This window comes from Pseudomonas sp. TE3899, from assembly GCF_056279105.1.
In genome coordinates this window covers 2273167-3181987 of sequence record NZ_JBWBQR010000001.1, presented here as the reverse complement: position 1 = coordinate 3181987, position 908821 = coordinate 2273167, and the positions used below count along the sequence as shown (strand labels likewise).

Here is a 908821-nt window from a genome sequence, read left to right as displayed (position 1 = left end):
AGCCAGGCCAGGTACTGGCGATCATCAACCTGGTCGCCACCAGCGTTCCCGAACTGAGCAAGTCGCAGATCACCGTCGTCGACCAGAAGGGCAACCTGCTGTCGGATCAGGCGGAGAACTCCGAGCTGACCATGGCCGGCAAGCAATTCGATTACAGCCGCCGTATGGAAAGCATGCTCACCCAGCGTGTGCACAACATCCTGCAACCGGTGCTGGGCAATGACCGCTATAAAGCCGAAGTCTCGGCTGATGTGGATTTCAGTGCCGTCGAATCGACGTCCGAGCAGTTCAACCCGGATCAACCGGCGCTGCGCAGCGAGCAATCGACCTCTGAACAACGCACCGCCAGCAATGGCCCGCAAGGCGTGCCGGGAGCCCTGAGCAACCAGCCGCCGTCGCCAGCCTCCGCGCCGCAAACCACCGGCGGCGCCACTGCGTCGGCCGGCATGGTGCAGCCAGGCCAGCCGTTGCTCGATGCCAATGGTCAGCAAATCATGGACCCGGCCACCGGCCAGCCTATGCTTGCTCCTTACCCGGCGGACAAGCGTCAACAATCCACCAAGAATTTCGAGCTTGATCGCTCCATCAGCCACACCAAGCAGCAACAGGGTCGTTTGAATCGCCTGTCGGTGTCGGTGGTGGTGGATGACCAGGTCAAGATCAACGCGGCCAACGGGGAAACCACCCGCGCGCCGTGGAGCGCCGACGAATTGGCGCGCTTCACTCGCCTGGTGCAGGACGCCGTCGGTTTCGACGCCAGCCGTGGTGACAGCGTCAGCGTGATCAACATGCCGTTCTCCGCCGAGCGCGCCGAAGCGATTGCCGATATTCCGTTCTACTCCCAGCCTTGGTTCTGGGACATCGTCAAGCAAGTGCTGGGTGTGTTGTTCATCCTGGTGCTGGTGTTCGGTGTGCTGCGTCCGGTGCTCAACAACATCACCGGTGGCGGCAAAGGCAAACAGCTTGCAGGCTTGGGCAGCGACGTCGAGTTGGGTGGCATGGGCGGCCTGGACGGCGAACTGGCCAACGACCGCGTCAGCCTGGGCGGTCCGCAAAGCATCCTGTTGCCGAGCCCGAGCGAAGGCTATGACGCACAGTTGAATGCAATCAAGAGTTTGGTGGCAGAAGATCCGGGTCGTGTGGCCCAGGTCGTGAAAGAGTGGATTAACGCAGATGAGTGATAACCGAGCCGCTGTCGCCAAACTGTCCCGGGTCGATAAAGCCGCGATTCTGCTGCTGTCCCTGGGTTCGACTGACGCCGCCCAAGTGCTGCGCCACATGGGGCCTAAAGAGGTCCAGCGTGTGGGCGTGGCCATGGCGCAAATGGGTAACGTGCACCGCGAGCAGGTCGAGCAGGTGATGAGCGAGTTCGTCGACATCGTCGGCGACCAGACCAGCCTGGGCGTCGGCTCCGACGACTACGTGCGCAAAATGCTCACCCAGGCCTTGGGCGAAGACAAGGCCAACGGCCTGATCGACCGCATTCTGCTGGGGGGCAACACCAGCGGCCTCGACAGCCTGAAATGGATGGAACCGCGCGCCGTCGCTGACGTGATCCGATACGAGCACCCGCAGATCCAGGCGATCGTTGTGGCGTACCTCGACCCGGACCAGGCCGGTGAAGTGCTCGGCAACTTCGACCATAAGGTGCGCCTGGACATCATCCTGCGCGTCTCGTCGTTGAACACCGTGCAACCTGCGGCCCTGAAAGAACTGAACCAGATTCTCGAGAAGCAGTTCTCCGGCAACTCGAACGCCTCGCGCACCACCCTGGGTGGCATCAAGCGTGCGGCCGACATCATGAACTTCCTCGACAGCTCGATCGAAGGTCAGTTGATGGACTCGATCCGCGAAGTCGACGAAGACCTGTCCGGTCAGATCGAAGACCTCATGTTCGTGTTCAACAACCTGTCCGATGTCGACGACCGCGGCATCCAGGCGTTGCTGCGCGAAGTGTCTTCCGATGTGCTGGTGCTGGCCCTCAAGGGTTCGGACGAAGGCGTCAAGGAAAAGATCTTCAAGAACATGTCCAAACGAGCGGCCGAACTGTTGCGCGACGACCTCGAGGCCAAAGGCCCGGTGCGTGTCAGCGACGTGGAAACCGCGCAGAAAGAAATCCTCACCATTGCCCGCCGTATGGCCGAAGCCGGAGAAATCGTTCTCGGTGGGAAGGGTGGCGAAGAGATGATCTAAGGTCACTATGTCGTCCAAACATGATGAGTCCAACACCGACCTGATCCGTGGCAAGGAGGTCGGTGGTTTCGACGTCTGGTCGCTGCCCAGCTTCGACCCGCATGTGCCCGAGCCCGAGCCGGAACCCGAGCCCGAGCCGCCGGAAATGGAAGAAGTGCCGCTGGACGAAGTCCAGCCACTGACCCTGGAAGAACTCGAAAGCATCCGTCAGGAGGCCTACAACGAAGGCTTCGCCACGGGTGAGAAAGAAGGTTTCCACAGCGCCACGCTCAAGGTTCGCCAGGAAGCCGAAGTGGCCCTGACCGCCAAGATTGGCGGCCTGGAACAGCTGATGGCCAACCTGTTCGAGCCCATCGCCGAGCAGGACACCCAGATCGAAAAGTCCCTGGTCGACCTCGTGCAGCACATCACCAAACAGGTGATTCAGCGCGAGCTCGCCATCGATTCCACGCACATCGAAAGCGTCATGCGCGAAGCCCTCAAACTGTTGCCGCTGGGCGTGGGCAATGTGCGGCTGTACATCAATCCCCAGGATTTCGAACAGGTCAAAGCCCTGCGCGAGCGCCATGAAGAAACCTGGCGCATCGTCGAAGACGAAGCCTTGTTGCCGGGCGGTTGCCGGGTCGAAACCGAGCACAGCCGCATCGACGCCACCGTCGAAACCCGCGTCACCCGGGTCATGGACAAGTTGTTCGATCAGTTGCATGAACAAGCGCTGCACCCGGCCGAGCCGGACATGAGCCTTGAACTGCCAATCGACGCCAAGCCTGAGCCCGCGCCGGAAGCGGAGCTGGAACTGCCGCCAGAACTGGACACCCCCCGATGCGCCTTGATCGCACCAGTTTCGCCAAGCGCCTGGGCAGCTACGTCGAGGCCACGGAACTGGAAGGCGCGCCGATCCTTGAAGGTCGCTTGCTGCGCATGGTCGGCCTGACCCTCGAAGCCGAAGGCTTGCGAGCCGCCATGGGCAGCCGCTGCATGGTCATCAACGACAACAGCTATCACCCGGTGCAGGTCGAAGCCGAAGTCATGGGCTTCTCCGGCAGCAAAGTGTTTCTGATGCCGGTGGGCAGCGTCGCTGGCATTGCCCCTGGCGCGCGGGTGGTGCCGATGGCCGATACCGGGCGTTTGCCGATGGGCATGAGCATGCTCGGTCGGGTGCTTGACGGCGCCGGTCGCGCACTCGACGGCAAGGGCGGGATGAAAGCCGAAGACTGGGTGCCGATGGATGGCCCGACCATCAACCCGCTCAAGCGCCACCCAATCAGCGAGCCGCTGGACGTGGGGATTCGCAGCATCAACGGTTTGTTGACGGTCGGTCGCGGTCAGCGTCTGGGCCTGTTCGCCGGTACCGGCGTCGGTAAGTCGGTGCTGCTGGGCATGATGACCCGGTTCACCGAGGCCGACATTATCGTGGTCGGGCTGATCGGTGAGCGGGGTCGTGAGGTTAAAGAGTTCATCGAGCACATCCTCGGTGAAGAAGGCCTCAAGCGCTCGGTGGTGGTGGCGTCCCCGGCGGACGACGCGCCGCTGATGCGTCTACGCGCGGCGATGTATTGCACGCGCATTGCCGAGTATTTCCGCGACAAGGGCAAGAATGTCCTGTTGCTCATGGATTCGTTGACCCGTTTCGCCCAGGCCCAGCGGGAAATCGCCCTGGCCATTGGCGAGCCGCCGGCGACCAAGGGGTATCCGCCGTCGGTGTTCGCCAAGTTGCCGAAACTGGTGGAACGGGCCGGTAACGCCGAGAAGGGCGGCGGTTCGATCACTGCGTTCTACACCGTATTGTCCGAAGGCGATGACCAGCAGGACCCGATCGCCGACGCCGCCCGAGGCGTGCTCGACGGCCACATCGTGCTGTCCCGGCGCCTGGCCGAGGAAGGGCATTACCCGGCCATCGACATCGAAGCGTCCATCAGCCGGGTCATGCCGTCGGTGGTCACGCCGGAACACATGATGCGCGCCCAGTATTTCAAGCAACTGTGGTCGCGGTATCAGCAGAGTCGCGACTTGATCAGCGTCGGCGCCTATGTGGCCGGTGGCGATCGGGAAACCGACCTGGCGATTTCCCTGCAACCGCAGTTGGTCCGCTACCTGCGCCAGGGCCTGAACGACAAAATCGGCCTGGGCGAAAGCGAATCCTACCTCGGTACGCTCTTCGCCCCTGCGGCCGGCGGTTAACCGACCATGGCCCAGAGTCGCGCAGGGCGCCTGGCACCGGTGGTCGAAATGGCCGAAAAGGCCGAGAAGACCGCGGTGCAGCGCCTGGGCCACTTTCAGGGCCAGGTGCGCCTGGCCCAAAGCAAGCTCGACGACCTGGAAGCCTTCCGCCTCGATTACCAGGAACAATGGATCGTGCGCGGCAGCAGTGGCGTGTCCGGCCAATGGTTACTGGGTTATCAGGGCTTTCTGGCGCAACTGGGCACGGCCATCGATCAGCAACGACAGAGCCTGGTCTGGCACCAGAACAACCTGAACAAGGCGCGTGATGCCTGGCAGCAGGCGTTTGCCCGGGTCGAAGGCTTGCGCAAACTGGTCCAGCGCTACATGGACGAGGCGCGCAAGCTCGAAGACCGGCGCGAGCAGAAGCTGCTGGATGAGTTGTCCCAGCGGTTGCCGCGTCAGGATCCGTATTAAGGCAGGTCTACCGCGTTATCGTTCATCGCGGGCAAGCCTTGCTCCTACAAGCGATAGCGATCTATCTGTCGCAACACAACTTCCCGCCTTGCCCCCACCCCCGCCAAGTGCTAAACCTTGTACACGCACGTTCACCAATGACAAGGAAGCCGTTAAATGTCAGTCGTTACAGAAGTCTCCCAAGATGGGCAAAAGCTGACGATTTCGATCAAGGGACGATTCGATTTTGCCAAGCATCAGGAATTTCGCGAGTCCTACGAAAATCTTCAGCCAAAACCCGAGTCCTTTGAGGTTGACCTGAAGGACGCCACCTACCTCGACAGTTCGGCGCTCGGCATGTTGTTGCTGTTGCGTGATCACGCCGGTGGCGAGAACGCCGAGATCAAGCTGACCCACGCCAATGCCGATGTGCGCAAGATCCTGGCTATCTCCAATTTCGAACAGATCTTCGACGTGGCATGAACGCCGTGCAGTCGGTGTTCGAGCCGCTGACGATCCTGATCGCTGAAGACAGCGCGGCCGATCGCATGCTGCTGTCGAGTATCGTCCGGCGCCAGGGCCATCAGGTGCTGACGGCGGCCAATGGTGCCGAAGCGGTTGCCGCGTTCCGTGAGCAACGGCCGCAACTGGTGCTGATGGACGCCATGATGCCGGTGATGGACGGTTTCGAGGCGGCGCAGCAGATCAAGGCCCTGGCCGGGGAAACCCTGGTGCCGATCATCTTCCTGACGTCACTGACTGAAAGCGAAGCCTTGGCCCGTTGTCTGGAGGCCGGGGGCGACGACTTTCTGGCGAAGCCTTATAACCAGGTGATCCTCAGCGCCAAAATCAAGGCGATGGACCGCTTGCGGCGCTTGCAGGCCACGGTGCTTGAGCAGCGCGACCAGATTGCCCGGCACCACGAATACCTGCTTAACGAGCAGCGGGTGGCCAAGGCGGTGTTCGACAAGGTGGCCCACTCCGGCTGCCTGAATGCGCCGAATATCCGTTACCTGCAATCGCCTTACGCATTGTTCAACGGTGATCTGCTGCTGGCCGCGTTCACCCCGGCCGGCGACATGCATGTGTTGCTCGGCGACTTCACCGGTCATGGCTTGCCGGCCGCCGTCGGCGCCATGCCCCTGGCGGAAGTGTTCTACGGCATGACTGCAAAGGGCTACGGCTTGTCCGAAACCCTGCGCGAGATGAACGCCAAGCTCAAGCGCATCCTGCCGGTGGACATGTTCTGTTGCGCAACCCTGTTGTGCCTGAGCTTTCAGCGCCGTTCGGTGGAAGTCTGGAACGGCGGGATGCCGGACGGTTATCTGCACAGCAATGCCACGGGCGAGCGCACGCCGCTGCGGGCGCGGCACCTGCCATTGGGGGTGTTGAGCCCGACCACGTTTAACGATCGCACGGAAGTGTTTCCGATGGCGGTCGACGATCGGGTGTTCCTGTTGTCCGACGGGGTGATCGACACCTGCGATGTGAACGAGCAATTGTTTGGCGTGGAGCGGCTGGAGCAGGTGTTTGCCGCCAACCGTCGGCCGGATGCATTGTTCGCGGAGATCGAGCAGGCCCTGCGCGATTTCCGTGGCGAGGCCCGGGACGATGTGAGCATGGTCGAGGTCCGCCTGCTGGAATCGGCGCAACTGAGCCCGCCGGCGCTGGTGTATTCCGATAGTGGACAGTCGTGCCCGCTGGACTGGTCCGTGAGTTTCGAGTTTCGCGCCGCCACCCTCAAGCGCTTCAATCCGCTGCCCTATCTGTTGCAATTGTTGCTTGAAGTTCATGGCCTGCGGGCGCAAAGCGGCGCGTTGTACAGCGTGCTGGCCGAGCTGTATTCCAATGCCCTGGAGCACGGCGTGCTGGGGCTGGACTCCAGCCTCAAGCGTGATGCCTCGGGTTTTGCGCGCTATTATCAGGAGCGCAATTCCCGCCTCGACCAATTGCAGGACGGCTATGTGCGCTTGCATTTGCAGGTCACGCCAAAGGGCGAGGGCGGTTGCCTGTCGATTCGGGTCGACGACAGTGGCAAGGGTTTTGATGTGGCGCGGGTGATGGAGCGGCCGGTGGATGGCGTCGGTCTGTCGGGGCGCGGTGTCGGATTGATCCGCCAGTTGAGCCGCAAGGCGAGCTGGTCCGACGAAGGTCGTAGTGCGCACGTGGAGTTTTATTGGGAGGCTCTGGCATAATCCCGCGAATTCTTGATCAAGGAGTGAACAAGTGGCTGATACACATCTGGATCGCAACGTGTTGAACGCGTTGCAGGAGGTCATGGAGGACGAATATCCGACATTACTGGATACCTTCATCGCCGACTCCGAGGAGCGTCTACTCGTCCTGCGCAAGGCCGAGGATGCGGCGCAGCTCATGAATGCGGCCCATAGTTTCAAAGGCAGCAGCAGCAACATGGGCGCCGTTCGCCTGGCGGAACTGTGCAATGAGCTGGAACAGCGAGCCAAGCACCAGCGCCTCGCCGGCATTGAGAAACTGGTCGGCGAAATTGACGGCGAATTCGCCATCGTCCGTCCGCTCTATGAAGCCGAGCGTCAGCGTTCTTTAGCGCAGTAGCATGACCGTCCGGCGCATCAGGCGCCGGTTTTCCAAACCTGGCTCGACCTTTGCAATCATCTCACTCAACTGTACCTACGATCCCAGTGCAGCGGAGACCGCGTCATGCCCGTTACCCCCAATTTGCTTCTTCAGGCCGCTGCCAAGGCCAAGCCTCAAGCCGCCTCCGCCAATACCCCGGCGGTGACCGCTGAGCCTGGGGATAAGGCCTCCAGCTTCGCCAATGTCTTCGCCAAACAGGGCCAGAACAAGCCTGCCGCATTGGCTGATGCGCCGCTCAAACCGTCCCGGGATAAAACCCCGGACAACCCGGCGAAGAAAGACGTCAGCAACGACAAGTCTGCCGCCCCGCAGCCAGCGGTTGCCGATAGCGGCAAATCCTTGCCCGCCGACAAACCGGCGTCCGCCTCGACAGATGACAAGAGCGCCAGCGACAGCGACCCGGAGACGACCTCTACGCCGGTGGCGGTCGATGCTCCGCCGGTCGACCCGACGCTGGACCCGGCCTTGATGCAAGCGGTGCAGCCAGTGGCGCCCGCACCCGCACCCGAAACCCCGCCAGCGGTAGCCGCTGTGCAACCGCAAGTCGAGGCAGCGGTTGCTGCCGCCGTCACCGCCGCGCCGGTACAGGCCGCCGCGACCACCGACACCGATTTCGATCCAGAGGCCGACCCGCTCGACGCGCTGCCGGCCCTGCGCATGGCCATGGAACAGAGCGGTCACGTCTCCGCCTCCAGCCAATCCCAGGCCAAAGCGACACCGGCCCAGGCATCCGCCGAGGGTGAGCTGACTTCGGCGCAGAACTTTGCCGCCGGCATGGCGAGCATGCTCACTGTGCAATCCGACAAGGACAGCACCAGCCAAGGCGGCGAGAAGGCGTTCAGTGGCTTGCTCAATGAAGGGCTCAAGGACCTGACGTCCGCCAGCAGCGATACCCGCGTCGATGATTTCGCCAGTCGTCTGGCGGCATTGACCCAGGCTGCCACACCGAAAACCGCCAATGCGCTGCCGGTCAATCAACCGATCGCCATGCATCAGAGTGGCTGGACCGAAGAAGTGGTCAACCGGGTCATGTACCTGTCCAGCGCCAATCTCAAGGCGGCCGACATTCAGTTGCAGCCCGCCGAACTGGGGCGCCTGGATATTCGGGTGAACATGGTGCCGGACCAGCAGACCCAAGTGACCTTCATGAGCGCTCACCCGAGTGTTCGCGAAGCGCTGGACGGGCAAATGCATCGCTTGCGCGACATGTTCGCGCAGCAGGGCATGGGCCAGGTCGATGTCAACGTGTCCGACCAGTCCCGTGGCTGGCAGGGCCAGGGCCAGGAGCAACAGGCTCAGCAAGGGCAGGGCGGGCGCACCAGCGCCAGCGGTGGCCGGGTTGATGCCATGGATGACGAGATCGTGCCGACCGTCGCGGAAGTCGCGGCCAGCACCACCAGCGTCATTGGCTCCAGTGCCGTCGACTATTACGCCTAGTCTCCTGCAGGAGCGAGGCTTGCCCGCGAACAAGACGCTGCGGTTTATCAGTTAAACCCCGTCATCGTTCTTCGCGGGCAAGCCTCGCTCCTACATGCCTGATCGTTCCCGCGCTCCGCGGGGGAATGCAGCCTGGGACGCTCCGCGTCCCTGTCGAAGCGGACGCGGAGCGTCCATTGAGGCATTCCCACGCGAAGCGTGGGAACGATCATTCACCCCTGCCTCAAATCCCCTCCCCGACACTTCTGGCATAACACTTGCTCTTGCCTTGCCGTGCGACTGTGAAAACTTGAATAGTGACGGATTATTGGCATGGCGAAGAGCGAAGCAGCAGCAGTGGTTAAAGACCCTGCAACCAAAGGCAAACTCAAGCTGATCATTGCGATCGTGCTGGCAGTGCTGCTGGCCATCGGCTTGTCCGTGGGGGCCACGTGGTACTTCATGCACAGCGCCCAAAGCAAACCTGTCGCGGCGGCTGAAACGGCCCCGCTGGGCAAGCAACCGGCAGTCTTCGAACCCATGGCGCCGGCCTTCGTCGCCAACTACAACCAGAACGGTCGCCAGCGCTACATGCAGGTGAGCATCACCATGCTCGGCCGCAACCAGGCGGATATGGAAGCGCTCAAAGTGCACATGCCGGTCATTCGCAATAATCTCGTCATGCTGTTCTCCGGTCAGGACTTCGCCACCCTCGCGACCCCGGTCGGCCAGGAAATGCTGCGCCAGAAGGCCACCGCCAGCGTCCAGGAAGTGGCGCAGAAAGAGCTGGGCAAAGTGGTGATCGAACAGTTGCTTTTCACTAATTTCGTACTGCAGTAGGAACACGACATGGCCGTGCAAGACCTGCTGTCCCAGGATGAGATCGATGCGCTGTTGCATGGCGTCGACGATGGTCTGGTACAGACCGATACCGCCGCCGAACCCGGCAGCGTCAAAAGTTACGACCTGACCAGCCAGGATCGGATCGTCCGCGGACGCATGCCGACCCTGGAAATGATCAACGAACGTTTCGCCCGCTACACCCGCATCAGCATGTTCAACATGCTGCGCCGTTCGGCGGACGTGGCCGTCGGTGGCGTGCAGGTGATGAAGTTCGGCGAATACGTGCACTCGCTGTACGTGCCGACCAGCCTCAACCTGGTCAAGATCAAGCCGTTGCGCGGCACCGCGCTGTTCATCCTCGACGCCAAACTGGTGTTCAAGCTGGTGGACAACTTCTTCGGCGGCGATGGCCGTCACGCGAAGATCGAAGGGCGTGAGTTCACCCCGACCGAGCTGCGAGTGGTGCGCATGGTGCTGGAGCAGGCCTTCATCGATTTGAAGGAAGCCTGGCAGGCGATCATGGAAGTGAACTTCGAGTACATCAACTCGGAAGTGAACCCGGCCATGGCCAACATCGTCGGCCCGAGCGAAGCCATCGTGGTGTCGACTTTCCACATCGAACTCGACGGCGGTGGCGGCGACCTGCACGTGACCATGCCGTACTCGATGATCGAGCCGGTGCGCGAAATGCTCGATGCCGGCTTCCAGTCGGACCTCGATGACCAGGACGAGCGCTGGGTCAACGCCCTGCGCCAGGACGTGCTGGACGTGGATGTGCCGATCGGTGCTACGGTGGCCCGTCGTCAACTGCGCCTGCGGGACATCCTGCACATGCAGCCGGGGGACATCATCCCGGTCGAGATGCCGGAAGAAATGATCATGCGCGCCAACGGCGTGCCTGCCTTCAAGGTCAAGATGGGTTCGCACAAAGGCAACCTCGCGTTGCAAGTGATCGAGCCGATCGAGCGCCGCTGACCGGCGCTCAACTCCCCCATTTAACACTGGCCGCTTCTAAGAGCTGCCCGCCGAGGACACATGATGAACGACGATATGAACGCCCAGGACGACCAGGCACTGGCTGATGAATGGGCCGCTGCCCTGGAAGAAACCGGTGATGCCGGCCAGGACGATATCGATGCGCTGCTGGCTGCCGATACCGGTAGCTCGGCGTCCAACCGTCTGCCGATGGAAGAATTCGGCAGCGTGCCGAAGAACAACGACCCGGTGACCCTGGACGGCCCGAACCTGGATGTGATCCTCGACATCCCGGTGTCGATTTCCATGGAAGTCGGCAGCACCGACATCAACATCCGCAACCTGCTGCAACTCAACCAGGGTTCGGTGATCGAGCTCGATCGCCTGGCCGGTGAGCCGCTGGACGTGCTGGTCAACGGCACCCTCATCGCCCACGGCGAAGTGGTCGTGGTCAACGAGAAGTTCGGCATTCGCCTGACCGACGTGATCAGCCCAAGCGAACGCATCAAGAAGCTGCGCTAAGTGAACAAGGTCCTGGGGTTGTTGCTGGCGCTGCCGGTCAGCGCTTTGGCTGCCGAACCGGTGGCCACGGCGGCTGCGGCGGCTGCACCGGTGGTCAACAGCGGCGTGGCCGGGCAATTGACGCAATTGGTGTTCGGCCTGTTGTTCGTGCTGGCGTTGATCTTTTTCCTCGCCTGGCTGTTGCGCCGGGTCCAGCAGGCCGGGCCGGCGGGCAAGGCGCAGGTGATCGATATCATCGGTTCCCGCGCGCTGGGTCCCCGTGATCGCCTGATGCTGGTACAGGTCGGCAACGAACAGATTCTGCTCGGCCTCAGCCCCGGCACCATCACGGCATTGCATGTGCTCAAGGAGCCGGTGCACGTGCCGAGCGCGAGTGAAAAAACGACCCCGGAGTTTGCCCAGCGCCTGATGGAACTGTTGGGCAAGGATCAGAAGGATAAGAAGTAATGGGTGCGCTACGCATCGTCTTGACGCTGGCCCTGATGCTGGCGGCGCCGCTGGCGCTCGCCGCCGATCCGCTGTCGATCCCGGCCATTACGCTGGGCACCAATGCCCAGGGTGCGCAGGAATACTCGGTCAGCCTGCAGATCTTGCTGATCATGACCGCGCTGAGCTTCATTCCAGCGTTCGTCATGCTGATGACCAGCTTCACCCGGATCATCATTGTCTTTTCGATCCTGCGCCAGGCCCTGGGCCTGCAGCAGACGCCGTCGAACCAGATCCTCACTGGCATGGCGCTGTTCCTGACCATGTTCATCATGGCGCCGGTGTTCGACCGGGTGAATAACGATGCCCTGCAACCGTACCTGGCGGAGAAACTCACCGCCCAGGACGCCGTGCTCAAGGCGCAAGTGCCGATCAAGGACTTCATGCTCGCCCAGACCCGCACCAGCGATCTGGAGCTGTTCATGCGCCTGTCCAAACGCACTGACATCGCCACGCCGGATCAGGCGCCGTTGACCATTCTGGTGCCGGCGTTCGTGACGTCTGAGCTGAAAACCGCCTTCCAGATCGGCTTCATGATCTTCATTCCGTTCCTGATCATCGACCTGGTCGTGGCCAGTGTGCTGATGGCGATGGGGATGATGATGCTGTCGCCGCTGATCATTTCCCTGCCGTTCAAGATCATGCTGTTTGTGCTGGTGGATGGCTGGGCGTTGATCATCGGCACGTTGGCCAGCAGCTTTGGAGGTGTTTCGCCATGACCCCGGAAGTCGCCGTAGACATCTTTCGGGACGCGCTCTGGCTGACCACCATGATGGTCGCGGTGCTGGTGATTCCGAGTCTGCTGGTGGGCCTTTTGGTGGCGATGTTCCAGGCGGCCACGCAGATCAACGAACAGACCTTGAGCTTCCTGCCGCGTCTGTTGGTGATGCTGGTAACGCTGATTGTGGCCGGCCCGTGGCTGGTACAGACCTTCATGGAATACATCCTGCGGCTGTACGGCAATATTCCTATGGTCATTGGCTAAACCATGTCGCTGCTGCAACTGACCGATACCCAGATCAGCACGTGGGTTGCGACGTTCATGTTGCCGCTGTTTCGCGTCGGCACCTTGCTGATGGTCATGCCGATTTTCGGGACGACCCTGGTGCCACGGCGGGTGCGGGCGTATTTCGCCCTGGCCATCACCGTCGTCATCACTCCGGCGTTGCCACCCATGCCGCCGGTCAATCCGCTTGACCTGAGTGGGCTGCTGCTGATCGGCGAGCAGATCGTCATCGGCGCCGTGATGGGGTTCTCCTTGCAGCTGTTCTTCCAGGCATTCGTCGTTGCCGGGCAGATTGTCGCGATCCAGATGGGCATGGGCTTTGCGTCCATGGTCGACCCTACCAACGGCGTGTCGGTGGCGGTGATCGGGCAGTTCTTCACCATGCTGGTGACGCTGCTGTTCCTGTCGATGAACGGCCACCTGGTGGTGTTCGAAGTCCTCACCGAAAGCTTCACCACGCTGCCGGTCGGCAGCGGGTTTATGGTCAATCATTTCTGGGAGCTGGCCGGCAAGCTCGGCTGGGTGCTGGGGGCCGCGCTGGTACTGGTCTTGCCGGCGGTCACCGCGTTGCTGGTGGTCAACATCGCGTTTGGTGTGATGACCCGGGCGGCGCCGCAACTGAACATCTTCTCCATTGGTTTCCCGCTGACCCTGGTCCTGGGGATGTTCATCCTCTGGGTCAGCCTGGGCGACATTCTCAATCAGTATCAACCGTTGGCCACCGAGGCCCTGCAGTTGTTACGTTCACTGGTACAGGCGCGATGAGTCATGGCTGAGAGCGAAAGCGGTCAGGACAAGACAGAAGACCCCACGGAGAAAAAGAAAAAGGACTCCCGGGACAAGGGCGAGACGGCGCGCTCCAAAGAACTCAATACCTTGGCGATCATGTTGGTCGGCGCCAGTGCGTTGCTGATTTTCGGCGGTGCATTGGCCGAGGACATGATGGAATTGATGCGCATGAATTTCTCGTTGCCGCGCGAAGTCATCCTCGATCAGAAAGCCATGACCAACTACCTGCTGCACTCGGGGCAGATTGCCTTGTGGGCGATTCAGCCGATCATGATTTCCCTGGTGTTGGCGGCGCTTCTGGGCCCGATTTCCCTGGGTGGCTGGCTGTTCTCGGCCAGCAGCATGGCGCCGAAGTTCAGCCGGATGAACCCGCTGAGCGGCCTCAAGCGGATGTTTTCCACCAAGGCCCTGGTGGAACTGCTCAAGGCGTTTGCCAAATTCACCATCGTCCTGTTCGTGGCGCTGGCGGTGTTGTCATCGGACATCGATGACTTGCAGCGCATCGCTCATGAACCGTTGGAATCGGCGATCATCCACAGCATTCAAGTGGTGGGGTGGAGTACGTTGTGGATGGCCTGCGGGCTGATCATCATCGCCGCGGTCGACGTGCCGGTGCAGTTGTGGGAAAGCCACAAGAAACTGCTGATGACCAAGCAGGAAGTGCGCGATGAACACAAGGATTCGGACGGGCGACCGGAGGTCAAGCAGCGTATTCGTCAACTGCAACGCGAGATGTCCCAGCGCCGGATGATGGCGGCGATCCCCGATGCCGACGTGATCATCACCAACCCGACCCACTACGCCGTGGCCCTCAAATACGACCCGGACAAGGGTGGGGCGCCGATGTTGATTGCCAAGGGCAGCGACTTCCTGGCCTTGAAAATCCGCGAAATCGCCGTGGCCAACGAAGTGCTGCTACTCGAATCACCAGCCCTGGCGCGTTCGATCTACTACTCCACCGAACTCGACCAGGAAATCCCCGGCGGCCTGTACCTCGCCGTCGCCCAGGTCTTGGCCTACGTCTACCAGATCCGCCAGCACCGCGCTGGCAAGGGCAAACGCCCGGATCCGCTCAAGGACGACCTGCCGATTCCGCCGGATTTGCGCCGGGATTCCTGATAACGCCTCAATCCCTGCAAGCGGACTCACCCCCACACGGATCGTTCCCACGCTCTGCGTGGGAATGCAGCCCGGGACGCTCCGCGTTCCCTCCAAAGCCGAACGCGGAGCGTCCGCTGAGGCATTCCCACGCAGAGCGTGGGAACGATCAAACATCGCGGGCAGTGCACGATCTCTGTAGGCGCTGCCGAAGGCTGCGATGTTTTGATCTTGTGGTCAGGGAGCTCGCCACAAGGTGGGTGTCAGGCCTGCAAGTCGATCATTTGTTCACTATTTCCGGTCCGTAAGATCGTTCCCACGCTCCGCGTGGGAATGCAGCCCGGGACGCTCTGCGTCCCATCCAAAGCCCGGCGCGAGGATTTTCGTTAGTCTTGCGGGTCGAGGTTATCCAGCGCGCGATTCACCGCCAGTTCGCCGAGCATGATGTTCTGGGTGATTCCCAGCACCGTGCTGCGCTGTGAGCCTTTCAGTCCTGTTGCGAAATCGTTGGCCATGACGCTGGCTGAGGCCAGTGACTCACTGGCGTGGGCGAGCAAACTTTCGGTTTTGGTGTCCGGGGCGACCATGAACATCGTGCTGGGTTTTCGCTCCCTGGCGTTCAGTCGGGCGGTCAGATTGATGTACTCCTCAAGGGCGCGGTCGGCGGCTTCCTGGAGTTTTTGCGGGTCGATTGAGTTGTCGTCGGTATGGGGTGGGTTCGGTGTTGGTTTGAACATGGATGAAACTCCAAATCAGAAAGTGGAGCCATCACCCTCGCTACCAAACGAAGGGGTGGTGGCCATACGAAGGTTGGTAGACCGGTGACTTGGAAACCGGCGCGCCCGAAGACGCCCTGCGCATGGCCACCATAAACGCAGGCCGAAAAGGTCTGCATCGGGTGTGCAATGCACGCAAGTCAAAAAGCCGGGCTACCAAACCCAGATCGCTGTTTTTCAGCGACCCGGAAACGATAAAACCTGGCCCTCATGCGCACAAGCCGGCGGATTCTGGCGTAGTCGTAGTCCGTGACGCAAGAATGCGTAGGGCGAGTGAGTGTCTGGAGATGTCGTTTAAACACCGTTGTTTAAGATCGTTCCCACGCTCCGCGTGGGAATGCCTCCACGGACGCTCCGCGTTCGGCTCTGGAGGGGACGCGGAGCGTCCCGGGCTGCATTCCAACGCGCAGCGTAGGAACGATCATCCCCACCCCGGCAAAAGTTGGAAGGCTTCTTGCAGTAGCCGCTCTGCGTCTGCTTCAGGCGTCAAAAGTTTGCTTTAAAGGAACGGGGAAAACCGGTGGATCGCTCTCAGTTATTCAACAGTGCTCGCACAAACGTCGCCGACTTGAGTCGGGGCAATCTGGGTGTGCCGCTGTTGCTGCTGGTCATGCTGGCCATGATGATGTTGCCGGTGCCGCCGTTCCTGCTGGACGTGTTCTTCACGTTCAACATTGCCTTGTCGATTGTGGTGTTGCTGGTCTGCGTCTACGCCTTGCGGCCGCTGGATTTCGCGGTGTTCCCGACGATTTTGCTGGTGGCGACGCTGATGCGCCTGGCGCTGAACGTGGCCTCCACGCGGGTGGTGATGCTCCACGGTCAGGAAGGGCATGCCGCCGCCGGTAAGGTGATCCAGGCCTTCGGTGAGGTGGTGATCGGCGGTAACTACGTGGTCGGTATCGTGGTCTTCGCGATTTTGATGATCATCAACTTCGTCGTGGTGACCAAGGGTGCCGGGCGGATTTCCGAGGTGAGCGCACGTTTCACCCTCGACGCCATGCCCGGCAAACAAATGGCCATCGACGCCGACTTGAACGCCGGCCTGATCGATCAGAACCAGGCCAAACTGCGCCGCATGGAAGTTGCCCAGGAAGCCGAGTTCTACGGTTCCATGGACGGTGCCAGCAAGTTCGTGCGTGGTGACGCCATCGCCGGCCTGCTGATTCTGTTCATCAACCTGATCGGCGGCATGGCGGTCGGTATCTTCCAGCACGGCATGTCCTTCGGTGACGCCGGTCGGGTTTACGCGCTGTTGACCATCGGTGACGGTTTGGTGGCGCAATTGCCATCACTGTTGTTATCGACAGCGGCCGCGATCATGGTGACCCGTGCTTCCGGCTCGGAAGACATGGGCAAGCAGATCGGTCGCCAGATGTTCGCCTCGCCCAAAGCGTTGGCCGTCGCGGCCGGTTTGATGGCGGTGATGGGCCTGGTGCCCGGCATGCCGCACTTCTCCTTTCTCAGCATGGCGGCCCTGGCGGCCGGCGGCGCGTACCTGTTCTGGAAGAAGCAGAACGTGGTCAAGGTCCAGGCCTTGCAAGAGGTCCAGCGTCAGCAAGAACTGCTGCCATCCCCGGCCCGCGCCCAGGAAACCAAGGAATTGGGCTGGGACGACGTGACCCCGATCGACATGATCGGCCTGGAAGTGGGCTACCGCCTGATTCCGCTGGTGGACCGCAACCAGGGTGGCCAGTTGCTCGCGCGGATCAAGGGTGTGCGCAAGAAGCTGTCCCAGGACCTGGGCTTCCTGATGCCGACTGTGCACATTCGTGACAACCTCGACCTGGCCCCAAGTGCCTACCGCCTGACCCTCATGGGCGTGATCCTCGCCGAAGCCGAGATTTACCCGGATCGCGAGCTGGCGATCAACCCAGGGCAGGTCTACGGCGCGCTCAACGGCATAACCGCCAAAGATCCGGCTTTTGGTCTGGAGGCGGTCTGGATCGAAATCAGCCAGCGCGCCCAGGCGCAGTCCCTCGGTTACACCGTGGTCGATGCCAGTACGGTAGTGGCAACCCACTTGAACCAGATTCTGTACAAGCACTCCAGTGAGCTGATCGGCCACGAAGAAGTGCAGCAACTCATGCAATTGCTGGCCAAAAGCTCGCCGAAACTGGCTGAAGAGCTGGTGCCGGGGGTGGTGTCGCTGTCGCAACTGCTCAAGGTCTTGCAGGCGTTGCTCGCCGAACAAGTGCCGGTTCGCGACATCCGCAGCATCGCCGAGGCCATCGCCAACAATGCCAGCAAGAGTCAAGATACTGCCGCGCTGGTGGCGGCGGTGCGCGTCGGCGTAAGCCGCGCAATCGTCCAAAGCATTGTAGGGACTGAGTCGGAGCTGCCAGTTATCACCTTGGAGCCAAGGTTGGAACAGATATTGCTCAATAGTCTTCAGAAGGCAGGACAAGGCTCGGAAGAGGGCGTTCTGCTGGAGCCAAGCATGGCAGAGAAGCTGCAACGTTCGTTGATCGATGCGGCACAGCGTCAAGAGATGCAAGGTCAGCCGGTGATTCTGCTGGTAGCCGGTCCGGTTCGCGCCATGTTGTCGCGTTTCGGCAGGCTGGCAGTCCCGGGTTTGCACGTGTTGGCGTATCAGGAAATCCCTGACAACAAGCAAGTGACCATCGTTGCGACAGTAGGGCCCAACGGCTGAGGTAGTGGTTTATGCAAGTTAAGCGTTTTTTCGCCGCCGATATGCGTCAGGCCATGAAACTGGTACGTGATGAGCTGGGCGCTGATGCGGCCATTATCGGTAACCGCCGGATTGCCGGTGGTGTCGAGCTGACGGCTGCCCTGGATTACAAATTGTCGGCGCTGGCCCCACGCGTTCCAAACATGGAACTCGAGGATGAGCTGCGCAAGACCCAGTCGCGCATCGTCACCGCCCAGGCCGAACTGAGCCTGCGCGGCGAAGGCGAGACCGACGGTGACAAGACCACCAATCGCCAGTTGTTCGCCGGCCTGCCGTTGACCGCTGCCGAGCCGCTGATCGAACCGACTTACGAACAGCCCCGTCGTGCCGCGCCAGCCCCGGCGCCCGTGTCCGGCGGTGTTGACCCACGGGCTTTCGATTCGATGCGCTTCGAGCTCAACAGCCTGCGCGAATTGATGGAAGTGCAACTCGGCTCCCTGGCCTGGAATCAGCTGCAAGGCAGCCGTCCGGCCCAGGCCAACCTGTGGCGTCGCCTGCAACGCATCGGCTTGTCCGGCCCGTTGTCCCGCGACCTGCTGGCGCTGATTACCGATATTGAAGAGCCTCGTCAGGCCTGGCGCATGTTGCTGGCGCACCTGGCGCGGATGATCGCCACACCGGAAGTCGAGCCACTGGAAGAGGGCGGCGTGATTGCCATGGTCGGCCCTGCCGGCATGGGCAAGACCACCACCCTGGCCAAGCTCGCGGCCCGTTACGTGCTCAAGTACGGCGCGCAGAACATCGCGCTGGTGAGCATGGACAGCTACCGCATCGGCGCCCAGGAACAATTGAAGACGCTGGGCCGCATTCTGAATGTGTCGGTGACACACGTCGATCCGGGCCAGTCCCTGGTGCAGGCGCTGGATCCGTTGCTGCGCAAACGCGTGATTCTGATCGATACCGCCGGCCTTCAGGCCAGCGATCCGGCCTTGCGCATGCAACTCGAAAGCCTGGCCGGTCGCGGGATCAAATCGAAAAATTATCTGGTCCTGGCAACCACCAGCCAGAAACAGGTTCTAACCGCCGCTTATCACAGTTACAAGCGGTGTGGGCTGGCTGGCTGCATCCTGACTAAACTGGATGAAACGGCGAGTCTGGGCGAGGTGTTGAGCCTGGCCATCAGTCATGAATTGCCGGTGGCGTACCTCACCGATGGCCCGCGCATTCCAGATGATCTGCATCTGCCGCGGCGTCACCAGTTGGTCAGTCGCGCGGTGAGCGTGCAAATGCAGGAAGAACCCAGCGAGGAAGCCATGGCTGACATGTTCGCTGATATTTACCACAGCCCGACCAAGCAGGTTGGCTGAGGTACTAATGAACAGTTTTTGTACCTACATCGATGGTCTGCCATGCATTGTTCAGTTGATGAACGCGCAGCCAGTAATGTGGCCTCCGTCTATGCAAGACAAGGTAAAGAAATAACATGGGCAGCATGCATCCCGTACAGGTGATCGCGGTGACCGGCGGCAAAGGTGGCGTCGGGAAGACTAACGTGTCAGTGAACTTGTCCCTGGCTCTAGCAGAGCTTGGCCGACGCGTCATGCTGCTGGACGCCGATCTGGGTCTGGCGAACGTCGACGTTCTGCTGGGACTGACGCCCAAACGTACCCTGGCCGACGTGATCGAAGGCCGCTGCGAGCTGCGCGACGTTCTGTTGCAGGGCCCGGGCGGTATCCGTATCGTCCCGGCCGCGTCCGGCACCCAGAGCATGGTTCATCTGAGCCCGGCCCAGCATGCCGGCCTGATCCAGGCCTTCAGCGATATCGGCGATAACCTTGATGTATTGGTGATCGACACGGCTGCGGGTATTGGTGACTCGGTCGTCAGTTTTGTCCGCGCCGCGCAAGAAGTGTTGCTGGTGGTCTGCGACGAGCCGACCTCCATCACCGACGCCTACGCCCTGATCAAATTGCTCAACCGCGATTACGGCATGAACCGCTTCCGCGTCCTGGCCAACATGGCCCAGAGCCCGCAGGAAGGGCGCAACCTGTTCGCCAAGTTGACCAAGGTCACGGACCGCTTCCTCGACGTGGCCCTACAATACGTCGGCGCCGTGCCTTACGACGAAAGCGTGCGCAAGGCCGTGCAGAAGCAACGTGCCGTCTACGAAGCCTTCCCGCGCTCCAAGTGCGCCCTGGCGTTCAAGGCGATTGCACAGAAAGTCGACACCTGGCCGCTGCCGGCCAACCCGCGCGGGCACCTGGAATTTTTCGTCGAGCGCCTCGTGCAACAGACCGCAGGACCCGTCCTATGACAGCCAGTGGCTACAACCTCTACAAGAAGTCGGCACGTGATTCGCAATACGAGCTGATCGAGCGTTACGCGCCACTGGTCAAACGCATTGCTTACCACTTGCTGGCGCGTCTGCCGGCCAGTGTCCAGGTGGAAGACCTGATCCAGGCCGGGATGATTGGCCTGCTTGAAGTGTCAACCAAATACGACGCCAGCAAAGGCGCGAGTTTCGAAACGTACGCGGGCATTCGAATCCGTGGCGCGATGCTCGATGAAGTACGCAAGGGGGACTGGGCGCCACGTTCGGTCCACCGCAATACCCGCATGGTCAGCGACGCAATTCGCTCGATTGAAGCTAAAACCGGCCGTGATGCTAAAGATCACGAAGTTGCGGCCGAACTCCAATTGAGTCTCGACGATTATTACGGGATTTTGAACGATACCTTGGGCAGCCGTCTGTTCAGTTTCGACGACCTGTTGCAGGACGGCGAACACGAAGGGCTGCACGAGGATGGCGCCAGTGCTCATCTGGAGCCGTCGCGCGATCTGGAAGATGAACGTTTCCAGGCCGCCTTGGCGGACGCGATTGCCAATTTGCCGGAGCGTGAGCGACTGGTGTTGGCGCTGTACTACGACGAAGAGCTGAACCTCAAGGAAATCGGTGAGGTCCTGGGTGTCAGCGAATCCCGTGTCAGCCAGTTACACAGCCAGTGCGCGGCCCGTTTGCGGGGGCGTTTGGGGGAGTGGCGAGCGCGCTGAAGGCAGTGTGGGGACACTGCGAACGAGGCTGGTGTGGTGTGAACTGCAGCGGTCTCGATCTGTTGTGCTCCAGACAGTCATTTGAGTGCTTTGCCGGATTGAATGAAATGGCGCGTCCAGGTGCTGGGCGCGTTTAAGACTGCTTGGAGGTCGAATTGGACAAGAACATGAAAATCCTCATCGTTGATGACTTCTCAACGATGCGGCGGATCATTAAAAACCTGTTGCGTGACCTTGGGTTCACCAACACGGTCGAGGCTGACGATGGCACCACTGCCATTCCGGTGCTCAACAGCGGCAGCATCGACTTTCTGGTAACAGACTGGAACATGCCGGGCATGACCGGTATCGACCTGCTGCGCCACGTGCGCGCCGATGAAAAACTCAAGCACCTGCCAGTGCTGATGGTGACCGCTGAAGCCAAGCGCGAACAGATCATCGAAGCGGCCCAGGCCGGTGTTAACGGCTATGTGGTCAAACCCTTCACGGCCCAGGCGTTGAAAGAAAAAATCGAAAAGATTTTCGAACGCATCGGTTGAGTCACTGCGCCACGGGGTAGCTATGGACCACAACGAATCTTCACAGGGCGATTTTGAATCGACCCTGAAAAAACATGCCCGCGAACTGGTCGACAGCCTTGAAAAAGGCAAGTTTGGCGACGCTGTGCAACTGATTCATGAGCTCAACCAGACCCGTGACCGCGGCCTGTACCAGGAAGTTGGCAAGCTCACTCGCGAGCTGCATAGCGCGATCGTCAATTTCCAGATTGACCCGAACATGCCGCAAGCCGAGGAAGTCTCGCAGATCACGGACGCCACCGAGCGTCTGGGGTATGTGGTCAAGCTGACCGAGGCCGCTGCCAACCGCACCATGGACCTGGTGGAAAACGCCACGCCGCTGGTCAATGGCCTGAGCACTGAAGCCCAGGCATTGAGCGCCGACTGGGGACGCTTCATGCGTCGCGAAGTCGGGGCTGAAGAGTTCCGCGAGCTGGCCCCGGCGGGTCGACGGTTTCCTGACGCGCAGCAGCGCGGACAATCGCACGGTGTCGAGCAACCTCAACGACATTCTGCTCGCCCAGGATTACCAGGACCTCACCGGTCAAGTGATCAAGCGCGTGACCCAATTGGTCACCGAAGTTGAAAGCAACCTGCTCAAGCTCGTGCTCATGGCCAGCCAGGTAGACCGCTTTGCGGGTATCGAACATGACCGTGAAGCGATGCTGGCTGAAAAAGATCCACAAAAACATCTCTCGCAGGGTGAAGGTCCGCAGATTCATGCCGATAAAAGAGAAGATGTTGTGTCCGGTCAGGACGATGTGGACGATTTGTTATCCAGTCTTGGATTTTAGGTTTTTTAGGTTTTTAGACCTTTAGGAGCACCCCCTTAATGAGCTTCGGCGCCGATGAAGAGATCCTTCAGGATTTCCTGGTTGAGGCCGGCGAGATTCTAGAGCAACTGTCCGAGCAACTGGTCGAGCTGGAAAGCCGACCGGATGATGCGGACTTGCTCAATGCAATTTTTCGCGGTTTTCACACTGTAAAAGGGGGCGCCGGCTTCCTCCAGCTCAATGAGCTGGTGGAGTGCTGTCACATCGCCGAGAACGTGTTCGACATCCTGCGCAAGGGTGAACGACGCGTCGACTCGGAACTGATGGACGTGGTTCTTGAAGCGCTGGATGCGGTGAACGGCATGTTCACCGAAGTCCGCGAACGCAGCCCGATCACGGCTGCCACTCCGCAATTGCTGGAAGCCTTGGCCCGTCTGGCCGAGCCACAATCGGCCGACGTCGCAGCCCCGGTTGCCGACGCGGTGGAAGAACCGGCCGCTGAAAGCGAGTCGGGCGACATCACCGATAACGAATTCGAACAACTGCTGGACTCGCTGAATGCCGTCAAGGCCCAGGCCGAAGCTCCGGCGGCTGTGCCTGCGCCGGCCGCATCGGCCAGCGACGAAATCACCGATGCCGAGTTCGAGTCGTTGCTCGATCAGTTGCACGGTAAAGGTCAGTTCGCGGTGGATGCCGTAGCCGCTCCGGCTGCACCGGCACCCAAGGCCCCGAAAGCGGCTGGCGACAGCTCGGACATCACCGACGACGAATTCGAAGCACTGCTCGATCAGCTGCACGGCAAGGGCAACTTTGCCGTCGATGCGCTGGAAACCGCCATTGCCTCGGCGCCAGCCCCGGCTGCGCCCACCGCTAAAGCGGCCGGCGGCGATCTGATCTCCGATCACGAGTTCGAATCGCTGCTCGACGAATTGCACGGCAAAGGCAAGTTCACTGAAGTCGGTACCGGCACTGTGGTGACGGCTCCCGTCGCCAAAGCCCCGGCACCGGCGCCGAAACCTGTCGCCAAAGCGCCCGAGCCTAAAGCCGAAGCGCCGAAACCGACCGCCGCGGCTGCACCGGCTCCGGCCCGTGCCCCGTCCGCGCCGCCACCGGAAAAACCGGCCAGCGAAGCCGAGACCACCGTGCGGGTTGATACCGCGCGTCTCGACGAAATCATGAACATGGTGGGTGAACTGGTACTGGTGCGTAACCGCTTGGTCCGTCTGGGCCTCAACAGCGGCGACGAAGCCATGTCCAAGGCTGTGTCGAACCTCGACGTGGTCACGGCCGACCTGCAAACCGCGGTCATGAAGACCCGGATGCAACCGATCAAGAAGGTCTTCGGGCGCTTCCCGCGCCTGGTTCGCGACCTGGCTCGCCAGCTCAAGAAAGAGATCAACCTGGAGCTGGTCGGCGAAGAAACCGACCTCGACAAGAACCTCGTCGAGGCCCTGGCCGACCCGCTGGTCCACTTGGTGCGCAACTCGGTCGACCACGGTATCGAAGAGCCGGCCGAACGCGAAGCGATGGGCAAGCCGCGCAGCGGCAAAGTGATTCTGTCCGCCGAACAGGAAGGCGACCACATCCTGCTGTCCATCTCCGATGACGGCAAGGGCATGGACGCTGATGTCCTGCGCGGTATCGCAGTCAAGAAAGGCTTGATGGACAAGGATGCGGCGGACCGCCTCAGCGAGTCGGACTGCTTCAACCTGATTTTCGCACCGGGGTTCTCGACCAAAACCGAGATCTCCGATGTGTCAGGTCGTGGCGTGGGCATGGACGTGGTGAAAACCAAGATCGCGCAGCTCAACGGCACCATCAATATCTACTCGACCAAGGGCAAGGGCTCGAAGATCGTCATCAAGGTGCCACTGACCTTGGCGATCATGCCGACGCTGATGGTCATGCTCGGCAACCAGGCGTTTGCGTTCCCGCTGGTGAACGTCAACGAGATCTTCCACCTCGACCTGTCGCGCACCAACGTCGTCGACGGTCAGGAAGTGGTGATCGTGCGGGACAAGGCACTGCCCTTGTTCTACCTCAAGCGCTGGCTGGTCAGCTCCGCCGCTCATGAAGAGCAGCGCGAGGGCCATGTGGTGATCCTTTCGGTGGGCACCCAGCGGATCGGCTTTGTCGTCGATCAACTGGTGGGCCAGGAAGAAGTGGTCATCAAGCCATTGGGCAAAATGCTCCAGGGAACCCCGGGCATGTCCGGCGCCACCATCACTGGTGACGGCCGCATTGCGCTGATTCTCGATGTCCCGAGCATGCTCAAGCGTTACGCCGCACGGCGTATTTGATTCTGCCGCAGCGGGGCGACAACGCCCCGCTGCGTCTAACGGAGTGTTTATGGTAGTCAAAGTCCTGGTGGTGGACGATTCGGGGTTTTTCCGCCGCCGCGTCTCGGAAATTCTTTCAGCGGATCCGAACATCCAGGTTGTCGGTACGGCAACCAACGGAAAAGAGGCGATCGATCAGGCGCTGGCCCTCAAGCCAGACGTGATCACCATGGACTACGAGATGCCGATGATGGATGGCATCACGGCGGTGCGGCACATCATGCAGCGCTGCCCGACCCCGGTCTTGATGTTCTCCTCACTGACGCACGAAGGCGCCCGGGTCACTCTGGATGCGCTGGATGCCGGTGCGGTGGATTTCCTGCCGAAGAATTTCGAAGACATCTCCCGTAACCCGGAGAAGGTCAAGCAACTGCTGTGCGAAAAGATCCTGAGCATCTCGCGCAGTAACCGTCGCGCCAATACCTACACGGCGCCGGCTCCGGTGGCAGCACCTGCACCGACGCCTGCGCCTTCGAGCGTCAGCAGCTATGGCAGCAGCGCGCCTGCGCGTCCGGCACCGGCACCGTTGCCGACCCGTGCGCCAGCGTCTGCCGGCCCATCGTCGCCCGCGCCAAAACGCAAAGCCTACAAACTGGTGGCCATCGGTACGTCCACCGGCGGGCCGGTTGCGCTGCAGCGGGTGTTGACCCAATTGCCGGCCAACTTCCCGGCGCCGATTGTGTTGATCCAGCACATGCCGGCGGCCTTCACCAAGGCCTTCGCCGAGCGTTTGGACAAGCTGTGCCGCATCAACGTCAAGGAAGCCGAGGATGGCGACATCCTGCGTCCGGGCCTGGCGCTGCTGGCACCGGGTGGCAAGCAAATGATGATCGATGGCCGTGGCGCGGTGAAAATCCTGCCGGGCGACGAGCGTCTGAACTACAAACCGTGCGTGGACATCACCTTCGGGTCGGCGGCCAAATCCTACGGTGACAAAGTTCTGGCGGTCGTGCTGACCGGCATGGGCGCGGACGGTCGCGAAGGCGCGCGTCTGCTCAAGCAGGGCGGCAGTGCGATCTGGGCCCAGGATGAAGCCAGCTGCGTGATCTACGGCATGCCGATGGCCATCGTCAAAGCCGATCTCGCCGATGCGATTTACAGCCTCGACGACATTGGCAAACATTTGGTTGAGGCCTGTATCTGATGGATGTACTGAGCCTTATCGGGATCATCATGGCGTTCGTCGCCATCATCGGCGGCAACTACCTTGAAGGCGGTCACCTCGGCGCTCTGGCCAACGGCCCGGCGGCGTTGATCGTCATTGGTGGGACCGTCGGTGCGGCGCTGTTGCAATCGCCGATGAGCGCGTTCAAGCGCTCCATGCAGATCCTTGCCTGGATTCTGTTCCCGCCTCGGGTGGATCTGGCCGGTGGTATCGATCGTGTTGTGAATTGGAGCCTCACCGCGCGCAAGGAAGGTTTGCTCGGTCTGGAAGGGGTGGCTGACGCCGAGCCGGACAACTACTCGCGCAAAGGCCTGCAACTGCTGGTCGATGGCGCCGAGCCGGAAGCGATTCGCAGCATCCTGGAAGTGGATTTCTACACCCAGGAAAGCCGCGACATCGAGGCCGCCAAAGTCTTCGAAAGCATGGGCGGCTACGCGCCGACCATCGGCATCATCGGTGCGGTGATGGGCCTGATCCACGTCATGGGCAACCTCGCCGATCCGTCGCAACTGGGCAGCGGGATTGCCGTTGCGTTCGTCGCGACCATCTACGGCGTGGCCAGTGCCAACCTGGTGTTGCTGCCGGTAGCGGCCAAGCTCAAGTCCATCGCGTTGCGTCAGTCGCGTTATCGCGAAATGTTGTTGGAAGGGATTCTGTCGATCGCCGAAGGTGAAAACCCTCGCTCTATTGAGCTGAAGCTTCAGGGCTTCATGGATTGATGGGGGTAATGGATTATGGCTCGTCGCCGGCAACCTGAAGAACACGTCAATCACGAACGCTGGTTGGTGTCCTATGCGGACTTCATTACCCTGCTGTTTGCGTTCTTCGTGGTCATGTACTCGATCTCTTCGATCAACGAAGGCAAGTACAAGGTCATCTCGGAAGCGTTGATCGGCGTGTTCACCGACTCGGACCGTGCCCTCAAGCCGATCCCGATCGGCGAAGAACGCCCGGTGACCGTGACCCCGGCCAAGCCGCTGGTCAAGGATGCCGAGCAGGTTGACGCCGGCATCTCCGGTGCCAGCGATCCGCTGAAAAGCATTGCCGACGACATCAGCGCCGCGTTCGGCGACCTGATCAGCTCCAACCAGATGACCATTCGCGGCAACGAGTTGTGGGTCGAGATTGAACTCAATTCCAGCCTGTTGTTCGGCAGCGGCGACGCCATGCCCAGCGACATGGCCTTCAACATCATCGACAAGGTCGCGGCGATCCTCAAACCGTTCGACAACCCGATCCACGTCGAAGGCTTTACCGACGATCAGCCGATCCGCACCGCGCAGTACCCGACCAACTGGGAACTGTCCTCGGCCCGTTCGGCGAGCATCGTTCGCATGCTGGCGATGCAGGGTGTAAACCCCGGTCGCCTGGCGTCGGTGGGCTACGGTGAATTCCAGCCCGTGGCCAACAACGCCACCGCCGAAGGCCGTGCACGCAACCGTCGGGTGGTGCTGGTGGTTTCGCGCAATCTCGATGTCCGTCGCAGCCTCACGGGCACCGGAACCGCTAATGCGAAACCGGACGCCGCATTGAAGCGGGCTGGCACACAAACTGCACCGACCCCGGTCAAGTCGCCGGTACGAGAGAGCGCCGTCAATTCTCCGTCACCCGCATTAATACGTTGAGCTATTTCTCGGTCGACCTGATCGACCGGGAGGAACAATCCGAATGAGAGTCTGGGCAGTTGCCAATCAAAAGGGTGGTGTTGGTAAAACCACTTCCTCTATCGCTTTAGCCGGGTTGCTGGCCGAGGCGGGCAAGCGCGTGGTCATCGTCGATCTTGACCCGCATGGCTCGATGACCAGCTATTTCGGCTATGACCCCGACACCCTGGAGCACAGCTGCTACGACCTGTTCCTGCACAAGGGCAGCGTGCCCCAAGGCTTGCCCGGTCAGCTGTTGATGCCCACCAGTCACGAGAATATTTCCCTGTTGCCGTCGAGCACCGCGCTGGCGACCCTTGAGCGTCAGTCGCCGGGCCAGAGTGGCCTGGGCCTGGTGATCGCCAAGAGTCTGGCGCAATTGTGGCAAGACTTCGATTACGCGGTGATCGACAGCCCGCCGTTGCTCGGTGTGTTGATGGTCAACGCCCTGGCCGCGAGCCAGCAGTTGGTGATCCCGGTGCAGACCGAACACCTGGCCGTCAAAGGCCTGGAACGCATGGTCAACACCCTGGCGATGATCAACCGCTCGCGCAAACAGGCGTTGCCGTTCAGCATCGTCCCGACCTTGTTCGACCGCCGCACCCAGGCCTCCCTCGGGACCCTGCGGGTGTTGCGCGACAAGTACCCGGAAGAAATCTGGCAAGGCTACATCCCGGTGGACACCCGCATGCGCGACGCGAGTCGGGCCGGTGTCACGCCTTCGCAGTTCGACGGCAAGAGCCGTGGCGTGCTCGCCTATCGGGCGCTGCTCAAGCACCTGCTGGCCGCACAACTCGTCCCGGCGGTGGCCTGATGAACCCAATTTCTGTAGGAGCGAGGCTTGCCCGCGAAGGCAGCACCACGGTCTCCACAGTTAAACCGCGTTATCGTTCTTCGCGGGCAAGCCTCGCTCCTACAGGGCGGTGTCGCGCATGAATAGGCCGGTGAAGGTCACTTCGCGTCCGCAGCTGGCGCTCCAGTCTTATCTGGACAGCTTGCTGATGGAGGCGACGGAAGAGTTGCCGCCGGAAGTCGAGGCGGTGGCTGAAGTCATTGAAGTTGTCGAAGCGGTCGAGGTTGAGTCGGCGCTGGATGAGTTCCAGTTGGCGGTGCTCGAAGAACAGGCCCGTGATGCGCGCCCAACGGCTGCCGTCGCCGCGCCAGTGGTTGCGCCAGTTGTTGAGCAAGCACCCGTCAAGGTGATCGAAGCCCCGGCCCCGATCCTGGCGCCCGTCTCGACCATCGCGCCGCTGCTGCAAGCCTTGGTACCACCTGTCGTTGAAGTGCACCTGCCGCCAAGCAACACGCCGCCACCGGTGGAAACCGATGGCCGTCCGTCCTGGGCCGCCGAGCCGTTCGAATGCCTGTTGTTCGACGTCGCGGGGCTGACCCTGGCGGTGCCGTTGGTGTGCCTGGGTTCGATTTATTCCTTGACCGGCCACGAACTGACGCCGCTGTTCGGTCAGCCGGAATGGTTCCTCGGGATCCTGCCGAGCCAGGCCGGCAACCTCAAAGTGCTGGATACCGCGCGCTGGGTCATGCCGGACCGCTATCGCGATGACTTCCGCCAGGGCCTGCAATACGTTATTTCGGTGCAGGGCTACGAGTGGGGGCTGGCGGTGCATCAGGTCAGCCGTTCGTTGCGCCTGGACCCGAACGAAATCAAATGGAGAAGTCACCGAGGTCAGCGGCCATGGCTCGCTGGCACGGTGATTGAGCACATGTGTGCGTTGCTGGACGTTTCCGCCCTGGCCGAATTGATCGCCAGCGGTGGGGCAAAACACATGAGCGGCAGCAAGCCGCTACACAAATCGACATAGCAGCCGACATAACAAGTAAGCGACGGCATTGTTGAATGCCGCCACACAGAACACACACCGCCAAGCGCGGTTTTTCGAGGGGTCAGGGTATGAGTAGTCACGCGACGAATGCAAAAGGTTCTGAAGATCCGATCCTGCAATGGGTCACCTTCAAACTGGACAATGAAACCTACGGCATCAACGTGATGCGCGTTCAGGAAGTCCTGCGTTACACCGAAATCGCCCCGGTCCCGGGTGCCCCGAGCTACGTGCTGGGCATCATCAACCTGCGCGGTAACGTGGTTACCGTGATCGACACCCGTCAGCGCTTCGGCCTGATGAATGCCGAAATCAGCGACAACACCCGCATCGTCATCATCGAAGCCGACAAGCAAGTGGTCGGGATCATGGTCGACAGCGTGGCCGAAGTGGTTTACCTGCGTCAGTCGGAAATCGAGACCGCGCCGAACGTCGGTAACGAAGAGTCCGCCAAGTTCATCCAGGGCGTGTGCAACAAGAACAACGAACTGCTGATCCTGGTCGAACTCGACAAGATGATGAGCGAAGAAGAATGGTCGGATCTGGAGAACATCTGATTGATTCTTGAGGTTGCTGTCATTGTCCTGTTCCTGTTTTGGGCAGGCACGCTGGCGATGTTCCTGTCGTACATCCGCAGCCAGCGCGTGATCGCGGCGCAACAGGCCGAGGGCGATGCGCTGCTGCGCGATCAGCGCATCAAGGACCTGGCCAAGCGCGTCGACAACTACCAGAGCGGCAACGTGCGCATGGGTGAAGACCTGCACGAGCTGCGCGCGGTGGTCAGCCCGTTGCCGGACAAACTGGCCCAGCTGGAACAGCGCGACCCTTCAAGCCTGTCGTTCGCCCAGGCGGCGCGATTGGTCGGGATGGGCGCCACCGTCGATGAACTGACTCAGTCCTGCGGCTTGACCCAGGCTGAGGCGGAGTTGATGCGTAAGCTTCACAAGAACTGACTGTTGAAATCGTTCCCACGCTCCGCGTGGGAATGCCTCTTGGGACGCTCCGCGTTCCGCTCTTGAACGGTGACGCAGAGCGTCACGGGCTGCATGCCCACGCAGAGCGTGGGAACGATCAGTAGTCGTCGCCACGCTCGGTAACATCCTTCTCCACCTGCGGCGCATTCGGATCCTGCCCCTGCGGGAATTTCCCCTCCCATTTGAGATCGTTCCCACGCTCCGCGTGGGAATGCCTCTCGGGACGCTCCGCGTTCCGCTCTTGAACGGTGACGCAGAGCGTCACGGGCTGCATGCCCACGCAGAGCGTGGGAATGATCAGTAGTCGTCGCCACGCTCGGTAACATCCTTCTCCACCTGCGGCGCATTCGGATCCTGCCCCTGCGGGAATTTCCCCTTCAGGTTCCACGCGAACGCAATGATCTCGGCAATCGTGCGATACAACTCTTCCGGAATGCTGTCCCCCAACTCCATCTTCGCCAGCAGCCTTACCAGCTCCGGGTTTTCATAGATCGGCACTTCGCATTCGCGGGCGATTTTCAGAATCGCTTCGGCCAGTTCTTCGTCGCCCTTGGCGGTGAGGGTCGGGGCGTGGGTGCCGTCGTATTTGAGGGCGATGGCCTGGCGCGGGGTGTTGGGGTTTCTCATGCGGTTTCGTCGACCCAGCGTTGTTCGAGGCGGGTTTGTGCGCCTTGGGGGGGAGTGCCGAGGTGGCAATCGAGTTCGCCGACGTTGAGCCCGGAGGCCAGCAAGCGCTCGCGCAGTGCCGCCAGGTTGCTTTCGATCAGGCTCGCGGTGTACGGCCGTTCGGCCCAGAGTTGGCTGGACAGGCTGCCCTGGATCAACTGCGCCTGAACCTGCAACGGGCCCAGGGGCTCCATGTCGAACGCCAGCTCGACCCGCCACAGTTGTTGTTTCGGCTCCCGTTCTTCGCGCCGTTCGTTTTGCGCTTGTTTTTCCGGTGCTTCTTCGCGCTGGAACTTGACCTGCAACGGCACGATGTCCTGGAGGTTGCGCATCGGAATTTCCAGCTGCCAAGTGCTCATCAGCCGCCCATCGTCGGTGACGCCGGTTTGTTCCAGGCTCGACAGTTGATGGCTTTGCAGGCGCGAAATGGCAGCGGCCGCCAGACGCAACAGATGCTCCAGATCGCCTTCGCCATCCTGGCTTTGCAACAGCCGATCGGGCAGGGGGAAATGGGTGGGCAGCGGTTTGGCGCTGACCTGGCCGAGCATGCCCAGCGCACTGCGCACGAAATTGGGCATCGCCTGGGCCAGGGTATTGGCGGCGATGATCGCGGTGAGGTTGGTGTTGGCCGGGGCCAATTGCGCGATCAATTTCAGCAGATCGGCTTTCATGTCCGGGGCCAGCGCCGGAGTCTGGCCGGTCAGCAGTTTCGCTTCGAGGAACATACCGCTGTTGGCCAGCGCCAGGGCCAGGCCTTTTGGCGTGCTCAACTGCTGCACGTCCGGCAGCCCGGCGAGCAGTTTGTTCACGGCGGCTTGCAGGTCGGCGGAGGTATCGTCGGTCTGCGGCAGATTCTGCAAGGCGCTGAGCAAGCCGTCCAGCGAACCCTGGCGGCTCTGCTGGGTGGTCAACTGCTGTGACACCGCCAACTGGTCCTGGCGATTGCTCAGCGGCAGGAACTTCAGGGTCTGCGTGTCTTGGACCAACGCGCTCAACAGCGTGCCGATGCGCAGCGGCTGAGGACTGTCGATGGTCAGGGTGCTGCCGCTCAGGGCGGTGTTGAGCAAACTCACCAGCGAACGAAACACCGTGGGCTGGCCCGGCGTCTGCGGCAACACCTGGGACGTCAGCACTTTGCCTTGCAGCAAGGTGCCGACCGGCAGTTGCGCGGTGTCGATGCGGGTGAGGGTGGCGACGCTGGAAGCAATTGCCTGCTGCACCGTGATCGCCAGGTTGCTGGCGGACGGCTGGGTGATCGCGAGATTGGTGCCGGTGGGCAGCGGTTGCAGGCTGGTGGCCTGGACTGTGGTCTGGCGGCCGCTGTCGAGGGTGACTTTGAGCAACAGTTGAAAGGTCTGATCCGCCTGCTTCAGCGACAGCACCTCGGCGTTGGCGGTCTGGCCGGCACTGATCAGGCCCTCCATCGGCGTCAACAGCTTGAGCAAGTCGCCGCTGACCACCGGCGCACGTGCGACCGTCGGCGTGGTCGGAGGGGCTGGGAGGATGTTCATTTCGCCTGTCATACGCGGTCACAACCTTCGGAAAATGCGCTCTTTAGAGTAAGGCATGGCATGTATAATGCCGCCCGTCTTTCAGGGAACGGTGAAAACATTGCAATTGTTTTGACGCAGCTCTCTAAAACCGGCCGCCAATGCATCTATGCTGCATCTCTTTAGCGGCCGCGCCACTGCTGACTTGAACCGCCGACTGTAACGCCGACTTGTAATGTAAAGGCCCGTGATCTCTTGACCAGTCCAGTCCTTCAAACCGTCGACCTCGCCTGTGAGCGAGACCTTCGGCTGCTCTTCGAAAATCTCGAATTGAGACTGTCCAGTGGCGAAATGGTGCAGATCAGCGGCCCCAACGGCAGCGGCAAGACCAGTTTGCTGCGCCTGCTGTCCGGATTGATGCAACCGACGGCCGGTCAAGTGCTGCTCAACGGCCAGCCATTGAACGAGCAACGCAGCGAACTGGCGCGCAACCTGCTGTGGATCGGCCACGCCGCCGGGATCAAGGATTTGCTGACCCCGGAAGAAAACCTTAGCTGGCTCTGCGCCCTGCACCAACCGGCAAGCCACGAGGCGATCTGGCAAGCGCTGGCCGCTGTCGGGCTGCGCGGCTTCGAGGATGTTCCCTGTCACACCTTGTCCGCCGGCCAGCAACGCCGTGTGGCCTTGGCGCGCCTTTACCTCGACAGCCCGCCGCTGTGGATCCTCGACGAACCCTTCACTGCGCTCGATAAACAGGGCGTGGCGCAACTCGAAGAACACCTGGCCGGCCACTGTGAGCGGGGCGGCATGGTGATTCTGACCACCCACCACACCCTGAGTCGCACACCGGCCGGCTATCGCGACATTGATCTGGGGAACTGGGCCGTATGAGTGTTTTCGGCCTGTTGGTCGCCCGTGAGGCTCGCTTGCTGTTCCGCCGTCCGGCAGAGCTGGCCAATCCGCTGGTATTCTTCGCCATCGTGGTGTCGCTGTTCCCGTTGGCGGTCGGACCCGAGTCTCAATTGTTGCAAACCTTGTCTCCGGGACTGGTCTGGGTAGCAGCCCTTTTATCGGTCCTGCTCTCGCTGGACGGGCTCTTCCGCAGTGATTTCGAAGATGGATCCCTCGAACAGTGGGTCCTTTCGCCGCACCCCCTGGCTCTTCTGGTTTTGGCCAAGGTACTGGCACACTGGGCCTTCTCCGGCCTGGCACTGGTTTTGCTCGCACCACTACTGGCGTTGATGCTCGGTTTGCCTGCCGCTTGTCTGCCGGTGTTGCTGCTTTCTTTATTGCTGGGTACACCGGTACTGAGCCTGCTCGGTGCGGTGGGCGCGGCCCTGACGGTCGGATTGAAGCGCGGTGGCCTGTTGCTGGCGTTGCTGATTCTGCCGCTGTACATCCCGGTGTTGATTCTTGGCAGTGGCGCCTTGCAGGCTGCGCTCCAAGGCATGCCGGCGACCGGTTATCTGCTGTGGCTTGGTAGCCTGACCGCCCTGGCGATAACGCTTACACCTTTTGCAATAGCTGCTGGCCTGAAGATCAGCGTCGGCGAATAATAATGAGGTCTGGTTGTTTTTTAACCGCTTTTTGTTAAAAAAAGCAGACCCTTGGCTCTTCAATAGAGAAGAGCACCCGTGATGGAAACAGTAATGAACTGGACCTGGTTTCATAAGCTCGGCTCACCCAAATGGTTTTACGGCATCAGTGGCAAACTGCTGCCGTGGCTGAGCGTCGCGGCGTTGCTGCTGATCAGCGTCGGTGTGGTCTGGGGCCTGGCGTTCGCGCCACCGGACTACCAGCAAGGCAACAGCTTTCGCATCATCTATATCCATGTTCCCGCCGCCATGCTGGCGCAGTCCTGCTACGTGATGCTGGCGGTGTGCGGCGTGGTCGGGCTGGTGTGGAAGATGAAACTGGCCGATGTCGCCCTGCAATGCGCGGCGCCCATCGGGGCCTGGATGACCGCCGTGGCGCTGGTCACCGGGGCGATCTGGGGCAAACCGACCTGGGGCTCGTGGTGGGTCTGGGATGCGCGACTAACGTCCATGCTGATCCTGCTGTTTCTGTACTTCGGTCTCATTGCGCTGGGCAACGCCATCAGCAATCGTGACAGCGCGGCCAAGGCCTGCGCGGTGCTGGCGATTGTCGGCGTGATCAATATCCCGATCATCAAATACTCGGTGGAGTGGTGGAACACCCTGCACCAGGGCGCGACCTTCACCCTCACCGAAAAACCGGCGATGCCCGCCGAGATGTGGCTGCCGCTGCTGCTGACGGTGCTGGGTTTCTACTGTTTCTTCGGCGCGGTGCTGTTGCTGCGCATGCGTCTTGAGGTGCTCAAGCGCGAAGCCCGGGCGAGCTGGGTGAAAGCCGAAGTACAGAACAGTCTGGAGGCCGCTCGATGAGTTTTGCTTCATTCGGCGATTTCCTCGCCATGGGCCATCATGCCCTGTATGTCTGGTCGGCCTATGGCATCTGCCTGGCGGTGCTGGCCTTCAACGTGGCGGCGCCGATCCTGGCCCGCAAGCGGTATCTGCAACAAGAGGCGCGTCGTTTGCGCCGGGAGAACGGCAAGTGAATCCGCTGCGCAAAAAGCGTCTTATCATCATTCTCGCGATCCTGGTCGGAGTCGGCGCCGCCGTCGGCCTGGCCCTGAGCGCCCTGCAGCAGAACATCAATCTGTTTTACACCCCGACCCAGATCGCCAACGGCGAAGCCCCGCAAGACACGCGCATCCGCGCCGGCGGCATGGTCGAGAAAGGTTCGTTGCAACGTTCCGGCGATTCTCTGGACGTGAAATTCATCGTCACCGACTTCAACAAATCCGTAACCATCAGCTATCGCGGCATCCTTCCGGACCTGTTCCGCGAAGGGCAGGGCATCGTGGCCCTGGGCAAACTCAACGCCGAGGGTGTGGTGGTGGTCGACGAAGTGCTGGCCAAGCACGATGAAAAGTACATGCCGCCCGAAGTGACCAAGGCCCTGAAAGACAGCGGTCAGTCGGCGCCTACCCAAGCCAAGGAGGGTTGATCGATGACCTCTGCAATCTTTATCCCCGAACTGGGCCAACTGGCCATGATCCTGGCGCTGTGTTTCGCGCTGGTTCAGGCCATCGTGCCGTTGATGGGCGCCTGGCGCGGCGACCGCTTGTGGATGAGCTTGGCTCAACCGGCGGCCTGGGGGCAGTTCGCGTTCCTGGTGTTCGCCTTCGGTTGCCTGACCTACGCCTTCATGACTGACGATTTCTCCGTCGCCTATGTGGCCAGCAACTCCAACAGCGCGTTGCCCTGGTACTACAAGTTCAGCGCGGTGTGGGGCGCTCACGAAGGCTCGCTGCTGTTGTGGGCCTTGATCCTCGGTGGCTGGACCTTCGCGGTGTCGGTGTTCTCCCGGCAGTTACCGCAAGTCATGCTCGCCCGGGTGCTGGCGGTGATGGGCATGATCAGCACCGGTTTCCTGCTGTTCCTGATCCTGACCTCGAACCCGTTCGCGCGGATCCTGCCGCAGATTCCGGCGGACGGTCGCGACCTTAACCCGTTGCTGCAAGACATCGGCCTGATCGTGCATCCGCCGATGCTGTACATGGGTTATGTCGGGTTCTCCGTGGCGTTTGCCTTCGCTATCGCCGCTCTGCTGGGCGGTCGTCTTGATGCGGCGTGGGCACGCTGGTCCCGTCCGTGGACCATCGTTGCCTGGGCCTTCCTCGGTATCGGCATCACGTTGGGTTCGTGGTGGGCCTATTACGAACTCGGCTGGGGCGGCTGGTGGTTCTGGGACCCGGTGGAAAACGCCTCCTTCATGCCTTGGCTGGTGGGTACGGCGCTGATTCACTCCCTGGCGGTCACGGAAAAACGTGGCGTGTTCAAGAGCTGGACCGTGCTGCTGGCCATCGCCGCGTTCTCGCTGAGCCTGCTCGGGACCTTCCTCGTGCGTTCCGGCGTGCTGACCTCGGTGCACGCGTTTGCCTCCGATCCTGAGCGCGGCGTGTTTATCCTGATCTTCCTGTTGTTTGTGGTCGGCGGTTCGCTGACGCTGTTCGCCCTGCGCGCGCCAGTGGTCAAGAGCCATGTCGGCTTCAACCTCTGGTCCCGGGAAACCCTGCTGCTGGGCAACAACCTGGTGCTGGTGGTGGCGGCGTCGATGATCCTGCTCGGCACCTTGTACCCGCTGATTCTTGATGCGATGACCGGCGCCAAGCTGTCGGTCGGCCCGCCGTACTTCAACGCGTTGTTCATTCCGTTGATGGCGTTGCTGATGGTGGTGATGGCGGTCGGCATGCTGGTGCGCTGGAAAGACACCCCGGTCAAATGGCTGGTGGGCATGTTGACCCCGGTCCTGCTCGGCAGCGCCGCGCTGGCCGTGGTGGCTGGCGTTGCCTACGGTGATTTCAACTGGGCGGTGATCGCCACATTCATGCTCGCGGCCTGGGTATTGCTGGCCGGCATACGCGACATTCTCGACAAAACGCGTCACAAAGGCCTGATCAAAGGCTTGCCGACCCTGACCCGCAGCTACTGGGGCATGCAAGTTGCTCACCTCGGCATCGCCGTGTGTGCGCTGGGTGTCGTGTTGTCGAGCCAGAACAGTGCCGAGCGCGACTTGCGCCTGGCGCCGGGCGAGTCCATGGACCTGGCCGGTTACCACTTCATCTTCGAAGGCGCCAAGCACTTCGAAGGGCCGAACTTCACCTCCGATAAGGGCACCGTCCGCGTGATCCGCGATGGCAAGGAAGTCAGCGTGCTGCACCCGGAAAAACGCCTGTACACCGTGCAAAACTCGGTGATGACCGAAGCCGGGATCGACGCCGGTTTCACCCGTGACCTCTACGTCGCCCTCGGTGAACCCCTGGGCGATGGCGCCTGGGCCGTGCGCGTGCACGTCAAACCGTTCGTGCGCTGGATCTGGTTCGGCGGCCTGCTCACAGGTTTCGGCGGGTTGCTGGCGGCGCTGGATCGCCGTTATCGGGTCAAGGTGAAAAGCCGCGTGCGTGAAGCACTCGGTATGACGGGGGCCACTGCATGAGACGTTGGTTGATGCTGCTGCCCCTGGCGATTTTCCTGGTGGTGGCTGTTTTCCTGTATCGCGGTCTGTACCTGGACCCCGCCGAGTTGCCCTCGGCGATGATCAACAAGCCGTTCCCGGAGTTTTCCCTGCCGGCAGTGCAGGGCGACAAGACCTTGACCAAGGCCGATATCCTCGGCAAACCGGCGCTGGTCAACGTGTGGGGCACCTGGTGCATTTCCTGCCGGGTCGAGCACCCGGTGTTGAACAAGCTGGCGGAGAAGGGCGTGGTGATCTACGGCATCAACTACAAGGACGTCAACGCCGACGCCTTGAAGTGGCTGACGGAATTCCACAACCCGTACCAACTGGACATCCGCGACGACGAAGGCACCCTGGGCCTGAACCTCGGCGTGTACGGTGCTCCGGAAACTTTCTTTATCGACGCCAAGGGCATCATCCGCGACAAGTACGTCGGCGTGATCGACGAACAGGTCTGGCGCGAAAAACTGGCGGCCAAGTATCAGGCGCTGGTCGACGAGGCCAAGCCATGAAGCGCTGGATCGCCGCCGCTGTACTGGGCTTGAGCATGGCTGGCGTGGCGCACGCGGCCATCGACACCTACGAGTTCGCCAAAGAAGGCGACCGTGAGCGTTTCCGTGAGCTGACCAAAGAGCTGCGTTGCCCCAAGTGCCAGAATCAGGACATCGCCGATTCCAACGCTCCGATTGCCGCTGACTTGCGCAAAGAGATTTTCCGCATGCTCGGCGAGGGCAAGGACAACCAGCAGATCATCGACTTCATGGTCGATCGCTACGGTGATTTCGTGCGCTACAAACCCGCTCTGAACGCCAAGACCGCTCTGCTCTGGTTCGGCCCCGCCGGCCTGCTGCTGGGCGGTTTCGTGGTCATCGCCGTGATCGTCCGCCGTCGTCGCGTGCAACGCGCTGACACCCCGGACACGCTTTCCGCCGAGGAGCGTCAGCGCCTCGACCACCTGTTGGATAAAAACCAAGAATGATTGATTTCTGGCTCGCTGCAGGTCTGCTACTTCTGGTTGCCCTGAGTTTTCTGTTGATCCCGGTTCTACGGGGCCGTCGTGCCCAGCTTGAAGAGGATCGTACGGCCCTTAACGTCGCGCTTTACCAAGAGCGCGTGGCTGAGTTGCAGACTCAGCAGGAAGAGGGCGTGCTCAACGTCGCGCAAATGGACACTGGCCGTGCCGAAGCGGCCCGTGAGTTGCTGGCGGACACCGAAGGTGTTGCCGCGCCGCGCGTGTCTCGTCTGGGTAAAGCGTTTCCGTTGTTGGCGGCGATCCTCGTTCCTGTGTTGGGCCTTGGCCTGTACCTGCACTTCGGGGCCAGTGACAAGGTCGAGCTGACCCGGGAATTCGCCCAGGCGCCGCAGTCGATGGAAGAAATGACCCGTCGCCTGGAACGTGCGGTGGCCGCTCAGCCGGATTCGGCGGAAGGCTTGTACTTCCTCGGTCGCACCTACATGGCTCAGGATCGCCCGGCGGACGCAGCGAAAATCTTCGAACGCACGGTGAACCTCGCCGGTCGTCAGCCGGAACTGCTCGGCCAATGGGCCCAGGCCCAGTACTTCGCCGATGGCAAGAAATGGTCAGACAAGATCCAGGCCCTGACCGATGAAGCGCTGAAAGCTGATCCGAAAGAAGTCACCAGCCTTGGCCTGCTCGGCATCGCCGCGTTTGAGGCCCAGCGCTATCAGGACGCCATCGACTACTGGAATCGCCTGCTGGCGCAACTGCCGCCGGACGACAACTCCCGTGGCGCGTTGCAAGGCGGGATCGCCCGGGCCACCGAGAAACTTGAGGCCAGCGGCGGCAAAGTGGCCCAAGTGCCGGTCACCAAAGGCGCGTTGCTCAAGGTGCGTGTCGATCTCGCGGCGGACCTGAAAGCCAAGGTGCAACCGGGTGACAGCGTATTCATCTTCGCCCGCGCCACCTCCGGCCCACCGGCACCGCTGGCGGCCAAGCGCCTGACTGTGGCCGACCTGCCGGCCACCGTTGAGCTGGGTGATGCCGACGCGATGATGCCGCAGTTGAAACTGTCGAACTTCCCTGAAGTCCAACTGGTTGCACGCATCTCCCGCGCCGGCCAACCGACCGCCGGCGAGTGGATCGGTCGCAGCCAGCCGCTGGCCAGCAGCACCACTGCGCAGCAGCACGTGACCATCGACAGCCCGGATAAATAACAGGAACCACCGCCATGACCGCCATCGCTCGTATCACCCTGCTCAGTCTCGTCCTGGGGTTGAGCGCTTGTGCGGTCCATCGGCCACCTGAGCAGACGTTGCCGCCGATCCCGCCGTCGCAACCCCGCCCGACGCCGTCACCGACACCCACGCCGAGCAAACCGAGCATCCCTGCCAAACCCGCCAAGCCGCTGCCCCGCACCTCCGCCAGCTTCGCCCCGCCACCGGGGGGCAACAGCCATTGGGATGCGAAGATGGGCGTCTACGTCCTCGACGACCAACCCAACACCTTCTACCGCCAGCGCACCTACTACCGCTGGAACAACGGCTGGAGCCGCTCGATCAGCCCGAACGGGCCGTGGGAAGACACCGACATCCATGGCGTGCCGGGTGGGTTGGGACGGCAATTCGGGCAGTAATCAGAAAACGGCGATCTTCGGATCGCCGTTTTGCTGTCTGGCGTTTGAAAAGATCGCAGGCTTCGCCAGCTCCTACGGGACCGCGCACGACGATGATCTGCCGGTGTACTCGGCTTTTGCAGGAGCTGGCGAAGGCTGCGATCTTTTGATCATGCTTAAAGAATGGCGCGGTAACCAGTCAGCGCTTCAACCGAGCGGACCAAACCTTGGCGTAACAGAAGGTCAAGGTACGTTCCGACATCCATCGGCGGCATCTTGAGCTGCTTGCGTTGTCGTTGTGCCGCGCAGACAACCGCTGCCGGGTCTAGATCAAACAGGTCATCGACGAACTCGTCAGGATGCTGTGCCTCCAGACCAAAAGGCTCCAGCAATGTGCATGGGAAGTCTTTCTTGTTAAAAGTCACGATAACGCTGGCATTGCAGCGAATGGCCGCCGCCAGCACATGGCGGTCATTCATGTCTGGCAGCATTAACCCTTCAACGAGGTTTTCGTAACCCGTGACACAGGCGTCGGGGATGGCGTGATCCATCAGTTCGGAGGTTCGATCCAGTTGTTCGGCTGTCAGGTCTGGACGGTTCTTCAGCAGATTTCGTTTCCATTCGTTGTGTATCTCCAATGACCACCGCGCCCGGAAACGTCCTGATAGCGCGAGCCACATCAGGAAATCTCTCAAAGGGGCAGGGTACAAAACACATGCGTCATATACAGCGGTAAACGGGGAGTGCCTCACTCGTATCCTGTCCTTAACGCTTGTGCTTGCTCGGCGAGAAGCGTCATTGCCTGCTCGCTGGCGGTGTCGCGCCGATTTTTATATTCCATCAAATCGGCAAAGCGCACACGTCGGTGCTTGCCTGTTTTGTGGTAGGACAACTCGCCGGATTCCAGCAGTTTAATGAGGTGCGGGCGTGAGACATTGAGCAGGTCCGCCGCTTCCTGGGTGGTCAGTTCGGCGTGCACCGGGACGACTTTGACGGCATTGCCTTCTGCCAATGCCGCCAGGATATCGACCAGCAAGCGCAGTGCCGACGTGGGAAGTTCGACGCTGTGGGCCTCGTTCTGCTCGTCGAAAATCTGGATGCGCTGGGTTTCGAATTGAGTGGCGAGGTAGGCGGTGAGGGCGCGCTGGCCTTCGATAGCAGCCTGGACTTCGCGCGCCATGGGCAGGTTGATCGGGGGATGGATGACTAAAGACATGATGGTTTCCAACATTCAAAGTAGCGATGTTGGAGAGGCTATTCGAATCAAACGAAAATCGCAACAAACGAAACTGGAGTCTTGTTTAAGACTCTTTTGCCATCAACGCCTGAACGTAATCAGCAAACGCCCGAGCCTTGGCACTGGCCATTCTCCCCGTCGGAAACACCGCCCACAGGTCCTGATTCGGCAAGGTCCAATCGCTCATCACTTCCACCACCGCGCCGCTGGCCAGTTCCGGGGCGAACATCCACTCGGACGCCATGGTCAGCCCCAAATGAGCCAGCACCGACTCACGCAGGCCTTCGGCGGCGTTGACGCGGATGCGGCCGCTGATGATCACCGGGTGTTCTTCGTCGCCTTGCTTGAACGGCCAATTCGCGCCGCCGCCCAAACTGTAAACAACGGCTTGATGTTTAGTCAGATCGGCAGGGCAGGCCGGTTTGCCGTGTTTTTGGAAATACTGCGGCGTGCCTAGCACCACGCGCCGGCACTCGGCGATCTTGCGGGCGGTGAGGCCGGAGTCGCTCTGAGCGCCCATGCGCAGGGCGACATCGACGCCTTCTTCCACCAGATTGATATTGCGGTCATCGAGCATCAGGTCGATGTTCAATTCAGGGTTCTGTTCGAGAAACTGCCCCAGATGCGGGACGATGTGCAACCGGCCGAAGGTCACGGCGGCGCAGATCCGCAGGTTGCCGGTGAGGCCGCCGGCGGCACCGCGGGCCGCGTTGTCAGCCTCGTTGGCTTCTTCGATGGCGCGTTTGGCCCGGTCGAAGAAAGCCAGCCCGGCTTCGGTGGGCGTCAGGCCACGGGTCGAGCGCAATAACAGGCGCACGGCGAGCCGGGTTTCCAGTTGCGCGATGGTTTTCGACACGGCGGGCTGGCCGATATTCAGACGCCGGGCCGCTGCGGAAAACGAACCGGTTTCCACCACATAGACGAAGGTTTCCATTGCGCCGAGGCGATCCATCTTGAGTCCTTGTGCAAATGTGGTGACTTGCCGAGATCCCCCTGTGGGAGCGGGCTTGCTCGCGAAAGCGATGTATCAGCAACATTGATATCGACTGACACGCCGCCTTCGCGAGCAAGCCCGCTCCCATAGGGGATTTATGTGGTCTGAAAAAACCCATCAAAACGCCGCTTTACCCACCGAAGCACCACCATCGACAAACAGTGTCTGCCCGGTAATGAACCCGCTCTGCTCGGACAACAGAAAGGCAATCGCCGAAGCGATTTCTTCCGGTTGTCCCAACCGGCCCATCGGTACGCTAGCCAGATAACGCGCTTCACCTTCGCTGCCAATCGGATTGTTCTCTCGGAACAGTTCCGTTTCCGTCGGGCCGGGGGCCACGGCGTTGACCGTGATCCCGGTTTGCGCCAGTTCCAGCGCCCAGGATCGGGTGAAGCTGACCAGCGCCGCTTTCGCCGCCGCATACGCCGTGCGCTGGGTGATCCCGAGCACCGTCAGGCTGGAAATATTCACCACTCGGCCCCAGCCTTTGGCGCGCATGTTCGGCAGCAACGTCTGGGTTGTTTGCAGGGCTGAGTGCAGATTGACCCGCATCACGTCGTCAAAGGTGTCGAGGTCGATTTCGCCCAACACCTGCGGTCGGACCAGGCCGACGTTGTTCACCAGCCCATCGAACTCGTACTGGCTGGCCAGATCAGCCAATACTTCCCGGGTCAGCGTCCTGTCGCTCAGGTCGAGTGGAAACAGCGTGCCGGGAAACGACAGGTCGGGTGTCCGGGCAATCCCGACCACGCGATGACCCGCTCGGTCCAAGTGCTCGGCCACGGCACGACCAATGCCTTTGCTGGCGCCGGTGATGAGAAATGTACGTCGGGTCATGACAACTCCTATCAGGATGTGCCGCGGGTAACGCGGCACTTGATCGGTTCAGCCGCGAAGCGCATCCAGCATCGCTTCAGGCTCTGGCCGCTGAGTGTAATCCGGGTTGACCTCGGCGTAACGGATCACGCCATCCTGACCGATCACATAACGCGCCGGCATCGGCAGGGTCCAGGACGGGTCATCGTTGAAGGTGGGCAGGTCGTTGCGCAGGTTTTTGTACAACTCGACCAGGTAATCCGGCAACGCGAAACGCAGACCGAAAGCCTGCGCTACCTCGTTGTGAGTGTCGCTCAGGATCGGGAACTCCAACCCGTTGATGCGCACCGATTTGCGGCTGTTGGCGGCGATCTGCGGCGAGATCGCCACCAGGTTCGCCCCCAATTCCTGCAACGTCGGCAGGAACGCCTGCACGGCTTGCAGCTCCATGTTGCAGTACGGGCACCAGACACCGCGATAGAACGTCAGCACCAACGGACCCTTGGCCAGCAGATCGGCGGAGGACACAGGGTTGCCGTCGGGGTCCTTGAGCGTAAACAACGGCGCCTTATCCCCGACCTTCAGGGCTTTGCCGGCCGCGCCGGACGCAATCAATTGCGCAGTGGCGCGCTCCATGATCGGGTGGATTTCAGCCGGGGCGTTGTAAGGCGGTTTACCGGCCTTGAAGTCAGCTTTGAACGCATCGAGTTTTGCTTGCAGGGTCATGATCGTAATCCTTGAAGAGGAAGCCGGTTGGCTGGGATCAATGGTGACCTTGGACGGGGCCGCGGGGAACGTGGGTGGGGGGCATAGGATTCATTCTTGGGGGGAATGTCGTGTCTCGAATCACACGCTGTAAAACAACCGAACGTCGTGCTTCCAGTTTTCATGCTTGAATAAAGATAACTCTAGAGTTACTTTTGTTTGGCCGGAGCAAGGAGGCTGGTGGTGCAAAGCAGGCTATTGATCAAGGAGCTGGAGGAGGCGGGCTGGACACTGGACCGGGTCACCGGCAGTCATCACATCTTCATTCACCGTTACAACCCATACACGATCCCCGTCCCGCACCCGAAAAAGGATTTACCGATCGGGACGGTTAAAAGCATCAGGAGGCGAGCCGGGCTGTATTGCCCGCCTGCCAGTTACACAGGAGATCCATAATGCAATATCCCATCTGTATCGAGTGGGGCGACGAGAACACCGCCATCGGTATTCAGATCCCCGATATTCCGGGCGCTGTCACTGCCGGGGATACGTTTGAAGACGCCTATAACGCTGCAATCGAGGTTGCTCACATAATGCTGCAGGAAATTGCGGCTGACGGAGAGCCGATTCCTATGCCGACTTCAGCGGCCGCACACCGTGGCAATCCCGAGTTTGCCGATATGGGCTGGGGAATGCTGGAACTGGACATTGCGCCTTACATGGGCAAAACCGAGAAGGTCAACGTGACATTGCCCGGCTATGTCATCCAGCGTATCGACCGCTATGTGCGGGAACATAACGTCAAAAGCCGCTCCTCCTTTTTGGCGGATGCGGCGATGGAAAAATTGGTTCGGCATTGAATGAAACAACATGTTCACGGGCAAGCCGGCGAAGGGCATGCCCGTAAGCGATCAACGTGTCATCGCGCTTGATCGGGAGGTCTGCAAAGGTCAGTCATGCCATGGTGGCTGATGAGCTCCCTGATTGACGTTCCCAGTGCACTTTGACTCAGGGCTATTTCAACTTCGCCGGTGTAGGACTCGTCAACATGTCCCCGTGTGTCTGCACTGGTGAGCGGGCTGATGCTGCTGTTCTGAGGGCTGAGGCGAAAGGTTGTGTAGGGGATACCCGGGGTTGGCTTGTTCCTTTGCCGGGTGCTCATAAAGTCGAAGGAATAGGTTCTCCTGATGGAGTCTATGCACGCTGTAACGGTCTGCGGTGGCGACGCTTCGTTGTACATCACCACCGCCTTCTCGCCGAACTGCAGAAACAGGCAGCCGAACCACCATATGCAACTGGCGAGAACGGACAGGCCCCAGGCGCGCACCACCCCAACTCCGGAAAACAACAAGTTCAGCAGATAAGGCCAGGTCATCATCGGCAGAAAGTATTTGCCAATCTTCCAGGCCCAGCTCTGGTTACCAAGCCAGATTCCCGGGTTGTAGATCATCACCAGCATGACGATGGCGTAGAACACCACTGCCAGCGTCCACACCACAAAGTTGGTGGCAAAACGACTCTCGTGCCGGGTTCGCTGTTCTTCCTTCAGTTCGGCGATAACTTGCGTGAAGTCGGTTTCAGCCACGGGAGGAGGGTTGGCTTTGCGTTCTTTATCGCGCAACGCCTTGCGCTGGCGTCGCAGACGCTCAGGGTTTTTTGAAGACATGAGGGGGAAATCTTCCTTGATTGCGCTGTTCGGCGGCAGCTCCATGTGTGCCTCGATGATTGCAAGCACCTGAGTGGGCGTGAGGATAAACACCCACGCCCGCTGCGTCGATAGCGGTCTCGATCAGGCCGTCACGGGCTCTGCGACGCGCGAAACACTCAAAAACCGCACCAACGCCAACAGCGGAAACGCACTGCCCACAATCACGATCCACAACCAGCCGCCGTGTTCATACACCGCACTGGCCACCGACGAACCAAACGCGCCGCCGATGAAGATGCTGGTCATGTACAGCGCATTCAAGCGGCTGCGGCTTTTGGCGTCGAGGGCGTAGACCGCGCGTTGGCCGAGGACCATGTTCATTTGTACGCAGAAATCGAGCACCACGCCGGTGACGGCCAGGCCGATCACGCTGTAGATCGGGTGGATGAACGCCGGCAGGAAGCTCAGGCTGGCGAACACCAGGGCCAGCAGCGAGGCGATGCGTGTGTGGCCGGCATCGGCCAGGCGACCGGCGATGGGCGCGGCGATGGCACCGATGGCACCGACCAGGGCGAAGATCGCGATCTGGGTCTGGCTCAGGCCATGATTGCGCGCCAGTTCCAGCGGTACGGCGGTCCAGAACAGGCTGAAGGTGGCGAACATGCAACCCTGGTAGAACGCACGCTGGCGCAGCACCGGTTGTTGACGCAGCAACGTCCACAACGAGCCAAGCAACTGGCCATAAGAGGCACTGTGATCAGGCTGACGCTTGGGGATTGTCAACGCCAGCACGATGCTGATCGCCGCCATCAACGCCGCCGCAATCATGAACATCGCCCGCCAGCCGAAGTGGTCCGCCACCACGCTGGACACTGGCCGCGCCAGCAGGATACCCAGCAGCAAACCGCCCATGATCCCGCCGACCACCCGGCCGCGGGATTCTTCCGGCGCCAGATGGGCGGCCAATGGAATAAGGATCTGCACCGACACCGAACTGAAACCCACCAGCAACGAGATCAGCAGGAACACATTCGGCTGATCGGTAAACGCCGCGCCGAGCAGGCTGGCAATCGCCACCAGAGTGGTGATGATCATCAGCTTGCGGTTCTCCAGCAGATCACCCAGCGGCACCAGGAAAAACAGGCCCAGCGCATAGCCGATCTGGGTCAGCGAAACGATGAAACTGGCCATGGTGCTGGTCAGGCCGATGTCCGGTGCGATCAGGCCGATGATCGGTTGGGCATAGTAGATGTTGGCGACAATGGCGCCGCAGCAGAAGGCGAACAACATCACCATGCCTTTGGTCATTGTCACGGCGCCGTGGGGCGTCTGAGTTGCTGGGTTCATAACGTGTCTCGCTAAACAGGAGGAATGCGCGAAGGCTAAAGGGCTGACCCATACGGCGGAAGAGAGGTTGGAGTGATAGTAATCATTCCATTGCGGAATGAGTGATGGACGCATGTGCTGTCCAGCGGTGGACCTGTCGTCAAAACATTGAGGTCTGATGATACATTCACTTACATCTTGTTCGATAGCGTGCTTATGTTCTCTCTTCACGTTTCATAACAGGAAGGCACTTCCATGAATGCGATGTTTCGTCACCTGATTCGCGGTGCATCGGTGGTTACCTTGATCAGCTTGTTCACGGCAACCACCGCCATGGCGGCCGAAGCGCCGGGCACGCGCATCGGCGTGCGCGGCGAGATCACCGGGGTCAGCGCCGACAGCTTGAAGGTCCATGCCAACAGCGGCGAAAACGTGGTGATCAAACTGACCCAGGACACCAAAGTCCGCGCGGTCACCCTGGCCAATATCGAAGACATCAAACCCGGCAGCTACATCGGCTCGGCGGCGATTCCCCAGGATGACGGCACGCTCAAGGCTCTGGAAGTCCACGTCTTTCCGCCGGAACTGGCCGGCAGCGGCGACGGCCATCGGCCCTTCGACTTGGCCAAGGGCAGCAGCATGACCAATGGCAGCGTGGGTGATCTGGTGGTCAGCAACGGCAGGACCCTGACCGTTAATTACAAAGGCGGCCAGCAGAAGATTCTGGTGCCGGAGGACGTGCCGATCGTGAACCTGATGCCGGGGGATCGCAGCCTGCTCAAGGTCGGAGTGAAGATCGTGACGTTCGTGACCCAGAGCGCGGACGGGACGCTGACGGCGCAATCCATCTCCGCCGGCAAGGATGGCGTGGCCCCGCCGATGTAATGACCCCAACCGTTCGTTCCCATGTTCCGCGTGGGAATGCCTCAATGGACGCTCCGCGTCCGCTTGGGACGCGGAGCGTCCCGGGCTGCATTCCCACACAGAGCGTGGGAACGATCAACGGGGGATCGCCGTCGTGCCGTGGGTTTGGGTGATACAGCGAGCACAAAAAAGGCGACCTCTGCAGGTCGCCTTTTTCATGGTTGCCTAGGCCTTACTGCGTATAAATCTGATCAAAGATCCCGCCATCATTGAAGTGGGTCTTTTGCACGGTGCGCCAGTCGCCAAAGGTCTTCTCTACCGAGAGGAAATCAACCTTCGGGAAGCGATCGGTGTACTTGGCCAACACCGCCGGGTCCCGCGGACGCAGGTAGTTAGCCGCCGCAATCTCCTGGCCTTCCGGCGACCACAGGTACTTCAGGTATTCCTCAGCCGCGGCGCGAGAGCCTTTCTTGTCGACGACTTTATCGACGACAGACACCGGCGGCTCCGCCTCAGCCGAAACGCTCGGGTAGATCACTTCAAACTGGTCGCGACCAAACTCGCGGGCAATCATTTCCGCTTCGTTCTCGAAGGTCACCAGCACGTCGCCGATCTGGTTGGTCATGAAGGTGGTGGTGGCGGCGCGGCCACCGGTATCGAGTACCGGCGCTTGTTTGAACAGTTTGCCGACGAAGGCTTTGGCCTTGTTTTCGTCGCCGCCGTTTTTCAGCACATAGCCCCAGGCCGAGAGGTAGGTGTAGCGGCCGTTGCCCGAGGTTTTCGGGTTGGGCACGATCACCTGGACGCCGTCCTTGAGCAGGTCGGGCCAGTCTTTCAGGGCTTTCGGGTTGCCTTTGCGCACGATGAAGACGGTGGCCGAGGTGAACGGCGCGCTGTTGTTCGGCAGGCGCGTGACCCAGTTGTCCGGGATCAGTTTGCCGTTGTCCGCCAGGGCGTTGATGTCGGTGGCCATGTTCATGGTGATGACGTCAGCCGGCAGGCCGTCGATCACCGAACGCGCCTGTTTGCTGGAGCCGCCGAAGGACATCTGCAGGGTGATGTTTTCGTTGTGCTCGGCTTGCCAGTGTTTCTGGAACGCAGTGTTGTAGTCCTTATAGAAATCGCGCATCACGTCGTAGGAAACGTTGAGCAGGGTCGGTGCGGCCTGAGCCACGCTGGTCAGGGCCAGGCCTGCGGCCAGAAGTGAGGCGCCAAAGAGTTTTTTCACTGCGCATTCCTTGTTCTAAATAGATGTTCTTATTAAAAGTGAGGCCATTTGCCAGCGACTATAGCCGGGCTTGCATAGGCCTTTAAAGATTAAAAAGCACTTTGCTTATTCCATTTTCTTAAACAGCTGATTGCCACACCGCGAGCAAAACGCCGCGCCATGTTCGTGGCTGTTTTTCTTGCACACCGGGCAGTCGTGTTGCAGTTGTTCACCGCGCATGGCGTTGGCCAGTTCGGCGGTGAAAATCCCCGTCGGTACGGCGATGATCGAGTAACCGGTGATCATCACCAGCGACGAAATCACCTGGCCCAGCGGGGTCTTGGGCACGATGTCGCCGAAGCCCACGGTGGTCAGCGTCACGATAGCCCAATAGATGCCTTTGGGAATGCTGGTGAAGCCGTGTTCCGGGCCTTCGATCACATACATCAACGTGCCGAACACCGTCACCAGGGTGCAGACGCTGACCAGGAACACCACGATCTTCTGCTTGCTGCCGCGCAGCGCCGACATCAGATAGTTGGCTTGCTTGAGGTAGGGGCTGAGCTTGAGTACGCGGAAAATCCGCAACATCCGAATGATCCGGATGATCAGCAGGTACTGCGCATCGGCGTAATACAGCGCGAGAATGCCGGGCACAATCGCCAGCAAATCCACCAAGCCATAGAAGCTGAACGCATAGCGCAACGGCTTGGGCGAGCAGTACAGGCGCAGGCCGTATTCGATGGCGAAAATAACCGTGAAGCCCCACTCGATGTACGCCAGCACGTCGGCGTAGTTCTGGTGGATCGCGTCGATACTGTCGAGCATCACGATCACGATGCTGGCGAGGATGATCAACAGCAAGATGCCGTCGAAGCGCCGCCCAGCCTTGGTGTCGCTCTGGAAAACCATGACGTAAAGCTCTTCACGCCAGTTTTTGCTGATGTCCATGGATAACGCCTGAACCGAGAATCAGCGAAGCCTAGGTTGATTCTCCCCAGGAGCGCAAGGCTCAAGGGCGACTGTGGCTTTGCCGAGCTTTTGAGTGGCGGCGCGGACCAGCCAGCAGGCGAGGATGAACGGCGCGGTCAGCGTGGGCAGACCGATGGCGGCAAACACCGGCGTCAGCCACAGCGCTGACGCAATACCGAGCACAGGCAGCCACGACCGCTGGCGCTGCGAACTGAAGGCGAGGGCGGCGAGTACGGCGTTATAGCTCCCGAGCCCGAGCAATGCGCTATAGAAGTCGTGGTGCAGCAGGCTCCAGCCCATGCCGGCGACGGACGCCAGCAACGCCCAGCAGAAGGCGCGGCGATCAGCGATCAGCAAACCCATGGCAATCATCGCGCCGGCCAGTGGATGACCAAGGAACATCACCTGGCCGAGGCCTTTGAGGGGCGCCACGAGCATGTTCAGCGTGTTGATTTCGATCAAATGCGCCGTGGTCGACGGTGTGGCGAAGCACAGCAACAACCAGCTCATTCCCACAAAGGGGGTGGTGTAGGCCGGCAGATATTGGCTGACCCGCGCGCGTTTGAGCCACTGCTGCGTAATCATCGCGCTCAGACCGCCGCAGGCAATGATTAGCAGGGGCAACATCGCGGACCAGGGGAAATACAGGCTCAGCAGCACGCCAAGCAGAACGCCGTTATAGCTGAACAGCCCGGCCTGACGATCAGCCTTGGCATAGCCGCGACGTTGCGCGGTAAGCAACCCGGCGACCCCGCCCAGCAGCGCACCGCCGAGCAGCGCGGGTGCGGTAAAAAGAATCGCCAACAGACACAGCAGACCGCACAGCGGATGGCGCTGGAGGAAGATCTGACTGAAGCCGTTGAGCAGGGCCGTGGCCCAGTCGGGGCAGTGGGTGTTGAAGTGGTTGGCAGGCATGATAAGGGTCTTAGTACCGATCGTTCCCACGCTCTGCGTGGGAATGCCTCAATGGACGCTCTGCGTCTGCTCTTGGGACGCAGAGCGTCCCGGGCTGCATTCCCACGCAGAGCATGGGAACGATCATCGTGTGGGTTAAATCAACGTCTCGATACGCAACGAATTAGTCGACCCCGGCTGCCCAAACGGCACACCCGCGGTGATCAACAACGTATCCCCGCGCTGCGCCATGCCTTGGGCCTGGGCAATCTCCAGCGCCGTCGAACACACCTCATCCACCTGGCGCAGCCGATCATTGACCACCGAGTGCACGCCCCAGGCCACGGTCAAGCGGCGCGCGGTTTGCAGGTTGGGCGTCAGGTTGAGGATCGGCACCGTCGGCCGCTCCCGCGCCGCCCGCAGGCTCGAAGTCCCGGACTCGCTGTAGTTCACCAGCACCGCCACCGGCAGCACGTTGCTGATGCGACGAATCGCACAGCTGATGGCATCGGAAACCGTGGCTTCAGCCTTCGGCCGGCTGACGTCCAGTTGCGTCTGATAGTCCGGGCCGTTTTCCACCTGGCGGATGATCTTGCTCATCATCTGCACCGCCTCCAGCGGGTACTCGCCGGACGCGGTTTCCGCCGACAGCATCACCGCATCCGCGCCTTCAGCCACGGCGTTGGCGACGTCGGTGACTTCGGCGCGGGTCGGGGCCGGGGAGAAGCGCATCGACTCCAGCATCTGCGTCGCCACCACCACCGGCTTACCGAGCTGACGGCAAATGCTGATGATGTTTTTCTGAATCTGCGGCACGCTTTCGGCCGGCACTTCCACGCCCAGATCCCCGCGAGCGACCATGATCGCGTCGCTCAATTCGGCGATTTCCCGCAGTTGAGTGACCGCCGACGGTTTCTCGATCTTCGCCATCAAGAACGCCTTGTCGCCGATCAGCGCACGGGCTTCGCGGATGTCCTCCGGGCGCTGCACAAACGACAGCGCCACCCAGTCCACGCCCAGCTCCAGACCGAAACTCAAATCGCGACGATCCTTGGCAGTCAGCGGGCTCAAGTCGAGCACCGCTTGCGGCACGTTCACGCCTTTGCGATCCGACAATTCACCGCCATTCAGCACCGTGGTATCGATCGCGTCGGAGTACTGGGTGACGACCCGCAGGCGCAGTTTGCCGTCGTCCAGCAGCAGGTCCATCCCCGGCTCAAGGGCGGCGATGATTTCCGGGTGCGGCAGGTTGACCCGGCGTTGATCGCCCGGGGTCGGATCGAGGTCCAGGCGCAGGGCCTGGCCGCGATGCAGTTGCACCTTGCCCTCGGCAAACTTGCCGACCCGCAGTTTCGGGCCTTGCAGGTCCATCAGAATCCCCAACGGGTAATTCAACTGACGCTCGACTTCACGAATCCACTGATAGCGCTGGGCATGGTCGGCGTGATCGCCGTGGCTGAAATTCAGGCGGAAGATATTCACCCCGGCCTGCACCAGTTCACGAATGTCATCGATGCCGTCGGTGGCCGGGCCGAGGGTGGCGAGGATTTTGACCTTTTTATCAGGCGTCATTTTTTGTGCTCTCGAGAATCAGGATCGCGCGGAAGTCGTTGACGTTGGTGCGGGTCGGCTCGGTGACGATCAGGGCGTCCAGCGCCTCGAAATAGCCGTAGCCATTGTTGTTGTCCAGCTCGTCGCTGGCACTCAAACCGAGGGCAACCGCGCGGGCATAGCTGTCCGGGGTCATGATCGCGCCGGCGTTGTCTTCGGAGCCGTCGATGCCATCGGTGTCACCGGCCAGGGCGTACACGCCAGGGAGGCCTTTGAGGCTGTCGGTCAGGCTCAACAGGAACTCGGCGTTGCGCCCGCCGCGACCATTGCCGCGCACGGTGACCGTGGTTTCGCCGCCGGACAGAATCACGCACGGCGCCGCCAATGGCTGGCCATGCAAAACGATCTGCCGCGCGATGCCGGCGTGGACCTTGGCCACTTCCCGGGATTCGCCTTCCAGGTCACCGAGGATCAGCGGGCTGAAACCGGCCTGGCGGCACTTCACCGCCGCCGCTTCCAGGGATTGCTGGGGGCGGGCGATCAATTGGAAATGACTGCGGGCCAGGCTCGGGTCGCCGGGTTTGACGGTTTCCGATTCGGGGCTTTGCAGCCAGGTGCGCACGGACACCGGGACGTCGATGTCGTAGCGCTTGAGAATCGCCAGGGCTTCGGCGGAGGTGCTCGGGTCGGCCACGGTCGGGCCGGAGGCGATGACGGTGGCGAGGTCGCCCGGCACATCGGAAATCGCGTAGGTATAAACAGTCGCCGGCCAGCAAGCCTTGCCCAGGCGCCCGCCCTTGATCGCCGAGAGGTGCTTGCGCACGCAGTTCATCTCGCCGATGGTCGCGCCGGATTTGAGCAGGGCTTTGTTGATCGATTGCTTGTCCGCGAGGGTAATGCCTGCCGCCGGAAGGGCGAGCAGTGCCGAGCCACCGCCGGAGAGCAGGAAGATCACACGGTCGTCTTCGGTCAGGTTGCTGACCAGGTCCAACACCCGTTTGGCGACGGCAAGACCGGCCGCATCCGGCACCGGGTGCGCGGCTTCGACCACTTCGATTTTTTCGCACGGGGCGCCGTGGCCGTAGCGGGTCACCACCAGGCCCGAGACTTCGCCCTGCCAGCAGCGCTCGACCACTTGGGCCATGGCGGCTGCGGCTTTACCGGCACCGATCACGATCACGCGACCGCTGCGATCTTTCGGCAGATAGGCTTCGAGGACTTGCTGCGGATGGGCTGCGTCGATGGCTGTGGCAAACAGCTCGCGCAGCAGGTGTTGCGGATCGACCGACATGGCGGGCTCCCAATCTTATTGTTCTTGGTTTGGTGCTAATGATCGTTCCCACGCTGATCGTTCCCACGCTCCGCGTGGGAATGCAGCCCGGGACGCTCCGCGTCCCTTGCGAAGCGGACGCGGAGCGTCCATTGAGGCATTCCCACGCGGAGCGTGGGAACGATCAGTGCCGCAAAGGGCTTACTTCTTATCGCGAATCGAGAAATTCGCCATGTGTTCCAGGCCCTTGATCAGCGCCGAGTGGTCCCAGTTGCTGCCGCCGATGGCCGCGCAGGTGCTGAACACTTGCTGGGCGTTGGCGGTGTTCGGCAGGTTGATGTTCAGTTCCTTGGCGCCTTGCAGGGCCAGGTTCAGGTCCTTCTGGTGCAGGCTGATGCGGAAGCCCGGATCGAAGGTGCCCTTGATCATGCGCTCGCCGTGTACTTCGAGGATCTTCGACGACGCGAAACCGCCCATCAGCGCTTCACGGACCTTGGCTGGATCGGCACCGTTTTTCGAGGCGAACAACAGGGCTTCGGCCACAGCCTGGATGTTCAACGCCACGATGATCTGGTTCGCCACTTTCGCGGTTTGACCGTCGCCGTTGCCGCCAACCAGGGTGATGTTCTTGCCCATCGCCTGGAACAGCGGCAGGGCGCGTTCGAAGGCGTCGGCATCGCCGCCGATCATGATGCTCAGGCTCGCCGCCTTGGCGCCGACTTCACCACCGGACACTGGCGCGTCGAGGTACTGGGCGCCTTTTTCGTTGATCTTGGCGGCGAAGGCTTTGGTGGCGGTCGGCGAGATCGAGCTCATGTCGATCACGACTTTGCCTTTGCCGACACCGGCAGCAATGCCGTCGGCGCGGAACAACACGTCATCGACCTGCGGGGTATCCGGTACCATGATGATGATGAATTCGGCTTCCTGGGCGACTTCCTTCGGGTTGGCCAGGGCGACGGCGCCGCCGGCAATCAGATCCGCCGGGGCGGCGTCGTGGTGCGCCGACAGGAACAGGCTGTGACCGGCTTTCTGCAGGTTCAATGCCATTGGGTGGCCCATGATGCCGGTGCCGATAAATCCGATTTTAGCCATGAGAAAATCCTCTTGTTTTTGTGTAGCTCCCGATGCTTGACCGGTGAGCCTTTTGTGGCGAGGGGGCTTGCCCCCGTTGGGTCGCGAAGCGGCCCCAAAACTGTATTCACGGTGAATCAGACAGAACGCGTATGCAGGTTTTACGACTGCTTCGCAGCCGAACGGGGGCAAGCCCCCTCGCCACATAAGCCCGCTCCCACAAGGGGAACTGCTCAGATTGCGTTATGGGTTTTCAACCAGCCCAGGCCCGCTTCTGTGGTGGTCAGCGGCTTGTATTCGCAACCGACCCAACCCTGATAACCAATGCGATCCAAGTGTTCGAACAGGAAGCGGTAGTTGATCTCTCCGGTGCCCGGTTCGTTGCGCCCTGGGTTGTCTGCCAACTGCACGTGGTTGATTTCGCCCAGGTGCGATTGCAGGGTGCGGGCCAGGTCGCCTTCCATGATTTGCATGTGGTAGATGTCGTATTGCAGGAACAGATTGGCGCTGCCGACCTGTTCGCGAATCGACAGGGCTTGCGCCGTGTTGTTCAGGTAGAAACCCGGGATGTCGCGGGTGTTGATCGCTTCCATCACCAGTTTGATGCCCACCGCTTGCAGCTTGTCGGCGGCGTACTTGAGGTTGCTGACAAACGTCTTTTCCACGGTGGCGTCATCGACGTTTTGTGGACGAATACCGGCCAGGCAGTTGACCTGGGTGTTGCCCAGGACCTGGGCGTAGGCAATCGCCAGATCGACCCCGGCGCGGAATTCCTCGACCCGATCCGGCAGGCACGCGATACCGCGTTCGCCCTTGGCCCAGTCACCGGCCGGCAGGTTGAACAGCACCTGGGTCAGACCGTTGGCGTCGAGCTTGGCCTTGATCTCGGCGGAGCTGAAGTCGTAAGGGAACAGGTACTCGACACCACTGAAACCGGCCTTGGCGGCCGCTTCAAAACGGGCAAGAAAATCCTGTTCGGTGAACAGCATGGACAGGTTGGCTGCGAAACGCGGCATGGTGGTCTCCCGTAAATGTGTGAGGGCCGATCGTTCCCATGCTCTGCGTGGGAATGCCGTCCCGGACGCTCTGCGTCCAGCCGTTATGTGACGCGGAGCGTCACCGGATGCATTCCCACGCAGAGCGTGGGAACGATCATAGTGGTCAATCGAGCAACGAAATCGCGGTTGGCGCATCGTTGCCGACCAGCGCCAGGTCTTCGAATTCGTTGACGGCGTTGATCTCGGTGCCCATGGAAATGTTGGTTACGCGCTCCAGGATAATCTCGACGATCACCGGCACCTTGAACTCTTCGATCAGCTCCTGGGCCTTGCGCAGGGCAGGCTGGATCTGACCCGGTTCGAACACGCGCAGTGCCTTGCAGCCGAGGCCTTCGGCGACTGCGACGTGGTCGACACCGTAACCGTTGAGCTCCGGAGCGTTGAGGTTATCGAAGGACAGCTGCACGCAGTAGTCCATGTCGAAACCGCGCTGGGCCTGACGGATCAGCCCCAGGTACGAGTTGTTCACCACCACGTGGATGTACGGCAGTTTGAACTGCGCGCCCACCGCCAATTCTTCAATCATGAACTGGAAATCATAGTCGCCGGACAGTGCCACGACCTTGCGCGTCGGATCGGCCTTGACCACGCCCAGCGCCGCCGGAATGGTCCAGCCCAACGGGCCGGCCTGACCGCAGTTGATCCAGTGACGCGGCTTGTAGACGTGCAGGAACTGCGCGCCGGCAATTTGCGACAGACCGATGGTACTTACATAGCAAGTGTCTTTGCCGAACACTTGGTTCATCTCTTCATACACGCGCTGCGGCTTGACCGGCACGTTGTCGAAGTGGGTCTTGCGTTGCAGGCTGGCCTTGCGCTGCTGGCAGTCTTGCAGCCAGGCGCTACGGTTTTTCAGCTTGCCGGCGGCCTGCCATTCGCGAGCGACTTCGATGAACACGGTCAGCGCGGCCGCGGCGTCGGAGACGATGCCCAGGTCCGGGTTGAACACGCGGCCGATTTGCGTCGGCTCGATGTCAACGTGAATGAATTTGCGGCCTTCGGTGTAGACGTCGATCGAACCGGTGTGGCGGTTGGCCCAACGGTTACCGACGCCCAGCACCACGTCCGATTTCAACAGCGTCGCGTTGCCGTAGCGGTGCGAGGTTTGCAGGCCGACCATGCCGACCATCAACGGGTGATCGTCCGGGATCGTGCCCCAGCCCATCAGGGTCGGGATCACTGGAATGCCGGTCAGCTCGGCGAACTCCACCAGCAAGTCGCTGGCATCGGCATTGATGATGCCGCCACCGGCCACCAGCAACGGACGCTCAGCCTGGTCGAGCATGGCCAGGGCCTTCTCGATTTGCACGCGGTTGGCGGTGGGCTTGGCCAGCGGCAGTGGCTGGTAGGCGTCGATGTCGAATTCGATTTCAGCCATCTGCACGTCGAACGGCAGGTCGATCAGCACGGGGCCCGGACGACCGGAGCGCATTTCGTAGAACGCTTTCTGAAACGCGTACGGCACCTGGCCCGGTTCCATGACGGTGGTGGCCCACTTGGTCACTGGCTTGACGATGGCGGTGATGTCGACTGCCTGGAAGTCTTCTTTATGCATGCGCGCCCGCGGTGCCTGGCCGGTGATGCACAGGATCGGGATCGAGTCGGCCGAGGCGCTGTACAAGCCGGTGACCATGTCGGTGCCCGCCGGGCCGGAAGTGCCGATGCACACGCCGATGTTGCCGGCCTTGGTGCGGGTGTAGCCCTCAGCCATGTGCGAAGCGCCTTCAACGTGGCGAGCGAGGACGTGATCGATGCCACCGACCTTCTGCAAGGCGGAGTACAGCGGGTTGATCGCGGCGCCCGGGATGCCAAAAGCGGTATCAACCCCTTCACGGCGCATCACCAGAACGGCGGCTTCGATTGCTCTCATTTTGCTCATGGTTTTGGTGCCTCTTACGTTTTGTAATTGTATACAAGTGGCTTTGCGCAGAGTGTATTCACGGCGGACGGCGCAGGTCAATCCATTTTCTCAAGCGGCTGTTTCATTCGTCGGAAGCCCGTTCTACTGTGGCTTTTCGTCGCATGTGGCGCTTTTCGAGAATTATTGTATACAAATAAATAATCTATTGTGTTCTATTTGTTGAATCGGACTGCGGCACAAAACCGCAGCCCAACCGCTTTCCAATAACAAAATGAGGACGGCACCATGAGCGCTTTAACCTTGAAAGACGCAGTGAACCTGACGAACCAGGCCATCGCCGCAGGGCGTGCAGTTTCCGCAGCTCCACTGACCATCGCGGTATTGGATGCCGGCGGACATTTGATTTCTTTGCAACGGGAAGACGGCGCCAGCCTGCTGCGCCCGCAAATCGCCATCGGCAAAGCGTGGGGTGCGATAGCGCTGGGCAAGGGCTCACGCCTGCTGGCGCTGGACGCCCAACAACGCCCGGCATTTATTGCCGCGCTCAATAGCATGGGGCAGGGCAGCGTGGTGCCGGCACCGGGCGGTGTGTTGATTCGGGATCAGGACGGCAACGTGCTGGGTGCGGTAGGCATCAGCGGCGATCTGTCGGATGTGGACGAACAATGTGCGATCAGCGCGATCGAGGCCCAGGGCTTGCGCGCGGATGCTGGGGTGACGGCTTGATCTGAAGTAAATCGACACCGCCGGCAGCGCGGTGATGACGAAGCGGGGCGGGGTCGATAGACTGCCGCCCCTCTCGTTTTTGTATCAAGGAAGATCTGCGTGAAGACGCTACTTGGCATCACTCTGGCCACGGCCATGACCCTCTGCACACCCTTTCTGCACGCCGCCGAACCGCTGGACGCCGAAGACATTGCGTTCCAGGCCCTCAGCCCGGTGGTCACCGCGCTGCTCAATGCCGACGACGTCGATGAGCTGATGGCCCGGGCCGAAAAGCTCGAAGACACCGACACCCTGCAGGCCATCGCGGTGTATCTGGCGGCCAGCCGTGAAGACCCCAAGCAACTGCTCGCGCCTTATCAGGTGGCGGCGCTGTTCGCCCGGCGCGGCGATGACAAACTGGCGCAACGCTTCCTGAGGGAAGCCGATGATCGCGGCATGTGGTTCGGCCCGATGCTGGCCAGCGACGAAGACTTTTCCGAACTGCGCCAGACCGCCACTTACAAAACCGTGTTGGCCAACGCCCAGCAGCGCTATCAGAAAATCGCCCCCGGCAAGGTTGGCGCGATTTCGGTGCTCAATCCTCCCGCCGGTGTTCCCGTGCCCGCCGCGTGCCGGCCGGTGCTGGTGTGGATGCATGGCTACGGGGTCAACGGCGAGGTCGATGATTATCAGTCGCTCGCGGACACCGGCGCGATCGTTCTCGGCATCAACGGCACCGAGATGATCAATGCGGTCGACAGCTTCCGCTGGATCGGTCCGGGCTTTGAAGGCACCCATAAAGCGGTGCAGAACGGCTTGAAAGAACTGGAGGCGCAGCAATGCATCGACCGCAAGCATGTTTACTTGATGGGCTTCTCCCAAGGCTCGCAACATGCCGGCGCGCTGTTGGCGCAGCATCCGGATGACTACGCCGGCGCACTGCTGGTGTCACCCGGCGGTATGCAGCCAACGCCGACCGTGAGCAAGGCCCATGGCAAGCGGGTGTTCGTGATCAACGGCAAGATGGAAGGGCCGGGCAACCAGCAGATGGCCACCGATTTCCGCAAGCTGTTCAGTGATGGCAACGAGGTTAAATCCCGTACCCATGAAGAAGGGCACACGTTCCCGGATGACTGGCGTACTTCGTTCCCGCAGGCGCTGCGCTGGTTGATGGGCAGCGAAGCTTGAAAGCAAAAGATCGCAGGTTTGAAGGCTGCGATCTTTGCTTGATTGAAGACCGGATCTAACGATCCGGTTCACACCCCTTGAGCACCAGGCGAATAATCGTCTGCGCTGCCGCTTCATAATCCGCCTCATCCAGCTTCGACTTGCCGGTGACCGCAGAAATCTGCCAGTCGAAGTCGGCGTACGTCTGGGTCGCGGCCCAGATGCTGAACATCAGGTGGTTGGGGTCGATGGGGGCGATCTGGCCGCGGTCGATCCAGGTCTGGATGCAGTCGATGTTGTGCTTGGCCTGCCCATTGAGGCGTTCGACCAGGTCGGCGCTCAGGTGCGGCGCGCCGTGCATGATTTCGCTGGCAAACACCTTGGAGGCGAAGGGCAGGTCGCGGGAGATGCGGATCTTGGAGCGGATGTAGCCGCTCAGCACTTCACTGGGCACGCCGTCGGCGTTGAACGGCGTCGAGGCCTGCAGGATCGGCTCGATGATGCTTTCCAGGACCTCGCGGTAGAGGTTTTCCTTGGATTTGAAGTAGTAGTAGACGTTGGGCTTGGGCAATCCCGCCTTGGCCGCGATATCGCTGGTTTTGGTCGCAGCGAAGCCCTTGTCGGCAAATTCTTCACTGGCGGCACGCAGGATCAGTTCTTTGTTGCGCTCGCGGATAGTGCTCATAAACCAGGGGGTTCCTTGCCTGTTCTGGCGGTTGCGCATGGTAGCACCGGGCTCGCGCGGCGCTCAAGAATGCACCGTGCGGCGCTCGGCCGCGCTATGCTGCGCGGCATTCATTACTCGAAGGAAACCTGATTCATGGCAGGAAGCAGTTTGCTGGTGCTGATCGACGACATCGCCGCGGTACTCGACGACGTGGCATTGATGACCAAAATGGCCGCGAAGAAGACGGCTGGCGTACTCGGCGACGACCTGGCGCTCAATGCCCAGCAAGTCAGCGGTGTGCGCGCCGAACGGGAAATCCCGGTGGTCTGGGCGGTCGCCAAGGGCTCGTTTCTCAACAAACTGATCCTGGTGCCGTCGGCATTGGCCATCAGCGTGTTCATTCCGTGGCTGGTCACGCCGTTGTTGATGGTCGGCGGTGCTTACCTGTGCTTTGAGGGTTTCGAGAAACTGGCCCACAAGTTCCTGCACAGCAAGGCTGAAGACGACGCCGAGCACGCGCAACTGGTCGAGGCCGTGGCCGATCCGGCCACGGATCTGGTGGCGTTCGAACAGGACAAGATCAAAGGCGCGATCCGCACCGACTTCATCCTCTCGGCAGAAATCATCGCCATCACCCTCGGCACCGTCGCCGGCGCTTCGCTGACCCAGCAAGTGATCGTGCTGTCGGGCATCGCCATCGTCATGACCATCGGCGTCTATGGCCTGGTGGCGGGCATCGTCAAACTCGACGACCTGGGCCTGTGGCTGACCCAGAAACCGGGGCAAATGGCCAAAAGCATCGGCGGCGCGATCCTGCGGGCGGCACCGTACATGATGAAAAGCCTGTCGGTAATCGGCACGGCGGCGATGTTCCTGGTCGGCGGCGGGATCCTGACCCATGGCGTGCCGGTGGTGCATCACTGGATTGAAAGCGTCAGCGCGAGTGCTGGCGGTGCGGCGTTTATCGTGCCGACGTTGTTGAATGCGGTGGCGGGGATTGTGGCGGGGGCGGTGGTGTTGGCCGGCGTCATGATCGCAAGCAAGATCTGGCGCTCAGTCAAAGGCTGAACCTGTAGGAGCAAAGCTTGCTCGCGATGAGGCCATAACATTCAACATCTGGGTTGACTGCCGAGCCGCCATCGCGAGCAAGCGTTGTTCCTACGGTGGGTCGGTGGTGGTGTTGATTGATCGTTCCCACGCTCGGGGTGGGAATGCAGCCCGGGACGCTCCGCGTCCCATTCAAAGCTGAACGCGGAGCGTCCGTTGAGGCATTCCCACACAGGGCGTGGGAACGATCATCAGGAAGCAAAAAGGCCATTCGACTCGCATCGAATGGCCTTTTTTATTGCCGCCAGATTGTGTATCGCCAGCGTTACTCGGCGATCTGCAACTTACGCGACTCGGTGTACACGTAACGCACCTTCTCGTACTCGAACGGCGAGTTCAGCTGACCGTAGCGGAAGCTGGTCTGGTAGCGCTTGTCGACGCCGCGCAGGACCCAGATTTCCGGGTGGTTGGAGCTGACTTCGGAGACGTTCAGGAAGTTGACCGCCGACTCGCCGGTGTAGTCGACCACCAGCCCGGCGGTGTCGCGCAGGTTGGAGGGGCCGAGGATCGGCAGCACGAAGTAGGCACCGCCCGGTACGCCGTAGAAGCCCAGGGTCTGGCCGAAGTCTTCGCTCTGGCGCGGCAGGCCCATGGCGGTGGCCGGGTCCCACAGGCCGGCAACGCCGATGGTGGTGTTGAGCAGCAGTCGCGCGGTGGTTTCCAGCGAGCGGTGGCCCTTGAGCTGGAGCATGCTGTTCAACAGGTTCGGCACGTCACCGAGGTTGTTGAAGAAGTTGCTCACACCGGTGCGCAAAAAGCTCGGGGTCACGTAGCGATAGCCGTCGACCACGGGCAGGAACACCCATTGGTCGAAGCGGTAGTTGAAGTGGTAGACCCGACGGTTCCACTCCTCCAGCGGGTCGTAGACGTTCAGCGCGTTGAGCGTCGAACGCTCGAACTCGCGCTGGTCCAGGCCCGGGTTGAACTTGAGTTTGCTCAGCGGTTCCTTGAAGCCATCGTTGTCGATCACGACCGGCGCGTTGGCTTTGCTGTTGTCGGCATTGGCGACGCCTGCACAGAGTAACGCTGCGATAAGCAGGAGATATTTAGCCACGGAAGAACTCCAGCATGGCGTCGCTGTTGACGCGATAGTTAAGGTTGCCGCAATGGCCGCCCAATGGGTAAACGGTCAAGCGATCGCCGAAGGTGCGGCGCAGGAAACCCAGGTCGCCAGGGCCGAGGATCACGTCGTCGGCGTTATGCATGACGGAGATTTTCGGGCTGTCGTGCAGGTAATCCTTCAAGGCATACAAACTCACCTGGTCGATCAGTTGCAGCAGGCTGCCGCCGTCGGTGCGGGCGCGCCACATCGGGATGACTTGCTCAGTGATGTAGCAGTCGAAGTCGCATTGCAGCGCACGCTTGAGGAACGGCGTGAGGCTGGTGCCTTCGGTGATCGGGTACTTCGGCGGCGTGATCAGGCCACGGCGGTTGATCAGGTCGGAGGTGAAGGCAATGTCGGCCGCCGAGAACCGGAACGAGGTGCCGATCAGCATCGCCATCTGTTCGTTGGTCAGGTGCTGCTTGGACTGCTGGAAGTCATAGAGCAGGGCATCGTTGAGGTCGATGTAGCCTTTTTGCTGGAAGTAGCGGGTCAGTTTGTTCAGCACCAGTTCATAGAAGGTGGTGCTGTTGTTGATGCCCTTGACCTCGGTCTGCACCAGCTTGTCGAGGTTGGTGATCGAGGTGTAGAGGTTGACCGGCGGGTTGAGCAGCAAGACTTTCTTGAAGTTGAAGCTGCGACGGGTTTCGTCCAGGTGCGCGACGAAGGCTGCGTCCAGTGCGCCGAGGCTGTAACCGGTCAGGTAGTACTCGGTGACGGGCGTCTTCGGGTTTTGCGCCCGCACGGCTTGCATCACCCGGTACATGTCTTCGGCGTCTTCCTTGGTGATACCGGGCGTGGCGAAGCGTGACGCGGCGCTCATGAAGTCGAAGCTGGTCGGCGACGACAGCTGCACCACGTGGTAGCCGGCCTTGTAGTAAAGCTTCTTCAGGTATTCGTTGAGGCTGCTGTCATAACGCGCGCCGGTGCCGGCGATCAGGAAAATCAGCGGCGCGGCGTGATCCTGGGTGGCGATGCGATAGGTGAGTTTCTTCACCGGCCAGAAGTTGTCCGGCAGGCTGAATTCACGCTCCGGGCGCAAACGGACGCTACGGTCCTGCTGATTGATGTCTTCGTTGGCCGGCAACTCCGGGCGCAACTCCGGTGGAGTGGTGGCAATGGTCGCCTCGAACGGGTTCGTCAAGGGGTAGCCATAGCTGGCGGCGTCGATGTCGACCGCCAGTGCGGACGCACTCAAAATAAGGCCGCCAAACAGGGCGGCGAAGCGCAAGGAACGGAGCATGACTAAATCCCTTAGAGGAAAGGTGCCGATTGAGGTTCGCAGGCTATGACCACGGGGTTTGCGCCAAAGTGCCATGGATCGGCACCAATCAGGCCTAAATTCGGGGTAATAGTAGCTGGACGATACACTTTGCAGTGATTGCCTGCCCAGTTAAGTGTTGTTAAGGCTTGCACAAAGCCGCCGGGCGCTTAAGCTGGCCGCCGTTTTCGTCTATTGGAGTGCTTCATGTCCCGCCGTCTGCCCGTGATTCTGCTGCTTGTTTTGCTGCCTTTATGGCTGGCCGCCAGTTATGGCGCGCGTTATGGCTTCATGGAGGACGCGCAATGGGTCGGCCTGTGCGTGGACGAGGCGAGCCGCTGGGAGTGCCAGGTCCGCTCGAACCTGGGGCTGATGATTCACTTCAAGGTCTTGGGCTGGGGCGCAGTCGCCGCGGCGGTCATCGGTTTTGTCGTACCGGGGCGGGCAGGGTGGTGGCTGGCGGTGTTGGCGCTGGTGCTGGGGTTCCCGGCGTTGGCGTTGTACAACACGACGCTGGCAGTGTTTGCGGTGGTGATTGCGGCGTTGCGGTTGGTTCGGGCTTCTCGTAGCGCCTGATAGATCGCCTTCGCGGGCAAGCCTTGCTCCTACGGATTGTTGTCGTTCACATCATTTGTGAACGACACACCCCTGTAGGAGCGAGGCTTGCCCGCGAAGAGGCCCGCAAAGGCTCCGAAGATCAGCCCTTGCGAACCCGCAAACACCGCCACAACGCCGCCGCCATCAATACGCTCACCAGCGCCCAACCCCAGGCCTGCTGGTTCTGCAACCCTTCACGAAACAGCTGCGGCGCAATGCCGGCACCGATGATGAAGGTCAGCAGCGCAATCTCCCGACGCGGTACGCTCACCGGACGGCACAGGTACACCAGCGCCGGCAGGATAAACGCGACACTCGGGAAACTGCGATAGCGTGGGTCGAACACCAGCTCCAGCATCATCACTGCCGCCGCAAACCCGGCGGCTGCTACCAGCCAGCCTGCTCGGCGCTCCAGCAGATTAAAGGCGCATTCACGCCAACCGTTGCGCGCACTCAAGGTCAGCGCGGCATGGGCCAGCACCAACAGATTCAATGCCGTCAGCAAGCCGACCCACAGCCATTCACTGGCAAACCGGGTGGTGACCCGCGCCAGGTCGCCCCAGGCCCCGATCGAGCAAGCCGCCAGCGCCGCCAACAGTGGCAGCACCAACGCCGCGCGGGTGCTGCGGACCCGACCGCCCAGCAGCAAGGTGCCAAGGAAGATCACACCGCCCACCGCCAGCCATTGTGACCAGTACGGCACGTTGGATACCGGACCGGCCAGCACGCCCTTGTCCTGGCGATCAGCATCAAACAGGCCCCAGTAACCGCCGACCGCGCCTTCGCTGGCGCGCTTCCACGGCTGGTCAAAGGCTTCGATCAGGTTGTAATGCCAGCCCTGTTGCTCGGCCATGGCGACAAAACCACGGATGAACTTGGCTTCGTTGACTCGGCTCGGCAGCGCGGTTTCACGCTGGCGACCTTCGCTCGGCCAGCCGGTTTCGCCGATCAGCACGTCCTTGGGCGCGAACTTGTTGCCGAACACCTGGCGCACTTCGGCCACGTGTTGCAGGGCGGCGTCGATGTTCGACGGATCATCTTCCCAGTACGGCAACAAATGGATGGTCAGGAAATCCACCGCCGGGGCGATTTCCGGGTGCTTGAGCCAGAACTCCCAGACGTCGGCATAAGTGACCGGCTGCTTGATCTGGCTTTTCACCTGATTAATCAGCTTCGCCAATTGCGCGCCAGTGACTTCCTTGCGCAGCAGCGCTTCGTTGCCGACGATCACCGAGGTCACGACGTCCGGGTTGGCGTTGGCCGAAGCGATCAGCAGATCGACTTCCTTGGCCGTGTCCACGGGGTTGCTGTTGACCCAGGCACCGATCATCAGCTTCAACCCGTGCTTGCGCGCCAGGTCGGGCAGGGCCTCGAGGCCGGTCATGGAATAGGTGCGGATGCATTCGAAGCTTTTGGACAGCAGCGCGAGGTCGGCGTCCATGCGCTCGGGGCGCAATTTGAACGGCTGGTCGAACGGCGACTGGTCCTTGTCGAACGGGGTGTAGGAGGCGCATTGCAACTTGTGCGTGGCGCTGGCCACGTCCGGCAGAATCACCGGTTTGCCGAGGCCGTACCAGAAACCGCCAAGGGCAAACAGCCCGAGCAGGCAGGCGAAAACATAAGCGAAAAAAGGAAAGCGTGATGTCGCGGGCATGGTCAGGCCGTCTGGGAGCAAAGCCGCGCATGTTACCTGCATTTGCCCCGGGCTTGGTGCCCTGCATGATTTTGACATGCAAAGTTCGGGCGGATCGGGCGGGGTGGTTGCGGCGATCACGATTAATGGCGTTCTGATGTCGTTTCTCGATGCCTTGAGGTCGTTGGCAGCACAGGTCGCTGTTGTCGTGAGGTTGATTATCGAAGCGTCAGTACTCCGCTGACGTTTTCACGATTTTGCGGTGAGGCGTGATGGGGGCGCTGTGCACCATAACAATACGTTGACGCCGCTCGGCATCCGTCGGGCGCAGCACTTTCGGGGAAGTAACGATGAAGATGCGACGACTTTTAGGCGCGAGTGCCGCTCTGGTGCTTGCGATTGGCTCCACATTCGCCAATGCCGAGAGCAAGACCCTGAGCATCGGTTACGTTGACGGCTGGTCCGACAGCGTTGCGACCACTCACGTGGCCGCCGAAGTGATCAAGCAGAAACTCGGCTATGACGTGAAGCTGCAAGCCGTCGCGACCGGGATCATGTGGCAAGGCGTGGCCACCGGCAAACTCGACGCCATGCTGTCCGCCTGGCTGCCGGTGACCCACGGCGACTACTGGACCAAGAACAAGGATCAGGTCGTCGACTACGGCCCGAACTTCAAGGATGCAAAAATCGGCCTGATCGTGCCGGAGTACGTGAAAGCCAAGAGCATCGACGATCTGAAAACCGATGACAGCTTCAAAGGCCGTATCGTCGGCATTGACGCCGGTTCGGGCGTGATGCTCAAGACCGATCAGGCGATCAAGGACTACGGTCTGACCAACTACACCCTCAAGGCCAGTTCCGGCGCCGGCATGATTGCCGAGCTGACCCGTGCCGAGAAAAAGAACGAATCCATCGCTGTCACCGGTTGGGTGCCGCACTGGATGTTCGCCAAGTGGAAACTGCGCTTCCTCGACGACCCGAAAGGCGTGTATGGCGCGGCTGAAACCGTGAACAGCATCGGCAGCAAGGAATTGGCAACCAAAGCGCCGGAAGTGGCCAAGTTCCTGAAAAACTTCCAGTGGGCCTCGAAAGACGAAATTGGCGAAGTCATGTTGGCGATTCAGGATGGTGCCAAACCTGAAGCCGCGGCCAAGGATTGGGTGGCCAAACACCCGGAACGCGTTGCCGAATGGACCAAGTGATTTGAGCGCAAGCGTCTAATCAGCATCTCTCAAGGCCCCTTGGCATAACTGCCAAGGGGCCTTTTGCATTCCTGTAGGAGCAAGGCTTGCCCGCGATGGCGATCCCGAGCACGCCGTCGCGGGCAAGCCTTGCTCCTACAGATGCAAAGCAGGCTAATTATTTTGTTCTAGAAATTGGCGAAACCGTCATGTCGTTCTAATACTAAGGTCGTCTGGAAGCCGTCCCGCAGCCGCATAAAGTGGCTACGTTCTAACAATAATTTGTGCTGCGAGGATAAAAACAATGAACGACAGCATTTACCTCTCGATTCAAAACAGCCCGCGCTTCAAGGAGCTGGTTAGTAAACGAGAAAAGTTCGCCTGGATTCTATCGGCGATCATGCTTGGGCTTTACTCCGGATTCATCCTTTTGATTGCTTACGGGCCGCATATTCTGGGGGCGAAAATCAGCCCTGAATCTTCGATTACCTGGGGGATACCGATTGGTGTCGGGCTGATTCTCTCGGCCTTTATCCTGACTGCAATCTACGTACGACGCGCCAATGGCGAATTCGACGACCTGAACAATGCGATTCTCAAGGAGGCTCAGCAATGATCCGGCGTCTAATGGCTCTATTGAGCATCGCAGCCTTCGCACCAGGCGCCTGGGCGTCTGAAGCCCTGACCGGCGAAGTGCACAAACAACCGCTCAACGTGTCCGCGATCCTGATGTTCGTGGCGTTTGTCGGTTTGACCCTGTGCATCACCTACTGGGCCTCCAAGCGCAACAACTCGGCGGCCGACTACTATGCTGCCGGCGGCAAGATCACCGGTTTCCAGAACGGCCTGGCGATTGCCGGTGACTACATGTCGGCGGCGTCCTTCCTGGGGATTTCCGCGCTGGTGTTCACCTCTGGCTACGACGGTCTGATCTACTCGATCGGCTTCCTGGTGGGCTGGCCGATCATCCTGTTCCTGATCGCCGAGCGCCTGCGTAACCTGGGTAAATACACTTTTGCCGACGTGGCGTCTTACCGCCTCGGGCAAACCCAGATCCGCACACTGTCCGCCTGCGGTTCGCTAGTGGTGGTGGCGTTCTACCTGATCGCGCAAATGGTCGGTGCCGGCAAGCTGATCCAGCTGCTGTTCGGTCTCGACTACTACGTCGCGGTGATCCTGGTCGGTATCCTGATGTGCATGTACGTGCTGTTCGGCGGCATGCTGGCGACGACTTGGGTGCAGATCATCAAGGCTGTGTTGTTGCTGTCCGGTGCCACGTTCATGGCGCTGATGGTGATGAAGCACGTCAACTTCGACTTCAGCCAGCTGTTTTCCGAGGCGATCAAGGTTCACCCTAAAGGTGAAGCGATCATGAGCCCGGGCGGCTTGGTGAAAGACCCGGTCTCGGCGTTCTCCCTTGGCCTGGCACTGATGTTCGGTACCGCGGGCCTGCCGCACATCCTGATGCGCTTCTTCACCGTGAGTGATGCAAAAGAAGCGCGCAAGAGCGTGTTGTATGCAACCGGCTTCATCGGCTACTTCTACATCCTGACGTTCATCATCGGCTTCGGCGCGATCTTGCTGGTCAGCACTAACCCTGCGTTTAAAGATGCGGCTGGCGCGCTGTTGGGCGGCAACAACATGGCGGCGGTGCACCTGGCTAACGCGGTGGGTGGCAGTATCTTCCTGGGCTTCATTTCGGCAGTCGCGTTCGCGACCATTCTGGCTGTAGTGGCTGGTCTGACGCTGGCCGGCGCTACGGCGGTGTCTCATGACCTGTACGCCAGTGTGATCAAGAAGGGTAAAGCCAACGACAAGGATGAGATCCGCGTTTCGAAAATCACCACCGTCTGCCTGGGTGTGTTGGCGATCGGCTTGGGCATTCTGTTCGAAAGCCAGAACATTGCGTTCATGGTAGGCCTGGCGTTCTCCATCGCGGCGAGCTGTAACTTCCCGGTGCTGTTGCTTTCCATGTACTGGAAGAAACTGACCACGCGCGGTGCGATGATTGGTGGCTGGTTGGGCCTGATCAGTGCCGTGGGCTTGATGGTGCTTGGGCCGACCATTTGGGTGCAGATTCTGCATCATGAGAAGGCGATCTTCCCTTACGAGTATCCGGCGTTGTTCTCGATGGCGATTGCGTTTATCGGGATCTGGTTCTTCTCGATCACTGACAAGTCGACTGCGGCTGACAATGAGCGGGCGTTGTTCTTCCCTCAGTTTGTTCGTTCGCAGACTGGGTTGGGGGCGAGTGGGGCGGTTTCGCACTAAGGCTTTTATATAAGCTGCGTTGAATGGAAATGCCCTGGTCGAGAGATTGGGGCATTTTTTTGGTTTTGGTTTTGTGCTTTTGTAGGAGCGAGGCTTGCCCGCGAAGGCGGCCTCATTGCCGACCGGGATTTTTGATGGAGTACATATCCATTCCTGCGGTAACGGCTACTTATGGTTTCGCCCTTACGGCGAGTCACTTTGGAAGAGCCTGCGCGGCCCGGCGCAAAGTAACCAAAACGCTTTCGCTCCTGACGTACGGTGCCTCGCCTGGGCTCGGCATGCCCTTACTCCGGTCCTGCTCCGTGGGCCCGCCGCCATCGGCCATCCATGGCCGGGGCGGCTACCGCGGCATCCCTGCCGCGGTGCCCGCTGCGCAGAACCTGCGTTCGGCCTTCCGACGGGGCAGATCAAGATCAAAAGCCAAAACAAGATCAAAAGCTTCGCGGGCAAGCCTCGCTCCTACAGGGATTTGTTTCTGTGATCGTTCCCATGCTCCGCGTGGGAATGCCGCCGGGGACGCTCTGCGTTCCGCTGTCGACGCGAGTCTTGAGTCCTGCGCAATGGTGACGCGGAGCGTCACGGGATGCATTCCCACGCGGAGCGTGGGAACGATCAGTAGCTGGCGTACGCGCACAACCCCCGAGCCAGGCCGGCCGGCAGGCCGCCTCGCGGTGCGATGCAGGCCCCCTCGGGAGGCCGAGTGGAGGTTCTGCGTAGTGGGCAACCCGGCATGGATGCCGGGTTAGCCGCCCCCGGACATGGATGGCCGATGGCGGCGGGCCCACGGAGCAGGGCCGGAGCGAGGGCATGCCGAGCCTGGGCGAGGCACCGAACGAAAGGGGCAAAAGCGCTTTGGTTACTTTCGCGCTTCTCGAAAGTGACTCGCTGTAAGAGCGAAACCAATAGTCGCCGTTACCGAAGGAATGGATATGCACACAACCCAAACAAACAAAAACGGCCTCAAAAATAGAGGCCGTTCCCGGTGCAACTTAAAGACGTTATCGCAAGACAACTCTTATTTGCGGTCTTCCAGCTTGGTGATATCACGCGACTCGTAGCCGGTATACAACTGGCGCGGACGGCCAATCTTGTACGGGCTGGAGAGCATTTCTTTCCAGTGGGAGATCCAGCCCACGGTCCGCGCCAAAGCGAAGATCACGGTAAACATGCTGGTCGGAATGCCAATCGCCTTGAGGATAATCCCCGAGTAGAAGTCGACGTTCGGGTACAGCGAGCGCTCGATGAAGTACGGATCGGTCAGGGCGATCTCTTCCAGGCGCATGGCCAGTTCGAGTTGCGGATCGTTGTTGATCCCCAGTTCCTTCAGTACTTCGTCGCAGGTCTGCTTCATGACGGTAGCGCGTGGGTCGCGGTTTTTGTAAACCCGGTGACCGAAGCCCATCAATTTGAACGGATCGTTCTTGTCCTTGGCCTTGGCGATGAACTTGTCGATGTTCGACACATCGCCAATTTCGTCCAGCATGGTCAGGACAGCTTCGTTCGCGCCGCCGTGGGCAGGGCCCCACAGTGCAGCGATACCGGCTGCAATACAGGCGAACGGGTTGGCACCCGAAGAACCGGCCAGGCGTACGGTCGAAGTCGATGCGTTCTGCTCGTGGTCGGCATGGAGGATGAAGATCCGGTCCATGGCCTTGGCGAGTACCGGGCTGATCGGTTTGATCTCGCACGGGGTGTTGAACATCATGTGCAGGAAGTTTTCCGCGTACGTCAGGTCGTTGCGCGGGTACATCATGGGTTGGCCCATGGAGTACTTGTAAACCATCGCTGCCAGGGTCGGCATCTTGGCAACCAGGCGGATCGCGGAAATTTCGCGATGCTGCGGGTTATTGATGTCCAGGGAGTCGTGGTAGAAGGCCGAGAGGGCGCCGACTACACCGCACATGACGGCCATTGGGTGGGCGTCGCGACGGAAGCCGTTGAAGAAGGTCTTCAACTGCTCGTGGACCATGGTGTGGTTCTTCACGGTGCTGACGAACTGGGCCTTCTGTTCTGCGGTCGGCAGTTCGCCGTTGAGCAGCAGGTAGCAGGTTTCCAGGTAGTCCGACTTTTCAGCCAGCTGTTCGATCGGGTAGCCGCGGTGCAGCAGGATGCCGTTGTCGCCGTCGATATAGGTGATCTTCGACTCGCAGGAGGCGGTCGACATGAAGCCAGGGTCAAAGGTGAAACGGCCCGTGGCCGTCAGGCCCCGAACATCAATTACATCGGGACCAACGGTGCCGGTTAAAATGGGCAGCTCGACGGGGGCTGCGCCCTCGATGATCAACTGCGCTTTTTTGTCAGCCATGTGGCCTCCTATTTATGCTTGAAATCATCAGACAGACCCCCCACGCAGGGCCCGCACCACTATAGTGAGATAAATTCGAATGTCAATTTGCCTAAAGTCTTGCTCCAGAAGGCTTTAACCGGACTTTTTCCTCGAAATTACCTGCCGTTTACGCCTTTTATCCGACTTGTGCAATGAGCTATTAGGGGAAGGTGATTGCGTTGTCATTAGTAGCCTAACTGTCTATACTCGGCCACCGACCGCCAGGGGCTTTTGGGCCCGCTTCGCTGGGGGTCGCATCCCTGGGTGGTGGTTACCTGACCAGTGCACTCCCCAACAACTTTGCCCTGATTGTTAGGGGCTCTTCAGTGTGAAAAAAGCCGTGAAAAGCCAACGACCTGTAAACCTAGACCTAAGGACCATCAAACTCCCCATCACCGGCGTTACGTCGTTTCTTCACCGTGTTTCCGGCATCATCCTCTTCCTGGGCATTGGCTTCATGCTGTACGCATTGAGCAAATCCTTGGGTTCCGAGGAAGGTTTTGCCGACGTGAAGGCAACCTTGACCAGCCCGCTGGCCAAGTTCGTAGCATGGGGCCTCCTGTCCGCTCTGCTGTATCACCTGGTAGCCGGTGTGCGCCACTTGATCATGGACATGGGCATCGGTGAGACGCTGGAAGGCGGCAAGCTGGGCTCGAAAATCATTATCGCCGTGTCTGCGGTGTTGATCGTTCTGGCGGGAGTTTGGATATGGTAACCAGCGTTACGAACCTGTCGCGTTCAGGCCTCTATGACTGGATGGCACAGCGTGTGTCTGCGGTTGTTCTCGCGGCTTATTTCATCTTCCTGATCGGATACCTCGCAACCCACCCTGGCATTGGCTACGTCCAATGGCATGAGCTGTTTGCAAGCAACGGAATGCGTATCTTCAGTCTGCTGGCCCTGGTGGCCCTGGGCGCACACGCCTGGGTTGGCATGTGGACCATCGCGACCGACTACCTGACGCCGATGGCGCTGGGCAAGTCCGCGACTGCAGTACGTTTCCTCTTCCAGGCAGTATGCGGCGTTGCGATGTTCGCCTACTTCGTCTGGGGTGTGCAGATTCTTTGGGGTATCTGATTCATGTCTACTACAGTTAATACGCTTTCGTTCGACGCCATTATTATTGGCGGCGGCGGTGCCGGCATGCGCGCTGCGCTGCAACTGGCACAAGGTGGTCACAAGACTGCCGTGGTAACCAAGGTTTTCCCGACTCGCTCGCACACCGTATCCGCCCAGGGTGGCATCACCTGCGCCATCGCCTCGGCCGATCCGAACGATGACTGGCGCTGGCACATGTACGATACCGTCAAGGGTTCCGACTATATCGGTGACCAGGACGCTATCGAATACATGTGTTCCGTAGGCCCGGAAGCGGTTTTCGAGCTCGAGCACATGGGCTTGCCGTTCTCCCGTACCGAACAAGGCCGCATCTACCAGCGTCCGTTCGGCGGTCAGTCGAAAGACTTCGGTAAAGGTGGCCAGGCTGCCCGTACCTGCGCTGCTGCCGACCGTACCGGTCACGCACTGCTGCACACCCTGTACCAGGCCAACCTAAAGGCCGGCACCGTATTCCTCAACGAATACTATGGCGTCGACCTGGTGAAGAACGAAGATGGTGCCTTTGTCGGCATGATCGTCATCTGCATCGAAACTGGCGAAACCTCCTACGTCCGCGCGAACGCCACCGTATTGGCGACCGGCGGTGCAGGCCGTATCTACTCGTCCACCACCAATGCCCTGATCAACACCGGTGACGGCGTTGGCATGGCTCTGCGTGCTGGCGTGCCGGTACAAGACATCGAAATGTGGCAGTTCCACCCGACCGGCATCGCCGGCGCCGGTGTACTGGTTACAGAAGGCTGCCGTGGTGAAGGCGGTTACCTGATCAACAAGCACGGCGAGCGTTTCATGGAGCGTTATGCTCCGAACGCCAAAGACTTGGCTGGTCGTGACGTAGTGGCTCGCTCGATGGTTAAAGAAATCATCGCCGGCAACGGTTGCGGTCCGGATGGCGACCACGTAATGCTGAAACTCGATCACCTCGGTGAAGAAGTTCTGCACAGCCGTCTGCCAGGCATCATGGAACTGTCCAAGACCTTCGCCCACGTCGATCCAGCCGTGTCGCCGATCCCGGTCGTTCCGACCTGCCACTATATGATGGGCGGCGTGCCGACCAACATTCATGGCCAGGCGATCACTCAGGACGCTGAAGGCGTAGACCAGATCATCCCGGGCCTGTTCGCTGTAGGCGAAGTGGCTTGCGTATCGGTTCACGGTGCCAACCGTCTGGGCGGCAACTCGCTGCTCGACCTGGTGGTATTCGGTCGCGCTGCCGGCCTGTTCCTGGAACAGACCCTGAAAGAAGGCGTCGACTACGCTCGCCCACGCCAGTCCGACATCGACGCTGCCCTGGCGCGTCTCGATGGCCTGAACTCGCGTACCGAAGGCGAAGACGTCGCTACCCTGCGTAAAGAGCTGCAAAGCTGCATGCAGAACTACTTCGGTGTATTCCGTACCGGCGAATACATGCAGAAGGGTATTGCCCAGCTCGCTGACCTGCGTGGCCGTATCGCCAACGTCAAGATCAACGACAAGAGCCAGGCGTTCAACACCGCCCGTATCGAAGCGCTGGAACTGCAAAACCTGCTGGAAGTGGCCGAAGCCACCGCCATCGCTGCAGAAATCCGCAAAGAGTCCCGCGGCGCTCACGCCCGTGAAGACTACGAAGACCGCGACGACGAAAACTGGCTGTGCCACACCCTGTACTTCCCGGGTGACAAGCGCGTAACCAAGCGTGCCGTGAACTTCTCGCCGAAGACTGTTCCGACTTTTGAACCTAAGATTCGGACTTATTAAGGGTGGCTGCCATGTTGAAAGTCAGTGTTTATCGCTACAACCCTGATCAGGACGCCGCGCCGTTCATGCAGGAATTCCAGGTCGATACCGGTGGTAAAGACCTGATGGTGCTGGACGTGCTGGCCCTGATCAAAGAGCAGGACGAGGGTTTCTCCTATCGTCGCTCTTGCCGTGAAGGTGTTTGCGGTTCCGACGGCATGAACATCAACGGCAAAAACGGCCTGGCATGCGTCACGCCGCTGTCCGCTGTCGTAAAAGGTAACAAGCTGATCGTTCGTCCGCTGCCAGGTTTGCCGGTTATCCGTGACTTGGTCGTCGATATGAGCATCTTCTACAAGCAATACGAGAAGGTGAAGCCATTCCTGCAGAACGACACGCCGGCTCCGGCCATCGAACGTCTGCAGACCCCGGAAGAGCGTGAAAAGCTCGATGGTCTGTACGAGTGCATCCTGTGCGCTTGCTGCTCGACCTCTTGCCCGTCCTTCTGGTGGAACCCGGACAAGTTCCTGGGTCCAGCTGCCCTGCTGCAAGCGTACCGCTTCCTGGCAGACAGCCGCGACACCCAGACTGCCGAGCGTCTGTCTTCGCTGGATGACCCGTTCAGCGTATTCCGCTGCCGCGGGATCATGAACTGCGTCAACGTCTGTCCGAAAGGCCTGAACCCGACTAAGGCCATCGGTCACATACGTAACATGCTGCTGCAAAGCGGCGTGTGATACAGGCTGTAACTGCAGGACCGTTGTACCCGTAGATGCTACGGCGCAGGCTTCAACCGGCGCCGTAGTTTTAACCTGGGCAGCAGCCCATAAAGCTGCGGCTCTTATTTTGAAGAAATGAGACAAGCAGGGGCATCCGGGCTGGTACCCGGACTATCAGCGTGATCCTAAGTGGCTTGTTTTGGTCGCTGCATTCGGACTTCTGCAAGTTTGCTCGGTGTCGACGCCGGTGGTGTTCCCCTAACCGAGGGTGACCAAGCATGCAAGAAAGCGTGATGCAGCGCATGTGGAACAGCGCCTACCTATCCGGTAGTAACGCTGCCTATGTGGAAGAGCTCTATGAGCTCTACCTGCACGACCCTAACGCTGTGCCAGAAGAGTGGCGCACCTACTTTCAGAAGTTGCCTGCTGACGGCAACACTGCCACCGATGTTTCGCACTCCACAATTCGCGATCATTTCGTCTTGCTGGCAAAGAACCAGCGCCGCGCCCAACCGGTTTCCGCCGGGAGCGTGAGCAGTGAGCACGAGAAGAAGCAAGTTGAAGTGCTGCGATTGATCCAGGCCTACCGTATGCGTGGCCACCAGGCAGCCCAGCTTGACCCGCTGGGGCTGTGGCAGCGTCCTGCACCTGCAGACCTGTCAATCAATCATTACGGCTTGACCAATGCCGATCTTGATACGACCTTCCGTGCCGGCGACCTGTTCATCGGCAAAGAGGAGGCGAGCCTACGCGAAATTCACGAAGCGTTGCAGCAGACATATTGCCGCACCATCGGCGCTGAATTCACGCACATCACCGATTCCGAGCAGCGTCACTGGTTCCAGCAGCGTCTGGAAAGCGTGCGCGGTCGTCCGACGTACTCCGCCGACATCAAGAGCCACCTGCTCGAACGCGTCACTGCCGGCGAAGGTCTGGAAAAATACCTGGGCACCAAATACCCGGGTACCAAGCGTTTCGGCCTGGAAGGCGGCGAGAGCCTGATTCCGATGCTCGACGAGCTGATCCAGCGTTCCGGTTCCTACGGCACCAAGGAAATCGTGATCGGCATGGCCCACCGTGGCCGTCTCAACGTACTGGTCAACACCTTCGGCAAGAACCCGCGCGAGCTGTTCGACGAGTTCGAAGGCAAGAAGAAGGTCGAGCTGGGTTCCGGTGACGTTAAATATCACCAGGGCTTCTCGTCCAACGTCATGACCACCGGCGGTGAAGTTCACCTGGCCATGGCCTTCAACCCATCCCACCTGGAAATCGTTTCTCCAGTGGTCGAGGGTTCGGTCCGTGCCCGTCAGGATCGTCGTAACGACCCTACCGGTGAAAAAGTCCTGCCGATCTCCATCCACGGTGACGCTGCATTCGCAGGTCAGGGCGTGGTGATGGAAACCTTCCAGATGTCGCAGACCCGCGGTTTCAAAACCGGCGGCACCGTGCACATCGTGATCAACAACCAGGTTGGTTTCACCATCAGCAACCCGCTGGACTCGCGTTCCACCGAGTACGCCACCGACGTTGCGAAAATGATCCAGGCGCCGATCCTCCATGTGAATGGTGATGATCCGGAAGCCGTATTGTTCGTGACCCAGCTGGCCATCGACTACCGCATGCAGTTCAAGCGTGACGTGGTAATCGACCTGGTCTGCTACCGTCGTCGCGGCCACAACGAAGCTGACGAGCCGAGCGGCACCCAGCCTCTGATGTACCAGCAGATCACCAAGCAGCGCACCACCCGTGAGCTGTACGCCGAACGCCTGACCCAGGCCGGTGTGGTTGATGATGCGCGCGTACAGGCCAAGATCGACGAATACCGCAACGCGCTGGACAACGGCCTGCATGTTGTGAAAAGCCTGGTCAAAGAGCCGAACAAAGAGTTGTTCGTGGACTGGCGTCCGTACCTGGGCCACGCCTGGACTGCACGTCACGACACGCGTTTCGACCTGAAAACCTTGCAGGAACTGTCCGCCAAGCTGCTGGAAATCCCGGAAGGCTTCGTGGTTCAGCGCCAGGTCTCGAAAATCTACGAAGACCGTCAGAAGATGCAAGTCGGCGGCCTGCCGATCAACTGGGGTTACGCCGAAACCATGGCGTACGCGACCCTGGCGTTCGAAGGTCACCCGATCCGCATGACCGGCCAGGACATCGGCCGCGGTACGTTCTCGCACCGCCACGCTGTGTTGCACAACCAGAAAGACGCCGGCAGCTACATCCCGCTGCAGAACCTGTACAAAGGCCAGCCACGTTTCGACCTGTACGATTCGTTCCTGTCCGAAGAAGCCGTACTGGCGTTCGAATACGGTTACTCGACCACCACGCCTGAGGCGCTGGTGATCTGGGAAGCCCAGTTCGGCGATTTCGCCAACGGTGCCCAGGTGGTTATCGACCAGTTCATCACCAGTGGCGAACACAAGTGGGGCCGTCTCTGCGGTCTGACCATGCTGTTGCCGCACGGTTATGAAGGTCAGGGTCCGGAGCACTCTTCGGCACGTCTGGAGCGTTACCTGCAACTGTGCGCCGAGCACAACATCCAGGTAGCAGTACCGACCACGCCGGCCCAGATCTACCACTTGCTGCGTCGTCAGGTGATCCGCCCGCTGCGCAAGCCATTGATCGTGCTGACTCCGAAGTCGCTGTTGCGTCACAAGCTCGCCATATCGACCCTGGAAGATCTGGCCGAAGGTTCGTTCCAGACCGTTATCCCGGAAATCGATGCCCTGGACCCGAAAAAGGTCGAGCGCATTGTTCTGTGTAGCGGCAAGGTCTACTACGACCTGCTGGAAAAACGCCGTGCCGAAGGTCGTGATGACATCGCCATCGTGCGTATCGAGCAGCTGTACCCATTCCCTGAGGACGACTTGAACGAAGTCCTGGCTCCGTACACCAACCTCAAACATATCGTTTGGTGTCAGGAAGAGCCGATGAACCAGGGTGCCTGGTACTGCAGCCAACACCACATGCGCCGCATCGTGGGCAATCACAACAAGGCACTCGTTCTCGAGTACGCCGGTCGTGATGCTTCTGCTGCACCGGCTTGTGGTTATGCATCGATGCACGCTGAGCAGCAGGAAAAACTGTTGCAAGACGCCTTTACTGTTTAACGCCTTCGCGCACCTGAAACCGAATTTAAGGACCCACAGATAATGGCTATCGAAATCAAAGCCCCCACTTTCCCGGAATCGGTTGCCGATGGCACCGTTGCCACCTGGCACAAAAAACCAGGCGACGCCGTCAAGCGTGATGACCTGATCGTCGATATCGAAACCGACAAAGTGGTACTGGAAGTGTTGGCCACCGCTGACGGCGTGCTGGGCGCTATCGTCAAGAACGAAGGCGACACCGTTCTGTCCGACGAAGTCCTGGGCTCGATCGAAGAGGGCGGCGCTGCTGCCGCCGCTCCGGCTGCTGCCGCTGCTCCTGCCGCCGCACAAGCTGCTGCCCCGGCCGCTGAAGGCGAAGACGATCCTGTTGCTGCACCGGCTGCTCGCAAGCTGGCTGAAGAAAACGGCATCAACATCGCTTCCGTTGCCGGTACTGGCAAAGGCGGTCGTGTGACCAAGGAAGACGTCGTCGCTGCTGTTGCTGCCAAGAAAGCCGCTCCGGCCGCCGCACCTGCCAAGGCTGCAGCCCCGGCTGGCGCCGCGCCTGTGTTCGCCGCTGGCGACCGCATCGAGAAGCGCGTACCGATGACCCGCGTGCGGGCCACCGTTGCCAAGCGTCTGGTAGAAGCTCAGTCGAACATGGCGATGCTGACCACTTTCAACGAAGTCGACATGACCGAAGTCATGGCCCTGCGTTCGAAGTACAAGGATCTGTTCGAGAAGTCCCACAACGGCGTACGCCTGGGCTTCATGTCGTTCTTCGTTAAAGCAGCCACCGAAGCGCTGAAACGCTTCCCGGCTGTCAACGCGTCGATCGACGGTGCTGACATCGTTTACCACGGTTACGCCGACGTTGGTGTTGCCGTTTCCAGCGACCGTGGCCTGGTTGTACCGGTCCTGCGTAACGCCGAACTGATGAGCCTGGCTGAAATCGAAGGCGGCATCGCCGCTTTCGGCAAGAAGGCTCGCGACGGCAAGCTGTCGATGGACGAAATGACCGGTGGTACGTTCACCATCACCAACGGTGGTACCTTCGGTTCGATGATGTCGACCCCGATCGTCAACCCGCCGCAAGCGGCCATCCTGGGCATGCACAACATTCTGCAGCGCCCTATGGCGATCAACGGTCAGGTCGTTATCCGTCCGATGATGTACCTGGCTCTGTCCTACGATCACCGTCTGATCGATGGCAAAGAAGCTGTGACCTTCCTGGTTACCATCAAGAACCTGCTGGAAGACCCGGCTCGTCTCCTTCTGGATATCTGATAGAGAAGCAGCGGCAAGCTTCAAGCTACAAGCTGAAAGAAAAAACAGCTTGGCTTGAGGTTTGTCGTATCGCATACGGCTATGAGCTGCAAGCTAAAGGCTGCAAGGTACATGCAGCTTGGCTTGCCGCTTGAAGCTTGAAGCTTGAAGCTAAAAGAGGATTCTTTTACATGTCGCAGAAATTTGACGTAGTAGTGATCGGTGCGGGCCCTGGCGGCTACGTGGCTGCCATCAAAGCAGCGCAACTGGGTCTCAGCACTGCCTGCATCGAGAAATACACCGACAAGGAAGGCAAACTGGCTCTGGGCGGTACTTGCCTGAACGTCGGCTGCATTCCTTCCAAGGCGCTGCTGGACAGCTCCTGGAAATACAAGGAAGCCAAAGAAGGCTTCGCGATCCACGGTATCAATCACGCTGGCGTGACCATGGACGTGGCGGCAATGGTTGGCCGTAAAGCCAACATCGTCAAAGGCCTGACCTCTGGCGTTGCCACCCTGTTCAAGGCCAACGGCGTTACTTCTCTGCAAGGCCACGGCAAACTGCTGGCCGGCAAGAAAGTCGAGCTGACCAAGCCAGACGGCACCGTTGAAATCATCGAAGCCGAGAACGTGATCCTGGCTTCCGGTTCGCGTCCGATCGACATTCCACCGGCTCCGGTTGACCAGAACGTGATCGTCGATTCGACCGGCGCTCTGGAATTCGCCGCCGTACCTAAGCGTCTGGGCGTGATCGGCGCTGGCGTGATCGGTCTGGAACTGGGTTCGGTATGGTCCCGTCTGGGCGCTGAAGTGACTGTTCTGGAAGCCCTGGAGAAGTTCCTGCCAGCGGCTGACGAAGCGGTTTCCAAGGAAGCCTACAAAACCCTGACCAAACAAGGTCTGGACATCAAACTGGGCGCTCGCGTTACCGGTTCCAAAGTGAATGGCGACGAAGTCGTTGTGAACTACACCGATGCCAACGGCGAACAGAACATCACGTTCGACAAGCTGATCGTTGCCGTTGGTCGCCGTCCGGTGACCACTGAGCTGCTGGCAGCTGACAGCGGTGTGAACATCGACGAACGTGGCTTCGTTTTCGTTGACGACCAGTGCGCTACCAGCGTTCCGGGCGTTTTCGCAATCGGTGACGTGGTTCGCGGCATGATGCTGGCGCACAAGGCGTCCGAAGAAGGCATCATGGTTGTAGAGCGCATCAAGGGCCACAAAGCCCAGATCAACTATGACCTGATCCCGTCTGTTATTTATACCCACCCGGAAATCGCGTGGGTCGGTAAAACCGAGCAAACCTTGAAAGCTGAAGGCGTTGAAGTTAACGTCGGCACTTTCCCGTTCGCAGCCAGTGGCCGTGCCATGGCAGCCAACGACACCGGCGGTTTCGTGAAAGTCATTGCTGATGCCAAGACTGACCGCGTACTGGGCGTCCACGTGATTGGCCCGAGCGCTGCGGAACTGGTTCAGCAGGGCGCGATCGGTATGGAATTCGGCACCAGTGCCGAAGACCTGGGCATGATGGTTTTCTCCCATCCGACCCTGTCCGAAGCCTTGCACGAAGCTGCTCTGGCAGTGAATGGCGGCGCCATTCACATCGCCAACCGCAAGAAGCGTTAAGACAAGACAATAAGAAACCACGGCGGAAGGCCCGTCGTGAGCCTTGCGTGCAAGACTCACCGCGGAATGTCCGCCGGACGCAGCCTTGCGTAGTCTCACCGGTTATCCGGAACACCTACGCAAGCAGCAGTCACAGGTGGTGCGGCACTTCAACAGTGCAGCACCGAATGCGCAGTACCTAACGAAGACGGTAATAAGCATGAATCTTCACGAGTATCAGGGTAAGCAGCTGTTCGCTGAGTACGGCCTGCCAGTATCCCAGGGTTTCGCCGTAGACACCCCGGAAGCAGCAGCAGAAGCGTGCGACAAAATCGGCGGGACCGAATGGGTTGTCAAAGCCCAGGTTCACGCAGGTGGTCGCGGTAAAGCGGGCGGCGTTAAGCTGGTTCGCAGCAGAGAAGACGCCAAAGCATTCGCTCAACAGTGGTTGGGCAAGCGTCTGGTGACTTACCAGACTGATGCCAATGGTCAGCCAGTCACCAAGATCCTGGTTGAATCGTGCACTGATATCGCTAAAGAGCTGTACCTGGGCGCTGTCGTTGACCGTTCGAGCCGTCGTATCGTGTTCATGGCTTCCACCGAAGGTGGCGTGGACATCGAGAAAATCGCTCACGACACGCCAGAAAAAATCCTGAAAGCCACGATCGATCCACTGGTTGGCGCTCAGCCATTCCAGGGTCGCGAGCTGGCATTCCAGCTGGGTCTGGAAGGTAAGCAAGTTACTCAGTTCGCCAAGATCTTCGTAGGTCTGGCCAAGCTGTTCAAGGATCACGACCTGGCTCTGCTGGAAGTGAACCCGCTGGTGATCAAGGCTGACGGCGATCTGCATTGCCTCGATGCCAAGATCAACATCGACGCCAACGCCATGTACCGTCAGCCTAAGCTGAAGACTTTCCACGATCCGTCGCAAGACGATCCGCGCGAAGCGCACGCTGCCAAGTTCGAACTGAACTACGTAGCACTGGAAGGCAACATCGGTTGCATGGTCAACGGTGCTGGCCTGGCCATGGGTACCATGGACATCGTCAATCTGCATGGCGGCAAACCAGCCAACTTCCTCGACGTGGGCGGCGGTGCTACCAAAGAACGCGTTACCGAAGCGTTCAAGATCATCCTGTCCGACACTAACGTCGCTGCAGTATTGGTCAACATCTTCGGCGGCATCGTTCGTTGCGACATGATTGCCGAAGGCATCATCGGTGCAGTGAAAGAAGTCGGCGTGAAAATCCCGGTTGTTGTTCGCCTTGAAGGCAACAACGCTGAGCTGGGCGCTAAAGTACTGGCAGAAAGCGGTTTGAACATCATCGCGGCTACCAGCCTGACCGACGCTGCTCAACAAGTTGTCAAAGCTGCGGAGGGCAAATAATGAGCGTCCTGATCAATAAAGACACCAAAGTTATCTGCCAGGGTATTACCGGTTCGCAAGGTAGTTTCCACACCGAGCAAGCCATCGAATACGGCACCAAGATGGTTGGCGGCGTAACGCCTGGCAAAGGCGGCACCGAGCACCTGGGTCTGCCAGTGTTCAACACCGTGAAAGAAGCTGTAGCTGCTACTGGCGCCACCGCCAGCGTGATCTACGTTCCAGCTGCTTTCTGCAAGGACTCCATCCTGGAAGCAGCCTTTGGCGGCATCAAGCTGATCGTTTGCATCACTGAAGGCATTCCTACCCTGGATATGCTGGATGCCAAGGTCAAGTGCGACGAACTGGGCGTAGTCCTGATCGGTCCTAACTGCCCAGGCGTGATCACTCCAGGCGAATGCAAGATCGGCATCATGCCAGGTCACATTCACTTGCCAGGCAAGGTCGGTATCGTTTCCCGTTCCGGCACCCTGACCTACGAAGCTGTGAAGCAGACAACTGACGCCGGTTTCGGTCAGTCGACTTGCGTCGGCATCGGTGGTGACCCGATCCCGGGTTCGAACTTCATCGACATCCTGAAGCTGTTCCAGGAAGACCCGAAGACCGAAGCGATCGTAATGATCGGTGAGATCGGCGGTTCGGCTGAAGAAGAAGCAGCTGCCTACATCAAGGCACACGTGACCAAGCCGGTTGTTTCCTACATCGCTGGTGTGACTGCCCCTGCAGGCAAGCGCATGGGCCATGCTGGCGCAATCATCTCTGGCGGCAAGGGCACTGCAGACGAGAAGTTTGCTGCCCTGGAAGACGCAGGCGTTAAAACCGTGCGTTCGCTGGCAGACATCGGCAAGGCTTTGTCCGAGCTGACCGGTTGGGCGATCAAATAAGCCTCGCGCTTAGCTGACGCTTCACCAGACAAAGGCCACCTTCGGGTGGCCTTTGTTGTTTTCGGGTGATCGTTCCCACGCACCGCATAGGAAAGCCGCCGGGGACGCTCCGCGTTCCGCCTTCGAATGCGACGCAGAGCGTCGCGGGATGCATTCCCACGCAGAGCGTGGGAACGATCTGACCTGAGGTGGAAAATTAGATATGTAAACGCGACACGGAAATGTCGCGTATCGGATAGTTCGCCCTCTAACAGTGCGTTTGTCAGGCAAATTCGTTAGGCTGGCAGCCATTTTTGCGCCCGCCGCCCACAAGGCCGCTATGCGCTAAACGGGTTGGCCCTATACGGATCGACAGCATTTCCCTCACCCACAGGGAAATCCCTCTCTAAATTCCGATTCAGTAGTGTGGTATTTCCTTAATGAAAGTGTTGAAAGGCCAGGACATCCTGGCACTTGGTTTTATGACGTTTGCCCTGTTCGTCGGGGCTGGCAACATTATCTTCCCGCCTATTGTCGGCTTGCAGTCCGGGCCTAATGTCTGGATGGCGGCGCTGGGCTTTCTGATCACGGCGGTCGGCCTGCCGGTGATCACCGTGGTCGCCCTGGCCAAAGTCGGCGGTGCCATGGATGCCTTGAGCAGCCCGATCGGTAAAGTCGCCGGTGGCATTCTGGCTGCTGCGTGCTACCTGGCGGTCGGTCCGTTGTTCGCCACGCCACGCACCGCCACTGTGTCCTTCGAAGTGGGCCTGGCGCCGCTGACCGGCGAGAGCCCGCTGGCACTGTTCCTCTACAGTTCGGTGTACTTCCTGCTGGTGTTCTTCATCTCGCTCTATCCGGGTCGTCTGCTGGACACCGTAGGACGCTTCCTCGCACCGCTGAAGATCATCGCCCTGGCGGTGCTCGGCATCGCCGCGTTCGCCTTGCCGGCCGGTGACATTGGCGTGGCTACGCCTGAATACGTCGCGGCACCGTTCTCCCAAGGCTTCATCAATGGTTACCTGACCATGGATACCCTGGGTGCGCTGGTGTTCGGCATCGTCATCGTTAACGCCATTCGTTCCCGAGGCGTCGAGTCGCCAGCCTTGATCACTCGTTACGCGATCATTGCCGGGCTGATTGCTGGCGTGGGTCTGGCGCTGGTGTATGTCAGCCTGTTCCGCCTCGGTTCGGGCAGCCATGAAGTGGCCGCCGGTGCCGCGAATGGTGCGGCGGTGCTGCATGCCTACGTGCAGCAAACCTTCGGTTCCCTGGGCAGCGGTTTCCTTGCAGTGCTGATCTCGCTGGCCTGCCTGGTGACCGCGGTTGGCCTGACCTGCGCCTGCGCCGAATACTTCAGCCGGGTGCTGCCACTGTCCTACAAGACGTTGGTCATTATCCTGGCGGTGTTCTCGCTGTTTGTGTCCAACCTGGGCCTGACCAAGCTGATCGCGTTCTCGATCCCGGTGCTGACCGCAATCTACCCGCCATGCATCGCCCTGGTCGCCCTGAGCTTCTGCAAGGACTTCTGGCGTGACCAGCGCCGCATCGTCGGCCCGGTGATGCTGGTGTCGTTCATCTTCGGCCTGATCGACGCGCTCAAGGGCGCGGGCCTGGCGGACTGGATGCCGACGCAACTGTCGCACCTGCCGTTGAGCGAGCAAGGTCTGGCGTGGCTGGTGCCGTCGGTCATGACCCTGGTCGTGGCCGCCGTGTGCGACCGCATGCTTGGCAAGCGCGCCGAAGCGTTGGCGTAAACTGATCGTCCGTCACAAGCGGGCAATGGGTTGAAACACAAATGCCCCGTATCCATCGATACGGGGCATTTTTATTGGGCGCGATGCAGTGTCTTTTCCCGGGAAGCAACGTCGAACCACTACTAAAAACCGATGTGGGTCCACGCTTGTGTGGCGAGGGGGCTTGCCCCCGTTGGGTCGCGAAGCGGCCCCAAAGAATGGGCCTGCTGCGCAGTCCAACGGGGGCAAGCCCCCTCGCCACACAAGCCTCGCTCCTACACGCTCTGCCAACGTCTCACAGGGAATTGCATGTCGTTTATCCACGCCAACCTGATCCACCTGCTCGCCGCGCTCTGGTTTGTCATCTGCTGGGGCGGTTACACCCGTTATGCGACGTGGAAGGGCCGCGATACCGCGTGCCTGGCCAGCGTGTTGCATCTGTATCGCGAAGACTGGATGCGTCGCATGCTGCTGCGCGACAACCGCATCGCCGATGCCAGCGTGATCGGCAACCTGGAACGTAACGCCTCGTTCTTCGCCTCCAGCACGCTGATTATCCTGGCGGGCATTCTCACCGTGCTCGGCGCCTCCGAACGGGCGGTGTCGTTGCTGGCGGATATCCCGATGGTGCAGCAGGCGTCCCAGGGCATGTCGGAGATCAAGTTGCTGTGCCTGGCGCTGGTGTTCGTCTACGCGTTCTTCACCTTCAGTTGGTGCATGCGCCAGTACAACTTCGCGGCGATCCTGGTGGGCTCGGCACCGATGATCGGCGAGCGGCATGTCTCCGAACAGGAGCGCAAAGCCTTCGCGGCACGGGCGGCGCGGGTGATTTCGATGGCGGCCAACCAGTTCAACTTCGGCCTGCGTTCGTACTATTTCGGCATGACCATGCTGGCGTGGTTCGTCAGTCCGTGGCTGTTCATGTTGATGAGCGCCGGCGTGGTGCTGGTGTTGTATCGCCGGGAGTTTCATTCCGACGTTCTCGATGTGATGGTCTATACCCCTACAGAGGCGCCATTGCCCGAAGCCAACAAAGAGGCCGCTTGATGAGTATTCCGTTCTGGTGTGTGTTTATCAGCGCATTGCTGATCTACGTGGCCCGCATGCCGGTGGCCAAGGCGATGAAAGAGCAGGGCGGTTACAACAATCATCTGCCGCGTCAGCAACAGGCGCAATTGACCGGTTTCGGTGCGCGCGCGGTGGCGGCTCATCAGAACTGTTTTGAGGCGTTCATCTTGTTTGCGGTGGGCGTGTTGATGGCGCACACCACGCAAACGCAGGGGTGGCTGATAGATTCGCTGGCGATCATTTTTGTGATCACGCGCATCATTTATTTGCTGTGTTATTGGGGCGATCTTGCCTGGCAGCGCAGCCTGGTGTGGTTGATCGGCCTGGTGTGTTCGTTGTTGCTGATGATCAGCCCGACGTTCAGGACCGTATTGCTCTAGCACGACAGGCCGGGGCATTGCGCAGCCGCATGATGGCGTTGTAACGTCCGGCTTCGGTTTCCCATGGAAGGCAGTTCTTGAACGGATTTCAAACGTGTCAGCCACCACGCCGCCGACGCGGCTGGTGGGTATGGGCCCTGATGGCCGGCAGTGCGCTGGCGCATGCCTCCCCGTCCGCCGAGCCTCCCAAGCCCGAGGCCAGACGATTCGGCGATTTCCTGGTTGTCCCGCCAGCACCCACAAAAACGCTTGCTGGCTACGGACCGCAGTTGTCTATCAGTTTTCGTTCCCGCAAGTACCGGCCCTTCGGTTCCTGGGAAGTCGGTGGTGTGCGGCCGATCAAGGCGCTGAGCGAGGGGCAGCCCATGCTGTTGGCGGTCACCTCGGGCTATAGCGGCGTCGGTACGCTGCTCATCAGCGTACAAAATGGCGTGCCCTTGTCGCGGGTGTTAAGCCCAATCAACGATCTGAAACATCCCGACTGGGGCGTGCCGCAACCAGGGCGTGAGGAGGTTTTGCTGTTCAGGCAATCCGGCCGTGCGCTGGATACCCACACCGGCGAAGTGCTGTGGTTTGACACCCGGTTCAAGGCCAAGGTCTACAGCTCCGGGGGGACACTGATGTCGGTGTCCCCGGACAATCGGCTGGCGGCGTTCCTGAACTTCAAACAAATATTGGTCGGCGGACGTGAGGACGGCCTGAGTGCGGCCTATCAGTTGCCAGCCGATGCCAACGTCGGTGAACTGGCCGATATTTCAAAGGCCGCTTATGCCCAGGCCGTCCAGGCACACAAGGATGGCAAGCCAAGCATTGATGACAAGCGTCTGGCCGAGGACATGACGATTGCCTGGTTCGCAACGCGCTTCCACTGGCAGGCCAAAAACGGCTCGTGGGAACTGGTCGGCCGTGGCCTGGGCCCCGCATTACCCCTTTCCGAGCGCTAAGCCTGATGAACAATTCACTAACGGGTCGTGGCGTCTTGCTGCTGATCGGTATCGCCGTGTCGCTGGGTGGTTGCGTCACTCAGGATGGCTCCACCGACAGGGAGTTCCTGTCCGAAAACCTGGACGCCGATAAAGCGTTGCTGACATTTGATGTCGCCTTCGCATTGGCGCCGGATTACAAGCCGTCCCAAAGTCAGTTTCATCGCGACGACCGTATCACTTACAGCGGCTTCCCCTATATCGAGGTGCCTTATTTCCAGAAAGGCCTGGACGTTGATACCGGCCTGACCGGGCTGCCCTACGTCCTGCCGATTCCCTATCCGGTGCCCAAGATCGAGACTGGGCGTAGCACCTACAAGGTGTTTGGTCAGCGGCTGGACGAACTGCACTATCGTTTCGTGGTACCGAGCAAATCGATGTGGAACAGCGGCCACACCTTCTCATTGTTATTTCAGCGTCGGAAACGGTGGGACAGCATTACCTTTCGTTTCAATACGCAGGCCTCCTGCGCATCGACTTTGAAGGTGATAACGCCGGACTACGGTTATCCGTTATCCGTCAGTGCCAAGTTTAAAAACCAGGCGAGCTGTTTGACCGTGTGTGATGGTCGACCGGGCTATTCGGGTGAATGTGCCTTTCAACCACCACCAACTAGCGGCGGTTGAAATTGCTGTAAGGGTAAATGCCAGGCAAAAGAAAACCCGCACTTGGCGGGTTTTCTTTAATCACGCTAAAAACTGTTTTAGTTTTTAGGTGCTTCGGTTGGAGCGGCCGGAGCGGACTCCTGTGCTGCAGCTTTGTTCGATTCAGCCTGAGCTTTGGCGGCTTCGGCGTTTTCTTTCGCAGCGTCGTTCACTTTATCCTGTGCTTTGTTCATGTCTTGCTGAGCTTGCTCAGCATGTTGGTTAGCATCTTGAGCTTTGTCCTCGGATTTTTTATCGCACGCAGCGAGACCGAGGGAAGCGGTCAACATCAAGGCAATAGCTAAAGTCTTACGCATGGGGTGTTTCTCCTTATGGAAAATATCTACTGGCCTTTCGAGCACAGCCGTCAGCGATAAGTTCCTCATTTCATACAGATATATAAGTTTTAAACCTGATTGAACTTTTACCTGATAACCCAATGCGTTGATCCGATACTAAGAAGAGTTCCTATCCCATGGCCGAAAACCCCGTTTTTGAGCGCGCAACACGATTTCTCTCGGCACTGCGACATTGTCAGGTGCTCGGTTTACGAGTTCACAGCGCGAGTACGGACGGACTAACGGTCGTCCTGCCCTACAGCCCGCAAATCGTTGGCAATCCACAAACCGGGGTCATTCACGGGGGCGCTTTGACGTCGCTGATGGACACCGCTTTAGGCATGTCGACTCTGTGCGTACTGCCGGAATTCGAAGTCTGCCCGACCCTCGACCTGCGCATCGACTACATGCACGCCGCCGAACCCCATAGGGATGTCTACGGTTTCGCCCAATGTTACCGGGTGACCACCGATGTGATCTTCGCCCGGGGCTTTGCCTACCAGGACGATCCCGAGCAGCCCATCGCCCACGTGGTCGGCACCTTCATGCGCATGGGCAAAGGCATCAAGGGCACTAAAGGCTTTGGTGGCGCCATCGCCGGAGGTGCGAAATGACGGACTCGTTCAAGGAACAACTGCAACAGGCCCATGCGCAAGGGGACTACGCCTCGCTGCTGCACCTGATTCCCTACGCCAAGTTGATCGGCATCGAATGTTCACGGGTGGGGGATGAGCTGCTGTTTCGCCTGCCGGCGAACAAGGACAACATTGGTAACCCTTTATTGCCGGCGATCCATGGCGGCGTCATTGCCGGGTTCATGGAGCTGTCGGCCGCGTTGCACCTGTTGATTTTCACTGGCTCGCCCGGTGTGCCGAAGATCATCGACTTCTCCCTCGACTACCTGCGCGCGGGGCAATTTCGCGATACCTGGGCGCGCTGCCAGGTGTGTCGCCAGGGGCGGCGGGTGGCCAACGTGGCGGTGACGGCCTGGCAAAGCACCGAAGCCGAGCCGATTGCCACGGCCCGTGGACATTTCAAAATCGAAGAGCCCTTGAAATCCTGAACTCAGCCCCAAACTCTGATGACAACCCGCCGCCGACCCTTCAGGTCGCGGCCACTGCCATCTGATTGGAGTTTGATGACCATGAGTGTGGAAACTCAAAAGGAAACCCTGGGCTTCCAGACCGAGGTGAAGCAACTGCTGCACCTCATGATCCATTCGCTGTATTCCAACAAGGAAATTTTCCTTCGCGAGTTGATCTCGAACGCCTCTGACGCTGTCGACAAATTACGTTTCGAAGCCCTGTCCAAGCCTGAGTTGCTGGAAGGTGGCGCCGAACTGAAAATCCGTGTGAGCTTCGACAAGGACGCGAAAACCGTCACCCTCGAAGACAACGGTATCGGCATGAGCCGCGAAGACGCGATCACCCACCTGGGGACGATCGCCAAGTCCGGCACCGCTGATTTCATGAAACACCTGTCCGGCGATCAGAAGAAAGATTCGCACCTGATCGGTCAGTTCGGTGTGGGTTTCTACTCCGCTTTCATCGTTGCCGATAAGGTTGACGTGTTCAGCCGTCGCGCCGGTGCTGCCGCTTCCGAAGGCGTGCATTGGTCGTCCAAGGGCGAGGGCGACTTTGAAGTTGCCACCGTCGAGAAAGCCGAACGCGGCACCCGTATCGTCCTGCACCTGAAATCCGGTGAAGACGAATTCGCTGATGGCTGGCGCCTGCGCAACATCATCAAGAAGTACTCCGATCACATCGCTTTGCCGATCGAGTTGCCGAAAGAAGTGGCAGCCGTTGAAGGCGAAGAGGCACCGGCCGTTGAGTGGGAAACCGTCAACCGCGCCAGCGCCCTGTGGACCCGTCCTCGCACCGAGATCAAGGACGAGGAATACCAGGAGTTCTACAAGCACATCGCCCATGACTTCGAGAACCCGCTGAGCTGGAGCCACAACAAGGTCGAAGGCAAGCTGGAATACAGCTCGCTGCTCTACGTGCCGACCCGTGCTCCGTTCGACCTGTACCAGCGTGAAGCGCCGAAAGGCCTGAAGCTGTACGTGCAACGCGTGTTTGTGATGGATCAGGCCGAGTCGTTCCTGCCGTTGTACCTGCGCTTCATCAAAGGCGTGGTCGACTCCAACGACCTGTCGCTGAACGTGTCGCGGGAAATCCTGCAGAAAGACCCGATCATCGATTCCATGAAGTCGGCGCTGACCAAGCGCGTTCTGGACATGCTGGAAAAACTGGCGAAGAACGAGCCTGAGCAATACAAAGGCTTCTGGAAAAACTTCGGCCAGGTCATGAAAGAAGGCCCGGCTGAAGATTTCGCCAACAAAGAGAAAATCGCTGGCCTGCTGCGTTTCGCCTCTACTCAGGGCGAAGAAGGCGAGCAAGTGGTCGGTCTGGCTGACTACCTGGCCCGCGCCAAGGAAGGTCAGGACAAGATTTACTACCTGACCGGCGAAACCTACGCGCAAGTCAAAAACAGCCCGCACCTGGAAGTCTTCCGCAAGAAAGGCATCGAAGTGCTGCTGCTGACCGACCGTATCGACGAGTGGCTGATGAGCTACCTCAGCGACTTCGACGGCAAGAGCTTTGTCGACGTGGCACGCGGTGACCTGGACCTGGGCAACCTGGACTCGGAAGAGGACAAGAAAGCCGCGGAAGAAGTCGCCAAGTCCAAAGAAGGCCTGGTTGAGCGTCTGAAAACCGCACTGGGCGATTCCGTCGCTGAAGTCCGGGTTTCCCATCGCCTGACCGACTCCCCGGCGATCCTCGCTATCGGCGAGCAGGACCTTGGCATGCAAATGCGTCAGATCCTCGAAGCCAGCGGGCAGAAGGTTCCGGATTCGAAGCCGATCTTCGAATTCAACCCGGCTCACCCGCTGATCGAGAAACTCGACGCCGAGCAGAGCGACGAGCGCTTCGGCGACCTGTCGCACATCCTGTTCGATCAGGCGGCCCTGGCGGCCGGCGACAGCTTGAAAGATCCGGCAGCCTACGTGCGCCGTCTCAACAAGCTGTTGGTTGAACTGTCGGTTTAACTGCGTTGTACAAAAACCCGCTTCGGCGGGTTTTTTTATTCTTGAGACTCAGGAGTCTGAAATGAGCCAAGTCACTGTGCGTTCCGTGGTCTATCAGCTTGATGGCCAGTCTTACGAAAGCCGCCTGGCCTTTGATGCCGACCACAAAGGGCCACGCCCGGGTCTGTTGATGGCGCCGAACTGGATGGGCATCAGCGCCGGTGCCGAAGAGATTGCCAAGTCAGTGGCGGCCAAAGGTTATGTGGTGCTGATCGCCGACCTGTACGGCCAGTCGGTGCGTCCGCAGAACGGCGACGAGGCGGGCGCGGCGATGATGCCGCTGAAGAGTGACCGTGGCCTGTTGCGCCAGCGTATGCAGGCGGCGTTCGAGCAGTTGCAGGCTCAGGGCGATGCGGCGGTCGATACCTCGAAACTGGCCACCTTCGGTTTCTGCTTTGGTGGTTGCTGCGCGCTGGAACTGGCCCGCAGCGGTGCGCCGGTGAAAGCGGCGGTGTCGTTCCATGGCTCGCTGGATACGCCGAACGTCAACGATGCGAAAAACATCAACGGCTCGGTACTGGTGTTGCACGGGGCGTCCGATCCGCTGGTGCCGAAAGAGCAACTGCCGGCGTTCGAAGCTGAAATGAACGCGGCGGGCGTGGATTGGCAACTGCTGAGCTATGGCGGCGCGGTGCACTCGTTTACCGATCCACATGCGAATGTGCCGGGCAAAATGATGTATGACGCGAAGACCGCAGGGCGGGCGTTTGTGTCGATGCATAACTTGCTGGATGAAGTGTTCAGCGGCTGATGATCGTTCCCGCACGGAGCGTTTGATCGTTCCCACGCGCAGCAAAGGAATGCCTCCAGGGACGCTCCGCGTTCCAATGGGACGCAGAGCGTCCCGGGCTGCATTCCTTTGCTGCGCGTGGGAACGATCATGTCAGCGCGGCAGTTCGATCCTTTCACTTTCCCCCGGCACCGTCGGCCAATCCCCGGCCGCCCAGCGTCGGCGCGCTTCATCAATCGCCGCCGGATCGCTCGCCACAAAATTCCAGTTGATCCGCCGCGGCCCATCCAGCGGTGCACCGCCGAACAGCACGGCGTGACAGTCGCTCTCGGCAAACAACGTCATCTCTTCCCCGACCGGCAACACCACCAGCGAATGCGGCTCTATCAACTCGCCATCCAGTTGTACCTCGCCGTCCAGCACATACAGTGCCCGTTCTTCGTGTTCGGTGGGAATCAGCAATGTCGTCGCCGTTTGCAGGTTCAGTTCGGCATACAAGGTAGGAGAAAGCACCGGCACCGGCGATTCCAGGCAAAAGCCTGACCCGGCAATCATCCGGATCTTCACCCCGAGGTTGTCGCTGACCGGCAGCGTGGCCGCCGGGTGATGGCTGTAATGCCCCGGACCCTGCTCATGCTCTTTGGGCGATGCCAGCCAGATCTGCAAACCGTGCATCGTGAAGCCGCTGTCTTTCAGCGCTTCAGGCGTGCGTTCAATGTGTGCTATCGCGCTGCCGGCAGTCATCCAGCTGACATCTCCACTGCCTACAACCTGATCGGAACCGAGGCTGTCCTTGTGCTGGATCTGCCCCTGGAACAAATAGGTGAGGGTCGACAGACCGATGTGCGGATGTTGTCGGATGTTCATGCCTTTACCCGGCGGATAACGGGTTTCGAGCATGTGGTCGAAAAACACGAAAGGCCCGACGCTGCGGCATTTGGCTGACGGCAATGGGCGAAGAATCGGCTGACCTTCGACATCTTCGGCGCGGGGGCGGATCACGAGGGGCGTGTTCATGCGGCTTTCCAGGCTGGGCGGGTGATGCACAGAGCATAACCCGCCGCTGACATCGCCGTGGTTACTGGCTGTCGAAGCCCTGTGGGGCGTGGGTTTCGATAGTGACCTCGGTGGTGGTCATCAGTTTATGAATCGGGCAGCGATCCGCGACACGCAGCAATTCCTCGCGCTGGGCATCGCTGAGCACACCTTTGAGCGTGAGGGTCACGTGCAGCGCGTATTTGCCTTTCTGTTCTTGGCTGTTGTCGCGTTTGACTTCGACACCCACGCCGGTCAGCGGGATGTCTTTTTTCTTGGCGTACATTTTCAAGGTCAGGGCCTTGCAGGCCCCGAGGGCGGCGTCGAAGTAATCGTGGGGCTCCGGCGCCGAGCCTTCGCCACCGGCTGAGGTGGGTACATCGGCGAACAGTTCGTGATCATCGATCTGGACAGTGTGACGAAAGCCTTCGCTGGAAATGGTATTGACGGTAACAGTCATGGGAAACCTCTTCGGCAGTAGGAAAAGTCATTCGAGCAAAAACGGACCCTGAAGGTATAGAGCATCTGTGCTGTGCTGCGTTCCACTTTGTTGCCGGCTGAACCCTGGTTGGCGCCGTGGGGTCTATGTCGCTAATGCCCCCGGAGATTGCCCGTGCCCCAGACCCGCTTGCGCCTCGCCTGGTTGTTACTGCTGTGCAGCGCATCCGCCAACGCCCGCGAATACGCCTACAGCGATGCGCACCTGCATTACGTGGATTTCTTCCAGGAAACGGCGGGAATGCCGACATTGCTCAGGGCGATGGCTGACAACTCCATCGATCACGTGATGATTTCCGGCATCCCGGTGGCCAAGAAATGGCATGAAGACGAACCCAAGCGCCCGCGCTATTACGCCGGTGATGATGCCGACGCCTATTGGTACAGCGCGACCGACGTGATCGTTGCCGCTGCGGTGAACAAGCTTACGCCCGAGCAACGTCAGCGTTTTCACCCGTTCCTGTCGGGCTTCAACCCCAACGATAAAAACTCCGAGGCGCATATCCAGCGCATGCTCGATCTCAATCCGGGGCTGTGGCAGGGCATCGGCGAAGTCTTCACCCGGCACGATGACCTGACGGCCCTGACCTCGGGAGATACGCCCCGCGCCAACAATGAGGCGATGACGCGGATTTATCATCTGGCCGCCGAAAACGACCTGCCGGTAATGCTGCATTCCAACATCACCTCCAAGCGTGAGAAAAATCCGCTGTACCTCGCGGAAGTCGAAGAACCGCTGCGTAATCACCCGCACACCCGGTTTATCTGGGCTCACGCCGGCACCAGCGTGGAGATCCATCGGCATCAGACCCAGCTGGATTTTCTGTTGCCGACCCTGACCCGGATGCTTGAGGCCTACCCGAATCTGTTCATCGACCTGTCGTGGAGCATGCTCACCCCGTATCTATTGGATGAGCAGGGCAAGCCTCGGGATGAGTGGCTGAAACTGGTGGGGCGCTTCCCGGAGCGGTTCATGCTGGGTTCGGATGTGGTGGGACGTTTCAACAAACTCGGTCAGGAAATGCGCAGCTTTGACCCATTTCTTGATGCCTTGCCTGAGGACGTTGCGCGAAAAGTCGCACGGGACAATTTCCTTTCGATTCTGCCCAAAGAGAGAAAGGGATTATTGCCCTGAAAAGATTGCAGCCTTCGGCGGCTTCTACAGGAGATCGTATTTCTTCCGAAGGAGCTGCCGTAGGCTGCGATCTTTTGCTGTTATCTACCGCGCTGAATCGTTCCCGCCCGAGGATCGAAGTAGCAAAGCGTTTTGATATCACGTTTCGGTCTTACGCAAAATTTCCCGGGGCCGATACCTTCTAAGGCAACCCGCTGTAGGGAAATGCAGTGTTCATTGGAAGGAACCAAAGCAATGAGTATCCGAAATCTCAATATTGCGCCGCGCGCGAGCCTGGGTTTTGGCCTGTTGGCATTGATGGTGTTCGGTTTGGGGGCGTTCGCCCTGCAACAAATGTCGAACATGCGGGCTCAATCCGACCAGGTCGATAACAACTGGCTACCCAGCGTGATGGCTGTCGGGGAAATGAGTCAGGACATGCTGCGGCTGCGTGCCTTGACCATGCGCCTGCTGATCAACCGCGATCCCCAGGCGTTGGCCCAGAATGTCGGCAAGCTCAATGAACTCAAAGGCGTGCTCGGCGATGCACAGCAACGCTATAACGCGTTGATCGTGCTGCCCGAGGAGCGCTCGCTGTTTGATCGCTTTAAAGCAGCGGAGCAAAAATATCTGCAATTCCAGGGGCAGGTGATGAACCTGTCCAGCCAAGGGCGGGTTGAGGAGGCAGCGGTCATCGTCAATGGCGAGATGAGCCCGTTGGCCGATGACATCGCCGTCACCCTCAAATCCCTGGTGGAACTGAACAAACAGAACGCCAACCTGGCGACCGAAGCGGCGCGTCTGGTGTTCAGCAATTCCCGGGTGTGGGTCGGGGTGATGGTCGCCATTGCGGCACTGATGACCATTGGCTTGGCGTTATTGTTGACCCGCAGCATCGTCCTGCCGCTGTCCCAGTCGTTGCGGGTGGCCGAGATTGTGGCGGGCGGCGACCTGACGGGCGATATCAGCATCACCGGCAAGGACGAGCCGGCGCGATTGCTCCATGCGCTCAAGAGCATGCAGCAGAGCCTGCGCGAGACTATTCGGCGCATTTCCGACTCGTCCAGCCAATTGGCCTCGGCCTCGGAAGAACTCAGTTGCGTTACGGAAGACGCCACCCGTGGCTTGCACCAGCAGAGCCTGGAAATCGAACAGGCCGCCACGGCGGTCAATCAGATGACCGCGGCGGTGGAAGAAGTGGCGAGCAACGCGGTGGCCACGTCCGAAGCGTCCCGAGAGTCTGACCGGATTGCCCAGCACGGCCGTGAGCAAGTGCATCAGACCGTGCTGTCCATCGAATCCCTGGCAGACGATGTCACCGCCAACGCGACCCAGGTCGAGGACCTGGCGCAGAAGGTCTATGGCATCAGCAAGGTGCTGGATGTGATTCGCTCGATCGCCGAGCAGACCAATTTGCTGGCCCTGAACGCGGCGATCGAAGCGGCCCGCGCGGGGGATGCCGGGCGCGGTTTTGCCGTGGTGGCGGACGAGGTGCGGGCGCTGGCCCATCGCACGCAACAGTCGACCCAGGAAATCGAGCAGATGATCAGCGGCATCCAGCAAGGCACCGATTCGGCCGTCAGCTCGATGCAACAGAGTAATAGCCGGGCGCGCTCGACCCTGGAAGTGGCGAAGGCGGCGGGGGTGGCGCTGGAGGAGATTGCCTCGGCGTTTACGTTGATCAACGAGCGCAACATCGTGATCGCCAGCGCTTCGGAGGAGCAGGCAGCGGTGGCGCGGGAGGTGGATCGCAATTTGATGAACATTCGTGATCTGGCGTTGCAGACCTCGGCGGGGGCGAACCAGACCAGTGCCGCGAGCCAGGAGTTGTCGCGGTTGGCGGTGGATTTGAACAGCATGGTGGCGCGGTTTTCGGTCTGATCCATCGTTCCCATGCTCCGCGTGGGAACAATCGGCAAAAAAAAGCCCCGCAATCGCGGGGCTTTTTGTGTTGATCCGGATCAGCTGCCTTTGACAGCCTTGCCGTTGACCGTACCGTCCAGGAGCATGATGTTGTACTCCTTGCCGTCGGTTTCAACCTGTTGCAGGCGGACCAGCAGGTAATCCCAGTCCTTGGCGAACCACATCACGGTGATGCGTTTGCTTTGCGTCGGGTCGCGTACGCGCTCGACCTTGATCGCATCGATCTGGCCAGCCTTGGTGTCGACTTTTTCCGGGCCCAGCACGCGGAAGTCATAGGTATCGACTTCGCCGTCATCGACGACCTGGTAGCTCATGCTTTTCTTGCCAGCGGCCACGTCGTGTTGCAGGGCCAGCTGATAAGTGGATTTGTCGACCATGCCACGGTTGAGCGGGATCTTGACCGGGTCACCGCGATCGGTGCCGGTGACCATTTTGGCGGTCCAGTCGAAGTCCAGGTCTGCCTTCTTGGCTTTGCCCAGGCCGCCACGTTCAAAGTGGTAGGACTGAGGCAGCAAGGTGTCCTTGTCCAGGGTCAGGGTGCTTTGTTCGGACAGGCTGGCGATCATCATCGACGCCTTGAAGCTGAGCGTCCAGACACCGTTGGCGCCCTTGACCAGGCTGCGTTCGGCGGTGCCGCTCATGGGCAGCTGTTTCCAGTCGGCGGTGTAGCTGGCGGAGAAGGGTTGAAGGTCTGCGGCCTGCGCGAAGGGCAGGGCGAGCAGAGCGCAAGCGAAGAGCAAGGCGCGACGCATAATATCTCCTAGGTTCGAATCAAGTGGCCGCTGGCCGCGAGTAACTTTTCATCCAGTAAAGCACCGTGTTCGCCGAGGGCTAAACGACCTTCGGCAAACCAGCGTACGGCCATCGGGTAGATCAGGTGTTCCTGAACGTGGACCCGCTGCGCCAGACTCTGCGGCGAATCGTGCAACTCTACCGGTATTACTGCCTGTACGACCAGAGGTCCGCCATCGAGTTCCTCGGTGACGAAGTGCACGGAGCAGCCGTGCTCGGTGTCTCCGGCCTCCAGCGCGCGCTGGTGAGTGTGTAACCCTTTGTATTTGGGCAGCAACGAGGGATGGATATTGAGCAGGCGACCCTGGTAATGACGCACGAAACCGGCGCTGAGAATGCGCATGAAACCGGCGAGTACCACGAGTTTGGGATTGAAGGCGTCGATCAGTTCGATCAGCGCGGCGTCGAAGGCCTCGCGGCCCTCGAAAGCCTTGTGATCCAGGGCGCGGGTGTCGATACCCGCGTCCCTGGCGCGTTGCAGGCCGTAGGCGTCGGCACGGTTGGAAATCACCGCAGCGATGCGGACCGGGCTGTCGCCGGTCCGCGTGCTGTCGATCAAGGCCTGCAAGTTACTGCCGGTGCCGGACAACAGCACCACCACATCACAGGTGACAGACATTAATGAGCCTTGAGGTTCTTCAGTTCGACCTGGGCCGCGCCTTCGGCAGCGGTGGAGATCTGACCGATGACCCAAGGCTGCTCGCCGGCTTCACGCAGCACGTTCAGCGCGGTTTCAACGTGCTCTTGAGCCACGCAGATGACCATGCCGACGCCGCAGTTCAGCACGCGGTGCATTTCGTTTTCGTCGACGTTGCCTTTCTCTTGCAGCCAGTCGAACACCGCAGGGCGGGTCCAGCTCGCGACATCAACGACAGCTTGCGCGCCTTTTGGCAGTACGCGCGGGATGTTGTCCAGCAGGCCACCACCGGTGATGTGGGCCATGGCTTTGACCGCGCCGGTGTCCTTGATCAGCTTGAGCAGCGGCTTCACGTAGATACGGGTCGGGGCCATCAGCAGGTCGGTCAGCGGTTTGCCGTCGAGCTGGATGTTTTCGATGTCGGCACCGGAGACTTCGATGATCTTGCGGATCAGCGAGTAGCCGTTGGAGTGCGGGCCGGAAGACGGCAGGGCGAGCAGGGCATCGCCGGCCGCGACTTTGGAACCGTCGATGATCTCGGATTTTTCCACGACGCCGACACAGAAGCCGGCCAGGTCGTAGTCTTCGCCTTCGTACATGCCAGGCATTTCAGCGGTTTCGCCGCCGACCAGGGAGCAGCCGGACAGTTCGCAGCCGGCGCCGATGCCGGTCACGACCTGGGTCGCGGTTTCGACGTTGAGTTTGCCGGTGGCGTAGTAGTCGAGGAAGAACAGCGGCTCGGCGCCGCACACCACCAGGTCGTTCACGCACATGGCGACCAGGTCGATGCCGATGCTGTCGTGCTTGTTCAGGTTCAGCGCCAGGCGCAGCTTGGTGCCGACGCCGTCGGTGCCGGAAACCAGCACAGGCTGCTTGTAGCCGGCCGGGATTTCGCAGAGGGCGCCGAAACCGCCCAGGCCGCCCATGACTTCCGGGCGCGCAGTGCGCTTGGCGACGCTCTTGATGCGTTCGACCAATGCTTCACCGGCGTCGATGTCTACACCGGCGTCCTTGTAGCTCAGGGAGGGTTGCTTGCTCATGATCCAGGCCTTTAGGGGGGATTCAGGGGTAACGACCGAGTCCATTAGGGCCGCCGAAACAACGTAGGCGAAAGCCTTGCGCGCTATTCCGACACTGCCCGGCTGTTGCCGGTCTGCGAAGGCGCGCGATTTTATCAGGCTTGAGAGGCAGCGGCCATCCTCGCGCCGACGGCAGGGGCATATCCCGTTAAAAAAACCGCAATTGCCCGTGTGGGTGGCGTCGCTCATGCCTGTATAAGGTATCGCCATTAACCGTCTATCGTTATGACAGTGTGAAAAACTTATCGAGGCCGGGTGAATGTTTTGCGCGGGGTGATGGTCACAGCCTTGCTCCATACGTTCACGCGGCCAGTTCCAGCCGCTCTTGTCGTCAGGAATCTTCCATGCGTTTTTTTTCTAAATTTATGTTTGCCGGTTGTTTGTCGCTTGTCACCCTGGCGAGTCATGCCGAACCCGTGAAAAATCTTTATCAGGTCCGCCAGCCGGTCAGCGGTCAGAGCCCGGAGATCCGCGATCAAGCGACCCAGGCGGCGCTGGATACATTGGTGCTGCGCCTCACCGGCGATCCCAAGTCTGTGCAAAACCCGGGGTTGGCGGCGATCCGCAAAGACCCGCAGCAAATCATCAGCCAGTACGGCTTTGACGCCGGGCCGCCGGAAGTGCTCAAGGTCGATTTCGACCCGGCCACCACCGATCAGGCGCTGCGCCGTGCCGGGCTGTCGTTGTGGGGCGCGAATCGGCCGTCGATCCTGGGCTGGTGGTTGAATGACTCCACCGAGGGTTCGAGCCTGGTGGGCGACGGCCAGGCCAGCGCGGCGCCATTGCGGCGTGCAGCGCAACACCGCGGTTTGCCATTGCGCCTGCCGCTGGCGGATTTGAGTGAGCAACTGGTGGCCACGGCCCCCAATCTTGAAGGCAGCGATGCGGCCCCCTTGCGCGGTGCATCGGAACGCTACAACGCGGACGCCTTGCTGGCGGTGCATGCCCATGAAGAGGGCGGCCAGTGGCAGGCCAAGTGGCATTTGTGGCTGGGCGACCAGAAGGAAGCGGGCAGTGTGCAGGGCGCGGACCAGGCGGCGGTGACCGATGCGGTCATGCTGGCGGTGGCTGAGCGCCTGGCGCCACGTTTTGTGGTCAAGGCCGGCGCGTCGAGCGAACAATTGCTTGAAGTGCAGGGTATGAACCTGGAACGCTATGCGGCGTTGGGCCGTTTACTCGATCCTTTCGGCGGGCGCCTGTTCAGTATCGACGGCGATCGTGTTGTTTATCGCATCAACGGCAGTGCCGAGCAGTTGCGCTCGCAGTTGTCACTGGCGAAGTTGCAAGAGGTGCCGGCCGGTGAGGCGCCTGCACCGGTCACGCCGGTGGCGCCAGTGGCCGACGGTCCGGCGCCCGTCGCAGCGCCGGCTCCGGCACCTGTGCCGCAGTTGCGATTCCGTTGGTAAGGTTTTCTTTCTTTATATAGATGCATAGGGAGTTGTACATGGCCGATACGCGGCGGTGGTTCTGGTTGGGTGGGGTGGTCCTGCTCTGCGCGTTTGTCTGGCTGTTGCATCCGATCCTGACGCCATTTCTGGTGGCGCTGCTGTTGGCCTATCTGTTCGATCCCCTGGTGGATCGCCTGGAGAGGGCCGGTCTGTCACGGACCTGGGGCGTGGTGGCGGTGTTTGCGCTGTTTACCTTGATCTTCACCACGTTGCTGTTGGTGCTGGTGCCATTGCTCGCCAAGCAGTTGTTCCGCTTGTACGAACTCGCGCCGCAGATGCTTGATTGGTTGCAGCACACTGCGTTGCCGTGGGCGCAATCGAAGTTTGGCTTGTCGGATAACTTCTGGAAGTTCGACAAGCTCAAGGCTGCGATCAGCGAACACATGGGCCAGACCACCGACATTGTCGGCGTGGTGCTGAGCCAGGCGACGGCTTCCGGGCTGGCGCTGATAGGCTGGCTGGCGAATCTGGTGCTGATCCCGGTGGTGAGTTTCTACCTGCTGCGCGATTGGGACCTGATGATGGCGAAGATCCGCAGCCTGCTACCCCGTGATCGCGAAGAACGCGTGGTGACCCTGGCCGGCGAATGCCATGAAGTGCTCGGGGCGTTTGTGCGCGGGCAGTTGCTGGTGATGCTGGCGCTGGGCGTGATCTATGCCGCCGGTTTGATGCTGCTCGGGCTGGAGCTGGGGCTGTTGATCGGCCTGATTGCCGGTTTGGCGGCAATCGTGCCGTACATGGGCTTTGTCATCGGCATTGGCGCGGCGCTGATCGCTGGACTGTTCCAGTTCCATGGCGACCTCTACCCGATGCTCGGCATTGTCGCGGTGTTCATGGTCGGGCAGGCGCTGGAAGGCATGGTGCTCACGCCATTGCTGGTCGGCGACCGGATCGGCCTGCACCCGGTGGCGGTGATTTTCGCGATTCTGGCCGGTGGCGAGCTGTTCGGCTTTACCGGCGTGCTGCTGGCGTTGCCGGTGGCGGCGGTGATCATGGTGCTGGTGCGCCATCTGCATGATTTGTATAAAGATTCGGATGTGTACAGCGGGGTCGACGAACCCGACCTGTAAAGTCGTCTGATCTTGCATGACGGGCGGCCTGGTTTCCTGCCAGGCTGGCCCGATTCCCTCCGGTGGCTGTCACATGCACCGCCAAAGAAACTGCCATAAAACCAGTGCATTAACGCAAACCTTTGATTTTGCTTGTGGTCTGCCGCATTGTGCGGGCTGCCCCACGGGTATAAACTTCGCAAACTTTACACAGAGGCCACTAACGGTTCCTTTGGAACTGTTCAGTCAGCATGAAACCGATTCAGCTGCCCCTAGGTGTGCGTCTGCGTGATGACGCTACCTTTATCAATTACTACCCAGGCGCCAATGCCGCTGCACTCGGCTATGTCGAGCGGCTATGCGAAGCCGACGCCGGCTGGACCGAAAGCCTGATTTACCTCTGGGGCAAGGACGGGGTAGGGCGCACGCACTTGTTGCAGGCGGCATGCCTGCGCTTCGAGCAGATGGGCGAACCGGCGGTGTATCTGCCGCTGGCTGAGTTGCTGGATCGCGGCATTGAAATCCTCGACAACCTCGAGCAATACGAATTGGTCTGCCTTGATGATCTGCAAGCCGTCGCCGGCCGGGCGGATTGGGAAGAGGCGTTGTTTCACCTGTTCAACCGTCTGCGTGACAGCGGTCGGCGTCTGTTGATTGCCGCTTCGACCTCGCCCCGTGAACTGCCGGTGAAGCTGGCGGATCTCAAATCGCGCCTGACCCTGGCGCTGATCTTCCAGATGCGCCCACTCTCCGACGAAGACAAATTGCGTGCCCTGCAGTTGCGCGCATCCCGTCGCGGTTTGCACCTGACTGACGAAGTCGGGCATTTCATCCTGACTCGCGGCACCCGCAGCATGAGTGCGCTTTTCGAGCTGCTTGAACGTCTCGATCAGGCTTCGCTTCAAGCCCAGCGCAAGCTGACCATCCCCTTCTTGAAAGAAACCCTAGGCTGGTAAATCCGGGGCCTGCAGCGGGTTTTGGCATATTCCAGGCGCCAGAAAATCCGCTTTCCTGCAGGGGGGCAGGCTGCGCAAACATTCAAAATGGGCTTAAGCGCTTAGATGTAAACGAGAAACCGAGAAGTCACAAAAAGATCGATTGAATTTGCAAATGAGGTTGATAGCGGGCATAGTCTCGGCTTCTTTACAACTATCAGCCACGGTCGTGCCCATGCTAAATCGCTTCGCACCCCTCGTGCCTCTCGCACTCGTCACCCTGTTGTTCGGTTGCGCTGCTCACTCTCCAGTGTCCCAGCAGGCGCCTCAACAGCAGGTTAAAAACTCTGTTACCGCCCAATCTTCCGTTCTTTATCAGGAAGAGGTGGCCACCGAAAAGGAACTGGCAGACTTCGCCGATGGCAAGTCCTACCAGCTTCCGGTTCTGGCCGACAGCATCCTCGAACGTGGCATGTCCCTGATCGGTACTCGTTACCGTTTCGGCGGTACCTCTGAAGCCGGTTTCGACTGCAGCGGTTTCATCGGCTATCTGTTTCGTGAAGAGGCCGGCATGAACCTGCCGCGCTCCACTCGCGAAATGATCAACGTGGACGCCCCTCTGGTGTCGCGCAACAACCTGAAGCCTGGCGACTTGCTGTTCTTCGCCACCAACGGTCGTCGCGGTCGCGTCAGTCACGCCGGTATCTACCTCGGTGATGACCAGTTCATCCACTCCAGCAGCCGCAAAAGCGGTGGCGTGCGGGTCGATAACCTGGGCGACAGCTACTGGAGCAAGACCTTCATCGAAGCCAAGCGCGCACTCGCGATGGCTCCGACCGTGGTCACTGCTCGCAAGTAAGCACACTTTATGTAAGGCGAACTTAAAGTCTTACTTGAAGTTTGGCGCATAGGCGCTAGAATCCTGATCTATTATTGATGGCAAACCGCCTGCGCCCAGCGCAGGCGGTTTTCTTTTCTGTCCTTCCGACAGAAAAAGCCGCAGCCCGATCAGGTGTTTTGCTTATGACAATGTCAGCCCGCCTCACCCTGATGTTCTTCGCAGCGCTGCTCAGCGGCTGCGCCAGCCGCACACCACCGCCATCTGCGCCCGTGGTTCGCGCGCCGATTGTTTTCAGTGCCGCCCAACCATTCTCGCCTGAAGCCGAAGACGTGTTGTTCCGCGCCTTGGGCCTGGTGGGCACGCCGTATCGCTGGGGCGGCAACACGCCGGATTCCGGGTTCGATTGCAGCGGCCTGATCGGTTACGTCTACCGTGACGTCACCGGCATTTCCCTGCCGCGCACCACCCGCGAGATGATCAGCATGCAAGCGGCCAATGTCGGCAAGGAAGGCCTGCAAACCGGCGACCTGATCTTCTTCGCCACCAACGGCGGCTCCCAAGTCAGCCACGCCGGAATTTATGTCGGTGAAGGCCGCTTCGTCCACGCCCCGGCCACCGGCGGCACGGTGAAGCTCGACAGCCTGTCCAAAGCCTATTGGCAGAAAGCCTACCTGAGCGCCAAACGCGTCTTGCAACCTGAGCACCTGGCGCGTAATCAGTAATTTTCCCGGCAAGAGGTTGTCATGACCGCTCGCACGCTCAATCTCGACGATTCCCTTTATAGCTACCTGCTCGACGTTTCCCTCAGGGAAACGCCGCTGCTCAAGCGTTTGCGCGATGAAACCCAGGCGCTGCCCACGGCGCGCTGGCAGGTAGCGCCGGAGCAGGGGCAGTTCCTCGCCTTGCTGGTCAAGCTCACCGGCGCCCGGCGTTTGCTGGAAGTGGGCACCTTCACCGGTTACAGCGCCTTGTGCATGGCGGCGGCGCTGCCGGATGACGGCTCGCTGATCTGTTGCGATATCCCCGGCGACTACAACGCCACGGCCGTGCGTTACTGGCAGGAGGCAGGCCTGGCCGAGCGCATCGACCTGCGCCTGGCGCCAGCGCTGGAAACCCTTGCGCAACTGTCAGGGCCGTTTGACCTGATCTTCATCGATGCCGACAAGGCCAACTACCCGAGTTATCTGGAACACGCCCTGCGTTTATTGCGGGTGGGTGGTTTGGCGGTGTTCGATAACACGTTGTGGAGTGGGCGGGTGCTGGAGAGCAATCCCGACAGTGCGGACACGCGGGCGATTCAAGCGCTGAATCGAGCCTTGAAGGGTGACGCACGAGTGGATTTGTCGTTATTGCCGATTGGCGATGGATTGACGCTGTGCCGCAAACGGTAAGTGCCTGTTGAAAAATCGCAGCCTTCGGCAGCTTCCACAATGGATTGCCGAAGACTGCGATTTTTTTTGCTGTTTATTTAACTGCCGAAACCCGCCACACCTTGTTCCCCACATCGTCCGCCACCAGCAAGTTCCCCTGCTGATCGATCACCACACCCACCGGCCGGCCCAAGGCGTTTTCGTCCTTGTCGAGGAACCCGGTCAGCACATCCACCGGTGCCCCGGTCGGTTTGCCCGCCGTGAACGGTACGAAAATCACTTTATAGCCGCTGTGTGGTTTGCGGTTCCACGAGCCGTGCTGGCCGACGAAAGCGCCGTTGGTAAACGGTGCCGGCAACTTGCTGCCTTCGGCAAAGGTAAAGCCCAGCGAGGCGGTGTGCGGGCCGACGGCGTAGTCCGGGGCGATGGCTTTTGCCACCAGGTCCGGGTTCTGCGGCTCGACGCGCACATCGACGTGCTGCCCGTAATAGCTGAACGGCCAGCCATAGAAGGCGCCGTCCTTGACCGAGGTGATGTAGTCCGGCACCAGGTCGCTGCCGATTTCATCGCGCTCGTTGACCGAGGTCCACAGCGCACCGCTATTCGGTTCCCAGCCCATGCCGTTGGGGTTGCGCAGGCCGGAGGCGAAGATTCGGTGGTTGCCGGTGGCGCGGTCGACTTCCCAGATCGCCGCGCGACCTTCTTCCTTGTCCAGGCCGTTTTCGCCGACGTTACTGTTGGAGCCCACGGTCACGTACAGCTTGCTCCCGTCCTTGCTGGCGATGACGTTCTTGGTCCAGTGGTGATTCAGCGTGCCGCCCGGCAGGTCGATGACCTTCATGGGCTCTGACTTGATCGCCGTATCGCCGGTTTCATAGTGAAAACGCAGCAAACGATCGGTGTCGGCGACGTACAGGTCATTGCCGACCAGGGTCATGCCGAACGGCGAGTTGAGGTTTTCCAGGAACACCGTACGGGTTTCGGCCACGCCATCGTGGTCCTTGTCCCGCAGCAGCGTGATGCGGTTGGGGCTCGGCACGGCGGCACCGGCGCGACCCATGACTTTCTTCATCACCCAGCCGCGAATGCCTGTGCCGTCATCGGGCTTGGGCGGCGCGTTGGTTTCGGCCACCAGTACATCACCGTTGGGCAGCACGTAGAGCCAGCGCGGGTGATCGAGATTTTCGGCAAACGCTGCCACCTGCGTGCCGGCTGCAGCGGTGGGTTTGGCACCGGCCGGCCAGCCGATCGCCGGGGCGATGTTCACCGTCGGGATCAGGGTTTTGTTCGGTTCTGGCAACTTGGGCGAAGGGCCGGTGCCGTCCGTGACTTGCAGGCTGGAATGCTCGCCGCAGGCAACAAGCCCTCCGGCGAGCACAATGACGAAAACGAGCTGGGGCTTGCGCATGCTGATCTTCCCTATGAATGCACTGTTTAATCATAGAGAAGTAAAAAAGCGCGATGGTTCAACCCGTCAACCACGGGCCTCTTTGAACAGCACGGCGATACCGGGGTGATAGTGGCCGGCTTCGTTGCGCAATTTGCGGTAGGCGTAGGGGAAATACCAGGCCACGGCGCAGGTGTGTTCCTTTTGCAGGTCGTCGACCATGTCCTGGAGTTCTTCCGGGGTCGCGCTTTGCTGGGCCTTTTGCGGGGCGACGAACAGGCAGCCGAGTTTCAGGTCGCTGGCGTAGCTGATGCGCTTGGCGTCGCTGGTGATATCGACCAGGGCTTGTGTCAGGTTCAGGCTATTGACCTTGGGCCAACGCTGGGTCGCCTGAAGGTAAGTGCGTTCGTCGCTGGTGGCGATAAACAGGTCGGCGCGGGCATTGCGTTCGCCTTCTTCGACCTGCTTGCGGGTCGGCGTTTGTTGCAGCGTGACCATTTCCGCCATCCAGGCCGCCGCCGACAGCAGGCTGAGGTTGGCCTTTTCGTCAAACCAGTACGGCGTATCGTTGTCGCCGCGCACGGCGTTGTAGCGGTCGATACAGTCAAACCAGCGTTCCAGCAGCGGGCGCAGGAATTCCAGCTTCGGATTGCTGATGATCATGCCTTGCATGTGGCTCACCCTTGTTATTGTGTTGTGAGATGTGGCTCTTTGATATCATCGCTGAGCCTGTGGCACAAGAATAGCGGCAGATAATTGATCGACGGCAGTTATTCGCCCAGTGGCGTCCCGGCTTTAATTGACGCTCCACCCCCAACCCTCTAACCTTCGCGGCTTGTTTCAGGTGCTCTGTGGCTGCGGTCGACAGAGTGAAACAGGGAAGCCGGTGAGTGATTTGCCCCACGTGTGCACAATCACGATCCCGGCGCTGCCCCCGCAACGGTAAATGAGTGAAAAACTGCGCCTAGAGCCACTGTGTTGAAAAACATGGGAAGGCGCGCAGTCCGGTGCAAACCGCTCATGAGCCCGGAGACCGGCCTGATCCATCCAGCGGCATCACGGTGGGCGATGCCAGGCTTCTCGCCGTCTATTCTTGTGCCTGCCCGCCGTTATCCAGCCTCAACGGAGAGCTCCCCCATGACTGATACCCCCGATCGTGACGAACGCCACTTGGCGCGCATGCAGCGCAAAAAAGCCGTGATTGACGAACGCATCGCCAACTCGCCGAACGAATGCGGCCTGCTGCTGGTGCTGACCGGCAACGGCAAAGGCAAAAGCAGCTCGGCCTTCGGCATGCTCGCCCGGTCCATGGGCCACGGCATGCAGTGCGGCGTGGTGCAGTTCATCAAGGGGCGTAACAGCACCGGCGAAGAGCTGTTCTTCCGCCGCTTCCCGGAGCAAGTGCGCTTTCATGTGATGGGCGAGGGCTTCACCTGGGAAACCCAGGACCGTCAGCGTGACATCGCCGCCGCCGAAGCCGCGTGGGAAGTGTCCCGCGAGCTGCTGCGCGATCCGTCGATCGGCCTGGTGGTGCTGGATGAACTGAACATCGCCCTCAAGCACGGCTACCTCGATCTCGATCAAGTGCTCAGCGACTTGCAGGCCCGCCCGCCGATGCAGCACGTGGTGGTCACCGGTCGCGGCGCCAAGCCGGAGATGATCGAGCTGGCCGACACCGTCACCGACATGGGCGTGATCAAGCACGCGTTCCAGGCCGGGATCAAAGCGCAAAAAGGCGTCGAGCTGTGAGTCAACCCCGTCACTGCCCGGCAGTACTGATTGCCGCGCCGGCCTCCGGCCAGGGCAAGACCACCGTCACCGCCGCGCTGGCCCGGTTGCATCGCAATCAGGGGCGTAAAGTGCGCGTGTTCAAATGCGGCCCGGACTTCCTCGACCCGATGATCCTTGAGCGTGCCAGCGGTGCGCCGGTGTATCAACTGGACATGTGGATGGTCGGCGAGCAGGACAGTCGTCGGCTGTTGTGGGAAGCGGCGGGTGAAGCCGACCTGATCCTGATCGAAGGCGTGATGGGGTTGTTCGACGGCACGCCGTCCAGCGCTGACCTGGCGCGGCATTTCGGCGTGCCGGTGCTCGGCGTGATCGACGGCACCGCCATGGCCCAGACCTTTGGCGCCTTGGCGTTGGGGCTGGCGAAGTATCAACCGGACTTGCCGTTTGCCGGCGTCCTGGCCAACCGCGTGGGCACCTTGCGTCACGCACAATTGCTCGAAGGCAGCCTCACCGAAGGCCTGCGTTGGTACGGCGCGCTGTCCCGGGAAACCGGGATCGAATTGCCCAGCCGTCACCTCGGTCTGGTCCAGGCCAGCGAGTTGAACGACCTCGATCTGCGCCTCGATGCCGCTGCCGATGCGTTGGCCAGCAGTTGCGAGGTAGCGCTGCCACCCGCTGTCGAATTCGCCGCCCCGGACGTGATCACCGCTGAACCGTTACTCAAAGGCGTGCGCATTGCCGTGGCCCGTGACGAAGCGTTTGCCTTCACCTACGGCGCCAGCCTGGATCTGCTGCGGGCGATGGGTGCCGAGCTGGTGTTCTTCTCGCCGATCCGCGATACCCAATTGCCCGAAGCCGACAGCCTGTACCTGCCGGGTGGTTATCCGGAACTGCACCATGTGGCGCTGGCGCAGAACACTTCGATGCTGAGCGCAATCCGTGCGCACCATCAAGCAGGTAAACCCTTGCTCGCCGAATGCGGCGGCATGTTGTACCTGCTCGATTCCTTGACCGATGTCGAAGGCACCCGCGCAGAACTGGTCGGCTTGCTGGCCGGGGACGCCGTGATGCAAAAGCGTCTGGCCGCGTTGGCGTTGCAAGCCGTGGAACTGCCGGAAGGCTTGTTGCGCGGACACACCTACCACCACTCATTGACCAGCACCGAGCTGGAACCGATTGCCCGGGGCCTGAGCCCCAACGGCGGGCGCGGGGCCGAAGCGGTTTATCGGGACGGGCGGATGACCGCTTCCTACGTGCACTTTTATTTCCCGTCCAACCCGCAAGCGATGGCGGCGTTGTTCAAGCCATGAAGCCAGAGGATCTTGCGTTCAGCGCGGCTGAGCGCGCGGCGGTCTACCGCGCCATCGGCGAACGTCGCGACATGCGTCACTTCAGCGGCGGCACCGTCGAACCCGAACTCCTGCGGCGCCTGCTCGAAGCCGCGCACCAGGCGCCCAGCGTCGGCCTTATGCAGCCGTGGCGCTTTATCCGCATCAGCGATAAAGCCCTGCGCGGGCAGATCCAGCAACTGGTGGAAGAAGAACGCATCCGCACCGCCGAAGCCCTCGGCGAGCGCACCGATGAATTCATGAAGCTCAAGGTCGAAGGCATCAACGACTGCGCCGAAGTGCTGGTCGCCGCGCTGATGGACGACCGCGAGCGCCACATCTTCGGCCGTCGCACCTTGCCGGAAATGGACATGGCCTCGCTGTCCTGCGCGATCCAGAACCTGTGGCTGGCGTCCCGCGCCGAAGGATTAGGCATGGGCTGGGTGTCGTTGTTCGAGCCGCAAGCGCTGGCCGACCTGCTGGGTTTGCCCGCCGGTGCCAAGCCGTTGGCTGTGTTGTGCCTGGGCCCGGTCAAGGCCTTCTATCCGGCGCCGATGCTGGTGCTCGAAGGCTGGGCGCAGGCGCGTCCGCTCAGTGAGCTGCTGTACGAAAATTATTGGGGAGTGAGTCAATGAGTGTGGCGTTTTTGAGTGTCGCCGCCGTGGCGCTGGATGCGCTGCTGGGTGAACCCAAACGCTGGCATCCGCTGGTGGCGTTCGGTGGTTTTGCCGATCGCATCGAGCAACGATTCAACTCCGGTGGCCGCGGCTGGCGCAGTCATGGCGTCACCGCGTGGGTGATCGCGGTATTGCCACTGACCCTGTTGGCCACGGCGCTTTCGTGGGCGCCTTATGTCGGTTGGCTGGTGGAAATCCTGGCGCTGTATTGCGCCCTCGGCATGCGCAGCCTCGGCGAACACGTCGAGCCGGTGGCCAAGGCCCTGCGCAGCGATGATCTGGAAGAAGCGCGCAAACGCGTAGGGTATCTGGTCAGCCGCCAGACCAGCGAACTGGATAAAACCGAAGTCGCCCGCGCCGCCACCGAATCCGTTTTGGAGAACGGCAGCGACGCGGTATTCGCCGCGCTGTTCTGGTTTGCCGTGGCCGGTGCGCCGGGCGTGGTGCTCTATCGTCTGAGCAACACCCTCGACGCGATGTGGGGCTATCGCAACGAACGTTTCGAACGCTTCGGCTGGGCGGCGGCGAAGATCGACGACGTCCTCAACTACATTCCTGCACGTCTGGTGGCGTTGACCTACGCGCTGCTGGGTAAAACCCGACTCGCACTGAAATGCTGGCGCACTCAAGGCCCGACCTGGGACAGCCCGAACGCCGGCCCCGTGATGGCGGCCGGTGCCGGGGCGCTGGGGGTCGAGCTGGGCGGGGCGGCGATTTATCACGGCGAACTGCATCAGCGTCCACAACTGGGCGAAGGCCCGGCGGCGGATGCCGACTCCATCGACCGTGGCTGGCAATTGGTCCAGCGCGGCGTATGGTTATGGCTGCTGATTCTCTGCGTGGGAGCTGAATTCTATGCTTGAGCACGGTGGCCGTTTACGCAAGGCAGCGCTCGAATACGGCATCGCCGAAGCCGATTGGCTCGACCTCTCCAGCGGTCTGGCGCCGTGGCCGTTTCCGATCCCGGAGATTCCGTTGCGGGCCTGGGCGCGCCTGCCGGAAACCGATGACGGTCTGGAGCAGGCCGCTTGCGATTATTACGGCGCCGCGCAAGTGCTGCCGGTGGCCGGTTCGCAGATGGCGATCCAGTTGCTGCCGCGTTTGCGTCGGGCCGGCAAGGTCGGCGTGCTGTCGCCGTGTTACGCCGAACACGCCGAAGCCTGGCGGCGCAATGGTTACATCGTGCGCGAAGTGCTGGAGCAGGAAGTCGATTTCTTTCTCGACCGCCTCGATGTGCTGGTGGTGGTCAATCCGAATAACCCGACGGGCCTGAGCCTGAGCCCGAGTCGCCTGCTCGACTGGCACTCGCGGCTGGCCCAGCGCGGCGGCTGGCTGGTGGTGGACGAAGCGTTCATGGATAACACGCCGCAGCTGAGCATCGCGCCGTTTGCCAATCAGGTCGGTTTGATCGTGTTGCGCTCCTTCGGCAAGTTTTTCGGTCTCGCCGGGGTGCGGCTGGGCTTTGTCCTGGCCGAGCGCAAATTGCTTAAATTGCTGGCCGAGCAAGTCGGACCTTGGGCCGTCAGCGGCCCGACCCGAGTGCTGGGCCAAGCCTGTTTGCAAGACACCGAAGGCCATGCCCGGCAACGGCTGCGCAGTGATGAGGCCAGTCAGCGTTTGGCCGCGTTGCTGGAGCGCTACGACCTCAAACCCCAGGGCGGTTGCGCCTTGTTTCAATGGCTGATCACCGAACGCGCCGAAGAGCTGCACGAATTCATGGCCCGGCGCGGCATCCTGCTGCGGTTGTTCACGAATAACAGCAGCCTGCGTTTCGGCCTGCCCGCCGATACCGCCGAAGAAGCCCGTCTCGAACAAGCGCTGCAAGCCTTCGCCAAGGAAAGCCAATGACTACGTTGATGGTGCAGGGCACCACCTCCGACGCCGGTAAAAGCACGCTGGTGACGGCGTTGTGTCGCTGGGTTACGCGCCATGGCGTCAGTGTCGTGCCGTTCAAGCCGCAGAACATGGCGTTGAACAGCGCCGTGACTGCCGACGGTGGCGAGATCGGTCGCGCCCAAGCGGTGCAGGCCCAGGCCGCCAATCTGGAGCCGCACACCGACATGAACCCGGTACTGCTCAAACCCAACAGCGATACCGGCGCCCAAGTGATCATCCATGGCCGCGCCGTCACCACCATGAACGCCGTGGCCTATCACGATTACAAAGCCATCGCGATGCAAGCGGTGCTGGCCTCCCACGAACGGCTGAGCGCGGCATATCCGGTGGTGATGGTCGAAGGTGCGGGCTCGCCGGCGGAGATCAATCTGCGGGCCGGCGACATCGCCAACATGGGCTTTGCCGAAGCGGTGGATTGCCCGGTGGTGCTGATCGCCGACATCAATCGCGGCGGGGTTTTCGCTCATCTCGTGGGTACGTTGGAGCTGCTGTCACCCAGCGAACAGGCGCGGGTCAAAGGTTTCATCATCAACCGTTTTCGCGGTGACATCGCGTTGCTGCAACCGGGCCTCGACTGGCTCGAAGCACGCACCGGCAAACCGGTGATCGGCGTGCTGCCGTATGTGATGGACCTGCACCTGGAAGCCGAGGACGGCATCGACCAGCGCCAGACCGACAAGGCTGATCAGGTGTTGAAAGTGGTGGTGCCGGTGTTGCCGCGCATCAGCAACCACACCGATTTCGATCCGCTGCGTTTACACCCGCAAGTGGACCTGCAATTCATCGGCCCCGGCCAGGCGATTCCCGCCGCTGACCTGATGATTCTTCCGGGCTCGAAAAGCGTGCGCAGCGACCTCGCGTACCTGCGGGCCAACGGTTGGGACACGGCGATCTCCCGACACTTGCGCTACGGCGGCAAAGTGCTGGGGATTTGCGGCGGCCTGCAAATGCTCGGCGAACAGGTTCATGACCCATTGGGTCTCGAAGGCGCGCCGGGTTCCAGCGCCGGGCTGGGGTTGTTGGCCTTCGAAACCTTGCTCGAAGAAGAGAAGCAGTTGCGCAATGTGCGTGGGCGGCTGGCGTTGGAGAATGCCGAAGTCAGTGGTTATGAAATCCACGCGGGCGTGACCAGCGGGCCGGCACTGGAGCATGCGGCGGTGCAGTTGGATGACGGTCGCTGTGATGGCGCGCAAAGCCTCGACGGGCAGATTTTCGGCACCTACCTGCATGGCCTATTTGAATCACCTGCGGCGAGCAGCGCGCTGTTGCGTTGGGCTGGATTGCAGGACGTGCAGGACGTGGATTATCACGCCTTGCGCGAGCGCGATATCGAGCGGTTGGCGGATTTGGTGGAGAAGCATCTGGATACCGCGCTGTTGCGTGAGCTCTGTGGGTTTTGAGGTGATTTTGAGGGCGCCTTCGCGGGCAAGCCTCGCTCCTACAGGCGCGAGGCTTGCCCGCGAAGAGGCCCGCAACAACACCGACGATTTTAAGGAATGAACCATGCTCCAACTAATCCTCGGCGGCGCCCGCTCCGGCAAAAGCCGCCTGGCTGAAAAACTCGCCACCGACAGTCGACTCCAGGTCACCTACATCGCCACCAGCCAACCTTTGGACGGCGAGATGAACGAACGGGTCGCCCATCACCGCGCCCGTCGCCCCGCCGAATGGGCGCTGATCGAAGAACCCCTGGAACTGGCCCGCGTCCTGCGCGAAAGCGCCCGCGCCGAGCGTTGCCTGCTGGTGGATTGCCTGACCCTGTGGCTGACCAATCTGCTGATGCTCGATACCCCCGAGCGCCTGATGGCCGAGCGCGATGCCTTGCTGGACTGCCTGGCCTCGCTGCCGGGTGAAATCATTTTTGTCAGCAACGAGACCGGAATGGGTGTCGTGCCGCTGGGCGAACTGACTCGCCGCTATGTCGATGAAGCCGGTTGGCTGCATCAAGCCTTGGCTGAGCGCTGTCAGCGTGTTGTCCTGACCGTCGCCGGCCTGCCCTTGACTCTGAAAGGTACTGCGTTATGACTCAATCCTGGTGGCTGAACCCGTGCAAGCCGATCGATGTGGCCGTCGTCGAACAGGCCGAGGCCCGGCAACAGCAACTGACCAAACCGGCCGGCTCCCTCGGTCGGCTGGAAGCGGTAGCGGTGCAACTGGCCGGGTTGCAGGGACAGGTCAAGCCGAGCCTCGATCAGCTGTGGATCGCGATTTTTGCCGGTGACCATGGCGTGGTCGCGGAAGGGGTGTCGGCGTTTCCCCAGGAAGTCACCGGGCAGATGCTGCACAACTTCGTCACCGGCGGCGCGGCGATCAGCGTGTTGGCGCGGCAGTTGGGCGCGCAACTGGAAGTGGTCGATCTCGGCACTGTCACACCGTCGTTGAACCTGCCTGGCGTGCGCCATCTGAACGTCGGCCCCGGCACGGCCAACTTTGTGAACGGCCCGGCCATGACCGTCGCTCAAGGCGAACGGGCGATGCAGGCCGGTCGCGACAGCGTATTACGCGCCATTGCCAGCGGTGCGCAATTGTTCATCGGCGGCGAAATGGGCATCGGCAACACCACCGCCGCCAGCGCCCTGGCTTGCGCGTTGCTGGATTGCCCGGTGGTACACCTGACCGGGCCGGGCACCGGGTTGAACGCGGCGGGTGTCAGCCATAAGGCGCAAGTGATTGAACGCGCATTGGCGTTGCACGGCGCTCAACGCGGCGATGCGCTGCAAACCCTGTTCAACCTCGGTGGGTTTGAGATTGCGGCGTTGGTCGGTGCCTATCTCGCCTGCGCCCAGGAAGGTGTGGCGGTGTTGGTGGACGGCTTTATTTGCAGCGTCGCCGCGTTGGTGGCGGTGCGTTTGAATCCAGAGTGCCGCGAGTGGCTGCTGTTCGGCCATCGCGGCGCCGAGCCGGGCCATCGTCACGTGCTGGAAACCCTGAACGCCGAGCCGTTGCTGGATCTGGGTCTGCGTCTGGGCGAGGGCAGTGGGGCGGCGTTGGCGGTGCCGTTGTTGCGCCTGGCCTGCGATCTTCATGGGCAGATGGCGACCTTCGCTGAAGCGGCCGTGGCGGACCGTCCGGCATGACTTTGCGCCTGGATCTTTTGCGCCACGGCGAGACCGAGCTCGGTGGCGGCTTGCGTGGCAGCCTCGACGACGCGCTGACCGACAAGGGCTGGGCGCAGTTACGTGCGGCAGTGATCGGGCAGGGGCCGTGGGATCGTCTGGTCAGCTCGCCGTTGCAGCGCTGTGCGCGGTTTGCCGAAGAAATTGGCGCGCAACTCGGCCTGCCGGTGCAGCTGGAAAAAGACCTGCAAGAACTGCATTTCGGCGCGTGGGAAGGACAGAGCACGGCGGTGCTGATGCAAACCAGTGCCGAAGCGTTGGGGCGGTTCTGGACCGATCCGTATTCCTTTACCCCGCCCGAAGCCGAGCCAGTGGCGGACTTTTCTGCGCGAGTATTGGCGGCGGTCGAGCGGCTGCACGCGGCCTATGCCGGCGAGCGGGTATTGCTGATCACCCATGGCGGCGTCATGAAGTTGCTGCTGGCCCAGGCCCGTGGCTTGCCCCGCGAGCAGTTGCTCAACGTTGAAGTCGCCCACGCTTCGTTGCATTCGCTGACGGTCGGCGCCGGCCCGTTGTTACGGGAAGCGCTCTGATCATGTTGCCGTTCTGGATCGCCCTGCAATTTTTGAGCAGCCTGCCGATTCGTCTGCCGGGCATGCCGGCGCCTCAGGCGTTGGGGCGTTCGCTGCTGTTTTATCCGCTGGTCGGCCTGCTGTTCGGCGGTTTGTTGTGGGCGTTGAACGGGCTGTTGTCGGGCGCGCCGCTGTTGTTGCACGCCGCGCTACTGCTGACGGTTTGGGTCTTGCTCAGCGGCGCGTTGCACCTGGATGGCCTGGCCGACAGCGCCGATGCCTGGCTCGGTGGATTTGGTGATCGCGAACGCACCCTGACCATCATGAAAGATCCACGCAGCGGTCCGATCGCGGTGGTGACGCTGGTGTTGGTGTTGCTGCTGAAATTTGCCGCGTTGCTGGCGTTGATCGAGCAGGGGCACGGCGTTGTACTGGTCATCGTTCCGTTGATCGGGCGGGCGGCGTTGTTGGGGTTGTTCCTGACCACGCCTTATGTGCGCGCCGGCGGGTTGGGGCAGGCGTTGGCGGATCATCTGCCGCGTCAGGCCGGTTGGCAGGTGTTGGCGGTCAGTGCGCTGGTTTGCGTGTTGATCGCCGGCCTTTTCAACGGCCTGGTGGCGCTCGCGCTGGCGACGGTGGTGTTTGTCTGGTTGCGGCAGGTGATGATGCGGCGATTGGGCGGCACCACCGGCGATACGGCGGGGGCGTTGTTGGAATTGCTGGAAATGACGCTGCTCGTTGGATTAGCGCTGCTCCCGTAGGAGCGAGGCTTGCCCGCGAAGAACGATAACGCGGTGTGCCTGCGATACCGCGGTGCGTTCTTCGCGGGCAAGCCTCGCTCCTACGGGGCCAGATGTATCAAAAATTTGCTTTCATTCAACCGCGGGTATATACACGCACCATGCTCGACTCTCAATGTTTATGCACCAACCTGCGTCGCGCCGCCCGTGGCGTCAGCAGGCATTACGACGGCGCTCTCGACGGCTTCGGGATCAACGTCGCCCAGTATTCTTTGCTGTGTAACCTGCAGCGACTGGATCAACCGAGTATTTCCACCCTGGCCGAGGCCATGGGCCTGGACCGCAGCACCCTCGGGCGCAATCTGCGGGTGCTGGAGGGCGAAGGGCTGGTGGCGATGGTCGAGGGCGAGGACATGCGCAATCGCATCGTGAGGCTCACCGAGGCCGGCGCCGAACGCCTGGCAGCCGCTTTGCCGGCGTGGGAAGCGGCGCAGCAACGGTTGATCGATCGGCTGGGCGCCGAAAAACGTGAAACCTTGCTCAAATTGCTGAACGAACTGGCTTGAGGCCGGTTTTTTCGATCTTAAGCGGGTATATACCCGCTACCGGAGAATAAGAATGACATCGATGTGGCGTACTTGCGGTTGGGTATTGGTGGGGAGTGCGCTGATACTCGCGTTGTCCTTGGGCGTGCGCCACGGCTTCGGGCTGTTCCTGGCGCCCATGAGTGCCGAGTTCGGCTGGGGCCGTGAGACGTTTGCCTTTGCCATCGCCTTGCAGAACCTGATCTGGGGCCTGGCGCAGCCGTTTACCGGTGCTTTGGCTGACCGCTTCGGCGCAGCCAAAGTGGTGCTGGTCGGTGGCGTGTTGTACGCCGTGGGCTTGATCTGCATGGGCTTTGCCGACTCGGGCGTGACCTTGTCCCTGAGCGCCGGCCTGCTGATCGGCATCGGCTTGTCCGGTACGTCGTTCTCGGTGATCCTCGGCGTGGTCGGTCGCGCGGTGCCGCCGGAGAAACGCAGCATGGGCATGGGCATTGCCAGCGCCGCCGGTTCTTTCGGCCAGTTCGCCATGTTGCCCGGTACGTTGGGGTTGATCGGCTGGCTCGGCTGGTCCGCCGCGTTGTTGGTGCTGGGCCTGTTGGTGGCGCTTATCGTGCCGCTGGTGAGCATGCTCAAGGACACGCCATTGCCGACCCTCGGGCATGAACAAACCCTGTCCGAAGCCTTGCGTGAAGCCTGTTCCCACTCCGGGTTCTGGCTGCTGGCGTTCGGCTTTTTTGTCTGCGGTTTCCAGGTGGTGTTCATCGGCGTGCACCTGCCGGCCTATCTGGTGGACCAACACCTGCCGGCCAGCGTCGGCACCACGGTGCTGGCGTTGATCGGGTTGTTCAATATCTTCGGGACGTATACGGCAGGCTGGCTCGGCGGGCGGATGTCCAAGCCGCGTTTGCTTACCGGTTTGTACCTGCTGCGGGCGGTGGTGATCGGGTTGTTCCTGTGGGCGCCGGTCACGACGACTACGGCGTACTTGTTCGGCATGGCCATGGGCTTCCTGTGGCTGTCCACGGTGCCATTGACCAACGGCACCGTGGCGACCTTGTTCGGTGTGCGAAACCTGTCCATGCTCGGTGGGATTGTGTTCCTGTTCCACCAGCTCGGCTCGTTCCTCGGTGGCTGGTTGGGCGGTGTGGTGTATGACCGGATGGGGAGCTACGACTTGATCTGGCAAGTGGCGATACTCTTGAGCCTGTTGGCAGCCGCCCTGAACTGGCCAGTGCGCGAGCGGCCGGTGGCGCGGTTGCAAACCCAAATGAGTGCGATATGAACAGTCTCTGGCCACGGATCATTGTCGCCGCCGGCGGCGCCTTGTTGCTGGCCCTGGCGTGGTGGGGCTGGCACCAGGGCGGGCTGGCGTTGATGCAGCTGGGCATGGGTGCTTGCTAGGGGGTTGCGAGGGCGAGTAACGTCACCTTCTGACGACTTCTCAAGGATGTACCGACATGCTCAAACGCTGGCTTGCAGTCCCCGCGTTGCTGATGGCGTTCACCGGGCTGGCGCAAGCGGCCGATTGTCCGGAGCTGTTGCAGGGCTCGTTGCCCAAGTTGCGCGCCAAGGAATCCATCGATCTGTGCCAGCGTTTCGCCGGCAAGCCGCTGGTGGTGGTCAACACCGCGAGCTTCTGCGGGTTTGCCCCACAGTTCAAAGGCCTTGAGGCGCTGTATCAGCGCTACAAGGACCAAGGGCTGGAGGTGATCGGCGTTCCGTCCAATGACTTCAAGCAAGAGGCCAAGGACGGCGCTGAGACCGCCAAGGTCTGCTACGTCAACTACGGCGTGACCTTCACCATGACCGAGCCGCAGAACGTTCGCGGTGCCGACGCGACTCACTTGTTCAAAATCCTCGCCGAGCAAAGCAGCGCGCCGAAGTGGAATTTCTACAAGTATGTGGTTGATCGCCAGGGCAAGGTGATTGCCAATTTCTCCAGCCTGACCAAGCCCGACGACCCTGAGTTCATCGAAGCCGTCGAAAAAGCCCTGGCCTCGAAACCCTGATCGACGCCCACTAAAAAGCCCCGCCTCTGGACAAGAGAGCGGGGCTTTTTCGATTCAGGCAGCGAGCGATTCAGGCTCGCCTTGAATCATCAGAAGCGGTAGGTCGCGCCTACACCAAAACCGTTTGCATAGTTTTGATACTTGGCGTCGTAGCTCTGGCCACGATCGTTGCTGTTGGCGACCTTGACCGACTCTTCACGCAGGTACGAGTACGCCACGTCGATGGTCAGGTCGTCGGTCGGGCTCCAGCCGGCGCCCAGGCTGAAAATCTTGCGATCGCCAGTCGGGATACGTGGGGAACGGTCGACGTTGTTGGTCGGTGCCTGGTCGAAGGACAGGCCGGTACGCAGTACCCATTCCTTGTTCAGCTGGTAGGACGCGCCGATGGCGTGAGCCCAGGTGTCGTGCCAGTTCTGTTCTTCGGTAATCGAACCGAATTGACCGTTGAGGATGGCCGGAACACCTTTGTTTTCGACGGTGATTTCTTTCAGGCGGCTCCAGCGCGTCCAGGTGCTGCCTGCGTACAGGGTCCACTTGTCGTCGAGCTGATGAGTAACCGAGAAGTCCACCGATTCAGGGGTGGTCAGGTCCAGCGATGCGTCGTACTTCTGGCTTGGGTTCTGGCCCACGGCAGCGAGGACGCCGTAGTTGACCTTGGTGTTGCCTTCCAGCTTGTACTTCACTTTCGAGTGGTAAGTCAGGCCGACACGAGTGCTGTCGGTGGCTTGAACCAGTACACCGATGTTGTAGCCCAGCGCGGTGTCGTCGCCTTTGATCTTCACTTCACCATCTGGAGCTGCTTGGGTAATCGACAGGTTCGATTCCAGCTTGCCGTCGATACGGTTGATGGTCGGACCGAAACCGATCGACACCTTGTCGTTGAAGGCGTAGCTCACGGTCGGTTGCAGGGTCACGACTTTTACATCGCTGGTGCTGCCGAAGTAGCGGCCGGCAAAACCGTGCTCGTAATCGGTCACCAGACCGAACGGTGCGTACACGCCAACACCGACTGCCCATTTGTCATCGATAGGCTTGACGTAGTAGCCCATCGGTACGGCGATGAACGGCACCATGTCGCCGTCGTGGCTGCCGCCGTTAGGGCTGGAGCTGGACTTGCTGATATCGGTGTGTGCATCGAGCATTGCAGCGCCGCCGGTCACTTGTTCGCGCTTGATGCGCGACATGCCGGCAGGGTTGCCAAAAATTGTGCTTGCGTCATCGGCAGATGAAGATCGCCCGGCAAAACCTGTACCCATACCGCTGATGCTTTGTTCGTTGATGGCGAAGCCACTTGCGAAGAGCTGGGTGGATGCCAAGGTAACGGCGAGGCTAAGGGTGGTTTTGAGCATTACTTTTTTCATTATTAGAACTCCTGGTGATCACCGGGGCGAAAATTACCAACATTTTCGTCCCAGCGCTATAGCCTGTATGGGTTGAGTTAGAGCGGTTTTGTAGGACAATCAGACCAGAATCGCTACCGGTTGTGGGATCTTGTGCAACCGGGTGGTCAGCAAGCGACCTGATTCAGCGATGAAACACAGGTCTGCCAGGCACAAGTGAAGTCGCGCAGGCGTCCCTGGGGCTGGAAGGTCTGGCGCCAGATTCGGGCCATGCCCAGCACATCATCGGGATCGGGGAGGGGAGTGTTTTGTTCTTCTACCAACAGCCAGGCGATGGCGGTGGCGTAACGCAGGTTGACGGTCAATTCCAGGTGCGGACTGCTTAAAAAGGCGTGCTGGCTGGCCAGGCCACGCACCAGGCTCGCCCGTTCAGGGTCGAGGGCCAGGTAGTGATCCCAGAGGGCACGGTGGCGGGGTTCGGCGATTCTATACAGGCCATGTCCACGGCGGTCATGCAGGGCGGAGCCAAGGGCTGACTGGCTGGCGGCGATGCCCAGCAGCAGGGATTCGGCAGTTGCGCTATGGCGCCCGAGGTAGATCAAGGTCGGGCGAATCACATAACGGCACAGTTCGCTGGCAGCGATACCCATAAAGCCCTCGAAACATGAAATGGGCGGCGATACCTGAATGGGGGGGCTTTGGCAGCAGTGAATCGACTCAGGCTCGCCGGAAGCGGATCAAGCCGCTTGAGTTGAAGTGTAGTGTCATATTCGCGCCGTAAAGGCCTGTTTTTAAAATATTTCCGGCAGCCAGTTATAACCGTTATATCGGTTAGTACTTAGGCCGAGGGGGAGAAAAGAGAAATATCAGGCAATAAAAAGCCCCGCTTTTTGAGCAGGGCTTTTGCGGTTTTCAGTCTTTCTGGCGTCTCAGGCAACCAGTGCCTGGCGAGTACGATCGATCACGGCCTGCAGCGGTTCAGCGCTGGAGTATTGATCGGGGTACAGGCGTTCGCTGTGACGAGCGATGCCGTGTTCGTTGACCAGAGTGAAGCTGAAGCAGCCTTTGCGAGCGGCCATGATCAGGCAATTCATTGGTGCAAAAGCGTTGGTTAGGGTGCGAATGGCATCCTGAGTGTGGATTTGAGTAGACATTATTAGGTGTTCCTACAAGCGACACGGAGTAAGAGCCGTGCAAAATTTAAACGTTCCAGTGACGACGACCACCGTTGGTCGAACGAAGAACCCGACTGGAACAAAGCAGACAGTTTGAAGCGCTGATAATTGGCGCGCTTGGGCTGGCAGGTAGGTACTTAGGAGGGCAGGCAACACATCAAGGGCAAAGGTTCTGGGCCCGGGGTGAAGATCCTGATCAATTTGCAGGCTGGTTCGGTCAGAGTAAGTGAGCTTCGCAACACCCTTTGCATTCATTTCAAAGGCAGTGTTGACACAAGGTTTACCTGGAAACCATCGAGGTGGTCGATCCCGCTTTGTCGGTGGAGGCTTCTCTAAGGGAAGGCTGACCGGGGGGATTTGTTCGACCAGAATTGACTTTCAGCTTGGTACTAACGCTGCGGATACTAACGGATTGAATTTGAGAAAGGAAGTGTGTCAGCAAAAAAAGTTTTCTTCAGGCTTGTAGCGGCAGCGAAGCAGTCGAACGCAGCCTCGCGTCGCTCGGCAGCGGCTACGGGGCCATGCGCCAGTCAGGCTTATCCCCAGGCTTGGCTGCAAAATGCGCCGAAAAAGTGCATCGATATAACCACCGCGAAGGTACTTGTGCACATTAGTTGCGCAGACTGTCACGCCGCTGTCACCTTGGCATCAAACCCGGTAGGTGCCTGTAATGAAAATTTAAGTCAATGAAAAACATCGCTTTTTTTTACTGGTGAAAAAATCGTCAGTTTGACTGCGAGCCCCATTCCACAGGGCTTTGCGAGAGTTCAAGGTGGGTTGTCCACTGAGTTATCCACAGCTTCTGTGGATTGTCCCAAGCGCTTGCTCTAGGACGGGCGTGCCGGGTTTTTTCGACTTTACCTGTACGAAAAAAAGAGTAGAGTGGCGCGCCTTCCGATCTGCCCCACAGTGCTTTATGAAGTTTCGCTCAGTATCAACCGCTGTTACCGCAACACCCCCTGTTGTTACCCCAACCAAGCGCTTTTCCCTGCGTGTGGCCGAGTGGCTTCTGGACAGCCCGCGCCTGGGCGATAACCCCAACGTCAAACACTTTGCCGGACGATTGCTCAAGCAACCGGCCCGCGAAGGTGTGGTCGCTGCGCAAAGCCGTCTGGGTCAATTGATGTGCCGCGAGTGCGGTAACGCCCGGGATCGGCGCATCGGGCACGACATGTTGCGCCAGGCCGCCCGCGCCGGTGACCGCCGCGCCCAGCGGGAATTGGGGCTGACCGAAGACTGAGCTGTCCAAGACCTGACGCCTTGGTTAACCTTCAAGCTTTATCTCAACGGCAGGAGTGGCTATGGCTATCGACTTGACCAGCATCTTGCTCGGTCTGGCAGGGGCAGCATTGCCATTGCTGGCACTGGCCTGGCAAATCCAGCGCCGGGCCAGCGTCGGGCAGGCGGACGTGGCGTTGCTGGAAGAGCGGCTGGCCATGGCCCAATTGGCCCAGGACGGCTTGAACGCCCAGCTCGATGCGTGCCGTGACGAAATCGGCGATCTGAGCCAGGCCAACTCCACCAAGCAAGCTGATCTTGCTGCGCTGCGCCGTGAAGTCGAACTGCTGCAAATCGAACGCGACGATGCCCGCGACGCTGCCCACGCCTGGAATATCGAGCGCGCCGGCAAAGAGGCTGAGTTGCGTCGCCTGGACGCGCAAGCCGCCTCCCTCAACGCCGAGCTGCGCGAGCAGCAGGAAAGCCATCAGCAGCGCCTCAACGACCTCCAGGGCTCGCGCGATGAGTTGCGGGCGCAGTTCGCCGAACTGGCGGGCAAGATCTTCGACGAGCGTGAGCAGCGATTTGCCGAAACCAGTCAGCAGCGCCTGGGGCAGTTGCTCGATCCGTTGAAAGAACGCATTCAGTCCTTCGAAAAACGCGTCGAAGAAAGCTATCAAGCCGAGGCCCGCGAGCGCTTTTCCCTGGCCAAGGAGCTGGAGCGCTTGCAGCAGTTGAACCTGCGCCTGAGCGACGAAGCGACCAACCTGACCCGTGCCTTGAAAGGACAGAAGACTCAAGGCAACTGGGGCGAGTTGATTCTCGAACGCGTGCTTGAACACGCCGGTCTGGAGAAGGGCCGCGAGTACCAGACCCAAGTCACCCTCAAAGGCCCGGACGGCGAGCGTTTCCAGCCGGACGTGATCATTTACCTGCCCGGCGACAAACAAGTGGTGGTCGACTCCAAAGTCAGCCTCACGGCCTATCAGCAATACGTTGCGGCCGAAGACGATGCCATCGGCCAGATCGCGATCAAGCAGCACGTGCTGTCCCTGCGCAATCACGTCAAAGGCTTGTCCGGCAAGGATTACAAGCGACTGGACGGCTTGCACAGCCTGGATTTCGTTTTGTTGTTCGTACCGATTGAAGCGGCATTTTCCGCGGCATTGCAGGCCGAGCCGACGCTGTTCCAGGAAGCCTTCGACCGCAACATCGTGATCGTCAGCCCGACCACCTTGCTCGCCACGCTGCGCGTCATCGACAGCCTGTGGAAACAGGAACGCCAGACCCAGAACGCCCGGGAAATCGCCGAGCGGGCGGGGTGGCTGTACGACAAGTTCGTGTTGTTCATCCAGGACCTGGACGAAGTCGGCAATCGCTTGCAGCAACTGGATAAAGCCTACAGCTCGGCGCGCAACAAGCTGACGGAAGGGCGCGGCAACCTGGTCAGCCGTAGCGAGCAATTGAAGTTGCTGGGCGCGCGGGCGAGCAAGAGTTTGCCGGCGGATCTGCTGGAACGGGCGATGACCGATGTGGATGGGTTGGCTGAGCTACCCGAGTAACCGCTTTTGTGGCGAGGGAGCTTGCTCCCGCTCGGCTGCGCAGCAGTCGTAAAGCAGTCAGCGCGATGTGCCTGGCAGTCATAGTGGCAGGAATTGGGGCTGCTTCGCAGCCCAGCGGGAGCAAGCTCCCTCGCCACAGGTTTTGGGTTGTTTTTTAGGCCTCATTCACAACGGCAAATGCCGACTCAATAACGCCCGCAACGCCGCCGGTTTCACCGGTTTGGCCAGATAATCCAGCCCCGCCGCATGCACCTGCGCCACCATTTCCGGGCGCCCGTCGGCACTGATCACCACCCCCGGCACCGGCTCACCCAATCGCGTGCGCAGCCACGCCATCAACTCGGTCCCGGTTTCGCCATCGTCCAGGTGGTAATCCACCAGGGCCAACTGCGGCCGCATCCCGTCATCGAGCAACGTTGCGCATTCTTCACGGTTGCGCGCAGTCCAGACCTGGCAACCCCAGCGCGTCAGCAGGCTGTTCATGCCAATCAAAATGCTGTCTTCGTTATCGATGCACAGCACCTGCGCACCTGTCGGCAATTTGCCGTTGAGTTCGAACACCGTGTTCGGCACCACGGTCTGCGCCCGGGCCAGCGGCACGCTGACGCTGAATACGCTGCCGTGCCCCGGCCAGGAACGCACCTGCAAGGTATGGCCGAGCACCCGGCACAAGCCGTCGGCAATCGCCAGGCCCAGGCCCAGGCCCTTCTCGGCGCGGGTCTGGTGGCTGTCGAGGCGTTTGAACTCTTCGAAAATCACTTGCCGTTTATCTTCCGCAATCCCCGGGCCACGGTCCCAGACTTCCAGGCACAGTTCGCCCTTGCGCCGCCGAACCCCCAGCAGCACCGGGCCTTTGGCGTAGCGAAAAGCGTTGGTCAGGAAGTTTTGCAGGATGCGTCGCAGCAACTTGATGTCGCTGTCGACCCGCAACGTGCTGCCGCGCAGGCGGAATTTCAGGCCTTGTTCCTGCGCCAGTGCCTTGAATTCGGCGCCGAGGATATCGAACAGCTCATTGAGCACGAACGGCTTGGGATCGGGGTTGATCTTGCCGTTTTCCAGGCGGGAAATGTCCAGCAGGTCGCTGATCAAATCCTCGGCTGAACGCAACGAAGTGTCGAGGTGATGAATCAGCTTTTGCGCTTCGCTGGACAAGCCATCGTCCTGATGGGTCAGGGCGGCGGAGAACAGCCGCGCGGCGTTCAGCGGCTGCATCAAGTCATGGCTGACCGCCGCCAGAAAACGAGTTTTCGACTGGTTGGCCGACTCGGCGGTGCCTTTGGCTTCGGTCAGGGCGACGTTGAGTTGCGAGAGTTCGTGGGTCCGTTCGGTCACCCGTTGTTCCAGGCCTTCGTTGGCCTCGGTCAGCGCCTGCTCGGCTTCGCGGAACGCGGTGATGTCAGTGAAGCTCATGACGAAACCACCGCCGGGCATCGGGTTGCCGATCAGCTCAATCACGCGACCATTGGGGAACAGCCGCTCCGAGGTATGGGCACGGCCCTGACGCATCCAGTGCAGGCGGCGGGCGACGTGGACTTCCGCTTCGCCCGGGCCGCATAAGCCGCGCTCGGCGTTGTAGCGAATGATGTCGGCAATCGGCCGGCCAACGCTGATCAAACCGTCCGGGTAGTTGAACAACTCTAGATAGCGCCGGTTCCAGGCCACCAGTTTCAACGACTGGTCGACCACGCTGATGCCCTGGGTGATGTTTTCGATCGCCCCTTGCAGCAACGCGCGGTTGAACTGCAACACTTCCGACGCTTCATCGGCGATGCGCACGACATCTTCAAGCTGCATCTCCCGACCTTCGATGGCGGCTTTTACTACAGCCCGCGTCGAAGAAGCGCCGAGCACACCGGCGAGCAAACGTTCGGTATGCGCGATCCATTCGCCGTCGGCGTTCTGGTTCGGATTGAAGCCTTTGCCCTGGCGATAGGCGAAGCGGATAAAGCTTTGGCGGGCGCGCTCTTCACCGACAAAACGCGCGGCCAGTTGCAGCAGATCATCGATTTGCACCGACAGCATCGAGCGTGCACTGGGCCGGGCGCTGATTTCCTGGCCAATGAAACGACCGGCCTGCCAGTGCTCCGAAACCCGCGTGCGCGACAGCACCGAGACCCAGGCAAACAACGTGAAGTTGGCCGCCAGCGACAACACCACGCCTTGGGTCAGCGGGGTCAGCGGCAGGTGCAGCGGGTTGCTGTGCAACCAGGCCAGCCCCGGGAACGTGCTCAGGGACAAGCCGAGGCTGTGGGCGGCAATCGGCAGAACCAAGGTGTAGAACCACAGGAATGTCCCGGCAGCCAGGCCGGCAAACACACCGCGACGGTTGGCCTGTTTCCAGTACAGCGCGCCGAGCATCGCCGGGGCCAATTGAGTCACGGCGGCGAAGGCGATCTGGCCGATGGTCGCCAGGCTGGCGGTGGAGCCGAGCAGGCGATAACTGACGTAGGCCAACAGCAAAATCACCACGATGGTGACGCGACGCACCGACAGCATCCACTGGCGGAACACTTCGAAGGGACGCTCTGCATTGTTACGGCGCAGCAGCCACGGCAACAACATGTCGTTGGAGACCATGGTCGACAGCGCCACGCTGGCCACGATCACCATGCCCGTGGCCGCCGAAGCGCCGCCGATAAACGCCAGCAGCGCCAGCGCCGGGTGGGCCTGGGCCAGCGGCAGGCTGATGACGAAGGAGTCCGGGAGTACGGAACTCGGTAGCAACATCTGACCGGCCAGGGCGATCGGGACTACAAACAGAGCGGCCAATGCCAGATAGGCCGGGAACACCCACTTGGCCAGGCGCAGATCTTGAGGTTCGATGTTCTCCACCACCGTGACGTGGAACTGCCGGGGCAGGCAGATGATCGCCATCATCGCGACGCCGGTCTGCACCACCATCGACGGCCAGTTGATGGTTTCCTTCCAATACTCTTCCAGGCGCGGGGCGAGCATGGCCTGGTCGAACAGGTCGTCGAATCCGTCGTACAAGCCGTAGGTCACGAACGCACCGACCGCGAGAAACGCGAACAACTTGACCAGCGATTCGAACGCAATCGCCAGCACCATGCCGCGGTGGTGTTCGGTGGCGTCGAGGTTGCGGGTACCGAAGACAATGGTGAACAGCGCCAGCACCAGGGACACGATCAACGCCGTGTCCTGGGCGCGCGTGCCCATGGCGTCGGCTCCGGCGCCGATCAGCAGGTTCACCCCGAGCACGATGCCCTTGAGCTGCAACGCAATGTAGGGCAACACGCCGACCAGGCAGATCAGCGCCACCACCACCGCCAGCGATTGTGACTTGCCATAGCGCGCGGCGATAAAGTCGGCGATGGAGGTGATGTTCTCCTGTTTGCTGATCATCACCATTTTTTGCAGGACCCACGGCGCGCACACCAGCAGCAGGATCGGCCCGAGGTAGATCGGCAGGAAAGACCAGAGCTGTTCGGCGGCCTGGCCCACGGCGCCAAAGAACGTCCAGCTTGTGCAATAGACGGCCAGCGACAGGCTGTACACCCACGCACGCACCCGCGGCGGCAACGGCGTGCTGCGACGGTCGCCGTAAAAGGCGATGGCGAACATGATGGCCATATAGGCCAGGGCAACGGCGGCGATCAGCCCGCTGGACAGCGACATGGAAACTCCCGGCAAAAGACATCCGGGGTTAAGGCCCGGACCGACAGTCTCGCACGACCGTCCGTGTTAGTCAGTGTCGACCAAGGTCGTGGCGTGGCGGGGTGTCGCAGGGTTTTGTGTCAGGCAGATATTGGGTGTTTGGGCGGGCCTCTTCGCACGCAAGTCGAATCGTCGACAGACGATGATATCCGTAGGAGCGAGGCTTGCCCGCGAAGGCGGCCTCACTGACCCAACGCCATCTCAATCAACCGATGCAACTCTTCAACCTCCAGTGGCGCCGCCGAAAACAGGACGCGAAACACCGTCGGCGCCGCGATCAGGTTGATCAGCCGATCAACGCTCGGCAGCGGCTGGTCAGGGTAGCGATCCAGAATGCTCTGCAACTGCCCGCCAATGATCGCCGTGCAAAAGCCCGGCGTAGAGCTGCATTGCACATCGCGCAACAGGTTGCGCCCAAGCTCCGAACTCATCTCATCCAGATACTGCTCGCCCCAGGCGCGCAAATCACCGCGCAGGCTGCCGGTGTTGGCCGGCTCGCTGTCGGGGCGCAGGCGGGCGAGGGCGACGTCCGCCAGCAACACCGACAAATCGCCCCAACGTCGATAAATCGTCGACGGCGTCACTCCTGCGCGCGCAGCAATTTGCGGCACGGTCACGCTCGCGCGGTCCTGCTCTTCGAGGAGAGCACGGACTGCCGAGTGAACCGACTCCTGCACCCGGGCACTGCGGCCACCCGGGCGTAAACTAGGACCTGTCATCACTTATTTCCTGCGTCGCGCCGGGTCTGCTGTTGCGCAGGCCAAGGCGCGAGGAGTGTGGTTTGGTTTTTTCAAATGAACGACGAGCAACGCAGGCCTGCGCAACAGCAGGCCCGGCCCTCCGGGTTGTCACCTGAAAGCGGGCCATGCTGCGTTGCAGCCCTTGGCAAGGAAACGACATTACCTACGGACTGCGCCTTGCCCGGCCCGCTTTCAGGTGGCAACGCGACGCAGGAAATAAGTGATGACAGGTCCCTAATAGCCATGCGGCGGACCTTAACACAAAGAATTTGCTTTAAGCGCTAACGAGTAGCACACTCCGCAAAAGCAAAAACTTAGCTTTTGCGGAGTGTGCCCATGTCTCGTCCTACGTCAAACCGTGCAAGCCTGTGGTTTCTGGCGTTCACTTTACTCAGTTTTCTCGCCGCTTCCACGGCGCCGACGCCGTTGTATCACCTGTATCAGGAGCAGTTGCAGTTCTCGGCCGCGACCCTGACCCTGATCTTCGGCGTGTACGCCCTCAGCTTGCTCGTAGCGCTGCTGACCGTCGGTTCGCTCTCGGATTTCCTCGGGCGCAAACCGGTGATCTTCACCGCGATCCTGCTGAACATGCTGGCGATGTTGCTGTTTATCAACGCCGACAGCGTCACTTGGCTGATCAGTGCCCGGGTGCTTCAGGGCTTCGCCACCGGGATGGCCACCGCCGTATTAAGTGCCGCGCTGCTGGATACCGATCGCCAGCAAGGGCCGCTGATCAATAGCGTGGCGCCGTTGCTGGGCATGGCCATCGGGGCGATGGGTTGCGGGTTGTTGGCCGAGTTCGCGCCGCTGCCGTTGCAACTGACCTTCTGGGTATTGCTGGCGCTATTCGTGATGCAGGCGCTGTACGTCTGGCGTTTGCCGGAAAGCGTCAGCGCGCAACCGGGCGCCTGGGCGTCGCTGCGACCGACCTTGCACGTGCCGGTCCAGGCGCGGCGGACTTTGTGGTCGGTGCTGCCGATCAACACCGCGGTGTGGGCGCTGGGTGGTTTCTTCGCTTCCCTGGCCCCATCGCTGGTACGCACGGCCACGGGCTCGACCTCGAACCTGATCGGCGGCGCGACGGTCGCGGCGTTGACGGTGACTGGTGCGCTGATGATCTACACCTTGCGCAATCGGCCAGCGGACAAAGTGCTGCGCCTGGGCGCCAGTCTGCTGCCCATCGGCGTTGTGCTGATCCTGATCGCCGTCCACAGCGCCAGCCTGTCGCTGTTTTTCATCGGTACGCTGGTGGCCGGATGCGGTTTCGGTGCCGGTTTCCTGGGGGCCGTGCGCAGCCTCGTGCCGTTGGCGTTGTCCCATGAGCGGGCGGGACTGATGTCGTCGTTTTATGCGCTCAGTTACCTGGCGTTCTGCCTGCCGTCGTTGTTGGCGGGGAATCTGACCCGCTCGTTTGGGCTGATCGCGACCACCGATGGCTATGGCGCGGTGCTGATCATCCTGGCTGTGGGTGCGTTGCTGGGATTGATGCGTCAGCGTGCAGTGAAAGCCTGTAGCGCCGATGCCGGATGACCGTTAGCCTTGGCGCAGCCACCCATTCGACGGACCGACCCATGAAGATCATCCGCAGCAAATCCTTCACCGCCGAGCGTGCCTGGGGCGCGCTGGACATCGCCAATATGAACGGCATCACTACCCGTTTGCACTGGACCGATCAGCCGTACAAATGGCACGTCAACGATGGTCAGGAAGTGTTCGTGGTGCTCGATGGGCAAGTACGGATGCATTACCGCGAAGCCGGTGTCGAACAGGCGGTCTTGCTGGACGTCGGCGATATTTTTTATGCGTCGGTCGGCACCGAACATGTGGCGCATCCGCTGGGCGCGGCGCGGATCCTGGTGATCGAATCAGAAGGCAGCGTCTGACATATATCTGCAAAACAGATAACAGTTAGAGATATTACCCGTTATATAGATATTCGATTCGGTTCTACCATGGGCTCTACCTCATCAGAGGACAGGAGTTCGCCATGATCTGCCCCAACGCTGCCAAGCCCGGTTACAAACCTTTAAGTCTTCTTCCGCGCCCGCTGGAAGCGATTCGCCAATTCACCCCGAACTGGTTCGCCGCCACCATGGGCACCGGCGTGCTGGCCTTGGCGCTGGCGCAATTGCCCATGGCCATCCCCGGTCTGCCTGCGGTAGCCGAGGGGTTGTGGCTGTTCAATATCTTTCTGTTCGTGTTGTTCACCGGGCTGTACGCCGCGCGTTGGGTGCTGTTCTTCGATGAGGCGCGGCGGATTTTCGGGCATTCCACGGTCTCGATGTTTTTCGGCACCATCCCCATGGGCCTGGCGACCATCATTAATGGCTTCCTGGTGTTCGGTTTGCCGCGTTGGGGCGACGGGGTGATTCAGGTCGCCGAAATACTCTGGTGGCTGGATGTGGCGATGTCCCTGGCCTGTGGTGTGCTGATTCCGTACATGATGTTTACCCGCCAGGAACACAGCATTGACCAGATGACCGCCGTCTGGCTGTTGCCCGTCGTGGCCGCGGAAGTGGCCGCCGCCAGCGGTGGCCTGTTGGCGCCGCACCTGGCCGAGGCCCATTCGCAACTGGTGGTGTTGGTGACCAGCTACGTGTTGTGGGCGTTTTCCCTGCCGGTGGCGTTCAGCATTTTGACCATCCTGTTGCTGCGCATGGCCCTGCATAAATTGCCTCACGAAAACATGGCCGCTTCGAGCTGGCTGGCCCTCGGCCCGATCGGCACCGGGGCGCTGGGCATGTTGCTGCTGGGCGCCGATGCCCCGGCGATCTTTGCCGCCAACGGTTTGCCAGGCGTCGGTGAAATCGCTGCCGGGCTGGGGCTGGTGGCCGGGATCACGCTGTGGGGCTTCGGGTTGTGGTGGATGCTGATCGCGGTGCTGATCACCGTGCGTTACCTGCGCGCCGGCATCCCGTTCAACCTCGGTTGGTGGGGCTTTACCTTCCCGCTGGGCGTGTATTCCCTGGCGACGCTGAAACTGGCGAGCACCTTGAACCTGACTTTCTTCAGCATGTTTGGCTGCGTGTTGGTGGCGCTGCTGGCGGTGATGTGGCTGATTGTCGGCAAGCGAACGGTGCAGGGGGCGTGGCGTGGCGAGCTGTTTGTCTCGCCGTGTATCGCAGGATTAAAGAAATAACCTGCAAAGATTAGGTAATGTGTGGCCTGGATCGGCGTTCGGCATTCCAATAACCGTCTCCACGCCACTCTCTACCTAACATCAGGGAAACACGGAAGATGAGTCACCCCTCACAGTTCACCTTGCTTCGCACCCGGCGTTTCCTGCCGTTTTTCGTGACCCAGTCCCTTGGGGCGTTCAACGACAACATCTTCAAGCAGTCGCTGATCCTCGCCATTTTGTACAAGTTGACCATCGACGGTGACCGTTCGATCTGGGTCAACCTGTGCGCGCTGCTGTTCATCCTGCCGTTTTTCCTGTTCTCGGCGTTGGCCGGGCAGTTCGGGGAAAAATTCGCCAAGGACGCGCTGATTCGTCTGATCAAGCTCGGGGAAATCGCCATCATGGCGGTCGGTGCGGTCGGCTTCCTGTTCGATCACCTGTCGCTGATGCTGGTGGCGCTGTTCGCCATGGGGACTCACTCGGCGCTGTTCGGGCCGGTGAAGTATTCGATCCTGCCCCAGGCCTTGCGTGAAGAAGAGCTGGTGGGTGGCAATGGTTTGGTGGAAATGGGCACGTTCCTGGCGATTCTGGCCGGGACCATTGGCGCCGGGATCATGATGTCGTCCGGGCATTACGCGCCTCTGGTTTCCACGGCGATTGTCGGTATCGCGGTGCTCGGTTACCTGGCCAGCCGCAGCATTCCCCGCGCGGCCGCCGCATCACCGGAAATGCGCCTGAACTGGAACATCTTTACCCAGTCCTGGGCCACTTTGAAGCTGGGCCTGGGGCAGACCCCGGCGGTGTCGCGGTCGATTGTCGGCAACTCGTGGTTCTGGTTTGTCGGGGCGATTTACCTGACGCAGATCCCGGCCTACGCCAAGGAATGGATGCACGGCGACGAAACCGTGGTGACGCTGATCCTCACTGTGTTCTCGGTCGGTATTGCCCTCGGTTCGATGCTTTGCGAGAAGCTGTCCGGGCGCAAAGTCGAGATCGGCCTGGTGCCGTTCGGCTCGTTCGGCCTGACGGTGTTTGGCTTGCTGCTGTGGTGGCATTCCGGCGGCATTCCGGACAGCGTGACCGGCCATGGCTGGATCGAAGTCCTGAGTTTCGGCCACACCTGGCTGGTGTTGATCGACATTCTCGGGCTCGGGGTTTTCGGTGGTTTCTACATCGTGCCGCTGTATGCACTGATTCAGTCACGCACCGCCGAGAACGAGCGGGCGCGAGTGATTGCCGCCAACAACATCCTCAACGCGCTGTTCATGGTGGTCTCGGCGATTGTCTCGATCGTGCTGCTGAGCATGGTGAAACTGTCGATCCCGCAACTGTTTCTGGTGGTATCGCTGCTCAACATCGGCGTCAACGCCTACATCTTCAGCATCGTTCCCGAGTTCAGCATGCGCTTCATGATCTGGCTGCTCAGCCATTCCATGTACCGCGTGGAGCATCGCAACCTGGACCTGATTCCAGACGAAGGTGCGGCATTGCTGGTGTGCAACCACGTGTCGTTCGTCGATGCCTTGCTGATTGGCGGCGCGGTGCGTAGGCCGATTCGCTTTGTCATGTACTACAAAATCTACAACCTGCCGGTGCTGAACTTTATCTTCCGCACCGCCGGGACGATTCCTATCGCCGGACGCCAGGAAGACATCCAGATCTACGAAAAGGCCTTCAAGCGCATTGCCCAGTATCTGAAGGACGGCGAGCTGGTGTGCATCTTCCCGGAAGGCAAATTGACCGCCGACGGTGAGATCAACGAGTTCAAGGGTGGGCTGACGCGGATTCTCGAAGAGACGCCGGTGCCGGTGATTCCGCTGGCGTTGCAAGGGTTGTGGGGGAGTTTCTTCAGTCGTGATCCGGCCAAGGGCTTGTTCCGCCGGTTGTGGTCGCGGGTGACGTTGGTGGCGGGGCCAGCGGTGGCGGTTGAAGTGGCGGAGCCGGCGAAGTTGCAGGCGTTGGTCGGGGATTTGCGCGGGGCAGTCAGATAGTCGGTGATGTTGAGGGCGCCATCGCGGACAAGCCTTGCTCCTACAGGTTTTGTGGCTTGCCCGCGAAGGCGATCTAAAGGCTAAGCGCTGACTTTAAGCCCCACCAACCCGGCAATAATCAACGCCACACTCGCCAGCCGGAACAGCGCCATGGACTCACCAAACAGAATGATCCCGGCGATTACCGTGCCCACCGCGCCCACGCCGGTCCAGATTGCATAGGCCGTGCCCAGCGGCAATTCCTTCATGGCAAGGCCGAGCAAGCCCAAGCTGATGGCCATGGCGGCAACGGTTAACGCAGTGGGAAGAGGGCGGCTGAAGCCGTCGGTGTATTTCAGGCCAACGGCCCAGCCGACTTCGAACAAACCGGCGAAAAACAGAATGATCCAGGACATGAGAGACCTCCATCGATTGACGGGGTCGTCCCCAGATTAATGACTCGATCGAGCCGCGAGGTCGTCCTCGCGTTGCGCCATAGAGTGCCCATCATTAATCCGGGGATCAAGTTTGCCGCTTACTCAGTCGCCTGCCGCGCCGCTATTTCCCGATCTTCTTTCTCGCTCATGCGGCGGAAATACGTCGAGAGCAGCGCCCCGGAAATGTTGTGCCACACGCTGAACAACGCGCTCGGCACCGCCGCCAGAGGCGAGAAGTGCGCACTGGCCAGCGCGGCGCCCAATCCGGAGTTCTGCATGCCGACCTCCAGTGCCAGGGACTTGCGCTGGGGCAGCGGCAGCTTGAACAGGCGCCCGGTGAAGTAACCCAGCAAGTAGCCGAAACTGTTGTGCAGCATCACCACCGCCATGATCAGCAGGCCGGATTCGGCAATCTTGGCCTGACTGGCCGCAACCACCGCTGCAACGATGATCACGATGCTCACCACCGACACCAGCGGCAGCACTTCTACCGCGTGACGCACTTTGTTGCCGAGCAGCCGTTGCGCGACCACGCCAAGCACGATCGGCAGCAGCACCACTTGCAGGATCGACCAGAACAACGCCATGAACGACACCGGCAGCCACGCCGAGGCTAGCAGCCAGATCAGCGCCGGGGTCAGCAGCGGGGCGAGGAGGGTGGTGACGGCGGCGATGGCCACCGACAACGCCAGGTCGCCGCGCGCCAGCCAGGTCATCACGTTGGACGACGTGCCGCTCGGGCAGCAACCGACCAGGATCACGCCGACGGCGATTTCCGCTGGCAGGTGAAACACCTGGCAGAGCAACCACGCCATCCCCGGCATGATCACGAAATGCGCGACCACGCCCAACGCGACGCGCCAAGGATGGCGAGCGACTTCGGCGAAGTCTTCAAGTTTGAGGGTCAGGCCCATGCCGAACATCACCAGCCCCAGCAGCGGCACGATGGCGCCTTTCAGGCCAATGAACCAGGTCGGTTCGAGGAACGCCAGGACGGCGAAAATCAGTACCCAGTAAGCGAAGGTGTTGCCGACAAAGCGACTCAATGCAGCCAGTGCGCGCATGGCCTGTTCCTTATTATGTGAAAGCGTTAGGGAGCTAAGCATACGCGGCCTGTAAAAAAAGATCGCAGCCTTCGGCAGTACCTACTTTGGAATGCGATTTCAGTAGGAACTGCCGAAGGCTGCGATCTTTTGTACAGGCACCTGCCCATCAAGGCAGGCGCCCTTCAAGGCTGTCAGATGCCTTGCGGAGTTTCTTCGCCACCCAAGGCTTCAACCAGCGCCGGCAGGAAGTCGCCGAAGGTCAGCATCATCAAAGTGAAGCTCGCGTCCAGTTGGCCCAGGGCTTCGTCGCCGCCGTCCTGTTCCGCCTGGTCCTGCAGCAAGTCTTCGAACTTCAGGCGCTTGACGGTCATTTTGTCGTCGAGCATGAACGACAACTTGTCCTGCCACGCCAGGGACAACTGAGTCACCACTTTGCCGGTGCTCAGGTGCAGCTGGATTTCTTCGCTGGTCAGGTCCTGACGCTTGCAGCGCACGATGCCGCCGTCTTCGTGGGTGTCGCGCAGTTCGCACTCGTCCAGCACAAAGAAGTCGTCCGCGGCTTTCTGGGTCTTGACCCAGTCAGTCATGGTGGCGGTCGGGGCCATTTTTACGGTCAGCGGACGTACCGGCAGGGTGCCGATCACTTCACGCAACGTCGACAGCAGGTCTTCGGCGCGTTTCGGGCTCGCCGAGTTCACCAGGATCAGGCCTTGTTTCGGCGCGATGGCGGCGAACGTCGACGAGCGACGGATAAAGGCGCGCGGCAGGAAGGCCAGGATGATTTCATCCTTGATCTGGTCGCGTTCCTTCTTATAGACCTTGCGCATTTGCGTGGCTTCGATCTCTTCGACCTTTTCCTTGACCGCGTCGCGCACGACGCTGCCCGGCAGAATGCGTTCTTCTTTACGGGCGGCGATCAGCAGGAAGTCGCCGCTGACGTGCGCCAGTGGAGCATCTTCGCCTTTGCCGAACGGCGCGACGAAACCGTAGGTGGTCAACTCCTGGCTTGCACATGGACGGGCCAGTTTGGTCTCCAGTGCAGTTTCCAACGCCTCGGCATCAAAAGGCAGATCTTGGGTCAGGCGATAGATAAGCAGGTTTTTGAACCACATGGGGCGAGTCTCTCCTTTATACAAAGGGGGGCATTATTCTCTTCGCGGCGCCATAGGCCAACCCTTCTCTAAGCCTTTGGAAGGCCTGAATAAATTAATTAAAAAAGTGCTTGCCAGAGGTGGGGGTGCTCCGTAGAATGCGCGCCACACCGAAACGAAGGGTGATTAGCTCAGCTGGGAGAGCGTCTGCCTTACAAGCAGAATGTCGGCGGTTCGATCCCGTCATCACCCACCATTCGTTCTTAGTGTTACGCGCAGCGGTAGTTCAGTCGGTTAGAATACCGGCCTGTCACGCCGGGGGTCGCGGGTTCGAGTCCCGTCCGCTGCGCCATATTCGGTAACCTGGAATGCTGAACGCCAGGTCACCACGGAAAAGCCCGCTCACGCGGGTTTTTTTCTGTCTGTTGTTCCCGCGGGATGTATCGTTTCACCGGTTTTCGGATTTATTTGAAAAAATATTCAATTAAATCAACACTTTACGAAAACCTGTGGCATAATGCGCCCCGCAACGAAGGTAAAGGGTGATTAGCTCAGCTGGGAGAGCGTCTGCCTTACAAGCAGAATGTCGGCGGTTCGATCCCGTCATCACCCACCACTTTCAACGCTACGCGCAGCGGTAGTTCAGTCGGTTAGAATACCGGCCTGTCACGCCGGGGGTCGCGGGTTCGAGTCCCGTCCGCTGCGCCATATTCGGTAACCTGGAACGCTGAACGCCAGGTCACCACACAGAAAGCCCGCTTAATGCGGGCTTTTTGCTGTCCGGGATTTGGTAAATGCTGCTGTTACTGCTCGCCGTTGCGGCTGTGTCGGTAATCACTCACGGCCTCATACACCGCCTTACGCAGCCGATTGATCCCGCCAATCGGCCGATGCGCCTCCAGCCCGAACCACGGGTTGAACGACTGGTTATCGCATTGCAGATTCAGCGCCGGCGTGTCGAAGTCCTGTGCCGGCAGGTTGATCTTCGCGACTGTCTCGAACGGCGCATCACTTTCCCGCCACTCAATGCTGGTGTCTTCGATCGGCATGTACTTGTTCGCATCCTGGCGCTGGATCTGCAAGACGAAACACGCCGGAACCCGATCAGTCGATAGCTGTTGATTCAGCGCACTGCGCAGGAAGTTCGGCAGATCCTGATTTTGCTTGGGCAGGGTGTAGGCCGGGCAGCTTCCCGGATCGGGCATGACGCGGAACTTGGCATTGTTTGCGCCGAATTTGTAGGGCGAAACCGAGAAATACGTAGTCTGAGTCGGACTGTCGGGAGCAGGGGAGAGCGTCGCCAGTGCGATAAACAAGTGGCGAACCTGCCACGTGCGCGGGTCCCAACCCGGAAAAAACGCCATCGCCGATTTGCCGTCAGCCTGGGCGGCCACATTCTGACGGTACTCGGCGACATCGCTGACAAAGAAATTCGGATGGCTGAACATCACGAAATCCTGTTCGTGACGAGCCGCCTGGTCGGCCAGCAATTGTTTGCCGGGCACATCGAGCAACTTGATGGCTATGCCCCGCGCGTCGCGGATGCTGTCAAATTGCGGGTAGGCGTTGCCGTTGGACAATCGCACGCTCGCTTGCCAGGTTTTCCCCGGCTCGCTGAACACGCCTTGACGCAATTCCGCCGCCAGATCCGGCAACACCTGAACCTCGGCCCTCACGCAGCCATGGGCTTTTGCGTGGGCATCGCGCAGGTAGCGCGTGCTTTCGCGGTGCTGATCGACGATACGCACGGCGGTCTGGATGATGTCCTGGGTCATCGCCGACTCACCGTCCGGAATCTGTTCATCCGCCGACACCGCGCCGCTGTGCTGCCAGGCAAGCCACGCGGTGGCCAGCGCCCAACTCAACAACCCCAGACCCAGCACCCACAGCAGGAGTTTTCCGAGGAAGGCGCCGAGGCGCAGCCAAAGGGTAATCAACATCAGCAAGTCCTTTTGATGAATTCAGGATTCATGGCAATTGCGCCTCCAGCGGGCCGCCCAGCACTTTCAGGTATTCCAGCAACGCCCAGCGTTCCTGGGGTTGCAGCAAGCGGCCAATCACGCCGTTGCCACGCTCACCGGCGCGGAACTCGTGACCACTGTTGTGGTTGCCGGTGATGCGCGTGTCGAACACAAAGCCGTTGGTAAAGGCCTCGGTGCGATAGCCCAGGTGTCTGGGGTCGTACTCGAAGGTGCCTTTATAGAAGGTGGTGGAGCGCTCATCCTGAGGCGACAGCAATTGGTAAATGCTCGGCACCGAACCGTTGTGCAGAAATGGCGCGGTGGCCCACACACCCGCCAGTGGCCGGGCTTTGTAGGCACGCAGCTCCTGAACACCGATAGGCAGGCCGAAGCCATCCAGGTCCGGGCGTTCCGCCGGGGTGAGCTTGGCCTCACGGTACGCCCGGTTTTCGACGAAGGCCGTGACGTAGGCCAGTCCCTTGGCCACCGAAAGTTTGCTCAGGTCCAGCGGCTCGGTCGGCTTGGGATGCAGTTGAACGTCGAGTTGCCCGAGTTCCGCCGGATCCCATTGCAACGCCGTGAGATCGAAGCGGTGGTCGGCAATGTTGTTGGCTGCGGTGGGATCGGTGCCGATCGCGGCGACCGGCAGCAACTTGAGCTGCTGCACAGGACGTCCGTTGATTGGCGTCACGCGGGGCACATGACAACTGGCGCAGTTCTCGGCGAACAACGTGCGACCTTGGGCCGCCAAAGGTTTGTCCACGCGACCCAACACCTCTTCCGGCCAAGCGGGCGGCTTCAGGCGTTGCAGGGTTTCTTCGATCAGGTTCAGATCACGAACGCGAACGCTGGAGGGGTAGCGCGCATCACCCGTGAACGGCTGGCCGTTGTCGTCGAAGAAATTCAGAGTCGCGCCCACACCCAGCGCCTCGCCGATATTGCGCGCCATCGGCTGCTGCGCCGAGCCATTCCACTGCACCCAATCGAAGGTCCAGATGTCCCACAGCTGTGGATAATCCACTGGGGCGTTGGCCACACGGTAGTTATCCGGGGTGATCGCGTCACCGAAACTGGCGTTGGCGATGCGTCCGAACGCATCGGTGCGGCCTGGGCCTTCTTCGGTCGGATAGAGCCCGCGATGGGTGTCGTTCCATGCGGTTTTCACGAAGGTATCGAGAGAGCGTTTGAAGTCTTCCCGCAGGATTTGATGCCGAGCGTCGTAGTCCGCGCCCAGCACGTTGCGTGCGAAACGTTCGAATTTCCAAGGGTTGTAATAAGTCGATACCAGACTGGCGACCAAGGCCTGGCCAAAACTGCCACCGCGCAGGGTCGGCACGCTGGGTGGCAAGACATGCTGCGCCGAGCCGCCATCGATACGCACAGCCTGGCCATTGAAACGCAACTCGCCGGTGTGGCAAGCGGCGCAAGTGATGTCGAGAAACTGGTCCGGGCTGCCCGGATTCTGGTGCCGGGCAAACCCCACGGGCAGGTTTCCCGGGTTGTTGGGCGTGGCTTTCTGCGCCGGATCGATCAGGAAGCCGAAGCGCGCGAGATATTCCGGGGTGGCAAATCGCTGTTGCGAGAATGGCAGCTCCAGCGCCTGGAACCAGTCGTAATGCAGGCCTTTGACCTGCGTGCCCTGGGGCGTGAAATAGTAGGTCAGGCGGTCGGCCGCGCTCCACTGCTCCAGGTAATGCACCTGTTGCACCGGGGTATAGAGAGGCAATCTTGGATTGGCGACGTAGTACAGAACTACCGTCAGGCCAAGTCCCAGCAGTACAGCGATCAGAGCCGGCAAACGGAATAAGAGGTGCAAGATAAACATCCTTGTCGATTTGTAGCTCTCTTATGCCTCAGCTGCTTAGGTGGCGGCAAGTGGCCATTACGCCAAGTGTTGTAGGAACCGGCGTCGGCGCTTGCGGGATCAAGATGACAGAAACTTCATCCAGCCCATTCCCGAAATGCTTTAAAAGACCTGAACTTATCAGAAGTTTCCTGCTCTCATGCCGGTAGCCATTGGTCGTGGCCGCCTGATAAGCTCGCGGCTTTATTCGATTGCCCTTTAGGCGCATGAACAAGGAAATAGCATGAAACAGCATCGGTTGGCGGCGGCGGTGGCCCTGGTAAGCCTGGTACTTGCGGGTTGTGATTCGCAGACCAGCGTAGAGCTGAAAACCCCGGCGCAAAAAGCTTCCTACGGGATTGGCCTGAACATGGGCAAGAGCCTGGCTCAGGAAGGCATGGATGATCTCGATTCCAAGGCCGTAGCCCAAGGCATCGAAGATGCCGTCGGCAAGAAAGAACAGAAGCTGAAGGACGACGAACTGGTCGAGGCCTTCGCAGCACTGCAAAAGCGTGCAGAAGAACGCATGGCGAAAATGAGCGAAGAGTCGGCAGCCGACGGCAAGAAATTCCTCGCAGAAAACGCCAAGAAAGCCGGCGTAGTGACCACTGCGTCCGGTCTGCAATATGAAGTTGTGAAAAAAGCGGATGGTCCTCAGCCTAAGCCGACCGACGTAGTGACTGTTCACTACACCGGCAAGCTGACCAACGGCACCACCTTTGACAGCTCGGTTGATCGCGGTAGCCCGATTGATCTGCCGGTCAGCGGTGTGATTCCAGGTTGGGTCGAAGGCCTGCAACTGATGCACGTCGGCGAGAAGTACAAGCTGTACATCCCTAGCGACCTGGCTTACGGCGCGCAAAGCCCAAGCCCGGCAATCCCGGCCAACTCGGTGCTGGTATTCGACCTGGAGCTGCTGGCAATCAAAGATCCAGCGAAACAAGACGCCGCCAAGTAACGTCGTCTGCTGCAAAAACAACGCCTCGCATTATGCGGGGCGTTGTTGTATCCGGGGTTTGGCCGCTTGCAAAGAAAGCGAACGGATGCTGTAGGCTGGAGTCATAGGCAGTGAGAGCGTTGGGCTAGCCGCACCTCACCGCCAAGTCAATGAAATCTTGGGTTTTTTTATGTGAGTAAAAAACGCCCGATCTGAGTTGAGCCCTTATAAAACGGGGCTTGCAGACGTGAAATGCAGCTCTGTTCACAAGGTTATCCACAATTTGTGTGGATAACATTTCAGTGGGAGGAAAAGATGAAAGCACCCTGGAATTTCGCTCGCTTCCTGCCACTGGCCGGGCGTCTGTTGGCTAAAGGTCGATTGCCGACCCTGCTATTCGCCGTGGCCAGCAAAAGTGCCAGTGAAGGCGGCCGCCTGGGTAAGCTCAAGGATGACCTGCGGCTGTTGCAGGCCTTGTGCCTGGCCTACTGGCGCGGCGAGTACCGGGCCATCAGCCGCAAATCGATCCTGACTGTCGTGGCCGGCCTGATGTATTTCCTCAGCCCCCTCGATGCCATCCCGGACTTCATCCCGGTATTCGGCATGCTCGACGACATCGCCGTGCTGGCCTGGGTAATGAAAACCCTCGACGACGAACTCAACGCCTTCCGCGCCTGGCGCAATCGGCAGTTGCCGGAGAAGCTGGCCGTGGTCGAACGCCTGCCCGATACCCCGGAGCAACTTCAGCTTCAAGGCCCCAAAGATGACTAAGTGATGGCACTTTCATCTTAGATTGATGCCCTCGCGACCTTGGCCGCTGTTAGGATTACACTTCAAGGGAAAAGTGCCGACTCGCTAAGTGTCGTTGTCCTACGGGGAAGTCATGGATATTCAGATAATCACACGCGAAGGCGAGCCCGAATATGCAGTTGTTCCATGGGCTCAGTATCAGGCTCTACTGAAAGCAGCAGGCATCGAGCAACAACCGCCACGGGCCGCCCCAGAGCGTCCGGCGGCCGCAGCAGACCAGATCCTTCCGGGTCTGGATCAACTCCGCAGTTTGCGCGAAGGGAAGGGCATCGCCATCGAGGCGCTGGCCCGCACGGTAGGCATCAGCCCGTCTTATCTGGCCTTGATCGAAAGTGGCGAGCGTCAACCCGACGCTGCGATTCGCCGCAGCCTGGCCTGGGAATTGACGGTGCCAGGGTGGAGGGATGAATCGTGAGCGTACGCATCAGTCGTCAACATTGGGACGGGTTGTTGGGTGAACTGGACCAGGCGCGCCGCCAGCGCCATCTTCTGACTTATCGAGCGCTGCTGGAGCGTTTGCAGTTGCCCACCCCGGCCATGCAAACCCTGACCGCGGCCCTTGAACACCTGGCCGCCCTGGACGCCAAGGCCGAGCAGCCCTTGCGCAGCTCACTGGTGATCAGCCAAGGCGCCAGCCGCCTGCCGCGCACCGGCTTCTTCGAATGTGTCGAACGCCTTGGCCGGTTCTCCGGGCCGTCCGACGGCGTCGCGGCCGCTTCCTGGCATGCCTCGGAAGTGGTGCGGGTGTTCGAATACGAGTACCCCGAATCTGCGGAGGCCTGAGTGTTCTTACGACTCAAGGCGCGGGCCTCCTACTGGTTGGCCCGCAGGCTGTTTCACTGGTCGTGGTTTGTGAAACAGCCACGGGGCTGGAAATGGCTCGAAGGCCAATTCGCCCGCATGGCCAACCTCGGCGACGTCAGCGCGCAAAGCTTCTATGGCCACATCCTGACCTTTCGTGGCGTTGGCCTTGGTGCACGTGAGGAAGGCGTACGATTGCTGCGCCTGGCGGCGTTGGCGGGGGATGGCAAAGCGGCGTATCAGGTCGGGGTGATCAGTTTGGCGGGCACGTCGAGCAAAGCGCCGGACCCGTTGGAAGCCGCGCGATTCTGGCGGATTGCGCTGAAGGCTGGGCACCCGTTGGCGGAGATCAAGTTGAAAGGGTTGCCGAGCGACAGTGCTTCGCAGTGATCCGATGCTTGTTCAATAAGCAGACGTGGCGCCTGACGATCGTCTGCGAAAAAACACTCGTCCGCGTCTTTCCCCTTGTGGCACCCAATGCCTACCCCTTATAAAAGCCACCTTCACTTTCGAAGTAAAAGGATACGAGCATGAGCGCTGCCTGGAACGAAGGATATTTCACCGACGAAGGCTACACCTACAGCTATAGCCGGGAAATCAATCCAGTCTTCCTGCGCTATTGCTTGTTGCTGCGCGGCATTGCCAGTCTGGAGACCACCGACGGCTATCACTGCGAATTGGGCTTTGGCCAGGGCGTCTCGATCAACATCCATGCCGCCGCCAATCCAGGTTCCTGGGTAGGCACTGACTTCCATCCGGGCCAGGCGGCTCATGCGAGTGCACTGGCGACTGCCTGGAACAGCGATGCGCAGCTGTATGACGACAGCTTCGAACAACTGCTGGCCCGAAATGATTTGCCGCAATTCGACAGCATCAGCCTGCATGGCATCTGGACCTGGGTCAGTCGCGACAACCAGAAATTGATCGTCGAATTCGCCCGGCGTCACCTCAAGCCCGGTGGTCTGCTGTACATCAGCTACAACTGCTTCCCCGGCTGGTCGCCTCAGGCGCCATTACGTCACCTGTTCAGTCTGCACGACCGCTTTGCGACAAACCGCTCCGAACGCCCGGACCAGCGCATAGACGCCGCATTGCAATTCTCTGAAACGCTGCTGGCGGCCAACCCTGCTTACGCCAGCGCGGTCCCGAGCCTGAACGCCAAGCTGCAGAGCATCAAAGGCCAGGATCGCCAGTACGTCGCCCATGAATACTTCAACCGCGACTGGAACTGCATGTACTTCACCGACGTGGTCGATGCCCTCGCATCTGCCAAACTCGACTTCGCCACGACAGCCGTGCCGCTCGATACGGTGGATCCGCTCAACTTGAGCGCAGAAGCCATGGACTTTCTCGAGGGCATCGATCACCCGATCATGCGCGAGCAAGCGCGTGACTACTTCGTCAACCAGAGCTTCCGCCGGGACTTGTACGTGCGCGGTGCCAACCGACTGTCCGCCTCCGAACGCCGCCAAGCGATGCTCAATACACGTTTTGTCCTGCTCCAACCGGCAGAAAGCGTCCCCGACACCGTCAAAGGCCCGGCCGGCGAAGCGTCGCTGCAGGCAGAGATATACGTCCCCGTACTCGAAGCGTTGGCAGCCAACGCCTATGTCCCTAAAACGTTGCGCCAGTTGTCAGCGGCCGTGCCCTCGATGCCTTATGACGACCTGGTCCAGGCCATCACCGTATTGATAGGGATGAGCGCCGCGGCACCGTGCCAGAGCGAAGCGGCCGAGAAACTGGTACAGGGACGCTGTACCACCCTCAACCTGCAGCTATGCAAACGCTCGCTGCTCAGCAACAAAATCCAGGTCTTGGCCAGCCCGGTCACGGGCGGCGGCGTGCCGATCAGCCGCTTTCAGCAGCTGTTCCTGATATCGATCAAACAAGGCAGAAAGCATCCGGCGGAATGGGCGCAACTGGCCTGGAGTGTCATCAGTGAGCAGGGGGAGGGGTTGGTCAAGGACGGTAGGGCGCTGACCACCGCAGAAGAAAACATCGCGGAACTGACCGAACAGGCGCACGCCTTTGCCGACAACTCGCTGTTGATTCTTAAGGCGTTGGGCATCGTTTAACCCATTGAAGTAGTTGATTGATCGTTCCCACGCAGAGCATGGGAACGATCATATGAAACAGATTTCAGGACAGATGGATCAATCTAATCAAGGAAGATAAAAACAATGAAAAAAGCTCTCGGCATCCTGGTTCTAACTTGCCTCACCACCAGCGCATTCGCCAACGATAACCCCATCGGCTTCCAGTCCTCGACGCTGCCAGACCCGAAAAACGAGCGCCCACTGGAAATGGTCGTCTGGTACCCCAGCACAACCACCGCCGCACCGCAGTTGTTCGGCGACAACCCCGTGTTCATCGGCGCCCTTGCCGTACCCAACGCGCCACCGACTGCCGGCGAGCATCCATTGGTGGTGCTCTCCCACGGTTACAACGGCAGCTGGATCAACCAGACATGGCTGGCCAGCGCACTGGCCCACAAGGGTTACATCGTCGCGGCGGTCAACCATCCCGGCAGCACCAGCCAGGACCGAAGCCCTCAAGCCGCCGCACAGCTATGGCAACGACCCGCCGACCTGAGCCGAGCCATCGACGCTGTCACGGCCCAGCCAGAAAAATTTGGCGCAGTCGCCAAGCGCCAAATTGCGGCGGTCGGCCATTCACTCGGCGGCTGGACCGTCCTGGAAATCGCCGGCGCACGTTTCGACCCCGATCACTTTGCCCAAGACTGCAACGCTTACCCAAAGTTGGCCAGTTGCACCGTTTACCAGCAGATGAATCCCGCAAGTACCCCGGCATCCAAAGCCCAATTGGCCGCCGACTTAAGCGATAAACGCATCACCGCCATTGTTTCATTGGACCTGGGCCTGTCACGGGGGATGACCGACGAAAGCCTTGCGGCGCTGCGTGTACCGACGCTGGTCATCGCAGCAGGCGTGCCGTCCGAAGAGCTTCCTGCGCAGCTGGAATCCGCCGACTTGGCCAAACGGCTGCCCCAAGCGTCGAAGCGCTATGTGGAGATCAGTGATGCCAGCCACTTCAGCTTTATGGCGGTGTGTAAGCCTGGGGCAGTGGCGATGCTTGAGGAAGAGGTGCAGGGTGATGGGATTATTTGTGGGGATGGCGATGGCGGGCGATCGCGTGAGGGGATTCAGCAGCAGGTTACTTCGGAGATTGATGAGTTTCTGAAGCGGTCTGAGTCTTAACGTCATGGAATCCTGCCCACGCTGTGGATCAATCCAGCACGTCAGCCTCGAGGCAGCTAATAGGCGTTAGGCCAAGTTTTCCAAACGCAGCTTCCGTCTCGTTACACGCAAACGGCATGCAATAATTTTTTGTCTTGGGAGGCAATTTGGCTAGGTTAATTCTGCAATTGACATACGACTGTAATCCCACTCCACCGCAACGATTTTGGCTAACCAGAACTCACCTCAAGGTGCTTTTGGAAATGCTGTCCAGAGATAAGCCCAGCAGGCGGAAGATTGATAACTACTACTTTGATTTCAATGGCTATTCGCTAGGGTTTAATACGACTAAAGCGAACGCTGGTAAATATGGTTTCGAGGAAACACCTTCTGAAATAAAGAAAATAGTGGAAGGGCTTTTGCTGACGTAATTTGCGTAGCGTTATCTGAGTATTGGTGGGTAGCGTTCGTTGAAGGAACCCTATCCATTTCAGGAGCAAAATCTGTCCCCTTGGCTCTCGGCCTAGGGCAGGGCGTACCGCTGTTCAATAGCGCTGGACGATGCTGATTTCCGCGCGACAAACCACTTAAGATTAAATAAGGAATTTTGATGAATCGTATTTTCGGACTGATTTTGTGTGCACTGGTGCTGCCAATGAGCGGCTGCGTGCAAGGGACTTACACCAAGTCCGTTCAGGTCACCAAGGATGAGACGGGTCGCGTTGTGCAGACCATCGAAACTGAGAGTGTTACGCAAGTGGGGCAGGGTAACGCTATGCGATTAGAAAAAATTAAAGGGGTTCAAAATTAAGTAACGGGAAACCGTCGTCCCATCTCAGAAAAGGGGACTGATCTATTTTTCAGAAAGGGGCGGAAAATAAATCTGTCCCCCTCCCTATGTCCCCCTCCCTATAACCTAGCCACTGCCCCGTTTCACGCTTACCATACGCCCAACTCGTATTACTGCGGCTGCTGAACCCGGTATTCACGAGGACATGATCATGCAAAGAACCCGCGCCTGGAGACGCTCTCAGGCCCGTAAATGTGGCAGGGATAAAGCGGTTCGTCCGCTGGAATTCAAGCCAGAAAAGAACTGGAAGCTGATGTACACCCGTGCTGACAAGTTGATCAGGGCACGCCAACTCGGCATGAGCTATCCCATCCGCAGTACCCGCCAATTGTTGGATCAAGAGTGACTAACCTCCTGTTTGTCTGCAGTCGTAACCAATGGCGCAGCCCTACTGCGGAAGCGATCTGGCGCCGCCGTCCTGGCTTCGATGCCCGCTCGGCGGGCACTAGCCCAAACGCACGTAAACCCATCGGCCCAGCGGATATCCGCTGGGCCGATGTCATCTTTGTCATGGAGCGCAAACACCTGCATCGTCTGCAGGCCGGATACGCCCGCCTGCTTGAACACAAGCCGATTCACTCGCTCGATATTCCTGACGACTATCGTTATATGGATCCTGAGTTGGTGGAGATACTCGAAGATGCCGTGACACCCTATCTTTCTTCTTAGACTTCAAGCGCAAACGCCGGACAACAGCGGGCGCTTGAAACCACGGTAATACGATGAAGAAAAAAGCAAGAATGACTGCACTTCTGACCGGTGAAGCGGCCGTTCAGCCTGAGCCTTGCCGCAAGTTTGACCCTGATCGTATGACCCGAATACCCGATTGTCCGTCGATCATCGACGTGCTTCGCCGTATCAAATACGGTGGGCCAGAATGGGCGCGTCGTCACGTTACTCTGTGGTTCCCCGGACCATCCAATGCCTGGGCAATGGTGTACTTGTTTCAAGACGGCAGCGACCCGTACTTCGACTTCATGTACACCCACAAAGAACCGCCTGATGAAGTGTTGTCTGCGCTTCTAGAGATGTACCCTCAGTGCACCGTTATCGATTGGTCGCCCGGTCGTTTGGCTTGTATCAGCGCCCCTGGGGCGGATATTGAGGCGCTGGTCAACATCATTCAGGCTGTCGTTGAAACCGTTTGGGATGAGCACATCACGGTCGTCAATGCTTCGTATGAGGAAATGGCTACAGCGTGACCCAAGAGCAGACGGTCCGAACATCAGTCTGAGTGGGTGGTGGCCATACACCTCTTCACGTGCGCGGTCAGTCCATTGAAATCCTCGAATGCCAGATCCCGAAAGCCAGGCTTCTCTCGTTCGAGGTATTGCCAGATTGGAAGGTTCGCATTCGCTGCCAGGCGCTCGATCAGGTCGGAGCGTTCGAGGCAAATCATCCAGTTCGTGCCGGGCAGGGGGGCTCTGATGTGGGCAAGCAGCAGCCAGCGCTCACGGCCTTCATAACTTGAAACAGCCGCCTCCAAGCGTTTCATCGTTGCCTCGTCTTCCTGCTCGAAACGAAACACCACCCACGGTAGCTTGCCAGGAAGCTCCACATGTTCGCGACCATTCCAGGTCTGGGCTATCCGCGAACCGTATTTCCGCCATTCGAGAGTGGCCAGATCAGCGAGAAAATTCAGCAGTTCACCTTCGGGAAGCTGTATTCGCGAGATATCGCCACTTTTCATTTGTATTGAGTTCAATAATCGGTTGCTCACCTTTTACACGGTGGATGAGCGGATGCAAAGAGTATCTGGAGCAAGCTCCCTCAATGCAGGGTTTAGAGTGGCTAGGATATTTGGCAGCTTCGCAGGCTAGCGGGCGGTTCCTTCGATAAGATCAAGATCAAAAGATCGCAGCCTTCGGCAGCTCCTACGGGATGGATACCATTTTTCTGTAGGAGCTGCCGAAGGCTGCGATCTTTTTAATTGGTCAATAGCGGATATTTAAATGTGTCTACGAAGTTGGCGGTGGTTCAAGTAAATAGGTATCTCGTTAAGCACCAAAGTTAAAAGCAATAGAGATTCGCGGTCTCGCGCCTTCAAAACGTTGTACTGAATGCATTAGCCACGATGGAAACATGATGAACGTTCCACTTCTGGCGGGATAAGTACAACTAAAACCGGCAGTAAGGCAATCTTCGACTCTCATTCGCAGAGCAGGATTATATGTCGATGCAACCATGCCGCGCGGGTCCATAAATTCCAGATCACCTCCGACAGCTGGATCGTCCTCCCGGCCGCCGGCGTCGACCCAGTAAACCCCTGACCAGAACGCACCAGGGTGGCCATGCAGTGAATTGCTGTGGCCCGCCTCATTCACGTTTGCCCAAGCGTTGAGTTTCCATTCGAAACTGGGCTCGGTTAATCCGTATTGCTCGCTATGAACCGCAGTCAGTTGATTGGCGAACGCTGTGGCAAACCTCACTAAAACCTCGCAGGCTTCTCCTCCCCATTCAGGGAAGTCGTGCGTAGATTGCCAACCACCGTCATTGCTACGTTGCGCGCCGTTGCGATCTTGCGCCATACGATTGATGACGATAGTTTTCAGCTCAGCATTGAGTTTTTCTGCGTCGGGGTACTGGATACTTGCCAGGGGAGTTGCGAACAGTCGTCGGATGTTTATAAGTTCAGGGTCTACTAGATTGTTGCTCGACTGCATTAAGTTTCATCCAGGCTTCGCGAGTTGCGAAAAACTATACTGGATGAAGTTTTTGGCTGATGTAAACCTTTGTTAAAATTTGCGAAGTTGATCGCTTAGTTGCATTAAAGCCAATTCCACATGGTCATGATCAAAGGATGATGATCGTTCCCACGCTCTGCGTGGGATTGCAGCCCGTGACGCTCTGCGTCGCATTGGTGTACGGCTCGACATCAGCAGTGGGCTTGGAACGCGGAGCGTCCCTGGAGGCATTCCCGCGCGGAGCGTGGGAACGATCAGGTTAGCGATGGCCGGCGATTAGTGTGTCTTTGGCTTCGGGCACCGCGAGGCTATCAATCACATGCACGCTGTACCCCGGAACATTCTTCGCGTGATGCTTGGCCTGTGACGCCATCTCGGCCAACTGGCTAGCATCGAGTTGTCCACAGGCCTCCGGGTGCAAATGCACCACGCCGATGGACAACGACAGCAGAGGAAATTCCTGCCGCACACCTTGGCGATTCGGCGCAATAAAACACCCAGCCTCCAGATGTTCAGCGCGATAGAACCGCCGGCATTGGCTATGAAAATCATCCAGCAACTGGTTCAACCGTCTGCGCCAATCCTCCGGCCCAAGCACCAGCAAAAAGTCATCACCGCCGATATGTCCGACGAAGTCGCGGGAAGGATCAACGCGGTCATTCAGACATTGCGCCAGACACAGTAGGACTTCATCCCCCCGGCCGTAGCCGTAGATATCGTTGAAGGGTTTGAAGCTGTCGATGTCGACGTAGCAGATCACCGATTCCCGCGCTTGTTGCAGCAGGCGTGTCAGGCATTGCTGGATCGGCACGTTGCCGGGTAACAGGGTCAGCGGGTTGGCGTAGCGGGCTTGTTGGATCTTGAGTTCAGTAATCAGCTTGAGCACGTCGATGACCCGGCCCAGCCCCAGATAACCGCCGTTGAGGGTGATGATGAAGTCTTCTTCGATGCGTTGCCGGGCGCGGCTGGTGATCAGGCGGCTGACTTGTTGCAGTGACTGGCTCATTTCCACGGCGAGGAAGTCGTCGTTCATCAAACGGCTGATGGGTTTGCGGGCGAACAGGTCGGTGGCAAAGGGCTTGAGCAGTGCGTCGGAGAGCGAATGGCGGTGGACGATGCCGCAGGGCTGGCCTTGCTCGTCGAGCACCGCCAGGGAGTTGAGATTGGCTTGGCGGCGGAAAGCTTCCAGCACCTCGGCTGTCGGCGTGTCGCGGTCCACGGCCGGTTGGTCGTTGAGCAGGGCGCTGAGGTCGCTGCTTTCGTCGTTCAACGCCACCGCCGTGCTTTCCTGTTTGGGCATCAGAGCCCGAGCGTCCCGGGGCGGATGTTCCTGGGGGCGGCAAAGCAGATAGCCCTGCACCAGATCGACACCCATTTCGGTCAGTACCGCGAGTTCTTCCGGCAACTCGATACCTTCGGCGATCACTTGCGCACGGGAAGCCTTGGCGATTTGCAGGATCGAACCGACGAACTCACGCTTGAGCGCGTCCTGGTGGATGCCGTCGATGAAGTGCCGATCAATCTTCACGTAATCCGGCCGCAGCTCGGACCACAGTCGCAAACTCGAATAGCCGGCGCCGAGATCGTCCAGCGCAATGGAAAACCCCATCGCCCGGTAGTGATGCAAGGCGTTTTGCAGCAACTGAAAATCATCGGTCGGGGTTTGCTCGGTGAGTTCGATCACCACCTGGCTCGGTGGAATGCCGAAGTCCTGCAGCAGTTGCAGGGTGCGACCGGGTTGGTGTGAGGTTTCGAGCAGGGATTCCGGCGACACGTTGAGGAACAACTTGCCCGGCAGTTGCTGGTCGTTGAACCGCCGGCATGCGCTCTGGCGGCAGGCGATTTCCAGCTCACTGAGGCGCCCGGCCTGACGGGCCACGGCGAACAGGGCGATGGGGGAGTGCAGCGGGCTGTTGGAGGGGCCACGGCTCAGGGCTTCGTAGCCGATGATTCGTCGTTCAGAGAGGGAGATGATCGGCTGGAACAGGCTGTGCAAACCGCTTTGAGCCAGTATTGAACTCAAGGCACTCAGCTGTTCGGTCGTGGTCATGGCGATCTCTGGCGATAAAAAAAGGACTGGGAGCAGCTAGCTCCCAGTCCTTCATTTCACGACAGAATGATGACTGTTTGATGACGCTCCGGGGAGCGTCAGCATTAAATTGCCATCATCTTAGTGCTTGGCCACCTGATTGCTCAGTTTCAAGTAATCCAACAACACTCGCCCGGTTTCGCTCAGGTAAGCATCGTCTTCTGGCTTGATCTTGTCCGGCTCGGCCGCGATCGCATCTTCGTCTTCTTTCTTCAGCTCTTTGAGCGGTTCTTCGCCCTTTGCCTTGCGACGGATGTTTTCCATGACCAGTTGCTTGGCTTCGATGTCGGCATGTTGCTTGCGACGATCGGCTTCGTTGAGGCTGACGGTTTTTTCTTCCATCAGCTTCTGGGCCAGGGCCAACTTGTCACGGATAAACACGAACTCGGCATCTTTGGCCGAACGCGCGTCATGCTCGGATTTGAGCTCGGCGATGTAAGGCTTGAACGGGTCGGTCGCCGGTTTGATCGAGGCCTTGATGGTGTCCCACGGCATGGCTTCCGGCAGTGCGCTTTCGCCGATTTCCTTGGTGTCGATGATCGACGGGAAGTCCACGTCCGGCAGTACGCCCTGATGCTGGGTGCTCTGGCCGGAGACCCGGTAGAACTTGGCCAGGGTCAGTTTCAGTTCGCCATGGTTCAGCGGCTGAATGGTCTGCACGGTGCCTTTGCCGAAGGTCTGGCCGCCGATGATCAATGCGCGGTGGTAGTCCTGCATGGCGCCGGCGAAGATCTCCGAGGCCGAGGCTGACAAGCGGTTGACCAGCAACGCCATCGGGCCTTTGTAGAACGCACCTGGATTTTCGTCTTCCAGCACGTCGACCCGGCCATCGGCGTTACGCACGAGTACGGTCGGACCTTTGTCGATGAACAGACTGGTCAGCTCGGTGGCTTCCTGCAAGGAACCGCCGCCGTTGTTGCGCAGGTCGATGACCACGCCGTCGACCTTGTCTTTCTGCAACTCGGTCAGCAGCTTCTTGACGTCGCGAGTGGTGCTCTTGTAGTCCGGATCGCCAGCGCGGAACGCCTTGAAGTCCAGGTAGAAGGCCGGGATCTCGATGACGCCGAGTTTGTAGTCCTTGCCGTCCTGTTTCAGGTTGAGGATCGACTTTTTAACGGCCTGATCTTCAAGCTTCACCGCTTCGCGGGTGATCGGCACGATTTTGCTGGTCTGGTCGTTCGGTGCGTTGCTGGCCGGAATCACTTCCAGGCGCACCACGGTGCCTTTCGGGCCGCGGATCAGCTTGACCACTTCGTCCAGGCGCCAGCCGACCACGTCGACCATCTCTTTGTTGGCCTGGGCCACGCCAATGATCTTGTCGGCCGGGGCAACCATTTTGGTCTTGTCGGCCGGGCCCGCAGGCACCAGGCGCACGACTTTGACCTGGTCGTTATCGCTCTGCAACACGGCGCCGATGCCCTCGAGGGACAGGCTCATGTTGATGTCGAAGTTTTCCGCGTTATCCGGTGACAGATAGTTGGTGTGCGGATCGTAGGACATGGCGAAGGTGTTGATGTACGCCTGGAAGATGTCTTCCGGACGGGTCTGGTCAAGGCGCGCCAACTGGTTCTTGTAGCGCTTGGTCAGGGTTTCCTGGATCTGCTTGGAATCCTTGCCGGAGATCTTCTGGCGCAGCACTTCGTCCTTGACGCGTTTGCGCCACAGGTCGTCCAGCTCGGCGGTGGACTTGAGCCACGGGGCATCCTTGCGATCGATCAGCAAGGTTTCCTTGGTGGTGAAGTCGATTTTGTCGACGCCCTTGTTCAGCTCGGCAAGGGCAAAGTCCAGACGCGCTTTGACGCGGTCCAGGTAGCGCTTGTAGATGGTGAACCCGGCATTCAGGTCGCCGCTTTTGAGGAAGTCGTCAAACTGGGTTTTCCACTTGTCGAATTCGGCAATGTCGCTGGCCATGAAGTAGCTGCGCGACGGATCCAGCAGCTTGAGATAGCTGTCGTAGATGATCGCGGAGCGCGCGTCATCGAGCGGCGGCTTGCTGTAGTGATGGCGCTTGAGCAGCTCGACGACGTTCAGACTGGCGATTACTTCGTCACGATCAGGCTGAAGGTTGTCCCAGCTATTGGCTGCAAACGAATTGCTCGACAACGGCAATAAGCCGATACCGATAAATAGGGCTAGGGCGGTGCTGGGAAACAGTTGCTTCATGCTGATTCGACGCGGGGACAATTGATCACGCATATTAGGCCGTCTTTGAAGTCGCCGGTTCCACAAAGGGCCGGTCACATAATGCAAGAAAGCCCGGCGCTACAGCTACGGGCTCAGTCCAGACTCACTATGGAGGCACTGTGAAAGCATTGCAAGGCGTTGACGGTCAAGTGGAGTGGGTTGAAGAGCCGAGTCCTACATGCGATGTAGGACAAGTTCGCATCCGAGTGGCGGCAGCGGGCCTCAATCGCGCCGATTTGTTACAGAAAGCTGGGCTTTATCCGCCACCGCCGGGAGCCAGTCAGGTGCTGGGTCTTGAGTGTTCGGGGGTGATCAGCGAGGTCGGCGCGGGCTCGTCCTGGCAGGTGGGGGACCGGGTCTGCGCCTTGCTGGCCGGGGGCGGGATGGCCGAAGAGGTGGTAGTCGACGGACGGCATGTGCTGCCAGTGCCCGAAGGTTTGTCGTTGGCCGAGGCGGCGGCGTTGCCCGAGGTGTATGCGACTGTTTGGTTAAATTTATTTCATCTGGCTGGCCTCAAACCCGGTGAGAAAGTTCTGCTGCACGCAGGGGCCAGTGGAATCGGTTCAGCCGCCATTCAGTTGTGCAAGGCGTTTGGTAGCCCGTGCTGGGTCAGCGTCGGCTCCGCCGAGCGTTTGGCGTACTGCGAAGCGCTGGGCGCCCAGGGTGGGGTGGTGCGCACTGCGGACCTGGAGAGCTTGAGTGACCTGGGGCCGTTCAATGTGATCCTGGATCCGGTGGGCGGCAATTACGCGGCGCTGAATCTCAAGCTGATGGCGCTGGATGGTCGCTGGGTGTTGATCGGTTTGATGGGCGGGCGCGAGGCGAAACTGGATCTGGCGCAGGTGCTGGGCAAGCGCGTGCAGTTTCTCGGTTCGACGCTGCGCAGCCGTGACGATCAGTTCAAGGCGGATCTGTTCAGTGACCTGAGCCAGCATGTGTGGCCGTTGTTTGCGGAAGGGCGGTTGAAGCCGCAGTTGGCCAGGGCGTTCCCGATCAAGGATGCCGAAGCGGCATTTGCGGAGTTGGCGAGTAACAAGGTGTCAGGGAAGTTGGTCTTGGTGATTGATGAAAGCCTGACCTAACCCTCGTCACTGATCGTTCCCACGCTCCGCGTGGGAATGCAGCCCGGGACGCTCCGCGTCCCAACAGCGGACGCAGAGCGTCCATTGAGGCATTCCCACGCAGAGCGTGAGAACGATCAGGCGGAGGTTATTTCCAGAGGTGGATCGGCCAGCCGGCCTTCTGGGCATGCTCCAGCAACACCGGGTCCGGATTCACCACGTGCGGGAAATCCACCTTCAGCAACAACGGCAAGTCATTGCGTGAGTCCGAGTAGAAACTCGCGCCTTCGAGGTTTTCCTCTTCCGCATCCAGCCATTCCAGCAACCGGGTGATCTTGCCTTCGCGGTAGGTCAACGTGCCGACCGTGTGGCCGCTGTAAACGCCGTGGGCCACTTCCAGTTCGATCGCGAGAATCTCGTCGATTCCCAGGCGATCGGCAATTGGCCGCACCAGGTGCGTACCCGACGCCGAGATCACCAGGATCCGGTCGCCGGCCTTGCGGTGGGCGGCGATGGCTTTGGTGGCATCGCTGAAGATAATAGGCTCGATGAAATCTTCCACCCAAGGACCTACCAGGTGATCGACCTCTTTCGGCGTGCGCCCGATCATCGGCTCCAGGCTGAAGGTCATGTAGTCCTCCATCCGCAGTTTGCCGTGGCTGTAGGCGTCCATCAGTTCGTTGTTCTGCCGCATGAACGACTCGGGATCGACCCAGCCCAGCCGGCCCATCTGTTCGCTCCAGAGGGTGGCGCAGTCGCCGTGGATCAAGGTTTCGTCCAGATCAAAAATTGCCAAAGCCATTGGGGCGGTTCTCTTCGAGAACAGCTTCAAGCGACAAGCTTGAAGCTGCAAGCGTGAATTTAGGTGGTCAGCAGTCTACAACTTGAAGCTGGCAGCTTGAAGCTTGCCGCTGGATTCAAGCCACCTCACACAGGGCCGTCGGATCGATGGAAAGTGCCAGGCGCTGACCATCGGGATGCAGATCGGCCGCCGAGCGGTTCAGCACATCCACCACCAATTCCACGCCCCGGGCTTCGACCCGGTAGCGAATCACGTTACCCAACAGGCTGTGGCTGCGGATTTGCGCGTCAAGTTCGCCGTTGAGGCTCAGTTCAATGGCCTCCGGGCGAATCGCGATGCGATGGCTGATGGGTCGTTGCAGCAGCTTCGAAGCGGCGTCGGCGTCCAGCAAGTTGTAGTTGCCGATGAAACCGGCGGCGAACACATCCACTGGCGCGGTGTAGAGGGTTTCGGCATCGCCGCTTTGTACGATCTTTCCCTGATTCATCAGGAAAATCCGGTCAGACATGGTCAGGGCTTCTTCCTGATCGTGTGTGACGAAGATCGTGGTCAGGCCCAGTTCGCGCTGGATCGCACGGATCTGTTCGCGCAGGTGCTTGCGAATCCGCGCATCCAGGGCCGACAACGGCTCATCCAGCAGCAACAGCCGTGGCCGGGTGACCAGCGAGCGGGCCAGGGCCACGCGCTGGCACTGGCCACCGGACATCTGGTGCGGATAGCGGCCGGCAAAGTCGTTGAGCTCGACCAGTTTCAACACTTCGGCGACACGTTTGCGGCTGTCGTCGGCGTTGACCTTTTGCATGCGCAACCCGAAAGCGACGTTCTGTTCCACGGTCATGTTCGGGAACAAAGCGTAGCTCTGAAACACCATGCCGATTCCGCGTTTCTGCGGGCTCAGCGGCACGATGTCGACGCCATCGAGCAGGATCTGGCCGCCATCCACCGAGGTCAGGCCGGCGATGCAGCGCAGCAGCGTGGATTTGCCGCAACCGGACGGGCCGAGGAGGGTGACGAACTCGCCCTTCTGGATTTCGCAGTTGATGTCGCTGAACACCGTGGTGCCCGCGTAATTCTTTTGAAGGTGTTGGACGCTGACATAGCTCATTCGCTTTTGTCCTTGTTCAAGATATTGGCCGCCCAGGTCAGAACCAGCACAAAGAAGAAGTAGGAAATCACCAGCGCACTGGTGAAATGGCCGCTGCTGTTACGCATGTTGTTGAGGTATACCTGCAAGGTTTCGTAGCGGGTACCGACGAGGATGTTGGCGAACACGAACTCGCCGAACAGGAACGAGAACGACAGCAGCAACGCCACCATCAAGCCCTTGCGCAGGTTCGGCAGCACCACCAGGAACGCCGCTTGAAAGGTGCTGGCACCGAGCAGCTGCGCGGCGTCCATCAAGTCGCGCAGGTTGATCGCTTGCAGGTTGTTGGTGATCGCCCGGTACATGAACGGCAGCGCCACGGTGAAGTAGCAACCGATCAGGATCCACGGCGTGCCGACCATGGCAAAGGGCCCGGAACCATACAGCTGCAACAGCCCCACCGACGACACCACCGGCGGCACCGCGAAGGGCAGCAGGATCAGGATGTTCATCAGCGCATCGAGTTTGGGGAAGTGGTAATGCACCACGAACAGCAGCGGCAGAATCAGCACCACCGACAGAATCAGCGCACCGACGCACACCAGCAATGACTGCCCGAACGCATGCAGAAAGCGCGGATCGCTCCACAGCTGCACATACCATTTGAAGGTGAAGCCGCTGGGCAGGATGGTCGCCGACCAACTGCTGGCGATCGAGTAGATCAACGTCCCGGCGAGTGGCAGCAACAGAATGGCAAACAACAGGTACACCACGACCCGGTGGTAGACACCCGCAGGCCCTAATTCAGCGCGAGACATGGTAGCTCCTCTTCAACAGCAGCTGATGCACGATGGTCACCAGGGTCATCAACGCCACCAGCACCACGGCCAGGGCGCTGGCCAGGTTCGGATCGAGGGAAATATCGCCGGAGACCATCGCCGCGATGCGGATCGGCAGCACGTTGAAGTTGCCGGTGGTCAGGGCGTACACCGTGGCGTAGGCGCCGAGGGCGTTGGCCAGCAGGATTACGAACGTGCCGAGCAGCGCCGGGGTCAGCACCGGCAAGCCGATGTGGCGCCAGTATTGCCAGCCATTGGCGCCGAGCAGTTCGGCGGACTCGCGCCAGTCTTCACGCAACGCGTCGAAGGCCGGGTAGAGCAGCAGCACGCCGAGGGGGATCTGGAAGTAGGTGTAGAGAATGATCAGCCCGGTTTTCGAGTACAGGTTGAAATCCTGAATGATCCCGGCCTGCTTCAGCATGATGGTGAAGCTGCCGTTGAAGCCCAGCAGAATGATGAACGCGAAGGCCAGTGGCACGCCGGCGAAGTTGCTGGTCATGTTGGCGAAGGCGTTGACGAAGTTGCGCAGTTTCGAGTCGACCCGGCGCAGAGAATAGGCGCCGAGCACCGCGATGATGATCCCGAATACGCTGGACCAGAAACTGATCTCAAGGCTGTACTGGATCGCCTGCAGGTAGAACTTCGAACTGAAGATTTTGGTGAAGTTTTCGATGCCCCAGCCGAACTCTTCCGATTGCAGACTGTTGATCATCACCCACACCAGCGGGGCGATCTCGAACACGATAAAGAACAGTGCGAAGGGCACCAGGCATAACGCTGCCAGCCATTTGCCGCGGAGGATGGAATTCACTTGAGCAGCTCCCGGCACACAGGTTTGTCGTGGGCCACGCCCAGCAGTTCGCAGACGGTGCCGCAGATGTCCGTCTGTTTCGGCGCGGCGCCGGCGTTGAAGCTGAAGGCATCGCCGAGGACGAACAGCGGCACTTCCCGTTCTTCCGGCAGCAGGCCGTTGTGGGAACGGTCGTTGTTCATGCCGTGGTCGGCGGTCACCAGCACTTGGTAATCGGCGTCGAGCCAGCCTTGCAGGTAATCGGCGAGGATGATGTCGGCGGAGCGCGCACTGTTGCGGTATTGCGCGGTGTCGAGGCCGTGCTTGTGCCCGGCGTCGTCGATATTCATGGGGTGGATCAACAGAAAGTTCGGCGCGTGGCGCAGGCGCAGGTTTTCCGCGTCGGCGAACAGGTGCGAATCGGGGTAGTGATCGCTCCAGTAGAAGTGACCGTGCTGGATCGGCAGTTCCGGGTTGTCGGTGTGACGGTCCCGGGCGGCCACGAACGGCGAGCGGTTATACAGCTCGCTGACCCAGTGATAAGCCGCCGCGGCGGTGGTCAGGCCGGCGTCGTGGGCGTAGTGATAGATGCTGCGCTGGTTGGACAGGCGCGAGACGTTGTTGTGGACGATGCCACTGTCGATCGGCGTAACGCCGGTCAGGATGCATTCATACAGCGGTCGGGACAGGGCCGGCAGTTCGCACTCCAGTTTGTAGAGCGCTGCGCGTCCTGCGCCGACGTAAGCCTGCAGATGCCCCATGGCGTGGCGCGCGACCTCGTAATTGAGGCCGTCGAGCACGACAAGGATGACGTTGTGCTTCATAGGGGCAAAACTCCGCAAAACATTGGATATCAACGAAACCTGCAGGAGCGAGCGGTGCGGCGATCCGACTTGCCCGCGAAGGCGCACTTTCAGCCAACATCAATGTTGAATGTCAGTCCGTCTTCGCGGGCAAGCCTCGCTCCTACAGGATCTAAAGCATCATTTCATTTCGACGATGACTTCTTCGTTCCACTTCTGCGGCAGGGCCTTGGAGGTTTTTTCCCACGCGTCGGCATCTTTGATCGGCGTCACGTTTTTGTACTGCTCGTTCGGCAGCAGCTTGGCTTTCACGTCTTCCGGCAGTTGCAGGTGCTCGGCGCGGATCGGGCGGGCGTTGCCTCGTGCCAGGTTGGTCTGGCCGGCGTCGCTGAAGATGTATTCGCGGGTCAGCTTGGCGGCGTTCGGGTTCTTCGCATATTTGTTGATGATGGTGGTGTAGCCGGAAATCACCGAGCCATCGGACGGGATCAGCACGGTGTAATCATCCGGGTTGGCCATCTTGGCTTTGTAGCTCAAGCCGTTGAAGTCCCAGACCACGCCGACTTCGATCTCGCCTTTTTCCATGGTGGCGATGGTCGGGTTGGCCATCGACAGGCGACCTTGCTTGGCGATGTCTGCGAACAGCAGCAGGGCCGGCTGGATGTTTTTCTCGTCACCACCGTTGGCCAATGCTGCAGCCAGTACGCCGTTGGCGGCCTGGGCGGCGGTGCTCACGTCACCGATGGACACCTTGTATTTGCCGGTCTTGAGGTCAGCCCATTTGGTTGGGGCATCGGAACCGTGCAGCAGCTTCTTGTTGACGATGAACGCGATGGTGCCGGTGTAGGCCAGTGCCCAGTTGCCATCCTTGTCTTTCGCCCAGTCTGGAACCTGATCCCAAGTGGAAGGCTTGTAAGGTTGCACCACGCCTTGCTTGACCGCGATCGGGCCGAAGGCGGCACCGACGTCGCCGATGTCGGCGCTGGCATTGTCTTTCTCGGCGGCGAACTTGGCGATTTCCTGGGCCGAGCTCATGTCGGTGTCGATGTGCTTCAGGCCGTAGTTCTTGGCCAGGTCTTCCCAGGTGCCTTTCCAGTTGGCCCAGTCATCGGGCATGCCGACACTGTTGACGGCGCCTTCCGCTTTCGCAGCGGCTTCCAGAGTTTTCAAATCCGTATCAGCAGCCATGGCGGCGGTGCACATGGCAATGGTCGAGCCTAACAGTGATGCCAGGAAAAGCTGTTTCATCCGAAGCTCCTTTGGGCGTTTTCAACGCTGCGATTGCGGTTGTGTTGGTCTAGGTCAGCAATACCTGAGCCAATTTAAGGGGACTGCATGACACTTTCATGTCGCTGGTCGCCCTTCAGGACTTTTATTTGCCCGCAATTGGCGGGTGCCCGGTAAGCGTAGACCATGGGTGAAGCCCCGCAGGGCAAGGCACTTGGCCGATGTATTGCAAGGTTTTGACCGGCGTTGGGGATGACCGTTGGGCAGCTGTCATCTCTCAGTCATCTGCACTGCCTAGGCTTGCAGAATGTTGAAACGAGCCGGTTTTGCCGTGCGGTTCTGCCCCGAAACAGTGCTGGTCTAGTCCAGATAGGTAACGTTGATGCGCGATGAGGCAACAAAAGCGGTGACAGCCATTGGCCAGGTCCTGCAGGAACAGCTCGACCACGGCCTGTTGGCGGCGGGCAGCAAGCTGCCGGCCGAGCGCAAGCTCAGTGAGTTGTTCGGCACCACGCGGATTACCGTGCGCGAAGCGTTGTTGCAACTGGAAGCCCAAGGGCAGATTTATCGCGAGGAGCGCCGGGGCTGGTTCGTCTCGCCGCCGCGCCTGGCCTACAACCTGATGCAGCGCAGCCACTTTCACGCGATGGTCAGCGCCCAAGGGCGGGTGCCGTCCACCGAGGTGATTTCCGCGCGTTTGCAGCCAGCATCGGCGGCCGTTTGCGCCTGGTTGCAACTGCCGGCGTTGTCCAGCGTGATCCAGATTTGCCGGGCCCGGCGCATTGATGGGCGACTGGTGTTGTACGTGGAGCACTACCTGAACCCGCAGTATTTCCCGGGGATTCTCGACTTCGATCTGAATCAGTCGATTACCGAGCTGTATGCGCGGCACTACGATTTGCACTACGGGCGGGTGAGGTTCGAGATTGTGCCGACGTCGTTGTCGGTGGATGCGGCGGCGGCTTTACGGGTGTCGGTGGGCAGCCCCGGATTGCGGATTGCCCGGGTCAATTACGATCAGCATGAGCGGTTGATCGATTGTGACCTGGAGTTTTGGCGCCACGATGCGATTCATGTGGGTGTCGACGTCGTGTGAAGCCCCCGCTCCTACAAAGGCGTCAGGGTTTGGTGTTGGCGTACAGGTAATCAGTCGCCAGCGAAGCCAACGTCCGCACCCCAACCACCAACGCCGACTCATCGACAAAGAACCCCGGATTATGATTCGGCGCCGCTTTGCTCATGTCCTGATCCCGCGGCGTGACCCCGAGAAACACAAACAGCCCCGGCGTTTCCTTGGCATAGAACGAAAAATCCTCCGCGCCACCCACCAGCGGCCCTTGCACCACGTCATCTTTCGCGGCCCAGCGCAGGGTCGGTAGCATCTTCTCGGTCAGCGCCGGGTTGTTAATCGTCGGGTCGTACTTCTCGATGATGGTCACTTCAGCCTTCGCGCCGCCGCTCTCGGCGATTTTCTCCACGGTCTGGCGCACGTCGGCATGCAGTTTCTGGCGGATGCCGTAGTCGTAGGAGCGGATGGTGCCGGTCATGTCCACGGACTCGGGAATGATGTTGTAGCGGGTGCCGCCGTTGATGGTGCCGATGCTGACCACCGACGGATAAGAGGAGATATCGGTGCGGCGGCTGACCACAGTTTGCAGGCCGACGATAGTTTGCGCGCCGACAGTGATCGGGTCGATACCATCCCAGGGGCGACCGGCGTGGGTTTGTTTGCCCAGGATCTTGATGCGCAAGTCGTCGGAGCTGGCCAGGGTCGGGCCGGGGCGGTAGGCGATCTGACCGGCGGGGACGCCGGCCCAGACGTGCAGGCCGAAGACTGCGTCTGGCTTGGGCGATTTCATCACGCCTTCCTCGATCATCATCTTCGCGCCCCAGGTGTTTTTGCCATCCGGGATGAAATCGCTCGGGCCTTCTTCGGCCGGCTGGAAATAGAACACCACGGTGCCGGGCAAGGTGTCGCGCATGCCAGTGAGGATTTTCGCCGTGCTCAGCAGGATCGCGGTGTGGGCGTCGTGGCCGCAGGCGTGCATTACGTCGACTTCTTTATCGAGGTAGGTGCCTTTGGCTTTCGAGGCGAAGGGCAGGTCCGAGACTTCCTTGACCGGCAGCGCATCCATGTCGGCGCGCAGGGCCACGGTCGGGCCGGGCAGGGCACCTTTGAGGATGGCGACCACGCCGGTGCGGGCGACGCCGGTCTTGACCTCCAGGCCCATGGCTCGCAGTTGTTTGGCCACCAGTTCCGCCGTGCGTTTTTCGGTGTTGCCCAGCTCCGGGTGCGCGTGGATGTCACGGCGGGTTTCCAGCAATTCGGGTTCAAGCGCCTTGGCCTGGACGGCGATTTGCTCGCGGGCGCTCTCCAGCGTTGCGGCGCCGGCATGGCCGGCGAGGAGGGTCAGCAAAACTGTCTGGGCAATGCGTGTGAGCTGCATCGGGTTTCTCCTTGGTTATTGTTTTTCTGGCTGCCTTGCCTGTGACCCGAACCTCGCGCCTAAGTGCTATTCCTTCTGCTGCCCGCCGCCGGCTGTCATCACCTGCACGCTCATGCGCGGCGTCGCCAAATCCAGCCCCGCCTCATCCAGATGTCGTTTAAGCGACAGGTTGAACGCCCGGGACACTTCCCACTGTTTGATCGGCGCGGTCTTGAACCGGGCGCGAAGAATCGCGTTGCCGGACTCGAAGCTCTCGACACCCTGGATCTCCAGCGGCGACCAGATGTTGCGCCGTTGCAGCGGATCGGTGCGCATTTTCTGGCCGACTTCGCGCATCAGTTTGATTGCTTCGTCGATGTCCATGTTGGAGGGCACCGCCACCCGGAAGATTGCGTAGCCGAATTCCCGGGAGTAGTTCTTGATGCTTTTGATTTCGCTGAACGGAATGGTGTGGACGATGCCGTCGATGTCCCGCAGGCGCACGGTGCGGATGGTCAGGCCTTCGACGGTGCCCAGGTGACCGCCGACGTCCACGTAATCGTCGATGGCCAGGGAGTCTTCGATAATGATGAACAGCCCGGTGATCAAGTCTGCGACCAGCGACTGCGCACCGAAACCGATGGCCAGGCCGATCACACCGGCACCGGCCAGCAGTGGCGTGACGTTCATGCCCATGTTCGCCAGGGCGACGATCAGCGCAATGATGAAGATCGCCACGAACAGCACGTTGCGGATCAGCGGCATCATCGTCTGCGCCCGGGCATTGGCCAGGCCTTTGCGCGAGCGGGTGAGGGCGTGGTGCACGGCGGTGTCGCTGAGGATCCAGATCAGCCAGGCGAAAATCAGCGTGCCGGCCAGGCTGAACAACTTGACGCTGACTTCATGGCCCTCACCTTCGGTGAAGGAAATCAGTGACATGCCCCAGACCCGTAAACCCAGCTCGATAAACACCAGCCACACCAACAGATGGGCCAGGGTGTAGCAGAAGCTTTTCAGACGCTCGGAATACAACGCGTGACGCTTCACGCCCCGTTGTGGCCTCAGCGAGTGCCGGCGCACCAGCCCGTTGATGACCATGCACAACACCAGCAACACCGTGCAAATCAGCGACTGGCGCAACGCGGTGCTGGTATCGCCCGCCGAAATGAACGTGGCGAACAGCGAAATGCACACCAGCACCAGCGCCGGCACGTACCAGAAGGTGCCGAGGATATCGATGGTGTCGCTGAGGGCGCGGCGGGTCAGGCGCCGGGACAGCGGCTGGTTGCGGATCAAATGCGCGATCGGCCGACGGAAGCGCAGGATGAACAACCCGGTGGACAATGCGGCCAACACATTGGCCACCGTCGCAGCAGTGTGCGCGAGATGGCTGCCGAGGCTGGCCACCAGGCGCGGGTCGCTCAGGGCTTCGCCGAACGCGGCGAAACTGCCGATCAGCCACAGTGGGCGGAACGCCTGATGGCGCAGGATGTACAAGGCGCGATGGCGGTGCGGACCGTCGAGCACGGAAAAGGCGATCACGCAGATCGCCGAGAAACAGGTGCCGACCACCAGCGCATACGCCAGCACCATCGCCAGGCTTTTACCCAGAGACGAGGGCAGCGCGTAGGTCATGTAAACCGTCATCACCAAGGCAATCAGCCACGGCCCGAGTTTGCGCAACGCGAAGCGCAGCATGTCGAGGGCCTTGGGGTGTTGCGGCAGTTCTTCGGTCAGGCCGAAACGCATGCGCACCCGGTGACTGACCCAGATCAGCGCGGCGGCCAGCAGGCTCCAGACCATCAGGATCATGGCGAAGGCAAAGATGATCGGCAGCCATTCGTTGGCCGGCAGCATCAGCGCCGAGAGTTCTTCCTTGGCCAGGTCGAATTCTTCGGACCAGCGGGTTATCGGGCTATCGGCACCGGAAAACTGCTTTTCGAAACTGGCCAGGGTGCCGCCGATCAAGCCGAGTACGCCTTGCTCGGCGGTGGGCTGGGCTTTTTTGGTGACATCGCGCAGCTTCTTCAGGTCCGCCAGCAGTTTGCTGCGCTGCTGGTCGTTCTCCAGGGACTTGATCACTTCGTCGAGGGATTGGCCCAGGGGTTCCTGGGCTTCGGGCTGGGCCTTCGCTGAATTGTTGAGCAGCCCCGGCAAACTGACTGCCTGGGCAGGCGTCATCGGTAGCAGCGTCATGAGGCAGACAAGGAGTAAACAGGGCAGGGCAAAAAGACGAGCGAACACTAGGCGGTCAACCTCGGGAAGAGCGGATCGGCCGAGTGTACGAGCCCGTCAAAATCAATGCGAGCCGGGCGCGCGGATTTATTCGTTGAGTTTGGCCAGGATCTTGTAAACCACGGTGGCCAGGATCATCAGCATGCCGAGCCACATGGCGAACACGCCGGCGTTCTTGTCACGGAAATTGAAGCCGATGGCCAGCATGATCATGCCGACGAGAATCGGGATCAGCATCGCGTGGAACGAGGACATCGAGATCATGGCGACTGCCTTGTCGTAGGGGATAACTTAAGTCTAGGTGGCTTTTCGGCGACCGGTGGAGCGGTGTATCAAAATTGAATCACTTGTGGCGAGGGGGCTTGCCCCCGTTCGGCTGCGAAGCAGTCGTCAATCCAGTCACTGCGGTCTGTCAGGCGGAACGCATTGGATGGTTTGGGGATGCTGCGCATCCCAACGGGGGCAAGCCCCCTCGCCACATAGGTTTTTCACAATTCCCGGGTTATGGAAGCTCGCGGCAGGCGTAGAACGCGCTCAGCACTTTGACCAGGTGCGCCAGATCGTGGCTGCCGCACAGTTCGCGGATCGAGTGCATGGCGAAGGTCGGCAGGCCGATGTCCACGGTGCGTACGCCCAGGTGGCTGGCGGTGATCGGGCCGATGGTCGAGCCGCAGCCCATGTCGCTGCGCACCACGAAGCTTTGCACCGGGACTTCTTCGGCCATGCACAGATGGCGGAAGAACCCGGCGGTTTCGCTGTTGGTGGCGTAGCGCTGGTTGCTGTTGACCTTGATCACCGGGCCGGCGTTGAGTTTCGGGCCGTGGTTGGCGTCGTGCTTGTCGGCGTAGTTGGGATGAACGCCGTGGGCGTTGTCCGCCGAGACCAGCAGGGATTTCTGAATGGTGCGTACGAATTCATCACCCTCAGGCAGCAGGCGACGCAGGGTCTGCTCCAGCATCGGGCCATCGGCGCCGCAAGCCGAGCAGGAACCGACTTCTTCGTGATCGTTGGCCACCAGCACGCAGGTTTCGTCGGTTTCGGTGGTCAGCAACGCTTGCAGGCCGGCGTAGCACGACAGCAGGTTGTCCAGACGCGCACCGGCAATGAAGTCGCCATGCAGGCCAATCACCGCAGCACTCTGGGTGTCGTAGAAGCTCAGCTCGTAGTCGAGCACCACGTCGGCGTTGAGCCCGTGTTCGCGGGCGAGTTGGTCGGTGAGCACGGCGCGGAAGTCCACGCGCTCGTCACCGGCGAATTGCGCGAGGATCGGCGGCAACTCGGTTTGCGCGTTGATCGCCCAGCCCATGTTGGCTTCACGGTTGAGGTGAATGGCCAGGTTGGGGATGGTGGCGATCGGCGCCTTGAAATCGATCAACTGGCTCTCGACCTTGCCGTCGCGGCGGAAGGTCACGCGCCCGGCCAGGGACAGGTCACGGTCGAACCACGGTGCCAGCAGCGCGCCGCCATAGACTTCGACGCCCAATTGCCAGAAACCCTGGCGTTGCAGTTCCGGCTGCGGCTTGACCCGCAGGCAGGGGCTGTCGGTGTGGGCGCCGACCAGGCGGATGCCGCCGTGCAGGGGCGAGTGACGGCCCATCTTGAACGCGACAATCGAGGAGTCGTTACGGGTGACGTAGTAACGACCGTTGGTTTCGACGGTCCACGGCTCACGCTCGTCAAGACGCGCAAAACCTGCCGCTTCCAGACGCTGGACCAGGCTGGCGGTGGCATGAAACGGGGTAGGGGAGGCCTTGAGGAAGTCGATCAGGCCTTGGTTCAACTCTTCGCGCATAAGAAACTCCAGACAGCAATGGGCGGGAGTTTAACGTATTGGCCTGGGGCTTTGGGCATGACGTGTGTCGCCGACGTCAGCCGGCGGCCTCGACGCGTTTTTTCAGGTACTGCATGATCACCCGTTCATCTTCGGATTTGTCCGGCTTGGGCAATTGCTCCGGCCAGCGATTACGGGCGTTCAACAGCTTTTTCTGACTGTTCTTGTCCCAACGCAGGATTTCCCGCGAGGCGCATTCCCACCATTCATGGCGGCAAGCCCCGTAATACGCCCCCTCCGGTGCGGCGCTGCCATACAGCAAGTCGCGACCGACCTTGCGCAGCGCGCCGTTCTGGTGGCGCAACTTCCATTTGATTTTCAGCCGCTGCCAGGCCGACGGAAACGGTTTGACCCGCGGCACGTCACGGCAAAGCTCAACCAGATCCTGGCTGAACTGTTCGCCATGCCGGGAGAAGAAATAGGCAACCATCGCATGGAAGAAACGTTTTTCGGCGAAGTAGTGATAGATGTACTTTTTCGCCTCAGCCACGGGCTTGTCGCGCATCGCGAACGACAACGCAATCTGCTCGATGGTGTGGATGTCGAAGCCGTCCCGGGTCCATTCGTCGATCAACCGGATGGATTCGTCGAACAGGGCGCCGTCACGGTCGGTCACGCCGCACAGGCCACTGTTGTACAGCTTGAAACCGTTGGTCGGGGTGATGCCGTGGGCGTTCAGACACGCGCCGAGTTTCTGGTATTCGGGGCGCTCGCAGACGTACTGCCAGTCGTACTCGAAGCGATCCATCAGGAATTGGCCAGGCTGAATCTGGCTGAAAATCCGGTTCGGGTCGCTGGTGAACAGCGTGTCGGTATCGACGAACAGGGTTTTTTCCGCAAGCTTCAGGCCGGCGGCAATCGCGCAGGCCTTGCGGCGGTGGTGATAGCCGTTTTCGCCCTGCCATTGGGTCAGGGTTTCCTGACTCAGAAATACGGTATCGACCGGCCAGCCAGCATAGTCCTCGGGGCGGTCCGTGAGGATTCGGATGCTGGGACACTTGCCGTTTTTGGCGTGGGACAGTGCGGTCAAGATGCTGAACTTGGCTTCGCGACGGTAAACGTCCTGGTTGCCGTAGATCAGGTAAAGCAGTTGGTTGCGGGTTTTCTTGACGGGTGTTGCCAGGGGATCGGTACAACGCATCCGGATCGGTATCCTTATTTCTTAAAGCGGGCGACTGCTTGTCAGGCAGTGCTTAAAACGGTGCCGGACACTCGAAACGCAAGCGTTCGCCGGTTTGAGGATGGGTGAAGCTGAGCATGCTCGCGTGCAGGCACAGGCGCGGCCAGGCAGCCAGGGCTTGCTCGTGGGCGTAGAGCCCGTCACCCAGCAGCGGATGGCCGATGGACAACATGTGCACCCGCAGCTGATGGGAGCGGCCGGTGATCGGCGTCAGCTCGACACGGCACCAGTCGCCACAACGCTCAAGCACGCGCCAGAACGTCAGGGCGTTCTTGCCGAATTCGTGGTCCACCACATGCCGTGGCTTGGTCGGTGGATCGTAGCGCAGGGGCAGGTCGATGCTGCCGCTGTCCAGTTCCGGCTGACCCCAGGCCAGGGCGGTGTAGGCCTTTTCGGTTTCGCGGTCGTGAAATTGCCGAGACAGTTCGCGATGGGTATCCGGGTCACGGGCCAGCAGGATGATGCCGGAGGTTTCCCAGTCCAGGCGATGGACGATACGCGCTTCCGGGTAGCCGTTTTCCTGCAGGCGGGTGATCAGGCAATCCTTGTTGTCGTCGGCCCGGCCAGGGACGGAGAGCAACAGGGTCGGTTTGTTCACCACCAGGACAGCGTCGTCCTGATGGATGATGTGGACGTTGGACAACGGCATTAAAACAGCCTCGTAACAAACGCCAACGGCGGCTCAGAACCCTGCACCCCGTAGGAGCAAAGCTTGCTTGCGAATCGCATCAACTCGGTGTGGCAAATACACCGAGTTGCCTGGTTTCGCGAGCAAGCTTTGCTCCTACGCGGGGCGCAGGTCTGAGCCGCCGTGGCTCCCGCCGGATCGACTAGCGATCTGGCAGGGTGATATTGAGTTCCAGAATCGAGCAGCTACCCTGGTTTTCCAGGGCGACGTGCACGTCATCGGACCCGATATTGACGTACTTGCGGATCACTTCCACCAGTTCCTTCTGCAAGGCTGGCAGGTAGTCCGGGGTACTGCGCTGGCCGCGTTCATGCGCCACGATGATCTGTAGACGCTCTTTCGCTACCGACGCGGGTACTAACCTTTTTACTGGCACGAAAGAAGTCAAAAAGATTCATTATTTACCTCCAAACAGGCGCTCGAAGAAGCCTTTCTTCGTCACATCGAGGAAACGATGTTCCTTTTCTTTGCCAAGGAGGCGGTCGACCGCATCGCCGTATGCCTGACCGGCATCGCTCTGGTCGTCGAGAATCACGGGCACACCGGAGTTGGAGGCTTTCAGTACGGCCTGGGATTCCGGGATGACGCCCAGCAGGGTCACGGCCAGAATCTCTTTGACGTCTTCAACACCGAGCATTTCGCCGTCGCTGACGCGTTGCGGGTTGTAGCGGGTCAACAGCAGGTGTTCCTTGATCGGGTCTTCACCCCGTTCGGCGCGACGGGACTTGCTGGCCAGCAGGCCCAGCATGCGGTCCGAGTCACGTACCGAGGAGACTTCCGGGTTGGTCACGATGATCGCTTCATCAGCGAAGTACATGGCCAGGTGAGCACCTTTCTCGATGCCGGCCGGGGAGTCGCAGACCACGAAATCGAAGTCTTCTTTCAGCGCCATCAGAACCTTTTCCACGCCTTCGACTGTCAGCGCGTCTTTATCGCGGGTCTGACTGGCGGCCAGTACGTAGAGGTTTTCCAGGCGCTTGTCTTTGATCAGGGCTTGTTGCAGGTTGGCTTCGCCGTTGACCACGTTGACGAAGTCATACACCACGCGACGTTCGCAACCCATGATCAGGTCGAGGTTACGCAAACCGACGTCGAAGTCGACGATCACTGTTTTGTGGCCGCGCAGAGCGAGGCCGGTACCGATAGCGGCGCTGGTGGTGGTCTTACCCACACCACCCTTGCCGGATGTAACCACGAGAATCTTGGCCAAGGTGTTTCACCCCTAAGGAAAAAGGACTTTTAGCCCCTGAAAAACATCTCTTGAAAAACTACTGCAGTCGGACAGCCTTGGCTGGAATCCGGTCCTGGGCGGCATTTACCGGCGGTAAACACTGCTTTTGGCCTTTTTCCTACTTCGTTTGAGCCGTTTTCGCTACGTTTTAGAGATGCTTGGAAAATGCGGCAGTATCCGTTAAAGCCGAATGATGTTCAACACGTCGCCCGACAGGCTGACTTGTACGCCCGAGCCCCACAACGGATCGCGCCGCAGGTCCTCGGAAACCTTGTAATGACCAGCGATGGAGAGCAGTTCGGCGCTCATCTGCTGGCAGAAAATCCGCGCTTTCGTGTCGCCTTTGACCCCGGCCAGTGCACGACCGCGCATCGGGCCGTATACATGGATGTTCCCATCGGCGAGAAGTTCCGCCCCCGGGCTGACCGACGAAACGATGACCAGATCGCCACCCTGGGCATAGATCTGTTGGCCACCACGTACTGGCGAAGTGATTACCTTGGTCGGTTTAATCGTCGGTTCCGGTGGTTTTTCCGGTTTTTTCACCACGACGCCTTCGTTCGGGTCCAGCGGCCGCTCACGGGCACCGGACGGCGGCAGCACCGGCAGGTCGACGGCGATGGCGGCGGCGATGTCCTCGATGCGGCTGGCGCGGATCGCCAGGGTGCGCAGGCCATGGGAACGGCACACGCGCATCAGGCCCGGCAAATCGACGGCGCCTTCGCTGGCCGGGAGTTTGTCCAGGGCCAGCACCAGCGGCGCATTGCTGAAGAAATTCGGCGCCTGGGCAACCTTGGCGGCCAGTTGTCGATCGAGGTTCTCGAGGTCGTTACGGGCCAGCTCCAGCACCGTAATGGCGAGCATGCTGCCCTTCAACTGGAACACAGGATCTTGGTCTAGCGGTTCGGTTTGGCTCATGGTCGGCATACAACGGCTTGTCACTAAAAGTGCCGAGACTTATAACGAGAACGCCCGCAGGCCGCAAGCCGGGTCGAACGATGTAGAATGCGCGGCCATCGTCTTTCCGGAAGCTTTAATGGATCGCCCGCGTTTTCGTCCCGCCTTTCTTTCTCCACGTTTCTGGCCGCTGTGGTGCGGGCTGGGGCTGTTGTGGCTGATTGTCCAGTTGCCGTATCCGGCGTTGCTGCGAGTCGGCCGCCTCCTGGGTGCCTTGATGTACCGGGCGGCCGGCGACCGACGGCGCATCGCCAAGCGCAATCTTGAGCTGTGTTTCCCGGAAAAGTCCGCCGAGGAGCGCAAGCGCCTGCTCAAGGAAAACTTCGCCTCCACCGGCATCGCTTTCTTCGAAATGGCCATGAGTTGGTGGTGGTCGCGCCAGCGTCTGGCCAAACTGGCCCATGTCGAAGGCCTGGAGCATCTGAAAAAAGCCCAACGCGACGGCAAGGGCGTGATTCTGATGGCTGTGCATTTCACCACGCTGGAAATCGGCGCGGCATTGCTCGGTCAGCAGCACACCATTGATGGCATGTACCGCGAACACAAGAACCCATTGTTCGACTACATCCAGCGTCGCGGCCGCGAGCGGCACAACCTCGATTCGCTGGCGGTGGAGCGCGACGACGTGCGCGGCATGCTCAAGTTGCTGCGGGCGGGCCGGGCGATCTGGTACGCACCGGATCAGGACTATGGCGCCAAGCAAAGTATCTTCGTGCCGCTGTTCGGGATTCAGGCGGCGACCGTCACGGCCACCAGCAAATTCGCGCGGTTGGGCAAGGCGCTGGTGGTGCCGTTCACCCAGGAGCGACTGGCGGACGGCAGTGGTTATCGCTTGGTGATCCATGCGCCGCTCGAAGGTTTCCCCGGCGAGACCGAAGAGGCCGATTGCCTGCGCATCAATCAATGGGTCGAAGGCGCCTTGCGCGATTGCCCGGAGCAATACCTCTGGGCCCATCGCCGCTTCAAGAGCCGTCCGCCCGGCGAGCCGAAACTCTACGCAAAACGCGGTTGAACCACCGATCCCCTTAAGCACCATGGAGTGTTGCGATGCGCCCAGCTGAACCGGTTACAGGGTTGATTCTTTCCGGCGGCGGGGCTCGAGCGGCGTATCAGGTGGGCGTGCTGGCGGCGATTGCCGAATTGCTGCCGCCGGGCGCGGACAATCCGTTCCCGGTGATCGTCGGCACCTCGGCCGGGGCGATCAACGCCGTCAGCCTGGCCAGCGGGGCGATGGACTTTCGCGGCGCCATCGAGCGCCTGACCGCGTTCTGGCAAGGCTTCCGCAGTCATCTGGTGTTGCGCAGCGACTGGCCCGGCGTGATCCACCAGGCCAGCCGCTTTGTCAGCCACAGTTTGCTCGGCATCGGCGCCCAGGTGCCGGTGGCATTGCTCAACAGTTCGCCGCTGCGTGGCTTGCTCAACGACAAACTGCAAATGAACGGCATCGCCGAGGCCATCGCGCAGAAGCAGTTGCAGGCGGTGGCGGTGACCGCGTTCGGTTACGAATCCGGCCAGGCGGTCACCTTCTATCAGGGCGGCGGCACCATCGACGCCTGGTTGCGCCATCGCCGGATCGGCGTGCCGACCCAATTGACCGTTGAACACTTGCTGGCCAGCTCGGCGATTCCGTTGTTGTTCGCCCCGGTGAAGATCGGCGAAGAGTTTTTCGGCGATGGCGCGGTGCGCCAGTCGGCACCGATCAGCCCGGCCCTGCACCTGGGAGCGAGCAGGGTGCTGGTGGTGGGTGTCAGCGGCAACCCGCGCGGGGTCGACCCGGAACAACCGTTGCAACGGGCCTACACCGGCCAGCAGCCGACCCTGGCGCAGATTGGCGGGCACATGCTCAACAGCACGTTCATTGACAGCCTGGAAAGCGATATCGAGCTGTTGCAGCGTCTGAATCAGTTCAGCCACTTGATGCCCGATGGCACGCCGACCCGTGCCCTGGGCGTGGCACCGGTGGAAGTACTGGTGATTTCGCCGAGCCAGCCAATCGACGAGATTGCCGCGCGGCATCGCCAGGAATTGCCGGCAGCGTTACGCCTGTTCCTGCGCGGGCCGGGTGCGACCAAGACCAGCGGGGCGGGGGTGTTGAGTTATCTGCTGTTCGAGGCGGGGTATTGCAGCGAGTTGATTGATCTCGGGCGGCGGGATGCGTTGGCCAAGCGCGATGAGTTGTGCCGGTTTTTGGGGTTGGCGGAGCCAGTGGTCGCCGCTTGAGATTGGCGGTGTGGCTATCGCGAGCAAGCTTTGCTCCTACGGGTTTTATGTCGTTCACATAATCCCAGAACGACACAAAACCTGTAGGAGCGAGGCTTGCCCGCGAAGACGTCCTCCCGGACACCACAAACAAAAGACCACAACCCCCACCCACCGCGGATGCGCACGTGGCGGATAGCAGCTGCGGTCTCTTGTCTTCAGCTCATCAGAAGTGGAACTTCACCAGGAAGCTCGTCACGTTCTGGTTGGTGGTAAACGCGTTGGTGTCATCAATCCCGTACTTGTTCTTCCAGTAGTCGTATTCCACACCGACGTACAACTGCTTCTCGCCGAAATTCAGCGCCTTGCCCAGGTCGTATTTGACCTGCGGGTTGAAGTGCAGGTTGGCGTGGTATTCGCCACGGGCGTTTTTGTCGTTGTCGACCACCCAGTCCATGTAGCCATCGATCAGGATGTTCGAGTCACCGACCGGGATGGTGTAGGACCAGACGGGGGTGATCTGCCAGACGTTGTTGCCTGGACGATCGCCATCAGGATGGCGCTGGTAGAAGTTCAGCTGGAAGTAGTCGAAACCGGGAATCGCCAGGTCGAAACCCGGGCCGATCAGGTAAGACTCGGAATCACCTTCGCCGAACTCGTAAGTCATCGCCAGCAAGACGTCTTTGATCGGGCCGAATTCGATCTTCTGGTCCAGGACTTTGCCCAACGAAATGCGGGGCTGGAACTCACCGTAATAGGTGTTCGGGCCGTTGTTGAAGTCCTTGTCACCGTTGTAGAAGATCTTGTCGATGAACAGGAAGTTATCCCCATATTTCCAGGCATCGGCGTGCTCGAAAGTGACGGTTTGCTGAATGTGCGGGTTGACCTTGAAGTCCTTGCCATACAGGTAGGTCAGGCTGTTGTTCTGCCATTGCAGCAGGTCGCCGGCCATCGCTTGGCCCCCGGCCAGCAAGGATCCCGCGAGCATCAGGCTGGTGCACGTACGTTTCATTCGGTTGCTCCCAAAAAGTAGGTGGTTCCACGTTTTTTTTCTTAGGTCGGCGCTCTGGTGTGGCGCCTTTCTTTGCAGCTTTGAAAATTCATCCATTCGGTCAGCTTTGTTGCTGTTAGCAAGAGCTGAGCCAAGGCTTTCGAAAAGCCAAAAAACTCCCGTTCGGCTGTTCGAAAACAGTCGATTACGGGAGATTTTTGAATGCCTTGCTACCGTCCAGTGCCGGGGTAAGTTGGCTTTCTGGTCAGGAATTAAATCCGGGCTTTTTTTTAGACCGGATTCGGGCGGCCGCGGAGAATACTGACTCCTTGGCCAGGTCTCAAGTGCCCCGCAACAGCGCACCGACGACAGGTTTGGGGCACGGTTGGCGGCGGGTGGCCTGGCGTCGCAAAACGACAGACTTGAGGGGGTAAAAACCATCTGGTGCTTCCTCTTGTTTTTATTGTTGAGGCGCAGGCAGTTGCTGGCTGCCACAGGGCAGCCAGGTCACAGGTTTCGATCAGTGCGGGTGGGCGGCGCAGTCGTTGATGGCTGCGCGCTCTTTACCGCCGAGAATGTTGAACAGCAGGTTCAGGGACAGGGCACTCAAGGTCGCCATGGCGATGCCGCTGTGGGTGATCGGGCTCATCCACATCGGCAGGTGCGCGAAGAACTCCGGACGCACCACCGGGATCAGGCCCATGCCAATGCTCACCGCCACCAGCAACTGATTGCGCCGGTCGCCGATGTCGGCTTCTTGCAGGATCTTGATCCCGGTCGCCGCGACCATGCCGAACATTGCAATCGCCGCGCCGCCGAGGACTGCCGGGGGAATCGACGCCACCAGGAACGCCGCTTTCGGCAACAGGCTGAGCATCACCAGCAAGCCACCGGCGACGATGGTCACCGAGCGGCAGCGCACGCCGGTCATCTGCACCAGGCCGATGTTCTGCGCGAAGGAGGAGTGGGTGAAGGTGTTGAAGAATCCGGCGAAGAACGAGGCCGCGGCGTCACACAGCAGGCCGCGACGCAGCATCCGTGGGCAGACTTCGCGGTCGGTGATCTTGCCCAGGGCGAGGAACATCCCGGTGGACTCGACGAAGATAATCACCACCACCAGGCACATGGACAGGATCGGTGCGAGTTCAAATTTGGGCATGCCGAAATGCAGCGGCGTGACGATCTGCACCCACGGCGCCTGGGCCATGCCGCTGAGGTCGACCATGCCGATCACCCCGCAGAGCACGTAGCCCAGGCACATGCCGATCAGCACGGAAATATTGACCCAGAACCCGCGCATAAAGCGGTGGACCAGCAGAATCGTGGCCAGCACCAGTGCGGCGATGGCCAGGTAAATAGGCGAGCCGAATTGAGCGGCGCTGGCGCCGCCACCGGCCCAGTTCACGGCCACGGGGAACAGCGACAAACCGATCGAGGTGATGACCGTGCCGGTCACCAGCGGCGGGAAGAAACGCACGACTTTGGACATGAACGGCGCGATGAGCATGCCGAAGAACCCGGCGGCGATGGTCGCACCGAAGATCCCTTGCAGGCCGATGCCAGGCATGCCGGCCATGGCCACCATGCTGCCAACCGCAGCAAAACTGGCGCCCATCATCACCGGCATGCGAATGCCCATCGGGCCGATGCCGAGGGATTGCACGATGGTGGCGATGCCGGCCACCAGCAGGTCGGCGTTGATCAGGAAGGCGATTTCTTCACGACTCAGGCCAGCGGCCTGTCCGATGATCAGCGGCACCGCGATGGCACCGCCGTACATCAGCAGAACATGTTGCAGACCGACCAGGATCAGTTGCAAAAGGGGCAAACGCTGAATGGCGGGTGCGTCGGGGATGCGCGCTTCGGATAGCTCGGACATGCAACACCTCGGATCTTTTTTATTCTTGTGATTTTTGTATCAGGTGACCGCGGCGCGGCCGTTCGCGGGCAAGCCTTGCTCCTACAGGTCAGCGTGGACCTTGTAGGAGCGAGGCTTGCCCGCGAAGCTTTTCAGCGATTAATTGGTCTGGGCTCCCTGGTTGATCCACGCACCAATCAGGTCACGTTCCTGTTGGGTCATCTGTGTGATGTTGCCCAGTGGCATGATCTGGCTGGCGACGGCTTGCGCCTGGATCCGCGGGGCCAATTGCTGGATTTGTTGCGGGGTGTCGAACATCACGCCGGCCGGGGCTGCACTGAACAGCGGGCTGGTGGGTTTGGCCGAATGACACACGGCGCAGCGTTCCTGAATCACGCTGTGCACCTTGTCGAACGCCGGGCCCTGGTTCGATGCTTGCGCCGGTGCGGCGGCTGGAGCTGCAGGTTTCGCCGCTTCAGGTTTGAGGCCTCCACCGACGGCGGTTTCCGGCAACGGTTGGTACTCGATGGTGCCAGGGGCCTTGGCCACTTCCGGTGCGCTCGGCATTTGCGCCGGGCCCGTCACGTAGGCCAGGCTGATCATGCCGACGGCTGCGACCGGCAGGGTCCAGGCAAACTTGTGGCTGTCGTGGCGGGTGTTGAAGTAGTGACGCACCAACACCGCCAGCACCGCGATCCCGGCCAGGATCAGCCAGTTGTATTGGCTGCCGTAGGTGCTCGGGAAGTGGTTGCTGATCATGATGAACAGCACCGGCAAGGTGAAGTAGTTGTTATGCCGCGAACGCAGCAAACCTTTGGCCGGCAGCGCCGGATCGGGCGTGCGGTTCTCGGCAATCGCCGCCACCAGTGCCCGTTGCGCCGGCATGATGATGCGGAACACGTTGCCGACCATGATGGTGCCGATGATCGCGCCGACGTGCAGGTAGGCACCGCGACCGCTGAACACTTTGCTGAAGCCGTAGGCCGCCGCAATGATCAAAACGAACAGGATGCCGCCGAGCAGGGCAGGGCGTTTGCCCAGGGCCGAGTCGCAGAGGAAGGAGTAGATGAACCAGCCGATGAACAGCGAGCCGATACCGATGGCCACGCCTTCAGGACCGCTCAGGGTGCTGCCCGGTGCCAGCAGATAGAGTGTCGGGTTGGAGTAGAACACCACGCACAGCAGCGCGATCCCCGACATCCAGGTGAAGTAGGCTTCCCATTTGAACCAGTGCAGGTTGTCCGGCATGGTCGGTGGAGCCAGTTTGTATTTTTCCAGGTGATAGATACCGCCGCCATGGATCGCCCACAGATCGCCCGCCAGACCGCTTTTCGGGTTGACCCGATTGAGGTTGTTTTCCAGCCAGACGAAATAGAACGACGCACCGATCCAGGCCACGCCAGTAATCATGTGAACCCAGCGCACGCTCAGGTTCAGCCATTCCAACAGATGTGCTTCCACAGTCTTTACCTCTCGCCTGTCACTCTGTTGTCGAGTGATCAGACCTTCTCTTATTGGTGGGGGGCAAGGATCAACCGCTCATCCTCTTTGAAAAAATGCTCATCGCAGTTATTGCCTGTGCCACTGCGATCAACCACCAGGAAGTCATCCCGCTTTTCGATCGTCAGCACCGGATGGTGCCAAACGCCGCGATGGTAATTAATGCCCTGCCTGCCGTTGGTGACGAAGGCGCGGACCAAGCCTGATACAGGTTCATCGCCAAGTGGCGCGACCACGATCAGAAAGGGGTTGCCGAGCAGCGGAATGAAAGCCTGGCTGCCCAGCGGGTGACGCTCCAGCATGCTGACGGTCAGCGGCATGTCCTGCGCGTCGGCGCGGAAGATGCTGATGATCGCGTTGTCCTCTGGCGTGGCGGTTTGCACCGTCGCCAGTTTATGAAAGCGCATGGTCGAACCGTTGTTGATCATGAAGTGATCGCTGCCGTCGGTTTCGATCACATCACCGAAAGGGGCGAAAGCTTCTTTGGTCAGCGGTTCAATCGTCAGTGTGCGCATGCTGGTCTTCTTTTCGTTGAGTTCTGTTGATCGTTCCCACGCTCTGCGTGGGAATGCAGCCCGTGACGCTTTGCGTCACATCCAAAGCGGACGCGGAGCGTCCGGTGATGCATTCCCACGCAGAGCGTGGGAACGATCGGGTGTTATTTAGCGACCTTGCCCAATACGCGCAGGCGACTCACGCCCCCATCCGGGAACACATTGAGGCGGATGTGGGTGATCGGCCCCAGAGCCTTGATCTGCTCGGCGAAGGTGTGTTCAGCGTGCATTTCCAGTTTCTGCGCGGGCAGCAGTTCGCGCCAGAACAGCGATTGGGTTTCGATCTGGCTGTCGGTGCCGCCCTTCACGAATGCACCTTGAATGGAGCAGGTGTCCGGGTAGTTGCCCTTGAAGTGCAGGGTGTCGACGATAACTTTCTCGACTTCGCCGGCATGACCCAGCGCCACGATCACCCAGTCATTGCCCGGTGTGCGACGACGTGCGGTTTCCCAGCCATCGCCCATGTTGATGCCACGGCCCGGGTTGAGGATGTTGCTCATGCGACCGAAATGTTCGTCGGAGCAGGCGAGGGCGCGGCCACCGTTCAGGGCGGCGGCCAGGTCGATCTGCTCGTTGTCGCCCACCGCCGACCAGTCGCGGTGCGGCACACCGTACACACGCAGACGCGCTACGCCGCCATCCGGGTAGATGTTGAAGCGCAGGTGGCTGAAGGCCTGGTCGTTGTTGATTTCGTGGTAGTGGTGGCTGTTGCCTTGCAGCTCGACGGCGGACAGCACTTCAACCCACTGGGTATTTTCGGTCGGCTCGCCTTCAGCCAGGAAACAGGCTTCCAGGGACGCCGACGGCGGGTAGTTGCCGGTGAAGAATGAAGTGTCGATGTCCACGCCTTTGATCGAACCCGCGACACCCAGGCGAATCACTGCGCTGTCATAGCCTTCGAAGCGCTTGCGGCGCGATTCCCAGCCGTCCATCCACTTGCCGTTGTCATCGAACACGCCTTCTTTCCACACGGCCGGGGTCGGCTGGAACAGGCGGTTGGCATCAGCGAACCAGTCATCGGTGACCGAGATGATTTTGGTGCCCAGGCGGGCGTCGGCCAGGTTGACGAACTTCTCGAAAGGTAAGGCGTAAGCTTTCATTCTTCTTGTCTGCCTTTAATTAGTTGGCTTGGGATGCTCTCGGGGCCCTGGGAAACGCAAGCGTTCATGAGGTTTCTCGGGCCAGGATCGCTATAGGGTCAGTAATCGGAACAGGGCGATCTTGTTGATCTCCGCCAGCGCGCATTTGAACTCGGTGTCTTCCGTGTTGTGAATGCGCGTTTCGAACGCCGCGAGGATCTGATGCCGGTTGCTGCCTTTTACCGCCATGATGAAGGGAAACTTGAACTTGGCTTTGTAGGCGTCGTTCAGCTCGGTGAAGCGCTGGAACTCTTCGGCCGTGCATTGGTGAATCCCGGCGCCAGCCTGTTCATTGGTGCTGGCTTCGGTCAGTTCGCCCTGGACGGCCGCACGGCCGGCCAGGTCGGGGTGAGCGTTGATCAGGGCCAGTTGGCTGGCGTGATCGGCGCTCAACAAAATGTCGCTCATGCGCTGGTGCAGGGTTTCGATCTCGTCGATCGAAGCGTCCTGGCCCAGGTCGAAGGCCTTCTCGGCCACCCATGGCGAATGTTCGTAGATGTCGGCGAACGCGGCGACAAACGCGTCGCGGCTCAGGCTCGATGGTTTGACGGTTTGAAAGGTGCTCATTTCGCAGCCCCTTGGTACGGGTGGGTTTCGTGCCAGTGGCGAGCGATGTCGACGCGACGGCTGAACCACACCTGTTCATGACTTTTAGCGTATTCGATAAAGCGCTTGAGCGAGGCCAGACGCGCCGGACGGCCGATCAAGCGGCAGTGCAGGCCGATCGACAACATCTTCGGCGCTTCGGCGCCTTCGGCGTACAGCACGTCGAACGCATCCTTGAGGTATTCGAAGAAATCGTCGCCCTTGTTGAAACCCTGGACCTGGGTGAAACGCATGTCGTTAGTGTCCAGGGTGTACGGGATCACCAGGTGCGGCTTGCCGGTCGGGTTGTTGGGTTCCCAGTAGGGCAGGTCGTCGTCGTAGGTGTCGCAGTCGTAGAGGAAACCACCTTCTTCCATCACCAGCCGGCGGGTGTTCGGGCCGGTGCGGCCGGTGTACCAGCCCAACGGGCGTTCGCCGGTGAGTTCGGTGAGGATGCGGATCGCTTCGAGCATGTGCTCGCGTTCCTGGGCTTCGTCCATGTACTGGTAGTCGATCCAGCGATAGCCGTGGCTGCAGATCTCGTGGCCGGCCTCGACCATGGCACGGATCACGTCCGGGTGGCGCTGGGCGGCCATGGCGACGGCGAAGATGGTCAGCGGGATGTCGAATTCCTTGAACAGTTTAAGCACCCGCCACACGCCGGCGCGGCTGCCATACTCGTAAAGGGATTCCATGCTCATGTTGCGCGCGCCTTGCAGCGGCTGCGCCGAGACCATTTCCGAAAGGAAGGCTTCGGATTCTTTATCGCCATGCAGGATATTGCGCTCGCCACCTTCCTCGTAATTGAGCACGAAGGACAGGGCGATGCGGGCATTGCCCGGCCAGTGTGGGTGCGGAGGGTTACTGCCGTAACCAACCAGGTCGCGTGGGTAGTCAGCGCTCACTGCAGTCTTCCTTCTTGTTCGTGTCGACTTATTCAAGGTCAGAGTTGTGTGGCAGCCTGGTGTGGCGTCACAGCGATGGGCTGATTGTATACAACTTTATATTCAATTTGTAAGCCTGATTTTTTGCATTTTTCACTGACTGTCATGAATGGGTGTTACTGCAAGAAACCTGCCTGACTGGTCAGCTAATGGATAAGAGGTCCGCTGCACGCATGGTTCGTGGTCAGATTCGCCGGGAAACCTTGTGTGGCGGTGGTGGCGATAAAAATGTCGTTTTTATTGTGTACAATTTTTTTGAAAAGTGTCTTAATCAGTCGCTCGCCGCAGCTTTTCGTGCTCCGAAACGGTGCGGTCTCCTTTTCAACTGACTTCGGGAGGCGCGAGGCCTGACTGCTGTATGCAGGCAGGCGCGCAGAATCAATGGGACGTTTGACTACACACGTTTTGGACGCTGCACACGGTTGCCCGGGCAGCTCGATGAAGGTCGAGTTGTACCGCGTTGAAGGCTCGCAGCTGGAATTGGTCGCCAGCGCGATCACCAACAGCGATGGCCGTGTCGATGCACCGTTGCTGCAAGGCGATGACTACCGTTCCGGGGTCTATCAGGTTCAGTTTCATGCGGGCGATTACTACCGCGCCCGTGGCGTTCAGTTGCCGGAGCCGGCGTTCCTCGACGTGGTGGTGCTGCGGTTCGGCATCTCTGCGGAACAGGATCACTACCACGTGCCGCTGCTGATTTCGCCGTACAGCTATTCGACCTACAGAGGAAGCTAGACTCCCCCAAGAATCTGCGCATAAAGCTTCTTTGGTCTTTTGCCCGCCCACACTGCGGGCTTTTTTTTGCCCTGAGGAATGTGGTGTGGCGGATGACGCCTTCGCGGGCAAGCCTCGCTTCTACAGATGTTGTGCCGTCCGCAATGCCGGTGAACGACACAAACCCTGTAGGAGCGAGGCTTGCCCGCGAAGCTTTTGCCCTTAACGGCTCAACAACGACGCCGCCCCCGCACCACTGAACAACCCCGCGCTGATCCGGTTAAACCAACTCTGTCCTTTACCCGTGCGCAGATACCGAGCCGCGCCATGGGCGCCCAGCCCATACGCCAACTTGCACAGCAGATCGAGCACGGTCCAGGTCGCAATCATCACCAGCAGCTGCGGCAAAAACGGCTGCTCGGCACTCAAGAACTGTGGCAGGAAAGCGGCGAAGAACAGAATGTCCTTCGGATTGCTCGCGCCCAACACAAACGCGCGCCCGAACAGGGCACGAAAGCGCGGTACCGGCGCAGCCTGGGGCACTTCAGCGCCCACCGATGGCTGGCGCGATTGCTGCCAGCTCTGCCAGGCGAGGTAGAACAGGTACAGCGCGCCGACGATCTTCAGCGCGCTGAACAGCTGTTCCGATGCCAGCAGCAGGGCGCCCAGGCCCAGTGCCGAGGCACTGAGCAGACAAATCGAAGCAATCACGCCACCGAGAAACGCCGGGTACGACCGGCGCAAACCGTAGTTCAAACTGTTGCTGATCATCAGCAAAGACAATGGCCCCGGGATCAGGATCACCACCAGCGCAGCGCCGCTGAACAGCAGCCAGGTTTCCAGACTCATCACTTTCCTCCTAATGTGCAAAAGCCCCACCCGACGGGGTGAGGCTGTTTGAAGCTATGACGGGTTACAAGAAAATGAACTTGGCGATGAAGATCGCGCAGAGCACCCACAGACTGATGGAAATTTCCTTGTACTTACCGGTGCCGGCCTTCAGCACCACGTAAGTGATAAAGCCCAGCGCGATGCCGTCGGCGACCGAGAAGGTCAGCGGCATCATGATCGCGGTGACGATCGCCGGGATGCTGTCGGTCGCTTCATCCCATTCGATGTGAGCCATGCCGCTCATCATCAGCATCGCCACATAAATCAGTGCACCGGCGGTGGCATAAGCCGGAATCATGCCAGCCAGCGGTGCGAAGAACATCGCGGCAATAAATAGCACACCTACGGTCACGGCGGTAAGACCAGTCCGACCACCCGCAGCGACACCCGCGGCACTTTCTACATAGCTGGTGACCGGCGGAACACCGACCATCGCCCCGAAAACGCTGGAGGCACTGTCGGCTTTCATCGCGCGGGAGAGGTTTTCGATACGACCGTCTGCGTTCACCAGGTTGGCGCGCTGGGCCACACCCATCAAGGTGCCGGCGGTGTCGAACATGTGCACGAAAAGGAACGCCAGCACCACGCTGATCATGCTGACGTTGAACACGCCGGCGATGTTCATGGCCATCCAGGTCGGGGCCAGGCTCGGCGGGGCGGACATGATGCCTTCGTAATGGACGAGGCCCAGGCCCCAGCCGGCGGCCGTCACGGTGATGATGCTGATAAGGATCGCGCCGAACACCTTGTGGTAACTGAGCACGGCGATCATCAGAAAGCAGATGGCGGCCAGCAGCGGACCGGGTTCGCGCAGGGAACCGAGCTTGATCAGGGTGGCCGGGCTGGCAACGATGATGCCGGCAGTTTTCAGGCCTATGATCCCCAGGAACAGCCCGACACCCGCGCCCATGGCGTAGCGCAGGCTCACGGGAATACTGTTGAGCAGCCATTCGCGAATCTTGGAAAAGGTCAGGATCATGAACAGCACACCGGAGACAAACACCGCACCGAGGGCGGTTTCCCAGTTGTAGCCCATGGTGCCGACCACGGTGTAGGTGAAGAACGCGTTCAGGCCCATGCCCGGCGCCAGGCCGACCGGCCAGTTGGCGTACAGGCCCATCAACAGGCAACCGAGCGCGGCGGCGATGCAGGTGGCGACAAACGCGGCACCGTGATCGATGCCAGCGTCAGCCATGATGTTCGGGTTGACGAAGATGATGTAAGCCATCGTGATGAAGGTTGTCAGACCGGCAATCAGCTCGGTCTTCACCGTGGTGCCATGCAAGCTGAGTTTGAAGAGGCGTTCCAGCCAGCCATTGCGTAATGGCGGCGAGAGGTCCAGCGTCGGGGCTTCGGATTTGCGGCTTTCCACAGCGAATACTCCTCAAGAGTTTTATTTTTATTTCCAGGGCCGGACCCATGAGGGTGGCAGCGGCCCTTTGAGGCACTTGCGAATTTGTTGACCGCTTGGTCAGGAACTCGCACGAAGTGGATTATGCTTTTGTATACAAATAAAGCAAATAATGTTTTTGATTTTGTAGACGAAAGTTTTGGCGATAGGGATATATCGCCTGCGGTGACGCCTTTGCGGGCAAGCCTCGCTCCTACAGATAAACGCATGACCCTGTAGGAGCGAGGCTTGCCCGCGAAGGCGGACTCAAGGTCACATCGTCTGCTGGTTGTTCCCCAACGCCAGATTCACCGCCAACCACCCATCCACCGCCGCCTCCCCAGCCTCGGCAAACACCCGCTCCAGCAACTTCACCTGCTCACGCCGCAATGACTGCTCGAACCGCGCGCCATCCTCGGTCAGCTCCAGCAACCGCTTACGCTTGTCGGCCTCGGACGCCACGCTCTCCACCAGATGCATTTCCACCAATTGCCGCAGCGGAATGTTCAGCGCCTGCTTGCTCACGCCGAGCAACGCCAGCAATTCCTTCACGCTCAGGTTCGGATAACGGGCGATGAAAAACACGATGCGTTGATGCACTCGGCTCAAGCCACGACGCTCAAGCATTTCGTCGGCCTTGGCGGTGAACGCCTGGTAGCCGAAGAAAAACGCTTCCATGGCGTGTTGCTGAGTTGTGGGGTTTTTAAGGTCAAGCATATTGACGTATCCGCTCAAGCTGTCGTAATTTCGGTCAATCAGTTTGACTCATTTTCTTCTAGCCTCGCTACCGGTGACCCCATGGCTTTTTCCGAACGTGTCTCGCGCCTTAAAAGTTCTTTGATCCGAGAAATCCTCGCCGCCGCCCAGCGCCCAGAGGTGATGTCGTTCGCTGGCGGCTTGCCGGCCGAAGCCATGCTGCCGAAGGTCGAGTGGGCCGACATGCCGTTGTCCATGGGCCAATACGGCATGAGCGAAGGCGAGCCGGCACTGCGTGAAGCCCTGGCGGCCGAAGCGCGGGCGTTGGGCGTACCGTGTGAGGCGAGCCAGGTGTTGGTGGTCAGCGGCTCCCAGCAAACCCTCGATCTGGCGGCCAAGCTCTATATCGACAAAGGCACCGAGATCCTGCTGGAAGCGCCGACCTATCTCGCGGCGTTGCAGATTTTCCAGCTGTTCGGCGCCGACTGCATCACCGTGCCGCTGGAGGCCGATGGGCCCGACCTTGCACAAATGCGCGCGCGCCTGGAAAAACATCGTCCGGCGTTTATTTACCTGATCCCGACTTTCCAGAACCCATCGGCCGTGCGCTACAGCGAAGCCAAGCGCGATGCGGTGGCGGCGCTGCTCGATGAGTTTGGCGTGACGCTGATCGAAGACGAGCCCTACCGCGAACTGACCTTCGACGGCGCCAGCGCCACGCCAATCGTCAGTCGCTTGAAAACCGCCAGTTGGATCTACACCGGCACCGTATCGAAAACCCTGCTGCCGGGCCTGCGGGTTGGTTATCTGATCGCCAGTCCGGACCTGTTTCCGCACTTGTTGCGGCTCAAGCAATCGGCGGACCTGCACACCAATCGGGTAGGGCAGTGGCAGGCGCTGCAATGGATCGGCACCGAGAAATTCCAGCAGCATCTGAGTGAGCTGCGGGCTTTCTATCGGATGCGTCGGGATGCCTTCCAGTCGGCACTGAAAACACATTTTTCCGATCTGGCGGATTGGAACGTGCCGCAAGGCGGGCTGTTTTTCTGGCTGACGCTCAAGCAACCGCTGGATACCCGCACGTTGCTCAAGACGGCCTTGGCAGCGGACGTGGCGTTTATGCCGGGCGAACCGTTCTTCCCTGATCCGGATAACAATCCCGGCCATTTGCGGCTGAATTTTAGTCACATCGACCCGGCGCGGCTGGAAGAAGGCCTCAAGCGGTTGGCGGCGGTGGTGAGGCAGGCCCAAGCGGCAAAGGCAGCCTGAAGTCATAAAAAACCGGCTTGAGGGCCGGTTTATTTTTATCTGGGATTTGCGGTGGCAGGGCGGGCCTCATCGCGGGCAAGCCTTGCTCCTACAGGTTGGGAGTGATCGCAAAATGTGAGCAGCGCCACCAATCCGTAGGAGCAAGGCTTGCCCGCGATGGCGTCCGCAAAAACGCCACTGAAAAATCAGGCCGCAGCGAAGCGCTTATCCAGATAATCAATAATCACCTTGGACTCATACATCCAGGTGGTCTGCCCATTCTCTTCAATGCGCAGGCACGGCACCTTGATCTTGCCGCCGTGATCCAGCAACGCCTGGCGATCCTGCTCGTTGTTCTTCGCATCGCGCAGCGCCACCGGTACGTTCAAGCGGCGCAAGGTGCGGCGGGTCTTCACGCAGAACGGGCAGGCGTGGAACTGATACAGGGTCAGGCCCTTGGCGGCGTTGTTGACCTGGGCCTGGACCTCGGCCGGGCGCTGCTTTTTGCCCGGGCGGGTGATGAAGTCGATGAAGATGATCAGTTGGCCAAGGCCGACACGAAGCGCTTTTACGAACACGTTGAAAGCCTCACGGTGGGAATCAAGAAAGGCGCGCAGCTTACCTGATTTTTCACAGGCGAAAAAAAACCGGCGATGAATGCCGGTTTTCTTAGTGCTGCGGATTACTTGATCAGGCTGAGAAACTCGCTGCGGGTGGCGGCGTTTTCCCGGAACTCACCGAGCATCACCGAGGTGATCATCGACGAATTCTGCTTCTCGACACCGCGCATCATCATGCACATGTGCTTGGCCTCGATCACCACCGCAACGCCCAGGGCGCCGGTGACTTGCTGGACCGCGTCGGCGATCTGGCGGCTGAGGTTTTCCTGGATTTGCAGGCGACGCGCATACATATCGACGATCCGCGCGACTTTCGACAGCCCCAAGACCTTGCCGCTCGGGATGTAGGCGACGTGGGCCTTGCCGATGAACGGCAGCAGGTGGTGTTCGCACAACGAGTAGAGCTCGATGTCCTTGACCAGCACCATTTCGCTGTTGTCGGAGCTGAACAAGGCACCGTTGGTGACTTCTTCCAGTGTCTGTTCATAACCGCGGCAAAGGTACTGCATGGCTTTGGCGGCACGCTTTGGCGTGTCGAGCAGGCCCTCGCGGGACACGTCCTCGCCCAATTGACCGAGAATCGCGGTGTAATTCTGTTCCAGGGACATGAAACTACCTGTGGGATTTTTCGCAAAGGGCAAGGGTACGGTGGCAAACACGGCGCTGCAAGCGTGGCGCGACAGCTTTACTCGTCGCGACCTTCCATCATGGTGCGTTTGAGCAGCACATAAACCGCGCCGGCGCCGCCGTGTTTGGCCTGGCACGAGGTGAAGCCGAGCACTTGGGAATGCTGGCGCAGCCAGGTGTTGACGTGGCTTTTGATCATCGGCCGCTTGCCGTCCAGGCGCACGGCTTTGCCGTGGGTGACGCGCACGCAGCGGATTTCGAATTTGGTTGCTTCGGCGAGAAAGGCCCAGAGGGTTTCCCGGGCCTTTTCCACGTTCATGCCGTGCAGGTCAAGGCTGCCTTCGAACGGGATCTGGCCAATCTTGAGTTTGCGGATCTGGCTTTCCTGCACACCGTCGCGGGCCCACATCAACTCATCTTCCGGGCCGACATCAATCACGAACTGATCGGACAAGCCATCAACGGTGGTGGCATCGGTGCGCACGGTGGCGGCCTGACGCAGCTTGGCAATCTGGGCGCGGTCGCTTTTGGGTTTGCCGGTTTCGGCGCGATCGTGCTTGATCGGCTTGATGCCTTGAGTCGCACTTTTGAACAGGGAAAAATCGTCGTCTTGCATGTCAGCCTCCGCGAAGGAGGGCAGTTTACCCAAGTCGGGACGCGATCCATAACAATTGGGCCTGGCAAGTTGCCGAGCCCAAGGATTCAATCGTGTTTTTTCATCAGGTGCGGGGACATGTTCAGCGCTTGCGACTGGCGCGAGCGGCGACGGCAGCGGCGCCACAGCCACACGCCGATGTACAGCACGAACAGGCCGATCACCGCGATCACCGCCGCGCCGACCTTGTTGGTATTCAGCTCGCCCAGTGCGGGCGCGTGGCCGAGCAGGCTGCCGACACCGGCCAGCGTCATCAATACGCCGAGCATCGCCAGCAGGGCGGCAATCGCTGCACCGATTCGAAAACGCCAGTTGCTTTGGCCTTTGGGCCGCAAGCGGCGTGCGTCAAAACCATCGGATAACTTCATTCCGACCTTCCTCAATGGGTATCGGCCCTTCGACCGGGAGTTGACCGGGATGTTCCTGAGGCTAGGGCAATTGCAGCAAATGAGAGGCTTTTGCGGATGAGCGGCGGCATGTGCCGCTCATCAAAAGTCGGTCAGATCAGATCGTGGGTCAGGGCAAGGGTGGCGAAGTTGTCCGCCATGATTGCCATTTCGGTCTGCTGAACGTGCTCGGCGCTGAGTACACCCCCCTTGTAAGGCAGGTCGCGGGTGGCACAGGCATCCTCGACCAGGGTGCAACGAAAGCCCAGGTTCTTCGCCGCGCGCACGGTGGTGCTGACACTGGAGTGGCTCATGAAGCCGCAAACGATCAGGTCCAGGGAGCCCAGCTCTTGCAGGCGATCGTACAGCGTGGTGCCGTGGAACGCGCTCGGCAGCAGTTTGCCGATAATGGTTTCATCGCTCGTTGGTTCGAGGCCCGGAATGAACTCGCCGCGTTCGCCCTGTGGATCGAACAGCCCGCCGACGGTGCCGAGGTGACGTACGTGCACGATCGGCCGACCGGCTGCACGGGCAGCGGCCACGATTTGCTTGATGTTCGCGACGGCAGCTTCCATGCCGCTCAGGGCCAGCGGGCCGCTGAGGTATTCTTTCTGGGCATCGATGATGATGAGGGTCGCCTGGCTCAGTTTGGCCGCCGGGTAACCGCGACCGCTGAGTTGAAACATCGTTTGTGGAACGGACATTCTGGGGCTCCTTGGAGTGGGGCTTTTGCGACATTGTCCTCTGGCTGAGCGGTTCTGTGAATCGCTACCATCGTAGGCACCGTCGTTGCTGGCTTGCAGCCTTGTCAAGAGGCTCATTCTGTTCAATAGCCAAGCGCAAAAATGGAAGAGTCCTACATCTGATCCGGTGTTTTTCCTGCGTCGTCGTGGCGCGTTTTGGCTGTTAGAATCGCCCGTCGTTTTATTTGCCAGTTTTATTTGGAGTTGCCGCTGTGATCACTTCCCGACTTCGTACCCTGCGTGACCATATCCGTTGGGCCGTCAGCCGCTTCCATGGGGAGGATCTGTTTTTCGGCCATGGGACCGACAACGCCTGGGACGAAGCCCGTCAACTGGTGTTGGGTGCATTGCACCTGCCGTGGGAAATTGCCGACAGCTATCTGGACTGCAATCTGGAAGACGATGAACTGGTCAATCTGCAACGCTTGCTCAAGCGTCGCATCGAGGAGCGCATTCCTACCGCTTACCTGTTGGGCGAGGCCTGGTTCTGCGGAATGTCGTTCATTGTCGATGAGCGTGTGCTGATCCCGCGCTCGCCGATTGGCGAACTGATCGAAAAGCGCTTCGCTCCGTGGCTGGGCAAGGATCCGGCGCGGATTCTCGACCTGTGCACCGGTTCCGGCTGCATCGGTATCGCCTGTGCCTACGAGTTCCAGAACGCCGAAGTGGTGCTGGCCGACCTGTCGTTCGAAGCACTGGAAGTGGCCAACCAGAACATCGAGCGCCATGGCGTCGATGAGCGGGTATACACGGTTCAGGGCGATGGCTTTGATGGGCTGCCGGGGCAACGTTTCGACCTGATCGTGTCGAACCCGCCCTACGTCGATGCGGAAGATTTCGCCGACATGCCGGACGAATACCAGCACGAACCGGAACTGGGCCTGGCCTGTGGCGACGACGGTTTGAACCTGGTGCGCCGGATGCTCGCCGAAGCGGCGAATCACCTGACCGAGAAGGGTTTGCTGATTGTCGAAGTAGGCAACAGCCAGGTGCACGTCGAAGCGCTGTACCCGGAAGTCGACTTCGCATGGCTCGATTTCGAGCGCGGTGGGCATGGCGTGTTCATGTTGACCGCCGAGCAGTGCCGCGATCACCAGGCGGTGTTTGCGTCCCGCGTTTAACCGCTAAAGATCGTTCCCACGCAGAGCGTGGGAGCGATCAGCCATCACCGGTGCGTCGCAATCCAGATCAACAACCCCGCCTGAAACACCGAAAACGCCACCAGGCACGTAATCGTAAAACGTAGCCCGGCGTCTTCACGCTTGTACTTGCTGACCTTTTCTTCGTGCTTCTTGAGCTTCACTTCCTGCTCGGCCAGGTTCTGCTCCGCCTGCTGCAACATCTGCGCGGCTTCGAGAATTTCCACCTGTTGCAGCTTTTCGCTGTTCCAGTCCGCCAGCAAGTCGCCGACCTGGACCTCTTTGACGCTGCCCTTCAAATGCTGGGCATCGGCGTACGCGACTTCAAAACCGTGCATGCGCAAAAAGTGATCGCGGCGCAGGCGCGTGTCTTCGTTCAGCGCATCCTTGTTGTTCAGGTCGCTGCCGTCGACGGTGTAGGTGGGCCAACGCTTTTTCGCCCAGCTAATGCCTTGAGCGGCCAGGTAGCGTCCGATGCCGCGGTTCATCGGCTCGATCTGCAAGCCGCTGTCCGGGCCGAAATGCACGCGTTTGGTCTCGTGATCGACCCAAACGTCCAAGTGATTCTGCTCTTTGCGCACCCGCTGGCCCGGCAACTTGATGGTCAGGCGCATCAGGCTGCGTTCCTTGCTGTTGCGCTCGGCGTAACCGAACTCGACAAAGCGCAACGGCCGGCTACCGGTGTTGCGGTCGGTCTTCAACGGCGCCAGGCGAAGCATCTTGTGGTGCTCGGCGTGGACGTCCGCCCACGGCAACTCGACCGCTGGCGGTGTGTCTTTTTCAGCGGTGGTGTCGGGTGAAGTCTGGGTATCAGTCATAACGGCGAGATCCTGTCCAAGCGCTGCTTGCCGCCAGTCATAGCGCTGGCGACAAAGGCTTATCGGCCGTTTTTTTGAAGACTAGAGGGTAACAGCGCTCAACTGGAGCGAAGTCCGTCAATAAAGCCGAGGATTCGTGAGCCAAGTTCAGCGGCCAAGGGCAATTGTGGATCCTTATAGGATGCCAACTGCCGTTTCACATCGTTGGGCACGATGCGCATCACGTGGTTCATGCCCTCGATCACCGCCAGTTCGGCGTCGGGCTTGGCTTCTTTCAACAGCTTGGCGTCGCCGACGCCGACCTGGATGTCGCTGGTGCCCTGGATGATCAGCGCCGGCATTTTCAACCGGGCGAAAGCGCCCGCCGGGTCCTGGCGGAACAGCGAAATCAGGTACGGCTGCACGCTTGGGCGAAAAATCACCTGCAACTGCGGCGGGACGTTGTCGTCGGTGTGGCCGGCCTTGAGGCTGTCGAGCAGTTCATTGCTGCGCAGCATCAGCGGTGGCGGCAGGCGATTGCTCAATTGCTGGCGCAGCACCTGGTCCACCGGCCGGGCGCTGCCGGACATGGAAATCACCGCCGCCGCATCGACGCTCGGCGCCGCCAGCGTGGCGATCAACGCACCTTCGCTGTGGCCGAGCAGAATCAATTTGCCGAAACGCGGATCGGCCTTGAGCTTGCGGCTCCAGGCCTCGGCATCGGCTACGTAGGCTTCCACCGACAGATTGCGTTCGTCCGGGGTCGCGGCCAGGCTCGCCGCCACGCCGCGCTTGTCGTAGCGCACGCTGGCGATGTTGTGCTTGGCCAGCACCCACGCCAGGCGCTTGAGGCTGTCGTTGCGCCCGCCGTCGGGGTTGTTTCCGTCGCGATCCGTAGGACCGGAGCCGGAAATGATCAGGACAACCGGCACCGGCGTGTCGGATTTAGGCAACAACAATGAGCCGAAAAGCTCTCCGGTGCCGGTATCCAAATTGATCGGTCGTTGTAGGACAGTGGCCTGAACGAAGCCGGTAAACAGGGTAAGACTCAAGGCTAGAACTCGCAGCATCATCACGCCATCATGGATAAGGTGCCGGTTGGACTCGCGGGCACCGGTAAGGTTCGAGGATGAACTACTTGGGTTGCCTGCGTATACTGGCGCGCATTACGTATTCAGGTTCGATTTCACGGAGCGTCCCGCATGTCCGGCAATACCTACGGCAAGCTGTTCACTGTCACCACCGCAGGCGAAAGCCATGGTCCGGCGTTGGTCGCCATTGTCGACGGCTGCCCGCCGGGTCTGGAGATTTCCCTGGAGGATCTGCAGCGTGACCTTGACCGCCGCAAGCCCGGCACCAGCCGCCACACCACCCAGCGCCAGGAAGCCGACGAAGTCGAAATCCTCAGCGGCGTGTTCGAAGGCCGCACCACCGGTTGCGCCATCGGCCTGTTGATCCGCAACACCGACCAGAAGTCCAAGGACTACTCGGCGATCAAGGACCTGTTCCGCCCGGCCCACGCCGACTACACCTACCACCACAAGTACGGCGAGCGCGATTACCGCGGCGGCGGTCGCAGCTCGGCCCGGGAAACCGCCATGCGCGTGGCGGCCGGGGCGATTGCCAAGAAGTACCTGGCGACTCAGGGCATCGTTATTCGTGGCTACATGAGCCAGCTCGGCCCGATCGAAATCCCGTTCAAGACCTGGGATTCGGTGGAAGAAAACGCCTTCTTCAGCCCCGACCCGGACAAAGTGCCGGAACTGGAAGCCTATATGGACCAGTTGCGCCGCGACCAGGATTCGGTCGGCGCCAAGATCACCGTGGTCGCTGAAGGCGTGATGCCGGGCTTGGGCGAGCCGATCTTCGACCGCCTCGACGCCGAACTGGCCCACGCGCTGATGAGCATCAACGCCGTGAAAGGCGTGGAAATCGGCGCCGGTTTCGCCAGCGTCGCCCAGCGCGGCACCGAACACCGCGATGAAATGACCCCGGAAGGTTTTCTCAGCAACAACGCCGGCGGCATTCTCGGCGGCATCTCCTCGGGCCAGCCGATCGTCGCGCACTTGGCATTGAAGCCAACGTCGAGCATCACCACGCCGGGCCGTTCCATCGACATCCATGGCAACCCGGTGGACGTGATCACCAAGGGCCGTCACGACCCGTGCGTCGGCATCCGCGCCACGCCGATTGCCGAAGCGATGATGGCCATCGTGCTGATGGATCACCTGCTGCGTCATCGCGGGCAGAACGCCGATGTGCAAGTGAGCACGCCGGTGTTGGGTCAGCTTTAATGGCTCACCGCACAGTCGCCGGGGCCTGAAGACCTTGGCGGCGCTCCCGTACTGGCGGCTCTCCAGTTTCTATCTGTTCTATTTCGCCTTGCTCGGTTCGACAGCGCCATTTCTGGCGCTGTACTTCGATCACCTGGGCTTTTCCAGTGCGCGCATCGGCGAACTGGTGGCGATCCCGATGCTGATGCGCTGCGTGGCGCCGAACATCTGGGGCTGGCTCGGCGACTACACCGGTCGACGCCTGGCCATCGTGCGCTTCGGCGCCGTCTGCACGTTGCTGACGTTCTCGCTGATCTTCGTCAGCAAAACCTACGCCTGGCTGGCGATGGTCATGGCCCTGCACGCGTTCTTCTGGCACGCGGTGCTGCCGCAATTCGAAGTCATCACCCTGGCGCACCTCAAGGGCCAGACCTCTCGCTACAGCCAGATCCGCTTGTGGGGCTCCATCGGTTTCATCATCACCGTGGTCGCGCTCGGGCGGGTGTTCGAGTGGCTGAGCCTGGATGTCTACCCCGTGGCGCTGGTGCTGATCATGGCCGGGATCGTCGTCAGCAGCTTGTGGGTGCCAAACGCACAACCGGTGCAGAGCGAACGCGTGACCGGGGAGGGCTTCCTCAAGCAACTGCGCAGCCCCGGCGTATTGGCGTTTTACGGTTGCGTGGCGCTGATGCAGATGAGCCACGGGCCGTATTACACCTTTCTGACTCTTCACCTGGAACGTCTCGGTTACAGCCGTGGCGTGATCGGCATGCTCTGGGCCGTCGGTGTCGTCGCGGAAGTCCTGATGTTCCTGGCCATGAGCAAAATCCTCGCGCGCTTCTCGGTGCGCCGGGTGCTGATGGCGAGTTTTCTGCTGGCGGCCCTGCGCTGGTTGCTGCTAGGTTCGTTCGCTGAGTTTTTGTGGGTGCTGTTGTTCGCCCAAGTACTGCACGCAGCCACCTTCGGCAGCTTTCACGCGGCTGCCATCCAGTTCGTGCAACGTAGTTTCGGCGCCCGTCAGCAGGGCCAGGGCCAGGCGTTGTACGCAGCACTGGCCGGCACCGGCGGCGCACTCGGCGCGTTGTATTCCGGCTACAGCTGGAATGCCCTCGGCGCCACATTGACCTTTAGTATTGCCAGCCTCGCAGCCTTCGCCGCTGCCGTTATCATTGCCACACGTATGCAAGAGGACCGGCCATGAGCCTTACCCGTGAACACCTCGCCCAGGAAATCATCGACGCCGGGCGTTTTTTGTACGGTCGCGGCTGGTCGCCGGCCACCAGCAGCAATTATTCGACGCGCCTGTCACCGACCGAAGCGCTGCTGACCGTGTCCGGCAAGCACAAAGGCCAACTCGGCCTCGACGATGTGCTGGTCACCGACCTGTCCGGCAACAGCCTGGAGCCGGGCAAGAAACCGTCCGCCGAAACCCTGCTGCACACCCAGCTCTACAGCTGGCGCCCGGACATCGGCGCGGTGCTGCACACCCATTCGGTGAACGCCACGGTGCTGTCGCGCCTGACGCCGCAAGCCTTCATCGAATTTGAAGACTACGAACTGCAAAAAGCCTTCAGCGGCGTCTCGACCCACGAGTCGTTGGTGCGGGTGCCGATTTTCGACAATGACCAGGACATTGCGCGCCTGGCCGCCAAGGTGCAGCCTTGGCTCGACGCCCATCCCGATTGCGTCGGCTACCTGATTCGCGGCCACGGCCTCTACACCTGGGGCGCGCGCATGAGCGACGCCCTGCGGCAGATCGAGGCCTTTGAATTTTTGTTCGAGTGCGAGTTGAAGATGCGCTCGGTCTTGAACCGTCAAGCATGAACCGTTAAGGAGTTGCCCTGATGAGCAGCCTGTCCGTTTACCACGTCTCAAGCCCTGACATTCCGAACAAGGTGCTGACACATTTCGAAGACATCGCTTCGACCCTGGCCGAACAGGGCGTGCGTTTCGACCGCTGGCAAGCCACCGCGAAAATCCAGCCCGGCGCCAGCCAGGAAGAAGTGATCGCGGCCTACCAGGAGCAGATCGACAAGCTGATGACCGAGCGAGGCTACATCACCGTCGATGTCATCAGCCTGAACAGCGACCACCCGCAAAAAGCCGAACTGCGGGCCAAGTTCCTCGATGAACACCGCCATGGCGAGGACGAAGTACGATTTTTCGTCGCCGGCCGTGGGCTGTTTACCCTGCACATCGACGATTATGTCTACGCCGTGCTCTGCGAGAAAAACGACCTGATCTCGGTCCCGGCCGGTACGCCGCACTGGTTTGACATGGGCGAGCATCCGCATTTCGTGGCGATCCGTTTGTTCAACAACCCCGAAGGCTGGGTTGCCAAGTTCACCGGCGAAGACATCGCCAACCGCTTCCCGCGCCTGGAGGACTGATTCAATGCCGATCAAAGCGATTCTCACCGACATCGAAGGCACCACCAGCGCGGTGAGTTTTGTGTTCGACGTGTTGTTTCCCTACGCAGCTAAACACTTGCCGGACTTTGTTCGCCAACACGCCGCACGGGCGGATGTCGCTGAGCAACTGGACGCCGTGCGTCGGGACAGTAACGAACCCGAGGCAAACGTTGAGCGGGTCATTAAAATCCTGCTGGGCTGGATCGCCGAAGACCGCAAGGCCACGCCGCTCAAGGCGTTGCAAGGCATGGTCTGGGAGCAGGGCTATCAGGCCGGGCAGTTGAAAGGCCACGTGTACCCGGATGCCGTTGAAGCGCTCAAGCGCTGGCATCAGCAAGGTTTTCAACTGTTTGTGTATTCCTCGGGCTCGATCCAGGCGCAGAAGCTGATCTTCGGCTGTTCGGAAGCGGGGGATTTGTCGCCGCTGTTCAGCGGTTATTTCGACACCACGTCGGGACCCAAGCGTGAGGCGCAATCATACGAGCGCATCACTCAGGCCATTGGGTTGGAAGCAGGGCAGATTCTGTTCCTGTCCGACATCGTCGAAGAACTGGACGCGGCCCGCGCGGCGGGAATGGCGACGTACGGGTTGGCGCGAGAGGGCGGCGAATTGGCAGGGCACATGACCGTCGACAGCTTTGCGCGGATCAACCCCACCGCCATGTAACCCACACAACCTGTAGGAGCGAGGCTTGCCCGCGAAGGCGTCCGATCAGCCAACATTTATATCGCCTGATACGCCGCCTTCGCGGGCAAGCCTCGCTCCTACAGGGTATGCAGGGGGATTGCAGGGGATTGCGTGACGCCAGAAACAATTCAGGCCGTGAAGCGAAAGCTATCACGGCCTGTTTGTTTAAAGCGCCAATCGATTTACGCCGAATGATAAGTCGGCAAAGCAAACCGCTGCTGGCTCTGCAGCATCGAGATTTGCGGCAATTCGCTGGCCTGTTCAGCCAGGTCACGGCGGATCGCGCTGATCACCCACGACAGTTGGTCGCCGGCATGCAATTGCTGGTAGGAAATCGAGCGTTTAAAGACTTTGCCTTCGGTGCTGCGCAGCGTCAGCAGGATGCCACCGTCAGGGCGTGCCTGGGTGGTCACGTCGAAGTTGGAGAACAGCGAGGTAAATTTTTCTTGGATCAGGCTCATGTCTATCAGCTCCGTTAGCACTTGATTAGCAAGCATGGAGAGGTAGTTGCAGCGTTTGTGCCAGCACTGAAATTTTTAAAAGTCGTTATAAATCAATTTGTTATGTAGATGTCGATTTTTTGCTTTCGTGCAATCTGCATGAATGGCCATCGTGCATCCTGCATTTTGCGGGGTTTCGCACGATTGAATGGAACGAATGGCACGGCCAGGGATCACGTTTGCCCAGGTATCCAGGGCGGATACAAAACATTGCAAAAACCGCGTGTACAGCTCCAGAACCGCTGACGTATTTTCGGGCTCAATCAACGCCGCCCGACAATAAGAAGATCGAACGGGAGCCACCATGAGCGACACGATTACCTGGGGCATGATGCTCCGCAAATTGCCGACCATCGCCAAAGCCATCCCCCGCGTGGTGAAGGGCATGAAGGTCGCCAACGTCAAGGACCCGACCCAACCGTGTGGCCTCGGCTGGACCTTCGAGCAAGCAACCTTGCGCAATCCCGACGGCGTCGCCTTGCTGCAAGACGCGGTGGCGCTGACGTACACCCAAGTCAATCAGTGGGCCAACCGCATTGCCCATCACCTGATCGACCAGGGGATCGGCAAGGGTGATGTGGTGGCGATCTTCATCGAGAACCGCCCGGAACTGCTGGTGACGATCCTGGCGGTGGCCAAGGTCGGGGCGATCAGCGCGCTGCTCAATACTTCGCAAACCCGCGATACCCTGGCCCACAGCCTGAACCTGGTGGCGCCGGTGGCGATCATTGTCGGCGAGGAGCTGGTGCCGGCCTATTCGGCGGTTCGCGAGCGGGTCGAGATCGCGGCGGCGCGCACCTGGTTCGTCGCCGATCGCGATACCTACAGCTATCCGGGCATTTCGCCCGATCGTTTCATCAACCTGATGATGGCCAGCGCCGACGCCTCCAGCGACAACCCGGCCAGCAGCCATCAGGTGTTTTTCGACGATCCCTGCTTCTACATCTATACCTCCGGCACGACGGGGTTGCCGAAGGCCGGCGTGTTCAAGCATGGGCGCTGGATGCGCAGTTCCGCCAGCTTCGGCCTGATCGCCCTCGATATGCAGCCCGAAGACGTGGTGTATTGCACCTTGCCGCTTTATCACGCCACCGGGCTGTGCGTGTGCTGGGGCTCGGCCATCAGCGGCGCGGCGGGGTTCGCCATCCGCCGCAAGTTCAGCGCCAGCCAGTTCTGGAACGATGTGCGCAAATACCGCGCGACCACCCTCGGTTATGTCGGCGAATTGTGTCGCTACCTGGTTGATCAACCGGCCAGCGCCGACGACAGCCAACACGGCGTGACCAAGATGATCGGCAATGGCCTGCGCCCCGGCGCCTGGCGCGAATTCAAGACGCGCTTCGCGGTGGACCACATCTGCGAGCTCTATGCGGCCAGCGACGGCAACATCGGTTTCACCAACATCCTCAACTTCGACAACACCATCGGTTTCTCCCTGATGTCCTGGGAATTGGTGGCGTATGACCACGACAGCGGCGCGCCGATTCGCAACGCCAAGGGCTTGATGAGCAAAGTCGCCAAGGGCGGGCAGGGCTTGTTGCTGGCGAGAATCGACGACAAGGCGCCGCTGGACGGCTACACCGATCCGCAGAAAACCGAGAAAGTCGTGCTCCACGATGTGTTCGCCAAAGGCGACCGCTACTTCAATACCGGCGACCTGCTGCGCAACATCGGTTTCGGCCACGCGCAATTCGTCGATCGCCTGGGCGACACCTACCGCTGGAAGGGCGAGAACGTCTCCACCACCGAGGTCGAGAACATTCTGTTGCAGCATCCGAACATCTGCGAGGCGGTGGCCTACGGCGTGGAAATCTGCAACACCAACGGCCGCGCCGGGATGGCGGCGATTACGCCCACCGAGTCCCTGGCCACCCTGGATTTCACCGAGCTGCTGAGCTTTACGCGCCAGCACATGCCGGCGTACGCGGTGCCTTTGTTCCTGCGCCTGAAAGTGAAAATGGAAACCACCGGAACCTTCAAATACCAGAAGACCCGACTCAAGGATGAAGCCTTCGACCCGGGCAAGACCGGCGATGACCCGATCTACGCCTGGCTGCCGGGTACCCAGACGTACGTGCGAGTCACCGAGCAGGTGCTGGCGGACATTCGTGGTGGCAAGTACCGCTATTGAATCTGGCTATGGCCGCGCTTGAGAAAAAAGGAGTGACAGGCGCCGGGGCGCTCGGGAAACTGTCGGCTTTCCGATTGACCGAATAGAGAGTCCCCCATGTCAGACCAAAGCCGCCAGATGACGCCCGAAGAAGCTGCCGAATTCGCCGAACAGGTGTTCAACAAAGCGCGCGAGGGCGATGCGGCCATGATGGCGGCGCTGCTGACCAAAGGCCTGCCGCCGAACCTGCGCAACCACAAGGGCGACACCTTGCTGATGCTCGCTGCCTACCACGGCCACGTCGAGACGGTAAAAGTGCTGCTGGAACACAAGGCCGACCCGGAAATCCGCAACGACAACGGCCAGAGCCCGATTGCCGGCGCCGCGTTCAAGGGCGACCTGGCGGTGGTCACGGCGTTGGTCGAAGGCGGGGCGCAAGTCGAAGGCTCGTCGTTCGACGGCCGCACGGCGCTGATGATGGCGGCGATGTTCAACCGCGTTGAAATCGTTGATTACCTGATCAGCAAAGGCGCAGATCCGAAGGCCAAGGACGCCAATGGCGTTTCGGCGCTGGATGCGGCCAAAACCATGGGTGCCGTGGATACCACCGCTCAACTGCAGAAATTGCTCGGCTGATATGCCTGGCGCAGTCCCCTGTGGCGAGGGAGCTTGCTCCCGCTGGGGCGCGTAGCGGCCCTCAAACCAGGCAATGCGATCCTTCAGGAAAATCGCATGCGCCGGATTTACGACTGCTTCGCAGCCGAGCGGGAGCAAGCTCCCTCGCCACAGGTCCATGCCAGATCCCGCCAAAATTCCTGCGAATGCGCTATCCTTCGCGCCCTCAAAATCTCCCTCGCTACAGGATCCATCCCCATGAAAACCGCACTCGTCGAACTCATCAGCAAAATCAGCTCCGGGTGCATGGGCGATGATGAAATCCTGAAGATCGCTGACGAAGCGGCCCAGGCCTACGCCGATCCCGAAGTTTTCCTGGCCGCCAACCCGGACATCAACTACGACGACACCTTCCCGATGCCGTTAGGCGAATGGGTCGTGGTGGGCAGTCTGCCGGAGACCGTGCTGTTCCAGGCTGACACCTACATGGACCTGTTCGCCCAGATCGTCTCTTCGTTCGGCCCGGGTGTGGACTTCAACATCAAGCCCAAGCAACTGGCCAAGACCGAAGCCCTGACCGCGCTCAACCGCATCCAGGTGCAGATGGGCAGCATGAACAAGGAAAACGGCGGTTACACGCTGATGAACTTCAGCCAGTTGCTCGACGACGAACTGCAAGTGGTGCTGGTCTACGGCAACGACGTGCCCCGCGTACTCGAACTGTGCGCTCAGGTCGGCATCGCCGCTGCGCCTTCTCTGGAAGCCTTGAAAGTGGCAATCCACGTTTAACGCAATAAAACGGAACCCTCGCAGGAGCCGACTATCCTAAGACTGCATGCCACTTTCTTGGGAGCAACACTATGGGTTCCAGTTTTAACGGTCTGGTTGGCCTGATCATTCTTGCCCTGGACATCTGGGCCATCATCAACGTGCTGAAAAGCGGTGCAGAAACCGGGATGAAGATCATCTGGGTGCTGCTGATCCTGCTGCTGCCGGTACTGGGCCTGATCATTTGGGCCATCGCCGGGCCACGGGGGAATGTCCGTATCTGACACCACCCTCTGTAGGCGCGAGGCTTGCCCGCGAAGGCGTCGTGTCATTCAACATTGATATCGACTGACACGACGCCTTCGCGGGCAAGCCTCGCTCCTACAGGATCGCGGTTCGTCATCACGTGACGTTCGACCTGTCATGTTCCGCAACGTAGAATGCGCCCCTTTGCCGGGCAATCGAGCCTTTCGATTGGCCATCATGGGCGGGTAACCGTCCGTTGCCGCCGCATTCATCGGAGCACTTCCCATGACCACCACCAAAACCAGCGAATACCTGGAAACCCTCTACGAAGGCTACGGCCAGCGTTTTCGCATGGAAAAACTGCTGCACGAAGTGCGCACCGAACACCAACACCTGGTGATCTTCGAAAACCCGCGCATGGGCCGGGTCATGGCGCTGGACGGTGTGATCCAGACCACCGAAGCCGACGAATTCATCTACCACGAAATGCTCACCCACGTGCCGATCCTCGCCCATGGCTCCGCCAAGCGCGTGCTGATCATCGGCGGTGGCGACGGCGGCATGCTGCGTGAAGTGGCCAAGCACGGCAGCGTCGAGCACATCACCATGGTCGAGATCGACGGCACCGTGGTCGACATGTGCAAGGAGTTCTTGCCAAACCACTCCAAGGGCGCGTACGACGACCCACGGCTGAACCTGGTGATCGATGACGGCATGCGTTTCGTTGCGACCACCACCGAGAAATTCGACGTCATCATCTCCGACTCCACCGACCCGATCGGGCCGGGCGAAGTGCTGTTCTCGGAAAACTTCTACCAGGCCTGCCACCGCTGCCTGAACGAAGGCGGCATCCTGGTGACCCAGAACGGCACGCCGTTCATGCAACTGGGCGAAGTGCGAACCACTGCCGGGCGCCTGCGCAGCCTGTTCCCGGATTGGCACTTCTACCAGGCAGCCGTGCCGACCTACATCGGCGGCGCCATGACCTTCGCCTGGGGCGCGACCAACACCGCGTATCGCAAGTTGTCCCGCGAAACCCTGCAACAGCGCTTCGCCGGCAGCGGCATCATCACCCGCTACTACAACCCGGAAATCCACATCGGCGCGTTCGCCATGCCGCAATACGTGCTGAACGCGATCAACAAGCCAAGCAACGACTAAGTTATCCACAATCTCTGAACAACGCGTAACCCCTGGATAACGCGTAACCCCTGTAGGAGCGAAGCTTGCTCGCGAAAGCGGTGCATCAGTCGACATGTGTATTGACTGATACACCGCTTTCGCGAGCAAGCTTCGCTCCTACAGGGGTTTTTGTTTTTTCATGAGTCAGCGTCCAATCCGTTTGAACGATCAGCCCGCCCAAAAGTCCAGATAGTTGTAAGCCCATTTGCGGGTTTGATCGAGGAGGCACTGATGCAAAAGTGGAAAATCACTTTCGTGGATGATCACGGCGAAACGCTCGACGAAGTCTTTGAGTGTGACGAGTGCCCGGATAACGAGCACGCGGCCAAACTCATCAAGGCCCGACTCCTTCCTGTGGCTGCCGAACTGGATCTGAACGATCTGGAAGGGCGAACCAGCGACGCCAGCGTCAAAAGTCTCAAGACCCAGAACAGCATTCAAATCCTCGGCATCACTCCTGTCTGAACCTCACCTGTCTCATTCTCAACCAGGCCTTGGCAGCGGCTCCGACTTGGGGCTACTCTGCAAGCGAGATCAGCGAACGGATCGCTAAGGTCTGGTCTTGTCAGCTACATGCTTAAATCCCGGCGGCAACCTGGTTGCCGTATCGCCTTCACCATTCGGTTGCGGGCGTCGGGTGTACGGAAAGTCTATCCATAGGGTTTTAGGAGGACGTTTCATGAGCACAGCCTATCAAGAAGACATCAGCACCAGCGTACTGCGCCGCATGAAGGAAGGCGGTTTCGACTTTTCACGATTCCATCCCATCGAGTTCTACGCGATTTTCCCGGACGAGGAGCGGGCACGCAGGGCGGCAGGTCATTTCTGTGGTGAATCCTTGAATGCCCAGATCAGCGTGCGCGACGACGGCGCATGGCACCTGGAACTGAGCAAAGTGATGTACGCCACCTATGACGGTATCGGCGACTTTGAGCAGGACTTCGAGGCGGTGGTTGAACCTTTGGGCGGCATCATCGAAGGATGGGGCGTCAAGCAGGAGGTACGAGGGCTACTCGCATAACACTATGAACAGCGACAACATTCACTAACGGCTGACCTTCGGGTTGGCCGTTTTCGTTTGTGGTTGCCTGAAACCCTGTTGGCAAAACGCTGAAACAAGAATCCTGGGCAAAAAAAACCGCCTGAACAGGCGGCCAAAGGGAAGTTCGAGAGGTTTTGCAACGATTGCGCGGATTATCCGCACCATCCCTCGGGCAGTGAAATCAACTCTGACTATGCTGGTGATAGGCGACAACATTGCTTCGCAATGAAGCGGGGGCAATCAGGTTGGGGCGTTTGCCGCACAGCATTGGTGCGGTGCTTTTGGGGCGATTATCCAACTGATTGAAATCTAAGCGTTTATGCCGATGGCACGGGCCTTGCGATGCCTAGATGTCCGGGTGACAAGGAGTACGGCATGATCCGCACCTATTTTGATGAGATGTACGATGCCGGCGGCCTGGTCCGCCCGCATTACCGGGAGTTTGCCCGTTGGCTGGCCGAAACGCCTGACGAGCTTTTGGCACAACGGCGACGCGAGGCCGATCTGTTGTTTCATCGCGCCGGCATAACCTTCACGCTCTATGGGGATGAGCAGGGGACAGAGCGCCTGATTCCCTTCGACACCATTCCCCGCAGTATCCCCGCCAGCGAATGGCGGATCGTCGAACGGGGCTGCATCCAGCGGGTCAAGGCGTTGAACATGTTCCTCGCCGACCTCTATCACGAGCAGCGCATCATCAAGGCCGGCATCATCCCGGCCGAGCAGGTGCTGGCCAACGAGCAATATCAGTTGGCGATGCAAGGCCTGGATTTGCACCGGGATATCTATTCCCACATTTCCGGCGTCGATCTGGTGCGCGACGGCGACGGCACGTACTACGTGCTCGAAGACAACCTGCGTACCCCGAGCGGCGTGAGCTACATGCTCGAAGACCGCAAGATGATGATGCGCCTGTTCCCCGAGTTGTTCGCGGCGCAACGCATCGCGCCTATCGACCACTACCCGAACCTGTTGCTCGACACCCTGAAAAGCTCCAGCCCGATCGATAACCCGAGCGTGGTGGTGCTGACGCCGGGCCGTTTCAACAGCGCGTTTTTCGAGCACGCCTTTCTGGCGCGAGAGATGGGCGTGGAACTGGTGGAAGGCGCGGACCTGTTTGTGCGCGATGACAAGGTGTTCATGCGCACCACGGACGGGCCGAAAGCGGTCGACGTGATTTACCGGCGCCTCGACGACGCGTTCCTCGATCCGCTGGCGTTCAACCCGGATTCGATGCTCGGTGTGCCGGGGCTGTTGTCGTCCTATCGCTCCGGCAACGTCGTGCTGGCGAATGCCATCGGCACCGGAGTCGCGGACGATAAGTCGGTGTACCCGTTCGTAACCGACATGATTCGTTTCTATCTGGATGAAGAGCCAATCCTGAAAAACGTGCCGACCTTCCAATGTCGCAATCCCTCGGAGCTGTCCCACGTCCTGGCCAATCTCCCCGACCTGGTGGTCAAGGAAACCCAGGGCTCCGGTGGTTACGGAATGCTGGTGGGGCCGGCGGCGACGGCGGCGGAAATCGAGTCGTTCCGCGCACGGATCAAAGCCAAGCCCCACGCGTACATCGCGCAACCGACCTTGTCGCTGTCGACCTGTCCGACCTTTGTCGAAAACGGCATCGCGCCACGCCACATCGACCTGCGTCCGTTTGTATTGTCTGGCCGCGAAACCCGGGTTGTGCCCGGTGGTTTGACCCGTGTTGCTTTGCGTGAAGGCTCCCTGGTGGTGAATTCCTCCCAGGGCGGCGGCACCAAGGACACCTGGGTGGTCGAGGATTGAAGGAAGCCTGCCATGTTAAGTAGAACTGCCTCGGATTTGTATTGGATGTCGCGTTACCTGGAGCGGGCGGAAAACCTCGCACGGATGCTCGACATCAGTTATTCGCTGTCGCTGATGCCGCAGGACGGCCGTGGCGATGGCCTGCATGAACTCGCCATGCCGCTGCTGATCACCGGCACCCTGGACGATTACCTGGAGCGCCACGGCGAGTTGCACGCCGAACGACTGCTGCATTTCTTCGCCCTGGACGCGGCCAACCCGGCGAGCATCTACAGCTGCCTCGGTTCGGCGCGGGCCAGTGCCCACGCGGTGCGTGGGCGAATCACCGCCGACATGTGGGAAAACATCAACGCCACCTGGCTGGAAATTCGCGGGATCGCGGAACAGGGCTTGAGTCGCTATGGCATGAGCCGGTTTTGCGAGTGGATCAAGGAACGTTCCCACCTGTTTCGCGGCGCGTCCTACGGCACGATCATGCGTAACGATGCGTTTCGCTTCATTCGTCTGGGAACGTTTATCGAGCGGGCCGACAACACGCTGCGCCTGCTCGACGCGCGCTACGAAATGGCCGGCGATCAGGCCGAAGCGGTCAGCGACGGTACGGCTCACGCCTATTACCAGTGGAGTGCGTTGCTGCGGGCCTTGTCCTCGTTCGAGGCCTATACCGAGATCTACCGCGATGCGCCAGGTGCCCGACATGTCGCCGAGCTGTTGCTGCTGCGCGCCGACGTGCCGCGTTCACTGCGTGCCTGCACCGAAGAAATCGACCAGATCCTCGCCCAGTTGCCGGGGGCCAACGGCCGTCCCGCACAACGCCTGGCGGCGGAAATGGACGCGCGCCTGCGCTACACCGGCATCTCCGAAATTCTCGACGAAGGCCTGCACGCCTGGTTGACCGAGTTCATCCCGCTGGTGCGCCAGTTGGGTAACGCCATTCACAGTTCCTACCTGGAGGCTGCATGAGACTTTCCATTAGCCACGAGACCACCTATCACTACGAAGATCAGGTGCGGGCGAGCATCCAGTATTTGCGGCTGACCCCTCACGACAGCGAGCGCCAGCACGTGCTCAGTTGGCAGCTCGACCTGCCGCGCCCGGTGCGGGCGCAACTCGATCCGTTCGGCAACATCCTGCACGTGCTGACCATGGACGAACCCCACGAGGCGATCATCATTGGCGCCCGTGGCCAGGTGGATATCGACGAACTGCGCGAAGCCGAGCACGAGAGCCAGTCGGCGCTGCCGTTCCTGCGCTTCACCCGGCTGACCGAAGCCGATGAAGCCCTGCGCGGGTTCGCGGAAAAGGAATGCAAAAAACGCCGGGACCGTACGGCGCTGATCGACTTGATGCAAAGCCTTAACCAGTACATGACCTACACGCCCGGTTCCACCGAAGTCGACACCACGGCGGCCAAAGCCTTCGCCGGGCGCTCCGGTGTCTGCCAGGATCACACCCACGCGTTCCTCGCCTGCGCCCGCAGCCTGGGGATTCCGGCGCGCTATGTGTCGGGGTATTTGTACAGCGAAAACAGCGAACACCTGGCCAGCCACGCCTGGGCCGAAGCCTGGCTGGATGACGCGTGGTACAGCTTTGACGTGACCAACCAGTTGGCACGGCCGGAGCGCCATCTGAAATTGGCGGTGGGCCTGGATTACCTGGACGCCTGCCCGGTACGCGGCATGCGCCGGGGCGGTGGGTGCGAACAGATGCATGCGAAGGTGTTTGTCTCACCGACGCCGGTGCCGATGCCGGCGCCAGTGATCTCCGTCCAGCAGCAGTAACCCTCACGCTGATCGTTCCCACGCTCTGCGTGGGAATGCAGCCCGGGACGCTCCGCGTCCCAGAAGCAATGGGATGGACTCCTCCTCACTTCGGCATCTTGAGTGCCAGACTGAAAGTGCGAACCACAGTCAACGGTGAGAAGGAGTCCACACATGAAGCTTATGCGAATTGGGGTCGACCTGGCCAAGAACGTGTTTCAGATCCACGGCGTGGATTGTCATGAGCTACCCGTCTGGCGGCAGCGTTTATCGCGCGATCGCTGGCTGCAAACGGTGCTGGAAAAGATCGAACCCGGCTGTGAGATCGGCATGGAAAGTTGCGGTGGTGCGCACCATTGGGCGCGGCAACTACAAGCACGCGGATTTCGGGTGAAGCTGATCGCGCCGCAGTTCGTCAAACCGTACGTCAAGAGCAACAAGAACGACGCCAACGATGCCGAGGCGATCTGCGAAGCCATGAGCCGCCCCAGCATGCGCTTCGTCGCCGTCAAGACCATCGAACAACAGGATATTCAGGCGACGCATCGCATCCGGGCCGGCTTAATCGAACAGCGCACGGCCAAAGCCAATCAGATTCGTGGGCTGATCGCCGAGTACGGCCTCGTTGCGCCGAAGGAATTACTGATGCTGCGTCGCGCAATACCTTGCTGGCTGGAAGATGCAGATAACGGTTTGACGGCACGCTTTCGTCGTCTGCTGAATGGCTTGTGGGACGACCTACGCGCACTTGACGAGCGCGTGAGCGAACTCAATGGCGAGATATCTGCAATCGCGGCAAGTGAACCAACGGCCGTCCGCTTGCAGCAGTTACGCGGTGTAGGCCCAATGATCGCTACCGCGCTCATCGCCGCTATCGGTGATGCCCGCCAGTTTGCCAATGGCCGACAATTGGCGGCCTCACTAGGGCTGACACCCAGACAACACAGTTCTGGCGGAAAGGACCGATTACTTGGCATAAGCAAACGAGGAGATGCCTATTTGCGAACGTTGATGGTCCATGGTGCTCGATCAGCACTGCGCACGGCCAAATCCAAAGACGACCGGCTCAGCCAGTGGGCCGTCCGTTTGGCCGAGCGATCACATCCCAATGTGGCCGCTATCGCGCTGGCCAACAAAACTGCACGCATGGCTTGGGCAATGCTGCGCAATGACACTGATTACCAACCGGACAGGGCCGCAGCCTGACCCACAGACTTAAACGCCAACGAGTAAAAACTGCCTACCACGATTGCGAAGCAACCCTAACGATGGCAAACCGGTCGAACCGGCGTCGGCAAACCCCTCAAGCGTCCAAGTGCGCGAAGCACGTAGAAGCGATTGGGAGCCGGCGCGCGAATAGCCCATCATGGCCCTGCATCGAAACGATGCTGTATCCAGAGGCCGAATATACGTGTGCAGTCGGCACGGGCGCCAAAGCGAAGGAAGCTTCCCAACGAGGAGGAGTCCATATACGGACGCAGAGCGTCCATTGAGGCATTCCCACGCAGAGCGTGGGAACGATCGGCTACACGCAGCTAGGGTTTAACCTTACGCCCCGCCATATGCTTCAAATACCCCACCAACAAATCCAGATCCCCCGCCGGCAATACCTGCTCGGAAAACGCCGGCATCTTCGCCTGTGGCCACTGACGCAAACTCTGCGGATCGCGAATGTAACGCTTGAGGAAGTCCGCCCCGAAATACTCGGTAGGGTTGTACGGAATATTCAGGTCCGGCCCGAACTGCGCATCCCCCGCGCCATTGAGTCGATGGCAGGCCAGGCAATTCTTCTGGAACAGCGCAAACCCCTGGTTCACCGGATCGTCCGCCTTCAATGCCGGATCCGGCAGCAGGGCAGGGAAGCGCTGGGCCACCGGCGCCATGCGCTTGATGCTGGCGACTTCGAACGGCCATTGTTCGGGGCTGATATTGCCGGCCTGGGGATCGGTCCAGACCAGATAAAACGGCCCGGCGCTGTGCTTGCCTTCCAACAGCGGTGGCCATGGATTGGCCGGGTCTTCAATGGCCAGCCAGGCTTGCGCCCCTTTGGCATTGAGCAACGGTCCTGCCGCCAGTTCAGCGGCAAAACCGTCCAGGGCCACGGCTTGCAGGTGATCGTCAGGCTGGATGCCAGTCAACAACGCCGCCAACGGCACCGCTTGATAGCGCATGTCGCGTTTGTAGGAAACGTCATTGCTGATGCTGATGGTCTGAACCTGAGGGTGCTTGAGCAACTCCTCGGTCTGCCAGGTGCGACTGCTCGCGCCCAGCTCGAGGTTCAGCTGTGCGGCATACAGGGGCGTGCCGAACAGCAAGGCCCCAACCAGAATAAGTGCTTTCAAGTGATCGCCGTCCATGTCGTGGAAGTGCCGCAAAGGTTGGCACACCCACGCTGGCCCGGGTAGCGAGCCAGTCACATTTTTTAATCAGACGATGTAAATCCCTGGCGCTGTTTCAGCCAATGACCTTGGTCAGGTTCGGCAAAATCAACAACAGCGTAGTGGCGAATAGGATGAGTCCGGCTTGACGTACTTTCGAATGTTTGAACATGGCTGACCGCCTTTTTTTGTTATTTCCTGATGCCTGCCTGCATATCTCCATGACGGCAAAGCGCTGAACTTCCTGTAGGACGAGTGCCTCGGCAAAACCCGACGACAACTTCGTACATGTTCACCTTAGAGCCCGCGTCACGCTTGGTTTAGATCCATTTCGTATGGTGTAAAGGCTAAAAGCTATTAAAAAGGCATGAGGCCTATTGCCAGCTGCTTTGGCGCCCGTTGGCTAGACAGCTTCGTCACCTGAAACGGTTAATCCGATGGCCGATGACCGTCCGTCTGAGCGTGACCGTCAACGTCCGTGAGCATTGCGGTCATTGAATCCGGCGCTGCTCGGCATAAGGTGAGAACTCAGCATTTCACCGCACAGGTTCGAGGACCACATGACCGAAGCTTTGATTTTCGACGCGTTACGCACGCCCCGTGGCAAGGGCAAGGCCGATGGCGCGTTGCACAGCGTCAAACCGGTGAGCCTGGTGGCCGGCTTGCTGAGGGCGTTGCAGCAGCGCACATCGCTGGACACCAGCCAGGTCGATGACGTGGTGCTCGGCTGCGTCACGCCGATCGGCGATCAAGGCTCCGACATCGCCAAAACCGCGACGCAGGTCGCCGATTGGGATGTCAGCGTCGCCGGTCTGCAGATCAATCGCTTCTGCGCTTCGGGCCTGGAGGCGGTGAACCTCGGCGCGATGAAAGTCCGTTCCGGCTTCGAAGACCTGGTGGTGGTCGGCGGCGTCGAGTCCATGTCCCGCGTGCCGATGGGCAGCGATGGCGGTGCCTGGGCGCTCGACCCGGAAACCAATCTGCACAACCACTTCACCCCGCAAGGCGTCGGCGCCGACCTGATCGCGACGATTGAAGGCTTTAGCCGTCAGGACGTCGATGCCTACGCGCTGCATTCCCAGCAAAAAGCCGCGCGAGCCCGGGCGGACGGTTCGTTCAATAAGTCGCTGGTGCCGGTGCAGGACCAGAACGGCATCATCCTGCTCGATCACGATGAGTTCATCCGCGCCGAGTCGACGATGGAAGGCTTGGGTAAGCTCAAGCCGAGTTTCGAAATGATGGGGCAAATGGGCTTCGACGCCACCGCGCTGCGGGTCTACAGCCACGTGGAGCGGATCAACCATGTGCACACGCCGGGCAACAGTTCCGGGATCGTCGACGGCGCGGCGCTGATGCTGATCGGTTCCGAAGCACGCGGTCGGGCGCTGGGCTTGCAGCCGCGGGCGCGGATCGTCGCCACAGCGGTCACCAGCACCGACCCGACCATCATGCTCACCGGCCCGGCGCCGGCCACCCGCAAGGCCTTGGCCAAGGCCGGGTTGCGGGTCGAAGATATCGATTTGTTCGAGGTCAACGAAGCCTTCGCTTCGGTGGTGCTCAAGTTCATCAAGGACATGGCCATCGACCCGGACAAGGTCAACGTCAACGGCGGCTCGATCGCCATGGGTCACCCGTTGGGCGCCACCGGTTGCGCGATCCTCGGCACCCTGCTCGATGAACTGGAAACCCGGCGCTTGCGCTATGGCCTCGCGACCTTGTGTGTCGGCGGCGGCATGGGCATTGCCACCATCATCGAACGCCTCTGAGTCCCGACTTCAAGGAAATTTCTTCATGACTGAAGCCATTCGTTACGAAAAAGGCCAGGACCGGATTGTCGTCCTGACCATCGACATGCCGGGCCAGAGCGCCAACACCATGAACGCGGTGTACCGCGAGGCCATGGCAGCCCGCGTCGCCCAATTGGTGGCGGAAAAGGACAGCATCGCCGGCGTCATCATCACCTCGGCCAAGAAGACTTTCTTTGCCGGCGGCGATCTCAATGAACTGATCAAGGTCGGCAAACCCGAAGCCAAAGCGTTCTACGACATGGTGCTGACGTTGAAGGGGCAGCTGCGCACCCTGGAAACCCTCGGCAAGCCGGTGGTCGCCGCGATTAACGGTGCAGCATTGGGCGGCGGCTGGGAAATCTGCCTGGCTTGCCATCACCGCGTGGCGCTGGACAATCCGTCGGTGCAACTCGGCCTGCCGGAAGTCACCCTCGGTCTGTTGCCGGGGGGCGGCGGGGTGGTGCGCATGGTGCGTATGCTGGGCCTGGAAAAGGCCTTGCCGTATTTGCTCGAAGGCAAGAAGGTCCGGCCGCAACAGGCGTTGCAGGCCGGTTTGATCGATGAGCTGGCGGCGGATCCTGATGAGCTGCTGGCCAAGGCACGGGCGTGGATCATTGCCAATCCGGCGGCGGTGCAGCGTTGGGATGTGAAGGGTTATCAGATCCCCGGCGGTACGCCGTCGAATCCGAAAGTCGCGCAAATGCTGGCCATCGCGCCGTCGATCCTGCGCGCCAAAACCCAGGGCTGCCTGCCCGCGCCGGAGAAAATCCTCTGCGCGGCGGTGGAAGGCGCCCAGGTGGATTTCGACACGGCACACTTGATCGAGACCCGTTACTTCACGGAGTTGACCACCGGGCAGGTGTCGAAAAACCTGATCGGCACGTTCTGGTTTCAACTGAACGAGATCAATGCCGGTGGCTCGCGGCCACAGGGTTTTGCGCCGTATGTCACGCGCCGGGTCGGTGTGCTGGGGGCGGGGATGATGGGCGCGGGGATCGCTTTCGTCAGCGCCTCGGCGGGCATCGACGTGGTGCTCAAGGACATCAACCTCGCGGCGGCGGAGAAGGGCAAGGCGCATTCGGCGGCACTGCTGGACAAGAAGGTTGCCCGTGGCCAGTTGAGCGCTGAGCAGCGCGATGCGGTGCTGGCGCGGATTCACACCACCGAAAGCGATGCCGATCTGGCGGGCTGCGACCTGATCATTGAAGCGGTGTTTGAAGATCGCGACCTGAAAGCCAAAGTCTCTGCTGCCGCACAGAAAGTCGTTGGTGCGGACGCGGTGATTGCCTCTAACACCTCGACCTTGCCGATCAGCGGCCTCGCCACCGCGGTGCCGGACCAGAGCAAGTTCATTGGCCTGCATTTCTTCAGTCCCGTAGAGAAAATGGCCTTGGTGGAAATCATCAAAGGCACGAACACCAGTAACGAAACCCTGGCCCGTGGTTTCGATTTCGTCCTGCAAATCAAGAAAACCCCGATTGTGGTCAACGACAGTCGCGGCTTCTTCACCTCGCGGGTGTTCGGCACTTTCACCAACGAAAGCATCGCCATGCTCGGCGAAGGCGTGAGCGCGCCGATGATCGAGACCGAAGCGCGCAAGGCCGGGATGCCGATCGGTCCGTTGGCCATTTCTGACGAAGTTTCCCTCAGCCTGATGAGCCACATCCGTCAGCAAACGGCCAAAGACCTACAAGCAGAAGGGAAGCCGCTGATTGAGCACCCGGCGTTCGCCGTGATTGACTTGCTGCTCAATGAATACAAGCGTCCGGGCAAGGCCGCAGGAGGCGGTTTCTATGATTACCCGGCCGGTGGCCAGAAACATCTGTGGCCGGAGCTGAAAACCCGTTTCGAGAAAGCCGACGGGCAGATTTCACCGAAGGATGTGCGTGATCGCCTGCTTTTCGTACAAGCCATCGAAACCGTGCGTTGCGTGGAGGAGGGCGTGCTGACCTCGACGGCGGATGCCAACGTCGGCTCGATCTTCGGGATTGGCTTCGCGGCCTGGACCGGCGGCGCGCTGCAATTTATCAATCAATATGGCGTGAAAGACTTTGTCGCCCGCGCCCAATACCTGGCCGAGCAGTACGGCGAACGCTTTGCTCCACCGGCGCTACTGTTGGAAAAAGCCGCCAAAGGGGAGGCGTTCTAAGGGGCCGATGACGCACTTCGGGGCTTGCCTTGCCACCACGTTTCAAGGCAGGCTCTGAGGTGTGCATTATTCCCATCACGTGTCAGGTATTTTTTATGTCGTTACGCATCTGCATTCTGGAAACCGACATCCTGCGTCCGGAACTGGTCGATCAATATCAGGGTTACGGGCAGATGTTCCAGCGTCTGTTTTCGCAACAACCCATCGAAGCCGAGTTCTGCGTCTACAACGTGATGCAGGGCGAATATCCCGGCGATGAGCTGACCTTCGACGCTTACCTGATCACCGGCAGCAAGGCCGATTCCTTCGGCACCGACCCGTGGATCGAAACCCTCAGGACCTACCTGCTCAAGCGCTACGAGCGCGGCGACAAACTGCTGGGCGTGTGCTTTGGTCATCAGTTGTTGGCGTTGCTGCTGGGCGGCAAGAGCGAGCGCGCAACCCAGGGCTGGGGCGTGGGCATCCACAACTACAAACTCGCCGCCAAGGCGCCTTGGATGAGCCCGGTGCGGGAAGAGTTGACGTTGCTGATCAGTCACCAGGATCAGGTGACCGCACTGCCGGAAAACGCCACGGTGATTGCCTCGAGCGATTTCTGCCCGTTCGCCGCGTACCACATCAACGACCAGGTGCTGTGCTTTCAGGGGCATCCGGAGTTCATTCACGACTACTCACGGGCGCTGCTGGAGATTCGCCAGGAAGCGTTGGGTGAGCAGGTGTATTCCAAAGGCGTGGCGAGTCTTGAGCATGAGCATCACGGCACAACCGTTGCGGAGTGGATGATGCGGTTTGTGGCGCATAAGCCTGCTGCGGTTTAAACGCCGAAAAGCTTCGCGGGCAAGCCTCGCTCCTACAGATCACGCTGACCTGTAGGAGCGAGGCTTGCCCGCGAATGTCACAGACGACTCGGTACTGGCTACAGCCATCCAGACTTCTTGAAACTCGCCCACAAACTCACACACCCCACGGCAATAAATCCCATCACCGCAAAATACCCGTAGTGCCAGCTCAACTCCGGCATGTTCTGGAAGTTCATCCCGTAGATCCCGGCCACCGCTGTCGGGAACGCCAGAATCGCCGCCCATGCTGCGAACTTGCGCTGCACCACGCTCTGGCGTGACGCCTCCAGCAACACCCCGACCTCAATGGTCTGGCTGGCAATATCCGCCAGGGTTGTCAGGTCTTCCATCTGCCGCGTGACGTGGATCTGCACATCGCGGAAATACGGACGCATGTTCTTGTCGATGAACGGGAAGCTCAGCTTCTGCAACTCTTCACCAATCTCCACCATCGGCGCCGCATACCGGCGCAAACGCAGCACGTCGCGGCGCAGGCTGTGGAGCTTCTGGATGTCGTGCTCATTGAGCGCGCTGCACAAGACGTTGCGTTCCAGCTCATCGATTTCAGCATGGATCGCTTCGCCCACCGGCTGGTAGTTTTCGATCACGAAATCGAGGATGGCATAGAGGACGAAATCTTCCCCGTGCTCCAACAACAACGGACGCGCCTCACAACGCTGACGGACATGGGCGTAGGACGCCGAGTGACCGTTGCGGGCGGTGATGATGTAACCCTTGCCGGCAAAGATGTGCGTCTCGATGAACTCCAGTTTGCCTTCATGGCGGATCGGCGAGTACGTGACGATAAACAGCGCATCGCCGAAGGTTTCGAGCTTCGGTCGACTGTGTTTTTCCAGGGCGTCTTCGATGGCCAGTTCGTGCAGGTTGAACTGGCGTTGCAGGTTGGTCAGCTCCTGGGCGTTGGGCTCTTCGAGACCGATCCACACAAAGTGCCCGGTCTTGGCGGCCCAGGCTGCGCCTTCATCGAGCGTGATATTGGTGATTTTTTTACCGGCGCTATAAACCGCAGCAGCAACAACTCTACCCATGATGGTGGTTCACTTCTTATCAATACGAATTGGCAGTGACAGGCAGTGTCCAGCTTAGCCTGCTGCTTGTAGAGATTCAGTGAAATCTGCGGAGTTCACGGGCAAGCGTTTCGCAGGCAAAAGAAAACCCGCACAGGGCGGGTTTCTGTTCAGGCAGCTTGCAGTTGCCGGTCCATCGCGGCGATGCACTCGCGCATCTGCTCGCGGCACTGGGCGATCAGCAGCGGCATATCGTCCATGCTCAATCCGGCGGTAGGAATCGCCGGCAGCGAGCGGATCAGAATTTTCCCACTGCGCCAGCGGTTCAGTCGCATGTGCTTGACGTAACTGCTGACACACACCGGTACGATCGGCACTCCGGCGGCAATCGCCATCTGGAACGCGCCTTTCTTGAACGGCAGCAAGTCCTCACCGAGGTTGCGCGTGCCTTCCGGGAACACCCAGATCGAGGTGTCTTCATGCTGCAAGGTATGGGTGGTGGTGAGCATCGACTGGCGCGCCTTGTGCGCATTGCCTCGGTCGATCAACACATTGCCTGCCAGCCAGAACAACTGGCCAAACAGCGGCACCCATTTCAGGCTCTTTTTGCCGATACACACGGTGCGGCGGGGCACCACGTTGCCGAACACAAACAGATCGTAGTTGGATTGATGGTTGGCGATGATCACGCAGCTGTCGGGCTTGTCCATCAACGGACCGACGTCAGTCTTCACCCGCAGGCGCAAAATACACATCGCTGGCCAGGCATACAGGCGCGCGCATAAACGGCTGTTGTCCGGGTTGAACGGTCGGCACAGACCCAGAATCACCCCCAGCACACCGGCCAGAATAAAGTGCAGGCCCATCAATAACATACGAAACACAAACAGCATTTACAGGCCCCACCGGGACAAAAGGTGGCGCAGTGTACGGATGTGCACTGTTTTCGGCAATTGCCACTATAGAGGCGGGAGATAGGCGATGTTTAAGCGCATGTTTCAGACTTGTGGGTCAGACGCGGCCTAGAGCGGTTGCAGACTTTTCAACAGAGCGCGTACGAAAAAGCCCGACATGACGGTCGGGCTTTTCGTTGCAGCAGGAATGGGCTTAACCCAGATGTTCCTGATCCTGGATGATCGCGTTGTCCAGCGTCTCCAGCAGTGCCTTGCGCACTTTCAGCTTGGTGTTCTTGTGCGCGGTCATGTTGATCTTCTTCAACTGGCGCGCCGCTGCCAGCGCTGCACCTTGCAGTTCCTCGGCCGATACCACCGCATCGAGGAAACCGGCAGCAATCGCGCTCTGCGGGTTGAACATCTCGCCATTGATCACCGAACGATGCAGCGCTGCGTTGCTCAAGCGATCACGGGCCAGCTCGATCCCGGCGTGGTGCATGGTCATGCCGATCTGCACTTCGTTCAGGCCAATGCTGAACGGGCCGTCGACCCCAATGCGGTAATCCGCCGACAACAACAGGAACGCACCCTTGGCCACCGCATGCCCAGGGCACGCCACGATCACCGGGAACGGGTGCGACAACAGGCGACGCGCCAGGGTCGAACCGGCCGTCACCAACGCCACGGCTTCTTTAGGGCCGGCGGTCATCACCTTCAAATCGTAACCGCCCGACAGAATCCCGGGCGTACCGGTAATGATCACCACTGCGCGATCAGTCACCGCCTGATCCAGCGCAACGTTAAACGCCGCAATTACGTCCGGGGAAATGGCGTTTACCTTGCCATTGCTCAACGTCAGGGTCGCGATACCGTCTTCGAGGTGGTAGGAAATCAACTCACTCATGACGCTATTCCTTGTATGAAAGTTGAGGCAGACGTTACCCACCGCGGCAAGCCAGGTAAAGCGCCGTGACTGACCCGCCGGTCACCCTTTCCCCGCCCGCCAAGCGTAGCCGGCCGCACCAGCCGTGCATTCCCCTCTATATAGAAGAGGGCGCGACGCCGGAGATTGGCAGGTTTGCCATACCCCGGAACCCGCCGCAGCGCCCGAATCGCTAACCGCATGAAAATTCTGAAAAAAATATTTGCCATCGGAAAAGCTTTCGACTACATTAGCGCGCCTCGACAGACAGAACATGTTTGAAGAGATACGGTGAAGTGTCCGAGTGGCTTAAGGAGCACGCCTGGAAAGTGTGTATACAAGAAATTGTATCGAGAGTTCGAATCTCTCCTTCACCGCCAAATTCGATGTAACCAGAACCCCTGATTTCGAAAGAAGTCAGGGGTTTTGTGGTTTCTGGCGTTCAAAAACACCAGGCGGCTTCTTAACAAAACCCCGGCCATGTGCCGGTTTTTTTGCTGAGCGCGGGAAGACTCAAGAAAACGGGCCGCCCTCAGGTAGTAAGTCGCCATTCCCACGAGACAGCCTGCGAGCTTCCAGGAGATGACCCCGCGGCCATCGAGGCGCCATCCTATAGCTGTAGCATCTGGAAATATTTCCCGCCCCGCACGCTGTCAATTTGCCAGCGCATGCTATATTGACGCGCTTTTTGCAGCTGGGCCCAAGCCCTGTTTTTGGTTTCACAACTGTTCTGATTTGCCCCACAACAAGGATGTAACACGTGCGAAAGGGAGATGCGCTTGGGCTGGATCAACGAATTCTCTTTTTTCTGTGCGTTTACCTGGCCTGAACCTGGCTTGCCTGGGATAGCTTTGAAGGTGCGCGTTTTACAATGAAAAAAGTTTACTTGATCAGTAACGTCAAGCAAGGCGGAAAAACCTATCTTGAGTACTTGCGGCCAGCGCTGAATGCCCTTCGCAGTCATTACGACTGTGTGGTACTTCAAACCAACAATGTGGGTATCAGCAGAGTCGAAGCGGAACAGCTTCTGAATCATCCTGTTGAAGAAGTTACCCTGGATTTTATCGTGAAGATAAAGTCGCACGTCGTTATCTCTAATGATGGCTGGGTCGCGCGAATACTGGATGATTCAAACTTTGCTATTTTCATTGCCCATGGCAATGTCGGTATGCCGGCCAAGGATCAATACTATTTTTCTGAGTTGCTGAGTTATTGGGATGCGATTGTTTCCTCATCCCGATCGATTTCCGACCTGGTCAAAACGGGTCTGCAACTTTACCGACCTGACAGGCACGCGGGCCTAGCGGGCAATGCAACGAAAACGTTGCGCTCGGAATTCCGTAAAACCAATATCATCTCTGTATTACCGGTCAAGATCCCCAAATCGTTCAAGGCGGCTCCTGACATTCAGCGGGTGCCCGATAAATGCGTCGTGGGCCTTCTGCCAACCCAGGTTGGTATATGCCCGAGCGGCGCTTCCCTGTATGAAAATATGGGGGTAGTGATTAACAGCATAAAATCCCAGATCCCCCATGCGCAATTTATCTTGCGCCCTTATATGACTGACTTCACACGCCCGTATGTCAGCGAAGTATGCGAGCAGCTTTCTCAGTATCCATGGATCACAATAGATACGACTAAAGGAAGCAGTCAGGATTTCTATCAGCAATGTGACAAACTCATCACTGACGCCTCAAGTGGTGGTGTTTCGTTCATGCTGAATACATGCAAACTGCCGATTTATTATGTTCCGGAAACCCACGAGAGCCACCCCATTGTTACGGCGTGGCTGGAGCAAATGCAGAGTCTGTTGCCAATCGCCAGAAGTGGTGACGATCTGAAAGATCTGATACTGGGTTTAGACCTGATTACGCCTGAGCAAAGTTACGCTATTTATAAGAAATTTTATGAATCCGAGTACGGCGAGCGCGAACATCCGGATGAGGTGTTCCTGGATCTGGTTCAGCAACAGCATGACTCTGATTTCCGCTGCTTTGTAATCGATGCCTGGGGAAAGGCCAGCGAATTCGAAGCTCAAACGAGCTCGCTGCAACTGTCATGAATCCCAAGCAATTGACGTTTCTAAATGGCCAAAGAGTCGGATGGATATGAAAGATGACGTTTGCGGGCAGGTGGTCTGGATTACCGGCCTGTCAGGTGCGGGCAAGTCGACGTTGGCCCAGGCGTTTGTAGACGGGCTTCGAAGTCATGGCCACTCGGTTGTCCTGCTGGACGGCGATGAACTGCGCGATGTTTTCGGGGCAACTGCTGCCAATACGAAAAACCACGGGCGGGAGGGGCGATTGGCCCTGGCCCTGCAATACGCCCATCTGTGCCGGGTCATCGCGGCGCAAGGGCACACCGTTGTGATCGCAACGATTTCGCTGTTCAGCGAAGTTCATGCCTGGAACCGCACCCATCTACCGGGTTATTTCGAAGTGTATTTGAAGGTGCCCGTGGCGGAACTGCGTCGTCGGGACCCCAAGGGAATCTATCGCCGGTTCGATGCCGGCGAGTTGGACAATGTCGCGGGTCTCGATTTACCGATTGATGAGCCGGACGCGGCAGATTGGGTGGTGGAGTTTGATCCTGACCGCTCCATACAAACGTTGACCGATAACTTGCTTCACCATTTTTTGAAAAGGAAGTTGGTATGAAAACCGAATGGGATTACTCCACCCTGGCCGACGCTTATCTGAAGCGTCCTGACTACGCCAATGCCGCCATTGACGCGATGCTGTCGATTGCCGGTGCCGAACAAGGCGACACGTTTTGCGACGTCGGCGCAGGCGTTGCGCACCTGACCTTGATGCTTGCTGCGCGTGGTCTGGACGTTGTGGCCGTGGAGCCGAATGATGCGATGCGAGCCAATGGCATCAAGCGTACCGCTGACTTGACCAACGTCCGTTGGCATGAAGGCACCGGCGAAGCGACCGGGCAAACTGACCAAGCATTCGACATGGTCACCTTTGGCAGTTCCTTCAATGTTTGCGACCGCCAGCAGGCACTCAAGGAAACCGCGCGCATCCTCAAGCCTCGGGGCTGGTTCGCCTGCATGTGGAACCATCGGTATCTTGAAGATCCTATCCAGGCCCGGATCGAAGCCATCATCAAGGATCGGGTCCAGGGTTACGGCTACGGTACTCGCCGTGAAGATCAAACCGCCGTCATCGACGCCAGTGCCTTGTTCGGCCCGGTTGTTCACCTGGATGCGCGGGTCACTCACGAACAGACCATCGAAGAGTGCCTGGAAGCCTGGCGTTCCCATGCGACGCTGGAGCGCCAGGCTGGCGCGAAATTCCACGAAGTGATCAGTGCCATTGATGACTATCTGAGAAGCCTTGATACGGCCTCGATCCAGATTCCGTACTCGACCAATATCTGGGTTGCTCAGCTGAGATAAGCCGATGTCGCTGCAATTCTCGACCAAGGCCGGCACATTGCTCAGCCTTCAGGAGCGACTCAGGTCCGCTCGCATCGCGCCCTTGTTGTCATTCACCGTGAAGGAATGGCAACAAGGGCGGCACGCCTGTTTTCGTGACGTTCGGGGAGGGTTGGGAGACGGGCCGTGGATCGTGCGTTCCAGCTGTCTGCGCGAAGATGGCGCGCAGGCATCTGGCGCCGGGGCTTATCTTTCGATCCCCGATGTCATTGAAGCGGACCTGGAGTCGGCGATTGAGCGGGTGATTGCCAGTTATGGCGATGCACATCCGTCGGACGAGGTGCTGATTCAGCCGATGTTGGGAAATGTACTTCGCTCCGGTGTCGCCTTTTCCCACGACCCGAATACCTGTGCGCCGTATCGGGTGGTGAACTGGTCTGAAGGCACTGACACCGCTTCGGTCACTGGCGGCATGGGCGGTCGGTTGTGGCAGCAGGCGGCGCGCAGCGAAGTGCCGCCACCGCCGAGCCTGGCCCCGCTTATGCTCTTGCTCGCCGAACTGCTGGCGTTGTTCGATAACGCACCCATCGATTGCGAGTTTGCGGTCACACGCGAGGCCGAGGGCGAAGTCCTGTGGCTGTTACAAGTGCGGCCATTGATTCTACCCAACCCTGCCGAATCCGAGGCTGACCAGGCTGCTCGCCTGGACAGCATTCAGCGCAAGGTGGCGCGGGGCATGCAACCGCACCCATTCCTGATGGGGCAGCGCACGGTCTATGGCGTGATGCCGGACTGGAACCCGGCCGAGATTATCGGTATCCGACCCCGGCCGCTTGCGCTCTCGCTGTACCGGGACCTGGTGACTGACTCGATCTGGGCTTACCAGCGCCATAACTATGGCTACCGCAACTTGCGCAGCTTTCCGCTGATGCCGCATTTTTTCGGGCTGCCGTACATTGATGTGCGCTTGTCGTTCAACTCGTTTATTCCGGCAGACCTCGACGAGGGGCTGGCAGGGCGGCTGGTTGATCACTACATCGATCGCCTGCTGGCCGAACCGACGCTGCACGATAAGGTCGAGTTCGAGATTGTGTTCTCGTGCTACACACTGGACTTGTCCCAGCGTCTGGAGCGTCTGGCCAGTGCCGGTTTCCAGGACCACGAACTGGAAGCCATCAGCAGCAGTTTGCGCAAGCTGACCAACCGTATCGTCCATCCCAAGGACGGCTTGTGGCGCGCCGATGCCAATAAACTCGACATCCTCAATGAGCGACGCGAAGCGTTGCTGGCGTCCAATGCCGATCCCCTGGAACGGATCTACTGGTTGCTGGAGGATGCCAAGCGCTACGGCACCCTGCCATTTGCCGGTCTGGCGCGTGCTGGCTTCGTCGCCGTGCAGATGCTCAAATCCTTGGTGACCGTGGGCGTTTTCTCCCAGGCTGACTACGATTGCTTCATGGCGGGTGTCTCGACCGTCAGCGGTCAGTTGGCCCGTGACCGGGCAATCCTCGACAAGTCGACGTTCCTGGCGCGTTACGGTCATTTGCGCCCGGGCACCTACGACATCCTGTCGCCCCGTTACGATGAAGCACCGGAGCTGTATTTCGATTGGTCCCAGCGACCCGCCGCTCCGGAACCGTTAAAACCCTTTTCGCTGACCCTCCCGCAGATGCGTGCCATCGTGAAGCAATTGGAAGAGCACGGCTTGCAGCCCGATCCGGTCGGTTTGCTGGACTTCATGCAAGCGGGCATCGAGCTGCGCGAACTGGCCAAATTCCATTTCACCCGCAATTTGTCGGATGCCCTGGCATTGATTGCCGAAGTGGGCGCCCAGCATGGCATCAGTCGTGAAGACATCGCCTATTGCGACATCAGCGCCTTTAAGGAGCTGCACATAGCGGCTGTCGATCCGAAGGATGTGTTGTTGCGCAGCATCGAGCAGGGCAAGGCGCGCTACGCAGAAACCCTCAAGGTATCGCTGCCACCGGTGATTACCTGCCCTGAGGATGTCTGGTCCTTCGAATGGCCGGAAACCGCGCCCAACTTCATCACCCAGAAACAGGTGACCGCCCCCGTGGTGGGCAGTGATGACCGGGATAAGCTGACCGGGGCGATTGTCTGCATCCCCAATGCGGACCCGGGGTTTGACTGGTTGTTCGCCTACCCGATCGCCGGGTTGATCACGGCTTTCGGCGGCGCCAACTCGCACATGGCGATTCGCGCCGGCGAGCTTGGCCTGCCCGCCGTCATCGGTGCCGGTGAAGTGCTCTATCGTCGCTGGTCGACGGCACAGCGCCTGCACCTGGACTGTCCCGGCCGCTGGGTGGAGGTATTGGCGTGAAAGTCATCGCCGTCAGCCAGCGAGTGGACGTGTTGCCCGAGCGTGGCGAAAGCCGTGATGCGCTGGACCAGCGGCTGATTGATTTTCTACGGGCCGCCGGTTATTTGCCGTTGCCGGTGCCTAACGGTTTGGAGGGTGACCTGGAAGGCTGGTTGAGCGCGGTTTCGCCCCAGGCCATTGTGCTTTCGGGTGGCAATGACATCGGCCAGTGTCCGGCACGGGACCGGACCGAAAGCCGATTGCTTGACCATGCACGGGCTCACGGCCTGCCAGTACTCGGCATTTGCCGGGGCATGCAGATGATCGCGCACTGGTCGGGTGGTGTGCTCAAACCGGTGACCGGTCATGTGCGAACCCGGCATCAACTGTCGGGGCAGATTGTTGCCGAGGTGAACAGTTATCACGGTTTGGCGCTTGCCGGGTGTCCCCATGGATTCGAGGTCCAGGCGCGCAGTGAAGATGGGGAAATCGAAGCCATTCGCCACCTCAGTCTGCCGTGGGCAGGCTGGATGTGGCATCCGGAGCGAGAAAGCGTTTTTGCAGCGCACGATGTTGATCGGCTGAAGCAGCTGTTCGGTGAATGAAGCGTCTTTATCTGAGGTAGAACGGTTGTGAAAGCCATTATCCTGGCTGCCGGACGTGGCAGCCGCATGAAAAGCCTCACGGATGAGCGTCCCAAATGCATGGTCGAGTTGCGGGGCAAGACACTCCTGGAGTGGCAACTTGAGGCGCTGCGCGGTGCCGGCATCAGCGAGATCGCTATCGTGACGGGCTACAAGCGCGAGTTGTTGGCCAATCAGGGATTGGTCGAGTTTCATAACCCGCGCTGGGCGGACACCAACATGGTGTCGTCGCTGGCCTGTGCTGAGGCATGGTTGGAACAGGAACCGTGCATCGTCAGCTATTCCGACATCTTCTATAGTCCCGTCGCGGTGCAGTCGTTGATGACCTGCAAGGCTTCCCTGGCGGTGACCTATGACCCGAACTGGCTGGCGCTGTGGACTGAGCGATTTGGTGATCCTTTGCTCGATGCCGAAACCTTTCGCCTGACGGATGCCGGCACCCTGGCGGAAATCGGCAATAAACCCACATCAGTCGATGATATCCAGGGCCAATACATGGGGCTCTTGCGCTTCACGCCTGAAGGCTGGGCAGACGTCGTTCGGTTGCGCTCGGCGTTGACCCCCGAACAGTGCGACAAAGTGCACATGACCCACACGCTGCAGCAAGTGATCGGGGCGGGACGGGTGGCGATCCACGCCGTTGCGTACACAGGCGAGTGGGGCGAGGTGGACTCCGCTGAAGATCTGTTTGTGTATCAATAATCGAGATGACCGGGGCAGGCGAATGGCGGTTCGCCTGTTATAACAGCCGAACCTTCGAACGGAATCGACGTTCAGGGCTTCCCCCCCGCATCGCGTCGGTAATTCCCGCGCCCAGCGACTGAATGGGCTTTTTTTAGCCCTCCATTTACCTGACGCCCACGTGTGTCTCGATGAAGAAGAAAACCCCATGATCACCACCACTACCCACACCATCGAAGGCCGGCAAATCACCGCCTACCTGGACATCGTCAGCGCCGAGTCGGTGCAGGGCGTCAACGTGATCCGCGACATGTTCGCCGGGATGCGCGATTTTTTCGGTGGGCGTTCGCAGACGTTGGAGCGGGCATTGAAGGAAGCGCGCATTCAAGCGACTGACGAGATCAAGGAGCGCGCGCAGGCGTTGCAGGCGGATGCGGTGGTGGGGCTCGATTTCGAGATCAGCATGCCGACCGGCAAGGGCGGGATGGTGGTGGTGTTTGTGACGGGCACGGCGGTGAAGCTGAGGTAAGCGTTTTGACGGGCCCGTGCGCTTGGTGAACGGGCCGGTTTCTGCTGTCGCTTGGTTTTTCACGTAGAACTTTTTACGTAGAAACAAGGGCATCGGCCTGCGGCGGGACAAGTGGGTATTTCTGTTTATTGCTGGACGTGTTTTGTAGGACGTCGGCACCGTCCATTCGTCGGGCATAGGGCAATCTGAATCACAAGTCCAGTAATGACCGGCTAGTCTCAAAAGCCTTGGTGGTCGATATTTTTCAGGCAAATAGGGCTTGCCGGTATCGACCCTGTTTTGAAAGGGGTGAAGAGATGGCGGATCCGTATATCGAAGACGACGGGGCTGAGTTTCCAATCAACAACTGTGTGCAGTGTGGCCAGACGGAGTATGTGGCTGGTTTTGGCGAGGATCAGGTCAAGACAGGCAAGATCAAATCGACGGCGCCTCGAGCGACGAGGTCGAAGTTTCTGCCCAAGGTGGCAGCGCCTTCCAGGAAGTAAGCGTGACTCACAGAGCAGACCCCGCCATTGAGCGGGGTTTTTCATTTCTCGCGGGTGGAGTTTCGAAATTTCCTACAGACGTCGTGGATTTTTCTTTCACAAAGTTTTCACAAGAACCTACGTAGTCTCAACTCATCCGTTAGAAAGCAATATTCCAGCCCGTTACCCCAGCGGGCTTTTTTTTGCCCGTCATAAAACCTTTTCCATAAATGCTGTCCAACCGTCGCCCATAGCGCGGTTGCGCCGGATTGTGTCTGGACTTTGCCTTCGCTAAAGCATTCAATTTCCGCCTTTTCGTTTCCCCCTATTTTTGAGGTTTTCGTCATGCGTTTAACACTGCCCGCTCTGGTTCTGGGGCTTTTGGTTGCTCAAGGTGCGATGGCTGCCGGTCAAGGTACTGCCGCGCTCGGCGGTGGTCTGGGTGGCGCGCTGGGTAATGTGATCGGCCAAAACATGGGCGGCAGCACTGGCGCGGCGATTGGTGCTGGCGTAGCGGGCGCGGCAGGCAGTGCCATTGCCGCTCCGAAGGGTAGCCGTACCAAAGCGGCCATCGGCGGTGGCGTCGGCGCGGCAGGTGGTTCGGTCATCGGCCACAGCCTGGGCGGCAAGACTGGTGCAACTATCGGCGCCGGGCTGGGTGGCGCCGCGGGTGGCGCGGTAGGTACCAATCTATCGAAAGGCCACAAGCGCCACTGATCCCGAGGATCAGTAAACGAAGCCCGGTGTGATGCCGGGCTTTTTCGTTTCTGAACGTTTTTTTTGGATACGCCTCCAATCTCCTACAAGCCCTATCCGTTAACAGGGTACTGTGGGAGCAAGTTGAGACCATTGTGCTCTCCAATACGGAAATTCTGAGGTTCATATCATGCGTTTGACATTGTCCACGTTGGTTTTGGGTCTTCTTGTCGCTCAGGGCGCCATGGCGGCCGGTGATGGCACCTCGGCAGTGGGTGGTGGCCTCGGTGGCGCGCTGGGTAACGTCGTCGGCCAGCAAATGGGCGGCAGCACCGGAGCTGCCATTGGCGCCGGTGTCGGCGGCGCCGCAGGCAGCGCGGTCGGCGCACCCAAGGGCAGCCGCACGGCAGCAGCGGTTGGCGGCGGCGTTGGCGCGGCGGGCGGTTCGGTGGTCGGCCATAGCCTGGGCGGCTCCACCGGCTCGACCATCGGCGCAGGCCTCGGCGGTGCGGCGGGTGGTGCGGTCGGCAACAACCTGGGCAGCGACAGCGGCAGCTCCCATTCCGGTGGCGGGCATAAACACAAGAATAAACACAGAAACAAACATCGCTAAGTCAGTCTCGACTGACAGCAGAAACCCGGCCCCGCGCCGGGTTTTTCGTTGCTGTGGGTAGGACTCTGGAACGTTTGGTTGCAGGACGCCTCGAACTTCATACACTCCCGACACTTTGTGAGGCGCGCCATGACGCTTGAAGCCGAAGATGATGCTGACGAACTCAACGATCCTGGTAACGAAGACCCGGGTTCTTTGATGGACGATGCGACAGTGCCGCTCAACGACTCCGATGATGCGGGGGATGTGGGCAACACCGAGTATGAAGAGGAAGACTCAGACGAAGACTGACCGATCGTCCCTTGGGTCGAACGCTCGCATAGCCCCTGCCTCGAATGAACGAGGGCCTGCTTTTCAGGCCCTTCGAGAGGTGTTTTATGAATACTGATCCGAAAGTCGCTGATGTTGATGAAACGCCGGAATATCCGCTGCCTTCTCCTACTGATTCCCTGAGCCGCGATCAGCGTCCGCCTGATGATGAGGATGAGGCGGGGGTTGAGCAGGTTCCTGTTGACGATGTGACGCGAGGGGATGTCGAGGCGAGCCCTGATGATCCGGATATTGCGGGGGAGGATGGGTCGGGGGAGCCGAGTTGAAGGGTGGAAGATAGGCCGATGACAGTTTTAGCTTTCAAAGCCCAGCTGTTTTGCTGGGCTTTTTATCAAATAAATTTTTTCCCTTTGATTACGTAAAGCCCATCCAACGGCGATATTTTTTCAACTTTTCCGATCTCAATATACTTTTCGAAATCGTACTTTAGTACTTTCTGGTCGGTGTATTTTTTGTACTGATGTGGAAGTTCACATGCGAGCAAGTACAGTCGCCAAACATCAAAGCCATCGGTTCTTCCATCCGGGCCGTAGTCAAAATCTATGCATGCTTCTGGCAGATAAACAGCACAGCCTACTCCGTGTAATTCATAGGTTATGTTGTCCACAACCGTCCCGCATCGTTCTATTTTCTTGGTGTGCCAGAGCCTCAAGATGCAGCGCGTGCCGAATTTTTTCTCAAACAATGCGGTCGCTTTATCTACTTTTGAAAGAAAATCGACGATTAGCTGTTCCAGGAGTTCATTTCTGCAGCTCATCTTCTCCGATGCTCCAATCTGTCAAATCCGACATTGTTTGCGGACTCTAAAACCTCGTCAATATTGTTCAAGTCCCCTTTGTGTCCCTTTATATCGTTCACAAGCTTTATTATCACGCTCGTCGATGTCTGTCTCGCGGCTGCGGCTCGATGATGGCCGTCAAGTATATAAAGCTTGCCGTCGTGTTCGGCCACCTCGATAGGAAATACGGCGTCAAAACCATCACCGCGCATACTCCGAGTCAGATTTTCTACTTTTTTTGTAGAGGCTTTGCCTGAAAGGGCATGCGTTCTGTTTAGTGTTCTTGGATCTACGCCATGAATCACATCAGGGAGATGCGGTTCCCCCTCATCAACCCCAACCTTCCCAGCCGGATCCTCCTCCCCAAACGTCGGCCTTTCACACCCATCCCCACCCGGACACTCATTCAACCCCAACGGATCAACCCACCCCGTCGGATTCGGCGTGTACTGATACTGGTTCAGTCCGCCCGCCAGCTTGATCGGATCTGGCGTCAGATACCGCCCCACATCCGGGTTGTAGTACCGATGCCGGTTGTAGTGCAGCCCGGTCTCCGCATCGAAATACTGCCCTTGAAACCGCAACGGCTGGTCCAGCACCTGGTGGGTATCGCGATTCAAACGAGTCAGGCGGCCGTAGGCGGTGTATTGCGCGGCCCAGACGATTTCGCCGCTGTAGTCGGTCAGTTCTTGTGGGGTGCCGAGGTGGTCGAGTTGGTAGTAGAACGGGCAAGCCTGGCGCGGGCCTTTGCCGTCGAGCATGGCCAAGGGGCGGAAGGTGCCGGGTTCGTAAACGTAGCTGCGGTAATGCTCGCGACTGCTTTCGGCGACGACCCGGTCGCCTTGCCAGAAGAACTCGGTGGTTTTGCCGTCGACGGTTTTGCTGATACGGCGCCCGAAGGCGTCGTAGCGATAACGCGAGCAACGTCCGTCCGGGGTCGTTACGCCCACCAACCGATGCTGGCAGTCATAGCGATAGTCGGTGACGAGTTTTTGCGCGGTGCCACGCCGTTCACGGATCAGATTGCCGAAAGCGTCATAGTCGTAATGCCGATCGCCCTGCATCAGCAGGCGATTGCCCTTGACGGTCGCCGCGCCGGGACGGTCCTGCATCAGCAGGTTGCCCGCCGGGTCGTGGGCGAAGCTTTCTGGCAGATGGTCGCGGGAGTGGCGAACGCGAATCAGACGGTCGAGCGGGTCGTAGTGGTAGCTGCGTTGGCCATGACGGGTGTCGGCGATGTGGTCGAGAGTGCCGTTGGCGCTGTAGGCAAATTCGCGGCGATACAGCGTTTGCCGCTGTTGGCTGACAGCGTGGGCCTTCAGGCGACCCTGCTCGTCATATTGGTAATCGCTGAGCAGCAGACCCTGTTGGCGGTGCTGTTCGCGACCGGCCGCGAAGGTATGCGACGTCAGCCGTGCGCCATTGAGGTCGATGGCTGTCAGCGCGCCGCTCTTGGCGTGGTGGTACTTGAGTTTGCTGCTGTCGGGCAGACGCAGGTAGTTGAGCTGGCCGCAGGCGTCATAGCCATAACGCAACGTGCCCCAGCCCTGGTGCTCGGTGATCAGCCGGTCTTGCCGGTCGTATTCGAACTCCAGCGGATGGTCATGGCTGTCATCAACGCTGACCAGTCGGCCGAGACTGTCGTAGCGATACTCGATCGTCGTCCCGTCAGGCAGCGCCTTGACCAGCAACCGGCCTGTCGCATCCCTTAGGTAACCGGTGAACAGCTGTGAGCCGTCATCGCCGAACTCGGTTTTCTCCAGCAGATGGCCATTGAGGTCATAGGCATAAGCCGTGCGGCGGCCATCAAACCCGGTTTCTTGTCGGATCAATCCGCTGGGCGTGTAGTCCAGCTGATATTTTTCGCCGGACTCGTTCTCGATTTCCGTCAGCAGCAGTCGCACGTTGTCGTAGCGATACTTCAGTTGGGTGCCGTCTGGATTGATCCGGCGGCTGACCAGGTGCAGGTCGTCGGCGTATTCGTAATGGGTGATGCGGCCGAGTTCGTCCCGTTCGGCGGTGATTTTTCCGTAGGCGTTGTAGCTGAACGCGCGGGTGGCACCTGTAGGAAGTGTCGTCTGGATCAGCCGGCCGACGGCGTCCCACTGGTAGCGGGTCACGGCATCATGTTCGTCCTGGCGGGTAATCTGTCGGCCCAGTGCATCGTAGGAAAACTGTCGCCGGCCACCCTGCGGCAACGTTTCTTCGACCAATTGGCCCAGACCGTTCCAGACAAACACATGCCGACTGGTGTCTGGATAACGGATCGACAGCAACCGCCCCTGAGCATCGTGGTGGTAATGGGTGACCTGTCCGTCCGGGTCGACCGCCTCGGTGACATCGCCCTGGGCATTGCGCCGGTAGGTCCATACCGCCTTGCCGCGACACCGCGCATGCAGGAAGCCGTTGCGATACTCGTAGGACGTCGGCTCGCCTTCGGGAGGAATCAGCGCCACAAGGCGGCCGACTTCGTCGTAGCGATAGTGGGTAATCGCCCCCAACGGATCCTGTTCGGCAATCAGCCGACCCTTATCGTCGTAAGACTTGAGGTGTTCACCGCCGCTCGGTTCGACCCGCCGCACCAGCCGCGCCTTGTCGTCATGGACGTAAGCTTCTTCACTGCCGTCGGCGTTTTTAACCACGACGCCGCCCTGGTCGTCCCAGATGTAAGTGGTGTCCATCTGCGAAAAGCTTGCCCGGTGCCGGACACATCGCGCCGCCTTGCCAGACCGTTCCCACTCCCAGAAAAAACTCGCCCCGCCGGCTAATTGCCGCTGCAGGATCACGTGCTCGTCGTCGTAGTCATACCGTTCGCTTTCGCCAGCGGCATTGGTGGCTTCGATCAGGTGATGACGAGCGTCGTAGCGGTAGGCAATCAGCGTCTGTTCTGTACGCCAGGCATCACCCAGCGCTGCGGCAGGGTGAAACGTCTGATACTCGACGGCAACAAGGTGCCGGCGCTCGTAACGCAACAGCAGTGAGCGCCCGGCACCGTTTTCAAGGCGTTGGATGCGATCCTGGCGATCACGGGTGATGTGCAGCCGGTTGCCATAGGCATCGCTGATCGCGGTCAGCCGCCCGTTATGAAAGTGGTAAAACCTGGGTGTTTCGGCCGCCAGCGCAACGATCAGTTCCTGTGGCTCATCGCCCCGATAAATTGCCGCTCGCGACAGGCTGTTATGGATCGTCGGTCGCTCGTCACTCGGCAACGGAAAGGTCGTACGGCGGTTTTCATGGTCGATCCAGATGACGCAATCGCCATCGATTTCCAGCCGATGGGCGAGGGAATGACTCCAGCCCCAGCCCAGCCCGCAGTCCAGTTCCACTGCACTGGTGCGGTACATCCGGGTGAAATCAAATGCCAGCAACCCATCGAGAGAACCATCGGTCAGGGTCAGCAGTTCTTCGCCGGTGACCATCGATACCGGGCAACCGTTGGTGCAGGTCAATGGCCCGCAATCGGCGCTGTCACCGTTGGGGTTTTTCGCCTGGTCCGGCGCATCGTCATGGGGTTCGTGCCGGACCATTCGGGTTTGTGCGTCGGTTTTGTCGCGAGCGATCGGGGCCGGGTTCTTCACCACCAGAACCGGCGACTCTCCGTTGCGAATCTCCAGCGGCAACGTCGGCGTCGGATTCAACGGCGCCGGGCGTGCATTGACCGCCAACGGTTTGAACACGCCCGCATGGGTGGCAAACCTGGATTCGGTGGTCAGCTCCGCCAGGCGCAAGGTGGCGCCCGCCAGCCATTGCCGCGCCCGTGGCGATTTGATTTTATCCAGCACTTTGGTGCTCAAACCCAGTGTCACGCCTAAGGTGCCGGTCACTCTGGCCAGTAGGAAAGCGATCAGCAGGTCTGTGCGAATTTCCGCCACCACCTCAGCAACAAATTGCGGCGGCAGCATCCTCAGCCAACTGGTCAATGCCGCAAGGTGAATGAACAGCAGCGGTTCATCGCTCAGCACCAGCAGGCCATTGGCGATGGCGTCCGAGGAGGCTTCAAGCAATGCGTCCAGTTCGGCCTGGGTCAGGTACTCCAGCAGCTTTTCGCTGTTGGCTTGCAGATCGGCGAGCAGGGCGTAAACCTGTTTCACGTCATCCCAGACGCCCTGCAGCGAATTCCCGACGCCCAGCCAGTCCGCCTCTTGCAACAGGCTGTAACGATCGAGGAAGCCAGCGCTGGCGAACTCGATCCATAAAGGTTCGAACTCACGGGTCCACTCGGCACGCAGCCAGCCTTCGAGCTCGTCGATCAAGCCTTGATAAGAGGCGTAGAGCACCTTGATGTGCTCGGCTGAAACATCGGGAAAGAAGGTGATGCGATAACGCTGGCCCCGGGAGCAATCGGAAACTTCGAGAATGCCGCCCGGGCCGATGGTCTTGCGCACCGGCTCGCCAAACGTCAGTTCACCGTTGCGGTCCGCGATCACCGGTTCGAGCATCACCGGCGTATTGCCGATGGGCACGAAACGCGCCGCCTCGAACATGTGCACCAGGGTCAATGGGCCTTCGGCGGGGCACTGGGTTACGACGGCGCTGGCCGGTTTGCTGGAATCAAGTGGCGCGCGGAGTTGAACGTCGTTGCCGACCTTGAAGACCTGCTCGACATCCAGCGCCCAGCCAGTCCAGAAGTTTTCCGCCCAGCGTTCGTAGTCGTTCAGACAGAGGCGAAACTCGCCAAGCAACGTTTCGACGTCGGGTCGTTCCGGGTTCATGGCCGCGACCACCAGCAGTCCAATGGTGTTGTTCAGGGCCAGGAGTCCATTGGGGTCGAACATTCGCAGTCACTCGCGCGCTTCAATTTGGAACGGGAGACTTTGCGCAGGATCAGCGAGGAAAGAAGTCAGGAAAGGAGGTGTTTGCTGTAGGGATAATCGCTAAATCACCAGCAACCCCGGGCGTGCAGGTTTTTTCATCCTTCGGGCATTGCCCGTTGCCCTATGCCGGCCGGGCTCGTTATGCTGCTGAACCCTTTAATCGATCCGAGTACTGGCCGTACCTGAGCCGCCTGGGATGTCATTAAAAACGGATCAGATGCGATGAATGCACCACTGAAAGCGCTGGGCCCGATCAAGGCTGTGATTTTCGACATGGATGGCTTGCTGCTGGACACCGAGGGCATTTACACCGAGGTCACGTCGATGATCGCCGAGCGTTATGGCCGGACCTTCGACTGGAGCGTCAAACAGAACATCATCGGCCGTGGCGCGGGCGACCTGGCGCGCTATGTGGTCGAGGCGCTGGACTTGCCGATCACCGCCGAAGAATTCCTGGTGATCCGTGAGCCCCTGATGCGCGAGCGTTTCCCCAAGGCCCTGGCGATGCCGGGGGCCGAGGAGCTGGTGCGGCACTTGAAGGCCAACAACATTCCGATTGCGGTGGGCACCAGTTCTTCCCGTCAATCGTTTGGCCAGAAAACCACGTTGCACCGCGACTGGTTCGCGCTGTTCGACTTCATTGTCACCGCCGATGATCCAGAGGTCGGCGCGGCCAAACCGGCGCCGGATATCTTCCTCACGGCCGCGCGGCGCCTGGGTGTGGCGCCCGAGGACTGCCTGGTGTTCGAGGATTCGCCGTTTGGCGTCACCGCAGCAAAAGCGGCGGGGATGACCGCGATTGCGATCCCGGATGCAGCCATGGCGGACGAAAAGTACGCCCACGCCGATGGCATTCTTCGTACGTTGAAGGCGTTCACGCCGAGTGCTTGTGGTTTGCCGGCGCTTGAATGGGCCTGAAAACCAGGCATGAAAAAACGCCGGCAATGATTTGCCGGCGTTTTTGTTTCAGCGTTTCAGGCTATCAAGCACCGAAACCGCCATCGATGGTCAGGCTGGCCCCGGTGATGTAGCCCGCTTCCGGACCGACCAGGTAGGCGACGAAACTGGCGATCTCTTCCGCTTTGCCATAACGGCCCACGGCCATCAGCGGGATCAGGCTCTCGGCGAAGTCACCGCTGGCCGGGTTCATGTCGGTGTCGACCGGGCCCGGTTGCACGTTGTTGATGGTGATGCCGCGCGGGCCGAGGTCGCGGGAAAGGCCTTTGGTCAGGCCGACCAGCGCTGCTTTGCTCATGGCGTACGGGCCGCCACCGGCGAAGGGCATGCGGTCGGCGTTGGTGCTGCCGATGTTGATGATGCGACCGCCGTCGGTCATGTGTTTGGCGGCGGCCTGGCTGGCGATGAACACGCTGCGTACGTTAATGGCCAGGGTCTGGTCGAAGTCTTCGAGGGTGAAGTCTTCCAGCGGTGCGACGGCCAGTACACCGGCGTTATTGACCAGGATGTCCAGGCGTCCGAAGGCTTCGACGGTGGCGGTTACGGCGTTGCGAATGGCTTCGGCGTCGGCGCTGTCAGCCTTGATCGCGAGGGCCTTGCCGCCGTTGCCGGTGATGCTGTTTTGCAGTTCTTCGGCCTTGGCGGTGGAGCTGACGTAGGTGAAGGCCACCGCGGCGCCTTCAGCGGCCAGGCGTTTGACGATGGCAGCGCCGATACCGCGGGATCCACCTTGGATTAAAGCCACTTTGCCGCTGAGGTTCTGAGTAGTCATAACGATCTCCAAAGTCCCGAGGCGAGATTGTCTCGGTTGATGGAGGCTAGTATCGATTGCGCATTACGGTCTGTGTAGACGGTAATTGCGATAGTCTGTGTAAACCAAAAGTTTATAGTGGCGATCATGGAAACCTTCAGCAGTATCGAATGCTTCGTGCGTAGCGCCGAGGTCGGCAGCTTCGCCGAAGCCGCACGGCGCCTGAGCCTGACCCCGGCCGCCGTGGGCAAAAGCGTCGCGAAACTGGAAGCCAGGCTGGGTGTTCGGCTGTTCCAGCGCAGTACCCGCAGCCTGACCTTGACCGAGGCTGGTCAATTGTTTCTGGGCGAAGTCAGCGCCAGCCTGCACACCATTCAAAACGCCGTGGCTAACCTCGCCAGCGCCGAAGGGCGCCCGGCCGGTACGCTGAAGGTCAGCATGGGCACGGTGTTCGGGCGTCTGTATGTGGTGCCGTTGCTGGGGGAGTTTTTGCGGCGCTTTCCGGCGATCAGCCCGGACTGGCACTTCGATAATCGCCAGGTCGACTTGATTGCCCAAGGCTTCGATGCGGCGATTGGTGGCGGCTTCGAGCTGCCCCAGGGCGTGGTGGCGCGCAAGTTGACGCCAGCTCACCGGGTGCTGGTGGCGTCAGCCGAGTATCTGGCCGGGCGCGATGCCATCGTCGAACCTGACGACCTCAAGCAGTGTGACGGCATCTTGATCCGTTCCCCGCAAACCGGCCGCGTGCGCTCCTGGCAGTTGACCAGTCGCACCCAGCAACACAGCCCGCTGGTGCTCGAGGCGCGGATGACCATGAGCGACTCGGAAGCGGCCTGCGCCACTGCGGTGCAGGGGCTGGGCATCGCGCTGGTGAGCTTGCCGTTTGCCGTGGGTTATCTGGAGGCGGGGACGTTGCAGCGGGTATTGCCGGACTGGTATGTCGACGATGGCAACATTTCGATCTATTACGCGGAGCACAAATTGTTGCCGGGCAAGACCCGGGCGTTTGTGGATTTCATTATTGAGCAGTTTGCGCAGCGGGGGTTGGGGGAGCGGTTTAGTGCGGTTTGAGCCAGGTTCCAGACCGAGGTGTGGCCTTCGCGGGCAAGCCTCGCTCCTACAGGGTTCACGCAATCCCGTGTAGGAGCGAGGCTTGCCCGCGAACAACGATAACGCGGTCTACCGCCCGAACCGCCCCGGCCACCCAATAATCGTCTTCGGCCGCGGCGTCGCATAGGTCCGCACCTTGGACGTCGACAACCCCAGCCGCACCAACGATTCGGCAATGGTCACCGCCGCCGTCACGCCATCCACCACCGGCACGCCCGTGCGCTGGCGAATCTGCTCGTCCAGCCCGGCCATGCCGCCGCAGCCCAGGCAAATCACCTCGGCCTTGTCCTCCAGCACCGCCAATTCCGCCTGGCGAACAATCGCTTCCAGCGCCCGTTGCGGATCGGATTCCAGCTCCAACACCGCCAGGCCACTGGCCCGCACCGAGGCGCAACGGTCCCACAGCCCGGACAACTTCAGGCGATCCTCGATCAGCGGCACGGTGCGATCCAGCGTCGTGACCACCGAATACGCATGGCCAAGGAACATTGCCGTGCTGGCGCCGGCATCGGTGATGTCCACCACCGGCACGTTGAGCAGTTCCTGCAAACCTTCGCGCCCGTGTTCGCCGTAGCCGGCCTGGATGACCGCGTCGAACGGCTGGTCGTAGGACATGACCCGGTCCATCACCGCGATAGCCGCCAGGTAGCTTTCGAAATTGCCTTCGATGGAATCGGCACCGAAATACGGCGTCAGGCCGATGATTTCGGTGCCGGGCGCGGCCACGGACTGGGCCTGGCGAGCGATCGCCTGGGTGATGGATTCGGTGGTGTTGACGTTGACCACGAGAATTCGCATGGGAAGTCCTTATAGCGGGGTAGTTCGGCGGCCCGACATCGCCGGGCCGCGAGGGGGATTAATGGCTGACGTTATCCACAGCAATGCTCTCACCGCTGACATCGGCGTAATGCGGCTGCCGTTTGGCGATGATCAGGTAGAGCATCCCGGCAATCCCGGCACCAATCAGCCAGGAGAACGGCGACACGAGGTGAAAGCCCGGCATCAGCGCCAGGACGATGGCGATCAAGGCTGCAGGAATAAACGCCGCCACCGCGCGGAGATTGACCCCACGGCTGTAGTAATAAGCGCCATCGGGGTCTTCGCTGTACAACTGCGGCACGTTGACCTGACCTTTTCGTACCAGCCAGTAGTCGACCATGATCACCCCGTACAGCGGGCCGAGCAGGGCGCCGAGGCCGGACAGGAAATACACGATCACCAGCGGGCTGTTGTAGAGGTTCCACGGCAGGATCAGCACGGCGATGGTCGCGCTGATCAACCCGGCGCGGCGGAAGGTCAGGTATTTCGGCGCCAGGTTGCTGAGCACGAAGGCCGGGGCGACGAAGTTGGCCATGATGTTCACCGCCACGGTGACGATCAGGAACGCCAGACAGCCGAGGACCAGGAAGAAGGTGTTCGGGATCGAGGCGATGATTTCCGTCGGACTTTCGATGATCCGGCCGTTGATCTGGAATTGCGCGCCACAGAGCAGGACGGTGATGCTGGCGAACACCAGAATATTCACCGGCAGGCCCCAGAAATTTCCCACCTTGATGGTCTTGCGGCACGGCGAGGAGCGGGCGAAGTCGCAGAAGTTGAGGATCAGCGTGCCGTAGATCGACAGCCACAGCGCGCCGCCGGCAAAGATGTTGCGCCACATCTCGCCACCGCTCAGGGGTTCGCGGATCGACCAGGCGATGGTCGCGTCGGCCTGGAAGTACATCCACCCGGCGAGGGAGGCGACGGTCAGCAGGATCACCGGCCCGGCAAACGCTTCGTATCGCCGCACCATCTCCATGCCATACGCCAGGATCGCCAGTTGCACGAACCAGATCGCCACGAAACAGATCCAGCCCAAGGTCGAGAGGCCGAGGATCGAGTTGTGGTCGTAGTCGGCGAAACCGGGGTGAACCGCCGTCAGCAGGACACGAAACACCACCGAGGCCAGGTACGTCTGAATCCCGAACCAGGCGATGGCGATAACGGCGCGGATCAGTGCAGGAATTTGCGCCCCGTGAATGCCGAAACTGATCCGGCTGATCACCGGAAACGGCACCCCGGTTTTCTGCCCCATGTAGCCGGACAGGTTCATGAAGCAATACACCAGTGCCGCGCCGATCCCCAGGGACAACAGGATCTGCCAGCCGCCCAGGCCCAGCGCATACAGGCCGATGGCAAACGAGTAGTTGGCGATGTTGTGAACGTCATTGGTCCACAGGGCGAAGATGCTGTAGCGACCCCAGCGCCGGCCTTCGGCCTTGGTCGGCGCCAGGTCCTTGTTGTGCAGGCGCGGGCTGAGGATCACTGGGGCTTGCAGCGTTTGATCGTGATCGTTGAGGGCAGGTTGAGAGGAGGGCAGATCCAGCGCGATGTTGTTATTGGAGAGGCTAGTACGCATTCCGGCAGGCTCCTGAGGCTTGGCGTCGCGGTGACTGTGCATGAGCGTGGGCTCGACAAATCTTCGTCGCGGGCAATAAGCATCATTGGTTACGGGGCATCTGCAGCCTGTACGGGATAGGGCGCTTCAGGCTTGCGGATCGAAAGTGTGTGTATGTTTTGATTATGATTGTATACAAAACATGTATGCACTTAAGCCAGATCTGTGCCAGTTCAGGAGCTATGAATTTAAGGGTTAATTTCGTTTTGTTATTAGCTGGCGCTAAGTGGCTGAAATCAAGGCGATATAAATTGACCGATTGAACAGGTATTTATTTTTCAGCAAGGTTTGTGGAAATCGGCGACTGGGGGCGTCAGGAAAGGAGGGTGTAACTTTTTGGGGCGTAGAAATTAAAAGTGCACACATAAATGGCACCTATGGTGACATTCGTGTGTACACATTTGCTCCTGCGGGGGATGGCGCGAGGCCTGGTTCAGGCTTTGGATTTGCTGATGATATTGCCCGCGTGCAGCCCGCATTCTTTCTGCGTCGCTTCTTCCCACCACCAGCGACCTTCACGCTCATGCTGGTTCGGCAGCACAGGTCGGGTGCACGGTTCGCAGCCGATGCTGATGAAGCCGCGCTCATGCAGGCTGTTGTACGGCAGCTCGAGCATGCGGATGTAACCCCAGATCTCTTCGCTGGTCATCTGTGCCAGTGGGTTGAACTTGTACAGGGTGCGCTCGGGAGTGGAGAACGCGGTGTCGATTTCCAGTACGGCAACGGCGCTGCGCGTGCCCGGGCTCTGGTCCCGGCGCTGGCCGGTGGCCCAGGCGGTGACCCCGGACAACTTGCGACGCAGCGGCTCGATCTTGCGGATGCCGCAGCATTCGCCATGGCCGTCCTTGTAGAAACTGAACAGGCCTTTTTCCTTCACGAACGGTTCCAGTTTCGTGTAGTCCGGCGACACCAGTTCGATGTCGATCTTGTAGTGCTCGCGCACCTGATCGATGAAGCGGTAGGTCTCGGGGTGCAAGCGGCCGGTGTCGAGGCTGAACACTTTGACGTTCTTGTTCAGCTTCCAGGCCATGTCCACCAGCACCACATCCTCGGCACCGCTGAAAGATATCCACAGGTCATCGCCAAACTCGGCGAACGCGAGTTTCAGGATGTCCTGGGCGGATTTGTTGGCATAGGTCGTGGCGAGTTCCACGACATCGAACGATGGGCTCATCAGGGCGGCTTCCTACAGGTCGGTGGCGCTGGGCGCTCTATATGGCGTCGATGGTAACAAAATCCCACAGCCCTTGGCGCGCCCTCTGCGTTGCGCGGGCTGGCCCGAGTCGCTAGAGTTCGGCAGTCCTTTTGCTCGCTCGACTCAATAATCAATACAAATGGGAGTGTCTTGTGGAAATTGCCTGTCTGGATCTTGAAGGTGTGCTGGTCCCGGAAATCTGGATCGCCTTCGCCGAAAAAACCGGGATCGAATCCCTTCGGGCCACCACCCGGGACATTCCCGACTACGACGTGCTGATGAAGCAGCGCCTGCGCATTCTCGACGAGCATGGACTGAAGCTCTCGGACATCCAGGAAGTGATCGCCACGCTGCAACCGCTGGACGGCGCCATTGAGTTCGTCAACTGGCTGCGCGAGCGCTTCCAGGTGGTGATCCTGTCCGACACGTTCTACGAGTTTTCCCAGCCGCTGATGCGCCAACTGGGCTTCCCGACCTTGCTCTGCCACCGCCTGATTACCGACGATGCCGGGCGGGTGACGAGCTATCAATTACGTCAGAAAGATCCCAAGCGTCAGTCGGTACTGGCCTTCAAGAGCCTTTATTACCGGGTGATTGCGGCGGGGGATTCGTATAACGACACGACGATGCTGGGCGAGGCCGATGCCGGGATTCTGTTCCATGCGCCGGACAATGTGATTCGCGAGTTTCCGCAGTTCCCGGCGGTGCACAGCTTTGCGGATTTGAAGCAGGAATTTATCAAAGCCTCGAACCGGGCCCTGACTTTGTAAACCCAATCCTGTTAGTGATCGTTCCCACGCGGAGCGTGGGAACGATCAAAGGCCCTGAAGGGTATCGAGCAACACCTTCACCTTGGTGATCGATTCCTGATACTCGGCCTGCCACTCTGAATCCGCAACAATCCCGCCCCCACCCCAGCAACACACCTGCCCATCCTTGACCAACAAACTGCGAATGGCGATGGAACTGTCCATCTCACCGCGCACGTCCAGGTACACCAACGATCCGCAGTACAACCCACGACGGGTCGGCTCCAGTTCATCAATGATCTGCATCGCGCGAATTTTCGGCGCGCCGGTAATCGAACCGCCGGGGAAACTGCCGGCGATCAGGTCCAGGGCGTCCTTGTCGTCCGCCAGTTCGCCGGTGACGCTGCTCACCAGGTGATGCACGTTTGGATAGCTTTCCAGGCTGAACAACTCCGGCACCCGCACCGAGCCGATACGGCAGGTGCGACCGAGGTCGTTGCGCAGCAGGTCGACGATCATCAGGTTTTCCGCGCGGTCCTTGGGGCTGGCCAGCAGTTCGGCGGCGTTCGCCGCGTCTTCGGCTGAGGTCAGGCCGCGGGGGCGGGTGCCCTTGATCGGACGGGTTTCCACCTGGCGCTCGCTGACTTTGACGAAGCGCTCCGGCGACAGGCTCAGGACTGCGCCGCCATCGGGCAGGCTCTGGAACCCGGAAAACGGCGTCGGGCAGGCGGCTCGCAGGGCGCAATAGGCGGCCCATGGGTCGCCTTCGCATTGCGCGCGAAAGCGCTGGGCGAAGTTGACCTGATAGCAGTCGCCGGCCTGGATGTACTCCTGAATTCGCTCAAGGGCCTGGCGATACTGGTCGGCGCTGAGATCGGCGCTCATCGGCGCTTTCAGCTTGAACGGCTCGACGGGTGCAGCCGCAGGTTGAGTAAACAGTGCGATCAAGCGTTGCCGCTCACTGTCCGCCAGCGTCGGGTGAAACACCAGCTGACTGGTCAAGCGCTGGTGATCGCTGATCAACGCCCAGTCATACACACCGAAACGCGCATCAGGCAAATGCAGATCGTCTTGGGCCTGGTGCGGCAGGTGCTCCAGATGACGGCCGAAGTCGTAGCTCAGGTAACCGATCAAACCGCCGGCGAAGGGCAGTTCATTCGGGACGGACGCTTCGCCCAGTTGTGTCAGATTGTCCCGCAGACGTTGCAGGAAATCGGCACCGCTTTCCTGTGGCAGCACGGCCAGTTGCTCCAGCGGCCAGGCGCTGAGCACATCAAAGCGCCCGCGATCGGCCGTCGGTCGGCCACTGTCGAGCAGCACGGCACCGGGGGCATGACGGATCGCCGCGAAGTACTCGGCGGGGTTGGCGCGATAGGGGAGCGGGTGTACGGAACAGGTCAACATGGGCGGTGCGGATCAGCCATCGTGGCGGGGTGGCGATTGTAGTCCTCTGCAGGACTTGCTCCTAGAGGGGATGTCGGGGATTGGCAGGTGGGTGGCCGCTGGCAAGAGACCTGTGGCGAGGGGGCTTGCCCCCGTTCGGCTGCGCAGCAGTCGTAAAATCGGCTGATGCGGTCTGCCTGACACTATCGAGATGAATGGTTTTGGGGCCGCTTCGCAGCCCAACGGGGGCAAGCCCCCTCGCCACAGCGGCTAGCCCTCAACCGGCGGAATATGCCCAAACATCTGCTGCACAAACTCCACCCGCTGCTGCACGGTTTCGACAATCCCACGGGCCTTCAATTCTTCCAGCCGCGCCTCGACCGCATGGGTGCGCAACGTCAGCCCACAATCATTGGCAATCTGGATGTTCAACCCCGGCCGGGCGTTGAGCTCAAGAATCAGCGGCCCTTTCTCCTGGTCGAGCACCATGTCCACGCCGATGTAACCCAGCCCGCACAACTCATAGCAGCCGGCGGCGAGTTTCATGAAACCGTCCCAGTAGGGCAGTTGCACGCCATCCACGGCGTTGGTGGTGTCCGGGTGTTTGGTGATGATGTTGTTCAGCCAGGTGCCGCGCAGGGTCAGGCCGGTGGCCAGGTCGACACCGACGCCGATGGCGCCCTGGTGCAGGTTGGCCTTGCCGCCGGACTGACGGGTCGGCAAGCGCAGCATGGCCATCACCGGGTAGCCCATCAACACGATGATGCGGATGTCCGGCACGCCTTCGTAGCTGATGCTCTTGAAGATCTGGTCCGGGGTCACGCGGTATTCGATCAGCGCCCGGTCGCGGTGGCCGCCGAGGGAATACAGGCCGGTGAGGATGCTGGAGATATGGTGCTCAAGTTCCTCATGGCTGAGGATCTTGCCGGACACCGTGCGATAGCGACCCTCGAAACGGTCGGCCACCACAATAATGCCGTCACCGCCCGCGCCCTGGGCCGGCTTGATTACGAAGTCGCTGCGCCCGCCAATGATCTTGTCGAGGTTGTCGATTTCTTTCTCGGTGGAGATGATCCCGTACAGCTCCGGCACGTTGATGCCGGCGGCCAGCGCGCGCTCCTTGGTGATGATCTTGTCATCGACAATCGGGTACAGGCTGCGCTTGTTGTACTTGAGCACGTAGTCCGCGTTACGCCGATTGATCCCCATGATGCCCCGGGCTTCCAGGGCCTTCCAGGTCTTCCAGAAACCGAACATTACGAGTCAGCCTTGAGGAACGCTTTGAAGCGGATCAGCTCGGTCAAACGGTAGCCGCGATAGCGACCCATGGCCAGCATGAAGCCCACCAGGATCAACAGGATCGCCGGGAAGGTGAACACGAAGTACACCAACTCCGGCACGCTCATGATCAGGTGCGCCAGGGACGCGGCGAACAGCGTACCGATCGCCACCTTCATGGCATGGCCGGCACCGCGTTCTTCCCAGGTGATCGACAGGCGTTCGATGGTCATGGTCAGAATCACCATCGGGAACAGCGCCACCGACAACCCGCGCTCCAGGCCGAGTTTGTGGCTGAACAGGCTGATCGCCGCGATCAGCACCACGACAAAGGTCAGCACCACCGACAGCCTCGGCAGCATTTGCAGCTTCAAGTGCTCAAGGTAAGAACGCAGCGACAGCCCCAGCGCCGTGATGATCGTAAACAGCACAATCCCGAAGCCCAGCTGCGTCTCGCGGAAGGCCAGGGCGATCAGCACTGGCGTGAAGGTGCCGAGGGTCTGCAGGCCGATCAGGTTGCGCAGGATCAGGATCACCAGCACGCCAATCGGGATCATCACCATGATCATGAAGGTCTGCTGGGTTTGCAGCGGCAGGCCGTACAGCGAGTATTCGAGGAAGTTGGCGTCGGTGTTTTCGTCGGTCAGCTTGGCCAGGCGAATGGCGTTCATTTCGCTGTTGTTCAGGCTGAACGTCACGTTGGCTTTCTTGCCGCCATCGACGGTGATCAGGTTTTCATCGCCGGTCCACCACAGCAGGCGGTCGGTCGGCATGCCTTGTTCACCGGTTTCCGGGTTGAAGTACAGCCAGTCGGTGCCGTTGAAACTGCGCAGCCAGAGTTCAGGGACTTGCGGTTGGTCGGCCACCAGACGGACGGTGTGGACCTTCTCCACCGGCACGTGGGCAATGGACAGCACCAGTTCGACGATCCGGGCTTTGTTCGCAGTCGACGGATCGCCGCCGAGCAACAGCTTCACGTTGTCGTCGTTGAGATTGTTGACGCGCTTGATCGCTTCGCCGACGAAGGTTTCGACGTCGGCCGAGTGTTGGCGGATCGGGGCGAGCAGGGCTTCGGCGGCGACTTTCTCCGCGCCTTCGACGGCGATGCTGTCGCGGAAGGTCGGGCCTTTGATCTTGGATTTTTCGCCGCTGTAGCGCTTGGTCAGCACCAGACGGTAATACAGGGTCTGGTTGCCCTTGGCGCGACGGGCCGACCAGGTGACCTTGCGGTTGCCGTCGACGCGGTTCACCGCCACGCCGTAGTTATTGGAAATGAAGCTTTCGTTCAGGCTCACATAGTCGCGGCTCAGGGGCGGCACGAACATCTGGATCTTGACCGGGTCCTTGGCACTGGCGACGAACTCGACCTTGGCGTCGATGTTCCACAAGTCGTCCGTGGCGTCCTCGGTCACGGGGATGCCGAGCACGAAGATCTGGTAGGCCGTAACTGAAATGCCCAGCACCACCAGGATGGCGATGAGGATTTTCAGGTGGAGGTTAAGAGGAGCGCATTCGGAATTACTCTGCGGTATGAGCGTCGGTGGCGCAGGCGGGTTTGCCAGCAGCGTATTTAAGACTGGGGTCGACCAGCGCATCGAAGCGTTTGAGCGCCTCGGAGCCGATCAGGAGCGGGTATTGGAAGGCGCTGCGGTCGGTGAGGTTCACTTCGATGCTGCGCAACGCCGTGCCCATGCAGATATCCAGCTCGATCACCGGGCGGGCCGTGTATTTCTTGCCTTCTTCCGGGTCGTAGTCACCGGCTCGGCGCTTGATCTTGCTGACCCGAGCCAGCGGTCGTTCGATCGGGTGCGAATGCGCGGCGTCGATCGCCAGGTAGAAGCGCACCCAGGACTCGCCATTGCGTTTGAAGCGCTTGATGTCCCGTGCACTTAAGGAAGCGGTTTTCGCCCCGGTGTCGAGTTTGGCGGCGACTTCCAGGTCAATGCCATTCAGCGAGGCGTACTCGTTGAGGCCGTACACGGTCTTTTCCCCCGCGGCGGCGACGCCGGGCAGGAACAGGAAATAAAGGAATGTGGAAAAGGGCTTGAGTCTCATAAATCCTGGGTGCGCAGCGGTCCGTACTTCGGTTCAAGGCCCTGGCATCACTGCGCAAGCTCCCTCGTATGCCTATCAGCTATTTATGACAAGCCGTGCAGATGCAGATGACAAGCAAATGCGGGCGGCATTCTAGCACGGTGGTTTTATGGCGCCACCGCTGGCAGGAGGCTATAAACCGTGGGCCTGCTTCGTTATGGTGCAAGCGGTTATTAGACGATTGTCGACAATACCTATTTATCCTTTGACTATACGGCCTGTATTCGCTAGTTTTTGCCGCATTGGCTCACAAGGTGTCGACAATATGCTGGATCAACTCGATCCCCCGGTGATCACGCAGGACGATTCGGAAACGCTTTCCGAGAATGTCTTCCGGCGCATCCAGGCGGCCATCGTCAAAGGCGAGATCGCCCCGGGCAGCAAGATTTCCGAGCCGGAGCTGGCACGCACCTACGGCATCAGCCGCGGGCCGTTGCGCGAAGCGATCCATCGCCTGGAAGGCCAGCGCCTGCTGGTGCGCATACCGCACGTCGGTGCGCGGGTGGTTTCACTGAGCCACGCCGAGTTGCTGGAACTCTACGAAATCCGCGAATCCCTGGAAGGCATGGCCTGTCGCCTGGCCGCCGAGCGCATGACCGTCGAAGAAATCGACGAACTGCGCCGGGTTCTCGAAACCCACGAACGGGACGCGGCGTTCCAGGCCGGTGTCGGCTACTACCAGCAGGAAGGCGATTTCGACTTTCATTACCGGATCATCCAGGGCAGCGGCAACCGCACCCTGACCCAGATGCTCTGCGGCGAGCTGTATCAATTGGTGCGCATGTACCGCATCCAGTTTTCCACCACACCCAATCGCCCGCGCCAGGCCTTTGCCGAGCACCACCGGATTCTCGACGCCATTGCCGACCGTGACGGTGAGCTGGCCGAGTTGTTGATGCGCCGCCACATCGGCGCCTCCAAACGCAATATCGCCCGTCACTACCAGGACGGCGCCAATAAGACAGCCACTGAACGAGGTGAGTCATGAGTTCGAACAAGAGCACTCCAGGCCAGCGTTTCCGCGATGCGGTCGCCAGCGAACATCCGCTGCAAGTGGTCGGCGCGATCAACGCCAACCACGCGCTGCTGGCCAAGCGCGCCGGTTTCAAGGCGATTTACCTGTCGGGTGGCGGGGTGGCTGCCGGCTCCCTCGGTGTGCCGGATCTGGGCATCACCGGTCTGGATGACGTGCTGACCGACGTGCGCCGCATCACTGACGTTTGCGACCTGCCGCTGCTGGTGGACGTGGACACCGGTTTCGGTTCCTCGGCGTTCAACGTGGCGCGCACCGTCAAGTCGATGATCAAGTTCGGCGCGGCGGCGATTCACATCGAAGACCAGGTCGGCGCCAAGCGCTGCGGTCACCGCCCGAATAAAGAAATCGTGTCGTTGCAGGAAATGGTCGACCGCATCAAAGCCGCCGTCGATGCCCGCACCGACGACAGCTTCGTGATCATGGCCCGCACCGACGCCCTGGCCGTGGAAGGCCTGGAATCCGCGCTGGATCGCGCCGCCGCGTGCATCGAGGCTGGCGCCGACATGATCTTCCCGGAAGCCATCACCGAACTGGACATGTACAAGCTGTTCGCCAGTCGCGTGAAAGCGCCGATCCTGGCCAATATCACCGAATTCGGCGCGACGCCGCTGTACACCACCGAGCAACTCGCCGCTGCCGACGTGTCGCTGGTGCTATACCCATTGTCGGCGTTCCGCGCGATGAACAAGGCAGCGGAAAACGTCTACACCGCGATCCGCCGCGACGGCACGCAACAGAACGTGATCGACACCATGCAAACCCGCATGGAGCTTTACGATCGCATCGACTACCACACCTTCGAGCAGAAGCTCGATGCGTTGTTTGCCGCCAAAAAGTAACGATGACCCCCGTAGGAGCAAAGCTGGCTCGCGAAAACTGACTGACCTTCAACATTGATGTCGTCTGACACACCGCTTTCGCGAGCAAGCTTCGCTCCTACAAGTTTCCCTAAAAATTTCAAGATTGGAGACAGCAATGGCCGAAGCAAAAGTACTCAGTGGCGCCGGGCTCCGTGGCCAGGTTGCCGGGCAAACCGCACTGTCCACCGTGGGCCAGTCGGGCGCCGGCCTGACTTATCGTGGCTACGACGTTCGCGAACTGGCGGCTGACGCACAATTCGAAGAAGTCGCCTACCTGCTGCTGTACGGCGAACTGCCGACCAAAACCCAACTCACCGCTTACATCAGCAAACTGAGCAAGCTGCGCGACCTGCCGCAAGCCCTGAAGGAAGTGCTGGAACGCATCCCCGCCGACGCCCACCCGATGGACGTGATGCGCACCGGTTGCTCGTTCCTGGGCAACATCGAGCCGGAGAAAGACTTCTCCGAGCAACACGACGTGACTGACCGTTTGCTCGCCGCGTTCCCGGCGATCATGTGCTACTGGTATCGCTTCAGCCACGACGGCAAACGCATCAATTGCGTGAGCGACGAACAGACAATTGGCGGCCACTTCCTGCACTTGCTGCACGACAAGAAGCCGAGCGAGCTGCACGTCAAAGTGATGAACGTGTCGCTGATCCTCTATGCGGAACACGAGTTCAATGCTTCGACCTTCACCGCCCGAGTTTGCGCGTCGACCCTGTCGGACATGTTCTCCTGCATCACCGCCGCCATCGGCTCCCTGCGCGGCCCGCTGCACGGCGGCGCCAACGAAGCGGCGATGGAAATGATCGAGCGCTTCAAGTCGCCGCAAGAGGCGATCGAAGGCACCCTCGGCATGCTCGCGCGCAAGGACAAGATCATGGGCTTCGGCCACGCGATCTATAAGGACAACGATCCACGCAACGAGGTGATCAAGGCCTGGTCGAAAAAGCTTGCGGACGAAGTGGGCGACACCGTGTTGTTCCCGGTCTCCGAAGCCATCGACAAGACCATGTGGGAGCAGAAGAAACTGTTCCCTAACGCCGATTTCTACCACGCGTCGACGTACCACTTCATGGGCATCCCGACCAAATTGTTCACGCCGATTTTCGTCTGCTCGCGCCTGACCGGCTGGGCGGCGCATGTGTTTGAACAACGTGCCAACAACCGCATCATCCGCCCGAGCGCCGAGTACGTCGGCGTCGAACAGCGCAAGTTCGTGCCAATCGAACAACGCTGATGGGGGGAGGGCCGACGTGAACGCCGATACCCCTGTAGGAGCGAAGCTTGCTCGCGAAGACGGACCGACATTCAACATTGATGTCGGCAGATAGACCGCTTTCGCGAGCAAGCTTCGCTCCTACAGGGCGCACGGATTCAGATCGGCCCCACCCTTTTGCACTTACCGTGACCGAGTCCCGACCTGATGAACACAGAATTCCGCAAACCGCTGCCCGGCAGCCATCTGGATTACTTCGACGTCCGTGCGGCGGTCGAAGCGATCCAGCCTGGCGCCTATGACACCCTGCCGTACACCTCCCGCGTACTGGCGGAAAACCTGGTGCGTCGCTGTGACCCGGCCACGCTCACCGATTCCCTGAAGCAATTCATCGAACGCAAGCGCGACCTCGACTTTCCGTGGTTCCCGGCCCGTGTCGTGTGCCATGACATTCTCGGCCAGACAGCCCTGGTCGACCTCGCCGGTCTGCGCGACGCCATCGCCCTGCAAGGTGGCGACCCGGCGCAAGTCAACCCGGTGGTGCCGACGCAATTGATCGTTGACCACTCCCTGGCCGTCGAGCGTGGTGGTTTCGATCCTGAGGCGTTCGAGAAGAACCGCGCCATCGAAGACCGTCGCAATGAAGACCGTTTTCACTTCATCAACTGGACCAAGAAGGCGTTCAAAAACGTCGACGTGATCCCGCCAGGCAACGGGATCATGCACCAGATCAACCTGGAGAAAATGTCTCCGGTGATCCAGGTGCGTGACGGCGTAGCGTTCCCGGATACCTGCGTCGGCACCGACAGCCACACCCCGCACGTTGATGCGCTGGGCGTGATCGCCATCGGCGTTGGCGGTCTCGAAGCTGAGAGCGTGATGCTCGGCCGCGCCTCGTGGATGCGCCTGCCGGAAAGCGTCGGTGTCGAACTGACCGGCAAGCTGCAACCGGGCATCACCGCCACCGACATGGTGCTGGCGCTGACCGAGTTCCTGCGTAAACAGAAAGTTGTCGGCGCATGGCTGGAGTTCTTCGGCGAAGGTGCCTCGGCGCTGACCCTCGGCGACCGCGCGACCATTTCCAACATGGCCCCGGAATACGGCGCCACGGCAGCGATGTTCTACATCGACCAGCAGACCATCGACTACCTCAAACTCACCGGTCGCGAAGACGAGCAGGTGCAGTTGGTCGAGAACTACGCCAAGACCACTGGCCTGTGGGCTGACAGCCTGAAAAATGCGCAATACGAGCGTGGCTTGAGCTTCGACCTGTCCACGGTAGTGCGCAACATGGCCGGCCCGAGCAATCCGCACGCGCGCGTTGCGACCTCGGATTTGGCTGCCCAAGGCATCTCCGGCCAGTGGACCGAAGTGCCTGGCCAGATGCCGGACGGCGCAGTGATCATCGCCGCCATCACCAGTTGCACCAACACCAGCAACCCGCGCAACGTCATCGCCGCCGGCCTGCTGGCGCGCAATGCCAACAAGCTCGGGCTGACCCGCAAGCCGTGGGTCAAATCGTCCCTGGCGCCGGGTTCGAAAACCGTGGCGCTGTACCTGGACGAAGCCGGGCTGACCACTGAGCTGGAGCAACTCGGTTTTGGCATCGTTGCGTTTGCCTGCACCACCTGCAACGGCATGTCCGGCGCGCTCGATCCGGTGATCCAGCAAGAGATCATCGACCGCGACCTGTACGCCACTGCCGTGCTCTCGGGCAACCGCAACTTCGACGGGCGGATTCACCCGTACGCCAAGAATGCGTTCCTGGCTTCGCCGCCCTTGGTGGTGGCTTATGCCATCGCCGGCACCATCCGTTTCGACATCGAAAAAGATGTGCTGGGCGTGGTCGATGGCAAGGAAATTCGCCTCAAAGACATCTGGCCGAGCGACGAAGAAATCGACGCCGTGGTGAAAGCCTCGGTCAAGCCCGAGCAGTTCCGCCAGGTCTACATCCCGATGTTCGCCATCCACGAAGACACCGGCCCGAAAGTCACGCCGCTGTACGACTGGCGCGAGATGAGCACCTACATCCGCCGTCCGCCGTACTGGGAAGGCGCGCTGGCCGGCGCACGACCGCTCAAGGGCATGCGCCCGCTGGCGGTGCTGCCGGACAACATCACCACCGATCACCTGTCGCCCTCGAACGCGATCATGCTCGACAGCGCCGCCGGTGAATACCTGGCGAAAATGGGCTTGCCGGAAGAAGACTTCAACTCCTACGCGACCCACCGTGGCGACCACTTGACCGCCCAGCGCGCGACCTTCGCCAACCCGAAACTGTTCAATGAAATGGTTACGGAAAACGGCAAGGTCAAGCAGGGCTCTTTGGCGCGGGTCGAGCCGGAAGGCCAGGTCATGCGCATGTGGGAAGCCATCGAAACCTACATGGAACGCAAGCAGCCGTTGATCATCATTGCCGGCGCCGACTACGGTCAGGGTTCGTCCCGTGACTGGGCGGCGAAGGGCGTGCGCCTGGCCGGTGTGGAGGCGATTGCCGCTGAAGGTTTCGAGCGCATTCACCGCACCAACCTGGTGGGCATGGGCGTGTTGCCGCTGGAATTCTTGCCGGGCACTGACCGTCACACCTTGGGCATCGACGGCAGCGAAACCTATGACGTGATCGGCGACCGCACGCCGCGTGCGCAGCTGACGTTGGTGATCAATCGTCTGAATGGCGAGCGCGTTGAAGTGCCGGTGACTTGCCGACTCGACACCGCTGAAGAAGTCTCGATTTATGAGGCGGGCGGCGTGTTGCAGCGTTTTGCCCAGGACTTCCTTGAATCGGCGGTCGCCGTTTAAAAATGCAAAGTCACGGGGGACTTCAGGTCCCCCGTTGGCCAATAGAGGAATGACATGGCTCACGTACCTCAGATCAAAATCCCCGCCACCTACATGCGCGGCGGCACCAGCAAAGGCGTGTTCTTCAGCCTCAAGGACCTGCCCGAAGCGGCCCAGATTCCCGGCCCCGCTCGCGACGCCTTGTTGCTGCGGGTAATCGGCAGCCCCGACCCCTACGACAAGCAAATCGACGGCATGGGCGGCGCCACGTCCAGCACCAGCAAAACCGTGATCCTGTCGAAAAGCATCAAGGCTGATCACGACGTTGATTACCTGTTCGGCCAGGTCTCCATCGACAAGCCGTTCGTGGACTGGAGCGGCAACTGCGGCAACCTGTCGGCGGCGGTCGGTTCGTTCGCCATCAGCAACGGTCTGGTGGACGCCAGCCGCATCCCGCACAACGGCGTGGCCATCGTTCGGGTGTGGCAGGCCAACATCGGCAAGACCATCATCGCCCACGTGCCGATCACCAACGGCGAAGTGCAGGAAACCGGTGATTTCGAACTCGACGGCGTGACCTTTCCGGCCGCCGAAGTACAGGTCGAATTCATGGACCCGGCGGCGGAAGAAGAGGGCGGTGGTGGTTCGATGTTTCCCACCGGCAACCTGGTGGACGACCTCGAAGTGCCCGGTATCGGCACCTTCAAGGCGACCATGATCAACGCCGGCATCCCGACGATTTTTATCAACGCCGAAGACCTCGGCTACAAAGGCACCGAGCTGCAAGGCGCGATCAACGGCGACCCGAAAGCCCTGGCGATGTTCGAAACCATCCGTGCCTACGGCGCGTTGCGCATGGGCCTGATCAAGGACCTGGACGAAGCCGCCAAGCGCCAGCACACGCCGAAAGTGGCGTTCGTGGCTAAGCCTGCGGACTATGTTGCATCGAGCGGCAAGGCGATTGCGGCGGGGGATGTCGACCTGCTGGTGCGGGCGCTGTCCATGGGCAAATTGCACCACGCGATGATGGGCACGGCGGCCGTAGCCATCGGCACCGCGGCGGCGATTTCCGGGACGCTGGTGAACCTCGCAGCGGGTGGTGTCGAGCGTAACGCGGTGCGTTTCGGGCATCCGTCCGGGACGTTGCGGGTCGGCGCTGAAGCCAGCCTGGAACACGGCGAATGGGTCGTGAAAAAAGCCATCATGAGCCGCAGTGCGCGGGTGTTGATGGAAGGCTTCGTCCGCGTGCCGGGTGATTCCTTCTGACTGACACCTACCCCCTGTAGGAGCCAGGCTTGCCGGCGAAGGCGATCTTGAGGACGCCTTCGCCGGCAAGCCTGGCTCCTACAGGACGGCATTTCAACAATAAGAATCTTGTAACCGACTGAGATTTGCCCTGAACCGAGGTCCCATCAACGAACCACTGCAAGAGTGAATCGAACATGAGCACCAACGTCGACCAGAACAACCGCCCCGACTACGACACGGTCCTGCAGGACATTGCCGACTACGTCCTCACCTTCAAAATCGAGGCCACCGAAGCACTCGACACCGCCCGCAACTGCCTGATGGACACCCTCGGCTGTGGCCTGCTGGCCCTGCGCTTTCCCGAATGCACCAAACACTTGGGCCCGATCGTCGAAGGCACCGTCGTGCCGTTCGGTGCCCGTGTCCCCGGCACGCCTTTTCGTCTCGATCCGGTCAAAGCCGCATGGGACATCGGCTGCATCGTGCGCTGGCTCGACTACAACGACACCTGGCTCGCCGCCGAGTGGGGTCATCCGTCGGATAACCTCGGCGGGATTCTCGCGGTGGCCGACCACCTCTCGCAAAAACGCCTGGCCAATGGCGACGCGCCGCTGACCATTCGCGCGGTGCTGGAAGCGATGATCATGGCCCACGAGATTCAAGGCGTCATCGCGCTGGAAAACTCCTTCAACCGCGTAGGACTCGATCACGTGTTGCTGGTGAAAGTCGCCTCGACCGCCGTTACCGCCAAACTCATGGGCGCCAATCGTGAGCAGTTGTTGTCGGCGCTGTCCCACGCGTTTGCCGATGGCCAGGCGCTGCGTACCTATCGGCATGCGCCGAACGCCGGCTCGCGCAAATCCTGGGCGGCAGGTGATGCCTCCAGCCGGGGCGTGCGTCTGGCGGACATCGCGATGCGTGGCGAGATGGGCATCCCCGGTGTGCTGACGGCCAAGCAGTGGGGCTTCTACGACGTGTTGTTCAGCCACACCAACAACGATCTGGCGCTCAAACCCGACGACAAACGCGCGTTCAGTTTCTCGCGCACATACGGCAGCTACGTGATGGAAAACGTGCTGTTCAAGATCAGTTTCCCCGCTGAATTCCACGCGCAGACCGCTTGCGAGGCCGCTGTCACCCTGCACCCGCAGGTGCGCAATCGCCTGCACGAAATCGACAAGATCGTCATCACCACCCACGAATCGGCGATCCGCATCATTTCCAAGGTCGGCCCGCTGGCCAATGCCGCCGACCGCGACCATTGCATTCAGTACATGACCGCCGTGCCGCTGGCGTTCGGCAATCTGGTGGCCGAGCAATACGAAGACAACTTCCACGCCGCGCACCCGATCATCGACGTGCTGCGCGAGAAAATGATCATCGTTGAAGAGCCGCGTTTTACCCGTGAATACCTGGAAGCCGACAAGCGCTCCATCGCCAACGCGATCCAGGTGTTTTTCAAGGATGGCTCCAGCACTGAGAACGTGGTGGTCGAATACCCGATCGGCCATCGCCGTCGCCGTGCCGATGGCATTCCGTTGTTGGAAGACAAGTTCAAGGCCAACCTGGCGACGCGGTTCACCGCGCAGCGCAGTAATGAGATCTTTGCGTTGTGCAAGGATCAGGCTGCACTGGAAGCCACCCCGGTCAATCGCTTCGTCGACCTGTTCGTGATCTGACACACCCTCGTTCTGTAGGAGCAAGGCTTGCCCGCGATGGCGTCCTTGAGATCGCCATCGCGGGCAAGCCTTGCTCCTACAGAAGAGGGGGTGATGTGCTCAGCGTTTGAGCCATTTCTCAACCGGCAATTTGGTAATGGCAAACCCCGCCAGCAGCACCGCCGAATACCCCATCAATTCCCGCGACAGGCTCTGCCCCTCGTACCACGCGCCAATCACCACCGCGAACACCGGAAAAATAATAAACACGAACGACAAAATGATCGGGCTCAGGCGCTTGAGCAGCAAAAAGTAAACGATAAACCCGCCCACCGATGCCACCAGCCCCAGGTAGAGCAGGGCACCCCACGAGCGTGCGGTAATGTCATCGAACACCGGCGCCTCAACGCCCAGCCCCGCCACAAACAGCATCAGACCCGCGAGGCCGATGGGTAGCGTGTTGTAAGTGATCACGCTGATCGCCGCGCCGTGTTTCTTGGTAATCACGTAACACAGCGCATGCATCACCGCTGCCGCCAGAATCGCCAGCATCCCGAAGAATTCGGCATGGTCCAGGTGCAGGCCTTGGCTGCGGATGATCATGAACAAGCTGCCAAAGCCAATCGCGATGCCCACCACCTGCGAAGGGTAGATTTTCTCCCGCAGGAACACCGCGGAAAAAATCAGGATGAACACCGGCATGCAACTGAACAGCAGCGCCGTCAGCCCCGACGAGACATGCAGTTCGCCGTAGTTGAGCAAGTAATACGGCAGGCTGAAATACGACAGCGTGACGAACACGAAAAACCAGCGACTCTGCCGTGGAAACAGCAGCGGCTCGCGACGCAGTAAGGCGAAACTCAAAAACAGCGGGAACGCGATCAGAAAGCGCAGGCCGGCGGCGGTCAGGGGCGGCACGCTTTCGACGGCGATCTTGATCCCCAGCCACGTGGTGCCCCAACTCAAGCACACGATCAGGAACAAAGTGCTGGTGATTAACCCCGCCAACCAGGGTTTTCCCGCGATGGACGGCGTGCTGATGGCAATCGACATGGTCGTGCTCCTCTGGTCGTCGCAATTGACCTGATAACGGAAAAGGTCTATCTCTGATTGAGCCTGTTTTAAACACGCTATTCGGGATGGAAATGACTGTCAAAGTAAGTATTGCCACGGTGTCAATCCTGCGGGTCGGCTTGGCTGAAGGGCGCGGCGTGAAGTACAAGCGCCTGGCCGAAGCCCTGGAAAAAAGCATTGGCGAAGGCTTGATCGAGCCCGGCAGCAAACTCCCGCCCCACCGTTTGTTGGCGGACAGCCTGGGCGTGACCATCGGCACCATCAGCCGCGCGTATGGCGAGCTGGAACGGGTAGGGCTGGTGGTGGCCCGCGTAGGAGATGGCACTTATGTGCGTCAGAGGGGGATGGAACGGCCGCGGGATGCTGGCTTTCGCAATGTCAGCGAAGAGCCGCAGCCATTCTTCGACATGAGTCGGAATCAGCCGATTCCGGGGCAGGAAGCTGACTTTATGAGTCAGAGCCTGCAGGCCATGGCCAGTGATCCGAACACCTTGCAGTTGCTCAGCGGCTATACGGCCGATTGCGGATTGCCTCGCCACCGTGCGGCGGGTGCTCACTGGTTACGGCACCAGGAATTCGTTCCGAACGCCGAGCAGGTCATTTGCGTCAATGGTGGTCAGCACGGCTTGCTCTGTGTGTTGATGGCGCTGCTCAAGCCCGGCGACACCTTGGTGACCGAGCATTTGACCTACCCCGGACTGATCAGCGTCGCACGCATGCTCGGCATCAAGCTGATCGGGGTCGGCATGGATGACGAAGGACTGTTGCCCGAGGCGCTGTCGGACGTTTGCCAGCATCATCGGATATCGGCGTTGTACTGCACGCCGACGATCCAGAATCCTACGGCGGCGGTCATGTCGGTGCCACGGCGCGAGGCGATTGCCGAGATCTGTCGCCAGCACAACCTGCTGATCATCGAAGACGAAGCCCATGCGGTTCTGGCGCAACAACGACCGTTGCCGCTGAGCCATTTCGCGCCGGAGCGTTCGGTGCTGATCGGCAGTTTGAGCAAGGCGGTTTCGGCGGGTTTGCGGGTCGGTTATCTGCACGCGCCGCTGCCGTTGATCGGAAGATTGAGTGCCGCGCTGCGCGGGACGTGCTGGATGGCCAATCCGCTGTCGATGGAAGTGGCGACGGCGTGGATTGAAAACGGTATCGCCGAACAGTTGCTGGGGCAGCAGATTGCCGAAATCAATCGGCGCAAGCGCTGGGTCAGCGGGGTGTTAAAAGAGGTCAGTTACAAGACCCACCCCGATAGCCCACACTTCTGGCTCGAAGTGCCAGAGCCATGGCGGGCGTCGCAGATTGCGGCGGAGCTCAGGGAGAAGAATTATCTGGTGGCGACTGCCGAGGCGTTTGCGGTGGGGCATGGCGCGGTGCCGCAGTTTATTCGGGCGAGTGTGTGTAATTCGGTGGGGGATGATCGGTTGTTGTTGCAAGGGTTTGAAGCGTTGGCGGGGGCATTAACAGAAACCGTGTAATCGTTCATCGCGGGCAAGCCGTGCTCCTGTAGGAGCGATGCTTGCCCGCGAAGGCGCCCTCACAGGCGCTGAAGGGCTACTTGAACCGCCGCTCAACCCCTTTCTCCACGAGGATCTTCGCCGAAATCTCTTCCACCGAAAAATGCGTGGAATTGATGTGGGGAATGTTCTCCCGGCGAAACAGATTCTCCACTTCACGCACTTCGAACTCGCACTGGGCATAGCTCGAATAGCGGCTGTTGGGCTTGCGCTCGTTGCGGATCGCGGTGAGGCGGTCAGGGTCGATGGTCAGGCCGAACAGCTTGTGCTGGTGGGCGCGCAGGGCGGCGGGCAGGGTCAGGCGTTCCATATCGTCTTCGGTCAGCGGGTAGTTGGCCGCGCGGATGCCGAATTGCATCGCCATGTACAGGCACGTCGGCGTCTTGCCACACCGCGACACGCCCACCAGGATCAGGTCGGCCTTGTCGTAATAATGCGTGCGCGCACCGTCGTCGTTGTCGAGGGCGAAGTTCACCGCCTCGATCCGTTCCATGTAATTGGTGCTGCTGCCAATGGAGTGGGACTTGCCGACGGTGTAGGAAGAATGCTCGGTCAGTTCCTGTTCAAGGGGCGCCAGGAAGGTCGAGAAAATGTCGATCATGAAACCATTGGACGTTGCGAGGATCTCACGGATGTCTTGATTGACGATGGTGTCGAAGATGATCGGCCGAAAACCGTCGGTTTCGGCGGCCTTGTTGATTTGTTGTACCATGGCCCGCGCTTTATCGACGTTGTCGATGTACGGCCGCGTGAATTTGCTGAAGGTAATGTTTTCGAACTGCGCCAAGAGGCTTTGACCCAGGGTTTCGGCTGTAATGCCGGTGCCATCGGAGATGAAGAAAGCAGATCGTTTCATTTGCACCTTGGGCCTTAAGCTAATAACGAATCTTGGATATGATAGGCGCGATTTGTCGGCCGCCAGTGGCCCGCATTCTCACTTATTTTCCAGGTCCAGGCCATATAGCCGGTCAATGCTCCCCCGAGCCGCCGGCTTCTGAGCTTTTCCAACACAGTTAGTGGAGAGATCACCTTGGTAGAGTACGTAGTTTCCCTCGATAAGCTCGGCGTCCATGATGTAGAGCACGTAGGGGGCAAGAACGCATCCCTGGGCGAGATGATCAGTAACCTTGCAGGTGCCGGTGTATCGGTGCCCGGTGGCTTCGCCACGACAGCTCAGGCTTATCGTGATTTTCTGGAACTGAGCGGCCTGAACGATCAGATCCATGCCGCGCTCGACGCCCTGGACGTCGACGATGTCAACGCCCTGGCCAAGACCGGCGCCCAGATCCGCAAATGGATCATGGAAGCCGAATTCCCCGAGAAACTCAACGCCGAGATCCGCACCGCGTTCGCCACGCTGTCGGCCGGCAACCCTGACATGGCCGTGGCCGTGCGTTCTTCCGCTACCGCCGAAGACCTGCCGGACGCTTCCTTCGCCGGTCAGCAGGAAACCTTCCTGAACATCCGTGGTGTCGAAAACGTCATTCGCGCCGCCAAAGAGGTGTTTGCCTCCCTCTTCAACGACCGCGCCATTTCCTACCGCGTCCACCAGGGCTTCGATCACAAGCTGGTGGCCCTGTCGGCCGGTGTGCAGCGCATGGTCCGCTCCGAAACCGGCACCGCCGGCGTGATGTTCACCCTCGATACCGAATCGGGCTTCCGTGACGTGGTGTTCATCACCGGCGCCTACGGCCTGGGCGAAACCGTCGTACAAGGCGCGGTGAACCCGGACGAATTCTACGTCCACAAGCAAACCCTTGAAGCCGGTCGTCCGGCGATCCTGCGCCGCAACCTGGGCAGCAAAGCCATCAAGATGATCTACGGCGAAGTGGCCACGGCCGGCAAGTCGGTCAAGACCATCGACGTGGACAAGGCTGATCGCGCACGTTTCTGCCTGACCGATGCCGAAGTCAGCGAACTGGCCAAGCAGGCGATGATCATCGAGAAGCACTACAAGTGCCCGATGGACATCGAATGGGCCAAGGACGGCGACGACGGCAAGCTCTACATCGTTCAGGCCCGTCCTGAAACCGTGAAGAGCCGTACCCAGGCCAACGTCATGGAACGTTACCTGTTGAAAGAAACCGGCACCGTGCTGGTTGAAGGTCGCGCCATTGGCCAGCGCATCGGCGCCGGCAAGGTCCGCATCATCAAGGACGTGTCCGAGATGGACAAAGTCCAGCCAGGCGACGTTCTTGTATCCGACATGACCGACCCGGACTGGGAACCGGTCATGAAGCGCGCCAGTGCCATCGTCACCAACCGTGGCGGTCGTACCTGCCACGCGGCGATCATCGCCCGTGAGCTGGGCATTCCGGCCGTGGTCGGTTGCGGCAACGCCACCCAGCTGTTGAAAGACGGCCAGGGCGTGACCGTTTCCTGCGCCGAAGGCGACACCGGTTACATCTTCGAAGGCGAACTGGGCTTCGACATCAAGAAAAACTCCGTGGACGCCATGCCTGATCTGCCGTTCAAGATCATGATGAACGTCGGCAACCCGGATCGTGCATTCGACTTCGCGCAACTGCCGAACGCCGGTGTGGGCCTGGCCCGCCTGGAGTTCATCATCAACCGCATGATCGGTGTTCACCCCAAAGCGCTGTTGAACTACGACGGCCTGCCGCAGGACATCAAGGACAGCGTCGACAAGCGCATCGCCGGTTACGACGATCCGGTCGGCTTCTACGTCGACAAACTGGTCGAAGGCATCAGCACCCTGGCTGCGGCGTTTACCCCGAAAAAGGTCATCGTGCGTCTGTCGGACTTCAAGTCCAACGAATACGCGAACCTGATTGGCGGCAAACTCTACGAGCCGGAAGAAGAAAACCCGATGCTGGGCTTCCGTGGTGCTTCGCGTTACATCAGCGAAGCATTCCGCGATTGCTTCGAACTCGAATGCCGTGCGCTGAAACGCGTGCGCAACGAGATGGGCCTGACCAACGTTGAAATCATGGTGCCGTTCGTCCGTACCCTGGGCGAAGCGAGCCAGGTGATCGATCTGCTGGCGGAAAACGGCCTGGCCCGCGGTGAGAACGGTCTGCGCATCATCATGATGTGCGAACTGCCGTCCAACGCGATCCTGGCTGAAGAATTCCTCGAATTCTTCGACGGCTTCTCCATCGGCTCCAACGACCTGACCCAGCTGACCTTGGGCCTGGACCGTGACTCCGGGATCATCGCTCACCTGTTCGACGAGCGTAATCCGGCGGTCAAGAAGCTGCTGGCCAATGCCATCCAGGCCTGTAACAAGGCGGGCAAGTACATCGGCATCTGCGGTCAGGGTCCTTCGGATCACCCGGACCTGGCCAAATGGCTGATGGAACAGGGCATCGAAAGCGTTTCGCTGAACCCCGATTCCGTACTGGAAACCTGGTTCTTCCTGGCAGAAGGTCAAGCTTCGGCCTGATGGTGTGTGAACGACCGCTTCCTGTAGGAGCGTGGCTTGCCCGCGATGGCATCTTCAAAATCGCCATCGCCAGCAAGCTGTGCGCCTACAAGGGGTAGCCGTTTTTTGAGATTGAAGTAGGGCGGGCTCCTCTGGATGCCGCCCTTTTTTGTGCAAGAGCATTATGCAAAGCAGCAGCAACCTATTTCCTGTCGCCCTGATCAGCGCCGAGCGGCGCGGCGATCTGAGCGAAGACGTGTATCGATTGAAACCCGGCAACAGCCCCGACGGCACCGTCGAGCTGGCAGTGACACGCCTGGGCATGGCGGACGGCCCGGACACGCGCGGCGTTCCGGTGATTTTGCTGCACGGCAGCTTTTCCAATCGCCGGTTCTGGTTTTCCCCCAAAGGCCTGGGTCTGGGCGCCTATCTGACGCGCCTGGGATTCGATGTGTGGATCCCGGAGATGCGCGGTCACGGCTTGTCCCAGCGCAACCAGAACTACCGCAAGAACCGCGTCTCGGACTACGCCCGTTACGATCTGCCGGCCATTGGTGCATTCGTGCGCGAGCAAAGTGGCCAGGTCCCGCACTGGATCGGTCATTCCCTCGGCGGCATTACCCTGGCCGCCGCGTTGGGCGGTCAGTACATCGGCGAACCGGTGGTGGCCTCGGCGGCGTTTTTCGGTACGCAGGTCAGCCGCACTTATTGGCCGCTGAAAATTCCGCCGGTGGAGTGGAGCGGGCGCTTTATTCTCAAGCGCTTTGCCCAGTTGTCCGGTTCACGGCTCAAGCGCGGCCCGGAGGACGAGCCGATTGGCCTGGCCCTGGAAAGCATGCGCTGGTATGGCCTGTTCGGACGCTTTGGCGATGCTGACAAGGATTGGTGGGCGGGTCTGGCCGAAGTTGAGCTGCCGGTATTGGCCGTGAGCGCGGCCGGTGACCATCAGGACCCGGCCTGGGCTTGCCGCAAGCTGTTTGATCAGCTCGGTTCCGAGCACAAGCAGTTCATCAACCTGGGGCGCGAGCAGGGTTTCAGTGACAATTTCGGTCACGTTGAAATGCTGATCAGCAAAGCCGCCCAAGCCGAAGTCTGGCCATTGGTCGCGCGCTGGCTGGCCGATCAACAGACGCCGTTGTTGGGCGAAAAGCCGGATTTGGCCACGGCGGTCTGAGCCCAGTGCTCTAACAAGGGCATTTCGCTCCGGTCGGCTTGCGGCTAAGATATGACGCATTGAGCTTTTTTGGTCACTTTGCGACATCCTCGATTGTCTTCCTCTTTACAGGAGTTTCTCGATGAACCATTACGTTACGCCTGACCTGTGCGACGCCTATCCAGAATTGGTACAGGTGCTGGAACCGATGTTCAGCAATTTCGGCGGCCGTGATTCCTTCGGCGGCGAAATCGTGACCATCAAGTGCTTCGAAGACAACTCGCGGGTTAAAGAGCAAGTCGAACTCCAGGGTGATGGCAAGGTGTTGGTGGTCGACGGTGGCGGTTCCCTGCGTCATGCGTTGCTGGGTGACATGCTGGCCGAGAAAGCCTCGAAAAACGGTTGGGCAGGGCTGGTGATCTACGGGTGCATCCGCGACGTCGATATCCTCGCGCAGACCGATCTGGGTGTGCAGGCCCTCGCGAGCCATCCGAGAAAATCCGACAGGCGCGGGCTTGGTGACATTAACGTTCCGGTGACCTTCGCCGGCGTGACCTTCCATCCAGGCCATTACATTTATGCGGACAACAACGGCGTGATCATCTCGCCAAGCCCGCTGAAGATGCCTGAATAACGCGTCGATGCCCATTTTCGTGGCAAGCATGGAGTGAGGATGTTCGAGGAAGAAAACGCGCAGTGGGGGCTGGTGCATGCCCTGGTGCTGGATGGAAAAGGCGGTGCGCGTTCGATAGCCCGGACTGAACTCGACGAATTGCAGCTGCAGGCCCATGAGAGCCTGTGGCTGCATTGGGATCGCAGTCACCCGCAAACCCAGACCTGGCTGCGTAAATCCAGCGGTCTGAGTGAATTCACCTGCGATCTGCTGCTGGAAGAAAACACCCGTCCGCGTCTTCTACAGCTTTCCGACAGCGAGCTGCTGCTATTTTTGCGCGGTGTGAACCTCAATCCTGGCGCCGAGCCTGAGGATATGGTTTCGGTGCGCATCTTCGCTTCGGCCCAGCGGGTGATTTCTCTGCGTTTGCGTCCGTTGCGCGCCACCGATGAGTTGCTGGTGCAGCTTGCGGAAGGCAAGGGGCCGAAAACCGCCTCCGAACTCATCCTTTATATGGCTCAGAACCTCACCAACAAGGTGCAGGATCTGGTCGCTTGCCTCTCGGAAGTGGTCGATGAGGAAGAAGAAAAACTGGATGCCGACGAACGGTATACACCCGAGCATGGTTCCATTTTGCAGATCCGTCGCAGGGCGGCCGGGCTGAAACGTTTCCTGGCCCCGCAGCGGGATATTTTCGGACAACTGACGCGGATAAAACTGCCCTGGTTTGTCGAAGATGACGGCGATTACTGGAACGAATTGAACAACAGTCTGACCCGCTATCTCGAGGAGCTGGAATTGACCCGGGAGCGGGTGGGGCTGGTCCTGGAGGCCGAAGACCGGCGTTTGAGCGTGCGCATGAATCGCACGATGTACCGCTTCGGGATCATCACCGGGATCTTTTTGCCGATGAGTTTTCTGACCGGTCTTTTGGGGATAAACGTCGGTGGCATTCCGTTCTCCGCCAGCCCTTATGGGTTCCTGATTGCGTGCCTGATGATGGTGTCGGTGGCGCTCGGGCAGTGGTGGTTATTCCGACGTTTGCGCTGGGTGTGATGATGAGCCATGTGACCCGGGCAAAATTGATCGCGTCTTTCACAGACATCACGAGAGGTGCGTATGCACGATCCGTTTGAACAGTCTTTGCGTGACATGCTCAAGGCATCTCCGTCCACTCGGGACGACGATGCGTGCCTTGGTCGTGTCCTGAAAACCGCCAACCGGCAGGTCGGCGCCGGCGATCTGTTCAGCCTGCTGGGCCGCTGGCTGCCCGCGCTGATGATTGCCTTGAACAATGGATCGGCCCACGTCGCGCCGGTCTCCCGCCACCGTAAACCTACCGTTCGCACTGCTGATAAGGCTGATTGAATATGGAACTTGATCTCTGGACTCAGAGCCTCGTCACAGCAATGACTGCGTTGTGGACCAAGATTGCGAATTTTATTCCGAACCTCTTCGGGGCACTGGTTGTCCTACTGCTGGGTTTTGTCGTCGCCAAGCTTCTGGACACCTTGCTCTCAAAATTGCTCGCCAAACTGGGCCTTGATCGCCTGATGGGCGGCACCGGTTTGACCAAGTTGCTGTCCCGTGCCGGGCTTCAGGTGCCTATTTCAACCCTGATCGGCAAAATCGTTTATTGGTTTGTTTTGCTTATTTTCCTGGTTTCTGCCGCAGAATCCCTTGGACTTGAGCGAGTTTCAGCTACGCTGGATATGCTTGCGCTGTATTTGCCGAAAGTATTTGGCGCCGCGCTGGTGTTGTTGGTAGGTGTGTTGCTGGCGCAATTGGCCAATGGGCTGGTGCGCGGGGCGGCAGAAGGGGTAGGGCTGGATTACGCGTCGGGCCTGGGGCGGATTGCCCAAGGCCTGGTGATTATCATCAGCCTCTCGGTTGCGATCAGCCAGTTGGAGGTCAAAACTGACCTGCTCAACCATGTGATTGTGATCGTTTTGATTACCGTTGGTCTGGCGGTTGCGCTGGCCATGGGCTTGGGAAGCCGGGAAATTGCCGGTCAGATTCTTGCGGGAATCTATGTGCGTGAGTTGTATCAGGTTGGGCAACAAGTGCGTGTTGGCGAGGTCGAAGGTCAGATCGAAGAGATCGGCACGGTTAAAACCACATTGCTGACCGACGAGGGTGAGCTAGTCTCTCTCTCCAATCGGATCCTCCTGGAGCAGCATGTGAGTAGCCGCTAACCCGGCAAACCCTGCTAATGTATGCCGCCGCAAAGTGCCCTGTAAGGGCTGCGGCGGACATTGACCTGACTGTCGGCCCGACTTGTTTTGAATAAAGCTCAATCGCTCTCCACGCGCTACGACCCCCGCGAGCTCTCTGATGAGGAGTTGGTCGCGCGCTCGCATACCGAGCTGTTTCACGTAACACGCGCCTATGAAGAACTGATGCGGCGTTACCAACGAACATTATTTAACGTCTGTGCGCGGTATCTTGGGAACGATCGCGACGCAGACGATGTCTGTCAGGAAGTGATGTTGAAGGTGTTGTACGGCCTGAAGAACTTCGAGGGGAAATCGAAGTTCAAGACGTGGCTCTACAGCATCACGTACAACGAATGCATCACACAGTATCGGAAAGAACGGCGAAAGCGTCGCTTGATGGACGCGTTGAGTCTGGACCCCCTCGAGGAAGCGTCTGAAGAAAAGGCGCCGAAACCCGAGGATAAGGGTGGACTTGATCGCTGGCTGGTGTATGTGAACCCGATTGACCGTGAAATTCTGGTGCTACGATTTGTCGCAGAGCTGGAGTTTCAGGAGATCGCAGACATCATGCATATGGGCTTGAGTGCGACAAAAATGCGTTACAAACGTGCTCTAGATAAATTGCGTGAGAAATTTGCGGGCGTTGCTGAAACTTAGTTCAGCGCAAATATCTCTTACGTGTAGGCAAGTTCTGATAGACTTGCCGCCGAGTTGTCCCCCGGTTTGCGGGACTGCTTCACAATCACCAGATGGGGATTTAACGGATGAAACTGAAAAACACCTTGGGCTTTGCCATTGGTTCTCTTATTGCCGCTACTTCGTTCGGCGCGCTGGCACAAGGCCAAGGCGCAGTTGAAATCGAAGGCTTCGCTAAGAAAGAACAATTCGACAGCGCTCGTAACTTCAAGAACAACGGCAACCTGTTCGGCGGTTCGGTTGGTTACTTCCTGACCGACGACGTTGAACTGCGTCTGGGCTACGACGAAGTGCACAACGTGCGTTCCGACGACGGCCGTAACATCAAGGGCGCCAACACCGCTCTGGACGCTCTGTACCACTTCAACAACCCGGGCGACATGCTGCGTCCGTACGTATCGGCTGGCTTCTCCGATCAGAGCATCGGTCAGAACGGCTCCGGCGGTCGTAACCGTTCCACCTTCGCCAACGTTGGCGGCGGTGCCAAGCTGTACTTCACTGACAACTTCTACGCTCGTGCCGGCGTTGAAGCTCAGTACAACATCGACCAGGGCGACACCGAGTGGGCTCCAAGCGTCGGTATCGGTGTGAACTTCGGTGGCGGCTCCAAGCCTGCTGCTGCTCCAGTTCCAGCACCAGCTGAAGTCTGCTCCGACAGCGACAACGATGGCGTTTGCGACAACGTTGACAAGTGCCCGGACACCCCAGCCAACGTAACTGTTGACGCTGACGGCTGCCCAGCAGTTGCTGAAGTTGTTCGTGTTGAGCTGGACGTGAAATTCGACTTCGACAAGTCGGTAGTCAAGCCTAACAGCTACGGCGACATCAAAAACCTCGCTGATTTCATGAAACAGTACCCATCCACCACCACTACTGTTGAAGGTCACACTGACTCCGTCGGTCCTGACGCTTACAACCAGAAACTGTCCGAGCGTCGTGCAAACGCCGTGAAACAAGTTCTGACCAACCAGTACGGTGTTGAATCGTCCCGCGTTCAGTCTGTTGGCTACGGCGAATCCCGCCCAGTTGCTGACAACAAAACTGAAGCTGGTCGCGCTGTAAACCGTCGCGTAGAAGCGCAGGTTGAAGCTAAAGCTAAGTAATTAGCCCGCAGCTCAGGAAAAGCCCGGCTTAGGCCGGGCTTTTCTTTGCCTGCGATTTGAGTTTCCGCTTGGGTTCGTCGTCGCTTTTAAAAGATCGCAGCCTGCGCCAGCTCCTACAGAGCGGTATGCCGAACATATGCGGGAGCTGCCGAAGGCTGCGATCTTTTGATCTGATCACCGGCCGCCACCGCACCAATCACCAGTATCGCTGGGCTCTTGAGCTCGAAGCTGTGGGCATCCTCTTCCATGGCTGTCAGATCGCTCCGACATTCGCGCTGCTGTGGCAGTGAAGCGTTTTCAATCATCGCCACCGGCGTATCCGCTGCCATGCCACCGGCCAGCAGTTGCTCGCGGATCTCACTCAGCTTCGCCACGCCCATGTAAATCACCAGTGTCGTGCCACCCTGGGCCAAGGCTCGCCAGTTCAGGCTGCTGTCGTCCTGAGTGTGGGCGGTGACCAGTGTCACGCCGCGTGCCACGCCGCGCAGGGTCAAGGGGATATCACATTGCGTCGCCCCCGCCAGTCCGGCGGTGATGCCATTGACCAACTCGACCTCCACCCCGCGCTCGCGCAGCCACTGCGCTTCTTCGCCGCCGCGGCCAAAAATGCATGGATCACCGCCCTTGAGTCGCACCACGCACTTGCCGTGGCGGGCATAACGCAGCATCAACCGATGAATGAAGGCCTGAGGCGTCGAGCGACAGCCGCCGCGCTTGCCAACCGCAATGATCCGCGCACCCGGGCAGTGCTCCAGCACTGCTTCGTTGACCAGGTCATCGATCAGCACCACATCCGCTTCCCTCAAGGCCCGAACCGCTTTGAGGGTCAGTAATTCAGGGTCGCCGGGACCCGCACCCACCAGCCAGACTTTTGCGCTCATCGTATTTTCCTCACGAGATAACGGCGACTGGCTGCGCAGTGGCAGCCAGCAGACGCTTGATTTCCGGGACGCAGGAACCGCATTGCGTGCCACAGCCCAGTTCTTGTTTCAGGCCCTGCAGATCCAGGCCACGGCTGATGCCGGCGCAGACCGCGCTTTGGCTGACGGCTTTGCAGTTGCACAGGGTTTTGTGGCCGGCGGCCGGCGCGTCGACGTTGCCCGGCGGCGCGCTCAATGGCGCCAGCAGCCAACGCCGCAATTGTTCGTCGGCCCGACCTTCGAGCCACAAGCTTTGCAGCCAGTGCTGGGCGAGGGTTTCACCCGCCAGGCGAATCGCGGTGATCCGGCCGTTCTCGATGCGCACCCGTTTGCCGATGGCGCGCCGAGGATCGTCGTAAGCCAAAACAGGCCCGTCATTAAGCCCAAGACACTGATCGATATCACGCAGCAATTGCGCATCGGGCGGCGTGGCGCTGGCAGCGCGTATCAGCAGCGCCGGGCGCTCACGGCCGGCCAGACTGAGGCTGACGTAGGAAAACGCCTCACAGAGGGGGCGTAGCGTCTCGAAATGTTGTTGAACATCGCCCTCGATCAAGGCGAAAAGGTGCCAGGGCAGTTGAACCGGTTCCAGGCGCACGCCGCTGTGTTTGAGTTCCGGTTGTTTCGACAAGGGGTCGAATGCCGGCTGAGTGATCCCGTTGACGCCACCCTTGAGAAAACGGTCGCCCCAATGCATGGGCAGAAACGCCTGCCCCGGACGCACGCTGTCGTCACTGCCGACGGCCACGATCAGTGCGCCACGACGGCTTTTCAGGCTGACCAGATCACCGGGTTGCAGTCGATGCCGGCGCAGTTCATCCGGGTGCAGGCTCAACACGGCTTCGCTGACATGACCGAACAATTGCGCGGCGGTGCCGGTGCGGCTCATGCCGTGCCATTGATCGCGCAGGCGGCCGGTGATCAAGGTTAGCGGGAAACGCGCATCGCGCTGCTCCTTGGCGGCACGGTACGGGTCGGCGATGAACTGCGCACGACCGCTGGCGGTCGGGAATACCCCGTCCAAGTACAGCCGCGCCGTGCCTTCGCTGGCGCCGGTGGGGAAGGGCCATTGCTGCGGACCGAGCCGATCCAGCAGCGCGTGGCTGATGCCGGACAAGTCCAGATCCCGGCCTTGGGTCAGTTGCTTGTACTCATCGAATACCTGGGCCGCCGTATCAAAGGCAAACAGACCCGGTTGTGCAGGGCGCAGACGTTTCTCCAGGCGTTGTGCGAAATCCACTGTGATTGCCCAATCCGACCGCGCTTCACCGGGTGGGCGAATGGCCTGGCGGACGTGGGAAATTCGCCGCTCGGAATTGGTCACCGTGCCGTCCTTCTCCCCCCAGCTCGCGGCGGGCAGCAGCAGGTCGGCGAACGCCGCGGTTTCGGTGGTGCGAAAGGCTTCCTGCAACACCACGAACGGGCAGGCCTCCAACGCTGCGCGTACGCCCGTCTGGTCCGGCAAGGATTGCGCGGGGTTGGTGCAGGCGATCCACAGCGCCTTGATCTGGCCACTGCGCACCTGTTCGAACAACTCGATCGCCGTAAGCCCGGTGTTCTCGGGCAATTGTTCAACCCCCCAGTACGTCGCCACTTCGGCACGGTGCTCGGCATTGGCGGCTTCACGATGGCCGGGCAGCAGGTTCGACAAGCTGCCGGTTTCCCGCCCGCCCATGGCATTCGGCTGACCGGTCAGGGAGAAAGGTCCTGCGCCGGGACGACCGATTTGCCCGGTGGCCAAGTGCAGATTGATCAGTGCGCTGTTCTTCGCGCTGCCAGCGGTGGATTGATTCAGCCCCATGCACCACAGCGACAGAAAGCTCGGCGAAGTGCCGACCCATTCGGCGCACTGCTGCAGTTGCTCAATGCCAATCCCGCACAGTTGCGAAACCATTTGCGGGGTGTAATCACGTACCAGGTTTTTCAGCTCGGCCAGGCCTTCGGTGTGGGCCTTGATGAAGTCGCGATCAACCCAGTCTTCCCACAACAGCAGGTGCAAAATCCCATGGAACAACGCGACATCGGTGCCCGGCAAAATCGCCAGGTGCAGGTCAGCCAGATCGCAAGTGTCGGTACGACGTGGGTCGATGACGATGACTTTCATCCGGGGGCGGCGGGATTTGGCCTCTTCCAGGCGTCGGAACAGGACCGGGTGGGCGTAGGCCATGTTACTGCCGACGATCATCACGCAATCGCTCAGCTCCAGGTCTTCGTAGCTGCACGGCGGCGCATCGGCGCCCAGGCTGCGCTTGTAGCCGACCACCGCCGACGACATGCACAGCCGTGAATTGCTATCGATGTTGTTAGTGCCCACCAGCGCCCGCGCCAGTTTGTTGAAGGCGTAGTAGTCCTCGGTCAGCAACTGCCCGGAAATGTAGAACGCCACGCTGTCCGGGCCGTGTTCGGCGATGGTTTGGGCAAACACATGGGCGGCGTGATCGAGGGCGGTGTCCCAGTCGGTGCGGCCACGGGCCAGGCCTTTGCCCAGGCGCAGTTCCGGGTACAGCGCCCGGGCGGCGAGGTCGCCGGTCAGGTGCAGGGTGGAACCTTTGCTGCACAATTTGCCGAAGTTGGCCGGGTGCGCCGGATCGCCGCTGACGCCAAGGATACGCTCGCCGTCATGCTCGATCAGCACACCGCAACCGACCCCGCAGTAGCAGCAGGTCGAGGCGGTGATTTGGCGGTTCATCAGCCTGCATCCCGCAGCGACAGCAGCACCCGGCCATTTTCCACCCGCGCCGGATGGTGATGGGCGCAGCCAACATCCGGCGCCTGGGCTTCACCGCTTTGCAGGTCGATCTGCCAGTTGTGCAACGGGCAGGCGACGCGTTTGCCGTAGATCAAGCCCTGGGACAACGGACCGCCCTTGTGCGGGCAGCGGTCATCGAGTGCGAAAACCTCATCGTCGCTGGTACGAAAAATCGCGATGTCACCTTTCGGCCCGGCGATGATCCGCGAGCCGAGGGTATTGATCTCTTCCAGTGCGCAGATATCCAGCCAGTTCATGCCAGCACCTCCAGGTTTTTTACGGGGATGACGTCGAATTCCTTTTTCAGCAGCGGCTGTTCCAGGCGTCCTTTCCACGGGTCCTGTTCGAACGACAGGGAGAATTGCAGGCGATCATTCAGTGCCTTGCGCCGTTCCGGGTCTTCCAGCACGGCTTTCTTGATGTGTTCCATGCCGACCCGTTGCAGGTAGTGCACGGTGCGTTCGAGGTAGAAAGCTTCCTCCCGATACAGCTGTAGAAAAGCGCCGTTGTATTCGCGCACTTCTTCCGCGGTTTTCAGCTTGACGAAGAATTCGGCGACTTCGGTCTTGATCCCGCCGTTACCGCCGATGTACATCTCCCAGCCCGAGTCCACGCCGATAATTCCTACGTCCTTGATCCCCGCTTCCGAACAGTTGCGCGGGCAACCGGAGACGGCCAGTTTCACTTTGTGTGGCGACCACATGTTGAACAGGTCGTGCTCGAGTTCGATGCCCAGTTGCGTCGAATTCTGCGTACCGAAGCGGCAAAACTCACTGCCGACGCAGGTTTTCACGGTGCGGATGGATTTGCCGTAGGCGTGGCCGGAAGGCATGTCCAGGTCTTTCCAGACCCCCGGCAGGTCCTGCTTCTTGATCCCCAGCAAGTCGATGCGCTGGCCGCCCGTGACCTTGACCATCGGCACGTTGTACTTGTCGGCGACGTCGGCAATCCGCCGTAACTCCGACGGATTGGTCACACCGCCCCACATCCGCGGGACCACCGAGTAGGTGCCGTCTTTCTGAATGTTGGCGTGGGCCCGTTCGTTGATCAGTCGCGATTGCGGGTCGTCCTTGGCTTCGCCGGGCCAGGTGGAAATCAGGTAATAGTTGAGCGCCGGGCGGCAGGTGGCGCAGCCGTTGGGTGTGCGCCAGTTCAGGTAGCTCATGGTGGTGGCGATGGTCAGCAGATGTTGTTCGCGGATGGCCTGGCGAATCTGCCCGTGATTGAGGTCGCTGCAGCCGCAGATGGCTTTTTCGCTTTTCGGTTTGACGTCCGCTGCGCCGCCGACGGTGTTGATCAGGATCTGCTCGACCAGGCCAGCGCAGGAACCGCAGGAACTGGCAGCCTTGGTGTGTTTTTTTACGTCGTCGACGCTGAACAACCCGTGCTCCTGAATCGCCTTGACGATGGTGCCTTTGCACACGCCGTTGCAGCCGCAGACTTCGGCGGTGTCGGCCATGCTCATGGCTTTGTCCTGGCCCTGATGTCCTACATCGCCGAGGGCGTTTTCGCCAAACATCAGGTGATCGCGGATCTCGCCGATGGCGTGATTCTCACGGATTTGTCGGAAATACCAACCGCCATCTGCCGTATCGCCGTACAGACAGGCGCCGACCAGCACGTCATCCTTGATCACCAGTTTTTTGTAGACCCCACCGATCGGGTCGGACAGGGTGATGGTCTCGGTGCCTTCGCCGCCCATGAAGTCGCCGGCGGAGAACAGGTCGATGCCGGTGACTTTCAATTTGGTCGAGGTTACCGAGCCTTTGTAGGTGGCGAAGCCCAGCTGTGCGAGGTGGTTGGCGCAGACCTTGGCCTGTTCGAACAACGGCGCGACCAGGCCGTAGGCGATGCCACGGTGGCTGGCGCATTCACCGATCGCATAGATGCGCGGGTCGTAGGTTTGCAGGGTGTCGTTGACCAGAATTCCGCGGTTGCACGGGATGCCGGATTTTTCCGCGAGTTCGGTGTTGGGGCGAATCCCGGCGGCCATCACCACCAGGTCGGCGGGAATGATGTCGCCGTTCTTGAACTGCACCGAGCCGACCCGGCCATTGCCGGCATCGTGCAGGGCCTGGGTCTGTTCGCAGAGGCGAAAATGCAGGCCACGGGCTTCGAGAGCGGTTTGCAGCAATTGGCCGCTGGTTTTGTCCAGTTGCCGTTCCATCAACCATTCGCCGATGTGCACCACGGTGACGTGCATGCCGCGCAACATCAGGCCATTGGCGGCTTCCAGGCCCAGCAGGCCGCCGCCGATCACCACGGCGTGCTTGTGGGTTTTCGCGGTGTTGATCATCGCCTGGGTGTCGGCGATGTCGCGGTAGCCGATCACGCCGTGCAAGGTGTTGCCGGGGATCGGCAGGATGAACGGGGTCGAGCCGGTGGCGATCAGCAGGCGATCGTACTCGGCTTCGGTGCCGTCTTCGGCGATCACCCGGCGCTTGATCCGGTCGATCTCCACCACTTTGCGGTTGAGCAGCAATTTGATGTTGTTGCTCAGGTACCAGTCGAGATCGTTGAGCACGATCTCTTCGAAGGTCTGTTCACCAGCCAGCACCGGCGAGAGCAGGATGCGGTTGTAGTTGGTGTGGGGTTCGGCGCCGAAGACTGTGATGTCGTACAGCTCGTTGCTCAGCTTGAGCAGTTCCTCCAGGGTACGAACCCCGGCCATGCCGTTGCCGATCATCACCAGTTTTAGTTTTTTCATCAGGTTCTCCGGGAGCTCAGACTCGCCTCATCAGGGCTTTCAGGTCGTGCTCGACAAATTTCGCGCAAACAAAAAAAGGCGTCCCGCTAGTTGCCTAGCGAGGACGCCTTTGTCCTGGTCCCGTTCTCTCGGGAAGCACAACCTTCGTCGTTGAAGGCTGGGCTTTATGTATGGTGGGAAAGGTAATGCAGTGGTTGTGCCAAGTCGTTCAAGGCTTAGTTTGGCCGGGCTCATGATGGGGGGGCAGGATCAAAATCTATATTTGTGCACCGATTCGAGGCGAATCGCCCGGTCCTGGGGCAAATGAAACGTGTGGCGAGGGATCGAGTCAGTGCAATGCCAGAACCAGCAACAGCACATTCATCCCCAACGACATCAGCGCCAATGTCCGCCAAACCTTCAACGGCTCACGCTCCAGCAATGGCCGGGGACGCACACTCAAACTCCGCCGCTCCCCCTGTTCCAGCAACAACAACCATTCTTCCGCCGTTTCAAAACGCTGCTGCGGATCAACCGCGACCGACCGCTCCAGACTCAACGCGATCCACTCCGGCAGGTCCGGCCGATAGCGACTGGCACTGACCGGCACACCAAAGCGCGGGCGCTGAAAGGCTTCGATTTCACCATAGGGATAATGCCCGGTCAGCAGGAAATACAGGGTCACGCCGACCGCATACAAATCCTGTTGCGGCGTTGGCGCAACCCCGTGAAACGCTTCCGGCGCGATATGGCTCGGCGTGCCCGGCAGGGCGGAGGGCTGGTCTTCGGACAGGCCAGGGCAGTAGGCGAGGCCGAAGTCCAGCAAGCGCAGCTCACCGTCGTCCCCCAGCAGCAAGTTCTCCGGCTTGATGTCGCGATGCAGGATCTGTCGTCGATGCAGCATCCCAACCGCCCGCAATAGGCGCTCGGCCACATCCAGCCACTGGGGCAGCGGCAAGGGGCCGACATCGGCGTACAACTGCGCCAATGTCGATCCGGAATATTCCCGCATCACGTAGTACAAATGCTGACGCTGACTGGCGGCATGGACTTCAGGAAAATGCCGCCCGGCCACCCGTTTGAGAAACCATTCCTCCGACAGCAATGCCTGCCCGGCCAGGTGATCGTCGTGCAAATGCCCGGGCAGGGTTTTCAGCAGCCAGGGTTGTTGTTGCCCGTCCCGCACCCGATACAGCAGCGATTGCTGGCTCTGCCCAAGAAGGCATTCCACCTGCCAGCCTTCAAAGGATTGCCCCGGTTTCAGCGCGGGCGGCAGGGGCCATTGCTGCAAATGAATCAGCGCATCGCCAATGCTCGTTTCACCGAGGGCATCGACCCGCACCAGCAAGGCGCTGGCGTTGTCCTGGCTGCCGGCCAGGTGCGCGGCGTTGACCAGGGTCTTGGCGGCGCTATCAAGATCGGGTTGGTCGCGCAGAATCGCCGCAATGGCGGTTTCACCCAGCACCGCCCAGACCCCATCGCTGAGCAGTACGAAACGCTCATCCAGACGAAGTTCGCCATCGAGAAAATCCAGTACCAGATGCTGATCCAGGCCGAGGGCGCGCTTGAGCACATGCTGCATGCCTTGCTGCTCCCAGACGTGATCCTCGCTGATCCGCTGCAACTGATCGGCGTGCCAGCGATACACCCGACAATCTCCCACATGAGCCAAGGTAAAGCGCCTACCGCGCATGACCAAAGCACTGACGGTGGTGAGCAGCGGCTGCCCACCGCCGTTAGCCTGTAACCAGCGATTCTGTGCGGATAACAGGCGATCCAGTGCCTGGGCCACGCCCCAGGTTTCCGGGGTGGCGTAGTAGTCCAGCGCCAATGCCTGCAAGGTCGAACGGGCGGCGAGGCCGCCGTCGGCGCATTGGCTGACACCGTCGGCGATGGCAAACAGATAACCCTTGCTCGCCGCCAGCGCCGGGGCCGGCGTGACCAGGCGCAGGGCGTCCTGATTTTCCGCGCGGGGGCCGATGGCGCTGGCTTCGGCGAAGCTCAGTTGCAGGCTCATGGAAGCCTCAGACCCGCGCCGCCGTGACGGCGGCCGAACCCCAGGTGGTTCTCCAGCGGCGTTTCACACCGTACAAACCGAACCAGGCCAGCACGCCGAGGCTGGCGAACAACCACAAGGCCAGTTGATAGCTGCCGGTGCTCTGCTTGATTGCGCCCATGCCCGCCGCGAGGGCGAAGCCGCCGATGCCACCGGCCATGCCGATCAACCCGGTCATCACGCCGATCTCCCGACGAAAACGCTGTGGCACCAGTTGGAACACCGCGCCGTTACCGGCCCCCAACCCGAGCATGGTGCAGACGAAAAGTGCCAATGCCGCGTAGGAACTCGGCAAATTGAACCCGACGGCCGCAATGCAGATCGCCGCCACCGTGTACATGCCCAGCAAGGTGCGAATGCCGCCAAAACGATCCGCCAAGGCGCCGCCTAATGGCCGCATCAAACTGCCGCCGAACACACAGGCGGCGGTGTAGTAACCGGCGGTGACCGGGCTCAGGCCATATTGATCGTTGAAATAGCCGGGCAGGGCGCTGGCCAGGCCAATGAAGCCACCGAAGGTCACGCTGTAGAAAAACATGAACCACCAACTGTCACGGTCGCCGAGGGCCTTGAGGTAGTCGGCCATGGACTTGGCTTTCGGCCGTTCCGGAGCGTTTTTCGCCAGCCAGGCGAACACGATCAGGGTCAGGATCAACGGGATCAGGGCGAAGCCGAACACGTTGCTCCAGCCGAACGCGGCCGCCAGCACCGGGGCGATCAGCGCCGCGAGCACCGTGCCCGAGTTACCGGCCCCGGCGATGCCCATGGCCTTGCCTTGATGCTGCGGCGGATACCATTGCGACGCCAGCGGCAAGGCGACGGCGAAGGACGCCCCGGCCATGCCGAGGAACAGGCCGAGCACCAGCGCCTGTTCGTAGCTGTGGATCCCGAGTTTCCAGGCACCGAACAGTGCACAGATCACGATGACCTGGCCGATGATGCCGGCGGTTTTCGGTGACAGGCGATCCGCCAGCAGGCCCATCACAAAGCGCAACACCGCGCCGGCCAGAATTGGCGTGGCCACCACCATCCCGCGCTGCTGGGTGGTCAGGTGCAGGTCGGCGGCGATCTGCACCGCCAGTGGGCCGAGCAGGTACCAGACCATGAAGCTCAGGTCGAAATAGAGGAAGGCCGCAAACAATGTCGGGGTATGGCCGGATTTCCAGAAGCTTGAATTCATCGCGCACCTCAGCTGTTAAGCGTCTCGAGAAGGAGTCATGAGCTTGCAGGTGGGGCGCCGCCACGGCCGCACCACCGGCCCCGGTCTCTGGGGCCAAAACGAAAAAACGCCGCCACCGGATCCGCCATGGGCGAATGAGGTGAGCGACGTCTTTGTCGTAGGTGGGGCAACCGCCGTTGGTTACCTGTACAGATTACTTAGCGAGATCTGTGCCAACAGCCGGGACCGAGTCGCGGCCATTCGCGGGCAAGCCTCGCTCCTACAGGACTTCGGCGAATTCAAATGCTGTGAACGACACAAACCCTGTAGGAGCGAGGCTTGCCCGCGAAGGCGTCCTTCAGCCGAGCAACTCACTCATGGCAATAATCTGCTCCGCCACCTGAATCAACTTCTGCTGGCGGCTCATGGCCTGGCGCCGCATCAGGGTGTAGGCCTCTTCCTCGCCGCAGTCCTTCATCTTCATCAACAAGCCTTTCGCCAGTTCAATGCGCTTACGCTCGGCCAGTTGCTGATCCCGTGCATGAAGCTGGGCGCGCAGGGCCTGGTCGCTTTCGAAACGGGCCATGGCCACGTCGAGAATCGGCTGCAAGCGTTGTGCGTGAATGCCTTCGACGATGTAGGCGCTGACCCCGGACTTGATCGCCTGGCGCATCACACCGGGGTCGTGTTCATCGGTGAACATCACGATGGGCCGGGGTTGATCACGCGTGACCAATACCACTTGCTCCATCACATCGCGGCTCGGTGACTCGGTATCGATCAGGATTACGTCCGGGCGCACCGTTTCGACGCGTGTGGGCAGGTCGATGGTCAGGCCGGATTCGTCGATCACCTCGAACCCGGCCTCGGTCAGGGCGGCTTTCAGTCGTCCGACTTTCTTGGCCGTGTCGTTGATCAGCAGGATACGCAACATATTCGCAGTCTCCCGTCAGCGGCTGGCGAGCAATGGCGAGCTGTCGCTCATGGCGTGCAGTGTGAAGCCTCGGGCATAGCCGGCCGGGTCTGAGCCGTCCCAGACTTTGCCGTCGATCAACTGACTGCTGCGCATCTCCTGACCCCAGGCCGCAACGCCGACTGCCGTCGCCGCCTCGCGATAGAGATCCAATTGCTGGACCTTGCGCGCGACGCCGAGGTAATCCGGATCTTCACGCAGCAAACCCCAACGGCGGAACTGGGTCATGAACCACATGCCGTCGGACAGGTAAGGCAAATTGACCTCGCCGCCACCATGGAAGCGCAGAGCGTGCGGGTCTTGCCAGCGATGGCCCAGGCCATCGGCGTAATCCCCCAGCAGACGCGGTTCGATGCAATCCAGCGGTGCATCGAGGTACTCGGGCGCGCTCAACAACTGTGCGGTACTGCGGCGGTTTTCGGGGCTTTCCTCAATGAAACGGCTGGCTTCGAGGATCGCCATCACCAGCGCCCGGGCGGTGTTGGGGTATTGCTCGACAAAGGCGCGGGTGCAGCCGAGGACTTTTTCCGGGTGGTCGGGCCAAATGGTCTGGGTCGTCGAAATGGTAAACCCGAGATCCTGTTTAACCGCGCTGGCGCACCACGGCTCGCCGACGCAGAAACCGTCAATCCGCCCGGCTTGCAGGTGCGCGACCATTTGCGGCGGTGGCACCACCACGCTGTCGACATCCTGCAACGGATGAATGCCCTGGCTCGCCAGCCAGTAATACAGCCACATGGCATGGGTGCCGGTCGGGAAGGTCTGGGCGAACGTCAGTTTTGGACGAGTTTGGTGCACGTGCCGGTGCAGTGCTTCAGGACCGGTCACGCCCAGCGCTTGCAAGCCGTGGGACAGGTTGATGCTCTGGCCGTTCTGGTTCAGGCCCATCAGCACGGCCATGTCGGTGGGGGCAACGCCGCCGATGCCCAGGTGCACGGCGTAGATCAGGCCGTAGAGGCTGTGGGCGGCGTCGAGTTCGCCGCTGACCAGTTTGTCCCGCAGGTTGGCCCAGGATGACTGGCGCTTGAGGTTGAGGGTCAGGCCATAGGGTTGGGCGAAACCCTGGGTGGCGGCGACCACCACCGAGGCGCAGTCGCTCAGGGCCATGAATCCTACGTTGATCGCGGATTTTTCCGGGGCATCGCTACCGTTGACCCAGGCCAACGGGCCGACTGTGGTTTCATTCATCGCTAAACACCTTGCAAAAAAAAGCGTCGCCCCAGGCCCCCGCGTGAGCAGAGCCGGGTGACGACGCCATCGTCTGTCGACTCATCCCGTCGTTGGCATGAGTGCTGATGCCTTTGTCGGTGCAAGGCATATGCCATCGAGCGTTGATTTGCGTGTGCGCCTCGCTTGCGACCCCGATGCCCGGCTATAATCGCCGCCTCATTTCGCCGCCATTCGAGTCAAACCCGCCCATGTACACCCTGGCCCGTCAGCTGTTGTTCAAACTTTCCCCGGAAACCTCCCACGATCTGTCCCTGGACCTGATCGGCGCGGGCGGGCGTTTGGGCCTCAACGGTTTGCTGTGCAAGGCGCCGGCGAAAGTGCCGGTGAAGGTCATGGGCCTGGAGTTCCCGAACCCGGTGGGTCTGGCGGCCGGTCTGGACAAGAACGGCGCGGCCATCGACGGTTTTGCCCAGTTGGGTTTCGGCTTTGTTGAAATCGGCACCATCACCCCGCGTGCGCAGCCGGGTAACCCGAAACCACGGATTTTCCGCCTGCCGGACGCCGAGGCGATCATCAACCGCATGGGGTTCAACAACCTCGGCGTCGATCACCTGCTGGGCCGCGTTGCCGCCGCCCAAATACAAGGGCGTGCTGGGCATCAACATCGGCAAGAACTTCGATACGCCGGTTGAGCGTGCGGTGGACGACTACCTGATCTGCCTGGACAAGGTTTATGCCCACGCCAGCTACGTCACGGTCAACGTCAGCTCGCCGAACACCCCGGGGCTGCGCAGCCTGCAATTCGGTGATTCGCTCAAGCAACTGCTGGCCGACCTGGCCCAGCGCCGGGCTGAACTGGCGTTGCGCCACGGCAAACATGTGCCGCTGGCGATCAAAATCGCCCCGGACATGACCGACGAAGAAACCGCACAGGTGGCGCAAGCGCTGATCGAAACCGGGATGGACGCGGTAATTGCCACCAACACCACCCTGAGCCGGGTTGGCGTCGAAGGCCTGGAGCATGGCGACGAGGCGGGCGGCCTGTCCGGCGCGCCGGTTCGCGACAAGAGCACCCATACCGTGAAGGTGTTGGCGGCAGAGTTGGCCGGCCGTTTGCCGATCATCGCCGTGGGCGGCATCACCGAAGGCAAGCACGCGGCTGAGAAAATCGCGGCGGGTGCGAGCCTGGTGCAGCTGTATTCCGGCTTCATCTATAAAGGCCCGGCGCTGATTCGTGAATCCGTGGACGCCATTGCCGCTCTGCGCTAAACCCCGGTGGGAGCGGGCTTTTGTGGCGAGGGGGCTTGCTTGTGGCGAGGGAGCTTGCTCCCGCTGGGCTGCGCAGCAGCCCCAACCCGGTCAACGCGGTATGTCAGGCAAAACGCGGTGGCAGGGTTTACGACTGCTGCGCAGCCGAGCGGGAGCAAGCTCCCTCGCCACAAAAGCAGTTCGCAGCAATTTTGAAAAGCAGTTCGCAGCAATTTTGTGTATCAGGCTGGCATAAAAAAGGGCACCTCGAAGGTGCCCCTGGGCCGAAGCCCGCCGTCCGGATGGGACGTGCGTGGTTAAGGTGTTACGTAATCAGGTGATTGTGTTGCAGTGTCAGGCCCTTTGTTAGCCAACGGCGTGAAGTTCGTTGAGTCTATGGATTCCCGCAGTGCCGGTCATACCGTCCCAGTTGTCGCCGCGTCCTTCGCGCCAGCCGTTAATCCAGGCTTGGCGTACCGACGGTAGAGTAAATGGGCAAAGCTCACGGGATTTGCCACCAACGCCATATTGATATCCGCGCAAAAATGCTCTTTCCAACGGATCACGCTTAAGTCTTCTCATAGGGTGTTGCCCTCACTTGTTGACTGTATTTATCGCGTCGACCTCAATCGAGGTCTGGCAGAAATTCTCTGCCGTTGGCGGCTCGCTGCCGGCGTCGCGAGCCAAGGTGTTGACGCCGTTGCGACGTCAACCTGTGTTGAGTTCTAACCAATAGGTCACATCGAGGGAATGATCGTTTTGTCATAAGAACGTAACCATAAAGATGGTATGGCCATAAGTAACACGATGTTTGTCCCGTGTTTATTGGTCAAACCCCGGTATGATCAGCCCCGCGCTGTATGACGGGGTTAATCCTTTAGTGAGAATGACCCACGTTTGCGCTGGGGTACTATTCGACGAAGGGTCGCTTTATGACATTTTGTTGCTTCAACTATTTTATCTGCCCTGACATCTAAGCTCTTTTAACCCGAGCAGTCAGGGTGGGACGGCACACCTTCGTGCCACGCGGGCGCTCTTTTAGAAAAGCGCCTGATTGAAAACCGGACCGGCAATGCGTTGTCGGTTCACTCAGCCAAAGGCTCTGAAATTCCAATGTCCGATCAATTCGAAATCTTCCTCACTTGCCCCAAAGGCCTTGAAGGCCTGCTCATCGAGGAAGCCGTCGGGCTTGGCCTTGAAGAAGCGCGTGAGCACACCTCTGCCGTGCGCGGCATGGCCACCATGGAAACCGCTTATCGCCTGTGCCTGTGGTCGCGTCTGGCGAACCGGGTGCTGCTGGTGCTCAAGCGGTTCCCGATGAAGGACGCCGAAGACCTGTACCACGGCGTGCTCGACATCGAGTGGCAAGACCACATGCTCAATGACGGCACCCTGGCCGTCGAGTTCAGCGGTCACGGCTCGGGCATCGACAACACCCACTTCGGCGCCTTGAAAGTCAAAGACGCCATCGTCGACAAACTGCGCACCCCGCAGGGCGACCGTCCGTCCATCGACAAGCTCAACCCGGACCTGCGCATTCACCTGCGCCTGGACCGTGGCGAAGCGATCCTGTCCCTCGACCTGTCCGGCCACAGCCTGCACCAGCGCGGCTATCGCTTGCAGCAGGGCGCGGCGCCGCTGAAGGAAAACCTCGCGGCGGCGATCCTGATCCGTTCCGGCTGGCCACGCATTGCGGCCGAAGGCGGCGCGCTGGCTGACCCGATGTGCGGTGTGGGGACGTTCCTCGTCGAAGCGGCGATGATCGCCGCCGATATGGCGCCGAACCTGCGCCGCGAGCAGTGGGGCTTCACCGCCTGGCTCGGCCACGTTCCGGCGCTGTGGAAAAAACTCCACGAAGAAGCCACCGAGCGTTGCGCCGCCGGCCTGGCCAAGCCACCGCTGTGGATTCGCGGCTATGAAGCCGACCCACGCCTGATTCAACCGGGCCGCAACAACGTCGAGCGCGCCGGCCTCAGCGAGTGGATCAAGATCTACCAGGGCGAAGTCGGCACCTTCGAGCCGCGTCCGGATCAGAACCAGAAAGGCCTGGTCATCTGCAACCCGCCGTACGGCGAGCGTCTGGGTGACGAGGCGAGCCTGCTCTACCTCTACCAGAACCTTGGCGAGCGTCTGCGCCAGGCCTGCCTGAACTGGGAAGCCGCCGTGTTCACCGGCGCCCCGGATCTGGGCAAGCGCATGGGCATCCGCAGCCACAAACAGTATTCGTTCTGGAACGGCGCGTTGCCGTGCAAGCTGCTGCTGATCAAGGTCACCCCGGATCAGTTCGTGACTGGCGAACGCCGCACCCCGGAGCAGCGTCAGGTCGAGCGCGAGCAGGCGGAAGTCGAAGTCGCGGACAACGACGTAGCGCCGGGCAAGTACGAGAAGTACAACAAGAACGGCAACCCGATCAAACCGGCCCCGGTGGTGATCGAGCAACCGCGCTTGAGCGAAGGCGGGCAGATGTTTGCCAACCGCCTGCAAAAGAACCTCAAGGCCCTGGGCAAGTGGGTCAAGCGTGAAGGCATCGACTGCTATCGCGTGTATGACGCCGACATGCCGGAATACTCGATGGCCATCGACCTGTACCAGGATTGGGTTCACGTCCAGGAATACGCCGCGCCGAAGTCCATCGACCCGGAAAAAGCCTCGGCCCGGATGTTCGATGCCCTGGCCGCCATTCCTCAGGCCCTGAACATCGACAAGAGCCGCGTGGTGGTCAAGCGACGCGAGCGTCAGAGCGGCACCAAGCAGTACGAACGCCAAGCGGCACAGGGCAAGTTTGTCGAGGTCAACGAAGGTGGCGTGAAGCTGTTGGTCAACCTCACCGACTACCTCGACACCGGGCTGTTCCTCGACCACCGGCCAATGCGCATGCGTATCCAGAAAGAGGCGGCCGGCAAGCGTTTCCTCAATCTGTACAGCTACACCGCGACCGCCAGTGTGCATGCAGCCAAGGGCGGCGCGCGCAGCACCACCAGCGTCGACCTGTCGAAAACCTATCTGGACTGGGCGCGTCGCAACCTGTCGCTGAACGGTTTCTCCGACAAGAACCGTCTGGAGCAGGGCGACGTGATGGCCTGGCTCGATGCCTGCCGTGACGAGTTCGACCTGATCTTCATCGATCCGCCGACCTTCTCCAACTCCAAGCGCATGGAAGGCATCTTTGACGTGCAGCGTGACCAGGTGCAATTGATCGACCTGGCCATGGCGCGCCTGGCCCCGGGCGGGGTGTTGTACTTCTCCAACAACTTCCGCAAGTTCGTGCTGGAGGAGAACCTCACCACCCGTTATGCGGTCGAGGAAATCACCGACAAGACCATCGATCCGGACTTTGCCCGCAACGGTAAGATCCACCGCGCCTGGAAAATCACGGCCCGCTGACACCTGACCTGATTGGATCCACAGAGCCTTGATTTTTAAAGGCTCTTGGATTCTTTTCAGGGCTGGTCAAATTAGTGGCTAATAGCTATAACTCAACTCATGGCCAATGGGCTTTTCCGGCACCTGGCGTTTTGAGTTGCGTTTTATGTCGTTGCACGCCGTGCGCCCCAAGATCCTGGGCTTTATCAGCGAAGACGTCTCGGCCTGGTTGGTCGCGATGTTGGTATTGCTCGCTGGCGGGATTCTCACGGGGTTGCTGGCCTGGTCCACGTTGAATCTGTTTCATCATCAATTACGGCAACGCTTCCAACTGCTGGCCAGTGAGCGCTACAGCCGTATCGAAGAACGTTTCGAAGATCAGGAGCAGCGCCTCGATGGCCTGCGCCGGTTCTTTGCCAATTCCGAATCGGTGTCTCGCGCCGAATTTGACGGTTACACCCAACCTTTATTGCATCGCACCCAGGCGTACTCGTTTGCAAAACGGGTGTCCGGCGATGAACGTCCGGCGTTCGAGCAGGAGGTGCGCGCCCAGGGGCTGAGCGACTTCTCCATCCGTGAGCTCAATGTGGCGGGCGAACTGCAACTGGCGGCAGAACGCGATGAGTACGTGGTGGTGCTTTACAGCCAGACGCAAAGTCGACTCGGCTCGCCGCTGGGCTACGACTTGCTCGCCCAGCCGTTGCGCCGTGCCACCCTGGAACGGGCGGATGCGAGCGGTGGCATGGCGGTTTCGCAACCGATGCATTTAGTGAATGTTGAACCGGCCTATGCCCGCGGTGTGCTGCTGGTGGCGCCGGTGGTTCCACGTGAAGGCCTGCAAGCGCCGACGACCAAGCCGTTCGGCTACGTCATGGCAGTGATCAGCATGCGCCAGTTGCTGGCCGACGGATTACCGGAGGCCGGTCACGATTACCTGACGGTGCGCATTCTCGACCTGTCCACCAACGATCAACACGAAGTGCTGTACGAATCGGCGAAGCCTCCAGCCGTCAGTGACCTGTCCGCGAGCCGCTTGCTGCGCCTGGCCGACCACGACTATCAAGTGGACATCCAGCCCAGCGAAGCCTTTGTGCAGGCCAACCACTCTTCGGCGAGCAGCCTGGTGGTGCTCGGTGGTTTGCTCAGTCTGTTGCTCAGCGCCTTGCTCTACGTATTGGTCAGCCAGCGCCAACGGGCATTGAAAATGGTCGAGCAGCGCACCGAGGAACTGCGCGCCCGCGAGCAGGAATTGCGCGGCACCCACGGTCAGTTGCGCGGCGTGCTGAATGCCGCGACGCAGGTGGCGATCATTGCTACCGATCTGCGCGGAGTCATCAGCACCTTCAACGCCGGTGCCGAACACATGCTCGGTTACACCGCAACCGAGGTGGTGGGGCACATGACCCTGGAAAACCTGCACTTCCCCCGGGAGCTCGTAGCGCGCTCGGCGGAGCTGAGCGCGCGTTACGGCAAGTTGATCCCGACCTGCCAGGCGATGCTGGTCGAGGGCGGTGAAGAGGGCGGTCACGAAGCCCGGGAATGGACCCTGGTGCGCAAGGATGGCAGCCACCTGACGGTGAACATGCTGGCGACGCCGGTGCTGGATGAGCAAGGGCTGTGGGTTGGGCACCTGGCGATCTGCATCGACATCACCGAACGCAAGCGTGTCCACGAAGCCCTGGCGGCGCGGGACTTGTTGCTGAAAAAACTCAGCGCCCATGTGCCCGGCGGCATCTACCAGTTCAAGATGGAATTCGACGGACGCTTCAGTGTGATCTATGCCAGTGATGGCATCCGCGACATCTATGAGCTGGAACCGGATGTGTTGCTGCTCAACGCCGAAGCGATCTTCACCCGGATTCATCCACAGGATTCGACCCGGGTCCGCGCCTCCATCCGCGCCTCGGCGGACACCCTCAGTCCGTGGCGCGAGGAATACCGCGTGCAACTGCCGGTGGGCGGATTGCGCTGGGTCCGTGGCGAGGCGACCCCGGAGGAACTGCCCGGCGGTGGTGTGCTGTGGCACGGCTACATCTCGGATATCTCCGATCTCAAGCGGGTGGAAGAAGAGCTGCGGGCGCTGTCGGTGACCGACTCGTTGACTGGCATTCACAACCGCCGCTACTTCCAGGAACGCCTGACCATGGAAATGGCCCGGGTCGAACGCGGCGGTGGCGAGTTGTCGGTGATCATGCTCGACATTGACCATTTCAAACGCATCAACGACCAGCATGGCCACGCCGTGGGGGATCGGGTGTTGCAGGCGGTGTGCGAGCGCATTGGCCATCGCCTGCGCCGCACCGACGTGTTCTGTCGCCTGGGCGGCGAGGAGTTCATGGTGTTGTGCCCGGACATCAATGGCGAACACGCCCATGTCCTGGCCTTGCAGTTGTGGCAAGCGTTGCGCAGCTCACCGATCGACGGCGTCGGCACGGTGACCGCCAGTTTCGGGATTGCCAGTTGGCAGGTCGGCGAGGGCGCGGATGCGCTGTTGCTGCGGGCGGACTCGGGGGTGTATGCGGCGAAGCAGGCGGGCAGGGATCGGGTTGAGAACCAGCGCTTGTAGGAGCAAGGCTTGTTGATGATCGTTCCCACGCTCTGCGTGGGAATGCCTCAATGGACGCTCTGCGTCTGCTTTGGGACGCGGAGCGTCCCTGGCTGCATTCCCACGCAGAGCGTGGGAACGATCAGGTAGAGAGTTACAACACCGAAGCGGTCGCCGGGACTTTAGGCTGGCGATACAAATCCAGCAGCACCTGATCCAGCACCGAAGACGCGCCAAACGGTGCCTTGTCGTTGAGAATCGCCACCACCGCCCAGGTGTTGCCATTGATGTCGCGGCTGAAGCCGGAAATCGCCCGTACGGTATTCAGCGTGCCGGTCTTGATGTGGGCTTCGCCGCGCATCGCGGTGGTCTTCAGGCGTTTGCGCATGGTGCCGTCGGTGCCGGCAATCGGCAGCGAACTGATGAACTCGGCGGCGTACGGGCTGCGCCACGCGGCTTGCAGCATACCGGCCATCTCACGGGCACTCACCCGTTCGGCGCGGGACAGGCCGGAGCCGTTCTCCATCACCAGGTGCGGCGCGGTGATGCCTTTCTGGGCCAGCCACTGGCGCACCACCCGTTGGGCGGCTTTGGCATCGTCACCGTCGGCGTCGTTACGAAACCTCTGGCCCAGGCTCAGGAACAGTTGCTGGGCCATGGTGTTGTTGCTGTATTTGTTGATGTCGCGAATGACTTCCGCGAGATCCGGCGAGAAGGCCCGGGCCAGCACCTTGGCATCTTTTGGCGTCGATCCCAGCACATCCTTGCCCTGGATGCTGCCGCCCAGTTCTTTCCAGATGGCCCGCACCGCACCGGCGGTGTAGGTCGCATGGTCGAGCAGCGACAGGTAAGTCTGCGAGCTGCAACCTTCGCCCAACTGGCCGCCAACGGTCACGGTCACGCTGCCATCGGGCTGGGTCACCGGGTTGTAGCGCACGCCACCGGTGCATTGTTTGGAGTTGATCGCCTTGACCTGATTGTCGATGTTAATCGTCGCAATCGGCGGCTCCACCGACACCAGCACCTTGCCATTGTCGTTGCGCGCCACAAAGCGCAGGGCCTTGAGGTTGACCATCAGCGAGTCAGGCTTGACCAGGAACGGCTTGTTCTCGTCATTGCCATCGTCATTGAACTCGGGCAGTTGCGGCTGCATGAAGAAGCCGCGATCGAGCACCAGATTGCCGGTGACCTGGGTTACGCCATTGGCCCGCAGGTCGCGCATCAGCAGCCAGAGTTTTTCCATGTTCAGCTTCGGATCACCGCCACCCTTGAGGTAGAGGTTGCCGTTGAGGATGCCGCCGCTCAGGGTGCCGTCGGTGTAGAACTCGGTTTTCCACTGGTGGTTGGGGCCGAGCATTTCCAGGGCCGCGTACGTGGTGACCAGTTTCATGGTCGAAGCCGGGTTGACCGAGACGTCGGCGTTGAAAATGGTCGGGGTGCCGGGGCCGTTCAGCGGGAGCATCACCAGGGACAGGGCGTTGTCCTGCAACTTGCTGGCCTTGAGGGCCTTTTCAACGTTGGGTGACAGCGCGGTATTGATCGGAGCGGCAGAAATCGGGAGCGCCAGAGGCAGGAGAAGACCGGCGAGTAGCAGTGGGCGTAAAGATTTGATCATGTGAAATAAAACCCTGCAGTCGAGGGGAAAAAAGGTGAGGGCATGAAGATAAAATCCCCCGGTGGTCATGAAAGTGTCGGCATTATGCCCCAAGGTGTAACGGCTTGTGCCGTGCTCGGACCTTCTAATCCGCTATTTTTTTACCGACGGTAGGTTGGCCACTACCGTGGAACGGGCAATTGGCGCCTTAAACTGCTAAAGTGCCGCCCGTTATTACTTATGAGGATTGTTCCAATGGCGACTAACCGTTCCCAGCGTCTGCGCAAAAAACTGTGCGTCGATGAATTTCAAGAGCTGGGTTTCGAACTGAACCTGGATTTCAAAGAAGATTTGGCTGATGAAGCCATTGATGCTTTCCTCAACGCGTTCCTGAAAGAAGCGATGGAAGCCAACGGTCTGGGTTATGTTGGCGGCGACGACTTCGGTCTGGTTTGCCTGCAGAAGCGCGGCTCGGTGTCCGAAGAGCAGCGCGTTGCAGTTGAAGCCTGGCTCAAAGGCCGCAGCGAACTGACTGAAGTCACCGTCAGCCCGCTGCTGGACGTCTGGTACCCGGAAAAGCCGATCAATCCGGTAGCTTGATGTCATGAAAAACGGCGACCCATGGGTCGCCGTTTTTTTATGCCTGCGATTTGTAGGTGTATGGCTTGGGCTGGGATGTTGATCATGGGAATGCCTTCGCGGGCAAGCCTCGCTCCTACAAGGGATCACGCCGAACCTGTAGGAGCGAGGCTTGCCCGCGAAGAGGCCCTCAAGCCTTACGCCAATTCAAAATCACCAACGTCAACACCCCCGCCACAATCCCCCAAAATGCTGACCCGATGGAAAACAGCGTCAGCCCCGACGCCGTCACCATAAACGTCACCAACGCCGCTTCCCGCTCCTTCACTTCGCTCATGGCGATGCTCAAGCCATTGATGATCGAGCCGAACAACGCCAGCGCCGCAATCGACAGCACCAGTTCTTTCGGCAACGCGGCAAACAACGCCGCCAGCGTCGCGCCGAACACCCCGGCAATCCCGTAGAAAATCCCGCACCAGACCGCAGCGGTGTAGCGCTTGTTGCGATCTTCATGGGCGTGCGGGCCGGTGCAGATTGCCGCGCTGATCGCCGCCAGGTTGATGCCGTGGGAGCCGAACGGTGCCAGCAGCAACGAAGCGATGCCGGTGGTGGTGATCAGCGGTGAGGCCGGGACGTTGTAGCCGTCGGCACGCAACACGGCGATGCCGGGCATGTTCTGCGAGGTCATGGCCACCACGAACAGCGGGATGCCGATGCTGATGGTCGCCGCCAGGGAGAAGTGCGGCGTGGTCCAGACCGGCGTCGCCAATTCCAGATGGAAACCGCTGAAATCCAGCAACCCCATGAACCCCGACAGCGCGGTGCCGATCAACAGCGCGGCAAGCACGGCGTAGCGGGGCGACAGGCGCTTGACCACCAGATACGTGAAGAACATTCCCAGCACGAGGGCGGTGCGGTGCTGGGCGGCGACGAAAATCTCGCTGCCGATCTTGAACAGAATCCCCGCCAACAACGCCGCCGCCAGTGAGGCCGGGATCTTTTTCACCAGCCGTTCGAAACTGCCGGTCAAACCGCAAATGATCACCAGTACCGCGCAGGTGACGTAGGCACCGATGGCTTCGCCGTAGGTCACACCGCCCAGGCTGGTGATCAGCAACGCCGCGCCGGGGGTCGACCAGGCGATGGTGATCGGCGTGCGGTAGCGCAGGGACAGGCCGATCGAACACACCGCCATGCCGATGGAGATCGCCCAGATCCACGAGGAAATCTGCCCGCTGCTCAGGCCCGCTGCTTGTCCGGCCTGGAACATCAGGACCAGGGAGCTGGTGTAGCCGGTCATCATGGCGATGAAACCGGCGACGATGGCCGAGGGTGACGTGTCGGCCAGGGGGCGCAGTTGCGTTTGCGTGGCGTCGTTCATGACAGCGGTGTTCCTTGTTCTGATAAAAAAGCCCGGAACAACGCGATCCCTGTAGGAGCGAGGCTTGCCCGCGAAGGCGTCGTGTCAGTCGATATCAATGTTGAATGAGACGACGCCTTCGCGGGCAAGCCTCGCTCCTACAAAGGATGGCGTTCAGGCGGATTCTGCGTTCAAGCCTAAACTCAAATGTAACGCACCGTTGCAATACAGCCGTGGCCGCAAACAGCCATACAGTCGTGTTGCCACCATCCATTGTGTACAATCGCGGTGTTTTTTACGCGATACTTGCCAGCGACCCACTGTGCCGTATTACAGTCACGGTCTATTCGCCGCAGTTCTCCCGACTCGAGTGCCCATGAACGAACAGTTGCAGCCCCTAAAGAAACAACCGCGAGCAGGCAAAGCCGGCCGCAGTGGTACCCAGGACGATATTGTCTACGCGCATATCTTCGAGGCCATCCTCGAACAGCGCCTGGCGCCCGGCACCAAGTTGAGCGAAGAAGCGCTGGGGGAAATTTTCGGGGTCAGCCGCACCATCATTCGCCGCGCGCTGTCGCGCCTGGCCCATGAAGGCGTGGTTTTACTGCGACCGAACCGTGGCGCGGTCGTCGCCAGCCCGAGCGTCGAAGAGGCCCGTCAGGTGTTCCTCGCCCGTCGCCTGGTCGAACGAGCGATCACTGAACTGGCCGTGCAGCACGCCACCACCGAGCAAATCGCCGAGTTGCGGCAGATGGTCAACGACGAACGCGACAGCTTCTCCCGTGGCGATCGCGGCGCCGGTATCCGTCTGTCGGGTGAATTCCACCTGAAACTGGCTGAAGCGGCGAAGAATGCGCCGCTGATCAGCTTCCAGCGCAGCCTGGTGTCCCAGACTTCGTTGATCATCGCCCAGTACGAAAGCGGCAACCGCTCGCACTGTTCCTACGATGAACACACCCAGTTGATCGACGCGATCGAAGCGCGCAACGGTGAGTTGGCGGTGGATTTGATGATGCATCACATGGATCACATCGACAGCAAACTCAACCTCGACGAAGAAAGCGCGTCGGATGATTTGCATGCGGTGTTCTCGCATTTGTTGCAGACCAAGAAGCCGGGGCGGTCGACCGCCAAGCTCTGATAGACCGAGGCGCGGCCTTCGCGGGCAAGCCTCGCTCCTACAGATTCAGCGTGATCCGTGTAGGAGCGAGGCTTGCCCGCGAAGGCGTCCTCAAAGACACAAAAAATCCCCCGCAACCATCGATTGCGGGGGATTGATCGTTCCCATGCTCCGCGTGGGAATGCCTCTAGGGACGCTCCGCGTCCAGTGATGCGGAGCGTCACGGGCTGCATTCCCACGCAGAGCGTGGGAACGATCGGTACGAACAAACCTTACCGCTGATGCACCAATTTCCCCGCCGCATACGTCTGCAACACCGTCCGGTCATCCCCCAGCGTCATCAACACAAACAACGTCTCGGCAATGTTATTGGCCTGCTTCAAGCGATAGCTGAGCAACGGCGTGGCGTTGTAGTCCAGCACCAGGAAGTCCGCATCGGTGCCGGCATGCAACGTGCCGATCTTGTCTTCCAGCCGCAGCGCCCGCGCACCGCCCAGGGTCGCCAGGTACAACGACTTGAACGGGCTCAACCGCGCGCCCTGCAACTGCATGATCTTGTACGCTTCGTTCAAGGTTTGCAGCAGCGAGAAACTGGTACCGCCGCCCACATCCGTACCCAAACCGACATTCAACTTGTGCTTCTCAGCCATCGGTAAATTGAACAAACCGCTGCCGAGGAAAAAGTTCGACGTCGGGCAGAAGGCGATCGCCGAGCCGGTTTCCGCCAACCGCGCACACTCGTCGTCGCACAGGTGCACGCCGTGGGCAAACACCGAGCGCTCGCCCAGCAGTTGGTAGTGGTCATAGACATCCAGGTAGCCCTTGCGCTCCGGGAACAGTTCCTTGACCCATTCGACTTCTTTCAGGTTTTCACTGATGTGGGTCTGCATATACAGGTCTGGATATTCGCCGAGCAGCTGGCCGGCGAGGGTCAGTTGTTCCGGAGTGCTGGTCGGGGCGAAACGTGGGGTGACCGCGTAGTGCAAGCGGCCCTTGCCGTGCCAGCGCTCGATCAACGCCTTGCTTTCGACATAGCTGGATTCGGCGGTGTCGGTCAGGTAGTCCGGCGCGTTGCGGTCCATCATCACCTTGCCGGCGATCATCCGCAGGTCAAGTTGCTCGGCGGCTTCGAAGAACGAGTTCACCGATTGCGGATGCACACTGCCGAACACCAGCGCGGTGGTGGTGCCGTTGCGCAGCAGTTCCTTGATGAAAATGTCCGCCACTTCATCGGCGTGGGCCTTGTCGGCGAACTGGCTTTCGCACGGGAAGGTGTAGGTGTTGAGCCAGTCCAGCAGTTGCTCGCCATAAGCGCCGACCATCCCGGTTTGCGGCAAATGGATGTGGGTGTCGATCAGGCCCGGGGTGATCAGCGCGTCCTGGTAATGGGTGATCTCGATGTCCGCCGGCAGGGTCGACAACAATTCGGTGGCATGGCCAATGGCGCTGATCTTGCCGTTTTCGACCACCAGCAAACCGTCTTCGAAATACTCATACGACGCTTCGATCCCCACTTCGGCAGGGTCGGCGATGCTGTGCAGGATGGCGGCGCGGTAGGCTTTGCGAGTCAAAGGCATGTTCGTTCTCAGTTTGTGGCTTGGCTGCGCCGTGAAGCCGGCAGCAGTTTGGCAATCGATGATCCGGCGCTGGCGGTTTGCTGGCCGAAATTCGCGTTATAGGTGGCGATGATTTCGCCGGCGATGGAGATGGCGATTTCCACAGGCAACTTGCCTTTGACTTCGCCGATGCCCATCGGGCAGCGCATGCGTTGCAGCACGCTGCTGTCAAAACCGCGGTCGCGCAGGCGGTGTTCGAACTTCACCCGTTTGGTCTTCGAGCCGATCAGGCCGAAGTAGGCGAAGTCGTTGCGCTTGAGGATCGCGGCGGTGAGTTCGAGGTCGAGCTGGTGGTTGTGGGTCATGACGATGCAGTAGCTGCCGACGGGCAGGTCATCGATTTCATCCACAGGCTCTTCGGCGACGATTTTACGCACGCCGTGGGGGATCTGTTCCGGGAACTCCGCTTCCCGGGAGTCGATCCAGCGCACCCGGCAGGGCAGGCTGGCGAGCAGCGGCACCAGCGCGCGGCCGACATGACCGGCGCCGAACACGGCGATCTGCGCCTGGACCTGGCCCATCGGTTCGAACAGCAACACCGTCGCGCCGCCACAGCACTGGCCGAGGCTGGCGCCGAGGCTGAAGCGCTCCAGGTGCGTGTCCTGCTTGCCGCTGGCGAGCATCTCGCGGCCGATCTGCATGGCCTTGTATTCCAGATGCCCGCCACCGATGGTGTCGAAGGTCTGGGTGGCGCTGATGACCATCTTCGAACCGGCATTGCGCGGTGTCGAGCCGAGCTCTTCGATGATGGTCACCAACACGCAGGGTTCACCCTGGGATTGCAGGTCGGCGAGGGCGTCGATCCAGTTGTACATATTCACCTCGACATCTGTGTTGTCTGTTCGGGCCTCTTCGCGGGCAAGCCTCGCTCCTACGGGAATGGTGATGTTCGCAAGATCACCGTAAACCTGTAGGAGCAAGGCTTGCCCGCGAAGGCCACACCTCGGTCTAAAGCGAAGCCAACTCCGCCGGCTCAGCCTCGACAGCCTTCGCCGCTTTCAACTGCCGCATCTGCTCACACCCCCACAACACCCGCTCCGGGGTCGCCGGCGCATCGATCTTCGGTTGATGCTTGTAGTCGCCCAGACTGGCGACGGCGTCCTTGATCGCACACCACGAGGCGATGCCGAGCATGAACGGCGGCTCGCCCACAGCCTTGGAATGGAACACCGTGTCTTCAGGGTTCTTGCGGTTCTCCACCAGCTTCACTCGCAGGTCCAGCGGCATGTCAGCCACGGCCGGGATCTTGTAGCTCGCCGGGCCGTTGGTCATCAGTTTGCCTTTGTTGTTCCACACCAGTTCTTCCATGGTCAGCCACCCCATGCCCTGGATGAAACCGCCCTCGACCTGGCCGATGTCGATGGCCGGGTTCAGCGAGGCGCCGACGTCGTGCAGGATGTCGGTGCGCAGCATTTTGTATTCGCCGGTCAGGGTGTCGACGATCACCTCGCAGCACGCCGCGCCGAAGGCGTAGTAGTAGAACGGGCGACCCCGGGCCTGGCTGCGGTCGTAGAAGATTTTCGGGGTCTTGTAGAACCCGGTACTCGACAACGACACCTGGGCGAAATACGCCTGCTGGATCAGCGCTTCGAAGGTCAGGATGTGATCGCGAACGCGTACATGGCCGTTGTGGAATTCCACGTCTTCTTCGCTGACCTTGTACTGGCGGGCAGCGAATTCGACCAGGCGTTTCTTGATGATTTCAGCGGCGTTCTGTGCGGCTTTACCGTTGAGGTCGGCACCGCTGGAGGCGGCGGTCGGCGAGGTGTTCGGCACCTTGTCGGTGTTGGTCGCGGTGATCTGCACGCGGTCCATTTCCACCTGGAACACTTCGGCCACGACCTGCGCGACTTTGGTGTTCAGGCCCTGGCCCATTTCGGTGCCGCCGTGGTTCAAATGGATGCTGCCGTCGGTGTAGACGTGCACCAGCGCACCGGCCTGATTGAGGAAACTCGCAGTGAAGGAAATACCGAATTTCACCGGGGTCAGCGCCAGGCCTTTTTTCAGGATCGGGCTGTTGGCGTTGTAGCGACGGATCGCTTCGCGGCGCTCGGCGTACTGGCTGCTTTCTTCCAGTTCGGCGGTCATCTCTTCGAGCATGTTGTGCTCGACGGTCTGGTAGTAATGGGTGACGTTGCGCTCGGTCTTGCCGTAGTAGTTGGCCTTGCGTACCGACAGCGGATCGAGGCCCAGATGCCGGGCAATCGCGTCCATCACTTCTTCGATGGCAACCATGCCTTGCGGGCCGCCGAAGCCACGGTAAGCGGTGTTCGACGCGGTGTTGGTCTTGCAGCGATGACCGTTGATGGTCGCATCGCCCAGGTAATAAGAGTTGTCTGCGTGGAACATCGCACGGTCGACAATCGACGCCGACAAGTCCGGCGAGCAGCCGCAGTTGCCGGCCAGTTCCAGGGCGATGCCGTGCAGGCGACCGGTGCTGTCGAAGCCGACGTCGTACTCGACGTAGAACGGGTGACGCTTGCCGGTCATCAACATGTCTTCGACCCGCGGCAGGCGCATCTTGGTCGGCTGGCCGGTGAGGTGCGCGATCACTGCGCACAGGCACGCCGGGCTCGCGGCCTGGGTTTCCTTGCCGCCAAAACCACCGCCCATGCGGCGCATGTCGACGACGATTTTGTTCATTGACACGTCCAGTACTTCGGCGACCAGTTTCTGCACTTCGGTCGGGTTCTGGGTCGAGCAGTAGACGATCATCCCGCCGTCTTCAGTCGGCATCACCGACGAGATCTGGGTTTCGAGGTAGAAGTGTTCCTGGCCGCCGATGTGCAGCGTGCCCTGGATGCGATGTTCAGCAGTGGCCAACGCGCCGGCCGAATCGCCGCGTTGGTGGGTGTGGCTGTCGAGCACGAAGTGGCGCTTTCTTAACGCTTCAACCACGTCCAGAACCGGTTCCAGATCTTCGTATTCGATGATCGCGGCCATCGCGGCTTTGCGTGCGGTTTCCAGATCTTTCGCCGCGACGGCAATCACCGGTTGGCCAACGAATTCCACCGTGTCGATGGCCAGCAATGGATCACCCGGCAGCAACGGCCCGATGTCTTTCAGGCCCGGCACATCTTCGTGGGTGATGGCGATGCGCACGCCTTCAAAGGCGTAGCAGGGCTTCGTATCAATGCTGATGATTTTCGCGTGGGCGCGGTCCGACAGGCGTGCATACACGTGCAGCTGATTCGGAAATTCCAGGCGGTCATCGATGTACTGCGCTTCACCGGACACATGCTTGGCGGCGCTGTCGTGCTTGACGCTGCGGCCGACACCGGTGGTCAGGTCCTTGGCGAACAGTTCAGCCAGTTCGGCTTGGGTCTTCTCTACAGCGTGATGATTAGACATAAGCGGTCACCCGAGTCTCGATGTGCGGTGTTTGCAGTTCGATGAAGTATTTGCGCAGCAGGTTTTGCGCGCTGAGCAGGCGGTATTCCTTGCTGGCGCGGAAGTCCGAGAGCGGCGTGAAATCTTCGGCCAGGGCGGCGCAGGCACGTTCGACCGTGGCAGGGTTGAACGGCGCACCGAGCAGGACGGTTTCGCAGTTTTTTGCGCGTTTCGGGATGGCCGCCATGCCGCCGAACGCGACGCGGGCATCGGCGATAACACCGTTGTCGATGCGCAGATTGAACGCGGCGCAGACAGCGGAAATGTCATCGTCCAGGCGCTTGGAGACCTTGTAGGCGCGGAACAGTTGTTCGGCACTGGCCCGGGGCACAATGATCTTTTCGATGAACTCGCTTTCCTGGCGCGCAGTGACCCGGTAATCAATGAAGTAATCTTCCAGCGCCATCGTGCGGCGGGTCTCGCCTTTGCACAAAACGATCTGCGCGCCCAGAGCAATCAGCAGCGGTGGCGAGTCACCGATCGGCGAGGCGTTGCCGATGTTGCCGCCCAGGGTGCCCTGGTTGCGGATCTGCAACGAGGCGAAGCGTTGCAGCAATTCGCCGAAGTCCGGGTATTCGCTTTTCAGCGCGTCGTAGCAATCGGAGAGGGCAGTCGCGGCGCCGATTTCCAGGCGATCGTCGAAGCGTTCGATGCGCTTCATCTCCGCGACGTTGCCGACGTAGATCATCACCGGCAGGGTGCGGTGGAACTGCGTGACTTCCAGCGCCAGATCCGTACCGCCGGCCAGCAGCCGGGCCTGTGGATAAGCGTCGTAGAGGTCGGCCAGATCGGCGACGGTCAGCGGCACCAGACAGCGTTTGTCGCCACTGTTGAGTTCGCCGATGTCGGTGGGGGCGATGGCTTTGAGGCGGGCGATGGTGTCGGCCTCGCGCGCGTCGAACTGGTCCGGTTGCTTGCCGCAGCAGGATTGTTCGGCGGCTTGCAGGATTGGCCGATAGCCGGTGCAACGGCAAAGGTTGCCGGCCAGCGCTTCGTGGGCTTTATGGGCGTTCGGTTCGTCGCTGTTCTTTTGCAGGGCGAACAACGACATCACGAAGCCGGGGGTGCAGAAGCCGCATTGCGAGCCGTGGCACTCGACCATGGCTTTTTGCACGCTGTGCAGTTCGCCCTGGTGCTTGAGGTCTTCGACGCTGATCAGTTGTTTGCCGTGCAGTGACGAAACAAACGTCAGGCATGAGTTGAGACTGCGATAGCGAATGTGTTCGCGGCCGTCGTCATCCGTCTGCAATTCGCCGACCACCACGGTGCACGCGCCGCAGTCACCGCTGGCGCAGCCTTCTTTGGTGCCGGGTTTGCCCACATGGTCGCGCAAGTAATTGAGCACGGTCAGGTTCGGGTCCAGGGCGTGCTCGCTACGGAGTTCCTGGTTTAGTAAAAACTGGATCACGGAAGGCCTCGCAGACTCATTATTGTTGTTAACCGATTTGAACCGAATTTATCAGGTCTGACTTTTCGGTCAATGATTTTCTGACTTAAAGGTCAGGAAAAACCGTTTTGTCGATCAACAGCGCGTTTCAACAGTATTGACCCTCACGCGCCAGCCTGCTTTTTGCTTAATTCGTGCCAAAAACCGCCGGGTGGGCACTCCGCCATGACGTACCAATTGCGCTACACTGCGCCGCTTGTGCAGATCGAAGAGTTTGAAGGACAACCATGACGTTCAAGGCGCCGGACAGCCTCGCCGAGCAAATTGCTCACCACCTCGCCGAACGCATCATTCGCGGCGAAATGAAGCCGGGAGAGCGCATCCAGGAACAGAAGGTCACGCTGGCCCTCAATGTCAGCCGCGGTTCAGTCCGTGAGGCCTTGCTGATCCTCGAGCGTCGCCACCTGATCGCGATCCTGCCGCGACGGGGCGCCCATGTCACCGAACTCACCGCGCACAAGGTCCAGAGCCTGTGCACGCTGATGAGCGAACTCTATATCTTGCTCGGCAACGCCGTGGCCAACGGCTGGCAAGTCCAGGCCGACCTCGCGCCGTTCGTGCAGATCCAGCAGCGCCTGGCCGCCAGTTACGAGCGCCAGGACATCCGCACCTTCGTCGACGACAGCTTCAGCGTGATGCGCGCTGCATACCCGTTCGCCAACAACCCGTACTTGCAGGAAACCGTCGAGAATCTGCAGCCGGCCATGAGCCGCGCGTATTTCCTCGCCCTGGAACAGCGCAAGGCCGAGATGAGCGAATTCCTGGAGCTGTTCGAGCGCCTGCTCGCCGCCGTGATCGCCCGTGACTATCCGCAGATTCGCGAAGTGCTGACGGCCTATGCCCAGCGCAGCTGCGATCTGGTGGTTTCCGCCCTGACGGTCGCTTAAGCGTGCGGCTCAAGTGCATCAAACTGGCGGGGTTCAAATCCTTCGTCGACCCGACCACGGTGAACTTCCCCAGCAACATGGCAGCGGTGGTCGGGCCCAATGGTTGCGGCAAGTCGAACATCATCGATGCCGTGCGTTGGGTGATGGGCGAGAGCTCGGCCAAGAACCTGCGCGGCGAGTCGATGACCGACGTCATCTTCAACGGCTCCACCAGTCGCAAACCGGTGAGCCAGGCGAGCATCGAACTGGTCTTCGACAACTCCGACGGCACCCTGGTCGGCGAATACGCCGCCTACGCGGAAATCTCGATTCGCCGCAAAGTGACCCGCGACAGCCAGAACAGTTACTTCCTCAACGGCACCAAATGCCGTCGTCGTGACATCACCGACATCTTCCTCGGCACCGGCCTGGGCCCGCGCAGCTACTCGATCATCGAGCAGGGCATGATCTCCAAGCTGATCGAAGCCAAGCCCGAAGACCTGCGTAACTTTATTGAAGAAGCGGCCGGGATCTCCAAGTACAAGGAGCGCCGGCGCGAGACTGAAAACCGCATCCGCCGTACCCACGAAAACCTCGCCCGCCTGACCGACCTGCGCGACGAGCTTGAGCGTCAACTTGAGCGCCTGCATCGCCAGGCCGAGTCGGCGAAGAAGTATCAGGAATATAAAGGCGAAGAACGTCAGCTCAAGGCGCAACTGTCGGCTCTGCGCTGGCAGGCGTTGAACGAGCAGGTGGGTCAGCGCGAAGCGATCATCGGCACCCAGGAAATTACTTTCGAAGCCTTGGTCGCCGAACAGCGCAACGCCGATGCGGCGATTGAACGCCTGCGCGATGGTCACCATGACCTCTCCGAGCGCTTCAATCTGGTGCAGGGGCGCTTCTATTCGGTCGGCGGCGACATCGCCCGGGTCGAGCAGAGCATTCAGCACGGCCAGCAGCGTTTGCGCCAGTTGCAGGATGATCTGAAAGAGGCCGAGCGCGCGCGCGCTGGAAACCGAGTCGCACCTGGGCCACGACCGCACCTTGCTGCTGACCCTCGGCGAAGAGCTGGACCAGCTCACGCCGGAACAGGAAGTCACCAGCGCCGCCGCCGAAGAAGCCGCCGCCGCGCTGGAAGAATCCGAAACCACTATGCACGGCTGGCAGGAGCAGTGGGACACCTTCAACCTCACGGCCGCCGAGCCCCGTCGTCAATCCGAAGTGCAGCAGTCGCGGATCCAGCAGCTGGAAACCAGCATGGAGCGTCTGGCCGATCGGCAGAAGCGTCTGTGCGAGGAGCGCGCGTTGCTCTCGGCGGACCCGGAAGATGCGGCGATCATGGAACTTAGCGAGCAGCTCGCTGAATCCGAAGCGACGCTTGAGGATTTGCAGACCAGTGAACAGGCTCAGGTCGAACGGCTTGAACAACTGCGTCAAGAATTGCAGCACGCGCTGACGGCGCAGCAACAGGCCCAGGGTGATTTGCAGCGGCTCAACGGTCGTTTGGCGTCCCTTGAAGCCTTGCAGCAAGCCGCGCTCGATCCGGGCACCGGCACCGCCGAATGGCTACGTGAACAGAATCTGGCGGATCGTCCGCGCCTGGCCGAAGGCCTGAAGGTTGAAGCGGGTTGGGAGCTGGCGGTGGAAACCGTGCTGGGCGCCGACCTGCAAGCGGTGCTGGTGGATGACTTCGGCGATTTCGATCTGGCCGGGTTTGCCCAGGGCGATTTGCGTTTGCTCAGCCCCGCCAGTGATGGCGTGCGCGTGGCGGGCAGCTTGCTCGATAAAGTCGAGGCGCAGATTGATCTGTCGCCATGGCTGGGGCAGGTCAAACCGGTCGAAAGTCTCGAACAGGCCTTGGCTTTACGCGGTCAATTGGCGCCCGGCGAAAGCCTGATCAGCCGCGACGGTTACTGGGTCGGCCGGCACTTTCTACGGGTGCGTCGCGCCAGCGAAGCGGAAAGTGGTGTGCTCGCCCGAGGTCAGGAAATCCAGAATCTGGGCATCGAGCGCGAAGAGCGCGAAGCCACGGTCGAAACACTGGAAACCGAACTGCAAAACCTGCGGGCGCAGCAGCGTCAGCAGGAGAACGGTCGCGAACATTTGCGCCGTTTGCTGCAAGACGAAGCCCGTCAGCAAGGCGAATTGAAAGCCCAGTTGTCCGCCGGTAAAGCCAAGGCCGAACAACTGACCCTGCGCCGTACCCGTCTCGATGAAGAACTCACCGAGCTGGGCGAGCAGCGCGCGCTGGAACACGAAAACATCGGCGAAGCGCGCCTGCAATTGCAGGAAGCCCTCGATGCCATGGCGCTGGATACCGAGCAACGGGAGTTGCTGCTGGCCCAGCGTGACAGCCTGCGCGAACGTCTTGATCGGGTGCGCCAGGAAGCCCGGCAGCATAAGGATCACGCCCATCAATTGGCGGTGCGCCTGGGTTCGCTCAAGGCGCAGCACGATTCCACGCGTCAGGCGTTGGAGCGGTTGGAGATGCAGTCCGAACGCCTGACCGAGAAGCGCGAGCAACTCAGTCTGAATCTGGAGGAGGGCGAGGCACCGCTGGAAGAACTGCGCCTGAAACTCGAAGAGTTGCTCGACAAGCGCATGACCGTCGACGAAGAACTCAAGACCGCGCAAATGGCCATGGAAGATGCCGACCGTGAATTGCGTGACGCCGAGAAGCGTCGTAATCAGGCCGAGCAGCAATCGCAATTGATCCGCGGCCAACTCGAACACCAGCGCATGGAGTGGCAAGCCCTGACCGTGCGCCGCAAGACCCTGGAAGATCAGTTGCTGGAAGACGGCTACGACCTCCACGGCGTGATCGCGACCCTGGTGGCCGAGGCCAACGAGAAAGAGGCCGAGGAAGAGTTGGAGCGCATCGCCGCGCGCATTGCGCGTCTGGGCGCGATCAACTTGGCGGCCATCGACGAATACACGCAACAATCCGAGCGTAAACGCTATCTGGATGCGCAGAACGACGATTTGGTGGAGGCGCTGGACACGTTGGAAAACGTGATTCGCAAGATCGACAAGGAAACCCGCAACCGCTTCAAAGATACCTTTGATCAGATCAATGCCGGAATTCAGGCACTTTTCCCAAAAGTTTTCGGTGGGGGCAGCGCGTATTTGGAACTGACGGGCGAAGATCTACTCGATACAGGGGTAACGATCATGGCGCGGCCGCCAGGAAAGAAGAACAGCACCATCCATTTGCTCTCCGGTGGCGAAAAAGCCCTGACCGCATTGGCCCTGGTTTTTGCGATCTTCAAGTTGAACCCGGCGCCGTTCTGCATGCTTGATGAAGTTGACGCGCCACTGGATGACGCTAACGTTGGACGCTACGCACGGCTGGTCAAAGAGATGTCGCAGACGGTGCAGTTCATCTACATCACCCACAACAAGATCGCCATGGAAATGGCCGATCAACTGATGGGGGTGACGATGCACGAACCGGGTTGCTCACGCTTGGTGGCAGTGGATGTCGAGGAGGCGATGGCGATGGTGGAGGCCTAGCGGCCAGCCGCAAGTTGCAAGCTTTAAGCTGCAAGTTGACACGGCTTGCCCCTTGGAGCTTAAAGCTTGTAGCTGCGAAGGCTTTGGTCGTGCTAGTTTAATGTCAATTTTTCGTATACGTGGGCAAAACGCCTGTCAGAACATAGAGTTGGCGCCACGTTTTAAAGCGGTTTGCACAGTGTAAACCCCTTATTTTTCAGCATTTTTTATAGAGGCACGGGATTACATGGAAATCGGTCTGCGCGAGTGGCTGATCGTCATCGGCATTATTGTCATTGCCGGTATTCTTTTCGATGGCTGGCGTCGCATGCGCGGCGGCAAGGGAAAACTTAAATTCCGTCTTGACCGAAGTCTGTCCAACCTGCCGGACGAGGACACCAGCGCCGAGCTGTTGGGCCCGCCTCGGGTGCTGGATACCCATAAAGAGCCGCAACTGGACGAGCACGATCTGCCGTCGGTGAGCATGCCGGCCCGGGAGCCCCGTGAGTCGGGTTCCAAGCGCGGCAAGCGTGGCCATAACGAACCGTCCCAGGGTGACATGAACCTGAGCCTGGACCTGGACGGCGGCCCGAGCTTCAGCAGCCGTGACGACGACTTCCCGGATGACACCAAGTCCTCGCCTTCGGTCAGTGACAAGGAACAACCGCAAGCCGAAGAAGTGCTGGTGATCAGCGTGATCTGCCGCGACGCTGCCGGCTTCAAGGGCCCGGCGCTGTTGCAGAACATCCTGGAAAGCGGCCTGCGTTTCGGCGAGATGGATATTTTCCATCGCCACGAAAGCATGGCCGGCAACGGCGAAGTGCTGTTCTCCATGGCCAATGCGGTCAAGCCGGGCATTTTTGATCTGGACGACATCGACCATTTCAGCACCCCGGCGGTGAGCTTCTTCCTCGGACTGCCAGGCCCGCGCCATCCGAAGCAAGCCTTCGACGTGATGGTGGCCGCGGCACGCAAGCTATCCCAGGAACTAAACGGCGAACTGAAAGATGACCAGCGCAGCGTTTTGACCGCGCAGACCATCGAGCATTACCGTCAGCGCATCGTCGAGTTCGAGCGTCGCGCATTGACCCAAAAACGCTAAACCGGAAGGGTGGAACACATTTTGTGGCGAGGGAGCTTGCTCCCGCTGGGCTGCGAAGCAGCCCCAAAACCATCCGACGCGTTGCAGCGGTGCAGGATTTACGGCTGCTTCGCAGCCGAGCGGGAGCAAGCTCCCTCGCCACAGTGTCCATAGCTTTAAGCTACTGTATTTAGAAGATTGAGCAGCCTCGGCTGCTCTTTTGCTTTATGAGAGAACACCCATGACCGCCGCCAAAAACCGCATTCTAGAGCTGCGCGCTGAGCTGGATCAGCACAACTATCGTTATCACGTGATGGACGAGCCGAGCATTCCGGACGCCGAATACGACCGATTGTTCCACGAGCTCAAAGCCCTCGAAGCCGCCAATCCCGAGCTGATCACCAGCGACTCGCCGACCCAGCGTGTCGGCAGCGCAGCGCTGTCGGCGTTTACCCAGGTGCGCCACGAGGTGCCGATGCTCAGCCTCGGCAATGCCTTCGAAGAAACCGACATGCGCGAGTTCGATCGCCGGGTGACCGAAGGCCTGGACCTGCCGGCCGGTGACCTGTTCGGTGGCGGCGCGGCGGTGGAATACAGCTGCGAACCCAAGCTCGATGGCCTGGCGGTCAGCCTGTTGTATCAGGACGGCGTGCTGGTGCGCGGCGCAACCCGCGGCGACGGTACTACCGGCGAAGACATCAGCGTCAACGTGCGCACTGTGCGTAACATCCCGCTCAAGCTGCACGGCACTGGCTGGCCGGCGACCCTTGAAGTGCGCGGCGAAGTGTTCATGTCCAAGGCCGGTTTCGAACGGCTTAACGCCACGCAACTGGAGGTCGGCGGCAAGACCTTCGCCAACCCGCGCAACGCCGCCGCCGGCAGCTTGCGTCAGCTGGATTCGAAGATAACCGCCAACCGCCCGCTGGAATTCTGCTGCTACGGCATCGGCCAGATTTCCGCTGACATTGCCGACACCCACATCGGCAATCTCAAGCAGCTGCAGGTCTGGGGCATGCCGATCAGCCATGAAATGAAACTGGCCCATGGCATCGATGAATGCCTGGATTACTACCGCGATATCGGCGAGCGCCGTAATGCGCTGGGCTATGAAATCGATGGCGTGGTGTTCAAGGTCAACAGCATTGCCTCGCAACGTGAGCTGGGTTTCCGCGCGCGCGAGCCGCGTTGGGCGATTGCTCACAAATTCCCGGCAATGGAAGAACTCACCGAGTTGCTCGACGTGGAGTTCCAGGTCGGCCGCACCGGTGCCGTTACGCCAGTGGCGCGCTTGAAACCGGTGAAGGTCGCGGGCGTGACCGTGGCCAATGCCACGTTGCACAACATGGATGAAGTCGCGCGTCTGGGCTTGATGATCGGCGATACGGTGATCATCCGCCGGGCCGGCGATGTGATCCCGCAAGTGGTGCAAGTGGTGCTTGAGCGCCGTCCGGAGAATGCGCGGCCGGTACAGATTCCTGAAAAGTGCCCGGTGTGCGGCTCCCATGTCGAGCGCACGCAACTGGTCAAGCGCAGCAAGGGCCGCGAGACCGTCAGCGAAGGCGCGGTATATCGCTGCGTCGGTCGCCTGGCCTGCGGCGCGCAACTCAAGCAAGCGATCATCCACTTCGTGTCCCGTCGCGCCATGGACATCGAAGGCCTGGGCGACAAGAGCGTCGAGCAACTGGTCGACGAAGGCCTGGTAAGTTCACCGGCCGATCTGTATGCCCTGAAGTTCGAAGACATCGTCGACCTGGAAGGCTTCGCCGAGCTGTCGAGCAAGAAACTGCTCGGCGCCATCGAAGACAGCAAGCAGCCGAGCCTGGCCCGCTTCATCTACGCCCTCGGCATCCCTGATGTCGGCGAAGAGACGGCCAAGGTGCTGGCGCGCTCTCTGGGCTCGCTGGAGCGGGTTCAGCAGGCGTTGCCGCAAGTGCTGACGTACTTGCCGGATGTCGGGCTGGAAGTGGCTTATGAGATTCATACCTTCTTTGAAGATGCGCATAACCAGCAGGTGATCGCCGAACTGCTCAAGCACGGTCTGCAGATTCAGGATCAGGGCGAGTTGGGCGCGGAGTTCTCCGCGAGCACCACCCTCGGCGGGTTCCTCGATAAGTTACACATTCCATCGGTCGGGCCGGGCGGGGCGCAGAAGCTGGCGGACAAGTTTGGTTCGCTGGAAGGCGTGTTCGAAGCGGATTGGCTGGACATGCGTCAGGCATTACCGGAGAAGCAGGCGAATTCGGTTCGCGAGTTTTTCGCGGTCGCAGAAAATCGCCAGATTGCTCAAGCCGCCGAGAAGCAGTTGCGTGATTTCGGCATGCACTGGCTGAGCGAGAAGAAAGACGTCGAAGGCCTGCCGCTGGCCGGGCAAACCTGGGTGCTGACCGGATCGCTCGAACTGATGAGCCGCGATGTGGCCAAGGACAAGCTCGAAAGCCTGGGGGCCAAGGTGGCGGGTTCGGTATCGGCCAAGACCCATTGCGTGGTCGCGGGGCCGGGGGCGGGTTCCAAGTTGGCCAAGGCCAATGAGTTGGGGTTGAAGGTGCTGGATGAAGAGGCGTTTGTCGGGTTCTTGAAGAAGCACGGTATTCCAATCTGACACCGGACCTGTGGCGAGGGAGCTTGCTTCCGCTGGAGCGCGAAGCGGTCCCCTCGATGCTGGCGCCTGCTGCGCAGTCGAACGGGGGAAAGCTCCTTCGCCACAGGTAAGCCTCTGCCCCCACAATTATGGGAACGATCGGCTAGCTGAAATGATCTAGTCTTGGCACCCCTCAGGGAGAGTTCGCCATGTACCGTTTCTTCGAACAGCTCAGTTCCCGCATCGCCGCGCCCTTCATCGGCGAGAGTTCGCGCAACAGCAAGGTCTGGCAGTGTCGCTGCGGGCAGTCGCTGTTCTTTCGCAACAGCCAGTGCCTGGCCTGCTCGGCGGCGCTGGGCTATCAGCCGGAGCAGAGTCGCTTGTCGTCGCTGCAACCCGGCCCGCAAGCGGATACCTGGCTGCTGGACGCCGATCCCGAGGCGGGTGTGTTTCGCCGCTGCGCCAATCTGGATTCCCCGGCCGCCTGCAACTGGCTGCTGTCGGCCAACGATCACGATGCGTTGTGCATCGCGTGCAGCCTGAACCACACCATCCCCGATCTATCGATCCCCGAAAACCCTGAACGCTGGCGAATGGTCGAGACGGCCAAGCGCCGCTTGGTCGCGCAACTGGTCAGCCTCGGTTTGCAGGTGATCCCGAAAACCGTGGACGAAGAAACCGGCCTGGCCTTCGATTTCATCGGCGTCGACCTCGACGGCAAACCGCCAACCACCGGCCACGCCAATGGCCTAATCACTCTGGATATCAAGGAAGCCGACGATGCTCACCGCGAGCAGGTGCGGGTGCAGATGCACGAACCGTATCGCACGCTGCTCGGGCACTTTCGTCACGAAGTCGGGCACTACTATTGGGATCGGTTGATCGCCAACAGTCATTGGCTGGAGCCGTTTCGTGGTTTGTTCGGCGATGAACGCGCCAGCTACGCCGATGCGCTTGAGCGCCACTACCAACAAGGTGCGCCGCTGGACTGGCAGCAACATGCCGTCAGCGCCTACGCGACCATGCACCCCTGGGAAGACTGGGCTGAAACCTGGGCGCACTACCTGCACATGATGGACGCCGTGGACACCGCCCTGGGCTTTGGCATGAGCGCCCGGGAGATGGACTTCGATTACCAGCCATTCCCCTCCAGCACCCTCTACGACCCGCAGCATCCCGGTGGCGCGGCGTTCCTGTCGTTCGTCAATGCGTGGATCGAACTGGCCGGCATGCTTAACGAGTTATCGCGCAGCATGGGGCAGCCGGATTTTTATCCGTTCGTCCTGCCGCCAGCGGTGATCGCCAAACTGCACTTTATCCACCTGGTGATCCAGGAGGAGGGCGGCAAGGCGGATGAGGTGTTGGTGCAATAAGATCAAAAGATCGCAGCCTGCGGCAGCTCCTGCATGGATCCGTGTAGGTCCGCAGGCTGCGATCTTTTCGGGCGCACCGCATGTCCTTGAACCGGCTCATATTTTTTAATCCATGTGAACGGTTGTAACTTCGTCTCAGATAGGTACAATGGCGCCGTTCGCCGTCAAGGTGAATGTCGTTATGGTGACTCCATCGGTCCCCCCGCAACGATTACCCGTGAACCTGGTCAGATCCGGAAGGAAGCAGCCACAGCGGGAACATTGTGTGCCGGGGTGTGGCTGGTGGGGTTGCCTCCATAACGCCAAGTCCTCCGATTCGAGGCTGGCGCGCGCAATACCCTTCGATACACCTCTTGTTCAAATCCTTTTATTGCTGATCGTCTGCTGCGCTGTCCTGTAGCGGTTTTGTCACGCCTGCCGTTTGTGCATCCCGCGCTGCCGGCGTCACCCGGCAGCCCAGAAGGACAATCGCTTTAAGCTTTGTTGCGGCTGAACAGCTTGCGCACAAAGCCAGCGATCACCACCAAACCTACGATCACAAACTTTTTCGCCGCCAGCAGGAAGATGCCGATCTTGGCAAACAACCCGGCCTTGGCCGCCAGGCCGCCACCCACCAGTGCCGCCAGGCCATAAGAGGCCAGTTTGTCGGTGCCAGGGCTGTAGTCGGTGTAGAGGTTGCCATCGGTGAAGTTGGTGAAAGCGATGACTTTCGGCAATTCCTGCTTGATCATCGGCAGGTCCGCCATGGCAGCGACCGCGTTCAATTCCAGGACGCCTTTGCGGCCCAGCACCCGAATGCTGTAGTTCAGCGTGCTGTCCTCGGCGTCGTCAGCTTTCAGTTCCCGGGCCCAGTACATTTTGTGGCTGGCTTCGTCGTAATGCGGTTGCTCGGCCCAGCCCAACAGGTGCAGACCGGCATAGCCTTGTTTCTGGCGCTCCTTGTTGTCTTCCTCGTCTTCTTCCTGCATTTGCTTGAGCAGGTCGGCGTAGTCGATTTTGGCCGCGTCTTCGTCGGAAATATGCCCGTCGTCCTTGTAGCTGACGATCACGCCCCAGCCGCTGGCGGTCAGTGGGTTAACGGCTTTTGGAATGATCATGCCCAACGTCTTGTGGCCGGGCGGGTTGCCCCAGCCTTCGGTCAGCAAGCGCTCGGTGTCTTTCGGATCGAGGTAGTAAAACTCGTCGTTGAGTTTCATCGTGGCGATGCCGGAGGGCAGGGTGATGGTGCCGTGCTGCTGCTTCAGGGTGGCGAGAAACTGTGCGGGGGTTTGCTCGACCTGTGCCGCTTCGACGGGGGCTGGCTGGGCAGCTTTGGCCGCTTGTGCGGGGTTATGCAGTGCGCACAGCAGTGCAGCCATCAGGAATGGGCGGAGGTGTTTCATCGTAGTCCCTTACATTTTGAATTAATTTCGCGCAAGGATATCGGATGGCCATTATTGGCGCACGCTATTCGAGACGAATCCTGATGTCTGGATAAGCAAAAGGCAGGTCTGTCGTTATCGACATACCTGCCTTTTCTATTACTGGCACTAAGGCTTGGACAAGGCCTGGTCAACCGCTGCGATCAGCTTTCCCAGATCCTTCGGGGTGGCTTTATGTATGACGCTGAACAGGTACGCCCGCTGTTCGTCTTCATCGCCTAAATCTGCGAAAAACGCTTTCAGCTTCACGCCCAGCACATCGGCAAGCAGGAACAATGCTTCCACGCTGGGGGTATAGGTGCCGGTTTCGAAGCGGCTGATGGTTTTGGGGTCAAAACCGGTTTTTTCGCCGAGTTCAGCCTGAGTAAGCCCCGCGACCTTGCGATAGCGTCGGATGGCTGGACCCAAACTTGAAATTTGCATCGCTCAATTCCCATTTAGAATCAAGAACTTAACGATAGATTTTTGCATTAGACAACTGCATGATCCATCACCTTGCTTTGCAAAATGTGATGTATTTCGTAGAATCGCCGCTCAAAGGGGGCATTTGGTGACCTGCTTTCAGAAGTTGAGGCGATAGGGAACAGCCTGCATTGCGTTCCAATGTCGGCTGTGCGCAGAAGCCAAGCGTGGCTCGGATGCCCTGCAAAACGTTACCTGGGTCGCTGTTTCCAGCTTGTCCGAGGTCTTTTAGCCTAGTTGATCTTCTGCTGTCCCGGGGCCATCAACTGCTGTCCATGGAGTGATTACGTGTCTCTGCGCAGTCCGTCTCAAAACATCTCTTCCGGGCATTGTGCGCTGGTCGAGCGGTACCACCGCTAGCGACAACGAGCACCCCTCATGGACGAGAAATACCGCAGGGCCGTGGATGCCGCCGCCATCTTTTCCGAGACGGATCTGAGCGGCCGTATCACGTACGTCAATGACCAGTTCTGCACCATCTCCGGCTATAGCCGCGAGGAGCTGATCGGGCAGAACCATCGGCTGCTGAATTCCGGCCTGCACTCCGCCGAGTTCTTCGCCGGCCTGTGGCGCACCATCGCCCTGGGCAGCGTCTGGAAAGGGGAGATCTGCAATCGGGCCAAGAATGGCAGCCTGTACTGGGTCGAGAGCACCATGGTGCCGGTGCTCAATGACGATACCGGGCGAGTTGACCGCTACTTGTCGATCCGCTTCGACATCAGCGAAAAACGCCAACTGCTGCATTCCCTGCAATGGCGAGTCGGGCATGACGTGCTCACGGGCCTGCCCAATCGCGCATTCCTCTCGGACCTGCTGGATCAGGCGCTGGAGTTCTCGCGCCAGGAAAACATCCCGCTGGCGGTTTGCATGCTCGACCTTGATGGCTTCAAGGCGGTCAACGATGGCTACGGTCACGCCAGCGGCGATCTGCTGTTGGTGGAAGTGGCCAAGCGATTGCGCACGATCGTGCGCGGCGAGGACGTGGTGGCGCGGCTGGCCGGTGATGAGTTCGTGCTGGTGTTACGTTACGTGCGCGATTTGCCGGAGTTACGCGCGGCGTTGAATCGGGTGCTGGGTGCGATTTCCGCGCCGTACTCGTTGCATGGCAAGGACATCAACGTGTTCGCCAGCATCGGCGTCACCCTGTTTCCTTACGACAACGAAGATGCCGAAACCCTGTTGCGCCATGCCGATCAGGCGATGTACGTGGCCAAGCAGCGCGGGCGCAACCGTTTTCATCTGTTCGATGTCTCCCGCGATCAGGAAGTCAAAGCCACGCACCAGACGGTCGAGCGGGTTCGGCAGGCCCTGGCCGCCGGCGAGTTGCGCCTGCATTTTCAGCCCAAGGTGAACATGCGTCGTGGCGAGGTCGTCGGTTTCGAGGCGCTGTTGCGCTGGGAGCATCCGCAAAACGGCCTGGTGCTGCCGCGGGATTTCCTGCCGCTGGTGGAGGAGACGGACCTGATCATCGACATTGGTGAATGGGTGATGGATCAGGTCCTGGCGCAACTGCACCGTTGGCAGCAAGCGGGGCAGGGCTGGCCGATCAGCATTAATATTGCGGCAAGGCATTTCCAGCGGGCGGATTTCGTCGAGCGGCTCAGGCAGGTGCTCGCCCGGCATGCCCAGGTCGCCCCGCAATTGCTGGATCTGGAAATCGTCGAGTCGGTGGCCGTCGAGAATATCCAGCATGTCAGCGCCTGTTTGCAGGCTTGCCAAGCGCTCGGGGTGCAGTTTTCGCTGGGGGATTTCGGCACCGGTTATTCGTCCCTGAGCTACCTCAAGCGCTTGCGTACGCAAACCATCAAGATTGATAAATCCTTTGTCCGCGACATTCTTCACGACCGTGACGACCTGGCCCTGACCACCGCAGTGATCGGCCTGGCCCGGGCATTTGGCCGACAGGTGATTGCCGAGGGCCTGGAGAGTATCGAGCATGGCCTACTGTTATTGCAGCTCGGCTGTGAAGTGGCCCAAGGCTATTTCATTGCCCGGCCAATGCCGCCTGCCGAGGTGCCGGGTTGGGTCGCCGGGTTTGTTGCGCCGACGCAGTGGCAGACGCTGGATCAGGTGGGCTGACGCTCAAGGCGTTGCGGGCTCGTTGCCGATGTAGAGCCCGATAATGTCATCGATTTCCCCGGACATTTTCATTCGCAGCAGCGTGCGCAAAATCCGCTGCACCGGCACTTTCGGGTCGTTACGCACATAGCAGCCGACATTCTGTTCCTGCAGCACCGCCACGGCTTGCAGTTGCCGACCGGGCATCAGGCGCTGGTTGAACCAGTCCAGGGTCCATTGGTTGCTGACGGCGTAGCGCGAGCGTCCGGCCAGGAGTTTATCCAGCACTTGTTCCTGATTACGCGCGTCTTCGCGTTGCAACTGGCCGGAGTCGAACAGCGGTTGCAGCGTCGGGTAAATGTAGCCCAGCACGGTGCCGATGGTTTCGTGCCGCAGATCCGCGGGGTTGATCAACGTGGGCGAGCCATTGCGACTGACCAGCAGGTCCCGTTGCAGAAACAGCGGAATGCTCCAGATATAGTCCCCGGACTGGTTCGGCAGCCACGTTTGCGCGGCATAACAGCGCACATCGACCTCGCCGTGCTCCATGGCGTTCTGCACCCGAGCCCGCGGCAACACATGAAACTCCGCCGGCACACCGACCTGGGTCGAGAGGCTGAGCATGACGTCATAAAGGATGCCCTGAGTTGGTCGACCCCGTTCCAGTTGCACCATCGGCATCGCCCAACTGTCGGCCATCACGTAGCGCACAGGCGCGTCAGCGGCCGTGACGTTCAGGCTGATTACCAACAATGCCCCCAAGGCCAACCGCATAAACGCTCCGGTACTGATCAATCCTGAACCGATAAATAGCCCCCCAAAATGCAGCTTAGCCAGATTAGACGAGCACACCGGATGCAATTTCGGGCCTGCTCCGCTAGCATTAGCCGCTTCTGCTTCCCAGTGGCGATGGTTTTCGATGAGTTATCAGGTTCTTGCACGTAAATGGCGTCCGCGCTCGTTCCGCGAAATGGTCGGCCAGACCCATGTGCTCAAGGCTCTGATCAATGCCTTGGACAGCCAGCGACTGCACCACGCCTACCTGTTTACCGGGACGCGCGGTGTGGGCAAGACCACCATCGCACGAATCATTGCCAAATGCCTGAACTGTGAAACAGGTATCACTTCAACGCCCTGTGGCGAGTGCTCGGTGTGCCGCGAGATCGATGAAGGGCGCTTTGTCGACCTGATCGAGATCGACGCCGCGAGCCGGACCAAGGTCGAGGACACTCGCGAGCTGCTCGACAACGTGCAGTACGCTCCGAGCCGCGGGCGCTTCAAGGTCTACCTGATCGACGAAGTGCACATGCTCTCCAGCCATTCCTTCAATGCGCTGCTCAAAACCCTCGAAGAGCCGCCGCCCTACGTCAAGTTCATCCTGGCGACCACCGATCCGCAGAAACTTCCGGCAACGATACTTTCGCGGTGCCTGCAATTTTCGCTGAAGAACATGACCCCGGAACGGGTGGTCGAGCATTTGACCCACGTGCTGGGCGTCGAGCAGGTGCCGTTCGAAGACGACGCGCTGTGGCTGCTGGGCCGCGCCGCCGACGGATCGATGCGTGACGCCATGAGCCTGACCGACCAGGCCATCGCCTTCGGTGAAGGCAAGGTCATGGCCGCTGACGTGCGGGCGATGCTGGGCACGCTGGATCACGGTCAGGTATTCGATGTCCTGCATTCGTTGATCGAAGGCGACGCCAAGGCGTTGCTCGAAGCCGTTCGTCACCTGGCCGAACAAGGCCCGGACTGGAACGGCGTGCTCTCGGAAATTCTCAACGTGCTGCACCGTGTCGCCATCGCCCAGGCCTTGCCCGAAGGCGTCGACAACGGCCACGGCGATCGTGATCGGGTGCTGGCGCTGGCCCAGGCGTTGCCGGCCGAAGACGTACAGTTTTACTACCAGATGGGCCTGATCGGCCGTCGCGACTTGCCGCTGGCGCCCGACCCGCGCGGTGGCTTCGAAATGGTCCTGCTGCGCATGTTGGCGTTCAGGCCGGCGGATACGGCGGACGCCCCGAGGCAACCGCTAAAGCCAGTGGGGATCAGCCAGGCCACAGTTGATTCCGCCAATTCAGTGGCTGCCGCGCCTAAAGCTGCGCCGGTAGTCCCTGCGGCAGTGGCCCCGGTTGTGCCGGCGCCGGTGGTTGCACCGGCTCCGGAACCTGAACCTGAACCGGTTGCGCCAGTTATCGTGCCCGATCCTGTGGTTGAGGCGGTCGCCCCCGTAGTCGATCTGCCATGGAACGACCCGGTCGAGCCCGAAGTGGTCCAGCAACCCGACATCGAGCCGGTACTGGAAACCGCCAGCGAGCAACCCGAATTGCCGCCGATGCCCATGCCCACGCCGGACAGCGTGGTGCCGGACGCACCGGAATGGGCCGCTGCGCCGATCCCGGAACCGTCCGTGGCTGAGGTCGATGCCGCTACTCCGGGCGCCGATCAGGATGACGAGCCGCCGCTGGACGAGGATTACATTGAGCCGGACATCGATTCGGCTTACAGCTATCTCGATGAACTGGCCAGCGAGCACACCGCCGAGCCGGCGCCGGAACCCGAGCCAGAGCCCGCCGCGGCACCGGCCACCGGCCTGGCGCTGCAATGGCTGGAGCTGTTCCCGAAACTGCCGATCTCCGGCATGACTGGCAGCATCGCCGCCAACTGCACGCTGATCGCCGTTGATGGCGACAACTGGCTGTTGCACCTGGACCCGGCCCACAGCGCCTTGTTCAATGCGACCCAGCAACGTCGTCTCAACGATGCGCTGAACCAGTTCCACGGGCGTACGCTGAGCCTGAGCATGGAACTGATCAAGCCCGAGCAGGAAACCCCGGCCCAGGCCGCGTCCCGCCGGCGGGTGAACCGTCAGCGCGAGGCCGAGGAGTCGATTCACGGCGATCCGTTCATCCAGCAAATGATGCAGCAGTTCGGTGCGGTGATCCGTAACGATACTATTGAACCTGTCGAAGCCCTGGTCAGTCAGGGCTAATAACTGAAGGCGTTTGGCCGCATGGGCCGGGCGCTGTTTTTATCCAAGTACTTTGAGGTGATTACCATGATGAAAGGTGGCATGGCCGGCCTGATGAAGCAGGCACAGCAGATGCAGGAAAAAATGGCCAAGATGCAGGAAGAACTGGCCAACGCCGAAGTCACCGGTAAGGCCGGCGGCGATATGGTCACCGTGGTGATGACCGGTCGTCACGACGTCAAGCGCGTGACCATCGACCCAAGCCTGGTGGAAGGCCTGAGCGAAGACGACAAAGAGATGCTGGAGGCCGTGTTCGCCGCCGCCGTCAACGATGCCGTGCGCAAGATCGAAGCCAACAGCCAGGATAAAATGTCCGGCGTGACCGCTGGCATGCAACTGCCACCGGGTATGAAACTGCCATTCTGATTCGCCAACGCGCCTCGGATGAGCTAAAAAATGCCAGGCATTGCGCCTGGCATTTTTGTTTCCGGCGCACATAGATCGTTCCCACGCTTTTGTGGCGAGGGGGCTTGCCCCCGTTGGACTGCGAAGCAGTCGCTTAACTGACAACTAGGATTTACCTGATACAACGCGTTGGCAGTTTTTGGGAGCGCTTCGCACTCCAACGGGGGCAAGCCCCCTCGCCACAGAGGCAAAACATCGAACGCCACACGGCCATAACGGTCTGCACCCTATACCGCAAAATTCATCGATCAAAGGAGACGCTCACATGCCACAAGCATTGACCCTCAACCAACGTATCGTCCTGGTGTCCCGCCCGGTAGGCGCGCCGACCCCGGAGAATTTTCGCCTGGAGCGCGTCGCGCTGCCGGACCTGGCCGACGGTCAGGTGTTGCTCAAGACCCTTTACCTGTCCCTCGATCCCTACATGCGCGGACGCATGAGTGACGCGCCGTCCTACGCCGCGCCGGTAGAAATCGACGAAGTGATGACCGGTGGCGCTGTCAGCCGTGTCGAGCGTTCGCTCAATCCCAAATTCCACGAAGGTGACCTGGTAGTCGGCTCTACCGGCTGGCAGAGCCACAGCATCAGTGATGGGCGCAACATCATTCCGATCCCGTCCGGGCTGCCGAGCCCGTCGATGGCACTGGGCGTGCTGGGCATGCCGGGCATGACGGCCTATATGGGCCTGATGGACATCGGCCAGCCCAAGGCCGGCGAAACCCTGGTGGTCGCTGCGGCGTCTGGCGCGGTGGGTTCGGTGGTTGGCCAGGTGGCGAAGATCAAAGGCCTGCGCGTGGTCGGCGTGGCCGGTGGTGCGGACAAGTGCCGCTACGTGGTCGAGGAACTGGGCTTCGACGCCTGCATCGACCACAAAAGCCCGGACTTTGCCCAGGAGCTGGCGCTGGCATGTCCCAAAGGCGTCGATATCTATTACGAGAACGTTGGCGGCAAAGTCTTCGATGCGATCGTGCCGTTGCTCAACGCCAAAGCGCGGATTCCGCTGTGTGGCCTGATCGCCGGTTACAACGCCCATGAGGCGCCGAGCGGGCCGGATCGCCTGCCGCAATTGCAACGCACCTTGCTGACCAAGCGCGTGCGCATCCAGGGCTTTATCGTCTTTGATGACTACGGTGATCGCCAGCCGGAATTCGTCAGTGCCATGGCGCCGTGGGTGCGCGACGGCAAGGTCAAGTTCCGCGAGGACATCGTCGATGGCCTGGAGCAAGCGCCCGAGGCGTTCATCGGTCTGCTGGAGGGACGCAACTTCGGCAAACTGGTCGTGCGGGTCGCCCAGGACTGAGTATTTGACGCTGGCCAGAGGCGCGGGTATAAACCGCGTCTCGTTGTTTTGTCGGACTTTTCCCCATGAGCTTCAGCCCTCTGATTCGCCAACTGATCGATGCCCTGCGAACGTTGCCGGGCGTGGGCCAGAAAACCGCCCAGCGCATGGCGTTGCAACTGCTCGAACGTGATCGCAGCGGCGGCTCGCGCCTGGCGCTGGCGTTGAGCCAGGCCATGGAAGGGGTCGGTCACTGCCGCTTGTGCCGCACGCTGACCGAAGACGACTTGTGCCCGCAATGCGCCGACAACCGCCGCGACGACACCTTGCTGTGCGTGGTGGAAGGGCCGATGGATGTCTACGCCGTGGAGCAGACCGGTTTCCGTGGTCGTTACTTCGTGCTCAAGGGCCATTTGTCGCCACTCGACGGTCTCGGGCCGGAAGCCATCGGCATTCCGCAATTGCTGGCGCGGATTGAAGAGGCGGGCACCTTTACCGAAGTCATCCTCGCCACCAACCCGACGGTAGAAGGCGAAGCCACGGCGCATTACATCGCCCAGTTGCTCAGCAACAAGGGCTTGATCGCCTCGCGCATCGCCCATGGGGTGCCGTTGGGTGGCGAGCTGGAATTGGTGGATGGCGGGACGTTGGCGCATTCGTTTGCGGGGCGCAAGCCGATCGCGTTGTAGTGCCTGGGCGGGCCTCATCGCGGGCAAGCCTCGCTCCTACAGGTAGTGCGGCGCCTTTGCTTTTGTAGGAGCAAGGCTTGCCCGCGAAGGACGCACCTCGGTCCCTCTGATTCACACAATCCTGTTGAAAACCAAGCAAGCGCTCGGTTAACTTCTCTGAACCCTTCAGCGGAGCTCGCCGATGCCTGCCTTTCAGGAATACTTCGACCCCAGCCACCAATTGGTCCGCGACAGCGTCAGGCGTTTCGTCGAGCGCGAGATCCTGCCGGACATCGATCAGTGGGAGGAAGCCGAAAGCTTTCCCCGGGAGCTGTACCTCAAGGCCGGTGCCGCGGGGATTCTCGGCATCGGATACCCCGAATCCCTGGGTGGCAGCCATGAAGGTGATCTGTTCGCCAAGGTCGCCGCCAGCGAAGAGCTGATGCGTTGCGGCTCCGGCGGTTTGGTCGCCGGCCTCGGTTCGCTGGACATCGGTCTGCCGCCGATCCTCAAGTGGGCCCGCCCCGAGGTTCGTGATCGAGTGGTGCCGCAAGTGTTGTCCGGCGAGAAAATCAGCGCCTTGGCCATCACCGAACCCAGTGGCGGCTCCGATGTGGCCAACCTGCAAACCCGTGCCGTGCGAGACGGCGACTGCTACCGGGTCAGCGGCAGCAAGACCTTTATCACGAGCGGTGTGCGTGCCGATTTCTACACGGTGGCGGTGCGCACCGGCGCGCCGGGTTTCGGCGGGATCAGCCTGTTGTTGATCGAGAAGGGCACGCCCGGGTTCACCGTCGGTCGGCAGTTGAAGAAAATGGGTTGGTGGGCGTCGGACACGGCCGAATTGTTCTTCGACAATTGCCAGGTGCCTGTAGGAAACCTGATCGGTGCCGAAAACATGGGCTTCGCCTGCATCATGGGTAATTTCCAGAGCGAACGCCTGGCCCTGGCGCTGATGGCCAACATGACCGCGCAACTGGCGCTGGAGGAGAGCCTGAAATGGGCGCGTCAGCGTGAGGCCTTTGGTAAGCCGATCGGCAAGTTCCAGGTGCTCAAGCACCGCCTCGCCGAAATGGCCACGGCCCTGGAAGTGTCACGGGAATTCACCTACCGCCAGGCGGCGAAAATGGCGGCGGGGCAGAGCGTGATCAAGGAAATTTCCATGGCCAAGAATTTCGCCACCGACACGGCGGATCGCATCACCACGGATGCCGTGCAGATTCTGGGAGGGCTGGGGTATATGCGGGACAGTCTGGTGGAGCGGCTGTATCGCGACAATCGGATTCTGTCGATTGGCGGTGGGACGCGGGAAGTGATGAACGAGATCATCAGTAAGCAGATGGGGCTTTAACGTCCGATCGTTCCCACGCTCTGCGTGGGAATGCCTCAACGGACGCTCCGCGTTCGGCTTTGGAGGGACGCGGAGCGTCCCGGCTGCATTCCCACGCGAAGCGTGGGAACGATCGAGCGGTGGCCGCTTACTGTTCGCTCAACGCAAACTGCGTCAGGCAAAACGTAGGAATACCCATGTCTTCCAGGCGCTGCGACCCACCCAACTCTGGCAAATCAATAATCGCCGCCGCTTCATGCACCCGCGCACCCATGCGCCGAATCAGGTTCGCCGCCGCGATCAAGGTGCCGCCGGTCGCAATCAGGTCATCGAACATCACCACCGAATCACCCTCGCACAGGCTGTCGGCGTGCACTTCGAGGAAGGCTTCGCCGTATTCGGTCGCGTAACCCTCGGCCAGCACGTCCGCCGGCAATTTGCCTTGCTTGCGGAACAGCACCAGCGGCTTGTTCAACTGATACGCCAGCACCGAGCCGATCAGGAAGCCACGCGCATCCATCGCGCCGATATGGGTGAAGTCGGCCTCGACGTAACGGTGGGCGAAAGTGTCCATCACCAGGCGCAGGGCCGTGGGCGATTGGAACAGCGGGGTGATGTCGCGAAAGATCACGCCCGGCTTGGGAAAGTCGATCACGGGGCGGATCAGGGATTTGATGTCGAAGGAGTCGAAGACCATCGTCGAGTTGTCCTGGCAGGCTGCAAACGACGCAGTATAACGGCGGCTGAACCGTTTCGCTCAGCCGCAATTGCACTAGTCAGTCGAGCGAGCCGCCGGCCAGGGCGCAGAGCTGGATCGGGTCGAGGATATGGATTTCCTTGCCCTCGGCGGCGATCAGTTCGTTTTGCTGGAAGCGGGTGAATACCCGGGACACGGTTTCCACCGCCAGGCCCAGGTAGTTGCCGATTTCGTTGCGCGACATGCTCAGGCGGAACTGGTTGGCCGAGAAGCCGCGAGCGCGGAAGCGCGCGGAGAGGTTGACCAGGAACGTGGCGATGCGCTCGTCGGCGGTTTTCTTCGACAGCAGCAACATCATTTGCTGGTCGTCGCGAATCTCCCGGCTCATTACCCGCATCAACTGACGACGCAGTTGCGGCAGTTGAATGGACAGTTCGTCGAGGCGTTCGAAAGGGATTTCGCAGACTGAGGTGGTTTCCAGTGCCTGGGCCGACACCGGGTGTTTTTCCGTGTCCATGCCCGACAGGCCGACCAGTTCGCTCGGCAAGTGGAAACCGGTGAGCTGTTCTTCGCCGCCATCGCTGAGGCTGAAGGTCTTCAGGGCGCCGGAGCGAACTGCATAAACGGAATCGAACGTGTCGCCCTGGCGGAACAGGAACTCGCCTTTCTTCAGCGGGCGACCACGTTTAACGATTTCGTCCAGCGCATCCATGTCTTCCAGATTCAAAGAAAGTGGCAAGCAGAGGGGAGCCAGGCTGCAATCCTTGCAATGGGCCTGGCTGTGAGCGCGCAGTTTAACTGGCTCAGACATTTCTTTAATCCTTGTGGGAAAACACACATAAGCCGTAAGGGTAACTCACGGGAGGACATTCAGGCCAGCGCACGGCGAATTTGCCGCAGGCGCGTAAAGCCTGCGGACGGACGGCCGATAACCTGTCTACTGATCGCTTTCGAGGAACTGCATTCATGTCCGCCATTGGCACGTTGAATCCCGGTAACGGCGGTGTCTCGTCGTTGCTCGATACCTCGAAAATCCCGTCGGTCAATGAATCGGACGTCACCGTGACGCCCGTCGAAACCCCCGCCAAAGTCGAAGGCATCAAAGTCTCGCTGTCCGGTGCCGGAATTGAAAAAGCCGCCGGGGCCCAGGGTGATGACAGCGACATCGAAGAAAGCGGCTTGCCGGAAAACATTCAGCAGATCCTGAAGATGATTCGCAAATTGCAGCAGCAGATCGCCGAAAAACTGGCCGAAATGCAGGCGGTCATGAGGGATAAACGTCTGAGTCCGGAAGAAATCAAAGCCAAGCTCGGTGCCTTGCAAGCGTTTATCAACAACCTCAACGGTGGCCTGATCACCGCCAACACCGCGCTCGGAAAAGCCATGAAGCAGGCGGGCCTGACGCCGGAGCAAATCCTCAAGGCGGCGTCGCTGCTCATGAAGTCCTAAATCACTCGGGAAAAACGCTGCCGATTCTGCTGCTCCAGATACGCATCGAAGACCATGCACACCGAGCGCACCAGCAGTCGCCCGGCGGGCAGTACGCTGATTCGTTCGCTGTCCAGCTCGATCAAGCCGTCCCTGGCCATCTCTTCCAACTGCGGCCAAAGTTCGCTGAAGTAACCACGAAAGTCGATGTTGAAAGTCTTCTCGATAGCGGCGAATTCCAGGCTGAAACTGCAGATCAATTGCTGAATCACCGCTCGTCGCACACGGTCGTCGGCGTTGCACAGCAGGCCGCGATTGGTAGCCAATTGCGCCGAGGCCAGGGTGTTTTGGTACAGATTCAGGTCGCTGGTGTTCTGGCAGTACAGGTCGCCGATCTGGCTGATGGCCGAGACGCCGAGGCCGATCAAGTCGCAATGTCCGTGGGTGGTGTAGCCCTGGAAGTTGCGTTGCAGGGTTGATTCTTCCTGGGCAATCGCCAGCTCATCGTCGGGCAAGGCGAAGTGGTCCATGCCGATGTAGCGGTAGCCGGCCTTGGTCAGCTGTTCGATGGTGCCCTGGAGCATTTCCAGTTTTTGCGCCGGCGTCGGCAGTTCGTTGCTGTTGATCCGCCGTTGCGGCATGAAGCGTTCCGGCAGGTGGGCGTAGTTGAACACCGAGAGCCGGTCCGGTTGCAGGGCGATGACTTCATCGACCGTGCGGGCGAAATTTTCGGGAGTCTGGCGCGGCAGGCCGTAGATCAGGTCAATGTTGATCGAGCGAAACTGCAAGGTCCGCGCGGCATCGATCACGGCGCGGGTTTCTTCCAGGCTTTGCAGGCGATTGACCGCGCGTTGCACCGCCGGATCAAGGTCCTGCAAGCCGATGCTTACGCGGTTGAAGCCTAGCTCCCGCAGCAGGCCCATGGTTGACCAGTCGGCTTCCCGGGGATCGATCTCGATGCCGTAGTCGCCGGAGTCATCGTCCAGCAAATTGAAAGACTTGCGCAGCTGCGCCATCAACTGGCGCAGTTCGTCGTGGCTGAGAAAGGTCGGGGTGCCGCCGCCGAAATGCAGTTGCTCGACTTTCTGGGCCGGGTCCAGGTGACAGGCGATCAGCTGGATCTCCTGCTCCAGACGCTGCAAATAGGGCAGTGCGCGGCCGCGGTCCTTGGTGATGACTTTGTTGCAGGCGCAGTAGTAGCAAATGTTCGCGCAGAATGGCACATGCACATACAACGACAGCGGGCGCAGCGCTTTGCGGCTGTCGCGCAGGGCATGGAACAGGTCGAACGTGCCAACCTGGCTGTTGAATTGGACGGCGGTCGGGTACGAGGTGTAGCGCGGCCCCGACAGGTCGTAACGGCGAATCAGATCGGTGTCCCAACGAATGGCGTCGAGCATGCGGGCGTTCCCCCGGATAGGCTTGCAGTGTCAGCGAGTCTATGGGGGGCGGCGTTGGGGCATCTTGATTTGCGTCAACGGCGATGGGTGGCCATGGTCGGCTTTTGTGGCGAGGGGGCAAGCCCCCTCGCCACAGGGTCAGTGGCCCATCAACCAATGCTGATGCGGCCCCGGTAATGTCCAGATCCCGAACAACATCACCAGCACCCCGCCACTCATCCGCACACTGCGTTTGCGCAGCAACGCCGTCACGCGCTCGGCTGCCAGGCCTGTAGCCAATAAAACCGGCCATGTCCCCAGCCCGAACGCCAACATCAACAAAGCACTATCCAGCGCATTGCCCTGACTCGCCGCCCACAACAACGTGCTGTAAACCAGCCCGCACGGCAGCCAGCCCCAGAGCGCGCCCAGCAGCAGGGCGCGGGGCAGGCTCGACACCGGCAGCAATTTGTTGGCAACCGGCTGGATATGCCGCCACAGGCCGCGACCGAGGCTTTCGATGCGGGTCAGGCCGCTCCACCAGCCAGCCAGGTACAGGCCCATGGCAATCAGCAGCAGGCCGGCGATGATGCGCATGAACATCGCCGCCGGGCTGTTGGCCACTGCCCAGCCGGCGAGCCCGATCAACAGGCCCGCCGTGGCGTAGCTGAGAATTCGGCCCAGGTTGTAGGCCAGCAACAATCTGAAGCGGCGGCTGCGTTGTTCCTTGGGAATCGCCAGGGTCAGCGCGCCCATCAAGCCGCCGCACATGCCCAGGCAATGACCGCCGCCGAGCAGGCCGAGGATCACCGCAGACACCAGCAGGGGTGCCAACTCAAGCATGGGGTGGCGCCTTGTCGTGGGGTTTGGCCGGATGACCGCTGGCCTCATCGACCGCAGCGGTGTGGTTCGGGTCCTGGTCGTCGAACAGAATGCTGTGGGCCGGGCCGTCGAGGTCATCGTACTGACCGCTGTCCACCGCCCAGAAGAAGATATAGACGGCGATGGCCACGATCAGCAGCGCGGCCGGGATCATCACGTAAAGAGCTGGCATGGGTCACTCCATGCCCGCGCGGCTCAGGCCGGCAGCGGGCGGGTTTCTGGCGTGGCGCTGGCCTTGGGCGTGCTCGGCATCCGAGTCAGGCGCAGGGCGTTGAGCACCACGGTCAACGAACTGATCGACATGCCGACCGCGGCCCACACTGGAGTGATCCAGCCGAGGGCGGCGAACGGCAACATGAGGCCATTGTACAGCCCGGCCCACAGCAGGTTTTCGATGATTATCCGGCGGGTGCGCCGCGCCAGGCTGAAGGCTTGCACCAGGGCGTCGAGGCGGTTGGACAGCAGCACCGCGTCGGCGCTGGTTTTCGCCAGGTCGGTGGCCGAGCCCATGGCCACGCTGATATCGGCGGCGGCCAGCACCGGCACATCATTGACCCCGTCGCCGAGCATCAATACCTTGCGCCCTTCCTTGTGCAGCTGTTGCAGCACTTGCAACTTGTCATCGGGACGCAGGCCGCCACGGGCCTCGTCGATACCCAATTCGGCTGCGACGCTGGCGACCATCGGCGAACTGTCGCCGGACAGCAACAGTGTGCGCCAGCCGCGAGCCTTGCAGGCCGCGAGCAGGGCGGGCGCATCGGTGCGCAAACGGTCGTCGAGGACAAACCACGCCAGCGGCCCGAAGCTGTCGCCCAGCAGCAGCCATTGGCCCGCTTCTTCCGGCATCAGCGGCACGCTGGCGCCACTGAGTTCGCAGACAAACCTCGCTTGGCCAATGCGCAGGCGCTGTTCGCCGACCAATCCTTCAAGCCCCAGCCCTGGTGTACTGAGGACTTCTTCGGCGGCCAGTGGCGCACGGCCAAAGGCGCGGGCAATCGGGTGTTCGGAGCGGTTTTCAAGGGCGGCTGCGAGCCCCAGGCACTCATCGCTGCCGAGTGAGCCGAGGGGGCGAATCGAGCGCAGGGCCAGGCGACCTTCGGTCAGCGTACCGGTCTTGTCGAAAATCACCGTGTCGATCTGGTTCAGGCCTTCCAGTACATGGCCTCGGGTCAGCAGCAAGCCGAGTTTATGCAGCGTACCGGTGGCGGCGGTCAGCGCGGTCGGCGTCGCGAGGGACAGGGCGCATGGGCAGGTCGCCACGAGCATGGCGAGCACGATCCAGAACGCCCGCGACGAATCCAGTTCCCACCACAGCAAGCCAATAGCGGCGACGGCAATCAGCGACAGCAACAGGAACCACTGGGCGGCGCGGTCGGCGATTTCCGCCAGGCGCGGTTTCTCGGCCTGGGCGCGGTCGAGCAGGCGGACGATGGCGGACAGCCGCGTGTCGTGCCCCAGCGCCAGCACTTCAACGGTCAATGCGCCTTCAACATTCAACGTGCCGGCGGTGACCGCATCGCCGAGTGTGCGCGGTTGTGGCAGGTACTCGCCGGTGAGCAGGGATTCGTCGATGCTCGACTGGCCGTCGAGGATTTTGCCGTCAGCCGGCAGGATCGCGCCGGGGTGCACCAGCACCTGATCACCGACGCGCAATTCGCTGAGCAGGATGCGCTCGCTCTGGCCATCGGGACCCAGGCGCAAACATGAGGCAGGCAATAGATTCACCAGCTGTGCGGTGGCGGCGGCGGTGCGTTCCCGGGCGCGGCGTTCCAGGTAGCGCCCGGCCAGCAGGAACAGCGCGAACATGCCGACGGCATCGAAATACAACTCGCCAACGCCGGTGATCGACGTCCAGATCCCGGCCAGATAAGCACTGCCGATCGCCAGCGAAACCGACACGTCCATGGTCAGGTGCCGGGTGCGCAAGTCGCGCATGGCGCCCTTGAAGAACGGCGCGCAGCTGTAGAACACAATCGGCGTGGTCAGGAACAGCGCGACCCAGCGCAGGATCGTGTGCAGCTCCGGGCTTAAGTCGATGTTGAATTCCGGCCAGGTGGCCATGGTCGCCATCATCGCCTGGAACCACAGCAATCCGGCGACGCCGAGTTGGCGCAGGGCCAGACGATTTTCGCTGGCCAGTTGTTCGCTGGCGCGGTCGGCTTGATAGGGGTGGGCGGCGTAACCGATGTGGCGCAGCTCACTGAGTATCTGACTCAGCGGCAGTTGCGCGTCGGCCCAGCGTACGTGCAGGCGATGGTTGGACAGGTTCAGCCGTGCCTCGGCTACCGCCGGCAAGCCGCGCAGGTGTTTCTCGATCAGCCAGCCGCAGGCGGCGCAACTGATGCCCTCCATCAGCAGGGTGGTTTCGGCGAGCTCGCCTTCGTGACGGACGAAGGGCTGCTGGACGTCGGCGCGGTCGTACAGCGCCAGTTCATCGACCAATTGCACGGGCAAGGTTTCGGGGTTGGCCGAGGATTCGCTGCGATGCTGGTAATAACTCTCCAGCCCGCCGGCCACGATGGCTTCGGCTACCGCCTGGCAACCCGGGCAGCAAAGCTCGCGGGTTTCACCGAGGACAACGGCGGTGAAGCGGCTGCCGGCCGGGACAGGCAGGGCGCAGTGGTAGCAGGGGGTTGGGGTGGTCATGTCTGTCGCCATGGAAACAATTGTGGCTGATTCAACTCAGACCCTGTGGCGAGGGGGCTTGCCCCCGTTGGACCGCGAAGCGGTCCCAAACCCTGAGACCGCGATCTTCCGGTCGATCGAGTGCACAGGTCTTATGGCTGCTGCGCAGCCAAACGCGGGCAAGCCCGCTCGCCACAAGGGATCGCAGTAATTACTTCTTCAGGTCTTCCGCACCTTGCAACGGCTCATCGCCCAGTAGCAGGTCCTTGTCGTGGCTGACCTGTTCTTCCTCGAACATGCGCCAGGTCTTGTCGTCCTGCACCCCCAGCAATTCGACAAAACGGCGGCCTTCGACCTTGTCGCTCATCTGGCCGATATAGCGGCCCTGTTCGGTTTCGCTGCGGGTCAGGGTGATTTTGCGATCCTTCTCCGGCTGGGTCGGCGAGATCAGGTTCAGCTCGACGGTCTTGGGCTGGCTGTTGCCGCTCAGGCGCAGGTCGACTTCACCGGTCAACTCGTCCAGATGAACGTTGGCGCGCAGTTGCAGGGTCTGGGCCAGCAGTTCACGGTCCAGGGAGCGGTTGATGCCTTTGCCGGCCTCGTAGTAGTTGTCGTTGACCAGGTTGTCCGGGTTGTTCACGGCGATGGTCACCATGGACAGGGTCAGGGTCACCGAGCAGGCGAGAATCCCGATGATGATCCACGGCCAAAGATGCTTGTACCAAGGGCTTGCGGCAGTTGCTGCGGGCATGATCACTTCTCTCAACGAATTTGTGGGCCGATGAATCGGCTCTTGGCTTCAACATGGACGCTGTCATCATCGGCATCCTTGAGGGTGAATTTCACCTCGTTGGTGCTCGATGGCAATTGCTCCGGCGCGCTGGACAGCTCCACCGGCTGGCTGAAAATTTCCCCGGCGGCGACTTTTATCTCGCGCTTGCCTTGCAGCTTGAGGTCCGGCAGGCCGCTGGCTTCCAGCAGGTAGGTGTGGTCGCGCTGGTCCTTGTTCATGATCTTCAGGCTGTAGACGTTTTCGATCCGGCCTTCGGCGTTCTCGCGGTACAGCACGCGGTCCTTGCTGACATCAAAGCCCACCAGCGAACGCATGAAGAACGCGGTCACCAGCAAGCCGATCATGGTCAACAGCACCAGCGCGTAGCCGATCAGGCGCGGGCGCAGTTTATGGGTTTTCTGCCCGGACAGGTTGTGCTCGGTGGTGTAGCTGATCAAGCCGCGGGGGTAATCCATCTTGTCCATGATGCTGTCGCAGGCATCGATGCACGCGGCGCAACCGATGCACTCGATTTGCAGGCCGTCGCGGATGTCGATGCCGGTCGGGCAGACCTGCACGCACATGGTGCAGTCGATGCAGTCGCCCAGGCCCTGGGCCTTGTAATCCACGCCTTTCTTGCGCGGGCCACGGGACTCGCCACGACGCGGGTCGTAGGAAACGATCAGGGTGTCCTTGTCGAACATCACGCTCTGGAAGCGTGCATACGGGCACATGTAGATGCACACCTGCTCGCGCAACCAGCCGGCGTTGCCGTAAGTGGCGAGGGTGAAAAAGCCGACCCAGAAGTACGACCAGCCATCGGCCTCGCCGGTGAAGAAGTCGATGGTCAGCTCGCGGATAGGCGAGAAGTAACCGACAAAAGTCATGCCGGTGACGAAGCCGATCAACAGCCACAGGCTGTGTTTGCTGAACTTGCGCAGGAATTTGTGGGCGCTCATCGGCGTCTTGTCGAGTTTGATGCGCTGGTTACGGTCGCCTTCGGTGACCTTCTCGCACCACATGAAGATCCAGGTCCAGACGCTCTGCGGGCAGGTATAGCCGCACCAGACGCGCCCGGCGTACACGGTGATGAAGAACAGGCCGAAGGCGCTGATGATCAGCAGGCCCGAGAGCAGGATGAAATCCTGGGGCCAGAAGGTTGCGCCGAAGATGAAGAACTTGCGTTCCGGCAGGTTCCACCAGACCGCCTGGTGGCCGCCCCAGTTCAGCCACACCGTACCGAAATACAGCAGGAACAACGCAGCGCCGCCCATCATTCGCAGGTTGCGGAACAGGCCGGTGAAGGCGCGGGTGTAGATCTTTTCTCGAGAGGCGTAGAGGTCGACGCTGTTGTTCGCGTTCTTGGCAGGCGGGGTAACGTCGTGTACCGGAATCTGATTGCTCATCATTGCATCCCACGGCAGTGGAAAAATGCCTCGGTCAGTACATGCCGACCGCGGTCAAAGAGGTGTTGCAGTGGCGCAATGATACGCCTGTCGCTCTAGCTCAAGGGTGCGACCTTTGGTCGCGTTGGGAGAAAAGCGCAGATGGTGTAGCGGATGTAACAAAGCATGATCCAGATCAATTGACTATAGACGATCCGCGATTTGCCTTGAGAGCAGCGCGTTGGCGCTGCCCTGTGTCAGGTGGCGCCTTCAGGGTCTGGGAAGGCGACCGCCCCCCAGGCCGTCCAGCCCGCCCGAGCCGTTTCCAGGCTCCAGCGCCGAGATGATTTCAGCGGAATGAAGATTGTTTGCAGAATGGGACATGTCATTTCTTCCTTGGTGATGACCTGTGAATGCAACTTTCTGTTCTCGACCGTTTCACGTTGGGAGGTGGGCGTTCAAGTGGTGGAAAAGCTACAGGGTCGCAAGGCAGTCGGTCGATTAAAAGTCCGTCTCAAATTATGTCGGCCACGCTGATGTTTCGGCACGGCGAATTTCATTTATGCCATGGCTTGATCAAAGCGCTGCTGGGAGAGAGTGAAAAGTCTTAAATGTTTATTTTTTTAAATAATTGAAAAGCGAATGAAATATATTTATTTAATTGCTTTGATTTTGTTGTTTGTCGTTGGTTTTTTCTTGCGGTAAGTTATGTTGAGTGCATTAATAACAGCAGTGCACCTATTAACTAATAACGGAAACGGATTTCTATGAATATCAAAAAAGGCGCAAGCGTATTAGCGTGCCTGTGGTTGTTGTCACTGGCGCCTGTTGTGCATTCGATTGAAAACATGCCTCGTCATATGGTGTTTGCGTCTGACCCGCAATACCCCTGGACTGACAAGACCGACAGTCGTGAACCAGAAACGGATGCAGAGTTTAAGGTGCGTGCGAAATGGCTGGTGGAAACCCAGTTCGCCAGTATTGCCGACTTTCGTCATCAAACCGGTGGTCAGGCGAATGTGCCGTTGATGATCAATGGTGATATGACGGCGTTTGGTCATGGTTGGCAACGTTCGTACATTAATTCGACGCTGGAAAAGTACTTCAAGAAAGATTTTTTGTACGGTTTGGGTAATCACGATTATGCGAACAACGTAGATGATTGCTTCAGTAATAGTTGCGCGGCGGGCAGTATCGTTGAATATAAGGAACATCATGAGGGTCAAGTCGACAACTTTGACTTGAAAGTGGATGGTGGATTTTTAAATAAGCGGTACTCCGGCAGTTTGGCATATTCGAAGAACATTGGAGAGGTTCATTTGGTTCAACTCAACTATGAGCCAACGTATGAAGTCAATATTTCGCACCCCCTGAATCCAACGACATTCAACATCACCCATGCGCTGGATTGGCTTGAGAATGATCTTAGAGTGGCCCGGACTCAGGGTTACGCCATCATCATCAACCTGCATGCGCATGATCAGTGGAAGGGCACTTGGGAGCAGCAACGGCGTTTCGCGGCGATGGTTGCAAAGTACGAAGTAACGGCCATTTTTGCCGGTCATTACCATGACGAGGGCGGCTCGACGCAGTACATAGGCGGCGTGCCAACGTTCCTCAGTGGCAGCGCTTCCCAAGAAACCTATTTGATTGCCAGTTTTTCCGAGGATCGCAAGCAGTTGCACGTCAATCTGGTGGAAAAAAACCAGTGGCAAACACGGAAACTGGTGCGCACGGTAAAGGTGAAATCGATTTTCGCCAGTCGACCATGAAAAAGGCCCCGCCAATTCACATTGGCGGGGCCGTTTTTTATTGCATCAAGCTTAAGCCTTACTGAGCGTCCGCCGCTGGAGCCTTCTCACCATGAGACAGGCTGTAGACGTAAGCGGCCAGCAGGTGAACCTTGTCGTTGCCTTGCAGCTGCTCTTGCGCAGGCATCTGGCCCTGACGGCCGTAACGGATGGTCTGCTGCAGTTGAGCGAAGCTCGAACCGTAGATGAATGCGGCAGGGTGGGTCAGGTTCGGTGCGCCCATGGCCGGGGTGCCTTTGCCTTCCGGACCGTGGCACACCGCGCAGTTGGCCGCGAACAGTTTCTGCCCGGCAACCGGGTCGGACTTGGTGCCTTCCGGCAGCTTGCGACCGTCGAGGTTGGTCAGTACGAAGCCGGCAACATCGGCAACGCCTTGTTCGCCGATCACTTCAGCCCACGCAGGCATCACCGCGTGACGGCCGCCCATGATGGTGGTCTTGATGGTTTCCGGTTCGCCGCCCCAGCGCCAGTCGGCGTCGGTCAGGTTCGGGAAGCCATAGGCGCCCTTGGCGTCGGAACCGTGGCAGACCGAGCAGTTGGAGGCGAACAGGCGGCCACCCATCTTCAGGGCTTGCGGGTCCTTGGCCACTTCTTCGATCGGCATGGAAGCGAACTTGGCGAAGATCGGACCGAACTTGGCGTCCGACTTGGCCATTTCCTTTTCCCACTCGTGAACGCCGGTCCAGCCGGTCTGGCCGTTGGCGAACGCAGTCTGCTTGTCGGTATCGAGGTAGTTATAACCCGGCAGCAAGCCTTTCCAGTTGCCCAGGCCCGGGTACAGCACCAGGTAGCCCAGGGCGAAGATGATGGTGCCCACGAACAGCATGAACCACCATTTCGGCAGTGGGTTGTCGTACTCCTCGATCCCGTCGAAGGAGTGGCCAACTGTTTCTTCGGTGGCTTCGCTGCGCTGGCCCTTGCGGGTGGACAGCAGCAGCCAGGTCAGGGCGAAGATGGTACCCAGGCTCAGGACTGTGACGTACAGACTCCAGAACGTAGTCATTCTTTGTTACTCCTAGAAGCTTGCTCGACGTGCTTGATGGCTTCGGGATCATCCGCGAAAGGCAGCAAGGTCGCGTCTTCAAACTCCGACTTGCGCTTGGGGCTGAACACCCACAACGCCAGACCGATAAAGGCCACCATAACGACAACGGTGCCCAGGCCACGAATCATCCCGATATCCATCTAGATCACCGTTTGCTTTTGATGATGGTGCCCAGGCCTTGCAGATAGGCCACCAGCGCGTCCATTTCGGTCTTGCCCTTCACCGCATCCTTGGCACCGGCGATGTCTTCGTCGGTGTAAGGGACGCCGAGCGTGCGCAGGACTTCCAGTTTCTTGGCGGTGTCCTTGCCGTCGAGCTTGTTTTCCACGAGGAACGGGTAGGCCGGCATTTTCGACTCAGGCACCACGTTGCGCGGGTTGTACAAGTGCGCACGCTGCCAGTCATCAGAGTAACGACCGCCGACACGGGCCAGGTCCGGACCGGTACGCTTGGAACCCCACAGGAACGGGTGGTCCCACACGCTTTCACCGGCGACCGAGTAGTGGCCGTAACGTTCGGTTTCAGCACGGAACGGGCGGATCATCTGCGAGTGGCAGCCGACACAACCGTTGGCGATGAAGACGTCGCGTCCTTCGACTTCAAGCGCAGGGCGAGGCTTCATGCCTTCGACCGGCTTGTTGGTGACGTCCTGGAAAAACAGCGGAACGATCTGGGTCAGGCCGCCGATGCTGACGGCGATAACCATGAAGAAGGCCAGCAGGCCAATGTTCTTCTCGACTGCTTCATGCTTCATCAGTGAGCTCCAACTACAGCAATCTGAGCGGCGGCTTCGGCTTCAACCGGGTTCGAGGCGCGTACGGTACGGAATACGTTGTAGGCCATGAACAGCATGCCGCTGGCAAAGAACGCACCGCCCAGGGCGCGAACGATGTAGCCAGGGTGGCTGGCTTGCAGTGCTTCAACGAACGAGTAGGTGAGGGTGCCGTCGTCGTTGATTGCACGCCACATCAGGCCCTGGGTGATGCCGTTGACCCACATCGAAGCGATGTACAGCACGGTACCGATGGTCGCGAGCCAGAAGTGCGTGTTGATCAGTCCGATGCTGTGCATCTGCACGCGACCGAACAGTTTCGGGATCATGTGGTAGATCGCGCCGATCGAAATCATCGCTACCCAGCCGAGCGCGCCGGCGTGTACGTGGCCGATGGTCCAGTCGGTGTAGTGCGAGAGCGAGTTGACGGTCTTGATCGCCATCATCGGGCCTTCGAAGGTCGACATGCCGTAGAACGCCAGCGAGACCACGAGGAAGCGCAGGATCGGGTCGGTGCGCAGCTTATGCCAGGCGCCCGACAGGGTCATCATGCCGTTGATCATGCCGCCCCAGCTTGGCGCGAGCAGGATGATCGACATCGCCATGCCCAGGGACTGCGCCCAATCCGGCAGCGCGGTGTAGTGCAAGTGGTGCGGACCGGCCCAGATGTACAGGGTGATCAGTGCCCAGAAGTGCACGATGGACAGGCGATAGGAGTAGATCGGACGTTCGGCCTGTTTCGGCACGAAGTAGTACATCATCCCCAGGAAACCGGTGGTCAGGAAGAAGCCCACCGCGTTGTGGCCGTACCACCACTGGATCATCGCATCCGTCGCACCCGAGTAGGCCGAGTAGGACTTGAACAGGCTGACCGGCAGCGACATGTGGTTGACGATGTGCAGCATCGCGGTCACGACGATGAAGGCGCCGTAGAACCAGTTACCGACATAGATGTGCTTGGTCTTGCGCTTGACGATGGTGCCAAAGAACACCAGACCGTAAACCACCCAGACGATGGCCAGCAGAATAGCCAGTGGCCATTCCAGTTCGGCGTATTCCTTGGTGGTGGTGTAACCCAGCGGCAAGGTGACGATGGCGCCGATGATCACCGCTTGCCAACCCCAGAAGTGGAAGGCCGCGAGGCTGTCGGAAATCAGTCGCGTTTGGCAGGTTCGCTGCACGACGTAATAAGAAGTGGCAAACAGTGCACAACCACCGAAGGCGAAAATCACCAGGTTGGTGTGCAACGGGCGTAAGCGTCCAAAAGTCGTCCACGGCAGACCGAAGTTCAATTCCGGCCATACGAGCTGTGAGGCGATGAAGACACCAAGCCCCATGCCAAGGATCCCCCAGACCACCGTCATGATGGCGAACTGGCGGACTACCTTATAGTTATAAGCAGTCGGACTGATTGCTGTGCTCATTCTAAGGTTCCACGGTTTGGGTGTTTTATTAGGATAAAAATCGGCCGCAAGTATGTAGAAAGCAGGGGGGCATTGCAACGCACCATGACCTGGGTCAATGCTTTCAGAAGCTGATTCTGCGGCCTTTCCATGCGCCGCGTAAGGACAAAATCGGCCCCGGACAAAATGTCGCAGCGGACGAAAAAGGCGAGGGGTTCAGGTCAGTTGTAACGAGGTGTGTTCAAACGCAAGGTTCGGGTGACAGAAGGCAATTTGCACGACAGCCGGTATTTACCAGCCTTTGCGGCCTGTCATCGAGCAGATTTGTCGAACACATCGGCTAATTTCGACCTGGAACCGGTACTTTGCCAGTCCGCATCGAGCAAGCGTAGACCCGAATCAGGGGAACCGAAAGGGAGGCGGGGAGGGGGTGTGACAAAAAGAAGCAGCCATAAGCGTCAAGCTGCAAGCTTCAAGAGGGATCTCGTTGCTTGCAGCTTTTGCTTTTGCCTGTACTTGCCGCTTGTAGCTTGAAACTTGTCGCTGATTTTTATGCCTTTACTTGCCGCTTGTAGCTTGCAACTTGCCGCTCAACTGCTCCTCACCCTTCGAAAGGCTGAAAACGTAGGCGGCGAGCAGTTGCACCTTATCGTTGCCGAGCAACTCGTTCTGCGCCGGCATATGGCCCTGGCGACCATGGCGAATGGTTTGTTGCAGTTGCGCCAAGCTTGAACCATAAATGAAACCGGCCGGGTGCGTCAGGTTCGGCGCGCCCATGGCTTCAGTGCCGTGGCCATTTGCCCCATGACAGGCTACGCACGTCGTGCTGAACAACTGCTGTCCGGCTTGCACATCGGCGTTGCTGTCGGCGGGCAACGGCAGGCCGGCCAGGTCGTGACGCACATACGCGGCGACGTTTTTCACGCCAGCCTCACCGAGGATTTCACCCCAGGCCGGCATCGCCGCCATCCGGCCACCCATGATCGTGGTCTTGATCATGTCGGGATCGCCGCCCCAGCGCCAATCACGGTCCACCAGGTTGGGGAAGCCGAAGGCGCCCTTGGCGTCCGAGCCGTGGCACACCGCGCAGTTGGAGGCAAACAGGCGACCGCCCATTTTCAGCGCTTGCGGGTCTTTCGCCACTTCTGCCACCGGCATGGCGGCGAATTTGGCGAAGATCGGTCCGAACTTGGCATCTGCCTTGTCCATTTCCTTTTCCCACTCGTGGACGCCGGTCCAGCCGTCCTCGTAACCCGGCAGCACGCCTTTCCAGTTGCCCAGGCCCGGATACAGGACCAGATAACCCACGGCAAACACCAGCGTGGCGGCGAACAGCATGAACCACCACTGCGGCAGCGGGTTGTCGTACTCCTCGATGCCGTCGAAGCTGTGGCCCATGGTCTGGTCGACGCTGCCCTTGGTTTCGCCCTTGCGGGTGCCGATCAGCAGCCAGGTCAGGCCGATCAGGCTGCCGATGGTCAGTACGCAGATCCACGTACTCCAGAAGGTGGTCATGGCCGGGTACTCCTTGGTTCAGGTTCTTGGGTGGCGTCATCGGGGGTCAACTCGTCGGCAAACGGCAGCATTCGCGCTTCGGCGAATTCCGGGCTGCGCTTGCCGTTGAACACCCACAACGCCAGGCCGACGAAGGCCACAAACACCACGACCGTGCCCAGGCCGCGGATCATTCCACTGCTCATCACACTGGCTATTTCAAAGGGAATGGCCATGGCTCACCTCTTGCTCTTGATGGCAGTGCCGAGCACTTGCAGGTAGGCGACAAGTGCGTCCATTTCGGTCTTGCCCTTGAGCGAGGCGACGGCACCGCTGATGTCGTCGTCGCTGTATGGCACGCCGAGGGTGCGCATGGCCTTGATCTTGGTTTCGGTGTGGCTGCTGTCGAGCTGATTGGCCACCAGCCATGGGTAGCCAGGCATCTTCGATTCCGGGACGACGTTGCGCGGGTTGTACAAATGCGCGCGGTGCCAGTCTTCGGAGTAGCGGCCGCCGACCCGTGCCAGGTCCGGACCGGTGCGCTTGGAGCCCCACAGGAACGGGTGATCCCAGACGCTTTCCCCGGCGACCGAGTAGTGGCCGTAGCGTTCGGTTTCGGCGCGAAATGGCCGGATCATCTGCGAGTGGCAACCGACGCAGCCTTCGCGGATGTAAATGTCGCGACCTTCCAGTTGCAGCGCGGTGTAGGGCTTCATGCCTTCCACCGGTTTATTGGTCACGTCCTGGAAGAACAGCGGGACGATCTGGGTCAGACCGCCGATGCTCACGGCCAGGATCATCAGCAACAGCAGCAGGCCGACGTTTTTCTCGATGGTTTCGTGTTTCATGGCGGACTCCTCAGGCCATCTGCGCGGCAGCGGCGGCTTCGGCAGGCTGTGAGGCCCGCACGGTGCGCCAGGTGTTGTAGGCCATCAGCAACATGCCGCTGAAGAAGATCGCACCGCCCACCAATCGCACGACGAAGCCTGGGTGGCTGGCCACCAGGGTTTCGACGAAGGAGTAGGTCAGCGTGCCGTCTTCGTTGACAGCGCGCCACATAAGGCCCTGGGCGATGCCGTTGACCCACATCGAGGCGATGTAGAGCACGGTGCCGATAGTCGCGAGCCAGAAGTGCGCGTTGATCAGGCCGATGCTGTGCATCTGTGGCCGGCCGAAGATTTTCGGGATCATGTGGTACAGCGCGCCGATGGAAATCATCGCCACCCAGCCGAGCGCGCCGGCGTGAACGTGGCCGATGGTCCAGTCGGTGTAGTGGGAGAGGGCGTTCACAGTCTTGATCGCCATCATTGGCCCTTCGAAGGTCGACATGCCGTAGAACGCCAGGGAAACCACGAGGAAGCGCAGGATCGGGTCGCTGCGCAACTTATGCCAGGCGCCAGAAAGCGTCATCATCCCGTTGATCATCCCGCCCCAGCTTGGCGCCAGCAGGATCAGCGACATCACCATGCCCAGGGACTGTGCCCAATCCGGCAACGCGGTGTAGTGCAAGTGGTGCGGACCGGCCCAGATGTACAGGGTGATCAGCGCCCAGAAGTGCACGATGGACAGGCGATAGGAGTAAACCGGACGCTCGGCCTGTTTCGGCACGAAGTAGTACATCATCCCGAGGAAGCCTGCGGTGAGGAAAAAGCCTACCGCGTTGTGGCCGTACCACCACTGCACCATGGCGTCGGTCGCGCCGCCGTACAGCGAGTAGGACTTGGTCCAGCTGACCGGGATTTCCATGTTGTTGACGATGTGCAGGATCGCCACGGTGACGATGAACGCGCCGAAGAACCAGTTACCGACGTAGATGTGCTTGGTCTTGCGCTTGGCCAGCGTGCCGAAGAACACGATGGCGTAGGCGACCCAGACGATGGTGATCAGGATGTCGATCGGCCATTCCAGCTCGGCGTATTCCTTGGAACTGGTGTAGCCCAGCGGCAGGCTGACGGCCGCCAGCACGATTACCAGTTGCCAGCCCCAGAAGCAGAACTGGGCGACTTTCGGTGCAAACAGTTGGGTCTGGCAGGTGCGTTGCACCGAATAGAACGAACTGGCGAACAGGGCGCAACCGCCGAAAGCGAAGATCACCGCGTTGGTGTGCAGCGGGCGCAAACGGCCGAAGCTGGTCCACGGCAAATTGAAGTTGAGTTCGGGCCAGACCAATTGAGCGGCGAGAAAAACCCCGAGCCCCATGCCGACGATGCCCCATACCACCGTCATAATGGCGAATTGGCGGACCACCTTGTAGTTGTAGGCGGTACTGATAGAAGTGTTCATGGTTCCCCATCCACGGTTCAGCCGAAGTGAATGCGCGCGCACGAGGCAAGCGCTTCCTTCGCCTGGAGTTATAGGCAGACTAAAAGCGAGGCAAGCATGGACAAAGAGCACAAAGCCAGTATTGACGGGGATCAATGGGCGCGGTGCCTGGAGGATCATGGATGGCTGTGGAATGCCGCCTCGATGCCGTCATCGACCACGCTGATCCTCGCCCACGGCGCCGGTGCACCGATGGACAGCGCCTGGATGAGCGACATGGCCGCGCGCCTTGCCGCACAAGGCGTCAACGTGGTGCGCTTCGAGTTTCCCTACATGGCGCAACGACGCCTCGACGGCGGCAAACGCCCACCAAACCCGGCACCGAAACTGCTGGAATGCTGGCGTGAGGTGTATGCCCAGGTGCGACGCCATGTCACTGGGACGCTGGCCATTGGCGGCAAGTCCATGGGTGGCCGCATGGCCAGTTTGCTGGCGGATGAATTGGGCGCGGATGCGCTGGTGTGCCTGGGCTATCCGTTTTATGCCGTGGGCAAACCGGAGAAGCCCAGGGTCGAGCACCTGGCCGGGCTCAAGACCCGGACTTTGATTGTGCAGGGCGAGCGGGATGCGCTGGGCAATCGGGAGGCGGTCGAGGCGTATGCGTTGTCGCCGAGTATCGAGGTGTTCTGGCTGGTGGCCGGGGATCATGATTTGAAGCCGCTGAAAGCTTCGGGGTTTAGTCATGAGCAGCATTTGGCGGCTGCGGCGCAGAAGGTGGCCGGGTTTCTTCAGTGAGGTCTTGATCGTTCCCACGCTCCGCGTGGGAATGCCTCAATGGACGCTCTGCGTCCGCTGTTGGGACGCGGAGCGTCCCGGGCTGCATTCCCACGCGGAGCGTGGGAACGATCATCACGCCCTGACAACGAAGATCAGCGGTTAAACCGCTCCACCAACGAATACTGGGTACTGGCCGTCTTCGTCAGTTCTTCACTCAGTAGCGCCGAGTGTTGCGCCTGATTTCTCCCGCTATGGTGCAGTGCTTTTTAGTGGTTAATGTCTAAACAATTCAAATGCACCTTCCGGAGCCAGGACTTTATTGTCGAAGTTGAACCTGCCCTTGAAGTCGCCTTTGACCTTGCCCTTGGGTTTAAGCCGGATAGCGAGTTCTGCATAGATGGCAGGGAATGATCTGAGCTCGATATAGTCAGGGTAGGTCACCGAATAGACATGATAAAACTCCAGTCCATCTTCAAGCGTATAAGTACGCTCCAGAAGTTCCTCTCCCATGTTAGGCACCGTCAGGTTGAAACTGAAGTAATTACCGTGCTCTTCAAGAGTTCCGGTAGTGCCAATGAAGTGCCAGTATTCATCGTGAGGCGGTTCGGTGAGATGCAAAAAGCAGTCATGAGCCTTTGTCAGATGACCATCGAGCGTCCAATGGAATGAATGGCGGAGTTTTTTGTTATTGCTCTTCCTGGGGAGGATGATATCGAAGTGTCTCATCTTGATGTCCTCTTCTTGGTTAATGAGGTTTTCCGCCATTCGGAATCATATTGCCAGGCCTACATCTTCACATTGAAGCGTCCTTTGGCGCTTACGTGCTGGGAATGGAGGGGGATTTCAATGCTGAAGCCTCCCGCAACGGTCTTTGTTCCAGCATCCAGATATACCGCCAGGCTTCCGTTATTGATTGAAGTCGATTCGTTTCCGTTACCGTATACCAAGATGAATTCTTCGTTGATGAGTTCAACGCCGGTAACCAGTGGTGGATCAATTATGTTGTAGGTGGTCGCTATTAGGAATTTATGGTCGTCCTCTTCTGCCATCCATATGTAAAGGTCTCCGCCAGAAGTCGGATCATATTCCCTGAAAAAAAATATATTTTTAGCGATTATTTCCTGGCCGCCGTTAATGACCCACGCAAACATGTTGGTCGGATCATCGTTTTTAGGTATGGGCTGAAGCCAATACTTGTCAATATTCATGTTGCATTCCTCTTGACAGGTGTGAGCAAACTGCCCAGGAATATTGCGAATTTTGTTTATGCTCGTCTACTGTCAGACCTGACAGCTTGTGGGGGAGAGTTGTTTGGGGTAGGGCATTGCTGCGGGCAATAAAAAACCCGGAGGCTTTCGCTGTCCGGGTTTTTGTCTTTCAAACATCAATCAGCGGTTAAACCGCTCCACCAACGAATACTGGGTACTGGCCGTCTTGGTCAGTTCTTCACTCAGTAGCGCCGAGTGTTGCGCCTGTTCCGATGTCTGGTCCGCCAGTTGCGAGATGTTGCTGATGTTGCGGCTGATTTCTTCGGCCACCGAGCTTTGTTCTTCAGTCGCCGCTGCAATCTGCGTGGTCATGTCGGTGATGTGCGCCACCGCTTCGCTGATGCCGATCAGTGCCTGGTCCGCTTCCAAGACCCGCGCCACGCCTTCTTCGGCCTGTCGGTGCCCGGCGTCCATGGTTTGTACGGCGGTGTTGGCGGTCTGTTGCAGCTTGGCGATCAGGGCGTGGATCTGCCCGGTGGACTCGCTGGTGCGTTGCGCCAGTTGGCGCACTTCGTCCGCGACCACTGCGAAACCACGGCCCATCTCACCGGCGCGAGCCGCTTCGATGGCGGCGTTGAGTGCCAGCAGGTTGGTCTGGTCGGCGATGCCTTTGATCACATCGACCACGCCACCGATTTCGTCGCTGTCCTTGGCCAGTTGGGTCACGGTCAGGCCGGTTTCACCCACCACTACCGACAGACGTTGAATGGCTTCGCGGGTTTCCCCGGCGATGTCACGGCCGCGACTGGTCAGGCGATTGGCTTCCTGGGTGGCATCCGCCGTGCGTTGCACATGGCTGGCGACTTCCTGGGTGGTGGCGGCCATCTGGTTGACGGCGGTGGCCACTTGCTCGGTTTCGACGCGCTGGCGTTCCAGGCCATTGGAGCTGTTGTGCGCCAGGGTGTCGGACTGCTTGGCTTGCTCGGTCAGGTGCTCGGCGGTGTCCTGCAGACGGGTCAGGCAAGTCTTCAGACGCGCTTCCTGGCTGAGGATCGACATCTCCAGGCGCGCCTGGGCGCCACGGCTGTCGGTGTACATCTGGGCGATCAGCGGGTCGGACGTGGTTTGCCCGGCCAGGACCAGCAGGCGCTTGAGGCCGCGCTGTTGCCAGCTCAAACCCATCAGGCCCAGCGGCACCGATAAACCGGCGGCCAAGGCAAAACCCCATTGGGAGTTGAGTGAGGCGCCGATCATGAAGCTGATCTGGCTGATCAGAATAAACGGCACCCAATCCTGCAGGATCGGCAGCCATTTATCGGTCGAAGGAATCGCCGACTTTCCCTGATTGATGCGTTGGTAGAGCGCTTCGGCACGGCGGATCTGTTCGGCGGTGGGTTTGATCCGCACCGACTCGTAACCGACCACCTGATTGCCTTCGAACACCGGCGTGACATAGGCGTTAACCCAGTAGTGATCACCGGTCTTGCAGCGATTCTTGACAATGCCCATCCATGGCAAGCCTTGTTTCAGTGTGCCCCACATATGCGCGAACACCGCTGCCGGCACGTCGGGGTGACGGACCAGGTTGTGCGGCGCACGGATCAGCTCTTCACGGGAAAACCCACTGATTTCGACAAAGGCGTCGTTGCAGTAAGTGATCACGCCTTTGGCGTCGGTAGTGGAGATCAACCGTTGCTGAGCCGGAAAGGTCCGTTCGCGTTGTGTGTTGGGCTGGTTATTACGCATGGTGTTTTTTAATCCGCAAGACTTTGCAAGGCTTTGTCAGGTTGTCGGCAATGGGGGGGATTTATTGAAAATATTTTTCAATTGTGGGTGCTGTGTCTCAAAAATTCGTTCTTGGTAACATTCGGAGCTCAGTTTTAAGTGCTTTACGATTCGCCGATTTTGTTACTCAAGACATTTTTGCGAACGTACGCTTGGTCGTGAGTTTGGTGATCATGCCGGCCCGAAGGGCAACAAGCGCCTGACAAAATGGTTGTACGAGGCGCTTTTCTGTCCTCCCAATTCGCTGACCTGTTTGATGGGGTCAAAGGCTTGGCGCCTCTGATCTGCGGTATCGGAGGCGTGCTGAATTTAAAGCCTGAGCAGGCGTCGAAGGTCTCTCAGCGGGCGCGTCCAGCGCCATGAGTGGCTCTCGAGCAGGACGCGGTTGATTTGCGTACTTGCTTCGAGCTGTTGGCTTATGACGCTCATTTGCGAATCGCGCTCTGCCAGTGAAGCCCCCAGTGCATCGAGTTGATCGTCTTTCGCCTGCGTTACATCAGCCAACGCGACGCGAGCCGCTTCCAGTTGATCGTCTTTCGCCTGCGTTACATCAGCCAACGCGACGCGAGCCGCTTCCAGTTGATCGTCTTTCGCCTGCGTTACATCAGCCAACGCGACGCGAGCCGCTTCCAGTTGTGTGTTCTTCTCCCTCGTTACATCAGCCAACGCGACGCGAGCCGCTTCCAGTTGTGCGTTCTTCTCCCTCGTTACATCAGCCAACGCCACGCGGGCCGCTTCCAGTTCCGCGTTGTTCTTCCTCGTGACATCGGCCAACAACATTTGTGCGGCCTCTAGCTGTTGCTCTTTTTCCTGAATCACATCCGTCAATAGCAGGAGCTGTTGTTTCTCGATCAGGAGTTCCTGTGTGGTCTGATCCAACTGCAGTTTGGTCTGCTGGTCCTGGGCGATGAGCTCGGCGATGTGTTCATTGTTTTTTGCCCGGGTGGCTGTCAAGTCCTGGATCTGTTGTTCCTGGATATGGATGCGAGGAAGGGTTTCCTGTAGTTGTTCTGCGATATCTTTGGAGTGCTGCTGCAGGATCAAGGACTGCTGAGCATACTCTTGAAGGTCAGCTTCGAGCGTCTGGATGTATGACTGGCTTTGCACAAGCTTGAGGCTATCGTCGGCACGGAGCGCCGTAGACTGCTCTAGCTCGTGCATCAGCGCTGCGCTTCCTTGAGCCAGATCGACAATACGGGTATCTCGTTCAGTCAAGGCGACGACGTGTTCGGTGTATTGCTTGTTTCGCGTATCGAGGTGCTCAGTCAGGGACTTTTCCATCAGCTTGAGCCGCTCGTTATTGTTCTTCAGCTCCTGGATTTGTTCGTCACGCGTGTTTATGGCGTGTCGATAATCAACGGCTGCACGCTGGCTGATGCCAGCAAGTACAGAGGGGAGTGCGTCGATATCCTCAATGGGCAGGACCGAGTAAATTTCCGATATCGGGAGTTCTATGCGCCCCAGTTCCTCCCAGCTTTGAAGGTCCAGTGCCACCAGGTTTGCATTCACGATGGCACTGCTATCGATATTGCGTGAGCGACTCAAGCCGATGTACAGAATGTTGTCCTGAACGCAGATACCTCGGGTGTAACCGTCCAGCGTTTTGCTTCGCAACAGTTTTGCGCTGCTGTCGTATTCCCGTAACTCCCTGGTTTCGGAGTTGGCGAGTAACAGCTTGTCGCCAAACGGGACCAGGCTATGGGGTTGCGACAACGCCTCGATCAAGCGTTCTCCAGTGTGCAAATCCTGGACGAAACCGGCTTGGGTTGTATTGCCTTTGTACTCACGGTGGTCCGTGAAGTCACCAAAGGCGCTAAAGACTATGCGCTGATTCCAGAGCGCCAGGCAGTTGATATGTTTTGCGTCGTTTTCACCGGGAAAGGTCCATCGGCGCAGCGGGATTGCATTCATATCCAACTGCAGGACTTCATTAGCGTTCGTCCCTACAGCGTAGAGAGAAGAGTCCACGATGAGCACATCATGGATGTCGGGAATCGACGTCCCTGAGTCCTCTGAAGTTTGGTTTTCCTGGTAAAAAACCAGCCCCTCAGGCTGAAAACCCCTCAAAAATTTGTCACCACTCAGGCTGATGCCGGTGGTGTTGATGTCGTCCAGACGAAATACCAGGCCATTGTGGATAAGGAGCAGCCCCCCTCCATTGGGCGAGGAAACCAGCAGATTTTCGAATGCATTGGGCATGCTTGGCGTGTTCCTGAGGCAGGCAGGGAAGGGTAAAAAGATGCGGCTGTAAACGAGGCCATGATAGAAGTAGTCGCTTCGTTGATGCGAACTATCAGCTGTACGTTATCAGCAGCTATGAGGGTTTTTGAATCCTGAGGGGGTAGTTGGGATCAATGATGGCGAGCAGTTGATTGACCGACTCGTCCAGCGTCGAAATATTAGTGTCGATTCTCAGGTCAGGCTGCTCAGGTGCTTCATAAGGCGAGGAGATGCCAGTGAATTCCGCCAGGGTTCCCGCTCTCGCCTTGCTATACAACCCTTTTGGATCGCGAGACTCGCAAACGGCCAGAGAAGTGCTGACGTGTACTTCCCGAAAGTTGGCAGCGCCTATGATTTCGTGTGCCTGTTGGCGGTCATAATTAAAGGGAGAGATGAAGGCCGCGATGACGATCATGCCGGCGGAGTTCATCAGTTTCGCTACTTCCGCGACTCTGCGGATGTTTTCCGCCCGATCCTCCGGGCTGAATCCAATATTGTTGTTGAGTCCATGACGGACGTTGTCGCCATCAAGCACGAAGCACATGCGTCCCATGTCCATCAAGGACCGTTCGAGAGCGTAGGCGAGGGTAGACTTGCCCGAAGCGCTAAGTCCCGTGAGCCAAAGCGTTACAGGCTTCTGGCCCAACAGTTGACGTCGTTCCTCTGCGGTGACCTGGCTGCCATGCCATACCAGAAGGTTAGGTTGTTTATGTGCCATGAAATGACTCAATCCAATCGTAATGTTGAGGCGGGTTTAGGGGAGCGCGATGACGTCAAAACAGCGCTACGCCGGGTTTTGCTGTGTGCGTAGGTCGAACTCGGTTCGAGCGGCGTATACCTGTGTTTGCATGTGCGTCGCAGCGAAACGGTTCGCCCATAGATTGTTCTGGCGAAATTGATGAATAGTTGAATGATCGCTGTGACTGGCGAGCGCCTCAAGGGTGGTTTTACGCAAATCAGTTCCTTCATCCACTATCCAAACGCCAGGCTCTTGGCCACGTTGCGCCATTTCACCGAAACGGGTGGATATAACGGGCAAGCCGAGGGCGCGGTATTCATAGTATTTGATCGGGTCAACCGAAGCGGTCAGCCGGCTGAGTCTGAAAGGAATCAATCCTACCGAAAACGTTGCCATGGCTGCTATTGCACTGGCGTGGGAGCGCTCGGGGAGCAGTTCGATATTGGCAGGCAATACGCAAGGCGCCGGAGAGAATATGGGGCCGATCAGCCGAATTTTATTTTCAGGATTGGCTCGTGCTAGCGCAATGACCAGATCCCAATCGAACCACCGGCCCACCGTGCCGACGTAGCCGAGTACCTGTTGTTTTGCGCCCAGGTCAAGACTCTCGATCGGCACCAGTTCCTGCACGTCACATGCATTGAGGGCCAGTTCTACCTTGTCCGTCACGCTCAAGTGCTTGTCGCGAAGGGCCGTGGAGGACACCAGCACGTTAGATACCCGACGAATGAGGTGTTCCTGGCGACGTTCCATGGACCACCGTGACAGGCCCTGATAAAAGGCCGGAAAGTCATCCATGGCATCGTAGACGGCATAGCTTTCAGGCATGCGCGACAGCAACTGCAGAGCCAGTTCGGAGGGTTTTCCGACACAAATCATGCACGGTCCTCCCGCAGAAAACGCCGCGGTTTTTTTGAAAATGTTGCGCCAGAGTTGCTTTAGTACCATCGTCGAGCCCGGAATGGGCTCGATCGGTAAGGTCTGGAGTTTGCAGACCTGCAGCCAGGGCGGAACGCTGACGCTTTGCTGATCGGCAACAGGCAGCTTGCGTCTGAAATCATTCAGCGATGGCAAGCGTGTCGGGTACGGATCGATCCAGAACACGGACTCCCCGGTCTGGTTGTGATACCAGTTGACGAAATGATGCGAGCGCTGGCTGAAGCTGGCCCACGGCACCGGGGATAAGTAGATCATTCGCATTGTTGGAAGTGCTGCCTTAAAACGCCGACTATGCGCGCTGCGGCCTTGCCGTCGCCATAGGGGGAAACCCCACGTGCCATGCTCCGATAAGCCAGAGGGTCATCAAGCAAACGTTGTGCTTGTTCGATAATGGTGTCTCGGTTGGCACCTACCAGCTTGACCACGCCAAGGTCGACCGCTTCCGGGCGTTCGGTTTCCTCCCGGAGTACCAGAACGGGTTTACCGAGGGCTGGTGCTTCTTCCTGCACGCCGCCGGAGTCGCTGATGATAAGGTACGAGCGTTTCATCGCGGCAATGAACGGTGCGTAATCCAGTGGCGCACACAGAATGATGTTCGGTGTATGGCCGAGCAACTGATATGCGACATCCTTGACGTTCGGATTGGGGTGTACGGGGTAAAGAATCTGGATGTCCGGGTTCCGTTCTGCCAGGCTCTTGAGAGCCTGGCAGATATTCTGGAACGGTTCACCGAAGTTTTCTCTACGGTGGGAAGTCACCAGCACCAGACGTTTGCTCGGATCCAGCTCGATATCGAGTGGCAGCGTCCGCGCAGCAGTCATCAGCAACGCATCAATGACGGTATTGCCGGTCATGGTGATATTCGCTGGGGCTACGCCTTCGCGCAGTAGATTGTCCATGGAACCCTGAGTCGGTGCGAAATGCCAGCGGGCCAGTTTACCGGCGATCACTCGGTTGGCTTCTTCGGGGAATGGGTTGTAGATATCCCCGGTGCGCAGGCCTGCTTCGATATGACCGAAAGGAATCCGCAAATAGAAGCACGCCAGCGCAGCGCTCATCACGGTGGTCGTGTCACCTTGAGCCAGCACTACATCCGGTTTCTCGGACTGCAGGACGCCATCCAGATCCAGTAGCAAACGTGCGGTCAGCGTCGTCAATGACTGATTGGGGCGCATGATGTCCAGGTCCAGATCGGGAGTAATTCCGAAGAACTCAAGCACTTGGTCAAGCATGCCTCGGTGCTGGGCGGTGGCCAGAACCCGACAATCGATATTTTTTTCTGCCTGCAGAGCCTTGATCACAGGTGCCATTTTGATGGCTTCCGGACGTGTGCCGACGATGCAGAGTACCTTACGGATCATTCCTTTTGATTTCCTATCGTTGTGTTGCAAGTGAACGCCCTATCCGGTCCGCGTTGGCCATGATAGTCAGGGTGTGCGATTTCTCGGTAAGGCTGGGCAAGCAAGCCCCGTCGACAATATGTATGCCGGGAAGTCCCGCCACTTCGCCAAAGATATCGGTCTGCCCGATCTTGGGCATCGAGTGCATGGGGAGTGTTCCCGCATAGTGGATATCCGCCCCTGGCTTTCCGACGGTGAAACTCATGGGCATCAACAGCGCGCCCATTTTCCAATAGATTCGACGCAGCTTTGCCTCGGCAGTTTTCATGAGCGCCGGTATCTCTGGTTGCAGATCGCCGTTGATGCTCAACGAACCATCGGGGCGCAACGCTGCCGTATTGTTGGACAGGTGGCCAGGAAGGAAGATATTTCCGACAAGGCAAGAGCTGAGCAGGTTTTTCAGCAGTTCGATGCTATAGCGTTTGCTCATCGGAACCCGGCTGACAAACTCGCTCATCGGCAATCCTGTGGTGCTGAACGTCGAGCCGAAAGCCGTAGCATCAGAAGTCAGCTCCAGGGCGAACGATAGCTGGCCCAGACCAAACGCCGAAACTCTTGGGGTGCCGAGCATTTTCGGCAGCCATAGCAGGAAGGCTGCAGTTGGCGACGATAACAGTGGTAATGGAGCTGAATAATTCAGGTGCTTAAGGGCGAGTCTGGTCGACGCGAGAGTTCCTGCCGCCAGCAGTAGGCGCGTACCAGAGAACCGTCGGGAGGAGCGATGGTCGGTGATTGCCCACGAACCGTCCTGTTTCAAGAGGTCATCCACCAGGAAGTCTTGAACGTGCTGGAATCCCGGGTATTGCTTGAGTTTCGGAAGCTCTTGCGATGCGCAATACAGCGCCTGATTCTGACATCCCCACAAGCAGTTTCCAGACAGATCGCAGGCTTTGCGTTCTTCCAGAGGCTGGCTCAAGACTGCCACCCTGGAGCGGCCAAGACGAAACCCCGAATCGGGTAACGACTGTCGGCGTCGAGTGTAGTTATCAAGTAGTCGTTGATGCAATTTGTCCAGTGGCAAAGGCGGTTGCGACCACTCATCGAGGCCGAAGTAGCTTGAAAGATCGTCGTCGATCTGACCACTGATACCGATCCGGCGAGAGACCGTTTCGTAGGACTTCTCCAGCTCGGAGTAGTCGATGGGCAGATCGGAAAAATCGCTGGCGGGGAGACGCGCAACGCCGCAGCCCCAGGCATTCGACAGGCCACCGGTTGCCAATGATCCTATGCCGATAAAGTTGTTGGCTTCGATGCGATTGCTTGCGCTGAACCCCTGAAAGACATGGGCATGGGTCGGCGTCTTCAGTTTGGGTGATACCGCATCCAGTTGATTCAACGCGTGGAAGTTTTCGCCGATCATCCATTTCCACTGAAGCTCGTCGTTTGTCCTGCTGGTGAGGAACGGACGGGTCGGCGCCGCCGCTGAGCCAGCATCGACCTGGGCATCCACCATGAGTACTTTCAGGCCGGCTTTAACCAGTGGATAGGCGGCCGAAGTCCCGGCAGGGCCGCTACCGACAATGATTACATCAAATTCAGTCTTCACGCTGGGCTTCCCTTCCAAGAAACAGCTGGCGGGCAAAGGGTCGGCACAACAGGGTTGATATCCGCCACACAAGCTCTTTGACCGAGGTCAATCCCAGCGCTATCAGCGTGGTGACAAGGTTGCGCTGCTGCAGGGTGCCGAGAAACGTCTTCGCTCCCTGGGGGCTGGCTTCGGCAATACTGAGTGCAACCTGAAGCCGCCAGGAGAGATCCTGAGCGCAGGGCTCCTTCAGGACGCGGTGATTGTCGAGGAGTGTCAGGAGTATCGGCCAGCGCATCAACAGGCGTGAGCTGATGACCGGTCGGGTTTTGCCTGCGCGCTCCAGCGCTCTTGCGTACCGACTGATCAGGCTTCTTTGCGGCGGGTTTTTGAGCAGGTAGTTCAAGAGTGCGGCGGCCTCTTGAAGGAGTTGCCGGCGTTGGCCACGGCCAGAGCGGTGCATGCCATGAGCGAGGGGGCGCAACTTGACACCCAGCTTTTGCAGGGAGCGCTCGCTGTCCATGTGCGGGAGATTGATGAGTGAAAAAATCCGCTCCAGGCCCAGTTTCGTGCTCAGCGATTGCCCGAGTGACAGGCTGAGCAATTTGAGCAGTGCCACCGGCAGGGGGACTGGCAGGCGAACGGCATGGACTCGGTGTACTGCGATCGACATGAGAAAGCGGCCAAACGAAATCGGCTGCACCGCGCCCAGATTCAAAATCTCGGCGCGAATGTCTTCCTGCTCGACCACGGCCAATATTGAGGCTGCAAGGTCGTCGACATGGATGGGCTGCACGCAAGGCGCAGGCATTAATATCGGAATGATGGGCAGTCGGCGAACCAGTCTTGATAACACACCAAACAGCCCGCGTTCGGGGCCGCCATACACTTGTCCGGGGCGGATCACGACTCCTCCGGCGGCAAGCACCTCCTGCTCGATACGCCATTTTGTCCGGCCGTAAGCACTAGGAGCCGTGGCCTCGGCAGTCTGGCTGGAGATGAAGATGAACCTGGCCGAGCCTTGATGGGCGCAACGGATTAGCGCTTGAGCTGCCCTTACTTCGTTGTCCGCGCCAGTGTGAGTGCCTGTCGATGTATCGGCAGCCAAATGGATAAGCGCCTGAATTCCTGTCGGGCAATCAGGGGGCGGCCCCTGCAGGTCGTAAGCGAGCCAGGTATAGGCTGCGGGACACGGTTGGCGCGTGGCGCAAATGACCTCGTGTCCGCCCGCTGCCGCGAGAGATGTCAGCCGTTGTCCGATGTAGCCCGTCGCACCGGTAATGAGCAGCTTCATCGTCATACACCTTTAGTGCGGTCGGACGCGGCAGACGTGTGCGCATCGGAACTAAACACGAACAGTTTGCTGATCCAGTAAGTCACGACTACACAGGCCACGTCGGAGACAAACTTCACCGGGGTAGGGCTATTGACGAAATACAGACCCGCGCTGAACAAGGCCGAAGCAACCGGGATATTAATGGCGAGCAATGAGAAGTAGCTGAGTGCTTGAGCTTTGCCGCTGCCACGGGTCGACTGGAACGTAAAGTACCGATGCAAAAAGAAAGCGAACACACCGGCGACCCCTTTGCCGGCGATATTGGCCAGGACCGGTTGATCCTTGAATAAAGAGATCAAAAGCAAAAAGGTTCCCATGTCCAACGCATAGGCTAGGAGCTGGATAGCGCCATACCTGATAAAGGTCAAGACTTCCTCCTGATGACCACGATGTGATGGAGTGCGAGCACACGCCGCAAGGGGTAAAGCAGTTTTTCAACGACTTTAATCAAGGGGATCAGCGAATCAGGGAGCAACTGGCGAAAGTTTAATCCGCCCGAAATCAGGTAGCGGGGATAATTACAGCAAATTTCCTGATGGACGATCTCCAGACCAGGGTGCTTGAGCTCGAATGCGTTCCTGTCCCGAACGAAGACGATATAGCTGAGGGCCTGATTGGCGCCGTTCATGGGGCCGGTCGACGGTGTTTCCCACGACTCGAAGTGCATGTCGAATCCCTCGGACTTGAACAGACGCTTATAGAGAAAAGCGGCAAATGGTCCGTGAAAGGGTTCTATTAAAATGGCCCCGCCACCTGGTTTGAGCGTCCTCTCCAGCTCTGTGAAAAACCGATCGGGATGAGGAAAATGGTGAAAGCAGTTTTGGCCATAAAATGCTTTGACCGAGTGGTCGTCCAGGCTCATTGATTCAGCATTCAGTGCCATGTCCAGTTGCTCGGTGGAGACAATGTCCGTGGCCAATACTTCAGGGTACGAATTGCGCATGGGCGCGATGCCCGCACCCAGCTCCACCTCAAGACCTTTGACCTTGAAATACCGGTCGGCCAGGCGATGAAACGAATGATGGAATTCGATGAATACTTCCCGGAGCATTCGCTTGCGCTCAAGAACTCTCTCATGAAGTTCAAGGCGCTCGACGCCATCGACGTCCAATGCCTTGAGCGATGGATCGGACAGAAAATCTCTCAGTGCCTTCATAGGTTTTTTTCTCGCAATGGCATTGCCTTACGGCGCCTGGAATGCCTTGGCCTGCTTGGTACGGAGGCGATGTCATGGCCGAGGAATGCCATGATCAACTGCAACCCAAAGAGCATAGGCAGAGCGCTGAGCATCACGGTCCCGGCTGGCGTCGCGACGGCATTCTGAGCGGATTCAAGCCAGTGATAGCTGCCGAAGAGGGTCCCGAACAAGAACATGAGAATCCCGATCGGTAATTCGATCGAGGCCAAAGACATGTCTCGCAGGTAGTAGTTGTAGAACACTCGTTTGGTAAAGTTTCGCAGGTGTTTGAATAGAAACTCGCCAATGATTTTCGAGATTTTAAGATTGCTGACTTCGTCGCCGTATCTGGCTTCCATTGGGATATCGACAACCACGGCGCGCACGGTGTTCAAGCGGAACAGAATGTCGGTCTCGAAAAAGTAGCGTTGACTGACCTTGTCGAGGGGCAATAGCTTGGCGACGTCACGATGAATCGCGGTATACCCGTTAGTGGGGTCAAACAGATCCCAATACCCCGTCGACAGTTTGGCCATCAGCGACAATATGGCATTGCCGAAGAGGCGAACCCGCGGCATCGATTGAACTTCTTCCAGATCGAAAAAGCGATTGCCTTTTGTATAGTCGGCTTCTCCCGCAAGGATCGGCTCAATAAAAAGCGGGATCAGACCCGGATCCATCTGACCATCGCCATCGACTTTAACGATGATGCTCGCACCATCCTCAATGGCTGCTCGATAGCCGGTCATTACTGCACCGCCCACCCCTTTGTTGACGTCGTGGGGCAGCACCTTGACTCTCGGGTCGGTACAGGAAGTCAGCACATGCCCACCTGAACCATCTGGGCAGGCATCGTCAATGACATAGATACGCCACACTTCCGGCCCTATGGCTTCAATGACACCTGCGATGTGCGCAGTTACCCGGTAGCTTGGGATGACTACCGCAACTCGTTGTTCTTCCGTGAAAAGCTCTGTTTTTGAGTTCATCGATATCGCTGACTATTGTCTGAATGAAAGTGACTTGAACTCCAGAGGAGTATCGGTATGGCCGGACGCATAGATGATTACGGACGAGGCATTCAGAGGTGCGACTACGTTCATCTCGTGTGTCTCCCATTCCGTCGTGCAGTCAAACGTCTCGATGTCGGTAGTAATGAAGGCGTCTTGGGCATCCATCCAGTTGGCCTGGATTCTTCCGGGAGTGGGCGTCGTTGCGCAGCGTGCAAAGACGCTGTTTATGTAAGGTTGTCCCGGCGTCACTTCGACACGCTGTGTTGCCGGTGTCTTTACATTGACGGTCAGGATTTTTCGAGACGCGTCATAGGTCGATGGCGAACTCAGACTCCAGCCTTCGAGGTTGGATAGCTCGGGGTTGAGCAACCGTTCGGAGTAAGTGTTATTAAGTTTGCGCAGGTCCAGATCACCGTTTTTTGCATACGAAGTGGACACATTGAGCAGTAGCTCGAGTTGAGCCTTGGGAGTGTTCTTGAGGTCGATAATCAGCCAGTCCACCTGACGGCGGCGTAATAGCTGCGTAAGTTTTGGTTGCGAGGTCGCCGCGTCGAATTCGGCTTTCCATTTCACGTTGTACCACGACGTGTAAAGGGCATCGCTGCTCAAGCCCGCCATCAAGGGGGACGCAAAGACCGCCACGGGATGATGTTCGGTATTTAAAGCGTTGACTGCGTCGACCATTTTTCTGATAGGCAAACGCTCTGATAGATAGGCATCTCGACCGGCCGCACTGAACAGCGAAGATGGATTTATTTGACCGTAGTAAGTCGCCGTCTGAATGAATCGGGTATTGGTCAGGACCAACAGGACACCGGCAATGATTGCGAGGGTCCGCGGGAAGACCTTACTGTCGGAGAAGGGCAGGGCGAGAATCACTGAAAACAGAGCGAAAGAGGGGAATATATAACGCAAATACGCCGTTGAGTGGAACGTCATGATCATCGCGCCGACGGCGAAAAAGAGGATGCACAACGCTTTTTTGTTTCCGCTCAATACCAGGGCGGCGGCAGTCGTGGGCAGCAGTAGCCATTGGAAACCTGCCGCGCCAACTTGTCCTTCAATGAACTGATTCGACTTGAAGACCATTCGATAGAGGGTATCCCAGGTAACCCCTGTGCCGAAGATTGCCGGTGGTTCGAAGTTTTTGTTCGGCCATAGCGGCGATTGGAAAATGGCATTGAAAAACGGGAATACGGGATTGCCCGTCAGATACCAGGCAGAGACGTAAGGTGTAACCCCCGCTAGTATCAAGCAGATGCAGCCCAGGATGAGCGTCCTGACTATCCCTTGGAGGGCCCAGGCTTTGTATTGCAATAAGAGAAAAACCAGGAGGACCGGTAGGATATTCAGTGTCACGGCCTTGGCCGCCATGGCGAAGCCCAGCATTGTCCCTGCCAGGAGCAGGTGCGACATACGCTCTTTGGCATCAGGTGTGAAACTTGAGACTTTTAATATCGCGAGTGATCCGCCCATTATGAAAGCGGTCCACGCCGACTCTATATGCAGGCTGCTGCTTTCAGCGAATGCGAGGGGAGTCGACAGGAAGATAAGGGCTGCCCACCGGGAGCTTGTGGCAGTTCCTCCGGCCCAAATTGTCATGTTCCGAACTTGCCACGCCAGCAACAAAGTAAATGCGGAGTTGGTCAGGCGCGATGCTGTCTCACCGGCCAGCATATAGGTAATACTGTAGATCCAGTCGACCAGCATGGGCATGACAGCCCACACATAAGTGTTTGCGTCGAACTTCCACTGATGTAGCTGTGCCAGATGTGAAGGAACGAAGAGGTGCATAGCCAGCGCGTCGTGCCCTACCTCCGGCATGAAGGCTACCAATACGTAAAGGCATGCGAAGCTACAAATCAGTACGTCAAGTACAGTCTGGGTTGTTGTTTTCGGGCGGTGGACGGCTCGAATTCGCGTCAGAAGTTCACGACATATCGACGTGGTGTGTTTGTGCCCCAATAAAAGCGGCAATAACAGCAGCGCTGAATACAGCCAAGGGTAGTTGATCGGGAAGTACGCCGCCAGGCCTGTAAGCGTGCCAAACGTACCCGCTCCGATCAGGAAGTGGACGGTCCAGTCGGCGGATATTCTTTGCCCCAGCATCCATCTGCCGAATACGGTTGAAGACAGCGCGAACACAGCGAGGACAATCATTGGCCAAGCCTGTCCGAAGGCAATGGACAGGCATGCAATCAAACCGAAGCCCAGAACTATCGGTGACTGGCGGGTGATGACAGTGAGGGAGGTCAGACCTGCCACCGACAGCAATATCGTCCGGATGTCGCTGTTCATACTCGGAAGTTCAAGCGTCGAAAAACCGTACAGGCTGATAGCCGTACTTGCTAATAAAACGGACAGTACCACTGCGTATTTCAGGCTATCTCTATGCAAAATATCGTCTCTGGTGTTCAACACATCAGTGTCGTGCAAAGGGGCGCATAACGGGCTGCTTATACGTCTCGATACGTGTGCGGGACCCAAGGTCCCCACTTGCGCTCGTAAATCGCTTTGTTTTTTTCGAAAAGTGCCTGTTTTTTCTCTGCGCCTAATTTGTTGAACGAGGCGGACAAGTGGTGGTGAACGAAGACATCTTCGGCACAGGCAGCACGCATGCCGCTGTGCTGCACGCGGCGACAGTAATCGTCATCTTCGAAGAACCCCAGACCATACTCTTCGCACAGTCTACCTATTTGCTCATAGGTCGAGCGCGGGAACATTACGCAGAAAAAGGCCAGGGTATTGATTTCGAACCACTCACCCATATGGGCGCGGGTCATTTCTGAAGACTCGGTGTGCATGTCTTCTATCCGGCAATAACGGGTGCTGACTTTTGCTTCATTGCCGATGTTGTTAGTGATCGGGCCGATGATCCCGATGTCTTTGTTGTCCTGTAGGTGACGGATCAAGCCTTTGATCCAGCCGGCGGTGACCACTGTGTCATTGTTCAGGACAACCATATAATCGCCGCTGGCCGCTGCGAGACCCACGTTATTGCCCGCTGCGAATCCCTTGTTGTCAGGGTTGAGGATGACGATCCGGTCTGGATGTCCATCTGCCCAGGCGGTGAGGAATGCAGGGGTGTGGTCGCTGGAGTTGTTATCGACGACTATAATCTCAAGGTTCGCGTAGTGACTCTGGGTCAACAGGCTGTCGAGGCAGGCCTTGGTGAGCTCCAGATTGTTATAGGTCAACACCACGACGCTGACTTTAGGCAGGGGCAAGGTGTCGATGGCCTGACGCAAGCTTGCGGCCCGATGCTGCCAGGTCTGACCCTGTGCGAATGATTGGCGCGCTTGCAGCGTGGAGTCGGCCTCTGGCAGTGTTTCCAGAATATTGTGTATTGCCGAGATGAAGTCAGTCGGGTTTTTAGCCGTCCAGACCAGTTCCCCGAACTGGCTCAGCTCCGGTAGTTTCACCGACACCACGGGTTTCCCCGCGCTCAAGTATTCATAGACCTTTACCGGATTGGTGGCCAGGGTCAACGGAATGACTTTGAACGGAAGCAGGCAAACGTCTATGGCATGGAGATAGTGCGGTAGTGAGGCATACGGAACTTCGCCTTCCATGACCACATTCGGACAGGTCTTGAGGTGTTTTTTCGCCTGCACCGTATCATTGCCAATCAGCAGTATCAGGTGCTGCGGGAAGGATTGGGCTACTTGCTTGACGAGGTCCAGATCGAACCATTCGGCAATGGCGCCGTAATAACCGATGATTTTTCTATTTTCAGGATCCCGGTAGACGTTGTCGGGACGTTGGCTGAAGAAGTTGTACTCAGCGGCATTGCGGATCACTTCTACGTTGCGGTTTTCTCGCTTGGCGTGCTGTTCAATCCAGTCGGACGTCGCTACCAGCAGGTCCGCTCTGCGCATCAAGGCGATTTCAAGGTCGAGCAATTCCTGCGCAACGTTGCCAAAGCCTTCATGATGATCCATGCAGTCATAGATCAGCGTGGAATTTGGGATACGTCTTGCCAGCGGGAACCAGTAGGCATGCTGGACGATGCAATCCACAGTATCGACTTTCGCCCATTGCAGGAGCATGGCGATACTCTGGCACAGCTGGCTGATCGCGGCAGTTGAGGGCGGAGCATGATAAATAGCCGGTGCGCCGAGGACCTTAAGGCGGATCTGGAATAGTCCACTGGACTCATCCAGTGGTTCTACTTCGAAGCCGGGTGCCTCGTCGTCGATAAAATGATTCGAGATATAAAATGTCGTCTGTCCTGCTCTGGCCAACTCTTTGGCCAGGTTTTGCGGGCGCTGAATGCGGAAGTGCCAGTCAATGACTCCGAACATCAGGACCGTGGGATGCGCAGTGGAGGACTGTACTTCAATGTTTGCTTGAGGTGGCGGGAGCGGCAACGATGTAACGCCTGACGATGTCAGTGATTTGCCCGACGTTGCCTTGCGTGGTTTTAGCCAGCTGCGAACACGACGCGCCAGCCTGCTTTTTTGGTTTGCGGTGAGCGGCAGGTGCGCGTAGATGCTGCGCGATAATTTAAACAGTAGTTTGCGTATCGAATAATGCAGCGGTGCGCGCTCGATGGCGCTGCTCCAGTCAGAGAGTTTGAGCAGCTCTGCTTGCTTTGCAGCCAGTCGAGTGCGCAAATCCACCGCCCAATCGGAAATGGCGACAGCCTCGCGTTCTTTTGCCTGGAGTAACACACCGGCATCTTTCAGATACTGTTCAGTCGCCTGCAACTGCTCGTGCAGCAGTTCGATCTCGCGTTCCTGAAGCGATACGCGAGTCCGAAGTTCTTTTGAATCAAGGCGTAGTTGATCGATAAGCCTATCTCGATTCTCGATTTCCTTGACGAGCTGCAAGGCTTCGACGGATCTGGATTCTGCTGAACGAGTCAGTTGGTCGATGCAATCAACAAGACGATTGATCTGTTCCATGCGATTTTCTGGTCCTATGGTAAATGCGGTCAACTCAGGCGCGGCATCTACCGTTCGCGAGTCGCACGTTTTAAAACAAATTTTGAGCCGCGAGGTGTTGTCTCGCTCGGTTACTGCTGACTATTCGACGCAAGCTCATAGTCGAACTCCAGCAGTGCCTCACTGGCTCTTGCAACCCACGGGAAGCTGGCCGCGTCGCCGAGATTTTTCCAGGCGTAGCAACGGTTGTTCAGTGGTGGTTGGCCGAGATTTTTGTGATGGGGCAAATGCCGCAAATCCTTGCCGAGGCTCTGCCAATCCAGCATTCGATCATCGAACGCCACGTCAAGGAAATCGCACAAGGGCTGGAGTACCGACTCAGGGCCCGCCACGAGGTCCTCATAACGGACGAAAAAGTAATTCTCCGGTTTTTGAGTGGCGAACCGTCGGAGGTTGAGGTTGGTGTTGTTCCAGATGCCCGGGAATGTCTTCTCAATGTTTTGAGGTGCCCAAGCGGTACTTTGCAGGGACAGTACGACGTCACGTACATCCCGCACGATATGGATCACCTTGATGTTCGAGTTGAATACCTGGGTATTGCGCAGGATTCCGAATGAGCCCAAATCATTGGGGGATTTATCCCCGGCAATGGAAGCTCCTGTTTTCTCGGCGACCAGTGCGTACAGGCTTTCGAGTATGGCAGGCACGTTGTAATCAGCGCTATAGACGCAATTTTCGACTTCGCTCGGGGCAAGGTAGCAGCCAATACTGGCGGCAAAGTCTTTGGTCGAAACAATCATTTCAGCAGCGAGTCTGCGACCGATTTGTTCATCGCGTATGCGGTCGATCAAAAACGCGAGAGGAACGATGAAGTCGGTTTCGTGAGGAATGACGATTGCCGGGTTCTGGTTCAGCGATTCTCTGAGGAACGTCGTACCCGAACGTGGGCTACCAAAGATTATGAACATTGCGGCGCTCGCTGAAGGCTGAACTCGGTATCGAAACAGGTCATGGTGCTGATTTTCTTGTGGCAACTTACGCTGAAGACGATCGCGTTGATAATTCGGTCGGCTACTATCAGTTGCAGCTCGCCGTCCTGTTCATAGGAGGTGCCGACGCTGATCGAGTAGTGCCCTGGATGTAGCAGAGGAATGTGGATTCGCGCTTCGACCGTAATGCGCTCGCCGAGGGTCGTGAATCGTTCCGCGGCCATGCCTTCGAGCCGCGTGTTGGTCGCCGCGATTTCCTCGCCTCTGAAGTTCCTGACGATGTAGCCGAATACCAGTGAATGTTCATGGGGCAAGCTAACGTTTGTCGCGGTGAATCTGAGGATGACATCAGAACCACCTTGTACCTCGTCGGTCGGGTTTCTGTCTTTATCGTACAGACGTGCACCAATTATCTGGCAGCGCTGATCGCCCAGGCGCCTGTCGATATTTGCAATGTGTTCTTCGTCGTTGCCCGCCTGCAAGCGGGTCGCTGGCTCAAGGCTCTTTGTTTCACTGGCGACGGGCATTTGAAAGAGCCACGCCAGGTAGTCATCAACCACGCCGTTGGCTGCGCCGATGCTTTGCACTTTGCCTTGATGCAGCCATATCGCGCGATCACAGAAGCGTTTGACCAGCATGCTGTCGTGGGTCACGAGCAGGATGGAAGTTCCTCGTTCCTGGAGTTGATGCAGGCGGTCCATGCAGCGATGGACGAAATGGGCATCACCGACCGCGAGCGCTTCGTCGACAATCAGGATTTCAGGGTCGATGTTGGCTTGAATTGCAAACGCCAGGCGGACGTACATGCCGCTGGAATAGCTCTTGACCGGTTGTTCAATGTATTCGCCAATTTCAGCGAAGGTTTCGATGGCGGCATAGCGCTCGTTGATCTCTGCAGTGCTGAGGCCCAGCATCGCACCGTTGAGATAGATGTTCTCACGCCCCGTGAACTCAGGATTGAATCCAGACCCAAGCTCCAGCAATGCAGCGATACGACCGTGGGTGGTGACCTGGCCGCTGCTTGGGTTCAGCGTGCCGCAGATCATCTGCAGCAACGTTGACTTGCCGCTGCCATTGCGGCCGATGATGCCCACCGTTTCGCCTTTTTTTATCTCGAAGCTCACGTCGTTCAGTACAGGGAAAACCTTGAAGTACTGCTTGCGCTGCCTTGAAAACATCTGCAGCAGGCGGTGAACGGGTTTTTCATAGACGTGATAGCGTTTGCTGAGCTGTTCAACACGGATAACAATTTCAGATGACATCGGCAAAGCCTTTGCGTGTTTTCTGGAACCAGGTAAAGCCTGACCAGGCAATGAATACAGACACTGCCGAATAAGCGGCCAGGCTGCCCCATTGCGGCGTCTTGCCCCAGAAAAGTACATCGCGAGCCATTTCTACTGGAAGGGTTAGAGGGTTTGCCTGCAAGACGGTTTGATAGCTTTCCGGAAGCGTCGAAAGCGGATAGAAAATCGGTGAAAGAAATAGCATCGCCGTGGTGAGAATGCCGATGAGTTGGCCAATGTCACGCAGGTAAACGCTGATCGAGGCGAGAAACCAGGAGATACCCAGCGTTAGCAATACCAAGGGAAAAAGCACCAGCGGTAGTAGAAGAATGGTTACCGGTGGGATTCCGAACAGTACGACATAGAAAACCAGCCAGGCCAGGAGGCTGACAGTCGTGTGGAACAGGGCTGCACCGAGCGACACGAGGGGCAGTATTTCAAGTGGGAACACAATTTTCTTGACGTAATTGGTATTCGCCAATACCAATCCCGGCGCACGATTCACGCATTCGGAAAACAGGTTGAATACCAGCAGGCCAGCGAACAGTACCAGGGCGAATTCACTCTTGGAGTCACCGCCACCAGCCCAGCGGGCCTTGAATACAACACTGAATACAAACGTGTAGACCACCAGCATGAACGCGGGCGTGAAGAACGACCAGAAAATGCCGAGCATCGAGCCTTTATAGCGACCGATCACTTCTCTGCGGATCAAGACATGGATCAAGTTTCGATTGATCAGAACACTCTTGATCATGGCGGCGGGGGAAGTGCTGAACGGCTGCATCGGTTGCTTGATCCTTAAGGCGATGTCGATCACATGCTCCCTGAGCGACGTCCTCATGGAGTGGTAGGCCAGATGTAAATCTATTCGGTGTAGTGGCGAATTCGACGTGAAGCGACGAACTAATATTATTCAATGTTAACTGTCGAGCCACTCAAAACGAATCAACCTCCGTGTACCTGTTCGTTTGTAGCACTGCATGCTGACTTGCTGTGCTATCAGGCTGGTCCCCTGCCGATGCTGTCGACTTCCTTTTTCGATACTACTGATTCCGTTAGTAGAGGGGGCGAGATATTACGCGTGCTGAACTTTTCCTACAATCAAAACTCGTTTTTCTGCAGAGCCTTTTTTGAGGGTTGGGCGATCAGGTGTGCCGAGTATTAGTCAGTTAACTGACGCCAGCGATAGGTGCGCTAGTTCATTGTGCCGGATCATTTTGGGATCGTTCTTTAGGTGTAAGTGGCAAACTGAAGAGGAGGCTGGGCGAAGATCGTGTTTTCATCGCGTCTGTGCTCAACTAGTTCGCAGCGCCCTGCTCAGTACTATTTTCAGGGTCCGTCGAAATAACGGTAGTGACGCACAGAAGGGTTTAGCCGATGTCGTTTGAAATGGCCATCAGCGCCGAAAACCTGAGCAAGTGCTATCAAATTTATGATGCGCCCAAGGACCGCCTGCTGCAGATGTTGGTGCGTGGCAGGAAGCGTTTTTATCGCGAGTTTTGGGCCCTGGACGATGTTTCCCTGACGGTCGGAAAGGGTGAGACAGTCGGTATCATCGGTCGTAATGGCAGTGGCAAATCTACGTTGTTGCAACTGATTTGCGGGACGTTGATGCCAACCCGTGGCAGTGTCCGGGGGCATGGCCGGATTGCTGCGTTGCTTGAGTTGGGGGCTGGTTTCAATCCAGAGTTCACCGGCAGGGAAAACGTCTATATGAATGCGGCGGTGCTGGGCTTGAAACGCTCGGAAATCGACGCTCGCTTTGATGAAATCATCGCCTTCGCCAATATCGGCGACTTTATCGATCAGCCCATTAAAATCTACTCCAGTGGAATGCTGGTACGGTTGGCCTTCGCTGTTTCGGTCTGTGTAGAGCCCGATATCCTGATCGTCGATGAGGCCCTCTCTGTCGGCGATGCATCCTTCCAGTTCAAATGCCTGAATCGACTGGAAGAGCTGACCACGAAAGGCACGACGCTGTTGTTCGTCTCTCATGACATGAGCATGGTTAAACGTTTCTGCCATCGGGTCATTTATTTGCGCGAAGGCCGGGTAGTAGCCAGCGGCGCGCCCGATGAAATGGCGGAGTTGTACTTGCTCGATATGCGCGACGAGCAACGCCGATGGGCAAGTGGTGGTGTCATACCGGTTACGCGCAAATCATTCATGGGTGGCCAGGACGGCATTGCTTTCGGTACCGAAGAGGGACACATCAGCTCTGCCTGTTTCACCAACACTCAGGAGCTTTCATCAAGTTACATGTATGGCGACGACATTGAGATTCGTGTTGAGGCGTTGCTTCATCAGTCGATCAGTCAACCCAACATCAGTTTCACCATCCAGGAGGCAAGGCTGCTGGTGATTGGTGGGGCGAATTTTGCGCTGCAGGCTGGCCCCGTCGAAAATGGTTGGCGGCGTACAGCGATCACCGTGCGCTTCCCGGCCAACCTCGCGGCGGGTCGCTACCACGTCACCCTGAAGCTCCTGCACGGAGTGACTGAAGACACCTCGCAATTGATCGAGAAGCAGGTAGCGCCGTTGGCGTTCGATATGTTGCCGAACCAAAGAGACTTTCTGGGCATGGTTAATCTGGGCCTGCAGAGTGTCAGCCCTCGGCCGAGTGAAAAGCTACTCAATGTCGATCGACTTCCCGAGGGCGGACTCAAGGAGAGTGAGGTTTTGGCAGAGCACATAAACGAGCCCGCGTGGCAGGTTGCTATATTCGGTACCTTTGACGTAGAAAACTACGGCGATCTGTTGTTTCCGATCATTGCCGAAGCGGAGCTGGCTCAGCGTCTGGGCTCAGTTAACCTGCATCGTTTTTCCTACAATGCGAAAACCCAACCTGAATGGCCGTATACGGTGACGTCACTGACGGAACTGCCGAGTATTGCCGGTAGCCTGGATGGCGTTCTGATCGGCGGTGGTTTTCTCATCCGCTTCGATAAAGTCGTTGCCCATGGCTATGGCCCGACAACCCGCGACATCCATCACCCTACGGGCTATTGGCTTACACCTGCGCTAATCGCCTTACAGCATGCGGTCCCGGTAATGTGGAATTCCCCCGGGATGCATTGCAACAGTATTCCCACCTGGGCCAGGCCGCTATTGACGATGGCCCTTGAGCAAAGCCAGTACGTGCGAGTACGCGACGCTTTGTCACGTGATGCCCTTGGCGCGCTCACTCACCAGGCCGAGATCGAAGTATTGCCTGATACCGCGTTTGGCTTGCCCCGCTTGATCGATGAGCAGCAACCCTCCAGTGAATTCACTCGCCTGCGTGAGCAAACAGGGCTGACCGGGCCATATATCGTGATTCACGCCATTCACGTGGTGGAATCTTTTGTACAGCTGTTCGAAGACTACCCTGAGGCGTTCCAGCACTATCGGTTTCTGGTTATTCCGATTGGCCCCGTTCTGGGTGACGATCCATCAATCATTGCCAAGCGCCTACCCCATGCCATCACCTTGTCGTTTTGGCCGCAGCCTTTGCTGATGGCTGAAATTCTCAGTCAGGCGCAAGCCGTGATCGGACATAGCTACCATCTGGCGATAACCGCACTGGCGTTTGGCGTCCCGGTGTTTTGCTCGGCGGATCTGACAACGGGCAAATACACGGCGCTGGCTGAATTCGACTCACTCCATGCGTTGCCGGACGTGGTGACCGTCGACCCTCAATGGTTTATTTCGCGTGTGGGGAAAACCAGTCCATCGCCCGCGGCTCGCGCAGCGGCGGATAAGTTGGTTGAGCACTGGGATCGGGTCGCTGCGATCATTCGCCAGGGCAAAACCTCGTCCCAGCCAGTGTTGGGCGCATTTTTGCAAAATCTGCCGAATCTGCTCGAAGCAGCAGTCGAGGGCAGTGATGCATCGCAAGCTGAATGTCCGGTACACCCCGTCGTACCTGAGATCATCAATCCAGCGCAAAACCTGCCAATACAAGAGCTGGCTCAGCAACAACGGATTTTTCAGCTCAGTCAGCAGCTAGTACTAAGTGATGCTAGGGTTCTTGAATTGCAAAATTCCAGTTCATTCCGAATGACCGCACCACTGCGCTCCATCGCGCGTGGCATCAGAAACCTGGCAGCGAATAAGAAAAAATAATGTTAGATCTCTCTCGTCTCAAGCCCGCCGCTCTAAAGGCTCACCCTTTCTCATGGGCTGAAATCGGTAGTCTGTATTCAGTCAAGGATGCCGCAGCGTTGGCACAGTCTTTTCCCCATGATCACTTCAAGACAGTGAGTGGTTACGGGGGCGAAAAAAATTATGACTATGAGGCTCGTGCCTTGGTGGGCATGGGGACTAATACCATTGCTTTTCCCGAAGAGCTGAGCGAAGCGTGGCTGAGTCTGGCGCAAGATCTTGGTTCGGCTGACTATCGGGACGCCATGTCGCGACTGACGGGGATCGATCTGCGCAATGTGCCGATGGAGGTCAACGTGTTTCATTACGGACCTGGCGCCAGCCTGGGAGCCCATCCGGATCTGCCAGACAAATTGGTCACCCATATCCTGTATTTCAATGAGTCATGGAACCGCAACGACGGCGGTTGCCTGAATATTTTACACAGCAATGATCCCGCCTCTGTCGCTGCCGAGATTGAACCCCTGGTTGGCAACTCGGCGATCCTGGTGCGCTCGGATAACTCCTGGCATGCCGTCTCGCAGGTGGTGGGCGGCTGCAGTTCCTCACGCCGCAGCTTGACTGCAACGTTCTATCGCCCTGGCTCCGTCAGCTCCATGTGGTCGCAGGGCGACACTACTCTGTTGCATGGGTACCCACATGGCTGAGCTCGATAGCATCTTGATCGACCGCGACGCGGCCTTGGCCCAGCGAGATTCAGCCATCAATGAACGCGATACCGCGCTGGCAAAGATCGACTTTCTGCAAAATACTCGCTCGTGGCGCATCACCCGACCACTGCGCTCTCTTGTCCGGCTGATGCGTTATGGTTTTACAACTAGGCAAAATCTGCCCGAGACGGTGGGCGCAATCGTGTACCCCGCAGCACCAGAGCCGTTACTGATGCCTGAGGTGGCCCCGGATTTCATAACGGCAGGGCGCCTGGATATTCTCTGCTTCGCCAATATCGATTGGGCCGCACGATTCCAGCGACCACAGCAGTTGATGAGTCAATTTGCGCACAATGGTTATCGGGTGTTTTATGTCGTCCCATCCAGTGTGCCTGAACAAGGACAGCTCTATAGGTTGAGGTCCGTAGCACCGAATATTTTTGAGGTGGCACTGCAGCGCGATGTCCAAGAGGAGTATTACGAAAAAATAGTGACGCCTGAGAATAACCGGATTTACCTGCGAGCCGTTGCTGCGCTAGTAGCCGACATGCAGATAAAAAGCGCTCTCTTGATGATTCACATTGCTTACTGGAGCCCGTTGGCACTCAGTCTGCGATCCGCGCATGGCTGGCGGATCCACTATGACTGTATGGATGACTGGGACGGCTTTCCGAACATCGGCGAACAGCTACTGAGTGAGGAGAAGATCCTGGTTGCCCAGGCTGATCTGGTGACCGTTTCTGCCGCCTCGCTTTATCAGAAGTGGTGCGCCTGTAACGCGCGATGCTTGCTGGTCAGAAATGCAGTAGATTTCGCTTTTTTCCAGCAACACTGTTTTGCCAATGAAGTGCTGAGTGGACTTACCGGGCCTGTGATTGGCTACTATGGTGCCTTGGCGCAATGGCTGGATTATCCATTGTTGGCGGCGTTGGCGGACAGGCGACCAGAGTGGAATTTCATTCTGGTGGGGGATATTTTCGTCGAAGATCTGGCGGGCCTTGAGCACAAGCCCAATGTGCAGTTGCTGGGCAGGAAGCCTTACTCGCAAATGCCACTTTATCTGGACCATTTCGATGCCTGCCTGATCCCCTTCCGGCTCTACAACGTGACGCACGCGGTCGATCCGGTGAAGTTTTATGAGTACATCAGTGCGGGCAAGCCGGTGGTATCCACTCCGCTCAAAGAAATTAGCGTCTATAAGGATCTGCTGTACTTCGCAACCGGGGTCGATGAGTTCATCGAACAGATAGAGTGCGCTTTGGCTGAGTGCGATCTTGCCATGTACAAAAGGCGAGTTGAGCTCGCCCGTGCCAATGACTGGAAGGATCGATTCAATAGCATGCAACTTGCCATCGTCGATCTGTACGAAAAAGTCTCCGTCGTGGTCATTACGTACAACAATTTCAATCTGACGGTTCAATGTGTAAACAGTATTCTGCGTAATACGACGTGGCCCAACTACCAGCTCATTGTTGTCGACAATGGCTCTGACGATGGCACGTGTGACTATCTTGAGCGCCTGCGTCAAGAAGTGCCGTCGGTTAAGATCATCCTGAACCCGGAAAACCGGGGGTTTGCTGCCGCCAACAATCAAGGCTTGCGAGAAGCCAATGGCGACATTCTGCTGCTGCTCAATAATGACACTGTGGTTCCTAAAGGATGGCTGGACCCGTTAGTCCATCATTTAAGAGACTCAAGTATTGGCTTGGTCGGACCGGTCACAAACGCTGTAGGAAACGAAGCGAAAATCAAAGTTTCCTACACCGATATTCAACAGATGCAAGACTTTGCAGATGGTTACACCGAAGCTCACAAGGGACGGCTGTTCGATATTTCGATGCTCGCCATGTTTTGTGTTGCCTTTCGCAGGGATGTCCTGGATGAGGTCGGTTTTCTGGATGAGGCATTCGGTATCGGTATGTTCGAGGATGACGACTACAGTCGTCGCGTGCAGGCTAGTGGCTACCGAACGGTCTGTGCCGAAGATGCGTTTATCCATCATTACGGGCAGGCATCGTTCAGGAAGCTGATCGCCAGTGGCGAATATCAAGCACTCTGGGACAAAAACCAGGCGTACTTCGAAAGCAAATGGGGAGCCTGGCAAGCCCACGTTCATCGCGACGAGCTTGTTCCGGAAAAGACTGGGAGGGGGTAAACCACACCTTGATCAGATGTTCCAGGGGCTGAGTCAGGCAGAGACCGGAAGGCCCGTTGCTAAATGTGATTTCAATGTCCTGGCAAGTCTTCGAGTGTCAAATGAAACGGTCTGGGAGAAAAGCCAAGCCGATCACTGGCGTCCGTATGATGGTCAAATACCAAATTCTGGTTCATGCGCTCCACCAGCGCGCTTGAAAGATGCCGGTAGCGTGGCAGGCACCGCATGATCGAAACAACCATGCTCAATGTCTTCGCGGAGAGGGCCAGTGTTCGCTCCGGACGTCCCTGAGCCTGGAATATTCGTCTCACCATTGCGTGATAAGGCAAGATTTCTCCCCCTGAAAGGTTGTAACCGCCACTTTGCAGGTCAGGAATTCCAATGGCTGACAGACACGCCTGAACCACGTCATCACTATGTACCGGCTGGCGCAATCCGGTACTGCCACCGATCAGCGGGAAGAATCCGAAACGTTGAATGAAGCGTGCTACTTCAGTAATGTTTTTGTCGCGCCCATGTCCGTAGATCATTGTCGGTCGCAGGATCACCCATTCGATTTGTCGTTCGATCGCCCATTTCTCGAGATGCTCTTCTGCACTTATCAAGCGCTGCGCCAAGACCCTTTCTTGGGCGTCAGGCGATGCTTCTTTGGTAAAGCGACTCGTGGATGACAAGACGATAACGCGCTTGACGTTTGTGCTGGCGAGGCGCCCAAGGTAGTCCGGTAAAACCCAGAGGGGAGCAAATGACAGGAAGGTGTCCAGTTCCAGCCCGTGCCAGTGGTCAGCATTTTTCCAGGTAGCGCCGGGGCAGGAAGCTTTGGGTAGCCCCCGAGTAAAGGCGGTTACCTGAATGCCAGCTTGTGCCAGCAATGGCAGTGCGCGTTCACCCAAGAGGCTGGAACCACCTAATATTCCTATCCGCAACTCAGGTCTCTTTCTGTAGGTTCAATACATTGAAAAGCTGGATAACAGCATGGCGAATGACCATCAGGCTGAATCGAAACCAGACCCCGATAACCACGCTGATCCACAAGAGGACAGAGTATTTGCGGCGGAAAAATTTGCTGTAGAAACGCAGGATCCCATGGTGCTTGTGCCACTCGACGAAATAGGGGCGATTACGACTGCAGCCACCGAATACATGAGTTATCTGAGCATCCGGCACGAATAGAACGCTCCAGCCTGCCTGACGGAAACGCATGCACCAATCGAGGTCCTCGCAGTGGAGAAAATAGTGTTCATCCCACAGTCCGACGCTTTCGATAGCTTCGCGCTTGACCAGCATGCAAGCCCCGGAAATGGCTTCAACGACAATGGGGGCGGCAGGTAGAGGCTCCTTATGCAGTAAAAAGTCGGAAAACGCAGATGGGAAAAACGTGGCGAGTCGCGAAAGCCCGAAAGCCCGCATGAAAGCGCGTCTGGGTGTCGGAAACACTCGGCGCCCGCCGGCTTGTTCACTGCCGTCTGGGTTGCACAGAAATCCTCCGACCATACCGATCTCTGGCGACTTGTGCAGAGCCAGTAGCATACGGTCTATGGCATTTACGGCGAGTACGCTGTCCGGATTCAAAAACAATACATTGGGGGCCGCTGACCGGAGGGCGCCTTGGTTGCACGCCACGGCGAAGCCGAGGTTGGTTGCATTGCGTACGATTTGAAGCGAGTCGTCGGTAGTATGGGTTCGCTCCAGCGTCCTCAAACTATCATCGTGGGAGCTGTTATCCACCACAATGATCCTGGAAGCACCGGCGGCAAATGCTGACCCTACACAAGCAACCAATAGTTCACCTGCGTTGTAATTGACGATGATCACATCACACTCGCCATGTAGAGGCGACTTGACCAGTTCATCAATGGTGGGCAGTTCCACTGCTTTCAACTTCATCACTCCATTGGTCAGGCTTGGATGCATATTGGGTTGCAAGTACTTTCAGGTAAATGGCGACTGACTGGAGGCCGACAGGTCTTGGATCTGTAAGATCTGCAAAGGGTACCATCGTATCAGTGGCATTACGCCACTTGTTGTGAAATAAAGCTGGCTACTGAATCGGTAGTCGAAAATCGTACCTTTAGTCAAGTGGTTGGCGACTCTATTGGCCATGATGAAATACAACCTTATCAGGCGGTTGAGGAATACGTAAGGAATGGGCTGTACTCTCAGTTGATTGCTCATTTTTTGTCTTTGTTTGATAGAGATAAAATTCATTTGCAAAGTGCGATGATTTGTAAGCGTCCGAATTACGCATAACCTGGCGCACCGCCGATATCTTCCGGCGGGCAAGTATTGGCACCGTCGATGCAGTACGGCACTTGAGGACACGCCCCAGCGGGCAGTTTCTTTTCGACTTTGATCCGATGATCCCAGCCGTCGCCAAAGTCGTAGAGATAGCTAAACTTCTTTATCCCGTACAACGCTTTGATCAGGGTCTTGCGGGTTTCCGAGTTGACGGGTGGCCCCCATCCATCGGGGTCGGGGATGCCGTAGTTTTCACCGGCTATTTCAAACTCGTGCATATGTCCTCCCTCCTGATTGAGGGCTAATACATTGAATTGAAATGGATCGACCCTGCCATTTGGCGCCGCGTGGCGGTATCCGAGAACATCACGTTGGGCAAATTGCACGCCTACGCCGATTTTTCGACAGTTGAGTCAGCGTCTGGCTGAGCCACGCGTTTAATTGGTCAAGCAGTGGGCTTGTCCGGCTTTGTCGAACGGTTCTTCGTTGATCGGGTGGGTGCCCGCGAATCCCGCTTTCGATGGCATACAGGGCCGCTATCCGTTGCGCCGCCTCGGCGGCAAGTCGTGAAGCCTGGTCTTTATAGACATCGTAAAACTAGCCGCGGGCGTGAGCCCAGCATGCGGCTTCCTGAATGGAGCCCCTGGCACACAGCTGAGCAAAACCGGCGTAGCCGTCAGTCTACAAGATCCCGCTGAAGCTCTTGAGATGAGCACAGGGATGTTGCCCCTTGCGATCCGTCGAGTAGGCAAACCATACCGCCGCCGGCGTCGTGTAACCGGCAGGTCGGTCGTCACGCACGTATGTCCACAAGCGAGCCGTTTTGGTTTTGCCGTTGCCCGGCGCGAGTACGCCAATCGGCGTGCCGTCGGCATGGACTTTATGGCTGCTCATGACGTGACGCTCAAGGGCGTTGATCAGTGGTCGCAGTAACTGACTGCTCTGGCCGACCCAGTCGGCGAGGTTTGAGCGCTCCAGATCCACGCCCTCGCGGGCGTAGATCTCGGACTGGCGATACAAGGGAAGATGATTGACAAATTTGGAGACCAGTACATGGGCCAGTAACCCCGGGCCAGCGAGGCCTCGGGCTATCGGGCGACTCGGTGCTGGCACTTGGGCGATGCGCTCGCAGCAGCCGCAAACCAACTTCGGTCAGACATGGCAGATCACTTTGAAACGTGCCTGACTTGATTGCTCTTAAGGACTTATTTAGAGCAGATATTGAAAAAAATATGGAGTTGGCTGGGCTGGAGTTTTCGGATTGGTTTTAAGATGAAAGTGGTTCGTTGACATAAATTGGCGTGATTTTTAATTGGTTTTTTTTAGATTTATTCAGGTTGAAAAAGTTGCGCTATTGTTTTCGGTTGCAGTTCTAGCCGCATTAACTGGTTGTGGGGTTGAAGAGCTGCGTATCCCACACCACGGGCGCGTCCAATCCAAGAAGATCAGGGCTTAACATGGACAGTTTCCCTTGTCGCAATACGCAATTTATGTGGGTGAATATGTAAAAACACTATTTAAATCATTTGGCTTGATTGTTTTTTGTATTAAATCACAATCTGCGACAGATTTTCTTTGGAATGCTTCCACATGACAGCTCTACGTCAGGATGATTAACGGTGCCTTCACACTGGCAAGTGCCTTAACTGGTTTTGCCCACACGGATGTCCAATACCTATGACCGCCTTTACCTCTCCTGCATGCTGCATCGCCATCGTCGGCGCAGGTTTCAGTGGAACCCTCACGGCCATCAACACGCTTAGAGCCAACCCGGCAATGGGGCTGCGCATTCTGTTAATCGAGAAAACCAGTCAGATCTCTCGTGGTCTTGCCTATCGCTACGATGACGATAATCTCCTGCTCAATGTTCCGGCAGGCAACATGAGCGCCATTGCTGATGAACCCAACGATTTCGTCGCGTTTTGCGAAGAGCTGGATCCAGCCTTCAACGCCAAGTCATTCATTTCGCGCCGGCTGTATGGCGAGTATCTGGAGCAGAAGTTAAAGGACGCCATGGATCAGTACCCCGGTGTCATTTCAATCGTGAATGCGCAAGTGAATGCCGTACATCTTTCTACTGACTGCAAACCTTACCGGCTGCAACTGGAAAACGCTGAAGACGTGATGGCTGATAAGGTTGTGCTGGCGCTAGGTCATTTTTCCCCGAAACTGCCCGCTGGAATTCCAGTCGCAATGAGCAGCCAGGTGGTCAGTGCCCTGGACTTCGCCGCCATCGACGTCCTTGACCGAGATGCACCAGTGGCTGTCCTCGGGATGGGTCATACCGCTATCGATGCGGTGTTCAGGCTGACCAGCTGTAACCCGGGCCGCAAGGTCTACATGATTTCCCGCCGTGGTCTTTTGCCTTTTGGTCACCGCTTCAATCCCCAGCCGCCACGCACCAGCGGATTCCCGTCCTGGCTTGCTTCCCTCCCCATGACCATACGCGCCTATACCCGTGCTGCGCGGAAAGAAGCAAAGGCTCGTGAAGCGGACGGCGGCGACTGGCGGGATATGTTTAATGAGCTTCGCCCTCACACAGCTACCCTATGGAAAAACCTTTCAGACACAGAGAGGGGCAAATTCCTGCAGAGGGTCGTGCCGTACTGGGATATCCACCGCCACCGCCTGGCACCAGCCTCCGAGCGCCGCATTAAGCAGCTGATCGAATCGGGGCAGGTTGTTCAACTGGCTGGCAGGGTAAGGGGGGTAGAGAAATTCTGTTCGGGCCTTCGGATCGATGTAGCGCTCAGAGGTCATCAAGGCGTAAGTAGCATCGAGGTCGGCGCTCTGATTAATGGAACCGGCCCCAGCTACGATATCGCAGCTGTGGATCAGCCTATTCTCAATCAATTGCTACGTGATGGCTTGATCAAACAGGATCGACAGAAAATCGGACTTGAGGTGGATGAGCATTACCAGCTCATTACGGCGGGCAGTGATTCGTTGCGCGGGCTGCACTACATCGGCCCGATGCTCAAAGCAAAGTATTGGGAGGCAATAGCAGTCCCGGAGCTTCGCATCCACGCGCAACAGCTTGGCCAAGGGTTGGCGAGCCAGCCCTTCACGAGGATATGTGTTGTTACCCAGCCAGCATCGGATAGGTAAACAGCCCAAAGTGCAGCAGGTTCAGGCCGAAATGGGTGGCGATGGCCGCACCCAAGCCACCAAAACGGTAGGCCAGACCATAGCCGACCCCTGCCAGCCCCGCCAGTAACACCCATTGCCAGCCCGCGCCCAAGTGAGCGAGGCCAAATAGCAGCGAGGCGAGCAGCAGCGCGAGGTTTTCGCCGTAGGGCAGGTGTTTGAAATGCCGGCTCAAACCGCCCTGGATGTAGCCGCGGAACAGCGCTTCTTCCACCAGGGTGACCAACAGCAGGTTGTTCAAGACCCACAGCCAGGCTTGGTCCGGCCATTTTGGCGCCCAACTGATCACACCCAACAAAAAGGCGCCGCCGAGGGCGAGCACGACACTCAAGGTCATGGCGAGGGCGGTGGCGTAAATCGACAGCCGCAGTGAGCGCCGACCGACAATCCACGGGCAGACCAGCAACAACCAGAAACCTATTAGCGGCTTGTCCTGGTTCAAATACATGGAAAACGGCACGGCATTGTCGGTGAACCGTTGCGGGTCGATGCCGCGACCGTTGTAGAAACCCGGCAGCCAATGCATCGCCAGCGCCAGGGCCAGGATGATGAACAAACCATGGCCGATGTAGCGGCCGGCCTGGATCTTTTGCTGGCGTACGGCGAAACCGGCTAACAACAGCAATGCGACGGAAATCGCGGCGAGCCAGCCGAGATGGCCGTAGGTCAGCGCGATTGCATAGCCGATGGAGAGGAGTGCCAGGTGGAGCCATGGCAGAGCGAGCATAAAGAGTCCTTAAGGCTGAAAGCTTCTGTGGCGAGGGGGCTTGCCTGTGGCTAGGGGGCTTGCCTGTGGCGAGGGGGCTTGCCCCCGTTGGGCCGCGCAGCGGCCCCCCGCTTTTCCTCAATACACCCTCGTCCGAATTACGACTGCTGCGCAGCCGAACGGGGGCAAGCCCCCTCGGCACAGGGTTGCAGGTGCTTTGAAGGGCGCGATTATAAGGATGTAAACCGCACAAACAAAAACACCGCCCGAAGGCGGTGTCTCTGTCAGCAACGATGCCTATGAGGCAATCAACTGCCGCAACACGTAATGCAAAATCCCCCCGGCCTTGAAGTACTCCACTTCATTGAGCGTATCGATCCGGCACAACACCTCGATCTTCTCGCTGCTGCCGTCTTCACGGGTGATGACCAGCGTCAGGTTCATGCGCGGTGTTACTTCAACGCCGGTCAGACCCAGAATATCCACAGTCTCCTTGCCGGTCAGGTTCAGGCTCTTGCGGTTCTGATCCAGCTTGAACTGCAACGGCAACACGCCCATGCCCACCAGGTTGGAACGGTGAATCCGTTCGAAGCTCTCGGCGATCACCGCCTTCACCCCCAGCAGATTGGTGCCCTTGGCGGCCCAGTCGCGGCTCGACCCGGTACCGTATTCTTGCCCGGCGATCACCACCAACGGCGTGCCCGACGCTTGATAACGCATGGCGGCGTCGTAGATCGGCAGGCGCTCGCCCGTCGGAATGTAAATGGTGTTGCCACCTTCTTCGCCGCCAAGCATTTCGTTACGGATGCGGATGTTGGCGAAGGTGCCGCGCATCATCACTTCATGGTTGCCGCGACGCGAGCCATAAGAGTTGAAGTCCCTTGGTTCCACGCCTTTCTCGCGCAGGTAATGCCCGGCCGGGCTGTCGGCCTTGATGTTGCCGGCGGGGGAGATGTGGTCGGTGGTCACCGAATCGCCGAGCAGCGCCAGCACGTTGGCTTTCTTCACGTCCTGGATCACCGGCAACGGCCCGCCGATGTCATCAAAGAACGGCGGATGCTGGATGTAGGTCGAATCCTCCTGCCACACATAAGTCGCCGCCTGCGGCACTTCAATCGCCTGCCACTGTTCGTCTCCGGCAAACACCTCGGCGTATTCCTTGTGGAACATCGCGGTGTTGACCTGATTCACCGCGTCGGCAATCTCTTTGGTGCTCGGCCAGATGTCGCGCAGATACACCGGGTTGCCGTTCTGGTCATTGCCCAGGGGTTCGCTGCTGATATCGATGCGCACCGTGCCGGCCAGCGCATAAGCGACAACCAGGGGCGGGGAGGCCAGCCAGTTGGTTTTCACCAGCGGATGCACCCGGCCTTCAAAGTTGCGGTTACCGGACAGCACCGAGGCCACGGCCAGATCGGCTTTCTGAATCGCTTTCTCGATCGGCTCCGGCAACGGCCCGGAGTTGCCGATACAAGTGGTGCAGCCGTAGCCAACCAGGGCAAAACCCAGTTCATCGAGGTATTGGGTCAGGCCTGCCGCTTTGTAATAGTCGGTGACCACTTTCGAGCCCGGCGCCAGGGAGCTCTTGACCCACGGTTTGCGTTTCAGGCCTTTCTCGATGGCTTTCTTCGCCACCAGTCCGGCCGCCATCATCACACTCGGGTTGGAGGTGTTGGTGCAGGAGGTGATCGCGGCGATCACCACCGCACCGTTCTTCAGGCGATAGGTGTGGCCTTCAGACTCGTAGTCCGCCTCGCCGATCAGGTCGGCGTTGCCCACCGCGACGCCACCGCCGCCTTCACTTTCCAGGCGACCTTCTTCTTTGCTGGTGGGTTTGATCTGCAGGCCGAGGAAATCGCTGAAGGCCTGGGCGACGTTCGGCAGCGAGACGCGATCCTGCGGGCGTTTGGGCCCGGCGAGGCTGGCTTCGACGCTGGCCATGTCCAGTTCCAGGCTGTCGGTAAAGATCGGTTCCTTGCCCGGCAGGCGCCACAGGCCCTGGGCCTTGGTGTAGGCCTCAACCAGTTTGACCACTTCGGGTGGGCGGCCGGACAGGCGCAGGTAGTCCAGTGTCACGTCGTCCACCGGGAAGAAGCCGCAGGTGGCGCCGTATTCCGGGGCCATGTTGGCGATGGTCGCGCGGTCGGCCAACGGCAGATCGGCGAGGCCGTCACCGTAGAACTCGACGAATTTGCCGACCACGCCTTTCTTGCGCAGCATCTGCGTAACCGTCAGCACCAGGTCGGTGGCGGTGATGCCTTCCTTGAGCTTGCCGGTGAGTTTGAAGCCAATCACTTCCGGGATCAGCATCGACACCGGTTGGCCGAGCATCGCTGCTTCCGCTTCGATCCCGCCCACGCCCCAGCCGAGCACGCCGAGGCCGTTGATCATGGTGGTGTGGGAGTCGGTGCCGACCAGGGTGTCGGGGAACGCGTAAGTGCGGCCGTCCTCGTCCTTGGTCCAGACCGTGCGCCCGAGGTATTCCAGGTTGACCTGGTGACAGATCCCGGTGCCCGGCGGCACCACGCTGAAGTTGTCGAAGGCACTCTGGCCCCAGCGCAGGAAGGCGTAACGCTCGCCGTTGCGCTGCATTTCGATGTCGACGTTCTGTTCGAAGGCGCTGGAACTGGCGAATTTGTCGACCATTACGGAGTGGTCGATCACCAGATCCACCGGGGACAGCGGGTTGATCCGCTGTGGATCGCCGCCAGCCTTGGCCATGGCGGCGCGCATGGCGGCCAGATCGACCACGGCGGGCACGCCGGTGAAGTCCTGCATTAATACCCGGGCCGGGCGGTATTGGATTTCGCGGTCGGAGCGGCGCTCCTTGAGCCACGCGGCAATTGCCTTGAGGTCGGCGCCGGTGACGGTTTTTTCGTCCTCCCAGCGCAGCAGGTTTTCCAGCAGCACTTTCAACGACATTGGCAGCTTGTCGAGATCACCGAGGCTCTTGGCAGCGTCGGGCAGACTGAAATAGTGGTAGGTCTTGTCGTCGACTTGCAGGGTTTTAAGGGTTTTCAGGCTATCGAGGGACGGCATTTGAAATGACTCCTTTGGGTCCGCACGGCTACGGACTGACGGGACAAACAGAGCCTTTAACCTAGCCCTGTTTTAAGTAGCTGGCTAATAACTGGACTCTATCGACAAGTCCAAGGTTCCGAACTCAGCTATCATGCGCCGGTTTTCGTGACAGGCTTTGCTACAGGGCAAGTTTGCGCATCGATCATTGCCGATTGCCCAGGAGATTCAATGAACACCCTCTTTATGCACTGCCGGCCGGGCTTCGAAGGCGAAGTCTGTTCCGAGATTTCCGAACACGCCGCACGGCTGAACGTGGCCGGTTATGCCAAGGCCAAGACCGCCAGCGCCTGCGCCGAATTCATCTGCACCGAAGAAGACGGTGCCGCGCGCCTGATGCGTGGCCAGCGTTTCGCCGAGCTGATCTTCCCGCGCCAATGGGCGCGCGGGATGTTCATTGACCTGCCGGAAACCGACCGCATCAGCGTGATCCTCGCGCACATCGTCGACTTCCCGGTATGTGGCAGCCTGTGGCTGGAAATGGTCGACACCAACGATGGCAAGGAACTGTCGAACTTCTGCAAGAAGTTCGAAGGCCACCTGCGCAAGGCGCTGATGGCCGCCGGCAAACTGGTGGAAGACGCCAGCAAGCCGCGTCTGTTGCTGACCTTCAAGAGTGGCCGCGAAGTGTTTGTCGGCCTGGCCGAGTCGAACAACTCGGCGATGTGGCCGATGGGCATTCCGCGCCTCAAGTTCCCGCGTGACGCGCCAAGCCGTTCGACCCTGAAGCTGGAAGAGGCCTGGCACCATTTCATCCCTCGCGACCAGTGGGACGAGCGCCTGCACAGCGACATGACCGGCGTCGACCTCGGCGCCGCGCCGGGCGGCTGGACCTGGCAGCTGGTCAACCGTGGCATGCTGGTGACCGCCATCGACAACGGCCCGATGGCCGAAAGCCTGATGGACACCGGCCTGGTGCAGCACTTGATGGCCGACGGTTTCACCTTCAAGCCGCGCCAACCGGTGGACTGGATGGTGTGCGACATCGTTGAGAAACCGGCGCGCAACGCCGCGATGCTCGAAGAGTGGATCGGCGAAGGGCATTGCCGCGAAGCGGTGGTCAACCTCAAGCTGCCGATGAAACAGCGTTACGCGGAAGTGAAGCGTTTGCTCGAGCGCATCGCCGAGGGGTTCAAGGAGCGCGGGATCAAGGTTGAGATCGGCTGTAAGCAGCTGTACCACGACCGTGAAGAAGTGACCTGCCATTTGCGCCGGATTGATGTAAAGAAACCCAAGTCCCGCTGATTCGTACGCCGATCGTTCCTACGCTCTGCGTGGGAATGCATCCCGTGACGCTCTGCGTCACATCCGAAAGCGGAACGCGGAGCGTCCCCGGCGGCATTCCCACGCGGAGCGTGGGAACGATCAGGCGATCAGCCGTAGATGACCGAACACCCGGCAATGCGCGACAATGCCGGCCAGTTTCAGGAGTGAATCATGAGTGAAATGATTGATACGCCGGTAGACGGCACCCTCGACGCCACCGGCCTCAACTGCCCGGAGCCGGTGATGATGCTGCACCAGCACATCCGTGACCTGGCGCCCGGTGGCTTGCTGAAGGTGATCGCCACCGACCCGTCGACCCGTCGCGATATCCCCAAGTTTTGCGTGTTCCTCGACCATGAACTGGTCGGCCAACACGAAGAGGCAGGCACCTACCTCTACTGGATCCGCAAGAAACTCGCTTAACCCATCGACTTGCTGATGCGGATCCGCTTGCGCGCACTGCGCGCCAGGCGGATCGACAGCATCAGCGCCGCGCAACTCAAGCCCACGATCAAACCCTGCCACAGCCCGCTCGGGCCACTCGGCGCGCCGAGCCAGTCAGTCAGGCCCAGGGCGTAGCCCACCGGCAAACCAATCCCCCAATAGGCGAACAAGGTCAGGATCATCGTCACCCGCGTGTCCTGATAGCCGCGCAACGCACCCGCTGCCGTGACCTGGATCGCATCGGAAAACTGAAACAGCGCCGAATACACAATCAACATCGCCGCGACATGAATCACCGTCGGGTCTGTCGTGTAGATGGTTGCAATGTGTTCGCGCAGCAAAAACATCATGCTCGCCGACAGGCAGGCATAGGCCAACGCGCTGCCCATGCCGACACCGGCGGCGAAGCGTGCCTCCCGTGGTTCATTGCGACCGAGTGCCTGGCCGACGCGCACGGTGACGGCCATGCCCAGTGAGTAAGGAATCATGAACACCAGGGAGCTGACGTTCAGCGCGATCTGGTGCCCGGCGACGACGGTCGCGCCAAGGCTGCCGATCAGCAGGGCGATCACCGCGAAGATGCTCGATTCGGCGAACACCGCGATACCGATCGGCAGGCCGATGCCCAGCAGGCGTTTGATCACCGACCACTGTGGCCAGTCGAAGCGGCTGAACAGTTCACTTTTCTGGTAGGCGGGGGCCCAGTGGGTATAGGCCACCATGCCGAGGGCCATGAACCACATGACAATCCCCGTCGCCCAGCCACACCCGGCGCCGCCCATGGCGGGCACCCCGAAGTGACCATAAATGAACACGTAATTGAGCGGGATGTTCAGCGCCAGGGCACACAGACCGAGGATCATCGCCGGGCGCGTGCGGCCCATGCCGTCGCTGAAGCAGCGCAACACGTGATAGAACGCGACCGCAGGCAAACCGGCGGCAATGCCGTGCAGGTATTGCATGCACGGGCCGATCAGTTCCGGATCGACTTTCATCAGGTGCAGGATCGGTTCGGCAGCGATGAGCATGACAGTCGCCATCAAACCCACCACCAGCGCCAGCCACAGAGCCTGGCGCACAATCGGGCCGATTTCGCTGTGGGTGCCGGCGCCGAAGCGCTGGGCGACTTTCGGTGTGGTCGCCAGCAGCGTGCCGGTCATCAACAGAAACACCGGCACCCAGATCGAGTTGCCCAGCGCCACGGCCGCCAGGTCTCGCGGCCCGACCCGACCAGCCATCACCGCATCGACGAAGCCCATGGCGGTGGTCGCCAGTTGCGCGATCATGATCGGCAGCGCCAGGGCGAACAGGGTTTTCAGCTCCAGACGAATCCGGGCAGGGCGGGTGAGGGCGGTTGCAGCGGGGCGATCAGTCACGGAATTCAAGGGCGAAGCGTCCAGGGGTATTTGATGCGCGAGGGCGGCGCATTCTACCTGCTGACGCGCCAGTCAGGAAAAGAGCTGTGTTAGGGATTTGTAATCCGTGTCGACGTTTCGCCATCCCTCGCCACACAGGCATGCGGCGATCCTGAATACTCGCTGGCCGATCCCACCTTCTGCGCCTAAACTGCCGATCCGCCAAAGGAGCCTCGCCATGCTGATTGTTGCCGATGAAAATATCCCGCTGCTTGATGCCTTCTTCGAAGGTTTCGGCGAAATTCGCCGGGTGCCGGGGCGTTCCATTGACCGTGCGACGGTTGAACAGGCCGATGTGCTGCTGGTGCGTTCGGTGACCAACGTCAACCGCGCCTTGCTCGAAGGCAGCAACGTGAAGTTTGTCGGCACGTGCACCATCGGCACCGATCACCTGGACCTGGATTACTTCCAGCAGGCCGGCATCACCTGGTCCAGCGCCCCCGGCTGCAATGCCCGGGGCGTGGTCGACTATGTGCTCGGCAGCCTGCTGACCCTCGCCGAAATCGAAGGCGCCGACCTGAATCAGCGCACCTACGGTGTCGTCGGTGCCGGTGAAGTGGGCGGGCGGTTGGTCAAGGTCTTGCAAGGTCTGGGCTGGAACGTGCTGGTCTGCGATCCGCCACGGCAAGCGGCGGAGGGCGGCGAATTTGTCAGCCTCGAACAGATCATCGAGCAGTGCGACGTCATCAGCCTGCACACCCCGTTGAAGAAGCATGGCGCGCAATCGACCTGGCATCTGTTCGACAAACCCCGGTTGAACCGACTCAAACCCGGCACCTGGCTGATCAACGCCAGCCGTGGGCCGGTGGTGGATAACGCCGCCCTGCGTCAGGTGTTGCTGCAACGTGAAGACCTGCAAGCGGTGCTGGACGTTTGGGAGGGCGAACCCGAGGTCGACGTGGCGCTGGCTGACCTCTGCGTGCTGGCGACCCCGCACATCGCCGGTTACAGCCTCGACGGCAAACAGCGCGGCACGGCGCAGATCTATCAGGCGTATTGCGATTTCCTCGGTCAACCGGCCCAGGTCAGCCTCAGCGATTTGCTGCCGGCGCCGTGGTTGTCCCACGTGACCTTGCACGCGGACAGTGACCCGGCCTGGGCGCTGGCAATGGTGTGCCGCGGCGTGTACGACCCGCGCCGCGACGATGCCGATTTTCGCCGCAGCCTTGTCGGTAATGTGAACGAGCAGCGCGCGGCGTTCGATGCGTTGCGCAAGCATTATCCGGCGCGCCGGGAGATTGATGGGTTGCAGGTGCGGATTGAAGGGGATTCGCCGGTGTTGCGCCAGATCGTGGCGGCGTTGGGCGCCACATCAATCTAGGGACCGCGTTGGCCCTTTCGCGGGCAAGCCTCGCTCCTACAGCGAGCCGCGCCGCAATCTCCTGACGAACACCCATAAAAAACCCGGCCAACCTGGGCCGGGTCAAGAAGACGGTGGCTATATCACTTTTGTTCGGCAGGCTTGACCAATCGCTGTTCCAGTTCACGGCACGCGTCCTGGATCATGTCTTCAGTGATCGGAACTTCGCGCCCATCCTTATCGATAATCGAGCAACCCAGAGACTGGTCGGGCTGTGTGCGGATCACTTGAATCTTGTCTTCGCTGCTGTTTTGCAAGGACATGGCCTGTCTCCTCATCAGGTTGTGTGCTTACTCTGAATCCGCCATGTGACCGGGCTGTGACAACTCCCTGCGATCTTCCGGACGGCAATACCAGTCCATCAGAAATGCTTGAACCTTGCCACCCGGACATTAGACCAATAGCGTCTAGCCGCTAGTCTTGGCGAGCATAATTAACCTGACTCATTGTGATTTACAGAGTTCCACCCCATTGAGTGTGTAGGCTGGCCCTATCCATCGCTTGGGCTGCGAACCTGGATGAACCCGATGCTCTCTTCCCGTCACCGCCGTGCCCTGCGCCTGACCCGTCATTTTCTTGCGCCGTATCGCTGGCCGGCGCTGGGTGCCTTGCTCGCGTTGATCGTCACGGCAGGCATTACCTTGTCCATGGGGCAGGGTATTCGCCTGTTGGTGGATCAGGGCTTCATGACGCAGTCGGCACACCTGCTTAACCAGACGATTGGCTTGTTCATGTTGCTGGTGCTCGGTCTGGCCGTCGGCACTTTCGCGCGTTTTTATCTGGTGTCGTGGATCGGCGAGCGGGTTGTCGCGGATATTCGCCGGCAGGTGTTCAATCATCTGGTTTACCTGCATCCGGGGTTCTATGAAGACAATCGCAGCTCCGAGATCCAGTCGCGCCTGACGGCCGACACCACGCTGTTGCAATCGGTGATTGGCTCGTCGCTGTCGCTGTTTTTGCGCAATCTGCTGATGGTGATCGGCGGGATCGTGCTGCTGTTTATCACCAATCCCAAGCTCACCAGCATTGTGGTGATTGCCTTGCCCTTGGTGGTCGCACCGATCCTGATCTTCGGTCGCCGGGTACGCAGCCTGTCACGCCTGAGCCAGGACCGGATTGCCGACATCGGCAGCTACGTCGCCGAAACTCTCGGCCAGATCAAAACCGTGCAGGCCTATAACCATCAAGTCCAGGACGAGCGACGTTTCGCGGTGACCGTGGAAGAGGCGTTCAACACCGCGCGCAAGCGCATCTTCCAGCGGGCCTGGCTGATAACCCTGGTGATCGTGCTGGTGCTCGGGGCGGTCGGGGTGATGTTGTGGGTAGGCGGCATGGACGTAATTGCCGGGCGGATTTCTGCGGGTGAACTGGCGGCATTTGTCTTCTACAGCCTGATCGTCGGTAGCGCTTTCGGCACCTTGAGCGAAGTGATCGGCGAGTTGCAGCGCGCGGCCGGTGCGGCGGAGCGGATAGCCGAATTGTTGCGCTCGGAAAACATCATCCAGCCGCCGACCACGGGGTTGGTGACCTTGCCCGAGCGGGTCAAGGGCAATCTGGAATTGCAGGGTGTGCGCTTTTCCTACCCGTCGCGTCCCGAAAGCTTTGCTGTCGATGGCTTGAGTCTGACGATCAACGCGGGGGAAACCCTGGCGCTGGTCGGGCCATCCGGCGCGGGCAAGTCCACCGTGTATGACTTGCTGCTGCGGTTTTATGATCCTGCCGACGGGCGCATCCTGCTCGACGGTGTGCCGCTGACTCAGCTCGATCCGCTGGACTTGCGCCGCTGCTTCGCCCTGGTCTCGCAAACCCCGGCGCTGTTCTTCGGCAGCATCGAAGAAAACATCCGCTACGGCAATCCCACCGCGACCTTGGCCCAGGTCCAGGAAGCCGCCAAAATCGCCTACGCCCACGACTTTATCGAACAAATGCCCAACGGCTACCAGACCCACCTCGGCGACGGCGGCCTCGGTCTGTCCGGCGGCCAGCGCCAACGCCTGGCCATCGCCCGGGCGTTGCTGGTGGACGCGCCGATCCTGCTGCTGGACGAGGCCACCAGTGCCCTCGACGCCCAAAGCGAACACCTGATCCAACAAGCCCTGCCTAGCTTGATGAAAAACCGCACCACCCTGGTCATCGCCCACCGCCTGGCCACGGTGAAAAACGCGGATCGGATTGCGGTGATGGACCAAGGGAAACTGGTGGCAGTGGGCACGCACCAGGAACTGGTGGCGAGTAACGCGTTGTATGCGCGGCTGGCGGCGTTGCAGTTCAACGACGGCAAGGCCGAATTCGATCTTCACGCGTAGGCGCTGTGTAGGCGCGTAGGAGCTGTCGAGTGAAACGAGGCTGCGATCTTTTGATCTTGAATGGAAGCTGCCGGGACCCGTTTGTTCGGGCATCATGTCGCCTTGATCGAGATGCCTGGATGAGGATATGAGTCGCTACCAACCACCGCTGACCCTGACTACAAGAATACTGGCGCTGATCGCCGAGATCAGTGAGCAGATCGGTCAGCTTTCGGCTGTCGGGGATAGTCGGCAGACACCTCAACTGCGCCGGGGTAATCGTATTCGCACGATTCAGGCGTCCCTGGCGATCGAGAACAATACCCTCAGCATTGAGCAGGTAACGGCTGTTTTAGCCGGGCAACGAGTACTGGGTTTGCCACGGGAAATCCAGGAAGTACGCAATGCCTTTGCGACCTACGAAGCCATGCCGGGCTGGCGGCCGGGCAATCGGTCCGATTTGCTTCGTGCCCATAAGCTGTTGATGCACGGGCTGATAGATGATAGCGGCCAGTTTCGCCAAGCGGGTGTCGGCATTTACCGGGGCGACCAACTGGTTCATATGGCCCCGCCACCGAGTCGCGTCGGGCACTTGATGGATGACTTGCTCGCTTGGTTGGGTGGCTCTGACTGGCATCCGCTGATCATCAGCTGTGTGTTTCATTACGAATTCGAATTTATCCATCCCTTTGCCGATGGCAATGGACGGATGGGGCGGCTCTGGCAGACTTTGATCCTCAGTCAGTGGCGACCCGTGTTGGCGTATTTGCCGGTTGAAGCGGTGATTCGTGAGCAGCAGGATGCCTATTACGCTGCGCTGTCGGCGGCCGACCAGATGGCCGAGTCGACGCCTTTTGTTGAATTCATGCTCCAGGCATTGAGTCTCGCGCTCGCCGAAGCAGCGCGGAGCGAACCGATGACCGACCAAGTAACCGACCAAGTAACCGACCATGTAGCAAAATTGCTTCGGGTGCTCCATGACGGCAGCTCACTCAAGGTCAATGAGTTGATGGCAGAGGTCGGACTGGCTCACAAGGCGACCTTTCGAGCTAACTACCTCAAGCCCGCATTAGCCGCCGGTTTGATCGAAATGACTGATCCCGACTCACCTAAGAGTCCAGCTCAACGGTACCGCCTGACCAAAACCGGCAAGACGTTCGTACGAGCAGGATCGGCGTAGGCGCGGTGTAGGAGCTGTCGAGTGAAACGAGGCTGCGATCTTTTGATCTTCGCTTCTAACGCGCTATAAAAAAGCCCGCATCAATCGATGCGGGCATTTTTTTAGGAGCAGATCAAAAGATCGCAGCCTTCGGCAGCTCCTGCGTGACCGGCATTACCGGTCACTGATCATCAAAATACCGCTCATGCCAATCCACCAGCGGTTGCGGCGAGTTCAGCTTCTGGCCGTAGATCACCGAGTACGACAGCACGTTTTGCACGTACTGGCGGGTTTCGTCGAACGGGATGCTTTCCACCCACACGTCGAAGCTCAGGTGATCAGCGCCACGCAGCCACTGGCGCACGCGGCCGGGGCCGGCGTTGTAGGCGGCGGAGGCGAGGACGCGGTTGCCGTTGAACTGGCTGTGGACCTGACTCAGGTAGGCGGCGCCGAGCTGGATGTTCTTGTCCGGGTCGAGCACTTGCTGCGGCGAAGCCAGGGGGATGCTGAACTTGCGCGCGGTTTCCTTGGCGGTGCCGGGCATCAGCTGCATCAGGCCGCTGGCGCCGACGCCGGAACGGGCGTCGTCCATGAAGGCACTTTCCTGGCGAGTGATGGCGAACACCCAGCTCGAATGCAGGCCACGGACCTTGGCTTCACGCACCAGGGTTTCGCGGTGGGCCATCGGGAAGCGGATGTCCAGGTCGTCCCAGTACTGCGCCTGGCTGATGGTGCGGATCGCCGGGAAGTACCATTTCAGGTCATAGGCCAGCTTGGCCTGGGCGACCATCTCGTCACGGTTGAAATGACGGCTGACGTGGTACCACTCGCGACGACCGTCGACGATCTGCCCACGGGCGTGGAATTCCAGGGCGCGACGTATGCCGGGGGTGTTGCGCACCTTGTTGATGATCGCCTGGCTGAGCACCAACGGCTTGTTCATCAGCGAGTAGGGCAATTGCGAACGGTCGGCGGCGAGGAAGCCGTAGAAATCACGTTCGCGGGCGAGGCCTTTGTAAAGCGTCTGCGCTTCCGGGTTCTGCGGTTGCGCCAGTTCCAGGCTGCGGGCCTGCCAGTAGCGCCAGCGGTTGGTGATGGCCAGGTCCTGCGGCAAACGACGGGTCAACTGATAGGCGTCGTCCCAACGGGCCAGACGCAAGAGCAGGCGCAGGCGCCATTCCGACACGGTGTTGTCGCGCAGTTCCGGGTCGTACTTGGTCATCACGTCCAGCGCGCGGGGGTCGAAACGCCGGGCGAGGGTCAGGCCGATTTCCCGGGCAATGGCGACTTTTTCATCGCGGGAGAAGTGCATGCTACTGGCGTAACCGTCGAGCAGGTCCATGGCCTTGTCCGGGTCCTGCTTGGCCAGGCGGCGCAAGCCGAGGCTGACAATGTCGGACATCGGTTCATCGGCCGGGCTGAATCGCGACGGCTGATTGAGCAGTTCGGGTTTCTGCGCCACATCCACCAACAAGCGACCGCGCGGGGCGAGGGTGGTCAGGCCGCTTACCAGGCTGTTGGCCAGCGGGTAATTGCGTGCCTGAGCTGCCAGTTTGGTGCGTTCCCAGCGTTTCTGTTCGGTCAATTGACCTTCGGCGGCCCAGATCCCGAACAAGCCATCACAGGCCGCGGGTTGGGATTTGCCGGTCAGCCAGAGTTTGTCGGCATTGGCGTAACCGACAGCTTTCTGGTTATGCCCGATCTGATACTGCGCATTCAGGCAGTCCAGTTCGGTGAAGTTGAGCTTGGGGTCGTAATACTTGACGAAGGTCGCCCAGTCACCGCGATCCGCCAGCCAGCGCAACCAGCGTAGTTTCATCCAGTTGGCCTGGGGCAGGTCCCCGTGTTCGGCGAGGAATTTCTCGATTTCGGCATTGCTCGCGGTTTTCAGGCGCGCGGTCAGTTCGTCATAGGCGAGGTATGGTTCCAGCGGATAATCGCTGAGTGCCTGGCTATAGCGAAAATAAGGCTCGGAATCGCCTTTGGCCAAGGCACGCTTGGCTTCATCGTAATACTGGCGTTGGGTGGACAGGTCGACCGCCTGGACTGATTGAGCGGCAGTGGCAGAAAGAAGAAAACACGATAAAAGACTGAAAAGGCGACTGCGCATGAGACATCCGGGCAGAAAAATCATGACAAGTGCTGACAGGGCCGGCACTGAATAATCTGTAGCTTAGCCTTTTGCCAGCAATGGGCGAAAGCTTTGCCGGCCTGTCGGTGCAAGATCGCAACAATTGTCATGCAGAGTGCTACACAGGTGAAATTGCCGGCCTTCTGAAGCCTCAAGTCAGGTAGAATGCGCGCCCGGTTTTTGGAGAAGCTCATGACCCTGCTCAAATTCAGCGATGTGTCCCTTGCTTTCGGCTCTACGCCGTTGTTGGACAAGGTGTCCTGGCAGATCGCCCGTGGTGAGCGGGTGTGCATCATCGGCCGCAACGGCACTGGCAAGTCCAGCATGATGAAGCTCGTCAAGGGCGACCAGAAGCCCGATGACGGCTCTGTTTGGCGTTCACCTGGCCTCAAGATTGGCGAATTGCCGCAAGAACTGCCGGTAGCCGACGAGCGGACCGTGTTCGACGTGGTGGCTGAAGGCCTGGACGGTGTCGGCGAGCTGCTTGCGCAGTATCACCACCTGAGCCAGAACATCGTCACCGACGCCGACCTGGACAAACTGATGCACGTCCAGCACGACCTCGAAGCCCGCGACGGCTGGCGTTTGCAGCAATTGGTCGACAGCACCTTGAGCCGTCTGCAATTGCCCGCCGACAAAACCCTCGCCGAATTGTCCGGCGGCTGGCGTCGCCGCGTCCTGCTGGCCCAGGCCCTGGTTTCCGAGCCGGACCTGCTGCTGCTCGACGAACCGACCAACCACCTGGACATCGGTGCGATCGCGTGGCTCGAAGAAGCGCTGAAGGATTTCCAGGGCGCCGTGCTGTTCATCACGCACGACCGTTCCTTCCTGCAGAACCTCGCCACCCGCATCCTCGAACTGGATCGCGGCGGCCTGATCGACTGGAACGGCGACTACGCCAGTTTCCTCGTGCACAAAGAAGCCTCGCTGGCCGCTGAAGACACCGCCAACGCGCTGTTCGACAAGAAACTGGCCCAGGAAGAAGTCTGGATCCGCCAGGGCATCAAGGCGCGCCGCACCCGTAACGAAGGCCGCGTCCGCGCCCTGAAAGCCCTGCGCAATGAGCGCAGCGAGCGTCGTGAGCGCACCGGCAAGGCCAACATTCAGCTCGATACCGCTGACAAGTCCGGCAAGCAGGTGATGGTCCTCGAGAACGTGAGTTTCGCTCACCCGGGCGGCCCGTTCCTGATTAAGGACTTCTCGATGGTCCTGCAGCGCGGCGACCGTATCGGTCTGCTGGGCGCCAACGGTACCGGCAAGACCACTTTGCTGAAACTGATGCTCAACGGTCTGCAGCCCACCAGCGGCACCGTGGAAGAGGGCACGCGCATCGACGTGGCCTACTTCGACCAGTTGCGCCATCAGCTGGACCTGGAAAAGACCGTGATCGACAACGTGGCCGAAGGTCGCGACTTCATCGATATCGATGGTCAGAGCCGTCACGTGCTGAGCTACCTCGGCGACTTCCTGTTCAGCCCGCAGCGTGCCCGCACGCCGGTCAAGGCGCTGTCCGGTGGTGAGCGTGCCCGCTTGCTGTTGGCCAAATTGTTCAGCAAGCCAGCGAACCTGCTGGTCCTCGACGAACCGACCAACGACCTCGATGTGGAAACACTCGAACTGCTGGAAGAGGTCTTGCTGACCTTCAACGGCACCGTGCTGATGGTCAGCCACGACCGGGCATTCCTCGACAACGTGGTCACCAGCACCCTGGTCTTCGAAGGTGAAGGCAAGGTTCGCGAATACGTCGGTGGTTATCAGGACTGGCTACGTCAGGGCGGCTCGCCGCGCCTGCTGGGCGTGACCGAGAGCAAGTCCGGCAAGGCCGACCTGACCTCCGCGGTCGTGACCGCCGAAGCTGCACCTGTTGCTGCGATGGAAGCGCCGGTGGCGAAGAAGAAACTCAGCTACAAGTTGCAGCGTGAGCTGGAAATGTTGCCGGGCCAGATCGAAGCCATGGAACAGCAGATTGCGACGGTTGAAGCGCAGATGGCCGACGCCGGTTTCTACCTGCGTCCGGCTGCCGAGAGCGCGGCAGTGATTGCTCAGCTTGAGCAATTGCAGGCTGAACTCGAGGTGATGGTCGAGCGTTGGGCCGAGCTGGATGCCTGATTGATCCTGCGGCAATAAAAAAGCCCGACCTCGGTTACTCGAGTGTCGGGCTTTTTGTAGGAGCTGCCTTCGACAGCTCCAACAGGGGCAACGGGTTTCAGCTTTTGATCAGGCGTACGGCGAGTACATCACACGGCGCACCGTGCAGCACGTCGTTAGCGGTGGAGCCCAGTAGCAGCGCCAGGCCATGTCGGCCGTGGCTGCCGACCACGATCAGGTCGCAGGTCTGTTCCTTGGCCAGGTGATGAATTTCCTGGCGCGGCTGGCCGTAAGTCAGGTGGCTGTATTCCTTCGTGAGTTCCGGGTATTTCACGATCAACCGGTCAAGTCGCTCCTTGGCCTGGTCGAACTGCTGTTGTTGCAGTTGTGACAGGTCCATCGGCACGTCGCCGCCAAAGGCCATGGCCATCGGCTCGACAATGTGCACCAGGGACAGCTTCGCGCCATTGCTCACCGACAGTTCGCGGGCGCGGTGGATAACAGGATCGCACTCTTCGGTTAGATCTACAGCGACCAGAATATGGTTGTAGGGCATGAGGTGCTCCTCCTGAGGATTGCAATATTGGTAAGTATGGCTGGTTTCAAGCGCAATGGTTCCAAAGTGACCCAAAGCGCTCATCAAGAATCGGGAGTACAGATATGACGGTCTGGATAGTGGTGTCAATCCTGCTGGTGGTCTTGAGTCCGCTGGCATGGTTGCGACCGTCCCGCCACCAGAGCGGCCGCATGGCCTTGCGCATGGAGGCACGGCGTATCGGGCTGGCCATGCAGCTGGCGCCCCAGGAGTGGCCGCACTGGCTGAGCCAGGAGCCGCCGAGCCCGTGCGCGCAGTACCATCGACCGCGCCGGGGTAATCAGCCGAAGTGCTGGAGCTATTGGCAAAAGTCGCCGGGCGTGTGGGTCAATCAGTGGCAGGAGGTCTGTGAGGATCCGGCGTTGCTGATTCATTTCGAAAAATTGCCGGACAACGTCTACAAGATCGAAGCGGACAAGCAGATGATCACGTTGTACTGGGGCGAGAAGGGCGAAGCGACGGTTTTGCAGCAAATTGACGGGGTGCTGAAAGCACTCGCATGACTTGCGGAAGTTTCGTGCTGCAATGGCGCGAAACGCCCGACAGACAGGCAATAAAAAGCCCGACATCATCATCGGGCTGGAGTTGGCCAGGCAGGCCGGAAATTCTTTGTGGCGCAGATCTTACGCTGGGCATTCGCCAAAAGCGTTCAAATTTTTTCTTCATGCCCTCGCCAGCGTAGCTGCTTAAACAGAGGTTGCTGTGAATTAGGGCGACTTTTCTAACTATTGATTCTATGAATGGCCTCACATGCACCTGCGTGTTGTGAGCCTTCGTCTTACGGAAATGACTGCAAAGTCGCGTTTCAACCAGCATTTTGGGCGATTGACAATTGCCGGAAATTCCGTGAAGGTGGCGTACCCAAATCAAACGGGCGTATGAATTGAGCGTTTGTCTTACAGGACGCTCCTACAGAATCCCGACTATCGCGTTGGCGGGTGTGCCGGGTGGATTGGCGTTAGCATCGACGAAAAGCGTCCTGCCGAGCCATTCGCCTGCGTCCGACGTGTACTGTTCAGCTTCCATATCGTGGAGATCAGTTGATGATTTACGAAGGTAAAGCCATCACGGTTAAGGCTCTTGAAAGTGGCATCGTCGAACTGAAGTTCGATCTCAAGGGTGAGTCCGTCAACAAGTTCAACCGTCTAACCCTGAACGAATTGCGTCAGGCCGTAGACACCATCAAGGCAGATGCTTCGATCAAGGGTGTGATCGTCAGCAGTGGCAAGGACGTGTTCATCGTCGGCGCCGACATCACCGAATTTGTCGAGAACTTCAAGCTGCCTGATGCAGAGCTTGTCGCTGGCAACCTCGAAGCCAACAAGATTTTCAGCGATTTCGAAGACCTCAACGTCCCGACTGTCGCCGCGATCAACGGCATCGCCCTGGGCGGCGGTCTGGAAATGTGCCTGGCGGCGGACTACCGCGTCATGTCCACCAAGGCCAAGATCGGTCTGCCAGAAGTCAAACTGGGCATCTACCCGGGCTTCGGCGGCACCGTGCGCCTGCCGCGCCTGATCGGTGCCGACAACGCCATCGAGTGGATTGCCTCCGGCAAGGAAAACCGTCCTGAAGACGCGCTGAAAGTCGGCGCCGTCGATGCGGTAGTTGCTCCTGAGAAGCTGCAGGAAGCCGCTCTGGAACTGATCAAGCGCGCCATCTCTGGCGAGTTTGACTACAAGGCCAAGCGCCAGCCGAAGCTTGAAAAGCTGAAGTTGAACGCCATTGAACAAATGATGGCTTTCGAAACCGCCAAGGGTTTCGTGGCCGGTCAGGCTGGCCCGAACTACCCCGCGCCGGTTGAAGCGATCAAGACCATCCAGAAAGCGGCGAACTTCGGTCGCGATAAAGCGCTGGAAGTCGAAGCCAACGGTTTCGTCAAACTGGCCAAGACCTCTGCCGCGCAGAGCTTGATCGGTCTGTTCCTGAACGATCAGGAACTGAAGAAAAAGGCCAAGGCCTACGACGAAATCGCCAAAGACGTGAAGCAGGCTGCCGTATTGGGCGCCGGCATCATGGGCGGCGGTATCGCTTATCAGTCGGCCTCCAAAGGCACGCCGATCCTGATGAAAGACATCAACGAGCACGGTATCGAGCAGGGCCTGGCTGAAGCCGCCAAGCTGCTGGTCGGTCGCGTTGATAAAGGTCGCATGACCGCGGCGAAAATGGCTGAAGTGCTCAATGGCATTCGTCCGACCCTGTCCTACGGTGACTTCGGTCACGTGGATCTGGTGGTCGAAGCTGTCGTCGAGAACCCGAAGGTCAAGCAAGCCGTATTGGCCGAAGTCGAAGACAAGGTCAAAGAGGACACCATCCTCGCGTCCAACACCTCGACCATTTCCATCACCTTGCTGGCCAAAGCCCTCAAGCGCCCGGAAAACTTCGTCGGCATGCACTTCTTCAACCCGGTGCACATGATGCCGCTGGTTGAAGTGATCCGTGGCGAGAAGTCCAGCGAGCTGGCTGTTGCCACCACCGTTGCCTACGCCAAGAAAATGGGCAAGAACCCGATTGTCGTCAACGACTGCCCGGGCTTCCTGGTCAACCGCGTGCTGTTCCCGTACTTCGGCGGTTTCGCCAAGTTGGTCAGCGCCGGTGTGGACTTCGTCCGTATCGACAAGGTCATGGAAAAATTCGGCTGGCCTATGGGCCCGGCATACCTGATGGACGTGGTCGGCATCGACACCGGGCACCACGGTCGTGACGTGATGGCTGAAGGTTTCCCGGATCGCATGAAAGGACGATCGCCGCTCGGCCATCGACGTGCTCTACGAAGCCAAGCGCCTGGGCCAGAAGAACGGCAAGGGTTTCTACGCTTACGAAACCGACAAGAAGGGCAAGCAGAAGAAAGTCGCCGACCCGTCGGTATTGGAAGTGCTCAAGCCGATCGTCTACGAGCAGCGCGAAGTCACTGACGAAGACATCATCAACTGGATGATGATCCCGCTGTGCCTGGAAACCGTGCGTTGCCTGGAAGACGGCATTGTCGAAACCGCCGCCGAAGCCGACATGGGTCTGGTCTACGGTATTGGTTTCCCTCCATTCCGTGGCGGTGCGCTGCGCTACATCGATTCGCTCGGTGTTGCAGAGTTCGTTGCCCTGGCTGACCAGTACGCCGATTTGGGCGCGCTGTACCACCCGACCGCGAAGCTGCGTGAAATGGCCAAGACTGGCCAACGGTTCTTCGGTTAAGCGTCCCAACTTTTGAGCGAGAGTGAAATTTTATGAGCTTGAATCCAAGAGACGTCGTGATTGTCGACTTCGGTCGTACTCCGATGGGCCGCTCCAAGGGCGGCATGCACCGCAACACCCGCGCCGAAGACATGTCGGCGCACCTGATCAGCAAATTGCTGGAACGCAACGTCAAGGTTGACCCGAACGAAGTCGAAGACGTGATCTGGGGCTGCGTGAACCAGACCCTGGAGCAGGGCTGGAACATCGCCCGCATGGCGTCCCTGATGACGCAGATCCCGCACACTGCCGCCGGCCAGACCGTCAGTCGTCTGTGTGGTTCGTCGATGAGCGCGCTGCACACCGCTGCGCAAGCGATCATGACCGGCAACGGTGACGTGTTCGTCGTCGGCGGCGTCGAGCACATGGGCCACGTGAGCATGATGCACGGTGTCGATCCGAACCCGCACATGTCCCTGTACGCGGCGAAAGCCTCGGGCATGATGGGCCTGACCGCTGAAATGCTGGGCAAAATGCACGGCATCACTCGCGAACAACAGGACGCTTTCGGCGTGCGCTCCCACCAGCTCGCCCACAAGGCGACCCTGGAAGGCAAGTTCAAAGACGAAATCATCCCGATGCAGGGCTATGACGAGAACGGTTTCCTGAAACTGTTCGACTACGACGAAACCATTCGTCCGGAAACCACTCTGGAAAGCCTGGCGGCTCTCAAGCCTGCTTTCAATCCAAAGGGCGGCACCGTGACTGCCGGTACTTCGTCGCAGATTACCGATGGTGCTTCGTGCATGATCGTGATGTCGGCGCAGCGTGCCCAGGACCTGGGTATCCAGCCTCTGGCCGTGATTCGTTCGATGGCAGTGGCAGGTGTGGATCCGGCAATCATGGGCTATGGTCCAGTTCCGGCAACACAGAAAGCACTGAAGCGCGCGGGTCTGGGGATCAACGATATCGACTTCTTCGAGCTCAACGAAGCTTTCGCCGCACAGGCCCTGCCTGTGCTGAAAGATCTGAAAGTGCTCGACAAGATGAACGAGAAGGTTAACCTGCACGGCGGCGCAATCGCCTTGGGTCACCCATTCGGTTGCTCCGGTGCACGTATCTCCGGCACTTTGCTCAACGTGATGAAGCAAAATGGCGGCACCTTCGGGGTAGCCACCATGTGCATTGGTCTCGGCCAAGGCATCTCCACCGTCTTCGAACGCGTTTAAGCGTCTCGTTGATGGAAGCCGGGGCCAAGTGCCCCGGTTTTTGTTTTTCTGAATTTATTTTTGTTTTTATTTTGAAAAGATTTGAGAGAGGGCCAAACCATGCCGATACAACCTGGGCTCTACCAACATTACAAAGGTCCGCAGTACCGTGTATTTAATGTTGCGCGGCATTCCGAGACCGAAGAAGAAGTGGTCTTCTACCAAGCCCTGTATGGCGATTACGGCTTTTGGGTACGTCCCTTGAGCATGTTCCTGGAGTCGGTCGAGGTTGACGGCGAACAGGTCCCACGCTTTGCTTTGGTGCAAGCCGAACCGAGCCTTTTTTCCAAGCCATAAGCTGAGTGCGCGCTGAACCCTGCGCTTGACCTCACCTTGTAGCCACTATATATAGCGGTGCCGCGTCAGGCGCCAACCGCCTTTCACTTCTAGAATTCAGGAATTTTCTGATCCATGGGCAAATCGCTGGTCATTGTGGAATCCCCGGCTAAGGCCAAGACCATCAACAAGTATCTGGGTAACCAATACGTGGTGAAGTCGAGTATCGGCCATATCCGAGACCTGCCCACCAGCGGTTCGGCTAGCGCCAGCAAAGAGCCAGCCGCCAAGCGCAGCAAGGCCGCCGCGGGTGAAGGTCCGGTGCTCACGCCGAAAGAGAAGGCGCGCAAGCAGCTCGTCTCGCGCATGGGTGTCGATCCCGATCATGGCTGGAAAGCCAAGTACGAGATCCTCCCGGGCAAAGAGAAGGTCATCGAAGAGCTGCGCCGGCTCGCCAAAGATGCTGACACCATCTATCTCGCAACCGACTTGGATCGCGAGGGGGAAGCCATTGCCTGGCACCTGCGCGAAGCCATCGGTGGTGACGACAGCCGCTACAAGCGCGTGGTGTTCAACGAAATCACCAAGAAGGCGATTCAGGAAGCCTTCTCCAAGCCGGGCGAACTGGACATAGACCGTGTCAACGCCCAGCAGGCGCGTCGTTTCCTCGATCGCGTGGTGGGTTACATGGTTTCGCCGCTGCTGTGGGCCAAGGTCGCTCGCGGCCTGTCCGCCGGTCGCGTGCAGTCGGTTGCGGTAAAACTGGTGGTCGAGCGTGAGCGTGAGATCCGCGCGTTCAACCCGGAAGAGTACTGGGAAGTCCACGCTGACCTCGGCACCGCCAAGGGCGCTACCGTGCGCTTCGACGTGGCCCGCGAGAAAGGCGAAGCCTTCAAGCCGCTTAATGAAACCCAGGCCATGGCCGCGCTGGAGAAGCTCAAGTCTTCCAGCTACAGCATCGTCAAGCGTGAAGACAAACCGACCAGCAGCAAGCCGTCGGCACCGTTCATCACCTCCACCCTGCAGCAGGCCGCGAGTAACCGCCTGGGCTTCGGGGTGAAGAAAACCATGATGATGGCCCAGCGTTTGTACGAAGCGGGCTACATCACGTATATGCGTACCGACTCCACCAACCTCTCGGTGGATGCGGTGGCGATGGCGCGTACTTATATTGAAGGCGAGTTCGGTAAGAAGTACCTGCCGGAAAACCCGAACGTCTACAGCAGCAAGGAAGGCGCACAAGAGGCTCACGAAGCGATTCGTCCCTCCGACGCCAATACCGAGCCAAGCAAACTGTCGGGCATGGAGCGTGATGCTGAGCGTCTGTACGAGCTGATCTGGCGCCAGTTCCTCGCTTGCCAGATGTTGCCTGCGCAATACCTGTCGACTACCGTGACCGTCGGTGCCGGCGATTTCGAGTTGCGTGCCAAAGGCCGCATCCTGAAGTTCGACGGCTACACCCGCGTTATGCCGCAAATTGCCAAGCCTGGCGATGACGATGTGCTGCCGGACATGGCCCAGGGCGACGCGATGAAGCTGATCAAGCTTGATCCGACCCAGCACTTCACCAAGCCGCCGGCCCGTTACTCGGAAGCGAGCCTGGTCAAGGAAATGGAAAAACGCGGCATCGGTCGTCCTTCGACCTACGCAGCGATCATTTCGACCATCCAGGATCGTGGCTACGTAGCGCTGCACAACCGTCGTTTCTACTCGGAAAAGATGGGCGATATCGTTACCGAGCGTCTGGCCGAGAGCTTCTCCAATCTCATGGACTACGGCTTTACCGCCGGCATGGAAGAGAACCTCGATGACGTGGCCCAGGGCGAACGCGACTGGAAAAACGTGCTCGACGAGTTCTACGGCGACTTCAAGAAGAAACTCGAAGTAGCTGAAAGCGCGGAAGGCGGCATGCGTGCCAACCAGCCGGTGATGACGGATATTCCGTGCGTGGTGTGCGGTCGTCCGATGCAGATTCGTACCGCATCCACTGGCGTGTTCCTCGGTTGCTCGGGCTACAGCCTGCCGCCGAAAGAACGCTGCAAGGCCACTGTCAATCTGGTGCCGGGCGACGAAATCGCCGCGGACGACGAGGGTGAATCGGAATCCCTGGTGCTGCGTGGCAAGCACCGTTGCCCGATCTGCAGCACGGCGATGGACGCTTACCTGCTGGATGAGAAGCGCAAGCTGCACATCTGCGGTAACAACCCGGACTGCGACGGCTACGAAATCGAAGAAGGCAGCTATCGCATCAAAGGCTACGAAGGTCCGAGCCTGGAATGCGACAAGTGCGGCAGCGAGATGCAGCTCAAGACCGGCCGTTTCGGCAAGTTCTTCGGCTGCACCAACGCGACATGTAAAAACACCCGCAAACTGCTGAAAAGCGGTGACGCGGCGCCGCCGAAGATGGATCCGGTGAAGATGCCTGAGCTGAAATGCGAAAAGGTCAACGACACCTACATACTGCGCGATGGGGCTTCCGGTCTGTTCCTGGCGGCGAGCCAGTTCCCGAAAAACCGCGAGACTCGTGCTCCGTTGGTGATCGAGATTGTGCCGCACAAAGACGAGATCGATCCGAAGTACCACTTCCTCTGTGAAGCGCCGAAGAAAGATCCGGATGGTCGTCCAGCCGTGATTCGCTACAGCCGCAAGACCAAGGAGCAATACGTGCAGACCGAAGTCGAAGGCAAGCCAACAGGCTGGAAAGCTTTCTACGACGGTGGCAAATGGACGGTTGAAGACAAGCGGACCCCCGCGAAGGCTTAAAACGTCGCTGCACTGAAAAGGCCGCCTGACAATCCTCGGATTTTCAGGCGGCCTTTTTGTTTTGGGCTTGCGGTCGGATCGGCTGATCCACGACACTGTCGAGTCTGTGTGACGCAATTATTTCGCTGTGGAGGCTGCCGTCATGGCCCACGAACTCTATACCCGTACCAATCAGAAGATTTATTTTGCCGGCCTGTCGCTCGAAGCGCTTGCCAGGGCCGAAGAGGGGCGGGCGATGAATTCCCTGGCACTGATTCAGGCCGGGCGCGAATCGGCGCTGTTTCACCTTTACGGTGCGCTGCTGGGGTTGTGCCATGAAATAGCCGGTTTCTATCGCTTGCCCCAGGCCAATGCGCCGCGGGCAGAGATGTTGCTGACCCGCGAGGTGCTGGAAGCCATCGCGATTCCGGAAATGGCCGAGCTGGTGGAGTTGGCGGGTAATTCCGAAACCTGGCTGGCCAAACTGCTGGCCGCTCACGCAGCCCTGTTTCAGCCGCCACGGGTGCCGCACAAGCCGAAAGGCGACGTGACGCAGCCGTTGATCATGGCGGTGAACCTGGATGAAGAGGAAGCGCCTCAAGAGCTGAGCCGCGAAGAGCTGGAGAGTTGGCGGCAGAACCTCAAAGGGCTGGCGCTTCGCTTTCGTGAAGGGTTGAACGAGTGCTAAGGAATTGATCGATTTTGACGGATGACCCATTGGGTTGGCCGTTCAGCATTAAGTACTAATAGATATTTCTTCGCGATGACTTCTGGTCAAGATCCCGAGCGAAGCCTGGCCGATGCCTATATAATCCCCGCCTTTCGTGGAGAACAGACCTTTATGCCAACGTCCTTTCTAGAAATTGTCGAGTTACCAGACGGCCGAATCGAGCTGCGCAGGGCTGAGGACGAGGGTTCTCTGGTTACTTTGGATTTCTCCGAGGATGCCAAGGCGTTCCTGCAAGGCAATCACGTGGAAGTCGCCAAGGCGATGTTGAGCGTTGGTGTGCAGATGGCGGGACGCTTGGTAGAAGGCGAATTCAATAAAGATGAGGAACCGCGGATCCTGCATTGATCCCGTCCGTCGGTTTCTGCTGATTCCGCTATAGATCGGCTTCTCTATCCCTGGAGAAGCCAAGCCCTTTTCAGGGTGCGAATTGTTTATCAGTTATCCCAATCTAATATTCAGGCTTTGAGCGTCCCCGGTGCGGGCGGCGCTGATCAGCTGTTGCCGCGAAGTGGCGGTCAGCGGGTTGAGCCAGCTGACGACCGTGTGACTGCGGCCCAGTCGCAAGGCTTCGCAGGTCAGCTGTTGAGCGCTCTGGGTGCCGCGCGGTTGCAGCAGCAGGATGCGTTCGCGGTTAAGGCCGGCGTCTCGCAACCAGGTCTGGGTCAGGCTGGCGGGCGGGGCGATCAGCGTCAGCCAGCGTGCGTCCTGGTCCTGGCTCAATTCCCGGAGAATCGGCGCCAGAAGGTTCAGGCAGCTCCCTGCTGCACCACGCAGTGATAGCTCGCTGAAGACTTCGGGCTCGGCGCTCCAGGGCGACTCGACCACATCTTTCAGGATCGGCGCCAGCGGTTGCACCATGAACGCCTCGAACAACGGCAGTTGGGCTTGCTGTGGTGTATGTGGGAACTGCATAAACCCTCCTTTAGCGGCGAATCACGCCGACACTCAAGCCTTCGATCACCAGTTCCTGATCTTTCAGGTTGACTTCAATGGGGGCGAACTCAGGGTTTTCGGCAATCAGCCAGACTTTGCTGCCATCGCGCTTGAAGCGCTTGACGGTCACTTCATCGCCAATCCGTGCCACCACGATCTGGCCGTTGCGGGCTTCACGGGTGGTGTGGACGGCGAGCAGGTCACCGTCGAAAATGCCCACGTCCTTCATGCTCATGCCATGCACCCGCAACAGATAGTCGGCACGCGGATGGAAGAACGTCGGATTGATGTTGCAGGACTCTTCGATGTGTTGCTGGGCGAGGATGGGTGCACCAGCCGCTACGCGACCGATGATCGGCAGGGTGGACTCGTCGGCCTTGGCTTCGAAACCGGGAATACGGATACCGCGAGAGGCGCCAGGCGTCATCTCGATCGCACCTTTGCGGGCTAATGCCTTGAGGTGTTCTTCCGCCGCGTTTGGCGATTTGAAACCCAGTTCCTGAGCGATTTCCGCGCGGGTCGGCGGGTAGCCGTTGTCGTCGAGGCAACGTTTGATGAAGGCCAGAATCTCTGCTTGGCGTGGCGTCAGCTTTAGCATATTGATCGCTCTGTCTTTTTATACAGTGACTGGGATTATATACAGTGAAAGCTTCTTGGCAATGCCCCTTTTTTAGCGCGCCGCTGGACGGTCAGTCAGCTCGCTGATTAACGACGCCGGGTTGTATGGTTAAATAGCTGACCGACCATTCCCAAAACGAACCGGCAGGCTTGACAATGCACAGGCTGAAACGTATGTTTCAAACAAGTGTTTGTCAGGCGGAGTAGCCATGGCCCAGTCGGAAACCGTTGAACGCATTCTCGATGCTGCCGAGCAGTTGTTCGCGGAAAAAGGTTTCGCCGAAACCTCGTTGCGTCTGATCACCAGCAAGGCAGGGGTCAACCTGGCGGCGGTGAATTATCATTTCGGCTCCAAGAAGGCATTGATCCAGGCGGTGTTCTCGCGCTTCCTCGGTCCGTTCTGCACCAGCCTCGATAAGGAGCTGGAGCGGCGACAGGCCAAGCCGGAAAACAAGCCGACGCTGGAAGACCTGCTGGAAATCCTCGTCGAGCAGGCCCTGGTGGTACAGCCACGTAGCGGCAACGATCTCTCCATATTCATGCGGTTGCTGGGCCTGGCCTTCAGTCAGAGCCAGGGCCACTTGCGTCGTTATCTGGAAGACATGTACGGCAAGGTTTTCCGTCGCTACATGATGCTGGTCAACGAGGCCGCACCGCGTATTCCGCCGATCGAACTGTTCTGGCGCGTGCACTTCATGCTCGGCGCTGCAGCGTTCAGCATGTCGGGGATCAAGGCCCTGCGGGCGATTGCCGAGACCGATTTCGGCGTCAACACGTCCATCGAGCAGGTGATGCGCCTGATGGTGCCGTTCCTCGCTGCTGGCATGCGTGCCGAAACGGGCGTCACTGACACGGCCATGGCCACCGCACAGTTGCGTCCGCGCAGCAAGTCGGCCCCGGTTGCCGCCAAGGTTTAACCGCACACGGGTGGGCGCGGCAGCTGACATCCGCTAAGCTAGCCGCCCATGCCGACTCTCGTTTTGAACCCGTTTCCCATTGATATCGCCGACCTGCCGGGCACAGCCCTCGGCGGCGACATCGTGCGAGCCGGGTTTTTCGTATTCAAGGAATCCTTATGACTGCTGGCCTGCAAGGCTCGTTGATGGTGGACGTCGCCGGTACCTGGCTGACGGCCGAAGATCGCCAATTGTTGCGCCAGCCTGAAGTGGGCGGCCTGATCATTTTCGCCCGCAATATCGAGCACCCACGCCAGGTGCGCGAACTGAGCGCCGCGATCCGTGCCATTCGTCCTGATCTGCTGTTGGCGGTAGACCAGGAGGGCGGTCGGGTCCAGCGCTTGCGTCAGGGCTTCGTGCGACTGCCGGCCATGCGGGCTATTGCCGACAACCCGAATGCCGAATACCTGGCCGAACAATGCGGCTGGATCATGGCCACCGAAGTCCTCGCTGTTGGTCTCGACCTGAGCTTCGCCCCGGTATTGGATCTGGATTACCAGCGCAGCGCTGTGGTCGGTACCCGCTCCTTCGAAGGCGACCCCGAGCGCGCAGCGTTGCTCGCCGGAGCCTTCATCCGCGGCATGAACAGCGCCGGCATGGCCGCCACCGGCAAGCATTTCCCGGGCCACGGTTGGGCCGAGGCGGATTCCCACGTCGCCATTCCCAACGATGAACGCAGTCTCGACGAGATCCGCGCCAATGATTTGGTGCCGTTCGCTCGACTGAGCAAGCAACTGGCCGCCGTCATGCCAGCCCACGTTATTTATCCACAGGTCGACTCGCAACCGGCCGGTTTCTCCCGGCGCTGGTTGCAGGACATCCTGCGTGGTGAGTTGCAGTTCGACGGCGTGATCTTCAGCGATGATCTGTCCATGGCCGGCGCCCATGTGGTCGGCGATGCCGCCAGTCGCATCGAAGCCGCGCTGACCGCCGGTTGCGATATGGGTCTGGTGTGCAACGATCGTGCGGCTGCCGAGCTGGCCCTGACCGCTGCCCAGCGCATGAAGGTCAAGCCATCGCCACGTATCGCGCGGATGCGCGGCCAGTCGTTTGCCGGTACCGAATATCGTCAAGACCCGCGCTGGCTCGTTGCTGTCGGCGCGCTCAAAGACGCTCAACTGATTGGATAAGGACTTTTCGTTATGACGATCTACGCGATTATCGGCGGCACCGGCCTGACTCAACTCGAAGGCCTGAGCATTCGTCAGTCACTGGCGGTAGACACGCCTTACGGTCCGCCATCGTCCGAGGTGCATATCGGTGAATATGCGGGCAAGGAAGTGCTGTTTCTCGCGCGCCACGGTCACCCGCATCGTTTGCCGCCGCATCAGGTGAATTACCGCGCCAACCTCTGGGCGCTGAAACAGGCCGGGGCCGAAGCGATTCTTGCGGTCAATGCCGTGGGTGGGATTCATGCCGCCATGGGCACTGGACATTTCTGCGTGCCCCACCAGTTGATCGACTACACCAGCGGTCGCGAACACACCTATTTCGCCGGAGACCTGGAACAGGTCACTCACATCGATTTCAGCTATCCGTACAGCGAGCCGCTGCGTCAGCAGTTGATTGCTGCATTGGCAGCGGAAGGTGTGGGCTACAGCAGTCATGGCGTATACGCCTGCACCCAAGGCCCACGCCTGGAAACCGTCGCTGAAATCGCCCGGCTGGAACGTGACGGCTGCGACATCGTCGGCATGACCGGCATGCCCGAAGCGGCGCTGGCCCGTGAGCTGGAACTGGATTACGCCTGCCTCGCGCTGGTGGTCAACCCGGCGGCGGGCAAGTCCACGGCGGTGATCACCATGGCCGAGATCGAACAGGCGTTGCATGACGGGATGGGCAAAGTGAAGTCGACGTTGGCGCGGGTGCTTGAAGGTTAAATTGTGCGCTACCGTCACTAATTCAATTTAAAAAGCATTGAGTGTATGTCTGCAATCATTGAGCAAATTCAACAGCTGTCATGGGCGGAAGAGTTCAGTCATCGTGCTCTGGATAAGGCGCGCAAATACGCACAGGAGGATCGGGTAAAAATTCTCGAACTTGATGATGTGCTCGTTCGTGCGAACTGCCGGGGCTCCCGAGGTTACGTCTACGAACAGCACATCGAACTGGTCGAAGATGCAGATGGTGATTTTGAGCTGGATTGCACCTGCTCATGCCCCGTACTGACTGATTGCAAACACTGCGCAACCGTTATCTATCACCTGCAGGAACTGCCTGTCGCCGCGACTGACGGTGCGGTTTCCGTTCACTTGAATCGCGAGCTGGAGCGCTGGCTCGACGGTATCCCTTCTGCAACTAATCCCTCTGACGAGTCGACGCAGGTCACTGGCGCGCGCCTGTTCTACAAACTCAGGGCGACGCCTGTCGCCGGGAAATGGACGCTGGAAATCTTCAAGGCCCGTCAGCTCAAGGACGGCCATTTGCAAGACATCAAGTCAGTGTATTCACTCTCGGATACGCTGATTCGCCAACCCGGTTATCTGACCGAACTCGACCTTCGAATCGCCAGGCTTTTGGTGGCGGTTCACTCCCACCACGCCTATTACTCCGGTTATCCCCTGGAAGGCAGCAGTGGTGCAGAACTGATCGAGATGCTGTTGCGCACCTCGCGCCTTTTCCTCGATCTCGACCAGCCTCAGCCCCTGACACCAGGAATGAGGAGGACGGGCCAATTCGCCTGGGCCGAGCAAGCAAACGGCAGTTTCCGCCCACAATGGAGCAGTGATGAAGCCCCGGTGGAAACGATCCTGGCCCTGGAGCCTTTGTACTATGTGGATCGCGAGCGGCTGCAGGTCGGGCCTTTGTTCAGCGAGATGGATGAGAAGCTGGCGTGTCATTTGTCGTTGGCGCCCGATATTCCGGCGCGTCAGGCAATGCAGTTCAGCCATCGGATGAGCGCCGCGACGCGCGTCGCGCCGGCACCCCATGCGCTGACGGAGCGGGTCATCGACGGCATTCTTCCTCAGGCTCACCTGACGCTCGCCAGTGCCAGGCGTTACGTGCGCTGGCAGCATGAGGCAGAGCACCGTGCGGCATTGGTCTTTACCTACAACGGCCATCCGACGTCGGACCGGAACCCGGAGGTGTTGATCCTTTCCGGGACTGAAACCCAGCGTATCCAACGCAATCCCGTCGCTGAAAAAGCCTTGCGCCAAGCCTTGCAAAAACACGGTTTCAAAAAAGCCACGCGCAAAAGCAGCCTCGACCGTCCGGGTGAAATGTTCACGCTGCCGGATGACACCGCCTGGCTTGCCTTTGCGCAGGACGGGGTTCCGGCGCTGAGGGAGAGGAATTGGCTGATCGATATCAGCGACAACTTCCACTTCAACGTGCAGCCTGTGGAAGAGTGGTATGCGGAGGTTGAGGAAGAGGCGGGGCACCAGTGGTTTGACCTGCAACTGGGGATCGTCGTTAACGGCGAGCGGCATAGCCTGTTACCGATTTTGCTGCATTTACTGCGCAGTCAGCCGCAACTGATGGACCCTGCAAGCCTGGCAAAACGTCATGATGACGAACAAGTGTTGATCGAGTTGGGGGCAGGGCGTGTTCTTTCCCGTGACACCACGAAAGTCGCGCTGCCTTATGGTCGTATCAAGCCGTTGATGGCCACCCTTGGCGAGTTGTACCTGGGGGGCCACGAGGGCGACTCGTTGCGTTTGACTGCGCCGGACGCCGCGCGCCTCAGTGCGCTGGAAGGCGTTCCACTGGTCTGGCAGGGCGGCGAGCGACTGCGCAGTTTTGCCAAACGCTTGCGTGAGTCGACGCACGTTCAGGTCGAAGCGCCCGAGGGCCTGAAGGCGACGCTGCGACCGTATCAGCTTGAAGGCCTGAACTGGATGCAAACCCTTCGCGAACTGGAAGTGGGCGGCATCCTCGGCGACGACATGGGGCTGGGGAAAACCCTGCAAACCCTGGCTCACCTGCTGACGGAAAAACTGGCCGGGCGCCTTGATCGTCCAGCCCTGGCCGTGATGCCCACCAGCCTGATTCCCAACTGGCTCGACGAGTCCCTGCGCTTTACCCCGCAATTAAAAGTGCTGGCACTGCATGGCGCCGCCCGGCAAAAAGACTTTACCAACCTTGCTGAATACGACCTGGTGTTGACTACCTATGCGCTGCTGCCTCGGGACCTGGAGATTTTGCAGCCGCAGGCCTGGAGCGTGCTGATTCTCGACGAAGCGCAGAACATCAAGAACCCGCTCAGCAAAGCCGCTCAAGCCGCCCGTGATCTACAGGCTCGCCAGCGATTGTGTCTGTCCGGTACGCCGCTGGAAAACCACCTCGGCGAGTTGTGGTCGCAGTTCCACTTTCTGTTGCCCGGCTGGCTTGGGGACAGCAAAACCTTCAACCGCGATTACCGTACGCCGATCGAGAAGCACGGCAACAGCGAGCGTATGCAGCACCTGACCGCCCGGATAAAACCTTTCTTGCTCCGGCGCAAGAAAGACCAGGTGGCGACTGAACTGCCGCCGAAAACCGAGATTGTGCATTGGGTTGATCTCAGCGACGGGCAACGGGATGTGTATGAAACCGTGCGCGTGGCGATGGACAAGAAGGTCCGCGACGAAATCGCCCGCAGTGGCGTGGGGCGCAGTCAAATCATCATCCTCGACGCGTTGCTCAAGCTGCGTCAGGTCTGCTGCGATCTGCGTCTGATCAAGACGCCGCTCACCGCCAAAGCCTTGCGTTCGGGCAGTGGCAAACTGGTCAGTCTGATGGAGATGCTGGAAGAACTGCTCAGTGAAGGGCGCAAGATTCTGCTGTTTTCACAGTTCACCTCGATGCTGGCCCTGATTGAGGAGGAGTTGCAGCAGCGTGGCCTCGGCTATTCGATACTGACCGGCGAAACCACGGATCGGCGCACGCCGGTCAAGAACTTCCAGAGCGGTAACGTGCCGTTGTTTTTGATCAGTCTGAAAGCTGGCGGCACCGGCCTGAACCTGACGGCGGCGGACACGGTGATCCATTTCGATCCCTGGTGGAACCCGGCAGTAGAAAATCAGGCGACCGACCGTGCCTATAGGATCGGGCAAAACAAACCGGTGTTCGTCTACAAGCTGATTGCCCGGGGTACGGTGGAAGAAAAAATCCAGGCGTTGCAGCAGGAGAAAGCCGTTCTGGCCGAAGCGGTGCTTGAAGGTGGGGCGTCGGGTGGGTTGAAGCTTGAGCCGAGTGATATCGAGGCGTTGTTTGCGCCGTTGCCCACTCTCAAGGCCTGATAGCGGGTTTCTTCAGTACTGGCCTCTTCGCGGGCAAGCCTCGCTCCTACGGGTTTTGTGTCGTTCGCGGCATAGAACCTGTAGGAGCAAGGCTTGCCCGCGATGGCGATCTACCTGGCGCCACAGACCTCAACGCTTCTCCAGCTTATCCGGCAACGGCGCAAACAGCGCTTCAATGTCATCACTCTGCAACTTCCAGTCCCCGGCCGAGCGGCCATCCAGTACGCCCGCCGCCAGGTCGGACTTTTCCTTTTGCAGGTGCTGAATCTTCTCTTCGACCGTACCCCGGGCAATCATCTTGTAGACGAACACGGGCTTCTCCTGGCCGATGCGATAAGCCCGGTCAGTCGCCTGGTTTTCCGTTGCCGGGTTCCACCACGGGTCGTAGTGAATCACCGTGTCGGCTTCGGTCAGGTTCAAACCCACGCCACCAGCCTTCAAGCTGATCAGAAAGATCTGACGCTTGCCGCTCTGGAAGTCCTTCACCGGTGCGCGTCGGTCACGGGTTTGTCCGGTCAATAGGGCGTATTCAACACCGCGCTTCTTCAGTTCGACCTCGATCAGCGCCAGCATTGAGGTGAACTGCGAGAACAGCAAAATCCGCCGGCCTTCTTCAAACAACTCGTCAAGCATCTCCATCAAGCTGTCGAGCTTGCCGGACGTGCTACCGCGAGTAGGCAGGACGGCGTCGTTGACCAGGCGCAAGTCGCAGCAGACCTGGCGCAGCTTCAGCAGTGCTTCCAGGATGATGATCTGGCTGCGGGCCACGCCTTTGCGGGTGATCTCATCGCGAACTTTCTTGTCCATGGCCAGGCGCATGGTTTCGTACACGTCGCGCTGGGCTTCGTTGAGATCGACCCAATGGATGATCTCGGTTTTCGGCGGCAATTCGGTCGCCACCTGTTCCTTGGTCCTGCGCAGCAGAAACGGTTTGATCCGACCGTTGAGGTGCTGAAGTCGGACCTCACTGCCGCGCTTTTCGATGGGCACGCGGTAATCGCGATTGAAGCTTTTCACATCGCCGAGCCAACCGGGCAGCAGGAAGTGGAACAGTGACCACAGCTCGCCCAAGTGGTTTTCCAGCGGCGTGCCACTCAGGCACAGACGCTGCCGGGCATTTAACTCACGGGCCGCCTGGGCCGCCTTGCTGTTGGGGTTCTTGATGTATTGCGCTTCATCCAGCACCAACACGTGCAGTGGCACCGCCGCCAGGGTTTCCACGTCCTTGGGCAGCAATGCATAGGTGGTCAGGATCAGGTCGTAATCGGTCAGGTTCTCGAAGTGTTTTTTGCGGCTGGCGCCGTACAGCGCCAGCACGTTGAGCTGTGGCGTGAAGTGCGCCGCTTCGTCGAGCCAGTTGGGGATCAGGCTGGTGGGCATCACCACCATGCACGGCCGATCAAGGCGCCCGGCGATTTTCTCGCTGAGAATATGCGCCAGGGTCTGTAGGGTTTTGCCCAGGCCCATGTCATCCGCGAGAATCCCGCCGACTTCCAGCTGGCGTAACGACTGCATCCAGCTCAGGCCTTCGAGCTGATATGGCCGCAACGTAGCGTTCAAGCCCTGCGGTGCCTCTGTGGTGAAATCCTTGATATCGCGCAGGCGCTGGGCAAAGGTACGAATCTGATCGCCGCCTTCCCACAGCAACGGCATGTCTTCCAGCGGATTCAGCCGGATGGCGTCAGCCTTGCTCAAGCGCAGCGTGGTTTCGCCGGGCCCTTGCAGGTAAAACTCGCCAAGGGTCGCCAGTACCGGTTTCAGGCGGCCGAAGGGCAGGGCGACTTGCAGCGGGCCGTATTCGGAGTTCGGGCGATTGGGGATGTTCACCAGGATCAACTCGTCATCGCGACGGCGGGCCAGGCGTTCCGGGTTGAGGATTTCGGTGTGCGAGCGCATCAGGTTCAACAGGATCGGCAGCAGGCTAAGCCGTTCACCATTGACGATGATCCCCAGCTCCAGATCAAACCAGTCGCGCTCCGGCACTTGTTCGACAGTGGCGTACCAATCGTCCACGGCCGTCAGGTCGAAACCGAAATCCTCGTCGATCTGCAACTCCCAGCCCTGGGTGCGCAGCTTCGGCAAATCATTGAGGGTGAAGGTCAGCCAGGCGCTGTCGTTGACCATTTCGAACAGTTCGCCAGCGCTTTCGGGCAAGGCCTTGCTTTGCCGGGTGGCGATCTTGAAACCGAGGATTCGTAGCTGTTCCCTGTAGGCCTGTTCGACTTCCGGGTGACGTTTTATCCGTAAGGTCTGTGTCTCCTGACGAATCAGGACGTCGGCATTCTTCTGCCCGGACACGTATTCATCCAGATAGTTGAAGGACAGCGCCGCACGATGCTGGATGTAGCGCTGCATCTTGCCGTTGCGCGGTTCGAAGGCGCTGAATTCGACACTCGCCAGCCACAGGCGCGGCACCGGTTGCACGTTATCCACCAGCACCTGTGGCGGTGCCTTCGGGCTGCGGTTTTCCAGGACTGCCTGGAGTTTTTCCAGCAGTTCGGCGTCTTGCGCAGCCGCCGGATAGGCCAGGGTTTCCTGGACTTTGAGCAGCACCGCCGCGCAATGTTTGCAGTTGCTATGGACCGGGCAGGTGCAGTTGGCGTCGACCATCAGCAAGGTGCCTTTGGCTGACTCGCGCAGGCGAATGGTCTGACGGTAAACGTTACCGCCCGAACCTTCGCACGCAGCGATGATCGTGGCATCGCCGACCTCGACGATCCTGACGCGGTTCTCCAGCGCGTAGCGACGGCCACGCTCCAGGCTCTGTTCCTTGAATCGGCTGACCCAGGAAGGTGCCAGGGGTTTGCTCAGGGTCGACATAGGGACTTCAATCAGTCCGGAATTTCTTCGGGGGCTGGCCGAGGGGCTGGCGCAGTCAGCGAGGTGATCTTGATCATCAGGCCCAGATGGCCGTTATCGAGGTAGTTCAGCTGGCCGCTCCTGGTGTGGCTTTCCTGCTTCAGACGTTCGCTGGCAGTGACCATGCCGTTGGCGTCGAACTGATTGACCCAGAAGTCCGCGTCAATGTCGGTGAGGCGCCCCACCTTCAGGTCAAGCGTGCCTTCGATCGGGAATTGACCGAACTGTTCGTTGCCGTCGCTGATCGCAATCTTGCTGGCTTCTTCACCCAGGTTCTGTTGCCAGGCCTTGTGCAGCAGCACCGTGTAGTCGGCGCTGTTGGTGAGTTTTTCCACTGTGCCATTGAGGCTTGGCGTGCGCAGGCTGTCGGGGGCGATGTGTTGTGCGCCGGCCGCCCAGTCTTCCGGTGCTGCACGACTGACGATTGCCGGCACTGCGTTTTGCCGGAACAGGATCATTTCAACCTGATACTTGTCATCGGCAAACGCCGTTGAAGCAAACAACGTCATCAGCAAAGTTAGCGAGCGAAACAGGCGCATGCGGCGTCCTTCAAGCAGTTGTCGGGAGAAGGCGCTCAAACAGCGCCTCTACAGTATTAAAGCGCTCTTCCGGGCGCTCCATCGGCACCATGAATTTGAACATCGTGGCACCTTCGAATTTGTAGCGTTTGGGTTGGCTCTGGATCAGTTTGATCAGGGTCAACGGATCGACCGGGGTCTGCGCCGCGAACTCGATACGACCGCCTTGCGGACCGCCGTCGACTTTCTTGATGCCCAGTTGCTCGGCCTGCAATTTCAGAAGCGTGATCCGTACCAGGTTCTTGGTCGGCTCGGGCAACAGGCCGAAACGGTCGATCATCTCCACTTGCAGGTCCTTGAGACCTTCCTCGTCGGTCGCCGAGGCGATGCGTTTGTAGAGAATCAAGCGGGCGTGAACATCCGGCAAGTAGTCCTCGGGAATCAACGCCGGTACGCGCAAGTTGACTTCCGGACCGCCGCCCAACGGCTGATCAAGGTTTGGTTGTTCGCCCTTGCGGATCGACTTCACCGCGCGCTCGAGCATTTCCATGTACAGCGTGAAGCCCACCGCCTGGATCTGCCCGCTCTGGCCGTCGCCCAGCAATTCGCCGGCGCCACGGATTTCCAGGTCGTTGGTCGCAAGCACAAAGCCCGCGCCGAGGTCCTGGGTGTTGGCAATCGCTTCCAGACGCTTTTCGGCGTCGCCGGTGATTTGCTGGCGCGGCGGCGTCAGCAGGTACGCGTAAGCCTGGTGGTGACTGCGACCGACCCGGCCGCGCAATTGGTGCAACTGCGCCAGGCCGAACTTGTCGGCACGCTCGATGATGATGGTGTTTGCGCTCGGCACGTCGATGCCGGTCTCGATGATGGTCGAGGCGATCAGCACGTTGAAGCGCTTGTGGTAGAAGTCGCTCATCACCTGTTCGAGTTCGCGCTCGCGCATCTGCCCGTGGCCGATACCGATGCGTGCTTCCGGCACCAGTTCGGCGAGGTCGGCGGCGCATTTCTCGATGGTTTTGACATCGTTGTGCAGGTAATAGACCTGACCGCCGCGCAGCAGCTCGCGGAGCAAGGCTTCCTTGATCGTGCTTTTGTTCTGCTCCATGACGAAGGTCCGCACCGACAGGCGACGGGCCGGCGGCGTGGCGATGATCGACAGGTCGCGCATGCCCGACACCGCCATGTTCAGCGTGCGTGGAATCGGCGTGGCGGTCAGCGTGAGGATGTCGACTTCACTGCGCAGGGCCTTGAGCTGTTCTTTCTGACGCACACCGAAACGGTGCTCTTCGTCGATGATCACCAGCCCGAGGTTTTTGATTTTTACATCGTCGGACAACAGCTTGTGGGTGCCGATGACGATGTCGATCTTGCCTTCCGCCAAGTCCGCAATCGCGGCATTCACTTCCTTGGTGGACTTGAAGCGGCTCATCACTTCCACGCTCACCGGCCAGTCGGCGAAGCGGTCGCGGAAGCTGTTGTAGTGTTGCTGGGCGAGCAGGGTGGTCGGCACCAGGATCGCCACTTGGCGACCGCCGTGTACCGCGATGAACGCGGCACGCATCGCCACTTCGGTCTTGCCGAAACCGACGTCGCCGCAGACCAGTCGGTCCATCGGTTTGGGCGCGAGCATGTCGGCGCGCACCGCATCGATGGTGGTTTGCTGGTCCGGGGTTTCTTCGAACGGGAATCCGGCGCTGAAGGTCGCGTAATCGGCTTTGGGATCGGCGAAGGCATAGCCCTCGCGGGCGGCGCGGCGGGCATAGATGTCGAGCAACTCGGCGGCCACGTCGCGCACCTGTTCGGCGGCTTTGCGCTTGGCTTTCTGCCAGGTCTCGGAACCGAGGCGGTGCAGCGGGGCCAAGGCATCGTCGCTGCCGGTGTAGCGCGCGATCAAATGCAGGTTGGCTACCGGCACGTAGAGCTTGGCGCCTTCGGCGTATTGAAGGGTCAGGAACTCGGCGGCCTGGTCGTCGATTTCCAGGGTTGCCAGGCCGAGGTAACGGCCGACACCGTGATCGATGTGCACCACCGGCGCGCCTTCGCGCAGCTCGGTGAGGTTCTTGATCACTGCGTCATTGTTGCCATCGGCGCGTTTTTCCCGACGCCGACGCTGCATCACCCGCTGACCGAACAATGGGCTTTCGGCGATCAGCGCCAATGCCGGATCGTCCAGCAGCAGGCCTTCATCCAGCGGCGCGATGGTGATCGCCAGGCGATCCTTGCTTGCGACAAAGTCCGGCCAGCTATCGACGGTTTTCGGTCGCAGCTTCAGGCGTTCAAGCAATTCCAGCAGCACTTCACGACGGCCCGCAGACTCGGCGGTAAACAGCACGCGACCGGGGAACCCGTCGAGGAAACCGGCCAGCGCCGCCAACGGCTGGGTGGCCTTGGCTTCGATGGCCAGGTTCGGCAGCGCTTGCGCCGGGAAGCGTTCGCGGCCTACGCCGGTTTCCACGTCTTGCTGGCTGGCGACCACGCGCGGCCAGTTTTTCAGGCGTGCGAAGCAGTCTTCCACCGGCAGGAACAGCTCGGCCGGCGGCAATAAAGGACGGGACGGGTCGACGCGGCGCTCTTCAAAACGATTGCGCACGTCGTTCCAGAAATTCTCCGCCGCTTGCTCGATGCCCGGCAGGGAAAACACCTGGGTGTCTTGTGGCAGGTAATCGAACAGGGTCGAGGTTTCATCGAAGAACAGCGGCAGGTAGTACTCGATACCGGCCGGGGTAATCCCGCTGCTCAGGTCCTGGAAGATCGGGCAGCGGCGGAAGTCGACATCGAAACGCTCGCGAAAGCGCGCCTTGAAGCGAGTGACCGCGTCCTTTTGCAGCGGGAATTCCCGGGCCGGCAGCAGGCGCACGGTGTCGACCTTGTCGATGGAGCGCTGGTTGTCCGGATCGAATGTGCGCAGGGTCTCGATTTCGTCGTCGAACAGATCGATGCGGAACGGCAGTTTGCTGCCCATCGGGAACAGGTCGATCAGTGAACCGCGCACCGTGAATTCACCGTGCTCGTACACCGTATCGACGTAGCGATAGCCGCTGGCTTCGAGCCGGGTGCGCATTTGCTCGACGTCGAGTTTCTGGCCGACATCCAGCACCAGGCTGCTGCCGAGCAGGAACTTGGTCGGCGCCAGGCGATGCAGGGCCGTGGTGATTGGCACCACCAGCACACCGTGGGTCAGCTCCGGCAGCCTATATAAGCTGGCAATGCGCTGGGAGATGATGTCCTGGTGCGGCGAGAACAGGTCGTAAGGCAGGGTTTCCCAGTCGGGAAAATGCAGCACGGGCAAATCCGGGGCGAAGAAGCTCAGCTCCTGTTCCAGCCGTTCAGCGCTTTGGCTGTCAGCGGTCAGCAGCAGGGTAAAGCGCTTGGCAGCGCTGGCGGCCTCGGCGATGGCCAGGCTCAGGGCGGCACCGGGCAAGTTGCCCCAGTGCTGTTTACCTGCCGCGGCAGGGAGAAGCGGTAGACGCAGAACGGGCACGGAAGGTTGAGCTCCAAGCGTTGCGACAAAGTCGGTAATTGTAGCGGCCTCAGGTGCCGGCTGTCAGTTGCAGATATGTCTATTACGCGGGTTGGGCGAAATGTAGTGGTAAAGACAAAATCCGGCGGTTTTTTGCTGAAATTTAGCGATTATGTAGTGGCAAAACGAACAGGTGTTACGGATGGTTACGGACAAGGCAGCGCTACCTCCAAAAAATTGACTGCGCTGGAAGGCCCGTATTTACTGGGCTCCAGCGCGGCGTAATTTTTTTGAACGGAAATTTGTTACGGCTCGCACGACAGGCGCGCATTGCTACGAGAGGCACTCGGCGGCATAATGTAGCCCCTTTTTTCTGCCCCTACATATGTGGAAGGTTCCCGTGACTCAGAAGCCCGACCAGTGTCTTGGTGAATGGATCGACCGTGAAGCACTCGCAGAAGCGATGATTCCGCTTATCGGTCAGCTCTACCGCAATAACAACGTGGTGAGCTCGATCTATGGCCGCAGCCTGATCAATCGTTCAGTCATTGCGATTCTCAAAGCTCACCGCTTCGCTCGCCATCGCCAGTCCGATGACAGCGAACTGTCCGTCCACGAAACATTCCCGCTGCTCAAAGCCATGAGCGAGCTCAAGCTCGGCGCCGCTTCGGTCGACCTGGGCAAGCTGGCGGTCAAATTCAAGGCCGAAGGCAATGGCCGCACTGCCGAGCAGTTCGTCCGTGAAGAACTGGCCGACGTGGTTGGTCAGCAAAACGTTGCCGCGCGCAAAGGCACCGACGTTGTCCTCTACGGCTTCGGTCGTATCGGCCGTCTGCTGGCGCGCATCCTGATCGAAAAAACCGGTGGTGGCGACGGCCTGCGTCTGCGCGCCATCGTGGTCCGCAAGGGCGCCGAGAACGACCTGGTCAAACGCGCCAGCCTGCTGCGTCGCGACTCGGTCCATGGTCCGTTCGATGGCACCATCACCATTGATGAAGCCAACAACACCATCACCGCCAACGGCAACCTGATTCAGGTTATCTACGCAAAAAACCCGACTGAAGTGGATTACACCCAGTACGGCATCAAAGACGCGTTGCTGGTGGACAACACCGGTGTATGGCGTGACGCCGAGGGCCTGGGCCAACACCTGGCTTGCCCGGGTATCGACCGCGTTGTGCTGACCGCACCTGGCAAAGGCAAGCTGAAGAACATCGTTCACGGCATCAACCACGGCGAAATCACCGCTGATGACAAGATCGTTTCCGCGGCTTCCTGCACCACCAACGCCATCGTGCCGGTGCTGAAGGCCGTCAACGACAAGTTCGGCATCATCAACGGTCACGTTGAAACGGTTCACTCGTACACCAACGACCAGAACCTGATCGACAACTTCCACAAGGGCGATCGCCGTGGCCGTAGCGCCGCGCTGAACATGGTGATCACCGAGACCGGTGCTGCCACCGCTGCTGCCAAGGCTCTGCCTGAGCTGGCCGGCAAGCTGACCGGTAACGCGATCCGTGTTCCGACGCCGAACGTGTCGATGGCCATTCTCAACCTGAACCTTGAGAAAGCCGCGACCCGCGAAGAGATGAACGATTACCTGCGTTACATGGCGTTGCACTCCGATCTGCATAAGCAAATCGACTACGTCAACTCGCAGGAAGTGGTGTCCACCGACTTCGTTGGCTCGCGCCACGCCGGTGTTGTGGACGCTGAAGCGACCATCACCCAAGACAACCGCGTTGTTCTGTACGTTTGGTACGACAACGAATTCGGTTACAGCTGCCAGGTGGTGCGCGTGATGGAAGACATGGCCGGGGTCAACCCGCCAGCGTTCCCGCGCTAAGCTTCAGCCGCAAATGAAAACGCCCCGACATTGTCGGGGCGTTTTTGTTTGTGCGGTGATCGTTCCCACGCAGAGCGTGGGAACGATCGTGCTGACGAATGCGATCTACCTGGCGCCGCCAGCCACTGCGGCTTGCGCAGTCCGCAACTCATGCTTGTTGCCACGGAACAACACCAGCGTCGCAATCAACCCCAGCACCGCCGCACCACTGAGCCAGATCCCCGGCGCGGCCTTGTTATCCAGCACGTGGATCAGATAAGTGCACGCCGCCGGAGTAAATCCACCGAAGGTCGCGGTCGCCAGGCTGTAGGCCAGGGAGAAACCGGTTGTACGAACTTCTACCGGCATGATCTCGGTCAGCGCCACCACCATGGCGCCGTTGTATGAGCCATACAAGAACGACAACCACAACTCGACGATCAGCAGATGGCTGAAACTCGGGTTGGCCACCAGCCATGACAGGGCCGGGTAAGCCGTGAGGATCGCCAGAATCGTCGCCGCCAACAGCAGGGGTTTGCGGCCGATCTTGTCGGAAAAAGCTCCCATCACCGGCAGCCAGAAGAAGTTCGACAGGCCGATGCACACCGTGACCAGTAACGCATCCAGGTCCGACAAATGCAGTTCGGCTTTACCGAATGTCGGGGTGTACGCAGTGATCAGGTAGAACGACACGGTGGTCATGACCACCAGCGCCATGCCGGCGATAACGATGCCAAAGTTCTGACCGATCGAACGGATGATTTCCTGCAGGGTAGGGCGATGTTTACGCGCCTGGAATTCCGGAGTTTCTTCCAGCGAGCGTCGAATCACGAAAATCACCGGCACGATCATGCAACCGATCAGGAACGGCACACGCCAGCCCCAGTCACCCATTTGTTCCGGGCTGAGCCAATGGTTGAGGCCCACACCCAGCAAACCGGCGAACACCACGGCGGCTTGTTGGCTGGCGGACTGCCAGCTGACGAAGAAGCCCTTGCGCCCCGGGGTGGAGATTTCGGCCAGGTAAACCGACACACCGCCCAGTTCCACGCCCGCCGAGAAGCCTTGTAACAGGCGGCCGAACAGCACGATCAGCGGCGCAGCCACGCCCAGGGTGGCGTAACCCGGCACGCAGGCAATCAGTATCGTACCGGCGGCCATCAGGGCCAGGGTGATGATCAGCCCTTTGCGACGGCCGTGACGGTCGATGTAGGCACCGAGGAAAATCGCACCCAGCGGACGCATCAGGAATCCGGCGCCGAAGGTTGCCAGGGACAGCATCAAGGAAGCGAAAGCGCTGTCGGCAGGGAAGAAGGTCTTGGCAATGGCCGTGGCGTAGAAGCCGTAGACCATAAAATCGAACATCTCAAGAAAATTACCGCTGACAACGCGAAAGATCGCTTTGCCTTTGCCCGTATTCGAGGACATTTGAACGCTCTCACTTTGGCTGTCTTATTGGAAATCCCTGGTCTTGACGCTTCCTGGCTGTCGGCCTCAAGCACGCAGGCACGCACCGAACAGTTTTGTAACGATATGTGTATGAAGATGGATAGGCAACCACTAGTTAGCCTGCTGCTTAAACGTTATAGCCATTAAGCGGCATGAAATTAGAGGTGGAGCGAATTAGCCTTTGTAGGAGCGAGGCTTGCCCGCGAAGGCGATAAACCTGGCACACCGCCTTCGCGGGCAAGCCTCGCTCCTCCAGGGAGAGTGCATAATGGCGACCCTCGGTGTTGTGCCAGGGGAGTCAGGGGGAGTGAGATTGTTGAGAAGGAAGGGTTTTGTCCTGGCGCTGTTCGTTGCCCTGTCCGGCTGCGGCAACGGCGATTCCATGGAAAGCTTCGGTGGCCCGACCATGGGCAGCACCTATTCCATCAAATACGTGCGTACCCAAGGCCTGCCCGCACCGAAAGACGTACAAGTCGAAGTCGAAAAGATCCTCGCCGACGTCGACCGGCAAATGTCCACCTACCGCAGTGACTCGGACATTGAGCGCTTCAACGATCTGCCCGCCAATCGCTGTCAGACAATGCCCGTGCCGATCCTCGAATTGGTCCGTGTCGGCGAACAACTGTCGCTGCAAAGCGAAGGCTCCTACGACCTGACCGTCGAACCACTGATGAACCTCTGGGGTTTCGGCCCACAGGCTCGTGAAGAAAAAGTCCCGAGTACCGAAGCACTCACCCACGCAATGCAACGAGTCGGTCACACACACCTGCGCATCGACGGTGACCAACTCTGCAAGGACACCGCCGTCGAGGTCGATTTCAACAGCATCGCCGCCGGCTACACCGTGGACACCATTGCCGCAAAACTTGAAAGCATGGGCATCCATAACTACCTCGCCGAAGTCACCGGCGAACTCAAGGCAGCCGGCAAAAAGCTCGATGGCTCACCGTGGAAAATTGCCCTGGAAGAGCCCCGGGCCAATCAGCAAGTGGCCGAGCGCATCATCAATGTCGACGGCTACGGCGTGTCCACTTCCGGTGACTATCGCAACTATTTCGAGCAAGACGGCCACCGCTATTCCCACACCTTCGACGCCCGCACGGGTGCACCGATTACCCACAACCTGGCGTCGGTCACGGTCATTAATCCTTCAACGCTGATGGCCGATGGCTTATCGACGCTGTTGCTGATTCTCGGCCCCGAACGTGGATGGGACTACGCGCAAAAACACAACATTGGTGCATTCTTTGTGATTCGTGCCGATACAGGTTTCGTCACACGGGCCAATCAGGCTTTTGAGCGCCAGAGTGGCGGCAAAACCGAATGATTGCGGCGATCCGAGCATTGAAGACTGGCGTTGTAGCGCCGGCAAAAGTAGCCTACGACGCGACCAAGGGTTAATGTGCGCGGCGTTGACGCTTCTATAGACTGTGTCCGGGTTCTGCACTGGCCCCAAATTGTTCCTTCACGCCGCAGATCGGCGTGATTTAGCCGCAGGTGCCGATGGCGCCGCGGCCTGTTCTGAGGAGTACGCATGGCTGTCTACAACTACGACGTGGTGGTGCTGGGTTCCGGCCCGGCAGGAGAAGGTGCGGCAATGAACGCCGCCAAAGCAGGGCGCAAGGTGGCCATGGTCGACAGCCGTCGCCAGGTCGGCGGCAACTGCACCCACTTGGGTACCATCCCGTCCAAGGCATTGCGTCACTCGGTCCGGCAGATCATGCAGTTCAACACCAACCCGATGTTCCGGGCCATTGGTGAGCCGCGTTGGTTCTCGTTTCCGGACGTGCTGAAAAGCGCAGAAAAAGTCATTTCCAAACAAGTCACTTCGCGTACCGGCTACTACGCCCGTAACCGCGTCGACGTGTTCTTCGGCACCGGCAGCTTCGCCGACGAGCAAACCATCGAAGTGGTGTGCGCCAATGGTGTAGTTGAAAAGCTTGTCGCCAAGCACATCATCATCGCCACCGGTTCGCGTCCGTATCGCCCGGCGGACATCGATTTCCATCACCCGCGTATCTACGATAGCGACACCATCCTCAGCCTCGGCCACACTCCGCGCAAACTCATCGTTTACGGCGCGGGCGTGATCGGTTGCGAGTACGCCTCGATCTTTAGTGGCCTGGGTGTGCTGGTTGAACTGGTGGACAACCGTGGTCAGTTGCTGAGCTTCCTGGACTCGGAAATTTCCCAGGCCCTGAGCTATCACTTCAGTAACAACAACATCACGGTTCGCCACAACGAAGACTACGACCGCGTCGAAGGCGTGGACAACGGTGTGATCCTGCACCTCAAGTCCGGCAAGAAGATCAAGGCCGACGCCTTGCTCTGGTGCAACGGCCGTACCGGTAATACCGACCAGTTGGGTCTGGAAAACATCGGCGTGAAGGTCAACAGCCGTGGTCAGATCGAAGTGGACGAGGCCTACCGCACCTGCGTGCCGAACATCTACGGTGCCGGTGACGTGATCGGCTGGCCGAGCCTGGCCAGTGCCGCTCACGACCAGGGTCGCTCGGCCGCTGGCAGCATCGTCGATAACAACAGCTGGCGTTTCGTGAATGACGTGCCGACCGGCATCTACACCATTCCGGAGATCAGCTCGATCGGCAAGAACGAGCAAGAGCTGACCCAGGCGAAAGTGCCGTACGAAGTGGGCAAGGCGTTCTTCAAGAGCATGGCGCGGGCACAGATCGCCGGCGAGCCCCAGGGCATGCTGAAGATCCTGTTCCACCGCGAAACCCTGGAAGTGCTGGGCGTGCACTGCTTCGGCTATCAGGCGTCGGAGATTGTTCACATCGGCCAGGCGATCATGAGCCAGCCGGGCGAACTGAACACCCTCAAGTACTTCGTCAACACCACGTTCAACTACCCGACCATGGCCGAAGCCTATCGGGTAGCGGCGTACGATGGCCTCAACCGGCTTTTTTGAGCGGCTCCGGCCGGTGGCCTGAGCCGGCCGGGGAGACCGATTTCAGCAATTCTCGAGGGTGGCAGTGGCCAAACCGGGAAAGTCTGTAATCAGGCTGTCAACGCCGAAGTCGGCGAGTCTGCGCATCAGCGCGGGCTCGTTGACTGTCCATACCGACACATGCAGCCCCTGACGCTGCGCCTTCTGCAGGCGTTCCGGCGTACACAGGGTCCAGTTCAGCGCCAGAATCTCACAGCCATAGCTTTGCGCGACTTTCAACGGGTCGAGCCAGGCGTACTCGGCGACCAATCCGCGAGACACATCCGGCACCAGGTCCAGCGCGGCCTTCAATACTTCGCGGGAACTCGAGGTGATGGTCACCTTGTCCAGCAGGCCGTGACGCACCGCCATTTCCCGAATCGCCAGCACCGTAGTCGCGGCGCGGGTGCGTGAAGCGCTTTTGACTTCCAGTTGCCAGTGCTCGAAATCGCATTTCTCGAACAGCTCTTCCAGCGTTGGAATCGGGCACGGCTTGATCCAGCCCGGGCCGCCCTTGCGCGCGTCGTAAGTCACCAGATCCTTAGCGGTATGCTCGACCACTTTGCCGCGGCGGTCGGTGGTGCGCTTGAGTGTCGGGTCATGGATGACCATCAACTCGCCGTCCATGGACAGGTGCAGATCCAGTTCGCAACGGCGCACGCCGTGCTTGAGACATTCCTGAAAACTGGTCAGGGTGTTTTCCGGTGCTTCGCCTTTGGCGCCGCGATGGCCGTAGATGAGGGTCACGGTTCTTCCTTAATTAAATGCCTGATTCGTTTTGTTCGCGGGCCAGACGTCGTTCCTGGGCCTGCTTTTGCAAGATGTAGCGGGCGAGCAATTGGCGCTGGGCATCGGTCGGGTACTCGAACTCGGTGCCGACGTCGTAGCCGTCGCCCTTGCGGTCGCAATGGGTGACCCTGGCCCGCAGCAACAGGCCCAGCGCTTGCGGCATCAGCACCAGTTTGACCGACAGGTGCGCGCCGACGGCAATGGGGGTCGGATGCTGAAAGTCGATGCCGCCTTCGGAGATGATCACCGGTTGCGGGTCGCCGATGTGCCCGAGCACGGTCAGGGCGACCACCTGGCTGAGCAGGTCGATGCGTTTGTTCTGGGATTTCAAGAAGGCAGCAATCGCCCGGTCGCGCTCACTGATCTGGCGCAACAGGTGCTGCGACTCGAATTCGCTCAGGTGCAGTTCACTGAGCAAGTTGAAGAGGGGGGAAGCATCCTGCAACACTTCCTGGCCTGCGGCTTCGGGAGCAGACAGGGTCCGAATTTCCAGTGCGATCGTGTCCTCGATACGGTAGTATTCGCGGCGATCTTCTTCATCTAATGTCGACATGGCGAACCCATGGTAGCGGCGGTGGTCTGAGTGTAAAGCTGGTTATCGACCCCCGCCACAAGGACGTTCCTTTTCCCTCCGAACAAGCCCCGACATGTTCAGACCTCTCTTCGTATTTATTGGCACGCGTTATACCCGTGCAAAGCGTCGCAATCATTTTGTGTCGTTCATTTCCCTGACTTCGATGATCGGGCTCGCCCTTGGCGTGGTCGTGATGATCGTCGTGCTGTCGGTCATGAACGGTTTCGATCATGAGATGCGCACCCGCGTGCTGGGCATGGTGCCCCACGCGACCATCGAGTCCGGTGAAGCGATCAGCGACTGGCAAAGCCTGGCCACCAAGGTCAAGCAGAACCCGCAGGTGACGGCCGTTGCGCCGTTCACCCAGATGCAGGGGCTGCTGACCAACAATGGCAAGGTGTCCAAGGTGCTGCTCAATGGCATTGACCCGGCGCTGGAGCGTCAGGTCTCGATCATTGATAACTTCATGCAGCAGGGCAAGCTCGACGACCTGGCCCCCGGCAGCTTCGGCATCGTCATTGGCGACAAGGCGGCGGCCAAGCTCGGCGCGGCCATCGGCGACAAGCTGACCTTCGTCGCACCGGAAGTCACCGTGACCCCGGCCGGGATGTTCCCGCGCATGAAACGCTTTACCGTGGTCGGCATCTTCCATGTCGGCGCCGGTGAGCTGGATGGCTACCTGGGCGTGACCAACCTGCAGGACCTGGCCAGGCTGCATCGCTGGAAGCCGGATCAGGTCCAGGGCATCCGCCTGAAGTTTGATGACCTGTTCCAGGCACCGCGCGTGGCGTGGACCCTGGCCCAGCAACTCGGCGAAGACCATTACTACGCCCGCGACTGGACCCGCACCCACGGCAACCTGTATCAGGCGATCCGCATGGAAAAAGCCATGATCGGTTTGCTGTTGCTGCTGATCGTTGCCGTCGCGGCTTTCAACATCATCTCCACGCTGGTGATGGTGGTGAATGACAAGAAAGGCGACATCGCTATCCTGCGCACCCTGGGCTCCACGCCGGGGCAGATCATGGCGATCTTCATGGTCCAGGGCACGGTCATCGGTGTGATCGGAACGCTGATCGGCGCCGTGGTCGGGATCTTCGCCGCGCTGAACGTCAGCGCCGCGATCTCGGCGCTGGAAGGCCTGATCGGGCATAAATTCCTCAATGCCGACGTGTATTTCATTGATTACCTGCCGTCGCAAGTGCAGAGCCAGGATGTGTTGATGGTCTGCGCCGCTGCGTTGGTACTGAGTTTCCTCGCCACCCTGTATCCAGCCTGGCGTGCCGCGCGCACCCAGCCTGCGGAGGCGCTACGTTATGAGTGAGTCGGGCATGAGTGAAAAAGCAATCTTGAGCTGTCGCAACCTGGGCAAATCCTACGAGGAAGGCCCGGAGTCGGTAGAGGTGCTGGCCGGTCTGCAACTGGAACTGCATCCGGGTGAGCGCGTGGCGATTGTCGGCACTTCGGGTTCGGGCAAAAGTACCTTGCTCAACCTGTTGGGCGGTCTCGATACGCCGACCAAGGGCAGCGTCTGGCTCGACGGCGAAGAGCTCTCGGCACTGAGCGAGAAGAATCGCGGGTTGCTGCGTAACCGTTCCCTCGGGTTCGTGTACCAGTTCCACCATTTGCTGCCGGAATTCACCGCCCTGGAAAACGTCTGCATGCCGCTGCTGATCGGCAAGACCGCGATCCCGGAGGCGCGTCAGCGTGCCACCGCGTTGCTGGAGCGGGTAGGGCTGGGGCATCGCCTGCAACACAAGCCATCGGAACTGTCCGGTGGTGAGCGTCAGCGTGTGGCCATCGCCCGCGCCCTGGTGAACAACCCGGGGCTGGTGATGCTCGATGAGCCGACCGGCAACCTGGACTCCCACACAGCGCAAGGCATTCAGGACTTGATGCTGGAACTCAGCACCTCGATGCGCACCGCGTTCCTGGTGGTGACCCACGATATGAACCTGGCTCGCCAGATGGATCGCGTCCTGCATTTGCAGGAAGGTTGCCTGACGCCCATCTGATTGACCGAAACCCGGCGCGGCTGAAAAGCCCGTCGGGTCTTTTATTTTTATACGGTGCCCAGCGAATGTTCAGACCGTTATCGATCTTTATCGGCGCGCGCTATACCCGCGCCAAGCGCCGCAATCGCTTTGTTTCCTTCATCTCGATGACCTCGATGATCGGCCTCGCCCTGGGCGTGCTGGCGATGATCGTGGTGCTCTCGGTGATGAACGGTTTCCAGCGCGAAATGAGCTCGCGCATCCTCGGCATGGTGCCCCACGCGACCATCGTCGGCGTGAACCCGATCGACGATTGGCAGCCGGTGGCCGCCGCCGCGATGAAAAATCCCGAAGTGACCGCCGCCGTGCCATTCACCGAGATGGAAGGCATGCTCTCTTATAAGGGCGCGATGCAGCCGATCCAGATCAGCGGTATCGACCCGGCGCAGGAAGGCAAGGTCTCCATCGTCGCCCAGCACATCGTCCAGGGGCGTCTTGATGCCTTGAAACCGGGCGAGTTCGGCGTGGTGGTCGGCGAGATCACGGCGCGGCGGTTTCGCTTGAACGTCGGCGACAAACTCACCTTGATCGTGCCGGAAGTCAGCACCGCACCGGGGGGCATCACCCCGCGCATGCAGCGGCTGAACGTGGTCGGTGTGTTCAAGGTTGGCGCCGAACTCGACGGTTCGATGGCACTGATTCACATGGCCGATGCCGCGCAAATGCAGCATTGGCAGCCGAATCAGGTGCAGAGCGTGCGCCTGGCGGTCAAGGATCTGTACGCGGCGCCCAAGGTGTCGAACGACATCGCCAATGGCCTGGGCACGGCGTACAAGGCTGACGACTGGACCCACACCCAGGGCAGTCTGTTCAGCGCGATGAAAATGGAAAAAACCATGATCGGCCTGCTGTTGCTGATGATCGTCGCGGTGGCGGCGTTCAACATCATTGCAACCCTGATCATGGTGGTGAACGACAAGGGCGCGGACATTGCGATCCTGCGCACCATCGGCGCCACGCCACGGCAGATCATGGCGATCTTCATGGTCCAGGGCACGGTGATCGGCATCGTCGGCACCTTGATCGGCGGTGTGCTGGGGGTGATTGCGGCGTTGAACGTCAGTGAACTGGTGGGTTGGCTGGAGCGCGTCAGCGGGCAGCACATCTTCAGCTCGGACGTGTACTTCGTCAGCAACCTGCCTTCGGAATTGCAGGGCGGGGATGTGTTGTTGATCTGCTCGGCGGGGTTCATCTTGAGCTTTCTCGCCACTGTTTACCCTGCCTGGCGGGCGGCGAAGATTGAGCCGGCTCATGCGTTGCGGTATTCGTAAGCGCTGAAATCGCTTTCGCGGGCAAGCCTCGCTCCTACAGGGATTGCGTCGAACACAAATAATGGATCGACATCAAACCTGTAGGAGCGAGGCTTGCCCGCGAAGAGGCCGGACCTGCCGACCTCAATCGCCCCTTGGCAACTCAATCACAAACCTCGTCCACCCATTAGCTGATTCGCAACGAATCTGCCCGCCATGGGCACGGATGATCGACTGGGTAATCGCCAAACCCAATCCTGCATGTTCACTACTGCCTTCCTGACGCGCCGGATCCGCTCGATAGAAACGGTCAAACAGGCGCGGCAGCAACGCCTCAGCAATCCCGTCGCCGCTGTTCTCAACCGTCAGGCTCAACCCTTTGGGCTGATCAACAATCCGCACCCGAACTTCACCGTCGGCCGGGGTAAACCGCAACGCATTGTCCAGCAGATTGGACAGCGCCCGCCGCAACATGCTGCGGTCGCCTTCCATGCCTGCATGGCCATCGCGGGTCAGCGTCACTTGCGCGTCCTCGGCCAGCGGCGCGAAAAACTCCAGCAACAGATCCACTTCCTCCGCCAGTTCCAGCGGTTCGCGCTTGGGCATCAGCAACCCATGGTCAGCTTTGGCCAGGTACAGCATGTCGTTGACCAGTTGGGCCATCCATTGCAGTTCTTCGAGGTTGCTGTGCAGCGCTTCGCGGTAATCCTCGATGGGGCGTGGGCGGGTGAGGGTGACTTGGGTGTGGGTCAGCAGGTTCGACAGCGGCGTGCGCAGTTCATGGGCGATGTCGGCAGAGAAGGCCGAGAGCCGTTGAAAAGAGTCGTCGAGCCGTCCGAACATGGCGTTAAAGTTGTGGGCCATTTCCGCCAGTTCCGGCGGCATGTTCTCCTCCGGTAGCCGTGCATTGAGCGAATGCGCCGACACCCCGCTGGCCACCGCACTCATGCGTCGCAAGGGACGTAAACCGCTACGCGCCGCCCAGGCCCCGAGCAGGGCCGTGGCCAGGGCCGACAGGCCGACGGTCAGCCAGATCAAGCGTTGCATGCGTTGCAGGAAGTGTTGGTGATGGGTGATGTCCAGCAGCAACGTCAGTTGTGGCGAGTCGGGTTTGTCGAGAAACAGCGGGGCGTTCAGGACGCGATAGTCGGTGCCGTCATCGTTTACGGTCGACAAGCCCGGTTTTTGCGGCAGCTTTTCGGGCAGGCGCGCCGAACTGTCATACCAGCGCTGGCCATCGCTGCCAGTAATGCGCAGCGACAAATCAGCCTGTCGGCTCAGCTCATCCTGCAGTTTGACTTCGCTTTCACTGGACTGAATGTCGTGCAGCGCCCGGCGCAGGCCAATCAACTTCCCGTCCAGCAACTGCTGATCGAGCTCGATAAAGTGCGCTTCGCTGGCGCGGCTGAACAACACCCCGGCGAACAACGAAACCACGGCGGTGCAGGCGGCAAACAGCAGAGCCAGGCGATTACTCAGGGACAGTCGGCGCATCAGGCGTCGCGCTCTTCAAGCACATAACCCATGCCGCGCACGGTGTGGATCAGCTTGTTGGGGAAGTCGTCGTCGATCTTCAGGCGCAGACGGCGGATCGCCACTTCGATGACATTGGTGTCGCTGTCGAAATTCATGTCCCACACCTGGGAGGCGATCAGCGACTTGGGCAGCACTTCACCCTGGCGGCGCAGGAGCATTTCCAGCAGGGCGAATTCCTTGGCGGTCAAGTCGATGCGCTGACCGTTGCGTTCGACCCGGCGGCGGATCAGGTCCAGGCGCAGGTCGGCCAATTGCAGGGTTGTTTCCTGAGGCGTGGCGCTGCCGCGACGTAACAGGCTGCGGACCCGGGCCAGCAGTTCGGAAAACGCGAAGGGCTTGACCAGGTAGTCGTCGGCACCCAGTTCCAGGCCGTGAACCCTGTCCTCCACCGCGTCTCGGGCGGTCAGAAAAAGTACCGGGGTGTCGAGGCCAGCGCCGCGCACCGCTTGCAGAATCTGCCAGCCATCGCGGCCGGGCAACATGACATCGAGGATCAGCAAGGCGTAATCGCCGGTCAGCGCCAATTGCTGGCCGGTGCTGCCGTCGGCCACCAGTTCGGTGGTGAAACCGGCCTCGGTCAGGCCCTGGCGCAGGTAGTGGCCGGTTTTGGCCTGGTCTTCGACGATCAGCAGTTTCATGGATAGCTCTGTTTAAGTGGAACGAGCGCTTTATACCGTGGGTGGCAGCGATGCAGGCCAACCTGACAAAGTTGTAATCTGCCTGTCAGGTTGCGGGCAGGCGTGTCAGTTTAGAGTTTTCCACAGGCTGAACCTTATCTTGTTGGAGTACGACTATGTTTTTGCGCAAACCCTTGATGCTGGCCGCGTGTTTGCTGACGTTGAGTGCGCCGGTATGGGCGTCGCTTGCGCAGACTTACGACTTCGGTCAGCCGGCGCCGGCGGCCAAGGCCAGCCGCAGCGTGGAAGTGGTGATGGGCGATATGTCCTTCGATCCAAAGGCCATCGATATCAAGGCCGGTGAGACGATTCGCTTTGTGCTGGTGAATAAGGGCCAGTTGTTGCACGAATTCAACCTTGGCGACGCGGCGATGCATGCCGCGCACCAGCAGGAAATGCTGAAGATGCAGCAAAGCGGCATGCTGACGCCTACAGCCATGAAGGAAATGGACCACGGCTCAATGGCCGGTATGGATCACGGCATGAAGCATGACGACCCGAATAGCGTGCTGGTGCCGCCGGGCAAAACCGCCGAGCTGACCTGGACGTTCACCAAGGCCACCAGCCTGGAATTTGCCTGCAACATCCCGGGTCACTATCAGGCGGGCATGGTCGGCAAACTGACAGTCAGTCAGTAAGCACTCAAAGGCGGGCGCAAAGGCTGATAGAATCCGCTGATTCTTCAGTCAGGTTTCCGCCATGCATCCCGCAGCCGAACATTCGCCGCTGGGCAAATCCAGCGAATACATCGCCACCTACACGCCGTCGTTGCTGTTCCCGATCCCGCGCACCGCGAAATGGGCCGAACTGGGCCTGACGGCGGACACCCTGCCATATAAAGGCGTGGATTTCTGGAACTGCTTCGAACTGTCATGGCTGTTGCCGTCCGGCAAGCCGGTGGTGGCGATCGGTGAATTCAGCATTCCGGCGGATTCGCCGAACATCATCGAATCCAAGTCGTTCAAGCTGTACCTCAATTCACTGAACCAGACGCCGTTCGCCGACACCGCAAGCCTTGAAGCCACGCTGGTCAAAGACCTGTCGGCGGCTGCCGGTAAACCGGTTGGCGTGCGCATTCGCAGCCTGCGCGATGTGGAAGCCGAAGGCGTCGTCGCGTTGCCAGGCGTGTGCATCGATGACCTCGATATCAGCGTTAGCAACTACGAGCACCCGCGTCCGGAACTGCTGCGTTGCGATGACTCGCGCATTGTCGAAGAGGCGGTGCATAGCCATTTGCTCAAGTCCAATTGCCCGGTCACCAGTCAGCCGGATTGGGGCAGCGTCGCGGTGGAGTACCGGGGTTCTGCGCTGGATCACGCGAGTTTGCTGGAGTACATCGTCAGCTTCCGCCAGCACTCGGACTTCCATGAGCAGTGCGTGGAGCGCATCTTCCTTGACCTGCAACGGTTGTTGAAACCGGAGAAATTGACGGTGTATGCGCGGTATGTGCGTCGTGGCGGGTTGGATATCAATCCGTATCGCAGTACTGAAGATGTGCAGTTGCCGAACCATCGTCTGGTCCGCCAATAGATCTTCTGCTTCAAAAACGAAAAAGCCCCGCTATCGCTAGCAGGGCTTTTTTTTATCTGGCGGCTTCAGATCCCGATATTGCCCAGTGTTTGCACGATGTTGCGCAACGTACCGGCAATGGCGGGGTGTTCGAGTTCGAAGCGTTCGACGGCCAGGTTCACACCGTCGGCGAGGCTGGAGTCCTGGGTCTTGGTTTCGAGCTCAAGCTCAAGTTCGATCTGTTGCATCAGCGCGTGCAGATCGGCGCGCTCGGCTTCGGAAAGCGGCGGATTCTGTTCCAATTGCTCGCGCAGAGTATTGAGCTGTTCTTGCAGTTCGCGGGCAGGCATGGCGTTCTTCCTTTTATCGATAGGCACTGGCATAGACCGCAGCAGCGTGCCAAAGGTCTATGGCTGACCCTTAGATTAATCCACTCTCGGGCAGGCTGCATGATCTCGATCAGGGCTTTTCGCCCTTGAGCCGGCGCAGGCTGATGTCCGCCAGGCAGGTGTCGAGCTCGCCGAGGTGATCGATCACCGAATGCACCCCCAGGCCAAACAGCTGCACGGTCGCTTTGCCACGCAGGTGTTCGCGCTCCTTTTGGCTCAAGGCTTGCCATTCGCTCGGCGCCAGCCCGCACAGCGAACCGCATGACGCCAGGCCAATGGTCCATAAACCGGCATTCAGCCCGGCCTGCAACAATCGCGGTTCGCCGCTGACCAGCACGCAGCCGTCCAGACGCTCGACATTCAACGCCATCAAGGCTTGCCAGCAGGCGTTCGGCGCCGGCCAAGGATTGATTGTTGCTGGATGTTGCGAAGGTTTGATCCACGTCGGCAGGCCGGCGGCCAGGGTCTGGCTGAGGGCAGGGGGGAGCTCGTCGAGCCAGGCGCAGGGAATTTGCTGGCGCTGCAGACTGCGCAGGCTGTCGAGGGCGCCGGGGGTGGCTTCAGCGTGCTCGGCAGTGGGCGGGCCGGGCTGACCCGTACGGGCACCGAAATCCACCAGGCAACCACTGAGGCCGAACAATATTGCGGTCAGGTTTGGCGCGGCGTCGGGCAAGGCTTCGGCATGCGGCATATCAACGTCCCTGAAATAGCGCCAAGGCTAGGGGAGGACAGTGACAGTTGAGTGACATTGATGTGAATCGCTCACAGTCATTTCGCATCATCGGCAGACTGACGGTTAGGGAGCTGCCTAAACCAACCTTTCCGTCTTATACTAGCCGCCTTTACGCTTGGGCCGCGCGCCCGCGCCAGTACAATCCAAGGAGTTTTCTATGCGCTGGAGCAATCAATTCGCTCAGCTATGTATGTGTGCCAGCGTATTGCTGGTTCCGTTTGTTGCCCAGGCAGCTTCGGAAGATGACCCTTGGGAAAGCGTCAACCGCCCGATTTATCAGTTCAACGACTTTGTCGATACCTACGCACTGAAGCCCATTGCCCAAGGCTATGAGTTCGTGACGCCGCAGTTTCTGGAAGACGGCATTCACAACATGTTCCGTAACGTCGGGGATGTCACCAACCTGGCCAACAACGTCTTGCAGGCCAAGCCGGCCGCCGCTGGTGTCGACACTGCTCGCCTCATTTTCAACACCACTTTCGGTCTGCTGGGCTTCTTCGATGTCGGGACCAAAATGGGCCTGCAACGCAGCGACGAAGATTTCGGCCAGACGCTTGGCTATTGGGGCGTCGGCAGTGGTCCGTACGTGATGCTGCCGTTGCTCGGCCCAAGCACCCTGCGTGATGCGCCGTCCAAGTTCGTCGACAGCTACACCGGCCCGTACCGTTACATCAACGACGTGCCTGTGCGTAACTCGATCTTCGGCCTGAACATCGTCGATACCCGGGCCAGCCTGTTGTCGGCCGAGAAGCTGATCAATGGCGACAAGTACATCTTCATCCGTAACGCGTACCTGCAAAACCGCGAATTCAAGGTCAAAGACGGCCACGTCGAAGACGATTTCTGATTTAGCGCGGTAAAAACGAAGAAGGCGGCCATTTGGCCGCCTTCCTTGTTTCTGGATCCTGTTTATTTCATCTTCAAGATTGTAAGCCCGAGTTTCTGGCTGCCACCGTCCTGTTCCTTGACCCACACCACTTCAGTGTCTGCTTCCAGCCCTTTGAGCGCTGCGTGATCGGAGTCGATCCGCACGCTGAGCCGGTCCCCGACCTTGAACAAACGCGGCGCCTCCACCTGCATGCCACTGCTGGAAAGGTCGATGCAGACGGCTGGCACCTCATCGCCCTCGTGAATCAGCGAGACATCGGCATCGACTCGCATGCGGATGAAATCGCGCTTTTCGCTGTAGTCCCGATCGGTTTGACTCATGGGCTCGATCCTTCCATTGGGTTACGGTTTTGCCTGTTCTTATAACTCCCGGTGATTTGAGAAGTAAAGACGTCAAGCGACCATCGGCGTGAGCTTGAAACGCCCCGCGGATGGGAGTACCGTCTGCGCCTTAGAAGGGCACCTCTGGTGGACCTGTGTGTAGGGCAAACGCTCGAAAACAGTGCAGCAGAGAGGCTAGAAAGCGAATCCAGTAGTGAGAGCCGGGATAAAACCCCTGCCTGCTACGCCAACCTAATTCTGGCGCCGTTTGCCCACATGCCAAAAACCAGTGCCACGCTGCTGATAATCGATGATGACGAAGTAGTGCGCGCGAGCCTCGCCGCCTATTTGGAAGACAGTGGTTTCAGTGTCCTGCAGGCCAGCAATGGCCAACAGGGTCTTCAGGTATTCGAGCAAGACAAGCCCGACTTGGTCATCTGCGATCTGCGCATGCCGCAGATGGGCGGACTCGAACTCATTCGCCAGGTCACCGAGCTGTCGCCGCAAACCCCGGTTATCGTGGTGTCGGGTGCCGGCGTGATGAACGACGCGGTCGAGGCCCTGCGCCTGGGCGCGGCGGATTACCTGATCAAGCCTCTCGAAGATCTGGCCGTGCTTGAGCACTCCGTGCGCCGGGCTCTGGATCGTGCGCGCCTGTTGCTGGAAAACCAGCGCTACCGCGACAAGCTCGAAAAGGCCAACCGCGAACTCGAAGCCAGCCTGAACCTGCTCCAGGAAGACCAGAACGCCGGTCGCCAAGTGCAGATGAACATGCTGCCGGTCAGCCCCTGGACCATCGACGAGTTCCAGTTTGCGCACCAGATCATCCCGTCGCTGTACCTGTCGGGTGATTTCGTCGACTACTTTCGGGTCGACGAGCGTCGGGTAGCCTTCTACCTGGCGGACGTTTCCGGGCATGGCGCCTCTTCAGCGTTCGTCACCGTGCTGCTGAAGTTCATGACCACGCGCCTGCTGTTCGAATCCAAGCGCAATGGCACGTTGCCGGAATTCAAGCCTTCAGAGGTACTTGGTCATATCAACCGAGGCCTGATCAGTTGTAAGCTGGGTAAACACGTCACAATGGTCGGTGGTGTCATCGACGAGGAGACAGGTTTGTTGACCTATAGCATCGGCGGTCATCTGCCGTTGCCTGTGTTGTACACGCCAGACAGTGTTCGTTACCTGGAAGGGCGTGGTCTGCCGGTGGGCCTCTTCAATGAAGCCACCTACGAAGACCACGTGATGGAGTTGCCTCCGACGTTCAGCCTGACGCTGATGTCCGACGGCATTCTGGACCTCTTGCCAGAACCGACACTCAAAGAGAAAGAAGCGGCGTTGCCCCAACGGGTCAAGGCTGCGGGCGGCACCCTGGATGGGCTGCGGCAGGTTTTTGGATTGGCCACGCTAGGGGAGATGCCGGATGATATCGCCCTGTTGGTGTTGAGCAGGAATCTTTAATGAGTACCGGTAGAATCCAGTTCGCCGAGCAGGACGGCACCTTCGTCCTCAAGTTCGTCGGTGAAGTTCGCCTGACCCTGTGTTCGGCGTTGGATGCGACTATTGAGCGGATCTTCACGGCGTTGAACTTCAACGCGATCGTGATCGACCTGACCGAAACCCGCAGCATCGACAGCACCACGTTGGGCCTGCTGGCCAAACTGTCGATCCTGTCGCGGCAGAAGGTCGGCTTGCTGCCGACCGTCGTCACCACCCACGAAGACATCACCCGTCTGTTGCAGTCCATGGGCTTCGAGCAAGTGTTCAACATCGTTGACCGCCCGATCCCGTGCCCTGAATGCCTGACCGACCTGCCAGACCAGGATCAGTCCGAAGAAATCGTGCGGATCAAGGTGCTTGAAGCGCACAAGATCCTCATGGGCCTGAACGATTCCAATCGTGAAGCGTTTCATGATCTGGTGAATGCGCTCGAGCGTCATTGATCCCAGGCCCTCATCGCCGCATAACCAGCCAAACACAAAAAAGGGCGAACCCACCGGGTTCGCCCTTTTTGCATTGCGTCGAACTAGATCACAGCTTGGCTTGCAGCAACGCCTCAAGCTTTTCCTGATCGCGGGCAAACTGACGAATACCTTCCGCCAGCTTCTCGGTCGCCATCGCATCTTCGTTGGACAACCAACGGAATTGCGCTTCGTTCAGGCTCAGACGTGCTTCACCGGCATGCCCAGGCGCCAGTTTGCGTTCCAGCTTCCCGTTGTCCGCCGCCAGTTTCTCCAGCAGGTCCGGGCTGATGGTCAGCCGATCACAGCCGGCCAGTTGCTCGATCTGGTTCAGGTTACGGAAGCTTGCGCCCATCACTACGGTTTTGTAGTCATTGGCCTTGTAGTAGTTGTAGATGCGCGTCACCGACTGCACACCCGGATCATCCGCGCCGGTGTAGTCGTTGCCGTTGGCCTTCTTGTACCAGTCGTAGATGCGGCCCACGAACGGCGAAATCAGGAACACGCCGGCGTCGGCGCAAGCCGCGGCCTGTGCGAAGGAGAACAGCAGGGTCAGGTTGGTCTGGATGCCTTCCTTTTCCAGGATCTCGGCGGCGCGAATGCCTTCCCAGGTAGAAGCGATCTTGATCAGTACGCGGTCACGGCCAATGCCGGCCTTGTCGTAGAGCTCGATCAGACGGTGCGCGCGCTTCAATACGGCGTCAGTGTCGAACGAAAGACGTGCATCCACTTCGGTGGAAATACGGCCCGGGACCACTTTGAGGATTTCTTGCCCAACCGCGACGCCAAAACGGTCGCTGGCCAGGCCCACATCGCCCTTGCAGTCGTGAACGCAGGCGTTCAGCAACTCGGCATAACCGGGAATGGCCGCGGCTTTGAGCAGCAGGGAAGGGTTGGTGGTGGCGTCCACGGGTTTAACGCGAGCGATTGCTTCGAAGTCGCCGGTGTCGGCAACGACGGTAGTGATTTGTTTAAGTTGTTCCAGCTTGGAAGTCATGGGCGTGCTCTGTCCTATGGGTCTGTTGACATTACCCGAGCGCTGACAGCCACTCAAGGGCGGGTGTGCGTATCGATGGCCCCAAGGGCAACATCCTGAAAACGGGTGTTTGAATGCAGGGGCGTGGTATCGGTAAATACGATGCCAAATCGGGGCACAGGTTCAAAGCAACTGATCGCTGACGTTGGCGTAACCCGCCTATTTTGCATTGAGCAGGGTCCGTACTGCTGTTTCCGCCGGCTTCGGTTGGCCATCTGCCGTTAGTAGACCGAAATTCTTTTCCCGGTCATTTCCTCCCGACTCGCTGTTCTTCCATTCATAAACAGAGGTCAGCGGGATGTTGAGTTTTTTCACGTCGGAAATGAAGGTGCTGACCTTGCTGGCTTGCCCTTCAGTGCCGCCATTGGAACTGAGCGCCGACACTCCCCATTCGCTGATGACCCCCGGCAGATGGAAGTTCTGCTGAATGAACGCCTGGGCCGCGCTGATCTGCGCACCGGACAAACCATAAGGGTGATAGGACACGGCGCTCAGGCATTTAGGGTATTCACTGACGATCCGGTTTAACGCCACGGTGGACTCGGAGCCCGCGCTCGGGGCTTTCGCGAAGCCGAAGCCGATCAGCGGCGTGGTGGGCGCTTTTGGCACCAGGGTGCGGCACATGGCGCTCATGAACGGCACGAAAGTTGTCTCGAAGTGACCGGTCGGCCAGTACTTTTCCAGGTCGGGCTCGTTCCAGATTTCAATCGCCACCAATTGTGTGCGGTAGGCCTGTTCCAGGGCGAGTACCGACTGGGCGAGGGATTCTCCCGCCCTCGCAAGCTCACCGGCGTCGCCGGTGGTGGTCAGCGCCTCGGTGGCGCGAATGGTCAGCAGTACCGGCAACCCGGCGGACCTGGCCGCCGCGAACGCGTCGCTGACCTGTTTTTGATAAGCCGCGTTACCGAGGTTGTCGGTCCAGGCGCCAAAACGCACGAAGCCGAAACCCGCGGCTTTGATCTGCCCGGCATCGGCGGCGGTGAAATTCTGGATCTTGACCTGCACACCGAAGGTCTTGTCGGCGCTGAGGGCGGGGAACAGTTCATCGGCGTGAACCTGACTGGCACTGCTGAACATCAACAGCGTTGAAGCGGCAAGGCGTTTGAAATGCATGGCGAATGCCCTCTCGTCGAACTGGAAATAACGTTTTTTATTGGTTTTATCCGGTAACTAGTTGGACGCCGCTGAAGTTGCCCAGTGCACCACTGTTATGTTTTGTCGGATAAGCATTGTTAGAAAACGTTCGTTATTTTTGGTCCGGTTATTCTGGTTGGGTGGGTTTTAGGTGTCGTGGTACTTAATACGCTTGTATTTACAAGGCTGATCCGTTTCTGAGTGCGGAATGAACCCTGGGTTCATTCAAATCCCCACTGCGCATTGGTTGGTTCGACATTACACGGGAAGCATTGCCTTGTTCAGAAATATTCTTGTCGTCTGCGTCGGCAATATCTGCCGAAGTCCCACAGCAGAACTGCTGTTGCGCAATGCGCTGGCCACTTCAACCATCGCCGTGACTTCTGCGGGCTTGTCCGCCAGGGTTGGCGAGGCCATGGAGCCTTCGGCGCGCCAGGTTCTGGAAGACCGCGGGCATTGCGCCAAGGCGTTTAAAGCGCGGCAAATCACCCCGGACATCGTTAATGAATCAGACCTGATTCTGGTCATGGAAAAACAGCATGTAACGCAAGTGCTGAAGATGGCATCGCACGCCAGGGGCAAAGTGTTTCTTCTCGGGAAGTGGCAAGGCGAGCGAGAAATACAAGACCCGTATCGTCAAGGAAAAGCAGCTTTTATTCATGCCCATGCATTGATTGAAGATGCTGTTTGCTCATGGGCGCAGCGCCTGGGGCATTGATGAATAATTTTCAGATCAGTAAATGGTAAGAACACACTTATGCAGTTACCGTCAGTAGTCGGCACCCGGGACAACGAGCGAGATGATATTGATCTTCTCGGTATATTCGGCAGTTTAATTGATCAGAAATGGTTGATCGGCGCGCTCACCGGTGCATTTATGCTGACCGGCGTGGCCTATGCCATTCTGGCGACGCCCGTGTATCTGGCAAACGCCGTGGTACAGGTCGAACCGAAAAAGAACGACATGCTCGGTTTCTCCGATCTCAACAGCATGCTCACCGGGCAATCGCCGTCGGTGACCGAGATCGGCATCATCAAATCTCGCGCAGTGATCGGCAAAGCCGTCGACGATCTGCAACTGGACATCGACGTCACGCCCAACACCTTCCCGTTCATTGGCAATTTTCTGGCCCGGCGCTACAAGGGCGAGGGCGTAGCCGCGCCACGTTTTGGCCTGAGCAGCTATGCATGGGGCGGTGAACGCCTGGAGATCGCCCGGCTCAATCTGCCGGAAGAACTGCTGGGCAAGAAACTAACGGCGATTGCCGGTGAGCAGCAGCGCTTCCAGCTGTTCGACGACAACGACAATCTGCTGGTGGAGGGCGTCGCCGGCGAAGCATTTGCGCAGAATGGCGTCGAAGGTCGGATCGCGGAATTAAAGGCCAATCCCGGCACCCGTTTCGACGTGGTGCGCGATCCAAGGATCGTCACCATCCTGGATTACCAGGACGCGCTGGATGTGTCCGAGCAAGGCAAGGAGTCGGGCATTATCCGCCTGGCCCTGGCCAGCCCTGACCACGCCCAGGCGGTGAATATTCTCAATAAAGTCGCCACGTTATACGTGCAGCAAAACGTCGAGCGCACCTCGGCCGAAGCCGCGCAAAGCCTGGATTTCCTGCAAGGCCAACTGCCGCAGGTCAAGCATGACCTGATCAAGGCCAGCGACGCGCTCAACGGTTATCAAACCCGTGGCAAGACCGTCAACATTTCCCTCGAAACCCAATCGGTGCTGGAACAGATTGTCGGCCTCGACACGCGGATTTCCGAGTTGAAGCTGCAACAGGCGGACCTTGATCGCAAGTTCACCAAGCAGCATCCGGTCTATCGCGCCTTGATGACGCAGATCGGCGAATTGACCCGGCAACAGAAAAGCCTGGAGAGCAAGGTCCAGGACCTGCCCGCTACGCAACAGGAATTGCTGAACCTGACCCGCGACGTGGAAGTGGCGTCGCAGATCTACACGCAGTTGCTGAACAAATCCCAGGAGCTGGACATCGTCCGGGCCGGAGCGGTGGGCAATGCGCGGCTGATCGACGCGGCGGATGTCGATAAGACCACCCCGGTCAAACCGCGCAAGGCCCTGATCGTGCTGATTGCGACCTTCCTCGGCGGGTTTGTCGGCGTTGCCCTGGTGCTGGTGCGTAAATCCCTGAGTCGTGGCCTGGAGGGGCCCGAAGCCATTGAGCAACTCGGCTTGCCGGTGTATGCGTCGATTCCCTACAGCGCGCTGCAACAGGAAGAGGACAGTAAAAAACCGCGCTTGAGTGACGCGTCGGGCCGCCAGGCGTTCCTGTTGGCGCTGCGTAACCCCACCGACCTGTCGATCGAGTCGATCCGCAGCCTGCGCACCTGCCTGCACTTTGCCGGGCTGGACTCGACCAACAACCGCATCATGATTTCCGGCCCGAGCCCGCAGGTTGGTAAAACCTTCGTCTCCTCCAACCTCGCCGCCGTGATGGCGCAAAGCGGGCAAAGGGTCGTGCTGATCGATGCCGACATGCGCAAAGGGCATCTGCACAAGACGCTCAACACGCCGATCACCAATGGCTTGTCGGACCTGCTGGTCAAGCGCTGCAGCCTGGAGCAGGGCATCCATCACACCGAGGTCGACAACCTGCACTTCATCAGTCGCGGACAGGTCCCGCCCAATCCGTCGGAGTTGCTGATGCATGCGAACTTCCGTGAGCTGCTGGCACAACTCAGCGACCTGTATGACGTGGTGATCATCGATACCCCACCGCTACTGGCCGTGACCGACGCCGCGATCGTCGGGCGTGAAGCGGCGATCAGCCTGATCGTCACCCGCTTCGGGGTGAACCCCGCCAAAGAGATCGAACTGACGATCCGTCGATTCGCGCAGAACGGTATCCAGTTGAAGGGCGCTGTGTTCAACGGCGTCGAGAAGCGCGCGGCGAGCTACTACGGCAACGGTGGCTACGGCAATTACAACTACGAGTATGCGTCCGACAAGGCTTGATTCGGCGATGGTCATTACCTGCATGGAAATGGGTGGATTGTGAAAAAAATACTGCACGTGGCCGAAACGATTAAAGGTGGCGTGGCCACCGTGATCCGCACGATTTCGGTGCCGCCTGAGGGCGAGGCGGCGAACTATGAACTGGTCTATCTGATCCCCCTCGATCAGAAAAAAGAGCTGGTCGGCATTGATGAGCAACAGATCAGGACCTTCGACCGGACCAAGCGCGATGTGCGCTCTCTGCTGCGTTTCGCCTGGCAGCTGGCCCGGGTGATTTTCAAGGAAAAACCCGATGTGGTGCATTTGCACAGCACCTTTTCCGGGGTCATTGGCCGTTGCGTGTGCCTGCTCCTGCGGCCGTGGCGCTCGCCGAGGATTATCTACTGCCCCCATGCCTTTTCGTTTCTGATGGAGAGTTCGCCGGCCAAGCAGAAAATCTATTCGCTGATTGAACGGCTCTTGCAGAAGGTCACGGACACGATCATTTGCGTCAGCCAGTACGAACTGGACAAAGCCGCGCGCTTTGGTATCGATCGCAGCCGCATGACGTTGATCTACAACGGTATCCATCACAAAAGCGATGAGCCGAAAAGCCAGAGTCAGGCGCCGATCCATCTGCTGTTTGTCGGGCGGCTCGACTATCAGAAAGGGTTCGACGTCTTGCTCAAAGGCTTTGCCGGCGTCCAGCGCACCGACCTGAAACTGACGGTGGTGGGCAGTGCGGTCAACGAGGACACCGTCGATTGCCCGGTGATGCAGGGGGTCGAGTACATCCCGTGGGTCACGCCGGCGGAAGTGAACGCGCTGTATCAGTCGGCGGATGCGCTGATCGTTCCCAGTCGCTGGGAAGGCTTTGCCATGGTGCCTCTCGAAGGGATGGCCATGGGCTTGCCAGTGATTGCCAGCGATTGCACGTCCTTGCCCGAGTTGGTCACCCACGGCGTGACCGGCTACGTCTTTCCCGCCGGGGATCACCAGGCATTGACCCAGCTGTTGGTGAAAATCCAGAAGCCCGGCTTGCTGGCGCTCGGCGTTCAAGGTCGCGAAATGGTTCGTGAGCGGTTCAGTGCCACGTTGATGATCAAGCAGACCTATGCCGCGTATTCCGCCCCCTCTTTTTAAGTAGATATCAGCTTATGAACGTAACTATTTTGCATGGCTACAGCGCCTCCAACTCCGGTGATGGCCTGCTCGTGGACCTGGCCATCGCCCTGGTACTGCGCAACTTCGGTGCCGACACCTCGATCAACGTCGTGGCCTCGGACCCGAAATCATTCAGCTACTTGCCTTACAAGCGCTATGACGCGCCGGTCATGGCGGCCAAGGGATTGGGGCGGGTCAAGCAAGCGCTGTTCCTGGATCAGTCCTACGCCGGCCTGGCGGACCTGTTGAAAACCACGGACTTGATCGTCGGCGTCGGCGGCGGCTACATGCGCTCCAAAAGTGCCTTCGAACACATCAAGTTGAAACTGGGGCACGCCAAGCAACTGGAAACCGCGATCCAGAGCAAAGTGCCGTCGGTGTACCTGCCGCAAAGCATCGGTCCGTTCCACGGTGAGGGCAGCAAGATCGTCGGGGATTACGCCCAGGCTGACGCGGTGTTTGTCCGGGACAATCGGTCCTCGGAGATGTTCGGCACCCATGCCAATGTCTACCGCGCACCCGACCTGGCGGTGCAGGCCCTGGCCAGCAAGATTCTGCTGCAACCCAAGTTCACCCGTTGTGCGCCGACGCCGGCGACGGTCTGCGTGGTGTTGCGCAAACCGCCGGCGTGGAGCAAGGAAAAGAAAGTCGCTTACGTGGCTAACCTGAAACGGCTGCTGCAGCGCTTGAAGAACAAAAGCAAAGTGGTGTGCGCGGTGCAAAGCGCGGTGCGTGGCAACGATGACGGCGCGTTCTATCGCGAGTTGGGCATCTCCGAGGATTTGCTGCCGTTGAAGGCGACCCTGGCCAAACATCAGCCGGACCTGGTGATTTCCGTGCGCCTGCATGGCGCGATCGAATCGCTGCTGGCGGGCGTCCCGGCGTTCCATATCAGCTATGAGCGCAAGGGCTTTGGCGCCTATCAGGACATGGGTGTGGAAGACTGGGTGATCAATGGCGGCGACATCAATGTCGACACCATTATCGACACGGTTTACGCGCCGAACGCCTTGTCCCGGTTTGGCCAGCGCTTGACCGACACCTGCCGGGAAATCGAAGCCAAGACCCAGGTCATGGACGGGATCATCAAGGGTATCGTTCGATGATATTTCGGCTACTGCTCCGAGGCGGGGCATTAGGTGCGAAGTTCTTGCTGGTGTTGGCCATCACCCATTACCTGGGCTATGACGCGCTGGGCTTTTACGGCGTGGTAGTGGCCGCGTCGTTGATTGCGTCGAAGTTCTACAGCGTCGGGTTCAGTTCCGAAATCAATCGGCTGATCAGCGTCGGTCGCAGCTCGCGGCTGGTTGTGGACAGAGTCTTGCTGCTGTACCTGGCCGTGGGCGTGGTGTTGTCGGTGGCGACGGTCATGGTGTATTCGCTGTTCCAGGGCATCGAAGCGAGTGCCACGCTGATCCTGTGTGTGGCGTTGTTGCTGCTCACCGAGCACCTGTCGTTCGAAATCAATTCCTTCGTGTTCTCTGCGCAGAAAGCCACGTGGGGCGCGCTGCTGTTCTTTATCAAAACCGGCCTCTGGGCGTTGTTGGCCCTGGGCGGGATGATGCTCGGCTGGGTGTCCGACATCGCCGGCGTGCTGTGGTTGTGGGTGGCGGCCAACGTGTTGGTGATCGTTGCCGGTTACCTGATTGTGGTGAACGTTCACCGTGGGCGAGTGACTGCGGCCTTGACCACGGCTTCGGTATGGAAGGCTGGATTGCCGTTTTACCTGGGTACGGGCCTGATCGCGTTGAGTCAGTACGCCGAGCGCTTCCTGATTATCGACCTCGAGCCCTACGCGAGTCTGGGCAAGTATGTTTACGCCTGGTCGGCGGCCAACACCTTGCAAGCGCTGTCCTATGCGGTGGTCGCGGTGGTCGGCATTCCCGTGCTCGCCAAGCGTTATCAGCGTGATCAGCAGGCGCTGACCGTGGGGCAGTTGTTCGTGAATAAATGGGTGATGCGCGCGCTGGTGGTGTCTGGCGGTGTGGCGCTGATGATTTTTCTGTTCTTCAACATCGTGCTCGATTACGTCGCCACGTCGGTGCCGCGCCCCGATAACGCCATCCTTGGCGTGCTGATTTTTTCCTTTGCCCTGCGCGCCGTCGGCGACATCGTCTGGGGTGGTCTGATCGCGTCGAAAAACAGCCGGGTGTCACTCGCCAGCGCGGCCATCTGCCTGGCGGTTTCCCTGCCGGTGAGTTACCTGTTGATCAAGCACTATTCGATTTACGGTGCGGCCTGGGGGAATGTGTTTTCGATCACCGTGCAGCTCGGCGTCATTGCCGTGCTGACCCGGTTTGCCCGCGTGAAGGTGACGGCGTAATGGCGTTGAAATTACCTTCCATCGAGTTTCGCGGCCGACGGCTCGACGCCTCGATTTCGTTCCTGATTCTGTTCACCGGCCTGTTCCTGTCGGTGGCCATGCCGCTGCTGATGCACCGCGATCCCGGCCCCGATGCCATGACGCTATGGTCGTCCTACGCCCGCGCCGACAACTGCAACTTCTGGAACCCGTTCTCGCCGGACCGCTCATCCTACGAGTGCTCGGCGTACCTGCTGCGACCCACCGGCATCAACCTGACCAATGCCTGGGCCTATGGCATGGCGTGCAACCTGTTCCTCACGGCGGTCCCGGTATTGATGTTCCGGCGCATGCCGCTGACGATTTTTTTCACCCTGTGTTTGTGGGGTGTGGTCCGCTCGTTTTTCCTGGAAAACCTGACCAAGGAAATCATCGTTTCGGTGGCGATGATTTCGATTTTGCTGTTCTCGTTTTCCCGGCGTTATCGCGGCGGATTTTTCTGTTCCGCAGTGATTTACGGTGTGCTGATCCGGCCCTACTGGATCCTGTTTTCCCTGGCCTGGTTCGGCGTGTGCGTGATGAAGAAGTACGTCTCGCGCATGACCTTCTTCCTGATGCTGTTCCTGTTCTACCTGGCCATCGCCACCGCGATTCAACTGGTGGTCGGCTATTCGGTGTCGTCGATTCGCGCCAGCAACAATGAGCTGCGCACGGCGGGCGAGGAGGGTTCGAAGTCGCTGATCGTGTCCTGGATCAGCGGCGGTGACTTCGTGTCCCAAGCGCTGGACTCGATGAGCATCTTTTTCCGTTTGTCGTTCCCCGTGGAACTGATCCTGCTCTCCGGTCTGGGCCAGATCATCTTCGTGGTGTTGATGATGATGACGTCGTTGCTGATGTTCAAAATGATCACGTCCCGCGACTACAAGGGCGTGCGCATCGACACCAAGGTCAAGGAGCTGATCGCGATTCCGCTGTCCTTTCTGCTGGTGCAGGGCTTGTTCGAACCGGACTTCGGTTCCTTCGCCCGGCACTTTTCCATGGTGGTGCCGGTGCTGTTTATGGGCCTGGGTTTGCAGTTGCGCACCAAGAAACCTGCGTTGGTTGAAACAAGAATCCTGAGCTGAGGTTTGTGTTTTATGTCGAGCAAGAAGAAGTCGCTGGAGATCGAAACCCTGCGCGGCCTGGCCTGCCTGTTGCTGGTGCTGTATCACGTGATCGGGCCGCTGGGTGGTGGCTTGAAAATCGACGTGGGCTCGCCGTTCCGGGTGATCGCCGACTCCATGGTGTACGTGCGCATGCCGCTGTTCACCTTTATCTCGGGTTACATCTATTCCATCTACAAAATTCGCGGCAATGACTTGTCCGCCTATTTTGTCGGCAAGGTCCGGCGGCTGATCGTGCCGCTGTTTTGCGTGGGGGTGCCGTTCTCGGTGCTGCAAGCGGTCGGCCCTGGGGTGAACAAGGACGTTGGCGTGATCGATGCGCTGTTGTCGTTTTACATTCCGATCAACCACTTCTGGTTTTTGCAGGCGGTGTTCATCATCTTCATGTTCGTCGGCCTGCTTGAATGGCGTGGGTGGTTGCAGACCATGACGCGCCAGTTCCTGTTGCTGGCGTTTGCGGCGGCGGTGTTTCTGCTGCCGCCGTTTACGGTGGACGCGTTCGGCATCAATGGCGCGGTGTACCTGCTGCCATTTTTTGTACTGGGGATGATTGGCCATGAAAAGGTCGGTGAGATCAGGCAAGCGTTCCGGGTGATCGGGCCGCTGGTGTTTGTGTTGATCTCGGTAGTGCTGCTGTATGTGGCGACGGTGGATCGCGGGTTGATCGTTGATCGCCGCAGCCTGGTCGGCTTGCTGGTAGGGTGTGTGTCGTGCGTGGCGCTGTTGTCGAGCAACCTGCAGGTGCGTTGGCTGATCTGGCTCGGTGGTTATTCCTATGCGATTTTCCTGTTTCACGTGCTGTTCGCCGCCACTTCGCGATCCGTGCTGGGGCGCCTTGGGATACACGATGACGGCGTTGTGGTGCTCAGCGGCGTGACCTGTGGTCTGCTCGGGCCGGTGGTGTTATCGAATATTTTCAGCCGCTTCAGCGTCACCTCCATGCTGTTTCTGGGCGAGCGGGCTGCACGTAAAAAACCGCCGGCCGTTGTGGTGCCGGCGACACAAACCTGATGGTCGTTTTGATGAAGGAAGTGCCCCGTGGTGGCAGTTGATGACGTACATCCCGCAGCAACTTCGGTGATCGAAGTCGGTGACGCGCGTGAACGCTTTGCGCAATGGCGCGAAGGCAAGGCGGGGAAGGTGCTGGCCATCTCGGTGATCGGCGACAGCTACAGCGCCGGGCAGGATTTTTACCTGAACAAACTCGTCCAGCGGCTCACCCACAAAGCAGGTTTCGCCGGGCCGGGTTATGTGGGCTTCAACCACGGCGCGGCCCTCGGTGGGACTCACTACAAATACACCCGCAGCAGTGAAAAGTATTTTGGCGGTGATTGGGAGGTGTCCGGACTCGGCCAGGCCAGCCCCGACAGTCGCACCGTCATGGGCCGGCCCGGTGCTTTTCTGGAGATCGATGCCAAACCGACGCCCGCCGTGGACACGTCCATTGCCCAGGCGAAATTGCTGTACCTGGGGGACGGGAAATCCAGTGAAGTGCGCTATCGGTGGACGGCATCCGGCGCCTGGCATTCGTTGAAACTCGACGGCTCAGGTGCTCAGGAGGTTCAGTTGCCTGGCTTTTCTGATCAGCCCGAGTGGGCGTTTCGACTGGAAGTGGTCAACGGTGCGCCGACGCTGTTTGGCCTGTGGATGAGCAATCGCCAGGGTGGCGTCCGGGTGTCCAAACTCGCGGCGTCCGGCGCGGCTTCCGCTGATTTCTATCACAGCGATGCCCAGTGGCAGGCGCAGTGGAAAGCGGTGGTGGCGAAGATTCCGGCGGATATCTACCTGATCATGCTCGGCGGTAACGACCAGGGGTTTGGTGTGAAACCCGAACAGTATCTGCAGAACATCCAAGGCCTGGTGCGGATGGTGCGCGAGGTTCACCCGGCGGCGAGCATCAACCTGATCCTGCGCCAGGACACCACACGCGCAAGTGCCTATCCGATGTCGGCGTATGCCCAGGTGCTGGAACCCTGGGCGCGCGAGGAACATCTGGGTTACGCGAATATGCAGTGTGCGTTTGGTACCGACGTCAAACGTTATGCCTTGGGCGGCGCTGCACCGATGATCGGGCCGGACAAGATTCACCCGATCCCGGGGGCGGGAGGGCGGGTGATTGCGGATTATCTCTATAGTTTGCTCGTCGCGCCGCAGAACACCTGCCAGTGAGCAAAACACACCCCCTGTAGGAGCGAGGCTTGCCCGCGAAGACGGTGTGTCAGTAACGATGATGTCGACTGACACACCGTCTTCGCGGGCAAGCCTCGCTCCTACAGGGGGGCGGTGTTCGTCTATTTATCTGGCAGGCCTTTCTCGAAGCGCTCCAACTGACTCAGCAACTCAGCCGTCTTGAGCGGCATCAACTGCGGATCACAGCGGGTTTGCACGGTGATGACGATGGCCGGGTCGTTGCCGCAACTGCGCGCGAGGAATCGCCAGTCGCTGAAAATCACTTTCAGCCCGTCGCGCTCATCGACGTCCAGCGCCTGTTGGGCGTACAGCGCTTTCAGGTGGGCGAGGAGGGCGTCCGGGTCGGGAATCGGTCGACGGATTTCCCCGGAGGAGGGGAACACGCCGATTCGCTCCACCATCAGCGTGGAGCCCAGCCAGGCTTCAACCGGAGAGGGCAACGACGGATACCGTGACAACCAGGCCATCATCCCGACGTTGCCCATCTCCCGTTCAATGTCTGCCGTGTGTTTTGCATTGTTCATAGTGGCCTGCCTGAAAGAAGAGTGGACGACGGTTGAGGACCTGGTCAGAGGCCCTTGAGGTACAGGTGCTCGTAGCAGAAATTGGTCGCGTCGAGATAGCCCTCTGCACCGCCGCAATCGAAGCGCAGGCCGTCGAACTTGTAGGCCAGGACGCAGCCGTTTTGCGCCTGCTTCATCAGGGCGTCGGTGATCTGGATCTCCCCACCTTTGCCGGGCTGGGTGTCGGCGATCAGGTCAAAGATATCCGGCGTCAGGATGTAGCGGCCGATGATTGCCAGGTTGGACGGGGCGTCTTCGGGTGCGGGTTTTTCCACCATGCTGCTGACGCGGTAAACGTTGTCGGCGATCAACTCGCCAGCAATCACGCCGTACTTGTGGGTCTGGTCCCGGGGCACTTCCTGGATGGCCACGATCGAGCAGCGGTAGCGCTTGTAGAGCTGGATCATTTGCGACAGGACGCCATCGCCTTTCAAATTCAGGCACAGGTCATCCGCCAGCGACACGGCGAAGGGCTCATCGCCAATCAACGGGCGACCGCTGAGAATCGCATGGCCCAGGCCCTTCATTTCCACCTGGCGGGTGTAGGAGAAGGTGCAGGTTTCGATCAGCTCACGGGTGCCGGCCAGGAACTTCTCTTTTTCGGTGCCGCGAATCTGATGTTCCAGCTCATAGCTGATATCGAAATGGTCTTCCAGTGCGCGCTTGCCCCGCCCGGTGACGAGGGCCATGTGTTGCAGGCCGGCGTCCCGTGCTTCCTCGACCGCATACTGGATCAGCGGCTTGTTGACGATGGGCAGCATCTCCTTGGGCATGGCTTTGGTGGCCGGCAGGAAACGCGTGCCATAACCCGCGGCGGGGAACAAACATTTACGAATCATAAAAATACCCTGGAAGTCATTAATCGCAACCCACTACGGAAATAATGAGTGGTTGTCAGTGTCTTGAATAAGCGACTACTTTAATACCTGAGATAGGTTGTTAATGGCAATTAGTGTCAGGTGTATAACAACGGAATGTTATGAGTTGTCCGTCTGTTGCGTGTTAGTTATTTTTCGTCGGTGTCCGTTGATAGTGGTGAGCGTTTCATAGTGCTAAATAAGTACCCGGTATGACTGTCTGGTCGAATTACATATTGATCGGTACATGTTATTGCGCACTTTACGATCCCACTATGGACCGCGCTATGAAAATTCTGGTAACGGGTGGCACCGGGTATATCGGTTCGCACACCACACTTGCTTTGCTTGAAGCGGGTTTTGAAGTGGTGGTGCTGGACAACCTTTCCAACAGTTCCGACGCTGCGCTGCACGCCGTTGAAGCCATCTGCGGCAAACGTGCGCTGATGATTCACGGGGATGTGTGTGATCGACCCTTGCTGGACCGGATTTTCCAGCAGCACGCCATTGATGCGGTCCTGCATTTCGCCGGGCTTAAAGCCGTCGGCGAAAGCGTGCGCAAGCCGCTGGAGTATTACGAAGCCAACGTCGGCGGCAGCATCACGCTGTGCCAGGCGATGGCCGCCGCCGGGGTGTTTCGCCTGGTGTTCAGTTCATCGGCCACGGTGTACGGCGCGCCGGAGCAGATGCCGATCAGCGAGGAGGTGCCTACCGGCAGCCCGACCAATCCCTACGGCCAATCCAAGCTGATCGTCGAAAACGTGTTGCGCGACCTGTGCTCGGCAGAGCCGCGCTGGAGCGTCGCGCTGTTGCGTTATTTCAATCCGATCGGCGCCCATGCCAGTGGCCACTTGGGTGAAGACCCCAATGGCATTCCGAATAACCTGGTGCCCTACATCAGCCAGGTGGCGGTCGGCAGCCTGAAAGAGTTGTCGATCTTCGGCGACGATTACCCCACGTCGGATGGCACCGGTGTGCGCGACTACATCCACGTCGTCGACTTGGCGGACGGGCATATCAAGGCCTTGCAATCGATTTCCCAAACCACCGGCATCAACATCTGGAACCTGGGCACGGGCGACGGCTACAGCGTGATGCAAGTGCTGCACGCGTTTGAGCAGGCGTCGGGCCGGCCTGTGCCGTATCGGATATTGCCGCGCCGCTCGGGTGACGTCGCCGAGAGCCTGGCCGACCCGTCCAAGGCTGAGCGTGAACTGGGCTGGAAGGCCACACGCAGTTTGCAGCAAATGATGACCGACACCTGGCGCTGGCAATCGAATCATCCTAAGGGCTACCTCGAATAAGTAGTGATTGCGCCGAATGTTATAAACCGACAGCCATGTTAAGTAAGGTCGGGAAATTAGGCTGGAGTTACCTCCGGCAAATCCGTAGATATAAGCCCTGCCGTTCGACATTTATCAGTTGCGTTTGACTGTGACTGAACAACGGCTCTTGTTCGCAGTTTTTGCGGCTTGATCTTTCCACCTCTAACGGCACGCTTTGTTTGTTGACAAGGCCGAACGTTAGAAAGGAGTTGATATGAAAAAAGTGATGGCAATTGCCCTGTTGTCGATGTTTGGCAACTGGGCGTCCGCAGCGGAAGCACCGCTGACACAGGCAACTAATGTCGCCGGTAACGTAGCCGCTTCCCAAGCGCCTGCGGCCAGTACGGCGATGGTTGCAGGTGCAGTGGCTGCCTCCAACAGTGGCGGCAACGCCAACGGCGGTACTACCGGGACCACAGGAACTACCGGTACCACCGGCACCAGTAACTGAAAAACCCTGTAGGTGTAATACAAGGTCGCCCGATGAAAGTCGGGTGCCCTTGTTGGATTTGCCCTTGAATAGCGTAGTGCCATTATGAATCGTAGTTTTCCTTTTTTGATGTTGGCCAGTCTCGCTTTGCAAGGTTGTATGTTTTCCCCGGGGCAATACCTGAGCACCAGCGATATCACGCGCCAAGGGGGCAGTGAAAGCAGTCGCGTCGAGCTGATACCGATCACGCCCAAGCTAATTGCGATGGATCGGGCGACGCAGAAACGCACGTCGCTGCCGGCGGAATTGTTGGCGACCCCGGCGGAGTACCGCATCGGCAGCAACGATGTGTTGTACATCACGGTCTGGGACCACCCGGAGCTGACGGCACCCTCGGGCGCGCAACAGCAGATCGATGCCAACGGTCGCCTGGTGCGTTCCGATGGCACGTTGTATTACCCCTATATCAAGGAAGTGCAGGCGGCCGGCAAAACCATCCAGCAACTGCGCTCGGACATTTCCGAACGCCTGTCGGCTTTCATTGCCGACCCGCAAGTGGACGTCGCCGTGTTGCGCTTCGCCAGCCAGAAAGTCGTGGTGTCGGGGGCGGTAACAAAGGCCGGTGCGCAACCGATTTCCACCAACCCGCTCAACGTGGTCGAAGCCCTCGGTGCGGCTGGTATCGACCCGGTCAATGCCGACTTGTCCGGCCTGCTGCTGACGCGCAAGGGGCGGGTGTATCCGCTGGATCTTGATGCGCTCAATCAGCAGGATTCCGAGTTGCAGAACGTCTACCTCAAGGGTGGCGATCAGCTGTACCTGCCGTACAACGACAACAAGCGCATCTACGTCATGGGCGAAGTCAATCAGCCCCGGGCGCTGACCTTCAAGACCGGCACCATGAACCTGTCCGATGTCCTCGGCTCGGTCGGCGGCTTGAGCCAGACCACCTCCAACGGCAATGCCGTGTATGTGATCCGCGGGGTGGAAAACCTCGATGTGGAACCGGCGAAAATCTACCAGTTGAAAGCCGAGTCGCCGACCGCCATGGCACTCGCCACGCATTTCAATGTAAGGCCCCAGGACATCGTCTACGTGGGCCCCGCCAACGTGACGCGCTGGAACCGTTTCATCAGTCAGTTGGTGCCTTCGGCCGCCATCCTCGGTGTGGGGGCTTCCTCAGCGAAGAACCTGAGTGAAGTCAGAGACAACGGCAAATAAGGTCAGGTCTGTGAGAACGTTGAATGTTGGCGTCTGCGTAATGGCGGCCGTGTTGTTGTGTGGCTGTAACCCGCTGATGACCGCGTCCTTGGGTAACTTCAAGGCCGCGGTAATCGGTCCCGATGAGGTGCAAGTCACCCCCGCGCAAGTGGCCCGGGTCGAGTTTCCCCAGCTGACCTTGACCACGCCATCCGGCTCCGGGGTGTTGGCGATGGTGCGTGAGCGGGGCGACCTGCAGTTCTGGGTCGCGTCCGGTAAACAGGTGTTGCTGCTGCGCGATGGACTCGCGGTGCGCACCATTGGCCTGGGCGTCGAAGGTGATCTGGACGGCACGCGACTGGCGGCGTCTTCGCCCTTCAAACAAGGCCTGCACACCCTGCCGGATGGCTACACCAGCCAGCGCTGGATCGATCTGTATCAAGGCAGTGAAACCGGTGTGACCTTGAACAGTCGCTTCTCGCGAAAATCCATGGAAACCCTGGAAATCCTCAACAAGGAATACGCCGTGCTACGTGTCGATGAGCAGATTGACGCCCCGGCCATTGGCCTGCGGGCGACCAATCGTTACTGGGTCGATCCCGTTGACGGTTTTATTGTGCAGAGCGAGCAACAACTGACCTCGCGCCTGCGGGTCAAGATTGTGCAATTGACCCCTGAACGCAGGGCTGCCCGTTGAAGCGGGTACGGAAGCTGTCGGCATGCCTGCTGTTGATCACCAGCGTCAGCCAAGCGGCGGTCACTGTCACAGGTGATGTGCAAGTCCCCGGGCCGGTGGAGTTGCCGCCGGGCGGGCGGTTGACGGATGTGATCAGCGTCGCCGTGCCCAATGCCGAAAGCTATTGGCTGGCGGCGGCGTTGCTGCGTCAGTCGTTGCTGGAAGAGCAGGCCCGGCTCAAGACCGGGGTGCTGTTCGATTTGCAGGTGTTGCGCCGTGAAGCCTTGATCTTCGACCGGCCGGGCCGGGCAGAGCTGGCGACGCGTCTGTCTGAGCAGGTCAGCGCCATGCCGGTCACCGGGCGCCAGGTCACGGTGCTCGACCCGGTGGCCATCGAAGTCGGGTTCGCCCCCAACGTCCAGCTGAGTGACGGTGATCGCCTGATCTATCCATCGCGCGTCGATGAAGTTGAAGTGCTCGGCGCCGTCGCCGAGCCGTGCCGCTTGCCCCATGTCGTCCGGCAAGAGGCCCGGGATTACCTGCAAGGCTGCGCAATGCTGGCCGATGCCGAGGCCGATTACCTGTGGCTGATCCAGCCCAATGGCGTTACCCGCCAGGTCGGTATCGCGCCCTGGAATCGCGAGAGCGGGCACGTGCCTGCGGCCGGCAGCAAGATCCTGGTGCCGGTGAAAAATGATGATCTCGATCCGCCTATCCCTGAACTGAATCAGCAGTTGGCCGAATTTCTTGCCACGCAATTGGCTGAGGTGGTTCATTGAATTTACGTTTTGCAGCTGTGTTGTTATTGCCCTGTGGACTGGCGCATGCCGAGCCACGTCTTACCCAGAATGATTTCGGCGGCGTCGGCTTGTGGCAGACACCCACCGCCCGGATGTCCCCGGCCGGCGAGTTGAGCGTGAACGCCAACCGCACCGAGCCCTACAGTCGCTACAGCGTGGCGCTACAGCCGTTCGATTGGCTGGAAGGCGCGTTTCGCTACACCGCCATCACCAACCGTCCTTACGGCCCCGAATCGTTGAGCGGCAACCAGAGCTATAAGGATAAGGCGGTCGATCTCAAGGTCCGGTTGTGGCAGGAAACCCACTGGGCGCCCGACGTTGCGCTGGGCTTCCGAGACATCGGCGGTACTGGCCTGTTCTCCAGTGAATTCCTGGTGGCCAACAAGCGCTACGACGATTTTGATTTCAGCGCCGGCATTGCCTGGGGTTACCTGGGCAATCGCGGCGACTTCGACAACCCGGCGGGCTATCTCGATGATCGCTTCAAGACCCGGCCAAACATGGAAGGCACCGGTGACGTCAACGCCGGCGCCTACTTTCGCGGCAAGCCTTCGTTGTTCGGCGGCGTGACCTACCAGACGCCATGGGACCGGCTCAGCCTGAAACTCGAGTACGAAGGCAACGACTATAAACACGAGCCCAAGGACAACGTGATCCAGCAGGACTCGCCGATCAACCTGGGCGCCGTGTTCAAAGTCACCGATTCGCTGGACCTCAGCGCAGCCTGGGAGCGCGGCAACACGGCGATGTTCGGCCTGACCTTCCACACCAACTTCGTCAGCCGCAAGGCCCCGACCAAGCGCTTCGACCCGCCCGCCGAGCCGTTGCCGGCCAAGACTCCGACCGTCGCGATGGATCAGGTCGACTGGCCGGAGGTGTCCCGACGCCTGCAGCAAAATGCCGGCTACAAGGTCGAGCGCATCAGCCAGCGTGGCCCCGAACTGATCGTCTACGGCGAGCAGGGCCGTTATTTTCATTCGGCCAAAGCGGTCGGTCGGGCCAGCCGGATTCTCGACAACAGCGTCAATGCCGACATCGACTGGTTCACCCTGGTGAACAAGCGCTACGACCTGCCACTGGAAGAAACCAGCGTGCCTCGGCAAACCTTTCGCGAGGTGCTCAACAACGAGGAACCGCTGCAAGCGCTGCACCGCACCACCGAGACCAACCCGGCGATGCCGCACAACGAGAAGACCCTCTACACCGAAGCCCGCGACCCGTTCAGCTACGGCGCCGGGCTGGGCTTCAAACAGAACGTCGGCGGTCCTGACGGCTTTTTCTATCAGTTCAGTGCCGACGCCGACGCCGAGTATCGCTTCAACCGCAACACCTGGTGGAGCGGCCTGATCAGCGCCAATCTGCTGAACAACTTCGACGGCTTCAAATACGACGCACCCAGCGGTTTGCCTCGGGTGCGCACGGACTTGCGCCAATACCTGACCACCTCTGAAGTCACCATGCCGCTGTTCCAGGTCAGCCACGCCGAGCAGCTGGACAAGGACCTGTACGGCATGGTCTACGGCGGTTATCTGGAATCGATGTTTGCCGGTGTGGGCGGTGAAGTGTTGTTTCGTCCGCAAGGCCAGCGCTGGTCGGTCGGTGCGGATTTGAACTACGTGCGTCAGCGCGAATTCGACCAGGGCTTCGGCCTGCGGGACTACTCGGTCGTCACCGGCCATATCACCGGCTATACCGACTTGCCCTACGACACACTGGCGGCGGTCAGCGTCGGACGCTACCTGGCCGGGGATTGGGGCACCACGATCGATCTGTCGCGGGAGTTCTCCAACGGCGTGCGGTTCGGCGCCTGGGCGACGATCACCACCGCCACCGGCCCCGAATATGGCGAAGGTAGTTTCGACAAGGGCCTGTACCTGTCCATCCCGTTCGATGAATTGATGAGCATGTCGACCATGCGCCGCGCCAACCTCGTCTGGTCGCCGCTGACCCGGGACGGTGGCGCACGGCTCAATCGCAGCTTCCAGTTGCACTCGATGACCGACAGCCGCGACAACGACATGTTCTACCGCAACTTCGAGAAGATCACCGAGTAACGTTGGCGATCTACAGGCTGCATGTCCTGTAGATCGCCGCTTGATTGGCCTCCCTTCAAACATCCGCCCAACCCAAATCACAGCCACGAAAAAGGGGACTTGCGTCCCCTTGTGGTGCTGCTTTTTTTGCGCTCAGGCCATCAGTAGATGTCCTTCGAGAGCAGCGTGAAGGGCGTCTTCACCAGGATCTTCAGGTCCAGCCACAGCGACCAGTTGTTGATGTACTTGAGGTCGATCTCGACACGTTTCTGCATCTTGTCGATGGTGTCCGTCTCGCCGCGGCAACCGTTGATTTGCGCAAGCCCGGTAATGCCCGGCTTGATTCGGTGGCGCGCCATGTAGGCCAGAATCTTGCCCGAGTAGTAGTGGTTATGCGCGACGGCGTGAGGACGCGGACCAACCAGGGCCATGTGCCCTTGCAGCACGTTGAACAGTTGCGGCAGTTCATCCAGCGAAGTGCGGCGGATGAAGCGGCCGACGGCCGTAATGCGCGAATCGTTGCGGCTGGCCTGCTTGACTTCATGGTCGTCGTGGACACGCATCGAGCGAAACTTCCAGACCTGAATCACCTTGCCATTCCAGCCGTGGCGATCCTGTTTGAAGAAGATCGGGCCGGGGGAGGTGAGTTTCACGGCCAGCGCAATCACCGCCAGCACCGGGCTCAGCAGGATGATGGCCAGCAATGCCACGGCTTTTTCCACCAGACTCTTGCTTAGCGCGGCAGTGGGCTGGCTGGTCAGTGGGCTTTCATTCAAGTAGATCGCCGGCAGACCGTCCACGACCCGCACCGAGTGATTGAGCAGCGTCAGGCAGTTCAAGTCCGGGACCCAGACCACGTCGACGTTGGCACCCAGCAAATCGACGTACATGGCTTCGATTTTTGCCGCTTCGCTCAGGGGCAGCGTGATGTACAAGCGTCGAATGTCATGGATTCTGATCAGTTCCAGAAGGTCTTCCTGCGCACCGACGATCTGTGGGGCATCCGGGTCCAGCGCGGCAACGGGGCCCGTGCTGACCAGACCCACCAACGGCAGGTTTTCGACGCTGCTCAACTTCTTGGCCAGGCCCAGCGCCAGCTCGCCGGTACCGACGATCAGCGTTCTATGCTCGCTTTTTCGTGACCGCTGGTAGTACTTGGAGAACCCGTGCAACGGCGCGTACAGCAGCGCCTGCCCGAGGAACCCGTACACCGCCCAACTGAGAATCACCTGCCGGGAAAACAGGGCATCGGCCTTGCAGATAAAGGCCATGAAGGCCAGCGCCGCCATGGTCATCGACCAACCCATGAACAGGCGTCCCAGCCCTGTCAGATAGTTATCTCGTTTGCGGTAGACGCCACTGAAGGTATAGGCCGGCACCGAGGCCAATACGGCCAGCGTCGCGCATACCCGGTAATAGAACTCGACTGCGCCGGTATGCTGTTCAGCGAGTATGAACAACAATGAAACAGCAAAGCCCTGCGCCAGCGCCCATTGACCCCAAAAGGTAAGTCCCTTGAGGCCGGTATTTCGATTGATACGAAGAGTAAGATCCATGCGATATCCCCAAAAGACGTCCATTCAGGTATCGACAGTCGAACCGTGAGTTGTTTAAGCAGGATTGTTATTGTTTTAACTAATGCCCTGGGACTAACAACGCCAATAGGCCGAGCTGTCGTCAGTCAATAGATTAAGTTGTTGATAGGGGATGCTGTCTGACGAGTTCTAACAAGGTGGCAAAGTGCCAACTTTTATCGAGGAAGTGTTCGATGTTAGAAAAGGTCGATATTGAGGGGGTGTTATAGAAGGGGGTAACAAACAAAGTGCACTTTTTATTTTTGTAATAGCACTGTCATATGTTTGTTGAGGTGGGTCAGGCCGGTTGAGCCTCTGTTACCACTTCCTGGATAAGGCAATAGCCGCGATTTCTCACCGCGCGAAAGAGTCGTTCACCTTTGCTCGCGTTTTTGAACTTGTCCTGCAATCGGCTCAAACACATTTCCAGGCCGCGATACTGCTCCGGTTCTCTACCGATGCTCAGAATCAGATCATCTCGACTGACGACGCGATCTTCATGATGCAGCATCTTCTTGACGAGGGCGGCTTCCAATCCAGTGAGGTTGATCTCGACGTTTTCCTTGATCAATACACTTTGATCGTCGTCGAGTTGCCAGGCTTCGCTGTAAGGGCTGTCAACCTCGTGTTCTCGGGGAATATCGCTGAACTCTACCGGGTCAGGTGTCAGGCTGGAGCGCGCTGCCAACCATTCTGCTTCGAGCGTGGCAAGTATCTTTTGCGTTTCATGTTCGATCGCGTGGGCGACATGTTTCCTTGACCCACTTGGGTAAGTGAACTCCATCAGCACGGGGGCGGAGGAGGCCGGGTTAACACCTTCGATAAACATTTGCGCCTGGGAAGTACCAAACGAGTTGAAACGCTCGCTGGACAGTATGGTCTCGAGCTCACGCTGGGATGTTGTGCTGTGAGTCACGACGACAAAATATTTTCTGGGGAGGGTTGTACTGATTTCCACGTCTCTCTCCTAAAGTAGTCACCAATGTTCGGTTAAAAGATGATCGGCAGGGGAGTAATAACTCCCTTGGAAGTAATCAAAGGGCTGCGCCCTGGCCAATGTATGGCTCTCGATATGCTCTACACGATCGGCAATAAAAGAAATCTTGTTGTTGTGGCTCAGTGTCACCATGCGGTCATGGAGTCGATTGAAAAACTCAGGATTGCCATTGAGTTTTAAACACTGGTCCAGGGATGAAACCGATACCTTGATGTAATTGAACAGATTCAAAGTGCTAAAGCGTGTAAGGGCGTCTCGTTGGAGAGTGTCGCTACCCAACGCGATTTCTATACCATGATCTTTCAGGCGATACATATTATGAGTAATGTTTTTTTTATATTTGGAATCCACTTCCCAGAATGGTTGCTCTTCGAGTGACACGACCAGTGTATGGCCCAGATCACGCAAGTTGTCGCCAGACCGGATCAGTTCGTCGGCCAGCGTAAAGCTGGCAAGGCTCGGTTCAGACAGGCATAGAAGTGTTCGGTTCAAATATTTTTTTGGGGTGTGCGAGCGAGGGTCTTGCAGGGAGACGGCCCCGCGGTGCAACTGCCCCCGGGCGTCGCTGGGCGCACACGGTTGGGCCGCCAGCGACGTCCGGCAAAGGGCGGGCGTGGTTCTTACCTCACTGGCAAACGGGCGATCGTCACGTGACAGGATCAGTTGCCGGGTCAAATAGCGATACGGGGCGTTTGCGGGCGAGATGCCTCCAGTCGCATTCATTCAACAACTCCTTCCATGGTGAATCAGGCGGTCGAGATCAGACCCCTCATCAAACGGTATCCATACCCGCGAATGCTCTGAATGGCATTGGTGCCATACATGTCTTTGATTTTTCCGCGAAGACGACTAATTGATTTCTCCAGTGCCCTGGGGTCATAAAAATTGGTGTTGAGCCCCATGATCCTGGCGATTTCATCGTGACTTAATATATGGTTGCTGGTTTGTGCAAAGGCTTCCAGAATTTTCATTTCTGCAAACGAAATATCCAGCTTGTTGCGGGTGCCTAACAGGCATATACGCGTGGAATCCAATACCAGGTTTATTTCCCTTTGCCATTCATCACTGCTGAAAAACTCAGACAGGAATGCGGAACTTTCATCGGACAGGGTATTGAGTTTTATGCAGCAGTCGGCACCCGCAAGATAGTACTTCATCTTGTTGTAAGTGCCCCGGCCGGTAATAACAGCGCAGATGATTGGATTTAAATTAATCGCGCGAAGGTTTTCCACAAGCGCCAGGCTCTCATCGAATGCTTGAGCACTGTCGATAATGATGAAAATGGCACGATACCCATCCGGGTGTTCATTCTTCTTATGCGAAATAGTATATGAACTGGCATCAAGCGTTATATCGGAGTGCACATGCCTTGCGACTAATGCTCTAAAGTTCTCGGCCACGCTGCGAGTACGGCCCAAGGTGAGAACCCCTGGCTCCTCATTTGTCGGGCGCTGGCTTCTAGTCGCTATTTTCCCTGTAAGCATCATGCTTTTTGACTCGAATGGGTGCTGACATCAGGATGTTAAAGCACCGGTTCTCATCTGTGACTGACAATTGGTAACATTCAAAACGGATTTCAGGGCGGGATTTCCGAGTTTTCTAACATAAACAAAAGGTTTTCAACCGTTTAGTTGCTTCTTGCAGGCAGTTGAACTAATGAAATGGCGCCCTTAGATGATGGCAATATGGAATTGTGCCACTATTTTGATTCAGCAGCGAGTGGTATTTATAGCCAGAAGGCCATCACGGTCTTGACGGGTGATTCCGGGCTATTGTCCCTCTAAGAATGCGAATGTGTGCACTCCGTCACATTTTTTATCGGTCGGGAACTAACCACCATAATTCGGAGTTCTGGTGATTCGTTAGCCGGACGATTAATAACAAGTCTTGAGTGCGTGGTTTGATAAGACTTATTATCCGCTGGAGCCCTCCGCTACATGATCCTGGTGTGCCAAGTGTTTTATAGGCGATAAATAGGTATCTGCCCACTTAATGCTGTTCAGTTATTAAATACTTATACGCTGTTCATTAAGAATGGCTTGACGGAGGATTGATGGATTTTTGGACATTGGTACAAGTACTTGTTTTGGGCGCGGTAGAAGGGTTGACAGAGTTCTTGCCTATTTCCAGTACTGGGCATCAGATTATTGTCGCCGACTTGTTGGACTTTGGTGGCGAGCGCGCCATGGCGTTTAATATCATTATTCAGCTGGGTGCCATTCTGGCTGTCGTCTGGGAGTTCCGGCCGAAAATATTCGAGATCATCAAAGGCTTACCGACCCAACGCAACGCCCAACGTTTTACGTTGAACTTGTTGATTGGTTTTCTCCCAGCCGTTGTCCTCGGTGTGTTATTCGCCGATAAAATTCATGAGTACCTGTTTAATCCGATCACCGTCGCCGTGGCGCTGGTAGTGGGCGGAGTCATCATGTTGTGGGCCGAGCGAAGGGAACATGTGGTGCACGTCGAACATGTTGACGACATGCGCTGGTCAGATGCTTTGAAAGTGGGGTTTGCACAATGCCTGGCGATGATCCCGGGTACTTCCCGCTCAGGCTCGACCATTATCGGCGGATTGCTGTTTGGACTGTCGCGCAAGACAGCGACCGAGTTCTCGTTTTTTCTGGCGATGCCAACGATGGTCGGCGCCGCTGTCTATTCAGGCTACAAGTACCGCGACCTGTTCCAACCCAACGACTTGCCCGTATTTGCCTTGGGTTTTGTCACGGCCTTCATCTTTGCGATGATCGCCGTGCGTGGCTTGCTCAAGTTCATCGCCAGCCACAGCTACGCGGCATTCGCCTGGTACCGGATTGCCTTCGGTTTGCTGATTTTGGCCACGTGGGGGTTCGGATGGGTGAACTGGACGGCGGCCACAGCGGCCTGACCGTGAGGGGCTAGCGCCCCTCAAGCAACTCCGCCGCCTGGTCCAGCAACACCAAAGGCTCTTTGGCCTTATGAATATCCACCGACAACAACTGCCGAAACTTCCTCGCCCCCGGAAACCCGGTACCCAGCCCCAGCACATGCCGAGTGATATGGTGCATCGAGCCGCCGGCCTCAATGTGCGCCGCAATATAAGGCCGCAACTGCGCCAGCGCCTCAGCCCGAGTAATCACCGGCGCCGTACTGCCAAACAACTGCTGATCCACCTCAGCCATCACATAAGGATTGTGATAGGCCTCACGACCCAGCATCACACCGTCAAAAGTCTGCAAATGCTCGTGGCAGGCTTCCAGCGTCTTGATCCCGCCATTGAGAATAATCTCCAACTCCGGAAAATCCTGCTTCAACTGCGCCGCCACGTCATAACGCAACGGCGGAATGTCCCGATTCTCCTTCGGCGACAACCCCTCCAGAATCGCAATCCGCGCATGCACCGTAAAACTCGTACACCCCGCATCCCGAACCGTACCGACGAAATCACACAACTGCGCGTAACTGTCCCGCCCATTAATCCCGATCCGATGCTTCACCGTCACCGGAATCGACACCGCATCCCGCATCGCCTTCACACAATCGGCCACCAACTGCGGATGCCCCATCAACACCGCGCCGATCATATTGTTCTGAACACGATCGCTTGGGCAGCCGACGTTAAGGTTGACCTCATCGTAACCATGGTCCTGGGCCATGCGGGCGCAGGCTGCGAGGTCTAGAGGGACGCTGCCTCCGAGTTGCAGGGCGAGTGGGTGTTCGGCTTCGTTGTGACGGAGGAAACGGTCGTGGTCCCCGTTTAGGAGCGCGCCGGTGGTGACCATCTCGGTGTAGAGGAGGGCGTGTTTGGAAAGGAGGCGTAGGAAAAAGCGGCAGTGACGATCGGTCCAATCCATCATGGGCGCAACACTAAACCGCCGAGACAGTACAGAGCTTGTGTTTTGTGGATTAGTGACTGTTTTAGCTAGCATTTTTCTCTGCGCATTCTGGGCCGTTTTTAGGCGTTTTCAGACGTTTTTTAAAGGCCGGTGGTAAAATGTACCACTCACTTTCTCATTTGTACCACTGGAACCATGGCAACCATTAGAGCAAGAAAGAAGGCCGACGGATCGGTCAGTTATACGGTCCAGATCCGCCTTAAAAACAAAGGGGCGATAGTCTACCAAGAGTGCCAGACCTTCGCCCGGAAACAGGCTGCCGTGGCGTGGGCTCGAAAACGCGAAACGGAGCTCGCTGAGCCCGGCGCGATCGAGCGGGCAAACCGCATAGGCGCGACGGTCAAGGAGATGATCGAGCGTTATTTGGCTGAGATGGAGAAGGTTCGGGCTTTGGGTAAGACCAAGCTTGCCACGCTCAAAGCGATCAGCGAATCGTACCTGGGCAAATTGAATGACCAGGACATCAATAGCCAGGTGCTGGTGGAGTACGCGCTGTGGCGCATGGGTGACGAGGGCGGGAACGTCCAGCCTCAGACGGCGGGCAATGATCTTGCGCACCTGGGGGCGGTGCTGTCGATCGCTCGGCCCGCCTGGGGCTATGCAGTCGATCCGCACGCGATGACGGATGCCCGGCGGGTCTTGAAAAAGCTGGGGTACAACATGAAAAGTCGCGAGCGCGACCGGCGGCCGACTTTGGATGAACTCGACAAGCTACTCACGCACTTCCAGGGCATCCAATCCCGTCGCCCGACTTCGATCAACATGCTCAAAATGACTGGATTCGCATTGTTCTCAACACGCCGCCAGGAGGAAGTTACGCGGATCCAGTGGACGGATCTCGATGAGGTGGGCCAGCGGGTACTGGTGCGCGACATGAAAAACCCCGGCCAGAAGATCGGTAACGACGTGTGGTGCCATTTGCCGCCAGAAGCTTGGGCCATTCTTCAAACCATGCCGAAAGTGCTGCCGGAGATATTTCCGTACAGTGCCGAGTCGGTATCCACGTCATGGACCAGGGCTTGTCAGATACTGGGTATCGAGAATCTGCACTTCCATGATCTGCGCCACGACGGCGTGAGCCGATTGTTCGAGATGGACTGGGACATTCCTCGGGTAGCGAGTGTATCGGGGCATCGCGATTGGAACTCGATGCGGCGTTACACCCACCTACGCGGACGCGGTGACGCCTACGAGAAATGGAAATGGCTCGAGAAAATCCTACAGGCGCCCGTAAAGTTGGGCGCCAGGATGCTGAGGTAAATTAGCTACTGCGTGGTGCGCTGTTTAGCTGATTGTTTTCTTTGACGGCGGCAGCGCGCTGGGCATCCAGGTATTCGGAAAGATCCGTGATGTGAATGCCCTTTGCGCTCTTTTGACTTGATTCCATACGCGTAATGGGAATTTTGATTTGTCCGGACCCCACCTTGCGCTGAAACATGTCCGTGGTGAGATGAGTGAAATAGTCCTGACAGACTCGCTCTAAGGGAATAACCACTTGACCGTTGTATTGGGCCATAAGGACAAATAACGTTTTCATAGTGTTGCTCCTACAGGTGGGAAGGTCTGAACAGTCGTGTTGTGCTTAGTCGATGAATGGCTTGCCAACAGCTGTGCTACAACTGCGCATTCGGCCGCATCAATGTCGCCAAGCTCCTTGGCAAAGCCGGTAAGGCATTCAAGCCGGATCCGCGCATCGTCGGTTTTCCGCATCTGGTAATCGAACAACGCCGTGCCGACGATCCGAACGGCCATCAGATGCCGGGCGTACTGGGCGTCAAAGTTTGCCAATGTGTTAGCCTTCGAATCACTGCTGCTTTGGTGCTGTGCTTGCATGGTGTTGCCCTCAGTGGTGGTTGATGTCGGGGAGCGCCAACTCCTCGACATCGCTTATTTTCCGGTCAGTCCTGGCGGGCCAGGTGGATAACCAGGTCGGCGTAATCGGGATCTTCCTCAGTGCAGGCTTGCCACTCCAACACGCTTAAAATCTGTTGCGGGTTGCACTCCTCGACCAGAATTTCGCGTTGGCCAGCTGCGGCACGAACTTCCAGAATCTGCAGCAAACCATTCTCGCCGTATGCTCCGGCCTGAATGATTGGATGGCTTTCGCCCATCAATTCCACCCGGTCCTGGATCCCCTGCAGCTTGCTCGTCTTACCGTCGCCGGCATTACCCATAAAGACTTGGATTTGCATCGGTGTAGCCTCCCTTACGCTTTGAAAATCCAGCACTTGACCGTCGTGGGACGACCTGGTGCGAGTGGTGTTTTGCTGTTCATTGCCGCGCGGACTGCGCTGTGCACCGCTTTGTTTGCTTCAAGAAATTTGTGGGATCGAGATTCCTTCAGCAGGTCGCGCAGGGTGGCCACGTCGGCCAGCTTCTGTTTGTGCTCTGCGGCGCGCTCGCTGAATTCGTTGAGGTTGATCGCGATGACGCTTGGGTCACTGCTGTGGTCGACCACAGGGTCTTCACTGAGCGATTCGAGGTAGTCGTAGACCTCCCAAAACTCGGCAACGGCCGGGTGGTCAGAGCTGATTGAGGCTTGGCGCTCGATCGCCATGCGGACGATCTGACGTTGGGTCGCCGCCACTTGCGGTTCGTCCAGTTTCAGGATCAAACGTAAGGCATCGAGCAGGGAAAGGAGCTGTGCGTGGTTCTTGCTGATCCGCTCGACGCGAATGTACCCGCGCAGGTCATAGCCGCAGTTGCTGCAGTTGCCTTGTTCGTTGGGATACTCGGTGCCGCAAGCAAAGCAATGGGTGTGCAGTCGGCGCAGCTTGGCCTCGTGTTCGGGCATGCGCTGACCGAAAAGCTCGAGGATGGCGGATTCTTTGCCGACCGCTCGAATCAGGAAGTGGCTCAGCGTGCCGCCGTCCAAGGCGTTCAGCTTGTCCGCCGCTACACGGCTTTGCAGAGTGACAGTCGGCCGGATGAAGTGCAGTTTCACGATCCGGGTCATGATCGCCTCATGGGCGACAACAGCAGCATTCTGGCTGATAGCGATCGTCCCGCGAAACGGCGGTTCATAGGTTTCATTGCCGGCAGTCTTCACGCCTTTAGTAGCCAGTGTGCCCCCGCCGTAGTAGTCCTTCAGCTCGTCCCACTCGAAGGTTTTGGCGTGGGATCGGTCGTCACCATGACGGTCGGCCTCAAGGAACACGACCGGCATGCCGGACACCTGGCCCATCAGTCGCGACCGGCCCGCTTTCGTGGACTTCATTGGGTCAAAGCCTTCATAGCCTTCCCGACCGAGCAGCTTCCACAGTAGGTTGAGCAGGGTGGTCTTGCCGGCGCCGGCCTCGCCGGTGGCTTCCAGAAATGGAAACGACTGGAAGCGCCCGCGGATCTGCTCACAGAACAGCGAACCAAAAAAGAACACCAGCGCCACCAGGCCCTGTGCGCCGAAGCACGTCCACAGCAGCTGCAGCCATTCTTCGTTGAAGTCCTTTCCATCACGCTGCAGCTTGATAGGCACGCCTTTCTGTAGCGTCTTCAGGCGAAGTTTCCCGAACTCGAAATAGTCCTCGCTGTTGACCTTGTAGGAGACGCCATCCTTGATCGCGATATCGCCGTAGACGTAGCAGCCGTATTCCTTGCTGTAGCCCACGTAATCGATCGTCGAGACGGTTTTGATGCCGAATAGTTGATCCTTCATAAGTTTGTCCAGTTGTTGACCGCTCCCGGTGTACATGGCGCCAGCAGCCATACCGAGCAGTCGCTTTTTAAATTCGCTGGCGGCAGAAAGCTGGCCGCTGGTGAAGGTGTTTTTCACGCTTTCGGAGTCGTGCGGGAAGTCGACGCGCAGGTAGTACCAGGACTCGTCCGTGACCTCGTTGCGCTGGAAATACAAAGCTTGTGGGTAGCAGTTGGCGATCTCGACGACGCTGCCTGACTGCTGCAGCGCTTTCTCGCGCTGCTGTGATTGATTGAGCAACTGGTCGTCGTGGTTTTCGCTGTCCTCGATGTCCTGCATCGCCCGGTTGAATTTCTCCATGTCCAACTTGAACCAATACAGGCGGCTGCCGAAGCCCAGGTGGAATTCCCCGCGCTTGTTCCAGTCGTACATCAGCAACGCTTTCTCGGCCGCGCTCTCGGCCAGTAGCAGGGCGCCTTGGTGGCGCGCTTGTTTGAGGTCAGCAGCGACCTGGTCGGCTCGTTCGCTTTCGTCTTCGATGAAACCCCAGCGCTGATGCAGGTCGTTCCAATCAGTCTTCCGGCCGTCACGGAGTGGGATCTGTGCGGCCTCGCAGACGAACCCCAAGGCTCGCGCCTGCTTCGCCCAACGCTTGGTGTAGGCGTGGGCGCCAGATTCGTTATCGAGCGCCCAAACCAGCTTGGGCAGCTTCCCGTCTCGGTTACGGGCGAGCGCTCGCAGCGACTCCTCGGGGAAGGCATTGGAGGACATGGCCGATACGGCGACGATGTCGTTGTGGACCAGGGCGATGGCGTCAAAAATGCCCTCGACAATCCAGATCTCTTTGGCTTCCAGCAGATCTACACAGGGCGGACACCACCAGACGCCGCGATAGCTGTCTTTCGATTTGAATCGGGCCTTCATCTTTCCGAAGCGATGCGGCTTATCGATCAGGCGTTCCCACCAGCCGCCTTTCTCCAGGGCAAAGCGCACGGTGGCGCTGCCGGCGTTGTGTTCGCCGGAGTAGAAGCTCTCCTGAGTGAACCAGCCTTGAATCAGCTCGATGCGAAAGCCCCGGGCAAACTCAAGATAGGCGCGGGCGGTTGCGTTTGGGTTTTGATCGGTTGCCGGCGCACGCTTGCTCCAGTCTTCGAACAGGTCGTCATACAGCTCCTTCACATGCAGAGAATGAGCGCACTTTTCCGGTCTGCCGCAGATCACCAACCACGGCGCCGAGTGACGCGTGTAAAGGGTTTTTTGACGGCACTTCGGACAGGTGCCCCCGCGCATGTAGTCGGTGTTTGCCCGATGCTTAAGCCCGTAATCTCGTTTTAGGCGCTCGATTACGTCGCCGCGCAGGTCTTCTTTCATGGGTTACTTCGCTTTCTTGAGGCAGAGGGTGAGGGCGCCGATCAGGTGTTTCTGAGCGGCCATCACAGGGCAATTGGCGAGGATTGAGCCGTGGCGTAGTCCATCGGGAATCAAGCGGTATTGGTCTGCGTACCAGAGTTCGTTGAGGCTGAGACGGTACTGCTCGCGCAGGTTGGCCAAGAGCGCTTGAGCCTCTACAGGCGTCAGTTTTGCGTTGATGTTCATGGCGTTTTCCATCGTCAAACCTCAATTTCGGGCGCAGCTCACCCAAACCCACGGCGGTGGGGCAAGGGATTTATTGGGTAGGTATTACGAAGTGGTGACGCGGAAGCGGCCGTTATTCGGTGCGATCAGGATGCGTTCGTAGATACGGCTGACCGGTATTGCCCAGGCGTTGCCGGTGGCGGTGTCGATAATGAACGTGTGGGTGGACGTGCAGTTGAAAATGTCCAAGCGCTGCCGATCGCTAACCGCTGACATTTCACTGCTAGCCAGGTGCACCAACTTTTCGGCGGTCTGAGTCAAAGCGTCGTAATCCGTAACCAGGTGCTGCACTGTGCGGTCGAACAATTGCTGATCGTCGCCCAGGTGTTCGCATCGGTGCCGCTCAAGGAACACGAGCGCCGCGGCTTTGAGCATGTCCTGATATTCCTGTACTGCGTGCAGATTGTTCATTGGCCTTTCCCCGGCTTGGCGCGGTACAGATCGATGGCTGCCAACACTTCGGCATGTCGTGCGGCCATATGGTGGTTGTGAGCGTTGAGGATGATTTCAGCCTCTTCAGCGCTGATCGAACCATCCTCCAATGCCTTGGCGATGGCCTGGTCAACACAACCGCGTTTTGCGGAAACCTGAACCGATCGGGCGTACAACTCGACGTTATCCAGCGTGTCGGGATCAGCGACAGGCACAAACAATCCGCCGTACATCTGCGCAACATAGTTCGCGAAATGATAGGTGCCGCGCTCTTGTTCCAGCATGTGAACATGAACGTCACTCAGCGGACTACAACTGGCACTTTCGTAGGCGTGATTGTCGAACTTTTTGACTTTCATTCCCAAGCGAGCCGCAGCACCTTCACGACCATTTGGGTAGCTTCGAATGATCTCGCGCATAACTTCCTTGCGCGTCGTTAGAACCGGGTTTTTCATCTTCTACTGTTCCCTGTTGGTCAGTGCCGTTACTGTTCAATCACGCCGTCTTTGATGCCGAGTAGTACGGCGGCGCGATGTGCCTCCCCACGGCGACAATGGCTCTGACCACTCAGCACCGCGTAAACGGTGCTGGGATTCAGGTTGTTCAATTCAGCAAACTTCTTTGCGGTCTGACCGCGCTTCTCTAGGGCTTCACGCGCTTGTTGTCGGGCTTGCTCGCTGATGCTTGTGTTGTGCATAGTGCAGATCCGTGCAATTTCATGTGGTGTGAGATGCACAATGATGCACTTAGATGCATTTGTAAATATGAGAGATGAATTATTTTGCACCTTTCCGAAGAGATAGGCTCTCGACTGCAGGAAGAGAGGAAGCGCTGCGCGTTGACGCAGAACGAGATTGCAGAGGCGCTTGGGATTGCCAAGCGTACTCAAGCGAACTACGAGGCCGGGACTAGTGATGCGACAGCGTCTTATCTGAGCAGAGTCGCAAGCCAGTTCGGTTTTGACGTGCCTTACATCCTCAATGGCTTGCGCACGACTCTGGCCGAACATGCCCTGAGCGACGTCGAGGATCGTCTCGTAAAGCAGTTCAGAAGCATCACTCCATTTGATCAAGAGGCGATACGTCGTTTCCTTCAAGCCATGGCGGACGACGCTGCTCGTAACAGGACCTAGCTTGTAACGAAGTACGTTGGGGCAATCTTTGTGTCTCCGCTCTGTAGCCATTTCCCGCCCCGATATCGTCGATTCCACAATGCACTTTATGGAGTAGTACGCATGTTGGATCGCACGAAAAATGAACGCGCTTGCGTTGGAATCACCGAATTCGAATGGCTTGGTCTGTCCAAAATTGAACGTCGCCTTATCCATCTTTACCGGCTGTTGGATGAGCGTGAGCAACTTCAACTCCGGCGGATGTCCGAGGTTCTTGCAGTCAATCCTAAAGAGTCAGCCAATAGCTGATGCCCCGATCGCTTAACCCCTAAATTTGTCTAACCAATCGCCGACGCATCAGAGTCGGCGGTTTGTGATTCACGCAACCGCCTGCGCGCCGAGCTGATCGAACAACTCCCTCTGCTTCGCCCTGGGCATGTCCCGGAGTCGGTCGAACAACAATCGGTCGAACGTCTGCGCCGACGGACTCAGCGTGTGAGAGAACGTCAAATGGGCCACCCATGTGTGCCCGCACAGGACATCCAGGCACTGGCAGTAAAGCGTCACAAAGTCCGGCGACTGTGGCTTGCTATCCCGGATTAATCCCTTGTTCCCGCACTTACATGTCACTCGCATATGTCCCTCCCCAGGGAAGCTAATCGCCACCATGTTGCCACAAGATTTAGTGGTTATCTCTTGTTGAGAAAGATCAGGCAGTGGTATCGACTGGTATTTGTGGTTTTTTCCAGGTGAATCGCCTGTCATCGCGAAGCTTGTCATTCAGTTGGCTGAACAGCTGGCAGATCGGCCGAATTTCGTTACTGGTGTACACGCGATCAATCTTCTCGATGTCACCAAATCCACCGTTGTTTTCCGGGATGATGCCGGCCAGTGCAGGGTTCATTCGCCACGCCGCGATAACGTCGTTGCGCGTGATGTTTTTCACTTTCTCCAGCTCGTCTTTGGCCTGGAAGTCCCCGACGGGGATGATCTGAATCGCGTTTTCCTTGCCGTTGGGGATGTTGACGAACATTGAGCGGAAGTTGCCCACACCCTTGCTGGCACTGATCTGTGCGCGCAGTTCCTCTTCGTCGTCCTCGGTCAGGTCCGGGTCGTTGGTGTAGAAGATGTAACCCGCGTGCGCGCCGTTGCTGTAGTACCGACGGCGGAACAAGGTCGCGGCTTCGTTGAGCAGCAGCGCCTGCAGGCCGCCCAGGTAATCCGGAACACCGTAGATATTCTGTTCCACGTCGTAGTCCAGGACATGCGAAATCTCGTCCTGATCAAACTCCATTTCTTTGTTGTCGGGCAGCAGCATCACGAAGCCGCCGTCGACCTTTACCCGCATGTTGATGGCCGGCAGGTGTTGCAACTGCAGCACTTGGCCGAAGGCGTTGGTTTCGTTGTAGAGGTACGCTTCGCCGAACACCATGTAGTCCAGCGCGGCGCGGCCCATCGTCTCTGTGGTGCAGCCGGCCGAGGCGATGAATTCACGCAGCAGCAGATTGCGTTTGAACTTCGGAATAGCGCCGTGGTGCGCGTTGGCGCGTAGCAGCTTGGCAAGGCCGACACGCGACACCGGTGGCTTGTAGATCTTGCCGTCGTCGCTGGGAAACACCCCCACGTACTCGCCAATGTTGCCGGACAGTACTTGCTCGGGCTCCCCGAACGTAAAGGACCGCATGGGCTGCTGTGGTCTTGGAACTTGCGGTGGTTTTTTGCGTTTGTTGGCCATGGCTGCTGTGGGTGCTCGTCACGTAGCGGCTGCGGCGCCGCTTGTTGGTGTTTAGGGGTTCGTTGGCCAGGGCATGCATGATCGCCCAGGCGATGTCGGCGTGGCCGGTGGCATCGGTGCGCGATGCGCTGTAGGTGATCTGGCCGCTGGTCGTGGCACCACGCTTGATCGTCAGGAACGCCTGGGCGATGTCTGTCCAGCCCGCGTCCCACTCGATGCGGCTGCCCTGAATCGTGTCTTGGGCTTTCAACACCAACGTGTTTTTGGCCTCAAGGCTGTAGTGAATCGGCGTTGCCTTGGCGTAGAAATCGCGTACCAGGTCGAACACGCCGTGGCCCACGCCGGTGACGTCGATGCCGATGTGTTGCACGTTGAAACGTTCGGTTAGCTTTTTGACCTGGGCGGCTTGGTGGGTGAACGAGTGCCCACGCCAGCTGTGTTTTTCCAAGATGCGGAATTTCGCCCCGGGTTCGAGCGGCGGTGCAATAACCACGCAGGTGGAGTCGTCGCGGGTGCGGCTCGGGTCGTAACCGAGCCAGACCGGACTGTTGCCGAACGGGCGATCCAGTTCCGGGTTGTAGTCCTCCCACAACGACAGGTCGGAGTAGCAGCGCTCAAGATCCTTGAGGCTGAATGCGCTTTGGGTGCTATCGATGAACTTGCAGTAGAACAACTGCTGAAACTTGTCCTCGTCGTACTCCAGCTGCAGTTGCTCCAGGTCGAACAGATTGCAGCCGCCGGCAATGGCATCGTCCAGGGTGATGGTCTTGCGCCACTGGCCGTCCGGACACAACGCGCCCTGCGTGTAGGACGCTTCGGTAGGCCAAACACCGCCGGCCTTTTTGCCGCGTTTGCTGTTGCGAAATTCCTCGCCGGACCAGAACGGGTAGGCCTGGTGCGACACCGCGCTGGGCGTAGAAAAATAGGTCTTGCGCCATTTTTTGTGGGTGCCCATGGCGCTGGCCACGGTGCTGAGTTTTTCGAAGTCGCGGATCCAAAAGTATTCATCCACGTAGACGTGGCCGTGGTAGCCCTGGGCCGTGCTGCTGTTGGTACTGAGGAAACGCAGTTCGGCGCCGTTGCTAAGCGTGATCGGATTACCGGTTAGATCGATGCCGAACCACTGCTGCGCGAACTGGATGATGTAGCTACGGAAGATTTCCGACTGTGAGCGGCTGGCGGACAGGAACACCTGGTTATCACCGCTTAGCACGGCGTCCATGAACGCTTCGCCGGCGAAATAGTAGGTCAGGCCGACCTGACGGCTTTTTAGGATGTTGCGGACCCGTCGCGTCAGCGGGTTCTGTTTCGCCTCGAACAACTCCTTTTGATAGCCGTACATCTTGGATATGAACTTATCCAGGAAGTCGACTTCGGTCAGGCCGCTGATGTCGTTCTTCACCTTCTTTTCGCGCTTTTTACCGCCGCCTTCACTTCGATAGCGGCGCTGGCCTGACGGGCGTTCCCGGGGATCGTCCGGACTTTCGGACGGCACCGCCGGCGCGGGCTTCGACGACTGTTTAATCAGGCGTTCGCGCAGGGTGGTCAGGCGCTCCAGCTCGTCGAGTTCGCCCTTTGTGAGCGTGTCGACTTTCTCCAGGATCAGGGTGATCCGTCGGCTGATGGCGGATAGCGGCTCTTCGTCCGTCAGCATCTCGTCCCAGCACCCTTGGCGGATCCAGTAATAGACGATGCGGATATTGGGCAGCTTCAAATGCGCCTGGATTTCCTTCACCGAGCAGCGGCGTAAGTACAGGCGTTTTGCAGCTTCTTTGACTTCGGTCGGGTAGTTCATGGGCCGCAGTCTATGCGGCGAAAACGCAGGAAACGCGGGGTTAAAAGCGGCGTTGTTAGTGAAAGAAAGTTCTACGAATGGCACCGTAGTAAAGCGTTTGTTTGGGGGCAAACGGCTCCCTATCGTGGCGGCTCATTCAACGATTGAGCGCAGTTATCACTCATGCCCCGTTCCCTTGTCTCCTACTGGAAGCGTGTTGCCACCAGCGGTCCGACCGTTGATGGCCGCGAGATTCTGCCCCAGGAACTGCGCGACATCGCGGAAACCTACAATCCGACGTTGTACACAGCCGTTATCTGGTGTGAACACGACCGCTGGTTCGGATCTCACGGGACGGTTTTCGCTGTCCGCCTGATCGAGGAAGGCGAGGATTTGGAGCCTGGCCAAGTCGCCCTCGAAGCGCAGTTGAAGCCCAACGACAAGCTGCTGCGCCTGAACGATGCCGGGGAAAAAGTCTTCACCAGTATTGAGATTCGCCCGAATTTCCGTGGCCGTGGCAGAGCCTACATGACCGGTATTGCCGTCACCGACGAGCCCGCGAGCACCGGCACTCAGGAACTCTACTTTTCCAGCCGTACCAGCCGGGACGCTTACTTTGCGTCCTCTGTTGAGCTGGGCACCTTTTGCGAAAACGAGCCCAAAGGCGAGCTGGGCAAGCTGACCGCATTGCTCACTGGCTTCTTCAAGCGCTTCGGCGCGGAAGACAGCCCTACCGATACCACCCCGCAAACCCCTACCGAGAGCAAACCCCCAATGGATGAAGCTACCGCAACGGCTTTGAAAGCCCTGCTGGCGCAACTGCTGGTCGTCGCTGCCGGCATCCAGGCCGTGATTGAGCCTGCTGCTGCAGAAGCACCCGAACCCGAGCAAGCCCCGATCGATGATGTGAGTGCCGCGGTGGACGAGATCGTCACCACCGCCGAAGAAGAGCGCGAATTCCGCCGTCAGGGCGGTGGTTCGAACAAAGCCGTGCTGGCGGCCCTGTCGAACCTGTCCAAACAGTTCAGCTCGCTGCAGAACACCACCACGGGTCGTCAATTGCCGCGCACCACCGGCGCCGCCGACAAAACCAAAGCGCGGGTGCTCTGACATGGCCCAGTCTCTGAGCGCCTACGGCGCCAAAATGTACGCAGAGCTACAGTTCGCTATCGCCGAAACCTACGGCGTCGAGCTGTCCAGCAAGCAGTTCAGCGTTGAGCCGACCGTTGCCCAGGAGCTGAACGACGCGATTACCGCCAAGTCGGATTTCCTGCAGCGCATCAACGTCATTCCGGTGACCGAGATCAAAGGTCAGAAGGTCTTCATTGGCGTTTCCGGCCCGGTCACGGGTCGCACTAACACCAAGACCACCGACCGCGAAGCCAAGGACGCTTCGGCGCTCGATGACACCCATTACGAACTGTCCTCGACCGAATCCGACGTCGGTTTGCCGTACGCGAAAATCGACGCCTGGGCCAAGTTCCCGGACTTCCACCAGCGCTATTCCGCTGCCGTGCAAAAACAGATCGCCCTGGACCGCATCATGGTCGGCTTCCACGGCACGCACGCTGCTGCACAGACCGATATTGCCGCTTATCCAATGCTGCAGGACGTGAACAAAGGCTGGCTGCAGCAGGCGCGTGAGCAGATCCCGGCCCAAGTGCTGAAAGAAGGCAAGACCGCCGGCAAGGTGCTGATGGGCGAGGGCGGCGACTACGCCAACCTGGACGCCCTGGTGCATGACACCAAGCAGATGGTGGACGAGCGTGTGCGTGATGCCGGCGACCTGATCGCGATCATCGGCACCGACCTGCTGGCCGCCGACAAGGCGAAGCTGTACGCCAAACAGGGCGACGTGCCGACCGAAAAAGAGCGCATTGAAGATGCCCAGGTGATCGCCACCTACGGCGGTCTGCCGAGCTTCAGCGTGCCGTTTTTTCCGGTCAACGGCGTGGTGGTTACCAGCTGGGACAACCTGTCGATCTACTTCCAGGATTCGAGCTGGCGCAAGCAAACCGTGGACAACCCGAAACGCTCCCGCGTCGAGGATTACAACAGCCGAAACGAGGGCTACGTGATCGAGCAGCTGGAGAAATTCGCGATGACCGAGAACGTGGAGCTGGTGAAGTGAGCCTGGCCCTTGCGCATAAGCGCCGCATTCTCGCCTCGGGGGGCGCTGCCTTAGCCGCTGCTGCAGCGGCGCCGGTGGCCTACACCCCTGGCGATGCGCTGAGCAGTCCGGCCAATGCGCGCAAGCACCTGCTGCTGCAGGAAGCGGCGCTGGATCAGGATCTGGAACGCCTGAGTGCCATGAAAGGAGCGTTGGCGGGTCGCCAGTTGCTAAAGCGCGACGAATTGCTGCCCAAGTACCAGGACTACATCCAGCGCTACATCGAGTCCGGGCTGAATTTCCCGAACCGCGTCTTGGTGCAGGTGATGGTCTGGCTGTTTGACACCGATCAGTTCGAAGACGGGCTGGAACTGGCGGAATTTGCCATCGCCCAAGGCCAGCAAATGCCGGAGCGCTTCAAGCGCCGCGACGTCCAGACCTTTGTCGCGGATGCCGTGATCGAGTGGGCCTACGCCGAATACAGCGCCAACCGCAGCCCGGAGCCGTACCTGTCTGACTTGCTGCCCCGCGTGGACGGTGAATGGAATCTGACGGAACAGATCCCCAGCAAGTACCACAAGTTGGTCGGCATGCGCGCAATGGAAGCCGAGCAGTGGGAAACCGCGCTCAAGCATCTTGAGCGCTCCACCGAGTTGTACCCAAAAGCCGGCAATGACACTCGCATCGAGAAGTGCCGCAAGGCTCTGGCCAAACAAGTAGCCGCCACCAGCGGCCCCGAATAACTGACTACCCCCCCCAGCGGGGACCTGTGGAAGTGAGCCGCCCATTCATGGACCGTCCCACTGAAAACAGGCTCCCCGCCCTATTTGAGCGGCCAGCAATGAGCTTTTCCGGGAAACCCACCACCTTTGTGGACCAGACGATCGAGAACGACGGCTTTTGGCCGAACCTCTCCGTGTCCGAATTCCAGAAGGGTTACCGCCTGCCGGCGGAGTTCCTGGGCGACCTGTTGACCGACGCCCTAAGCATCGCCATGGCCGAGGTCAACGATGACCTGGCCAAGCTAAAACAACGTTGGGAAGCCGTGGGCATCGCCAATGTTGAAACGGCGGATTCGCAGCTGCTGCCTGAACGTGCGTGGAAGTCAAAACTGTACAAGCGCGCCGTCTATTGCCGCGCCAAGGCCAGTGCCCTGCAGCAGTTCGCCACCGTGACCCGCCGCGAGAGTGCCGAAAACACCGGCAAGGAAGCGCCGGAGCGCGAGGACACCTTCCTGGCATTCAGCCAATCAGCCGTGCGCGCCCTGCAGGGCCGTGGCCGCATCACGGCGGCGCTGCTGTGATCCAACTGCAGGCGCTGACCGCCTACCTGATGGCCCGCAATCTGGTGCCACCTGAGCAGTTCGATAGCTGGACTGAACAGGTCACGCTCGAACTGATCTGGAAGCCCGACGTGGACGGCATGCACATGGCTGACATGCGTTATCGCGCCGCCATCGTGCTGGAGCGCTTCGCCGACCACCCGGGGCGGCTGATGGCCCTGGTCGGCAGCTGGCTGGAAAACCACGACCCGGAGCGCGATCGGTACGAACTGCCGGCGCCGCTGTTCGCCGTCGAGATGCTGGACAACGACCTGGCCGACGTGGACATCACGCTGGAGTTCGTCGAGCCGCAATACCTGGCCGAAGACCCGGACGGCGAGATCGAAGCCTTCGGCAAGACCTGGGCCTTTGTCCCGTTCGATCTATGGGTTGCCGAACACGGCGAGGTCGGCAGCGGTGATCGCTAATCCGTGCGACCTCGATGTCAGGGGCTTGCTCACCGTTGACGCCCAGCTGGCGTTGCTTGAGCTGACGCCCAAGCTGCGTCGCCGTCTGCTGAACAACGTGACCAAGCGCGTGCGCTCGATGAGCCGCAAGCGGGTACGTGAGCAGAAGAACCTGGACGGTTCGGACTTCGCCGAGCGCAAGGGATCCGCCAAGGGCAAAAAGAAGATGGAAGCCGGCCTGGCCAAGCTGCTGCAAGTCACACGGGTCAGTGCGGACGAAGCGGAGCTGGGCTGGAAAAACGCGCTGACCCGATGGGTCGCGACACAGCAACACAACGGCGCCACCGAGCGGCGTACGGCGGCGCAGATGAAGCGCTGGAACACCGTGGCGCCCGGTATCGCCTGCACCGACAAGCAAGCCAAACGCCTGCGTCTGCTGGGATTCCGTATCCGGCAGAAGGGCAAAAAGACGCTGACCAGGCCGTCGGTTGCGTGGATTCAACAGCATGTGAACTACGCCAAGGCCGGTCTGCTGATCCGCATTTTGAATGATGAGAAATCCGAGACATCCGGCGCGCAAAGCTGGGACATCACCTTGCCTGCGCGTCAGTTCCTCGGGGTAGGGAGCGGCAACGAAACCCGCGAACTGATTAACCAGGTCTTTCAACAAATCCTAACTTCACCCCGCTAACGAGGCACTGCATGGCACTCGGTCAAGTCACCGTCGACAATCTCAATCTGGGCCAGGGTGCCGTGACAGAGATTGAGCGTTATTTCCTTTTCATCGGTCCGGCGACCAAGAACGTCGGCCAGTTCATCCCGCTGAATACCGACAGCGACCTGGACGCCGCCCTGGGCGTTCCTGCAAGCGATCTGAAAACCCAAATTACCGCCGCCCGCCTCAACGGTGGCCAGCGCTGGGCGTGTGTGGCGGCGCCGATCGGGGCCGACGGCAACTGGTCCGATGCGTTGGAAAAAGCCCAGCAGTCGGGGTTTTCCGTCGAAGCGGTGGTGATTACCAAGCCTGTCGCTGCTGCTGCCGAACTGTCGGCGATGCATGACGCGGCTATCGCGTTGAACAACACCCACGGGCGCCGCGTTTTCATCATGGCGGCTGTTACGGGTATCAGCGTGCAACAGACCTGGGCGCAATACGTCTCTGAGCAGAAAGCGCTGGTCGCCGGACTGGCGGCGGCGCGTGTCCTTCCGGTACCGCAACTGCATGGCAACGACCTGGGCGTGCTGGCGGGGCGCTTGGCGAATGCATCCGTGAGCATCGCCGACAGCCCGATGCGCGTAGCCACCGGCCCAGTGCTGGGCCTTGGGCAGGTGCCTGTCGATGCCGACAAAGTCCCGTTGCCGTCGGCTGTGCGCGCCGAGTTGGACCGGGCGCGCCTATCCGTTTCGCAGACCTACCCCGATTACCCAGGCGTGTACTGGGGCGACGCCAACCTGTTGGACACCCCGGGCAGTGACTTCCAGGTCGTTGAATACCTGCGCATCACCGACAAGGCCGCGCGCCAGATCCGCGTACTGCTGATCCGCCGCGTGGCCGATCGCCGCCTGAATAGCACGCCTAATAGCATGGCGGTCAACACCAACCAACTGATGGCACCGCTGCGGGCCATGGCCAAGTCCACCGCCTTTAACGGTGAAGTGTTCCCCGGCGACATCGAGTCGCCGAAAGACGGTGACCTGGTGCTGAACTGGCTCAGCAAAACCAAGGTGGTGGCCTACATCAAGCTCAAACCCCTCAACTGCCCGAAAGACCTCCAGGCCAACATCGCCCTGGATCTTTCCACCGACAAAACGGAGTAACGCCCCATGGCAAAGATTGGCGGCAAGAACTTTGACGTGAGCCTGGGCGACCTGTCGCTGCACGTCGAGAGCTGCACCCTGGACATCACCGACAACTCGGCCGTGGCGCAAACCCGGGGCGTGCCGGATGGCTACGTCGAGGGCGATGTCGCTGCTGCCGGCGAATTCGAACTGGACACCAGCAACTTCAAATTGCTGATCGAGGCGGCTCGATCCGCCGGCAGCTTCCGCGAGTTGAAACCGTTTGACGTGGTGTTCTTCGCCAAGGCCGGCGACGACGAGCTGCGTGTGGAAGCGTTCGGTTGCAAGGTGAAGGTATCCAGCTTGTTGGGCATCGATCCCAAGGGCGGCGAAAAGACCAAGCACAAGGTGCCGTATGAGGTCACCAGCCCGGATTTCGTCCGCATCAACGGCGTGCCGTACCTCGCCACTACCGAAATCGAGGGGCTGCGCTGATGGTGGATTGGTTCGACCGCGCCCAGGAACTGGAACAACGCCAGCGTGACCAGGCGATCAAGGCTCAGTTGCAGCAGCGCCGGCCGGTCGGGCCAAGCCTGACCCATTGCCAGGGCTGCGACAAAGAGATCCCGCCAGCGCGCCAGGCACTGGGCGGCATCACGCGATGCGTCCCGTGCCAGACCGACCATGAAAAGAGTAAGCGCTGATGACCACTGAAGCCGCACGCCTCGGATCGCTGGAACAGAAATTTGCCGTCTTCAACCACCGATTGAGTGAGCTGGAAGACCGGCACGAAACGGTGCCAACCCGTGTCACCAAGCTGGAGCAGGGTTTCGAACACATGACACGCCAGTTGTCGGAACTCAACGCCGGCCAGCAGACGCTGACCGTGGCGGTGAACGACATCGGGGCGAAGGTTGGCCGGTTGCTGACCATCCTGACGCTGGCCGGCGCCGCACTGCAAATGGTCGTGCCGGCACTGCTGCGTGTGTGGTTCCCATGAGCCTGCGCGGCAAGATCCAAGCCGGTGCGATCGCGCTGGCCAGCGCTTCGCTGGTGACGTTCCTCGGCACCTGGGAAGGCCAGGGCCAAAACGTCGTTTACGCGGACAAGCTGGCCGGTGGATTGCCGACGGTGTGCCTGGGCATTACCCGCCACACCAGCCCGTTTCCCGTTGTGGTCGGTGATTTCTGGTCTGCCGCTCGATGCGACCAGGTCGAGCAGTTGGTTATCCAGAAAGGGCAGTTGCAGCTCGCTGACTGCATCACCAATCAGCAAGTGGGCCAGAACACGTTCGACGCCTTGAGCAGCCATTCCCACAACGTCGGTGTGCCGAGCACCTGCGCCAGTCGAGCGGTGGGCCTGATCAACGCTGGGCGCATCGCCGAAGGCTGCAAGGCCTTGGCCTGGGCGCCAGACGGCAAAACGCCCGTGTGGGCCTTCGTCACCAATGCGCAGGGCAAAAAGGAGTTTGTCCGGGGCCTGCATGCGCGGCGTTTGGCAGAAGCGGATCTGTGCAAGGCGGGCTTGTGATGCCGCGTGATGTCTTGTTCGTCCTGGTGTTGAGTGGGGTGGCCTGGTTCGGTTTTGACCTGTTGGAAGGTCAGCGCGACACCGCCCGCCGCGAACGCGACAGCGCGTTGTTCGAAGTGAACGGCCTGCGTGAAGCGGCCCGAATCAGCGGCGAGATGCTGGCCGATCGGGACGCTATCGATCTTGAACGAACTGCGGAACTGAACCATGCACTTTCTGAAAACCAAGGCCTGCGCCGCGCTGTTGACGATGGCAATCAGCGGTTGTGGATCAAAGCCACCTGTCCCGCCGCTGTGCCCACCAACGCCGGCGCCGGCGGCCTGGCTGATGCAGGCACCGCCGAACTCGCAACAGACGCTCGATCGGATTATTTCACCCTCAGAGATCAGCTTGCCCTGAGCAAGCAAATGATCCTGGGCTTGCAGCAACACGTCCTCAGGGTGTGCCGGCGTTAACCGGTGCACCAGGACAACCCTTTTCCCAACCTCAAGAGAGACATCGCATGAACGAGCAAAACGCAGAAATCACCCTGGAAGTCGGCGAACACGAATTCACCTTCACCCTGACCCCGGCGGACGTCACCAAGTACTTCAACGCCATCACCACGACCAACAAGGTCGCCCCGGGCAACAACCTGCTGATGACCACCATCAAGCATGAAGAAAAAGCCACCTTGAAACCGCTGCTGGCCAACCCGGTGATGGTGATGCAGCTCGCCGGCGCATTGCTTGAAGAGTACGGCCCGAAGGTCGAAGTGATCGTAAAAAAGCGCTCGGCCACGCTGAGCGCCTGACCGAAAACGGACTGGGCCAGCTGGTGGCCCTGACGAACCGCTGGCTACCTGGCGCCGAGCCCACCGTTGAAGCGATGGGCACGGCCAAGTGGCTGGAGGACGAATTCTGGAGACGTACGGAAATCGCCGTCGCTAACGGCATCTCCCTCGCGATGAACGGGTAACGAAAAGTGGCAGACCAAAGCGCCAGCCTGGCTTTCATCTTGAGCCTGACCGACAAGGTCACCGGCCCCCTGGGGAAGGTGAAAATGGGCTTTTCCGACCTTGCCGAGCAGAGCGAGGAGAACATCAAGACGATGGGCCTTGGCCTGGCTGGCGTGACGGCGGCCGTGGTCGGGATTCAGCAATCCCTGGAACCGGCGCTGGAGGTCAATCGTGCCCTGGGCGACGTCCGATCGTTGGGCGTGGCCGAAGATGCGTTGACCGCCCTCAACAGCAAGTCGCTGGAATTCGCGGTGAACTACGGGGAGAACGCCAAGGATTTTGTGGCCTCGGCGTATCTGATCGAGGGCGCTATCAAGGGCCTGGCCGGCAACCAGCTGGCTGTCTTTACCAACACCAGCAACCTGTTGGCCAAGGCTACCAAGTCTGACGCTGAAACGATGGGTGAATACGTCGGCACGCTCTACAACTTGCAGAAATCCCAGGCCGACGCCATGGGCAAGGGCGCATGGGTCGAAAAACTCGGCGGTCAGACGGCACTGGCGGTGCAGCTGTTCCGCACCAGCGGCGCCGCGATGAAAGACGCGTTTAAGGAAGCCGGTGCGATCGCCACCACGGCCGGGGTCGACCTGGCCGAACAGATGGCGGTGATCGGCACCCTGAGCAGCACCATGGAAGGTGGCGATGCCGGCGGACGCTACAAGGCGTTTTTCGAAAACGTCGGCGCCGCCTCGGAAAAGCTCGGCATGCAGTTCACCGACTCGCAGGGCAAGCTGATGCCGATGACGTCGATTCTGGACAAGCTCCAGGACAAGTTCGGCGACCTGACCAGCGCAGCGGCCAGCGCCAAGCTGGTGGAAGCGTTCGGCGGTGAAGGCGCCCAGGTCATTGGGGCGCTGGCCAAGGACACCGGGCGCTTGCGCAATGGCCTTGAGCAGTTGGGCAGAGTGCGCGGGCTGGAGAAGGCCGAGCAGATGGCCCAGGCGATGGTCGATCCGTGGCAGCAATGGGCGTCCCTGGTCGAGGTCATGCGCGTGGTGTTCGGCCAGGTGCTGATTCCCGTGCTGACGCCGTTCATGAACAAGATGGTCGACATCGGCAAAACCCTCGTGCGTTGGTCGCAACTGTTCCCCAACATCACCCGCGTGATCGGCATCACCGCGCTGACCATCCTGGTGATCATCGGCGCCATGTCCTTGCTCACGCTGGTGGTGGGGATTGCCCGGACCACCTGGCTTGCCCTGGTGACGGTCTGGAAAGTGGTGCAGATGCTGAACCTGCGCACCGCCGCGACCTTCATTTTGCAGAAGCTGGCCATCCTGGCCTATGTCGCTGTGATCGCAATACTGAGCGCAGGCCTGGCGATCATTCGCGGCGCCATGCTGCTGTGGCAGGGCGCGATCTGGCTGGTCAACTTTGCCCTGACTGCCAACCCGATCGGCGTCGTCGTGATGGGCATCGCGGTACTGGTCGCCCTGGTGATTGCCGCCGCTTACTACTGGGACGAGTGGACCTCGGCCCTGATGAACACTGCGGCCTTCCAGTGGGTCGCGGAAAAATTCGATGCGTTTTCGAAGTGGTTCAGCTCCATGGGCGGTTGGTCCAGCATGGCCCGCGCCGCGTGGGATAGCGTCGTCAACATCTTCAAGCAGGCCATCAATGGCTTGGTCGAGCTGCTGAACAAAATCCCGGGCGTCACGATCGATGCAGCATTTTCGGAGCTGCCCGCGCTGCAAATCCCGGATACCGCAGGGCCCACGGTTCCGGGCTCCCAACCCAGCCCCTTGATGATGAACACCCTGCCAACGGCTTATCAGCCGCCAGCACCGGCGCCGCCCTTGGTCATGGCCAGTGTCCCGGGCGAACAAGCCGAGCAAGCGCGGCAACGCCTCAATAGCTCCCTCGGCAACTTGTCACCGACTCGGCCCGACGCCGTGCCGCGTGGTGGGTTGCTCAGCAGCATTCAAAACAACAGCCAGACCCAGAACAAGGGCACGCATGTGGAAAACGTGAACATTCACACCAGCAAGCCAATGACGCCGCTGGAAATGGAACAAATGGTGAGCATGGCGGTGGCGGGATGAGCGAGTACATCGATCTGCTGATCGCCGGCAACGACCTGGTGCTGGATCCGTCGCGGCAACCGTTGCTGATAGATGACCGGGCGAGCATCGCCCAGGACATCGCGCACATGATCCGTGAGAGCGGCCTGCTGGTCACACTGGTGGCCGAGCGCAGCAGCCTGCGACAACGCGACTGCATCCAGCAAATGGAGCTGCTGGTGGAGGCCGATGAACGCCTGGTGCCGGGAACTGCACGGATTAACCAGGTGCAACCTGGCCAGTACCTGGTGACGGCGAAAACCCTGAAATTCGGCGACATCATGGTGACCCTGTGAGCGATGTGAACTTTAAACAGGCGCTTGCTGACGCCGGCATTCCGACCACCGAGGAAGGGTTGCGCAAGGCCTGGGAAACGGAGGTGGCCGCGCAAGGCAGCAAGCTGAGCAACACCGGTGCCTATTCGCCGTTCTGGCGCGTGATCACCGCTCTGGTGACCAAGCCAGTGCTGTGGTTGATCGGCTTTGTCAGCGACACGGTCCTGCCGAACTTCTTTGTGAAGACGGCCCGCGACAAGTGGCTGGATATGCTCGCCTGGGCGGTCAATATCGAGCGCAAAGGCGCCACCAAGGCCAAGGGCGTCGTGCTGTTCACCCGTGACACCAATGCCGGTGTGCTGGAACTGCCGGCGGGCATCCAGGTGCAATCGGCCGCGATCAATGGACACGTCTATCAGTTGGTCACCACCACGGCCGCCACCTTCGCCGATGGCGTGCTGCAACTGGAAGTGCCGGTGCAAGCACTGGACGCCGGCAGCGGCTACAACCTCGCCCCGGGGTACTACGCCATCCTGCCGGTGCCGATCCCGGGCGTGGTCCAGGTGGTGAACACCGATGGTTGGTTGATTGCACCTGGTGCAGATCCTGAGCCCGACGATCAGTTGCGTTTGCGGGTGCGCAATCAGTTCTCGGCGGTGAACCAGTGGCACACCGACGCGGTGTATCGGGCCATGATTTCCAGCTTCCAGGGCGTGCGCCCGGATGGCGTGTATTTCCTGCATGGCGCGCCCCGTGGGCCAGGCAGTGCGAACGCCTATGTGCTGTTCGATGCTGATGTGCCGGCGGCGACCTACCTGGAGCAAATCAACGCGCATATCCGTGACCAGGGCAACCATGGCCATGGTGATGACCTGCTGGTGATGGTGATGCCAGAAACCCAGCATGCGCTACAGGTGACGGTCTGGCCGCGACCGTTTCTGACGGCTGAGAAACGGACAGCCATGCAAGCTGACGTCGCGCTGTTCATCCGCGCCGCGTTTCGCGAGAGCACCCCGGGCGACTTCCAGCCGACACTGACTTATCCACAGTCGCGGTTTTCATTCAGTCGCCTGGTGGAGGAGCTGCACCAGCAGTTTGCCGGCATCGAGTCGTTGCACTTTGAAAACGCGGACATCGTGTCGGAGCTGAGCATTCCACGAATTGCCAGCCTCGAGGTCGCGCTGTCGTGATCAAACTCAAATTGCCGTTCTGGCTGGACGGCCCGCAGCTGGCAAAACTTAAGGCCGCCTGTGAAACCTGGTGGGACAAGGTCGAGGGTTGGATGCAGTGGCCGTTGCTACAGATGGACGCCGATACCTGCCACCTGACGATCCTTGAACTGTTGGCCTGGCAGCGCGACATCACGCGCTTCAAGGACGAACCCGAAAGTCTGTACCGCTTGCGGGTGAAATTTGCCTTCGTCAACGCGGTAGACGCCGGCAGCACCGCCGGCCTCAAACGGATCCTGGTGCGCCTGGGCGTGGGTTACGTCGAGATCGACGAACGCATGCCCGACCGGGATTGGGACGTGGTGCTGCTGCGCCTTTCCGATTCGCAACTGTCGCAGAACCCCGAGCTGTTGCGGGTGCTGATCCAGCAATACGGCCGCACTTGCCGGCGCTACGACTTCGTCACCATCACCCCTTTGTCACTGCGCATCGTCGCCGTGGACTTTAACGACGACCAGCAAACGCTGGTTGCCACCCTGTAGGAGAGCCCGCCATGGGAGCCAGTATTACCCTCGCCGGCGAAAGCCTGATCGCCCAAAAACAGGGTGGTGGGCAGCCGCTGAACATCAGCCGTTTTGTCCTGGCCAACGTGCCCGGGCTTAACCCCAATGCAGCGGTGGACCGCGCCGCCGGTAAGCCACCGGCCGCGCAGGTCGTTGGCAGTTACGGCGTCACGCAAAAGGGCTACGTGAACCCCAACCAGGTGGTGTACAGCCTGATGATGGACAGCGACATCGGCGACTTTGATTGGAACTGGCTGGGCCTGGAAAGCGCCGAGGGCGTGTTGTTTGCCGTGGCTTATGTGCCGCTCCAGCAAAAGCGTAAAAACATTCCGCCGCTGCAACTGGGCAACAACGTCACCCGCAACTTCCTGGTGGTGTTTGACGGGGCCCAGGCGCTGACCGGTATCACGATCGATGCCAGCACCTGGCAGCATGACTTCACCGTTCGCCTCAAAGGCATCGATGAGCGCGAACGCCTGAGCAATCGGGATATTTTCGGGCGCGCCTGTTTTTTTGATACTGCCCTGCAAGTTGAAAAAGTCGCGACCGGGTATCAGCTCAAACCCGGCGTGGTGTACGTCGAGGGCATTCGCGTCGAGCTGGCCAACGCCTTGCCGATCGGACCACCGTCGTTACCGACTCAGGTCTGGATAGGGGTCAGTCTGCGCCGCGAGCTCAGCGATGTGGTCGCCAGTTGGACGGTCAATTACTCGCCATGTCCGGCTGATTACAAAGACGGTGATGGCCACGTCCACTGCATCCCGTTGGCCAGTATCGCAGGCGGCGGAGCCGTGACGGATCTGCGCACGATCGAACCCATCGATGGGCCGCTGATCGAGCACTTTGCCGCCCGCGTCGGCCACTATCCCGCGTTGCGCGCCGGGGCGGCGGACAAGCTGTCCGAGCCGCGCAAGATCAACGGTGTGCCGTTCGATGGCAGCGCCGATATCTCGGTGGAGGACAGCACCAAGCTGCCGCTCAGTGGCGGGACGCTCACAGGAGGTTTGCGTTTTAGCGTGCCGCAAATCGGTGGCGGGCTGGTCAGTTGGCAGGAGCGCCAGTCGGCTTTGCACATCGATAGCCCGATGAACAACTTGGCCTATTCGATTTGGAAAAGTAGCAATTGGAGCGAACGCCACCTGGCGGCCATGGACGTCTATTCCGGCGGCAGCAGCAGTTCGATTCCCATGGTCGTGATGCATGTCGGGGCCTTGAGCAGCGCGTTTACCTTCGACGGCGCCGGGCATCTATCGATCAAAGGATCCTACTTTGGCGACGGCGGCAAACTCACCGGTCTGGATGCCAGCTCGATAACAAAAGGGGTAGTGCCCGTTGGGCGTTTAAGCGGCACCTACAACATCAATGTGTCCGGTAACGCGGCGACCTCAACCAAGCTCACCACGGCCAGGACCATCAATGGCGTGCCGTTTGACGGTACGCAAGACATCGGTATCGCCGACAGCTCAAAACTGCCGCTGACGGGCGGGATGTTGACCGGATCCGCACGTTTTGAATTCACCCAGATGGGCGGTGCCTTTGTGCACTGGCGCAGCCGAACCCCGGCAATCCAGGTCGATTGTCCGAGCCGCGCGCTGACCTACCTGGTGTGGAAAGCGACCGATTGGAATGACCGGCACATCGGCGCCCAGGAAGCGTTTTCCAATGGCGGCACCGGCATGCCGGCGCAGATCGTCACCCACGTGGGGAGCACTGACAACGCCATGACCTTGGCGGAGGGTGGCCACCTCAGCATTTCCGGAACCTACAGCGGCAACGCATCAGGATTAACCAATCTGCCACGAGCTACACCAGACGTACCCGGGGCTGTATTGAAGAATGCCGCCTTACTCGGTCCGAATGGCTGGTGGAAGTGTGCCGAGACCGGAAGGATCACACAGTGGGGCCTCACCCTGGGGGCGTCGGATTCGGTCACGCACCGCAGTTTTCCGACCGCCTTCCCGAATGCCTGTACATCTCTGGTCGCATCTCGCACCAGCCTTTTTTATGCCGACGTGTCGTCCGGTACCAATACGCTGATCGTTAGCCGGCAGCGCTTTTCCGTGATTTCCGGAGCACTGGATTCACCCGATGAAATTTACTGGATAGCGGAAGGGTACTGACCATGACGATTTTTTTTCACGCGAAAACCACTGGCTTTTACGACACTCGCGCCCATGGCGAACGAACGCTATGGGTACCCGATCCGGAGTGGGTTTGCCCACAAGTGAGCGCGCCGGACCCGAATTGGGTTGCACCCAAGGATGATCCCGACGCCAGCGCGCCATCCGTCCTGGTAGACGATCCGCAGGCCAAACAGCCGCTGGTCGAAGTGAGCAATCCCAACTGCCATCTACCGCCGGCCCGGGAGCTGTGGGAAATCACTACCAGCCAATACCTGCATTTGTTTGAAGCGCAGTCGCGGGGTCAGATTATCCAGGCTGATGGCAAGGCTCCGGTGGCGGTGGATCCGCCGCCGCCGACGTGGGCTCAGCGAACCGGCGCACTCGTTGCGGCTGTCCAGGCATTTTTGGACAAAACGGCCAAGGCGTCAGGCTACGAAGACCTCAAGAGCGCGATTTCCTACGCAGATGAACCTGCGGTGCCGCGCTTCCAGGCGGACGGAATAGCGTTCCGTACCTGGCGATCACTGTGCTGGGCGTATTGCTATGAGCAACTGGCGGTAGCGGAGGCCGAGCAACGCGCAGTGCCAACCAGTGCCGAGCTGATCGCTGAATTGCCGCCGCTGGTTTTGCCGCATGAATAAAGACACCTGGTCACCGGTCACGATGCGCTGGCCCGAGCAGGCCACGCAATGGATGGGGCAGTTGTCAGCGGCCAAGGACCTGGCCAGCGGCGAACTGATCAATACGGCCCGACGCCTGGCTGACCTCAACGGCAAGGCGAGCACCAATCCCGGGCCAGTGGGTGGTGCGGCCCAGGGCGCAATCGCTGCCGGCCGCGCCGCACTCGCGAATCAGATGGGCGCGGCGCCGGCGTGCCTGGTGGTCACGCCGTTTCAAAGTGGGATCGGCCAGGGCCGTGGCTATCAGCGCTTTCTGTCTGCACCGAACTTGCTGCAGCAACTGGCGGGCAAGCTGGTGGATGTCAGTGACAGCGGCCGGCCCGAAGGTCCCCAGCACGCGCTGTGCCTGTTGTTCCTGGCGACGCGCCTCGATCAGTTGGCCGAGAGCCTGGCGCGCTTCAATGCCTTATTGCCGATGCCGGACCTGGTGCGCACCGAGCGTCGAGCACGGCACCTGTCGAAGCTGGAAACGGAAAAGTGGGAGATTCCCACCGCCGGCACCTTGCCGCGCTGGCAGGCGCTGCCCCTGGAGCGCTGCACCGTGCTCAAAGCCGCCAAGCAATCCATGGCCGGCCAACTGGCCGTGCTGGAGAGCTACGCGGCCGACAGCTCGCCGTTGGGTGACCTGGCTGCCCTGGCCTCGCGCAAAGCTGCCCAGCAGCAGGGCCGCGACCAGCAGATGGACGACCTGAAAGCGTTACTGGCGGGGGGAAGCCCTGACAGCAGTATGCGTGCGCGCCTGATCGGCCCGGGTAATGCCACCGAGTTGCGTCGTGCGTTGCTGGCAGGGGAGGCCCCCGGGCATGAATGGGTGTTGTGTGCCGGCGCGTTGCTGGTCGGATCTGAGCAGGGGCTGAGTTTTGTTCGCGAGCTGGTGGGTCTATGACGCTGCTACTCGATGGCCACAAGGTCCAGGGCAAGAACCTCAAGGTGACCGCCAACCTGCGGATCGAAAGCGGCGACATGTCCGGCCAGACCAGCAACACCGACAAGGCTCACAAGGGGTTCAAGCCCAAGACGCTGACGGTTTCGCTGATGATTCCCTTTGTCGATCGTACCCAAATGACCGATTTGATGAGCCTGGCCGAATCCACGTCGGACGGTGGCCAGTTGCACCTGTACCGCGTCGTCAACGACACGGCGGCCGCCTTCGGCGTGCGCCAGGTGGAGTTTTCAGAAGGGATCAGTGCCCGCGAAGACGACTTACTGCGCGCCTGGCTGGTTCAGTTCACGCTGAGCGAACGCCAGTCCAACCCTGAAAAGGTCGAGGGCCGACGCGCCGGTAACGCGGTCAACGCCCAGGGCGCACCAGGTAGCGCGGTCGGTACCGGTGGCGAGGCCAAGGACGAAACCACCGACAACCCGGCGTTGAGCGGCTTCGAAAAAGTGCTTGGCCGTGTCGACAAGTGGCTGGGCGGGAGTGAGCCGACGTGAAGCTGCACAAAGTCCTGGCGATCAATGGCGCGCCGTTTGCCCTGGTGAAAGAGGACGTCCGACTGGACGCCACCAGCCCGGGGCGGGCGACGTTTACGATCAAGTCCGCTGAACCGGTCAAAGGCCTGGTGACGCTGGATATCGGCTACAACGACCGCACGCTGCAACGCCACTTCATCGGTTACGTCGAGCGCTGCACCGCCGCCAATGCCATCGAGCAGGTGTTGTTCTGTCGCGAGCTGGCCGCCGTGCTGGCCAACCCGTTGCCGCTGAACCTGCGTCACGTCGATCTACGCGCCGTACTGGCCGAGGTCAGCGAGCAGACCGGCCTGCGTTTCCGGGTCCCCGATCGGCCCTACGCCGGTGTTAAGGCGCCGTTCTTCTACAGCCTGGCCGCCGGTTATCAGGCGATGGACAGCCTGGCCCGGGTGTTCAACATTCCCGACTTCACCTGGCACCAGTTGGGCAACGGCGAAGTGTTTGCCGGCAGCTGGGCCGACAGCTTTTTTGGTGAGCGACCACCACTGCAAATCCCCACGGAGCTGTTCGACGGCTACCAGGGCAACCAAAGCGCGATGATCGCAGCCCTTCCCGGGTTACGACCAGGTGCAACGATCAACCACGGCGAGCGCATCACCAGTGTGGCCCTCGCCAATGACCAGATGGCTATCCGATGGAAGACGCAATCCGCCGCAGCGTAGAACGGCAATTCCCTGAACTGACCGGTGGCTATCACCTGCCGCGCTTTGCCCGGGTGGTCGCTGTGGCCGATGCCCCGGCCGGCGCCGGGATCTGTGACGACTTCCGGCCGCGCTACGCCGTGGACATCGAGGTCCTGGGGCCGGACGGTGAAGTCGATCCTCTGTTGCCGCTGCTCGCCGGCGTGCCGCTGCCTCTGCCCACGGGTGGCGAAGAAATGGGCATCTATGCCTTTCCGGAGGAGGGCACCCAGGTGGTGGTCTGCTTTGCCTATGGCCTGCCGAACAAGCCCTACATCCAGACGATTCTGCCGCACGGGCTGAGCATGCCCCGGGTGCCGAAAGGTGACCAGGTGTGGCAGCACAGCGAAGCCGCCCAGCAGCGCGTGGACGCTGACGGCAACTGGCTGCGCCAGACCGATGGCAAGATCCAGGACAAGGCGATCGAGCGCGAAGTGGAAGCCCTGGAGAACCGCGAGCTGTTCCAGAACCACACCCAGGCGATTGACGATCATTCGACCGAGACGGTGGGTGGGGTGAAAACGATCGAGGCGCTGGGCGCGCTCAAGCTGATGTCGGGCGGGTCCGCTAGCCTGGCGGCGGTGGATGATCTGCATCAGGCGACCGGGCGGGATTTGAACCTAGTGGTGGGACAGAAGCACAACGCCACGGTGGGTGGCGATATGCAGGAGAGGATTCAGGGGCTGCGCAAGAGCGTGGTCGGAATCAGCCAGCAGTTGCAGGCGCCGAAAAACTGGATCGGGTCCAGTGGTGTGAACCTGTTTCAGGTGGTGTGCGACATGCTCGATCTGCTGCAGCAAATGAACACACAACTGGCTGCGCACACGCATGTACCGGGACCAACGCCAAGTCCGAAAGATGCGGCGGCATTCGCGGCGAAAGCAGCGCAAGCGTTGGCGCTATCTGCGAAGCTGAAACCGATCACGCTATAGCAAAAATGTGATCAATCAGCGGGTATTTAAAGTGCTCAATTGTTAAAGTCATAAGAGAGGGACTTCAAACTGTATCAGCTCATCACCAGGATGGCTTTTTTTCTCCTCCAGATTTATACCAAGGGCTAGATATATTATCGCGTATCGTAGTTTTTTCATGAGGCGCATTGTCTGCTCTCTAAGCTCAGAGTCAGTAATTATAAGTGGATACCCTATAAGGTTTTCGCGCTCTTTGAAAAAACCTTTGAGATCATCAATTCTTTTTTGTATCGAGTGTTTTGCATCAGCGTCTATCGTATTTTCTAATAATAATTCTAAGTTTTTCAGCTGCTGTGCATGCTCGACTGCCTTTGTTTCTGCTCGCTCACTTTCAAATTTCGAGCTGGCTTTATGCAAGCTATCAATCACAACTCGAAAGCCTTGGTGTTCCATTTTATTTCTTATATCGGCGAGTTTTTGGGCGTTGGGGTCCATCCAGTAATTATGCCCGACTTCTTCGTTGTCGTTTATTTCGCGAGATAGCCAATACAAAGCAAGAAAATATGGATTGTTTTCTGATGGAAAGAAATCTCTTAATTCCGGAGGTGCGCCATTTGCCTTGTTTGTCTTATGTTTAGGCTCTTTAAACCATACTGTGGAAAAGTTCACTTTGTGGTCAGTTAGTTCGATTGTTAAGTATTTCTTTAGAAGTATCGCGATTTTATCAAAGCAAGAATACAATAGACGAAAAGAATTTTTTAGCATTTCAATGTCGCGACGGTAGAGGCAGTAATCGAGAGAGTTTGTCAATCTCAAGTTCTTGTCGGCGAAATGTTCTTTTTCGAGACGGGAGTGCTCACTTGTTATCGCATCAAAATAATTGTATCTCGCGAAAGCGTATTGGTATTTTATTTCGGAAAAGCATGAACTTAACGCCAAGCTTTCCGAGGTGGAAATCAATGGATTTATAGTTTGGACTATGCTGGGAAAACATAGGAAATCTTGCCCTGCTTGCGGTTCTGTGGAAATGTCGTTGACTTCGTTTATGTAAAGTCTTTGATCTAAGCACCACTTCCTATAACGCTGCTCTTTACCGCGACGTCCCTTAGAGTCTCTATAGTCAAATTCTTGATAATGCTCCGCATTTGCTCCATATGCAGTTTTAAACCAGTCAAGGAACGCTATAGTATTTTGGTCGGCCTCCATGATTTTTACATGACTGCTCTCAAACAAATGTTGTTTGTTTGCGTAAAGAAAGGACAGAGTTATATATGCTTCTTTCTGAAAGCTAAGCGCGTGATCGTCATACGGCAGAATGTAAGAGTTTCGTAGAATATCTATCCCTTTATTTAACTTGGCTAACGGGTTCTGATAAAGTTTAGTCGCATTATCGAATTCATGAAGCGCTTCCAGCGCTCGGCCCTGTTTCGAATAAGCATTACCTAGATTAATATGGATTCTGCTTGCAAGTTCATTGCTGAGAAGCTTAAATCCATCAGAATAAATCGATTTTTTGAAGTAGCTGACCGCTCTTCCTATAGCGTCTTTGCTCCATAGCTCTAAGTTGGTTTTTATTGATTCAGCATATCCAGTTCCGATAGTGTAGTAATGATATGCTTGATCTTTTGGGTCTCGATATTTACATTCGCAAATTAGTCCTAAAAACTCTTTAAGCTCTTCTATATTTCCACTATTTGCTAGCTTGTCAATTTTTGACGAGTTTTCATTCAGGTCCTGGTTGCTTAATAATTTTTCTTCTTGCGCGTCCATACTAAATTTTGCCCCGGTAAAGTAATGTCTTGCAATGTACTTAATTGCGTTTGTGAAAACGCCTGGAAAATCTTGGTTGCGGCAATTCTAATTAAAGCCTACACCACCAGGATTGCGCATAAGCGCAACCATCAATGTATTCAATGCCGCTCAGAACAAATCCTGTCACTGCCATCCCTGCGAGGGTGGCATCGAGCAGCGGCGGCAAGGGGTCAGGATCGAGCGGCATACCCACATCAACGCGGGCCATATTGGTGGCCTAGCCCAACTGGGCGCACACGGTTGAATTCACCATGACATTGCCTCGAATCGCCGGGTAACGGCGCCGCTCTTTGGCATCGAGCGCAACACCGCGCGCCCGCATAGGTGTAACAAGTACATGCATACATGGCCCCTTATTCGTCGGTCTTGATGTCGAGCAGTGATTCCACGGCGTAGGAAAGCGCCGCATCCGCGAATTCCAACAAGTCGCTGAGATCATCGGCATCGATCAACTGTTCCTGGTGCAAGGCTCTGGCTTGCCTTAGCAGCGCCTTGTGGTGCGCTCCAGGCATAGCCAGCAATGCATCTTCATCGCGCAGCATTGTTTGCCAATGCATCAACGCCGAAGACTTCGCCGCTTCCATTCCGCCGTAACCGCCGTTCATGCGTCCCCCCTGCACAATCAAATTAACTGTATGCATGAACAGTGTATCGCGTCGGTTTCTGGTTCGCACCGGAAGGCCGACTGATGGCAAGGACACAAGCGATTCCAAAAATCCCGTCGCCAAGAAAAAACCTCACGAAAAAGCACTTATCCCCCTCCCGCCGACGGGCCTTGCGTCCTTCTTTCGTGCAAAAGTGGACGGTGGTGAAAATCAACGCCGCGCCCAAGCCCGTGCGGGTGAGGTGAGGTATTTGTCAATTACACGTAGTGCAAGGTTTTGCAAAGAAGTGCAGATGCTTTGCGCTTCTCTGAAATCAAGCCAGTTGAGTGACCAATCTCTAAAGGCCCCAATTTTCAGAAGAGCGTCGTTTGAAAACGACCAATTATCGGGTTTTAGATTTCTTGAAAGCTTGCACCATAGGAGTTTCTGGAGTGGTTCATTACGGATGGAAACTGCCTGAACTCCACGGAATCTCGGGTTTCAAGGCGTCTAGTGCTTTTCACAGTTTGGCAGTGCAGATAGGGCTCATCGGGCGACCGCAACGGACACAAAGCGGGCATTCACCAAAACTGCTTTCGGACAGCCGCGGATATGCGGTCCAGGCTACTTCCGACCAGGAACTGGTCTCTTCGGCTGCTATCAGGTAGCTATTCGAGTCGGGCGGTAATAGATGGCCTGCACTGGGTTACCTAGCAGCGCTTGAATCAGAAAGTCGAAGAAAAGGGTAACGCCAGAGAAGTCGAGGGTATTCAGGAGCGGATTTGCATTTTTTCTGCGATTTCTGATTCGGCAAAAAAGGTCACCATCTCAAATGGCAACCCTATAAGTATCACGCTTCTTACTGGGGAGGCGGAACTTTCTTGCGAATCCCTTCACTCAACAAGTCGTAGCTAAGTTGACCTGTTGCCATAGCCTCTTGAATTAACTCGCGAAGCTTCGTAAGTGTGTATCTTTTTGTGTTGCCTTGGCGTATCTGATCAGCAATCGCCTCTGACACAAATCCGAGGTGCATTATGTTCAGTCCGGCCAAATCTCGATGTGTATCTACAAGATCAGCGCACACCGTCTGACCAGGAGTTTCGCGGATTTCAATCCCTTTTTCTAAGAAGTGATTTTCATCGATTAATACTATATCAATAGTATCAAGCCTATCATTAGCGGCCGCGATGGCTAGAACCCCTTGTGCTATATCAGCTGGGGTGTTTACCTTCCAAAATGAAAGAGTGTTTCCGGATGTTTTTAGGCACTGTGTAATTGCATCTGCATTCACAGGGCCTGGTTCATCTGTGATGCTCCATTTTGCCATCGTTATCTTGCGTACAAGATAAGACATTCACGCAGCTCCGCAGAAATCAATAATTACCTGTTTTCGGTAATCATCCAGCCACTTTGGGGTTAGTTCATGATGCTTCAGTTGCTCTATGAGCTTAGGATCTTCCCAGTATTCATATACACGAATAGCACATTCTTTGACTTCTACAGAAGCATTAGCAAATGACGCGCGTGTAATCAGTTCATTCACTGGGTGAAAGGTGTCCCTGCCAAGGTGTGCAATGGCATTAAGTATTCCGACTAGTCGTCTTTCGTTTTCAGAACATTCCAGAAAGATTTTACCCATGTTGACCTGAACAAGCATCGGGTCTTCCTGTAGCCATTTTTCAATATAATGTTCAGTGGCAGATTTCAAGCCCGGTTCAAAGACATCTGCGTCTAGGCATGCCTCAAGACCTGCACGAAAATCTCGAGCATTTTGCTCATCTTTGCCAACAATGGGTGCAAATGTTTGTGTGGTGGCGGCTTCCTCAATCCAGACCTCTTTAATATCGGGAAGGTCACCATTTAATGCAGTTTTGGTGGCTTTTCTGATAGCCGTCTTGAAGAATGGTGAATGTGCGGAGTTATTCCGAGCAACTTGTGCCCAAGCTTCAATAAGTTCTGATGTTGATAGAGAGGTTTCAATTTGTGCCATAAATCACCGCCGTCAGTCCTTTGTATACTTTGGTGTGCATTTTGTGAGATGTATCTAAAAAGCTTTCTATTTGGTCGTGGGTAAGGTCGGCGTTTCTCTTTTCAGTCGGAATATTAATATCAATGCTTAGGTGCAGAGTATCGAACTCCCTATGTCCGGTTGCGTCGCCCATTTGTACCTTTACTTTGCCAATACTGTAGATTATGTTTGCTTCTTGATTGACAGGCTCCGGAAGTGGGAATGTCGAAACATTTCGAATGTTCCATTCTATCACGCTTGCTTCAGGTATGACGCTAAACGAATCTTGAATGAATAATCTTCTAAGCTCGTCTAGTCTTTCTTCACTCAATTCCTTCAGGAACTTCTCGATAATTACTCCTGGTCGTTTGAATGTCACGTCAAACGTTTTCTTCAGGAGGCCTGAAATTTTAATTACTTCTTGAAAAAAATTTTCCAGCGTCAATGACGCGGCAGGAGTGCCTGGTAACGGGGTAGCTATTAAGTCAATGCGGCTTCTTAAAATATTCACAGTTATGCCATTGCGCATGGACTGTAATGATAGCCTAGCTTCCATCTTATTAGACTGAGGATCAAATTCTTGAAGGTTGCCTGGTAGTAGTCCACTGGCAAAAAAACCTTCAATGCATTTTTTGATATTGTCTTCTGTCGGTGTGAGCAGGGAAAAGTCTCCAAATAGGGAAACTTGAAACTTCATGTTTAATTCGCCGTTCACCATTACCACTCCAAATTTCGCAATACAATAATCCGCTTGGCCTTATACAGCACTCGCCGGTGTCTATCAATGGACAGCTGCTTCCAATGGTATCCATCCCGATGGGCTGCGTTCCAATAGGCACTGAGATAGGAGCCGATAGTGCTGCTCCATGTGGAGCATAGCTGGTAAAGGTAGAAGAGAAAGGTGAAGTGAATAATGTTTCTAACTCTTTGAATGTTAACCTAAAAGACACGTTTTCAAGGCTAGAGGCCTTGTGCACGTAACGCTGGTTTTTGAAGAAAGCACTGGTGGGAAAGCGCTTGCAGGAGCGCAGCACTTGTAAGCAAAAACCTAAGCGAGATAGGTCGCCTGAGCGTGAAGCTGCCGAATGGCGACATCTGGTCGAAAGCGGATCTAGCTGAATCCCCTTATCCCTTTGGCAACCGCTGAGAGCCAAGCCCCGTCATCGACAGTGTCACCAGCTAGTCCTTCTCCATCGTTCTCAGGCGCGCTAAACCCTGCTTAATAAAGCCAGCATTCTCGCCAATTCGGTCCAGGGCCGTTCGAGCGTTATCGCCGGCGACAGCGAAGCCTTGCTGTTCTGCTACTAGTGTCAGTTCCATGATCGCCGCTTCCAGGGCTAACTGATTTTCGTAGATTTTTTCAAGAACGATTGGTAGGGAATATTCGCTGGCCATGGCTTCGACTCCGTTCGGAAAGTCGCAAGCATAGCAGCGAACAGAAGGGGCAATTTCAGATCGAGGGGCGGGAAAAGGGTAATTTTGGTAAGTCGGTGCGAGAAAGAGCTTGTAGCCCTTGTAAACCGTGGCTTTGACGTATTACCTCAGAAGGTAATATTGGGTAAGGTTAGAGGTAATATATTTACAAGATATTGATTTTAAAGGGATTAATGGTTGGCTTGAATTACCAAGCTCAAAGGTAATTTTCTAACCAGTTCCTTACCTTATTATTACCTTTATAGAGTCTACTCAAATACCTGATTTTATTGATTTTTTAGTCAAATACAAAAACAAATTACCAAAATTACCTTTTTCCCAGGGGTCAACCTGAAAACCAGAAATTGCAGAGGGAATGGTGCCAGACCGACGCTCACACACAAATCCTGTAACTCTCACCTGCTTTGCCCGGACGCTACCTGATACTGCTGGATGTCTTGAAATGGTGGCGCGCGTGGAGGGGATTGAAACCTCGTTATCAGTTTGGGAAGCCTCCGATGAAATCTGAAAGCAGAGTTGCGATAGTGGTCGTGATTGGAGCTGAAAACGGATGCTTAAATTTTGCTAGAGCGGCTGGCAGGAGATGGGGCGCTGGGAGGAGAGCAGATGTTGGTGGTACGTAGGTGGTACGAGGGGTGGGGAGGAGGCGTTTGGGTCTTTATTTGCAGGGGGATAAGAGAGGGTGCGTCCGATCCATCATAGGTGCAACGCTAAACCGCCGCGACAGCGCAGAGCTTGTGTTTACTGGGGCTGTAGCAAGATTCTGTATCATTTTGCTCTACGTGTTTGAGGCTGATTTTCGGGGGTAAAACGGCGTTTTCTGAGATCGATTGGTACAACGTACCTACCACTTTTCGAAGTGTACCAGTTGACTATGCCACGATCAGAGCACGTTAACGCACCGTCGGCAGCACCAGTAACACGGCACAGATATGCCTGTTTGCGATGGTGCGCGAGTTTAACAAGAGAATCAGACCTTCGCCGGAAAAGAGGCAGCCAAGGCCTCGGTCGGACTCGCGAAGCCGGGGCGTAAATAAATCTGCCCCGGTTTTGATCCGGTTTTAATCAAAGATCGTCCAGATCAGGAAAGCTGATCTTGCCCACAACCCATGGCTCTACGATCTCACTGCGCACCGTGCGCAGAAACGAACCCCACTCTTCACGATTGTGAGCATCCGGCCCAGTCACCGTGAGCAGCAAGTATTCATCTCGAAAGTCGTCGTAGGCATAAATGAGCCAAAAATCGTTGTCAGGGTCATCCACCATCGCGGTGCGGTAATACTGCCGACTGATTTTTGCCCAACGCTTCTGTGTCTCTTGCGTGCCTGCAAGGTGGATGTGATGCATGTCGGTCAGGTCGAGCCTCTCGTCCCTACCGAAAATAGAAGGCAGATCACCGAACAACTTATAGTTGTAAAACTGTGCGGCAAGTGTTTCCCAGTGTTTTACTTTTTGAAAGACTGCAGCAATTTTGACTACCGGCATCCAGATCTACTTTGTAATAGGAAGCTTGCCAGTGATCACAAACGTATCGAACACTTTTTGCCCTTCACGCGCTGCTTCTCGAACATCCAGGAACGTCAGTTCCTTATGGATGACTTTTCTGCGTGGCTTGTCGGTTTTTTTAGTGGTGGCCATCAGAGCCTCCGAAGAGTGTGTATTCATGCTGGTCAGCTTATGTGATCAATGGTGTCCGGGCAAACCGCGATAGAGGTGCCTGGGGTTTCATGAGGCTGATGGGGCGTCCGCGAAGGGCGCCCCATTGCGACATCAGGACGGTTCTGCATCCATCCGTCGCGCAATCACATCCAGTACGTCGCAACCATCGCGCAATGGCACACAACACAGCAGCGCGAAGTCGCTCAGAATTACGGTGTCGCTGGTGAGATCACCGCGCATCGCGAGGTTTTCCAAAAGTTGAGTTACAGCTCGGATTCGGTAGCTGGCGGTGCTGAGCAGTGAATGCAAAGGTTGCGTGGTGTTTACAAAAAGGCTGGGAAGGTCGTCTGCGTTGCTGGTTAAAGCCATATATTCGTTCATGTGAAGCTCCATTAATTTTGAAGAGCTACTACTCAATCGTCGCCAAACGAATGGGTGGTAGCCGTACGCGGGTTGGCGAACCGGGCAATGGAGAAACCGGCAGACCTTGAGGTCTCCCGCGCACAGCCACCATAAAACAGGCAGCCAACTGCGTTCCGAAGCGCTTCGAAAAGAGTCGAAGGTTTCAGTTCAATTGCCATCGAGTCGCCAAACCCGACACGCCATTTGGGCGTCGGAAGGACTATAAGCCTCGTGACAAAAGCACAGCAATGCTCAAGTGTACGGACAGTTCCGAGTCTCGTGTAGGACATTGCTCTTTCGAAGGATTTTCGTTCGGTGGAGAAATAAATCAGTGTTGAACCGTCTGGTTGCATGTCGCGATGCGGTTTGCTGAAGGTGTTGGGGGCGCTGGTTTCGGCGCCGTAACAAAAAATGGGCAACCGTCAAAGGTCGCCCATTTTTGCTGTTAACCCTGTGCTCCTCCGAACACCTATTTCTTACTACACCTCTCAACATCCCCCTGCGTCTTCAACTCCGTCTCAATCCCCAACCGATATTTACAATAATCAATAATCAACCCCCGCTGCTCATCCGTCAGCCGTTCCACTTTTCGAGTGTCACCGTCATTGGCATGAATGTTATGGAACTTGATTTGCAAAGTAGGGTGTTTCTTGATGAAGGGAATGGTTTCTACGTCGGCGTCTTCGAGGGCGTTGTAGTACCCGATGTTCAGCACACCCAACAAAATCAGCAGGGCGACAGCGATCAGTTTTTTCATCCTTGAATCCTTGTGAATATGTTTTTTTGATGTGACATCCAGACCGATGCCGTCATTCGTAGTGATGCTCAACTTCCATTCCGATGCCGACGCCTTCCAGCACCTCTGTCACGCGGGCGATGAAGTATTCCGCTTGTTCTGGGAGTTCGTATTTGGCGATCAGGCGAATGGTGGGGGACTTGCCGAGGGCACCGGGGATTTCGGTGTAGATTTCGCCGCTTTCGATGAAGGCGACGTACGTATTGATCTTCTCTTGCAGCAGCAACAGATGCTCGCCTTCCTCGGCTTTGTTGCCCCATTCCAGGTGGTCGGTGATGGCCAGCACAACCTGTGGCTTCTCTTTAGGTATTCCCCAGAAATCAATGACGCGGGCATCGGTGATAGACATGCCTGTTCCTTCAGGTGAGTCGTGGGATTTCAATGGGGGGGCTTTTAACACAGCGTGAAAAAAGGTGCTCCGTGTGGGCACCTTTTCTTGGTTCGAAGACCGCGAGAATCGACTTGAAACGAGCAACCCAACTCAGCGAGTTGTTTTCGGCCCGGAGGCATCCGCCATCGTTCCACTCCCGCAATTCACAAACGAAGACGTCTTCAGCCAGCGCTGATCCGGGTAATAAGAAAACAACAACTGCCCGTTCTTCATCGAATCAATCAACCGATGGGCAATCGCCGGTCGCACTGCGGGGCATCCGAGGCTGCGACCGATCCGGCCGTTGGCCCGGGCGAGGACGGGGCTGACGTACGGCGCGCCGTGAATCACGATCGCCCGTTCGAAGGCGTTGTCGTTAAACCCGGGTTCCAAGCCTTCCATGCGCAGCGAATAGCCGTTTTGCCCGACATAACTGGCCTGGGTGCGGTATAAGCCAAGGCTGGTGGCGAAGCTTTCGTTCTGGTTGGAGAAGTTGACGGCCATGTTTTCGCCGCTGTTGCGACCATGGGCGACGAGTTCATGGAACAGCAGTTTGCGCTTCTTTAAATCGAAGACCCACAGGCGTTGTTCGGTCGAAGGCAGCGAGTAATCGATGACGGCGAGCCTCTGAACCGGGGCCGCGCCGCGGGCGATGCTGCACTGGGAGGCGCGTACGGCCAGCCCGATGACTTTGGCGTTAGCGCCAGGGGCCGCTTTGGCGAGGGCGGCCGCGAGAGAATCGGCGTACGCTGCTGGTATGGACGTTAACGTCAGCAGCAGGGCCGAGCATAGAAAGCCAAAGCGGTTTAGCGCCATAGAGATGTCTCATCAAGTTATTTCGAGTTTAGCAGGGCAAACGACAAGTGCTGAACGCACGAGATTAAGGATTATCCATGAGGCAACTATCAAGGTTATTCGTCATAAGCCGCATCTTTTTTATGGGCTTTCTGATCAGCGGCACGGCCTTCGGTGAAACTTCGCCGATTGTGGAGCAAACTTCGCCGATCAGCATGATCGAGGCGATACCCGACGATAACGTCGCCCAAGTGATACACGCGACGCTGGAGCCGATGATATCGGCGTTCCCACCGCTGCAGACCCGGCCGCGTCACCAGCGCATCGACGTCAATCGGGTGGTCCTGGATTTTTATACCCATCGGCAATTCCGTGCGGCCTGGACAAATCCCGACGATGTCACGCAGCTGTTGAAAAACCTCAACGACACGCAAGTCGATGGCTTGGAGCCAACAGATTTTCGTGGCGATGATTTGGCCATGGCTCAGGCATCGATGCAGAACACGACGCCCACACCGGAACAGCAAGCAGCCTTCGATCTCGCGGCCACCCGCACTTACCTCACGGCATTGCTGCAGTTGCGTCGGGGCAAGGTTGATCCGGCGCGTCTGGACATGCATTGGAACTTCGATATTTCCGGCGCTGATCCCCGGGACGACGTGAATAAGTTCTTCATCGCACTGGATACGCATGATGTGGCCAGTGCCTTCGCGCAAGCGCCACCGCAAGAGGCGGTATATGTCGGTTTGCGGCAAGCCTTGGCGCAGTTGCGCACGATTCGTGACAGAGGCGGTTGGCCTAAAGTGTCCGAAGGGCAATCGCTCAAGCCGGGGATGGACGGCCCCGCTGTTGCGCAGTTGCGCGCGCGGTTGGCGGCAGGCGGTTATCTGGACTCCCGACACAGTAAAAATAATGACTACGACGATGCCGTGATGGCCGCCGTGAAGAAGTACCAGACCGAGCAATACCTGGGCGCGGATGGCGTGGCCGGGGCGGCGACCCTTGCTGCGTTGAACGTGCCGGTGCAGGCGCGTATCGATCAGGTGCGGGTCAATATGGAGCGGGCGCGCTGGCTGCTTTATAAGCTGCAAGGCACGTTCGTTATTGTCGATATTGCCGGTTATAAAGTGGCGCTGTACCGCGACGGCCAGCCGATCTGGCGCTCCCGGGTGCAGGTCGGTAAACCGTTTCGCAGTACGCCGATCTTTCAGGCCGAGATTACTTACGTCACGTTCAACCCCACCTGGACCGTACCGCCGACGATTCTGAAAGAAGACATGTTGCCGAAAATTCTCAGTAACCCGAACTACCTCAGCGCCAACCGCATCCGTCCGCTGGATCGGGAAGGCAACATGCTCGATCCGTCGACGATCGACTGGAGTAATCCACGGGGTATCACCTTGCGCCAGGACGCGGGGCCGGAAAACTCCCTGGGCCAGGTGGTCATCCGCTTCCCCAATGACTACGCGATTTACCTGCACGACACGCCCCACCGCGAGCTGTTTGCGAAGAACGTCCGGGCCACCAGTTCGGGCTGTATCCGCGTGGAAAACCCGCTGCAGTTGGTGGAGTTGCTGTTCAACGACCCAGTGCGCTGGAACAGCGCCGGGATTCAAAAGCAACTGGCCAATGGCAAGACCGAAAACATCCGCTTGCCGGTAAAAGTGCCGGTGCTGCTGGCGTACTGGACGGTGGACATGGGCAGCAATGGCCGGGTGGCGTTTAAACCGGATGTGTATGGCTACGACAGTCCGGTGTTGAAGGCACTCAATTCACCCGGGAAGTTGCCGGCGCTGGATTTGCAGGCGGCGGCGGGGCTGGGCCGGCTATAAACTCCATTGGATATTCAAGGACAACCCATGCTCATCGTTTTCAGCGGGCTCCCGGGCACTGGCAAAACGACCATTGCTAAAAGCCTGGCAAGCCGGTTGGGTGCGCTGTACTTGCGGATCGATTCGATAGAACAGGCGATTCGAGACGCTGATGTGCTCGCGAGTGATGTCGGTTGCAGCGGCTATCTGGTTGCCAATGCGCTGGCGCTGACCAACCTCGACATCGGCAGCCGTGTCGTTGTCGATTGTGTTAACCCCGTGCAGGAAAGTCGCGATGCCTGGCGTGAAACGGCCCGTCGGGCGCAAGCATCGTTGATCGATATCGAAGTTATTTGCTCTGACCGGGAGGAACATCGGCGGCGGGTAGAGACGCGCCAGATCGATGTTCCTGGTCTGAAAGCACCCGATTGGCAATCGGTGTTGGATCATGACTATGAGCCGTGGAGCTGCGCGCCGTTCGGTATTGATACCGCGCGAATGCCGGTCGATGAAGCGGTAGCCGAGATCATTCAGCAATTTTCGTTGAGCCCGCTCAGGCGCCATTCCTGAGCAACTGCCCCAACGCCTCCAACTCTCCTTTCTCCACATCCGAAACCATCACAAACCGCATGTGATTCTCTTCCCACGACACCACGTTAAAACCTCGAATCGACCGCGTCTGCGGCGGTTTATCCGCCTCCGTCGTCGGCAGGATAAACACGTTGATAATGTGTTTAGCCCGCCCATAGCTCAGCGCCGCAGTGGTCTGGTGTTGCAGATAATCCAGCCGCCCACCCAACAACGGAAACCCCTGCGCCGCGTAATCGAATACCGGTGGCGAGAAGTCGAGTTTGCCGGTGAACCAGGGCTTCACGGTGTGCCGGTCGGACGAAACTACATCGTTTAAATGTTCGCCCATCAGCGAGCGGACATGGCTGGAAACTGCTTCGTCCATCAACGGTTGTTCGCTGCCAGGCGTCGCCACATAAAGCGTCACCGCCAAGGCCAGTGCCGCTGCTGAAAACGCAGGCGCGAACCAGTTTCGCCAGCGTTCGATCATGCTGATCCTGGGCGCAACAGGGGCAAACACACTGGCCGTCAACGACGCCGGCGCCGAGTAATACGGTGCATGCCGCTTCACGCTGACCATCAGCAATCGCGCCTCATCCAGCAACCGCACACACTCGGCGCACGAGGCCAGATGCCCGGCCACTTTCGCCGTCATTGCCGAATCAAGTTCCTTGTCCAGATAACCCTGTATCAGCGTCTGGCAAGCCGTGCAGTCGAGTTCATTCATGATCGTGCAACTTTAATAGTTCGAGTTTGAGCATGGCGCGAGCGCGGGCCAGCCTCGACATGACAGTGCCGATGGGGATGTCGGCTACCAGGGCGATGTCCTTGTAGGGCATGTCTTCGAGTTCCTTCAGAATGATGACCTCGCGAAACGCCGGGGGCAGGGCACTCAGGGCTTGCTGGATCAGCGCCGAGTTTTCCGTGTGGATGGCCAGCAGTTCCGGGGTTTGGCCGTGACTCAACGCGGTGTCGTCTTCGGGGAGTTCATCGCCGATGGCGACCCAGTGGTGGCCAGCCGAAGCCTTGAGCCAGGTGTAGCTTTCGTTGCGCACGATGGTCAGGAACCAGGCCTTGGCGTTGCCATCGGCGAAGCGGTGCAGGAACCGAAAAGCCCGCAGCGCACTTTCCTGCACCACATCGCGCGCGGCGCTGTCGTTGCCGGTGAGCCAGCGCGCGAGGTTGTACGCCGCGTCCATGTGGGGCGCAAACAGTTCCTCAAATCGCTTCATAGTGGTTTCCGCACTTTCCCACCCCTGTAACTGTGAGGCGCCGGGTTTTATTCCCGAAAAAAAACATATTTTTCGACGTGGAATAAAGATCGGTCCCACAAGGTTGTACCTCGTGTCAGCTACATCACTGTAGTCCGCCAGCGAGGGCATACCGATGGACATTCAAGCAAAACATCAACGCCGCACCGACGGTCCACTGAGCGTCGACCGTCGAACGCTGCTCAAGTGCTCGGCGTGGGCCGGGGCCGGTGTGCTCTGGGCCTTGAGCGGCGGCATTCCGCGAGCCTTTGCACTGGACAGCTCCGGCAATGTCAGCGACCCCAAGGCGTTGGCCAGTACCTTCCACTTTGTGCAGATCAGCGACTCGCACATCGGCTTCAACAAGGAGGCCAACCCGGAACCGGTGAAGACCTTGCAGGTGGCCATCGACAAGGTCATCGCGCTGCCAAAACGGCCGTCGCTGATCCTGCACACCGGCGACATCACCCACCTGTCCAAGGCCGAAGAATTCGACACCGCCGCACAACTGCTCAAGGGCCTGCCGTCGACGATTCATTACGTACCGGGCGAGCACGACACCCTCGACGAGGGCGGCGGCAAGCTCTACCTGGAGCGCTACGGCAAGGGCACCAAAGGCAATGGCTGGTACAGCTTCGACGACCACGGCGTGCATTTCATCGGGTTGGTCAACGTCTTCAATTTCCAGGCCGGGCGAGAAGCGAACCTCGGCGCCGATCAACTGGCCTGGCTGGCCGATGACTTGCGCGCCGTGAGCACCAGCACGCCGATCGTGGTGTTTACCCATATTCCGTTGTGGACGATTTATCAGCCGTGGGGCTGGGGCACCGAAGATGGCGACCAGGCGATTGCGATGTTGCGCAAGTACGGTTCGGTGACGGTGCTGAACGGGCATATCCATCAGGTGATCCAGAAGGTCGAAGGCAACATCACCTTCCACACCGCTCGCGGTACGGCTTATCCACAACCCGCGCCGGGTGCGGCGCCATCACCGGGGCCGATGACGGTGGCGGCGGATCAACTGCGCAATTACCTGGGCCTTACCGATGTGCGTGCGACACAGGGCGAGCATCCGCTGGCGCTGATTGATTCAACTTTGGTTTAGGGGAGGGTGCTCAGATGAAAACGCGACTGTTGGCCGTGGTCTGCCTGCTGCTGTCGATGCCGGTGTGGGCACAGGACGTGAAAATCGATATCAAGGAATTCATGTTCGGCCCCAAGGATTTGACCGTGGCCGTCGGCACCAAAGTGACGTGGGTGAACGACGACCAGATCCCGCACACCGTGGCGGAAACCCACAAGGCGTTTCGCTCGGGCGCGCTGGATACCAATGACAGCTTTTCCTGGGTGTTCAACACGCCGGGGGAGTTCGAGTATTTCTGCGCACTGCATCCGCAGATGATCGGCAAGATTGTGGTCAGCCAATAAAAAGCCAGGCGCGGGAACCGGTGTGAGCGAGCAAGCTCGCTCGCACCAAGGATTTATAGCTCCAGGCCTTCCTGCACCACCGACAGCAGATTGACCTCTGTCAGTGCCACGGCATCCGGCTGTTGCCCGGACTGCTCGATCGATTGCAGCCACCACTGCGTTTCGCCGTGTTCGCTGACGGTGCGCAGCAGCGGAATCTCTTTGCCCTTGAGGTGGATCTCGACCCGGCCTGCACCGTCAGCGGTGAAGCGCACGATCGGCACGAAGGTGATGTTGTGGTGGTTGCCGTCGATCAGCAATTGGTCGATGGCGTAGGCGTAAGTCGCACCCTCAGGGTGGCGTTCGAACACATGGGTCGGGTTGCGGCGGATGCTCAGGCCAGCCTCAAGCAATGGCTTCAGCCACGTTTCGATCTGGTGATACATTGCGTAAACCTCGCCCGGCCAACTGTCGATTGCCTGATCGGTGCCGGTGGTCGCATCAGCGGCGTGTCGGGTTTCTTTCAGTTTTGCGGCGAGCTCGTCTGCCTTACTCATTTCGATTCCCTGTCGTGATGTAAGTGTGATCGTAGCCCCTTCAAGGTAATGCACGTTTTGCCCTGCGTCATGCGCTTGCAACACAATCGTGACAAAACCATCCCTTGGCCGATATCCGGCCAGGCACGATCCCCAAGGAGTGGGTATATGAAGAAGCTTTACGCAGTCATCGCTATCCTGGCGATAACGTTCGGCAACATCGGCCTGAGCAGCGCTCGGCAATCGCAGCAAGGCAAGGCCCCGGTCGAGTCAGTGGCGAGGGTGTTCGATTACTACTTGCTGACGCTGTCCTGGTCGCCAACGTTCTGCCTGACTCACAAAGACGACGCGCAATGTTCCGGCAAAGGCTATGGCTTCGTGCTCCACGGCCTCTGGCCGCAATATGCCAAGGGCGGCTGGCCGGAGTCGTGCCCACCCGTGGTGGCGCTGTCACCGGCCGAGCGGACGCAAGGACTGACGTTGTTCCCGACCCCCAAATTGCTCGAACACGAGTGGGCCAAGCATGGCACCTGCAGTGGCCTGGGCGCCAAGGGTTATCTGGACGCGGCGGACAAAGCCGTCGGCGCGGTGAAGATCCCGGAGCAATTGCAACCCTTCAGCAGCACTCATTACTTCCAGGCCCAGGAAATCGCGAACCTGTTCCGCCAGAGCAATCCCGGGATTGCAGCGGATGGCATCGCGGTGATCTGCAATGGCCCCGAGTTGTCGGAAGTGCGGGTGTGCATGGGCAAGGACCTGGGGTTCGGCGCATGTGGGAAAGGCGTGAAGACCTCGTGTCGTGATGGGGATATTCGGGTGCCGCCGTCGCGCTGAATCGCTCGGTTAAAACGCTGAAACTGTGGGCGCGGGCAAGCCCGCTCCCACAGGGCTTGCAGCGGTTCGAGTTTTTGAGGGTTCCAGAACCCGGCATTTGATCAAATCCGCCACATCCCTCATCCTTGCGCGCTTCAATGGATTGCCAGAAAAGCCTGCAAGGAGCTTTAGCATGAGCGGAAAACCCGCCGCCCGCCTCACCGACCCCACCGCCTGCCCGCTGCCGGGACACGGCACGAACCCCATCGCCAGCGGTTCGCCCAACGTCAATTTCGATGGCCTCGCTGCGGCGCGCATGACCGACAAATCGGCCTGTGGCAGCCCGATCACCGGGGGCGTCTCAGCCACCGTATTCATCAACGGCTTGAACGCCGCAACCCTCGACAGCGTGGGGGCTCACGGCAATGTGGTCATTGGCGGATCGGGCACGGTGATCATTGGCGACACCGTCGTCACGGCGCCATTTACTGGGCTATTGCCGATGCCGGTCAACTTCACCGATAAGTTGAAGCTGGTGAACGCGACGACCGGCGAACCGATGCCGAACCACCCGTACATGATTTTGCGTGCGGATGGCCGGCAGGAGCACGGGGTGTCTGATGCGGCGGGGTTCACCCACGCGATCAGCTCGCATCTGCCTGAAAGCATCAAGTTGTTTTTGGAGGAGTGAGGCATGAGTGGTGGAACGGTTACTTGTGCGAAAGGTGTTACTTATAAGCAACAAGGCGAATTTACGCTGACGGATAAGAAGGACGTCAGTGAGAAGAGGGTGCCGATTGAGAGTACCAAGGTAATTGTCTTTTTTGTGGGTGGGGCGGGAGATAAGGAGAAATACTATTTTTCCGGAACGTTTGGAAACGCCCAAGATGCCCAGACTGCATTCGATCCACGAACGCTATGCTTGAAAGAACTAGGTCAGTATCGTTCCGAATGGTTAGGGTATAACGAAGTCAGGGGTAAAAAGGACATTCAGAAATTCGTACTGGATGTTATTCCCTATAAGTCGTGCCCTGTATATATCGTGGGGCATAGTTTGGGCGGGTGGAATGGTGCGCATTTATCCAAAATAATGTCTGATTGGGGGTACAAGATAAAAATGTTGATCACCCTCGACCCAGTGGGTGAAGGCGCATTGGTCTGGCTAGGTTCGGATATCTACCGGGAGACGCCCACCCCGGTAGCTGAGCAATGGATAAATGTAAAAGCAATGCCTACGAAGAAGGATCAGTCTGACTCGGTTGCAGAATTTGGTGAGAAATGGCGGGTTTCGGGTGGTCCCGCTATTAACGTCACGATGGATACCAATCATTACAATGCAGTCGCAATGCTAACTAGACCCATTGCAGGTGCGAAGTCTGCAGGTGACATCATGTACGAATCCATCATGAAAGAGTTTCCATGATATGAAAAGGATAGTGCTGGTTCTTTTGATTTTGGCCTGCGCATCATGTGCCAAAGATCATAATAAGCCTTCAGCAGATTTGGCGTTTGTATCCATTGAGCGGGAAGGAGACTTGCCTCTTTATGATGTCAGTTTCAGCGCCAGCGTTAATCTGCAGGACCTTTATGGGCAAGGCGAGGGATTGGGGCAGGCTTCAACTAAGCTTATCTGCGCGTTGGAAAATGACAGTGATTTCTCTGTCGGTAACATTATCGAACGCTCCGCTTATGGTTTGATTGAAAAAAGTGCTATCGCTCATTCCCCAGGGGCGTTCAATTATGTCACTCGCGCCTTTTTGAGCGAGACACGTAATAAAGGTACTTCCCGAAGAAATCTTTCAGTCAGCGAACTGAACTCGATGTTGGCAAATAAGGCAGATATTCCATGCAAGGTCGTCATTACGGCCTACGGTTACAAGCCTTACTACACCAATACCCTGCACATCCCCACCACCGACCTCCTACGCGAAATCAACAAACCCAAATCCAACTGAAAAAAACGGAGGCGTGATCTTCAACCCCGCGCCTCCTCACTCAACGCCCCCTTCAAAAATTCAACCAAGGCCCGCTGCATCCCGGTCAACGTGCCCTCGCGACTGACCAACGCCAATTCCGATGCCGGCAATTCAGGCAAATCGGTACACACCGTGTGCTCCGGCAACACCGCCGACTCCGGCAACACAGAAATCCCCAACCCCGAAGCCACCGCCGCTTGAATCCCGGTCAAGCTATGACTGCCAAAAGCCACACGCCAGGGCCGTTGGGCCACATCCAGCAATCGGGTCGCCCGCTGCCGGTAAATACAACCCTGGGGAAACAGCGCCAACGGCAACACTCCGTTAGCCGAGTCGACCCCCGCACCTTTGACCCACACCAGCACTTCCGGCCAGGACGCCCAGCACGGCCCGCTGTCGGGTTCGCGTTTGATCAGGGCGATGTCGATGTCACCGGCGTCGAGTTTCTGCTTGAGGTCCAGGCTCATGCCGCTGATGGTTTCCAGCCGTGCGTGGGGCCTGGCCTGGCTGAAACCGGCGAGGAGTATGGCCATGCGCCGGGCGTCGAAGTCTTCCGGCACGCCGAGGCGCAGGATCTGCAGATCGACGTCGCTGGCCAGGGCCTGTACCGCCTCCGAAGACAGTGCGAGCAAGCGCCGGGCATAGCCGATCAGGCGTTCGCCATGTTCGGTGACTGTGACGTTTTGCCCGGTGCGGTCGCGAATCAGCAGCGGATGCCCGATCAGCTCTTCGAGTTTGCGCAACTGCTGGCTGACCGTGGACTGGGTCCGGTGCACGCGTTCGGCGGCGCGGGTGAAGCTGCCTTCGTCGACCACGCAGACGAAGCTTTTGAGCAATTCAAGATCGAGCATGGCGGCCTCCTGGTTATTCGATTATCAACTGAGATGGCGGTATAGATTTAATTTCACACTATCACCATGCGCTCATAAGCTGAAGCTCTCATCTCAGAGGAAACGCTCATGACGCTGCAGCACACCCCGCGCCCCAAATGGCTGACCTTCGATTGCTACGGCACGCTGATTCAGTGGGATGAAGGCCTGAAAGCTGTGGCCGCCGACATCTTGCAGGACAAGGGCGAGCACTCGATCGACGTCGATCGCCTGATCGCGGTCTACGACCGGCATGAACATCAATTGGAGCAAACCCCGCCGCACCGTTCGTTTCGCCAATTGAGCACCCTCGGCTTGCAGCGGGCCCTGGAGGAGTTGGGGCTGGCGAGCCTGCCCGAAGACAGTCAGCGCCTGGCCGGGGCGATTCCACGGATGTCGCCGTTTCCCGAGGTGGTCCAGACCCTGGCACGGCTCAAGGCCATGGGCTTCAAGCTGTGCATCGTGTCCAACACCGATGACGACATCATCGCCGGTAACGTCGCGCAACTCGGCGGGCACATCGATCGGGTCATCACCGCGCAACAGGCCGGTGCCTACAAGCCCAATCCACGGTTGTTTGACTACGCTCATCAACAGTTGGGCGTGCGACGTGACCAAGTGGTGCATATCTGCGCCAGCCCGATGCTCGACCACACCGCCGCCCGGGACATGCAGTTTCGTTGCGTGTGGATCGATCGCGGCACCGGTCGGCAATTACTGCCGGACTATCGGCCGGACGCCATCCTCAACACCCTGGACCAGGTCGTTCCCTTGTTCACCTCCCTTGGCTGGTAACACATGGAGTCTTCGCTATGGCACACACCCTTGCAGGCAGTTCTCGCCTCGCGCGCTATGCCGATCTGAACCTGGATTCGGAGGCCGCCATCATTGCCCGCACGGAATTGGCGGCGTGCTTTCAACTGGCGGCGCTGCACGGTTTGGAGGAGGGCATCTGCAACCACTTTTCGGCCATGGTGCCGGGGCGCGATGATCTGTTTTTCGTGAACCCTTACGGTTATGCGTTCGCCGAGGTCAACGCGGAAAACCTGCTGGTCTGTGACTTCCACGGCAATGTCGTGGCGGGTGACGGGCAGCCAGAGGCGACCGCGTTCTACATCCATGCCCGGCTGCATAAACAGCTGCCACGGGTCAAAGTGGCGTTCCACACGCACATGCCCAACGCCACCGCCTTGTGCTTGCTGCAAGGCCCGCCGCTGCTGTGGCTGGGGCAGACGGCATTGAAGTTTTACGGGCGCACGGCGGTGGATGAGGACTACAACGGCCTGGCCTTGGACAAGTCCGAAGGCGATCGGATTGCCAGTGTTCTGGGCGCTGCCGATGTCCTGTTTTTGAAGAATCACGGGGTAATCGTTTGTGGGCCGACCATCGCCGAGGCCTGGGACGATCTGTATTACCTGGAACGGGCCGCCCAGGTGCAGTTGCTGGCGATGGCGACACGGCGCGAGTTAAAGCCTGTGCCCCATGACATTGCCCAGCGGGCGTATGAGCAGATGCGTTTGGGGGATGCCGAAAGTGCCCGTGCGCATTTGCACAGTGCGATGCGGCGGTTGGCCGGGTGAGTTTTTTTGTGGCGGTCGACAGGCCCTCATCGCGGGCGAACTCGCGATGAGGTTTCCGCCATTCAGCCTGCTCGAACCGGCAGCCCCAACGCCAGCAGATCCTCACGCAACTGCGCCGGGTTAACGAACTGAACCCCGTGAAGCCCCACCCGCTGTGCCCCTTCAATATTCGGCTGGTGATCATCAATGAACACCGCACGACTCATATCAACGTCATAGCGTGATGCGAGTAGCTGGAAGATTTCCGGTGACGGTTTGATCACGCCCTCGACGCCCGACACCAGAATTCCTTCGAAGCGCTGCAAGAATTCAAAACGCTCAAGGGCAATCGGGAAGGTTTCAGCGGACCAGTTGGTCAGCGCCAGCAGGCGGATGCCGTTGGCATGCAGTTCATCGAGGATGGCGACGGTGTCTTCGATGGCACCGTCGAGGGTTTCTTCCCAGCGTTCGTGGTAGGCGCGGATCAATGCTTCCTGGGTCGGATGCCGGGTGATGGCTTCCTCGATTGCTGCCTGCCAGGTCCGGCCCCGGTCCTGTTGTTCGTTCCAGGCGGTGTGGCAGACCTCGGCCAGGAAGGTTTCCATGGCCTCTACGTCGTCACCGAACAACTTTTTGTAAAGGTTTCTGGGGTTCCAGCGGATAAGTACATTGCCGAGATCGAACACGGCGGTATTGAAGGCGACCGGGTGAGACTGAGTGCTCATGTTTTCCTCCGTGGATAGACCTGCAGGGCAGGTGCTGAAGCCTTTCATCCTAGCAGATAGGGTTTTCCCATTGGCCCCGGACAACCCCATCGACTAAGCTCACAAAAAATAAGGGTTTTGGGCCTTTGCCCACGCCGTGCCCTCCAGGAAGCCCCTTTGCCTATCCCCATTCACGACTCGCATCACGCTCCCGGCGCACTGAAACGTTTGCCTCTGCTCAAGGCTTCGGCGTTTTTCATCGCGGCGGTGTGCCTGTGCCTGTGTGGTTTGCTGTACCTGCAATTGGAGCAATCACGGCGCCACGACCTGGCACTGGCCGAAGTCGCGTCGTCGAACCTCACGCGGGCCATGGCGCAGCAGGCCGAAGATACGTTCATGAAGGCCGATCTGGTGCTGACCAGCCTGGCGGACTGGATACAGATGGACGGCTATGACGCCTCCCAGCTGCCGCATCTGCAGAAAACTTTCGCCAGTCGGGTTCAGGCGCTGCATCAATTGCACGGGATTTTCCTGTTCGACCAGCAGGGGCAGTGGGTCATTACCTCGTTCTCTGACCTGCCTCGCGGCTCCGGGGTGTCGGATCGCGAGTACTTCAAGTTCCACCAGCAGAACGTCTCGTCCCTGGCGCACATTGGCCCGGCGATCCGCAGTCGCGAGAACGGCGAGTGGATCATTCCGGTGTCCAAGCGGGTCAATGACAAGAACGGTAACTTCCAGGGCGTGCTGCTGGCCGGCATCAAAATGGCGTACTTCGATCAGTTCTTCAAAAGCTTCAGCATCGATGACCAGGGCGCGATGTTTCTGGCGCTCACGGACGGCACGCTATTGGCGCGGCGGCCATTCATCGAATCGCAGATCGGCACGTCGGTGGCCCAGGGCGCGATTTTCCAGAAGCACTTGCCCAACGCCAACGCGGGCAACGCGATGATCAACTCGGTGGTCGACAGCACGGTTCGCTTGTATGGCTACCGGCAGTTGGAGGCGTATCCGCTGGTGGTGTCGGCGGCGTCCTCGAAAGACGCGATTCTCAAGGACTGGTACGCCACGGCGTTTCAATCCAGCGTCATTGTGGCTTTGGTGGTGCTGGGCGTGGGGCTGTTCGGCTGGGTGTTCATTCATCAGGTGCGTGATGGGGGGCGGATCGAGGCCGATCTGCGCGCGGCCCAGGAAGCGCTGGAGCTGATCGCGACCCACGACAGCCTGACCGGCCTGGCCAACCGGCGCCTGTTCGAGCGGGCGCTGGACATCGAGTTCGGGCGCGGCGCCCGGCAGGCGAGCCCGCTGAGTCTGGTGATGCTCGATATCGATTTCTTCAAGCGCTACAACGACACTTATGGCCATGTGGCGGGGGATCATTGCCTGGCCGAAGTGGCGCGAGCGCTAAAGACCTGTTGCCATCGCAAGGCCGATCTGGCGGTGCGCTACGGCGGCGAAGAGTTTGCGGTCTTACTGCCGGACACTGACATTCACGGCGCGATGGTGATTGCCGAGCAAATTCGCCGCAGCGTCATGGACAAAAACATCACCCACAGCGATTCGCCCACCGGTTACGTAACGGTCAGCCTGGGCTGCTATTCGTTCGTGCCCACCGGACGGGACAGCATCGAAGTGTTTATCCAGCGGGCTGACGCGGCGTTGTACCAAGCCAAACACTCAGGGCGGAACCGTTCGGCAGTGCTGTCCATGGAGGGGGGCGTGGAAGCCTTGCTGCGTTCGGATCGTTGATGAGGTGAACAGGCAGGCCCTGACCCCAGACGTCGAAATCAGAAGCTGCCTTTACGCGTTCAGCTGCCTGTCCCACCACCGGCACCGCCCGTGCCGCCGCCAGCCGCACCGGTGCCACCGCCCGCGCCAGAGCCACTGGTGCCGCCATTGCTGCCATTGACGCCCGAGCCCGTGCTCGATGAACCGGAACCACTGCTGCCCGAACCGTTGGCGCCTGATGGCGCACCGGGGGTGCTGTTGGGCGGCAGCGTCGAACCACTGACGCCGCCGGACTGGGTGCCCGTGCCATCAGCGGCATCGTTGGCGGCATAGGCCACAGAGGCGGTGCACAGCAAACCGGCCAGCAGCAGCGAGGTGATTTTTGTCGTGATCATGGTACGTCTCCAGAATTGAGTCGTTACCTGATATGGGTCCCAGGGCGGCACGGTTGGTGCCGGTTGGATGACGAATGGTTGGTTTTCAGTGGAGCAGAACTCGCGTTGGCGTTACCTCTTCAGCCCTGCACGAGTTGTTTCTGCAACAGCCGGTTTTCATAGGCATTGCCGCCGAATTCGTAATGAGTGATGCCCACTTCTTCATAGCCTTGAGCCTGGTAAAACCCTCGGGCGCGATGGTTTTCAACCCAGGCAGACAACCACAGGAAGGGGGGGCCGGCCTCACGGGTCAGCGCTTCGGCGTGCTGGAGCAACGCTTGCCCGATCCCTTGTCGATGCGCATGGCGTTGCACGTACAAGCGAACCAGTTCCGTTCCCGCCGATAGCCCGGGCATTGGCCCCTTCGCGTGGGCGACGATCTCGGCGAAACCCTGGAGATGGCCATCGCGTTCGGCCAGCACGAATCGAGTCGCCGGATCATTCAGGCGCGTTTCGAAACGTGCCGGTGCGTAGACCGTGAGGGCTTCTTGCGCGAGGTCGGCGCGCATGCCGTCGGTGGCGTAGGTGTCGAGGAACACCTGAGTGGCGAGGCCGCTGATGCACAGGGCGTCAGCGGGTTGGCCGAGGCGGTAGTGGAGAGGCATGGGGACGACTTCCTTTTCGTTTGTGAAGATCCAATGTGGCGTTAGCGAGAAAGTTGTTTTTCCAGGTTTTGCCGAACCTGCGGCCACTCATCATCAATGATGCTGAACCGCACCGAATTGCGCTTGCGTCCGTCCGGCATGATTCGCTCGTGGCGCACGATGCCTTCCTGCTGCGCGCCCAGCCTGAGGATCGCGTTGCGTGATGCCTGGTTATTTTCGTCAGTGGTGAATTGCACCCGCACGCAATCGAGCGTTTCGAAGGCATGGCGCAGCATCAGGAATTTGGCTTCGGTGTTGACGAAGGTTTTCTGCCAACTGGCGCTGATCCAGCTGCTGCCGATTTCCAGCTTGCGGTTGAGCCGGTCGACTTTCCAGAACCGGGTCGAGCCAATGACGTTGCCCGTGTCTTTGAGCACGATGACGAACGGCAGGACGCTACCGGCATCGCGGCCATCGAGGGCTCTTTTCAGGTAGCTGTCGACGGTGGTCGAGGAGGGCACCACGGTGACGCTCAGGTTCCACAGTTCGCCGTCTTCGGCCGCGCGCACCAGCGCCTCGGCATCGGCATATTGCAGGGGGCGCAGGATGATTCTGTTGCCTTCGAGGGGGGTGTCCATGACGTCGATATTCTCGGCAGATCAGGCGGGGCATAGGGCGCCTATTACGCCGCACATTGCTTTGCCGGCGCAACCACCAGAACCGACTGCTGTCACACCCTAGACACCTCTTCACCAGGAGCCGTGGCCGATGAAGCCTTTGCGAATCGCGACGTTCAATGTCAACGGCCTGCGGGCCCGTTTGCCGAATCTGCTGGCCTGGCTGGCACGAGAGCAACCGGACATCGTCTGCCTGCAAGAGCTCAAGTCCCTCGACAGCGCGTTCCCGGCCGCGGAGCTGGAGGCGGTCGGCTATGGCGCGATCTGGCAGGGTCAGTCCTCGTGGAACGGCGTCGCGATCCTGGCCCGGGATGCACAGCCATTGGAGAGTCGTCGCGGTTTGCCCGGTGATGACGCCGACACCCAGAGCCGCTACCTGGAAGCGGCGGTTCACGGGGTTCTGGTGGGGTGTCTGTACTTGCCCAACGGCAACCCGCAACCGGGGCCGAAGTTCGATTACAAACTGGCCTGGTTCGAGCGGCTGATCAACTACGCACAAGCCCTTCAAGCCAGTGACCACCCGGTGGTGCTGGCCGGCGACTACAACGTGGTGCCCACCGACCTGGACATCTACAACCCGCGCTCCTGGCTCAAGGATGCGCTGCTGCAACCCGAGAGTCGCGAGTGTTATCAGCGGCTGCTGGACCAGGGCTGGACCGATTCCCTGCGGCACCTTTACCCGGAAGATCGCCTGTACACGTTCTGGGATTATTTCCGACAGCACTGGCAGAAAAACTCCGGGTTGCGTATCGATCATCTGCTGCTGAACCCGGCGCTGAGTCCCTATCTGCAAGAGGCCGGCGTCGATGCCTGGGTGCGCAACGAGCCCCATGCCAGCGACCATGCGCCAACGTGGATTCGGCTGGGGGCGCGCAAGCGGCGGTGATTCTGCGCGGGTGGCGATTGGCGAAATCTATTGTCGGTCAAACCGGGTTATCCCTTATAAATGGCGCCCATCGGCGCAGTGACCTGCGGCCCCGTGCATAAGGATTGAGCAATGAGCGAGCCCCGCCTGACGAATCTGGATCTGTATCTGCAACGCCTGGGTTACAGCGCTGCCCCGGCGCCCACCCTGGACGCCCTGCGGCAACTTCAGCTGCGGCATACCGGCGCGTTCCCGTTCGAAAACCTCACCACGTTATCGGGCGAACCGGTCCTGATCGACTTGCCGTCCGTGGAGCAGAAAATCCTCCATCAAGGGCGCGGTGGCTACTGTTATGAACTGAACAACAGCTTCCTGGCCCTGCTTCAGGCGCTGGGTTTTGAGGCTCGCGGCATCAGCGGTCGGGTGGTGATGGGGCAGCCGGAAGGCGCCTGGACCGCTCGCACTCACCGCTTGAGCCTGGTGACCCTGGACGGCTTGCGCTACATCAGTGATGTCGGCTTCGGCGGCATGGTGCCCACCGCACCGCTGATGCTCGATTCCTGCGCCGAACAGCCCACGCCTCACGAGGCTTATCGCATTGAACACCATGAAGATGGCTACACCCTTCGCGCGAAGGTCGCGGATGAGTGGCGGGCGATGTACATCTTCGATCTGCAGCGTCAGGAGGACATCGATTACGCCGTCGGCAACTGGTATGTCTCGACCTATCCGGACTCGTCTTTCGCCAAGCAATTGATGGTGGCGCGGACCGGGGAAGGCTGGCGGCGGACGCTGAACAACGGCAGTTTTGCAATCCATCGGATCGGCAGCGAGAGCGAACGGCGCCAGGTGACGGATGTCGATGAATTGCTGGGGCTGCTGGAAAGCGAATTCGGGCTTCGGGTGCCGGTGAATGCGCGGTTGAGGCAGGTGCTTGAGCGCTTGATTGAGCCCGCCGAACAGGGCTGATCCACGCTCGTCCTAACGAATATCGCGCCGCCATTGCCCGCGCTTGGCATTAAAGCGCCTGCACGCGAGCCCCAGTCGTGGATAGATCCAGGGCACGCCGTAGGGACGAATGGTGAAATAGAACCGGTAATCGGGGTAGTCGTGGAAGGTCGCGTAGAAATGCGCATCATCCAGCCAGAAGACCTCGTTGAGTAAAAACGAGTTGTACATCTGGCCGACGGTGCGTTCGCTCAGCACTGTTTTAAGGTCTTTGCTGATCAGTACAAAACAAACAGCCTCTTCGAAGGGACAGTCGAAGTCGGTTACCAGCAGATAACCGGCTGCCGTTTCGTATTGGCGCAATAGATTGAAGCCCGAGATCGCCAACGACGAGACACTGCCATCGATGATGACGAGGGTTTTCTTCGGCCAGTCTTCATAGGGGCCGTGATGCTGCACCAGGGCGAATCGCTCAATCACATTCATGGCTATGGTTCTGCATGGGGTTCGACGCTAGCGCCGTGGTTCCGTTGCTCCGAAGAACGACAGCGTTGTTGCCTAGGGGCGGACATCCGGTTCCATCACCCGACGGATTTCGCTGAGCGCGTCTGCGAGTTTCTTCTCGAGGCTTTTCAGGTCGGTGGCGGTCACGCCTGTTTTGAGGTGGCCTGTCGTGGCGCTACCGTGTTGAGCGGACTTCGCGACTTGCCCAATGTCGCTGAGCAACGCCTGACGCAACGTGTTGTTGATCACCGTCTGATAGCCAAACCCCTCGTTCTCCGCGAGCGCGCGAGCCGCCTCGATCACGGCGTCGTCCAGCATGATGGTAATGCGGGTCTTGCCTTTGCTGGAGGCAACCGCCCCGCGCTTGGCCTTACTGAAGTCGTACTCGTCTTTCATGGTCATGCCTCCTTGTATTGGCGACGCTCGTTTTTGGTCGCGGCGCGCGCCGAAATGATTCGAACGACATTCGGATCGCGCCAGGTGTAGGCCACCACCAGAACACGACCCTTGGCGTCCTGCCCCACGATAATCCAGCGCTGCTCGTCGTGATCGCGGTCTTGTAGGGTCAAGGCGCGCTCGTCGTCGAACACTGGCTCGGTTTCTGCAAGGCTGATGCCTCGGTGCTTGAGTTTGTTGGCTGCATTTTTTGCTTTGTCGTACTGAATTTCGAATGGCTTCATTATGCATACTTTATATGTATAAAAAAGAGGGCCTCCGTGCCGGCGGTCGCCATGAACGAAAAAGATTAGCGGGAGAAAGGAGGAGGGCCGGGATGGATGTATTGCAAGGTTTTAGAGGGATGGGATGCGCAGTGCGACGGTCTGGATGAACAGATGTCCATAATCTGACCGATCAGTTGTATACAACTCTATAGACATTTGTCCTGAGTCTTGCATACAGTGTGCGCATAACAAAAACCAGGGAACCCCCCAACCATGAAAACGCCCCATGTTTCACACCAACGGCCTGAAGACGAAAATCTCGGGATCGGCGCGAATATGGCTTACGGCCTGCAACACGTTCTGACCATGTACGGCGGCATCGTCGCGGTGCCCTTGATCATCGGCCAGGCGGCCGGGCTCTCGCCGGCGGACATCGGTTTGTTGATTGCTGCTTCATTGTTTGCGGGGGGCTTGGCGACATTGCTGCAGACCCTCGGGTTACCGTTTTTCGGTTGTCAGTTGCCGCTGGTGCAGGGCGTGTCGTTTTCCGGCGTCGCGACCATGGTGGCGATTGTCAGCAGCGGCGGGGAGGGTGGCTTCCAGTCGATCCTGGGGGCGGTGATTGCCGCGTCGTTGATCGGGTTGCTGATCACCCCGGTGTTTTCGCGAATCACCAAATTCTTCCCGCCGCTGGTCACCGGCATCGTCATCACCACCATCGGCCTGACGCTGATGCCAGTGGCTGCGCGCTGGGCCATGGGCGGCAACAGCCATGCCCCGGACTTCGGCAGCATGGCCAATATCGGTCTGGCGGCCGTGACCCTGGTGCTGGTGCTACTGCTGAGCAAGATTGGCAGCGCGACCATTTCCCGCCTGTCGATCCTGCTGGCCATGGTCATCGGCACAGTGATCGCGGTGTTCCTCGGCATGGCGGACTTCTCCTCCGTGACCCAAGGCCCGATGTTCGGCTTCCCGACCCCGTTTCACTTCGGCATGCCGACCTTCCACTTCGCTGCGATCCTGTCCATGTGCATCGTGATCATGGTGACCCTGGTGGAGACCTCGGCGGACATCCTGGCGGTGGGCGAAATCATTGGCACCAAGGTCGATTCCAAACGCCTGGGCAATGGCCTGCGGGCTGACATGCTGTCGAGCATGATCGCGCCGATCTTCGGTTCCTTCACCCAAAGCGCCTTTGCCCAGAACGTCGGGCTGGTGGCGGTGACCGGGATCAAGAGCCGCTTCGTGGTCGCCACCGGCGGCATCTTCCTGGTGATCCTCGGCCTGCTGCCGTTCATGGGCCGGGTGATTGCGGCGGTGCCGACGTCAGTCCTTGGCGGCGCCGGCATCGTGCTGTTCGGCACCGTGGCGGCCAGCGGCATTCGTACGCTGTCCAAGGTCGACTACCGCAACAACGTCAACCTGATCATCGTCGCCACCTCCATCGGCTTCGGCATGATCCCCATCGCCGCACCGAACTTCTACGACCACTTCCCGAGCTGGTTCGCGACGATCTTCCACTCCGGCATCAGCTCCTCGGCGATCATGGCCATCGTGCTGAACCTGACCTTCAACCACTTCACCACCGGCAACTCGGATCAACAGTCGGTGTTCGCGGCCGGCACCGAACGCGTCCTGCGCTACCAGGACCTGGCGGCATTGCGCGAAGGCGATTACTTCAGCGAAGGCAAACTGCATGACTGCGACGGCAAGGAGATCCCGGTGGTCGAGGCGGAGCATGGGCATGCAGAGCCGCGGGCGGCACATGCGAAAAGTGGGGAACATGTTTGACGTTAGTCGTTCGCTAAAAGGGCTGTAGATCAAAAGATCGCAGCCTTCGGCAGCTCGCGCCTGTGGGCGCTGCCGAAGGCTGCGATCTTTTGACTTTATGGCCACCCACAAAAAAGCCCCTGAACCTTTCGATTCAGGGGCTTTTCGGTACTTCTGTCTGGCTCCACGACCTGGACTCGAACCAGGGACCCAGTGATTAACAGTCACTTGCTCTACCAACTGAGCTATCGCGGAATGGCGTGTATGTTACTGATTCAAAAAGAGAAGTCAAGCATCCATTGCTAACTTGACGGATTCTATGGCGCCAACGGTGTTTTAACGCTCATTGGCGGTTACCAGAACCGTAGCAGAGGTCTACCATAGCCGCCCGGAAGTGGTGACACGCGCTACCGGCCATTCGCCGAAAAGGTAAGCGCCATGAATCATCCAGTACTCACATCGCCAAACAACGGGGTGTTCGCATGAGCATCGCCCAGATCAGCTTGCCCAAGGGTGTCGGCCCTCACGCCGAGAAACTGTTCGACGCGATCACTCAGGCCAGCACCGCTGACGAATTGAACCGTGCCGGTGGCAAGGCTGAAGGTTTCGTCCTGGGGCTGGAAAGCGCCAAGGCGATCAAGAGCCAGGTCGCCGAGTCGCTTTACGTCGCCTATGACGACGCCGCCAGCCAGCGCGCGACCGAACTGGCTTAACCGCCGAAGGTAAAGGTGCCGAGCATCAGCTTGGCATACAGCACTGTAGCGCCCAGTTGCACCAGCCACAGGGCCAGGCCGCCGAGAAACACACCGGCCGCCACTTGCAGCACCAGGTTGTTACCGCGTTTGGCCGGGGTGCGGGGCACGAAATGGTCCAGCTCGTCCCGGTCAGCGCGTAGGTCATCGTTTTTCATGTGGGTTCTCGTCAGAATTCCAGGGTGTGCCTAAACCCTGTAGGAGCGAGGCTTGCCCGCGAAGCTTTTAGCGCCAGTGATGACGCCTTCGCGGGCAAGCCTCGCTCCTACAAGTGCATAATTGTGTGCAGTTTAAAGGGCGCAGATAGCGCTTTGACACTTATCTGCGACAAATAAAAAACGGGAAGCCCATCGGCTTCCCGTTTTTCGTACCGCGCGAGACTCAGATCACCGCGACGATGGCCTTGGTCACCGCATCGATGTTGCTCTGGTTCAGTGCAGCTACACAGATGCGGCCGGTGTCCAGGGCGTAGATACCGAACTCGCTACGCAGACGGGTGACTTGCTCAACCGTCAGGCCGGAGTAGGAGAACATGCCGCGCTGGCGGCCGACAAAGCTGAAGTCGCGTTGTGGCGCTTGCTTGGCCAATGCTTCGACCATCTGCACGCGCATGCCGCGAATCCGCAGGCGCATTTCGGCCAATTCCTCTTCCCACTGGGCGCGCAGAACCGGACTGTTCAGCACGGCGGCGACGATGCTTGCACCGTGGGTCGGCGGGTTGGAGTAGTTGGTGCGGATCACGCGTTTGACTTGCGACAGCACGCGCGCGCTTTCTTCTTTCGATTCGCTGACGATCGACAGGGCGCCCACGCGCTCGCCGTACAGCGAGAACGATTTGGAGAACGAGCTGGAGACGAAGAAGGTCAGGCCCGACTCCGCGAACAGACGCACAGCCGCCGCGTCTTCGTCGATACCGTCGCCAAAGCCCTGGTAGGCCATGTCGAGGAACGGCACGTGACCCTTGGCTTTCACCACGTCCAGCACGTTGTTCCAGTCCGCCGGGCTCAGGTCGACGCCGGTCGGGTTGTGGCAGCAGGCGTGCAGCACAACGATCGAGCCGTTCGGCAGGGCGTTCAGGTCTTCGAGCAGGCCGGCGCGGTTAACGTCGTGGGTCGCGGCGTCGTAGTAGCGATAGTTCTGCACCGGGAAACCGGCGGTTTCGAACAATGCGCGGTGGTTTTCCCAGCTCGGGTCGCTGATCGCCACGACGGCGTTCGGCAGCAGTTGCTTGAGGAAGTCGGCACCGATTTTCAGTGCGCCAGTACCGCCAACGGCTTGAGTGGTGAGCACACGGCCGGAAGCGATCAGCGGCGAGTCATTGCCGAACAGCAGTTTTTGCACGGCCTGGTCGTAGGCGGCAATACCGTCGATGGGCAAGTAGCCACGGGAAGCGTGTTGAGCGACGCGAATCGTCTCGGCTTCGACAACGGCGCGCAGGAGTGGAATTCGCCCCTCCTCGTTGCAGTAAACACCGACCCCCAGGTTGACCTTGTTGGTACGGGTATCGGCGTTGAATGCTTCGTTGAGGCCCAGGATTGGATCGCGTGGTGCCATTTCGACAGCGGAGAACAGGCTCATTTTTGCGGCGGCTCTGAATGGAGTGTGGAGGGACGTGTCGCGCTCCAGCCGAATGCACTAGAGCGGTGCACAAACGGGGAGCTAGTATAGAGGCCATCTGCGATGGCTGGCGACAGACGATTCGGCTTTTACCGTAAGTTTTTCCGATTATTTTTCGACCGTTAGTCGATTGGCATCGTCAAAGACTTCGAGGGATGTAGGACGTTTGCCTTGAAAGCGCGGGCAATCGGCTCCACATTGAGCACAATCCAGTTTTTTCCTCGGGCGACGTACGTCGTTTGCGGTCTTTCTCGTTGCTGCGCGGTTTAACCGTACAGGCGCGAACCCAGAGGTTTTTTCATGTCTGAATTCCAGCTAGTCACCCGCTTCGAGCCCGCCGGCGATCAGCCGGAAGCCATCCGCCTGATGGTCGAGGGCATCGAAGCCGGGCTGGCGCACCAGACGTTGCTCGGTGTGACCGGCTCGGGCAAGACCTTCAGCATCGCCAACGTGATCGCCCAGGTGCAGCGCCCGACCCTGGTGCTGGCGCCGAACAAGACCCTGGCCGCGCAGTTGTACGGCGAGTTCAAGGCGTTCTTCCCCAACAACGCCGTCGAATACTTCGTTTCCTACTACGATTACTACCAGCCCGAAGCCTATGTACCGTCGTCGGACACCTTCATCGAGAAGGATGCGTCGATCAACGACCACATCGAACAGATGCGACTCTCGGCGACCAAAGCGCTGCTGGAGCGCAAGGACGCCATCATCGTCACCACGGTGTCCTGCATCTACGGTCTGGGCAGCCCGGAAACCTACCTGAAAATGGTCTTGCACGTGGATCGCGGCGACAAGCTCGATCAGCGTGCATTACTGCGCCGACTCGCCGATCTGCAATACACCCGCAACGACATGGATTTCGCCCGGGCGACCTTTCGGGTGCGCGGCGATGTGATCGATATCCACCCGGCGGAATCCGATTTCGAAGCGATCCGCATTGAGCTGTTCGACGATGAAGTGGAGAAGATTTCCGCCTTCGACCCGTTGACCGGCGAAGTCACCCGGCAATTGCCGCGCTTCACCTTCTATCCTAAAAGCCACTACGTGACGCCACGGGAAACCCTGCTCGGCGCCATCGAAGGGATCAAGGTCGAGCTTCAGGAGCGCCTGGACTACCTGCGCACCAACAACAAACTGGTGGAAGCCCAGCGTCTGGAGCAGCGCACCCGGTTTGACCTGGAGATGATCCTCGAGCTGGGTTACTGCAACGGCATCGAAAACTACTCGCGCTACCTGTCGGGTCGTGAATCCGGCCAGGCGCCACCGACCTTGTTCGACTACCTGCCGGCCGACGCCTTGCTGGTGATCGACGAATCCCACGTCAGCGTGCCGCAGGTCGGCGCGATGTATAAGGGCGACCGCTCGCGTAAAGAAACCCTGGTGGAATACGGTTTCCGCCTGCCGTCGGCGCTGGATAACCGGCCGATGCGTTTCGACGAGTTCGAAAACATCAGCCCGCAAACGATTTTTGTCTCGGCCACGCCGGGTAACTACGAGGCCGAACACGCCGGTCGCGTGGTCGAGCAACTGGTGCGCCCGACCGGTCTGGTGGACCCGCAAATCGAAATCCGTCCGGCGCTGACCCAGGTCGACGATTTGCTTTCGGAAATCGGCAAACGTGTGGCGCTGGAAGAGCGGGTGCTGGTGACCACGCTGACCAAGCGCATGTCCGAAGACTTGACCGATTACCTGGCCGACCACGGCGTGCGCGTGCGTTATCTGCACTCGGACATCGACACCGTGGAACGGGTGGAAATCATCCGCGACCTGCGCCTCGGTACCTTCGATGTGCTGGTGGGGATCAACCTGCTGCGTGAAGGCCTGGACATGCCGGAAGTGTCGCTGGTGGCGATTCTCGATGCGGACAAGGAAGGCTTCCTGCGTTCGGAGCGCTCGCTGATCCAGACCATCGGCCGAGCAGCGCGGAACCTCAATGGTCGGGCGATTTTGTACGCCGACCGCATCACCGGCTCCATGGAGCGGGCGATCGGCGAGACCGAGCGTCGTCGCGACAAGCAAATCGCTTTCAACCTGGCCAATGGCATCACGCCCAAAGGTGTGTTCAAGGACGTCGCCGACATCATGGAAGGCGCCACCGTGCCGGGCTCGCGCAGCAAGAAGCGCAAAGGCATGGCCAAGGCCGCCGAGGAAAGCGCCAAGTACGAAGCCGAATTGCGCTCGCCGGGTGAAATCGCCAAGCGCATCAAGGCGCTGGAAGAGAAGATGTACGCGTTGGCTCGCGATCTGGAGTTTGAAGCCGCGGCGCAGATGCGCGATGAGATTGGCAAATTGCGGGATCGGTTGATCACCGTTTGATATTTGCGGCGCCAGTCAGGGCCTCTTCGCGGGCAAGCCTCGCTCCTACAGGATTTGTGTCGTTCACCGCAAACCCGTAGGAGCGAGGCTTGCCCGCGAAGGCGTCCGTATGAGCGCCGCGAAATTCAGCTAGTGCGCCTCCCCAGCCTTCAACCCCGCCGGCAACGCCTTGGTCAACAACACCGCCAACATGCTGATCCCCAGCGCAATCCCGACAAAGTGAAACGCATCGTTGTAGGCCATGATCGAGGCCTGCTGATGCACGATTTCACTCATCTTGCCCAGCGCCGCCGTATCACTGCCAAACCGGTCCGCCATCGACGCCATGCGCTCGGCGACCTGCGGATTGCTCGGCACAATCGACTCACGCAAATAATCAAAGTAAGTCTTGGTCCGCGCATCCAGTAACGTGGCGAGGAGGGCGATGCCAATCGCGCCGCCGAGGTTGCGCAGGATGTTGAACAGGCTCGATGCTGACCCCGCGTCCTGGGGCAGGATGTACGCGGTGGCGATCAGCGAGATGGTCACCATGATCAGCGGCTGGCCCAGGGCGCGGATGATCTGGATCTGATTGAATTGCGGTCCGGCGAAGTCCGGGTTCAGCACCCCCGAGGAAAAACTCGCCAGGCCAAACAGCCCGAAACCAATGGTGCACAGCCATTTCGGCGGGATGAACTTCATCAGCTTCGGCACCAGCGGAATCAGGAACAGCTGTGGCACGCCCATCCACATGATCACTTCGCCGATCTGCAGGGCGTTGTAGTTCTGGATTTGTGCAAGGTACAGCGGCAACAGATAGATCGAGCCGTACAACCCGACGCCCATGCCCAGGCTGGAAATACTCGACAGCCCAAAGTTGCGGTTGCCGAGGATGCGCAGGTTGATCAGCGGGTTGGGCTTGGAGAATTGCACGATCACAAAGGTGATCAGGCTCAACAGCGCGATGCTGCCCAGGCTTACGATCAGGTTCGATTCCAGCCAGTCCTTGCGATGGCCTTCTTCAAGAAACACCTGCAAGCAACCGAGGCCGACACCGAGGGTGAGGATGCCGGTGTAGTCGGTGCTTTTAAGCAGCTCCCAATGGGCTTCTTTCTTCTCCAGGCCATACATCAGGCCGGCGATCATGATCAGGCCGGGCGGAATGTTGATGTAGAAAATGTACTCCCAGCCCCAGTTCTCCGTGAGCCAGCCGCCGATGGTCGGGCCGATCGAGGGCGCGAACGTGGCGGTCATGGCGAACATGGCCATGCCTTTGGCGCGGTGGTGTTCCGGGAGTTTGATCAGCGTGAGGGTGAACGCCAGCGGGATCAGCGCGCCGCCGGTGAAGCCCTGCAGGGCGCGGAAGATGATCATGCTCTCCAGGCTCCAGGCCATCGAGCACAGCAGCGAGGCACCGAGAAAACCCAGCGACACCCACACCGCCAGGCGTCGCGCCGACAGCAGCTGCACCAGCCATGCGGTCAGCGGGATCATGATGATTTCCGCCACCAGGTACGAGGTGGAAATCCACGAGCCTTCTTCCAGGGTCGCCGACAGTGCGCCCTGAATATCCTTGAGCGAAGAGTTGGTGATCTGGATGTCGAGCACCGCCATGAAGGCGCCGAGCATCACGCTCATCACCGCAATCCAGTCCCGCCGGGTCGGCTCGCCGGCCGGGCGGAGCAGTTGATCACCGGCCATCGTCAGGGGCGTCTTTGATGTTCACTTTGACGGTGACCGACATCCCCGGGCGGATCTTGCCGTGCAGCGGATTGTCCGCGGCGAAGGTCAGTTTGACCGGAATCCGTTGTACGACTTTGGTGAAGTTGCCCGTGGCATTGTCCGGCGGCAGCAGGCTGAACTGCGCCCCGGAGGCGGCGAACAGGCTGTCGACCCGCGCCTCAATCGGCGTGTCGCTGTAGGCGTCAAACGTCAGTTCGGCTTTCTGCCCGGGCTGCATGTGGCCGATCTGGGTTTCCTTGAAATTGGCCTGAATCCAGATGTCCTGGTCCGGGACGATCGACAGCAGGTAGGCGCCGGCCTGCACGTACTGGCCGTTGCGCGCGGCGCGCTGGCCGATCAAGCCGCTGATGGGCGCGTGGATTTCGCTGCGGGTCAGGTTCAGTTGCGCCTGGGCCAGATCGGTCCTGGCGTTGGCGATCATCGCGTCGAGGCGCTTGATCTCGGCGCTCAACGCGTTGACTTGCTGGCGCTGACTTTGCGCATCGGCCTGTGCCTTGGTCACTTGCGAGCGGGCGATGTGGTTGTCGGCAGAGAGGGTGGTCACCCGTTCCTCCGAGACGTAGCCGGGTTTGCGCAGGGCTTCAGCCCGGGACAGGTCGATTTGCGAGCGGCCGAGGCTGGCCTGGCTGGACACCACTTGCGCATCGCTGGCGGCGATCAGGCTGGCTTGCTGGGTCAGTTTGCTCTGGGCTTGCAGGCGCTCGGCTTCGCGGGTGGCGAGGGCGGCGTTGGCGCGGTCGACGGCGAGGTGGAAGTCATCGCCTTCGAGCTTGACCAGCAACTGGCCTTTTTCGACGTGCTGGTTGTCCTGCACCAGGACTTCGTCGATGCGCGCGCCCAATTGGCTGGAGACGCGGGTGATCTCGCCCTGGACATACGCGTTGTCGGTGCTTTCATAAAAGCGTCCCTTGAAAAACCAATGGGCAAAGAAGCCCCCGGCAATCAGCAGGACGATCAGCAGAAAAATGAACAGGCGACGCTTGAGTTGGGCAGGCATGGGGCAGACTGTAGTCGAGAATTGTAAGGAAAGTTATCAGCAGGCGAATCTGGCATACAGCCGATAAACGGTAAATGCCATCCGCTGATATTCGGCCATTCACCACGGAATACGGGCGTTGTAGACGCAACCTTGGCTTAAATGCCCTGCTGACTGGAGCCGGGCGGGTGTCGCCTGTTACCATTCGCCCTTTGTTTTATCTTCATTCGAGACTTGCCATGACCACCGTCCGCACGCGCATCGCGCCATCGCCTACCGGGGACCCCCACGTAGGTACCGCTTACATCGCATTGTTCAACTACTGCTTTGCCAAGCAGCACGGCGGTGAGTTCATCCTGCGGATCGAAGACACCGATCAATTGCGTTCGACCCGCGAGTCCGAACAGCAGATTTTCGACGCCCTGCGCTGGTTGGGCATCGACTGGAGCGAAGGCCCGGACGTCGGCGGCCCGCACGGTCCTTACCGTCAGAGCGAGCGCGGCGACATCTATCAGAAGTACTGCCAGCAACTGGTTGAAATGGGCCATGCCTTCCCGTGCTTCTGCACCGCCGAAGAGCTGGACCAGATGCGCGCCGAGCAAATGGCTCGCGGCGAAACCCCGCGCTACGACGGCCGTGCGCTGTTGCTGTCCAAGGAAGAAGTGGCCCGTCGCCTGGCCGCTGGCGAACCCCACGTGATCCGCATGAAAGTGCCGAGCGAAGGCGTGTGCGTGGTGCCGGACATGCTGCGTGGCGATGTCGAGATCCCGTGGGATCGCATGGACATGCAAGTGTTGATGAAGACCGACGGCCTGCCGACGTACTTCCTGGCCAACGTGGTCGACGACCATTTGATGGGCATCACCCACGTCCTGCGCGGTGAAGAATGGCTGCCATCGGCGCCGAAACTGATCCTGCTGTACGAGTACTTCGGCTGGGAACAACCGCAGCTGTGCTACATGCCGCTGCTGCGTAACCCGGACAAGAGCAAGCTGTCCAAGCGCAAGAACCCGACCTCGGTGACGTTCTACGAGCGCATGGGCTTTATGCCGGAAGCGATGCTCAACTACCTGGGCCGCATGGGCTGGTCGATGCCGGACGAGCGCGAGAAGTTCTCGTTGCAGGAAATGGTCGACAACTTCGACCTGAGCCGCGTGTCCCTGGGTGGGCCGATTTTCGACATCGAGAAACTGTCGTGGCTCAACGGCCAGTGGCTGCGTGACTTGCCGGTGGAAGAGTTCGCTTCGCGCTTGCAGACTTGGGCGCTGAACCCTGAATACATGATGAAAATCGCCCCGCACGTGCAGGGCCGGGTTGAAACCTTCAGCCAGGTTGCGCCGCTGGCCGGGTTCTTCTTCGCCGGTGGCGTGAACCCGGACGCGAAACTGTTCGAATCCAAGAAGCTCTCGGGTGATCAGGTTCGTCAGTTGATGCAGTTGATCCTGTGGAAGCTGGAAAGCCTGCGTCAGTGGGAGAAGGACAGCATCACCGCAACGATTCAAGCGGTAGTCGAATCCCTGGAGTTGAAGCTGCGTGATGCCATGCCGCTGATGTTTGCCGCGATCACTGGCCAGGCCAGTTCGGTGTCGGTGCTCGATGCGATGGAAATCCTCGGCCCGGACCTGACCCGTTTCCGTCTGCGCCAGGCCCTCGACCTGCTCGGTGGCGTGTCGAAGAAGGAAAACAAGGAGTGGGAAAAACTGTTGGGCAATATCGCCTGAACAGCGTTTGATGCCGTGTAGGAGCTGCCGAAGGCTGCGATCTTTTGATCTCGCACTTCGGCGTTCCCCAAAAGATCGCAGGCTTCGCCAGCTCCTACGGGCCTGCGTTCTTTCCCAAGCCCCCGGTTTTTCGGGGGGAGGGCGGTAAGTGATTGTTATGTCGGCAAAAAATTTTGAAATATTTTAAAAATAAGTTTGACAGCCTTCCGATGCGCCATTAAGATTCGCCCCGTCCTCAGCGATGAGGGGCTATAGCTCAGCTGGGAGAGCGCTTGCATGGCATGCAAGAGGTCGACGGTTCGATCCCGTCTAGCTCCACCAATTTACACTTCAAGGTCTGGCCACACCGGCCTTGAAGCGATCAACACTCAGCGTTGATCAGTTGTATAGAAGGGTTTGCGTCCCCTTCGTCTAGTGGCCTAGGACACCGCCCTTTCACGGCGGTAACAGGGGTTCGAGTCCCCTAGGGGACGCCAGTTTTACAGAAGCAGTGTCGCAAGATGCTGCTCCGCCGCCAGGCGATAAATCGGGGCTATAGCTCAGCTGGGAGAGCGCTTGCATGGCATGCAAGAGGTCAACGGTTCGATCCCGTTTAGCTCCACCAATTTTACAGTTCAAGGTCTGGCCACACCGGCCTTGAATCGATCAGCGCTCAGCGCTGGTCAGTGTATAGAAGGGTTTGTGTCCCCTTCGTCTAGTGGCCTAGGACACCGCCCTTTCACGGCGGTAACAGGGGTTCGAGTCCCCTAGGGGACGCCACGATTACCCGCTCTGCGGGATTTATAAGGGTCATTCAATTATTGAATGGCCCTTTTGTTTGTCTGGCGTTTGGCCAATTCTCCTTTTTCTTCAAAACTGTTCTTCAGACCAGCGGTCACAGCCATGACTTGCGCAAATTTATTATGCGAATAATATTCTAGTCGTAATATTCGGAGGCAACGATGAACGATAAAAAAGCTCAAACCCGCGAACGCATCCTCAAGGCTGCCAGTGCAGCGCTGATCCAGCGCGGCCCGGCCGAGCCGAGTGTGGGCGAAGTGATGGGCGCGGCCGGTCTGACGGTCGGCGGCTTCTACGCACACTTTGAAAGCAAGGACGCGATGATGCTGGAAGCGTTCAAGCAGCTGCTCGGCCACCGCCGTGAGCTGATTGCCGACATGGATGCCGAGTTGACCGGTGAAGAGCGCCGCGCCTTGGTGGCGGCGTTTTACCTGTCGCGCAAACACCGTGATTCCTCAGGCTCGGCGTGCCCGATCCCGGCTTCGATCGGTGAGCTGGGGCGTCTGCCGGAAGAATTCCGTGTGGCGTTGAATGAGCATGTGGAACTGATGGTCGCGCAGTTGGCGGCCAGCCCGGAAGACACCGACAAAGCCTTGGCCGACATGGCCTTGATGGTCGGTGGTTTGGCCCTGGCCCGGGCGTTGGGGCCAGGCGAGTTGTCCGATCGATTGCTGCGCGCCGCCAAATCAGCGGTGCTATGACCTGAAGGCAAAATGGCCTGAGGAGTGGAGCGATGAGCACGTTAAAGTGGGTTCGTGGCGTTAATGGCACCTTGGGTTGGGTCGCACCGCACATGGTCGCGAGCAAAATGCGCCTGGCATTCATGACGCCGCGCACGTTCGCACCCCGTGACTGGGAGTTGCCGCTGCTGGCAAAATCCGAGCGCATCACCTTGCGCTTCGGCCTCTCGGCGTTGCGCTGGGGGCAGGGCCCGACGGTCTTGCTGATGCACGGTTGGGAAGGTCGGCCGACCCAGTTCGCCAGCCTGATCACCGCGCTGGTGGACGCCGGTTACACCGTCGTGGCGCTGGATGGCCCGGCCCACGGTCGCTCACCGGGTCGCGAGGCCAATGTGGTGCTGTTCGCCCGGGCCATGCTCGAAGCGGCAGCCGAATTGCCGCCACTGCAAGCGGTCATTGGCCACTCCATGGGCGGCGCCAGTGCCATGCTCGCCGTACAGTTGGGATTGCGCACTGAAACCCTGGTCACGATTGCTGCGCCGGCGCGGATTCTCGGCGTGCTGCGTGGGTTCGCCCGTTATGTGCGACTGCCGCCCAAAGCCCGTTCGGCGTTCATCCGTCAGGTCGAGAAAGACGTCGGCATGCGCGCGGCCACCCTGGATGTTGCGCACTATCAACTCGATATGCCGGGGCTGATCGTCCACGCCGAAGACGATTGCTATGTGCAAGCCAAAGAGTCCCAGATGATCCACGAAGCCTGGTTCGACAGCCGACTGCTGCGCCTGGAAGAGGGCGGCCATCAGCGTGTGCTGGCAGACCCTCGGGTGATTGATGGGGTGCTATCACTGCTGTCAGGGCGCAGCCTTCAAGCACGGCAATCGGCCTGAGCATCCGTTACACTGCGCCGGTCGAATTTATCTGACCGGGAGTCGGGCATGGGCTGGGATCGGGCAACGCCATTTATCATTGATCTGGAAGTCGGCGCCGAGGACATCGACGGGCTGGGCCACGCGAACAACGCGGTGTACGTGACCTGGCTCGAACGCTGCGCCTGGCGCCACTCGCAACGGCTCGGCCTGGACCTGGTCGAGTACCGTCGGCTGGATCGGGCGATGGCCGTGGTGCGCCACGAGATCGATTACCTCGCCGCTGCCTATGAAGGCGATGAGTTGCAATTGGCGACCTGGATCGTCGATTGGGACCAGCGCCTGAAAATGACCCGCCACTTCCAGCTCAAGCGCCCCAGTGACAACACCACGCTGCTGCGCGCCCAGACCACCTTCGTCTGCATCGAACTGTCCACCGGCAAGCCCAAACGCATGCCGGCGGAATTTATCGAAGGTTATGGCCCGGCGTTGCCAATTCCGTCGTAGGTTGTCTGGGCGGGCCTCTTCGCGGGCAAGCCTCGCTCCTACAGATGTGTGTCGTACGCCCAATTTGCATACGCCGCAAAACCTGTAGGAGCGAGGCTTGCCCGCGAAGGCGTCATCACAATCGCCACCGCCCCGTCTGACGAAATACCTTCTACGCGCCGAAACCAGTAAACTGCCGCACGTTTTTCGTTGAGTGTGTTTTCCATGCAAATTGCTTTGGCGCCCATGGAGGGGTTGGTCGACAACATCCTGCGGGACGTGCTGACCCGCGTCGGCGGTATCGATTGGTGCGTGACCGAATTCATTCGGATCAACGATCAACTGCTCACGCCGGCCTATTACCACAAGTTTGGCCCTGAGCTGCTGACCGGTGCCCGCACTGCGTCCGGCGTACCGCTGCGCGTGCAGTTGCTCGGTTCCGATCCGGTGTGCCTGGCGGAAAACGCGGCGCTGGCTTGCGAGTTGGGTTCCGAAGTCATCGACCTGAACTTCGGCTGCCCGGCCAAGACCGTCAACAAGTCCCGTGGCGGCGCGGTGTTGCTCAAAGAACCTGAGCTGCTCAACCAGATCGTCGAAACCGTGCGTCGCGCGGTGCCTGCGCATATCCCGGTCACCGCCAAGATGCGCCTGGGTTTCGACAGCCCGGACGGCGCGCTGGTCTGCGCCACGGCCCTGGCCGAAGGCGGCGCGGCGCACATCGTGGTGCACGCGCGGACCAAAACCGACGGCTACAAACCGCCCGCCCACTGGGAATGGATTCCGCGGGTGCAGGACGTGGTCAAGGTCCCGGTATTCGCCAACGGCGACATCTGGAGCGTCGAAGACTGGCGCCGCTGCCGCGAGATCAGCGGTGTCGAAGACATCATGCTTGGTCGTGGCCTGGTGTCGCGCCCGGACCTGGCCCGGCAAATCGCCGCCGCGCGCGCCGGTGAAGAAGTGGTCGAGATGACCTGGGCCGAGCTGCTGCCGTTGATTCAGGACTTCTGGCTGCAAGCCAAGGCGCAGATGACGCCGCGCCAATCGCCGGGTCGCCTGAAGCAATGGCTGGCAATGCTGACTCGCAATTATCCGGAAGCGGTCGAGCTGTTTACCGTGCTGCGGCGTGAAACTGAGCTGGATCAGGTCTCCCGTTTATTGGGTCTGCGGGTCGCCGAAGCCGCCTGAAAAAAATCTGCAAAAAGTCTCTTGAAATGCAATCAGCGGTCCCTATCTAAGGGTTACGCGATGCCGAATCCGGGTCGCGGAGACAAAAAAACTTGCTGATATGTTTTCAGGAGATTTGAATCATGACGACTGCATTTTCCATGGCACCACTGTTCCGTTCCTCGGTAGGTTTCGATCGTTTCAACGACCTGTTCGAAACCGCCTTGCGCAACGAGCCAGGCAGCACCTATCCACCTTACAACGTGGAAAAACACGGCGATGACCAATACCGCATTGTTGTAGCGGCCGCTGGGTTCCAGGAAGAAGACCTGGAACTGCAAGTGGAAAAAGGTGTGCTCACCATCAGTGGCGGTAAACGTGACGCGACCGAAGACGTCACCTATCTGTACCAAGGCATCGCACAGCGTGCCTTCAAACTGTCTTTCCGTCTGGCGGACCATATCGAAATCAAGGCTGCCGGCCTGAGCAACGGTTTGTTGAGCATCGACCTGTTGCGGGTCATTCCGGAAGAGGCGAAAGCCAAACGCATCCCGATCAACGGGACGCAAAAACCAGCGCTGCAGCACTGAGTCATTCGAAGACACACATTCGTCTGAACAGGCTGTAACCCGCTGAATGAAGGCCCCGACCTGTCGGGGCCTTTTTGTGTCCGGGGAAAAAACAGCCCTGTAGGCTTTGCCGCCTTGCGACGGTTTCTCTACAATCCGCGGCAGTTTGCCGACTCCCATTCTGCCTGGTCGGCCCGGAGCTTTTTTTCATGGACGAGCTACAACAGCGCTGGCTGTGCGGTCTTTCCGCGCCAATGGTCGCCCTCAATCCGCGTGCCGGATACGACGAGCCCGCGTTCTATTCCGGCCCGGAATATATCGACCTGCAATGCAGCTGGGGCATTGATGACCGGCCGCAATTGTTGGGCATGCTCGAAAGAATGACCGATGACGGTCACGCCACACGCCTCAAAGAGGCGTATCGCTCATGGCAACGCTGTTTGCCCAGTGAGTGGCAGGCGTTGCTCCAGACGCTGGAACCCCGCGAGCGCATCTTGCATGAGTTTGCCAGCCGTACCTTCGAGGGCTGCGGCTCGGGGGGTATCCAGGCGTGGGATCTGGGGCGCATGGGGTTTCTGTTGCGGTGTGGCGTGCGCAATCAGTGGATCGATCTCGCCGAAAGTCTCTGGCTGCATTGGCGCCTGGCCGTCAGGGCGCAATATCACTACGACGACTGGTATTCCTATTTCAACGGATTTCTCACCGGTCGCGCCTTCTGGGGCTGCCTGAGCAGCAGCGACGATACCCTGGCTTACGAACTGGACCGACAAGGTGAGTTTTCGAGCAGTCTGCGTATCGCTCGCGGCCTGGGCCGGAACATGCCCGCTTTCCTGGCCGACTTGCCTTGGCATCTGGAGCTTGATCCGCCGCAGCGCCCGGCATCCTTAGGGGAGTTCGACTGGTCATGAGTTGCTGGATTCGTCTGGGCATAGAGCCCACCAAAGACCAGGCACTGATCCGGGATGCCTACCGCGCGCGTCTGCCGCAGCATCACCCGGAAAGTGATCCCGAAGGCTTCCAGGCATTGCGTGAAGCCTATGAAAGCGCCAACCGTTTCGCCCGGCAGGAAGAGGACGAAACGGAAGAGGAGGCTGGCGCCCCTGAGATGCCGCAGACCATCGTGGATTTCTACGCGCTGCTCGAAGACCCGGCGCGACGTTTCAATCCGCAGGCCTGGCAAGCCTTCGTCAAAGCTTTGGATCTATTGCCGCTGGACGCCCTCGATGACCTCAGTTGGGGTCTGTTCCATCCATTGGCCAACGCCGGTCCGCTGTCCTACCGCTGCGCGAATCTGTTGGCGCAACGGCTGGCCTGGGAGCAGCAGTTGATGGAACTGGAGTTCGACCAGGCGAAAGAAGTCGAAGCGTTCCTGCAACGCATCAAGGGCCCGGACCCGTTCGACACGACGCTGATGGACGATTGGCCCGAGCCTGCGCAGTTGGAAACCCTCTGGTATGCCCGCAGCCTCGACTACATCTTCCAGCATCGTCCTCTGCGTGAGTTCGTAGACTTTGCCAGCCACCACACCTGTTTGCCGCTGCCGGCCGATGACGCATTTATCCAGCGCCTGCTGGTGCAGTTCACTCAGGCGGGTATCGGCGGTCCCGGTCTGCGGCAATGGTGCGTCGAACAGCAGGCACAAGCCCCGGACGATGCCGACTGGCTGTATTTATTGGCGTGCCAGAACAGCTTGGCGGGCCTGGAAGATCAGGCGTTGCCTGGCTGGATCCGGCTCTGGCAGGAACATCGCCACCCCAAGGCCGAAAGCCGTTTGCTGGAGCTGTGCGCCAAGCGTCAGCCGGACTTTGTGGCACTGCTGATCCAGGCTTTTGACCGTCTGGAGCATTTCAGCGACTGGCCTGCTGACCTCGCCGATGTCAGCCAAACCTATGGCAGCCCTTCACAACGTCCCGAGACGCTGGCGCGCTGGCTTGGGGTCGGGCAACTCGACCTGCAAGGCTTTACGGCCGCTTTTGTCGATTGGCGGATGACCGGGGATGAACTGCCGCTGCTGGCCTTGCTGCTGGGCGATGCTGCGGATTCCCGTCTGCAAGAGCTGTACCGGCATGCCTGGGCGTTGCACCGTGGCGATGTGGGGTTGCTGCAACAGATACTCGATGAACCGCAGCCGCTCGATGCCCTCGAAAGCCTGGTGTTGAGCGGGTTCAAGTATCAGGCCGAACAGCAACTGTGCTGGCTGAATCAGGCGCCCATCCCGTTGGCGATGAAGGCCTTCCTCGGCAGCCGTTCGGTTCAGCCGCAATTGGCCGAAGAATTGAAAAAGGACAAACCGCACGACATTTGCCGCCTCTGGCTGCGCAGGCTGCGGCCTTACGATACGTCCGCTCTGGTGCGGATCGATCAGGCATTTGATCTGCAAGACGCGCAAGCGGACGTGGACCTGCGCGGTGTGAGCCTGCTGGCCCAGTTGGAGCAGCGCGAAATGCTATTGCCGCCGATTGGCCAAGGCGAGGCGGTGTGGCAATGGCACGCGCAAACCATGTTCCTGCTGGCGTTGCTCGATCAGCCGGAACGTTGGCTGGCGTTGATCGATTCAAGCTGCCTGGAGCGGCTCGACGTCAACCCGGCGCATCCCCTGAGTCGGCTCCAACCGCTGCTGCGGCGTTTGCAACGCGAGCAAGGCAGTTGCAGCGGTTTGCTGGGCTGGTTGCAAGCCAGCGATCCGGTGCATGGCTTGCTCGTGCAGAAGCTGTTCAATGTGCAACAGGCCCTCGACAGCGCGACGCTGCCGGGTAATGCGCAACTCTACACCTGCATCGAAAGTGATCCTGATGCCTGCGGCGAAGAGGTGTTGGGCCTGATGCTGCTCTGGGGCGTGCTGTACCAGGATCCGAGCCTGAACGCCGAGCAGCACCGCGCGCTGTTGCAATCCATCGCCGCCGTCAGTTGCGAAGATGACTGGTTCGAAGGGTTCCGCAATGGCTTGATCAAGGGCGAGCCGGTGTGGCCGCCTGAGAAAGTGTTGGAAGATTTCGGTGTCGAGAAACTGGTGGTTTATTCACTCCTCGATACGCTGAAAAGCCTGGTCCGTTATGGCGCGGCGGGCGTGCCGCGGACCAAGGTGCTGACAATCCTGCAGTACGGCAAGGACAACACCGAGAACAGCGTGGGCCTGCGCCTGGCGCTCACGGCCCTGTTGTCCTGGACCGAACGCCTGCTGCTGGCCCACAGCGACACTCGCCCTGTGCCGGCCACGGCGTTCTGGCGCCTCGGTTCCCGACTGGGGCGCAAGGCGTTTTTCTGGCAAGTGCTGGGGTGTGTGCTGATCACCCCGTACCTGGCGTTGATGAGCGGTACGGCGCTCTCTGGTTTTGGCGTGTTGCTGCTGGGTGCCGCGTTGTTGCTCGGCGCGATCCTGCGTCGCCTGCATGACATGGGGCGCGGGATTCCCACACTGCTGATTTTTGGCTGCCTGTCACCGGTGCTGCCGTTTATGCCGTTGCTGTTGTTCGGCTTTCCCGGCGACAAACTGCCCAACCGCTACGGCGTGCCGCCGGACAGCGGCGGTGCAGACACCTTGTCCGGCGGTTTGCAGATGGCTTTGCGGCGACTTAACAACTAAAGGCGCAGTTCATCAAGGGCCTTATTGAGCTGTGAACGATGGCTGGCAATCTGCACCGATTGCTGGCCACCGAGCACGGCGGTAAAGGTATCCAGCCAATCGGCAATTTGCTCGCGCTCTTCCCCCAGGCTTTGCGCCCAGGCCCGCTCCAGGCGTGCCAGCAAGGTGCGGTTGGGCAGGGCGTCGCGCGGGTGGATTTTCAGGGCGCTGAGCCGTTCATGGCTGTTTTGCCGCGACTGCGGGTCGAGGCCGGTGGGGCTGCGGTCGATGCTGTGGCTGTGGCGTTCGCCGCTGGCCAGCAGCGTGACGTCGACTTCGAGCAAGCCGTTGATGTCGTAGCTGAAGCGCACATCCAGGGCCTGGGTCTGCTCACTGGGTGTCAGCGCGACGTCGAAGGCATCGATGTAAATATTGTCCCGCACCCACGGCCGCTCGCCCTGATAGACCTCAATGCGGATCTGGGTTTGCTGGGGATGAGTCGTGTAGAAACGCTTGACCCTGGACGTCGGGATCACCGTATTGCGCTCGATGATCGGCGAGAAAGCGCCGCTGACGTCTTCACCGCGATTGGTCGAGATGCCCAGGGTGTAGGGGCAGACGTCGGTCAGGATCAGTTCTTCGATGGCGCTGTCGCGAGCCTTGCACGCGGCCTGGGTGGCTGCGCCCAGCGCGACAATCGTGTCCGGGTCGAGATGACGATAGGGCAGGCGCCCGAACAGCGTGGCGACCATTTGCTGCACGGCCGGCATCCGCGTGGCGCCGCCGACCATCACCAGGCTGTCGAGGTCCCGGGGCTTGAGCCGCGCATCGCGCAGCGCTTGCTCGATGGGCGCGCGTAACCGGGCCAGCAGTGGCTCCCAGATTTTCAACGCCTCGGCTTCATCCAGCGACCATTCGCGCAATGCGCCAGCGCCGTTCCAGCTCAGGTGCTGAGTGCCTTCGTTGAGATTGCATTTGAGTTGTTCCAGGGCATCGCCGAGGCTGGCCAGGCCTTGGCCATCGAGCATGGGCGGGGTGAGTTGCCAGTCTTTCAGGCAGGCCTGCAACAACGCCGCCGTGAAGTCTTCGCCACCGAGGAAGTTGTCGCCGGTGGAGGCATGTACCTCGATCAACGGCAGGGCGTATTCCAGCACCGTGACGTCGAAGGTGCCTCCGCCCAGGTCGAAAATCAGCGTGCGCTCGAACTTCTGCTCATGCAGCCCGTACGCCATGGCGGCGGCAGTCGGTTCGTTGATCAGCCGCGACACTGTCAGGCCGGCCAATTCGGCGGCAAACAGCGTGCGCTTGCGTTGCTCGTCGCTGAAATACGCCGGTACCGAAATCACCGCCTCGTGCACCGGGTGGCCGAGCCAGGCTTCGGCGTCTTGCTTGAGCGAACCGATCACCAGTGCCGAGAGTTCTTCCGGGCTGAACGGGCGCCCGCCCAGTTCAAATTGCTTGTCGCTGCCCATGAAACGCTTGAACGCCGCCACCGTACGTTCCGGGTGGGTGGTCAGGCGCGCGCGGGCAGCCTTGCCCACCAGAATGCTGTCGTCTTCATCGAGGCTGACCACGGACGGGGTGAGGACATCGCCGAGGGCGTTGGGAATCAACTGCGCCCGACCGTCCTGCCAGACGGCGATCAGGCTGTTGGTGGTCCCAAGGTCGATACCCAGCAAGGCCGGGCGGGGGAGGGTTGCATCCTGCATGGTTGATCTCTTTGAGGCGGCGCAAAAAACGCGACCCTACAGGCTGAGAGAAAAACTGGCAATTCCCGGGATTTATTTGAGCAACGTCTGAAACGCCTCCACCGGTAATGGCTGGCTGTGCAGGTAGCCTTGATACAAATGGCAACCCAATCCCTGCAGAAATTCCAGTTGATCCGGCGTCTCCACCCCTTCGGCAATCACTTCCAGTGCCAGGCTGCGGGCCATGGCGACGATGGCGCGGATGATTTCCGCGTCGTTGGGGTCGGTGGTCGCGTCGCGGATGAAGGACTGGTCGATTTTCAGCGTGTCCACCGGCAGGCGCTTGAGGTAGGTCAGCGATGAATAACCGGTGCCGAAGTCGTCCATGGCAAAGCTCACACCGAGTTTTTTCAGGCGGCGCATTTTATTGATGGTGTCTTCCAGGTTCTGGATGACGATGCCTTCGGTGATTTCCAGTTTCAACAGCGAGCAGGGCAGGCCATGGCTGCTGAGGCTGCGCTCGATGCGTTCGACAAAGTCGTTCTGCCGGAATTGTCGCGGGCTGATGTTCACGCACAAGCTGAAGTTGAGCGGGTCGATCAGTTGTTTGGCGATCAGGTGTTTGAAGGCCGCGCAGGCTTCGTCGAGAATCCAGGTCCCGACCTCCAGAATCAGCCCGCTGTCTTCCAGCACCTTGATGAACTCGGTGGGCGATTGCGCACCGAGTTCCGGGTGGTTCCAGCGCACCAGGGCTTCGGCGCCGATGATGCGGTTGTCCTGGGCATCGACTTGCGGTTGGTAATGCACACTGAATTCGCCCCGGGACAGGGCCAGGCGCAGGTCGGTTTCCATGCGCAACCGCTCGCTGGCGGCCTTCTGCATGGTGTTGTGGTACATCTGCGTGGTGTTGCGCCCCGAATCCTTGGCCCGGTACAGGGCGATGTCTGCACGCTTGAGCAAATCGGTCGGGGTCGAGCCGTGATCGGGAATCAGCGCGATGCCAATGCTCGGCGTGACTTGCAGGCGCTGGCCGTCGAGGAACATCGGTTCCGAGAGCAATTCGCGCAGGGTGTCTGCCAGGTCCCGCACCTGCTCGCTGACCTCGCTGCGCGAACCTTCCAGGCCGCTGAGCAGCACCACGAACTCGTCACCGCCGAGCCGCGCCACGGTGTCTTCCATGCGCACACTGGCTTCGAGTCGCGCAGTGATGATCTTCAGCACCGTGTCGCCCACCGGGTGCCCGAGGGAGTCGTTGATGTGCTTGAAGTGGTCGAGGTCGAGGAACATCAAGGCGCCACGCAGGTTGTGGCGTTTGAGCAGGGCGATCTGCTGGCTCAGGCGATCCATCAGCAGTGCGCGGTTGGGCAGGTTGGTCAGCGGGTCGTGGTAGGCCAGATGCCGGATTTGCGCCTCGGCGTTCTTCAACAGGCTGACATCCCGGGCAGTCAGCAGCAGGCATGCGGTCTCGTTGAGGGTGATCGGTTCCACCGAGACTTCGACGGTGAGCAGATCCCCGCGTTTGTTGCGCCCGAGCATTTCCTGGTGGTGCACACGGCCCTTGATTTGCAGCTCCGCCAGCAGCGATGAGCGCTGTTTCTCTTCAGCCCAGATGCCGACCTGATACACGGTCTTGCCCACCACTTCATCGGCGCGGTAACCGGTCAGGCGGCAGAAACCGTCGTTGACCTCCAGATAACGCCCGGTGTCGCGCTCGGTGATGGTGATGGCGTCGGGGCTGGAGTGGAACGCCTTGGCGAATTTCTCTTCGCTGGCCTTGAGCGCCGCTTCCGAACGCTGTTGCTGGGTGATATCGCGTAAGGTGGTGACGATGCAGGGCTGCTCGCCGACGCTGATCTGCCGGCTGGAAATCACGCAGGTCAGGGATTGCCCGTCCTTGTGCTGGACGATGATCGCCACGTTGTTCAGGCCCTGTTCGCGGATCACCTGTTCAATGCGTTGCAAGCTCTTTGCCGACGCGTCCCACAGGCCTATTTCATCGGCGCTGCGGCCAATCACGTCGGCGGCGGTCCAGCCGAAAATCTGGGTGAAGCTGGAGTTGATTTCGATGAACTGGCCGCTATCCTGGCGCGTGACGCAGATCGGGTCCGGGCTGACCTGGAACAGCGTGGCGAATTTCTCCTCCGAGGCCACCAATAGCTGCTCGCGCTCGACCTGATCGGTGATGTCCAGCAAGGTGCCGGCCATCCGCAGCGGCACGCCGTTTTCATCGCGATAGAGCCGGGCGCGGCTTTCCAGGAAGCGCGAACTGCCGTCGGGCAATTGCACGCGATACGTCAACTGATAATTGCCGGCCGGGCCTTCGCGCAGGCTGCGGTAGGCGTTGCGCATGCTGTCCCGTTCCTCGCCGGGCACGCCTTCGAAAAATTCATCGAAGGCTTCGTGAAACGGCTTGGGCTCCATGCCGTGCAACTGCGCCGCCCGCGCCGAGCCGTAGAGCATGCCGCTGGGAATGTGCCAGTCCCAGGTGCCGAGTTGTGCCGAATCCAGGGCCAGGTCGAGGCGTTCCTGGCTGTCCTTGAGCGCATGTTCGGCGGCTTTGCGTTCGGTGGTGTCGAGGAAGGTGCTCAGCAAGTACGGTTGGCCTTCGAGCTCGACCTTTTGCGCGCTGAGGATACCGTCGTGAACCTGGCCATTGCTGGCGCGAAACTGCACTTCCATGCTGATCAGTTCGCCCTTGGCCTTGGTCGCCTTGACCAGCACCGCCCGTTGCTCGGGATGTACCCACAGGCCCAGTTCCAGGGTGGTACGGCCAATCACGCTTTGCACCGGCCAGCCGAACAGGCTTTCGAAATATTGATTGGCCTCGCTGATCAGGCCATCTTCCTGGCGGGTCAGCAACACCATGTTCGGGCACAGGTGGAACAGCGTGGCGAAACGCTTTTCGGAGCTGCTCAGGGCTTGTTCGCGTTGGCGCTGGTGGGTGATTTCCCGGATCACCCCGATCATTCGCGGCCGACCGTGTTTGTCCGGCAACAGGCTGCCGTTGATCTCCAGCCAGTGCAGGCTGCCGTCGGGCCAGCGGATGCGGTGGTGCATCGCCTGTTCCAGCGGCGCGCCGGCAATCACCTGATGAAATGCGCGGATGGTTTTCGCCCGGTCTTCCGGGGGCAGCAGGTCGAGGTATTCCAGATCCGCCGGCAAAGGTTGCTTGGGATCGAAGCCGAACAGCGCCTGGGTGCCCCGGGACCAACTGATCTGCCCGCGTTCGATGTCCCAATACCAGGCGCCCAGGCGCGCACCGTTGAGCGCGGCCAGTAACTGCGGCGCGCTTTCCCAGCTCTGCTCGGACCGCTGCGGGTCAATGGCCTGAATACGCGGCATCGGCGGAATACGGTCAACAGATTTGGGCATTGGCAGCAGGCCTTGGGCTGAATGGGGCGTTAGGCACGGGGGTTTGCAGCTCTATAGGAGTAGCACAAGTTAGCCGTGGGTCCCTGGCAGATCAATTTGTGCATCCAGCAGGGCCATAAAGGCGCGTGCCGCATTCGAAAGCGTCCTTTCCGTGTGCAGGATATAGCCTAGCTCGCGAGTGAGTTGTATGCCCGGCAAAGGTATGCGCGCCACCTGTTCATCAAGCATGGTGCGTGGCAAAACGCTCCAGGCCAGGCCGATCGAGACCATCATCTTGATCGTTTCCAGATAATTTGTGCTCATGGCGATGTTCGGCGTCAGGCCCTGGGCCTCGAACAGGCGCTGGACGATGTGATGAGTAAACGTGTTGCCGCCGGGGAACACCGCCGGGTGCAGGGCGATGTCCGCGAGGGTGACCGGGCCGTTGCTGATCAACGAATGCTCCGGGGCCACCACGAAATCCAGCGGGTCGTCCCACACCGGCGTCGCCTTGACCAACGCGTGGGGCTCGGGGGCAAGCGTGATGACTGCCAGTTCCGCACGGCCATGCAGGATTTCTTCGTAGGCCACTTCCGAATCGAGGAACTGAATATCCAGCGCCACTTGTGGGTAACGCCGGGTGAATTCCCTTAATAAGGGCGGCAAGCGGTGCAGGCCGATGTGGTGACTGGTGGCCAGGGTCAGGCGGCCGCTGACTTCGCCGGTGAGGTTAGTCAGGGCGCGACGGGTGTCGTCCAGCACGTTGAGAATCTGATAGGCCCGGGGCAGCAGGGCGCGACCGGCCTCGGTCAGGCCGACTTCACGACCCAGGCGATCAAACAATCGCACCTTCAGTTGCTGTTCCAGCCCGGCAATCCGCTTGCTGATCGCCGGTTGGGTCAGGTGCAGCCGCTCGCCAGCGCCGGAGAAGCTGCCGGTCTCGGCAATCGCGATAAAAGCGTTGAGGTTGGCCAGATCCATTGTGGTATTCCAGTTGGTTATCCAAAGCATAAAAAATATGAATTTGAGTTATTTAATGTAACCCCCTAGGATCGACCTCACAAGCCAAGGGGTTATTGAACCGCTGCACAACCCAAGGCATAGAAAATAGAAGCAAGCTGATGAGGACCGTCTGATGGCCGGCAAAACGCTTTACGACAAGCTCTGGGATTCCCATGAAGTGAAACGGCGCGACGATGGGTCGTCGCTGATCTACATCGATCGCCACATCATCCATGAAGTGACCTCGCCCCAAGCTTTCGAAGGCCTGCGCCTGGCCGGGCGCAAGCCTTGGCGTGTCGACTCGATCATCGCTACCCCGGACCACAACGTGCCGACCACCCCGGATCGCAAGGGCGGGATCGAAGCGATCACCGACCAGGTCTCGCGTTTGCAGGTTCAGACCCTCGATGACTATTGCGACGAATACGGCATCACCGAGTTCAAAATGAACGACGTGCGCCAGGGCATCGTTCACGTGATCGGCCCGGAGCAGGGCGCGACCTTGCCGGGCATGACCGTGGTCTGCGGCGACTCGCACACTTCGACCCACGGCGCGTTTGGCGCCTTGGCTCACGGCATCGGCACTTCCGAGGTGGAGCATGTGTTCGCCACCCAGTGCCTGGTCGCCAAGAAAATGAAAAACATGCTCGTCTCGGTCGAAGGCAAGTTGCCGTTCGGCGTGACTGCCAAGGACATCGTCCTCGCGGTGATCGGCAAGATCGGCACCGCCGGCGGTAACGGCCACGCCATCGAGTTCGCTGGCAGCGCGATTCGCGACTTGTCCATCGAAGGCCGCATGACCATTTGCAACATGTCCATCGAAGCCGGTGCGCGTGTTGGCTTGGTAGCCGCCGACGAAAAAACCGTGGAATACGTCAAGGGCCGTCCATTCGCCCCGAAAGGCGCGGAATGGGATATGGCCGTCGAAGCCTGGAAAGACCTGGTTTCCGATGCTGATGCGGTGTTCGACACCGTGGTTGAACTTGACGCGACCCAGATCAAGCCGCAAGTCAGCTGGGGCACTTCGCCCGAGATGGTGTTGGCGGTTGATCAGAACGTGCCGGACCCGGCGAAGGAAATGGACCTGGTCAAACGCGGCTCCATCGAACGCGCCCTGAAATACATGGGTTTGAGCGCCAATCAGGCGATCACCGATATTCAGCTGGATCGCGTGTTCATCGGCTCCTGCACCAACTCGCGGATCGAAGACCTGCGCGCCGCGGCTGTGATTGCCAAGGGCCGCAAAGTCGCCTCGACCATCAAGCAAGCCATCGTGGTGCCGGGCTCGGGCCTGGTCAAGGCGCAAGCCGAGGCCGAAGGCCTGGACAAGATTTTCCTCGAAGCCGGTTTCGAGTGGCGTGAACCGGGCTGCTCGATGTGCCTGGCGATGAACCCGGACCGCCTGGAGTCGGGCGAGCACTGCGCCTCGACCTCCAACCGCAACTTCGAAGGGCGTCAGGGCGCCGGTGGCCGTACGCACCTGGTCAGCCCGGCGATGGCCGCTGCCGCTGCCGTCAACGGTCGTTTCATCGACGTTCGCGAACTGATCTGAGGAACCGCACATGAGAGCTTTTACCCAACACACCGGTTTGGTCGCGCCATTGGACCGGGCCAACGTCGACACCGACCAGATCATTCCGAAGCAGTTCTTGAAGTCGATCAAGCGCACCGGTTTTGGCCCGAACCTGTTTGACGAGTGGCGTTACCTGGACGTGGGCTATGCCTACCAGGACAACTCCAAGCGGCCGCTGAACAAGGATTTCGTGCTCAACGCCGAACGTTACCAAGGCGCCAGCGTGTTGCTGGCCCGGGAGAACTTCGGTTGCGGTTCCAGCCGTGAGCACGCGCCGTGGGCCCTGGAAGAGTACGGTTTCCGCAGCATCATCGCGCCGAGCTACGCCGACATTTTCTACAACAACAGCTTCAAGAACGGCTTGCTGCCGATCATCTTGAGCGACGCTGAAGTGGATGAGCTGTTCCAGCAGGTTGAAGCGAATCCTGGCTACCAGTTGACGGTCGACCTGCAAGCCCAGACCGTGACCCGGCCGGATGGCAAGGTCTATCACTTTGAGCTGGATGAATTCCGCAAGCATTGCCTGGTGAATGGTCTGGACGATATCGGCCTGACCTTGATGGATCACGAGGCGATTGCGTCGTTTGAAAGCAAGCACCGGGCGAGTCAGCCTTGGTTGTTTCGCGATGTTTGATTTTGTGTAAGGCCGGATGACGCCTTCGCGGGCAAGCCTCGCTCCTACAAGGGATCGCATTTCAACTGTAGGAGCGAGGCTTGCCCGCGAAGAGGCCCGCCCAGACGCCACAAGACTTCACCCCAAAAAAAGGAAGTTTCCCATGACCCAGCACAGCCAAGTCGTACAAAAGCAATTCGGTGAACAGGCCTCGGCCTACCTGAGCAGCGCCGTTCACGCTCAAGGCACCGAATTCGCACTGCTACAGGCTGAACTGGCCGGGCAGGGCGACGCCCGCGTGCTGGACCTGGGTTGCGGCGCCGGTCACGTGAGTTTTCACGTGGCTTCGCTGGTCAAGGAAGTGGTGGCTTACGACCTGTCCCAGCAGATGCTCGACGTGGTGGCCGCCGCGGCGACTGATCGTGGTTTCAGTAATATCACCACGGTCAACGGTGCCGCCGAGCGCCTGCCGTTCGCCGATGGCGAGTTCGACTTCGTGTTCAGCCGTTATTCGGCGCACCATTGGAGCGATCTTGGTTTGGCCCTGCGGGAAGTGCGCCGGGTGCTGAAGCCGGGCGGGGTAGCGGCGTTTGTCGATGTGTTGTCGCCGGGCAGTCCGTTGTTCGACACCTACCTGCAAAGCGTCGAAGTGCTGCGCGACACCAGCCATGTGCGTGATTATTCCGCCGGCGAGTGGTTGCGTCAGGTCAGCGAAGCGGGGTTGCATACTCGCAGCACCACCCGTCAGCGACTGCGTCTGGAGTACACCTCGTGGGTGGAACGCATGCGCACGCCCGACGTGATGCGCGGGGCGATCCGCGTGTTGCAGCAGTCGATGGGCAATGAAGTGCGCGAATATTTTGAGATTGAAGCCGATGGTTCGTTTAGTACCGATGTACTGGTGCTGATGGCAGAACGATAGAATTTTTCCGGGCGCGCCCAAGGCGCACCGACTGATGACATGAGGAAAGCATGAGCAAGCAGATTCTGATTCTCCCAGGTGACGGTATTGGCCCGGAAATCATGGCCGAAGCAGTCAAGGTGCTGGAACTGGCCAACACCCAGTACAACCTGGGCTTCGAGCTGAGCCACGACGTGATCGGCGGCGCTGCCATCGACAAGCACGGCGTGCCACTGGCCGACGAAACCCTGGATCGCGCCCGCGCGGCCGACGCCGTACTGCTGGGCGCCGTGGGCGGCCCGAAATGGGACACCATCGAGCGTGACATCCGCCCTGAGCGCGGTCTGCTGAAGATTCGCGCGCAACTGGGCCTGTTCGGCAACCTGCGCCCGGCGATCCTGTATCCGCAACTGGCCGAGGCTTCCAGCCTGAAGCCGGAAATCGTCGCGGGTCTGGACATCCTGATCGTCCGTGAGCTGACCGGCGGCATCTACTTCGGCGCGCCACGTGGCACCCGCGTCCTGGAAAACGGCGAGCGCCAGGCCTACGACACCCTGCCTTACAGCGAAAGCGAGATTCGCCGTATCGCCCGGGTCGGTTTCGACATGGCAATGGTGCGCAGCAAAAAGCTCTGCTCCGTGGACAAGGCCAACGTGCTGGCGTCGAGCCAACTGTGGCGTGAAATCGTCGAGCAAGTGGCCAAGGATTACCCGGAAGTCGAACTGAGCCACATGTACGTCGACAACGCCGCCATGCAACTGGTGCGGGCACCGAAGCAGTTCGACGTGATCGTTACCGACAACCTGTTCGGCGACATTCTGTCCGACCAGGCGTCGATGCTCACCGGTTCCATCGGCATGCTGCCGTCGGCGTCGCTGGATACCAACAACAAGGGCATGTACGAGCCGTGCCACGGTTCGGCGCCGGACATCGCCGGCAAAGGCATAGCCAACCCGTTGGCGACTATCCTGTCCGTGTCGATGATGCTGCGTTACAGCTTCAATCAGCAGGAGGCGGCCAATGCCATCGAGAAGGCCGTGAGCCTGGTATTGGATCAAGGCCTGCGCACCGGCGACATCTGGTCGAACGGTTGCACCAAAGTCGGTACGCAGGAAATGGGCGACGCAGTAGTCGCCGCGCTGCGGAATCTGTAATCTCTCGGGCCCGCTGCCACTTTCAACTTCGAAAGCAGCGGCCCACTTTTTAAAGAAGGTGTAGTTGCGATGAAACGTGTAGGTCTGATCGGTTGGCGCGGTATGGTCGGTTCCGTGCTCATGCAGCGGATGCTGGAAGAGCAGGATTTCGATCTTATCGAGCCGGTGTTTTTCACCACTTCCAATGTCGGTGGCCAAGGCCCGTCCGTGGGCAAGGACATTGCTCCGCTCAAGGACGCTTACAGCATTGAAGAGCTGAAAACCCTCGACGTGATTCTGACCTGCCAGGGTGGCGACTACACCAGCGAAGTCTTCCCGAAACTGCGCGAAGCCGGCTGGCAGGGTTACTGGATCGACGCCGCTTCGAGCCTGCGCATGCAGGACGACGCGGTGATCGTGCTGGACCCGGTGAACCGCAAGGTCATCGACCAGCAGCTCGACGCGGGCACCAAGAACTACATCGGCGGCAACTGCACCGTCAGCCTGATGCTGATGGGCCTGGGCGGCTTGTTCGAAGCCGGTCTGGTGGAGTGGATGAGCGCCATGACCTATCAGGCGGCCTCCGGTGCCGGCGCGCAGAATATGCGTGAACTGATCAAGCAAATGGGCGCGACCCACGCCGCTGTCGCCGATCAACTGGCCGACCCGGCCAGCGCGATCCTCGACATCGACCGCCGTGTCGCCGAAGCCATGCGCAGCGACGCGTACCCGACCGAAAACTTCGGCGTACCGCTGGCCGGCAGCCTGATCCCGTGGATCGACAAGGAGCTGCCGAACGGTCAGAGCCGCGAAGAGTGGAAGGCCCAGGCCGAGACCAACAAGATCCTCGGTCGCTTCAAGAGCCCGATTCCAGTCGACGGCATCTGCGTGCGCATCGGCGCCATGCGCTGCCACAGCCAGGCGCTGACCATCAAGCTGAACAAAGACGTGCCGATCGCCGACATCGAAGGGCTGATCAGCCAGCACAACCCTTGGGTCAAACTGGTGCCGAACAGCCGCGAAGCCAGCATTCAGGAACTGAGCCCGACGAAAGTCACCGGCACCCTGAACGTACCGGTGGGCCGTCTGCGCAAGCTGAACATGGGCACGCAGTATCTGGGCGCGTTCACCGTTGGCGACCAACTGCTGTGGGGCGCGGCTGAACCGCTGCGTCGCATGCTGCGGATCCTGCTTGAGCGTTGATCGCTTGAAGTTGTGAAAGCACCCGCGCCTCGAAAGAGGTGCGGGTTTTTTATGCCCACCGATCATTCCCACGCTCCGCGTGGGAATGATCGGGGTGGGCCGAATTGCCTGTGAGCCACCCACCCGGTAAAGTGCCGCTCCCCCCGTTTCGCCAGAGGTAGAACCATGAGCCAGTCCTTTGATATTGCCGTGATCGGCGCCACCGGAACTGTCGGCGAAACGCTGGTGCAGATTCTCGAAGAGCGCGACTTTCCGGTCGGCAACCTGCACCTGCTGGCCAGCAGCGAGTCCGCCGGGCATTCGGTGCCGTTCCGCGGCAAGAACGTGCGGGTGCGGGAAGTCGATGAGTTTGATTTCAGCAAGGTGCAACTGGTGTTCTTCGCCGCCGGCCCGGCCGTGACCCTGAGTTTTGCATCCCGCGCCCGCGCCGCCGGTTGCTCGCTGATCGACCTTTCCGGTGCCTTGCCAGCGGATGAAGCGCCGCAAGTGGTGCCGGAAGCCAACGCCCAGGTGCTGGCCGGTCTGAAAAAGCCGTTCCAGGTCAGCAGCCCGAGCCCGTCGGCCACCACGTTGGCCGTGGTCCTTGCGCCGTTGCTCGACGTCATCGACCTGCAGCGCATCAACGTCACCGCCAGCCTCGCCGTGTCTGCCCAGGGCCGCGAAGCCGTCACCGAGCTGGCGCGCCAGACGGCCGAATTGCTCAACGTGCGTCCGCTGGAACCGACTTTCTTTGATCGGCAGATGGCTTTTAACCTGCTGGCCCAGGTCGGCAAGCCGGATGAACAAGGCCATACGCTGCTGGAAAAACGCCTGGTGCGCGAGCTGCGCCAGGTCATGTCGCTGCCTTTATTAAAGATTTCCGCAACTTGCATTCAAGCCCCGGTGTTTTTTGGCGATAGCTTTAGCGTGACCTTGCAGTCATCAAGCGCTGTCGACCTGGCCAAAGTGAACGCTGCCCTGGAAGACGCGCCGGGCATCGAGCTGGTGGAAGCCGGCGATTACCCGACGGCAGTAGGTGACGCGGTAGGGCAGGATGTGGTCTACGTTGGTCGGGTTCGCAGCGGTGTCGACGACCTGTCGGAACTAAATCTGTGGCTGACGTCAGATAACGTACGCAAAGGCGCCGCGCTCAATGCTGTGCAGGTGGCTGAATTGTTGATAAAAGACCTGCTGTAAAAGATACTTGGCAACAATTTGTCGAATGATTCTAACCGAGCGCTATGCTTGGCCGGAGTGCTTGACGGCGAGTCACCCTGTGGGGCTTCCCGGGCAGCAAAGAAATGATCGCGCGCGACGACCCTTCGCCGCCGCGCGCAATGCCTTACGGCAGCGACTTTCAACACCTTCTCGCTGGCCGAGGAATGTTCAAACAAAGGATGAGGCTATGGTTCAAGTTCGCAAACTGGTGTTAGCAATAGCGGCCGCCTCGGCGCTGTCCTCCGGTATGGCGCATGCCCTCGGGCTCGGGGAACTGACCCTGAAGTCCACGCTGAACCAGCCACTGGTGGCCGAAATCGAGCTGCTCGACGTCAAGGACCTCACCGCTGCCGAAGTGGTGCCGAGCCTGGCCTCGCCGGACGATTTCGCCAAGGCCGGGGTTGATCGCCAGGCATTCCTCAATGACCTGACCTTTACCCCGGTGCTCAACGCCAGCGGCAAAAGCATCCTGCGCGTGACGTCCAGCAAACCGCTCTCCGAGCCGATGGTGAAATTCCTCGTGCAGGTGATGTGGCCTAACGGTCGCTTGCTGCGCGATTACAGCGTGCTGCTCGATCCGTCCAAATTCTCGCCGCAAACCGCCGATGCGGCCGCGCAACCTGCGCCGTCCCAAGCGGTCTCCGCACCCGCTACCGGCGCCACCAAGCCGTCGACCTACACCACTACGCCGCGCGATACCCTGTGGGAAATCGCGGCCAAGGCGCGTAATGGCGGTTCGGTGCAACAAACCATGCTGGCCATCCAGGCGTTGAACCCGGATGCCTTCATCAACGGCAACATCAACCTGCTAAAAACCGGCCAGGTCCTGCGCATGCCTGATCAGGTGCAAAGCACCAGCTTGCCGCAGCCTAAAGCCATCGCTGAAGTCGCCGCGCAGAACACCGCGTGGCGCCAGGGCCGCCGTTATGTGGCCAAGCCTGGCACTGGCCAGCAGCAACTCGATGCGACCAAGCGTGGCAGTGCTGATGCCGGTTCCGCCCAGGCGGCGAAAGACAAGTTGAGCCTGGTGTCAGCCGAATCTGGCAAGGGTCGTAAAGGTGCCGCTGGCGACGCGAAGAATCTGAGCAACAAACTGGCGGTGACCCAGGAAAGCCTGGACACGACCCGTCGTGACAACGCGGAACTGAAAAGCCGCATGACCGACCTGCAAAGTCAGCTGGACAAGCTGCAACGCCTGATCGAGCTGAAAAACAATCAACTGGCCAAGCTGCAAGCTGAGGGCGCTGCTCCGGCTGCTCCGGCTGCTCCGGCTGCTCCGGCTGCTCCGGCCGCGCCAGCAGTGGCGGCTGCTCCGGCAATATCGGCCGAGCTGACGCCGGCACCGGCGGCAACCCCGACGGAAGCGGCACCGGCAACCCCTGCGCCGGTGGTAACCGCGCCTGAGGCCACACCGGCCCCGGCCGAAACGCCCGTCGAGCCGACCCCTGCGGCTGCCGACGACCAGAAGTTCAACGACCTGCTGACCAACCCGGTCCTGTTGGGTCTGGTGGGTGGCGGCGCCATCGTCCTGCTGCTGTTGCTGTTGCTGCTGGCCCGTCGCCGCAAAGCCCAGCAAGAAGCCGAAAAGCACCTGCGCATGGCGCGTGCCCTGGCTGAAGAGCAGGAGTTTTCCCCCGAGCAAGACTTGCCGGAAAGCAGCTTCGAAGGCCTTGAAGTGCCGCCGCCAGCCGTGAAGCTGGCCAAGACGCCTGCACCTGCGCCGACGCCTGCACCCGCGCCGGCTCCGATCATTGAGCCCGTCGTGGTCGCTCCCGTGATTGCCGCGCCGCTGGTTTCCCCGGCCGCCGAACGCAATGACGACGTCCTGACTCACGCTCAGTCGCACATCACTGCCGGTCGCCTGAATCAGGCGGCAGCCTTGCTCGAAGACGGCATCAAGCAAGAGCCGCAACGCAGCGACCTGCGCCTGAAGCTGATGGAAGTCTACGGTCAGCAAGGCGATCGTGATGCGTTCGTGGCCCAGGAGCGTCAGTTGGTGGCCAATGGCGAAAACTTCGCCCAGGTCGAACAGCTGAAAAGCCGTTTCCCGGCCATGGCGCTCGCCGCAGCCGGCGGTATCGCTGCCGCGGCTATTGCCGCCGAGCTGGACGCGCAATACGTCAAGGACCTGTTGCTGGATGAGCCTGAAGTTCCGGCAGCGGATCCGGCCGCCGATGATCTCGACAGCGCATTCGACTTGAGCCTGGATGACCTGGAAAACGTTTCTCCGGCAGTTGTTGCTCCGGCAGCGGAGCCGGAAGCCTTGGCGGAACTGGACGAATTCCCGCTGGACGACGATCTGAGCTTTGAATCGGTGCTGCAACAGCAGACCGACATCAAGGAAAACCTCGACGACCTGTCGGACTTCGATCTGGACCTGGACCTCGGTGGCGACGCTTCGCCTGCGACCCTGGCCGAAGACGATTTCCTGCTGGACCTGGACGAAGGCGTCAAGGACTTGCCGCCTGTCGAACCGCCGGCCGTGACCGAAGCGGCGCTGGACGACCTGGAACTGCCGGCGGATTTCGATCTGTCCCTGGCGGACGAAATGGACGTGCCTGAGCCGAAGGATGCATTTGCGGCTGAACTGGATGACGTCAACGCCGAGCTGGATCGTTTGTCCCAGAGCATGGGTGAGCCAACCTTCACCGCCGAAGACGCGGCCGCTTCCGTGGCCGACGAGCCGGATTTCGACTTCCTCTCCGGCACTGACGAAGTCGCCACCAAACTCGACCTGGCCCAGGCCTACATCGACATGGGCGACAACGATGGCGCCCGGGACATCCTCAATGAAGTCGTGACCGAGGGTGATGCAGGGCAGAAGAGCGAAGCCAAGGAAATGCTTTCGCGTCTGGCTTGATCCGGAATCGGTAGTAAACAAAGCGGCAGCCCATTGAGGCTGCCGTTTTTTGTTTGGTGAAGCAAAAGATCGCAGCCTTCGCTCTTAACTCAACAAATCCTCATAAAACGCCCCGAACGGCCGGGTAGGGTGGGCAATCTGGATTTCCAGAATCCACAGCCCTATATTCGGGCAGTCCTCGAAATTGCCCAGGTCTCCGGCGCGATAGATCGCATGCGGGAAATCACTGACCCGGTGCCCCTTGATCTCCAGGTTCAACTTCCAGCCCATCGCTGTCGCCTGTTCGTCGGCGTAGCGATATAGCTCCGGACCGGCCACCTGCTGGGTGCGCCAGTAATCGTGGACCAGATCGAACAGGGTTTTCGCCGCCACGGCGCACGCCTGCATCTCGGGATCGTTGCCGACGGTGAACGTCGCGCCCGAGTCGCCTTCATGGCGATCCCAGACCACGCCGAGGTCGATAAAGAAAATATCGTTTTCAGCCAGCACCGGATCGCCGTCGGAACGCTGCTTGAAGGTCTTCAGGGTGTTTTCGCCGAAGCGAATTTTCGACGGATGCCAGATGCGGTCCATGCCCAGTTCGTTCAACACTTCGAGGCTCATTGTCTGGGCTTCTGACTCGAGCATGCCGGGTTTGATGCGGCGGGCCATTGCGTCGATGGCTTCCCAGGTTTTGCGTTTGGCGTGCAGCATGCCTTCCAGGCTATACGCCTGGCCGACAGCTTCCTTGTTCAATGTGGCGGTCATCATCAGGTCTCGGTTTTTGTGTTTTCGTTGTGTAGTTATCTATATAGCGAAGTCGGCGGGCGTGATGCAATGGCACACAGCTCTGGCGTCCCGGACCTGCGGCCTTATAATGCCCGCCTTTGCGTACATCAGCAGGCTGTCACCCCTTGGCAAATATAGATAATCCGGCCGCCGAAATGGCGGCCGACGGCTTTTTCCGCATCGCGCTGGGCGTGGAATACAAAGGCTCGCGCTATCGCGGCTGGCAGCGCCAGGCCTCTGGCGTGCTGACCGTGCAGGAAACCCTGGAAAACGCCTTGTCCAAAGTCGCCGATTCACCGGTGTCGCTGCATTGCGCCGGGCGTACCGATGCGGGCGTGCATGCCTGCGGCCAGGTGGTGCATTTCGATACCCAGGTTGAGCGTTCGCTCAAGGCCTGGGTCATGGGCGCCAACATCAATTTGCCCCACGATGTCAGCGTCAGCTGGGCCCAGGTCATGCCGCCGGATTTTCATGCGCGGTTCAAGGCCATCGCCCGGCGCTATCGCTATGTGATCTACAACGATCAGATCCGCCCGGCGCACCTGAACGAAGAAATCACCTGGAACCATCGTCCGCTGGACGTCGAGCGCATGGCCGAGGCTGCCCAGTATCTGGTCGGCACCCATGACTTCAGCGCGTTTCGGGCCGGGCAATGCCAGGCCAAGTCGCCGGTCAAGAAACTGCATCATCTGCGGGTCACCCGTCACGGCAAGATGATCGTGATCGATATTCGTGCCGGCTCCTTCCTGCATCACATGGTGCGCAACATCGCCGGGGTGCTGATGACCATCGGTACGGGCGAGCGTCCGGTGGAGTGGATGAAGGAAGTGCTGGAGAGCCGCGTTCGCCGTTCCGGCGGTGTCACGGCGCACCCCTTCGGCCTGTATCTGGTGCAGGTGGAGTACCACGACGAGTTCCAGTTGCCTGAGCGTTACATCGGGCCGCACTTCCTCACCGGTTTCACCGAACTTGACGGCTGACGCCCTCGAACGCATTTGTTACCATCCGGGACTTTCTCGGATTTGCCTTGGGGTTCTATCGACATGTCAGCCGTTCGCAGCAAGATTTGCGGGATTACCCGCATAGAAGATGCGTTGGCGGCAGTCGAGGCCGGGGCCGATGCCATCGGCTTTGTGTTTTACGCCAAAAGCCCACGGGCGGTGACGTTTGCGCAGGCGAGGGCGATTATCAAGGCCTTGCCGCCGTTCGTGACCACCGTGGGTTTGTTCGTCAACGCCAGTCGCTGCGAGTTGGGAGAAATCCTCGACGCCGTGCCGCTGGATCTGTTGCAGTTTCACGGCGACGAAGACGCTGGCGAATGCGAAAGCTGGAATCGTCCTTACATCAAGGCCCTGCGGGTCAAGGCCGGGGATGACATTGGTGCGGCATGCGATGCGTTTGCAGGTGCCAGCGGTATCCTGCTTGACGCTTACGTCGAAGGCGTACCCGGCGGAACCGGTGAAGCGTTCGACTGGTCACTGATACCGCAAGGCTTGAGCAAACCGATTATCCTTGCCGGCGGTTTGACCCCGGACAACGTCGCCGAGGCGATTGCGCGGGTCCGGCCTTACGCGGTGGACGTCAGCGGCGGGGTAGAGGCGAGCAAGGGCATCAAGGATCACGCGAAGATCCAGGCATTCATCAAAGCGGTACGTGATGTGACGGCTGGCTAACTGCCGCCGTCCACAGCTCTGTAGAAAAGAGGCTGAGGGTTTTCGGGTTGTACGCAGGTCAGTTTTTCTGACCCGGCCATCCGGCGATCATCGCCACACACATGAATTTAGCTCAAGGGCATACGCGGGGCTGCGAACCAAAGCGTTCGGGCCGCCGGTACTGGAGAAAGAAAGCATGAGCAACTGGTTAGTAGACAAACTGATCCCTTCGATCATGCGTTCCGAGGTCAAGAAGAGCTCGGTGCCTGAAGGTCTGTGGCACAAATGCCCGTCTTGCGAGGCTGTGCTGTATCGTCCGGAGCTGGAAAAGACCCTGGACGTTTGCCCCAAGTGCAACCACCACATGCGTATCGGCGCCCGCGCCCGCATCGACATTTTCCTCGACGCCGAAGGCCGTGCCGAACTGGGCGCGGACCTGGAGCCGGTTGACCGTCTGAAATTCCGCGACGGCAAGAAGTACAAGGACCGCCTGACCGCCGCGCAAAAAGCCACCGGCGAGAAAGATGCCCTGATCTCCATGAGCGGCACCCTGCTGGGTATGCCAGTGGTGGTTTCCGCGTTTGAGTTCTCCTTCATGGGCGGCTCGATGGGCGCCATCGTCGGTGAGCGCTTCGTGCGCGCCGCCAACTACGCACTGGAAAACAAATGCCCGATGATCTGCTTCGCCGCCTCCGGTGGCGCGCGGATGCAGGAAGCCCTGATCTCCCTGATGCAAATGGCCAAGACCTCGGCGGTCCTGGCGCGTCTGCGTGAAGAAGGCATCCCGTTCATCTCGGTGCTGACCGATCCGGTCTACGGCGGCGTTTCCGCCAGTCTGGCCATGCTGGGCGACGTGATCGTCGGCGAGCCAAAAGCCCTGATCGGCTTCGCCGGTCCGCGCGTAATCGAGCAAACCGTGCGTGAAAAACTGCCGGAAGGTTTCCAGCGCAGCGAGTTCCTGCTGGAACACGGCGCGATCGACATGATCATCCACCGCCAGGAACTGCGTCCGCGTCTGGGCAACCTGCTGGCACAAATGATGGGCCTGCCGACGCCGAAATTCGTCGCCGCCCCTATCGAGCCGATCGTGGTTCCACCGGTACCTGCGAACATATGACCCAACGTACCCTTGGCGAATGGCTCGCCTACCTTGAGCAGTTGCACCCTTCGGCCATCGACATGGGCCTGGAGCGCTCGCAACAGGTAGCGTCCCGCATGGGACTGGGCAAGCCGGCGCCTCGGGTGATCACGGTCACCGGCACCAACGGCAAGGGTTCTACCTGTGCGTTCGTGGCTTCATTGCTGCGGGCTCAGGGCCTGAATGTGGGTGTCTATAATTCTCCGCACCTGCTGCGTTACAACGAGCGGGTGCAGGTCAATGGCGTCGAAGCCACTGACGCCGAGCTGTGCGAAGCGTTTGCGGCGGTCGAGGCCGGGCGTGGCGAAACGTCCCTGACGTACTTCGAAATGGGCACCCTGGCGGCGTTCTGGCTGTTTCAACAGGCCAGTCTTGATGCGGTGGTGCTGGAAGTCGGCCTCGGCGGGCGTCTGGACACGGTCAACGTGGTCGATGCGGACATCGCACTCGTCACCAGTATTGGCGTAGACCACGCCGATTACCTGGGCGATACCCGTGAATCCGTGGCCTTCGAGAAGGCCGGCATCTTCCGTCAGGGCGCGCCTGCGCTCTGTGGTGATCTGAATCCTCCCCAACCCCTGCTGGACAAGGCGCGCGAGCTGGCTTGCCCGTTTTTCCTGCGTGGGCGCGATTTCGATCTGGGCATTACCGATCACAACTGGCAATGGCGCGGCCTCGATGCTCAAGGGCATGTGGTCGAACTGCATGACCTGCCGTTGCTCGATCTGCCGATGGAAAACGCAGCGCTGGCGTTGCAGGCTTATTTGCTGACCGGTTTGCCGTGGGTCGATGCACAGATTGTTGAAGCGTTGAAAGCTACGCGGATCGTTGGTCGACTTGATCGCCGACAGTTCGACTGGGAAGGCAAGCGCCTGAATTTGTTACTGGATGTGGGGCACAATCCCCATGCAGCGGAGTATCTGGCCCGGCGCCTGGCCAGTCGTCCGCCGGTCGGCAAGCGCCTGGCGGTGTTCGGTTTGCTGGCGGACAAGGATCTGGATGGTGTCGTTGGCGAATTGAATGCTAGTGTCCAGTCATGGGCTGTGGCGCCGCTGGATTCGCCGCGGTCGCGTCCGGTCGAGGAATTACACGCGGCGTTGCAGAACCTTGGCGCGTCGGTAACGTCCTATGGCAGTGTGACGGCCGCCCTGGAAGGGCAGTGCGCACTGGCGACGAGCGACGACGAGATTCTGTTGTTCGGATCATTTTATTGTGTTGCCGAGGCCCTTGAATGGCTGGCCCGGCGCTCCACGGAGGAAGCGGCAAATGGCTTTGCTGGATAAGGCGTACAAACAGCGCATGGTCGGTGCCCTGGTATTGGTGGCGCTGGCGGTGATTTTCTTGCCGATGCTGTTTTCCCGTCAGGACGAACAGCGTCAGGTCACGGTGCAGGCGCCGTCTGCGCCGCAAGCCCCTGCGGTACCGCAAGTGCAGGTCGAGCCGGTGGTGGTGCCTGAGCCGCAAGCCTTGCCTCAGGAACCAGTACCGAGCGACGACGAAATCGCCGATCAGCAAGCACCGACGATGCCGATTGCACCGGCTGCTCCAGTCGCTTCGGCTCCGGCTCCTGCTGCCAAACCGGTGACGCCGCCGCCTGCTCCGGTCGCCAAGCCGGCACCGTCCCAGCCAATTGCCGCCGCACCGGCGAAACCGGACACCACCCAGAGCCGCGTCGATGCCAATGGCCTGTCGGTCAGTTGGTCGGTGCAACTGGCCAGCCTGTCGAGCCGCGCCAGTGCCGAAAGCCTGCAGAAATCCCTGCGCAGCCAGGGCTACAACGCTTACATCCGTACCGCCGATGGCAAGAACCGGGTGTTTGTCGGGCCGCTGATCGAGCGCGCAGAAGCCGATCGCCTGCGTGACTTGTTGGGCCGCCAGCAGAACCTGAAAGGTTTTGTCGTACGTTTCCAGCCTGAGCGTGGCTAACACTATCGCCCCGATTTGAAATGCACTGACAATCGCAGCTTACCGATAAGCATGGGCTCTGCTAAAATGCGCCGCCTTATCCGTCTGTAGGCTGCACTGTGCCATTTACCTGGGTTGACTGGGCGATCGTTGCAATCGTCGCCATCTCCGCATTGATCAGTCTGAGCCGCGGCTTCGTCAAAGAAGCGTTATCGCTGGTGACCTGGATCATTGCAGGAGCTGTTGCCTGGATGTTCGGTGGTTCATTGTCCGAGTACCTCGCCGGATACATCGAAACGCCATCGGCCCGTGTGATCACGGGCTGCGCCATCATGTTTATCGCCACGTTAATCGTCGGCGCAATGATCAATTATCTTATCGGCGAATTGGTTCGTGTGACCGGGTTGTCCGGAACCGATCGATTCCTCGGCATGGCCTTCGGCGCCGCGCGTGGCGTGTTGCTGGTGGTCGTGGCGGTCGGGCTGTTGAGCCTGGGGCCGGTACAGCAGGACAGCTGGTGGAAAGAATCACAGCTCGTGCCAAAATTTTTATTGGTCGCAGATTGGTCCAAAAACCTGATTCTCGGGTGGAGCAGTCAGTGGCTTGCCAGCGGTATCAGCGTACCCGCTGAATTACCGTTCAAGGAGCACCTCTTGCCGACGGCCAAAACGCCTCAGTGAGTGGTGCTCAGTTCAGATCCATTAAGTAGGGGTTGCGTCGCATGTGTGGCATCGTCGGTATCGTCGGTAAGTCGAACGTCAATCAGGCGCTGTATGACGCGCTAACCGTGCTCCAGCACCGCGGCCAGGACGCTGCCGGTATCGTGACCAGCCATGATGGCCGGTTATTCCTGCGCAAGGACAATGGCCTGGTGCGTGACGTGTTCCATCAGCGTCACATGCAGCGCCTGGTCGGTCACATGGGCATTGGCCATGTGCGTTACCCGACCGCAGGCAGCTCGACCTCGGCCGAAGCTCAACCGTTTTACGTCAACTCGCCTTACGGCATCACCCTGGCGCACAACGGTAACCTGACCAACGTTGAACAGCTGGCCAAGGAGATTTACGAATCTGACTTGCGCCACGTCAACACCAACTCCGATTCGGAAGTGCTGCTCAACGTGTTCGCACACGAACTGGCCCAGCGCGGCAAGTTGCAGCCAACCGAAGAAGATGTATTCGCCGCCGTGACTGACGTGCACAACCGTTGCGTCGGTGGCTACGCGGTCGTGGCGATGGTCACCGGTTACGGCATCGTCGGTTTCCGCGATCCGCACGGCATCCGCCCGATCGTCTTCGGCCAGCGTCACACCGACGAAGGCGTCGAGTACATGATCGCCTCCGAAAGCGTGTCCCTGGACGTGCTCGGTTTCACCCTGATTCGCGACCTGGCGCCGGGCGAAGCGGTCTACATCACTGAAGACGGCAAGCTGCACACCCGTCAGTGCGCGACCAACCCGTCCCTGACCCCGTGCATCTTCGAACACGTCTACCTGGCGCGTCCGGACTCGATCATCGACGGCGTCTCGGTCTACAAGGCCCGCCTGCGCATGGGCGAGAAGCTCGCCGACAAGATCCTGCGTGAGCGTCCTGAGCACGACATCGACGTGGTCATCCCGATCCCGGACACCAGTCGTACCGCGGCCCTGGAGCTGGCGAACCACTTGGGCGTCAAGTTCCGCGAAGGCTTCGTGAAGAACCGCTACATCGGCCGGACCTTCATCATGCCGGGCCAGGCCGCACGGAAAAAATCCGTACGCCAGAAGCTCAACGCCATCGAACTGGAATTCCGCGGCAAGAACGTGATGCTGGTGGACGATTCCATCGTTCGCGGCACCACCTGCAAGCAGATCATCCAGATGGCCCGTGAAGCCGGCGCGAAAAACGTCTACTTCTGCTCCGCCGCGCCAGCCGTTCGCTACCCGAACGTCTATGGCATCGACATGCCGAGCGCCCACGAGCTGATCGCCCACAACCGTTCGACCCAGGACGTGGCTGACCTGATCGGCGCCGACTGGCTGATCTATCAGGACTTGCCTGACTTGATCGAAGCGGTCGGCGGCGGCAAGATCAAGATCGAGAAGTTCGATTGCGCGGTGTTCGACGGCCAGTACGTGACCGGCGACGTCGACGAGGCTTACCTGAACAAGATCGAGCAGGCACGTAACGATGCCTCCAAGGTCAAGACCCAGGCAGTCAGTGCGATCATTGATCTGTATAACAACTGAGTAACTACCGGCCTGTATCTGTAGGAGCGAGGCTTGCCCGCGAAGGCGGTGTCACAGGCAACAGTGATGTTGAATGTGGCGACCCCTTCGCGGGCAAGCCTCGCTCTTACAATAACGGGTGTCCCCCTCCAGGCCGGTTTTGTATCTACTACCGAGCAAGGCAAGGAGTGACAGCATGAGTCAGGATTGGGATGCCGGTCGGCTGGACAGCGACCTCGATGGCGTAGCGTTCGATACCCTGGCCGTACGCGCCGGTCAGCACCGTACGCCGGAAGGCGAACACGGTGATCCGATGTTCTTCACTTCCAGCTATGTTTTCCGTACCGCAGCCGACGCGGCGGCGCGTTTTTCCGGTGAAGTGCCGGGCAACGTTTACTCGCGCTATACCAACCCGACCGTGCGTGCGTTCGAAGAGCGTATCGCCGCGCTGGAAAGCGCTGAGCAAGCGGTGGCCACGGCCACCGGCATGGCCGCGATCATGGCGGTGGTGATGAGCCTGTGCAGCGCCGGTGACCACGTGCTCGTTTCGCGCAGTGTGTTCGGTTCGACCATCAGCCTGTTCGAGAAGTACTTCAAGCGCTTTGGCATTGAAGTCGATTACGTGCCTCTGGCGGACTTGTCCGGCTGGGATGCGGCGATCAAGGCCAACACTAAATTGCTGTTCGTCGAATCGCCATCCAACCCGCTGGCCGAGTTGGTGGACATCGCCGAACTGTCGAACATCGCTCACGCCAAGGGCGCGATGCTGGTGGTCGACAACTGCTTCTGCACCCCGGCCCTGCAACAACCGTTGAAGTTGGGCGCGGACATCGTCGTGCACTCGGCGACCAAGTTCATCGACGGCCAGGGCCGTTGCATGGGCGGCGTGGTCGCGGGTCGTAGCGAACAGATGAAAGAAATCGTCGGTTTCCTGCGCACCGCCGGGCCGACCCTCAGCCCGTTCAATGCCTGGATCTTCCTCAAGGGCCTCGAAACCCTGAACCTGCGGATGAAGGCGCACTGCGCCAACGCCCAGCAACTGGCCGAGTGGCTGGAGCAGCAGGACGGCATCGAGAAAGTCCATTACGCCGGTCTCAAGAGCCATCCGCAGCACGAACTGGCCTTGCGTCAGCAGAAAGGCTTCGGCGCGGTCGTGAGTTTTGAAGTCAAGGGCGGCAAAGAGGGCGCCTGGCGCTTTATCGATGCGACCCGTTTGATTTCCATCACCGCCAACCTCGGTGACACCAAGACCACCATCACCCACCCGAGCACCACCTCCCACGGCCGTCTGGCGCCGCAAGAGCGTGAAGCCGCGGGGATCCGTGACAGCCTGATCCGCATTGCGGTCGGCCTGGAAGACGTGGCCGACCTGCAAGCCGATCTGGCGCGCGGTTTGGCTGCCTTGTGATCGAGTTGTCGACGCCGAGTACAGGCACCCATGGCCGCGTTGCGCTGGTCACCGGTGCCGCGCGGGGCATTGGCCTGGGCATCGCGGCCTGGCTGATCAGCGAAGGCTGGCAGGTGGTGCTGACGGACCTGGATCGCGTGCGCGGTTCGAAAGTGGCGAAGGTGCTGGGCGACAACGCCTGGTTCATCGCCATGGACGTGTCGAACGAAGGGCAGGTGGCATTGGGCGTCGCAGAGGTCTTGGGGCAGTTCGGGCGCCTGGATGCGCTGGTGTGCAATGCGGCGGTCGCCGACCCGCACAACATCACTCTTGAAAGCCTCGACCTGGCGTACTGGAACCGTGTATTGGCGGTCAACCTCAGTGGGCCGATGTTGCTGGCCAAGCACTGTGCGCCGTACCTGCGCGCCCACAACGGTGCGATCGTCAACCTGGCCTCGACCCGCGCCGGGCAGTCGGAACCGGACACCGAGGCTTACGCGGCGAGCAAGGGCGGACTGTTGGCCCTCACTCACGCGTTGGCGATCAGCCTGGGGCCGGAGATCCGCGTCAATGCGGTCAGCCCAGGCTGGATCGATGCCCGGGACCCGGCTGCACGGCGTGCAGATCCCCTGACCGATGCCGACCATGCCCAGCATCCGGCGGGCAGGGTAGGGACGGTCGAGGACGTGGCGGCGATGGTGGCGTGGCTGTTATCGCGCAACGCCGGTTTCGTCACGGGCCAGGAGTTCGTGGTCGATGGCGGCATGACCAAGAAGATGGTCTACGCGTAGAGAGCTGTAAGTTTCTAGCGGCAAGCTGCAAGTAAAGGCGACCACGTGCAGGCTTGAATACGCAATCCTGCTTTTACTTGTCGCTTGTAGCTTGCGACTTGAAGCTGCCTTCTTGCAGCTATTTTGAAAAAACTTCAATCCTGCTATTGACTTAGGTTCGCTACCTGCGTAAATTTCGCGGCCTCGGAGATGCAAACCGGGTGATTAGCTCAGCTGGGAGAGCGTCTGCCTTACAAGCAGAATGTCGGCGGTTCGATCCCGTCATCACCCACCACTTCCGAGAGTCTTGCGAAAGCAAGATGGAAGCTTTTAAAAGCCTCCACCGACGCGCAGCGGTAGTTCAGTCGGTTAGAATACCGGCCTGTCACGCCGGGGGTCGCGGGTTCGAGTCCCGTCCGCTGCGCCATATTTGCGAAGCAGGTTTTACCTGGTTCGAGATTGAAAGCCTCGAAGCTTTCAGTCAGACGAGTTACTTGGACGCAAGTCCAAAGCGATACGCAGCGGTAGTTCAGTCGGTTAGAATACCGGCCTGTCACGCCGGGGGTCGCGGGTTCGAGTCCCGTCCGCTGCGCCATATCTGCCTCAAGGCCCACTGAACGCCTTGGAGCTACGAAGAAAAGCCGCTGGCTGACTTCGAGTCGATAGCAAAGACCCTGGTCGAAAGACCGGGGTTTTTTGTGTCTGCGATTTGGCTTTTCCTTCCTTCGCCCTGGCCTTCAGGGATTCGCATCCGCCGACCCAGCGCGGATCAGCAATGAATTCTGACGTTTCGTGATAATTCCCCTCAATGGCCCGCAGCCCTGACCAACCGGTGCTTACGCGCCGTAATCCCCCTCTGTCAGTCACTTATTCAAGTATTTACTGGGTGCAAACCGCACAAAGCGCTTTATTTGAAGTCCCATCACTAATTAGAATGAGTCGCATTTAAAATATTTCTTCGCGCAGGGTTCCTTTAGATGAGTGATGCAGCGATGCCGACGGGGCAAACCTTCCACGACCTGTACCGCGACCACCGTGGCTGGCTGGAAAGCTGGTTGAGTCGACGCATGGGCAATGGCTGTGATGCGGCGGACCTCAGTCAGGATACGTTCGTGCGCTTGCTCGCCAGCTCCCAGCGCATCGCAGACCTGCAAGAACCCCGCGCCTACCTGGCCACCGTCGGCAAGCGACTGCTGACCAACTTCTACAAGCGCCGAAGCCTCGAACAAGCCTACCTCAATGCCTTGGCGTTGCTGCCGGAGGACTGCGTGCCGTCCCCGGAACAGCGCTGGATCCTCCTCGAAACCCTGCAAGCCCTGGACGAATTGCTCGATGGCTTGCCAAGCCCGGTGCGACGAGCGTTTCTCTGGAGCCAGCTGGAAGGCCTGGGCTACTCGGAAATCGCCGAACGCCTGCAAGTCTCCGAGCGCACGATCAAGCGCTACATGGCTCAGGCCTACGAACATTGCCTGCTGGTGGAGCTGTGATCGGTTCGCCACCGTCAGCCGAAGCCCGCCAGGTTGTGCGGGCCGCCGCGCAGTGGCTGGCGCTGATGGAGTCCGGTAGCGCCAACGAGAGGGATCGCGCCAACCTGCAGAGCTGGCGCGATAGCCATTCCAGCCACGAGCAGGCCTGGCAGAAAGCGCAAATGCTGCGCCAACGCTTTGCCGATTTGCCGCCGGCACTGGCCATGGCCAGTCTGGATCGCCCACAAGCCAGTCGGCGCACGGTGCTCAAGCGCGCCGTCGGCGCCGTGGCGCTGGTGCCGACCGCGTGGCTGATCAGTCGGCAGTTGCCCCTGGACGTCTGGCGCGCCGACCTGCGCACCGCGACCGGGGAGGGCAAGAAAGTCCAATTGGCCGATGGCAGCTCGTTGCAGCTGAACACGGCCACCGCCGTCGACATCGACCTGAAAAACCGCCTGCTGAAACTCGTAGAGGGTGAAATCGCGCTGAAGGTGCCTGGGACCTCCCCGCTGAGGATCCAGACGCGCTTCGGGCAAGTGCTCGTCAGTCAGAGCGAAGTGTGCGTGCATCAGGGCCAGACGGGCTGCAAGGTGTCGGTACTCAAAGGTTCTGTGCAGTTGCAGCCGTTGCGCGGGCCGGTGTTTTCATTGCGCGGTGGCCAGCAAGTCAGTCTTCAAGCGACGGGCGCCGGCAACGTGGAGCCTTTCGACGTGCTCGCCCCAGGCTGGCGCGACGGTGTATTGATGGCGCAGAACCAGCCACTGGGGGATTTCCTGCGCGAACTCAGCACTTATCGTCCGGGCATATTGCGTTGGGAGCCGGAACTGGAATCCCTGCGCGTCACCGGCAGTTTCCGCTTGGAAGACACTGATCGCATCCTTGCATTGTTAGCGGCCAGCCTGCCGCTGGAGGTGCATTCGCGTACGCGTTATTGGGTAACGCTGCTGCCGCGCAAAAATATTGCTTAGGGCGTGTCCCCTTTTTTTGCGTCGCTTGTCATTCAAGGCAAGTGAAACGAAATCAGAGAGATTCTCAATGCCCGCAGTGATGCCTTGCAGTACGCGTCTGACTCCCTCCAGGCTGCGCCCGTTGTTGCACTTGAGTCTGTTGTTGAGCCTGAGTGCCTGTCCGTTGTTCATCACTGCCGGTTGGGCCGCAGATGCGTCCAAACGCAGCTACCAAGTGCCCGCAGGCAGCCTCAGCGCCGCACTGACCCGCTTCGCCGGGTTGGCCGGGGTCAATCTGTCGGTGGACCCGGCGCTGGTCAGCGGGCGCAACAGCCCGGGGCTGTCCGGTGACTTCGCGGTCGAGGAGGGCTTTGCCCGGTTGTTGCAGGGTTCCGGTCTGCAATTGCAGCCGGTGGGGGATCAGGCCTACATCCTGACCCCGGCACCAGACGCCGGCAGCCTGCAACTGGCGCCGACTTCGATTCTGGGTGCCACAGGCGGGTCGGACGCCGAGGTCTATGCCGGTGGCCAGGTCGCGCGTAAAGGCTCACAAGGCTTGCTCGGCTCCAAAGACTTCATGGAAACGCCGTTCAGCATGACCACCTACACCGCCGAAGCGGTGAAGAACCAGCAGGCGAGGACCTTGGGCGACCTGGTGGCCAGCGATCCATCGGTTCGCGCGACCAACCCGGCGGGTGGGCGTTATGAGCAATTCACCATTCGCGGGCTCAGCCTGTTCAACAGTGACGTTTCCTACAACGGCCTCTACGGCGTCCTGCCGACCTATACGATCGATATGGAAATGGCCGACCGCGTCGACATCATCAAAGGCCCGAGCCAGCTCATCAACGGCATCTCGCCGCGTGGCAGCGTCGGTGGCGGGATCAACGTGGTGCCCAAGCGCGCCACCGACAAGCCGATCACCTCGTTCACCGGCAGCTACGCCTCCAATAACCAACTCGGTGGCGCGGTGGATATCGGCCGGCGCTTTGGTGAAGACGACAAGTTCGGCATTCGTTTCAACGGCGTGAAGCAGTCCGGCGACACCGAATGGGATCACCAGAGTGTCGACCGCGACATGGCCGTGCTGGGCCTGGATTTTCGCGGTGAACGCTTGCGCCTCTCGACGGACGTCGGCCACACCGAGCGTGATACCGATGCGCCGCAGGAGCGTGTGATCGTCGGTGCCAACGCCCAGGTTCCCCATGCCAGCGAAGTGCGCAACAACTATGCGCAGCCCTGGAGCAAGGCGCGGACCAAGGACACCTTCGGCACGTTCAGTGGTGAGTTCGATGTCAGCGATTCGGTCATGCTGTACGGCGGCGTGGGCGCACGTAAAAGTAATCATGACTTTCTGCGTCACGCCGTTTCCGTCACCAACGACGCCGGCGATTTCAGCGTCCAGCCCCGTGACTTCACCCGTGACGAGAATGTCCGCACAGGCAATTTTGGCGTACGCAACTGGTTCCATACCGGTCCGGTAAGCCATGAAATCAACCTGGCGGCCAGCTACTACTACATGGACTTCGAAAACGGCGGCGCCCGTTATGCCTCCGCCCCCAGCAACCTCTACAACCCGGTAGAAACCCCGACGCCCAACAGACCTACGCGACAGGATCCGAAGGTCTACACCGAGAACCGTTCCACCGGCGTGGCGCTGTCCGACACCCTGGGCTTCTTCGATGACCGCGTGCTGCTGACCCTCGGCGCCCGCTGGCAGCGCGTGAAGGTTGACGACTGGACCGATAACGTCAGAGGCGACACCGCCTACGATGAAGAAAAGGTTTCGCCGTCGGGCGGCATTCTGTTCAAGGCCACCGACAAGCTGTCGCTGTATGCCAACTACATGGAAGGCCTGAGCCAGGGCAAGATCGCACCGTCGACCTCGGTCAACGAAGACGAAATCTTCCCGCCGTTCATCAGCCGTTCGGTCGAGGTTGGCGCCAAGTACGATGCGGGTCCGTTCGCCGTGACCGCCGCCGTGTTCCGCATCAAGCAACCGGCCTACGAGACCAACGCCAACACGCGGGTGTTCGGCCCGAACGGCAAACGCGAAAACACCGGTGTGGAAGTGAGCATGTTCGGCGAACCGCTCGATGGCTTCCGCCTGCTCGGTGGCGTCATGTACATCGACAGTGAGTTGAAAAAGACCACCGATGGCCTCTTCGACGGCAACCGCGCACCAGCCACGCCGAAATACAACGTCAACCTCGGCGCCGAATATGACGTGCGCAGTGTGCAAGGCCTGACCCTGACCAGCCGCGCCATCTATTCCAGCTCGCAGTACCTGGACCAGTCCAACGTCAAGGAAATCGACGCCTGGACGCGCATGGACGTCGGCGCTCGCTATGCGTTCAAGGTCGACGACAAGAACATCACCCTGCGCGGCAATATCGAGAACGTGGCGAACAAGCGCTACTGGAGTTCCGCCGGGGCTTCGGATGACAGCGAGCCAGGCTTGACGCTGTCGACACCACGAACCTATCTGCTGTCGGCGACTGTCGACTTCTAAATCGATGCAACCGTGCGCTGCGCCACAAGGAAGGGCGCCGTCGGTTGTTTCATCCGTTTATTCCTGCAGAGGAAACATCCTATGTCCATCTTCACTTGATGATCTATCGCGATACTTTTCTATAAGTTAGTGCCTGTTCGAAGGTAATAACAAAGTTGTCAGATTTATAACAAGAACATGGCCGGATAATGGCACTGGTGATCGCTTGAACAAGTTCCCATAACTTGTGGTTTTGTGTGCGTGAACGGTTTTAATAACCGATTATCGAGTTGTGTAAATATTCCCAGAAAGAGCGATCAAACAGTTGCGTCATTTTGTAAATGGGAATAGTTTTCATATCGAAACTTATCGAGGATAAACCGATGTTGAATGATGGCGTATTGCACTCTAATCCATTGCAAAAAACCAATGCCGACTATCTGGCTCGACAAAGCAAGTTCGAATCCAATGTACGCAGTTATCCACGCAAGTTACCACTGGCAATCGCCAAGGCCCACGGAGTATGGGTCACCGACGTCGAAGGCAATAGTTACCTCGACTGCCTCGCCGGCGCTGGCACCTTAGCCTTGGGCCACAATCACCCGGCCATCATGGCCAGCCTCGACAGTTTCCTCGCCTCGGGCCTGCCGATGCACACGCTGGACCTGACCACCGTGGTCAAGGACGCCTTCAGCGAAACCCTGCTCAGCCTGTTGCCGAACCGGGGCCGCGATTACTGCCTGCAATTCTGCGGGCCGTCCGGGGCGGATGCGGTGGAGGCGGCGCTGAAACTGGCCAAGACCTATACCGGGCGCAACAACATCATCAGTTTCTCCGGCGCCTACCATGGCATGACCCACGGCGCCCTGGCCCTGACCGGCAATACTGCGCCGAAAAATGCTATCGCCAGCCTGATGCCCGGGGTGCAGTTCATGCCATTCCCCCACGAATACCGTTGCCCGCTGGGGATTGGCGGTGAGGCCGGGGTCGAGGCGCTGACCCACTATTTCACCCAGTTCATTGAAGACGTCGAAAGCGGCGTGTCACTGCCGGCAGCGGTCATTCTTGAGGCCGTGCAAGGCGAGGGCGGCGTCAACTGTGCCCCGGCGAGCTGGCTGCGGGCGATTCGCGAGGTAACGCACAAGCACGGCATCCTGCTGATTCTCGACGAAGTGCAGACCGGTTTCGGTCGCACCGGCAAGATGTTTGCCTTCGAACACGCTGAAATCGAACCCGACCTGATCGTCATGTCCAAAGCCGTCGGTGGCGGTTTGCCGATGGCAGTGCTGGGCATCCGTCGCGAGTTCGACGCCTGGGAGCCCGGCAACCACGCCGGCACTTTCCGCGGCAACCAGATGGCCATGGCCGCCGGGCTCGCGACATTGCAGGTGCTGCAACAGCAAAACCTCGCTGGCCAGGCCGAACGCCGTGGCCAGTGGCTCAAGGACCGACTGGTGGAGTTGCAAGCGCATTACCCGGCGCTTGGCCAGGTGCGCGGTCGCGGCCTGATGCTGGGCATCGAGATCGTCGATGAACGTGAGCCGGCGGATCGCCACGGGCATTTCCCGATGGACCCGGCACTGGCCGTGGCCATTCAGCAACAGTGCTTTAAACAAGGTCTGCTGCTGGAACGCGGCGGACGCAAGGGCAATATCATCCGCTTGTTGCCGCCCTTGATTATCGATGATGAACAATGCCAGCAAGTGATCCAGCGTTTTGATAACGCCATGGCCGCCGCTTTATTGCAATTGCGTCCTTGAGTATTTAATCGAAGTGTTTAACACATCGCCAAGTTGCAGTTTGATGACGCTGGCGCGCATCACTTTGGTCGTCGTCTGATTGTTTAAAAGGTTCAGTGAAGTGAAGTCGTTACGTGGGGTTTCGTCGGCCATTAAAACGGTCGATCAACAACTAATTTTTTCGCCATATAACGTGTCCAGTGGCCTCGCGGGCTACGGTGGAGCACCCATGAATCATCCAAATCGCAGTGTTTTACCGAATATGGTCAGCGAGCTGGCGACAACGTGCGCGTTGCTTAATTGTTTAATTAAAGAGTTCGCCTTGCCGGAAAACTGCCTCAGTTACAGTTGGCCGACACAGATGCAAGGCATCGCCCCGGGCAGTTACCTCGAAGGCCTGGAATGGAAGGGCATTCCCCTGACCATCAACCTGCCCAACCAGCAGCAGTTCTTTGTGATGGTGGACCGTCGTGATGGGCTGGGCAGTCACCGTTACCTGTCGGACGTCTACGCCCGGCGCGGTGAAGGCGACTGGTCGAGCCTGCGGTTTGCCGAGTTCGTCGAGCAGTTGCTCGCCGCGTGCGAACACATGACCCGCGCCAGCAACGACGAGTTGCTGGATCAGGTGTTGCAGAGCCAGTTGCTGACCGCCGCTATCGTCGGCCACAACACGCCGATGGACGCCGACCCGCTCAGCTGTTACCTGGCCAGCGAGCAGGGCTTGTGGTTTGGTCATCCGAACCACCCGGCGCCCAAGGCGCGGCTGTGGCCGGCGCATCTGGCCCAGGAAACCTACGCCCCGGAATTCCAGGCGCGCACCGCGATGCACTTGTTCGAGGTGCCGATGGAAGGGTTGAACGTGGGTGCCAATGGCTTGAGCAAAGCCCAGGTGCTGGCCGGTTTTGCCGATCAGTCCCAGGCCCGGCCGGGGCACGCGGTGATCTGCATGCACCCGGTGCAGGCGCAACTGTTTATGCAGGACGGTCGGGTGCAACGTCTGTTGAAAGACAAAGACATCGTCGACCTGGGCGCCACGGGTCTGATGGCCAACCCCACGGCGTCGATCCGCACCTGGTACATCGAAGGTCATGAGTTCTTTATCAAGGGCTCGCTGAACGTGCGCATCACCAATTGCGTCAGGAAAAACGCCTGGTACGAGTTGGAAAGCGCGCTGATGATCGACCGTATTTTCCGCAACCTGCAACTGACCCAGCCCGAGACCCTCGGCGGGTTGTCGGTAGTGGCCGAACCGGGCCTGCTGAGCTGGGCGCCGCACAGCGCCAGCGAAGCCGATAACCATTGGTTCCGCGAACAGACCGGGGCGATCCTGCGCGAGAACTTCTGCCTCGACACCGGCACCGACTGCAGCATCATGGCCGGTACGCTGTTCGCCCGGGGCCTGCATTTGCGGCCGTTGGTCCACGAATTCCTCACCCGCTTCAACGGCAACGACATCGACGATCAGCAGTTGTTGAGCTGGTTCGACGACTATCAAGCGCTGTTGCTGCGCCCGGTGCTGGCGCTGTTCTTCAACCATGGCATCGTCATGGAACCGCACCTGCAAAACAGCGTGCTGGTGCACGACAACGGTCGCCCGCAACGCCTGCTGCTGCGGGATTTCGAAGGGGTGAAACTGACCGAGGAACTGGGTGCGTCGAAGATCGACAGCGACGTTCATCCGCGGGTCCGCGAGTCGCTGCTCTATTCCCGCCAGCAGGGCTGGAACCGCATCGTCTATTGCCTGTTCGTCAACAACCTGTCCGAGGCCGTGCTGGCCCTGAGCTGGGAGCGCCCGCACCTGGCACCGCTGATGTGGCAACGGGTCGAGCAGCAACTGATCAGCATCCGCGCCGAATTGAGCCGCGCGGCACCGGAGCTGGATGCGCTGATCGCCGGCCAACCGATTGCCTGCAAAACCAACCTCAAAGTGCGGCTGGCGGCCAAGGCGGATCGTCAGGCCGGCTACGTCACGCTGGTGTCCCCATGGGGCAAGGAGGCTCAGCATGGATAAGCTGCCCGCCACGGTATTGGCCGCCATCGACGAAGCCCGCACACAACAGGAAGATCCGTTGGCGCTGTTCATCTATGACCTGGACGCCTTGAAACAACACGTGACTCAGGTGATGGCGGCGCTGCCCAAAGGCGTCGAGCTGTACTACGCGATCAAGGCCAACAGCGAACCGCAGATCCTCGCCACCGTCGCGCCGTTGGTGGACGGGCTTGAGATCTCCTCTGGCGGCGAGATCGATCGCGTCCAGGCCTGCCCAACGCCCAAGCCCTTCATCTTCTCCGGCCCCGGCAAACTGGATTCCGATCTGCGCTCGGCCTTGCAGCATCAGGTCGAAGCGATCCACATCGAAAGCCTGAATGAAATCGTCCGCCTGCAACGACTGGCGCTGGAAGCGGGGCGGGTGCAGGACGTGTTGCTGCGGATTAACCCGGAACTGCCGGCGCCGCTGTCGAGCAAACTGGCGATGGCCGGCACTGCGACGCCGTTCGGCATTGATGAGTCAGAACTGGCCCAGGCCGTTAGCTGGGTGGATAACGCCAGTCATCTGCGGCTCAAGGGCTTTCATGTGCATGCGATGTCCCATCAGTCGCTGGTGGAACGCCACGAACAACTGCTCGACCTGTACCTGGAACGCTGGCCGCAATGGAAGGCGTTGTCGGCCAGTCCGGCGACGATTACTCACCTCAATGTCGGCGGCGGCATCGGTGTGAATTACCTCGGTCCGCAGCAGTTTGATTGGCAGCGCTTGTGCGCGCACCTGGGGCAGTCCCTGGCGGCGTGTGCCGATGCGCCGATTGTGCGTTTCGAGCCCGGTCGCTTCATCAGCGCTTATTGCGGCTACTACGCCATTGAAGTGCTGGACAGCAAAACCAGTCATGGCAAGCACTTCCTGGTCTGTCGCGGCGGCACCCATCACTTCCGTCTGCCGGTGGCTCAGGGGCACGATCACCCGGTCATTCATCTGCCCCGAAACCCTGTAACGCCGGGCGCGGTGGCGCAGAAATGGACCGTGGTCGGGCAACTCTGCACGCCCAAGGATGTGCTGAGTCGCGATTGCCCGCTGACTGGCGTCGAGGTCGGCGACATGCTGGTGCTGCCGCTGGCCGGCGCCTACGGCTACAACATCTCCCACGCTGATTTCCTCTGCCATCCACGACCGCCGCAGCTGTTTGCAGGAGGCGCCTCTTGGGTTTGACGGTGGCCGCTCCGCGCTGGCTGGTGGTGGTCAATGTGCTGTTGGGCACCTTGACCGTCAGCCTCAACAACAGCTCGCTCAACCCGGCGTTGCCGGCGTTCATGACCGCTTTCGACATCGGCCCGGTGCTGGCGACGTGGATCGTCGCCGCGTTCATGGTGAGCATGGGCATGACCATGCCGCTCACCAGTTTTCTCAGCCAGCGGGTAGGGCGCAAGCGCCTGTACCTGTGGGGCGTGGCGTTGTTTGTCTGCGGCTCGCTGATGGGCGCTTTCGCCAACTCCATCGCATTGGTGATCACCGCTCGCGTGGTGCAAGGGATTGCCAGCGGGCTGATGATTCCGTTGTCGCTGGCGATCATCTTTTCGGTGTATGCCAAGGGCGAGCGCGGCCGGGTCACCGGTTTGTGGGGTGCAGCGGTGATGCTGGCGCCGGCATTGGGGCCGTTGTGCGGCAGCCTGATGCTGGAGTGGTTCAGCTGGCGTTCGTTGTTCCTGATGAATGTGCCGATCGGCATTGTCGCGCTGATGCTTGGCGTGGCGGTGCTGCCGGCGTCGGAAGCGTCCGAGCGCAAACCGTTCGACCTGGCGGGTTACCTGCTGATTGCGGCGGGCATTGGCCTATTGATGATTGCGGTCGGTCGTTTGCGCCACGCTGATGCTCTGACGGATCCGCTCAACCTCGGCATGTTGCTGGCGGCCATCGTCTGTCTGGTCGCTTTCGTGAAGCTGGAACTGAACCGCACCTCGCCGCTGCTCAACCTGCGCATCTTCGCCCTGCGGGGTTATCGCCTGAGCGTGATCATCGCCGTGGTGCAGTCGGTCGGCATGTTCGAGTGCCTGGTGTTGTTGCCGCTGCTGGTGCAAGTGGTGATGGGCTACAGCGCGATCTGGACCGGTTTGTCGCTGCTGTGCACGGCGGCGTTTGCCAGCCTGTTCGGCAACCTTGGCGGTCGCTGGCTGGATCGATACGGGCCACGGGGTGTGGTGCTTTGGGGCTTGCTGATGACCGGCGCCGCGACGCTCGGCCTGGGCCTGCTCGGCGCTGGGTCCTCCATCGCCTCGGTGTTCTTCCTGATGATGGTGCGCGGCGCCGGACTCGGGCTGTCGTACATCCCGATCACCACCGCCGGGCTCAACGCCTTGCCCGAACCGATGGTCACGCAAGGCGCGGCGATGAACAACATTTCCCGACGCCTTGTGTCATCGCTGGCCATCGTCATTGCTTCGCTGTGGCTCGAGTTTCGCCTGGGGGAGGGGCTTGATTCCGCCGCCACGCCAGGAGCGATCAGCGAAGTGTTCATGGCCACCGGCCTCCTGGTTTTGCTGGCGCTGCCCTGCGCCTGGCGTTTTCCCGTACATGAACCCGACGAGCCGGCCGAGGCATTGCCCTCGGCCCTCGAACACCGTTAATTCTTTAATCGATAGGTATGACCATGGCGACCTCCTCTCAGGCAACACCTCAGGCTCCAGGCGTCTGGCTGGCGACCACCGACACCCAGCGCTACCAACAAGTGGAACAGCGGGTGGTCGGGCAACTGCTGCAAACCCTGCTGTATGAAAACGTGCTGCCATATCGCCACTCACTGCTGAGTGGCAGTCAATACCGGTTTGTCGTCAGCGGCATCGATGCGCAGCAACAGCCCGTGGAGTACCACTGCACCGGTTTGCTCAGCGCCAGTTTCGAACTGATCCGCCTCGATTACCCGAGTCTTGAGCGCGTGGATGCCAACGGCAAACACAGCCAACCGCACTTGCATCAAGCCTTGGCCGAATTGCTGAGTGAGCTTCAGGACAGCCCACACCTGCCGCGCTTCACCCATGAACTGGAACAGACCCTGCTCAAGGACCTGCAATCGCGCAGCCAGGGTTATCAAGCGGCCATACCAAGCCACCAACTGGACGTCGATGCGCTGGAACAGCACTTCATGGACGCCCACAGCTATCACCCTTGCTACAAATCGCGCATCGGTTTTTCGCTGAAAGACAACGCCAATTACGGGCCAGAGTTCGCCACGCCGGTGGCCATCGTCTGGCTCGCCGTGGCGAAAACCTGCGGGGCGATGAACATCTCCCAGCACCTAAATTACAACGACTTCATCCAGCAGGAATTCGGCCTTCAACGCTGGCAAGCACTGGCTGAAAGCCTCACCGACCAAGGCAAGTCCATGGGCGATTACTGGCTGATGCCGGTGCATCCATGGCAGTGGGAAAACGTCGTCGTCCCGGTGTTCTACCCGGAACTGGTCAGCGGTGAAATCATCCACCTGGGCACTACGGATGATCGCTACAAAGCGCAGCAATCGATCCGCACCCTGGCCAACGTCACGGACAAACAGCGGCCCTACGTCAAGCTCGCGCTGAGCATGACCAACACCTCCAGCACGCGCATTCTGGCGCGGCACACGGTGATGAACGGCCCGATCATCACCGACTGGCTGCACCAGTTGATACGCAGCGACAGCACCGCCCGCGACCTCGGTTTTGTGATTCTCGGCGAAGTGGTCGGCGTCAGTTTCGATTACGACCATTTGCCCGCCACGCGCATGTCCCAAGCCTACGGCACCCTGGGCACCCTGTGGCGCGAAAGCATTCATCAATACCTGGAAGCCGACGAGCAAGCGGTACCGTTCAACGGTTTGAGCTCGGTGGACAATCGCTACGGCGACGGTGAACAGACGCCGTTTATCGATGCCTGGATCCAGCAATACGGCCTGCACGCCTGGACCCGTCAACTGGTGCAGGTCGCGGCATCGCCGATCATTCACATGCTCTACGCCGAAGGCATCGGCATGGAATCCCACGGCCAGAACATCGTCCTCATCGTCAAGCAGGGGTGGCCGCAACGCATCGCCCTGAAAGACTTCCACGACGGCGTGCGTTATTCGCCGCAGCACCTCGGCCGTCCCGACCTGGCCCCGAGCCTGGTGCCGCTGCCCGCCAGCCACGCCAAGCTCAACCGCAACTCGTTCATCCTTACCGACGACGTGGATGCGGTGCGCGACTTCTCCTGTGATTCGTTCTTCTTCATCGCCATGGCCGAGATGGCGATCTTCCTGCTCCAACACTATCAACTGGCGGAAAGCGAGTTCTGGCAGATGACGGCTGAGGTCGTCACCGGTTACCAGGAAGCACACCCGCAACACCGCGCGCGTTATGAAGCATTTGATGTGTTCGCGCCGTTCTATGAGGTCGAGGAACTGACCAAGCGTCGTCTGTTGGGCGATGGCGAACGTCGGTTCAAAAAGGTGCCGAACCCGCTGCACGCCTTCCGGCCGCAATCATGCTGAGGACCAATCTGCTCAAGCAGAAACTCCAGAACGGTGAGTCGGCCTACGGGCTGATCAGCTCGATTCCGTCGCCGGCATCCATCGAACTGATTGCCGAAGCCGGGTTCGATTTCGTGATCATCGACATGGAGCACGTGCTGATCAACCCGGAAACCGTGGAGCACATGATCCGCACCGCCGAGAGCTACGCGCTCACGCCGCTGGTGCGGGTCGCGGACCTCAACCCGAAGACCCTGCTGCGCCTGCTCGATGGCGGCGCCCAGGGCATCGTGTTGCCGATGATCGAAAGTCCCGAGTCCCTGGCCGAAAGCATCCGCGCCTGCAAATACCACCCGCTGGGCGGCCGCAGTCTGAATGCCGGGCGTCCCGGTGCGTTTGGCAAGCACAGCCTCGCGGAATACATCGGCCTGGCCAATGAGCAAATCATGATCGTGGCGATGATCGAGAGCGCCGAAGGTGTGCGGCGCGCGGCGGAAATTGCCGCCGTGCCGGGGCTGGACATGATCCTTGAAGGGGCGGCGGATTTGTCGCAATCGATGGGCCTGCCGTGGCAGATCGACCGCCCCGAAGTACAAGCGGCGCTGCTCAGTGCCTGGCAAGCCGCTAACGCTGCGGGCGTGCCGTACTGCGCGATTCCACGCCAGCCGGGTGACCACGAACGCTGGTTGGCTCGCGGCGTTAACAGTTTTGTTTTGGGTGACGAGCGTGGCATCGCTTTTCGTGCCCTCCAGGCCAAGTTGGCCGCCACTTCAGCAGAAGGAAAATAACCCGATGAACTTCACCACAATGGCCGCCGACAGGGTGATGCAGGATCTGGTCGATTGTTTGCTGGCCGAACACTTTTTCGGGACCGAACCGCTGAACCTGACGGCGCCCGCTGCCGATCAGCCGTTTACCGGGTTGAGTGCCGAACAGCGCATCTGGGAATGGCGCGGTTCAATCCTCGTCGCCCTGCGCCCCGGCATCACTCAGGTCTGGGAGAAAGTACCGGGCACGCCGGTGTTGGGTCGTGAAAATGGTCAACTGACCGAACTGTCGCCCGAAGCGTTCATGACCCAAGTGCTGGCCGGGATGACCGACCGCTATCAGGACAATGAAAAGGGCTTTGCGCTGTTCCTCGACGTGCTACGCACCAGCGTGCGCCAGACCGAGTTATCCCTGGCCCATCGGGTCAACAGCGAGCACTTGCTGGAAAAGAGCAACGCCGACTTTTTCCTGACCATGGAGCAATGGGCGTCGCTGCGTGATCGTCCTTACCATCCGCTGGCCAAAGCCAAACAGGGGTTGAACGACGCGGAATATCAGCACTACCAAGCCGAATTTGCCCGGCCAGTGGCGCTCAATTGGGTCGCCATCGACCGCACCTTGCTGCAATGCGGCGACGGCGTGACCGACCTGGCGCAACAAAGTCCCGCCGACTACTTGTTGCCATTCGCGCTGCACGCCGGCCTGCAACACGAGATGCAGCAACGGGGCATTTACGAGAGCCATATCGCGCTGCCGGTGCATCCGTGGCAGTTCGATCATGTGCTGGAAGCGCAACTCGGCGACGCTTTCGCCAAAGGTGACTGCCAGCGCCTGGACTTCACCGACGGTGACTTCTTCGCCACCTCGTCCTTGCGCTCGATGACCCCGTGCTTCAACAGCGCCGACTACCTGAAGTTGCCGATGGCGATCTATTCCCTCGGTGCTTCGCGTTACCTGCCGGCAGTAAAAATGATCAACGGCGGCTTGAGTGAAAAGCTGCTGCGTCAAGGCTTGGACAAAGACGAAACTCTGCAACAGAAACTGCACCTGTGCGATGAAACCAAGTGGTGGGCGTTCATGCCGCCGGACGCGACCCTGTTCGACGAAGCGCCGCGTCATCTGGCGGCGATGGTCCGTGGCTATCCGCCGGCGCTGTTGGAAGATAAAGACACCCGCCTGATCCCCATGGCCGCCCTTGGTACGCCGCTGCCGGGCAGCAACCAGCACTTCTTCGATGACTGGATGAGCTACCGCCAACTGCCGGACAATGCCGCGTCGGTGATGACCCTGTTCCGCGAGCTGGCTCACAGCTTCTTCGACATCAACCTGCGGATGTTCCGCATCGGCATGCTCGGCGAGATCCACGGGCAAAACGCGGTGCTGGTGTGGAAGGCCGGTCATGCCCAAGGCTTGCTGCTGCGCGATCACGATTCGCTGCGCATCTTCGTGCCGTGGCTGGAACGCAACGGTCTCGCCGACCCGGCGTATCGACTGAAGAAGGGCCACGCCAACACGCTGTATCACGAGCGTGCGGAAGACCTGTTGTTCTGGTTGCAGACCCTGGGCATCCAGGTCAACTTCCGCTCCATCATCGAAACCCTGGCGCTGGTATACGCCTTGCCGGAACGCGGTTTGTGGACCGCGATGGGCGAAGTGTTGAACGAGTTGATTGACACCATCGACTTCGACCCCGAAGCTCGCGCGATGATTAAACAGCAATTGTTCGAAGCACCCCACTGGCCGCAAAAACTGCTGCTCACGCCAATGATCGAGCGCGCGGGCGGCCCCGGCAGCATGCCGTTCGGCAAAGGCCATGTGGTGAACCCCTTCCACCGGTTGAATAATGAAGCCTGAACCACGATGTCAGCCCACCAGGCGCACGCTGTTGCGCCTGTCCTTGGGCGTGCTTGCACTCCGGTATTCGCTACCGGCATGGGCGCAAACCGACGCCGCGCCGCTGCGGGTGATCACCTTGTTTCAAGGGGCCACCGACAGCGCCGTGGCGTTGGGCGTTACGCCGTGCGGCATTGTTGATTCCTGGAGCGAAAAACCGACCTACCACTATTTGCGTTGGGCGTTGGAGCAGGTGCCCCATGTCGGGCTGGAAACCCAGCCGAGCCTTGAAGACATCGCGCTGCTGAAGCCGGACGTGATCGTCGCCTCGCGCTTTCGCCATGAACGCATCGCCCCGTTGCTCAAGCAGATCGCCCCGGTGGTGATGCTGGACGAGGTCTTCGAGTTCAAGAAGACCTTGGCGCTGATGGGCATCGCCCTGTACCGCCAGCAGCAAGCCGATGAGTTGCTCGGCCAATGGCAACAGCGTGTGGCGCAACTGCGCCTGCAATTGCAGCAGACGTTCGCCGGGCGCTGGCCGCCGACGGTGTCGATTCTGGATGTGCGCGAAGACCACATCCGCAGCTATTTGCCGGCGAGTTTTCCGGGCTCGGTCATCACCGAGTTGGGCTTTGATTGGAGCGAAGCGAGCAGGGCGGCGACAGGGGTGTCGATCAAACTCACCAGCAAGGAAAGCCTGGCGGTGGTGAATGCCGATATTTTCTTCATCTTCTTGCGCGCGGAGAAAGCGGCAGTGCAGCGAAACTACGAAAGCCTGGTGCAGCACCCGCTGTGGCAGCAAATGCGCGCTCCGCAGCAAGGGCAGGTGTGGCGGGTCGACGGCGTGGCCTGGAGCCTGTCCGGCGGCATGCTCGGCGCGAACCTGATGCTCGATGACGTGGCGCGTCTGGTCGCTGCCTCATGAGCAACGGGTTAAAGATGTGGAGCGCGGGCGTGGTGTTGCTGTTGAGTTGCGTACTGAGCTTGGCGGTCGGCGCGACGTGGATTCCGTTGTCGCAGGTTTTCGCCGCGTTTGTGCATCCCGATCCGTTGAGCGTCAGCCATGTGCTGGTGACCACCACGCGCCTGTCGCGGACCTTGATGGCCATGGCGGTGGGCGCGAGCCTGGCGGTGGCCGGCGCCTTGATGCAGGCCTTGACGCGCAATCCCCTGGCGTCCCCCGGCCTGTTCGGGATCAACGCCGGGGCGACGTTTTTTATCATCCTCGGTTCCTCGCTGTTCGCCCTGGCGTCCCCGGATGCGTGGCTGTGGTGCGCGTTTCTCGGTGCGGCGGTGGCGGGCACTCTGGTGTGGCTGATCGGCAACATGGGGCAGGGCAGCCTCAGCCCATTGCGCATCGTGCTCGCGGGCGCGGCGATGGCGGCGCTGTTTTCCGCGTTCAGCCAGGCGTTGCTGGTGGTGAATCAGGATGGGCTGGACACGGTGCTGTTTTGGCTCGCGGGGTCGCTGACCGAACGCAGCTTGTCGGTCGCTGCACCGTTGCTGCTGTGTGGTGTGCTCGGCTTGTTCGGGTCGATGTTGCTGGCGGGGCAGGTCAATGTGCTGAACGCGGGCGAAGAGATTGCCACTGGCCTCGGACAGCGCACGGGTTTGATCCGCTTGATGATGGCGGTGCTGGTGGTGTGTCTGGCGGGCAGTGCCGTGGCGTTGGCCGGCAGTATCGGGTTTATCGGTTTGCTGGTGCCGCACATGGTGCGCAAGGGCTTGTCCATCGACCATCGCTGGATGTTGCCGGGGTGTGCGCTGTTGGGTGCGATTGTGCTGTTGCTGGCGGATACGTTGTCGCGGGTGTTGATCCTGCCGCAAGAGGTGCCGGTGGGCGTCATGACCGCGCTGTTCGGCGCGCCGTTTTTCATTCTGTTGGCGCGGCGTGGAGGTCGTTATGGATAAGGTCCTGACCTGGCGGCGCAGCGGGTTTTCCCGGCGGATCAATGTCGCGACGTTGTGGCGGCTGTTGGCCGCCGTGATGGTGACGGCGCTGATCATGCTTGGCTCGCTGTCCTTGGGCAAAGTCATGCTCTCGCCGCTGGAAGTACTGCGGATCTTGCTGTCGAGCCAGGACGCGAGCCTGACGTTTATCGTCGAGCAACTGCGCTTTCCGCGCCTGCTGCTGGCGGCATTGGTGGGGGCGGCGTTGTCGGTGTCCGGGCTGATCCTGCAAAGCATTATTCGCAACCCGTTGGCCTCGCCGGATTTGCTCGGTATCACCAGCGGCGCCAGTGCGGCGGCGGTGTTGTACCTGTCGTTCTTCTCGGTGGCGCTGGGTCAGCAGTATCTGCCGCTGGCGGCGATGCTCGGCGCCGGGCTGGCGGCATTGGCGATCTATCTGTTGGCCTGGAAACAAGGGACTTCACCGCTGCGGCTGGTGTTGATCGGCGTCGGCATCTCCGCGATGTTGACCGCCGCCACCACCTTCATTCTGGTGTTCAGTCCCTTGACCACGACCCTGTCCGCCTATGTCTGGCTGACCGGTAGCGTGTACGGGGCCAGTTGGCCGGAACCGTTGGCATTGGGTTCGTGGTTGCTGGGCATTTGTCCGCTGCTGGTGTTCCTGGCGCGGCAGGTGATGGTGCAACAACTGGATGACAGCCTCGCCCAGGGCATCGGTGTACGCGTGCAATGGCTGCGCGCCGGTTTGTTGCTGGTCAGCGTGGCGTTGGCCGGGGCGGCGATTGCCTGGGGCGGGGCGATTGCGTTTGTCGGGCTGATAGCGCCGCACATTGCCAAGCGCCTGGTGGCGTCGGGGTTTGGCGGTCAAGCGGTGATGGCGGCGCTGGTTGGGGCCAATCTTGTGGTGCTCGCCGACCTCGCCGGGCGCACGCTGTTTTTGCCGCTGGACCTGCCTGCCGGCATTTTCGTCGCCGTGCTCGGCACACCCTTTTTTCTCTACCTGTTGATTAAACAACGTCATTAAGGAATTTCACGTATGACGTCGATTGCAAGTCGCGGCCTGACCCTGAGTTATCAGCGCCAGGTGATTATTGACGCGCTGGACATGCAACTGCCCCAGGGCAAGATTTCGGTATTGATCGGCAGCAATGGCTGCGGCAAAAGCACGCTGCTCAAATCCTTCGCCCGGCTGCTGAAACCGCAGCAGGGTTCGGTGATTCTCAACGGGGTGGATATCCAGCAAAAGTCCACGGCGGCGGTGGCCCGGGAACTGGCGATCCTGCCCCAGACCCCGAGTGCGCCGGAGGGCATCACTGTTCGCCAGTTAGTGGCGCTGGGTCGATATCCGTACCAGAGCTGGATGCAACAGTGGTCGGCGGAAGACGAAGCCATGGTCAACCGCGCCCTGGCGCAAACCAGCCTGCTGACCCTGGCGGATCGCCCGGTGGACGCATTGTCCGGTGGCCAGCGCCAACGGGCGTGGATCGCCATGACCCTGGCCCAGGACACCGGCATCGTGCTGCTCGATGAGCCGACCACGTTCCTCGATCTGGCGCACCAGATCGAAGTGCTAGACCTGCTGCGCGACCTCAACCGCCTCGAAAACAAAACCATCATCATGGTGCTCCACGACCTCAATCTGGCCTGCCGTTACGCCGACCACATGGTCGCCGTGCACAACCAGACCGCGTTCGCCCAGGGCCGGCCCGATGAGGTGTTGACCGAAGCGTTGGTCAAAACCGTGTTCGACCTCAATTGCCGGATCATCCCCGATCCGTTTTTCGGCACGCCGTTGTGCATTCCATTTGGCCGGGAACTGCCGCAATGAATCTGGCGGGGCATTTCACCGAGACGGAATGGGCGGTGCTGTCCGGCGGGTTGCGGCTCAAGGACAGCAACGAGCGCGACCCGTTGCGGGCGCTGATGGCTCGGGAGTTGTTGCAAGAGGACGTCTGCGTGCAATTGCTGGATGCGTTAGGCCCGGTGATCGGCTCGCCAACCCGGGCGATTACTGCCTCGCTGTTGGGCAAGCGTTTGTCGTTCCTGGCGACCGGCGCGTGTTTGTATGCGATGTCGGTGTACGACAAAGGGCTGCTGCTGACCCTCGACAACACGGTAGTCGAATACGGCCACGATGATGGGTTGTGGACGTCGTCGTTTCCTTTGCTTCACGGTCAGCCGCTGACCTATGGCGCCAACGAGCGCGAGGCCTGGCGGGAAGCTTTGGTGCAAGGACTGTTCGCCGGATTGCTGAAACCGTTGTGGCAGACCTTCAACAAAGTCACGGGTGTGTCCCGGCGCATCCTCTGGGAAAACACGGCGGTGCGCGTGTATTCGCTGTATGAAAAACGCATGGCGAAAATCGACGATCCAGTGATCCGCGAACGTTGTGAAGCGGACTTTCAGTGGCTGCTGACCCAGGCCGAGCCAGCGTTGTTCGGTCTCGATTACAACCCGTTGAGCCATTTCCGCCGACCGCCGACGTTGGTGGACGATGGGCAACGCAGCATTCGTTTTCGCCGCACCTGTTGTTTTTATTACCTGGCCACCGAGCCTGCGGAATATTGCTCGACCTGCCCACTGTTGCGCCCGGGGAAAAAGTGCCGATGAGTTATCAGATCAACCCTCGCCAGCAACATTTCGATGCGCTGTTGCTCGAAAAATACCGGTCGATCCCGGCCTCCACCCTCGGTCACTTTTCCGACCAAGGCTTCCTGCGCGGGATCAAACCGTTGTTCAACAACATCCGCATGGTCGGCAACGTGGTCACGGTCAAAGTCTTCCCGCCGGATGGCAGCGTCTTGCGTGAAGCGCTGTTGCTGAGTGAGCCGGGGGATGTGCTGGTGATTGAATGTGTGGGCGATCAAGAGTGCGGTTGTTGGGGTGAGTTGCGGACGTTGGCCGGGTTGATTAAGGGGTTGGCCGGGGTGGTGGTGTCCGGGGCGGTCACGGATGTCAGCGCGCTACGCCAACATGGATTGCCGGTGTTTTGTCGCGATGTCAGTGCGTTCACCACCCGGGGCATTGGTGCCCAAGGGGAGGTGAATCAGCCGATTCAGATTGGCGAAATTCAAGTTCATCCGGGCGATCTGGCCATCGGCGACGATGACGGCGTCTTCATCCTCGACGCCGGGCGAGCCGCCGAGCTACTGCCCGAATTATTAGCCAAAGAAGAAACCGACCAACGCCGCCGCGCAGAATTCCAGCAGAGACTCGCAACCCGACGTACGCAAAACCTGTAGGAGCAAGGCTTGCCCGCGAAGGCGTCCTCACTGGCGCTAAAAGCTTCGCGGGCAAGCCTCGCTCCTACAGGGTTCTGCGTTTTTTCACGGTAGGGAACAGCGTTTTTTATCGATAGAGAGCAGCATTTCCCATAGATCTATTGCAGCGCAACGCCGCAATACTTTGATTCCTTGGTCAGTTTTTTTGTAACAGGTTGTTTGCCGCAAGCGCAGAAACCTTTAAAGTTAACCTTTCGGTCAGCTTTGCACTGTCTATTCAGCCTTTTGCTTCGTCCAAAAGCGCTCCTGCAAGACGCGAGATCCCCAGAACATAACCAGAAGGGCGGACCCATAACCGCCCAGAGGATGATCCATGTCCAACCGTGAAATATCCCGGCGCTCGTTCCTTCAGGGCGGGCTGGTGGCGGGTGTGAGCGTGACGCTTACACCGCTCAGCTCCCAGGCGCTGGCGGCCTTGATGGAAAACAGCGTGACCGTGCCGTCCGAGCAATGGCTCGGCAACAACGGCAAGGCGCGCCAACGTAACGATGCCTTGTCCAAGGTCTGCGGCAGCAAAGTCTTTGCTCGCGACATCCGCGCCAAGGACATGCCGGGCTGGCCCCAGCAGCAGGGCCACGCCATGTTGCTGAAAATCACCAAGGCCGACCGCATCTACGCCGGCTATGACCTGGCGTGGCTCGGCGCCGATTTGCAGCCCGACCGCATCGTCACCGCCGCCGATCTGGACAAGGACGGCATCGTCTTCCCGGAAGAGCACGCCCCCGATCCGCTGCTGCCGGAAGGCAAAGTGCCGATGTTCATCGGTCACCCGGTGGCGATTCTGATCTGGAACGATTTCGAGCGGTTCCGCCAGGCCAAGGCGAAGCTCAAATTCAATGACAAAGCCATCCGCTACGGTGCCCAAGTGCCGTTCTACGAAGGCGATCCCTACGGCAGCTTCCGCTATGTGCGTGTCGGCGGCGCGACCTCGGCGGACGAAGACGAATTCGCCAGCCTCAAGGATTCGATCCTGTTCCCGATGCTGAAAAACCGTCGCCCGGTGTGGAATTCCCAGCCGGACCTGCACGGCAACCTGACCGAGCGCGGATTGTTTTACGCCGACCGCATGAAGCAGCAAATCGACAGCCCGCCGGACAACTGGCTGGTGTTCGACGAACGCTACAAAACCCCGTCGATCGAGCCGGCCGCGATGGAGCCGGACAACGGCAACGGCTGGTACGACCCGGCGACCAAGACCCTGCACTTTGTGGTCGCCACCCAGTGCCCACTGGAAGCCGCCACCGAAACCGCGAAGATGATCGCGCCGTCGCGTTTCGGCCTGGCCAACCTGAACATGCACCCGGGTTACACCGTCGGCTACGGTTCCAAAGACCACAACATCTTCGTCTACTACGCCGCCCTGGCCGCGTTGTACGGCGCTGGTGTGCCGGTGCGTCTGGCCAACGACCGCTACGAGCAGTTCCAGAGCGGCATCAAGCGTCACCCGTTCGACATCCGCTACCAACTGGCCGTGGACAAGACCGATCACAGCTTCAAGATTTTCCGCGCCGAGATGAGCGTCGACGGCGGCGGACGGATCAACTACAGCCCTTCGGTGGCGGCGGTTGGCGCCACGGCGGCGCAGTCGATCTACTACATGCCGCAGAACGATTTGCAGGTCACGGCTTACCATTCCCGCGCCGTTGAAGCGGGTTCGATGCGCGGCTACGGCACCCTGCAAAGCATGGCCTCCACCGAGATGATGGTCGATGAAATCGCCGGTCGCCTCGGCATCGACGCCATCGACCTGCGCAAGAAAAACGCCATGCTCTCGGGCATGAAAAACACCCAGGGCGCGGTCCCGGCCGGTGCCTTGCGCCTGCACGAAATCCTCGACAAAGCCGCGGTCCACGAAGTCTGGAAAAATCGTGATCTGATCAAGCTGCAGCGCGAAGCCGCCGACCCGGATCACTGGTATGGCGTGGGTTTCGCCATCTGCCAGAAAGACTTCGGCACCGGTTCCGAAGCGCCGATGGCCAGCATCGAATTCACCGCCGAAGGCCACGTGACCCTGCGCCATATCGGCATCGAAATCGGCACCGGCATGTCCACCTCCCAAGCCTTGGTGGTGGCGGATTTCATTGGCATCCCGGCCACGGAAGTGAAGACCGGCGAAACCGAATGGAAAGAGTTGCAGCTGATCACCGGCGGCAACCCGTACATCATGAGCCAGGCCGAGCAGGACGGTTTCCTGCGCAACCCGCGCTGGGTTGGCAAACTCGCCTCGGCCTCGTCGGCGACCAACTCCGCGTACTACTTCAGCCACGCCACCCGCGAAGCGTCCCGGGTGCTGTTCAACCACGGCTTGTGGCCGGCAGCGTTGCAGATCTGGGGCCAGGGCCCTTACGGCGGCCAGGCCAACCCGTACGTGGTGCGCCGCGAAGACGCGCATTGGGTCGACGGCAAACTCACCGCCAACGGCATGCAGCCGCTGAGCTTTGAACAGTTGGCGAAACACGCCCACGAAAAAGGCCTGGTGACGGGCGCGACCGTGCACGGTTTCAACCGCTGGAGCTGGGCCGAGGCCGAGTTCAGCATCGACGGTGTGCGCGAACGCCTACCGCTGGATGGCTTGGCCGTGAAGTACGGCGACGGCGCGCCAAACGCGAAGAAAGCACAGATGACCAGCAACGGTTTCCACCTGCTGGATCGCCAGAACGTGCACTACCCGGACACCCAGTTGAACAACGCCGCCGTGACTTACTACAGCCCGGTCGCAACGCTGGTGGAATTGAAAGTGAACAAGGGCTCGGCCGAAGTGCAAGTGCTCAACCATCACTCGTGGGTCGAGTGCGGTCGGGTGCTGGTGGAAGAACTGGTCAGGGGCCAGCTCGAAGGCGGCATTGCCATGGGCATCGGCCATGCGCTGCTCGAAGAGATGCCGCTGTACGAAGGCGGGCCGGGGGAGGGTGACTGGAACTTCAACCGTTACCGCTTGCCAATGGCGCGCCACGTCGCGGTGTGGAACCAGACCGCCGAGATCCTGCCGCCGCTGTCGCCGAGCGATCCATCGAAGGGCATTGCCGAAGTGGTGATGATCCCGGTGGTCGGCGCCATCGGTAATGCCGTGGCCCACGCCATCGGCAAACGGGTCCGCGACCTGCCCATCACTTCCGCACGCATCAAGGAGGCCCTCAATGGCTAACCGTCCGTTTCAACTGACCCTCAACGGTCAATCCGTCGGCCCGGTGGACATCCCTGATGACCTGCCGATGATCGATTACCTGCACGAATACAAAAACCTCACCGGCTCGCGCCTCGGCTGCGGCCAGGGCATCTGCCATGCCTGTGTGGTGATCGTCGATAACCCCGACGGCACCAGTGAAGAAGTGCGCACCTGCATCACCGGTGCGCACTATTTCGAAGGCAAGAAAGTGCGGACCATCGAAGGTCACGCGACCCGCGACGAGCAGGGCAAGGTCACTGAGCTGAACCCGATCCAGCAGCGTTTCGTCGATGAGTTTGCCTTCCAGTGCAGCTACTGCGCGCCGGGTTTCGTCAACGCGGCGACGGTGTTAGTGGAAAAACTGCAGCGTCAGCCGATCGTCAAAAGTCAGCTGGAAAAAGTCATCGAGGACAGCCTCGGCCACCACATCTGCCGCTGCACCGGCTACGTGCGCTATTACAGCGCCACTCGCAACGTGCTGACCGATCTCGGCCTGGTCAAGGAGGGTTAAGCCATGAACCGTTTACTTTCCCGCCTGGCATTGGCAGTTGGCCTGGCTGCGCCGGTGTTGCTGGCTCACGCGGATGATCAGGTGAAGCGCGGCGAATACCTCGCCCGCGCCGCTGACTGCATGGCCTGCCACACCGCACCGGGCGGCGCGCCGTTTGCCGGTGGGCTGCCGATCGTTTCGCCGTTTGGGACGATCTACGGCACCAACATCACCCCGAGCAAAGAGCACGGCATCGGTTTGTACAACGATGACGAATTCTTCGCCGCGCTCACCGAAGGCAAGCGCCGGGATGGCGCGAACCTGTACCCGGCGATGCCCTACACCTCGTATCACTTGATGCCGCGCGCAGATTCCGACGCGATCCACGCCTACCTGAAAACCGTCGAGCCCATCGAACGCGCCGCCCCGGTCACTAGCCTGAGCTTCCCGTTCAACGTGCGCCTGGGTTTGATGGGTTGGAACATGCTCTACGGCAAGGACGTGAAACTGGCGCCCACCGACGGCAAAAGCGAGGCGTTCAAGCGCGGTGAGTACATGGTCGAAGTGCTCGGCCACTGCGGCGAATGCCACACCCCTCGCGGCTTGCCCGGCGCGATGCAGCAGGACAAACGCCTGACCGGCGGCCTGCTCAACGGCTACCTGGCGCCAAGCCTGTTGGCCACGGACCTGGCCGCTCGTGGCTGGAATCAGCAGGACCTGAGCACCTTCCTCAAGCACGGCATGAGCGCCCAGGGCACGATGTTCAACGAGATGTTCCCGGTGTTCCACAACAGCACCCAAGGCCTCAGCGACCCGGACCTGGCAGCCATGGCCACGTACCTGCTGGGCGATCCTGCCCCGGTGGCGAAGGTGCTGACTGAAGTGCCGCTGGAACAGATGAGCCCCAGCGCCCAACGCGGTCGCCAGGACTACCTGAACGTCTGCGCCGGTTGCCACGCGCCGAACGGCGAGGGCAAACCGCACATCGCCGTGGCCATGCGCGGCAACACCACGTTGCGCCTGGAAGATCCGCGCAACCTGCTGCGGGTGATCGAGGGCGGCATCGGCGAGCAGAAATTCGCCGGGTTCGAACGCATGCAACCGATGCCGGGGTTTGCCGACAAACTCAGCCATGAGCAACTGACCGATCTGCTGAATTACCTGCGTCAGGGTTGGGGCGGTCAGTCTGCTGAATTGGCGGTGAGCGATGTGCAGAAGCTGCAAGCGGACGCACCACCGACCGAGCACAAGGCGCACTGACATGCAGCATCTCGATCTGCAAGTGGTGCGCCGGGCGCTGGAGTGGTCTTGCGCCGGTCAGCGGGTTTGGCTGTGCACGGTGTTGGCCACTTACGGCTCGGCGCCGCGCGCGCCGGGGTCGTTGTTGGCGGTGAACGTTGAGGGGCAGTGGATCGGTTCGCTGTCCGGCGGGTGTGTTGAGGAGGATTTCCTTGAGCGCGTTGCCGAGGGTTTGTTCGATCAGTCCATCAGCGTGGTGCGTTACGGGGCAGGCGACGGGGTGAGTCTGCCCTGTGGCGGCGTGCTCGATGTGATGGTGGAGAAGCTGGAACCGGATTGCGCGGTTCAGGCGCATCTGCGCGAGCTGGAGTCGGCGTTGTTGGGGCAGCGTCGGTTGATCCGCGAGGTCGATCTGGCCAGCGGTGCGCGCAGTGTGTTTGCGGACAGCGAGCAGGGGGTGCGTATCGAACGCGAAATCGACCGAGTGCGCGTGCGGATCGGTGCGGCGCAGCGGTTGTTGCTGGCCGGATATTCCAGCGTTGCCCAAGCGTGTGCGGAGTTTGCCGTGGGCCTGGGGTTCGAGGTGATTCTGTGCGATCCCCGGGATGAAGTGCTGGACGGCGTGGTGCTGGACGGCGTCGAAATTCGTCGCCAATTGCCATCGGTGTTTATCGCCGATGGTGGCTGCCACAGCGACACGGCGGTGGTGGCGCTGACCCACGATCCACGCATCGATGACCTGGCGATGATGGAAGCGGTGCGTACTGACGCGTTCTACATCGGTGTGATGGGGTCGATGCAGACATCGCAAAAGCGCTTCGAGCGGTTGCGCCGGATTGGTGGGTTGGGCGATGCCGAGTTGGCGCGGATTCATGCGCCGATTGGCTTGAACCTGGGCAGCAAGACCCCGGCGGAAATCGCCTTGGCAGTCTTGGCCGACATCCTGCGAATCCGCAGCGGTATTCCACGGAATCAGCTGTGACCCCTTGTAGGAGCGCCATCCCGCAGGAACGCCTCTAATCCCTGTAGGAGCGAGGCTTGCCCGCGAAGAGGCCGTCACATTCAATATCCATGTTGACTGATGGTCCGCCTTCGCGAGCAAGCCTCGCTCCGACACGGAACCGTGGTGTTGGTCAGTACCCGAACTTGTCCCGCAACCCGTAATACCAAGCCCCCAACGCCGCAAACGGCGTGCGCAGCAATTGCCCACCCGGAAACGGGTAATGCGGCAAATCCGCAAACGCATCAAACCGTTCAGCCTGACCCCGCAACGCCTCGGCCAGCACTTTGCCCGCCAAATGCGTGTACGTCACACCATGGCCGCTGCAACCCTGGGAGTAATAAATGTTGTCCCCCAGCCGCCCAACCTGCGGAAGACGCGACAACGTCAGCAGGAAGTTGCCGGTCCAGGCGTAGTCAATCTTCACGTCCTTCAACTGCGGAAACGCCTTGAGCATCTTCGGCCGAATAATCGCCTCGATATTCGCCGGATCCCGGGCGCCATACACCACGCCACCGCCGAAGACCAAACGCTTGTCCCCGGTCAAACGGTAGTAATCGAGCAAGTAATTGCAGTCCTCGACGCAATAATCCTGCGGCAAAAGACTCTTGGCCAACGCATCGCCCAACGGTTCGGTGGTAATCACCTGAGTCCCGCACGGCATCGACTTCGCCGCCAACTCCGGCACCAGATTGCCGAGGTAAGCATTGCCCGCCACGATAATGAACTTGGCCCGAACCTTACCCTGCGGCGTATGCACCACCGGATTCGCCCCGCGCTCAATGCGCACCGCCGGCGACTGCTCATAAATAGTGCCGCCCAACGACTCCACGGCCGCCGCTTCACCCAGCGCCAGGTTCAACGGGTGAATATGCCCGCCGCTCATATCGAGCATGCCGCCGACATACTGATCACACGCCACCACATCACGGATGCGCGTCTGATCCAGCAACTCAAGCTGCGTATGCCCGAAGCGCTCCCACAACCGCTTCTGCGATTCCAGATGCCCCATCTGCTTGGCCGTGATGGCAGCGAACACACCACCGTCCTTCAAATCGCACTGGATATTATATTTGGCGACCCGCTCACGAATGATCCGCCCGCCCTCAAACGCCATCTGCCCCAACAACTGCGCCTGCTTGGGCCCGACACTGCGCTCGATCACATCAATGTCACGGCTATAACTGTTAACGATCTGCCCACCGTTGCGCCCCGACGCCCCAAACCCGACCTTGGCCGCCTCAAGCACCGTGACCTTAAAACCGTTCTCCAGCAAAAACAGGGCAGAGGACAAACCGGTGTAACCGGCGCCAATCACACAGACATCAGTCTCTACGTCACCCTGCAACGCCGGGCGCGGCGGCACCGCATTCGCCGATGCAGCGTAATAGGACTCTGGGTAGGGGGTGTTCGCCATCCTGCAGCCTCTGTTTAATATATTTTACGAGTCCGCCGATCCTACCCGAGTTAAAAAACCGCCGCCAGCCACCGGAAAATCTCCGTCGCAGCAGCGAAATTAAATATTTTGCATATTCATAGGGTTAGCTCGAAAAAAGGTGTTGACACCCCTTCGGAATTCCGTAGAATGCCGCCTCACAGCAGGCACGTAGCTCAGTTGGTTAGAGCACCACCTTGACATGGTGGGGGTCGTTGGTTCGAGTCCAATCGCGCCTACCAAACAAAATCCGCTCTGCTGGGCGGTCTAGAAGGGCTCACCGAAAGGTGGGCCCTTTTTTGTTGTCTGGGATTTCTTCAGAGCGTTCAGAAAATATCGAGTTTGTTCACAATCGTTTGGCGATACCTCTAAAACTCTGAGGCGTTGCTTGCCTTGACTTATAGCGGATTGACGCTATCTATTCTTACGGAGCTGGAAGTTTCGGCCCCTGGACTTAATGCGACAACTCTTCATCCTCCGATTGAAGAATCACCGCTACCAAGGATAAGGACAGATTATGTTTGCTGATATCAAGCCCGGACCAAAGCCAGAACGTGAAGACGGCCAAGATGACAGAAGGCGTCACGTTAACCCACCAAACAAACCGAAGCATCCAACGCTCCCGATACACAAACCTTCCAAGTAGAACGCTGAGACCTGTTGAATGCGGTGGAGGTGCCAGATGTGTTGTATTAGCCTGAATCGGGCACGCTCCGCTGCTTTTCAAGACTCGTAAAAAAGCGACAGATCTATTTTCCCGAATCCGCCGTTAAATAAATACGTCCCTTTTTTCTTAGAGAAGGTTTGAAGTAAATGGGTTTCCATCCAGCGCAATGCCCTTCGTGCCTGAAAGACATCCAGGTGCCTGATGACGCAAGGTTCGCAATTTGTATGTACTGCGGCGAGAAAATCTCCATAGCGCAGGTTTCTCCATCTCGCACAGCGCCAAGCGTCGTCAATTTGCTAGGTATGGCACGGACGGCATCTTCCGCTGGTAACCAATCGGAGGCAGAAATTTACTTCAATCGTGTCTTAGAGATAGATCCGACAATTTCCGAAGCGTGGGTAGGTAAAGGAAAGGCTGCTGGCTGGCTGTCCACTATTGCCCATATGCGTTTCAGTGAGATGCTTATCGCGTTTGGCCACGCGATTGCTACAGCCCCAGCCGCTCAAAAAGAATATGAATCAAAAGAGTGTTTAAACGAAGTAAACCTGCTTGTGGTGACGTTGTATGGAATGGCTCGCAAGCATCTGATCGAATTTGTAGCGTTGCCTAACATCTGGTCGGATTACCTCGTGCAGGTAGCCGAAATGCTGGCAACGCTGGAGCAGGGTTTGGCTTGGGCTCCGACGGATAAGATTACGCTGGAAAATATTGTTCACCTCTGCAAGGACAATATCGAAGGGATAAATTATCGAGATGAATTCGACAACAACCTTCCTAAGGTTTGGTACCTTTCACCGGAGTACGAGCGCCTTATCCGACAGAGGCTCGAAGCTGCCGCAACTGCGTTAAAAGCGCTGGATCCTGATTACGTACCTCCTGTGGCTCAGGCCAAAAAGGCCGATGCATGCTTTGTCGTTACCGCGACCATGGGAGATGAAGGCCACCCGACGGTTGTGTTCATGCGTCAATTTCGTGATACGTGGCTGGTGGAGAGGCGCGGTGGCAAAGCATTCATATCATGGTATTACGTGTATGGACCTATCGCTGCAAACGTCATTCGGGATAAGCCTCTACTCAGAGAGCTTTGTTATGCATTTGTGGTTCAACCTGCTGCTTGGATTGCGAAACAGCTTATAAAGTTATCAACGCCTAAAAAGTGATTTGCAACAACAGATCGATAGGGAAAAGGAGACGGATTTATTTTCGTAGATTCGACCAGTAAATAAATCTGTCACCTTTTTGGTCACCTTTTTGCCCCGTCACCTTTTTGCCCCGATGATACTGAAGCTCTCGAAAATCCCATATAGGCTTCATAGAACACGAAGGTCGGTCATTTGTAGCCTTGCTTTGGTTTTGTCATATATCACCTCAAGGGAAAGAGTCAGATCGCTCATTCCTCCTGCTTTTGTCCACAGCGGTACATCGAAAGCTAAGCCAGAGCCATCGTTGTACTCATAAGTATCTATCTTCTCTACGAAAGATGCGGGAGGCAGTACCAATGTATCGCCGTACTCAGAAATGCTTGCCTCGATATCCGATTTGTTTAGCTTGCCATACCAGTTTTCGGCGGAGATTTTATCGAAGTTGCCATTAACCAGTGCGTCAATCAGATCAGTTATTTCTTGTTCGAGGCTCTTATCGTTTTTCATTTTCGTCTGTTCTCGGATATGCGAGTTGAAGGCTCAGGCTTAACATCAGCAGCCTTGAAGTAATCGTTATATTTTTGATCAAGGCCTCTGGCATTACGCTTTGATATCTCCCAACGGCTTCAAAAAGTAAACCACCCGTTCAGTCTCTGCAAAGCCCAAAGCCTTATGCATGGCGTGGCTACCCTGGTTTTCCAGCAGCGCATCCGAAGCCAGTTCAGTGCAGCCCATTTCTTCGGCCCACTGTTGGACGCCCATCACGAGTCGTCGCGCGATGCCTTGGCCTCGACTGGCAGGCTGGACGTACAAACCTTCGAGAAAGGCCACGGGCGAGGAGTGGGTGCCGTTGACGTAGTCCGTTCGGATCGACGCTTCGGCAAACCCTAGCGCGTCGCCTTCCTCATTAACAAAGATCAGTACCAGATAGCGCTCTGGTGCGTTCAGCATGGTTTGTTTGTCATGGTCATTGTCCGCGGCGGAATCTGGCCACAGGGCAATACGCAGGGGCAACCAACCCTGATGGTCGAGCAACGTGCAGCGTTTGATCATTGAGGGAGCGCTCGAAAGAATAACTGCCGAGGATCATAGGTCATCCGCGGCCAGGATGCGTGGCGTCGTGCGGAGCCTCAGGGAGGGGTGCAATTATCTTTTCTGGAGTAAGCTTCCCACCTTTCAGCAAAAGGGGTTGGGTGATGTTTGCACGAATCATTGTGGGCGTTTTGATTGGTCTGGCGGCAGGTCTGTTTCTGCATGGGAAGTTTTCTCTGGAAGAAAAGACGCTGAAAATCATCCAGATTTTTGTTGGCATCGTGGCGATTGGTTTTATCGCTTCATCGTTCATGTTTGGCGCGATGTATGGGGTGTTGGCGGTTGCTGAGATTGCGGGCGGTTATTTCGCCTATACCAAGCTGTTCCAGGGGCAGGCGAGCAAGCCATAAGCCGATCCCGCGCTCCGAGCTGTGCAGTGCGTGGGGCATTCAGTCGCTGATGAACTCGGCATCGGTGACGAACGGCTTGCGATAGCGTCTGCGCAGTTGAGCACATGGAAGTAATAAGGACATTACGTGTTTTGGAAAGTGATCTTACTGGCCATGCTCACCGGTTTAAGTGGCTGCGCGGCGGTCGCTACGCGGATGGATTACAACCATCGTTGTCCCTACCTGGGTGTTCGTTTTGACTGGTGGTTGGTCGGCGAATCCCACGGAAAACTCATTCCCTTTTTGCTGCTCGACGCGCCATTTTCGTTGGTGGTCGATACGGTATTTTTCCCTTTTGAATATCAATACACCTGCAATCTCTGAGGCGTCTATGCCACAGACATGGAACAGTAATAAGGACATTACGTGCTATGGAAGCTTATTTTGATGTTGGCTGTTTCGCAGTTGAACGGTTGCTCCTGGGGGTACGTCCGTTGCGTTTGCAAAAACGCTAACGCCACAAAGAATGATGGACGCAATATTTTTTAGTTTCATTTCGTGGTTCCACCAAATTTCTCGCTCATGATCGTCGGTCGCTATTCCATGCCGCCCCTGCTTGGTCTTGGAGGCGCGTCAGGACACTCATTGGCCCATCGCGTAACTATCATGTTATTGAACTGCTCCCCAATGGTGTCGACGCGCAAGCAGGCGCCGCTCTTTGAGTAGAACAAGATGCAGCGCGAGCTATCAAAAGAACAGACATCTACCTCAAAGAACTTGCGTGCAGCGAGCTCCCGCTCCGTGCCGCTATATTCATAGCCATTGGCATGCATCCGTGTAGGCTTCCACCCTTGTTTGACGAGCTTGGTCCTAGCCTCGACCAATGGCTCGTCGACGGCTATGCCGGCCGGCCCGCGTATGTCGTTCACGGCTTGCGAACCATCCGCAAAAACGGCGCTGGTTCCAACGCAATAAAGTGCTACGAGCGCGAGGATCGAAGCTGTCATTTGACAGTCCCCCCAGCCGATTTGTAACTCGCCAAAAACGTTGAATACTCGACATGCGGGCGTGCCACTGGAGCCGACGACGCGAATCGGTCTATTAAATTTAATGAGGTCATCAGGCCGCTTGGATGGGGCGCGGTATCGAGCGTGCTTTCGCAAGGGGGAAGGCCCGTCCATGGGGAGGAACGCATTAAATTTACAGTCCTTGTAAGTGTGCGTGCGCATAGTCCTACTAAGCAGAAGTTTTGGTCAAGAAATGTTACATGTTGACGAATGATTGGTGGCCAGACTTTGGCCTCTTGCGGGTTGTAGGGTTACCGCCACCTCCACAGTGATTAGCAGCCAAAAATCGTCAGGTAGTTGTCGGATTCTTGAGGTGTGTTTAGCCGTTGAAAACGGATTGTTTAATGACACTCTGTGTTACGCCCTAAAGGCTACAAAACCTTGCGCCTTTACCTACGCGTGCGCCAGAATCCGCCGGCTTGTGCGCTTTGCCCCCGGCCTCTATCGTTTACCTGCCACTGCTCATCAGTGGTCGGGTTTAGTAGCTCGGTTTCCTGGCAGGTGCATAAGCATCTATCAATCAGGCGTTCAATGCCTGTACTTGATGGTGGCTGTGCGCAGGGCGCTCTCGGGCGCGCCGGATTGCTAGGTCCCCGGTCTACTAACCTGCAAACAGCCGCCACCCTTCTGTTTAGTAGCTAAAGCGTTGCGGCCTCATTTGAGGACCTGGTTTATGTTCAAAGTAACGCCGAATCCCCCGCACAACGATCCAGTACCCTACGACGCCTCTTTCGATCTTGATCCCACAAAAATGAAACTGGCGGCCGACCGCGCACTCAACTTCTACCTCAACCCCGGGGCGACGAAAGAGCCGATACCGCCCCGCAAGCGCAGCACCATCTTCACCATCGACGCAGCGGTGGATGACGAAACGTTGCTCCTCGAGGCCAGCGAATCGTTCGCACAAGCCCGCGAGATGGTCAACGATCTCGCCGACCTGGCGGACAACCCGCGACGTCATACGATGCTGGTGCTGGCCCGTGTGATTCTGATGGGTGAGTTAGCGGTCAACCGCGTACTGGACAACCACAAGCCTGGATAGCCACCAGGCACCGTAACGAGGGGATTGCCCCCTCGTTACTTCATCAGCGCGGCAAGGATCATCCCTCCAACACCCGCCCCGGAAAAAACAACTCAAAACACGTCACCCCACCCTCACTGGTGACGCCATACCGCCCGTTATGCAACTGCATGATCGTCGCCACAATCGACAACCCCAACCCATTCGATTGCGCCGACCGTTCCCGCGACTCATCCACCCGATAAAACCGATCAAACAATTTCGGCAGATGCTCCGCCGCGATGGTCGTGCCGTGGTTGCTCACCCGCAGGCTGATCCCATCAGCAGAAGGCGTCGCACTCACCACCAATTCCGAATCCGGCGCGCCATATTTGATGGCGTTGGAACACAGGTTGGCCAGTGCCCGGCGCAGTAGCATCGGCTCGGCCCAGATCACGCCGCTGCCGTGGGCGTTGATGCTGATCCCGGCGTCCGCCGCCAGTCCTTCAAAGTAATCCGCCATGCGCTCCATCTCATCTGCCGCGTCCAGTTCCTGGCGTTGGCGCAGGGCGCTGGCCGGGTCGGTGCGGGCCAGGAACAGCATGTTGTCGAGCATGCGCGCCAGGCGTTCGAGTTCTTCGACGTTGGAGGCGAGCAGTTGTTGGTAGGCTTCGACGCTGCGGTTTTGCTGGAGGGCGACCTGGGTTTCGCCGAGCAGGTTGTTGATCGGGGTGCGCAGTTCGTGGGCCATGTCGGTGGAGACCTGGCCGAGCTGGATAAAGCCTTTGGCGAGGCGGTCGAGCACGCCGTTGAAGGCGTCGATCATCGGCAACACTTCCAGCGGCGCGCCGTGGCTGTCGAGGCGTTCGGTGAGGTTGCCGACGCCGATGCCATGGGCGTGTCTGGCCAGGCGGCGCAGGGGCAGCAGCCCGCGATACAGCAGCAAATAGCCGCAGAGCGCGAGCAATAGGGCGGCGACGCCGGCGAGGAAGTAAACGCGCAACCGGTAGTTGGCCAGCACGCTGGTGCGCTCGGTCATCAGTCGACCGGCCACGACTTGCAGGCTGCCCAAATCGCCCGAGTCGATGGTCGCCGCCAGCGCCGCGAAGGGCACGCCGTCCACGCCGGAAAAATGCTGCACGTCGGCCAGGACCAGCGGATGGTCCATGGTCACGGGCGACAGGTTCGGCAAGTCGAGGTTGCCGGGATTGACCACCAGCAACGGTTTTTGTCCGGCCGCACCGATCACCAGCACTGACTCGCGGTTGCCGAGCATGTTCTGGAACAACGCGGGTTTGCTCTTGATCAGGTCGAGGGTGTTGCTGTCATTCAGAAACGTGCGCAGTTGATCCACCCGAGTGATCAGCGCCGCATCGTCGCGCCGGACCAACTCGCGCTCCAGCTCGCGATACAAACACACGCCTAACGTGATGACCGAGGCAAACGCCAGCAAGGCAAACAGCAAGGCCAGGCGCAGGGTCAGGGAGTGCGCTCGGCGGTTCATGGCTGCGTATCGAAGCGATAGCCGATGCCGCGCACGCTGTGGATCAGCTTGAGCTGGAACGGGTCGTCGACTTTCAAGCGCAGCCGGCGCACGGCGACGTCCACCACATTGGTGTCGCTGTCGAAATTCATGTCCCACACCCGCGAGGCAATCAGCGAGCGCGACAGCACTTGGCCCTGATGCGTGGCGAACAGGTGCAGCAAGGCGAATTCTTTATTGGTCAGGGTGATCCGCACGCCGTCGCGGGTGATGCGGCGCTTGAGCACGTCGATGTGCAGGTCGGCGACTTGCAGTTGTTCTTCTTCCCGGGATGGGCCACGACGGGTCAGGGTGCGCAGGCGCGCCACCAGTTCGGCGAAGGAGAACGGTTTGATCAGGTAATCGTCGGCACCCAGTTCCAGGCCCTTGATGCGGTCGGCGATGTCGTCGCGGGCGCTGAGGAACAGCACCGGCGTATCGGCTTCCTTGCGCAAGCGCCGCAGCACTTCCCAGCCGTCCATTTTCGGCATCATCACGTCCAGCACGATGACGTCAAACGAGGTTTCCAGGGCCAGGTGCAGGCCATCCACGCCATTGCGCGCCAGGCTGACCGAGTAACCGAGTTCCTGTAGACCGTTGAGCAGGTAGTTGCCGGCCTTGGGCTCGTCTTCAACGACAAGGATATTCATGGTCGATTTCCATCAAGAGTCAGTGCGCCGTGGAGGGCGTGAGCCAGTGTAGCCCGATCATCTGCACGTGACGCGGGCCACACATCGTCGGCGCGCACACTCAATTGTCATTGGTGCAACCGGACCCTTCCACCTGGTAATCCAGCACATGCTCCTGGCCTTTGTGGTCCAGGTAGTCCAGTCGGGCAGGAATAATGCCGCACTGTTGTGAGATGTCGGTGGTGGACAGGACTTTAGCGACGTCCATATGCACGAAGAAACCGGTCTTGTCATGAATCACCGCGGCCTGTGGCTGGGTGTCGGCAAACGCCGAACCGGTGGCGAGGAGGGCGGCAAAACCGAGGATTAACATTTTCATGATGAGTCTCTCTCTGAATCCGGGTGAAGGTGGCTGCCGTCAGTTGGCTGGGCAGTGAGCTCAGGTTAACGAGGCGATCCGGACAGCCGACCAACAGTTGAATGACAAAGTTGTAATGCAAATCGGCCCGGCATTACGGCTGGCGGCCGGAGGCTTCGAGGATCAGGTCGGCGATTTCTTTCGAGTGGGACATCCGCGACAAATGGCTCGAGGGCAGCTCGATGGTGGTCGCACCCGAAATCTTCGCCAGCACTCGGGGCGCGGGCGGCGCTGAGTGGTCAACCGAGGCCATTCGGTTCCATCGAAAATTTGCGTAAGACTCAAAAAGTTTTCCCTGTGCCTCGCGATCACTCGGCAACGTAAGCAGGCCGGGGGCCGATCACCGTGCGTTGCGTCACACATTGGCGCAGTGGCAAATCGATACTTTGATCGAATCAACATTCACCGGGAACTTTCCGGGAAATGCTTGTCTCTCTTCCGAGGGATTTACATCGGCCTCGAGCCGGAAATTCCTCAAGGAAGAAAAGAACTCGTACAGAGGAGCAAGACTTTGAGAATACAGTTGACATGTATAACTTCGAATGTATGCTCATGTTCACTTCCGAAAATTAGACCGGCGGTTTTGTTCATTGGCAAACAACGCTGATGATCCGTCAGATCATTGAAATCAAGTTTAAGTAAGCTCGTTTGGTATTGCTGCGTCGGTGATATCTGGCTGTGCTTCATTAGGGTGCTTTAACACCACAATAGTGCAGCTGTAACCGGTTTCACCCGCATTACTCTACGCGTCAGTACTGTATTAACGGTTGTTGGATAATCGCGCCTTATTCAATGGTGTCGTCAACTTCTGACGACGGCCCTGCAGTAACTTGCTGAATTGTTTGCACTCTTCCAATAATTAGAATAATTGCTTTATTTATTTGCTCGGCAAGTTGTGCCGGGGATGAAGTGTCGCCCGTGGAAGCAATTGGCTGCGTGGTCGATAGCAGGGGTCATAAACCCTTAAAGTCACCAAGCGGTACAAAGGCAACGATCAGAGCCTATGGACGGGGGGCATAACTTGAAGGAAACCGATCTGGAGATCGTAGATGAGTGTGTACGATTACTTTGATTGTGAGCTTGACTGCGATAACGACCTCCCCGACATAAAAATCATTGCGCAAAGCACCTCGCCGCTGGGCATCGATCTGCTGCTGTCGGGGGAAACCGGCACTGGCAAGGACACCCTGGCGCAACGCATTCACGTGTTGTCGGAGCGCAAGGGCGGGTTTGTGGCGATGAATTGCGCGGCGATTCCGGAGTCGCTGGCCGAAAGCGAGTTGTTCGGGGTAGTCAGCGGCGCGTTCACCGGGGCCAGTCGTTCGCGGATGGGCTACATCGAAGCGGCGCAAGGCGGCACGCTGTACCTCGACGAGATCGACAGCATGCCGCTCAATCTCCAGGCCAAACTGCTGCGGGTGCTGGAGGTCCGGGCCATCGAACGACTGGGTTCGACCACGGTCATTCCCCTGGAGTTATGCGTGATCGCCTCGGCCCAACGGCCGCTGGACGAAATGGTCGAGCAGGGCCTGTTTCGCCGCGACCTGTATTTTCGCCTCAACGTGCTGACCATCCAGTTGCCGGCATTGCGCGAACGTCGCGACCAGATCATTCCGCTGTTTTCCCAATTTTCCAACGCCGCCGCCCGCGACCTGGGGCGAGGTCACAAGGCGCTGGGCGCGGCGCTGACCCAAGTGCTGCTCAGCCACTCCTGGCCCGGCAACATTCGTGAATTGAAGTCGGCGGCCAAGCGTTTCGTGCTGGGTTTTCCATTGCTCGGCGGCGGTCCCGGTGAAGACCCGGAGAGCCAGACCCTCAAGGCCCAGATGCGGGTCATCGAACGCATCCTGATCCAGGAGGCGCTCAAGCGCCACGGTCAGTCCGTCGACGCGGTGAGCATGGAATTGGGCGTGCCCCGGCGCACGCTTTATCACCGCATCAAGTCGCTGGATATCTTCCTCAAACACGATGCCCTGGAAAAAAAAGTGGAACCCAAATCCGCCAACACTCCACTCATGGATATCTCGCACTGATGCGGGTGTTCATTGTGGAGTTAAGACTATGGCTGGTATGGGTGGAGTAGGTGGCGTTGCGAATACTGCAGTAAATGGTTTCAACTCAGTTAAAGAGACCGCGAACTCGGTTAAAGGCAACGCACAAAACCAATCGGCAGCCGCCGACATGTCCGGCGGCGGTAAAGCAGCCGACGCACAAATGAAAATGATGCAGATGCAGGACGAGCAATCGGCCCGCAATATCACCATGCAAGGCCAGGCGGCCATGCAAACCGAACAGCGCAACACACTTCAGGCCATCAGTTCCGCTCAGACGGACGCGTCCAACAAGCAAATTTCCAACGTCGCACAAAGTGCGAAAGGCATCAGCTATTAATCATCCCTATGCCCTCTGTTTGCGCAGAGGGCTTTTGATCGTTAGCGAGAATCTTCCATGTTAAATCCTCTAGCAGCAGGTGCCAGTTCGCTTCTGAAAATGGGCGGCGCTCTTCCGGCGACCCTAACTTCCGTGGCCTCCGAATCACTTAATTCCATGAAAGGGGTGGTCGACAAGTTAAGCAGTTCGCTGATGTCTGGCGGCCACCTCAATACCGATTCGCCCTTGGGCAAGATGGTTGAACAACAACTTAAAAAAGAGAACCCGTTCATGGCCTTGGCCGGGGGGAAGGGCGGTGAAGAGAACGCCGTCAAGAAAGCGTTGGGCGATCTGATCAAGGACAAACTGGGCAGCAATTTCGGCGCCTCGGCGGATGCCGGCATTGGTGGCAAGGGCCAGGGCCAGGGCGGGCAGGATTTGATGTCCAAGACCCTGCAAGGTCTGGGCAAGTCATCGCTGGACAATGCGCTGACCGACAAGGGTGAAGGCTCGACTTTTTCCCAGGCCGACAAGCCGATCCTGCAACAGGTCGCCAATTTCATGGACCAGAACAAGGCCGAGTTCGGTGCGCCGGATTCCGGGTCCTGGAGCAAGGAACTCGACGAGGGCGGCGGCAAGGACAACTTCCTCGACAAGGGTGAAACCTCGAAATTCCGCGCGGCGCTGGAGCAGATTTCCCAGCAGATGGGTGCCGGTGGTGCCCAGGGCTCGCAAGCGTCCCAGGGCAATGGCGGCTTGGGCAGCCCGCAACAGGAACCGTCGGCCAACGATGCGTCCTCGGGCGGCCAATCCAACGATCTGTCGCAACTGTTGGGCAGCAGCAACCCGATGGACATCTTCAAGCAAGGCCTGGAAATGGGCCTGGGGATTGCGGGTGGCAAAGGCGCGGAGGGCGGCGCTGATAGCCTCGCGCAGAACGGCTTGAGCCCGCAGTTGCAACAACACAGCCTGAAAAGTTCGGCCGCTGAAGCGGCGCAAAACATCCTCGACGTGATGAGCGCGGGCGTTTCCTGATCCCAGGATTGCCGTGATCCATCGCACCCCTCGACACCGTCTGCCGGAGAACGCCCATGAGTCTTTCCCCCATCAATGCACCCAAGGGCGTCCCGGTCGAGCATGACCCAGGCCTGGTTTCCGGACCTGCGCAGGCGGATGTCGACTTATTCAATGGCGCCATGCGCAACGAGGCCGCCCCGGCGGGGCATATGGCCGACGGTGTGATGGGCGCGTTGTCCGAGCGCCTCCAGTCCCAGGAACAGCTGTCGCAGCAGGCGTTGCGCTCGATGAAAACCGCCGCCGGCTCGGCCGATCCGATGGACATGGTCAAGATGAGCCGCTCGCTGTCCCAGTACTCGCTGCAAATGGCGATCACCACCAAAGTGGTGAGCAAGAGCGCCCAGGCGCTCGATAAATTGACCAACATGCAGTAGGCCCCGCGTGAAATTCTTTGCCCCGATTGTGTTGCTGTGCCTGCTGTTGCTCAGCGGTTGCAGCGATGACACGGAACTGTTCGGCGGCCTCTCGGAGCCGGACTCCAACGATGTCATCGCCAAGCTTGCCGACCAGCACATCGACGCCCGCAAGCAGATGCAGAAAACCGGCGTGACCATCATCGTCGCCGCCCGCGACATCAATCGCGCCGTGCGCGTGCTTGAAGCCGCCGGCCTGCCTCGACGGTCGCGCACCAGCCTCGGTGAAATCTTCAAGAAGGAAGGGGTGATTTCCACACCGCTGGAGGAACGGGCGCGCTACATCTACGCCTTGTCCCAGGAGCTGGAATCGACCCTGTCGCAGATCGACGGCGTGATTGTCGCGCGGGTCCACGTGGTGTTGCCGGAACGCATTGCGCCGGGCGAACCGGTGCAACCGGCGTCGGCGGCGGTGTTTATCAAGCACACGGCGGCGCTGGATCCGGACAGCGTGCGTGGGCGCATCCAGCAAATGGTCGCGAGCAGCATTCCGGGGATGTCCCAGGAAGCGGCCAACTCGAAAAAATTCGCGATTGTCTTCGTGCCCTCCGTGGAGTTTCAGGACAAGGAAAACCTCGTGCGTTTCGGCCCGTTCCTGATCGACAGCCCGGACGTCGGTTTCTGGCACGTCATGGCCATGGCGATCCCGATCAGCTTGTTGTTGCTACTGGCCGCGCTGACCCTGGCGTTGCGTCGTGACTGGCGCGTGGCCTTGTTCGCCCGGGTGTGGCCCGGCCGGCGCAGCGATTCGACGTTACCGGCAAACCTATGACCGCGAGCGACTGGGTGAACTGGTGGTGTTGCACCTGGCGTTGGGCGCATCCGGGCTGGCACGCGCAGATGCTCGCGGGGCAGGGCCTGGAACCCGAGGCGTGCGCCGCCGTGACGCGCAGTCGGCAGGCGGATTTACTCGCCAGCCTTGGCGTGCGCCTCAGCCAACCGCCCGAACCGGACGTCGATGTGCTGTCGTGGCTGGCGCTGAGCCCGGAGCAACGCCAACAAGCGCTGGCCCTCGCCCGATCGATCTGTTGCGCGCCGTTGCCTGCCGAAATCACCGTGGCCGCGCGGCACGATGCGTGGTGTCGCAGCCTGGCCAAGGCCCTGCGCCCGGGGCTTTGGGCCGACCCGCAACAAACCGACATGCGCCCGCTGCTCGGCGCCTGGCTGGGCCCGGCGATCTGGCCGCGCTTGCGCCTGGGATGGGCCCCGGGGGAGGTCGGGGAACTCGCCACGGACCTGCCGCCGAACAAACTCGATACCTTGTGGCGCGCCGTGTTGTGGCGCGTCTCGACGCCATGAACCTCCACCGAGTACCGCGCTGATGCTGGTTCGACGACGCTTGTCCCTGGGCACCGAGGCCTTGCTGCGCGAACCGATCCTGCGCCGCGAAGACCTCGCGGATGCGCAACGGGCCAGTGACTTGCTGCTCGGCGCACAGGCCGAGGCCGAGGCGTTGATCGCCGAGGCGCAAGGCCAGTGCCAGCGTTCTCTCGATCAGGCGACGGGGCAGTTCTGGGAACAGGCCAATGCCTTTCTGCAAACCGTGGAAGACCAACGCCAGGCCTTGCAACGTTCGGCGGTGGAATCGGCCGAGGCCCTGCTCACGCTGACGCTGACCCGGTTGTTCGATGACGCCAGTGTCATCGAGCGCGGACACGCGCTGCTCAAGCATCTGGCGACCAGCCAGAGCGAGGCCCGCACCGCGACCCTCAGTTGTCCCCCTGAGTTATTCGCCGACGTACAGACCTGGCTCGCGGGAGGTCGTTTCGCCGCGCTGTGGCAGTTGCGCGAAGACGCCGCGATGCCGTCCCTGACCCTGCGCCTGAGCAGCGACGTCGGGGAATTCGACCTCGATTGGGCCGTGGTTGGTCCGCTGCCTGTTGGGGCAAGGCGACTGACCCGGCGCCAGCCTCATTTCTCCCTCTGCTGCAAAAAGTGGAACCGGCTGGCGGTTTTGCTCCACTCACTGGCGACCCTTTCCGTGGAGCACTCTTCATGATCAGTTTCAAAGCCTTGCAGCATCGCCTCGACCATTCGTTCAGCAACAGCCAGACCAACACTGACGAAGCGGCCCTCGACGCCGCGGACAGTGGCTCACCCGAAGACATGATGGCGTTCAGCGACGCGTCGCAGAAAATGGCCACCGCGACCTCGGTGTTGAGCGAAGGCCTGCGCGCCCAGCACGGTTTGACGAAAGCGATCATCGATGGAATTCAATGACTTCGTTGCGGTGATCAGCCAGTGGTGCGAGCAAGGTTCTGGCGCACCGCTGGACTGTTGGATCGACGAGGCCAACGCCCGACTCGCCCGCTGCGAAGACGGCGTGCGTTGCAGCATCGACGTGCTGGACCCGTACGACGCCGCCGACCCCGATCGCCTGACCGCGCTGCTGATCCAGAGCAGCGCCGGTGTGGCTTGCCACTGCGAAGGCGCGCTGGCGATGGACCCCGACAGTCACTGCCTGGTGCTGGTCTGTTGGCAGGCGCCGCCCTGTGCCGCCCCGGTGTTGCTGCAACGCCTGGAACACCTGGCCAATCAGCGCGCCGCGATGCTCAGCCTGTTACAGCATTCATTGGGCAGCCTGGCGAATGCCGCGTTGCCCCGTTCGACCCTCAACACCTGGCAACCCGGAGCGTGAAATGAAGGCCTTTAAGTGGTTGCCTTGGCTATTGATCTGGATGAGTGCCTCGGCCTTCGCCGCCGTGCCGCCGGCCTGGAAACACACGGCGTACGCCTATGATGCGAGTCAGGCGGACCTGGCGACGGCGCTGGCCGACTTCGCCAAGGAGTTTGGCCTGGGCTTTGAAATGGAGCCGGTGGACGGCATCGTCGACGGCCGCATCAAGGCGCCAAACCCCCAGGCGTTTCTGGAACGATTGAGCCAGGAACATCACTTCCAGTGGTTCGTCTACAACGAGACGCTCTACATCAGCCCGACCAGCGAGCAGACCTCGGCGCGCATCGAGGTGTCCCCGGATGCCGTGGATGACCTCAAGAGCGCCCTGACCGACGTCGGTCTGCTGGATTCGCGATTCGGCTGGGGCGCCTTGCCCGACGAAGGCGTGGTGCTGGTGCGCGGGCCGGCGAAGTACGTCAATTTTGTCCGCGACTACAGCAAGAAAGTCGACACCCCGGACGAGAAGCAAGACATCGTCGTGCTGCCGTTGAAGTACGCCAACGCCGCCGACCGCACCATTCGCTATCGCGACCAGCAACTGACGGTGGCCGGGGTCGCGAGCATTCTGCAAGACTTGCTCGAAACCCGCTCCCGGGGGGATTCGATCAACGGCGTCAACCTGCTCCAGGGCGCCGGGTTGGGCGCCGGTGGCAGTCCCTACGGCGGCGGTTCGACGCTGCTCGGCGGGCTCGACACCGACAACCTGCAAAAAGGCCTGGACCAGGTGCTGGCCAACACCGGTTCGAAGAAAGGCAAAGGCGCCGGGGGCAGCAAGTCGCGGATCCGTGTCAGCGCCGATGTGCGCAACAACGCGGTGCTGATCTATGACTTGCCCAAGCGCAAGGCGTTGTATCAGAAGTTGGTCAAACAGCTTGATCAACCGCGCAACCTGATCGAAATCGATGCGGTGATTCTCGACATCAACCGCGAAGACCTGGCTGAACTGTCCAGCAGCTGGAACATCTGGGCCGGCGGCACCAACGTCAGTGCCTCGCTGCTCGATTCCGGTTCCAGCTCGACCTTGTCGGTGGAGAACTCCGGTCGATTTGCCCTGGCCATTCATGCGCTGGAAGGCAAGGGCTCGGCGACGGTGGTGGGCAACCCGTCGATCCTGACCCTGGAAAACCAACCGGCGGTGATCGACTTCAGTCGCACCGAATACCTGACCGCCACCGGCGAACGGGTCGCTGATATCCAGCCGATCACCGCCGGCACCAGTTTGCAGGTGATTCCGCGCTCGCTGACCCACGAAGGCAAATCCCAGGTGCAGTTGATCCTCGACATCGAAGACGGGCAGATCGACGCCTCGGAACTCAACCCCTCGCAACCGAGCGTGCGCAAAGGCAATGTCAGCACCCAAGCCGTGATCGCCGAGCATGGTTCGCTGGTGGTCGGCGGTTTCCATGTGCTGGAGTCCGACGACAAGGTGCGCAAGATTCCTTACCTCAGCGCCATTCCGCTGATCGGCAAATTGTTGTTCACCTCCAGCAGCCACCGCACCAGCAAACGCGAGCGGCTGTTTATCCTCACACCACGGCTGATCGGTGATCAGGTCGACCCGTCGCGCTACGTTGAAAACGGCAACCCGGACGACGTGGATGCGGCGTCCAAACGCATCAATAGTCGACGTGACGGCGCGCAACCGACGCGCATCGACGTGCAGAAAGCCTTCACCCAATTGCTCGATGGCATCGCCCCGGCCGGGTTCACCAGCAGCGATCAATTGCCGTTCATTCCCAACACTTTGTGCGACTCGAATTCGGGCGTGGCCATCGATGGCGAACGCGCCCAGTGGTACACGCAGAAGCAATGGGGCGTGGCGGTGGTGGTGGCGCGCAACACCAGCGACAAACCCCAGCGCATCGACGAAAGCACCTGCGGCGGGCGCTGGGTATTGGGCGTCAGCGCCTGGCCCAAGGCCTGGTTGCAACCGGGGGAGGAAAGCGAGGTGTTCATTGCCGTGCGCCAACCCAAATCACTCACGGCCAACGCCCAGGCGCGCGCCTCGCTACTCAAGGGAACGACACCATGAACCAGGTTTTATGTGGGGCGTTGCTGGTGTTGTGCGCGCTGTTGGCCGGCTGCGCGGGCTCGGGTTCCGGGTGTGTGGCCGAGGCGTGCGACCGGCCCGACTCCAACGATCGTGAACTGGTGATCTGGTGGCCGTCGGACATGCGCCAGGGCCTCGAAGCGCGTGAGCGCACGCTCGACTTCACCGTCGTGCCATTAAGGGATTGAAGGCTATGATCCGAGTTTCAGAGAAGTCGGCGTTCTACGCCCAAGTCGCCGCCGAAAGGGCCGCAGTCTGGCCGGTCGCGGCGGGTATTTCGTTCGTCAGTCGCCGCGAACACCAGGACTGGGGTATCGCCTTGCACATCGAAAGCCGTTCGTTGAAACCCCAGCAACTGCGCACGGCACTGGAGCGGCGCTTCACCCAGTCGCACCTGTTTCCCGACTACTTTCTGTTCCTCGATTCCCAGCGCGACTTCGTGGTGTGGCACGCCACGCCGATGGGGCCGGGCAGCCACGTGTCCCTGGACGATATCCGCCAGCATCAATTACTGCTGGCGGGGCTCGATCACTTGGGCGATGGCCCTCACTGAGCGTCCTGCGCGTTCTCTATGCGCGCGCGCACGGCATTGGCCCGGCGATTGATCACGACACTGCCCTGAGGTTCGAGGCCCGGTTGGGCGACGACGGCCGGTGTCTGCGCTGGCGGGTTGTCGATAGCCTTGCGCACGCTGCCGTGGGCCTGGAACGTCTGGTTCATGGTGCGATAAGCCAGGCCCATGGCCGCAGCGGTGCCGGCGTTGCCGAGGAAACTGCCGAGGGCCGTCGAGGTATTGCCGCGGGTGACTTCACCCATGACCATGTTGATCGCGCTGGCCAGGCTGGTCCAGGCCACGCGCGCCGGGGACTGATCGAGTATCCGCCCGTAATCCTTGAGCGGCAGGCTCGCTTCGAACTGTTGCGTGGTGCCGGCCTGGCGCGTGTCGAAATGCTTTTGCAGGTGGTTGTCCATGATTGCGATCACGGTGTTGAACGCCGCGCGGGTGCCGGCCAGGGTCTGGATCGATTGGGCCAGCGCTTCACCCCGCAGCGGCAACTGATCCGCGCCGGTCAATGCCGGGCTCGACAGGGTTTGCCCCGGCGGCAAGGTCTGCGGGCTGACCGAATCCTGGACGAAGCCCATGGTCAGGGTCATCGCGCCATAGGCCCAGCCGAGCAGGGCCATGTTGTCCTGATTGACCCCGTGGGTCTTGGTGTCGTCGTGCTTGCCGGTCATGCTCAGGCTGGCCTGCATGGCTTCGCGCGACACGGCGTAGATCACGTTGCGCAGCTGGGTCGAGAGAATCCGTGCGCTCAAGGCGCCGTCACCGCGCGCGGCACCGAGTGCGCCGAGGCCCAGGTAGATCGCTTCGGCGGCCACCTGATTGCGGGTGACGTTGCGCGAATCGCGCTGCATCTGCGTGCGCAGGGCGCCTTGTTTGTCGGGTGTCAGGCCATTCCATTTGGCTTCGCTCAGGGCGAAGTGGCCGCGCACGGCCACGTTCGATTCCGCGCCCAGACGCTCCAGGCGCGGTTGGCGCACATAGACCTGAGTGGCAATCGAGGCCAGGGAAATCGCCGCTTGCAGCACCAGGGCACCGCCAGGGCTTTTTTCCGCCAGGCCATCGGCCAACGCGCTGTAGGCGTGCATGAACGCGACTTCGCGCACGTAAGTCGGCAAGCCGCACGTGGCCATCTGTTGCAGGGTTTGGCCGGCCGCCGCCAGCGTGGTGCGACCGGACGGCAAATTCGCCGCGCTGTCACTCCAGGCCTGGATTGCGCCGCTTTTGAGCTGATCGCGCGCCGCGCCCCCGGCGCTGCTGACGCTGGCATAGGCCGGCGACAGGTAACTGCGGTGGAACGTCTGGCCCAGGCTCATCGCCGCTTGGGCCGCCCGGGCGGTGAAGCCGGGTGGGGGCGGCGGTGTCTGCCCGCGCTCCAGATCCGCCGGGGTACGGTCGCGGCCCAGGGGTTGCAGTTCGAGGCGCGAGGGCGGAGTCGGGGCGATGCCGGGTGCTGCGGGTCTCATGTCCATGCCGGATTCCTCTTGGGTAGCGCGGCGGGCGAAGGCGCGACGAAACTATCGGCCAGTCGGGCAACATCCAGCAGCCAGTCGGCGAAGGCCTCGCCGTCCAGCCCTTGGCAATCCCAGCGGGCTTGCAGGCAACTGCCCTGGGGCGCGAGGGCCACGGCGCAACCGCTTAGCAGCAATAATTGCAGGTTGGCGCGTAAGGCTAGTTCACGTTGAGCGGCATTGCGCAGTGGGGCGTCGATGATCGTGCTGACCAGCAGGTGGCGCTGGTCGCCATCGGCGATCACTTCGAACGACCGGGCGCCGAGCTGGAGCACCCCGACGGTCTGAATCTGGGCCTCGGGCGGGGCGGCGATGCCCAGTTGTTGCATTGCCTGAATCAGCAGGGGGCGATGCCAATGCTGGTCCATGGCTGCCCTGGCCGCTGGCGCCGTGGTCGGGTTCGACGCGGGGGCCGGACCTGGCGTTGTTTCGGCGCGGGCCGGCCCTGAAGTCAGCGCGGTGGCCCCCGCGACCAGGCTTTCCGCCACGGCGATCATCTGGTCGAGTTCGGCGGCCAGGCCCGCGTGATCCGCGTACGCCTGATACCCCAGGCGCTTGACCAGCAAGCCATGCCCGCGTTCGTCCAGCGCGGCGGTGCAAGCGCTCATGGCGCTGATCGCGCAGTTGGCCCGCAGCAGCAATTCGTTCCATTGCAACGGGGTCAGGGTTTCGGGACGTGGCAGCTGCGCCAACACGATCCACTGCGCGAAAGGTTCGGTTTGCCAAAGGATCAGTTGCAGCGTCAGTCCCGGCAGTTGCATCTCGCCGCTGCGGGCGAAATCCCGGGCCAGTGGCGGCGCCACGCCAAGGTGTTTGGCGGCGTTCAATAACCAGGGTGTAGCGGCGTCGGGAATGGGCGTAAGCGGCGACGAATTCATGAGCTGCACTGCCGAAAGTTTTGAAGGCCATTGAAGCCTTTTAACGTTGCAGTTTCGTGAACGCGCCGCTCTGTATCAGTGGTCTTCGAGCTGAATGATTTCGTCGGTGATCTCGTCGAGCTGGCGGATCACCTGGTAGATGTGCGCCACGTCCAGCAGGGTCGGGCGGGGGATATGGCGGCCGGTCCGGACCTTGTACAAGGTGCGCGCCAGCCACACGCTTTGCACGATCGGAATCTTCGCCCGTTTCGCCCGTTCGATCAGCGCCAGGGCGTCTTCGTCTTCGCCCTTGCAGTGGATCAGCGGCAACGGCGTCTGGCCCGGCCGGTAGTACAACGCCACCGCGAAGTGCGTCGGGTTGACCAGCAGCAGGTCGGCGTCTTCCAGCGGTTTGGCCGGCGTGGTCGGTTCTTCGTTGAGCAGTTCGTGGGCCAGTTGCCGACGATGACCCTTGACGTGGGGATCGCCCTCGGACTCCTTGTATTCCTTCTTGATGTCCTCGTGGCTCATGCGCATTTTCTTGGCGTGGAAGTACTTTTGCAGCGCGTAGTCGACCAGGGCCAGGACCAGCAGCAGACCGAGGGTGGTGCGCAAGATGCTGCGAAACAGCGTCAGCAGCGCATGCCAGTAGGTGGTCAGGTCCGAGTCCGCCAGCAGGATCAATTTGCCCAGCACCGGTTTGATCGACACGTACAGCGTCGCGCCGATGGCGATGGCCTTGAGGATGCTCAGCAGCAGGGTCGTCAGGTTCTGCCCGGAAAACATCTGCTTGAGGTGACCGATAGGGTTGAGTTTGCCCAGGTCGATTTTCAACGCCTTGGGCGCGAACAGGAAACCGATCTGCAACCAACTGCCGGCCATGCGCATCAGCATGGCCATGCCGACACTCAGCAGGATGAAGGTGATCAGCACCCAGGTGGCTTCGCCGATCAGCTCGGTCAGGGTGCTGAGGAACGGTTCGTTCATGCGCTTCAACGACAGGGTCAGCAGGTATTCCAGCTTCTCCACGCTTTGATCGGCCATGCCTAGGCAGACCTCGCTGACTACCATCAGCACCAGCAATTTGCTCAGGTCCTGGCTTTGCCCGACCTGGCCTTTCTCCCGGGCATCGCGCAGTTTTTTGGGCGTGGCCTTTTCGGTTTTTTCGCTCATGGCACCAGCACCAGGTGCCCGAGCAGAAACTTGATATCCAGCAGTTTTTGCAGTTGGCCGTTACCCAGTTCCAACAGGGTTGGCATGTACACCAGCAGGAACGCCAGCCCGGCCATGCTTTTAGCCGGCATCGCCAGCACCGAGACATTCAGCTGCTGGGCGTACAAGCCGACGATGGCGAACGCGGCCTCGATCAACAGCAGCAAGCCAATGAACGGCGCGGCGTAGAGCAGCGCGTGTTGCAGGGTCAGGTTCAATTGACCGAGGAAAATATCCAGGCCCTGGGCGTTCATCCCCGGCAACCACACGGTGGGCGGCCACACTTCATAGCTGTCCCAAATCACCTGGGTGATCAGCGACAGACCGCCGGACAGAATCACCAGCATGATCAGCGTTTCCTGGAACAATTCGCCCAACGGCGTGGCGTCCGGCCCAAGCGAGGGGTTCATCTGCCCACCGCTCAGGGCGCCGCGCTGGCTGTCGAGCAGCGCGCCGACCGTGGCGAACATCCAGAACGGCGCGTACAGCAATAATCCCAGCAACACCCCCAGCACCGACTCCTTGAGCAGCAGGCCGACGATGGTGTACCAGTTGTCGTTTTCCAGGGCCAGGACCCGGCCGATGCTCGGCGCCGGCACCAGGGAAATTGCGCAGGTCACGCCGTAGCGCAACGGCCCTTTGATGTGCTTGAAACAGAACGCCGGGACCAGGATCAGGCACGGCAGAATCCGCGCGATGGCCAGGCCCATGCCGAGCATCAACTCGAACAGGTGTTCGGCGTTGAACGGCATCAATGGGCGCCGCCGGAGCGGGCAATCAGGTCGAACGAGAGGTTGATGAACTGGATCAGCTCCACGCCAATCCAGCGCCCGGTCGCGGCGAGTGTCAGGCCCACGGCGGCCAGTTTGATCCCGAAGGGCAGGGTCTGGTCCTGGATCTGCATCAGCGCCTGCAACAGCGACGTCAGTACGCCGACCAGCACCGCGACGCCGAGGGTCGGTGCGGTGAGGATCACCACCAGGAACATGCCTTGCTTGAACAGTGCCAATGCTTCCACGGTGGGCCTCACATATAGGAATAAAACAGACTGTCGAGCAGCCGCGACCAACCCTGCACCAATACGAACAGCAACAGCTTGAGCGGCAGCGAAATGGTCATGGGCGAGACCATTTGCATGCCCAGCGCCAGCAGCAGGTTGGAGACGATCAGGTCGATGACGATGAACGGGATGTAGATCAGAAAGCCGATCTGGAACCCGGCCTGCAACTCCGAGAGCACGAACGCCGGGATCGCCAGCAGCAGGTCGTTGCTGCTGGCTTTTTCCGCCATTTCCGCCGGCCACATGCGGTGGGTGTTTTCCAGCAAATGCGCCTGCACATCCGGGTCGGTGTTGCGGCTCATGAAGCGCTGGATCGGCTCCATCACCGTGTTGGCGCTGACCTGGAGTTTTGCCGTGGTGCCCATTTCCAGTGGGTTGTCCTGCACCCGCTGCTGGATTTCGTGCGCCACCGGGGCCATGACAAACAGCGTCGCGGCCAGGGCGATGCCGTACATCGCCATGTTCGGCGGCACTTGTTGCACACCGATGGCGTTGCGGGTGATCAGCAGCACCATGGAGATTTTCAGGAACGCCGTGCAGACGATCAAAAACAGCGGGACCAATGACAACGCGCCCAGCAGCAGCGCGAGCATGATCGGGTTCATCCCCTCCATGATCATCGGTCGAATACCACCCGGGTAATTTGCAGGCCAAGGCGCCCGTCGATGTCCACCAGTTCGCCGTGGGCGACCACGCGCTCGCCATGGCACAGGGTGGCTTCGCCGGGCGCCACGCCGGCCACGTCCAGCACCGAACCCGGCGCCAGGCGTTGCAAGGCTTCCAGGCTCAGATTGACGCCGCCACTGCGCACCGTCAGCTCGAGGCTGAGACCGGCCAGGGGCGAGGAGGGCAGGACCGGGTCCGGCGCCATCGGTTCGTCCGGCGCTGGCGCGTCGACGGGCTCGGCCACGTCGATCTCGGCTTCGGCGATGTCGCCGTCAATCTCCGGCAACTCGTCTTCGTACAGCGGGTCATTGTCCATCGTGGAGGTCCTTTTCGCGGATCAGCCGCAGTTGCAAATTGCTGTCGAGCGCCTGGGCATCGACCACCCAATCACGGGCGCCGAGGCGCAGGTGGCCGTGTCCTTCGCTGTCGAAACCCAGCGCGTTGGGCAGCACCACATCGCCCACCCGCAGCGAGCCCAATTGCTGAATTGTCAGGCTGATGCGGCCGAGCACCACCGGGTAGTGCAGCGGCCAATCCACCGGCAGCGGGTGTTCGATGGCCTGCCACGGGGCGGCGTCTAACAGCCGCAGCAGGGTGTCGGCGCCGCAGCTCAACACGCCGTGGACGGTTTCGCCGGCCCGTTGCACGGTGAGGCGGCAATCGAAGCGTTCGGGCAGCGGTTCATCCACGCCGTCGAGGGGTTCAAGCGGCGCGAACAGCCCGGCCAAAGTCGGGCTCAGTTGTTGATTCACGTATTGCCAATACCAGGGCTGCATCGGCCCGGCGCACACCACCGGCGCGGTGCCGAACAGGCTCAGCAGCGCATCGGCATTGCCCAGGCGCAACAGGCCACGGGCGCTGCCGAACGGCACGCTGGCCGCGTTATCGAAGGACGGCAGCGGGCTCAGGGTCAGACGCCCGTCATCCTCCGCGCTGGAAAAATCCAGCCAGCAACCACGGCCCAACAAGCGACCCGCCGCAGCGACGCTCGACGTCACCTGGCGCAGGGTCAGCGACTTCATGCGGCCCCCATCGACAGGTCGACGTCCTGCCCCAGCGCGTCGGCAAACGCGTCTTCGCAGGCTTGATGGCGGGCGCTCAAACGCGTCAGCACGTCGCTGCGCTCAAAGCCCAGTTCGATCGCCCAACGGCTGTCACGCTTGTTCGCCCGCACCTGGACTTTGCCCAGGTTGGGCATCAGTAACGTGGCGCTGAACGGGCGGCTGCCGTAGGCCGGCAGTTGCAGCGCCAGTTCATCGATCAACTGCGTCGGCACTCCGTCGGCGGGGGCGAACATGTTGAAATGGCTACCGCCACCGGCGCCGGACTGATCGCCCTTGCCGCTGCCCGACGGCAGCAACAGTTGCTCGAAGAACAAACCATCGGCATCCAGGTGACGGGTGCTGTCGCGGCCCGAAATCAGTCGACTGTCCGCCAAACGACTGCGCTCCGGTTCATTGCGCCGAGGCTGCGAATTGGCCGCCGCTGGAGTGTCGGTACGGGGCTGGATCGCCGCCGGTGCCGGTTTCTGTGGCGGACGCGGCGCCGGGTGCTGGATCGGTGCATTCAACGGCTCATTCCTCATTCAGGGCCTCGCTCATGCAAGCGAGTTTTTCCACGGCGCGCTGGCGGGCCTTGGCTTCCAGTCGCGCTTGTTCGATGCGCAGGTGTTGCTGCTCGATGCCGTAGCGCAATTGGTTGGCGTTCTGGCGGATGTAGGCGAGGCGATCGAGCATGCGGCGTTCTTTGTCATGCCAGCGGTCGACGGCATCCAGCGCCATGGTTTTTTCCAGGTGCGCGGCGGACAACTGCTGACGCCGGACTTTCTGGTTGTCCCGTTCCTGCACCCACGACTGTTCGGTGAGCCGCAACTGTTCGTGCATCGCCTGCAACTCGTCCTGCAACAGACGCTGGGCGCGCTCGGCACGGGCCTGGCGGTGTTGGCGCAAGGGCGTCAGCACACCGATCACGTGCTCCAGGGCGGCGCGGTCCGGGTCCACTTCGAGTTCGTCGTCCATGCTCAACCCGGCAACTGCGAGGTGATGTGCATGAGCTGCTCAAGGGTGGTTTCCAGCGGCACCGGTTCACGCAGGTCCTGGCGTAGAAAGTCGTTGATGGCGTCGTTGAGTTGCACCGCGCAATCGGTCACCGGGTCGGACCCGGGCTGGTATTCCCCCAGGCGCAGCAGCATCTCCACTTGCCGATAGGACGCCATCAACCGGCGCAGGCGATTGTTGGCTTGCTGGTGTTCGCGGCCGGTGACGTTGCTGAGGATCCGGCTGATGCTGGCCGGCACATCGATGGCCGGGTAATGCCCGCGCTCGGCAAGTTTGCGCGAGAGTACGATATGGCCGTCGAGCAACGAGCGCACTTCGTCGGCCACCGGATCGTTCATCGAATCCTGTTCGATCAGCACCGTGTAGATCGCCGTGATCGAGCCGTTTTCGCTCATGCCGGCGCGCTCCACCAGTTGCGGCAGCAAGGTGTACACCGACGGTGGCAAACCCCCACGGCCCAACGGTTCGCCAGCGGCGAGGCCGATTTCGCGCTGGGCCCGGGCAAACCGGGTCAGGGAGTCGATCAGCAGCAAGACTTTCATGCCGCGTTTGCGAAACGCCTCGGCGATGGCGGTGGCGGTGAACGCCGCGCGGGCGCGTTCCATGCTGGAGCGGTCGGACGTGGCGCAGATCAGCACCGAGCGCTGGCGCAGGGTGTCGTCCAGTTCATGGTCGAGGAATTCGCGCAGCTCGCGCCCGCGCTCACCGATCAAACCGAACACGATCACATCGCAATCCATGTTGCGCGCCATCTCCGCCAGCAACGTGGTCTTGCCGCAGCCGGCCCCGGCGAACAACCCGACCCGTTGCCCTTCACCGAGCAGGATGGCGCTATCGATGGCGCGGATACCGGTGGGCAGCGCCGTGCTGATCCGCGGTTTTTGCATCGGTGGCAAGGCGTCAGCGATCACCGGGGTGGTGGTGCGCCGGTCATACGGCCCGGCAAACGCGCCGTCGCCATCCCCCAGCAGTGGCCGGCCGAAACCGTCGAGCACGCGGCCGAGCAAACTGTCATCGACGCCAATGCGGTGGGCCATGCCCAGCGGCCGAATGCGTGCGCCGACCTGGATCCCGTCCGGCGTGCCGAGGGCGCTGAGCAAGGTGCATTGCGGGGTGAAGCCGACAATCTCGGCGAGCATGCTGTTGCCATCGGCCTTGCTCACTTCGCACAAGTCACCAATCTTTGCGGCGGGCACCTGGCATTCGAGCAAGATGCCGTTGACCGCCGACACCCGGCCACTGATGCGCACCGCCGAACAGTTCGACAGCCGCGTGGTTTGCTCGCGGGTCCATTGCGCCAGGGCGGTGCTCACCAGCGCACCTCGACGTGCCGCTCGCCATCGAATTCGATGCGTTGCTCGTCGATCCGGCTCAGGCGCAAACCGTTCAGCACATCGCCGATGTACAGGCGCTGGCCCTCGCTGGTGACCAGGTGGGCGTTGGTGCCGCTGATGATCTGCACGATCACGAACGGCAGGCCGACACCCGCCGTGGCGACCTCGTCGAGCAGCGGTACCGGCAGTTCGTAGCGTTCGTTGAAGCGTTGCAGCATGCGTTGATAAACCAGCAGCGCATCGTCTTTGAGGCCACCCTTGAGGGCCAGGCCTTCGCCGCTGTCTTCGACGCTGACGTCGGTCAACAGGCGGTCGCTGAGCAGTGCGTTGAGCTGGCGCCGGACGGCGTCGCGGCTGGCCAGTTTCACCTTCGACGGCGACGCCGCTGCGGTGGTTTTCGCCGGGGCGGGCGCGGCGATGGCGGCCACGGGCGCGGCGATGGCCTCGCTCGGTGGGCTGGTGCTGCGGCTCAAGCCCCAGGCGCTGCCCATGATGCCCACCAGCACGCCGACGATCACCGCGCCGATGCGGTCGAAGCGTGTCGAGCGTCCCGAAACGTTCACCAGCGGCGGCGATTGTTCGGCGCTGTCCTGAGGGTTTTCGCTCGGTGCGACCACGGGCACCAACGGCCAATCCTGTTCGGCCGCCGACAGGCACAACCAGACATTGCCCAGGGCGAAGGTCTGGTTCGGAGCCAGTTCGGTCACTGTGCGCGCATGGCCTTCTTCGTCGTTGATCAGGCTGTCTTCGGCCTTCAACTGCCAGCCGTCCTCGGTGCGTGTCAGCCGACAATGCAGGGCGGCGACGCCCGGGTCGTACAGCGCCAGATCGTGCTCGGCATCGGCACCGATCAGCCACTGCTCGCCAATCAACGGCAACGCGGCGCCCTGGTGCAGGCCACTCAATACCCGCAGCTCAAACATCACGACAGTCTCCAGGCATCAGGCCGCATAGTCGTCCTCCAAAGCTTGCTGCTCATCGTCGAGATCGAAACGGCCCATCACTTTCACTTCGGCGACGTTGCTGATCTCGGCGAAGGACAGCACCGGCACGTGGTGGAATTCATCCTGCAACAAGGTGCGCAACGGGCTGCGCAAGTCCTGGGCGACCAGCAGCACGGCGCGTTCGGCGGTGCGCAGGGGGAAGGCGATGCGCAATTGCTGCACCAGTTGCAGGCTCGAGCCGTTGCTCAAGGCAAAGAAGGTTTCGGTCTGGGTCTGGCGCAGGCTGTCGCGCAGGATGCCTTCGCTTTCCGGGGTCAGCAGCCACACCAGCAAACCGTTGGCGCCGCAGTACTGGTTGTAGATCAACGATTTGAGGGCGATACGCACGTAGTCGGTGAGGGCGGTGATGTCGCGTTCGTGCTGACCGTGTTCGATCAGGGTTTCGGCAATCACCCGGATCGCCCGCAACGGCACGCATTCGGACGCCAGGCGTTGCAGCACCGAGGAGAAGCGCGCCAGCGGCAGCACCCGTTGCATTTCCTGGGCGAGTTCCGGTTGCTCGGATTCGAGCCAGCCGAGGATCGCCTTGGTTTCCTGCAACCCGATGAACTGCGGCCCGCAGGCCTGCAAGGCGCGCTCCATACGCTCGACAATCAGGGTGCCGGCGCTGATGGTTTCCACCGGGTTGTCCTGCAACTGCGCGGCGTCGGCTGGCAACCATAGCCATTGGCTTTCCTGGCGGTCGAGACTGCCGGCCACCGCTTGCTCGTACTGCCCGGCGTCCAGGGTATCGACGTCGATGGCGACGTGGGTCTGGTTGAACGTGGCCTTGAGCATCGGCACTTCATACACCGAAAAACGGAATTCGTCCGGCGCCAGGTGCTCGGCGGTTTCGATGATGAACGAGGGCAGGGTCAGGCCGTAATGCACCACCAGGCGATTGCGCCGCTGGCGGATTTCGCTGACCAGCGCTTCAATCTGCGCCCGGTTCTGCTGGGGGTGGAATTGCAACAAGAACTGCCGGCTCGGGGTAAAGGTGCGCAGGTCTTCGTTGCCGTTGTCCTCCGGCGCCACGGCGACCGGTTGGTCCTGGCTCGACTTGGGTTTGGCCCGTTGCATTTGCAACACACCGCCCAGGCTGCAAATGATCGCGATGACGATAAACACCGCCGTCGGCATCCCCGGCATCGCCGCGAAACCGAGCATCGCCACCGAGGCAATGATCCAGGCTTTGGGCTGGCTGGTGATCTGCTCGGCGATCTCGCGGCCGATGTTGGCTTCCACCCCTGGGTTGTCGTTGGACACCCGGGTGATGATCATCCCCGAGGTCACGGAAATCAGCAGCGCCGGAATCTGCGCGATCAAGCCGTCGCCAATGGTCAGCACGGTGTACAGCTGCACCGCGTCACCTGCGGTCATGCCGTGCTGGATCACGCCGATGGCGATCCCGCCGATCATGTTGATCGCGACGATGATCAGGCTGGCGATGGCATCGCCGTTGACGAATTTCATCGCCCCGTCCATGGCCCCGAACAACTGGCTTTCCTTGCCCAGTTCCGAGCGTCGGCGCCGGGCTTCGTGGACGCTGATCAGGTTGGCGCGCAAGTCGCTGTCGATGGACATCTGCTTGCCGGGCATGGCGTCGAGGGTGAACCGCGCGCCGACTTCCGCCACCCGTTCCGAGCCCTTGGTGATCACCAGGAAATTGACCACGGTGAGGATCATGAAAATCACCATGCCCACCGCCAGGTTGCCGCCGACCACGAACTGCCCGAACGCCTCGACGATGTGCCCGGCGTCCTGGTCCAGCAGGATCAGGCGCGTGGTGGAAATCGACAGCGCCAGGCGAAACATCGTGGTGATCAGCAACACCGAGGGGAAGGTCGAGAACGCCAGCGGACGCGGCAAGTGCATGGCCAGCATGATCAGCAGGCAGGAAATGCAGATGTTGATGGCGATCAGGATGTCCACCAGCCAGGTGGGCAGCGGGGTAATCATCATGAACACGATGGCGAGCACGACAAACGCGCCCACGATCTCCGAGCGCCGCATGGCCGCCAGGGCGATCTGATTGAGCGCGTTGATAATCCATTGCATCAGGCAGTGTTCCCCTGGGTCGGGTTTTGCTCTTGACGGGTGAGCTCCGCCATCAGCGTCAGCAAGTTGCCCAGGGCGGTCTGGCGGGCCTTGAGGTCGCGCCATAACAGAATGGGCAACTGCTGCAGCATCGGGCGCAGACCGTTGAGAAAGGCCAGTTGGTGCTTGAGGTGTTTGCCGCCGACAAATTGCGTCAGTTGCAGGGTTTCGTGCAGGTTCATGCCTTTGCCCGAGAGCGTCAGCAGGTGCTTGAGGAACGTCGGCGCATTCAATTGCAGCGCGGGGTTCTTGCCGCGCATGCGGCCCAGCAAGTGTTCGCTGGTTTGCAACAGGGTCGCGACATGCCGGGCCGTGTTCAGGCCGTGCATAAGATTGCGCAACTGCTGCTGGGTGCTCGACGGGCTGAGGGCCGCCAGGTCATCGGCGATGGCGCCGCGCAGGTCGCGCAGGGTCGGGGCGAATTGGCGTTCGCCTTCGTCCTGGCCGAGCAGGGTGTCGATCAGCCCGGAGATGCTTTGCTGGCCGACCACCCCTGAATAGTACAAATCGCGCAGGGTTTGCCGGCGTCGCGGGTTGAGGCTGGACTTGGCAAACGCCCGGGCGGTGTTGATCCCGGCCTGGGCCTTATTGCCGTGTTCGCGCCGCAGCAATTTGAGTTGCTGATTGAGGCTGACATGTTCACCGCTGGCCCCTTCGTTATAGGCCTGGCGCGAGGCCGCCTGGAGCATCACATGGGCCTTGGCCGCGTCGTCGCCACTCAATGCCAAAACTTGCGCAAGGCTCGGGGTCTGGTTTTTGAGCTGCTTGCGCAGTTCCCGCGCGGCGCTGTCGAGGCCCTTGTCCTGGCTGCCCATCAACAACTGATACAGCTCGCCCAGCTTCACGGCCTTGGATTGCAGTGCGTTGGTACTGGCCATCAGGTCGCGTTGGCTCAGCGTGCGGCTTTGCTGAATCAGCGCCGAGGCGAATCGCGTGACCTGCTGCGTGGCGGTGCCTTGATTGGTCGGCGGCGTGCTCTGGGCAAGCAGCGCCGCCGACCGGACAGGCGTCGCCGGGGTCGGTTGCTGGACATGTGGAATGTTCGGAGCCGCGATCTTCATGGCGCATGTCTGTCAGGGATATGCGCAGTGAGTGGCCGGTCCTGGCCATCCGGTTCCATTGCGATGGCAAACAGGGCCGGTGTGCCAGTTGCGGTATTGGATCCAATCGGCTTGTGCAAGAACTTGCACAGACATCATCCGCAACAGTTTTTAAAATCGTTAAAAATCATGTGGTTATGAAGATGTATCAATTGGCATACATATCGCTATAGCTCTGGGACATATCCTGAAATGGTTTATAGCGATGCTTTCCAGCAATTCGATGACCTGTCCAGCACCTGTTTCCGGCCTCCGCCAGCTCAGTACCGAGCAGGTGCACAAGCTAAGAATCTTCATCAAGAAACGGGTGATGAACCTCGACGATGTGGAGGACATCCTCCAGGGCACGTTCCTCGAAGCACTGCGCAACGAGCATAAGTTTCGTTACGACTCCCAGCCGCAAACCTGGTTGTGCGGCATCGCCTTGAACCTGATCCGCAGCCACTTTCGCAAACTGTACAAACAGCCGTTCCAGGAAAGCTGGGAGGACCGCGAGGAGCAGGAAGTCAGCGATGGCAGCGACATCGGCGCCCAGGTGCATGATCACCGGCAACTGGCGCGGGTGGTCCGCGCGATTGGCACCTTGCCGATGACCATGCAACAAGTGCTGCGGGTCAGCCTGGAAATGGACGGCAACTATCAAGACACCGCGTCGAGCCTGGGCGTGCCCATCGGCACCGTGCGCTCGCGGCTGTCCCGGGCGCGGGAGCAACTCAAGCGCAGCGTGCCCTGTGTTTTTTGAGCGTCGGGGGATTTCATTGCGCGCAGATTGGAACCGTTTGCGCCGGTCATGCCACACATCGGCACTGTCCGACTGAAAATGGCGACCTCTCATGCGCATTTCCAACACACCGTTACCTGGCACTGGCTCTCCCTCGTTGGGCGGCGACAGGCCGTTGCGGCCCGCGGCGGAGAATGCCAGACCCAGTGCCTTTTCCGCGCCGGGTGGCGGTGTGCAGTTCGGTCAACAGGCCGGGTCCCAGACTCTGGCCAGCCCGGCCCAAGACGCCCCATCGCCGAACCTGTTGGGGCTGGTGATGAAGCGTTTGCTCGGCGGCGATGAACGCACCACGCCCGCACGGCCGCTCACTGATGTCACGCCCGCGACCCGCACGGCCAGCGCCACGGCAACAAGCGATGCCACAGCTTCCGACCCGGCGGCGACGACCAGTCCCGAAGCGCAGTTGCTCGACGACTCGAAATACTCCTCACCCAAGGAACTCGAACGCTGGGCTCCGCTGGTGGCGGACCTGCCGCCGGAGCAACGGGAACAGGCGGCCAAGGAACTCAATCGACCCATCGCCGCCGCAATGATGGCCACGGAAAAAGGCCCGGACGCGGCCAAGGCGATGAAGTTCATCAATGACAATCCGGCGCTGAAAACCGCCGTAGATACCGGCAAGCACGGTGGCAAGGCCGACGGCAAAATCACCGACGGTGACCTCAAGGCGTTTGCCAAGAAGATGCAAGGCGCGGCGGATAACGCCGACAAAGGCCTGGCGAATTATCAGAAAGACCACCCCAATGCGGATCCCCAGTCGTTGCAGATGGTGCGCTCGGCCTCATTGCTGCAAGCCAACGGCCCGCTGGCCAACGCCGCCAGCCCCAAGCATGCGGCGGGCGCGGAGGGCGAGACCAAAGTCGATCAGTACATGGACGCCGAGGGTTTGAAAGCCTTGCAGGACAACAACCCCGGGCTCGCCGGGCCGCTCAAGCAAGCGTCGAAAACCTGGTCGCAACCGGGCCTGCTGAACATGCTCGATCAGGGCGGCCTCAAAGGTCGGGACCTGGCCACCCATGGCCCGGACCAGAAATTCGACGCGGCGAACATCAGCAACTGGATCAAGAACCAGGCCCCGACCAATGGCGGCGAGTTCGCCGGAATGCTCAGCGACGCGGCGACCCTGAACGCCGTCGCGGGCACGGACATCAGCAAACTGGGGAAAGAGGTGTTCGAGCAACCGGAGAACTACACCGGCGCCCAGAAAGCCGCGGTGATGGTCAAGTTGCAACAGACCCAGCAGAGCGTGGTGGCCGGTTCTGATCTGCGCAAGACCGGCAAGACTGAAGAGGCCCTGGCGCAAAAGATCGGCCAGTTGCAGGACGATCCCGACGTGCAGGCCTACATGAACCAGGCCATTCCCAGTCAGGAACGCGCGCTGGTGGCCAGCGACCCGTCCCTGGAAAAAGCGGTGAAGAGCCAATTGCAAAACGTGGTCAGTGGCCAGGCCCTGCGCAACGACATGAACAGTGCCGACAAGCGCGCAAAGAAAGACGCCAATCCCGATTACAGCACCGCCCTTGGCGGGCTATCGGCGCAACTGCAAATGCAGCAGGACCTGCTCGGCCCCGGGGCCAACCTGCCGACGGCCGCGCAAGTGATCGGCAACCAGCCGGACGTCCAAGGCAAGTTGCAACAGTCCTACGTCAACAACTTCAGTGAAGGCGGCTCGCTCAAGCAATTGTTGGGGCAGAAAAAGGCCGACGCCGGCCAGTCCCTGCAAACCAGTGATGCACAAAAAGCCGCGTATGACGCGGTGCTGTCGCAGAGCTTCGTCCAGGGGCAGCAGGCCAGTTATGTCGACGCCACCGTCGGCCAGTTGCAGCAATCGAAAAAAGGTCGCGAGCTGCTGGAAAACGCCGGTGACGGCGCAGGGCGGTCCGGTTCGGTTTCCGATGCCGTGGCCCCGAAAAACAAGGCCCAACAAGTCAAGGATGCCTACGACAACACCAAGCAGGGCCTCTCGTCGGCCAAGGATGGCGTCGATGCGGTGCGCAAGCTGGCCGGCCGTGAAGCGTCGGCCGGACTCGGTCGCATGGCTGGCTCCATCGGTGGACGGATCGCCGGGGCCGTGGCGGGCGAGGCGGCGGGGCTGGCGGCGGCGTCGGCCATCGGCGCGGCGGCCGGGCCCGTCGGTTGGGTGATCGACGCGGCCATGAGCATTGGTTTCGGCATCGCTGCGATCATCGAGGCGGTGAAGAAACACACCGCGCAAAAGCATTTCGACCACAACGTCGATCCCACCCTGGAGCAGTTTGGTATTCCCAAGGCGCACTGATCGACTTCTTTTCTGATGCCCGATTATTGAAAACACACACGAGGATTGACCATGGACTCGATATCTCCCAGCCGCACGCAGCCTTTGCTTCAACACGAAATGCAGCCGCTCGGCGCCTCCACTTCCGCCAGCGCTGCCACGGCGATAACCAACGGCGAGCCACAGGCCCTGACAGACCTGAAAGCAAAAATGACCGAGCTGTTCAGGGGTGACCGCACCGAAGAAAACGGTGCTCAGATGGATGAATTGGTGCAGGGGCGGGCCAACAAGCTGCATGAAATGGGGATTGACTCGAACGCGGTCGATCTGTTGCTGGACAAGGCCGAACGCATGGACCGGGTGACGGTTCCGACCCAGGGCGCCGTGGGCGGCTTGCCGTTCGGCGTGGTGACCGTGGTGCTCGACAAAGTGCCCGGGGTGACGGCCGATGCTGTCGGGAATCCGGGCTATACCGGTTTCATTGCCGGGGCCATGTCGGGGGCGGCCGATGTGGTGGGCGCGGGGCTGCTGACCAAGGCGACCGAAGATTCGATGTGGCTCAAGGCGCCGGCCGACAAGCTTGAGGACATCATGGCCGCCTCGCAGAAGACCAAGACCGAGGCCAATCCGCTCAAGCAGGCCGGGCAAAGCGCCACGGCACTGCAGACCTTTACCGTGCGTAACGTCGCGCGCCTGGCTGTCGCGGCATCGCTCAATGCCACGGTCGGGCCCAAGGCTGCTGCGGCGGCAGATACGGCCATTGGTTCGTTGGGCGGCATGGCTGCCGGCTCTGGCTATGCCATGCTCATGCATAAACATCAAAAAGCCGCAGGTCTGGTCGGTGGGGCGCAGTTGTTCGGGCGTAAAGACTGGGAAAAGCAAATCATTGAACTGAGAGATTGCAGTCCCTCCCGGCAATACATCAACGGCGCCAAACGCGCCGCCAAATTTCCCCTGGACGTTGCGACCGATACCTTGAGTTCTGTGCGCAAGGTTTTTGAAGGCGGCAACCTCCTGACTAATGGCGGTGCGTTGGCAGGCGGTTTCGCGTTGACGAGCATGGCGCGAAACGCGGCCAAGACCGCGGCGCTCAGTCACGGGTTGCCGGCGGGGGCCGTTGCCGCAGCGGACCATGCGGTCAACGTCGCGGGTTCGGCATTGACCTTCGCCGCCTACGGTGCCGCGGGTGTGCTGGCCGGAAAAGCGACGGACAAAGGCGTCAAGGTGATTCAGGAAGACATTCCACCCAAGGCGCAGAAACTGGCGGACGGTGCCCAGAAAGGCATTGAGACCGGGGCGAAGGCCACCGGCAAGTTTGCCGGCGACACCTATGACTCGGCCAAGGCAGGCTTGGCCGAGGCCGGCACAGCGATTGGTGATGCCTACACCTCTGGCACGACGGCCATCGGGGAAGCCTACGACTCCGGCACGACAGCGCTTGGCAATGTGGCGCGTTCCGGGGCCGACAGGGTGGGCGAGCTGGCCGAGCGTTCGGGGTTGCGCCGACGCCAGGATCCTCCCAATGGTAACCCGGCCTGAAGCAACGCCCGGATGTGCAAGCACCGGGGACTTCAACCGATTTGCCGCGCTTGCAGAAACCCGAGGACGAGGCTCGCCGCTTCATCGGGTGCTGCCTGAAGCAGGCAGTGCGGCGCGTTGACGTCGAGCACTTGCACGTGCGGCTTCTGTTCCACGATGCACCGCGCGGCAGCCTCGGGCACCACGCGGTCCCGGGTGGCACGTAGATACACCGTGGGCACCTCGATGTGGGCAAGCTGCGCCGACACATCGACGCCGAGCACCGACCGCAGTCGTGCGCGCATTACCGAGGGGCTGACCTGATTGATCGCTCGGCTCAGGGCCATGCGCAAGGCCGGGGTGGAGAATCGACCGAGCAGCAGTGGGCTGAACCACCCGGCAGGCACGGCGCCAATCGGCAGGAGGTTGACCAGCCAGCTCAAACGATTGAACAGCGGTCGCGGGTTTCGGGCAAACGTGCAGCAGAGCACCAGCCCGACTTGCTGCGGCAGGCGTAAAGCCGTGAGGGCGAGGGCGATCGGTCCCGAGAAGGATTCCCCGAGCAGCACGAACGGGCGGTCGGTGGGCAGCGACTGCCTGGCAAGGGCTTGCAGTTCCTCGTAACTCAGCGGGATGTCGCTGGGGTAGGTCACGACAATGACGTCGCAGGCGTGCCCGAGGGCTGACACGAACGGTTCGAACAGTTCACCTGTGCCATCCATTCCCGGCAGCAGGACAAGCGTCGGCAGGTTTGATCGGTCCATGTGTTCCTTCCTTGGCGAGTCGCCATTCTGGCCCATTTGACTCAGCGCATGCTGGTCAGAATTGGCCTCTTTTTCTGTGGGACGCTGGCAGGCAGATCTCCAGGTTTTGGGCTACTACTGACAAGCCCTTTTCCATTTCCCTGTCAGGAGCTTCCTTATGTTGTTTCACTGGTTTCTCGCGGCGATCCACCTCTTGGCATTTGCCATGGGCCTCTGGGGCGTGCTGACCCGAGGCACGGCTTTAAGCCGCCTGGCCGCAGGCACGGCGCCGGTCCGCAACGTGCTGGTGGCCGATAACGTGTGGGGGATTTCGGCGGGGATATTGCTGGTCACAGGTTTGATGCGGGCGTTTGGCGGGTATGAAAAAGGCACCGACTATTACCTGCATCAGCCGCTGTTTCACCTCAAGATGACGCTGTTCGTGATTATCCTGCTGCTCGAGCTGGCGCCGATGATCACCTTGATCAAGTGGCGGATCGCCTTGGGGCGGGGCACGGCAATTGATTTGGGGCGGGCGAAACTGTTCGCCCGCATCAGCCATGTCGAAGCGTTGTTGTTGATGCTGATGGTGATTGCGGCCACCGGCATGGCTCGGGCGGTGACCTTCGGGTAGCAGTGCCGGATTCGTCGGGGTTAAAGCGAAAAGTCTGACAGCCATGGCGTAGCCGAAGCCGTTAGTATCGGCCTCACGAAATGCGGGAAGGATTGAGGGACGAGCGTTCAACAAAATACCGAGCATGAATCTTTAGCCAGCCATTGCGCTGAAGCGAACGGGCTGGCTGCTGACTGCAACAGGATTCAGGGTGTTTGCGGCTTGTCTGGAGCGGTCAGGCCAGCCTGAATGCGTTGATAGATCTCTTCGCGATGCACGGCAACGTCTTTCGGAGCGTTGATGCCGATCCTGACTTGCTGGCCGCTAACGCCCAGAATGGTGATAGTGATGTCATCACCGATGTTTATGCTTTCACCGACTTTGCGGGTGAGTATCAGCATGGTCTTCTCCTTGATTGCTTTGTAGGGCACCTGATTCAGACAGTGCAGAGGTCGGTGTAGTTATAGATTAGTGCGAAGTCTCACGGTTTGGGTGCCTCTTTCTGACGCGCAGATGCTGCATTAATTCCCAAGGCGTAACTATACAGAGGCCGCAACCATGATTCTCGTTGTTTTATGCCCATTTTGCGGCACTCGGGAAGTATTCATGAATGCTAAAATCCGCGCTTTTGGCATTCAGAGGGAAGCGTTGTGCGCAAAATGGCCTTGGTAATCGCAGTATTGGCGTTGGCAGGATGTGGTGAAGGCAAGGATGCGAGCGCTCAAAAGACGCCATCCGCGACTGTTTCCGCACCGGTAACGGCACCGGCCGTTGCAGCGGGTCCGCAATGGGATCTCGAAGTGCGCGGCGAAACAACCCAGGCGGTCAGCGACCTGAGCGGCTGGCTGATCGAGCACAGCTTCGTGTCCAATGTGGTCCGGGAAAACGGCAAGGACCGGATCCTGCTCGGTCCGTTCGCTACCAAAGCCGAGGCCGAGGCCCGCCAGGCCGACTTGAACGCGGCCCTGACCCGGGCGAAAAAGATGAACATCGAATCGCTGATCATCGAGCGTCCGGCGGCGCAATAACCGCGCATTTGTTCAGGCGCCGTTCAGCGGGGAATCCTAAAGGGTGTCCACGGTGACTCGTATCTATACGTAGTCATTGTCGATTCCCAGAAGGAGCTCCCCCTATGGCCTCCACCCATCCTTACAAAATGTTCGACGCGGTCTTGCGGAGCAAGCAGACTCTGAGCCCGCACATGATGCGCGTCACCTTGGCCGGGCCGATGGTCACCGAAATGGCCACCTGGGCACCGGATCAACGGGTGAAGCTGTTCTTTCCGGCAGAAGACGGATCGCCCGCCAGTCTGGCGCATGACGACGGCTGGTACGCCCGCTACCGCTTAATGCCGGTGGCCCAGCGTCCGGCGATGCGCACCTACACCATCCGTCATTTACGTGCCGAGCAGGGCGAAGTCGATATCGATTTCGTGTTGCACGGTGAAACCGGCCCGGCGTCCCGTTGGGCCATCCGTGCGCTGCCGGGCGCCTCGATCCAGATCACCGCGCCGGATCGGCATTTTTCGGCGCAGGATGCGGGCGGTTTCGAATGGAAGCCGCCTCAGGCACTCAAGCAAGTGTTGCTGATCGCTGATGGAACTGCGTTGCCGGCAGCACTCGGGATACTCGATGAGCTGGCGGCCATGGCCGAGCCGCCGGTGACCCAGGCTTTCTTTGAAGTCGACAGCCGGGAAGATGCCTTGCCGGTGCCGGACTGGCCCGGGCTGTCTGTTGAATGGCTGATTCGGGGGCACGCGGGCGCGGGGTCGCTGATGGTCGAGGCCGTCCAGCGGGCAAACCTGCCGACATTGACCTCCAAAGCATCCGAAACAGTGGAATTGGCGCCAGTCGATGTCGACGGGGACATCCTCTGGGAAACCTCCGACTCGGCCAGTGAGGGTTTCTACGGCTGGATCGCCGGGGAGACGGTCGCGGTGATGAGCCTGCGCAAGTACTTGATCAAGGAACGCGGCATTCCCCGTGAGTCGCTCAACCTGATGGGCTACTGGCGCTACAACAAAGTCGGCGGTTAGAACGAACAAAGGCCTCGGGTTTTAAAACCCGAGGCCTTTGCGTTTCCAGCATGTGTTCAACTGCAGGCTTTCATGTCCACCGGGCCGACAAACTCGTTGCCGCGTCCCATCACGCACGCCACGCTTTGATTGCGCTGACGCTCCCAGGTTTGCACCGGGTAGGTCTTGTTCCAGGCTTCATACAATTGGCGATCCTGTTTGGACAAGCGCAAACCGTACTGCTTGCTCATGTAGAAATACGTCCGGGCGATCATCCCGCGAATCGAAGGGCGGGGCATGACCTTCTTCGCCTTGAAGTCGACCTGGGTCAGGCACGAACCGTATTGACCCGATTGCACCGGCAGCCAGCCAAAACTGAAGTTGCTGCGGTCGCCATTCACCTCACCGATGCTCGGCACCAGGTTGTGCAAATCGGCCTCGGCCTTTTGATAAACCGGATCGTAACGCGTGCAGTTCTTGCGTCCGCCCGACTGCCAGCACTGACGCTGATGGCCGATCTGCCACGCCGGAACAATGTGTTCCCACTCAATGCGAGCGGCCCGCTTGGCACTTTTGCGCGGCACATAACCGCAGGCGGCGAGGTCCACCTTGTTGCCGGTGTATTTGCAGCCGCAATAAAACTCGGTGGATTGCGGTGCGTAAAGTTTCCAGGCGACCTTCTTGGCTTCGTTGAAGGTACGGGGCGCGGCAGCCTGGGCGCCCGTGGCGATGAACAGAAGCAGCAAAGCTAAACAACGGACGCTCATTGACTCAATCTTCCTTCGGCACAACCCAGAAAATCTGCACGCCGCCATCGTCGCGATAGGCGAGGGTGACGTTATCGTTTTCGTCGATTTCCTCGAGCAGGCGTTCCCATTCGTCCACCGGTTCGTCGGGCAGGCGAAAGATCAAGGCCGCTTTGGCCTTCTGGGCACTTTGGGAATTGATGATTTTTTGAACGCGCAGACCCATGCGTTCAAAGGAGTCAGGAGAGGCAGGGGGAGAGGCCACGGAATTATCCTTATTAAGCTGTACGTGCATACAGTATTTAACTGTAGGCATTTTCGCAACTGCTTAAATTTCAAGAAAATCCTCTGACAGTGGTTTTTTCCGTTTGATGTAGGACGCTGGAGATTATTTTGTTGGACGCTAGCCACTCACCCATTTGGGCGAGTGGCGCAAGCGGTGCCCGACCGGAACCGGTCGGGCGAGGGTGGATCAGTATTCCCAGAACATCCGTTGCAGCTCTTTGCTGTCGTTGGTCTTGGTCAGCGCGACCATGGCCAGGATGCGTGCTTTCTGTGGGTTCAAGTCATGCGCCACCACCCAGTCGTACTTGTCGTCAGGCTGTTCAGCGTTACGCAGCACGAAGCCGCCGGCGTTGACGTGGGACGAACGGATGATTTGCACGCCATCCTTGCGCAGGGCTTGCAAGGTGGGAACGACGCGCGAAGACACCGAACCGTTGCCGGTGCCGGCATGGATGATCGCTTTGGCGCCCGATTGGGCCAGGGCTTTGTAGGCGGTATCGCTGACGTTGCCGTAGGAATAGGCGATTTCTACGTCAGGCAGGCTCTTGATGTTCTTGATGTCGAATTCCGAGTCCATGGTGTGGCGCTTGGCCGGCAGGCGGAACCAGTAGGATTTGCCTTCGACCACCATGCCCAGCGGGCCCCAGGCACTTTTGAAGGCCTCGGTCTTGATGTTGATCATTTTGCTGACATCGCGTCCGGACTGGATTTCATCGTTCATGGTCACCAGTACGCCTTTGCCGCGTGCTTCTTTGCTGCTGGCCACGGCCACGGCGTTGTACAGGTTCAGCATGCCGTCGGCCGACATCGCGGTGCCTGGACGCATGGAGCCGACCACGATGATCGGCTTGTCGGTTTTTTCCACCAGGTTCAGGAAGTAGGCGGTTTCTTCCAGGGTGTCGGTGCCGTGGGTGATGACGATGCCATCGACGTCTTTGCTGTCGGCCAGTTCCGCCACGCGGCGGCCCAGTTGCAGCAGGTTGTCGTTGGTGATGCTTTCGGAGGCGATCTGCATGACTTGTTCGCCACGCACGTTAGCCAGTTGGCTGAGTTCCGGTACGCCGGCGATCAGTTGCTCGATACCGACCTTGGCCGCCTGGTAGGTGGCGCTGTTGGCCGCGCTGGCGCCAGCGCCGGCAATGGTGCCACCGGTGGCCAGGACGACGACGTTAGCCAGTTTCTGTTGGGTTTCGGCTTCTTTTGCCTGAAGGGCGGTGGGCAGGAGCAGCAGGAGGGCCAAAGCGCCCGGAATAAAGGTGTTGAAAGCAGATTTCATTATTTTCTCTCTAGTAGTGAGACGGTGCTGATGCAGGTTCATCTAGATACGCCCCCGGCGGATCTGAACGCCTGGGGTGCACGAGAAGGAGCAGGATCTGTACCAGCGCTACTGTGAATGAGATAAAACTTTAAGTTGATGATTTATATCAGTATTTACGCGGACGGCAGTGAAGTCCAACAAGCTGCTGTCCGGGTTTCCGAATACGTTGAGTATTTACGTTCGGTTCTCCGAAAGGGCCTACGATCTTTGCTGATTTGATTACCTTGCTGAATGTCGAATCCGTGCTAAAGAAAATGCCGCGCTGGTCGATGGTTCTCTAAAGGGATCTTTCTTTCAGGAGTGGACATGTCGTTATCAGTTGGTCTTCCCAACCCCGCAGGCGTCACCATTGGTGGCAAATCCGCTGCGACGATCCGTGCGCTGAACGAGGCCGCGCAGGCCGAGGCAGACAAAGCGCTCGGCACTAAAAAAGAAGAAGACAGCAAGGTCGTCAAGACCGGCCCGGTGGGGTTGGATAAAAGCTCCGGCACCGAGGCGGCGGCCGAAGAAAAAAGCAACCAGAGTCTGGCGGTGAAAATGCTGCTCAAGCGCATGCAAGAGCTGCAACAGCAACTGCGCGAGCAACAGCAGCAATTGGCTGCGGCCCAGGCGGCGTCCTATCCGACACCGGAAGCCAAGGCCACCGTGCTCATGTCGATTCAAGGGCAGATTGCCGACACCAACGGCGCCTTGCTGGAAGTGGCCGCCAGTCTGGTCAAGGAACTGGCCAAGGGTGCCAGCACCGGATCGGTAGTCAATACCACCGCTTAAGCTATAGTTCGTTTTTGCCGGCCAGGGCACAAAATGGTCGTTTCTGATCGTTGACAAATCCTGGCAGGGTTCGCATAGTTCGGTCTACGCAAACGTTTGCGCGGCAGTCATGATGGCTCGATCCACTCTGACTGCCCTGTCGCCTGCGCCAGCGCAAGCGTTGCTCACAATAATCATAAGATCGGAGTGAACCCATGAAGCTGCCATTCGCTGGACGTCTTCTCGCTGTCGCTATGCTGGCTGCCGCATCCGCCGCGTTGCCCCTCTCTTCGGCTTTCGCCGACACTGAAAAACCTAAAGTCGCGCTGGTCATGAAATCCCTGGCCAACGAATTCTTCCTGACCATGGAAGACGGCGCCAAGGCCTATCAGAAAGACCATACTGCTGATTTCGACCTGATCTCCAACGGGATCAAGGACGAAACCGATACCGCCGGCCAAACGCGCATCGTCGAGCAAATGATCCTGGCCAAGGTCAATGCGCTGGTCATCGCGCCGGCTGACTCCAAGGCCATGGTGCCGGTGATCAAGAAAGCCGTCGACGCCGGTATCACCGTGATCAACATCGACAACCAACTCGACCCGGACGTGGTCAAGAGCAAGAACATCACCGTTCCCTTCGTAGGCCCGGACAACCGCAAAGGCGCGCGTCTGGTGGGCGAATACCTGGCCAAGCAACTGAAGGCCGGTGACGAAGTCGGCATCATCGAAGGCGTGTCCACCACCACTAATGCCCAGCAGCGTACCGCGGGCTTTAAAGACGCGATGGAAGCGGCGAATATCAAGGTCGTATCCCTGCAGTCCGGGGACTGGGAGATCGATAAAGGCAACAAGGTTGCCGCCTCGATCCTCAGCGAATACCCGGAAGTCAAAGCCCTGCTGGCCGGTAACGACAGCATGGCCGTCGGCGCCGTTTCCGCCGTTCGCGCAGCGGGCAAGGCGGGCAAAGTGCAAGTGGTCGGCTACGACAACATCAATGCCATCAAGCCGATGCTCAAGGATGGCCGTGTCCTGGCCACCGCTGACCAGTTTGCCGCCAAGCAAGCCGTGTTCGGTATCGAGACAGCGCTGAAAATCATCAAGGGCGAGAAAGTCGACAGCGGCACCAACGGCGTGATCGAAACTCCGGTAGAGCTGGTCACCAAGTAGTCCTTCTGGCGACACAACGGCGCTCGCCCGTCCGGGCGAGCGCATGGAGAGTTTTTATGTCAGTTTCCGCCCCGAACGCTGTCCTCTCGGTCAGCGGTATCGGTAAGACCTATGCCCAACCGGTCCTGACCGGCATCGACCTGACGCTGATGCGCGGCGAAGTGCTGGCGCTGACCGGTGAGAACGGCGCCGGTAAAAGCACCCTGTCGAAGATCATTGGCGGGCTGGTCACGCCGACCACCGGCCAGATGCAATTCCAGGGTCAGGAATACCGCCCCGGCAGCCGCACCCAGGCCGAAGACCTGGGCATCCGCATGGTCATGCAAGAGCTCAATCTGTTGCCGACCCTGTCGGTGGCGGAAAACCTGTTTCTCGATAACCTGCCGAGCAACGGTGGCTGGATCAGCCGCAAGCAATTGCGTAAAGCCGCGATCGAAGCGATGGCCCAGGTCGGCCTCGACGCGATTGACCCGGACACCCTGGTCGGCGAACTGGGCATCGGGCACCAGCAAATGGTCGAGATCGCCCGCAACCTGATCGGCGACTGCCATGTTCTGATCCTCGACGAACCGACCGCGATGCTGACGGCCCGTGAGGTCGAGATGCTTTTCGAACAGATCACGCGCCTGCAAGCCCGTGGCGTGTCGATCATCTACATTTCCCACCGCCTCGAAGAACTGGCGCGCGTCGCCCAGCGCATTGCGGTGCTGCGCGACGGCAACCTGGTCTGCGTCGAACCGATGGCCAACTACAACAGCGAGCAACTGGTCACGCTGATGGTCGGTCGCGAACTGGGCGAACACATGGACATGGGCGTGCGCAAGATCGGCGCGCCCGCCTTGACGGTCAAGGGGCTGACCCGTTCCGACAAGGTGCGTGACGTGTCTTTCGAAGTCCGTGCCGGCGAGATCTACGGCATTTCCGGGTTGATCGGGGCAGGGCGTACCGAGTTGCTGCGCCTGATCTTCGGCGCCGACACGGCGGACAGCGGCACGGTTGCGCTGGGGTCGCCGGCCAAGGTCGTGAGCATTCGCTCCCCGGCTGACGCGGTCGCTCACGGCATCGCGCTGATCACGGAAGACCGCAAAGGCGAAGGCCTGCTGCTGACCCAATCGATCAGCGCCAACATCGCCCTGGGCAACATGCCGGTGATTTCCAGTGCGGGCGTCGTCAACAATGGTGATGAAATGGCGCTGGCCCAGCGGCAGATCGACGCCATGCGCATCCGCAGTTCCAGCCCGACGCAACTGGTGTCCGAGCTGTCCGGCGGCAACCAGCAGAAAGTCGTAATCGGCCGTTGGCTGGAGCGCGATTGTTCGGTGATGTTGTTCGACGAGCCGACCCGGGGCATCGACGTCGGCGCCAAGTTCGACATCTATGCCTTGCTCGGCGAATTGACGCGCCAGGGCAAAGCGCTGGTGGTGGTGTCCAGTGACCTGCGGGAACTGATGCTGATTTGCGACCGGATCGGCGTGTTGTCGGCGGGGCGTCTGATCGACACGTTCGAGCGCGACAGCTGGACCCAGGATGATTTGCTTGCCGCCGCTTTTGCCGGCTACCAAAAACGTAATGCGTTGCTCAACGAAGCAGCGCCTAGGGATCTTCCATGAAAACTGCAACGTCTGCCGGTAAACGTAGTGGCAATTTTTACGGCCTCGGCACCTACCTGGGCCTGGCCGGTGCCTTGCTGGCGATGGTCGCGCTGTTCTCGGTGTTGAGCAGCCATTTTCTGTCGTACGACACCTTCAGTACCCTGGCCAACCAGATTCCCGACTTGATGGTGCTGGCGGTTGGCATGACCTTCGTGCTGATCATCGGCGGCATCGACCTGTCGGTCGGTTCGGTGCTGGCACTTGCTGCGTCGGCGGTCAGCGTGGCGATTCTCGGCTGGGGCTGGAGCGTGTTGCCGGCGGCTTTGCTCGGCATGGCGGTGGCGGCGTTGGCCGGGACTATTACCGGTTCGATCACCGTGGCCTGGCGGATCCCGTCGTTCATCGTGTCCCTCGGCGTGCTGGAAATGGCCCGCGGCCTGGCGTACCAGATGACCGGCTCGCGCACGGCTTACATCGGTGATGCTTTCGCCTGGCTGTCCAACCCGATTGCCTTCGGTATTTCGCCCTCGTTCATCATTGCCTTTGTGATCATCATCGTCGCCCAGGCCGTGTTGACCCGGACCGTGTTCGGTCGTTACCTGATCGGCATCGGCACTAACGAAGAAGCGGTGCGCCTGGCCGGGATCAATCCAAAGCCTTACAAGATTCTGGTATTCAGCCTGATGGGCCTGCTGGCCGGTATCGCCGCGCTGTTCCAGATTTCCCGTCTGGAAGCCGCGGACCCGAATGCCGGTTCCGGCCTGGAGCTGCAAGTGATCGCCGCCGTGGTGATCGGCGGCACCAGCCTGATGGGCGGCCGTGGCTCGGTGATCAGCACGTTCTTCGGCGTATTGATCATTTCCGTACTGGCAGCCGGCCTGGCGCAGATCGGCGCGACCGAGCCGACCAAACGCATCATCACCGGTGCGGTTATCGTGGTGGCGGTGGTCCTGGATACTTATCGCAGTCAGCGCGCAAGCCGGCGGACCTGATTCATGGCAACGATCAAGGATGTGGCGGCACTTGCCGGGATTTCCTACACCACGGTGTCCCATGTGGTGAACAAGACGCGGCCAGTCAGCGAAGAAGTGCGGGTGAAAGTCGAGGCGGCGATCAAGAGTCTCGACTACGTGCCTAGCGCCGTCGCGCGGTCGTTGAAAGCCAAAACCACGGCGACCATCGGTTTGCTGGTGCCCAACAGCCTCAACCCGTACTTCGCCGAACTGGCCCGGGGCATCGAGGATTATTGCGAGCGTAATGGCTACTGCGTGATCCTCTGCAACTCCGACGACAACCCGGACAAGCAGCGCAGCTATTTAAGGGTGCTGCTGGAAAAACGCATCGACGGCTTGATCGTGGCCTCGGCCGGTGGCGATGCCGGGCTCGCCGAAGGCCTGGCCGGCGTGCGCACGCCAATGGTGATTGTCGACCGTGGGCTGGATGGGGTGAACGCCGACCTGGTGCGCATCGACCACGAATACGGCGCCTACCTGGCCACCCGGCACTTGCTGGAACTGGGCCACCGGGACATCGCCACCATCGGCGGGCCGGCGGATACCAGCGTGGCGCAGATGCGTCTGGCCGGTTACTGCCGGGCGTTGAAAGAGGCGGGCGTCGAAGTACCTTGCGAGCGCATGCTGGAAAGCGACTTCACCAGTACCGGCGGCTACAGTGCTGCGGCGATCCTGCTGGAAAAGAATCCGCCCAGCGCGATTTTTGCCGGTAACGACATGATCGGTATCGGTGTGCTGCGAGCGGCCGCCGAGCGCAATATTCGAGTGCCCAGCGAGTTGTCGGTGATCGGCTTCGATGACATTCAAATGAGTCGTTATGTCTACCCGGCGCTGACCACCGTCGGCCAGTCGATCCTGCAACTGGGTGAGATGGCCGCCGAAGTGTTGTTGCGCCGGATTGCCACGCCGGACCTGGCCACCGATCAACGGATCGTGACCCCGAGCATTGTCTTGCGGGAATCGACTGCGCCGCTGGCCGGTGTGTTCTCCGAATTCCGCTGAAAGCACCGCAGAAACCGAATTAATGAGTAGTGACGTATGCCAGCAAAAGTAGTGGTAATAGGCAGCCTGAACATGGACCTGGTGACCCGGGCGCCACGGCTGCCCCGTGGCGGTGAAACGCTGATCGGCCAGTCGTTCTCTACCGTCTCCGGCGGCAAGGGTGCGAACCAGGCCGTGGCCGCCGCGCGACTGGGTGCCCAAGTGGCAATGGTCGGCTGTGTCGGGACTGATGCCTATGGCCAGGAACTGCGCGGGGCGCTGTTGGCCGAGCAGATCGATTGTCAGGCCGTCAGCCTCGTCGACGGCGCCAGCGGCGTGGCCCTGATCGTGGTCGATGACAACAGCCAGAACGCGATCGTGATTGTCGCCGGCGCCAACGGCGCGCTGACGCCTGAAGTGATCGATCGTTTCGACGCGGTATTGCAAGCGGCGGACGTGATCGTCTGTCAGCTGGAAGTGCCGGATGCCACGGTCGGGCATGCGCTCAAGCGCGGTCGTGAACTGGGCAAGACCGTGATTCTCAACCCGGCGCCGGCCAGTCGTCCGCTGCCGGCGGATTGGTATGCGTCCATCGACTACCTGATCCCCAACGAAAGCGAAGCGTCGGCCCTGAGCGGGTTGCCGGTGGATTCCCTCGAAACCGCCGAAACCGCCGCCACCCGGCTGATCGGCATGGGCGCAGGCAAGGTGATCATCACCCTCGGTGCCCAAGGCTCGTTGTTTGCCGACGGCACAGGCTTCACGCATTTCCCTGCGCCAAAGGTGCAAGCGGTGGATACGACGGCGGCGGGTGACACCTTTGTCGGCGGTTTCGCCGCGGCGCTGGCGTCAGGCAAAACCGAGGCCGAGGCGATCCGTTTCGGCCAGGTCGCGGCGGCGCTGTCCGTGACCCGTGCCGGTGCCCAGCCCTCCATTCCAACCTTGTCCGACGTACAGGCCTTCAAGACACCATGAAAAAGACACCTTTGCTAAATGTCGCGCTGTCGCGGCTGATCGCCTCCCTGGGCCATGGCGACATGGTGGTGATTGGCGACGCCGGCCTGCCGGTACCGCCGGGCGTCGAACTGATCGACCTGGCCCTGACCCACGGGATTCCGGATTTCGTCAGCACCTTGAAAGTGGTGCTCAGCGAAATGCAGGTCGAGAGCCATGTGCTCGCCCAGGAGATCCTCGGCAAGCAACCGGTGGCCCTGGCGACCCTGGATCAACTGAATACCGAAGGCGCATTGGGCACGCGCGAGCTGCTCAGCCATGACCAATTCAAAGTCCTGAGCCGACAGGCGCGGGCGATTGTTCGTACCGGCGAATGCTCGCCGTACTGCAACATCGTGCTGGTGTCCGGGGTGACGTTCTAACCCGCTGTATCCCTTTCTGCTGTCCCACGCACAAGGAGTGCGCTATGCACCGCTATGCTCAGAAACTGCATCATCTGCTCCGGAGTCTGCTGCTTTTGTCCCTGATTACCGCAACAAGCGCCCAGGCGGCGGAAAAAATCGACTTGATCATCGACACCGACCCGGGTGCCGACGACGTGGTCGCCTTGCTGTTTGCCCTGGCGTCGCCGGAAGAACTGAACATCCGCGCGCTGACCACCGTGGCCGGCAACGTGCGTCTGGACAAGACCTCGCGTAACGCGCGATTGGCTCGCGAGTGGGCAGGGCGCGAAGAAGTGCCGGTCTACGCGGGCGCGCCGAAACCGCTGATGCGCACGCCGATCTACGCCGAGAACATCCATGGCAAGGAAGGCCTGTCGGGTGTCACCGTGCACGAACCGAAGAAAGGCCTGGCCGAGGGCAATGCGGTCAACTACCTGATCGATACCCTGAAAGCCGCCAAGCCCCACAGCATCACCATCGCCATGCTTGGTCCACAGACCAACCTGGCCCTGGCGCTGATCCAGGAACCTGAAATTGTTCAGGGCATCAAGGAAGTGGTGATCATGGGCGGTGCGCACTTCAATGGCGGCAACATCACCCCGGTGGCCGAGTTCAACCTGTTCGCCGACCCTCAGGCTGCGGAAGTGGTGCTCAAGAGTGGCGTGAAGCTGACCTACCTGCCGCTGGACGTGACCCACAAGATCCTCACCAGCGACGCGCGCCTGAAGCAGATCGCTGCGCTCAACAACAATGCCGGCAAGATCGTGGGCGATATTCTCAATGAATATGTCAAAGGCGATATGGAGCACTACGGCATCCCGGGTGGCCCGGTGCATGACGCCACCGTCATTGCCTACCTGCTGAAGCCGGAGCTGTTCACCGGTCGTTCGGTCAACGTAGCGATCGACAGCCGCGAAGGCATTACCTTTGGCCAGACCGTCGTTGACTGGTATGACGGCCTGAAAGCTCCGAAGAATGCCTTCTGGGTCGAGAATGGCGATGCTCAGGGCTTCTTCGACCTGCTGACCCAGCGTCTGGCCCGTCTGAAGTAAGCGTTACACCCGCAGGTGCCAGCCTGCGGGTTTTATTCCCTGCCTGACTCCACAACGCCGAGGTAATCCGCCGGGTATTTTTCGAATACCTGGGTGATGAACAACTGGGCGGCTTGTGTCCCCAATTCCTTGACCAAAAGATCGATCCCAATGATTGCCAGCTCCTCCGGGCTGCCGGGGCTGTAAGAGCTGTGGCCCTGTGCCCACTTGGCTTTGATGTCGGCGTCGATACTTACGGTGGTCATGATGGCGCTCGTGAAGTCGGAAAAGTCTGAGCGTCGAGTTAACCATTTTGCGCGGCATTTGGCACTCCGACTTAGGCATGAGGGGAGGGCTATGCGACACTTGGTCTTTGATGGATTTCAAGGACCGCGCTGTGCAGATCGATTTGAACACCCCTGACGGCTTGACCCTTGAAGCCGTGCGCCAACTGCTGGCCTCTGCCAGCGATGATGAGCACACCCAGCTGCGGGTAACAAAGGGCGGCATCGCTTACATTTCGTCAGGCGTCGTCGGCGGCACCGACATCGGTGGGCTGCTGTTTCGTCTGGAGACGTGGGCCAAGGGCTCGGGGTATGTGGGAAATGTCGCGGCCAGTGACGAGGTCTGGGTCATGCAGATCTTCAACGCGTTGAAAGAGAACTGGCCGCATCCGCTTTACGACTACATCGATGTTTATTGAGCATTGTTCATATTCAGTCACGATTCAGTGGTGAACGACACGGCGATGCTCAGGCAAACTCGGCGATTGTCCAGGTCGAGGGCAGGGCGATAGCGCTGCCTGTGAAACCAAACGCCGGAATGGCGGTCGCACGAACTCAGCTTAACTATTGAATAAAGGAGGCTTCATGCCTTGGAAGCTCGCGTCATTGGGTACTTTGCTGGCCGTTGCCATGCTGGCCGGTTGCAGCACTCCCTCCACCGAGTCGGCAAAGGACCCTGTGGTGACCGACACCGGCCATAGCCGTTGTGATTCAGAAGCGGCGCAATTCATCATCGGTAAAAAGGCCTCGCCGGAACTGCTGGAACAGGCGCGTACTCGCGCAGGTGCGCAGAATGCCCGGATCCTCAAGCCCGACGATATGGTGACCATGGAATACCGTTCCGATCGCCTGAACCTGAACACCGATGACAACCTGGTGATCACGCGCGTCAACTGCGGCTGATCGCTGTACCGCTTTTGTTTCGCCCATAAAAAACCCCGTCACATGGACGGGGTTTTTTTAGTGCGCCAGAAACTTACTCTGGGCGAACTTGTGCAGCTTGCATACCCTTTTGGCCTTTCTCAGCCACGAAGGAAACGGTCTGGCCTTCTTTCAGGCTTTTGAAACCGTCGCTTTCGATAGCTTTGAAGTGTACGAACAGGTCGTCACCGCCACCTTGAGGAGTGATGAAGCCGAAGCCTTTTTCATCGTTGAACCATTTAACGGTGCCGGTTTGGCGATTAGACATGGTGTATCTCCAAGAAACATATATTTTCAGTAGTACTGTGCTGCTCAGGCCAACTGGGCACACGGGACTATCATAGTCGAAATGTACGGTTTGGGAGCCCCCCGGAGGGATTGTTTGCCCTGTAACCGTGCCTTGTTTGTTGCTTCGTCGGTCTGAAAGCCCCGTTTTAAAAGGCTTTCAGCCAAAAGTAAAGACGATAAAAAAAGCTGTAAAACCTGCATAAATTGTACGAAAAGGCGCTTTTTGGAGGCTTTTCATCGGCTATTGGGGCCTTCAAAGCGTCCTTTTAGGCTTATTTTTTTGCCTTGTTATCGGCTTTGCACGCTCCGATCTGGGTCAATGCCTTACGTTGCAGCGCTTCATCAGCCTTGTTATCCATCAAGGCCTGAAGGTCCTTGGCTGGGTACGATTTAATCGCGTCAGCGCCACAGGCACAGTGAGCCTTAGCCGCGGCCGCACCAATCTGAGGAGTGGCGGCCTGAGTGCACTGATCCATGTATTTCTCGCGTTCACCCTTCGGCCAATCGGCATGGGCGGCCAGCGGCAACAACAGGACGATGGGTGCGACTACAGCGAACAAACGATTCAGACGCATGCTGGGATGCTCCTTGTGGGTCAATGTCTTGATATCAGAGGGGTGAAACGGCGTTCAAGTTCAGCACTCTGGCATAAAAGCGCCTGATTTGCCGCAGCAGAAAACCGCGCTACCGCGACGACCGTTCATCTGTGCTAGCATGCCTCGCTCGGGCTTTTGCGGGCTGCGGATGACGTTCAGTCCCGGCAGCGGCAAAGGCACGAATAACCCCTGATTTGAATCCCAGTCACTCTGGTTCGGTTTTCCGGTTGGCCGCAAGGCTCCTGCCGCTGTAAGGCAGGCGTTCGTCATTGAATGGCCTGGATCGGATCTTGTACTGGCTCATCCCAACCCACGTGACCTTTGGTAGGGGTCACCACTAGGAGAGGAGGCGCCATGCCAACTATTACTCTTCCCGACGGCAGTCAACGTTCATTCGACCACCCGGTTTCCGTAGCCGAGGTCGCCGCATCCATTGGTGCTGGCCTGGCCAAAGCCACCGTGGCCGGCAAGGTCAATGGCAAGCTGGTCGACGCCAGCGACATCATCGACAGCGATTCCACGCTGCAAATCATTACGCCAAAGGATGAAGAGGGGCTGGAGATCATTCGCCACTCTTGCGCCCACCTGGTTGGCCATGCGGTCAAGCAGTTGTACCCGACGGCCAAAATGGTCATCGGCCCGGTCATCGACGAAGGCTTCTATTACGACATCGCCTTCGAGCGTCCTTTTACGCCGGACGACCTGGCCGCGATCGAACAGCGCATGCAGCAGCTGATCGAAAAAGATTACGACGTGATCAAGAAAGTCACTCCGCGCGCCGAAGTGATCGAAGTGTTCAAGGCTCGTGGCGAAGACTACAAGTTGCGCCTGGTCGAGGACATGCCGAACGAGCAGGCCATGGGCCTGTACTATCACGAAGAATACGTCGACATGTGCCGCGGTCCGCACGTGCCGAACACGCGCTTCCTGAAATCATTCAAGCTGACCAAGTTGTCCGGCGCCTACTGGCGTGGCGATGCCAAGAACGAGCAATTGCAGCGCGTCTACGGCACAGCTTGGGCGGACAAGAAGCAGCTGGCAGCTTACATCCAGCGCATCGAAGAAGCTGAAAAGCGCGATCACCGCAAGATCGGCAAACGCCTGGGCCTGTTCCACACCCAGGAAGAGTCGCCGGGCATGGTGTTCTGGCACCCGAACGGCTGGACCCTGTACCAGGTGCTTGAGCAGTACATGCGCAAGGTGCAGCGCGATAACGGCTACCTGGAGATCAAGACTCCGCAGGTCGTTGACCGCAGCCTGTGGGAGAAATCCGGGCACTGGGCCAACTACGCCGACAACATGTTCACCACTCAGTCGGAAAACCGCGACTACGCCATCAAGCCGATGAACTGCCCGTGCCACGTGCAGGTGTTCAATCAGGGCCTGAAAAGCTACCGCGAGCTGCCGATGCGCCTGGCCGAATTCGGTGCTTGCCACCGTAACGAGCCATCAGGTGCATTGCACGGCATCATGCGTGTACGTGCGTTCACCCAGGATGACGCCCACATCTTCTGCACCGAAGAGCAGATGCAGGCCGAATCCGCTGCGTTCATCAAGCTGACCATGGACGTTTATGCCGACTTCGGCTTTAAAGACGTCGAGATGAAGCTGTCCACTCGTCCGGAAAAGCGCGTCGGCTCCGACGAATTGTGGGATCGCGCCGAAGCTGCATTGGCTGCAGCCCTTGATAGCGCTGGCTTGCCGTACGATTTGCAGCCGGGCGAAGGTGCTTTTTATGGTCCGAAGATCGAATTCTCGCTGAAAGATTGCCTTGGCCGAGTCTGGCAGTGTGGTACCCTTCAGCTCGATTTTAATCTGCCTGTTCGTCTGGGAGCCGAATACGTCTCCGAAGACAACAGTCGCAAGCACCCGGTTATGTTGCACCGGGCGATCCTCGGATCCTTCGAACGTTTTGTCGGAATCCTGATCGAGCACTACGAGGGCGCGTTCCCTGCGTGGCTGGCTCCGACCCAGGCAGTGATCATGAACATCACTGATAAACAGGCTGATTTCGCCGCCGAGGTTGAAAAAACTCTCAACGAAAGCGGATTTCGTGCCAAGTCTGACTTGAGAAATGAAAAGATCGGCTTTAAAATCCGCGAGCATACTTTGCTCAAGGTTCCTTATCTCTTGGTTATCGGAGATCGGGAAGTCGAGATGCAGACTGTCGCTGTGCGTACTCGTGAAGGTGCTGACCTGGGCTCGATGCCCGTCGCCCAATTCGCTGAGTTCCTCGCTCAAGCGGTTTCCCGGCGTGGTCGCCCAGATTCGGAGTAATTACTATTAAGCGTGAAATGAGACAAGATAAACGAGCTGCACCGAAAGCCCCGATCAACGAGAATATCTCGGCACGCGAGGTTCGGTTAATTGGGGCTGAGGGTGAGCAGCTTGGGATTGTGTCAATTGAAGACGCGCTTCTTAAGGCTGAAGAGGCCAAACTGGATTTGGTGGAAATTTCCGCCGATGCAGTGCCCCCTGTTTGCAAACTGATGGACTACGGCAAATCGATCTTCGAAAAGAAGAAGCAGGTTGCCGCTGCCAAGAAAAACCAGAAGCAGATCCAGGTTAAAGAAATCAAGTTTCGTCCAGGGACGGAGGAAGGGGATTACCAGGTAAAACTGCGCAACCTGGTACGTTTCCTGAGTGATGGGGACAGGGCCAAGGTATCCTTGCGATTCCGCGGCCGTGAGATGGCCCACCAGGAGCTGGGGATGGAACTCCTCAAGCGAGTTGAAGGTGACTTGCTCGAGTACGGTTCGGTCGAACAGCATCCTAAGATGGAAGGACGCCAGCTGATCATGGTCATCGCCCCGAAAAAGAAGAAGTAATCAATAGGGCACGGCAGGCCTTCTGATTATGTTTATCAACTGAATGCGGAGTATCCGAACATGCCAAAAATGAAAACTAAAAGTGGTGCTGCTAAGCGGTTTCTGAAAACTGCTAACGGTATCAAGCACAAGCACGCTTTCAAGAGCCACATCCTGACTAAAATGTCGACCAAGCGTAAGCGTCAACTGCGCGGTAGCAGCTTGCTGGCACCGTGTGACGTGGCAAAAGTCGAGCGCATGCTGCGCCTTCGTTAATTTAGTCAAGAATAGAGGAAGTAACTCATGGCTCGTGTAAAGCGTGGCGTCATTGCCCGTAAACGTCACAAAAAAATTCTGAAACTTGCTAAAGGCTACTACGGCGCTCGCTCGCGCGTATTCCGTGTTGCCAAACAAGCGGTAATCAAGGCAGGCCAATACGCCTACCGTGACCGTCGTCAGAAAAAACGTCAGTTCCGCGCTCTGTGGATCGCTCGTATCAACGCTGGTGCACGTATCAACGGTCTGTCCTACAGCCGTTTCATCGCCGGCCTGAAAAAAGCGTCCATCGAGATCGACCGTAAGGTTCTGGCTGATCTGGCAGTGAACGAAAAAGCGGCGTTTGCTGCGATTGTCGAGAAAGCTAAAGCCACCTTGGCTTAAGTACCCCCGACAGTCACCCGGCCTCACCTCTGTGGGGTCAGGTGTTAAACGTCATAAATAGGGGAAGAGCCTTCAAGCTCTTCCCCTATTTTGTATCTGGAGTCTGTACATGGAAAACCTGGACGCGCTGGTCGCTCAAGCTCTAGAGGCTGTGCAAAGCGCTGAAGATATCAATGCCCTGGAGCAAATCCGGGTTCACTACCTTGGCAAAAAGGGCGAATTGACTCAGGTGATGAAGACCCTGGGGAATTTGCCGGCAGAAGAGCGTCCGCAAGTCGGCGCCCTGATCAACGTTGCCAAGGAGCGTGTCACAGAGGTTCTCAATGCGCGAAAGGCACTGTTTGACGAGGCTGATCTAGCCGCCAAATTGTCCGCCGAGTCGATTGACGTGACCCTGCCTGGCCGTGGCCAGACCTCCGGTGGTCTGCACCCGGTTACTCGCACTCTGGAACGTATCGAGCAGTTCTTCACCCACATCGGCTACGGCATCGCCGAAGGCCCTGAGGTCGAAGACGACTACCACAACTTCGAAGCGCTCAACATCCCAGGCCATCACCCGGCCCGGTCGATGCATGACACCTTCTATTTCAATGCCAACATGTTGCTGCGCACCCATACCTCGCCGGTACAGGTCCGCACCATGGAATCGAAACAACCGCCGATCCGCATCGTCTGCCCAGGCCGTGTGTATCGCAGCGATTCGGATATCACCCACTCGCCGATGTTCCACCAGGTCGAAGGCCTGCTGGTTGACCGCGACATCAATTTCGCCGACCTGAAAGGCACCATCGAGGAATTCCTGCGGGTGTTCTTCGAGAAAGAACTGGCCGTGCGTTTCCGTCCTTCGTACTTCCCGTTCACCGAGCCATCCGCTGAAGTCGACATGGAATGCGTGATGTGCAGCGGTAAAGGCTGCCGCGTCTGCAAACAGACGGGCTGGCTGGAAGTCATGGGCTGCGGCATGGTTCACCCGAACGTGCTGCGCATGTCCGGGATCGACCCGGAAGAGTTCTCGGGCTTTGCCTTCGGCATGGGCGTTGAGCGTCTGGCCATGCTGCGTTACGGCGTGAACGACTTGCGTCTGTTCTTCGACAACGACTTGCGGTTCCTCGCGCAATTTCGCTAGTCGTAACGAATTCTTAGGAGAGCAGGATGAAATTCAGTGAACAATGGCTGCGTGGCTGGGTAAGCCCGCAGGTAAGTCGCGACGAGCTGGTTGCTCGTCTGTCGATGGCCGGTCTTGAGGTCGATAGCGTTACGCCGGCCGCCGGTGAATTCACCGGTGTGGTGGTGGGCGAGGTGCTGAGCACCGAGCAGCACCCAGATGCCGACAAGTTGCGAGTTTGCCAAGTCAGCAATGGCTCGGAGACTTTTCAGGTCGTTTGCGGAGCGCCTAACGTGCGCCCGGGCCTGAAGATCCCGTTCGCCATGATCGGTGCCGAACTGCCTGGCGATTTCAAAATCAAGAAAGCCAAGCTGCGTGGCGTTGAATCCAACGGCATGCTGTGCTCGCAAGCCGAGCTGCAAGTCGGTGAAGGCAACGATGGCTTGATGGAATTGCCGGCCGATGCGCCGGTCGGTCAGGACATTCGTGAATACCTGGGCCTGGACGACGCCAGCATCGAGGTCGACCTGACCCCGAACCGTGGCGATTGCCTGTCCCTGGCCGGTCTGGCTCGTGAAGTCGGCGCGCTGTATAACGCTGAAGTCACCCGTCCAGTGGTGCCTGTAGTGCCAGCCGTACACGATGAAGTGCGTTCGATTGAAGTGCTGGCGCCAGCCGCTTGTCCGCGTTACCTGGGTCGTGTGATCCGTAACGTCGACCTGTCCAAGCCGACACCGCTGTGGATGGTCGAGCGCTTGCGTCGTGGCGACGTGCGCAGCATCGACGCTGCCGTCGACATCACTAACTACGTGATGCTGGAACTGGGTCAACCGCTGCACGCGTTCGACCTCGCCGAAATCAATGGCGGCATCCGCGTGCGCATGGCCGAAGAAGGCGAGAAGCTGGTGCTGCTCGACGGTCAGGAAGTCAGCTTGCGTAGCGATACGCTGGTCATTGCCGACCACACCCGCGCCCTGGCTATTGCTGGCGTGATGGGTGGCGAGCACAGCGGCGTCAACACCGCGACCACTCGCGACGTGTTCCTCGAAAGCGCGTTCTTCGATCAGATTGCTGTCGCTGGCAAGGCCCGTTCCTATGGCCTGCACACCGACGCCTCGCATCGCTACGAGCGTGGCGTGGATTGGCAGTTAGCCCGTGAAGCCATGGAGCGCGCCACAGGCCTGCTGCTGGAAATCACTGGCGGCGAAGCCGGCCCGATCACCGAAACCGTGAGCGAGCAGCACCTGCCGAAAATCGCGCCGGTGACCCTGCGCGCGCAACGCATCACCCAGATGCTGGGCATGGAAATGGATCCGGTCGAAGTCGAGCGTCTGCTCAATGGCTTGGGCCTGGCCGTTTCTGCTGATGGGGCAGGGCAGTGGCGCGTAGAAGTGCCAAGCCATCGCTTCGATATCAGCCTGGAAGTCGATCTGATCGAAGAGCTGGCCCGTTTGTACGGTTACAACCGTCTGCCGGTTCGTTACCCGCAAGCCCGCCTGGCACCGCAAGCCAAGGCTGAAGCCCGTAGCGACCTGCCTGAACTGCGCCGCCTGCTGGTGGCTCGTGGTTATCAGGAAGCGATCACCTACAGCTTCATCGATCCGAAACAGTTCGAACTGTTTAATCCGGGTGTTGAACCGCTGTTGCTGGCCAACCCGATCTCCAACGACATGGCGGCCATGCGTTCGTCCCTGTGGCCGGGTCTGGTCAAGGCGCTTCAGCACAACCTGAACCGTCAACAGGATCGCGTCCGCCTGTTCGAAAGCGGCCTGCGTTTCGTGGGTCAGCTGGAAGGCTTGAAGCAAGAGTCGATGCTGGCCGGTGTGGTTTGCGGTAGTCGTCTGCCGGAAGGCTGGGCGCAAGGTCGCGATGTCGTGGACTTCTTCGACGTCAAGGCTGATGTGGAAGCGGTGTTGGGCTTCGCTGGTGCGCTGGATTCGTTCACGTTCGTGCCAGGCAAGCACCCGGCGCTGCATCCGGGTCAGACCGCACGCATCGAGCGTGAAGGTCGTCTGGTGGGTTACGTCGGTGCGATCCACCCTGAATTGTCGAAAACCCTCGGTCTCGACCGTCCGGTCTTCGTCTTCGAGCTGGTTCTGGCCGAAGTGGCGTTGGGTAAAATGCCTAAATTCCAGGAGTTGTCGCGCTTTCCTGAAGTGCGTCGTGACCTTGCACTGATCGCCGAAAAAGACGTCGCCGCCAGCGCCGTACTGGACGTAATCCGTGAAAATGCAGGGGAATGGCTGACGGACCTCAGGCTATTTGACGTGTATCAGGGTAAAGGCATTGATCCTGATAGAAAAAGCCTTGCAGTTGGCTTGACCTGGCAGCATCCATCGCGCACTCTTAATGACGATGAGGTGAATAACACGACGCAAAATATCCTCACCTCGCTCGAACAAAGGTTGAACGCCACGTTAAGGAAGTGACGTATGGGGGCTCTGACGAAAGCTGAGATGGCGGAACGTCTGTATGAGGAGTTGGGCCTGAATAAACGGGAGGCCAAGGAATTGGTCGAACTGTTCTTTGAAGAAATCAGGCACGCTCTAGAAGACAACGAACAAGTCAAATTGTCCGGTTTCGGCAATTTCGACCTTCGGGACAAACGCCAGCGGCCTGGCCGCAATCCGAAAACGGGTGAAGAAATCCCGATCACGGCTCGCCGTGTGGTCACCTTTCGTCCAGGGCAGAAGTTGAAGGCCCGAGTTGAGGCTTATGCTGGAACCAAGTCATAACGACGAGCTACCCGTCATCCCAGGCAAACGCTACTTCACCATTGGTGAAGTCAGCGAGCTGTGTGCGGTAAAACCACACGTGCTGCGCTACTGGGAGCAGGAGTTTCCTCAACTCAACCCTGTCAAACGCCGCGGAAACCGCCGGTATTATCAGCGACAAGACGTGCTGATGATCCGGCAGATCCGCGCGCTCCTTTACGATCAGGGTTTCACCATCGGCGGCGCGCGCCTGCGCTTGTCCGGAGATGAAGCCAAAGACGACACCACTCAGTACAAGCAGATGATTCGGCAGATGATTGCTGAATTGGAAGACGTGCTGATCGTCCTCAAGAAATAATTTCCTGCGTTTGAATACTTCCAGTTTTCAAAAGCTTGCGATATATTCTTGAGCGTTCCTCGAGATGAGGAACAGGTTCCACGCCTAGTCGGGGCGTAGCGCAGTCCGGTAGCGCACTAGCATGGGGTGCTAGGGGTCGAGTGTTCGAATCACTCCGTCCCGACCATATAATTCAAGGGGTTGCGAGATTTTATCTCGCGGCCCCTTTTTGTTTTTTATCGTTTTTACCCCTACAAAACTCCTGGCTCTCGGTGGAATCCTGCTCACGTTCCGAGCAGGAGAACACAGGGTGATCAGCATGGAAATGTTGGGGGAAATCCGGCGGATGTACATCCGCGACAAGCTCTCGCTGCACCAGATAGCCGAGCGTACCGGGCTGTCGAGAAACACCATCCGAAACTGGGTCAGAGCCCCGGAAGCCACTCAGCCGGCGTACCAGCGGTGCGCGGCCTTCAACAAACTCAGCCCTTTCCACGACACGCTTGAACAGGCGCTGAAAGCCGATGCGTTCCAGGCAAAGCACAATCGCAGAAGCACCACAGCACTTTGTGAGCAGATCAAGGCCGAGGGTTATGACGGCGGCTATAGCTAGCTCACGGCGTTTGTACGCTCGTGGCGAGGTGAGCAAGGCAAGTCTTACGGGCTTTTGTGCCGCTGACGTTGGCGCTCGGTGAAGCTTTTCAATTTGACTGGAGCGAAGGAGGGCTGCTGATCGGAGGCCTGTTTCGACGCATCCAGGTCTCCCACATGAAGCTTTGCGCCAGTCGCGCATTCTGGTTGGTTGCGTACCCTAGCCAAGGTCACGTGCCTTGTGAGCGAGTCGGCCAGTGGGTCAGCAGCCGTCTTTACCATCCCGGATCGTGGTCTTCGCTGGTAGCGGTAGAACTGGTGCTTGAGTCGGGAAGCTTGAGCGCCTTCCATTGTGTTGACGAAAGGCCTCAGGGCTTGAAGGCGGTATGTCAGGACTTCGCTTCCTTGGTCCCCAGCACATCGCGGATGCTGTCCACCACATTGCTGTCTTTGATCACATCGTTCAGCCAACCCTCGAGCGGCATGTTGCCCCATTTGATCGCTCGTTCGATCAGATAAGGGACGGGGCTTTGGGGCTCGGTCTGTTTGAAGAACTGGGCGATGCCCGCCAGCAGGGTGAACGCTTCATCGCGGGTCTGCGGGGTGGTTCGAAGCGGTGTGCTTGAAAGACTTTGTTCAGGCTGGGTCATTGCGGAACCTGCGGGTTGTTCGCCAGTGCTTTCAGGGATGGCCGGAGCCGGCGCGACAGGGGCCGGGGTCAGTTCGATGCCCCGGTCCTTGAGCAGTTTTTCCGCCAGTTGTCCTGCGCGGAACAGAATGTCATTGAGCCCAGCAAAGCTCGGTGCTTCAGGGCCAAAGTGCCTGTCTGCGGTGCTCTGAAGCTGCTGGCAGGCTTTCAGGCAGGCGGCTATCTCGCCGGCCTTGAGGCGCAGATGATCTGAGTCGGTCAGCACCACCGAACGCTGGAAGACTTCCGCGTTGATCTTGCCTTCGTCGAGGGCGGCCCGCATCGCCTGAGGGTTTTGCAGCGCCAGGTTTTCGATGTGCCTGGATTCGTCATAGCGAAGCAGACCGTAATATTGCCCCTGGGTGATCGGCAATGAGCCGACGATGTCCGCCAGCGAGGTTTTCATCCACGCGAGGCGTGCGGCGCGTTCATCGACGCCGTCCTCCAAGGAGGGAAAGAGATCCGCCCAAAAGGTTTGCAGAATGCGCTCGGCCAGCGTCAGGCCGAACGTAATACCAACAAAATGGTACTTGTGCGCCAGGCCTTCACTGAGCCAGGCGACCAGCATCAAGTCTTTGCTCTGTCGAGCCAGACCTTGTGCCGCCAAGGCAATGGTCAGATCCCAATCGGAAGCCTTGAGATCGGTTTGCCAGTCACCTTGGGTAAGGTAATCGGGGTCTGCTCGACGAGCTTCCTTCACCTGATCGAACAAGGTGGAAAAGCTCAAGTCTTCACCGCTCCCCTCATTGATGGGCGCTGTCAGTTCGGCCAGCGAAAGGTCGTTGAGAAATTCAGACATAGGCAACTCTGATCAAAATAAAAGAACACCGCGCCTGTTTGGCAGGCACGGTGCTGAATGCGGACTGCGTGCGCGGTCCGCTATCGCTACGGGCTTAAGCGAAAACTTTGTTCGCCGTGCGATCCCAACCACCGGTGACGTTACCGCCGCCCTGGCCATCGGCACGGCTTTGTTGGGTGTAGGTAGTCTTGATGCGCGCGAAGTTGAAGCTGATTTCTTCAATCGGCAGATCGCTGACCGCTTTGTCTTCACCGCCCTGACTGCCGCCAGCGACAGCCTTGACGGAGGAGACCACGACTTCTTCCAGGTTGATGGTCAGGTAAGTAACCTTGTCACCGCCCGCGCGGTTGACGTTCAGCTGGATCTTGGCGATGTGAGTGCCTTTGCAGCAGGCTTCGAACAGCTTGGCAGAAGCCTTGTCAACGGCTTTGCGGATGCTGAAATCGCTCAACGACACACGCTCCGACGAAGCACCGCCCGAAGAGCTTGCAGTTGCGGAAGTCGCCTGAGTTGCACCGTACTCGTAGCCCAGCACTTCGATCCAGTCCTTGTGCTTGTCGTCGAGCACTTCACCTGGAATGCCTTCGATCTGAATGTATGCGTCAAATGCCATTTCTAATTTCTCCTTACCTTCATTTAAAGGGCTGTAACAACCTGCGGACAGATCACGAACCCTTCGTTTTTAACCCCTTTGAACGATCAAGAGAGGTGTCTTACCGGCCTGGGCCGAACTTCAAGCGGGCCCAGGCAGCGGCTTCCTTTCAGAAGCGCGGCCGTCTCAGTTGAGCGCCCGTACTTCGATTTCCACGCGCCGGTTAGGTTCCAGGCACTGAATAAGTTGGGCTCTTGGTTGCTGCATGTTGCATTTGACCAAGGGCTTGGTGCTGCCTTCGCCGACGGCTTCTACCAGTTCACCCGGCACGCCTTTGCCCACCAGGTAGGTCTTGATGGTTTGTGCGCGCTGCCGGGAAACCTGCAGGTTGCCCTGTGGCTCGCCCAGTTGATCGGCGTGCCCGGAGATGATGATTTTGCCGATGTCAGGCGTGCTCAACAGCTTGCCGGCGATGGCGCTCAACTGGCCCTGACCTTCGGTTTTCAGGCTCTGGAAGTCGGCACGGCCAAAGGCGAACAAGGTGTCCGATTCCAGGGTGATGGTCTCGATCGAGCGCAACGATTGCGTGAGCAAACTGTTGATGTAGTTACGCGAACTGGAGGTCAGGAACGCGTTATCGAGGATCCGAGGCACGTCTTCCTCGTGGATCTGGTCGCTGTAGAAATTGATCTGCCGGCTGGCAAACTCGTAATCCTGATTCGAGGCCGAACCGTCATTCGAAGCACCGATGGTTTTACCGGTCTGGCGGGCAATCGCCGGGTACCAGTAATCTGGCATTTTCGCTTTCAGGAGCGCCGGATCAGCCTTTTCGCGTTGGGCACGCGAGAGCATGACGTAGGTGTCCAGCGTGGTCTTGCCGAACGCCGCGATGGACTGTGCCCGGTTGTCGTCAGGCAGCGCCTTGGGTTCGACACTGTCCACGCCGGTCACGGGCAGCAGTTCCTTGCTGTTACGCTGATACACCTTGAGGGTGGTCAACAGGTACAGCGAGCGGGTCAGGTTGTCGGCGGTCGGCTTGAGCATCACGCTTTCCAGCCGCCTGAAATACTGACTGCGCACCAGCGGCTCGACTTTGTAGCCTTGGTAAAGCCCCAGGCGCATTCGCAACGGCACACCTTCATCGTGGTGTTGCGCGTAGTAATGGGCGGTCCAGAAGCGCATGCGATCCAGCGTTTGCCAGTCGGTGTATTGCCCTGTCGCCGAAGCGTCGGCTTTGGCCGCCTGGGCCAGTTCCGTGGACATAGTCTGCACGGTGTTTTTGTTGTTCACATAGGACCAGCCCAGCAAGCTGCACAGCAGCACCGCGACCAGCCCGGCACCACCAATCCACGCCGCCTTGCGCCGGCGTTCGCGATGGTTGGTGGTGTACAGCGCCACCAGATGCTGGTCGGGAATGATGACTTTGCGGAACAGGCTGTTGATGAATAGCGGACGCGGTTGCGCATCGCCGCCGGCGATCTCTTGATCACTGTCCAGCGAGAAACGCTCGGTGACCTGGCGCGTGTGCCCACCCATTTCCGGCTGGTCGGCGTCGAGTGCACTGGTGAAATAGAAGCCGCGCAGCAGTTCAGCCTTTTGGTACGGGTTGGCGCGCAACAGCGCATCGACGAACAACTGCAGCCTCGGCTTCAGCGCCGCCAGTTCCAGCGGAAAGCGATACACCGCTGAATCCTGGCGGGTGATCTGAATGTCCTGCATGACCAGTTGTTGACTCGCCACCTGCTGCCAATAGCTGACCAACTCGTCCATCGCCACGCCGAATTGACGGCCCCAGTCGGCCTGTTCGTACCCTTTATGGGAAAACGTCTTGCCCATGACTTCGCCGCGGGCAATGTCATCCAGTTGGCGATAGAACGGGGCAAAACCCGGCACCAGGTCACACTTGGTGAACACCAGGTAGACCGGCAGGCGCACTTCCAGCAGCGCATGGGTTTCCTGGATGCGTTCGCGCAGGCGCTTGGCAATACGCTCCTGGTCTTCGAGCGACGTTTGCAGAATGTCGTGAATGCTGACGGTAACGATCAAGCCGTTGAGCGGCCGACGCTGGCGGTGCTGACGCAACAGTTGCAAAAAGGCCCGCCATTTGCCGGCCTCTTCCTGGTTGTTCATGTAGCGACCGGCGGTATCCAGCAGGACGGCTTCGGAACTGAAAAACCAGTCGCAGTTGCGGGTGCCGCCCAGGCCGGCGACACGCGCACCTTCACGCTCCGCATACGGGAAGTTGAGGCCCGATTGATAGAGCATCGTACTTTTGCCGGCTGCCGGCTGGCCGATCACCAGGTACCAGGGCAGGGCATACAGCGCATCCTTGGGATTGCTGCCCCGCGGCTTGTTGCTGTGCAGCCGCTCGATGCTCTGCAACAGGCGCTCGCGCAACAGGCTGACTTCTTCGCGGTCCGCCGGGCTGGCGTTGAGCACCGCTTGATCGGCGTCGTCGCGCAGCAGCCCTTCAAGGTTGTGGTGACGCGACACGCCCCGATAAAGCAGCAGCACGTAACCAGCCGAGAGCAGCAGGAACACGCCGATGCCGGTCAGCAGGCTGTTCAGCGAGCTGAAGTCAAACGCACGACCAATGCTCCACACCACGAAAATGGTGAGGAAAAAACAAACCCCCAGAATGTAGGGTTGGAAGCGCAAGAAGTAATACTTGATCTTGTTCATACGGACTTCAAATCCAGCGCGTCGACAAAACGGTCGATAACGTCATCAAGAGGGCGGTCGATTTCCGGAAAGGCGTGTTTTGGGTGGTGCTCATCAAATGCATCGAATGACGCCAGCACGTCATGGCTCTGCAAGCGGTTTGCGCTACTGGTCAGCACACGATAGGCATCGCTGTTGTTTCGTGACGGGAAGCAGATCAGCCGGGGGCGCATAAAGTCGTCTGCCAACAGACTGACCTGCGGCACGCCATTGCCTGCGGTCATTCGCGCCAACCAGGTGATCCACAAATCGGCGGTCGGATTTTTCAAACCTCTTTCCGCCGGCAAGGGCAGGGAAATCCCCATCGGCGTTGGCTGATGCAGATGGCTTTTGAACGCCAGCAGCCGGGTCAGTACGGCATTGGTGACGAATTCCGGGTAAGCGCCTTCCAGCGCGGTGGCGATGTCGCGCAGGTTGAAGTTCACCAGGAACTTGTCATGCACGCGCCGGAACAACTCGAAATCCTGACCTTGCAACGGGCGCAAGGCCTTGATGCGGTCGAACAGCACGGACGTACTTTCGCCCTGGGTGGCCATGTGCAGCAACGGCCTGATCTGCCCGCTGAACAGTTCGCTCAGGGTGAAAGGATTGACCAACGTCCCGGAGTCGCTGGCTTTGACCGTTTGAAAAATGAAAAACGGATAACGCCGCTGGCTGGAATCCCTCGAGCTGATCAAGCCGCCGACCAACCAGTTGCCACTGCGTGCGCGGTAGCTGAAAAAGCACACCGGTAACGCGTCGAACAACGCTCGCCAGTCCTCAAGAGGCTGCAGGGCGGCCAATGCGCCTTGCAGCCAGGCATCGAACTCGCAGACGTCGTCGGCTGCACCGTGCAGGCTGACGAAGTCCGGGCTCGCGGGCACTTTTCCGAAACAGCCAATCATTGGCCGTGTCCCTGATTCAAGGCGAGCGTGCTCACTGGACCCGTCCGCCGCTGGCGTTGAGTGCACTCAGTGCCTTGACGTTCGCCAGGTCGGTCAGCTTGACGCCACCGTAGTTGCGCACGGCGAGGCTGACCTGGCCACTGGCGGTGTTCCAGCTGAAACGTTGCTGGATACCATCCAGATCGCTGACGCGGGCGCTGTCATTCATGCGCAACAGGCCCCAGCGACCGGGGTAATCGAACACAGTGATGCGTTCGCCGCTCAGCGTGATCACGTCCATGCGCGCACCCGGTGCGGTGGTGGTGCCCGGCCAGGAGAAGCGGCTCCAGCTGGCCTTACCGTTGCGATAGTGCTGCACCTGCCCGTCCAGGGTGAAGATGATGTCGGTGAACCAGGCCGCTGGCTCCAGCATGATCTCAAAACCGTTTTCCCGGTCCGACAGGCTGGCAATGACCTGGCCCAGTGAGCTGGCCTTGTCGATGCTGTTGACCATGTTCGGATTGACCAACGGCGTTGCTTTGCTGGCGCTGCTCATGCCGAGGCCTTCGCCCCCGGACAGATTGCCGATTTCGTTGCGCTTGAAGTTCGGCAGCAAGCCGGATTCCGGGTCGACGAAACGCTGCAGGTCCTTGACCGAGGCTTCATTGCGACTTCCTGCCGCGATCGGGTAACGGTGCGCCATGACTTGTTCCCAAGGCTTGGCGATCTGTTGTGCCCAGGCCTTGGCGATCTGCTCGCCGGCCGGATCGCGCAGGGTTTCCCAGGCGAACTGAATCGGCAAACTGAACAGGCCTTGTAGCGAAGTCGACAGGCCGCCCTGACTGGTGTCGACGGTGGTCTCCACGTAGTTGCGCACGCTGGTGACTTCGCTCGGCTGACCTTCCAGCGTTTCGCTGATCAGTTGCTTGCTGCTTTTGCCGACGTCTTGAGAGCGCTGGATGTTGTTCATCCGCACTTTGAGTTTGCGCAACGCCGCCAGGTAGCGATCCATTATCGTGCTGTCGGCGCCCTCGGCGTTTTGCACGGCGAAGACCCGCGACACCGGCTCGAAGCGCTTGGCCAGGCTGCCGTCGTCTACCGCAGGCAACGGCGAAATCAGTGCATTGGGCGAGGTGTCCTGCCCATCGAAAATCCCCGTGACTTTGCCCCAGAAACCGTCATCGTGCTTGATCCCCGGTTGCTGCGTTTCACGCAGTGCAGGCACATCCCATTGGGTGTTGTCGTTGACCGCTGCCAGCAGGTTTTTCACCGGCGAGTTCTGCACGTCGCTTAGCAGCGACAGTTGTTGGGTCGCGTTGGCCATGTCAGTGAAATGGCGAACACCGACGCTGTCGATCAGGGTGTACCAGGCTTGGGTGTAGTCGCGTTTGTAACGCGTCATGAACTCACGGATGAAGTTGGCTTTCTGCACAAGGCTGTCGCCGCCTTCGCCATCGAGCACCCAGTCCGATTCGTTTTGCAGGTTGCCCGACAGCAGTTTGATCAGCTCAGGCTTCACAAACTGTTCCCAACCCTGACGAGTGAAAATCGCCGGCACCGCTTCGCTGCCGTACAAAAGTTGACGCCCTGGCAGCGGCACCAGATCGCTCAGGCCCACGGCCGGGAACTGGCGGCTGGACTCCAATTGCAGGCGCAGATATTCACGGTCCACCAGCGAGCTGGAAATCATGAACGACTTCAAGCTATTGCGGGTTTCGCTGATCAATTGCTCGTTACGTGGCAGGGACGGCGCCTGGCCATTTTTCAGCAGTTGCACGTAGACCGGCGAGTTGTCCTGAATAACCGCTGTGCTGACCGGGTTGTCGGTATTGGCGGTGTTGGCCCAGGCAACCGGCAACGCCGCGCCGACGAACTCTGGCTCAGGATGGGTTTCAGGTTGCGTCAGCATCAAGTAGAGCTTCAGCGCGTTATAGGACTCGATGATGGAGGCGACCTGGCGCTCATCCAGTCGACCGAGCATTTCCTCCGACAACGAGAGCCCACCGGTGGTCGCCGACAGTTCTGCGGCGTCGCTCGCCGTGGCCGGATTACGCAGTGCGGTCAACGCATCCCCGCGCATCTTTTTCGCGGAACCCTTGGCCGCAGCGCTCAAACGACTGGTGACATCACCGGCGCTGCGCGGAACGCTGCTCAAGCGGGTCGGCAGTTTCAGCCCTTGAGCGCGCGCCTTGGCTGACGGACTGCCGGCCTTGGCGGGTGCCGCCGCGAAGCTGTTCTGCGGGTCCATGGTTTTTGCGAACTCATTGAAGGCGCGCATCTGCAATTGAAGTTGCAGGGTGATCGGTTCGAGCGCCTGAGTACGCAACTGCTGCAAATAAGCAGTCTGTGCGACGCGGTAGATGTCGTCACCCCGATAGAGGCCAGCGCTGAGTTGCAGCGGTACACCTTTGGCACGGTACTTCTCGATGGCGGCGAGTTGATCGCGGAGCAGTTCCAGGCCTTGGCCCGAGGCCAGCAACTCGGCGCGCTCCGGTGATTGCTGCAGCTCGTTGAGTTGCTCGCGCAATGCGGCCAGCCACTGACGGTTGTTCTGGAAGGACAGGGTTTGCCAGCCAATGAACACCAGTGCGGCGAGCACGGCCACGCCCAACAAGGCCGGGCTGAAGGATTTATTGTGTCCGGAACGCGACTGGTAAAGCGTCAGGTCGCGGTCCGGGAAAATCACACGGCGGAACGTATCGGTAATGAAATAGCTGCGGTCACTGATTTTTTTGCCGCTGCTTGGCGTGTGCTTTTCGTGCTCGACTTCCGGCAGCAGCGAAAACGACTCGGCGAGATCATCTTCATAGACTTGGCTCAGTTGCTGATCGGTCTGCAGGGCACTGGTGAAATACAGGCCACGCAGCAACAGTTGCGTACCCGAATGACCGGTCTGGGCGAAGTGCTGGAGAAACTGTTCGAGCACCACCGACAGTTCGGAAAAATAGTTCGGGAAGTTCAGCAGCGCGCTGTTGGCATCGGCGCCCAACGCAATCATCTGCGCGTCGACGTGACGGCGAATATGACTGTGCAGGTTGGCCAGCTTGGCATCCAGCACCGGGCGCAAACCCTGGTTGCGGATTTCCGACAAACCGAAGGTCATGCCCAGCGGTTGCTGACGTTCGTTCAGGTCCAGGCCTTCAAAAGCCTGGCTGAAACCCGGCAGTTGATCGGTCTTGCTCAACATCAGGTAGATCGGCGGGTTGGCGTCCAGGCAGTCGGTGTATTCCTCGATGCGTGACACCAGTTGCGCGGCGAGCTCGTTGCGCTCGGTGGCGCTGGCGGCCAGCAGTTCAGGCAGGCTCACCACCAGCACCAGGCCGTTGACGGCGGCTTTGTTGCGTTGCTTTTTCAGCATCCGCAGGAACGCGGCGAATTCGCTGGCCGACTGGTCGTCCCGCAGGTAGCGACCGGCCGTGTCGATCATCACGGCCTCAGGGCTGAAGTACCAGTCGCAATGTTGCGTACCGCTTTGTGTGTCATTGGCGCTGTTGGCGATGCTCGCGGACAGGCCGGAACGTGTCAGCAAAGAGGTTTTACCGGCACCGGACATGCCGATGACCAGGTACCACGGCAAGTCATACAGCGCCGACGAGCCGCCGCCACCGGCCGAGCGGTCGGTGCGCAGCATCGCGATGGCGTGCTTGAGCCGTTCGCGCAGCACTTGCTGGTCGCGGAATTCACCGGTGGATTTAAGCGATCGATCGACCTCGATCTGCACCAGGTTCTCAAGGTTGTGCTCAGCGCGGATCCGCTTGTACTGACGCAGCACAATGATCAGCAAATAGAAGGCGCTGATGATCGCCATCGCCTCCAGCGTGTAACCACGCAACCAGCTCACGTGCGGTGCCGCGAACCAGCCAACCACCAGGCTCGCCAGCCACAGCACGGGGATGACAAACCAAAAGCTTTTCAACAAACGCAATAATGTCTTCATGTCTTCCTGACTCGATTACCTGAGGTGTGCTCAGGCACTGAACAGCTGGCTGATTTGTTCGGACAATGCGGCTACGTCCTTGGCCAACAGCCAGTCCAGCGTCAGGTAAACACCCACGCAGACCAGCGCAATGAGCGCCAGATAGAGCCAAACGGGAACTTCATGGCGCAGCATCTGCGAGACCTGGTCGGGCAATGCCCAATCCGGCGAGAGCGCCTTGGGCGTCTTGCGGTATCGCGCGATGTCCTGGCCCAGGGTGTTGGCCAGATAACGCAATTGGTCTTTTTGGCCGAGGCTGAATTTGCCTTCGAAACCCAGCGCCAGACACAGGTGATAGACCTCAAGCACATCCAGGTTTTGCTTGACGTCACTGCGCAACGAATCGATTTTCTCGAAAAAGCCTTCGCCCGCCAGGTGCACGCCGAAGTAGCGGAACTGCAACGGCTGCAGTTCGAAGTGACGACGCAGGTCGTTTTCCCCGGAGCGCAACACGCTTTCGTCGAGGAACGCACACAGGGCGTATTGCGTATCCTTCACCTGTTCAACGCTGTAGTTGGCGTTACGGGCTTCGCGTTCCAGTGTCGAGAAGAAGGCATCGATGCTCGCCTCAAAAGCGATGACCGAGGTCACTTGACGGCCTTTTCGCACGATCAGCGCCATGCTGATGAAGTCTTGCACCAGGTCTTTCAACACCGGTTTTTCAGTTGCGGCCGCCACGGCGCCTTGCATTACGGCTTCGTTCATTTGAGTACCGCCATCAGTTCAAGCTTGAGATTGGTAAAGGCGCTGGGTGCGTAAAAAGAGATGGCCTGGGCACTCATCATGCGTTCATACACCCGGCCATGGGGCTCGATGGAGAAGTAGTGATTGTCCAGTCGCACTGGAATCGCGTTCGGTAAGCGGGTCGAGTGATTGAGCGTGACGCCGGGCATGGCGCTGTTGACCACGACTTCAATGTCTTCCGGCGAGCCGACCTTGAACGCGCGCGGCACCAGTTCCAGCAGGCTGGAACCGGGCATATCGGCGTGCACCGAAATATAGAAATCCGCCTCGGCCAGGCGCGGATCGAGCAGCTGTCCCTGCCAGTACGAAGGCTTGGTCTGGGTCAGGTTGATCATCACGCACTGGTTAGGCACGACGTTGTCGAGCAGTACACGAATCATTTCATCGAGCTTGACCAGTGAGGCCGCCGGGTCGTGATGGTCATACTCGGGGATGTCGTTGAGTTGCGTGTCCAGCGAAAACGTCAGCAAGCCGCCCGCGAGTTCCGCCAGAAACAGATACAAGCGCTCGGGGTGCAGGCGCGGGTGGGCGAGCAAGTGCGCCAGGCCCGGGTGCGCACGGTTCACCGTGTTCAACAGCCAGAACAAGGTCACGTCGCTGGAGCCGAACTCGGCAATCTGGTCCGCGCGTTCGCGACGACGACCCGACAGCGCCTTGCTTTTGGATTGCAGCGCGCCGAGCAATCGTTTGCCCAGACCGGTCAGGGTTTCGTGAGTGCCGACATGCAAGGTCGGGTGCACGAAGTGTGCATCGAGGTTGAAGCCGCCGATGTTGTTGCGCGACAGCCGGGCGATCGGGCAGTGGCTGTAGCCATCCAGGTTATCGCCGTCGATCAGCATCACCACGTTCAGGCGCAGGCTGGTGATTTCGTTCTCGAGGTCGCCTTCGTTGAGGTCCGGCAAGGTGTCGAACTGCTTGCGAAACCGCCGTGCGCTTTTTTGTTCCTGGCCGTCTTCGACGTAATTCATGCCGAACGGCTCAGGCAGTTTCAGCGCGGCGTAGACCTTCAGGTCGTTGCCCTTGAGCAAGTCCTTCAAGTCACGCGCTGCCGGCAGCGGGTCATGCTGCGGCGCGTCGTACAGGCTGCCGTCGGGAAACACCAGTTTCAACCGTTTCAGCTGCAAAGAGCCGGTTGCGAGCGCCTCTTCATCGACCTGCAGCATTTGCACACCCCAATGGAAAGGCGTGTTGCGCAGTGTCGACTCTGCCAACTGATGCTGGTGGAACTCATCCTGATATTGGAAGTGTTGTGGCAAAAGGAACATGCCTTCCGACCACATCACCCGGCTTTGCTTACTCATGAACGCCTTCCAATAGAGAGGTTAATTTTGACTCGGTGGCTTTTTGCGCGGAGCTGGTCGCCGTGTCTTCAGCCTGTTGCACGGCCGCGTCCTGCACACGCTGGGTGAGGGTTGGCTTCGCTGACGGGTCGGGCAGGGCAGAGGCTTGGGCGAGCTGCTCCTGAGTCTTGGGTTTGTTCAAGACATCGACACCGTTCACGGCGGAAACGGTGTTGTTGTCCACCAACACCCGCAGGCCATCGGCGGAAAACCAGATGCCATCCTTGCGCAGCGAGTTGGCGTCAAACGCAACCTTCCAGCGGCTGTTTTCATCCGAGCGGAAAAACGCGGCAACGCCGACGTAGCCTGCGGCCTTGTTCAACGGCCACTTGTCGACCTGGCCCATGCCCGGCAGCAAGGTGATTTCACGGTTTTCGAGCAGCGTATTGCCGAGGGCTTTTTGCGGGTCGTCCCACAGCGTGTCGGCGTCGATCGACGAAAAGCGCTCCAGCGATGTCAGCTGATACACGCGAATCACTACGGACAGCGGTTTGCCGGACTCGTCGGGATTGAGCTGATTACCGCCATCCGACGTCAGGATGACCTTCTCGTTATCGTCGAACAGCATGTCGCCGGCCCATGTATCGTCGACCCGCTTGCTGACACGGTCGGTGACGCCACAGGCCGTCAACGCCATCATCAATGCCACTGCGGTCAGGCATTTTGCCAATGCCGGCTGCGCAGGGCGCTTCCTTGAATGTCTGTTATCCATGATGGCTACCTTTAAATACTCATTCAGCACAGGCTGTAGGCGAAATCGCCGTCGCTGCCCAACGCGATGTTCAAACTCTGGATCGGCTTGTCCTGCGCCATCCGCTCCAGGACCCGTTGCGCCAGTTCCGGCATCAGGGTTTTCGACAGGATGTTGTCGATGTTGCGGGCGCCGCTGTCGACTTCTGTGCAACGCGAGGCAATGGCTTTGACCAGTGCTTCGTCGTAGTTCAGGACGGCTTGATGGTTGCGCTCGAAACGCTTGCGGATGCGTTCGAGTTTGAGCGCGACAATGCGCTCCAGAATGGCGTCCTTGACCGGGTAGTACGGGACGATGGTCAGGCGGCCGAGGAACGCCGGTTTGAACACCTGGTTCAACTCCTCGCGCAGGCCTTCGACGATGTCTTCCGGCGTCGGTTGCTGCTCGGCATTCAGGCACCACTGCATGATGCGATCGGTGCCGGTGTTGGAGGTGAGGATGATCACGGTGTTGCGGAAGTTGATCTCCCGGCCTTCACCGTCATCCAGCACACCTTTATCGAACACCTGGAAAAACAGTTCGAGCACGTCCGGATGGGCTTTTTCCACTTCATCCAGCAGCACCACGCTGTAAGGCTTGCGCCGCACGGCTTCGGTCAGCACGCCGCCTTCGCCATAACCGACGTAACCCGGTGGCGAACCCTTAAGGCTCGATACCGTGTGGGCTTCCTGGTACTCGGACATGTTGATGGTGATCAGGTTACGTTCGCCACCGTACAGGGTGTCGGCCAGGGCCAGCGCGGTTTCGGTCTTGCCGACACCGCTCGGGCCGAGCAGCAGGAACACCCCGATCGGCTTGTTCGGGTCTTCCATGCGTGCGCGGGATACCTTGATGCGCTTGCCGATTTCCTGCAGGGCGTGATCTTGTCCCAGTACCCGTTCGCCCAGCAGCGCGGGCAGGCGCTGGACGGTGTCGATTTCATCACGGAGCATTTTGCCCAACGGGATGCCGGTCCAACCGGAGATCACTTCGCCAATGGTCCCGCCGTCGACCAACGCATGCACCAGCGGTTGTTCACCCTGGACGCTGGTCAGCTCGGCGCGTACCGCTGCAATCTCGCGGGCATCGGGTGTCTGGTTGTCCGGATGGCTGAGCGCGCCGAGTTTTTCCACCAGTTCCAGTTCGCGTTGCCACTGTTGCTCCAATGCATCGCGGGTTTGCTGTTGCGCCAGTAACTCGGTGTCGAGGATCGCCAGGCGCCGGGCATGGTCGCTGCCCTTGGCGGCTTCTTGCTGCAGCACCGAGATTTCAGCCTGAAGGTTATCGATGGTTCTTTTGCAGTCTTCCAGCGGCCCCGGCTGCGACGATTGACCGAGGGCCACCCGCGCACAGGCAGTGTCCAATACGCTGACGGCCTTGTCCGGCAACTGGCGCCCGGTGATGTAGCGATTGGACAAGCGCACGGCTTGCACCAGCGCTTCGTCCATCACCGTAACTTTGTGGTGATCCTGCATCTTGGCCAGCAGGCCGCGAAGCATGTGGATCGCCTTGTCTTCGTCCGGCTCCTCGACCTTCACCACCTGGAAGCGACGTGCCAGGGCGGCATCTTTCTCGAAGTACTTCTTGTACTCGGCCCACGTGGTCGCCGCGATGGTGCGCAATTCGCCTCGGGCCAAGGCTGGCTTGAGCAGGTTGGCTGCGTCGTTTTGCCCGGCCTGGCCACCGGAGCCGATCAGGGTGTGGGCTTCGTCGATGAACAGGATGATCGGGTGCAGGCTACGCTTGGTTTCTTCGATGACCGACTTGAGGCGGCTTTCAAACTCGCCTTTCACCCCGGCACCGGCCTGGAGCAAGCCCAGGTCCAGGGTGTGGATAGCCACGTCTTTAAGCACCGACGGCACATCTCCCTGGATGATGCGCAGCGCCAGGCCTTCAACCACGGCGGTTTTACCGACGCCGGCTTCACCGGTCAGGATCGGGTTGTTCTGGCGCCGACGGGTGAGGATGTCGACCATCTGCCGAACCTCGAACTCACGTCCCAGCACGGGATCAATCCGGCCTTCGCGCGCACTTTGCGTCAGGTTGATGGTGTATTGATCGAGAGCCGGGGTCTTGCCGTTGCCTTTAACCGTACTGCGCGCAGCGACGTCCGCCCCCGCCAACGGCTTGGCTTGCTGCGATTCGGCGCTGCCTTCGACCAGCGCGCCGAGGTTGACCCGCAGGTCGTCGGCATTGATTTTTTCCAGCTCGGGGGCGGACGCGATCACTACCCGGCGCAGCTCGTTGTCATCCAGCAATGCTTGCAACAGATAACCGGTGCGAATCTGCCCTTGCCCGAACTCGATAGAGGCCAGCACCCAGGCTTGCTCGATCATTCGCGTAATGTGCGGCGACAGCGCAGGCGTGCGAGTGTTGCCTTTTTTGAAGGTCCCCAGCGCGGTCACCAACTGAGCCTGCAGGCGATCCGGCACCACATCGTAGTGACGCAGAATGGCCGGCAGGTCGTTGTCGTTGCTGTCGAGCAACTGCAATAACAGGTGCTCGATCTCGACGTCGTAATGCTGTTCCGACAAGCACAAGGCCGCGGCACTTTCGGTGGCGGTGCGGCTGGTGTCGTTCAGTTTGGCAAACAGGGACTTCAGGTTCACAGGGAGACCCCATCAAAAGGAATGTGGAAGAGGGCACAACGGGAAGGTTCCACGTCGACACCAGGACGTTTGAGCCAGCCTTGCCAGCCCAGTGCAACGTTGCCCTGGCGACCGAGGCGGGCCACGGGGACTGCTTCGGGTTTGAGCCGGGGCGACAACTGGAAGTCCAGTTCGGCGCCGACGTAGAACCGCACCAGCTCCACCAGTTTCTGGTAGTCGACGGTGCCTGGCTGGAAGCGCTGATAGTCGACCAGGTCCAGCGGACCCAGCTCGATGCGCACGCACGATTGGTAATCCCAGACCCGGTTACCGGCGACTGCGCTTTGCCCGAGCGCGGCGTTTTTGCGGCCCAATTGCGTGCATTGGCTGGCGTCGAGTTTCAGCCAGCGTCCGGCAAATGGCTTGACCTTGAATGGCAGCGAAAAATAGAAGGACAGCATCACTTCAAGGTTCAGTGAGTTGCGCGGCTTCTGGGCAAACAGGCCGGAGAAATAGCTGAACAATTCGCGCCGCAGCGGTGAGCCTTGCTTGTCGAATTTCTGCTTCTGCGCCTCAGGCCCGAAGCCCACCAGGTTGAGCAGGTAGCGATCGAAATCCGAGGTGCCGTTGCGTTCGTATTCGATGTAGAACTTGTATTTCTGCCAGGCCTCGTAGAACAGCGTGGTCATTCGATGCGAGAACATATCGAGGAAGGCGTGGGCCGCATCATCGCGGTGCTGGATATGCCGCTCGATCAACAACTCGGTGTAGGGACGCGGTAACACGCCGGACGGCCCGACCAGTCCCATGAACGTGACTTGCACTTCAGACAGGGGCAAACCTGCCGCGGACACCTTGCCTTCACGCTCAAACTGCAAGTCGCTGACTTCACTCGCAGGGAAGTTCAGCGACAGCTGCGAGCGAAAACGCAAAGGGTCTTCGTGCGGTCGAGTGTCCAGGTCCATGCGCCCGGTTCTGCTGTAATGCAGACGGAGCAAACGCACCAATTGGAAAAACTCGAATCGGTGCGGCTCAGCCCGTGCCTGATCGATCAGACCAGGGGTTGATCGCCGGTTCGCGGTGGCCATTGGACGACTCTCTTTTCGCGCTGCAAGGTGCGAAGGGTTAATTGGGTAAAACTGTTCATGGTGCAGTACTGGCCAAAGAAGTGGTCGAGCACCATGCCGAACAAAAACACACCGCTGCCGGTGTATTGGCTTTCATCGAAATTGAGGGTGATACCGACGCCTCGGACAAAGTTCGGACGTGGATGGCCGATGCGTGCCACCACCGGCTCGCTGCTGACCGAGACAATCCCGTTGATCTGTTTGCGCAGCGCCGACACATTGCGGTAGTTGTAGAGCGACAGCAGCTCCAGCAGCACTTCGCGCCCCTGGGACACCAGCGACATGTGGTTGAGCGAGAGGTGCGAAATCAGCCGCCAGATCACCCCGTTACCCAGCGGCACGCGCGCGGTTGCGGTGGGTTTGCGCAAGCAGCGGATGTCCTGGATCACCGAGTTGCCGGGGATGTTGAAGTCTCCGCGCTCACCGCCGAACGGCAGCATCAACGGCAGGTCACGATTGCTGCAGGTCAGGCGCAAGCTCAAGGTGTCGTTGCTGGAGTTGATCAACTCCAGTTCGCGATCCACCACCCGGATAAACACATCCGACCCATCACGCTGGCGCGACTGCACCGGCCGACGTCGTGCGATCCAGAAGCTCTGGCCGGGACCTTGATCGCCACGCGGTTCGAAGAACGGATGACAGGTGCTGACCTGATCGACACCGCCGACTTTGCGCACCCGACGCACACGATCGATCGACACCACTTCCGCCGAGCCTTGCAGGCGCACATCCGGCGTCACGGCATACTCGTGCTGGGCGTGGGTCAACTTGATCGGCTCTGCCTGTTGGCGGAACAGATTGATGATCGGCGTGCAGTTGAGCTTGAAGTTATTGCGCCCGATGTTCTGCGTCAGGCGCGCCAGGCGATCGCTCAGGTCGTAGTCCGAAAAGTAGAAGTTGATCTCGATTTTCTCGAGGTTCTGGCCCGCTAACAGCCGCGCAAAACCCGACAGGTCGAAGAACATGAACTTGTCCGGGAAGGTGAAGTACTCGTGCAGCAAGCGATAACCCAGGAACGAGCGCTCCGAATAATCCACCAGGCCTTCATCGCGACCATAACCGACGGCTTTCAGCGCGTTCGCTGGCAGCGAGATCTCGCGGGTTCGCCCCTCATCCTCGAACGACAACGTAGCCTTGGCCAGGTTGTTGAACAGCAGCTCATAGAGCTGCAGCATCAGGGTGCTTTCGCCATCGAGGAAAAAACGCAGGCTGTCCAGTTCCATCTTGCCGAACAACACATCAGAGGTCGCCGTCAGGCCGATGCGCAGGCGCGCGACCAAGTCAGCGCGATGACCGTTGAACGCTGAGCGTTCCATTTCAATGAACGACGCTTGATGCACTGCCACCGGCCACAGTTCAACCGGGTAGCAAGTGCGGAATTTGCACACCACGCCATCAATCGGGTTGGCGCTGAGTTCGGTGTGGCGGGCGACGCGGAAGGCTTCGGTGACCTTTTCCTGCTTGCCCATGTTGAACTCGACGATCGACATCGACGGGGTAGGGCGCAGGTAATGCGGGTACAACACTTCGAGAAACGACTCGACGATTTCCGGCAGCTCATCGTCGAGTTTTTTGTGCACGCGGGCCGACAGGAACGAGAACGCTTCGATCAAGCGCTCGGTATGCGGGTCTTCGCAGTTATCGCCCTCGATGAGCAACCGCGAAGCAATCTTCGGGTACTGGCTCGCGAACTCCTGCCCTAAAAAGCGCAGGTGCGACAGTTCCTTTTCGTAATAGGGCAGCAGATCGTCGAGCATCAGTTGAGGTTCTGCACTTTGTATTCCTGGGTGTTGACCTGCAGCACCGCGTCGAAGGAAACCTGACGGGTGATGTCCTGCAGGCGCAGTACTGCGTCCACGCGGAAGGTCAGCATGCGTTGGCCGGTTTGTTGGGCGAGCAGTTGGACTTTTACGCTGCGAAACCGTCGATCGCCGACGGTGATCGCTTTCTCCAGTTGTCGTTGAATCAACAGGCGGTCTTGTGGATCAAGCACGCTGCGACTGGTGAAATCCGGCATGCCGTAGTCGAGGATGGTTCCGCTCAAATTGACGAAACCCTCCAGCTCGTTGGCGACCAGGGACTGGCGCGTGTTGACCAGCACCTCCAGGTCGCGAACGATGCTGGCCTTGTAATCGGCCAGCGAACACAAGCGTTGCGATGAAGCTTCCATGGATTGATGCGGATGATCGTCCAGCAATCGATCCAGCAACGATGGCAACAGCTTGTGTTGACTACTCATATAGCCTCCCTGGCAATGGTGTGGATCAGCCGCGAGTCGATTGCGGCAATTCGGCGACCAGGCGCAACGAAGCGGTCAGTTCGTCCAGTTGGTAATGCGGACGCAGGTACGTCACGGCCTTGTACACACCTGGTTTGCCGGGAACCTCGAACACTTCAGCCCGCGCTTCGCGCAACGGGAATTTGGCCTTGGCTTCCTGGCTGGCGGTGTCATCCAGCAGTACATAGCTTGACAGCCATTTGTTGAGGAACATCTCAACGTCCTTGCGGGACGCGAAGCTGCCGATCTTGTCGCGCATGATCGCCTTCATGTAGTGCGCGATGCGCGACGTAGCGAAGATGTATTGCAGCTGCGCGGAAAGCCGGGCGTTGGCGTTGGCGATGTCGGTGTTGTAGTGCTTCTGTTTCTGCGCCGACTGAGTACCGAAGAACGCGGCGTAGTCGGTGCCTTTGCAGTGCACCAGCGGAATGAAGCCAAGGTCCGACAGTTCTTTTTCACGACGGTCGGTGATGGCGATTTCGGTCGGGCACTTGAGGGCAATTTCGCCGTCATCGGTTTTGAACGTGTGCGTCGGCAGGCCTTCCACCAGACCGCCACCCTCGACACCGCGAATCGCCACGCACCAGCCGTATCGCGAGAACGCGTCGGTGACCCGAGTGCCCAGCGCGTAGGCGGCGTTCATCCACAGGTACTTGTTGTGGTCGCGGCCATCGACGCTTTCCACGAAGTTGAATTCTTCAACTGGCGTGGTATCCGGGCCATAAGGCAGGCGACCCAGCACGTGCGGCAACGTCAGACCGACATAACGCGAGTCTTCGGAGGCGCGGAACGACTTCCACTTGGCGTATTCGACGGTATCGAAAATCTTCGCCAGGTCCCGTGGGCCGGACATGTCGGTAAACGAATCCCAGCCGAACAGCTCTGGCGAAGCCGCCGAGATAAACGGTGCATGGGCCGCGGCGGCGACATGGGAGATCTCTTCGAGCAGGTACATGTCTTCGGGGCTGCGATTGAACTCGTAATCACCCAGCAACATGCCGAACGGTGCACCACCGAAGGTGCCGTACTCTTCTTCGTAGATCTTTTTGAACAGCGCGCTCTGGTCGAATTCGGAGGCGGACTTGAGGTCGCGCACCAGGTCTTTCTTCGACGCATTGAGCAGGTGAATCTTCAGCGTGGTGCTGGTTTCGGTCTGGTCCACCTGATACTTCAGGCCACGCCACGACGCTTCCAGTTGCTGGAATTCGCGAGCATGCATGATTTCGTTCATCTGCTCGGAGAGCATCGCGTCGATTTCGGCGATGCGCGCATCGAGCACGGCAATCAGGTCCTTGCTCGGCGTCATTTCGCCTTCGAGTACCTGGCTGACCAGTTCGCCGATCAAATCACGTGTGCGGGTGCGCTCAGTCTCGGAGCGCGCCACACGGCTTTGCGAAATGATGCTGTCGAGCAGCGAGGATTGCGGGGCGAAGTTTTCCACTTCAACCAGATCGCCGTCCTGTTGAGTCACGGTTTGCTTATCGTTCATCTTCAGGCTCCTACTCTTTGCCATCGGTGGCTGGAACAGCGGCTTCGCGGCCGAATTCCTTGCCCAGCGTTTTCAACTTTTCGGTGTTCTGCAACACGTCCATGAGCAGCTCTTCGAGCTTGTCGTTGCCGCCCATTTTGTTGCGCAGATCAGCCAGCTTGTTGCGCACTTCCAGCAGCTTGCGCAGCGGCTCGACCTGCTTCACCACGTTCTGCGGCTCGAAGTCTTCGAGGGCGTTGAAGTTGAGCTCGACGCCCAACTGCGTGCCGTTCCTGACCAGCGTGTTGTCGACCCGATAACTCAGGCGCGGCTTGATGCCCTTGAGCACGCCGTTGAAGTTGTCGCGGTCGATGAAAATGAACTTGCGCTCTTTGAGCTTCGGCAGCGGCTCCAGCGGGTTGCCGGAGAAATCGCCCAGCACACCGACGACAAAGGGCAGCTCTTTCTTTTCCTGAGCGTCACCGATATCCACGTCATAGGTGATATGGACCCGAGGCGCGCGAACGCGGTCGAGTTTGTGCTGGGTACTTTCCTTCTTCGCCATCGTGATCTCCTGTGCGAACCAATTCGCTGCAAGTCGTTTGCGTTCCGGCCAGCGGGTGGCCGGGCGCGTTACATTCCTTCGATCGTCAGCAGAAGGCGCTGACGGATTTCATCGTTCATTTCAATAATGTTTTCGTGCCCCACCAACTCTTCGAAGCTGGTATTGCCGGCGATCTGCGTGCTGCTGCGGATAACCGATTCGTCCGGCAATTGGGAGCGCACCGGTGAACCGATGACGCAGAAGGGCAGGTCGCCAAAGTCTTTGAGGCGCTCGAAACTGAGGGGGAAGCGCAGGCCGCCAAACAAACGGCCCAGGCCAGGTGACTGGCTCAGGCAGTAGAACAACACCAGGTAGTGCACGACGAAGCGGTACAACTCGGCGCTGCTGCGATTGGGGTCTTTGATGACGGTGCGAAAGCGCGCCAGGTCGAACGAGTTGAAGCCCACGACCCAGCGCACAGGGCTGGTGATGCGGATGGTCTGGCCGCTTTGCGAGAGCACCTTGTCGTACTCCAGCGGAAACAGTTCCGGCGTCGTGCCGATCAGGTTGAGAGGCACTTCCAGTTCATTGACCAACTGAAAGGGCGTTGCCGACCCGATGCGGTCGTAGAGTTCCTTGAACTCCTTGAAGTGGTGCTGGGTTTCGCGGCCGCTGCTGCGCTGCGCGCCTTGCAGGTATTCACCGAAAAACGTCTGCGGACGGATCAGCAATGCGAGGGTCGACAGATAATCCGAAGCCTGCGCCTTGAGCGCATCGGAAATGGCCCGGGTCTGGCTTCGCAATTTGATCAGTGCTTCAACGTCAAACGTCTGAGTCATCGGTGTATCTTCCTTGAACTCTTTACGACCGCTTCCCGATTCTTCAGGGAAAACGTGAAGAGCTACGAATTTCTCAATTGAGCACCTGTTCACAAAGTGCGATGGCCGACGTTTCTACATCGGAAATGCACATTGGCAGGAATTTGTAGGAACACGGTGCTGGCATATGGATGTCGAGTGGCCAGCAACGTCGTATATGGCAACATCTCGAATAGAAAAGTTCATACAGAAAAGGATTTTTTCTCGTTTTTGATACATGCCGCAATGATGTCCGCTTGCCATTAGTTGACGGATCTGTCTGACAGAAGACTCTGAAACCTAGCAAGTTCAATGGTTTGAGAAGGATTATGGATCCAATTTCCAAGTGAAATTAATTTGAAAAAAGGTGAACCGGTTCACCAAATTCAGGTTCGGTGAGTGCCAGCTAAAATGTGAACGGAGAAAAAGGGAGGATTTATTGCGCCTGGAAGTGATGGCAATACAGAGTATTTGGAATAAGGAAAAAGTTTATTTCGTTGCTCTGTTTGTAGGACGGCATTGCGGGGCTGCATAGGGTTGGCATCGCTGTATAGCGCGTTCAGTGCCATTACGTCCCAGGGAGCTTTCGCGACGGGCTGTGCAAATGCGCAAGGGACGCGCCCATGCCAGAACTGGCCTGCGCTCGTTCTATGCGCCTGATGTGAGGCTCGACAAGAAAAAACGCTGGGTCCAGTTGCAGCTGATGCAGTTTTGTCGCGACGACAAGAAACTCAAGGAGAAGGAGTTGGCGGAACTGATTGGTACGTACCTGAACGCAGGAACGGCGCGGCATTTGTTGCAGCAGCGCTTTGAGCAGGCGTAACGGAGGGGACGCTGGCAGCCGCTGAGGTTGTCAGCCATTGAGTGAGCGGTGTCCTATTTTTCAGAAGCAGCAACGCTGACGGTGCCATTGTGCAAGTCGACCAAGTAGCTGAGGCCATTCCAGTTGCCGGCAATCACCGCCGCATCTTTGTCGCAGTAGAGGCTCATGTAGGGCTTGTCGACTTCCGTGCCATGGGGGCTTTCTTCGATTTGCCAGAGCAGTTCACCGTGCATCGACAGTGCGAAGACGTTTCTATTGAAAATTAAATGGGGCGGAGGCTCGACCAGAATCAACAGCCTGTTGTTGTGTTGAAAGGCCTCTTTGACGGGGTGAGGCAGGTAAATGGGTTGACCTGCTATCCATAGGGTTCCGTTTTCAACACGATGCCACGTTTCGGTCATTTCTTTAATTCCCATAAATCACTTCGTCCATGTCGTCATGGGGTGGGGCGTTTTCGAATAACTGTTGCGCCAGGTGTTGTATATGTTCTGACCAAGCAATCGTTTTGACCCATTCTTCAGGGATGCCCGTCACTCCGTACAGCGCCCCGGCTATCTGGCCGGCCGTAGCTGCCACGCTGTTGGCATCATCCGCCAGATTGGCAGCCAGCAGGATCGCATCCTTGAAGTTGTCCGTGTTCCAGACTGCCCACAGAGCTGCTTCCAGCGTATCGATGACGTAACCAGAGGAACGTATTTGATCGCGGTTTTTTTGTTTGTATTCGCCAGCGTTGATGATCAAGGGGCGGGGATACAAAGCACGAACCATTGGCGACAAGGTTTCTTCTTTGTCCGCCCCATTGAGGGCCAGGTGCAGTTGAGCGCCCAGCAGTTCGCAGCTATTTACCGCCTCTACAGCCCGGTGAGTGCAACGGCTTTGCGCCGAGCTTTCTCGCCAAGTGCCGGACAAAGAGTGGCGGCGGAGATGGCGGTGGGTGCCAGTCTGATGATTGTTCCATTGCCAGCTGTGGAAGGGTGATCGTTGCCGTACCAGTCAACACCATGGACCAGTAGTCCTTCCAGTGCGGTGTGAGTGGCATTGCCAATGTCAAAACATTTTCCGTTATGGCTGTTTTCGCCATTTTTATACCAGCGACAAAGCCGTTGTGTGTAATCGAGGAAATCGAAATTATTGTTTGCTACGTAAGTGTCTGCGAGGGCCAGCGCCATGCTCGTATCGTCAGTCCACTCTCCCGGTTTTAGCTTGAAGGGACCACCTCCGACCATGTCATTAACATGCTCTCGATCACGAGACAGAAACTCCAGCGTTGTACCCACTGCGTCGCCGATCGCCAACCCAAGCAGGCAACCCTTTGCTCGGTCCAGCGCCTGTTCTTCAGTGAGGGTGCAAGGTCTGGAAGACAGCCAGCCAGGCTTCTCGTTTGCCAACTTGGGGGCGTCCGGCTGCAACATGAAATCCATGCGTTGACGCAGTTGAGGGGATGGAGGTGGGAGGAGATGGTCGTAACGCTCAGTGTATTTGGAGAGCACTTCGTTTGAGCTTCTTAAATCGATCATGGGCTCTCTTCCGTTTGGTGTGCTCTCGAAGATACTTTCATTCTGGGCAACTTGGGCGTGGTCATGAGGAATTTAGCTTCGATCAAACGTATCCCATAACACCTTTCGAATTGCGTCCAGCCGTGCGTTATCTACGACTCGTTGCTCAACGGTATCCCTATCAATATAGACGTCAGAGAATCCTGATTTGGTTCCTGCCATTGTTCTATACATGGATGTTGCTTCGCGCCACTCGTTACTGTCCGACAAAGGATCTTCAGAAAGAATTCGCATTATTGCATTTATACCAGCATCAAAATTTCTACAGCGTTCTTTGTGAAAAATTTCTTTGAGCTCAATCAGCAGTGTTATGCAATGTGAGTTTGTCATGATTTTTCTATTCGCCCAAAGAGTACTCGACTTCGCTTCATGGTTTACTGATTTTTTCTTTGATGAGTTTATAGGCGCCCCAATCTCGGCCACCTATTAATTCAATATAGAAGTTGGTGTAAGCGCTTTTGAGGTCGCTATAGTCCCTGATATTGGTTTCATCGAACAGTCGGTGGCCAGGGATTTCTCTGGGTTCAATATTCTCCGATAAGGCGCCTCGTTCAGCTGCTGATAGTAGTGAATCTAGTTGACTGTATAGCATTGCCACTGTTTGATCTTTGTCTTTAAAGGATTCGAGCTTTTCACGTAATAGGCGTGCGGCTATTTTCAGTTCATTAATATTAGTTTTCATTTTATCTGCTTGCTGAACCAATCGCCCAACTGTGCCTTGAGCCAGCACAGGGTTGGCGATTCGCCTCCAGTCATTTCGGTAATACTATTTTTAGCCCATTTGCCGATTGCTCAGCTATGTAGTAGACATCCATCAGCGCCCTTGCCAGTTCGGCATCGGTGTCTTCGAACTCTTTTGCACCGATAAATCCCAGTGTCAGATCGTGCAGTCTGGACTTGTCCTGTTCGGTTCCATCAAATACCGACCTAACGTACATAAGCTGGTTTATCAGCGACGTATATACAGGAAGCTGTGGGCAGCCATCACGTCGATCGATGGTGATCGCAAGGGCTTTGTCGACGTATTCGAGTGGGGTCGAAGGTTTCATCATTCACCTGAACTGATTAGCTTAAAGCCTTCCTTTTACCCTGGCCCTTCAGGCCAGAAATTTTGATTCCTTCCTCCGAGTGCCAGGCTGTGGCCATGTCTTCCTGAAATGTAGACAGGCAGGCGAGTAGCCCTTGGTAATTGGCAATGGCGGACAAGCCCAGGTCCATGAGAATCAGATTTCCGACTTGCAGCCGATACCGGCCCCGGGGACAACTCCGGGTTGTCTTAGATAGCCGAGCCTCTGTTAGTTCCAGGCTTCTCAATTAGCAACTCGTCCAGTTCTCTACGACGGCATTTCATAACGAATTCCACTGCGGCATCAATGTCTTTTTGAAAAAGTTCGAAGCTTGCGCGATCTATTTCGTAATATTCCTCATAGTCAACCATGCCGTTGCTAACTGGAAATGAAACGTAGAACCTCCCGGAGGTTTCCTCGATTCCTATCGAAAAAAGTTCCTCGCGATTTACATAAATGTCTTGAAATTTCATCGTGTTCTCTACTTTAAAGGAGTTGTCTTAAATAGCTCCGAGGAGATCTTCCCGGCGTCAATTACTGCTTCAAGGTTACCATCTGGCAATTTTCCGCCCGGAAGCCAAAACTGGTTGGCGCCCGCTTCATTGCCAGATGGGATGCGCAGCCCTAGTTTGTCAGGAGAAGGAATATCAATACGCACAAGTGTCTCTCTCTCCAAAAAGCCTTCTGGAAGACCGAGTGCCTTTTCCATGGCTCCTTTGTCGCCAGCGGCCTTAGCCAAAATCTCGTCTACTTCATGGTTGGCCATGATGAATGAAGTACCATCTTTTTGAGCTATTCCATATTTTTCAAAGTTAGATTTTGGCATCAGACGTGAAGCGCCTTTCTGAAATTGTGCAAGGTGCTGAGCGATATAATCGGGATTTAGATATGTCGTCGGATCCGGCCTCGAGCCTTTTGGTATTGCGAGAATATCACCCGCAGTGAAGCCAGGTTTGAACATAGGAGGATTAATGTCTACCGGCCGCCTGTCAGAACGTTCGCGCGCCGGAGGGGGCTCCTGTCTCGTCAACCGCACCGGCTCATTCACCCTTAACGCCGGCTCCGCCAGCAACTTCTGCTCATTCCTGGCGAGCCACCCAGCCAATTGCTTGTTCGTTATCTCGGCCTGAAGCTTCGCGCTGCGCGTCGCGATGCTTTCCATGCTGCCCACGACACCGGCTTTCACCTGGCCGCGTGTCAGGTAGGTGACGATGGCAGTGAGCAGCAGCAATACCAATTGCTCTTGCCCGCGAGCCAGTTGTCGCGCCGCTCGTTCGATACGTTCCTGCACCAATGCGGCAGAACCACCAGTAGGGTCCAGGCCAGCAGGTTTGACGCCTTCTTCCGAATGCCAGGCTGTGGCGATGCCTTCTTGCAATGTTGATAGGCAGGCGGGTAGACCCTGGTAAAAATATTCGGCAATGGCCGACAAACCCAGGCCCATGAGAATCAGGTTGCCCACTTGCAAGCCGATACCGGCCCCGGCGGCAGCTCCGGGTGCGGCACCGATACCAAATGCGAAAGCACCCGCTGCGCCCCCGGCGATGGTGCCGACCGCAACGCTACCGCCCAGAATCATTGAGACTTCTTTGACCAGCTGCAGCAGCACAGGGAGGATCTGCTCGATTTCGATCGAGGCCCACTTGCGCTTGAGGTCCATCTGGATGATCGGGTAGGAGAGCGTCATGGCGCGAGTCACCGCATCGATCCGGTGCCCGCCCATGTAGCCATAGGCTTGGCTCGCGCCGTTGCCGACGCGTCGGGTGAAACCGTTCCAGTTGTCGTGAGCGCTTTGCAAGCCCTCATTGACGCCCTGGTTCAGTTCGCTGAATTTCTGATCGAGATTTCGTTCGACGTCGGCCCAGCTGGGCACATTCGCTAAAAGATCCATTTACACATCACTGCCCTTGGGTGGAAGAAGCTTCCCTGTCGCTACGTTTTAAGTGTCGGATATTCGACTCTTATGCGTGAGCCGCGATACTGGCCATTAGCCGCAGTCTAGACCGCACTACGGGTAATAAAATTCAATGTGGATCCCATTTTTATTATTCACGTTACACCCGGCAATGATGTCAATGAGGCACTAGTCGCTTTTTAATAGCACCTAATTCTCGTTCCTCGTTGATATATCGGCGTTTCTACGGTGCTGAATGGGCTCATAAATATTTTTCAAACTTTCCTGATGGACGAGTTCGCGTCTGGAGATCGCTGTGCAAGGCCGGTTCCGGGTTGACACGGTGCAGGGCGAAGGTGTTTCCTTTGCTGCTTTCGAAGCGCCGTTATGCTGCTCAGACTGTGACCGTTCTCTCAATTTTGCGTGGTTAGTGGCACTTTCGCACTGCGCCACGGTCGCAGTACCAGACTTTGAATCCCGTTTTCAGAAATCTTCTACGGTCTCAAAAGTATGACGGGTAAAAGCTTGTAGGCAGTTTCATACAAAGTTTCGGGTATTTAGGTCTGCCATCTCACAAGGCGGCGGGTTGTTTCCCTGATCCATGATGTTGCAATCGGGTTTTGACCCTCTTGTCAGATTCGTTATGCGCAGTGGCTGGCGAGGACGGTAGCGTTCTCCACTGCTTTCAAGGAGATACACATGTTGATGGACCTTGCCGCGATGCTTTCGCCGCAGAATCGGCGCCTGTTCAAATTCACGAACCTTGCCAATCCCGACCAGCAATTATTGCTTGAGTCCTTCAAGGGAACTGAAGGTCTGTCACGTGCCTATAACTTCGAATTGCTGCTGGTGTGCCAGGATTCGGAGGTTGAGCTCAAGTCGATGATGGGCCAGCACGTGGTGCTGGAGATCGAGCTGGCCGAGGCGGGCCCACGGTATCTGTCGGGTTACCTGACACGCTTCGCCAGTATCGGCAGTGACGGCGGCATGGCCCGCTACACCGCGACGCTGAACCCCTGGTTCTCGATGCTGAAAAACCGATTCGACACCCGCATCTTTCAGGGCTGCACCGTCGAAGACGTAGTGACTCAGGTGTTCGCCTTATGCACTGCGTTTTCCCGGCATGAATTCCGCCTGAGCAAGCCGCTCAAAAAGTACACCTACATCACCCAATACCGCGAAACCGACTTCAACTTCGTCCAGCGCCTGCTGGAAGAAGAGGGGATGTTCTACTACTTCGAGCACACTGCCGAAGGCCACGTCATGATCATCTGCGACGACTCCACCACGCTGGTGCCGTTGCCTGAGCAGCCACAGATTCGCTATCACACCGCTTCGGTCACCGAGACCGCGGACTCCATTACCCAATGGAGCGGTAATCGCCAATTGCAGTCCGGAAAGATCGCTGTCCAGACCTTCGATTACCGCCAGCCAACCAATCGCCTGCCGGTCACCATGAAGAGCCTGAACAAGCAGGGCGATGTCGAAGATTTCGAGATCTACGATTTCCCCGGCCAGTACACCCACGGCACGTACGACGAAGGTGAGGCGCTGGTCCGGTTGCGCGTTGAAGCGCTGGAGCTGAAAGGCAAAAGCTTTCAAGGCGCGAGTAACTGCCGCGCGATGAAACCCGGCTACACCTTCGAACTGCTGCAGCATTACGACCACGATCAAGGCTCGGCCGACGATCGCCAGTTTCTGCTGATGAGCGTCGAAAGCGAAGGCCACAACAACTACCTCAACGGGTACCCGGCGAGTTACTACAACACCTTCTCCTGCGTGCGCAAAAAGATCGTGTTCCGCCCCCAACTGACCACACCACGCCCGACCATTTCCGGCCCGCAGACCGCCATCGTTGTCGGCCCGCCGGGCGAGGAAATCTTCACCGACGAACTCGGCCGCGTGAAAGTGCAATTCCACTGGGACCGCAAAGGCGAGCACAACGACAAGAGTTCGTGCTGGGTCCGCGTAGCCCAATCCGGAGCCAGCGGCGGCTTCGGCAGCATCCTCATTCCCCGGGTCGGCGATGAAGTCGTCGTGGTCTTTCTGGACGGCAACCCTGATCGTCCGTTGATCATGGGCAGCCTCTACAACAGCCAGAACACACCGCCGTGGTCGCTGCCGGCGAACAAGACGCAGAGCGGGTTTTTGACGCGTTCGATGAAGGGCGATGGCGGTACGGCGAACTTTTTCCGCTTTGAAGACAAGGCGGGGGCCGAGCAGGTCATCGTGCATGCCGAGCGCAACATGGACACCGAGATCGAGGTCGACGAGATCCACAGCGTCGGCAGCAATCGAACGATCACGGTCGGCGGCACGCACACCGAAACGATCAAGAAAGACACGGTGATGAATGTTCAGGAAGGCTCGTTGACGATTCAGGTCGACAACCAGTTCATTCAGGTCAATGCCAAGCAGCACATCATTCTTCAGGTGGGGGACAGCAGCATCACCCTCACGCCGGATGGCATCGAGATCAAAGGCAAGACGATTGTCACGACCAGCACTGGCACCACCCAAATCACGGGCTCCGAGGTTCGGGTCAATGACTAGAGAATCGTGTCTATGACCAGAACCAGCATTTACGATCGCATTTCCGCCAAGCGTATTGCCCTGGAGGAAGCCGCGCGCCTTGAGCAGCAAAATGCGCCGGTCGTTGAGCGAGAGCCCGAGCCGGAACCCATGCCTGTCGTTGCCCTGAAAAGCACGCCCAGCAGCTTCAATTTCGGCGGTTTCAATCTGGAATTCCCAGCGGGTTTCAACTTCCGCGATATCCAGACGACCATCGAACACGAAGGCGAGCCGATCATCCTGACGATCAAGCGTCGTGATGTGGCGCAAGGTCAGAACCTGGAAAAGCTGTTCGACGCCTCCGTGCAGATGTTTCGCACGATTTATCCGGAGTTACGCGTCATCCGACAGCGCGAGTACAGCGTGGCGGGCAGTGCCGCGAAGTCTCTGGATTTCCATTTCAAGATCGGTCACGCCGAACGCCACGGACGCCTCGTAGGCGCCATTGTTCCTGTCGCCGGCAGTGACGAAGTGCAGTGGCTGAATATTTCTTGCGTGATTGATCCGACCAAGCCTGTCCTCAGTCTTTGGCTTGTTGATTTTGACAGCATGCTCGAAGGCCTCGCAGCGCGCTGAACGCATACTTTTTTCGATTTTCAGGAATTTACATCACATGGATTACGAGTTGCAGGAAGGCAGCATCGCGTTGCCGCAAGGTTTTCAGGACCGCACGGTGAATATGTTTGTACTGGGGGCGAGCGTTCCTGCGCCGTTGAGCATCACCATCTCCCGGGACATGCTGCTGCCCGCCGAGGTGCTCAAAGCCTACGTTGATCGTCAGGTGAAAATGCTTGCCTCCAAGCTGCGCGGCTACACCCTGCTAGGCAAAAAGGCGGTTGCGCTGTCGACCTCTGCGCCGATCGACGGCATCCAGATCGATGCGTATTACATGACCGATGGTCGACCGTTCTATCAGCGCCAAGCGGCATTTCTGATTGAGCCCGGCCGCGCAATTATTTTCTCCACCACAGCCCAGGCCGATTTCAGTAGCGAGCAAAACCAGAACTGGATGGACCTGCTGGCCAGCTTCCAGCCTCGCCTGCCCGGCGCAACCAAGACCGACTCCAGCGAACAGGAGTAACGGCCATGTTTGAAGCCGCAAGGTTTGGCGATGAAATCGCTCACACCAGTGCCCTGGGCGGGTTTCTGATCGGTGCCGCGCTCGGTATTGCGCTGATCGCCACGGTTGCTATCGCGACGTTCACCTGTGGGTTTGGTGTGGCTTTGTTGGCGGGTCTTGCGGCAGGCGTCGGAGGTAGCTTGCTGACTGCCGCAGGGGAGGCGATCGGCAGTATGTTTTCATCGCCCTCCGGGACCATCGTCACCACATCGGACAACGTATTCATCAATAGCCGCAAGGCCGCGCATGTCGAAAAAAGCATTGGCGCCTGCGACAAGCATCCCGGTCCGGTGCAAGTCGCGGAGGGCTCGACCAACGTCTTCATCAATGGCACAGCGGCGGCTCGCAAGGGCGACAAGATCACCTGCGGTGCAAAGATTTCCAGCGGCTCGGGCGATGTTTACATTGGCGGTGGCACACACCGCTATCTGCCGGTAGACGACGAAATTCCCGGCTGGCTACGAACCACAGTCGATATCCTCATGGCAGTCGCCGGTGCGGCGGGCGGTATCGCTCAATTGATCAAGGCAGGGACGCAGGCCGGCATGAAAGCCATCATGCCCTGCGTGTTGAAATTCACCGCCGGCTTCGTCGCCGGTGAGGTGGCCAGCCGTTACGTGATCGGGCCGGCCATCGAGCGTGCGGTCGGTGGTCTGATGGGCAACCCTGTTGACGCCACCACTGGGCGCAAGGTCATTCCTGACGAAACCGACTTCAGCCTCCCGGGCCTGATGCCCATCGAATGGTCACGCTTCTATGCCAGCGACCTGACCGTCGACAGCGTGCTCGGCCGGGGCTGGGTATTGCCCTGGGAACAAAGCCTGCGTCGCAGTGGCAACTTCGTTTACCTGACCGACAACCAGGGGCGCAGTGTGCCGTTTGTGGACGTGCCGCCGGGGGGCCGCATCTACAATCCTCACGAGCAGGTCTATCTGGTTTGCACCGAAGGCGGTCACTACCTGCTGCAAACCCTCGACAACATCTTCTTCTACTTCGGCGAAGTACCGGACGACAACGCCCCCGTACCGCTGCAACGCATCGAAAACGCCCTCGGCCATTTCCTGCATTTCACCCATACGGTCGAAGGCACGCTCACCGACATCAGCGCCACCGGCGGCGTACGTGTTCACCTGCACTACGACAACCCGCTGGGTCGCCTGACCGACGTCAAACGCATCGTCGACAACCAGGCCGTCGAAACCCTGGTGCAATATCGCTACGACGACAATGGCCAGCTCATCGAGGTGATCAATCGCAACAGCGATTCGGTCCGACGCTTCAGCTACGCCGACGGCGTCATGGCCAGCCACAGCAACGCTCTGGGTCTGACGTGTAATTACCGCTGGGAAACCATCGGTGAGCAGCCCCGTGTGGTGGAACACTGGACCAGCGACGGCGAGCATTACCATTTCCGCTACGACGTGACGGCCCGCACCACATGGGTTGCCGATGTGCTCGGGCGCGAAGCTGAAATTCACTACAACGGCGATCATCGCGTCATCGCCAGTCGCGATTTCGGTGGCGAGCACTACGTCATCGACATCGACGACAGCGGCAACATGACCGGTCTGACGCTGCCCGATGGCAATACCATCAAGCTCAAGTACGACGACTACGCGCGATTGGTCGAAGAAACCGATCCGCTCGGGCGCAAGATCAAGTACCAGTATCACCACCTGACCACGCTGGTCACGCAGGTCGATTATCCCGACGGCAGCACCTGGAAAGCCCGCTACGACGCCAAGGGCAACCTCATCGCCGAAGTCGACGCGCTGGGCAACAAGACCGAATACCTCAACAGCGACGACGGTCTGCCGCACACCCTCATCGACGCCACCCAAAAATCCAAATACCTGTGGTGGAACACCCTGGCCCAGGTCGAACGTTTCCAGGATTGCTCGGGTAAAAACACCCACTACCGTTTCGACGAACGCCATCACCTGATCGCCGTCACCGATGCCCTGAATCAGACCACCACCCTGGAACGCAAACCCGACGGCGAAGTGCTGCGCATCCAGCACCCGGACGGCAGCGCCGAGTCGTTTACCTACAACGCCCTCGGCCAGGTCTTGACGCACACCGACGGCAAAGGCCAGACCAGGCGCCTGCTGCGCACCGCCCGAGGTCTGCCAAGCAGCCGCCAGGACGCCAAAGGCCAGCGCATCCGTTACGAGTACGACCAGGCCATTCGCCTGACCGCGCTGGTCAACGAAAACAACGCGGCTTACCAGTTTGCCTACGACGCGTCCGATCGTCTGATCGAAGAAAAACGCATCGACAACTTGACCCGCCAGTTCAGCTACAATCTCGGCGGGCATCTGACGCGTGTCGACGAAATCGGCTACGGCGAACGCGCCGAACGGCCACAGCGCCACACCGAATTCGAGCGCGACACCATCGGCCGCCTACTGGCCAAGCTCAACGCCGATGCGCGTCAGGATTACACCTACGACGACGCCGATCGCTTGCTGTCCATCGAGCGCCTGCCTACCGCTAACGGCAAGAAGCTCGGCATTTCTGAAGAAAAACTCGAATTTGCCTACGACCTGCTGGGTCGCCTGATCAAAGAGACCACCCCCCAAGGCGCTCTGTCCTACGACTACGATCCGCTGAGTAACCTCACCACGCTGACCCTGCCCACCGGTCAACACCTGAACCACCTGTACTACGGCAGCGGCCACCTGCACCAGCTCAACCTCGACGGCCAACTCATCAGCGACATGGAACGCGATGACCTGCACCGCGAGGTGTTGCGTACCCAAGGCAAACTCACCAGTTGTTTTGGCTATGACGCCATGGGCCGCAAGGCCTGGCAATTCGCCTCGACCCTGCCGGCAGAGAAACTCTCGCAGATTCTCAATCCCGGCATCCAGCCCGAGCTGCTGGTGGAGCACGCCTACAACCCGATCCATCGGCGTCATCAATACGACCCCGCCGGCGAACTGACCCGCACCCTCGACAAACTGCGCGGCGAGATCAAGTACGAGTACGAAGCCAACGGCCAGTTGCACAGCCGTGATACCGGCAAGTTGGTGGACAGTGAAGAGTTCCGCTACGACGCGGCGGCGAACCGGTTGAACTTCAACACCAGCCAGTTTGATCACGTGAAAGACAACCGGATCAAGCAATGGCGGGATCAGGAATATACCTACGATGCGTGGGGCAACCTGATTGAAAAGCGTATTGGGATGAGCCGGCTGCAGACGTTCAGTTACGACTGTGAAAATCGGTTGGTTAAAGCTGAGACCTTGGTGGGCGGCAAGCTGGAAAGTACCGGGGCTTATCGCTACGACAGTCTCGGACGACGTGTTGCCAAGGTGTCGGAGGTCAACGGGGTCACCGAGCAGAAGAATTTTCTGTGGCAAGGCTTGCGCATGTTGCGTGAGGAAACGCCGGGGCAGAGTAACCTCTACGTTTACGAGCCAGGAAGTTATGCGCCGTTGGCGCGAGTGGACCAGGAGGAGGGTGGGGAGCAGACGCTTTATTACTTCCATACCGACCAGATTGGTACGCCGCTGGAGATGACTGACCGGGAAGGGCAGATCGTCTGGCAGGCGACGTACAAGGCGTGGGGCTCGATGGAGCGGTTGGACGTCAACAAAGTCGAACAGAACCTGAGGTTCCAAGGGCAGTATTTTGATGATGAGACGGGGCTGCACTACAACACGTTTCGGTATTACGATCCGGAGGTGGGTCGGTTTTTAACGCAGGATCCGATAGGGTTGTTAGGTGGCAGCAATCTCTATGGATATGTCTCGAACCCGATCGGTCGGGTTGACCCTTGGGGACTATCAGAACTATTAGCATTAGTAAACGAAGCACACGGACTGTTGGATAAAACTGCTCAAAAGTTTAAAACTACGGCGATCGGAATAGCCAAAGATGGGGGATTGTTTGTGGCATCTAGTGATAAAACTGTGCCTAAGATACAGAGGGAGTGGGCTCAGTCCAAGGGGATCGGCGTAGTAAACGGTGTCGGCCATGCTGAGGAAACGATCATCAAGGCCGGGAAAGGTGCTACTAATATTGATGCTTCAAGAGGTGTGTGCTTGGATTGTGAGGCTTTAATGAAAGAATATAACGTTAAGACTGACACTCATGCTACTGGTAAAAAAAGTAGAAAACGCATCGGGGGGTCCACGTGCAATATGATTTGATATTTGAATCTGCGGTTGTGGCTAATAAAATAGCTTCGTTAAATGGTAAAGATAAGGTTCTTTTGGGGGCCGCTTATCTGTATCGGCAACAAAGACTTATAGAGGATTTTGATAAAGTCTACGGTGAGCACCTGTCGTCACTATTTGAGGCTGGTATTGGGGCCTGCTTGGAAGGTAGGGTCAAAGCATTAGCGCACTTGAAAGAAGTGGAAGATAATATTCCTGATACCGAAGAGTTTGGTGAGCAAGAAGGTGCCTATGCCCAAAATTTGTTGATAGCTTTGCTTTATTTGCTAAAATTTTCTGCTAGTGAACAGTTTGAGGATTTTGAGAAATCTGCTTCCTTGGCGATAGATAACATAGATCTTGTTAATTATGAAAAAGACGAATCATATGACGAAGAGGCAGTCACGCAAGAAGAGGTCGCTGTTTTAATTAATATGATTGATGAGCTTGCCAAGAGAGTTGAGGGCGCAAGAGATACTAGTGTTGTCGCAATCATTTGTAATGGGTATATGTTGTAGGCAAGTAAATTTTAAAGTTTTTAAGCAACGAGCCGGCCTTCCGCCTGACCGCGCTGGTCAACGAAAACAACGCGGCCTACCAGTTTGCCTATGACGCGTCCGACCGCTTGGTTGAAGAAAAACGCATCGACAACCTGACCCGACGGTTCAGCTACAACCTGGGTGGGCATCTGACTCAGGTTGAGGAAACCGGCTACGGCGAACGGGCCGAACGCTCACAGCGCACCACGGAATTTGAGCGCGACCCCATCGGCCGACTGTTGCCAAACTCAACGCCGATGCCCGTCAGGATTACACCTACGACGACGGCGATCGCTTGCTGTCCATCGAACGCCTGCCTACCGCCAACGGCAAGAAACTCGGAATTTCTGAAGAAAAGCTCGAATTCTCCTACGACTTGCTGGGTCGCCTGATCAAAGAGACCACCCCACAAGGCGCTCTGTCCTACGACTACGATCCGCTGAGTAACCTCACCACGCTGACCCTGCCCACCGGTCAACACCTGAACCACCTGTACTACGGCAGCGGCCACCTGCACCAACTCAACCTCGACGGCCAGCTCATCAGCGATATGGAACGCGATGAACTGCACCGCGAGGTGCTGCGCACCCAAGGCACGCTCACCAGTTGTTTTGGCTATGACGCGATGGGCCGCAAAGCCTGGCAATTCGCCTCGACGTTGCCGGCAGAGAAACTCTCGCAGATTCTCAATCCCGGCATCCAGACTGAGCTGTTGGTAGAACACGCCTACAACCCGATTCACCGCCGTCACCAATACGATCCTGCCGGCGAACTCATCCGCACCCTCGACAAGCTGCGCGGCGAGATCAAGTACGAGTACGAAGCCAACGGCCAGTTGCACAGCCGTGATACCGGCAAGTTGGTGGACAGTGAAGAGTTCCGCTACGACGCGGCGGCGAACCGGCTGAACTTCAACACCAGCCAGTTCGATCACGTCAAAGACAACCGGCTCAAGCAGTGGCGGGATCAGGAGTACACCTACGATGCGTGGGGCAACCTGATTGAAAAGCGTAGCGGCATGAACCGGCTGCAGACATTCAGCTATGCCGGTGAGAATCGGCTGGTTAAGGCTGAGACGTTGGTCAACGGCAAGCTGGAAAGTAGTGGCGCTTATCGTTATGACAGCCTCGGTCGACGAGTTGGCAAGACCTCAATAGTTTCCGGAAAAACCCAGCACAAGAATTTCCTGTGGCAAGGTCTGCGCATGCTGCGCGAGGAAAGTCCGGGGCAGAGCAGCCTGTACATTTACGAGCCGGGGAGCTATGCGCCGTTGGCGCGGGTGGATCAGGCCGAGGGTGAGGAACAGAAGCTTTATTACTTCCACACCGACCAGATCGGTACGCCGCTGGAGATGACTGACCGGAAAGGGCAGATCGTCTGGCAGGCGACGTACAAGGCGTGGGGATCGGTAGAAAAGCTTGAAGTGAACGAGGTCGAGCAGAATCTGCGGTTCCAGGGGCAGTATTTCGACGACGAGACGGGGCTGCACTACAACACGTTTCGGTATTACGATCCGGAGGTGGGGCGGTTTGTTACGCAGGATCCGATTGAGTTGTTGGGTGGGCACAATCTTTATGGTTATTTGTCGAATCCTTTTTCTAGGATCGACCCGTGGGGGTGGTGTGAAACAAAGGGTATGGGAGTCAGTAAATCGGGGCACCATGTCCCCCCTGTGAGAAAGTCAGTAGGTCGACCATTTGAGATTGCAAGATCTGATAAGACTAGACCCACCATATTTCCTCGTGGAAAAAATCCAGAGCATTCACATTGGCTTTTGCATGAAGCTGAGCGACCTCATATCGGACCCCGCCAAGGTGATTTTTCAGGAACAGATGATGAATTGTTTGCGGCTTACAGAAAAGCATATGAAAATATGGATCATATAAAGGTTGATGTGGTTTCACCTAATGGAACGCATGTATTAGGCGAAAACGTGACACCGCGTACGGCAGTAGACCTTATTGAGAACTGGCTGAGGGAGAGTGGCTTGAGATGACTACTGAATCTATAAAAGAACTATCGATTTTAATCCATGAAGAAAATTTTTTTGAAGTGGTTGCTTTGGCTGTTAAAGACTGGGACGAGGCGTTAGACCAAAGAGATAGGGGGGAGTTTGATGCGTTGTGGGTTAAAAGTAATGAGTATTTGAAGAAACTAGACTATAAAATCCCTACTGATGAAATGGAAATTTCAGCGTTAAGAGAGTTTTCTTTCAAGAAAGTGTTCCGTCTAACGCAAAATTCCGAAGCCGCAAGCTATGTGTCTGATGATATCGGAATGATTGGGGAGGCCATAGCAAAAGGACATGTGAGTGAATGGGTAGCGAAGTTACTTGATTCGTACCGCAAAGGTGAATTTCCCTGTTAGCTTTTGGCGATACGGATTGGCTGCTGAAAATCAACCGGTTAACAACAATCTGGCAATGTCTAAGAAAAAATCTAATTCACCCACGACCTGATAGGCCACCAGATACAGGGGCGGGACGTGAGGTGAATTTTGCTACTGAATAGATTCGTTAGAGTAAAGTCGCAGCCAACTCAACCTCGACGGCCAGCTCATCAGCGACATCGAGCGTGACGACCTGCACCGCGAAGTCCTACGCGCCCAAGGCACGCTCACCAGCTGCTTCGGCTACGACGCGATGGGCCGCAAGAGCTGGCAGTTCGCCTCGTGCCTGCCGGCGGAAAAAACTCTCGCAACTGCACAACCCCGGCATCCACCCCGAACTGCTTGTAGAACACGCCTACAACCCGATCCACCGCCGTCATCAATACGACCCCGCCGGCGAACTCATCCGCACCCTCGACAAACTGCGCGGCGAAATCAAGTACGACTACGAAGCCAACGGCCAGTTGCACAGCCGTGACACGGGCAAGCTGGTGGACAGTGAAGAGTTCCGCTACGACGCGGCGGCGAATCGCCTGAACTTCAACACCAGTCAGTTTGATCACGTCAAAGACAACCGGATCAAGCAGTGGCGGGATCAGGAATATACCTACGATGCGTGGGGCAATCTGATTGAAAAGCGTAGCGGAATGAGCAGACTGCAGACGTTCAGTTACGACTGTGAAAATCGGTTGGTTAAAGCTGAGACCTTGGTGGGCGGCAAGCTGGAAAGTACCGGGGCCTATCGTTATGACAGCCTGGGCCGGCGTGTGGCCAAGGTGTCGCAGATTAACGGGATAACCCAACAAAAGCATTTTCTGTGGCAGGGCTTGCGCCTGTTGCGTGAGGAGACGCCGGGGCAGAGTAGCCTGTACGTTTACGAGCCAGGAAGTTATGCGCCGTTGGCGCGAGTGGACCAGGAGGAGGGTGGGGAGCAAACGCTTTACTACTTCCATACCGACCAGATTGGTACGCCGCTGGAGATGACGGACCGGGAAGGGCAGATCGTCTGGCAGGCGACGTATAAGGCGTGGGGTGCGGTGGAGCGTCTGGACGTCAATGTAGTCGAACAGAATCTGCGGTTTCAGGGGCAGTATTTCGATGATGAGACGGGGCTGCACTACAATACCTTTCGGTATTATGATTCGGAGGTCGGGCGGTTTATAACGCAGGATCCGATTGGGTTGGAGGGGGGGAGCAATCTATACAGGTATGCACCAAGTCCTATTGGGTGGGTCGACCCCGAAGGTCTTTCATGCGGTACCGATGCGAAGGTTTTGAGAAAAAACCTCGGCCCTAGTCCTGTCGGTGGAGGGCAATACGACGCGCACCATATTATTATGTCAAATTCTAAAGATCTTAGAATGATCGCCCTGCGAGATAAAATGAATGATCTAGACATAAATATAAACGATAAGAGAAATGGCATATGGTTGCCCAATACCGAGTCAGCCAGAGTTCCAGGTACAGCTGCCACACCGCATAAAGGTGCCGGAGTTCACAGTAACGCCCACAAACAGAGAGTTTTTGACTCTTTGTCCGGGGCAACAACCAAAGGCGAGTTTTTAGTGGGCTTGCGGATATTAAAAAATCGCTTGCTGATGGAGTAAATTTCAAGGGGTTTAAGTTATGAGTATTTCTGAGCTGGAGTCTTTGAAAGACGAAGTTGTGGCAATGCTAAATGATATTAGTGTGTGCAACTATTTTGAAAGTGATCCTGTCCATGATCGAATTTTTTTCTCTAAAGGGCCGTACTTTACAATCTTGCCTCTCGAGTTGGAAATGTCGGGTGTAACGCCGTCTAAAATTATCGACAAAGAGCCAGCAAACAAAAAAAATCTATTCAAACACTACGTAAGTGATGGTGCTGTAGTCAAGATTGAAAGTTGCGACTCGCGCGGCTTTCTTGACGAGTCTGAAATAGTAAAAAAAGTAGATGATAGGTTTATATCTATAAGGAAAAATAAGCACGATGAAGTCCTATCTTTGAAGGTTGTAGATCTTGACTGTGGAAAAGTTGTTCGAGGCTGTAGAGTGGATAGTGATTTTGAATACTGGGCGTACCGTTATGAATGGAAGGATAATTTAATTGATACGATTGTTTCATTTGCGAGTAACAGTGTGGCGGGTACGGTGATTCAAACTGAATTTAATAGTCTAAATCAGGTTTCTAGACTGTTTTTTGTGGCGAATGGTAAAGAGGTAAACATTTACATACGTAAATAGGCTAGTGGTTCAGCATTCGGGTGATTTCCGTGATTCGGAATGTCGAGCCAATACAGGTCCGCAGGCTTGACGCCGTCATCGGCCTGCCACGCGGTAGTGATGTCTTCCTGCAAAATGGAGAGGCAGACCGGCAAGCCCTGGTAGAAATATTCAGCGATGGCCGACAAATGCGGCCCCATCAGGATCAGGTTGCCGACTTGCCGGCCGATGCCCGCACCAGCGGCAGCTCCAGGCGCGGCACAGACCCCGAAGGCAAAGGCTCCCGCCGCGCCGCCATGTTGATCCACCTGGTACCGTTTCGATGAACGCCATCACCTCGTCGCCGTCACCGATGCCCTGAACCAGACCACCACCCTGGAACGCAAACCCGACGGCGAAGTGCTGCGCATCCAGCACCCGGACGGCAGCGCCGAATCCTTCACCTACAACGCCCTCGGCCAAGTGCTGACGCACACCGACGGCAAAGGCCAGACCACGCGCTTGCTGCGCACCGCTCGCGGCCTGCCGAGCAGCCGTCAGGACGCCAAAGGCCAGCGCATCCGCTGTGAATATGACCGGGCCATCCGCCTGACCGCGCTGGTCAACGAAAACAACGCGGCTTACCAGTTTGCCTATGACGCGTCCGACCGGTTGGTTGAAGAAAAACGCATCGACAACCTGACTCGACGTTTCGCGTACAACGTGGGCGGGCATCTGACTCAGGTTGAGGAAACCGGCTACGGCGAACGGGCCGAACGCCCACAGCGCACCACGGAATTTGAGCGCGATGCCATCGGCCGACTGTTGGCCAAGCTCAACGCCGATGCCCGTCATGCTTACACCTACGACGACGGCGATCGCTTGCTGACCATCGAACGCCTGCCCACCGCCCACGGCAAAAAACTCGGCGTCAGCGAAGAGACACTCGATTTTTCCTACGACCTGTTGGGCCGCCTGATCAAGGAAACCACACCGCAAGGCGCCTTGTCCTACGACTACGATCCGCTGAGCAACCTGACCACGCTGACCCTGCCGACCGGCCAACACCTGAACCACCTGTATTACGGCAGCGGCCACCTGCACCAGCTCAACCTCGACGGCCAACTGATCAGCGACATGGAGCGCGATGACCTGCACCGCGAGGTGTTACGCACCCAGGGCACGCTCACCAGTTGTTTTAGCTACGACGCCATGGGCCGCAAGGCCTGGCAGTTCGCCTCGACCTTGCCGGCGGAAAAACTCTCGCAACTGCACAACCCCGGCATTCAACCCGAGCTCCTGGTGGAGCACGCCTACAACCCGATCCACCGCCGTCACCAATACGACCCGGCCGGCGAACTGACCCGCACCCTCGACAAGTTGCGCGGCGAGATCAAGTACGACTACGAAGCCAACGGCCAATTGCACAGCCGTGACACCGGCAAGTTGGTGGACAGTGAAGAGTTCAGGTACGACGCGGCGGCGAACCGGTTGAACTTCAACACCAGTCAGTTTGATCATGTGAAGGACAACCGGCTCAAGCAGTGGCGGGATCAGGAATATGCCTACGATGCCTGGGGCAACCTGATTGAAAAGCGTAGCGGCATGAACCGGCTGCAGACGTTCAGTTATGACGGTGAGAATCGGCTGGTCAAAGCCGAGACGTTGGTGGGCGGCAAGCTGGAAAGCAGCGGCACTTATCGTTACGACAGCCTGGGACGACGGGTGGCCAAGGTGTCAGCGGTCAACGGGGTTACCGAACAGAAGCATTTCCTGTGGCAAGGTCTGCGCCTGTTGCGCGAGGAAAGTCCGGGGCAGAGCAGCCTGTACATTTACGAGCCGGGGAGCTATGCGCCGTTAGCGCGGGTGGATCAGGAAGAGGGTGGGGAGCAGACGCTTTATTACTTCCATACCGACCAGATTGGTACGCCGTTGGAGATGACTGACCGGGAAGGGCAGATTGTTTGGCAGGCAACGTATAAGGCGTGGGGCTCCATCGAAACGCTGACGGTGAACAAGGTTGAGCAAAACCTGAGGTTTCAGGGGCAGTATTTCGATGATGAGACGGGACTACACTACAACACGTTTCGGTATTACGATCCGGGTGTGGGGCGGTTTATTACGCAGGATCCGATAAGTATTCTCGGTGGCGCCAACCTGTACCAATATGCCGTAAATCCTTTGGGGTGGCTCGATCCGCTAGGGTGGGCTGGTAATCCTGCCAATGCTACCCACATTACCTACGAGGGGATAAAAAATGGTAAGCCTTACATCGGATATGCGAGCAAACCAGGTTTAGGACACGCGGCTCAAGATGTATTGGAATATAGATATTCTAGTACTGCTCATTTCGATGTTGCTCCGGAGGCTATATTTGTTGGTGATGGGCAAGCCGGTAAAGACACCGCACGAGGCCTCGAGCAGCGGATATTTGAGGAGCGAGGTGGTCTGGACGGTACATCGAACAAGCAAAATCCTGTAGGTAAAAATAACCCAAACAGAAATCGATATCTCGCGGCTGCTGATAATCATCAGGCGGGCGCTACCAGAACTAGCGGAGCAAAAGGGGTGGCATGTTGAGAAACTTGAAGTGGGAAGAAGGGGCAGTGCTAAGTATTCAGGTTGAAGAGGGGTTATTTACTCTGGCACAAATGAGAGTTAATCACCTCCTTGAAGTCTTCGATGTGTTTAGGTCAGATGAGGATTGGACTGGTGTTGATTTAAATTCATCTGAGATATTATTTTGTATATTTGTGTCTACGAAGAATATCAAAGAGATATTTTCAAGTCGAGTTGGTGACGCCGTTGTGCCAAATAGCCGTCCAGTTAAGAAGCGTATGTTATCTGCCATTTTTGGTGCACCAGGGAGTATGGGAGCAAACCTTATTGATCTTTCTGAGGGGTATTCTAATATTGGCGCTTACCTCATTAAGGCGGCACTGACGCTTGAGGACGATTTAGACATAATTTATAACCACGAATTGTGTGGTATGGTCGGAAATCCTGAAAAAATATTAAAAAGGCTAAAGGTCTACCATGAAACTGGTGTGAACTGGGATGAGTCTAAGGTTTTTCTATTTCCTGATATTAAACCACCGCAACCATCCCGTTGACCATTCTCAAGGAGTTTCCCCATGGATGCTACAGAGATAGCAGTTTTATATCAGCAGCTCGATTTTCTGGATGGGGATGAGGAGTTTTTGGATAAAGTCAGACCGGTAATGTTTGAGTTGGTGCTAAATCTAGAAGCTTTGCCATACTCAAGCTTCGGTAAAGGCGCGCTTCCCATGTTTAAACGCTGCATAGTCAGGCTAAATTCTTTCGAGGAAGACATTGAAACAGTGGAGCGGGAGTCATTGCTGGATGTTATTTATCGATTGGGAGAATTGGTAGGTTTAACTAGAGCTAGTGAGTTTGCTGAGGCATGGCGCGGTGATTGGTAGTAGGGTGGGTTGTGCATTTTCGATTAGATAGCTTGCTTCATGTTTGTACTTTTTTCCGAACTTTTTCTAAGCTCTTCTAAAATGTGTAAAGCAGGTGGTTGCCGACCTTGTCTCAGCCACCTGTTACCCCTGCTTTCATTGCGGCCTTTGCATGCGTTGGTAGAGTTAATTGGCATGGCTTTATAGCAATCACCTTCCGCAACATACAACAATATTTCGTTCAACTTCGCCGAAGTACTGACGACAACATCAACGTCCCGCTGCAACGCATCGGAAACGCCCTCGGTCACTTCCTGCATTTCACCATACCGTTGAAGGCAAGCTCACCGACATCAGCGCAACTGGCAGTGTGCGGGTGCACCTGCATTATGACAACCCGCTGGGTCGCCTTACCGATGTCAAACGCGTCGTCGACAACCGGGCCGTTGAACCCCTGGTGCAGCATCGCTACTGCCAAGGAGATCACTAGTCTTACGGCAGATAAAACTGGGCAACTACTCAAGGAAGACCGGATTAGAGAGGCAGGTGGTATTTTTGTAAGGGAGCCATGGACGAAAAAGCTTATTGCAGTTTCTGATGTGTCTACTGTTATACGAGCGAAATAGAGGTATTATTGTGGTGGATTTAAATTTTACGTTATGTAGTGTTCCTATGCTGCTTAGCCGAAACAAAAGCAAAGAATACCAAGAGCGAATGGTCTTAAAGCTCGCAGTGTTGCTGGGTTTTTTAAAAGGCAATAATTTAATATTTAATAATCCTTTTAAATTAGATGGAAGTTTGGATCTTGAGTATATTTTGAAAAAAAACGATGCTGCGCCTGAATGTGTTGAACTTTTCAAGAAAGTAATTCCTGGTTGGTTATCGTATTTAGATAAAGAAGGGGATATAAATAACACCAATCGACTATCGCAGGGCTTGAAAAAGCTAGCTTCTTAGTCAATAGAGCTGGTTTTTAGCGGTATCGCGAATTTCGCTATTTTTTTGGTGCGCTAAGCAAATTTTTAACAGTCGGTATAAGAAAAAAGGGCGAGCTGGTATGTTCGCCATAATTTTAGGTGGAATACCGGCAAGCTGGTGGACAGTGAGGAGTTCAGGCACGACGCGGCGGCGACGTATGAGGCTTGGGGGTGGTGGAGCGTCTGGACGTCAGTGCAGTCGAGCAGAATCTGCGGTTCCAGGGGCAGTATTTCGATGGTGAGACGGGGCTGCATTACAATACGTTTAGGTATTACGATCAGCAGGTTGGGCGCTTTATCACGCAGGATCCGATTGGGCTGGATGGTGGACTCAACCTTTATCGATACGTTACAAGTCCTACTGGTTGGATCGATCCTCTTGGATGGACTGGAATAGATGGAAGCGGCAGGCCGCTATCGAGCAGTCAGTATAGTGTGTGGACCAGTGTGGAAATGCCATTAGAAATTCATGCGTCTGACCGGCCGGTGCACTTCCGGTATGCAAACGAAGAGTTATACAATCGGACGTTAAAATATCCAGAGCTAAAATCCTCTCTTCCACCTGAAGTAGTGACGCATATTCAGCCTGGGCATAGAGGAGGATTTAAGCAAACCAGTCCGCCAAATCATTCTTGGCACCATAATGCTCAGACTCCTAAGGATATCGAGTTGATACCTAGAGCTCAGCATCAGGCGGCCGGACTGGTACAGCAAAGCCTCCATCCTAATCAGTGGGTGGCTTCAAAAAATTGCAAAACTCTGCGTGTTGAGGTGAGTATGAAAACCTATAGTATTAGAGAAGTTTTAGAGGGTGTCGGGCAGATGCCAGAGACATGGTTTTATTTGCCAGCTACGACATGGACGTTGGATACGAAAGGAGCATTTTCTTTAGATAGTTTGGATTTTCCGCCCGACTCAACGGATTACCTTCCTCCACAGGTAGCTAGCGAGGGATGGAAGGCATCACTTGATAAAGCATCAATTGAAGATGTGATTTCAAATCTTGAACAGCAGTTGCCTAGCCCAACAATTGACGAGTATTTTGAAGCGTTTAAGTTTTACTTTGAAAATGATGCGTTCATTGTTTTATAAATTTTTCAGTTTTTAGAAGCAAGAGCAATGCGCTTGCTCGATAGTGGCAGCGCAGCTCTTTGAAGCTCATTAAGACACATCTTGATTTGATTAGGCTGCGTGAGTTGGGCGTCCCGCTAGGGCTAAAGACGACAACAACCCTGTCCCGCTACAATGCATCGAGAATGCCCTCGGTCACTTCCTGCATTTCACCCGCAAAGTCGACGGCACGCTTATGGGGGCAAAGACGCAGTAGGGATTTCACAATCTAAAGGCTGGCTAAAGGGACGTGCCCCAAGCACATCAAGTTCAACTTGTTAAAACTGGTGGTTCTATGAAAAATTTTTCTCTGATGCATCCTGGTTTGCAGTTGAAGTCTGCAGATATTTCTCGGCTTGAAAAAGATATTGGCTTTAGTTTGCCGAGTTCATTTAAAGCGCTTTACTTTGTAAGTAATGGTGGTGTTCCTAATTGCAGTTGGGTTATCACGGACGATGGTTACGATCCGATGCAGGTTGCTGACTTTAAAAATGTATATGCGGATGGGGCGGGAAATCCGGATGACACACAGTTCATTGGTGGATGCTACAAGCTTATGTGTGAGCGCCAAATAATTCCTCATACGCTACTTCCGTTTGCGGTCGATGATGGAGGTAACTTTTTTTGTTTGGATTTGTTGAGTGGTGCCGTCATGTTTTACGCGGTTGATACTTTTCGTTCCGATGTAAGCATGGCTGCGAATCAAGTTGCTGCACAAAAAATAATCGCGATATCTTTCGAAGGTTTTATTGAGGGGCTGGAGTATGAGTCTGGTCTGTAGTTCTGTGACAGTCGCGACGCTAACGTTATTTTTGGGGGGGTAGTGAGTTTTTAAAACTGTGCAAAATAATTTTATATGTTAACCGAAAGTGGTCATGGTGAAGTAATAAGTGCCTTGTCTCGGATTGGTGGTTTTATAAGGTTTTGCGGGGTTGTTAGCGCTATCACATAAATTTCTGCGACTTCTATGCATGCTTTATATTCTTTAATAACTCATACTGCAGAGCGGCTGCCAACCTTGTCTCAGCTGCCTACTAATTTTAATTTTGTGGGCTGCCTTGGGGCTTTCCAGGTGCTGCCTGCGACAGGATCCGATTGGGTTGCTAGGTGGGTTTAATCTCTATGGCTATGCAAAAAACTCGACGAGTTGGGTGGACCCACTGGGTAGGTGTTCAAGCGCTTTAGCTAGTTCGACCTTGTAAATCGATCTCCATAAAGAATTGCAAATTGATTCATTGCTATCTTCCTGTCGTGCGCTGCGCTACCCAGTTGGCAGTGATGTTTTGCAGTGCCAGCCGAATCAGTTTCGTTGCGGCATCGTCGGTCGGGAAGTGGCCTCTGGTTTTGATGATCTAGCGTAAATACGATCCCGCCGGCGAACTGACCCGCACCCTCGACAAACTGCGCGGCGAGATCAAGTACGAGTACGAAGCCAACGGCCAGTTGCACAGCCGTGACACCGGCAAGTTGGTGGACAGTGAAGAGTTCAGGTACGACGCGGCGGCGAACCGGTTGAACTTCAACACCAGTCAGTTTGATCACGTCAAAGACAACCTTATCAAGCAGTGGCGGGATCAGGAGTACACCTACGATGCGTGGGGCAATCTGATTGAAAAACGCAGTGGGATGAGCAGGCTGCAGACGTCCAGTTATGACGGTGAGAATCGGCTGGTTAAGGCTGAGACGTTGGTGGGCGGGAAGCTGGAAAGTAGTGGCGCTTATCGTTATGACAGCCTGGGACGGCGTGTGGACAAGGTGTCAGCGGTCAACGGCGTTACCGAACAGAAGAATTTTCTGTGGCAGGGATTGCGCGTGTTGCGCGAGGAAACGCCGGGGCAGAGTAGCCTCTACATTTACGAGCCGGGGAGTTATGCGCCGTTAGCGCGGGTGGATCAGGAAGAGGGTGGGGAGCAGACGCTTTATTACTTCCATACCGACCAGATTGGTACGCCGCTGGAGATGACGGACCGGGAAGGGCAGATCTTCTGGCAGGCGACGTACGAGGCGTGGGGTTCGGTAGAAAAGCTTGAAGTGAACGAAGTCGAGCAGAATCTGCGGTTTCAGGGGCAGTATTTCGACGACGAGACAGGACTGCACTACAACACGTTTCGGTATTACGATCCGGAGGTGGGGCGGTTTGTTACGCAGGATCCGATTGGGTTGGCTGGCGGTAACAACCTCTAAATATGCACCGAGCGCAGTCGGATGGGTCGATCCATTAGGGCTTTGTTCCAAAGCGTTAAGTAACAATATGACTAAGGGTGGAACTCCGCGACCTTTAAACTCCGCCGCTCATCATATTGTTGGCGATACCGCTAAGCTAGCAGCTCCTGCGAGAGCGGTATTGGCAAAGCATGATATTCATGTAGATGATGCGGTTAATGGAGCGTTTCTGCCTAACCGTAATAATGTAGACTCCGGCGTTTCAGGGATTTTGCATAATGGTAAGCATCCAAATTCTTACTTCGAGAGTGTTAATCAGCTCATTATTAGTGCAGATAAGGCCGGTGGTAAGCCAATGGTGTTGAAAACCATTGATAGAATTCGTAATACATTACTTGCAAGTCCGCGCGATGCGCAGTGGTCCGGATTATTTGGGTGATTTATGAAGTTTTATTCGATAACGCAAAATGACAAATACAAAACTCTGATTGATGCGGATCAAGTGGGAGGTCTGCAGGACTTTGCTACAAAGCTAGCGTACGGTGAGACCAGCTTGGAGTCTGATGGTCGAGAGTATCGCATCGTATATAACAGCGATGATAAAAAAAAGGCAGCACTTTCGGACTTTCATACCTTTTTCAGACCTGTCCTGGTGGTCTCGGAAAAAGCATATGCAGAGCTTGGCTTTTTGCGCGTTCTCCCTCGCATTAAGATATCCGGCCCGCGTGTTGAGGACGTGGCATTATATATTACGGAATTGCTTCCAGATGTATTTGATTTTGAAAAATCCGATTATGATAAAGGGGAGGGCGGATATGTGGTTTATAAGGCTGTTTTAAAAATTCCAGAAAGTTACAGGGGCGAAATATTTCGTATTTCTGAAAGCCCGCAATTATTATATGTAAGCCAAGTGTTCAAGGATGCTGTTGAGTCAAGTGGTCTTAAAGGACTTAATTTTAGAGAGGTTGAACGGAGTGATATCGGCGGTTGTTCTGATTAAGCACGCTATCGAAGGCACAATCGTCTCATATGACTATGAGTTGGACAGCTAACAGGCACTATCGCGAGTGGCCAAAGCTGATGGGCGAAGAAAGTGGTGGTAATGTCTGTCTATAATAGGAGCGTGTTATGAAGGAGTATAAAGGTTTTGCTAGTCTGTTGGATAACATCGATCGCCTACCCGATGTTGGCTGGCTGTTCGTTGATTCTACGATGGATAGAGCGTCAAAGGACTCTGTAAAGTCTGCTGTATTTCATACTGCGGAAGATGATGCGGAAGAGGTTTTTTTGTAAATTCTAAGCGCGTATTTGTTGAATGTCCAACGATGCTGGATATAAAAAGAGTCGTAGATAAGCGAGAAAGTACGGCCGACTTAGAAACATATTTGGAAGCAGTTTTGTATTATCATTATTAATGATGATTTCAAAGAGTTCAATACTTAGCCGCTGGGTAGAGATCAGCGATTGAGTCGCCTATTTTCGGCCTGTTTTGGGGAGGGCAAATTCCGCAATGGTTGGTTTTGCTAATCGACAACCGCTCTTATAAAATTTTCAAAAATATTAAGCGGCTGGAAACATTGTCTCGTTCTTTTTTGCAACGGAAAAAAAGGATTGTCTTTTACTAATCTGCGTGATGTTCTAATGGGGTCAGAAATGCGTTGGTGAGGATTTTTATGAGCTTGGATCAAAAATCTGTAACCGCCATTTTTAATGAGTTGTTTGGCAAGAATCTTGAGCAGTATGTGGAGTCGTTGAGTAAGCCGCTCAATAATGATAGTGACCCTTATGCAAAAGCCAGGAATGCTTTGGCTACGTTGAACCATGATTCCAAGGCGGATCTTACAATCAACCTTCGAAAAGATTTGCACGAGCTGACTTGGACATATAAAAAACCTTTAGTGAAAGGGCTCACGGAAAGGCAGTATTTGGCACGAGATGCAGCTGACGTTAGAGGCATCCTAAAAAAACGCTGGCTATAGCAGGCAAGTAGTTAATAGGCAGGTTGGCGAATTAATAAAGCAAAACAAAGAACTTTGGAAGACTTTAGGGCAATAATATGAACACTAACGAAGCTATAAATTTTTTGTCTAAGCATCAGCCAATGCCAGCAGACTCTGCTTTGACTCAAGAAATAATCGATCAATACGACAATGTTAGAAAGTATTTCATTCAACACCCTGATATTAAAGCGATCCCGTTTTTCTTAAGGTCGTTCGGTGATGGTAATGGCTGGGGGGTTTATCAAGTTGTCGAAGATTTTTTTTATAGATGTCCGCACGATGAGGTTGTATTGGCTATCAAAACAGTTTTGGAAGATGAAACTATTCCAGATAGTGTTCGCTACTGGACCACTCAAGCTGCTGCAGCATTTTCGGATAATATTTTACGCAGAGGGATTTCATTGTCGCTGGCTTCAGCGAATGAAGACATTAAGGAGGCAGCTTTATTGGCCCTTGAAGTGTTAGATGGAAGTTGATTTTTTTTGGTTCGGATTGTTAAAGACAAAACCTTCCATGTTTTCACCCCTGAAGGACATCGGACCAAGCCCGTTTTCACTGGTGGTGGGGCGCTCCCGAGTCGAGCCGGAGCCGATCTCGAAAGCATGGCTTAACAAATACTGGGTGAGCTGAAAAAGCCCTTGTCGCATATCGAGTGGATCGAACCGGTCACACCGGCCGAGGTGGCTCACATTGCCCGATGGCAATACCGTCAAGCTCAAGTACGACGAGTACGCTCGGCTGGTCGAAGAAACTGATCCGCTCGGGCGCAAGATCAAATACCAGCACCACCACCTGACCACCCTGGTCACGCAGGTGATTACCCTGACGGCAGCACCTGGAAAGCCCGCTACGACGCCAAGGGCAACCTCATCGCCGAAGTCGATGCGTTGGGCAATAAGACCGAATACCTCAACAGCGATGACGGTCTGCCGCACACCATCATCGACGCCACGCACAAGTCAAAATACCTGTGGTGGAACACCCTGGCCCAGGTCGAACGTTTCCAGGATTGCTCGGGCAAAAACACCCGGTACCGCTTCGACGAACGCCATCACCTGATCGCCGTCACCGATGCCCTGAACCAGACCACCACCCTGGAACGCAAACCCGACGGCGAAGTGCTGCGCATCCAGCACCCGGAGGGCAGCGCCGAGTCGTTTACCTACAACGCCCTCGGCCAGGTGCTGACGCACACCGACGGCAAAGGCCAGACCACGCGCCTACTGCGCACCGCTCGCGGCCTGCCGAGCAGCCGCCAGGACGCCAAAGGCCAGCGCATCCGCTATGAATACGACCAGGCCATCCGCCTGACCGCGCTGGTCAACGAAAACAACGCGGCGTACCAGTTTGCCTACGACGCGTCCGACCGCTTGGTCGAAGAAAAACGCATCGACAATCTGACCCGCCAGTTCAGCTACAACCTCGGCGGGCACCTGACACGGGTCAACGAAATCGGCTACGGCGAACGCGCCGAACGACAACAACGACAGACCGAATTCGAACGCGATTCCATCGGCCGCCTACTGGCCAAACTCAACGCGGACGCGCGCCAGGACTACACCTACGACGACGCAGACCGTTTGCTGACCATCGAACGCCTGCCCACCGCCCACGGCAAAAAACTCGGCGTCAGCGAAGAGACACTCGATTTCTCCTACGACCTGCTGGGCCGCCTGATCAAGGAAACCACGCCGCAAGGCGCTCTGTCCTACGACTACGATCCGCTGAGCAACCTGACCACGCTGACCCTGCCCACCGGCCAACACCTGAACCACCTGTATTACGGCAGCGGCCACCTGCACCAGCTCAACCTCGACGGCCAACTCATCAGCGACATGGAACGCGACGACCTGCACCGCGAAGTCCTGCGCACCCAAGGCCAGCTCACCAGTTGCTTCGGCTACGACGCCATGGGCCGCAAAGCCTGGCAGTTCGCCTCGAGCCTGCCGGCGGAAAAACTCTCGCAACTGCACAACCCCGGCATCCAGCCCGAACTGCTGGTGGAGCACGCCTACAACCCGATCCACCGCCGCCACCAGTACGACCCGGCCGGCGAACTCACCCGCACCCTCGACAAATTGTGCGGCGAGATCAAGTACGAGTACGAAGCCAACGGCCAGTTGCACAGCCGTGATACCGGCAAGTTGGTGGACAGTGAAGAGTTCCGCTACGACGCGGCGGCGAACCGGTTGAACTTCAACACCAGCCAGTTTGATCACGTGAAAGACAACCGGATCAAGCAATGGCGGGATCAGGAATATACCTACGATGCGTGGGGCAACCTGATTGAAAAGCGTAGTGGGATGAGCCGGCTGCAGACGTTCAGTTACGACTGTGAAAATCGGTTGGTTAAAGCTGAGACCTTGGTGGGCGGCAAGCTGGAAAGTACCGGGGCTTATCGCTACGACAGTCTCGGACGACGTGTTGCCAAGGTGTCGGAGGTCAACGGGGTCACCGAGCAGAAGCATTTTCTGTGGCAGGGCTTGCGCATGTTGCGTGAGGAAACGCCGGGGCAGAGTAGCCTCTACATTTACGAGCCGGGTAGTTATGCGCCGTTGGCGCGGGTGGATCAGGCCGAGGGTGGGGAGCAGACGCTTTATTACTTCCATACCGACCAGATTGGTACGCCGTTGGAGATGACGGACCGGGAAGGGCAGATCGTCTGGCAGGCGACGTACAAAGCCTGGGGCGCCCTCGAAACGCTGGCGGTGAATGAGGTAGAGCAGAACCTGAGGTTCCAAGGGCAGTATTTTGATGATGAGACGGGGCTGCACTACAACACGTTTCGGTATTACGATCCGGAGGTGGGGCGGTTTGTTACGCAGGATCCGATTGGGTTAGACGGGGGTATTAACCTCTATCAGTACGCACCAAACGCTAATACATGGATTGACCCTTGGGGATGGGCATATAAAGGGGTTGATTTTACTGGGTCACCTGATTTGTTCCCCGTTTCGGGCAGTCAGAAGAATATTGTGAGCATCACGATGCAAGGTGCAAGGGGGCGAGATTTCACCCAAGCCTACAAAGAGGCAGGCATAAAAGCGTCTGCGGCAGATGATTATACTTGGCACCATGTTGATGATTTTGATCCGAAAACTGGTAAAACCACTATGCAATTGGTGAAAACAACGGCACACGAAGCAACCTTCCCACATGGTGGATCTGTTGCGCAATTTGAAAAACACTTCGGTTTACCTTCCGGAGCGTACGGTACTACTGATGCTGTGGGCGTTTCTCAATCTAAAGGATGGCTTAAAGGGCGCGCACCTAAGCTTGCTTCATCGACTTGTTAAATAGGAGTTTTAAATGGTTTTAATTCAACTGTCTAAATCTGAGCCGGCTATTGATATATCTGACTTGGAGTTTCTAGAGAGTAGTATCGGGTATTCGTTGCCGGAGCCCGTTAGAAAATTTTATCTGGGACAAAATGGTGGGGTCGCAGATAAAGATTGGTGGGACAGCGGTGATGAATACGAGCCTGTAAGAGTAAAGAAATTCAAATCAGTCGCAAAATTCGGTGCGGATGACGCTGCAGACACAAAATTTCTGGGTGGTTGCTATGCGGCTATGACCTTAAAAAATGTTATTCCGCAAACCCTGCTTCCTTTTGCTATTGACGATGGAGGAAACTTTTTTTGCTTAGATTTAACTGATGGAAATATTTGCTTTTATGCCAATGATATATTTGATCCAAACAGTAGTTTTTCCACGAATCATGCCAAGGCTTATCGATGGCTCGCGAGTTCTTTCCAGGATTTTATAGAAGGATTGAAAGATGAGTCGGACGTTGATATTTAAATAATATTTGATTCGTTCAGGGAGTTGTTGGTTGATTTGCATTTCAGGCTCCAAGAACCTTAATCTATCGGTTGGGGGATACGTCGTAACGGTGAAGTGTTCGCGCCTTGAGTAATTGGCTTAGCCGGATTCTAACGCATATCGATGCTGACAGCGGCAAGAAGCTAGGGGGCGACGACGAGACACTTGAATTCTCCTACGACTTGCAGGGCCGCTTGATCAAAGAGATCACGCCTCAAGGCGCCTTGTCTTACGACTACGATCCGCTGAGCAACCTGACCACGCTGACCCTGCCGACTGGTCAGCACCTGAACCACCTGTATTACGGCAGCGGCCACCTGCACCAGCTCAACCTCGACGGCCAGCTCATCAGCGATATGGAACGCGACGACCTGCACCGCGAAGTCCTGCGCACCCAGGGCCAGCTCACCAGCTGCTACGGCTACGACGCCATGGGCCGCAAAGCCTGGCAATTCGCCTCGAGCCTGCCGGCGGAAAAACTCTCGCAACTGCACAACCCCGGGATCCAGCCCGACCTGCTGGTGGAGCACGCCTACAACCCGATCCACCGCCGTCACCAATATGACCCGGCCGGCGAACTGACCCGCACCCTCGATAAGTTGCGCGGCGAGATCAAGTACGACTACGAAGCCAACGGTCAACTGCACAGCCGTGATACCGGCAAGCTGGTGGACAGTGAAGAGTTCAGGTACGACGCGGCGGCGAATCGCCTGAACTTCAACACCAGTCAGTTTGATCACGTCAAAGACAACCGGATCAAGCAGTGGCGGGATCAGGAATATACCTACGATGCGTGGGGCAACCTGATTGAGAAGCGCAGTGGAATGAACCGGCTGCAGACGTCCAGTTATGACGCTGAGAATCGACTGGTCAAGGCTGAAACGTTGGTCAACGGCAAGCTGGAAAGTAGGGGCGCCTATCGCTATGACAGCCTGGGACGGCGTGTGGCCAAGGTGTCAGCGGTCAACGGGGTTACCGAACAGAAGCATTTTCTGTGGCAAGGCTTGCGCATGCTGCGCGAGGAAACGCCGGGGCAGAGCAGCCTGTACATTTACGAGCCAGGGAGCTATGCACCTTTAGCCAGAGTCGATCAGAGCGAAGGGGAAGAACAGAAGCTCTACTACTTTCATACCGACCAGATTGGTACGCCGTTGGAGATGACTGACCGGGAAGGGCAGATCGTCTGGCAGGCGACGTACGAGGCGTGGGGCTCGCTGGAGCGGTTGGACGTCAACGAAGTCGAACAGAATCTGCGCTTTCAGGGGCAGTATTTCGACGACGAGACGGGCTGCACTACAACACGTTCCGGTATTACGATCCGGAGGTGGGGCGGTTTGTTACGCAGGATCCGATTGGGTTGTTGGGTGGGTACAACCTTTACGCTTACGTGTCTAATTCAACTGGTTGGATTGACCCATATGGCTTGTCGCCTAGCCAGCAACTTGCAAGTGCTATGGCTAGAGCTGGGAACACGGTTCCTAGTGGATACGCAGCGCACCATTTGATTCCTACTAATGTGATCAATAAATCCAATTTGATTCAAGAAGCGATTAAGAGGGGAATATATAATCCGAATGGCGCTAGTAACGGATCGGCACTGCCAACTACCTCAGCGGAATCTCTTTCGAGTGGTAAACCTCTTCACAGTGGCGGGCATTTAGGATCTTACTATGACGCGGCGCGTAACCGGATTTTAATGGCTGAACAAAAAATCGGTAGTCTGGCACAAGCATCTGATAGCCAAATTCTTAAGAAAATTGGTGCCGTAGAACGCAGTATGAAAATGAGCTTAGGCGCTGATAATTTGCGCTTACAAAATACGAACCCGAGACCTAAAGGTACTCGCTCGACTTGTTAGGGGATGTGACATGCAATACTATATTCTTCGACATGAGGAATTATCTGGTGGATTTATTGACGGTGACGTGCAGTTCTTTCCCGCGCTTCCAGATTACTATCAGGTAGGTAAAAAAATATTTGTGCCTGAGACTAAGGTTAGCCTTGTTTTGGATAAACGTGTAAAAAAAATCAAATCCGATTTTTTTATTACAACTTGTGGCGCATTTTTTGTTTCAGAGCAAATGAAAAGCGTGATAGCGGAGAGTAAATTTGACTCGGAGTTTTTCCCCGTGGATGCTACGTATTTCAGCGGAAAAACTACGGAGAAAAGATATTTTTTAATCCATGCTAATAGCAAAGTGGCATGCTTTGATTATCTCAATTCTGAATACTCCGGAAAGTCTATGGTTTTAGGTAGGCTTGCCAATGGCGAGCTCTCAGATGATTATAAGGTTAGGGGTATAAAAAAACTTTGCGTCGAAGAACAGCAAGTTGCGGAGTTGGATTTTTTCTTTGTTGATAAAGTTATATGGATTGATCCTTTGATTTCTGAGGCGCTTTTGAGTGCTGCGAAGATAAAAGGTCTTCGATTAAATATCCAAAAAATTTGCTAAAAGACTTTTGAGTTACAGTGTTTTCTGATCTTTTAAGTTATTTCACAATTGATTAGATCAAGTGCCTGCCAAGTAGTTTGCTGACTTCCGATGGTGTGAGCCAGAGTGCCAACGGCCGGCTCATCTATTTCGCCTGCGATGCTATGGATTGTCTGATCGGAAACCCTCCCATAAGAATTCCTGTGGCAAGGCCTGCGCATGCTGCGTGAAGAGGCGCCTGGGCAGAGCATTCTGTATGTCTATGAGCTGGCGGTTACGCGCCGCTGGCCGTGTTGATCAAAGCGAAAGGGAAGAGCTGAAGCTTTACTACTTCCACACCGAGCAGATCGGCACGCCGCTGGAAATGACTGACGCTGACGGAAGCATTGTCTGGCAAGCGACGTACAAGGCGTGGGTTCCATCGAGACGCTGGCGGTGAACGAGGTTGAGCAGAATCTGAGGTTTCAGGGGCAGTACTTCGACGACAAAACGGGGCTGCGCTACAATACTTTTTCGGCATTACGATCCGGACCTGGGGCGGTTTATTACGCAGGATCCGATTGGACTGGTGGGTGGGGATAACCTATACCAATATGCTCCAAACTCTATCGGCTGGACTGACCCTTGGGGCTGGAGTTGCAACCGTCCGGGCGGCGATAAGGCTGGTGATGTTGATACTCACGGTAACTTGTCACCCGGCGTTAACAGAGCGTCGGGTCAAAAGAATATTTCGGAAGATAAACTCGTGCAGTCGCAGCACTTTATCCAAGATGAGTGGGCAAAAAGAAACGTTACTGGATACAAGAGAAATGATGCACCTGCTGTTCTTCTGATAAATTCCTCGGGTAAGTCTCATGCTGTTGTCTCATCCCTTCAGCGAACTAGGCGTTGGCTTTCTGGATTTGATGGGACTATCAAGGAGGAGTTTGGAACAGCATGCAAAGAACTACTTGATGCAGGTGTTAATTCTGGTGCAGCTAAAAAGTCGCAAGCAAGTCATACAAATATTTTGATTTGCTAGGGGGCGTTTGAATGACTATAAAATATACAGAAACAAAACACGCCGCATCAGCGAAATCCTTAGCTTACATTATACAAGCGCTCGGAGTAGATAGAGGCGCCTGGATTGTAAAATTTTGGTCACGCTACGACGGTGCATTGCTTAATGATCAAGTTTTGTTGTACCCAACAAATGACATGGTTGAACGCAATCAAACGTATGAAATAGGCGTCAATTTTCCAGAGCAGGTTTTGATAGGCGATGACTCTGGAGGCAGACTTATTTTAATTGATAAAGCTATTTCAGATGTTTTCTATCTAATCGATTCTGGTGATCCACTCTTAGAGGGTGCCGTGATATTTCATTCGATTGACGAGCTGATTGATAATATTTCTGACGAGGAAACTGATCTGTCGGCTACGTTTAATATAGTGGCTAGTGCGAGCGGCAAACCAACTCCACAAGAAATGCTGGCTATCAAGAAAGGGCTGGGATTAAGTTTTTCAATAACAGATCTGAAGGAGAAGCTTGAGAAGAGAAATGAGATAATTCTATCGGATGTTAAGATTGTTAAATATGAAGCGATAGTGATGGCGTACAGCCATCTAATTCGGTTTGACTCATAGTGAGTGCGAATTGATGATTTTATAAGTTGATTGCAGTATGAGGAGTGTGAATTTATAGCCTAAAGTATTGTGTACTGGACTGTTTTTTCCATAAGTGCGTGCTACGCCATTTTGTTCTTTAATAAATCGAGTTCGGGAGTGGCGGTGAGTATTTTTCTGCCACTCTCAACATCCTTGCCGATTAGCCCCACGGCAGCACCTGGAATGCCCGCTACGACGCCAAGGGCAACCTCATCGCCGAAGTCGATGCGTTGGGCAACAAAACCGAATACCTCAACAGCGATGACGGCCTGCCGCACACCCTCATCGACGCCACCCAAGAGTCCAAATACCTGTGGTGGAACACCCAGGCGCAGGTCGAACGCTTCCAGGATTGCTCGGGCAAAAGGATCGAACCGGTCACACCTGTAAAGGTCGCGGGCGTAGATGCGCGGCGTGTCGAATTTCGCTGGCGGCAACAGGGGCAACCAGTTCATCAGCTGCAATTGATTTTTCTGCATCAAGATGAGCATCAACAAGCCATTGCTCATGCAAATAACGGGGACCAGCAACAACCCGAAAGGCATGACTTCCGAAGAGCGCCGTCAGTTTGAAGCATTGGTTGAGACGCTTGAGTTGCGCTCCCTACCTGAAGTCGACATGGAGGAGATCGTCGACGAGGTTCTGCCTTCATGAGCGAAGCCGCGGCGCGCCTGGACGACCCGATTGAGCATTCGAGCGCGTTAGGTGGGCTGTTAGCCGGGCTTGCGATTGGCGCTGGTGCAGTGTTGGTAGGTATTGCCATTGTCGGCACAGGCGGCCTGGGTGCAGTCGCACTGTGTGCGATGGTCGGCGCCGGGGCCGCGACCGGTGCGGGAATAGGGCAATTGTTCGGTAGCCTCTCATTTGCCAGGCATGGTGCAGGACAAATCAAGACGGGCTCTGGAAATGTCTTTATCAATAGTAAAGCCGCCGCTAGAGCTCACGTAGATACCGTCGTGTGTGACCAGCATGGCCCCGCTCCTCAAACTCTGGCGCAGGGTAGCGACTCTGTTTATATCAACGGCCAGCCTGCTGCGCGCGCTGGAGATAAAACTGTCTGTGACGGCAAGATCAGTGCTGGTTCTGGGAACGTTTTTATTGGCGGCGGGACTGAGACTACGGATGCAATTGATCCAGAAGTTCCTGAGTGGTTAGAACGAGCAGTTCTTATCGTCGGTTTGGCCAGTGCTTTTGTGTTGGCAAGCCCGGTAATCGTAATCGCAGGCCTTGTCGGTGGGATCGCGGGTGGGTTGGCGGGGAACTGGGCTGGCGGTGAACTTTTTGGTCAAGGTTCAAATGGCCAGAAGCTCATGGCGTTTGGTGGTGCGTTGCTTGGGGGTGGGCTGGGGGCGAAAGGCGGGAAGTGGTTTGATGCGCGGTATGAAGTTAAGGTTCAGGGGTTGGGGTCGAATCTTGGGAATGTGAAGATTGTTAAAAAACCTATCTTACCTGCGAAGACTGATAAAGTATCTCCTGAGCTTTATAAAGATCTAAGAGCTAAGACTCCCAGCGCAGCAATACGGAAAGCTGCAAACAAAGATGTAGTTCTTCCAATGAAGGATCCAGCCCTTCCAGGTTTGCAAGTGACTAAATCTTTGCACGCAGATCATATCGTTCCAATGAAGACTATAACGGAGATGAATGGCTTCTCTAAGCTAACCTTTGCTGATCAGATTAATGTTCTAAATTATGAAAAGAACTTCCAAGGGTTAAGTGAGGTAGAAAACACATCAAAAGGGGCCAGGTCCTTCGGTGAGTGGGTGAGTTACAAAAAAGGTGGAATTGATGTTGATCCGGCGTTAGATCTAGTATGATCGACAAAGCTGCCACACTGGAACCTGAGATCCAGCAGCATATTGCCAATTTGTTGTCAGGGTATTAGTGGGGTGCGTTATATGAGAAATATTGATGACCTTAAGAAAAGAATCGCTGAAGAACTTCAAGGCTACAACATTTATTTTTCCCCTGAGAGCGTTCCAAAAAGTATTGAGTTTCCATTTGCGTGGAGAAATTTTGGTTTTGTGGATGGTAAAAGCTCTCGTATTCCCGATACGTGGGATCTCTTTGCAGAGCGCTTGCCGTGGGTAACCTTTTGGTTGGATAAGTGTGTTTTAGGAACTTTTTTGGCTGTTAGTGATAAGCCTTATTTGTTGTATGTTTATCTTGAAGATAATGAGCTTAATTTTTATATCGGAGGTGTTCCGATTGAAGGTGATGGCGTTTGGAGTGGGAAGCTTGCCTATTTGAATGGCGACTTGAAGCAGTTTTATCGTACATTACATGATGGCTTCGGTTTTTACATCGGTTGTACTATGGGGCCGTCGCGCGCAGAAGACTTTGTGTGGATAGAGGATCTGTGCGATGAAGCCATACCTAGCTTACCGAGCTTAGTAGGCTTTTTCTCAAGCGGTGCTGGTGACTATTTAGCTATTGAACTGAAATCCTCGGTTGATGAAGCTTATATTTGGTGGCATGAAAAACCAGAGTTCCCAGATAAAAATATAAATATGTGGGATGTTATGGATGCTTGGATGTCTATTTTTCTAGAGAACTCTGACTCTAACGAGATTATGTACGTTTAGTTTGTTCACTGCGCTGCTTATATCGATGGGCTAGTTGGTGGTGACGTGGACTGTGGTTTTTAACCAAGTATGGTGCTGACAAAATTTTAGACTTCGTACGACGAAATTATTATGTTTACAACGACTGCCAGCCCCCAGTCGACGTCACCAACGTGATGAACCAGACCACCACCCTGCAACGAAAACCCGATGGCGAAGTGCTGCGCATCCAGCACCCGGACGGCAGCGCCGAGTCGTTTACCTACAACGCCCTCGGCCAGGTGCTGACGCACACCGACGGCAAAGGCCAGACCACGCGCCTGCTGCGCACCGCTCGAGGTCTGCCGAGCAGCCGCCAGGACGCCAAAGGCCAGCGCATCCGCTACGAATACGACCAGGCCATCCGCCTGACCGCGCTGGTCAACGAGAACAACGCGGCTTACCAGTTTGCCTACGACGCGTCCGATCGCCTGATCGAAGAAAAACGCATCGACAACTTGACCCGCCGGTTCAGCTACAACCTGGGCGGGCACCTGACGCGGGTTGACGAAATCGGCTACGGCGAGCGCGCCGAACGCCCACAGCGCACCTCGGAATTTGAGCGCGACCCCATCGGCCGACTGTTGGCCAAACTCAACGCCGATGCCCGCCAGGACTACACCTACGACGACGCAGACCGCTTGCTGTCCATCGAACGCCTACCCACCGCCCACGGCAAAAAACTCGGCGTCAGTGAAGAGAAACTCGATTTCGCCTACGACCTGCTGGGCCGTCTGATCAAAGAGACCACGCCGCAAGGCGCCTTGTCCTACGACTACGATCCGCTGAGCAACCTGACCACGCTGACCCTGCCGACCGGCCAACACCTGAACCACCTGTATTACGGCAGCGGCCACCTGCACCAGCTCAACCTCGACGGCCAACTGATCAGCGACATGGAGCGCGATGACCTGCACCGCGAGGTGTTACGCACCCAGGGCACGCTCACCAGTTGTTTTGGCTACGACGCCATGGGCCGCAAGGCCTGGCAGTTCGCCTCGACCTTGCCGGCGGAAAAACTCTCGCAACTGCACAACCCCGGCATCCAGCCCGAACTGCTGGTGGAGCACGCCTACAACCCGATCCACCGCCGTCATCAATACGACCCCGCCGGTGAACTGACCCGCACCCTCGACAAACTGTGCGGCGAGATCAAGTACGAGTACGAAGCCAACGGCCAGTTGCACAGCCGTGACACCGGCAAGTTGGTGGACAGTGAAGAGTTCCGCTACGACGCGGCGGCGAACCGGCTGAACTTCAACACCAGTCAGTTTGATCACGTGAAGGACAACCGGATCAAGCAGTGGCGGGATCAGGAATATACCTACGATGCGTGGGGCAATCTGATTGAAAAACGCAGTGGGATGAGCAGGCTGCAGACGTTCAGTTATGACTGTGAGAATCGGCTGGTTAAGGCTGAGACGTTGGTGGGCGGGAAGCTGGGAAGCAGCGGCGCCTATCGCTATGACAGCCTGGGACGGCGTGTGGCCAAGGTGTCAGCGGTCAACGGGGTTACCGAACAGAAGCATTTTCTGTGGCAAGGCTTGCGGATGTTGCGCGAGGAAACGCCGGGGCAGAGTAGCCTCTACATTTACGAGCCGGGGAGTTATGCGCCGTTAGCGCGGGTGGATCAGGAAGAGGGTGGGGAGCAGACGCTTTATTACTTCCATACCGACCAGATTGGTACGCCGCTGGAGATGACGGACCGGGAAGGGCAGATCGTCTGGCAAGCGACGTACAAGGCGTGGGGCTCGGTAGAAAAGCTTGAAGTGAACGAGGTCGAACAGAATTTGCGGTTTCAGGGGCAGTATTTCGACGATGAGACGGGGCTGCACTACTGGACTTGCCCCTACAAAACCGGACACCAACTCCCCGTTAAATTGATGCTGCCGCTAAGCGCCTGAACTCCCTCGGAGAGCGATAGTTCAAGGCGCTGTGTGGATGCTGCTCGTTGTAGTGCTCGAAGGCAATTGCCAAGTTACGCAGCGCCGTTTCTCGATCCGGCTTGGGCATGTGCGCCACGTAATCACGCTTGATCGTCTTCACGAAACTCTCGGCCATGCCATTACTCTGTGGGCTACGCACCGGGGTGGTCACCGGCTGCAAGCCGATCTGTCGAGCAAACAGGCGCGTCTGTTCGGCGGTGTAGGCCGAACCGTTATCGCTGAGCCACTGCACCGGCGTTGCAGGCCGTTGATCACCGAAGCACTTCTCCACACTTTCCAGCATCAAGTCGCGGATGTCATCGCCGCTGTACCCGGTCGGGCTCGCGACCCAGCCGATCGCTTCGCGATCACAGCAGTCTAGGGCGAAGGTCACGCTCAGTTTGGCGCCGTCCTCGCAACGGAACTCAAAGCCGTCCGAGCACCAACGCGTATCGCTGGTTTCCACGGCAATACGGCCTTCGTGCCGACGCGGCACGCCGGGCTGTTTGATCCGGCGTTCAAGCAGCAAATTGTGATCACGCATGACCCGGTAAACCCGCTTCACGTTGATCGCGGGCAGCGACCGCTTTTCACGTGCACGACGCAGCAATCCCCAGACCCGACGGTAGCCATAGCTGGGCAGCTCGCTGACCTGTTGCTGGATTTCGACCACCAGCGCAGTATCGTCCACAGGCCTGCTTCGCCGTACTTTGGGTGATACCGATTGCTTGATTTGAACCGTTAATTGCGAGCGCGCCACACCGAGACATTCGCTGACCAGCTTCACTGGTCGTCCCCCGGCAACAAGGGTGAGTGCGCAATCCATTTTCGCGATCGGGCGATCTCCACGGCCTCTTTGAGGATTTCGGCTGCCATCGTTTTCTTGCCCAGCATCCGTTGCAGTTCACGGATCTGCTTGAGCGCATCGCTCAGCTCGGAGGCCGGCACCACGGCTTCGCCTGCACTGACCGCCGACAGGCGCCGTCCTGATACAGCTTGCGCCACAGGAATAACTGGTTGGCATTGATGTCGTTGCGTCGAGCGACCACCGACACACTTTGTCCTGGCTCAAGGCTCTCGCGAACCATGGCCAGCTTTTGCTCTGAGCTCCAGCGGCGCCGCCGCTCCTGGCCCAAAAGCTCCCCACTCTTATCGTTGCTGTTAGTCATAAACATAACCGTTTGCCTATCCCTTATCGTAAGGGGGAAACGGTGTCCTGTCTTTCATGGGGCTCGTTCACAGGAAACCCTCTATTCAGTTTTTAGTGTTGATACAAAGGTAGCCAGCAAAGGATCTTTTTCAGCATTTTGCTTGTGCCTGCCGATGAAAATCCACTCGTCCTCTGTCCAAAGAATTCGTGTTGTTTTAGGTGCTTTGCAGTCAAAAACAACCTGATAGATTTTTGTTTCTCGCTGCTGGACGACGACGCATTGCTCAAGGCAAACCAACAATCGCTGCCCAGGCTCGAGTGTCGGCACATTGAGCGGGACACACATCTTAATTTCTGTTTTTCGCATGATGACTTTCGTCCTTAAAATTCAGAAACCGTACGCGGTAAATCAAAAGTAAAGGCGATCCGTTGCGGCGTGGGACTCATCTCATGTCTTTGAACATGACGTCCTATGTGCACTTCGAGGTGCAATCATCACGGTGAAGTAAGTCACTTTGAACCCGTACAGGCAATTACTTCCAGGGTGTGGAGCTGATAGCTCATTGCTGATCGTGAGTGCTTTTTGGGTTCGGTTTTGTTCTCGATCTGGCCGTCAGAGCGTTATCACTTGACGCTTACCCGCAAGGTTGTGGGCTTTCAGAGTCAAAGCATTGGGTGGGAGCGCTCAGACCGGGGCACCTCGTAGAGTACGGTGGTTCTGTTCACGACTAGCCTTCGAGGGGGCATATGTGCATACTATTATCATGCAGTGATAATAGAAAGGCAATCTGCTCGACCTTGCCTCAGGCAGGACCGACGTTTTTTGCTCAACTGCCGGGAGGCAAAATCACGCATGAGAACAGAAAGATGTGAGCGCTTGGAGAGCTGCATGAAACGTGAGGACGTAAAAATCAAACACGCTGAAGGCATTCAGTTTGACACCCATTTAATTGCCAATCCGGCCAACACCCAGGAGTGGATCGCCTTCTTTAAAAAGGAAGCAGGAAGAAGCTTTTTCCTGGTCAATGACAATGAAGAAATTGAACCCTTCCGACACCTTGATGATTTGATTCATGAGCTGCGTGAAATCGGTATCAAGGTGGCTGAAATTCATTTTTGAATTCTTTTTTCCTGGAGTGTCGTCATGTCTGTCAGGGTCGAACATCTGTCTAGTCAGAGTGAAGATCTATGGTCCGTGTGTGTAGGTGCCCGGCGAATTCAGTTCCGCAATGAGCAGGGAGCGAAGGACTATGCGGCAAAGCTGAAAGAGCGTATAGAAGCTCCACATATATACCCGTATGCAGTGCCGGCAACCGGCAACAGAAACTGCAGTAAGTAATTAAACATGTTGCCCTTGTTTTATTATAAAAATTGAAACATAACAAAAATAACAAGATTCCCTGCTTGAGGGTGATGCAAGACTCGATGAGTTATAAGTCCCAATCAAAGGAGCACCAGGAAATTTTTTAATCGGGTGGCCTGTCTTCCTGTTGCGAGGGGGTGCCATTGATTCCTGGGCGATTTTGCCTGTAGTCGGTGCTGATGAGTAACGATCTAACCACCTTAGGCATTTTTGATTTCTCTTAAATCAAGGAGGGGTGGTAGGCGTGGCGCAGGATATAAAAACGCCAGCTCTGACTGAGCTGGCGATTACATCTATCTAGTCACGCAAGTAGGCCACCAAAGCGTCAGCGAAGGACTCAGTCGTTCCGGTTCCCCCCATATCCGGTGTCACCTGATCGCAGGCGGTTTTCAAAACAACGCGGATAGCGGTACGAATGCGTGTCCCCTTGTCCACCATGCCCAGATAATCAAGCATGTCCGCGGCAGCCAACAATAATGCACAAGGGTTCGCGATGTTCTTGCCCGCGATGTCCGGTGCCGAACCGTGGACCGCTTCGAAGATGGCCGCATCGGCGCCGATGTTAGACCCGGGCGCCAAGCCCAATCCACCCACCAGGCCTGCGCACAAGTCTGAAAGGATGTCACCAAACAGGTTGGTGGTGACAATGACATCGAATTGATGGGGGTTCATTACCAACTGCATGCAGGCGTTATCGACGATCATTTCGTGGAATTCGATTTCCGGATAATCCGCAGCGACCTCGCGCGCAACCTCAAGAAACAAACCGGAGCAAGACTTTATTATGTTGGCCTTGTGCACCGCGGTCACTTTCTTGCGGCCTTTGCTACGAGCCAGCTCGAACGCGTATCGCACGATGCGTTCGGAGGCGGTGCGTGTTACGCGGATGCTCGCCAAAGCGACTTCGCCGTCTTCTGAAATACTCTGTCCTTCGGGTAAGTAAGCCCCCTCGGTATTTTCGCGCACTGTGATGATGTCGATATCTTCGAAGCGTGAACGGGTTCCCGGGAAACTGATCGCTGGTCGGACATTGGCGTAGAGGTCGAAATGGCGGCGAAGGTGAACGTTGATCGATGAGAATCCACGGCCAATCGGTGTCGTCAGAGGGCCCTTAAGTGCGATGCCATGTTTGGCGATCGTATCGATAGAGACGGGTGGCATCAGCTGTCCATGTTGCTGCAACGCCTCCAGGCCGGCCTCAACGAAGTCGTAGCGAAGATTGCAGTCAAGGGCGTCGAGTACGCGTAGCGTCGCTTGCATGATCTCGGGGCCGATGCCGTCGCCCTTGATGATTGCGATTGTTCTGCTCATGGTCTCTTCCTTAACAGAGCTTTGTCAGCCTGCTGTATTGATTGGGTCATTGAGACTGGTGTCACGAGTCTGCTGATAGGCATTGACTGTCTGACGGCTTTCGCCGCGCCAGTGTGCTGTGTTTCATCCTCCGCGCCGTGACTGCGCAGGTCATCGCGGATCAAATGACGGGTGTCCTGAGACGGATGTCAGCTCTCGCGCCGCACAGAACTACTCGAGGACGCTGCTGTTACGGGGCGAGCAACCGGATCAAGCGTGCTGTCACTGCTCCACCGAATATGTGCATAACATTAACATACAATGGTAATGTTTGCGGTAGGCGCGCTCAGCAAAAGTCATTGGCTCACTTTCGCATGGTGCGGCGCACAAAAAGCCTGGCGTCATCAAAGGCAGGCACGATCGCCAGTGTCACCAGAACCATCGCGAGCGGTACCGTTGAGATGTAACCAATGTGCTTGAACCCAAATGCCCCCATCACGCCGCCAAAGAAAAAATTCAGCGCCAGCAGTATCAGTATTTTGAGCCGGGTCCGATTGGCGAGAACTTTTGGGTGTGTCGATGTGCTGGTGGCATTCCAGTAAAAGAGTTTTCCCAGCTCAATTCCGATGTCCGTGATGATGCCGGTGATGTGCGTCGTTCGGATTTCGGCTTTTGAAATTTTGGTGATCACCGCGTTTTGTAGCCCCATGATGAAGCACAGGAGCATCACGGTGACTGACACGAACAAACCATCCACGGTGGATAGTTGGGCGCCCAGAAAGCCAAAGCAGATAAGCAGAAAGGCCTCGACCAAAAGTGGCACTGCAAACTCACTGTGCATCCGTCTGCGTCGGGAGTAATTGACCATGACCGCAGAGCACGCAGCCCCCATCAGAAAAGACAACAATGCGCCGGCGCCACTAAGTACCAGGTCGTAGGCTCCCAGCACACTGTTGTCTGCCATCGAAGAGACGATGCCCGTCATGTGTGAGGTGTACTGATGCACAGCCAGGAAACCGCCAGCATTGATTGCTCCCGCGACGAAAGCCAGGGCAAACCCAAGATGTCGGTTTGCGGCGGTGGTGCGCCTTCGCCCGGTGAGGCTCCTGACATATTTGATCGGCATTTATTCACCCTTGTTTCAAGGGTATGAAGAGCAAAGAAGCCAGCCGATTATGCATATCTGATATCACCAGGTACCCGCGGTTTAGACGGGGCTGCTCGTTGAGTGTTGAAGCCGATGGCTGCCGTTTCTTCTGATCTGTGAACAGAGGATCGCCTGCTGGCGCAGCAGCTTAAAGCGGGTAGTGCGCCGGGTAATGCAGCTTCGCAACGCCGGTGTCGATAGCGGCCTTGGCCACTGCACCGGCTATTGCTCCGAGCAGGCGAGCATCGAGCGCTTTGGGGAGGATGTAATCGCGCCCAAACTCAAGCTTATCGACGTTGAACGCTTTCAGCACTTCCACGGGCGTCGGCTCTTTGGCCAATTGGCGCAGTGCTTCCACCGCCGCAATTTTCATCGCTTCGTTGATCCGGGTTGCGCGAACATCCAGCGTCCCGCGGAAAATGAACGGAAAGCCCAGAACGTTATTGACCTGGTTAGGGTAATCAGAGCGACCGGTCGCCATGATCAGGTCATCACGTGTGGCCATGGCCAGCTCGTAGCTGATTTCAGGGTCCGGGTTCGAGCAGGCAAACACGATCGGGTTAGGTGCCATCGCTGCCAATGCTTCTGCGGGGAGCAGATTGGCTCCAGACAGGCCGACAAACACGTCAGCACCGGTCATGGCTTCCATCAGCGTACGAGGGCCACCGTCGTTAACGAACTGTGCTTTGTATTGATTGAGGCCTCCCCGAGCGGAGTGGATAACACCGACACGATCGACCATGTATAGGTTGCTTTTTTGAGCGCCGAGACTAAGCAGCAGGCGCATGCAAGCAGTGGCAGCTGCACCGGCGCCGAGGCAGACAATTCTCGCATTACCCAGGGTTTTGCCCTGAATCTCAAGTGCATTGAGCATGCCGGCGGCAGTGACGATGGCCGTACCGTGTTGGTCGTCATGAAAGACTGGGATGCTGCACTGTTCGATCAGTGCTTCTTCGATTTCAAAACACTCAGGCGCTTTGATGTCTTCCAGGTTGATGCCACCAAAGGTGTCGGCAATACGCACGACGGTCTCGATAAAGGCCTGGGAGCTCTCGGCATTGACTTCGATATCGATCGAATCGATTCCGGCGAACCGCTTGAACAGCAATGCTTTGCCTTCCATAACCGGCTTGCTGGCCAAGGGGCCTAGATTGCCGAGCCCCAGAATGGCCGTGCCGTTGGTGATCACGGCCACCAGATTGCCTTTACCGGTGAAGCGGTAAGCATTCTCTGGATTCTTCGCAATTTCGCGTACGGGCTCCGCTACGCCTGGGCTGTAGGCCAGTGCGAGCTGGGCGGCTGTGTCGGCAGGCTTGGTCAGCGCGATGCAGATTTTTCCTGGGGTTGGGAATTCGTGGTAATCCAGTGCAGCCTTCTTGAAGTCGGTAGTCATGCGATCACCTTATTAGATGTTGATTACAATCACATGCTAACACTATTATAATGATAGGCAACGAGGTCCTGACCCACAGACCAGGATCAAATTGCCAGTTGCGCGCTGCTGATGAAGGGGTTTATCAGCCAGCGGACCTACTCTATTGGCCCTAAGACTTCAGGGTGCGCCTGTGTCTGTTGGCCAATAGAGATCCTCCTATGCTTGAACCCGTCTTAGGCCACCTTGTGTGGCCATTTTTTTGCGCGCTCGAATGTCCTGCGCGTCAGACACTCAAGTCATGGGGTGAACGAGTGGCGCGGATGAGCGCGGTGTAGCGGATCAAAATAGCGGGGAGCGAAAGGGGAGGAGGCCATGATCAACCTTTACTGACATGATCGAACGCCTTGGGTGGAACAATCAGAAATGTACTTCGGCGGACTTGATACCCAGATCTCGAAGCTCGCGGATCAGTTCATCAAGGTGTCCAAATGACTCAATTTCCTCATTGTCATTGACCAGAAAATAGCTTCTCCCGGCTTCCTTTTTAAAAAGAATGATCCACTCGTGTGTATTGGCCGGGTTGGCGATCACATGCGTGTCGAAGTGCATGCCTTCACCGTGTTTGGTTTTGACGTCTTCGCGTTTCATTCGGGGGCTCCGGGCATATGTTTCTGCGCTCTCGACACTGTAACTACAGGGTCGGTGGTGTCGTACGAGGCTAGGCCAATTGCTTTACTATTATCACTACGTGTGAATAGTATGCACATGCCACCAGCGCGAGGCTAGTCATGATTGCCATACGAGAAGCTTGGAAAGCGGGCTTGTTAGGGCGCAAGCACTGGCTTCGCAATATCGTCTCGGGGGTCATCGTCGGCGTCGTGGCGTTACCCTTGGCCATGGCATTTGCCATCGCCTCGGGCGTCAAGCCGGAGCAAGGAATCTACACGGCAATTGTGGGTGGCTTATTGGTTTCGCTTTTCGGCGGGAGTCGACTACAGATCGCCGGCCCGACCGGGGCGTTCATCGTCATTTTGGCCAGCGTAACGGCCAAGTACGGCGTTGATGGCTTGCAGATCGCGACAATGATGGCGGGCGCAATATTATTGCTGCTCGGCATCACCAAGCTTGGCGCACTTATCAAGTTCATTCCCGATCCCGTGATCGTTGGGTTCACCGCCGGTATTGGTGTGATCATTTGGGTCGGGCAGTGGAAAGATTTTTTGGGCTTGCCGAACATCAGTGGCGAGCATTTTCATGAGCGGCTTTGGCACCTCATTCAAGCGCTGCCTGGCCTCCATGTGCCCACGACCCTGTTAGCCATCTTGAGCCTGCTGCTGGTGATTCTCGCGCCTAAAATTCCAGGCGTCAGGCGTGTTCCTGGTCCTCTGATTGCCATGGTCGTTGTGACGGCGTTGCATTCCTGTTTTAAATTCGATGGCGTGGCAACGATAGGGAGTGCATTCGGGGGGATTCCTCAAGGACTGCCCAAAATTGGCCTTCCTGAAATAACGCTGCCGCAGATCATTGAATTGATTGGTCCTGCGTTCGCGATCGCGATGCTGGGGGCGATCGAGTCGCTGTTGTCTGCTGTTGTCGCCGACGGGATGGCCGGCACAAAACATGACTCCAATCAGGAGTTAATCGGACAAGGCATTGCCAACCTGGTCACACCTCTGTTTGGTGGTTTTGCTGCGACAGGCGCGATCGCTCGAACTGCGACCAACATCCGCAACGGCGGCAACAGCCCCATTGCGGGTTTTACGCACGCCGTCACGTTGATTTTATTGATCTTCTTCCTGGCACCTCTGGCTTCGGATATCCCGCTGTGTGCGTTGGCTGCGATCTTATTCGTGGTCGCTTACAACATGAGCGAACTGAAGCACTTCAAACGCATGGTCAAACGCGCCCCAAAAGCGGACGTTGCGATCCTTTTAATCACTTTCAGCCTGACCGTTTTCAGCGATCTAGCGATTGCAGTGAATATCGGGGTCATTCTCGCCATGCTGCAGTTTATGCGTCGGATGGCTGCATCTGTAGAGGTGCAGTTAATGGTCGAAAAAGAGCTGGAGGCAGAGTTGCGCTTGAATGGGCATGTACATCTTCCACCTGGTGTTTTGGTTTACACCATTGAGGGGCCTCTCTTCTTTGGCGCAGTAGAAACCTTTGAGCGCGTTTTGGCTCAGACGCACACCGATCCCCGGAAGTTGATAATTCGTCTGAAGCGGGTGCCGTTCATGGATATCACGGGCTTACAAACGCTACTCGAAGTTATTGAGCAGTTGCGTAAACGCAGCATTGTCGTGAAGTTGTGTGAAGCCAACGAAAAAGTCCTTGGCAAGCTCGACAAGGCAGGGGTTCTTCAAGCACTCGGCTCACAGCATTATCATGCTGACTTCAGTGGTGCACTGGGCAGCTACGCCGAGATCGACAAGCCACAGGGCTAGAGACAGGTGCAAGAGAGTAGAAGGAGCGATGAGCAGGCATTCGTCGTGCCCGCTCATGCGCAGATGAATCACTTGCCATTGGCCGCAGTTTTGCTTTTTGTGGCGTAGGACACGCCATGCGTCTCCAGATAGTCCCGAATAAGCTGACGAACGACCTGAGAGGGCGTCAGATCCTGAGACGCGCACAGCTCTTCAAGCGCTTTTTTCTTGACGGGATCAATGAGCACAGTTAGTCGTGCAGTCTTGTTTTCCATGGAGTTGCCAATACCCTAAAACGGTCGATGTTAATCAAATTGTAATGGTCGGGGATTTTTTTGTCACCGATTAGGTTTGTTACAGTTAACGAGATTGACCTTGATCAGAAAATGGCGACGGTACGTCTACCAGAAATGGGTAAATGAGATAGATGGCCTCGCCCGAATCAATTGCCGCTCTAGCCACTGCTCCAGCTCCCCCCGAATGCAGGCGCCCATCCAACGGCTTGGGAATAATGTAATCCCTCCCCAGCACCGCTGCAGGCGAGTACTGCGTGGGTCCATACGAGATGAGTGTGCACCCACGTTCAGCAGCAGCCTCATACACTCGGTCGCCGCACGCTCGTTGCGGCTGATTACCTGTAAAGCGGTAAACATCGTCCGGATTTTTGGCTATTGCCAAGCAGGGCCGCGCCCCCCCCCTGGGCTGTACGCCATTGTCAGGTCACCTATCGTTTCGACCCGCACACTTGATTCAACAGTGGTTTTTCCGAGTGGATAACCCTCATGACGATACGCGGCTGTGTTTTTTGCCCCGTATTCATCGCTCGCCTCAGCTGTGATTTTATTATCATACTATGATAATGTAATTAGACCTCAATGTGAGTCTTTGAGGGTGCTTCATTTCAAGAACTTCTCCCATTTGCAGTACAGGCTGGTTCCGTAAATGAAGGCTTACCACGCTGGCTGGGTGATTTATTACTGTGAGTTGTCAGGCGTTGCAGCCTTCGCAGTAACTGGCACCCTGATGGCAGGGCGAAAATCGTTGGACTGGTTCGGTGTGATCACCATCAGTTTAGTCACCGCTTTAGGCGGCGGTGCCTTGCGTGACGTACTGATGGCGCATTATCCGATCGAGTGGGTTTCCAATGAGAATGGCTTTTTGGTAGGGGTTAGTGCTTCGCTAGGAACCATGATTTGGGCGAGGACCTTGAAAACCTTCAACGAGAGGGTGTTGTTGGTAGCCGATGCATTTGGATTGGCTGTATTTACGGTCAGAGGAACAGATATGGCTCTTCAGCAAAACCTCCCTCCCAGCATCGCAGTGATCATGGGTGTAGCTACCGCAGTCGCCGGGGGTGTGATGCGTGATGTGTTGTGTAACGAAATACCGTTGGTGTTTAAACGTGAGGTTTATGCATCCATCAGTATTTTGGGTGCCGTCGCCTATATCACGCTGTTGGATTTGCAGATTTCTCTTGAAGTGGCGTCTGCAATCGCCATTGCGTTCGTTTTTGTCAGCCGTATTGCCGCCATTCGTTGGAAATGGATGCTACCCAGGTTCCATGTAGACGATTGATCTTGTTGCCAGGCCGACAAAGCTACGCTCTATAAGAAAACATGAGTGATGCTTAGTCATCTCTGCCCCCTCATCCTTGAGGCTGCTCCTGCAGCCTTTTTTTTCCTTCGCCATTAGATAGAGTTCATCCGAGAAGTCAGGCCCTCGGGGTTGTAACCTGATTTGTCGTGATGTGCGATAACGAGGCCCGGCGCCAAATTGGACTGTTAGCGGTATCCAGGCACGGACTGTTGTCCCGGACGTAGTCTGGAAATTTGCATCCTTCGCTTTGGGTCAGTCTGTCTGCGTGATCCGAGATGATGATTTGAGGGGTTACGCCTGTCTTCTTGCCGGTCTCATCAAAGAACTAGTATGGAAAATGAGATGGGGGGGGCTAGGGGCGAGTGTTCGAATCACTCCGTCCCGACCCTATTTCGTAAGGGGATCAAGTTTGGCGGCTTGATCCCCTTTTTCGTTTCTGACGCCCTGGTGCTAAAGTCGCCCACTTTCAGAACAAGGAAGTACCATGCGGATTATCAAAGCAGAGGCCACCCGAACCATTTTTCGCCAATGGTTGATCACGCTTTCTATCGGTCTATTGGCAGTGGCGGGCGGTGCGCAGGCCCAAACCACGCCGAAGGCTGATCAGGAGATAAAGGGCTTGCTGGATTTTGTGGCGCGCAGTGAATGCAAGTTTGTGCGCAATGGCACTGAATACCCGGGACCCCAGGCTCGAGCGCATCTCGAAAAGAAGCTGGATTATCTTGAAGGCAAAAACAGGGTGAGCAGCGCCGAAGACTTTATTGATCTGGCCGCCACCAAAAGCAGCATGAATGGCAAAGCCTATGAAGTGAATTGTTCAGCAGGCGTCCAGCCGACGAGCACGTGGCTGAAGACCGAGTTACAGAGACAGCGCCAGCCCCATTGAATCTGTTCCCGAAACGATAAGGCCCGGCCCACCCGCTGGGCTTTTTTGTTTCTGTCAGCCTGGCTGCTAGGCGGCCAAGGAAACTGGAGGGGGTCGTTCAAATACCCCTGTTTTCGTAATACCAACCCCCGGTCATATCCCTGACGTCTGTCGGTTTTCTCTCTTGAGTGACATAGGTTTTTTGCGGCGAATAGACATAAGCCGCGTAGCCGAAGAGGCAGGAAAGGTCGATTCTCGCGAACGTTACGCGGCCGTGCTCTGATTGAATGTCGATTCTGGTAGGCGCTATGTGCGCCTTTGTAGCCGCGTAACTGACCAGAGCGAACAGTTGCGCTCCGTGCGCATCGAAAGGTTTGTTCTCATCATCGCTGCCACAGGTGGAGCTTGGCTTGTCGGCGTAGTTGCCAGTCTCGGATTCAATACTTTTGCACCAATCCTGATTGTGGTAACGGGATATTCGATGTTCATTTACCGTGTTAACCAGTTCGGTTAGCAAGGGGCTCAATTTGGGGCTGGTAGAGTCAGCGGTTACCCACATACAGAAAACAATCAAAACCAATACGGCTGCCACGAAAAGCACCAATTTAAGCGCAGCTCTAATGATTTCAAGCAGGATCAAGCCCAGCACTTTTATAGTTTTGGTGACTACGGATTTAATACTTGAATAGATCGACATCACTTACGTTCCATGTTGTTTGATCGCTGTCCTTGCATCGAAAAAGCGGCGGGCTCTGGTGAATGTTAACCTTTCCGGCACGCCTTCCCGCCGTTGTTTTTCAACGGCGCAGCCAGCGTAGAGGAGGCTGGGCTTTTTCATGCCAAAAAATTCATCTCCCCAATGTCCGGTACGTTGAACCATCTCATTTCCAGGCCGTTCAAATGTTTACAGCGTCAGGCATCGCCTGTCGGGAGATGATCAGATGAAACGTACAACCCCGTTACTGTTGGTAATTGCAGCCACCCTGCTACTCGGTGGCTGCTGGCCGTATTGGCATGATGGACATGGGCATGGACGTGATCATGGTCGTTACTACGGAGGTCAGGAATACCACCGCTACTAGTGCTTTGGCCCAACCCGAAAAGGTTGGGCTTTTTCATACCCCCCAGCCCTCGCGAACTGCCCGTCGAATGCCCTCCAGCAGCATCGCAAACGCCGGGTTGTCGTTGTTCTCGCGCCAGATCAGATGCAGTTCGCTTTGCACCCCTTCGCCCAGATCGATATCGCGGAATACCACATTCTTGAACACCACACTCGTCGCGCAGCGCGGCACCAGGGCCAGGCCCATGCCGGCGTTGACCAGCGCCAGGATGGTCAGGGATGAGCCGAGCCATTGCACGTATTCCGGGGCCACGCGAGCCGAGCGCAGCATGCCGGTCAGCAGTTCGTTGAACGGCGGGTAGGCGGCGTGGGAGTACATTAGAAAAGGCTGTGCATCGAGGTCTTGCACGGACACCGTTTCGGCGCTGGCCAGTCGATGATTACTCGGCACGGCCAGGACAAACGGCTCACGCACCAGGCATTCGGTGGCGTAGCCCGGTTCCAGCAATGGCGCACGGACGATGCCGAGGTCGATCCGCCGGGCGCGCAGGGCTTCGTGCTGCTGGTAGGTGTTCATCTCCGACAGATCGATTTTCACGTGAGGCTGTTTCAGCCGTGCTTCGGCAATCACCTTGGGCAGGAATTCATACACCGCACTGCCGACGAAGCTGATATTGACTGAGCCAATGTCGCCTTCGGCAAAACGCCGGGCAGTGACCGCCGCTTGCTGGGCGCGCTCCAGCAGGTTCTGCGCTTCGATGAAAAAGGCGCGACCGGCGGCCGTCAGGGCGACGCTGCGGGTGGTGCGGGTGAACAGCTCGACGCCCAAGTGGTGCTCCAGCAGCTGAATCTGGCGACTGAGTGGAGGTTGCGTCATGTTCAGGCGTTCGGCCGCTCGACGGAAGTTGAGCTCGGTGGCGACCGTGGTAAAGCAGCGCAGTTGGGTGAGTTCGAACATTGATCTAATCCAGGTATCAATCGAATGCCAAGTTAGATTAGACGGGATCAATTACCGCGTCCATGATCGGCTCGTCCCCAAAAAAACAAGATCGGGAGTCGCCCTTGAAAACCCTCCAGAGTTCGCCGGAGCCCACGGTGCTGGCCCGCGCCGCCGCCAAAGTGAAGCGCCATGTGCTGCCGCTGTTCGTGGTCATGTTCATCGTCAACTACATCGACCGGGTCAATATCGGCTTCGTGCGCAGCCACATGGAAACCGACCTCGGCATTGGCGCCGCGGCTTATGGACTGGGCGCCGGCTTGTTTTTCGTTGGTTATGCGCTGTTTGAAGTACCGTCCAACATGCTGCTGCAGCGTTACGGCGCCCGGGTCTGGCTGACGCGGATCATGTTCACCTGGGGCGCGGCCGCCATGGCGATGGCCTTCGTCAAAGGCGAAACCAGTTTCTACGTGCTGCGCTTTATCCTCGGCGCGGCAGAGGCCGGTTTTTTTCCGGGCATCATTTATTACTTCACCCAATGGCTGCCGGCGTCTGAGCGCGGCAAGACCATGGCGGTGTTCCTCAGCGGTTCAGCGATTGCCTCGGTGATTTCCGGCCCGGTGTCCGGGGCACTGCTGAACGTCAACGGCTTGAACCTGCATGGCTGGCAGTGGATGTTCCTGATCGAAGGCTTTGCCTCCATTGTGCTCTGCGGATTCGTCTGGTTCTGGCTGCAATCCCATCCGCGCGAGGCGAAATGGCTGACTGAAGAGGAGCGGGGCGCATTGATCATGGCCATCGCCGAAGAACAGCAGGCTCGCGAAGCGGCGAAAGGGCCCAAACCGTCGATGTTTAAACTGCTGGCCGACCGGCAGATCGCGTTGTTCTGCTTCATCTACTTCTCCATCGCCCTGACCATTTATGGCGCCACGTTCTGGCTGCCGAGCATGATCAAGAAGATGGGCAACCTCGGCGACTTCCAGGTCGGCCTGTTCAACTCGATTCCCTGGATCATTTCCATCGTCGCGATGTACGGCTTCGCGGCCCTGGCCAGCAAATGGAAATTCCAGCAGGCCTGGGTCGCGCTGACTCTGGTAATCGCTGCGTTCGGCATGTTCATGTCCACCACGGGCGGCCCAATCTTTGCGTTTGTCGCGATCTGTTTTGCCGCCATCGGCTTCAAGGCAGCTTCTGCGCTGTTCTGGCCGATTCCGCAAAGTTATCTGGATGCGCGCATCGCGGCGGCAGTCATCGCGCTGATCAATTCCATCGGCAATCTAGGCGGCTTCGTTGCGCCGACTGCGTTCGGTTTCCTCGAGCAATCCACCGGTTCCATCGAGGGCGGCCTGTATGGCCTGGCGGCGACGTCGCTGGTGGCCGCCGTGGTGATTTTCTTTGCTCGCACTACCCCGAAATCAAGCACGCAAACCGCGACCAAAGCGGTGGTGCCGAACCACGCCGCTACACGTTAAGACCTGGATAGAGATCAATCGGAGCCTGACCTTTGAAAATCAAACGCGTAACCGTGACCCCCATCGCCTTTCGCGATCCGCCTTTGCTCAATGCCAGCGGCATTCACGAACCCTTTGCGCTGCGCTCGATCATCGAAATCGAGAGCGACAACGGCTACATCGGCCTCGGCGAGAGCTACGGCGATGCCCCGGCGCTGGCGATCCAGATGCAACTCAAGGATCAATTGATCGGTCTCGACCCGTTCAACCTCAACCAGTTGCGCGCCATCGTCCAGGCCACCGTGGCGGCCAACAAGACCACCAGCGTCGCCGGTGCGGAGCTGGCGCCGGGCTCCCATGCGAGCAAAGCCGTCAGCAACGCCTATTCGGCGTTCGAAGTGGCGTTTCTCGACCTGCAGGCGCACTCGCTGAACGTGCCGCTGGTGGATCTGCTGGGTGGGGCGATTCGTGATGAAATCCCGTTCAGCGCCTACCTGTTTTTCAAGTACGCGCAGCACATCGACTCACCCTACAAGCCGGACAGTTGGGGCGAGGCGCTGAACGAAGAACAGATTGTCGCCCAGGCCCGGCGCATGATCGAAACCTATGGTTTCAAGAGCATCAAGCTCAAGGCCGGCGCGCTGGAGCCGGAGCATGAAGTGGCGTGCATCAAGGCCTTGAAGAAGGCGTTTCCCGGCGTCCCGCTGCGCATCGATCCGAACGCCAACTGGTCGCTGGACACCTCGATTCGCATGGCCGAACTGTTGGGCGATGACCTGCAATATTACGAAGACCCGACGCCGGGCCTGGAAGGCATGTCCGAACTGCATAAGCGCACCGGCCTGCCGCTGGCGACCAACATGGTGGTCACCGATTTCGATGAATTCCGCCGCAGCGTGGCGCTGAACAGCGTGCAGATCGTGCTCGCCGATCACCACTACTGGGGCGGCCTGCGCGACACCCAGGCGCTGGCGAAGATGTGCCAGACCTTTGGCCTGGGCGTGTCCATGCATTCCAACTCGCACTTGGGCATTAGCTTGATGGCCATGGCGCATGTGGCGGCGTCGGTGCCGAATCTGGATTACGCCTGCGACACCCATTACCCGTGGCAGGAGCCGGATGAAGAGGTGATCAAGGGCGGCAAGCTGCCGATTGTCGATGGCTGCGTGAAGATCACCCGCGCGCCGGGTCTGGGGTTGGAGCTCGATCATGATCAGCTGGGCAAGCTGCATGATCAGTACCTGACGTGCGGTATTCGTCAGCGCGATGATGTGAGACAGATGCAGAAGTATCAGCCGGAGTGGAAGACGGTTAAGCCACGGTTTTGATCCCTAAGCGAAACGCTGTGGCTAACACTGAACCTTGTGGCGAGGGGGCTTGCTGTGGTGAGGGGGCTTGCCCCCGTTGGGTCGCGTAGCGGCCCCTGCACCCAGTGCACACAGCTTGGCGACTGCTTCGCAGCCGAACGGGGGCAAGCCCCCTCGCCACAGGTTCACCGCCCGCCACAGGTTTGGCGTCGATCAGTTGATATCCGAATCACACCCATCCGGATCCGGCTCCCGCGCCTTTACCGCACGCTGCAATCGCGCCGCAATCAACGTGTTCTTCAGCAGATAAGCAATCGTCATCGGCCCGACACCACCCGGCACCGGCGTAATCGCACTGGCCACGGTACGCGCACTGGCGTAATCGACGTCGCCCACCAAACGGCTGCCGGATGCGTCGGTAATACGATTGATCCCGACATCAATCACCACGGCCCCAGGCTTGAGCCAACTGGCATCGATCAATCCAGGGCGACCCACCGCCGCCACAACAATATCCGCCAACCGGCACAGCGCCGGCGCATCGACGCTGCGCGAGTGCACCACACTGACCGAGCAGTGAGCCTGCAACAACAAGGTCGCCATCGGCTTGCCGACAATGTTCGACCGGCCGATGACCACCGCGTGCAGCCCGCTGATATCCCCGCACGTCTCCTGCAACAGGCGCATGCAACCGCTGGGCGTGCACGGGGTCAAGACGTCCATGCCTTGCACCAGACCGCCGACGTTTTCGCGATGAAACCCATCCACGTCCTTGATCGGGTCGATGGCATGAATCACCGCGGCTTCATCGATATGCCCCGGTAACGGCAACTGCACCAGAACGCCGTTCACCGTGACGTCGGCGTTGAGTTGCGCGATCAGCTCCAGCACTTGAGCCTGGCTGGCGTCGTCCGGCAAGCGATGTTCGAGGGAGCGAATCCCGACTTCCTTGGCTCGCAGCAGTTTATTGCGCACGTAGACGTGGCTGGCCGGGTCGTCGCCGACCAGCACGACCGCGAGGGCGGGATGAATCTGCTGCGCGGCCAGGGCCAGAACTTCTTCGCGGACCTCGTCGAGCACCTGGGCGGAAATGGCTTTACCGTCGATATCCCGGGCCAGTGTGGGGGTACTGCTGATCAAATGCGTCACCGTCGTCATTGAAAGAGCAGGGCGCAGGTTACCAGTCGAGGGTCGCCGTCTACCACAGGCAGCAGATGGACAGGATGTCGCGGGGGAGGATAGAGGCTGTCGTGTTGTAAGCGGGGGCGAATCTTTTTTGCGATGCGCCCCTGAGCCAGTTGCACATCATTCAATTGAAGCCCTGCGCTGCAAATCAGCCATTTGCTTCCACTCAATCCCGAAGCGCGCCAGGTATTTACGCAAGCGATCCGCATCGTTCGGCTGCGCCTTGGCCTGGCGCGACACGCCAAACAGACGTCGTCCCGCATCAGACAAGCTGTCCGCCTGCCGGCAAACGTCGAGCACAGCTTTCAGTTGCAGGCGATCAAACAGGTCGATGTCGACGTTCTCACCGAGCAATCCATCCAAATCATCACTGGGTTGCGTCAGGCCCCAGGCATAACGCAGGCGATCAATTTCTTCCTCGACCTGAGCCTCGTCGATGCGCCCGCTGTCGGCCAACGTTGCCATGCGCGTGATGGACGCCGACAACTCGCGGAAGTTACCCAGCCAAGCGGCTTCGCTGGAGCTGGCGAATGCCAGGTAGCGGCGTCGAGCCTCCAGGTTGAACCGCACCAAATGGCCTTGGTCGCGGGCATGACGTTCCAGTTCGAAATCGATGTTGGGTTCGATGTCTTCGCGCCGACCCGCCAGGCCGGGCAGGTCGAACGTCCACAGGTTGATCCGTGCATACAGGTCTTCGCGAAACAGGCCTTCGGCGACGCGACTGCGCAGGTCGCGGTGGGTGCCGGCGATGATTAGGAAGTCGCTTTCCACTTCCTTGTCCGAGCCCATGGGAAAGAAGCGTTTCTCTTCCACGGCTTTGAGCAGCATGGCTTGTTCATCGGCGCCCAGCTCGCCGATCTCATCGAGAAACAGCATGCCGCCATCGGCTGCGCGCAGCAGGCCGTCGCGGGCATTCTGTGCGCCGGTGAATGCGCCTTTGATGTGGCCGAACAACGTAGACATGGCGCCGTCGCCGCGCAAGGTCGCGCAATTCACTTCCACGAAGCGCCCCTGCATCTGGTGCCGGCTGCGCTTGAGTTCATAGATGCGTCGGGCCAGGAAGGACTTGCCCGCACCGGTCGGCCCGATCAGCAGCATCGGTGCCTGGGAGCGCACCGCTACGCGTTCGATCTGCTCGATGGAGCGGTTGAACGCGACGTTACGGGTGGCGATCCCGGACTTCAGAAACGCCAGGCCTTCGAGGCGTTTATGGGCGAAGCGCGAGGCGATGCGGTCGTAGCGCGACAGGTCGAGGTCGATCAGGGCGTGGGTGCCGATGGCTTTATCTGCTTCGCTCTGGCGCCGGGCCGGGGAGGTCTGGATCAGCCGCGCCGGTAAAAATCGCGCCTCGGTCAGCAGGAACCAGCAGATCTGCGCCACGTGGGTCCCGGTGGTGATGTGTACGAGGTAATCCTCGTGCTCGGTGTCGAAGGTGTAGTCGGTGGTGAAGTCGTGCAGCGCGCCGTACACCTCTTCGAAATCCCAGGGGTTGCGCAGTGACATGGGATGCAGGCGCACCTCGGTGTCCGGCGAGACTTGGCGGATGTCCTCGCGAACCCGCTGGGCGAGGCTGACGTCCCGGGCGTCGACACCGTGAATCAGTTCCAGCCGATGGATCAGCACGTCCGGTTGCTGGCACAGGCCTACGCTCGGCCGCCAGTGACTCCAACGATTGGCGCCCTTGCCGACGCGATCGAGGGTGGCGCCGATAAAACCGATGGCGACGGTGCGCTTGGCTGACATGTTTATACCTGAAGATAAAAAGCGATATCAAAGGATAGATAAATAGCGAGCCGTTTGTCGCCTTCAGAATTCTCAAAAATCACAAAAATTAAAAATAACGATATAAATCAATAAGATAAAAAATAATCAGAACAAAAAAACAAACCTGGCACGTCGGCTGCAATATCTCTGGCAACGAACGAGACAACAAGCGAGACGCCACGATGGCCAACTTCAAACTGTTCAACACCCAACAGGCAAACCTGCCGGCATGCGACACGCTGAACGCCGCTCAAGCTCCGGCTTATGCCTACAGCGCCAAACACAAGTTGGCCCAACTGGCCGTGACCGGGTGCCTGAACTCGACGTTCTACGCTTCGGCCGAAAGCCAACTGGATCAGGTGTTGCAATTGGTCGCCGAGCTGGACAGCCGCTACGTGGCGAAGGCCGCTTTGTATGCTCGTAAAAAGGGTCACATGAAAGACATGCCGGCCTTGATGCTCGCCGCCCTCACGGCACAGCGTTCGGCGCTGGTGCCAGAGGTGTTCGAGCAGGTGGTGGACAGCGGCAAGATGTTGCGCAACTTCGTACAGATCCTGCGCAGCGGTGCCACGGGGCGCAAGTCCCTCGGTTCGCAGCCCAAGCGCCTGGTGCAGAACTGGTTGAACAACGCCAGCGAACGCCAATTGCTCCAGGCCTCGATCGGCAACCAGCCGTCGCTGGCGGATGTGGTGAAGATGGTTCACCCCAAGCCCAACGAGGCCTGGCGTGCAGCGTTCTTCGCCTGGCTGATCGGTAAACCGGTGGATGTGCAGGCCTTGCCTGAACTGACCCGCTCGTTGCTGGCCTTCCGTAGCGGCGCGAGCCAGGAGGTGCCGCCGGTACCGTTCCAACTGCTGGGTAACGAGGCCCTGAGCAAGGAACAATGGGCGGCTCAGGCGCAGAACATGGGCTGGCAAGCCCTGCGCATGAACCTCAACACCCTGGCGCGCCACGGTGCGTTTCTAGTGCCGGGTTGCGCTGAATATGTGGCCGCACGTTTGGCGGACGCCGAGGCGGTGGCGAAGGCGCGGGTGTATCCGTACCAGTTATTGGCGGCGTATCGCATGACCGGGGAGGACGTGCCGCTCATAGTGCGCGAGGCATTGCAGGACGCATTGGAACTGTCCTTGGCCAACGTGCCGGCGCTGCAAGGGCATGTCGTGGTGTGCCCGGACGTGTCTGGCTCGATGCACAGCCCGGTCACCGGTTATCGCCAGGGCGCGACCAGCGCAGTACGCTGCATTGATGTGGCTGCACTGATTGCTGCGGCGGTTTTGCGCAAACAACCGCAAGCCCGGGTGATGCCGTTTGAAATGAAGGTGGTGGATATCCAGCTCAACCCGCGTGACAGCGTGATGAGCAACGCCGAGAAGCTCGCCGGCATCGGTGGTGGCGGGACTAGCTGCTCGGCGCCACTGGCGAAACTGGCTGACGAGAAGGCCAAGGTCGATACGCTGATCATGGTCTCGGACAATGAATCCTGGCTCGACGCGCGTCGCCGGGGCAGCAGTGAAACGATGCAGCAATGGGAGCGGATCAAGCAGATCAACCCGCACGCGCGGCTGGTGTGCATCGACATGCAACCGGGCTGGGCGACCCAGGCGCCGGACCGTGAGGACATCTTGAATGTCGGCGGTTTCAGCGACGCGGTGTTCGACGTGATCGAGCAGTTCGCCACTGGCAACTACGGTACGCAGCACTGGGTGAAGGTGATCGAGGCCATGGAGTAAGCAAACGCGTGCGCCGGTCACACGGCGCACGCCACACGAATTGATTTTTTCACCGGCACTGAATGCCCATGGGACTACATCGAAGGCGTCCCATCAAACTCTTGTCAGAGGCGGTGAAAGGCACGAATGCCGAATGGCTGTACATCTAACGACCGGTTCAGTCCGGTGCGCGGCAACGCGCAACAGTCATTCACTTTTGTCGTGCCACCTAGTTGAAATTTTGGCAGCGAATGCCACAGGTACTACATCGTGTCGCGGGTTCGACTCCCGCCCCGGTAACGGGTAGCTCAGTTGGTAGAGCATATGTGCCTGTATCCCCTGGTCGCTGCCGGGTATTGGAACAACGCCGGATAATCGGCCAAAAGAAAAGAATAGAGATCATGCAAGAACATACCTACCAACTGCTGGAAGTCGCCAACGGCAAACCGATCAAGCTCTGGACCGAAGGCGTCCCGGTGGAACGCGAAGCCCGCGAGCAGTTGATGAACACGGCGAAGATGCCGTTCATTTTCAAACACCTGGCCGTGATGCCGGACGTGCACCTGGGCAAGGGCTCGACCATCGGCAGTGTGATTCCGACGGTGGGTGCGATCATTCCGGCAGCGGTCGGCGTCGACATCGGTTGCGGCATGATCGCCGCGCGTACCTCGCTGATGGCCGCCGATTTGCCGGACAACCTGCACGGCCTGCGTAGCGCCATTGAGCAAGCGGTGCCCCACGGCCGCAGCTCGACCCGTTCGCGCCGGGACAAAGGCGCCTGGGACGAGATCCCCCGACAGGCCGATCACGCCTGGGCGGCGCTCGATCCACGGTTCAAGTTGATCACCGACAAGTATCCGAAGCTGGCTAACACCAACAACCGTGGGCATTTGGGCACGTTGGGCAGCGGTAACCATTTCATCGAGGTCTGCCTGGATGAAGCCAACCGTGTCTGGTTCATGTTGCACAGCGGTTCCCGTGGGGTCGGCAACGCCATTGGCAACCTGTTCATTCAACTGGCCCAGGCGGATATGCGCCAGCACATCGCCGACTTGCCGGACCGCGACCTGGCGTACTTCGAAGAGGGCAGCCAGCACTTCGATGACTACGTCGAAGCGGTGGGTTGGGCCCAGGATTTCGCCAAGCAGAACCGTGTGTTGATGATGCAAGCGGTGATTCAGGCGACACGGCAGGTGATCAGCAAGCCGTTCGAGGTGGCGTTGGAGGCGGTGAACTGCCATCACAACTACGTGCAGAAAGAGCGGCATTTTGGTGAAGAGATTCTGGTGACCCGCAAAGGCGCGGTGTCGGCGAAGAAGGGCGAGTTGGGGATCATTCCGGGGTCGATGGGGGCGAAAAGCTTCATCGTTCGCGGCCTGGGTAACGAGCAATCGTTCTGCTCCTGCAGCCACGGCGCCGGTCGCACCATGAGCCGGACCAAGGCCAAGAACACCTTCACCCTTGAAGATCAGATTCGCGCCACCGCGCACGTGGAGTGCCGCAAGGACGCTGCCGTCATCGATGAAATACCGATGGCCTACAAGGACATCGACAAAGTCATGCACGCCCAGCGCGAGCTGGTTGAAGTACTGCACACCCTGCGTCAGGTGGTGTGCGTAAAAGGATAGGGAACATGGACAACTATGAAACTCACCCGCTGGCGCCCGAGATGCGCGCCCGGGTGTTACAGGAGCTTGAAAGGATAGAGCGCGAGCGTAACGTCAGCGTGCTTTACGCCTGTGAGTCCGGCAGTCGCGCCTGGGGCTTTGCCTCGACCGACAGCGACTATGACGTGCGCTTCGTCTACGTGGAAAAACCGGAGTGGTTCCTCCAGGTCGATACGCCGCGGGATGTGATCGAGCGGCCGCTGGACGATGAACTGGATGTCAGTGGTTGGGAGCTGCGCAAGACCCTCGGGCTGTTGCGCAAGTCCAATCCGACGCTGCTGGAATGGCTCGATTCGCCCCTGGTGTATCGAAGCGAAACGGCCGCGACCCTGCAACTGCGTGAGCTGGCCGAGGCGTTCTACAGCCCGCCGGCCGCGCGCAATCATTACCTGTCGATGGCCCGGAAAAACTTTCGCGGCTACCTGCAAGGCGAGAGCGTGCGGTTCAAGAAGTATTTCTACGTGCTGCGTCCGTTGCTGGCGGTGCGCTGGATCGACCAGGGCCGGGGTCGCCCGCCGATGACCTTCGCCGACTTGCTCAGCACCGTCGACGACCCGGCTCTGCTGGATGAAGTCGCCGAATTGCTGGTGCTCAAGCGCAACGCCGATGAAAGTGCCTACGGCCCACGTCGACACGCGTTGCACCAGTTCATCGCTACGGAACTGGAGCGCGCAGTGCCTAAACTGCCGCGCACCCAGGAAGACTCCCGGCGGTTGGATCAGTATTTGAGAGACACGGTAAAGCGTTACGCCTAAGGATGAACATGAAACAGGAAGTGATTGAACTGGACGGCGCGATGGGCGGCGGTCAGGTACTGCGCAGTGGCTTAAGCCTGTCGATGGTGACCGGTCGGGCGCTGCAGATTAAGAACATTCGGGCCCGGCGCAGCCGTCCCGGTTTGCTGCGCCAGCACCTGACGGCGGTACTGGCGGCGGCCGAGGTCTGTGGCGCCACCGTGCAGGGCGCGGAGTTGGGTTCGCAGGTGTTGTCCTTTGAACCGGGGCCGATTCGTGGCGGCGAATTCAGCTTCGCCATTGGCACGGCGGGCAGTTGCACCCTGGTGTTGCAGACACTGTTGCCGGCCTTGTTGCTGACGCCGCAAGCCAGTCGTGTACGGATCTCGGGCGGTACGCATAATCCATTGGCGCCGCCCAGCGATTTCCTTGAGCGCGCCTGGCTGCCGCTGCTGCGGCGCATGGGGGCCAAGGTTGAGTTGCAACTGATTCGCCACGGGTTTGTGCCGGCCGGTGGTGGCGAGATCGAAGTCTTCATCCAGCCTTCGCAGCTGCGACCGCTGCATCTGTTGGAGCGCGGCGCGTTACTGGCGCAGAGCGCTTCGGCCCTGGTGGCGGGCCTTGCGCCGCAAGTGGCTGAGCGTGAACTGGAGCGGGTCGGCAAACGACTGGGAATGGCGCCGCAGGTGTTGCATTGCGTCGCGCTCGATCAGGATCGGGGGCCGGGCAATGTCCTGCTGGTGGAATGCGTGTTTGAGCACGTCACCGAAGTGTTCAGTGGTTTTGGCCAAGCGGCCCTGCGTGCCGAGAAGGTCGCCGATGGCGCCATCGACCAGGCTGCGGATTGGCTGAACAGCGCCACCGCCGTGGCCGAGCACCTTGCCGATCAGTTGCTGCTGCCCATGGCCATGGCGGGCGGCGGCAGCTTCACCACGCCGCGCATGACCGAGCATCTGCAAAGCAATATCGCGGTGATCGAGCGTTTTCTGCCGGTCACTATCGCTTGCACGGTGGAAGGGGAAAGCCGGCTGTTGGTGGAATGCAAAAGCGCGGGTCAGCGCCACCGCTCGCCACAGGCTACTGCCCCAACCGCTCCATCGTATGCAGCATCGGCTCCAGCGACACACTGATCAACCCGTCCAGCGGCCGGTTCAGCTCTTCAACCAGCAGGATCGTCGCCGCCGCGGATGCGGAGCACATCATCAGCACCACCACAATCGTGCCATTGCGCGGGGCGAACAAACCGAACGAGCCAAAGATGATCGACAGCCAGGTGATGAGAATCACCAGCATGACCGGCGGGATCGACTGGTTGGCTTGTAGCATCGTCAGCCAGCGGGCGGCGAACACGGCGTCCATCATCTGCAAGGCCGAAGCCTTGAGGGTGCGTTGACTGTCGGTGTCGGGGGCGAGCGCGGCGACTTGCTGTTGCAGGGCTTCGGAACGGCTGATCGCTTCGGGGCTGTCGAGCATGGCCAGTCGGGAGGAATCCCGGGATTGCAGGACTTGCACGATTTGCGCGTAGTTGTGCTTGAGCTGTGTGCGGATGGGTTGGGTTTGCGGGCCATAACGTGCCAGCAAACGGTCGAACTCGACCACTTTGGCCGCCGCGCCTTCCAGCTGTGCATTGGTGGTTTCGAACGTGCCTTTGGCCGAAGACACGAGCAGGCCCAGCACCAGCGCCGACATGGTGGCGATCAGGCCGGTGGCGAGTTTCAGGACGGCGACCGAATCGTCGCTCAGATGATGCGAAGGCAATCGCTGCCGCACGTACGAGCCCACCAAGGCACTGCCGAACAGGCAGGTGAACACGATCAGTGCGATCAGCAAATGATTCATTCGACCTCCGTTGACGCAACGCGGGACGGCGAGTTGACGGTAGCAGATGGTCTTGGACTTGCCACAGAGCCTGGTTCAACGAGCCCAACCTTTTCAGGTTGGGCTTTTCTATAAGCGATTTACTGATCCTTCTCGCAATTGACCATCCACGCCACGCCAAACCGGTCCACCAGCATCCCGAAGCGGGCCGCCCAGAAGGTCGCCTCCAGCGGCATTTGCACCGTGCCATCTTCCGCCAGTGCGGCGAAGACGCGCTCGGCTTCGGCGATGCTGTCGACGTTCAGCGAGATCGAGAAACCGGCCATGTCGTCAGTGGGGCGGTCGGGGGTGGTGTCGGAGCCCATGATCGCCTGGTCACCCACTGACAGGCGGGTATGAATGATCAGGTTGTGGTAGTCCGCCTGGACGTGTTCCTTCGCCGGGGTTTCGCCGAAAGTCATCATGGCGTCGAGGGTGCCGGGCAGGGCTTTGGCGTAGAAAGTGAAGGCGGCTTTGCAGTCGCCGTTGAAGATCAGGTAGGGATTGATTTTCATTGTGTGCTCCCGGTAACCGAGTGGCGCTGGAGGCCAGGACGGCCTCCAGCTTCAATAGGGTTCGACCTCAAACAGCAAAGCGTTAGAGGCCGGGTTCTGCCGGGTTTGTTCAGACGTTTTTTCTATAGATCGGGCGCCGCTTATTGCTCGATCAATCGACGATGACGCGTTCTTTGCCAATGCAGATGGACAATTGCTGGCCGGCCTTGTTGAACGCGCAATAGGGGAGCGGCTTCTCTGTGTACTTGGCGAGAGGCACGCCGATAAAAAAGGCGCCCAGCAGGACAGCGGCGATGAATTGCACTGGCATTTGCTCTGGATCCGGTACGCGGTTTTTGAGTTTTTCACGCGCGTAGAAACCGGTGCTGAGCACAATCACGCCGATGATCATAAAGGAGCCAATCTCATGTTCGCTGATGCTGTAGATCGCATTACCTGTGTCGTTGTCCGGGTAGTTCAGTTGCCACCAGGCGCCGATGCCTATCATCACCAGGCCGGAGCCGATCCAGCCGTAGATCGCGCCGGGCAGGCGTAACAAAATCGCGACGATCAGTCCCAGCGTGGCCACGCCCCAGCCCATTAAATACAGCTCGGTGGCCATGCCTCCGCCCATGAAGGTGCCGCCGACATTGAGAGGCTTCATCAACTGCCAGTTGAAGAAAGCCACATGCAGAATCAAAACGAGTACAACGAGCCAGCAAACAGCGTGAAAGAGTCCTGAGACGAGGGTATTGCGGCGCGAGAACACACGAAATCCTTTTTGTGTTTTGAGGGGGCGCCAGTATGCCGTGGGTACTGGCACTTTGTATCGCCTCAAGCCACTGCGCGTGGCACCGAAGGCCGCAGCAAACGCTCGACAGCGCCACTCACCAGGTTTTCCAGCAGCTCATCTCGCTCCGCGTCACCCAGCGCATGCTGCGTCAGCCAACCGGGCGCGCTGTTGAGCAAATTCGCAATCGCGTGCCCGGCCGCCAATTGGCCCTGTTCGCTGAGCCGCAACTTGGGGCCCAGCATCTGCAACAACCGACGTTCATATTGCTCGCGCAGTTGCCGAACCCGTTGCTGCTGATCTTCATTCAGACAACCGCTGTCCCGCTCCGCCAGCCGGAAGTGCCAGGGCATTTCCCGATGCAGATTCAGGTGCGCCTGAATCAGGTTGGGCAGCATGCCGCGTTTGGCTTTTTTATCCAGGCGCCCAAGCGTGGCCAACAACTCTTCGTAGAACTCTTCGATCAAGTCCGCCAGCAAGTGCTGCTTGCTCGGGTAATGGTGATACAGCGAGCCCGGGGCGAGCCCCAGGCAGGTGGCGAGTTCACGCATGCCGACCTGGCCGAAACCCTTGCTGGCGAACAGCTCCAGCACCTTGTCCCGGTATTCGGCAAAGCGTTCACAACGCTCAGGCATAGGCATGGAAGCCGCGCCCCGTTTTGCGTCCCAGGTAACCGGCGGCGACCATCTCCTTGAGCAGCGGCGCCGGGCGGTATTTGCTGTCATTGAAGCCGTCGTAGAACGCTTCGAGAATCGCCAGCACCGTGTCCAGGCCAATCAAATCCGCCAGGGCCAACGGGCCGATTGGCTGGTTGCAACCCAGGCGCATGCCGGCATCGATGTCGTCGACGCTGGCCAGGCCTTCCTGAAACACCAGGATCGCTTCGTTGATCATTGGCACCAGGATCCGGTTCACCACGAAGCCCGGACGGTTGCCGGCGGTGATCGCGGTCTTGCCCAGCGTCGTGGCCATGTCCAGCGCCAGGGCGTGGGTCGCGTCGCTGGTTTGCAGGCCGCGAATCACTTCGATCAACCCCATCACCGGCACTGGGTTGAAGAAGTGCAGGCCGATGAAGCGTTCGGGCTGGCTGACGCTGGCGGCGAGTTGGGTAATCGATAACGAGGACGTGTTGGACGCGATCACGCACTCGGCGCTGACCTGCGCGGCAATCTGTTGCAGGACGCGCAGTTTCAGGTCGAGGTTTTCAGTGGCGGCTTCGATCACCAGTTGCACGTCCTTCAGGCTGGCGTAATCGGTGCTGGTGCGGATCTTGTCGAGGGCGGCGCGTTTCTGTTCTTCGCTCAACGTCGCCTTGGCGATCTGTCGATCAAGGTTCTTGCCGACGGTCGCCACTGCCTTTTGCAGGGCGCTCTCGCTGATATCGATCAGGGTCACGCTGAAGCCCGCCACCGCGCAGACCTGCGCAATCCCGTTGCCCATGGTGCCCGCGCCAATCACGCCGATGTGTTGCAGATTCATGCTGGAAGTCCTTGCGATCAAACCCGTCGATACCTTGGCCGCCACAACGGCCGAAGGCGTACTATGGCCGCGAGTCTAGAGCGGGCAGGGCGCTTGTCCTATGCCACAACTGTTCAACGGCACTGGTGTTTTTTGCCAGTCAGGCAATGGGGAGCAAAGCGTTCACATGCGGGAAACGGATTCAGTGGCGGCCTACTTCGTGCGGGCGATGATCCATCGGCTGGCGGACAACCCCCAGCGCCTGACGGCGGTGTTGCAACAGGCCAATATCGCCCCGGCGCTGCTCGACCAGCCCAGCGCCCGGGTGCCGGCCAGCGCCTTTGCCGCGTTGTGGCTGATCCAGATTCGCGAACTCGACGACGAATTCTTCGGCCTCGACCGCCACGGCATGCCGCCGGGCAGTTTCGCCCTGATCTGCCGAGCGTTGATTCAGGAACCCGACCTGCACAAAGCCCTGCGCCAATGCCTGGCCAACTTCGCCCTGTTCCTCAGCGACTTTCGCGGCACGCTGACCGTGCGCGGCAAACGTGCGGTGATCAGCCTGCAAACCGGCTCGACCGACAGCGATGTCAGCCGCCTGGGCGAAGAAACCTTCCTGGTCTTGATGATCAGCCTGCTGTGCTGGCTCGGCGGACGGCGCATCCCCATCGACCGCGCCGACTTTCGCCATGCCCGCGTCTCCCTCAGTGACGACCGTTTGCTCTGGGGCCCCAACCTGACCTTCGGTGCCGAACGCACCGAAATCGAATTCGCCAGCCACTACCTGCGTCTGCCTGTGGTTCAAGACCTGGCCTCCTTGAAAGTGTTTCTACGCACCGCGCCGCAGTGGCTGGTGATCCGCTTCCGCAACCAGCACGGCCTCGCGTCCCAAGTTCATCAGCGCCTGCGCAACAGCCATTACAGCCAATGGCCGACCCTGCAAGCCTTCGCTTTGGAACAACACCTGAGCCCCAGCACCTTCCGCCGCAAACTGGAGCGCGAGGGCTGTTCGTATCAGGAGATCAAGGACGAAGTACGGCGCGGCGTGGCGTTTGAGCGGTTGCGTGAAAGCAGGGCGAGCATTGGGGATATTGCCGAGCAGCTGGGTTTTCAGGAGGCGAGTGCGTTTCACCGGGCGTTCAAGAAGTGGACGGGGGAGAGTCCGGGGCGGTATCGGGCGCGGTTTCAGGAAAGGACGCAGGAGGGGAATGGGTCTGATTCGGCGTGAATCTTATATTTGCCTCGATTGAGGATTTTTCTGCAATTTCTGGAAACAGCCCATCCCCTCTAATAGCAGAGAGGGCTGTCTGTACTCCTTGGTCGAACCTCTGAATCAGTCAGTCCACGGAAACTGCTGCAGAATATAGCGAGGTTTACTTGAGCCAATTCGCTTGGCACTCAATGTCACATCGTAAGTTTTATAGAGATGTAGATTCACAGCATTGGGGTTTGGGAGATCTCTCGCAATCCCTCCGTAAATGACCAGTCCATCGGCAGTCTTAAATTCAAATGACCGCTTGTCTGGAAGCGCTCCAATAAACTCACCCGTGAACGTCTCTACCGTTTCCTGAATGTTATCCAGGTTCAGCCGAGCCTTGCTGCGTCGAACCTGCTCGCTATCAGTGAATTGAAACTGTTTGGTGCGGGTGGTCAGCGAGCAAGAAGCGTCGTAGCTGGAAAGCTTTCCCAAAAAGTCCGAAACGCTGGATATCGCTCTATCGGCAAGCCGTGAAACAGGCTCGGAGAGTTCTTCATCACTTTTGGTTGTGGCCTCCAACAATTCAGCCATCAGATCAATAGCGAGTGACACTGATGTCGTGCCCTCAATCTCAAGCTGCGCTTGCGCGGGTACTTCCTCCAGCTCGAACCCAAATGAACCCAAAGCGGTTCCCGTTATAAGTAATTGATTATTCGATCGGTTTGGAATGGGGCCTTTGTCGGCAAGCGTGCCGGAGATCGAAGCGGCAATGGTGGCAATAGCCTCGCTGAATGCCTGAGTCGCCGCAGCACCAAACTCGGCTAAAACGCCATGCGTCCCCCAAACAGGCGCTCCACGATAGGTAAGGATGACTTTTGCTGGTTGATAGGTGTCTTGGCTATTCGCCTCCAGATACGATTTTGCTTCATCTATCCGAGAGCGCATGGACATGGCAGAAAGCTTGCTCAGTCCAGGCTTTTCCAGCTGCTTCTCGAGGAAAAGAAGTTCTGCCGATTTATGCAGGTATTCATTCCTATTCATGAGCGAGCTCCTGTTTGCGAGCCTTCAACATGGCGAGTGCTTCTTGATCCTGCCGAGGAGCCAGGTCGACCCGTAGAAATCCCTTCCATTGCTTTGATCTTCGGTGGGACCACATGCTGTACCAGTACGATGCCATTTCTACCAAGCGCTCTGGCGCATCAGTGAGGGATTGAACATAAAAATCAACCTTGAACTGACTTTTTATGAAGGACTGATCCTCCCGTGTTGCTCCCAATAATCTTAGTTGATCCGGCTGCAGGCCATCGTAGAACTCGTCCCCCTCAAAAGTGAACGTAACGACATCGATGTCTCTGGGGGCACGTTGATCAGACAGCTCGATGTTCTCCGTGAAACTTCCATCCAGCCATTGGAAGCCTTCAGCCATGCCCATTCTGTGCAGCTCAGAACGGTGTAAGAGATAGCCTTCCAAAATAGCACATCGGTCCAGATTGCTCGCGAAGCGGTCTACGAACGCCAATAGATCAACCTCGTAGGGAGATCTGTCCATCCCGGCAGGATTATGCTCATTGATTGGGGGAATAAGTCCCTCTGGATTCCACTCAGGTATCAATCCCGGCCTCCTTGCATAGCGGTGTGATTGGCGACCGATCCTCATCCGGCTGCGTGTATGCGTCAAGCGAACAAACGTTACAGTTCTTTCGCTCTTTCCCCATCTCCGAGCTGAAGTACCATGGCGCATCGCCGTCCGTCCCTGCCGAGCCTCTCCCCCATGCCAACCCTCACCCGTTTCGCCGCTCTGCTCGACCAGGCAAAACGCGCCTTGCAATTGGTCTGGGGCACCTCCCGCGGATTATTCCTCGGCCTGGTCCTGGCTACCCTGATCGCTGGCGTGCTCCCCGCACTGGCCGCCTGGCTCGGCCAACGCATCGTCGACGCGGTGGTGTTCGCCATGCAGTTACACGCGCAGCAGGGCAGTGCGCCGTTGTGGCCGGTGGTGCGTTATGTGTTGTTTGAGGCGGGTGTGCTGGCGTTGTTGTCCGGGACGCAACGGGCGTTGTCGGTGCAGCAGTCGCTGTTGCGGGTGCAGTTGGGGCAGAAGGTCAACACGTTGATTCTGGAGAAGGCCCAGACGTTATCGCTGGTGCAGTTCGAGAACTCCGAGTTCTACGACAAGTTGGTGCGGGTGCGGCGCGAAGCTTCGACCCGGCCGCTGGCGTTGGTGATGAAGTCGTTGGGGCTGATCCAGAACCTGATTGTGCTGATCAGTTTCGGCGTGCTGCTGGTGCATTTTTCGCCGTGGGCGCTGGTGTTGCTGGTGGTCGGTGCGTTGCCGGTGTTTTTTGCCGAGGCGCATTTTTCCGGGGATGCGTTTCGGCTGTTCACCCGGCGCGCGCCGGAGAGTCGGCAACAGAGCTACATCGAAACGCTGCTGTCCCATGAGAGTTACATCAAAGAGGTCAAGCTGTTCGGCTTTGCGCCCTTGCTGTTGAAGCGTTATCGCGACACGTTCAAGCGGCTTTACGCCGAAGACAGACGCCTGACCTTGCGCCGCGATGGCTGGGGTTTTGTCCTTGGGCTGCTGGGCACCGGGGCGTTTTACCTGGCGTATGCCTGGGTCGTGGTCGACACCGTGCATGGCCAGATCACTCTCGGGCAGATGACCATGTACCTGGTGCTGTTCAAACAGGGGCAAACCGCCGTCAGCAGTAGCCTCAGTGCGATCAGTGGTCTGTACGAGGATGGCCTTTACCTGTCGGCCCTCTACGAATACCTGGCCGAACCGGTGGTCAGCGATACCGGCCATTTGACCGTGGGCGCCGTGCCCGGCGATGGGCTGCGTTTCGAGAACGTGGGTTTTCGTTATCCAGAGGCCAGTCGTGCGGCGCTGGAGGGCATCGACTTGCACCTGGTGCCGGGCCGAAGCGTGGCACTGGTGGGTGAGAATGGTTCGGGCAAGACCACGCTGATCAAACTGCTGACCCGGCTGTATCGCCCGGATCAGGGCCGTATCCTGCTGGACGGCAGCGACCTGCAAGACTGGGAAGAGGATGCGTTGCGGCGGCGTATCGGGGTGATTTTCCAGGACTACATTCGCTATCAGTTCTCCGTGGGGGAGAACATCGGCGTTGGCGACACCCTGGCCTTCGACGATGAACAACGCTGGAAAGAAGCGGCGGCCGAAGGCATGGCCGCGCCGTTTATCGAAGGGTTGGATCGCAGTTATGCCACGCAACTGGGACGCTGGTTTGCCGGGGGCCAGGAGCTGTCTGGCGGGCAGTGGCAGAAGATTGCCTTGTCCCGTGCCTACATGCGTCGTGATGCCGACATCCTGATCCTCGACGAGCCGACCTCGGCCCTCGACCCGGCGGCGGAAGCGGCGGTGTTTGCGCATTTCAGCGAGCACACCCAGGGCCGCATGACGCTGCTGATCTCCCACCGTTTTTCCAGTGTGCGCAACGCCGATCACATCATCGTGCTGGATCAGGGCGCGATCCTGGAGCGTGGCGATCACGACAGCCTGGTGGCGGCGGGCGGGCGTTATGCGCAGCTGTTCGATTTGCAGGCGCGGGGTTATCGCTAGGCCTTGCGGGCACCTTGAGTAACTGTTGGCCCGGCGACCTGTGCCGGCTTGGCTTTCATCAGGTTGTCGATGGCCTGGCGATACTGACTGCCACCCAGGCTCATGCTGTTGTTGTGCGTGCCGCCGGGTATCAACAACAGGCGCTTCGGCTCGTTGGCGGCGTTGAACAACTGCTGGCTGAAGCGCGACGGCATGAATGCATCGGCCAGACCGTGGACCACCAGCAAGGGCATGTCGATGTCGGTGATCTTGTCGATGGAATCGAATTTCTGCGACAGCAGCCAGCGCACCGGCAGGGATTTCACTGGCAGGTTTTCGTCGGCCACTTGCGCGACGGCATCCCCCAGCGTGGTGAAGGTGGATTCGATCACCAGCCCGCGCACCGGCACCGCGACGTGATCCTTTTTCGCCTGCGTGGCCAGGTCTGCCGCGAGGTCGATGGCCACCGCACCACCTAACGAGTGACCGTAGATCAGGCGTTTGTTCGGGTCCGGTTGCATCGCCTTGAAGCGTTCCCAGGCGACCCGGGCGTCTTCGTAGACGCTGGCTTCCGACGGCAGATCGCCCTTGCTCTGGCCAAACCCGCGGTAGTCGATGGCCAGCACCGAATAGCCCATGGCCCGCAATTGCTCGATGCGAAACGCCTGGCCGGTGAGGTTCCAGCGCACACCGTGCAAATAGAGGATCGACGGCGCATCACGGCGCGCGGCCGGCCACCACCAGGCATGCAGGTTTTGATTGCCCTTGAAGCTGGCAGGCTTGATGTCGAATTCCTGAACGTCCTGCGGCAAGCCGCGATACCACCCGGCCGTGCCCGGCTCGATCCGAAACAGCAACTCGCGCTCTTTGTACTTGAGCACGCCGCAACTCGCCGGCAAACCGACAATTAGCAGCGCCATGCACAACGATGAAAACCAGCGCCGACGCAAGTGGCTCATGAGGGGAGTAAGCATCCAGCAGTCCAGTCGATCAGGGGAAAGCACGGGTTTTAACAGATGCGCGTGGGGGAGGGGAATTATTTCGATGGTCGTGTGTGTTGCAGGATCATTCGCCGCAAGTCCCCTGTAGGAGCGAGGCTTGCCCGCGAAGGCGTCGGGACAGTCAGCATCGATGTCGCCTGACACACCGCCTTCGCGGGCAAGCCTCGCTCCTACAAGTGAATTGGCGCAAAGCCATTCGTCTTAGCTTGTCTACTCGCTCAATAAAAAAGATTGAATAATCACACCAAATGTTATTTAAATAACAAAACAACAGCGCCGACGTCAGTCAGGCAAGCCGTATCAAGGTGGGATAGCAATGAGTAAGATCGCAGTCATCGGCAGCAATATGGTGGATCTGATCACCTACATCGACCGCATGCCGGCCCAGGGCGAGACGCTGGAAGCGCCGGGTTTTGCCCTCGGTTGCGGTGGCAAGGGCGCCAATCAGGCGGTGGCGGCGGCCAAGCTGGGGGCGGATGTGTTGATGCTGACCAAGGTCGGCGACGACATGTTTGCCGACAACACCCTGGCCAATTTCCAGCGCTTTGGCATCGACACCCGTTACGTGCAGCGTGTGCCCGGTGTGTCCAGCGGCGTGGCGCCGATTTTCGTTCAGGCCGATTCCCACAACAGCATCCTTATCGTCAAAGGCGCCAACGCCCATCTCGCCCCGGCGGATATCGACGCCGCCGCGCCCGCCCTGCGCGAGTGTTCGCTGATCGTGCTGCAACTCGAAATCAATGTGGAAACCGTCTACCACGCCATCGAATTCGGTCGCGAACACAGCATCCCGGTGCTGCTCAACCCGGCACCGGCCTTGGCGGGCCTGAGCCGTGAACACCTGGCGCAACTGGATTTCCTGGTGCCCAACGAGTCCGAACTGGCGCTGATCAGCGGCCAAACCGTCGACTCGCCTGAGTCCGCACTTAAAGCCGCCAAGACCCTGGTCGCCAGCGGCATTCGCCACGTGATCGTGACCCTCGGCCAACAAGGCGCGCTGTACGTCGGCGAGGAGGGCGAGTTCCAGATTCCCGGCCTGCGCGTCAACGCCCGCGATACCACTGGCGCCGGCGATGCCTTCATCGGTTGCTTCATCCAGCACTGGAGCCGCGACCGCGATATCCGCGCCGCCATGACCCAGGCCGTGGCCTATTCCGCGTGCTCGGTCACCGGTCTCGGCACCCAGACTTCCTACCCGGACGCCAGCGCGTTCGCAGCATTCCAGCGCCCATTCGGCACCCTTTAAAACCCCACCCGGAGAACAACAATGACAAAGCCTCCGCTCCAACAGACGCCCGATGGTTTCTACCTGAACCGCACGCCGTGGTTCGCCTTCATCCTGCTGTGCAGCATCTTCGCGCTGTGGGCGGCGGCCGCGAGCATGAACGACGTGCTGATCGCGCATTTCAAGAAAGCTTTCCTGCTCAGCGATTTCCAGACCGCGTTCGTGCAGTCGGCGTTCTACCTGGGCTACTTCTTCGTGGCGATCCCGGCGGCGCTAGTGGTTCGGCGTTTCAGCTACAAGACCACCATCCTCATCGGCCTGATGCTGTACATGTTGGGTTGCCTGTTGTTCTTCCCGGCAGCATCGACGGCCAAGTACGGCATGTTCCTGCTGGCGCTGTTCGTGATCGCGGCGGGGCTGTCGTTCCTCGAAACCGCGTGCAACACCTATTCAACGCTGATGGGCCCACGGGAAACCGGCACCCGGCGCCTGAACATTTCCCAGACCTTCCACCCGTTCGGCGCCATGGCTGGGGTGTATGTCGGCAGTTTCGTGATGTTCAAGGACACCGACGCCACCCGCGAGCAGCTCACGCAAATGAGCGCCTCGGACGCGGCGGTGCAGCAGCTGCAAATGATCCAGTCCACCTTGCTACCGTACAAATGGATGATCGCGGTGCTGGTGCTGATGTTCATCCTGATCGCCATCACCCGGTTTCCGGCGTGTAAAGGCGTGCAGACCGCCAGCAAGAAAACCGCCAGCCTCGGCCAGAGCCTGTCGCGGCTGTGGGGCAACAAGCGTTTCACCTTCGGTGTATTGGCGCAGTTTCTCTACGTCGGCGCGCAAGTCGGGGTGTGGAGCTTCACCATTCGCCTGGCCATGCAATTGGGCGGGATGAACGAGCGCAGCGCCTCGTGGTTTTTGCTGACGACCTTCGCCGCGTACTTCATCGGCAAACTGATCGCCAACGTGCTGATGCGCAAACTGCACCCGGCCAAGGTGCTGGCGGTGTATGGCGTGCTGTGTATTGTGTTGCTGGCTTACACGATTCTGGTGCCGAACATCACCGCGGTGTATGCAGCGGTCGGCGTGAGCGTGTTCCTCGGCCCGTGCTGGCCGACCATTTATGGCCTGACCATCGATGGCCTCGGTGAAGATACCGGCGTCGGCGGTTCGCTGCTGGTGATGAGCATTGTCGGTGGCGGGGTGATTCCGATCTTCCAGGGCCTGCTCTCGGATTACAGCGGCGGCAACATGCAACTGGCCTACAGCGTGCCGTTGCTGTGCTTCATCGTGATCGTCGCCTACGCGGTGCGCTGCCTGCGTCATTCCGCCAGCGAACGGGCACCGGTGGGTGCGGCGGTGACCTCATGAGCACGCGGATCAATCTCTATCCGGCGCTGTTTGGCGAGGCGCCAAAGGTACTGTTGAAATCAGAGCGTTTCACCGTCAGCGCCAGCATTTATCCCAGCGGCGTATTGGCGCTGGAACTGACCAACAGCCGTGGAAAACTGGTGGTGCTGCCGTATCAGGGCCAGATGATCTGGGATGCGGTGTTCGACGGCTGCGACCTGACCATGAGCAACCTGTTCAGCCAGCCCAAACCGAGCCCGACGGTAATTGGCACCTACGGCTGTTTCATGTTCCACAGCGGCCTGCTGCGCAACGGTTGTCCGACGCCTGAGGACGACCATCCGCTGCACGGCGAAATGCCCTGTGCGGCAATGGATCGCGCCTGGTTGGAAGTCGGTGAAGACAGCGCCGGCCCCTTCCTGCGATTGGGCGGCGAATACGAATATGCGCAGGGGTTTGGCGACCGCTACCTCGCCAGCCCGAGGGTCACTTTGCGTGCCGATTCGGGGCTGTTCGATATCGCCATGACCGTGACCAACCTGGCCGGCAAACCCATGGACCTGATGTACATGGCCCACATGAATTACGCCTACGTCGAAGGCGCACGGTTTATCGAGCCGTTGGGATTTGACAAGGTGCGCCTGCGCAGCAGCGTGCCGGCCCACGTCAAACCGACGCCGGCCTGGAGCCGCTACATGGAGCAGTTGGCGCTGGAGCCGGAGCAGTTCCGCTGCCTGGATCAGCCGGAGCTTTACGACCCGGAGATCGTGTTTTTCTTCGACGGCGTAAAGGCCGATGCCAACGGTGATGCACATTTCCTGCTGAGCCACCCGGACGGCGCCGCGTTCTACACCCGTTATCGCCCCGACCAGTTCGACCACGCTGCACGCTGGATCCTGCACAACGCCGATCAGCAAGTGGCGGCGTTTATCTTGCCCGCCACTTGCGAACCGGAAGGCTATCGCGCCGAATCCGCCAAGGGCCATGTGCGCGCCTTGGCGGCGGGGGAGACGGCGGCGTTCAAGGTCACCACCGGTTATCTGAATCAGGCCGAGCAACAAGCCTTGATCAGATAATCAACTGTGCGCCGCTGGCCTCGATGGCATCGCGGTAAGCCTTGGGGATTTTCTTGTCGCTGACCACGTACTGGAAATCCTCAAGGGCGGCGAAATGCGCGGTGCGCACGGTGTCGAACTTGCTGTGGTCGGCCAGCAACAAGCGTTGTTGCGCCTGGCGCAGGACCTTCTGCTTGACCTCCACTTCATTGAAATTGAAGCAGGTCACGCCGAAGTCCTGGCTGACCCCGGCGGCGGAGACGAAGGCCCAGGTCAGGCGCACGCTGTCGAGGATGCCAAATTCGGTCTGGTTCTCGAACACCTGGTTCTTGCGGTGGAACGTGCCACCGCACACCACGATGTGGCAGTTGGGCTTTTGCGAGAGTTTGAGCAGCACGTTCAGGGAGTTGCACACGGCGGTGAATTCGAGCTCATCAGGGATGAAGTCCACCACGAATGGCGTGGTGGTGCCGCAATCGAAAAACACCGTGTCGCCGGGCTGGATAAAGCGTGCGGCGAGTTTGCCGATGCGGCGTTTTTCCTCGACGTGGCGGGTGTCCTGTTCTGCCACGCGGTAATCGCCCGGTTCGTTGCCGTCGTGGATCTTGGTGATGTAGCCGCCGAGCAGGCGCAAGTGGTCGGTGTACTTGGTCAGGTCGCGGCGCAGGGTCATCTCCGACACGTCCAGCAACGCGGCCATTTCGCGCAGGTGAATGGCGCTCTGGTCTTGCAGGGCTTGTTGAATCAGCTTGAGACGCTCGGCTTTTTTACTGTCCACAGGCATTCCGGGGTTGATTGTTGATGTTATTTAAGTAACATTAATTGTGATTTTTGTAACGTTTTTGCGCAAATGATCCTCGATTGTGGCGCAGGGGCATTTGAATATACAAACAGGAGTTTTTTGCGATGGCCCATCTCCCACCCCAGGCACTGGCGCAGTACATCGATCACACCTTTCTGGCGCCGGACGCCAGCCGCGAACAAATCACTACCCTGTGCCGAGAGGCCGTAGAGCATGGTTTCTATTCGGTGTGCGTGAATTCCGGGCAAGTGCCTCTTGCCGCGCAGAGCCTGACAGGCCACAACGTCAAGGTCTGCGCGGTGATCGGCTTCCCGCTGGGCGCCGGTTTGAGTGACACCAAGGCCTTCGAAGCCGAGCGGGCGATTGCCGCCGGCGCTGGCGAGATCGACATGGTGTTGAACATCGGCTGGCTGAAGGACGGCTTGTTCGCCGAGGTGCAGGACGACATTGCCCAGGTCAAACAGGCCTGCGGCAGTGTGCCGTTGAAAGTGATCCTGGAAACTTGCCTGCTCACCGACGCCGAGAAAGTGAAGGCCTGCGAAATCTGTCGCGAGCTGAACGTCGCGTTCGTCAAGACCTCCACCGGTTTCAGCCGCAGCGGCGCCACCGTCGAAGATGTCGCGCTGATGCGCCGCACTGTGGGTGCGGACATCGGCGTCAAGGCTTCGGGTGGTGTACGCGACTACCCGACTGCACTGGCGATGATCGAGGCCGGCGCCACCCGCCTGGGCAGCAGCTCCGGCATCGCGATCATCGGTGGCGCGCAGTCGGCGGGCGAGGGTTACTGATCCATTTTCAAAACGATCTTGCCGATGTGATCGCCGGCCTCCATCCGCGCATGGGCTTGCGAGGCGTCGGTGAACGGGTAGACCTTGTCGATCATCGGCAAGCAACGCCCGGCCGACAGCACCGGCCAAACGTATTCATACAGGCCCTGGGCGATGGCGGCTTTTTCTTCCTGGGTGCGTGAGCGCAGCAGGGAGCCGGTGATGATCGCGCGCTTGGCCATGATCGCCAGCAGGTCGACACCGTCGGCATGGGCGCCGCCGAGGAAGCCGAGCATCACCAGCCGACCTTCCATGGCCAGGGCGGCCACGTTGCTGTTGAAGTACGAGCCGCCCATGATGTCGAGGATTACATTCACCCCTTTGCCGGCGGTTTTTTCGGCGATGACCTGGGCGAAATCCTGATCGCGGTAGTTGATCGCCTTGGCCCCCAGCTTACGGATCACGTCGCACTTTTCCTCGCTGCCGGCGGTGGCGAATGCCTCGACACCGAACTCGCGGCAGAGCATCAACGCCGTGGTGCCGATGCCGCTGGTGCCGCCGTGGATCAACGCGCGTTGGCCTTTGCTGGCGCCGCCCATTTCAAACAGGTTGGCCCAGACCGTGAAGAAGGTTTCCGGGATGGCGGCGGCTTGAATCCAGTCCATGTCATCGGGAATCGGCAGGGTCTGGCTGGCCGGGGCCACGCAATACTGCGCATAGCCGCCGCCGTTGGTCAGGGCGCAGACCTTGTCGCCCAACACAAACTCACTGACCCCTTTGCCGATGGCGACCACTTCACCCGCCACTTCCAGGCCGGGGATCGGGCTCATGCCGGGTTTCATCGGGTACTTGCCGGCGCGCTGGATCACGTCGGGGCGATTGACCCCGGCGGCGTGGACGCGGATCAGCACTTCACCGGCGGCGACCGTGGGCATCGGCACGTCTTTCGGTTGCAGGACCTCAGGGCCACCGGGTTGGGTGATTTCGATGAGGGTCATGGTTTGGGGCAGGGTCATTTTTGGGTTCCTGTTGGGGAAGGTGGTTATCAGGTGGGACCGTGAGTTGTGGTCGAAGATCAAAAGATCGCAGCCTCGTTGCTCTCGACAGCGCCTACAGGGGGAGGGTTGCGATCTTTGATCCTGGCGATTAACCGCATCGCCAATTCCAAAACCAATGCCACCACAATGGCCCCGCAGGCAATGACAAACAACAACGCATGATGCCCGCCACTGGCGTTGAAAATCGCCGAATAGGCAAACCCGGTCAGGGCCTGGAACGTGGCAAACGATACCGTGGCGCGGCTCCAGGCGATTTGCTGTTGATGATGGTTGGGCACCAGTTCATGCACCCGAGCCAGCGCCAGCGGCACGATGCCCGGCGGGAATGAACCGAGGATCACCGCCAGAAGCGCCAAGGCCAGGAATGAGCTGCAAGCTGCCAGCAAAGCAAGGGCAATCGCCTGCACCACCAGCACAATCCGAATGCTCAACCGTGCGCCGAGTTTGTCGGCGAGAAAACCATAGCTCACCGGCCCGACAATCGCCCCCAGGCCATACATGACCCAGATCAGCGCGCCCACATGCGCCCCGGCGCCGAGGCCGCGAGCGACGAAGTCCACCAGGAACACCATCGCCGGCACCAGCCCGGCCGCCATGAAAGCGTACTGGGCGAACAACAGGTAAAGGGCTGGCGGGGTTGGTGACTTCAGGCTGTCGCTGTTCACCGGTGCCGCGTGTTGCGGCGCGGTGGTCGGCCAGCCAAACCAGCTCGCGGCGGTCAGCACCAGGGCCAGCAAACCCAGGCCGAACCAGGTGTTCTGCAAACCCAGGCTCAACAGCGGCGGCACAATCGTCCCCGAACCGGCAATGCCCAGACCGATGCCGAGAAAAATCGCACCGCTGGCCAAGCCCCGACGGGACACCGGCACATGAGGCAACACGGTCGCCGCCACCAACACCATGATCGCGCCACCGGCCACCCCAGACAGCAAGCGCCAACCGAAGAACCAGCTCACCGACAACGCAAAGCCACAGGCAAAAAACGACAGCGTCACCGCGAGCATCATCAGGCGCAGGGCGCTGCTGTTGCCCACGCGGCGCGCCAGTGGATGACCGATCAGCGCGCCGATCAGGTAACCGACGAGGTTGGCGGCACCGAGGTACACCACGTCATTGGCGGAAAACCATTGCGCCTGGATCAACGCTGGAATCAGCGGCGTGTAGGCAAAACGCGCCAGGCCAATGCTGACCAGGCTGGCGCAGAGTCCGGCGAAGATCGGCAGCCAGATCGCGCTGGGGCGGGTGGTTGATGTGCTGTGCATGAGAACGGTCCTGTGAGGTTATCTCTGGCCTTCAGCCTATCGAGGTTTATTGATGCAGTAATGCAGCGATTTCGCGCTACAGTGATGCGTATATGCAGCGGCAGGAGAACGCTATGAATTGGGATGATGCGCGGGTGTTTCTGGCGGTGTGCCGTGAATCGACATTGCGCGGCGCGGCGCGGGTGCTGGGGGTCGATCAGGCCACGGTCGGGCGGCGGGTCACGGCGCTGGAGAAGTCCCTGAGCGCGACGTTGTTCCTGCGTACCTCCGAAGGTTATGCGCTGACGGCGGTGGGCGAAGCGGCGTTGCAGGCCGTGGAAAAAATGGAGGTGTCGGCGTTGGAGTTGCAGCGGCAAATCCAGGGTTTGGATGACCGGCTGACCGGGACCGTCCGCGTCAGTACCACCGATTCGCTGGCCATCGATTTCCTGATCCCGGCGATTGCCCGGTTGCACGACAAACACCCGGATGTACGGGTGCAACTGGACGCGTCCACGCAAATGATCAGCCTGGCCAAGCGCGAAGCCGACATCGCGGTGCGCAACGCCCGGCCGGACAACCCGGACCTGATCGCCCGACGCATCGCCCGTTGGCCGGTGGGGCTGTTTGCTTCCCAAGGCTATGTGGACGCCCATGGCGTGCCCGAGCCGGGTTCGGCGTTTGAAGGGCATGATCTGGTGGTGTACCAGCCGTATCTGGCGGGCAACAAGGAGATGACCCTGGTGTCGGAGCCGCTGACCCGTGGGCGGATTGTTTCAAGTCTGGGGTCTGGGTTGCTGGTGCGTCGATCCATCGCAGCGGGGATCGGGGTGGGCGAGATTCCGGTGTACATGGGCGAGCGGGATGGGCTGGTGCGGTTATGGCCGGAGCGTACGCGGCCGGTGCCCTATGACGTGTGGCTGGTGACCCATGCGGATCTGCGGCATACGGCGCGGGTGAGGGCGGTGATTGATGAAATCGTCGCCGGGTTTTCCGGCACGGGTGATTAATCGTTGGCAGACACAAAACCTGTGGCGAGAGGGCTTGCCCCCGTTGGGTCGCGAAGCGGCCCCAAGAAGGGGACTGCTGCGCAGTCCAACGGGGGCAAGCCCCCTCGCCACAGGTGAGTAGTCGCCGCGACTTTATCTCAGCTGAGGATCATGGTATTTGCGGCAGTTCCTGCGGCCGCAAGTCAAACACCAACACTTCGGCATCCACGCCATTGCTCAAGCTCAACAGCTGCTCATCCCGAACCCGCACGCCATCGCCTTCCTGCAGTTGCATGCCATTGAGTTCAACGCTGCCGCGCGCCACATGCACATAAGCGTAACGATTGGCCGCCAGTTCCAGCGTCGCGCTTTCCTTGCCGTCGAACAGCCCGGCATACACCCGCGCATCCTGACGCACCGTCAGCGAACCCTTGGCCCCGTCCGGGGAGATGATCAGTTGCAGGCGCCCACGTTTTTTCTGGGTGCTGAAGTGCTCTTGCTGATAACGCGGTTTGGCGCCGCTGACCTCAGGCACGATCCAGATTTGCAGGAAGTGCACGCCACGGGTGGCCGAGTGGTTGTACTCGCTGTGCGCCACGCCGCTGCCGGCGCTCATCAATTGCACATCGCCAGGGCGGATCACCGAACCGGTGCCCAGGGTGTCCTTGTGTTCCAGCGCGCCTTCGAGCACATAGGAGAAGATCTCCATGTCCCGGTGTGGGTGCTGGCCAAAGCCTTTGCCCGCCGCCACGCGGTCATCGTTGATCACCAACAGGTCGGAAAAACCCTGCTCTTTCGGGTTGCGATAATTGGCGAAGGAAAAGGTGTGGAAGGACTTCAACCAACCGTGATTGGCCGCGCCGCGATCCGAGGCTTTGCGAAGGGTCAGCATGATGAAATCTCCTGTCAGGACGTGAATTCGTCCGAGTGAGGAGAAGGTTAATAGTTACTGGCTGACGCAATAAGTAGATGAAAATTGAAATACTGTCCCTCTCAGGTTGACAGTTTTGTGGGGCCGTTCACGTAATCTCCCCCGACACAACCGCCACACTTGGCCATAATGCCAACCACACAACCGCGTAGGAGCGAAGCTTGCTCGCGAAGGCGGCCTGACATTCACCGATGATGTTGACTGTCAGACCGCCTTCGCGAGCAAGCTTCGCTCCTACAGGGGATGGCGGTGTTAACAGGTAGCGGGAATATTCTCTTTTTATGACTTCGATGATGTTGAACCCATGAAAACCGTGGCAATGGTGCTGTTCCCCAACTTTCTGCTGCTCGACATGGCCGGGCCGATGGAGGTGTTTTCCATCGCCAACCGTTATCTGCCACCGGACGATCACTACGTGCTGTCGACCATCGGCACCGAGCACGGTCCGTTGCGCGCATCCAACGGCGTCAACGTCCAGGCCGACGTACACATCGATCAGGCCAGCGAACGCTATGACCTGTTGCTGATCCCCGGCGGCCCCGGCGCCTACAACGAAAAACCCCAACCCTTGCTGGCCTGGTTGCCGGGGGCCGTGGCCCGCGCCGGACGTTATGGCTCGATCTGCACCGGGGCCTTCATGCTCGGGCATGCCGGGTTGCTCGACGGTTTCCGTGTGACCACCCACTGGCACTACACCGAACGCCTGATCAAGGGCTTTCCGAAGGCGAAGGTCGAGACCGATCAGATCTACGTCGAGGACCGCAACCTGATCACCTCCGGCGGCGTCACCGCCGGCATCGACCTGGCATTAGCGGTCGTCGCTCAGGACCATGGCAAAAAAGTTGCCCAGGACGTGGCCAAGGTGTTGCTGGTGGTGATGAAACGCCAGGGCGGGCAGGCGCAGTTCAGTCCGTTGATGGCCACCGTCGCACCTCACGAAACGCCGATCACCCGCGTGCAGAACTACGTGCTTGAACACCTCGATGAAGCCTTCAGCATCGAACGCATGGCGAGCCTGGCGAACATGAGTTCACGCCACTTCGCCCGGCTGTTTGCCCGGGAAGTGAACATGACACCCATGGAATTCCTGCAAAGCGCGCGCATCGACCACGCCCGGCAATTGCTGGAAACCAGCGACGCGCCGCTCAAGACCGTGGCCTATAAAAGCGGCTTCGGCAGCGTGCGTCATATGCGCTTTCTATTCAGCGAGAAACTCGGATTGACCCCCGCGCAGTACCGCGAACAGTTCAGCTAGAGCTGTTGTGTCCGTTCTGCGCACCGCGATGTCCGTAACGCTCCCCGTGCAGTCGTTGTACGTTCATCGAGGCCTGCCAAGATACCGGTGAACTCTTTGCGATGGAGATGCAGGAGCCTGGTTGGACGTGTGCGATGGACCTTTCAGTACCTTGAGCCCAACCCGGTCTTCAGCACGTAAACGTGCATGAACAGCCTTACAGATCTAAACAGCGATGCGGTGCTGCGATTCGGCCCCTACGCGTTCCACTTGAGCCAACGGCTGATCCTGGAGGGGGATCGGCCGCTGCGCATGGGCGGGCGGGCGCTGGACATTTTGCAGGTGCTGGTCGAGCGTGCCGGGCAGGTGGTCAGCAAGGACGAATTGATCGCCCGGGTCTGGCCGACGTCGGTGGTCGAAGAGATCAACCTGCGGGTGCACATTGCGGCTTTGCGTCGGGCGCTGGGCGATGGCCAGAACGGCCAGCGCTACATCGTCAACATTCCCCAGCGCGGCTACAGTTTCATCGCCCCGGTGCTGCGGGCGCAGGAAGGTACGCTGGTGTTCAGCGACAGCGTGCACCCACCCCTGCACAACCTGCCGGCGCGGCTGACGCCGGTTACCGGTCGAGACTCGATCGTCGGCAGCGTCGTGCGCCAGTTGCCGGTGCGCCGCTTCATGACGCTGGTCGGCCCGGCCGGTGTCGGCAAGACCACCGTGGCGTTGCGCGTCGGCGAGTTGCTGTTGCAGCACTATCGCGATGGGGTCTGGTTGATTGACCTGACGCGCATTGACGACCCGGCGCAGGTGGTCGATCACCTGACGCATACCCTGGCCTTCGACACAGGTTTGAGCTCCCGGCATGCCTTGCTGGTGCTCGATAACTGCGAGCACCTGCTCGAACGTTGTCGCACGCTGGTCGAGGACTTGCTGGCCACGGCGCCACGGCTGTCGATCCTCGTCACCAGCCGCGAACCCCTGCAAGCCCTGGACGAAACCGTGTTGCGCCTGCCACCCCTGACCGTGCCGCCGGCGTCGGCGTTGTACAGCGTGGCTGAGGCAATGGGCTATTCGGCGGTGCAACTGTTTGTCAGCCGCGCCCGCGCCCGGCAGCAGGGTTTCACCTTGCGCGAACAAGACCTCAAAGCCGTGCGCGACATCTGCCGCCGACTCGACGGGTTGCCGCTGGCCATCGAACTGGCCGCTGCACAAATCGACGCCTTGGCGCTGGTGGGCCTGCAAGCGCAACTGGACAACTGCTTCCAGTTGCTGACCCAGGGCCGGCGCACCGCCGTGCCGCGCCACCAGACTCTCAAGGCTGCGCTGGACTGGAGCTACGAGCGCCTGAGCCCGCTGGAGCAAAGGGTGTTGCAGCATCTGGCGGTGTTCAAAATGGCCTTCACCCTCGACGCGGCGATTGGCGTGATCAGTTGTGCGGTGTTGCCGCCCATGCACCTGTTGGCCATGGTCGAACAACTGGCGCACAAATCGCTGCTGGCGGTCGAAGAGGTCAACGGCACACCGCGTTATCGCTTCCTCAACACCACACGCACCTATGCCCTGGAGAAACTCGAAAACAGTGGCCACCTGCACGCGCTGGAACTCAGTCATGCGCACTACAACAGCCGGGCGCGCTGGATCTCAGGGGCGCAATTGCCCGTCGAGCTCATCGAGTAGGCGCCGGACTTTCGTCAGGTCTGGCGTGGCAAAACCCTCAGTGAACCGCCCATAGATCGGCGCCAGCAGCTCATAGGCTCGCCGGCAATGTCCCTGACGCTGCCAAAGCTGCGCCAGCGACGTCGCGCTGCGCAGCTCCCAGGCCAGTGCGCCTTGATCCTTCGCCACCGCCAAGGCTTTGAGCAGCACGGCTTCGGCCTCGTCCGGGCGCTTTTCGCTGAGCAGCGCATCGCCTCGGGCCCGAAAAATCTCTGCCGTGCTCCAACCCGCCGCGCCACTTTCCGCCCGCGCCAGCAGGGCCTCATCCGCAACGCCTGCGTTGAGCGTCAGCATGATCTCTTTGACCAACCCGGCATTCGGCTGCGCGGGCAGCGGCCCCTCGACACCTTCGATCACCTGCGCGTATTGCCGCGCCCAGTTGTAAAACAGCAGCACCGAATGCTTCTGCGCCTGCTCCAGCAACAGACGCAGGAGGTCGCGGGCGGTAACGCTGTCGCCGTTGTACTGGGCGATCACGCACCCGGCCAGCGCCAGGGTGTAGCAGATCGACGTGCCGTGGTTGATCTGCAGCGCAATGTCCAGCGCCTGGCGCGCGGTACGCCAGGCTTGTTCCGGGTGGCCTTGCAGCCAGAGGATGCGCGCCAGAATGGTCAGGGCGGCGACGCTCTGGTCGTACTGCACGCCAAAACCGTGGGTGAAGCGGTTGAGGTGACCGCTCTGGGTCATGCGCTGGATGACCTGCTCGGCGTTGTCCCGCGCCCGTGGCTGATCCCCGGAAAAGTGCTGGGCCAGCACCTGCAAACGGTGGGTGCTGAGCGACAACAGTGGGTCGCCCTGTACACCCAATTGATCGAACTGGCGGCTTTGCTCCAGGGCCATCTGGTAGTTGCCGCAACACAGATTGACCGCCATGTGCCCGGACACCGCCCGCAACTGACCGGCGACATCGTTGCAGCGTTCGGCCAGGGTCCGGGCGCTGACGAAGGCGTCGACGGTTTCGGCGGTGCCGCCCTGGGCGTGGTAGCAGGAACTGCCCAGGGCAAGCTTGAGGGCGATGGTCAGGTGAGGGCAGGGCTCGGCGGCGGCTTCGAGCAAGGCCAGGGCCCGGCGCACGTACACGCCGTGTTCCTTGAGCAGCGACAGTTCCTGCCACAGCGGCATCGACGTGGCGGTCAGACGGATCGCCAGCGCCTGCGGCCCGTTCGCGTGCAAGCCCCATTCGAGGGTGACGCGAATGTCTTCCAGGCTTCGGGCGTAACGCTCGATCCACAGGTGCGTTGGGGTTTTCTCCCAGTCCTCCTGGGCCTGGTCCATCAAAGCCAGGCAGCGCTTGGCATGCCGTTGCCGAGTGTCCGGCAGTTCGCCGGCCAGGTGCAGTTTTTCCAGGGCGTAGCTGCGGGTGGTGTCGAGCAGGCGATAGAACACCTCTTCGTCGCCGACCTCCACGTTCAGCAAGGACTTGGCCACCAGTTGGGTGATCGAGGCAAACACTACGTCAGGCTCGATGTGCTCACCGATGATCACCGCCGCCGCAGACTCCAGGGTGAAACTGTCCCTGAAAATCCCCAGGCGGCGCAGGCAGGTTTGCTCGCAGGCACTGAGCAGTTCGAAGCTCCAGTCCAGCGTTGCGCGCAAGGTCTGGTGACGGCCCAACGTGGCCTGACTGCCTTGGGTCAGCAGGCGAAAACTGCCTTGCAGTTGCGTGTGCAAACCACTGATGCCGAGGTGGGCGACTTGCGCCGCCGCCAGTTCGATGGCCAGCGGAATGCCGTCCAGACGCTGGCAAATCTCAATCGCCAGGGGCAGTTCCGCATCGCTCAATTCGAAACTGTCGTGGCTGGCCATCGCGCGCTCGACGAACAATTGCAGCGCAGAAAAACTCAGGGCCTGGGCGCGATCCAGCACCGCGATCGGCGGCGGGCAGTCGAGGGATTCCAGGCGCTGCACGTACTCACCTTCGGCCCGCAGGCTCTCGCGACTGGTGGCCAGGATATGCACCTGCGGCGCACTGCGCAGAATGCTTTCACAGAGCAGCGCAATCGCATCGATCAGGTGTTCACAGTTATCGATCACCAGCAGCATCTGCCGCTCGCGCAGGCAGGTCGCCAGATCGCGCATCGGCTCGCCGTCGTGCAGGACCAGGTTCAGCAGCGTGGCCAGGTGCGCGGTGATCATCGCCGGGTCAGTCAGCGGGGCGAGGTCCAGCAGGCGAATGCCGTCGCGGTAGTGTCCGATCAGTTGCTCGGCCACCCGCAGGGCCACGGTGGTCTTGCCGATACCGCCGGGGCCGACCAGGGTAATGAAACGCTGGCGAGCCAGGTGCGTGACCACACTGTCCACCAGCGGCTGACGGCCGATCAGGCGGGTGCGGCGCACCGGCAGGTTATGCCGTTGTGGCTCGAGCGCATTGGGATGTCGTGCGATGGACTCCAGGGAAAACGGCGCGACAAAACTGTACCCACGCTGGGCCACGGTGACGATGTAGCGCTGGCCGGCCTGGCCGTCCCCCAGCGCCTTGCGCAGCGCCGCCATGTGCACGCGCAAATTGATGTCTTCGACCACGCTTTTGGGCCAGACCCGGGCGATCAATTGTTGCTTGCTGACCACGTTCCCGGCGTGTTCCAGCAGGATCAACAGAATGTCCATGGCGCGCCGACCCAGGCGCAGGGGCTGGTCGCCTTCCAGGATCAGACGCTGTCCGGGATAGATCCGGTAAGGGCCGAACTGCACGGCCTGTTCGGGGGAAAGGGTCAACGGGTCACTCCTGCTTGCATCCGTCTAGTACGCGGTTTTCCGAGCATATTCCTCAGGATAGTCCGGCAGTGCAATGAGGGTTCTACTGACTGTCAGGTGTTCGCTGTGACTGACGCGTTGCCGCTGTCGGTGCGCGCTGCGTATTTATTGGGCGCGAGTGTGACAAACAGGGCGGCGCCGCGCCGGGTACGGCGGTGAAAATTAACAACGTTTAACTCGTCGCAAGTCACGTCTACGCCCAAAACTCTAGCGCTTCAAGTCCAACGAAGACCTTCGTCTTCGCGTTGTAAAAGGAATGGACACTTCTGGAGGATGCCGGCATGAGCGATGTGGTGGTGGTCTATCACAGTGGCTACGGGCACACCCGGGTCATGGCCGAAGCCGTGGCCCTGGGCGTGGAACGGCACGTGGGCAGCACCTGCCGGCTGATTTCGGTGGAGGACGTGGACACCCAATGGGAGCGTCTGCACCGGGCCGACGCGATCATCTTCGGCGCCCCGACCTACATGGGTAGCGCCTCGGCGTCCTTCAAGCACTTCATGGAAGCCACCTCGGCGTTTTACCTGGCCCAGCCGTGGCGCGACAAGCTCGCCGCCGGGTTCACCAATTCCGGGTGCCTGTGCGGCGACAAGCTCAACACCTTGCTGCAGATGGCGGTGTTCGCCGCCCAGCATTCGATGATCTGGGTCGGCCTCGACTTGTTGCCCGCACGCAGCAGCACCGGCCTGTTCGACGGGCAACTCAATCGCCTCGGCAGCTCCCTCGGCGCCATGGCCCAGTCGAATGTCGAGCAATCCCCCGACGACGCGCCACCGCCCGAAGATCGCCGCACCGCCGCGCACCTGGGCGAGCGAGTCGCACGCCTGGCTGAGCGCCTGCATCATTCACCGCTTTGATCCATCTACCCAAAAAAGGAGCACGCCACATGAGCACATTCACCACCCGCGACGGCACCGAGATCTACTACAAGGACTGGGGCACCGGTCAGCCCGTCGTCTTCAGCCACGGCTGGCCACTGAACGCCGACAGTTGGGAAGCGCAGATGATCTTCCTGGCGTCCAAGGGTTATCGGGTCATCGCCCATGATCGCCGGGGTCATGGCCGTTCGAGCCAGCCGTGGGACGGCAATGACATGGACCACTACGCGGACGACCTGGCGCAACTGATCGAGTTGCTGGACCTGAAGGATGCGGTGCTGTTCGGCTTCTCCACCGGCAGTGGCGAAGTGGCGCGTTACATCGGCCGCCACGGCACGGGCCGGGTCGCAAAAGCGGGGCTGATTTCCTCGGTGCCACCGCTGATGCTCAAGACCGAAGCCAACCCTGGCGGCCTGCCGCTCGAGGTGTTTGACGGGATTCGCCAGGCCTCATTGGTCGACCGTTCGCAGCTGTACAAAGACCTCGCCGCCGGCCCGTTCTTCGGCTTCAACAAACCGGACGCCAAGCCTTCCCAGGGCATGATCGACTGGTTCTGGCTGCAGGGCATGAGTTCCGGCCACAAGAACGCCTACGACTGCATCAAGGCGTTCTCGGAAACCGACTTCACCGAGGATTTGAAGAAGTTCGACGTGCCGACCCTGGTGGTGCATGGGGATGCGGATCAGGTGGTGCCGATTGAAGCGGCGGGGATTGCTTCGGCGCGGTTGGTGAAGGGCTCGACGCTGAAGGTGTACCCGGGCGCGCCCCATGGTCTGACCGATACCCATAAGGATCAGCTCAACGAAGATTTGTTGGCGTTCCTCAAAGCCTGATTTCGGGCTCTTATAGGAGCAAAGCTTGCCCGCGATGGCGTTCCTGAGGTCGCCATCGCGAGCAAGCTTTGCTCCTACAAAAAAGCGTTGAAGGCAGGGCTGCGCAGCACCTTGCACCGCCATGCAAACGGGTTGATCCCTTCGCTGCGGGTGAAGATGTGGCAAAAATGCGCTTGATCGCAAAATCCGCATTCCAGACTAATCTGCGTCAGGGTCAGGTCGGTGTCGCGAATCAATTGCTTGGCTTTGGCGATGCGCTGGCAACGAATCCAGTCCTGTGGTGACAACCCCGTGCTGCACTTGAACGCGCGGGAAAAATGACTGCGCGACAACGCGCAGGCATTCGCCAGTTCGGTCACTTCCAGGCTGTCGCTCAGGCGTTCGAGGATCAGTTGCTTGACCAGGTTTTCGCGCCAGGGAGCGAGGCCGCCGGTGCTGGTTTTTTGCGGCGACGTGGCGGACGCCCTGACGGCGTAATGCTGAACATGGGCCATGACAAAGTTCCGTGTCGGTGGGAATGCGCGGGCGCACTGCACGGTGGATCAGCACCTTCCCTTTTGCAGAAAACAGGTGTGTGCAGTGGGCTTCATTCTTGGCCGCGGGGCGTTGGCAGGCGAGTTAAACGTTGTTAATTCCTTGCCTGGTTTTTTGCGAGAACCGCGCTAACTCAGCACATCGCTGCAAGTGCGCGGGGGGTGGGGCGGTGCAAGATGGGTGACGTATGGCGGGCCTCGGCGGGCCGCTTTCTTTGGCGACATCAAAGGTGAAGGCATGAAGCATTCTGTGGTTGGCACACTGGGCCTGGCGGTTGCGCTGGCGTCCGGGATTTCGATGGCGGCGGCTCCGGCGCAGGTCGGCACCCAGGCGCCCGGCTACTTTCGCCTGGCGGTGGGGGATTACGAAGTGACGGCGTTGTTCGACGGCTACAACGACCTGTCGCCGAAACTGCTCAAGGGCCTGACCCAGAGTCAGATCCGCGCACTGTTGGCCCGTCGCTCGATTGAAACGCCGGGGGTGCAAACCGCGTTCAATGCGTTTCTGGTCAACACCGGCAAGCAACTGATCCTGGTGGACACCGGGGCAGGGCAGTGCATCGGCGCCACCGCCGGCATGCTCTCGGACAACATGAAAGCCGCCGGTTATCAGCCGGATCAGGTCGACGCCATCCTGCTGACCCACCTGCACCTGGACCATGTGTGCGGTCTGGTCGACGCCCAGCAAAAACCGGTCTTCGCCAACGCCACCGTTTATGCCGCCAAGGCCGAAGCCGCGTACTGGCTCGACCCGCAAGCCCTCGCCAAGGCCCCTGAAGGCGCCAAGCCGTACTTCAAAATCGCCCAGGATTCGACCGCTCCATACGTCGCGGCGGGCCGCTTCAAGACCTTCGACGCCGGCCAGTCACCAGTGCCGGGTGTCGAAGCCACGCTGGAAGCCGGGCACACACCGGGCAGCACCACGTATCGCTTCACCTCCCAGGGCCAGAGCATTCTGTTCATGGGCGATCTGGTGCATAACCTGGCGGTGCAATTCCTGCATCCTGAAGTGTCGATCGGTTTTGACGTCAACAGCCAGCAGGCGATCAAGAGCCGCAACCAGGTCTTTACCGACGCCGCCACCAGCAAGACCTGGGTCACGGCCGCACACTTGCCGTTCCCGGGCATCGGTCATATCGCCGCCGAGGGCAAGCATTTTGAATGGGTGCCGGTGGAATACGGTCCGTATAAACGAGCGGCGAAAGTGCCGTTGATCGAGTAGAGTTCCGAGCACTGCGCAATCAAGGCGAACACAGTACCCGTGGCGAGGGGGCTTGCTTGTGGCGAGGGGGCTTGCCCCCGTTGGGCTGCGAAGCGGCCCCAAAATCTTCAGCGTTGCTGAAATCCTGCCAGTGCTGCGCACTGGAACGGGGGCAAGCCCCCTCGCCACAGGGGTTTGCATTGGCCACTTAGCTTCGGTGTAACCACAAGGAAAACATGCTGATGAACCGTAACGATCTGCGCCGCGTCGACATGAACCTGCTGGTGATTTTCGAAGCCCTGATGTTCGAAAAGAACCTGACCCGGGTCGCTGAAAAACTGTTCATGGGCCAACCGGCGGTGAGTGCGGCGCTGGGGCGTTTGCGCGATCTGTTCGACGACCCGTTGCTGCTGCGCAACGGCCGCGGCATGGAGCCCACGGCGCGGGCGCTGGCGATTCTCAAGGAGCTGCAACCGGCGATGGACGTCATCTCCGGCGCGGTCAGCCGGGCCAAGGAATTCGAACCGGCCAGCAGCTGCGACGTGTTTCGCATCGGGCTGTCGGACGACGCCGAATTCGGTCTGTTTCCACCGTTGTTGAGCCAGTTGCGAGAAGAGGCGCCGGGCATCATCGTCGTGGTGCGCCGAGCCAATTACCTGCTGATGCCGGCGTTGCTGGCGTCGGGGGAAATCTCCGTGGGCGTGAGCTACACCACTGATCTTCCGGCCAATGCCAAGCGCAAGAAACTGCGGGACATTCCCTGCAAAGTCCTGCGCGGCGACAAACGGCCCGGCCCGCTGACGCTGGACGAATACTGCGAACGCCCCCATGCGATGGTGTCGTTCTCTGGTGACCTGAGCGGCAACATCGATCTCGATCTGGCCAAAATCGGCCGCAGTCGCCGCGTGGTCCTGGGGGTGCCGCAATTCAGCGGCTTGCGCGCACTGCTCGCCGGCACCGAAATGATCGCCACCGTCCCGGACTACGCCGCGTGTGCCCTGGTCGAAGGCTGCGCACTGCGCGCCGAAGACCCACCGTTTGAAATCGAGGCGGCACAGTTATCGATGGCCTGGAGCGGCGTGCACGACAACGACCCGGCCGAGAAATGGCTGCGCTCACGCATCAGCCAGTTCATGTCCGAACCCCTCAACATCCCGACCCCGTAACCGTACCCCCGCAGACCTGATCATTCCCACGCTCCCGCGTGGGAATGCCTCCACGGACGCTCTGCGTTCGGCGCTGGATGGAACGCGGAGCGTCCCGGGCTGCATTCCCACGCAGAGCGTGGGAACGATCTTCAAACCGCTCAACATCCCGGCTCCGTAACCCCCGCAGATCTGATCGTTCCCACGCTCCCGCGTGGGAATGCCTCCACGGACGCTCTGCGTTCGGCGCTGGATGGGACGCGGAGCGTCCCGGGCTGCTTTCCCACGCGGAGCGTGGGAACGATCTTCAAACCGCTCAACATCCCGGCCCCGGCACCCCCGCAGACCTGATCGTTCCCACGCTCCCGCGTGGGAATGCCTCCACGGACGCTCTGCGTTCGGCGCTGGATGGGACGCGGAGCGTCCGGGCTGCATTCCCACGCGGAGCGAGGGAACGATCTTCAAACCGCTCAACATCCCGGCCCCGGCACCCTGCAGACTCGATCATTCCCACGCTCCTGCGTGGGAATGCCTCCACGGACGCTCTGCGTTCGGCGCTGGATGGAACGCGGAGCGTCCCGGGCTGCATTCCCACGCGGAGCGTGGGAACGATCTTCAAACCGCTCAACATCCCGGCTCCGTAACCCCCGCAGATCTGATCGTTCCCACGCTCCCGCGTGGGAATGCCTCCACGGACGCTCTGCGTTCGGCGCTGGATGGAACGCGGAGCGTCCCGGGCTGCATTCCCACGCGGAGCGTGGGAACGATCTTCAAACCGCTCAACATCCCGGCTCCGTAACCCCCGCAGATCTGATCGTTCCCACGCTCCCGCGTGGGAATGCCTCCACGGACGCTCCGCGTTCGGCGCTGGATGGAACGCGGAGCGTCCCGGGCTGCATTCCCACGCGGAGCGTGGGAACGATCAAACGAGATCCCCTGTAGGAGCGAAGCTTGCTCGCGAAGACGGAGTGTCAGTCGCCATCAATATTGATTGACCCACCGCTTTCGCGAGCAAGCTTCGCTCCTACAGGGGATCGGTGTTTGAGCCTGCGCGCAAAAAGAGCACGTACATCCAATTTTCAAAAACCTGACCCCGGCACTATCAGACCAAGTGCCGGCGAAGCCATGCCGGTGATTTCTCAAAGGGGTGCACAGGCCATGAACGCATCGGCATGGGATGAACGGGCTCGGGACTGGGGGTTGCTGTTTCTGCGGGTCAGCGGCGGCTTGTTTCTGTTGTGGGTGCATGGTCTGCCCAAGTTGCTGGACTACAGCGCGCAACTCCAACAGATCGAAGACCCGTTTCACCTCGGCGCCAATCTCACCCTGATCCTGGCGATTTTCGCCGAGGTGCTGTGCCCGCTGCTGATCGTCGCCGGGGTGCTGGTGCGGTTGGCGTGTTTGCCTATTCTGTTTCTGCTGCTGGTGGCGTTGGTGGTCGTGCATCCGCAATGGAGCCTGTTTGAAGGGCAGTTCGGCTGGCTGCTGATGATTGTGTTCACCAGCATCCTTATCGCCGGGCCGGGACGGCTGGCGCTCAATGATCGATTCGCCGGAGTTCTACGTTATGCCTGACGCCAACCACGCCGCCGCCGCAAAACCGGGTTTCGATGAGATCGTGACCCTGATCATCAAACACCGGGTCAAGGCCGGTTTCGAGGTGCCCTACGAAGCCTGGTTGCGCAATATCGTGACGATTGCCGGGCAGCAGGAAGGGCACCTCGGCGTAGACGTGATGCGCGGCAAAAACGCGGGCCTCGACATGTACACCTGCGTGCTGCGTTTTTGCTCCACCGAGGCGATGCAGCACTGGCTCGATTCGCCGCAACGTCTTGAGCTGGTCAACCAGGCCACGCCAATGCTGGCCGACGGCGACCAGACCGAAGTCAACCCGGTCAACGAATTCTGGTTCGCGCCCACGGTCGATGCCGCGTCGCCACCGCCGCCGCGCTGGAAGCAGGCGGTGGTCACGTTGCTGGTGATTCTGCCGCACACCTTGCTGGTGCCGATGCTCTGGGGGCCGCTGCTCAAGCTGCACCCGATGCTGTCCAATTACGTGGTCGCCACGTTCCTGATCACCGTGACCATCGTGGTGTCGGTGGTGTACCTGTTCATGCCCAGGGCGACCCGATTGTTCGCGCCTTGGTTGTCCCATTCCACACAGCCTAAGGAAACGTGATGAACGCCGATCTGATTCTATTCAATGGCCAATTCCATACCGTTGACCGCGAAAACCCGCTGGCCAGCGCCGTGGCGATCAAGGACGGGCGTTTTGTCGCGGTCGGCACCGACGCCGAGGCCATGGCCTTGCGCGGCTCGGGCACCCAAGTCATCGACCTCAAGGGCCGCTGCGTCATCCCCGGCCTCAACGACTCGCACTTGCACCTGATCCGTGGCGGTCTGAACTACAACCTCGAACTGCGTTGGGAAGGCGTGCCGTCGCTGGTCGATGCCCTGCGCATGCTCAAGGACCAGGCCGACCGCACACCCACCCCGCAATGGGTCCGCGTCGTCGGTGGCTGGAACGAATTCCAGTTCGCCGAAAAACGCATGCCGACCCTGGAAGAACTCAACCAGGCCGCGCCGGACACCCCGGTGTTCGTGCTGCACCTGTACGACCGCGCCTTGCTCAACCGCGCCGCACTGCGTGTTGCCGGTTACACCCGCGATACCCCGAACCCACCGGGTGGCGAAATCGTCCGCGATTCGAACGGCAACCCGACCGGCATGCTGGTCGCGCGTCCCAACGCGATGATTCTCTACTCGACCCTGGCCAAGGGACCGAAGCTGCCACTGGAATATCAGGTCAATTCGACCCGTCAGTTCATGCGCGAACTCAATCGCCTGGGCCTGACCAGCGCCATCGATGCCGGGCGGCGGTTTCCAGAATTACCCGGACGATTACCAAGTGATCGAGCAGTTGGCCAAGGATCAGCAACTGACCATCCGCATCGCCTACAACCTGTTCACCCAGAAGCCGAAAGAAGAACTCAGCGACTTCAAGAACTGGACGTCGAGCGTGACCCTGCACCAGGGCGACGACTACCTGCGGCACAACGGCGCCGGTGAGATGCTGGTGTTCTCGGCGGCGGATTTCGAGGACTTCCTCGAACCACGCCCGGACTTGCCGCAAACCATGGAAGCCGAGTTGGAGCCGGTGGTTCGCCACTTGGTGGAACAGCGCTGGCCGTTCCGTCTGCACGCCACGTACAACGAATCCATCAGCCGCATGCTCGACGTGTTCGAGAAGGTCAATCGCGACATTCCGTTCAACGGTTTGCCGTGGTTTTTCGACCACGCCGAAACCATCACCCCGCAGAACATCGAGCGGGTGAGGGCGCTGGGCGGTGGCATTGCGATTCAGGACCGCATGGCGTTCCAGGGCGAGTATTTCGTCGAGCGCTACGGCGCCAAAGCCGCCGAAGCCACGCCGCCGATCAAACGCATGTTGGCCGAGGGCGTACCGGTCGGCGCCGGCACCGATGCCACGCGGGTGTCCAGCTACAATCCTTGGACCTCGCTGTACTGGATGGTCAGCGGCCGCACCGTGGGCGGTCTGGAGTTGCACGCCGAAGGCTTGTCGCGGCTGACCGCGCTGGAACTGTTCACCCATGGCAGCGCCTGGTTCTCCTCCGAACAGGGCAAGAAAGGCCAGATCAAGGTCGGGCAACTGGCGGATGTCGCGGCCCTGAGCGCTGACTTCTTCAGCGTGGACGAGGAAGCGATCAAGTGGATCGAGTCCGTGTTGACCGTGGTCGGCGGCAAAGTGGTGTACGCCGCCGGTGACTTCGAAAAACTCGGGCCGGCCAGCGTACCGGTGTTGCCGGACTGGTCGCCGGTGGTGAAAGTCCCGGGCCACTGGCGGCCGACCTCGCCGATGCAGGCCCAGGTTCACCATTGCAGCGGGCCGTGTGGCGTGCACGCCCACAGCCACGAAAAGGCGCGTCTGTCGAATGCGCCAGTCAGCGATTTCGCCGGCTTCTGGGGCGCCTTTGGCTGCTCGTGTTTTGCTTTCTAGACGCACATAAAAAAGCGCCGGCCCAACGTGCCGGCGCCCACAGCACCATCCCACTACCGAGGAGTTTCACATGAGCAACGTTCCGTACAAACGCCTGAACAAAGACGACGCCGTTGTACTGTTGGTTGACCACCAGACCGGCCTGATCTCGCTGGTGCAGGATTTCTCGCCCAACGAATTCAAGAACAACGTGCTGGCCCTCGCGGACCTGGCCAAGTTCTTCAAACTGCCGACCATCCTCACCACCAGCTTCGAAAGCGGCCCGAACGGCCCGATGGTGCCGGAGTTGAAAGAACTGTTCCCGGACGCGCCGTACATTCCGCGCCCCGGCCAGATCAACGCCTGGGACAACGAAGACTTCGTCAAAGCCGTCAAAGCGACTGGCCGCAAGCAGTTGATCATTGCCGGTGTGGTGACGGACGTCTGCGTGACGTTCCCAACCTTGTCGGCCCTGGCTGAAGGCTTTGAAGTGTTTGTGGTCACCGATGCGTCCGGTACCTTCAACGAAACCGTGCAACAAGCCGCCTGGGCGCGCATGACGGCGGCCGGTGCACAACTGGTCAACTGGTTCTCCGTGGCTTGCGAGCTGCAAGGCGACTGGCGCAACGACATGGAAGGCCTGGCCAACCTGCTGTCGCCGCGTATCCCGAACTATCGCAACTTGATGAACAGCTATTCGGCGTTGACTGCCAAATAAGCCACACCGTAAAAATGCCCGCCATTGCGCGGGCATTTTCTTGCTTACGGTTTAAGGCGAGCGCGGTCTCTGTGGCGAGGGGGCTGGCCCCCGTTAGCGTGCGCAGCACTCTCCATTGCGGGGACCGCTTCGCGCTCCAACGGGGGCAAGCCCCCTCGCCACAAAAGCCACTCCACCCACAAAAGCGGGGTGGATCAGCGGTTTTGCAGCCACCCCAGAAACCCTCCCTTCTTGACCGGCACCGGCACGGCCATCAACGCCAACCGACTGTTCTGCTGGCGCACCGCCTGCAATTTATTCAACGCCCGTCCAACCTCGCCCCGTTGCGCCATGCAATCGCGAGTCAGGGATTTGTCGATCCGGTAAATGATGCACGACGTCAACGCCGTGAAGCTGGCCTGGGACGGTGTGTCCGTGAGGATGCTCTGTTCACCCATGACTTCGCTCGGCCCCATGCGCCCGGCTTCGGTGTGCCCGGTTCCATCGGGTACGGTGGCGCTGACCACACCGGTGGCAATGACGAACAGGCTGTCCGGCACTTCATTGAGTTCAAGCACCACCTGACCCGCCGCGTACTGCTGCGGCACCATCGCCTGGGCCAGTCGATCACGTTCATCCTCGCTCAGTGAGCGGAAGATTTTCACTTCATCCAGCAACGCCCTGGCCCGGGTTGAAGGTTCGATCACGCCATCGAGCTGCCGGGAAATACCCGCCGCTTCCAGGTGCCGATGGGCCAGGTCGAACAGTTGATTGCGCACCTCAGCCTTCTTGCCCAACTCGGCGATAAAACCGCTGGCCACGTACTCGGACATGGTTTCGCCAGCCTCTTTCAACACCGCTTTCGGCGCCGGATTCAGCAACAGCGTGCTGCTGCCCTGAAGCGTGCGATCCAGCGCATCCAGCACCCGACGCGGGCGAATATGGTTGGGCACCTGGATGCTGATCGACACCCCGTGCATGTTGTTCGGCCGGCTCAGGTTGACGATCTTCGCCTTGGCCGCCACCGAGTTGGGCACCACCGCCGTGGTCCCGGCGCTGGTAAGCAGATGCGTGGCGCGCCAGTCGATGTCCAGCACCTTGCCTTCCACCCCGTCGATCACCACAAAATCGTCCACCTGATACGGCTTGGTGGTGTTCAACACGATCCCGGAAAACACATCGCTCAAGGTGCTTTGCAGCGCCAGGCCGACCACGATCGCCACCACCCCGGAGGTCGCCAGCAGGCCTTTGACCGGCAGTTCCAGCACATAACCCGCCGCCGCGACGATGGCCACCAGAAACACCAGTGCGCCAATAACATCCTGCAACAACCGCCCGCTGTGACCGATGCGGCGCATCAGCACCAGGCCGATCACCTCGGTCAGCACCCGCGCGGCGTACAGCCACCAGACGATCCCCAACGCCGTGGCCCCGAGTTGCGCCACGCGGTCATCGGCAAAGATCGGCGCCTGCAACGGGCTGACGCCGGCGTTGATGATCACCGCGCTGAAGATCAGGAACAGCGCAAGGCGCAGGCCGATGCGGGTGACACGGTGCTGCAGTGGCGAGAGGTGCCAGAGCAGGGCGTCGATCACCAGCAACAGGGCGCTCCAGGACAGGGGGTGGTCGTAGATGAGGGACATGGGAGAACTCCGGACGACGGGTTGGCGCGGTTTTGTGCCGAGTGATAACTGTGGCGAGGGGGCTTGCTTGTGGCGAGGGAGCTTGCTCCCGCTGGGCTGCGCAGCAGACCCCAAATCTTCACGGTCAGCACCCATTTTTGGGAGTGCTTCGCCCTCCAGCGGGAGCAAGCTCCCTCGCCACAAAAGCAGACTCGCCACACATTGCAGTGTGGCGAGTCAGGACAACTCAGTTCAGATGCGTCTTCAATTCCAACGCCGCCTGCCGCACCGCTGCTTTCACCTCAGGAATCTGGCTCAGCGGATTCAACAGCCCGAAGTCATGAATCATCCCGTTGTAACGCACCGCCGTCACTGGCACACCGGCCGCATCCAGGTGACGGGCATAGGCCTCGCCTTCATCACGCAACACGTCGAACTCGGCGGTTTGCACCAGCGCAGCAGGCAAGCCTTTGAGCTGTTCGGCGCTGGCCTGCAACGGCGAGGCGTGGATCTGTGCGCGCTGGCCGGCGTCCTGGGTGTAGTTGTCCCAGAACCAATTCATCATGTCCTTGGTCAGGAAGTGCCCTTCGGCAAATTGCTGGTACGAACCGCTATCGAACTGCGCGTTCGTTACCGGCCACATCAACAGCTGGAAGCGCAGCGCCGGGGTTTTCTGTTCCTTGGCCATCATCGCCACCACCGCCGCCATGTTGCCGCCGACGCTGTTGCCGGCCACCGCCAGGCGCTTGCCGTCGACACCGATGTCCTTGCCATGCTCAGCCACCCAACGGGTCGCGGCGTAAGCCTGGTTGATCGCGGTCGGGTATTGCGCTTCCGGGGATGGCGTGTAATCGACATACACCGCCACCGCGCCAGAGCCCACCACCAGGTCATGGATCAAGCGTTGGTGCGTCGGGTAGTCGCCCAACACCCAGCCGCCACCGTGGAAGAACATGAACACCGGCAACTCACCCTTGACCTTGGCCGGGCGGACGATCTTCAGGTTGATGGTTTGCTCGCCGACCTTGATCGCGCGCTCGCTGACGTCCACACCCGACAAGTCCACTTTTACCGAGTTCTGCGCACCGGTCAGCACCGCCCGGGCGTCTTTGGGGCTCAGTTGTTCGAGGGGTTTGCCACCGCCAGCGGCGAGGGCTTCGAGGAAGGCCTGGGTGGTGTGTTCAACGCCAGGGCTGCCTGCGGCGAAAGCGTTGCCAACGGCGAGGGCGAGGAGGGAAGCGGTCAGGGTCTTTTTGACGAGGTTCATGGCGTAAATCCTTTTTAATTTGTGTATTCGAATGCGGGTTCGGGTTCCGGAGCAGCGGCTGTCGTTGCACCGTGGACACAGATTAATGGGGTGCCAGAATCGGAAAAAGCGGCTATAAAGTGTTTGACTGTCAATCAGAGCGTGACAATGAACCCGTTCGAAGATATGCGTATTTTTTGCCAGGTGATGGACTCCGGCAGCTTCACCGCCGCCGCCGATCAACTGGGCCTGTCCAAGCAATTCGTCAGCCGCCGCTTGATGCAATTGGAGGAACGCCTCGGCGTGCGCCTGCTCAATCGCTCGACCCGACGCCTGGACGTCACGCCCCTGGGCCAGAGCTACTACGAATCCGCCCTGCGCCTGCTCAGCGAAGTCGAGCAAGTGGAGCAGGGCATCGCCGGCCAGACCACCGAGCCTCGCGGCACCATTCGCTTGAGCGCGCCGCTGTCGTTTGCATTGGCGCACCTGGGTTGTTTGCTGCCGGTATTTTTGCAGCGCTACCGCGACGTCACCGTGGAAGTCGACCTCAGCGACCGCCCGGTGGACCTGCTCGGCGAAGGCTACGACCTGGCGCTGCGCATCGGCGTGCTGGAAGACTCGACCCTCATCGCCCGCCGCATCGCCTCGATCCAGCGGGTGTACTGCGCCAGCCCGGCCTACCTCGCCGAACGCGGCACCCCGGTTAAACCGGAAGACCTGCACAACCATGACTGCCTGCCGTATGGGCACGGGCGTCAGGTGCAGTGGCGGTTTGACGGGGCGGGCAAACCGCTGACCGTCAACGTCACCGGGCGGATGCGGGTCAACAACGGGGAATTGCTCAAGGACGCGGCGATTGCGGGGATGGGCATTACCTACCTGCCAACATTCATCGTCGGCGCGGCGCTGAAGGACGGGCGGTTGGTGCCGGTGCTGGAGGATTTCCGGCCGGAGCCGCTGACGTTGTCGGCGGTGTACCCGCAGCATCGCCAAGGCTCGCGGCCGGTGCAGGCGTTTATCGAGTTTTTGCGCGAGCGGCTGGATCAGCGCGAGGGCGCGTTATAACGCCGGGCCCATGCCCCTGTAGGAGCGAAGCTTGCTCGCGAAAGCGGTTTCACATTCAACAAGGATGTTGGCTGACACGCCGCCTTCGCGGGCAAGCCTCGCTCCTACAGGGATCGGCGGTGAACACAGATGTTGTGTACGACGATCCCCCGTGTAGGAGCGAGGCTTGCCCGCGAAGAGGCCCTAACGGCTGGCCTCAAACCCGGCGTTTAACCCCGAGCCCGAATCCGCCGCCCCAACACATCCATCACATCACACCCATCGCGCAACAACAGCGCCGCCGCCAGCGCCAATTGCTGCACATCGGCACCCTTGGCCTGACTGATATCGAGGCTGGCCAGGCTCTCCATCATCTGCGTCCCCGCCAGAAACCGCGCGGAGGCCTGGCAGTGCAAAACGTCCAACGGCGCCTGCGTGGCCACCAGCAACACCGGGGTGTCGGATTCATTGCTGGTCATCGGCATATGCGGATTCATGCCTCACCTCCCGCTTGCGCGGCGTGCAAACCATCGATTGAGGCTTGTACCAGCGAACGGGCAGTATCGAGCAGGTGCTTGCTGGCCCAGCGCAGGGTCGCGATATGTTCCGGGCGGGTGGCGTTGGGGGCTTGATGGGCGAGGGCTTCGGCGCCGCTGAGGAAGATTGAGGCGTGTTCCAGGGCATCGAGCAGGGGGATGTCGGGTTGTACGGCGAAGAGGTGGTGGTCGGTGTGATCGCAGGGGGCGAACGGGGTGGATTTTGTGGTTGCGTGGGTCATGTGCATCTCCTGAAAAATGGAGTTGCCACGTCATCGCCGTCAAACGAATAGGTGGCAACTGTACGCAGGTTGACGGACCGGTCCAGGAACCCGGCGCACTCGAAAGTGCCCCACGCACAGCTGCCATAAAGCCGCGCAAGGTCCTGGATAAAAGCCGAGCCGTCAAACCCGATCACGAATGAGTCGTGACGGGCGCGAGGATAGGGAGAGAGGTCAGGGCAGTCAACCGCCAAAAAGCCCGAAACATCTGCCATGTCTGTAGGCCTCTTCCTGACGTGACTTCACTCATTTTTGTGGCGAGGGGGCTTGTCGGAATGCCGCACCACCCCGTAGGGCGGCGCAGCGGCCCAAAAAACCAAATAGATCTGTCTCATTACCCCACCTTGTAGGAGCGAGGCTTGCCCGCGAAAGCGGTGTGTCAGCCAACATCCCTGTTGAATGTGAAATCGCCTTCGCGAGCAAGCTTCGCTCCTACAGGGATTCGGGGGGATCAGTTGATCCGTTTGTCGTCCCCCGGCTCGCCGCCGACGTGGACGCCACGGTCATCGGCTACTTGACCGGCGCGATGGACACCGTTGTCGTCACCCACTTGACCGGCGCGGTGTACGCCGTGGTCGTCGCCGACTTCACCCGCGCGATGGACACCGTGGTCATCGCCGACTTCACCCGCGCGATGGACGCCATGGTCATCGCCGACTTCACCGGCACGATGCACGCCATGGTCATCGCCCACTTCGCCCGCCCGGTGTACCCCATGATCATCCCCCGGCTCGGCATGTGTGCCATTGCGCCCGGAGGACGCCGCGTCCCCGGTGTGTCCTGACCCGTGGTCGCTGCCGCTGTGACCGCTGCCACTGCTGCCACCACTGCCGCCACCACCGTTGCCGCCACTGCCACTGCCGCCGTGACCGCCACCATTGCCGCTGCCACCGCCACCATTCCCACCGCCGCCGCCACCACCATTACCGCCACCACCACTTCCTCCGTGGCCGCCGCCATTACCGCCGCCGCCCCCACTTCCGCCGCCACCACCGCCACTGCCTCCATGACCACCACCACCGCTACCGCCTTCCTTGGCCTGTGCACTCGATACACCGGACAGGCTGTCCGGAATCAAAATGGTCGACGCCGACAACACCGCGCCTATCGCTACTGCCAATAAAAGCTTGTTGATGTGCATGTCGTTCTCCGTCTTCTTATTTCAGATTGGAACGTGGATGAACAATGCAACGTGCTGCTTCATTCAATCGGTGAACACTGCAACGCGCGGATTTATTCAGTGGGGTTAGTGAATGCTTGAAGCCAGTTCGAAGATCGGCATGTACATCAGGATCACGATGACGCCGATCAGCAGGCCGATGAAGGTCATCAGCAGCGGTTCGAACAAGCGTACGAACCACTCAAGCCAGCGGCTGATTTCTTCGTCGTAGAAGTCGGCGCTGCGTTCCATCATTTGCCCGAGGTTGCCGGACTGCTCGCCCGCGCGCAGCAGGCGCAGGGACACCGGGGTCACCAGGTGGTTGAGTTCCAGCGCGGTGGACAACGATTGGCCTTCGCGCACCCGCTCGCAGGCCTGGTCCAGGCGCGAGCGCGAGGCCACGGTGAGCAGGCCGCGGACCATGCCCATTGCCGTGACGAGCGGGATGCCGCCTTGCAGCAGAATCCCCAGGGAACGGTAGAAGCGCGCCAGTTCGTACATGAAGATTCGCTGATGAACGGCCGGAAGTTTTTCGATCAGCCGGTCCACGCCCCGACGAAAGGCCGGTTGGCGCTGCAGGAAGGCGATGGCGACGATGATCGCCGTGAGCGTGCCGAAAAATTCCAGCTGATGGGCATGGAGGAACATGCCGCTGCTCATCAGGATCTGCGACATCCACGGCAGGTTCGAGCCCAGGCCTTCGAACACCAGGCTGAAGCGCGGCACCACGTAGCCCATCAGAAACAGCACCACGCCACCACCAACGATCAACAACAGCAGCGGGTAGATCGAGGCGCTGACGATCTTCTGCCGCACCTCGTCCATGCGCTGGCGGTAGCTGACGTAACGGCCCAGCGCCTCGCCCACCGCGCCGGTCTTCTCGCTGGATTGCACCAGCGCCACGTACAGCGGCGGGAACACCGCCGACAACTGGCCCAGCGCCTGGGAAAACGATTTGCCTTCGTACAGCAGGCGCACCAGTTCGCTCAGGGTTTTGCGGGCCTGGGGCGCGGTTTCTTTTTCCGCCAGGCTTTCCAGCGCATCGATCAGCGGCAGGCCGGCGTTGAGCAACGTGGTCAGTTCCTGGCTGAACAGCACCAGGTTGAACGTCTCGCGCTGGCTCAGGCGCAGGGCCCGCCAGTGTCGTTCGGCTTGCAGACTGACCACGCGCAAGCCCTGGTCTTCGACGATGCGTCGGGCCTCGCTGTGGCCGGGGGCCTCGACGGTCATCGACACCACCCCTGCCTTGCCGACGGCCTTGAGATGAAAGCGCATGGGCGTTGCTCCGCTTATTGCCAGTTAGTGACTTCAGCGTTTTCGCCTTCGCCGCCGGGTTGCCCGTCCTTGCCCATGGACAGCAAGTCGTACTCGCTGTTTTCACCGGGGTAGCGGTAGGTGTAGGCGCGACCCCATGGGTCCATCGGCAGTTTTTTCTGCAAGTAAGGGCCGGTCCAGCGGGTTTCATCGCTCGGCGCGGTCACCAGCGCCTGCAAACCCTGCTCGGTGGACGGGTAGTGACCGACCTCCAACCGGTACAGATCCAGTGCCTTGCTCAGGCCTTCGATCTGCGCCTTGGCGACCTTCACTTCCGAGCGCCCGAGTTGGGCGAAATACTTCGGCGCGACGATGCCGGCCAACAACCCCAGCACCACCAACACCACCAACAATTCGAGCAAGGTGAACCCGCGTTGAAGGCGCGGGGCGGAACACGGACGCTGATTCATGATGACCTCAATCCAGTGGGCAGCAGGGTCGCTATTAAGGCGTATGCAATTGCCATGCTCACGCTTGGAGATACCGCTGAACCCCTTGTGATCCGGGCCTTGGCGCCGACGGCACAGTGCTTGCGTATGGCTGGTTGACTACCGGCCATTGGGGCATAAGCCCCGTTTTTCGGGGCCGGCCAGGGGAGGTATGAAACATGAAAACTCTCACCGCAGGACTGCTCGGCGCGCTGCTGCTGAGCGGCGTCGCCCAGGCCGATGTCTTCGTTTCCATGGATGCCAAGGGCAGCTACGTTTTGTCCAATGTCCACCGCCCCGGACGGCACTATGAACGGGTGATTCACGAGCCCGAATCCGCACAACTGAGCATGGATCAGCAACCGCAGATGATCGCCAATCAGCCCTACGCCGCGCTGGTGTCGGCGGCGGCCACGGCCAATCAATTACCGGCGGCGCTGCTGCACGCAGTGATCCGGGAAGAGTCGCGCTATAACGCCGACGCGACATCGGCCAAAGGCGCCGGCGGGCTGATGCAATTGATGCCCGACACCGCCCGCGAGCTGGGGGTGACCGACGTCTACGACCCCAAGGCCAACATCCAGGGCGGCGCCCGTTACCTCAAGCGCCTGATGACCCTGTTCGACAACGACATCAGCCTCGCCGTCGCGGCCTACAACGCAGGACCTCAAGCGGTGCTCAGCCGAGGCGGGGTGATCCCGCCGTTCGCCGAAACCCAGCGTTATGTGCCCAGCGTGTTGCGCCAGTACCGGCGTTTGCAGGGCCTGGCCGTGGATGCGCCGTTGTGATCGACGGTGATGGGGCAGATTGCCCCAAATGTGGGGCAACCCGGGTACGCCCGGAATGTGGGGAATGGGTGGGGAATATCCCCCGGCTTATCAACTCGTTTCTCTAACAGATTGATATACAAGCAAATAATTTATGGCATGCAGATTGCTCAACCGGACTTGTCGAGAATTATTCCTGTGAGCACCCACAGCGAGGCCCGTGATCATGACCGGCATACACCACATTCCGTCCTTGTTAAGTTGGCTGCTGCTGGCAGCGTCGGTGCTGGGCATCGAGATGGCCGAAGCGGCCGTCCGTTGCGAGCGCAATCTGGTGGCCAACGTCGTGGCGCTCGACCAGCCGCTGATGTTCAACCGCCTCGGCGCACAGAATGCCAACGGCATGATGTTCGCCTTGCGCCGCGATGTGGTCGATGACCATGACCGCTCCCTGGCGCTGGGTGGTTCGGCGGTGCCGGGCAAAGTCTCGCTGCGCCCCGACAAGCGTCCACGGCCGCTGGTGTTGCGGGTTGCTGCCGGTGACTGCCTGACCGTCAACCTGCAAAACCTGCTGGCCTATCAGGCCAACCCTGGCAGTCACGAAAGCGGGGAGGTGGGTGAAATCGAGGGTGAAGTAGCCATTGGCAACGAAGGCAACTTCAAAGTCGATGAGCAAGTCACTGACCGCCACGTCGGCTTCCAGGTCAACGGCCTGCAAGCGGTCAACAGCATCGACGACATCGCGTCCTACACCGGGCGCAACGCCAACACCTTGATCGCCCCTGGCGCCAGCCGTTCCTACACCTTGTACGCCGAGCGCGAAGGCGCGTTTGCCGCCAGCAGTCGCGGTGCGACTTTCGGCGGCGAAGGCGATGCGGGTAACGTCGCCAACGGATTGTTCGGCGAAGTAGTGGTGGTGCCCAAGGGCGGCCGCACTTATCGCAATACCGTCACCGAAGAAGAAATGCGCCTGGCCAGCACCGGCCGCACGCCCGCCGGTCAGCCGATTGTCGATTACCAGGCGCGCTATCCGCAGCGCGAACCGTGGATCCGTGAAGGCAAGGCCGGCACGCCGATCATCAGCATGGTCGATGGCAATGAAATCATTTCCAGCGAGAGCGACGCGATCGTGATGGGCAGCAACGCCGACGGCAGCTTCCCGCCCTCGACCTATCCGCTGGAAGCCATCGGCAAACGCAACCCGGCGATTCCGAATCGGCTGGAGCCGTTCCGCGATTTCGCCTCGCAGTTCCAGGACGAAACCGCCGCCACCCAAGCGTTCCCGGCGTATTGGGCGGACCCGGTGATGGCCCACGTGCTGGAGCCGACCCGCGACTCGTTCATGATCAATTACGGCTCCGGCGGCATGGGCGCCGAGGTGGTGGCCAACCGCTTGGGCGTCGGGCCGATGCACGATTGCTTGTCCTGCGCCTACGAAGAATTCTTCCTCAGTTCCCACACCGTCGGCGACGTGGCGATGCTGGTGGATGTGCCGGCCAACGCCGGCCTGGAAAACATTCGCCCCGGCGAAACACCCCGCGCCGATCAGGTCGGGGTCAAGGCGACCATGGCGCTGTACCCGTCCGAACCGGCCAACGTCAACCACAGCTACATTGGCGACTTCGTCAAATTCCGCAACACCCACAACGGTCACGAGCAGCACATCTTCCACCTGCACGGGCACCAGTGGCTGTTCAACCCCAACGACGACAACTCCGATTATGTCGACGCCCAGGGCATCGGCCCGGGCGCCGGCTACACCTACGAAATCGCTAACGGCGGCTCGGGCAACCGCAACCGCGTGGCGGGCGATGCGATCTATCATTGCCACTTCTACCCGCACTTCGCCCAGGGCATGTGGAGCATGTGGCGGGTCCACGATGTGTTCGAAGAAGGCACCAAACTCGAAGTGTCGCAGCAGGGCGCCGACGGTTATCACAGCGAACCCTATGCCTTGCGCAGCGGTAAACCGGCGGCGGGCGCGCGGGCCTTGCCCGATGGCGAGATTGTCGCCGGCACGCCGATTCCTGCGGTTGTGCCGTTGCCAGGCAAGGCCATGGCGCCGATGCCGGGCAAGGTCGCCGTGGTGCCGAAAATCGGCGAAACCCTGGTGGCTGATGATGACGATGATGACGGCGAACATCAGGGCGGTGGCACGCAAGCCATCGGCTCCCTGGCCCTGGTGGATCGCAGCGAAGCCAATCGCAATGCCGACGGCAGCCTGAAAAACCCCGGCTATCCGTTCTGGATCGGCGGCATGGAAAGTTCGGTCGGCCAACGTCCGCCAACACCACCGCTGGACATGCTCGACGCCGCCAAGGCGCAAACCTTGAAAACCAGTGGCAATGCCCTGTGGGCCAACCTCGACCCGGCGCAGTCCGGCGGTTGGGACGGTGGTTTGGGCCGGCATTCCCTGGATGGCTTTTCCTCTGGCGGCACTGCGCACACCGTGACCACGTCCCTGGATTTCTCCAAGGAAGTGACCCGGGCCAAACCGATCTACATGCCGGAGGAGGGCACCGAAGTCGAGCAGGCGGCCATGGCCTTCCACGCGAAAAAGGATCACCCAAGCTTCGCGCTGCTGCCCGGTAATCAAGTCGTAGCGAAGGCTTTCCGCACCAATGGTGCGTTGCCGATCGCCGGTGCGCCGTACTACGAACCGTGCATGGACGACCGGCAAAAACGCCTGACCGCCAGCGCCGGTACCGGCGAATTCAACAGCGGCGAGCGGGTCGACGGCCTGTCCTTCACCGGTTCCTCGACCTTCACCGCTGACCGTCCGCGCATCTACAAAGCCGCGAATATCCAGTTCGACGCGGTGTACAACAAGGTCGGCTACCACTTCCCGCAAGCGCGCATCCTCGCCCTGTGGGAAGACGCCTGGCCGGTAATCACCAAGCAGCGTCCGCCAGAGCCTTTGGTGATGCGCATGAACACCTTCGACTGCGTGCAATACCAGCAAACCAACCTGGTACCGGCCACCTATGAGATGGACGACTATCAGGTGCGCACGCCGACCGACGTGATCGGCCAGCACATCCACCTGCCCAAATGGGACCTGACCGCCGCCGACGGTTCGGCCAACGGCTGGAACTACGAAGACGGCGTGCTTTCCCCCGGCGCCGTGCAAGAACGTATCCACGCCATTCGCGAGTTCAACCAGTGCGAAGGCACCGACCCACGGGACGGCACGCCTGCGTGTCCGAAAGCCAAGGCGCACCCGTTCTTCGGCCAATATGGACGCTCGGACTGGATGGGCGCGCGCACGGCGATGCAGCGCTGGTTTGTCGACCCGGTGGTGAATGCCAAAGGTGTCGACCGTGGCCTGGGCACGATTTTCACCCACGACCACCTCGGCCCATCGACTCACCAGCAGATTGGCTTGTACGCCACCGTGTTGGCGGAACCGGCCGGTTCCACCTGGTTCCACGCCGAAACCGGCGAGCCGTTGTACAGCGGCGCGCGCCAGGATGGCGGGCCGACTTCATGGCAAGCGGTGGTGTCCACGGGCGATCTGGACGGCGACGGCAAGAACGACAGCTTCCGTGAGTTCTTCCTCGAATACAGCGACTTCCAGCACGCCTATGAAGCTGGCGTGTACGTGGGCGCCGGGCCCAATGGTGTGCCGAATCCACAAGCGTTCCCGGCCACTGCGGACAGCTTCCGCTACGCGATCAACCCTCCGGTGCGCAAGGAAGCCGAGTCCCTGCTTGAGCAGGTGGTCGAAGCCCGCGGTGGACTGACGCCCGGCTGCCCAAGCCGACCTTGCCCGCAAGCCATCTCGGTGGATGATCCTGGGATGTTCGTGGTCAATTACCGCAACGAACCGCTGGCCCTGCGGGTGTACGACCCGAACAAGGTCGGCCCGGATGGCAAGCGCGGCATGCAGGCCGACGGCCTCGGCGGCGACCTGGCGTATGCCATGCAAAGCCGCACTGATCGGGCGATCCCGGCGATGAACCTGGCGCCGAACCTGGTCACTGCAGCCACCGGACCTACCGGCGGCACCACGCTGTTCCCGCCGCACATCAACAAGGGCGGCGCCGAACCAGGCGACCCGTTCACCCCGATGCTGCGCACCTACACCGGTGACAACGTGCGGCTGCGGGTGCATGCCGGCGGTCACGAAGAAGAGCACAACGTGACCCTGCATGGCGTGAAATGGCTGCAAAGCGGCTCGGGTTTCGGCAACAGCTCCAACTCCGGCTGGCGCTCGTCGCAGATGATCGGGATTTCCGAGCAGATGGGCTTTATTGCACCGGTGTCGATGCTCTCCAGTTCGGCGGCTACCACCGGGGATTATCTGTACTCGATGGACGCGTCCCTGGAAGGTTACTGGAGCGGAATCTGGGGCGTGATGCGCAACTACACGGCCCAGCGCAACGACCTGTTCGCGCTGCCGAACAACCCGAAACCGGCGGGCATGCGCAACACCGTGGCCTTCGATGGGACTTGCCCACGGATTGGCGCCAACCCCAATGGCATCGGCACCCGGCCCACCGTGCAGCGCAACTATGAAGTGGTCGCGGCGCTGGCCAACGACATCCTCGGCAACCCGCTGAACCTGTCCATGGCCGACCCGGCGGGGCTCGGCCAACACGTCGGCGGGCCGTTGAATCCGGCGGGTGGCACCTTGGTGTACAACTCGCGGGCCGTGAGCATTCCGCAAGTCACGGTGAACGACCCTGAGGACGGGACGACCTTCACCATCGGCGGGCAAAGCGGTCCGTTGCATGATCCGACGGCGATTCTCTACGTGCGCAAGGCTGACCTCGATCCGGTCACCGGTAAGTTGAAACCCGGTGTGCCTGTCGAACCGCTGGTGCTGCGCGCGGCGGCCGGAGACTGCATCAACATCACCCTGGAAAACCGTCTGCCCAGCGTGATGCCGGACCTGGCACAGACGGCCTCGATGATGGGGATGGTCAAGCGTGATCGCAACGGTGGCGAGGGCTCGACGACCTTCAGCAACAACCTGATGCGGCCATCCAGCACGGTGGGTCTGCATGCGCAATTACTGGCGTATGACATCACCAAATCCGACGGCACCAACGTGGGCGCCAACCCGATCCAGACCGTGCCGCCACGCGTTGGCAATACCGGTCCGTACCCGACCCGTACCTATCAGTACTACGCCGGGCACCTGGAGCGCGAAGGCAAGCCGATCTCGCAACTGGGGCGCAGCGTCGACAACATCAACGCCACGGCGGTGGAGTTCGGCGGCTTGAATTTCACCCCGGCGGACGTGATCAAGCAGCCACAAAAAGGCCTCGGTGGCGCGATGAGCATCCTGCCGATCGGTGCGACCTGGGTTGAGGACGCGCGCAAGGTGAATGCGACAGTCACTGCGCCAGGGCAAACCACCTACCGCGACTTTGCGATGGTCTGGCAGAAGGCACTCAACATGCGCTGGGCCAATGGGCGTCCGGTGGAAGGCATCGCCGCAGAAGGCAACGGTGTGCCGACCGATCCTCAGGACAACTCGAGCATGGCGATCAACTACAAGACCGAGCCGATGTGGTTCCGCTTCGGCCTGGCGCCTGACGCACCGTTCGGGCATGCCGATGGCAATGGCTACGGCGACGTGCCCAACGCGCACATGGCCTATAGCAATGCGCTGGTGGGGGGCGATCCACAGACACCGGTGCTGTATGCCAAACCGGGGCAACCGTTCCGCACGCACATCCTGATGCCGACCGGTGGCAGCCGTGGCTCGACCTTCCAGCTCGATGGGCATGTGTGGTCGGTCAACCCGTTCCAGTCGGAGAAGAGCGACACCGGAGGCTATCCGATGAGCACACCCGGGGTGGGTTCGGTGCGGTTCGGCTACAACCCGATGTCGATGTACATCGGCGCCCACGAAAGCATCCTGCCGGCGGCGCACTTCAGCTTCATGCACCCGAGCGCCGGGGGCAGCAATGCGATACCGGGCGACTACCTGTTCCGCGACTACGCCGCCTACGGCAACACCGCCGGGTTGTGGGGGTTGTTGCGGGTGACCAATGAACCTGAACCGGCGCCGGCTCCGTAGGTGTGGCGGATGAAGCCATCGCTGTAGGAGCAAGGCTTGCCCGCGATGGGGACGACTCGGTTTTGGCGGTGTGGCGGATGACGCCTTCGCGGGCAAGCTTCGCTCCTACAGGTAAGGGATGGACGTGGGTTTGGTGGTGTGGCGGATGGCGCCTTCGCGGGCGAGCCTCGCTCCTACAGGTAAGGGATCGACTCGGTTTTGGCGGTGTGGCGGATGACGCCTTCGCGGGCAAGCCTCGCTCCTACAGGTAAGGGATCGACGTGGGTTTGGCGGTGTGGCGGATGACGCCTTCGCGGGCAAGCCTCGCTCCTACAGGTAAGGGATCGACGTGGGTTTGGCGGTGTGGCGGATGGCGCCTTCGCGGGCAAGCCTCGCTCCTACAGGTAAGGGATCGACGTGGTTTTGGCGGTGTGGCGGATGACGCTTTCGCGGGCAAGCCTCGCTCCTACAGGGGTGTGGTGTGGTGGATGGGTAAGGGAGAGGCGGTATGAACAGAACAATAAGAGTCGCCGGGTGTGCGCTGGTTGTCGCGGCGGTGCTGCTGTGGCTGGGTATCTGGCGCACGGCGCCGCCGACGCTGCTCAGCGAGGTCGCGTTACCCGACACCTGGAGCGGCCAGACACTGGCCCGTGACGGGGTGGCGGTGGACTTCAAGGTGCGACCACTGGCCGAGGACGGCGTCTTGCGCGAAGGCGGTTTTGCCGACGTGCAGTTCCGGGTCAGCGACAGCAGCTCGGGGCAGCCGCTGTCGGGGGTGAACCCCGGCGCCTGGCTCGACCCGGAAACCGTTGCTGCCGACCAGGCCCAGGGCCGTGAACAGAGCTGCAAATCCCGGGTCGGGGTGTTCCTTAAATCCAGTATCAACGCGCGGCCCCTGCTGGACCTGAACAGCTACTTCCTGTTGGTGATGAGCCGCGATGCCAGCGTTTCAGTGGTCGATCCTTCCGTGTCGGTCGGCGGCATCACCAGCACCATGGCCCGGATCGATCTCAAGCAACCGCCGATGGACTGGGTCACCACCAAAGACAACAAACGCGTGTTCATCTCGATGCCTACCGCCGGGGAAGTGGCCGTGCTCGACAGTGAGCAATTCAAACAGATCGACTCGGTCGCCGCTGGCAGCAACCCGGTGCGCGTCGCGCTGCAACCGGACGAGCGTTTGCTGTGGGTCGGCAACAATGCCCAAACGGCCGAACAGTCCGGGGTCACGGTGATCGACAGCCGCAGCCTCAAAACCCTCAAACACCTCGCCACCGGCCGTGGCCACCACGAAATCGCTTTCAGCAAGGACAGCCGCCATGCCTTCGTCACCAACCGCGACGACGGCACCCTGAGCCTCATCGACATCGCCAGCCTGACCATCGTCCAACAACTCAAGACCGGCGCGCACCCGTTGTCGGTGGCGTACTCGCCGCTGTCTCAAGCGGTGTACGTCGCCGATGGCCAGGACGGCACCGTGACCGTGGTCGATACCAGCAGCCTGGCGGTGCGGCGGGTGATCAAGTTGAGCCAGGGCCTGGGCCCGATGGGTTTCAGCGCCGACGGCCGTTTCGGCGTGGTGCTCAACACCTTGGAGAACCGTGCAGAAATCATCGACGCCGCCACCAATTCGCTGATCCACAACATCGACGTCTCCGCCGAACCCTACCAAGTGGTGTTCACCAAGGCCTATGCCTACGTGCGCGGACTGGCCTCGGCCAAGGTGACGATGATCAACCTCGCGTCTCTGGGCGAAGGTCGCACGCCGATCAGCCAGGGATTCGAAGCCGGGCCCCAGGCGCCACGCCTGGCCGGTGATTTACCCCTGGCGTCGAGCCTGGCGGTGTCTCGGGACGACAACGCGGTGTTCGTGGTCAACCCGGTGGACAACACCACCTACTTCTACGCCGAAGGCATGAACGCACCGATGTCCGGCTACCCCAATCGCGGGCAAGTGGCGCGGGCGGCGATGGTCATCGACCGCAGTTTGCGCGAGGTCGAACCGGGGCTGTACAGCGCACGGATCAAGCTGCCAGCGGCGGGGCGTTTCGACGTGGCGTTCCTGCTCAACCAACCGAACATCATTCATTGCTTCACCGCATTGGTAGAACCGGACAAAAACCTGGCCCAACACCCGGGCGTGCCGAAGGTGGAATTCCTGCTCGATAAGTACACCGCGAAAGTGGGCGACCCGTATGTCGTGCGGTTTCGCATCGTTGAAGGCCCCGGGAAAACCCAACGCGGCGGGGTCAAGGACGTGCAGGTGCGCTACTTCCGCGCCCCGACATCCCGGGCCCAGGAAGTCGCGGCGCTGGATGTCGGCGACGGCGTGTATGAAGCGCCGGTGACCCTCGACCAGAGCGGCGCCTGGTACCTGCATGTCCGCGCGGCGTCCCTGGGCGCGAGTTTCGATGACAAGACCTTTGCCAGCGTCCGGGTCCTGCCCGGCGATGCTCACCAAAGAGGAAACTGACATGAACCGATTCGCACACCGTGGCTGGTTAACGTTCTGCCTGTTGGCCACCGGCATCGGCCAGGCCCTGGCGCACTCGGCGGATGAACACGCCGGGCACAATGCGCCGCCGGCCAAGACCCAGGAAAGCGCCCAGGTGAAATTCGCCGACGTCGCGCTAGTGGACCAGAACGGCAAACCGGTACGCCTGGAAAAAGACCTGGTGACCAACAAGATCGTGGTGATGGGCTTCATCTACACCAGTTGCACCACGGTGTGCCCGGTGGTGTCGTCGATCATGGGCAAGGTGCAAAAGCAACTGGGTGCCCGGGTCGGCAAAGAGGTGCAGTTGGTGTCGATCAGCATCGATCCCCAGCGCGATGACCCCAAACGCTTGAACGAATACGCCCGCAGTTTCCAGAACGGCCCGGGCTGGAGCTGGCTCACCGGCACCCCGCAATCGGTGACCGAAACCCTCAAGGGCCTCGGCACCTTCAGCGGTGACTTCAAGAATCACGCGCCGCTGATCATGGTCGGCGACGGCAACAGCCGCCACTGGACCCGCTATTACGGCTTCACCGACCCGACGGTGTTGACCCGTGAAGTGGAAAAACTCAGCGGCCAACGCAATGCCCACGCCAAACACACCGCGATCGCCATGGAGACTCAGCCATGAAAGCCCTGATCCTGATCTTCCTGACCATGTGCTTTTGCGTGATCAGCTTTCTGGCGTTTTCCCACGAACAGCACGAAGCACCGACGCCGACCGTGGCCGCCGCCGCACCGGCCACCGGCACCCGCGATGCCAGAACCTGGTTCACCGACACGCCATTGCAGGACCAGAACGGCAACACCCTGCGCTTCTACAGCGATGCCCTGCAAAACCGCGTGGTGCTGCTCAACGTGATTTTCACCCGTTGCAACGATGCCTGCCCGCTGATCACCCGCAAGCTCAAGGAAGTGCGCGAGGTACTGGGCGACAAGGCCGACGGCATCACCTTCATTTCCCTTACCAGTGATCCGCTGCGGGACACCCCGGCGGTCCTCAAGGCTTACACCTTGAAGCAGGGCGTCGATGACCCGCACTGGCTTTTTTTAACCGGCGACAAGGCGCAAATGGATCTGGTATTGGGGCGCATCGGCCAGATCGTGCCGACCCCCGAGCAGCATTCCACGCAACTGATCGTCGGTGACGTGGCCAACAAACGCTGGAGCAAGATCCGTCCCGATGCCCCGGCCGCCGCCATTGCCCAGCGCTTGCAGTTGCTGACAATGCCCGTGGTCGGTCGCTGAGTCCGGGCCATGAACATTGCCCTCCTGATCGTTCTCGCCAGCCTCAGCCTGAGTTCCAGCGCCTTGCCGCTGAACCCCAGTGAAAGTGCGGGCAAGCGCCTGTACCGCGAGGGGTTATCGGGCAGTGGTGAACCGGTGATGGCGCGGGTCGGCGCGGCGGACATTGTGCTGCCGGCCAGCAGCCTGCCGTGCGCCAATTGCCACGGCGCCGACGGCCAGGGGCGAGCGGAGGGCGGAGTGCGGCCGCCGGACCTGAACTGGTCGCGGCTCAGCAGCCGCTATGGTCAGCAGCAGATTAACGGCCGCGATTATCCGGCCTACACCGAAGGCACGCTGGCCCGGGCGATTCAGGAAGGGCGCGACCCCGGCAACAATCAGCTCGACCCGGCCATGCCGCGGTTCGTGCTGTCGATGAAGGATCAACGGGATCTCAGCGCTTACCTCAAGCGCCTGGGCGAAGACCGCGATCCGGGCCTGAGCCCCGACAGCCTGCACCTGGGCACCTTGTTGCCGAGCCAGGGCCCCTTGAGTGAGGAGGGCGCGACGGTGGCGGCGGTGCTCCAGGGCAGCGTGGCGCGGATCAACGAGGCGGGGGGGATTCATGGCCGGACGTTGCGCCTGACCATCCTTGATCCCGGTCCGGACCGTGCCAGCGCCGAGCAGGCCCTGGATCGGTTGATCGAGCAAGAGCAGGTGTTCGCCCTGATTGCGCCGTTGGTCCCGGCGCTGGACGCGGAACTGGCCGCTCGTCTGGAACGCGCCGGTGTGCCGCTGATCGGCCCGCAGTCGCTGCTGGGCACGGCCCAGGCCAGTCGGCAGATTTTCGAACCGCTGCCAGGCTTGCGCGAGCAACTGATCGCCCTGGCCGACTACGCCACCGACAGCCTGCGAGTGCTGCCGGGGCCGACGCTGATTGTCTACCCGCAGGACCCGGGCCAACGCCTGGCGGCGCAAAGCCTCGGCCAGTATTTGCAGGCTCACAACTGGCAAGAGGTGCGGCTGCAAGCCTACGACTCGGCCCAGGACGAATTGCCGCTGGGCTCGCGCTCGGTGTTTTACCTGGGCAGCAGCGGCGGCTTCACGCACCTGGCCGAGCGCTTGCAGACGGCGGGGCAGGTGCCTTACCTGTTCGCCGCCTCGAATCAGGTGGCGGGGGATTTGCTGCAGGTGCCCGGCGGATTTTCCCGGCGGGTGTTCCTCGCCTATCCCTTCGTGCCCAGCGACTGGACTCAGTCCGGGCGCACGGCCCTGACGATGTTGCGCGAGCATCAGGGCCTCGGCGCTCAACATGCGGTGCTGCAAGTGGGCGCGTTCAGTTCGATGCTGCTGTTCAGCGAAGGCATGAAGCAGGCCGGGCGCGATGCCAGCCGCGAAAAACTCATCAGCGCCCTCGAAGGCCTGCACGACTTCGACACCGGGCTGACCCCGCGGATCAGCTTCGGCCCCGGCCGCCGACTGGGCCTGAGCGGCGCGCATATCGTCACCGTGGACCTGACCGACCAACGCTTTTATCTGGTCGCGCCCTATAAACCCATTGCCGTCACACCCTGATGGGAGGCTTCGATCATGAAGACGCTACTGTTGCTGCTGATGCTTTGGGTGCCCGTGGCCTTGAGCAATAACGAGCCGGCCGCCGCGCGGGTCAATGGCGCGGAGATTTCCGAGTTTCGCCTGGAGCGCTATTTCGCCGAATTCCTGGAGGACCAGGGCCGGGCCGTGGCCAGCATTCGCAATCCCAAGGCCTACAAGCAATTGCGCCAGGCCGCCCTCGATGCGCTGATCGACAAGGAATTGCTGTGGCAGGAAGCGGTCAAGCGCGGGGTGATGATCAGCGATGTCACGGTGCAAAGCCAAGTGGCGCTGACCCGTCAGGCCATCGGTGGCGCCGAGGTGTTCGCCCGCAAACTGCAAGACGCCGGTTTCGACGAGGCCGGTTTTGCCGAATACACCCGCCGCGAACTGGCCGCCCAAGAGGTATTCGCCGACCTCACCCGCGTGGCGGAGCCGGACGAACAGCAAGTCAGGGCCTTTTTTGAACAGCACCGCGCCGAGATGAGCAGCCCCGAGCAGATCCAGGCCCGGCACATCCTGATCAAGGTGCCCCAGGATGCAGATGCCGCCACAGTCGAAGCCGCGCGACTACGCTTAGAGGAGATGCGTGTGCAAATCGCCCAAGGCGCAGACTTCGCCAGCGTCGCCCGCAGCGGTTCCGAAGACGCTTCGGCCAGCGCTGGCGGGGACTTGGGCTATTTCGCACGTGGGCGCATGATGCCGGCATTCGAAGCGGCGGCGTTCGCCCTGAAGCCGGGGCAGGTCAGTGAGCCGGTGCGAACACCGGTCGGCTGGCATTTGATCTATTTACAGAACCACCAGGAGGCGACCGATGTCACAGAGGAGCAGGGGCTTGCAACAGTCCGGGTGTACCTTGCCCGACAGCAAAAGGCCCAGGCTCGTCGAGACGTTCTGGCGCAACTGCGATCCAGCAATCGAATCGAGCGGATTGACGATGATTGAACCTTCCCCCCAATACTGGGGAAAAGCTTCAATGCCAATCCATGCGCTTCCCCGGCTTTGGGGGGAGGGGATTCTGGACGATATGGCATTGTCTTCAAATTCAAGGACATGAAGAGATACTAATCCCGGCGCTTGGCCTGGCATGAAGTGTGCGTTAGCCCTTGTAAGGCACACACTCCACCAGGCTCGGTACTCGGACCTGCGGTTTCAAGGAGTCGACCTTGTTAAACAAAGTACTGGTTGTCGAAGACGAACAACTGCTTGCCGAAAACCTCAAGAATTACCTTCAGGCGCAAGCGTTGGAAGTCCGGATAGCTCACGACGGTGCCATGGCAATCGGCGAAGCCGAACGTTTTGCACCCGATGTGATGGTGTTCGATTACCGCTTGCCGGATATGGAAGGCTTTGAGGTGCTCGATGCCGTCCGCCAGAACAGGAAGTGTCATTTTGTGCTGATCACCGGGCACCCCACCGCTGAAGTCTGTGAGCGGGCCCGACAGTTAGGTGTCAGCCATATCCTGTTCAAACCCTTTCCATTGGCGGAATTGGCCCGTGCAGTCTGCGACCTTCTGGGGATGGAACGCGAAAGCAAAGCGGGCGCGAGCACTTCCGAAGGTTTCGTCGAACGACGCCAGAGCAGGACCGAGAGTTTCCCGCTGCAGTTGTACGACGGCAGTTGGGTGCTGGCGGACCGCCGACGAACATCGGCCTCGCTGGCACCGGACGACGAACAATTGCTCACCGGGGAGTAGTGGCGCGACACGACGTTCCGGCTCCCGCCGCAATGGCCTGCCGCGCCGACAGGGCTTTAAGCCCCCGGCGTTGGAGAGCAAGCCATGGAACGTCTATCACTGGCCGTAGAACCGGCACCGTTGGACCCTGCACCTTCACGCTTTTCCAGTGAGCAATTGACCCAGGCGCGGCTGCGGGCCGCGAGTTCCGGCGAACGGGTGCTGGACGCCCTCGGGGTGTTGTGCGAACTGGCCCCCATGCCCTTCATTCAGTGCCTCGGCGCCACCCTGCATTACCCGGTGCTCGACACCGACACGCTGTTCCGCGCCACCCCGGTGTTCGACCGGGTCACCCTGGCCCAATGCCTCAAGCGCGAATTCATCCTGCTGCGCCACGACGACGCGGTCATCGGCGTGTTTGCCGACCCGTTCGACACCGCGCGCCTGGCCTGGATCGACGACTGCCTGCACGGCGCGCCGCTGTATCTGGTGCACGCCGACGACCTGAAAGCCTACCTGGCCCGTCACGAAGAAAGTTTCCACGCGGTGGAATCGCTCAACGCCCAGGCCGAGGCCGGCGTCGAGATCGACAACCTGCAAAGTCTGTCCCTGACCAGCATCAGCGAAGACGCCAGCGTGGTGGTCAAACTGGTCAACTCCACCCTCTACGACGCGCTGAAAATGCACGCCAGCGACATCCATTTGGGCACCACCGGCAGCGGGCTGGTGATCAAGTACCGCATCGATGGCGTGTTGAACAACATCAGCAAGATCCAGGGCAACGAGTTCGCCGAACAGGTGATTTCCCGGGTCAAGGTCATGGCCGAACTGGACATCGGCGAAAAACGCGTGCCCCAGGACGGTCGCTTCAAAATCGGCATCAGCGGCCGGCAGATCGACTTCCGGGTGTCGATCATGCCGAGCATTTTTGGCGAAGACGCGGTGCTGCGGGTGCTGGACAAACAGGACCTGGCGGACAAGGTCAGCGGCGTGCAATTGCAGGCCCTGGGCTTTGAAGAAGAAACCCTCAAGCAACTGCGCCGCCTGGCCGCCGAACCCTACGGCATGGTGCTGGTGACCGGCCCCACCGGCAGCGGCAAGACCACCACCCTCTACGCGATGATCACCGAGATCAACCACGGCGTGGACAAGATCATCACCATCGAAGACCCGGTGGAATATCAACTGCCTGGTGTGCTGCAAATCCCCGTCAACGAGAAAAAAGGCCTGACCTTCGCCCGAGGCCTGCGCTCGATCCTGCGTCATGACCCGGACAAGATCATGGTCGGTGAAATCCGTGACCCCGACACCGCGCAAATCGCCGTGCAATCGGCCCTCACCGGGCACCTGGTGTTCACCACCATCCACGCCAACAACGTGTTCGACGTGATCGGCCGTTTCACCCAGATGGAAATCGACCCCTACAGCCTGGTCTCGGCGCTCAACGCTGTGCTCGCCCAGCGCCTGATTCGCCTGGTGTGCGCCAGTTGCAGCGCGCCGCACCAGCCGACCGAAGAAGAACTGCAACTGTCCGGGCTCGACCCGCAACACGTCGCGCATTACCACTTCGTCCATGGCAAGGGCTGCGGCCATTGCCGGGGCACCGGGTATCGCGGGCGTACGGCGATTGCCGAACTGCTGCACCTCGACGATGAACTGCGGCAAATGATCGTCGAGCGCCAACCCATATCGAAAATCAAGGCCCACGCCTGCAAACGTGGCTTGCGCTTGTTGCGCGAGTCGGCGCTGGAACTGGTGCAAGCGGGGCGGACCACGCTCGAGGAGATCAATCGTGTCACTTTTGTCTCGTGATCGTTATGTGGCCGTGCTCGGCGCCAGTGGCGTCGGCCTCGGTCAGCGTCAGGGCAGCGACACCCGCTGGTTGGGCAGCGTCGGGTTTATCGACGAAGGCTTCCACGCCTGGACCGTCGCCCTGGAAACCCTCGACCGTTTGCTCGGCGAACATGCTCGCGCCGGTGCCGAATTGAACGTGGTGATTTCCGGGCACTTCAGCCGCTTTTGCCTGGTGCCCTGGAGCGACCAAATCAGCAGCCCCGACGAATTGCTCGGCTTCGCCCAACTGTGTTTCGAAGACCTTTATGGCGCGCCGAGCCAACCCTGGAACCTGGTGCTGTCGGCGGAACCGGCGGGCTACGACCGCATCGCGGCGGCCTTGCCCCAGGACTTGCTGGAACGCCTGCGCACACTGGTTAGCGGTCGCGGTTTGCGCCTGCGTTCGGTGCAACCGTACCTGATGGCGGCGTTCAACCACTTCGATAAAAGCTTCGACGCCGGGGACTTCCTGTTCGTGGTCGCCGAACCGGTGCGCAGCGTGTTGCTGCTGGCAAGGGAAGGGCGCTGGACCTCGGTGCGTTCGGTGGGCAGCAGTGACAGTGATGTCGCGCTCACCGCGCTGATTGGCCGGGAAAACCAGTTGCAGGCCTCCGCCAGCGAACGGCCATTGAACGTGTATCTGCACGCCCCGGCACGCATCGAGTCGCCGCCCGATGTACCGGGTGTGCACCTCAGAACCCTCGAAGAGGACCGGACATCGGTACGGGATTGCCTGTACGTGATGTCCCGGGCGGTGGCCTGACATGCGCGCCCTGACCCTCGACTTCCAGCCACGCCGCCGCTCCGGTCCCTTGGGCTGGAGCCTGTTGACCGCTGGCGTGGCGCTGACCCTGGCCTGCTTCTTTGCCCAGCAGCACCTCGACCAACAGTCCTCGCAACAACAAGGTCACTTGCAACACGCGCAACGGGAACTCACCGGCGACACGGGCGGCAAAGTCGGCCTGACCCCGGCCGAGACCCGCGAGCAAGCGCAAAACCTCGCCGAAATGCGCAAGGTCTCCCAGCAACTGCGTCGGCCCTGGGAACGCCTGTTCGCCATGCTTGAAGCCATGCCCCGCGATGACATTGCCTTGCTGACCCTGACCCCGGATGCACGCAAGGGCCAGGTGCGGATCAGCGCCGAGGCGCGGGACCTGGAAGCGATGCTCGAATTTCACCAACGTCTGGAAGCCAGCGACGAGCTGTCGGACGTGTCCCTGCTCAGCCACGAAATCGTCGCCAACGTGCCGGAACACCCGGTGCAATTCAACCTGTCGGCGACCTGGGAGATTGGCGATGCAAATCCCTAGACTGATCGTTCATGAATACCTGCAAGGCCTGGGCATTCCTGGCCTGGCCGGGATAGCGCTGGTGGCGCTGGCGCTGGTGTTTGCCCTCGGCGGGTTGCTGCCGGACTGGCAGTCACTGCAAAGCCTCAGCCAGCAAACCCGCGAAGCCGGCGAGTACCTGGCCAGGGTCGAGGACGGCAGCGTTGCGCCACCGGTGGTGCCGCAACGCCAGCTCGATGACTTCCGCAGCAAGTTGCCGTCCCAGCCCCAGGCCACGGTGGCCATCGACAAGATCTACGCCCTGGCCGCTTTGGAACACATCACGTTGGCCCGGGGTGAATACTCGCTGGGCATCGACCCCAAGACCCATCTGGCCCGCTATCAGATTCTGCTGCCGGTGCGGGGCAGCTATCCGCAACTGCGGCGTTTCCTGCATGCCTTGCTCGGGCAGTTGCCGGCGGTGGTGGTGGAGGACGTGGAGTTCCAGCGCAAGAAGATCGCCGACACCGACCTCACCGGGCGGATCCGCATGACCCTTTACTTGTCGAGGTCATGATGAACAGCAAACGCGTAATGGGTTGGGTGGCGTTCTTCGGCGTGGCGGCGGCGCTGGCCTGGTTGCCGGATTATCTGCGGCAGCCGGAGGAGGGCGAGACCGCCGTGGCGACCGTGGCCAAGCCTGCCAAAAGCAAACCATCGGCGGCGCCGGATAGCGTCAAGGCCGCACCCATCAAAGACCTGAGCCCGTCCGGCGACCTGTTCGCCGCCCGCAGCTGGAAGGCTGCGCCGCAACTGGCCAGCGTCACCGAACAACCCGTCAACCTGACCCCGGTGGTGCAAATCCCCAGCGCACCGCCGATGCCGTTCCAGTTCGTTGGCAAGCTCCATGACCGTTCCGATCTGCAAGTGTTTTTGCAGAACGGCGAAAAAATATACGTCGTACGCAAAGGGGATGTGATCGACGACACCTGGCGGATCGAGGGCATTTCCGATGTGGAATTGAGCCTGGTCTACCTGCCTCTGCATTTGGCCCAGACTTTGTCTGTGGGGAGCACGCAATGAACAGATCCCGTTTGCTGATGAGCCTGTGTCTGACCACAGCGCTGGCCGCGTGCAGTTCCGCGCAGGTGGCTAACAAAGAAGCGTCCGACCTGATCGAACAAGGTCAGTACGAAGCCGGATTGGCACGCATCCAGGAAGGCTTGCGGGAAGACCCTCGGGATACCGAATTGCACCTGCTGCTGAACACCGGTCGGGCCAAGGCGATTACCGCGCTGCTGACCGCGGGCGATACCGACCGCGCGCGCCGGGACTTTCCAGCGGCACGCCTGGCCTACGGTCGGGTGCTGACCATCGAACCGAGCAACCGCCGGGCCCAGGATTCCCTGAAGCAACTCGACTACCTGCGCAGCCAGGACGACAAACTCGAACTGGCCCGGGGCGACCTGCGCCGGGGCGATATCTACGGCGCCGACCGCCAGGTCAAACAGATCCTCGAACTCGACCCGAAAAATGAAGGCGCCCTGGAGCTGCAAGGCAATATCCGCCTGGTCCAGAGCCGCAACGTAATTCCCTATCCACAACTGCGCACGCGGCTGGATCGGCCGGTGACCCTGGAGTTTCGCGACGCCAACCTGAAGACCATTTTCGAAGTGCTGTCCCAGGTCGCCGGGCTGAACTTCATCTTCGACAAGGACCTGCGCCCGGACATGAAAGCCACGATCTTCGTGCGTGACGTGCGCATCGAAGATGCCGTGGAACTGCTGCTGCAACAGAACCAGTTGCACCAGAAGGTGGTGAACGAAAACACCTTGCTGATCTACCCGGACTCGCCGCAGAAGGTCAAGGATTACCAGGAGCTGGTGATGCGCACCTTCTACCTGACCAGCGTCGATGCCAACACCGCGCTGAACATGATCAAAACCATGCTCAAGACCCGCGACGTGTTCGTCGATGAACGCCTCAACACCTTGACCATGCGCGACACCGAAGACGCGGTGCGCATGGCCGAGAAACTCCTGCAATCCCAGGATCAGTCCGACCCGGAAGTGATCCTCGAAGTGGAAGTGATGGAAGTCGCCACCCAGCGGATTCTTGACCTGGGCCTGCAATGGCCGAACACCTTCGGCGTGGTCAACAGCGACGGTTCGGGGGTGACAATTCTTGATCAACTGCGGGGCATCAACTCCAGCCGGATCTCAATCTCGCCGTCGCCGCAAGCCAAGATCAACGCCCAGGACAACGACATCAACACCCTGGCCAGCCCGGTGATTCGCGTCAGCAACCGCGAACAGGCGCGGATCCATATCGGGCAGCGTGTGCCGATCATCAGCGCCACGTCGGTGCCGTCCACTCAGGGGCCGGTGATCACTGAAAGCGTCACATACCTGGATGTCGGTCTGAAGCTGGAAGTGCAGCCGATCGTGCATTTGAACAACGAAGTGGCGATCAAGATTGCCCTGGAAGTGAGTAACGCCACGCCGCTGGAACCGACCCGCCAGGGCACGATTCCGGTGCAGGTCGACACCCGCAACGCCCAGACCACGTTGCGCCTGCACGATGGCGAAACCCAGATCCTGGCCGGGCTGGTGCGCAACGACCATGGCGCCACCGGCAACAAGATTCCGGGCCTGGGCGACATCCCCGGATTGGGCCGCTTGTTCGGCAGCAACAAGGACACGGTCGGCAAGTCGGAACTGGTGCTGTCGATCACCCCGCGCATCGTGCGCAACCTGCCGTACCAGAGCCCGTCGGACATGGAATTCCCTACCGGCACCGAAACCAGCATGCACATCCAGGCACCCGATCGTGGCATGGACACGGCGATTCACACCGACGTCATGACCACCCCTGTGGCCTCATCCGCCCACGTTGTCGTCGAGAAGCCTTGATCATGAACGCCTCCCAACGCGGTTTTACCTTGATTGAAGTCGTGGTGACGCTGGCCCTGATCGGCCTGTTGGCCGGCATGGCCGCGCCCCTGACCGAAACCGTGGTGCGCCGGGGCAAGGAGCAGGACATGCGCGCGGCGCTGTACCAGATTCGCGACGCCATCGACGCCTACAAGCGCGCCTTCGACGCCGGCTATATCGAGAAGTCGCTGAACAGCAGCGGCTACCCGCCGAACCTGCAAGTGCTGGTGGACGGCGTGCGCGATGTGCGCAGCGCCAAGGGTGCCAAGTTCTACTTCCTGCGCCGGGTGCCCCATGACCCGTTGCTGCCGGTCAAGCGTAACGACGAAGGTGGTTGGGGCCTGCGCTCCTACGACAGCACGGCTCAAAACCCCCGGGAAGGCGAAGACGTGTTTGACGTCTACTCCAAGGCCCGGGGCAAAGGCCTCAACGGCATTGCCTACCGCGAGTGGTGAACCTATGCGCCGGGAAAAAGGTTTTACCCTGCTGGAATTGATGGTGGTCATGGCAATCATCGCGACCCTGATGACCATTGCCTTGCCCCGCTATTTCACCAGCCTGGAAGTCTCGAAGGAGACCACGTTGCGCCAGAGCCTGTCGGCAATGCGCGAGGCGCTGGATCACTACTACGGCGACACCGGGCGCTACCCCGATTCCATCGAACAATTGGTGGAACAGCGTTACTTGCGCAACCCGCCGATGGACCCGATTGCCGAGCGCAAAGACCTTTGGGTCCTGGTCGCGCCGCCGGACGGCGTGCCGGGCGCGGTGGCCGATATCAAAAGCGGTGCGACCGGGAGGGCGCGTGATGGCAGCCTTTATTCCGAGTGGTAGCCGCATCGGCGAGAACCTGCGTCTATCGCGCTTGCTGTGGCTGAGAGACTTGCTGTGGCGAGGGGGCTTGCCCCCGTTGGGTGGCGAAGCCACCCCCTGCGCTCTTTCAAACGAACCGCGTCCACAGGTTTTACGACTGCTGCGCAGCCGAACGGGGGCAAGCCCCCTCGCCACAGGTGAACGGCGTTGCGGCAAAGAGGGTGGTTTCACCTACCTGGGCGTGCTGTTTCTGATTGTGCTGATGGGCATGGGCCTGGCCAGCGCCGGGGAGTTGTGGTCCACCGCCTCGCGGCGTGATCGCGAACGCCAGTTGCTGTGGGTCGGCACCCAATACGCCCAGGCGCTGCGCAGCTATTACCGCAGTTCGCCGGGGCTGGCGCAGTACCCCAAAGACCTGGCCGACCTGCTGCAGGACGAGCGCTTTCCTTCGCCCAAACATCATCTGCGCCAGCTCTACCCGGACCCGATCGGCGGCGGTGAATGGACACTGATGCGCGGCTTCGACGGGCGCATCACCGGTCTCTACAGCCCATCGACCGACACGCCGCTGAAACAGACCGATTTCCCCAGCCAATGGTCGGACTTCGTCGGCATGGCCAGCTACAAGGATTGGCAGTTCGTCGCCGAGAAAGCCTTCCTCGATGGTGCGTCCGGGCCCAAACCCCAGTCGTCGACCCCCCAGGCGTTGGCGCCATGAACCGATATTGCCTGGCGCTACTGCTGATCTTGATGACCCCTTTGGCCTCGGCCGGCGAAGAGGACGAAATGATGGGTTTCATCGTCGACGACACGATCTCGCACATCGGCCACGACTTTTATTACTCGTTCAGTGAACGCCTGCGCGCCACCAGCCCGATGGATTTCAACCTGGTGGTGCGCGAACGACCCTCGGCCCGCTGGGGCAGCCTGGTGACCGTGGAATATCAGCAACGCCTGGTTTACCGGCGCTTCCTGCCGCCGAACACCGTGGAGCTCAAGGACGAGGCGTACGACGCCGCCGACTGGGTTCGCCGGCAAATCGTCCAGCGCAAGCTGGAAACGTTATTGCAGGACACCACCGACCTGGAGAAGGACGAATTATGAACAAGAAAACGTTCTCACAGCGCACCGGCATTTGGCTCCTCGGGTTGGGCAGTTGCGGCCTGGTCCACGCCACCGAGCTGGTCTACACGCCAATCAATCCCTCGTTCGGCGGCAACCCGTTGAACGGCACCTGGCTGCTCAACAATGCCCAGGCGCAAAACGACTTCGACGACCCCGACCTGAAAAACCGCACGGCGGTGGCCGGCACATCGGCCCTTGAACGCTTCACCAGTCAATTGCAATCGCGGTTGCTGGGCCAGTTGCTGGACAACATCTCCACGGGCAACACCGGGAGCCTGTCCACCGACAGTTTTATCGTCAACGTCATCGACGACTCCGGCGCACTGAGCATTGAAGTGACCGACCGAGCGACCGGTGAAGTTTCGGAAATCCAGGTGAACGGCCTCAACCCTTGAAGGGATTCGGCTGCCGGGGAGAGAAGGACATGAAAAATATAATTGTGCTAGGGCTGATGTTGGCGGCATTACAAGGTTGCAGCTTGCGCGACACCATGCCGGCCGAGCAGGACACCGAATCACCGACCCTCACACCACGGGCGTCGACCTACTACGACTTGCTGAAAATGCCACGGCCCAAAGGCCGGTTGATGGCGGTGGTGTACGGCTTTCGCGACCAGACCGGGCAATACAAACCGACCCCGGCTAGCTCGTTTTCCACCAGCGTGACCCAGGGCGCGGCAAGCATGTTGATGGACGCGCTGCAGGCCAGCGGCTGGTTCGTGGTGCTGGAACGTGAAGGGCTGCAGAACCTGCTGACCGAACGCAAAATCATTCGCGCCTCGCAGAAGAAGCCGAATACGCCGGTGAACATCCAGGGCGAATTGCCGCCGTTGCAGGCGGCGAACTTGATGCTGGAGGGCGGGATCATTGCTTACGACACCAACGTGCGTAGCGGCGGGGAAGGGGCGCGGTATTTGGGGATCGACCTCTCCCGGGAATATCGGGTGGACCAGGTCTCGGTCAACCTGCGGGCGGTGGACGTGCGCAGCGGGCAGGTGCTGGCCAACGTCATGACCAGCAAGACCATCTACTCGGTGGGCCGCAGTGCCGGGGTGTTCAAGTTTATTGAATTCAAGAAATTGCTTGAGGCGGAAGTGGGTTACACCACCAACGAACCGGCGCAGTTGTGTGTGTTGTCGGCGATTGAATCGGCGGTGGGGCACCTCCTGGCCCAAGGGATCGAGCGGCATTTGTGGCAAGTGGCGGGAGACAACTCCACGCCCGTGCAGGATGAGACGCTGGGGCGGTATTTGAGTCAGAACAAGGTAGATCCGGAGAGCGAATAAACCGGCTCTTATTCGATCATTCCCACGCTCTGCGTGGGAATGCATCCCGTGACGCTCCGCGTCACCTCTGGAGGCGGAACGCGGAGCGTCCCTGGCGGCGTTCCCACGCAGAGCGTGGGAACGATCAGAATGCGGTGGTGCGCAGGCCAATGGGAGCAAGCTCCCTCGCCACAATAAGCGTGCAGTCAGAGGGACCGCGTCATCGTTCTTCGCGGGCAAGCCTCGCTCCTACGGGGTGGGGCGTTGTACGCAAAATCTGCGTACACCACCAATCCCTGTAGGAGCAAGGCTTGCCCGCGATGGCGGCCTGACAGCCGATCAGTCTCTTGCGGATGTACGCCAGCAATAACCGAAGACACAAACTCGCTCAATAATCTTGATCGCTGAATGTCCATCCGCTTCATACAACCCCTTCAACGGCTGCTGATCAGCGAGTCGGTGCAGTTTGAAATGGTTGTAGAACGCCTGCCCCAATCGCTGCCCGCTGAAATGTCCTGCGCTGTACAGGGCCTGGAAATCTTCGTAGGCGCTTTTTTCGAGCTCCAGATGATGAGCCATCGTGTTGACCGGTTCTAAAAGTGGTGGGGCGTGAGAGTAGGTGATCGATCGTTCCCACGCTCTGCGTGGGAATGCATCCCGTGACGCTCCGCGTCACCTCTGGAGGCGGAACGCGGAGCGTCCCTGGCGGCGTTCCCACGCAGAGCGTGGGAACGATCAGAATGCGGTGGTGCGCAGGCCAATGGGAGCAAGCTCCCTCGCCACAATAAGCGTGCAGTCAGAGGGACCGCGTCATCGTTCTTCGCGGGCAAGCCTCGCTCCTACGGGGTGGGGCGTTGTCCATAAAATCTGTGTTCACCGCCGATCCGTTGTAGGAGCAAGGCTTGCCCGCGAAGGGCGCGACGCGGTGTTGATGGTGTGGCAGATGACGCCTTCGCGGGCAAGCCTCGTTCCTATGGGATTGTGTTCATGCCATAAAAAACCGCGACCCGATAAAGGGTCGCGGTTTTTTTATGCCTTGGGATTATTGCTGGAGCACAGTCGCCTGGTTGGCCGAACCAAACTGCTGCACCGTCGCCATCTGCGTCATCCCGCTCTGATCGACATTGGCAATGTTCCCGGTCCCGCCCTGGGTGACATACGCCACGTTCATGCTGTCGGCCTGTTTGACGGTGATCTGGTTGTCACTGCCGTACAACTGCGCGGTGTACGCCTGGTTGCCGGTGCCGGACTGGTCGAACTCGGTGCTGTTGCCCGAGCCGTTGGACGAGCCCTGGGCCAGGTTGGTGGTGCCGCGCTGGTCGGCGATGAGGATGTTGTCGCTGCCGTTCTGGTCGAAGTACAGCTCGTTGTAGGAATCGGCCTGGCTGACCGTGGTTTTGTTGCCGGTGCCGGTCTGGTTCGTGGTCATGATGTGGCCGACGCCGTCCTGGGTGAAGTTGGCCACGTTGTTGGTGCCGTTCTGGGTGATGGTCGCGCGTTGGTTGCTGCCGAACTGGCCGCCCGGTTGCGGGCCTTTCCAGTTGCTGGCGTAGACCTTGTTGCCGTTACCCAGTGAGGTGGCGTTGAGCACGTGGCTGTCGCCGCTCTGGTAGGTGAAGTGCACGTTGCCGCTGCCTTGCTGATACAGCGCGAGCGTCGAGCCCATGGACTCGAACTGGTCGGCGTAGATCGCGTTGAGGTCGCCGACTTGCAGCACCTGCGCCACGTTGTTTTCGCCGAAGCTCTGGTCGACCACGGTTTCGTTGGTCTGCCCGTATTGGTTGACCGTGGCCTGGCTGGCGGTTTGAGTGTCTTGCCAGACTTCCGTGGCGTTGAAGTCGCCGAACTGGTTGATGTTCAGGTTGCCGCCGATGCCGTTGCGCTGGTCGCCGTAGGCGTAGTTGTCGCCACCGGCCTGGTTGATGCCGATCTGGCCGCCCATGTGGCTGACTTGTTCGGCGGTCGCGTAGTTGGTGGTGCCGTACTGGATGATCACCGCGTTGTTGGCGACGCCCGGTTGGATCTGTTCGATGTTGGCTTCGTTGTTGTCGCCGAACTGGAAGGTTTGGCCCGAGGTGGCTTCCTGGGAATCCTGGTAGACGAACGAGAAGTTGCCGCTGCCTTGCTGTTGTTGCAGTACCTGGTTTTCGCCGCTGCCGATCGACTGGCTGGCGTGGCTGGTGTTGAAACTGCCGACCTGTTGCTGCTGGATGGTGCTGGTGTCTTCAAACAATTGCTCGGCGTAACCGGCGTTGTAATCACCGACCTGGTTCTGGTCGATGGTGCTGGTGGCGGTGTCTTGCACGGCGGCCGCGTCGTTGCCCTGGCCGAGTTGCTGTTGGGTGGCGGTGCTGAACGGCGCCGCAGTCTGTTTCACGTCGGCAATGTTCGCAGTGCCGACCTGATTCTGCGTGGACACGCTGTCGTCGGCCAAAGCCTGGGCACTGACAATGACCAGGATGGCAGCGGTGAGGGGCGTCAATTTAAACATGATGAAACCTCCAAGGTTATTGCAGTGCTTAGCGATATTGTTTGACCGAAACGCTCATGCCGTTCCCGGACTGGGTCACGGCGCTGGAAAGCCCCGTGCCGGCCTGGTCGATGCTGGCGTCGTTGTTATTGCCGTTCTGGGAAATCTGCGCGCGGTTGTGGCTGCCGGTCTGCGTGATCGAGGCGTCGTTGCCATAACCTTGCTGGGTGATCTGGGCCATCAGGTCGCTGCCCTGTTGCAGGATCCAGGCTTCCTGATTGCTGCCCGACTGGACGATCCGTCCGAGCAACCCCTGACCGTTCTGTTGCAACAACGCGACGTTGGCCTGGCCGAGCTGATTGATCAGCGCTTGCTGGCCAATCGGCGCTGGCAACTCGCCCAGATCAGCGCTGGGGGCCAGGTCGTCGTTGTCCATCAAATCGTCGGCGCGCACGCCTGCGCCGCTGCAGAGCAGAAGCAGGCAGAGCAGGGCGGCGGTCGGCGTTTGCATGGCGTTGTCCTTGGTCAAGAGGCTGGCCCCGCCGACGTTAAAGGTCGGCGGGGCGAAGGCTCAGAGCGTGGTCACCGACACCGAACGCACGGTGCCTTGGGACGAGCGGATGGTTGCCGTCGGGTTAGCCGATGGCGCCACGGTGGTGCTGTTGTTGATCGTCAACCGCCAGCGTCCGGTCACCGGCACCGTGGTGGTGCCCAGGGTTACCAGCCCGGTCGGGGTGGACACCTGGATGGTGATGGTGTTGCCGGTGGTCACCGATGAAGTCCCGGCGAAGTCCCAGTTGAAGCGGTTGTTGGAGCGGGCCTGGACCGTGGCGGTGGTCACGGTGAAGGTTTCCGCGGCAGGTCTTGGCGAGACTTGCACGGTGACCGTCGCCGGTGCCGTCGACACTGCGCCGAAGCTGTCCTTGGCAAAGTAGGTGAAGGTCGTGGTGAACGCCGTAGTGACCGTGGCCGGTGGGGTGTAGGTAATCACCGTGCCGTCCGTGCTGACGGTGCCGCGACCGGCCGCTGGTTGAGTCAGGCTGGCGACGCCGAGCGGCACGTTGCCTTCCGGATCGGTGTCGTTGGCCAACACGCTGATCGGGATTGCCACGCCCAGGGTCGCGACACTGTCGTTAACCGCTACCGGTGGCCGGTTCGGCGCCACGGTAATGGTCACGGTCGCGGCGGTGGCCGAAGCCAGGCCTTTGACGTCCTGCGCCTTGTAGGTGAAGGTCGTGGTCAGCGGCGTGGTGACGACGGCGGGCGGGGTGTAGACCACCGCCGTGGTGCCGCTCAACGCGACGGTGCCTTGGCCGGCGGCGGGTTGGGTCAGGGCGGTGATGCTCAGCGGCACGTTGCCGTCCGGGTCACTGTCGTTGGCCAACAGGTTAAGGGTGATCGGCACGCCGAAGCTGGTGCTGCCGGTGTCGGCCACCGAGAGCGGCGCCTGGTTTTCGCCGGTGTCCGGTGCGGTGCCGACCACTTCCACGGCCTCGGTGTCGCTGCCGCCCGCGGCGGATTTGACCGTGACGCTGGCCGGTGGCTGGGTCAGGTCGGCCACGGTCAGGCGTTGCAAGGTCCCGGATTTGGACAGGCGTCCGTAGCCTTGGGCAACCATGTCAGGCACGGCCACTTCGTCAGTGGAGGTGGCTTCGATCAGCAGGCTGTGGTTGCTCCAGCTGTAGCGCGCGGTCTGGATTTTCACCAGGTCCGTGAGTTTGCTTGAGACTGCCGTCGGCCGTGTGGTGCCGGCCGGGTTGGTCGCGGTGACCACCACGGTTTTCGGCAAGGTGCCGGTGGCCAGATGTTGACCGAAGAACAAGCCGTTGTTGTCGCCGATCAGGCTGGTCTGGCAGGGCGAAGCCGGAGGGCCGACCACCAGGGCCAGGGTGTCGCGGAAGCACAGGGTCGAGCCGTTATTGGACTTGGCGAAGACTTCCACCCGGGCGCTGTTACCGGTGCCGGAGGTGGTGCGGCGGTAGGTCGCGCGATCAATCTCCACGGGGGTTTGCGCACGGTTATCGAGAACCTTGCCGGCGACGGTGAACAGGTTGGTCTGGATGGTCCCGGCCGGGCCCTGGATGCGCACGAAGTTGGTGTTGAACGGGCTGCCGGTCACCGCTTCGGTGAGGTTCGGGTCGCCGACGTAGGTTTCCACAGCGCCGGTGTCCGGGTTCACTTCGGTGTAGGGACCGTTGAGGCTGCGCAGGAATGGCCCGATAGCACCATTCAATGCGCCGCTGAAATCACCGGGGGCACCAATGCCGACATCCTTGGTGATGTTGATCGCCCGCCGGCCAGGGGCCGTGACGTTGACCGTTTCCACGCCATACGGGTGGGTGATGGTGTAAGTCCCCGCGACGGGAATGTTCACCCGCAGGCGAATCCGCGCGAAACTTTGCTGGTCACCATCTGCTGGGGTGCCCGAGGCAAAGGCTGCTTCGATCCCGGCCACGTAGGCGTCCATTCCGTAACCGGCGGCATTGTTGGGGATGGTGGTCTCGGCTAGAAACCAGAAGGATTCGTCCGGCCAGTTATCCGGGAACACCATCGGCAGGGTGTCGTCGAAAATGCCCGCGCGTCGGCAGCAGGGTGCACATGTAGGCCGGTGGCACACTGGCCGGTACCCGTGAGCTAGCGGCCCGGGACTGGCACAGTTCCATCGACAGCAGATTGTTGTCCTGATACCACATCGGGAATTTCCCGGTGGCGAAGGTGTAGGGGCCGGGATCGACCGCCGCCAGTTGCGCGAAAGCACTTCCCGACAGCGATAGAGTCAGTCCCAGGGCGTTGAGCGCCAGGCGTGGCCAATTGTTCATGATGCCTCCTGATACGGATCTGGGCATGAGAGCGTTCATTGCACGATGACCACTTCTTCGGTATCGCTGCCGCCATTGGATGACGTCACCCGCACCTTGGCCGGCGGAATCGGCGAGATGCCGGTGGCCAGGGTTTTCACCGCACCGTCACCGCTTAGCGCGCCGATGGCGGCACCCGTGCCGGAGGTGGCGGTGAGTACCGGCGGCGAAGTTTCATCGCTGGTCGAGGCCACGAGGGTCAGTTGCCCGGTGCTCAGGCTGTATTCGGCGCGGGAAATCACCACCAGATCTGTCAACGGCATCGACAGCGTGGTCGGTGTACTAGTGGGAATGGCCAGGTGATTGTCGGCGGTCACTTGCAAAGTGCTGGGCAAGCTCGGATTGGTCGACGATTGCGCGTACCAGTTGCCGGTGGTGTCGGCTTCGGTCAGGTGCAGCGCCGGGTTGTTGCTGTCCAGCGTCACGGTGGCCGGTGGTGGCGGGGCCATGACGAACACATCTTGCTGGGCCACCGGCGCACTGGCGCCGGATTTGCGCGAGTAAGTGCCGCGCTGGGTGATCATCGGGGTCGGCCGGACCACGGTCGATAACTTGCCGGAGATGGCAAACACCGTGGTGCGCAGGTCGATACCGTTAGGGCCTTCGATGCGGATGAAGTTGGTATTGAACGGGCTGCCGGTCACGGCTTCGGAGAGGTTCGGGTCGCCGATGAATTTCTCAGCCTGGCCGGTCACCGGGTTGGTTTCGGTGTAGGGGCCGTTGACGCTGCGCAGGAACGGTCCGATGTCACCCTTGAGCGCACCGTCGTAGGTTTTCGGGGTGCCGATACCGATGTCCCGGGTCATGTTGATTGCTTTGCGGCCGGGGGTATCGACGGTGAACGCCTCGACGCCATAGGGGTGGGTGATGATGTAGGTGCCGGCAGTGGGCACATCCACGCGAATGCGGATGCGGGCGAAACTGATCTGATCGCCCTCTACCGGGTCGCCGCCGCTGAAGGCGGCTTCGACGGCGCTGACATAGGTCAGGTCGATGCCCCTGGCCGCATCGACGATTGCACCGTCGGCTGTGAACCAGAAGGCTTCGTCAGGGAAGTTGGTCGGGAAGACCACCGGTTGCGCGTCGTCGAAGATCCCCGGTGCCGGCAGCAAGTTGCACATGTAAGTGGGCGCGCCCGGCGCACTGGGCACCCGAGAGCTGACGGCTTTGGACAGGCACAGGTCGAGGGTTCGGCCGTGGGTGTCTTGATACCAGCCGGCGAACGAGCCGTTGGCGGGCAGGTAAGGACCTGGATCGACCGCATACAACGCCGCCTGCGCAACGCCTTGGGCCAGAGCGGAAACGACCAGCGCGGCCGCGGTTTTGGACAGTAAAGGGTGCATGAGTTAATCCCTCTATCGGAGTGCCTGTCCCTTGGAGACGGGCCAGTTGCGAGGGCTAGCGCAAATTGCATACCAATCGGCGGGAATGGGCGGGAGAGGGCCGGGGTTAGGGGCTGCGGGGTGTTGGAGGGGGATTGAGGAAGGGAGGTTGGGGCGGGCGAGTGTCCCCAGGTTTGGGGGTGGATGGGGCAAGTGGGGACACAGGTTCAGGCGCGGGGAATCACGCCGCAGGTAAGCTCACTCCAGCTTGATCAACCGCGTGTCCAATCCGAACCGCTCCTGAGAAATCAGCTTGAACTGATCCGCCGCCAAGTCGCAGCTCACCAGCAAATTCCACGAATGGCGGGTCACCGCAGAGGGGATCAGCACAAACGGATGCTCGGCCAGTAACTCATCGGCAAACTGCTTCTGGTTGGGGGAAGGGAGCGAAGGGATCAGCCAGTTCGGGTTCGGCACATCTTCGGGCTGCACCACCTTAATGGTGCTCGGGTCCAGCACCTCAAAACACGTCAGCACGTGCGGCACCCTGTCCAGGGTATCGAAGCCGACATGGGCCGCGACTTCCAGAATGGCGGTTGACGGGTCGGCGGACGCGTAAATCACCCGGCGGCCGGGTGAGTTCCATCGGCCGCCGGATTGTTGCGCGCCAATGCCACTGTCCCACGTGTCCTTGTACATCTCGCGGTCTAAGCGCCAAGCGTGCCACGTCCCGTCCCAGGGTAATGGGTTCATTGATAGACCCCGTGTTCAATCCGGGTCAGGTAGTCCTTTACCACCTGGAAGCCCAGCGAGTTGTCGATCAGTTCCAGCGGGACATGGCCGTCCAGGTATTTGCAGGGTTTCTTCAGCCAGTCCTCCGCCAGTTGCTGACTGCCGAACACGTTGGTGGCGTGCTCCAGCGTCTGCGCATACTGAAAGGCAACCGTACTCTGCTGCTGGTTCAGGCGCACCGATTTGGTTTCTTTCACCAGACGCTGGACCGTGCGGACCGACTTACCGGTGATGCGCTGGACAAGGTCGTGCTCCATGTACAACGCCGAAGTGGACAGCATGTCCCGGACATCGCTCAGGCTGAAGCCTTCCTGCGTATAGCGGATGATCAGCAACGGCGTATCGCCCTTGCGACCATGCAACAGCACTTCTGTAGGCTTTCGGCTAAGTGTCTTTGAGGCTGCTTTGCCTCTGGATTGGGTTGTTGGCTCGTCTACTTGATTCACTGCGGACATGCTGGCGTCCTCCAATGCGACATTTGGCGTAATGATAGCGTCAGATGTCGCGACTTGGGCAAGAGGTTTTTTATCCCGGGAAACGGTCAGAGCGCTTCTTGTGTTTTTTTGGTTTTAAACACAGTCCAGGCTATGTGTTTAAAGACACCCGGTGTTACGTCATAAACGGCTACAACGCCTTGCGCCGTTGCCTACGCGTACGCCAGAATCCGCCGGCTTGTGCGGCTGAGGGGTGGGCTATATCGTTTCCGGGTCACTGCAAAACAGTGATCGGGTTTGGTAGCCCGGTATTCCAGACGCATAGCGCCACCTCTGCAAAGGCCGGTTTTCTCTCGGTTTTTATGGTGGCCATGCGCAGGGCGCCTTCGGGCGCGCCGGGTTCCTGGACCGGTCTACCAACCCGCGTATGGCCGCCACCCAACGTTTGGTAGCGAAGGGTGATGGCTCCTAATATCTTGTCCAGGAGTTCCATCTATGTTCAAAGTTACACCCAACCCCCCAAATACCAATCCAGTACCCTACGACGCCTCTTTCGATCTTGATCCCGAGAAACTGAAAGCGTCGGCCGACCGCGCGCTCAACCACTACCTCAACCCCGGGGCGACGAAAACGCAGATACCGCCCCGCAGTTGCGGCACCTTCTTCACCATCGACGCAGCGGTGGATGACGAAACGTTGCTGGTCGAGGTCTACGAATCGTTATCAACGGCCCGCAAGATGGTCAACGATCTCGTCGAGCTGACGGACGGCCCGCGACGCCATACGATGCTGGTGTTGCATCGGTCGCTCCTGATGGGTGAGATGGCGGCCAATCGGATGCTGGATAACCACAAGCCCGGCTAATCGCTGGACCCTGTAGGAGCGAAGCTTGCTCGCGAAAGCGGTGTGTCAGTCAATACACGTGTCGGCTGACACGGCCCCTTCGCGGGCAAGCCTCGCTCCTACAGGGAATGGCGTCGGGTCTGGTGCACCGCGTTATCGTTCTTCGCGGGCAAGCCTCGCTCCTACGGGGATCGCGTCGGGCTGGTGCTCCGCGAGCACCGAGCATTTGCTTAGCTTGCTTGCATTGGGTCAAACCCCAAACACTGGGCTATACCCCCTCTATAGGGGAATCGCCTGGATCATCGCCCATGAACATGCACGCACCAACGCACCGGCCTGAGGAAGGCGACATTCGCTTGAGCTCACGCAAGCAGCCGTTCAATCTGCTGCGCTGGTTTTCGCTGATCAGCATGGCGGTGATCGGCACCGTGGCGGTGGCGCTGGGGGCGGTGTCCACGCAGTTTGTGATTACCGAAAGCGTGCAGCGCGACGCCTTGTTGACCGCGCAATTCATTCAGGCGATTGCCTCGGCCGAGGTGCGCCATGTAGCGATCCCCCATATTCGGACCATGGGCGAACTGGTCGACCCGCGCCAGGACAAGGACTTTCCCGACGTCGATCCGGCGGCCCGTGCCAATGCCCGGGACGAATTCCTCGACCATATCGCCAACTTGCCGGATGTGATTCTGGCCAACGTCTATGCCCCTGACCGCACGGTGATCTGGTCCACCAACCCGGCACTCATGGGCACCAGGATTCACGCCGACGAAGACCTGGATCACGCCTTCGAGTTTCAGATCCCGGTGTCGGCCAGTTATCACGACGTCGATGAGGCGCGGATGGAGCAGAAGTTCGTCGTACCGCCGGACTTCATCTTTATTGAAAACTACATTCCGCTGTTCGACGCCGACGGCAAGAACGTCACGGCGATGGTCGAGATCTACAAGGAACCCAAGGACCTGATCAGCCGCATCGAGCGCGGCCTGGCGCTGATCTGGCTGGCCACGGCGCTGGGCGGCGGTCTGATTTACCTGGGCTTGTACTGGATCGTGCGGCGCGCCGCGATCCTGCTGGCGCAACAGCAAAAACAACTGATCACCAACGAAACCTTTGTCGCCCTCGGCGAGATGTCCTCGGCGGTCGCCCACAGTCTGCGCAACCCCTTGGCGACCATCCGTTCCAGCGCCGAGCTGGCCCTGGAGTTCGACAGCGGCTCGGCGCACAAGAACATCCACGACATCATCGGCCAGGTCGATCGCATGTCGAAGTGGGTCCGCGAATTGCTGCAATCCTTGCGCCCGCTTAACGACGACCCCGAACCGGTGAACCTGGTGGCGGCGATTCACGACAGCCTCGCGGCGTTCGAGCAGCAGATTGCCCGGGCGAAAGTCAGCGTAGTGTTCAATCCACGACAGACACCCATGGTGCTGAGCCAGCCAGTACAACTGACGCAGATCCTCAACAGTCTGGTGGCCAATGCGCTGGAAGCCATGGACAAGGGCGGTACGCTGACCGTCACCCTGGAACCGACCGATGCCCAGGGCGTGTGCGTGGTGCTGAGCGATACCGGCAAAGGCATGAACGAAGAACAGCGCACCATGGCCTTCCGCCCGTTCTTCACCACCAAGGCCGGCGGGCTTGGCGTCGGGCTGGTGCTGGTCAAGCGCATCATGGAGCGTTTCGGTGGCGGGGTGACACTCGGCAGCCGGGAAGGCGAGGGCACTTGCGTCCGTCTGTCGTTCAAGTTAATCCCCTGAAATCGGGGATGAACTTTCCCCGTTAGCGGGTGTCATGGCCCAGTCATTGCGCCGATAGTGGCCGGGTGATGTTCATAAGCCATTGTTCACTCAGGTATTAATGCTTTTGTGTAAATTGTTTCAAAGTGTGGCGAGGTAATTGCAAAACACCTATCACCCCCTTCACGACTTCGAGGCGGCTGGTGATGGACACAAAAGCGCGGCACCCCTGCAAGTGGTTTGGCCTGTTGACCCCACTGAGTATTCTCCTGACGATGACGCTGGGCGCCAGCCCGTTGCGCGCCAGCCCGATCGACGATGAGCGCCAGCCCGAGCCTTCCGATCCCTCGGCTTACTACGACGAACCGGCTGATGAACCCGCCGCCCTGAATGCCATCCTGACCATGCCCGAGGCCAACGAAGATTCCTTCGACCTGCCCGATGGGGTCAAAGGCAGCCGCGACGACACGCGTAAGGAAAACGTCCTGCCGCCGACGGTACAGACCAGTTTCAACTACCCCACTAATGGCAAGCCGAGCCCGTTGTTCGGCGCCCAGCCGTTCACCCAGCAACTGATATTGTTCGAAGAGTTCGGCCCGGAAAAACTCGACCCCACCACCCCGGCGGCTCCATTGGGCTTTCCGCCGGCCGCCGTTGGCCCGTTGCCCCAACAAGACCCGACCAATGCCGCTCGCAGTGCGCCACCGAGTGCCGCGCTGGATGCCTTCTTGCGCCAACCGGGGCTGACGCCATTCCCCAGCCAGTTCTCCAACGTGGTGGACCGCAACCCGTGGCAGGCGCAGATCGAGGTGTTCCTCAATCGGCATATCGGTTCTTCCGCTGAAGGTCGTCCGCCTGGAAAGGGTTGGTCGCATCAGCGCTGGAACGAGTTCTACCCGCAAGTGGCCTACAAAACCGTGCAAACCGGGGCGCGGCTCAACAGCGGCTGGCGTGACAGCCATCAGATGCACGGCTATGCCCTGGGCGAATTCGGCCCCGGCGGCCTGTATCACAACGTGGCGGGCGTGCCGGCCACCGATGGCACCTCCAAAGGCGTCGATCCGCGTTTCCACCCGAACATGCCGGTGCAGAACCACAACTCAGTGTGGACCTTCGACGGTACCTTGCCGCCCAAGCTGTTGATGGTGCGTTATGGCCAACCGGTGATGATGCGTCATTACAACGGTTTGCCGATCGACCCGTCGGCCAACATGGGTTTTGGCCTGCACACCATCAGCACTCACGAACACAACGGCCACGCGCCAGCGGAAAGCGACGGCTATGCCAACGCGTTTTTCTTTCCGGGGCAGTATTACGACTATCGCTGGCCGATCCAGTTGGCCGGCTACGACAGCATTAACACCGACGCCCATGACCCCCGCGCGGCATTCCCGTGCTCGCCCGGCGAAACCCTGTGGACCAACGACCTCAGCCCCAGCCGCAAAACCTGCGACCACGGCACGATCAAGATCCGCGGCGACTGGCGCGAAACCATGAGCACCCACTGGTTCCACGACCACATGCTCGATTTCACCGCGCAGAACGTCTACAAGGGCAACGCGGCGATGATGAACTACTACAGCGCCCTGGACCGTGGCAACGAGTCGGTCAACGATGGCGTCAACCTGCGTTTCCCCAGCGGCAGCGCCTTGCCATGGGGTAACCGCGACTACGACGTGAACCTGGTGTTCGCCGACAAGGCGTGGGACGCAAACGGTCAGTTGTGGTTCAACCCGTTCAACACCGACGGCTTTCTCGGCGACCAGGTGCTGGTCAACTGGCAGTGGAAACCGACCCTGGACGTGCGCGCCCGCAGCTATCGGTTCCGCATCCTCAATGGTTCGGTGTCGCGCTACTTCAAATTCGCGGTGGTGCGTGAGATCAAAGGCACCAGCGGCGAGTTCCAGGGGCCGAAAAACTCGGGTGTTTCCTATGCCCGCGTACCGTTTCACATGATTGCCAACGACGGCAACATCATGGAACACAGCGTGCCGTTCGACGGCACCATGGACCTGGACGCCGACGGCGATAAACAGAACCACAACGCGATCCTGCCGACCCAAGGCATCGCCGAGCGCTTCGACATCATCGTCAACTTCGCGAAAAACGGCATCAAGCCTGGCGACAAACTGTTCGTGGTCAACCTGATGGCCCACGACGATGGCAAAGGCCCGAAAGAGCCGATCGCCCTGGGGGATGTGCTGTCGGAGAAATACCTGGCGGTGATCAAGCAATCGAGCAAAGGCCCGCAGTGGGACAAGGGCGACCCGGGCGTGGGCAAAGTCTTGCAGCTCAACGTCAAGGCCTACACCGGTCAGGACCTGGCCATGGACCCCGCCGCCTATGAACCGGCCAAACCGGGCAAAGCCGAAGGCATGGTGATGATCCCGCTGAAAATCCATCGCGACAACGCTGCTGACAAAGTACTGCTGGCCAACGCCCGTCACCGCACCTTCACCTTCGGCCGTTCCGACGGCACCGATGAAGCCCCGTGGACGGTCAAGACCGATGGCGGCTTCGGCTTCCACATGGACCCTCGGCGCTTGAACACAGCCACCCAGTTGAAAACCGGCCCGACCGATGCCGGCACCACGGGCTTCGGCACCCTCGAAGTGTGGAACATCAAGCTCGGCGGCAAGGGCTGGAGCCATCCGGTACACGTGCACTTCGAGGAGGGGATCATCCTCAGTCGCGGCGGCAAGGCGCCACCGGAATGGGAAAAATGGGCGCGCAAGGACGTGTACCGCATCGGTTCGGAAGCCGATGGCCTGGACAACGTCGAGATGGCGATCAACTTCCGCGAATTCGCCGGGACCTACATGGAGCACTGCCACAACACCCAGCACGAAGACAACTCGATGCTGCTGCGTTGGGACATTGAGAAGCCCGGGCAATTCCAGTTGATGCCGACCCCGCTGCCGAGCTGGGATGGGGTGCGCTACGTCAACTCCGCCGCGCTGCCAACCTTCCGCACCGGCGATGGCTTTGGCCCACAAGTGGCGGTGAAAAAATGAACCGCCGGGGAGCCGAAAAACCGTTATACACGCCGCGCTCCCGCGCTCTGGGCATGCACCTGATACTGGTTCTGGTCACTTGTTTGCTGGCCAGTCAGGTGCTGCTCGCCCATGAACTGGCACCGCAGGACTCCGCCACCCCGTGGGGTGGCGACTACTTCCCCAACACGTTGCTGACCGACCAGGACGGCCAGCAAGTGCATTTTTTCGATGACCTGATCAAAGGCAAAGTGGTGGTGATCAATTTCATCTTCACGTCGTGCAGCGATTCCTGTCCGCTGGAAACCGCACGCCTGCGCCAAGTACAGAAATTGCTCGGCGACCGGGTCGGTCAGGACATTTTCTTCTACTCCATCAGCATCGACCCGCTCAGCGACACGCCCGAGGTGCTGAAGGCGTATGCGCAACGTTTCAAGGTCGGGCCGGGCTGGAAGTTCCTCACCGGCGAATTCGCCGACGTCACCGACCTGCGCAAGAAGCTCGGGCTGTTTATCGAAGGCGTCGACAACGGTCGCAGCAAGGACCACAACCTGAGCCTGATCGTCGGCAATCAGCAAACGGGCCGCTGGATGAAGGCCTCACCCTTCGAGAACCCGTGGATCCTCGCCGATCAACTGGCCAACACTTTGCAGAACTGGAAACAGCCCAGCATTGAAGAAAGCTACGCCAATGCGCCCGAGATTCGCCCGCCGAGCAACGGCGAAGAGCTGTTTCGCACCCGTTGCGCCTCGTGCCACAGCCTGGGGCCGCAAGACGGGCAGGGCATCGGCATGCGCAGCATCGGCCCGGACCTGATCGGCGTGACCCGCCTGCGCGAACCGGCCTGGCTCAACCGCTGGATTCGTGAGCCGGACCGCATGCTCGCGGAGAAAGACCCGGTTGCATTGGAGCTGTACCAGCGTTTCGACAAGATTTCGATGCCCAACCTGCGCCTGGATGAACACTCCGCGCAGTCGATCATCGACTTTTTGCAAGAAGAAACCGACCGCCAGCAACCCCTGGCAGAGCAGGCGCCAGAGGTGTCGCAGATGAACTAGCGGCTAAATAACATCATTGGCCCGTCGACCACGATCAATGCCACCTACACTGTTCGTGACACGGCTAAAAAAGGCTTGAGGCAAGCATCCAGGGACATTCCCATGCAGCTATCAGAACAACAAAAAGTACCTGCGCCGCCGATGGCGGCAGCAGAGCGCAAGGGCTGGGGCGGTCAGTTCAATCTACTGCGCTGGTTTTCCCTGGCCAGTTTTTTCATCATCGCCGCCGTGGCGTTGGGCCTGGGCTATGTCTCCACGCGCTTTGTGGTCACCGAAAGTATTGAGCGTGACGCCTTGCTGACGGCGCAGTTTATTCAGGCCATCGGCGATGCCGAAATTCGCCATGCCTCGATTAATCCGAACAGAACCATGGGCGAAATGCTCGATCCGCGCCATGACAACGCTTATCCCGATGTGGATCCGGGCGCCCGCGCCGCCGCCCGTATCGAATTCCTCGATCATGTGGAGCACCTGCCGGATATTTTGCTGGCCACGGTTTTTGCCCTCGACCGCTCGGTGATCTGGTCGACCAACCCGGCGATGATTGGCATGCGTTTCGAAGACGACGAGGAGTTGGACGAGTCCTTCGAAATGAAGGTGCCGGTGTCTTCCAGCTACCACAAGATCGACGACGAACGCCCCGAGCAGATGCTGTTGCGCGAGCCGCAGCTATTGTTTATCGAGAACTACATTCCGATGTTCAACGCCGACAAAAGCAAAGTGATCGCCATGGTGGAGATCTACAAAGAGCCCGCTGACCTGGTGGAGCGCATTGAGCGCGGCTTCAAGTCGATCTGGATCGCGACCCTGCTTGGCGGCGCGGCGATTTACCTGGCGCTATTCTGGATCGTGCGCCGGGCCTCGACCCTGCTGCAGAGCCAGCAGAAGCAACTGATCAGCAACGAAACCTTCGTGGCCCTCGGGGAGATGTCCTCGGCGGTCGCGCACAGCTTGCGCAACCCGCTGGCCACCATCCGCTCCAGCGCCGAACTGGCTCAGGAAGTCGCGAGCCAGGGCGCCCAGAAGAACATCGGCGACATCATCAACCAGGTCGATCGCATGTCCCGCTGGGTCCGGGAGTTGCTGGTGTCGTTGCGGCCGATGAGCGACGACAGTGAATCGGTGGACCTGGTGCTGGCCATCGACGACGCTCTGAGCGCCTTCGACCCGCTGATCAGGCGTTCGAACGTCGAGGTGCGTTTTACCCCGCAAAGTTTTCCGCCGGTGGTCAGCCAGCCAGTGCTGCTCACACAGATTCTCAACAGCCTGTTCGCCAATGCCCTGGAAGCCATGCCCAAGGGCGGTGTGCTGAGCGTTGATATCGAGTCGACGCAGCCAGGGCAGTTGTGCATGACCCTGACCGATACCGGCAAGGGCATGACCAAACAGCAGCAACAGATGGTGTTCAAGCCGTTTTTCACCACCAAGCAGGGCGGTTTGGGCGTCGGCCTGGCCTTGGTCAAACGAATAATGGAACGCTTCCAGGGCTCGGTCGAACTGACCAGTCAGGAGCAGGAAGGAACCCGTGTTTGTCTCAACTTTAAAGTGGCAACGGGAGGGGAATATGGAGCACAGCATACTGCTGGTCGAGGATGATGAACTCCTCGCCGAGAACATCCAGACCTACCTGGAGCGCAAAGACTTCGAGGTGACGGTTTGCCACTCGGCCGAGGACGCACTGGAACAGCTGGGCACGTTTGTCCCGGACGTGGTGCTGACCGACAATTCGCTGCCGGGCATGAGTGGTCACGATCTGATCCAGAAGCTGCGCATCAGCGCGCCGGATCTGAAAGTGATCATGATGACCGGTTACGGCAACGTCGAAGACGCCGTGGTGGCGATGAAGGAGGGCGCGTTTCACTACGTGACCAAACCGGTGGCGCTGCCGGAGCTCAAGTTGCTGCTGGACAAGGCCCTGGCCACCGACCGCATGGAACGCACGCTGTCGTTCTATCAGGAACGCGAGGCGCAGAAGTCCGGGGTGCAGGCGTTGATTGGCGAATCGGCACCCATGCACTACCTCAAAGACACCATCGGTCAATTGCTCGACGCCGAGCGCCGCATGGCCAACACCGACCTGCCGCCGGTGCTGGTGGAAGGCGAAACCGGTACCGGCAAAGAATTGGTGGCCCGGGCGCTGCACTTCGACGGCCTGCGGGCCAAGGGACCGTTTATTGAATTCAACTGCGCGTCGATCCCGTCCAACCTGGTGGAATCGGAACTGTTCGGTCACGAGAAGGGCGCCTTCACCGACGCCAAGGACCGCCGGGTCGGGCTGGTGGAAGCCGCCGACGGCGGGACGCTGTTTCTCGATGAAGTCGGCGAGATGGACCTGTTGCTCCAGGCCAAACTGCTGAAGCTGCTGGAAGACCGGACCATTCGCCGGGTGGGTTCGGTGAAGGAGCGCAAAGTCGATTTGCGGGTGATCAGCGCCACCAATTGCAACCTCGAACAAATGGTCCAGCAGGGCAAGTTCCGCCGCGACCTGTTCTTCCGCCTGCGCATCATCTCGATCAAGGTCCCACGCCTGCATGCCCGGGGTGCCGACGTGCTGCTGTTGGCCCGGCACTTCCTGGCGATCCACGGCAAACGCTATGGCAAGCCGCACTTGTATTTCAGTGACCAGGCCGAAGAGTTGCTGCTCAGCTACACCTGGCCGGGCAACGTGCGCGAGTTGCGCAACATGCTGGAGCAAACCGTGTTGCTGGCCCAGAGCGACGCCATTGGCGCCCATCAATTGAATGTGTGCCAGAGCCTGGTGGATGAACCGTTTGTCTTGCCGGAAACGCACTTCATCGAACCCCGGCCACACCACCCCGTCGAATCGATGAACCTGCCGGAGGTCGAGCGCGACATGGTGCGCAAGATGCTCGACAAGACTGACTGGAACGTCACCAAGTCGGCGCGCTTGCTGGGTTTGAGCCGCGACATGCTGCGTTACCGCATTGAAAAACTGGGCCTGGCACGCCCGGACAAGCGCCAATGGTAAGCGCGCAAATGGACTGATGGTCGGTTGTTTGTCAGAGGACGACGAGAGGTGGGGACGCTCGGTGGAAAATCCACGGAGGCTGTGCCTAACTGATTTTTCCCCTTTGATGGAGAGGCGGGCTATGCGGCGTAGAGGGACGCAATACTGGCTCTGGAGCAACAGGCAATTACACGGCCGCATTCACGAAGAGGTCTTGCCGGACGGTACGCAGATTGACGTACAGGCCCGGTTCAATCGTGAGCAGGTGACCCAGGTGTTCGTCGGGGTGTATGCCGCCGATGGCGCGCCGATTGCTGAGGAGTTTTACGACCGCGAGGGCCATCCAACGCTGGTGAAAGCGCTGGAATGGGGCTGCGCCTGCGCCCAGACGATTCTCAACACGGTGACGGCATTCCGTGCGCCCCATCGCATTCAACTGACGCTGGGGGTGGTGCTGGACGATCCTTGCGCCCTGGCCCTGCGCCACATGGAGATGTCTGACGATGAAGCCCTGCGGCTCAAGCGTCAGGATGCCTGGGACGAGTACCTCAAAGCCAAGCAAGCGGTGCTGGACATGATGCGCGCCGACAAGGTTGACAGCGAAGTCTGGGAAAGCCAGAAACGCCGCCTGCGCGAGGCCATCGATCGCCGAGCGGCGCTGCGCCACACCTGGCCCTGTGACTGACGCTCACGGCATCGCCTGGACCTGGCGGGTGAGGCAGGCCAGCAGGCACGACGGGTCGAGCACTTCGTCATTCACGTAGATGCCGCGCTCCGGGTCGTAGGAACGGATAAACACCCGCACATTGGCATCCGCCACAGTGGGCAATCGGGAATCGTAGAACACATGCTCGCTGGCGATGGGGATGAAGTCCTGGGGCGCGGTCGGGATGTACGCGCGTGGCGGCACCGTGTTCAACGTCGGCGGCGCTGGATGCGCGAAGGGCTGATTGGGCCCGTAGTAGATCATTTCACTGCTGGAACTGTCGGTTTGCAGGGGGCTGTCGTCGGCGAATGCAGCGCTGGCGGCAGTCAGGACAGCTAAGAAGAACAGCGTGTGTTTCATGGCGGCACCTGTGCAATCGGTTATCCCGCATTTCCCCAAGGCCTTTAACTATAGCTGCCGTAGGGCCACGCGTTCGCGACGGTCCGATTACAACATCGCAACAAAGCCCCGATGTGGTTTTTCCGGACGCTGATCTAGACTCGTGCCGGTCAATAAAAACGAGATCTGGAGTGCGCAATGGACATGCCGACCAAACAACAAGCCGTCGCCAGTAACCGCGAGGCCTGGAATGATTCCGCCAGCCATCACAAGGACGGCCCCGAATGGCAGGGCGTGCTCAATGCCGTGAGCCAGGCTGATTTTTGCTGCATCGATGACACCCTGCGCGGTGTGCTGGAACAGGTGGGCGTCGAGGGCCAGGACGTGGTGCAACTGGGCTGCAATAACGGTCGCGAAAGTCTTTCACTGTTTGCCCTGGGCGCGCGGCGGGTAGTGGGGGTGGATCAGTCCGCCGCGTTTCTTGAGCAGGCCCGGGAACTGGGGGCCCGGTCGCCCCATGAGGCCGAGTTCATCGAAGCCGACATCCATCATCTACCGACAGCGCTTGAGGGGCGTTTCGATGTGGCGTTGATCACCATCGGTGTCTTGAACTGGATGCCGGACATCGCCGAGTTCTTCCGCCACGCCGCGCAAGTCCTCAAACCGGGTGGGGCACTGGTGATCTACGAAACCCACCCGTTCCTGGAAATGCTCGACCCCGAAGCCGCCGACCCGTATCACCTGGACAGCTCGTACTTTCGCAGCGAGCCGTTCGTGCAGCACCAGCCGATCGTCTATGAAGGCAAAGTCGAACAACCGGCGGCCGCGTCCTACTGGTTCGTCCACACCCTGAGCGCCATCTTCACCGCCGCCCTCGACGCCGGGTTGCAGATCAGCCACTTCAAGGAATACCCGCATTCCAACCGCGAAGAGGCGTATGACCGGTATGAAGGGCAGGTGGCGCAGTTGCCGCTGTGTTTTACGTGGGTGGCGGTGAAGCGCTGATTGCCTAAACCGAGTTTGCAGCGTACCCAATCCCCCGTAGGAGCAAGGCTTGCCCGCGAAGGCAATCCCGAGGACGCCATCGCGGGCAAGCCTTGCTCCTACATTGCTCACGATCGTTCCCACGCTCTGCGTGGGAACGCCTCAAGGGACGCTCCGAGTTCCAGCTCTGGAAAGGGACGCGGAGCGTCCCGGGCTGCATTCCCACGCGGAGCGTGGGAACGATCAGCTAATACGCGCCGCTAACCCCTGTAGGAGCAAAGCTTGCTCGCGAACGCGGAGTATCAGTCAATTCAGATGTCGACTAACACGACGCTTTCGCGAGCAAGCTTCGCTCCTACATTGCTCACGATCGTTCCCACGCTCTGCGTGGGAACGTCTCAAGGGACGCTCCGCGTTCCAGCTCTGGAAAGGGACGCGGAGCGTCCCGGGCTGCATTCCCACGCGGAGCGTGGGAACGATCAGCCAATACGCGCCGCTAACCCCTGTAGGAGCAAAGCTTGCTCGCGAAGGCAATCCTGAGGACGCCTTCGCGGGCAAGCCTTGCTCCTGCAAGGGGCCAGGCACAGGTTGAGTGTTAAAACTGGCTGATGGTGTTCAGGCCCCAGCCGGCGCCCCTGCCACCACTGGCCGGCCCGGTTTGCGTAGTGGGTCGAGGCGCGAGCCGGTGTAGCGGGTTTCGCGGTAGAGGCGCCAGCGGCCGCCGAACAGGCCATACACGTGGGTCACGCGGCCCTGTTCGTGGTAGCCCATGCGGATGTGCAGTTTCAGCGCCGGGATGTTGTGGGTTTCGCAGACGTCCACCACTTTGTTGCAACCCTGGGCGGCCATGGCTTCCCAGAGGGCGACTTGAACATCTACCGACAGGCTGGTGCCGAAATAGGCCCGGGTCATTTCACCGCCGAATTCGAAGAACTCACCCGGCTTGACCGGGAACCAGCAACCGTAATAGTGCCGGTCGTGGTAGTCGCGGGTGCTGCCCCAGATGAACGCGACCGCGTGGCCTTGCTCGTCCAGGTACATGTGCCCGGTGTGACCTTCGGCGGCGAGTTCGGCCATGGTGCCGACGCGGTCACCAAAGTGCTTGGTGAACGCGATGGCGTTGTCCGGGGTGATGGTCACTTGGCGCAAGCCGACATAGGGCCGCAACTTGTGCGGCGGCACCGGACTGACCAGGTCACGCTCCATCCACAACAGCTCCCAGTGAAAGTACACGTAGCGCTTCCAGAAGGCTTTGAACAGGTTGCCCAGACCTTTTTGCCTGATGCGTTCGCGCAGCTTGTCGATGACGTTCATAAAGCCCTCCGTGGCCAAGGCCAAGGTGATGTGGGGGATGCTTTCGATGGGTATAGATCAACGCTGTAACTTCATGTCAAAGCGCCAGCTTTGAATATGTTGCAACTTGTGTAACTCATTCGAGTGCAGCTGTGCCGCCCGGCAAATCCCTGCTCACAACGGCGTAGGACACCCGCTCGACACCCGTAAGGCGCCGCTCTAGCACTTGGGTTAGTGACTCGCCGGGGTTCAGGTATGCATCGCCAAAATCCGCCCCGAGCTGGTTGGGATGAGCGACGATTTCCAGCAAGCCGTCGGTCGGCACGGGGGCGTTTCGAAGGTCCACGGGCGTGCAGACATAGTCCGCCGTCGCGCCGGCCAGGTTCTGCAAGCGCCGATTGAGCAACCCCTTGAACACGCGCTTGGGCAGGCTCAGGTTTTGCCCCAGATTCCGTGCCAGGCGCACCGCCACCCCTTGTCGTGCGGCAAAGCGCGCGACGATCTCGCCGATGGGCCAGATGTTGTGCACGTGCTGGTGGGAGTCGATATGACTGGGCCGTACGTCGTGATCCACGCAGTGTTGCCATTGCGCCTGGAGCTCGTCCATCACCGCTTCCCGGTCCAGGCGATTGAGCCAAAGGGTGTGGCGGGGCAGGTTGAGGTCAAACTCGCCCTGGCTGTCGCAGAAGGTTGGGCGTTCGAGAATGCCCTGGCTCAGCGGCCGGCCATAGGTGAGGTTGAAGTGCAGGCCGATGCGTCCCTTGAGCAGCGGATGCTGGGCCATCAGGCACGCGGCTTCGAATGCCGGCATGTTGGCCATGGCCGTGGCGGAGCTGATGACCCCGGCCTGGAAGGCGCCGAGGATCACCGCGTTTTCGCATGGGCTGAGGCCGAAATCGTCAGCGTTGACTATGACTTGGTGCGGCATGTTCGCCCTCCGTGGTTTTTTCAATGGTCGCCGGGCTTTTGGGCTCCGGTGCGGGCGCCGATATAACTGCCGCCGCCCGTTTCGCCCGCCAAGTTTGCAACGCCGGTTTGAGCCGTTGCCACACACGCAACGCCAGCCCCAACACGAGGCCGCTGGGACGCCAGGAATAGAAGCTCCAGCGCCAGTGCTCCAGTTGCCCGGTCATGCGCTCGTGGAGTTGATGACTGGAGTTCTCCAGGCTGACCCGCGAGGCATCGATCCAGCGCCAGTTGTCGTCCAGGCCCCAGCGAATCCACTCTTCGAGCAGCACTCGACCGCTGCCCAGGTCGGCGTATTGCGGCAGGAACGCCAGGTTGTAGTCGTACAGCCGGCCCTGTTCCAGCAAGCCGAGGCGATAGCTGATGCAGCGCCCGTCCAGTTCCAGCACCACCACTCGCACCAGGCCACGAGCGGCGAGGGCGGTGAAGGCGCGATCCATCCATTGTCGATGGCGTTCGTCGGCGAAAATGCCGACGCCTTCATCGCCTTTCCAGCTCACCGCTTCGACTTCGCTGATGGCTTGCAGCAGCGGGCCCATGGTCGCGGCGTCCGGGGTGATGCGTCGCACCTGGGCACCACACGCGGCGATGCGTTTGCGCGCGCGGCGCAGTTTGTAGCGCGGATCGCCCGAGACTTCCTGGCGATCCGCTTCGCTGATCAGGTGCACCGGCACCTTGCAACTGAGGCGCCGTTCACCGGTAGAACAGTGAGCCATCCACACCGTCAGGGCACTTTCTTCGCCCGTGGGTTCGGACAGCTCGTTGAGTTGCAGCAAGGCATGGGGCAAGCGACGACGGATCACCATCAGCGCCATGCCAATGCTCTCGGCATCGAGGCAGGCCAGTAGCGCCAGACGATCGGTCAGCGGGTAGCCGAGGTGATGCAACACCCGGAACGGTAATCTGCCAAACCGTTCGCGAGTCGCCACCAACGGCAGGCACAGCGCCAGTTCATCACCCCGCCAGCCGAGCAGCACGTGCAGGCGCTCGCCGTCCTTGAGCGCCAGTTCCGCAGCGACCAGCCAGGCCAGGGTGTTGAAAGGTGTGTGGTCCGTCACTCGCAGGCGCAGTGCTTCATAAGCCACTGCCGGAAAGTCCGGGGCGCACAGCGAAGTGCGCCATTCGAATCGCGTCGCCATCGGGTCAGGTCGCCTCTGCTGCAACAGGGGTCGGCGTCGGTTTGCGCAAGGCATCCAGACGCGAGCCGCTGTAGCGGGTTTCACGGTAGAAACGCCAGCGACCAAACAGCTCGTAGACGTTCATGATTCGTCCTTGCTCCTTGTACCCCATGCGAATGTGCAGCTTGAGCGCCGGAATATTGTGGAATTCACAGACATCCACCACTTTGTTGCAGCCTTGCGCGGCCATGGCTTTCCACAGGTTCAGTTGAAAATCGACTGACAGCGTGGTGCCCCAGTAGGCGCGAATCTGCTCGCCGCCGAATTCAAAGAACTCGCCGGGCTTGACCGGAAACCAGCAGCCGTAATAGTGACGGTCGTGGTAATTGCCCTTGCTGCCCCAGATGAAAGCCACGGCATCGCCGTCGTCATTGAGGTACATGTGCCCGGTATGCCCTTCGTTCGCCAGTTCGGCCATGGTGCCGACGCGATCGCCGAAGTGTTTGCCGAAAGCCACGGCGTTCTGCGCGGTGATGGTTTCCAGGCGCAGCGGCTTGTATGGCCGCAGCTTGTGCGGTGGGATCGGGGTGACCAGGTCGCGCTCCATCCATAGCAGTTCCTGGTGCGAAAAAAAGTAGTGCTTCCATATTTTGCCGAGCGTGGCCCGCAGGCCTTTTTGCTTAATGTGCTCGCTGACTTTATTGAAAATACTCATGACATGAACTCCTGACGGGATGGGCCGTAGTTGGAGAACTGCTACGCGCGGCGACATGCCTGCGCGGTCATGCATTCGTGGGGCGGTCATGGGGCGATCCAGCTTAGAGCGAACAGGGTTTCCCCTGGCAGATCGAAGCTGACGCGACCGTCCTGGCAGTGGAAGGGCGCGTCGCGGGCGCGGTTGTCAGCGCCGAAGTAGCGCAAAGCGCCGTTACCCAAGGGGCAAGTCGCCCCGGTCAAATCCATCCGTTGCAGGCGCGTGCCTTTGTTGACCCCCAGCAGGCCGCGTTGCTCGTCGCTGGCCATGGCCAGCACGTCGACCTCGAACGCATCGTTCTCCAGGAGCATCACATCGCGAAGCCAATGCTGCTGGATGAACTGCTGGGCCATGCCCACCGGTTTCAGCTCGAAATGATCGTCATCCAGGACTTTGAACATGCCCTTGGGGTAGTTCGGTTCATCGTTGGCCTGGAACCAGTTGAGCATTTCCAGCAAACCGTCCTGGGACGAGTTGATCACCACCGAGGCCCACCACAGCGAGGCGAAGTGGGTTTCCTGATCGTAAGGGCTCAGGCTCGAACCGCTGGACATGTTGGTCTGGTCGAGCAGCAGCGCTTTACGCGGCCGACCCTGGGCGTCCAGCCCGACAAGGTCGGCGGCGCGCCGTACGCTGTCGCGGTAGACCCGAGTCGCCAGCAGATCGCGAATCATCCATTCGTGCCACGCCAGTGCATCGATCTGATCGCCGGATTCGGCCAGTAGACGCCGTGCCCAATCGATGCCGCGCTTGTCCGCCGCGTTGTCGGCGAAGGGGCCGTTGACCAGCCGTGAACTGGCAGGCATGGCGATGCGGATGCCGGCCTTGGCGTTGTCCGGGTTGCTGCGCACTTGCCGGGCCATGCTGTTGAAGATGCTTTGGTAGTTGGCGTAATCGGGGTAGTTGAGGTTCGGCTCGTCGGCGAACCCGATGTAGTGCGTGCCTTTGCTGCCCAGGGCGCGAGTGCTGGCGAGCCAGGCGTCGAGGCCGCCATTGCTCGTGGTGTCGGCGCGCAGATCGGCCTGACGTTGGCTGCCGGCCAGCAAGGTGATGTCCTGGGTGATGCCGAAACGGTCCTGATACAGCTGACGGAACGCGTCTTCGTAGTGCGGCTTTTTTGCCAGGATGTCGACCAAACTGTAGTAACTGGCCGCCTGCGGTTTGAGCGCATCGAGCACCGCAAAACTCGAAGGCGGCGGCAGCACGTAGGGCAGGGCGATGCCCAGGTTCGGGGTCGGGCCGAGCACTTCTTTGTGCAGCGTCAGGCGCGTCTGGCCATCGTCTTCACGCAGCGGTTTGAGTTGCTGCGGCGTCTGCGCGAACAGGTTGGCAGTGCCGTCGAGCCAGAACGCCGCTTTGCCGCCGCCCCGCAAGCGCAGGCGCCAGACTTGTTCGCGGTCGCTGACCGGCAGTGCGACTTGATCGAACTGCCAATAGGCGCGATAGGGTTTGAGGGCCAATACCCGTTGTTGATTGTCGCCCACCCGCGTGGCTTGCAGGGCACTGACGCCGCCCTGGAACTTGCCGGCCAGCACCGCGTGTTCGCCCGCTGCCACCTTGAAAAACAGTTCGTCGTCGTCACGGGTTTCGGCACTGAAATGCACCTTGGCCGGGGAGAACAGTGCCACGGTGCGTTCGTCGTGTTCGATCTTGTAGCGGCGGAAGCTGTAGCCCGGAATTTCCAGTCGATAACTGGCGGCGCCCGGCGCCAATGGCCAGCTCTGGGTGCCCCGGGTTTCACTGGCGGCAATCAGGCGTTCGCCCGACAACTTGCCTTGGCCGTCCACCAGATAGATCTGTTCTTCATTGGCATCCGCCTGCCACGCCGGGGTCCAGCGCACGGTCACGGTGTCGGGACGATCCGTTTGCAGGTACAGGCTGCCGTCGCGAATGTCGGCCCAACGCATCGGCGCGCGCCTGAGCTTCGAGCACAAGGCCCAATCCCAACAGCAGCGCCAGGCGTTTCATGCCGACTTCCTCTGCAGCATCAGTAGCATCGGCGCGATGTCGCTGGGCAGGATGATCAGGGTTTGCCACACCGGTACGCCGCTCAACCGGCAATACAACACCAGCAGCGCGAGGGTCACCGCGAGGTAGGCGATGGACGAGGCCGCCGCCGCGCCGACGATGCCGTAAGTCGGGATCAGCAACAGGTTCAGCGCCAGGTTGAGCAAGGCACTCATGCCCATCAGCAGTGAAATCGTGCCGGGGCGATTTTTGCCCAGCAGGTCCAGACGCAGGATGCTTGCGTAGCACAGGCCAAACAGCCCGGGCAGCAACGCGAGCAAGGCTGGATAAGCCGGCTGATAGGCTGCGCCAAACAGCGTAACGATCAGCCATTCGCCGATCACCGCCATGGTCAGGCACGCGCCGAGCATCACCGTGGCGGTCAGGCGCAGGGCCAGCGGCGTGAGTTTTTCGATGCCTTCTTCCTGTTGCAGCAGGCGTTTCATCAGGGGCGTGGTCACCGCCTCCGGGACGATCAGCAACAACTCGGCGGCCGCACTGGCCATGGCGTAATGTCCCAGCGCGGTGCTGCCGAGCAGGGCGCCGATAAACAGGTAATCGGAACGCAGGATCACTTGCTGGAACAACAAATCAGGATGGCTGCGGGCGCTGTAGCGCAGCAGTTCATTTTGACTGGCGCGGTCCCATTGCAGGGTCAGCGGCTGATTGCGCTTGAGCCAGACCCAACCCGCCAATACCACCAGGCTGATGCCCGCCAGCCAACTGATCAGCGCCGCTTCGAGGGCGGCGGTTTTCCACATCCAGAACAGCGCGAGAAACAGCAACAGCGGCGCCAGGGATTCCACCAGCCGCAAGGCATTGAACGCCACCACGCCGCCCGAGGCGTTGTGCAAGGTCAGCAAGCCACTTTTGAGCACGGTCAGCGGCACCGCCAGCAACAGCAGCCAGGCGAGCAAACCGAGTTGCGTGGTGATGTCCAGTTCGCTGCCGAATTCCCGGGTCAGCGTCACCACCACCAAGGTCAGTAGCAGCGCCAGCAAACAGCCGAACACCAACACCTGACTGAGCAGCAAACCCATCGGCCGTTGCTTGGCCGCCTGATAACCCACCGCCGAATTCAAGCCGCCGCTGGTGGCGGCACTGATCAAGTCGGGGAGGGTGCTGAGCAGGGCAAACAAGCCGCGCTCGCTCGGCCCGAGAATCCGCGCCAGTAACACGTTGCGCAGCAGGCGCAGGCCGATCATCGCCAGTTTGGTGCCCATGCTCAGGGCCAGGTGCTTGAGGTAATGGCTGCGGCTCATGGCCGTGCTCCGCGGTAGATGCGCCAGGACAGCAACTCCGGATTACGCGCGGTGCGCTGGCTGACGCCGAAGCGTGGCAAGGCCAAGGGCTCACCACCGCCGCGATAAATCCCGGTGCCGGTGCCGAGGGCGAACGGGAAGTCGTGCTCGGCCACCTGTTGCCGAACCCGTGCATCGTGGTCGCCGTTGGGGTAGCAGTAGACCGGTAGCGGTCGGTTGCAGCCGTTCAACAGCGCATCGCGGCTACGGCTGAGTTCTTCGTGCAAGCGTTGATCGTCGAGGCTGGTGAGGATCGCGTGGCTGGCGCCATGGGGGCCGAAGCGCACCAGCCCGCAGGCTTCCAGCGAGCGCACTTGCTGCCAGTCCAGGGCCTGGGGTTGCGACTCTTCGGGGCATTCATCGGTCAGCCGGCTCAAGTCATCCGGCGCCAGGGTTTTCAGGCTTTGCAGGTAGTGCAGCAAACTCAGGCTGCGGCGCTGCACGTCCACGTCGTCCATCAGCACCGGCAGCGGGCGACCGACTTGTTGCAGGCATTCGATCAAGTGCATCCGTGGTTGCTCGCCGTGGCTGCCCCACAGGGTTTCGCCGAGGCTTTCCCACCAGAAGCGCTGGCGGCTGCCGATGAAATCGGTGGAGAGAAAAATGCTCGCCGGCACTTGGTACTTTTGCAGCAGCGGGAAGGCATTCACTGCGTTGTCTCGCCAGCCGTCGTCGAAGGTGAGGGTGACTTTCGGCCGTTCCGAGCGCTGAGTGCCGGGGTGCAGGATGTCCATCAGCGGCACGCAGTCGAAGTGTTTTTTCAGCCAGACCAGCAAGTGCTCGAACGCCTTGGGTCCGACGCACAGTTCATTGCGATGGGGCAGCTCGGCGGCGCGGTCATTGGCCAGCACCCGGTGCAACATCAGGATCACCCCGGCGCCGTGCAGCTGATTGCGCCCCACGGGGGAGTTGAGGTAGAGCCAGCCACTGGTGCGTTTTAATAATTGTTTGATCGCCATGGCACGCGCCTCTCATCGATTTTGCTCGGGGTTCCACTGGCTGTACCGCTGGCCACGCAGGAACTGCCACAGACCGATACTCATCCCGGCAAGGGTCACCAGAAGGAACGCGGCGAGGCGAAAGGGTTTGGGCAAGCGGTGTTGCACATCCAGCAGACCGGCTATGGCCACCGCGTAACCGAGCAGTTGCGCCACCAGGCACATTTGATAGAAGCCGTGGTCGTTCCACAGCCAGAAATTGCTCAGGAATAACGGCACCAACAGGATCGGTGCCAGACGCCGGATCAGCTTGTGACTGATCAGCGCCAGCGAATACAACCCATACTTCAGCGGATTGAGCAGCACGCTGCGCTGGGCCAGGCTTTGCAGGCCACCGACGGTGACGCGCTGGCGACGACGGAACTGTTTGTCGGCTTCATCGACGCCGTGGTCGATCACCTGGGCCTCGGGCACATAGACGATGCGTTTGAACGCCACCGGCGCGCAGGTGCTGATAAAGAAATCATCGTTGACCTCCGCCGGCACGTTCTCGAACAACTCGCGGCGCAGGGCGAGCAGGGCGCCATCGGCGGAAACCATACACCCGGTGCGATTTTCCACTCGGCGCAACCAGCCTTCGTAGTGTCGATAGAGGCTGTCGCCAACGCTCAGGCCACCACCGGTGACCGGGATCACCATGTGCCCGGCGCAGGCGCCGACCTTAGGATCGGCCAGTGGCGCGAGCAAGTGGCCGAGGGTGTCGCGGGACCATTGGTTGTCGGCATCGGTGAACACCAGAATGTCGCCGGTGCTCAGCGCCACGCCGGCATTCAAGGTTGCAGCCTTGCCCTGGCGAGGCAGGTCGAGCACGGTAATGCGCGGATCGATGACCTTGTGTGCACAGGCCACGGTGTCATCAGTCGAACCGTCGCTGACCAGGATGATTTCCAGCATCGCCGGCTGATAATCCTGGGCGAGCAAGGTGCGCAACTTGTGTTCGATGTGTCGCGCCTCGTTGTGCGCGGCGATTACGATGCTGATGTTCAGCGGCGGCGCGAGGTCGTGACGCCGCGCCGCAAACAACGGCGCCAGCAGCGTCAGCAACAGCGGATAGCCAACGTAGGCGTAAACCGGCAGCAACAGGCACAACCAGAAAATGAATTCAGCCACGGGCGGGTCTCCTGGCATTCCAATGACACAGGCTGAGGATGAACGCGGCGCCGGCCAGGTGCAGGCGCACCCAATGCAGGCCCCAGAGTTGCAGGGTGAGGCGGATGTCACGGTGCTTGAAGCTTTGGCGCAGGCTCAGGACCAGACCGGGCAGCGAGGTGATTGCCACCATGATCGCCGCATGGTGCGGGAAGCCATTGAACAGTGCGGAGATCGCCATGAAATCCAGCAGCCACACCGCCAGCGACAGCAGCGGAAAGCGCAGCAGACGCAGGCTGAACCCGTGGGTGCGCAGCAGTTGCAAATGACTGCCCTGGCGCCACATTTCCTTGCCCATCCACTCGCGCCAACGGGTCTCGTAGCCCCAATGCAACGCGACACTTTGATTGACCGCCAGCAAACGCGCGCCGGCCTCCTTGAGGCGCATGGTCAGGTCTTTGTCTTCGCCGGTGCGCAGGTTTTCGTCGAAGCCGCCGACCTGATCGAACCAGGTGCGCCGCATCAGCAGATTGGCCGTGGGCAGCCACTGCATCGAGTGCAGGGTCTGGCTGGTGGGGCGCAGGGTGCGACGCTGCCAGGCATCGGCGTACCACGGCGCTTGGGCCGGGGTGTGCAAGTCCAGGCCGAAGACATCGGCCTGGGCGCCGGATTCGAGTTCGAACAGCAGATTCAACCAGTCCTCGGGCATCTCGATGTCAGCATCGATAAAGGCCAGCCATTTCCCGGTAGCCACCGCCGCACCGCGATTGCGCAGGGCTCCGATCAGCAAGCCAGGAAGGACCAGCACCTGGGCGCCGAACTGTCGGGCTATCTGCGGGCCGTGATCTTCAGAGCCGTTATCGACCACGATCAACTCGCATTCCACACCGGCGGCATCCGCCGCTTTTTGCACGCTGAGCAGCGTTCGGCCGATATGCCGGGCCTCGTTGAACATCGGGATCACAATGCTGATTCGGTTCATGCCTTGGCCTCCGTCAATGGCGCTTGTTCGGCTTTGAGGCGTAGCACGCTGGTCAGCGCGAGCATGATCCACACGTACTTTTGGTTGGGTGCGCTGAGGAACATCAGGAACAGCGTCAGCGACAGGAAACTCATGCCCAGGTGGGTCATGAAATCGGCCTCCGGCCAGTTGCGCCGCAGCATCCAGGCGCGGCGGGCGCGAATCAGGTTGTATACGCCCAGCGCCATCATGCCGACGAACAACAGGCCGGCGGGAATCCCCAGTTCGCTGAAGATTTCCAGGTAGGTGTTGTGGGCGCGGCGATAGAGGTCGCCGATTTTACGGTTGGCCGAAAAGGCCTTGGCGTAACCGGTGGTGGCGTAGTGCAGCGGAAAGGTCCCGGGGCCGCTGCCCAGCAGCGGGTTCTCGCGGATCATCTGGCCGCCGACGACGATGTAGGAGGCGCGACGGCCGAGGGATTCGTCCTGGCTCTTGGCGCCCGCGCTCAGAATGCTCAAGGACTGAATCCGGGCGACATAACCAGGGGGCATCGCGTAGAGCGCCAGCGGAATCGCGATCGCCAGGCCGAGCATGGCAAACCCCAGGTGCCGCGGACGGATGCGTGCCAGTTCTGCGCGGTAATGCCAGGCCCCGATCATCAGGCTGAGGAACAACACCACCAGCCCGGAACGGGATTCGGTCTTGGTCATGCCGCCCAGCAGCGCCAGGCAGCACAGGCCCCAGAACAACCGGTGCAACAGGTTCGGGCTGCGGATCACCAGCAACAGGCCCATGGGGACCGCGAAGGCGATCAACATGGCAAAGGCGTTCGCGTCTTCCAGCAGGCCGGAGGCGCGGCCCTGGTCTTGATACTTGGTGGAAAACATCGTCAACAGACACGTGATCGTGACGCTGAGGGTGATCAGTTTGGTGAACATGTCCAGATTCAGTTCGCGACCGACCAGCAAGGTGATCACAAACAGAATCAGGCCGACGCTCAGTTCCCGCAGGTGACCCATCGACATGCCCATGTCATCGGTATTGAGCGTGCTCAGCAGGTACAACACCATGAACCAGATCAGGAAACGCCAGATGTTGCTGCGCAGGCGTTCGGACGGAATCTGGTGCAGGGCCAGTTGCAACATCAGGATCAACGCCAGCGAGGCGCCGACGAATTTGGTCCCCGACAGCGCGCTGTCCTTGAAGAAGCCCTCGAACGGCACCAGCGCGACGATGCCCAGCAAACCCCAGCCGGGCTTGCGATAGAGCACCGCCACACCCACCAGGCCGAGCACGGCGCCGGGGGCCAGGAACGGATAAGGGCTGGCCAGCAAACCGAGGCAGACCAGGCCGAGCAGACTGATGATCGAGAGCGGAAAGATCACGCGCGTGCCTCCCGTGCAGTACGGATATAAAGCTGCGACCAGCGTTCGGCGAGGGCCTTGAGGTCGTAGCGATCCAGTTGTGTACGTTTTGCGTTGCTACTCAATTCGCCGGCCAGTTTCGGTTCCGCCAGCAAGGTGCCGATCTGCCGGGCGAGGGCGGCGCTGTCGGTCGGCGTGGCGAGCAAGCCGTTGTGCCGGTCTTCCAGGACATCGGGAATACCGCCGACGCCAAAGGCCGCCACCGGCACACCTGCCTGCATGGCTTCGAGCAAAATCATCGGCGTGCCTTCGGTGCGCGAGCTGATCACCAGCGCATCGAGGCGGCGCCACCACACCGTCATGTCGGTCTGATAACCCGGCAGGGTGATGCGGTCCTGCAAACCCGCATCGCTGATCCGTGCCAGCAGGGTGTCCCGTTCCGGGCCGTCGCCGAGCATCACGGCGTCCAGTCGCGGGTGCTGCTGACACAGCGGAATCAGCGCATCGAGAAACAGGTCCGGGCCTTTTTCACTGCTCAGCCGCCCGACGTAACCGGCCAGCCAGCGCTGGCGATTGACGCGGTGCGGCAACAAGCCCTTGGTGGCCGGCAAGCCATTGGGGATCACTTGCAATTTCTCCGCCCGGACACTGGCCTGACGGCACAGGGTCGCGATGCTTTCGGCGACGCAGACCACGCGATTGACCGAGGCAGTGCGGCACAGTTGCAGGCTCAGCCAGGTGTAGAACTTCTGCTTGCGACTGCGCGGCGTGAAGCCGTGCTGGGTAATCACCAGCGGCAAACGCAATAGCGTCGCGCCGACCCAGCCGAACAGCAGACCCTTGAAGTTGTGCGTATTGATCAGCGGCTGTTCCGCCCGACGCTGACGCAAATGCCCAAGCAACGCCCCCAGCCCCGTGCAGTCCTGGCAATCCACCCCGGCTTCACGGAAGCGTTCGATCAGGTCTGGCGGCGCATCGAGAAACAGCACCTGGTGCTGTCCCGGCGTCGCCAGGCAGTGATCCAACAGCATCCGCTCAGCTCCATAGAAGCCGCCGCTGCTGAGCAAATGAATGATCGGCAGGGCGCTGGAGGGAGTGAGCGGCGCGTTCAATTGCGCACCCAATGCACGAAGCTCGGCACGGTCCAGTTCTTGTGCGGATTGTTTGGCAGCGTGTTCTGGTCGTTGATCACCAGCAGTACCGGCAGACCCAGTTCGTGGGTGATTTGCGCCGGATGCTTGAAGCGGTGATCGAAGAACTCACGCACGTAGACCAGGGCAATCGCCAGCAACAGACCGGTAAACAAGCCGAACGGAATGATCAGGAACGGCTTGGGAAACGCAGCTGTCGTCGGTTCATACGGAGGGCTGAGCACCCGGGCGTTGGACAGGTCGTTGTCCAGCGAACGGACCGAGCTGCTTTCGGCAAAGCGTTGGGCGTAGGTGCCGAACGCCGCATGCAGGGCGTTGATCTCGGTGTCCAGCTGCCGCAGCTTGCTCTGGGTTTCCTGCAACTGATGGATGCGGTTCTTGAACTCGGCGATGCGCGCGGTTTTCTGGTCGATCACCGAGCCGACAATCGCCAAGTCACTGGTGCGCTCCTGAATCCGGTTGCTCACCACTTTCAGGAACTGCTGGCGGGTGCGGGCAATTTGCTCGCGGGTCAGCAACATCGGTTCGCTGCTCGGCTGGAAAATCGCCAGGTCGTTCATATAGCGGCTGACTTGCGTGGTCAGTGCCTCGCCCATCTGTTTGATCTCGCGATCTTCAAAGGCGACGTTGTCCACGGTGGTGGTGAAGGTGTAGGGGAACGTGTAGTCGTTGAGCTTCGACGCACTGGCCGCGGCCAGGCTGGTTTTCAGGTATTCGAGCCAGCGTTGGCTTTGCAGGCGACGGTCCTGGTACAGGTTGAGCGCTTGCTCCTCAGTGTTGATGGCGTTGAGGCGGAACGTGATTTCTTCCCTGGGATCAGACGAGCCGATGGCTTCGAGCAACTTCAGGCGATTGCCTTCCAGGCCGTCGAGACGCACTTCGTATTGCTGCTTCTTGGTTTCATAGAAGCTTTGCGGCAGGTCGATGGATTGCAATTCCTGACGGCTGATCAGGTAGTTTTGCAGCAACGCCGCGACAAACTGGGTGCCCTGGTGCGGATCGCCAAAGCTGTAGGTGATGGAGATCACGTTGGAGCCTGGCAGGGTCTCGACCTTGAGCTTGTCGATGGCCTCCTGGGTCAGCCCGTCCAGTACCGTGTCGCGCACCGGATCGGTCTCCATCCCGAGGGCGGCTTTCGCCGGGTTGATCACGTACTCGCGCAGAGGTGTGGTGACATAGCGTTTGAGCGGCTCGGACACCAGTTTGCTGAGCATGCCGGGGGCGGGGTTGTACTCGCCCTTGTCCCGCAGTTCGCTGATGGTCTGACGAATCAGGGCCGGCGAACGCAGGATGTTGCTCTCGGTTTCCATGTCCGCCAGTGACGGCGGAATGAAACTGGCGTTTTCCTGATTCAGCGACGTGGTCGCGTCGCCCTGGGAGAGTTTTTTCGACTGGACGATCACTTGCGCGGTGATGTCGAAGCTTTGCTTGAGCACCAGGGGCAAGATCAACGCGATGACTGCAAAGACCAGGAAGACGCGCTTCACCAACTGCTTATTGGCGAAGAAGATCCTGAAGAACTCGTGCAGGTAGTTTTCCTTTGGATTCATGTCAGGTCACCTGGGAGTCAGTTGTTGTTATTGCTGTCTTTGTTGTCGACGCGGTAGCCGAAGCTGAAGCCCACGCCCTGGAACAGCACCACATCCGCCAATTGCCGCGCGAGCTCACCGGCGCTGGCCAGTTTGGTCTTGGGCACGTAAAGCATGTCGTCCGGTTGCAGGTAGGCAATCTGCGACGCATCACCGGACAAGGCTTTTTCCACGTCATAGCGCACGGCCTTAACCTGATTGCCGTTGCGGCGCATGATCACCACCGAATCGAGCCGCGCCTTGACGTTGGCGCCACGGGCGAGGGTCAGTGCTTCGAGCACCGAGACCGGCCGGCGAATGGGGTAGGAACCCGGTTGGCCGACTTCACCCAGTACGTAGATTTCGTTGCCCGCCGTGGATTTGAGCAGCACGTCGACGGTCATCCGCCCCGGCAGGGTGGCGTAACGTTTGTTGAGGAAGGTTTCCAGTTGGTTGACGGTCATGCCTTGCAGCGGCACCGAGCCGATTTCCGGGAAACTCGCATAACCGTCCGTGCCCACAGTGATCTCCCGGCTCATGCCGGTGCCGGGGTGGTTCAGCGAGCTCTTGAGGTTGGACTCATTGCTCAGCGGGCTGACGATTTGTACGGTCAACTGATTGCGGTTGGGCTGGAACAGCTGTTTACGCTGGTAGGCGCGCTGGATTTCGGTCTTGGCTTCCTCGGCCGTGAGCCCTTCGATTTTCACCGCGGTGTTGGCCCCCGGCAGTTCGATGGTGCCATCAGGCAGCACCAGTTGATTGCCGTTGAGCTGGCTGGCGGCGGTGAAGTTCAGGCCAATCGTGTCACCGGACTGCACGCGATAGGCGTCCGAGCCGCTGGTGCTGATGTGGAAGATCACGTCCAGCACATCCTGGGGCCGCAGGGTCTGTTCGACCTTGGGCATGTCGGTGGCCTGGGCGTTGGCCGGCGAGGCCGTGAGGATCTGCACCGGTATGTTGGTTTCGGGCTGGCTGGAGCAACCTGCAAGCGGCAGCAACAGCAGGACAAGCATTCTGGCGTTCATGGCGTCATCCTTTTCTGATTGCTTACAGGTTTTTGTAAAGCCATTTGGGCATGTAGTACTTGCGTCGGTTGAACACGCTGCCGACCAGTTTCGCCCCGGCCTGCGTCAGGCGCTGGACCGCAGCCTGGGCCACTTCCCAACGGGTGTCCTCGGAACGTACGACCATGATCACGCCGTCCACCTGGGTGCTGATGACCAGGGTGTCGGCGGCCGAATACACCGCGTCGCCGTCGATCACCACAAAGCGGTAGCGGCTGCCGAGCTGGTCGAGCAACGGGCTCAGGCGTTCGGCGGTCAGGTGTTCGTTGCCGCGAAGGTGCCGGCCGTTGGGCAGCACATCGAACGGCAGGCTGGAGACCTGCAACAGGCAATCCTGCAGCAGCGGCGGGGCGCCGGTGCTGAACAGCAGGTCGCGGAAGCCGCGCTCCTTTTGCAGACTGAGCTGGGCCGTGAGGTTGGTCGCCGACTGGCTGGCGTCGACCAGCAGCACTTGACCGCTGCTCATCTGCGCCAGTTGGCTGGCCAGCACCAGGGCGCTGGTGGTGGTGCCTGCGCCGGGGTTGGCGGCGGTCAGGAATAGGATCCGCAGATCTTGATCGAGCACGGTCGAAGTCAGGTTGGACTCGCTCGGGTTGGCGATGCTTAGGGCTTTATTCGATGAACCGTCCATTTAACTCGCTCCGTGGCCGCTGAATACTTTGAAGGGGGTTTTCAACAGGATCTTCAGATCAAGCAAGAGGCTCTGCTCGGCGATATAGCTGAGGTCCAACTCAACGCGCTGGTCGAAGTCGATATTGCTGCGTCCGGAGATCTGCCACAGGCCGGTCATGCCGGGGTAGATGCTCAGGCGTGCAAGGTGGTTATCCTTGTAGCGGTAGGCGTTGAACGAGGTCGGCCGAGGGCCCACCAGGCGCATGTCGCCGGTAAAGACATTGATCAGGTTGGGCAGCTCGTCGAGGCTGCTGCGCCGCAGGAACCCACCGATGCGGGTGATGCGCGGGTCCTTGTCGATCTTGAAATCGATGGCGTCGGCCCCGTGCTTGTTCAGGTGGCGAAGGGACTCTTTAAGCTCCTCGGCGTTGGCCACCATGGTGCGAAACTTGTACATGCCGAACACGCGACCGCGATAGCCGGTGCGTTTTTGCACGAACATGATCGGGCCCGGGCTGCTGAACTTGATCGCCAGGGCCAGGCCCAGCAACAGCGGCGAAATCAGGATCAGGATCAGCAGGGCACCGAAGCAGGCGACAACCCGGTTGGTGCGCGACAAGGTCCAGGGCCGGCCACCGTCGCGACCGGTCATCCAGCCGCGACCCTGCATGTGGATCGCGGTGTCGAGGCGCATTCGGTGCTCGGGGTCCAGGCGCTTGTCACGGCGCATATTCTGAAGTGGCACACCTTTTTCATGTCCAGTCATAGACTCCTCCGCTTGGAGTTCTCAGCCCTGTAGCTCAGCCGCAAGCGGCGCGTGGGCGTGCAATGGGTAGTAATCGCGGAACCAGGCGACGAAGCGGCGAAGACCCTCGTCGAGCTCGATGCGCGGTTGAAAACCGGTGTCCCGTTCCAGATCGTGAACATCGGCACAGGTGTTGAGCACATCGCCCGGTTGCAGCGGCAACAGCTCGACATTGGCTTTACGGCCCAGGTGCTTTTCCATCAGGGCCAGGTAATCCTTGAGTTCCACCGGGCGTTCGCCACCGATGTTGTAGATCCGCCACGGCGCCATGCTGCTGGCGGCGTCCGGTTGTTCACGGTCCCAATCCGGCGCGGTGCTCGGTGGTTGATCGACCAGGCGGGCGATGCTTTCGACGATGTCGTCGATGTAGGTGAAGTCCCGTTGATGCTGGCCGTAATTGAACAGCTTCAACGGGCTGCCCTTGACAATCGCCTGGGCGAAACGGATCGGCGACATGTCTGGCCGACCCCAGGGGCCGTAAACGGTGAAGAAGCGCAGCCCGGTGCTGGGAATGCCGAACAGGTGGCTGTAGCTGTGGGCCATCAGCTCATTGGCTTTCTTGGTGGCCGCGTACAACGACAGCGGGTGATTGACCCCGTCATGGGTCGAGTACGGCGTGTGTTGATTGGCGCCGTACACCGAACTGGACGAGGCGTAGATCAGGTGTTTCACCGGATGGTGCCGGCAGCTTTCGAGAATGTTCAGGAACCCGCTGAGGTTGCTGTCCAGATAAGCCTTGGGATTATCCAGCGAGTAGCGCACCCCGGCCTGGGCAGCCAGGTGAAGCACCACTTCCGGTTGCTCTTGCGCAAACAAGGCTTCGATGGCCGGGGCGTCGGCCAGGTCAATCTGCGCCAGGGGGAAATCGCCGACGTGCTCCTGCACCCAGCGCACGCGATCGTGCTTGAGTTGCGGGTCGTAGTAGTCGTTGAAATTATCCAGCCCGCAGACCCGATGCCCGTCGCGCATCAACCGCAACACACAATGGGCCCCGATGAATCCGGCCGCTCCCGTCACCAGAATCTTCATGGGCGCGGACCCTCCGGCGCGATGTGCCGCAGGCCGATGCCGCTGTAATGCAGGCCGGCGGCGGCGACCTGTTCCGGGTTGTAGAGGTTGCGCCCGTCGACGATCACTTTGGAGCGCAACTTGCTCGCCAGCAGGTCGAACTCCACCACCCGGAAATTCTTCCACTCGGTGCAGATCACCAACGCATCGGCGTCTTCCAGGGTGTCGTCGCGGGTGGCGCACAGGTGCAGGTCATTGCGGTAGCCGTAGAGGCGCCGGCATTCGGACATGGCTTCCGGGTCATAGGCCTGCACACTCGCGCCTTCGGCCCACAGTGCCTCCATCAGGTAACGGCTGGGGGCTTCGCGCATGTCATCGGTGTTGGGCTTGAACGCCAGGCCCCAGATGGCGATGGACTTGCCGGCCAGGCCCTGGGGGAACTGCGCTTTGAGTTTGCTGAACAGGATGTGCCGCTGCGTGTCGTTGACGTCGGTGACGCTGCGCAGCAGACGCAATGGCATACCGTTGTGTTCGGCGGTATGCAGCAGCGCACGCAGGTCCTTGGGAAAGCACGAGCCGCCAAAGCCGCAACCGGGGTAGATAAAGTGATAACCGATGCGTGGGTCCGAGCCGATGCCCTTGCGCACCGCTTCGATGTCGGCGCCCAGCAGTTCGGTGAGGTTGGCCAGCTCGTTCATGAAACTGATGCGGGTGGCGAGCATCGCGTTGGCCGCGTACTTGGTCAGCTCGGCGCTGCGGTTGTCCATGAACATGAGCTTTTCATGGTTGCGGCAGAACGGTGCGTAGAGTTCGCTCAACTGCTCGCGAGCGGTGTCATCGTTGGTGCCGACGATGATCCGGTCCGGGCGCATGCAGTCGGCGAGGGCACTGCCTTCCTTGAGAAACTCCGGGTTGGACACGACCCTTACGAGCAGCGCATCTTTGCCCCGGCGGTGCAGTTCTTCATTGGCGGCTTCGGCCACCTTGTCCGCAGTGCCCACCGGCACGGTGGATTTGATGATCAGGGTGCGATCCGCTTCCATGAAACTGGCAATCTGCCGGGCCACGTTCAGCACATGGCTGAGGTCGGCGGAACCGTCTTCGTCGGCTGGCGTACCGACCGCGATGAAGATCAATTCGGCATGTTCGACCGCATCACTGGCCTGGGTCGTGAACAGCAAACGACCGGCCTTGATGTTTTCTTCCAGCGTGCCGGAAAGTCCCGGTTCACTGATGGGTGGAACTGCCTGTTGCAACTGTTTGATCTTGTTCGGATCGATATCGACACACAGCACGCGATGTCCGACATCGGCCAGTGCGGCTGCTTGAATCAGGCCAACGTAGCCCGTACCAAATACGCTCACGTCCATATTGGCGTGCCTCGTAAGACGGTGGAAAGATCAGGAATTAGACTGTCAAAAGGGGTATAGCCCAGCCGCGGCAAAACGTGTCAGCAAAATGACATGTTGCTTTGCTAGAACAGCCCCATTTTTGGGGGCGATTGGCCATCAAGTGCTTGCTGTATCTGGATTTGCCGCGGTTTTGACGGGTTTTTCACATGTCGAAGAAAACGATAAACGGTCGAAAGGCTTGAATTACAAGGGCTGTAGCGCCTTGAGTGTGTCAGATTTGAGTCAACGTTTTTTTGACGCTTTTCGAAAAAGTCGGGCATTTCTTGCGGTTTGATGGCCCGGTGCTAGTGTCAAAAAATGGCCGACAATCTATTGGCCAGATGCCTACGACGAGCAGCGTAAATACTATGATTCGATATTTAAAAGAACTGCTGTTAGTTCTCTATTTATTCAAGAGTTATGACTATTACCTTGAACGCCTGAACGCCATGGGCATCGGTATTGCGTTGTTGTTATTTTGCGCAATGTTTGTGGCGCTGACGGTGGCGCTGTTCATGACCGCGTACATCCGCCAGACGCTCATCAGGCATCTATTCGCTTTAACGCTGTTTGTGTCGGCCGTGTTCTTTGACGTTTATACGAAAGTGACCGCCGATTACCTGACTTACAGCAGTTTTGTGTCGTTGGTGTATTCCGGCGGTTTCATTCAGGAAGCGGCGTACCAGTACCGCGATCCGCTGATCAGCGGCGTGCTCAGTGGCCTGTTGCTGCTGTTCGGCATCGGCCTCAAGCCCCGTCGGCGGATGCCGCTGCCGGGGGCTTTGCTGGCGGCGGCGCCGGTGCTGGGGGTGTTGCTGCTCAGTGCGGTGCTGTTTGTGCGGGCCGGCGAGGGCGCCCGGGGCCTGCCGGTCATGTACACGCCGCTGGCCTACCTGAACCTGTTCACCTATGAAGCCCTGCACAACACCGTCGGCCCACGGGAACCGGTGAAACTGGCGCGCAACGATCAACCGGTAGGCCACGACATCGTATTGATCATCGACGAGAGCATTTCCGGCAACTACCTGGACATCAACGCGCCGTTCGGCGTGCACAGTAACCTTAAGGAAACCCGCCCCGGCGTCGACATCTTCAACTATGGCTATGCCGCCTCCATTGCCAATTGCAGCGCCGACACCAACGTCACCCTGCGCTACGGCGGCACCCGCGCCGACTACATGCGTATCAACACCACGCTGCCGTCGATCTGGCAGTACGCGAAAAAGGCCGGGCTGCGCACCGTCTACATTGACGCCCAGCGCACCGGCGGCAACCTGCAGAACCTGATGAACGACGCCGAGAAAAAAGACATCGACGCGTTCGTGCAATTCGACCAGACCAGCGTGCGCGACCGCGACATGGCGGCGGCGGCGAAGCTGATCGAGCTGCTCAATGACGACCAGCCGCAACTGGTGGTGATCAACAAGGTCGGCGCGCATTTCCCGGTGCACGACAAATACCCCGACGCCTTCATGGCCTACCGCCCGACCTTGCCCCGCGGGCAGTTTGTCGAAGTGGCGGACACCGGCAAGCGCGATGGCTTCAATGGCCAGCCGGACGACTGGGTGCTGTACCGCAACGCCTACAAAAACACGCTGCTGTGGAATGTCGGGGAGTTTTTCTCACGGCTGTTCGCCCAGGCGGATTTGAGCCATGCCACGCTGATCTACACCTCGGACCATGGCCAGGATCTGCATGAACGCGGCAACCCGGGGCTCAATACCCACTGCGGCGGCGACCCGGTAGAGGAGGAGGGGCTGGTGCCGTTGGTGGTGATTCAGGGCAGCGGGTTGAAGACCCTGGACTGGTCGGCGCAATTGGCCGGCAACAAGGATCGGTCGAGTCACTACAACATCTTCCCGACGCTGTTGCAGTTGATGGGGTATGACCTGGCGGGGGTTGAAGCGGTGTATGGCAAGCCGCTGAGCGTGGCGACGGCGGACGAGTTCACCTTCAACTACCGGTTCAACGCGCGGTTGGGGGCCAAGCCGGAATGGAAACATATCGATCTGAAGACGATTGTCACGCCGGCGCAGGCGGCGACGAGTGTGGCGGTGGGGCAGTGAGGTTCTGGGTGGTCAAAAATCCTCGGCCCGGTAGCCGCGATATTCATCCAGCAACTCTGAAAAGCTCCAGCGGCGGGCTCGGTTATTCGTGATGGGGGGTGGGCAACAGCGTCGAGAGCCCACCGGCAGTCTGCGTCGCGGACGGGATGGTGTGATCACTCAAGAGCGATTCACCTCGGCTGAGTAACGCATGGCCAACGAAACGCGAGCCCCCTTCATTCAGGTGCGCGTCGTCGAGGTACAGCAAAGTACCCTGGATGATCGGGCTGCAAACCCCGGCCGGGCAAATCACCTGATTGGGATCAATGAAGCGCACCTGGGGAAACGCCTGCCGCACTTCGGCCCAATAGGCGGGTTCAGTACTTTGCTTGACCGAGCAGTCGCGATCGATGCTGAACATCAAACGGCGGATGGGACAGCTGGCGGCTTTATCAATCGGCTGGTTTTTCAGGATGACGATGACCTGGCCGCTGCTTTCAACCACGCGACGGATGCTCGCCTTGATCATGTCTGTTGCGGCGGGATCCCGTGGCCAGCTCCCGGCCAGCACGACGTACGGGTATTTGTTTTGCTGGATCAACCCGAACACCCGCTCGTTGCGTAGCGCGCAATGGGCGGCATACACCGCGGGCATGCCACCGGCGTAGCCGATAATCGGCGGACAGGAGTCCATGGTGTAGTCCATCAGAGAAATACCGTCGGCGCGGGCCAGAAGGTCGACCATCCCGGTGAAGTGATTGGCGATCGAGTCACCGACCATGATGCCGTCGAGCCCGGGCTTGTCAGCGCCCAGACGGCATTGCGCGTTGGGTTCGGTGCGGTACAGCGCGTTGGGTACGTGGCAGCCGCTGCGAATCTCGCTCGGCTTGTTCAGCGTCATGGCTTCCAATGCCGACACGTCGGGGCTGAAACGCTGTGCAAAGCCATGCCAATGCACACTCACCCCGGCCAATATCGCCAGCGCCAGGGCCGGAAGCGCAAATCGACGGGCAACGACCTGTGAAAAATGCAGCGTTGCACCACTGCGTCGAAACGGGATTTCAACGTAGCGCCAGGACAGCCATGAGAGCAGGATCGAGCCCGCGACCAGCAACGCCGCCACGGGAAGGTTGAGCTCAAAGCCGAGGTAATTGAGATAGGCAATCAACGGCCAATGCCACAGGTAAAGCGAATAAGAGATCAAGCCGATAAATACCATCGGCCGGCTGGTGAGAAAGGGGGAACGGACGTCACCGCTACCGGCCAGAATCAGCAGGGCAGCGCCCAGGCACGGAATCAGGGCGTCAAAGCCGGGGAAGTTGGAGTCCGAATTCAAGGTTATCAGCGAAAAACCGATCAACACGTAACCGGCCAGCGTATAGCCGCGGGCCGCGAGCCGGCCGATGGCTCGAGGTTGATACAGATAAATCGCCAGCAGCCCGCCCAGCATCAGTTCGAAAAAACGCGTGGGCAGCAGGTAGTAGGAGGCCGTGGCGAAGAGACGGGTGCCGTACTCCGAAACCCCCACTGCGGCCAGCACGCCTATGCCCAGGATCGGCAGGACAAAACGCGGTGCAAAGCGTACGAGGGCGACGAGAAACAGCGGCCAGATCACATAAAACTGTTCTTCGATGCCCAGCGACCAGGTATGCAGCAAAGGCGCTTCCGTGGCGTCGGCGGCGAAATAGTTGCCGTACTTCACCCAGATGTAGATGTTCGACATGCCCGTCAAGGACAGCAGTGCGCTGATGTTGAGGCGGGTCAGGTCGGTCGGTGACAGGATGAACGCTGCGACGATCACGCAGGCCAGCAGCACCGTTATCAGCGCGGGCGCGATGCGGTTGATGCGGCGCTGGTAAAAGCTTTTCAGGGAGAACGTTTTGCGGGTGATCTCGGAATAAACCTGAGAGGTAATCAGGAAACCCGAGATGACAAAGAAAATATCAACACCAATGAATCCTCCCGGTAGCAGGTTCGGATAGAGGTGATGGAAGAACACCGCGAGGACTGCCACGGCGCGCAGCCCGTCAATGTCACGTCGATAGGTGTTTTGAGCCATGCACCAGACCTTCCATGTTCGCAGTCGTTTGAGGTGACCGCTCGATGGTACGTGCCCCGGATTCGCCGAACAACTGACATAAATGACAGTTGTAATAACCTTTCGCGATAGGGTTTATGCAGGCTCGAGCAAACGGCTACGTGTTGAATCGGGCGTCCGCTATCCTTGCCTCACGCTCATCAATCAGGTTCTCCCATGCTTCAGGTCCAGGGCGTCTTCAAAAGCTACGCCACCCCGCAAGGTCCATTGCCGGTGCTGCAAGGTATCGACCTCACCTTGAAACCCGGCAGCAGCCTGGCGCTGATGGGCGAGTCGGGCAGTGGCAAAAGCACCTTGCTGCACCTGATCGCCGGGCTGGACAAGGTCGACAGCGGCAGCATCCGCAGCGGCGAGCACCGGTTGGAGCAGATGAACGAAGGGCAGTTGGCAAACTGGCGGCGCACGGAAATCGGCCTGGTGTTCCAGCAGTTCAACCTGATCGGCAGCTTGCGGGTGGAGGACAACCTGGCGTTCCAGGCGCGCCTCGCCGGGCGCCACGATGCGCGTTGGCAGGCGCATCTGGTGCGGCGCCTGGGCTTGAGTGATTTGCTCAAGCGTTACCCGGAGCAGTTGTCCGGCGGCCAGCAGCAGCGGGTTGCTCTCGGCCGGGCGCTGGCTTCGCAACCGAAGCTGCTGCTGGCGGATGAACCCACCGGCAGCCTCGACGAAGCCACCAGCGATGAGGTGTTGAACTTGTTGCTGGAGCTGCTCGACGACACGCCCACGACGTTATTGATGGTCACTCACAGTCCACGGGTGGCGGCGCGGCTGGCGGAGAAAGTGGTGCTGCATCATGGTCGTCTGGCTGAAGCGGACGTGCGCTGAGGTGCGGGTCTTTCGCGAAACCTTGCGCGCGCTGTTGAGCCATTGGCGTCAGCATCCGGTGCAGTTTTTCAGTGTGCTGACCGGGTTGTGGCTGGCCACCAGTTTGCTGACGGGGGTGCAGGCGCTGAACAGTCAGGCGCGGGAAAGTTATGCCAAGGCCAGTCAGTTGATCGGCGGCGAACCCCAGGCCAGCCTCAGTGCGCCCAGTGGCGGCGTGTTCTCGCAGCAACTGTTTGTCGACTTGCGGCGGGCGGGCTGGCCGGTATCGCCGGTGCTGCAAGGGCGGTTGACGCTCAAGGGCCACGATGATCAACGCTTGCAACTGATGGGCATCGAACCGGTGTCGTTGCCCGCCGGTTCGGCGGTGGCGGGGCAGGCGCTGGGGATGGAACGCATTGTCGAGTTTTTCAGCCCGCCGGGCCGTACCTGGATTGCCCCGCAGACCTTGCAGGCTTTGGGGTTGCATGAAGGTGAATCACCGGTTGCCGAAAGCGGGCAGACCTTGCCGCCGCTGCATGCCCAGCCGGACATGGCACCGGGTGTGTTGCTGGTGGACATCGGCTTCGCCCAGCGAATCCTCGGCCAGCCGGATCAACTGTCGCGCCTGTTGTTGCCCAAGGATTTTTCCGCGACCCTACCCGATCAATTCAAAGGTCAGCTCCAGCTCAAGACCAGCGGCGAAGAAAACAACCTCGCGCGCCTGACCGAAAGCTTTCACCTGAACCTCGATGCCCTGGGTTTTCTGTCCTTCGTGGTCGGCCTGTTTATCGTGCATGCGGCGATCGGCCTGGCACTGGAACAACGCCGGGGGTTGCTCCGGACCCTGCGCGCCTGCGGGGTCAGTGCGCGGATGTTGATCGGCTGCCTCGCTGTCGAGTTGGGTGGGTTGGCGCTGATCGGTGGCATCGCCGGCGTCGCCAGCGGTTATCTGCTGGCGAGTGTGCTGTTACCGGACGTCGCCGCCAGCCTGCGCGGGTTGTACGGCGCCGAGGTGGCGGGGCAGTTGAGCTTGAGTCCGTGGTGGTGGCTCAGCGGCGTCGGCCTGAGTTTGCTCGGCGCTTTGCTGGCTGGTGCCAACAGCCTGTTGCGCGCGGCGCGTTTGCCGTTGCTGGCGCTGGCCAATCCGCAAGCCTGGCATCAGGCTCATGCGCGGTGGTTGCGGCGCCAGGGTTGGGTCGCCGCATTGGCGGCGGTGATCGCGCTGCTGGCGTTGATCTGGGGCGACAGCCTGGCCAGCGGTTTTGTGCTGATGGCCGTGTTATTACTCGGCGCAGCACTGGCATTGCCGGTGTTGCTCAACGCCGTGCTCAACCTGGTGCAGCATCGCAGTCGTACGGTGCTCGGCCAATGGTTTCTCGCCGATTGCCGCCAGCAACTGCCGGCCCTGAGCCTGGCGCTGATGGCGCTGCTGTTGGCGCTGGCGGCGAACATCGGTGCCGGCAGCATGACCGCCGGCTTCCGCCAGACCTTCAGTGACTGGCTCGAACAACGCCTGACCGCCGAGCTCTATCTCAACCCGCAAAACCCGGCCCAGGCCCGGGAGCTGCACACCTGGCTCAAACAACAACCGCAAGTCACTGCCGTGTTGCCGAGCTGGCAAGTGTCGATCCAGTTGCAAGGTTGGCCGGCGGACGTCTACGGCGTGATCGACCACCCGAACTACCGCCAGCACTGGCCGCTGCTGGAAGCGGTGGGCGACAACCCGTGGGAGCGCCTGGCCAAGGACGACACGGTGATGCTCAGCGAACAACTGGCACGGCGCTTGAAGGTGCAGCTGGGCGATCACCTGACGATCCCGACGCCGAATGGTTCGTGGGCGCCGCGGGTGGTCGGGATCTACGCCGACTATGGCAATCCCAAGGGCCATGTGCTGGTCAACGTCAATCACCTGCTGCGCGGCTGGCCGCAACTCACGCCGAACCGTTTTAACCTGCGCATCGACCCGGCGGCGACTCCGGCGTTCCTTGTTGCACTGCAAAACCGCTTCGCGTTGGACGACAATCGCATCGTCGATCAGGCGCGGCTCAAGGGTTGGTCGACCCAAGTGTTCGAACGCACCTTCGCCGCGACCGCCGCGCTCAACAGCTTGACCCTCGGCGTGGCCGGCGTCGCACTGTTCATCAGCCTGCTGACTCAGAGCCAGAGCCGCCTCGGCCAACTCGCGCCGCTGTGGGCGCTGGGCGTCACACGACGGCAACTGATGCTGCTCAACCTCGGGCAAACCTGGCTGCTGGCGCTGTTGACGCTGGTCCTGGCGCTGCCGTTGGGCATTGCGCTGGCCTGGTGCCTGGACACGGTAATCAACGTCCAGGCCTTCGGTTGGCGCCTGCCGTTGCGGGTATTCCCGCTGCAACTGTTGCAGTTGATGGGGCTGGCGTTGCTCGCCACGCTGCTGGCGTCGGCGTGGCCGTTGTACACCTTGTACCGCACCCGGCCGGCGGACTTGCTGAGGACGTTTGCCCATGAGGATTAAGGCCGCGCTGTGGTTGGTTTTGGCACTATTGAGCGGTTGCGATAACTCGGCACCCGATGAAAAAGGCTTCGCCGGGATGGGCGGCGAGGCGTCCGCGTTTACGCCGGTGGTGCCCGGACGAGTGTTCAGTTTTCCAGCGGATCATGGGCCGCATGATGGGTTTCGTATCGAGTGGTGGTACGTCACCGCCAATCTCAAGGACGCGCAAGGCAACGAGTTTGGTGTGCAATGGACGTTGTTTCGCAGCGCCTTGAACGCTACGCCCGAAGTGGCGGGCTGGAGCAACCCGACGATCTGGCTCGGGCACGCGGCGGTCACTTCGGCGACGGTGCATCACGCTGCCGAACGCTATGCGCGGGGCGGCGTCGACCAGGCGGGTGTGAACGCGGCGCCGTTCAAGGCCTGGATCGATGATTGGCAGTTCAGCGGTCCTATGACCGATCTGCAACTCAGCGCACGGGACAAGGGGTTCAGCTATCAACTGCGGCTGACGTCAACCGGTCCGCTGGTGCTTCAAGGGGATCAGGGTTTCAGTCAAAAGTCCGAGCAAGGCCAGGCCTCGTATTACTACAGCCAGCCGTTTTTCCAGGCCAATGGTTCACTGGAGATCGACGGCAAAACCTACACCGTCAGCGGCCCCGCCTGGCTCGACCGCGAATGGAGCAGCCAACCCCTCACGGCCAATCAAACTGGCTGGGACTGGTTTTCCCTGCACCTGGACAGCGGCGAACAGGTAATGCTCTACCGCATGCGGCAAAAGGACGGCGCGCCTTTTTTGACGGGCACCTGGATCGATGCCCAAGGGAAAATGCAGTTGTTGCAGGGCGACGACATCAGCCTCACACCCGGGGACACCGCCAAGGTTGCCGGCCGATCCATGCCTGTGCGTTGGTCGATAAAAATCCCCGGCAAACACCTCGACATCAGCATCAGCGCATTGAACCCGAATGCGTGGATGGATTTGCGCATTCCGTATTGGGAAGGGCCGGTGCGCTTGAGCGGCAGTCATGCGGGGCAGGGGTATCTGGAAATGACCGGTTATTGAATCGGAACTCTCGCCGCAACGACGTCCTCCTACGTTATGAAGCCCGTTCCCTGGAGTCCGCCATGAGCGACGACCTCAAGCCCCCGGATCTTGCCACTTGGCAACGCCTGTTCGACGACAAGGCCTACTGGCAGCAATCCCCCGACGCCCACTACAGCGACCTGCTGCGGGTGGCCGACGACTTGCTCGGGCAGGGCGCCATCGACCTCGAACAATGGCAAACCCTGAAAGCCAAGGCCGAGCAATCCCACAAGGATTCGCCTGCCGTCAACGTCGCCCGGGAAGTCGACGACCCTGAAGCCTGAGGAGCCCCCATGAAACCCATTACCGAATCCGAACACCCCGACGAACCCCGGCCACCCGGTGAAACCGAGCGCGACAACGACGCCCTGCGCCCCACCGACCCGAACAAGCGCAAGGAAAACAGCAAGGGCACCGACAGCGGCGAATCCACTGCGCAAGAAACGGCGAACACGCCCTGATCTGCAGCAATGGTCGTCGTTGTCGTCACTTACATCGATACCACTGAAAGTGACCCGCCAGCACGAGAGTTGAGTATTAGCTCTACATAAACTGATTATTCTTGTATGACTCTTGTATAAGAATAATCAGCTTAACGTTCCAGTTGGTGAGTTTGGTGTTTGTAAGTTTGATATCCGATAAATATCCACCCAAGTTGTATACATAAAATTTCATGTATGTGTATGCGGACATCTTCATCAACTTCTATTAATATGCCTTTCGTTCGCCCAGTGTCAGGGCTCTTTACCGGTGCATGGATTGCCAGGCCATTACACTGGGCGAACACCTTCTTTTAGTGCGACACGCACTTGCAGCAATACGTTAAGATGCGCGGCTTTTTACTCAAGGAAGAAAACGGCAGCCGCCGATCTGACACGGATGAAACCACTCTCCCTCTACCACCCGGCCCTCTATTGGCTGCGCGTGTGGCAAAAACGACTGTTCCGCCAATTGGCCTGGCGCTTCTCCCGCAAGACATACACCGTGTCGCTGGACAGCACCCGCTTGCCATATCGCTACCTCAAACACACCTCAAAACTGATTCGTAAACTGGGCAACTCCGATATTGCACTGCAACATAACAAAGTCATTAACCTGAAACTCGCCGTGGCTTCGGTCAATGGCGTCGTCATTGCCCCTGGTGAGTATTTTTCTTTTTGCCGGTTGGTGGGTCGACCGACTCGCCAGCGCGGGTATGTCGAAGGCATGGAATTATCCTTCGGAGAGGCACGCACGGGCGTCGGTGGCGGGATCTGCCAATTGAGCAACCTGATTCACTGGATGGCGATTCACTCGCCGCTGGTGGTGGTTGAGCGCTCAAATCACAGCTTTGATCCTTTTCCCGATGAAGGGCGGGTACTGCCCTTCGGCTCCGGGGCGGCGATTTTTTATAACTATGTTGATTTGGTGTTGTACAACCCGACGGATCGGCATTTTCAGTTGAAACTGAATGTCGGCGAACAACAATTGGAAGGGGAGTTGTTGTGTGACCAGATTCGGGAGTACCGGTATCACGTTTATCAACGGGAACATCGGTTTGTGCGCGACGGTGGCCGGGTGTTTCGAGAGAACGAAATATGGCGGGATGTACGCACCAAAGGGCAAGACAGTCAGTTGGTGAAGAGTGAATGTCTTTATCGAAATAGGGTGGTGGTCAAGTACGCGGTGGATGACGCGTTAGTTGATATACCGGTTGTAATATAAAAAACGGGCGATCTCAGGATCGCCCGTTTTTTTATCTTTATCAGTTAAAGATCAGACCTCTTTTCTCCAGGCAGTAAAAGTGATGGCGGTGCCTTCATCCTCTTTATCCCGGATGTCGATTTTGTAGGTGCCGCCGCCCGCAACGCCGTCAACCCGTGCCTTTTCATCATTGGCCTGTAACTCGGCACCCTTGGCGTGCTGTTTGTAAAACCTCAGCACGTCGGCGAACGGCATATAGGTGTGCAACATGACCTCGAACTCATGCATGGGACGGCCGTCAATCTGGTCGAACTCACCCTCCATTGCGGAGCCTTTGATACCGGGCGAAATGTAAAACCCATCGGCGCCGACGCCCGAGAGAAAGGAGTTCGTCGGCAGCAGTGGGAGCATCGCCTTCGGAAGGTCGGACGGCAATTGCGAGGTCGTCCAGGACGGTTTTTTCGGGTCCGTGGTGATGTACTCGACCGAGCCGATCTTCTGCGCCTTGGCGCGTGTTTCCGGATCTTCGCTTTCAGCCCAATACGCGACCAGCGGCGGCAACTGTTTGCTCCAGACAATCATCGGGTCCGCGTCGCTCTTTTTCGCGCCTTTGGCCTGGAAAATCGTCAATACGGTTTCGGGACCCGGGTTGCAGGACAACGTCTCCGTACGGGATTTGACGGTGCAATGCCCATTGACCAGCCCCACAGCGATCAACTGCCCCTTTTCGTCCAACAACAACGCGGCGCGCTCGTCGCCGTGGTTACCATCATCCATCGCGGTCAGCATCGTGCGCCCGGCCGGCACGCCTTCCTCAAATATCGTGAATTCCGAATCGAGGGCATCGAGTATCTGTGACACGATCAAACTGCCGTCGAGGGTGTAGCTGCCGGTGGCGTAACCGATGAAATCAACCAATGCCGCGCGTACGGCCGGATCTTCATTTAGCTGAGGCGGCCGCGCAGCAGCGGGCGCGTTGGACAGCACGAGCACGGTGGCACCGTCGGCGCGCTTTTCTGAATGAACTGACAATGCCGCGGCATCAAGAGAAACGGACAACGCCAAAAACAGGGCGAGGGGGCGTGCGATGGTAAACAAGGGTCATTCCTTTGCTGGGTGGTGATCCGGTTTTACTGGCTGACGGCATGCGTCAGACGAAATGGCGGGTATTCAACCTGTGTGGGCGTCAAAAAGCCAGGTTAAACTTTGGGTTGCGTTATCGGATTCGTCCATGCGGTGGGGATTTTCAATTGATATATGCACTTCACTGAGGTGCGAGAGCAGAGTTTATAAGTTTTTTATGGTTTAAAGACTTTCAAGGTCGAGGTTGCAGCCATAGATTTTTAATCGTTGGATTTCTAGTAAATGCCGTTTCCTTTGAAGAAGTCGGGGGGTTCATGTTTGTCGATGGCTATTTCGAATGTTGTTTTCATTGATGTTGATCCCTGTCCTACTCTCGCCATAAGCCAACAAAATCATCAAAACTGTTAGCGACAAAGCATGTACTGCCGGTATCTGGATCGAACATCTCGACGGTGGTTGAGAGTGTATTGAAATTCAGACAAATAAGAAAATCGCCCGCATCCCGGGCAATGGGTATCCACCCAGTAGGAAGCCCGGCAACTCTGGTGTGCCAAACAATAGTGCCAGCCTTTAATGACGGGGAGAACGAGAAAAACTCGCTTATGCAGGTGCCTGCGTTGCCATATGGGAATGAGGATATTTCTGGTGAGGCTTCGTCAGCGTATTTGACCAAGTCTAAATATAAATCGGGGAAAACCACGCGTAGGAATGTTTGAACCTGGGCTATCGTGTCTGTATCAACCGATGATCCTTGTACAATCCCCAAAGAACTCCAGTCAGATTTCATTTGTTTCACCGTTTTTTACGCTCTTGTTTTGAATTTAAAGCGTTGAGCAGTTCTGCTTCAGATATTGAATGCTGACTCAGATTGTCCAAGTCTAATTCTCCCCAACCTTTTCATTGTCTATTTCCAGAATCAGCAGCGGAATGGTCACTGATTGGAACTGCTGAAGCAATACTTATCTTGGTCATGACTGAGAATCGTCGTCGGAGAAGGTGTAGAAACCCGCATCCCAGTTTGGGGTTAGATGCTTGTTCCTGAGTTCGAGATTGAACAGGTTATGGATGGGGAGAGGAGGGCTGATTGACTGGTTGAGATGTCCGACGTTTTTCATGAAGTCCGTATAGTTTTCAATGTAGACACAGTCTTCAATTGAAAAACTCAGGGTGATTTCTTTTGGCGACACAATTGCCAGGTTCAGCCGTAATTCTGGGAAGGTGCTTAATTGTCCACCTATGTTGTAGATTCGATCGCCGGAAATCAGTTTTCGTCCCCATGAGCGTACGAGGTCGTGCTCTTTGTCATTCAGTTGAAGGGACAGTATGGATTCGCAGCTTTTAACGTCCTCAAAGGAAAGCGCAGCACGTTTTACGATGAGAAAACCTTCATCTATGAATTGTTCGGTCAGCGCGACGGGAAGTTGTTTTTGAATGGCGTCGATAATGGGTTGGTCGATCAGGTTCAAGACGAAATTGGACAGGTTGAAATTGAAATGGTGTAGAAGCTGTTCTGTCAGGGCTATGTCGATGTAGGTGATGAGTCCCCCAGCGTTTACGTAGTCGATGGTGCCAAAGGCTTCTGTTAGGTCGAGTTGTATATTCATGAAATCATCCATTGATAGGTGATTTTTCCATCAGGCTGATTTGGCCTATTTATTTAAAGATAAGGCATTTGTGTCTTTCATAAATAGTTCCTTTGCTTCTCCAAACGTCATGCGATTTGGGCCGCTATAGGTATTGTTATACCTCTATCTATCATGGTCATACTAATGGTCTCGACAATCACTAATTAAATAAAAATTCGGTTAAATGTTTGTTGGATGCAGCGATGTTTTCTGCGCAATGATATCAACAAACATAAAGGGTGGGCCGCTTTTATCTGATGATATGAATATAATCGAGTTTTCAATCTTGAGTGCCGTGCAACCCTCGTCCTCGCCACTGATCAATTGAGCTGTGATGTACAGCTTCCGTTCGCGGAACGCTATAGAGGGAGATGTTTTGTTTGAAGGCATGATATTTTCACCCCAGACAAAATCGTCATCGATATTTATTTCAACGTCGTGATGCTGGTTTTCTTGCAGATCAGAGCCCACAAAATAGGATGACCCGATCCCAAGGGGCGTCGAAAATTCCACATAAGCACCGAGGGCAGTGGGTTCGATTATTCTTAGTATCGTTATTTTCATCTATTAAGTGCCTGAGAGGATGCGGTTTGTCTTTGTCACTATTACCATAAATCTATCCTGGTGCACTCGAACTCAATAATGCTTCCGATCTCAAATCCTCCTGGTAGAGGGTCATCAATCACCATGTGTATGTCCCCGATTGCAACTATTTGATCTGCAATGTTTACAATTTTAGCGACCACTTTTTGATCAAGCTTGGTGTCGCTTAGACTATGTCCAGTGGAATCGAGGAGCCCCTCGGTGCAACTCATCTAAGGTAAACTGCGCAGCCTTTTTTGCCGATGCCCAATCACGTTGAAAAGACACGGCAGTCGGGTTGATAGGGATATCTTTAAATGAAAATACTGACTCGACGCCAGCGTTTCTGGCTCACTGTGCCGGTGCTCTGTGCCGGGTTGTGGGCCGCGTCGCAGTGGTGGGAAAAGGGCCTGGCGCACCCCGTTGGCACTCCTGAAATAAGCCCCAACGGTTGCTATCGGGTCCAGCAGTTTCAACCGTTCTGGCTGCTACCTGGGTTATTTCACCCGAAGGCCTTCCCGGACCCGGAGGCAGATGTCCATTGGTTTGTCCGCTGGGAAATTCCGGTTTTTTTTCGCCTGTATGATCATCGTACGGGCCAACTGATTGGGCAAAGCGAGATCTATGACCTGGTCAATGCTGGCGGGCCTCTGAGTTGGGGGTGGCGCGACTTCCCCACGGTGACCGCGGCCATGATCGAGATCGGCCCCAATCTGCCTGATTGCATCGGTGATCAGCCGGGCTAGGAACCGCGATGCAGGCGGCAGATTGCCCTGTTGGTCTTGCTCAAACATGCAACAATCCGCCGCCGCGCACCGTACAGGTATCGGCGGCAATGGTTTCCCCCCAATCTTAAGGATCAAGATGAGCGCCTCCCGCACAAACATCATTGGCATGAAAGTCCACTGCAACGCCTGCGAAAAAGAATTCCCCATCGGCAACAAACAGCAGAAGTTGTTGCGTGAAGACCAGCCCATTGCGTGCAAGGGCTGCAAGGCCGAACTGATGATCTCGGCCTCGGAAAAACAACGCTTCCTGGGTTTCGGCAACCCGGCCAAACCCCTGATGCTGGCCCTGATGATCAGCGGCTTGCTGGCGGTGTGTGTGTTCGGCGGTACGTTCCTCGGTGTTCTGCAGTCCGATGGCCTGGTGCTGGTGGCCGTGGTGGTGATGGTCGGCAGCAACCTGGTGTTGGGGCCGATGATTAGAAATGCGACCAAGTCGCTGATGGTCAATCTAGACCCCAAGGAATCCCCGGTTGTGGCACCAGCAGCGTCTTGAGACCTGGGCTTGCCAGCCTGCCATTGGGGCAGGTTGGTCTCCAACCCTACCAGGACAACGCCTGCGCAATCTGATTCGCCTCTTTCCCGGATTGCCCACCCTCCATGATTGGCGCCCGTAGCAGCGACCGTACCCCCTCACGGTCCACAATCCAGAACGTCATCTTCGTGGGCGTCTTGCGCTCAATGCCAGCCACGAAGTCTTCAGGCACAGCATCTTGTTCGCCAGGCAGCTTCGTCACATCGAACTCCCATCTCTGCCCGGTTACTTGCGACTTCCCGGGTTCGGCCGATTTGGGTGAAAACTTCGTCTTGCGCATATCTGCGGCTTGTAGCCCCAGCTTTTTCACCATGAAGGCGCGCAGCAACGACTCAAGTTGTTCGTCCGATGTCTGAGCCGAATCCACGGTGAGGCCAAGCTGTGCCCCTGTTTGCAAGTTTTCGTAGTAGAAACGATTTTCCGTGTCCGTTCTCAAACGGTAGTCGCCCACGCGCAAGGGCAGGTGAATGCCTTTCCAGCTGTTCACCAGCGCATTTTCATCCTTCGGTGTTCCCCATCCGAGCGTCGCATCGCTTTGCTGCCATTCGATGAGCTTCCGGTTCAGGGCGATGGCCTCCTGAGTTCTGCCCTGGCGGTAGGCGATGTCCGCTGCGTAATCCAGCGCAGTGCGATAGAGGGGGAGATAGGAAGAGCCATTCTCCCAGGCAGGTAGGGCCAAACCCAGCGAGTGGCGAGCGGCGTCGAGGTCGCCGTGCCGGTACTGCGACACGCCGATAAGTGTCTGCACTCGCGCAACTTCATCCGGGAAAAAGGCGTCGGGCAGCGCCTTTTTCGCGAGCTCAGCAGCCTTCGACCAGCCACCCGGAAGCTCCCAGGTTGAATCCATGTCTTGGGTCTGTTCGGCCATCGTGCGCTCGCGGAACAGCGGTGGTGCGCTTTGCCATTTCAGTGCCGCGAACAACTTATGCATTTGTTCAATGGCTTGGGCCTCGTCTCGTGATTTGAACATCACGTCAATGTCCATGCGCCAGTCACCGCGTAGCGCCGTCCAGCGAATGTTGGTGCATTGCTCGCTTTCACACTCTTCTTGTCTCCCCAGTTTTACGGCGGTCAGGTCGTCGAAGGGGAGGTCAGGCATCGCCGATGCAAGCGCCCGAGGCTTGGTCTGTTCCTGATAGGGTTTGAGCCAATCCTGGCGTTGCGATGCTGTGTACTTGCGTTGTGCTTCGTCGTAAACCAGCGAAATCTCCGCGCTCAGGCGGCCGTTCGCCAACGCCTGCGTATAGAGGAGGAGGGTGGCGTCATCGCGTTTTTCTGCGGGCTCGAACTTCGCCAGCTTCCACTGCTCCAGCAGGAGTGGCATCGAGAAGTCAGCCAACTTGTAATGCAAGCGCGGCTCGTCCGGCGACAAGCGCCATAGACCGAGCTCGGGGCTGTTGATCGTGAAGAGCTTTTCCTGCAAGCGTGCTACCTCAGCTCGTTCACCCGCCATCATGCTTGCCTCGATCGCCACGCCCAGCATGCTCGTGATGCGGGTGTCGTGCCTGCTTGTCGACCCGACAGCGGCTGCTTGCCGCTCCCAATACGCGATCTGCTCTTCGGCGGCTTTCCGGGCTTCGTCGTATCGCCCTTGCTGATGCAGCAGGTCGACGAGCAAGGCGCCCGCCTCGAGATCCGTGTAATCCATAGCGCTGCCCTTGCGGCCTGCCTCCATCGCCGCGCGGGCGGCGACCGTAGCTTCTGCCAGTGATTTCTCGCTGCTCAGGCGTTGTGCCTCGTGCATCAACTGAGCAGGACTGGGTGGCCGAGCTTTTGCCTGATCCGCCGGCACCGCCCAGACGGCGGAGCTGGTTGACAGCAGGATCGCGGTAAAGAGGGCGCAGTGTCGGCGTCGTATCGAATGCTTCATGGTTGTCTCCCTGACACATGTCTAATGGGCTTACCGCACAGACATATAAAAATGCACAGCTCGGCGCGAAGGCGCTTTGCCATTTGAATGAAATTGACGCTCAAGACGACAAGCCCCGAATTCACAGTGGCCGCTTGACCACCCAATTTTTTATCGCGGGATCAATAGGCTTGTCCGCTTCAACCTCCGCCGGCGTTTGATTGAACTTCATGCCATTGCCACAGAACGCAGTGAACACATCCCCGTTGAAACTGTAGAGCTCGACACTCGTGACGGTTTCACAGGCATCACTCGCTACAACCTTTCGGGCGAGCTTGACCCGAGACGACTGATAAGTTTCGTACCAGTCTTTGAAATAGGCTTTGGATCGGGCTGCGGATGCACCTGGACTCAGGATATTGCTGGCAATCCGGGTATCGAGCGGGCTCGCCGCGAAACTTGAATAAGGCTGGATATCTTCGGGGCTGACTGGGTAGACACGTGCGTACCCTTTTGGGATGTCGAGTTTGACCACCTGCAACTGGGCTTCTTCTGGATAAACTTTGTAGACGACATCCAGAACTCCCAGGAATGGGGTGGATGGTTCTTTGCCCGTGTAGATGAACTTCTCTTCAATTTTTAGATTGAAGCGTTGGACTATTGCTTCGATTTGGTCGAGCCGTTTCCGTTCTTCCAAGCTGCTTTCCGCGATGGCAACTGGCTTCAGGTTTTTCAGTTGTTCGGGGATTGGGGAGATCTGGACCTGGATATCTGCCTGGGCGTTGAAGGCGGTGGCTGCCAGGATCAAGGGGATTATGGGTTTCAACATGCTTACTGGTCCTTGTAGGGGAAGCTTCCTGGTTTTGCTTTGTGTGTTTTACGTCGAAAGGGTGCGCATTGTGCAACCTCTCTCAAGCTTTACGCTCAACCACGATGAACATCATCAAAGTCATCGGCCTTCGGCGTTGACTGGATGCCTTTAGATTCTTGAGCGCGGTAGTAAGCTTCGATGCTCAGGGACGGATCAATCCGAGCCTTGATGATGCAGGGTTGTTGTTGCCAAGGGTATTGCTGCAACTGTTGAGTCAGCTGCTTGAGACCTGTCGTCAACCAACCCTTTTCCGACTGGTCGCGCCAGCGTCTCGGATTACGGCCCGTTTTAGCGTCGTAGGCAACAGTTATCCGGTCGAGGTGGCGACTTTGCTCCAGCACTGGCAGGTCCGGCAGCGGTTGCGTGACATCCATGTAACGTTGCAGGCAATCCCAGAAGGCCAGTGCATTCGCCTGGTCGAGGCCCAAGGCGTGGACTTTGGTAGCCAGACAAATCTTGGTGTCGGTGTAGCGGTGATGCAGCCATAGGGCATAGTCGTGGGAGCCATAACCGCTGGGAAGCAGTTGTAGCACTGGGTCGAATTCTTCGAACGGCGCAACGAAGAGGCGGCGGAAACGGCGTTTGAAGCGGAGCATGCCGTCGATGCGGTTGAATTCGCTTCCGTCGTGGGTGGTGATTTTGCTGTGGAGCCAGAGTAGGCAATCAAAACCGATGGCACCCATGAAGTAGAGGAAGGCTCCGATCCATAGGGAGATTTGTATCCCATCATTCCCCCCAAAAGATCCTTTTTGCCAATACACAATACCTGCACAAATGAAAAAACCTACGATGTGCATGTGATGGACTATTTTTTTCCCATCATGTAAAGCGTTAGTGATCCAACTATGAGAACGGTGGAAATAACGAGAAAAAATAGTAATGACAAGTCTTGCAAGTATTTAGCTACGTCATGACCTGGAATAAATGATCCCAATATCCCTGTCCAGACGATCCAGCCAAAAGGAAAGCTAATCAATTTTAGTATGAAAAGTAGATGTGGGATTTTGCTCGTGTTTTGAAAGTACCAACGCCGCGCATCGCAATACACCTCTTCCTTTTTTCCTTGTCCCTGCTGTCGCTTGTAAATCGTGTGCTCTTCGCCTTGCAACTGAGTAGTAACCTCCATCGCCGGTTCCAGATTGGCGTAATGACCAAAGGCGAGATGAGTGTCAAAGCTCCCTGAGCGATTGGCATCTTCCGCCCATTTTGGCGGTGGCAAAGGTTCATGACTGTTGCTGCGATAAGCACTGGCAGCGTACGGGGTATCCATTTGTACGGACATAGAGGGAACTCAGTGTTTTAGTGTGCCAATCCCTTGCGGTTACCGGCGTGATTGAGGTCGTGGCTGATTCTTGGCGGTTATCGGCTTTCAACTCGGCCTGTCGCTGGCGGATAGTCTGTTCCAGCTCTGGAGAGCGCTGGGACCATTGTTCGGGCGACAGGGGTTTGGACCACTGGCGGCACCAACGTTTCTCTGGGGCAGTTCACTGCCAGGGCGGTGCATGCAACACCTTTACCGCTTGATCCACATGGGTGTCAGGCAGGACTCGACCGTAGCCATCGACGAGAAAACGGGTACGACGGGTTCAACCGGGCAGGTTGAGAGAGAGGGCAACCCTGCAGTTAAAAACTGCAGGGAGAGTTGGCTTTTTGCCTTGAATGGAGACCGGCTAATGGGGTTCCCGTTCACCTTGTTTTAATGCAAGCAGATTAGGTCTGAAAAAACACCTTTGTTTGTGTAAAACATCACGCCTTTTTCTTTCCGCCGTTTTCTGCCTGATAAACCTCTGCAAAAATTTCAGTGATTGAGCGCAGGGGTTTTTGCTTTTTTAGTTCTTTGACCCGTTTACTCAGTCTTACCAATACTTCACTTGGCTTTGTCCATTGCTCTTCAGGTAGTGGCTCGGACCAATCACGCATGGCTTGCGGCAGTGCCTTACGTCCGACTTTCGCTATGCGGCGAATCTCCCATTCGACGATTCGATTGGGTAACGTCCAGAATGTCATGAGGTGGTAGAGGTACCAGAAAAAGGCATAGACCCACCCAACTTCCTTTTCGCGAATCCGGCGGTGCAGGCGTGCCCGGGCATTGCGGAAAGTATGCATCCCTTCATGGGGTGGATCATCTGGACCTTGCAGGTCCATGGGGTCCTGAATGCTTTTTAGGTCGTGGACTTCGTATTCCATGTAGGCACGCACGGCCTCCCAATGGGCTATGGCAAGTGGCAGACCGCCACAAACGAATTCAACGCTGACCAACTGTCCCTCGTGATGGAACCCCATGCCCATGCCGTACTGTCGCCGAACACCATACTGGGTTGCGCCTTGCGCCTGAACCACCCAGGCGGAGAGCGATTCCCAAGGCACAAAAACCGGAGCTTCTGCGCCCGTGGGCATGAAGCAGACTTCACGGCGCTGACGGTTGAAGCGGGTCGGGGTGACTTGTGTGTATTTTTTATGATTGTAGAGCCACACGGCGAGGCCGATGCCCAGGCCGCCCAAATACATCCAGATAGCTGGTTCGCGAGTAGCTAAAAAGACGCCTTGCATCGCACCCCGAATGTCAGCCCGACCGTAGCCGAAGCTTGCACCAAAGAGTGCGATGATAATCGGGCCACCTAAGACCATTAAGAGCGCAGCGGTAAAAGGACCACCCAGTGTCATCTGCCATGAAAACACTTGTGGTTTGCCGCCGCCGAAATCCAGATACGTATCGTTGAGATCGCTTACATAAGGGCTGTGTGGGGATGCGTCGGTGGGCAGCGGCAATGGTGCCAAAAACGTCGTGTTGCCAGAGGGGAACCGCTCGATGTCTCCTGCGCGGTGCAATTGCCTTGCCGCTGGATCTATCGGATCGATATCAAGGTTTTTAGACATGCGAAGCAAATTCCATCATCAGGGGTTCTACCTGGAGCAGAGGCGCTTGAGGGGGAGGTGGGACTCGATCAACTGAAGGGAAGGCGCCAACTCCCCTTGGATCAAAACGAATATAGTGTGTTCTCTGTTGAGGCTGCCCACTGGAACTGGTGCTTTGAACAGCCACAACGAGCATCAATTCCTCACGAGATTTACCCACAATCCGTTCGTTGGTCTCTGGGTACCCGACGCAGAGAACCACTTGATTGTCTTCCACACGACGTAGTCTGGCCACAACAGGCTCGCTAAGAATCTCCCAACGTTCTGTGGTCTGCGCCCGATCTATGAGAATTGTATTAATTCGGTACGCCCCGATGTTCAACTGGTGACTGGCCTTGCCTGCCAGCGGCGCCAGGAATGCTGCTGTATCAAGCCCGGGTAACAGCAGATGGATATCGCCGATTTTGGCTCGCAGCAGCAGATTTTTCCACCAGGAGTCGTATTCGACACGACCTACCTGCACAGAAGGTGCCTGCATTATCGCTATCAGAGAGCGTTGGTATTCAGCAAGACTCAGAGATTTGCGTTTGCTCGCATCCTGTCCCCACGGCGTACTTTGTAGCCATTGATCATGCAAACTGGTGTTGTAGTAGTTGTAAACATAGTTTCCACCCAGCTCTAACGCCGTAAACAGAGCGCCGGCCAGGTTCGCACGGAAAAATACACTTGATAGCCGGGCACCTGATACGGCCCACGCTGCGGTTCTGACAGCCCCTTGCTCAGCCGCAAGTACGGTATAGGTTGCATGGAGCGTACTGCCCAGCCCATATGTATTGCTTGCCAGCAACCCTCCTGAACCAGCCATCGACATAATCGCCCCGGCCTGTGCACCGTCGTTTCCGCTGCGAACGGCTTGTTCCCAGCTACTTTGATAACTTTTGAGGCTGGCACCGGCGGCGTATGCCCCGAATAGATAGGTCATCGATCCCAAACCAATATGCAACTTGCCCATCTGAACTTGTAAATGGTCTATTGCATAATTCTGCAGTCCCTTGGCAAGCAGTGAGCTACGAGCTGTCAGTGCTGTATCGAATACACCTTGAGCAGCCGCAAACCCTGCCGCACCAGTAGCCACTAAAGCATTTATAAAAGGTAACCAGGTTTGTTGGTCTTTACTTTTGGCGAATGTCTCTTTCGCCACTTGCCTCAGGTTTAACGCCTGCACAACAAACAACAATAACGCCGCGCCATCCCCCATTAAATTCTGCTTGGGTGCTGCTTTGACACCGTCGCGGAAGTTTTTCATCAAGCCTGATATTTCTTGCTGATTCGCCGCAGGGAATACAACAGTAATGCCCGCGCGTACAGGTGTTGCCCCATACAGCCGGACACTGTTGTCCGGTAAGTCGCCAATAGGGCTGAGCCCACCCGCCAGTCGAGCCTCGGTGCCTGCCAGCTGTTTTCGAGCTATTTCTATGTCAGCCTGGAGTTGCACAGCCTTCGGCGACTTATGGCCCGTAGTACGTTTTATAATGTCGCGTTTGTGGTTTAGCGTCTTCAAATGTTCTTGTTCTTCGAATAAATCCTTGAGCGCGCTTCTAAGAGCTGCCTTCTCGGTGTCCGACGCCACGGTAAAGGTCACGCCCTCGCGCTTCGCCGCATCCAGAATTCGAGTCGGCAAAACCTTGGGCAAACGACGGAACAGTTGATCAAAATCAGGCATGGTCTGCCCCTTGAGCACCTGATCAAAGTCAGCCAGAACTTTGTCCATGCCGCGATTCAGAGCCGGGTTCATGGTCTGCTGGGCAGCGTCGGCTACCGCGCGAGTATCTTCCGGTAGCCGATCAAGAGCTGGCAAACGGTGTTCCTCGATCTCCTGAAGGGTTTTTAGATACTCGGGCACGTTGTTGAACAACGTAATGCCCGCGGCCTGCGCAAAAGCATACTGAACCCAAACCGCTGTCTGTTCGCTGTAAGGGAGTGCATAAAACATGGGACGGCTGAATTGCGGCTCTTTCTCCAGGTACTTGAGAATCGCATCGCACGCTTCATCGCTGCGGCAGATATCCTTCAGAGATGCGTACTCTGTTGCGAAGGCCTGGCCAACCTGTTTGGCATTCTGGGGGTCGTAGTACCAGGCAGTTTTATGAAAACGTCCGGCGCAAAGCATTGCTGTCCGATCAGCAGTAATTTGGTCGAGTAGTTTGTTCCAGCGCTTGATTGATGTCCGGTGCTCGAACAGAGCGTTGTCCATCGCCTCACGGTCGATCAAGTCATTGACGCCGCGCTGGCCCATCTTGGCGCCATTCAGCACATCCTTGATCCGGCGATCCTGCTCTTTACCGAGTTTAAGCAGCGCTTCGAAATGTTTATCGACGAAGTCTTGGGGAGAAACCTTGAAGTGTTCGCGCGTGTAGTAGCGGCGATCGGTGTCTTCAATATTTTGAGTCGCTACGATTTGGCCTGCGGCAGAGCCACCATACATTGCTATTTGCGATGCGTTATCCAAGGCCTGCTGTTGCAATTTGTCAAGTTCTGGTGGAACTGGGCTTCCATTCGGCGGGGTCATCAATCCCCCTTTGTTGAGGTAGTCGAGCATGGCTTGACGCGTAGTGTCTTGCTCAGGTGCCTGCATCTTTTCCAGATCGCCAAGCATCAATTTGATGGCGGGATCATCGCTGGCATCTGATAGACCACCCATATCTTGTTTGGTTAGCTGAGTTAGCGATTCGATATAGCATGCCAGCAGATAGTCGCGCTCGTTGGCTCCTTCCTGCGTTCCGCCTTTGGCCCATGTTTCAATCCAATCGACTACGCGATCTTGATAATTTGCAAGATCCCGAAATACACCAATATGATCCTCCACCACCAGATACAGTACGTCTTGTCGGTACTCCGCTTCTATGCAGCCACTCAGCGAATTCATCGAAGATTCACGAAAGCGCTCAGGCATTTCCCACAAATACGGTTTGCGTTCATTCTCAGGGGTGGCATGAACGGTGACTGGTGGAAGCATGTTGCCCTGTATTTCCGGCTCATTTCGTTTGCGCCGTTCAGCGTTTTCCGCATCAACGACTGCCTTCAGCTCAGCATCATCCTTGGCTTTTTGCTCGCTTTGCACACGAGCAGTCGCTACCTCCGCCAACCAGCGTTCGGCCAGAGCGGGTGTTAGCAAACTTGGCCCTCCTGTTTCACAGTTGGCCTTGCTCAGGTCGACGGCTTGCATAAAGAACTTGCGTTCAGATTTGCTCTTGAGCACCTGACGGCATTTCTTTGCGGTCCACTGAACTTCTGAATACGTGACATAGAGAGTGCTGCGTGTTGAAAACGTCAACACAGGTTTCTTGATGGGCTGGTCCCGGGTGTCGCTTTGCACTTCAGTCCCTTGCCAGAGCATCGCACTGACTAGACCATCGCTGATCCGATACTCAGATAGTTCACCGTTCTGACTGTCAATTACATAGAGCCAGCCATCGCGTAAAAGGCGTATGCCGAGGGGACGAGTGCCGAGTTTGTAAGGGACAGGAATTTCACTCGACGGATCAAGAGCAGTGCCATTCACCAAGCCATAGCGCAAAGGCACCAGTTGGATTTTGCCCTTCATCAGCCAGCAGGTACCCGTTGAACATTTGGCGTCTTCGCGGCTCACGCTGACGTTGTTGGGGTTTTTTCCTGAGGTTGTTGAGGTGGTCATCCTGGATTCCTTTGCAGGCTCTCAGCCCTTTCCTTGGCGATATTGGCGACGTATTCAAGTCGTTGTGTGGGTGTCTGCTCTGAGGTTGTTTCAAGCAAAGCGTCAAGATCCGGATGCTCTGCCAATGCCATTATCCCGAGAAAGCCATGGATATTGGCATAAAGCGTAATTTCAAGTTCGCTGCTAAAGCCCCGATCATATGAGCGCGAAGCGAGTTCGTTCAGGTATTCCCAGCGTTCCGGTGCCTTCAGATCCATCTGGAACGCTGGAAAATATTCGTTCATATGCTGGTCCAAGCGCATGACAACGGACCTGAAATTGACTTCATCCAGCAACGTGACTTGTGATTCGCTCAACCGGTAAGGTTTTGCGTGAGAAGCCATAGGAACGCCTCCCGGACGATGGTGTTGATGCCAGCATCCCAGTGTGGAATCGGCTGTAAGTACCTGCACGCAAGGTCCGAACAACGTGGCGTCTTTCAATTCCTCAGCCTGAGCAAGCAGGGTATGTGCTACCGCCGGGTCCGCTACACGAAGTAGTACTTCTATATCTTGAGGGTGAGTAACGCTGGTCAACCAGCGAAAGTGATCAAGCACGTTTTGCCAAGGCTGATCACTGAACACCAAATAACCCCATTCCTCATTAGCGTGCGCTAGAAACTGCTGAAAGATCGGATCGCTTGGCCCACTAAGGCGTATCAGACACGGAGCGATATCGTTCAAAGCAGACCAGCGCGTTCCTAGATAAAGTGGTTCGAAATCGGGAGCATCAGACCAGGTATACAACTGTCGGGGTAACTTTTCGACACTGACACCATCCAGCAGTAATGCAACGCTTCCCCGCCAGTGCAGGTCATGAGGTAGTCGGGCTCCCAGAGAGGATTCAGGCTTTAGCATTTAACGCCTCCAATCGGGCCTTTTCACAGATCGCGCAAATCGGCTTCTTCTGCATCAACGCCTGCCGCTGCGCCGGCACCAACAACTCTCCTGCCTTATCCGCATCCGCCTGCTTCAACGGCCCCGGCAACAACGGCGCGGCCCCCGTCCCATTCCCCGGACTGCCCCCCGAGTTCATGTTGATCACCGGCCCACTCAACGTCACGCCGCCAGCGTCAATCTTGATGAAGCTGCCCCCGCCAATCAGGGTCAACTCGCTGCCGGCTTCGAGCACGACTTTCATGCCGCTGCTCAGGTGAATCTCTTGCCCGGCCTCAATAAACTGCCCAGTCCCAATCTTGACATGCTGGTTAACCCCCACCGTCAAATGATCATTCGCCTGCGTCTCCACCTTCCGGTCTGCATAAACCGTGTGGTGTTCTTCAGCCTTGAACTCTGTATAGCTATTCTTCTCAACCGTATCGTGGCGTTCATTGCCGACGCGGATCTTCTGGTCGTGTTCGACGTTTTCATCCCAGTCGCGCTGGGCGTGGAGGAAGATTTGTTCCTGGCCTTTTTTGTCTTCGATGCGCAGTTCGTTGTAGCCGCCGCCACCGGGGGAGCTCAGGGTTTTGAAGGTGCTGCGGGTTTTGTTCGCCGGCAGGTCGTACGGGACGGTGTTTTCCTTGTGGTACAGGCAGCCGCTGATCAGGGGTTGGTCGGGGTCGCCTTCAAGGAAGGTCACGAGCACTTCCATGCCGATGCGCGGGATGGCGATGCCGCCGTAGTGGGCGCCGGCCCAGGCGGAGGAGACGCGTAGCCAGCAGCTGGTTTTGTCGTCGGCCTGGCCTTCGCGATCCCAGTGGAATTGCACTTTGACGCGGCCGTATGGGTCGCAGTGGATTTCTTCACCTTTGGGGCCGGTGACCACGGCGCTTTGGCTGCCGAGGATTCGCGGTTTTGGGTGGTTCAGCGGTGGACGGTTCGGCACGTCCCACGGGGTGGCCTGGAAGCGGTTGCGATAGCCTTGATGGAAGTCATCCTTCAGCGCCGTGGTGTGGCTGGTGACCGACTCTTCCAGCACTTGCGGCTGTTTGCCTTCGTGGAGGACTTCGGTGAGTAGCCACAGGTCGTTCCATTTGGCTTTTGGGTGTTGGGTCAGGGCCAGGAAGTGGCCGCTGACCAGCAGCGGTTGATCGCTGCGGCCTTCGGCGAGCTGGAAGTCGCTGCGGTGGCGTTCGAGGGCGCGTTTGGCCAGGTGCTTGCCGCGTTCGCGGTCGATGAAGCGACCGGGGTAGTCGTAGTCTTCGAGGTCGGGCAGGGCGTCGCCACGGTTTTCGCTTTCGAGGGTGAGGCGTGGTTTTTCGAAGTCGTAGTCGCGGCGGGTGGTGCGGCTGGTGCGGGTTTCCAGGCGCAGGTCGAAGCGCTTGATCACCGGGTCGTTGGCGACCATGCCGGAGTCTTGCTGGTAGGCCACAGGCGCGAGTTTCGGGAACACCGTCTGGTCATCGCCGAACACCAGTTTGTGGGCCGTGGCGCTGTGCTGGAAGTGGTAGTGGATACCTTCTTCCTCGCACAGGCGCTGGATGAAGTGCAGGTCCGATTCATCGTACTGAACGCAGTAAATACGCTCGGGATAAATCGCCCCGACTTTGAATTCGTAGGCGTTGCTTTGGATACCGTGCTCTTCGAGGACCATGCCGACGATTTTCGGCACGCTGAGGTTCTGGAAGATGCGCTGGTTGATGCGGTGCGCCAGGTAGGACAGTTGCGGGCGCAGGGTCACCGCGTAGCGGGTCAGGCGTTTGCCGGAATCACCCTGGGCGGCGCGATAGATCTGGCCATGGATGCCGCTGCCGTCTGGCGAGAGCTGCAAAAAGGCCGGTTTGTGCAGCAGCGTTTCGAGGTCCAGGGACGGCTGTTCACTGACCAGCTCCACCTCAAACACAAAGGGCTGGCTGATGGCTTCCCGGCCTTGCAGGGCAAGGACCTGTAAGTCGTTGGAAAGGCCTTCGATAGTCAGGGCAAAGTGAGTCTGATTGGCCGGCGCGAACATCCCTTGTTCCTCGTGCTGTGCTGCGGCGTAAACCAATACCCGATCAAAGGATCAGCAGACGCGAAATTCTGGAAAGGCGTAAACAACATCGACCAGCAGAGCTGGCCGATGCGTAAAGCGGTCAGCCGCGATTAAGCGACTGGTTGACGCCAGTCATCGGAACCCGAAGTACCGGATACTTCGTGGGTCCAGGTGATTTTACGGTAGGTGAACTGCACTTCTTCCAGGTGCGTGAAGTGGGAGTTCGACGGATCCTGGCAGTTGTGCATTTTGTTGTTGATGGCGACGATGATCGCGTCTTCCAGCTTGGTGGTGTAGTAGTGCTCTTGGGTCCCTTGGGCCGAAGTGCGGTACCACTGGATAACGATTTCGCTCATGCGCTCGCCGGAAGTCAGTGCGGCTTGCAGCAGTGGCGAAGCTTTGTCGTAGACCTTGGTGATCACCACTGGCTTGTGCACGCGCTGACCGGTTGGTTGGCCGGACTGTGGGTCACGCGGGATGATCACGTCGTGGCTGAACGCCTGAACCATGACCTGGTCTTCGTGACCTTCCTGGTAGGTGTTGCCAACGGAGTCAGCGGTGAATGCGCCAGCAGTGATCAGGCCTTGTTTTTCGCCAGTGACGGACATGTAGGCAGGTGTTGCCATGGGATGCTCTCCTTGCTTGATAAATAGAGGTGCCCGGAGGCGAAATCGCCCGGTGGGTGCCTAACTGTTATCAAGGACCGTGCCAGAAAAGGTGAGGGCTATATAAACCGGGGGGATGATCGAGGTTTTTCAAGCGCTTGGGTGAGTTTGGAGGGAAATCACCTCATAAAGTGCGCAAGAAGTTGCGCAGTACTGCGCAACTTCTTGCGCACTCGGCTGCAGGCCACGGCGGGGTTGGCGCTTAGCGATATTGGAAGGCGTTTTCGCAAAATAAGTGCGCAACTTCTTGCGCATCAAGGCCATGCGCCATCATTCAGAGGCTGACACCGATTTGCTCGACAAACTGAGCGATGGTTGTGTCGTTGCGCCGGTAATAAGTCCACGGCCCGATCCGCTGCGAGGTGACCAGATTGGCTCGTTGCAGGGCGGTGAGGTACAGCGATACCGTGGACTGCGAAAGACCGACCTTTTCCTGAATGATGCTGACGCACACACCGAAGGCCTCCGGGTCGCGTTCCTGGGTCGGGAAGTGCACGCGCGGGTCCTTCAGCCACAGCATGATTTGCAAGCGTGTGGGGTTGGAAAGGGCTTTGATGATGTCGTTCAGATCAAGGGTCATGGTCGAGCCTGGGAGCCTGTGTGCTGCGTCGAAATAAGCCGAAACCCTGAGGCCGGCAGATCGTCCCGCGTATCAAGGAACCGATCGGCCGCGCAGTTTACAGGCTCGGCTGGTAGCGCGGGTAATCGCTGTACCCGACGGCGGTTCCACCGTAGAGGCTGGAGGCGTCCAGTTCATTGAGCGGCCATTGATTCAGCAGGCGCGCGGGCAGGTCCGGGTTGGCGATAAACCAGCGGCCGAAGCCGATCAAATCCCCCCAATCGGCGTTCAGCACGTTGTCGGCGCGTTCGCCCGAGTACTTGCCGGCGTACATCAGCAACCCGCTGAACGACTCGCGGACGGCTTGGCGGAAGGTGATTGGCAGTTCCGGGGCGTTATCCCAATCGGCTTCGGCCAGGGACACGTAGGCAATGCCGATCTGTTCCATCAATCTGACGGCTTCCAGGTAAGTTTCGTGCGGGTTCTCTTCTACCAGTCCGAGGTAGACCCGTGCTTCATCAGTGCTGGCGAACAGTGGTGCAAACCGCACACCGACCCGATCCTTGCCCACCACCGCCGCCACGGCTTCGGTGATTTCCCGCAGGAAACGCAGGCGATTGCTCAGCGAGCCGCCGTATTCGTCAGTGCGCTGGTTGCTGTGTTCAGAGATGAACTGATTGACCAGGTAACCATTGGCGCAGTGCAACTCGACGCCATCGAAACCGGCTTCCACGGCATTGCGCGCCGCTTGAGCGTAAAGCTGGACGAGTTCTTTGACCTGTTCGGTGCTCAACGCTTGCGGCACCGATGGTTCGGCCAACGCACCCGTGCCCGGGCCGGTTTCGATAAACACGCTGACCGCCGTCGCCGGGATGGCTGAAGGTGCGATCGGTGCGGCGCCACCCGGTTGCAGTGAGGTGTGTGAGACCCGGCCGACATGCCATAACTGGGCAAAGATCGGCTTGCCTTCAAGGTGCACCGCTGCAGTGACCTGTTTCCAGCCGTCGATCTGTGCCTGGCTGTGAATCCCCGGTGTCCAGGCGTAACCCTGGCCGCGCGGTTCAATCTGAATACCCTCGGTGATCAGCAAACCGGCGCTGCTGCGCTGACGGTAATACTCGGCCATCAGGGCGTTGGGAATGTTGCCCGGCTGAGTGCTGCGCGAACGGGTCAGTGGCGGCAGCACCACGCGGTTTTGCAGGGTGAACGGGCCGAGGCGGATGGGCGTGAAGAGGGTGGAACCGGTCATCGATAAGTCCTGTAAAGCGGAATGAGTGCGTTCGTACGCCGTCAGCCGAGGCTGAGCAGGGTGCGCTGTGAACGCCTTTATAGGAGTATCACGATATTGCGATATATCAATATCTAAATTTGAAAAGCTTCCGTATGATCCGGCCACTCGGTGAAACGAACCGCCCAACCGGGTGGTCAATGACTCAGTACCCAAACGCCAATGAGCGTCCGACTATTCCTGCACTCAAGTGAGAACGATATGAATATCCTGATGGTTCTAACGTCCCACGATCAGTTGGGCAACACCGGTAAGAAAACCGGCTTCTGGCTGGAAGAATTCGCCGCGCCGTATTACACGTTCAAGGACGCCGGCGCTCAGTTGACCCTGGCCTCGCCCAAGGGCGGCCAGCCACCGCTGGACCCGAAAAGCGACGAGCCGGACGCGCAAACCGCCGCCACCGATCGTTTTCGCAAGGATTCGGCTGCGCAATCCGCGCTGGCATCTACCGTGGTGTTGAGCAGCGTGAAGGCTGAGGATTTCGATGCCGTGTTCTATCCGGGCGGCCATGGCCCGCTGTGGGACTTGGCAGAGGACAAGGATTCCATCGCACTGATCGAGGCGATCTACAAGGCTGGTAAACCGGTCGCGACGGTCTGCCATGCACCGGGTGTGTTGCGCCATGTGAAGGATGCGGACGGTCAGCCGTTGGTTAAAGGCAAGCGGGTGACCGGGTTCAGCAACACAGAAGAAGAGGCCGTGCAGTTGACCGATGTGGTGCCGTTTTTGGTCGAGGATGAGTTGAAGGCCAAAGGCGGGATTTATTCGAAGGGCGCTGATTGGGCGAGCTACATCACCACCGATGGGTTGTTGTTGAGCGGGCAGAATCCGGCGTCTTCGCAAGCGACGGCCAAAGCCCTGTTGGCAGCGTTGCAAAGGTAGGAGCAAAGCTTGCTCGCGATGGCGATTTTGAAGACGCCATCGCCGGCAAGCCGTGCTCCTACAGGTTTCTCAGCGCTTGAGCGCGGCGTAACACGCCTCAATCGAGCGCCGCTGCGTTTGCGCATACAACCCCAACTCATCAATGGTCGACCGCCCCAGCGCGTGTTCAAACGCCTTCTGATTTGACTGCACGTCATAGCGGGTCTGCGCGGCTTCCCCCAGGTTCGACTGGAAAATCCCCGCCGCACTCACCGGCAAAAAGTCCTCATACACCATGGGTTCAACCCGCACATACCCGGCGCTGAGCAACTCGTCCAGCGAGACACCGTCCAGCCCATCCGCCGCCAACCCCTTTTCCGTCACGAAGTAGCGAAAGTACGCCAGTTCCTGTCGGCGCATGCCCTCCAGCGTGTCAGGGAATTCGCCAAAGTGTTGAGTCATCAATTCGTTGTAGCGGGCGGCGTTGGCTTCATTCGGGAAGTCCTTCAGCTCATCACGCGCGGCGTTAAGCAGACGATCGTAAAGCGCCCGGCCTTTAGGCGTGAGCGCCGCGCCACGTTGTTCGATTTCGCCAAAACGCGCGCTGTGGCTGCCACGTGTCTGGTCCTGATCGGTAAAGGCAATCGGCTCGTCCAGCGCTTTGAAGCTGGTCTGGCGCAGCAGGATCGGGCACTGCCGGCGTGGCGGGCCTTCGATCACGGCTTTGGGGGTGATGCCGTGGGCGGGCATTTGCGCCTGGACGATGTCGATGTCCAGGGTGCGCGGGGTCAGGTGATTGATGTGTGGGCCTTTGAACGCCACCACGTCGGCGATCAGTCGATGCTGGGCGCTGAGTTGCTGGTATTGCGCGGCGGTGACGGTGGCGCTGTGGTGCCAGCGGAAGGTTTCCAGAGTTTGTTCGACGAAATCCCAGGATTGCTTCTCGGTGAGCCCGCCGTGGGTTTCGGCCTGTTCGATCAGCGCCAACGCCTTCGCGGTGAAGATCTGGCGTTTATCCAGCACCGATTGGGCAAAGGCGCGCAGTTCCAGGTTTTCGATCAGCTCCAGGCGCAGCAATGAGGTAAACACCCGGAACGGGCTGACCTGCAGCGCCGCTTCATGCACCGCGCGGAACGCCGTGGAATGCACCGGCACCCCGGCCGGGGTCAAATCGTAATAGCCCACCGGTTGCATGCCCATCACGGCGAACAACCGGGCGAGGGTGGCCAGTTCAGCGGCGGTGCCGACGCGGATGGCGCCGTGGCGTTCCAGGTCCAGGCGCTGAATTTCGCCAGTGCTTTCGAGCTGCCGGGCGATCTGCGGATCGCTATCGAGCACCTGGCGGTTGGTTTGCTCCACCAATTCCATCAGCGCGCCGTACAGCGGCACTTCTTCGCGGTACATGTCGGACATCGCTTTGGAGAAGCGCTGGCGGATCAGGTCGGGGCTGACGAAGCTGGGGTGGTTCATGAAAAAAATTCCTGGCGCGGTAACAGAGAGGATGCGGGAAAAGATCGCAGCCTTCTGCCACGCCGACAAACGAAGATTCCTACGAACTTCATTCTCCCAGCGACTGGTCCACCAATTCGATCCAGTGCCGGACCGGCGTGCGTCTTGCGCTGGCGAGGTGGCTTTGGCAGCCGACGTTAGCGGTGACAATCAGTGCCGGATGGCCACTTTCCAGGGCATTGAGCTTGTTGTCCCGCAGTTGCCGGGCCAGTTCCGGTTGGGTCAGGGAATAAGTCCCGGCCGAGCCGCAACATAAATGACTGTCCGGCACGGCGGTGAGGTTGAAGCCCAAACGGCTCAGCACGGCCTCGACCGCGCCGCCGAGTTTCTGCGCGTGCTGCAAGGTGCAGGGGCAATGGAAGGCAATTCGCTGATCCGTCGCGGCGCAGACCCGTTCCAAGGGTTCATCAGCCAGCACTTGCACCAGATCCAGTGCCAGCGCACTGACCCGCAAAGCCTTGGCGGCATACGCCGGATCACGTTCCAGCAGATGGCCATAATCCTTGATGAACGCACCGCAACCACTTGCCGTCTGCACAATCGCTTCGGCGCCGTTTTCGATGTGCGGCCACCAGGTGTCGATGTTGTGCCGGGCGCGGCCCAGCCCTTTGGCCTGGGCGTCGAGGTGATAGTCCAGCGCACCGCAACAACCGGCCTCCGGCGCCGGGATCACGCTGATCCCCAACCGATCGAGCACCCGCGCCGCCGCGGCATTGGTGTTGGGCGACAGACCGGGTTGCACGCAGCCTTCGAGCATCAACATCCGCCGGGCATGCCGCGGGGCAGGGCGCTCGCCGGTGGCGGGCAGGTCGTGGGGCAACTTGGCTGCAAAACCCCGAGGCAATAACGGCCGAAACGTCGCGCCGATCTTTAGCAATGACTTGAACAGGTTCGGGTTCGGCGCCAGTGCCCGCAACCCTTCGCGCAGCAACCGCTGACCCACGGGGCGCGGCACCGCTTTATCGACCACGGCCCGGCCAATGTCGAAGAGGTTGTGATAATCCACGCCGGACGGGCAGGTGGTTTCGCAGTTGCGGCACGACAGGCAACGGTCCAGGTGCAATTGGGTTTTCGCCGTGGCGGGGGCGCCTTCGAGCACTTGCTTGATCAGGTAGATGCGCCCGCGCGGGCCGTCCAGTTCATCGCCCAGCAATTGATAGGTCGGGCAGGTGGCGTTGCAGAACCCGCAATGCACGCACGTGCGCAGGATCTTTTCCGCTTCGGCGGCCCGTGGCAGCTTGCGCGACTGCTCGCTGAGGGTGGTTTGCATGCTAGAACTCCGCGTACATCCGGCCAGGATTGAACAGCCCTTGCGGGTCCAGTTGCGCCTTGAGTTGCCGGTGGTAGCGCAACAGCGCCGGGGCCAGTGGCTGGAAGGGCGTGTCGCTGGCGCCGTGACTGAAACAGGTAGCATGGCCGCCCAGTTCATGGGCCAGTGACTGGATGTTGCCGGCCTCGGATTTTAGCCAGCGTTGCGCGCCGGCCCAGTCGATCAGTTGCTCGCCGGGCAGCGACAACGGGCCGAGGTTGTTGGGCAAAGACAGCCGCCACAACGGCAGGCCTTCATCGAAAAAACCCAGTCGTTGCTCGTTCAGTTCAGTCCAATGCACCGAATCCAACGGCTCACCGCCCAGCCGTTGATGCGCCGCCGTCACCGAGCCTTCGCCACCCTCCAGCCGCAGAAACAGGCGCTGACCATCATGGCTCGCCGCGCTGATCGGCAAAGGTTGTTGGCCCCATTCGGCGAGCTTGCTCAATGCCCGAGCACTGTCGAGTTCCAGGCTGATGCTCAGGCATTGCCGGGGTTTGGGCAGCACTTTGAGTGAGACTTCGGTCAGCACGCCGAGGCAACCGTAACTGCCCACCAGTAGGCGCGACAGGTCATAGCCGGCGACATTTTTCATCACTTCGCCGCCAAAGCGCAGGTGTTTGCCGAGGCCGGTGATGACGCGGGTGCCGAGGACAAAGTCGCGCACCGAACCCGACCATGGCCGCCGTGGCCCGGACAATCCTGCCGCGATCATTCCGCCGACGGTGGCGCCTTCACCGAATGACGGAGGCTCGCAGGGCAGCATTTGCCCCTTGGCGTCGAGCGCCGCCAGCAGTTCGGTCAATGGAGTGCCCGCGCGAACACTGACCACCAGTTCCGTCGGGTCATAGCTGACAATGCCGCGATGGACACGGGTGTCGAGCACTTCCCCGGCCACCTCGCGGCCGAGAAACGCCTTGCTGTTGCTGCCCTGAATCCGCAGCGGCGTGGCGTTCGCCCGGGCCTGGTTGACCTGTTCGAGCAGCGCCTCGCTGGCATCGAAATCCGCCATCAGAAACGCTCCAGCTCAGGAAACGGCAGTTGCCCGGCGTGAATGTGCATCGCACCGAATTCCGCGCAGCGGTGCAGGGTTGGGATGTTCTTGCCGGGGTTGAGCAGGCCTTGCGGGTCGAACGCGGCTTTTACCGCGTGAAACAGGGTCAATTCGTCGCTGTTGAACTGCGCGCACATCTGATTGATTTTCTCCCGACCCACGCCGTGTTCGCCGGTGATGCTGCCGCCGACCTTCACGCACAATTCCAGAATCTGCCCGCCCAAGGCTTCGGCCCGGGCCAGTTCGCCGGGCTGATTGGCGTCGAACAGAATCAACGGGTGCATATTGCCGTCGCCAGCATGGAACACGTTGGCCACGCGCAAGCCATGTTCGGCGCCGAGGCGGGCGATGGCTTCGAGCACGCCAGGCAATTCGCGGCGGGGGATGGTGCCGTCCATGCAGTAGTAGTCCGGCGACAGGCGGCCAATGGCCGGGAAGGCATTTTTGCGTCCGGCCCAGAAGCGTACGCGTTCGGCTTCATCTTTAGCTTGGCGCACTTCGCTGGCGCCGGCCTGTTGCATGACCTCGCGCACGCGCTGGCAATCGTCGTGGACATCGGCTTCGACGCCGTCCAGCTCGCAGAGCAGGATTGCCTCGGCGTCCACCGGGTAGCCGGCGTGGATAAAATCCTCGGCGGCGCGAATCGCCAGGTTGTCCATCATTTCCAGGCCACCGGGGATAATCCCGGCGCCGATGATATCGGCCACGGCGCGACCGGCCTTTTCCACCGAATCGAAACTGGCCAGCAAGACCTTGGCGACCTGGGGTTTGGGCAGCAACTTGACCGTGACTTCGGTGATGATCCCCAGCAAGCCTTCGGAACCGGTGAACAGCGCCAACAGGTCAAAGCCCGGCGCATCCAGCGCGTCCGAGCCCAGGGTCAGGCGTTCGCCTTCAACGGTGAGCACTTCCAGTTTCAGCAGGTTGTGCACGGTCAGGCCGTATTTGAGGCAATGCACGCCGCCGGCATTTTCCGCGACGTTGCCGCCGATGGAGCAGGCGATTTGCGAGGAAGGGTCCGGCGCGTAATACAGGCCGAACGGCGCCGCAGCCTGGGAAATCGCCAGGTTGCGCACCCCGGGCTGGACCCGCGCGGTGCGGGCTTCAGGGTCGATGTGCAGAATTTGGTTGAACCGCGCCATCACCAGCAGCACGCCTTTTTCCAGGGGCAAGGCGCCGCCAGACAATCCGGTGCCTGCGCCGCGAGCGACTACCGGCACTTGTTGGGCGTGACAGATTTCGAGGAGTTTTTGCACGTGCTCCAGACGCCGGGGCAAGGCCACCAGCATCGGCGTGGTGCGATAGGCGGAGAGCCCGTCGCATTCGTAGGGCTTGAGTTCTTCCTCGCGCCAGAGCACGTCCAGGTCGGGGATTTGCTGGTGCAGGCGGTTGAGCAGGGCGGCTTTGTCGACATCGGGCAACGCGCCGTCGATGGGTTCGTCGTACAGAATATTCATTTCACAGGTCCCTGTGGCGAGGGAGCTTGCTCCCGCTGGGCTGCGCAGCAGTCGCAACCCGGCACAGGCATACTGATTGAAGGACTGCGGTGCCTGGTTTGAGGACTGCTGCGCAGCCCAGCGGGAGCAAGCTCCCTCGCCACAAAAGCGGTGCTCACTTCATTAGGTTTTATCACCACAGAAATATTCATCGCTGCGGTCCCAGAAACTCCCGATACAACCGCGCCGTCCTCATCGGTTGCTCGACCATCGGCATGTGGCCAATCCCTTCCCAGATGTCCACCCGCAAGTTATCAATGCCTTTGCTCCACACCGCGACGCTGCTGACGTCGATCAACCGGTCCTTGCGCCCCCAGAGCAGCAGCGCCGGGCATTTGATGTCGGGGAGTTTTGGCTCCATCGGCGGGCTGGCGCGCAAGTCCTGGAAGATTTCCGCCAGTTCGTCGCGGCTTTGTTCGTAGCGCTGGGCGACGGCGTCCAGCACCACACCCGGGACCCACGGCGGGTTGGCCATGGTCATGGCGTAGAAGTACTGGAATTCTTCCTTGGAATTGATCAGGAACGGGTTGTGCCCCTTGGCCAGGTGGCGTTCCAGGTCACTGATTTCGGGAGCGGTGACGCCAGCCGGGTCGATCAGCGCCACCGAGGCAATCCGCTCGGGGTAAGTGGCCGCCAGCCAGGCCGCGATGTAGCCGCCCATGGAGTTGCCGATCACATGCACTTTCTCGACGCCGCACACATCCAGCAGCTGGATCATGCGCTTGGCCTGAATCCCGATGTCGTAGCCGCCACCGGCCTTGAAGCCGGTTTCGCCATGGCCGGCGAGGTCGGGGATGATCACCCGGTAGTCGCCGACAAAGTGCCGGGCAAAGCGCAGCCAAAGGTTCTTGTCGGCGCTGTAGCCGTGCAGCATCAACACCGCGCTGGAGGCTTCATACGGCCCGCCTTGCCAGGTCGAGACGGTCATTTCGCTGATCGGTACCACGATCTTGTGCAGCCGATACAGCTTGGCCTCCAGGGCCATGCTCAGGTCATACAGCCAATGGCCGATGGCCGGGTAGCTCAACCAGCTCCAGGCCACGAACACCGCGATTGCGACAACCAACAAAAGCATCAGGCGTCTTCCTTTTTACGTGATCAGGACAGTATGTGATCGGCGGGTTTCAGGGCCTTGGTCAAACGGTAATAGCTGAAACTGAACCCCGGAAACATGGCGATCACATGACCGCTCTTGCTTTGATACCAACTGTGGCAGCCACCGGACTTCCACACTGTGCGTTCCATTTCCCGGTGGATCATTTCAGTGTAGGTACGTTCCGCCTCGGGGCGTACTTCAATGCTGCGCAGGCCCTGTTCTTTTAGTGCGCGAATGCAGCCGAGGATGTAATTCATCTGGGATTCGATGATGAACAGCGCCGAGGTGTGACCGATTCCGGTGTTGGGGCCGGTGACGATAAACAGATTGGGGAAGTCCGGCAGGCTGGTGCCCAGATACGCCCGTGGATATCGCGCCCAGACGTCTTTCAGGCGCTTGCCGTTCTTGCCGGTGACCGGGTAGGAAATCACCCCGTCGGTGGCGTCGTAGCCGGTGGACCAGACGATCAGGTCGACGTCGATGTGCTGGCCGTCCAGGGTGTTGATCCCGGTTTCGTCGAGGGAGGCGATGCCTTGTTCGCGGGTGTGCAACGTGACGTTGGGCCGTCCGAGCGCCGGGTACAAGGTGCTGGAGACCAGCACCCGCTTGCAGCCGATGGTGAAATCCGGGGTCAATTTGCGCCGCAACTCGGGGTCGGGCACCTGGCGTTTGAGGAAACGCAGGGCTTGTCGCTGAACCAGATGAATCGCCGGTTTGGAGTATTTGAACGCGATCACCCGGGTTTCGAATAACCAGTAGATCGTCCAGCGCAGCAGTTTGTAGGCCGGTTTCAGCCCCAGCAGCCAGCGCTGGAAGCGGCCGAAGGTGCGATCGGCGCGGGGTAGCACCCAGTGGGCGGTGCGTTGGAAGACGTGCAGGTGTTCGACGTCCGGCGCAATCGCCGGAATGACCTGGGCCGCACTCGCGCCGCTGCCAACAATAGCCACGCGTTTACCCGTGTAATCGTAGGAATGATCCCAATGGTTGGTGTGAAAGGTCTTGCCCTGGAAGCGTTCCATGCCTTCGAAGTGTGGGACCACGGGTTGGCTCAGCGGCCCGGTGGCGTTGATCAGGAACTGCGCGTAGAACGTGCCTTTGCTGCCGGTGCGGACCGCCCAGCGTTTACCGGCGTCATCCCATTCGATGCCTTCGACGTTGGCCTCAAGCTCGACTTTTTCGCGCAAGCCGAAACGCTCCACCACGTACTGGGTGTAGCGATGCAATTCGGCCTGTTCGGCGAACATTTGCGTCCACTGATAAGGCGCGAAGGACAGCGAATACAAGGGCGAGGGCACGTCGACGGCCGCGCCGGGGTAGGTGTTCTGGCACCAGGTGCCGCCGAAAAAGTCCCGCCGTTCCAGCAAGCGAAAATCGCTGATTCCCGCCTTGAGCAAATTGATCGCCGCACACTGCCCGCCAAATCCGCTGCCGATGATCAATACCTGAAAGGTTGGCATGGGCCTCCTCTTTGTCGTTGTTTAGTAAACCCTTCCTTCATGTATAGCCAATCTGTAGGTCGATGCTTTCGTTTTGTAGGAGCGAGGCTTGCCCGCGAAGAACGATAACGCGGTGCATCTGATACACCGCGTCATCCGCATTCGCCTGTAGGAGCAAAGCTTGCTCGCGAAGAACGATGACACGGTACGCCTGATACACCGCGTTATCGTTCTTCGCGGGCAAGCCTCGCTCCTACAGATAGCAGGGTATTCACCGCCAGCCGGTGATGGCTATTCGCCGTTGCCCTGATAGACTCCGTTCACACCCGCAACCCCCGGTGTGATCAGATTCCGTTCAGTGGTAGAGGCCTCTATGGCAAAAACGGGAGGAAAGGGACTTTCACTGGCCAGGAGGCTCTACACGTCGCGAACCCTGGGTTTGGCCTTGGGCTTGTTGTGCGTGAGTGCGGCGATGTACCCGCTCGACCCCGCGCCCTGGGTCTGGGGGCTGATGCTGTTCAACGGCATTGTCTGGCCGCACCTGGCTTACCAATGGGCGCGCCGCGCCACACTCCCTTACCACGCCGAACACCGCAACCTGCTGGTGGACGCCTTCCTCGGCGGCTTCTGGGTCGTGGCCATGCAGTTCAATCCATTGCCCAGCGCTACCACCATCTCGATGATGGCGATGAACAACGTCGCCATCGGTGGCATGCGTTTTCTGTTGGCCGGGACCGTGGCGCAGATCCTCGGGGTCGGCGTCGGACTCGTGCTTTTCACCCCGTTGTTTATCCCGCAAACCAGTCCGTTGCAGCTGTACGCCTGCTTGCCGTTGTTGTGCCTGTACCCGCTGGCGCTGGGCTGGATCTGCTTTCGCCAGGCCATTACCCTCGGCCGGCAAAAACGCGAGTTACTCGCCCTGAGCCGCACCGACAGCCTCACCGGCCTGCTGAACCACGGCGCCTGGAAGGATCAACTGGAAGTCGAATTCCAGCGCTGCCGGCGACAGAACCAGGGTGGGGCAATTGCGCTGATCGACATCGACCACTTTAAAACCATCAACGACACCTACGGCCACGTCGCCGGGGACATCGTCTTGCGCCAGCTGAGCAAAATGCTCAAGCAGAACCTGCGTGCGGCGGACGTCGCCGGGCGCTACGGCGGGGACGAGTTCTGCGTGATCCTCCCGGACCTGCCCCTGAACAGCGCGGCCGCCGCGATGGACGCTTTGCGCGATCGCTTCGCCACCCTCGGCTATGAGCAAAGTCCGGCGCTGAAAGTCAGCCTGAGCATCGGTCTGGCTGCGTTCAACCCGGCGCACACCGATGCCACGTTGTGGCTCAACGATGCGGATCAGGCGCTGTATGAGGCAAAGACTACCGGACGTAATCGGGTGATCTGCTGCGGGGATGGCAAGCCTCGGCATGAGTTGCTGGATTCGGTGTGAACCGTTTCGCAGGTGTCGCATCCGGTATAGAGCCTTGCGCCGTTGTCCGGTAGGGTTCGACTACCCCCGACAAGAAACAAGGATCGATTCATGACGTTCAAACTCCCTCGCTCCCCGTTGGCCACCAGCCTCGCCTTGACCTTCGCCCTCGGCGCTTTTGCCCCCGCCGTCCTCGCCGAACCGCATAAACAAGTGCTCGCCGACGCCGAGCAATACAAGGCCGAAGCCCTGAAGCTGCTGGAAAAACTGGTCAATATCGACACCGGTTCCGGCTACGAACCCGGCCTGACCCAAGTGCGTGATATCGCCGTCGATGAGCTGAAAAAACTCGGCTTCAGCATCGAACTGGTGCCGAACACCCCGGACAACAGCAGCCACGTGATCGCCACCCTCAAAGGCACCGGCAAGGCGAAAATCCTGCTGATGGCGCACATGGACACCGTGTTCAAGGAAGGCTCGGCTGCCGAGCGCCCCTTCCACATCAAGGACGGCCGCGCCTACGGGCCGGGCGTGATGGACGACAAGGGCGGCATCGTTGCCGGGATCTATGCGTTGAAAGTCCTGAAAAACCTCGACTTCAAGGACTATGCGCAGATCACCTTCCTGCTCGATGCCAGCGAAGAAACCGGTTCGGACGTCGCCACCGACCTGATCAAGAAAACCGCCAAGGCCCACGACGTGACCCTCAACCTCGAACCGGGTCGCCCGGCCGATGGCCTGGTGGTGTGGCGCAAAGGCAGCGCCACCGCCGTGGTCGAGGTGAAGGGTAAAGCCGCCCACGCTGGGGTCGCGCCGGAGTTGGGGCGTAACGCCGCGATGGAAGCGGCGCACCAGATTCTGCAACTGGGCAAACTCGGCGACGACGCGAAAAAAACCACCATCAACTTCACCGTGCTCAAGGCCGGCGACCGCACCAACGTGATCCCGGACCAGGCCACCGCCAAGGCCGACGTGCGCGCGGCGGTGCCGGAAGAGTTCGACCGGATCGAGAAGGATCTGGCGCGGGTCTCTCAGGACAAACTGATCCCGGACACCCAAGTCACCACCACTCTGCAACGGGGCCTGCCGCCGATGCCGCAGACACCGGAATCGGATCGCCTGATGGCCATGGCCCAAGGCATTTACGGCGAAATTGGCCGCAAGTTGACCGAAGAAGGCAGCGGCGGGGCGGCGGATGCGAGTCTGTCGGCCGGTGTCGGCACGCCGACGCTGGATGGGTTCGGGATAGTCGGCGGCAACATCCATACGCCGGAGGAATACGCGGAAGTGGAAAGCGTGGCGCCGCGGATTTACCTGTTGTCGCGGATGATTATGGAATTGGCCAAGCGGTAAGCAACGCCGCCACTGATCGTTCCCACGCTCCGCGTGGGAATGCCTCAACGGACGCTCCGCGTTCGGCTTTGGATGGGACGCAGAGCGTCCCGGGCTGCATTCCCACGCAGAGCGTGGGAACGATCATTCAGCGGCGCACAACTTACCAAGACGTTTCCTACAACGTACCCTATTGCCGCGTTTTGGCATCGACCTCTATAGTTTCGGCTCGCGGAAAAACACCGCGAACGACCTTGGCCGCGAACCGATTGCGACCTGAGCCGCATTACCCGGGCGGTGCATTTGCTGACACGTAAAGGCTGCGCTGTGCTGAATGTGATCCAGAAGCGGGCGTTGCAGCGGGAGGAGGGGTATAAGGCCACGGTTTAGCGCAGTTGCGGCTGGCGCTATCGCGAGCTGGCTCGCGATAGCATCCTGCCTGCTCACACGGTCACTCCTTAACGCGCATAAACTCTTCCGCCCAACGAATGTAGTCCTCGGGCTGCGTATAGGTATGCGTCAGTTCGGTCGCGCTCAAGTCAGAGGCCTGGGTAAAGATCTGCCGTTGTTCGCGCAGGCTGTCGTAGGTCGCCTTGATCGCGGCAAAGTACGCGCCGTGGCCGTCGATGGTGACGCGCACACCCAGTTCCGCCAGGCGTTTGTCGTCGCGCAGGGCCGGGTTGCCGTAGGTGACGAGCATCAGCGGCACGCTCAGGTGTTCGGCGATTTTTTCCAGTTGGTCGAAGTCCTGCACGCCGACCATGCAGATGCCGTCGGCCCCGGCGTTCTGGTATTGCTGGGTGCGGCTGATGATTTCCTGGATCGGCAGGATCCCCGCATTGGTGCGGGCGATGATCGCCATTTCCTTGTCGACCCGGGCTTCCAGTGCCGCGCGAATCTTGCCGACGCCTTCGGCAACCCCGATCAAATCCGTGGATTTACGGCCGAATTGCGCCGGCAGCAGGGTGTCTTCGATGGTCAGCGCGGCGATGCCGGCGCGTTCCAGTTCGACGATGGTGCGCATCACGTTCAGCGCGTTGCCGTAGCCGTGGTCGGCGTCGGCGATGACCGGCAGCTGGGCCACACGGCCAATACGGGTGGCCTGCTCGGCGAATTCGCTGAGGGTGATCAAGGCGAAATCCGGGGCGCCCAATACCTGCAACGAGGCGACGGAGCCACCGAGAATCCCGACTTCAAAACCCAGGTCCGCCGCGATCCGCGCCGACATCGGGTCAAAGACGGAAGCGGTGTGATAGCACGTGTCGGAAGCCAGCAATTGGCGAAAGTTACGGCGTAAATCTTGATGGGAAAGCCTGGACATATAGTTCCACCACTGCATTGGAATGGAAGGGCTTGAGCAAAAGTGTCAACGCCGAAGGAACAAAAGGCTATCACGCGGGCGGGGTAAGGATGATGACGAATTTACAGGCGGGTGAAACGATACCGCAGCCAATGGCAGTGGGCTGATGCAGTCAATCAAGAAATAAATGAATAACCTGTGGCGAGGGAACTTGCTTGTGGCGAGGGGGCTTGCCCCCGTTCGGCTGCGAAGCAGTCGCCAAGCGGTGAATGCGATATGACTGAAGTACGAGGTGTCAGGTTTTGGGGCCGCTACGCAGCCCAACGGGGGCGAGCCCCCTCGCCACAGGGTGTGGGGAGGTCTCAAGATCCGCTCAAGCCGCCACCGCCTGCTGTGCCTGATCCAGCAACCGCACCGCCCGCACCGAGTTCCCCGGTTGCAGTTGCAGGCGTTTGGCGGTGAGGCGGTCGACGATCAGGCTGTTGCCCACCAGCCGCGCCTTGGCGGCGGTGATGCGGCAGTTTTCCATGCGCCGGTTGTGGATCAGCCACACTGGCGCCTGTTCGTCCGGGGTGCCGATGCCCAGCACCAGCGGCTGACTGTCGCGCACCGTACGTATTTTCGCGACCTGGGCTTCGATCACCGGCCCGCCATCGAAAATGTCGATGTAGTCCCGGTGGGCAAAGCCTTCGGCATTGAGGATTTTCAGCGCCGGCTCGGTGTTCGGGTGCGCCTTGCCGATCACGGCCTGGGCCTGCTCGGTGAGCAGGCAGGTGTACAGGGGTTGGCGCGGCATCAGTTCGGCGATGAACGATTTGTTGCCCAGCCCCGACAAGTGATCGGCGTGGCGGAAATCGGTTTTGAAAAAGTGCCGGCCGAGGCTGTCCCAAAACGGCGAGCGGCCTTGTTCATCGGCAGTGCCGCGCAGTTCGGCAATCAGTTTGTCGCCGAACAACTGCTGGAACTCGGCCACGAACAAAAGCCGCCCCAGGGACAACAACCGCCCGTTGTTGCCCTGGCGTTGATCGGGATGCAGGAACAGCGAACAGAGTTCCGATTGGCCGGTCATTTCGTTGTTCAGGAACAAGGTCGGGATCTGTTTCTGGATGCCCAGGTCCGGCGATGAACTGACGGTCAACCCGACCCGGTAGTTGTACCAGGGCTCGCGCATGCCGACGGCACCGGTCAGGGCACTGACCCCGACCACGCGCTGATCGTCGTCTTCGAGCACGAACAGGTAATCGGCGTCGGCGCGCTCGACCTGTTCGGCGAAGGTCCGTTGCGCCCAGCGCACACGGTGGCCCAGGCGTTCCTCGCTGGCTGGCAGGGTGGTAAACCCGGGGCCTGCCTGTTGCACCAGCGCCATCAGGGCGGGCAGGTCGGTGACTTGAACCGGACGAACAATCATGATGCAGCTCCTATTGCGCGCGTGCTCGGGCGCTGTCGTTGGGCACGGGGCCGGGTGATGCTCACAGGGCGATCAGCCGGATCGGGCTGCCGTCGGTCACGTTCAGGGTCGCGCACATCTCGGCGCTCAGGCCCACCGGTTGTCCGGCGGTGTAATCCAGTTCGGCAACGATGGCCCGGTAATTCTTGAGCGAATCGTTACTGACCAAATAGCTGCCACGGGCGTCGATGACCTCGACTGGCTGCGCGGTAGCCACGTGGCTATTGGCGATGGAGCGAATACCCGGCGTACGTGCGTACAGCGTCGGGCCGCCGTCGAACAGGTCGATGTAGCTGTTGGTTTCGAAGCCTTCGCGTTCCAGGATGTCGAACGCTTCCTGGCCGTCGGGGTGGATGCGGCCGATACACGCCTGGGCCGACTGGGGCAGCATCGGCACGTAGATCGGGTATTGCGGCATCAGTTCGGCGAGAAAGGTCCGGCTCTCCAGGCCACACAGTCGTTCTGCCTCGGCATAAGGCAAATCGAAAAAGTGTTTGCCCAGGGCATCCCAGAACGGCGACTGACCTTGCTCATCGCTGTAGCCGACGATTTCGGTGATCACCGCGTCGGCGAAGCGCCCGGCATGCGCTGCGATAAACAACAGCCGCGCCCGTGACAGCAGTTCGGAAAACGGCGTGCACACCCGATCGGCATCGATGTGAAAGCCGCGCAGCAAGGTGTGGCCGCTGAGGTCGTGACACAACGACAGCGCCGGCACGCCATGCTCGATATTCAGCTCCCGGGAGACGCTGGTGAAGTGGCGGTTGCGCAAGCTGTAGAACGGCTCGTTGAAGCCGGCGGTGGCGAGGATTTCCGAGCAGCCTGCCAGACGCTGGTTGACCAGGTCCTCGAGGACAAAAAAGTAGTTTTCCGGGCCATTGCCTTCAACGTCTTTGTTGAACGAGGTGCAGGAGTCGAGAATTTTCTCGCGCAGGCGCTCGCTGTCATCCGGCAGGGACGTGACGCCCACCAGGCTGTCACGAGCCAGTTGTTGCAACTGGGGCAGGTCGGTTAACTCGACTGGGCGAAAGACCAGCATGGATGTACTCCTGTATCAAAGGGTTCGGCGGTGGTGCCGTCGAACCTGACTATCACTGTCGGTGTCCACGCGTTAAATCGGCGGTCGCCTGATCTGTTGTCAGACGCCGCCCTTTTTCTTGTCAGACGTTGCTCGGGTCGGGCAGCGTCGTGCTGGCGCCCAGCTTGTTTAGAAAGAACAGATAGACCAGACCCAGGGCAATCCAGATCAGGCCGAGTTTCTGTGCATCGACGCCCATGTTGTACATGATGGCCGCGACGATGATGAAGCCGATCACCGGGCACAGCAGGTGACGGATCACCTGGCCGGATTTCTGCCGGCGCCAGTAGTAATTGATCACGGTCAGGTGCAGCAGCATGAACCCGCTCAAGGCGCCGAAGTTGACCAGGGAGGTCAGGGTGTCCACCGAGTTGATGAACAGGTAGCAGATCACCAGCGACAGCACCGCCACCAGGTAAATACTGATGTAGGGCGTGTTGTGTTTCGGGTGGACCTTGGCCAGCACTTTCGGCAGTTTGCCGTCCCGCGCCATGCCGAACAGCAGCCGCGATACCGCCGCTTGCGAGGTAATCGCCACCGCCACGCCCCAGGCCAGGGCCGTGGCCACGCCGGTGAGGGTCGCGAGCCAGCTGCCAGCCGCGATTTCAGCGATTTCATAAAACGCGGTATCGGCGGACTTGAAGCCCATGCCGGCGGCCAGGTCAGTCGCAATCCAGGTCTGCACGACGAAGATCACGCCCATCACCACCAACGTGATCAGCGCCGCCTTGCCGACGCTGCGGCCGGGGTCGCCCTTGATCTCTTCGGCGAGGGTGGAAATCGCGTCGAAGCCCAGGAACGACAGCACCGCAATTGACACTGCTTGCATCAGCAGGGCGAAGTTGAAGGTTTCGGGGTTGTACAGCGGCGCCAGGGTCAGCTCACCGTGACCGCCGCCGCTGTGCAGGGCATTCCAGGCGTAGAACAGGAAAATCCCCAGCACCACCAGTTGCGCCAACAGAAAGACGATGTTCATCCGCGCGGTAAAGGTGATGCCGCGCAGGTTGACGAAGGTCGCGCTGACCAGGAACGCCAGGATGAAACCGACTTTCGGGATGTCCGGGTACAGGTGATTCAGCGCCATCGCCGCGTAGACGTACAGCAGCGGCGGAATCAGCAGGTAATCAAGCAGCATCAACCAACCGGCGATAAACCCGACGTGTTGATTCAGGCCCCGTTGGGCGTAGGAATATACCGAGCCGGCAATCGGAAACGCCCGGGCCATGCTGCCGTAGCTGAGGGCGGTGAACAGCATCGCCACCATGCCGATGATGTACGCCAGGGGGACCATGCCCGGCGCTTCGGCGTTGACGTAGCCATACACGCCGAACGGAGCGATGGGGATCATGAAAATCATCCCGTACACCACCAGATCCGTCAGCGTCAGGCTGCGTTTCAACTCCTGCTTGTAGCCGAATTCTTCTATTTCCATGAAGCGTTTCTCCTTGTCAGTCATTCAGGCATTTTTTTAGTTTTTATACCGGTACCACACAGCGTTCAGCGTGTTCCTACAGCAGCGGGCCGAGGTAGCCGGCCCAACGATCAATCGCCTCGGGGGTCCGCAGCAGGTCGTTGCGCACCTCGATCAGCACCGATTCCAGCCCGCGGGCATCGCCGTGCACCGGCACGGTCATGTCCCCCTGCGGGTCGATCTTGTACGGCTGATTGCCGGCCACTTTAAGCGGATGCCGGCTCAATCCGTCAATAATCCGTTGGGCGTATTGCCGGGCTTCGCCGAACAGTACGCCGGCCTCCAGCACTCGGGGCTGACCGTAATAAACCGGGGTGAAACTGTGAATCCCCACCACACGCACCGCTCGCCCTTGCGCCAGGCGCTCGTCGATCAGGCTTTGCAGCCGGGTGTGAAACGGCGAGAACAGCGCCTGCCGACGATAGTCCCGGGCCGCTTCATCCAGTTGCTGGTTGCCCGGCACCTGATAGATCTCGCTCTGCCCCGGAATGCTGTCCGGGGCATGGCGTGGGCGGTTGAGGTCGATCAACAGCCGCGAATAATTGGCCGCCAGCAAGGTCACGCCGAGGGTGTCGGACAAGCGCTTGGCCAGGGCCAGGGCGCCGATGTCCCAGGCAATGTGTTCGCGGGCGGCCTCATGGCTCAAGCCCAGGTCATTCAACGCCGACGGGATAAAACGGCTGGCGTGTTCGCACACCAGAATCAACGGGTGCTCGCTGGCTTCCCGGCTCAGGGTGTACGGGGGCTCGGTGTAGAGCCCCGCTTCAACGGATTCAGTACAGACGGGAATAGTGCTCACAAAGGTCGGCGGGCGAGAGCTGTTCCGTCAGCGTCAATTCCTCGGTTTTCAGGGCGAAATAGGTGTCGAGCAAGGCCTGGGGCAAAGCTTCGATCAGCGCCGCGCTGTTGCGCAGGCAGTCCAGGGCCTGGGCCAGCGAAGCGGGCAGGGCGACGATGCCCCGGGCCTGGCGTTGTTCTTCGTTCAAGGCATCGGGGATTTCATCGGTGATGGCGTTCAGGGCCAGGCGTTGCTCGATGCCCAGGCGCCCGGCAATCAGCAGTGCGGCCATGGCCAAATGCGGTGAGGCAGTGGCGTCCATGGCGCGGAATTCGAGGTTGTATTGCGCCGCCACGGATTTGCCGCCCAGGCTCACCGTCGGGCAAATCCGCAGCGCCGCTTCGCGGTTGCGCTGGCCGAGGCAGGCGTAGGAGGCGCTCCAGTGATGGGGCTGCAAACGCTCGTAGGACACCGGCGTCGGCGCGGTAAAGGCGCACAGGGCCGGCAAATAATGCAGCACGCCGGCGGCCCAGTGCTGGCCGAGGGTCGACAGGCCATTGGTGGTGCCGGCGTCGTACAACAGCGGTTGCCCGGCTAGGTCTTGCAGGCTGACGTGCAGATGCACGCCGTTGCACACCGCGTGCTCGGCGGTCTTTGGTGCGAAGCTCAGGCCCAGGCCCAGGCCCATTTGCCGGGCGATTTCCCGGGTGATCTCGCGCACGTTGACCGCACGATCCGCCGCCGCGACACCCAGGGCCGGACGGCAGGTGATTTCGTATTGGTGCTTGCCGTACTCCGGCAGAAACATCTCCGGCTCGACGCCACCGGCACGCAAGGCACTGAGCAGCCAGCCGCCAAACTCGGCACCCTGGCGCTGGGCTTCAAGGGTGAACGCCAGGTGTTCGGCGGCCCCGCAATCCAGATTGAATTCATGTTCGAACGCCGCGTTGACCTGCACACCCAACTCGGCCCGATAGCGTTCCACTTCGTTGCGCAGCAATGTGCGCGGGCAAGCGCTCCAGGGACGGCCATCGGTTTCGCGGATGTCACCGTGGATGAAATCCAGCGCCGGGGCGTTGGCGTCCGGGCCGTTGTTGACCGTGACCCGGCTGCTCAGCTCGGGAATCAAGCGTAAGTCACCGTAGGCGCCCCACGGATTGGTCGAGGCAATCACGTCTTGCGGCGTCAGCGCGCTGTTGGCCGGCACCCAGCCACAACCGGCAGCCTGATAATGCTCCAGCTCATCCGTCGGAAAGGAACGGCCACGGGTCACGCCGATCAGGTCGGTGGTCACGATCGTGGTCATCGGCACCGGCAACAGGCGTGCGCTCATGGCTGCATCTCCTGCAAGCGGGCGAGCACCGTCTGGGTATCGGTAATCCAGCAGTAACCCTTGATCGCGTTGAGGCAGGCCTGATGGCGTTCCGGGGTGTAGGTGGCGCAGGCGTCTTCCACCATCGTCACCAGATAGCCACGGTCGGCGGCGTCGCGCACGGCCATGTCCACGCACTGGTCGGTGACGATGCCGGCGATGATCAGATGCCGCGTGCCAAGGTTGCGCAGCACATAGTCGATGTTGGTGGAGTTGAAGACCCCGGAGGAGGTCTTGGGCAGCACGACTTCGTTTTCCGTCGGTGTCAGGTCGTCGATGATCCGCGCCTGCGGGCTGCCCTTGGGCAGGTGCATGTCCGAGAGTTTGTGGTCCAGGGAGCGGTCACGGCCATCGGCGGTGAGGCTTTCGATCAGGGTGTGCAGCACGTTCTGCCGGGCGCTGCGAAAGGCGCTGAGCAACCGCCGCTGGTTAGGCACCACCTGCATGTGGGTGCGGGTCAGGAAATACTCGGCGTCCGGCCCGTTGAGGTGCGGGTCGAACTGCGGTTCGAGCCAGGCCCGTTGCATGTCGACCAGCAACAGCGCGGTGTGGTCGGTGACAAACGGCAGGTCGCGGGGCGAGCGGTGGGGGAGCGTAAACATCCTTATTTTTCCTCCAGCAGGTGGGTGTCGAAGTCGGAGCGCAGGTTGTCGATGCCTTCCAGGCGATCGGCCAGATCGGGGCTGCGCAGGGTCAGGCAGGCGATCAGTGCTTCAATCTGCGCCAGTGCCGGGACCATGCTGTCGAATGCCGACACCGATTCCACCGGCGCACTGATGATCAAGTCGGCCATTTCCCGCAGCGGCGAAGCATAGATGTCGGTGAACAGCACCACCCGCGCATAGCGGTTTTTCGCCGCACTGGCCACGCGTCGGGCCTGGCACTGGTAACGCCGATAATCGAACACCAGCACCACGTCCTGGCGCTGCACGTCGAACAAGCGGTCCGGCAGTTGGGCGTTGTCCTCCAGGGCAAAGCAGCCGGGGCGGAGCAAGCGCAAATGGTTGAGCAAATAGTTGGCGAGGAAACTGCTGAAGCGTCCGCCGAAGCAGTGCACTTGATGGCGTACGTCGAGCAGCCATTCCACCAGGATCCGTATGTCTTCGGGTTGGGTCAGGGCCTGGGTTTCCACCAGCGAGCGATGGGTTTCAGCCAGGTAATGACTCCACGGATCGTCTTTTTGCAGGTGGGCGCGGGGTTGCAACAGGGCACTGGGGGAACGCAGGCGGTGGTCCATGTCACTGAGCAGGGCGTCCTGGAATTCGGCGTAACCGCCGAAGCCGAGTTTTTTCACCAGCCGCACAATGGTCGGATCGCTGACACCGGCATGCTCGGCCAAACGCGACATCGGGCCCAGTCCGTTACGCGGGTACTGGTCCAGCAAGGCGCGGATGACTTTACGTTCCGACGGCGTGAGGTCCAGGCCGGGATCGGTGATCAGGTCTCTAAGGGGGGGCATCCGGGCTCCTGCTGGATGGGTGTGTCGGTTTTGCTTCACATTTCGCTAAAACAGTATTTATGTAACGCACGCTACATGTCTAGTGAATTTTTGAGCGTGCGTGCCAGGCGCTGAAATGGGGCGAAACGCCCGTGTCATAAGGCCTACGTGGATGTCGATTGAGGGTGTAGGACATTGTCCATGGCGGTGTCGGAAATCGCCGTTTTCCATGGGTAAGTTGTTCGCGACAGGCTGGGAATAACGGGCGGCAAGGCTGCTTTTGTGGCGAGGAGTTTGCTCCCGCTGGGCTGCGCAGCGGCCTCCGACGGCGGTTGCTGTGCAACCGGACGCGAGCAAGCTCCCTCGCCACAGGTTCGGGCACCTTTGACTGATCGCTTTACCCCAAAGCTCTGTCTTGCGGCACAATCAGGCAATTGTTTGCGGCATGTTGCCGTTTCGCGTTTCCAATAAAAGAGTGATGCCCGTGCAGGCGACCCGTTTGACCCTGATTTGCCACGCCCGAACCGTCGCACAAAAACTGGCGCGTTTTCCTGCGGATGAGTCGGTGGAAATGGTCTGGCAATCGGCGAAGTGTTCGCGCCGTGGATCTTCCAAGGTCGCGCCGCGCCTGCTGTGTGGTCCCGAAGCTCGCACACGCGAAACCGCCGAACTGTTCGGCAGTGATGCACACATTGTCGAAGCGTTGAGGGATTGCGATTTTGGTCGCTGGCAAGGTCAGCGAATCAGTGAGCTGCAAAAAACCGAGCCCGAGGCGCTCCAGACCTGGCTCGACGACCCGCACTCCGCGCCCCACGGCGGCGAGTCCGTGGTGCAGCTCGGTGAGCGCGCGGCCGCCTGGCTGGCGACGCTGGAGACAACGCCCGGCGACATCATCGCCATTACCCATCCCTATGTGGTTCGCGCCGTACTGACCCATGTCCTGCAAAGCACGGCGTTCAACCTGATCGACGTCGAACCGTTGTCGGCCATCGAACTGCGGTTCACCGGACGCTGGCGGTTACGCTTGATGAGCACTGATGTTGACGGAGGCTTTTGATGAAAACGTTGTTGGTCATCGGTATCGGTGCCGGTAACCCGGACTACATCACGATGCAGGCGGTGAAGGCGCTGAATCAGGCGGACGTGTTTTTCCTCATGGACAAGGGCCAGAGCAAAGACAAGTTGATCGACCTGCGCCGCGAGATCTGCGAGCGCTACATCACCGATCACCCTTACCGGTTCGTCGAAGCCCACAGCCCGGAACGGGAACGTGGCGATGTGGACTACAAGGCCAGTGTCGATGAGCTGAACCTGGCCAAGCAGCGCACCTTCGAACGCTTGATCAACGAGGAAATGTCCGACGGCCAGTGCGGCGGATTCCTGGTGTGGGGCGACCCGGCGCTGTACGACAGCACCGTGCGCATCTTGCAGGCGATCCTGGCTTCGGGCCGTGTTGTGTTCGAATTCGAAGTGATCCCCGGCATCACCAGCGTCCAGGCCTTGGCAGCACAACACAAGGTGCCGCTGAACCGCATCGGCCGCTCGATAGAAATCACCACGGGCCGGCGGTTGGCAGCGGGGCAGGTGAGTGACGCCGACAGTCTGGTGGTGATGCTCGACGCCGAAGATTCCTACCAGCAGGTGGCCGATCAGGAGACAGAGATTTACTGGGGCGCCTACCTGGGCACGCCGGATGAAATCCTGATCAGCGGCAAGCTCAGGGATGTGGCGAATGAAATTGAGCGGGTACGCAAGGCGGCACGGCTGGCGAATGGGTGGATTATGGATACCTATTTGTTGCGTAAGCCTTTAGATAAATAGTGACTGGGCGGGCCTCTTCGCGGGCAAGCCTCGCTCCTACAGGTTCGCGGTGTTTGGGTTGACGCATTCGTACGGGGTGGCGGTGATCCTGTAGGAGCGAGGCTTGCCCGCGAAGGCGTCCTCAAGGACACCTCAAAAAATCACCTCCCGCCCAAACCGCTCCCGATACACCGACGGCGGCACCCCGACCACGCTGCGAAACGCCACCCGGAAGCTCTCCACCGAACGATAGCCACAGCGCTCGGCAATCTGCTCGGTGTTATCGACCGTGCTCTCCAGCAACTCCCGGGCCCGGGCCAGGCGTTGATGCTGCAGCCAGGTCTTGGGTGACTGACCACTGGCCTCGGTGAAGCGACGCAGGAAGGTGCGTTCACTCATCGCCGCCTCGCTGGCCAGGTCACGCACTTCCAGCGGTTCGTGCAAACGCTCCCGCGCCCACTGCATGACCCGTGACAAATCGCTGCGAGGCGTTGGGCTGACCGGCGTAGGAATAAACTGCGCCTGACCGCCCGTGCGTTGCGGCGACATCACCAGCCGCCGCGCCACCGAGTTGGCCACCTGCGTGCCAAAGTCCCGCGCCACCAGGTGCAGACAGGCGTCAATGCCGGCCGCGCTGCCGGCTGAGGTGATCAACTGACCCGAATCGACATACAGCACGTCCGGGTCCACCTGGATATTCGGGAAACGCTCGGCCAGCTCCGTGGCATAGCGCCAATGGGTGGTGGCGCGATGACCATCCAGCAAACCGGTAGCCGCCAGCACAAACACCCCGGAACAGATCGACAGCAATCGCGCGCCCCGGGCATGGGCCTGGCGCAACGCGCTGAGCAAGGCTTCGGGCACCGGCGCCTGGCGATCGCGCCAACCGGGGATGACGATGGTCCGGGCCTGTTCCAGCAACGCCATGCCGCCATCCGCCAGTACCTGAATGCCACCCATGGCGCGCATCGGGCCTTCATCCACGGCGACAATCCGATGGGTGTACCACGGGAAATCGAACTCCGGCCGGGCCAGGCCGAAGATCTCCACGGCGATGCCGAACTCGAAGGTGCAGAGGCCGTCGTAGGCCAGAATCGCGACTAATCCAGGGTTGGGCTGCATTTGGCGGAAAGTTCCCGGTAGGTGTCTTGTGCGCCACTGTAGCGGCAAGCGGCGGGCAGATAAAGTCTGCCTACACCCACCAAGACTAAGGACTACACCCCATGACCAGCCTGGTTCGTCAAATTCCCGCAGCGCCCTCCGCCATTGCCCTGATGCACTTCAGCAATCGCCTGACGTTCGAAACCGATTGTTCCGACGTGTATGGCAGCCAACAGGCCGGCGAAGTGGATTTCGTGCTGGTCGATACCCGCGGCCCGTTGGCGTTTGAGCGTGGCCATGTGCCGGGGGCGATCAACATGCCTGGACGACTGATGACCGCCGAGACCTTGTCGGCGTATCCCACCTCCAGTGTGTTCGTGGTCTATTGCGCCGGGCCGCACTGCAACGGCGCCAACAAGGCCGCGGTGAAACTGGCGGCGCTGGGTTACCCGGTCAAGGAGATGATCGGCGGGGTGACGGGGTGGCTGGATGAGGGGTTTGAATTGAGTGTTAAAGCAGTGCTCGGCCCCATCGGTTGCGAATGCTGACGATCAAACACTGTTGATCCCTGTGGCGAGGGGGCTTGCTGTGGCGAGGGGGCTTGCCCCCGTCGGGTTGCGAAGCAGCCCCAAAAATCGCAGCCGTTATGACGATTTTTTTGGGAGCGCTGCGCACTCCAACGGGGGCAAGCCCCCTCGCCACAATCAGTTCAACGAATCGGCCCACCACTGATCCAGCGTCTGCTGCAACCACTCAAACACCGCCCCATGCGCCACGCTGTCATTCTGCCCCCGTGGCAATGGTGACTCATCGCCAAAATGCTCGTTCAGCAGCATCACTGATTCAGCATCCCACTCCGGATGAAACTGCAGCCCCACCCGCGTCGCCCCGACCCGATACATCTGCTGCTCACAGGCCTCGCTACTCGCCAGCAATTGCGCACCTGGCGGCAGATCGATCGCGTCTTCGTGCCATTCCAGCACGCTCAACGTCTGGCCATCGGCAAAGCTCAACGCCGTCCAGCCCGTTTCAGGCCGGGTCATGCGCCGCACCTTCCCGCCCAGGTTCAACGCCAATAACTGCGCCCCCAAACAAATGGCGAACACCGCCGCGCCTTGATCGAGACTGGCCGCCAGCCACTGACGCTCATCTTCCAGCCAGGCCGGCCCGGCGTTGGACTCATAAGGCCCACCCAACAGGATTACCGGCCCCGCACCCACCGGCGGCAACTGCCCGAGGTCGGCGCGAAAGACGTTCAGCGTGATCCCGCGCAACCGGGCCCATTCGGCAATGGCACCGGGGCCTTCGGCGGGGTGGTGCTGGATCAAATTCAACTCGGGCATCGGGTTTCTCTGGTGGGAGGCGGGTGGCGCCAATGTGCCGCAAAAAAGCCTTCGTCGCCAGTCAGGTATTGCGCCTGTTTCCATGGCGACTATTCAGTCGGATAAGTACCTGAACCCCGTAGGTTTTATCTGAAAGCAGGACGTGTCCTACAGTTTTTGCACTACCGTGGCGCACACCTCTAAACCGCCGATTGGCCCGGCCACTTTTCTATAAGTATTTGTCGCATCCACACAATTGGCTGGCCGAAAGCCACTCTAGACTGCCGGCCACTTCGGCTTTCACCTGCCGAAACTGCCAATCGAAAGCTGCCAATAAAAGCCTCCGCACACATGGAGTTATAAATGAAGAAGCTAGTGATGTTCGGTGCCCTGGCACTGTCGATGTTGTCCCTGACCGCCGTGGCCGATGACGCCAAGCCGATCCGCATCGGTATCGAAGCCGGTTACCCGCCATTCTCGATGAAAACCCCTGACGGCAAACTCACCGGTTTCGACGTGGACATCGGCGACGCGCTGTGCGAGCAGATGAAAGTGAAGTGCACGTGGGTCGAGCAAGAGTTCGACGGCCTGATCCCGGCGCTGAAAGTGAAGAAAATCGACGCGATCCTGTCGTCCATGACCATCACCGACGACCGCAAGAAAAACGTCGATTTCACCATCAAGTACTACCACACCCCGGCGCGCTTCGTGATGAAGGAAGGCTCCGGCGTCAAAGACCCGCTGACCGAACTCAAGGGCAAAAAAGTCGGCGTGCTGCGTGCCAGTACCCACGACCGCTATGCCACTGAAGTGCTGGTCCCGGCCGGCATCAACCTGGTGCGTTACGGTTCGCAGCAGGAAGCCAACCTGGACATGGTCTCCGGTCGTATCGACGCAATGCTGGCCGACTCGGTCAACCTGAGCGACGGTTTCCTGAAAACCGACGCCGGCAAAGGCTTCGAATTCGTAGGCCCGACCTACGAAGACGCCAAGTACTTCGGCGGCGGCGCCGGCATCGCCGTGCGCAAGGGTGACAAAGCGCTGGCGGACCAATTCAACACCGCCATCACCGAGATCCGCGCCAACGGCAAGTACAAGCAAGTGCAGGACAAGTACTTCGCCTTTGACGTTTACGGCGAATAATCCAGCCGTTCAAAAAAGTGGCTACCGTTAACGCGGTGGCCATTTTTTTTGTGTCTCATGATCTACTCTGCGAACACATTTCCCTACGCATCGGCATCGACAGGACCCTTATATGCAACGCATCGACCACCCTCTGCCGTGGAGCCATTTGGGCACCGAACGCAGCCTCAGCGTGTTTCGTTTTGGCGACGGCGCGCGCAAGGTGTACATCCAGGCCAGCCTGCACGCCGATGAACTGCCGGGCATGCGCACCGCCTGGGAACTGAAAAAACGCCTGACCGAACTCGAAGCCCAAGGCCAGTTGCAAGGTGTTATCGAATTGGTGCCGGTGGCCAACCCGATCGGCCTCGACCAGCACCTGCAAGGCGCGCACATGGGCCGTTTCGAACTCGGCAGCGGCAAGAACTTCAACCGCTCGTTCGTCGAACTGAGCGCGCCGGTCGCCGCGTTGATCGGTGCTCAATTGGGCGACGATGCCGAGGCCAACATCACGCTGATTCGCCAGGCGATGGGCCAGGTATTCGACGCTCTGCCGGCGCCGGCATCGCAACTGGAAGCCATGCACCGCGTGCTGTTGCGCCATGCCTGTGATGCCGATGTCACCCTGGATTTGCATTGCGACTTCGACGCGGCGATTCACATTTACGCCTTGCCGCAACAGTGGCCACAGTGGCAATCCCTGGCCGCACGCTTGAAGGCGGGCGTGGGATTGTTGAGTGAAGACTCCGGCGGCAGTTCGTTCGACGAGTCTTGCTCGACGCCGTGGTTGCGTCTGGCGCAGGCCTTCCCCGAGGCGGCGATTCCACTGGCGAACCTGGCCACCACCGTGGAGCTGGGCAGCATGGGCGACACCCGGGTCGATCAGGCCCAGGCCAATTGCGAGGCGATTCTGGGCTTTCTCGCCGAACAGGGTTTCATCAACGGTGACTGGCCAGCGGCACCGAGCGAATGCTGCGAAGGCATGCCGTTCGCCGGCACCGAATACCTGTTCGCCCCGCACCATGGCGTGGTCAGCTTTCTGCGCGAGGCGGGCGAATGGGTGGAGCAGGGCGATGCGCTGTTTGAAGTGGTCGATCCGTTGAGTGACCGTGTCACGACCGTGCGCGCCGGGACCAGCGGCGTGTTATTTGCGATTGATCGTGGACGCTACACCCAGCCGGGGACGTGGCAGGCGAAAGTCGCGGGGCGCGAGGCGTTTCGGGTTGGGAAGTTGACGAACGATTGATCGGGATTATTTGTTGCCTGTGACGGCCTCTTCGCGGGCAAGCCTCGCTCCTACAAAAGCACCACCGTACCTGTAGGAGCGAGGCTTGCCCGCGAAGGCGGCCTCAACCACACCAAAAACCTCGGCAATGTTAGGGTACCCCCCGAATCCTGCGCCCTGTAAAGGAAGAAATATGCTGAAGTTTTTCGCTCTGCTCATGTGCCTGGCATCCGCCACGGTCCACGCTCAAACCCCGCTGCACACCGACCTGCCGCTCAAGTATCTGGAACAGGCCAACCCTGAGTCCCGCGATCAACCGCTGGTGATTTTTCTCCACGGCTATGGCAGTAACGAGCGAGATCTGTTCGGGATCAAGGACGAATTGCCGGCGCAATACAGCTACCTGTCGGTGCAGGCGCCGGTGGCTCTGGATGCCGAGAGTTATCAGTGGTTTCGCAAGAAAGGCGAAGGCGCCTACAACGGTGAGACCGATGATCTGAAGACCAGCAGCAAGGTGTTGCTGGATTTCATCGCCCAGGCAGCGAAGAAATATCACACCGACGCCAACAAGGTGTTCCTGGTGGGGTTCAGCCAGGGCGCGATCATGTCCTATGAGGTGGCGTTGCGTCATCCCGAGGCGGTGGGCGGGATTGCGGCGTTGAGCGGGCGGATATTGCCGGTGCTCAAGGCTGAGCTGAAACCGGATGAAAAACGCCAGTCACTGGCGATTTTCATCGGTCATGGCACCGAGGACAAACGCTTGCCGTTGGTTGACGGCACGGCGGCCAACAGCCTGTTGCAGAAGCTGTCACTCAAGCCTGAATTTCATACCTACGCAGGTCTGGGCCACAGCATCAGCGCCGCCGAGATCCAGGACTTGAACGCCTGGTTGCTGCGCCTCAACCCCTGAATCCCGCGGATTTACTTGCCGGTGATCTGCTTGACCAACGTGTCGTGACCCGCCTTGTCGGTTGGGCGCGAGATGATCTGAATCACCGTCATCCGGTTGCCGGAGCCGGCCATCAGCGTGGTGTTGAGGGTCTTGCCGCCGCCCTGGGTGGCGGTGCTGTCGATCTGCCGCATGCCCAACCCGGTGCCTTTCATCGTCAGGCTTTTTTCGCTGAGCTTGGTGAAGTCCGGCAGGGCCTTGTGTTCAGCGGCGTCGAAATCGGCGGCGGTGCTGTCGAGGAACTCGCTGTCGTTGTCCTTAACGTTGACGCCCGGTGCCAGGTTGTTTTCAGCCGCGATCACCACGGTCTTGGTGGTCTCGTTGGCGTACATGGTGCCGGTTGCACCGGTCGCGCCGGGCGGCAGCGGGTTGGCGACGAAGCCCTTGGGCAGGGTGAATTTGAATTTGCCGCTGAGCAACGAGACTTTGATGGGCGCGGCGTCGCTGGCGGTGGCCTTGGCGGCATACACATTCATGGCCCCCAGGCTGGCAGCCGCCGTCAGCAACAGGACAACGGCTTTTTTACGGAACAATGACATAGAAACTCTCCAGGGATGGTCGCGCTAGGGGGCGATCATCCCATGGCGGTCGGGTCGCATCCAGCCCGGTGTACGTCCTGCGCTGACGGGTAGGCAGTTTCTGGCCTACTCGTTCGCCACCCGCGAACGGGTTGTCACTGCCGGTTTCGCCAGCAAACGCCGAGTCACCCCGAGCATACCCACGGATACCCCCACACCCAGGGCAAACGCCGGCAGGCCCAGGCTTGGCAACGTCAGCGCCAGCACCAGGCAGAACGCAGCGAACGAGTACATCCCGGTGGCGGTGGCGCGCAACAGGGCAGCGGTAAACGCCGAGCCACGGGTTTGCTGGGAGAACACCGCCATCACGCTGCCCAATACCGGGAACACCGCCAGCAAGCCGCTCCAGCGCTCGCCCACCGTACTGGCCAGCAGCGTGACGGCCAGGGTCAGCAGCGCGCCGGCCACCATGCGCAGCAGCAGCTTGTCGGACTTGGGCTTGGGGCCTGAAACAATCGGCTGCACCGACGGAAACAGGTAAGGCGCGGCCAGCAGCGCGGTGGCGGCGGCGATCACCGAGAAGATCAGGGACGGCGGGATCAGCGAGAGCACGACAGCCACCGTTGCCCACACCAACATGGAAATCGCCAGCGCCCACGGCCACGCGGCCCGTTGCGCCACTTGGGCATAGGTCACGCAGAAGGCGATCATGGCAAACATCGCGGACAAGGCAGCGGTCGCGGCTTGAGCGGCGAACACCTGGCCCTGCTCGATGGCGAGGAAAAACAGAATCGGCCCGACCACCACCGGCAGCCCCGACAACCACCCGGCCACGCTCGGCCCCCAACGTTTGCCCGCCAGGGAAATCAGCAGCAGAAACCCGGGAATCACCAGCAACTTGAGCAGCAGCACGCACGCACCTCCGACCTGTGTGAGGCGGCCACGTTAGCATTGCAGACGACGGATTGCTCTAGGGATGTCCAGATTTTGTATACAAAACCATCGCCTTTAAAAATTGTACAGAAAAGACTTTTGCGTATAAGTTTTAAGGAAGTCTTCAGCGCTTACCGAGCCGCCATGAACAGATCACGATCACGCTTTCGTCACTGCCTCTGGCTACTCGTTGTGCTCGGCAGCCACGCGGTGGCCAATTGGCAAGATGCGCTGCCCGGCGCGCAGATCGTGGGCGCCGGGGAGTTTCGGGTGTTCGGTTTTGATGTCTACAACGCGCGACTCTGGAGTGCCGTGCGGCCCATGGCGACGGATCAGCCGTTTGCCCTGGAGCTGATCTACCAGCGCAGCATTTCCCGAGACGATCTGGTGAAGGCCAGCGTCGATGAGATCAAGCGCTTGTCCGGCGCCTCGGTCAGCGCCGAGCAACTGGCCGGCTGGCAGACACAGATGCAACAGTCGTTCGTCGACGTCCAGGCCGGCACCCGCATCACCGGGGTGTATTTGCCGGGGCAGGGCGCGCGGTTTTTTGTCGGCCAGCACCTGCAGCACGAAGTGAAAGACCCGCAATTCGCCCGCGCTTTCTTCGACATCTGGCTCGACCCGCGCACCCGTAATCCCGAGTTGCGCGAGCAATTATTGGGTACCGCCAAGCCTTGAGGACGTCGTCATGCTGAAGAAGTTGTTGCTGGTGTTGTTCGTGTGTCTGGCCGGTTGCGGCGGCGTCGATGTGCAGCGCTACAGCGAGCAAAACCCCAAGCTCGATTTGCCGGGGTTCTTTGTCGGTCGGGTAGACGGTTGGGGGATGTTCCAGAAGCGTTCGGGGGAGGTGGTCAAGCGTTTTCATGTGCTGATCGACAGCCGCATGGATGGGCCCAATCTGATCATGCACGAGGCCTTCACCTACAGCGACGGTACGAAACAGACGCGGGTCTGGTCCCTGCACCCGGACGGTCCTGGCCATTGGCGCGGTACGGCGGGCGATGTGGTCGGCGAATCCAGCGGTGAAGTGGCCGGCAACGCGCTGCACTGGCGCTACATACTCAGTCTGCCGGTGGACGAAAAGGTCTATCAGGTGCACTTCGATGACTGGATGTACCTGCTCGACGAAAACACCATGGCTAACCGTTCGGCGATGACCAAATTCGGCTTTGAACTGGGTCAGGTGACCCCTATTCTTCCGCCGCCACGGCGCCGAGTAGGCGCTGCGTGTATAGCCTGTGAAGGTGCGAACCGTCTAAGCTGCGCCTTTCCAATTGTTTCGGGATGTTTGCGTGAACTTCAGTTTTTTGCCCAAACTCGCCACGGCGCCGTTTTGTCCGCCGGAAGTGGCTGGCAGTGTTGCGGTCGATCCGGGCGCTTCGTTCTTCAAGCGCCTGCTGCGTTTTGCCGGCCCCGGTTTGCTGGTGTCGATCGGCTACATGGACCCCGGCAACTGGGCCACCGCCATCGAGGCCGGTTCGCGGTTTGGCTACAGCTTGCTGTTTGTCGTGCTGCTGGCGAGCCTGGCCGGGATGGTGGTGCAGTGTCTGTGTTCGCGGCTGGGCATCGCCACCGGGCGTGACCTGGCGCAATTGTCCCGGGAGCGTTACAGCACCCGCACCGCGCGCACCCAATGGGTGCTGGCGGAAATCTCGATCATCGCCACCGATCTGGCCGAAGTGCTCGGCTGCGCCCTGGCGTTCCATTTGCTGCTGGGCTGCTCGCTGACCTTCGGCATCGCCCTGACTGCCTTCGACACGCTGCTGGTGCTGGCCTTGCAGAACCGTGGCTTCCGCCGCCTGGAAGCGATCATGCTGGTGCTGGTCGGCACCATCGGCGCGTGTTTTTTTGTCGAACTGCTGCTGATCAAACCCTACTGGCCGGACGTCGCCCGTGGTTTCACCCCATCGCTGGCGGCCATTGGTGACGCCGCGCCGCTGTACATCGCCATCGGCATTCTCGGGGCCACGGTGATGCCGCATAACTTGTACCTGCACACCTCGATTGTACAAACCCGGCTGATCGGCAAGGACCTGGCCAGCAAGCAGGACGCGGTCAAACTGGCGCGCATCGACACCATTGGCTCCCTGGCCCTGGCGCTGCTGGTCAACGCGGCGATCCTGATCCTGGCGGCGGCCGCGTTCCACAGCACCGGGCACAGCGACGTGGTGGACATCCAGGACGCCTATCACCTGCTTGATCCGCTGGTGGGCGGGGCCTTGGCCAGCGTGCTGTTTGGTGTCGCGCTGCTGGCCTCGGGGCAGAGTTCGACCTTTACCGGCACCATCGCCGGCCAGGTGATCATGGAGGGTTACCTGAACCTGCGGATTCCTTGCTATCAACGGCGCTTGATCACCCGTGGGCTGGCGCTGATCCCGGCGTTCATCGGCGTATGGCTGATGGGCGACAATGCGATTGGCAAGTTGTTGGTGATGAGTCAGGTGGTGCTGAGCCTGCAATTGCCGTTTGCGCTGTACCCGTTGATCAGCATGACCAATGACCGGAAGTTGATGGGGCCGTTTGTGAACCGGTTACCGACGCGGGTATTGGCGTGGGGGTTGTTTACGGTAATCAGTGCGGCGAATGCGTGGTTGATTTTGCAGTTGGTGGTTTGACCCAGATCATTCCCACGCGGAGCGTGGGAATGATCGGTCAGCCACCGAACGCGTCCATCACAAAATCAATAAACACCCGGGTCTTGGCCGGCATCAACGTGCGGCTCGGGTAGTACAGCGAGATCGGCCCCGCATCCGCTTTCCAGTCCGGCAGCAGGCGCACCAGCTCACCGCGCTGGAGCTGCGTGATCACATCGGGCAGCACCAGCAGCGTCACGCCCAGGCCGAGCAGGGCCGCCTCGCGCATGGCCGCCGGGTCATTGAGCACGATGTTTTCGTGCAACGTGGCGCTCGCCTCATGGCCCGCACTATCGCGCATGACCCACTGACGAACCCGCCCGGTACGCATGCCGCGCATCACGATGCCGGTGTGTTCCAGCAAGTCCGCCGGGCTGGCGGGCAGGGCGCGTCCGGCCAGATAGGCCGGTGACGCGACGGCGACGATATCGGCCGCCGCCAACGTCCGGGCGATGATCCCCGGCGTCAATTCGAAACCACCACCGATGGCCGCGTCATACCCTTCGGCAATCAAATCCACCTGGCGATTTTCGAAGTGCCACTCCGGCCGGATCAACGGATAACGCGCCAGGAACGCCGGCAGCAACGGCAGCACATGACCGATGCCAAACGTCGGCGCCAGGCTGACCTTGAGCACACCCGCCGGCTCGCCGCGATCACTGCTCACGGCACTGATCGCCGCCTGCAAGCCCTGCAAATTGCTGCTGATACTCGCCAGAAATCTTTCCCCTGCCTCGGTCAGGGACAGCTTGCGCGTCGAGCGCTGGAACAGCCGCACACCGAGGTTGCGCTCCAGCATTGCCACGTTGCGACTGACCGCAGCCGGCGTCAGCGCCAGTAATCGCGCGGCGGCGGAAAAGCTGCCGGTTTCGGCGCTGCGGACAAAGGATTCGAGATTGGCGAGGGTTTCCATGGCGGGCACCTGATAGCAATGCTTGAAGATCATTCAAATCATTACCGGCTAATCAGGACCTAATGGCAAGCGCAGTATTCACTTCAACCACAACCCACTTGGAGTGAATAACCATGAGCACTATCGGAATCATCGGCGCCGGCGCCATCGGCTCAGCCTTCGCCCGGGCCCTGTCCCGTCAAGGGATTGAATTGGTCATCGCCAACAGCCGTGGGCCGCAAACCCTGACGGCGCTGGTGGACGAACTCGGGCCGACCGCCCGTGCCGGCACCCGTGAAGAAGCCGCGGCGCAGGACATTGTGCTGGTGGCGGTCAACTGGTCGAAATTGCCCACGGCGTTGGCGGGGCTGCCGGATTTCGCCGGGCGGATCGTCCTTGATGCCAACAATTCGATTGAGGCGCCCGCGTTCAAAGCGGTGGATTTGCAGGGCCGTACCTCCAGCGAAGTGTTCGCCGAATGGGTGCCGGGCGCGCGGGTGGTGAAGGCGTTCAATCACCTGGCGGCGCGGTTGCTGGAGAGTGATCCGGCGGCGGAGGGGGGCAAGCGCGTGCTGTTTCTTTCGGGTGATGATGCCGAGGCGAAAGGGCAGGTCAGCGCGCTGATCGAGCAATTGGGATTTTTTGCCGTTGATCTTGGCGCGTTGAGTGTTGGCGCGCGGTTGGCGCAGTTCCCGGGCGGGCCGCTGCCGACGTTGAATCTGGTGAAGTTTGGCTAACGGTGTTGTTGTAGGAGTTAGGCTCTTGTGGCGAGGGGGCTTGCCCCCGTTGGGATGCGTAGCAACCCCAAAAATATCAGCTGTTGTCGAAGAATTTTGGGAGCGCTGCGCACTCCAACGGGGGCAAGCCCCCTCGCCACAATCGTGGGGCCCCGCGCTGTCTGTGATCGTTCCCACGCAGAGCGTGGGAACGATCGTGTGGGGTTAAGCCCGTTCGATCGCCAGTGCCACGCCTTGACCACCACCGATGCACAGGGTGGCGAGGCCTTTCTTGGCGTCGCGCTTGATCATTTCATGCAGCAAGGTCACCAGCACCCGGCAACCCGAGGCACCGATCGGATGGCCCAGGGCAATGGCGCCGCCGTTGACGTTGACCTTGTCCAGGTCCCATTCCAGGTCCTTGGCCACGGCCAGGGATTGCGCGGCGAAGGCTTCGTTGGCTTCGATCAGGTCCAGTTGGTCGATGGACCAGCCGGCCTTGTTCAGGCAGCGGCGAGTGGCGGATACCGGGCCGATGCCCATGATCGCCGGGTCGACGCCCGCGTTGGCGTACGCAGCGATGGTCGCCAAAACCGGCAGGCCCAGGGCCTTGGCTTTTTCGGCGCTCATCAGGATCACCGCAGCCGCGCCGTCGTTCAGCGACGAGGCGTTACCGGCAGTCACCGAACCGTCCTTCTTGAAGGCCGGTTTCAGTTTGCCCAAGGACTCGGCGGTGGTGCCGGCCCGTGGTTGTTCGTCGGTGGCGAAGGACAGTGGATCGCCTTTGCGCTGCGGGATCAGGATCGGCGTGATCTCATCGACAAAACGCCCGGCTTCGATGGCGGCGGTGGCTTTCTGCTGCGAGGCGGCGGCGAACGCATCTTGCTGCTCGCGCGTCAGGCTGTACTTCTCGGCCAGGTTCTCGGCAGTGATGCCCATGTGGTAATCGTTGAACGCATCCCACAGGCCATCGCTGATCATGGTGTCGACGATTTGCGCGTGACCCATGCGCAAACCGGTGCGCGCGCCGGGCATCACGTAGTTGGACAGGCTCATGTTTTCCTGGCCGCCGGCGATGATCACGTCGGCATCGCCGCAGCGAATCGCCTGGGTCGCCAGGTGCAGGGCCTTGAGGCCCGAACCGCAGACTTTGTTCAGGGTCATGGCCGGCACGGTGAACGGCAGGCCAGCCTTGATCGCCGACTGGCGCGCAGGGTTCTGCCCGGCGCCGGCGGTGAGCACCTGGCCCATGATCACTTCATCGACCTGCGCCGGGTCGAGCCCGGTTTGTGCCAGCAACTGACGGATCACCGCAGCGCCCAGGTCAACGGCGGACACACCGGCCAACGCACCCTGGAAACTGCCAATGGCAGTACGGGTGGCGGCAACAATAACGACGTCTTGCATGGAATGATTCCTCACTGGGCAGCGAACTGCATTTCCGGCACATGGTCCGGCACGATCAGCTTGCCGGCGGTCTTGGCGACAATTTCTTCGACGCTCACTCCCGGCGCGCGTTCTTTGAGAATGAACGCGCCGTCCTTGATTTCGAGGTAGGCGAGGTCGGTCAGCACACGCTTGATGCACCCGGCGCCGGTCAGCGGCAGGCTGCATTTGGACAGAAGCTTGGACTCACCGTCCTTCGACGCGTGGGTCATGATCACGATGATGTTGTCTGCGCCCGCCACGAGGTCCATGGCGCCGCCCATGCCCTTGACCAGTTTTCCGGGGATCATCCACGAGGCGATGTTGCCCTCGACGTCCACTTCAAAGGCGCCGAGCACGGTCAGGTCGACGTGACCGCCACGGATCATCGCGAATGATTCGGCCGAGGAAAAAATCGACGCGCCGATCCGCGCGGTCACGGTTTGCTTGCCGGCGTTGATCATGTCGGCATCGATGGTGTCTTCCGTAGGAAACGGTCCCATGCCCAGCAGGCCGTTTTCCGACTGCAGCATGACTTCCATGCCTTCGGGGATGTAGTTGGCAACCAGGGTCGGGATGCCGATGCCCAGGTTCACGTAGTAGCCGTCCTGCATTTCGCGGGCGACGCGTTGAGCCATTTGTTCGCGGGAAAGTGCCATTGTTGTTATTCCTTCATTCGGTCCGGGGGCAGGGGATCACTTACGCACGGTGCGCTGTTCGATGCGCTTCTCGAACGTGCCGCAAATGATCCGGTCGACGTAGATGCCAGGGGTGTGGATCTGCGACGGGTCCAGCTCGCCGGGTTCAACGATTTCTTCGACTTCGACCACGGTGATCTTGCCGGCGGTGGCGGCCAGCGGATTGAAGTTCTGAGCGGTGTGGCGATAGATGACGTTGCCGAAGTGGTCGGCTTTCCAGCCTTTGACGATGGCGAAGTCACCGGTGATGGACTCTTCCATCAGGTACTTGCGACCGTGGAATTCACGCACTTCCTTGCCTTCGGCGACCGGGGTGCCAACGCCGGTGGCGGTGAAGAAGGCCGGGATGCCGGCACCCCCTGCGCGCATTTTTTCGGCGAGGGTGCCTTGAGGGGTCAGGTCGACTTCGATGGCGCCGCTGAGCAGTTGCTCTTCGAACAGTTTGTTCTCGCCGACGTAGGAGGCCACCACTTTGCGAATCTGCCTGTCTACCAACAGCACGCCGAGGCCGAAACCGTCGACGCCGCAGTTGTTGGAAACCACGGTGAGGTCGCGGGTGCCTTTGCGCTTGATCTCGGCGATGAGGTTTTCCGGGATGCCGCACAGGCCGAAGCCGCCGGCGATCACGGTCATGCCGTCTTCAAGACCTGCAAGGGCTTCCTCGTAGGAACTCACGCGCTTGTCGAAACCTGCCATATGCACCTCTTTTATTCTTTATGGGCGGCTGGCTAGCCGTAGTGGGAATGAGTGTCGCGCCGGGCGATTCATTTGTTAAGTTGATTTTTAAGGTTGATTGATAGATAAAACTCACCAATCACACTTGTAGGAGCAAAGCGTGCTCGCGATGACATTCTTGAGGACGCCATCGCGGGCAAGCCATGCTCCTACAGCCTTCTTGCAGCTTAAAGCCTGCAGCTTACAACTGGAGCGAAGCGAGCATGACCGTCAAGCAAATCCGCGCCTTCCTGGCCGTGGCCCAGAGCCTGAGCTTTGCCGTGGCCTGCGAGCGGTTGCACCTGTCGCAATCGGCGCTGAGCCTGACCATCAAGGCCCTGGAAGAAGGCCTGGGCGGGCGCCTGTTCAGCCGCAACACGCGCAACGTCGCGCTGACCCCGGAGGGCGAATCCCTGGTGCCGCTGGCCCGCCGGTTGATCGCCGATTGGGACAACGCCGAAGACGAACTGCGCCAGCGTTTCACCCTGCAACGCGGGCGCGTGACCGTGGCGGCGATGCCATCGTTTGCCGGCAACCTGCTGCCGCCGATCCTCAAGACCTTCCGCGCGCGTTACCCGAAAGTCAACGTCACGGTGAACGACGTGATCAACGAGCAGGTGCTGGAAATGGTCCGGGATCGGCAAGTCGAGCTTGGGGTTTCGTTTGAGCCGGCGCATAGCACGTCGCTGGAGTTCACGCCGTTGTACATCGACCGCTTTGTCGCGGTGGTGCCCCATGACTCGGCGCTGGCGAAACGGGATGAGATCGACTGGCAGACCTTGTTGCAGGAACCGTTTATCACCTTGCAACGACCGTCCACGGTGCGGGTGATGCTCGAAGAACACTTGCAGGCCCGGGGCATGAAGTTACCGGTAGAGTTTGAAAGCCATCAACTGGCGACGGTCGGGCGGATGGTCGCCAGTGGCTTGGGCGTGAGTGCGGTGCCAGCGTTGTGCAAGCAGCAAATGCAGGAGTCGGGTGCGCACTGCATCACCTTGCGCGACCCGATAGTGGAACGGGCGATTGGTGTGCTGACCAAACCGGGGCATGAACTGTCGGCGGCGGCACAGGCGTTGTTTGATATTTTCAAAGAAGCCAACCTCGCACAGCGCCTCATGCCCTGAGCGCGGAACACGCCCTCCACGTGATCGTTCCCACGCTCCGCGTGGGAATGCATCCCGTGACGCTCTGCGTCACATCCGGAAGCGGAACGCGGAGTGTCCCCGGCGGCATTCCCACGCGGAACGTGGGAACGATCATTGGGTTAGGCGTTGTGTCAGCAGGGGTAATAGTTGTTCGCAGGCCCCCTCAATCTTCATATCCAGAATGTCATCCGCCCGGGTCTTGCCCAGATTGATCGCAATCAACGGTTTCCCCTGATCCACCACCGCCCGACACAACCTGAACGCCGAATACGCCATCAGCGACGACCCCACCACCAACAACCCCGCCGCTTGCTCAACCGCCGCCATGGCCTTGGCCGCCGTTACCTGCGCGACGTTCTCGCCAAAAAACACCACGTCCGGTTTCATCCGCTGCTCGCCACAATGCGGGCAATACGGCACCTGAAACCGTGCTTCAAATGCCGGGTCCAGCAGGGTATCGCCATCCGGCGCCTGGACCGCATCGACGCCCGCGAGGTAGGGGTTTTGTGCTTCCATCAGCTGTTGAATGACATCGCGTTCACTGCGCCGGCCGCAATCCAGGCACAGCACCCGGTGCAGACTGCCGTGGAGTTCGATCACGTCGTGGCTGCCGGCCTGGTCGTGCAGGGTGTCGACGTTCTGCGTGATCAGCCCGCCGATCTGCCGCGAGCTCTGCAAACTGGCCAATGCTTCATGGGCCGCGTTCGGACTGGCCAGACGCACCCGCGGCCAACCGAGCATCGCCCGGGCCCAGTAGCGACGGCGGGATTCGGGGGCAGCGAGGAATTCCTGATACATCATCGGTTGCCGGCCACGGCGCACGCCCTGGTTGTCGCGGTAGTCCGGAATGCCTGACGGGGTGCTGATGCCCGCGCCCGTCAGGACCGCGAACGGCTGGTCGGCCATTAACTGCTGAAGACGGTCGAGTTGTTCGCGGATGGGGCTGTCGAGCATGTTCAACACTCCGGGAGGGCCTTGAGTGTTTGCAGGGTAGCATTTGCCGATCACCCTGTAGGAGCAAGGCTTGCCCGCGATGGCGATATCAAGAACGCCATCGCGGGCAAGCCTTGCTCCCACAATTATTTACGCGCTTCAAGAATCAGGTTGAACGGCGTTTCCGTCGCCCGGCGGAAATGCTTGAACCCGGCCTCGGTAAACACCTTGCGCAGCCGCGCTTCACCGGCCTGGGCCCCGAGCCCGAGGCCGACTTCCTGGGAAAGGGAGTTGGGCGTGCAGATGAACGTCGAAGCGGCATAGAACAGGCGTCCTACCGGGGTGACATTGTCGTCGAGGGAATCGTTGGCGTAAGGCTCCACCAGCAGCACCGTGCCGTCCGGTTTCAGCGAATCGTAGGCATGCCGTGCCGCCCCCACCGGGTCGCCCATGTCGTGCAGGCAGTCGAAATAGCACACCAGGTCATAGTCGGTGCCGGGGTAGCTTTTCGCCGTGCCCTGGAAGAACCGCGCCCGCCCGGACACCCCGCCGGCCTCGGCGCGCTGGGTGGCCACGGTGACGGAGGGCGCGTGGTAGTCGAAGCCGACAAAGCGCGAATCCGGGAACGCCTGGGCCATGATCACCGTGGAGGCGCCATGGCCACAGCCGATGTCCGCCACTTTGGCACCGCTCTCCAGTTTGGCCACCACGCCTTCCAGCGCCGGCAACCATTCGGCCACCAGATGCGCCTTGTAACCGGGGCGAAAGAAGCGTTCGGTGCCGCTGAACATGCACGGGTGGTGATCGCCCCAAGGCAGGGCGCCATTGCCGCGAAAAGCGCTGATCAGCTTGTCCTTGTCATGGAAAAACGACGCGACCACGCCGATGCCGCCGGCGATGTACACCGGCGACTCTTCAATGGCCAAGGCCAGGGCTTGCTCTTCGGGCAGGCGGAACTGGCCGTCCTGGTGCTCCATGTACCCGGAGGCGGCGTGGGCGCTGAGCCATTCGCGCAGCAGGCGAGGGTGGCAACCGGTCTTTTCGGCGAGGGTGTCGGGGCTGATCGGCTGGCTGTCGGCCATGGCCCGGTACAAGCCAAGCTCTTCGCCGAGAATGACATTGGCCAGCATCGCCGCGCCGCCCATGTCGTTGACCAGTTGGCCCATGAATTCGTTAAGTCTGGCCTCGTCCATCACGTGTGCTCCTGTGGCAGGATCACGGTCCAGAGGCAATGTGGGTCGAGGCGTGCGCCGCTGGGCGGTGGTCGTGGGAATGAACAGGACGCTGACCACGTCCTGCGTGGGTTAAGTTTAGTCCCGCCCCCGGGCACTGAGGTTTGGGGCGACGAAAGCCACATGGCCAACCTATGTAGGAGCGAGGCTTGCCCGCGAAGGCGGTGTGTCAGCCGACAAGGATATTGCCTGGTACACCGTCTTCGCGGGCAAGCCTCGCTCGTACACGGGTTTTGTGTGGGTGGGTGTTGTGTATCGCAGTGTGTACGGTGCGGCGGCTGATACAGACGCTGTCGATTTCTGCAAAAACCGAACACAGCCCCGATACACCGCTTCGATTAACTCGACTCTCATTTATCCACACAGAATGGGATCGACATCATGCGGACCTCTGATTTACCAACGAAGGCCAGCGTCGGCCTCGGCCTGCGTCGCGGCCTGATGAAAGACCTCCAGGCTGCCCCGGCCGGCAATTTCGACTTTCTGGAAGTCGCTCCGGAAAACTGGATCGGCATCGGCGGTGCCCATGGCGCGGCGTTGCGGGCATTGGCCGAGCGTTATCCGTTGTCCTGTCACGGTTTGTCCCTGTCGTTGGGTGGGTCGGCGCCGCTGGATGTCGGATTTTTGCAGGAAGTGCGGGTGTTTCTCGATCACTACAAGGTGCCGCTGTACAGCGAACACCTGAGTTATTGCAGCGATGACGGGCATCTTTATGACCTGCTTCCACTGCCGTTTACCGACGAGGCGGTGAAGCACGTCGCCACGCGGATCCGTCAGTCCCAGGACATTCTTGGTCGGCGGCTGGCGGTGGAAAACGTCTCCTATTACGCCGCGCCCCGGCAGGACATGGACGAACTGACCTTCACCAACGCCGTGTTGCGCGAGGCCGACTGCGACCTGTTGCTGGACGTCAACAATGTGTATGTGAACTCGATCAACCACGGTTTCGATCCGCAGGCGTTTCTGGCCGGGATCGATGCCGGGCGCGTGGTGGCGATGCACGTCGCCGGGCATTTCGATGAGTCCGACACCTTGAAAATCGACACCCACGGTGCCTCGGTGAAACCGGTGGTCTGGTCGTTGCTGGCCGAGGCTTACGCCCGCTTCGGCGCGCGACCGACGCTGCTGGAACGGGACTTCAACTTCCCGGTGTTTTCGGAACTGGTGGCCGAGTTGCAGACCATTCGCCGCTTGCAAGGTGTGGAGGTGAACCGTGGATAAATCTTCGCTGCATCAGCAACAGGATGCCTTGACCCGATACCTGCGCGATCCCGAGCACTGCGCGTTGCCGGCCGGGATGGACGCTGCGCGAGTGCAGGTTTATCGGGATCTGGTGTTCAACAATCTGTCGTTGTTGCTCAGCGGGACCTTCCCGGTGCTGGTAAAGATTCTGGGGAATGAAGAGTGGCGGGCGCTGGTGCGGATCTTCCTGCGGGACTACCGCGCACAGACGCCTAAATTTGGCGAGATCGCCCAGGAGTTTGTCGCGTTTCTGGCGTCTGAGCCGCCAGGGTTGAGCGACGGGGATTGGCCGTCGTTCATGGTCGAACTCGCGCATTACGAGTGGGTCGAGATGGCGCTGCAACAGTCTGACGACGCGCCGTTGCCGATGAGCGACGCGGGGTTGTTGCTGGAGCGGCCATTGCAGGTTTCGCCACTGGCCTGGCCGTTGGTGTATGCCTGGCCGGTGCAGCTGCTGGGGCCGGATTATCAGCCTGGTGCGGCGCCGGATCAGCCGACGTTGCTGCTGGTTCGGCGGACAGAAGACTGGAGCATCAAGTTCTCTGAGTTGAGTCCTCTGGCGTGGCGGTTGTTGCAGCGGATCGGCGAGTTTCCCGAGCTGGACGGGCGTGCGCAGCTGGAAGGACTGGCGGTGGAGGCGGGGGCTGCGGGGTCGAGCGAGTTCATGGACAACGGTTTGGCGTTGTTGCGGCAGATGCAGGTTGAGGGTGTATTAGCCTGATCGTTCCCACGCGCAGCAAAGGAATGCCTCAACGGACGCTCCGCGTTTGGCTCTGGAAGGGACGCGGAGCGTCCCGGGCTGCATTCCCACGCGGAGCGTGGGAACGATCATCAATAGCCCTTGTAGGAGCGAGGCTTGCCCGCGAAGGCGGTGTGTCAGTCGACGAAGATGTTGCCTGACACGCCGCCTTCGCGGGCAAGCCTCGCTCCTACAGGGGGCGGTGTCGGTGGCAGATTCTGGGAGGGTTACGCTGGCAACTTGAGCTCTGCGCACAGGCCACCGCCTTCACGGTTGCTCAAGGTCAACGATCCCCCGATCGCCAATGCCAGCTGCTGCGCAATCGCCAGTCCTAACCCGGTGCCGCCGGTACTGCGGTTACGCGAGTTTTCCACGCGATAAAACGGCTCCATCACCTGGGCCAATTCCTCTTCGGCAATCCCCGGCCCACGGTCCATGACCTTCACCGACAAACCGCCATCGGTTTTTGCTTCGACCTGCAACTCCGCAGCCCCGGCGAATTTCAGGGCGTTGTCGGTCAGGTTCACCAGCACCCGGCGCAGGGCGTGGGGGCGGGTGTCGATCACGGCGGCGCTTTTGCCGCTCAGTTGCACGTCCTTGCCCATGTCCTGGTAGTCGAACACCAGGCTGTCGAGGAACGAATCCAGGTCGGTGCGTCGGCTCTCTTCGGTGGCGCCGTGGATGCTGCGGGCATAGGCCACGCCTTCGCGCACCAGGTGTTCCATCTCGCTCAAATCGTTCCAGAGTTTGTCCTTCTCACTGGAATCGTCCATGAATTCGGCCCGCAGTTTCATGCGAGTGATCGGGGTCTGCAGGTCGTGGGAAATCGCCGCCAGCAGCTGCATGCGTTCTTTCAAATAAGCGGCAATCCGCGCCTGCATGGCATTGAACGCCATGGCGGCGTGGGCGACTTCAGTCGGGCCTTTTTCGTCCAGGTGCATGGCGTGGGTGTTGGGGTCCAGGGTTTCCACCGCCGTGGCGAGGCGGGTGAGGGGGCGGATCGCAATCCGCACAGCCAGCCAGGTGCAGGCGAGCATCAGCGCCAGTTGCCCCAGCAGCACGATCGGCAGCCACGGCGACAATGGCACCATGGCCGGCCGCACATCGATGGTCACCGGGCTGCCGTCCGCCAGTTTCAGGTGCACCTGGAAGTGTTTCTGCGGGCCGGGGATGTCGGTCACGGTCATCGGGTAATCCTTGCCGATGGCGTTTTTGATCGAGGTCACCGCGATGGGCGTATCGCGCATGGCCGTGCCGGGTGAACCGTCGTCCAGCAGATAGCGATAATTGCGCCGCTCCAGTTGCTTCAACCAGCCCGCCCGTTCTTCGGCCGGCAAGCGGTCGAGGATGGCGATGGAGGTCGAGACGTCAGTCTCCAAGTTACCGAGCATGGTGTTTTTCGCGCTTTCGTAACGCTCGTAATACTGCGCGCCGAAGGACAGCGCCTGGGCGAGGATCAGGCCGATCAGAAAGATCAGCGACAACCGTGAGGCGAGGGTGCGCGGCCAGCGCAAGGCGAGATTCATGCGGGCGCTCCCTGGACTTCGACCGGAAGGGAAAACACATAACCCTCGCTGCGCACGGTCTTGATATAGGCCGGCTCCCGGGCATCGTCGAGCAGGCGCTGACGCAAACGGCTCACCAGCAAATCAATGGAGCGGTCGAACAGATCGGCGTCGCGGCCCTGGGTCAGGTTCAGCAACTGATCGCGATTGAGCACCCGTTGCGGATGATCGAGAAACACCCGTAGCAAGCGGTATTCCGCACCGCTGAGGGCGACCATGGTGCCGTCGCTGTCGAGCAGGTGCCGGGCCGAAGTGTCCAGGCGCCAGCGCCCGAAGGCCAGCAGACGCCCGCTTTCCGTGACCACCAGATTCGGCGGCAGCATCCGCGTGCGGCGCAGGACGGCGTTGATCCGCGCCAGCAATTCGCGGGCGGCGAACGGCTTGACCAGGTAATCGTCGGCGCCCATCTCCAGGCCGATGATGCGGTCGGTTTCGTCGTTGCGGGCGGTGAGCATCAGCACCGGCGTGGCCTTGTGTTTGCCGGCGCGCAACTCGCGGCAGAGCATCTGCCGGCCATCCGCGACGACGGTGGTGCGCAGGCCATTCTTCTTCAGGTAATTGCCGACCAGCTCCCGAATCTCGCGGTCGTCGTCGACGATGAGAATGTGATCGACATGTTCCATGGGGCCAAACCTCTAACAGTGGGGGATGTCGCGCAGTCTATCGAGCCTTGGCCCGTTCGCCCGCTGCCCTTTGTATTGCAGTGTATCTGGCCTGTCGACGGATACACGCAGACGCAAAAAACCGATTTTTTCGGGGTTTTGTATCGCTGTGTATCCGGCGGCGGCTTTGATACGTAACGAGTGACTCAGGGGTTTTCCCGACACAGACGGGATACCTCGCAGGCTTCTAATAGGTTCCATCGAGGCACACCAACCCGCCTCGAACCACCCAACATTGAAGCCTTGAGGACACCGCCATGAACACCAAAGCCATTTACGCCGCTTGCCTGTTTGCCGCCCTGAACATCTGCACCTTGTCGGCCCGCGCCGAAGCCGATGTGACCCCGAAAACCTACACCTACGGCACCCATCTGGACATCCAGAAAGTCGTGTCGATGACACAGGACGCCGCACCTTCCTGCGGGATTGTGAATGCCCGTCTGACCTACCTCGATTCCCAGGGCAAGACCCAGGCGCTGGACTACAGCAAGTTTTCCGATGACTGCCACGACGGTAACTGAGCCGCTCGCTCAATCCCACTTTGAAACAGGAAGACCTTCATGAACAACGTGACTCGTTACTTGACCGCTGTTGCCTTCTCCGTCGCCGGCGCCGCAGCCCATGCCAATGCGGCGGTTGAGAAGAACGCCTGTGGCAGTGCCACTTGTTTTCAACTGACTCCCCTGGAGAACGGCGCTGCGGTGCTGGCGGAGAACGGCGCCAGCCGGACCACCCAGGGGCAGTGGCTGGAGCGCCAGACGGTTTGACTGCGGATCCCCGTGCGCCCCAACCCCCTGTAGGAGCGAAGCTTGCTCGCGAAGAGGCCGGCACATCCAGCATCAATGTCGCCTGACACACCGCTTTCGCGAGCAAGCTTCGCTCCTACAGGGATCGTGTGGTTTTCGTTTATCACCTTTTCAGGAATTCCCCCATGTTTCTCATCGCATTCCTGGGCGGCATTTTGACCGTCCTCAGCCCCTGCATCCTGCCGGTCGTGCCGTTCCTGTTTGCCGGCGTCGAGCGCAGCCGCTCTTCAATCCTGCTGACCCTCGGCGGCATGGTCCTGACCTTCGCCCTGATCTCCAGCCTGGCCGTGGTCAGCAGCGAATGGGTGGTGCAGGCCAACAACACCGGTCGCCATGTGGCGCTGTTCGTGATGGTGCTGTTTGCCCTGTCGCTGATTTCCGCCCGCATCGGCGGCTGGCTGGCGCGGCCGTTCGTGTTGCTGGGCAATCGCCTCGACCCGAATACCCGCAAAATGTCCGGCCCGCTCAGCTCGTTGATGATTGGCGTGGCCACCGGTTTGCTCTGGGCGCCATGCGCCGGGCCGATCCTCGGCGTGATCCTCACTGGCGCCATGCTGCAAGGTGCCAATGCGCAGACCAGTCTATTGCTGGTGGCTTACGGCCTGGGCAGCGCATTGTCCCTGGGAACCTTGATCTTCGCCGGTCGCGGCTTGGTCAATCGCTTGAAAGCGTCGATCCCGGTTACCGGCTGGTTGCGCCGTGGCGCAGGTGTTGCCGTGCTGGCGGCGGCCGCTGTGATCTCCACTGGCGCCGACAAAACCCTGCTGGCCGGCACCTCGTCCGAAGGCGTCAGCAGCCTTGAGAAAGGCGTGCTGGAAACCGTGCCAAAAGTGGTCGACTACTTCGTGAGCAAGGTCAAGGCCGACACCTCCATGGACAACGCCAAAGGCGCCATGCCCTCGCTCAACGGCGCGGTGGAGTGGCTGAACTCGCCGGCCCTGACCAGCGAATCGCTGAAAGGCAAAGTGGTGCTGATCGACTTCTGGACCTACGACTGCATCAACTGCCAGCACACCTTGCCGTACGTGAAGGACTGGGCGAAGAAATACGAGAAGGACGGCCTGGTGGTGATCGGCGTGCACACCCCGGAATACGGCTTTGAACGCATCATCGATAACGTCAAGGATCAGGTGAAGAAACTCGGCATCACCTACCCGGTGGCCATCGACAACAACTACGCGATCTGGCGCAACTTCGACAACCAGTACTGGCCCGCCCACTACCTGATCGACGCCAAGGGCCAGGTGCGTTACACCCACTTTGGCGAGGGTCGCTATGACACTCAGGAACAGATGATCCAGCAGTTGCTGCAAGAGGCCAAGGCGCCCGCGGCGTGATGCGTTAACTCAATGGCTCACAGGTCTCGCACCATGAGCCATTGTTGTTGGTCCCAGGCCTGGAAATTCTCCAGCAGCGTCCAGCCACGTTTGGCGTAGTAGTCGTGCTTGTCCTGGGTGTGCAGGTACATTCGCGCCACACCCTTGGCTTTCGCCTCAGCGCAAATCCCTTCGATCAAGCGTTCCGCCAGGCCTTGGCCCCGGGCGTCCGGGTCGACGAAGACACACGCCAGCCACGGCCCCAGATCCGGTCGATGGGCCAGATCGGCCCTGGCCAGCGCGGCACCGCCCAACAGTTGATCCCCCTCCAGGGCAATCAGGCATTGCCAGTTGCCATTGCCTTGACCGTCAGCAAACTCCCGCTGCCAATCGGCCAGGGGCTGCGAGGCGTATTCGTAATGGAATTGGCGATGAATCCACCCGGCGAAGGTATCGCTGTGGTGCGGGTGATGGGCGAGCCAGTCCAGGCGGGGCATGAGTGAATCCTTTCGTAGAGGGTGCGCCATAAGAGCCGATTTCAGGGCGGACAGGCAATCCCGGGTTTTGCATCCACCTCGGCCTGATGGCGTCGCCATGCCGCTGGCGGTGCCCCGAACTCGCGGCGAAAGGCGCGGCTGAACGCGGTGTCGGTCTGATAACCCACTTCCTCGGCAATCCGCGCCAATGAGGTGTTGCTGCGGCGTAACAGGTTGGCGGCCAGCAACATCCGCCATTGAGTCAGGTACTGCATCGGCGAGCTGCCGACCAATTGCTGGAAACGCTCGGCGAGGACCGATCTTGAGGTGCAGGCGGTGCGCGCCAGTTCTTCCAGGGTCCAGCAATGACCGGGGTTCTTGTGCAGGGCGTTGAGGGCGCCGCCGACAATCCGATCGCCGACGCCCGCCAGCCAACCGGTGCGACCTTCGGCGTGTTCGTTCATGTACAGGCGCAACACCTCGATAAACAGCACCTCGGCCAGTTTCGCCAGCACGCCTTCGCCGCCAGGCCTTGGCGATCGCGCTTCGGCCAGGGCGTAGCGCACCGATGATTCGAGCCACATCCCGGCATTCGAACCGCGCACATTGACCCGGATCACCGCCGGCAACCCCGTCAGCAGCATGCCCGCCAACCGCGTATCGCACGCCAGGTAACCGCAGACCAGACGCGTGACCGCGCCGCCACCGCCATAGCTCAATTGCCGCGGACGCCGCGCCAGCACCACGTCCAGCCGCGCACCGCTGGCCGGTCGAATGCCCGGCGTCGAGCACATGCGATGGGCATCGCCCTGGGGGAACACCACCACGTCGCCGGCGTTCAGCAGCAGCGGCGGATCATTGCCCAACTCGACGTAACACTCGCCTTCGGTAATCAGATGGAAGATCACCACCCGCTCGGCGCCGGGCTCCAGAAACGGGGCGGCGGTATCGGCACTCGGCGACTGATAGCACCAGGGCGCGGTGAACCGGGCATTGATGAAAATCGCGCCAACCAGGTGGACCACACGCAGGGTTTGCGAGAGGGCGTCCATGGTGATTTCTCGTGGGGACGGATGCCGTTAAGTGTGAGCCCGTCGCCGCGCGGCGTGAAACCTCCGGACGATCGGGCAAGGTTGGCCGACGATCGGGCAGGACGCCGGCCCGCGTCAGCGCGATATTGGATGCACGGGGTCACTGCCGGCCCTGTACCGATAACAAGAAAAGAGAGGTTGCCATGCCGAAGTACGTCATCGAACGGGAAATTCCGGGTGCCGGAGCACTGTCGGATCGGGATCTGAAAGCCATCTCGCAAAAGTCCTGCCGGGTCTTGCGCGATATACCTGAAGTGCAATGGCTGCAGAGTTACGTCACCGGCGACAAGATCTATTGCGTGTACATCGCGCCGAACGAAGAACTCATCCGGGAACATGCCAGGCAGGGCGGCTTTCCGGCCAACAGCGTTTCACAGGTCATGAACATCATTGATCCCACCACGGCGGAGTAGTTTTCCGTCAGCGCCTGGACTGTGTTTCAACCCGCGAGGGAGCCACACTTCATGAGTACACCCATTGATCTTACTGCCCTGAAAAACCGTCAGATGGCCGCCTGGGCCAGTGGCGATTACGCCGTGATCGGCACCACTTTGCAGATTGTCGGCGAGCAACTGGCCGAAGCCTGTGACCTGCTGTGCGACGAACAGGTGCTGGACGTCGCCGCCGGCAACGGCAATGTCACGCTGGCGGCGGCCCGTCGCGGCTGTAACGTCACCTCCACCGACTATGTCGCGGCGCTGCTCGAACGCGGTGAAGACCGCGCCAGGGCCGAAAGGCTGGAGGTGATTTTCCAGGTGGCGGACGCCGAAGCGCTGCCGTTCGAGGATGCGAGTTACGACGCCGTACTCTCGACCTTCGGCGTGATGTTCGCGCCGGACCAGGCCAAGGCCGCCGCTGAACTGGCGCGGGTCGTTCGCCCCGGTGGGCGCATCGGCCTGGCCAACTGGACGCCGGAAGGCTTTGTCGGGCAGATGTTCAAGACCCTTGGCCGCCACCTGCCACCACCGCCCGGCGCACTACCACCGTCAAACTGGGGCAATGAAGCCTGGTTGCACACCCACTTCGATGACCACGACTTCCTGACCCAGGTAACGCGCCGCACCTTCAACTTCCGCTACCGCTCGGCCGCGCACTTCATCGACACCTTCCGCAGCTGGTATGGACCGGTGCACAAGGCGTTCGCGGCGCTGCCGGTCGACGGCGCCATGGCGCTGGAAAGGGACTTCACCGAGTTGCTGAACCGGATGAATCGGGCGGGCGAGGGGACGCTGGTGGTGCCGAGTGAATACCTGGAGGTGGTGATCACCCGGCGTTAACGTCAACGTAGGAGCTGGCGAAGGCTGCGATCTCTTGATCTTTTTTGGATGCGTTGAAGATCAAGAGCAAAAGATCGTAGCGTTCGGCAGCTCCGGGGGCAGTCAGTTTCTGAGAGGTGTGGCCACCGGGATGTTCGCTTCCACCTGCTTGCCCATGCTGATGCGCGGCTCCACCGCGTAGCCCAGCGACTCATAGAAACTCCTCACGCTTTCATTGGCGCTGACGATCTGCAGATTGATCTTCATGCAGCCGCGAGCCGTCAGCGCCTGTTCGGCGTGACGCACCAACCGGGCGCCCAGCCCTTGCCTGCGCTGTGCCGGATGCACCGCCACCGAATACAGCCAGCCCCGATGACCGTCGTATCCCGCCAGCACTGTGCCGACGACCCTGTCGTTCGCCAGCGCCACAAAAAACAACCCGTCGGCGATGGCCAGTTTCTTGTCGATCACCAGGCTTGGGGTGTTGTGCGCGGTTTCGTAGCCGAACGCGGTTTCCCAGAGTTCGATGACCGAGGTGCGGTGGTGTTCGTTGGTGTAAGCGACAATCTGCGTCATGGTCAGTCCTTTGAATGAGAGGGCAGACGCTATCGTCATGGGCGATGTTCTGTCCACTCCCCTGTAGGAGCAAAGCTTGCTCGCGATGGCGTCCTCGCAGTCACTTTGATGTAACTGTGCCGACGCTATCGCGAGCAAGCTTTGCTCCTACGGGGGGAATGGTGGTGAATCAGGTGATTTGGGCGCCCCGGGCTTGCAGCAACTCGCGCAGGACCGAGCGGTGGCAATGCGCCTCATCCTCGCAGTAGCACCCCACCGCCAGTGCCGTTTGATGGGACAGCGCCGCCAGCAAATCCAGCAGGTGACTGGGCGCGGGCTGGTTCATTTCGGTCTTGAACTTGCGCTTGAAGGTGTCCCAGGCCTTGGCGTCTTGCGCCGCCTGGGCTTGGGCAACCAGTTCCGGACTGGGGGACAGCAAGGGCTGCCAGACATCATAAAAATCACGACTGGCAAACTCGGCTTTCGGCACGCCGCGAGGCGGGCGGCGTACCGTGCCGATGCGCAGGCCTTCATCGGGCATGCGCGGTGAGCCGAGCTTGACGATGCTAATGGCCATGGACGGTTACTTGTGCCGTGAGCTGTCGAACCACTCCATTGCCGTGCGCCAGATGCAGATGCCCAGGAAGTACGCCGACATCAGCAGCCAAAGCCCCATCACCATCGGATTGATCTCCGGGTGATTGACCACCAGCGACAGACTGCACAGCAGCCAGATGGCCGTGACGGCGATGTTGATTGGCATGAACTTGCGCACGCGGAACGGGTGCAGGAACTTCATGCGGGTCACGGTCAGCAGCGCCAGGCCGATGACGGTGAGCAGCGTCACCCATGGCGACGGGCCGATGATGTACAGGCACAACGCGACCACGTTCCACGCGGCGGGGAAGCCCTGGAAGTAGTTGTCCTTGCTTTTCATGTTGACGTTGCAGAAGCAGAACAGCGACGAGACCAGGATCAGCGACACGGTCAGTAGCAGGGTGTAGTCCGGCAACGGAATGTAGCGATAGATGAACAGTGCCGGGATGAACACGTAGGTCAGGTAGTCGATGACCAGGTCGAGGATCGAGCCGTCGAAACTCGGCAGCACCGATTGCACGTTGACCTTGCGTGCCAGTGCACCGTCGAGGCCGTCGACGATCAGCGCCACGCCCAGCCACAGCAGGCAATGGGTGGCCTGGTTTTCCAGCAGGGCGAGGGTGGCCAGGAAGGCCGTGACCACGCCAGTCGCGGTAAAGCCATGGGCGCCCCATGCTTTGAGCCTGGCAATGTGTAAGGTCGATATCACGGGGGCGTTCTCCAAAAAGTGAAGCAAGCCAGTCAGCACCCTTCTATTGGGGGCGTCGGCAAACCGGGTCGGGTTGCAGGTATCGACCGGGAATCCGGGGATAAGGTTCACCACCTATGAATCTTAGCTGTGCTGTGGGAAAAAAACCCCGGTTAAATCTGCATGGCTGAAGACTTGATGAAGAAGCGGCTGACACCTCACACCTGTGGCGAGGGGGCTTGCCCCCGTTCGGCGGCGAAGCCGTCGTGAATCCAGACAATGTGGTGGCGCTGAAAGAATACGGGGGCAAGCCCCCTCGCCACAGAGGTTTACAACACTTTGCTCATGAACACCCGGCTGGTGCCCTCCGGCAGGCATGGCACCTCGCCAAATCGCTGCCAGCCCTGCTTCTCGTAAAACACCGGGGCTTGAAAACTCAAGGTGTAGAGCACCGCCGAGCGACAGCCGCGCCGGCGGCCTTCGTCTTCATAGGCGTTGAGCAGTCGAGCGCCCAGCCCGGAGCCGCGTAGCGCCTCGGGCAAGTAGAACAAATCGAGAAACAGCAGGCCCAGCGACGTGCGCCCGGTAATCCCGCCCAGCACCTGTTGGGTGCCAGGGTCGCGAACGGTCACCGTCAGGGCCTGCCAGTCGCTGATCCCGGTGGCCTGATCATTGAAGGCGCTGAGTCCGGCGCTGAGCAGTTGCTCGACGTCGGGGTCGATCACGTCGCTGACGACAATGTGATGCTGATCCATGCGGGGGAGAATCCTCTGGGTGACGGGTTAACGGGGGTAGAACACTCGCAGCCGATGATCATCGGGGTCAAGCGCGACGAAGGTGCGGCCGAAATCCAGTTCGGTCGGTGGTTGCAGGATGCTCAGGCCCAGGCTCGACCATTGGCCGAACAGCGCGTCGACCTCTTCAGCAGACTCCACCGGGAAGGCCAGCTCCATGCCACCACCGGTCATTCCTGCCACCGGTTCGGCGGTGTGCCGCGACCAGAGCCCCAGTTTGTAGCCGTCTTCCAGTACAAACAGGGCGAAGGTCGGGGATTCTTCCACGGGTTTGCGGCCCAGCAGGAATTCATAGAACCGTGCACTGACGGCAGGGTTTTCGACGAAAAGTAGCCAATAACGCGGCGTGATCATGGGACTGCTCCAAAGGACGTGGCACGCAGCATAAAAGGCAGCACTGTCAGTTTCTGTCAGGAGCGTGAGCCCTGGGGTGTTGCGCCTGTCCACGTCGGCCTGACAGGGTTGGCGCAATGGCCGGCGAGGGCTATCGTTTCCTGACTGAGCCACACCCATAAGAGAGGTCGTCGTCATGAACACCAGCGATTTGCTCGAACAACTTTTGCGGGCCGGCCAAGGCTCGATGTCGCAGCAGGGCGGCGGTGCCGCGCCATCCCAGGCAGGCCTGGGCGGTCTTGGCGGTCTTGGCGGATTACTCGGCGGCCTGTTGGGCGGTGGCGCCGCTTCAGGTGCCGGCGGTGGCGGGTTGGGTGGCTTGCTCGGTGGTTTGCTGGGCGGTGGCTCGGCCTTGGGCGGCTCGACCCGGCCCCGTTCTTCGGGCGGCACCAACTACGCGGCGCTGGCGTCCCTCGGGATGATGGCGTTCCAGGCCTATCAAGCCTGGCAGCGCAGCCAGGCCTCGGCGCCGCAACAGGCGCCGCGCACCGTGGACCTGCTCGCCGGCCCGGAAGTCGAAGACCACAGCCACGCGGTGCTGCGCGCCTTGATCGCCGCCGCCAAGGCCGATGGCCGGATCGATGACAACGAGAAACAGATGATCAGCAGCGAAATCGGGCGCCACACCGATGATCCGCAGTTGCAGCAATGGCTCGACGATGAAGTCGCCCGCCCCTTGGACGCCGCCGATGTGGCGCGGTCAGCCACAGACCCGGCCATCGCCGCGGAAATGTACCTGGCCAGCGTGATGGTGGTGGACGATCAGCAAGACGCGGAGCGCAGTTATCTGGATGAACTGGCAGCGGCGCTGAAGATTGAGCCCGAGTTGCAGGTGCATCTGGAGCAGCAGGCCAAGGGCGGGGCGGTGTAGCGTCTTTCGTAAATCCTGTGGTGAGAGAGCTTTCTGTGGCGAGGGAGCTTGCTCCCGCTGGGTTGCGAAGCGACCCCGCTTATCCCTAAAAAGCAGGGGACTGCTGCGCAGTCCAGCGGGAGCAAGCTCCCTCGCCACAGGTTATGAACAAATCGTTCCTCGTGGGTCATTCGATCCCTTAGAATCGCGCCTCGGTCGAGAAACGGTTCAGGGAAGCAGTAAATGACACTCAAGGTATTGGTGATCGGTGGTTACGGAAACTTTGGCAGCATCGTGTGCCGGCATTTGGCGGTGATGCCGGGCATCGATCTGGTGATTTCCGGGCGTGACCCGTGCAAGTTGTCGGACAAGGTCGACGCGTTGCAAGCCCAGTCCGGCAAAACCTGCGAAGGCTGGTGCGGTGATGCCATGGGCGCCGGTTTCAAATCCGCCCTGGCGTCGCTGGGCATTCAACTGGTCATCCACACCGGCGGCCCGTTCCAGGGCCAATCCTATGCCGTGGCTGAAGCGTGCATCGACGCCGGGGTCAATTACTGCGATCTCTCGGACTGCCGCA

830 protein-coding genes, 15 tRNA genes, 1 other RNA gene, 32 pseudogenes and 1 riboswitch (2 of these 879 running past the window's edge) are annotated in these 908821 nt (G+C 59.5%); of the genes and pseudogenes, 497 read left to right on the top strand and 381 right to left on the bottom strand.

Annotated features, from left to right (window positions below; all coding sequences use genetic code 11):
• From fliF to flhB, 17 genes are all read left to right on the top strand, one after another.
• A protein-coding gene (gene fliF, locus ACZ89E_RS14565; protein WP_463259762.1) for a flagellar basal-body MS-ring/collar protein FliF crosses the window boundary here: on the top strand, positions 1-1181 show its 3' portion. Its footprint begins 607 nt before the window's first position; 1181 of the gene's 1788 nt are visible here — the last part of the coding sequence; the start codon falls outside the window, past its left edge; it ends in the stop codon at positions 1179-1181.
• Entirely contained in the window at positions 1174-2193 is a 1020-nt protein-coding gene (gene fliG / locus ACZ89E_RS14560; RefSeq protein ID WP_003184041.1) for a flagellar motor switch protein FliG, read from the top strand. Before fliF ends, fliG begins: the two co-directional genes overlap by 8 nt.
• Positions 2194-2200: 7 nt before the next feature.
• The gene (gene fliH, locus ACZ89E_RS14555; RefSeq protein WP_476255922.1) at positions 2201-3127 is read left to right on the top strand and encodes a flagellar assembly protein FliH; all 927 of its coding nucleotides are present in this window, start codon (positions 2201-2203) and stop codon (positions 3125-3127) included.
• Positions 3016-4374 carry a flagellar protein export ATPase FliI gene (gene fliI, locus ACZ89E_RS14550; RefSeq protein ID WP_149657025.1) on the top strand — a complete coding sequence of 453 codons (1359 nt, stop codon included), beginning with the start codon at positions 3016-3018 and terminating at the stop codon, positions 4372-4374. Before fliH ends, fliI begins: the two co-directional genes overlap by 112 nt.
• A gap of 6 nt (positions 4375-4380) precedes the next feature.
• Positions 4381-4830: a flagellar export protein FliJ gene (fliJ, locus tag ACZ89E_RS14545; RefSeq protein WP_133839137.1), complete on the top strand. Its 450-nt coding sequence runs from the start codon at positions 4381-4383 to the stop codon at positions 4828-4830.
• A gap of 156 nt (positions 4831-4986) precedes the next feature.
• Complete coding sequence (locus tag ACZ89E_RS14540; protein ID WP_149657024.1) at positions 4987-5292, top strand: STAS domain-containing protein; 306 nt, start codon at positions 4987-4989, stop codon at positions 5290-5292.
• Positions 5289-7004, top strand: a complete 1716-nt coding sequence (locus ACZ89E_RS14535; RefSeq protein WP_476255921.1) for a SpoIIE family protein phosphatase — start codon at positions 5289-5291, stop codon at positions 7002-7004. The genes ACZ89E_RS14540 and ACZ89E_RS14535 overlap by 4 nt, the downstream gene beginning before the upstream one ends.
• Positions 7005-7035: 31 nt before the next feature.
• The gene (locus tag ACZ89E_RS14530; protein ID WP_149657022.1) at positions 7036-7383 is read left to right on the top strand and encodes an Hpt domain-containing protein; all 348 of its coding nucleotides are present in this window, start codon (positions 7036-7038) and stop codon (positions 7381-7383) included.
• 105 nt (positions 7384-7488) lie between these two features.
• Positions 7489-8862 (top strand): flagellar hook-length control protein FliK, encoded by a 1374-nt coding sequence (locus tag ACZ89E_RS14525; protein ID WP_476255920.1) that lies wholly within the window; start codon positions 7489-7491, stop codon positions 8860-8862.
• Positions 8863-9174: 312 nt separating this feature from the next.
• Positions 9175-9681 (top strand): flagellar basal body-associated protein FliL, encoded by a 507-nt coding sequence (fliL, locus tag ACZ89E_RS14520; RefSeq protein WP_149657020.1) that lies wholly within the window; start codon positions 9175-9177, stop codon positions 9679-9681.
• Positions 9682-9690: 9 nt separating this feature from the next.
• A complete protein-coding gene (fliM, locus tag ACZ89E_RS14515; RefSeq protein WP_123409179.1) occupies positions 9691-10659 on the top strand; it encodes a flagellar motor switch protein FliM in 969 nt (322 codons plus the stop codon).
• A gap of 63 nt (positions 10660-10722) precedes the next feature.
• Positions 10723-11181 carry a flagellar motor switch protein FliN gene (gene fliN / locus ACZ89E_RS14510; protein ID WP_149657019.1) on the top strand — a complete coding sequence of 153 codons (459 nt, stop codon included), beginning with the start codon at positions 10723-10725 and terminating at the stop codon, positions 11179-11181.
• Positions 11182-11628 carry a flagellar biosynthetic protein FliO gene (gene fliO, locus ACZ89E_RS14505; RefSeq protein ID WP_463259766.1) on the top strand — a complete coding sequence of 149 codons (447 nt, stop codon included), beginning with the start codon at positions 11182-11184 and terminating at the stop codon, positions 11626-11628.
• Positions 11628-12386 (top strand): flagellar type III secretion system pore protein FliP, encoded by a 759-nt coding sequence (fliP, locus tag ACZ89E_RS14500; protein ID WP_476255919.1) that lies wholly within the window; start codon positions 11628-11630, stop codon positions 12384-12386. Before fliO ends, fliP begins: the two co-directional genes overlap by 1 nt.
• Positions 12383-12652, top strand: a complete 270-nt coding sequence (fliQ, locus tag ACZ89E_RS14495; RefSeq protein WP_123409175.1) for a flagellar biosynthesis protein FliQ — start codon at positions 12383-12385, stop codon at positions 12650-12652. Before fliP ends, fliQ begins: the two co-directional genes overlap by 4 nt.
• Before the next feature lie 3 nt (positions 12653-12655).
• Positions 12656-13438, top strand: coding sequence for a flagellar biosynthetic protein FliR (gene fliR / locus ACZ89E_RS14490; protein ID WP_149657016.1), 783 nt, complete (start codon positions 12656-12658; stop codon positions 13436-13438).
• 3 nt (positions 13439-13441) lie between these two features.
• Entirely contained in the window at positions 13442-14581 is a 1140-nt protein-coding gene (gene flhB, locus ACZ89E_RS14485) for a flagellar biosynthesis protein FlhB (protein WP_149657015.1), read from the top strand.
• Positions 14582-14946: 365 nt separating this feature from the next.
• Here the strand turns inward: flhB and ACZ89E_RS14480 are convergent, their stop codons facing one another.
• Complete coding sequence (locus ACZ89E_RS14480) at positions 14947-15297, bottom strand: DUF6124 family protein (RefSeq protein ID WP_476255918.1); 351 nt, start codon at positions 15295-15297, stop codon at positions 14947-14949.
• Positions 15298-15856: 559 nt separating this feature from the next.
• Between ACZ89E_RS14480 and flhA the strand changes: the two genes are divergently transcribed.
• The 14 genes and pseudogenes from flhA (at position 15857) to ACZ89E_RS14410 (ending at position 30284) form a co-directional block, all read left to right on the top strand.
• Entirely contained in the window at positions 15857-17986 is a 2130-nt protein-coding gene (gene flhA / locus ACZ89E_RS14475) for a flagellar biosynthesis protein FlhA (RefSeq protein ID WP_476255917.1), read from the top strand.
• An 11-nt stretch (positions 17987-17997) separates the two neighbouring features.
• Positions 17998-19332 (top strand): flagellar biosynthesis protein FlhF, encoded by a 1335-nt coding sequence (gene flhF / locus ACZ89E_RS14470; RefSeq protein ID WP_149657013.1) that lies wholly within the window; start codon positions 17998-18000, stop codon positions 19330-19332.
• Between the two features lie 116 nt (positions 19333-19448).
• A complete protein-coding gene (gene fleN, locus ACZ89E_RS14465; protein WP_003222917.1) occupies positions 19449-20279 on the top strand; it encodes a flagellar synthesis regulator FleN in 831 nt (276 codons plus the stop codon).
• A complete protein-coding gene (fliA, locus tag ACZ89E_RS14460) occupies positions 20276-21016 on the top strand; it encodes an RNA polymerase sigma factor FliA (RefSeq protein ID WP_085716996.1) in 741 nt (246 codons plus the stop codon). Before fleN ends, fliA begins: the two co-directional genes overlap by 4 nt.
• A gap of 167 nt (positions 21017-21183) precedes the next feature.
• Complete coding sequence (locus tag ACZ89E_RS14455; protein WP_003183998.1) at positions 21184-21555, top strand: chemotaxis response regulator CheY; 372 nt, start codon at positions 21184-21186, stop codon at positions 21553-21555.
• A gap of 22 nt (positions 21556-21577) precedes the next feature.
• Positions 21578-22367, top strand: a pseudogene (locus ACZ89E_RS14450) (protein phosphatase CheZ).
• 38 nt (positions 22368-22405) lie between these two features.
• Complete coding sequence (locus ACZ89E_RS14445; protein ID WP_476255916.1) at positions 22406-24646, top strand: chemotaxis protein CheA; 2241 nt, start codon at positions 22406-22408, stop codon at positions 24644-24646.
• A 49-nt stretch (positions 24647-24695) separates the two neighbouring features.
• Positions 24696-25829 (top strand): protein-glutamate methylesterase/protein-glutamine glutaminase, encoded by a 1134-nt coding sequence (locus tag ACZ89E_RS14440; protein ID WP_149657010.1) that lies wholly within the window; start codon positions 24696-24698, stop codon positions 25827-25829.
• A complete protein-coding gene (locus tag ACZ89E_RS14435; protein ID WP_092271414.1) occupies positions 25829-26569 on the top strand; it encodes a flagellar motor protein in 741 nt (246 codons plus the stop codon). The genes ACZ89E_RS14440 and ACZ89E_RS14435 overlap by 1 nt, the downstream gene beginning before the upstream one ends.
• Before the next feature lie 12 nt (positions 26570-26581).
• Entirely contained in the window at positions 26582-27475 is an 894-nt protein-coding gene (motD, locus tag ACZ89E_RS14430) for a flagellar motor protein MotD (RefSeq protein ID WP_372242321.1), read from the top strand.
• 43 nt (positions 27476-27518) lie between these two features.
• Entirely contained in the window at positions 27519-28307 is a 789-nt protein-coding gene (locus ACZ89E_RS14425) for a ParA family protein (protein WP_133839117.1), read from the top strand.
• A 118-nt stretch (positions 28308-28425) separates the two neighbouring features.
• Positions 28426-29313, top strand: a complete 888-nt coding sequence (locus tag ACZ89E_RS14420; RefSeq protein WP_476255915.1) for a CheW domain-containing protein — start codon at positions 28426-28428, stop codon at positions 29311-29313.
• An 89-nt stretch (positions 29314-29402) separates the two neighbouring features.
• Positions 29403-29888 (top strand): chemotaxis protein CheW, encoded by a 486-nt coding sequence (locus ACZ89E_RS14415; RefSeq protein ID WP_149657007.1) that lies wholly within the window; start codon positions 29403-29405, stop codon positions 29886-29888.
• Positions 29889-30284 carry a DUF2802 domain-containing protein gene (locus ACZ89E_RS14410; RefSeq protein WP_476255914.1) on the top strand — a complete coding sequence of 132 codons (396 nt, stop codon included), beginning with the start codon at positions 29889-29891 and terminating at the stop codon, positions 30282-30284.
• Positions 30285-30602: 318 nt separating this feature from the next.
• Here ACZ89E_RS14410 and ACZ89E_RS14405 read toward each other — a convergent pair whose 3' ends face one another.
• Together ACZ89E_RS14405 and fliK are read right to left on the bottom strand one after the other, a co-directional pair.
• Positions 30603-30932 carry an EscU/YscU/HrcU family type III secretion system export apparatus switch protein gene (locus ACZ89E_RS14405; protein WP_348133895.1) on the bottom strand — a complete coding sequence of 110 codons (330 nt, stop codon included), beginning with the start codon at positions 30930-30932 and terminating at the stop codon, positions 30603-30605.
• Complete coding sequence (gene fliK, locus ACZ89E_RS14400) at positions 30929-32494, bottom strand: flagellar hook-length control protein FliK (protein WP_476255913.1); 1566 nt, start codon at positions 32492-32494, stop codon at positions 30929-30931. Before fliK ends, ACZ89E_RS14405 begins: the two co-directional genes overlap by 4 nt.
• 222 nt (positions 32495-32716) lie before the next feature.
• Here fliK and ccmA point away from each other — a divergent pair, with 222 nt between their 5' ends.
• From ccmA to ACZ89E_RS14350, 10 genes are all read left to right on the top strand, one after another.
• Positions 32717-33352 carry a cytochrome c biogenesis heme-transporting ATPase CcmA gene (gene ccmA / locus ACZ89E_RS14395; RefSeq protein WP_149657004.1) on the top strand — a complete coding sequence of 212 codons (636 nt, stop codon included), beginning with the start codon at positions 32717-32719 and terminating at the stop codon, positions 33350-33352.
• Positions 33349-34017 (top strand): heme exporter protein CcmB, encoded by a 669-nt coding sequence (gene ccmB, locus ACZ89E_RS14390; protein ID WP_007980754.1) that lies wholly within the window; start codon positions 33349-33351, stop codon positions 34015-34017. Before ccmA ends, ccmB begins: the two co-directional genes overlap by 4 nt.
• A 93-nt stretch (positions 34018-34110) precedes the next feature.
• Positions 34111-34866, top strand: a complete 756-nt coding sequence (locus ACZ89E_RS14385) for a heme ABC transporter permease (protein ID WP_133839105.1) — start codon at positions 34111-34113, stop codon at positions 34864-34866.
• Complete coding sequence (gene ccmD, locus ACZ89E_RS14380; protein ID WP_149657003.1) at positions 34863-35039, top strand: heme exporter protein CcmD; 177 nt, start codon at positions 34863-34865, stop codon at positions 35037-35039. The genes ACZ89E_RS14385 and ccmD overlap by 4 nt, the downstream gene beginning before the upstream one ends.
• Entirely contained in the window at positions 35036-35491 is a 456-nt protein-coding gene (ccmE, locus tag ACZ89E_RS14375) for a cytochrome c maturation protein CcmE (protein WP_476255912.1), read from the top strand. Before ccmD ends, ccmE begins: the two co-directional genes overlap by 4 nt.
• Positions 35492-35494: 3 nt before the next feature.
• Positions 35495-37483, top strand: coding sequence for a heme lyase CcmF/NrfE family subunit (locus ACZ89E_RS14370; RefSeq protein WP_476255911.1), 1989 nt, complete (start codon positions 35495-35497; stop codon positions 37481-37483).
• A complete protein-coding gene (locus ACZ89E_RS14365; RefSeq protein WP_149657001.1) occupies positions 37480-38016 on the top strand; it encodes a DsbE family thiol:disulfide interchange protein in 537 nt (178 codons plus the stop codon). Before ACZ89E_RS14370 ends, ACZ89E_RS14365 begins: the two co-directional genes overlap by 4 nt.
• On the top strand, positions 38013-38483 hold the full coding sequence (locus tag ACZ89E_RS14360) for a cytochrome c-type biogenesis protein (protein ID WP_149657000.1): 471 nt from the start codon (positions 38013-38015) through the stop codon (positions 38481-38483). Before ACZ89E_RS14365 ends, ACZ89E_RS14360 begins: the two co-directional genes overlap by 4 nt.
• Positions 38480-39679 (top strand): c-type cytochrome biogenesis protein CcmI, encoded by a 1200-nt coding sequence (gene ccmI, locus ACZ89E_RS14355; RefSeq protein WP_476255910.1) that lies wholly within the window; start codon positions 38480-38482, stop codon positions 39677-39679. Before ACZ89E_RS14360 ends, ccmI begins: the two co-directional genes overlap by 4 nt.
• 14 nt (positions 39680-39693) lie before the next feature.
• Positions 39694-40098 (top strand): hypothetical protein, encoded by a 405-nt coding sequence (locus ACZ89E_RS14350; RefSeq protein WP_149656998.1) that lies wholly within the window; start codon positions 39694-39696, stop codon positions 40096-40098.
• A gap of 155 nt (positions 40099-40253) precedes the next feature.
• On the opposite strand, the gene ACZ89E_RS14345 is transcribed toward ACZ89E_RS14350, so the two are convergent.
• The 5 genes from ACZ89E_RS14345 to ACZ89E_RS14325 form a co-directional block, all read right to left on the bottom strand.
• A complete protein-coding gene (locus tag ACZ89E_RS14345) occupies positions 40254-40829 on the bottom strand; it encodes a VapC50 family PIN domain-containing toxin (protein ID WP_476255909.1) in 576 nt (191 codons plus the stop codon).
• Entirely contained in the window at positions 40826-41293 is a 468-nt protein-coding gene (locus ACZ89E_RS14340) for a helix-turn-helix domain-containing protein (protein ID WP_133839097.1), read from the bottom strand. Before ACZ89E_RS14340 ends, ACZ89E_RS14345 begins: the two co-directional genes overlap by 4 nt.
• A gap of 85 nt (positions 41294-41378) precedes the next feature.
• Positions 41379-42266 (bottom strand): LysR family transcriptional regulator, encoded by an 888-nt coding sequence (locus ACZ89E_RS14335; protein WP_476255908.1) that lies wholly within the window; start codon positions 42264-42266, stop codon positions 41379-41381.
• 159 nt (positions 42267-42425) lie between these two features.
• Positions 42426-43145 carry an SDR family oxidoreductase gene (locus tag ACZ89E_RS14330; protein ID WP_149656995.1) on the bottom strand — a complete coding sequence of 240 codons (720 nt, stop codon included), beginning with the start codon at positions 43143-43145 and terminating at the stop codon, positions 42426-42428.
• A 48-nt stretch (positions 43146-43193) separates the two neighbouring features.
• The gene (locus tag ACZ89E_RS14325) at positions 43194-43850 is read right to left on the bottom strand and encodes a peroxiredoxin-like family protein (RefSeq protein ID WP_476255907.1); all 657 of its coding nucleotides are present in this window, start codon (positions 43848-43850) and stop codon (positions 43194-43196) included.
• A 222-nt stretch (positions 43851-44072) separates the two neighbouring features.
• On the opposite strand from ACZ89E_RS14325, the gene ACZ89E_RS14320 reads away from it, so the two are divergent.
• Complete coding sequence (locus ACZ89E_RS14320) at positions 44073-44285, top strand: type II toxin-antitoxin system HicA family toxin (protein WP_149656993.1); 213 nt, start codon at positions 44073-44075, stop codon at positions 44283-44285.
• On the top strand, positions 44285-44689 hold the full coding sequence (locus tag ACZ89E_RS14315) for a type II toxin-antitoxin system HicB family antitoxin (protein WP_476255906.1): 405 nt from the start codon (positions 44285-44287) through the stop codon (positions 44687-44689). The genes ACZ89E_RS14320 and ACZ89E_RS14315 overlap by 1 nt, the downstream gene beginning before the upstream one ends.
• A 59-nt stretch (positions 44690-44748) precedes the next feature.
• Here the strand turns inward: ACZ89E_RS14315 and ACZ89E_RS14310 are convergent, their stop codons facing one another.
• The gene (locus ACZ89E_RS14310; protein WP_476255905.1) at positions 44749-45540 is read right to left on the bottom strand and encodes a hypothetical protein; all 792 of its coding nucleotides are present in this window, start codon (positions 45538-45540) and stop codon (positions 44749-44751) included.
• Positions 45541-45618: 78 nt separating this feature from the next.
• Complete coding sequence (locus ACZ89E_RS14305; protein ID WP_149656990.1) at positions 45619-46824, bottom strand: MFS transporter; 1206 nt, start codon at positions 46822-46824, stop codon at positions 45619-45621.
• Positions 46825-47058: 234 nt separating this feature from the next.
• On the opposite strand from ACZ89E_RS14305, the gene ACZ89E_RS14300 reads away from it, so the two are divergent.
• Positions 47059-47688: a DUF5666 domain-containing protein gene (locus ACZ89E_RS14300; protein WP_178128976.1), complete on the top strand. Its 630-nt coding sequence runs from the start codon at positions 47059-47061 to the stop codon at positions 47686-47688.
• 211 nt (positions 47689-47899) lie between these two features.
• Here ACZ89E_RS14300 and ACZ89E_RS14295 read toward each other — a convergent pair whose 3' ends face one another.
• The 8 genes from ACZ89E_RS14295 to gcl form a co-directional block, all read right to left on the bottom strand.
• Positions 47900-48895: a sulfate ABC transporter substrate-binding protein gene (locus tag ACZ89E_RS14295; protein WP_476255904.1), complete on the bottom strand. Its 996-nt coding sequence runs from the start codon at positions 48893-48895 to the stop codon at positions 47900-47902.
• Positions 48896-49000: 105 nt separating this feature from the next.
• Positions 49001-49825, bottom strand: coding sequence for an ion transporter (locus ACZ89E_RS14290; RefSeq protein ID WP_149656988.1), 825 nt, complete (start codon positions 49823-49825; stop codon positions 49001-49003).
• A gap of 21 nt (positions 49826-49846) precedes the next feature.
• Positions 49847-50761 carry an urea transporter gene (locus tag ACZ89E_RS14285; protein WP_149656987.1) on the bottom strand — a complete coding sequence of 305 codons (915 nt, stop codon included), beginning with the start codon at positions 50759-50761 and terminating at the stop codon, positions 49847-49849.
• Positions 50762-50896: 135 nt separating this feature from the next.
• A complete protein-coding gene (pyk, locus tag ACZ89E_RS14280) occupies positions 50897-52312 on the bottom strand; it encodes a pyruvate kinase (protein ID WP_149656986.1) in 1416 nt (471 codons plus the stop codon).
• Positions 52302-53582: a glycerate kinase type-2 family protein gene (locus ACZ89E_RS14275; protein WP_476255903.1), complete on the bottom strand. Its 1281-nt coding sequence runs from the start codon at positions 53580-53582 to the stop codon at positions 52302-52304. Before ACZ89E_RS14275 ends, pyk begins: the two co-directional genes overlap by 11 nt.
• 180 nt (positions 53583-53762) lie before the next feature.
• Complete coding sequence (locus ACZ89E_RS14270) at positions 53763-54656, bottom strand: 2-hydroxy-3-oxopropionate reductase (RefSeq protein WP_133839090.1); 894 nt, start codon at positions 54654-54656, stop codon at positions 53763-53765.
• Positions 54657-54868: 212 nt separating this feature from the next.
• A complete protein-coding gene (gene hyi, locus ACZ89E_RS14265; RefSeq protein WP_149656984.1) occupies positions 54869-55651 on the bottom strand; it encodes a hydroxypyruvate isomerase in 783 nt (260 codons plus the stop codon).
• 145 nt (positions 55652-55796) lie between these two features.
• Positions 55797-57572 carry a glyoxylate carboligase gene (gene gcl, locus ACZ89E_RS14260; protein ID WP_123510515.1) on the bottom strand — a complete coding sequence of 592 codons (1776 nt, stop codon included), beginning with the start codon at positions 57570-57572 and terminating at the stop codon, positions 55797-55799.
• A 267-nt stretch (positions 57573-57839) separates the two neighbouring features.
• Here gcl and ACZ89E_RS14255 point away from each other — a divergent pair, with 267 nt between their 5' ends.
• Both ACZ89E_RS14255 and ACZ89E_RS14250 read left to right on the top strand, forming a co-directional pair.
• Positions 57840-58280, top strand: a complete 441-nt coding sequence (locus ACZ89E_RS14255; RefSeq protein WP_149656983.1) for a GlcG/HbpS family heme-binding protein — start codon at positions 57840-57842, stop codon at positions 58278-58280.
• A 99-nt stretch (positions 58281-58379) separates the two neighbouring features.
• Positions 58380-59447 (top strand): alpha/beta hydrolase, encoded by a 1068-nt coding sequence (locus ACZ89E_RS14250; RefSeq protein WP_476255902.1) that lies wholly within the window; start codon positions 58380-58382, stop codon positions 59445-59447.
• Between the two features lie 55 nt (positions 59448-59502).
• Here the strand turns inward: ACZ89E_RS14250 and ACZ89E_RS14245 are convergent, their stop codons facing one another.
• Complete coding sequence (locus ACZ89E_RS14245) at positions 59503-60111, bottom strand: TetR/AcrR family transcriptional regulator (RefSeq protein ID WP_149656981.1); 609 nt, start codon at positions 60109-60111, stop codon at positions 59503-59505.
• A gap of 135 nt (positions 60112-60246) precedes the next feature.
• Here ACZ89E_RS14245 and ACZ89E_RS14240 point away from each other — a divergent pair, with 135 nt between their 5' ends.
• On the top strand, positions 60247-61161 hold the full coding sequence (locus tag ACZ89E_RS14240) for a DUF808 domain-containing protein (RefSeq protein WP_149656980.1): 915 nt from the start codon (positions 60247-60249) through the stop codon (positions 61159-61161).
• 304 nt (positions 61162-61465) lie between these two features.
• Here the strand turns inward: ACZ89E_RS14240 and ACZ89E_RS14235 are convergent, their stop codons facing one another.
• Both ACZ89E_RS14235 and ACZ89E_RS14230 read right to left on the bottom strand, forming a co-directional pair.
• On the bottom strand, positions 61466-62254 hold the full coding sequence (locus ACZ89E_RS14235) for an MlaA family lipoprotein (protein WP_149656979.1): 789 nt from the start codon (positions 62252-62254) through the stop codon (positions 61466-61468).
• Positions 62247-63545: a serine/threonine protein kinase gene (locus ACZ89E_RS14230; protein ID WP_054049439.1), complete on the bottom strand. Its 1299-nt coding sequence runs from the start codon at positions 63543-63545 to the stop codon at positions 62247-62249. Before ACZ89E_RS14230 ends, ACZ89E_RS14235 begins: the two co-directional genes overlap by 8 nt.
• A 225-nt stretch (positions 63546-63770) precedes the next feature.
• Between ACZ89E_RS14230 and ACZ89E_RS14225 the strand changes: the two genes are divergently transcribed.
• Positions 63771-64139: a hypothetical protein gene (locus ACZ89E_RS14225; RefSeq protein WP_054615728.1), complete on the top strand. Its 369-nt coding sequence runs from the start codon at positions 63771-63773 to the stop codon at positions 64137-64139.
• A gap of 121 nt (positions 64140-64260) precedes the next feature.
• On the opposite strand, the gene ACZ89E_RS14220 is transcribed toward ACZ89E_RS14225, so the two are convergent.
• Positions 64261-65856, bottom strand: coding sequence for a glycoside hydrolase family 17 protein (locus ACZ89E_RS14220; RefSeq protein WP_476255901.1), 1596 nt, complete (start codon positions 65854-65856; stop codon positions 64261-64263).
• A 287-nt stretch (positions 65857-66143) separates the two neighbouring features.
• Here ACZ89E_RS14220 and ACZ89E_RS14215 point away from each other — a divergent pair, with 287 nt between their 5' ends.
• The 3 genes from ACZ89E_RS14215 to ACZ89E_RS14205 all read left to right on the top strand — a co-directional run bounded on the left by ACZ89E_RS14215 (position 66144) and on the right by ACZ89E_RS14205 (position 69245).
• Positions 66144-66995 (top strand): glycine betaine ABC transporter substrate-binding protein, encoded by an 852-nt coding sequence (locus ACZ89E_RS14215; RefSeq protein ID WP_149656975.1) that lies wholly within the window; start codon positions 66144-66146, stop codon positions 66993-66995.
• A 283-nt stretch (positions 66996-67278) separates the two neighbouring features.
• Positions 67279-67590, top strand: coding sequence for a DUF485 domain-containing protein (locus tag ACZ89E_RS14210; protein WP_008148580.1), 312 nt, complete (start codon positions 67279-67281; stop codon positions 67588-67590).
• The gene (locus ACZ89E_RS14205) at positions 67587-69245 is read left to right on the top strand and encodes a cation acetate symporter (protein ID WP_149656974.1); all 1659 of its coding nucleotides are present in this window, start codon (positions 67587-67589) and stop codon (positions 69243-69245) included. The genes ACZ89E_RS14210 and ACZ89E_RS14205 overlap by 4 nt, the downstream gene beginning before the upstream one ends.
• Before the next feature lie 1015 nt (positions 69246-70260).
• Here the strand turns inward: ACZ89E_RS14205 and gltA are convergent.
• Complete coding sequence (gene gltA, locus ACZ89E_RS14200; RefSeq protein ID WP_003222994.1) at positions 70261-71550, bottom strand: citrate synthase; 1290 nt, start codon at positions 71548-71550, stop codon at positions 70261-70263.
• A 349-nt stretch (positions 71551-71899) separates the two neighbouring features.
• Between gltA and sdhC the strand changes: the two genes are divergently transcribed.
• The 14 genes from sdhC (at position 71900) to ACZ89E_RS14130 (ending at position 88124) form a co-directional block, all read left to right on the top strand.
• Complete coding sequence (gene sdhC / locus ACZ89E_RS14195) at positions 71900-72286, top strand: succinate dehydrogenase, cytochrome b556 subunit (protein WP_178076575.1); 387 nt, start codon at positions 71900-71902, stop codon at positions 72284-72286.
• Positions 72280-72648 carry a succinate dehydrogenase, hydrophobic membrane anchor protein gene (gene sdhD, locus ACZ89E_RS14190; RefSeq protein ID WP_133836530.1) on the top strand — a complete coding sequence of 123 codons (369 nt, stop codon included), beginning with the start codon at positions 72280-72282 and terminating at the stop codon, positions 72646-72648. Before sdhC ends, sdhD begins: the two co-directional genes overlap by 7 nt.
• A gap of 3 nt (positions 72649-72651) precedes the next feature.
• Positions 72652-74427: a succinate dehydrogenase flavoprotein subunit gene (gene sdhA, locus ACZ89E_RS14185; protein WP_123510548.1), complete on the top strand. Its 1776-nt coding sequence runs from the start codon at positions 72652-72654 to the stop codon at positions 74425-74427.
• Positions 74428-74438: 11 nt separating this feature from the next.
• Complete coding sequence (locus ACZ89E_RS14180; RefSeq protein WP_149656973.1) at positions 74439-75143, top strand: succinate dehydrogenase iron-sulfur subunit; 705 nt, start codon at positions 74439-74441, stop codon at positions 75141-75143.
• A gap of 260 nt (positions 75144-75403) precedes the next feature.
• Positions 75404-78235 (top strand): 2-oxoglutarate dehydrogenase E1 component, encoded by a 2832-nt coding sequence (locus ACZ89E_RS14175; RefSeq protein ID WP_149656972.1) that lies wholly within the window; start codon positions 75404-75406, stop codon positions 78233-78235.
• Between the two features lie 42 nt (positions 78236-78277).
• Entirely contained in the window at positions 78278-79501 is a 1224-nt protein-coding gene (gene odhB, locus ACZ89E_RS14170) for a 2-oxoglutarate dehydrogenase complex dihydrolipoyllysine-residue succinyltransferase (protein WP_149656971.1), read from the top strand.
• Between the two features lie 170 nt (positions 79502-79671).
• The gene (lpdA, locus tag ACZ89E_RS14165; RefSeq protein WP_123409099.1) at positions 79672-81108 is read left to right on the top strand and encodes a dihydrolipoyl dehydrogenase; all 1437 of its coding nucleotides are present in this window, start codon (positions 79672-79674) and stop codon (positions 81106-81108) included.
• Positions 81109-81307: 199 nt separating this feature from the next.
• Positions 81308-82474 carry an ADP-forming succinate--CoA ligase subunit beta gene (gene sucC, locus ACZ89E_RS14160; protein ID WP_476255900.1) on the top strand — a complete coding sequence of 389 codons (1167 nt, stop codon included), beginning with the start codon at positions 81308-81310 and terminating at the stop codon, positions 82472-82474.
• Positions 82474-83355 (top strand): succinate--CoA ligase subunit alpha, encoded by an 882-nt coding sequence (gene sucD, locus ACZ89E_RS14155; protein WP_149656969.1) that lies wholly within the window; start codon positions 82474-82476, stop codon positions 83353-83355. Before sucC ends, sucD begins: the two co-directional genes overlap by 1 nt.
• A gap of 419 nt (positions 83356-83774) precedes the next feature.
• Positions 83775-85088 carry a branched-chain amino acid transport system II carrier protein gene (gene brnQ / locus ACZ89E_RS14150; RefSeq protein ID WP_476255899.1) on the top strand — a complete coding sequence of 438 codons (1314 nt, stop codon included), beginning with the start codon at positions 83775-83777 and terminating at the stop codon, positions 85086-85088.
• Positions 85089-85376: 288 nt separating this feature from the next.
• Positions 85377-86114, top strand: a complete 738-nt coding sequence (locus ACZ89E_RS14145) for a DUF599 domain-containing protein (RefSeq protein WP_133836535.1) — start codon at positions 85377-85379, stop codon at positions 86112-86114.
• Positions 86114-86515 carry an MAPEG family protein gene (locus ACZ89E_RS14140; protein ID WP_149656967.1) on the top strand — a complete coding sequence of 134 codons (402 nt, stop codon included), beginning with the start codon at positions 86114-86116 and terminating at the stop codon, positions 86513-86515. The genes ACZ89E_RS14145 and ACZ89E_RS14140 overlap by 1 nt, the downstream gene beginning before the upstream one ends.
• A 77-nt stretch (positions 86516-86592) precedes the next feature.
• A complete protein-coding gene (locus ACZ89E_RS14135) occupies positions 86593-87459 on the top strand; it encodes a hypothetical protein (protein ID WP_476255898.1) in 867 nt (288 codons plus the stop codon).
• A 5-nt stretch (positions 87460-87464) separates the two neighbouring features.
• On the top strand, positions 87465-88124 hold the full coding sequence (locus ACZ89E_RS14130) for a hypothetical protein (RefSeq protein ID WP_476255897.1): 660 nt from the start codon (positions 87465-87467) through the stop codon (positions 88122-88124).
• Between the two features lie 77 nt (positions 88125-88201).
• On the opposite strand, the gene ACZ89E_RS14125 is transcribed toward ACZ89E_RS14130, so the two are convergent.
• Positions 88202-88459: a hypothetical protein gene (locus ACZ89E_RS14125; RefSeq protein ID WP_149656965.1), complete on the bottom strand. Its 258-nt coding sequence runs from the start codon at positions 88457-88459 to the stop codon at positions 88202-88204.
• A gap of 158 nt (positions 88460-88617) precedes the next feature.
• On the opposite strand from ACZ89E_RS14125, the gene ACZ89E_RS14120 reads away from it, so the two are divergent.
• The 4 genes from ACZ89E_RS14120 to ACZ89E_RS14105 all read left to right on the top strand — a co-directional run bounded on the left by ACZ89E_RS14120 (position 88618) and on the right by ACZ89E_RS14105 (position 92319).
• Complete coding sequence (locus ACZ89E_RS14120) at positions 88618-89094, top strand: PaaI family thioesterase (RefSeq protein ID WP_463259791.1); 477 nt, start codon at positions 88618-88620, stop codon at positions 89092-89094.
• Positions 89091-89543 carry a PaaI family thioesterase gene (locus ACZ89E_RS14115; protein ID WP_149656963.1) on the top strand — a complete coding sequence of 151 codons (453 nt, stop codon included), beginning with the start codon at positions 89091-89093 and terminating at the stop codon, positions 89541-89543. Before ACZ89E_RS14120 ends, ACZ89E_RS14115 begins: the two co-directional genes overlap by 4 nt.
• Positions 89544-89624: 81 nt before the next feature.
• Complete coding sequence (htpG, locus tag ACZ89E_RS14110) at positions 89625-91529, top strand: molecular chaperone HtpG (RefSeq protein WP_149656962.1); 1905 nt, start codon at positions 89625-89627, stop codon at positions 91527-91529.
• Positions 91530-91590: 61 nt separating this feature from the next.
• On the top strand, positions 91591-92319 hold the full coding sequence (locus ACZ89E_RS14105) for a dienelactone hydrolase family protein (protein ID WP_476255896.1): 729 nt from the start codon (positions 91591-91593) through the stop codon (positions 92317-92319).
• A gap of 132 nt (positions 92320-92451) precedes the next feature.
• Here the strand turns inward: ACZ89E_RS14105 and ACZ89E_RS14100 are convergent, their stop codons facing one another.
• Together ACZ89E_RS14100 and ACZ89E_RS14095 are read right to left on the bottom strand one after the other, a co-directional pair.
• On the bottom strand, positions 92452-93315 hold the full coding sequence (locus ACZ89E_RS14100) for a pirin family protein (RefSeq protein WP_476255895.1): 864 nt from the start codon (positions 93313-93315) through the stop codon (positions 92452-92454).
• 61 nt (positions 93316-93376) lie between these two features.
• Complete coding sequence (locus ACZ89E_RS14095) at positions 93377-93793, bottom strand: OsmC family protein (protein ID WP_149656959.1); 417 nt, start codon at positions 93791-93793, stop codon at positions 93377-93379.
• 153 nt (positions 93794-93946) lie between these two features.
• Between ACZ89E_RS14095 and ACZ89E_RS14090 the strand changes: the two genes are divergently transcribed.
• Positions 93947-94966: an amidohydrolase family protein gene (locus tag ACZ89E_RS14090; RefSeq protein ID WP_476255894.1), complete on the top strand. Its 1020-nt coding sequence runs from the start codon at positions 93947-93949 to the stop codon at positions 94964-94966.
• Between the two features lie 234 nt (positions 94967-95200).
• Entirely contained in the window at positions 95201-96826 is a 1626-nt protein-coding gene (locus ACZ89E_RS14085) for a methyl-accepting chemotaxis protein (protein WP_476255893.1), read from the top strand.
• Positions 96827-96906: 80 nt separating this feature from the next.
• On the opposite strand, the gene ACZ89E_RS14080 is transcribed toward ACZ89E_RS14085, so the two are convergent.
• From ACZ89E_RS14080 to purM, 3 genes are read right to left on the bottom strand one after another with little or no spacing between them, the layout of a single operon-like run.
• Positions 96907-97620 (bottom strand): DUF3108 domain-containing protein, encoded by a 714-nt coding sequence (locus ACZ89E_RS14080; protein WP_149656956.1) that lies wholly within the window; start codon positions 97618-97620, stop codon positions 96907-96909.
• Between the two features lie 8 nt (positions 97621-97628).
• Complete coding sequence (gene purN / locus ACZ89E_RS14075; protein WP_149656955.1) at positions 97629-98279, bottom strand: phosphoribosylglycinamide formyltransferase; 651 nt, start codon at positions 98277-98279, stop codon at positions 97629-97631.
• A complete protein-coding gene (gene purM / locus ACZ89E_RS14070) occupies positions 98279-99337 on the bottom strand; it encodes a phosphoribosylformylglycinamidine cyclo-ligase (protein WP_133836547.1) in 1059 nt (352 codons plus the stop codon). The genes purN and purM overlap by 1 nt, the downstream gene beginning before the upstream one ends.
• A 383-nt stretch (positions 99338-99720) precedes the next feature.
• On the opposite strand from purM, the gene ACZ89E_RS14065 reads away from it, so the two are divergent.
• The 6 genes from ACZ89E_RS14065 (at position 99721) to ACZ89E_RS14040 (ending at position 105040) form a co-directional block, all read left to right on the top strand.
• Entirely contained in the window at positions 99721-100782 is a 1062-nt protein-coding gene (locus tag ACZ89E_RS14065) for a DUF2066 domain-containing protein (protein ID WP_476255892.1), read from the top strand.
• Positions 100783-100820: 38 nt separating this feature from the next.
• Entirely contained in the window at positions 100821-101894 is a 1074-nt protein-coding gene (locus ACZ89E_RS14060; RefSeq protein ID WP_149656953.1) for an AI-2E family transporter, read from the top strand.
• 230 nt (positions 101895-102124) lie between these two features.
• Positions 102125-102829 carry a DnaA regulatory inactivator Hda gene (hda, locus tag ACZ89E_RS14055; protein WP_054049492.1) on the top strand — a complete coding sequence of 235 codons (705 nt, stop codon included), beginning with the start codon at positions 102125-102127 and terminating at the stop codon, positions 102827-102829.
• Positions 102830-103043: 214 nt separating this feature from the next.
• A complete protein-coding gene (locus tag ACZ89E_RS14050; RefSeq protein ID WP_149656952.1) occupies positions 103044-103667 on the top strand; it encodes a C40 family peptidase in 624 nt (207 codons plus the stop codon).
• Between the two features lie 164 nt (positions 103668-103831).
• On the top strand, positions 103832-104371 hold the full coding sequence (locus ACZ89E_RS14045; RefSeq protein ID WP_149656951.1) for a C40 family peptidase: 540 nt from the start codon (positions 103832-103834) through the stop codon (positions 104369-104371).
• 21 nt (positions 104372-104392) lie between these two features.
• On the top strand, positions 104393-105040 hold the full coding sequence (locus ACZ89E_RS14040) for an O-methyltransferase (protein ID WP_463259797.1): 648 nt from the start codon (positions 104393-104395) through the stop codon (positions 105038-105040).
• Between the two features lie 73 nt (positions 105041-105113).
• On the opposite strand, the gene ACZ89E_RS14035 is transcribed toward ACZ89E_RS14040, so the two are convergent.
• Together ACZ89E_RS14035 and ACZ89E_RS14030 are read right to left on the bottom strand one after the other, a co-directional pair.
• Positions 105114-106427: a PQQ-dependent sugar dehydrogenase gene (locus tag ACZ89E_RS14035; RefSeq protein WP_476255891.1), complete on the bottom strand. Its 1314-nt coding sequence runs from the start codon at positions 106425-106427 to the stop codon at positions 105114-105116.
• 66 nt (positions 106428-106493) lie between these two features.
• Positions 106494-107078, bottom strand: coding sequence for a hypothetical protein (locus ACZ89E_RS14030; RefSeq protein ID WP_476255890.1), 585 nt, complete (start codon positions 107076-107078; stop codon positions 106494-106496).
• 153 nt (positions 107079-107231) lie between these two features.
• Positions 107232-107462: riboswitch (cobalamin riboswitch) on the top strand.
• Positions 107463-107543: 81 nt separating this feature from the next.
• On the opposite strand from ACZ89E_RS14030, the gene cobO reads away from it, so the two are divergent.
• The 14 genes from cobO to ACZ89E_RS13960 all read left to right on the top strand — a co-directional run bounded on the left by cobO (position 107544) and on the right by ACZ89E_RS13960 (position 118960).
• Positions 107544-108155: a cob(I)yrinic acid a,c-diamide adenosyltransferase gene (gene cobO / locus ACZ89E_RS14025; protein ID WP_149656947.1), complete on the top strand. Its 612-nt coding sequence runs from the start codon at positions 107544-107546 to the stop codon at positions 108153-108155.
• On the top strand, positions 108152-109447 hold the full coding sequence (locus ACZ89E_RS14020; RefSeq protein ID WP_149656946.1) for a cobyrinate a,c-diamide synthase: 1296 nt from the start codon (positions 108152-108154) through the stop codon (positions 109445-109447). The genes cobO and ACZ89E_RS14020 overlap by 4 nt, the downstream gene beginning before the upstream one ends.
• Positions 109444-110100, top strand: coding sequence for a 5,6-dimethylbenzimidazole synthase (bluB, locus tag ACZ89E_RS14015; RefSeq protein ID WP_149656945.1), 657 nt, complete (start codon positions 109444-109446; stop codon positions 110098-110100). Before ACZ89E_RS14020 ends, bluB begins: the two co-directional genes overlap by 4 nt.
• The gene (gene cbiB / locus ACZ89E_RS14010; protein WP_476255889.1) at positions 110097-111005 is read left to right on the top strand and encodes an adenosylcobinamide-phosphate synthase CbiB; all 909 of its coding nucleotides are present in this window, start codon (positions 110097-110099) and stop codon (positions 111003-111005) included. Before bluB ends, cbiB begins: the two co-directional genes overlap by 4 nt.
• The gene (cobD, locus tag ACZ89E_RS14005; RefSeq protein WP_476255888.1) at positions 110998-111990 is read left to right on the top strand and encodes a threonine-phosphate decarboxylase CobD; all 993 of its coding nucleotides are present in this window, start codon (positions 110998-111000) and stop codon (positions 111988-111990) included. Before cbiB ends, cobD begins: the two co-directional genes overlap by 8 nt.
• The gene (locus ACZ89E_RS14000) at positions 111987-113438 is read left to right on the top strand and encodes a cobyric acid synthase (RefSeq protein ID WP_463259801.1); all 1452 of its coding nucleotides are present in this window, start codon (positions 111987-111989) and stop codon (positions 113436-113438) included. The genes cobD and ACZ89E_RS14000 overlap by 4 nt, the downstream gene beginning before the upstream one ends.
• 103 nt (positions 113439-113541) lie before the next feature.
• Complete coding sequence (gene cobU / locus ACZ89E_RS13995) at positions 113542-114063, top strand: bifunctional adenosylcobinamide kinase/adenosylcobinamide-phosphate guanylyltransferase (protein WP_476255887.1); 522 nt, start codon at positions 113542-113544, stop codon at positions 114061-114063.
• The gene (cobT, locus tag ACZ89E_RS13990; RefSeq protein WP_476255886.1) at positions 114060-115115 is read left to right on the top strand and encodes a nicotinate-nucleotide--dimethylbenzimidazole phosphoribosyltransferase; all 1056 of its coding nucleotides are present in this window, start codon (positions 114060-114062) and stop codon (positions 115113-115115) included. The genes cobU and cobT overlap by 4 nt, the downstream gene beginning before the upstream one ends.
• Positions 115112-115687 carry an alpha-ribazole phosphatase family protein gene (cobC, locus tag ACZ89E_RS13985; RefSeq protein ID WP_149656939.1) on the top strand — a complete coding sequence of 192 codons (576 nt, stop codon included), beginning with the start codon at positions 115112-115114 and terminating at the stop codon, positions 115685-115687. The genes cobT and cobC overlap by 4 nt, the downstream gene beginning before the upstream one ends.
• 2 nt (positions 115688-115689) lie before the next feature.
• Entirely contained in the window at positions 115690-116427 is a 738-nt protein-coding gene (locus ACZ89E_RS13980; protein WP_476255885.1) for an adenosylcobinamide-GDP ribazoletransferase, read from the top strand.
• 140 nt (positions 116428-116567) lie between these two features.
• Entirely contained in the window at positions 116568-116972 is a 405-nt protein-coding gene (locus ACZ89E_RS13975) for a MarR family winged helix-turn-helix transcriptional regulator (protein ID WP_476255884.1), read from the top strand.
• A 52-nt stretch (positions 116973-117024) separates the two neighbouring features.
• Positions 117025-118233 carry an MFS transporter gene (locus tag ACZ89E_RS13970; protein WP_149656936.1) on the top strand — a complete coding sequence of 403 codons (1209 nt, stop codon included), beginning with the start codon at positions 117025-117027 and terminating at the stop codon, positions 118231-118233.
• Positions 118230-118352, top strand: a complete 123-nt coding sequence (locus ACZ89E_RS13965; RefSeq protein WP_256672180.1) for a hypothetical protein — start codon at positions 118230-118232, stop codon at positions 118350-118352. The genes ACZ89E_RS13970 and ACZ89E_RS13965 overlap by 4 nt, the downstream gene beginning before the upstream one ends.
• Positions 118353-118408: 56 nt before the next feature.
• Positions 118409-118960, top strand: a complete 552-nt coding sequence (locus ACZ89E_RS13960) for a glutathione peroxidase (protein WP_149656935.1) — start codon at positions 118409-118411, stop codon at positions 118958-118960.
• 89 nt (positions 118961-119049) lie between these two features.
• Here the strand turns inward: ACZ89E_RS13960 and ACZ89E_RS13955 are convergent, their stop codons facing one another.
• From ACZ89E_RS13955 to ACZ89E_RS13945, 3 genes are all read right to left on the bottom strand, one after another.
• On the bottom strand, positions 119050-120321 hold the full coding sequence (locus ACZ89E_RS13955) for an OmpP1/FadL family transporter (RefSeq protein WP_149656934.1): 1272 nt from the start codon (positions 120319-120321) through the stop codon (positions 119050-119052).
• A 146-nt stretch (positions 120322-120467) separates the two neighbouring features.
• Positions 120468-120950 (bottom strand): hypothetical protein, encoded by a 483-nt coding sequence (locus ACZ89E_RS13950; RefSeq protein ID WP_133836569.1) that lies wholly within the window; start codon positions 120948-120950, stop codon positions 120468-120470.
• Between the two features lie 279 nt (positions 120951-121229).
• Positions 121230-121454 (bottom strand): hypothetical protein, encoded by a 225-nt coding sequence (locus ACZ89E_RS13945; RefSeq protein ID WP_003214941.1) that lies wholly within the window; start codon positions 121452-121454, stop codon positions 121230-121232.
• A 937-nt stretch (positions 121455-122391) separates the two neighbouring features.
• Here ACZ89E_RS13945 and ACZ89E_RS13940 point away from each other — a divergent pair.
• Positions 122392-122715 carry an SEL1-like repeat protein gene (locus tag ACZ89E_RS13940; RefSeq protein ID WP_149656933.1) on the top strand — a complete coding sequence of 108 codons (324 nt, stop codon included), beginning with the start codon at positions 122392-122394 and terminating at the stop codon, positions 122713-122715.
• 175 nt (positions 122716-122890) lie between these two features.
• Positions 122891-124255: a DNA recombination protein RmuC gene (locus tag ACZ89E_RS13935; protein ID WP_169374230.1), complete on the top strand. Its 1365-nt coding sequence runs from the start codon at positions 122891-122893 to the stop codon at positions 124253-124255.
• Positions 124256-124420: 165 nt separating this feature from the next.
• Here the strand turns inward: ACZ89E_RS13935 and ACZ89E_RS13930 are convergent, their stop codons facing one another.
• Positions 124421-127891, bottom strand: coding sequence for a hybrid sensor histidine kinase/response regulator (locus tag ACZ89E_RS13930; protein WP_476255883.1), 3471 nt, complete (start codon positions 127889-127891; stop codon positions 124421-124423).
• 221 nt (positions 127892-128112) lie between these two features.
• Entirely contained in the window at positions 128113-128649 is a 537-nt protein-coding gene (locus ACZ89E_RS13925) for a TetR/AcrR family transcriptional regulator (RefSeq protein WP_476255882.1), read from the bottom strand.
• A gap of 357 nt (positions 128650-129006) precedes the next feature.
• Between ACZ89E_RS13925 and ACZ89E_RS13920 the strand changes: the two genes are divergently transcribed.
• From ACZ89E_RS13920 to ACZ89E_RS13905, 4 genes are all read left to right on the top strand, one after another.
• Positions 129007-130200 (top strand): MFS transporter, encoded by a 1194-nt coding sequence (locus tag ACZ89E_RS13920; RefSeq protein WP_476255881.1) that lies wholly within the window; start codon positions 129007-129009, stop codon positions 130198-130200.
• Positions 130201-130241: 41 nt separating this feature from the next.
• Complete coding sequence (locus tag ACZ89E_RS13915; RefSeq protein WP_463259808.1) at positions 130242-130553, top strand: cupin domain-containing protein; 312 nt, start codon at positions 130242-130244, stop codon at positions 130551-130553.
• Positions 130554-130657: 104 nt separating this feature from the next.
• Positions 130658-131809: a TDT family transporter gene (locus ACZ89E_RS13910; RefSeq protein ID WP_149656927.1), complete on the top strand. Its 1152-nt coding sequence runs from the start codon at positions 130658-130660 to the stop codon at positions 131807-131809.
• A gap of 98 nt (positions 131810-131907) precedes the next feature.
• Positions 131908-133782: an MFS transporter gene (locus ACZ89E_RS13905; RefSeq protein WP_476255880.1), complete on the top strand. Its 1875-nt coding sequence runs from the start codon at positions 131908-131910 to the stop codon at positions 133780-133782.
• An 80-nt stretch (positions 133783-133862) separates the two neighbouring features.
• On the opposite strand, the gene sugE is transcribed toward ACZ89E_RS13905, so the two are convergent.
• The 3 genes from sugE to rdgC all read right to left on the bottom strand — a co-directional run bounded on the left by sugE (position 133863) and on the right by rdgC (position 136356).
• The gene (gene sugE / locus ACZ89E_RS13900) at positions 133863-134177 is read right to left on the bottom strand and encodes a quaternary ammonium compound efflux SMR transporter SugE (RefSeq protein ID WP_027922462.1); all 315 of its coding nucleotides are present in this window, start codon (positions 134175-134177) and stop codon (positions 133863-133865) included.
• Between the two features lie 119 nt (positions 134178-134296).
• The gene (locus tag ACZ89E_RS13895) at positions 134297-135262 is read right to left on the bottom strand and encodes a bile acid:sodium symporter family protein (protein WP_476255879.1); all 966 of its coding nucleotides are present in this window, start codon (positions 135260-135262) and stop codon (positions 134297-134299) included.
• Between the two features lie 173 nt (positions 135263-135435).
• Complete coding sequence (rdgC, locus tag ACZ89E_RS13890; RefSeq protein WP_476255878.1) at positions 135436-136356, bottom strand: recombination-associated protein RdgC; 921 nt, start codon at positions 136354-136356, stop codon at positions 135436-135438.
• 159 nt (positions 136357-136515) lie between these two features.
• Between rdgC and ACZ89E_RS13885 the strand changes: the two genes are divergently transcribed.
• The 4 genes from ACZ89E_RS13885 to ACZ89E_RS13870 all read left to right on the top strand — a co-directional run bounded on the left by ACZ89E_RS13885 (position 136516) and on the right by ACZ89E_RS13870 (position 137043).
• Positions 136516-136591, top strand: a tRNA-Val gene (locus ACZ89E_RS13885).
• A gap of 19 nt (positions 136592-136610) precedes the next feature.
• Positions 136611-136687, top strand: a tRNA-Asp gene (locus tag ACZ89E_RS13880).
• Positions 136688-136875: 188 nt separating this feature from the next.
• A tRNA-Val gene (locus ACZ89E_RS13875) sits at positions 136876-136951 on the top strand.
• 15 nt (positions 136952-136966) lie between these two features.
• Positions 136967-137043: transfer RNA gene (locus ACZ89E_RS13870), tRNA-Asp, on the top strand.
• A gap of 95 nt (positions 137044-137138) precedes the next feature.
• Here ACZ89E_RS13870 and ACZ89E_RS13865 read toward each other — a convergent pair.
• Both ACZ89E_RS13865 and ACZ89E_RS13860 read right to left on the bottom strand, forming a co-directional pair.
• On the bottom strand, positions 137139-138275 hold the full coding sequence (locus ACZ89E_RS13865) for a catalase family protein (RefSeq protein WP_476255877.1): 1137 nt from the start codon (positions 138273-138275) through the stop codon (positions 137139-137141).
• 28 nt (positions 138276-138303) lie between these two features.
• The gene (locus ACZ89E_RS13860; RefSeq protein ID WP_476255876.1) at positions 138304-140112 is read right to left on the bottom strand and encodes a di-heme-cytochrome C peroxidase; all 1809 of its coding nucleotides are present in this window, start codon (positions 140110-140112) and stop codon (positions 138304-138306) included.
• A 271-nt stretch (positions 140113-140383) separates the two neighbouring features.
• Here ACZ89E_RS13860 and ACZ89E_RS13855 point away from each other — a divergent pair, with 271 nt between their 5' ends.
• From ACZ89E_RS13855 to ACZ89E_RS13805, 11 genes are all read left to right on the top strand, one after another.
• Positions 140384-141097 (top strand): FKBP-type peptidyl-prolyl cis-trans isomerase, encoded by a 714-nt coding sequence (locus ACZ89E_RS13855; RefSeq protein ID WP_133836585.1) that lies wholly within the window; start codon positions 140384-140386, stop codon positions 141095-141097.
• A 294-nt stretch (positions 141098-141391) separates the two neighbouring features.
• Positions 141392-141847 carry a YkvA family protein gene (locus ACZ89E_RS13850; RefSeq protein WP_149656922.1) on the top strand — a complete coding sequence of 152 codons (456 nt, stop codon included), beginning with the start codon at positions 141392-141394 and terminating at the stop codon, positions 141845-141847.
• A gap of 112 nt (positions 141848-141959) precedes the next feature.
• Positions 141960-142301 (top strand): helix-turn-helix domain-containing protein, encoded by a 342-nt coding sequence (locus ACZ89E_RS13845; RefSeq protein ID WP_149656921.1) that lies wholly within the window; start codon positions 141960-141962, stop codon positions 142299-142301.
• On the top strand, positions 142298-142669 hold the full coding sequence (locus tag ACZ89E_RS13840; RefSeq protein ID WP_003223109.1) for a hypothetical protein: 372 nt from the start codon (positions 142298-142300) through the stop codon (positions 142667-142669). Before ACZ89E_RS13845 ends, ACZ89E_RS13840 begins: the two co-directional genes overlap by 4 nt.
• Entirely contained in the window at positions 142670-143077 is a 408-nt protein-coding gene (locus ACZ89E_RS13835; RefSeq protein WP_476255875.1) for an SEL1-like repeat protein, read from the top strand.
• 140 nt (positions 143078-143217) lie between these two features.
• Positions 143218-144762 carry a methyltransferase regulatory domain-containing protein gene (locus ACZ89E_RS13830; RefSeq protein WP_476255874.1) on the top strand — a complete coding sequence of 515 codons (1545 nt, stop codon included), beginning with the start codon at positions 143218-143220 and terminating at the stop codon, positions 144760-144762.
• A gap of 105 nt (positions 144763-144867) precedes the next feature.
• A complete protein-coding gene (locus tag ACZ89E_RS13825) occupies positions 144868-145905 on the top strand; it encodes an alpha/beta hydrolase family protein (protein WP_476255873.1) in 1038 nt (345 codons plus the stop codon).
• A 589-nt stretch (positions 145906-146494) separates the two neighbouring features.
• Entirely contained in the window at positions 146495-146695 is a 201-nt protein-coding gene (locus ACZ89E_RS13820) for a hypothetical protein (protein ID WP_157711633.1), read from the top strand.
• 190 nt (positions 146696-146885) lie between these two features.
• On the top strand, positions 146886-147080 hold the full coding sequence (locus ACZ89E_RS13815; RefSeq protein WP_476255872.1) for a hypothetical protein: 195 nt from the start codon (positions 146886-146888) through the stop codon (positions 147078-147080).
• Positions 147077-147403, top strand: a complete 327-nt coding sequence (locus tag ACZ89E_RS13810) for a low molecular weight protein tyrosine phosphatase family protein (protein ID WP_463259816.1) — start codon at positions 147077-147079, stop codon at positions 147401-147403. Before ACZ89E_RS13815 ends, ACZ89E_RS13810 begins: the two co-directional genes overlap by 4 nt.
• A gap of 53 nt (positions 147404-147456) precedes the next feature.
• On the top strand, positions 147457-147936 hold the full coding sequence (locus tag ACZ89E_RS13805) for a hypothetical protein (protein WP_476255871.1): 480 nt from the start codon (positions 147457-147459) through the stop codon (positions 147934-147936).
• A gap of 23 nt (positions 147937-147959) precedes the next feature.
• Here ACZ89E_RS13805 and ACZ89E_RS13800 read toward each other — a convergent pair whose 3' ends face one another.
• From ACZ89E_RS13800 to ACZ89E_RS13785, 4 genes are all read right to left on the bottom strand, one after another.
• The gene (locus ACZ89E_RS13800; RefSeq protein WP_476255870.1) at positions 147960-148424 is read right to left on the bottom strand and encodes a hypothetical protein; all 465 of its coding nucleotides are present in this window, start codon (positions 148422-148424) and stop codon (positions 147960-147962) included.
• A 307-nt stretch (positions 148425-148731) separates the two neighbouring features.
• Positions 148732-149397 (bottom strand): TIGR02466 family protein, encoded by a 666-nt coding sequence (locus ACZ89E_RS13795; RefSeq protein ID WP_476255869.1) that lies wholly within the window; start codon positions 149395-149397, stop codon positions 148732-148734.
• A 280-nt stretch (positions 149398-149677) separates the two neighbouring features.
• Positions 149678-151468, bottom strand: coding sequence for a bifunctional diguanylate cyclase/phosphodiesterase (locus ACZ89E_RS13790; RefSeq protein WP_476255868.1), 1791 nt, complete (start codon positions 151466-151468; stop codon positions 149678-149680).
• A gap of 120 nt (positions 151469-151588) precedes the next feature.
• Positions 151589-153670, bottom strand: coding sequence for a carboxy terminal-processing peptidase (locus ACZ89E_RS13785; RefSeq protein ID WP_476255867.1), 2082 nt, complete (start codon positions 153668-153670; stop codon positions 151589-151591).
• A gap of 140 nt (positions 153671-153810) precedes the next feature.
• Here ACZ89E_RS13785 and ACZ89E_RS13780 point away from each other — a divergent pair, with 140 nt between their 5' ends.
• Positions 153811-154773 (top strand): NAD(P)H-quinone oxidoreductase, encoded by a 963-nt coding sequence (locus tag ACZ89E_RS13780; protein ID WP_149656914.1) that lies wholly within the window; start codon positions 153811-153813, stop codon positions 154771-154773.
• Positions 154774-154900: 127 nt separating this feature from the next.
• Here the strand turns inward: ACZ89E_RS13780 and ACZ89E_RS13775 are convergent, their stop codons facing one another.
• The 6 genes from ACZ89E_RS13775 to ACZ89E_RS13750 form a co-directional block, all read right to left on the bottom strand.
• Complete coding sequence (locus ACZ89E_RS13775; protein WP_476255866.1) at positions 154901-155554, bottom strand: HAD family hydrolase; 654 nt, start codon at positions 155552-155554, stop codon at positions 154901-154903.
• Between the two features lie 115 nt (positions 155555-155669).
• Positions 155670-156659 carry an ABC transporter ATP-binding protein gene (locus ACZ89E_RS13770; protein WP_133836597.1) on the bottom strand — a complete coding sequence of 330 codons (990 nt, stop codon included), beginning with the start codon at positions 156657-156659 and terminating at the stop codon, positions 155670-155672.
• The gene (locus ACZ89E_RS13765; RefSeq protein WP_463259823.1) at positions 156656-157456 is read right to left on the bottom strand and encodes an ABC transporter permease; all 801 of its coding nucleotides are present in this window, start codon (positions 157454-157456) and stop codon (positions 156656-156658) included. The genes ACZ89E_RS13770 and ACZ89E_RS13765 overlap by 4 nt, the downstream gene beginning before the upstream one ends.
• A complete protein-coding gene (locus ACZ89E_RS13760) occupies positions 157443-158288 on the bottom strand; it encodes an ABC transporter permease (RefSeq protein ID WP_149656910.1) in 846 nt (281 codons plus the stop codon). Before ACZ89E_RS13760 ends, ACZ89E_RS13765 begins: the two co-directional genes overlap by 14 nt.
• Positions 158285-159091: an alkaline phosphatase family protein gene (locus tag ACZ89E_RS13755; protein ID WP_476255865.1), complete on the bottom strand. Its 807-nt coding sequence runs from the start codon at positions 159089-159091 to the stop codon at positions 158285-158287. The genes ACZ89E_RS13760 and ACZ89E_RS13755 overlap by 4 nt, the downstream gene beginning before the upstream one ends.
• 159 nt (positions 159092-159250) lie before the next feature.
• The gene (locus ACZ89E_RS13750) at positions 159251-160318 is read right to left on the bottom strand and encodes an ABC transporter substrate-binding protein (RefSeq protein WP_149656908.1); all 1068 of its coding nucleotides are present in this window, start codon (positions 160316-160318) and stop codon (positions 159251-159253) included.
• A gap of 361 nt (positions 160319-160679) precedes the next feature.
• On the opposite strand from ACZ89E_RS13750, the gene ACZ89E_RS13745 reads away from it, so the two are divergent.
• The gene (locus ACZ89E_RS13745) at positions 160680-161393 is read left to right on the top strand and encodes a UTRA domain-containing protein (protein WP_123510692.1); all 714 of its coding nucleotides are present in this window, start codon (positions 160680-160682) and stop codon (positions 161391-161393) included.
• A 22-nt stretch (positions 161394-161415) separates the two neighbouring features.
• Here the strand turns inward: ACZ89E_RS13745 and ACZ89E_RS13740 are convergent, their stop codons facing one another.
• The 9 genes and pseudogenes from ACZ89E_RS13740 to minC form a co-directional block, all read right to left on the bottom strand.
• Positions 161416-162744, bottom strand: a complete 1329-nt coding sequence (locus ACZ89E_RS13740) for an amidohydrolase (RefSeq protein ID WP_476255864.1) — start codon at positions 162742-162744, stop codon at positions 161416-161418.
• A 66-nt stretch (positions 162745-162810) separates the two neighbouring features.
• Positions 162811-164967 carry a mechanosensitive ion channel family protein gene (locus tag ACZ89E_RS13735; RefSeq protein WP_476255863.1) on the bottom strand — a complete coding sequence of 719 codons (2157 nt, stop codon included), beginning with the start codon at positions 164965-164967 and terminating at the stop codon, positions 162811-162813.
• A gap of 78 nt (positions 164968-165045) precedes the next feature.
• Positions 165046-165222 carry a hypothetical protein gene (locus ACZ89E_RS13730; RefSeq protein ID WP_185058280.1) on the bottom strand — a complete coding sequence of 59 codons (177 nt, stop codon included), beginning with the start codon at positions 165220-165222 and terminating at the stop codon, positions 165046-165048.
• A 238-nt stretch (positions 165223-165460) separates the two neighbouring features.
• Positions 165461-166750: a M18 family aminopeptidase gene (locus ACZ89E_RS13725; RefSeq protein ID WP_463259828.1), complete on the bottom strand. Its 1290-nt coding sequence runs from the start codon at positions 166748-166750 to the stop codon at positions 165461-165463.
• Positions 166751-166826: 76 nt separating this feature from the next.
• Complete coding sequence (locus ACZ89E_RS13720) at positions 166827-167930, bottom strand: hypothetical protein (RefSeq protein ID WP_476255862.1); 1104 nt, start codon at positions 167928-167930, stop codon at positions 166827-166829.
• A gap of 52 nt (positions 167931-167982) precedes the next feature.
• Complete coding sequence (locus ACZ89E_RS13715) at positions 167983-168618, bottom strand: RluA family pseudouridine synthase (protein WP_133836605.1); 636 nt, start codon at positions 168616-168618, stop codon at positions 167983-167985.
• Positions 168619-168799: 181 nt separating this feature from the next.
• Positions 168800-169055: pseudogene (gene minE, locus ACZ89E_RS13710) on the bottom strand (cell division topological specificity factor MinE).
• The gene (minD, locus tag ACZ89E_RS13705) at positions 169055-169867 is read right to left on the bottom strand and encodes a septum site-determining protein MinD (RefSeq protein WP_054049606.1); all 813 of its coding nucleotides are present in this window, start codon (positions 169865-169867) and stop codon (positions 169055-169057) included. Before minD ends, minE begins: the two are co-directional and overlap by 1 nt.
• A gap of 201 nt (positions 169868-170068) precedes the next feature.
• Positions 170069-170806 carry a septum site-determining protein MinC gene (minC, locus tag ACZ89E_RS13700; protein WP_149656903.1) on the bottom strand — a complete coding sequence of 246 codons (738 nt, stop codon included), beginning with the start codon at positions 170804-170806 and terminating at the stop codon, positions 170069-170071.
• A gap of 118 nt (positions 170807-170924) precedes the next feature.
• Between minC and ACZ89E_RS13695 the strand changes: the two genes are divergently transcribed.
• Both ACZ89E_RS13695 and ACZ89E_RS13690 read left to right on the top strand, forming a co-directional pair.
• Positions 170925-171857 (top strand): lipid A biosynthesis lauroyl acyltransferase, encoded by a 933-nt coding sequence (locus tag ACZ89E_RS13695; RefSeq protein WP_476255861.1) that lies wholly within the window; start codon positions 170925-170927, stop codon positions 171855-171857.
• Positions 171858-171892: 35 nt separating this feature from the next.
• The gene (locus tag ACZ89E_RS13690) at positions 171893-173065 is read left to right on the top strand and encodes a patatin-like phospholipase family protein (protein ID WP_476255860.1); all 1173 of its coding nucleotides are present in this window, start codon (positions 171893-171895) and stop codon (positions 173063-173065) included.
• A 205-nt stretch (positions 173066-173270) separates the two neighbouring features.
• Here the strand turns inward: ACZ89E_RS13690 and ACZ89E_RS13685 are convergent, their stop codons facing one another.
• From ACZ89E_RS13685 to puuE, 7 genes are all read right to left on the bottom strand, one after another.
• On the bottom strand, positions 173271-174056 hold the full coding sequence (locus ACZ89E_RS13685) for an outer membrane protein OmpK (protein WP_149656901.1): 786 nt from the start codon (positions 174054-174056) through the stop codon (positions 173271-173273).
• 499 nt (positions 174057-174555) lie between these two features.
• Positions 174556-175914, bottom strand: coding sequence for a nucleobase:cation symporter-2 family protein (locus tag ACZ89E_RS13680; RefSeq protein ID WP_476255859.1), 1359 nt, complete (start codon positions 175912-175914; stop codon positions 174556-174558).
• 138 nt (positions 175915-176052) lie between these two features.
• Entirely contained in the window at positions 176053-177354 is a 1302-nt protein-coding gene (locus ACZ89E_RS13675; RefSeq protein ID WP_463259832.1) for a urate hydroxylase PuuD, read from the bottom strand.
• 50 nt (positions 177355-177404) lie between these two features.
• On the bottom strand, positions 177405-177908 hold the full coding sequence (locus tag ACZ89E_RS13670) for an ureidoglycolate lyase (protein WP_010456681.1): 504 nt from the start codon (positions 177906-177908) through the stop codon (positions 177405-177407).
• A gap of 143 nt (positions 177909-178051) precedes the next feature.
• A complete protein-coding gene (alc, locus tag ACZ89E_RS13665; protein ID WP_476255858.1) occupies positions 178052-179047 on the bottom strand; it encodes an allantoicase in 996 nt (331 codons plus the stop codon).
• Positions 179048-179137: 90 nt separating this feature from the next.
• Positions 179138-179653: a 2-oxo-4-hydroxy-4-carboxy-5-ureidoimidazoline decarboxylase gene (gene uraD, locus ACZ89E_RS13660; protein WP_149656897.1), complete on the bottom strand. Its 516-nt coding sequence runs from the start codon at positions 179651-179653 to the stop codon at positions 179138-179140.
• Positions 179650-180576 carry an allantoinase PuuE gene (gene puuE / locus ACZ89E_RS13655; RefSeq protein ID WP_054048713.1) on the bottom strand — a complete coding sequence of 309 codons (927 nt, stop codon included), beginning with the start codon at positions 180574-180576 and terminating at the stop codon, positions 179650-179652. Before puuE ends, uraD begins: the two co-directional genes overlap by 4 nt.
• A gap of 420 nt (positions 180577-180996) precedes the next feature.
• Between puuE and uraH the strand changes: the two genes are divergently transcribed.
• Positions 180997-181350, top strand: coding sequence for a hydroxyisourate hydrolase (gene uraH / locus ACZ89E_RS13650; protein ID WP_476255857.1), 354 nt, complete (start codon positions 180997-180999; stop codon positions 181348-181350).
• A gap of 201 nt (positions 181351-181551) precedes the next feature.
• On the opposite strand, the gene ACZ89E_RS13645 is transcribed toward uraH, so the two are convergent.
• From ACZ89E_RS13645 to ACZ89E_RS13635, 3 genes are all read right to left on the bottom strand, one after another.
• On the bottom strand, positions 181552-182178 hold the full coding sequence (locus ACZ89E_RS13645; RefSeq protein ID WP_054048710.1) for a LysE family translocator: 627 nt from the start codon (positions 182176-182178) through the stop codon (positions 181552-181554).
• Positions 182179-182242: 64 nt separating this feature from the next.
• Complete coding sequence (locus ACZ89E_RS13640; protein ID WP_149656896.1) at positions 182243-183592, bottom strand: NCS2 family permease; 1350 nt, start codon at positions 183590-183592, stop codon at positions 182243-182245.
• Positions 183593-183883: 291 nt separating this feature from the next.
• Positions 183884-184327 carry a MarR family winged helix-turn-helix transcriptional regulator gene (locus ACZ89E_RS13635; RefSeq protein WP_463259835.1) on the bottom strand — a complete coding sequence of 148 codons (444 nt, stop codon included), beginning with the start codon at positions 184325-184327 and terminating at the stop codon, positions 183884-183886.
• A gap of 81 nt (positions 184328-184408) precedes the next feature.
• Here ACZ89E_RS13635 and ACZ89E_RS13630 point away from each other — a divergent pair, with 81 nt between their 5' ends.
• Entirely contained in the window at positions 184409-185575 is a 1167-nt protein-coding gene (locus ACZ89E_RS13630; RefSeq protein ID WP_476255856.1) for an aminotransferase-like domain-containing protein, read from the top strand.
• A 185-nt stretch (positions 185576-185760) separates the two neighbouring features.
• Here the strand turns inward: ACZ89E_RS13630 and ACZ89E_RS13625 are convergent, their stop codons facing one another.
• The 5 genes from ACZ89E_RS13625 to ACZ89E_RS13605 form a co-directional block, all read right to left on the bottom strand.
• Entirely contained in the window at positions 185761-186132 is a 372-nt protein-coding gene (locus tag ACZ89E_RS13625) for a glutathione S-transferase N-terminal domain-containing protein (protein WP_149656893.1), read from the bottom strand.
• 104 nt (positions 186133-186236) lie between these two features.
• On the bottom strand, positions 186237-186782 hold the full coding sequence (gene folE / locus ACZ89E_RS13620; protein WP_003204506.1) for a GTP cyclohydrolase I FolE: 546 nt from the start codon (positions 186780-186782) through the stop codon (positions 186237-186239).
• A gap of 77 nt (positions 186783-186859) precedes the next feature.
• On the bottom strand, positions 186860-187417 hold the full coding sequence (locus tag ACZ89E_RS13615; protein WP_133836618.1) for a Smr/MutS family protein: 558 nt from the start codon (positions 187415-187417) through the stop codon (positions 186860-186862).
• Between the two features lie 86 nt (positions 187418-187503).
• Positions 187504-187824, bottom strand: a complete 321-nt coding sequence (locus tag ACZ89E_RS13610; protein WP_149656892.1) for a hypothetical protein — start codon at positions 187822-187824, stop codon at positions 187504-187506.
• Between the two features lie 131 nt (positions 187825-187955).
• Positions 187956-188546 (bottom strand): cysteine hydrolase family protein, encoded by a 591-nt coding sequence (locus ACZ89E_RS13605; protein ID WP_149656891.1) that lies wholly within the window; start codon positions 188544-188546, stop codon positions 187956-187958.
• A 251-nt stretch (positions 188547-188797) separates the two neighbouring features.
• On the opposite strand from ACZ89E_RS13605, the gene prmB reads away from it, so the two are divergent.
• A complete protein-coding gene (gene prmB / locus ACZ89E_RS13600; protein WP_149656890.1) occupies positions 188798-189706 on the top strand; it encodes a 50S ribosomal protein L3 N(5)-glutamine methyltransferase in 909 nt (302 codons plus the stop codon).
• 44 nt (positions 189707-189750) lie between these two features.
• Here the strand turns inward: prmB and ACZ89E_RS13595 are convergent, their stop codons facing one another.
• Both ACZ89E_RS13595 and ACZ89E_RS13590 read right to left on the bottom strand, forming a co-directional pair.
• Entirely contained in the window at positions 189751-190542 is a 792-nt protein-coding gene (locus ACZ89E_RS13595; protein WP_149656889.1) for a hypothetical protein, read from the bottom strand.
• Between the two features lie 98 nt (positions 190543-190640).
• On the bottom strand, positions 190641-191594 hold the full coding sequence (locus tag ACZ89E_RS13590; protein WP_149656888.1) for an alpha/beta hydrolase: 954 nt from the start codon (positions 191592-191594) through the stop codon (positions 190641-190643).
• 129 nt (positions 191595-191723) lie between these two features.
• Between ACZ89E_RS13590 and aroC the strand changes: the two genes are divergently transcribed.
• The 5 genes from aroC to mtnC are packed head-to-tail and all read left to right on the top strand — an operon-like array spanning position 191724 to position 195872.
• Positions 191724-192815 carry a chorismate synthase gene (aroC, locus tag ACZ89E_RS13585; RefSeq protein ID WP_149656887.1) on the top strand — a complete coding sequence of 364 codons (1092 nt, stop codon included), beginning with the start codon at positions 191724-191726 and terminating at the stop codon, positions 192813-192815.
• A gap of 34 nt (positions 192816-192849) precedes the next feature.
• Entirely contained in the window at positions 192850-193995 is a 1146-nt protein-coding gene (locus ACZ89E_RS13580) for an MFS transporter (protein WP_149656886.1), read from the top strand.
• A complete protein-coding gene (locus tag ACZ89E_RS13575; RefSeq protein WP_476255855.1) occupies positions 193992-194618 on the top strand; it encodes a methylthioribulose 1-phosphate dehydratase in 627 nt (208 codons plus the stop codon). The genes ACZ89E_RS13580 and ACZ89E_RS13575 overlap by 4 nt, the downstream gene beginning before the upstream one ends.
• A gap of 20 nt (positions 194619-194638) precedes the next feature.
• Positions 194639-195184, top strand: coding sequence for a 1,2-dihydroxy-3-keto-5-methylthiopentene dioxygenase (locus tag ACZ89E_RS13570; protein WP_149656884.1), 546 nt, complete (start codon positions 194639-194641; stop codon positions 195182-195184).
• A gap of 4 nt (positions 195185-195188) precedes the next feature.
• Positions 195189-195872: an acireductone synthase gene (gene mtnC, locus ACZ89E_RS13565; RefSeq protein ID WP_476255854.1), complete on the top strand. Its 684-nt coding sequence runs from the start codon at positions 195189-195191 to the stop codon at positions 195870-195872.
• A gap of 203 nt (positions 195873-196075) precedes the next feature.
• Here the strand turns inward: mtnC and ACZ89E_RS13560 are convergent, their stop codons facing one another.
• The gene (locus ACZ89E_RS13560; protein ID WP_054048577.1) at positions 196076-196354 is read right to left on the bottom strand and encodes a DUF3509 domain-containing protein; all 279 of its coding nucleotides are present in this window, start codon (positions 196352-196354) and stop codon (positions 196076-196078) included.
• Positions 196355-196697: 343 nt separating this feature from the next.
• Here ACZ89E_RS13560 and ACZ89E_RS13555 point away from each other — a divergent pair, with 343 nt between their 5' ends.
• The 11 genes from ACZ89E_RS13555 to ACZ89E_RS13505 all read left to right on the top strand — a co-directional run bounded on the left by ACZ89E_RS13555 (position 196698) and on the right by ACZ89E_RS13505 (position 207107).
• Positions 196698-198524 (top strand): long-chain-acyl-CoA synthetase, encoded by a 1827-nt coding sequence (locus ACZ89E_RS13555; protein WP_476255853.1) that lies wholly within the window; start codon positions 196698-196700, stop codon positions 198522-198524.
• A gap of 96 nt (positions 198525-198620) precedes the next feature.
• Entirely contained in the window at positions 198621-199139 is a 519-nt protein-coding gene (locus ACZ89E_RS13550) for an ankyrin repeat domain-containing protein (RefSeq protein ID WP_149656881.1), read from the top strand.
• 237 nt (positions 199140-199376) lie between these two features.
• Positions 199377-199907: a hypothetical protein gene (locus ACZ89E_RS13545; RefSeq protein ID WP_476255852.1), complete on the top strand. Its 531-nt coding sequence runs from the start codon at positions 199377-199379 to the stop codon at positions 199905-199907.
• 71 nt (positions 199908-199978) lie between these two features.
• The gene (locus tag ACZ89E_RS13540) at positions 199979-200170 is read left to right on the top strand and encodes a PLDc N-terminal domain-containing protein (RefSeq protein WP_123403173.1); all 192 of its coding nucleotides are present in this window, start codon (positions 199979-199981) and stop codon (positions 200168-200170) included.
• Positions 200171-200417: 247 nt separating this feature from the next.
• Positions 200418-201293 carry a polyamine aminopropyltransferase gene (gene speE / locus ACZ89E_RS13535; protein ID WP_476255851.1) on the top strand — a complete coding sequence of 292 codons (876 nt, stop codon included), beginning with the start codon at positions 200418-200420 and terminating at the stop codon, positions 201291-201293.
• Positions 201294-201545: 252 nt separating this feature from the next.
• Positions 201546-201779: a hypothetical protein gene (locus tag ACZ89E_RS13530; RefSeq protein WP_149656879.1), complete on the top strand. Its 234-nt coding sequence runs from the start codon at positions 201546-201548 to the stop codon at positions 201777-201779.
• A 214-nt stretch (positions 201780-201993) separates the two neighbouring features.
• Positions 201994-202335, top strand: a complete 342-nt coding sequence (locus ACZ89E_RS13525) for a ribonuclease E inhibitor RraB (protein ID WP_054048564.1) — start codon at positions 201994-201996, stop codon at positions 202333-202335.
• Between the two features lie 396 nt (positions 202336-202731).
• Complete coding sequence (locus tag ACZ89E_RS13520) at positions 202732-204141, top strand: circularly permuted type 2 ATP-grasp protein (RefSeq protein ID WP_054048561.1); 1410 nt, start codon at positions 202732-202734, stop codon at positions 204139-204141.
• A 12-nt stretch (positions 204142-204153) separates the two neighbouring features.
• A complete protein-coding gene (locus ACZ89E_RS13515) occupies positions 204154-205104 on the top strand; it encodes an alpha-E domain-containing protein (RefSeq protein WP_133836635.1) in 951 nt (316 codons plus the stop codon).
• The gene (locus ACZ89E_RS13510; protein WP_133836636.1) at positions 205101-205922 is read left to right on the top strand and encodes a transglutaminase family protein; all 822 of its coding nucleotides are present in this window, start codon (positions 205101-205103) and stop codon (positions 205920-205922) included. The genes ACZ89E_RS13515 and ACZ89E_RS13510 overlap by 4 nt, the downstream gene beginning before the upstream one ends.
• A gap of 153 nt (positions 205923-206075) precedes the next feature.
• Entirely contained in the window at positions 206076-207107 is a 1032-nt protein-coding gene (locus ACZ89E_RS13505) for an IS110 family RNA-guided transposase (protein WP_463259842.1), read from the top strand.
• A 329-nt stretch (positions 207108-207436) separates the two neighbouring features.
• On the opposite strand, the gene ACZ89E_RS13500 is transcribed toward ACZ89E_RS13505, so the two are convergent.
• The gene (locus ACZ89E_RS13500) at positions 207437-208258 is read right to left on the bottom strand and encodes a c-type cytochrome (protein WP_476257054.1); all 822 of its coding nucleotides are present in this window, start codon (positions 208256-208258) and stop codon (positions 207437-207439) included.
• A gap of 581 nt (positions 208259-208839) precedes the next feature.
• Between ACZ89E_RS13500 and ACZ89E_RS13495 the strand changes: the two genes are divergently transcribed.
• The 3 genes from ACZ89E_RS13495 (at position 208840) to ACZ89E_RS13485 (ending at position 213033) form a co-directional block, all read left to right on the top strand.
• Positions 208840-210045 carry an acetyl-CoA C-acetyltransferase gene (locus ACZ89E_RS13495; RefSeq protein WP_476255850.1) on the top strand — a complete coding sequence of 402 codons (1206 nt, stop codon included), beginning with the start codon at positions 208840-208842 and terminating at the stop codon, positions 210043-210045.
• Positions 210046-210070: 25 nt separating this feature from the next.
• Positions 210071-212215, top strand: a complete 2145-nt coding sequence (locus ACZ89E_RS13490) for a 3-hydroxyacyl-CoA dehydrogenase NAD-binding domain-containing protein (protein ID WP_476255849.1) — start codon at positions 210071-210073, stop codon at positions 212213-212215.
• A 95-nt stretch (positions 212216-212310) separates the two neighbouring features.
• The gene (locus ACZ89E_RS13485; RefSeq protein WP_463259845.1) at positions 212311-213033 is read left to right on the top strand and encodes an amidotransferase; all 723 of its coding nucleotides are present in this window, start codon (positions 212311-212313) and stop codon (positions 213031-213033) included.
• Positions 213034-213131: 98 nt separating this feature from the next.
• Here ACZ89E_RS13485 and ACZ89E_RS13480 read toward each other — a convergent pair whose 3' ends face one another.
• From ACZ89E_RS13480 to ACZ89E_RS13470, 3 genes are all read right to left on the bottom strand, one after another.
• Positions 213132-214103: a magnesium and cobalt transport protein CorA gene (locus tag ACZ89E_RS13480; RefSeq protein WP_149656873.1), complete on the bottom strand. Its 972-nt coding sequence runs from the start codon at positions 214101-214103 to the stop codon at positions 213132-213134.
• A gap of 149 nt (positions 214104-214252) precedes the next feature.
• The gene (locus ACZ89E_RS13475; RefSeq protein WP_149656872.1) at positions 214253-214975 is read right to left on the bottom strand and encodes a 1-acylglycerol-3-phosphate O-acyltransferase; all 723 of its coding nucleotides are present in this window, start codon (positions 214973-214975) and stop codon (positions 214253-214255) included.
• A 214-nt stretch (positions 214976-215189) separates the two neighbouring features.
• Entirely contained in the window at positions 215190-215879 is a 690-nt protein-coding gene (locus tag ACZ89E_RS13470; RefSeq protein WP_149656871.1) for a crotonase/enoyl-CoA hydratase family protein, read from the bottom strand.
• A gap of 308 nt (positions 215880-216187) precedes the next feature.
• Between ACZ89E_RS13470 and ACZ89E_RS13465 the strand changes: the two genes are divergently transcribed.
• From ACZ89E_RS13465 to ACZ89E_RS13405, 13 genes are all read left to right on the top strand, one after another.
• Positions 216188-216277 (top strand) — tRNA-Ser (locus ACZ89E_RS13465).
• A gap of 491 nt (positions 216278-216768) precedes the next feature.
• Positions 216769-217959, top strand: coding sequence for a hypothetical protein (locus tag ACZ89E_RS13460; protein ID WP_476255848.1), 1191 nt, complete (start codon positions 216769-216771; stop codon positions 217957-217959).
• 46 nt (positions 217960-218005) lie between these two features.
• Entirely contained in the window at positions 218006-218554 is a 549-nt protein-coding gene (locus ACZ89E_RS13455) for an adenylyl-sulfate kinase (protein ID WP_149656870.1), read from the top strand.
• Complete coding sequence (locus ACZ89E_RS13450) at positions 218551-219300, top strand: class I SAM-dependent methyltransferase (protein WP_476255847.1); 750 nt, start codon at positions 218551-218553, stop codon at positions 219298-219300. Before ACZ89E_RS13455 ends, ACZ89E_RS13450 begins: the two co-directional genes overlap by 4 nt.
• A 4-nt stretch (positions 219301-219304) precedes the next feature.
• The gene (locus ACZ89E_RS13445) at positions 219305-221620 is read left to right on the top strand and encodes a PEP-utilizing enzyme (RefSeq protein ID WP_476255846.1); all 2316 of its coding nucleotides are present in this window, start codon (positions 219305-219307) and stop codon (positions 221618-221620) included.
• The gene (locus ACZ89E_RS13440; RefSeq protein WP_149656867.1) at positions 221617-222204 is read left to right on the top strand and encodes a gamma-glutamyl-gamma-aminobutyrate hydrolase family protein; all 588 of its coding nucleotides are present in this window, start codon (positions 221617-221619) and stop codon (positions 222202-222204) included. The genes ACZ89E_RS13445 and ACZ89E_RS13440 overlap by 4 nt, the downstream gene beginning before the upstream one ends.
• A gap of 27 nt (positions 222205-222231) precedes the next feature.
• A complete protein-coding gene (locus tag ACZ89E_RS13435; protein WP_476255845.1) occupies positions 222232-222945 on the top strand; it encodes a phosphocholine cytidylyltransferase family protein in 714 nt (237 codons plus the stop codon).
• A gap of 187 nt (positions 222946-223132) precedes the next feature.
• Positions 223133-223453: a YbjQ family protein gene (locus ACZ89E_RS13430; protein WP_476255844.1), complete on the top strand. Its 321-nt coding sequence runs from the start codon at positions 223133-223135 to the stop codon at positions 223451-223453.
• Positions 223454-223749: 296 nt separating this feature from the next.
• Complete coding sequence (locus ACZ89E_RS13425) at positions 223750-223938, top strand: hypothetical protein (protein ID WP_123403202.1); 189 nt, start codon at positions 223750-223752, stop codon at positions 223936-223938.
• Between the two features lie 324 nt (positions 223939-224262).
• Positions 224263-224634, top strand: coding sequence for a bacteriocin (locus tag ACZ89E_RS13420; protein ID WP_463259851.1), 372 nt, complete (start codon positions 224263-224265; stop codon positions 224632-224634).
• Positions 224635-224803: 169 nt separating this feature from the next.
• A complete protein-coding gene (locus tag ACZ89E_RS13415) occupies positions 224804-225226 on the top strand; it encodes a hypothetical protein (protein ID WP_133836673.1) in 423 nt (140 codons plus the stop codon).
• A gap of 129 nt (positions 225227-225355) precedes the next feature.
• Complete coding sequence (locus ACZ89E_RS13410) at positions 225356-225517, top strand: hypothetical protein (protein ID WP_178128970.1); 162 nt, start codon at positions 225356-225358, stop codon at positions 225515-225517.
• Positions 225518-225603: 86 nt separating this feature from the next.
• Positions 225604-225822 (top strand): hypothetical protein, encoded by a 219-nt coding sequence (locus tag ACZ89E_RS13405; protein ID WP_476255843.1) that lies wholly within the window; start codon positions 225604-225606, stop codon positions 225820-225822.
• A 65-nt stretch (positions 225823-225887) separates the two neighbouring features.
• Here ACZ89E_RS13405 and ACZ89E_RS13400 read toward each other — a convergent pair whose 3' ends face one another.
• Both ACZ89E_RS13400 and ACZ89E_RS13395 read right to left on the bottom strand, forming a co-directional pair.
• The gene (locus tag ACZ89E_RS13400) at positions 225888-226313 is read right to left on the bottom strand and encodes a DUF6896 domain-containing protein (protein ID WP_476255842.1); all 426 of its coding nucleotides are present in this window, start codon (positions 226311-226313) and stop codon (positions 225888-225890) included.
• A complete protein-coding gene (locus tag ACZ89E_RS13395; protein ID WP_476255841.1) occupies positions 226310-231109 on the bottom strand; it encodes an RHS repeat-associated core domain-containing protein in 4800 nt (1599 codons plus the stop codon). The genes ACZ89E_RS13400 and ACZ89E_RS13395 overlap by 4 nt, the downstream gene beginning before the upstream one ends.
• Positions 231110-231370: 261 nt before the next feature.
• On the opposite strand from ACZ89E_RS13395, the gene ACZ89E_RS13390 reads away from it, so the two are divergent.
• A complete protein-coding gene (locus tag ACZ89E_RS13390) occupies positions 231371-232066 on the top strand; it encodes an HAD-IA family hydrolase (protein ID WP_149656861.1) in 696 nt (231 codons plus the stop codon).
• Between the two features lie 64 nt (positions 232067-232130).
• Here the strand turns inward: ACZ89E_RS13390 and ACZ89E_RS13385 are convergent, their stop codons facing one another.
• A complete protein-coding gene (locus ACZ89E_RS13385) occupies positions 232131-232877 on the bottom strand; it encodes a 3-oxoacyl-ACP reductase family protein (protein WP_149656860.1) in 747 nt (248 codons plus the stop codon).
• A gap of 126 nt (positions 232878-233003) precedes the next feature.
• Between ACZ89E_RS13385 and ACZ89E_RS13380 the strand changes: the two genes are divergently transcribed.
• Entirely contained in the window at positions 233004-233927 is a 924-nt protein-coding gene (locus ACZ89E_RS13380; RefSeq protein WP_149656859.1) for a LysR family transcriptional regulator, read from the top strand.
• Positions 233928-234035: 108 nt separating this feature from the next.
• Here the strand turns inward: ACZ89E_RS13380 and ACZ89E_RS13375 are convergent, their stop codons facing one another.
• The 3 genes from ACZ89E_RS13375 to ACZ89E_RS13365 form a co-directional block, all read right to left on the bottom strand.
• Positions 234036-234764: an aspartate/glutamate racemase family protein gene (locus tag ACZ89E_RS13375; RefSeq protein ID WP_123403223.1), complete on the bottom strand. Its 729-nt coding sequence runs from the start codon at positions 234762-234764 to the stop codon at positions 234036-234038.
• 58 nt (positions 234765-234822) lie between these two features.
• Positions 234823-236364: an NCS1 family nucleobase:cation symporter-1 gene (locus ACZ89E_RS13370; RefSeq protein ID WP_149656858.1), complete on the bottom strand. Its 1542-nt coding sequence runs from the start codon at positions 236362-236364 to the stop codon at positions 234823-234825.
• 472 nt (positions 236365-236836) lie between these two features.
• Positions 236837-237577, bottom strand: coding sequence for a phosphoadenylyl-sulfate reductase (locus ACZ89E_RS13365; RefSeq protein ID WP_008042297.1), 741 nt, complete (start codon positions 237575-237577; stop codon positions 236837-236839).
• Between the two features lie 173 nt (positions 237578-237750).
• Here ACZ89E_RS13365 and thrH point away from each other — a divergent pair, with 173 nt between their 5' ends.
• The gene (gene thrH / locus ACZ89E_RS13360) at positions 237751-238368 is read left to right on the top strand and encodes a bifunctional phosphoserine phosphatase/homoserine phosphotransferase ThrH (RefSeq protein WP_123512105.1); all 618 of its coding nucleotides are present in this window, start codon (positions 237751-237753) and stop codon (positions 238366-238368) included.
• 45 nt (positions 238369-238413) lie between these two features.
• Here the strand turns inward: thrH and pabB are convergent, their stop codons facing one another.
• From pabB to rloA, 4 genes are all read right to left on the bottom strand, one after another.
• Entirely contained in the window at positions 238414-239751 is a 1338-nt protein-coding gene (pabB, locus tag ACZ89E_RS13355) for an aminodeoxychorismate synthase component I (protein ID WP_476255840.1), read from the bottom strand.
• 249 nt (positions 239752-240000) lie between these two features.
• On the bottom strand, positions 240001-240987 hold the full coding sequence (locus tag ACZ89E_RS13350) for an alpha-L-glutamate ligase-like protein (protein ID WP_463259858.1): 987 nt from the start codon (positions 240985-240987) through the stop codon (positions 240001-240003).
• The gene (gene rloB, locus ACZ89E_RS13345) at positions 240987-242540 is read right to left on the bottom strand and encodes an osmotic stress tolerance membrane protein RloB (protein WP_476257053.1); all 1554 of its coding nucleotides are present in this window, start codon (positions 242538-242540) and stop codon (positions 240987-240989) included. Before rloB ends, ACZ89E_RS13350 begins: the two co-directional genes overlap by 1 nt.
• Positions 242527-243063, bottom strand: coding sequence for a retropepsin-like aspartic peptidase RloA (gene rloA, locus ACZ89E_RS13340; protein WP_149656854.1), 537 nt, complete (start codon positions 243061-243063; stop codon positions 242527-242529). Before rloA ends, rloB begins: the two co-directional genes overlap by 14 nt.
• A gap of 307 nt (positions 243064-243370) precedes the next feature.
• On the opposite strand from rloA, the gene ACZ89E_RS13335 reads away from it, so the two are divergent.
• The 6 genes from ACZ89E_RS13335 (at position 243371) to prpD (ending at position 251925) form a co-directional block, all read left to right on the top strand.
• Positions 243371-244090, top strand: coding sequence for a GntR family transcriptional regulator (locus tag ACZ89E_RS13335; RefSeq protein WP_178117484.1), 720 nt, complete (start codon positions 243371-243373; stop codon positions 244088-244090).
• On the top strand, positions 244087-244977 hold the full coding sequence (gene prpB, locus ACZ89E_RS13330; RefSeq protein ID WP_008146328.1) for a methylisocitrate lyase: 891 nt from the start codon (positions 244087-244089) through the stop codon (positions 244975-244977). The genes ACZ89E_RS13335 and prpB overlap by 4 nt, the downstream gene beginning before the upstream one ends.
• A gap of 136 nt (positions 244978-245113) precedes the next feature.
• Positions 245114-246241, top strand: a complete 1128-nt coding sequence (gene prpC / locus ACZ89E_RS13325; protein WP_149656852.1) for a bifunctional 2-methylcitrate synthase/citrate synthase — start codon at positions 245114-245116, stop codon at positions 246239-246241.
• A 186-nt stretch (positions 246242-246427) separates the two neighbouring features.
• Entirely contained in the window at positions 246428-249019 is a 2592-nt protein-coding gene (gene acnD, locus ACZ89E_RS13320; protein WP_463259860.1) for a Fe/S-dependent 2-methylisocitrate dehydratase AcnD, read from the top strand.
• A 54-nt stretch (positions 249020-249073) separates the two neighbouring features.
• A complete protein-coding gene (prpF, locus tag ACZ89E_RS13315; RefSeq protein ID WP_149656850.1) occupies positions 249074-250264 on the top strand; it encodes a 2-methylaconitate cis-trans isomerase PrpF in 1191 nt (396 codons plus the stop codon).
• A 176-nt stretch (positions 250265-250440) separates the two neighbouring features.
• On the top strand, positions 250441-251925 hold the full coding sequence (gene prpD / locus ACZ89E_RS13310; RefSeq protein WP_476255839.1) for a 2-methylcitrate dehydratase: 1485 nt from the start codon (positions 250441-250443) through the stop codon (positions 251923-251925).
• 99 nt (positions 251926-252024) lie between these two features.
• Here prpD and ACZ89E_RS13305 read toward each other — a convergent pair whose 3' ends face one another.
• Complete coding sequence (locus ACZ89E_RS13305) at positions 252025-252912, bottom strand: DMT family transporter (protein ID WP_476257052.1); 888 nt, start codon at positions 252910-252912, stop codon at positions 252025-252027.
• 137 nt (positions 252913-253049) lie between these two features.
• On the opposite strand from ACZ89E_RS13305, the gene ACZ89E_RS13300 reads away from it, so the two are divergent.
• Positions 253050-254459, top strand: coding sequence for an aminotransferase-like domain-containing protein (locus tag ACZ89E_RS13300; RefSeq protein ID WP_476255838.1), 1410 nt, complete (start codon positions 253050-253052; stop codon positions 254457-254459).
• A gap of 76 nt (positions 254460-254535) precedes the next feature.
• Here ACZ89E_RS13300 and ppsR read toward each other — a convergent pair whose 3' ends face one another.
• Positions 254536-255354 carry a posphoenolpyruvate synthetase regulatory kinase/phosphorylase PpsR gene (gene ppsR, locus ACZ89E_RS13295; protein WP_133836694.1) on the bottom strand — a complete coding sequence of 273 codons (819 nt, stop codon included), beginning with the start codon at positions 255352-255354 and terminating at the stop codon, positions 254536-254538.
• Positions 255355-255528: 174 nt separating this feature from the next.
• Here ppsR and ppsA point away from each other — a divergent pair, with 174 nt between their 5' ends.
• The 8 genes from ppsA to ACZ89E_RS13255 all read left to right on the top strand — a co-directional run bounded on the left by ppsA (position 255529) and on the right by ACZ89E_RS13255 (position 263664).
• Positions 255529-257904, top strand: coding sequence for a phosphoenolpyruvate synthase (ppsA, locus tag ACZ89E_RS13290; protein ID WP_149660585.1), 2376 nt, complete (start codon positions 255529-255531; stop codon positions 257902-257904).
• 163 nt (positions 257905-258067) lie between these two features.
• Entirely contained in the window at positions 258068-259057 is a 990-nt protein-coding gene (locus tag ACZ89E_RS13285; protein WP_476255837.1) for an alpha/beta fold hydrolase, read from the top strand.
• Positions 259058-259178: 121 nt separating this feature from the next.
• Entirely contained in the window at positions 259179-259670 is a 492-nt protein-coding gene (gene rraA, locus ACZ89E_RS13280; RefSeq protein ID WP_123512128.1) for a ribonuclease E activity regulator RraA, read from the top strand.
• A 39-nt stretch (positions 259671-259709) separates the two neighbouring features.
• Positions 259710-260705 carry a zinc transporter ZntB gene (locus tag ACZ89E_RS13275; protein WP_149660583.1) on the top strand — a complete coding sequence of 332 codons (996 nt, stop codon included), beginning with the start codon at positions 259710-259712 and terminating at the stop codon, positions 260703-260705.
• 63 nt (positions 260706-260768) lie between these two features.
• Complete coding sequence (locus tag ACZ89E_RS13270) at positions 260769-261017, top strand: hypothetical protein (RefSeq protein ID WP_008146303.1); 249 nt, start codon at positions 260769-260771, stop codon at positions 261015-261017.
• 2 nt (positions 261018-261019) lie between these two features.
• Positions 261020-261844 (top strand): mechanosensitive ion channel family protein, encoded by an 825-nt coding sequence (locus ACZ89E_RS13265; protein ID WP_149660582.1) that lies wholly within the window; start codon positions 261020-261022, stop codon positions 261842-261844.
• 87 nt (positions 261845-261931) lie between these two features.
• On the top strand, positions 261932-262522 hold the full coding sequence (gene sigX / locus ACZ89E_RS13260) for an RNA polymerase sigma factor SigX (protein ID WP_054054007.1): 591 nt from the start codon (positions 261932-261934) through the stop codon (positions 262520-262522).
• A 107-nt stretch (positions 262523-262629) separates the two neighbouring features.
• A complete protein-coding gene (locus ACZ89E_RS13255) occupies positions 262630-263664 on the top strand; it encodes an OmpA family protein (protein WP_149660581.1) in 1035 nt (344 codons plus the stop codon).
• A 113-nt stretch (positions 263665-263777) separates the two neighbouring features.
• Here the strand turns inward: ACZ89E_RS13255 and cobA are convergent, their stop codons facing one another.
• From cobA to ACZ89E_RS13215, 8 genes are all read right to left on the bottom strand, one after another.
• Complete coding sequence (gene cobA, locus ACZ89E_RS13250; protein WP_476255836.1) at positions 263778-264545, bottom strand: uroporphyrinogen-III C-methyltransferase; 768 nt, start codon at positions 264543-264545, stop codon at positions 263778-263780.
• 10 nt (positions 264546-264555) lie between these two features.
• Positions 264556-267273 (bottom strand): nitrate reductase, encoded by a 2718-nt coding sequence (locus ACZ89E_RS13245; RefSeq protein WP_476255835.1) that lies wholly within the window; start codon positions 267271-267273, stop codon positions 264556-264558.
• Positions 267273-267590: a nitrite reductase small subunit NirD gene (nirD, locus tag ACZ89E_RS13240; protein WP_149660578.1), complete on the bottom strand. Its 318-nt coding sequence runs from the start codon at positions 267588-267590 to the stop codon at positions 267273-267275. Before nirD ends, ACZ89E_RS13245 begins: the two co-directional genes overlap by 1 nt.
• Positions 267587-270040, bottom strand: a complete 2454-nt coding sequence (nirB, locus tag ACZ89E_RS13235) for a nitrite reductase large subunit NirB (RefSeq protein WP_476255834.1) — start codon at positions 270038-270040, stop codon at positions 267587-267589. The genes nirD and nirB overlap by 4 nt, the downstream gene beginning before the upstream one ends.
• Positions 270041-270368: 328 nt before the next feature.
• Positions 270369-272036 carry a bifunctional protein-serine/threonine kinase/phosphatase gene (locus ACZ89E_RS13230; RefSeq protein ID WP_476255833.1) on the bottom strand — a complete coding sequence of 556 codons (1668 nt, stop codon included), beginning with the start codon at positions 272034-272036 and terminating at the stop codon, positions 270369-270371.
• A 7-nt stretch (positions 272037-272043) separates the two neighbouring features.
• A complete protein-coding gene (locus ACZ89E_RS13225) occupies positions 272044-273255 on the bottom strand; it encodes a nitrate/nitrite transporter (protein WP_149660575.1) in 1212 nt (403 codons plus the stop codon).
• Positions 273256-273592: 337 nt separating this feature from the next.
• Positions 273593-274168, bottom strand: coding sequence for an ANTAR domain-containing response regulator (locus ACZ89E_RS13220; RefSeq protein WP_149660573.1), 576 nt, complete (start codon positions 274166-274168; stop codon positions 273593-273595).
• 15 nt (positions 274169-274183) lie between these two features.
• Complete coding sequence (locus ACZ89E_RS13215; RefSeq protein WP_149660572.1) at positions 274184-275395, bottom strand: CmpA/NrtA family ABC transporter substrate-binding protein; 1212 nt, start codon at positions 275393-275395, stop codon at positions 274184-274186.
• A 230-nt stretch (positions 275396-275625) separates the two neighbouring features.
• Between ACZ89E_RS13215 and ACZ89E_RS13210 the strand changes: the two are divergent.
• Positions 275626-276646: pseudogene (locus ACZ89E_RS13210) on the top strand (quinone-dependent dihydroorotate dehydrogenase).
• A 345-nt stretch (positions 276647-276991) separates the two neighbouring features.
• Here the strand turns inward: ACZ89E_RS13210 and rmf are convergent.
• Positions 276992-277207 carry a ribosome modulation factor gene (gene rmf, locus ACZ89E_RS13205; RefSeq protein WP_003223300.1) on the bottom strand — a complete coding sequence of 72 codons (216 nt, stop codon included), beginning with the start codon at positions 277205-277207 and terminating at the stop codon, positions 276992-276994.
• 531 nt (positions 277208-277738) lie between these two features.
• Between rmf and rlmKL the strand changes: the two genes are divergently transcribed.
• Both rlmKL and ACZ89E_RS13195 read left to right on the top strand, forming a co-directional pair.
• Positions 277739-280009, top strand: a complete 2271-nt coding sequence (rlmKL, locus tag ACZ89E_RS13200; RefSeq protein WP_133836708.1) for a bifunctional 23S rRNA (guanine(2069)-N(7))-methyltransferase RlmK/23S rRNA (guanine(2445)-N(2))-methyltransferase RlmL — start codon at positions 277739-277741, stop codon at positions 280007-280009.
• Between the two features lie 145 nt (positions 280010-280154).
• A complete protein-coding gene (locus ACZ89E_RS13195) occupies positions 280155-282554 on the top strand; it encodes a sensor domain-containing diguanylate cyclase (protein ID WP_476255832.1) in 2400 nt (799 codons plus the stop codon).
• Positions 282555-282687: 133 nt separating this feature from the next.
• Here the strand turns inward: ACZ89E_RS13195 and dacB are convergent, their stop codons facing one another.
• On the bottom strand, positions 282688-284148 hold the full coding sequence (gene dacB / locus ACZ89E_RS13190; RefSeq protein ID WP_149660568.1) for a D-alanyl-D-alanine carboxypeptidase/D-alanyl-D-alanine endopeptidase: 1461 nt from the start codon (positions 284146-284148) through the stop codon (positions 282688-282690).
• Between the two features lie 234 nt (positions 284149-284382).
• Between dacB and ACZ89E_RS13185 the strand changes: the two genes are divergently transcribed.
• Entirely contained in the window at positions 284383-284727 is a 345-nt protein-coding gene (locus ACZ89E_RS13185) for a YggL family protein (protein ID WP_133836711.1), read from the top strand.
• A 169-nt stretch (positions 284728-284896) separates the two neighbouring features.
• Here the strand turns inward: ACZ89E_RS13185 and ACZ89E_RS13180 are convergent, their stop codons facing one another.
• Positions 284897-286087 (bottom strand): benzoate/H(+) symporter BenE family transporter, encoded by a 1191-nt coding sequence (locus tag ACZ89E_RS13180; RefSeq protein WP_476255831.1) that lies wholly within the window; start codon positions 286085-286087, stop codon positions 284897-284899.
• A gap of 355 nt (positions 286088-286442) precedes the next feature.
• On the opposite strand from ACZ89E_RS13180, the gene ACZ89E_RS13175 reads away from it, so the two are divergent.
• The gene (locus ACZ89E_RS13175) at positions 286443-287207 is read left to right on the top strand and encodes a GntR family transcriptional regulator (RefSeq protein ID WP_149660566.1); all 765 of its coding nucleotides are present in this window, start codon (positions 286443-286445) and stop codon (positions 287205-287207) included.
• A 251-nt stretch (positions 287208-287458) separates the two neighbouring features.
• On the opposite strand, the gene guaD is transcribed toward ACZ89E_RS13175, so the two are convergent.
• The 4 genes from guaD to xdhA all read right to left on the bottom strand — a co-directional run bounded on the left by guaD (position 287459) and on the right by xdhA (position 293600).
• Positions 287459-288763: a guanine deaminase gene (guaD, locus tag ACZ89E_RS13170; protein ID WP_476255830.1), complete on the bottom strand. Its 1305-nt coding sequence runs from the start codon at positions 288761-288763 to the stop codon at positions 287459-287461.
• 8 nt (positions 288764-288771) lie between these two features.
• On the bottom strand, positions 288772-289617 hold the full coding sequence (xdhC, locus tag ACZ89E_RS13165) for a xanthine dehydrogenase accessory protein XdhC (protein ID WP_149660563.1): 846 nt from the start codon (positions 289615-289617) through the stop codon (positions 288772-288774).
• Positions 289618-289750: 133 nt separating this feature from the next.
• Complete coding sequence (gene xdhB / locus ACZ89E_RS13160; protein WP_476255829.1) at positions 289751-292153, bottom strand: xanthine dehydrogenase molybdopterin binding subunit; 2403 nt, start codon at positions 292151-292153, stop codon at positions 289751-289753.
• The gene (gene xdhA, locus ACZ89E_RS13155; protein WP_463259879.1) at positions 292146-293600 is read right to left on the bottom strand and encodes a xanthine dehydrogenase small subunit; all 1455 of its coding nucleotides are present in this window, start codon (positions 293598-293600) and stop codon (positions 292146-292148) included. The genes xdhB and xdhA overlap by 8 nt, the downstream gene beginning before the upstream one ends.
• 266 nt (positions 293601-293866) lie before the next feature.
• On the opposite strand from xdhA, the gene ACZ89E_RS13150 reads away from it, so the two are divergent.
• The 6 genes and pseudogenes from ACZ89E_RS13150 (at position 293867) to ffs (ending at position 303317) form a co-directional block, all read left to right on the top strand.
• A complete protein-coding gene (locus ACZ89E_RS13150; RefSeq protein ID WP_149660560.1) occupies positions 293867-294526 on the top strand; it encodes a GntR family transcriptional regulator in 660 nt (219 codons plus the stop codon).
• A gap of 2 nt (positions 294527-294528) precedes the next feature.
• Positions 294529-298018 (top strand): annotated as a pseudogene (gene smc / locus ACZ89E_RS13145) (chromosome segregation protein SMC).
• A gap of 226 nt (positions 298019-298244) precedes the next feature.
• Positions 298245-299099, top strand: coding sequence for a cell division protein ZipA (gene zipA / locus ACZ89E_RS13140; protein ID WP_149660558.1), 855 nt, complete (start codon positions 298245-298247; stop codon positions 299097-299099).
• A gap of 220 nt (positions 299100-299319) precedes the next feature.
• Positions 299320-301677 carry an NAD-dependent DNA ligase LigA gene (gene ligA / locus ACZ89E_RS13135; protein ID WP_476255828.1) on the top strand — a complete coding sequence of 786 codons (2358 nt, stop codon included), beginning with the start codon at positions 299320-299322 and terminating at the stop codon, positions 301675-301677.
• A 188-nt stretch (positions 301678-301865) separates the two neighbouring features.
• Positions 301866-303029, top strand: coding sequence for a zinc-binding metallopeptidase family protein (locus ACZ89E_RS13130; protein WP_463259882.1), 1164 nt, complete (start codon positions 301866-301868; stop codon positions 303027-303029).
• 191 nt (positions 303030-303220) lie between these two features.
• An RNA gene (gene ffs / locus ACZ89E_RS13125) (signal recognition particle sRNA small type) lies at positions 303221-303317 on the top strand.
• A 185-nt stretch (positions 303318-303502) separates the two neighbouring features.
• Here the strand turns inward: ffs and ACZ89E_RS13120 are convergent.
• Together ACZ89E_RS13120 and ACZ89E_RS13115 are read right to left on the bottom strand one after the other, a co-directional pair.
• Positions 303503-304411 carry a DUF2167 domain-containing protein gene (locus ACZ89E_RS13120; RefSeq protein ID WP_463259883.1) on the bottom strand — a complete coding sequence of 303 codons (909 nt, stop codon included), beginning with the start codon at positions 304409-304411 and terminating at the stop codon, positions 303503-303505.
• A 147-nt stretch (positions 304412-304558) separates the two neighbouring features.
• The gene (locus ACZ89E_RS13115; protein WP_007933342.1) at positions 304559-304873 is read right to left on the bottom strand and encodes a helix-turn-helix domain-containing protein; all 315 of its coding nucleotides are present in this window, start codon (positions 304871-304873) and stop codon (positions 304559-304561) included.
• 417 nt (positions 304874-305290) lie between these two features.
• Between ACZ89E_RS13115 and ACZ89E_RS13110 the strand changes: the two genes are divergently transcribed.
• Entirely contained in the window at positions 305291-306991 is a 1701-nt protein-coding gene (locus ACZ89E_RS13110; RefSeq protein WP_476255827.1) for a putative bifunctional diguanylate cyclase/phosphodiesterase, read from the top strand.
• Positions 306992-306994: 3 nt separating this feature from the next.
• Here ACZ89E_RS13110 and ACZ89E_RS13105 read toward each other — a convergent pair whose 3' ends face one another.
• Positions 306995-307744 (bottom strand): substrate-binding periplasmic protein, encoded by a 750-nt coding sequence (locus tag ACZ89E_RS13105; RefSeq protein ID WP_476255826.1) that lies wholly within the window; start codon positions 307742-307744, stop codon positions 306995-306997.
• Between the two features lie 145 nt (positions 307745-307889).
• On the opposite strand from ACZ89E_RS13105, the gene dnaX reads away from it, so the two are divergent.
• The 5 genes from dnaX to ACZ89E_RS13080 all read left to right on the top strand — a co-directional run bounded on the left by dnaX (position 307890) and on the right by ACZ89E_RS13080 (position 313701).
• Complete coding sequence (gene dnaX / locus ACZ89E_RS13100; RefSeq protein WP_476255825.1) at positions 307890-309959, top strand: DNA polymerase III subunit gamma/tau; 2070 nt, start codon at positions 307890-307892, stop codon at positions 309957-309959.
• Positions 309960-310025: 66 nt separating this feature from the next.
• On the top strand, positions 310026-310364 hold the full coding sequence (locus tag ACZ89E_RS13095; protein ID WP_007905413.1) for a YbaB/EbfC family nucleoid-associated protein: 339 nt from the start codon (positions 310026-310028) through the stop codon (positions 310362-310364).
• Positions 310365-310668: 304 nt separating this feature from the next.
• Positions 310669-311703, top strand: coding sequence for an NADP-dependent oxidoreductase (locus tag ACZ89E_RS13090; protein WP_463259886.1), 1035 nt, complete (start codon positions 310669-310671; stop codon positions 311701-311703).
• Positions 311704-311768: 65 nt separating this feature from the next.
• Positions 311769-312371, top strand: coding sequence for a recombination mediator RecR (gene recR / locus ACZ89E_RS13085; RefSeq protein ID WP_133836727.1), 603 nt, complete (start codon positions 311769-311771; stop codon positions 312369-312371).
• Between the two features lie 181 nt (positions 312372-312552).
• The gene (locus tag ACZ89E_RS13080; protein ID WP_463259887.1) at positions 312553-313701 is read left to right on the top strand and encodes an acyl-CoA dehydrogenase family protein; all 1149 of its coding nucleotides are present in this window, start codon (positions 312553-312555) and stop codon (positions 313699-313701) included.
• Between the two features lie 127 nt (positions 313702-313828).
• Here ACZ89E_RS13080 and ACZ89E_RS13075 read toward each other — a convergent pair whose 3' ends face one another.
• The gene (locus ACZ89E_RS13075; RefSeq protein WP_133836729.1) at positions 313829-314377 is read right to left on the bottom strand and encodes an adenine phosphoribosyltransferase; all 549 of its coding nucleotides are present in this window, start codon (positions 314375-314377) and stop codon (positions 313829-313831) included.
• 79 nt (positions 314378-314456) lie between these two features.
• Positions 314457-315188, bottom strand: a complete 732-nt coding sequence (gene fnr, locus ACZ89E_RS13070; RefSeq protein ID WP_054615628.1) for a fumarate/nitrate reduction transcriptional regulator Fnr — start codon at positions 315186-315188, stop codon at positions 314457-314459.
• A gap of 155 nt (positions 315189-315343) precedes the next feature.
• On the opposite strand from fnr, the gene ACZ89E_RS13065 reads away from it, so the two are divergent.
• Positions 315344-315826: a hypothetical protein gene (locus tag ACZ89E_RS13065; protein ID WP_149660549.1), complete on the top strand. Its 483-nt coding sequence runs from the start codon at positions 315344-315346 to the stop codon at positions 315824-315826.
• On the opposite strand, the gene hemN is transcribed toward ACZ89E_RS13065, so the two are convergent.
• The 6 genes from hemN to ccoG form a co-directional block, all read right to left on the bottom strand.
• Positions 315823-317205 (bottom strand): oxygen-independent coproporphyrinogen III oxidase, encoded by a 1383-nt coding sequence (gene hemN / locus ACZ89E_RS13060; RefSeq protein WP_476255824.1) that lies wholly within the window; start codon positions 317203-317205, stop codon positions 315823-315825. The genes ACZ89E_RS13065 and hemN overlap by 4 nt on opposite strands.
• Before the next feature lie 138 nt (positions 317206-317343).
• Positions 317344-318027 (bottom strand): sulfite exporter TauE/SafE family protein, encoded by a 684-nt coding sequence (locus ACZ89E_RS13055; protein ID WP_149660547.1) that lies wholly within the window; start codon positions 318025-318027, stop codon positions 317344-317346.
• On the bottom strand, positions 318020-318238 hold the full coding sequence (gene ccoS, locus ACZ89E_RS13050) for a cbb3-type cytochrome oxidase assembly protein CcoS (RefSeq protein ID WP_149660546.1): 219 nt from the start codon (positions 318236-318238) through the stop codon (positions 318020-318022). The genes ACZ89E_RS13055 and ccoS overlap by 8 nt, the downstream gene beginning before the upstream one ends.
• Before the next feature lie 23 nt (positions 318239-318261).
• Positions 318262-320712, bottom strand: coding sequence for a heavy metal translocating P-type ATPase (locus ACZ89E_RS13045; protein WP_476255823.1), 2451 nt, complete (start codon positions 320710-320712; stop codon positions 318262-318264).
• A 190-nt stretch (positions 320713-320902) separates the two neighbouring features.
• A complete protein-coding gene (locus ACZ89E_RS13040; RefSeq protein WP_123403332.1) occupies positions 320903-321442 on the bottom strand; it encodes a FixH family protein in 540 nt (179 codons plus the stop codon).
• A gap of 11 nt (positions 321443-321453) precedes the next feature.
• Positions 321454-322869, bottom strand: a complete 1416-nt coding sequence (gene ccoG / locus ACZ89E_RS13035; protein WP_149660544.1) for a cytochrome c oxidase accessory protein CcoG — start codon at positions 322867-322869, stop codon at positions 321454-321456.
• A 746-nt stretch (positions 322870-323615) separates the two neighbouring features.
• On the opposite strand from ccoG, the gene ACZ89E_RS13030 reads away from it, so the two are divergent.
• Positions 323616-324620, top strand: a complete 1005-nt coding sequence (locus ACZ89E_RS13030; protein ID WP_476255822.1) for a metallophosphoesterase family protein — start codon at positions 323616-323618, stop codon at positions 324618-324620.
• 58 nt (positions 324621-324678) lie between these two features.
• Here ACZ89E_RS13030 and ccoP (ACZ89E_RS13025) read toward each other — a convergent pair whose 3' ends face one another.
• The 8 genes from ccoP (ACZ89E_RS13025) to ccoN (ACZ89E_RS12990) all read right to left on the bottom strand — a co-directional run bounded on the left by ccoP (ACZ89E_RS13025) (position 324679) and on the right by ccoN (ACZ89E_RS12990) (position 331656).
• Positions 324679-325662 carry a cytochrome-c oxidase, cbb3-type subunit III gene (gene ccoP, locus ACZ89E_RS13025; RefSeq protein WP_149660542.1) on the bottom strand — a complete coding sequence of 328 codons (984 nt, stop codon included), beginning with the start codon at positions 325660-325662 and terminating at the stop codon, positions 324679-324681.
• Positions 325659-325844 carry a CcoQ/FixQ family Cbb3-type cytochrome c oxidase assembly chaperone gene (locus ACZ89E_RS13020; RefSeq protein WP_003175465.1) on the bottom strand — a complete coding sequence of 62 codons (186 nt, stop codon included), beginning with the start codon at positions 325842-325844 and terminating at the stop codon, positions 325659-325661. Before ACZ89E_RS13020 ends, ccoP (ACZ89E_RS13025) begins: the two co-directional genes overlap by 4 nt.
• Positions 325845-325849: 5 nt before the next feature.
• On the bottom strand, positions 325850-326458 hold the full coding sequence (gene ccoO, locus ACZ89E_RS13015) for a cytochrome-c oxidase, cbb3-type subunit II (protein ID WP_054054085.1): 609 nt from the start codon (positions 326456-326458) through the stop codon (positions 325850-325852).
• A complete protein-coding gene (gene ccoN, locus ACZ89E_RS13010; RefSeq protein ID WP_149660541.1) occupies positions 326458-327900 on the bottom strand; it encodes a cytochrome-c oxidase, cbb3-type subunit I in 1443 nt (480 codons plus the stop codon). The genes ccoO (ACZ89E_RS13015) and ccoN (ACZ89E_RS13010) overlap by 1 nt, the downstream gene beginning before the upstream one ends.
• A gap of 537 nt (positions 327901-328437) precedes the next feature.
• On the bottom strand, positions 328438-329394 hold the full coding sequence (gene ccoP / locus ACZ89E_RS13005) for a cytochrome-c oxidase, cbb3-type subunit III (protein WP_149660540.1): 957 nt from the start codon (positions 329392-329394) through the stop codon (positions 328438-328440).
• Positions 329391-329609 carry a cbb3-type cytochrome oxidase subunit 3 gene (locus ACZ89E_RS13000; RefSeq protein WP_463259892.1) on the bottom strand — a complete coding sequence of 73 codons (219 nt, stop codon included), beginning with the start codon at positions 329607-329609 and terminating at the stop codon, positions 329391-329393. The genes ccoP (ACZ89E_RS13005) and ACZ89E_RS13000 overlap by 4 nt, the downstream gene beginning before the upstream one ends.
• A 3-nt stretch (positions 329610-329612) precedes the next feature.
• The gene (ccoO, locus tag ACZ89E_RS12995; protein ID WP_149660538.1) at positions 329613-330221 is read right to left on the bottom strand and encodes a cytochrome-c oxidase, cbb3-type subunit II; all 609 of its coding nucleotides are present in this window, start codon (positions 330219-330221) and stop codon (positions 329613-329615) included.
• A 10-nt stretch (positions 330222-330231) separates the two neighbouring features.
• Positions 330232-331656, bottom strand: coding sequence for a cytochrome-c oxidase, cbb3-type subunit I (gene ccoN / locus ACZ89E_RS12990; RefSeq protein WP_149660537.1), 1425 nt, complete (start codon positions 331654-331656; stop codon positions 330232-330234).
• A gap of 96 nt (positions 331657-331752) precedes the next feature.
• Here ccoN (ACZ89E_RS12990) and ACZ89E_RS12985 point away from each other — a divergent pair, with 96 nt between their 5' ends.
• On the top strand, positions 331753-332430 hold the full coding sequence (locus ACZ89E_RS12985; RefSeq protein WP_476255821.1) for an alpha/beta family hydrolase: 678 nt from the start codon (positions 331753-331755) through the stop codon (positions 332428-332430).
• Between the two features lie 255 nt (positions 332431-332685).
• On the opposite strand, the gene ACZ89E_RS12980 is transcribed toward ACZ89E_RS12985, so the two are convergent.
• From ACZ89E_RS12980 to ACZ89E_RS12900, 17 genes are all read right to left on the bottom strand, one after another.
• On the bottom strand, positions 332686-333177 hold the full coding sequence (locus tag ACZ89E_RS12980) for a hypothetical protein (RefSeq protein ID WP_463259893.1): 492 nt from the start codon (positions 333175-333177) through the stop codon (positions 332686-332688).
• A 20-nt stretch (positions 333178-333197) separates the two neighbouring features.
• Positions 333198-333620 (bottom strand): hypothetical protein, encoded by a 423-nt coding sequence (locus tag ACZ89E_RS12975; protein ID WP_476255820.1) that lies wholly within the window; start codon positions 333618-333620, stop codon positions 333198-333200.
• A gap of 180 nt (positions 333621-333800) precedes the next feature.
• The gene (locus ACZ89E_RS12970; protein WP_149660532.1) at positions 333801-335366 is read right to left on the bottom strand and encodes a methyl-accepting chemotaxis protein; all 1566 of its coding nucleotides are present in this window, start codon (positions 335364-335366) and stop codon (positions 333801-333803) included.
• A 348-nt stretch (positions 335367-335714) separates the two neighbouring features.
• Positions 335715-337604 (bottom strand): DUF4915 domain-containing protein, encoded by a 1890-nt coding sequence (locus ACZ89E_RS12965; protein WP_476255819.1) that lies wholly within the window; start codon positions 337602-337604, stop codon positions 335715-335717.
• Positions 337605-337719: 115 nt separating this feature from the next.
• Positions 337720-338343 (bottom strand): adenylyl-sulfate kinase, encoded by a 624-nt coding sequence (gene cysC / locus ACZ89E_RS12960; protein ID WP_149660530.1) that lies wholly within the window; start codon positions 338341-338343, stop codon positions 337720-337722.
• 66 nt (positions 338344-338409) lie between these two features.
• Positions 338410-339558, bottom strand: a complete 1149-nt coding sequence (locus ACZ89E_RS12955) for a glycosyltransferase family protein (RefSeq protein ID WP_256672344.1) — start codon at positions 339556-339558, stop codon at positions 338410-338412.
• On the bottom strand, positions 339555-340664 hold the full coding sequence (gene wecB, locus ACZ89E_RS12950) for a non-hydrolyzing UDP-N-acetylglucosamine 2-epimerase (RefSeq protein WP_149660528.1): 1110 nt from the start codon (positions 340662-340664) through the stop codon (positions 339555-339557). The genes ACZ89E_RS12955 and wecB overlap by 4 nt, the downstream gene beginning before the upstream one ends.
• 13 nt (positions 340665-340677) lie before the next feature.
• Positions 340678-342249 (bottom strand): FAD-dependent oxidoreductase, encoded by a 1572-nt coding sequence (locus tag ACZ89E_RS12945; RefSeq protein ID WP_149660527.1) that lies wholly within the window; start codon positions 342247-342249, stop codon positions 340678-340680.
• On the bottom strand, positions 342239-343522 hold the full coding sequence (locus ACZ89E_RS12940) for an NAD-dependent epimerase/dehydratase family protein (protein WP_476255818.1): 1284 nt from the start codon (positions 343520-343522) through the stop codon (positions 342239-342241). The genes ACZ89E_RS12945 and ACZ89E_RS12940 overlap by 11 nt, the downstream gene beginning before the upstream one ends.
• 2 nt (positions 343523-343524) lie before the next feature.
• On the bottom strand, positions 343525-343932 hold the full coding sequence (locus ACZ89E_RS12935) for a GtrA family protein (RefSeq protein WP_149660525.1): 408 nt from the start codon (positions 343930-343932) through the stop codon (positions 343525-343527).
• Positions 343929-344720 carry a class I SAM-dependent methyltransferase gene (locus tag ACZ89E_RS12930; protein ID WP_256672343.1) on the bottom strand — a complete coding sequence of 264 codons (792 nt, stop codon included), beginning with the start codon at positions 344718-344720 and terminating at the stop codon, positions 343929-343931. The genes ACZ89E_RS12935 and ACZ89E_RS12930 overlap by 4 nt, the downstream gene beginning before the upstream one ends.
• Positions 344717-345730, bottom strand: a complete 1014-nt coding sequence (locus tag ACZ89E_RS12925; RefSeq protein ID WP_149660524.1) for a glycosyltransferase family 2 protein — start codon at positions 345728-345730, stop codon at positions 344717-344719. Before ACZ89E_RS12925 ends, ACZ89E_RS12930 begins: the two co-directional genes overlap by 4 nt.
• Before the next feature lie 12 nt (positions 345731-345742).
• Positions 345743-348052: a phospholipid carrier-dependent glycosyltransferase gene (locus ACZ89E_RS12920; protein WP_476255817.1), complete on the bottom strand. Its 2310-nt coding sequence runs from the start codon at positions 348050-348052 to the stop codon at positions 345743-345745.
• A gap of 158 nt (positions 348053-348210) precedes the next feature.
• Positions 348211-350661 carry a glycosyltransferase gene (locus ACZ89E_RS12915; protein ID WP_476255816.1) on the bottom strand — a complete coding sequence of 817 codons (2451 nt, stop codon included), beginning with the start codon at positions 350659-350661 and terminating at the stop codon, positions 348211-348213.
• Positions 350662-350771: 110 nt separating this feature from the next.
• Positions 350772-351608, bottom strand: a complete 837-nt coding sequence (locus ACZ89E_RS12910; RefSeq protein WP_149660521.1) for a sulfotransferase family protein — start codon at positions 351606-351608, stop codon at positions 350772-350774.
• A complete protein-coding gene (locus ACZ89E_RS12905; protein ID WP_178129198.1) occupies positions 351599-352891 on the bottom strand; it encodes an ABC transporter ATP-binding protein in 1293 nt (430 codons plus the stop codon). The genes ACZ89E_RS12910 and ACZ89E_RS12905 overlap by 10 nt, the downstream gene beginning before the upstream one ends.
• Entirely contained in the window at positions 352881-353699 is an 819-nt protein-coding gene (locus ACZ89E_RS12900; protein WP_149660589.1) for an ABC transporter permease, read from the bottom strand. The genes ACZ89E_RS12905 and ACZ89E_RS12900 overlap by 11 nt, the downstream gene beginning before the upstream one ends.
• 593 nt (positions 353700-354292) lie before the next feature.
• Between ACZ89E_RS12900 and ACZ89E_RS12895 the strand changes: the two are divergent.
• The 4 genes and pseudogenes from ACZ89E_RS12895 to ACZ89E_RS12880 all read left to right on the top strand — a co-directional run.
• A pseudogene (locus ACZ89E_RS12895) lies at positions 354293-355558 on the top strand (ABC transporter ATP-binding protein); the annotation flags it as partial.
• Between the two features lie 36 nt (positions 355559-355594).
• On the top strand, positions 355595-357019 hold the full coding sequence (locus ACZ89E_RS12890; protein WP_372242357.1) for a polysaccharide pyruvyl transferase family protein: 1425 nt from the start codon (positions 355595-355597) through the stop codon (positions 357017-357019).
• Entirely contained in the window at positions 357019-357705 is a 687-nt protein-coding gene (locus ACZ89E_RS12885) for a 2OG-Fe(II) oxygenase (protein WP_149660519.1), read from the top strand. The genes ACZ89E_RS12890 and ACZ89E_RS12885 overlap by 1 nt, the downstream gene beginning before the upstream one ends.
• The gene (locus ACZ89E_RS12880; RefSeq protein WP_476255815.1) at positions 357698-359863 is read left to right on the top strand and encodes a glycosyltransferase; all 2166 of its coding nucleotides are present in this window, start codon (positions 357698-357700) and stop codon (positions 359861-359863) included. Before ACZ89E_RS12885 ends, ACZ89E_RS12880 begins: the two co-directional genes overlap by 8 nt.
• A gap of 71 nt (positions 359864-359934) precedes the next feature.
• On the opposite strand, the gene ACZ89E_RS12875 is transcribed toward ACZ89E_RS12880, so the two are convergent.
• From ACZ89E_RS12875 to ACZ89E_RS12865, 3 genes and pseudogenes are all read right to left on the bottom strand, one after another.
• Positions 359935-360756: an NAD-dependent epimerase/dehydratase family protein gene (locus ACZ89E_RS12875; protein WP_476255814.1), complete on the bottom strand. Its 822-nt coding sequence runs from the start codon at positions 360754-360756 to the stop codon at positions 359935-359937.
• Positions 360757-360790: 34 nt separating this feature from the next.
• Positions 360791-361750 (bottom strand): glycosyltransferase family 2 protein, encoded by a 960-nt coding sequence (locus ACZ89E_RS12870; protein ID WP_476255813.1) that lies wholly within the window; start codon positions 361748-361750, stop codon positions 360791-360793.
• Positions 361751-362106: 356 nt separating this feature from the next.
• Positions 362107-362391, bottom strand: a pseudogene (locus tag ACZ89E_RS12865) (plasmid pRiA4b ORF-3 family protein); the annotation flags it as partial.
• A gap of 24 nt (positions 362392-362415) precedes the next feature.
• Between ACZ89E_RS12865 and ACZ89E_RS12860 the strand changes: the two are divergent.
• Entirely contained in the window at positions 362416-362529 is a 114-nt protein-coding gene (locus ACZ89E_RS12860; RefSeq protein WP_256672340.1) for a plasmid pRiA4b ORF-3 family protein, read from the top strand.
• On the opposite strand, the pseudogene tnpC reads toward ACZ89E_RS12860, so the two are convergent.
• Positions 362501-363283 (bottom strand): annotated as a pseudogene (gene tnpC, locus ACZ89E_RS12855) (IS66 family transposase); the annotation flags it as partial. The gene ACZ89E_RS12860 and the pseudogene tnpC sit on opposite strands and share 29 nt — an antisense overlap.
• Before the next feature lie 495 nt (positions 363284-363778).
• Here tnpC and ACZ89E_RS12850 point away from each other — a divergent pair.
• Positions 363779-365209, top strand: a complete 1431-nt coding sequence (locus ACZ89E_RS12850; protein WP_476255812.1) for an FAD/NAD(P)-binding protein — start codon at positions 363779-363781, stop codon at positions 365207-365209.
• Here the strand turns inward: ACZ89E_RS12850 and ACZ89E_RS12845 are convergent.
• Together ACZ89E_RS12845 and acnA are read right to left on the bottom strand one after the other, a co-directional pair.
• Positions 365184-365975 carry a CPBP family intramembrane glutamic endopeptidase gene (locus ACZ89E_RS12845; protein ID WP_476255811.1) on the bottom strand — a complete coding sequence of 264 codons (792 nt, stop codon included), beginning with the start codon at positions 365973-365975 and terminating at the stop codon, positions 365184-365186. The genes ACZ89E_RS12850 and ACZ89E_RS12845 overlap by 26 nt on opposite strands.
• Positions 365976-366251: 276 nt before the next feature.
• Positions 366252-368993 carry an aconitate hydratase AcnA gene (acnA, locus tag ACZ89E_RS12840; protein ID WP_149660512.1) on the bottom strand — a complete coding sequence of 914 codons (2742 nt, stop codon included), beginning with the start codon at positions 368991-368993 and terminating at the stop codon, positions 366252-366254.
• A gap of 210 nt (positions 368994-369203) precedes the next feature.
• On the opposite strand from acnA, the gene rlmM reads away from it, so the two are divergent.
• Positions 369204-370277, top strand: a complete 1074-nt coding sequence (gene rlmM, locus ACZ89E_RS12835) for a 23S rRNA (cytidine(2498)-2'-O)-methyltransferase RlmM (RefSeq protein ID WP_133836750.1) — start codon at positions 369204-369206, stop codon at positions 370275-370277.
• 192 nt (positions 370278-370469) lie between these two features.
• Positions 370470-370721, top strand: coding sequence for a sulfurtransferase TusA (gene tusA / locus ACZ89E_RS12830; protein WP_123403368.1), 252 nt, complete (start codon positions 370470-370472; stop codon positions 370719-370721).
• On the opposite strand, the gene ACZ89E_RS12825 is transcribed toward tusA, so the two are convergent.
• The gene (locus ACZ89E_RS12825) at positions 370718-372127 is read right to left on the bottom strand and encodes an MATE family efflux transporter (protein ID WP_463259896.1); all 1410 of its coding nucleotides are present in this window, start codon (positions 372125-372127) and stop codon (positions 370718-370720) included. The two genes, tusA and ACZ89E_RS12825, sit on opposite strands and share 4 nt — an antisense overlap.
• A 208-nt stretch (positions 372128-372335) precedes the next feature.
• On the opposite strand from ACZ89E_RS12825, the gene pdxB reads away from it, so the two are divergent.
• Positions 372336-373478 (top strand): 4-phosphoerythronate dehydrogenase PdxB, encoded by a 1143-nt coding sequence (gene pdxB, locus ACZ89E_RS12820; RefSeq protein ID WP_476255810.1) that lies wholly within the window; start codon positions 372336-372338, stop codon positions 373476-373478.
• A gap of 122 nt (positions 373479-373600) precedes the next feature.
• Here the strand turns inward: pdxB and ACZ89E_RS12815 are convergent, their stop codons facing one another.
• Entirely contained in the window at positions 373601-373780 is a 180-nt protein-coding gene (locus tag ACZ89E_RS12815; RefSeq protein WP_149660509.1) for a PA1571 family protein, read from the bottom strand.
• 255 nt (positions 373781-374035) lie between these two features.
• Between ACZ89E_RS12815 and ACZ89E_RS12810 the strand changes: the two genes are divergently transcribed.
• Together ACZ89E_RS12810 and ACZ89E_RS12805 are read left to right on the top strand one after the other, a co-directional pair.
• Positions 374036-375823, top strand: coding sequence for an ABC transporter transmembrane domain-containing protein (locus tag ACZ89E_RS12810; protein ID WP_476255809.1), 1788 nt, complete (start codon positions 374036-374038; stop codon positions 375821-375823).
• Between the two features lie 127 nt (positions 375824-375950).
• Positions 375951-376982: a Fic family protein gene (locus tag ACZ89E_RS12805; protein WP_476255808.1), complete on the top strand. Its 1032-nt coding sequence runs from the start codon at positions 375951-375953 to the stop codon at positions 376980-376982.
• 160 nt (positions 376983-377142) lie between these two features.
• Here ACZ89E_RS12805 and ACZ89E_RS12800 read toward each other — a convergent pair whose 3' ends face one another.
• Complete coding sequence (locus ACZ89E_RS12800; RefSeq protein WP_149660507.1) at positions 377143-379071, bottom strand: transglycosylase SLT domain-containing protein; 1929 nt, start codon at positions 379069-379071, stop codon at positions 377143-377145.
• A 213-nt stretch (positions 379072-379284) separates the two neighbouring features.
• Between ACZ89E_RS12800 and ACZ89E_RS12795 the strand changes: the two genes are divergently transcribed.
• Positions 379285-381201 carry an ATP-binding cassette domain-containing protein gene (locus tag ACZ89E_RS12795; protein WP_476255807.1) on the top strand — a complete coding sequence of 639 codons (1917 nt, stop codon included), beginning with the start codon at positions 379285-379287 and terminating at the stop codon, positions 381199-381201.
• A gap of 97 nt (positions 381202-381298) precedes the next feature.
• Here ACZ89E_RS12795 and ACZ89E_RS12790 read toward each other — a convergent pair whose 3' ends face one another.
• Complete coding sequence (locus ACZ89E_RS12790; protein WP_149660505.1) at positions 381299-381736, bottom strand: universal stress protein; 438 nt, start codon at positions 381734-381736, stop codon at positions 381299-381301.
• A gap of 104 nt (positions 381737-381840) precedes the next feature.
• On the opposite strand from ACZ89E_RS12790, the gene ACZ89E_RS12785 reads away from it, so the two are divergent.
• From ACZ89E_RS12785 to ACZ89E_RS12750, 8 genes are all read left to right on the top strand, one after another.
• Positions 381841-382278, top strand: a complete 438-nt coding sequence (locus tag ACZ89E_RS12785) for a hypothetical protein (RefSeq protein WP_149660504.1) — start codon at positions 381841-381843, stop codon at positions 382276-382278.
• A gap of 540 nt (positions 382279-382818) precedes the next feature.
• Complete coding sequence (gene fadB, locus ACZ89E_RS12780) at positions 382819-384690, top strand: fatty acid oxidation complex subunit alpha FadB (protein ID WP_476255806.1); 1872 nt, start codon at positions 382819-382821, stop codon at positions 384688-384690.
• The gene (locus ACZ89E_RS12775) at positions 384650-384967 is read left to right on the top strand and encodes a hypothetical protein (protein ID WP_476255805.1); all 318 of its coding nucleotides are present in this window, start codon (positions 384650-384652) and stop codon (positions 384965-384967) included. The genes fadB and ACZ89E_RS12775 overlap by 41 nt, the downstream gene beginning before the upstream one ends.
• A 32-nt stretch (positions 384968-384999) precedes the next feature.
• Positions 385000-386175 carry an acetyl-CoA C-acyltransferase FadA gene (fadA, locus tag ACZ89E_RS12770; protein ID WP_010456360.1) on the top strand — a complete coding sequence of 392 codons (1176 nt, stop codon included), beginning with the start codon at positions 385000-385002 and terminating at the stop codon, positions 386173-386175.
• 99 nt (positions 386176-386274) lie between these two features.
• Positions 386275-386511, top strand: a complete 237-nt coding sequence (locus ACZ89E_RS12765) for a DUF1653 domain-containing protein (RefSeq protein ID WP_092270764.1) — start codon at positions 386275-386277, stop codon at positions 386509-386511.
• Positions 386512-386625: 114 nt separating this feature from the next.
• Positions 386626-389253, top strand: a complete 2628-nt coding sequence (topA, locus tag ACZ89E_RS12760) for a type I DNA topoisomerase (protein ID WP_149660502.1) — start codon at positions 386626-386628, stop codon at positions 389251-389253.
• A gap of 142 nt (positions 389254-389395) precedes the next feature.
• Positions 389396-389920, top strand: coding sequence for a DUF6586 family protein (locus tag ACZ89E_RS12755; protein ID WP_149660501.1), 525 nt, complete (start codon positions 389396-389398; stop codon positions 389918-389920).
• Between the two features lie 153 nt (positions 389921-390073).
• Positions 390074-390307 (top strand): hypothetical protein, encoded by a 234-nt coding sequence (locus tag ACZ89E_RS12750; protein WP_123403749.1) that lies wholly within the window; start codon positions 390074-390076, stop codon positions 390305-390307.
• A 93-nt stretch (positions 390308-390400) separates the two neighbouring features.
• Here the strand turns inward: ACZ89E_RS12750 and sulA are convergent, their stop codons facing one another.
• On the bottom strand, positions 390401-390874 hold the full coding sequence (sulA, locus tag ACZ89E_RS12745; protein ID WP_149660500.1) for an SOS-induced cell division inhibitor SulA: 474 nt from the start codon (positions 390872-390874) through the stop codon (positions 390401-390403).
• A 10-nt stretch (positions 390875-390884) separates the two neighbouring features.
• On the bottom strand, positions 390885-391493 hold the full coding sequence (gene lexA, locus ACZ89E_RS12740; protein ID WP_092270751.1) for a transcriptional repressor LexA: 609 nt from the start codon (positions 391491-391493) through the stop codon (positions 390885-390887).
• A 229-nt stretch (positions 391494-391722) separates the two neighbouring features.
• Here lexA and ACZ89E_RS12735 point away from each other — a divergent pair, with 229 nt between their 5' ends.
• From ACZ89E_RS12735 to ACZ89E_RS12720, 4 genes are all read left to right on the top strand, one after another.
• Positions 391723-392430: a TetR/AcrR family transcriptional regulator gene (locus ACZ89E_RS12735; protein WP_429514144.1), complete on the top strand. Its 708-nt coding sequence runs from the start codon at positions 391723-391725 to the stop codon at positions 392428-392430.
• Between the two features lie 158 nt (positions 392431-392588).
• Complete coding sequence (nagZ, locus tag ACZ89E_RS12730; protein WP_149660498.1) at positions 392589-393599, top strand: beta-N-acetylhexosaminidase; 1011 nt, start codon at positions 392589-392591, stop codon at positions 393597-393599.
• A gap of 12 nt (positions 393600-393611) precedes the next feature.
• Positions 393612-394349: an S-methyl-5'-thioinosine phosphorylase gene (locus ACZ89E_RS12725; RefSeq protein WP_133836765.1), complete on the top strand. Its 738-nt coding sequence runs from the start codon at positions 393612-393614 to the stop codon at positions 394347-394349.
• Between the two features lie 45 nt (positions 394350-394394).
• A complete protein-coding gene (locus tag ACZ89E_RS12720) occupies positions 394395-397691 on the top strand; it encodes a DEAD/DEAH box helicase (RefSeq protein ID WP_476255804.1) in 3297 nt (1098 codons plus the stop codon).
• A 129-nt stretch (positions 397692-397820) separates the two neighbouring features.
• On the opposite strand, the gene ACZ89E_RS12715 is transcribed toward ACZ89E_RS12720, so the two are convergent.
• Genes ACZ89E_RS12715 through mfd form a run of 3 tightly spaced genes read right to left on the bottom strand, consistent with a single transcriptional unit; the run spans position 397821 to position 404549 of the window.
• Complete coding sequence (locus ACZ89E_RS12715) at positions 397821-400511, bottom strand: SNF2-related protein (RefSeq protein WP_476255803.1); 2691 nt, start codon at positions 400509-400511, stop codon at positions 397821-397823.
• An 11-nt stretch (positions 400512-400522) separates the two neighbouring features.
• Positions 400523-401089 carry a CsiV family protein gene (locus tag ACZ89E_RS12710; RefSeq protein WP_149660495.1) on the bottom strand — a complete coding sequence of 189 codons (567 nt, stop codon included), beginning with the start codon at positions 401087-401089 and terminating at the stop codon, positions 400523-400525.
• A gap of 10 nt (positions 401090-401099) precedes the next feature.
• Positions 401100-404549: a transcription-repair coupling factor gene (mfd, locus tag ACZ89E_RS12705; RefSeq protein ID WP_476255802.1), complete on the bottom strand. Its 3450-nt coding sequence runs from the start codon at positions 404547-404549 to the stop codon at positions 401100-401102.
• Positions 404550-404913: 364 nt separating this feature from the next.
• Here mfd and ACZ89E_RS12700 point away from each other — a divergent pair, with 364 nt between their 5' ends.
• A complete protein-coding gene (locus ACZ89E_RS12700) occupies positions 404914-406377 on the top strand; it encodes a glyceraldehyde-3-phosphate dehydrogenase (RefSeq protein ID WP_133836769.1) in 1464 nt (487 codons plus the stop codon).
• Positions 406378-406482: 105 nt separating this feature from the next.
• On the opposite strand, the gene tcuC is transcribed toward ACZ89E_RS12700, so the two are convergent.
• A complete protein-coding gene (gene tcuC / locus ACZ89E_RS12695; RefSeq protein ID WP_149660493.1) occupies positions 406483-407784 on the bottom strand; it encodes an MFS transporter in 1302 nt (433 codons plus the stop codon).
• A gap of 403 nt (positions 407785-408187) precedes the next feature.
• On the opposite strand from tcuC, the gene ACZ89E_RS12690 reads away from it, so the two are divergent.
• Together ACZ89E_RS12690 and sthA are read left to right on the top strand one after the other, a co-directional pair.
• Positions 408188-409132 carry an FAD:protein FMN transferase gene (locus tag ACZ89E_RS12690; protein WP_476257051.1) on the top strand — a complete coding sequence of 315 codons (945 nt, stop codon included), beginning with the start codon at positions 408188-408190 and terminating at the stop codon, positions 409130-409132.
• 207 nt (positions 409133-409339) lie between these two features.
• The gene (gene sthA / locus ACZ89E_RS12685; RefSeq protein ID WP_149660491.1) at positions 409340-410734 is read left to right on the top strand and encodes a Si-specific NAD(P)(+) transhydrogenase; all 1395 of its coding nucleotides are present in this window, start codon (positions 409340-409342) and stop codon (positions 410732-410734) included.
• A 42-nt stretch (positions 410735-410776) separates the two neighbouring features.
• Here the strand turns inward: sthA and ACZ89E_RS12680 are convergent, their stop codons facing one another.
• Both ACZ89E_RS12680 and ACZ89E_RS12675 read right to left on the bottom strand, forming a co-directional pair.
• Complete coding sequence (locus ACZ89E_RS12680) at positions 410777-411499, bottom strand: glycerophosphodiester phosphodiesterase (RefSeq protein ID WP_123403413.1); 723 nt, start codon at positions 411497-411499, stop codon at positions 410777-410779.
• A 13-nt stretch (positions 411500-411512) separates the two neighbouring features.
• The gene (locus tag ACZ89E_RS12675) at positions 411513-412094 is read right to left on the bottom strand and encodes a PilZ domain-containing protein (protein ID WP_149660489.1); all 582 of its coding nucleotides are present in this window, start codon (positions 412092-412094) and stop codon (positions 411513-411515) included.
• 94 nt (positions 412095-412188) lie between these two features.
• On the opposite strand from ACZ89E_RS12675, the gene ACZ89E_RS12670 reads away from it, so the two are divergent.
• From ACZ89E_RS12670 to ACZ89E_RS12660, 3 genes are all read left to right on the top strand, one after another.
• On the top strand, positions 412189-413439 hold the full coding sequence (locus ACZ89E_RS12670) for a lipoprotein-releasing ABC transporter permease subunit (RefSeq protein WP_149660488.1): 1251 nt from the start codon (positions 412189-412191) through the stop codon (positions 413437-413439).
• Positions 413440-413446: 7 nt separating this feature from the next.
• Positions 413447-414130 carry a lipoprotein-releasing ABC transporter ATP-binding protein LolD gene (gene lolD, locus ACZ89E_RS12665; RefSeq protein WP_166655989.1) on the top strand — a complete coding sequence of 228 codons (684 nt, stop codon included), beginning with the start codon at positions 413447-413449 and terminating at the stop codon, positions 414128-414130.
• Positions 414131-414195: 65 nt separating this feature from the next.
• On the top strand, positions 414196-415440 hold the full coding sequence (locus tag ACZ89E_RS12660) for a lipoprotein-releasing ABC transporter permease subunit (protein WP_149660487.1): 1245 nt from the start codon (positions 414196-414198) through the stop codon (positions 415438-415440).
• A 123-nt stretch (positions 415441-415563) separates the two neighbouring features.
• On the opposite strand, the gene ACZ89E_RS12655 is transcribed toward ACZ89E_RS12660, so the two are convergent.
• Both ACZ89E_RS12655 and ACZ89E_RS12650 read right to left on the bottom strand, forming a co-directional pair.
• Entirely contained in the window at positions 415564-416913 is a 1350-nt protein-coding gene (locus tag ACZ89E_RS12655) for a heavy metal sensor histidine kinase (protein WP_476255801.1), read from the bottom strand.
• Positions 416913-417593, bottom strand: coding sequence for a heavy metal response regulator transcription factor (locus tag ACZ89E_RS12650; RefSeq protein ID WP_463259905.1), 681 nt, complete (start codon positions 417591-417593; stop codon positions 416913-416915). Before ACZ89E_RS12650 ends, ACZ89E_RS12655 begins: the two co-directional genes overlap by 1 nt.
• Positions 417594-417748: 155 nt before the next feature.
• Between ACZ89E_RS12650 and copI the strand changes: the two genes are divergently transcribed.
• Entirely contained in the window at positions 417749-418270 is a 522-nt protein-coding gene (gene copI / locus ACZ89E_RS12645; protein ID WP_476255800.1) for a copper-resistant cuproprotein CopI, read from the top strand.
• 61 nt (positions 418271-418331) lie between these two features.
• Entirely contained in the window at positions 418332-419162 is an 831-nt protein-coding gene (queF, locus tag ACZ89E_RS12640) for an NADPH-dependent 7-cyano-7-deazaguanine reductase QueF (RefSeq protein ID WP_149660483.1), read from the top strand.
• A gap of 65 nt (positions 419163-419227) precedes the next feature.
• Here the strand turns inward: queF and ACZ89E_RS12635 are convergent, their stop codons facing one another.
• On the bottom strand, positions 419228-419491 hold the full coding sequence (locus ACZ89E_RS12635; RefSeq protein ID WP_149660482.1) for a DUF4404 family protein: 264 nt from the start codon (positions 419489-419491) through the stop codon (positions 419228-419230).
• 109 nt (positions 419492-419600) lie between these two features.
• Positions 419601-420221, bottom strand: a complete 621-nt coding sequence (locus ACZ89E_RS12630) for an HAD family phosphatase (RefSeq protein ID WP_149660481.1) — start codon at positions 420219-420221, stop codon at positions 419601-419603.
• Positions 420222-420420: 199 nt separating this feature from the next.
• Between ACZ89E_RS12630 and ACZ89E_RS12625 the strand changes: the two genes are divergently transcribed.
• Positions 420421-421110, top strand: a complete 690-nt coding sequence (locus ACZ89E_RS12625; RefSeq protein ID WP_149660480.1) for an MlaA family lipoprotein — start codon at positions 420421-420423, stop codon at positions 421108-421110.
• 62 nt (positions 421111-421172) lie between these two features.
• Here the strand turns inward: ACZ89E_RS12625 and ACZ89E_RS12620 are convergent, their stop codons facing one another.
• On the bottom strand, positions 421173-421472 hold the full coding sequence (locus tag ACZ89E_RS12620) for a PilZ domain-containing protein (RefSeq protein ID WP_010456298.1): 300 nt from the start codon (positions 421470-421472) through the stop codon (positions 421173-421175).
• Between the two features lie 276 nt (positions 421473-421748).
• On the opposite strand from ACZ89E_RS12620, the gene rssB reads away from it, so the two are divergent.
• Together rssB and rssC are read left to right on the top strand one after the other, a co-directional pair.
• On the top strand, positions 421749-422930 hold the full coding sequence (gene rssB, locus ACZ89E_RS12615) for a two-component system response regulator RssB (protein ID WP_123512298.1): 1182 nt from the start codon (positions 421749-421751) through the stop codon (positions 422928-422930).
• Positions 422930-423412 carry an anti-sigma factor antagonist RssC gene (rssC, locus tag ACZ89E_RS12610; RefSeq protein ID WP_123403442.1) on the top strand — a complete coding sequence of 161 codons (483 nt, stop codon included), beginning with the start codon at positions 422930-422932 and terminating at the stop codon, positions 423410-423412. The genes rssB and rssC overlap by 1 nt, the downstream gene beginning before the upstream one ends.
• Positions 423413-423500: 88 nt before the next feature.
• Here rssC and tal read toward each other — a convergent pair whose 3' ends face one another.
• Together tal and ACZ89E_RS12600 are read right to left on the bottom strand one after the other, a co-directional pair.
• Positions 423501-424427 carry a transaldolase gene (gene tal, locus ACZ89E_RS12605; RefSeq protein WP_123403444.1) on the bottom strand — a complete coding sequence of 309 codons (927 nt, stop codon included), beginning with the start codon at positions 424425-424427 and terminating at the stop codon, positions 423501-423503.
• 198 nt (positions 424428-424625) lie between these two features.
• Positions 424626-425579, bottom strand: a complete 954-nt coding sequence (locus ACZ89E_RS12600) for a glycoside hydrolase family 5 protein (protein ID WP_476255799.1) — start codon at positions 425577-425579, stop codon at positions 424626-424628.
• 298 nt (positions 425580-425877) lie between these two features.
• On the opposite strand from ACZ89E_RS12600, the gene ACZ89E_RS12595 reads away from it, so the two are divergent.
• Genes ACZ89E_RS12595 through ACZ89E_RS12560 form a run of 8 tightly spaced genes read left to right on the top strand, consistent with a single transcriptional unit; the run spans position 425878 to position 435354 of the window.
• On the top strand, positions 425878-426318 hold the full coding sequence (locus ACZ89E_RS12595) for a low molecular weight protein-tyrosine-phosphatase (protein WP_149660477.1): 441 nt from the start codon (positions 425878-425880) through the stop codon (positions 426316-426318).
• 39 nt (positions 426319-426357) lie between these two features.
• Positions 426358-428577 carry a polysaccharide biosynthesis tyrosine autokinase gene (locus ACZ89E_RS12590; RefSeq protein WP_476255798.1) on the top strand — a complete coding sequence of 740 codons (2220 nt, stop codon included), beginning with the start codon at positions 426358-426360 and terminating at the stop codon, positions 428575-428577.
• A gap of 39 nt (positions 428578-428616) precedes the next feature.
• The gene (locus ACZ89E_RS12585; protein ID WP_463259910.1) at positions 428617-429699 is read left to right on the top strand and encodes a glycosyltransferase; all 1083 of its coding nucleotides are present in this window, start codon (positions 428617-428619) and stop codon (positions 429697-429699) included.
• Positions 429700-429713: 14 nt separating this feature from the next.
• Positions 429714-430826, top strand: coding sequence for a polysaccharide pyruvyl transferase family protein (locus ACZ89E_RS12580; protein ID WP_476255797.1), 1113 nt, complete (start codon positions 429714-429716; stop codon positions 430824-430826).
• Positions 430823-432043 carry an MATE family efflux transporter gene (locus ACZ89E_RS12575; protein ID WP_476255796.1) on the top strand — a complete coding sequence of 407 codons (1221 nt, stop codon included), beginning with the start codon at positions 430823-430825 and terminating at the stop codon, positions 432041-432043. The genes ACZ89E_RS12580 and ACZ89E_RS12575 overlap by 4 nt, the downstream gene beginning before the upstream one ends.
• Positions 432043-433146 carry a hypothetical protein gene (locus tag ACZ89E_RS12570; RefSeq protein ID WP_476255795.1) on the top strand — a complete coding sequence of 368 codons (1104 nt, stop codon included), beginning with the start codon at positions 432043-432045 and terminating at the stop codon, positions 433144-433146. Before ACZ89E_RS12575 ends, ACZ89E_RS12570 begins: the two co-directional genes overlap by 1 nt.
• 12 nt (positions 433147-433158) lie before the next feature.
• The gene (locus tag ACZ89E_RS12565; RefSeq protein WP_476255794.1) at positions 433159-434196 is read left to right on the top strand and encodes an acyltransferase family protein; all 1038 of its coding nucleotides are present in this window, start codon (positions 433159-433161) and stop codon (positions 434194-434196) included.
• A 27-nt stretch (positions 434197-434223) separates the two neighbouring features.
• Positions 434224-435354, top strand: coding sequence for an SGNH/GDSL hydrolase family protein (locus ACZ89E_RS12560; protein ID WP_476255793.1), 1131 nt, complete (start codon positions 434224-434226; stop codon positions 435352-435354).
• Between the two features lie 122 nt (positions 435355-435476).
• On the opposite strand, the gene ACZ89E_RS12555 is transcribed toward ACZ89E_RS12560, so the two are convergent.
• Both ACZ89E_RS12555 and galU read right to left on the bottom strand, forming a co-directional pair.
• Complete coding sequence (locus tag ACZ89E_RS12555; RefSeq protein WP_149658955.1) at positions 435477-435899, bottom strand: phosphohexomutase domain-containing protein; 423 nt, start codon at positions 435897-435899, stop codon at positions 435477-435479.
• A 44-nt stretch (positions 435900-435943) separates the two neighbouring features.
• Positions 435944-436777, bottom strand: a complete 834-nt coding sequence (gene galU / locus ACZ89E_RS12550) for a UTP--glucose-1-phosphate uridylyltransferase GalU (RefSeq protein WP_476255792.1) — start codon at positions 436775-436777, stop codon at positions 435944-435946.
• Positions 436778-437082: 305 nt separating this feature from the next.
• Between galU and galE the strand changes: the two genes are divergently transcribed.
• From galE to ACZ89E_RS12520, 6 genes are all read left to right on the top strand, one after another.
• Positions 437083-438099, top strand: coding sequence for a UDP-glucose 4-epimerase GalE (gene galE, locus ACZ89E_RS12545; RefSeq protein WP_476255791.1), 1017 nt, complete (start codon positions 437083-437085; stop codon positions 438097-438099).
• 235 nt (positions 438100-438334) lie between these two features.
• Positions 438335-438571, top strand: a complete 237-nt coding sequence (locus tag ACZ89E_RS12540) for a hypothetical protein (protein ID WP_123403467.1) — start codon at positions 438335-438337, stop codon at positions 438569-438571.
• A gap of 84 nt (positions 438572-438655) precedes the next feature.
• A complete protein-coding gene (locus tag ACZ89E_RS12535) occupies positions 438656-439771 on the top strand; it encodes a polysaccharide biosynthesis/export family protein (RefSeq protein ID WP_463259918.1) in 1116 nt (371 codons plus the stop codon).
• A gap of 10 nt (positions 439772-439781) precedes the next feature.
• Positions 439782-440447 carry a YjbF family lipoprotein gene (locus tag ACZ89E_RS12530; protein ID WP_149658951.1) on the top strand — a complete coding sequence of 222 codons (666 nt, stop codon included), beginning with the start codon at positions 439782-439784 and terminating at the stop codon, positions 440445-440447.
• Entirely contained in the window at positions 440444-441205 is a 762-nt protein-coding gene (locus ACZ89E_RS12525) for a capsule biosynthesis GfcC family protein (RefSeq protein WP_476255790.1), read from the top strand. Before ACZ89E_RS12530 ends, ACZ89E_RS12525 begins: the two co-directional genes overlap by 4 nt.
• Positions 441202-443280, top strand: a complete 2079-nt coding sequence (locus tag ACZ89E_RS12520; RefSeq protein WP_476255789.1) for a YjbH domain-containing protein — start codon at positions 441202-441204, stop codon at positions 443278-443280. Before ACZ89E_RS12525 ends, ACZ89E_RS12520 begins: the two co-directional genes overlap by 4 nt.
• Before the next feature lie 140 nt (positions 443281-443420).
• On the opposite strand, the gene ACZ89E_RS12515 is transcribed toward ACZ89E_RS12520, so the two are convergent.
• The 4 genes from ACZ89E_RS12515 to ACZ89E_RS12500 all read right to left on the bottom strand — a co-directional run bounded on the left by ACZ89E_RS12515 (position 443421) and on the right by ACZ89E_RS12500 (position 447317).
• Entirely contained in the window at positions 443421-444815 is a 1395-nt protein-coding gene (locus tag ACZ89E_RS12515) for an undecaprenyl-phosphate glucose phosphotransferase (RefSeq protein ID WP_149658948.1), read from the bottom strand.
• Between the two features lie 316 nt (positions 444816-445131).
• Positions 445132-445791, bottom strand: coding sequence for a winged helix-turn-helix domain-containing protein (locus tag ACZ89E_RS12510; protein ID WP_476255788.1), 660 nt, complete (start codon positions 445789-445791; stop codon positions 445132-445134).
• Between the two features lie 18 nt (positions 445792-445809).
• A complete protein-coding gene (locus ACZ89E_RS12505; protein WP_476255787.1) occupies positions 445810-446553 on the bottom strand; it encodes an EAL domain-containing protein in 744 nt (247 codons plus the stop codon).
• A gap of 23 nt (positions 446554-446576) precedes the next feature.
• The gene (locus tag ACZ89E_RS12500; protein ID WP_476255786.1) at positions 446577-447317 is read right to left on the bottom strand and encodes a winged helix-turn-helix domain-containing protein; all 741 of its coding nucleotides are present in this window, start codon (positions 447315-447317) and stop codon (positions 446577-446579) included.
• Between the two features lie 566 nt (positions 447318-447883).
• On the opposite strand from ACZ89E_RS12500, the gene ACZ89E_RS12495 reads away from it, so the two are divergent.
• A complete protein-coding gene (locus tag ACZ89E_RS12495) occupies positions 447884-448717 on the top strand; it encodes an undecaprenyl-diphosphate phosphatase (RefSeq protein WP_476255785.1) in 834 nt (277 codons plus the stop codon).
• Between the two features lie 10 nt (positions 448718-448727).
• On the opposite strand, the gene dusA is transcribed toward ACZ89E_RS12495, so the two are convergent.
• Positions 448728-449738 carry a tRNA dihydrouridine(20/20a) synthase DusA gene (gene dusA / locus ACZ89E_RS12490; protein ID WP_476255784.1) on the bottom strand — a complete coding sequence of 337 codons (1011 nt, stop codon included), beginning with the start codon at positions 449736-449738 and terminating at the stop codon, positions 448728-448730.
• A gap of 102 nt (positions 449739-449840) precedes the next feature.
• Between dusA and ACZ89E_RS12485 the strand changes: the two genes are divergently transcribed.
• On the top strand, positions 449841-450965 hold the full coding sequence (locus ACZ89E_RS12485; protein ID WP_476255783.1) for a tyrosine-type recombinase/integrase: 1125 nt from the start codon (positions 449841-449843) through the stop codon (positions 450963-450965).
• 1 nt (position 450966) lies between these two features.
• On the opposite strand, the gene ACZ89E_RS12480 is transcribed toward ACZ89E_RS12485, so the two are convergent.
• From ACZ89E_RS12480 to ACZ89E_RS12430, 11 genes are all read right to left on the bottom strand, one after another.
• The gene (locus tag ACZ89E_RS12480; RefSeq protein WP_476255782.1) at positions 450967-451242 is read right to left on the bottom strand and encodes a pyocin activator PrtN family protein; all 276 of its coding nucleotides are present in this window, start codon (positions 451240-451242) and stop codon (positions 450967-450969) included.
• Positions 451239-451538 (bottom strand): hypothetical protein, encoded by a 300-nt coding sequence (locus ACZ89E_RS12475; RefSeq protein ID WP_476255781.1) that lies wholly within the window; start codon positions 451536-451538, stop codon positions 451239-451241. The genes ACZ89E_RS12480 and ACZ89E_RS12475 overlap by 4 nt, the downstream gene beginning before the upstream one ends.
• A 65-nt stretch (positions 451539-451603) precedes the next feature.
• A complete protein-coding gene (locus tag ACZ89E_RS12470) occupies positions 451604-451897 on the bottom strand; it encodes a hypothetical protein (RefSeq protein WP_476255780.1) in 294 nt (97 codons plus the stop codon).
• A gap of 14 nt (positions 451898-451911) precedes the next feature.
• Entirely contained in the window at positions 451912-454707 is a 2796-nt protein-coding gene (locus tag ACZ89E_RS12465) for a toprim domain-containing protein (protein WP_476255779.1), read from the bottom strand.
• A 3-nt stretch (positions 454708-454710) separates the two neighbouring features.
• Positions 454711-454944, bottom strand: coding sequence for a hypothetical protein (locus ACZ89E_RS12460; RefSeq protein WP_476255778.1), 234 nt, complete (start codon positions 454942-454944; stop codon positions 454711-454713).
• 72 nt (positions 454945-455016) lie between these two features.
• Entirely contained in the window at positions 455017-455382 is a 366-nt protein-coding gene (locus tag ACZ89E_RS12455; protein ID WP_476255777.1) for a hypothetical protein, read from the bottom strand.
• Positions 455379-455858, bottom strand: a complete 480-nt coding sequence (locus tag ACZ89E_RS12450) for a YmfL family putative regulatory protein (protein WP_476255776.1) — start codon at positions 455856-455858, stop codon at positions 455379-455381. The genes ACZ89E_RS12455 and ACZ89E_RS12450 overlap by 4 nt, the downstream gene beginning before the upstream one ends.
• A 29-nt stretch (positions 455859-455887) precedes the next feature.
• A complete protein-coding gene (locus ACZ89E_RS12445) occupies positions 455888-456100 on the bottom strand; it encodes a DNA-binding protein (RefSeq protein WP_476257050.1) in 213 nt (70 codons plus the stop codon).
• 792 nt (positions 456101-456892) lie between these two features.
• Positions 456893-457150, bottom strand: coding sequence for an ogr/Delta-like zinc finger family protein (locus ACZ89E_RS12440; protein ID WP_476255775.1), 258 nt, complete (start codon positions 457148-457150; stop codon positions 456893-456895).
• A gap of 73 nt (positions 457151-457223) precedes the next feature.
• Entirely contained in the window at positions 457224-458093 is an 870-nt protein-coding gene (locus tag ACZ89E_RS12435) for a phage portal protein (RefSeq protein WP_476257049.1), read from the bottom strand.
• On the bottom strand, positions 458005-460044 hold the full coding sequence (locus tag ACZ89E_RS12430) for a terminase large subunit domain-containing protein (protein ID WP_476255774.1): 2040 nt from the start codon (positions 460042-460044) through the stop codon (positions 458005-458007). The genes ACZ89E_RS12435 and ACZ89E_RS12430 overlap by 89 nt, the downstream gene beginning before the upstream one ends.
• A 162-nt stretch (positions 460045-460206) precedes the next feature.
• Between ACZ89E_RS12430 and ACZ89E_RS12425 the strand changes: the two genes are divergently transcribed.
• The 24 genes from ACZ89E_RS12425 to ACZ89E_RS12310 all read left to right on the top strand — a co-directional run bounded on the left by ACZ89E_RS12425 (position 460207) and on the right by ACZ89E_RS12310 (position 478122).
• On the top strand, positions 460207-461133 hold the full coding sequence (locus tag ACZ89E_RS12425; protein WP_476255773.1) for a GPO family capsid scaffolding protein: 927 nt from the start codon (positions 460207-460209) through the stop codon (positions 461131-461133).
• A 1-nt stretch (position 461134) separates the two neighbouring features.
• A complete protein-coding gene (locus tag ACZ89E_RS12420) occupies positions 461135-462154 on the top strand; it encodes a phage major capsid protein, P2 family (protein ID WP_476255772.1) in 1020 nt (339 codons plus the stop codon).
• Entirely contained in the window at positions 462151-462876 is a 726-nt protein-coding gene (gene gpM, locus ACZ89E_RS12415; protein ID WP_476255771.1) for a phage terminase small subunit, read from the top strand. Before ACZ89E_RS12420 ends, gpM begins: the two co-directional genes overlap by 4 nt.
• A 98-nt stretch (positions 462877-462974) precedes the next feature.
• The gene (locus tag ACZ89E_RS12410) at positions 462975-463436 is read left to right on the top strand and encodes a head completion/stabilization protein (RefSeq protein ID WP_476257048.1); all 462 of its coding nucleotides are present in this window, start codon (positions 462975-462977) and stop codon (positions 463434-463436) included.
• Entirely contained in the window at positions 463433-463882 is a 450-nt protein-coding gene (locus tag ACZ89E_RS12405; protein ID WP_476255770.1) for a phage tail protein, read from the top strand. Before ACZ89E_RS12410 ends, ACZ89E_RS12405 begins: the two co-directional genes overlap by 4 nt.
• Complete coding sequence (locus ACZ89E_RS12400; protein ID WP_476255769.1) at positions 463872-464552, top strand: phage virion morphogenesis protein; 681 nt, start codon at positions 463872-463874, stop codon at positions 464550-464552. Before ACZ89E_RS12405 ends, ACZ89E_RS12400 begins: the two co-directional genes overlap by 11 nt.
• 11 nt (positions 464553-464563) lie before the next feature.
• Positions 464564-465679 (top strand): DUF2586 domain-containing protein, encoded by a 1116-nt coding sequence (locus ACZ89E_RS12395; protein ID WP_476255768.1) that lies wholly within the window; start codon positions 464564-464566, stop codon positions 465677-465679.
• Positions 465680-465685: 6 nt separating this feature from the next.
• Positions 465686-466135, top strand: coding sequence for a phage protein (locus ACZ89E_RS12390; RefSeq protein ID WP_476255767.1), 450 nt, complete (start codon positions 465686-465688; stop codon positions 466133-466135).
• The gene (locus ACZ89E_RS12385; RefSeq protein WP_476255766.1) at positions 466135-466344 is read left to right on the top strand and encodes a TraR/DksA family transcriptional regulator; all 210 of its coding nucleotides are present in this window, start codon (positions 466135-466137) and stop codon (positions 466342-466344) included. Before ACZ89E_RS12390 ends, ACZ89E_RS12385 begins: the two co-directional genes overlap by 1 nt.
• Complete coding sequence (locus ACZ89E_RS12380; protein WP_476255765.1) at positions 466344-466640, top strand: hypothetical protein; 297 nt, start codon at positions 466344-466346, stop codon at positions 466638-466640. Before ACZ89E_RS12385 ends, ACZ89E_RS12380 begins: the two co-directional genes overlap by 1 nt.
• A complete protein-coding gene (locus ACZ89E_RS12375; protein WP_476255764.1) occupies positions 466637-467170 on the top strand; it encodes a lysozyme in 534 nt (177 codons plus the stop codon). Before ACZ89E_RS12380 ends, ACZ89E_RS12375 begins: the two co-directional genes overlap by 4 nt.
• Positions 467170-467625: a lysis system i-spanin subunit Rz gene (locus ACZ89E_RS12370; RefSeq protein ID WP_476255763.1), complete on the top strand. Its 456-nt coding sequence runs from the start codon at positions 467170-467172 to the stop codon at positions 467623-467625. The genes ACZ89E_RS12375 and ACZ89E_RS12370 overlap by 1 nt, the downstream gene beginning before the upstream one ends.
• 47 nt (positions 467626-467672) lie before the next feature.
• On the top strand, positions 467673-467963 hold the full coding sequence (locus ACZ89E_RS12365; RefSeq protein WP_476255762.1) for a putative phage tail assembly chaperone: 291 nt from the start codon (positions 467673-467675) through the stop codon (positions 467961-467963).
• Positions 467964-467983: 20 nt separating this feature from the next.
• Positions 467984-468127 carry a DUF6890 family protein gene (locus ACZ89E_RS12360; RefSeq protein WP_476257047.1) on the top strand — a complete coding sequence of 48 codons (144 nt, stop codon included), beginning with the start codon at positions 467984-467986 and terminating at the stop codon, positions 468125-468127.
• Positions 468128-468133: 6 nt separating this feature from the next.
• On the top strand, positions 468134-470209 hold the full coding sequence (locus ACZ89E_RS12355) for a phage tail tape measure protein (protein WP_476255761.1): 2076 nt from the start codon (positions 468134-468136) through the stop codon (positions 470207-470209).
• On the top strand, positions 470206-470523 hold the full coding sequence (locus ACZ89E_RS12350; RefSeq protein ID WP_476255760.1) for a DUF2590 family protein: 318 nt from the start codon (positions 470206-470208) through the stop codon (positions 470521-470523). Before ACZ89E_RS12355 ends, ACZ89E_RS12350 begins: the two co-directional genes overlap by 4 nt.
• Entirely contained in the window at positions 470520-471692 is a 1173-nt protein-coding gene (locus ACZ89E_RS12345) for a baseplate J/gp47 family protein (protein WP_476255759.1), read from the top strand. The genes ACZ89E_RS12350 and ACZ89E_RS12345 overlap by 4 nt, the downstream gene beginning before the upstream one ends.
• Positions 471689-472213, top strand: a complete 525-nt coding sequence (locus tag ACZ89E_RS12340) for a phage tail protein (protein ID WP_476255758.1) — start codon at positions 471689-471691, stop codon at positions 472211-472213. The genes ACZ89E_RS12345 and ACZ89E_RS12340 overlap by 4 nt, the downstream gene beginning before the upstream one ends.
• Before the next feature lie 11 nt (positions 472214-472224).
• Positions 472225-474354, top strand: coding sequence for a phage tail protein (locus ACZ89E_RS12335; protein WP_476255757.1), 2130 nt, complete (start codon positions 472225-472227; stop codon positions 474352-474354).
• Between the two features lie 2 nt (positions 474355-474356).
• On the top strand, positions 474357-474998 hold the full coding sequence (locus tag ACZ89E_RS12330; RefSeq protein WP_476255756.1) for a hypothetical protein: 642 nt from the start codon (positions 474357-474359) through the stop codon (positions 474996-474998).
• Entirely contained in the window at positions 474991-475923 is a 933-nt protein-coding gene (locus ACZ89E_RS12325) for a hypothetical protein (RefSeq protein WP_476255755.1), read from the top strand. Before ACZ89E_RS12330 ends, ACZ89E_RS12325 begins: the two co-directional genes overlap by 8 nt.
• Positions 475920-476471: a baseplate complex protein gene (locus tag ACZ89E_RS12320; RefSeq protein WP_476255754.1), complete on the top strand. Its 552-nt coding sequence runs from the start codon at positions 475920-475922 to the stop codon at positions 476469-476471. Before ACZ89E_RS12325 ends, ACZ89E_RS12320 begins: the two co-directional genes overlap by 4 nt.
• Complete coding sequence (locus ACZ89E_RS12315; protein ID WP_476255753.1) at positions 476468-477172, top strand: hypothetical protein; 705 nt, start codon at positions 476468-476470, stop codon at positions 477170-477172. The genes ACZ89E_RS12320 and ACZ89E_RS12315 overlap by 4 nt, the downstream gene beginning before the upstream one ends.
• The gene (locus tag ACZ89E_RS12310) at positions 477145-478122 is read left to right on the top strand and encodes a hypothetical protein (protein ID WP_476255752.1); all 978 of its coding nucleotides are present in this window, start codon (positions 477145-477147) and stop codon (positions 478120-478122) included. The genes ACZ89E_RS12315 and ACZ89E_RS12310 overlap by 28 nt, the downstream gene beginning before the upstream one ends.
• A gap of 48 nt (positions 478123-478170) precedes the next feature.
• On the opposite strand, the gene ACZ89E_RS12305 is transcribed toward ACZ89E_RS12310, so the two are convergent.
• The 13 genes and pseudogenes from ACZ89E_RS12305 to ACZ89E_RS12245 all read right to left on the bottom strand — a co-directional run bounded on the left by ACZ89E_RS12305 (position 478171) and on the right by ACZ89E_RS12245 (position 487982).
• The gene (locus ACZ89E_RS12305; protein WP_476255751.1) at positions 478171-479871 is read right to left on the bottom strand and encodes an LA2681 family HEPN domain-containing protein; all 1701 of its coding nucleotides are present in this window, start codon (positions 479869-479871) and stop codon (positions 478171-478173) included.
• Between the two features lie 91 nt (positions 479872-479962).
• Positions 479963-480256 (bottom strand): annotated as a pseudogene (locus tag ACZ89E_RS12300) (hypothetical protein).
• A 10-nt stretch (positions 480257-480266) separates the two neighbouring features.
• Complete coding sequence (locus tag ACZ89E_RS12295) at positions 480267-480518, bottom strand: hypothetical protein (RefSeq protein ID WP_476255750.1); 252 nt, start codon at positions 480516-480518, stop codon at positions 480267-480269.
• An 838-nt stretch (positions 480519-481356) separates the two neighbouring features.
• Complete coding sequence (locus ACZ89E_RS12290; protein WP_476255749.1) at positions 481357-481851, bottom strand: hypothetical protein; 495 nt, start codon at positions 481849-481851, stop codon at positions 481357-481359.
• Positions 481852-482487, bottom strand: coding sequence for a hypothetical protein (locus tag ACZ89E_RS12285; protein WP_476255748.1), 636 nt, complete (start codon positions 482485-482487; stop codon positions 481852-481854).
• Positions 482474-483202 carry a hypothetical protein gene (locus ACZ89E_RS12280; RefSeq protein WP_476255747.1) on the bottom strand — a complete coding sequence of 243 codons (729 nt, stop codon included), beginning with the start codon at positions 483200-483202 and terminating at the stop codon, positions 482474-482476. The genes ACZ89E_RS12285 and ACZ89E_RS12280 overlap by 14 nt, the downstream gene beginning before the upstream one ends.
• A gap of 482 nt (positions 483203-483684) precedes the next feature.
• A complete protein-coding gene (locus ACZ89E_RS12275; protein WP_476255746.1) occupies positions 483685-483900 on the bottom strand; it encodes a hypothetical protein in 216 nt (71 codons plus the stop codon).
• Between the two features lie 1104 nt (positions 483901-485004).
• Positions 485005-485424, bottom strand: coding sequence for a type II toxin-antitoxin system YafO family toxin (locus ACZ89E_RS12270; protein WP_476255745.1), 420 nt, complete (start codon positions 485422-485424; stop codon positions 485005-485007).
• A gap of 6 nt (positions 485425-485430) precedes the next feature.
• Complete coding sequence (locus tag ACZ89E_RS12265; protein ID WP_476255744.1) at positions 485431-485577, bottom strand: hypothetical protein; 147 nt, start codon at positions 485575-485577, stop codon at positions 485431-485433.
• A 132-nt stretch (positions 485578-485709) separates the two neighbouring features.
• A complete protein-coding gene (locus ACZ89E_RS12260) occupies positions 485710-485979 on the bottom strand; it encodes a short-chain dehydrogenase (protein WP_476255743.1) in 270 nt (89 codons plus the stop codon).
• Between the two features lie 490 nt (positions 485980-486469).
• Positions 486470-486757 (bottom strand): hypothetical protein, encoded by a 288-nt coding sequence (locus ACZ89E_RS12255; protein ID WP_133836878.1) that lies wholly within the window; start codon positions 486755-486757, stop codon positions 486470-486472.
• Between the two features lie 52 nt (positions 486758-486809).
• Positions 486810-487145, bottom strand: a complete 336-nt coding sequence (locus ACZ89E_RS12250; RefSeq protein WP_149658940.1) for a DUF6572 domain-containing protein — start codon at positions 487143-487145, stop codon at positions 486810-486812.
• A gap of 132 nt (positions 487146-487277) precedes the next feature.
• Positions 487278-487982 carry a murein L,D-transpeptidase catalytic domain family protein gene (locus tag ACZ89E_RS12245; RefSeq protein ID WP_463260022.1) on the bottom strand — a complete coding sequence of 235 codons (705 nt, stop codon included), beginning with the start codon at positions 487980-487982 and terminating at the stop codon, positions 487278-487280.
• Between the two features lie 77 nt (positions 487983-488059).
• On the opposite strand from ACZ89E_RS12245, the gene ACZ89E_RS12240 reads away from it, so the two are divergent.
• Together ACZ89E_RS12240 and ACZ89E_RS12235 are read left to right on the top strand one after the other, a co-directional pair.
• Positions 488060-489793, top strand: a complete 1734-nt coding sequence (locus tag ACZ89E_RS12240; RefSeq protein ID WP_476255742.1) for a L,D-transpeptidase family protein — start codon at positions 488060-488062, stop codon at positions 489791-489793.
• Between the two features lie 27 nt (positions 489794-489820).
• The gene (locus tag ACZ89E_RS12235; RefSeq protein WP_476255741.1) at positions 489821-490342 is read left to right on the top strand and encodes a P-loop nucleotide/nucleoside kinase family protein; all 522 of its coding nucleotides are present in this window, start codon (positions 489821-489823) and stop codon (positions 490340-490342) included.
• Here ACZ89E_RS12235 and ACZ89E_RS12230 read toward each other — a convergent pair.
• Together ACZ89E_RS12230 and ACZ89E_RS12225 are read right to left on the bottom strand one after the other, a co-directional pair.
• A complete protein-coding gene (locus ACZ89E_RS12230; protein ID WP_476255740.1) occupies positions 490326-491069 on the bottom strand; it encodes an anti-sigma factor family protein in 744 nt (247 codons plus the stop codon). The genes ACZ89E_RS12235 and ACZ89E_RS12230 overlap by 17 nt on opposite strands.
• On the bottom strand, positions 491062-491574 hold the full coding sequence (locus ACZ89E_RS12225) for a sigma-70 family RNA polymerase sigma factor (protein ID WP_476255739.1): 513 nt from the start codon (positions 491572-491574) through the stop codon (positions 491062-491064). The genes ACZ89E_RS12230 and ACZ89E_RS12225 overlap by 8 nt, the downstream gene beginning before the upstream one ends.
• Positions 491575-491728: 154 nt before the next feature.
• Here ACZ89E_RS12225 and ACZ89E_RS12220 point away from each other — a divergent pair, with 154 nt between their 5' ends.
• Together ACZ89E_RS12220 and ACZ89E_RS12215 are read left to right on the top strand one after the other, a co-directional pair.
• The gene (locus ACZ89E_RS12220; RefSeq protein ID WP_149658934.1) at positions 491729-492697 is read left to right on the top strand and encodes a metallophosphoesterase family protein; all 969 of its coding nucleotides are present in this window, start codon (positions 491729-491731) and stop codon (positions 492695-492697) included.
• A 14-nt stretch (positions 492698-492711) separates the two neighbouring features.
• On the top strand, positions 492712-493020 hold the full coding sequence (locus tag ACZ89E_RS12215; protein WP_149658933.1) for a cupredoxin domain-containing protein: 309 nt from the start codon (positions 492712-492714) through the stop codon (positions 493018-493020).
• Positions 493021-493073: 53 nt separating this feature from the next.
• On the opposite strand, the gene ACZ89E_RS12210 is transcribed toward ACZ89E_RS12215, so the two are convergent.
• Positions 493074-493556 carry a hypothetical protein gene (locus ACZ89E_RS12210; RefSeq protein ID WP_149658932.1) on the bottom strand — a complete coding sequence of 161 codons (483 nt, stop codon included), beginning with the start codon at positions 493554-493556 and terminating at the stop codon, positions 493074-493076.
• Positions 493557-493703: 147 nt separating this feature from the next.
• Here ACZ89E_RS12210 and ACZ89E_RS12205 point away from each other — a divergent pair, with 147 nt between their 5' ends.
• The 4 genes from ACZ89E_RS12205 to ACZ89E_RS12190 all read left to right on the top strand — a co-directional run bounded on the left by ACZ89E_RS12205 (position 493704) and on the right by ACZ89E_RS12190 (position 496303).
• Positions 493704-494369: a ribonuclease T2 gene (locus ACZ89E_RS12205; RefSeq protein ID WP_476255738.1), complete on the top strand. Its 666-nt coding sequence runs from the start codon at positions 493704-493706 to the stop codon at positions 494367-494369.
• A gap of 172 nt (positions 494370-494541) precedes the next feature.
• Positions 494542-495039, top strand: coding sequence for a PAAR domain-containing protein (locus ACZ89E_RS12200; RefSeq protein WP_169370699.1), 498 nt, complete (start codon positions 494542-494544; stop codon positions 495037-495039).
• A 3-nt stretch (positions 495040-495042) separates the two neighbouring features.
• Positions 495043-495771, top strand: a complete 729-nt coding sequence (locus ACZ89E_RS12195; RefSeq protein ID WP_476255737.1) for an alpha/beta fold hydrolase — start codon at positions 495043-495045, stop codon at positions 495769-495771.
• Position 495772: 1 nt separating this feature from the next.
• On the top strand, positions 495773-496303 hold the full coding sequence (locus tag ACZ89E_RS12190; protein ID WP_476255736.1) for a hypothetical protein: 531 nt from the start codon (positions 495773-495775) through the stop codon (positions 496301-496303).
• Positions 496304-496323: 20 nt separating this feature from the next.
• Here ACZ89E_RS12190 and ACZ89E_RS12185 read toward each other — a convergent pair whose 3' ends face one another.
• On the bottom strand, positions 496324-497175 hold the full coding sequence (locus tag ACZ89E_RS12185; RefSeq protein ID WP_476255735.1) for a LysR substrate-binding domain-containing protein: 852 nt from the start codon (positions 497173-497175) through the stop codon (positions 496324-496326).
• Between the two features lie 108 nt (positions 497176-497283).
• Between ACZ89E_RS12185 and ACZ89E_RS12180 the strand changes: the two genes are divergently transcribed.
• Together ACZ89E_RS12180 and ACZ89E_RS12175 are read left to right on the top strand one after the other, a co-directional pair.
• Positions 497284-497988, top strand: a complete 705-nt coding sequence (locus tag ACZ89E_RS12180) for a haloacid dehalogenase type II (RefSeq protein WP_476255734.1) — start codon at positions 497284-497286, stop codon at positions 497986-497988.
• A 17-nt stretch (positions 497989-498005) separates the two neighbouring features.
• Positions 498006-498773, top strand: coding sequence for an aldolase (locus ACZ89E_RS12175; protein ID WP_476255733.1), 768 nt, complete (start codon positions 498006-498008; stop codon positions 498771-498773).
• A gap of 62 nt (positions 498774-498835) precedes the next feature.
• Here the strand turns inward: ACZ89E_RS12175 and ACZ89E_RS12170 are convergent, their stop codons facing one another.
• Entirely contained in the window at positions 498836-499477 is a 642-nt protein-coding gene (locus ACZ89E_RS12170) for an HAD family hydrolase (protein ID WP_476255732.1), read from the bottom strand.
• Positions 499478-499633: 156 nt separating this feature from the next.
• Between ACZ89E_RS12170 and ACZ89E_RS12165 the strand changes: the two genes are divergently transcribed.
• A complete protein-coding gene (locus tag ACZ89E_RS12165) occupies positions 499634-501202 on the top strand; it encodes a sensor domain-containing diguanylate cyclase (protein WP_149658924.1) in 1569 nt (522 codons plus the stop codon).
• A 59-nt stretch (positions 501203-501261) separates the two neighbouring features.
• Here the strand turns inward: ACZ89E_RS12165 and ACZ89E_RS12160 are convergent, their stop codons facing one another.
• The 3 genes from ACZ89E_RS12160 to ACZ89E_RS12150 all read right to left on the bottom strand — a co-directional run bounded on the left by ACZ89E_RS12160 (position 501262) and on the right by ACZ89E_RS12150 (position 502837).
• On the bottom strand, positions 501262-501576 hold the full coding sequence (locus ACZ89E_RS12160; protein WP_463260035.1) for a hypothetical protein: 315 nt from the start codon (positions 501574-501576) through the stop codon (positions 501262-501264).
• A gap of 119 nt (positions 501577-501695) precedes the next feature.
• Positions 501696-502220 (bottom strand): N-acetyltransferase family protein, encoded by a 525-nt coding sequence (locus ACZ89E_RS12155; protein WP_476255731.1) that lies wholly within the window; start codon positions 502218-502220, stop codon positions 501696-501698.
• Positions 502221-502261: 41 nt separating this feature from the next.
• A complete protein-coding gene (locus ACZ89E_RS12150; protein ID WP_476255730.1) occupies positions 502262-502837 on the bottom strand; it encodes a GNAT family N-acetyltransferase in 576 nt (191 codons plus the stop codon).
• Between the two features lie 130 nt (positions 502838-502967).
• Here ACZ89E_RS12150 and xth point away from each other — a divergent pair, with 130 nt between their 5' ends.
• Both xth and ACZ89E_RS12140 read left to right on the top strand, forming a co-directional pair.
• On the top strand, positions 502968-503762 hold the full coding sequence (gene xth, locus ACZ89E_RS12145; RefSeq protein WP_476255729.1) for an exodeoxyribonuclease III: 795 nt from the start codon (positions 502968-502970) through the stop codon (positions 503760-503762).
• A gap of 111 nt (positions 503763-503873) precedes the next feature.
• Entirely contained in the window at positions 503874-504710 is an 837-nt protein-coding gene (locus ACZ89E_RS12140; RefSeq protein ID WP_476255728.1) for an arylamine N-acetyltransferase family protein, read from the top strand.
• 12 nt (positions 504711-504722) lie between these two features.
• Here ACZ89E_RS12140 and ACZ89E_RS12135 read toward each other — a convergent pair whose 3' ends face one another.
• From ACZ89E_RS12135 to ACZ89E_RS12125, 3 genes are all read right to left on the bottom strand, one after another.
• The gene (locus ACZ89E_RS12135) at positions 504723-505175 is read right to left on the bottom strand and encodes a hypothetical protein (RefSeq protein WP_463260040.1); all 453 of its coding nucleotides are present in this window, start codon (positions 505173-505175) and stop codon (positions 504723-504725) included.
• A gap of 72 nt (positions 505176-505247) precedes the next feature.
• Positions 505248-505589 carry a BrnA antitoxin family protein gene (locus ACZ89E_RS12130; protein WP_256672277.1) on the bottom strand — a complete coding sequence of 114 codons (342 nt, stop codon included), beginning with the start codon at positions 505587-505589 and terminating at the stop codon, positions 505248-505250.
• A 2-nt stretch (positions 505590-505591) separates the two neighbouring features.
• A complete protein-coding gene (locus ACZ89E_RS12125; protein ID WP_149658916.1) occupies positions 505592-505873 on the bottom strand; it encodes a BrnT family toxin in 282 nt (93 codons plus the stop codon).
• Positions 505874-506128: 255 nt separating this feature from the next.
• Between ACZ89E_RS12125 and ACZ89E_RS12120 the strand changes: the two genes are divergently transcribed.
• Positions 506129-507646, top strand: coding sequence for a nucleobase:cation symporter-2 family protein (locus tag ACZ89E_RS12120; protein WP_149658915.1), 1518 nt, complete (start codon positions 506129-506131; stop codon positions 507644-507646).
• Between the two features lie 158 nt (positions 507647-507804).
• Here ACZ89E_RS12120 and ACZ89E_RS12115 read toward each other — a convergent pair.
• A tRNA-Asn gene (locus tag ACZ89E_RS12115) sits at positions 507805-507880 on the bottom strand.
• Between the two features lie 227 nt (positions 507881-508107).
• On the opposite strand from ACZ89E_RS12115, the gene ACZ89E_RS12110 reads away from it, so the two are divergent.
• Complete coding sequence (locus ACZ89E_RS12110) at positions 508108-508338, top strand: hypothetical protein (RefSeq protein WP_033061947.1); 231 nt, start codon at positions 508108-508110, stop codon at positions 508336-508338.
• Here ACZ89E_RS12110 and ACZ89E_RS12105 read toward each other — a convergent pair.
• Positions 508335-508535, bottom strand: coding sequence for a hypothetical protein (locus ACZ89E_RS12105; protein ID WP_149658914.1), 201 nt, complete (start codon positions 508533-508535; stop codon positions 508335-508337). The two genes, ACZ89E_RS12110 and ACZ89E_RS12105, sit on opposite strands and share 4 nt — an antisense overlap.
• A gap of 223 nt (positions 508536-508758) precedes the next feature.
• The gene (locus tag ACZ89E_RS12100) at positions 508759-509955 is read right to left on the bottom strand and encodes an amino acid aminotransferase (RefSeq protein WP_463260044.1); all 1197 of its coding nucleotides are present in this window, start codon (positions 509953-509955) and stop codon (positions 508759-508761) included.
• 339 nt (positions 509956-510294) lie between these two features.
• Here ACZ89E_RS12100 and uvrB point away from each other — a divergent pair, with 339 nt between their 5' ends.
• Positions 510295-512310, top strand: a complete 2016-nt coding sequence (uvrB, locus tag ACZ89E_RS12095; protein WP_123403549.1) for an excinuclease ABC subunit UvrB — start codon at positions 510295-510297, stop codon at positions 512308-512310.
• A gap of 129 nt (positions 512311-512439) precedes the next feature.
• On the opposite strand, the gene ACZ89E_RS12090 is transcribed toward uvrB, so the two are convergent.
• Together ACZ89E_RS12090 and ACZ89E_RS12085 are read right to left on the bottom strand one after the other, a co-directional pair.
• Positions 512440-513990: an MDR family MFS transporter gene (locus tag ACZ89E_RS12090; RefSeq protein ID WP_476255727.1), complete on the bottom strand. Its 1551-nt coding sequence runs from the start codon at positions 513988-513990 to the stop codon at positions 512440-512442.
• Positions 513980-515029 (bottom strand): HlyD family secretion protein, encoded by a 1050-nt coding sequence (locus tag ACZ89E_RS12085; protein ID WP_476255726.1) that lies wholly within the window; start codon positions 515027-515029, stop codon positions 513980-513982. Before ACZ89E_RS12085 ends, ACZ89E_RS12090 begins: the two co-directional genes overlap by 11 nt.
• 218 nt (positions 515030-515247) lie before the next feature.
• On the opposite strand from ACZ89E_RS12085, the gene gltX reads away from it, so the two are divergent.
• The 12 genes from gltX to ACZ89E_RS12025 all read left to right on the top strand — a co-directional run bounded on the left by gltX (position 515248) and on the right by ACZ89E_RS12025 (position 524857).
• The gene (gltX, locus tag ACZ89E_RS12080) at positions 515248-516729 is read left to right on the top strand and encodes a glutamate--tRNA ligase (RefSeq protein WP_149658909.1); all 1482 of its coding nucleotides are present in this window, start codon (positions 515248-515250) and stop codon (positions 516727-516729) included.
• A gap of 245 nt (positions 516730-516974) precedes the next feature.
• A tRNA-Ala gene (locus tag ACZ89E_RS12075) sits at positions 516975-517050 on the top strand.
• 79 nt (positions 517051-517129) lie between these two features.
• Positions 517130-517205 (top strand) — tRNA-Glu (locus tag ACZ89E_RS12070).
• A 52-nt stretch (positions 517206-517257) separates the two neighbouring features.
• Positions 517258-517333: transfer RNA gene (locus tag ACZ89E_RS12065), tRNA-Ala, on the top strand.
• A 79-nt stretch (positions 517334-517412) separates the two neighbouring features.
• Positions 517413-517488 (top strand) — tRNA-Glu (locus ACZ89E_RS12060).
• A 182-nt stretch (positions 517489-517670) separates the two neighbouring features.
• Complete coding sequence (locus ACZ89E_RS12055) at positions 517671-518210, top strand: TetR/AcrR family transcriptional regulator (RefSeq protein ID WP_463260047.1); 540 nt, start codon at positions 517671-517673, stop codon at positions 518208-518210.
• Positions 518211-518242: 32 nt separating this feature from the next.
• Complete coding sequence (locus ACZ89E_RS12050; protein ID WP_476255725.1) at positions 518243-519076, top strand: alpha/beta fold hydrolase; 834 nt, start codon at positions 518243-518245, stop codon at positions 519074-519076.
• 48 nt (positions 519077-519124) lie between these two features.
• A complete protein-coding gene (locus ACZ89E_RS12045; protein WP_149658906.1) occupies positions 519125-519562 on the top strand; it encodes an acyl-CoA thioesterase in 438 nt (145 codons plus the stop codon).
• 204 nt (positions 519563-519766) lie between these two features.
• Positions 519767-520726 (top strand): tRNA dihydrouridine synthase, encoded by a 960-nt coding sequence (locus ACZ89E_RS12040; RefSeq protein WP_169370675.1) that lies wholly within the window; start codon positions 519767-519769, stop codon positions 520724-520726.
• A gap of 122 nt (positions 520727-520848) precedes the next feature.
• Positions 520849-521295, top strand: a complete 447-nt coding sequence (locus ACZ89E_RS12035) for an Hsp20 family protein (protein WP_123403565.1) — start codon at positions 520849-520851, stop codon at positions 521293-521295.
• Between the two features lie 188 nt (positions 521296-521483).
• A complete protein-coding gene (locus ACZ89E_RS12030) occupies positions 521484-522182 on the top strand; it encodes a DUF1266 domain-containing protein (RefSeq protein WP_476255724.1) in 699 nt (232 codons plus the stop codon).
• Entirely contained in the window at positions 522179-524857 is a 2679-nt protein-coding gene (locus tag ACZ89E_RS12025; protein ID WP_476255723.1) for a DUF805 domain-containing protein, read from the top strand. The genes ACZ89E_RS12030 and ACZ89E_RS12025 overlap by 4 nt, the downstream gene beginning before the upstream one ends.
• On the opposite strand, the gene ACZ89E_RS12020 is transcribed toward ACZ89E_RS12025, so the two are convergent.
• The 3 genes from ACZ89E_RS12020 to ACZ89E_RS12010 form a co-directional block, all read right to left on the bottom strand.
• Positions 524854-526545 (bottom strand): Hsp70 family protein, encoded by a 1692-nt coding sequence (locus ACZ89E_RS12020; protein ID WP_476255722.1) that lies wholly within the window; start codon positions 526543-526545, stop codon positions 524854-524856. The genes ACZ89E_RS12025 and ACZ89E_RS12020 overlap by 4 nt on opposite strands.
• A gap of 72 nt (positions 526546-526617) precedes the next feature.
• A complete protein-coding gene (locus ACZ89E_RS12015; RefSeq protein WP_476255721.1) occupies positions 526618-529896 on the bottom strand; it encodes a sensor domain-containing protein in 3279 nt (1092 codons plus the stop codon).
• Between the two features lie 69 nt (positions 529897-529965).
• On the bottom strand, positions 529966-530856 hold the full coding sequence (locus ACZ89E_RS12010) for a LysR family transcriptional regulator (protein WP_149658900.1): 891 nt from the start codon (positions 530854-530856) through the stop codon (positions 529966-529968).
• Positions 530857-531010: 154 nt separating this feature from the next.
• Here ACZ89E_RS12010 and leuC point away from each other — a divergent pair, with 154 nt between their 5' ends.
• From leuC to ACZ89E_RS11975, 7 genes are all read left to right on the top strand, one after another.
• Positions 531011-532429: a 3-isopropylmalate dehydratase large subunit gene (leuC, locus tag ACZ89E_RS12005; RefSeq protein ID WP_149658899.1), complete on the top strand. Its 1419-nt coding sequence runs from the start codon at positions 531011-531013 to the stop codon at positions 532427-532429.
• Between the two features lie 10 nt (positions 532430-532439).
• Positions 532440-533084, top strand: coding sequence for a 3-isopropylmalate dehydratase small subunit (leuD, locus tag ACZ89E_RS12000; RefSeq protein ID WP_149658898.1), 645 nt, complete (start codon positions 532440-532442; stop codon positions 533082-533084).
• Positions 533085-533226: 142 nt separating this feature from the next.
• The gene (locus ACZ89E_RS11995; RefSeq protein ID WP_463260052.1) at positions 533227-533985 is read left to right on the top strand and encodes a class I SAM-dependent methyltransferase; all 759 of its coding nucleotides are present in this window, start codon (positions 533227-533229) and stop codon (positions 533983-533985) included.
• 50 nt (positions 533986-534035) lie between these two features.
• A complete protein-coding gene (gene leuB, locus ACZ89E_RS11990; protein WP_463260053.1) occupies positions 534036-535118 on the top strand; it encodes a 3-isopropylmalate dehydrogenase in 1083 nt (360 codons plus the stop codon).
• A 69-nt stretch (positions 535119-535187) separates the two neighbouring features.
• Complete coding sequence (gene asd, locus ACZ89E_RS11985) at positions 535188-536300, top strand: aspartate-semialdehyde dehydrogenase (RefSeq protein WP_149658895.1); 1113 nt, start codon at positions 535188-535190, stop codon at positions 536298-536300.
• Positions 536301-536465: 165 nt separating this feature from the next.
• Complete coding sequence (locus ACZ89E_RS11980) at positions 536466-537476, top strand: aspartate-semialdehyde dehydrogenase (protein WP_149658894.1); 1011 nt, start codon at positions 536466-536468, stop codon at positions 537474-537476.
• A gap of 208 nt (positions 537477-537684) precedes the next feature.
• Positions 537685-540357, top strand: a complete 2673-nt coding sequence (locus ACZ89E_RS11975; RefSeq protein WP_476255720.1) for a motility hub landmark protein FimV — start codon at positions 537685-537687, stop codon at positions 540355-540357.
• Between the two features lie 84 nt (positions 540358-540441).
• Here ACZ89E_RS11975 and ACZ89E_RS11970 read toward each other — a convergent pair whose 3' ends face one another.
• Positions 540442-541104 carry a M24 family metallopeptidase gene (locus tag ACZ89E_RS11970; protein WP_476257046.1) on the bottom strand — a complete coding sequence of 221 codons (663 nt, stop codon included), beginning with the start codon at positions 541102-541104 and terminating at the stop codon, positions 540442-540444.
• Between the two features lie 176 nt (positions 541105-541280).
• Here ACZ89E_RS11970 and truA point away from each other — a divergent pair, with 176 nt between their 5' ends.
• The 32 genes from truA to ACZ89E_RS11810 all read left to right on the top strand — a co-directional run bounded on the left by truA (position 541281) and on the right by ACZ89E_RS11810 (position 576970).
• Positions 541281-542105, top strand: coding sequence for a tRNA pseudouridine(38-40) synthase TruA (gene truA / locus ACZ89E_RS11965; RefSeq protein WP_149658974.1), 825 nt, complete (start codon positions 541281-541283; stop codon positions 542103-542105).
• A gap of 63 nt (positions 542106-542168) precedes the next feature.
• The gene (locus ACZ89E_RS11960; protein ID WP_149658891.1) at positions 542169-542798 is read left to right on the top strand and encodes a phosphoribosylanthranilate isomerase; all 630 of its coding nucleotides are present in this window, start codon (positions 542169-542171) and stop codon (positions 542796-542798) included.
• Positions 542799-542973: 175 nt separating this feature from the next.
• On the top strand, positions 542974-543894 hold the full coding sequence (gene accD / locus ACZ89E_RS11955; protein WP_054052935.1) for an acetyl-CoA carboxylase, carboxyltransferase subunit beta: 921 nt from the start codon (positions 542974-542976) through the stop codon (positions 543892-543894).
• Positions 543891-545198: a bifunctional tetrahydrofolate synthase/dihydrofolate synthase gene (gene folC, locus ACZ89E_RS11950; RefSeq protein ID WP_476255719.1), complete on the top strand. Its 1308-nt coding sequence runs from the start codon at positions 543891-543893 to the stop codon at positions 545196-545198. The genes accD and folC overlap by 4 nt, the downstream gene beginning before the upstream one ends.
• On the top strand, positions 545182-545841 hold the full coding sequence (locus ACZ89E_RS11945; RefSeq protein ID WP_476255718.1) for an SPOR domain-containing protein: 660 nt from the start codon (positions 545182-545184) through the stop codon (positions 545839-545841). Before folC ends, ACZ89E_RS11945 begins: the two co-directional genes overlap by 17 nt.
• Before the next feature lie 98 nt (positions 545842-545939).
• A complete protein-coding gene (locus ACZ89E_RS11940; RefSeq protein ID WP_149658888.1) occupies positions 545940-546500 on the top strand; it encodes a CvpA family protein in 561 nt (186 codons plus the stop codon).
• Between the two features lie 41 nt (positions 546501-546541).
• Positions 546542-548047, top strand: coding sequence for an amidophosphoribosyltransferase (gene purF, locus ACZ89E_RS11935; RefSeq protein WP_123512535.1), 1506 nt, complete (start codon positions 546542-546544; stop codon positions 548045-548047).
• Between the two features lie 175 nt (positions 548048-548222).
• Positions 548223-549434, top strand: coding sequence for an O-succinylhomoserine sulfhydrylase (locus tag ACZ89E_RS11930; protein ID WP_149658887.1), 1212 nt, complete (start codon positions 548223-548225; stop codon positions 549432-549434).
• Complete coding sequence (locus tag ACZ89E_RS11925; RefSeq protein WP_463260058.1) at positions 549431-550204, top strand: SDR family oxidoreductase; 774 nt, start codon at positions 549431-549433, stop codon at positions 550202-550204. The genes ACZ89E_RS11930 and ACZ89E_RS11925 overlap by 4 nt, the downstream gene beginning before the upstream one ends.
• Before the next feature lie 198 nt (positions 550205-550402).
• Positions 550403-550478, top strand: a tRNA-Val gene (locus ACZ89E_RS11920).
• A 55-nt stretch (positions 550479-550533) separates the two neighbouring features.
• Positions 550534-550610, top strand: a tRNA-Asp gene (locus ACZ89E_RS11915).
• A 91-nt stretch (positions 550611-550701) separates the two neighbouring features.
• Positions 550702-550778 (top strand) — tRNA-Asp (locus ACZ89E_RS11910).
• Between the two features lie 382 nt (positions 550779-551160).
• Positions 551161-551670 (top strand): sigma-70 family RNA polymerase sigma factor, encoded by a 510-nt coding sequence (locus ACZ89E_RS11905; protein WP_149658886.1) that lies wholly within the window; start codon positions 551161-551163, stop codon positions 551668-551670.
• Positions 551667-552617, top strand: coding sequence for a FecR domain-containing protein (locus ACZ89E_RS11900; RefSeq protein ID WP_476255717.1), 951 nt, complete (start codon positions 551667-551669; stop codon positions 552615-552617). Before ACZ89E_RS11905 ends, ACZ89E_RS11900 begins: the two co-directional genes overlap by 4 nt.
• Before the next feature lie 67 nt (positions 552618-552684).
• A complete protein-coding gene (locus tag ACZ89E_RS11895) occupies positions 552685-555108 on the top strand; it encodes a TonB-dependent siderophore receptor (protein ID WP_476255716.1) in 2424 nt (807 codons plus the stop codon).
• A gap of 362 nt (positions 555109-555470) precedes the next feature.
• Positions 555471-556847, top strand: a complete 1377-nt coding sequence (locus ACZ89E_RS11890; protein WP_463260062.1) for a diaminobutyrate--2-oxoglutarate transaminase — start codon at positions 555471-555473, stop codon at positions 556845-556847.
• A gap of 208 nt (positions 556848-557055) precedes the next feature.
• Positions 557056-558837: an IucA/IucC family protein gene (locus ACZ89E_RS11885; protein WP_476255715.1), complete on the top strand. Its 1782-nt coding sequence runs from the start codon at positions 557056-557058 to the stop codon at positions 558835-558837.
• The gene (locus tag ACZ89E_RS11880) at positions 558830-560032 is read left to right on the top strand and encodes a type III PLP-dependent enzyme (RefSeq protein ID WP_476255714.1); all 1203 of its coding nucleotides are present in this window, start codon (positions 558830-558832) and stop codon (positions 560030-560032) included. The genes ACZ89E_RS11885 and ACZ89E_RS11880 overlap by 8 nt, the downstream gene beginning before the upstream one ends.
• The gene (locus tag ACZ89E_RS11875; RefSeq protein ID WP_476257045.1) at positions 560029-561444 is read left to right on the top strand and encodes a DHA2 family efflux MFS transporter permease subunit; all 1416 of its coding nucleotides are present in this window, start codon (positions 560029-560031) and stop codon (positions 561442-561444) included. Before ACZ89E_RS11880 ends, ACZ89E_RS11875 begins: the two co-directional genes overlap by 4 nt.
• Before the next feature lie 17 nt (positions 561445-561461).
• Positions 561462-563321: an IucA/IucC family protein gene (locus ACZ89E_RS11870; protein ID WP_476255713.1), complete on the top strand. Its 1860-nt coding sequence runs from the start codon at positions 561462-561464 to the stop codon at positions 563319-563321.
• On the top strand, positions 563315-564088 hold the full coding sequence (locus ACZ89E_RS11865; RefSeq protein ID WP_476255712.1) for an HpcH/HpaI aldolase family protein: 774 nt from the start codon (positions 563315-563317) through the stop codon (positions 564086-564088). The genes ACZ89E_RS11870 and ACZ89E_RS11865 overlap by 7 nt, the downstream gene beginning before the upstream one ends.
• A 4-nt stretch (positions 564089-564092) precedes the next feature.
• Positions 564093-565922, top strand: coding sequence for an IucA/IucC family protein (locus tag ACZ89E_RS11860; protein ID WP_476255711.1), 1830 nt, complete (start codon positions 564093-564095; stop codon positions 565920-565922).
• Positions 565912-566826, top strand: a complete 915-nt coding sequence (locus ACZ89E_RS11855; protein WP_476255710.1) for an ABC transporter substrate-binding protein — start codon at positions 565912-565914, stop codon at positions 566824-566826. The genes ACZ89E_RS11860 and ACZ89E_RS11855 overlap by 11 nt, the downstream gene beginning before the upstream one ends.
• The gene (locus tag ACZ89E_RS11850) at positions 566823-567812 is read left to right on the top strand and encodes a FecCD family ABC transporter permease (protein WP_476255709.1); all 990 of its coding nucleotides are present in this window, start codon (positions 566823-566825) and stop codon (positions 567810-567812) included. Before ACZ89E_RS11855 ends, ACZ89E_RS11850 begins: the two co-directional genes overlap by 4 nt.
• Positions 567805-568836 carry a FecCD family ABC transporter permease gene (locus tag ACZ89E_RS11845; protein ID WP_476255708.1) on the top strand — a complete coding sequence of 344 codons (1032 nt, stop codon included), beginning with the start codon at positions 567805-567807 and terminating at the stop codon, positions 568834-568836. Before ACZ89E_RS11850 ends, ACZ89E_RS11845 begins: the two co-directional genes overlap by 8 nt.
• Before the next feature lie 12 nt (positions 568837-568848).
• Positions 568849-569640, top strand: coding sequence for an ABC transporter ATP-binding protein (locus ACZ89E_RS11840; RefSeq protein ID WP_133836944.1), 792 nt, complete (start codon positions 568849-568851; stop codon positions 569638-569640).
• On the top strand, positions 569637-570422 hold the full coding sequence (locus ACZ89E_RS11835) for an IucA/IucC family C-terminal-domain containing protein (RefSeq protein WP_149658874.1): 786 nt from the start codon (positions 569637-569639) through the stop codon (positions 570420-570422). The genes ACZ89E_RS11840 and ACZ89E_RS11835 overlap by 4 nt, the downstream gene beginning before the upstream one ends.
• Positions 570419-571054 carry an RraA family protein gene (locus tag ACZ89E_RS11830; protein WP_476255707.1) on the top strand — a complete coding sequence of 212 codons (636 nt, stop codon included), beginning with the start codon at positions 570419-570421 and terminating at the stop codon, positions 571052-571054. The genes ACZ89E_RS11835 and ACZ89E_RS11830 overlap by 4 nt, the downstream gene beginning before the upstream one ends.
• Positions 571055-571406: 352 nt before the next feature.
• Complete coding sequence (locus tag ACZ89E_RS11825) at positions 571407-574238, top strand: xanthine dehydrogenase family protein molybdopterin-binding subunit (RefSeq protein WP_463260071.1); 2832 nt, start codon at positions 571407-571409, stop codon at positions 574236-574238.
• The gene (locus ACZ89E_RS11820) at positions 574231-574770 is read left to right on the top strand and encodes a (2Fe-2S)-binding protein (RefSeq protein ID WP_123403637.1); all 540 of its coding nucleotides are present in this window, start codon (positions 574231-574233) and stop codon (positions 574768-574770) included. Before ACZ89E_RS11825 ends, ACZ89E_RS11820 begins: the two co-directional genes overlap by 8 nt.
• 3 nt (positions 574771-574773) lie before the next feature.
• A complete protein-coding gene (locus ACZ89E_RS11815) occupies positions 574774-576009 on the top strand; it encodes a c-type cytochrome (protein ID WP_476255706.1) in 1236 nt (411 codons plus the stop codon).
• 1 nt (position 576010) lies between these two features.
• Positions 576011-576970 (top strand): XdhC family protein, encoded by a 960-nt coding sequence (locus ACZ89E_RS11810; RefSeq protein ID WP_476255705.1) that lies wholly within the window; start codon positions 576011-576013, stop codon positions 576968-576970.
• 151 nt (positions 576971-577121) lie between these two features.
• Here ACZ89E_RS11810 and ACZ89E_RS11805 read toward each other — a convergent pair whose 3' ends face one another.
• Positions 577122-578405 carry an NAD(P)/FAD-dependent oxidoreductase gene (locus tag ACZ89E_RS11805; protein WP_476255704.1) on the bottom strand — a complete coding sequence of 428 codons (1284 nt, stop codon included), beginning with the start codon at positions 578403-578405 and terminating at the stop codon, positions 577122-577124.
• A gap of 183 nt (positions 578406-578588) precedes the next feature.
• On the opposite strand from ACZ89E_RS11805, the gene ACZ89E_RS11800 reads away from it, so the two are divergent.
• Together ACZ89E_RS11800 and ACZ89E_RS11795 are read left to right on the top strand one after the other, a co-directional pair.
• Positions 578589-578665 (top strand) — tRNA-Val (locus ACZ89E_RS11800).
• 619 nt (positions 578666-579284) lie between these two features.
• Entirely contained in the window at positions 579285-580250 is a 966-nt protein-coding gene (locus ACZ89E_RS11795; protein ID WP_476255703.1) for a CFI-box-CTERM domain-containing protein, read from the top strand.
• 150 nt (positions 580251-580400) lie between these two features.
• Here the strand turns inward: ACZ89E_RS11795 and ACZ89E_RS11790 are convergent, their stop codons facing one another.
• Positions 580401-580739, bottom strand: a complete 339-nt coding sequence (locus ACZ89E_RS11790) for a DUF7668 domain-containing protein (protein ID WP_476255702.1) — start codon at positions 580737-580739, stop codon at positions 580401-580403.
• Positions 580740-580832: 93 nt separating this feature from the next.
• On the bottom strand, positions 580833-581285 hold the full coding sequence (aac(6'), locus tag ACZ89E_RS11785; RefSeq protein WP_476255701.1) for an aminoglycoside 6'-N-acetyltransferase: 453 nt from the start codon (positions 581283-581285) through the stop codon (positions 580833-580835).
• A gap of 143 nt (positions 581286-581428) precedes the next feature.
• Between aac(6') and ACZ89E_RS11780 the strand changes: the two genes are divergently transcribed.
• The 3 genes from ACZ89E_RS11780 (at position 581429) to ACZ89E_RS11770 (ending at position 583762) form a co-directional block, all read left to right on the top strand.
• Positions 581429-581674: a hypothetical protein gene (locus ACZ89E_RS11780; RefSeq protein WP_476255700.1), complete on the top strand. Its 246-nt coding sequence runs from the start codon at positions 581429-581431 to the stop codon at positions 581672-581674.
• 126 nt (positions 581675-581800) lie between these two features.
• Complete coding sequence (locus tag ACZ89E_RS11775; RefSeq protein WP_463260078.1) at positions 581801-582037, top strand: YceK/YidQ family lipoprotein; 237 nt, start codon at positions 581801-581803, stop codon at positions 582035-582037.
• A gap of 1356 nt (positions 582038-583393) precedes the next feature.
• Positions 583394-583762, top strand: coding sequence for a DUF6124 family protein (locus ACZ89E_RS11770; RefSeq protein ID WP_476255699.1), 369 nt, complete (start codon positions 583394-583396; stop codon positions 583760-583762).
• A gap of 58 nt (positions 583763-583820) precedes the next feature.
• Here ACZ89E_RS11770 and ACZ89E_RS11765 read toward each other — a convergent pair whose 3' ends face one another.
• The 4 genes and pseudogenes from ACZ89E_RS11765 to ACZ89E_RS11750 all read right to left on the bottom strand — a co-directional run.
• A complete protein-coding gene (locus ACZ89E_RS11765; protein WP_476255698.1) occupies positions 583821-585224 on the bottom strand; it encodes a heavy metal sensor histidine kinase in 1404 nt (467 codons plus the stop codon).
• Positions 585221-585892 (bottom strand): heavy metal response regulator transcription factor, encoded by a 672-nt coding sequence (locus tag ACZ89E_RS11760; RefSeq protein WP_149658866.1) that lies wholly within the window; start codon positions 585890-585892, stop codon positions 585221-585223. Before ACZ89E_RS11760 ends, ACZ89E_RS11765 begins: the two co-directional genes overlap by 4 nt.
• Positions 585893-585992: 100 nt before the next feature.
• A complete protein-coding gene (locus tag ACZ89E_RS11755; RefSeq protein ID WP_149658865.1) occupies positions 585993-586250 on the bottom strand; it encodes a DUF2790 domain-containing protein in 258 nt (85 codons plus the stop codon).
• A 133-nt stretch (positions 586251-586383) separates the two neighbouring features.
• Positions 586384-586509: pseudogene (locus ACZ89E_RS11750) on the bottom strand (alpha/beta hydrolase); the annotation flags it as partial.
• 829 nt (positions 586510-587338) lie between these two features.
• Here ACZ89E_RS11750 and ACZ89E_RS11745 point away from each other — a divergent pair.
• Genes ACZ89E_RS11745 through ACZ89E_RS11690 form a run of 12 tightly spaced genes read left to right on the top strand, consistent with a single transcriptional unit; the run spans position 587339 to position 595429 of the window.
• Positions 587339-588322 carry a sigma 54-interacting transcriptional regulator gene (locus ACZ89E_RS11745; protein ID WP_476255697.1) on the top strand — a complete coding sequence of 328 codons (984 nt, stop codon included), beginning with the start codon at positions 587339-587341 and terminating at the stop codon, positions 588320-588322.
• A gap of 28 nt (positions 588323-588350) precedes the next feature.
• Positions 588351-588680: a type III secretion system major pilin HrpA gene (locus tag ACZ89E_RS11740; RefSeq protein ID WP_133836963.1), complete on the top strand. Its 330-nt coding sequence runs from the start codon at positions 588351-588353 to the stop codon at positions 588678-588680.
• Between the two features lie 57 nt (positions 588681-588737).
• On the top strand, positions 588738-589694 hold the full coding sequence (locus ACZ89E_RS11735) for a hypothetical protein (protein WP_476255696.1): 957 nt from the start codon (positions 588738-588740) through the stop codon (positions 589692-589694).
• 56 nt (positions 589695-589750) lie between these two features.
• Entirely contained in the window at positions 589751-590110 is a 360-nt protein-coding gene (sctI, locus tag ACZ89E_RS11730; protein WP_463260083.1) for a type III secretion system inner rod subunit SctI, read from the top strand.
• A gap of 7 nt (positions 590111-590117) precedes the next feature.
• Positions 590118-590921, top strand: coding sequence for a type III secretion system inner membrane ring lipoprotein SctJ (sctJ, locus tag ACZ89E_RS11725; RefSeq protein ID WP_463260084.1), 804 nt, complete (start codon positions 590118-590120; stop codon positions 590919-590921).
• Complete coding sequence (locus ACZ89E_RS11720; RefSeq protein WP_476255695.1) at positions 590918-591448, top strand: type III secretion protein; 531 nt, start codon at positions 590918-590920, stop codon at positions 591446-591448. Before sctJ ends, ACZ89E_RS11720 begins: the two co-directional genes overlap by 4 nt.
• Before the next feature lie 22 nt (positions 591449-591470).
• Positions 591471-592148: a type III secretion system stator protein SctL gene (gene sctL / locus ACZ89E_RS11715; protein WP_476255694.1), complete on the top strand. Its 678-nt coding sequence runs from the start codon at positions 591471-591473 to the stop codon at positions 592146-592148.
• Positions 592145-592369: a type III secretion protein gene (locus tag ACZ89E_RS11710; RefSeq protein WP_133836968.1), complete on the top strand. Its 225-nt coding sequence runs from the start codon at positions 592145-592147 to the stop codon at positions 592367-592369. The genes sctL and ACZ89E_RS11710 overlap by 4 nt, the downstream gene beginning before the upstream one ends.
• Positions 592356-592787, top strand: coding sequence for a type III secretion protein (locus ACZ89E_RS11705; protein ID WP_463260087.1), 432 nt, complete (start codon positions 592356-592358; stop codon positions 592785-592787). Before ACZ89E_RS11710 ends, ACZ89E_RS11705 begins: the two co-directional genes overlap by 14 nt.
• Position 592788: 1 nt before the next feature.
• Entirely contained in the window at positions 592789-594858 is a 2070-nt protein-coding gene (gene sctC, locus ACZ89E_RS11700) for a type III secretion system outer membrane ring subunit SctC (RefSeq protein WP_149658857.1), read from the top strand.
• A complete protein-coding gene (hrpT, locus tag ACZ89E_RS11695; protein ID WP_476255693.1) occupies positions 594855-595064 on the top strand; it encodes an HrpT family type III secretion system protein in 210 nt (69 codons plus the stop codon). The genes sctC and hrpT overlap by 4 nt, the downstream gene beginning before the upstream one ends.
• A 5-nt stretch (positions 595065-595069) precedes the next feature.
• Complete coding sequence (locus ACZ89E_RS11690; protein ID WP_149658855.1) at positions 595070-595429, top strand: type III secretion protein HrpV; 360 nt, start codon at positions 595070-595072, stop codon at positions 595427-595429.
• Here the strand turns inward: ACZ89E_RS11690 and ACZ89E_RS11685 are convergent.
• From ACZ89E_RS11685 to sctW, 14 genes are all read right to left on the bottom strand, one after another.
• Positions 595423-596910 carry a hypothetical protein gene (locus tag ACZ89E_RS11685; RefSeq protein ID WP_476255692.1) on the bottom strand — a complete coding sequence of 496 codons (1488 nt, stop codon included), beginning with the start codon at positions 596908-596910 and terminating at the stop codon, positions 595423-595425. The two genes, ACZ89E_RS11690 and ACZ89E_RS11685, sit on opposite strands and share 7 nt — an antisense overlap.
• Positions 596901-597827: a CesT family type III secretion system chaperone gene (locus tag ACZ89E_RS11680; RefSeq protein ID WP_476255691.1), complete on the bottom strand. Its 927-nt coding sequence runs from the start codon at positions 597825-597827 to the stop codon at positions 596901-596903. The genes ACZ89E_RS11685 and ACZ89E_RS11680 overlap by 10 nt, the downstream gene beginning before the upstream one ends.
• Positions 597828-597902: 75 nt before the next feature.
• The gene (sctU, locus tag ACZ89E_RS11675) at positions 597903-598979 is read right to left on the bottom strand and encodes a type III secretion system export apparatus subunit SctU (protein WP_463260090.1); all 1077 of its coding nucleotides are present in this window, start codon (positions 598977-598979) and stop codon (positions 597903-597905) included.
• Positions 598976-599770, bottom strand: a complete 795-nt coding sequence (gene sctT / locus ACZ89E_RS11670; RefSeq protein ID WP_149658851.1) for a type III secretion system export apparatus subunit SctT — start codon at positions 599768-599770, stop codon at positions 598976-598978. Before sctT ends, sctU begins: the two co-directional genes overlap by 4 nt.
• Complete coding sequence (sctS, locus tag ACZ89E_RS11665; RefSeq protein ID WP_123365535.1) at positions 599770-600036, bottom strand: type III secretion system export apparatus subunit SctS; 267 nt, start codon at positions 600034-600036, stop codon at positions 599770-599772. The genes sctT and sctS overlap by 1 nt, the downstream gene beginning before the upstream one ends.
• Positions 600037-600044: 8 nt before the next feature.
• On the bottom strand, positions 600045-600698 hold the full coding sequence (gene sctR / locus ACZ89E_RS11660; protein ID WP_133836977.1) for a type III secretion system export apparatus subunit SctR: 654 nt from the start codon (positions 600696-600698) through the stop codon (positions 600045-600047).
• Entirely contained in the window at positions 600695-601060 is a 366-nt protein-coding gene (locus ACZ89E_RS11655) for a FliM/FliN family flagellar motor switch protein (protein ID WP_476255690.1), read from the bottom strand. Before ACZ89E_RS11655 ends, sctR begins: the two co-directional genes overlap by 4 nt.
• Positions 601050-601766, bottom strand: coding sequence for a type III secretion system protein (locus tag ACZ89E_RS11650; RefSeq protein WP_476255689.1), 717 nt, complete (start codon positions 601764-601766; stop codon positions 601050-601052). The genes ACZ89E_RS11655 and ACZ89E_RS11650 overlap by 11 nt, the downstream gene beginning before the upstream one ends.
• Entirely contained in the window at positions 601763-602314 is a 552-nt protein-coding gene (locus tag ACZ89E_RS11645) for a type III secretion system HrpP C-terminal domain-containing protein (RefSeq protein ID WP_476255688.1), read from the bottom strand. Before ACZ89E_RS11645 ends, ACZ89E_RS11650 begins: the two co-directional genes overlap by 4 nt.
• A gap of 4 nt (positions 602315-602318) precedes the next feature.
• On the bottom strand, positions 602319-602762 hold the full coding sequence (locus ACZ89E_RS11640) for a type III secretion protein (RefSeq protein ID WP_149658848.1): 444 nt from the start codon (positions 602760-602762) through the stop codon (positions 602319-602321).
• Between the two features lie 2 nt (positions 602763-602764).
• Positions 602765-604114, bottom strand: a complete 1350-nt coding sequence (locus tag ACZ89E_RS11635) for a FliI/YscN family ATPase (RefSeq protein WP_476255687.1) — start codon at positions 604112-604114, stop codon at positions 602765-602767.
• Positions 604111-605058 (bottom strand): FHA domain-containing protein, encoded by a 948-nt coding sequence (locus tag ACZ89E_RS11630; protein ID WP_476257044.1) that lies wholly within the window; start codon positions 605056-605058, stop codon positions 604111-604113. Before ACZ89E_RS11630 ends, ACZ89E_RS11635 begins: the two co-directional genes overlap by 4 nt.
• A gap of 18 nt (positions 605059-605076) precedes the next feature.
• Entirely contained in the window at positions 605077-607176 is a 2100-nt protein-coding gene (gene sctV, locus ACZ89E_RS11625) for a type III secretion system export apparatus subunit SctV (RefSeq protein WP_476255686.1), read from the bottom strand.
• Positions 607176-608276, bottom strand: a complete 1101-nt coding sequence (sctW, locus tag ACZ89E_RS11620; RefSeq protein ID WP_463260095.1) for a type III secretion system gatekeeper subunit SctW — start codon at positions 608274-608276, stop codon at positions 607176-607178. Before sctW ends, sctV begins: the two co-directional genes overlap by 1 nt.
• Positions 608277-608520: 244 nt before the next feature.
• On the opposite strand from sctW, the gene ACZ89E_RS11615 reads away from it, so the two are divergent.
• The 3 genes from ACZ89E_RS11615 to ACZ89E_RS11605 all read left to right on the top strand — a co-directional run bounded on the left by ACZ89E_RS11615 (position 608521) and on the right by ACZ89E_RS11605 (position 612892).
• Positions 608521-609057 carry an RNA polymerase sigma factor gene (locus tag ACZ89E_RS11615; RefSeq protein WP_149658845.1) on the top strand — a complete coding sequence of 179 codons (537 nt, stop codon included), beginning with the start codon at positions 608521-608523 and terminating at the stop codon, positions 609055-609057.
• Between the two features lie 91 nt (positions 609058-609148).
• Positions 609149-611374 (top strand): type III effector HrpK domain-containing protein, encoded by a 2226-nt coding sequence (locus ACZ89E_RS11610; protein ID WP_476255685.1) that lies wholly within the window; start codon positions 609149-609151, stop codon positions 611372-611374.
• A 51-nt stretch (positions 611375-611425) separates the two neighbouring features.
• Positions 611426-612892, top strand: coding sequence for a hypothetical protein (locus ACZ89E_RS11605; RefSeq protein WP_476255684.1), 1467 nt, complete (start codon positions 611426-611428; stop codon positions 612890-612892).
• 32 nt (positions 612893-612924) lie between these two features.
• Here ACZ89E_RS11605 and ACZ89E_RS11600 read toward each other — a convergent pair whose 3' ends face one another.
• Positions 612925-613635 (bottom strand): alpha/beta fold hydrolase, encoded by a 711-nt coding sequence (locus ACZ89E_RS11600; protein WP_476255683.1) that lies wholly within the window; start codon positions 613633-613635, stop codon positions 612925-612927.
• Between the two features lie 157 nt (positions 613636-613792).
• Here ACZ89E_RS11600 and ACZ89E_RS11595 point away from each other — a divergent pair, with 157 nt between their 5' ends.
• Positions 613793-614248 carry a DUF2214 family protein gene (locus ACZ89E_RS11595; RefSeq protein WP_149658841.1) on the top strand — a complete coding sequence of 152 codons (456 nt, stop codon included), beginning with the start codon at positions 613793-613795 and terminating at the stop codon, positions 614246-614248.
• 185 nt (positions 614249-614433) lie between these two features.
• Here ACZ89E_RS11595 and csrA read toward each other — a convergent pair whose 3' ends face one another.
• Positions 614434-614628, bottom strand: a complete 195-nt coding sequence (gene csrA, locus ACZ89E_RS11590) for a carbon storage regulator CsrA (protein WP_007938114.1) — start codon at positions 614626-614628, stop codon at positions 614434-614436.
• A 249-nt stretch (positions 614629-614877) separates the two neighbouring features.
• Between csrA and ACZ89E_RS11585 the strand changes: the two genes are divergently transcribed.
• Together ACZ89E_RS11585 and ACZ89E_RS11580 are read left to right on the top strand one after the other, a co-directional pair.
• Positions 614878-615255 carry an SPOR domain-containing protein gene (locus tag ACZ89E_RS11585; protein ID WP_133836989.1) on the top strand — a complete coding sequence of 126 codons (378 nt, stop codon included), beginning with the start codon at positions 614878-614880 and terminating at the stop codon, positions 615253-615255.
• Positions 615256-615359: 104 nt separating this feature from the next.
• The gene (locus ACZ89E_RS11580) at positions 615360-616262 is read left to right on the top strand and encodes a siderophore-interacting protein (RefSeq protein WP_476255682.1); all 903 of its coding nucleotides are present in this window, start codon (positions 615360-615362) and stop codon (positions 616260-616262) included.
• A 56-nt stretch (positions 616263-616318) separates the two neighbouring features.
• Here the strand turns inward: ACZ89E_RS11580 and ACZ89E_RS11575 are convergent, their stop codons facing one another.
• The 3 genes from ACZ89E_RS11575 to ACZ89E_RS11565 form a co-directional block, all read right to left on the bottom strand.
• Positions 616319-617008, bottom strand: a complete 690-nt coding sequence (locus ACZ89E_RS11575; protein WP_149658838.1) for an endonuclease — start codon at positions 617006-617008, stop codon at positions 616319-616321.
• A gap of 4 nt (positions 617009-617012) precedes the next feature.
• Positions 617013-617282 (bottom strand): DUF1654 domain-containing protein, encoded by a 270-nt coding sequence (locus tag ACZ89E_RS11570; RefSeq protein WP_476257043.1) that lies wholly within the window; start codon positions 617280-617282, stop codon positions 617013-617015.
• 177 nt (positions 617283-617459) lie between these two features.
• Entirely contained in the window at positions 617460-618548 is a 1089-nt protein-coding gene (locus ACZ89E_RS11565) for an asparaginase (RefSeq protein WP_149658836.1), read from the bottom strand.
• 348 nt (positions 618549-618896) lie between these two features.
• Here ACZ89E_RS11565 and ACZ89E_RS11560 point away from each other — a divergent pair, with 348 nt between their 5' ends.
• The 8 genes from ACZ89E_RS11560 to ACZ89E_RS11525 all read left to right on the top strand — a co-directional run bounded on the left by ACZ89E_RS11560 (position 618897) and on the right by ACZ89E_RS11525 (position 626544).
• Positions 618897-619361: a hypothetical protein gene (locus ACZ89E_RS11560; protein ID WP_133836994.1), complete on the top strand. Its 465-nt coding sequence runs from the start codon at positions 618897-618899 to the stop codon at positions 619359-619361.
• Between the two features lie 194 nt (positions 619362-619555).
• Complete coding sequence (locus ACZ89E_RS11555; protein WP_476255681.1) at positions 619556-620509, top strand: substrate-binding domain-containing protein; 954 nt, start codon at positions 619556-619558, stop codon at positions 620507-620509.
• A 56-nt stretch (positions 620510-620565) separates the two neighbouring features.
• A complete protein-coding gene (locus tag ACZ89E_RS11550) occupies positions 620566-622119 on the top strand; it encodes a sugar ABC transporter ATP-binding protein (protein WP_476255680.1) in 1554 nt (517 codons plus the stop codon).
• Positions 622116-623093, top strand: a complete 978-nt coding sequence (locus ACZ89E_RS11545) for an ABC transporter permease (protein WP_123599265.1) — start codon at positions 622116-622118, stop codon at positions 623091-623093. Before ACZ89E_RS11550 ends, ACZ89E_RS11545 begins: the two co-directional genes overlap by 4 nt.
• 3 nt (positions 623094-623096) lie before the next feature.
• Positions 623097-624116 carry a LacI family DNA-binding transcriptional regulator gene (locus ACZ89E_RS11540; protein WP_476255679.1) on the top strand — a complete coding sequence of 340 codons (1020 nt, stop codon included), beginning with the start codon at positions 623097-623099 and terminating at the stop codon, positions 624114-624116.
• A 36-nt stretch (positions 624117-624152) separates the two neighbouring features.
• The gene (gene rbsK, locus ACZ89E_RS11535) at positions 624153-625070 is read left to right on the top strand and encodes a ribokinase (protein ID WP_476255678.1); all 918 of its coding nucleotides are present in this window, start codon (positions 624153-624155) and stop codon (positions 625068-625070) included.
• Complete coding sequence (rbsD, locus tag ACZ89E_RS11530; RefSeq protein ID WP_476255677.1) at positions 625067-625471, top strand: D-ribose pyranase; 405 nt, start codon at positions 625067-625069, stop codon at positions 625469-625471. The genes rbsK (ACZ89E_RS11535) and rbsD overlap by 4 nt, the downstream gene beginning before the upstream one ends.
• Positions 625472-625515: 44 nt before the next feature.
• On the top strand, positions 625516-626544 hold the full coding sequence (locus ACZ89E_RS11525) for a nucleoside hydrolase (protein ID WP_149658830.1): 1029 nt from the start codon (positions 625516-625518) through the stop codon (positions 626542-626544).
• A gap of 32 nt (positions 626545-626576) precedes the next feature.
• On the opposite strand, the gene ACZ89E_RS11520 is transcribed toward ACZ89E_RS11525, so the two are convergent.
• A complete protein-coding gene (locus tag ACZ89E_RS11520) occupies positions 626577-626789 on the bottom strand; it encodes a hypothetical protein (protein ID WP_149658829.1) in 213 nt (70 codons plus the stop codon).
• Positions 626790-626920: 131 nt separating this feature from the next.
• On the opposite strand from ACZ89E_RS11520, the gene ACZ89E_RS11515 reads away from it, so the two are divergent.
• On the top strand, positions 626921-627226 hold the full coding sequence (locus tag ACZ89E_RS11515; RefSeq protein ID WP_133837002.1) for a hypothetical protein: 306 nt from the start codon (positions 626921-626923) through the stop codon (positions 627224-627226).
• Positions 627227-627392: 166 nt separating this feature from the next.
• A complete protein-coding gene (locus ACZ89E_RS11510) occupies positions 627393-627710 on the top strand; it encodes an I78 family peptidase inhibitor (protein ID WP_348133888.1) in 318 nt (105 codons plus the stop codon).
• A 73-nt stretch (positions 627711-627783) separates the two neighbouring features.
• On the opposite strand, the gene ACZ89E_RS11505 is transcribed toward ACZ89E_RS11510, so the two are convergent.
• Complete coding sequence (locus tag ACZ89E_RS11505) at positions 627784-627996, bottom strand: cold-shock protein (protein ID WP_003179963.1); 213 nt, start codon at positions 627994-627996, stop codon at positions 627784-627786.
• A gap of 292 nt (positions 627997-628288) precedes the next feature.
• Positions 628289-628591 (bottom strand): hypothetical protein, encoded by a 303-nt coding sequence (locus ACZ89E_RS11500; RefSeq protein WP_149658827.1) that lies wholly within the window; start codon positions 628589-628591, stop codon positions 628289-628291.
• Positions 628592-628966: 375 nt separating this feature from the next.
• Between ACZ89E_RS11500 and thrS the strand changes: the two genes are divergently transcribed.
• From thrS to ACZ89E_RS11450, 10 genes and pseudogenes are all read left to right on the top strand, one after another.
• A complete protein-coding gene (gene thrS, locus ACZ89E_RS11495) occupies positions 628967-630889 on the top strand; it encodes a threonine--tRNA ligase (RefSeq protein ID WP_010455934.1) in 1923 nt (640 codons plus the stop codon).
• On the top strand, positions 630889-631440 hold the full coding sequence (infC, locus tag ACZ89E_RS11490; protein WP_176469887.1) for a translation initiation factor IF-3: 552 nt from the start codon (positions 630889-630891) through the stop codon (positions 631438-631440). The genes thrS and infC overlap by 1 nt, the downstream gene beginning before the upstream one ends.
• Positions 631441-631500: 60 nt before the next feature.
• Complete coding sequence (rpmI, locus tag ACZ89E_RS11485) at positions 631501-631695, top strand: 50S ribosomal protein L35 (RefSeq protein ID WP_008145659.1); 195 nt, start codon at positions 631501-631503, stop codon at positions 631693-631695.
• A gap of 27 nt (positions 631696-631722) precedes the next feature.
• Positions 631723-632079 (top strand): 50S ribosomal protein L20, encoded by a 357-nt coding sequence (rplT, locus tag ACZ89E_RS11480; protein WP_007905879.1) that lies wholly within the window; start codon positions 631723-631725, stop codon positions 632077-632079.
• Between the two features lie 109 nt (positions 632080-632188).
• Positions 632189-633205 (top strand): phenylalanine--tRNA ligase subunit alpha, encoded by a 1017-nt coding sequence (pheS, locus tag ACZ89E_RS11475; protein WP_123403705.1) that lies wholly within the window; start codon positions 632189-632191, stop codon positions 633203-633205.
• Between the two features lie 26 nt (positions 633206-633231).
• Complete coding sequence (gene pheT / locus ACZ89E_RS11470) at positions 633232-635613, top strand: phenylalanine--tRNA ligase subunit beta (RefSeq protein ID WP_476255676.1); 2382 nt, start codon at positions 633232-633234, stop codon at positions 635611-635613.
• Positions 635614-635616: 3 nt separating this feature from the next.
• Positions 635617-635919: an integration host factor subunit alpha gene (ihfA, locus tag ACZ89E_RS11465; RefSeq protein ID WP_002553164.1), complete on the top strand. Its 303-nt coding sequence runs from the start codon at positions 635617-635619 to the stop codon at positions 635917-635919.
• Entirely contained in the window at positions 635900-636256 is a 357-nt protein-coding gene (locus tag ACZ89E_RS11460) for a MerR family transcriptional regulator (RefSeq protein WP_093218077.1), read from the top strand. The genes ihfA and ACZ89E_RS11460 overlap by 20 nt, the downstream gene beginning before the upstream one ends.
• Before the next feature lie 89 nt (positions 636257-636345).
• Positions 636346-636422, top strand: a tRNA-Pro gene (locus tag ACZ89E_RS11455).
• A 141-nt stretch (positions 636423-636563) separates the two neighbouring features.
• A pseudogene (locus ACZ89E_RS11450) lies at positions 636564-637060 on the top strand (IS21 family transposase); the annotation flags it as partial.
• Positions 637061-637215: 155 nt separating this feature from the next.
• Here ACZ89E_RS11450 and tssA read toward each other — a convergent pair.
• The 15 genes from tssA to ACZ89E_RS11375 all read right to left on the bottom strand — a co-directional run bounded on the left by tssA (position 637216) and on the right by ACZ89E_RS11375 (position 658123).
• Positions 637216-638313: a type VI secretion system protein TssA gene (gene tssA / locus ACZ89E_RS11445; RefSeq protein ID WP_149658803.1), complete on the bottom strand. Its 1098-nt coding sequence runs from the start codon at positions 638311-638313 to the stop codon at positions 637216-637218.
• 94 nt (positions 638314-638407) lie between these two features.
• On the bottom strand, positions 638408-638926 hold the full coding sequence (locus ACZ89E_RS11440) for an Hcp family type VI secretion system effector (protein WP_059404755.1): 519 nt from the start codon (positions 638924-638926) through the stop codon (positions 638408-638410).
• Positions 638927-639091: 165 nt separating this feature from the next.
• The gene (gene tssM, locus ACZ89E_RS11435) at positions 639092-641587 is read right to left on the bottom strand and encodes a type VI secretion system membrane subunit TssM (protein WP_476255675.1); all 2496 of its coding nucleotides are present in this window, start codon (positions 641585-641587) and stop codon (positions 639092-639094) included.
• The gene (gene tagF, locus ACZ89E_RS11430; protein ID WP_463260107.1) at positions 641584-642510 is read right to left on the bottom strand and encodes a type VI secretion system-associated protein TagF; all 927 of its coding nucleotides are present in this window, start codon (positions 642508-642510) and stop codon (positions 641584-641586) included. The genes tssM and tagF overlap by 4 nt, the downstream gene beginning before the upstream one ends.
• 31 nt (positions 642511-642541) lie before the next feature.
• Positions 642542-646426, bottom strand: a complete 3885-nt coding sequence (locus tag ACZ89E_RS11425) for a type VI secretion protein IcmF/TssM N-terminal domain-containing protein (RefSeq protein WP_476255674.1) — start codon at positions 646424-646426, stop codon at positions 642542-642544.
• Positions 646427-646456: 30 nt separating this feature from the next.
• Positions 646457-647170 carry a type IVB secretion system protein IcmH/DotU gene (icmH, locus tag ACZ89E_RS11420; RefSeq protein WP_149658799.1) on the bottom strand — a complete coding sequence of 238 codons (714 nt, stop codon included), beginning with the start codon at positions 647168-647170 and terminating at the stop codon, positions 646457-646459.
• On the bottom strand, positions 647167-648510 hold the full coding sequence (gene tssK / locus ACZ89E_RS11415) for a type VI secretion system baseplate subunit TssK (RefSeq protein ID WP_149658798.1): 1344 nt from the start codon (positions 648508-648510) through the stop codon (positions 647167-647169). The genes icmH and tssK overlap by 4 nt, the downstream gene beginning before the upstream one ends.
• Complete coding sequence (tssJ, locus tag ACZ89E_RS11410) at positions 648503-649261, bottom strand: type VI secretion system lipoprotein TssJ (protein WP_149658797.1); 759 nt, start codon at positions 649259-649261, stop codon at positions 648503-648505. The genes tssK and tssJ overlap by 8 nt, the downstream gene beginning before the upstream one ends.
• A gap of 23 nt (positions 649262-649284) precedes the next feature.
• Positions 649285-651888: a type VI secretion system ATPase TssH gene (gene tssH, locus ACZ89E_RS11405; RefSeq protein ID WP_476255673.1), complete on the bottom strand. Its 2604-nt coding sequence runs from the start codon at positions 651886-651888 to the stop codon at positions 649285-649287.
• Complete coding sequence (gene tssG / locus ACZ89E_RS11400) at positions 651885-652955, bottom strand: type VI secretion system baseplate subunit TssG (RefSeq protein ID WP_149658795.1); 1071 nt, start codon at positions 652953-652955, stop codon at positions 651885-651887. The genes tssH and tssG overlap by 4 nt, the downstream gene beginning before the upstream one ends.
• On the bottom strand, positions 652919-654751 hold the full coding sequence (gene tssF, locus ACZ89E_RS11395; RefSeq protein WP_149658794.1) for a type VI secretion system baseplate subunit TssF: 1833 nt from the start codon (positions 654749-654751) through the stop codon (positions 652919-652921). The genes tssG and tssF overlap by 37 nt, the downstream gene beginning before the upstream one ends.
• Positions 654751-655233, bottom strand: coding sequence for a type VI secretion system baseplate subunit TssE (tssE, locus tag ACZ89E_RS11390; protein WP_059404745.1), 483 nt, complete (start codon positions 655231-655233; stop codon positions 654751-654753). The genes tssF and tssE overlap by 1 nt, the downstream gene beginning before the upstream one ends.
• Before the next feature lie 25 nt (positions 655234-655258).
• Positions 655259-656761 carry a type VI secretion system contractile sheath large subunit gene (gene tssC / locus ACZ89E_RS11385; protein ID WP_059404744.1) on the bottom strand — a complete coding sequence of 501 codons (1503 nt, stop codon included), beginning with the start codon at positions 656759-656761 and terminating at the stop codon, positions 655259-655261.
• Positions 656762-656771: 10 nt separating this feature from the next.
• Entirely contained in the window at positions 656772-657305 is a 534-nt protein-coding gene (gene tssB, locus ACZ89E_RS11380; protein WP_149658792.1) for a type VI secretion system contractile sheath small subunit, read from the bottom strand.
• Positions 657306-657373: 68 nt separating this feature from the next.
• The gene (locus tag ACZ89E_RS11375; RefSeq protein ID WP_463260110.1) at positions 657374-658123 is read right to left on the bottom strand and encodes a hypothetical protein; all 750 of its coding nucleotides are present in this window, start codon (positions 658121-658123) and stop codon (positions 657374-657376) included.
• Positions 658124-658755: 632 nt separating this feature from the next.
• Between ACZ89E_RS11375 and ACZ89E_RS11370 the strand changes: the two are divergent.
• Positions 658756-658964 (top strand): annotated as a pseudogene (locus ACZ89E_RS11370) (hypothetical protein); the annotation flags it as partial.
• Positions 658965-659017: 53 nt separating this feature from the next.
• On the opposite strand, the gene ACZ89E_RS11365 reads toward ACZ89E_RS11370, so the two are convergent.
• The 7 genes and pseudogenes from ACZ89E_RS11365 to ACZ89E_RS11335 form a co-directional block, all read right to left on the bottom strand.
• Entirely contained in the window at positions 659018-659380 is a 363-nt protein-coding gene (locus tag ACZ89E_RS11365) for a DUF7957 family protein (RefSeq protein WP_476255672.1), read from the bottom strand.
• Positions 659370-660481: pseudogene (tri1, locus tag ACZ89E_RS11360) on the bottom strand (ADP-ribosylarginine hydrolase Tri1). Before tri1 ends, ACZ89E_RS11365 begins: the two are co-directional and overlap by 11 nt.
• 406 nt (positions 660482-660887) lie before the next feature.
• Positions 660888-661202, bottom strand: coding sequence for a hypothetical protein (locus tag ACZ89E_RS11355; protein WP_476255671.1), 315 nt, complete (start codon positions 661200-661202; stop codon positions 660888-660890).
• A 70-nt stretch (positions 661203-661272) separates the two neighbouring features.
• Complete coding sequence (locus ACZ89E_RS11350) at positions 661273-661569, bottom strand: immunity protein Tsi6 family protein (protein ID WP_149658787.1); 297 nt, start codon at positions 661567-661569, stop codon at positions 661273-661275.
• Between the two features lie 37 nt (positions 661570-661606).
• Positions 661607-661791: pseudogene (locus ACZ89E_RS11345) on the bottom strand (DUF6861 domain-containing protein); the annotation flags it as partial.
• Between the two features lie 5 nt (positions 661792-661796).
• Positions 661797-662060 carry a hypothetical protein gene (locus ACZ89E_RS11340; protein ID WP_149658786.1) on the bottom strand — a complete coding sequence of 88 codons (264 nt, stop codon included), beginning with the start codon at positions 662058-662060 and terminating at the stop codon, positions 661797-661799.
• 8 nt (positions 662061-662068) lie between these two features.
• A complete protein-coding gene (locus ACZ89E_RS11335) occupies positions 662069-663478 on the bottom strand; it encodes a DUF6861 domain-containing protein (protein WP_476255670.1) in 1410 nt (469 codons plus the stop codon).
• Positions 663479-664180: 702 nt separating this feature from the next.
• Here ACZ89E_RS11335 and ACZ89E_RS11330 point away from each other — a divergent pair.
• The 9 genes and pseudogenes from ACZ89E_RS11330 to ACZ89E_RS11290 all read left to right on the top strand — a co-directional run bounded on the left by ACZ89E_RS11330 (position 664181) and on the right by ACZ89E_RS11290 (position 676485).
• A complete protein-coding gene (locus ACZ89E_RS11330; protein ID WP_463260114.1) occupies positions 664181-666034 on the top strand; it encodes a type VI secretion system Vgr family protein in 1854 nt (617 codons plus the stop codon).
• Positions 666035-666046: 12 nt separating this feature from the next.
• Positions 666047-666628, top strand: a complete 582-nt coding sequence (locus tag ACZ89E_RS11325; RefSeq protein WP_463260115.1) for a hypothetical protein — start codon at positions 666047-666049, stop codon at positions 666626-666628.
• 37 nt (positions 666629-666665) lie between these two features.
• Entirely contained in the window at positions 666666-667133 is a 468-nt protein-coding gene (locus ACZ89E_RS11320; protein ID WP_463260116.1) for a DcrB-related protein, read from the top strand.
• A 5-nt stretch (positions 667134-667138) separates the two neighbouring features.
• Complete coding sequence (locus ACZ89E_RS11315; RefSeq protein ID WP_476255669.1) at positions 667139-671329, top strand: RHS repeat-associated core domain-containing protein; 4191 nt, start codon at positions 667139-667141, stop codon at positions 671327-671329.
• A complete protein-coding gene (locus ACZ89E_RS11310; protein WP_463260122.1) occupies positions 671314-671853 on the top strand; it encodes a hypothetical protein in 540 nt (179 codons plus the stop codon). Before ACZ89E_RS11315 ends, ACZ89E_RS11310 begins: the two co-directional genes overlap by 16 nt.
• Before the next feature lie 29 nt (positions 671854-671882).
• A pseudogene (locus ACZ89E_RS11305) lies at positions 671883-673870 on the top strand (RHS repeat-associated core domain-containing protein); the annotation flags it as partial.
• Positions 673867-674241 carry a hypothetical protein gene (locus tag ACZ89E_RS11300; RefSeq protein WP_476255668.1) on the top strand — a complete coding sequence of 125 codons (375 nt, stop codon included), beginning with the start codon at positions 673867-673869 and terminating at the stop codon, positions 674239-674241. The pseudogene ACZ89E_RS11305 and the gene ACZ89E_RS11300, both read left to right, overlap by 4 nt.
• Positions 674242-674407: 166 nt before the next feature.
• Positions 674408-675892 (top strand): annotated as a pseudogene (locus ACZ89E_RS11295) (RHS repeat-associated core domain-containing protein); the annotation flags it as partial.
• On the top strand, positions 675889-676485 hold the full coding sequence (locus tag ACZ89E_RS11290; protein WP_476255667.1) for a hypothetical protein: 597 nt from the start codon (positions 675889-675891) through the stop codon (positions 676483-676485). The pseudogene ACZ89E_RS11295 and the gene ACZ89E_RS11290, both read left to right, overlap by 4 nt.
• A 53-nt stretch (positions 676486-676538) precedes the next feature.
• On the opposite strand, the pseudogene ACZ89E_RS11285 reads toward ACZ89E_RS11290, so the two are convergent.
• Positions 676539-676772: pseudogene (locus ACZ89E_RS11285) on the bottom strand (DUF6861 domain-containing protein); the annotation flags it as partial.
• On the opposite strand from ACZ89E_RS11285, the pseudogene ACZ89E_RS11280 reads away from it, so the two are divergent.
• The 8 genes and pseudogenes from ACZ89E_RS11280 to ACZ89E_RS11245 form a co-directional block, all read left to right on the top strand.
• Positions 676768-678660 (top strand): annotated as a pseudogene (locus ACZ89E_RS11280) (RHS repeat-associated core domain-containing protein); the annotation flags it as partial. The pseudogenes ACZ89E_RS11285 and ACZ89E_RS11280 overlap by 5 nt on opposite strands.
• Positions 678661-679016: 356 nt before the next feature.
• Positions 679017-679556, top strand: a complete 540-nt coding sequence (locus ACZ89E_RS11275) for a hypothetical protein (protein ID WP_476255666.1) — start codon at positions 679017-679019, stop codon at positions 679554-679556.
• 21 nt (positions 679557-679577) lie between these two features.
• Positions 679578-679886 carry a hypothetical protein gene (locus tag ACZ89E_RS11270; RefSeq protein ID WP_476255665.1) on the top strand — a complete coding sequence of 103 codons (309 nt, stop codon included), beginning with the start codon at positions 679578-679580 and terminating at the stop codon, positions 679884-679886.
• A gap of 216 nt (positions 679887-680102) precedes the next feature.
• A pseudogene (locus tag ACZ89E_RS11265) lies at positions 680103-680337 on the top strand (hypothetical protein); the annotation flags it as partial.
• A 167-nt stretch (positions 680338-680504) separates the two neighbouring features.
• On the top strand, positions 680505-680822 hold the full coding sequence (locus ACZ89E_RS11260; protein WP_476255664.1) for a hypothetical protein: 318 nt from the start codon (positions 680505-680507) through the stop codon (positions 680820-680822).
• Positions 680823-680993: 171 nt separating this feature from the next.
• Positions 680994-681226, top strand: a pseudogene (locus ACZ89E_RS11255) (RHS repeat-associated core domain-containing protein); the annotation flags it as partial.
• A 69-nt stretch (positions 681227-681295) separates the two neighbouring features.
• The gene (locus ACZ89E_RS11250; protein WP_476257042.1) at positions 681296-681934 is read left to right on the top strand and encodes a DUF7716 domain-containing protein; all 639 of its coding nucleotides are present in this window, start codon (positions 681296-681298) and stop codon (positions 681932-681934) included.
• A 313-nt stretch (positions 681935-682247) separates the two neighbouring features.
• Complete coding sequence (locus tag ACZ89E_RS11245; RefSeq protein WP_476255663.1) at positions 682248-682733, top strand: SMI1/KNR4 family protein; 486 nt, start codon at positions 682248-682250, stop codon at positions 682731-682733.
• 404 nt (positions 682734-683137) lie between these two features.
• Here the strand turns inward: ACZ89E_RS11245 and ACZ89E_RS11240 are convergent.
• Positions 683138-683304, bottom strand: a pseudogene (locus ACZ89E_RS11240) (IS256 family transposase); the annotation flags it as partial.
• A gap of 7 nt (positions 683305-683311) precedes the next feature.
• On the opposite strand from ACZ89E_RS11240, the pseudogene ACZ89E_RS11235 reads away from it, so the two are divergent.
• The 17 genes and pseudogenes from ACZ89E_RS11235 to ACZ89E_RS11155 form a co-directional block, all read left to right on the top strand.
• Positions 683312-684554 (top strand): annotated as a pseudogene (locus ACZ89E_RS11235) (RHS repeat domain-containing protein); the annotation flags it as partial.
• 3 nt (positions 684555-684557) lie between these two features.
• Positions 684558-685115, top strand: a complete 558-nt coding sequence (locus ACZ89E_RS11230) for a hypothetical protein (protein ID WP_476255662.1) — start codon at positions 684558-684560, stop codon at positions 685113-685115.
• Positions 685116-685243: 128 nt separating this feature from the next.
• Positions 685244-685408: a hypothetical protein gene (locus ACZ89E_RS11225; protein WP_476255661.1), complete on the top strand. Its 165-nt coding sequence runs from the start codon at positions 685244-685246 to the stop codon at positions 685406-685408.
• A 380-nt stretch (positions 685409-685788) separates the two neighbouring features.
• A complete protein-coding gene (locus ACZ89E_RS11220; protein ID WP_476255660.1) occupies positions 685789-686094 on the top strand; it encodes a hypothetical protein in 306 nt (101 codons plus the stop codon).
• A 77-nt stretch (positions 686095-686171) separates the two neighbouring features.
• Complete coding sequence (locus tag ACZ89E_RS11215) at positions 686172-686591, top strand: hypothetical protein (RefSeq protein ID WP_429515394.1); 420 nt, start codon at positions 686172-686174, stop codon at positions 686589-686591.
• 337 nt (positions 686592-686928) lie between these two features.
• Positions 686929-689021, top strand: a pseudogene (locus ACZ89E_RS11210) (RHS repeat-associated core domain-containing protein); the annotation flags it as partial.
• Between the two features lie 81 nt (positions 689022-689102).
• Positions 689103-689411, top strand: coding sequence for an HNH endonuclease (locus tag ACZ89E_RS11205; RefSeq protein WP_476257041.1), 309 nt, complete (start codon positions 689103-689105; stop codon positions 689409-689411).
• Between the two features lie 13 nt (positions 689412-689424).
• The gene (locus ACZ89E_RS11200; RefSeq protein ID WP_476255659.1) at positions 689425-689916 is read left to right on the top strand and encodes an SMI1/KNR4 family protein; all 492 of its coding nucleotides are present in this window, start codon (positions 689425-689427) and stop codon (positions 689914-689916) included.
• A 155-nt stretch (positions 689917-690071) separates the two neighbouring features.
• Positions 690072-691795, top strand: a pseudogene (locus tag ACZ89E_RS11195) (RHS repeat domain-containing protein); the annotation flags it as partial.
• A 10-nt stretch (positions 691796-691805) separates the two neighbouring features.
• Complete coding sequence (locus tag ACZ89E_RS11190; RefSeq protein ID WP_476255658.1) at positions 691806-692390, top strand: imm11 family protein; 585 nt, start codon at positions 691806-691808, stop codon at positions 692388-692390.
• 177 nt (positions 692391-692567) lie between these two features.
• A pseudogene (locus ACZ89E_RS11185) lies at positions 692568-693390 on the top strand (RHS repeat-associated core domain-containing protein); the annotation flags it as partial.
• Between the two features lie 11 nt (positions 693391-693401).
• On the top strand, positions 693402-693995 hold the full coding sequence (locus tag ACZ89E_RS11180) for an SMI1/KNR4 family protein (protein ID WP_476255657.1): 594 nt from the start codon (positions 693402-693404) through the stop codon (positions 693993-693995).
• A 185-nt stretch (positions 693996-694180) separates the two neighbouring features.
• A pseudogene (locus ACZ89E_RS11175) lies at positions 694181-694381 on the top strand (hypothetical protein); the annotation flags it as partial.
• 3 nt (positions 694382-694384) lie between these two features.
• Positions 694385-694670 (top strand): annotated as a pseudogene (locus tag ACZ89E_RS11170) (DcrB-related protein); the annotation flags it as partial.
• Complete coding sequence (locus tag ACZ89E_RS11165; protein ID WP_476255656.1) at positions 694667-695830, top strand: PAAR domain-containing protein; 1164 nt, start codon at positions 694667-694669, stop codon at positions 695828-695830. The pseudogene ACZ89E_RS11170 and the gene ACZ89E_RS11165, both read left to right, overlap by 4 nt.
• 81 nt (positions 695831-695911) lie before the next feature.
• Positions 695912-696598 carry a hypothetical protein gene (locus ACZ89E_RS11160; RefSeq protein WP_476255655.1) on the top strand — a complete coding sequence of 229 codons (687 nt, stop codon included), beginning with the start codon at positions 695912-695914 and terminating at the stop codon, positions 696596-696598.
• Between the two features lie 137 nt (positions 696599-696735).
• A pseudogene (locus ACZ89E_RS11155) lies at positions 696736-698469 on the top strand (RHS domain-containing protein); the annotation flags it as partial.
• Between the two features lie 22 nt (positions 698470-698491).
• Here the strand turns inward: ACZ89E_RS11155 and ACZ89E_RS11150 are convergent.
• Both ACZ89E_RS11150 and ACZ89E_RS11145 read right to left on the bottom strand, forming a co-directional pair.
• Positions 698492-699710, bottom strand: a pseudogene (locus ACZ89E_RS11150) (IS3 family transposase).
• Positions 699711-699791: 81 nt separating this feature from the next.
• Positions 699792-700058, bottom strand: a complete 267-nt coding sequence (locus tag ACZ89E_RS11145) for a hypothetical protein (RefSeq protein WP_149658773.1) — start codon at positions 700056-700058, stop codon at positions 699792-699794.
• A gap of 522 nt (positions 700059-700580) precedes the next feature.
• On the opposite strand from ACZ89E_RS11145, the gene ACZ89E_RS11140 reads away from it, so the two are divergent.
• Positions 700581-700811 (top strand): hypothetical protein, encoded by a 231-nt coding sequence (locus ACZ89E_RS11140; protein WP_045060682.1) that lies wholly within the window; start codon positions 700581-700583, stop codon positions 700809-700811.
• Between the two features lie 540 nt (positions 700812-701351).
• On the opposite strand, the gene ACZ89E_RS11135 is transcribed toward ACZ89E_RS11140, so the two are convergent.
• The 4 genes from ACZ89E_RS11135 to ACZ89E_RS11120 all read right to left on the bottom strand — a co-directional run bounded on the left by ACZ89E_RS11135 (position 701352) and on the right by ACZ89E_RS11120 (position 705514).
• Positions 701352-702365 (bottom strand): isocitrate dehydrogenase, encoded by a 1014-nt coding sequence (locus ACZ89E_RS11135; RefSeq protein WP_149658771.1) that lies wholly within the window; start codon positions 702363-702365, stop codon positions 701352-701354.
• 343 nt (positions 702366-702708) lie between these two features.
• Positions 702709-703470: a YoaK family protein gene (locus ACZ89E_RS11130; protein ID WP_476255654.1), complete on the bottom strand. Its 762-nt coding sequence runs from the start codon at positions 703468-703470 to the stop codon at positions 702709-702711.
• A gap of 169 nt (positions 703471-703639) precedes the next feature.
• Positions 703640-704884: a malic enzyme-like NAD(P)-binding protein gene (locus ACZ89E_RS11125; protein WP_476255653.1), complete on the bottom strand. Its 1245-nt coding sequence runs from the start codon at positions 704882-704884 to the stop codon at positions 703640-703642.
• A gap of 399 nt (positions 704885-705283) precedes the next feature.
• Complete coding sequence (locus tag ACZ89E_RS11120) at positions 705284-705514, bottom strand: hypothetical protein (protein ID WP_463260125.1); 231 nt, start codon at positions 705512-705514, stop codon at positions 705284-705286.
• A gap of 140 nt (positions 705515-705654) precedes the next feature.
• On the opposite strand from ACZ89E_RS11120, the gene ACZ89E_RS11115 reads away from it, so the two are divergent.
• A complete protein-coding gene (locus tag ACZ89E_RS11115; RefSeq protein ID WP_149658768.1) occupies positions 705655-707310 on the top strand; it encodes a SulP family inorganic anion transporter in 1656 nt (551 codons plus the stop codon).
• Between the two features lie 68 nt (positions 707311-707378).
• Here the strand turns inward: ACZ89E_RS11115 and ACZ89E_RS11110 are convergent, their stop codons facing one another.
• A complete protein-coding gene (locus ACZ89E_RS11110) occupies positions 707379-707564 on the bottom strand; it encodes a ribbon-helix-helix protein, CopG family (protein WP_045060687.1) in 186 nt (61 codons plus the stop codon).
• A 667-nt stretch (positions 707565-708231) separates the two neighbouring features.
• Between ACZ89E_RS11110 and ACZ89E_RS11105 the strand changes: the two genes are divergently transcribed.
• Positions 708232-708864 (top strand): trimeric intracellular cation channel family protein, encoded by a 633-nt coding sequence (locus tag ACZ89E_RS11105; protein ID WP_149658767.1) that lies wholly within the window; start codon positions 708232-708234, stop codon positions 708862-708864.
• A 505-nt stretch (positions 708865-709369) separates the two neighbouring features.
• Positions 709370-709771, top strand: a complete 402-nt coding sequence (locus tag ACZ89E_RS11100) for a YfeK family protein (protein ID WP_476255652.1) — start codon at positions 709370-709372, stop codon at positions 709769-709771.
• Between the two features lie 97 nt (positions 709772-709868).
• Here the strand turns inward: ACZ89E_RS11100 and ACZ89E_RS11095 are convergent, their stop codons facing one another.
• From ACZ89E_RS11095 to ACZ89E_RS11085, 3 genes are all read right to left on the bottom strand, one after another.
• Complete coding sequence (locus tag ACZ89E_RS11095) at positions 709869-710447, bottom strand: hypothetical protein (protein ID WP_463260127.1); 579 nt, start codon at positions 710445-710447, stop codon at positions 709869-709871.
• A 3-nt stretch (positions 710448-710450) separates the two neighbouring features.
• The gene (locus tag ACZ89E_RS11090; protein ID WP_463260128.1) at positions 710451-710630 is read right to left on the bottom strand and encodes a hypothetical protein; all 180 of its coding nucleotides are present in this window, start codon (positions 710628-710630) and stop codon (positions 710451-710453) included.
• A 235-nt stretch (positions 710631-710865) separates the two neighbouring features.
• On the bottom strand, positions 710866-711768 hold the full coding sequence (locus ACZ89E_RS11085; RefSeq protein WP_476255651.1) for a LysR family transcriptional regulator: 903 nt from the start codon (positions 711766-711768) through the stop codon (positions 710866-710868).
• 104 nt (positions 711769-711872) lie between these two features.
• Between ACZ89E_RS11085 and ACZ89E_RS11080 the strand changes: the two genes are divergently transcribed.
• Complete coding sequence (locus ACZ89E_RS11080) at positions 711873-713219, top strand: MFS transporter (RefSeq protein ID WP_476255650.1); 1347 nt, start codon at positions 711873-711875, stop codon at positions 713217-713219.
• 32 nt (positions 713220-713251) lie between these two features.
• Positions 713252-714526 (top strand): glucarate dehydratase family protein, encoded by a 1275-nt coding sequence (locus ACZ89E_RS11075; protein ID WP_476255649.1) that lies wholly within the window; start codon positions 713252-713254, stop codon positions 714524-714526.
• A gap of 192 nt (positions 714527-714718) precedes the next feature.
• Here the strand turns inward: ACZ89E_RS11075 and folD are convergent, their stop codons facing one another.
• A complete protein-coding gene (gene folD / locus ACZ89E_RS11070; protein WP_476255648.1) occupies positions 714719-715663 on the bottom strand; it encodes a bifunctional methylenetetrahydrofolate dehydrogenase/methenyltetrahydrofolate cyclohydrolase FolD in 945 nt (314 codons plus the stop codon).
• A gap of 147 nt (positions 715664-715810) precedes the next feature.
• Positions 715811-717433, bottom strand: coding sequence for an RNA repair transcriptional activator RtcR (rtcR, locus tag ACZ89E_RS11065; protein ID WP_149658759.1), 1623 nt, complete (start codon positions 717431-717433; stop codon positions 715811-715813).
• 203 nt (positions 717434-717636) lie between these two features.
• Here rtcR and ACZ89E_RS11060 point away from each other — a divergent pair, with 203 nt between their 5' ends.
• The 4 genes from ACZ89E_RS11060 (at position 717637) to rtcA (ending at position 722694) form a co-directional block, all read left to right on the top strand.
• The gene (locus tag ACZ89E_RS11060) at positions 717637-719184 is read left to right on the top strand and encodes an RNA-binding protein (protein ID WP_476255647.1); all 1548 of its coding nucleotides are present in this window, start codon (positions 717637-717639) and stop codon (positions 719182-719184) included.
• A gap of 380 nt (positions 719185-719564) precedes the next feature.
• On the top strand, positions 719565-720791 hold the full coding sequence (locus ACZ89E_RS11055; protein ID WP_476255646.1) for an RtcB family protein: 1227 nt from the start codon (positions 719565-719567) through the stop codon (positions 720789-720791).
• 5 nt (positions 720792-720796) lie between these two features.
• The gene (locus ACZ89E_RS11050) at positions 720797-721585 is read left to right on the top strand and encodes a nucleotidyltransferase domain-containing protein (RefSeq protein ID WP_476255645.1); all 789 of its coding nucleotides are present in this window, start codon (positions 720797-720799) and stop codon (positions 721583-721585) included.
• 8 nt (positions 721586-721593) lie between these two features.
• Complete coding sequence (gene rtcA / locus ACZ89E_RS11045; protein ID WP_476255644.1) at positions 721594-722694, top strand: RNA 3'-terminal phosphate cyclase; 1101 nt, start codon at positions 721594-721596, stop codon at positions 722692-722694.
• On the opposite strand, the gene ACZ89E_RS11040 is transcribed toward rtcA, so the two are convergent.
• From ACZ89E_RS11040 to ACZ89E_RS11020, 5 genes are all read right to left on the bottom strand, one after another.
• Entirely contained in the window at positions 722642-723403 is a 762-nt protein-coding gene (locus tag ACZ89E_RS11040; RefSeq protein WP_149658754.1) for a bestrophin-like domain, read from the bottom strand. The genes rtcA and ACZ89E_RS11040 overlap by 53 nt on opposite strands.
• Positions 723404-723522: 119 nt before the next feature.
• Positions 723523-723936 carry a VOC family protein gene (locus tag ACZ89E_RS11035; protein WP_463260136.1) on the bottom strand — a complete coding sequence of 138 codons (414 nt, stop codon included), beginning with the start codon at positions 723934-723936 and terminating at the stop codon, positions 723523-723525.
• Positions 723937-724087: 151 nt separating this feature from the next.
• The gene (locus tag ACZ89E_RS11030) at positions 724088-724684 is read right to left on the bottom strand and encodes a hypothetical protein (protein ID WP_476255643.1); all 597 of its coding nucleotides are present in this window, start codon (positions 724682-724684) and stop codon (positions 724088-724090) included.
• A 65-nt stretch (positions 724685-724749) separates the two neighbouring features.
• Positions 724750-725346 carry a TetR/AcrR family transcriptional regulator gene (locus ACZ89E_RS11025; RefSeq protein WP_463260138.1) on the bottom strand — a complete coding sequence of 199 codons (597 nt, stop codon included), beginning with the start codon at positions 725344-725346 and terminating at the stop codon, positions 724750-724752.
• On the bottom strand, positions 725333-726184 hold the full coding sequence (locus ACZ89E_RS11020) for a 3-hydroxybutyryl-CoA dehydrogenase (RefSeq protein WP_149658750.1): 852 nt from the start codon (positions 726182-726184) through the stop codon (positions 725333-725335). The genes ACZ89E_RS11025 and ACZ89E_RS11020 overlap by 14 nt, the downstream gene beginning before the upstream one ends.
• A gap of 166 nt (positions 726185-726350) precedes the next feature.
• On the opposite strand from ACZ89E_RS11020, the gene ACZ89E_RS11015 reads away from it, so the two are divergent.
• A complete protein-coding gene (locus ACZ89E_RS11015; RefSeq protein ID WP_476255642.1) occupies positions 726351-727391 on the top strand; it encodes an AraC family transcriptional regulator in 1041 nt (346 codons plus the stop codon).
• A gap of 105 nt (positions 727392-727496) precedes the next feature.
• Here ACZ89E_RS11015 and ACZ89E_RS11010 read toward each other — a convergent pair whose 3' ends face one another.
• Together ACZ89E_RS11010 and ACZ89E_RS11005 are read right to left on the bottom strand one after the other, a co-directional pair.
• A complete protein-coding gene (locus tag ACZ89E_RS11010; RefSeq protein ID WP_476255641.1) occupies positions 727497-728402 on the bottom strand; it encodes a hypothetical protein in 906 nt (301 codons plus the stop codon).
• A complete protein-coding gene (locus ACZ89E_RS11005) occupies positions 728395-728973 on the bottom strand; it encodes a DUF6932 family protein (RefSeq protein WP_463260142.1) in 579 nt (192 codons plus the stop codon). Before ACZ89E_RS11005 ends, ACZ89E_RS11010 begins: the two co-directional genes overlap by 8 nt.
• 159 nt (positions 728974-729132) lie before the next feature.
• Between ACZ89E_RS11005 and ACZ89E_RS11000 the strand changes: the two genes are divergently transcribed.
• Positions 729133-730944, top strand: a complete 1812-nt coding sequence (locus tag ACZ89E_RS11000) for an ABC transporter ATP-binding protein (protein ID WP_476255640.1) — start codon at positions 729133-729135, stop codon at positions 730942-730944.
• Here ACZ89E_RS11000 and ACZ89E_RS10995 read toward each other — a convergent pair.
• On the bottom strand, positions 730941-731897 hold the full coding sequence (locus tag ACZ89E_RS10995; RefSeq protein ID WP_149658747.1) for an alpha/beta hydrolase: 957 nt from the start codon (positions 731895-731897) through the stop codon (positions 730941-730943). The genes ACZ89E_RS11000 and ACZ89E_RS10995 overlap by 4 nt on opposite strands.
• A gap of 343 nt (positions 731898-732240) precedes the next feature.
• Here ACZ89E_RS10995 and rbsK (ACZ89E_RS10990) point away from each other — a divergent pair, with 343 nt between their 5' ends.
• The 3 genes from rbsK (ACZ89E_RS10990) to ACZ89E_RS10980 are packed head-to-tail and all read left to right on the top strand — an operon-like array spanning position 732241 to position 735578.
• Complete coding sequence (rbsK, locus tag ACZ89E_RS10990) at positions 732241-733170, top strand: ribokinase (RefSeq protein ID WP_149658746.1); 930 nt, start codon at positions 732241-732243, stop codon at positions 733168-733170.
• A gap of 21 nt (positions 733171-733191) precedes the next feature.
• Positions 733192-734523 (top strand): L-fucose:H+ symporter permease, encoded by a 1332-nt coding sequence (fucP, locus tag ACZ89E_RS10985; protein ID WP_133837028.1) that lies wholly within the window; start codon positions 733192-733194, stop codon positions 734521-734523.
• Positions 734520-735578, top strand: a complete 1059-nt coding sequence (locus ACZ89E_RS10980; protein ID WP_476255639.1) for an aldose 1-epimerase family protein — start codon at positions 734520-734522, stop codon at positions 735576-735578. Before fucP ends, ACZ89E_RS10980 begins: the two co-directional genes overlap by 4 nt.
• On the opposite strand, the gene deoR is transcribed toward ACZ89E_RS10980, so the two are convergent.
• On the bottom strand, positions 735571-736335 hold the full coding sequence (gene deoR, locus ACZ89E_RS10975) for a DNA-binding transcriptional repressor DeoR (protein WP_149658743.1): 765 nt from the start codon (positions 736333-736335) through the stop codon (positions 735571-735573). The two genes, ACZ89E_RS10980 and deoR, sit on opposite strands and share 8 nt — an antisense overlap.
• A 128-nt stretch (positions 736336-736463) precedes the next feature.
• On the opposite strand from deoR, the gene deoC reads away from it, so the two are divergent.
• The gene (gene deoC / locus ACZ89E_RS10970) at positions 736464-737147 is read left to right on the top strand and encodes a deoxyribose-phosphate aldolase (protein WP_476255638.1); all 684 of its coding nucleotides are present in this window, start codon (positions 736464-736466) and stop codon (positions 737145-737147) included.
• Here deoC and ACZ89E_RS10965 read toward each other — a convergent pair.
• Complete coding sequence (locus tag ACZ89E_RS10965; protein WP_149658741.1) at positions 737141-738142, bottom strand: NAD(P)H-quinone oxidoreductase; 1002 nt, start codon at positions 738140-738142, stop codon at positions 737141-737143. The two genes, deoC and ACZ89E_RS10965, sit on opposite strands and share 7 nt — an antisense overlap.
• Positions 738143-738201: 59 nt before the next feature.
• On the bottom strand, positions 738202-739446 hold the full coding sequence (locus tag ACZ89E_RS10960; protein ID WP_476255637.1) for a YbfB/YjiJ family MFS transporter: 1245 nt from the start codon (positions 739444-739446) through the stop codon (positions 738202-738204).
• A gap of 113 nt (positions 739447-739559) precedes the next feature.
• Here ACZ89E_RS10960 and ACZ89E_RS10955 point away from each other — a divergent pair, with 113 nt between their 5' ends.
• The gene (locus ACZ89E_RS10955; RefSeq protein ID WP_149658739.1) at positions 739560-740435 is read left to right on the top strand and encodes a LysR family transcriptional regulator; all 876 of its coding nucleotides are present in this window, start codon (positions 739560-739562) and stop codon (positions 740433-740435) included.
• A 148-nt stretch (positions 740436-740583) separates the two neighbouring features.
• Here ACZ89E_RS10955 and ACZ89E_RS10950 read toward each other — a convergent pair whose 3' ends face one another.
• Complete coding sequence (locus ACZ89E_RS10950; RefSeq protein WP_476255636.1) at positions 740584-741306, bottom strand: pirin family protein; 723 nt, start codon at positions 741304-741306, stop codon at positions 740584-740586.
• Positions 741307-741649: 343 nt separating this feature from the next.
• Here ACZ89E_RS10950 and ACZ89E_RS10945 point away from each other — a divergent pair, with 343 nt between their 5' ends.
• Together ACZ89E_RS10945 and ACZ89E_RS10940 are read left to right on the top strand one after the other, a co-directional pair.
• Positions 741650-742600 (top strand): GlxA family transcriptional regulator, encoded by a 951-nt coding sequence (locus tag ACZ89E_RS10945; protein ID WP_476255635.1) that lies wholly within the window; start codon positions 741650-741652, stop codon positions 742598-742600.
• Between the two features lie 186 nt (positions 742601-742786).
• The gene (locus ACZ89E_RS10940) at positions 742787-744256 is read left to right on the top strand and encodes an ATP-binding protein (RefSeq protein WP_476255634.1); all 1470 of its coding nucleotides are present in this window, start codon (positions 742787-742789) and stop codon (positions 744254-744256) included.
• Here the strand turns inward: ACZ89E_RS10940 and ACZ89E_RS10935 are convergent.
• A complete protein-coding gene (locus tag ACZ89E_RS10935; RefSeq protein ID WP_476255633.1) occupies positions 744221-747010 on the bottom strand; it encodes an ATP-binding protein in 2790 nt (929 codons plus the stop codon). The two genes, ACZ89E_RS10940 and ACZ89E_RS10935, sit on opposite strands and share 36 nt — an antisense overlap.
• Positions 747011-747330: 320 nt before the next feature.
• Between ACZ89E_RS10935 and ACZ89E_RS10930 the strand changes: the two genes are divergently transcribed.
• Positions 747331-747906 carry a flavodoxin family protein gene (locus tag ACZ89E_RS10930; RefSeq protein ID WP_463260154.1) on the top strand — a complete coding sequence of 192 codons (576 nt, stop codon included), beginning with the start codon at positions 747331-747333 and terminating at the stop codon, positions 747904-747906.
• 29 nt (positions 747907-747935) lie between these two features.
• Positions 747936-748760 carry an alpha/beta fold hydrolase gene (locus ACZ89E_RS10925; RefSeq protein WP_476255632.1) on the top strand — a complete coding sequence of 275 codons (825 nt, stop codon included), beginning with the start codon at positions 747936-747938 and terminating at the stop codon, positions 748758-748760.
• A 74-nt stretch (positions 748761-748834) separates the two neighbouring features.
• Here the strand turns inward: ACZ89E_RS10925 and ACZ89E_RS10920 are convergent, their stop codons facing one another.
• Positions 748835-749254: a helix-turn-helix domain-containing protein gene (locus ACZ89E_RS10920; RefSeq protein WP_476255631.1), complete on the bottom strand. Its 420-nt coding sequence runs from the start codon at positions 749252-749254 to the stop codon at positions 748835-748837.
• Positions 749255-749531: 277 nt separating this feature from the next.
• On the opposite strand from ACZ89E_RS10920, the gene ACZ89E_RS10915 reads away from it, so the two are divergent.
• The 6 genes and pseudogenes from ACZ89E_RS10915 to ycaC all read left to right on the top strand — a co-directional run bounded on the left by ACZ89E_RS10915 (position 749532) and on the right by ycaC (position 756354).
• A complete protein-coding gene (locus ACZ89E_RS10915) occupies positions 749532-750515 on the top strand; it encodes an MBL fold metallo-hydrolase (RefSeq protein WP_149658732.1) in 984 nt (327 codons plus the stop codon).
• Between the two features lie 221 nt (positions 750516-750736).
• Entirely contained in the window at positions 750737-751660 is a 924-nt protein-coding gene (locus tag ACZ89E_RS10910) for a LysR family transcriptional regulator (RefSeq protein WP_123406592.1), read from the top strand.
• 1137 nt (positions 751661-752797) lie between these two features.
• Positions 752798-753214 carry a DoxX family protein gene (locus tag ACZ89E_RS10905; RefSeq protein ID WP_149658729.1) on the top strand — a complete coding sequence of 139 codons (417 nt, stop codon included), beginning with the start codon at positions 752798-752800 and terminating at the stop codon, positions 753212-753214.
• A complete protein-coding gene (locus ACZ89E_RS10900; protein ID WP_476255630.1) occupies positions 753207-753818 on the top strand; it encodes an antibiotic biosynthesis monooxygenase in 612 nt (203 codons plus the stop codon). The genes ACZ89E_RS10905 and ACZ89E_RS10900 overlap by 8 nt, the downstream gene beginning before the upstream one ends.
• Positions 753818-755657, top strand: a pseudogene (locus tag ACZ89E_RS10895) (amidohydrolase). The gene ACZ89E_RS10900 and the pseudogene ACZ89E_RS10895 overlap by 1 nt, the downstream one beginning before the upstream one ends.
• A 70-nt stretch (positions 755658-755727) precedes the next feature.
• Positions 755728-756354 carry an isochorismate family cysteine hydrolase YcaC gene (gene ycaC, locus ACZ89E_RS10890; RefSeq protein WP_123406586.1) on the top strand — a complete coding sequence of 209 codons (627 nt, stop codon included), beginning with the start codon at positions 755728-755730 and terminating at the stop codon, positions 756352-756354.
• A gap of 194 nt (positions 756355-756548) precedes the next feature.
• On the opposite strand, the gene ACZ89E_RS10885 is transcribed toward ycaC, so the two are convergent.
• Positions 756549-757976 carry a mechanosensitive ion channel domain-containing protein gene (locus ACZ89E_RS10885; RefSeq protein WP_476255629.1) on the bottom strand — a complete coding sequence of 476 codons (1428 nt, stop codon included), beginning with the start codon at positions 757974-757976 and terminating at the stop codon, positions 756549-756551.
• A 226-nt stretch (positions 757977-758202) separates the two neighbouring features.
• Positions 758203-759222 (bottom strand): alpha/beta hydrolase, encoded by a 1020-nt coding sequence (locus ACZ89E_RS10880; protein WP_476255628.1) that lies wholly within the window; start codon positions 759220-759222, stop codon positions 758203-758205.
• A gap of 147 nt (positions 759223-759369) precedes the next feature.
• Between ACZ89E_RS10880 and ACZ89E_RS10875 the strand changes: the two genes are divergently transcribed.
• Positions 759370-760266: a LysR family transcriptional regulator gene (locus tag ACZ89E_RS10875; RefSeq protein ID WP_476255627.1), complete on the top strand. Its 897-nt coding sequence runs from the start codon at positions 759370-759372 to the stop codon at positions 760264-760266.
• Between the two features lie 209 nt (positions 760267-760475).
• Here the strand turns inward: ACZ89E_RS10875 and ACZ89E_RS10870 are convergent, their stop codons facing one another.
• From ACZ89E_RS10870 to gspG, 5 genes are all read right to left on the bottom strand, one after another.
• Positions 760476-760742 carry a short-chain dehydrogenase gene (locus ACZ89E_RS10870; RefSeq protein WP_476255626.1) on the bottom strand — a complete coding sequence of 89 codons (267 nt, stop codon included), beginning with the start codon at positions 760740-760742 and terminating at the stop codon, positions 760476-760478.
• The gene (locus ACZ89E_RS10865) at positions 760739-761023 is read right to left on the bottom strand and encodes a DUF3077 domain-containing protein (RefSeq protein WP_149658722.1); all 285 of its coding nucleotides are present in this window, start codon (positions 761021-761023) and stop codon (positions 760739-760741) included. Before ACZ89E_RS10865 ends, ACZ89E_RS10870 begins: the two co-directional genes overlap by 4 nt.
• A gap of 490 nt (positions 761024-761513) precedes the next feature.
• The gene (locus ACZ89E_RS10860; protein WP_476255625.1) at positions 761514-762203 is read right to left on the bottom strand and encodes a hypothetical protein; all 690 of its coding nucleotides are present in this window, start codon (positions 762201-762203) and stop codon (positions 761514-761516) included.
• Positions 762204-762308: 105 nt separating this feature from the next.
• On the bottom strand, positions 762309-763496 hold the full coding sequence (locus tag ACZ89E_RS10855) for a type II secretion system F family protein (protein WP_476255624.1): 1188 nt from the start codon (positions 763494-763496) through the stop codon (positions 762309-762311).
• Positions 763497-763510: 14 nt separating this feature from the next.
• Positions 763511-763945, bottom strand: a complete 435-nt coding sequence (gene gspG, locus ACZ89E_RS10850; protein ID WP_149658718.1) for a type II secretion system major pseudopilin GspG — start codon at positions 763943-763945, stop codon at positions 763511-763513.
• Positions 763946-764142: 197 nt separating this feature from the next.
• Here gspG and ACZ89E_RS10845 point away from each other — a divergent pair, with 197 nt between their 5' ends.
• The 20 genes from ACZ89E_RS10845 to ACZ89E_RS10750 all read left to right on the top strand — a co-directional run bounded on the left by ACZ89E_RS10845 (position 764143) and on the right by ACZ89E_RS10750 (position 786987).
• On the top strand, positions 764143-764751 hold the full coding sequence (locus tag ACZ89E_RS10845; RefSeq protein ID WP_149658717.1) for a lytic transglycosylase domain-containing protein: 609 nt from the start codon (positions 764143-764145) through the stop codon (positions 764749-764751).
• Positions 764752-764956: 205 nt separating this feature from the next.
• Entirely contained in the window at positions 764957-770761 is a 5805-nt protein-coding gene (mnxG, locus tag ACZ89E_RS10840; RefSeq protein WP_476255623.1) for a manganese-oxidizing multicopper oxidase MnxG, read from the top strand.
• Positions 770762-771248: 487 nt separating this feature from the next.
• Positions 771249-773213 (top strand): YncE family protein, encoded by a 1965-nt coding sequence (locus ACZ89E_RS10835; RefSeq protein WP_476255622.1) that lies wholly within the window; start codon positions 771249-771251, stop codon positions 773211-773213.
• Position 773214: 1 nt separating this feature from the next.
• Positions 773215-773868: an SCO family protein gene (locus ACZ89E_RS10830; RefSeq protein ID WP_476255621.1), complete on the top strand. Its 654-nt coding sequence runs from the start codon at positions 773215-773217 to the stop codon at positions 773866-773868.
• Positions 773865-774485 (top strand): SCO family protein, encoded by a 621-nt coding sequence (locus ACZ89E_RS10825; protein ID WP_476255620.1) that lies wholly within the window; start codon positions 773865-773867, stop codon positions 774483-774485. Before ACZ89E_RS10830 ends, ACZ89E_RS10825 begins: the two co-directional genes overlap by 4 nt.
• Before the next feature lie 9 nt (positions 774486-774494).
• The gene (locus tag ACZ89E_RS10820; protein ID WP_149658712.1) at positions 774495-776036 is read left to right on the top strand and encodes a cytochrome c/ABC transporter substrate-binding protein; all 1542 of its coding nucleotides are present in this window, start codon (positions 774495-774497) and stop codon (positions 776034-776036) included.
• A 15-nt stretch (positions 776037-776051) separates the two neighbouring features.
• On the top strand, positions 776052-776999 hold the full coding sequence (locus tag ACZ89E_RS10815; RefSeq protein ID WP_476255619.1) for a peptidylprolyl isomerase: 948 nt from the start codon (positions 776052-776054) through the stop codon (positions 776997-776999).
• A 221-nt stretch (positions 777000-777220) separates the two neighbouring features.
• The gene (locus ACZ89E_RS10810) at positions 777221-777751 is read left to right on the top strand and encodes a response regulator (RefSeq protein ID WP_149658710.1); all 531 of its coding nucleotides are present in this window, start codon (positions 777221-777223) and stop codon (positions 777749-777751) included.
• An 84-nt stretch (positions 777752-777835) separates the two neighbouring features.
• A complete protein-coding gene (locus ACZ89E_RS10805; RefSeq protein WP_476255618.1) occupies positions 777836-779542 on the top strand; it encodes a GspE/PulE family protein in 1707 nt (568 codons plus the stop codon).
• A complete protein-coding gene (locus ACZ89E_RS10800; protein ID WP_476255617.1) occupies positions 779523-780326 on the top strand; it encodes a hypothetical protein in 804 nt (267 codons plus the stop codon). Before ACZ89E_RS10805 ends, ACZ89E_RS10800 begins: the two co-directional genes overlap by 20 nt.
• Position 780327: 1 nt before the next feature.
• Positions 780328-780873 carry a PilN domain-containing protein gene (locus ACZ89E_RS10795; protein ID WP_149658707.1) on the top strand — a complete coding sequence of 182 codons (546 nt, stop codon included), beginning with the start codon at positions 780328-780330 and terminating at the stop codon, positions 780871-780873.
• Positions 780860-781408: a type IV pilus inner membrane component PilO gene (locus ACZ89E_RS10790; protein ID WP_149658706.1), complete on the top strand. Its 549-nt coding sequence runs from the start codon at positions 780860-780862 to the stop codon at positions 781406-781408. Before ACZ89E_RS10795 ends, ACZ89E_RS10790 begins: the two co-directional genes overlap by 14 nt.
• On the top strand, positions 781408-781914 hold the full coding sequence (locus ACZ89E_RS10785; RefSeq protein ID WP_476255616.1) for a hypothetical protein: 507 nt from the start codon (positions 781408-781410) through the stop codon (positions 781912-781914). Before ACZ89E_RS10790 ends, ACZ89E_RS10785 begins: the two co-directional genes overlap by 1 nt.
• Complete coding sequence (locus ACZ89E_RS10780) at positions 781911-783743, top strand: secretin N-terminal domain-containing protein (protein WP_149658704.1); 1833 nt, start codon at positions 781911-781913, stop codon at positions 783741-783743. Before ACZ89E_RS10785 ends, ACZ89E_RS10780 begins: the two co-directional genes overlap by 4 nt.
• A 2-nt stretch (positions 783744-783745) precedes the next feature.
• Positions 783746-784219 carry a type II secretion system protein gene (locus ACZ89E_RS10775; protein ID WP_123406547.1) on the top strand — a complete coding sequence of 158 codons (474 nt, stop codon included), beginning with the start codon at positions 783746-783748 and terminating at the stop codon, positions 784217-784219.
• A gap of 4 nt (positions 784220-784223) precedes the next feature.
• The gene (locus tag ACZ89E_RS10770; RefSeq protein WP_123406545.1) at positions 784224-784598 is read left to right on the top strand and encodes a type II secretion system protein; all 375 of its coding nucleotides are present in this window, start codon (positions 784224-784226) and stop codon (positions 784596-784598) included.
• A gap of 241 nt (positions 784599-784839) precedes the next feature.
• Positions 784840-785295, top strand: coding sequence for a type II secretion system protein (locus tag ACZ89E_RS10765; RefSeq protein WP_463260590.1), 456 nt, complete (start codon positions 784840-784842; stop codon positions 785293-785295).
• Positions 785292-785681, top strand: a complete 390-nt coding sequence (gene csgE / locus ACZ89E_RS10760; RefSeq protein ID WP_149658701.1) for a curli production assembly/transport protein CsgE — start codon at positions 785292-785294, stop codon at positions 785679-785681. The genes ACZ89E_RS10765 and csgE overlap by 4 nt, the downstream gene beginning before the upstream one ends.
• Positions 785678-786097, top strand: a complete 420-nt coding sequence (locus tag ACZ89E_RS10755; protein WP_463260176.1) for a curli assembly protein CsgF — start codon at positions 785678-785680, stop codon at positions 786095-786097. The genes csgE and ACZ89E_RS10755 overlap by 4 nt, the downstream gene beginning before the upstream one ends.
• A 29-nt stretch (positions 786098-786126) precedes the next feature.
• Positions 786127-786987, top strand: a complete 861-nt coding sequence (locus ACZ89E_RS10750; RefSeq protein ID WP_123513776.1) for a CsgG/HfaB family protein — start codon at positions 786127-786129, stop codon at positions 786985-786987.
• A 318-nt stretch (positions 786988-787305) separates the two neighbouring features.
• On the opposite strand, the gene ACZ89E_RS10745 is transcribed toward ACZ89E_RS10750, so the two are convergent.
• From ACZ89E_RS10745 to ACZ89E_RS10715, 7 genes and pseudogenes are all read right to left on the bottom strand, one after another.
• Positions 787306-787545 carry a hypothetical protein gene (locus tag ACZ89E_RS10745; protein WP_476255615.1) on the bottom strand — a complete coding sequence of 80 codons (240 nt, stop codon included), beginning with the start codon at positions 787543-787545 and terminating at the stop codon, positions 787306-787308.
• Positions 787546-788008: 463 nt separating this feature from the next.
• Complete coding sequence (locus ACZ89E_RS10740; protein ID WP_476255614.1) at positions 788009-789457, bottom strand: curlin; 1449 nt, start codon at positions 789455-789457, stop codon at positions 788009-788011.
• A 28-nt stretch (positions 789458-789485) separates the two neighbouring features.
• A complete protein-coding gene (locus tag ACZ89E_RS10735) occupies positions 789486-789947 on the bottom strand; it encodes a curlin (RefSeq protein WP_476255613.1) in 462 nt (153 codons plus the stop codon).
• Between the two features lie 60 nt (positions 789948-790007).
• Positions 790008-792255, bottom strand: a pseudogene (locus tag ACZ89E_RS10730) (Ig-like domain-containing protein).
• 35 nt (positions 792256-792290) lie between these two features.
• Positions 792291-793637, bottom strand: coding sequence for a hypothetical protein (locus tag ACZ89E_RS10725; RefSeq protein WP_476255612.1), 1347 nt, complete (start codon positions 793635-793637; stop codon positions 792291-792293).
• 237 nt (positions 793638-793874) lie between these two features.
• Positions 793875-794369, bottom strand: coding sequence for an RES family NAD+ phosphorylase (locus tag ACZ89E_RS10720; RefSeq protein ID WP_476255611.1), 495 nt, complete (start codon positions 794367-794369; stop codon positions 793875-793877).
• Positions 794366-794863 carry an antitoxin Xre/MbcA/ParS toxin-binding domain-containing protein gene (locus tag ACZ89E_RS10715; RefSeq protein ID WP_476255610.1) on the bottom strand — a complete coding sequence of 166 codons (498 nt, stop codon included), beginning with the start codon at positions 794861-794863 and terminating at the stop codon, positions 794366-794368. The genes ACZ89E_RS10720 and ACZ89E_RS10715 overlap by 4 nt, the downstream gene beginning before the upstream one ends.
• Before the next feature lie 474 nt (positions 794864-795337).
• Between ACZ89E_RS10715 and ACZ89E_RS10710 the strand changes: the two genes are divergently transcribed.
• The 7 genes from ACZ89E_RS10710 to ACZ89E_RS10680 all read left to right on the top strand — a co-directional run bounded on the left by ACZ89E_RS10710 (position 795338) and on the right by ACZ89E_RS10680 (position 805125).
• Positions 795338-795706, top strand: coding sequence for a DUF6124 family protein (locus tag ACZ89E_RS10710; protein ID WP_476255609.1), 369 nt, complete (start codon positions 795338-795340; stop codon positions 795704-795706).
• 287 nt (positions 795707-795993) lie between these two features.
• Complete coding sequence (locus tag ACZ89E_RS10705; RefSeq protein WP_476255608.1) at positions 795994-797442, top strand: sensor histidine kinase; 1449 nt, start codon at positions 795994-795996, stop codon at positions 797440-797442.
• Between the two features lie 185 nt (positions 797443-797627).
• A complete protein-coding gene (locus tag ACZ89E_RS10700; RefSeq protein WP_476255607.1) occupies positions 797628-800435 on the top strand; it encodes a multicopper oxidase domain-containing protein in 2808 nt (935 codons plus the stop codon).
• Complete coding sequence (locus tag ACZ89E_RS10695) at positions 800432-801472, top strand: SCO family protein (RefSeq protein WP_476255606.1); 1041 nt, start codon at positions 800432-800434, stop codon at positions 801470-801472. The genes ACZ89E_RS10700 and ACZ89E_RS10695 overlap by 4 nt, the downstream gene beginning before the upstream one ends.
• Before the next feature lie 102 nt (positions 801473-801574).
• A complete protein-coding gene (locus ACZ89E_RS10690) occupies positions 801575-803068 on the top strand; it encodes a sensor histidine kinase (RefSeq protein ID WP_476255605.1) in 1494 nt (497 codons plus the stop codon).
• Positions 803037-804461, top strand: coding sequence for a sigma-54-dependent transcriptional regulator (locus ACZ89E_RS10685; RefSeq protein WP_463260187.1), 1425 nt, complete (start codon positions 803037-803039; stop codon positions 804459-804461). The genes ACZ89E_RS10690 and ACZ89E_RS10685 overlap by 32 nt, the downstream gene beginning before the upstream one ends.
• A 121-nt stretch (positions 804462-804582) precedes the next feature.
• Entirely contained in the window at positions 804583-805125 is a 543-nt protein-coding gene (locus ACZ89E_RS10680) for a hypothetical protein (protein WP_463260188.1), read from the top strand.
• Between the two features lie 3 nt (positions 805126-805128).
• On the opposite strand, the gene ACZ89E_RS10675 is transcribed toward ACZ89E_RS10680, so the two are convergent.
• On the bottom strand, positions 805129-805506 hold the full coding sequence (locus tag ACZ89E_RS10675) for a hypothetical protein (RefSeq protein ID WP_149658688.1): 378 nt from the start codon (positions 805504-805506) through the stop codon (positions 805129-805131).
• A gap of 177 nt (positions 805507-805683) precedes the next feature.
• Here ACZ89E_RS10675 and ACZ89E_RS10670 point away from each other — a divergent pair, with 177 nt between their 5' ends.
• A complete protein-coding gene (locus tag ACZ89E_RS10670) occupies positions 805684-806490 on the top strand; it encodes a class I SAM-dependent methyltransferase (protein WP_476255604.1) in 807 nt (268 codons plus the stop codon).
• 594 nt (positions 806491-807084) lie between these two features.
• On the opposite strand, the gene ACZ89E_RS10665 is transcribed toward ACZ89E_RS10670, so the two are convergent.
• From ACZ89E_RS10665 to ACZ89E_RS10585, 17 genes and pseudogenes are all read right to left on the bottom strand, one after another.
• Positions 807085-807783 (bottom strand): N-acetyltransferase, encoded by a 699-nt coding sequence (locus ACZ89E_RS10665; protein WP_476255603.1) that lies wholly within the window; start codon positions 807781-807783, stop codon positions 807085-807087.
• Between the two features lie 115 nt (positions 807784-807898).
• Positions 807899-808690: a ChbG/HpnK family deacetylase gene (locus ACZ89E_RS10660; protein WP_476255602.1), complete on the bottom strand. Its 792-nt coding sequence runs from the start codon at positions 808688-808690 to the stop codon at positions 807899-807901.
• Positions 808662-809867 (bottom strand): GNAT family N-acetyltransferase, encoded by a 1206-nt coding sequence (locus ACZ89E_RS10655; protein ID WP_476255601.1) that lies wholly within the window; start codon positions 809865-809867, stop codon positions 808662-808664. The genes ACZ89E_RS10660 and ACZ89E_RS10655 overlap by 29 nt, the downstream gene beginning before the upstream one ends.
• A gap of 4 nt (positions 809868-809871) precedes the next feature.
• On the bottom strand, positions 809872-810561 hold the full coding sequence (locus ACZ89E_RS10650; RefSeq protein WP_476255600.1) for an N-acetyltransferase: 690 nt from the start codon (positions 810559-810561) through the stop codon (positions 809872-809874).
• Positions 810562-810647: 86 nt separating this feature from the next.
• Positions 810648-812568: pseudogene (locus ACZ89E_RS10645) on the bottom strand (hypothetical protein).
• On the bottom strand, positions 812565-813869 hold the full coding sequence (locus tag ACZ89E_RS10640) for a lipopolysaccharide biosynthesis protein (protein ID WP_463260196.1): 1305 nt from the start codon (positions 813867-813869) through the stop codon (positions 812565-812567). The pseudogene ACZ89E_RS10645 and the gene ACZ89E_RS10640 overlap by 4 nt, the downstream one beginning before the upstream one ends.
• Positions 813866-814867 carry a polysaccharide deacetylase family protein gene (locus ACZ89E_RS10635; protein WP_463260197.1) on the bottom strand — a complete coding sequence of 334 codons (1002 nt, stop codon included), beginning with the start codon at positions 814865-814867 and terminating at the stop codon, positions 813866-813868. The genes ACZ89E_RS10640 and ACZ89E_RS10635 overlap by 4 nt, the downstream gene beginning before the upstream one ends.
• A 12-nt stretch (positions 814868-814879) precedes the next feature.
• On the bottom strand, positions 814880-816016 hold the full coding sequence (locus ACZ89E_RS10630; protein WP_476255599.1) for a glycosyltransferase: 1137 nt from the start codon (positions 816014-816016) through the stop codon (positions 814880-814882).
• Complete coding sequence (locus tag ACZ89E_RS10625) at positions 816009-816977, bottom strand: glycosyltransferase family 2 protein (RefSeq protein WP_476255598.1); 969 nt, start codon at positions 816975-816977, stop codon at positions 816009-816011. Before ACZ89E_RS10625 ends, ACZ89E_RS10630 begins: the two co-directional genes overlap by 8 nt.
• Positions 816974-818341: an O-antigen ligase family protein gene (locus ACZ89E_RS10620; RefSeq protein ID WP_476255597.1), complete on the bottom strand. Its 1368-nt coding sequence runs from the start codon at positions 818339-818341 to the stop codon at positions 816974-816976. The genes ACZ89E_RS10625 and ACZ89E_RS10620 overlap by 4 nt, the downstream gene beginning before the upstream one ends.
• The gene (locus ACZ89E_RS10615; RefSeq protein ID WP_476255596.1) at positions 818338-819432 is read right to left on the bottom strand and encodes a glycosyltransferase family 4 protein; all 1095 of its coding nucleotides are present in this window, start codon (positions 819430-819432) and stop codon (positions 818338-818340) included. The genes ACZ89E_RS10620 and ACZ89E_RS10615 overlap by 4 nt, the downstream gene beginning before the upstream one ends.
• Entirely contained in the window at positions 819429-821021 is a 1593-nt protein-coding gene (locus ACZ89E_RS10610; RefSeq protein WP_476255595.1) for a GumC family protein, read from the bottom strand. The genes ACZ89E_RS10615 and ACZ89E_RS10610 overlap by 4 nt, the downstream gene beginning before the upstream one ends.
• 17 nt (positions 821022-821038) lie before the next feature.
• The gene (locus ACZ89E_RS10605) at positions 821039-822064 is read right to left on the bottom strand and encodes a polysaccharide biosynthesis/export family protein (RefSeq protein WP_476255594.1); all 1026 of its coding nucleotides are present in this window, start codon (positions 822062-822064) and stop codon (positions 821039-821041) included.
• Positions 822065-822086: 22 nt separating this feature from the next.
• Positions 822087-822734, bottom strand: a complete 648-nt coding sequence (locus ACZ89E_RS10600; RefSeq protein WP_149658673.1) for a CpsD/CapB family tyrosine-protein kinase — start codon at positions 822732-822734, stop codon at positions 822087-822089.
• The gene (locus tag ACZ89E_RS10595; protein WP_149658672.1) at positions 822735-823481 is read right to left on the bottom strand and encodes a sugar transferase; all 747 of its coding nucleotides are present in this window, start codon (positions 823479-823481) and stop codon (positions 822735-822737) included.
• Positions 823482-823502: 21 nt separating this feature from the next.
• Positions 823503-824549, bottom strand: coding sequence for an NAD-dependent epimerase (locus tag ACZ89E_RS10590; protein WP_476255593.1), 1047 nt, complete (start codon positions 824547-824549; stop codon positions 823503-823505).
• On the bottom strand, positions 824546-825898 hold the full coding sequence (locus ACZ89E_RS10585; RefSeq protein WP_476255592.1) for a UDP-glucose dehydrogenase family protein: 1353 nt from the start codon (positions 825896-825898) through the stop codon (positions 824546-824548). Before ACZ89E_RS10585 ends, ACZ89E_RS10590 begins: the two co-directional genes overlap by 4 nt.
• 389 nt (positions 825899-826287) lie before the next feature.
• Between ACZ89E_RS10585 and ACZ89E_RS10580 the strand changes: the two genes are divergently transcribed.
• On the top strand, positions 826288-827985 hold the full coding sequence (locus ACZ89E_RS10580) for a sulfatase-like hydrolase/transferase (RefSeq protein WP_476255591.1): 1698 nt from the start codon (positions 826288-826290) through the stop codon (positions 827983-827985).
• An 82-nt stretch (positions 827986-828067) separates the two neighbouring features.
• Here ACZ89E_RS10580 and ACZ89E_RS10575 read toward each other — a convergent pair whose 3' ends face one another.
• Complete coding sequence (locus tag ACZ89E_RS10575) at positions 828068-830023, bottom strand: acyltransferase family protein (protein ID WP_476255590.1); 1956 nt, start codon at positions 830021-830023, stop codon at positions 828068-828070.
• Between the two features lie 195 nt (positions 830024-830218).
• Between ACZ89E_RS10575 and ACZ89E_RS10570 the strand changes: the two genes are divergently transcribed.
• The 6 genes from ACZ89E_RS10570 to ACZ89E_RS10545 all read left to right on the top strand — a co-directional run bounded on the left by ACZ89E_RS10570 (position 830219) and on the right by ACZ89E_RS10545 (position 836130).
• Positions 830219-830887 (top strand): ABC transporter ATP-binding protein, encoded by a 669-nt coding sequence (locus ACZ89E_RS10570; RefSeq protein ID WP_463260208.1) that lies wholly within the window; start codon positions 830219-830221, stop codon positions 830885-830887.
• Between the two features lies 1 nt (position 830888).
• Positions 830889-833360, top strand: coding sequence for an ABC transporter permease (locus ACZ89E_RS10565; protein ID WP_476257040.1), 2472 nt, complete (start codon positions 830889-830891; stop codon positions 833358-833360).
• Positions 833350-834405 (top strand): lipocalin-like domain-containing protein, encoded by a 1056-nt coding sequence (locus ACZ89E_RS10560; protein WP_476255589.1) that lies wholly within the window; start codon positions 833350-833352, stop codon positions 834403-834405. Before ACZ89E_RS10565 ends, ACZ89E_RS10560 begins: the two co-directional genes overlap by 11 nt.
• Positions 834406-834467: 62 nt before the next feature.
• A complete protein-coding gene (locus ACZ89E_RS10555; protein WP_149658665.1) occupies positions 834468-834710 on the top strand; it encodes a hypothetical protein in 243 nt (80 codons plus the stop codon).
• 9 nt (positions 834711-834719) lie between these two features.
• On the top strand, positions 834720-834887 hold the full coding sequence (locus tag ACZ89E_RS10550; protein ID WP_166655970.1) for a hypothetical protein: 168 nt from the start codon (positions 834720-834722) through the stop codon (positions 834885-834887).
• Between the two features lie 418 nt (positions 834888-835305).
• A complete protein-coding gene (locus tag ACZ89E_RS10545) occupies positions 835306-836130 on the top strand; it encodes a VanW family protein (RefSeq protein ID WP_149658664.1) in 825 nt (274 codons plus the stop codon).
• Between the two features lie 51 nt (positions 836131-836181).
• Here the strand turns inward: ACZ89E_RS10545 and ACZ89E_RS10540 are convergent, their stop codons facing one another.
• The 4 genes from ACZ89E_RS10540 to ACZ89E_RS10525 all read right to left on the bottom strand — a co-directional run bounded on the left by ACZ89E_RS10540 (position 836182) and on the right by ACZ89E_RS10525 (position 839381).
• Positions 836182-837207, bottom strand: coding sequence for a hypothetical protein (locus ACZ89E_RS10540; RefSeq protein WP_476255588.1), 1026 nt, complete (start codon positions 837205-837207; stop codon positions 836182-836184).
• A 352-nt stretch (positions 837208-837559) separates the two neighbouring features.
• Positions 837560-837979, bottom strand: coding sequence for an SMI1/KNR4 family protein (locus tag ACZ89E_RS10535; protein ID WP_476255587.1), 420 nt, complete (start codon positions 837977-837979; stop codon positions 837560-837562).
• 181 nt (positions 837980-838160) lie between these two features.
• Entirely contained in the window at positions 838161-838796 is a 636-nt protein-coding gene (locus ACZ89E_RS10530) for a hypothetical protein (RefSeq protein WP_476255586.1), read from the bottom strand.
• A 201-nt stretch (positions 838797-838997) separates the two neighbouring features.
• Entirely contained in the window at positions 838998-839381 is a 384-nt protein-coding gene (locus ACZ89E_RS10525) for a hypothetical protein (RefSeq protein ID WP_476255585.1), read from the bottom strand.
• Between the two features lie 335 nt (positions 839382-839716).
• On the opposite strand from ACZ89E_RS10525, the gene ACZ89E_RS10520 reads away from it, so the two are divergent.
• Together ACZ89E_RS10520 and ACZ89E_RS10515 are read left to right on the top strand one after the other, a co-directional pair.
• Positions 839717-840145, top strand: coding sequence for a hypothetical protein (locus ACZ89E_RS10520; RefSeq protein ID WP_476255584.1), 429 nt, complete (start codon positions 839717-839719; stop codon positions 840143-840145).
• Between the two features lie 118 nt (positions 840146-840263).
• On the top strand, positions 840264-840680 hold the full coding sequence (locus tag ACZ89E_RS10515) for a hypothetical protein (RefSeq protein ID WP_463260211.1): 417 nt from the start codon (positions 840264-840266) through the stop codon (positions 840678-840680).
• Positions 840681-840726: 46 nt separating this feature from the next.
• Here ACZ89E_RS10515 and ACZ89E_RS10510 read toward each other — a convergent pair whose 3' ends face one another.
• From ACZ89E_RS10510 to ACZ89E_RS10460, 11 genes are all read right to left on the bottom strand, one after another.
• Positions 840727-842589: a hypothetical protein gene (locus tag ACZ89E_RS10510; protein WP_476255583.1), complete on the bottom strand. Its 1863-nt coding sequence runs from the start codon at positions 842587-842589 to the stop codon at positions 840727-840729.
• Positions 842590-842710: 121 nt separating this feature from the next.
• Positions 842711-843397: a hypothetical protein gene (locus ACZ89E_RS10505; protein WP_476255582.1), complete on the bottom strand. Its 687-nt coding sequence runs from the start codon at positions 843395-843397 to the stop codon at positions 842711-842713.
• Between the two features lie 95 nt (positions 843398-843492).
• The gene (locus ACZ89E_RS10500) at positions 843493-844122 is read right to left on the bottom strand and encodes a hypothetical protein (RefSeq protein ID WP_476257039.1); all 630 of its coding nucleotides are present in this window, start codon (positions 844120-844122) and stop codon (positions 843493-843495) included.
• Between the two features lie 122 nt (positions 844123-844244).
• Complete coding sequence (locus tag ACZ89E_RS10495; protein ID WP_476255581.1) at positions 844245-844721, bottom strand: hypothetical protein; 477 nt, start codon at positions 844719-844721, stop codon at positions 844245-844247.
• 464 nt (positions 844722-845185) lie between these two features.
• On the bottom strand, positions 845186-846316 hold the full coding sequence (locus ACZ89E_RS10490; RefSeq protein WP_476255580.1) for a hypothetical protein: 1131 nt from the start codon (positions 846314-846316) through the stop codon (positions 845186-845188).
• Positions 846309-849989, bottom strand: a complete 3681-nt coding sequence (locus ACZ89E_RS10485; protein WP_476255579.1) for a toxin VasX — start codon at positions 849987-849989, stop codon at positions 846309-846311. Before ACZ89E_RS10485 ends, ACZ89E_RS10490 begins: the two co-directional genes overlap by 8 nt.
• Positions 849986-850885, bottom strand: a complete 900-nt coding sequence (locus ACZ89E_RS10480) for a DUF4123 domain-containing protein (RefSeq protein ID WP_476255578.1) — start codon at positions 850883-850885, stop codon at positions 849986-849988. The genes ACZ89E_RS10485 and ACZ89E_RS10480 overlap by 4 nt, the downstream gene beginning before the upstream one ends.
• Positions 850872-852920, bottom strand: coding sequence for a type VI secretion system Vgr family protein (locus ACZ89E_RS10475; RefSeq protein WP_476255577.1), 2049 nt, complete (start codon positions 852918-852920; stop codon positions 850872-850874). Before ACZ89E_RS10475 ends, ACZ89E_RS10480 begins: the two co-directional genes overlap by 14 nt.
• A 131-nt stretch (positions 852921-853051) precedes the next feature.
• Positions 853052-853567 carry an Hcp family type VI secretion system effector gene (locus tag ACZ89E_RS10470; RefSeq protein ID WP_054051032.1) on the bottom strand — a complete coding sequence of 172 codons (516 nt, stop codon included), beginning with the start codon at positions 853565-853567 and terminating at the stop codon, positions 853052-853054.
• A 313-nt stretch (positions 853568-853880) separates the two neighbouring features.
• Positions 853881-854186: an ArsR/SmtB family transcription factor gene (locus tag ACZ89E_RS10465; protein WP_149658647.1), complete on the bottom strand. Its 306-nt coding sequence runs from the start codon at positions 854184-854186 to the stop codon at positions 853881-853883.
• 97 nt (positions 854187-854283) lie between these two features.
• Entirely contained in the window at positions 854284-855414 is a 1131-nt protein-coding gene (locus tag ACZ89E_RS10460) for an alkene reductase (protein ID WP_476255576.1), read from the bottom strand.
• Between the two features lie 240 nt (positions 855415-855654).
• On the opposite strand from ACZ89E_RS10460, the gene ACZ89E_RS10455 reads away from it, so the two are divergent.
• Positions 855655-856335, top strand: coding sequence for a type 1 glutamine amidotransferase domain-containing protein (locus ACZ89E_RS10455; protein ID WP_476255575.1), 681 nt, complete (start codon positions 855655-855657; stop codon positions 856333-856335).
• Between the two features lie 69 nt (positions 856336-856404).
• On the opposite strand, the gene hglS is transcribed toward ACZ89E_RS10455, so the two are convergent.
• From hglS to ACZ89E_RS10425, 6 genes are all read right to left on the bottom strand, one after another.
• Positions 856405-857784 (bottom strand): 2-oxoadipate dioxygenase/decarboxylase HglS, encoded by a 1380-nt coding sequence (gene hglS / locus ACZ89E_RS10450; protein ID WP_476255574.1) that lies wholly within the window; start codon positions 857782-857784, stop codon positions 856405-856407.
• Between the two features lie 88 nt (positions 857785-857872).
• Complete coding sequence (gene glcF / locus ACZ89E_RS10445; protein ID WP_476255573.1) at positions 857873-859093, bottom strand: glycolate oxidase subunit GlcF; 1221 nt, start codon at positions 859091-859093, stop codon at positions 857873-857875.
• 1 nt (position 859094) lies between these two features.
• Positions 859095-860144: a glycolate oxidase subunit GlcE gene (glcE, locus tag ACZ89E_RS10440; protein WP_476255572.1), complete on the bottom strand. Its 1050-nt coding sequence runs from the start codon at positions 860142-860144 to the stop codon at positions 859095-859097.
• The gene (gene glcD / locus ACZ89E_RS10435) at positions 860144-861643 is read right to left on the bottom strand and encodes a glycolate oxidase subunit GlcD (protein WP_476255571.1); all 1500 of its coding nucleotides are present in this window, start codon (positions 861641-861643) and stop codon (positions 860144-860146) included. Before glcD ends, glcE begins: the two co-directional genes overlap by 1 nt.
• Positions 861644-861830: 187 nt before the next feature.
• The gene (locus ACZ89E_RS10430; protein WP_476255570.1) at positions 861831-862757 is read right to left on the bottom strand and encodes an alpha/beta fold hydrolase; all 927 of its coding nucleotides are present in this window, start codon (positions 862755-862757) and stop codon (positions 861831-861833) included.
• 23 nt (positions 862758-862780) lie between these two features.
• Positions 862781-864235, bottom strand: coding sequence for a flavin-containing monooxygenase (locus ACZ89E_RS10425; RefSeq protein ID WP_476255569.1), 1455 nt, complete (start codon positions 864233-864235; stop codon positions 862781-862783).
• Positions 864236-864587: 352 nt separating this feature from the next.
• Between ACZ89E_RS10425 and ACZ89E_RS10420 the strand changes: the two genes are divergently transcribed.
• Positions 864588-865661, top strand: coding sequence for a diguanylate cyclase (locus ACZ89E_RS10420; RefSeq protein ID WP_476255568.1), 1074 nt, complete (start codon positions 864588-864590; stop codon positions 865659-865661).
• Between the two features lie 90 nt (positions 865662-865751).
• Positions 865752-866993 (top strand): M20/M25/M40 family metallo-hydrolase, encoded by a 1242-nt coding sequence (locus ACZ89E_RS10415; RefSeq protein ID WP_476255567.1) that lies wholly within the window; start codon positions 865752-865754, stop codon positions 866991-866993.
• Between the two features lie 430 nt (positions 866994-867423).
• Here the strand turns inward: ACZ89E_RS10415 and ACZ89E_RS10410 are convergent, their stop codons facing one another.
• The 8 genes from ACZ89E_RS10410 to ACZ89E_RS10375 all read right to left on the bottom strand — a co-directional run bounded on the left by ACZ89E_RS10410 (position 867424) and on the right by ACZ89E_RS10375 (position 875877).
• The gene (locus tag ACZ89E_RS10410) at positions 867424-868293 is read right to left on the bottom strand and encodes an isocitrate lyase/PEP mutase family protein (RefSeq protein WP_123513478.1); all 870 of its coding nucleotides are present in this window, start codon (positions 868291-868293) and stop codon (positions 867424-867426) included.
• A 352-nt stretch (positions 868294-868645) separates the two neighbouring features.
• Positions 868646-869680: an arginine N-succinyltransferase gene (astA, locus tag ACZ89E_RS10405; RefSeq protein ID WP_463260234.1), complete on the bottom strand. Its 1035-nt coding sequence runs from the start codon at positions 869678-869680 to the stop codon at positions 868646-868648.
• 61 nt (positions 869681-869741) lie between these two features.
• On the bottom strand, positions 869742-870758 hold the full coding sequence (locus ACZ89E_RS10400) for an arginine N-succinyltransferase (RefSeq protein ID WP_476255566.1): 1017 nt from the start codon (positions 870756-870758) through the stop codon (positions 869742-869744).
• Between the two features lie 121 nt (positions 870759-870879).
• Positions 870880-872229, bottom strand: coding sequence for an APC family permease (locus ACZ89E_RS10395; RefSeq protein ID WP_463260236.1), 1350 nt, complete (start codon positions 872227-872229; stop codon positions 870880-870882).
• A 76-nt stretch (positions 872230-872305) separates the two neighbouring features.
• Positions 872306-873058 (bottom strand): N-formylglutamate amidohydrolase, encoded by a 753-nt coding sequence (locus ACZ89E_RS10390; protein ID WP_476257038.1) that lies wholly within the window; start codon positions 873056-873058, stop codon positions 872306-872308.
• Entirely contained in the window at positions 873042-874379 is a 1338-nt protein-coding gene (locus ACZ89E_RS10385) for a type I glutamate--ammonia ligase (protein ID WP_476255565.1), read from the bottom strand. The genes ACZ89E_RS10390 and ACZ89E_RS10385 overlap by 17 nt, the downstream gene beginning before the upstream one ends.
• Entirely contained in the window at positions 874376-875020 is a 645-nt protein-coding gene (locus tag ACZ89E_RS10380) for a cysteine hydrolase family protein (protein WP_463260239.1), read from the bottom strand. The genes ACZ89E_RS10385 and ACZ89E_RS10380 overlap by 4 nt, the downstream gene beginning before the upstream one ends.
• Before the next feature lie 2 nt (positions 875021-875022).
• Positions 875023-875877, bottom strand: a complete 855-nt coding sequence (locus tag ACZ89E_RS10375; protein WP_463260240.1) for a MurR/RpiR family transcriptional regulator — start codon at positions 875875-875877, stop codon at positions 875023-875025.
• Between the two features lie 463 nt (positions 875878-876340).
• On the opposite strand from ACZ89E_RS10375, the gene ACZ89E_RS10370 reads away from it, so the two are divergent.
• Positions 876341-876913: a histidine phosphatase family protein gene (locus ACZ89E_RS10370; protein ID WP_463260241.1), complete on the top strand. Its 573-nt coding sequence runs from the start codon at positions 876341-876343 to the stop codon at positions 876911-876913.
• Positions 876913-877677, top strand: coding sequence for a precorrin-6A synthase (deacetylating) (gene cobF, locus ACZ89E_RS10365; protein ID WP_476255564.1), 765 nt, complete (start codon positions 876913-876915; stop codon positions 877675-877677). Before ACZ89E_RS10370 ends, cobF begins: the two co-directional genes overlap by 1 nt.
• Positions 877678-877809: 132 nt before the next feature.
• Here the strand turns inward: cobF and ftrA are convergent, their stop codons facing one another.
• Positions 877810-878778 (bottom strand): transcriptional regulator FtrA, encoded by a 969-nt coding sequence (ftrA, locus tag ACZ89E_RS10360; protein WP_476255563.1) that lies wholly within the window; start codon positions 878776-878778, stop codon positions 877810-877812.
• A 101-nt stretch (positions 878779-878879) separates the two neighbouring features.
• Here ftrA and ACZ89E_RS10355 point away from each other — a divergent pair, with 101 nt between their 5' ends.
• On the top strand, positions 878880-879305 hold the full coding sequence (locus tag ACZ89E_RS10355) for a rhodanese-like domain-containing protein (RefSeq protein ID WP_149658627.1): 426 nt from the start codon (positions 878880-878882) through the stop codon (positions 879303-879305).
• 156 nt (positions 879306-879461) lie between these two features.
• On the opposite strand, the gene ACZ89E_RS10350 is transcribed toward ACZ89E_RS10355, so the two are convergent.
• Entirely contained in the window at positions 879462-880100 is a 639-nt protein-coding gene (locus tag ACZ89E_RS10350) for a type 1 glutamine amidotransferase (protein WP_476255562.1), read from the bottom strand.
• A 342-nt stretch (positions 880101-880442) separates the two neighbouring features.
• Here ACZ89E_RS10350 and ACZ89E_RS10345 point away from each other — a divergent pair, with 342 nt between their 5' ends.
• The 3 genes from ACZ89E_RS10345 to ACZ89E_RS10335 all read left to right on the top strand — a co-directional run bounded on the left by ACZ89E_RS10345 (position 880443) and on the right by ACZ89E_RS10335 (position 883336).
• Positions 880443-881222 (top strand): ABC transporter substrate-binding protein, encoded by a 780-nt coding sequence (locus ACZ89E_RS10345; protein ID WP_149658625.1) that lies wholly within the window; start codon positions 880443-880445, stop codon positions 881220-881222.
• 112 nt (positions 881223-881334) lie between these two features.
• Complete coding sequence (locus ACZ89E_RS10340) at positions 881335-882447, top strand: M14 family metallopeptidase (RefSeq protein ID WP_149658624.1); 1113 nt, start codon at positions 881335-881337, stop codon at positions 882445-882447.
• Positions 882448-882619: 172 nt separating this feature from the next.
• Positions 882620-883336, top strand: coding sequence for an alpha/beta hydrolase (locus ACZ89E_RS10335; RefSeq protein ID WP_476255561.1), 717 nt, complete (start codon positions 882620-882622; stop codon positions 883334-883336).
• An 11-nt stretch (positions 883337-883347) separates the two neighbouring features.
• Here the strand turns inward: ACZ89E_RS10335 and ACZ89E_RS10330 are convergent, their stop codons facing one another.
• Positions 883348-883914: a DcrB/PsbP domain-containing protein gene (locus ACZ89E_RS10330; RefSeq protein ID WP_476255560.1), complete on the bottom strand. Its 567-nt coding sequence runs from the start codon at positions 883912-883914 to the stop codon at positions 883348-883350.
• 105 nt (positions 883915-884019) lie between these two features.
• A complete protein-coding gene (locus ACZ89E_RS10325; RefSeq protein WP_476255559.1) occupies positions 884020-884805 on the bottom strand; it encodes a hypothetical protein in 786 nt (261 codons plus the stop codon).
• A gap of 165 nt (positions 884806-884970) precedes the next feature.
• On the opposite strand from ACZ89E_RS10325, the gene ACZ89E_RS10320 reads away from it, so the two are divergent.
• The 3 genes and pseudogenes from ACZ89E_RS10320 to ACZ89E_RS10310 all read left to right on the top strand — a co-directional run bounded on the left by ACZ89E_RS10320 (position 884971) and on the right by ACZ89E_RS10310 (position 887441).
• Positions 884971-885504, top strand: a complete 534-nt coding sequence (locus ACZ89E_RS10320) for a chalcone isomerase family protein (protein ID WP_463260249.1) — start codon at positions 884971-884973, stop codon at positions 885502-885504.
• 10 nt (positions 885505-885514) lie between these two features.
• Positions 885515-886046, top strand: a pseudogene (locus tag ACZ89E_RS10315) (DUF3833 domain-containing protein).
• A 72-nt stretch (positions 886047-886118) separates the two neighbouring features.
• Positions 886119-887441, top strand: coding sequence for an Nramp family divalent metal transporter (locus ACZ89E_RS10310; protein ID WP_463260251.1), 1323 nt, complete (start codon positions 886119-886121; stop codon positions 887439-887441).
• Between the two features lie 37 nt (positions 887442-887478).
• Here the strand turns inward: ACZ89E_RS10310 and ACZ89E_RS10305 are convergent, their stop codons facing one another.
• Positions 887479-888372 carry a LysR family transcriptional regulator gene (locus tag ACZ89E_RS10305; RefSeq protein ID WP_476257037.1) on the bottom strand — a complete coding sequence of 298 codons (894 nt, stop codon included), beginning with the start codon at positions 888370-888372 and terminating at the stop codon, positions 887479-887481.
• Positions 888373-888485: 113 nt separating this feature from the next.
• On the opposite strand from ACZ89E_RS10305, the gene ACZ89E_RS10300 reads away from it, so the two are divergent.
• A complete protein-coding gene (locus tag ACZ89E_RS10300) occupies positions 888486-889088 on the top strand; it encodes an NADPH-dependent F420 reductase (protein ID WP_149658616.1) in 603 nt (200 codons plus the stop codon).
• A gap of 204 nt (positions 889089-889292) precedes the next feature.
• On the opposite strand, the gene ACZ89E_RS10295 is transcribed toward ACZ89E_RS10300, so the two are convergent.
• From ACZ89E_RS10295 to ACZ89E_RS10285, 3 genes are read right to left on the bottom strand one after another with little or no spacing between them, the layout of a single operon-like run.
• Positions 889293-890474, bottom strand: a complete 1182-nt coding sequence (locus tag ACZ89E_RS10295) for an acetyl-CoA C-acetyltransferase (RefSeq protein ID WP_476255558.1) — start codon at positions 890472-890474, stop codon at positions 889293-889295.
• An 11-nt stretch (positions 890475-890485) separates the two neighbouring features.
• A complete protein-coding gene (locus ACZ89E_RS10290) occupies positions 890486-891151 on the bottom strand; it encodes a CoA transferase subunit B (RefSeq protein WP_149658614.1) in 666 nt (221 codons plus the stop codon).
• Between the two features lie 36 nt (positions 891152-891187).
• Positions 891188-891886 carry a CoA transferase subunit A gene (locus ACZ89E_RS10285; protein WP_476255557.1) on the bottom strand — a complete coding sequence of 233 codons (699 nt, stop codon included), beginning with the start codon at positions 891884-891886 and terminating at the stop codon, positions 891188-891190.
• A gap of 242 nt (positions 891887-892128) precedes the next feature.
• Between ACZ89E_RS10285 and ACZ89E_RS10280 the strand changes: the two genes are divergently transcribed.
• Positions 892129-893028 carry a LysR family transcriptional regulator gene (locus ACZ89E_RS10280; protein WP_149658612.1) on the top strand — a complete coding sequence of 300 codons (900 nt, stop codon included), beginning with the start codon at positions 892129-892131 and terminating at the stop codon, positions 893026-893028.
• 132 nt (positions 893029-893160) lie between these two features.
• Here ACZ89E_RS10280 and ACZ89E_RS10275 read toward each other — a convergent pair whose 3' ends face one another.
• Entirely contained in the window at positions 893161-894003 is an 843-nt protein-coding gene (locus tag ACZ89E_RS10275; protein ID WP_476255556.1) for an NAD-dependent protein deacetylase, read from the bottom strand.
• A gap of 125 nt (positions 894004-894128) precedes the next feature.
• Complete coding sequence (locus ACZ89E_RS10270) at positions 894129-895175, bottom strand: class I SAM-dependent methyltransferase (protein ID WP_476255555.1); 1047 nt, start codon at positions 895173-895175, stop codon at positions 894129-894131.
• A gap of 420 nt (positions 895176-895595) precedes the next feature.
• Here ACZ89E_RS10270 and ACZ89E_RS10265 point away from each other — a divergent pair, with 420 nt between their 5' ends.
• Together ACZ89E_RS10265 and ACZ89E_RS10260 are read left to right on the top strand one after the other, a co-directional pair.
• Positions 895596-896435, top strand: a complete 840-nt coding sequence (locus tag ACZ89E_RS10265) for an HvfB family MNIO-type RiPP peptide maturase (protein ID WP_476255554.1) — start codon at positions 895596-895598, stop codon at positions 896433-896435.
• Positions 896428-897177, top strand: a complete 750-nt coding sequence (locus tag ACZ89E_RS10260) for an HvfC family RiPP maturation protein (protein ID WP_476255553.1) — start codon at positions 896428-896430, stop codon at positions 897175-897177. Before ACZ89E_RS10265 ends, ACZ89E_RS10260 begins: the two co-directional genes overlap by 8 nt.
• A 245-nt stretch (positions 897178-897422) precedes the next feature.
• Here the strand turns inward: ACZ89E_RS10260 and ACZ89E_RS10255 are convergent, their stop codons facing one another.
• Together ACZ89E_RS10255 and ACZ89E_RS10250 are read right to left on the bottom strand one after the other, a co-directional pair.
• Complete coding sequence (locus ACZ89E_RS10255; RefSeq protein ID WP_476255552.1) at positions 897423-898721, bottom strand: ATP-binding protein; 1299 nt, start codon at positions 898719-898721, stop codon at positions 897423-897425.
• On the bottom strand, positions 898718-899383 hold the full coding sequence (locus ACZ89E_RS10250) for a winged helix-turn-helix domain-containing protein (protein ID WP_476255551.1): 666 nt from the start codon (positions 899381-899383) through the stop codon (positions 898718-898720). The genes ACZ89E_RS10255 and ACZ89E_RS10250 overlap by 4 nt, the downstream gene beginning before the upstream one ends.
• 296 nt (positions 899384-899679) lie before the next feature.
• Between ACZ89E_RS10250 and ACZ89E_RS10245 the strand changes: the two genes are divergently transcribed.
• The 3 genes from ACZ89E_RS10245 to ACZ89E_RS10235 all read left to right on the top strand — a co-directional run bounded on the left by ACZ89E_RS10245 (position 899680) and on the right by ACZ89E_RS10235 (position 901565).
• Entirely contained in the window at positions 899680-899943 is a 264-nt protein-coding gene (locus ACZ89E_RS10245) for a DUF2790 domain-containing protein (protein ID WP_476255550.1), read from the top strand.
• A gap of 39 nt (positions 899944-899982) precedes the next feature.
• Positions 899983-900189 (top strand): hypothetical protein, encoded by a 207-nt coding sequence (locus ACZ89E_RS10240; RefSeq protein WP_476255549.1) that lies wholly within the window; start codon positions 899983-899985, stop codon positions 900187-900189.
• Between the two features lie 164 nt (positions 900190-900353).
• Positions 900354-901565 carry a cytochrome c biogenesis protein DipZ gene (locus tag ACZ89E_RS10235; RefSeq protein ID WP_476255548.1) on the top strand — a complete coding sequence of 404 codons (1212 nt, stop codon included), beginning with the start codon at positions 900354-900356 and terminating at the stop codon, positions 901563-901565.
• A gap of 17 nt (positions 901566-901582) precedes the next feature.
• On the opposite strand, the gene ACZ89E_RS10230 is transcribed toward ACZ89E_RS10235, so the two are convergent.
• A complete protein-coding gene (locus ACZ89E_RS10230) occupies positions 901583-902041 on the bottom strand; it encodes a GNAT family N-acetyltransferase (RefSeq protein ID WP_476255547.1) in 459 nt (152 codons plus the stop codon).
• Positions 902042-902082: 41 nt separating this feature from the next.
• Positions 902083-903072 (bottom strand): AraC family transcriptional regulator, encoded by a 990-nt coding sequence (locus ACZ89E_RS10225; protein ID WP_463260264.1) that lies wholly within the window; start codon positions 903070-903072, stop codon positions 902083-902085.
• 182 nt (positions 903073-903254) lie between these two features.
• On the opposite strand from ACZ89E_RS10225, the gene ACZ89E_RS10220 reads away from it, so the two are divergent.
• Together ACZ89E_RS10220 and ACZ89E_RS10215 are read left to right on the top strand one after the other, a co-directional pair.
• Complete coding sequence (locus ACZ89E_RS10220; RefSeq protein WP_149662162.1) at positions 903255-903524, top strand: DUF4242 domain-containing protein; 270 nt, start codon at positions 903255-903257, stop codon at positions 903522-903524.
• A 51-nt stretch (positions 903525-903575) separates the two neighbouring features.
• Positions 903576-904388, top strand: coding sequence for a class I SAM-dependent methyltransferase (locus tag ACZ89E_RS10215; protein WP_476255546.1), 813 nt, complete (start codon positions 903576-903578; stop codon positions 904386-904388).
• 102 nt (positions 904389-904490) lie between these two features.
• Here ACZ89E_RS10215 and ACZ89E_RS10210 read toward each other — a convergent pair whose 3' ends face one another.
• The 5 genes from ACZ89E_RS10210 to ACZ89E_RS10190 form a co-directional block, all read right to left on the bottom strand.
• Positions 904491-904943, bottom strand: coding sequence for a GNAT family acetyltransferase (locus ACZ89E_RS10210; protein WP_463260266.1), 453 nt, complete (start codon positions 904941-904943; stop codon positions 904491-904493).
• 169 nt (positions 904944-905112) lie between these two features.
• Positions 905113-905499, bottom strand: coding sequence for a DUF488 domain-containing protein (locus tag ACZ89E_RS10205; protein ID WP_476255545.1), 387 nt, complete (start codon positions 905497-905499; stop codon positions 905113-905115).
• 6 nt (positions 905500-905505) lie between these two features.
• Positions 905506-906228: a phosphatidylcholine synthase gene (gene pcsA / locus ACZ89E_RS10200; protein ID WP_476255544.1), complete on the bottom strand. Its 723-nt coding sequence runs from the start codon at positions 906226-906228 to the stop codon at positions 905506-905508.
• Positions 906229-906536: 308 nt separating this feature from the next.
• Positions 906537-906962 carry a GNAT family N-acetyltransferase gene (locus tag ACZ89E_RS10195; RefSeq protein ID WP_476255543.1) on the bottom strand — a complete coding sequence of 142 codons (426 nt, stop codon included), beginning with the start codon at positions 906960-906962 and terminating at the stop codon, positions 906537-906539.
• A 27-nt stretch (positions 906963-906989) separates the two neighbouring features.
• The gene (locus ACZ89E_RS10190) at positions 906990-907355 is read right to left on the bottom strand and encodes a VOC family protein (protein ID WP_149662167.1); all 366 of its coding nucleotides are present in this window, start codon (positions 907353-907355) and stop codon (positions 906990-906992) included.
• 175 nt (positions 907356-907530) lie between these two features.
• Here ACZ89E_RS10190 and ACZ89E_RS10185 point away from each other — a divergent pair, with 175 nt between their 5' ends.
• A complete protein-coding gene (locus ACZ89E_RS10185) occupies positions 907531-908265 on the top strand; it encodes a tellurite resistance TerB family protein (RefSeq protein WP_463260268.1) in 735 nt (244 codons plus the stop codon).
• A gap of 222 nt (positions 908266-908487) precedes the next feature.
• Positions 908488-908821: the 5' end (the start) of a saccharopine dehydrogenase family protein gene (locus ACZ89E_RS10180; protein ID WP_476255542.1), read on the top strand. Its footprint extends 794 nt past the window's final position; 334 of the gene's 1128 nt are visible here — the first part of the coding sequence; its start codon is at positions 908488-908490; its stop codon lies beyond the right edge, outside the window.

Excerpts from the sequence above, each read along its gene's own strand:
- fliG (WP_003184041.1), top strand. The coding sequence starts at position 1,174 with ATGAGTGATAACCGAGCCGCTGTCGCCAAACTGTCCCGGGTCGATAAA.
- fliH (WP_476255922.1), top strand. The coding sequence starts at position 2,201 with ATGTCGTCCAAACATGATGAGTCCAACACCGACCTGATCCGTGGCAAG.
- fliI (WP_149657025.1), top strand. The coding sequence starts at position 3,016 with ATGCGCCTTGATCGCACCAGTTTCGCCAAGCGCCTGGGCAGCTACGTC.
- fliJ (WP_133839137.1), top strand. The coding sequence starts at position 4,381 with ATGGCCCAGAGTCGCGCAGGGCGCCTGGCACCGGTGGTCGAAATGGCC.
- ACZ89E_RS14540 (WP_149657024.1), top strand. The coding sequence starts at position 4,987 with ATGTCAGTCGTTACAGAAGTCTCCCAAGATGGGCAAAAGCTGACGATT.
- ACZ89E_RS14535 (WP_476255921.1), top strand. The coding sequence starts at position 5,289 with ATGAACGCCGTGCAGTCGGTGTTCGAGCCGCTGACGATCCTGATCGCT.
- ACZ89E_RS14525 (WP_476255920.1), top strand. The coding sequence starts at position 7,489 with ATGCCCGTTACCCCCAATTTGCTTCTTCAGGCCGCTGCCAAGGCCAAG.
- fliL (WP_149657020.1), top strand. The coding sequence starts at position 9,175 with ATGGCGAAGAGCGAAGCAGCAGCAGTGGTTAAAGACCCTGCAACCAAA.
- fliM (WP_123409179.1), top strand. The coding sequence starts at position 9,691 with ATGGCCGTGCAAGACCTGCTGTCCCAGGATGAGATCGATGCGCTGTTG.
- fliN (WP_149657019.1), top strand. The coding sequence starts at position 10,723 with ATGAACGACGATATGAACGCCCAGGACGACCAGGCACTGGCTGATGAA.
- fliP (WP_476255919.1), top strand. The coding sequence starts at position 11,628 with ATGGGTGCGCTACGCATCGTCTTGACGCTGGCCCTGATGCTGGCGGCG.
- fliQ (WP_123409175.1), top strand. The coding sequence starts at position 12,383 with ATGACCCCGGAAGTCGCCGTAGACATCTTTCGGGACGCGCTCTGGCTG.
- fliR (WP_149657016.1), top strand. The coding sequence starts at position 12,656 with ATGTCGCTGCTGCAACTGACCGATACCCAGATCAGCACGTGGGTTGCG.
- flhB (WP_149657015.1), top strand. The coding sequence starts at position 13,442 with ATGGCTGAGAGCGAAAGCGGTCAGGACAAGACAGAAGACCCCACGGAG.
- ACZ89E_RS14480 (WP_476255918.1), bottom strand. The coding sequence starts at position 15,297 with ATGTTCAAACCAACACCGAACCCACCCCATACCGACGACAACTCAATC.
- flhF (WP_149657013.1), top strand. The coding sequence starts at position 17,998 with ATGCAAGTTAAGCGTTTTTTCGCCGCCGATATGCGTCAGGCCATGAAA.
- fleN (WP_003222917.1), top strand. The coding sequence starts at position 19,449 with ATGGGCAGCATGCATCCCGTACAGGTGATCGCGGTGACCGGCGGCAAA.
- fliA (WP_085716996.1), top strand. The coding sequence starts at position 20,276 with ATGACAGCCAGTGGCTACAACCTCTACAAGAAGTCGGCACGTGATTCG.
- ACZ89E_RS14455 (WP_003183998.1), top strand. The coding sequence starts at position 21,184 with ATGAAAATCCTCATCGTTGATGACTTCTCAACGATGCGGCGGATCATT.
- ACZ89E_RS14445 (WP_476255916.1), top strand. The coding sequence starts at position 22,406 with ATGAGCTTCGGCGCCGATGAAGAGATCCTTCAGGATTTCCTGGTTGAG.
- ACZ89E_RS14440 (WP_149657010.1), top strand. The coding sequence starts at position 24,696 with ATGGTAGTCAAAGTCCTGGTGGTGGACGATTCGGGGTTTTTCCGCCGC.
- ACZ89E_RS14435 (WP_092271414.1), top strand. The coding sequence starts at position 25,829 with ATGGATGTACTGAGCCTTATCGGGATCATCATGGCGTTCGTCGCCATC.
- ACZ89E_RS14425 (WP_133839117.1), top strand. The coding sequence starts at position 27,519 with ATGAGAGTCTGGGCAGTTGCCAATCAAAAGGGTGGTGTTGGTAAAACC.
- ACZ89E_RS14420 (WP_476255915.1), top strand. The coding sequence starts at position 28,426 with ATGAATAGGCCGGTGAAGGTCACTTCGCGTCCGCAGCTGGCGCTCCAG.
- ACZ89E_RS14415 (WP_149657007.1), top strand. The coding sequence starts at position 29,403 with ATGAGTAGTCACGCGACGAATGCAAAAGGTTCTGAAGATCCGATCCTG.
- ACZ89E_RS14405 (WP_348133895.1), bottom strand. The coding sequence starts at position 30,932 with ATGAGAAACCCCAACACCCCGCGCCAGGCCATCGCCCTCAAATACGAC.
- fliK (WP_476255913.1), bottom strand. The coding sequence starts at position 32,494 with ATGACAGGCGAAATGAACATCCTCCCAGCCCCTCCGACCACGCCGACG.
- ccmB (WP_007980754.1), top strand. The coding sequence starts at position 33,349 with ATGAGTGTTTTCGGCCTGTTGGTCGCCCGTGAGGCTCGCTTGCTGTTC.
- ACZ89E_RS14385 (WP_133839105.1), top strand. The coding sequence starts at position 34,111 with ATGAACTGGACCTGGTTTCATAAGCTCGGCTCACCCAAATGGTTTTAC.
- ccmD (WP_149657003.1), top strand. The coding sequence starts at position 34,863 with ATGAGTTTTGCTTCATTCGGCGATTTCCTCGCCATGGGCCATCATGCC.
- ACZ89E_RS14370 (WP_476255911.1), top strand. The coding sequence starts at position 35,495 with ATGACCTCTGCAATCTTTATCCCCGAACTGGGCCAACTGGCCATGATC.
- ACZ89E_RS14365 (WP_149657001.1), top strand. The coding sequence starts at position 37,480 with ATGAGACGTTGGTTGATGCTGCTGCCCCTGGCGATTTTCCTGGTGGTG.
- ACZ89E_RS14360 (WP_149657000.1), top strand. The coding sequence starts at position 38,013 with ATGAAGCGCTGGATCGCCGCCGCTGTACTGGGCTTGAGCATGGCTGGC.
- ccmI (WP_476255910.1), top strand. The coding sequence starts at position 38,480 with ATGATTGATTTCTGGCTCGCTGCAGGTCTGCTACTTCTGGTTGCCCTG.
- ACZ89E_RS14350 (WP_149656998.1), top strand. The coding sequence starts at position 39,694 with ATGACCGCCATCGCTCGTATCACCCTGCTCAGTCTCGTCCTGGGGTTG.
- ACZ89E_RS14340 (WP_133839097.1), bottom strand. The coding sequence starts at position 41,293 with ATGTCTTTAGTCATCCATCCCCCGATCAACCTGCCCATGGCGCGCGAA.
- ACZ89E_RS14335 (WP_476255908.1), bottom strand. The coding sequence starts at position 42,266 with ATGGATCGCCTCGGCGCAATGGAAACCTTCGTCTATGTGGTGGAAACC.
- ACZ89E_RS14330 (WP_149656995.1), bottom strand. The coding sequence starts at position 43,145 with ATGACCCGACGTACATTTCTCATCACCGGCGCCAGCAAAGGCATTGGT.
- ACZ89E_RS14325 (WP_476255907.1), bottom strand. The coding sequence starts at position 43,850 with ATGACCCTGCAAGCAAAACTCGATGCGTTCAAAGCTGACTTCAAGGCC.
- ACZ89E_RS14315 (WP_476255906.1), top strand. The coding sequence starts at position 44,285 with ATGCAATATCCCATCTGTATCGAGTGGGGCGACGAGAACACCGCCATC.
- ACZ89E_RS14310 (WP_476255905.1), bottom strand. The coding sequence starts at position 45,540 with ATGGAGCTGCCGCCGAACAGCGCAATCAAGGAAGATTTCCCCCTCATG.
- ACZ89E_RS14305 (WP_149656990.1), bottom strand. The coding sequence starts at position 46,824 with ATGAACCCAGCAACTCAGACGCCCCACGGCGCCGTGACAATGACCAAA.
- ACZ89E_RS14300 (WP_178128976.1), top strand. The coding sequence starts at position 47,059 with ATGAATGCGATGTTTCGTCACCTGATTCGCGGTGCATCGGTGGTTACC.
- ACZ89E_RS14290 (WP_149656988.1), bottom strand. The coding sequence starts at position 49,825 with ATGGACATCAGCAAAAACTGGCGTGAAGAGCTTTACGTCATGGTTTTC.
- ACZ89E_RS14285 (WP_149656987.1), bottom strand. The coding sequence starts at position 50,761 with ATGCCTGCCAACCACTTCAACACCCACTGCCCCGACTGGGCCACGGCC.
- pyk (WP_149656986.1), bottom strand. The coding sequence starts at position 52,312 with ATGACGCCTGATAAAAAGGTCAAAATCCTCGCCACCCTCGGCCCGGCC.
- ACZ89E_RS14275 (WP_476255903.1), bottom strand. The coding sequence starts at position 53,582 with ATGTCGGTCGATCCGCAACACCTGCTGCGCGAGCTGTTTGCCACAGCC.
- ACZ89E_RS14270 (WP_133839090.1), bottom strand. The coding sequence starts at position 54,656 with ATGGCTAAAATCGGATTTATCGGCACCGGCATCATGGGCCACCCAATG.
- hyi (WP_149656984.1), bottom strand. The coding sequence starts at position 55,651 with ATGCCGCGTTTCGCAGCCAACCTGTCCATGCTGTTCACCGAACAGGAT.
- gcl (WP_123510515.1), bottom strand. The coding sequence starts at position 57,572 with ATGAGCAAAATGAGAGCAATCGAAGCCGCCGTTCTGGTGATGCGCCGT.
- ACZ89E_RS14255 (WP_149656983.1), top strand. The coding sequence starts at position 57,840 with ATGAGCGCTTTAACCTTGAAAGACGCAGTGAACCTGACGAACCAGGCC.
- ACZ89E_RS14245 (WP_149656981.1), bottom strand. The coding sequence starts at position 60,111 with ATGAGCACTATCCGCGAGCGCAACAAAGAACTGATCCTGCGTGCCGCC.
- ACZ89E_RS14240 (WP_149656980.1), top strand. The coding sequence starts at position 60,247 with ATGGCAGGAAGCAGTTTGCTGGTGCTGATCGACGACATCGCCGCGGTA.
- ACZ89E_RS14230 (WP_054049439.1), bottom strand. The coding sequence starts at position 63,545 with ATGCTCCGTTCCTTGCGCTTCGCCGCCCTGTTTGGCGGCCTTATTTTG.
- ACZ89E_RS14225 (WP_054615728.1), top strand. The coding sequence starts at position 63,771 with ATGTCCCGCCGTCTGCCCGTGATTCTGCTGCTTGTTTTGCTGCCTTTA.
- ACZ89E_RS14220 (WP_476255901.1), bottom strand. The coding sequence starts at position 65,856 with ATGCAGGTAACATGCGCGGCTTTGCTCCCAGACGGCCTGACCATGCCC.
- ACZ89E_RS14215 (WP_149656975.1), top strand. The coding sequence starts at position 66,144 with ATGAAGATGCGACGACTTTTAGGCGCGAGTGCCGCTCTGGTGCTTGCG.
- ACZ89E_RS14210 (WP_008148580.1), top strand. The coding sequence starts at position 67,279 with ATGAACGACAGCATTTACCTCTCGATTCAAAACAGCCCGCGCTTCAAG.
- ACZ89E_RS14205 (WP_149656974.1), top strand. The coding sequence starts at position 67,587 with ATGATCCGGCGTCTAATGGCTCTATTGAGCATCGCAGCCTTCGCACCA.
- gltA (WP_003222994.1), bottom strand. The coding sequence starts at position 71,550 with ATGGCTGACAAAAAAGCGCAGTTGATCATCGAGGGCGCAGCCCCCGTC.
- sdhD (WP_133836530.1), top strand. The coding sequence starts at position 72,280 with ATGGTAACCAGCGTTACGAACCTGTCGCGTTCAGGCCTCTATGACTGG.
- sdhA (WP_123510548.1), top strand. The coding sequence starts at position 72,652 with ATGTCTACTACAGTTAATACGCTTTCGTTCGACGCCATTATTATTGGC.
- ACZ89E_RS14180 (WP_149656973.1), top strand. The coding sequence starts at position 74,439 with ATGTTGAAAGTCAGTGTTTATCGCTACAACCCTGATCAGGACGCCGCG.
- ACZ89E_RS14175 (WP_149656972.1), top strand. The coding sequence starts at position 75,404 with ATGCAAGAAAGCGTGATGCAGCGCATGTGGAACAGCGCCTACCTATCC.
- odhB (WP_149656971.1), top strand. The coding sequence starts at position 78,278 with ATGGCTATCGAAATCAAAGCCCCCACTTTCCCGGAATCGGTTGCCGAT.
- lpdA (WP_123409099.1), top strand. The coding sequence starts at position 79,672 with ATGTCGCAGAAATTTGACGTAGTAGTGATCGGTGCGGGCCCTGGCGGC.
- sucC (WP_476255900.1), top strand. The coding sequence starts at position 81,308 with ATGAATCTTCACGAGTATCAGGGTAAGCAGCTGTTCGCTGAGTACGGC.
- sucD (WP_149656969.1), top strand. The coding sequence starts at position 82,474 with ATGAGCGTCCTGATCAATAAAGACACCAAAGTTATCTGCCAGGGTATT.
- brnQ (WP_476255899.1), top strand. The coding sequence starts at position 83,775 with ATGAAAGTGTTGAAAGGCCAGGACATCCTGGCACTTGGTTTTATGACG.
- ACZ89E_RS14145 (WP_133836535.1), top strand. The coding sequence starts at position 85,377 with ATGTCGTTTATCCACGCCAACCTGATCCACCTGCTCGCCGCGCTCTGG.
- ACZ89E_RS14140 (WP_149656967.1), top strand. The coding sequence starts at position 86,114 with ATGAGTATTCCGTTCTGGTGTGTGTTTATCAGCGCATTGCTGATCTAC.
- ACZ89E_RS14130 (WP_476255897.1), top strand. The coding sequence starts at position 87,465 with ATGAACAATTCACTAACGGGTCGTGGCGTCTTGCTGCTGATCGGTATC.
- ACZ89E_RS14125 (WP_149656965.1), bottom strand. The coding sequence starts at position 88,459 with ATGCGTAAGACTTTAGCTATTGCCTTGATGTTGACCGCTTCCCTCGGT.
- ACZ89E_RS14120 (WP_463259791.1), top strand. The coding sequence starts at position 88,618 with ATGGCCGAAAACCCCGTTTTTGAGCGCGCAACACGATTTCTCTCGGCA.
- ACZ89E_RS14115 (WP_149656963.1), top strand. The coding sequence starts at position 89,091 with ATGACGGACTCGTTCAAGGAACAACTGCAACAGGCCCATGCGCAAGGG.
- htpG (WP_149656962.1), top strand. The coding sequence starts at position 89,625 with ATGAGTGTGGAAACTCAAAAGGAAACCCTGGGCTTCCAGACCGAGGTG.
- ACZ89E_RS14105 (WP_476255896.1), top strand. The coding sequence starts at position 91,591 with ATGAGCCAAGTCACTGTGCGTTCCGTGGTCTATCAGCTTGATGGCCAG.
- ACZ89E_RS14100 (WP_476255895.1), bottom strand. The coding sequence starts at position 93,315 with ATGAACACGCCCCTCGTGATCCGCCCCCGCGCCGAAGATGTCGAAGGT.
- ACZ89E_RS14095 (WP_149656959.1), bottom strand. The coding sequence starts at position 93,793 with ATGACTGTTACCGTCAATACCATTTCCAGCGAAGGCTTTCGTCACACT.
- ACZ89E_RS14085 (WP_476255893.1), top strand. The coding sequence starts at position 95,201 with ATGAGTATCCGAAATCTCAATATTGCGCCGCGCGCGAGCCTGGGTTTT.
- ACZ89E_RS14080 (WP_149656956.1), bottom strand. The coding sequence starts at position 97,620 with ATGCGTCGCGCCTTGCTCTTCGCTTGCGCTCTGCTCGCCCTGCCCTTC.
- purN (WP_149656955.1), bottom strand. The coding sequence starts at position 98,279 with ATGTCTGTCACCTGTGATGTGGTGGTGCTGTTGTCCGGCACCGGCAGT.
- purM (WP_133836547.1), bottom strand. The coding sequence starts at position 99,337 with ATGAGCAAGCAACCCTCCCTGAGCTACAAGGACGCCGGTGTAGACATC.
- ACZ89E_RS14065 (WP_476255892.1), top strand. The coding sequence starts at position 99,721 with ATGCGTTTTTTTTCTAAATTTATGTTTGCCGGTTGTTTGTCGCTTGTC.
- ACZ89E_RS14060 (WP_149656953.1), top strand. The coding sequence starts at position 100,821 with ATGGCCGATACGCGGCGGTGGTTCTGGTTGGGTGGGGTGGTCCTGCTC.
- hda (WP_054049492.1), top strand. The coding sequence starts at position 102,125 with ATGAAACCGATTCAGCTGCCCCTAGGTGTGCGTCTGCGTGATGACGCT.
- ACZ89E_RS14050 (WP_149656952.1), top strand. The coding sequence starts at position 103,044 with ATGCTAAATCGCTTCGCACCCCTCGTGCCTCTCGCACTCGTCACCCTG.
- ACZ89E_RS14045 (WP_149656951.1), top strand. The coding sequence starts at position 103,832 with ATGACAATGTCAGCCCGCCTCACCCTGATGTTCTTCGCAGCGCTGCTC.
- ACZ89E_RS14040 (WP_463259797.1), top strand. The coding sequence starts at position 104,393 with ATGACCGCTCGCACGCTCAATCTCGACGATTCCCTTTATAGCTACCTG.
- ACZ89E_RS14035 (WP_476255891.1), bottom strand. The coding sequence starts at position 106,427 with ATGCGCAAGCCCCAGCTCGTTTTCGTCATTGTGCTCGCCGGAGGGCTT.
- ACZ89E_RS14030 (WP_476255890.1), bottom strand. The coding sequence starts at position 107,078 with ATGCAAGGCATGATCATCAGCAATCCGAAGCTGGAATTCCTGCGCCCG.
- cobO (WP_149656947.1), top strand. The coding sequence starts at position 107,544 with ATGACTGATACCCCCGATCGTGACGAACGCCACTTGGCGCGCATGCAG.
- bluB (WP_149656945.1), top strand. The coding sequence starts at position 109,444 with ATGAAGCCAGAGGATCTTGCGTTCAGCGCGGCTGAGCGCGCGGCGGTC.
- cbiB (WP_476255889.1), top strand. The coding sequence starts at position 110,097 with ATGAGTGTGGCGTTTTTGAGTGTCGCCGCCGTGGCGCTGGATGCGCTG.
- cobD (WP_476255888.1), top strand. The coding sequence starts at position 110,998 with ATGCTTGAGCACGGTGGCCGTTTACGCAAGGCAGCGCTCGAATACGGC.
- ACZ89E_RS14000 (WP_463259801.1), top strand. The coding sequence starts at position 111,987 with ATGACTACGTTGATGGTGCAGGGCACCACCTCCGACGCCGGTAAAAGC.
- cobU (WP_476255887.1), top strand. The coding sequence starts at position 113,542 with ATGCTCCAACTAATCCTCGGCGGCGCCCGCTCCGGCAAAAGCCGCCTG.
- cobT (WP_476255886.1), top strand. The coding sequence starts at position 114,060 with ATGACTCAATCCTGGTGGCTGAACCCGTGCAAGCCGATCGATGTGGCC.
- cobC (WP_149656939.1), top strand. The coding sequence starts at position 115,112 with ATGACTTTGCGCCTGGATCTTTTGCGCCACGGCGAGACCGAGCTCGGT.
- ACZ89E_RS13980 (WP_476255885.1), top strand. The coding sequence starts at position 115,690 with ATGTTGCCGTTCTGGATCGCCCTGCAATTTTTGAGCAGCCTGCCGATT.
- ACZ89E_RS13975 (WP_476255884.1), top strand. The coding sequence starts at position 116,568 with ATGCTCGACTCTCAATGTTTATGCACCAACCTGCGTCGCGCCGCCCGT.
- ACZ89E_RS13970 (WP_149656936.1), top strand. The coding sequence starts at position 117,025 with ATGACATCGATGTGGCGTACTTGCGGTTGGGTATTGGTGGGGAGTGCG.
- ACZ89E_RS13965 (WP_256672180.1), top strand. The coding sequence starts at position 118,230 with ATGAACAGTCTCTGGCCACGGATCATTGTCGCCGCCGGCGGCGCCTTG.
- ACZ89E_RS13960 (WP_149656935.1), top strand. The coding sequence starts at position 118,409 with ATGCTCAAACGCTGGCTTGCAGTCCCCGCGTTGCTGATGGCGTTCACC.
- ACZ89E_RS13955 (WP_149656934.1), bottom strand. The coding sequence starts at position 120,321 with ATGAAAAAAGTAATGCTCAAAACCACCCTTAGCCTCGCCGTTACCTTG.
- ACZ89E_RS13950 (WP_133836569.1), bottom strand. The coding sequence starts at position 120,950 with ATGGGTATCGCTGCCAGCGAACTGTGCCGTTATGTGATTCGCCCGACC.
- ACZ89E_RS13945 (WP_003214941.1), bottom strand. The coding sequence starts at position 121,454 with ATGTCTACTCAAATCCACACTCAGGATGCCATTCGCACCCTAACCAAC.
- ACZ89E_RS13940 (WP_149656933.1), top strand. The coding sequence starts at position 122,392 with ATGAAGTTTCGCTCAGTATCAACCGCTGTTACCGCAACACCCCCTGTT.
- ACZ89E_RS13930 (WP_476255883.1), bottom strand. The coding sequence starts at position 127,891 with ATGTCGCTGTCCAGCGGGCTGATCGCCGCCGTTGCCCTGGCCTATATG.
- ACZ89E_RS13925 (WP_476255882.1), bottom strand. The coding sequence starts at position 128,649 with ATGACAGGTCCTAGTTTACGCCCGGGTGGCCGCAGTGCCCGGGTGCAG.
- ACZ89E_RS13920 (WP_476255881.1), top strand. The coding sequence starts at position 129,007 with ATGTCTCGTCCTACGTCAAACCGTGCAAGCCTGTGGTTTCTGGCGTTC.
- ACZ89E_RS13915 (WP_463259808.1), top strand. The coding sequence starts at position 130,242 with ATGAAGATCATCCGCAGCAAATCCTTCACCGCCGAGCGTGCCTGGGGC.
- ACZ89E_RS13910 (WP_149656927.1), top strand. The coding sequence starts at position 130,658 with ATGATCTGCCCCAACGCTGCCAAGCCCGGTTACAAACCTTTAAGTCTT.
- ACZ89E_RS13905 (WP_476255880.1), top strand. The coding sequence starts at position 131,908 with ATGAGTCACCCCTCACAGTTCACCTTGCTTCGCACCCGGCGTTTCCTG.
- sugE (WP_027922462.1), bottom strand. The coding sequence starts at position 134,177 with ATGTCCTGGATCATTCTGTTTTTCGCCGGTTTGTTCGAAGTCGGCTGG.
- ACZ89E_RS13895 (WP_476255879.1), bottom strand. The coding sequence starts at position 135,262 with ATGCGCGCACTGGCTGCATTGAGTCGCTTTGTCGGCAACACCTTCGCT.
- rdgC (WP_476255878.1), bottom strand. The coding sequence starts at position 136,356 with ATGTGGTTCAAAAACCTGCTTATCTATCGCCTGACCCAAGATCTGCCT.
- ACZ89E_RS13865 (WP_476255877.1), bottom strand. The coding sequence starts at position 138,275 with ATGTTGATTACCCTTTGGCTGCGCCTCGGCGCCTTCCTCGGAAAACTC.
- ACZ89E_RS13855 (WP_133836585.1), top strand. The coding sequence starts at position 140,384 with ATGAAACAGCATCGGTTGGCGGCGGCGGTGGCCCTGGTAAGCCTGGTA.
- ACZ89E_RS13850 (WP_149656922.1), top strand. The coding sequence starts at position 141,392 with ATGAAAGCACCCTGGAATTTCGCTCGCTTCCTGCCACTGGCCGGGCGT.
- ACZ89E_RS13845 (WP_149656921.1), top strand. The coding sequence starts at position 141,960 with ATGGATATTCAGATAATCACACGCGAAGGCGAGCCCGAATATGCAGTT.
- ACZ89E_RS13830 (WP_476255874.1), top strand. The coding sequence starts at position 143,218 with ATGAGCGCTGCCTGGAACGAAGGATATTTCACCGACGAAGGCTACACC.
- ACZ89E_RS13825 (WP_476255873.1), top strand. The coding sequence starts at position 144,868 with ATGAAAAAAGCTCTCGGCATCCTGGTTCTAACTTGCCTCACCACCAGC.
- ACZ89E_RS13820 (WP_157711633.1), top strand. The coding sequence starts at position 146,495 with ATGAATCGTATTTTCGGACTGATTTTGTGTGCACTGGTGCTGCCAATG.
- ACZ89E_RS13815 (WP_476255872.1), top strand. The coding sequence starts at position 146,886 with ATGCAAAGAACCCGCGCCTGGAGACGCTCTCAGGCCCGTAAATGTGGC.
- ACZ89E_RS13805 (WP_476255871.1), top strand. The coding sequence starts at position 147,457 with ATGAAGAAAAAAGCAAGAATGACTGCACTTCTGACCGGTGAAGCGGCC.
- ACZ89E_RS13800 (WP_476255870.1), bottom strand. The coding sequence starts at position 148,424 with ATGAAAAGTGGCGATATCTCGCGAATACAGCTTCCCGAAGGTGAACTG.
- ACZ89E_RS13795 (WP_476255869.1), bottom strand. The coding sequence starts at position 149,397 with ATGCAGTCGAGCAACAATCTAGTAGACCCTGAACTTATAAACATCCGA.
- ACZ89E_RS13790 (WP_476255868.1), bottom strand. The coding sequence starts at position 151,468 with ATGACCACGACCGAACAGCTGAGTGCCTTGAGTTCAATACTGGCTCAA.
- ACZ89E_RS13785 (WP_476255867.1), bottom strand. The coding sequence starts at position 153,670 with ATGAAGCAACTGTTTCCCAGCACCGCCCTAGCCCTATTTATCGGTATC.
- ACZ89E_RS13775 (WP_476255866.1), bottom strand. The coding sequence starts at position 155,554 with ATGGCTTTGGCAATTTTTGATCTGGACGAAACCTTGATCCACGGCGAC.
- ACZ89E_RS13770 (WP_133836597.1), bottom strand. The coding sequence starts at position 156,659 with ATGAGCTATGTCAGCGTCCAACACCTTCAAAAGAATTACGCGGGCACC.
- ACZ89E_RS13765 (WP_463259823.1), bottom strand. The coding sequence starts at position 157,456 with ATGTCTCGCGCTGAATTAGGGCCTGCGGGTGTCTACCACCGGGTCGTG.
- ACZ89E_RS13755 (WP_476255865.1), bottom strand. The coding sequence starts at position 159,091 with ATGAAGCACAACGTCATCCTTGTCGTGCTCGACGGCCTCAATTACGAG.
- ACZ89E_RS13750 (WP_149656908.1), bottom strand. The coding sequence starts at position 160,318 with ATGAAACAGCTTTTCCTGGCATCACTGTTAGGCTCGACCATTGCCATG.
- ACZ89E_RS13745 (WP_123510692.1), top strand. The coding sequence starts at position 160,680 with ATGCGCGATGAGGCAACAAAAGCGGTGACAGCCATTGGCCAGGTCCTG.
- ACZ89E_RS13740 (WP_476255864.1), bottom strand. The coding sequence starts at position 162,744 with ATGCAGCTCACACGCATTGCCCAGACAGTTTTGCTGACCCTCCTCGCC.
- ACZ89E_RS13730 (WP_185058280.1), bottom strand. The coding sequence starts at position 165,222 with ATGATCTCGATGTCCTCGTTCCACGCGATGCTGATCCCGATTCTCGTC.
- ACZ89E_RS13725 (WP_463259828.1), bottom strand. The coding sequence starts at position 166,750 with ATGCGCGAAGAGTTGAACCAAGGCCTGATCGACTTCCTCAAGGCCTCC.
- ACZ89E_RS13720 (WP_476255862.1), bottom strand. The coding sequence starts at position 167,930 with ATGCGTTGTACCGATCCCCTGGCAACACCCGTCAAGAAAACCCGCAAC.
- ACZ89E_RS13715 (WP_133836605.1), bottom strand. The coding sequence starts at position 168,618 with ATGCCGTTGTCCAACGTCCACATCATCCATCAGGACGACGCTGTCCTG.
- minC (WP_149656903.1), bottom strand. The coding sequence starts at position 170,806 with ATGAGCCAAACCGAACCGCTAGACCAAGATCCTGTGTTCCAGTTGAAG.
- ACZ89E_RS13695 (WP_476255861.1), top strand. The coding sequence starts at position 170,925 with ATGGATCGCCCGCGTTTTCGTCCCGCCTTTCTTTCTCCACGTTTCTGG.
- ACZ89E_RS13690 (WP_476255860.1), top strand. The coding sequence starts at position 171,893 with ATGCGCCCAGCTGAACCGGTTACAGGGTTGATTCTTTCCGGCGGCGGG.
- ACZ89E_RS13685 (WP_149656901.1), bottom strand. The coding sequence starts at position 174,056 with ATGAAACGTACGTGCACCAGCCTGATGCTCGCGGGATCCTTGCTGGCC.
- ACZ89E_RS13680 (WP_476255859.1), bottom strand. The coding sequence starts at position 175,914 with ATGTCCGAGCTATCCGAAGCGCGCATCCCCGACGCACCCGCCATTCAG.
- ACZ89E_RS13670 (WP_010456681.1), bottom strand. The coding sequence starts at position 177,908 with ATGCGCACACTGACGATTGAACCGCTGACCAAAGAAGCTTTCGCCCCT.
- alc (WP_476255858.1), bottom strand. The coding sequence starts at position 179,047 with ATGAAAGCTTACGCCTTACCTTTCGAGAAGTTCGTCAACCTGGCCGAC.
- uraD (WP_149656897.1), bottom strand. The coding sequence starts at position 179,653 with ATGAGCACCTTTCAAACCGTCAAACCATCGAGCCTGAGCCGCGACGCG.
- uraH (WP_476255857.1), top strand. The coding sequence starts at position 180,997 with ATGGGACGTTTGACTACACACGTTTTGGACGCTGCACACGGTTGCCCG.
- ACZ89E_RS13645 (WP_054048710.1), bottom strand. The coding sequence starts at position 182,178 with ATGAGTCTGGAAACCTGGCTGCTGTTCAGCGGCGCTGCGCTGGTGGTG.
- ACZ89E_RS13635 (WP_463259835.1), bottom strand. The coding sequence starts at position 184,327 with ATGCTTGACCTTAAAAACCCCACAACTCAGCAACACGCCATGGAAGCG.
- ACZ89E_RS13630 (WP_476255856.1), top strand. The coding sequence starts at position 184,409 with ATGGCTTTTTCCGAACGTGTCTCGCGCCTTAAAAGTTCTTTGATCCGA.
- folE (WP_003204506.1), bottom strand. The coding sequence starts at position 186,782 with ATGTCCCTGGAACAGAATTACACCGCGATTCTCGGTCAATTGGGCGAG.
- ACZ89E_RS13615 (WP_133836618.1), bottom strand. The coding sequence starts at position 187,417 with ATGCAAGACGACGATTTTTCCCTGTTCAAAAGTGCGACTCAAGGCATC.
- ACZ89E_RS13610 (WP_149656892.1), bottom strand. The coding sequence starts at position 187,824 with ATGAAGTTATCCGATGGTTTTGACGCACGCCGCTTGCGGCCCAAAGGC.
- ACZ89E_RS13605 (WP_149656891.1), bottom strand. The coding sequence starts at position 188,546 with ATGTCCGTTCCACAAACGATGTTTCAACTCAGCGGTCGCGGTTACCCG.
- ACZ89E_RS13595 (WP_149656889.1), bottom strand. The coding sequence starts at position 190,542 with ATGACTGATACCCAGACTTCACCCGACACCACCGCTGAAAAAGACACA.
- ACZ89E_RS13590 (WP_149656888.1), bottom strand. The coding sequence starts at position 191,594 with ATGATGCTGCGAGTTCTAGCCTTGAGTCTTACCCTGTTTACCGGCTTC.
- aroC (WP_149656887.1), top strand. The coding sequence starts at position 191,724 with ATGTCCGGCAATACCTACGGCAAGCTGTTCACTGTCACCACCGCAGGC.
- ACZ89E_RS13575 (WP_476255855.1), top strand. The coding sequence starts at position 193,992 with ATGAGCCTTACCCGTGAACACCTCGCCCAGGAAATCATCGACGCCGGG.
- ACZ89E_RS13570 (WP_149656884.1), top strand. The coding sequence starts at position 194,639 with ATGAGCAGCCTGTCCGTTTACCACGTCTCAAGCCCTGACATTCCGAAC.
- mtnC (WP_476255854.1), top strand. The coding sequence starts at position 195,189 with ATGCCGATCAAAGCGATTCTCACCGACATCGAAGGCACCACCAGCGCG.
- ACZ89E_RS13560 (WP_054048577.1), bottom strand. The coding sequence starts at position 196,354 with ATGAGCCTGATCCAAGAAAAATTTACCTCGCTGTTCTCCAACTTCGAC.
- ACZ89E_RS13555 (WP_476255853.1), top strand. The coding sequence starts at position 196,698 with ATGAGCGACACGATTACCTGGGGCATGATGCTCCGCAAATTGCCGACC.
- ACZ89E_RS13550 (WP_149656881.1), top strand. The coding sequence starts at position 198,621 with ATGTCAGACCAAAGCCGCCAGATGACGCCCGAAGAAGCTGCCGAATTC.
- ACZ89E_RS13545 (WP_476255852.1), top strand. The coding sequence starts at position 199,377 with ATGAAAACCGCACTCGTCGAACTCATCAGCAAAATCAGCTCCGGGTGC.
- ACZ89E_RS13540 (WP_123403173.1), top strand. The coding sequence starts at position 199,979 with ATGGGTTCCAGTTTTAACGGTCTGGTTGGCCTGATCATTCTTGCCCTG.
- speE (WP_476255851.1), top strand. The coding sequence starts at position 200,418 with ATGACCACCACCAAAACCAGCGAATACCTGGAAACCCTCTACGAAGGC.
- ACZ89E_RS13530 (WP_149656879.1), top strand. The coding sequence starts at position 201,546 with ATGCAAAAGTGGAAAATCACTTTCGTGGATGATCACGGCGAAACGCTC.
- ACZ89E_RS13525 (WP_054048564.1), top strand. The coding sequence starts at position 201,994 with ATGAGCACAGCCTATCAAGAAGACATCAGCACCAGCGTACTGCGCCGC.
- ACZ89E_RS13520 (WP_054048561.1), top strand. The coding sequence starts at position 202,732 with ATGATCCGCACCTATTTTGATGAGATGTACGATGCCGGCGGCCTGGTC.
- ACZ89E_RS13515 (WP_133836635.1), top strand. The coding sequence starts at position 204,154 with ATGTTAAGTAGAACTGCCTCGGATTTGTATTGGATGTCGCGTTACCTG.
- ACZ89E_RS13510 (WP_133836636.1), top strand. The coding sequence starts at position 205,101 with ATGAGACTTTCCATTAGCCACGAGACCACCTATCACTACGAAGATCAG.
- ACZ89E_RS13505 (WP_463259842.1), top strand. The coding sequence starts at position 206,076 with ATGAAGCTTATGCGAATTGGGGTCGACCTGGCCAAGAACGTGTTTCAG.
- ACZ89E_RS13500 (WP_476257054.1), bottom strand. The coding sequence starts at position 208,258 with ATGGACGGCGATCACTTGAAAGCACTTATTCTGGTTGGGGCCTTGCTG.
- ACZ89E_RS13495 (WP_476255850.1), top strand. The coding sequence starts at position 208,840 with ATGACCGAAGCTTTGATTTTCGACGCGTTACGCACGCCCCGTGGCAAG.
- ACZ89E_RS13490 (WP_476255849.1), top strand. The coding sequence starts at position 210,071 with ATGACTGAAGCCATTCGTTACGAAAAAGGCCAGGACCGGATTGTCGTC.
- ACZ89E_RS13485 (WP_463259845.1), top strand. The coding sequence starts at position 212,311 with ATGTCGTTACGCATCTGCATTCTGGAAACCGACATCCTGCGTCCGGAA.
- ACZ89E_RS13480 (WP_149656873.1), bottom strand. The coding sequence starts at position 214,103 with ATGGGTAGAGTTGTTGCTGCTGCGGTTTATAGCGCCGGTAAAAAAATC.
- ACZ89E_RS13475 (WP_149656872.1), bottom strand. The coding sequence starts at position 214,975 with ATGCTGTTTGTGTTTCGTATGTTATTGATGGGCCTGCACTTTATTCTG.
- ACZ89E_RS13470 (WP_149656871.1), bottom strand. The coding sequence starts at position 215,879 with ATGAGTGAGTTGATTTCCTACCACCTCGAAGACGGTATCGCGACCCTG.
- ACZ89E_RS13460 (WP_476255848.1), top strand. The coding sequence starts at position 216,769 with ATGAAAAAAGTTTACTTGATCAGTAACGTCAAGCAAGGCGGAAAAACC.
- ACZ89E_RS13455 (WP_149656870.1), top strand. The coding sequence starts at position 218,006 with ATGAAAGATGACGTTTGCGGGCAGGTGGTCTGGATTACCGGCCTGTCA.
- ACZ89E_RS13450 (WP_476255847.1), top strand. The coding sequence starts at position 218,551 with ATGAAAACCGAATGGGATTACTCCACCCTGGCCGACGCTTATCTGAAG.
- ACZ89E_RS13445 (WP_476255846.1), top strand. The coding sequence starts at position 219,305 with ATGTCGCTGCAATTCTCGACCAAGGCCGGCACATTGCTCAGCCTTCAG.
- ACZ89E_RS13430 (WP_476255844.1), top strand. The coding sequence starts at position 223,133 with ATGATCACCACCACTACCCACACCATCGAAGGCCGGCAAATCACCGCC.
- ACZ89E_RS13425 (WP_123403202.1), top strand. The coding sequence starts at position 223,750 with ATGGCGGATCCGTATATCGAAGACGACGGGGCTGAGTTTCCAATCAAC.
- ACZ89E_RS13420 (WP_463259851.1), top strand. The coding sequence starts at position 224,263 with ATGCGTTTAACACTGCCCGCTCTGGTTCTGGGGCTTTTGGTTGCTCAA.
- ACZ89E_RS13415 (WP_133836673.1), top strand. The coding sequence starts at position 224,804 with ATGCGTTTGACATTGTCCACGTTGGTTTTGGGTCTTCTTGTCGCTCAG.
- ACZ89E_RS13410 (WP_178128970.1), top strand. The coding sequence starts at position 225,356 with ATGACGCTTGAAGCCGAAGATGATGCTGACGAACTCAACGATCCTGGT.
- ACZ89E_RS13405 (WP_476255843.1), top strand. The coding sequence starts at position 225,604 with ATGAATACTGATCCGAAAGTCGCTGATGTTGATGAAACGCCGGAATAT.
- ACZ89E_RS13400 (WP_476255842.1), bottom strand. The coding sequence starts at position 226,313 with ATGAGCTGCAGAAATGAACTCCTGGAACAGCTAATCGTCGATTTTCTT.
- ACZ89E_RS13395 (WP_476255841.1), bottom strand. The coding sequence starts at position 231,109 with ATGTTCGACCCCAATGGACTCCTGGCCCTGAACAACACCATTGGACTG.
- ACZ89E_RS13390 (WP_149656861.1), top strand. The coding sequence starts at position 231,371 with ATGAATGCACCACTGAAAGCGCTGGGCCCGATCAAGGCTGTGATTTTC.
- ACZ89E_RS13385 (WP_149656860.1), bottom strand. The coding sequence starts at position 232,877 with ATGACTACTCAGAACCTCAGCGGCAAAGTGGCTTTAATCCAAGGTGGA.
- ACZ89E_RS13380 (WP_149656859.1), top strand. The coding sequence starts at position 233,004 with ATGGAAACCTTCAGCAGTATCGAATGCTTCGTGCGTAGCGCCGAGGTC.
- ACZ89E_RS13375 (WP_123403223.1), bottom strand. The coding sequence starts at position 234,764 with ATGCGAATTCTCGTGGTCAACGTCAACACCACCGAATCCATCACCCAG.
- ACZ89E_RS13370 (WP_149656858.1), bottom strand. The coding sequence starts at position 236,364 with ATGCGTACTAGCCTCTCCAATAACAACATCGCGCTGGATCTGCCCTCC.
- ACZ89E_RS13365 (WP_008042297.1), bottom strand. The coding sequence starts at position 237,577 with ATGAGCCCATCGTTCGATGTCGTGGAACTCGCCACGACCTATGCCAAC.
- pabB (WP_476255840.1), bottom strand. The coding sequence starts at position 239,751 with ATGTTGACCTGTTCCGTACACCCGCTCCCCTATCGCGCCAACCCCGCC.
- ACZ89E_RS13350 (WP_463259858.1), bottom strand. The coding sequence starts at position 240,987 with ATGTTCGGTTTCTGGAAGACCTGGAAGGCCCTGGAAGCCCGGGGCATC.
- rloA (WP_149656854.1), bottom strand. The coding sequence starts at position 243,063 with ATGAGACTCAAGCCCTTTTCCACATTCCTTTATTTCCTGTTCCTGCCC.
- prpB (WP_008146328.1), top strand. The coding sequence starts at position 244,087 with ATGAGTTCGAACAAGAGCACTCCAGGCCAGCGTTTCCGCGATGCGGTC.
- prpC (WP_149656852.1), top strand. The coding sequence starts at position 245,114 with ATGGCCGAAGCAAAAGTACTCAGTGGCGCCGGGCTCCGTGGCCAGGTT.
- acnD (WP_463259860.1), top strand. The coding sequence starts at position 246,428 with ATGAACACAGAATTCCGCAAACCGCTGCCCGGCAGCCATCTGGATTAC.
- prpF (WP_149656850.1), top strand. The coding sequence starts at position 249,074 with ATGGCTCACGTACCTCAGATCAAAATCCCCGCCACCTACATGCGCGGC.
- prpD (WP_476255839.1), top strand. The coding sequence starts at position 250,441 with ATGAGCACCAACGTCGACCAGAACAACCGCCCCGACTACGACACGGTC.
- ACZ89E_RS13300 (WP_476255838.1), top strand. The coding sequence starts at position 253,050 with ATGACTGTCAAAGTAAGTATTGCCACGGTGTCAATCCTGCGGGTCGGC.
- ppsR (WP_133836694.1), bottom strand. The coding sequence starts at position 255,354 with ATGAAACGATCTGCTTTCTTCATCTCCGATGGCACCGGCATTACAGCC.
- ACZ89E_RS13285 (WP_476255837.1), top strand. The coding sequence starts at position 258,068 with ATGCAAAGCAGCAGCAACCTATTTCCTGTCGCCCTGATCAGCGCCGAG.
- rraA (WP_123512128.1), top strand. The coding sequence starts at position 259,179 with ATGAACCATTACGTTACGCCTGACCTGTGCGACGCCTATCCAGAATTG.
- ACZ89E_RS13275 (WP_149660583.1), top strand. The coding sequence starts at position 259,710 with ATGTTCGAGGAAGAAAACGCGCAGTGGGGGCTGGTGCATGCCCTGGTG.
- ACZ89E_RS13270 (WP_008146303.1), top strand. The coding sequence starts at position 260,769 with ATGCACGATCCGTTTGAACAGTCTTTGCGTGACATGCTCAAGGCATCT.
- ACZ89E_RS13265 (WP_149660582.1), top strand. The coding sequence starts at position 261,020 with ATGGAACTTGATCTCTGGACTCAGAGCCTCGTCACAGCAATGACTGCG.
- ACZ89E_RS13255 (WP_149660581.1), top strand. The coding sequence starts at position 262,630 with ATGAAACTGAAAAACACCTTGGGCTTTGCCATTGGTTCTCTTATTGCC.
- cobA (WP_476255836.1), bottom strand. The coding sequence starts at position 264,545 with ATGAGCGCAAAAGTCTGGCTGGTGGGTGCGGGTCCCGGCGACCCTGAA.
- ACZ89E_RS13245 (WP_476255835.1), bottom strand. The coding sequence starts at position 267,273 with ATGAACCGCCAAATCACCGCCTCGACCTGCTGCTACTGCGGGGTCGGT.
- nirD (WP_149660578.1), bottom strand. The coding sequence starts at position 267,590 with ATGAACTGGCTGGATATCTGCGCACTGGAAGAGATCAATACCCTCGGC.
- nirB (WP_476255834.1), bottom strand. The coding sequence starts at position 270,040 with ATGAAAAAACTAAAACTGGTGATGATCGGCAACGGCATGGCCGGGGTT.
- ACZ89E_RS13230 (WP_476255833.1), bottom strand. The coding sequence starts at position 272,036 with ATGAGCCTGCAACTGAGCTTCGCCGAAGCCAGCGCCATCGGCCCCCGC.
- ACZ89E_RS13225 (WP_149660575.1), bottom strand. The coding sequence starts at position 273,255 with ATGAATTCAAGCTTCTGGAAATCCGGCCATACCCCGACATTGTTTGCG.
- ACZ89E_RS13220 (WP_149660573.1), bottom strand. The coding sequence starts at position 274,168 with ATGTTGCGTATCCTGCTGATCAACGACACGGCCAAGAAAGTCGGACGA.
- ACZ89E_RS13215 (WP_149660572.1), bottom strand. The coding sequence starts at position 275,395 with ATGAATGAAACCACAGTCGGCCCGTTGGCCTGGGTCAACGGTAGCGAT.
- rmf (WP_003223300.1), bottom strand. The coding sequence starts at position 277,207 with ATGAGAAGACTTAAGCGTGATCCGTTGGAAAGAGCATTTTTGCGCGGA.
- rlmKL (WP_133836708.1), top strand. The coding sequence starts at position 277,739 with ATGTCCGATCAATTCGAAATCTTCCTCACTTGCCCCAAAGGCCTTGAA.
- ACZ89E_RS13195 (WP_476255832.1), top strand. The coding sequence starts at position 280,155 with ATGTCGTTGCACGCCGTGCGCCCCAAGATCCTGGGCTTTATCAGCGAA.
- dacB (WP_149660568.1), bottom strand. The coding sequence starts at position 284,148 with ATGATCAAATCTTTACGCCCACTGCTACTCGCCGGTCTTCTCCTGCCT.
- ACZ89E_RS13185 (WP_133836711.1), top strand. The coding sequence starts at position 284,383 with ATGGCGACTAACCGTTCCCAGCGTCTGCGCAAAAAACTGTGCGTCGAT.
- ACZ89E_RS13180 (WP_476255831.1), bottom strand. The coding sequence starts at position 286,087 with ATGAACGACGCCACGCAAACGCAACTGCGCCCCCTGGCCGACACGTCA.
- ACZ89E_RS13175 (WP_149660566.1), top strand. The coding sequence starts at position 286,443 with ATGAACGAACAGTTGCAGCCCCTAAAGAAACAACCGCGAGCAGGCAAA.
- guaD (WP_476255830.1), bottom strand. The coding sequence starts at position 288,763 with ATGCCTTTGACTCGCAAAGCCTACCGCGCCGCCATCCTGCACAGCATC.
- xdhC (WP_149660563.1), bottom strand. The coding sequence starts at position 289,617 with ATGTACAACTGGATCGACGCCCTCGCCGACCTGCAATCCCAGGGTGAA.
- xdhB (WP_476255829.1), bottom strand. The coding sequence starts at position 292,153 with ATGTCTAATCATCACGCTGTAGAGAAGACCCAAGCCGAACTGGCTGAA.
- ACZ89E_RS13150 (WP_149660560.1), top strand. The coding sequence starts at position 293,867 with ATGACGTTCAAGGCGCCGGACAGCCTCGCCGAGCAAATTGCTCACCAC.
- zipA (WP_149660558.1), top strand. The coding sequence starts at position 298,245 with ATGGAAATCGGTCTGCGCGAGTGGCTGATCGTCATCGGCATTATTGTC.
- ligA (WP_476255828.1), top strand. The coding sequence starts at position 299,320 with ATGACCGCCGCCAAAAACCGCATTCTAGAGCTGCGCGCTGAGCTGGAT.
- ACZ89E_RS13130 (WP_463259882.1), top strand. The coding sequence starts at position 301,866 with ATGTACCGTTTCTTCGAACAGCTCAGTTCCCGCATCGCCGCGCCCTTC.
- ACZ89E_RS13120 (WP_463259883.1), bottom strand. The coding sequence starts at position 304,411 with ATGAAACACCTCCGCCCATTCCTGATGGCTGCACTGCTGTGCGCACTG.
- ACZ89E_RS13115 (WP_007933342.1), bottom strand. The coding sequence starts at position 304,873 with ATGCAAATTTCAAGTTTGGGTCCAGCCATCCGACGCTATCGCAAGGTC.
- ACZ89E_RS13110 (WP_476255827.1), top strand. The coding sequence starts at position 305,291 with ATGGACGAGAAATACCGCAGGGCCGTGGATGCCGCCGCCATCTTTTCC.
- ACZ89E_RS13105 (WP_476255826.1), bottom strand. The coding sequence starts at position 307,744 with ATGCGGTTGGCCTTGGGGGCATTGTTGGTAATCAGCCTGAACGTCACG.
- dnaX (WP_476255825.1), top strand. The coding sequence starts at position 307,890 with ATGAGTTATCAGGTTCTTGCACGTAAATGGCGTCCGCGCTCGTTCCGC.
- ACZ89E_RS13095 (WP_007905413.1), top strand. The coding sequence starts at position 310,026 with ATGATGAAAGGTGGCATGGCCGGCCTGATGAAGCAGGCACAGCAGATG.
- ACZ89E_RS13090 (WP_463259886.1), top strand. The coding sequence starts at position 310,669 with ATGCCACAAGCATTGACCCTCAACCAACGTATCGTCCTGGTGTCCCGC.
- recR (WP_133836727.1), top strand. The coding sequence starts at position 311,769 with ATGAGCTTCAGCCCTCTGATTCGCCAACTGATCGATGCCCTGCGAACG.
- ACZ89E_RS13080 (WP_463259887.1), top strand. The coding sequence starts at position 312,553 with ATGCCTGCCTTTCAGGAATACTTCGACCCCAGCCACCAATTGGTCCGC.
- ACZ89E_RS13075 (WP_133836729.1), bottom strand. The coding sequence starts at position 314,377 with ATGGTCTTCGACTCCTTCGACATCAAATCCCTGATCCGCCCCGTGATC.
- fnr (WP_054615628.1), bottom strand. The coding sequence starts at position 315,188 with ATGTCTGAGCCAGTTAAACTGCGCGCTCACAGCCAGGCCCATTGCAAG.
- ACZ89E_RS13065 (WP_149660549.1), top strand. The coding sequence starts at position 315,344 with ATGTCCGCCATTGGCACGTTGAATCCCGGTAACGGCGGTGTCTCGTCG.
- hemN (WP_476255824.1), bottom strand. The coding sequence starts at position 317,205 with ATGCTCGACGCCATTCGTTGGGACACCGATCTGATTCGCCGTTACGAC.
- ACZ89E_RS13055 (WP_149660547.1), bottom strand. The coding sequence starts at position 318,027 with ATGCTTGAGTTGGCACCCCTGCTGGTGTCTGCGGTGATCCTCGGCCTG.
- ccoS (WP_149660546.1), bottom strand. The coding sequence starts at position 318,238 with ATGCCAGCTCTTTACGTGATGATCCCGGCCGCGCTGCTGATCGTGGCC.
- ACZ89E_RS13045 (WP_476255823.1), bottom strand. The coding sequence starts at position 320,712 with ATGACCACCCCAACCCCCTGCTACCACTGCGCCCTGCCTGTCCCGGCC.
- ACZ89E_RS13040 (WP_123403332.1), bottom strand. The coding sequence starts at position 321,442 with ATGCCCGCAGCAACTGCCGCAAGCCCTTGGTACAAGCATCTTTGGCCG.
- ccoG (WP_149660544.1), bottom strand. The coding sequence starts at position 322,869 with ATGAGCAATCAGATTCCGGTACACGACGTTACCCCGCCTGCCAAGAAC.
- ACZ89E_RS13030 (WP_476255822.1), top strand. The coding sequence starts at position 323,616 with ATGAATATCAAAAAAGGCGCAAGCGTATTAGCGTGCCTGTGGTTGTTG.
- ccoP (WP_149660542.1), bottom strand. The coding sequence starts at position 325,662 with ATGACTACGTTCTGGAGTCTGTACGTCACAGTCCTGAGCCTGGGTACC.
- ACZ89E_RS13020 (WP_003175465.1), bottom strand. The coding sequence starts at position 325,844 with ATGGATATCGGGATGATTCGTGGCCTGGGCACCGTTGTCGTTATGGTG.
- ccoO (WP_054054085.1), bottom strand. The coding sequence starts at position 326,458 with ATGAAGCATGAAGCAGTCGAGAAGAACATTGGCCTGCTGGCCTTCTTC.
- ccoN (WP_149660541.1), bottom strand. The coding sequence starts at position 327,900 with ATGAGCACAGCAATCAGTCCGACTGCTTATAACTATAAGGTAGTCCGC.
- ccoP (WP_149660540.1), bottom strand. The coding sequence starts at position 329,394 with ATGACCACCTTCTGGAGTACGTGGATCTGCGTACTGACCATCGGCAGC.
- ACZ89E_RS13000 (WP_463259892.1), bottom strand. The coding sequence starts at position 329,609 with ATGGCCATTCCCTTTGAAATAGCCAGTGTGATGAGCAGTGGAATGATC.
- ccoO (WP_149660538.1), bottom strand. The coding sequence starts at position 330,221 with ATGAAACACGAAACCATCGAGAAAAACGTCGGCCTGCTGCTGTTGCTG.
- ccoN (WP_149660537.1), bottom strand. The coding sequence starts at position 331,656 with ATGAACACTTCTATCAGTACCGCCTACAACTACAAGGTGGTCCGCCAA.
- ACZ89E_RS12985 (WP_476255821.1), top strand. The coding sequence starts at position 331,753 with ATGGACAAAGAGCACAAAGCCAGTATTGACGGGGATCAATGGGCGCGG.
- ACZ89E_RS12980 (WP_463259893.1), bottom strand. The coding sequence starts at position 333,177 with ATGGCGGAAAACCTCATTAACCAAGAAGAGGACATCAAGATGAGACAC.
- ACZ89E_RS12975 (WP_476255820.1), bottom strand. The coding sequence starts at position 333,620 with ATGAATATTGACAAGTATTGGCTTCAGCCCATACCTAAAAACGATGAT.
- ACZ89E_RS12970 (WP_149660532.1), bottom strand. The coding sequence starts at position 335,366 with ATGCGTAATAACCAGCCCAACACACAACGCGAACGGACCTTTCCGGCT.
- ACZ89E_RS12965 (WP_476255819.1), bottom strand. The coding sequence starts at position 337,604 with ATGCCCAATGCATTCGAAAATCTGCTGGTTTCCTCGCCCAATGGAGGG.
- cysC (WP_149660530.1), bottom strand. The coding sequence starts at position 338,343 with ATGGCACATAAACAACCTAACCTTCTGGTATGGCATGGCAGCCAGGTC.
- ACZ89E_RS12955 (WP_256672344.1), bottom strand. The coding sequence starts at position 339,558 with ATGATCTACTTATCCCCGGTGCCGTGGGCCAGCTTCAGCCAGCGCTCG.
- wecB (WP_149660528.1), bottom strand. The coding sequence starts at position 340,664 with ATGATCCGTAAGGTACTCTGCATCGTCGGCACACGTCCGGAAGCCATC.
- ACZ89E_RS12940 (WP_476255818.1), bottom strand. The coding sequence starts at position 343,522 with ATGAAGCTGCTCATTACCGGTGCGACGGGCTACATCGGACAACGGCTG.
- ACZ89E_RS12930 (WP_256672343.1), bottom strand. The coding sequence starts at position 344,720 with ATGAAGGCACTGAGAGATTTTCTGTCCGATCCATCGCTCAAGGCATTG.
- ACZ89E_RS12925 (WP_149660524.1), bottom strand. The coding sequence starts at position 345,730 with ATGAACTCAAAAACAGAGCTTTTCACGGAAGAACAACGAGTTGCGGTA.
- ACZ89E_RS12920 (WP_476255817.1), bottom strand. The coding sequence starts at position 348,052 with ATGAACAGCGACATCCGGACGATATTGCTGTCGGTGGCAGGTCTGACC.
- ACZ89E_RS12915 (WP_476255816.1), bottom strand. The coding sequence starts at position 350,661 with ATGGAACAGATCAATCGTCTTGTTGATTGCATCGACCAACTGACTCGT.
- ACZ89E_RS12910 (WP_149660521.1), bottom strand. The coding sequence starts at position 351,608 with ATGTTCATAATCTTTGGTAGCCCACGTTCGGGTACGACGTTCCTCAGA.
- ACZ89E_RS12905 (WP_178129198.1), bottom strand. The coding sequence starts at position 352,891 with ATGTCATCTGAAATTGTTATCCGTGTTGAACAGCTCAGCAAACGCTAT.
- ACZ89E_RS12900 (WP_149660589.1), bottom strand. The coding sequence starts at position 353,699 with ATGCAGCCGTTCAGCACTTCCCCCGCCGCCATGATCAAGAGTGTTCTG.
- ACZ89E_RS12885 (WP_149660519.1), top strand. The coding sequence starts at position 357,019 with ATGTTAGATCTCTCTCGTCTCAAGCCCGCCGCTCTAAAGGCTCACCCT.
- ACZ89E_RS12880 (WP_476255815.1), top strand. The coding sequence starts at position 357,698 with ATGGCTGAGCTCGATAGCATCTTGATCGACCGCGACGCGGCCTTGGCC.
- ACZ89E_RS12870 (WP_476255813.1), bottom strand. The coding sequence starts at position 361,750 with ATGAAGTTGAAAGCAGTGGAACTGCCCACCATTGATGAACTGGTCAAG.
- ACZ89E_RS12850 (WP_476255812.1), top strand. The coding sequence starts at position 363,779 with ATGACCGCCTTTACCTCTCCTGCATGCTGCATCGCCATCGTCGGCGCA.
- ACZ89E_RS12845 (WP_476255811.1), bottom strand. The coding sequence starts at position 365,975 with ATGCTCGCTCTGCCATGGCTCCACCTGGCACTCCTCTCCATCGGCTAT.
- acnA (WP_149660512.1), bottom strand. The coding sequence starts at position 368,993 with ATGCCGTCCCTCGATAGCCTGAAAACCCTTAAAACCCTGCAAGTCGAC.
- rlmM (WP_133836750.1), top strand. The coding sequence starts at position 369,204 with ATGAACACCCTCTTTATGCACTGCCGGCCGGGCTTCGAAGGCGAAGTC.
- tusA (WP_123403368.1), top strand. The coding sequence starts at position 370,470 with ATGAGTGAAATGATTGATACGCCGGTAGACGGCACCCTCGACGCCACC.
- pdxB (WP_476255810.1), top strand. The coding sequence starts at position 372,336 with ATGCTGATTGTTGCCGATGAAAATATCCCGCTGCTTGATGCCTTCTTC.
- ACZ89E_RS12815 (WP_149660509.1), bottom strand. The coding sequence starts at position 373,780 with ATGTCCTTGCAAAACAGCAGCGAAGACAAGATTCAAGTGATCCGCACA.
- ACZ89E_RS12810 (WP_476255809.1), top strand. The coding sequence starts at position 374,036 with ATGAACCCGATGCTCTCTTCCCGTCACCGCCGTGCCCTGCGCCTGACC.
- ACZ89E_RS12805 (WP_476255808.1), top strand. The coding sequence starts at position 375,951 with ATGAGTCGCTACCAACCACCGCTGACCCTGACTACAAGAATACTGGCG.
- ACZ89E_RS12800 (WP_149660507.1), bottom strand. The coding sequence starts at position 379,071 with ATGCGCAGTCGCCTTTTCAGTCTTTTATCGTGTTTTCTTCTTTCTGCC.
- ACZ89E_RS12795 (WP_476255807.1), top strand. The coding sequence starts at position 379,285 with ATGACCCTGCTCAAATTCAGCGATGTGTCCCTTGCTTTCGGCTCTACG.
- ACZ89E_RS12790 (WP_149660505.1), bottom strand. The coding sequence starts at position 381,736 with ATGCCCTACAACCATATTCTGGTCGCTGTAGATCTAACCGAAGAGTGC.
- ACZ89E_RS12785 (WP_149660504.1), top strand. The coding sequence starts at position 381,841 with ATGACGGTCTGGATAGTGGTGTCAATCCTGCTGGTGGTCTTGAGTCCG.
- fadB (WP_476255806.1), top strand. The coding sequence starts at position 382,819 with ATGATTTACGAAGGTAAAGCCATCACGGTTAAGGCTCTTGAAAGTGGC.
- fadA (WP_010456360.1), top strand. The coding sequence starts at position 385,000 with ATGAGCTTGAATCCAAGAGACGTCGTGATTGTCGACTTCGGTCGTACT.
- ACZ89E_RS12765 (WP_092270764.1), top strand. The coding sequence starts at position 386,275 with ATGCCGATACAACCTGGGCTCTACCAACATTACAAAGGTCCGCAGTAC.
- topA (WP_149660502.1), top strand. The coding sequence starts at position 386,626 with ATGGGCAAATCGCTGGTCATTGTGGAATCCCCGGCTAAGGCCAAGACC.
- ACZ89E_RS12755 (WP_149660501.1), top strand. The coding sequence starts at position 389,396 with ATGGCCCACGAACTCTATACCCGTACCAATCAGAAGATTTATTTTGCC.
- ACZ89E_RS12750 (WP_123403749.1), top strand. The coding sequence starts at position 390,074 with ATGCCAACGTCCTTTCTAGAAATTGTCGAGTTACCAGACGGCCGAATC.
- sulA (WP_149660500.1), bottom strand. The coding sequence starts at position 390,874 with ATGCAGTTCCCACATACACCACAGCAAGCCCAACTGCCGTTGTTCGAG.
- lexA (WP_092270751.1), bottom strand. The coding sequence starts at position 391,493 with ATGCTAAAGCTGACGCCACGCCAAGCAGAGATTCTGGCCTTCATCAAA.
- ACZ89E_RS12735 (WP_429514144.1), top strand. The coding sequence starts at position 391,723 with ATGGCCCAGTCGGAAACCGTTGAACGCATTCTCGATGCTGCCGAGCAG.
- nagZ (WP_149660498.1), top strand. The coding sequence starts at position 392,589 with ATGACTGCTGGCCTGCAAGGCTCGTTGATGGTGGACGTCGCCGGTACC.
- ACZ89E_RS12725 (WP_133836765.1), top strand. The coding sequence starts at position 393,612 with ATGACGATCTACGCGATTATCGGCGGCACCGGCCTGACTCAACTCGAA.
- ACZ89E_RS12720 (WP_476255804.1), top strand. The coding sequence starts at position 394,395 with ATGTCTGCAATCATTGAGCAAATTCAACAGCTGTCATGGGCGGAAGAG.
- ACZ89E_RS12715 (WP_476255803.1), bottom strand. The coding sequence starts at position 400,511 with ATGTCGACCCTGAGCAAACCCCTGGCACCTTCCTGGGTCAGCCGATTC.
- ACZ89E_RS12710 (WP_149660495.1), bottom strand. The coding sequence starts at position 401,089 with ATGCGCCTGTTTCGCTCGCTAACTTTGCTGATGACGTTGTTTGCTTCA.
- ACZ89E_RS12700 (WP_133836769.1), top strand. The coding sequence starts at position 404,914 with ATGTGGAAGGTTCCCGTGACTCAGAAGCCCGACCAGTGTCTTGGTGAA.
- tcuC (WP_149660493.1), bottom strand. The coding sequence starts at position 407,784 with ATGTCCTCGAATACGGGCAAAGGCAAAGCGATCTTTCGCGTTGTCAGC.
- ACZ89E_RS12690 (WP_476257051.1), top strand. The coding sequence starts at position 408,188 with ATGGAAAGCTTCGGTGGCCCGACCATGGGCAGCACCTATTCCATCAAA.
- sthA (WP_149660491.1), top strand. The coding sequence starts at position 409,340 with ATGGCTGTCTACAACTACGACGTGGTGGTGCTGGGTTCCGGCCCGGCA.
- ACZ89E_RS12675 (WP_149660489.1), bottom strand. The coding sequence starts at position 412,094 with ATGTCGACATTAGATGAAGAAGATCGCCGCGAATACTACCGTATCGAG.
- ACZ89E_RS12670 (WP_149660488.1), top strand. The coding sequence starts at position 412,189 with ATGTTCAGACCTCTCTTCGTATTTATTGGCACGCGTTATACCCGTGCA.
- lolD (WP_166655989.1), top strand. The coding sequence starts at position 413,447 with ATGAGTGAAAAAGCAATCTTGAGCTGTCGCAACCTGGGCAAATCCTAC.
- ACZ89E_RS12660 (WP_149660487.1), top strand. The coding sequence starts at position 414,196 with ATGTTCAGACCGTTATCGATCTTTATCGGCGCGCGCTATACCCGCGCC.
- ACZ89E_RS12655 (WP_476255801.1), bottom strand. The coding sequence starts at position 416,913 with ATGCGCCGACTGTCCCTGAGTAATCGCCTGGCTCTGCTGTTTGCCGCC.
- ACZ89E_RS12650 (WP_463259905.1), bottom strand. The coding sequence starts at position 417,593 with ATGAAACTGCTGATCGTCGAAGACCAGGCCAAAACCGGCCACTACCTG.
- copI (WP_476255800.1), top strand. The coding sequence starts at position 417,749 with ATGTTTTTGCGCAAACCCTTGATGCTGGCCGCGTGTTTGCTGACGTTG.
- queF (WP_149660483.1), top strand. The coding sequence starts at position 418,332 with ATGCATCCCGCAGCCGAACATTCGCCGCTGGGCAAATCCAGCGAATAC.
- ACZ89E_RS12635 (WP_149660482.1), bottom strand. The coding sequence starts at position 419,491 with ATGCCTGCCCGCGAACTGCAAGAACAGCTCAATACTCTGCGCGAGCAA.
- ACZ89E_RS12630 (WP_149660481.1), bottom strand. The coding sequence starts at position 420,221 with ATGCCGCATGCCGAAGCCTTGCCCGACGCCGCGCCAAACCTGACCGCA.
- ACZ89E_RS12625 (WP_149660480.1), top strand. The coding sequence starts at position 420,421 with ATGCGCTGGAGCAATCAATTCGCTCAGCTATGTATGTGTGCCAGCGTA.
- ACZ89E_RS12620 (WP_010456298.1), bottom strand. The coding sequence starts at position 421,472 with ATGAGTCAAACCGATCGGGACTACAGCGAAAAGCGCGATTTCATCCGC.
- rssB (WP_123512298.1), top strand. The coding sequence starts at position 421,749 with ATGCCAAAAACCAGTGCCACGCTGCTGATAATCGATGATGACGAAGTA.
- rssC (WP_123403442.1), top strand. The coding sequence starts at position 422,930 with ATGAGTACCGGTAGAATCCAGTTCGCCGAGCAGGACGGCACCTTCGTC.
- tal (WP_123403444.1), bottom strand. The coding sequence starts at position 424,427 with ATGACTTCCAAGCTGGAACAACTTAAACAAATCACTACCGTCGTTGCC.
- ACZ89E_RS12600 (WP_476255799.1), bottom strand. The coding sequence starts at position 425,579 with ATGCATTTCAAACGCCTTGCCGCTTCAACGCTGTTGATGTTCAGCAGT.
- ACZ89E_RS12590 (WP_476255798.1), top strand. The coding sequence starts at position 426,358 with ATGCAGTTACCGTCAGTAGTCGGCACCCGGGACAACGAGCGAGATGAT.
- ACZ89E_RS12580 (WP_476255797.1), top strand. The coding sequence starts at position 429,714 with ATGAACGTAACTATTTTGCATGGCTACAGCGCCTCCAACTCCGGTGAT.
- ACZ89E_RS12575 (WP_476255796.1), top strand. The coding sequence starts at position 430,823 with ATGATATTTCGGCTACTGCTCCGAGGCGGGGCATTAGGTGCGAAGTTC.
- ACZ89E_RS12570 (WP_476255795.1), top strand. The coding sequence starts at position 432,043 with ATGGCGTTGAAATTACCTTCCATCGAGTTTCGCGGCCGACGGCTCGAC.
- ACZ89E_RS12565 (WP_476255794.1), top strand. The coding sequence starts at position 433,159 with ATGTCGAGCAAGAAGAAGTCGCTGGAGATCGAAACCCTGCGCGGCCTG.
- ACZ89E_RS12555 (WP_149658955.1), bottom strand. The coding sequence starts at position 435,899 with ATGAACAATGCAAAACACACGGCAGACATTGAACGGGAGATGGGCAAC.
- galU (WP_476255792.1), bottom strand. The coding sequence starts at position 436,777 with ATGATTCGTAAATGTTTGTTCCCCGCCGCGGGTTATGGCACGCGTTTC.
- galE (WP_476255791.1), top strand. The coding sequence starts at position 437,083 with ATGAAAATTCTGGTAACGGGTGGCACCGGGTATATCGGTTCGCACACC.
- ACZ89E_RS12540 (WP_123403467.1), top strand. The coding sequence starts at position 438,335 with ATGAAAAAAGTGATGGCAATTGCCCTGTTGTCGATGTTTGGCAACTGG.
- ACZ89E_RS12535 (WP_463259918.1), top strand. The coding sequence starts at position 438,656 with ATGAATCGTAGTTTTCCTTTTTTGATGTTGGCCAGTCTCGCTTTGCAA.
- ACZ89E_RS12515 (WP_149658948.1), bottom strand. The coding sequence starts at position 444,815 with ATGGATCTTACTCTTCGTATCAATCGAAATACCGGCCTCAAGGGACTT.
- ACZ89E_RS12505 (WP_476255787.1), bottom strand. The coding sequence starts at position 446,553 with ATGAATGCGACTGGAGGCATCTCGCCCGCAAACGCCCCGTATCGCTAT.
- ACZ89E_RS12500 (WP_476255786.1), bottom strand. The coding sequence starts at position 447,317 with ATGATGCTTACAGGGAAAATAGCGACTAGAAGCCAGCGCCCGACAAAT.
- ACZ89E_RS12495 (WP_476255785.1), top strand. The coding sequence starts at position 447,884 with ATGGATTTTTGGACATTGGTACAAGTACTTGTTTTGGGCGCGGTAGAA.
- dusA (WP_476255784.1), bottom strand. The coding sequence starts at position 449,738 with ATGCTAGCTAAAACAGTCACTAATCCACAAAACACAAGCTCTGTACTG.
- ACZ89E_RS12485 (WP_476255783.1), top strand. The coding sequence starts at position 449,841 with ATGGCAACCATTAGAGCAAGAAAGAAGGCCGACGGATCGGTCAGTTAT.
- ACZ89E_RS12480 (WP_476255782.1), bottom strand. The coding sequence starts at position 451,242 with ATGAAAACGTTATTTGTCCTTATGGCCCAATACAACGGTCAAGTGGTT.
- ACZ89E_RS12475 (WP_476255781.1), bottom strand. The coding sequence starts at position 451,538 with ATGCAAGCACAGCACCAAAGCAGCAGTGATTCGAAGGCTAACACATTG.
- ACZ89E_RS12470 (WP_476255780.1), bottom strand. The coding sequence starts at position 451,897 with ATGCAAATCCAAGTCTTTATGGGTAATGCCGGCGACGGTAAGACGAGC.
- ACZ89E_RS12465 (WP_476255779.1), bottom strand. The coding sequence starts at position 454,707 with ATGAAAGAAGACCTGCGCGGCGACGTAATCGAGCGCCTAAAACGAGAT.
- ACZ89E_RS12460 (WP_476255778.1), bottom strand. The coding sequence starts at position 454,944 with ATGGAAAACGCCATGAACATCAACGCAAAACTGACGCCTGTAGAGGCT.
- ACZ89E_RS12455 (WP_476255777.1), bottom strand. The coding sequence starts at position 455,382 with ATGAACAATCTGCACGCAGTACAGGAATATCAGGACATGCTCAAAGCC.
- ACZ89E_RS12450 (WP_476255776.1), bottom strand. The coding sequence starts at position 455,858 with ATGAAAAACCCGGTTCTAACGACGCGCAAGGAAGTTATGCGCGAGATC.
- ACZ89E_RS12445 (WP_476257050.1), bottom strand. The coding sequence starts at position 456,100 with ATGCACAACACAAGCATCAGCGAGCAAGCCCGACAACAAGCGCGTGAA.
- ACZ89E_RS12440 (WP_476255775.1), bottom strand. The coding sequence starts at position 457,150 with ATGCGAGTGACATGTAAGTGCGGGAACAAGGGATTAATCCGGGATAGC.
- ACZ89E_RS12430 (WP_476255774.1), bottom strand. The coding sequence starts at position 460,044 with ATGAACTACCCGACCGAAGTCAAAGAAGCTGCAAAACGCCTGTACTTA.
- ACZ89E_RS12425 (WP_476255773.1), top strand. The coding sequence starts at position 460,207 with ATGCCCCGTTCCCTTGTCTCCTACTGGAAGCGTGTTGCCACCAGCGGT.
- ACZ89E_RS12420 (WP_476255772.1), top strand. The coding sequence starts at position 461,135 with ATGGCCCAGTCTCTGAGCGCCTACGGCGCCAAAATGTACGCAGAGCTA.
- ACZ89E_RS12410 (WP_476257048.1), top strand. The coding sequence starts at position 462,975 with ATGAGCTTTTCCGGGAAACCCACCACCTTTGTGGACCAGACGATCGAG.
- ACZ89E_RS12395 (WP_476255768.1), top strand. The coding sequence starts at position 464,564 with ATGGCACTCGGTCAAGTCACCGTCGACAATCTCAATCTGGGCCAGGGT.
- ACZ89E_RS12390 (WP_476255767.1), top strand. The coding sequence starts at position 465,686 with ATGGCAAAGATTGGCGGCAAGAACTTTGACGTGAGCCTGGGCGACCTG.
- ACZ89E_RS12385 (WP_476255766.1), top strand. The coding sequence starts at position 466,135 with ATGGTGGATTGGTTCGACCGCGCCCAGGAACTGGAACAACGCCAGCGT.
- ACZ89E_RS12380 (WP_476255765.1), top strand. The coding sequence starts at position 466,344 with ATGACCACTGAAGCCGCACGCCTCGGATCGCTGGAACAGAAATTTGCC.
- ACZ89E_RS12375 (WP_476255764.1), top strand. The coding sequence starts at position 466,637 with ATGAGCCTGCGCGGCAAGATCCAAGCCGGTGCGATCGCGCTGGCCAGC.
- ACZ89E_RS12370 (WP_476255763.1), top strand. The coding sequence starts at position 467,170 with ATGCCGCGTGATGTCTTGTTCGTCCTGGTGTTGAGTGGGGTGGCCTGG.
- ACZ89E_RS12365 (WP_476255762.1), top strand. The coding sequence starts at position 467,673 with ATGAACGAGCAAAACGCAGAAATCACCCTGGAAGTCGGCGAACACGAA.
- ACZ89E_RS12350 (WP_476255760.1), top strand. The coding sequence starts at position 470,206 with ATGAGCGAGTACATCGATCTGCTGATCGCCGGCAACGACCTGGTGCTG.
- ACZ89E_RS12335 (WP_476255757.1), top strand. The coding sequence starts at position 472,225 with ATGGGAGCCAGTATTACCCTCGCCGGCGAAAGCCTGATCGCCCAAAAA.
- ACZ89E_RS12330 (WP_476255756.1), top strand. The coding sequence starts at position 474,357 with ATGACGATTTTTTTTCACGCGAAAACCACTGGCTTTTACGACACTCGC.
- ACZ89E_RS12325 (WP_476255755.1), top strand. The coding sequence starts at position 474,991 with ATGAATAAAGACACCTGGTCACCGGTCACGATGCGCTGGCCCGAGCAG.
- ACZ89E_RS12320 (WP_476255754.1), top strand. The coding sequence starts at position 475,920 with ATGACGCTGCTACTCGATGGCCACAAGGTCCAGGGCAAGAACCTCAAG.
- ACZ89E_RS12310 (WP_476255752.1), top strand. The coding sequence starts at position 477,145 with ATGGAAGACGCAATCCGCCGCAGCGTAGAACGGCAATTCCCTGAACTG.
- ACZ89E_RS12305 (WP_476255751.1), bottom strand. The coding sequence starts at position 479,871 with ATGGACGCGCAAGAAGAAAAATTATTAAGCAACCAGGACCTGAATGAA.
- ACZ89E_RS12295 (WP_476255750.1), bottom strand. The coding sequence starts at position 480,518 with ATGAACGGCGGTTACGGCGGAATGGAAGCGGCGAAGTCTTCGGCGTTG.
- ACZ89E_RS12290 (WP_476255749.1), bottom strand. The coding sequence starts at position 481,851 with ATGTCTTATCTTGTACGCAAGATAACGATGGCAAAATGGAGCATCACA.
- ACZ89E_RS12285 (WP_476255748.1), bottom strand. The coding sequence starts at position 482,487 with ATGGCACAAATTGAAACCTCTCTATCAACATCAGAACTTATTGAAGCT.
- ACZ89E_RS12280 (WP_476255747.1), bottom strand. The coding sequence starts at position 483,202 with ATGAAGTTTCAAGTTTCCCTATTTGGAGACTTTTCCCTGCTCACACCG.
- ACZ89E_RS12275 (WP_476255746.1), bottom strand. The coding sequence starts at position 483,900 with ATGGCCAGCGAATATTCCCTACCAATCGTTCTTGAAAAAATCTACGAA.
- ACZ89E_RS12270 (WP_476255745.1), bottom strand. The coding sequence starts at position 485,424 with ATGCCGGTAGTCAAAATTGCTGCAGTCTTTCAAAAAGTAAAACACTGG.
- ACZ89E_RS12265 (WP_476255744.1), bottom strand. The coding sequence starts at position 485,577 with ATGGCCACCACTAAAAAAACCGACAAGCCACGCAGAAAAGTCATCCAT.
- ACZ89E_RS12260 (WP_476255743.1), bottom strand. The coding sequence starts at position 485,979 with ATGAACGAATATATGGCTTTAACCAGCAACGCAGACGACCTTCCCAGC.
- ACZ89E_RS12255 (WP_133836878.1), bottom strand. The coding sequence starts at position 486,757 with ATGAAAAAACTGATCGCTGTCGCCCTGCTGATTTTGTTGGGTGTGCTG.
- ACZ89E_RS12250 (WP_149658940.1), bottom strand. The coding sequence starts at position 487,145 with ATGTCTATCACCGATGCCCGCGTCATTGATTTCTGGGGAATACCTAAA.
- ACZ89E_RS12245 (WP_463260022.1), bottom strand. The coding sequence starts at position 487,982 with ATGGCGCTAAACCGCTTTGGCTTTCTATGCTCGGCCCTGCTGCTGACG.
- ACZ89E_RS12240 (WP_476255742.1), top strand. The coding sequence starts at position 488,060 with ATGAGGCAACTATCAAGGTTATTCGTCATAAGCCGCATCTTTTTTATG.
- ACZ89E_RS12235 (WP_476255741.1), top strand. The coding sequence starts at position 489,821 with ATGCTCATCGTTTTCAGCGGGCTCCCGGGCACTGGCAAAACGACCATT.
- ACZ89E_RS12230 (WP_476255740.1), bottom strand. The coding sequence starts at position 491,069 with ATGAATGAACTCGACTGCACGGCTTGCCAGACGCTGATACAGGGTTAT.
- ACZ89E_RS12225 (WP_476255739.1), bottom strand. The coding sequence starts at position 491,574 with ATGAAGCGATTTGAGGAACTGTTTGCGCCCCACATGGACGCGGCGTAC.
- ACZ89E_RS12220 (WP_149658934.1), top strand. The coding sequence starts at position 491,729 with ATGGACATTCAAGCAAAACATCAACGCCGCACCGACGGTCCACTGAGC.
- ACZ89E_RS12215 (WP_149658933.1), top strand. The coding sequence starts at position 492,712 with ATGAAAACGCGACTGTTGGCCGTGGTCTGCCTGCTGCTGTCGATGCCG.
- ACZ89E_RS12210 (WP_149658932.1), bottom strand. The coding sequence starts at position 493,556 with ATGAGTAAGGCAGACGAGCTCGCCGCAAAACTGAAAGAAACCCGACAC.
- ACZ89E_RS12205 (WP_476255738.1), top strand. The coding sequence starts at position 493,704 with ATGAAGAAGCTTTACGCAGTCATCGCTATCCTGGCGATAACGTTCGGC.
- ACZ89E_RS12200 (WP_169370699.1), top strand. The coding sequence starts at position 494,542 with ATGAGCGGAAAACCCGCCGCCCGCCTCACCGACCCCACCGCCTGCCCG.
- ACZ89E_RS12195 (WP_476255737.1), top strand. The coding sequence starts at position 495,043 with ATGAGTGGTGGAACGGTTACTTGTGCGAAAGGTGTTACTTATAAGCAA.
- ACZ89E_RS12190 (WP_476255736.1), top strand. The coding sequence starts at position 495,773 with ATGAAAAGGATAGTGCTGGTTCTTTTGATTTTGGCCTGCGCATCATGT.
- ACZ89E_RS12185 (WP_476255735.1), bottom strand. The coding sequence starts at position 497,175 with ATGCTCGATCTTGAATTGCTCAAAAGCTTCGTCTGCGTGGTCGACGAA.
- ACZ89E_RS12180 (WP_476255734.1), top strand. The coding sequence starts at position 497,284 with ATGACGCTGCAGCACACCCCGCGCCCCAAATGGCTGACCTTCGATTGC.
- ACZ89E_RS12175 (WP_476255733.1), top strand. The coding sequence starts at position 498,006 with ATGGCACACACCCTTGCAGGCAGTTCTCGCCTCGCGCGCTATGCCGAT.
- ACZ89E_RS12170 (WP_476255732.1), bottom strand. The coding sequence starts at position 499,477 with ATGAGCACTCAGTCTCACCCGGTCGCCTTCAATACCGCCGTGTTCGAT.
- ACZ89E_RS12160 (WP_463260035.1), bottom strand. The coding sequence starts at position 501,576 with ATGATCACGACAAAAATCACCTCGCTGCTGCTGGCCGGTTTGCTGTGC.
- ACZ89E_RS12155 (WP_476255731.1), bottom strand. The coding sequence starts at position 502,220 with ATGCCTCTCCACTACCGCCTCGGCCAACCCGCTGACGCCCTGTGCATC.
- ACZ89E_RS12150 (WP_476255730.1), bottom strand. The coding sequence starts at position 502,837 with ATGGACACCCCCCTCGAAGGCAACAGAATCATCCTGCGCCCCCTGCAA.
- xth (WP_476255729.1), top strand. The coding sequence starts at position 502,968 with ATGAAGCCTTTGCGAATCGCGACGTTCAATGTCAACGGCCTGCGGGCC.
- ACZ89E_RS12140 (WP_476255728.1), top strand. The coding sequence starts at position 503,874 with ATGAGCGAGCCCCGCCTGACGAATCTGGATCTGTATCTGCAACGCCTG.
- ACZ89E_RS12135 (WP_463260040.1), bottom strand. The coding sequence starts at position 505,175 with ATGAATGTGATTGAGCGATTCGCCCTGGTGCAGCATCACGGCCCCTAT.
- ACZ89E_RS12130 (WP_256672277.1), bottom strand. The coding sequence starts at position 505,589 with ATGAAAGACGAGTACGACTTCAGTAAGGCCAAGCGCGGGGCGGTTGCC.
- ACZ89E_RS12125 (WP_149658916.1), bottom strand. The coding sequence starts at position 505,873 with ATGAAGCCATTCGAAATTCAGTACGACAAAGCAAAAAATGCAGCCAAC.
- ACZ89E_RS12120 (WP_149658915.1), top strand. The coding sequence starts at position 506,129 with ATGAAAACGCCCCATGTTTCACACCAACGGCCTGAAGACGAAAATCTC.
- ACZ89E_RS12110 (WP_033061947.1), top strand. The coding sequence starts at position 508,108 with ATGAGCATCGCCCAGATCAGCTTGCCCAAGGGTGTCGGCCCTCACGCC.
- ACZ89E_RS12105 (WP_149658914.1), bottom strand. The coding sequence starts at position 508,535 with ATGAAAAACGATGACCTACGCGCTGACCGGGACGAGCTGGACCATTTC.
- ACZ89E_RS12100 (WP_463260044.1), bottom strand. The coding sequence starts at position 509,955 with ATGAGCCTGTTCTCCGCTGTCGAAATGGCACCACGCGATCCAATCCTG.
- uvrB (WP_123403549.1), top strand. The coding sequence starts at position 510,295 with ATGTCTGAATTCCAGCTAGTCACCCGCTTCGAGCCCGCCGGCGATCAG.
- ACZ89E_RS12090 (WP_476255727.1), bottom strand. The coding sequence starts at position 513,990 with ATGGCCGGTGATCAACTGCTCCGCCCGGCCGGCGAGCCGACCCGGCGG.
- ACZ89E_RS12085 (WP_476255726.1), bottom strand. The coding sequence starts at position 515,029 with ATGCCTGCCCAACTCAAGCGTCGCCTGTTCATTTTTCTGCTGATCGTC.
- gltX (WP_149658909.1), top strand. The coding sequence starts at position 515,248 with ATGACCACCGTCCGCACGCGCATCGCGCCATCGCCTACCGGGGACCCC.
- ACZ89E_RS12055 (WP_463260047.1), top strand. The coding sequence starts at position 517,671 with ATGAACGATAAAAAAGCTCAAACCCGCGAACGCATCCTCAAGGCTGCC.
- ACZ89E_RS12050 (WP_476255725.1), top strand. The coding sequence starts at position 518,243 with ATGAGCACGTTAAAGTGGGTTCGTGGCGTTAATGGCACCTTGGGTTGG.
- ACZ89E_RS12045 (WP_149658906.1), top strand. The coding sequence starts at position 519,125 with ATGGGCTGGGATCGGGCAACGCCATTTATCATTGATCTGGAAGTCGGC.
- ACZ89E_RS12040 (WP_169370675.1), top strand. The coding sequence starts at position 519,767 with ATGCAAATTGCTTTGGCGCCCATGGAGGGGTTGGTCGACAACATCCTG.
- ACZ89E_RS12035 (WP_123403565.1), top strand. The coding sequence starts at position 520,849 with ATGACGACTGCATTTTCCATGGCACCACTGTTCCGTTCCTCGGTAGGT.
- ACZ89E_RS12030 (WP_476255724.1), top strand. The coding sequence starts at position 521,484 with ATGGACGAGCTACAACAGCGCTGGCTGTGCGGTCTTTCCGCGCCAATG.
- ACZ89E_RS12025 (WP_476255723.1), top strand. The coding sequence starts at position 522,179 with ATGAGTTGCTGGATTCGTCTGGGCATAGAGCCCACCAAAGACCAGGCA.
- ACZ89E_RS12020 (WP_476255722.1), bottom strand. The coding sequence starts at position 526,545 with ATGCAGGATGCAACCCTCCCCCGCCCGGCCTTGCTGGGTATCGACCTT.
- ACZ89E_RS12015 (WP_476255721.1), bottom strand. The coding sequence starts at position 529,896 with ATGCCCAAATCTGTTGACCGTATTCCGCCGATGCCGCGTATTCAGGCC.
- ACZ89E_RS12010 (WP_149658900.1), bottom strand. The coding sequence starts at position 530,856 with ATGGATCTGGCCAACCTCAACGCTTTTATCGCGATTGCCGAGACCGGC.
- leuC (WP_149658899.1), top strand. The coding sequence starts at position 531,011 with ATGGCCGGCAAAACGCTTTACGACAAGCTCTGGGATTCCCATGAAGTG.
- leuD (WP_149658898.1), top strand. The coding sequence starts at position 532,440 with ATGAGAGCTTTTACCCAACACACCGGTTTGGTCGCGCCATTGGACCGG.
- ACZ89E_RS11995 (WP_463260052.1), top strand. The coding sequence starts at position 533,227 with ATGACCCAGCACAGCCAAGTCGTACAAAAGCAATTCGGTGAACAGGCC.
- leuB (WP_463260053.1), top strand. The coding sequence starts at position 534,036 with ATGAGCAAGCAGATTCTGATTCTCCCAGGTGACGGTATTGGCCCGGAA.
- asd (WP_149658895.1), top strand. The coding sequence starts at position 535,188 with ATGAAACGTGTAGGTCTGATCGGTTGGCGCGGTATGGTCGGTTCCGTG.
- ACZ89E_RS11980 (WP_149658894.1), top strand. The coding sequence starts at position 536,466 with ATGAGCCAGTCCTTTGATATTGCCGTGATCGGCGCCACCGGAACTGTC.
- ACZ89E_RS11975 (WP_476255720.1), top strand. The coding sequence starts at position 537,685 with ATGGTTCAAGTTCGCAAACTGGTGTTAGCAATAGCGGCCGCCTCGGCG.
- ACZ89E_RS11970 (WP_476257046.1), bottom strand. The coding sequence starts at position 541,104 with ATGACCGCCACATTGAACAAGGAAGCTGTCGGCCAGGCGTATAGCCTG.
- truA (WP_149658974.1), top strand. The coding sequence starts at position 541,281 with ATGGCGGCCGACGGCTTTTTCCGCATCGCGCTGGGCGTGGAATACAAA.
- ACZ89E_RS11960 (WP_149658891.1), top strand. The coding sequence starts at position 542,169 with ATGTCAGCCGTTCGCAGCAAGATTTGCGGGATTACCCGCATAGAAGAT.
- accD (WP_054052935.1), top strand. The coding sequence starts at position 542,974 with ATGAGCAACTGGTTAGTAGACAAACTGATCCCTTCGATCATGCGTTCC.
- folC (WP_476255719.1), top strand. The coding sequence starts at position 543,891 with ATGACCCAACGTACCCTTGGCGAATGGCTCGCCTACCTTGAGCAGTTG.
- ACZ89E_RS11945 (WP_476255718.1), top strand. The coding sequence starts at position 545,182 with ATGGCTTTGCTGGATAAGGCGTACAAACAGCGCATGGTCGGTGCCCTG.
- purF (WP_123512535.1), top strand. The coding sequence starts at position 546,542 with ATGTGTGGCATCGTCGGTATCGTCGGTAAGTCGAACGTCAATCAGGCG.
- ACZ89E_RS11930 (WP_149658887.1), top strand. The coding sequence starts at position 548,223 with ATGAGTCAGGATTGGGATGCCGGTCGGCTGGACAGCGACCTCGATGGC.
- ACZ89E_RS11905 (WP_149658886.1), top strand. The coding sequence starts at position 551,161 with ATGAGTGATGCAGCGATGCCGACGGGGCAAACCTTCCACGACCTGTAC.
- ACZ89E_RS11895 (WP_476255716.1), top strand. The coding sequence starts at position 552,685 with ATGCCCGCAGTGATGCCTTGCAGTACGCGTCTGACTCCCTCCAGGCTG.
- ACZ89E_RS11890 (WP_463260062.1), top strand. The coding sequence starts at position 555,471 with ATGTTGAATGATGGCGTATTGCACTCTAATCCATTGCAAAAAACCAAT.
- ACZ89E_RS11885 (WP_476255715.1), top strand. The coding sequence starts at position 557,056 with ATGAATCATCCAAATCGCAGTGTTTTACCGAATATGGTCAGCGAGCTG.
- ACZ89E_RS11880 (WP_476255714.1), top strand. The coding sequence starts at position 558,830 with ATGGATAAGCTGCCCGCCACGGTATTGGCCGCCATCGACGAAGCCCGC.
- ACZ89E_RS11870 (WP_476255713.1), top strand. The coding sequence starts at position 561,462 with ATGACCATGGCGACCTCCTCTCAGGCAACACCTCAGGCTCCAGGCGTC.
- ACZ89E_RS11865 (WP_476255712.1), top strand. The coding sequence starts at position 563,315 with ATGCTGAGGACCAATCTGCTCAAGCAGAAACTCCAGAACGGTGAGTCG.
- ACZ89E_RS11860 (WP_476255711.1), top strand. The coding sequence starts at position 564,093 with ATGAACTTCACCACAATGGCCGCCGACAGGGTGATGCAGGATCTGGTC.
- ACZ89E_RS11855 (WP_476255710.1), top strand. The coding sequence starts at position 565,912 with ATGAAGCCTGAACCACGATGTCAGCCCACCAGGCGCACGCTGTTGCGC.
- ACZ89E_RS11850 (WP_476255709.1), top strand. The coding sequence starts at position 566,823 with ATGAGCAACGGGTTAAAGATGTGGAGCGCGGGCGTGGTGTTGCTGTTG.
- ACZ89E_RS11845 (WP_476255708.1), top strand. The coding sequence starts at position 567,805 with ATGGATAAGGTCCTGACCTGGCGGCGCAGCGGGTTTTCCCGGCGGATC.
- ACZ89E_RS11840 (WP_133836944.1), top strand. The coding sequence starts at position 568,849 with ATGACGTCGATTGCAAGTCGCGGCCTGACCCTGAGTTATCAGCGCCAG.
- ACZ89E_RS11835 (WP_149658874.1), top strand. The coding sequence starts at position 569,637 with ATGAATCTGGCGGGGCATTTCACCGAGACGGAATGGGCGGTGCTGTCC.
- ACZ89E_RS11830 (WP_476255707.1), top strand. The coding sequence starts at position 570,419 with ATGAGTTATCAGATCAACCCTCGCCAGCAACATTTCGATGCGCTGTTG.
- ACZ89E_RS11825 (WP_463260071.1), top strand. The coding sequence starts at position 571,407 with ATGTCCAACCGTGAAATATCCCGGCGCTCGTTCCTTCAGGGCGGGCTG.
- ACZ89E_RS11820 (WP_123403637.1), top strand. The coding sequence starts at position 574,231 with ATGGCTAACCGTCCGTTTCAACTGACCCTCAACGGTCAATCCGTCGGC.
- ACZ89E_RS11815 (WP_476255706.1), top strand. The coding sequence starts at position 574,774 with ATGAACCGTTTACTTTCCCGCCTGGCATTGGCAGTTGGCCTGGCTGCG.
- ACZ89E_RS11810 (WP_476255705.1), top strand. The coding sequence starts at position 576,011 with ATGCAGCATCTCGATCTGCAAGTGGTGCGCCGGGCGCTGGAGTGGTCT.
- ACZ89E_RS11805 (WP_476255704.1), bottom strand. The coding sequence starts at position 578,405 with ATGGCGAACACCCCCTACCCAGAGTCCTATTACGCTGCATCGGCGAAT.
- ACZ89E_RS11790 (WP_476255702.1), bottom strand. The coding sequence starts at position 580,739 with ATGAAAAACGATAAGAGCCTCGAACAAGAAATAACTGATCTGATTGAC.
- ACZ89E_RS11780 (WP_476255700.1), top strand. The coding sequence starts at position 581,429 with ATGTTTGCACGAATCATTGTGGGCGTTTTGATTGGTCTGGCGGCAGGT.
- ACZ89E_RS11770 (WP_476255699.1), top strand. The coding sequence starts at position 583,394 with ATGTTCAAAGTAACGCCGAATCCCCCGCACAACGATCCAGTACCCTAC.
- ACZ89E_RS11765 (WP_476255698.1), bottom strand. The coding sequence starts at position 585,224 with ATGAACCGCCGAGCGCACTCCCTGACCCTGCGCCTGGCCTTGCTGTTT.
- ACZ89E_RS11760 (WP_149658866.1), bottom strand. The coding sequence starts at position 585,892 with ATGAATATCCTTGTCGTTGAAGACGAGCCCAAGGCCGGCAACTACCTG.
- ACZ89E_RS11755 (WP_149658865.1), bottom strand. The coding sequence starts at position 586,250 with ATGAAAATGTTAATCCTCGGTTTTGCCGCCCTCCTCGCCACCGGTTCG.
- ACZ89E_RS11745 (WP_476255697.1), top strand. The coding sequence starts at position 587,339 with ATGAGTGTGTACGATTACTTTGATTGTGAGCTTGACTGCGATAACGAC.
- ACZ89E_RS11740 (WP_133836963.1), top strand. The coding sequence starts at position 588,351 with ATGGCTGGTATGGGTGGAGTAGGTGGCGTTGCGAATACTGCAGTAAAT.
- ACZ89E_RS11735 (WP_476255696.1), top strand. The coding sequence starts at position 588,738 with ATGTTAAATCCTCTAGCAGCAGGTGCCAGTTCGCTTCTGAAAATGGGC.
- sctI (WP_463260083.1), top strand. The coding sequence starts at position 589,751 with ATGAGTCTTTCCCCCATCAATGCACCCAAGGGCGTCCCGGTCGAGCAT.
- ACZ89E_RS11720 (WP_476255695.1), top strand. The coding sequence starts at position 590,918 with ATGACCGCGAGCGACTGGGTGAACTGGTGGTGTTGCACCTGGCGTTGG.
- sctL (WP_476255694.1), top strand. The coding sequence starts at position 591,471 with ATGCTGGTTCGACGACGCTTGTCCCTGGGCACCGAGGCCTTGCTGCGC.
- ACZ89E_RS11710 (WP_133836968.1), top strand. The coding sequence starts at position 592,145 with ATGATCAGTTTCAAAGCCTTGCAGCATCGCCTCGACCATTCGTTCAGC.
- ACZ89E_RS11705 (WP_463260087.1), top strand. The coding sequence starts at position 592,356 with ATGGAATTCAATGACTTCGTTGCGGTGATCAGCCAGTGGTGCGAGCAA.
- sctC (WP_149658857.1), top strand. The coding sequence starts at position 592,789 with ATGAAGGCCTTTAAGTGGTTGCCTTGGCTATTGATCTGGATGAGTGCC.
- hrpT (WP_476255693.1), top strand. The coding sequence starts at position 594,855 with ATGAACCAGGTTTTATGTGGGGCGTTGCTGGTGTTGTGCGCGCTGTTG.
- ACZ89E_RS11690 (WP_149658855.1), top strand. The coding sequence starts at position 595,070 with ATGATCCGAGTTTCAGAGAAGTCGGCGTTCTACGCCCAAGTCGCCGCC.
- ACZ89E_RS11685 (WP_476255692.1), bottom strand. The coding sequence starts at position 596,910 with ATGGACATGAGACCCGCAGCACCCGGCATCGCCCCGACTCCGCCCTCG.
- ACZ89E_RS11680 (WP_476255691.1), bottom strand. The coding sequence starts at position 597,827 with ATGAATTCGTCGCCGCTTACGCCCATTCCCGACGCCGCTACACCCTGG.
- sctU (WP_463260090.1), bottom strand. The coding sequence starts at position 598,979 with ATGAGCGAAAAAACCGAAAAGGCCACGCCCAAAAAACTGCGCGATGCC.
- sctT (WP_149658851.1), bottom strand. The coding sequence starts at position 599,770 with ATGCCGTTCAACGCCGAACACCTGTTCGAGTTGATGCTCGGCATGGGC.
- sctR (WP_133836977.1), bottom strand. The coding sequence starts at position 600,698 with ATGATCATGGAGGGGATGAACCCGATCATGCTCGCGCTGCTGCTGGGC.
- ACZ89E_RS11655 (WP_476255690.1), bottom strand. The coding sequence starts at position 601,060 with ATGGACAATGACCCGCTGTACGAAGACGAGTTGCCGGAGATTGACGGC.
- ACZ89E_RS11650 (WP_476255689.1), bottom strand. The coding sequence starts at position 601,766 with ATGAAGTCGCTGACCCTGCGCCAGGTGACGTCGAGCGTCGCTGCGGCG.
- ACZ89E_RS11640 (WP_149658848.1), bottom strand. The coding sequence starts at position 602,762 with ATGGACGACGAACTCGAAGTGGACCCGGACCGCGCCGCCCTGGAGCAC.
- ACZ89E_RS11630 (WP_476257044.1), bottom strand. The coding sequence starts at position 605,058 with ATGTTTGAGCTGCGGGTATTGAGTGGCCTGCACCAGGGCGCCGCGTTG.
- sctV (WP_476255686.1), bottom strand. The coding sequence starts at position 607,176 with ATGCAATGGATTATCAACGCGCTCAATCAGATCGCCCTGGCGGCCATG.
- sctW (WP_463260095.1), bottom strand. The coding sequence starts at position 608,276 with ATGAAGATCGCGGCTCCGAACATTCCACATGTCCAGCAACCGACCCCG.
- ACZ89E_RS11615 (WP_149658845.1), top strand. The coding sequence starts at position 608,521 with ATGCTTTCCAGCAATTCGATGACCTGTCCAGCACCTGTTTCCGGCCTC.
- ACZ89E_RS11610 (WP_476255685.1), top strand. The coding sequence starts at position 609,149 with ATGCGCATTTCCAACACACCGTTACCTGGCACTGGCTCTCCCTCGTTG.
- ACZ89E_RS11605 (WP_476255684.1), top strand. The coding sequence starts at position 611,426 with ATGGACTCGATATCTCCCAGCCGCACGCAGCCTTTGCTTCAACACGAA.
- ACZ89E_RS11600 (WP_476255683.1), bottom strand. The coding sequence starts at position 613,635 with ATGGACCGATCAAACCTGCCGACGCTTGTCCTGCTGCCGGGAATGGAT.
- ACZ89E_RS11595 (WP_149658841.1), top strand. The coding sequence starts at position 613,793 with ATGTTGTTTCACTGGTTTCTCGCGGCGATCCACCTCTTGGCATTTGCC.
- csrA (WP_007938114.1), bottom strand. The coding sequence starts at position 614,628 with ATGCTGATACTCACCCGCAAAGTCGGTGAAAGCATAAACATCGGTGAT.
- ACZ89E_RS11580 (WP_476255682.1), top strand. The coding sequence starts at position 615,360 with ATGGCCTCCACCCATCCTTACAAAATGTTCGACGCGGTCTTGCGGAGC.
- ACZ89E_RS11575 (WP_149658838.1), bottom strand. The coding sequence starts at position 617,008 with ATGAGCGTCCGTTGTTTAGCTTTGCTGCTTCTGTTCATCGCCACGGGC.
- ACZ89E_RS11570 (WP_476257043.1), bottom strand. The coding sequence starts at position 617,282 with ATGCACGTACAGCTTAATAAGGATAATTCCGTGGCCTCTCCCCCTGCC.
- ACZ89E_RS11565 (WP_149658836.1), bottom strand. The coding sequence starts at position 618,548 with ATGAAATCTGCTTTCAACACCTTTATTCCGGGCGCTTTGGCCCTCCTG.
- ACZ89E_RS11560 (WP_133836994.1), top strand. The coding sequence starts at position 618,897 with ATGTCGTTATCAGTTGGTCTTCCCAACCCCGCAGGCGTCACCATTGGT.
- ACZ89E_RS11555 (WP_476255681.1), top strand. The coding sequence starts at position 619,556 with ATGAAGCTGCCATTCGCTGGACGTCTTCTCGCTGTCGCTATGCTGGCT.
- ACZ89E_RS11550 (WP_476255680.1), top strand. The coding sequence starts at position 620,566 with ATGTCAGTTTCCGCCCCGAACGCTGTCCTCTCGGTCAGCGGTATCGGT.
- ACZ89E_RS11545 (WP_123599265.1), top strand. The coding sequence starts at position 622,116 with ATGAAAACTGCAACGTCTGCCGGTAAACGTAGTGGCAATTTTTACGGC.
- ACZ89E_RS11540 (WP_476255679.1), top strand. The coding sequence starts at position 623,097 with ATGGCAACGATCAAGGATGTGGCGGCACTTGCCGGGATTTCCTACACC.
- rbsK (WP_476255678.1), top strand. The coding sequence starts at position 624,153 with ATGCCAGCAAAAGTAGTGGTAATAGGCAGCCTGAACATGGACCTGGTG.
- rbsD (WP_476255677.1), top strand. The coding sequence starts at position 625,067 with ATGAAAAAGACACCTTTGCTAAATGTCGCGCTGTCGCGGCTGATCGCC.
- ACZ89E_RS11525 (WP_149658830.1), top strand. The coding sequence starts at position 625,516 with ATGCACCGCTATGCTCAGAAACTGCATCATCTGCTCCGGAGTCTGCTG.
- ACZ89E_RS11520 (WP_149658829.1), bottom strand. The coding sequence starts at position 626,789 with ATGACCACCGTAAGTATCGACGCCGACATCAAAGCCAAGTGGGCACAG.
- ACZ89E_RS11510 (WP_348133888.1), top strand. The coding sequence starts at position 627,393 with ATGCCTTGGAAGCTCGCGTCATTGGGTACTTTGCTGGCCGTTGCCATG.
- ACZ89E_RS11505 (WP_003179963.1), bottom strand. The coding sequence starts at position 627,996 with ATGTCTAATCGCCAAACCGGCACCGTTAAATGGTTCAACGATGAAAAA.
- ACZ89E_RS11500 (WP_149658827.1), bottom strand. The coding sequence starts at position 628,591 with ATGCGTCTGAATCGTTTGTTCGCTGTAGTCGCACCCATCGTCCTGTTG.
- thrS (WP_010455934.1), top strand. The coding sequence starts at position 628,967 with ATGCCAACTATTACTCTTCCCGACGGCAGTCAACGTTCATTCGACCAC.
- rpmI (WP_008145659.1), top strand. The coding sequence starts at position 631,501 with ATGCCAAAAATGAAAACTAAAAGTGGTGCTGCTAAGCGGTTTCTGAAA.
- rplT (WP_007905879.1), top strand. The coding sequence starts at position 631,723 with ATGGCTCGTGTAAAGCGTGGCGTCATTGCCCGTAAACGTCACAAAAAA.
- pheS (WP_123403705.1), top strand. The coding sequence starts at position 632,189 with ATGGAAAACCTGGACGCGCTGGTCGCTCAAGCTCTAGAGGCTGTGCAA.
- pheT (WP_476255676.1), top strand. The coding sequence starts at position 633,232 with ATGAAATTCAGTGAACAATGGCTGCGTGGCTGGGTAAGCCCGCAGGTA.
- ihfA (WP_002553164.1), top strand. The coding sequence starts at position 635,617 with ATGGGGGCTCTGACGAAAGCTGAGATGGCGGAACGTCTGTATGAGGAG.
- ACZ89E_RS11460 (WP_093218077.1), top strand. The coding sequence starts at position 635,900 with ATGCTGGAACCAAGTCATAACGACGAGCTACCCGTCATCCCAGGCAAA.
- tssA (WP_149658803.1), bottom strand. The coding sequence starts at position 638,313 with ATGTCTGAATTTCTCAACGACCTTTCGCTGGCCGAACTGACAGCGCCC.
- ACZ89E_RS11440 (WP_059404755.1), bottom strand. The coding sequence starts at position 638,926 with ATGGCATTTGACGCATACATTCAGATCGAAGGCATTCCAGGTGAAGTG.
- tssM (WP_476255675.1), bottom strand. The coding sequence starts at position 641,587 with ATGAACAAGATCAAGTATTACTTCTTGCGCTTCCAACCCTACATTCTG.
- tagF (WP_463260107.1), bottom strand. The coding sequence starts at position 642,510 with ATGATTGGCTGTTTCGGAAAAGTGCCCGCGAGCCCGGACTTCGTCAGC.
- ACZ89E_RS11425 (WP_476255674.1), bottom strand. The coding sequence starts at position 646,426 with ATGAAGACATTATTGCGTTTGTTGAAAAGCTTTTGGTTTGTCATCCCC.
- icmH (WP_149658799.1), bottom strand. The coding sequence starts at position 647,170 with ATGAACGAAGCCGTAATGCAAGGCGCCGTGGCGGCCGCAACTGAAAAA.
- tssK (WP_149658798.1), bottom strand. The coding sequence starts at position 648,510 with ATGAGTAAGCAAAGCCGGGTGATGTGGTCGGAAGGCATGTTCCTTTTG.
- tssJ (WP_149658797.1), bottom strand. The coding sequence starts at position 649,261 with ATGGATAACAGACATTCAAGGAAGCGCCCTGCGCAGCCGGCATTGGCA.
- tssG (WP_149658795.1), bottom strand. The coding sequence starts at position 652,955 with ATGGCCACCGCGAACCGGCGATCAACCCCTGGTCTGATCGATCAGGCA.
- tssF (WP_149658794.1), bottom strand. The coding sequence starts at position 654,751 with ATGCTCGACGATCTGCTGCCCTATTACGAAAAGGAACTGTCGCACCTG.
- tssE (WP_059404745.1), bottom strand. The coding sequence starts at position 655,233 with ATGAGTAGTCAACACAAGCTGTTGCCATCGTTGCTGGATCGATTGCTG.
- tssC (WP_059404744.1), bottom strand. The coding sequence starts at position 656,761 with ATGAACGATAAGCAAACCGTGACTCAACAGGACGGCGATCTGGTTGAA.
- tssB (WP_149658792.1), bottom strand. The coding sequence starts at position 657,305 with ATGGCGAAGAAGGAAAGTACCCAGCACAAACTCGACCGCGTTCGCGCG.
- ACZ89E_RS11375 (WP_463260110.1), bottom strand. The coding sequence starts at position 658,123 with ATGACTCAGACGTTTGACGTTGAAGCACTGATCAAATTGCGAAGCCAG.
- ACZ89E_RS11365 (WP_476255672.1), bottom strand. The coding sequence starts at position 659,380 with ATGGGAATTAAAGAAATGACCGAAACGTGGCATCGTGTTGAAAACGGA.
- ACZ89E_RS11355 (WP_476255671.1), bottom strand. The coding sequence starts at position 661,202 with ATGAAAACTAATATTAATGAACTGAAAATAGCCGCACGCCTATTACGT.
- ACZ89E_RS11350 (WP_149658787.1), bottom strand. The coding sequence starts at position 661,569 with ATGAAACCTTCGACCCCACTCGAATACGTCGACAAAGCCCTTGCGATC.
- ACZ89E_RS11340 (WP_149658786.1), bottom strand. The coding sequence starts at position 662,060 with ATGAAATTTCAAGACATTTATGTAAATCGCGAGGAACTTTTTTCGATA.
- ACZ89E_RS11335 (WP_476255670.1), bottom strand. The coding sequence starts at position 663,478 with ATGGATCTTTTAGCGAATGTGCCCAGCTGGGCCGACGTCGAACGAAAT.
- ACZ89E_RS11330 (WP_463260114.1), top strand. The coding sequence starts at position 664,181 with ATGTTGATGGACCTTGCCGCGATGCTTTCGCCGCAGAATCGGCGCCTG.
- ACZ89E_RS11325 (WP_463260115.1), top strand. The coding sequence starts at position 666,047 with ATGACCAGAACCAGCATTTACGATCGCATTTCCGCCAAGCGTATTGCC.
- ACZ89E_RS11320 (WP_463260116.1), top strand. The coding sequence starts at position 666,666 with ATGGATTACGAGTTGCAGGAAGGCAGCATCGCGTTGCCGCAAGGTTTT.
- ACZ89E_RS11315 (WP_476255669.1), top strand. The coding sequence starts at position 667,139 with ATGTTTGAAGCCGCAAGGTTTGGCGATGAAATCGCTCACACCAGTGCC.
- ACZ89E_RS11300 (WP_476255668.1), top strand. The coding sequence starts at position 673,867 with ATGACTACTGAATCTATAAAAGAACTATCGATTTTAATCCATGAAGAA.
- ACZ89E_RS11290 (WP_476255667.1), top strand. The coding sequence starts at position 675,889 with ATGAGTATTTCTGAGCTGGAGTCTTTGAAAGACGAAGTTGTGGCAATG.
- ACZ89E_RS11275 (WP_476255666.1), top strand. The coding sequence starts at position 679,017 with ATGTTGAGAAACTTGAAGTGGGAAGAAGGGGCAGTGCTAAGTATTCAG.
- ACZ89E_RS11270 (WP_476255665.1), top strand. The coding sequence starts at position 679,578 with ATGGATGCTACAGAGATAGCAGTTTTATATCAGCAGCTCGATTTTCTG.
- ACZ89E_RS11250 (WP_476257042.1), top strand. The coding sequence starts at position 681,296 with ATGCCATTAGAAATTCATGCGTCTGACCGGCCGGTGCACTTCCGGTAT.
- ACZ89E_RS11245 (WP_476255663.1), top strand. The coding sequence starts at position 682,248 with ATGAAAAATTTTTCTCTGATGCATCCTGGTTTGCAGTTGAAGTCTGCA.
- ACZ89E_RS11230 (WP_476255662.1), top strand. The coding sequence starts at position 684,558 with ATGAAGTTTTATTCGATAACGCAAAATGACAAATACAAAACTCTGATT.
- ACZ89E_RS11225 (WP_476255661.1), top strand. The coding sequence starts at position 685,244 with ATGAAGGAGTATAAAGGTTTTGCTAGTCTGTTGGATAACATCGATCGC.
- ACZ89E_RS11220 (WP_476255660.1), top strand. The coding sequence starts at position 685,789 with ATGAGCTTGGATCAAAAATCTGTAACCGCCATTTTTAATGAGTTGTTT.
- ACZ89E_RS11215 (WP_429515394.1), top strand. The coding sequence starts at position 686,172 with ATGAACACTAACGAAGCTATAAATTTTTTGTCTAAGCATCAGCCAATG.
- ACZ89E_RS11205 (WP_476257041.1), top strand. The coding sequence starts at position 689,103 with ATGCAAGGTGCAAGGGGGCGAGATTTCACCCAAGCCTACAAAGAGGCA.
- ACZ89E_RS11200 (WP_476255659.1), top strand. The coding sequence starts at position 689,425 with ATGGTTTTAATTCAACTGTCTAAATCTGAGCCGGCTATTGATATATCT.
- ACZ89E_RS11190 (WP_476255658.1), top strand. The coding sequence starts at position 691,806 with ATGCAATACTATATTCTTCGACATGAGGAATTATCTGGTGGATTTATT.
- ACZ89E_RS11180 (WP_476255657.1), top strand. The coding sequence starts at position 693,402 with ATGACTATAAAATATACAGAAACAAAACACGCCGCATCAGCGAAATCC.
- ACZ89E_RS11165 (WP_476255656.1), top strand. The coding sequence starts at position 694,667 with ATGAGCGAAGCCGCGGCGCGCCTGGACGACCCGATTGAGCATTCGAGC.
- ACZ89E_RS11160 (WP_476255655.1), top strand. The coding sequence starts at position 695,912 with ATGAGAAATATTGATGACCTTAAGAAAAGAATCGCTGAAGAACTTCAA.
- ACZ89E_RS11145 (WP_149658773.1), bottom strand. The coding sequence starts at position 700,058 with ATGCGAAAAACAGAAATTAAGATGTGTGTCCCGCTCAATGTGCCGACA.
- ACZ89E_RS11140 (WP_045060682.1), top strand. The coding sequence starts at position 700,581 with ATGAAACGTGAGGACGTAAAAATCAAACACGCTGAAGGCATTCAGTTT.
- ACZ89E_RS11135 (WP_149658771.1), bottom strand. The coding sequence starts at position 702,365 with ATGAGCAGAACAATCGCAATCATCAAGGGCGACGGCATCGGCCCCGAG.
- ACZ89E_RS11130 (WP_476255654.1), bottom strand. The coding sequence starts at position 703,470 with ATGCCGATCAAATATGTCAGGAGCCTCACCGGGCGAAGGCGCACCACC.
- ACZ89E_RS11125 (WP_476255653.1), bottom strand. The coding sequence starts at position 704,884 with ATGACTACCGACTTCAAGAAGGCTGCACTGGATTACCACGAATTCCCA.
- ACZ89E_RS11120 (WP_463260125.1), bottom strand. The coding sequence starts at position 705,514 with ATGAAACGCGAAGACGTCAAAACCAAACACGGTGAAGGCATGCACTTC.
- ACZ89E_RS11115 (WP_149658768.1), top strand. The coding sequence starts at position 705,655 with ATGATTGCCATACGAGAAGCTTGGAAAGCGGGCTTGTTAGGGCGCAAG.
- ACZ89E_RS11110 (WP_045060687.1), bottom strand. The coding sequence starts at position 707,564 with ATGGAAAACAAGACTGCACGACTAACTGTGCTCATTGATCCCGTCAAG.
- ACZ89E_RS11105 (WP_149658767.1), top strand. The coding sequence starts at position 708,232 with ATGAAGGCTTACCACGCTGGCTGGGTGATTTATTACTGTGAGTTGTCA.
- ACZ89E_RS11100 (WP_476255652.1), top strand. The coding sequence starts at position 709,370 with ATGCGGATTATCAAAGCAGAGGCCACCCGAACCATTTTTCGCCAATGG.
- ACZ89E_RS11095 (WP_463260127.1), bottom strand. The coding sequence starts at position 710,447 with ATGTCGATCTATTCAAGTATTAAATCCGTAGTCACCAAAACTATAAAA.
- ACZ89E_RS11090 (WP_463260128.1), bottom strand. The coding sequence starts at position 710,630 with ATGGTTCAACGTACCGGACATTGGGGAGATGAATTTTTTGGCATGAAA.
- ACZ89E_RS11085 (WP_476255651.1), bottom strand. The coding sequence starts at position 711,768 with ATGTTCGAACTCACCCAACTGCGCTGCTTTACCACGGTCGCCACCGAG.
- folD (WP_476255648.1), bottom strand. The coding sequence starts at position 715,663 with ATGACGACGGTGACGCATTTGATCAGCAGTACCCCCACACTGGCCCGG.
- rtcR (WP_149658759.1), bottom strand. The coding sequence starts at position 717,433 with ATGTCAGCCAAGCGCACCGTCGCCATCGGTTTTATCGGCGCCACCCTC.
- ACZ89E_RS11060 (WP_476255647.1), top strand. The coding sequence starts at position 717,637 with ATGGCCAACTTCAAACTGTTCAACACCCAACAGGCAAACCTGCCGGCA.
- ACZ89E_RS11055 (WP_476255646.1), top strand. The coding sequence starts at position 719,565 with ATGCAAGAACATACCTACCAACTGCTGGAAGTCGCCAACGGCAAACCG.
- ACZ89E_RS11050 (WP_476255645.1), top strand. The coding sequence starts at position 720,797 with ATGGACAACTATGAAACTCACCCGCTGGCGCCCGAGATGCGCGCCCGG.
- rtcA (WP_476255644.1), top strand. The coding sequence starts at position 721,594 with ATGAAACAGGAAGTGATTGAACTGGACGGCGCGATGGGCGGCGGTCAG.
- ACZ89E_RS11040 (WP_149658754.1), bottom strand. The coding sequence starts at position 723,403 with ATGAATCATTTGCTGATCGCACTGATCGTGTTCACCTGCCTGTTCGGC.
- ACZ89E_RS11035 (WP_463260136.1), bottom strand. The coding sequence starts at position 723,936 with ATGAAAATCAATCCCTACCTGATCTTCAACGGCGACTGCAAAGCCGCC.
- ACZ89E_RS11025 (WP_463260138.1), bottom strand. The coding sequence starts at position 725,346 with ATGCCTATGCCTGAGCGTTGTGAACGCTTTGCCGAATACCGGGACAAG.
- ACZ89E_RS11020 (WP_149658750.1), bottom strand. The coding sequence starts at position 726,184 with ATGAATCTGCAACACATCGGCGTGATTGGCGCGGGCACCATGGGCAAC.
- ACZ89E_RS11015 (WP_476255642.1), top strand. The coding sequence starts at position 726,351 with ATGCGGGAAACGGATTCAGTGGCGGCCTACTTCGTGCGGGCGATGATC.
- ACZ89E_RS11010 (WP_476255641.1), bottom strand. The coding sequence starts at position 728,402 with ATGAATAGGAATGAATACCTGCATAAATCGGCAGAACTTCTTTTCCTC.
- ACZ89E_RS11000 (WP_476255640.1), top strand. The coding sequence starts at position 729,133 with ATGCCAACCCTCACCCGTTTCGCCGCTCTGCTCGACCAGGCAAAACGC.
- ACZ89E_RS10995 (WP_149658747.1), bottom strand. The coding sequence starts at position 731,897 with ATGCTTACTCCCCTCATGAGCCACTTGCGTCGGCGCTGGTTTTCATCG.
- rbsK (WP_149658746.1), top strand. The coding sequence starts at position 732,241 with ATGAGTAAGATCGCAGTCATCGGCAGCAATATGGTGGATCTGATCACC.
- fucP (WP_133837028.1), top strand. The coding sequence starts at position 733,192 with ATGACAAAGCCTCCGCTCCAACAGACGCCCGATGGTTTCTACCTGAAC.
- ACZ89E_RS10980 (WP_476255639.1), top strand. The coding sequence starts at position 734,520 with ATGAGCACGCGGATCAATCTCTATCCGGCGCTGTTTGGCGAGGCGCCA.
- deoC (WP_476255638.1), top strand. The coding sequence starts at position 736,464 with ATGGCCCATCTCCCACCCCAGGCACTGGCGCAGTACATCGATCACACC.
- ACZ89E_RS10965 (WP_149658741.1), bottom strand. The coding sequence starts at position 738,142 with ATGACCCTGCCCCAAACCATGACCCTCATCGAAATCACCCAACCCGGT.
- ACZ89E_RS10960 (WP_476255637.1), bottom strand. The coding sequence starts at position 739,446 with ATGCACAGCACATCAACCACCCGCCCCAGCGCGATCTGGCTGCCGATC.
- ACZ89E_RS10955 (WP_149658739.1), top strand. The coding sequence starts at position 739,560 with ATGAATTGGGATGATGCGCGGGTGTTTCTGGCGGTGTGCCGTGAATCG.
- ACZ89E_RS10950 (WP_476255636.1), bottom strand. The coding sequence starts at position 741,306 with ATGCTGACCCTTCGCAAAGCCTCGGATCGCGGCGCGGCCAATCACGGT.
- ACZ89E_RS10945 (WP_476255635.1), top strand. The coding sequence starts at position 741,650 with ATGAAAACCGTGGCAATGGTGCTGTTCCCCAACTTTCTGCTGCTCGAC.
- ACZ89E_RS10940 (WP_476255634.1), top strand. The coding sequence starts at position 742,787 with ATGAACAGCCTTACAGATCTAAACAGCGATGCGGTGCTGCGATTCGGC.
- ACZ89E_RS10930 (WP_463260154.1), top strand. The coding sequence starts at position 747,331 with ATGAGCGATGTGGTGGTGGTCTATCACAGTGGCTACGGGCACACCCGG.
- ACZ89E_RS10925 (WP_476255632.1), top strand. The coding sequence starts at position 747,936 with ATGAGCACATTCACCACCCGCGACGGCACCGAGATCTACTACAAGGAC.
- ACZ89E_RS10920 (WP_476255631.1), bottom strand. The coding sequence starts at position 749,254 with ATGGCCCATGTTCAGCATTACGCCGTCAGGGCGTCCGCCACGTCGCCG.
- ACZ89E_RS10915 (WP_149658732.1), top strand. The coding sequence starts at position 749,532 with ATGAAGCATTCTGTGGTTGGCACACTGGGCCTGGCGGTTGCGCTGGCG.
- ACZ89E_RS10910 (WP_123406592.1), top strand. The coding sequence starts at position 750,737 with ATGAACCGTAACGATCTGCGCCGCGTCGACATGAACCTGCTGGTGATT.
- ACZ89E_RS10905 (WP_149658729.1), top strand. The coding sequence starts at position 752,798 with ATGAACGCATCGGCATGGGATGAACGGGCTCGGGACTGGGGGTTGCTG.
- ACZ89E_RS10900 (WP_476255630.1), top strand. The coding sequence starts at position 753,207 with ATGCCTGACGCCAACCACGCCGCCGCCGCAAAACCGGGTTTCGATGAG.
- ycaC (WP_123406586.1), top strand. The coding sequence starts at position 755,728 with ATGAGCAACGTTCCGTACAAACGCCTGAACAAAGACGACGCCGTTGTA.
- ACZ89E_RS10885 (WP_476255629.1), bottom strand. The coding sequence starts at position 757,976 with ATGTCCCTCATCTACGACCACCCCCTGTCCTGGAGCGCCCTGTTGCTG.
- ACZ89E_RS10880 (WP_476255628.1), bottom strand. The coding sequence starts at position 759,222 with ATGAACCTCGTCAAAAAGACCCTGACCGCTTCCCTCCTCGCCCTCGCC.
- ACZ89E_RS10875 (WP_476255627.1), top strand. The coding sequence starts at position 759,370 with ATGAACCCGTTCGAAGATATGCGTATTTTTTGCCAGGTGATGGACTCC.
- ACZ89E_RS10870 (WP_476255626.1), bottom strand. The coding sequence starts at position 760,742 with ATGAATCCGCATATGCCGATGACCAGCAATGAATCCGACACCCCGGTG.
- ACZ89E_RS10865 (WP_149658722.1), bottom strand. The coding sequence starts at position 761,023 with ATGACCCACGCAACCACAAAATCCACCCCGTTCGCCCCCTGCGATCAC.
- ACZ89E_RS10860 (WP_476255625.1), bottom strand. The coding sequence starts at position 762,203 with ATGCACATCAACAAGCTTTTATTGGCAGTAGCGATAGGCGCGGTGTTG.
- ACZ89E_RS10855 (WP_476255624.1), bottom strand. The coding sequence starts at position 763,496 with ATGCGCTTTCATCTCAAGGCCGTCGGCAAGGCAGGGGTGGTGTCGATG.
- gspG (WP_149658718.1), bottom strand. The coding sequence starts at position 763,945 with ATGAATCAGCGTCCGTGTTCCGCCCCGCGCCTTCAACGCGGGTTCACC.
- ACZ89E_RS10845 (WP_149658717.1), top strand. The coding sequence starts at position 764,143 with ATGAAAACTCTCACCGCAGGACTGCTCGGCGCGCTGCTGCTGAGCGGC.
- mnxG (WP_476255623.1), top strand. The coding sequence starts at position 764,957 with ATGACCGGCATACACCACATTCCGTCCTTGTTAAGTTGGCTGCTGCTG.
- ACZ89E_RS10835 (WP_476255622.1), top strand. The coding sequence starts at position 771,249 with ATGAACAGAACAATAAGAGTCGCCGGGTGTGCGCTGGTTGTCGCGGCG.
- ACZ89E_RS10830 (WP_476255621.1), top strand. The coding sequence starts at position 773,215 with ATGAACCGATTCGCACACCGTGGCTGGTTAACGTTCTGCCTGTTGGCC.
- ACZ89E_RS10825 (WP_476255620.1), top strand. The coding sequence starts at position 773,865 with ATGAAAGCCCTGATCCTGATCTTCCTGACCATGTGCTTTTGCGTGATC.
- ACZ89E_RS10820 (WP_149658712.1), top strand. The coding sequence starts at position 774,495 with ATGAACATTGCCCTCCTGATCGTTCTCGCCAGCCTCAGCCTGAGTTCC.
- ACZ89E_RS10815 (WP_476255619.1), top strand. The coding sequence starts at position 776,052 with ATGAAGACGCTACTGTTGCTGCTGATGCTTTGGGTGCCCGTGGCCTTG.
- ACZ89E_RS10805 (WP_476255618.1), top strand. The coding sequence starts at position 777,836 with ATGGAACGTCTATCACTGGCCGTAGAACCGGCACCGTTGGACCCTGCA.
- ACZ89E_RS10795 (WP_149658707.1), top strand. The coding sequence starts at position 780,328 with ATGCGCGCCCTGACCCTCGACTTCCAGCCACGCCGCCGCTCCGGTCCC.
- ACZ89E_RS10790 (WP_149658706.1), top strand. The coding sequence starts at position 780,860 with ATGCAAATCCCTAGACTGATCGTTCATGAATACCTGCAAGGCCTGGGC.
- ACZ89E_RS10785 (WP_476255616.1), top strand. The coding sequence starts at position 781,408 with ATGAACAGCAAACGCGTAATGGGTTGGGTGGCGTTCTTCGGCGTGGCG.
- ACZ89E_RS10780 (WP_149658704.1), top strand. The coding sequence starts at position 781,911 with ATGAACAGATCCCGTTTGCTGATGAGCCTGTGTCTGACCACAGCGCTG.
- ACZ89E_RS10775 (WP_123406547.1), top strand. The coding sequence starts at position 783,746 with ATGAACGCCTCCCAACGCGGTTTTACCTTGATTGAAGTCGTGGTGACG.
- ACZ89E_RS10770 (WP_123406545.1), top strand. The coding sequence starts at position 784,224 with ATGCGCCGGGAAAAAGGTTTTACCCTGCTGGAATTGATGGTGGTCATG.
- ACZ89E_RS10765 (WP_463260590.1), top strand. The coding sequence starts at position 784,840 with ATGGGCATGGGCCTGGCCAGCGCCGGGGAGTTGTGGTCCACCGCCTCG.
- csgE (WP_149658701.1), top strand. The coding sequence starts at position 785,292 with ATGAACCGATATTGCCTGGCGCTACTGCTGATCTTGATGACCCCTTTG.
- ACZ89E_RS10755 (WP_463260176.1), top strand. The coding sequence starts at position 785,678 with ATGAACAAGAAAACGTTCTCACAGCGCACCGGCATTTGGCTCCTCGGG.
- ACZ89E_RS10750 (WP_123513776.1), top strand. The coding sequence starts at position 786,127 with ATGAAAAATATAATTGTGCTAGGGCTGATGTTGGCGGCATTACAAGGT.
- ACZ89E_RS10745 (WP_476255615.1), bottom strand. The coding sequence starts at position 787,545 with ATGGCTCATCATCTGGAGCTCGAAAAAAGCGCCTACGAAGATTTCCAG.
- ACZ89E_RS10740 (WP_476255614.1), bottom strand. The coding sequence starts at position 789,457 with ATGTTTAAATTGACGCCCCTCACCGCTGCCATCCTGGTCATTGTCAGT.
- ACZ89E_RS10735 (WP_476255613.1), bottom strand. The coding sequence starts at position 789,947 with ATGCAAACGCCGACCGCCGCCCTGCTCTGCCTGCTTCTGCTCTGCAGC.
- ACZ89E_RS10725 (WP_476255612.1), bottom strand. The coding sequence starts at position 793,637 with ATGCACCCTTTACTGTCCAAAACCGCGGCCGCGCTGGTCGTTTCCGCT.
- ACZ89E_RS10720 (WP_476255611.1), bottom strand. The coding sequence starts at position 794,369 with ATGAACCCATTACCCTGGGACGGGACGTGGCACGCTTGGCGCTTAGAC.
- ACZ89E_RS10715 (WP_476255610.1), bottom strand. The coding sequence starts at position 794,863 with ATGTCCGCAGTGAATCAAGTAGACGAGCCAACAACCCAATCCAGAGGC.
- ACZ89E_RS10710 (WP_476255609.1), top strand. The coding sequence starts at position 795,338 with ATGTTCAAAGTTACACCCAACCCCCCAAATACCAATCCAGTACCCTAC.
- ACZ89E_RS10705 (WP_476255608.1), top strand. The coding sequence starts at position 795,994 with ATGAACATGCACGCACCAACGCACCGGCCTGAGGAAGGCGACATTCGC.
- ACZ89E_RS10700 (WP_476255607.1), top strand. The coding sequence starts at position 797,628 with ATGGACACAAAAGCGCGGCACCCCTGCAAGTGGTTTGGCCTGTTGACC.
- ACZ89E_RS10695 (WP_476255606.1), top strand. The coding sequence starts at position 800,432 with ATGAACCGCCGGGGAGCCGAAAAACCGTTATACACGCCGCGCTCCCGC.
- ACZ89E_RS10690 (WP_476255605.1), top strand. The coding sequence starts at position 801,575 with ATGCAGCTATCAGAACAACAAAAAGTACCTGCGCCGCCGATGGCGGCA.
- ACZ89E_RS10685 (WP_463260187.1), top strand. The coding sequence starts at position 803,037 with ATGGAGCACAGCATACTGCTGGTCGAGGATGATGAACTCCTCGCCGAG.
- ACZ89E_RS10680 (WP_463260188.1), top strand. The coding sequence starts at position 804,583 with ATGCGGCGTAGAGGGACGCAATACTGGCTCTGGAGCAACAGGCAATTA.
- ACZ89E_RS10675 (WP_149658688.1), bottom strand. The coding sequence starts at position 805,506 with ATGAAACACACGCTGTTCTTCTTAGCTGTCCTGACTGCCGCCAGCGCT.
- ACZ89E_RS10670 (WP_476255604.1), top strand. The coding sequence starts at position 805,684 with ATGGACATGCCGACCAAACAACAAGCCGTCGCCAGTAACCGCGAGGCC.
- ACZ89E_RS10665 (WP_476255603.1), bottom strand. The coding sequence starts at position 807,783 with ATGAACGTCATCGACAAGCTGCGCGAACGCATCAGGCAAAAAGGTCTG.
- ACZ89E_RS10660 (WP_476255602.1), bottom strand. The coding sequence starts at position 808,690 with ATGCCGCACCAAGTCATAGTCAACGCTGACGATTTCGGCCTCAGCCCA.
- ACZ89E_RS10655 (WP_476255601.1), bottom strand. The coding sequence starts at position 809,867 with ATGGCGACGCGATTCGAATGGCGCACTTCGCTGTGCGCCCCGGACTTT.
- ACZ89E_RS10650 (WP_476255600.1), bottom strand. The coding sequence starts at position 810,561 with ATGAGTATTTTCAATAAAGTCAGCGAGCACATTAAGCAAAAAGGCCTG.
- ACZ89E_RS10640 (WP_463260196.1), bottom strand. The coding sequence starts at position 813,869 with ATGAGCCGCAGCCATTACCTCAAGCACCTGGCCCTGAGCATGGGCACC.
- ACZ89E_RS10635 (WP_463260197.1), bottom strand. The coding sequence starts at position 814,867 with ATGGCGATCAAACAATTATTAAAACGCACCAGTGGCTGGCTCTACCTC.
- ACZ89E_RS10625 (WP_476255598.1), bottom strand. The coding sequence starts at position 816,977 with ATGAACCGAATCAGCATTGTGATCCCGATGTTCAACGAGGCCCGGCAT.
- ACZ89E_RS10610 (WP_476255595.1), bottom strand. The coding sequence starts at position 821,021 with ATGAATCCAAAGGAAAACTACCTGCACGAGTTCTTCAGGATCTTCTTC.
- ACZ89E_RS10605 (WP_476255594.1), bottom strand. The coding sequence starts at position 822,064 with ATGAACGCCAGAATGCTTGTCCTGCTGTTGCTGCCGCTTGCAGGTTGC.
- ACZ89E_RS10600 (WP_149658673.1), bottom strand. The coding sequence starts at position 822,734 with ATGGACGGTTCATCGAATAAAGCCCTAAGCATCGCCAACCCGAGCGAG.
- ACZ89E_RS10595 (WP_149658672.1), bottom strand. The coding sequence starts at position 823,481 with ATGACTGGACATGAAAAAGGTGTGCCACTTCAGAATATGCGCCGTGAC.
- ACZ89E_RS10590 (WP_476255593.1), bottom strand. The coding sequence starts at position 824,549 with ATGAAGATTCTGGTGACGGGAGCGGCCGGATTCATCGGGGCCCATTGT.
- ACZ89E_RS10585 (WP_476255592.1), bottom strand. The coding sequence starts at position 825,898 with ATGGACGTGAGCGTATTTGGTACGGGCTACGTTGGCCTGATTCAAGCA.
- ACZ89E_RS10580 (WP_476255591.1), top strand. The coding sequence starts at position 826,288 with ATGATTCGATATTTAAAAGAACTGCTGTTAGTTCTCTATTTATTCAAG.
- ACZ89E_RS10575 (WP_476255590.1), bottom strand. The coding sequence starts at position 830,023 with ATGGCTCAAAACACCTATCGACGTGACATTGACGGGCTGCGCGCCGTG.
- ACZ89E_RS10570 (WP_463260208.1), top strand. The coding sequence starts at position 830,219 with ATGCTTCAGGTCCAGGGCGTCTTCAAAAGCTACGCCACCCCGCAAGGT.
- ACZ89E_RS10560 (WP_476255589.1), top strand. The coding sequence starts at position 833,350 with ATGAGGATTAAGGCCGCGCTGTGGTTGGTTTTGGCACTATTGAGCGGT.
- ACZ89E_RS10555 (WP_149658665.1), top strand. The coding sequence starts at position 834,468 with ATGAGCGACGACCTCAAGCCCCCGGATCTTGCCACTTGGCAACGCCTG.
- ACZ89E_RS10550 (WP_166655970.1), top strand. The coding sequence starts at position 834,720 with ATGAAACCCATTACCGAATCCGAACACCCCGACGAACCCCGGCCACCC.
- ACZ89E_RS10545 (WP_149658664.1), top strand. The coding sequence starts at position 835,306 with ATGAAACCACTCTCCCTCTACCACCCGGCCCTCTATTGGCTGCGCGTG.
- ACZ89E_RS10535 (WP_476255587.1), bottom strand. The coding sequence starts at position 837,979 with ATGAAATCTGACTGGAGTTCTTTGGGGATTGTACAAGGATCATCGGTT.
- ACZ89E_RS10530 (WP_476255586.1), bottom strand. The coding sequence starts at position 838,796 with ATGAATATACAACTCGACCTAACAGAAGCCTTTGGCACCATCGACTAC.
- ACZ89E_RS10525 (WP_476255585.1), bottom strand. The coding sequence starts at position 839,381 with ATGAAAATAACGATACTAAGAATAATCGAACCCACTGCCCTCGGTGCT.
- ACZ89E_RS10520 (WP_476255584.1), top strand. The coding sequence starts at position 839,717 with ATGAAAATACTGACTCGACGCCAGCGTTTCTGGCTCACTGTGCCGGTG.
- ACZ89E_RS10515 (WP_463260211.1), top strand. The coding sequence starts at position 840,264 with ATGAGCGCCTCCCGCACAAACATCATTGGCATGAAAGTCCACTGCAAC.
- ACZ89E_RS10510 (WP_476255583.1), bottom strand. The coding sequence starts at position 842,589 with ATGAAGCATTCGATACGACGCCGACACTGCGCCCTCTTTACCGCGATC.
- ACZ89E_RS10505 (WP_476255582.1), bottom strand. The coding sequence starts at position 843,397 with ATGTTGAAACCCATAATCCCCTTGATCCTGGCAGCCACCGCCTTCAAC.
- ACZ89E_RS10500 (WP_476257039.1), bottom strand. The coding sequence starts at position 844,122 with ATGGGTGCCATCGGTTTTGATTGCCTACTCTGGCTCCACAGCAAAATC.
- ACZ89E_RS10495 (WP_476255581.1), bottom strand. The coding sequence starts at position 844,721 with ATGTCCGTACAAATGGATACCCCGTACGCTGCCAGTGCTTATCGCAGC.
- ACZ89E_RS10490 (WP_476255580.1), bottom strand. The coding sequence starts at position 846,316 with ATGTCTAAAAACCTTGATATCGATCCGATAGATCCAGCGGCAAGGCAA.
- ACZ89E_RS10485 (WP_476255579.1), bottom strand. The coding sequence starts at position 849,989 with ATGACCACCTCAACAACCTCAGGAAAAAACCCCAACAACGTCAGCGTG.
- ACZ89E_RS10480 (WP_476255578.1), bottom strand. The coding sequence starts at position 850,885 with ATGCTAAAGCCTGAATCCTCTCTGGGAGCCCGACTACCTCATGACCTG.
- ACZ89E_RS10475 (WP_476255577.1), bottom strand. The coding sequence starts at position 852,920 with ATGTTCGCGCCGGCCAATCAGACTCACTTTGCCCTGACTATCGAAGGC.
- ACZ89E_RS10470 (WP_054051032.1), bottom strand. The coding sequence starts at position 853,567 with ATGGCAACACCTGCCTACATGTCCGTCACTGGCGAAAAACAAGGCCTG.
- ACZ89E_RS10465 (WP_149658647.1), bottom strand. The coding sequence starts at position 854,186 with ATGACCCTTGATCTGAACGACATCATCAAAGCCCTTTCCAACCCCACA.
- ACZ89E_RS10460 (WP_476255576.1), bottom strand. The coding sequence starts at position 855,414 with ATGACCGGTTCCACCCTCTTCACGCCCATCCGCCTCGGCCCGTTCACC.
- ACZ89E_RS10455 (WP_476255575.1), top strand. The coding sequence starts at position 855,655 with ATGAATATCCTGATGGTTCTAACGTCCCACGATCAGTTGGGCAACACC.
- hglS (WP_476255574.1), bottom strand. The coding sequence starts at position 857,784 with ATGAACCACCCCAGCTTCGTCAGCCCCGACCTGATCCGCCAGCGCTTC.
- glcF (WP_476255573.1), bottom strand. The coding sequence starts at position 859,093 with ATGCAAACCACCCTCAGCGAGCAGTCGCGCAAGCTGCCACGGGCCGCC.
- glcE (WP_476255572.1), bottom strand. The coding sequence starts at position 860,144 with ATGGCGGATTTCGATGCCAGCGAGGCGCTGCTCGAACAGGTCAACCAG.
- glcD (WP_476255571.1), bottom strand. The coding sequence starts at position 861,643 with ATGAATATTCTGTACGACGAACCCATCGACGGCGCGTTGCCCGATGTC.
- ACZ89E_RS10430 (WP_476255570.1), bottom strand. The coding sequence starts at position 862,757 with ATGCTTTTGTTGGTTGTCGCAATCGCGGTGTTCGTGGCCTGGAGCTGG.
- ACZ89E_RS10425 (WP_476255569.1), bottom strand. The coding sequence starts at position 864,235 with ATGCCAACCTTTCAGGTATTGATCATCGGCAGCGGATTTGGCGGGCAG.
- ACZ89E_RS10420 (WP_476255568.1), top strand. The coding sequence starts at position 864,588 with ATGGCAAAAACGGGAGGAAAGGGACTTTCACTGGCCAGGAGGCTCTAC.
- ACZ89E_RS10415 (WP_476255567.1), top strand. The coding sequence starts at position 865,752 with ATGACGTTCAAACTCCCTCGCTCCCCGTTGGCCACCAGCCTCGCCTTG.
- ACZ89E_RS10410 (WP_123513478.1), bottom strand. The coding sequence starts at position 868,293 with ATGTCCAGGCTTTCCCATCAAGATTTACGCCGTAACTTTCGCCAATTG.
- astA (WP_463260234.1), bottom strand. The coding sequence starts at position 869,680 with ATGATTGTTCGTCCGGTTCAAGTCACCGACCTGCCCGCCCTGATGGCG.
- ACZ89E_RS10400 (WP_476255566.1), bottom strand. The coding sequence starts at position 870,758 with ATGCTGGTCTTTCGCCCAGTCGAGTTAACCGACCTGCCCCAGTTGCAA.
- ACZ89E_RS10395 (WP_463260236.1), bottom strand. The coding sequence starts at position 872,229 with ATGGAAATAGAAGAATTCGGCTACAAGCAGGAGTTGAAACGCAGCCTG.
- ACZ89E_RS10385 (WP_476255565.1), bottom strand. The coding sequence starts at position 874,379 with ATGAGCGCACGCCTGTTGCCGGTGCCGATGACCACGATCGTGACCACC.
- ACZ89E_RS10380 (WP_463260239.1), bottom strand. The coding sequence starts at position 875,020 with ATGTTTACGCTCCCCCACCGCTCGCCCCGCGACCTGCCGTTTGTCACC.
- ACZ89E_RS10375 (WP_463260240.1), bottom strand. The coding sequence starts at position 875,877 with ATGCCCCCCCTTAGAGACCTGATCACCGATCCCGGCCTGGACCTCACG.
- cobF (WP_476255564.1), top strand. The coding sequence starts at position 876,913 with ATGAAAACGTTGTTGGTCATCGGTATCGGTGCCGGTAACCCGGACTAC.
- ftrA (WP_476255563.1), bottom strand. The coding sequence starts at position 878,778 with ATGCAGCCCAACCCTGGATTAGTCGCGATTCTGGCCTACGACGGCCTC.
- ACZ89E_RS10355 (WP_149658627.1), top strand. The coding sequence starts at position 878,880 with ATGACCAGCCTGGTTCGTCAAATTCCCGCAGCGCCCTCCGCCATTGCC.
- ACZ89E_RS10350 (WP_476255562.1), bottom strand. The coding sequence starts at position 880,100 with ATGCCCGAGTTGAATTTGATCCAGCACCACCCCGCCGAAGGCCCCGGT.
- ACZ89E_RS10345 (WP_149658625.1), top strand. The coding sequence starts at position 880,443 with ATGAAGAAGCTAGTGATGTTCGGTGCCCTGGCACTGTCGATGTTGTCC.
- ACZ89E_RS10340 (WP_149658624.1), top strand. The coding sequence starts at position 881,335 with ATGCAACGCATCGACCACCCTCTGCCGTGGAGCCATTTGGGCACCGAA.
- ACZ89E_RS10335 (WP_476255561.1), top strand. The coding sequence starts at position 882,620 with ATGCTGAAGTTTTTCGCTCTGCTCATGTGCCTGGCATCCGCCACGGTC.
- ACZ89E_RS10330 (WP_476255560.1), bottom strand. The coding sequence starts at position 883,914 with ATGTCATTGTTCCGTAAAAAAGCCGTTGTCCTGTTGCTGACGGCGGCT.
- ACZ89E_RS10320 (WP_463260249.1), top strand. The coding sequence starts at position 884,971 with ATGAACAGATCACGATCACGCTTTCGTCACTGCCTCTGGCTACTCGTT.
- ACZ89E_RS10305 (WP_476257037.1), bottom strand. The coding sequence starts at position 888,372 with ATGGAAACCCTCGCCAATCTCGAATCCTTTGTCCGCAGCGCCGAAACC.
- ACZ89E_RS10300 (WP_149658616.1), top strand. The coding sequence starts at position 888,486 with ATGAGCACTATCGGAATCATCGGCGCCGGCGCCATCGGCTCAGCCTTC.
- ACZ89E_RS10295 (WP_476255558.1), bottom strand. The coding sequence starts at position 890,474 with ATGCAAGACGTCGTTATTGTTGCCGCCACCCGTACTGCCATTGGCAGT.
- ACZ89E_RS10290 (WP_149658614.1), bottom strand. The coding sequence starts at position 891,151 with ATGGCACTTTCCCGCGAACAAATGGCTCAACGCGTCGCCCGCGAAATG.
- ACZ89E_RS10285 (WP_476255557.1), bottom strand. The coding sequence starts at position 891,886 with ATGGCAGGTTTCGACAAGCGCGTGAGTTCCTACGAGGAAGCCCTTGCA.
- ACZ89E_RS10280 (WP_149658612.1), top strand. The coding sequence starts at position 892,129 with ATGACCGTCAAGCAAATCCGCGCCTTCCTGGCCGTGGCCCAGAGCCTG.
- ACZ89E_RS10275 (WP_476255556.1), bottom strand. The coding sequence starts at position 894,003 with ATGCTCGACAGCCCCATCCGCGAACAACTCGACCGTCTTCAGCAGTTA.
- ACZ89E_RS10270 (WP_476255555.1), bottom strand. The coding sequence starts at position 895,175 with ATGGACGAGGCCAGACTTAACGAATTCATGGGCCAACTGGTCAACGAC.
- ACZ89E_RS10265 (WP_476255554.1), top strand. The coding sequence starts at position 895,596 with ATGCGGACCTCTGATTTACCAACGAAGGCCAGCGTCGGCCTCGGCCTG.
- ACZ89E_RS10255 (WP_476255552.1), bottom strand. The coding sequence starts at position 898,721 with ATGAATCTCGCCTTGCGCTGGCCGCGCACCCTCGCCTCACGGTTGTCG.
- ACZ89E_RS10250 (WP_476255551.1), bottom strand. The coding sequence starts at position 899,383 with ATGGAACATGTCGATCACATTCTCATCGTCGACGACGACCGCGAGATT.
- ACZ89E_RS10245 (WP_476255550.1), top strand. The coding sequence starts at position 899,680 with ATGAACACCAAAGCCATTTACGCCGCTTGCCTGTTTGCCGCCCTGAAC.
- ACZ89E_RS10240 (WP_476255549.1), top strand. The coding sequence starts at position 899,983 with ATGAACAACGTGACTCGTTACTTGACCGCTGTTGCCTTCTCCGTCGCC.
- ACZ89E_RS10235 (WP_476255548.1), top strand. The coding sequence starts at position 900,354 with ATGTTTCTCATCGCATTCCTGGGCGGCATTTTGACCGTCCTCAGCCCC.
- ACZ89E_RS10230 (WP_476255547.1), bottom strand. The coding sequence starts at position 902,041 with ATGCCCCGCCTGGACTGGCTCGCCCATCACCCGCACCACAGCGATACC.
- ACZ89E_RS10225 (WP_463260264.1), bottom strand. The coding sequence starts at position 903,072 with ATGGACGCCCTCTCGCAAACCCTGCGTGTGGTCCACCTGGTTGGCGCG.
- ACZ89E_RS10220 (WP_149662162.1), top strand. The coding sequence starts at position 903,255 with ATGCCGAAGTACGTCATCGAACGGGAAATTCCGGGTGCCGGAGCACTG.
- ACZ89E_RS10215 (WP_476255546.1), top strand. The coding sequence starts at position 903,576 with ATGAGTACACCCATTGATCTTACTGCCCTGAAAAACCGTCAGATGGCC.
- ACZ89E_RS10210 (WP_463260266.1), bottom strand. The coding sequence starts at position 904,943 with ATGACGCAGATTGTCGCTTACACCAACGAACACCACCGCACCTCGGTC.
- ACZ89E_RS10205 (WP_476255545.1), bottom strand. The coding sequence starts at position 905,499 with ATGGCCATTAGCATCGTCAAGCTCGGCTCACCGCGCATGCCCGATGAA.
- ACZ89E_RS10195 (WP_476255543.1), bottom strand. The coding sequence starts at position 906,962 with ATGGATCAGCATCACATTGTCGTCAGCGACGTGATCGACCCCGACGTC.
- ACZ89E_RS10190 (WP_149662167.1), bottom strand. The coding sequence starts at position 907,355 with ATGATCACGCCGCGTTATTGGCTACTTTTCGTCGAAAACCCTGCCGTC.
- ACZ89E_RS10185 (WP_463260268.1), top strand. The coding sequence starts at position 907,531 with ATGAACACCAGCGATTTGCTCGAACAACTTTTGCGGGCCGGCCAAGGC.